Below are 869,781 nucleotides of genomic sequence, written 5' to 3'. Positions count from 1 at the left end.
GCTGCGCCTCACGCATCCTGTGTTATGGCCGGATTTTCGGCCTATCGTTTCGTCCCAGTCCGGCTGTTCTGCTCAGAACAATCCGGTCACGATCGGGCACAGAAAGAACGTCGCCAGCCTGCATGCAAACTGACCTTCACGTGTTTCGATAACCGAAAACAACGTCATGTAACGTGCGGCAACACACAAAATGGCCGCAACGAAAAAACGTTCGCCCTTAATTCACTGAATGAGACAGATGCCTAACATGAAGTGCGCGGCGCACTACGCCGTGTACTTCATTGTTCCGGTGCCACGCGCAGCGCGCAGATCACCGGCTATAACAACTCTAATGCCCGTCAGAGTTGTCGCGAGCAGCCTGTCCCCCCAGCGAATGAATCGCTGCAACAGTGGTAGCAATTTCGGACATAGAGCGGCAACGAAACTATGATGTTGACTCGGACTTGGACGACAAAGAATCTCTGCGACTCGTCCGAAGTGACCGGAATCCTTCAAACAAAAAAGCACCGCCATCAGCGGTGCTTTTTCATGTTGAAATCTGGATCAACGCCGCTAGTGGCGCGACATCAGAATCGCCGGGCTGGCCAGCGTAAGAAGAGCGTTAGCCCAGCGCTTTCACCCGCGCAGACAGACGGGAGATTTTACGGGACGCGGTGTTTTTGTGGTAAACGCCTTTGGTCACGCCGCGCATCAGTTCGGGCTGAGCCGCGCGCAGAGCTGCGGTTGCAGCTTCTTTGTCGCCAGATGCGATGGCTTCTTCGACTTTACGCAGGTAGGTGCGGATGCGCGAACGACGAGCTTTGTTGATGGCAAAGCGCTTTTCGTTCTGACGTGCGCGCTTCTTAGCCTGAGGAGTATTTGCCATGGTGTGGTGACCTTATCTTCGAGTTCGTAGTGTTCAATTATGGCGAATGCCAGCCGAACCCGGATCGGATCACCGGTCGTGATTCTAGCCTAAGCGGGCTGCACGCGCATGTATGACGGCGGTGATTACTGGATTCGCACACAAAGCGCAAGCGATCCCTTGAAACACCGTTTCTTGGAGTGTCTCGCCGAGGAGAATGCAAAAACGGGCCCGCAGGCCCGTTTTCAAACTTCGCTATCTAACCGGAGGCCATAGTATTTTAGGTATCAGTGGGGCCCGTGCGACGTCATTTGCGTCGGCACAGAGCCTCACCAAATCTGGTTACTTGTCCCGGAACTGCGCTTCGCGCTTTTCTAGGAAAGCTGCCATACCTTCCTTCTGGTCTTCCGTTGCAAACATGGAATGGAAGACCCGCCGTTCAAAGAGCATGCCCTCGCTCAGCGGCAATTCATACGCGCGATTGACTGCCTCTTTGGCGGCAATCGAGGTCAGAACTGATTTCTCGGCGATCTTATTGGCCGCGGCCATCGCCTCTTCGATCAGTTTCTTGGCCGGAACCACGCGCGACACCAGACCAGCCCGCTCCGCCTCTTCGGCAGTCATGAAGCGGCCCGTCAGGTTCATGTCCATCGACTTCGACTTCCCGACAAAACGGGTCAGGCGCTGAGTACCGCCCATGCCTGCGATCACACCGAGGTTGATCTCGGGTTGGCCAAACTTTGCGGTTTCTGCTGCGATGATGAAATCACACATCATGGCAACCTCGCAGCCCCCACCCAGCGCGTAGCCGGATACAGCCGCGATAATCGGTTTGCGGATGGCCGAAATCCGATCGTTGGTGTCGGCAAAAAGATTCGACGTGAATACGTCGACATAGCTCATCTCCGACATCTCTTTGATGTCGGCGCCCGCTGCAAAGGCTTTTTCCGAGCCGGTCAGCACGATGCAGCGCACTTTGTCGCTGGCGTCCGCTTCTTCCAAAGCGGCACACAACTCGCCCAGAAGGACGGAATTGAGCGCGTTCAACGCTTCAGGCCGGTTCAGCTTGATGAGGCAGACGTGGTCCTGAGTATCGACGTTGATCGTCTCATAGGCCATGACAATTCGCTTTCGGTTGTTTCTCCTGAACCAGAGTCATTATCACGGCGGCTCTCGCTTTCAAGCTATCTTTGGCACTTGCCACAGTAGAAGGACGACCGCCCGGATTGGGTGATTCGAGTGACCGTCCCCCCACAGCCAGCCCGTCGGCAAGGCTCTCCTTCGCGCCCGTAAACATCAAAGGTATGTTGAAAATATCCAAGTTCGCCATTGGCTTGGCGAAAATCCTTGAGCGAAGATCCGCCCGCTGCAATCGCGTCTAGCAACACTTGACGAATGATAGGAACCAGCGCGGCAACGCGTGGCGCGCTAATTTTTCCAACTTCGCGACGTGGCGAAATGCCCGCACGGAAAAGCGTCTCACAGACATAGATATTGCCAAGGCCAGCGATGATTCCCTGATCGAGCAGTGCAGATTTCACGGGCGTCTTGCGGCCCTTGAAGGCTGTGACAAGGTGATTTTCATGGAAATCGTTCCCCAAAGGCTCCGGTCCCAGCACCGCAAGCAGCTTGTGACTGTCGGCTGTCGCCGTATTCAGCAGGTCCATCGCACCAAAGCGGCGAGGATCATTAAAAGTGACCCGCGCGCCATTTTCCATGTGAAAGACCACATGATCATGTTTGGCGATTTGCGGATGCGCATGCACAAACTGGCCAAGCGGGTCACCCGATACCGTCATCCGACCTGACATACCAAGGTGAACCAAAAGCGTCTCGCCGCTATCAAGGTCAGCAAGGATGTATTTCGACCGCCGTCGCATCGACAGCACCCTGCGTCCTGATAGCCGGTCCGCCATACGTTCCGGAAAAGGCCAGCGCAAATCGGGCCGGTTCACATCGGCGCGGGTAATGACTTCCCCCTCCATAGAGGGTTGCAGGCCCCGCATCACCGTCTCGACCTCGGGCAATTCAGGCATTAGAGGACTCCCCTGACAGAAGGGCGCATTGTGCCGCCCCGTGAGCGCTCTATAACAAGTGCGAAACTGCGAGGACGACAAGGCCAATGACCGAGAAATCTGACAGCACCACCCATTTCGGCTTTGAAACCGTGCCGGAGCACGAAAAGGCAGGCCGGGTTCAGGGGGTCTTCAACTCCGTTGCCTCGAAATATGACATCATGAACGATGTGATGAGCGTCGGCATCCACCGAATCTGGAAGGATGCAATGATGGACTGGCTCGCGCCGCGCCCCGGTCAGCGTCTGCTGGATGTGGCGGGCGGCACCGGCGACATCTCCTTCCGGTTCCTAAAACGTGCAGGCTATGGTCACTCCACCGTGCTCGATCTGACCACGCCGATGCTGGAAGAGGGCCGCAAACGGGCAGAGGCCGAACAAATGGCCGAGAGTTTGGACTGGGTGACCGGCGACGCAATGGCGTTGCCGTTCAAAGACAACACCTTCGACGTCTATACTATTTCTTTCGGAATTCGGAATGTGACCCGCCCGCAAGAAGCCCTGAACGAAGCCTACCGCGTCCTGAAACCCGGCGGACGCCTGATGGTGCTGGAATTCAGCCAATTGCCCAACGACGGGCTGCAAAAACTCTATGATCTCTATAGCTTCAACGTGATCCCGCGAATGGGACAGATGATCGCAGGTGATTATGACAGTTATCAATATCTCGTGGAATCGATCCGCAACTTCCCGGATCAAGACACATTCCTCGGAATGGTAAAACAGGCCGGGTTTGAAAATGCCAAATACCGCAACATGTCGATGGGCATCGCAGCTCTGCACTCGGGCTGGAAGATCTGATCGATGCGCGGACCTCACAATATCATCCGCCTGATCCGTACGGGCGCGACCATGGTGCGCACTGGCGCCATGAATGTGGTACTCGACGCCTTTGACGCGCCGGCCCCTTTGCGCATGGTGGCCTACACTCTTGGCTGGCCTTTCCAGTGGCTTGGCTACAAAGGCGACCCATCCATGCCACCGGCAACCCGTGCGATCACCGCATTGGGACCTGCCTACATTAAATTCGGTCAAGTGCTCTCAACACGCCCCGATGTGGTTGGCGAGGATATGGCGCGGCAGTTGCGTGTCTTGCAGGACAAACTCCCACCCTTCCCGCGCGAAGTCGCCATGGCAGAGGTCGCCAAGGAACTGGGCCGCCCGGTCGATGAGATTTTCACGGAATTTTCCGAACCTATCGCTGCGGCTTCCATCGCGCAGGTCCATCGCGCCCGCCTGACAGAGACCGGCCAGGACGTCGCGGTCAAGGTTTTGCGCCCCGGTGTTGAGCGTGCCTTCCGCAAGGATGTGGATGCATTCTACTTTGCGGCCCGCATTGCGGAACTTTTCGCACCAGGCGCTAAACGTCTGCGCCCCATGGATGTGATCACCCACTTCGATGGCGTTGTCCGTGGCGAATTGGATCTGCGCCTTGAAAGTGCGGCCGCCTCAGAGTTCGCGGACAACACCTCCAATGACGCGGGCTTCCAACTTCCGCCAGTGCTGTGGAATTACTCGGCCCGCCGAGTGATGACACTGGGCTGGGCCGACGGGTTGCCGATTGGCGACAATGACGCGCTCGATGCCGCAGGCCACGACCGTCACGCGCTGGGTGAACGGGTTCTGTCCCTGTTCCTGAACCATGCGCTGCGCGACGGGTATTTCCATGCTGACATGCACCAAGGCAATATGAAGGTTGCCACCAATGGCGACATCATTGCCTATGATTTTGGCATCATGGGCCATATCGACCTTTATACTCGCCGGGTCTATGCCGAGATCCTCTATGGTTTCATCAAACGCGACTATCAACGCGTGGCCGAAGTCCATTTCGAGGCAGGCTATGTGCCCGCCACGCAGGATGTGGACGAGTTCGCCCGCGCATTGCGGGCCGTTGGAGAGCCAATCTTTGGCATGGACGCCACTCATATCTCCATGGGGCGGCTCTTGAATTACCTCTTTGAGGTGACAGAACGCTTTGGGATGGAAACCCGTACCGAGTTGATCCTGTTGCAGCGCACTATGGTGGTGGTCGAAGGCGTCGCCCGCTCACTTGATCCGCGCATCAACATATGGGACGTCGCAAAACCGGTGGTGGAGGACTACATCAAATCCTCGATCGGCCCCCGCGCTATCGCGTCTGATCTGGGCAAGACCGCGCTGGTCTTGGCCCGCTTTGGCCCGCGCCTGCCGACGTTGGTGGAACGTGCCCTGATCGCGCAGGCGCAGGAACCTGAAGATAAATCAGCCCGCCGCCCTTGGAAACGTGCCGCAGCCGCAGGCGTAGCTGTTGGCGTCCTCGCCACTCTCATCATCACGCATGTAACATAACAAAAGAGGGTGCCTGCGATATCAGCACCCTCTTCTAACCTGAAATATCCTGGGGTGAATGCGCGCCAGCGCAGAGGGGCAACGCCCCTCCGCCCGATCAGATCAAAGACGCTCGATTGCCAGTGCAATCCCCTGACCACCACCGATACACATGGTGATGATCGCCCGACGACCACCAATGCGTTCCAGCTCATACAGCGCTTTCACGGTGATGATGGCTCCGGTTGCCCCCACCGGATGCCCCAATGCGATCGCACCGCCATTGGGGTTCACTTTGGCGGCGTCCAACCCGAGCGCTTTGTTCACCGCCAGCGCCTGCGCTGCAAAGGCCTCGTTTGACTCGATGAGATCGAAATCCCCGACGGTCATATCTATGCGCTTCAGCAGCTGCTCCACCGCCGGAAGCGGACCCACCCCCATCACCTCTGGCCGCACGCCCGCATGGGCATACCCCAGCACACGTGCCTTGGGTTTCAGACCGGCCTTTTCTGCGGCCTCACCGGTCGCCAGCACCAGCGCCGCCGCGCCGTCGTTGATCCCCGACGCATTGCCCGCCGTGACACGGCCATCCTTTTGAAACACCGGGCGCAAGCCTGCGAGTGCTTCCAGCGAGGTGGCTTTGGGGTGCTCATCCACTTCAAACGAAACCATATCGCGTTTGATTTTCACCTCGACCGGTACAATCTGGCTTTGGAAATAGCCCGCCTCAATCGCCGATGCAGCGCGGGTCTGGCTGGCCATGGCAAATTCGTCCATCTGTTCACGGGTGATCTCATGCTCGTCCGCGACATTCTCTGCGGTCACACCCATATGGCCAGTCCCAAAGGGGCAATTGAGCGCGCCCAGCATCATGTCGAGCGATTTCACATCGCCCATTTTCTGCCCCCAGCGGGTCGAAGGCGTGATGAAAGGACTGCGCGACATGTTCTCGGCACCACCCGTAAGTGCAAACTCCGCGTCGCCCAGCATCAAGGCCTGAATGCCCGAAACAATTGCTTGCGCGCCCGATCCACACAGTCGGTTCACATTCATCGCCGGTGTGGTTTCAGGAATACCTGCCTGCATCGCGGCCACCCGCGACAAATACATGTCGCGCGGCTCGGTGTTGATGACATGGCCGTAGACCACGGTGCCGATTTGCGCAGGCTCAACACCGGAACGCTCCATTGCAGCCTTGGCCACCGTCGCGCCCAGATCGATCGGCGCAGTTTGCGCCAATGCGCCACCAAAGGCACCAATCGCCGTGCGCGCGCCGTCCAGAATCACGATATCCGTCATGTCTCACTCCTCATGTCCATTTGCGCCAGTATGCACCCGCAGCATAAACCTGTCCCATTGAACGTCCCGTCATTGACAGCCACTTCGGCGCGCGCCACTACTTCCGTCATGACGGACACAACAGACGATATCCTGACCCTTTTGCCCGCCCGCCTGAAAGAGGCACGCCGGGCACAAGGGTTGAGCCTAGAAGCGGTGGCGAACCTTTCCGGGGTCAGCCGCTCAATGGTGAGCCAGATCGAACGGGGGGAAAGCTCTCCCACGATTGCAACACTGTGGAACCTTACCCGCGCACTTCAGGTGGATTTCGCCGGCCTGTTGGAGGCCAGCGAGACGGTCGACCGCATCGATGTCCTGCGCGCGCGGGATGTGCCGGTGATCGACAGCAAGGCCGCGCAATGCACCATCGCCATCCTGTCTCCGCCCGAAGATGTCGGCGGGCATGAGGTCTATGACATCAGCTTCGCTGCCGGAGGGGCCTTGATCAGCCAACCCCATGCGCCCGGTACTCGGGAACAATTGACGGTCTTGGAGGGAACGGTTGTCTTAACTTCCGGTACGGCTGAGGATCGCCTATCGCCGGGAGATACAGCCCGCTATGCGGCCGATGTTTCGCACGCTATTGCCGCCCCGGACGGCGCTGCGCGTGTGTTCCTGATTGTGAAGAACAGTTGAGGGGCGCGGCCCCTCTTGGCCTCGCGGCCAATTCACCCCGGGATATTTTCAGTTAGAAGATATAATTTCCGTAATCACGGATTTTTTTCCGTAAAGATGCAATTCCACCTTTACGGACGCACGTCCACTATGACAGACTTCGGGAAACAACCGGAGTCGTGCTCATGTCCAATGCTTTCCTCAGCCACATCAGCGAAACCCTGACGCAGATCGAAGCGGACGGTCTTTACAAGCGCGAACGAATGATCACCTCGCCCCAGGCGGGCGAGATCCACGTGGGCGATCGCGCGGTCATCAACCTCTGTGCCAACAACTATCTTGGCCTGGCTGATCATCCAGATCTGATTGCCGCAGCAAAGGCTGTGATGGACGACAAGGGCTATGGCATGGCCTCGGTCCGTTTCATCTGCGGCACGCAGGATCTGCACCGCGAGTTGGAGCAGCGCATTGCAAAATTCCTCGGCAAGGACGATTCGATCCTGTTTGCCGCCTGTTTTGACGCCAATGGCGGGCTGTTCGAACCTTTGCTTGGGCCAGAGGATGCGATTGTCTCCGACAGTCTGAACCACGCTTCCATCATCGACGGCATCCGCCTCTGCAAGGCGAAGCGCTACCGCTATGCCAACAACGACATGGCAGATCTGGAGGCCAAGCTGAAAGACGCCCGTGCAGCCGGCGCACGCCACATCATGGTGGCAACCGATGGCGTGTTTTCCATGGATGGTTATCTGGCCAACCTGCCTGCAATCCGCGAAATAGCCGACCGTTTTGATGCGGTGGTGATGGTAGATGACTGTCATGCGACGGGGTTCATGGGGCCGCATGGGGCCGGTACGCCGGATCATTTTGGCGTCGACGTCGATATCCTGACCGGCACGCTGGGCAAGGCGCTGGGCGGTGCGATTGGCGGCTATATCGCCGGACCGCAGCCGGTGATTGACCTGCTGCGTCAGCGCGCACGGCCCTATCTGTTTTCAAACTCGTTACCGCCTGCGGTCGTGGCGGCGGGCCTAGAAGCGATCCGTCTGGTTGAAGAGGGCGAGGATCTCCGCAAGCAGCTGTTCGAAAACGCTAAATTCTGGCGTCAGGGCCTGACGGAGCTGGGATTCGACCTGCTGCCCGGCGAACACCCGATCATCCCGGTGATGCTGGGAGATGCCAAGCTCGCACAAGCCATGGCAACCAAACTCTTTGACGAAGGCGTCTATGTCTCCGGTTTCTTCTTTCCCGTCGTGCCCAAGGGGCAGGCCCGCATCCGCACCCAGATGAATGCCGCCCTGACCCGTGAGGAATTGAACCGAGCCCTCGGCGCGTTTGAGCGTGCGGGCAAAGCCTGTGGAGTGATCTGACATGCTGCCCAACACGATGAAAGCCCTTGAAAAATCCAAACCAGAAGAGGGCCTCTGGATGGTGCAGGCGCCGGTACCGGACATCGGGCCGGATGATGTGCTGATCAAGGTCAACAAAACCGGCATTTGCGGCACCGACATTCACATCTGGAACTGGGACGATTGGGCCGCGCACACGGTGCCAGTGCCGATGATCACCGGCCATGAATTCGCAGGCGAGATCGTGGAGCTGGGGCGCAACGTGACCGGGCTCTCGGTCGGGCAGCGGTGTTCGGGCGAGGGGCATCTGATCGGCACCGAGAGTCGTCAGTCACGCTCTGGCAAGTTTCACCTTGATCCGGGCACGCGCGGGATCGGGGTCAACGAGCAAGGCGCATTTGCGCAATATCTGCGCCTTCCCGCGTTTAATGTGGTGCCCCTGCCTAACGACATTCCGGATGAAATCGGCGCGATCCTCGACCCGCTGGGCAATGCCGTGCACACCGCGCTGAGCTTTGATCTGCTGGGTGAAGATGTGCTGATCACCGGCGCAGGCCCCATTGGCATCATGGCAGCAGCCGTCGCCCGCCACGCTGGGGCGCGGCATGTGGTTATCACGGATGTGAACGCTGACCGTCTGGCATTGGCGGAACAGGTCGCACGGGTGCGTACCGTCAACGTGGCCAAGGAAGACCTGAATGACGTGAAGCACGAGCTGGGTCTGAAAGAAGGCTTTGACGTCGGGCTTGAGATGTCTGGCAACCAACAGGCGCTGGACCAAATGGTTGAGGCGCTGGTAATGGGTGGCAAGATCGCACTTCTTGGGATTCCACCGGGAAAATCCCCGGTCGATTGGTCGCGCATCGTCTTTAAGGCGATCACCATTAAAGGCGTCTATGGCCGCGAGATGTTTGAAACCTGGTACAAGATGATCGCTATGCTGCAAAACGGTCTCGATGTAAGCAAAGTGATCACTCACCGCTTTTCTGTTAATGATTTTGGGCAAGGCTTTGCCGCCATGAAGTCAGGCCAAAGCGGTAAGGTCGTGTTGGATTGGACTGGGCGTTAGTCCGCGTTCAAACGAAAAGAGGCAGGCAACCCCGATCTGGGGTGCCTGCCACAGTAAGGACAACGTGAAGCATAACTAAACGCCGCTGAAGACAGGGGATCCTGTTTGCAGGGGGCTGCAAAGGAACAGCGCGTTAGCCACGCACATCGTGATACAACCTTTACGGGTGTCGTGGCAACAATTCTCTCGCAAAATCGCCTCTGGCGTATGCCGTGCCCTATGACTGTCCAGGTTCCAGTGGCTTGCGCCCCTCGGAGGTCAGGCTCCATGCCTTATCCCCTTCGAACACCACGGGCACGAGGGTACGTCCGTACCCTGCCCCACAGTCAATATCGACACGATTGCCATAATGAACCGGACATTTCTCGGCAGTATGCCCATGCACGATCAGATGCGGGTGGCTCTCGGTATTCTCGAGAAACCCCTGCCGAATCCATAGCATATCGTGCTCGGTCTGCTCCTTCAGTGGCACACCCGGGCGAATACCTGCATGCACAAAGAACTGCTCACCTGCCTGATGGGACAGAGGCAACGAATCGATCCAAGCCAAATGTTGAGCAGGAACTGCTGCGCGTGCGGCCTCATGCACACGGGATTTACGATCACTCGGGCCACAGTCCACACCATAGGAGGCCAGCGTCTGCGCGCCGCCGATGCGTTCCTGTAAATAATAGAGCTCAACCGGAAGATGCGGGTCCTCTCGCGGAAAATCTTCCATAAACCAAGTAAACATACGGTCATGATTGCCCTTGAGGCAGATCCAATTGCGACCATCGGCCTGACCTTGCATCAAACGATCAATAACACCCCGACTGTCCGGACCACGGTCCACATAGTCGCCCACAAAGACCACCTTCGCCTCAGCACCACCATCCATGGTGATCAGCTCCAACGCGCGTTCAAGCTGTTCGGTCTGTCCGTGAATGTCACCGATTGCGTAGATAGGCTTAATCATAGGAGAGGCGTCTTTCGATTGTCTGCAGTCAGAGGCGGTCATCACACCGGAGTAAATGCGTCCGAGGCCATTTGCCGCCACAATGGAGCGCGGGCGCGTCAGGGCAAGTAAAAATAGGTATTTAATACAAAAAACGGGCCCATCCTTCGATGAGCCCGCATTCTTTTCAAATCACCCGGTGTCAGGCGACGTCGAATGCCAGCGGTTTGATCTGGGTGAAATACCCAGTCTCCGCCAGCTTCGCGCGTGCATCGGCTGGAACTTCTGCATCCACATAAAGAAGCGCGATTGCCTCGCCGCCAACCTCATTCCGGCCCAGCGTAAAGTTAGCGATGTTCACGTCCATATCACCAAGGGTCTGCCCCAAGGTACCGATGATGCCAGGAACGTCCTTGTTGGTGGTGTAGAGCATGTGCGCGCCAACTTCGGCGTCGATATTGATGCCCTTGATCTGGATGAAGCGCGGCTTGCCATCGGAGAAGACGGTGCCCGCGACGGAACGCTCGCGTTTGGCCGTCACCACGGTCACCTTGATGTAACCATCGAACGAGCCGGATTTGTCCTGATTGGTGGTGGAGATCTGGATACCGCGTTCTTTGGCAACCACAGGCGCGGAGACCATGTTCACATCAGGGTTCACCTTTTTCATGATGCCCGCGACCACCGAACAATTCAGCGCATCGAGGTTCATGTCAGCCACGACACCATCATAGAGCACATTGATCGCGGTGATCGGCTCATCCGTCATCTGGCCTGCAAAAGCACCAAGGTGGTCAGCCAGTTTGATCCACGGACCCATAACTTTGGCTTCTTCAGCAGTCACTGATGGCATATTGAGTGCGTTTTCCACCGCACCAGTCAGCAGATAGTTTGCCATCTGGTCCGCGACTTGCAGCGCCACGTTTTCCTGCGCCTCAGTTGTTGCGGCCCCAAGGTGCGGTGTGCAAACCACATTGGGCAGGTTGAACAGAGGGTTTTCCTTGGCCGGTTCCACAGAGAACACATCAAAGGCAGCCCCTGCAACATGACCCGAGGTCAGTGCTTCGGCCAGTGCATCTTCGTCCACCAGACCACCACGGGCGCAGTTGATGATGCGCACGCCCTTCTTGGTTTTGGAGATGTTTTCGCGGCTCAGGATATTCTTGGTCTGCTCGGTCAGCGGCACATGCAGAGTGATGAAATCAGCGCGCGCGAGCAACTCGTCCAACTCGACCTTTTCGACCTGCATCTTCTTGGCCTTTTCCTCGCTCAAGAAGGGATCATAGGCCACAACCTTCATCTTCAGGCCCCGGGCGCGGTCGCAGACGATGCCGCCGATGTTGCCCGCACCGATCACGCCGAGGGTCTTGCCGGTAAGCTCGACACCCATGAATTTGGACTTTTCCCACTTACCCGCATGGGTCGAAGCAGAGGCCTCGGGGACCTGTCGCGCCACAGCGAACATCATCGCGATGGCATGTTCGGCGGTGGTGATCATGTTGCCGAAGGGGGTGTTCATGACGATCACACCCTTTTTCGACGCGGCTTCCTTGTCGATGTTGTCGGTGCCGATCCCGGCGCGGCCAATTACCTTGAGGTTGGTGGCGTTTTCCAGAATGGTCGGTGTCACTTTGGTGGCGGATCGGATCGCGAGGCCATCATATTGACCGATGATTTCAGCCAGTTTTTCTTTGTCCTTGCCCACGTCGGGCAGGAAATCCACGTCAATGCCGCGGTCACGGAAGATCTGAACGGCGGCGTCCGAGAGTTTGTCGGAGATAAGTACTTTGGGGGCCATTTGCATTGGTCCTTTGTCTGCGGGGGCCGGGGTGCGGCCTAAAATTGGGAATGGGGTCGCTGCCCGGGCTGTCGCCCGGCCGATTTGCGTTAGCCTTGCGCGGCGATCTCGGCCTCAAAGGCCCATGCGAGCCACGGCAGCATGGCCTCGATATCGGCCGTCTCGACCGTGCCGCCACACCAGATCCGCAGACCAGCAGGCGCGTCACGGTAAGCACCGATATCATAGGCGATGCCCTCGGCCTCCAGTCGCTTGGCCACAGCCTTGGCAAAGCTCGCACCGTCCTTGATCCGCTTGTCGGTGAACTTCAGACACACAGAGGTGTTGGAGCGCGTCGCCGGATCATTGGCGAGGTTTTCAATCCAGTCGTTGGCATAGGCAAAGGCGTGGATCGCATTGGCATTGGCATTGGCGCGGCCAATGAGCCCCTCCAGACCACCAACAGACCGCGCCCAGTCGAGCGCGAACAGATAGTCCTCAACCGCCAGCATCGACGGCGTGTTGATAGTCGCACCGGTGAAAATACCGTCGATCAGTTTGCCACCTTTTGTCAGGCGGAAGATTTTCGGCAGCGGCCATGCGGGTGCATAGCTCTCCAGGCGCTCGACCGCGCGGGGGCTGAGGACGATCACGCCATGTGCGGCCTCACCGCCGAGCACCTTTTGCCAGGAGAAGGTGGTGACATCGAGCTTCTGCCACGGCAGTTCCTGTGCGAAGGCCGCAGAGGTCGCGTCACAAATCGTCAGACCGTCGCGGTCGTCTTTGATCCAGTCGCCATTGGGAACCCGCACGCCGGAAGTGGTGCCGTTCCATGTGAAAACCACATCATTATCGGTGTCCACCGTCGCCAGATCAACGATGTCGCCATAGTCGGCGGTCTTGACCTCGGCGTCGATTTTCAACTGCTTCACCACATCGGTGACCCAGCCTGCGCCAAAGCTTTCCCAGGCGAGCATCTCGACTTTGCGTTCACCCAGCAGATTCCACATCGCCATCTCGACCGCGCCGGTGTCGGACGCAGGCACGATACCGATCTTGTAGTCTGCGGGGATGCCCAGAACCTCGCGGGTGCCTTCGATGGCGGCAAGGAGCTTTTCCTTGCCGACGGCAGCGCGGTGGCTGCGACCCAGAGGCGCGCCAACGAGTTTGGACAGATCATAGGTGGGGGGTTTGGCGCAGGGGCCAGAAGAAAAACGCGGATTGGCCGGCCGCGATGCCGGTTGTGCAATAGCCATAAATGCTACCCTTCCAGATAAGCGCCCCTCGTTGGGGAGGGGTGTCCCACCGACAGCGATATGCGGGGGTGCGATTCCGCGCAACTGGGAAAATCGACCGTTTGCGCCGCTTTGGAAAATTTTTGCGACCCCGAATGACGCCAATCGGAAACTTTGGGGGCCATGCCTCTCCGGGCTGGTGCCACGGGTAAGCCCTCGTTAAGAGAAGACAACCCGCCCTGACCGGAGAACACCCATGTATGTCGCCACCCTGCTCGTGAACCCTGCCAATCCGACGCTGGAGCCTTCATTGGTCGAGTCGCTGAGGAACGCTTGGGGCGGTGGAGAGGCGCATTGGCTGAACCCCGGCATCGCGGCGGAGTTCGCGCTGGAAGCGCTTCCCGACAATCAATGGGAGGTCTGGAACGATCTACAAGGCATGAGCGTCGATCTGGTGCTGCAACCCACTGAGGGACGGCGCAAGAAGATGCTGCTGGCGGACATGGACTCGACCATGATCCAGCAGGAGTGCATCGACGAGCTGGCGGATGAAGCCGGTGTTGGCGCGCGGGTCAAAGACATTACCGCCCGCGCCATGAACGGCGAATTGGATTTCGAGGGCGCGCTGACTGAACGTGTGGGATTGCTCAAGGGCCTTTCCGAATCTGTGATCACTGAGGTTCTGGACAATCGCATCACCTTTATGCCGGGGGGCCGCGCACTCTTGGCGACGATGAAAGCCGATGGGGCATATACGGCGCTGGTTTCTGGTGGATTTACCGCTTTTACCGCGCGCGTCGCGGCAGAACTGGGGTTTGACGAAAACCGCGCCAATACTCTGATCGTCGCAGAGGGCAGGCTGACAGGCGAGGTGGGCCACCCGATCCTTGGCCGCGAGGCCAAAGTCGAAGCGCTCGAACAAATCACGACACGCCTTGGTATTTCCGAGGCGGACGTGATTGCGGTCGGTGATGGGGCCAATGATCTTGGCATGTTGACCCGTGCGGGGGCTGGCGTGGCGCTCCACGCCAAACCTTCGGTCGCGGCAGAGTGCAACATCCGCATCAATCACGGCGATCTGACGGCTCTCTTGTATGTGCAGGGCTACAGCCGGGACGATTTCAAAGGATAATTGAATGTTCGAAGTCACCTTCGAGGTGCTGCTGCTGTTGATGGCAGCGGGCTTTGCCGCTGGTTTTATTGACGCGGTCGCCGGTGGTGGCGGGCTCATCACGGTTCCCGTCCTGCTCATTGCGGGTGCCAACCCGGTCACGGCGCTTGCGACCAACAAGATCCAGGGGCTGTTTGGCGCGGCCACGGCGGCGATCACCTATGCCCGCGGCGGTCATGTGGACCTTCGTACACAATGGAGACCTGCAGTGATCGCGTTTTTCGCCTCCATCGGCGGGGCGCTTTTGGTGTCGGTGCTACCGGTTGATCTGATCCGCTATGCCCTGCCAGTCCTTTTGATCGGGATCGCAGTGTTTTTTGCCACCAAAAAGGGGCTAAACGATGTGGACCGCGCACGCCGTCTGTCGCCTGCGGTGTTTGCGGCTACCATGGTGCCGCTCTGTGCAGCATATGACGGTTTGCTCGGTCCCGGTGCGGGCAGTTTCTATATGCTCGCTTTTGTGGGGCTTGCAGGCTACGGCGTACTGAAAGCGACCGCGCATACAAAGCTGTTGAACTTCGCATCAAACGCTGGCGCACTGGCAGCTTTTGCGGTTGTGGCAACACCGTGGTGGTTCACCGGCCTCGCCATGGGTCTTGCTCAGATCGCAGGTGCACGAGTTGGAGCGGGACTTGCCCAAAAACAGGGGGCAAAAGTGATCAAGCCGCTGTTGGTTCTGACGACCGTCACCCTTGCCCTGAAACTGATCTGGGATCTTCTGTAACCTGCAAAATCTGGACAGTTAGAATTGCAGGCCAGCGGCGGGTCGCATGTCGCCACAGTGGATGCCGTTCCAATTGGTGATCGGCGCACTCATATAGGACTTGGCCGAGGGGCTGTTGCCATCGAGCGCGCCAAGACTCACCAGTAGGGTTGTGATCGCGTTCTCCGCCGCGCGCGTGGCGCCATCCACGACTTTCAGTGCAATCCCCAGCTCTTGCTCGGGGAGGATGGCAACAAACACGCCCTCCGCCCCTGTTTTTACGGAGACCTTACCGCCCATATCCCGCATCAAGGCCGTACAGGCGCGACCTTCGCCAGCCACCAGCTCCGGATGCAGTGCCATGGCTTCGCGCAACTGTACCGCCGCATCATCGGCGCGCCCGTTGCGGGTATGTGCCGAAGCAAACCAGCCCATGGCGCGCGCAAGTCCTGTAATGGTGCAGGCAAAATTAGGCGCAGAGCACCCGTCTATGCCATATGTGGGGCTGGTCTCTCCGGTGGCTTCTTCAAACGCCTCTTGGCAGGCCTGCTGTACCGGGTGGTCGATCTCCACATACTCAGATCCCGCTCCCAAGTGCTGAGAGAGTGTCAGGAAACCTGCGTGCTTTCCCGAGCAGTTGTTGTGGATTTGGCACGGGCTGTCGTCGTGTTTGATAAGACTATGCAGCACCTCACTGTCACGCGGCTTTTGCGGGCCACAGCGCAGATCACCCTCACCAAGGTCTAATTGTTCAAGCCAATTGCTGACCCGGTCAATGTGGATGCGCGCGCCGTTATGAGAGGCACAAGCCAGCGCGAGTTGTTCGCGCGTTAACCCGTAGCGCGCCGCAGCCCCCGAGGTCAAAAGCGGAAGTGCCTGTACCATTTTGCAGGAACTGCGTGGATAGATCACCTGTTCCGGGTTGCCCCAAACGCGCACAACCTCCCCTTTGCCGTTGCAGATCACGGCATGGCCGAGGTGCTGACTTTCGAGCAGGCTACCCCGCCAAATTTCGGTAAAAGGTGCAGGGGCGATCGGACTGGTCATAGGCTTGGCTCTTTGTTTTTAGGAATTTTAATCGCAGCAGACATTCAAAACCCCGGCTTTTCAAGGAAAAGGCGGCAAAAACCTGCCAAACCCAGCAATTGCGCATGGCCCTCGTTCCGCTAATATGCTTGTGTCAAGGATCATGAGGCATGGGCACAGACGGTGTGCAAAACACCGCACACAAGGCCCGGAGACAATTGAGGAAGACAGTCTTGGAGGCGGGACGTATGGCATTGAAACTCCGTCGCTTAGCAGGCGCGCTTATGCTGGCTGGCATGGCCACCACCGCAAGCGCACAGCAAGCAACGACAGATAACCGCGTGGGTGCGCATGTGGATTGGAGCGTCTTTGAAGAGACCTCTCCGCGCGAGTGCATAGGCGTCTCGGCACCGAAAGAAACGGTGAACACCCGCGATGGCCGCGTGGTCGCCGTGCGTCGCAGTGAAATTCGACTGTTTGTGTTTTATCGCCCGGATGGCGGCAACAAAGGTCAGGTTACCTTTACCGGAGGCTATCCTTTCGCCCCCGGTTCTACAGTGAATATGAAAATCGGTGACTCCGAATTTGAGCTGTTCACCGAAGGGGAATGGGCATGGCCTGCAACGCCGACCGATGATGCCAAGATCATCACCGCGATGAAACGGGGATCAGATGCATCACTAACCGCGCGATCCTCGCGGGGGACGCAAACCAAAGATACCTTCTCTTTGCTTGGCTTCACCGCAGCGATTGAAGACGCAGAGAAGCGCTGTTCCGGCTGAGGCGCAAGCGATCAGGACCGGCATGAGGCGGCGAAGCGCGGGCTTCGCCGTTTTCTTTTGCGAGGCGCTGCCTCGCGCTCCGGGATATTTTGGGTTAGAAGAGATACGTGGCCTGTTGCCCCATGCATAGCAGGGTTGAACGAGAATCCTTTTGATCTTGGGTCGATCTCATATATAGAGCCGCATCCAGCCCCGTTTTGACACAAGCCAGCGAGACCCGTCTCATGACAGCCTCAGCGCCGATCACCCAAGATGTTCTGACCCTGCCCCGCAAGGAGCCGGAAGGTGGCAAGATAAACCTTGTCGGCCTGACTCGTGACCGCATGCGAGAAGTGCTGATGGAGCATGGCACGCCGGAAAAACAGGCGAAGATGCGGGTCGGTCAGATCTGGCAGTGGATCTATCAGTGGGGCGTGCGTGATTTCTCTGAGATGACCAACCTTGCCAAGGCGTATCGCGCCCAGCTTGAGGAAACATTCGAGATCCGCATTCCTGAGGTCGTGTCGAAACAAGTCTCAACCGATGGCACCCGAAAGTACCTGGTGCGGATCAATGGCGGCCATGAGGTCGAAGTGGTCTACATTCCAGAAGATGATCGCGGCACGCTGTGTATTTCGTCGCAGGTGGGATGTACGCTGACCTGTTCGTTCTGTCACACTGGCACCCAGAAGCTGGTGCGAAATCTGACGCCCGCTGAGATCATCGGTCAGGTGATGATGGCGCGTGATGATCTGGAGGAATGGCCGACGCCCGGCGCACCCAAAGACGAGACTCGTCTGTTGTCCAACATTGTGCTGATGGGCATGGGCGAGCCTCTCTATAATTTTGAAAACGTGCGTGATGCGATGAAGATTGCGATGGACCCAGAAGGGATATCGCTGTCACGCCGTCGCATTACACTGTCGACCTCAGGCGTGGTGCCCGAAATCGCCCGTACCGCGGAAGAGATCGGCTGCTTGTTGGCGATTTCGTTCCACGCCACCACCAATGAGGTGCGCGACGTGCTGGTGCCAATCAACCGGCGCTGGAACATTGATGAGCTTTTGCAGTCCTTGGCGAATTATCCCAAAGTGTCGAACTCGGAGCGGATCACGTTTGAATATGTGATGCTGGATGGGGTTAATGACTCTGATGAGGATGCGCACCGGCTGTTGGAGCATATCAAACGCTACAACATCCCGGCAAAGATCAACCTCATCCCCTTCAATGAGTGGCCCGGAGCGCCCTACAAACGGTCGTCAAACAACCGTATCCGAGCATTTGCGAACATCATCTATCAGGCCGGTTACGCCTCACCGATCCGCAAGACGCGTGGTGACGACATCATGGCGGCCTGCGGTCAGTTGAAATCCGCCACCGAACGCGCTCGCAAGAGTCGCAAACAGATCGAAGCCGAGGCGGGCATGGGCCAAAGCTGAGCCTCGCCAACACAACTGAGATCCTCCGAGGCGCTGCGAGTAATCGTAGCGCCTTATTCTTTCCCAATTTTAGCAAAATTTGCGCCACCTCAGGCCGACAGTCTCAGAATCAGAAACAGTACACGGAAACAATCTCCGGGCAGCAAATAGAGCAAAGGGCAGAATGATGATTGGACAACAGACCGCGCAAATGGATGATGGTATTCTCTCGTTGGTACGTGAGGAACGGCGTAAAGCACTGAGCCCGCGTGAATGGCAATTTCGCCTGCGTGGCTATGGATATGCCATCCGCGACGAAGACGGCACACAGGTGCTGACGCGTCTGCCGCGCGGTGAAGCCGTTGGTGTTTTGCCCGCGGATATGAGCTGATCGGTCGTCAGGTTTTCCAAACTCTTATGGTCTGACGCGATCCCGACGTTCCCACAAACGTTCCCATCCCACCCACAAGGGAAAACGACATTTGACCATAGGTTTCCGCCCTTTCGGGCGGACCCGCGCGCCGGGCCCCATGGGCCCGGCGCGCGGTCGTCTGGCGCTGCTCTTGCGACCAAATTCCAAGTATAGCGGTGACGCTTAGCGCTCGCGACCGGGCAAGTCTTGACGTGCAGGGACCGGGTTCCATGCGTCAATCGCCTGGATCGCCTCATCTGCACTTTCGACAAATTTAAACAGATCAAGATCCTGTTCGGAAATGGTGCCCGCGTCCGCGAGCGCCTCCCAATTGATGATCTTCTCCCAGAAACTGCGACCAAAGAGCAGGAACGGCACCGGTTCCATGCGACCTGTCTGGATCAACGTCAGCGCCTCAAACAGCTCATCCAGGGTGCCAAATCCACCCGGAAAGACGCAGATCGCCTCCGCACGCATCAGGAAATGCATCTTGCGGATCGCAAAATAGTGGAAGTTGAAGCAAAGCTCAGGTGTGACAAATTCATTCGGAGCCTGCTCGTGTGGCAACACGATATTGAGCCCGATAGATTCACCTTCAGCATCTACCGCGCCACGGTTCCCAGCCTCCATTACACCGGGCCCACCCCCTGTCACAACCACATGACGACGCCCGCCAGAAGCCTTGGACTTCTCGGTCATCTTGCGCGCGAACTCGCGTGCCTCATCATAGAAATGACTAAGATCCGCGAGCGTCTGAGTACGCGCTTTATCCTTGTCGCGAGGGGCCGGTATGCGAGCGCCGCCGAACATCACGACGGTGCTCTCGATGCCTTTTTCATCAAGCATCAGCTGCGGCTTCAACAGTTCCAACTGCAACCGCACTGGGCGCAGTTCCTCACGGCACAAAAAACCCTCATCCGCGAAGGCTAGCTGATAGACTGGCGACTGGGTCTGCGGTGTAACGGGTACATGTTCGGCGCGGCTACGGTCTGCGCGGGCATCGGGGAAACGGCTATTGCGGTCGTCACTCATATCAAATCTTGCCTGTTCTTTGATCCAAAAGGTCAGCCCCTGTCATAGCCCGAGCGCCGTGCTCAGGCCAGCGCTCAAATCCTGTCATCTATCCCCTTGCCTCCTGCGAGCATTTCCCTAGGGTTCGCCGCAAACGCACTGAGACGAGGTACGACGATGGATTGGACAACCCAGATTTCCGGCGCGCACAACAGAATTGCCGCGCATGTGGTGGAAACTCCAACCGTCTCGGTGCAAAGCTTCGGCCTCGCCTTCCCGGTAGAGTTGAAACTCGAACATCTTCAACATGCGGGCAGCTTCAAGGCACGCGGCGCATTCAATACGTTACTGTCAAATCCCGTCCCCGAGGCCGGTCTGGTTGCAGCATCTGGCGGCAATCATGGCGCGGCCGTCGCCTTTGCTGCGCGGGCACTAGGGCACAATGCCAAGATCTACGTGCCGGAAATTGCCGGACAGACAAAGATCGACCTGATCCGCTCGACGGGTGCGGATCTAGAGGTTGTTCCCGGAGCCTATGCAAATGCGCTGGAGGCCGCACAGGATTGGGAACTGCAGACAGGTGCCATGCAGATCCATGCCTATGATGCGCCCGCAACGGTCGCAGGACAGGGTACTCTTTTTGCGGAATGGGAAGAGCAAGGGCTGGATGCAGACACCGTACTGATCGCGGTTGGTGGCGGCGGTCTCATTGGAGGCGCATTGGGGTGGTTTGAGAACCGTCGCAAAGTGGTTGCGGTGGAACCTGCTACGTCCTGCGCACTAAAAGCAGCCCTGATGGCAGGCAAGCCTACCAATGTTGATGTTAGTGGCATTGCCGCCAATGCGCTCGGCGCTCGGCGGATCGGCGATATCTGTTTTGATCTTGCTCACAACGCGCGCACGCCTAGCGTAATTGTTCCGGATGCCGCCATTGAAGCGGCGCAACATGCGCTCTGGCGCGACCATCGCCTGCTGGTGGAGCCTGCGGGGGCCACGGCTCTGGCCGCATTGATGTGCGGCGCGTATCTGCCCGCACGTGGTGAAAAAGTCGCGGTGCTCTTGTGCGGTGGCAATATTGACCCTGAACCCCTAAGCGATCCCGCCACACAACTTGATGTCTCCTTCACCTAAGGGCCGGAAAGTCTTGCGGCAATGGTCATCGCCCCCTATCGAACGGACATGAGTGAAACCGCAGTCGACAAGATATTTCGCGCCTTGATGGAACGGATCGTAACCGGCGATCTGCCCGCGGGAGAGAAGCTGCGGCAGGACCATATCGCGCGCGATTATGAAGTGAGCCATGTGCCGGTACGCGAGGCTTTCTTGCGACTGGAAGCAAAAGGGCTTGCAAAATCAGTGCCCCACAAGGGGATGCGTGTCACCGAGCTGGAACCCACAGAGATCCGAGAAGTGATCGAAATGCGGGTTGCCTTGGAGGTTCTGGCTCTGACGCATGCCCTGCCCCGCCATGATGATCAGACCTTGGCAGAAGTGGATGCAGCCCGCATCGCCTGCGACGCCGCGCGTGACATGATCACTTGGGATCGCAGCAATCGCCGGTTTCATTTTGCATTGCTCATGCCATGTGGGATGCCACGACTGCTGTCATCAATCGAAGACCTTCATATCACTGCGGCCCGGCATCTCTTTGCCTATTGGCGTGACCGTTGGGTATCGCGCCCAGACAGCGATCATGCAGCACTTCTGGAAGCTGTCAGGGCACAGGATTTGACACTGGCCTGCGATATCCTGCGCCGCCACCTGCGGCGGGTCAGCTAAAGATAGCCCCCACACATCTGCTTACCTGCCGCTTCGCCCGCGCGTATGGGCGTGTTCAGGGCATGACGCATGTGGCTTTTGCGGCTATAAGCGCCCGAATCCAACAAAAACCCGGAGCCGGAACACATGTCCAACGCGCAGCTGGAAACCGCAATCGAGGCCGCCTGGGAGGCCCGTGACACAATCACCCCCGCCACCAAAGGCGAAACCCGCGACGCCATTGAGGCAACCCTCGCCGCACTCGACAGCGGCAAACTGCGTGTGGCGGAGAAACAGGACAGCGGTGACTGGCACGTGAACCAGTGGGCGAAAAAAGCCGTATTGCTGGGCTTTCGCCTGAAAGACATGGAAGAGCAATCCGGCGGCCCGCAGGGCGCTGGCTGGTGGGACAAGGTCGACAGCAAGTTCAAAGGCTGGGAAGCGTCTGACTGGCAATCCGCAGGCTTTCGCGCGGTGCCGAACTGCATCGTCCGCAAATCCGCCTATATCGCTCCCGGTGTGGTACTGATGCCGTCTTTCGTGAATCTCGGCGCCTATGTCGACGAAGGCACCATGGTTGATACCTGGGCCACAGTCGGCTCCTGCGCGCAGATCGGCAAAGGCGTGCACCTCTCTGGCGGTGTCGGTATCGGCGGCGTTCTGGAACCGATGCAGGCTGGTCCAACCATCATCGAGGACAACTGCTTTATCGGCGCGCGTTCGGAAGTGGTCGAAGGTGTGATCGTGCGCGAAGGTTCCGTGCTCGGCATGGGGGTCTTTATCGGCCAGTCCACCAAGATCGTTGACCGCGAAACCGGCGAAGTGATGTCCGGCGAAGTACCGCCCTATTCCGTCGTGGTCGCAGGTTCCATGCCATCCAAGAATGGCGTCAATCTCTATTGCGCCGTGATCGTGAAGCGCGTGGACGAAAAGACCCGCTCCAAGACCGGTATCAACGAGCTTCTGCGCGACTAAATCCGCATCAAAAGCGGACCCATTACAAGCAATTAATATGGCAGGCAGCTTCGGTTGCCTGTTTTTTTATTTCTCAAATTATTGTTTCTGTAGAATATTATTAAAGTTACGGTAGATTATTGAGTGGGCCGTCAATAACCGCCCGGCTGAAATAGGCTGAAGGAGGCACACCAATGTCCGAGTCTTGGAAACCCACAGACTACCCCTCGCTAAGCCCCTACCTCGTCTGCCACGACCCGGAAGGCACGATCTCGTTTCTGCAAACGGTGTTTCACGCGCATTTATTACGCCGCTATGATCATCAGGATGGCAGTTTAATGCACGCCGAAGTGCGGATTGATGACAGTATCATCATGATCGGTGGCTTACCTGACGCCGATGACAATGACGCACATGTTCACCTTTATGTCCCTGACGTACAGGCCACATTTGATCGCGCCGTCGCTGCTGGAGGAGAGGTCATTCAGGAGCCACTGCGCAAACGGGGCAGCGACGATATCCGTGGCGGCATAAAGGGGCCGAGTGGCACAACCTGGTGGCTGGCAACTCAGACCCCTCTTTGAGCGCACGAGTACAAGCCTCATGCATAAGCGCAAGAGGGTGACCCCTCTTGCGACAGTCTTATCATCCGAGGATGCCGGGCAAGTTCAAACCGTGTTCTTTGGCGCAGTCTTTGGCGATGTCGTATCCCGCATCTGCATGACGCATGACGCCCGTGGCCGGATCGTTCCACAGAACCCGACCGATGCGTCGATCTGCGTCCTCGGTCCCGTCACAGCAGATCACCACGCCGGAGTGTTGCGAAAAGCCCATGCCGACGCCGCCGCCGTGATGCAGCGACACCCATGTCGCGCCAGATGCGGTGTTCAGCAGTGCGTTCAACAGCGGCCAATCCGACACCGCGTCAGAGCCATCCATCATCGCCTCGGTCTCACGGTTCGGCGATGCTACGGAACCAGAGTCGAGGTGGTCGCGGCCGATCACAACCGGCGCGGACAACTCGCCATTGCGCACCATCTCGTTGAACGCGAGGCCAGCCTTGTGGCGGTCGCCCAGACCAATCCAGCAGATCCGCGCCGGCAGGCCCTGAAAGGCGATCCGCTCATCCGCCATGTCGAGCCAGCGATGCAGGTGCTCGTTCTCGGGGAACAGCTCCTTCATCTTAGCGTCGGTCTTTTTGATGTCGTCGGGATCACCCGACAGCGCACACCAGCGGAACGGGCCAATCCCTTGGCAGAACAGCGGGCGGATATAGGCGGGCACAAAACCGGGGAAGGCAAAGGCGTTCTCAAAGCCCTCTTCCAGCGCCATCTGACGGATATTGTTGCCGTAGTCGACTGTTGGGACGCCCATGTCGTGGAACGCCACCATCGCCTCGACTTGCTCCCGCATCGAGGCACGCGCGGCCTTAGCCACCGCCTTGGGATCGCTTTCGCGTTTCTCTTTCCACTCTGCCATGGTCCAGCCCTGCGGCAGGTAGCCATTGACCGGGTCATGTGCAGAGGTCTGGTCGGTGACGATATCGGGGCGCATGCCACCCGCTTTGGCGCGCTCCACCAGTTCGGCAAAGACATCCGCCGCATTGCCCAAGAGGCCCACGGATTTCGCCTCGCCCGCCTTGGTCCAGCGGTCGATCATCTCCAGCGCCTCGTCCAGTGTCTCGGCCTTTTCGTCGAGGTATTTGGTCCGTAGGCGGAAATCGATCGAGTCGGGGTTACACTCCACCGCCAGGCAGCAGGCACCAGCAAAAACAGCCGCCAGCGGCTGCGCGCCGCCCATGCCGCCGAGACCACCGGTCAAAATCCATTTGCCCGTGAGGTCGCCACCGTAGTGCTGACGGCCTGCCTCGGCGAAGGTCTCATAGGTGCCCTGTACGATCCCTTGGGTGCCAATGTAGATCCAGGACCCGGCGGTCATCTGGCCGTACATCATCAGGCCTTTTTTATCGAGTTCGTTGAAGTGATCCCAGTTGGCCCAATGCGGCACCAGATTGGAGTTTGCAATCAACACACGAGGCGCGTCCTTGTGGGTCTGGAAAACGCCAACTGGCTTGCCAGATTGCACCATCAAGGTCTGATCTTCATCCAGATTCTTCAGCGTTTCGACGATCAGGTCGAAATCCTTCCAGGTGCGTGCGGCGCGGCCAATGCCGCCATAGACCACCAACTCATGCGGGTTTTCAGCCACATCAGGGTGCAGGTTGTTCATCAGCATCCGGATTGGTGCCTCGGTCAGCCAGGACTTTGCGGTGATCTCGGTGCCAGTCGCCGGATAGATATCGCGGGTGTTCTTGCGGGGATCGCTCATGCGGGCCTCCATTCAGTCAGATCGGTGAGAATTTGGGTCAGATGTGTGCGCAGCCGGTCGGCGCGTGCGGGGTCATAGCTCCAGGGCGGGGCCTCGTCGCAATAGGTGGCTTGGGCGAGTTCCATCTGGATCGCGTGCCAGCCCTCATTGGGACGGCCATAGTGGCGTGTGGTCCAGCCCCCCTTGAAACGACCGTTCAGCACAGAAGAATACCCTTCTGCACGCTGGCAGTGATTAAAGACCATCACCTCAAGGTCGCGCGCGCAGGTGGTGCCGAGGTTGGTGCCGAAGTTGAAATCCGGCAGGCGGCCATCAAACAGGAACGGAATGTCACCCCGGATCGAGTGGCAATCATACAGAATGGCAAAGCCGTGGATGCCTGCAACCCGTTCCATCTCTGCCGTGAGCGCGGCATGATAGGGCGCGTGATAGGTCTCGCGGCGGCGGGTGATTTCCGTCTCATCCGGCTCGCGAGCCCAGATCGGATTGCCATCAAAGTCTGTCAGCGGCACCAGCGTGGTGGTGTTCTGGCCGGGGTAGAGGCTGACGCCTGCGGGATCACGGTTCACGTCGATCACATAGCGATGGATGGGGGTGCGAACGGTGGTCACGCCCTCCACCAGATCCGCATACAGGTCGTGAATATGCCAGTCCGTATCGGCAAGACCAAGACCACGTTCGTTCAGATCCTTGGCCACCTCTGCGGGCACCTCGGTCCCCGTATGCGGCAGACCAAGGATCAACGGCGAGGAACCTTGCGTGACCTCGATCATGCCGCGACCTCCACACCTGCGGCCTGAGCCACGCGACCGGTGCGCACCATGGCGCTGGCGGCTTCGATCTCAGGCGCGAGGTAGCGGTCTTCGCCCAGGCTGGGGATTTCACCGCGCAGCATCGTCAGCAGATCCTGCAACCGGGCGGAGGTTTTGAGCGGCGCGCGCGCCTCCACGCCCTGCGCGGCGCAGAGCATTTCCACGCCGAGGATCACCGAGAGATTCGCTGTCATCTTCGCCAGACGCAGCGCGCCGTGGGCCGCCATTGATACGTGATCTTCCTGGTTGGCAGAGGTCGGCGTGGAATCGGTCACGCAGGGGTTAGCCAGATGCTTGTTCTCGCTCATCAGCGCCGCGGTAGTGACCTCGGCGATCATGAAACCGGAGTTCAGGCCGGGGTTCGGCGTCAGGAAGGGCGGCAGATCGTGGCTCAGGGTCGGATCGACCATCAAGGCGACCCGGCGCTGCGCGATCGCGCCAATCTCTGCCACGGCGAGTGCAATCTGATCGGCGGCAAAACCCACATATTCGGCGTGAAAGTTGCCGCCCGAAACAATCCGACCGGCCTCTACGAGCACCAGCGGGTTATCGGTCACTGCGTTGGCCTCGATCTCCAGCGTGCGCGCGGCCATGCGCAGCACGTCAAGCGCCGCGCCCACCACCTGCGGCTGACAGCGGATGCAATAGGGATCTTGTACGCGGGTATCGCCCTCACGGTGGCTTTCGCGAATTTCCGACCCATCCATGATGTCGCGCATCACCTGCGCCACATCGATCTGCCCCGCATGACCACGCAAGGTGTGGATGTCGGCCACCAGCGGTGCGGTGGAACCCATGATCGCATCGGTCGTCAGAGACGCAATTGCCATGGATGCCCGCGCCAGATCCAGCGCCTGAAACAGCCCAGCCAGCGCGCAAGCGGTCGAGAACTGCGTTCCGTTGATAAGTCCAAGGCCTTCTTTCGGCCCCAGCACGATGGGTTGCAGGCCGGCGCGTTTCAGCGCTTCGGCTCCGGACAGACGTTCGCCTTCAAACGTCGCCTCACCCTCACCAATCATCGCCGCTGTCATATGCGCCAGCGGAGCAAGGTCGCCCGATGCGCCCACAGACCCTTGCGACGGTACAACCGGGGTCACCCCACGTGCCAGCATCTCCTCGATTTGATTGATCACCAACCAGCGCACACCCGAGGCACCGCGTCCAAGCGACAGAAGCTTCAACACCATCATCAACCGCACTTTGTCTTCGGCCAATGGCTCACCGACGCCGCAAGAATGGCTGAGGATCAGGTTCCGCTGAAGTGTTGCGGTATCTTCGGATGCGATCTTGGTCGAGGCCAGTTTACCAAATCCGGTGTTGATGCCATAGACAGGCGCCTCACCTGCCGCAGCCTCGGCCACCATCGCGGCTGCCGCTTCGACACCTGCGCGGGCAGAGGCTGCCAGACGTGCGGGGGTGCCATTGCGCCAGATCTGCTCCAACGTGGAGAGGGTTACGGTGCCGGGGATCATCTCAATCATGTGCGAACCTCCAGTTTGCCGCCCATGACGCGGGCATGCAGCGGGTTAAATCCAATGCGATAGGCCAGTTCCGCCGGGCGGGCGACGTCCCAGACCACAAGATCTGCGCGCAGACCGGGCGCGATACGTCCCCGATCCGAGAGGCCCAGCGCGCGGGCGGCATGTGTCGTTACCCCGGCCAATGCCTCTTCGGGTGTCAGCCGGAACAGAGTGCAGCCCATATTGAGCGTCAGGAGCAACGAGGTCAGCGGTGAGGAGCCGGGGTTACAATCGGTCGCCAAAGCCATGGGCACGCCATGGGCGCGGAAATGCTCCATCGGCGGCAATTGCGTTTCCCGGATCGTGTAGAAAGCACCGGGCAAGAGCACTGCAACAGACCCGGAGGCCGCCATCGCGCGAGCGTCTTCCTCGGTCGCGTATTCCACGTGATCGACGGACAAGGCGCCGCGGTCTGCCGCCAGCTTGCTGCCCCCTTGATGGGACAACTGTTCAGCGTGGAGCTTCACCGGCAGTCCCAGCTCGGCTGCAACATCAAAGACACGCGCCATCTGTTCGGCAGAAAAGGCGATGCCCTCGCAAAAGCCATCCACCGCATCCACCAGTCCCTCGGCATATGCAGCGCGCAAGGTCGGCAGGCAAACCTCATCCAGATATTCATCCGCACGGCCCGCATACTCCGCCGGGACCGCATGCGCGCCGAGGAAGGTGGTCTTGACCGTTACATCCCGCAGTTCGCCCAAACGGCGCGCCGCGCGCAGCATGTTAAGCTCGGTCTCGCGATCAAGCCCATAGCCGGATTTCACCTCGACCGAGGTCACACCCTCAGCAAGCAGCGCATCCAGACGAGGCAGTGCGCCAGCAACAAGCGCGTCCAGATCCGCCGACCGGGTCGCCGTCACCGTGGATACGATACCGCCACCCGCCTTTGCGACTTCCTCATAGCTCGCCCCATTGAGGCGCATTTCAAACTCGCCCGCGCGATCACCGCCAAAGACAATATGCGTATGGCAATCGATCAGCCCCGGCGTCACCAGCCGTCCGCCCAGATCCTCACGCGGCCAAGTATTATACTCTGCCGGAAGGGAGTCTTCAGGGCCGCACCAGACGATTGCAGCGCCATCGATGGCGATGGCCCCCGCTTCGATCATCCCATACGGCGCGCCCGGCTCCATCGTTGCCAGCCTGGCTCCACTCAACACGTATTTGTCGCGCATCTCGCCCCCTCAGAATCCTCTTGCTCCACAAACGGTATGCGCTTATTCTCATTATGTCTATACATAAGAGGGCCAGATGCAGACAATTTTTGCCGCAACCGCCTGCCTGCCCGAGGGCTGGGTTCAGGATGTCCGCCTGACCGTTGAGGGCGGCAGCATCACACGCATCGAGAGCGCCGCCACCGCCGCACCCGGCGATACGCGCGTCGATGTTTTGCTGCCGGCGCTTGCGAACCTGCATTCTCATAGTTTTCAGCGCGCCATGGCTGGGCGCACGGAGTACCGCGCGGGTGGGCAGGACAGTTTCTGGACATGGCGGGAGCTGATGTATCGCTTCCTCGACCACCTCACGCCCGAACAATACGAGGCCGTGGCGGCGCTGACATTCATGGAGATGCTGGAGGCTGGCTATGCTTCTGTCGGCGAATTCCATTATGTCCATCATCAGCCCGGCGGTGCGCCTTATGAGAGCCTCACCGAACTCAGCCAGCGGGTGATGGCGGGCGCTCAACACACCGGCATCGGCCTCACACATCTGCCCGTGCTCTACACCTACGGCGGTGCGGAAAAACAGCCACTAGCGGGCGGGCAGCTGCGGTTCGGCAATGATGTTGAGCGTTTCTCGCGTCTTGTCACCGAGGCCCGCGGTGCGGCGCAAGAGCTCGGGGACGACACGCGCGTCGGTATCGCGCCGCATTCCTTGCGGGCCACCTGCCCCGAGGATCTTGCCGCGGTGTTGCCGGTCGCCGCCGAAAACCCCATCCATATCCACATCGCCGAACAACCGCGCGAGGTGGCCGAGATCAAGGCATGGCTCGGCGCACGTCCGGTGGAATGGCTGCTCACGAATGCACCCGTCGATGACCAATGGTGCCTGATCCATGCCACCCATATGACGAAAGAGGAGACCCGGCGCATGGCAAGATCCGGCGCGGTGGCGGGCCTCTGCCCCGTGACAGAGGCAAACCTCGGCGATGGCCCCTTCAATGGACCGGAGTTTCTGGCGGAAGCCGGGCGCTTTGGCGTTGGCTCGGATTCCAACGTGCGGATCTCATTGGTCGAAGAGTTGCGCACGCTTGAATACTCGCAACGCCTCCGCGACCTGGCGCGCAACGTGCTGGTTCCCCACGAAGGCTCCGTCGGTGAAACGCTCTATCTGGGCGCGGCCCGGGGTGGGGCACAGGCGCTGGGCCGGAACGCCGGACGGCTGGAGGTTGGCGCACTTGCGGATCTCGTGGCGATTGACCGCAACCATCCCGCCCTGTTTGGCTTGCCAGAGGCGCAAATTCTGGATGGGTTGTGTTTTGCCGCTGACGACCAGACCATTACCGATGTCTGGGCTGCCGGTCGTCACATGGTGCAAGAAGGGCGCCACATCGCCCGTGACGCCATCGTCAAAACCTACCGAACGGCAATCACATCGCTTCTTTCAAAGCTTTGATCTGAACATGCAGCACCGTGCCCTCGGCTACACCTTGGGCCGGTGCCTCCAGCTCGCAGCCTTGCGCGGCGACGAAATGGTCCCTGCCAAGGTGCAGCGCGCCGTCGATCACCAAGACCAGATCACCCGCCTGCCCTGCAAAATCCCCTTGATGCACCTGAGCCTTCACCTGCACGTACCGAGGGTCACAGATCACGTTCACGGCACGGCACGGGCCATCAATCAACTGCGCCTCCAATGCCAAACCTCCGTCAAACTCTAGCGGTATCAGCGGCTTGGCCTCTCGCTCTACGTCTGTGCTGTACAAACGCAGCCCTTTGCCTGCGATAATGGTATGGACACGCCACAGCCCCGAAAACGCAGAAAACGGCCCATTCTGCGCAATCTCCGCAAGGCTCAGACGCCAGATCATGCCGTCCGCCCCTTCGCGCACCGCAAGCTCTCGTGTGGTGCCGCCACCGTTCTTCCATGGCATCGGTTTGATCTGCGCAGCGTCAAAGCGCATGGGCTCTCCTTTACAAGTGCGGTTTAATGCAGACATAATGCCATTTAGCCAGAGTTATTATTCAGCGCGGAGCCCTGAAGTGCAACAACAGAAGAAAACCAGCTTTCAGGATGTGCGTGACGAAGTTATGCGCCGGATTGAGGCAAGGGTCTGGGATCAGGGCGCGCTCCTGCCAACCGAGGCCGATCTGGCGGAAGAGTTTGGCTGCGCCCGCGCCACTGTCAACCGCGCACTGCGCGAACTTGCAGACCGCGGCATAATTGATCGCAAGCGCAAGAGCGGCACGCGTGTTGCGACGCTTCCGGTCAAACAAGCCAAACTGGAAATCGCCACCACCCGCCGGCTCGTTGAGGAGCGCAACGCCACCTATCGCTATGCGCTGGTGTCCCGCAAAATACAGGCTGCGCCCGGGTGGCTCAGTTCTCAAATGAACTTGCCTGTCGACACGCGGGTTTTGCACATGGAAGTGATGCATTACGCGGATGGCCAGCCCTTTCATTTTGAGGATCGCTGGATCAATATTGCTGCAGTGCCTGACAGTGAAACAGCAGATTTTTCCGAAACGCCTCCGGGTGAGTGGCTGCTGGCTGCGGTGCCGTTCTCCAATGCGGAGGTTAGCTTCTTTGCCAGCGCAGCGGACTCTAAAATTGCGGATTACATGGCCTGCGCCACGGGCACTTCACTGTTTCAGATGGAGCGTTCCACCTGGTTTCAAGAGCAGCCCGTGACCTTCGCCCGAATGAGCTTTCATCCCGGCTACCGCATGCGCAGCCGTTACTGACTCTCTCCAAGCAACGCACGCGTTTCATATGATTTGAGCGTCGGGCGTTTCATGTTCTGATAAGTTTGCCATTTGTCGCCCATCAGATCGAAAAACTCTGCCCGCGTCTCGGCATCCAACCCGCCAAGACTGGCGGCACCCGGATGGTAGCTTTCGCTTTCCAGACCGTTGCCGCGGATGATTTCATGCTGATCGAACAGGAGATGGAAGTAGGTCACAACCTGCCCATCCGCACGGCGGTGGATGGTTTTGTCGTTGATCAGATGATGTGCCGGAACCAGCACCTCTTCCTGTCCAAAGAGCATCTCGGCCGTTGCCGAACATAGCAACACGCGATGACTGGGTGAAAGCTCAATTGCGTCATGACGGCCCAACGCATTGGCAGCGATACGCACCGGAGCGTGCTTGCCGAAAGCTGTGCGCGTACTGCGTCCGATCCAGCGCAGCTGCTGGCCACCATTATCGCGGGTTAGAACCGTCATACCGACTTCAAGTTCTTCGACCGCTACAGGCCCATCAGATGTGTCGATCAACGTCCCGGCGACAAAACAAGGGGTGGTTGTCAGATCGACAAACCCGACGTCGGTGTTTCCTTCGTCATCTGCAACTGTGTAGGTGAAAACCGAGGTTTCGTCCTCATCCACATCTGCCTGACCGGTGATCTCGAGAGTGCCATCAGCGTTTAGGGTGATAATTTCACCATTCGCCAGCGTTACCGAGCTGCCTGCCGTCACCGGCTGGTTGTTAATATGGGTGATCGTGAGCTGCGCGCCGTTGCTTTGATCGTCGTTCGACAGCACGTCGAGGGTGGTGGAATCGCCCTCCTGCACCGTCACCTCATCGTCACCAGCGACCAGTGCAGTCTGAACCGAATCTCCTGCAATCAAGAGGTTGGAATCATAAGACGCATCGCCACCGTCAGCGATGGCAATCTTGATGTGATTTGTGACCCCGGGGTTTACCGGCGCTGTCAGCTTTAGAGTAACGGTAAAACCGTCCATCTCGGTGTTATAAGGATCAGAACCAGCCGGGTTATCAACATAGAGATCCTGATTGGACGTATTGTTGATGTTGTTGATGGTGACGTTGCCATCACCCACCACCAACTGCGCCTCGACACCGTTGACCCAGACCGAGACCGCATCGTTATACCCAGAATTGACATATTCGAGGTATTCTTCCGACGAAAAAACAAATTGCATCGTAAGGTTCGAGCCTTCGGGTACGAAGTCTGCCTCAAACACGGCGGCGTCATATGTGGTGCCGCCTGCAATCGCGTCTAAGTCCGAATCCCCTGCGGTGCCGTGACTTGTCGATCGCCCCGACGAGGTATTCGTATTGGTGCTGCCCGAACTGTTAGTAAAGTCGGTAGCCCGTCCAGTAGACAGGATTACACCGGTATCCGAGGGGGTTACCCCCGGAGCAATTGTATCGCCATTGCTATAAATACCGGATGCGCTGCTCGCACCGGTATAGCTAGCTGACTCGATTTCAATGCCGTTGCCGAAAATGGCCTCAGCCATTTGTTCAGCGCTAGCACTGGTATCAATTGGTAGTTCTTGAGCCGTTGGCATAACGCTCTCACCCAAAATTTACGTCTTCACCCCTGCGCAAAATTAGCGCGTGGCGAATTTGACTCTGAAAGGTGGTCAAATTGTGGCAAATTCCATGTCGAATTGTAAACAAATTGGTTTGACCTTACCCGGCGCTCCCGTCTAATTCAGGCCCATGACACAGAAAAAGCCCTCCCGTCAGCAGGTCTATACCTTGCTTGTTCAAATCGGCCGCAAAGAGGGCGATGGCCTGCCGCAGGACGCCACCGGCGCTGCCCTCATGGTATATGCCTCAGGCGTTGATGAAGCCGAAGCCGTGCGTGAAACCGTTGCGATCCTCAAGCAGGCAGATACCGCTCCGCTGGATGTGACCGGCTATGGCACAATTGCCGAGCGTGAGGCCGAAGGGCACGATATTCCTCAGGAAGAACGCGATCTCATGCAACGCGCTTTGGATGAGAATGCTGTGGTCGTCGCTCAGATGACGCCGTTTTTTGGCGATGAGCTGAGCGCTATCGACGACAGCAACGCACCGCACTGACGGAACACAATACAGCTATCAAATACAAGTTACGCTGGGTGTGCCAGCGTAACGGACCCGCAGGTGATGCGAGATCAGGATCTGCGCCCGAACCACTTACGATAGATCGTCTCGTAGCTACCGTCTTCCTGCATCTCAAGCAGTGCGCGGTTGAACGGTTCCACCATTTCGGACCCCTGCGGGAAAATGATGCCGTAGTATTCGGTCAGGAACTTGCGCCCCATCACATGCCCAATCCCGGCCCCATCGGTTCTCACATAGTGATTGAGCACCGGTGCGTCGAACACAACGATCCGCGTTTCACCCTGCTCGAAATCCTCCAGCATTTTGTCGAGCCCCGGAAAGGCAACATAGTCGATTTCACGACGGTCCAGAAACCCGGCGGCGGTTGATCCCTGAATGGTTCCAACCCGTTTTCCATAGAGATCATTGACCGAGTTCACCGACCCGTTGATCGCCTCAACCGTCATCGCAGCAGTGATCTTGGCCACAAAAACCGAGACCACGAACAGCGAAGACAAGACCAAAAGAACGCCGAAGATGCGACCCAGAAAGCTGCGTGGCACACGTTCTTCGAAGCCACCGTTGACCACAAGATTGAGCGCCCACCAAAAGGATGGAAACCATGCGTCCTTGAGCGGTCGATCGAAATAGGGCTGTGCGCGGCGTTCAAACACCCACATCAACATGCCGCCCACCAACAAGAGCACAAAGGCGATCCCAATGGCTGCAAAGAGATCCCACGACAGCAGTGCAGACATCAGGCTCGGTTCAGATACGTCCTCCTGATGCAGCATGATCTGCAGACCGCTTTCAAAGATTGGCTGGCTGAAATCCATCACAGCCTCACGGCTCGCAGTGATTGAGATATTGGCCGCAGCCATATCCGCTTCGCCGCGCTCAACCTCTTCTAGCATCTGAGCAAAACTGTCGACGCGGTTAATCTGAGTCTCCCATCCCAGTCGACGTGAAACCTCGCGCAGCAGGTCCATTGTGAACCCAGCCTCTTGCCCGCCAACTGGCATCGAAAACGGCGGACGCGTCACAGTATTCACCACCACTTCCTGCGCACGAAGTGGCAGGGCGGGCAGGGTCATCAACAAGGTGATGAAACAGAACCAGAAGGAACGCAGGGTCATGGAGCGGATCTCGCTATAAACAGTGAGTCTGCCTTAGAGGGGCTGTGGGCGATTTTTCAAGCCCCCAGTGCTCAGGCGGTGCGATGTTCTGCAAGGATTGCGGCATCAAACGCGCGCACGACAGGGTACCGAGGCTGGGCATGCTCAGGAAGCGCATTGCGATCCAAGTCTGACAAAAGGCTCGCAGCAAGCGCTGACCGGTCGCGCCGAATGCGGCCCAAAAACAGGCTCTCCACCCCCAAACCTGCGGCGACAGGAATCTCATGCCCCGGTAGAACAACCTGAATGTATGTGACCAGCGGCCCCGACGGCGTCACCCGACTGGCAGTTCGCGTTGCCGCAAGCATTTCCGCCGGAGCGAGCACCGCCTCGCAGCCAAAGAGATATTCAACCTCCGACCCGGTCAGCACCATCCGTTGGAAAGGCGCAACAGTGATATCCTGCATTAGGCCAAAGTAAGGCGCGCGCAGCCTGACAGGGCAAAAACTGCCGTATGCAGGCACTTCACGCTCGATCATATGCAACACGGGAACCAAGTCACCATTGGCACAGCGCAAGAGATCCCCCCGGCGCACCGCCCCGATTGGGCGCAGACCGGTTTCCGTCTCGACGGGCGTGTCGGCAAACAGCCCCGGCATGGGGCCAACCGGCTCTGGCTTTGACGACAGCGCGATATATTCAACACCCGGCGCAATATAGCTTTGCGGAGCTCCCTCTAGCAGAGCTTGCACATCCGCGAGTCGCCATGGACGCGGTGACGGAATATCCGCGATCTCTGCGCGTCCCCCCTCTGGCCACTCAAGCGCCAACTGACCACAAAACGCCGGAGCGTCCCAGTTATAGGTCAGACGCACCCGGTCTGCCCGCCCTCGCTTGGTGGGATTTACTGTCTTGTGCAAAACCGCGCCATATTGCTCCAGCACCAAATTGATACCGCCACCCGGAACTGCCGACAGCTGAAAGCGCATCGGCCAGTCGCCACCGCGCTCAAACAGGATCAGGGGTTCGGGTTTGCGAAGCTCGGGCAGGCTGACCTCAAGCACGAGCGCACCACGCGCCAAAAGCGCATCAGCTTCGCGCAGCAAAAGGCAGCTATGCTCCCCCTGCGGTGTCAGCCCGGCCGGGTCAAAATACTGTGCCTCGCGATGCCACAGGCCCAGCCAGCTCATTCTTGCGTGCCCTTGGGGGCGCCGTCATCTTGCCGTCTGTCACCTGCCATCATGCACCTCGCCGCGCGTCAATGTCGTGCCCCGGGCGGCACGTTAATCGGCCTTTTTGGTGCCCGGGGCGTCCCTCAGTTTCAGTTCCGATGTTCCCGGTCAGGGACGCCGCGCGGCGCAGGTCAGAAAGGATGCGGCAAGTTTCATCGGTGAATCGGAGATTCAACGGCGCACATCTGTTCGTTTTGCAATCCTGCTCGTCGCACGTCCGGGCGATCTTCTCGCCGTCCCGTTCCATGCCTCGGTCTGTTATTCTGCCCACCTTATCACGCCCTAACGACCCTGTCAGGAGCGCGATTGTTTGGGATATGAACACACGAGCATTTCCGCCACAGGTTCCAGCACATAGCGATGGCAATTGCACCTCTACGTCAATTCGCGCTAGGTCATCTTCGATATTTCAGGAGGACCCCGCATGACCGTCACCGATCCCGTCCAGTTGACCGCAGACCTTGTGCGCTGCCCTTCGGTGACCCCCTCTGAGGGCGGCGCTCTGGTGCTGCTGGAACGCCTGCTAAGCGGCGCAGGCTTCGCTTGCACGCGGGTGGACCGGGGAGAGGTCTCCAACCTCTTTGCACGCTGGGGCGACAAAGGCCACGCTAGGACATTCGGCTTTAATGGCCACACCGATGTCGTTCCTGTCGGTGACGCAGCCGCGTGGACCCATGACCCCTTTAGCGCCGAAGTCGTGGAGGGGGTGATGTATGGTCGGGGCACCACCGACATGAAATCAGGCGTTGCCGCCTTTGCCGCCGCCGCCATCGACTTTGTGCGCGAGACACCGCCCGACGGCGCGGTCGTTCTGACCATCACCGGCGATGAAGAAGGCGACGCGGTAGATGGAACCACCGCTTTGCTCGATTACATGGATCAGGCAGGCGAAAAGATGTCCGTCTGTCTGGTGGGTGAACCCACCTGCCCGAACCACATGGGGGAGATGATCAAAATCGGCCGCCGTGGCTCAATGACCGCATGGTTCACGGTAACCGGCGTGCAAGGCCATTCAGCCTATCCACACCGCGCCAACAATCCGCTGAATGGCCTGTCGCGCCTGATGGATCGGCTCGGCAGTCATCAGCTTGACGAGGGATCCGAGCATTTTGACGCTTCAACACTGGCAATCGTCACCATTGATACCGGCAATCCTGCAACCAATGTGATCCCCGCCCAAGGCCGCGCAGCAGTCAATATCCGCTTCAATGATCTCCACTCGGGCACATCGCTCACCGACTGGCTACAAAGCGAAGCAGACAAAATAGCCGAAGAGTTTGGTCTCAAGGTCGAAATGAAGGTCCAGATCTCTGGCGAGAGTTTTATCACCCCTCCCGGCGATCTGTCGGAACTGGTCTCAAAGGCAGTGCAGACCGAAACCAACCACGTGCCAGAACTATCGACTACGGGTGGCACATCTGATGCGCGTTTCGTCAAAGCACATTGTCCGGTGGTGGAATTTGGCCTTGTGGGCAAAACCATGCATCAGGTGGATGAGAACGTCGAAGTGGCGCAGATCCACCAGCTGAAATCTATCTACACTCGCATTTTGACGGATTATTTCGCATGAGCCTTTCGATTGACGTAACGCAGGACCTCGAAGCCTGTCTGAAGCTGCGGTTTGAGGTTTTTGTAGATGAGCAAGGCGTTCCGGTCGAAGAGGAACGTGATGCGCTGGATGACAGCGCTACGCATCTGTTGGCGTTGCAGGATGGCACTCCCGTGGGAACCGCACGGATCGTGTTTCAGGATGACACCGCCAAGATCGGGCGGGTCTGTGTGGTAAAAACCGCGCGCGGTACAGGGCTTGGTGCAAAACTGATTGAGGCCTGTGTCAGTGTTGCTGGGAACCAAGCTGGGATCACCCGAGCCAAACTCGGTGCGCAGACGCATGCCATTGGCTTTTATGAGAAACTTGGTTTTGAGGTCTACGGGCCTGTTTATCTCGATGCGGGCATAGATCACCGGGATATGGTGAAGCCCTTATAGGGCCTTCATCCGACTGCGCCGGATCAAAGGCTCGGAGTGCGTATACCCAGAAAGTGTTTGATCTTTTGAGCATGACGTCCCGTGCGCGCCATGCTACGGCAGAGCTATGGCGCGTATACCCACAAAGGCCGAGATTCTGGAATGGATCTCCGCCCACCCGACCCAGACTTCTAAACGTGACATTGCCAAGGCTTTTGGCATCAAGGGCGCTGAGCGGATCGACCTCAAGCGCGTTCTGAAGGAATTGGAGGCCGAAGGGCATCTGGAAAAGCGCAAGCGCAGTTACACCGACCCCGATCGCTTGCCGCCGGTTACAGTCCTGCTTGTCAAAGCCCCTGATGACAATGGCGACCTCTTTGCCCAGCCGCTGGAATGGCACGGCGAAGGGGTTGAACCCATCGTGATGGTAATCCCACGTGCGTCTGATCCGGCTTTGGGTGAGGGCGACCGTATCCTTGCACGCCTGACCGTGGTGCAGGAAGAGGATCACAACTATGAGGCGCGGCTGATCCGTCGCATCGGGACCAACCCGAAGCGCATTCTGGGTATTTATCGCCAAGGGTCAGAAGGCGGGCGTATTGTTCCCATCGACAAGGCGGGCTCGAACGAGTGGCAAGTGCCCGAAGCAAACACGCATGGCGCCAAGGACGGCGAATTGGTTGAGGCAGAGCTTGCCGGACCAAAGGCCCGCATGGGTTTGCCCAAAGCGCGCATCGTCGAACGGCTCGGCGATCCGTCCGCCCCCAAGGCGGTGTCGCTGATTGCAATCCACCAGCATGGCATTCCCGATCACTTCCCCGATGCGGTTGTCGCCGAGGCTGACAGCGCCAAGCCAATGGGCCTCAAGGGGCGCGAAGATCTGCGCGAGTTGCCGCTGATTACCATCGACCCTGCCGATGCCCGCGACCACGACGACGCCTGCTTTGCCCACGCGGATGAAGACCCGAAGAACCCCGGTGGCCATGTGGTCTGGGTCGCGATCGCCGATGTCGCGGCCTATGTGACGCCCGGTTCGGCGCTGGACCGCGAAGCACGCAAACGCGGCAACTCCAGCTACTTCCCTGATCGGGTCGTGCCGATGTTGCCGGACCGGCTTTCGGGCGACCTCTGCTCTCTGCACGAGGGTGTGCCACGTCCCTGTCTGGCGGTGCGCATGCAGATCGACGCCGAGGGCAACGAGATCGCGCACCGTTTTGTGCGAGGGCTGATGAAATCGCAGGCCTCCTTGCACTACGGCGAGGTGCAAGACGCCATGGATGGTCGCGTCACCGCGCGCACAGAACCGTTCCTGGAAGAGGTCATAAAACCACTTTATGCCGCCTATGAAGCGCTCAAAGCCGCCCGTGCGGCACGCCAACCGCTGGATCTCGACCTGCCAGAGCGCAAGATCGTGCTCGACGATAAGGGTAAGGTTGCCTCGGTCAATTTTCGCGACCGCCTCGATGCGCACCGGCTGATCGAAGAATTCATGGTGCTGGCCAATGTGGCTGCAGCCGAAACCCTGATCAAGAAGCGCCAGCCGCTGTTGTTCCGGGTGCATGAAGAACCCGCTCAGGACAAACTGGACGCGCTGCGCGACACGGCGCAGGCGGCGGGTCTGAACCTCGCCAAAGGGCAGGTGCTACAAACGCGGCACCTGAACGCATTGCTGAATGCCGCCGCGGGAACCGATGATGCGGAGCTGATCAATATCTCCACGCTGCGGTCGATGCAGCAGGCCTATTACTACCCGGAGAATTTTGGCCATTTTGGTCTGGCCCTGCGCAACTATGCGCATTTCACCTCGCCGATCCGCCGCTATGCCGATCTGATCGTGCACCGCGCGCTGATCACGGCCCATGGGTGGGGCAAGGACGGGCTTTCGGTTGACGAGGTCGAGCGGCTGGAGGACACCGCGACCCATATTTCCGCGACCGAGCGGCGCTCGATGCTGGCGGAGCGCGACACCACGGACCGCTATCTTGCATCCTATCTGGCGGAACGCGTGGGCAATGAGTTTACCGGTCGGATCTCCGGCATTGCCCGCTTTGGCGCTTTTGTGAAACTGGATGAAACCGGGGCCGATGGGCTGGTGCCAGTGCGCTCAATCGGACGGGAGTATTTCCATTTTGACGCGCAGGCTGGTACGTTGATGGGGTCTGACACCGGATTGATCATCTCCATCGGCCAGCGGGTAACGGTGCGCCTGACCCAGGCCGCACCGGTGACCGGCGGGTTGGAGCTGGAATTGCTGGCCCTTGAAGATGCGGAACTGCCAAAAGGGCGCGGCGATGCCGGCAAAGGCGGTCGCCGTCGTAGCCCAGCGGGCCGCACCGTGTCTCGCAGCAAGGCCGCAAAATCAAAGCACAAGGCGGCCAAGGTAAAACGCAAGGTGACCCGAAAGCGCAAGTAACCCGGTCGCACCGCGCGCCTCTACGATTCGACCAGAGGTTTTGCGCTCCGCTTTGCGGATCGCCGGGGGGGCAGGCCGCGCCTTCGGCGCGGCCTGCCCGGCCCAAGGGGCGCCCTTGTATTTCAATGCAAAGGCGACGCGCGGGAGCGCCCCCCGGCCCCTATGAGGTGTCATCAACTGCGCCAGACTTACGCCGCCTGCGGGAGTGTCAGCGCGCCCTGCTCCATCACGCGGGAAACATAAGCCAAGAGTTTACCGTGGCGCTGTGTCACCTCTACTGCTTGCGGCGCAGCAGGCGCACGGGACAGGGCCTCAATCATCGGCGCGGTAGAACAATCGGCGGCGGTCATCTGATCTCCAAACAAGAAACGTTGATCGCCCAAGATACTTTCAATCGCCGTTAAATCCTGCTCCAGCCGCTTCAAACGCTCCGCCCGGTCGAACCGCGAATGCCCCGTGAAGTGCAGACCGTCCAAAACTTTGGCGCGAAAACCATTTACTGGTTCTTCCGGCACACCAGCAAAAACCGTCTGCAGCATCCCCGCCCAGCCGTCATCTTCGAGCCAACGGGCACACATAAGCTGCAACCACAGCGACTCGTCCACCATACGGATGAGCGCGCGTGAATGACCTTTTTGGACAACACTGAGCCCTGCATCGAACTCTGCGCCCCGGTCCTCAAGGAAACGACGGATACCTTCGCTGTCCGGGATCAATGTGCCCGTGTCATCACGCACCACCGGCAGTTTTGTATGGGGCATCCGTGCGAGTTCAGCAGGGTCGTGCACATCCTGCCGTTGCCAATCTTCACCAGACATCTGCAGCAGCAGCGCCGCTTTGGTACAAAACATGCTGTAGCTGTAAAAACCGTCGCCACCACCGTGGGTTAATAGGGTCAACATCATCTCTCTCCGTTTGGGATGTGATGAGGATGTGCTACACGGACCTATTGACAGTTTTTGTCATTAGGAGACGGCACACTCAACGGATGACTAAGACAGAACGCCTCTTTCGTCTGATGCAGACCCTGCGCCAGCTGCCACCACCAGTGACAGCGGAGCAACTCGCACAGGATCTTGGCGTTTCGGGTCGGACCATTCACCGCGATATCGATGCGCTTCGGGCTTTGGGTGCCGTGATCGACGGGGCCGCAGGGTTTGGGTTCACCTTGATTGAGGATGCGACTCTGCCGCCGCTCGGATTTGGAGCCACAGAGCTGGAGGCGCTGGTCTTGGGTCTGTGCGAGGTTCAGCAAAAGGGTGATCCCGATCTGGCAGAGGCTGCCCGGACCGCCCTCAGAAAGCTTCGCGCCCGCCTGCCGCAAAGTCAGGCCGATAGGCTGCAACACGCTGTACTTTCGGCACATAGCTTTGCCCCTCCCCTCACCCCGATGGTGGACGCCGCAATGCTAAGGCAGGCCACATGGGATGAGCGCCAAGTTGGGTTTGATTATGTGGATGCCAAAGGCGACGCGACCCAAAGGCAGGTAAAACCGCTTGGGCTCGTCTATTTTGACAAGTCCTCAGTGCTGGTCGCATGGTGCCTGTTACGGCAGGACTTCCGTGTGTTTCGTCTGGACCGCATGCGTGCATTGGTGGTGACTGAAACCTCCTTTCGGCCCCACCGCGTTAAACTCTACCGCGAGGCACTCGAACATTTGCGCAACCAGACCTACAGCTGACCGGCGAGGCTACGCTGAGGGGCGCGCTGTCGCATCAGAGCGCTTTTGCCCCGACGCCTCTCGCGTTACAGTTGAGACAAGAAACAGAGCAGGTGTTGAGGTTGATTATGCGCAGCTGGATAAGGACAGCGCTGTGGCTCGGGGCCGTTTTACCCGCAGGTGCGGCGCTGGCAGCGACTGAAGACAAGATCGAATTGCAGGGCACACCACGACCGCTGGAGCGCCCTGCCCTAGGCAATAGTGATGCGGCAGCTCCGATACAGCTTGCCTCGGCAACCACGTTGCGACCTGTCGCCCGTACGAATGTGGCCACAGCTGCCGAGAAGGCGCTTGCGACTGCGGGTGAAACCAGTGGTAGCGCAGGCTTTCCGGCGTGGATCAAGGAATTTCAGGTGCGCGCGCAAGCGCAGGGCATCAGCGCATCGACACTCCGGCGCGCGTTTGAAGGGGTGACGTATGACCCCTCTGTCATCAAGCGCGATCGTAATCAGTCTGAATTCAGCAAGACAATCTGGGAATACCTCGACAGTGCGGCCTCGGACAGTCGTGTCAGCAATGGCAGCAAGGCGCTACGTGCCCATCAAGCCAAGCTACAACAGATCGAGAAACACTATGGTGTCGACAAGGAGATCGTTGTTGCTGTCTGGGGATTGGAAAGCAGTTACGGCACTTTCCGAGGGGACATGGATATCATCCGCTCGTTGGCAACGCTGGCTTATGACGGGCGGCGCGGTGCTTTCTTTGAGCAACAACTGATTGCCGCGCTGAAAATTCTGCAGGCGGGAGATGTGGACCCACGATCCATGACCGGCAGCTGGGCGGGAGCGATGGGGCACACGCAATTTATGCCCACATCCTACCTCGACTATGCGGTGGATTTCACCGGTGACGGCAAACGTGACATCTGGTCGGACACGCCCACCGACGCACTGGCCTCCACCGCTGCTTATCTGAAAAAATTCGGATGGGTCACAGGCCAACCATGGGGAGTCGAAGTCGTTTTACCGCGCGATTTCGATTTCACACTCGCCAATCGCAAAATCAAAAAGAGTCCGGCTGACTGGGCAAAGCTCGGCGTACGCGCGATGAATGGGCAGCCCGTGGCAAATCATGGCGACGCGTCAATCCTGCTGCCTGCAGGTGGCAAGGGCGCAGCCTTCATGATTTTCAAGAACTTCTCGGTGATCGAGCGCTACAACACGGCGGATGCCTATGTCATCGGTGTAGGTCACTTGAGTGATCGGCTGAAAGGTGGCGAGAAGATCAAGGGCAGCTGGCCACGCGGCGACCGGGCGCTGACATTCTCGGAGCGTAAAGAGCTGCAACAGCGTCTGACACGAGCCGGATTTAGCACGGATGGCGTTGATGGCCGCATAGGCCCCAATACTGTGGCCGCCGTGCGCGCCTATCAGAGCGCAAAGGGGCTGATGCCAGATGGTTATGCCTCGCTGACCCTGTTGGAAAAGCTCCGGTAACACTCCAATCTAGCGCGATACGAAAAAGCCCCGCTCAATGGCGGGGCTTCTTTCTTGTCGTGAGGTAGGTCAGCTCGGGCTCATGCCGCGCAGTCGCTCACTGCGTCGCCGCAGCATTTCCACTGTCGTCAGCAAACAGATCGAGATCACAACCAGAATAGTCGCCACCGCAAGGATTGTGGGAGAGATCTGTTCGCGCAGACCAGTAAACATCTGCCATGGCAGGGTTTTCTGCCCAGCAGAGCCAACAAAGAGCACCACAACCACCTCGTCAAAGGAGGTGATGAATGCAAACAGACCGCCAGAGATCACACCCGGCAGGATGAGCGGCATCTGCACCCGGAAAAACGTGGTGACAGGACCAGCCCCCATGTTTGCGGCCGCACGTGTCAGAGAGCGATCAAAGCCCACAAGCGTCGCGGTCACGGTGATGATCACAAAAGGAATGCCCAGCGCGGCGTGCGCCAACACAACGCCAAAATACGTGCCCTGCAAACCGATGCGGCTGTAGAAGAAGTACATGCCCGCAGCAGAGATGATCAGCGGCACGATCATCGGCGAGATCAGGATCGCCATAATCGCACGACGGAAGGGCACATGCGGCTGGCTCAGGCCGATCGCGGCCAGAGTACCAAAGCCCACCGACAGAAGCGTCGCCATCGGAGCAATCGAAAGCGAATTCCAAAGCGCCTGTTGCCAGTCCGCGTTGGTGAAGAAGTCACGATAGTGCTTCAGCGAATAACCTTCGGGATCAAACCGCAGCATCTCGGGCGTGAAGGTAAAGAAGTTCTCCGCATTGAACGACAGCGGCATCACCACGAGGATTGGCGTGATCAGGAACACGAAGATCGCGCCACAAATCACCCGAAAGCTGTAGTGCCACAGCACCTGCCCCGGTGTCAGATAGGGAGCAAGAGTGGCGCGGTAGCGCGAGGTTGCGAGCCAGAAGATGAACCAGCCCGTGAACCACCCAAAAAGCGCGCCAATCACCAGAGCAGGAAACCCGCCGATGAAAAACCCTGCCACCGCAAAGACGGCCAGAACAGCCCAGCGGATCGGTTTTTCCTGTGCTGTGAGCGACGTGAAGACAAAGCCGAGGACGCCCAGAAGGACCGCCCCGATAATCAGGCCCAGAAAGCCCGATCCCTGAGCCGTGCCGACGAAGAGGCCAAAGAAGGCCCCTGCGCCGGCCGCTACTGCGGCGGTGAAAGCGGGAGTTTGGTTTTGAACAGGTGTAAGTGCCATGTTTTCTTATCCCAGCTTCACATTGTCGATGCCGACGATCTTGTCGTAGGCCCAGTAGAGCAGCAGAACCACCACGAGGAGGATCGTGCCCAGTGCCGCCGCAAGACCCCAGTTAAGAGACTGCGAGATGTGGAAGGCGATCCGGTTCGAGATGAACACGCCCTTCGTACCACCAACCAGTTCCGGCGTGATGTAGTAACCAATGGCCAGAATGAAGACGAGGATTGAACCCGCCCCGATGCCCGGCACTGACTGCGGGAAGTATACCCGCCAGAAAGCCGTCCAATTGGTTGCCCCCAGCGATTTCGCAGCCCGCAAATAAGACGGGTTAATTGTCTGCATCACCGAATACATCGGCAGGATCATAAACGGCAGCAGGATGTGGGTCATCGCCACAATGGTACCGAATTGGTTGTTGATCATCACCAGACGGTCATTGTCTGCTACGATGCCCAGCCAAACCAGAACGTCATTGATAACCCCCTGTTGCTGCAACATGACTTTCCACGCCGATGTCCGCACCAACAGTGAGGTCCAGAACGGCAGAAGCACGAGGATCATGAGAACGTTCGCGGTGCGTGACGGCAGATTCGCCAAAATCCATGCCACCGGATAGCCAAGCACGATACAGCTGACCGTGATAGCAAGCGACATGATCATGGTGCGCAGGAACAATGTACCGTAGATGCGCTGCAGCTCAGGGCGCAGTTCAGGACCGTCATGGCCCTTCTGAAAATCAGCTGCATTCAGGAAGTAACCGTTCGTGTACTTGCTGGAGTAGGTCTTGATGGTGCGCCAGACTTCCGGATCTGCCCAATCCTCGTCGATGTCCACAAATGCATCGCGGGTAGACATGGTTTGCCACTCGGGCGACTGGATCGCTGCTGCGGCAGCTGCAAGACGTGCGGCAGTGTCTCCTTCAAACGCAGAGGCAGCATCGGGGTTGTCCGCCAGATCATGGTACAGCGCCATATAGACCGGCGCCCATGGCTCCTCTTTGGTCGGGCTGTCCTGATCTTCTGCCTGAATAGTGCGCGCCCACGCAGTATAAGCATCCGTCGCGCCGGGCAAAAGCTCAGCCGCAGTGGAAGAATACTCAAACCGGGGTTCATCTTCGCCACCGGCCGATGCAGTCCAGCTTGGATCTGCAAAAAGCGCAATCAGTGCCTGCGGTTCTTCCCACGCCGGGTCTAGCTCAACGAATTGGTCCAGATAGACCTCGCCCATGTCATCGACTTTGCGGCCTGCCTTGCGAAACAGCGAGGAGATACCCGCGTTCTCATAGTTCAGGCGCGATCCGACACGGGTGTGGATCTTCTTTTCGGCGGCGACAACCAGATCATAGGCCAAGGCGTCAAACGTCGACTCTGGTGGTGCCTCGCCGCCGTCAGCGTCATAGGTTTGCACCGCTGCAGTTGTGCGCGGCAGCGTCTCAGAGACGATGCTGTTCTCAACTGATCGGAACAACATGTCGCCGATCGGGAGAATGAATGTCAGCAGAACAAAGAGAAGGAGCGGTGCGATCAAGGCCAGCGCGCGCATCTTCTGCATCCGGAGCGCCCGTGCGAGGCTGCGCTTTAGCGGCGTGCCATCTGCAGCAAGGACCGGTCCGGTATCGGTTGTGTCGCTCATTTAAGGGAGCCCCCCGGGGTGTTGGTGCGGGTATTATTATTATCTTTGGTGGAGAGAGGGCCAGAATGCCCGGCCCCCTCCCGGATCCATACTCACATTACGTGCGAGAGATTATTGAGCCAGCCACGCCTGGAACTTTGCGTCCATATCGTCGCGGTTGTCTGCCCACCACTCGTAGTCATAGATGTGCACGTTGGTCGCGTTGGCCGGGTCGGTCGGCATATGCGGTGCCATGTCGATACCCAGTTCTTCGTGCTTACCCACCAGCGGTGCAGAGGATGCACGCGCAGGACCGTAGGAGATGTACTTCGCCTGATCGGCCAGACGCTGGGTGTCTGTGGCGAACTTCAGGAAGTCCATCACGCGCGCTTTACGATCTTCAGGCAGGCCTTCCGGTACGATCCAGCCATCCAGATCGAACGACTGCATGTCCCAAAGCATGCCGATGGGCTGGTCCTGCTCTGCAATCGCAGAGAACAGACGGCCATTATAGGTCGAACCCATGACAACTTCACCGTCCGCCAGCAGCTGCGGTGTTTCAGCGCCAGCGCTCCACCATACGACGCTATCCTTGATCGTATCGAGTTTGGCCAGCGCGCGCGCTACGCCTTCGTCGGTGTCCAGAACGTCATAGATCTCGTCCTTGGCAACGCCGTCGCAGAACAAAGCCCATTCCATGTTGTCGATCGGACGCTTCTGCAGCGCACGCTTGCCCGGGAAGGCTTCGAGGTCGAACACGTCGCAAACGGAGCTGGGGGCCGTGTCACCCACCAAGTCGGTGCGGTAGCCGAATGTGGTGGAGTAAACGATCTGCGGAACAAAGCAGTCAGAGACAAGCAGGTCACCGAAGTCGTCAGACGCAGAGGTTCCGTCGGGAGCCTCAGCAAGGTCTTCGTCCGGGTCGATTTCCATCGCCAGACCTTCGTCGCACAGGCGCATCGCATCAGAAGCGACGACGTCAACCAGATCCCAGGTGACGTTACCCGCTTCGGACATCGCCCTCAGCTTTGCAGTGGCTTCAGCAGAGCTCTCATCCCAGACAACGGTCACGTCGGGATTCATTTCCAGATAAGGCTCAACGTAAGCTTTCAATTGGCTCTGCTGGTAGGCACCGCCCCAGGACACCAGGGTCATTTCATTCGCCATATCCGCAGCCAAAGCCATCGGCGCGCAGAGTGCGGTCGTGGCGGCCAGAGCCGACAGGTTACGCAATTTCATAGTGTATTCTCCTTGTTGAGACACTGAATCTTTTAGTTTGAGTTTCAGATGTGGGTCCCCCGATCCGTTTTTTCGCCGGGGGTTCCGATGCGCTGCCGGATGCGATCAGGCGTCCAGAGCGCGGCAGTCTTCGGGCAGCCAGCCGATTTCTATCTGCTGGCCGGGCTGAAGACGAACCTGATCAGGGGCGTTCCGGGTCTTGATGATGAACTCATCATTGCCCGCCACACGCAGGCGAGTGCGGAAGATGTCACCCATATAGATGAACTCCAACACTTCGGCCTTGAGCGTATGTACGCCTTCCTGCAGGCGTTCCTTGTTATATTCCACACGTTCCGGGCGGATCGACACGCGGGTGCGCTGACCGACCTCGGACACGTTGATGGGCATGGCATCGATCAACTCGCCACCATCGAGCTGCACCAAGGCACGGCCTTCGCCAATTTCCTTGATCACCCCTTCAAGCGTGTTGTTCTCGCCGATGAACTGCGCCACGAAACTATTCGCAGGCTCTTCATACAATTGATCCGGCGGTGCGAGCTGCTGAATGCGGCCATCGTTAAACACGGCAACGCGGTCCGACATGGTCAGCGCTTCGGTTTGGTCGTGGGTCACGTAAACCGTGGTGATCCCCAGCTGGTGCGCCAAGTGGGTGATTTCGAACTGCATTTTTTCACGCAGCTGCTTGTCGAGCGCGCCAAGAGGCTCGTCCATCAGCACCAATTCAGGTTCAAACACCAGCGCGCGTGCAAGGGCGACACGCTGTTGCTGACCACCCGAGAGCTGCGCTGGGCGGCGGCCTCCGAAGGCACCCATCTCCACCATATCGAGCGCGCGTTTGACTTTTGCTTCGCGCTCGGACTTGCCCAATTTGCGAACCTCGAGCGGAAAGCTGAGGTTCTCGGCAATCGTCATATGTGGAAACAGGGCGTAATTCTGGAACACCATCCCGATGCCACGTTTGTGCGGTGGAATGTTGTTGATCGACACACCGCCCAGCCGGATGTCGCCGTGAGTGGCAGTTTCAAAACCTGCCAGCATCATCAGACATGTTGTCTTTCCCGACCCCGACGGTCCCAGCATGGTCAGGAATTCGCCCTTGGGCATAGTGAGGTTCAGATCTTTGACGACGAGTGTCTCACCGTCATAGCTCTTTTGCACGCGTTCGAATTCAACGAACGCGTCAGTATTCGACGCATCGGCCAAATCAGGCTCCCCGTTTATGTTCTTATTTGTGGCGGATTTGCTCCGCTCTTGATGACTTAGTGTAAGCACAGTGCCGTTCCACTGTGCAACCGGCACGCATATGTCCGGTTCGGCTTCGCAGTGGGTTTCTTAACACTCTGGGACGATCACTCGATGCACCCGGTAGCTTTGCGACCCAAACTAGCTCTTTTGCGTCATATTGGGATAATTTTACCGGTGAGTACAACAGGGCTGGCGAGGTTTTTTTAGACGAATGCATAAAAAAGGGGCCACTCAAGGCCCCTTGTGATGAATTCGAATCACCAAACTGAGTGATCAAGTTGCCGATTTCAGCAGGTCTTGTGCCTGAAGTTCGGCATAACACTCGTCCAGTGATTTGGTCGCTCGTGCGATCAGCGTGTCGATTTCTTCCGGTGTGATCACCAGCGGCGGCGAGATAATCATCCGGTCGCCTACATGACGCATCACCAGATTGTTGGCAAAGCAACGCTCACGACAGATGAAGCCAACAGTGCCTGCATCAGAGGCGAAGGCTGCGCGCGTTTCTTTGTTCGGTGTCAGGGCGATGGACCCCATCATACCGACAATCTTCGCTTCTCCGACCAGCGGGTGGTCCATCAGCGCTTCCCATTTCTCCTTGAGATAGGGCGCAGCCACGTTCCGGACGTGATCCAATACGTTTTCTTCTTCGAGAATACGCAGGTTCTCTAGGGCCACTGCAGCGGCCACCGGGTGCCCGGAATAGGTATAGCCATGATTGAACTCATCTTGCGCAATCACACCCGCCACCTCGTCGGACACAATAGAGCCACCAATCGGCGCGTAGCCTGAGGAAAGCCCCTTGGCGATGGTCATGATATCGGGGCGAATACCCATTGTCTCAGAACCGAACCAGTTCCCGGTGCGGCCAAAGCCACAGATCACCTCGTCTGCAATCAGCAGAATTTCATATTTATCACAGATACGCTGGATCTCGGGCCAATAGGTTGCGGGCGGCACGATAACACCACCAGCACCCTGCACAGGCTCCGCAATAAAGGCCGCGACCCGACCTTCACCCAGTTCGAGAATGGCCTTCTCCAACTCTTGCGCGCGCTGAAGACCAAAGTCATCAGGGCTGGTATCGCCCCCTTCGGCCCACCAATGCGGTTGGTCGATGTGGTGAATATCCGGAATCGGCAGACCGCCCTGAGCATGCATGGCCGACATACCGCCAAGAGAACCAGAGCCTACCGAGGAACCGTGATAGGCGTTTTTACGTGAGATGATGATGGATTTGGTCGGTTTGCCCTTCATCGCCCAGTAATGACGCACCATGCGAATGTTGGTGTCATTGGCCTCGGAACCGGAACCGGCAAAGAACACATTGTTCAGATCGCCCGGCGCCAGTTCAGCGATCTTTGCCGCAAGCGCAATGGCAGGCACATGAGTCGTCTGGAAGAAGGTGTTATAATACGGCAGTTCGCGCATCTGGCGCGCTGCCACCTCGGCCAGTTCCTCGCGACCGTAGCCAATGTTGACGCACCAAAGTCCCGCCATCGCATCGAGGATCTCGTGACCTTCACTGTCGGTCAGAGTGACGCCGTTGGCGCGTGTGATGACCCGCGCGCCCTTCTGCGCCAGACCGCCGTTTGCGGTGAAAGGGTGCATGTGGTGCGCCGCATCCAGCGCCTGCAGTTCTGCGGTCGGCAGATGGTTGGTAATCGTCGTCATTGATGACACTCCTGAACGGGAAGCTTTCGTCCAGAATATGATCAAAAATCACACTGTCAATCGAATCAGTTGATCGGAGTCAGCCCCGCTCGTACCTGCTCCATGCCCTGCAAGACGTCCCGTTCCATCGCCAGCGCGACAAGATCCGCATCTTTTTTACGCAGGCCTTCAAGGATGTCTTTATGACGGTCTGGAAAGCTCTGTGTGCCGAAGCGTCCGCAGACCACCCGAAGCGATGGGCCAAAGCGCAGCCAGAGACGATCCGCCAGATCCGCAAGGATCGGCGCATCCGCATGGGTATTGAGCCTGCTGTGGAACTCGTAGTTGAGCGCCAGATACCCGGCCACATCACCGTTGGCTATGGCGACATCCAATTGCAGATCGAGCGCTTCTAGCGCGTCTACAGCAGACGCAGAAATACGGGTTGCAGCACGACGGGCCAACTCACATTCCATTGTTTTTCTTGCAAAAATAAGCTCATCCACATCTTCTGCACGAAGTTCAGGAACAGAAACGCGACGATTTCCCTGAAACACCAGCGCCCCGTCTGAGATCAATCTGCGGATCGCTTCACGTACAGGTGTCATGCCGCTGTCCAATGCCTCCACCAGACCCTGAATCGTCACCGCCTGCCCCGGTGCCAGTTCACCAAACAATATCTGCGCTCGCAGACGCTGATAAACTTGCTCATGCGCGGGGAGTTTTGCGGCCCCTTCAACGGGGGAAACGGATGGCGGATTTGGCACATTCACCGGGCTTGGATCCTTCTCATTTTCGGGCAGCTTGCACGAAGGAAATACAGATGAAAACATAAAGTGTCTTGCCGGATGAGGCAAAACTTGATCAAAATAGCCCACAGCCGGACGGAAAAGACGCCGGTATGCACAGGGGAGATTCTCATGAAAATCACAACGGCCACCATCGTGTCCGCCATCGCACTCAGCGTCGCAGCCGCCGCTTCGGCTGAGCAAGTGCGCGTCTACAACTGGTCCGACTACATCGACGAATCGCTGTTGGCGAAGTTCGAAGAAGAGACCGGCATCGACCTGATCTATGACGTTTTCGATTCCAATGAGCTGCTTGAGACCAAGATGCTCGCTGGTGGTTCTGGATATGATGTGGTGGTGCCCACCGGCTCATTCCTGCAGCGCCAGATCCAAGCGGGTGTGTTCCAGAAGATCGACAAGGACAAGCTGTCTAACTACGGCAATGTCTGGGACGTCATTCAGGATCGCACCGCGCGTTTTGACCCCAACAACGATTATTCGATCAACTACATGTGGGGCACCACAGGCATGGGGACCAACCTCGGCAAAGTGACCGAGGCCCTTGGCGAAGATGCTCCGATCGACAGTCTCTCGCTGGTCTTCGACCCTGCCAACATGGAAAAGCTATCTGAATGCGGCGTGCATTTCCTTGATGCCCCGGATGAGTTGATCCCTGCCGCACTGACCTATCTCGGGCTAGACCCCAACAGCCACGAAAAAGACGATCTGGAGCAGGCAGCAGGCGTGCTGGAAGCCGTGCGCCCCTATGTTCAGAAATTCCACTCTTCTGAATATATCAATGCGCTCGCGAATGGCGATATTTGCGTCGCCTTCGGCTGGTCCGGTGATATTTTGCAAGCCCGCGACCGCGCGGCCGAGGCTGATAACGGTGTGGAAATCGCTTACAACGCCCCATCTGAGGGTGCGTTGATGTGGTTCGATCAGATGGCCATTCCAACGGACGCACCCAACCCGGAGGGAGCGCATAAGTTCCTGAACTTCATCCTCCACGCTCAGAATATGGCTGCCGCATCGAACTATGTGTATTACGCCAATGGCAACAAAGCCGCGCAAGAGTTTCTGGCCGAAGACGTGATCGGTGATCCGGCGATTTACCCCTCTGCCGCGGCGATGGAAAACACCTACATCAAGGGTCCATATCCGCAGAAAGTACAGCGCGTGGTGACTCGCCTGTGGACCCGTGTGAAATCCGGCACCTGAGACCCATCAGACCGAACCTCCGGCAGGGCGTGCACAAGCGCCCTGCCCCGACTGACAGAAGACGACGGGCAGGCTTTGGGCCGCCCGCATGGGGGCAGACTTGGCAATACCGGTATTTGAACCTTGGACCGATCCGCAGGCTAAACCGCTGATCCAATTCCAGAATGTGACCAAACGCTTTGGCGATTTCACTGCAATCGACGACCTGACTATTGACATTTTTGAGCGCGAGTTCTTTGCGCTTTTGGGTCCGTCTGGCTGTGGAAAAACCACAATGATGCGAATGCTTGCAGGCTTTGAAGCCCCAACAGAAGGCAAGATTTTCCTTGCCGGGCAAGATATCGCACCCGTTCCCCCAAACCAGCGCGCTGTGAACATGATGTTCCAGTCCTACGCGCTTTTTCCTCACCTTAGTGTCTGGGAAAACATCGCCTTTGGCCTGAAACGCGAAGGCCTGCCCCGCAATGACATCAACGCCCGCGTCGAAGAGATGCTGCGCCTGACCCGGCTGGAAAAATTCGCCCGTCGCAAACCGCACCAAATTTCTGGCGGACAACGCCAACGGGTGGCACTGGCCCGCAGTCTCGCAAAAGCACCCAAACTGTTGCTCTTGGATGAACCGCTCGGCGCACTCGATAAGAAACTGCGCGAGGAAACCCAGTTCGAACTGATGGACATCCAGGAAAAGACCGGCACTACCTTTGTGATCGTCACCCACGATCAGGAAGAAGCCATGACAGTGGCGAGCCGGGTCGCGGTGATGGACAATGGCAAGGTGATGCAAGTCGCCACACCTGCAGATATCTACGAGGCGCCCAATTCCGTCTATGTCGCTGATTTCATTGGCGACGTTAATCTGATTGAGGGCACAGTTACCGCAACTGGCGACGGCGTGTATGCGCTGCACTGGCGCGAGGGTGCCGCACCTTTGGTCGTAAAATCCACCAACACAATCTCTGATGGCCAAATTGCACATCTGGCGATCCGCCCGGAGAAAGTCACCATCAGCGCCGACAAACCCGAAAGCGCCGACAATGCCGTGCAGGGCAAGGTCTTAGATATTGCCTATCTCGGCAACCTCTCGACCTACCACGTCGAACTGCCTACCGGCGATGTGATCAAGGCACAAACCGCCAACACTCGCCGCATTTCGCGTCGTGCCTACACATGGGAAGACACCGTCTGGCTGTCCTGGACAGCCACCGGCGGCGTCTTGCTGGGTGAGTGATGCGCCGTTTTTTCCTGATCGCTGTTCCCTACGTCTGGCTCTTGGCACTGTTTTTGGTGCCCTTCATCATCGTCCTTAAAATCTCGCTCTCGGATGCGGCTATCGCGCGCCCCCCCTATGTCCCACAGTTCGAGTGGGCTGAGGGCATTCGCGCGTTCTTCGCAGAACTGGATTTTGAAAACTTCACGTGGCTCATTGAGGATGATCTCTACTGGAAAGCCTATCTCAGTAGCCTTCAGATCGCGCTGACATCGACCCTGCTGACGCTGATCGTGGGCTATCCCATCGCCTATGGCATGGCGCGCGCGCCCGAAGAATGGCGGCCGACGCTGATGATGCTGGTGATTCTGCCGTTCTGGACCTCATTCCTGATCCGCGTCTATGCGTGGAAGGGCATCCTGTCGAACGAAGGCTTTCTCAATCAGTTCCTGATGTGGACCGGACTTGTATCCGAACCTCTGCAGATCCTGAACACCACCACCGCCGTCTATATCGGCATTGTCTACACTTATCTGCCGTTTATGATTCTGCCGATCTATGCGGCGCTGGAACGGATGGACGATAGCCTGATCGAGGCGGCCGAGGACTTGGGCTGTTCGCGCCTATCGGCGTTCTGGCTGGTGACCATACCCCTGTCCAAAGGGGGCATCATCGCGGGCTGTTTCCTCGTCTTCATCCCGGCAATGGGCGAATTTGTGATCCCTTCGCTGCTCGGCGGATCCGACACGTTGATGATCGGCAAAGTGCTGTGGGAAGAATTCTTCTCCAATCGCGATTGGCCGGTGGCGAGCGCGGTTGCCGTGATCCTGCTATTGATCCTCGTGGTGCCGATCGTTTTGTTCCAACGCAATCAGCAAAAAGAACAGGAGGGCGACGCATGAAACGTCTGAGCGCATTCAATGTGGTCTCGCTGACGCTTGGCTTTGCCTTCCTCTATATTCCGATGCTGATCCTGATCCTGTTTTCCTTCAATGAAAGCAAACTGGTCACGGTCTGGGCGGGCTTTTCGACCAAATGGTATGTCGAATTGATGCAGAACGAGGCCATGCTGCAGGCCGCATGGGTCACGGTAAAGGTTGCGGTATTCTCTTCGACCATCGCGACCGTGCTGGGAACCATGGCCGCCTACGTCATGGTGCGCGGCGGGCGCTTTATGGGCCGGACGTTGTTTTCCGGCATGATCTATGCGCCTTTGGTCATGCCCGAGGTGATCACCGGCCTGTCGCTCTTGTTGCTGTTCATCGGCATCGGCTTGGACCGCGGTGTGCTGACAATTGTGCTGGCACATACCACGTTTGCCATGTGTTACGTTTCCGTTGTGGTCTCCTCGCGACTGGCGACATTTGATCGTTCACTGGAGGAAGCAGCGCTGGATTTGGGCTGCTCGCAGGCGCAGGCTTTCCGCTTGGTGACATTGCCGATTATCGCACCGGCTGTGGTCTCCGGCTGGCTTTTGGCCTTCACCCTGTCGCTTGACGACCTGGTGATCGCTTCTTTCACAACCGGCCCAGCCGCCACGACCCTGCCGATCAAGATCTTCTCGGCCGTGCGGCTCGGTGTCAGCCCGGAGATCAATGCGCTCTCGACCATTATGATCGGCATCGTCACTGTCGGCGTGATCAGCGCATCGCTCATTAGCAAACGAGCCTTGGTGAAGCAGCGGCGCGAAGAACAGGAAGCGGTGCGTACCGCATGATGCGCCGCATCTTTTCCGACTACGCCTATGGGGCGGGTCCACGCAGCAACTGCTGGTGGGATGAGACCTGCCCTGCGCCCATCTGGCCACAGCTTCAGGGGGATCAGACCGTTGATGTGGCGATCATCGGTGGCGGTTTCACCGGGCTTTCCGCTGCACTGCATATGTCGGAGGCGGGGCTGAGGGTTGCAGTCCTGGAAGCCGAAACACCCAGTTGGGGCGCATCAGGGCGCAATGGCGGATTTTGTTGCCTCGGCGGCGCAAAGCTTGGCGCGCGCGCCATGGCGCGCCTGCACGGCAGCCAGGAAACACAGGTCTATCAGGCGGGCGAGGAGGCCGCCGTCCACTTGGTAGAACAGCTGATCGCCCGCTATGGGATAAATGCAGAAACCCATTCTCAGGGCGAAACTGTCATGGCGCATTCTGCCAAGGCCCGCGCCGCTCTGAAGCGAGACGCCGAAAATGATCAGGCGGAGTTCATCGACGCCCCTCAACTGGCAGCCCAGGGTCTGGGCGGAAACTTTCACGGCGCGCTCACCACCCCTGTAGGCTTTGCACTCAATCCACGTAAATACCTCTTTGGTTTGGCAGATGCTGCGCAAGCAGCAGGTGCAGTTCTCTACCAAAACAGCCCCGCGCTCCGCTTACACCAAGGCGGCAAACACTGGCACGCTGTCACGCCAAGAGGTCAGTTGTGGGCCGCACAGATGGTCATCGCAACCAACGGATATTCCAGCGAAAACCTGCCCGATTGGCTTGCAGCCCGCTACATGCCAGCACAGTCCACAGTGATGGTCACGCGGCCCATCACACCGGACGAACAGGCGATGCAGGGGTGGACATCAGCGCAGATGGCCTACGACACTCGCCATATGCTGCATTATTTTCGCCTGATGCCGGATGGGCGATTTCTGTTCGGGATGCGCGGAGGGCTAACGTCTTCACCCCGCGCCGAGCAAAAGATTCGCGCCCTACTGCGTCGCCATTTTGAAGGGTTGTTTCCGAAGTGGACACATGTGGAAACCACACATAGCTGGTCTGGGATGGTCTGCCTTTCGCGAAACCTCGTGCCTTTCGTGGGGGCCGTTCCAGACCATCAGGGTTTGTACGCGGGGCTTTGCTATCACGGCAATGGTGTTGCCATGGGCAGCTATTCCGGCGCGCTTCTGGCGCAGCTCGTACAGGGTAACACCCCAGATATGCCCTATTCAAAAGTCCTGCAGCGCCTGCCTCGCTTCCCGTTGGGGCGCGCCAGACGTCTGCTGATGCCGCCTGCCTATGGGCTCCTGAGCCTGCTTGATTGAAGCTCGGCCACTTCCAGATCACACGCCTCCCGATCCCCGCGCCACGCACAATACGCCGCCATCCGCCAGTGGAACCAGGGTTTCAGCGCGTAATAGCGCGCCACCACCCTGCGATCCGGATAAGCTAAACCAAACTGCGCCTCTTCCTCAGATGACAACACACGCCCGCGATAAAGGTGCTGCATTGCGGGAGAGAGAAACATTGCCAAATCTTCTGCCGGGTCACCCAGCTGCGGACATTGCCAGTCGATCAAAGTCAAAGTGCCATCATGAGCCACAAGATTCCCGGGCACCGGATCGCCATGGATCAGGCAAACCTGCGATGTCGGCGGCACCACACCCCGCGGGGCCATCGACACTAAACCTGCGTCCGTAGAACACTGCGCAAGAATCTCACGCGTTTGCTCTGTCAACGCACGAGATCCATTGCGGCCTGCTGGAAGATCCGGAAGCGCCGTCTGGTCATGCAGAATGCCCAACAGCCGCGCCACATGACCCGCATCTTCATGCCAGCGAGAACCCGCAACATGACGATAAATAAGCCACGCCTGCCCCTGCCACGTTCCATGCGCCAGATAACGTGGTGCCATACCGGTTCCATTGAGCGCCAATAGCACAGATCTTTCACGTCCCCACTCGTTGGCAAATAGCGGGTTCTGACAGCCCTCTCGATAGAGTTTCACCACCCTGTCGCCTGACCGCCAGACATAGTTGCTGCGTCCACCCGTCAACACAACAGGGGCAGACATAGACCAGCCCTGCTGCGCCAGATGGCGAAACAGGGCTGTCTGGATCTCGTGTTGCGCAGATAGAGGCAAGAACGCTCCGCTGAACGGATCACCACCTGCCCCGGCGATCATGAGGCCCGGTTACTGCTGCGGATCAGGAACTGCCAGACGGCGTATCCGGGTCACGCAACGCAGTAACCGAGGTGGCGAGGATGGCGCTTCCGCTCTCGAGGATCAAGGCCACTTCACCATTCACGTTTTGAGTTTCCTCAACAACGCCATAGACTTCCGCAACTTCTGAGAGGATCACTTCGCCTTTGGACGAGCTCTCAATCACAAAGGTATAAGATCCCTCGGGCAAGGTTTCGCCCTCCCCGTCCTTACCATTCCACTGGTAAGGCTCGGCAGAGACAGGCAATTCGACCCGCCCAACCTCATTTTCCTCGGCGTCATAGATGACCATTTCCACCTTATCCGCGACAGCAGCTGGATTCGGTGCCACAGAAATAGGAGTCGATCCATCAAAGTGAGCCGCGGCTTGCGCACGTACTTCTTTACCGACCCAACCGGTCAATTGAGACATGTTGGAAAGCGACAGAGCCGTCAACATACTGGTCAGCGTTTCATTGGTCAGAACCTGCTGTTCGACCGACGAGAACTGCGCCAGCTGCGCTGTGTAATCAGACGAATCCATCGGCTCCAGTGGATCCTGATACTTTGCCTGAGTCGTCATCAGCCGCAAGAACGTTTCAAAATCTGATGTAAGCGCGCTGGTCGCAGATTGTTTGCCTGCGGCCGCGCCGCCAGTGGCCGTTTGCTGGGTACCTGCACCTGTAACTGGAGTGGTCATGCTCTTATATCCTTATATCCAGCCGGTCGGCTGCGATGTTCAATTGTTGTGACAATGGAAGGCCAGACTGCGTCTCCTCGACAGCGTCTCCTTCACCCTGAAGACCCGATCCATCTGCACCGCCATTTCCATCACCATCTTCGGATTGGCCCGCCTGCGCGTCAGAACCAAACTGGAAAGAGATGTCAGAAAAGCCCATTTCTTTGAATTCGCGAGCCAAATCCTGAATATGCCGCCGCATCAGATCTTCGGTTTCAGGGCGTTCCGCATTGATGGTGACCGTGACACCCACATCGGTGGTCATCACACGCATATTCACATGCCCCAACTCACGCGGGTTCAGGGTCACGTCCACATTGCGCTTGCCGCCAGTCGCGACGGCTTCTGCCAGTTGTTGTGCGACATGACGCGGTGTTTCAGCACGAAAGCTAGACGCACCTGATCGAACAGATGCCTCTGCCAACAGCTGTGGCAGAGCAAAGCTCTCTGCCCCGCGCTGGGTCAGGATATCCTCACCAACTTTCGCCGCACCGCCTGTGCCCATGAGGCTCGTGACCACGGCAGAACTTGACTTGAGGACGGTGTCGCTCAGTTGAGCTTGGGCTGTTGCCAAGGTCTGGGCCGTCCCGTTTGCAGCCGAATGCAACTGCCTCGTGTCGCCTGCGCTTATTTGAGCCCGAGCGCTCACAACCGTGGTCGCCGCCTGAGCCTGCACCGCAGTCAGAGGCATATCCCGAGCACGAATTTCTTCTTTGCCCACCTGAACTGGAGGAACTGTTTTCAAAGCCTCGGCTGACGTCATAGCTTGAGTTTGAACGACCGGCTGCCCTTTCGTCTCAGGTGGCATCGGACCGATCACCCGCTGCTGACGCACCTCTTCACGCTGCGCGTTCAAAAGTACGGACGTTCCATTGCGTTCCTGCGTATCAGACAGAGGACCTGCACGGGTGGCAATGGGTTGACTGTCTTCAACCTCCGCTTCTGCCTGTGGCATCGTGCGAGGCAAAGCTTCTGTTTTAGAAGGCATTTCGACTGCCGATTCTTCAGTTACAGTCGATGTCTGCGCAATCGGCGCTTGTACTGCAACTGCCCCGGCCTCTGCTACTATTTCAGCAGCATCGCTCTCTTCTGATGTGTAAAACTCGGGATCTGTCTCCATATGCTCATCTGAGGAGGCCTCGCCCTCTTCGGCCGCGCTGTCACCCGCAACAAGCGGGTCAGCTTCAGCATCTTTATCAGATGACTCAAAGGGGAAGGTCTCCTCGGAAGCGGGTGCTGATTCAGATTCAGGTGCTGGTCCATCAGCTGGCTGATCACCATTCACCTCTTGTGACTTAGCCTCTTCACCAGTTGGGGCCTCTGCCTCAACCTTTCCTTTGGAGGAGTTTTGATCTTGTTCGTTTGCTTTGCGGGCGAGGACGGACTCGAATGAATCACCGCCCCGGCGCGCCGGGTCTGTTCGCTTTGACGACTCAGCAGGCGTACTGCCAACTGATTGAGTCGTAAGGATTTTCGTAATCATGATCCACCGGATGTTCTATCTCGTGTGCATCCTGAATAAATGAAATCGGTTACGGCATTTTTAACCGCTTTTCGCGAAACTGAAAAATATCGAAGAATTCGACACAGTATCAGGACTGAGGCAAAATGCCCGTAACACATGTTTCGACGCCCGTAACGGCGGTCCCATATCCGCAGGCCAATGATCCAAAAGATCAAGCTTTGCGGCAGGCTGCGATTGATCTCGAAGCCTCCTTTCTTTCTGAAATGCTCAAAGCCGCTGGCCTCGGCAAAGCGCCTGAAGCCTTTGGTGGCGGCGCTGGTGAAGACCAGTTTGCCGGCCTTCTGGTCAATGAGCAGGCACGCGCAATGGCAGAAGCTGGCGGCATTGGGCTCGCAGAATCAATCTACAACTCACTGAAGGACTCTCAAGAATGAGCGCACTTACCGATCAAACCCCGCAAGCCATTATCAATGCGCTCGACACGCTGCTGGAAGAAGAGCGCGGTGCATTGACCAATGGCGAACTCCATAAACTTGAAGACATTCTCGCACGCAAAGAAGATCTGTTTGATCGCCTCAACAACATCACGGATCTGGAAAGCGGCGCACTCGAATCCGTGCAAAACAAAGTCACCCGCAATCAAGCTCTGCTCGGCAGCGCGATGCAAGGCATCAAGGCGGTCGCAAACCGTATGTCTGAACTGCGCAAGGTGAGAAAGGGTCTGGAGGTATACAATCAATCTGGTCAACGCACCCGTTTTGCCACCACAGGCAGCCTGAAACTGGAGAAGCGTGCATAACGCAGTCAGAGGTCTGGACAATTTTAAAAATGCAAATTGCGCCTTTAGCACTCTCTTAGCACCTAATACGCCAATGTCACCTTGCATCTCAAGCGAGGTGGCGCGGAAACCGAACGGTGAAGCACAGTCAGAACGACGACAGAGAGAGCTCCGGCAACGGAGCTGGGATTACCAAATCAAGGGCTAAAGTGCCCTAAATCAAAGGAACTCATGCTATGTCCAGCATTCTGACGAACAATGGTGCAATGGTTGCTCTGCAGACCCTCAAGTCTGTGAACACCGACCTGAACGACACCCAGAAAGCCATCTCCACCGGTAAGGAAATCGGCGTTGCAAAAGACAACGCAGCCGTTTGGGCGATCTCCAAAACCATGGAATCCGACATCGCGGGCTTTGAAGCGATCGAAGAAGGCCTGTCCATCGGCGAGGCAACCGTTGCCGTCGCATCCGCAGGCGCCGAACAGATCGTCGAAAAACTCACCGAAATCAAAGAACTGATCGTCTCCGCTCAGTCCGAAAACGTTGACCACGGCAAGATCCAGGACGACATTTCGTCCAAGGTTGATCAGGTCGCCGCAATCATCTCCGCTGCACAATTCAACGGCGCCAACCTGCTGGCGACCGATGTTGACGGCAACGGCGCGACCAACGTAGGCGTTCTGGCCTCGCTGGATCGTGTCGGCGCAGGTGGTACAGTCTCTGCAGTTGAAATCACCATCGACTCCGTCGATTTTGAAGGTGACCTGGATCTCTCCTCTTCGTTGACCGCGATCACCGACACTGCCTCTGCAGCCTCGGCACTCGCTGAGATCGAGACCTTCCTGCAGACAGCTATTACCGGTGCTGCGGCTCTTGGTGCCGACTCTGCTCGTCTCGACGATCAGTCCGAATTCGTAAGCAACCTGGTCGACTCCATGACCATGGGTGTGTCGACAATGACCGACACCGACATGGAAGAAGCATCTGCTCGCCTCTCGGCCCTGCAAACCCAGCAGGAACTCGCAGTGCAGTCGCTGACCATTGCGAACGAAGCGCCGGGCTCACTACTGCAGCTCTTCCGCTAAATCCGCCTTTGAGTTGGGGCGCTTAACAGCGCCCCAACTACCTTACTTCTCTGAGAATCAGTGAAAAATAATACGTTAGGATAACACGTGAATGCCCTTCTAAAGGCGAAGAGCGCCTATGCGGCGGCAAAAGCCCCGACCCGTACAGCACGGAACACCGAGTATGAAATCCTTGCCCGTATCACACATCGAATGATCGTGGCGAATGGCAAAGGCTCGGATGGATTCAAGGATCTTGTCGCAGCGGTTTCCGATAATCGCAAACTCTGGACACTCTTCACTTCGGATTTGGCCAAGGACGGCAACAAGCTGCCGGACGAGTTGAAACAACGCCTGTTTCATCTGGCTCGCTTCACGCGTGAACACAGCAGCAAAGTTCTGGCTCGTAAGGCGTCAGTGCAGCCGCTGGTCGAAATCAACACAGCCATCATGCGTGGCCTTAGAAGCGGAGCGTCCTGAAAATGAGTGGATTGGTCCTTAAACTCGCCCCTAAAGAGCGTGTCCTGGTCAATGGAGCCGTAATCGAAAACGGAGATCGCCGCAGTCGCTTGTCGATCGTCACCCCTGATGCGCATATCCTGCGCCTACGGGACGCGATTCACCCAGAGCAAGCGAATACGCCGGTACGCCGGGTCTGCTATGCAGCACAGTTGGTGCTGTCAGGTGATGTCGATCCCGAAGAGGATCGTCTGCCAATGCTGCGGCGGATCGAAGAGTTGAGCCAGGTCTTCACCGACCCGGACAGCCGTGCGGCCCTGTCAGAAGCAACCGAAGCTGTGATCAGCAACAACCACTACCGTTGCCTCAAAGCATTGCGTGCTTTGTTACCCCGGGAGGAACGGCTCATGGCCGTCAGAGCACAATGACCTATACACCGCTCATTCCTTCATCAGGGGTTGCGGGCTGGAATTTTCTGCAATCGACCTATGACCGGCAATACGACGCCTTCGTCAAGTCGGGAAGCTTGAAAAACGACAGTGAGTACTTCGCCGAGAATATCGGCGGAGTTACCTCCAGCGAGGATTTACTGAACGACCGCCGCCTGCTTCAGGTGGCGGTTAAGGCGTTTGGTCTCGAGGAGGAGATCAACTATCGCGCCCTGCTGCAACGTGCGCTCAACGAAGGCACATCTGCCAGCGATGCGCTTGCCAACACGATGAATGACGAGCGCTACGTTGAGTTTTCCAACGCATTTGGGTTTGGTCCCGGGCAGTCCCCGATGACCAGCGACAGCAAAGCCATGCAGGCGGTGATTGACAAGTTCCAGTCTGCCTCGTTTGAAGAAGCTGTTGGCGCAGTTGATGAAACGATGCGCACGGCTTTGTTTGCCAAACGTGCCATGATCGAAGTGTTCGGCGAGCCGGACGAAGACGATGTATCACAACTCAGCGTGAAAGAGCGTGCGCTGCGAGAATTTGATCTCTCGATGAAAGAGATCAATGGGAAGGGCGATGACGTACCCGGCGTAACCTCTGTCGAGGATCAATGGCAGGACATCGTTCAGCGCGATACGTTGCGAGAATTCTTTGACACAACATTACGTATCCCGGCGGGTGCTGCGGGCCTCGAGGAAGATGAGCGTATCCAACTCTACCGCGAACGCGCACAGGTTGTTTTTGGCACCGATGATCCGACCGTGTTCTTCTCTGGAGAGAATAAGGGAATCATCGTGTCTGCGTTTAAAACACGCGCCACGGTTGATGGAGATGACGCAGCTGAAACCGCCAAGATCGCAAAACTATCAGAGCATATCCTTGATCAGATGGTGTCTCGCGACGCCGCATTGAATGAGGAATGGGACTTCATCTCGCGCCAAGAGCCATTGGCAGAGTTTATGAAAGTTGCCCTCGAACTGCCTGACGATATCGCAACGCGCAACACCAGTGACGCGATGCGGATTTATCGGGAGAAAGCGATCGAAGTGTTTGGTACCGATGATCCAAACATCTTTGCCAGTGCCGCCAACTTGGACGCTACGTTGAACACGTATCGAGAAAACGCTGCCGAAGCTGGCATGAGAAGCAGTGAAATTTCAGGCAATCTCCGCACCGTAGAAACGATCCTGAAATTCTCATTTGGCAAGGAAGATGCGGTTGACGGAGGAGACACAGATGCGGCTAACACTGCAGCAGTTGACGCAGGTTGGTACAGTATCATGGGCCAAACAGGTGTGCCTCGTTTCCTGAATACGGCTCTTGATGTGTCGTCAGGGCTTGAACCGGGTGAGACCTTTGAAGCGCTGACAGTCGAAGAGCAGCTTGCAATCTATAAAGAAAAAGCGGTCGAAATTTTCGGGACCGATGATCTCAAGGAACTCACCGGCCCCTACCAGATGGGCGCCGTCAGCGAGGCCTACAGAACCAACGCCGAGGCCGGTGGTGAAAGCGAATTTTTCATCACCTATTACTCTCAGATCGCTGAACGGGAGTTAGATATCCTGTTCCAAAGTGATGAAACCGATGCTGAAAAAGAATTTGAAGAGGCATTGGAAGAATTGCGAACCATGAACGACGAAGATGATGGTCCCAGCGCCAATTCGCAATGGTACACGATCATGGGTCAGCAAGCGATGACGGAGTTCATGCAGGTCGCTCTTGGACTACCCAAGGAAGTCGGACAAATGGATATCGATCAGGCTGTTGGGGTATATCGGCGCAAGGCAGAACAAGTGCTGGGCACTGACAAACCTTCAGAGTTCATTTCTCGCGATAAGATGGATGAGTTGGTCAACATGTACCTGACGCGCTCGCAAATGAACAATATCAGCAGCGGATACAGTTCTGGTAGTGCGGCGTTGATGATGTTGCGTAGCTGAGCCTTCAAAGTCTGACAAAATGAAAAACGCCCCTGCTTCACGGGGCGTTTTTTCTATCTGATCGGCTAAATTTGAATTGACGTTGGGCAGCCATGGCTCAGCTGTGCCGGCCTTGCAGGCCAGTTGCTACCGTTTCAGGCGATCGAATACCCACTACCGGCCGCCGCCAGCACGCCGCAACAAGAGCGCCAAACGGTTGAAACTTCCCTGGGTGCCGTCGGTTTCGTTGCGCCCAAAAAAGGAATCGAGCTCCGGCCAGATTTTGACGGCCTGATCCAGCACCAAGTCATTGCCTTCTGAATACAGGCCCGCCCGGATCATCACCTCGGATTGCTCATAGGCACCAAGGAACTTGCGGACCGCCAAAATCATCTCATTTTCCTCTTTTGTCGCTGCCGCAGGCAGGCTGCGCGAAACGGAGCGCGAAACATCGATGGCTGGGAACCGCCCGCGTTCCGCAATCTCCCTATTCAGTACAATGTGGCCATCCAAAACCCCGCGCAAAATATCGGCAATGGGCTCATCCATGTCGGAGCCGGCGACAAGAACGCTGAATACCGCAGTAATGTCGCCCTGACCTTCCAGGCCGGGTCCAGCGCGTTCGCAAAGACCCGTAATCAATGGCGTCACGGAAGGCGGAAAACCACGAAGGGCTGGTGCCTCACCAGAGGCAACAGCAATTTCACGATGAGCTTCAGCAAACCGCGTAATGGAATCGGCCATAAAAAGTACGTTTAAGCCTTGATCACGGAAATGTTCTGCCACTGACATCGCCGACCACGCGCAGCGTCTGCGTACCAAAGCAGACTGATCGGAGGTTGCCGCCACGACAACCGCACGCTTCATCCCCTCCGGCCCAAGAACCTCCTTCACGAAGTGATTCACCTCGCGCCCACGTTCGCCAATCAATGCCATAACAACGACGTCGGCTTCCATGTTTTGCGCCAATTGCGCCATCAAGGTTGATTTCCCAACACCCGATCCCGCGAAAAGACCAATCCTCTGGCCTGTCACGATGGGAAGCACCGTATTCAGGATGGCAAGCCCGGTCGAGAGGCGCTTGCCCAAGCCACGACGGGCTGCGGCTTTGGGAGGGCTTTCCATCAGATCACGGCTCTCGACCCCACGCAGCATCGGTTTGCAGTCCAAAGGCTCGCCAAAGGGATCAATGACGCGGCCGATCCAGCTGTTATCCGGCGCAAATTCCGGTGTTTCAAAGAGAAGCACCGCATCCCCTATGGATGCGCGTTCCGGCGCGGTGTCCGGCAACATTCGAATATGATTGGCACCAATCGCCAGCACCTCACCGTGGAGGTCGTCCTTTTTGCCGCGCCGGAGAACAAGTCGATCCCCAATGCGAGCCTGTGTCTCAAGGCCGGACACTTCGATCTCGCCACCCGAAATACCTGTCACCCGCCCCATGGGGGCAGCAAGGCGAGTATTGGCCAGTTCCTGACTGAGCGCCTGGATCGATTTCATCATCTGCGGGTTCTCCAACATTCCTCTGAAAACAATTTCTAAAGGAATCAGGGTTAAGCCTTGATTGAAATTGATCGAGGGAGAAGCCCCGGTGTTCGAAAGACTGAATGTTTTTAATATCGCCTATTCAATGGCGACTCATGCGGGCAAGCGTCAGGCGCTTGTCTCGGAAAATATCGCAAACGCGGATACCCCCGGGTATCTCGCGAAGGATATTAAACCCTTCAAAGAAGTCTTTGCTGCAGGCGAAGCGCAGGGCGACATGATTGCCTCGCGCAGTTCGCACATCAATGGCGCAAATGGCTCCGGGTTTGATTGGGCGGTCACCACGGACGATTCGGCCGTAGACCCCAACGGTAACTCCGTCTCACTTGAGGAGCAGATCCTCAACGGTATCGAAGCCAAGCGGCAACATGACCGCGCATTGGCTGTGTACCGATCATCCATGAACGTGCTGCGCGCCAGCCTTGGCCGCAGCTAATCAAGGAGACTGAGAAATGAGCGACTTTTCCAAATCCCTGTCCGTCACAGCCAGTGGCCTGCGCGCTCAAGCTGCGCGCCTCACCCATGTATCGGAGAACATCTCTAACGCAGATACTCCGGGCTACCGCCGCAAAACCGTATCCTTTCAGGCGGTGCGCGATCTGGAAACGGACGTAAGCCAAGTCAAAGTCGGTCGCGTTTCGCTCGACCGTAGTGAACTGGAGCAAGTTTACGACCCCTCTCATCCACTGGCCGATGAAACTGGCCACTACGAGGGGTCGAATGTCGATCTGATGATCGAAATCGCGGACGCGCGCGAAGCGCAGCGTACCTATGAGGCAAACCTGAAAATGTTCGATCAGACACGACAAATGTCGTCCTCCCTGATGGATCTATTACGCCGCTAACCTGAACAGATTGGAGATCCAGAATGGATATTCGTTCGCTTACCGCCACCTCCGGCTATGCCGCAGCTCGTCCCGCTACTAAGGTTGATCCGGACTACAACCCGGCCTCCCTGCAAGAGCAGGCCAAGACCAGCTTTCAAGACTTCACCAACACGCTCGCCCACAGCGAGCAGGTTTCGGTCCAGTCCATGACCGGTGGCGCAGACCCCCATCAGCTGGTACAGGCGCTGGCCCAAACCGAGCTTGCAGTCGAAACCGCAGTAACGGTGCGCAACAAGGTCGTCGAAGCCTATCAGGAAATCCTGCGGATGCCGGTCTAAGCCATGCTGACCGAAGGCATATTCTACGACACTTTGCGTCAGGGAATTCTGGCGGCGATTACTATGTCGCTGCCCATTCTCACCACCGCACTGGTGATCGGCCTAACGGTTGGTCTGTTTCAGGCGCTGACGTCCATTCAGGAAATGTCGCTGACGTTTGTTCCTAAGCTCACGGGCATCCTCGTCGTTTTCTGGCTGACGATGGCAACCATGACGCAGACGCTCGTCGCCTTCTTTACTGGTCATATTATTCCCCTCATTCAGGGAACAGGAGGACTGTAATGGGTTCTATCGGCTATACCACGTTGTCGCGCCAGTCCGGGTTGCTGAACGAAATGCAGGCCGTGGCGAACAATATCGCAAACTCTGCGACAACCGGCTATCGCTCGGAGGGGTTGATCTTCTCGGAGTATGTCAAATCAGCTCCAGGCCAAGAAAGCCTCTCGATGGGGCGTGCGAATATCCGCAACACCTCCCTCGAACAGGGCACAATGAGCCAGACCAATGGCAGTTTTGATCTCGCGATTGAGGGCGATGGTTTCTTCATGGTGGAAACACCTGCGGGCAATCGGCTCACTCGGGCGGGGAACTTTACCCCCAATGCTGAAGGTGATCTCGTGACGGCCGATGGCTACCGGGTTCTGGATGCGGGCCAGGCACCGATGTTCGTTCCGGGTGATGCAGAAAGCATCTCCTTCGGTGCGGATGGAACGCTAAGCGCAGATGGACAGCAGCTTGGTCAGATCGGGCTATTTGTCCCTGATGAGGAGGCTCAGATCTTGCGCGAGGACGGCGTGATGTTCCGCGTGGAAGGAGAGACATTGCCGGCTGAAGGCGCGCAGGTTCTGCAAGGGTTCCTTGAAGGGTCGAACGTCAACACCATCCACCAACTGGCCCGGATGATCGAAGTGCAGCGTGCTTATGAAATGGGGCAAAGCTTCCTCGACAACGAAGATAAGCGCATCCGCGCGGCCATCGACAACCTTATGAAATCATAGGAGATAACCATGCGTGCACTCAAAATCGCCGCCACGGGGATGAGCGCGCAGCAACTGCGCGTCGAAACGATCTCCAACAACCTCGCCAACATGAACACCACCGCCTACAATGCGCGGCGGGCTGAATTCGCGGATCTGCATTACCAACAGATCTCACGAGCTGGCACCGTGAATGCTTCTGACGGCACTGTCCTGCCCACAGGTGTTCAGGTCGGCCTCGGTGTACGTCCAGCTGCGGTATCCGTGTATCTCAATCAAGGCGCTTTGTCGCAGACCGGCAATGAGTTGGATGTCGCCATCGACGGCAACGGCTATTTCGAGGTCACCCTGCCATCTGGCGAAACCGCCTATACCCGTGATGGTTCGTTCAAGCGCTCTGCCGAAGGATTAATCGTCACTAATGACGGCTATCCGGTGTCGCCTGAAATCACCATTCCGGAGGATGCGAATTCCATTTCGATCAACGCCGAAGGCGAAGTTTACGCCTATTTCAACGATACGGTCGAAGCAGAGCTGCTTGGTCAATTGACCCTGTCGGGTTTTACCAATCCCAAGGGGCTTGAGGCGGTGGGGAGCAACCTCTTCAAACAAACCGAGGCCTCAGGCCAGCCCAACACGACTGAACCCGGTGCAGACGGTGTCGGAACCCTGCGCCAAAAGTATCTCGAAGATAGTTCGGTTGATGCCGTGCGTGAGATCACTGAGCTGATCGAAGCCCAGCGCGGTTACGAGATGAACTCCAAGGTGATTTCCGCCGTGGACCAGATGATGTCGGCAACCACACAGGTACGCTAAATGAAACTCCTGCCCATCCTCATCGGGATTCTCTTTGCTCAATCCGCACTGGCCGACATTCTGGTGCCCGTGCGGACCATTCGCGCCAAGGAGATCATCGCAGCCGAAGACCTCGTTTTCAAAAACGTCGAGTCCCCCGGTGCGCTGAGCAGCCCCAACGAGATTATTGGGCAGGAAGCAAGGATTGCGCTCTATGCAAGCCGTCCCATTCACGCTGGCGATATCGGACCGCCAGCGCTCGTGGATCGCAACGATCTGGTGAAACTCATCTTTCGCCACGGCGGTCTCGAAATCTCTACAGAAGGTCGTTCGCTCGGCCGAGGCGCGGAAGGTGAACTGATCCGCGTTATGAACCTGTCCTCGCGCACCACGGTCACAGGCCGGATCAGGGCGGACGGAAATATTGAGGTAAATTGATGAAACCCCTTCTCGCAGTAAAATGTGCGGTTCTTGGCCTTAGCCTTGTGGGCGGGTGCGCCCGTATGGACCACATCGGTAAACCACCAAGCTTCACGCCAGCAGACGAAACACAGGAACACGTGGCGATGCTCTATCAGGGCCTGCCGCTGACGTCTCAAACGCAACGCGCGGTAGACAACGCCTCACTCTGGAGTGGATCTCGCGCCTCCCTGCTCGGCGATCGGCGTGCCACCAAAAAAGGTGACATCCTCACTGTGGTGATTGAGATCAATGAGAAAGCCTCAATTTCCAACGACACAAAGCGTTCCAGAAACTCCTCGGAAAGCATGCAGGTGCCACAGCTCTTGGGCTTGCCTCAGCGCCTTGACGAAAGGTTGCCCGATGGCGCGTCCAGCGCCGATTTGATTGACCTAGGGAGTAACTCCTCATCCGGTGGCAGTGGTTCAGTGAGCCGTAGTGAAAAGCTGGAACTGCGTGTCGCGGCGACGGTTGTGGATGTGCTGCCAAACGGCGTTTTGGCCATTAGCGGATCGCAGGAGTTGCGCGTTAACTTTGAACTGCGTGAACTACTTGTGTCCGGCTATGTGCGCCCCGATGATATCAGCCGGCAAAACGAAGTGACCTACGATAAAATCGCGTCAGCTCGTGTATCCTACGGTGGTCGTGGCCAGATTACAGATGTGCAGCAACCGCGCTATGGCCAGCAGGTTCTTGATGCCGTGCTACCGTTCTAAAGGAGGTCATAATGGCGAAATTACTTCCTATAATCATGCTGCTTATCGGCATTGGCGGCGGCATCGGTGCGGGCATTATGCTCGCACCTGCACCCGAAGAGTCTGAGGTCGCTGCCGCGGGCGAAGGCCATGATGCAAGCCAAGAGGAAAGCGCAGAAGAGCACGCCGAAGAAGACACGGCCGAAGACGAAAACGCCGAACCCAATGAGTTCATCAAGATCAACAACCAGTTCGTGATTCCGGTGGTCGAGCGTGACCAGATGACTGCAATGGTGGTCTTGTCGCTCAGCCTGGAAACAAAGCCCGGCATGTCTGGGAAGGTACATTCCTTCGAACCCAAACTTCGCGATGTATTCCTGCGCGTGCTGTTTGATCATGCCAATATGGGGGGCTTCCGTGGCGCGTTCACCCGCTCTGAAATCTTGGATCCGCTTCGAACCTCTCTTCGTGAAGAAGCACGGCGTTTCCTTGGCAGTGACCTAGTAGATGTCCTGATACTGGAAATTACACGTCAAGACGTCTGATCGGGTAACATACCCTCCGAATATGAGAAAGCCGCCTACCCGATCGGGAGGCGGCTTTCTTATTGTTCGGGGTTGGCTGAGAGCTCATGGCCGAGTTTTGCGTGGTGCGTTATCCGTATCACCAGACCCGGCCATGGTAAGAGTCTGTAGCCCAGATGCCGATCAATCCAGCTTCATGAGGCGGTCGAACAGCATCTTATTGCGGCGTTCCTTTGCATCAGACTTATGCTGGTTTTCCATGGTTTCCACAGCATGCTTACGTCCAAAAGCATGACGCAGCTTATCCATCGCTCGAAACTTTTGTGCGGTGACCTGCGCCAGATCCTGATTGATGTCGCGCCGCGCATTCGTATGCCATTTTTGCCATTGCAGATCGACGCCAAGCGCTTTCATCTCGTGACTTTGATCAACGAGCGCACGCGAGTCTTCGACTTGCTGCTTCAACATCGCAAGTTTGCCGCGGAGTTGCGCTTCGCGATCCAGGATAGGTTTCACTTTTGCGTGCTCCCGCAAGTAGACCGCATTCGTCACAGCTTTCATCTGCGCAAGCATTTTGTCTTGTTTCATAGAATGCTCTCCTTGGCCTTTTTGCGCATCTCTTCTGCAAATCGAATAGCGGCTGCGACCGGTGCATAGTGTTCCTCGGCAATCTCATCACCGACCTCAACGGTCGCATACAACGCCCGCGCAGTTGGCGGGTCACTGTGAAGCGGTACCCCATTTTCCTGAGCGATCTCGCGGATCATGGCAGCAACACCGTCGACCCCTTTGGCCACGCATTCTGGCGCACTGCCCGAGACGCGGCTCCACTTCAGTGCAACCGCATAGTGTGTCGGGTTTACGATCACCACATCAGCCTCTGGCACAGCTGCCGCAATTTGCTTGCTGACAATCTCGCGACCTTTTTGTTTACGCTGGCCTTTCGTGTGGGGGTCGCCTTCAGAGTTCTTCATCTCATCCATGACATCTTTGCGCGACATCATGTTCTTGCGGATGAATTCAGCTTGCTGAAACGGAGCATCCACCAGGCCAATCGCAAGCGCGATGATCAACGTCAGAATGAGAAACTCCATCGCGAGTTGCACCAAAAACGGTACAACCGAATACGGGCTGGTTCCAACGGATGCGATCATTTCTGGTAAACGCCACGACAGATATATGCCTAGCGTGATGGAGTAGAGTAACAGCTTGAAAAAGCTCTTGGCGAATTCGAATAGTCCTGAACGACCAAACTTGTTCTTTGCGTTCTTGATCACTGACAGACGGGACAGTTTCGGCTCGATCCGTTTGGGTGCAAAAACCATCGCTTTTTGGGCAAATACCGCGAGCAAAACCAATGCTGCGGGCACAATAAACCATGCCATCACGGAGGTTAAAGCCGCAGAGATGAATTCTCCTGCGACCGGAGCGGCAATCCCATCGCCAAAAAACACCGGGGCCAGCCTATCAGGCTGATCGATCATGCTCATTAAGACGGTGCCGAGCGCCTCTACCGAGGAACCACCCGCGGTATAGAATGCGATCAAGAGCCCCAGATAGGAGGCCGCCTGCAAAAGGTCATTTGACTTTGGAACATCACCTTCAAGCCGCGCTTTTCGCAGCTTCTCCGGTGTTGGTTCAAATGACTTATCTGAGTCGTCGCTATCGTCGCTCATGGCATCCCCACTCCCGGGTCAGCAAAGAACATCAATAGGTTACGCCCCCAGACCTCGAGCATCATAGGCGCGCCGATCATCAATATCGACAAGCCGCCGAATGTAATAACCGGCGCCCCCACAAAGACCACCATCAGCTGTGTCATCGCCCGGTTGATCACACCAAGCGTAAGGTTATAGATCACCGCCGTAATCAAGAACGGCGCAGCTAACGTAAACGCTTGGGCAAAAGTCGCCGACACGCGATGCACTCCCCATTCGGAAAGTCCTGCAGCATCCGGGAACCGACCGACAGGGAACAAATCGTAAGATCGGATCATCAATTGTGCAGCGTGGATGTGAAAATCGAGCATCACCGCGACCGCAATCCCGGAAATCCATAAAACCGCACCCAACGCAGGCATGGGATCAGCGCCCGCACCGCCAAGCACCTGACTAAGAGAGGTACACTGCGCGGCAATCGACCCAGCGGTTTGCAGCATATGCATGAACATCCGAAGCCCAAGCCCCAGTGAAAGCCCCACCACCACCTCTGTGGCTATAAGACCTGCATACTGCATGACCGTTTCCGGTATCGGCATTTGCGGCAGGGCTGGCGCTACAATTGCTGTAAACACCAACCCGGCAACGAGACGGATTTGCGTTGGGATCAGTTGTTCACCAAATCCCAGCATGATCGATGTCATCGCACCTATCCTGAGGAACACAATGGCTCCGTGCCAGAACCCTGCCCCGAACAACGCCATCAGCTCGGGTGTTATGCCGACAAAATTCATGCTGCGACCATGCCGACGAGGGCAGGACGTGCCTCCAATCCGATCTCCTCGAAGGATAGCACCGGGTTCTGGATACCCCGAGACCTCAGAATTGTACGCAAGTAGCGGCGGCGACGGGTCGAGGTTACAATCGCCGCAAAGATCCCCTGCTCCGTCACCTGATTGATTTTGTCGCTCATCGCGTCAACCAGCTTGTTGAACGTATCAGGCGGCAGAGCGATATCCAGCCCGGATTGCGTTTCAACCTGATAGGTCGTGAAGGCGTCTTCCCATTCGGGTGCAAGTTGCACCAGAGGAATCGTCCCATCGTCGCGTTTCATTTCAGCCACCAGCTGGAAGCCCAGACGTTGACGAACGTGTTCCGTGATGAGTTCCGGCGACGTGGTGCGCATCCGTGCTTCGGCAATCGACTCGAGAATGAGTGGCATATTGCGGATCGACACGCGTTCCTCCAGCAACAGGCGCAAGACAGCATGCAGAGTATCAATCGGAACCTTGTCTGGGATCAGTTCATCAAGGAGCTTCTTGTTGGCATTGGCACGGAATTCATCGCTCAGTTCTGTCATTTCGCGCAGCAGGCGACGCAGTGCTTTGAGCGTCAACAAACGTGGGAAGCTCTGTTTAACAACTTCCAATAGATGAGTCGCGAGGATCTCTGGCGGGGAAACGACGGTCGCCCCCATGAGCGCAGCATCCTCTTGATGCTTGGTCGCAATCCAGCGGGCAGGCGCACCGTAAACAGGTTCTGTCACATCATTGCCTGCGGGCAATGCGGCATGGTTATCCGGCATCAGTGCCAACACCATATCAGGATGCAGCGTGCCGCGCGCCTGTTCGACACCCTGAATGCGAACCACATAGGTTCCGTTGTCCAACTCCGCTTCATCGGTCAGTCGGATTTCAGGTAGAATCAAGCCGAATGTTGTCGCCACATGCGTTCGCATGTTGGCAATTCGAGCATCCAGTCCAGTTCCCGGATCCAACACCATGGACACCAGATCCTGCGAAAACTCCAAATGCAGGTCATCAAGATCAAGGATGTCGCCAAGGGCTTTGGATTTTTCTGGTGACTGAACTTCTTCGACTTTTGCATCAAGCTCTTTTTGGGCGACTTCATCGTTGGTTTTCTTAATCCGATACGCGAGGTAACCCAAGGCTCCGCTCCCCGCGATGAAGGGGATAAACGGCAACCCCGGAACCAACGCAAACAACGCCATCAGCACCGCCACAGCTCCTATGGCGCCTGGGTATTTTGCAAACTGCGAGAAGATTGCGGTATCGGTTGATCCGGATGCACCACCTCGTGCCAGCAGAAGCGCCGCAGCGATGGAAATGATGACAGAAGGAATTTGTGAAACCAGACCATCACCCACGGTCAAAATCGCATAGGTTTCAAACGCAGTACCTACGGGCATACCGTGGATGAGAACCCCCATGATGAGGCCCACGATCAGGTTCAAAAGGGTGATGAGAAGGCCGGCAATTGCATCGCCTTTCACAAACTTCGACGCACCGTCCAGAGAGCCAAAAAACGTCGTCTCACGCTGTTCGGTTTCGCGGCGTTCCTTAGCGGTCGCATGGTCAATTGCGCCTGCGGACATGTCGCTGTCGATAGCGAGCTGTTTCCCCGGCATCCCATCAAGAGCAAATCGCGCGCCCACTTCGGCCATGCGCGCGGCACCCTTCGTGATCACCATAAAGTTCACGATCAAAAGTACGCCGAACACCACTAGCCCGAGGAAAACGCTGCCCCCCATCACAAAGTTGGCAAATCCCTCGATCACGTTTCCGGCCGCGTCGGTGCCTGTATGGCCTTGCCCGATGATGAGCTTGGTCGACGACACATTCAGCGACAATCGCAACATGAGCGAACCGAGCAAGATCGTCGGAAAGGACGAAAAATCCAACGGTCGCTCAATAAAGAGCGTGATGGTGAAAATCAGGATGGCGAGAGCGAACGAAGTCGCAAGCCCCACATCCAGCACCCAGGCTGGCATCGGTAGGATCATCATCACGATGATCGCCATCAGCGCCATCGCTAGGAGAATGGTCGGACTAAAAATCTCTTTGACTGACAGATTCGGCACGGATTTTCTCTTATGTGAAAGCGATCAGAAGCGGTCCGCCGGTGCCTAGGCACCGGAAGTGAGAGTGGGAGAGTTTCTGATCTAGAGAGGCCGGAATGCCGCAGACCGCACCAACAAGTCCTGTCACCTGTTGCGCGGTTACTAAAATCCGAGCTTTACGCCCGGTTTGTCTTATGTCGTTCACTGGCATTCTGCCCGTTCCAGATGAGGATTCTTCCCTGTCCCCAAGCTAGGCTGCTATGCTTTACAAAGTGTTAGCATCAGAATGTGAAATGGCCGCACCAAAGGTACGGCCATGTCGTCGAAATTCGACGTTTACCTTAATCTTCAACCTCTTGAGGCGTACGCTCTACTTGACGCAGCAATTCTTCAATCGAAGATCTTGCGCCAGCGCTGCTTTCGACCAAAGCACGCGCCTCGGCAAGCGGTGGCAGACCTTCGGGGTCGCGTACAGCCGAGTCGATCTGTTTGGTCACTTCAGCAACGGAGCGGAAAGGTGCTGCGTCCTGATCGATGGCTTCTGCTGCCTCAAGATCCTCGGAAAGCCAGTATCCTCGGGCGGCACCATTCAGATCTTCTGCGGACATCATGTATTCGCTTGCGCGCTCATATTCCTTATTGCGCCACAACGCCTCAGCGCGCATGCGGTCTGCCTGCTGACCTTCTAGCCCCATTAGCTCAACCAATGCGCGTTGGGGTTGGTCCAGCTGCAAATGCGCCTCCGCACTCATCATGCGACGCTCTTGATTCTGTGGCTCAAGGCTCATCTTGCGCAGCAGCATTTCAGCCTGCTCCGCAAAACCCAGATCCAGCAGTCGACGAGCAACAAGATCACCGACTTGCGCCGCACGCGTAGCGCCAGCTTCTTCTGCAAAGATAAGGGCGTACTTCAAGAATGTTACATCGTCTGCATTTTCAGCCAGCAGTGTCATGAGCGGAGTGTTCACCGCGTTTCGCGATGTCGGGCCATCGCGTTCTTCTAGCTTTGTGGCTTTGTGAAATGCTGCGTCGAAACTCCCGGTGAGTGCCAAAGCCATAACCTCAGCTTTACGCAGATCTGCCCCGAGTGACGTCCCACGGTTCTCCAATTCATATGACGCTGTCAGGTCTGGCACATCCGGCGACAGTGCGCGCCGTTCAGCATAGCTCAATTCAATCAAGTCGATCAGGGCCCGCGGCGTATTTTGACTTTGCTCCGCAACCTCTTTTGTAAGGTTGCGAGCTACGGCTTCTGTATCCCCATCAAGTTCCGCAATCGCCGCTTCAGCCAGATTGCGATCGGGGATACCCTCGACCCCTGTGCGATCAACAGATCGCAATGTTGCCTTTGCGACGCTAGGATCGCCCGCTTTGGCAAACAATGTACTCATCCGCACCCCAAGTTGCACACGCAAATGGGCGGGCAAACGTGCAAACGCTTGCTGAATCGCATCCGTATTTGCACCTTTTTTAACAACCCCATCCGCCATAGCCGCCCAGAAAGCTACGCTCCCATTACAGGTTTGCTGACCGGAGAAGACCGTATTGACCGGAAGCTCGCCTCCATCAACAATCTTTGCCAAGGTGGTCATAACTTCACGTGAGCGCGGCTTCAGGCTGTTTTCAGGCAGCATGTGCAACATCGCAACCGCCTCAGCGCCAAAACCAAAGTAAAGATAGGTGCGCGCAAGTTTGAGCGTTGCGTCACGATCAACCTGATCAAATTCACCCAGCATCGCGTTTCGTAAGGTGCCAATTTGCTCTGAGAAAGGTGTATCAGTGCCCCATTTGTGAACAGCAAGTTCACGGTCGGGGATACAATGCGAGTCGGCCTCATCCCTGCCGCCACTCACCGCAAACAATCCCGTTTCCCGGTCAATCGCTGATGTGACAGACATGTTGTCCAATGGGTTGAGAGGGCGATTGTCATTGCCCAACGGATCAAGATGCAGATTTTCTTGGCGTTGTTCACTCGGCTCCAATAGCCCCTGATTGCTCGCTCGCCCAATTTGTTGCAGCAGACGGGCCTCGGTGTCATTTACCATCGCGGCGCGCTGGTTTTCTTCAAGATCCATAAGCAAGCTTGCATCCGACGTCAGTGTCTCAGGCGCTGATTTACCATCTTCGTCTTTTACGTCCGCAGGGGCGGCCACCTCGCGCTTGCGATCAGACCTGATCGAAGGACGATCATCTGACAACAGTGGAAGCTCTACAGGACCGGTGTGAACTGGTTGGCGTTTTGAAGACCCAAATGTCTGCTCAACAGCATCTTCGAGCCCCATGGCAACCCGCGCACTCGCAAGGTCACGCGGGTCGATATTGAACTCTCGCCCCTCACCGTTGCTGGGAAACGTCAGAGGCAGGCTGCTGCGGTCAGCAGGTGCGGCGAGTGCCAGCGGACGCCCCTCGCGCACGTCAATCACAAGGTAGCCATCAGACTGCTGATAATAGTCAACGCTGCATTCACAGCCCAAATCGATCCGGAGCGGCTGCCCTGGACCGTTCTGGCTAACTGATTGAATGCGGGTTCTTGGAATGAGGTCAAATACGCTTTGTGTATTAAAAACCGCCGTCGGGGAGCCGACATTCACCGTTGCAACGTTCTCATTTTGGGTCAGTGACCACTCGACACCCTCAGGAAGGCGCATCACCAATCGGGTGAAATCCTCGTGCTCTCCTGAGCGTGTCACAATGGTTTGTGCTTCTGCATATCCGGCGACCACTACTGCAGTCGTCAATGCGATTGCTCGCGAAATCATGCTGCGTCCTGTTTCACTTCATTCAAAGCTTCCTCCAGCTCGGAGAACCCGGGCCGGATGTGGGAAGGCGTATTCTGACGCCCCACTTCGATACAGATGGCTGCCGCATGGTTGTGGAGATTGGCCACAAGAACCTCGCGGATCAGCTGATAAAAATGCGCGTCTTCTTCGACAACGGATTTTACTTTGCCCGCAAACGGCGCCACCAGGCCGTAGGACAGGAACACCCCAAGGAAGGTCCCTACCAAGGCACCACCGATCATCTTACCCAAAACCTCTGGAGGCTGGTCAATCGACGCCATGGTTTTGATAACACCCAAAACGGCGGCAACAATTCCGAGCGCAGGCAGGCCGTCGGCCATGGTCTGCAGCGCATGGCTAGAGTGCAGCGCATGGTGCAGGTTGGCCTCGATGCGTTTTTCCAGAACTTCTTCAACCTGATGTGGATCGTCGTAGTTCATTGAAGCGGAACGCATTGTATCGCTGATCAGGTTGATCGCTTCTTTGTCCGCGAGGATTTTGGGGTATTTTCCAAAAACGGTAGAATTTTCCGGGTCTTCGATATGTTGCTCAACTTCGACCGGGTTGGCCCGAGCAATACGAATCAACGCGAAGAGCAGGCAGAGAAGGTCCTTGTAGTCATCAGGCTTCCATTTCGGGCCTTTAAATACCTTACCCATGTCTTTGAGCGTGTGTTTGACACCGCTCATGTCATTGCTGATCAGGAATGCCCCGACAGCCGCACCGCCAATCATCATCATTTCGAAAGGCAGTGACTTAATGATGATGCCCAGTTTACCGCCAGCCAGCAGATAACCACCAAACACCATGGCAAAGATCACAATGATCCCTACAATCCCGATCATAGGTAAGCTCCAAATTCCGTCACTGGCTCAAGAGTAGGATAGTCTTGTTAAAAAAGACTGAGTGAGGGCCCAAGTTACTCCTTGGGCACCTCGCCATTTCGACCGGCAAGCACCACACTGATGGTATAAGCTGCCTCTGGGCTAAGCCCCGCCATAACACCCGCAGCAGCCTCAGGCTTCATGCGTGCGAGAAAACCTGCCGCGAAGGTTGGGTCCATCTCTTCAAAGAGAGCCGCGGCGTCTTTGGGCTTCATCTGTTCATAAACGGTGGTGAGCTTGGTCACATCTTGTTCCGCAGCGCCATCCGCCAACGCGAGTGTGGCAAGCAGCTTTTGCTCGGCTTGTTGCAAGTCCTGAAGCTTCTTGTCGATTGCCTCATCAGCAATTTCCAAAGCTCTCATTCTGTCTTCAAGCTCAGCCTCTCGTTCAGCCAAATTGGCCTCACGCTTCTTGAAAGCTGTGAGCATGGCTTGCATTTCGGCCGAATCGGGAACCGATGCGCGCCCCGGCGCGGATGGTGCCGCCTCGTCGTTCTCACCTGCTTTGATTTCGGCAACCTCGCGCGCGATTGCGGGCGCTGCCTCAAGTGCGATTCGAACCACCGCAGACCCCATCAGGAAAAGAGCCAACAGCATCAGTGTGCCGCGTCGGGCTTTCTCCATCTTTTGGGATTTATTTGCCTTCGCCATCACGCCACCCGGTTTTGATTGCGGCTGTGCCGCACAAACATCAGACCTGCCGGCTTGGCTTCTTCCTGCGGCTCGGGTTCAGCGACGTCTTCGGTCACTTCAGCCTGTGCGTCAGCTTCATAAGCCTCTGCGAGAGCATCATTTTCCTCGGTCGCTTCGGGTTGAGCCTGTGCTTCTTGCTGAGGTGCTATGTCGTGCATCGACGCCATCATCAACTCCAGCTTATGTGCCACCGATTCGGCGCGTCCGGTCAGCTGTTCCAGCGCTTGACTGGAGCCATCAGACATTTTTCGCGCCGCGACCAGCGACTTGTTCAGATCATCCACTTGCGATGAGAGCACTGCCACCGCGCCTCCGACCCCTTTTTCAAGATCGTTGAAGCGTTTCAGTCGGCGCGACAGCACCAGGCAATAAAACCCGGCACCCAGTGCTCCGGCCGCAAGCAGGATATCAGCGATAAGTTCCATCCTGTCCTCCTAGTTGAGTACGAAATCCATGATCAGCAAATCACGCACGCGACCTTGTCCGGTTACGATGTTGATCCGCCGTAGCATCTGTGCCCGCAGTTTTGGCAGAGCCATCGGATCGGTCAGATCCTCAAGCTCCAGCGCCCGCAGGTAGCTGTTCAGAACGTCGACAACTCTGGGGAGGACTGTTTCAACCTCGGCCTGATCGGCTTGGTTGACCTCGAGTTGCGCACGGAACCGAAGTTGTTGCACGCCACTGGCTCTGTTCAGTGTGACAACAATCGGTTCCATTTCAATAAAGGCAAGATTGGCGATCTCTTCCGCCGACTCACCCTTGTCCACGCCTTCTGGCGCCTCTTTGGTAACCTGCGCAACTTCTGGCGCGGGCTTATTACCAAAGGGAAGAAGGCCTGACTGAACGGCAAAGAAGCCGCCCCCTGCGCCAGCGATTCCAAGTACGAGCCCTATGATAAGGGGCATCTTGCTCTTCTTCGCCGGTCCGTCTGTTTCTACATCAGCTACAGCGTCTGTCATGGCTATCCCTAAAACGTCGTGCATCCCGTTCATAACCCGACAGGAACTAACCGAATGTTAAGGCCAATCGGAGAAAAGGGTTGCAGGCCGGAAAGAACGCCGGTGCGACGGAGGTTAATGTGCAGCAGATCAAGAATGTCTGGGCAGGTTTGGACACGCGGAAGCGGATGATGGCGATCGGGGCGACCCTCGCTGTGATCTTTACTTTCTTCCTCATGTCCATGGTGGCGAATAAGCCATCCATGCAATTACTATATGCTGGGCTGGAGAGCAGCTCGGCCGGAGATGTGGTCAGCGCTTTGGAACAAAGCGGTGTCGACTATGAAGTGCGCGGCGGGTCGATTTATGTACCTTCCAATAAGCGTGACGAATTGAGAATGACGCTGGCGAGCCAAGGTTTGCCTGCAAATGGTGGCAAAGGTTATGAGCTCCTTGATTCGCTCAGCGGGTTCGGAACCACTTCGCAAATGTTTGACGCTGCCTACTGGCGCGCCAAAGAAGGCGAATTGGCCCGTACTATTGTGGCGAATCCGCACGTCAGCCAGGCGCGGGTACATATTGCCAATACTGGCAGCAACCCGTTTCAACGGACAATTGATCCCACCGCCTCGGTGTCCGTCACACCTATGGGCACGCCAATTACACCGGCACAAGCAAACGCGATTCGCTTTCTTGTCGCCTCGGCAGTTGCCGGGCTCGCGGTAGATAATGTTGCCGTAATCGACGCCAATGGTGCGCTGATCGGCTCCCCGGAGGCTGCTGCGGCAGCTGGCGCTGGCACGGATGACAGATCTCAAACCCTGCGCGAGCGCGTGTTGCGACTGGTCGAAGCGCGGGTGGGTCACGGCAATGCTGTGGTTGAGATCAGCGTTGAAACAGTCACCGACACCGAATCGATCCGAGAAAAACTGGTCGATCCGCAAAGCCGCGTCGCCATCAGCACCGATGTCGAGGAACGTACCGATTCCTCTCAGAATCAGGCAGGAGAGGTCACCGTCGCCTCCAACATTCCTGATGGTGATGCAGGCAACGGAGAAGGGTCTCGCGCTAACACAAATGCCACACGGGAACGCGTGAACTATGAGATTTCTGAAACCGAAAAAGAAATTGTACGCGGTCCCGGAGCAATCAAGCGCCTCACCGTCGCGGTACTGATCAACGGCGTCACGACCCCAACCGCTGATGGTCAGGCCACATTCGAACCGCGACCAGATGAAGAACTCGACGCTTTGCGCGAATTGATTTCTGCTGCCGTTGGCTTTGATGCTGAACGCGGAGACGTCATCACTCTGAAGTCGATGGATCTGCCCAACGTGGAACCAGAAGGAACCGCCGTTACGTCGTCCATGTTCGACAATCTCTACTTTGATGTGATGTCGATCATTCAAATGGCAGCGCTTGCTGTCGTTGCACTGATCCTTGGCCTCTTTGTTGTGCGCCCGATTCTCGCAGGCAACGGCGCTTCGGTGCAAGCTCTGCCGTCACCAGACGGAATGGCGGCAGGTGGCTTGCCGGAACTCCCCAACATGGGAGGCGGTGATGCGGGCTTTATGACCAATCCTGATCTGGGTTCGAATATCGCTCTGGACGGCGAGATCGACAGCGGCGGTGACGGGCAATTCCAACCCTTGGGCGGGCTTCCCGGCATGGGTGACGGTCTTGGCTCCTTCGGCGGCGGCGGTGGCATGAGCGACGACCCTGTGGATCGTCTGCGCTCCATGATCGGCGAACGCCAAGAGGAAACCGTGCAGATTCTGCGCGGGTGGCTGGAAGAAAACAATGAGGAGCGTGCGTAATGACAATTGCCCATCTTCTGGAAGATTTCGGCATTAAAACTCCTGTCGAACCCGTCAGCAGCTTTTCCGAGGAAATTGTCGAAGAAGCCAAGCTGGTCTCTTTCGAGAAAGGTTATACGGCAGGTTGGGATGACGCGATCGAAGCCAAAGACAAGGAGACAACACATGTCTCCGCTACTCTTGCAACATCGCTCGAAGATCTGAGCTTCACCTACCATGAGGCGCAATCTCAGCTGATGGAATCACTCGATCCGATGTTCAAGGTCCTGACCTCAGTGATTCTACCTGACACAATGGCTGCAACGTTCGGCCATCATGTGATTGACCACCTCAATGAGATGGCCAAAGGCCAGATCAACGAACCGATGGAAATCGTGGCGGCTGCCGGAGAAGGCAACGCTATCCGGGCTCTGTTGGGTGAAGATCCGACCTTCAACGTCCGGGTGCGCGAAGACGCAAATCTCTCCGCCGGTCAGGCACAACTCCGTGTTGGCAAAAGTGAACGTGAACTTAACTCCGAGGCCCTGATCGAATCCATTCGCGATTCTATCGATGCCTTCTCCTATCAATTCAAAGAGGACAGCCATTATGGATGAGACTGGCGAACTGAACCCAAAATCGGCCGATGCTGGCAACCCGTTTGTCTCAGTGCCGGTTGAGGTGATTGTTTCGGTCGGCAAGGCCCGGCCGCTAATCCGAGATCTCGTCAACCTTGGCGAAAATGCCATCCTCACTCTCGACAAGAAAGTCGAGGATCCGGTGGATCTCTATGTCGGCGACCGCCTCGTGGCGCGTGGACAATTGGAAGAAATGGAAGGCGATCAGGCAGGTCAATTGGCCGTTCGTCTGACGGAAATCGCCGATCTGCAAAGCGGTTTGGGATGATACGGAAAACTCTCGCTCTGGGCGCGCTGGCAATCTTTGTATTGCTGGTGCAGCCACAGGTAGCGCTGGCGCAAGAATTGAGCCTCAACCTCGCCGATGGTCAATCAATCTCGGCCCGTACGATTCAGCTGATCTTATTGATCACCGTGCTCAGCGTCGCGCCGGGCCTGTTGGTCATGCTCACCTGTTTTCCGTTCCTGATTACGGTTCTGTCGATCCTGCGTCAGGCCATCGGTTTGCAGCAGGCTCCACCGAATATGCTGATGATCAGCCTCGCGATGTTCCTGACCTATTTCGTCATGGAGCCCGTCTTTACCGAAGCTTGGGACACTGGCATTGCACCTTTGATCGACGAAGAGCTCGAAGTTGTCCCAGCACTGGAACGCGCCGTCGAGCCTTTCAGGGTATTTATGGCCAATCGACTGGACCCTGATACCTACTATGCAATTGCAGATCTGCGTCCCGGAACGCAAGGCAGTGACCCTTCGCCGGAATCACCGCTCTCCGTGCTGATACCGAGCTTTATGCTGTCGGAAATCACCCGCGCTTTCGAGATCGGATTTTTGGTCTTTCTACCGTTTTTGGTGATCGATCTTGTGACGGCAGCTGTGCTGATGTCCATGGGGATGATGATGGTGCCGCCGGCGCTTGTGTCATTGCCGTTCAAATTGGCGTTCTTTGTCGTTGCCGATGGCTGGAGCCTGATCGCAAGCGCCCTGGTGCGAAGTTACTACCCCTCCTAGCGCGTTCAGAAAATATAGTCCTACGAAGCCCCGGCCCGCTCAGCGGTTCGGGGCTTTTCATGTTTCCAGTAAGACCTCAGGCGAACACGCGCGCAGACGATGCCAATTCGAGGCTGACGACTTGCATCAGTGTCCCGCCAACTATCGGAAAAGAGCTTCGGAGGCGCGAGTAAGGTATCTCTATCCATATCGGTTTATGTACGCCATACCGTTCCGGCGGTGGTCCCGTGCGCTTGTCCCAGTGGTTTTATTCAGTATGGAACCTGACACCCGTCCCTGAACACCATCAAGGCGATCCCCAAATCGGTGCTCCTGGCCTGAGAGCGCGACCAATCGACGGTAGAGACCGAAGATCAGGGGTGGGCAGCTCCCCCGCGCTGCGGAGGTATCGATTTCGCCCTGAGTACGATCAAATACCCGAACACGGGCACAAAAAAACACCCCGGGCGGGTCTCCCGGGGTGTTGGTCAGGGGGCTGTGGTCAGCGGGTCAACGCACGACGAACTCCGCATGCAGCGCCCCTGCGGCCTTGAGGCTCTTCAGGATGTCGATCATGTCACGCGGTGATACCCCCAGCGCGTTCAGACCTGCGACGACTTCAGACAATGAGGTGGTTTCCGGGACTTCTGCCAGCTGAACACCTTCTTCTTCTTCGATGGCGGCACCAGTACGGGGAACCACAACGGTTTCGCCTTCAGCAAAGGGGTTTGGTTGCGACACCAGCGGAGCTTCCTCAACCCGTAAGGTCAGATTTCCCTGCGCAACAGCCACATTAGAGATACGCACATCGCTGCCCATCACAATGGTGCCGGAACGCTGATCCACCACAACCCGGGCCTTGCGCTGCGGCTCCACCAACACGTTTTCCATTCGACCCACCGCGTGGGCTGTGGAGCGCGCATTGGTACGTTGGATATTGACCTCAACAGTACCAGAATCCCGCATGACCGCGACATTGCGACCAAATTCGCTGTTGATCGCCTGCTCAATGCGGCCAGCTGTGGTGAAATCCGGCTCCCGAAGTGCAAGGCGCATGGAATTCAGCGATGACAGATCAAAGTCGATCTCGCGCTCCACACGTGCGCCCGACGGTATCACGCCAGAAGTCGGAACCCCTTGCGTCACGGTCGCGGCTTCGCCTTCCGCAACGGCACCACCAGCGAGAATAGTCCCTTGCGCCACGGCATAGATTTGACCATCGGCGGCGTTCAGCGGTGTCATAATGAGCGTCCCGCCCAGAAGACTGCTGGAATCACCGATGGCAGAAACCGTAGCGTCAATCGTACCACCGACACGCGCAAAAGGGGGCAGCGTCGCAGTCACAAACACTGCGGCAACGTTCTTGGGGCGAAACTGCTCACCGCTGACGTTGACACCGAGGCGTTCCAGAATGTTGGTCATAATCTCTTCGGTGAAGGGTGAATTTCTGAGCCCATCCCCGGTTCCGTCCAGACCGACCACAAGCCCATAGCCCACAAGGTCGTTCCCCCGGACCCCGTCAAATTCGACGAGGTCCTTGAGGCGAATTGCATTGGCCTGCGCCAGCGTCGGCAGTAACAGGCACGTCATCAGGATATGAAGAAATTTGCGCATTACATGTAGTTCAACAGATTGAGTTGCGAGGAGCGCACGGTGATCGAATAGAGCGCTTCGAGTTGGAACTGCACTTCTTCTACCCGGCTGGCCGTTTCCGCTGGGTCAGCAAGGATCAGATCATTCAGAGTGGTCCCCATCGAGGTGAGCGCCGCGGTGTTCCGGGTCTGAGTTTCGTCGATGCGCGCCTGGATGAAACCGAGATCAGACTGAACATCCGTAAGTTCAGATTGCGCGTTCATCAGTTCTGTCCCGGCTCGCTTGATCAGCGCAGACGACTCTACAGTTGAAAGATGAGAAAGGCTGTCCGAACTCGCGAGCGCACCGAGCGCGAAACTCTGCATCGCTTGCTTTAGGCGGTCATCATCGGCGCGCAAGGCAAAGTTAACCTCTTCGTTTGCACCGATCCGCACCGCGCTCATATTGTTGGTGGAGCCGTTATACATAATCGCATCAAAGCCGGCAGGATCGTTGAACCAGTTCTCGACAGCTTGAACGATATCATCGACATCCGTAAGCGCGCCGACTTCGGCGATGAGCGCAGTCATCATGGTATCTGCGCTTTCAAGCGGAGTAGAGCTGGTATCTGTGCCCGCAAAAAGGCTGCGTCCAGAGAGCTTACCGTTCAGGTTCGCGATCGTCTCCGTCAGGAAATTCGCTGACTGCGTTGCCATTTCCTGCGTGGTGGTGTCGTTTGAGGTACTGGACAGCGCCAGAATATCCGAACCGAGGTTCAATGCATTGTCATTGATCCGTTCAAGATAGCTTTGTGCGGTGGAGGCAAAAAGACCTGCCTCCTGTGCCGCCACTTTATAACTGTCCATTTTTGAAATTGAACGCTCAAGATCGACCACAAAGCCCAGATCACCACCCAGACGTTCCGGCAGATTGGACGCGATCCCAGTACTCATTTCCTGAGTCAGTGTATCAAGCGTTTTGTTCAGCTCTACCGAGCGGCGACGCAGGAAGAGATATTGCGCCATGTCTCCAAAGGATTGCACATTCATAGCTTAAAGCCTCATCAGTTCCTGCATCATTTCATCAATCGCCTGAAGCATCCGGGCGTTCGCACCATAGACCGTTTCGATCATCATCAGCGTTTGCAGCTCTGCATCGGTATCGACGCCTTGCTCCAGTTCACGGGACTGGATGTCGCTGTAAATCGCCGAGGAATAGGCCAGTTCCTGTTCCGCCCAAGTGTTTTCCTGAGTGAAGTTGGTCATCAGGTTGGCGGCAATCGCATAGGCACTGTAGTCACCGGACCCCAGACCGGGGGAGGTGATCGTGTTTGTGGCTTCCATCGCCTCGGCATAGTTGTTGAGGATCGTGGTATCGCCCCGGTCCCCAATCGCCGTAGCATTGAGGCCATCGCGCAAACGCCAAGTCTCAGCGCTGCCGCTCATTGAGATCACTTCATTGAGCTCAATCCGGTTGGCGGCCCCCAATGTGTTGACGGGATCAAAGAAAGCACCCGCATCGGTAAAGATACCGGGATCTGTTACACCAAGGGTCGGATCCACGGCGGGATCCTGAAAGCGCCCGATCAAATCAGCCGCCATGGTGTCCAGATCTTCCTGAGCTTGCACAGAAGCGACGTCACGCACATGGAACTGTGCAGCAAGGCTGCCGCCACCGATCTTACCGTTGATGGAGGTGTCAATGGACCTGCCATCGATTTCCAACCCCGACAGCTGCCCATTGTCGATAGACATATAGGGGGTGACCAGACGGGTTTCGTCGAAAGAAAACTCTGCAACCGATCCGCCGTCAATGAGCTTGATGCCAGAGTTGGTGTAGAGCGCGGTTTGATTGTTATCGCGCTTGTGCACCTGCACCGGGATCACCTCGTTAATGGCATTGATCAGGTTATCACGCTGATCTTCAAGGCCCGAGGGATCCTGGCCACGGATTTCTGCGGCCAAGATCTTTTTGTTGAGGTCGTTGAGCGTCTCCAGATTGGTCTGAAGCCCTTCTACAAGCGCTCCAATTGAATCCTCTGCCTTGTTCCGCAGAGTAGACACACCTTCTGCTGCATTGCGAATGGACATCGCCAACTCGCCCGCCTGCATCGACAAATCGTTCAGTCGCGCATCCGAATCCGGCAAGGACGTTGCTTCGATCAGCGCCGTTTCCATGTCCGTCATTCTCTGAGCGATCGAATAGTCATCATTGACTGTACCGACCTGGTCGGAGATGCGCGCATAAAATCCCGCCGTGACCGAGGTTGCTGCAAAGTTGGCCTCTGCAGATCGCACGCTCTTTTGAATCGCGGGATCGATCATGCGCTGGACGGAACCGATCCGCACGCCTCCTGCAGAACCGTTGGAGCTAAGGTCCAGAGTCCGGCGGTAATACCCCTCTGTCAGGGCATTCGCGAGGTTGTCGGATACCACCGACGTCGACCTGCCGGCCGCCGTGATACCGGTCATCGCACTACTGAGGGCAGTCGATAGAGACATCCCAAATCACCTTCTGTGACTAAGTTTTACCTGTTCGAAGCGCTGATTTTATCAGCGCTTGATGTTGGTGGTTTCCTGAAGCATCTCATCCACGGTCTGGATGACCTTCGCATTCGAGGAATAGGCGCGCTGCGTCTGGATCATCGAGGTCAGCTCAGTCGCGACGTCCGTTCCGGATTCTTCCTGACGGTAGCTCGCTACCTCGCCAGTCGGGCCTGCGCCCGCATCCCACAGGTAGTACGCACCACTATCTGGAGAGGGCATAAATGTCTGGCTGTCCAGCGACTTCATTCCATTGGCGTTCGGCATATCCGCCAGCGGAATCTGGTAGACGATACGGCTGCTACCGTTTTCATAAAGGGCGTGCACAAAACCGCCCTCGTCCACCTCGACACCGGCAAAGCTGGCTGCTTCATAGCCATCCTTCTCGATGGTCGCGGCCGAGAAGGCGCTTGAGAGCTGCGTCATCACGCCAATCTCAACCTCTATTGGGCCACTATCCGTAGTCACGATGATCGTGCCGGTGGCAGGATCATACGCACCGCCAGTCGTGGTCGCGACGGTATCCAGCGTGCCTTTGCCAGTTGCTGAGTCATCAAATGTGAGAGTGTATTCGCCAACAACGGTCCCTGTCGCCCCATCGGTAAGCGTCATGGTCCACTCATTGTCGTTGGCACCTGTCGGAGTATAGACGATGTCCAGTTCCTGCTGACCGCCAAGGTTGTCGTAGTATTGAATGGCGTTCTCTTCAGGGTCACCAGCCGCACCCGCGACGGCACTACCAGCGGGCAGGTTCACACCAAGGCTTACTGCGGTGGTGGGCGCCGCACTCAGCTGAGAGGTGTCAAATCGAACGGGCTCCAACGGCCCATCCGTATCACGGGCAACCGTGGGAATGGTTCCATCCGCATTTGCCGGCCATCCCAGCAGCACCAGACCAGACGTGGTTGTCAGATACCCCTCGTCATTCGTGCGGAACGAACCTGAGGTGGTGAGGAGCATGGTGGGGTCGCCGCCAGAATCTACTTCTGCAAGCTTCGCGACCGGGAGGAAGCCACGTCCTGCGACCGCAAGGTCGGTGGCATTGCTGGTGGAAATCAGCGAACTGCGCTCATCAATCATACGCGTGTTGTTCACAGACACACCGCCAGCGGCGTAAGAACCGCCATTTTGCGAAATGACCATAGATTCAAATGAGGTCACCACACGCTTGTAGCCAGCAGTCGAAGCATTCGCGATATTATCGGAAATGGCTGCCAAACGAGTGGAATTCGCGGCGAGCCCTGCTACGCCAGCATTCAGCGAGGAGGAAATAGTCATTAGATACGCCTTTCTGCTGCATCTTGATTTATTCTCGCTGAAAGGATTACCGCGCTTGTACTTAACGTGCGGCTAACAGATAAAATCCTATCTATCTGCCAGCCGCATTTGCCTTAGTTTTATGGCGCAATCATTTCCGCAGCAGCGTGATATTGATGCGGTTGTTGCGCGCCGACATGGGATTCTTGGAAGCCAGATCGCGATCCGCGTAGCCTGTTACCCGAGAGATTCGCTTGGCTTGCATACCGCCAGTTTCAAGCAATTCGCGAGTGGCATCCGCACGGGCGTGGGACAGTGCCCAAACCGGGTTATTGGCGATCACCACCGGGGTCGAGGCGACATGACCACCAATTGCCACGTTGTTCTCTACCGATGCCGTCACCCGTGCAACCATGCGCAACAGATCTCGCATCAAGATCGTCGGGCGTTCGCTGCCGTTTTCAAACAGCTTTGCATCTTCGGTTTCGAAAAGTTCGATGATCAGGCCCTCGTCAGTCACACGGGTCACGATATGGCGCGCCATATCAATGCTGACCATGCTCTCTCCGCCACGCCCCATCAGCGCTTCTTCGATCTTGAGGAAGTTGGCCTCTTCAGCCTCATCACTTTGTTGGTCATCAGCGACACCGGTATCGCCCTGCGAGCGCGAGGCGTCGGTTGGATTCTCTTTGGTCGCGCCGATCCCGTTTTGCGGCTTCACGTCTTCGGTGAACATGGTGTCCCCCTGAAACGCGCCGTTGCCACCACCGGAGACACGGCTGAGCGGGATAGATGGCGAGAAGTAGTCAGCAAGTCCCTTACGCTGCTTCTCGGTTGTGGCGTTCAGGAGCCACATCAACAAGAAGAAGGCCATCATCGCAGTCACGAAGTCGGCATAGGCCACTTTCCAAGCGCCACCGTGGTGGCCCTCACCGCCACCCTTCTTCACCTTCTTGATAATAATAGGAGCTTCGTTGCTCTGTGCAGTCATGTTCCCACCACCTTTTCTGTTCACCCAAAACCGGGATACAGAGGGCTTTCTTAACTAGGTCTTAACAGATAAAATTGACCCGAGTAACACGTCTAAACGTATGGTTTTCAAGGCAAAATCAGGGCCATACTGGCTTTTCGGGGGAGAACCTGCGGCGCTCTGCGGGCAGCAATGTGACCCAAATATGGCAGGGCGCAGAAAGGCGCAAATTGCTGCCATCTTTGCCGGCGCATTGGCGGTAGGTCACTATACGATTCGCGGAGGATGTTCTTCTGAACCTTGCCGGTTCCACCGAGCAGCAACACCATCAAGAATGCCGGAGCATTCGAGGCCTGCCACAGGGTGATCCTGCCAGCATAGAGTTAAGAACCTCTACCCAATTGCGTAAATCAGCAATCTTTAGACGAGCGTCTCCACTCTCGCTGTTCTTTCGAGAACTCAAAATACCCGGAAGGCGCGAGCCATACCCAAAGTCCACCCGCATGGCGCACATGCGCTGAACATTGGCTTAACTTAATTGGTGTAACATCGGGCCTCAGGAACTGTTCAAAAGAGGCGCCTCGCCCATGAAATATTCAATCCGTACCGCAATTCTGTCCATTGTCGGTTTGGCCGCCATTAGCATGTGCGCGCTCGTCGGGCTGTCTTTTTATACACATGATGCGCGGGACACGTCTCAAGCTGAGGTCAAGCGCGTCGAGAAATTGGACGCGACGTTGGTTCAACTCGAGTTGGCCTTCCTTCAGGCGCGTCGGGCGGAAAAAGATTTCCTCCTGCGTCGCGACGACAAATATGTCGACCGGCACGCAGAGGTCGTCACTCAGCTCAACAGCACCATGGACTCCGCCCGCAATCAGACTGTGGATTTGGCTGGCATGGAAGACATCTCTTCCAAACTTGATCTATTGCAAGATGCCGTAGCATCCTATGCCAGCAGTTTTTCTGATGTTGTCGCAACGTCCAGGGCGCTTGGTTTAGATGAAACCGTTGGCCTTCAGGGGGAACTCCGCAGTGCTGTCCATTCCGTCGAGGAGAGCCTGAAAGCGACGTCCTACCCCGAAATGCAGGTGAAGATGCTGATGATGCGTCGGCACGAGAAAGACTTCATCATGCGCAAGAATACAAAGTATCTAGATCGCCTGCAAAAACGGGTTGAAGAATTCCGTGCTTTTCCAGACAGCTATTATGATAGTGCCGCCCAACAGACGGAGATAGACGCGCTGCTGGAACACTACCGTGTTACCTTCGCTGCTTTTGTCGAAGAAACGATGGCGCTGGACAAACAAACCGGTGTCATGTCGGAGCGCTACGCCACTGCCGAACCTATTCTCGCAGATACGCTCAACCTGATCCATGATCGCCGCGATACCATCGTATCAAACGCTCGGATTGCGCAGGATGAGCTGATGCAGCGCTCGACATTGATGGCGGGTATCGGACTTCTCGTATTTATCGCCCTTGGTTTCGCGTTGGCTCAGAAGATCGCAAAACCGTTGCTGAGAATTCAGAACGTACTGAATAAGATGTTTGAGGGAAAATTCGACGTAGAAATCCCACAGTCTTCTATCAGCGAAGTGCAGGCTGTAAGCACAGCCATCGACAACTTCCGCAAAGGGCAAATCGAACGCGAGCGCTTTGCGGTTGAGATTACCAAAGTCATCAGTGCCTGCGCACAGGGGGATTTTTCCTTGCGCATCCCGGTCGAGGACGATGACAGCGAGTTTGCCGAGTTGGGTCACGGTGTAAATGCCATCGGAACAGTCGTGGAGAACGGACTCGCCGACGTCCGTTTCACCGTTGACGCACTTGCAAGCGGTGACCTCACGGTGCGGATGCCTGATACCCATCGCGGAGTGTTTGCCGACATCGCTATGGCTGTTGATACGCTCAGCCAAACGCAAACTGACGTCATCCGCCAACTCGCCGAAAGCAGCATCACGCTGAACAATACCGCGAATGAAATCGCTGCAGCGACATTTGATGCATCCAAACGCGGTGAAGATACCGCTGCGTCGCTTGAAGAGACCACTGGGGCCATCCAAGTACTGAATGACTCTGTGCAGGATACCGCATCCAACTCTCGCCAAGCCTATGATTTCGTGCGCGACGCCCAGAACCGGGTCAACTCCACTCTGAGGGTGGCCGAGGAAACAACCGCGTCCATCAACCGGATTCGCGAAGCCTCCGAAGCGATCAGCAAGATCACAGATCTGATCGAGGGTGTATCGTTTCAGACCAATCTACTGGCGCTGAACGCTGGCGTAGAAGCAGCTCGTGCAGGCGAGGCTGGAGCAGGCTTCGCAGTCGTGGCATCCGAAGTACGCGCCCTCGCACAACGTTCTGCGGCAGCCACCCAAGAGATCAATGAGCTGATCCGAAACAGCTCAAACGAGGTCACTCAGGGTGTTGAACTTGTTAGCCGCACAGGTGGTGAACTAAGCGCAATTAAAGAGAGTGTCGCCAGTATCGTCAAAATGGTCGACCAGATCAGTGCCGCAAATGTTGAGCAATCCAGCAGCCTCACCGAGGTGAACAGTGCGGTCACGCATCTGGATCAGAGCTCGCAAAAGAACGCGGCCATGCTGGAACAAACCGCCGCATCAACACAAATGCTGCGCGATGAGGCGGCCAAGCTGGTGGCATCGGTAAATCGGTTCAAAATCGACGAGACGGGTTCAAGCCACTCCGCCAATCTGGATCAGACTTACAACACCCCCGGCGAGGGGCATATGGTCGCCTGAGGTCTCGTCATTCCGCTGCTTGCAAAGGGCTGGTTCCATCAAGAACCGGCCCTTCTAACTTAAGACTGTGACCCTCTAGCACCCCGTCAACACGATAGTGCTTATATAGAACCTCACGGGTGAGCACATCTTCCGGCATGCCTTCGGCCACCAATCGCCCCTCCTGCATCAAATGCACGGTATCGCAATAGCGCGCCGCCAGTCCGAGATCATGAAATGACACGATCGCGGTACGCCCACGGCGCCTGACCTCATCCAGCAGTCTGAGCTGGTAGTGCAAATCCAGATGGTTGGTCGGCTCGTCCAAAACATAGACCTCCGGATCGCAGGCCAGAAGCTGAGCGAAATAACAACGCTGCAACTCGCCGCCAGAGAGGCTCTCGGCGTCTTGGTTCGCCTTGTCCTGAAGCCCAACCAATTGCAGCGCATCCTGCGTTGCTTCTCTGCGCTTTTCGCAAGGAATGTCCCGCATTGTCAGGCCAATCTCTACGATATCAGCAGGTGTCAGACCTGCGAGCAGCCCCCCACCCTGCACCAATGCACCCACATGCCGAGACCATTCGATGGGGCTATACTCGGACTGCGCGCGACCATGCAGACGCACCTCGCCCGCCTGAGGCCGCAGCGCACGATACAGAACCCGCAGAAGTGTGGTTTTACCGGCGCCATTGGGACCAAGCAGCCCGTGGAATTGCCCGCGTTTGACCCGGAGCGACAGATCCCGCACATAGGGCTGCCCACCCACGTCTACCGAGAGATCACAAATTTCGAGTATTGGCTCATCGGACACGCGCCATCCCCCTCAGGATATAGATGAACGGAGGGGCAGCCAGCAATGCGAGCAGAACCCCGAGCGGTAATTCCTCAGGCGCGAGGAGCACCCGACAAGCCAAATCCACGAGGATCAAGGTGATCGCCCCGAGGATCACAGCATGCGGGATCAGCACCCGGTGGCGCGCGCCTACCAGCAGCCGCGCCATATGCGGCAAGATCAGTCCAACAAACCCCACAATCCCCGCAATCGCAACTGCGATACCCGTCAGTGCAATGGTGACAAAGAACACCAATACCCGGATGCGCCCTACGTTCACCCCAAGAGATTGCGCACGCTCGTCCCCCAATAGGGTCGCATCCAGCTTGGATGCCGTTCGCAAGGCGAGAAACAAGGAGATCACCAGTATCGCAAGCAACAGCGGAAGTTCGTGCCAGTCGGTGCCAGCGGCGGTTCCCATCAGCCATCCCATAGCGTTACGGGTCGCATGCGGATCGCCGACATACAGGAAAAACGCAGTGAGCGCCTGAAACATCAGCGACACCGCAACGCCCGCAAGAATGACCACCAAAGGATCGAGGGATCGCCCACGGCGCGTCGATAGCGATATGGTGAGCAAAAACGCCGCAGCCGCACCGAGGAACGCAATCAACGGCACGCCCAGCGTCTGCGTAACGCTTGCGGGAAACCAAATGATTGCTCCAACCGCAGCGGCAGACGCGCCAGATGACACCCCCATGAGATAAGGGTCAGCCATCGGGTTGCGCAGCGCGGTTTGCATCAACAAACCCGCAAGGGTCAGCCCTGCACCGATCATGCCCACCGCAAGCACCCGAGGGATGCGCCACTGCCAGACAATCATCGACAAACCGCGCGGCGCGTCTTCACTGCGCAAAAGGATCGCCAGCCGTTCGCTCCATGTGATCTCAGCCGTGCCCCACAGGACACCGGCCGCCATCGCGAGCAGTAGCACCGCAACAGAAAGTGGCAGCAAGAGCGGCGATCCTCGGCTCACTTATTTCAACCCTGCAAGCTGATCGTTCAGGTTTTCAACACCTTCTGCAAATCGCATCCCCAAGAGCGTTTCGGAAAACGGCACGGTGACAAAGCGGCCCTCCTTGACAGCGCGCAACTCGCTCAACACTGGGTCCGCCTCCATGTAGGCACGCTTGTCGGCAGCCGTGGACCAGTCGGCCTCAATCAGCAGGATGACATCCGGATCAGCGGCCACAACGCGTTCCCACGACAGATCGACCCAAGTGCCCGGAACATCGCTGCTGATGCTATCGAGACCCGTGAGCTGAGACAGAAGGGCAGGCCCGCCGCAACACCCGATAGAGAACGGCGTATCGGTGCCGCTGTCGTAGATAAACGCGGATTGGCCTTCGCCCGCAGGCGCGGCCGTCACTGCGTCCAGACGGGCTTTGAGTGTGCCCACCAGATCTTTTGCACGATCTTCGACTGCAAAGAGTTTCCCAACCGTTTCAATGTCGTGGAAGATCGGCTCGACAGTCAAAGGCACGTCTTTGGGGTGCTTTTCCTTACATGAAGCATCCACCAGATAGGTGCCAACGCCAAGGTCATGCCATTTGGTCGCCTCGCCGAGATTGTCCTCAGAGAAAGCAGAACCAAATCCGGCAAAGAGGAAATCAGGCTCCTTTGCCAACACCACCTCAGCAGCTGGGTATTTTTCAGCCAGCACAGGCACGGTGTCATAGGCGGCCTTCCATTGTTCCGGGATGGCATCATCCATATAGGCGGTGCCAACCATCGCGTCCTGCAACCCCAACGCCAGCATGACTTCTGTCGCCTGCTGGTTGAGGGAGATGGCGCGGCTCGGAGCGTTCTCAAAAGTATGTGAGACGCCACAGCTTTCAATGGTGACCGGGTCGGCATGCGCCGCCGAGGCCAGCAACCCGAGCGGCAGCAGCAAATTACGCAGGTTCATGGGACACTCCCGTTTGATGAAAAATAAGATGTTCAAGTCGGCCACCCTTTGCGAGCACGATCGCGACAAAGCTCTGGATGTCTGAGAGATCGGCCACGCGATACCAATCGCCGCGCGGGTAATGCACGATCACCGGTCCGGCGTTACATGGAAACACGCAACCGGTGGTGGTCACCAAACAGCTATCACTGAGCCCGGCACGCCGAATTTCCACCTTGAGTGCATCAGCAAGGTTAGGCGCGTCTTTCACATGGCAACGCGGACCTGTGCAAACCAACAGGTGGTGCCGATGCGCGGGCGGCAAATCCCAACCCTTCCCCATCTCACCCGCAGGTTTTTCACCAATCCGGCGCAGGGGTAACTCAGCCCGCGCAATGGTGCGCACGGTGGCCGCGTCGTGTTCCGGGCTGCTGGCAAAAAACAACTCCGGTGTTGAGCCCGATTGCTGGGCAAGCCATGCACCTGCTGCACTGGGCAGCCATTTCTCCAGCGATTGTGAAAACGGCATTCCGACCGGGCGCAGATCAATACGGCTGGCCCCCCGCGCGAGGAGTTCATCAAGCGCGGCCCAAAGACCCTGTCCCTCTGCCTCCAGTCGAATGGCCATGGCGGGAACAGGGGCGGCCTCCTCAAGCCCTTGGGCGAGTGCTGCGGAACGCTTAGCGCTCACGTAAGTAGCTGAAATCAGGTAGAGATAAACGTGCATCCCAGCCTCCCAACGGGAGGTAGGCAACTGCAGTTCATCAGATACATCACATCTGGCATCGCGTCCTCCGCAGGCCCACCGCCCGCTTGGTTTATACATCGCGATGGCAGGTCTCCTGACTTGCGGGTCGTTGCGCGTCCGTCCCTTCCCGACCCATTTGGATCAGTGGTGTGTGACGGGGCACTTGCCGCTTACAGTTGCGGGGGCAGTTTCGGATTCGGCGCCCTTTGGCTCCTCCTCACCGAATTCCCTTTTCATCCCACTTGCCTTAGGCGTCGGGGAACCATCGCTACTCTCTTGCGTCAGTGAGACGGCCTGTGTCAAGCGACAGGGAGGAGCCGGATCAGACCATCACGACCGGGCGACCCTCAACCGTGCGCAATGGCGCGTCGGTTTCAAAGACGCTCTGGATCAGCGTCTCGGTAATCACATCCTGTGGTGCACCATCTGCACAAAGGCGCCCCTCCTTCATCACCAGAACACGGTCGGCGTATACGGTGGCAAAATTGATGTCATGCAGCACGATGATAACCGTGCGGTCCTTATTGTCTGCCAGATCTCTGAGGCGGGCCATCAGCGCGCGCGAGGCCGCCAGATCGAGATTGTTCAGTGGCTCATCCAGCAACAAATAATCCGTATCCTGCACATAGGTCATCGCCACAAACGCGCGCTGGCGCTGCCCACCGGACAACGTATCAAGCGACCGTTCTGCCAGCGGCAACAGATCAAAGAGGCGCATACCGTCCTCAACCATCGCGCGGTCATCAGGCGTTGGGCGTCCCCTGTGATAGGGATACCGGCCAAAGCCAACCAAATCGCGCACTGTCAAACGGCTTGCGGCGTGAACCGTTTGCGGCAGAATCGCGAGTCGCCTTGCCAAATCCTTGTCATCGCTTTCGCCCACGACAAGCTCATCCACCGTGATACGCCCCTGTTGCCGGGGTATTAGTCGCGCCATGAGTGACAGCAGCGTGGATTTACCCGCACCATTGGGACCAACAAGCGCGACCACACCGCCTTTGGGGACAGTGACAGAAATATCCCTGAGGATCGGAGCACCGTGGATATCATGGGACAGGTTCTGGACCTCGATCATCGTTTCAGTCCTTTCATCAGCAACAGCAGGAACACCACCCCACCAAGGAATTCGACCACGACACTGAGCGGGGTGGTAAAGGCAAAGACACGCTCGAGCGCCCATTGGCCGCCAACAAGGATCACGCCGGAAATCAGCGCGCTACCCGGCAGCAGGATCGCATGGCGATAGGTTGGCAGAACCAGATAGGTCAGCGCAGAAACCAAAAGACCAAAGAAGGCCACTGGCCCCACCAATGCGGTCGAGACCGCAACCAGAACTGAAATCAGCAAGAGCGCCCAGCGCTGCCCGCGAAGTGGTGGCTCCCCCAGCGAGGTTGATGCCACCGGTCCGAGTGCCAGCACATCCAACCGGTGCCGCATACGCCACGCCAATCCCAGCGCTCCACAGCAGAGGAGAGCGGAGACGCCCAGCAGATCGGTTTCGGCCCGAGAGAACCGCGCAAAAGAGGCCGCTTGTACTACGGCGTATTCACTTGGGTCGATCACACGCTGCAGGAGGCCAGTGATAGAACGCAGCATGACCGCCAAGACCACCCCGGTCAGAAGCATGCGCATCAGATCGCCCTGCCCTTTGCGCAACAACAGGCCAAAGAGCATCACCGCCGCCGCACACATCAACGTCGCATTGGTCAGCATCAACAGCCCCGGATCAAGCTGTTGATAGGCAGGTGCTCCCAGTGCAACCACCGCAGCTGTCAGGATCAGAACGTAAAGCGCATCAAACCCCATGATCGCAGGTGTCAGGATGCGATTGCCGGAAATGGTCTGAAACATCACCGCCGCCACCGCCTGCGCTGCGCCGATCAACAATAATGCTGCGAGTTTTTTGCCGCGAAACATCAGCGCAAACTCAAGGCTCCCCTTCACGCCAGTGAACAGATAGGCAAGTGCGCAGGCCACGAGGGCGAGCGTGAGTAACAGCAGGCGATTACGATACATGCTGCCCTCTGCCGTAAAGCATCCACAGGAAGACAGCCGCGCCGATGATGCCGATGACGGTCGCCACGGGCACCTCGAACGGATGCACCACGAGGCGTGCAAAAATATCCGAAGCCAAAACCAAACCTGCGCCCGCCATTGCCGTCAGCGGCAGGCTACGGCGCAGATTGTCACCAACGAGGCGGCTGACAAGATTTGGCACCACCAGCCCGACAAAGGGGATCGCGCCCACTGTCACCACGGTAAGGCCCGTCACCACGGAAATCACCACCAGACCGCTCAGGACGACTTGACGGTAGTTGAGGCCGAGGTTGAGGCTCACCGTTTCCCCGAGGCCAAGAATGGAAAACTGATCTGCCACCAGATAACTCAGCACTGCCGCAAGACCTGCAATCCACAGCAATTCGTATCGCCCACGCATGGTGCCGGAGAACTCACCGGTCAACCAGATGTCGATGTATTGCAGCATATCAAGTTGAAAACCGATATAGACGGCGGCCGAGCCAATCACACCGCCGTAGACGATACCCACGAGCGGCACCAACAGCGGCTCCTCTGGCGGCAGGCGGCGGGTGATCGCAAAAAAACCGATGCTCCCGATCAGGGCAGCAAAGGCCGAGAGCGCCATCTTGAGCCCAACGGAGGCGGCCGGCAGACAGACGGAAACGATCAACAGTCCGAGCATCGCGCTTTGACCGGTGCCGGCGGTCATCGGCTCCACAAATCTGTTGCGCGCGATGAGTTGCATGATCTGACCGGCAATCGCCAGCGACGCACCGGTCAGGACCACAGCAAATGCGCGCGGCAGGCGACTGTCCCAGATTAAGGCCCTCGCCTCCGGCGTCGTAACGTCCATTGGCGAAAGAGGGGTCGCTCCAACAAAGAGCGACCCAACGAACAAGAGGCTGAGGGCCAGAACACCCAAGGCAGTGCGCGACATCAGAGATCAGTTTCCGTTGAAACCGGCCTCAATATCCGAAAGCGTGCGCATCATCGACTGAATGCCGCCGCCGGAGATGTAGATATCTGATGCGTTGAGATAGACGACCTGATCGTTCTTCCACGCTTTGGTTTCGTGCATCAACGTGTTGTCGAGCGTGGTTTTTGCATCCTCGCCCGGCTGACCAATCGCAGCGAGACGGTCGATCACAATCAACCAGTCCGGGTTCACGGTCTGGATAAATTCAAAAGAGATGCTTTCACCATGTGTGGAATCGCTGATCTCCGCCGCTGCTTCTGGCAGGTCGAGTGTGGAATGCACCCAGCCAAACCGGCCCGCCTTGCCATAAGCCGAAATTTTCGGACCGTTGGTCAGGATGATCAGAGCCGTCCCCTTATCTGCCACCGCGGCACGGGCGCTCTTTAGCTGCGCATCAAAATCCGCGCGCAATTCGGCCGCCTTATCTTCGCGACCAAAGATCTTGCCGTAGGTGCCCAAGCGCGCCAGCCCCTGTCCAACGACATCTTCCCAAATCGTCATATCAATGGCTGGAGCCAGTTCAGCCATCGTATCAACCTGGTCGGAACTGCGCCCGCCCACGATGATCAGATCGGGCTGCAGCGCATGTACGGCCTCAATATCAGGCTCAAACAGGGTGCCCAGATCTTCGGCTTTGTCCGCAACGCTTTGGAGGTAGTCCACATAAAGGTTCTGCGGCGCGCCGCTTACGTCGACGCCCAGCGCAGATAGCGTGTCTACAGCGGCGATATCAAAAACAGCGATTTTTTCAGGATTGGCGGGGACGTCTACAGCACCGCGGTAGGTGTCGACGGAAACAGTCTCCGCAGCAAAAGCAGGCACTGCAAGAAACAGTGCGGAGGCACAGGCGAGTGATCGAAACATAGAAAAGACTCCGGGTCTTTTGATGGTTTTGAGGGATCGGTCTCGCTGGCTGTTGCTTGTGCAATTGCTGGCATTGATTAACTGCCATAGCTCACACAGAAGAGCCATGGTCAATTCGAAAAGTTAGATTTCAGGACCAGTCAAGGCGCTCTAGTTTATCGCGGAAGGCAAAACGGATCAGATGGCTTTCGATGATCTCTTTGGATTGCTCCAGTCCCGCCTGATCTTCTGCCACCACAGTCATAATCAAGACATCGTCGCTGGCAGCGAAGGTTGCCGTGCCACAGGGAAACGCGACCTTACCGGAATGAGCATCACATGACGCCTCGACCTTATGCGCGAAATGTTTGCACAATTGCTGCAGATACTGGCTGGCTTTGGCCGTCTCGAACTGGCTTTCCGACGTCAACATTTATGTTCTCCTCTTTGCTACGCGCCTGAGTTGCGCCCTTGTCAGGCGCAATGGTTCGAACGTAGTAGAGCGGATCATACCCAATGACTACCGGCAGTTGCTTGCATCTGCCCGCGCCCGCCCGCATGGTCTGCCTCATGACTCAGGACACCACTCGCAAAACGCTTCTCTGCTTTGGATATGGCTATACCGCCCGCGCGTTGGCAAAAATTCTGCCGCGCAATGAGTGGCATATCATCGGTACAACCCGTGACACTCCTGACCATAGTGATGACGCAAATGTGGAGTTGATCACATGGCCGGGAGATGACCTCCCGCTGCAAAACGTCACTCATATCCTCTTGTCAATTAGCCCGTCCGAGGCTGGCGATCCGGTGTTGAACGCGCTGGGTACACAAATTGCCGCGCTGGCTTCGCTGGAGTGGGTGGGGTATCTGTCAACCACGGCTGTTTACGGTGACCACGATGGGGGGTGGGTGGATGAAGCCACTCCCGCAACACCATCAAGTCAGCGTGGAGATTGGCGTGTGCAGGCGGAAAATGACTGGTCGGCGGTGCCAAAGCTACCACTTCATATTTTCCGCCTCGCGGGGATCTATGGGCCTGGTCGTGGTCCATTTGCCAAACTCATGGCAGGCAAGGCCCGTCGCATCGTCAAACCCGGTCAGGTGTTTTCGCGCGCCCATGTGGATGATATCGCACAGGTTCTAAAGGCATCCATCGCTCACCCTGATCCGGGGGCGATCTACAACGTCTGTGATGATGAACCAGCTCCCCCACAAGACGTTTTGGGATATGCCGCCGAACTGTTGGGGCTGCCAATCCCCTCAGAAGTGCCTTTCGATGAAGCGGGCATGAGCCCGATGGCCCGCAGTTTTTACGGCGAAAACAAACGCGTGCGCAACGACCGGATCAAAGAAGATCTAGGCGTCGATCTGCTATATCCAGACTATCGCAGCGGTCTTCAGGCGGTTCTGGCTGCCGAGGACATGGAGAAATTCATCCCCCCTGCAGATCCGCCCGGTGTCTAAGGGCGGTTGAATTCGATCAATCGTGATCGCCGATGCACAGGCTGTGATCGCCCAACGCTCCCAACACCTTGCACGTGCCACCGCTACCGCCTTCACACAGGTGGGTGATCCTTTCCAGTTCAGCCTCAAGCTGCTGGAGGCGTGAAATCCGTGCGCGGACCTTTTCCAACTGCGCCTTCGCAATAATATCGGCCGCATGACAGTCCTGCCCCAACTCACCGTTGAGCGCCATGAGGTCTTTGATTTCTTCAAGCGCGAAACCAAGATCACGAGCATGTTTGATAAAGCCGAGCCGCTCTAGCCCTGCTTGATCATACCGCCGCTGATTACCTGCGTTGCGCGTCGCATGATCAATCAGACCGATTTCTTCGTAATAGCGAATGGTTGGAATCTTGACCCCGGTGGCCTTTGACAGTGCGCCGATCGAATACATCGAAATCCCCTCTTGAACCTCTAGTGGCTAGAGCAATTAGGTTCATACCGAATCGAGATCAAGGACAAGAGCAAAGGACCTGACCCATGGCAGGATGTTGCAACCACAACGCTCAGTTTGACGGCGTATCACGCGAATACAAGCGTCGTCTCTGGGCTGTAATCGTAATCAACGCGGCGATGTTCTTCGTTGAAATGGCAGCCGGTCAGGCCGCCAATAGCCAAGCACTGAAGGCTGACGCCCTGGACTTTCTGGGTGATGCGCTCACTTACGGGATTTCACTGGCGGTGATCGGTGCCAGCCTGCGCACACGTTCAATGGCGGCAATTGGTAAGGGCGTGAGCCTCTTGCTGATGGGGAGCTGGGTCTTTGGCTCCACCGTGTGGAAAGTGTTCGTCGTTGGCGTCCCGGAGGCGCAAGTCATGGGCTATATCGGCTTCATGGCGCTTGCCGCGAACCTTTTGTCGGTGGCATTGCTGGCCGCCTATAAAGATGGCGATGCAAACGTGCGTTCGGTCTGGCTGTGTTCGCGCAATGATGCGGTTGGAAACGTGGCAGTGATGATCGCGGCCCTAGGTGTCTGGGGCACTGCAACAGGTTGGCCCGATCTGATCGTTGCGGGCATCATGGCCGGTTTGTTCCTGAGTTCCGCCTTCCAGATCCTGCGCCAGGCCCTTGCAGAGTGGCGCGATGGTGAGGCCGAGCCCGCGCAAGATGACCATGCCCATGACCACGGTCACGCGCATTGACCAAGCCGAATTGTTGACCAGTAAATAATGTACCAGTTCAACCCTGCGCGCTTGCCATTCATTGGACAAGCGCGCAGGGTCCGCTCATGGTAAAAAGCTTAACATCGCATCGACCACTTTTGGCGATCACCTTGAAAGTGACCGCCATTGGGCTTTTCACCATCATGTCGGGTTTGATCAAAGAGATCACACAGACTGTTCCCACGGGTCAGGCCGTGTTTTTTCGATCTTTTTTCGTGCTGCCTGTAATCCTTGTGTGGCTTGCCCTACGTGGCGATCTACCAAACGGATTGCGCACCAAAAGCCCGATGCTTCATTTTTGGCGTGGCTTAGTGGGGACCTCTGCGATGGGTCTGAATTTTGCAGCCCTGGCCATCCTGCCCCTGCCAGAGGTTACAGCTCTGGGTTACGCCACACCAATCTTTACGCTGGTGCTGGCGGCGTTGCTGCTCGGAGAGCGTATTCGCATCATTCGCATCAGCGCCGTCGCCATCGGGCTTGTCGGCGTAGTGATCATGCTTTCTCCCCGACTTGGCGGATCTGAGGCGTTTCAGGATACGGCCTTCATCGGGGCAATGCTGGTCCTGACGGCCGCTGCCTTGCGCGGGTTTGTACAAATCCACATCCGGAAAATGGTACAGAGCGAAGAAACCGCAGCGATTGTCTTTTACTTCTCTGTGACCGCTTCACTGCTGTCGCTGCTGACCTTGCCCTTTGGCTGGATCATGCCCGATACCCCCTTGTTGCTGCTGCTGATCAGTACTGGCTTTATTGGTGCAATTGCCCAGATCCTGATCACCTCGTCCTATAGGTTTGCGCCTGCATCGCTGCTGGCCCCTTATGACTACGTATCGATGTTGTTTGCGCTGGTGATTGGCTACATTTGGTTCGCAGAATGGCCATCCGCGGTGATGCTGGCAGGGGCAGCGCTGGTCATTGTGGCAAATGGCATCGTAATCTGGCGTGAGAGCCGTTTGGGACTGGACCGAGGCAAAGCCAAGCCACTGACTGATCCGAAGGGCGGATGAGCCAGGTTACCTTTGCTCCAACTTGTCACGCAGTGTGTGCAGCTGATCGCGCAAAGCCGAGAGTTCCTCAATATCCCCTCCCATTGCCTCCAAAACACATGCCGTAAGCTCAGTAGCTTTATGCTCCAACGCTCGCCCGTTTTCTGTGAGCGTTACAATCAGGCTGCGTTCATCTTCTGGGTTGCGCTGGCGTGTGAGCAGTTCGGCAGTCTCCATACGTTTGAGCAACGGGGTCAATGTATTCGTATCCAGTTGCAACTCTGCTCCCAGATCGCTGACCCGACGGTGGTCCCTGTCCCACAGCGCAACCAGCACTAGATATTGCGGATAGGTCAGTCCCAACGGGGCCAGCAGCGGCCGATAGAGGCGCGAGATTGCATGGTTCACCGAATAAACGGAGAAGCACAAAAGCTCATCGATTTTCAAAGGTCTATCCATGTGGGAAATTTAGATCTCGCACGATGTAATCGCAAGCGGTTGACTTTCTGCTTGGGGCGCCCAAGTATATCGCACACGATATAATCGCCCACGACAAAAGGAGCCGAACATGTCCGTATCCCCCGTTTACACCGCCCATGCCTCCGCCACCGGAGGCCGCGATGGTCAAGCCAAAGTAGCTGGCACCGATCTGGTTCTCGATCTCGCCCCGCCCACAGAAATGGGAGGCGATGGCAAAGGCTACAACCCAGAGCAACTCTTTGCCGCCGGGTATTCCGCCTGCTACATCGGCGCGATGAAGTTCGCGACAACCCAAGACGATAGCCTACCGAAAGTTCCAGACAACGTCAAAGTCGAAACCGCAGTTGGAATTGGCCCGCGTGAGGCTGGTGGTTTTGGCCTTAAGGCCCACTTGAAAGTGACACTTCCCGGTGTGGACAAAGAGGCCGCCGAGCGCCTGATTGAAGCCGGGCATAAAATCTGCCCCTATTCCAATTCTGTGCGGGGCAACGTCGACGTCACTACAGAAATCGCGTGATCCAGCGGAGCGCCTACGGCGCACAGGTTTGATCAGGGATGCGAGGCTCTGCCTCGCGCTCCGAGATATTTGAGAAAAGCTGAAGGGGCGACAAGCGCCCAACGGCACCGGAGGTGCTCATACAGAAAAAGCGCGGGGCGTCTGTCCCGCGCTTTTGCATTTTAGTAGCCAGAATTGTGTCAGCTGCGGACCAGCGCCTCGTATTCCTCGGCAATTTCACGGGTCATCTGGCCAACCTCAAATTTATAGGGGCCGATTTCACCCACAGGTGTCACTTCGGCGGCAGTGCCGGTCAGCCAACACTGTTCAAATCCATCCATTTCTTCGGGCATGATATGGCGCTCATGTACGGTGATGCCCTTGTCCTTGAGCATCTGGATCACAGTCTGCCGGGTGATACCGTTGAGGAAGCAATCCGGTTTCGGCGTATGTACCTCGCCATCTTTTACGAAGAAGATATTCGCCCCGGTCGCCTCGGCGACATAGCCGCGATAGTCCATAAACAACGCGTCAGAGCAGCCTTTGGCTTCCGCTTTGTGCTTGGAGATCGTGCAGATCATATAAAGACCCGCCGCCTTGGCATGCACCGGGATCGTTTCTGGAGAGGGACGTTTGAATTCCGCGATATCGAGCTTTGCGCCCTGCATTTTAGCATCGCCGTAATAGGCCCCCCACCCCCAGACAGCGACCGCCATCCGGACCGGGTTTTTCGCTGACGCAACGCCCATATCCTCGCCCGAACCACGCCAGACGACGGCGCGCACATAAGCATCCTGAAGGCCCGATGCTTTCAAGGTCTCTTCCTTGGCTTTCTCGATATCATCCACCGAGTAAGGCATCGGCATATCCAGCGCCTCTGCTGACGCAATCAGACGTTCGGAATGCGCGCGGCTTTTGAAGATCTTGCCATTATAGGCGCGCTCACCTTCAAACACAGAGGAAGCATAGTGCATTGCATGCGTCAGGATGTGGACCTTGGCATCGCGCCAGTTCACCAATTCGCCATCCATCCAGATCAGACCGTCGCGGTCATCATATCCAGCCATTCCGCATTCCTTTTCAGCGCCGTATCATTTTCGGTTATTGCGCAACATAGCGTGATTTCATTCACATAATTGCGCCAAACTCGTCACTCGGTACATCTCAGGTCTTGGAATGTCAATAATGCTGACATAAACTGGCCCGCAAAACAAAGGAGAGGCGATAATGTCTGACGGGCGTTCCGGAGCAGGGTTTGGCGGTGAGAGCCTCCTGTTTCTGACAGATGAGCAGTTGCGCCAAGGGATCGAGGCGATGTTCTTTGCCTATCAGGGCTTTACTGCTGACCCTGACCGTATCCTTGCCGATCTGGCCTACGGGCGGGCGCATCACCGGGCACTGCATTTTATCAACCGCTCTCCGGGCACAACGGTCAACAATCTCCTCAGCATCCTTGGGGTCACCAAACAATCCCTGAACCGCGTGCTTCGTGCGTTGGTTGAGGATGGACTGGTCGACAGCCGGGTCGGAACGCTCGATAAACGGGAACGCAATCTTTATCTGACAGAACGCGGAGTGGATCTGGAGCAACGCCTATCCGACGCCCAGCGCGTGCGTATGCGGGCCGCTTACAAACAAGCGGGTCCAGAGGCCGTTCAAGGATTTAAAAAAGTACTCGAAGCCATGATGGATGCGGACATGCGTCGCGCCTACGCCGATCTGCGGGAGAGGTCACAATGAACCATAATGATCCGCATCTTCTGATCGTCGATGATGACGAACGCATCCGCGATCTTTTGAAAAAGTTCCTGATCCGGGCCGGATTTCTAGTGACTGCCGCGCGCGATGCGGCACATGCGAGGCGGGTGCTTTCCGGGTTGGATTTTGATCTGATCGTGTTGGATGTGATGATGCCGGGTGAGGATGGGCTATCCCTCACCTCCGCGCTGCGCGAAACGATGACGACACCAATCCTGTTGCTGACTGCACGTGGCGAGACGGATGATCGGATTAAAGGGCTTGAGGCTGGCGCGGACGATTATTTGCCAAAACCCTTTGAGCCCAAAGAACTCCTGCTCCGTATCAATGCAATCCTGAGGCGCATGCCCGAGAGTCAGCCCGAAGACATCACCCCAAAATTCCTGCAATTGGGTGCTATCCGGTATGATATTGACCGTGGCGAGATGTGGCAAGGCCAGGATCTGATCCGGCTCACCTCCACCGAGGTTCAATTGATGAAGATATTTTCCTCGCAACCCGGTGAAGCGGTAAGCCGCGCCAAGCTGGTTGAGGATCTGGGGCGTGACCGCGGCCAAGCACAGGAGCGTGCGGTCGATGTTCAAATCACGCGGCTGCGGCGCAAGATCGAGCCGAACCCAAAGCAGCCTCAATACCTGCAAACCGTGCGTGGTGCAGGTTATATGCTGGCACCGGATTGAGAGATACTCTTTGAGTTCACCTTGAGGGGTCCTATGCGCATTCTCACATATAGATGCGCATGTTGCTCCCTCTCAGCTTTGCAAGATCACTCTGACGCATTTTTAATGCTAGAGGCTTTCCGATTTGGGAGGTTTAATAACCTTTCCCCAATAGCGTCCCTTTGTTTCCCATTCACGAAGGGTTGGTATGTTAGGAATGGTTCGCAAATTGTTTCTCTGGGTTGTCGCCTGCGCAACGACTGCAACGCCTCTGATGGCATCAGATTCACATGGAACCGCAAAACCTGCGGACAATGGCCGTGCACCTGCTGCACAAAGCGCTGAAGGAATCTGTCAGGGGTTCGGCCCACAAACGCCCCGCGACATCGGCAGTTTCATCGGTGAAAACGCTGCGAGTTTCGCCATGGCACCTCCTTCTGCTGCGATGAACCTCTGCAATATTCACACGCATACCAACGCGGAACATCGTGGACCCGGCTTTTCAATTCCGGCGGGTGGTTCAAAACAAGGGGGCTATTTGTGTAATGAAACCCGTGATCTGACCATCGCGGAACAGATCGACCCCACAGGCGGCCACGGCGCATTTGAGGGCATCCACCCCGGCGACACGATCGAGGTGCATTGGGTCTTTACCTCTTGTAACATCAGCCCCGGTCCCGGCCTCGGTTCTTGTGTGAGTGAAAGCTGTGCCAACCCCACTCTGCGGGTCGAAAGCCAGGTATTCCTCGTGGTGAACGATGATAATGCACTGAACTTTCATGACTTTGCCTACGCGGGTCACATGGCGAATGGTCTGCATCAACCGCAGTCACTCCCTACTGGAACCGGCAATCCCATCGTGTTTCGCGGGTCAACCACCGGGCCCAGCTACACTGAAGCAACCTGTTCTCCCTATCAGGTCACGTGGAGCGTGCGCCCTTCCTGTGCAAAGGTTTCATACTCATCGATCAATTCCTGGGCGGCAAATGGCAATGTCTTTGGCGAGATCCACAGCGACGGTGTAAGAGAGCTGGCCACCTCGCCTGAACTGCTTGCTCCAATCAATTTCTAAGATCGACAGTAGCAGAACGGCACATTCCTACGGCAGGGTTGAGGAATAGCTTTTCGGCGGCATAGTGAACGTATCAACTGATATCTCACTATTCGCGTCGGAAAGGTGATCGAGATGACCACGGCAATGCTGACTCATGCGGATTGTCTCACTCACGAGACACCGCCCGGTCATCCAGAACAGATCGCTCGATTGGTACATGTGCTACACGCGCTTGAAGCGCTCGACCTGAAACGAGTGTCTGCACCAATGGCGGCCGAAGACGATGTGCTGCGCATCCATCCTGCAAGTTACCTTGCAGACCTTCGCCGCACCTTGCCTAGCGAAGGCCGCAAAGAACTCGACGCGGACACATGGATGTCGCCCGGGTCACTGGATGCAGCCTTTCGCGCGGCAGGTGCGGTAGTCCGTGCGGTAGATCTGGTTTTATCCGGCGAGGTCCGTAACGCCTTTTGCGCGACGCGACCGCCCGGTCATCACGCAGAAACGGATACACCAATGGGGTTTTGCCTGTTGGGAAACGCAGCGCTGGCGGCAAAACACGCACTAGACCACCACAACCTACGCCGCGTCGCAGTGGTGGATTTCGACGTACATCACGGCAACGGCACACAAGACCTGCTCTGGGATGAGCGGCGGGCATTGGTCATCAGTTCACAACAAATGCCGCTTTGGCCCGGTAGTGGGCATCCTGAAGAAGACGGTGCTTACGGCAATGTTATGAACCTGCCACTCCCACCCGAAAGCACCGGCGCAACAATGAGAAACGCTTACACTGAGCAGGCCTTTCCTCGTCTGAGAGCGTTCAAACCAGAACTTATCATTCTGTCGGCCGGATTTGATGCGCATAAGGACGATCCGCTGGCACAGCTTAACTGGGAAACAGACGATTTTCGTTGGCTCACCGCAGAACTTTGCACGCTTGCTCAAGAGCTGTGCCAGGGTCGTATCGTCTCGACTTTGGAAGGCGGATATGATCTGAACGCGCTAGCCGACGCCGCCAAGGCGCATGTGGAAGAATTGATAAAGGCCGCGACATGACAACCGAGACCCCCGTCGAAGAGATGAGCTTTGAAACTGCGATGCAGGAGTTGGAACGCGTCGTCGATCAGCTGGAGCGCGGTGACGTGGCTCTGGATGCCTCCATTGCCCTTTATGACCGCGGTTCGCAGCTTAAAAAACGTTGCGAAGATGAGCTGAAGCGCGCAGAGGAAAAAGTTCGCGCGATCGCGTTCGACGCAAATGGTCAGCCATCCGGCACTCAACCGCTCGACGCGGGATAAGGTCAGATGGCGGCAGGGTTTACCGCTGCGCTCTCGCAAGCGCAGACGAGAATATCCATCCATATGGAACACCGCTTGCCGCAGACAGATCTGCTGCATCAAGCGATGCTCTACGCCTTGCGTGGCGGCAAAATGCTGCGTGGCTTCCTCGTTCTCGAGAGCGCACGGCTGCATCATGTCCCCGAGACGGCCGCACTTGAGGCGGCGCTGGCGATTGAATGCATCCACGCCTACTCGCTGGTGCATGATGACCTGCCCTGTATGGATGATGATGATTTGCGCAGAGGCCAGCCCACGTTGCACCGCAAATGGGACGAAGCTACCGCTGTTCTGGCAGGCGATAGCCTGCAAACACTGGCGTTCGAACTCCTCGCGCGTGAGGAAGTCGGCTCCCATGCGATAAGCCTCATTCGCACAATGGCAGAGGCTGCGGGCAAGGACGGCATGGTCTCCGGCCAGATGCTGGACATCGCCGCAGAAACGGCTGAGGCACCGCTGACACTTGAACAAATTACCACCCTTCAGGCGCGCAAGACCGGCTGCCTGATCGAATGGTCCGCCTGTGCCGGTGCGCGGCTGGCAGGTGCGGACCCCGCACCGCTGCGTCACTATGCCCAAGCATTGGGACTGGCTTTTCAGATCGCCGACGACATCTTGGATATAGAGGGCGATGCTGCAACCGTAGGCAAAGCCGTGCGCAAGGACGAAGACGCAGGCAAAGCCACCTTTGTGTCGCTCCTTGGGCTGGAGGGCGCAAAACGCCGCGCGCAGGAACTGGCCGATCAGGCTTGTGCTGCCCTTGCCCCATATGGCGCGGCAGGCGATACCTTGAAGGACGCCGCCCGCTTCGTTATCTCGCGCGACAGCTAAATCGCGCCCCGAAGGAGCCACGACCCACATGACCGACCGGCCACAGACCCCGCTCCTTGATCAGATCGCATCGCCTGCGGATCTGAAACGTCTCTCTGACGCGCAGTTGGAGCAACTCGCGCATGAGTTGCGGCAAGAGACTATCTCTGCCGTCTCTGTCACCGGCGGGCATCTGGGGGCTGGTCTTGGCGTTGTGGAACTGACGGTGGCGCTTCATGCGGTTTTTGATACGCCCAAAGACAAGGTGATCTGGGACGTCTCGCATCAGTGCTATCCGCACAAGATCCTGACCGGACGTCGTGACCGTATCCGCACCCTGCGGATGAAGGATGGTCTTTCGGGCTTTACCAAACGCTCCGAGAGTGCCTTTGATCCCTTTGGTGCGGCGCATAGTTCCACGTCCATCTCTGCCGCGCTCGGGTTTTCCGTCGCCCGTGATCTGAGTGGCGTCACCGAAGAAGGCCTTGGCGACGCGATTGCGGTGATTGGCGATGGCGCCATGAGCGCGGGTATGGCGTTTGAGGCGATGAACAACGCGGGCCACCTAGGCAAGCGGCTGATCGTGATCCTCAACGACAACGAGATGTCGATCGCGCCACCAGTTGGTGCGCTCTCCTCGTATCTCAGCCGCCTCTATACCGAGGCACCGTTTCACGACCTTAAAGCCGCAGCCAAGGGCGCGGTCTCTTTGTTGCCGGAACCTTTCCGCGAGGGCGCCAAACGCGCCAAGGATATGCTGAAGGGCATGGCCATGGGCGGCACTTTGTTCGAATCGCTGGGCTTTTCCTACATTGGTCCCATTGATGGTCACGATATGGACCAGCTTCTGCCGGTTCTGCGCACCGTCAAAGCGCGCGCAAACGGGCCGATCCTGATTCACGCGGTTACCAAAAAGGGCAAAGGCTACCGCCCGGCTGAAGTGGCGCGCGACAAAGGCCATGCGACGGCAAAGTTCGACATGGTGACGGGGGAGCAGAAAAAAGCGCCCTCCAACGCACCTTCCTACACGTCGATCTTTGGCAAAACACTGGCGGAACTGGCCGCACAGGACTCCAAAATCTGCGCCGTCACCGCTGCGATGCCCGATGGCACTGGCCTCAATCTGATGGCGGAGCGCTATCCGTCACGCACCTTTGACGTGGGCATAGCAGAACAGCACGGCGTGACCTTTGCCGCCGCGCTGGCGGCGGGCGGGATGAAGCCGTTCTGTGCGATGTATTCGACCTTCCTGCAGCGCGGCTACGATCAGGTCGTGCATGATGTTGCGATCCAGCGTCTGCCTGTGCGTTTTGCGATCGACCGTGCAGGTTTGGTCGGGGCCGATGGGGCCACCCATGCAGGGTCGTTTGACATTGGGTTTATGGCGAACCTGCCCGGCATGGTGGTTATGGCCGCGGCGGACGAAGCCGAGCTAAAGCACATGGTTGCAACCGCCGCCGCCTATGACGATGGCCCCATCGCGTTCCGCTACCCCCGTGGCGAAGGCGAAGGCGTAGAGATGCCAGAGCAGCCTGAGATATTGGAAATCGGCAAGGGCCGGATGATTCAGGACGGTAAACGCGTGGCGCTCTTGTCCTTTGGCACCCGCCTTGGCGAGGTGCGCAAAGCCGCAGAGGCACTCGCGGCCCGTGGCATCACGCCGACCATTGCCGACGCGCGCTTTGCCAAACCGCTAGACCGCGACATGATCCTGAACCTCGCAGCTGAGCACGAGGCGCTCATCACGGTTGAAGAAGGCGCGGTCGGTGGTTTTGGTTCTCATGTGGCACAGTTGCTTTCTGATGAGGGTGTGTTTGACGAGGGCCTGAAGTTCCGCTCCATGGTGCTGCCCGATACCTTTATCGATCAGGCAAGCCCCAAAGATATGTACGACAATGCCGCGATGAACGCGGAACATATCGAAGCCAAAGTGCTGGATGTTCTGGGCGTCGCGCGCCTCGGTGAACGACGCGCCTAACCGCGCGTGGCCTGTGCTGACAACACCTACAACACAGGCTTTGTCAGCATCAGCCAGACAATGGCGAGCACCGCCGCAAATGCCGGAAATCCAAAGGCAAACCACCAGCGATAGAGCCTGAAATAGGCTGCCGGAAGTGGTTCTGAATTGTCACGCGCCGCGCGTGCAAGGTTGCGCATACGCAGTTGCATCCAGACCACCGGCAGCCAGAAGCATCCGACAAAAACATAAAGACCAAGCGAGGCTGCGACCCAGCCCTCTGTCAGGGGCCAACCAACCTCTCGTGCCAGCAGATAGCCGGTTACAGGTTGTGCAATCGCCGCCGTTGCCGTGAACACCGTATCTGCAATGACCACAATACCGGAAACATGCGCGATCAGCCGTGCATCCTTGCTTTGATGTGACATCACCATAAAAAAGGCGATACCTGCTCCGGTGCCCAACAGAACTGTGGCGCCAAGCACGTGCAGGAACAGCAGAACCTCGTAGATCATCTGTCCTCCAAAACCAGCGCAACAATGCCTGCAAGCATCATGCCCGGCAGGACTTTGACCATCGGACCAAGCGGGTCGAGCCAGAGGTCTGGTGCTGCGATGAGGCTCCCTAAGACATAGGCAGCTGACAAGGCGATCATGCCCATGGCAGCACGCGCCGCCCATCGCCGCCAAAGGATTGCCATGCCCAATGCCACGTCGAGCACCGCGCCGCCAATCACCGCGAGGGCGCTTAGCCAGGAAGGCGCACCGCGGTCAGTAAGGATGGAAATCGTTCCGGGGAGATCGAAAAAGGGGATCAGTCCAGATATAACCCAAAAGAAAGAGAGCGTCGCAATCGCGAGGGGTAACGCCAGATATACCCGCGCGAACACGCGATCCTGACGGGTTGCGGGCATGCGCGACAGGGTTTCCTGCAGAGACATGCAAGGCAAACCGCCAGTGGCCACCCAGTTCGAGGGATCGCCGCGAACCCCATCGCGCAACACCTGAACGGCAGAGCGACGCAGTGGCGATCGCCACCCCAACTGCCCGAGCAAATCCGCAAAGGATGACATTGTCCGCAGCGCCCAGTCCGGTAGGGTCGGCCTGAAGATCGGGGGCGATACCCCGAGCCAGTCCCGCATGGTCTCAGTTAGCGTTGCGAGGCTCTGTGTGCCCTCCTCCGTCAAATCCAAAATAGTTGCGGCTGCGATCTCATTCCGGGCGGCTTTCACCACCGCCGAGGCCACATCCTCGATCGAGACTGTCTGGATCATCGCCCCCGGCAGCACCTTGGGCTGTACCAAAGGTATGGCCGCCGCCGCGCGCAACAACGCCGTGCCGCCATAGGCCTCGGGCGCCAATACCAATGTCGGGCGCAGAATGACCCAATCGGAGAGTCCACGTGCGATCACTGCGTCGCCACGTGCCTTACTTCGGAAAAACTCTGTCGAGGCATCCTCCACCACGCCAGCGGCTGAGATTTGCACCACTCGCAGAGGCATCGTCTCGGCCGCTCGGGCCAGCGCCTTCAACGCTGTGACGTGAATGGCTTCTAGGCGATCTCGCGCGCCATCCTGCAATGCCCCAGCGGCGTTCACTACGACGTCGCATCCCTCCAATAGGTCCTGCCATTCGACAATCGTTAGCTGCGCTATATCGCGGATAACCCAATCCACAGGTAAGTTGGACCGCTGCGCTGCTTGGCTTGAACGCCCCAAGCCAGTGACGTCAAACCCAGCATCCACAAGTGCACGTGCGCAAGCCGACCCAATCAGCCCATAGGCCCCGAGAACGAGGGCGCGCGCCACCTCTACCTGACCCAGACTTCGACGCGACGGTTGGCCTGACGGCCCCAAGCACTGTCATCGCAGGCGATGGGCAACGCTTCGCCATAAGCCGCCGTTTCTATCGTTATGCGATCGAGATTTGCAGTTTCGGCCGCGCGCTCCACCGCACGACGCACAGACTCGGCACGTTTCAATGCAATCGCACGGTTGCCTTCTGCTGGGCCTTCCCCATCAGAGAACCCGACAAACACCATGCGCTTGCCGTCATACACTCCGGCCTCCAATTCGCGCGCGATCAGATCGATGTTGTTTCGAGATTGCGCATCAGGGCGGGACGACCCGGCCTCAAACCGAAACGACGTCGTTAATCGCTGCAAACCATCAAGCCCTGAAATCATTCGCTTCAACTCCCCCAAGGGGATGTCGTCACCTGCAGATTTAATCGCATTGCTGAGGCGCTCTCCCTGCATGCGCATGGGAATATACTCCGGTGCCTGATCTACAAATCCGGCTCTGCGAATGACAATTTGCGCGGCAGGTCCACGCACATAGGTCAGGAAATCCCGCGCAATACGCGGCAGGCGATGTGCAGGCAGATAGAGAAACATTGGCGCGGTCAAAGGATAGTCTTCGGTCTTAATGCTGCGGCGGGCCGCCGAAAGTGAGAACCCACAGGTCCCTGTAAGAGTCAGCATCCGCGTCTGGCCCGTTTCCGCAAAGCTCGCAATGCCAATAGCAAAAGGATCAGTGGCGACGGTACGCACCAATGTACTGCCACGATCATGACGCCGGATAGTCTTGGCAAGCGTCAGCCCAGCAGGCGACAACAGCTTATCCTCAACCGCTTGCGCAAGTCCTGCCCCGGCGACGGGCAAATGTGCGGAAATGGGTGCATCCGCGCCACCCAGTTCTTGCCAGTTAGTGATCTTGCCCGCGTAGATATCCGCTAGCTGCGGCAAGGAAATACGCCGCACCGGATTGGAAGGCGCCACAACCGGAACCATCGCGTCCAGCGCAAGTACCCGTCCCCGATTAGAGAGCGACATATCGCCAAGGCCTGCCTCGGATGCGAGCAGATGCTCCGCCTCGCGAATTTCGCGCAAGGCCATCACGATATCGGCTTGATTGGCCAAAACGTCGGCAAACCCTTCGTCCGTATTGCTGACGTGAAAGGTAAACCGCCCTGCCACATGGCCCTCGCGCGACAGGGTGTATTCGAACTGGCGCGGGTCAAGTTGCTCTCTGGCGGTCTGGAACCCGTTGCGCAGCGCAAAACCTTCGATAAGCGCAGGCAGCAAAACCTCTGCCATAGTAGAGGAGCCAGACAGGGTAATCTCGGCGACGAAATCCGAGAGGCTGGGGCAACCGGGCCCGTCACAGCGCACCCCTGAGCCATCCACGGTCAGCTCGCCAAATTGCGTTTCGACGCGGTAGAATTCACCATCAAAGCCCAATAAATCTCCGCTCACCTCGATGGCACCATCGGGCGATGACAGCGTTACATCCTGTCCGAAAGCCGGAACGCTTGCGCTGAAAAAGCAGAGTGCGGCGCAAACCGCCGCACGATAATAGCTCATGAGAAATCCCGGTGTCGCCCCAGTTAGTTGGAGGCGATTTTCAGGCTTTCTACCAGATTATTCAACACCAGAAAGTCACCTGTTGCAGAACATTCCGGGATGTTCAGCACAAGATCGCGTGTCCGCAACCTGTCACCACGGCGTTCAACCAATTGCGCGGCGACGACCTGATCACAGTTGTCACTTGTGATCTCTGCCTCGACAGAAATGTTGACCACGCCATAACCACTGTTTTTAGGGAGCGTGTAGACTTGCAGCAGACGTGCGGCGACCTGCGCTGGATCACCCAGAAACAGAACCTGCCCTGCGCCTTGCCCCGATTCAGAACCTTTCCACACATGTCCAGCGCTCCCATAGGTCGCGCCAAACTCCAGCGCATGCAGTTCAAGCCCGCTGTCGCCTTGCCATTGCATGACGACACGCTCGACACTGTCGAGATCGTTCACCTCTGCAACGGCCTCCAAATCTCGACCCGACGCAAAATCTGCAATGACGACAGCGCGCGCTGCCAGCGCAGGCAACACACCGCTGAACTCACCCGCAGCATCCAGAGATTGGGTCACCATCACGCCGCTATGATGAAGTGTAAATCGCTCGCCACCCCGGCAGGGAGCGGAGATTTCGACGCGCAACAAGGCACCGGGCATTGGCGTGAGTTTTAGGTCACTTGCACATTGCAGCAGTGATGTGTCGACATCGCGCAACGGCTGTCGTGGCGTGCGTGTGTCTGTGCGTGCGGACGTATAGGCCACATCCTGAAACACAAGTTTTCCGGTTTCAGGCTCTGTTGGCAGAGGTGCGGGCTGGTCGAGCGCCGCGTTGGACGCCAGCGATCGCTGCATGTCGGCTGTACGCTGCATATACACGCCTGTGCCCAAGGCACAGACGACAGTGGCCGCAGCAATAAGACCTGTAACTCGGATACCCATTACACCCTCCTTACCCCAAAAGGTTAAGGATTCGTATCTCGGGAAGGCGGCCAGACTGTGGCAAAGGCCGGGAGGAAACACGACCTTTGCCACAGTCTTTAATAGTTTTTGGGCAGTTAGACCGCCCGATTGCGCATCAGCCCAGCCGACCGTGGCAATGTTTAAACTTTTTCCCAGATCCGCAGGGGCATTTGTCATTGCGCGAGGGGTTACCCCAAGTTGAGGGGTCGTCTTCGACAAAACCCGCAAGCGGTTCTTCCACGGCGTCTGCAATGGCTGGCGCTGCGGCTTGCTGCATCCCAGCCTGACGGGCAGCCATTTGCATCATCATCTCGCGCTGCTCTTCTTCGCTGAGCGGGCGCACACGGGACAGCTGCTGCGTCACCGTTTCGCGCAGTGAATCGAGCATGGATTCAAACAGCTGGAAGCTCTCGTTCTTATACTCATTGAGCGGGTCACGTTGCGCATATCCACGGAACCCCACAACAGAACGCAGGTGCTCCAGCGTCAGAAGGTGTTCGCGCCATTTGGCGTCAATGGATTGCAACAACACCTGCTTTTCGATGTTGCTCATACCTTCCTGACCAAACGCTTCCACCTTTTCGGCCATGAGCTTGTCAGAAGCCTCAATGAGACGTTCGCGGATTTGCTCGTCATCGACCCCTTCTTCGGCGGCCCACTCGACCACGGGAACGTCGATGCTGAGCTTATCGCGCACATCCTCTTGCAGGCCTTTGGTATCCCATTGGTCGGCGTAGGTCTTGGGCGGCATGTAGAGGTCGATCAGATCGTCGATCACCTCATGGCGCATGTCCGTGACAATCTCATGGGTGTCATCAGACGCCATGATTTCACGGCGCTGTGCAAAAACCACCTTCCGCTGGTCATTCATCACATCGTCGAACTTCAGCACGTTCTTGCGCATGTCAAAGTTGCGGCCTTCGACCTTGGCCTGTGCGCGTTCCAGCGATTTGTTCACCCACGGGTGAATAATCGCCTCGCCTTCTTTCATACCAAGCCCCGAGAGCAGCTTGTCCAGACGCTCAGACCCAAAGATACGCATCAGGTCGTCTTCGAGGCTGAGGTAGAAGCTGGTGCGGCCCGGATCACCCTGACGACCAGAGCGGCCCCGCAGCTGGTTGTCGATACGGCGGCTTTCATGGCGCTCAGAGGCCATCACATACAAGCCACCAGCATCAAGCACCTTTTGTTTTTCCTCGGCGTGCTTGGCTTCTTCTTCTGCGCGCAACGCAGCAGGATCAGCGTCCGGGTTGGCCTCAAGCGCTTCCATCACCTTCAGGTCGATGTTGCCACCGAGCTGAATATCCGTGCCTCGACCGGCCATATTGGTGGCGATGGTCACGGCGCCCAAGCGGCCTGCGTCGGCAACGATCTTGGCTTCTTGCTCGTGGTGGCGCGCGTTGAGGACGTTGTGTTCGATCCCCTCCTGCTGCAGCAAATGGCTCAGCAGCTCGGATTTCTCAATCGAGGTTGTCCCGAGCAGAACCGGCTGGCCCTTTTCATGTGCAACTTTGGTTTCCGCAATCATTGCCGCATATTTTTCGTTGGCTGTGCGGTAGACCTGATCGTCCTCGTCCACGCGGGCAATTGGCCGATTGGTCGGAACCTCAACCACGCCAAGGCCATAAATCTCGGCAAATTCTTCGGCTTCGGTCATGGCCGTGCCGGTCATGCCCGAGAGTTTGTCATAAAGACGGAAGTAATTCTGGAACGTGACCGAGGCCAGTGTGGTGTTTTCAGGCTGGATCGTTGTGCCTTCTTTGGCTTCGATCGCCTGATGCAGACCTTCCGACAGGCGGCGCCCCGGCATCATTCGGCCCGTAAACTCGTCAATCAGCACCACATTGCCGTCGCGCACGATATAGTCCTTATCGCGTTGGAACAGCTTGTGCGCACGCAGTGCTTGGTTGACGTGGTGCACCACGGTGGTGCTTTCCGGGTCATAAAGGCTCGCACCTTCCTCAAGCAAACCGGCCTTAAGAAGCGAGTCCTCAAGGAACTCATTGCCTTCTTCGGTAAAGGTCACACCACGGGTTTTCTCGTCGATCTCATAATGCTCTTCGTCAAGCGTCGGAATCAGCTTGTCGATGGTGTCATAGAGTTCGGACCGATCTTCGGCGGGACCGGAGATGATCAAAGGGGTGCGTGCTTCGTCGATCAGGATCGAGTCGACCTCATCCACGATGGCAAAGTTGTGCTGCTTTTGGAAAACCTGATCCAGCGAAGGCTTCATGTTATCGCGCAGATAGTCAAAGCCCAGCTCGTTGTTGGTGGCGTAAGTGACGTCACACTCATAGGCGGCCATCTTTTCCGCCTCGGGCTGATTGGAGTAGATCACGCCAGTGGTCATCCCCAGTGCCTCGAACACCTTGCTCATCCACTCGCTGTCACGCTTGGCGAGATATTCGTTCACCGTAACAACATGCACACCCTTACCGGTGAGTGCGTTCAGATACGCGGGGAAGGTCGCCACAAGGGTTTTACCTTCACCCGTCTTCATCTCGGAAATGTTACCTTGGTGAAGGAACGTTCCGCCCATTAATTGGGTGTCAAACGCCCGAAGCCCCAAAGCACGACGCGCGGCTTCGCGAACATTGGCGAATGCTTCGGGCAGAAGATCATCAAGGCTTTCACCAGCAAGAGCCCGCTTGCGCAGGTCTTCGGTCTTGTCCTTTATCCCCTGGTCGCTCAGCGCCTCGAACTCAGGCTCCAGCGCGTTGATTTTTGCAATCAGCGGCCGTGTCGCCTTGATTTTGCGGTCATTCGGCGTGCCGAAGACCTTTTTGGCGAGAGTTCCGATACCCAGCATGTGCGCTCCAAAAGTCCTGTTCACGGCCTTGTTTAGCGGCAGGCTTGCCCGCCGTGTTCGCAACCCATAAACAAAGGTGGAAAGACGGTCCTGCCGCAGGCCCTATGGCGATGTAAGGGGCAGGAAAATAAGTGTCAACGCCACGACCCGCCGTGGCAGGAATATAGGAAGGTTTCCATGCGCAAAGGTCTCACTTTTTTGCGGAGCGTCGCATTTGCGGCTGCTTTCGGCCTCGCGGCACCTGCATATGCCGAACTGAATGCCAATACGGTGGTCGCAAAGGTCAACGGTGAAGAGATCACTGTTGGAAATATGATCGTCGCACGCGCCAAACTGCCCGCCCAGTACCAAAGCCTGCCGGATGATCTGTTGTTCAAGGCGCTGCTGGACCAGCTGATTCAACAAACCGTGCTCAAGCAGCAGCTCCATGGCGACACCCCAGAGTACGTGCGTCTGTCGGTCGAGCACGAGGAGCGGTCTCTGCTGGCGTCCGATGTCATCGAATCCGTAATGGAGGATGCTCAGACCGAAGACGCGATCCGCGATGCCTATGATGCGCGCTACAGCAGCGATGATGGCGGCGACGAATTCAACGCCTCTCATATCTTGCTGGAAAGCGAAGAAGATGCCGTCAACATCAAAGAGCAACTTGATGCAGGTGCGGATTTCGCGGCATTGGCCAAAGAATCCTCCACCGGACCAAGTGGCCCCAACGGCGGTGAGCTTGGTTGGTTTGAAAATGGTCGCATGGTGCCGGAATTTGAAGCCGCTGTCGCCGAGATGCGTCCGGGTGAGGTCTCCGAGCCAGTGCAGACCCAATTCGGCTGGCACATCATCAAGCTGAATGACCGCCGCAAACTGGAAGCCCCAGATTATGAAGACGTCCGTGAAGAGATCGGACTTGAACTGGCACAACAAGCGGTCGAGGATCGAATCAATCAGCTGACCGCCAGCGCAACGATTGACCGGCCTGAAATCGAAAATCTCGAGCCTTCGGTTCTGCGCGACATGAGCCTGATCGAGAACTGATCTCACATCATTTTCAAACTGGAAGACCAAAATGGCAAAAACCCTGCCCCGCTCTCCGCTTGCCCCCGCCACTTTTCCCGCTCTGCCGGAAATCGGTGGTCTGCGTTTCGCATCCACCGCAGCTGGGGTGCGTTATCAGGGCCGAACGGATGTCATGTTGGCGGTGATGGACCCCGGTACATCGGTCGCCGGTGTGTTCACCCGCTCCACAACGCGCTCGGCTCCGGTTCTGGACTGTCAGGCCAAGCTAGGCAGCAACACCGAGCAAGGTGCTGCCATTTTGGTCAACTCCGGCAATTCCAACGCCTTTACCGGCCACTACGGCCAAACCTCGGTAGCGGAGATCACTGCCGCCGTTGCCAATAAAACCGGGCTGCCGCAGGATCGCGTGTTTACCGCCTCAACCGGCGTGATCGGTGAACCCCTGCCCCACGACCGTATCCTGTCCAAACTAGACGAGTTGAATGGTGCTCTGTCTGCCTCGGCAATGAAAGACGCCGCCGAGGCAATCATGACCACGGACACCTTCCCCAAAGGGTCTGCTGCGACTGTCGATATTGACGGCACGCCTGTTAAGATCGCAGGGATCGCCAAAGGATCTGGCATGATCGCTCCGGATATGGCAACGATGCTGGTCTATATCTTCACCGATGCAGTCTATGATCAGGGCAGGCTGCAGGCCCTGCTATCCACAGAGAACGATACCTCGTTCAACAGCATCACCGTCGACAGCGATACCTCAACATCCGATAGCCTGATGCTCTGCGCAACAGGAGCTTCGGGCGTGGATGCCACTGATCACCCTGCCTTTACTGAGGCCCTGCGAGGCGTCATGCTGGACCTGGCTCATCAGGTGGTGCGCGACGGCGAGGGTGCGACCAAATTCGTTGAAATCCAGATCACGGGTGCCGCGAGCGATGCCGATGCCAAGATCCACGGTCTGGCTATCGCAAACTCTCCGCTGGTGAAAACCGCGATCGCGGGCGAAGACCCCAACTGGGGCCGCGTCGTCATGGCGATTGGGAAATCCGGCGCCAAGGCAGACCGCGATCTGCTGTCGATCTCTTTTGGTGATGTTCTCGTGGCTGAAAAAGGTTGGGTCGCCCCTTCTTACAAAGAAGAACTGGGCACAGCAGAGATGAAGAAAGAAGAGATAACGCTGAAAGTAGATCTTGGGCTGGGTGATGGAACTGCAACCATCTGGACCTGCGATCTGACCCATCAGTACATCACCATCAATGCGGACTATCGGTCATGAGCGAACAGAAAAAGGTCGTTCTGGTCTCTGCGGTGGCGCTCATTGATATTGAGGGCCGTATCCTTCTCGCACAGCGCCCAGAAGGCAAATCCATGGCGGGGCTGTGGGAGTTTCCCGGTGGCAAAGTCGAGGAAGGAGAGACCCCTGAGGTCGCCTTGATTCGCGAGCTACAGGAAGAGCTTGGTATCAACACCTGGTCCAGCTGCCTTGCCCCACTAACCTTTGCGAGCCACTCTTATGAGAAGTTCCACTTGTTGATGCCGCTTTTTGCCTGCCGAAAATGGGAAGGCATTCCGCAGGCACGCGAAGGTCAGGTGCTGAAATGGGCCCGTCCGCAAGAGTTGCGGGACTATCCTATGCCCCCCGCGGACATTCCACTGATCCCAATTCTACGAGACTGGCTCTGAAGCTGCTGAGATCGTTAATTCATCAATACGACCCCAGATCTATTAGGTTAGGTCTGGGGTTTTCTATATGTAGATACACCCGGTGCTGGTCGAAACCTTTTGTTAACCATTTTCCGGCAACCTGAACGTGTTTTCATCGGGATGCAGGATCACTCAGAACAGAACAACCTTTAAGGTTTAGATATCCGAACTCATGTGGCAGCACCTCATGGTTTGACATCGGATACGTGTCAGAACACCTCGTTCACCGCTACTCGCGGGACAATCTATCAGCAGATGTGTTGTCAGGGCAGACAATACAGACGTTCCCGGCGCAAAGGCTACGGCAGCTCCAATACCGGGAACGTAAACTCACAACCGAAGGCGAGGCTGGCAGCATCGTCTTCGGTTTTTTTATTGTACCGCCTTAGAATCAAGACATCACCTCAGAGGCAGCGATCTGATTAAGAGTAGGTTTTGCAACGAAAAAGCCCCGGCCATTTCGGACCGGGGCTTTGATATTTGATCTGATATCACAATCAGTCGAGGGTGCGGGTAACTTCCTCGCGCTCGAAGATCTCGATGACATCTTTCGGACGGATATCATCGTAGTTCTCGAATGCCATACCGCATTCCTGACCCGACTGAACCTCGGATACTTCGTCTTTGAAGCGCTTCAGGGTTTTCAGCGTGCCTTCGTGGATCACCACGTTGTCGCGCAGCAAACGGACACCGGCGGAGCGGCGTGCCACACCTTCGGTGACCAAACAGCCAGCTACTTTGCCGACGTTGGACACTTTGAAGACGTCCTTGATCTCGGCATACCCGATGAAGTTCTCTTTGATCTCTGCCGAGAGCAGACCGGAAGCAGCCGCTTTGACGTCATCCACAAGATCATAGATCACCGAGTAGTACCGGATCTCCACGCCTTTTTGGTTGGCGGTGTTGCGCGCGGACGCATTGGCACGGACGTTAAAGCCCATGACCGGCGCGCCAGACGCTTCGGCGAGGCCGATGTCGGTCTCGGTGATGGCGCCCACACCGGAGTGCAGAACGCGCACGCGAACCTCGTCGTTGCCGATTTTTTCCATCGCCTGGACGATGGCCTCGGCGGAGCCCTGCACGTCAGCTTTCACAAGGATCGGCAGTTCGGAGACGCTTTCGTCATCCTTGGCCTTCTGCATCAGTTGTTCGAGCGTGGTCGCCGCACCAGCAGCAGCGCGTTTTTCCTTGGCCGCATGTTCGCGGTACTCGGCAATCTCGCGCGCCTGAGCTTCGGTCTCGGTCACGTTCAGAACGTCACCTGCCTCCGGCGTACCATTGAGACCCAGAACCTCGACCGGAACCGAAGGTCCTGCCTCCTGAACGCGCTCGCCCTTGTCGTTGATCAGCGCACGGACCTTACCGTACTGCTCACCCACAACGAAGATGTCGCCCTGACGAAGTGTACCGGTCTGAACCAGAACGGTTGCAACCGGACCACGGCCCACGTCGAGCTGTGCTTCGATCACTGCACCCTGTGCCGCACGGTTCGGGTTAGCTTTCAGTTCGAGAATTTCTGCCTGCAGCGCAATCGCTTCGAGTAACTCATCCAAGCCTTGGCCAGTGTGGGCAGAGACTTCTACGTCCTGAACCTCACCGGACATCGCCTCAACGATAACCTCGTGCTGCAGCAGCTCTGCGCGCACTTTGTTCGGGTCCGCAGCAGGTTTGTCGACTTTGTTGATCGCAACGATCATCGGAACACCAGCAGCCTTGGCGTGGTTAATCGCCTCGACGGTTTGCGGCATGACCGAATCATCGGCAGCGACCACAAGAACCACGATATCCGTCACCTGCGCACCACGGGAGCGCATGGAGGTGAAGGCCGCGTGGCCGGGTGTATCAAGGAACGACAGAACCGCGCCGCTATCGGTTTTGACCTGATAGGCCCCGATGTGCTGCGTGATACCGCCTGCTTCGCCTGCAACAACCTTAGCGTCACGAATCGCATCCAGAAGCGAGGTCTTACCATGGTCAACGTGACCCATGATGGTGATGACCGGCGGACGCGATTGCAGATCTTCTTCTTTGTCTTTGATTTCCTTGATGACGTCTTCAACGTCAGCATCGGAAACACGAACAACCTTGTGGCCAAACTCTTCGATGATCAGCTCAGCGGTGTCAGCATCGATGGTTTGGTTCTGCGTGACCATCATGCCCATGTTCATGAGCGACTTCACCACGTCAGCCACACGCTCTGCCATGCGGTTTGCCAATTCGGAGACCACAATGGCTTCGGGCAGTTGCACGTCGCGAATGATCTTTTCGCGCTCAACCTGACCCATGGCTTTTTGACGGGCGCGCTCTTGCTTGCGCTTCATGGATGCAACGGAGCGCTGGCGTCCACCTTCCCCACCAGTTGCCTGGCTGAGGGTCAGTTTACCAGAACGGCGTCCACCGTCGTTACGGCCCTTGGCACCACGACCACGCTCTTCGCGCTCGCGCTCTGCCTTACGAGGGCCCACCGCAGGTTTCGGCGCACCGCCACCGGGTGCAGGGCGCGCGGCAGGCGCGGCGCTTGCGTCAGTTTTGGGCGCAGCAGCGGCAGCTTTGTCGGCAGCGGCGCGCTTTTTGGCGGCTTCCGCTTCTTCCTGACGTTTGCGCTCTTCTTCCTCGGCCTTTTGGCGTGCCTTTTCTTCGGCCTCGCGCTGTTCGCGCTCTTTGGCCTCTTGTTCGGCACGGCGGCGCTCACGCTCTTCGGCGCGGGCCTTCTCTTCGGCCTCACGCTGGGCGGCCTCATCGGCCTCGCGCGCCTTCGCTGCCTGAAGTGCCTTCAGGCGGCGGTCCATTTCCGCATCAGAAATACCAGCAGGGCGCCGCGAAGCATCGCCGGCAGCAACGCCACCGGCGCCGCCTTTGCCTGCGCCCGGCTTGGGGACAACCACGCGCTTACGCTTGGTTTCCACCACAACATTCTTGGTCCGACCGTGGCTAAAGCTCTGTTTCACATTGCCGGGTCGAGACCCGCTACCACGAAGACCCAATGTCTTTTTGCCGTCACTATCGCTCATAAAGCTCTTTATCCTTCCGTGCGGCCGATGCCGCCCTTTTCGCGCAAACCCTGCAATCGCTGGGCTTCCTCTACAACACGTTGGCTGAGTCCACCAGAGGCGAGCGCGGCATGTATGACAGTTTCACGCCCAAAAGCCATCCCAAGCTCGTCTGCCGTCATGCATCCGATGTATTTGCCGCGGTGCGGCGTGCTCAGTTTTGACTTCCCTCGCCCGGACCCGTCGGAGGCTTGGATCAGAACCCGGGCCTCTTCTTTGTCCAACCAATCCTTGACCTTCTCGTAACCACCCACGGCATCTCCCGACTTGCGGGCAAGACTGATCAGGTCAACCAACCGGCGCAGCACCAGCCGCTCCACTTCGTCGACCAGACCATCCTGAACCGTCACCTGCGACTTGAATCCGCGTGCAAAGATTTTCTTCTTTACCGCTTGTTCCAGCGCCGCCTTCGTGGCGGAGACATAGACTCCACGACCCGGCAGCTTTCCCATTACATCGGGATAGACCTGATTATCAGGCCCCAGCACAAAACGGATCAGCCCGGCCTTGGGCTGTGTCTCGCCGGTAGCGAGACATTTCCGTTCTGGCCCGTCAGCACGGGATTTTTCTGCACCACCACGGGTCATTCACATCTCCTCAGAGCAGGGAAGCCGGTCAGGCTTCCGCTTCTCCTTCGGCTTCTTCCTCGAGATCTTCGGCATCGGATTCAAGTTCTGCCGGGTCCACCCAGCCGAGCATGATGCGTGCCGTCATCACTAGATTTTGCGCCTCTTCAAGGCTCATATCGAAGGGTTCGAGAATACCTTCGTCCTTCACACGCTCGCCATTGACAGTGGTCCAGCCCCCCGCCAGTTCCCAGTCGGCGCAAGTTGCGAAGTCCTCAAGCGATTTCACATCGTCCTTCGCGAGTGCTTCCACCATCTGGGGTGTCAGGCCCTCAAAGTCAATAAGGCTGTCCTCAGCGCCCATGCTGCGCGCATTGTCGAGTGCCGCCTTGGCTTGCGCTTCGAGGTAGTCACGGGCCCGCGCCTGAAGCTCTTCGGCAGTGCCTTCATCGACGCCGTCGATGACCAGCAGCTCGTCAAGCTCTACATAGGCAACCTCTTCGAGGTTGGTGAAGCCTTCGGAAACCAGCAGCTGGGCAAAGAACTCGTCCAGATCGAGGGTCTCCATAAACAGCGCGGTGCGTGCTTCGAATTCTTTCTGACGACGTGCGGATTCTTCTTCTTCCGTCATGATGTCGATATCGAGGTTCGTCAGCTGAGACGCCAGACGCACGTTCTGACCACGGCGGCCAATGGCGAGCGACAGTTGCTCGTCGGGAACCACCACTTCGATTTTGCCAGCTTCCTCGTCCAGAACCACCTTGGACACTTCCGCAGGTTGCAGCGCGTTCACAAGGAAGGTTGGCTGATCTTCGTTCCACGGGATGATGTCGATCTTCTCACCCTGCAGTTCGTTCACAACCGCCTGCACACGAGACCCGCGCATACCCACACAGGCACCGACCGGATCAATCGAGTTGTCATAAGACACAACGGCGATCTTTGCGCGCGAACCGGGATCACGGGCCACAGCCTTGATCTCGATGATGCCGTCATAGATTTCCGGCACTTCCATTTTGAAGAGCTCGGCCATGAATTCCGGCGCGGTACGGCTGAGGAAGATCTGCGGGCCGCGCGGCTCGCGACGTACATCCTTGATGAAGCAGCGGATACGGTCGTTGGGGCGATAGCTTTCGCGGCCGATTTTTTCGTTGCGACGCAGGATACCTTCGCCGGAACCGATATCGACGATAACGTTGCCGTATTCCTCGCGCTTGACGACGCCGTTGATGATGGTGCCGTTGCGGTCCTTGAACTCTTCGTACTGACGATCGCGCTCAGCTTCGCGTACCTTCTGCAGAATAACCTGCTTGGCCGATTGTGCTGCGATCCGGCCCATTTCAACCGGGGGAACCTCATCAACGATGGTATCGCCGACGGAGGGGCTCTCCATATATTGCTTGGCTTGCGCCACGGTCAGTTCGGACTGGTAGTTTTCCAGTTCCTCGTCCTCAACCACGGTACGCACACGGGTGAAGGTCGCCTTGCCGGTTTTACGGTCGATGGAGACACGAATGTCCATCTCGCTGCCGTAGCGGCTCTTTGCGGCACGGGCGAGGGATTCTTCCATCGCTTCGACCACCAGATTGGGGTCGATCATCTTTTCACGTGCCACGGCCTCGGCGGTTTGCAACAGCTCCAGCTGGTTTGCAGAGGTGATAGCCATTACTTGTTCTCCTCTTCGGACCCTGCGGTCCCTTCTGCGGACCCTTCGGTCTCGATGTCGTCAAAGGCGTCTTCGTTCAGAACACCAGCGGCCTTACGCTGGCGCAGCATTTCCTTGATAAGGTCGTCGGTCAAAACCAGCTTTGCATCACTCAGCCAGTCGAATTTCAAACCGATGGTCACGGTCTCACCGTGTTCCTCGATGTTGATCAGGACCTCGTCGTCCTCAATACCTGCCAGTTCACCCTTAAAGCGACGGCGGCCATCAATCAGATCAGCGGTTTCCAGTTTTGCCTCGTAGCCTTCGAACATGTCGAAGTCCTTGAGACGCGTCAAAGGACGGTCAATTCCAGGGCTGGAGACCTCAAGCGTGTAGGCATCAAGGATCGGGTCTTCGACATCGAGCGTCGCGCTCACAGCGTTAGAGATCGCAGCGCAATCATCCACCTCGATCCCACCATCGGGACGATCCGCCATGATCTGCAGCGTCGTGGCTTTGCCAGACATCAACCGAATACGGACCAGCTCATAGCCCAGATCCTCGATCACCGGTGTGATAATCTCGGCTAGGCGGCGGTCAATCGCGGCTTTGGCTATCAGGTCGTTGGTCATCAGACCTCCAAACACAAAAAAACGGGCCCGCGGCCCGTCGAAATCAATCAAAGGTGCCTCAGGACCAGAGCCCGACGCGCCGCTGTTGAGCGTGGATATACGCGCGTGCGCATCGTTTGGCAAGTGTTTCCTCCTGATGCGCCTTCCCTGCCGAATTGTCCCGGCGAATCACTGCGTTGGGGCGGGGGGCGATTTTACGCGATACACCTGCATCACCCCATCCACATCAGCCCCGAATCAGGCCATCCACCACCTTTCCGCAATGCGGTAATCATCCAGCGGTGCTCGGGCAGAAATGCGCGGCGGCAAACCCACATGTTTCGCCGCAGCCAGGGCCACATCATCATCTGAAGGGTGGAAATGGAACTGTCCCTGCAAACCCTTTGTCACTGGCAGGGCGGCCACATCAACAAACCCGTCGCGCAGCGCTTCTGCCCGAACAGAGGGGTCAGGGATCACGATCAAATCCAGCGCATCTAGCCAGCCTGCAATCTCTGACCTGTAATTGTCTTCAGTCCGACGGGCACGAAAATGGCGCTCGTCCTGCGCACGATCCACCCGATAAAGTCCCGTTCCGTTCAAATCTGCGAGAGCGGCACAGACATCGCCGTCCGGCGCGATCACCAAGCCAGTATCCGCCAATCGATACGGTAGATGCGGGCTCCCGTCTGCAAGATCAAACACAACATCGCCCGTTGAAGAAAGATCAAGACTGCGCAGCCCCGAAATTTGCAATTCACCAGTGAGCAGATGCGCCTCGATTGACGCGATAACATCTGCCCCGGTCATCAACCGCCCATCGTGGAATGATACCTCCTGACGCAGACGAAACTCCCAGCGGCGCGCGGTCTCATCGCTGCGCCAACCGGTCGCGAGTTCCCCTCTCAGCACCCCATCCGGAGCCACTTCGGTGAGCTGGTCATAAACGGCGGCGCGCGCAACACGCGCCAGAAACGCACCCTCGCGCGGAACCGCGACACGCAACGTTCCCCCACGACGCGGCGTCTGCGCCATCCCTGCACCCGTTGCTGCCAGCAAGGCAGCAGCCGCACCACTGGCAAAAAGCGCACGACGATCAAGCCGCTTCATACCACCAGATCCTCTGCCAGCTGATCCATGCAGCGAACAAGTGCCGCGCTGATCCCCGGCTCGGAAAGCGCATGCCCGGCATTTCGTACCATGATCAGATCAGAATTAGGCCATTCCCGATGGATGCTGTGTGCCGCTTCCGGAGGGCAAATCATGTCGTAGCGCCCCTGAACGATCACACCGGGAATATGGGCAATACGCCCCATATTGGCGAGAATCTGGCCATCCATATGCAAAAAACCGGCGTTAGAGAAATAATGATTCTCCAATCTTGCGAATGCGCGTGCGTAATCTCCGGGGCTCTCACCCGAAACACCGTTCGAATACACAGACGCCAGCGCATTCTCCCACGCAGACCACGCCCTGCCAAACCGTATTTCTTCGTCGCGATCCCCGGAAAACAGGCGTTTGTGATAGGCTGTAATCAGATCGTGCCGCTCATCCTCTGGTACAAGATCGGTAAATCTTGCCCATGTTTCAGGCCAGAATTTACCCGCGCCACCGCCATAAAACCAATCCAACTCCGCCTGCGTCATAAGGAACACCCCACGCAGGATCAGTTGTGTCGTGCGATCAGGGTGTGTTTGCGCGTAAATGAGCGCCAGCGTCGCCCCCCAACTGCCGCCAAAGAGCATCCACGAGTCGATATCCAAAAGCTCGCGGATCTGTTCCATATCCGCGACCAGATGCCATGTCGTATTATCCTCACAGGACGCATAAGGTCGGGAGCGACCACATCCGCGTTGGTCGAACAGAATAATACGATACACCTTAGGATCAAAATAACGCCGCATTGCCGGGCTGGTACCGCCGCCGGGCCCTCCATGGCAGACAATCACCGGCACCCCGTCGGGGTTCCCACATTGCTCCATGTAAATCCGGTGCCCCTGCCCCACGTCCAGCATCCGCTGATCGTAGGGTTCGATCGGCGGATAGAGAAACTGCACTGCGCGCTTTTGATCCGGGTATTTGTCCATTACTGACCTAAATTATCCTCTGAACTCACAAGAAAACACACGGAGACAGGAATGCAAGCGCAACAGTCCACGGTTGACCCCTCCGAAATCGCCAAATTCGAGGCGATGGCGGCTGAATGGTGGGATCCGAACGGAAAGTTCAAGCCCCTGCACATGCTAAACCCATGCCGTCTCGACTATATTACACGTCAGATCGCCGGAGAGTTTGACCGTGATCTGACCACGAATGCTCCGTTTGCTGGCTTGAGAATTCTTGACATCGGGTGCGGTGGTGGCCTGTTGAGCGAACCAATGGCCCGCCTTGGCGCTGAAGTCGTCGGCGCGGACGCGGCAGAAGGTAACTTGCCGGTAGCCCGAATCCATGCAGAACAGTCCGGACTCACAATCGACTATCGCCACACCACTGCCGAGGCTCTTGCAGACGCCGGAGAGGCCTTTGACGTGGTGCTCAACATGGAAGTGGTCGAACATGTGGCTGATCCGCTCAGCTATTTGACAGCGACTGCGCAGCTGCTGAAATCGGGAGGATTGCAAATTTGCTCTACGATCAATCGCAACCCAAAGAGCTACGCCATGGCAATTTTCGGAGCAGAGGTCGTCATGCGCTGGCTACCGCGTGGCACGCATGAATGGTCGAAATTCATTACACCGGATGAGTTGTTTGAACTGCTGCAAAACGCGGGCCTCAATCCCGTGGACCGCAAGGGTTTCGTCTTCAATCCAATCCTGTGGAAATGGTCGATATCTGATCGTGATCTCAGCGTGAATTACGTAACGGCAAGCACAAAATCGCAGTCGTCTCAATAAAGCTGCAACGATATATGGTGAAAAATTCATTCTGCGGCTTGCGTGATTTGCGCCCATATACTTTAGTATACTCACGCATCCCATCGCACCGTTGTGTGGAACTGCGCACCTGAATTAATGTGGATATCAACACGTTTCCACTTTGGCTCGGTACGACGCTCCACTCGTGATGAGCATGTCGCGAAGCGTGTAATTGGGGACGCACTCACACCACTCACGGCCCCACCAATTTAAAAGAGCGCTGGAATTAACCAGCGCTCTTTTTCATTCGGGTCGTGAAATGAGATCAGTCCTCGATTTCGAGTTTTCCGCGAAATTCTCGCAAAATGGGAAGCGCCGCACGCACTCGGTCTCCACCCAGTTCGGTCACCACTTCGGAAATCATCGGAATGATTGAGGCCAGCGCCGCATCGCGCGCTTTGCGACCTGCGGGGCTGATCGCAACCATTTTGCGGCGCGCATCGTCCCAGTCCGGGCGCACATGCACATAGCCTGCCACCTCGAGCTTGTTGATCGTATTCGTCATGGCGCCGCGCGTGACATGAAATGCCTTCGCCAGCTGCGCCGGAGAACGCTCCAGCCCCGCTCGGGCGAGATGGTTGAGCACCGAAAAATGCGACAGTTCCATCCCCTTGGGCAAGGCTTTCCCCAGCCGGGCGCGGGCCAATTGGTCCGCCATCAGGATTTCGCTGAACAGCGAAATGGCAAGGGAATGATTCTCATCCATCAGGGTCCGTCAAACTCCCGGTCATGGCTCAGCGAAGGGACGCGTTTGCGTGCCTTTTTCACCGCTTCGAGATCAAGGTCAACGTAGGTATTGCCGACTTCAGTGCCTGCATCGGCCAAAACCTCCCCCCAAGGCGCAATTGCAAGGGAGTGACCGTAAGTTTGGCGGCGCGCACCTCGACTCGTTGGATGAACACCGGTCTGCGCCGCAGCCAGCACAAAACAGCCGGTTTCAATCGCCCGTGCGCGCAACAGGCTGTGCCAGTGCGCAGCTCCTGTGACATGACTAAAAGCGGCAGGCGCGGTCAGAATCTCCGCACCGCCCTTGGCAAGACGGCGATGCAACGCCGGGAAACGAACGTCATAGCAGATGGTCATGCCAACTTTGGCAAAGCCTGCATCGGCGACCACCGCTTGGGTTCCGGGCCGATAGCCATCAGATTCGCGATATGTTTCCTCTGGTGTGACCTCCACATCAAACATGTGGATTTTGTCGTAACGTGCAGAGATTTCACCGGTGGGCGAGATCAGGAACTGTCGATTGGCGAAACGGCCATCCGCATCCTCAGTTTTCACCCCGATCGACCCAATAGAGAGCCAGATCCCATGGCGCGCAGCAGCGTCACGCAACCCCGCAAGTGTCGGATCATCGTCTTCAAGGTGCAAAACGGCGCGCTGATGTGTCCGACTGGTGGACAGGCAGTTGGTCACCTCTGGCGTGAGAACAAACTCCGCCCCCTCCATAACGGCGCGCGCAATCATGTCACGCGCCGTCGCGAGGTTTTCCTCTGGCATATCAGAGGAGCACATCTGCAAAAGGGCCGCGCGCACCATCAGATTAGGCCGCCAACAACGGGTCGAGCTTACCTGCGCGATCTAGCGCATAAAGCTCGTCACAGCCTCCGACGTGGATCTCGCCGATAAAGATCTGTGGTACCGTGCGGCCCCCGTTGGCGCGCTGGATCATCTCCGATTTGCGATCAGGATCGGCGAGCACATCAATTTCAGAAAAGCTCACCCCCTTCTGGGTCAAAAGGCGCTTTGCCGCGTGGCAAAAGCCGCAAAGGGGAGAAGTATAGATTTCGACCGGTTTCATATTGGTCTCCGTAGGCGTTGCTCATGGGTTTTGCGCGATGTGGGCACCTTTATCAAGCATTGCCAGAGTTTTCACGCTGCCGTGACCCGCGCGAGGACAACAACGCTCACGCCATCAACCCCCGCATCTATGCACGCCCGCGCACAGGCAGAAAGCGTCGACCCGCTGGTCATCACATCATCCACCAAGAGCACCTGCCTTCCGGTCAATCGCTCACTCATGCGTGGGTTCGGCCTGATCGCATCGGCCAGAAGAGTCATCCGTTCTGCCCGGCTGCGCCCCTCCAACATGGGCGTTTTTGAGACTCTAATTAGGGCATCGGGGCAACATTCGCAGCCCCCACGCGCCGCAAGCGCCTGTGCCAGTAATGCGGATTGATTATACCGGCGCCGCAAAAGTCGTGTCCAATGCAAGGGAACCGGCACCAGGAGCGGTCTGCAGCCAAGAAGATCGCGTGCCGCACGTGCCATCCAACCGGATGCAGGCCGCGCCAAATCCGTTCTGTCTCCGTGTTTGAGCGCGAGAACCAAGCGCCGTCCCTGCCCGCCATACAGGATCGCAGCCCGCCCTTGCTCCCAGTCTCTTGGGCTGCTCAAACACTCATCGCAGTGTACGTTCTGCCCGTCCGCCTCACCCGGGAGCGGCACACCACAACAATCGCAGACCAACCCAGAAATAAACGTCGTATCGCGCCAACAGGCGCTACACAGGCCGAAATCGCTCTCAACCAACCCGCCGCAGTTCAGACAACGCGCGGGGTAGACCAGTGAAACTGCCGTTTGAATCCGTGCCCGCAACGTCATAGGTACACCTCATGACAAAAGAACCGATGGCTCATCCCCAGATCTTTGACCGTGACGCACTGCAATTGCGTCGCGCCCGGCGCAAACCGGAGGCGATGTTTCTGCACGACTTAGCCAGAGACGAGGTCGAGGATCGACTCAGCATGGTTAAGAGAGTCTTTACCAAGCCCGCGATTATCGCGCCTTTTGCGGAGCCCTGGGCGGACCTGCTGCCAGACGCAAAGATCATCTCGGATGACGATGTTCTGGATCTGGAACCAAAAGCGCATGATCTGGTGATCCATGTGATGGCGCTTCATTGTGCCAATGACCCGGTGGGGCAGTTGATCCAGTGCCGACGCGCGCTGCAAGAAGATGGCTTGCTGCTGGTTGTAACGCTTGGCGGTCAAACCCTGCACGAATTGCGCAGCGCCCTTGCGGAGGCAGAGACCTACGTCAGCGGAGGTCTGTCCCCGAGGGTTGCACCGATGGGCGAAATTCGTGATCTCGGCGCTCTTTTGCAAAGGGCGGGATTTGCCCTGCCGGTTGCGGATCTTGTGCCCCTGACAGTTCATTACCGCGACCTTGCGCACTTGATGCGAGATTTGCGCGATATGGGTGAAACCAACACAATGACTCAGAGGTTGCGCAAACCCACGCGCCGTGCGGTGTTTACACTTGCCGATCACATCTACGCCCAGAACTTCGCTGCAGAAGACGGCCGGCTCGCCGCAACCTTCGAGATGGTGTGCCTGACGGGTTGGTCGCCAGCCGACAGCCAGCCCCAACCCCTGCGTCCCGGTTCCGCCAAGGCACGTCTCGCGGATGCGCTGAAGGTGCCGGAGACCAAACTGCCCGAAGGCTAACGATAACCTGAGCCAATGGTCGCAGTGAGATGATCCAATTGGCCTTTCCCGCCGTATCGACGTAACACTCGACACACTATTTGTTTTCATACCACACAGGACCCTTGCCCATGCTGGATGCGACCTCAACTGCGACCCGCCCTGACAATGCCCCTGCGGATCATCCGCCGGTCAAGGCGGAGAAGGTCGGCATCCTGCTCGCAAATCTCGGAACTCCCGATCACTACAGCTATTGGCCGATGCGCCGTTATCTGAGCGAATTTCTCTCGGACAAGCGGGTGATCGACTATCCGTCGTGGAAATGGCAGCCGCTGTTGCAGCTGATCATTCTCAGCAAGCGCCCCTTCGCCTCTGGTGAGGCTTACAAGTCGATCTGGAATCACGACAAGGGCGAAAGCCCGCTGATGACGATCACCAAGGACCAGACCAACGCCATGGCAAAAGCGATGGAAGAGGTCTACGGCGACCGTGTGATGGTGGATTTCTGCATGCGCTACGGCAATCCCTCTACCAAGTCGAAGGTCGAAGAGATGATCGCCGCCGGGTGCCGCAAGATCCTCTTTGTGCCGCTTTATCCGCAATATGCTGGCGCCACGTCGGCGACCGCAAATGACCAGTTCTTCCGCGTGTTGATGGATCAGCCCTGGCAGCCAGCGGCGCGCACGATCGAACCCTATTTCGACCACCCCGAATACATCGATGCGCTGGCAAAGTCGGTCGAGGACGCCTATGCCAAGATGGAAAAGACGCCGGACATTCTCGTCTGCTCTTACCATGGCATGCCCAAGCGCTACCTGATGCAGGGCGACCCCTATCACTGCCAGTGTCAAAAAACGACGCGACTGCTGCGCGAGCGTTTGGGTTGGAACGAATCACAGATCACAACCACATTTCAGTCGGTCTTTGGACCTGAGGAGTGGCTGCGTCCCTACACGGTCGAACATGTCGCGGAGCTGGCGAAACAGGGCAAGAAGAACATTGCAGTGATCGCACCGGCTTTCTCGGCGGACTGCATCGAGACGCTGGAAGAGATCAATGAGGAGATCTGCGAGAGCTTTGAGCACGCGGGCGGTGAAGACTTCACCTATATTCCCTGCCTCAATGACAGCGACGCGCATATCTCCGCCCTGTCGAGCGTTATTCGCAACAACCTCAAGGGCTGGCTCGACTGAGCTAACCTGTATGAAACAAGGGTATCCCGAGCGAGCAATAAAAAAAGGCGGCTGGAGATCCAGCCGCCTTTCTTGTTCTTTAGAGCAACGATTAGTTGCTTGCAGCAGCAGCGGCCACGATGACCAGCAGCAGCAGCGGCAGAAGGATGCCGGAAGAAGAACCGGTTGCTTCTTCTACGATAACCGGTGCTTCAACGATCGGCTCAGCCAGGTTACCAGCGGATGCAGCGGAAGCGGCAGCGACCAGTGCGGCAGCAATAACGAGTTTTTTCATATTAACCTCCAGGATACGCGCACAGCACACATATGATGTGCGCACTCAAGACTTACCTCGTGAGTTTTTTCTAAGCGGGATTCCCACCGGATTGCAATTGCTTGTTAAATGCTTCTCATCCAGCTTGCAGCGGTTGTCGTCAAATTAGCAACACCTGAGTGCCGGATCGGGTGAGTTTGTAGAGCTCAGCGATGTGTTCGTTGTAGAGACCGATGCAACCGTTAGAGGATTTGCGGCCAATTTTGCGCGTATCGTGCGTGCCGTGGATTCGATAGTACTTCCAGCTCAGGTAGAGCGCGTGCGTTCCAAGCGGGTTATCCGGGCCCGGCGGAATATACGCAGGCCATTCAGGATTGCGCTTGCGCATGTTGGGGGTTGGTGCCCATCCCGGTCCTTCGACCTTACGCACAATCTTGGTACGGCCGCGACGTGTCAGGTCGTCACTTAAAGGTACGGAAGACGGGAATAACTTGTAAACACTCTGATCTTCGGACCAGAAGTGCAGCGCCCGGCTGTCAATATCCACAAGGATTGCCCCACGGCGCAAATTGTCGAAATAAGGCCGCCAGCTCTTGGCGCGAAACGAAGATATATTGCGCTTGACGCTGGGTTCCGGTTCCGGCGGCGGGCGCAGCGGATCAAAGGCCGGCTCTTCGGCATCAGGCAGCGATTGTGCCAGCGCCGAAGTCGCCAGAAGGGATGCGGATCCGGCGAGAAACTGCCGGCGTGATGTTAGAAAAGTGATTTTGCGTGTCATCAGAAAGTTCTCTCTGGCTGAGGGCTCTGGTGCGGAGCAGTCTATGGCTGGAATGCCGCAGTCGCAATTCAATCCCCTGAAATCTCGTGAAAGTGAAGCTGCCGGGTTTGCCTATAAGTCACAGGAAAGCTATGGGACGCTGTGATCGAACACTTTTAGGGTTTAGAATGACACGCGTATTCCTGCTTCTGGCTACACTGACGAGCTTTGTCCTTGCGGCATGTACAACTGGCAACGATGGCAGCGCGACCGGGACCGGTGTCTATAAGATTCGCAATGAGGAACGCACGCAGTTCCGCATGCTTGATTCTGTAAACGCTCTGCGCGAAGCTGCGGGAAACCCGACTGTTCAGCTCGACAGCAAACTAAACGCTGCCGCTGCGACCCATTCCCGCGACATGTCCGTACAAAACCGCCCCTGGCACTTTGGCTCTGACGGCTCCTCGCCGCTCGATCGTGTGGCGCGGGTTGGATACTCCGGCGCCTTGGTCGGCGAGAACATCGCAGAAACATATGAGAACGAAGTACAGACTCTCACTGCTTGGATGGAAGATAAAGGCACCCGCTCTGTGATTATGGACGCCAAAGCGCGCAACATGGGGTTTTCGTGGTTCCAAGAATCCAATGGTAAGATCTGGTGGACTCTGCTGATGGCAGAGTGATCAGACGCCGTTTATGTCTGACATAGAATCAAGGCCGCCCTCAGATGAGGGCGGCCTTTTTTGTTTTTGTGGTCTGCAAATCTGTTGTGAGCCTGAGAAGAATGGCTCAGGGGCGCAGAGTGATAGTTGTGCCGTCATTCACCATGGACCAGATCTCTTCGATCTCTTCATTGCTCACCGCAATGCAGCCCGCTGTCCAATCTTGCGTGCGCGCCGCCCGGCGTCGGTCAGCGCGATCATTGGGCTCACCATGGATGAAGATATCACCGCCCGGACTTGCACCAAGTGAGCTGGCATATGCTCGGTCAGCTGCATTGGGATACGAAATTCCAAGCGAAAGGTAGAATTGGCTGCGAGGGTTACGGCGGTCGATACGATACGTCCCCTCCGGCGTGCGGCCATCACCTTCGATTTGTTTGTGGCCAACCGGAGCAAAGCCCAGCCCGACCTCATATTCTTTTAGAACCTTAGTTTCATTCAACAAATACATCCTGCGGCTGCCTTTATTGATCACAATAGAAGTGACCGGAGGGCCGTTGTAACGCCGAATATTTGGGCCGCTAGAACATCCTGCTGCTCCGAGGGTGGCAAGTATACCTGCCCCGAATGTACGCCTGTGCATGGTTTTGATCTGTCCGCTCGTTTTTGCTTTGTGCTCTTGGCTTAATAATACATCAAACTTGGTTAAGAAAAGATAATCACTTTTGCGTCTTTTCATCCTGAAGCCGCGCGATCCGTGCTTCGATCGCTTCCAGACGTGTCAGCACCTGATCTCGATAGGCATCGGTGCGTTCGCCTTCTTCTTCAGAATGCGCATCCTGCATAGAGTTCACGATCAGACCCACCAGCAGGTTCACCACTGCAAAGGTTGTGACCATGATAAATGGTACAAAGAACGCCCAGGCGTAGGGGTAGACATCCATCACCGGCCGCACGATCCCCATCGACCAGCTCTCCAGCGTCATAATCTGAAACAGTGAGTAGGCCGAGAGAGCGAGGCTGCCGAACCATTCCGGGAAGTTATCCCCAAACAGTTTCGTGGCCATGACAGAGCCAATGTAGAAAATGATCGCCATCAACAGGAACACCGAGCCCATGCCGGGCAATGCGGTGATGAACCCCTCGACCACACGGCGCAGGCGCGGTGCGACGGAGATCACGCGTAGAACACGCAAGATCCGCAGCGCCCGCAACACGGAAAAGCCCTGAGCACCCGGCACCAATGCAATGCCAACGATCAGGAAATCAAATATATTCCAGCCGTTTACAAAGAACCTCAACCGCCGCACGATCAGTTTAGCCGCGATCTCCAGAACAAAGATGACCAAACACAGCTTGTCGATCAACAAAACCAGATCCCCAGCACGCGCCATGATCGTATCGGAAGTTTCCATTCCCAATGTCACCGCATTCAGCAGGATGACGGCGGTGATGAACCGGCTAAACCCATCGCTGTCCAATACGGATTTCATTCGATCAATCATTTAAAAGGCGCTCCTTAGGATTCGGGGTCAGGACAGGCTCAACGACGCTGCCAGCTCCGTATGCGATGACCAACGGAACTGGTCAACGACCTGTACCCAATTCAATCTATACCCAGCGGAAACAAGCACTTCGGCGTCGCGGGCAAAGGTGATCGGGTTACAGGACACATAGGAGATAGTGGGCAGCTTTGCTTTCGCCAACTCATGGACTTGCGCCTCGGCACCAGCGCGTGGCGGATCAATCACCACAGCATCAAAAACCTGCCCAAACTTGCGCAGATCCTCGACAAGAAGCGGGTTGCGGAACAGATCGCGCGTCTCAGTGGTGACTTTCTTGAGGCCCTGCGCTTTACGCCAACCTTGCTCAAGCGCTTGCATCATTTCACGCTCACCTTCGACCGCGTGAACCTCGGCACCCGTCGCCAAAGGCAGAGAAAACGTACCGGCCCCGGCAAAAAGATCCACGATGCGGCGGGCACCGCCTACGGCATCCCGCACTGCTGATACCAGCGCAGCCTCACCTTCAGGTGTCGCTTGCAAGAATGCGCCGGGTGGAGGGCAAACGCGCGCAACACCGAACCGCTGTGTCGGTGGCTGCTCCATTCCCAGAGGTTCATCATCCCATGTAAGCCGCGCCAGCTTGTGGCGCTCCACCGCCTGCGCCAACTGAATGCGCAACGGCCCATCGAGCGGTTTTCCATTGCGAACCAACACATCGAGCCCCACCTCTGAAGTCGTGACCGTCACAGACAAGGGGGCTTTGCGGCTAGCGCCAATAATCGCCAGATCCTCAGCCATAGGCAGCGCAGCCATCAGGTCAGGAGCCAAAAGCTGGCAATCGGGTATCTCTGTGATTACGTCCGAGGCCCGTCCGTGAAAGCCCGCCATAGCACCTTTCTTGGTCCGTTTAACCGCAATCGTCGCGCGCCTGCGGGAGTGCGCCGGCGAGGTCAAGATTGGACGGAACTCAGTCTCTAACCCGCGTGATAGCAGGGCGTTTCGAACGATATCCGTCTTCCACTGCGCCACAAAATCATCGCTTACGTGCTGCAACTGGCATCCACCACAAGATTTGTAGTGGCGACACGGCGCTTGAACGCGATGTTCTGAGGGCTGTTCAATTCTAATGTCAGTGAGGGATTGACCCTGCACGACACCGGTGACGATCTCTCCGGGCAAGGTGCGCGGTGCAAACAAAGGACCCGAGGCGATCCCGTCGCCCTGGTGTCCCAAACGTTCAATCGTGGCTCTGGTTCTGGCTGCGTCTGTCATGCGCCTGCATTACCGCGAGAGCGGAATTGGCAAAAGCCAGAAAACGCGTGGATCTGAATTACTCTGCGGCGGCGCTGGTGTCTTGCTCGGTTCGAATGAAGCCACCAGACTGCCGGTGCCAGAACTGCGCATAAAGCCCGTCGCGCTCTAGCAGCTCATCATGACTGCCTTGCTCGATGATCCGACCATGATCCATGACGATAATCCGGTCCATCTCTGCAAGCGTTGAGAGCCGGTGTGCAATCGCAAGCACGGTTTTTCCCTCCATCACCCGCGTCAGGGCTGATTGGATCGAGGCTTCTACCTCAGAATCCAAGGCTGAAGTTGCCTCATCCAGCACCAGAATGGGCGCGTCCTTTAAAATCGCACGCGCAAGCGCAATGCGCTGGCGTTGCCCACCGGACAATTTCACCCCGCGCTCACCAAGGTAGGCCTCATACCCGGTGCGCCCCTTCCCGTCCTCAAGATCAATGATGAATTCATGTGCTTCTGCTGCGCGCGCGGCCGCAATGATGGCATCACGGCTGGCATCCGGACGACCATAGAGAATATTGTCGAGCGCTGAGCGATTGAACATCGCAGTTTCCTGCGTGACCATACCGATCTGGCTACGCAGTGAGTTCTGGCTGACATCGGAAATATCAGCGCCATCAATGAGAATACGGCCTTTTTCTGGCTCATAGAGCCGCAACAGCAGTGAGACCAATGTCGACTTACCCGCCCCGGATGCCCCAACGATGCCGAGTTTTTCGCCGGGATGAATGGTCAGGGACAGGTCTGAAATCCCACCGACTTCGCGCCCATAGCTAAAACTCAGGTCCTCAAGAACGATTTCTCCCGCATCAACTTGAAGTGCGCCAGCATCTGGTGTGTCCTCAATCCGGTCGGGGCGCGCCAGCGTTTTCATGCCGTTTTCGATCTCGCCCACATTGGAATAGATCCCCATCAACGTGAAACTGACCCAGCCTGTCATTTGCGCAATCCGGATCGATACCGCCCCAGCCGCAACGATATCCCCTTCGCTCGCGCTGCCATTCTGCCAGAGCCAAAGCGTCGCACCAATCAGCAGAACCGGCAAAACCCCGGCAAGGGTCATCAGGCAAAACCGGAAGGATGCCGACAAATACCCGAACTCCAACGCTCGTTCCCGGAAGGTCACCATTGCATCCTGCGCGCCGCGTTCTTCGTGATCCGCATGGGCAAAGAGCTGCACGGTCTTGATGTTCGTAATCGTGTCGACAACCTGCCCGGATACATTGGCCCGCGCGCCTGCTCGTTTAGCGGAGCCCTTGCGAATTCGCGGCAAGAACCAGCGGATCATGGCAAAATAGCCAATAAGCCAAATCCCAAAGAGCAGAGTGATGCGCAGATCAACCGCGCCCAGCAAGACCATAGCCCCCGCAAGCGACGCAAGCGCGAAGGCGACAACATTGATAACCTCTGACACGACAGACGTAACAGCGCTGGCGGTCTGCATTTGCTTTTGAGCGATGCGTCCGGCAAAATCATCATCAAAGAACCGCACCGACTGGCCCAAGGTCCAGCGGTTGAGTCGGGACAAGACAAGCGGATTTACGTTTGGTTGCAGAATGATAGCATTAGTCGCGGCGGACAGGCCAAACAGCACCGGCCGCACCAGCAAGAAAAACGCAAGAGCGGCAAAGATAATCGCAATATTGGCACCGAAGAATCCTTCGGGCCCGCTGGCGACCGCGGTGTCGATAACTTTGCCAAGGATATAGGCCGTACCCGCCTCCAACCCGCCTGCCAGTGCAGAACAGATCGCCGCAACACCAAGCATCAGCCACGCCCCGGACAGACACCAGCGCAAGAATGCGCCAAGTGTCTGCGGCGGTGGACCATCTGCAGGTTGGAACGCGTCGATCAGGTTTCCTAGCTTCATTCTGCGGCCTCTACATTCAGGAACCCGCCCGATTGGCGCGCCCAGAATTGTGCATATAGGCCGCGATCCGACAAAAGCGCCTCATGTGTGCCTTCTTCGACGATTTTTCCCTGATCTAGCACCAGAATACGGTCCATCTGCGCAATGGTGGAGAGCCGGTGCGCTATAGCAATTACCGTTTTGCCTTCCATCATACCGTAGAGCGTTTCCTGAATGGCCGCCTCGACTTCAGAATCCAGCGCCGATGTGGCCTCGTCCAGAAGCAGGATAGGAGCGTTCTTCAGGATTACCCGCGCGAGTGTCACACGCTGACGCTGACCGCCCGAGAGTTTCACCCCGCGCTCGCCCACATGTGCGTCATAACCTTTGCGACCTTGCGGATCCTCAAGATCGAGAATGAAGTCATGCGCATGCGCTTTCCGAGCTGCCGCGATCATGTCTTCTTCTGATGCGTCCGGGCGACCATAGAGCAGGTTATCCCGCACAGAGCGATGCAGGAGCGAGCTGTCCTGCTGCACCATGCCGATGTGCTGGCGCAGGCTGTCCTGCGTCACCGTTGATATATCCTGACCGTCGATCAGTATGCGCCCCTGTTCGGTGTCATAGAACCGCAGGAGCAGCTTCACCAAAGTTGACTTTCCTGCCCCGGATCGCCCAATTAGACCCACTTTTTCACCGGGACGGATTGTCAGGTTCAGCTGATCAAGCCCCCCAACACCACGGCCATAGTGGTGCGAAAGATGGTCAAAGGTGATTTCACCCTTGGTCAGTTGCAATGGCTTTGCACCCTTGGCATCGGTCAGTGTAATCGGCTGAGCAATCGTCTCCATCCCCTCGGACACCACACCAAGTTGACGGAAAAAGCTCGTGAGTGCCCACATGATCCAACCGGTCATGGAGTTCAGCCGAAGAGTCAGTGCTGTCGCGGCTGCAACGACACCCACAGAGGCCAGCCCCTGCATCCAGAGCGCAATCCCCCAGCCTACAACACCCACAATCAAAAGGCCGTTTAGCAGGACCAGAACACCATCCATGATGGTAAAAATCCGCATCTCGGCCTGAAATGTGGTGCGTGTGTTCTCGATCGCTTCACGCGCGTAATCGAGTTCACGGTTGTGATGGGCAAACATCTTTACCGAGTGAATATTGGAATAGCTGTCCACGACGCGCCCGGTCACAGTCGACCGCGCATCCGACGCGGCCTGACTGGCGGGGCCGACCCGTTTCACTGTCCAGCGGATCAGCGCGCCATAAAGGACAAACCAGATGACCAAAGGCATCAGCAGCCGGGGATCAGCCCCCCAAAGCAAAAGCGCCGCACCAACCAGATAGGCAAGCGCAAAGGTGATTGCGTCAAAGACCTGAAAAACAACCTCTCCGACGGCAGGTGGCGTCTGCATGATCCTATTGGCGATACGTCCGGCGAAGTCATTTTCAAACCAGCCAACCGATTGGCGTAAAACATGTTTATGTGCCCGCCAGCGGATCAGCGTACCAAAGTTTGGCAAAATCGTATTGTTCAGCAACAACACATCAATGAGCTGCAATGCCGGACGAAGAAGCAAAACAAACAGCGCCATCAGGATCAGCTCAGTGCCGTGATTACTCCAGAATTCTTCTGGTGACCCTGCAAGGATATCAACGACCCGTCCCATATAGGAAATCAAGCCGATCTCAATCGCGGCAACGATGATAGACATCACGCCGGCCGCACAGAACACGGACTTAAACGGCTGCGCATAGTCACGCATAAACGGCCAGAGTTTGGTTGGCGGAGTGTCCGTTTCCGGATAGTCGCAATAGGGGTTTACGAGGTTTTCAAAGAAGCGAAACATGGTGTTGCTCCATCAATTTGAGCAAAGAATAGAAAAATGCGATGCGCATGGCGAAAGGCGGCGACCGAAGTCCCCGGTTCACCCTACGGGCAGGACTCGGACGTTAAATGTCGTTCCAGATCCCGTAATACATCAGCATTCCTCCTGCCATCGTCGTTTCACGCCCTTATGGGTAGCGCGGCAAAATCGTTTTGTCACGCTTTTAGGGCCAAGAAATTTTTCTGACAGTTTACTTAGCCTATGTCAGGCAGGCGCTCTATCAGCCCTTGTTTGTCTATTTGAAAGCCACTTGCGATCCACTCAGCCTCTAGCGTTTTGAGCGCGTGGCCCAGCGCGGCGCCCTGCACAAAGGGCATCAAATCCTGAGCAGAGATCGGGAACTTAGCGGATGCACCCAGCGCAATATCAGGCTCTAACTCAGGTGATAGTGGCGTTTCCAGAAGGGCCGAGCGCAACATTAGGGCGCGTCTTGCAGTATCTACGTCATGGCGATACGCAAGCTCTGCCGCGCCAGCCATACCCTCCGCCAACTGTCGCAAAAGCGCTACCCGCGCCGCTACTGCCTTACTCAACCGAAGGGTGTCCTGAATGTTATCTCCGCCCAGCGCTGCAAGGCGGGTTTCCGCCTCAATGGGCATCCCGGCCTCAAGATGTATGAGAGGCGCAAGCGCACGATCGTCTGCACCGGGCAAGACATGCGCCAACACACCGATCTGGCGCATGGTCGCAATCGAAGGTGCAGGGTCCGCAGCACTGAGCAGTTTCACCATCTCGGAACCGACACGTTCGCGCGACAAGTGATCCAGCCCCTCCTGCGTCTCGGCAATCGCGCCCAGCGCCTCGGGATCGAACCCTTCGGCGGCATCGCCATACCAGCTATGGAACCGAAAATACCGCAAGATGCGCAGGTAATCTTCGCGGATGCGTTGAGTTGCGTCTCCAATGAACCGTACTCTGCGGGCGCGCAGATCATCCAGCCCTCCGAGGGGGTCAACGACCTCACCGTTCGGGCGGGCGTAAAGCGCGTTCATGGTAAAGTCACGCCGCCGCGCATCCTCCGCGATATCTGTCGCAAAGGCCACGACGGCCCGGCGCCCATCCGTCGCCACATCCTTGCGAAAAGTGGTAATCTCAAAGGGGATGCCATCCGCGACGACCGTCACGGTCCCATGATCAATTCCCGTCGGTATCGCCTTAAGGCCCGCAATGGTCGCAGCCTCGATTACCCGCTCAGGCTCAACGTTCGTGGAGAGATCCAGATCCGAGACCGGTTCTTGCAGCAGGGCATTTCGCACACAGCCACCGACGAAATAGATCTCCGCTCTGGCCGCAGTCAACGCATCGCAAACCGCGCGGGTAGAAGCTGAAGTTAGCCAAGGCTGATCTATTTTCATCGAATATCCATCATCGCAGCAAAGCCGCGCAACATGCGCGCAGTCGCCCCCCAGATGTAATAGGGACCGAATGGCACCGCAAAGTAATACCTCCGCGTGCCGCGCCAACGGCGGGATTGCACCTGATATCGTTCAACATCAAGGATGTGCGAGAGTGGCGCGCGGAAAATCTCTGCCACTTCGCCTGCCTCTGCGCGTGCCTCAAACGGCTGTTCAATCAATGCAACCACTGGAGTCACCTGAAACCCTGTCACGGTTTCGTGGCTGGACAGATGTCCGAGTATCTTTGGCAAGTCACGTGGCAACGCGATTTCTTCCCACGCCTCCCGCAAGGCAGCATCCGTGACGTCCCGATCACCAGCGTCCACTTTGCCACCGGGAAACGCAATCTGGCCCGGGTGGTGTTTCAGGGCGGAGGAGCGTTTGGTCAAAACCACCTGCGGTGCAGCGCCGAAGGTCTCAATCCCGACCAACACACCCGCTGGGCGTAATTTGCGCCCTTCTGGCAGTACAGTGTCGGGGTTGAGATCAAAATCAGACGTTGCCGTCTGAGAGCGCGCCAGCGCCTTGTTGATTTTCTCCTCAAGCGCTGACACAGGATTCACTCCTGCGAGGCGTCAAAGCCAAGCGTCGCAGGGTCGAGATTGTAATGCGCGCCGCAGAACTGACAATCCGCGGTCACCCGCCCATCATCGGTGGTCATCGTTTTGATGTCCTTGGCCGAATAGATCGACAGGCTTTGGCGCACGCGTTCTTCGGAACATGTGCACCCGAAGCGTACGGATTGCGCATCATAAACCCGAGGACGTTCTTCGTGGAACAGGCGCAAAAGCAACTCGCTCGGTGAAACCGAAGGACCGATGAGTTCCAAATCCTCCACCGTTTCCAGTAGAATATTGACGCGATTCCAGTTCTCTTCTTCTTCACCCGAAACCAGATCAGCAGCAGTCAGAACTTCGCCAGAGCCATCGCTTTGCGCAGCAAAGGGCGAGGCCTTGGGCATATGCTGAAGCATGATGCCACCTGCGCGCCAGTGTTCGGGTTTACCCGGTTCAGAGCTTTTACCAAAGCTTAGAGAGAAGCGCGTCGGCAATTGTTCAGACTGCGCGAAGTAAGCTTCGGCACATTGCGACAATGACGTCTCAGCCAGCGGGGTGATCCCCTGATAGGGTTGCGTGCCTTCGCCCTGGTCGATCAGGATCGCGAAGTAACCCTCGCCCACTTGTTCAAAAGGCGCGCCATCGGTGATGCGGTCGGCATCAAAACTCGCGTAGGCGCGAATTCGGGCAGGCTCGCCTTCTTTTTCCGGGGCATAATAATCGGTTGCGATCATCCGCACCGCACCCTTGGACTGCACCTGCAGCGAGAGTTTCCAGCGCAGGCTCATGGTCTGACCGATCAGCGCCGTCAGCAGCGCCATCTCGGCCACCAGTGCCTCTACCGATTGCGGATAATTATGTTGTTTCAGGATACCATCCAGCACGCCGTCCAGCCGCGCCACGCGGCCACGCATGTCGGATGCATCAAGCTGGAAGGGCAGGACGGTATCGTCCCACGCGATTTTCGAACCAAGTGTCATGGGGTTTCCTTAACGGCCGGGTATTGGCATACCGACGCTATATAGGCTTTTCAGCATCAGAGTGAAGGGGAGACCGGTGATCAGACGTTTTGGAGAGGCTCCGCGCAGAGATCAAACCTATCGTTTGCGCCCCGGTGCATACGCGCTGCTGCCACGCGATGGCCAACTATTGTTGACCTGCCAGTATGGTCCGGCCCCGGATGTTCAACTTCCTGGTGGCGGCATTGATGAGGGCGAATCGCCCATTCCCGCGTTGCACCGTGAGGTATACGAGGAAACTGGCTGGAAGATTGCCACCCCAAAACGTATCGGAGCCTTTCGCCGTTTTGTCTATATGCCCGAATACAACCTTTGGGCGGAAAAGATCTGCCACATATATACCGCGCGCCCGGTGCTGCAGCTGAGTGAACCGGTCGAGAAGGACCATGTCGCTCTTTGGATGCCTATAGAAGATGCAAGCGAAGTGCTCGGCAATGCGGGAGATCAGTATTTTGCCGCGTTACTTGCGCGCTTAGGCTGAATATCAGGGCCCCTGATATTCGAACAAAGTGGCGGAGATATCATCCTCCAGCCCCTTATCATCCCCCATCACTTGGGTGAGATGCCAATAAAGGTCATCCAAGAACTCTTTGCCGCTGCGCTTGGGGTCGCATTGCTTGACGAGATCGACGAGACCCTCGGTATCAAGCATAGACCCATCTTTCAGATGCGCCTCGGTGAAGCCATCGGAATAAAGAAGCAGCCGGTCGCCCTTCTCCATGATGAATTCTTCTTGCTCGTAGTCGACATCTGGCACCAGCCCCACCGGCACACCACCCCGACCGATAAACTCCATGGAGCCATCCGCACGCAGCAGTAAGGGATGAGGGTGCCCCGCCTGCACCATCTTGACCACGCCTGTGCGCAGATCGGCGATGCAGTAGGCCATGGTGAAATACTCTTCGATCCCAGTGTCGGCAATCAGACGCGCGTTCAATACGCTTGCCACCTCTTCCGGTGGGCGCAAGGCGTAGAAGCGGTTGAACTTCTTTTCCATGCCGACGTTCTGATCGAAATAAGTGGACGACAGATATCCACCCAACCGCGCTGTCATCATTGCCGACGTGATCCCGTGGCCGGACACATCAATCGAATAGAATCCAAGTCGGTTGATTCCCGGGGAAAACATCCCGACCAAATCGCCACCGATATGGCCGCAGGGTTTCAGCAGCAGGTTCACTTCTGATGCACCGAAACCACGAGTCAGTTCTGGGACCAGAGATTCCTGAATTTTACGTGCTTGAATAAGGTCTTTGTCGATGGCGTCGTAAACGGTCTGCAGCTCATCGAGAGTTTCCGACACGATCCGGTTTTTCTCAAACAGCTCTCGCTGCATACGCAAAATCCGTTCGCCCGCAGAAATGCGGGCGCGCAGTTCGTCAGAACTCACAGGCTTCGTCAGAAAATCGTCGGCGCCAGCATCAAGCCCTTCTGCTACCTCATTTTTCTCGCTCTTCGAGGTGAGGAGAATAAAGTAGCTATAGGCCTCATGGGATTCCGCACGAAAGGCACGGCAAAAATCGATGCCGTTCATTCCCGGCATCATCCAGTCGCTGAGAATGAGGTCAGGCGGATCGGCGCGGCAGATATCCATCGCTTCCTCACCGCCTTCGGCTTCGACAACGTCAAAGCCCCACTTTTTCAGTGATGCGACAAGGATACGACGCTGCAAGCGGCTGTCGTCCACGACCAACACTCGTCGGATGGACCCGCTCACAGGCACGTCTTCGCCTTCAATTGAATGCTCTGGCAGCACCGACAATCCCTCATTAACGCGGCGTGTCCCCTCGTGACCTTCTTAGAAAACACCTGATCAGCTTAATAGCTGATGAAAAATACACTTTTAGTCGATTTTTTGTTCTTTACTATACTTTTACTCACTTTGACATAGGCTAGACAGGTCTCGCCCGAAAGTGTTGGAAGAAGACGATGATTGATTGGCCACGCGTACGCGAACTGAAAGAAGAAGTCGGAGATGACGGCTTTGAGGAAGTGATCGAGCTCTTCCTCGAAGAGGTCGAAGGCGTCATTGATAAACTCAAGTCCGGCGACCGGTCGCAACTTGAGCAGGATCTGCATTTTCTAAAAGGCAGCGCCCTGAACCTAGGGTTCCAAGACTTTTCTGACCTCTGCTTTGAGGGTGAGCGCCTCTCTGCAAACGGACAAGCCGACGCTGTCGACCTGTCTCGGGTCTTTGCCAGCTATGACCAATCCAAAGCACATTTCCTTGCTGACGTAAAAAAAATGTCCTGAGGCCAAGCGGCCTCAGATCACAAATTGTGCCAGTGTTTCGTCATTGGTGATGTCAGTATAGGTGAACCCTGCCGCATCAAGTTGCGCAAAGAGTGGCGCAAAATTTTCCGGTTGCTTGGTCTCAATCCCGATCAACACCGAACCAAAGTTGCGCGCGGATTTCTTCATGTATTCAAAGCGTGCAATATCGTCGTCAGGGCCGAGGATATTCAGGAATTCCTTCAGCGCGCCGGGACGCTGCGGCAGCCGCAACAGGAAGTATTTCTTCACGCCGGAATAACGTTGCGCCCGTTCCTTGACCTCTGGCAGGCGTTCGAAATCAAAATTTCCACCAGATGTCAGGCACACGACGGTCTTGCCTTTGATCCAAGTCCGCAGGTCACCCAGCGCCTCGACAGCCAGAGCGCCTGCGGGTTCCAGCACAATGCCTTCGACGTTCAACATCTCAAGGATGGTGGTACAGATGCGATCTTCTGACAGAGTCAGCACATCCGGGAGCGGCACGTTGCGTAAAATATCGAACGGTCGTTCGCCGATCTTACCGACGGCCGCGCCATCCACAAACGTATCAACCCGCCCCAACGGCACAGGTTGACCGGCCTCAAGCGCCGCCTTCAGGCAAGCACCACCTTCAGGTTCGACGAGCAAAGCGTGTACGTCATTGCCAAAATACTGAACCACACCTGATGACATCCCGCCGCCGCCGACAGGCAACACAATATGATCCGGGGACTTGCCAAGCTGCGCTTCGATCTCAACCGCGATTGAGGCCTGACCTTCTATGACATCGGCATCATCAAAGGGTGACAAAAAATACCCGCCCTTTTCGGCGCACCACGCCTGCGCGGCCGCGAGCGTGTCATCGAAATAGTCGCCAATCAGGTGAACTTCGACGTTATCTCCACCGAACATACGGGTTTTCTGGATTTTCTGCTGCGGAGTTGTCACAGGCATGAAAATCACACCCCGCTTGTCCATTTGCCGGCACATATAGGCCATGCCCTGAGCGTGGTTTCCCGCAGAGGCACAGACAAACAGATCCTTGCCAGTCTGCTTGCGCATAGCATTCAGCGCGCCACGGATCTTATACGAGCGCACGGGGCTCAGATCCTCGCGCTTGAGGTAGATATCCGCGCCAAAGCGCTGAGACAGAAGTTCATTGCGTTGCAGCGGCGTGGGCGGGAAGACATCGCGCATCGCCGCCTCGGCCGCTTTGGCCTGGGTCCGGAAGTTGGTCATGGGGATTTGGTGGCCCAAAGCCGCGCCCAAGGCAAGAGGGCGCGGCAGATCACTCAGTCGATTGGGCTACGATCAGATCGGACGCCCCTGCACGTAATGCCCATAAATCGTCGTCAGGATAGACACATTTACAAGCGTCATGATGAGCGCAGACACAACCGCAAACACAAGGCCCAAGGGCGCGAACACATAGATCGAGACGTTGGTTATGAGCTGCAGTAGTATTTGGACCAGCATCAGCACGAGAAACAACACGATAGCGGTACCCGCTGTCCCTTTGGTGGCCTCCATCGACTCGCTGAAGCTGAGTTTTTCTCCAATCGCCGCAGCGGGAAGTGTGGGAAGCAAGCGGAAGAAGAGGATGCCAATCGCGATCATGGCGATGAAGAGCACGATGATGCTGAAAACTGTCGAACTGAGCATCGCACCCACCGCAGTAAATACGCCCCCAATCACAACCCAAGCCAACACGATGACCAGACCGAGCAACAAGCTGGTGCCAAAATACGCAAGAATGCGGTCCCCGTGGAATTTCGGAATCCAGCCTGTCGGGTATTCTTCAAGTAAAACAAAGCGGTGCCAGCTGACGAACACCCAAAGCTCCGCCGCAATGAAGATCACAGCAGACAACAGGATCGACGTCACCAAACCACCGCTGGGTACATAATCCAGTCTTCCTTGGTTATCCAGCAGCTCGCCCAATTGCCCCCATAGCAAGGCGGCGATACAGACCATCGCGATCAATACCGGGACCAATGCAATCTGCAAGGCCCAACCCAAATTCCGCAAAACCATGCTCAGGGAATGAGAAAATATCTTCCAACCAATCACTTAAATATCCTCTAGGTCTGGAAATTTGCTCGATATCTTATCATCAGTTCAGGTGTAGGAAACCCCGTAAACCTTGCAACCCGATGCAAAAGGCGCTACGGCGCTTGACGTTCTGATCAAGAGGAAAACCCATGTCCGCGCCCAAGAAAGTTGTGCTGGCCTACTCCGGTGGCCTTGATACTTCGATCATCCTGAAATGGTTGCAGACCGAATACGGCTGCGAGGTTGTCACCTTTACCGCCGATCTCGGCCAGGGCGAGGAACTGGAGCCTGCGCGCAAAAAAGCAGAGCTTCTGGGCATCAAGCCGGAAAACATCTTTATCGAGGACATCCGTGAAGAGTTCGTCCGCGATTTCGTCTTCCCGATGTTCCGCGCCAATGCGGTTTATGAGGGCCTCTATCTGCTGGGCACCTCGATTGCGCGTCCGCTGATCTCCAAGCGTCTTGTTGAGATCGCAGAAGCCACCGGTGCCGACGCGGTGTCCCATGGTGCGACCGGCAAGGGCAACGATCAGGTACGGTTCGAGCTGTCCGCTTATGCTCTGAACCCCGACATCAAAGTGATCGCGCCTTGGCGTGAGTGGGATCTGACCTCGCGCACCAAACTGCTGGAATTTGCCGAAGCAAACCAGATCCCAATCGCCAAGGACAAGCGCGGCGAAGCGCCCTTCTCGGTCGATGCAAACCTGCTGCACACCTCTTCCGAGGGCAAGGTTCTGGAAGACCCGGCGGAAATGGCGCCCGATTATGTCTACCAGCGCACGGTGAACCCCGAGGATGCGCCAAACGAGCCTGAGTTCATCGAAATCACCTTTGAAAAAGGTGATGCGGTTGCGATCAACGGTGAGGCCATGAGCCCGGCGACGATCCTGACTCAACTCAACGAATATGGTCGCAAGCACGGCATTGGTCGCTTGGATTTTGTGGAAAACCGTTTCGTCGGCATGAAGTCCCGCGGCATCTACGAGACCCCCGGCGGCGACATCCTGCTGGAAGCGCACCGCGGTATCGAACAGATCACGCTCGACAGTGGTGCAGGCCACCTGAAGGACTCGATCATGCCGCGCTATGCGGAACTGATCTACAACGGCTTCTGGTATTCCCCGGAGCGTGAAATGTTGCAGGCGCTGATTGATGAGAGCCAGAAGCATGTCACCGGCACCGTCCGTCTGAAACTCTACAAAGGCTCCGCCAAAACCGTTGGCCGCTGGTCCGAGCATTCGCTCTATTCCGAGGCGCATGTGACCTTTGAAGAGGACGCAGGCGCATATGACCAAAAAGACGCACAGGGCTTCATCCAACTCAACGCGCTGCGCCTCAAGCTGCTCGCCGCTCGCAATCGTCGAGTGAAATAATGAGCATCGACGACGACTTCGAAGAAGAGTTCCCCGAAGAGGATCTGGAAGAAGAGCTCGACATGTTTGTCGAGGCTCAGGACGCGGTCTGGGGCGATGTCGTCGCCGAGTTGAAAGCTGGGAAAAAGACGAGCCACTGGATGTGGTTCGTCCTTCCCCAACTGGCCAGCCTCGGGCAGTCTCATATGTCGCAGCTCTATGGGCTTGAGGACGTCAATGAAGCGCGGGCCTATCTGGACCATCCGGTTCTGCGCCAGCGTCTCATTGAGGTGTGCGACCTGATGCTCTCACACAATGACACACCCGCCATTGATATTCTGGGCAAGGTCGAAGCCAAGAAACTGCGCTCTTCTATGACGCTCTTTGCAGCCGCTCCAAACGCCCCGGAGCAATGCGCCGAAATCATTCAAACCTTCTTTGACGGTGCGCCCTGCACGCCGACGGTTGACGAAATCAGCTGACCCAAATCAAAATGGGGAAATTTCTGCGTAAATGACCTGTCGCGCTTTGCGCCAGATTCGTTAGATTTCGTGCGGAGTAATCAGCTTTGGAGGGCATCATGAGGCCTTTGATCGTCGGCGCCCTGATGGTGCTCTGTGGCTCAGCGGCTCTGGCAGATTTTGAGATCTGCAACGAAACCAGCAGTGAGGCTTTTGCGTCCATCGGCTATAAAGATGGCGAGGACTGGGTGTCCGAGGGGTGGTGGACGCTTCAGCCAGACGAATGTGCGATTGCAGTCGTCGGTGATCTGAAGAACCGTTACTATTACATCCGCGCAGAGAGCCGCGCCGGAAATTGGACTGGCGAGTACACTTTCTGCTATCAGCGCGACTCATTCTCGATCCGAGGAGACAAAGACTGTACGCTTCGAGGATATAAGACCGGTGGTTTCCTAAAAGTTGATACTGGCAACTCCCTAGACTGGGTACACCAATTAACCGACTGATCAGCCGCTGCCTCCCTTTCCCTTTGGTCACGCTTGTCACGCCACGCCTGCACCTCCTATGGCTGTGGGATAGGCGTCATGGGAGGGACATTCATGCTGGAACAGATTGCGACAGACATTCGCGACGGTCTGGATGGGAAGAACTTTGATGGATCGTTGAAATTCGACTGTGGCACTGACGGTGTGATCATTCTTGATAATGGTTCTGTGACCACTCAAGAGCAACCCACCGACTGCACATTGCGCCTCAGCACGGAAAACCTGAAAAAGCTCCTACGCGGTCAGTTGAACCCGATGACAGCTGTCATGATGGGCAAGATCAAGATTTCCGGCGACATGGGTGTCGCAATGAAGCTGGGAAAACTGATCGGATGAACCACTCAGGCCTTTTGGGCTCCGGCCGGTAAACTGCCGTCACCGATGCGTGACAAATGATGTCACCACCTTGGCTGAGTTTTCAGCTTCGGGCATCCTGATCCTTGCTAGCAAGTGCTGGCCCTTTAGGAGGATGCTATGGGACGTCTGGACACTGTCAAACATTTCGCGCTGGCCGCGCTGATTATCATTGGCGCATTGACCAGAGGGGTTGAGGCACGCGCTCAAACGCAGGAAACGCTCATCGTTGCCGGAGGTTGTTTCTGGTGCGTGGAGAGCGATTTTGAGTCCGTCAAAGGTGTCACCGAGGCAGTCTCTGGCTACATTGGCGGCACCACGCGCAACCCGACTTACAAGCAAGTTGGGGGCGGTGGAACCGGACATTATGAGGCGGTGAAAATCCTCTTTGATCCTTCGGTCGTGAGCCGCGAGAGCTTGTTGAAACTGTTCATCCGCTCGATTGATCCCACGGATGCAGGCGGACAATTTTGTGATCGCGGAGCACCCTATCGAAGTGCGATATTCGTCTCTAACAAAGGCGAAAAGGCTCTGGCAGAGCGGATTAAGTCAGAGGCTCAAGTTGCGCTGGGACGTACCATCGTAACCCCAATCCTTGATGCCACCACTTTTTATAAGGCGGAAGATTACCATCAGGATTACTATAAAGGCGACAATCTGGTGCTGACCCGTTTTGGCCCGCTGCGCCAGTCCAAAGCCTACAAGCGCTATCGCACCGCATGTGGTCGCGATACCCGCGTTGCAGAGCTCTGGGGTAAAGATGCGCCTTTCGTCGGAACACACTGACACTACAAAGACACTGCAAAACATATGAAAAAAGGGGCCGCTGCGGGCCCCTTTCTATGGTTCGCGGGTTTCTGCACTTCAAAACTTGGCGTTCTGAATCTCTTTCAGATCTGGGATAACATCTGCCGCACCGTGGCGCGTGACCATCAATGCACCTGCGCGTGAGGCCTGTGCCATCGCCTGCGCCATCGGCAATCCACGATCCAACGCCGCCAGCACATAGCCGGTGAATGTGTCTCCTGCCCCCGTCGTATCTACGGGCGTGACCTTCAGCGCGGGAATATCCGTCACGTCCCCAGAGCGGCCATCGAAATGCCGAGCGCCTTTTGCGCCCAATGTGACAATCACATCCTGTACACCCAGATCCTGCGGCGCTTTACCCGTCGCCTCTTCCAGTTGCGCGGCCTCAACCTCATTGAGGAACAGCAGGTCCATAAAGGGCAAAACCGCCTGCACAGCATCCGCATCAAAGGGCGCCGCTGCATACGCGACACGCAAGCCGAGCTTACGACCCATTTCCGCAGCCTCAGCCTGCATGTTGGTTTCATTCTGGATCAACAGAATATCCCCTGCGTTCGCTGCACTCAGCGCCTGACCAATCTGATCTTCACTCAGAACTCGGTTTGCACCGGGATAAAGGATGATCTGGTTTTCCCCCGCAGGGTCGACCGCAATGATTGCGTGACCGGTAGCGGTGTCGATTTGCGCAATGTGGCGCGTATCGACACCGTATTCAGTCAGCCTGTCCACACACCACTTTCCCTCCGGCCCGATCGCACCGATATGGCAGGCATGGGCGCCCGCCCGTGCGGCGGCAACAGACATATTCGCACCTTTGCCACCCAGCCCTTGTTCAAAGGACGTGGCTGCCAGCGTTTCACCCGGCTGCGGCATATGCGGCAGGGCGTAAACCATATCGATATTGATCGAACCGAGGTTCCAGATAGCCATAAACAGCCCCCCTTTATGGTTCAGCCAATGTTGCAGGCGGCCAAAACGGCCATGTTCAGCACGTCATTGGCGGTCGATGTGGTGGAACAGATTTGGATCGGCTTATCGACGCCGGACAGGATCGGCCCTACGACTGTAGCTCCGCCCATTTCCTGCATCAGCTTGACCGAGATCGAGGCCGAGTGACGTGCCGGCACCACCAGAATATTGGCCGGGCCAGACAGACGCTGGAACGGATAGTGTTCCTGCGCCTTAGCGTTCAACGCCACATCCACGGTCATTTCGCCCTCATATTCGAAATCAACGCCGCGTTTATCCAGGACGGTCGGCGCGATGTGCATTTTTTCCGCCCGCTCCGACACCGGATAACCAAAGGTCGAGAAGCTCACAAAGGCCACCCGTGGATCAAGCCCCATGTGGCGGGCCACACCCGCTGCACGCTCTGCGATGGTGGCAAGATCGTTCTCATTGGGCCATTCATGCACCAACGTATCGCCGATCAAAACGATCCGCCCCTTGTGCAAGAGCGCCGTTACCCCGGCCACACCATGTTCTGCATCGGCATCAAAAACGTGATTGATCTTTTCCAGCACATGCGCGGATTTCCGGGTGGCCCCGGTCACCAGACCGTCGCCATGCCCATGCGCGAGCATCAGCGCAGAAAACACATGGCGGTCACGTCCCACCAAACGGTGGATATCCTTGCGATCAAAACCCTTACGGTTCAGGCGGTTATAAAGGAATTCCTTATAGGCATCAAAGTGGTGCGTATTGGCCGCGTTGACCACTTCCAATTCGCGCACCGCATCGCCCAGACCAGCCTCTTCGAGCTTGGCTTTAACATCCTCCTGACGGCCAACCACCAGCGCCTTGCCAAAGCCCGAGCGCTGATAGGTCACAGCCGCACGCAGCACACGCGGATCATCCCCCTCGGCAAAGATCATACGTGATTGTGCCGCACGGGCACGCGCGTTGAGGCCGCGCAGGATCGATTGCGTCGGGTCCATCCGTCCACGCAGGCCATGTTCGTAGGCGTCCATGTCGATGATCGGACGGCGCGCCACGCCAGTATCCATACCGGCCTTGGCAACCGCAGGCGGGATGCGGTGGATCAGGCGCGGGTCAAACGGCGTCGGGATGATGTAGTCGCGACCAAAGGACAGCGATTTGCCGTAGGCCAGCGCCACCTCATCCGGCACATCCTCGCGGGCCAGACCCGCCAGTGCATGGGCACAGGCGATTTTCATCTCGTCGTTGATGGCGCGCGCATGAATGTCGAGCGCCCCACGGAACAGGTAGGGAAAGCCCAGCACATTGTTCACCTGGTTCGGATAGTCCGAACGCCCAGTGGCAACGATGGCATCCACGCGGACCTCATGCGCCTCTTCGGGGGTGATCTCGGGATCGGGGTTCGCCATGGCAAAGATGACCGGATTATCGGCCATGGATTTCACCATCTCTTGCGTTACAGCCCCCTTAACCGACACGCCGAGGAAGACATCCGCGCCTTTCATAGCGTCTTCAAGAGAGCGCAACTCGGTCTTAACCGCGTGGGCCGATTTCCACTGGTTCATCCCCTCCGTACGGCCCTGGTAGATCACACCTTTGGTGTCGCAGACGATGCAGTTCTCATGCCGCGCGCCCATGGATTTCAAAAGCTCAATACAGGCGATACCTGCAGCCCCTGCCCCATTGAGAACGATCCGGACATCTTCGATTTTCTTGCCAGACAGGTGCAGCGCGTTGATCAGGCCAGCGGCACAGATCACCGCGGTGCCGTGCTGGTCATCGTGGAAGACCGGAATATCCATCTCTTCCTTGAGCTTCTGTTCGATGATGAAACACTCGGGCGCTTTGATATCTTCGAGGTTGATACCGCCAAAGGTCGGCCCCATCAGCTTCACAGCGTTGATGAACTCGTCTGGATCTTCTGTGTCGAGCTCAATGTCGATGGAGTTCACATCCGCAAAGCGTTTGAAGAGGACCGATTTGCCTTCCATCACCGGTTTGGAGCCGAGTGCGCCGAGATTACCAAGCCCCAGAACCGCCGTCCCGTTGGAGATCACCGCAACAAGATTGCCCTTGTTGGTATAATCATAGGCAAGTTCGGGATTTTCGGCGATCGCCTCACAGGGGACCGCCACGCCGGGGCTATAGGCCAAGGACAGATCTCGCTGGGTGGTCATGGGGACCGTCGCGGTGACCTCCCATTTGCCGGGGCTGGGTTCCAGGTGAAAGGCCAGCGCCTCTTCATTGGTGATCTTGGCTTTGGGCATGTCGGTCTTCGTCCTCTCCTAGTCGAAAACTGTCATATCCCAGCGGCCGCAGCCTCTCAATCCACCGCTTTCACAATTCACTATTTTGCATTTCTTTCAAATCGTGACTTAAAATCGAAAGGGTTTGTCAAAGTTTGGCCCCAATTCAGACCCGTCTTTGCTACAGTTCCTTGGTGTTTCTTAACTGCACTTGCTGCCCAAGTGGCGCAGCGAATCATCTGTCGACTGCATATGTCAGAATGGCATCCCCCGTCCGTTCGGGCCTTGCCCGCATGGGCCAACGAAGCATGCATACCAGGTATTGGGTTATATAGGGGTGCGCAAATGACAAGTATCAACACCAACCCGGGCGCGGAGATTGCGCTACGGGTTCTTACCAATAAGCAAGTGGAAAAGGAGGATGTCCAAGACGACATCTCCACCGGCAAAGAAGTCGACAAGGCCAAGGACGCTCCGGCGGTCTGGGCCATATCCGAAATCATGGGGTCTGATCTGGCTGGCTTTCAGGCCACCTCCAGCGGGTTGAACGTCGGCGAGGCTACGGTTTCCGTTGCCTCCGCCGGCGCGGAACAAATCACCTCGCTTTTGACCGACATGAAAGAGCTGACAGTCCAGGCCAGTTCCGGTGTCGGCGACTACTCCATGATCGAAGAACAGCTCGCCCAGAAGACAGAGCAGATCAATACGATCATTTCGTCCTCTGGCTTCAACGGGGTCAATCTTCTGGCAACCAACGCAGATGGCAATGGCGGCACGGGGCTGACGGTCGCAGCGTCTCAGGATCGCTCCGGTGACGCGGCGCCGACGCAATCCACCATCACCGTCGACAGCGTCGATTTCGAAAGCAGCACGAGCTTTGACATCAACAACCGTACCGCGGTGACTGATGCGGCCTCAGCCCGTACCGCCCTTGGCGAAATCGAGGTCTTCTTGCGCTATGCCACCGACAGTGCCGCGGCTCTCGGTGCCGGTGCGCAGCAGATGGCAGAGCAGGATGTCTTTCTCAACAAGCTCAGCGATGCCGTCAAAATGGGGATCAGCGAGCTGACCGATACCGACATGGAAGACGCCGCCGCCCGATACGAGGCCCTGAGCGCTCAGGAACAGCTTAGCGGGTTGTCTCTCTCTATTGCCAACGCCTCACCGGGATCCTTGCGGTCGCTCTACTCCTGATCGCCCCAAAAACAACACCTCTGGCCGAGTTCCGCGGATGCGGGGTTCGGCCTTTGGATTGCCGGGTTTTCCTCGCGACTCGAGCCATGTAAATGTCATGCGACCTGACGAATGGGGGCTCGCATGTCTGTCACGCCGATGATGGCGCAATATCTCGAGATTAAGGCGCAATATCCGGATGCGCTGTTGTTTTATCGCATGGGCGATTTCTACGAGATGTTCTTTGAAGACGCGGTGAACGCCGCCGAGGCGCTAGATATCGCCCTCACCAAACGTGGTAAACACGAAGGCGAAGACATCCCCATGTGCGGCGTGCCTGTGCATGCGGCAGAGGGCTATCTTCTAACCCTGATCCGCAAGGGTTTTCGTGTTGCTGTGGGCGAGCAGCTAGAAAGCCCCGCCGAAGCCAAAAAGCGCGGCTCGAAGTCCGTTGTGAAACGCGATGTGGTGCGTCTGGTCACCCCCGGCACATTGACCGAGGACTCCTTGTTGGAGGCCCGTCGGCACAATTTCCTCGTGGCCTATTCGGAACTGCGCGATCAGGCCGCGCTTGCCTGGGCCGATATTTCCACCGGTGTGTTCCACGTGATGCCAGTCGCCCGTGTGCGGCTCAGCCCGGAGCTGGCGCGCCTCGCGCCATCAGAGCTGATCGTCGCCGACGGCGCAGTCTATGACGCCACGCTACCGCTGGCGGATGAATACAAGATCCCGCTGACCCCACTGGGCAAGGCTAGTTTTGACAGCACTGCCGCCGAAAAACGTCTCTGTCGCCTGTTCAACGTGGGCGCGCTCGATGGGTTTGGCACCTTCAGCCGCGCCGAAATTTCCGCGATGGGCGCTGTCGTGGACTATCTGGAGATCACACAGAAGGGCAAACTGCCCCTGTTGCAACCGCCCTTGCAGGAATCCGAGGATCGCACCGTTCAAATCGATGCCTCGACGCGGCGCAATCTAGAACTCACCCGCTCACTCTCTGGGGGACGCGCCGGATCGCTCCTCTCAGTTGTGGATCGTACCGTAACCCCCGGTGGCGCGCGTCTTCTGGAACAACGGCTCTCCAGCCCTTCGCGCAATCTCGATGTGATCTCTTCGCGCCTTGCCGCACTGGATACGGCCGTTGAGGACCCAACGCGAAGCGATGCGCTGCGGGGTCTTCTCCGCAAAACGCCTGATATCGACCGGGCCTTGTCGCGGCTCGCGCTGGACCGCGGCGGCCCCCGCGACCTTGCCGCCATTCGCAACGCACTGACCCAAGGCGAAGAGATCGAGCGCGAACTTCAGGATCAGAACTTACCGCCTCTTCTGACAGAGGCTAGAAACTCACTTGGCGGATTTGACGAGCTTCTGTCTTTGCTGGACGCAGCCTTGATCGCAGAGCCACCGCTGCTCGCCCGTGATGGCGGTTTTATCGCGACAGGGTATGACAGCGAATTGGACGAGGCCCGGACCCTGCGCGACGAGGGCCGCTCCGTCATCGCAGGTCTTCAGAAGAAATACGCGGAACACACAGGCATCAACTCGCTGAAGATCAAGCACAACAACGTGCTTGGCTATTTCATCGAAACCACAGCGACCCACGCCGCCAAAATGCAGTCGGCACCGATGTCGGAAACCTACATCCACCGTCAAACCACCGCAAATCAGGTACGCTTCACGACGGTGGAGCTGAGCGAGATCGAAACCAAGATCCTCAATGCCGGAAACCTGGCCCTAGAGATCGAAAAGCGGCTCTATCAAAGGCTATGTAGCGCAATCCTCGACTGCGCCGCGCGCCTCAATCAGGCCGCGCGTGGCTTTGCCGAGATTGATCTGGTGACCGCATTGGCCGATCTGGCCCGCGGTGAGAACTGGACCCGCCCGCGGGTCGATACCTCGCGCGCGTTTCACGTGGACGGTGGCCGCCATCCGGTCGTGGAGCAAGCGCTGCGCCAACAAGGCGGCGAGACCTTCGTTGCAAATGACTGCGACCTCAGCACAGACGATGGCGCCGCAGTCTGGTTACTTACCGGCCCGAACATGGCTGGTAAATCAACCTTCCTGCGTCAGAATGCGCTGATCGCAGTTCTGGCCCAGATGGGCAGCTATGTTCCGGCTGAATCTGCACACATCGGCATGGTCAGCCAGCTGTTCAGCCGCGTCGGGGCCTCCGATGACCTCGCCCGTGGGCGCTCGACCTTCATGGTGGAGATGGTGGAAACTGCCGCCATCCTGAACCAAGCCGATGACCGAGCGCTGGTGATCCTCGATGAAATCGGACGTGGCACGGCCACTTACGATGGCCTGTCGATCGCCTGGGCGACGCTTGAACATCTGCATGAGGTCAACCGCTCCCGCGCGCTCTTTGCCACCCATTACCACGAATTAACCCAGCTCGCCGCCAAGCTACCCGGTGTCGACAAGGCCACGGTCTCAGTCAAGGAATGGGAAGGCGAAGTGATCTTCCTGCATGAGGTCAAAAAAGGCGCCGCAGATCGCTCTTACGGTGTGCAAGTGGCACAACTCGCAGGTCTGCCCGCTTCCGTCGTGGAACGTGCGCGCAGCGTCCTTGATATGCTGGAGAAAAGCAGCCGTGAAGGCGGTGGCGCGGGCAAAGTACAAATCGATGACCTGCCGCTGTTCGCAGCCGCGCCAGCGCCGCAGCCCAAACCCGCTAAAGGCCCCTCACCGGCAGAAAAGCTCCTTGAAGAGATCTTTCCCGATGATCTCACCCCACGTGAAGCACTCGAAGCGCTCTATCGGCTCAAAGACGCCAGCAAGAGCTAAGAAAAAGGGCGGTCCCAAACGGCCGCCCTTTCATCTTCTTAAAAATATCTCCGCCGGAGGCATGGGCCCTTAAGGGCCCATTTCTATTAGGATGCGGGCGTCGACGACACACCAACCTGAGCGGGCCGCAGCAAGCGGTCATGCAGCATGAAGCCCTCGGCGGACACCTGAATGATGTCACCGGCCTTTGTTCCGGGCACGGGTGCCTCGAACATGGCCTCATGCACCTGCGGGTCAAACCGGTCTCCGACCTCAGGTGTTACCACCTGAATGCCGTGCTTCTGGAACACGTCCAGCAGCGCCCGCATGGTCAATTCGACCCCTTCGATCAACGCACCAGATACGGCCTTTTGCTCTTCGGTCGCAGCCTCGACCGCACGCTTCATGTTGTCATAAACCGGCAGCATGTCCCGCGCCAGTTTGGAGCCGCCATATTGCTCCGCCTCACGCCGTGCCTTGTCGCCACGCTTGCGCGCGTTTTCCGCATCGGCCAAGGCGCGCATGAAGCGGTCCTTGTATTCATCACGCTCCGCACGCAAGCTGTCCAGCTCCAGCGCTTCGTCGTCGAATTCCTCGGTCTGAGCCGACAGCTCCTCGGCTTCGGCTGCCTCGATATCGTCCAAAAAGTCTTCGTTCTTGGGCTCTGCCATAATCCACCTCTAGCTCCGGTCGGATACCATTTTCCCGACCAGTTGTGCCGTGTAATCCACGATCGGCACAATTCGTCCGTAGTTCAGGCGCGTGGGGCCGATGACCCCGACCGCACCGATGATCTTTCGATCAGCGTTCATATATGGAGACACCACCAAAGAGGAACCCGAAAGTGAGAAAAGTTTGTTCTCCGAGCCGATAAAAATGCGCACACCGTCGCCTTCTTCGGTCAGTTCAAGGAATTCGGCGATGTCACGTTTGCGTTCCAGATCGTCAAACAGGCTGCGGATCTTCTCCAATTCGTCCGGCGCACCGTCTTCCGAAAGGAGATTCGCCCGTCCCCGCACGATCAAACGCGCCTGATCGCCGTTCTCATCTTCCCAGGCTGCCAGCCCGCTCTCGATCATGTCGCTTGCAAGCGTGTCGATCTCCTGACGGCGCTTTTCGATCTCGACCTGCACATCCTTACGCACATCACTCAATGTCCGCCCCTCAATCAGTGCATTGAGGAAATTGGCCGCCTCCCGCATCGAGCTTGGTGTCTGCCCCGGCGGCGGCGTGAACAGCCGGTTTTCCACATGCCCGTCCGAGAACACCAAAACCACCAACGCACGATCCTGTGCCAGAGACACAAATTCGATATGGCGCAGTTCCGCCTCATGCTTGGGCGTGAGCACCAGTGATGCCCCATGCGTCACACCAGAAAGCGCAGCCCCCACGCGGTCCAGCATGCCGCCCACATCGCTGGAGTTATCCCCCAACGTGCGGTCGATCATTTCTCTATCCTGTCGGCTCGGATCGCCCATCTGCAACAAGCCATCGACAAACAACCGCAACCCCATCTGCGTCGGAATACGGCCCGCACTGACATGCGGACTGTCCAGCAAACCTAAATATTCCAAATCCTGCATGACATTTCGAACAGTCGCGGCGCTGACCTTTTCGCTCAGGGATCGGGTCAGCGTGCGGCTGCCTACCGGACCGCCAGTATCCAGATAGTTTTCGACCAGAATGCGAAACACCTCGCGTGAGCGATCGTTCATATCCTGCAGAATGGATTTCGCGTCCGTCATCTCATACCCGATGTTTCCAGCCAGAAGTCGCTGTCCCTCTCATTTGTCACTAAAGCGCATCCTCCGATATGGTCAATGACCCTTGCATCGCCAACCCCACGGGCGGTATCGACGGGGCAACAACAAAAGGATATCCACATGCGACCCTCCGGACGTGCCCTGAACGAAATGCGCAGCGTTTCCATTGAAACCGGCTTTACCAAACATGCAGAAGGTTCCTGCCTGATCAAGATGGGCCACACCCATGTTCTGTGTACCGCAACGATCGAGGACCGTGTTCCCCCATTCATCAAAGGCTCTGGCTTGGGTTGGGTCACCGCAGAATACGGCATGCTGCCCCGCGCGACCAATACCCGTATGCGTCGTGAGGCTGCGTCCGGTAAACAAGGCGGCCGCACCGTCGAGATTCAGCGCCTGATCGGTCGTGCGCTGCGTGCAGGTGTTGACCGCGTCGCTCTGGGTGAACGCCAGATCACCGTTGACTGCGATGTGCTTCAGGCCGACGGTGGCACCCGCTGCGCGTCGATCACCGGTGGTTGGGTTGCTCTGCGTCTGGCTGTCAATAAGCTGATGAAAGCGGGCGACGTCACCATGGACCCGCTGGTTGATCCGGTGTCCGCCATTTCCTGCGGCATCTATGCAGGCCAGCCCGTGCTTGATCTCGACTATCCCGAAGACTCCGAGGCCGGCGTCGATGGCAACTTTATCATGACGGGTTCGGGCAAACTCATCGAGGTTCAGATGAGCGCCGAGGGCTCTGTTTTCTCTCGCGATCAAATGAATGAGCTGATGGACCTTGCGACTAAAGGCACATCCGAACTCGCAGAGATGCAGAAGGCCGCCTGCGCATGACCCGCAAATTCGAAGGCGATACATTGCTGGTCGCCACACATAACGCAGGAAAGCTGGGCGAGATCACCGAGATCCTCGCGCCCTTTGGCGTGAAGGTAGTCGGTGCGGGCGAAATGAACCTGCCCGAACCCGAAGAGACCGAAGACACTTTCGTCGGCAACGCCCGCATCAAGGCGCATGCCGCGGCGAAGGCCACCGGCCTCCCGGCTCTCTCGGATGACAGCGGCATCACCATCGACGCGCTCGATGGTGCGCCCGGCGTCTACACCGCAGATTGGGCCGAGACCGGTCAGGGTCGGGACTTCATGATGGCGATGACCCGCGCCAATGATGAAATTACCGCAAAAGGCCCCGATGCCCCCCGTACCGCGCAATTTCGCTGCACTTTGGTTCTGGCGTGGCCCGACGGTCACGATGAGGTCTTTGAGGGTGTGATGCCCGGACGCCTTGTCTGGCCCATCCGTGGCGAAGGCGGCTTTGGCTATGATCCGATGTTCATGCCGGAAGGCTATGACGTAACCTGCGCGCAGTTGGATAAGGCGGAGAAGAACCGCATCAGCCATCGTGGTCGCGCATTGGCACAGTTTGTTCAGGGGTGTTTTGGTGGATGATTGGCGCAACGGGGGCTTTGGTCTCTACGTGCATTGGCCGTTCTGTCAGGCCAAATGCCCCTATTGCGACTTCAATAGCCATGTGGTTTCCCAGATCGATCAATCGGCCTGGGTGACCGCCTATCAATCCGAACTGCGCCGCATGGGCGAGCTGCTCCCGGATCGCCTGCTGAATTCCATCTTCTTTGGCGGTGGCACGCCCTCTCTGATGCATCCGGATACGGTCGCCGCCGTGATTGAAGCGGCACGCGAGAATTGGACCTTTGCCAACGACATCGAGATTTCGCTTGAGGCCAATCCAGGTTCTGTCGAGGCGGGACGATTTGCCGGTTATCGTGATGCTGGCGTAAATCGTATCTCCATGGGGATACAGGCGCTGAACGACGATGATCTGCGTCGCCTGGGCCGCATTCATTCCGTCGAAGAGGCGCGTACAGCCTTTGACGTGGCACGCAGCTGTTTTGATCGCGTCAGCTTTGATCTGATCTACGCACGTCAGGGCCAGACCTTGGACGCGTGGAAGGCGGAGCTTTCCGAAGCCCTCAGTATGGCGATCGATCACCTCTCCCTCTATCAGCTGACCATAGAGGACGGCACCGCCTTTGGGGATCGCTACGCGCGCGGCAAACTCCGTGATCTCCCCACAGATGACAACGCCGCCGATATGTATCTTGCAACACAAGACATCTGCGACGCCTACGGTCTTCCCGGGTATGAGATTTCCAATCACGCCCGCCCCGGCGCAGAAAGCCGCCACAATCAAATTTACTGGCGCTACGGCGATTATGTGGGCGTCGGTCCGGGCGCCCACGGTAGGATCACGCTGAACGGTCAAAGATATGCAACAGAAGCCCCACGCGCACCCGGAGCGTGGTTGGATGCGGTCAAAAATGGTCAAGGCCTTTTGCCCTTTGAAATCTTAAAACCAGAAGATCAAGTAGTCGAACACATGATGATGGGGATGCGACTTTTTGAAGGCCTAGACCTTGAGCGTCATGAAGCGCTGGCCGGTAAGCCATTGTCAGTGGAAAAAATCCAAGAACTGACCGACTGGGGGATGATCGTCGTGGACGGAGCGCGTCTCAGGGCTACGTCTCAAGGACGTGCGGTTCTGAATGCTGTGCTCCGTGAACTGCTAACGGATTGATTGATGAGATTTATTTACCTCTGCCTTGGTCTTTTTAGTGTCCTTCTGGCTGGGGTCGGTATCGCTCTTCCCCTCTTGCCTACAGTACCCTTTCTTCTTCTTGCGGCGTTCTTCTTTGCCAGATCCTCCGAACGTCTGCACAATTGGTTGCTCTCGCATGCGACCTTTGGCCCAATGATCTCAGATTGGAATGAACACGGTGCTATTCGTTTAGGTGCAAAAAAAGCGGCAACCGCATCGGTTGCCGCTGTGTTCATTCTGTCAGTTGTTCTTCAGGTGCCAATCTACGTGCTCATGATCCAGGCCATTACACTGGGTTGCGTAATGATCTTTATCTGGACCCGCCCTAGCGGCTAAGCAGATTACACAACTCATCAAGCTGGTCGAGCGTCTCGTAGGAGATTGTCATCGTACCAGCCTCGCCTCCCGCCTTATGATCAATCGAAACTTTCATCCGGATCATAGCAGACAAATCGCTTTCTAGCGCCCGTGTATCAGCGTCCTTCTCAACCTGAGTCTTAGCTCTCTTAGGTCCCGAAGATCCTGCAACACCTGCTGCATCTTTCTTCACCAAGGATTCGGTTGCGCGTACGGACAGACCGCCTTTCACAATCTTCTTCGCCAGTTCAGAGGCATTGTCAGATGTAATCAGAGCCCGCGCATGTCCGGCAGACAATTTACGGTCTAGAACCAGCCCCTGAACATCCTCGGGCAAATGTAACAGTCGAACAAGGTTAGCTATGTGGCTGCGGCTCTTACCAAGCGCTTCGGCCATTTTCTCTTGCGTATGGCCAAACTTATCCATCAGTTGCTTGTAACTTTGAGCTTCTTCCAGCGCATTCAGATCTGAACGCTGAATGTTCTCGATAATCGCAACTTCGAGCATCTCAACATCAGAATAGTCGCGAATGAGAACGGGAACCTCATGAAGCTGAGCCGCTTGAGCAGCACGCCAGCGACGTTCCCCCGCAACGATCTCATATATCCCACCATCCCGCGGGCGAACGATCAGAGGTTGAAGAACCCCCTTCTCTTTGATCGAGGCAGTTAGATCATCCAAATCTTCCTGCAAAAACTGGCGTCGCGGCTGGTCAGGATTAGCTTGAACCTTTTCAATAGGCACAAGAATTTCGGCATTTCGCGGCGGACGCCCACCTTCGGTGCTCACTGGTTCCGCATTCACATCCGCCATCAACGCCGAGAGACCACGTCCCAAGCCGCGTGGTTTTGGTTTCTTATCTGCCATTGTTCGCCCCTTTTCTTCTTATTGTGCCGCGATGTCTTGATGATTGGCAACAATCTCGCCCGCCAATTGACGGTAGGCTTTTGCACCGAGTGAAGCTGGATCATAATTTAGAACAGGCATCGCATAGGATGGCGCTTCGCTTACACGGACATTTCGCGGAATTTTGGTGCGGAACACCAAATCCCCGAGGTTATCTCGCGCATCCTGCTCCACTTGTTGAGACAGGTTGTTGCGTCGATCATACATCGTCAACACAACACCCTCGATCCGAAGTTGGGGGTTGGCAGCATGACGAACCTCACGAATGGTCAACATCAGCTGCGACAAGCCTTCCAACGCAAAAAATTCGCTCTGCAACGGAATAAGAACTGAATGGGCCGCAACCATTGCATTCACAGTCAAAAGGTTCAACGACGGAGGGCAATCGATCAGGATATAGTCCCAATCATACTCCGCCATTGCTGGCTGTCTCAGCGCATCATGTAGCAAAAAGCTGCGCTTCTCGTTGGAAAAAAGCTCGATATCTGCAGAACTCAGATCGACTGTCGCGGGAACAATGCAGAGATCTTCTAAATCAGTTTGCCGAATAACTTCAGAGAGCTCCGCCTCTTCGACCAATAGATCGTAGGTCGTGTGATCTCGATCATCCGCTTCGATTCCAAGACCCGTAGAGGCATTTCCTTGTGGGTCCAAATCAACAAGTAGAACACGCATACCTTCTTCTACCAAGGCAGCTGCTAGGTTGATCGCGGTTGTCGTTTTCCCCACCCCACCCTTCTGGTTGGCGATCGCGATAATACGGGGGACTCCCAAACGGGACATGTCAGACACGCTCTACTCCCTTGATTTTGAGAATGACAGCCTCAGGTTCAGTAAGACTTGTAATCTCTTCGCAATCGAACCGCCATCTATTGCGCGCGTTATCCACTTCTTTTTTCCAGTTTGCGCCCTTAGGAAACAGTGCGGTGCCACCCGATTTCAAATGTCGCTCAAAATATCCCAGCAAAATGTCCAAATCAGCCAATGCACGCGCAGACATGATGCCAGCGCTCTCTGGCTCAGCTTCCTCAATCCGTTGGGACTTGACCGTCACCTGAACACCGCATTCTCGGGCTGCGTTTCTAAGGAAAGCACACTTCCGCTGATCGCTTTCCATGAGGGTAACGTTGGTCTCTGGACTTTTTTCAGCAGCCAAAATAGCGACGATGACGCCGGGGAGACCTCCCCCGCTACCGATGTCTAGCCAGGTCTTAGCATTTGGGGCAATCTCAAACACCTGAACGCTGTCCAAGATGTGTCGGGTCCAGAGATCTTCCAAGCTCTTTCGAGAAACCAGATTGATCTTAGGATTCCACTTTGTGAGAACTTCCGAGAATACCTCAAGACGTTGAAATGTTTCACGTGAAACATCCGAGTACTCTCGGAATAGTTCAAAATTCATGCAGTTTTAACCCCGTGTTTCGCCAAGCGTTTCAAACTTCCTAGTATCAAGGCTAGCGCGGCGGGAGTGATACCGTCAATGCGAGCTGCTTGCGCCAAGCTCTCTGGGCGAGATTTGTTCAGCTTTTGCTGAAGCTCCCGAGAAAGACCATCTATGCCATAATCGAAGTTTGACGGGATAGAATACTCCTCATCCTTCTTCAAAGCGGCAACTTCCTTTTCTTGCCTCGAAATATAGTTCGCATACAGAGAATCACGCATAATCTGTTCGCGGATTTCCGTCTCCGTTGCTTCCAACTCCGGAAATAGAGGAAGAATATGTTCAAATTCAACGTTCGGGAATGCGAGAACATCAATCCCGCTTCTCTTGTTGCCATCTTGATTGACTTGGATACCTGCTTGAACCAACTGTTTGGGCGTCAATAGAACGGCTTCCAATGCAGATTTGATGCCTTCTATTCCTGCTATCTTTTTGTCGAACGCAGTAGTTCGTTCAGCAGAAATACACCCCAGCTCCTTGGCGAGTGGCGTCAATCTTTGATCAGCATTATCGGCTCGGAGTGAAAGCCGGAACTCTGCTCGAGAAGTGAACATCCGATACGGTTCTGTCACACCATTGGTGATCAAATCGTCAATCATCACCCCAATATAACTGGTGGAGCGGCCGAAAATAATGTCACCTTTTCCACGACATTTAGATGCCGCGTTCAGACCCGCTACCAAACCTTGTGCACCTGCTTCCTCGTATCCGGTTGTACCATTGATCTGGCCAGCTAAATACAGGCCGCTAATATCTCTGAGTTCGAGCGTCGACCTCAGGGCTCGCGGATCCACATAGTCGTATTCGATTGCGTATCCCGGTTGAAGAATAGTCGCCTGTTCCAAGCCATAAATGGATTGAACATAAGCTGTCTGTACTTCTTCAGGTAAGCTCGTCGATATACCATTCGGGTAGACCGTATGATCCGAAACGCCCTCCGGCTCGAGGAAAATCTGGTGCGAGCTCTTATCCGAAAAACGAACAATCTTGTCTTCAATCGAGGGACAATATCGTGGCCCGACACCTTCGATATGACCTCCATACATAGCGGAAAGTTCGAGATTATCGCGGATAATCTCATGAGTTCGCTCATTCGTATGCGTGATCCCACAAGCGATCTGAGGAGCTGAAACGGACTTGCTCATAAATGAGAAAAGAGTCGGTTCATCATCACCTGGCTGACTATCTAAGACATCCCAGTTAATGCTTCGCCCGTCCAGTCGTGGTGGTGTTCCGGTTTTTAGACGTCCCAAGGGAAGGTTAAAAGATTTCAGCCGTTCCGCCAGCTTAATTGACGGTCGATCTCCCATGCGACCACCAGACTTTGACTGATTTCCTATATGGATGACGCCGTTCAGAAAGGTGCCAGATGTAAGGACGACGGCACTCGCGGAAATTTCGCTCTCATCTGCAAGACGGACACCTCGGACGGCGTTTTCACCTTCCATTAGGAAGTCGATCACCTCGCCTTCTATAATGTCCAGATTTGGTTGCGTTTCGGTGGTTTTAAGAACTTCGGTTCTATATATTGATCGATCTGCTTGCGCCCGCGGTCCCTGTACAGCAGGGCCCTTTCGACGATTCAAAAGTCGAAATTGAATACCAGCGAGATCCGCAACCCGCCCCATCACACCATCCATCGCATCAATCTCGCGTACCAGGTGTCCCTTTCCGAGACCACCAATTGCAGGATTGCAGGACATGACGCCGATTCCATCACGGAGCAGCGTCACTAGGGCAGTCCGGACACCCATTCTAGCCGAAGCATGCGCAGCTTCGGTTCCAGCATGTCCGCCACCAACAACTACGACGTCATAGTGCGAATGTTTCACGTGAAACACTCCTTATTTTCCTAGGCAAAAACTCGAGAATATCTCATCAAGGAGATTCTCTACATCAATTCGGCCAACCAAGAGTTCAAGAGCGCGTATAGCAGACCTCATATCTTCGGCAGCAAGATCATAGAACTCTGGTCCCTGCTGCAGGATATCTATCGCTCTTTGCAAACTCTCTAAGGCGCGCTTCATCGCATCCCGATGCCTTGCTCTTGTTGCAATTCCAGCATGGGTCGAACGATTCTTCAATGTGGAGGCGATGTGCGAAACCAAATCATCTATCCCCTGCCCGGTCTTTCCGGAAATCGCGCCACGGGTTGCATCCCGTTCATCCGCTTTGGGTAGCAGGGAAAGGTCACCATCCCGGAACGGCACATCGAACGTCTCGTTTTCTTCCGCCAAAAACACACGAATATCGGCGGCATTTGCGCGTTCCTGTGCCAGTTGGATTCCAATTCCTTCAACATGATCGTCGGTATCACGTAGGCCGGCAGTGTCCAGCAGTGTCACAGGCAGCCCTGCGAGATCCATGCGAACCTCTATCACATCCCGTGTTGTTCCAGCATACTCAGATGTAATCGCCGCATTTCGACCCGCCAAGGCGTTCAGCAAGGTTGATTTCCCAACGTTCGGAGATCCGACGATAGCAACCTCAAAACCTTCACGGATACGTTCAGCGATCGAGACACCCTGAACTTCTTTTTGAATATCACTCAAGACACCAGAAAGCAGCGCATCTACTTCTGGTGTGACATCAACCGGAACTTCTTCATCTGCGAAATCGATTGTAACTTCGATCAAGGATGCGGCTCGAATGAGATCCGTCCGCCAACGCTCCGCCAAGGTGCCAAGAGCACCCGATAGAATTACCTGCGCTTGTTTTCTTTGAGCTTCAGTTTCTGCGTCTATTAGATCTGCCAGACCCTCAACCTGAGTGAGGTCCAACTTACCGTTATCCAACGCACGACGCGTGAATTCACCGGGATCTGCAAGCCGTGCTAGATTGGAAACCTCAAGAGTAGACATGACAGCCGAGACGACAGCGGTGCTTCCATGTAACTGAAATTCAACGATATTTTCCCCAGTAAAGCTATCTGGAGCAGTAAAAGACAAAACCAGAGCCTCATCAAGGATCTGACCCTCTTTATCTTTCAGTTTAGAAAATATCATGCCTCGCGCAGGAAGCGTCCTGCGCGTCAGGTTTTCTCCGACCTGAATGGCATTTGGGCCGGAAACACGAATTACAGCAACACCGGCCTTTCCTTGGGCGGTGGCCAGCGCAAAGATCGTATCCATGGGATGGCCTCTTTCTCCGCCCTGCCCTGTTTACGTGTTCATCGAGTCGAAAAACTCAGAATTTGTCTTTGTTTGCTTAAGCTTAGACAAAAGGAACTCAATCGCGTCGGTCGTCCCCATCGGGTTCAAGATGCGGCGCAATACAAAGGTCTTTGCCAGATCGCCCTTATCGACCAGTAGGTCTTCCTTCCGGGTACCCGACTTGAGGATATCGATTGCCGGGAACACACGTTTGTCAGCAATTTTGCGATCCAGAACAATCTCAGAGTTACCCGTACCTTTGAATTCTTCAAAGATAACCTCGTCCATCCGGCTGCCGGTGTCGATCAGTGCGGTTGCGATAATGGTGAGCGAGCCACCCTCTTCGATGTTCCGCGCAGCGCCAAAGAAGCGCTTGGGACGTTGCAGGGCGTTTGCGTCGACACCACCGGTCAGAACCTTACCAGACGACGGCACAACCGTGTTGAACGCACGACCAAGACGCGTGATCGAGTCGAGCAGAATTACGACGTCGCGCTTGTGCTCCACCAGGCGTTTTGCTTTTTCAATGACCATCTCGGACACCGCCACGTGACGCGCTGCGGGCTCGTCGAAGGTGGAGGATACAACCTCGCCTTTGACGGATCGCTGCATGTCGGTGACTTCTTCGGGACGTTCGTCGATCAGAAGGACGATCAGATAGCATTCCGGGTGGTTTTGCTCAATCGAGTGGGCGATGTTTTGCAGCAGAACCGTCTTACCGGTCCGCGGCGGCGCCACGATGAGCGAACGCTGACCCTTACCGATGGGCGAAACCAGATCGATCACACGTGCGGAGCGATCCTTCACGGTGGGATCCTCGATCTCCATGTTCAGGCGTTCGTCCGGGTAAAGCGGCGTCAGGTTGTCGAATGCGATCTTGTGACGGGCCTTTTCGGGCTCCTCAAAGTTGATCTTGGTCACTGTGGTCAGCGCGAAGTAACGCTCGTTCTCCAGTGGTGCCTTGATCTGTCCCTCAACCGTGTCGCCGGTGCGCAGAGAGAACTGGCGGATCATGTCAGGAGAGACGTAGATATCGTCCGGACCGGGCAGATAGTTGGCCTCTGGCGAGCGCAGGAAGCCAAAACCGTCCTGAAGCACTTCCAGAACCCCATCCCCACCGATGTTCCAGCCCTCATCTGCGCGTTCACGCAGGATTTGGAACATCATCTCACCCTTACGCATGGTGGAGGCGTTTTCGATCTCCAGCTCTTCGGCCATTGCCAAGAGGGCTTTCGGGCTTTGCGCCTTAAGATCGGAAAGGTTCAGGGATTGCTCGGTCATATGCACACGGCCTTTATTCCCTCAGGGTGGAGGGCGTCACGGTATCAAATACGGAAAATGCGGGAATCCCGGACGGGGCCGCTTTATCGCTAGATAGTGAGTCTCCGGGGGTGAGTCAAACCCCGCGTCAGAACTTGAAGATCACTGAGACCACAATCACCACCATCAGAAGGGTCGGAACCTCGTTCATCAGGCGATACTGGCGCCCTGTGAGGGTATTCTTGCCCGCTTTGAAGTCCTTGTGGCGAAACATCAGCCAATGATGGAACCATGTCATCGCAAGCACTGATGCGCCCTTGGTCCAGGGCCAGATGTAGGACCAATCCACCAGCCCCGGCGTAAACACCATAAAGAGCCCTGCCGCCCAAGTCACAACGCTTGCTGGACCCATGATCACTCTTAGCAGTTTGTGTTCCATGGTGAGAAAGATTGGCATCACATCCTGAACCTTCTCAGCCTCCTCCACGTGATACACAAACAGACGTGGAAGGTAGAAAAGACCCGCCATCCAACTGATCACTGCCATGATGTGAAGCGATTTCACGTAAGGATATAGGGTGAACATCAGATCAGTCAGATCCATGAAAGGCTTCCTTGGTGCAGTCGGGTCGGTGGGCCACCCTAATATAATTAATAAGTTTTATAAGGATGATGTTTTTGTAGTGCACCCCAGAATCCGTGGATTATCGAGTCTTCACACCGGTTCTGCACAAGGTGGACAGTTTTCCTGCCTTATTCCTGCCTGAAGGGTGAATAACTCCTTAACGCCCTTCAAAACATGCGCATTAACAAAATATTTACATAAGAGACTCTGGGGATAAGAGCGGGACAAACCGGGAGAGCCGTACTTATCCACGTGTTCAAAGTTATCCCAATACCCGATGGAGGAATCGCGGAGGAATCACCCGAGATTTCAGAAGTTGTCCCACCCTTGCGTTGAGGGTGGAAAATCATACAAAACGTCCCTGAATGATCAGACGTTTTCCCATAGGGTTTTCCACATGAGTACCCACATCCTGCTTGCTTCTGGATCTGAGATCCGCGCTCAACTGCTCCGTCAGGCGGGGATTGCGTTCCGTGTGGAGGTCGCACGCGTCGATGAAGGCGCAATAAAGGCCGCCCTTCTGGCTGAAGGGGCCGCGCCACGCGATATTGCTGACACGCTTGCAGAGGCCAAAGCGCGCAAAGTGTCGGGAAAGCAGCCCGGCGAGATGGTTCTGGGCTGCGATCAGGTGCTCGATTTTGAGGGCACGCTGCTGTCAAAGCCCGAAACAATGGACCAAGCGCTTCAGCAGCTGAAAGCGATGCGTGGAAAACGTCACATGTTGTTGTCTGCCGCAGTGATCTACCGCGATGGTGAGCCACTTTGGCGCCATGTTGGACAGGTGCGGCTGGTGATGCGCATGGCCAGCGATGCCTATCTTGAGAGCTACGTGGACCGCAACTGGGAGAGCATTCGCCACGCGGTCGGCGCATACAAACTCGAAGAAGAGGGCGTGCGACTGTTTACAACCATTGACGGCAGCTACTTTAATGTCTTGGGATTGCCGATGTTGGAACTCATAAACTATCTGGGACTGCAGGGGATTATAGAACAATGACAGAGCACAAGATCCCGCTCGCTGGTGTGATCGGTTGCCCGATCGCACATTCGAAATCTCCTCAGTTGCACCGGCACTGGCTACGGACGCATGAGATTGACGGACATTATATGCCGATGCATGTGGAACCAGAGGACCTAGAGTCTGTGGTTCGGATGATGCCCAAGATGGGGTTTGTCGGTGCGAATGTGACCATTCCCCACAAACAGGCCATCATGGAGATTGCAGATAAGGTCACGGATCGCGCCAAGCTGATGGGCGCGGCTAACACGCTGATTTTCCATGAGGATGGTGTGATTGTGGCCGACAATACAGATGGTTACGGCTTTATCACAAACCTTCATGAGGGCGCCCCTGATTGGGATGCGAAATCCGGGCCGGCGACCGTGCTGGGTGCGGGTGGTGCCAGTCGCGCGGTTGTCGCCTCGCTGATTGAAGCTGGTGTTCCGGAAATTCGCCTTTGCAATCGCACTCGGTCTCGCGCGGAAGAGATGGCAGAGACATTCGGCTCCAAGATCACGGTTGTGGATTGGATACAGGCTGGAAATGTCATCGAGGATGCAACCTTGGTCGTGAATACAACGTCTCTTGGGATGGTAGGTCAACGGCGTCTGCGGGTTCCGCTCGATGGTCTGCACTCTGGCATTGTGGTCACTGACCTTGTTTATACGCCGCTTAAAACGGAGCTGTTGCAAGCCGCCGAAGACGCGAATTGCACCGTGGTTGATGGCCTGGGGATGCTGTTGCATCAGGCTGTTCCCGGATTTGAGCGCTGGTTCGGTCAAAGACCAAAGGTCAATGATGCGGCGCGTGCCGCTGTGATGTGATGCGTTTTTCTCTCGGACTTACGGGTTCAATTGGCATGGGAAAATCGACCACTGCTGCCCTCTTTGCAGAGGCGGGGTGTGCGGTTTGGGATGCGGACGCCGCTGTTCACCGTCTGTATGATCGAGGCGGTGCCGCCGTTGAGCCGATTGGCGCAGCCTTTCCGCAGGCCACCTTGTCTGGATCTGTAGATCGTACCGTCCTGAAAGAGCTGATTTCAAACGACGGCGCTGTTCTAAAAACGATAGAAGAAATCGTCCATCCGCTGGTACAGGCGGATCGCAAGAGATTTCGTGCTGAAGCCCGTGAAAACATCCTGATCTTTGATATTCCTCTCTTGTTTGAAACCGGGGCAGAAGTTGAAATGGATGCCGTCGCCTGCGTCCATGTCCCCCCCGAGATCCAGCGAGAGCGCGTGCTTGCGCGGGGTACTATGAGCGCGGACCAGTTTGAGCAAATCCTTGCAAAGCAAATGCCAATCGCAGACAAACTCGCGCGGAGTGACTATAGGATCGAGACCGACACACTCGATCACGCCCGCGCACAAGTTACGCAAGTGATTGAAGATATCAGACGGAGAATGGCGCATGCGTGAAATCGTACTCGATACGGAAACCACCGGCTTTGATCCTTTCTCCGGTGATCGCATCGTCGAAATCGGCGCGGTTGAACTGCTCAACCACATGCCCACGGGCGAGACCTTTCATGTCTACATCAACCCAGAGCGGTCGATGCCGCATGAGGCGTTTGGTGTGCACGGGATCGGTCCTGACCTGTTGGAACCGCCGCAGCCTGCTGCGCCTGGTCAGGTCACGCTGAAGGACAAGCCGCTGTTTGCCGAGGTAGGGCAGGCTTTTTTGGATTTCGTGCGCGATTCCAAGATGGTCATCCACAATGCCAGCTTCGATATGAAGTTTTTGAACGCGGAACTGGGTTGGATGAACCTGCGTCAACTGCCGATGGAACAGGCGATTGATACACTGGCGATGGCCCGAAAACGGTTTCCCGGTTCACCTGCGACGTTGGATGCGCTGTGTCGTCGCTTCAGCATCGACAACTCAAACCGGACGTTACACGGCGCGCTTCTCGACTCTGAAATCCTTGCGGATGTTTATCTTGAGTTGATCGGGGGCCGGCAGCCGGATTTTGGTCTCTCGACACAGTCTGGCAGCGGACAAAATGCCGCCGATACCAACTGGCGCCCTAGCCCGCGTGCCACCCCCCTGCCCTCCCGGCTGACGTCCGAGGAAAAAACGGCGCATGAGGAATTTGTGGCCAAACTCGGTGATGAGGCGCTGTGGAACGCAGGCTCCGAATAACAAAAGCGCCGCGACCCGTGGTCGCAGCGCCTGAATCTCGCCGATACTGAACGCTCAGGATCAGTTCGGGGTCTCGGTGGGTGCTTCCGCCTGACGACGAGCGAGTTCATTGCGGTAAATCGCAACAAAATCGATGTTGTCGAGGTTCAGCGGCGGGAAACCACCGTCGCGGCTGATGTCAGAGACGATGCGACGCAGGAACGGGAACAGCATGCGCGGGCATTCGATCAGCAAGAACGGGTGCAGCTGATCTTCTGGGACACCAGAGATGTTGAAGATACCAACATATTCCAGCTCAAGCACAAACAGAACTTCGCCACCGGCTTTGTTCTTGGACTCGATGGTCAGCTTGGTGATGACTTCGTACTGGTTTTCGGTGCTGCGCTTCTTGGCATCGAGGGCAACCTGAACGTTCACGTCCGGTTGAACTTCGCCACCAACGCCTTTTTGCGCCATGACATTTTCAAAGGACAGATCGCGAATGAATTGTCCGAGGATGTTCATCTGGACTTGCGGCTGACCTGTGCCTTCGGCTGCGCCATTTTCGGCCATGGAAATCTCCTGAATTTAACGTGTCGCAGCGTGCTTAACAGCTTGGGGAGCCATGCTCAAAGTCTTATTTCGGGCCTTCTACCCAACCCGAAGGCTCATCCCGGCGCGGACGTGGTGTGACATCCTCGTAATCACCGTCAATGACGTCTCCGCGCGGATCACCATGTCGGCGTGGGGGCTGTTGACGTGGATCGGGCCCCATCTGAAACGACGCGACGGTCACTTTTGACTTTAGATAGGCAAAGGCCCGTGTGCGAAATCCGGGTACCAACAGCAGAAAACCGAAAGCATCCGTAAAAAATCCGGGTGTCAGTAGGAGCGCACCAGCAAGCAAGATCATTGCACCATGAGCCAGTGGTTCCGTTGGATCGGAGAGATGTTCAAACGAGCCACGCAACTGTCCAAGGGCCAACTGACCCTGTGTTCTGACCAGCCAAGTGCCCAAAACTGCGGTCAAAATCACGATACCAAGTGTTGGCCACAGGCCAATCAGACCGCCGACTTGTATGAACAGGGCGATTTCAATGATTGGTACCAGCAGAAAAGCCAGAAAAAGTGGCATGATAGGCGTCCTCTCCTTAGGGCAGAACGGTGGACTTGGTCCCGCCTGTCACCTACATAAGAGCAGAACACGTCGGTTTCAAATCGACAGGTCCTGTTGGACGATGAGGTACAAATGGAGTCGCCCTTGATTGAGCTTTTGGTCCTTGCTGGCATCGCGGTTTTTTTGATCCTGCGCCTGAAAAGCGTTCTGGGCACACGTGAAGGGTTTGAAAAGCCCCCACTCGCGAACAATGAAGCCCCCGCGCCGCAGCGCAAATTTGAAGTGATCGAAGGCAGCCCCGACGATGACATTGTTGCCTACGTCGATGAAGGCAGCCCGCAAGCGCAGGCGTTGAGCGATATGAAACGCGCGGATTCCTCCTTTCAGGTGGCGGAATTTGTTCAAGGTGCCCGTGGTGCTTATGAGATGATCCTTATGGGCTTTGAAACCGGCGAACTCGACGGAATTCAACCCTTCATCTCCGAAGAGATTTTCCAGAGCTTTGTCGACGCAGTTTCTGCGCGTGAAGATCAGGGATTGACCATTGAGGCTGAGTTTATCGGCGTGCGTGAGACCACCATCGTTGATGCAACCTTCGATGCTGCCACCTCCACGGCCGAAGTAACCGTGCGTTTTGTGGGTGAGCTGACATCTGCGGTGCGCAACCGTGCTGGTGAAATTGTCGAGGGTGATCCCAAAGCGGTCAAACGCCAGAAGGACACTTGGACCTTCTCGCGTCAGATGGGCACAGGCGATCCGAACTGGCTGCTGGTGGCAACGGACGCATGACGGGGGCGCTCCGGCGTGGACTTGGCGCGGTTTTTCTGATCGCAGCCTTATGTTCCGGCGCCGGTGCGCGAGCCGAGACGGGTCCGTCCCTTCGTATTCTGGAGTTCAGCGAACTCTCTGATTGGGACCTCGACAACCATGTCGAGGCCCTTCGCGTTTTTAGGGAAACCTGCATGGACATGGATGGAGCAGACTGGCGGTCGCTCTGTGCCATGGCGCAAAACGCTGATGACAGCGGCGCGCGTGCGTTTTTCGAACTGTTTTTCCGCCCGGTTTTGATCGAGGACGGTAAGGCGGGTCTGTTCACCGGATATTTTGAACCTGAACTTCGCGGCGCACGATATCGCGGGGGGCGCTATCAATATCCGGTTTATCGAATGCCGCCAGAGGCGCGCCAGACGTCATTGTGGCTCACGCGGCGCGATATCCTTACCTCTGGCGTGATGGAAGGCAGAGGCTTGGAAATCGCGTGGGTTGACGATCCGGTGGAGTTGTTTTTCCTACAAATTCAGGGATCTGGCCGCATTAAGATGGAAGACGGATCGACCATTCGGATCGGGTATGGCGGGGCAAACGGGCATCCCTATCGTTCTATTGGACAAGAATTGGTGCGCCGCGGGATCTATAACCTGCATCAGGTGAGTGCGCAGGTGATCCAGAATTGGGTCCGACGCAATCCGGGTCCGGGGCGAGAGCTTTTGATGCACAACCCTTCATACGTGTTCTTCCGGGAGGTCCGCAAAGTACCCGCAAACCGTGGACCCTTGGGGGCTATGAACCGCTCAATAACGCCGATGCGCTCGATTGCGATCGACCCGGCGTTCACGCCGCTTGGCGCACCGGTATGGGTTGAAAAGAACGGTCAGTCGAAGTTGCGGCGACTTATGATCGCTCAGGATACTGGCTCTGCCATCAAGGGGTCGCAGCGCGCTGATATTTTCTTTGGCGCTGGCGATGAGGCTGGGCGCAAGGCCGGGCAACTGCGCGATCCCGGACGGATGCTGGTCTTGATGCCAATCCAGCGCGCCTATGCCATGTTGCCGGACGATCTGTAATGACCCGGCGCAAACTGACAGACGATGAAATCGACCTCTGGCAGAAGGTCGTAAAGCACGCGGAGCGCTTGCACGCTGACCGCGAGAAAAAAGGCGGGGATCATGCCGATCCCCCTGCCCCAAAGCCAAAGCCGAAACCGCATCGTGCAGCCCCGGCGTCGCTGCCGCATTTCGAGGTCGGCAGTAAGGCCCGTGGAAAATTGCCCGGTCATGATTTGAAGGCCTCGCCCTCTCGTAAACTTGCCAGCGATCCGTTGCGGATGGACGAAAAAGCCTTTCGTCGGATGAAGCGCGGAAAACTCAAACCTGAGGGGAAACTGGACCTTCACGGGATGCGGATGGAGTCGGCGCATGGGGCGCTGACCAGTTTTATTCTGTCAGCGCAGGCGTCCAACAAACGGCTGGTTCTTGTGATTACCGGCAAGGGCAAAGATCGTGATGAGCCGGGACCGATGCCGGTGCCGCGGGGCGTGTTGCGCCATCAGGTTCCCCAATGGCTCGCTCTGCAGCCACTGGCACAGGCGGTATTGCAGGTGACGCCTGCCCATATCAGCCATGGCGGCGAAGGGGCCTATTATGTCTATCTGCGCCGTATCCGCTAAGGGTTAGCGCTCTTCTCGGCGCTGTTGCCGCTCTAGCATCAGCTTTCCATGTTCATTGGTAATCGTCTGAGATTGCGGCAGGATTTGCTGTAATAAGTTGGGGTCGACGGGGCCAAACACCCTGCTGACATTGCTGGCGGATCGTAAAACAGCCAGCAAACTAGGAGATGTTGCCGCCACGAAATGCCCTGATGCGGCATCGGCGTTGAATGCGGTCAGGTCGATCACTTCGATTGGCCATCTCTCAAGCCGGTCGGCTGATTTGATGTTACCTAGTCGCTCACCCTGACTGGTGCCACGCAGGCGACCAGAGATATTGAGAATGCGGTCCTTTTCCGAGACCATGACCGCAAAGGGTTGCGGTACGCGTTTGAGATCCATCATCTGACTGTCAAACACATCCACATCCAGATCAGGCGAAATGAGGATCACCCCACCGTTCAATGTGCGTGCAGCCCAACCGGGGTTGCGCAAATCGGCCTGCCGGAGCATTTCCATTGCGAGCGCCGTCCCCATGGAATGCGCTACGAGGATGATACGCTCAGCACCGGCCTGTTTCACCCGGCGCACGGTTTCTTCCAGCCCGTCCCGAGCAAAAAGCATACTGTCGATGTCATAGGCATAACCAAAGGCGCGTCCACGGCTGGGCCAGGAATACATCACCAGTGATCCGGGTAGCTTTACATCATGGGCCATTTGCGCGGCGCGATAAGCCGTTTCCGGATGGGTGCTGTTGTAGCCATGCACAAAGATCGTCACCTCGCGCAATGGCCAGTTGTTCTCGCGTTGCTCACGCAGAAACCGTGCGCGCAGGTCGCTGACGCTATCGACGGGGAGCTCCTGAGCGATGGTGAAGTTTTTACGCGGATCTGGGTTCTTGTACCGGTAAGAGAGCTCTCCCGGGCTGTGGCTTGGGGGGATGGTGACGGTCATTTCCACCATCCTGAGTTCCTCAGACCGACGAAACCCAAAGGTGCCATCTGCCTCTTGCTCTCGGGTGGTGGTGGAGAAAACCGTATAAGGTGTGCCGATGTTTACCGCCTCTGGTACAATGGGCATCAGATCGCGATCAGCACAGGCCGCGAGCAAGAGCGAGACGCAAAGCGCCAGCACGCTTTTTTTCATGTCATGACCCCTCGCCCATCAAACGCCGACCCCACCCGGAACCAGTCTCGGGCAAGGTAGCGAATGATGCGCAAAGGTCTAGCCACCGATAGCGATATTCGTCAGAGGACGTAGCGGCTGAGATCGGTAGACTTGGTCAATTCGCCCAGGTTCTTGTTCACAAAGGCCTCGTCCACGGTGATTTCCTCACCAGAACGGTCCGGTGCGGCAAAGGAGATTTCCTCAAAGACCCGTTCCATCACCGTATAAAGACGCCGTGCACCTATGTTCTCAATAGTGTGGTTCACCTCCGCTGCGATCTGGGCAAGCGCATGGATGCCCTCTTTGGTGAAGGTGACTTTGACCTTTTCCGTTCCCAAAAGCGCCTCATACTGACGGGTCAGCGCGTTATCGGTTTCGGTCAGGATACGCACAAAATCCTCTTCGCTGAGGGCGCGCAGGTTGACGCGGATCGGCAGGCGACCCTGAAGTTCCGGCAGTAGATCCGAGGGTTTCGCGATATGGAACGCCCCGGAGGCAATAAACAGGATGTGGTCGGTTTTGACCGGGCCATGTTTGGTGCTGACGGTGGTGCCTTCAATCAGCGGCAACAGGTCACGCTGCACACCCTCGCGGCTCACATCGCCACCGCGTGCGTCGGTACGGGCGCAGACTTTGTCGATCTCATCAAGGAAGACGATGCCGTTCTGCTCAACTGCTTCGAGGGCCGCTTTGTTGACGGTTTCATCGTCCAAGAGCTTGTCGGCTTCTTCACCGATAAGCACATCATAACTCTCTGATACAGTGAGTTTTTTGCGCGTGGTGCGCCCGCCCATGGCTTTGCCAAACAGATCGCCGAGGTTCATCATCCCCATGTTTGCGCCCGGCTGACCGGGAATTTCAAACATACCGCCCATTGGATTGGAGGTATCGGCGATATCCAATTCAATCACCGTGTCGTCCAGCTCACCCGCTTTGAGTTTCTTTCGAAACATCTCCAGCGTGCTCTCGCGGGCGTCGCTACCTGCGATCGCTTCGAGGACGCGGTCTTCGGCAGCTTGATGCGCCTTTGCCTTCACGTCCTCACGCATGTGGTCGCGGGTCTGCACGATGGCCGTGTCCACCAGATCACGCACGATCTGCTCAACGTCGCGACCGACATATCCAACCTCTGTGAACTTGGTGGCCTCTACCTTGATGAAAGGCGCGCGGGCGAGTTTGGCCAGACGGCGCGAGATTTCGGTTTTGCCGACGCCGGTGGGGCCGATCATCAGGATGTTCTTTGGATGCACCTCGTCGCGCAGATCATCCGGCAACTGTTTGCGCCGCCAGCGGTTGCGCAGGGCCACGGCGACAGCGCGCTTGGCGTCCTTTTGGCCGATAATGAACCGGTCGAGTTCGGAAACGATTTCGCGGGGGGTCAGATCAGTCATGTCTATCCCTTGAGGTCAGTGAGAAGGTGGCAGCCGATGAAGCGGCAGCACACCAGATAAGAGCGAGAGCAGCATTGCGCGAATCCGGGCCCAGAAGGCACCAAGGATCACCAGAACCACGCCAAGCATCAGGATACTGATCCCGGTGCCCTCGCTGTCGAAGACGGTTGTACTCAGAGCTACAATATAGCCGATGGCGGTAATCAGGAACGACCGCCGGTCAATCACGATGGCAATGAGCGCGAAGAAGCCAAGAACCAGTGCAAGCACCAACCCTTGATCGCGTTCAAGGAGCGACAGCGCGATGGTATTCACCAGCGCGGGGGCAGCCACCACATGCAGCCAGAAGCCCTGGGCGGAACGGCGGGTCACGCGGTGGGGATCACTGAGGTCAAAGGCCATGGCGACCGCAAAGACCAACAGGCCCACGGCCAATGTGATCCATGCAAACGGGCCATTGGCACTCAGCAGGAACAGATCACCCAACTCGGTGGGGACGCCCGATTGATCGGCTGCAACGATTAGGGCAACCGCGAACAAGCCAAGCGCGATCAGCGCCATGGCAAAGGGCACACGAAACCGGCCCCAGAACACAAAAAGCGCCAGCGTCGAAAGCCCTAGGGCCATCGGCAAGGACGAATAATCCTCCTGCGCGATCATGAAGGGCTGGGCGTATTGCGCGATGAACCCGGTTGCGGCGTTTCCGGCAAACATCACCGACAGGGCGATGGCGGGGGCGACCATGCGGCGGCGGCGAATAAAATATTCGGAAAGTCCCCAAAGGATCACCGCACCAAACAGAGCAGCCGAAGTGGCCTGAGTGCGATAATTGACGATCTCAGTGAGCATGGATGCGGTGTTGACCGCGACCCAACCCATCGCGAGGATCACGAGGCCAACGACGATAAAGATCTCATTGAAGCCCTTGAACAGCTCAAACGGCTCATCCCCCGGCGCAAGATCCTCGCGCGCACCGCGTCGGCTGTCTGCGAGTGCTGACAAAGACGCCGCCTGCGCTTCGGACAGTAGTCCGGAGCCGACAGCCGCCCTGAGATCATCGCGCGATATCATTTACTGATACGCTCCACCGTGAGGTTTCCGTTGGTGTAGACGCAGATGTCTGAGGCGATCGCCATTGCGTCACGGGCCACTGTTTCTGCATCACGGTCGCTGTCCATCATGCCTCGCGCCGCAGCCAGCGCGAAGTTTCCGCCCGACCCGATTGCAGCCACGTCATGTTCCGGCTCCAGCACGTCACCTGCGCCAGTGATGACATAGAGCTCCTTGCCATCCGTGACGATCAGCATGGCCTCAAGTTTTTGCAGGTATTTATCGGTGCGCCAGTCTTTGGCCAGCTCAACACTTGCGCGCTGAAGCTGTCCGGGAGTTGCCTCCAGCTTGGCTTCGAGCCGCTCCAGCAGGGTGAAGGCATCGGCGGTTGAACCGGCAAAACCCGCCACGACATCATATCCGCCGGGCGACAGCCTGCGCACCTTGCGCGCACTGCCCTTAATCACGGTCTGTCCCAGCGACACCTGTCCGTCACCTGCAACCACAACCTCATCCCCTTTACGGACTCCGATGATTGTGGTGCCGTGCCAGCCGGGGAATTGATCCTCTGCCATAAAAGCCTCCGTTTCTTTGCTGACCTATATGGAAGTATCGCCAGTCCGCCGCAAGGGCAGGGGCCGATCAGGGTGGTTCAAAGGGCTGGGTGTAAAGTTTAATAACTGCTTAATTGCTATGCACTGGGTGCAAGACGGGGCTGAAGAATAGGCAATTGTGAGACTCGCTGCACGATCGTACATGAGCATCAACAACCGACAAGGTGTCGGCTGGAACCATCAAGGAACACGATCATGGCAAACGCAAGCAACGTTATTGCACCGGCCGGCTCCGTCGCAGTTCTGCGCGCAGTCGACTTCTTCTTCAACCTGCGCAGCAACTTCGCTGACTGGAATGAAGCACGCATTACCCGCAAAGCTCTGTCCGAGCTGAGCGACGACCAACTGGAAGACATCGGCCTGACCCGTGCCGACATTGCCGCGCTGTAACGCTCGATGACATATCCGGTAAAGTAAGAGCCGTCCTGACGCAGGGCGGCTTTTCCTTTGTCAGGGGCTGGCGAGCCGATCCGCCATGAAAAAAGGCGCCTCCCTCGGGACGCGCCTTTCTCTATTTCATATCTGGCTGGCAGATCAGATGGATTCGTCAATCCAGCTTTTGAGTGCAGCTTTGGGTGCGGCACCTGCGCGGTTTGATACCACCTGGCCATCCTTAAAGACGAAGAGCGCAGGAATGCCACGCACGCCCATTGCGGCGGCGGCGTTCGGGTTGCTGTCAACGTCGACTTTGGCGATTTTCACCTTGTCGCCGTATTCGGCTGCCAGCTCTTCGAGAGCGGGGCCGATCTGTTTACAGGGGCCGCACCATTCGGCCCAGAAGTCCACCACAACGGGGACATCGGAATTCTTGACTTCGGCGTCGAAGGTCGCGTCGGTAACGGCTACGGTGGACATGGGTATGTCTCCTGAGAAGTTTGGCAACTGGACCCGGAACCTATGGACGCGAGCAGGCGACGTCAAGGTTCCAGCCGCTGGAAACCAGCGCGTTCACGCGCCTGTGTGATCAAGGTGACCGGAAGCGACATCAGAGTGGCAGTGCGCGTCCACAGGATTGCGGTCTCAATCTGACGATCCGGATAGATCTGGCGCAGTGCGGCATCATAGGCCCCCATCTGCCGCAACAGCCCTTCGGGGCAGGTTTCGGGGCTTTGGGGGACAACCGCGTTAGATTTGAAATCAACCGCAAGCACCCGGTCTGGCGTCACCACCAGCCGGTCGATAATGCCATGCATGCGAGTATCGCCCAGATTTGCGGTGATGGGCACCTCTGCAAGTGTCGTGGGTGCGAATATCTCTTTGCACTTGGGCGAAGAGAGCACCTGACGTGCCTCAATTAGGAGGCCCTGCCAGTCGACATGCTGCGCGATATGTTCGGCGCGACTGTCCCAATCTGCCTGCGGCACATTCGGCAGATGTTCGAGCAGGAGGTGCAGTGCTGTGCCACGGGCCTTGGCCTCCTCTTCGCTGAGGCCACTGTCACCGGGCAAGGCCTTGGCCCCGCCCAGATCCTCGGACGGGCGCAGGGTTGCTGTGGGCGCAACATAGGCGGGGGCTGCGCGGCGAAAGACGTCTGGCAGCGTGATCTCTTCTTCTTCGGTCAGATCGGACGGTACAAACGGCGGGGCATTCCAGTCCCCATGCGCCCACCTCAAGCCGTCTCCGCCGGGCGCGTCAAAGGGCAGGGCGCCCATGGTTTTCAGGGCCGCTTCAACCCGCTGATACCAGCTGTCTCCCCCCTTATCGAGATCACCGGCCCCGGCGACGATCAGCCATTTTTCCGCCCGCGTCAGCGCCACATAGAGCAGTCGCAACCGTTCGTTGGCCTGTTTTTCCTGCGCAAACGCGCGGGCGGCATCCATGGCTGGTGGCATCTGGTCACTGCTCATGCGCCATAGGGGCGTGCCTTCGACCTCCATCACCTCTGGCGCGGGCGAGGGGCGGCGCTTGGTGGTGTCGGGCAGGATCACGATAGGGGCCTCCAGCCCCTTGGAGCCATGCACCGACATCACCCGGATCATCGAACTGGCAGCCCCCATCTGGCGCTTGATCTCCAGATCATCGGTCTGCATCCAGACAAGGAACCCGGTCAGGCTTGGCACCTCCGTGCGTTCATAGGCCAAGGCCTGCGACAACAGCGCATTGATGCCATCCTCCGCCTCGGTGCCAAGACGCCCCAGCAATTTTGCACGGCCCAGATGGCGGGTCAGGATACGTTCGATCAGATCATAGGGGCGCAGGAAATCCGCCTGACTCCGAAGATCATCGAGGATCGCCATGATCTCGGGGAATGCCTCAGATCGCGCACGCAAAGCAGGCCAGAGGTGCATCTCTGTGCGTCGATGCGCGAGGTCAAAGAGCTGTTGCTCGCTCCAGCCAAAGATCGGTGATTTCAAAGCTTCGGCAAGTGACAGAGAATCCTCGGGCAGCGCGAGGAAGCGCAGCAAGGCTGCAATATCCTTCACAGCCAGCTCGGCCCCAACCTTGAGGCGGTCAGCGCCCGCGATTGGCAGCCCGGCGGCCTTGCAGGCGCGAATGATCTCGGAAAATAGGTCCGACCGGCGCTGCACAAGGATCAGGAAATCGCCCGCATGTACGGGGCGGCGCTGGAACGTGCCACGCTCTGGGCCATCTTCGGGGATGGTGACGCCGCTGTCGATCATCTCCTTGATCTGTCCGGCGATCCGCTCTGCGAGGATTACGGAATGGTGGCGTGGGCTGGGACGGTCGACCGGGTCCGTCCAATCGCGATCTTCCTCATCCTCTGTCTTTTCCACCAGCGGCCACAGGTCCACCCGGCCCGGCAGGTCGGATTTAAACGCCTGGTGTTTGGCGTCGCGCGCAAACCCGGCGCGATCCTGACCATCAAACACCACGTCAACCAGACCAAGGATCGCCGCAGAGGAGCGGAATGAAAACGCAAGACTTGCGTTCTGCAATCCCTCGCCGGTCTCCTCGAGCCTGCGCCCGAACTCCACCTGCATGCGATCAAAGGCATCCGGGTCGGCCCCTTGAAAGGAATAGATCGACTGTTTCTTGTCGCCGACCACAAAAATTGTGCGCTCAACATCAGCGCGAGCGCCTTCACCAGCGGTGAACTCCTGCGCCAGTTTTTCCACCACATCCCATTGCACCGGACTGGTGTCCTGGGCCTCATCCACAAGGATATGGTCGATGCCGCCGTCCAGCCGATAGAGCACCCAAGCCGCGACCGCTGGATCATTCAGAAGGTTGCGCGCCTTGACGATCAGGTCGTCGAAATCAAGCCAGCCCCGCAGCTGTTTGCGCCGCTCATATTCCGGCAGGAACACTCGGGCAAAATCATGAAGGACGAGCGATTTCTCCATCGCATCCAGCGCCAGGCGACGGGGGCGGGCTGTTTCGACCCGCGCCATGAAGGGCTCCAGCTGATCCATCAGCGTGCCATGGCTTTCGCGGAGTTTTTTGGTGGGAAAGCTGCCGATCTTGGCGCTGAAGGGTTCTTTTGCGCTTTTCCCGGTGAGGAACACATCCTCCAGAATCGGCAGGATCTCCGGTGTGACGGAGGAAATCCGCGCGAGTTTCTCGGCGTTCTTGGCATCCGTCGCCCCGCCGGTTTTCAGCATCTCGATGGTGCGGGACAGGATGTCGGCCTCATTGCCGAGAAACACCTCGGCTCTCAGCGCCTCCAGATCATAGCCAGCGGGCAGTTCGAACACTTCACCCAGCGCATTGCGGTCGAGGTCGGGGTCAAATCCAGCTTGCCTGCGACAAATCTCGGCTGTCAGGCTCTCAAAATCCAGACCACCGATATGAAATGAAGCAGCATCAACCACATGCGCGTCGGGGCCTTGCGCCATATCCTCGGTTATTTCCGCACGCAGCATGGCGGCCGCGCGATCTTCCATTTCGGAAAACTGCGGGCTGACACCGGCCTCCAGCGGGAAACGGCGCAGAAGCGATGAACAAAACGAGTGAATGGTCTGGATCTTGAGACCACCGGGCGTCTCGATCGCGCGCGCAAAGAGGGTGCGTGCCTGCGCCAGCCCATCCCCGACAGAGGCATCTTCGGCACCAAGGTCCACCAGTGCTGCGCGCAGTTTGGCGTCGGGCAGCATCGCCCATTCCCCCAAGCGCTGAAACAGCCGGTTCTGCATCTCGCTGGCGGCGGCCTTTGTGTAGGTCAGGCAGAGAATATGTTGCGGTTCCACCCCGCGCAGCAACAGCCGCGCGACGCGGTCGGTCAGAACCTTGGTCTTGCCCGATCCGGCATTGGCCGCAAGCCATGTGGAGGCATCGGGGCGGGCGGCGCGAAACTGCGCCTCGGACGCGGCGTTGCGGCTCATGTCAAATCCTCCGGCACAGGGTCCGAGCTGCGATCCCATTCGCCGTAGCGGGCGAGGTGGTCGTAATCCCCGGCAAAGTCATCCCGGTGCACCATACGGCGGCTGCTGTAGCCCTGTTCGGCGTCAAAATAAGCCTCAATCAGGCTGCGCAACTCTTCCCAGACTTTGGCGGGTGGTTCATCCAGAATAGGGGCCGCGACCTCTTTCACCGGAGGCTTCAGCCCGATGTAGAGCGACCGTTCCACCCGCGCTGGGCCATAGTCCTCGAATGCGCCTTGCTCCGCCATGGCGGTCTCGATCAAGAGCTGTTTTTCAAAGGATTTCTGCTGCTTTTCTGACGGCGGATCCCCGGTTTTATAGTCATAAAGATGCAGCATGCCGCGCTCATCCACATCAATCCTGTCGGCCTTGGCGGCGATCTCGAAATCGAGGGGATCAAGGCGGACCTGACCGGATTTCTCAAACCCCGACGGGCGGGCACGCAATTGGCGCTCCCGCTCACCAGAGACAAAATCCTCCGCTACTTTTTTCAAGCGTGTCAGCCAGAGCGTGCGGGCAACCGGCCATGGCACCTCCGCCTCTAGGGTGCGCTGTGATTGTTCGATAAACGCGCGGGCGGTGAGGGTCTCTGGCTGTTCCTGAGCGGATTTTATGAAATCCTCCAGAATCTTATGGATGATGGTGCCGCGCAGCAGGGCGTCTGGTTCCTGCAACAAAGGGTCCACAGGTTTCAACCGCAACACGTGTTTGGCGTAGATCGCATAAGGGTCGCGGATCAGTTTGGGAATCTCTGTCACAGTCAGGCGACGCGGCCTTGCCGCAACCGGCGGGCGCGGCGAGGGCCGGGGACTGAGCGGCGAGGGCTGCGGCGCATCCAGAACGCTGGCCCAATCCAGCCAGACTTGCCCCCGCATGCGCATCGCGGACAGCGCGGCCTGACCGCCCTGATCCGGCAACCCACCCAGGAGGTTGGTCATTCGATTGAGCCAGCGTGAGGGCACTGTGTCGGCCTCTTCGGACCGCACCGCACGGGTTAGCCAAACTTCGGGTGCCGCGACGGCCTGTTGGAAGTCATGCGCCGACAGACCGATGCGCCGCTCTGGCAAGAGCAAACCGGCCTCGTGGCGGAGTTTGCGGTTGAGCCATGGATCGGGGCTTGCGGCTTCGGGCCAGCTTCCCTCATTCAGACCGCCAAGAATGACCAGATCGGCGCCCTGCACCCGTGCCTCTAGGGTGCCCCAGATCATGATAGACCCATAGGGCGCATCGCGATCACGCACTTCACCTTGTGACAGAAGCGCGCCCAGAAGGTCTGCAAAATCGCGGGCGGTCATCTCGCCACCATGAGGTGCCTCGGCTTCAAGCTCTTCAAAAATCTCAAGCGCCTTGCGTCCGGTCTTCTTGTCCCAGAGTTCGCCAGTTCCACCTGTTTGCGACCCCGCAGCGATAAACTCGGAGGTCGTACGCAGGTCAGCGACCCAATCGCTCAATGCGCGCAGGCCCGTCTGCTCGCGTCCGGCAAAGCTCTGGGCGAGCCAGTCAGACCAGCCTGGTTGCAGGTCGCGCGTGGTTCCAAAGGCGCTCAGGCTCTCATGATCCGGGAAGGGCGGACCGTAGCGGCGCATATGAAGTTCAAGATCGCGGGTGTGCAGCAGGTGCAAACCACGCTCCTCGCCGGAGTGAGTCAACGGGTGTTTCAGCAGTGTCAGCAGCATATCGGCCTGCAAGGGCCGACAAAACAGATCCGCCACGTGCCGTAGGAATCGACCCGGTGGCGACAGTTGTAGCGGCAGACCCGCGGAATCGTCCGGCAGGATGTTCCAGCGATCCAGCGCGGCAGAGACCTGACGTGTAAGCATCCGATCCGGTGTGATCAATGCCGCCGTCTGCCCGTCCTCGGCGGCCTGACGCAGACGCAGGGCAATTGCCAAGGCCTCGCTCCGGGGGCTTGCGGCTTCGATGAGCGTCAACGCGTCCGTGGCTTGATCCAGATCGGTCAGATGCGGGCCTTCGCTCATCCATGCATCGGTCACGGGCGCGGGGCGCAGAGCCAGCGAAATCAACTTGTTACGCGGTGGGGAAACAGGTTTCGTGTTGACCCAAGCGCGAATGTCGCGCGGGCGCAAATCAAGATCGCGCATCAACTTGAAAAACCGATACTGCGGATGATCTTCGGCGACCAACCCGTCGGTCAGACTGTCCCAGACGTCCTCTGGTTGGTCAAAATCGAACCCCGGCAGGACCACGGCGCCCTGCGGCAGGCGCGCAATGGCTTCCATCAGCAAGAGCGTGGTGCCACGCGACCCGGTAGAGCCTGCCAGGATGATCGGGTGTTGCGGGGGCGTGTGTTCCCACTCCGCAATCAGATCCAGAACCACCTGCCGTTGCCGCGCATTCACATCGAGTGCGCCTTCGTGCATTTCGACGAACTGATCGGCGATGCCGATGAAGTCCTGCGCGCGTTTCCAGTGCCCGGACATATCAGACACATCCAGCGCGCGGATCTGGTCGGTGGTTACGCCTTCGCTTTGCATCTCGTCGATCAACTCGGCCAGACTGTCCGAGAGATCATAGAGCGACGAGCGCGCCGCCAGATCGGGCTGCGCATCAAGGAGTTTTGCAATCAGTTGTGACAGCTCCAACCGGCGGCGCAGCGGCGGCAATGCCGGGGGCAGACCGCGTAGATTGGCCTGTTTGCTGAGGCCTGAGAGCAGCGAGATGCGCGGCAAAAGCCGCGCCGGGCCGCTGTCGAACAGTTGACGCACCCGGCGCTGCATGCGTTCTGTGTTCAGGATCAGCTCTACCCGGGCCAGCGCCTCTGGTGGCTGATCTGCAAATCTCTGGCTCAGCCCTTCAACAAGCGCGCGCGGGAAATCCACACCACAAGGAACGGCGAACAGACGCGGCGTGGTCTGGCTGGGGTCAAACATCTGCGCGTGCCATCATGTCTTCGGCCAAGGTGATACCTTCGGGGCGGCCCACGTCGCACCAGTGGCCGGGGTATTCAACCGCCGAGACGCGTGCGTCGGGAATGAGAAGGTCCCACAAGGCATTGAGGGAGAAAACCTTTTCAGTCATGCGATCGAGCTGGTCGAGTTTGATGATCTGTGCACCGGTGTAGACGAGATCGCCACCACGGGTGATGTGACCTGCGTTACTTGCTGTGAAATCTCCGGCCCCCAATCGCCCCACGGCGCGCGCGGTCGGCACGCAGAGTAACAACGCATCCATGTGTTCCGGTCGCCAAGCGTCCCGTAACACCACGAGAGGATTGGGCCCTCGCCATGCTACATCGGGGTTCAGCGTATAGCTGCAAGTCGCATCGAGCAGGGCGCGCGCCTGTTTCAGTCCACCACCGGTATCAAGGATTTCGTCCTCCTCATGACTGATGAGGACATCACGCCCCTCAAGATGGGTTGTCAGAACTTCGGCCTTGTAATGCGTATTGATAACAACGCGCTGGGGCGAGATGTCAGAGACCAGATCCAGCGCATGATCAATCAGCGGCCGCCCTGCCACGGGGATCATCGGCTTGGGTCTGTCGGCTGTGAGCGTGCCCATGCGGGTGCCAAATCCGGCAGCAAAGATCATAACAGCAGTTGGGGCAGTCATGCGCGCAGCCTTTCCATGGCCTCGGGGGTTGGGGCGGGCAGGGCGGAGAGCAACTCCTCCGCCACGCTGGCGAGGGCGGGGTGGCTCAGCCCGCGTTCGAAATGATCCCAGACGCGCGGTACAAGATCGATATAGTGGTGTTTGCCAAATTGCTGCGACAGGCGCGCAAAAATGCCAAGAATCCGCATATTGCGCTGAACACCGATCACAGCATAGGCGCTGCCAAATCTGGACTCATCCACACCCGTTTTACGAATATAGTGGTCAATCATCTGCATCTCGACGCCAGCAGGGACATCGCGGCGGGCATCCTGCAACAGCGACACCAGATCATAGGCGCGATGACCGGCTTTGGCGTCCTGAAAGTCGATGACCCCGACTTTGGCAATGCCTTGCCGTTCCGGCAGCCAGAGCAGATTCTGGGCGTGAAAATCGCGATGCACAAAGACCATATCGCCGTCTAGATGATCGCGTAAAACTGCCTCAAACCTCTGCTCAAACTGCGTGCGGATATGGTCTGCGGTATCACCAAGTATGGTGTACCGGTATTCGCTGAACGCGAGCGCGGTCATGTCTGCCATGGTACGAGGTTCTAGGGATGGCAAGTCCGGCACTTTCGCGTCGTGAAGACGCACCAGAAGATCCACCGCAGCCTCGTAAAGTGGCAGTTCCATCGTCGGATCACTGACGATCACTTCGGTGAACAGGGCATCGCCGAGATCTTCTATCAACAGCAAACCCTGCGCATGATCTTGTGCGAGGATCGCAGGCGCCGAGACGTCAAGCGTGCGCAAATACTCAGCAAGCTCGGAAAAAGGCCGCGTGTCACCTCCATCAACGGGCGGCCAGTCCATTAAGACCGCGCTGTCTCCTGTTTGGGATGTCAGCCGTTGATACCGGCGGCTGGAAGCATCACCGGCGAGTGGGGCAGCGTTCCAGCTGGAATAGCCATGCGCGGCCAGAAAGCGCGCAATTTCTATCTCGCGCGTGGTCATGGCATGATCCCTTCGAGACGAATGTTCCATTTCTCAGCGCTCCAAACGAACTCCGCGTGTCGGGCGTCTTCTATCTCCGCGTCCAGCGAGAGGCGCAGCGTGAGTGCGTCGTCGGGGCAAAGATCGTCAAGTTTGTCGGGCCACTCAATCAGGCAGATTGCGTCGTCAAATGCGGCGATCAGCCCGAGTTCTTCGACCTCATCCACATGCGACAACCGGTAGAGATCTGCATGCCACAACTCACCTGATGGAACATCATAGGTCTGAACCAATGTGAAGGTCGGAGAGGGTACGTCCTCGGGCACGTCCATTAGGGACTGGATCAGGCTGCGGGCGAAATGGGTTTTTCCGGCGCCAATGGGCCCTTCAAGCAAGACAACATCGCCCGGAACGAGGATCCGGGCGATGTTGTGGGCCAATTCTGATGTTGCCTCGCTGCTGGGCAGTCGGCAGGTCGCGGAGCGTTTTGTCATGGCGCCACAATGACGTTGCGCGCGAGGCTCCGCAAGCGGGTTCAGCTCTCCTTGAGGGCGGCGAAGCGCTCTTGTTCGGGCGGCGCGAGCGGGACACCGATTTGCTGGAAGCGCACCATCACCGACCCGTTTTGCAGGGATTGTACGCGGCATAGCAATTGCTCGCCATTGCGCATGTCCACGCGCGACCACCAATCGGAGCGATCACTGGTGCCGCCTGCGACGAAATCGCGAACCTCGCCCCATGCGGGGGTCGGACCTGACAATTCCTGCCACGTGCGGCACGCATCGGTGATGGAGATTTTTGCAAAGCTCGCATCAGGGTCGGTTTTCCACATCGTGTGATAGGCGGTGTTGGAATAGACCATACTGCCATCTGTACCAAAGACCGCAAAGGCATCGTCAATGTGATCAAGGATCGACTGGCCGAGTTCCAGTTCCGAGCGGAATTGACGGGTCAGAGTGATCTCGGCAGTGATATCTTCAAAGAGGAAGGCAATGGCGCCATCGGGGTGCGGGCGGCCTGATACCGAATAGACCGATCCAGAGGGCAAGGACCATGTTTCCTGATAGCGCCCTTCTGCTGCGGCTTCCAATAGATCCGCCATTTGGTGACGCCAGCTGGAATAGTTCTTCGGCTCCGGCATCATGCGCTGATCGCGCAGGCGGTCAAAGAAGGACATCATATTAGGACGCGAGCTGAGGAAGCTTGCGGGCAGAGCGGTAAGGTCGATCAGCACCGGGTTGAACAGCACCAACTGACGATTGCGGTCAAAGATCGCAAGACCGATGGAGAGCTGAGCAAAGGTTTTCGCCAATGTCTGCACAAAGTTGCGTTGCGCGATTTCGGCGTCGACCACGGCATTGACGTCCATCGCATGACAGAGCCAACCAGCCTCCGTCTCGGTGGTGGAGACATTGTACCAGAGCTTCTTGTCAGTTTCCGGCAACTCAATCGAGACCCGTTCCGCGCGACCGCTGCTCATCGGGGCGTCGAGGTTGGGAAACAGCGGTGCAGAGGTGTCGTTGCCGCGACCGCGGATTTTCTGGTTCAGGCGATCATAGGCGAGGTTGGTCCAAGTGACGCGTGCATCGTCCGACTGCAGCCAAACCGGGTAGGGGGCCTGATGAACCGCCGCACGCAGGGTCGTAAGTTCCTGATCATCCCCCACATGTCCCAAATCTGTCGCGGCGCGGCGCAACTGAACGCGGGTTACACCGTCGATCCACTCACAATGGGCTTCGCGATTGTCGGCTTCTGCTGTGCCTGACAGCGTGAGAGAACCAACATCGCGCAAGAAGCCGGGGGATTGAGGCAATCCGGGGTAACAGCGCGACAGTTTGTCCCGCAGTTTGCCCCAGCTAAAGTCCTCGGTGTTGTCATCGAGAAATTTCCGAGCGCCGGACGACCATGCGATCAGCGTTTGGTCATCGAACAGAAACACCGCATCGGTGCGACCATCCGCGATCAACAATTCATGCTCCATCCCCTTGGCGTCTGCTTTGGGGTTGAGAAACCAGACTGCAACCGCTGCGCTGGCGATGCAAAGGGTCACCAGAATGAACCACTCTACGGACATCAAATCTTGCATGGACACGGCCTCGCTATTTCTCCTTGTGCTCAGTTTCCATGACAATGGTTAAGTGAAGTTTAATTGGTTTCCCAAAAGTGAATAGTTAAAACTGTATTGGAGTGTTTTCCCCGGTTGGCACAGGGGTATCGCCGCTGACTGCGTCGATTTTACGCCGCGGCCAAGTCACCACCACCAATGCCCCTTGCTGCGCTGGGGTCAGGTTTTGTGAAATACGCACATCGCGACCGTTCAGGAATTCCAGATGTGCGCCGGTACGTTCCAGCAGGGTTTTTGCGATGAACAATCCAAGCCCCATGCCCTCATACTCCGGGCGTTTCCCACGGTCTGCATGGGAGCTTCGGCGTCGCATGAAAGGATCACCGAGACGCCCGAGCAGATGGCCGGGAAACCCGTTCCCATCATCACTGATCCTGACCGTGATTTCGTCATCGCTCCAGTGCAACTCGATCCAGACCTTTGATTGGGCAAAGTCGACGGCGTTTTGAACAAGGTTACGCAAACCGTGAATGATCTCGGGTTTACGCAGCACGCTGGGCTGGTTCAGCCCGTCGCCCTCGGCGGGATGTTCACTGAACCTGATGTCTTTGCCACGGTCGAAATGTGGTTCGGCTGCCTCATGAACCAATGTCGAGAGAGGCGCTTGTCGCAGGTGCAGGTCGTCTTTGCCCGCACGCCCCATCCCACGCAGAATGTCTCGGCAGCGGTCGGCTTGTTCGCGGATCAGGCGCGCGTCGTCCTGCAGTTCGGGGTTATCGTCCAACTCTTCGATGAGTTCCGAACTGGTCAGTTTAATGGTCGCCAGTGGTGTCCCAAGCTCATGCGCGGCCGCCGCAACAACGCCGCCTAAGTCGGTGAGCTTTTGTTCTCGCGACAGGGCGAATTGCGTCGCAGCTAGAGCATCCGACATTGACCGAATCTCCGCGCTGATACGGTAGGAATAGGCGCCCATGAACATGATCGCGATCACCAGCGCGCACCAATGGCCAAACACAAAGAGCGAGGGCATCTTCAGGATTTCGCCCGTCGCCGTCTCTAGGGGAACATGCAGCGGAACCAAAAGTGTGACGAGAATAATCGCGCTGGTGCCAATAATGAGCGTGGAGCGCAGACCCATCACCGAAGCTGAGATTGTCACAGGTCCCAAAACCAGCAGCGCAAAGGGGTTATTCAACCCGCCGGTCATATAAAGGAGGAAACACAGCTGCAGCAGGTCAAAGAGCACCATCAGGAAATTCTGAAACTCCGTCAGGCGCTTGTTTTCCGGAAAGACGATCAACGCGACCAGATTTGCCAGTGCGGACACACCGATGGCAAAATAGCAGGGCAGAACCGAAAGCTGCAGATCGTATTGGGTTTGCGCCACGCCGATTGCGGTGGCCTGACCGATGATGGCAACCCATCGCAAAACGATCAAAGTGCGTAGCCTGACCCAGTGGCTGCGTTCCTGGCCGCTCATCAGGCCAAAGGTGGTCTCGCTCATGTGACGTTTGCTCCCGTTGCATCGTCGGTAATTGTTGATAGGTCTACCGCCAACCGGGATCAACTCGGGTGCGTCTTCCCTGCGTGCCCGCCCGTTCAGGTCTGTGAGGAAACAAGACATGATGAGAAACATCGCAATTCTGGCTTTTGCCTGTGTCGTCGCCCTTCTGGGGGGTGTTTGGTATCTGACCCTTCGTGGCAATGGTTCGGATGATGCATTTGCGCAGTGCCGTGCAAGCGCGGTTGCAGGTGGCAGCGCAGCGATTGGCGGGCCGTTCGAACTGTTGAACGCCAAAGGTGAAACAGTGACCGACAAAGACGTGATTACCGAACCGTCCCTCGTCTATTTCGGGTATACGTTCTGCCCAGATGTCTGCCCGTTCGATGCTGCACGCAATGCCGATGCAGTGGATGTTCTGGAGGAACGTGGATATTCGACAACACCGGTGTTCATCTCCATCGACCCTAAGCGGGACACGCCCGAAGTGGTCGGAGATTTCGCCTACAATATTCATGAGAAAATGATCGGCCTGACCGGATCGCCTGAGCAAATCAAAGCTGCGAGCCAAGCTTACAAGACCTATTACAAGGCGCAGGAAGGTGATGATGACTATTACCTCGTGGATCACACGACCATGACTTATCTGGTGTTGCCGGAGTATGGTTTTGTCGATTTCTTCCGTCGTGATGTGACGCCAGAGCAAATGGCGGATCGTGTCGCCTGCTTCATGGACAACAGCTGAAACTCGGCAGTGATTTGACGTTTCAGTTCCGAGACGTAATATCTCGAGAAATAAATGCGCGTGACGCTGGAAGGAAAGTGAATGGCCGAAGCAGCTCAGTCCGAGATCGGGCCTGACCCCTCGCTACTCTTGGTCGATGATGACGAACCGTTTCTGCGCCGCCTCGCCAAGGCGATGGAAAAGCGTGGGTTTGCGGTTGAAACTGCAGATTCCGTGGCTTCGGGGCAGGCAATCGCAACTGCGCGGCCACCGGCCTATGCGGTGGTGGATCTTCGACTTGAGGATGGCAATGGCCTCGATGTGGTCGAAGTCTTGCGTGAAAAACGTCCCGATAGTCGCATTGTGGTTCTGACCGGATATGGCGCAATTGCGACTGCCGTGGCCGCCGTGAAAATCGGGGCGACAGATTATCTGTCAAAACCAGCGGATGCGACTGACATCACAAACGCGCTGTTGGCAGGCGATGATGCGCTGCCACCGCCCCCCGAAAACCCGATGAGCGCAGATCGCGTGCGCTGGGAGCATATTCAGCGTGTCTATGAACTGTGCGATCGCAACGTCTCGGAAACCGCGCGTCGTTTGAACATGCACCGTCGGACCTTGCAGCGCATTCTTGCCAAGCGCAGCCCGAGGTAAGCACCCGATGAGCGCAGCCGGCGATCTTGATCCCACGCAGCTCCCTTCTCCCAAAGGGGGCTGGTCGGAGAGTATGGCGGTGTTGCGCAACGTCACCGTGGTCCCACCGGTTGAGAGCAGCATGGTTCAGGCCGCGGGTCTTCTGCGCGAAGATGGCAGCTATTGCCATGAGGGTGCTTTGTGGCGGCGGCATCGCCCGATCACGACAGAGCCGGACATGCCCAAGGAGATCACCCAGAAAATCCCTGGCCGCTGGCTTTGGGGTGGGGTGCTTTGGGCGCATTTCGGGCATTTTCTTGTGGAAAGCACCGCGCGCCTCTGGGCGTTGGCCAATCTGGATGCACCGGTTGACGGTGTGTTGTTCATCCCCAAACGTCCGGCCGTGCGCGATCAGGTGCGTGGGTTTCAGTCCGAATTTGTTGGCTTGATGCAAAAAGATCTGCCGATCCGCGTAGCGGCTGATCCGGCCCTAGTCGAGGAACTGGTGGTGCCCGGACAGGGGTTTGGGCTTGGTGACATCACCGAGGCGACGCGCAAATACCGCAACGCGATCCACGCACGATTCGCGCGAGACATCAAACCCGAAGGGCCGGAGAAGCTATATATCTCTCGTTCGAAACTGGGTTTGGGCAAGGGTGGTCTTTTGGGCGAGGAGCAGATGGAGGCTTATCTCGCGGCTGAGGGCTACGAGATTTATCATCCGCAGGAACATAGCCTTTCTGCGCAACTGGCCCGCTATAAAGCGGCGCGCAAGGTGATTGCTGCGGACGGATCGGCGCTGCATCTCTATGCGATGGTGGGACGGCCAGACCAGAAAGTTGCAATGGTGCTGAGGCGTAAATCCACGGCGCATACCCTGCTCACCGACAATGTTCGCCACTTCTGCAAATGCGATCCGCTGGTGATTGGCGCTCTTCGTACGGAATGGGTGCCAAAGGACAATCAGCGCTCCAGCCGATTGAGTTTTGGGGAGTTGGATCATTCCGTGATCGGACGCGTGCTCAAGGATGGCGGTTTCATTTCAGGTGGTGAAAATTGGCCCGTTCTGGATGACGACGCACGCCAGAATGTCCTCAAGGACAAGGGGATCAAGAGCAACCGTTTTGTAGAGTCCCCTGCCTTCCAAAAAGCCCGCGAAGAACAAGAGCGCGCGGAACGTCGCGCCCGCCGTGCTGCGCGCCGCGCCCGCCGAGAGGCCCGCGAGGCAGCACAAAACGACGGCTGAATCTAAAGCTCGCTCAGCAATGCCTCATGACGGCTGACAAAATCTCTGCGCACCTCCACAGGGGGGCGCAGATAGATGTCCAGACCCTCAATCAATTCGGCATTTGGCCTGCCAAAGAACTTTGTCGCCTCGGATTCAGAAAATCCCGCAATCTGGACCGCTTCCATCCATGCTGAGACCTTATCTGCACGTTTGATCTGCGCTTTCACCGTTTTAGGAAGGGCTGCGGGCAGACCAAACCGGATGTGAATCGCCGAGGTGAGACGTGCGTCCAGCTCTCCATATCCGGGCCCTACTGCAGCCTTCACAGGTGAAATCATATCCCCGATGACATATTCCGGCGCGTCATGCAGAAGTGCTGCAAGTTTCCATTTAACCGGAGCCTTGGGATACATGCGGCCGTGAATGATCTCCACCAGTAGTGAGTGTTCTGCCACTGAATACGCAAAATCTCCACGCGTCTGGCCATTCCAGCGGGCAACAAAAGCAAGCCCATGCGCGATGTCTTCGATTTCGATATCAACTGGGGTCGGGTCAAGCAGATCAAGCCTGCGTCCAGAGAGCATTCGTTGCCATGCACGGGGAGATTTCGCAGCCATGATGTGATCCGTGATTGTCGCGCTGCGCACTTGCTACCCCTCTCGCGGCGTGGTTGCAAACCGACATTCATTAGCGGTGCGGCCTATGTAGACAATGCCCGGCGCTCACAGTGAGCGACGATAAGTTGAACTGGGCTTTCCTTGATCCGCAGGGCTTAGATCCCCATATTTATAGCAGAAAGGGGCACGTCCCCGTCATGGCTTGTCCTTTTCCGGTGCTTACACAGGAAAGGAGAAGCACAATGTTCAAACGGCTCATATCTTCAGCATTGGTGTTCGGCATGGCTGCCATTGCGCCACCTGCTCGGGCACAAAACTGTGCCCCTCGAGAAATTGTGGTTGAACGTATGGAACGCCAGTTCAACGAAACGCTTAGCTCTGCTGGACTGCAAAGCGGTCGTTCTCAGGATGTGATCATTGAGATCTGGTCATCATCTCAAAGCGGCACGTTCACAGTGCTGGTCTCTCATCCCACAGGTCTGAGTTGCATGGTGGCCTCGGGGCATGACTACTTTATCGTTCCGGAACATAAACGGCGCAACGATCCTGCCAGTTGATCGCACCCTGTATACGAGTGGCAGATCGTATATCCTCCGGTATCGCCGAAGCGCGCCGCCATCTTCGTTGCTTATCAACCTTTGCGGTGTTACCTCCCAAAACCAAGAATCCTGTGGAAATCTCAAACGGAGCAGAAAATGGCCGGAGACTATATCGTCAAGGACATCTCGCTGGCGGGCTTTGGCCGCAAAGAGCTGGACATCGCAGAAACCGAAATGCCGGGCCTGATGGCGCTGCGCAAGGAATACGGTGAGGAGAAGCCCCTGAAAGGCTCTCGGATCGTCGGTTCGCTGCATATGACGATTCAGACCGCTGTGTTGATTGAAACGCTGGTGGCGTTGGGTGCCGATGTGCGCTGGGCGTCCTGTAACATCTTCTCGACCCAAGACCATGCTGCTGCGGTCATCGCCGAAGCGGGAGTTCCGGTTTTTGCGATCAAAGGCCAGAGCCTTGAAGAGCATTGGGATTATCTCGACCGGTCCTTCCAGTTCCCTGAAGGCCCGAACCTGATCCTTGATGATGGTGGCGATGCGACGCTCTATATTCTGCTGGGCGCACGTGCCGAGGCAGGCGAAGACGTGATCGCGGTTCCGACATCCGAGGAAGAAGAGGTCATCAAAGCGCAGATCAAAAAGCGGATGGAACAGTCCCCCGGCTGGTTCACCAAGATGCGCGATCAGATCAAGGGTGTTTCCGAGGAAACCACCACCGGCGTGCACCGTCTCTATGAGCTGGTGAAACTGGGTCAGCTGCCCTTCCCGGCGATCAACGTGAACGATTCTGTCACCAAGTCGAAGTTCGACAACAAATACGGCTGTAAAGAGAGCCTCGTGGACGGTATCCGCCGCGCCACCGACACCATGATGGCGGGCAAGGTTGCCGTTGTCTGTGGCTATGGTGACGTGGGCAAAGGCTCTGCCGCGTCGCTGAGCGGTGCCGGTGCACGGGTCAAAGTGACCGAAGCAGACCCGATCTGCGCGTTGCAGGCCGCCATGGACGGCTATGAGGTGGTTCTGCTGGAAGAGGCGCTGGACGCGGATATCTTCATCACCACCACCGGCAACAAAGACATTCTGCGCATCGAACATATGCGTGAGATGAAAGATATGGCCATCGTCGGCAATATCGGCCACTTCGACAATGAAATTCAGGTGGCGAACCTGAAGAACCACAAGTGGACCAACATCAAGGAACAGGTGGATATGATCGAGATGCCTTCGGGCAACCGGCTCATCCTGCTCTCTGAGGGGCGTCTGCTGAACCTCGGCAATGCGACCGGGCACCCGTCTTTTGTGATGTCTGCTTCCTTCACCAACCAGGTTCTGGCGCAGATCGAGCTTTGGACCCGTGGCGATGAGTACGACAACAAGGTCTACATTCTGCCCAAGCACCTCGATGAAAAAGTTGCGGCGCTGCATCTGGAGCGTGTCGGTGCAAAACTGACCAAGCTGACGCCTGAGCAAGCCGCCTACATCGGTGTAAAACCCGAAGGCCCGTTCAAGCCGGAACACTACCGCTACTGAGCGACTGGATGTTTGAAGAATTGAAAAACCCGGCCATCGCGCCGGGTTTTTTCGTGATGCTGTCCGGCGCTCGTTCCGGGGGAACATCGCCCCTCCCACCATCCCGCAACGCATTTGTGATGCGTAAAGCGAAGAAAAACCCCTTTGTTGGAATATGAAATCCTCCTACCGTCAAACCACAGTAACTCTGCCAGCAGGGCAGAAGATCCAGGACAGGAGAAATTAACGATGGGCAAGCGTGAAGAGCTGATTGCGCAATATGCGGATGATCTGAAGAACAAATGCGGCATGACGCCAGATATGGATCTTCTCACCAAGGTGACAATTGGTTGCGGTCCTGCGATCTATAATGCCGATGCCTCTACCGTAGCGTCGAGCCAACCGGATGAGTTGGAGACAGTGAAAAACAACTTTTTGATCAAGAAACTCGGCTTGGCAGACGGGCCAGAGCTGATGGATGCGATCAACAAGGTGATTGAGACCTATGGTAAATCGGAGCGCAACAAATACCGCGCCGTTGTATATTACATGCTGACCAAACATTTCGGCAAAGAGGCGATCTACGCCTGATCAGATCGGCCCGATAGAAACCCTAGTGTTTTAATGAGATTGTAGGATCGTAAGAATTGCACTTCTTCGCGTTCTCGGGGTAGATAGTGAGGAGACGCAACTTTTGCGAGAAAATCTCGGACGTGCACGGTGGGAGTGGGCGTTGAGTACACAAGAAGGCCGCGGCATCGCCAGCGGCCTTTTTCGTGGTCGGATGCCAATTAGAACAGGGTCAGGATCAACCCCATTATGGCGCATGCAAGTGCCGCGTATCCACCGTCGATGATCGTCAACATACGTGTCCGCATGCTGTAGAGATTGTTGAGTGCGATCCAAGGCGTGACGAAAAATAACCCAATACCCAGCCCCGCAAGAAACCCTGCGCCGAGAGTTTCGATCCCAGAGAGGCTGAATACGTGACGCATCATGCCCGCGACAATCAACTGGCAGAGAAACGCGATGGCAAAAATCGCAGGAGTTTGCCCCGCTTTGGGTTTTCCCTCGGCGTCACGTTCAACGCCAGAGGCTACCATCCATGGATCGGCAAGCGCGCCATAATAGGCTGCGCCTGAAGAAAATGCCGCAAGTGTCGCTACAAGTACACTGACCAGTTCCATGCCATTGTCCCTTCCTGCTGCGGGTTAAGGACATCAATGCCAGATCACGCGATCCGGTCAATCGGCCTCTGTGCGTCCCATCTTGCAGATCTCATTCCACTCGGCCTCTGTCACCGGTTGGACGGAGAGCCGCGAGTTCTTGACCAGGATCATGTTTTCCAGGGCCGGGTTTGACTTGATCTGGTCCAGAGATACCGGCTGTGCAAACGCGCGAATGGCCTTGATGTCCACGCATTCCCAGCGTGGATCATCCGTTTTGCTGTCTGGGTGCACCTCGGCGCAGACCTCGACGATCCCGACCACGGATTTTTCCTTCAGGGAATGATAGAAAAACCCGCGATCCCCCAGCTTCATCTCCCGCATGAAATTGCGGGCCTGATAGTTGCGCACGCCGTCCCATTCCTCGCCAGCATCCCCTTTGGCGACCTGGTCGTGCCAGCCCCAGGTGTTGGGTTCGGATTTGAACAGCCAATACGCCATCAGCCGATGACCTTCTTCCAGGTGATCAACTCGACCGCTTCAAACAGACCAGCCTTGTTGTAGGGATCATTGGCAGCCCATGCGTCGCCAGCGGCCATATCTTCGACATCGAGAATAACCAGAGAACCAACCATCTCGCCGTTCTGGTCCAACAGAGGGCCCGCTTGGGCGACAACTCCAGTCTCCTCGATATAGGCAAGATGTGCCGCACGATTGTCGAGACGGGTTTGCAGATGGTCGGGTTTGTCGCGGGCAATCAATGCAATAAGCATTTTATTCCTCTTTTAGTGGTCTTTTAAGCAGTTGATCCGCAGCATCCGTGATCGTCAACCTTTGATCCAGCAAATTGGTTACCGTTTGCGTGATCGGCATCTCCAGCCCCATCACCTGGGCGGCTTTTGCCGTTGCGCGGGCGGTGGCGGCGCCTTCAACGGTGATCGACGGGTCAAAAACTTCGCCACGCCCCAGACTGAGGCCAAGGCGGAAGTTGCGCGACTGCTCCGAGCCACAAGTCAGTGTCAGATCGCCAAATCCAGAAAGCCCAGCGAGGGTTTCCGGCCGTGCACCGCGCGCAAGGGCCAGTCGCTGCATCTCTGCGTAGCCGCGTGTCATCAGCGCCGCGCGGGCACTGTCGCCAAGCTGTGCGCCGATGACCGCACCACAGGCGATTGCGATAACGTTCTTCAGCGCGCCACCAATCTCGGCACCGACCAGATCCGTGGTGCGATAAAGCCGTAGATTGTCCGTGGAAAGGCTGGATTGTAACGTCTTTCCGGTTTCGTCCGGGTCGCAGGCCAGCGTCAGCGCGGTGGGCAGGCCTTTTGCGATATCTGCGGCAAAGCTGGGGCCAGTCAGCAAGGCCGCTGTTGCCTCAGGAGCCGCTTCACGCAGCACGGAGACAGGACCCAACCCAGTGTCGAGTTCGATCCCTTTGCAACAGGCCACCAGTGTCTTGGTCGCAAGCGCCGCGCGATGCTGCGCCAGAAAGCTACGCATTTTCTGCATCGGCACCGCAAGGAGGATCACATCATGCGCCTCGAAACAGTCATTGTCCGAATTGACGGTCAGGGACGCGGGCAGGGGTGCTTTCGGCAGGCGGCGGGTGTTTTCGCGAGAGGCCTGCATTTCGGCCGCATGGGTCTCATCACGACACCAGAGCGTTGTAGGTGCTTTGCGCGCCAGCGAGATCGCCAAGGCGGTGCCAAAAGCACCTGCGCCGAGGACCGCGACGCTCATGCTTTCGCTCCTTTTTTCCCGCTGCCAATAAGCGCGGGGCTGGTCTGGTCCAGCGGCCAACGCGGGCGGGCAGCTAGATCCATGCCATCGCGTGCTCCGGTGCGAAATCGCTCAAGCCCGGCATAGGCGATCATGGCCGCGTTGTCCGTACATAGATTTAGGGGAGGCGCGAGAAAATCAGTCTCTAATTCAGCGCATAGAGCCATTAGGCCAGCGCGAATTTCCGTATTGGCCGCAACGCCTCCTGCCACCGCCAGCGTGGGGTGCGTGGGGTCCTCATCCAGGTAGAGCCTGAGCGCGCGGCGTGTTTTTTGTACCAATGTATCGACGATAGCAGCCTGAAAACCGGCGCAAAGATCGGCGCGGTCTTGCCGGGTTAATCCGCCTTTTTCCGTCACGATCTGATCCCGCATCCGCATCAAAGCAGTCTTCAGTCCGGAAAAGGACAGGTTGCAATCGGGGCGGTCCAGTAGGGGGCGCGGAAAACGGAACCTTTCCGGGTCGCCGTGCTCGGCTTCTTTTTGCACGGATGGGCCGCCGGGTTGTGGCAGGCCGAGCAGGCGTGCGGTTTTGTCAAACGCCTCACCCGGCGCATCGTCAATCGTTCCACCGAGGCGAGAGAACGCCTCTGGCCCGCGCGCAATCAGATATTGGCAATGGCCACCTGAAACCAGCAACATCAGATAGGGGTAAGCGATATCATCCGTCAGCCGCGGCGTCAGCGCATGCCCTGCAAGGTGATTAACACCCACCAAAGGCAGCCCTTTTGCCGCCGCGATCCCCTTTGCACACATCACACCCGACATCACGCCGCCGATGAGCCCCGGACCTGCGGTAACGGCTATTGCGTCGAGGTCATCCAGCGTCAGATTTGCCTCAGACAAGGCATCCCGCACGCAAGTATCGAGCTTTTCTGCGTGAGCGCGGGCGGCGATCTCTGGCACGACACCGCCAAAAGCGCTGTGCAGCTCCGTCTGGCCAAAGACGACCGACGACAGGATTTCTGCAGGGGCACCGTCCTGTTGCCGTACAATGGCGGCAGCAGTGTCGTCACAGCTGCTTTCCAGTCCAAGAAGAGTGAGCGTTTGGGTCATAGGCCTACCGTTGCATCCTTTGTGCTGCGGGGCTACCACCATGAGGTGATGCAAACAATCCCGGGAGCGTGCAGGTGAACGAGAACGGGCCAGCCCTTCTGATGACGCGCCCGCGCGAGGCCGCGCAGCGGTTTGTTGAGTTATTGCCGTCTAATCTGCGCGCAAATTTACCCATCATTTATTCTCCGCTGCTGGAGATATCCGCTCTGCCGATCATGATAGATCTTGGTGGTGTGGATGCGGTGATCTTTACCTCGGGCGAGGGGGTGAGGGTGGCTTCAGATGGTCAACCTCTTCGTATTAGAGCCTATTGCGTGGGGGAGCGCACGACGAAAGCAGCAAGAATGGCAGGATGGGACGCGCAGTATTCTGGTGACACCGCTGATGCCTTGATCGCAGCCTTGCGGGCTGATGCGCCGGGCGGAAATCTGCTACATCTACACGGGGAATATACCCGTGGAGCAGTTGCAAAGCGCCTGTCGGATACGGGGATTTCATGCACTGGCATGGCGATTTATCGTCAGGAATTATCTTCTTTTACGGCAGAAGCTGATACGGCGCTTGCGACGCAGAGGCCGTTGATCGTGCCGCTTTTTTCACCGCGCACCGCTGCGCATTTTGCCAGCTTATGTCCTGAAAATGCGCATTTGTCGCTGATTGCAATGAGTGAGCAGGTCGCCGAGGTGATGCCGCGCTTGCAAAGTGGTGCACGACACGTAAGTAAGTTTCCAACAGCTGAAGCGATGGTGGAATTGGTGTGTGATGTCGCACAGACGTGGCTTCGGGTTGAGACGGAGCCGTCTGAAGACTAGGGTCGGACCGTAGGGTGTTGAGTACGTTTGGGGAATCGGGGGAGGCCAGAGTGGCTGAAGACAAGAAAACTGGTGACATGGCAAAACCGACCCCGGAGGAGTCCAGGGACGATCTTGAGCAGGATCTCAGCACAGAGTCTGAACAGGTAAGTAAAGAGAAGGTCGAAGAGCGGCTGGCCACGGAGGAACTTGACGACTTCGCTGAAACCGAAGTGCCTGTTTCCGAGACCGAGACCGAGACCGAGACCGAGACCGAGACCGAGACCGAGACCGAGACCGAGACCGAGACCGAGACCGAGACCGAACTGGGCGCAACCCACGAAGAGTCAGCGCCTGTTCCTGTGATTCAAGAGCGCATCGTTGAAAAGCGCGGCGGCTTTGGGGCTGCGGTTCTGGGAGGCGTCGTAGCGGCGCTGATCGGCTTTGTTGCGGGCAAGGGTGATGTGCTCGACGGCGTTCTGCCGCCTTCTTTGCGCGGCAGCAGTGTTGATATCGAACCGTTGCAGACCGCTCAGGCGGATTTGAAATCGCAACTCGCGGACCTTCGCAGTAGCGTTTCGGCGATCGACGTGCCTGATCTTGAACCGATTGATGCACGTCTGTCCGCGCTTGAGACTGCTCAAGAAGCTGAGGACCAACCGGGGTCCGATCTGAACGCGGAAGTGGCAAAAACACTGCAAGGCCTCTCGGACCGTGTCGCAGCATTGGAAGCGCGCCCAATTACTGAAGGTGCATCCGCTGACGCAGTCGAGGCATTTGAAGCAGAACTGCAGCGTGTCCGCGATAGCCTGAGCGAGCAGCAGGCTGAAGTGAAACGCATGGTCACTGAGGCGCAAGAAATGGAGCGTGCGAGTGCGGAAGCCGCGCGCATAGCCGCCGCACAATCGGTGGTTTCGCGCCTGCGCTCCGCATTGGATGCGGGTGCGCCTTATGGTGATCTGGTTGCGGAACTCAGCCGTCTTCAAGTTGAGGTGCCTGAGGATATTCAAGTCGCGGCAGACACAGGCGTTGCGACGCTGGCTGGTTTGCGCGACGGGTTTGCCCCGGCTGCCCGCGCGGCGCTTGCAGCAGCGCGAGAGGAAACCAAAGGCAGTGGTGGCATCATGGCCTATGTGAATCGCCATCTTGGTGCGCGCTCCGTTGCCCCACGCGAAGGCGATGATCCGGATGCGATTTTGTCACGCGCCGGTGCTGCCGTTGAGGGCGCAGATATATCCGCCGCGCTAGATGAACTTGCAGCCCTGCCTGATAGCGCAAAAGCACAGTTAGAGGCCTGGCAAACATCGGCACGGATTCGTCTTGATGCCGAAGCCGCCACCGACGCGCTGTCGCAAAGCCTGAACGCCAACTAAGGACGTCGCCATGCTCTGGTCATTGTTGAAGATTCTCGTATTCGTCGCGATCGTTGCGCTTATGGCCTTCGGTGCGGGCGTCCTGATGGAAACCGCCGGAGGTTTGCAAATCACCGTTGCAGGCACCGAATATACACTGGGTGCGCTGCAGTCCGTGATGGCGCTGGTGGCGCTGATGGTACTGACATGGCTGTTCTTTAAGCTGTTGTCGCTGTTGATCGCGACGCTGCGTTTTCTGAACGGCGATGAAACGGCTCTGTCACGCTATTTCGACAAAGGGCGTGAGCGGCGCGGCTATCAGGCGTTGTCGGACAGTCTCATGGCGCTGGCTGTGGGCGAGGGGCGCACAGCGCTTTCAAAAGCTGCAAAAGCAGAGCGCTATCTTCAAGACCCGGCCCTGACGGATCTTGTGGTGGCGCAGGCTGCGGAAATGGCTGGCGACACGCATAAGGCGTCAGAGGCTTACAAACGTCTGTTGTCCGATCAATCCACCCGTTTTGTTGGCGTGCGCGGGATCATGAAACAGAAACTCTCTGAAGGGGATACCGAGACCGCGCGGCAACTGGCTGAAAAGGCGCTCGCATTGCGGCCCAAGCACGAAGAGGTGCAAGACACCCTGTTGAAATTGCAAGCGCAGGCCGAAGACTGGGCAGGCGCGCGTCAGACCTTGGCGACCAAACTCAAGACCGGAACGCTACCGCGCGAGGTGTTTAAACGTCGTGACGCCGTGCTTGCGCTTTCCTCGTCCAAGGCCCTTTTGGCTGAGGAAGCCACACCGGAACAACAGGAACAGGCCATTGAGGCCAACCGCCTCTCGCCAGATCTGGTGCCTGCTGCAGCCCTTGCCGCGCGCAGCTACATCGCAAAAGGCAAGCCGCGCAATGCGGTGCGTATTCTCAAGAAAGCATGGGAGGCGCAGCCTCATCCCGATTTGGCTCATGCCTTTGCTGAGATTGAACCCAATGAGAGCGCGCAGGAGCGTGTGAAACGGTTCGAGACCTTGTTGCGGGTGAAACCAGACCACGATGAAACGCGTCTGGTGCGGGCAGAGCTTTTGATCGTCGCAGAAGATTTCCCTGAAGCACGTCGCGCGCTGGGCGATCTGGTGGACCGTGCGCCGGATGCACGCGCACTGACGCTGATGGCAGCAATTGAAAAAGGCGAAGGTGGCCCCGATGCCATGGTACAGGGGTGGCTAACGAAGGCGCTTACTGCGCCGCGCGGGCCGCAGTGGGTTTGCGAGAGCTGCAATCACATCCACGCGGAGTGGGCGCCGACATGTGAAAACTGCGCAAGCTTTGACACGCTGACCTGGAAGCGCCCTGAAACACCTGAATATCACTCGGCGACTGGGGCTGCGATGCTGCCATTGCTGGCGGCGCGTGCAGAGGCTGGTACCGGCGCGCTCACGATCGTTGACCCCGAGCCGATTGATGTCAGTGATGACGTCGAAATCGATCTGGATGATACTTCGGAACCAAGCAAGGGCGACGTGAAAAGCTGAAAACCGGCTGGGAACATTGCCACTGTTCGCCTCGCCAGATGAAAATACCCCCGGCCAAGCGAGACTTGGCCGGGGGTATTGTGTTTAGTCGAGGAAGCGTGTCAGCCCCAAGGAGAGCTCCGGCACATATGTCACCAAGAGCAAGATCAGCGCCAGCACCCCGATAAAGGGCAGGTTGGTACGTGAGGTTTCCCAGATCCCGGCACGCGCAATCGAGCAAGAGGTAATCAGGACCGATGCAACCGGCGGGGTCTGTTGCCCGATGGCAAGGTTCAGCGTCACCATGATGCCAAAGTGAATGGGGTCAATCCCCACCGCATTGACCAAGGGCATCACCACGGGCACCACCAGAATGATCGCCGCCGCACCATGCAGGAACATGCCCAGCACCAGCAGGAGTATGTTCAGCAGGGCCAGAACAATCAGCGGGTTGGTGGTGACTTCTGTGATCTGCGCCGCCAATTGCTGCGGGACCTGCGCTTGGGTAAGGAACAAGCCCAGAGCGGCAGATGTGGAGACCAGAAGCATCACAATCCCGGTCTGGCTGATCCCTTCGAGCATGGTTTTGCGCAGTCGTGACACATCCAGATCTCGGTAGATAAACAGACCGATCACCAATGCGGCCACAACGGCAAGCCCTGCGCCCTCGGTTGCAGTGACAAAGCCAGAGAAGATCCCGCCAAGGATAATCACTGGCATGGTGAGCGCCCAGAAGGCCTCTTTGAAGGTGCGCCAGACGTGCGCGGGGTCAAACCCTTCGGCGCGCGGCAGATCGTAGCGCACCGCCAGCACCCACGTGACGAGCATCAGCAAGAAGGCCCCCAACAATCCCGGCACCACGCCTGCAACAAAGAGCTTAATCACCGAGGTTTCCGCGATTGCTCCGTACAGGATCATTGGGATTGAGGGCGGGATAATAATCGCTAGTGATGCCGATGAAGAGGTGATCGCTGCCGCCAATGTGCGTGAGTAGCCGCGCTTCTTCATCTCGGGGATCAAAACCGTGCCGGTCGCAGCCACATCAGCCACGGCAGAGCCGGAGATTTCGGCAAACACCATGGAGACACCGATATTCACCATGCCGAGACCGCCTCGGATGAACCCGATCAGTGCGGTCACAAAATTGATAAGCCGAAGTGAAATCCCGGAAGTGTTCATCAGGTTCCCGGCCAGAATGAACAGTGGAATGGCGATCAAAGGAAAGGAGGTCGAACCCGAATAGAGCTTGATCACCATGTCGTTCAGGCTTTCGGGACCTGCGGTCAGCAGGAAACCTCCCATCGAGACAACACCGATCGCGACGGCAATCGGAACATTGATAAGGATCAGTGCGATCAGGACGATTGTGGTCAGCAGCAGGATCATTTTGCGCCCTCCTTTTCTGCCATTGCGGAATTTTCTGCTTCGGCCTCTGCGATGGCCTGTTCGATCTCGGCATGTTCCGGGTCGATCCCTTCAGCCGCAAAACGCAGGGCACGGGGGAGCGTCAACACGGTGCCGATAATCATAATGACCGAGGCAATCGGGATCACGGATTGAACGATGTCCAATGTCATCCAGCGCAGCGAGAGCAGCGAGTCCCACTTGGCCACGGCGAGCACCGCATTGCCGTACCACGCAACCACCGCAAAATAGGTGATCACCAAGAGTTCGGAAAACAGCGCCAGCGCAACTGCCAGCGGTTTTGGCAGCGCGGTCACAATGCCGGAAAATCCCATGTGCTGGCGCAGGAACACCGCATAGGCCGCGCCGAAATAAGTGAGCCACGCCAGAAGGACGCTGGCAATTTCATCATACCACGCGGGCGACGCGCCAAGGTATCGCATGGTGGTCGAATACACGACGGACACTGCCAGGATTACCAGCAGCAATAGGCAGATCGTCTCGATTGCCCGTAACAGTATACGCTCGATCATTGCGATCATGCCCATCTCCTGTCTCAAGTTGGCTCCGGCCGGTTATGGCCGACCGGAGCGCATGGTTATTTCTGGGCCAGATCTTGTGCGCGGCTGACAAGCGCATCACCACCGGGCACCTGATTTGCAAAGGCTTCGTAGATTGGGGCTGACGCCGCGATAAAGGCTGCCTTGTCTGCCACATTGACCTCGACACCGGCGGCACGAACCTTATCGACCAGCTCGTTGTCGGCGGTTTCGCCCTGCTCAAGCGCCCAGTCCTGAACCGAAGCTGCAACTTCGGTGACGGCTGCTTTGACATCATCGGGCAGTTTCTCCCACGTTTGCGCGCCGCTGGTCAGATAGGTGGGCGAATAGACGTGGCCGGTCAGGCTGAGGTATTTCTGCACCTCTTGGAAATTCGCACCGACGATGTTCGTCAGCGGGTTTTCCTGACCGTCCATTGTGCCGGTTTGCAGGGCAACAAAGACTTCGGAAAAGGACATCGGGGTGGGGTTCGATCCCCATTCCTTGAACATCGACACGCGCCATTCCGACGAAGGCGTGCGGATTTTCAAACCACCCAGATCGGCGGGGGTGTTGATGGGACGGGTGTTATTGGTGATCTGGCGGAACCCATTTTCCCATGTGGAGAGAACCTTTAGCCCGGCCTGCTCTGCCAGAGGAGCGAGATCGGTCTGAACAATCTTGGCATCGATGGCCTTCAGGTGCGCGCGGTCTTGCACAAGGAACGGCATGTCAAATAGCGCGAACTCTGGCGCGACATTGGTCATGATCGACGAAATCAGCGTGAAATCGACAGTACCCAGACGCAGCTTCTGCATCAGCTCTTTTTCATTGCCAAGCTGCGCATCGGCGTAAAATTCGATCTTATGCGCATCCCCAAGCTGGGCCTGTAACTCTTCGGCAAAGCGTGCGGCGCTTTTTCCTTGCAGGCTGTTTGAGGCGGCGCCCACCGCCACAACATAGGTATCCGCCGCAACAGGCGCCGCGATGGTCAGGGCTGCGGCGGCGAGGCCGGCGCTCAGTGTTTTTGTCAGGGTTTCCATGATTCTTCCTCCGTTGATCAGGAAAGTCGTGCCGCAGGCCGACGCCGTTTTGGTGGGCTAGTATAGGGCAATCGGAATGCATGAGGCGTTCCGATTTGCGCTCTACTCTCTCCTCCCTTGTTTTTGGCGCTACAGCATTTTGGCATTCCAAAACACCATTATCATGTTAAGACAGATGTCAACATGATTCGTGTTTCGGCCTGTCCCGAACACCCAGCCAAAAGAGAGAGGGGCCTTGATGACCAAGATCAAATCCGTCCGAACCCGCGTCTGGACCTGGAAAGGGCCAACGGTTCCACCGACAGGCAATTTCTGCACAAACGCCTCTGATGCCCTGTGGATCAAGGGCGATGCGATGCAGTCCTTTCGTTTTCACCAATGGCTGACCTGCGAGGTCGAATGTGAAGACGGCACCATCGGTATCGGCAATGCTGCCCTCGCGCCGACGCTGGTGAAACAGGCAATCGACGATTGGTATGCCCCTTTGGTGGTGGGCGAAGATCCGTTTGATTACGCCTATATCTGGGAAAAGATGTATCGCCGTAGCCATGCTTGGGGCCGTAAGGGCATCGGCATGACGGCCATGTCCGCGATCGACATCGCGATCTGGGACCTGATGGGCAAGCTGGTTGGAAAGCCGGTGTTCAAATTGCTCGGCGGACGGACCAAGGAGAAGATCCCGGTTTATTATTCCAAGCTCTACGCAGGTCCGGTTGAGGACATGCAGGCAGAGGCCGAAGAGGCGATGAAAAGCGGCTACACCGGTTTCAAATCCCGCTTTGGCTATGGACCCAAAGATGGCATGGCGGGCATGCGCGAGAACCTCAAACGGGTCGAGGCGCTGCGTGAGGTGATCGGCTACGACACAGACCTCATGCTGGAATGCTACATGGGCTGGAACCTTGATTATGCAAAACGCATGCTGCCCAAACTGGCCAAATATGAGCCGCGCTGGCTGGAAGAACCGGTAATCGCGGACGACGTGGCAGGCTACGCTGAACTCAACGCGATGGGGATCGTACCGATTTCCGGCGGTGAGCATGAATTCTCGGTCATCGGTTGTGCAGAGCTTATCAATCGCAAGGCTGTCAGCGTCCTGCAATATGACACGAACCGGGTTGGTGGCATCACTGCGGCCCAAAAGATCAACGCCATTGCAGAGGCCGCGCAGATCCCGGTGATCCCGCATGCAGGTCAGATGCATAACTATCACCTGACCATGGCCAACACCAACTGTCCGATGTCAGAGTATTTCCCGGTCTTCGACGTCGAAGTCGGCAATGAGCTGTTTTACTACATCTTCGAGGGCGACCCGGAAGCGGTAGATGGCTTCCTGCAGCTCGACGATGATCTGCCCGGACTCGGCATTACGATTTCCGACAAGCATCTTCATAACTTCGAGATTACAGAATGACCAAATATTCAGGCATCTGGCCCGTCGCGCCCACCCCATTCCATCCGGATGGAACCGTTGATTACGAAGGTATGAAACGCGTGATCGACTGTATGGTCGATCAGGGCAATGATGGCATCTGCATCCTTGCCAACTATTCCGAGCAGTTCCTGATCTCTGACGAGGAACGGCGTAAGCTGACAGAGATCTCTCTGGCACATGTGGCGGGTCGGCTACCAGTGATCGTGACGGTCAGCCATTTTGCAACCCAGATCGCGGTGGAACGCGCCCAACACGCCAAAGATCACGGCGCTGCCATGGTGATGATGATGGCCCCCTATCATGGGGCACTGATGCGGGGCACAGCCGAGCAGACCTTTGAACAATTTGCCTGCGTGGGCGATGTGGGGTTGCCGATTATGGTTCAGGACGCGCCCTTGTCCGGAGTAGATCTGCCTGTTCCGCTCTTGCTGCGCATGGCGCGCGAGATCGAAATGGTCAAACTGTTCAAGATCGAATGCCCGCAGACCGCAGCCAAGCTCCGCGCACTTGTGGCAGAGGGTGGCGATGCGATTGAGGGCCCGTTTGATGGCGAAGAGGCGATCACCCTGCTGGCGGACCTCGAAGCGGGGGCCACGGGCACCATGACCAGCGCTATGATCCCTGATCAGATCAAACCGGTTCTTCGGCATTTTGCAGCCGGTGATTTGATCGCAGCCACAGAGGCTTATGCCCGCGTCTTGCCTGCAGTGAACCACGAAAACCGTCAGTGTGGGTTTCGTTCGGCAAAGGCTGCGATGGTTGAGGGCGGCGTTATTGCGTCAGATTTCTGCCGTCACCCTATCGCGCCATTGCATCCGCAGACGAAGGAGGCTCTCTTTCGGTTGATCCGCCCGTTGGATCCTGTGGTTTTGAACTGGGGAAAATAACATGAGCAAAAAAGCCGAGATCTCTGACCTTGATACGAATGAACTGGAACTGGCACGTCCGCGTGCCACGCTGGTCGAGATTGCGGCTGACAAGCTGCGTGAACTGATCTTGCTGGAAAAGTTGCCTGCCGGCGCGCATATCTCGGAACGGGATCTGGCCGCAGCGCTGGGGATCAGTCGCACACCGCTGACGAAGGCGCTGACCATACTCGAGCAGGACGGGCTGGTGGAATATTCCGTCACCCGTCGCCCGCAGGTGGCTAATCCGCCCATCGAAGAGATCGAGCAGAATCTCGTGGTGATGGGCGCGTTAGAGGCCCTCGCGGGGGAGTTGGCTTGCGCCCTGATCACCGATGCTGAAATCGCGCATGTCGTTGATTGTCAGCGCCGGATGGAAGACGGCGCTGGGACGCTGCCACCGCTTGAATCGTTTCAGCTCGATATGCAAATGCACGAAGCCATCGTTCAGGCCAGCCGCAATGCGCCGCTCATCGACACCCACCGCAAATACAATGCGCGCCTGTGGCGGGCGCGTTTCCAATCGTCGCAACGCCGTTCCGGGCGCGACCAGACGCTGGCCGAACACCGTGCCATCGTCGACGCCCTGAGCCGCCGTGACGCCAAAACCACATCCGACGCCCTGCGCCATCATCTGGCCTCGGCTGTCGCCAACATCAGGAATGCCTTGCGCGAGAGCGGCGAGGCTTCGGAAACGGAGTAAACATGTCCCCACGGATAGGAGTTATCCCCGGCGATCCCAGCGGCATCGGGCCGGAACTGGTCGCCCGGCTTTTGGCCGACGACATCACACACGACGCGCAAATCCTGCTGATCGGCGACCGTCACGTGTTTGAAATGGGTCAAGCGCAGGCGGGTCTGTCACATGACATGACGGCAATAGATGCCAGCCAGCAGGACTGGTCCACTGTCGAAGGCTATGCCCTACACGAGATGACCACGATCAACCCCGACGAGGTGGTGCTGGCACAAAGCACCGAAAGCTCGGGCCGCTCCACATTGCAAGTGCTGGATCAAGCGCTGGAGTTCGTGCGTACGGGTGTGATTGATGCCATCGTCTTTGCACCCTTCAATAAGGCGTCGATGCATCTGGCGGGGATCGGACATTCGGACGAGCTGCACTACATGGCCGAAAAACTCGGTGTGACCGGCTATATCTCCGAACTCAACACGCTGGATGGTATGTGGACCAGCCGTGTGACCAGTCACATTGCCCTGCGTGATGTGGCCGACGTGATCAGCGCCGAGCGCATCGAAGACGCCACCCATCTGATTGACCGCACTCTGCGGCGGGCCGGGTATGCCCGCCCGCGGATCGCGGTTGCAGCGCTCAACCCGCACGCCGGGGATGGTGGCAACTTTGGGCGCGAAGAAATCGACGTGATCGAACCAGCTGTGCGCCAGATGGCGGGCGGGCAAATGGCCGTTACGGGCCCGCTGCCCTCAGATACTGTGTTCCTCAAAGTGACACGCGGAGAGATTGACGCGGTTGTGACCATGTATCACGATCAGGGGCAAATCGCGCTCAAGCTCTTGGGCTTTGATCGTGGTGTTACGGTACAGGGCGGTCTGCCGGTGCCGGTCACAACGCCCGCCCACGGAACCGCATTTGACATCGCAGGGCGCGGAGAGGCCGACGTGGGTGCTACCCGTGCTGCCTTTGAAATCGCCTGCAAAATGGTAAGCAACTGGCAAAAGGAGGACGCAGCATGAGCTTCGCCCCTCATGGAAAACACCTGATCGCCGGAGACTGGGTCGTCTCCGAGCAGATCTTCATGTCCGAGCCTGCAAACGGCGAGGCGCATGCCTTCAGCATAGGCACCCCTTCGCTCGTGGATCAGGCTTGCCGGGCTGCGGAGGACGCATTCTGGTCATATGGCTACAGCAGCCGTGCAGATCGTGCTGCCTTTCTCAATGCGATCGCGGATGAAATTGAGGCCCGCGCTGAGGCGATCACCCAGATCGGCACCGAGGAAACTGGCCTGCCCGAAGCGCGTCTGAACGGTGAGCGAGGTCGGACCACAGGTCAGTTGCGCCTGTTTGCGGACCATATCCTTGCCGGTGACTACCTCGACCGACGTCATGATGCAGCCCTGCCGGATCGACAGCCTCTGCCACGTCCGGATCTGAAAATGATCCAGCGTCCGATTGGGCCGGTTGCCGTCTTTGGCGCATCAAACTTCCCATTGGCATTTTCCACGGCAGGGGGCGATACAGCTGCGGCGCTGGCGGCGGGCTGCCCTGTCGTCGTCAAAGGCCACTCCGCCCATCCCGGCACCGGCGAAATCATCGCCGAAGCCATTCATGCCGCGATCAAATCCTGTGACATGCCAGCGGGTGTGTTTTCACTCATTCAGGGTGGCAAGCGCGATGTCGGGCAGACCCTCGTTCAGCACCCTTTGATTAAAGCCGTTGGTTTCACCGGTTCGCTCGGCGGCGGGCGCGCGCTGTTTGATCTTTGCGCACAGCGGCCTGAGCCGATCCCGTTCTTTGGTGAACTTGGCAGCGTCAATCCGATGTTTGTCTTCCCCGAAGCCACAAAAGCGCGCGGCGTCAGCTTGGGCGAAGGCTGGGCTGCATCGCTTACCATGGGCGCGGGCCAATTCTGCACCAATCCCGGTATTGCCGTTGTGAGTAAGGGGCCTCAGGGGGATGCATTTGTTGAAGCCGCCGCCAAGGCACTGGCAGATGCACCTGCGCAGGTCATGCTGACAGATGGCATCTCAGAGGCCTATCGCAACGGTAAGGCACGCATCAACGCCAGCGCCGAAGTGCGGCCCATTCTGACCAATGATAGCGAGGGACGCACTGCGCTTCCTAACCTCTTTGAAACCGATGCAGGCGCGTATCTGCAAAACAACGCGCTGGGCGAGGAGGTCTTTGGCCCGCTGGGGTTGATCGTTCGGGTTCGGGACACTGCGGAAATGGAAACTCTGGCCCAAGGTCTGCACGGCCAGCTTACGGTCACACTGCATATGGATGAGGGTGATACAGAAGCGGCGCGCCGCCTGATGCCCCTCGTCGAGCGCAAAGCAGGCCGCGTATTGGTCAATGGTTTCCCGACGGGCGTGGAGGTCTGCGACAGCATGGTTCATGGCGGACCTTATCCCGCATCGACGAACTTTGGTGCGACCTCAGTGGGTACTTTGGCAATCCGCCGCTTCCTGCGCCCGGTATGTTATCAAAACGTGCCAGAAGGCTTGTTGCCCGAGTAACCCCGGAGCCTGAGACCACTCTAGTTGGGTTTAATATCCCATGTTAGAGACAAATATGGGCCGCAGTAAAACTCCGCTGCGGCCCGTTTTTATTCATGCCGCCACGGCAATCGCCTTTGCATTGACGAACTCAAGCATGCCAAAGCCGCCGTGCTCGCGGCCATAACCGGAATCTTTCACGCCGCCAAAAGGCATCTCTGGCGTGGCGAGGTTGAAGTGGTTCACAAAGACCATGCCGGTATCGAAATGTTGCTTTGCGAGTTGCACCGCGCGGGCGTCGTCCCTGGAGAAGATGCCACCGCCAAGGCCAAACCGGCTGTCGTTGGCGATCCGCATCGCATCCTCATCGTCGCGTGCGCGAATGATCGAGGCGACTGGGCCAAAAAGCTCTTCATCATAGGCGGGCTGACCGGGTGCGACATCCGTCAACACGGTCGCCGGGTAGAAATACCCTTTTCCCTCCGGCACTTCGCCACCGCAGGCAATTCGTGCGCCTTTCTCGACGCTCGCCTTCACCTGTTCGTGCAGTTCATCCCGCAGATCGGCGCGTGCCATCGGGCCTAGGCCAGTCTCATCTGCATTGGGATCTCCGAGGGGAACATCTGACATCGCCGCAACATAGCGCTCGACAAAGGCATCATAGACCGCATCGGTCACCACAAAGCGCTTGGCATTCACGCAGGTTTCACCGTTGTTATACAGTCGGCCAGCCACGCAGTTCTCAACAGCAACATCAAGGTCTGCATCTTCCAGTACCAGATACGCGTCGTTGGAACCCAACTCCAGAACCGTCTTCTTCAGATGTGCGCCAGCGGTTTTGGCGATAACACTGCCGTCTTTGGCGCTACCGGTCATGGTCACACCGCGAACCAAATCATGAGCGATCAATGCGTCAGACTGATCATGGTCAATGGTGAGAACCGTAAAGAGGTGCTCGGGAAGGCCCGCAGATTCAAAAATCTCGCGCAGAAGCATCCCGCTACCGGTGCAATTGGCGGCATGTTTCAACAAGACTCCATTGCCCGCCATCAGGTTTGCGATTGCATAACGCACGGCCTGATACGCAGGAAAGTTCCATGGCTGAATTCCATAGATCACGCCCGTCGGAGCATAGGTGATGATGCCCTGACGGCCATCCTGCAGCGAACGGTGCTCGTCTGCCAGAACCTCAGGCCCATTGGCAGCGGTCCATTTGCAAATACCAACACAGAGATCGATTTCATCGCGGCTGTCGCGCAAGAGCTTGCCGACCTCATCTGTCATCAACTGTGCGAACTCTTCCTTGCGATCTTTCAACGCCTCGCCAATCCTTACAATCACCTCTGCCCGCTCCTCAACGGGTGTCAGGCGCCATTGATCAAAAGCTGCATGACACGACTGTAAAGCGTCAAACATTTGATCGTCGGACATTAGCGGATAACTGGTCAGGGGGGCTTCGCTAAAGGGGTTCACTGTAGTGATGCTACGCTCGCTCATGGTGTGTTCCTTTCGCATGGGTTTCATCGGGACAACACGAAGGCGCACCAGCCTGTTCCATGTTGTCTTGAAGGTACGTGCTGCGGAACTTTTGCGCATTCGGCGCGTTTTAGGCGGGTAACTGAGCAATGGCCCCAGCGGGTTTCACCCTCACCCGAGGTCATATCGAAGGATCTAGCGATGTTTGACGCCAATTCCCTCACGACTGCGCAACGGCGTCAAAAAAGCATCTGCATCCTGCACAATCCCCACTCCGGCAAGAAAGAGGCGGCGGGTGGTGCGCAGGCATTGAAAGACGCCTTTGCAAAACACGGGCTCGCGCCGAAAATTACGGAACTTGATCCCAAGCGCGACCTGACATCGACGCTGCAGGAGGTCGTCGCCGAAGGACATGATACGATTGTCGCAGCTGGTGGAGACGGCACGATTTGCGGCGTTGCGCAGGCTTTGAAGGGCAGTTCTTGCGCTATGGGCATTCTGCCGCGCGGCACGTTTAACTATTTCGCCCGTTCACTTGGAATCCCTGAGGATCTTGAGGGCGCCGTCGAGGTCATTGCCCATGGCCATAAACGTGATCTGCGGGTCGCAATGCTCAATGATCGAGTGTTTCTCAACAACGCCAATTTTGGTCTTTATCCACAAATCCTGCGATCCCGTGAGGAGGTTTACGACTTTTGGGGCCGCAGCCGGGTTGCGGCCTATTGGTCTGCGCTCAAGGTGTTGTTTCGTTGGCCGCGGCCACTCGAACTGGACATTGTTGCCGACGGTCAGCGCACCACGGTGCGTACACCCCTTGTCTTTGTGTTCAATAACGCCTTTCAGTTGCGCCAAATGGGAATGGAGGGGGCAGAGTGCATACGCGACGGCCAACTGGCCCTGATGATTGCCCCCGATTATGGACGCTGGGGGATGGTGCGCAGCAGTCTGGCGGTGCTGCTTGGACGTGCCAGCCGAGACCGCGATTTTCATCTCATGTGTAGTGATAGTTTTGAATTGCACGGTCGCCGCAAGAGACTGTTGGTGGCGCGCGACGGAGAGCGTGCCCGCATGAAGGGACCGTTTCGATTACACCTGAGCGAAGACGCGCTTCAGGTCATTGTCCCGACAGACTTTAGGGATGCAACGCGTTGAAACGTCTGCTGCACTTGTCGGACCTTCATTTCGGGCGTGACCGCCCGGAACTTCTGGATCCATTGATTGAACAGATCAACGGGCTTGCACCTGATTTGGTGGCGATTTCCGGTGATTTAACTCAACGCGCGCGTGATTGGCAGTTCATGCGAGCACGAGAGATGATCGACCGCATCAAAGCGCCATGTCTCGTGGTGCCGGGCAATCACGACACCCCTCTCGACAACTTGTTTGAGCGGGTATTGATGCCATGGCGGCGATACCAGAAGTGGATCTCCTGCGATCTCGAACCGCAGATTCATGACACGGATTGGTCCGTTGTCGGCGTGAACTCTGTGAACCCGCTTGGATGGCAAAGGGGACGATTTTCGCTAGGCGATATCAGACGAGTCCAAACCTGTTTTGCACAGACACCCGAGGAAGCCTATCGCATCGTCGTCGCTCATCACCCATTGGAGCATCAACCGGGTGAAACCAAACGGCTGACACGCGGCGCACAGCATGCGCGCGCCGAGCTGTCGCGCATTGGCACCGACATAATTTTATCCGGGCATTTGCATAGCTGGTACGCCGACACCTTTGCGATGGTTCCCGACCAGACACCGGCTGTGTTGCAAATCCACGTGGGAACCAGCCTGTCAGATCGGTTGCGTGGTGAGGAAAATGATTTCAATTTACTGACCCTAAAGCGGTCAGCCGTACGTGTGGACCGGTATGCTTGTCGCGCCGATCGCAGCGGATATGATCTGTCACGTACCGTACATTTCAGTCGAACGGATATGGGCTGGCATTCTGCCTAACCCTTCTAGTATCCACAAGTGTCGTCGCACATTCCGTTAAAGAGCGAGGTACGTAGAACGTTCTGATACTGAGTTGTTATCGGAGGTGTGGTGCCTCAAGAGGGCAACTAAATACATATAAAATCAAAGTATAAGAGAAGATATGCGTAAAATATGCGTACCACACGTAAACGTTTAAAGCCTTTCATCTCGATACGCGCTCTTATCATAGGGTCTGGTCAGCAAGCTCGCGAGAACATTCAAATTGGCGTTGTTGCCCTGCCCATTACGAAACATGGGACGCGGGAACTGCACGTAAAAAAACGGCCAGCGAGGCTGGCCGATAGGTGTGTACAGCCGCGTTCCTTCCTCCAAGCAACAACGCCAAACCCCAGAAGTCTACGAGCTCGAGAGCGGTAGCATGAAACGAAACCTTGCGCGCATCAAAGTATCTGGGCCGAGTAATCTGGAGGCGATGGAGCAGATATCACCATCTGTGCTGTGTCGAACCCAAAATGAACTGCATTAAGTTGTGCGGCCAATCATTCATAGCCCGTGACTTCGATCGCTGGGTCGCCGAGTGACAGGTTCGTATCGCCGTGCTCAACGGGTTCAAGATGCTCGGCATTCTTGTCATAGTGGCTGTAGGGTAAACCCGTCCGGGGAAAGGCGAACTGCGATCAGGCTCTGATTTGTGTAACGACCCCGTTCGATTATCTGTTTCTCTGGCGATGCTCAGACAGAGGAAAGTGGAACCTCAGTGAGATTGCATTCATACCGGGATTTTCACTACCTATCGAGGCATTCGAAATATGTGAAAGAGCCAAGGAAACATATGATCCATTGCCCAATGATCTCCCTATTCCCATTAGAGATCTAATTTCAAAATCTGATCCGAGGTCGTTTCTTCTTGAATTGTTAAAATAATATCCGGGCATAACACTAGCTTCAACGAACCACACGTCTCCTAGATCACGTCGGAACTGCAAGCCGCCGCCCACAAAAATCTCTCCGGTCTCGTGTATCTGCCCAGTGGCTCCAAGACCGTACTCGAAACCGAAAAGCGTCCAGTTGCGATGAGCGTGATAGTCGGCTGTTACATATCCCCCGTCCTCAGAAATATCTGAATTGAAATCATTATATCCTATACCAAGCACAATATCTTGAGCATGCGATGCTTCACTGAAAAATAGAGAAGCCACCAAACCAAAGAAAATAGTGTATCTGCTCATCTTCTTCCCGTTCCAGACCATCAATCTTGAATGATGTACACGGAGAGGCTCCGCCGTATACTTCACTCGAAATACAAGATGTGACTCTACGGCTTGTCGGGCCGGAGTAAATTCACGTCTACAACAATAAAGAGTGTTTCAGGCTTTCGAAAAGGTCAAGTTTTCTCTGGGGAGGGAGAGAGGCGAAGCCCCATGTAATGCATGAGGCTTCGCACTGCGGGCAGCGAACCGGCGAGAGTGGCTACGCACAGATGGGAGGTTGTCGGTCCCGCTTGTGATTATGCGATTAAAACGCTATTTTAGATAAATAAATTCACCGCAAAACGTACCCCATCACCCCCTCCCACTGAGCACCTCGACCTTCCCACCACAGTCCAGAAGCGCGCGCCGGTCCCGCGCCCATAGCAGCTCGACCTCCTGATCCGACAACCACCGCTCCGGCAGCAGCACCGGCTCCGCGCAAGGGTCGGTGCTTTTAACGGAGATGGTTGAGGCGGCGCAGGCGTTGAGGGCCAAGGCAGCGAGGCACGGCAACAGGATCCGCATGGGCTTTCTCCTCGAGGGTTCTGGCAAGGGTGGCGCGGGCGCGTTCGCTGGCAATGCGGGCGCGATCCAGTTGATTGGCCCGCTCGATCTGCGCGAGCGCGCGGGCTTGATAGCGGGCGCGACAGTCGGAGGCCCCGCGCTGATAGGCAAGGCCCGCGACCACCGCGATCAGCGCCAGGGCGGCCACAAGGGTGATCGCCCTCACGCCTCCAACGCCTTCAAGCACATAGCGCGCTCTGACATGCGCCGGTTTGTGAGCCCCCGGATCACCCGGCCACCTGCACGGTTCCAACGCGGGAGCTCATTGCAGGCCCCTGTGAGATCGCCTGCATTGGCTTTGCGCAGCAATGTGGAGCGGCAAGCGGCGGCGGGGCCGATATTGTAGGTCCAGGAGACCAGAGCCACCTTCATGCCGATGGGCACATCAGCGGTGAGGCATCGATCCAGTGCCGCCTCATAAGCGATGATCTCGCGGGCCAGCATCGCGTCACATTCAGCTTTGCTGTAACTGTCACCGGGGCGCACGCCCTTGGTCTCACCATAGCAGACGGTCCAGACGCCGATGACATCGCGGTAGGCTTTTGTCCTGAGGCCCTCCCACTGGCCGATAAAGCTGATCGCGGAGGCGAGGGCCACACTGCCGCCAGCCAGCACGCCAATGGTGCGTTTGCGCACGGCCCCGCTTTCATCGCGCCGGAAGGCCGCCCACAGGCCAGAGGTTGGCTGCACCAGGATCCGCGCCGGGATGGCGATGAGGTTCACCAGGGCGGCAATCCCGGCAAAGACCAAGGGATCGAGGCCCAGAAGATCCGGGCTGACCAGCGAGACGAAGACCGGCAGCACCGAGATGACAGCGGCGAGGATCAACAGCCGCACCGACCAGGCGCTGGTGAGGGTGGTTTTCCAATTGGGTGTGAGTTTCATGGGGATCTCCATGGCAATAGAGCCCGCAGGCGGGCTTGGGATGGTTTCAGAATGTGGAGGGATCAGCGGATCGGCAGGCGCTCCATGCGCTCGAGCCGGTTGTCGATCTTGTTCAGGGTGGAGAGGATCAGCGACAGGCGCTCATCCTGACGGGCAAGCGCCGTCTCATTGGCGCGCACCCGCGAGGTCAGCGCCGCTTGGCGCGCTTCAGAAGCGGTGAGATCCACCCGCAGCCCGTTGATGGTTTGGGATAGACCAGCGGTCTCCCCGCGCAAGGTGGCCACCTGAATGCCCACCCAAAGCCCTGCGCCAACCAAGGCACAGGCCACGGTCCATGCGAGGGATTTGTTCAATGTTATCCCACGGTCGCTATTTTCAATCATTGCCATGTACTGCTCTCAATTTGGCGTCAAAGGGAAGAGGTGCGGTGCCGAACCTAGTACGATCACGCGGGCCAATAGCTGTCCTCCGCAAAGTCTGCGGGGATGCCGTTGGGATCATCCTTCAGCAGCCAAGACGCGCGCGAAACAGCTGAGATCAACGCGGCCCCCTTCATCCAAAGCTCATGCATCTGGGCGGGTGTGAGTGCGTGAACCACATTTGCGCCATCGCGGTATTGCATCAGGTCGGTGCTGCCAGCCTCGATCATCCCTTGGGCGATTGTGCCGAGTGCCAACAGGTTCTGCCGGTCCGATGCGTCCCCTTCGACCACAATGGTTGCGTTGTACCCCGCCACGGTGAATGGCTGCATATGCAGCCGCCGGTCGCGCTCTGCATTCACATCTGCGCCTGTCGGGGTTTTCGGCCTGATCGTGATAATGCTCATGTGACGGGCTCCTGTTCTGGGGTGGCGGGCTCTTCCTCAACCGCTTCGTCTTCAGACGGCTCGGGCATCACAAAAGGGTTCTTCGACCCGACGCCATAGTCTGCGCCCACGCCATCGGTCAGATGCGCCTCATCGACGGCCCAGCGGTCTTGCTCGGAAAAATCTGTTGGCAGCTCTGATCGATCAACGATCTTGTAGGGCCGACCTGTCGGCACGTCCTTGGCCGCGATTTGCTCTACCGTGAGGCCGCAGCTGGTGACAGGGGTCAAGATAGCGACCCCGCCATCTTCAGTTTTATAAATGATCAATGTGTCTGACATGTTTTTACCTCGTGACTTGCACTGAGACCACTTCGGGATCGATGGCCAAGAACCCACCAGTCCCCTGATTTGTGTATCCGCATCTGACCGCAACACTGGTGGCGGTACTGTTGGACGGATCAGGGCAAAGGGAAGCGACTGCGGCGGTTGGGGAGTCGACGCCAACAGTTCCGGAGGTGGCGTAGTTCGTGTCACCCATCGATGTGGCAAGGTTCACGGCATAATTGCCCTGCCCATTCCGGACCACGGACGAGACGTTGTGAGCGGCACGAATGGCACCATTTGCCCCATCGAAGTTCACCCAAGCCTTCACCGCCTGATTTGCATCGATGCTAAAAGCGGTGCGCCTCGGCGTCATAATCTTGTCGTTATTGGTCCCACCTCCGGCTTCGGAGTTTGTAGCGACCCAATATCCAGCAGCTCTGTCGGCAGACAGTGCACCTTCGACAACTGTGTCGCGAAAGAGCCGAATGCTTGAGAGGGTTAAGTCCAAGACATTGATAGTATCTACTGACTGACCCTTTGTGGTGTTATTTGCCAACTCAAATGCGAGACGAGCGGTGTTGCCGTCAGTATCAGAAACGATGCGTGCAGCAGATTGGGCTGGTGAGTCATTGTCTGGTACTCCGCCCTGATGGTTAAAGGTCAGATTGCTGTTCCCCTGACCATCATTGATTGTGAGGCCAACCGAGCCAGAACCAGCTCCTGCAAGAATTTTATTCGCCGACGCCATCCCGCCGACACTAAGATTGCCGGTGATGTGGCCACCTGTTTTGAGCAGATAAAGGGTGGGATCAAACCCCACGATCTCGGCCGCCTCTTGTCGGCTGGCATAGGCAGCAGCGGCATAGGCTTGCGCCAGATCTCTGGCGGCTTCCGCACGCACGGCAGCAAGACTTTCGGTAAAGATCGCAGGAAGCCCCGCGACCTTTTGCCAATCACCTGCAACCCGCTCGTAAACCCCAGCCTCTTCGGCATCGCTGATGACCAGGGCAAACTTGCCATCCGCCACCGCCGGTCTCGCCTGCAGCACCGCAAGGGTCTCATTGAACGACGTCAGACTGCCGCTCCCCGCGAGGCTTTCCGTTGCCCGCATCCAAGCCAGGAAGTCATCCCGTTCCGGAGCATGCGCTGATCGAGGAGGGTTCCCGTAGAGAACCCCCTCAGGTGTAAGTGCCACCATGATTGTCACCTATGCTGTAAATGTTTCCGAGGCCGACCAATCAGAGACACCAAGCCCGTTGGACCGGTTTCTGATTTGCACCTCATAGTCTTCGCCAGACACCAGATCTGACACGTTGAGCGTTGTTTGCTCACTCCCCACTGCGCTCTGCGTCCAGAGGGGCAGGAATGAGAGCCGCCGATAACGGATATCCTGAAGGTAAGCCGGGCTTTGCGCGTCCCACTCAAACGTGGCCGCGCCATTGCCTGCAGTCGCGACGTGGAAGCCCGATGGGACCGGCACGCCCGTTTGCCCTTCAACCGCCTCATATGTCGGGCGCGCAGGCTCCTCTGCCGCCGTAAATGCAAAGTCATCCGGCTGCACTGTATTGGCAGAGAGCGAGAACAGCCCGAGGCTTTCGCGCGCCATCTCCCCAACCTCAAGATAGAGATCCAGCCCCAGTTCAGGATGCACAAAGCGCACAAACCGATGCGCACGCCCCCCAGATCGGCCCCCGAGGATCTCATACCCCTTCATGCCGATGGTGCCCCTCAGTTGATACTGGGCGTGCTTTGAGCGGGCCAAGCGCTTGTTGAGCCGGGCCGCCTGGAAGTGATTGGTGACCATGAAGATCTGCGGCTGATCCGTGACAGGCTTGGCCGCAATGCGCGCCACCCAGGCCCCGCTGGGGGTTTCCCGCCACCCATTGTCCGGCTCGGTATAAAGCGCTGCGACCTCATCAGGCGCATCGGCCCCATATTGACCCTCGGTGAGCTCAAACGACAGAAAGTCATCAGGCCCCAACGTCAGCTCAGGCTCCAGCCAGCGCCCGACAGTGAAGCCAACTTTGCCATCCGTGCGATCATAGACAAAAGCATCACAGGCCGTGGCCAGTTGTGCGCGGTGGGTCTCATAATCCTGCTCATCAGACAGCGTGCCATTCAGCTCCCATCTTTTGCGGGGAATGCCAGCCGCATCCGGCTCAACGAGATCACAGGCGTCTGCCTCATCCGCGATCTCATCCCAATCGACCTCCCGCCCCATGACATTGACGCACCAATCCGCAAACACCAGGGCCGCATTGGATGAGAACTTGTACTGACCGTCACGCGGATCATAGAGATCCTTCTTCCCATCCAGCACCGGTGAGTACTGCCACTGACGCCCCCCAGGAAACACCTGCGTGTAAGACTCGTTTGGCGGTCGCGCCGCCCAGATCACAGCCCCGGCCAGCCCCTCAAAGTCAAACTCTGAGGTGATCTCTGCAAAGGCGGCATCAAGACCAGCATGCACCGCTTGCCCGGGATCTCCGGTAAAAACATCAACGCGCCCATAGCCTGCAATTGGGTTTTCCGAGATATTGCTGGCGTTGGTGTCCACCGCATCGGTAAGGCTGACAATCCGCTCATCCAAACGATGCTGAACCACGCCTTTGATCGGATGCGCGGCGAGTATGGGAACATACCAGCGTTTGTCATTTGCAAACCCGGTAAATCCAATCGGGCCGCCCTTTCTCGTGCGCCCATAGACCCATTCCGCATAAGACACCGGCTGCGCAAAGTTCACCATGCGCTCAATCGGAGAGGCATTCGCCGCCGCAGGCGACGGGGCCAGTTTGGCGGCCAGGGCCGAAAGACCAATAGCGACCACAGTGCGCACCACAAACCCACCCACCAAAGTGCCCGCAAATGCAGCCCCTGAGGCATAGGCCGCCGTGGCTGCCAGCGCCGTGCTGGCCCCAACCCCAAGTGCGCCGCCCACAAAGGCCACAACAGGGGCCGCCTCCGCCGGTCGCGGCGAGAGCATGGTGGATCCCAGTAAGGCGGCGAACAATACACTACGCGTCATAGCCAACTCCCCAGATGGCCAGGACCTCAAGAACACCCGCAGGTTTAATGGTGGTCGTGCCGCTGAGACCTTTGCAGCCCCACGCCGTGCCCAACCAGATGCCGCCGCAGGGCGCATGCCGCCCCTCACCATCGCGCAACATCAGCACAGCGACATCCCCCGGTGAAGGCAGGCTGACGCGCGGCAAACCTCCAATGGTGTCCAGACAGGCTTCCACCGCGTCCACGGGATGGCGCAGAAAGCCGGTTTCGCGCTGACAAGATCCGCGGCTGTCATAAACCCCACGAATAGAGGCCGCGGGATCTTTCCCTGTGACCCGCAGCACCCAATCCGCCAGGCAGATCATGCAATCCGTCTCGCCCCAGATGAATGGCTTGGCCATCCAGGCATGCAGCTCTTGATACAGTGGCGTCATCCGAACAGTTTTTCCTCTTCAAAATCCGTGGTGGGCATATGTTTGAGCGAGGGGTTGTCATGCCCGATCAGCTTGGCGTGCCCTTCGGTGTTGAGAACGATGCGCCGGGCGGCGCGCCGGTTTTCCGTCCAGGCCTCAAACCCCAGCGTGATGGATCGATCCTGCGCGCCGCTCACCCCAAAGGTCAGCGAGCGCATGGTGCGCTGCATCCACTGAACCGGGGCGACCTTGGGCGCATAGAACTCCTCAATCGAGGCGCAGGGCTGCACATAAAAGGTGATCTTGCGGCCCGCGATATAGGCAAAGCCCAGTGCTTTGACCTGCGCGATCAGATCGTCTGCATCAGGATCCTGGAAGAACGACAGGGTGACAGAGCCTTCCGGCGCTTGTCCGTCCAGCGCGCTCCCCAGGCTCGAGACCGAGGCGAGCTGCGTGCCGAACCACTGATCCCCGTTGACGTCAACAAAGACCCCATCCGTGCCAATGATAAAGCGAGCGGGCCCGTCTGGCGTCTCAATGGCGCAGAGATCCAGACCACCTTTGAGTGTGCCACCGGGATCAAAGCCCTCGGGAAAGAAGCTCATCGGTTCAATACCTCTCGGAAGCTCAACCTGGGGCGGGACACCATCGCCAAACCATAGCTGCTGCGCCCCATTCCCTCCTCGACGGCCTCAAAAAGCCCCTGTCCCTGCAGGCGGATCGGATCTCCCCTGGCAATCGCGCCCCGCAGCGGCATCTGGATCTCCAGAGCGCACACACCACCGGCCCGCTCTTCAACGGATGTCACCACAAACGGCCACATCTGGTGGCTCATGATTTGCCCGGGTCTGGGACTGTGTTCGGCACCAGAGATCACGATGCGCGTTGCCCCCGCCGGGGCATCGCTGTCGGCAAAGCACAGCGGGTCATGCGCAAAGCCAGCCCCGCTTGCGAACAGGCCACCACCTGCAAAGCCGAGCGGTTGCTGAGATCGATCTCCGTCAAACCCCACCGGGTCGATCATGGTGAGCTTGTAGATCCCAAGTCGTCCCTGGGCTTGCGCGCGCACCGTGCGCCACATGGCCATCGCAGCCGTATCCAAAAACAGGCTGGGGGATCCGATCCAGCGCGGGAATTTGTTGAAGACAACGGCGGAGTTGCCGCCGGTGGTGTCGCCATTGGATTGGCCGCGCCAATCAATATCCCAATCCACCTCCACGAACCGCAACAGCTCGTGAGGCACCGTCACAATGGGGCGTTTCATCAACCCTTCCTATTCAAGTGATTTTGCAAGTTTCCGGAGGTCTTGCGATCTTGCATTTGCATCGCCGCTGAGGAGGTCTGCACGGCAATCGCCCCGGCGATCTGCTCAACGGCAGCGCGCCAGTTTCCATCCTGATCGACAAAGACACGAATATCCGCAACGCCACCGCCAGAAAGCGCGCCTCTTGTGGCTTGTGCGGTTGAGACCCGCGCGCCGCGTGGCAAGTTGACCAGCTCCGGACCTCGCTCGCCCACAAGGGCAATCCCACCTGGTGCCGACAGCGTGCCATTGGCAAAGCCGGGAATATTCTCAAAGACATTGCCAAACAGAGAGCTGAACGCCTTGTTGGCAAAAGCCGTTGCCAGACTGGAGGCCACCTCGCTCAGCGCCTCCTTGAAGCTCTTGGCCCCCGTCACCAAACCTGCAAACGCCGACTGACCGGCGGATTTGACCGACTGCAACTCTTGCGCCAGCCCCTCCACCGCTTCAGAGGCACGTCCCGCACCTTTGCCGCCCTCGCTGCCAAGTGTCGTCAGAGACTCTGTCACCCGATCTGTCGCAATCGCGCCACTCTCGGATTCCTCGCGCGATTTGCGCATGGCCTCGCGCAGCACTTCCATACTCGACAGCGGGCGTTGCGCGGCTTGCGCCAAGACATCCGCCCGCGCCCGGGCGGCATCCGCAGAGGCCAAATAGCCATCTGCCGCCGAGGTGGTCTCATAAGAGGCCGCGCGGGCTTTCACCGACGCCCCGTGCAAATCCTCCACAACCCATTTGAAGCCGGGAATCCCATTCATCGCACCCGCAAGATTGCGCAGGAAGATCGACCAGCGGGTCTGCAAGGTCGCAATCATCTCGTAAAAGCCACTGCTGACATGATCCCAGGTGGCACTTAACGAGGCCCCCATCGAGGAGGCCCCAAGACCCATGCGCTCCCAGACCTCGCCTGCAACGGCTTTCATCAGCCGAAGCGCTTCACCAAACCCGCCCAAACGGCTGATCAGACGCGACAGCTGATAGACCAGCTCACCTGCGCCAACGATCAAGGCACCGATCCCGGTGCGGATGAGCGCGCCCCGTAAAAACACCAGCGCCCCCGATAGGGTTGCCGTGGCCAGTTTGGCCGCCACTAGGGCCGCCACATAGCGTGTGCCAAAGCCAGCCACCGCCACGGCGAGATAGCTGCCCATCCGCTGCAAATTACCTGTGAGCCCATCAATCACGGCCCGCAGCGTGCCCCCCTCGCGCAGACTGTCTGTCATGGCCTTTGCCAGGCGACCAAGGGTGGGCACCAAGGCTTGCGCCAACCGTTGGCTGGCATATTGGCTGACCAGCGCAAGGCGGGCGATGCGATCATTGGCCAGCTCAATCTCAGCCGCATCAACACCACGCACCGCCAGGCCGTAGTCTTCAATATCGGAGCGCGCCTGCCGGATAGCGTCACCGCCGCTCAACATCAAAAGCACCATTTCCCGATTGCGCACGCCAAGATCGCGCAGCACCGCAGAGGCCTCACCCGTGCTCAGCCCCAATGCCTTTATCCGATCCGCAATACGCGCCAGCTTTTGATCCGCATCCGTATCCGCAAGATCCTGCACAGTGAGACCCAAAGCATCCAGCGCCCGCTGCGCATTGCCAGATGTGCCGATTGCGGCAATCTCCCGATCGATGGTCTGAATGTCATTTGTCAGGCTCGACAGGCTGACACCCGCTTCCCCTGCCGCCAGTTCCAGCGCCCGGAATGCCCCAATGGACGCGCCCAGACGTCGCGCCGATTTGGCGGCCTTGTCGAGATCCCGCGCCCCCGCAAGGGCTGCAGCGGTGATCGCGCCCCCCGCCGCCGAGGCCGCAGCCGCGACAGCGAGGAACTGTTTCTTCATGCCCGCGAGAGGCGATTGAACCCGTTTGCTGCCCCGCTCGAATTTGGCGCTATCAAGCCCCAGGTTCACCCGCAGAGCGCCAATCACTGATTTTGTCATGTCACCTCATCAGCGCCCCAGGCGCGCGCAAGCGCCAGGACCATTGCCTTTTGCACCTCAGGCGGCTGCGGTTTGGCCGCAGCACCTTCCACGAATTGCGTAAAATCGGGGATCTGATCCGCCCGCATCAGGGCCGCGACATGCCACGCCAACCAGGACCGATCCCGCTGCTCACGCTGCAGCCTGTCTCGCGCCCCTTGCATTTGCGCGAAGTACAGACGGGGCGTCAGAGACCAGAAAGCCGCCGGATCAAACCCAGCGGCAACATAGGCCCGCAACAAAGCGAGATAATCTAGGCCGCGCTTCCCGCGACCGCCGGGCCGTTTCCCGATGTATCGCCCTCATCCAGTTCCGGCGAGGCAGAGGCGATCACCCGCGAGACAGCATCAAGATCGGCGCTCAAGACGCTGCCCGCATCCTTCAAGCTGGCATCCTCATGGTGGTGCTGCAGGAAGGCATGCATGATGTGGCGCAGGATGACAAAATCCACATTGTCCTCTTCCACCCCCTCAAAGGCATCAAGCGCATCCATGCCCGTTGCCTCTTGGAACGCGATCATCGCATTGAAGTCACAGCGCAGTTTCCAGATCTTGCCATCGGCGGAGACCTCGGTTTCTCCCAGGAATGAGTTCGCCATCATGCCACCGCCAATAGAGGCTTGCCGGAGGGTTTTACCGTCAGCGTTGCCGTCATCTTGTCATTGTTCAGCTCACCTGCCTCGAGGCCAGTGATCACTGCGAGGAACGTCAATGTGGTCGAGCCATCAGGCCAGCCGATCTGGCACCATTGCTTGCCCGCATCAAAAGCCGCCACCAGCGTTTGATACACCGCTGGTGTGAAGTTCAGCACCATCTTGGCCTCGCCGGCCTGTTTGATGCCGGCAATGAACTCCTCAAACTGTTCGGGGCTCTTCAAATGCGTGGCATCGATGGCGTCACGCGACAGCCCCGGTGGCGTGATGCTGGTCACTTCCGCAAGCGCAGGGAAAGGCCCGGCTTTTGCTTCGGCCATTCCAAACGTTGAGTTATAGCCGATATCGGCTTGGGTCTCAGACATGAGCTGTCCTCCAGTTTACAAAAAAATCCAAGGAAACGCGGCAGGGCCGGTCTGCCTCATTCGATCCGCGTTCCGATGTGTCGCGTTCCTCCATGAGAAACACGCCTCGAAAGCCGTCTTGCCGGTAGCCATCCAGTGTCAGCTTCACGGCTTGCGCCAATGCTCTGGCCTCGCTGTAGTGAAGGGCGTAGCAATCAACCTGCACCCGCCCTTGAAACAGACCGTCAGTGCCCTGAAGCGTATGTCCCTGGGTGCCACCCACCTGGTGCAAGGCAATGGCCGGGTAGTCATCGCCTTGCGGGCGCGCACCCCAATCGACACGGTTGGCGCAGAGTGCGGCCACCGGGGCTGAGGCGCGCAAGATGGCGCGCAGTTCAATATGCATTGCTACATCCTTTTGGCCGCACGACGCTCAGCGCGGGCGATGGCCTTGGACAGCTCCGCCCAGAGATCCTCGCCCAAGCGCTTCAGCATGGCCTGGTGATCGCGGTCCCAGGCCGGACGCGCCCAGGGCTGCGGGGCTTGGTGTTCGTTGCCGAACTCCGTGTTGTGCGCCTGTGGCAGCGGACCAGCCCCCACAAACATCTCAACAGCCGCCCGGTCATCACGGAACATCCTGCGATGCTGGGCACGCTGGTGTGGGGAGAGCTTGTCACTCACCGCGATACTTTCCACCAGATCACCATCTCCTCGAGGAGCCGCCAGCCGCATCAGCTTGGCCATTGGCTCTGCCGAGGTTTTCAGCGCGCGGCGCAAGACACCTTTGCCTGCCACCTTGCTCAGAGCGTCCAGCTCCTCTTCCAGCGCGCTGAAGCCCTCAACTTGCATCTCAAAAACCATCGCTAGACCTTAGCAACAGCCGTGATCTCGAGATATCTGCGCCCGTCGCCGATGTCCTTCACGCCCAGGATCTCGTAGTCTTTCCCCCGGAACCTCAGCCGGTGTTGCGGCGTGACCTTTGATGCAATCCCCCAAGCCAGACATTGGAAACGCGACATCTGTGAAGCGGTCACCTGACCGTTGCGCCACTTCTCGCCATCGCTCACGGGGATATGTTTGCACCATATCACCGGACCGACGGGCTCAAAGGTTGTCGCGCGCCGATACCCATCATCCTCTTTATGTGGCGCAAGAAACTGAACCTTTGCGCTTCGCTCAGCAACGCGCATGGTCATCGCCACCAGCGTTTGTAAGAGGACACCAAGCGGTTGATTGAGGCCGGAACCTCCACCGGGGTCTCACCAAACACAACAACCTCCCGTGCTTCATAGAGATGCGCCGCAAAGAGCAGGATGGCATGGCAGATGGGCTTGGGCACATCGGCAGCCGTGCCAAAGCCCGCGGTAAAGCGGATCTTGAGGGGCAGGGGGCAACGCCCCGGGCGGGGCCAGTCGCGCGCCTGGACATAGAACCGCCCACCGAGCTCAAAGAGCTCTGGCGATGTGACAACATCCCAAGTTCCCGCAGGGGTATAGACCTCGATCTGATCCACCGAGGCCACCGGTCCCAGCATCAGCTCCACCGATCCACCCGCCCCGGGCACATGGGGAAAGCTCTGCTGCCAGACCTGATGCACTAGCGCGAGGCCCAGCTCGCCGTCGTCGCCGTCAAACTGCGCCACCGCCACATCCAGACAATGCTGCAGGCGACCATCCTCTTCGCCCTCTTCCAGCCGCAGATGCGCGCGCAGTTGGGCGAGATCCACCGGCACCTCTGCCGGTGGGGTAAGACGCTCCATCGCCATGGCTCAGGCCGCTTTCATCTGCAGGACCTTGATGGCCTTGGTCTGCGCCGGGGCTCCATCGATGCGATGCACCCCCATAATGGCGAGGTTGGGGAAGAACTTCTCGCGCGCCACACCCAGAAGCGGATTGCCCACTTTGCGCACGTAATATTCCGAGAAGTCACCGTAAGCGATGGGCTTGGTGCCCGCACCGATCTGCGCCATCGCCTGGTTAAACGACACAGGCCGCCCGTTGAGCGTGGCAGGCACGCCCTTGGTGACATCGCCATCGGACCACAGATAGCGGCCATTGCCATCCTTGAGCTTGCGCAGCGCCTTCACCGACTGGTCATGCATCTGGTAGCGCACCTTGGGCCCACCGCGATAGGCCGGGTCCACCGAGTGCTCCAGATCCAGAATCTCATCAAAGGTGAGTGCATCGGTGGCAGTGGCCACATGGCCCACCGGCGCACCGGTGACAAAGCCCAGAGGCTCATTGTTGCCGCTGCCGGTGGTGAGCCAAGCATTGCCCTTGCGCCCGATCCGCTCGCCGATCAGCTTGCCCAGAAGTGGCTCAAAGCCAAAGGCGGAATCCTGCGCCAGCTCAAAGGACCATTTGATCCAGGGCGTCGCCAGCGCATAGGCCAGCAATGTGGTCTTGCCGAGTGCAATGTCACCGCTGTCATCATCCTTGCCCTCATCGCCCTCCGTGTGGGGTTTGGCCTCTTGGGTGGTGTCATCCACCGTCGGCAGATCAAACGGCGCGCCATTGGCGAGGTTGATCTCCGTGGCGATCTGCCCATCCATCATCGGGCCATGGGCGGCAGCGGCCACATTGATAAAGCCCGCCAGCGTGGTGGGCACCAAAAAGCCACCCTGCGCGCCGGTGCCCGCGTTTTGCGCCCGGTCTTCGCGGTAGCCCCGGCGCAGGGCCTCGCGCGCTTCACGGTCCAGCTCCGACAGATCCGCCCCGGTGGCCAGATACAGCCGGAAGGCCTCGCGGTATTCTTCGCTCACATCCGCGTCGGGCTGATGGCGGGTCTCGTCCTGACCCGGACGGCGGCTCTCGCGCTCTGCACGCTCTTCCTGCTCGCGGCGTTCCTCGGCCTCGCGCTGTGCTTTTGCCGCCCGCTCTTCGCGCTCGGCTTCTTTGATGAGACCATCGTATTGATCCATCATCGCGTCGAACTTGTCATTGGCGGCGCGCGCCTCGTCCAGCGGTGTTTTGTCGGTGATCCCATCGCGCAGGCTGGTGGCCTCGGTGAGAAGTTTCTGTGCGGTCTCGCGCAGTTCTTTGATCTTGCTCATGATATCCTCATTGAATGTGGTGATGGATGTGGTGGTCTGCGCTTGCCCAAGGCGCGGCATGGAAAAGGGCAGGACAAAGCGCCGATCAGCGCAGCCCCGACAGACGCCCGCGCATCTGCATCCGGCGGCGCACGCAGAGCGCGCTGCCGCCAAGAGCCGCCGCTTTGGAGCGAAGGCCAATCTCTGTGCCCTGATAGGCAGGGTCGGTGACAATCGAGACATCGAAGAGCCGCACCGAGCCGATGCTGCGCAGCGGATGCGCGCCGCTCTCATCCCAGGTCTCTTTCTCGGCAATGAAGGCAAAGCTCATCTTGGAGAGATCGCCGCGCCGCATCTTGGGCAGGATCCGCTGCACATCCGGATCCTGCCGGTCCAGCTCCGTCTCCACCCGCAGACCGCGCTGATCCTGCGACAGCATCAGCGTGCCGGAGCTGGTGCGCGCCAGCGGCAGCCCCTCGTGGTCGATCAGAAAGGTCACATCATCGCGCCGGTCCAGCGCAGCGCTGAAGGCTCCGGCCTCCACCACCTCTTCCCAGCCCCATTTATCGAGCGGGCCGATGGCGGTGCGCTCGCCAAACACCGCCGCATAGCCCGTGACCGCCAGTGGTTTGTCGGTGTCTTCGCGCAGCTCAATGGGCGCGACGGCGCAATAGCGCACCTCGCGTGTTGGATCGCTCATCCAAGCCTCCGTTAGTTTGTGTTGGGTTCCGCGTTGCCGTCCTGATCGTCAGGATCGGCAGGGGTGGTGTCGTCTGTTGGGGCAGGGGGCGGCGCGGCCTCCACCGCCGCGCCCTTGGCAAAGGCCTTGCCCGCCAGCTCAATCGGCACGGTTGCGCCCTGTACCAAAAGCACATCGCCGCCGGGCAGCGGCGCACGGTTTTCCAGCGCGCGCCCCTCATTGGGGGTCATCAGCCCGTTCTGGATCGCTTTGACAATCGCCTCGATGCGGGTCTTGAAGTCGCCCCGCATCATGCCGTCGAGGTTCAGTTTGACATAGCGTTTGGAACCGCGCCCGAAGATCTTCAGCGTCAGCTCCTGTTCGAACTTCTTCACCCAGCGCCGCAGCGTGTGTTTGACCAGGTGAAGATCCTGATGCTCGATATTGTTGTAATTGCCCTTGCTGAGTTCCTGCAGGAACACCGGTGGCAGCTGATAGATCCGCGCCACTTGCCCCACCGCAAAGACCTGCACCGGGGTGAGCTGCATCTTCTCCGGATCATCGCCAAGCCGCTTCAGCTCATGGCCCGCTGGCAGCGGCAGCACCGGCTTGCCCTCATCCGCTGCCCGCCGCGTCACCCGCATCAGATCCGCCGCTGAGCGCATCATCTCCTTTGCGGCCTGGAATGGGCCCGTGAGCACATAGGGCGGCACGCCGTTTTTGCCAAAGACCGTCAGCGCATAGCGATTGGCATTGAGCCCCTGGCGAATGGCGCTGGCGCAGGTCATCACCGGATTATGGCTGCTCACATGATCCGGTTTGAGCAAAAAGGCGATGTCGATCACATCGCGCCCCGGGTAGGTCTTCACCCGCCCGGAAGGCTCGCGGTAGTCATAATAGAGCCGCCCCTGATCCTTGCGCACCGTGGTGCGGTGATACTCCATCGGAAACAAGTTGATCACACGACCCTGCGCGTTGCGTTCAATGTAGGTATAGGCGCGCCCGGGGCCAAAGACCTCGGCAAAGAAGGTCTCGCGCCAGCTAAACGACGTGGTGCTGTCATTCACCGCCGCGCCCAGCACATCCACCACGCCGCCTTTGAGCTTCTTGTCTCCACCCTCATCACTCGTGGTCTCAAAGACCTCAATGGGCAGACCGGCCATGGCCGCCGACAGGAAGTTGATCGCCGCCCAGACGCCGGGCAGCGACAGGGCCTCGCGCATGCTCACCCCTTCGCCCACCTCACCGGAGAGCACCTGCGCAATCGCCGCCTCGCCACTGTCCACCAGCTCGGCGCGCTGTTCTGGCAGGCCTGCGCCTTCAGTCGCCGCGCGTCTGCGCCACCCCATCAATCCCACAGCATATCCTCCAGAGAATACTCATCATCGCCCCAGGGCGACTGTTCCTTGCCCGCCCGCTCGCGGCACAGCGCAATCCCCGCCGACATCGCCAGCGAGACCATGCCGTCGATGCGACCATGGGCCTTTTCCTTGTCAAACATCCGGTGCCCGGTGCGGTTCTCCGCGTAAGTCACCGAGGCCGCCATACTGTCCAACAGCGGGTTCTGCGCCACGGTCTGGCGGCCGTCATAGATGGCGTTTTCCAGCTTGTTGATGGAATCCGGCATCCACAGATAGATCTCCACCTCTTGCCCCGGATTGGTGGGATCCGGCACCTTCTCCAGCACCCGCTTCTGAAAGCCCTGCGGATGCACCTCTGTGGGCAGCACCAGGCCTTTTTCCGTCAGACTGTCTTTGAGCCGCTCCAAGCCATACTGATCGCAGGCGATCACCTCCGGCTGATAGCGGGAGGTCAGATCCGCCAGCGCGTCGGCCAGCCAGGGGTATTTAAGCCGATCCCCTGGCACCGCCTCGATGAACCCCTGCCGCACCCAGAGATCATAGGGTGCCTGATCGCGCGCCGCGCGTTCCATCAGCGTGCCCTCCGGTGTCCAGAACCAGGTCTTTGAGACCAGGCGCTCGGCGTCCTTGGTGGCATCCAGCACCCAGGTGAGGGTCAGCGCCGAGAAGTCGCGCACCTGGCTGAGATCCAGCCCGCCAAAACAGGGATATCCCTGCGCGGTCAGCTCTTCGGGATCCACCTCGCCATGGCAGGCCACCCAGGCCTCGCGCCGGATCGCCGCCGTCACCGATTGCGTCCACTGGCAAAAATGCAGCCGCGCAATGCCGTTGCGCTTGCCCGGCATCATCTTCGCCTGGTTCACCACCTTGGTGAGATATTCCTCATCGATGGTGACGCCCAACAGCGGGTTCACCTTCACCCAGCAGCTTGGATCATTCTCCCAATCATCGCCCTCATCCAGCGAGCAGATGAAGGCAAATGTGCTGTCATCCTCGACCGCGCCGGTGACCACATTGACGCCATGCTGGTGCTCTTCCCAGCAGATCGATTTTTTATCGGTGCCGGAGTTGGTCGCCATGCACAGGAGCGGCTGTTTGCGGAACTTAAAGCCCCGCTCCAACATATCGATCACATCCCGGTTGGGATGCTCATGCACCTCATCGGTGAGCGCGCAATGCGGGCGCGGGCCGGATTGCGCCTTTTCCGCCGAGAGCGGCTTGAACTTGCGCTTGTCGCCCCCGCGCCCCCGGTAGGTCATCTGCCAGACCGGGTTCTCGCCCTGCTGCTGCACCGTCCGCTTCAGCACCGGCGATTGATCCACCATCGCCACCGCATCCTGGAACAGGATCCCCGCCTGATCTTTCTTGGCTGCCGCTGCATAGATCTCGGCCCGGGGCTCGCCATCGGCCACCATCATGTAAAGCCCAATGCCGCCCAGCATCGGCGATTTGCCGTTGCCCTTGCCTTCCTCATCGTAAAACCGCGTGAACCGCCGGAGCCACGCGCCGTGCTGGGCGCTGTATTTTTGCCAGCCAAAGAGCGAACCGATCCGGAACGCTTGGCTTGGGTGCAGCTCAAAGGGTCGCCCCTCAAATTGCCCGCCGTTGAGCCGCAGCACCTGCGGAAAGAAGCGGATCGCCCGCAGCGCCGCCGCCAGATCCCATTTGAGCCCGCGTTTGGGCCCCTCAACGAGATCGCGCAAATGCCGATCTGCCGCCGCCCGCACATATGGCCCGGCCACAACCTCACCGGCCTCAACCGCTTGCGCCCAGGCTGTCACCGGATCCTCGCTGGCCGAGACCCGCACATGCTCTGCGCTCACGTCAGATAGCTCTCAGGCCCATTGGGATCGGCAAAGCTAAACCCCATCTGCCCCGCGCCCGAGAGACCCCGCTCCGCTGCTGGCGTCATGCCAAAGTCATTGGCCAGCCCACGGATCTGGCGGAAGGTCTCATTGAGCTGCGCCACCTCGGGCCGCGCCTTGATCTGCACCCCGTTGCGCGTCTCGCTCTCATAGGTCTCGCCGGTCTCCTCCAGCTCCAGCTCCAGACGTTCAAACCGCAGCACCGCTTTGCAGAGCTGTTTGAACATCATCACATTGCTGGGCTTCAACCGGTCCACCGTCGGGTGACACAGCGGCAGCGCCAGCCGGTCAAAGGTCCAGCGCAGCTCACCGGTCAGCCCCTCGGGCCGGATCTCCTCCAGGCGCATCCGCGCCCGCTCTTCCAGATTGTGAAGCGGCGCACCCTCTTCCGCGAGGGCCACAACTTTTTCCTCTGCCGGTCTGCGCCCTCGCATATCCCGATCAACTCCTTGTTCATGTGGCTTTTTCTATTCAATTTCCACTTTGCACAGACAAAGGCTCCCCCTCCGGTTGCCACCGCATCCGGAATTCCTTCGAACCCTCCCCCCGGCTTATCGGTTGGCGGGGTGCTGCGGATCCACTGGCCAGCCGTCCGCGCCGCGCTCTTCCGAGAACCCGCGCGCCTCCAGCCGTTGTTTGTTCTGATCATGATCATCCGGGCACAGCGTCTGCAGATTGCCCGGATCCAGAAACAGCGCCGGATCGCCCCGGTGCGGGATCACATGATCCACCACCAGGCGGCAGCGCTTGGGGTTACCCTGTCGCGTGCCCGACGCCGTTAGCGTGCCGTCATTGACGATACCCCGACGCAAACACGCCCGGCACAGTGGCTCCCGCGCCAGATGCTCAGGCCGCAGCCGACGCCGCCACGCCGACAGGTTGTACAAATGGTGATACGCGCTCCGTGCCGTCATACCATACCCCCGGAACGCAAAAGCGCCCGCCGGTTTCCCGTGGGCGCAATCAGTGATGATGCATATTTACTGGCATGCCGGTGACAGCAGCGTCAAGGGGGGATCTGGGGGGCTCATATTCAATTCGAGATTGATTGAAAGTGGTTGCTGCATCTCTGCCGTGAAAAGAATCCTTGCATTGTTGCGGCTAAGCGACCATCTGTGGCTAGCTTACGTTTCTTCTCTTCGAATTTCTGCTCCCGTGAAAACGGTATCGGTTGGTCGACTTGGATCGACTTTTGCCGACCTGTCGCAATTCCGCGGACAGATTTTTTAGGAGATTACGGATATGGCCAATGGCACCGTAAAATGGTTCAACTCTACCAAAGGCTTCGGTTTCATTCAGCCCGAAGATGGCACTCAGGACGTGTTTCTGCACGTTTCCGCAATTGAGCGCGCTGGAATTAACCGCATCGATGACGGTCAGAAAGTGACCTACGACATCGAAAGCGGTCGCGACGGTCGTACGTCAGCCAATAATCTGACGCTCGCTTGATAGCCATTGCTGGGGAGAAGGGTAGATGACCGAGGCCCCAGCAAACAAAGACAGCACGTCTGAGAACGTTTCGGAAAAAGAGTGTTCAGAGACAGCGGGAGTAACTAGCTCCTTCTATTGCCTCATTACACTTCGAGAACATTCGCAGAGTGCAAATTTTTCCGAGTGAGTGCGTTGAGTGATTTCACCTTGGACAAGGTGATTGCTCCGCAACTCACTTGGGCGGCCTGTGGCGAGGAACCCTTCGCCACAGGCATTATCCAGACATTTCAGGTATCAGTCCCGAAACTTGGCAGCGAGTCCATATGGGATACTTGCTCTGAGATGCGCATTCCTCGCGTGCAGCGAGCGTGCGAATGACTTCACCTTATACACCCGGTAGGTGAAGCACCTCACACCGATCAGATTGCTTGGCGTATTCCTTGGTAACAAGTGAGCGCCATCTAAACCGATCCGACGTGCCACCCTGAATGTCGCGCGAACCGCGTACTTCGGGTGTGTTCAATTTCCCAAGGCGACCAATACAGGTTGCCCAGTGGGCAAAACTAAGACGAGAAAATGATAGAGATTTTTTGGGGCCCAACGTTGGTCCTTACCGATGCTGAAACAGGAAAACAGGAGTCCTTTGGGACTATTGAGAAGGCTCACCACTGGCTTGACCGAAAATGGCCTGTTTCAGATAGAGCCAGTGAGGTCGCTCTCACACAAGTCGAAGCGGCAATGGAATGCATGGCCACGGTGCAAGAAGCGCGCTCGGCGTTCAAGGGAGCCGCTTTCACGGCTGGTTTTCATATCGGCGCAGATGGTGGCCAACCGAACTCTCTTTGAGAAAGCCGTGCCACAAGTTCACTTATGGAAAGGACATCGAATGCAATTAGCAATTGAAATGGAGTTGGCTCGACTTGGAGCTACCAACCCGAAAAAGACCGTCAATCCCGAAGCCATTAGGCACAGCCTAACGGCCCTGCAGTCGGTTTTTGATGCCGCACTGTCCGAACTGACGAGCTTGGAACAAGTCGGTATGATTTCAGGAGAGATTTATCTGCGCCGGTCTCTTGTACAGTAAAGCGAAACAACACGCTTTAGCTGAAGGCGGGCTTCGAGTCGGCGCCACTGCGGTTACCTCGATCGAAACCGGACATGTTGAACTGGTTTTGATTGTCAGGGGACCAGTTACTCGAGGGGGGACAACTGTGTGGAAAGCTCGCCATGATGAGTTCGAAATCTGGCACTTAGAGAAGCATTTGACGGTATCTGGCGTGTTGGGCTGACCCAGGGGCGCATACAGAGTAACAGCACAACATCGCCTAGCTTCGACCATCACCAAACCATCCGCCCGAACACCTCAACCAAAGCCTGCCGCACCGCGCCTGACGTCTGCCCCCGGACACTCCACCCATGCGCCCGCAGCACAGCGCTGATCGGCTTGTCCTCCAGGCACACCATATCCACCAGCCGCCGATCCGTGATGTTCAAACGTGAGCCACGTTTGGACGGTCGGATCTTGCGCACTGCCATGGCAGTGCCATTGCCGATGCGCCTGCGGATGCGTTCGATTTCTTCGCGATCCCGAAGCACCGCATCGATGAAGCTGCCACTGCCACCACCGCCACTGCGGAGTGCCTCAACAGACGAACACCGGACACCGGCACAAGCGTGACGCTCCACCAGATCCCGGTAATACCGCCCAGCCGCAACCTGCTCGCGGGTGAACGGCGGAGGCTTGCCGTTGCTGGCTGCCTTAGCCGTCATCACGTCGAAGACATCCGCGCGCTGCATGGCCGACCGGCCACGATAGCCCGAAGGGCGGGCGACCCAGTCGTCTTTGCCGTCAGGAAACAGGCTCATCGGTTGGAATACACGAATGGCACCCCGGGCAGGGGCCTCAGGGATCGCATCACCGCAGACCTCCGGCACCTGGCCCCGCGCTTTCACCGCTTTGATGCGATCCGCCTCCGCCTTCAGGCGCAGTTGGCGTGCCGCCATGAACTTTGCCACAGGGGTCAGATCTGCCACGCCATCAGATGCGACGATCACAACATGCTCGCTCATGCTGCTGCACCCCGCTGCGCCTGGTCTGCAATCTCCCGACATTTCTGCAGCGCTTCAGACCGGCGGGCGCGAAAGCTCTCATCCTCCATCGACAACCGATCCCCACGGCCAACGCGCATTTCGATATCCGCCATCCGGCGCACAGCCCCATCCGCCTCATTGCGGATCTGGGTGATAGTGTACGGCCCCGGCCAAACGCGCGCACCGCGCAGGTAGCGCAGCAACTCCGGTGCCCAGCCCTCAGCAAGTGCCTTATGTCCAAGTTCGCCTGTAAAGGCTTTCAACAACAACGGCGAAGGCCCGCTGTCCGGGAACTGGATATCGCGCGCCTTGTTCAGGATCTTGAGCCCAATCGGAAACCGATCCTTATCTTTGCCGCCCGGGTGCGCCTCAACCCAATCCCGCAAGATCGCAAGGTTGGCCGGGGTCATATACGCAAGCTTCTGACGCAGCTCACGGAGCATCACCGCAAACTGCGCCTTGGTCAGCGTGGAAGGCCGCGCCAGCCCCAACGCCTCCAGCGGCGTGATCAACAAATCCTGCACTCGCGCCTCACCGGCTGCCTGTTCTTTCGCATCCATTCCTGTGCCTCTTCTTCTCAGCGTTCCGACATATCCACAGGCTGCTCGGCCCGAGTGGGAGCGGAACGAAATCTCATTTCATATTCTCTCATTTCATTTCCTCTCTTATGCCTGGAACTGTTCCATTCTGTTCGGAACTGTTCTGGTATGTTCCGTTCTGTTCCGCCCACAGGTGGCCGGATTTCTTCAATGATTTCAGGGAGCGCGGCGCGGGCGACCCACAATGCCCTCAGAGACAGCCTCTTTGAGCGCACGCCCGATGGAGGCTTGGAACTGCGGCATGCGCCGCTGACCGGGGTGGTGTTTGAGCAGCCAGTCATCCACCCACGCCACGGCCAGCTCATCGGAACACAGATCCTCGCTGCAGCCGATGTCGCGCAGCACCTCGATCAGCCGTTTGCGCCGTGCGTAGACCGCCTTGTCTTCATTACTGGCCTTGTGCTCCAGATGACCGCGCAGCGCGGCCTCCATAACCTCTTGCACCACCGGATGCGCCAGACGAATTGCGCCATTGTCACAGCGCACCGGGTTCCAGTTATAAAGCGGGTTAAACGCCCGCTCTTTCAGCGAGATCCACCGCTCCAGCGGCAACCCCAGCAGAAAGGCCAAGCTGTCATCGTCGCTGGGCAAGGTCCCCAAGGGGGCCTCACCATGCGACTTGAAGAACAGCTCCATGCCGAAAAAGCCAACTTCCGGGTCGCGGTAGGCCTTGCGCCGGAAGTCACTGCGGTCATAGCGATCATGGTTGAACGGCATGAAGTAATGCGAGTCCAACCGGCTTTCTGCCGAGATCGGGTATTCTGGCAGATCCGAGGCCTCCACCAGCTTGACCTGCGCAACCTGTGTCATTTGACCCTCACCAGGTTACGCGGGCCAACGGCGTCTTTGATCTGATCTAGCGTCTTGGACATCGAGGACACGCGACCAATGACAGCCTCAAGGCTCTCCACCTCCAATTTCGCGGCGGTCAGACGCGCCTGCGTGTCCTGCATGAACTTGCGGATTTCATCGCCAAGGGCGGCCATGTCGTCATTTGTGCCACCCGGCCCAAAGAACTCATCGCGGATACCCGCGACCCAACCCGGCATGACATTAAGCACCTTGGCCACCGTGTCATCGGTTTCGCCACCGCAGTAACACTGCCGATCATGATCATAGACCTCGTTTAGGATATCCATGATCTCGCGCTTTTGCACCCGCGTCGGTTCACGCGGGGCCGTTTCGGCAGGTGTTTTCTGCCCTGTTCTTGCTGCCATTTTCTCCACCTTTCTTTTTGCCTCACAGGTGCCGCACCGCAGTCGTTTGCCGATGTAGGACCACCCCAACCGTTGAATTTTGGACACCGCCTGGCCGTGCCCGTCGCTGCCATCCCGCCCATGGCGGGCCGCGACCGTGTCCTCGCGCCCGCAATCATCGCAAATGCAGCGGTAGCGCGGTGCGCCGCGCGCATCTCGAACTGGATCAAGCGCCATAGCGGCCCCCCGTTGCGCGCAACATCAGGCTGCATCCCCGAACAGAGCCGAAAGCTCGCTATCCAGCGCCTCGATCATCAGTGGGCCGTTATCCAGCGCGTTGCTCCGCGCCATTTTGCGGTAGGACCCGGCCCAGCCGCGATAGCGACAGATCTGAGAGCAGGTCTGCATCGAGGTCTCGGTAAATTCGGCCATATCCCGCAGGGTGCATTCCCCGGCGCTGTCTTGGATTAGCCACCAGATCTGATAGGCGATCCGTTCGATACGGGGTGAGGATCTCTGCAACATCATGCGGCCCTCGCCAATTGATCCTGAAAGAACGCCGCCGCGCCGGGATCGGTCAGGATCATCAGCAGGGCGGTATGGCTGGCAGGCGCTGTCACCGCGCCCCACCAGTTGAGCGCGGTCTGAAACGACACATCGCAAAACAGCGCCACCTCGCGCGGGCTGTGAAACCGCGCGTGGAAATAGGCCGACCAAAGGTCAGGCGTGCTGATCTTCAGCGCATAAGGATCCAACTGATTTGACCAAGACGCTTGGTCAGCTGACGTGCCACGCTCATCGCATGGCACATCATTGTTTACGATCAGGGTTAGACGCGGGCGGCTCATGCGGCGGCGTCCTTTTGCGAGGAGGGCCGCACCATTGCGAACCATGCGGTTTCACAATTTACGCCCCGAGCCTCACACAAAACCTTGATGCTCAGATACCACGACGCAGGGAAGGCCCCTCGCGCAATCGCATTGCTCACGGCTGTAGGCCCAACGCTGACGGTATCTGCGATCTCTTTTCTGCCGATCACGTCGGCGATCTGGGAAACGTTCATCATAAGCGCAATATCCACGTTTTGTGGATTCGCTCAAGTCCACATTTTGTGGTTTGCTCAAAATTCACAAAATGTGATCCAAAGAGCCTATGAACATAGCCAACAAATCCTACCCCGAGATCGCTGATCGCCTAGTTGCCATTCGCAAAGCGTTCGCTCCCGATGCGAACCAAAAGGAATGGGCTGCCAAGCACGGCTTCAATGCGACTCAAGTGAATAACTGGGAGAAGGGTCTCCGGCGTATCCCCGTAGAAAGCGCCGAAAGACTCTGTGAAACCTACGGTGTGACCTTAGATTTCATATACCGTGGTAGAAGGGACGGGCTGTCAGAGACTGCGTCGAAAGTCCTCTGATCGCACCGGCCTATGTGCTTCACGACGTGATCCAGAGGCACATTCAGCTCATCTGCGATCTCAATCATCCTGTCTAACCTCTTATCTACTACCTTCATACGCTCTTTGCCCGCTGCGTGTTCTCTTTTTGTTCCATGGATAGAGCTTCGCACCGACACAGGTCAATCGCTCTTCTGAAGAGGCACGTTCACTAGATTTTTAGAGCGTTGAATCACTTGGCGAAATCCAAAAATCCACAAATTGTGTTTTTTGTATTGCAATATCCACATTATGTGAATTATCGTGCGTTCATCAACCGATGGAGGATTGAATGCAAGACAGACTGGAAACCGTGCTGCGGGACGCGCAGCAGATCGCAGGCTCGCCCGAGGAACACCTCGACAGCCCGCACCTCTTCACAACTGCCTGGGCAACGCTGAAGGCCGCGCGCGGTCAGGGCTTTGACCCGGCGCGCCTGCGGGCTGCGCATCTGGTTGAGCGCCCGGCGCCGACGCCAGAACCGACCGAGCAGGTTCTGGAGCGGGTGGGCCACAAGGTGCGTCGTGTCATGGCGGATCGCCAGATCACCCCGCACGGCCCCCATGCGGCGTAAGGCGAGGCGCACCCGCAATGACAAACCCTATCTCTCACGGTTCCGCACCCATGGCGGACGCCCCCCGCGGGCTCCGCCCGTCTGAGGTCAATGAACATCTGCGCCGCGTTGGAGGATTGCGCGGCGTAGCCAACACCGAGGTTTCGCACCACACAGTTGGTGCGGATCTGGCGCGGGCGGATCAATCCTCCAAGTTGCCCACCGCTCGCGCATCATCCACCGCGATCAACACCCTCACGCTATATGCCGCGGCGGAGACCCTCAGAGCGACACCGATGCATCAGAGGTCCGAGCAATTCGCGGATCTTGGCGGATGCATCGCTGCGCCCATGTCAGATGCATGGGTCTATGATGAGGCGCTCTGGCTGGTGGATCTGATGGGCATTCAAAGCACTGGCACATCCCGCCAGAGCGCGCTGAGCCATTGGATCAAGATCGCCTCTGCGCGCGTGTCCTGCCGCGCCAGCGATGGCCGCCCGGATTGCCCCTACAATGGGCAACCTCCCGCGCCAGCGACGCGCTGACCACCACTCACGATACACACCCAAAGACATGATTGCTCTCGCAGCAATGAAGGATAGCATATGACCCAACAACTCATCGCGGTTGATGCTGGCGCGTTAAGTGACCTCATTGATCGCCTCACCAAGATCGAAAAGATCCTTTCAGCAGCGGAATTGTCGCGTCGAGAAGATTGGCTTTCCATTCCGGAGGCTGCGCGCATCTTGAAATGCGACCCGTCCACCATCAGGCGCAAGATCAATAGTGGAGAACTGAAAGCGAGCGGAAGCGGCAAGACCCGCCGGGTACAGCTTAGGTAGAGGCAATCATCCAGCAGCAGCGTGTGTCGTCGGAATGCAACGTGCGTTGTCGTGGCGCTCCCGTGACGAACTTGTACCCTGATGCTTCCCTCCAAGCCTAAGCAAGGTTCGAACCTTAAAGCCGAGGGGCCAAACACCTGATTTACCCTCGAGGTGCCACGAAAAAGACTGCAGTTAGCCGAATGTTCTTGCTTAAAGGGCTGGATTCTCGCATTTTGTCAAAAAAATACCCAGAAAGCGTTTCGCCTTTCAGCTCGAGCAAGGACTACAGATGAGTGAATTTGAACTTTTGCTTCAAAAGGCCGGACTGTCGGTTTCTGAAGCGGCTGAGCTGCTTGGTTACTCCGAAGGTCATGTATATCGCTGGAAACGTGATGACGAACCCGCTCGGGAAGCTGTTCTCAAAGTCCTGCGAATGACTGTGGATGCCAAAAGGCCGCCGGAAGGCTCACCAGCGTTCTCGTTCATTGATCTTTTCGCAGGGATAGGCGGGTTGCGCAAGGCTATGGAGAGCATAGGCGGGCGGTGTGTCTTTACGTCTGAATGGGATCGTTTCGCTCAGCAGACGTACGATGCAAACTATAAAGATAACCGCCCAATCGAAGGGGACATCCGCGAGGTTGACGCGGATAGTATCCCCGAACATCAGGTGCTCGTGGCGGGCTTTCCTTGCCAGCCGTTTTCAATCGCTGGAGTGTCTAAGAAAAACGCCCTTGGTCGCGCGCATGGCTTCGCAGATGAGACACAAGGAACACTGTTTTTCGACGTCTTGCGTATTCTGCAGCACCATCGGCCAGCGGCATTTCTGCTTGAAAATGTTAAGAACCTGCGCAGCCACGACAAGGGTCGCACATTTGAAGTGGTGATGCGCAAGTTGCGTGATGAGCTTGGATATTTCGTGCCAGAACCGCGGGTCATTGATGCCGCACACTTCGTGCCGCAGCATCGGGAACGTATTGTCATTGTCGGTTTCCGCAAAAACGTGCCTTTTAGCTTCGATGACATCTCACTCCCGCCTTACGGCAACAAGCGTATGCGCGATATTTTACACCCTGAAGATGGTACCGAAGATCCTGAAGGGCATTTTACGCTTGGCAACGACGCTACCGTCAATGGCAAGTACACGCTCACCGACAAACTCTGGGCCTACCTGCAAAACTACGCTGCTAAGCATAAGGCCAAGGGAAACGGGTTTGGGTTTGGATTGGTTGACGGAGACAGTATCGCTCGGACGCTATCTGCCCGGTACTACAAAGACGGCTCAGAGATCCTTGTCAGCCGCGGTGAAGGCATGAACCCGCGCAGGCTCACACCCAGAGAATGCGCCCGTCTGATGGGCTATCCAGAGGATTTTCAGATCCCTGTGTCTGATACCCAGGCCTACAAACAGTTTGGGAACTCCGTTGCAGTGCCAGTGTTCGCCGAGGTCGCCCGAGCTATGGGGCCGCACATCAGGCATCTGATCGAAGAAGAACAAAAAAAGCCGGAAACCGCTGTTGCCTGATGTCCACGACAAGGCGACACGCAGCCGCAATATGGCAGCAATTCGTGGCAGCGATACCAAACCAGAAATGATTGTAAGGCGCGGGCTACATGCCCGCGGCTTTCGTTTCAGGCTTCATTCTAAAGACTTGCCGGGAAAGCCCGACCTGGTGTTGCCGAAATACCGAGCGGTTGTACTCGTGAACGGCTGTTTCTGGCACGGTCATTGCTGCCCACTCTTCAAGTGGCCAGCGAGCCGGGCAGAGTTCTGGCGTGACAAGATCCGAGCAAATATTGAACGTGACTTCAGGAACAGGAACTTACTGGAGGCCAAGGGTTGGCGCGTGGCAGTTGTTTGGGAATGTGCTCTGAAGGGAAAGGGCAAAATGGCCGCGGTAGATGTGATTGACTCTCTCTCGCAATGGTTGCTGACTGCCGACTCGAAGCTCGTGATTGAAGGGTTTCGCTGAGCCGAGGGAGTAGAACGTTTGTCAGGCCGTGGATTTCTTTCAAAGTACTTTATTGGTGCTGCAGCTAAGAACCTTAAGGGAACTGAAGTCGATCCCAAAGTCTCGCGAGGTCATGAGTTCCAAGGCGTAGACGTATTCCGCGCATTTGTCGGCACGCCTAGTGATCGTGAAACTATCCCTGTCACCTACCTTTGGATGGATGACAGCGGAGAGGATCCTGTGCGCCTTGAACTGACCGGAACTTGGTATAACAGCCGAAAACGACAGCCGCACCGATCACCCGAATACCGCCTATACTATCCTGCTGCGGCAGAACCCGTCGTTTATCGTGCAAAGGAAAACGATACGCTTTTCCTGTGCATGACGGCGGATCGGAGGGTTCTGGCTATACTGTGTCCGTTGGGTAGTTCGATTGAACAGAAGTTGCTCTGGCTTTTTGGTCTGTCTTTGACCAGCGGCTTTGAGTTGTCTCAGCGAGATATCGCGGGGGAAGGTGGGCGTGATGTCGACTTTGCAGCACGATTTGTCCTTGAGGAAATCGGCATCGAGCCTGAGGAAGCAACGCCTGCAGCTTTCGAGCAGCTCCTGCGGAAGTTTGGATTGGTTTTTCCGCCTACAGCCAAGCTCTCCAAATTCGCCAGAGACACTGTAAAGGATGTCGACCCTGTGGCGCAGCCAGACAAAACTTTGATGGCATGGATGGAACACGAAGAAGCGTTGTTTCGCCACATGGAAAAGGAAGTACTGGCAGAACGATTGAGAACAGGCTTCGTATCGGGAAACGAAGTAGATGTGGACGGTTTCCTGAAGTTCTCATTGGGCGTGCAGAACCGCCGGAAGTCTCGGGCTGGCTATGCGTTCGGCCACCATATTGAGGCTGTATTGCAGGCAAACGCAGTACGCTACAAGCGTGAGGCCACAACCGAAAAACGGAATGCAGCGGACTTTCTGTTTCCGAGCGAAGAAGAATACGCCGACCCAGTGTTTCCTGCAGCCAGATTGACCATGCTCGCCGCGAAGACAACCTGTAAAGATCGCTGGAGGCAGGTGTTGGCTGAGGCCGACCGGATCAACGAAAAGCACCTGCTCACTCTTGAGCCGGCAATTTCAAGAACGCAGACCGATGAGATGCAAAAACAGAACCTCAGGTTGGTGCTGCCGCAAGAAATACACCAATCATACCACGAAGATCAGCAAGGCTGGCTTCTGAGCGTGGAGAACTTCCTCGAAATAGTTCGGGGCAGAGAGTGAAGCTCTCTCCCCGATTACGTTGACTTCGGAATGGGGCGCAAGGAGATCTGCTAGGTCCAAAGACTCAGCAAAGAGAGCTAGCGGAGCTATCAACGAAAAGCGGCGCGGCAGTTCTGCTGGTTCCAGAGCTGAACTAGAAGATAATGAAGAGACATTCATTTGTCGCCCGCCAGAGCCGCAATAGAGATGCCTTTCAATTATCCCTGCGCGATCCTCAAAGTACCTTTCTCGCGGGTATAGAAAGGGCCGACGAAATGCTCATCCGTTAGGTCTGGGGACGGCATAGAGGTTGCAAAGATGATCTGATGCTTACAAAGGGATGAATCAGAGGCAGCCATCATCTGTTCTTGGAAGTTGTAGCTTCGGGCAGGCTCCATCCCCTTGTCTTCAGTGGTATCGATCATCACAAAGCGGGGATATCTGAACTCTTTGTCTTGCAACGCAGCCCAGAAGAAGCCGAACAAAAAACTACTTTTTAAAATAACTCGAGAACTTGCGGAAAAATACGTTTGCCCGTCGACCGTAACCCTGTTTTCCCGGAAAGAGAATTGAACTTTATCCGGGTTTTCAAAAGAATCTTGGCGCTTTAAGTCGCCGCGAAGGAGCGACTTCACATTTTCTTCGATTCTGGAATACGCGGAGCGCAGGCGCTTTTGCTGCGCAGTGCGTAGCTGCCCCAGACGTGCCTTTGCCAAGTCCATAAGCTTGTTCAGTTCTGCTTTTCGTTCGCTTAGGGCACCAATTTTCTGCGCTAGTTTCAAACTCTGTTGAAGATCATCAAGCTCCCTGTCCATGTAACCAAGACGGCGATGTAGCCGCCGCAATAGCAACCTTGCTTCTGATGTCGGTATGCCTTGGACAGCCTTCAGCTCGATCGCCGCAGATCGCCATTTTTGGCTGAGAGCATCCACCTCTTTGGCTAACACATCCAGTTTTTGCCGACGCACATCCTGAAGGAGCTGGGACTGTTTAATCTGAATACCAGTCTCATTGATCAATGCTGCGATACGGGCATCGGCACGATCCTTGTCAAGTGGGGCCTTGCAAAGCGGGCACCATGACTCATCATCTTCGGCGTTCTCCACTTCAGCGTGACATGCGGGGCATGAGCCGAATTTGATCACGCCAAACACCTCTGCAACAGTTGCAGCTTCCCTCAGCGCAACCTGTCGTTCTTTAAGCGATTGAACAAACTCCTCTGAGTCAGCAATATTTAACTGAAGCGTCTGAAACTCGTGCTGCTTCCCGAAAAGCTCGGCCTGAGCGGCGCTGACAGCCTGATACGCATCCTGTTGCGCTTGCAGTGTTAAGTCATCAGCGTTTGGTTGAGAAAAAGTCCGAGCTTCGGCGTCGTCCAAGTCTGCAAGAAGTTTCGCACGTTCCGCAGTCAGGTTGTTGATTTTGCCCTGAACCCAATCGACTCCGACACTTTCATCATTCCCACCGAGGACAGAGAAGATACTACGCAGCTCGGCCTCGGCCTTCTTGAACGACCTGTCGTACTCCTTGATCTTTAGTTGAAGCTCGTAAACCTCGTTATCGTATCCACCACATAGCAAATTGCCCACGGTTTCGCGCAAGGTTGGTGTGTCAAAGTGATCATCCCTGAAAATATCGTCTACCGGACTCAATTGGTCAGCATAAATCAGGCGCAAAATTTGGTGCATCGTCAGATTTCCCGACGACTCCCCTGCAACTTCAGGAAGGCCAAGTAAGCGAAAGAGGGCCTGCGAGAAGCTCTCCAAACTTGCTGTTCGAGCGTACGGGTACTTCGTCCAACGTTCGATCGGAGATGACGTTGCCTCGCTGACTTCACCAGGGAAAATTTCCATCGCAGAACGTGAGGTAGCCACGATTTCACGCCGCAAAGTGACGGACTTACCATTAATTTCGACCTCGACCCATACATGGGTGCACAGGAGGGCCATCTCGCTCCAATCGTAAAGGTCGCCGCCGAGCCCATAGAAGATGAAGTTTAAAATGGTCGATTTGCCTGAGGAGTTATCTCCACGCAAAACATTCACGCCATCATGAAACGCTTCATCATATGCCGTATAGTTGTTGCGCTTTACGACCAAACGCCGAACCAGAAGAGTGGGGTCAAATCGCATCATATCGATGCTCCAAGAGACCGGACCGGCTCTTTATTCCGTTCTTTCCACTGAAGACATAATCCGTTGCAAGAAGTTCCAAAATTTCCGTCAAAGCGGCTTCCTGATCGTTGTGGCTTTTGGCAGGTACTTCGATCTGTTCCGGCACAGTTGCTGCGGAAAAGTGCATCTGCCCTTTCTTCAGCGCATCGTCGGAAAGGAATTTTGCCTGTACTAAAGTATTTACAGCTGCAAGCTGTACGATTTCCATGCGACGAAAGAGGACAACGTCGTCAGGTTGGTTTTCGTATCTTTTTCGTCCGGTAAATTCCTTGATCGGTTTGCGGAACTTCCGGTGCTCCGACTTGAGGCGCATTCTTTCAAGACGTCCCGGAAACAGCATGAAAAAGTCGATAATGCGCCAATGATCGACGAATAGCTCCAAGTCATGCCTTAAGGCAAGCCGAAGCCTGAAAATGCGAAAAATCGCATGATGCGCGTCAAACGCTTCTTGGTAGACAAGACTCATTTGTGCCACCGCACGAAGCATTGCTCTGCGAGCCAGTAGACCATTCCAAAAACATGATCATAGGTAAGAGAGAATACCTCTGATCCACACTCCTCAATGATGGGATCCACGATGTACTGAATAACCATGCAATTTATCTCTGATTCAGATTTAATTACCACTTCAGGATGGATCATATAATTGAAACGATTTTCTGCCTTAGACAAAAAGTGCGCGAAGATCTGTTGCGCAGACGAGTAAAGAGAATAGCGCTCCAAGAGCTTCACAAACTCTTCTTTCTGTTCAATTGCTCGCAAAAAGATGTGACTTAGCCCCGCCGCATCCAGCTTTGCTTCTAACCCATCAATCCCATCAACCGATTTTCTCGTGTGATACCGAGTGAGCTCTTCGATTGTTTCACGAGCGTGATCATCCTGTTCAATCTGGGTTTTAAGCTTCTCTAAAAGAACTTCGATATGACCCGCTGAGGCGGCATAGTGGTTGACCGTCTTGTTGCCAGCAACAACATCATGGCCAGCTGTAGCACCACGTTGGTTAACACCTACTGCCATGAAACCCGTCAGCCTTTCTTGTCTCGACCGACGATATCGCCTCCGGCTTTAGCGCCAGACTGATCAACAGCATTGCCGTTTCCATCGGAACGCATTTTTTTGGTGAATGACAGCGTGACAAGAGAACCAACAACTCCACCACCTAATATGCCAGCAATGAAGCTACCAATGTCGAACGCCCAATTTTCCATAACTTCCTCCAAATACAGCACCACCCAACACCACAAGTTGTGCCAATGCAAGTGGGTACACCATGATCCGGAGCTGCTCCGAGACTTCGACAGTCTTAGAGCGGATGGTCGCTTTCAACCAGATGGTTCGAACCCGCAGTGCTTGCCGCGCACAGTCTCATGCCGACTGGCCAGTAGGTGACAAGAATGTATGCAGTTGAAGAATGCATGTCTCAGCGGAGGCTGATTACGTCCATCCGTCACTCGGGAAAATAACGGTGGCAAACGTCCGCTATGCGGACTGCACTTGCGGTTATCTTGCGACAGGGCCAAGTTCCGCTCTAGACCGGTCAAACTCCTGAGCCTTGCTGGCCGCTCCGACTTTGCAAAGCTCACTTTCTACGCTGAGCTGACCATTGAACAAGAAGTAGCATCGGTGCTCATCCAGTACTCGTAAATATCAGGATTACCAGTTGGAGTGTACACAGATGTCGATTGCTTGTGACCACAACCGTTAGCTTCTCACGATGTTTGACCGATGAAACAACCGTTGATCAGTGATCAAGCCGCTTCGCTAGGTCTTCGGCGCTCTCGTTGTAGTAGGTCAAAAGTTGATTTACGTTTCGATGTCCAACCATCCGCGCCAGATCCATCACATCGAGCTTCTTGGCGAGCATTGTGATCGCCCAATGTCGTGAGTCGTGAAACGTCAGCCCCTCAACCGCAGCTCGATCCCTCACCTTACGCCACAATACGTCCAGTTGCCGAGAGTCGAGCGCGAATACCGGATCAGATTCTGGCAGCCGCTCCAGCAGTTCCACCGCGCGGCGTGAAAGCGGAACCTGTCGTGAGGTTCCGTTCTTGGTCATAGGCAGATCCACAACCCGGCGCTCGAGGTCGATGTGTTCCCAACTCATGTCGACGATTTCCCCGGCGCGCATTGCGGTTTCTCCAGCAAACAAGAATGCATGAAATGCCCGTGCAGTCGCATTGTTGAGATCATTCCCCGCAGAAAGTTCAAGGCGCTCCAGTTCCGCGTTCGTTGGCAAGCGATCCCGCGCAGCTGACTCTTGCGGCTTGCGCACATCGGTCAGAGGTGAATCTCCCATCAATCCCCACTCCCTCCGAGCCACGGAGAACACAGACCCCATGAGAGTCATTTCCCTCCGCACTGTCGAGGGCGCAACCTTTTGCAATCGGGCATCACGCCACGCGGCGAAATCTGCCGGCGAGAGTTCGGAGAGGATCTTATCGCCAAGATCAGATTGGCCCCACCGGTTCAAGCGGAGCGCTTCCCACTTGTAGCCGCGCTTCTTCGAGCTCACCTCACGGGCGTAACGCTCAAAGAGATCGCGCAGCTTCATCTTGGCGGAAATCTTCGACCCGTTCAGGATCTCATATTCCTTGCGGCTGGCCCAATCTTGCGCTTCTCTTTTGGAGGGGAAAACCTTGCTGGCGCGCACGCCTGCTCTTGCCACCTCGGCCCGCCAGCCCGTCTTGGTTTTGCGAAACGTCGCCATGAATTACGCACCACGCTCTAAATGCGGAAAATATGCGTAACAACATGCGCATTTTTACGCTTCATAGGCAAGCGGCAGTCGCACGACCTTACCGACAATCCATATTTTGCAGATATTTGAGAAAGATTGACCACCATCAAAAGAGTGGGTGGTGCCTCAAGAGGGACTCGAACCCCCGACCTTGTCCTTACGAAGGACCTGCTCTACCAGCTGAGCTATTGAGGCGAAGCGAAAGCTGATCTACCCGCTGCCCGCAGATCAATCAAGATGAAATCGATACCTGACCCACCATCAAGGATGAATGCACTAAAGGGAGATGTGCTCGTGCGCCAAGAGCAATGTTGGTGATCCGCAGTTGAAGCGCCAACTGTGTTTACCTGTAGATCTGAAAGAAGGGGCAAGCCATAGCCTGTTGCCCTCAATCAGAATGCGTAGTTGAGGAGTGCTTTGCGGTTTTTTTTGTGTCGCTCGATCAGTTTTTTCTGCTGGCTGCCGCAGGGAATTTTTCGAGCAGGTTTTGGAATCTCAGAAGATGTAGTCAAGCCGGGAAACAACGCGTCGATCTCGACGCGGGCGGCTTCATCCAACAGATGCACTGCCATTGGCCCGCAATAGAAGCTCTCTGTTGGGGTTCCGTCTGCAAAGATCACTTCATGTTGATCCATCACAAAATGTAAATATGTAACCGGGTCATCACTGTCTTGCACAAAAATTCCGGGAAGCGCCGTCAGCCGTTTGGCCGACACAAGAATGTCCTCTCTGCTGAACATGCGCTTGGCAATGGGGGAGATGGTCAAGAAACGATGCTGAGGTGAGACGAGCAGGTCGCGTGTTGGTAGGCCCAAGCCAAGAGCGCCCGCAGCTATGCGTATTGGTCTCAGGTTGGGGTGAGTAACAAGCCGTTCTCTGGAAACATATGTGCGCAGCAGGAGCCGCAAGGGCTGATATCCGCGATCTCTGGTGGCAATCATGTCACCCGGCTGCAAGGCCTCAACGCGCACCGCGCCATTTTGCGTTTCAATGCGCGCGCCCGGAGTGAAGCACGCGACATACTCGCTGCTAGGGTTGCTTTTTAGGTGCGATGTTCGGTTGATATCAAACGTATACGTTGTGCCCGGCAGTAACTCTTCTGTAGCGATCAAGCCATGGACAGGGCCACCATTATTTCCGTCACCTGTGAAATGGAGTGACGTCACCTTAAGGCCGCTACTGCTGTTGATCAGGTCATAGGCCGAATGTACGGGCGAACCGGCGGCGTAGGTGGTACCATCAAGGTTGATATCACCTGCCAAAACCTGACTCGCATCGACTTCATCGAAGTTGCCATCGTCGTCGACCATCTCAATGAGAGTTGGTGTTGCTCCTGGTTTCAGCGTCAGAGAGTTCCACCCTGAGGTCGCATTGGTGCTCTCAGAAGGTAGGCCGCCTACGAAATCGTCAGGACTATACACATAGAAAAATGGCATTGGCATCTCCGCGTGGCTCAAACGCGTTGTGGGACATATTAAATTTTAGTTAATATGATTTAGCCAAGATTTACGTAAAGTAACTGTTGAACAGGCTGTCTCTACGTCCGCTTTCTGAAGTGTTGCGAAATTGATGCATCAGAGTGACGTGATTGTCACCATCGCTGATACCCTTGGCCCTGACAATGCGTTCTGGATAGACGGCGAATGGTTGGCTTGGGATAGTATTATCGATCCTGAAGAAGTGCGGTATAGCCGCCTTGCCGAACTGGAGCGGGAAGCGGCACTACGCCACAAATATCCAAACGCGGATCTGGCACTGGTTCCATACTTTGGAGATTTGCTGACGCTTGCTGAATCCTATTTTTTCGAAACAGGCAAGCATCTGAACGTCTATGGTGACATTGGCGAGCTGTTCGGTGCGATCATGTATGGCATCAAGCTTCACAAGAATTATGCCCAAGGCTCCGACGGCAAATTGGGCAACGATTTCGTGGAGATCAAAACCATAGCGCCCACCAACAACAAGGAGAAGACCAGCGTACGTCTTGACAGGCACTTCAACAGACTACTTGTTGTAAAAATCAGTGATACTTTCGAAGTATCCGGACGTCTTTTGAACCGCGCTGATTTGCAGAAAATATCAGGCAAATTCATGCGCCTGTCCTGGGAAAATATGCCTCAAATCTGACGATTGCTTTGCCCCAATTGTGTGAGTTCATGTCCTGCGCAGCGAAGGTCAGGTAGAGTAGTTTTCCGTTGTAGTCCACGTATCCGGTCTGGGCGTGTAGTCTACCCGTCCCTCATGGGCGGGTCCGTGACTGATCGCGCCGTTCGCCAGTTCCTCACCCCCAAAGATGTCGGCCCCCATTCTGCGAGTGCTTGCTTTGAGCGCAAGTAACCAGTCAGTTCCGACCGCAACACTGTTTGTGCTTACGGTTCGATCCACAAGAACATGGATCATTTCGACCAAGCCGAGATCCAGCTTTGAACGGCATGCCGGGAAGGTCTGCAGCCTCCGGCTGGGAGAGTTCAGGACGTGATTGGTGCAAGATCGTGGCCACGCAGTTCGGAATTAGGTCGGGAGCTTCGAGGTCGAGTTGATCGATCTCTTCATCCGTGAACTTACTCTGACCAGTGTAGATGTCGTGCAGAGCTATTAAAAAGATCATCGTAGTCCGCGTCTCTTCGTCGGCATGATCGAGAAGGCGTTCCCAAGCTTCCGGCCTTAGGCCCATGGCGCGAGCGAAACCATCAACCCAAGGTTCCCACAACGTTTCATCGCTGTTCGGGTCAACCTCGTAGATTGGCTCGATCCAAAGCGAACGAGTCATAGCCTCTGCCACCGAATTGTAATGAGCCATTACCGCATTGATCGTTTCGTCGGCGGCCTTCTGGTTAGGGAAGTCTGGTTCGCCGGTCACGCCCCAAATATGAGGCAACCATTCCGAGGGCGCGATAATGTCGCTGCAGGCAAGAATGCCGGTCACGTAGCCGTCAAGTTCGCTAAGCGACATAGGCATGTTTTCGACAGGCAGGGCTTGTAGCAATACATTGAGGTGATCGAGCGCTTGATCTGACTGACCCATGAGGCTTCTCCCGGCGATGCAAGGACATTTCTATCCACAGGTCTGCTAGTTCGCAACTAACGTAAATTCGGTGAGCCGTGCGCTGCCTCGACGCACTCAAGAACCTGACAAGCCTATGATAAAGCCGCTTAATTTACCTGCTGCTCAAAACACGGAATACCACAGGGCACCACATTTTTTCATGCAAGGTGGTAGCTAGGTGGTTGCTATAAGCAAAAAATGGGAAGCTGCGATTTCGCTAACCCATTGAAAAGAGTGGTGAGCCGTGCAGGATTCGAACCTGCGACCCACTGATTAAAAGTTTGAAATTAGTGCTCTTACACGCTTTGCTATACAGCACCATAATGCACCATAACATATTGATTTTGCTTGTTAATGCTTGAAGGGCTGGCGGCCTAATGTACTTTGTTTTGACACACAATGGCATGCACGGTGGTAGCTGGGTGGTTGCTACAGCGCATTGCGAAGAGTCAAAGGCTTCCAATGAAACTAACCAAACGCAGAATTGATACAGCTGAGTATGACCCCGCTAAACCGACCTACCTTTGGGATGACAGCTTAGCTGGGTTTGGCGTGAAAGTCCTACAATCAGGCCAAAAACGCTACATATATAAGTATCGTACTCACGGAGGCGGGCGGCGCGCCCAAACGCGCTGGATGACGATTGGCAACTATGGCGCAATCCCACTGGAAACAGCCCGTAACATCGCTTTGGAATGTGCGGCCATGGTCGCGCGGGGAGAGGACCCGCAAAGCGACAAGATCAAGAAACGTAAAGCCCCTTCGCTTGTCGACCTCTGGGATCGCTTCGAAGAGTCTGACATGAAGCGGCTCAAGCCTGCGACGATCAGAGATTATCGTTCGCTCTGGAAGAACATTCTGGAACCAGCACTCGGCAAGCGGCGCGTTGCTGATATCGCACGTGCGGATGTCGACCGCTTGCACAGGTCTATGAGTGATACGCCCTACCAAGCCAACCGTTCAATCGCTGTTCTGTCGAAGATGATGACCCTTGCAGAAATCTGGGAATGGCGGGATCAGGGCACCAACCCATGCCGATATGTAACCCGCCATCGTGAAGGTAAGCGTGAGCGTTACCTGTCAACGGAAGAACTGGAAAGACTTGGTGCCGCTCTGACAAACCTTGTCGACTTGGGGCTTCTCTGGCCTGATATGGCAAACCTGTTTCGCCTACTGTTGCTTGTTGGTGCACGGCGCAGTGAAATCTCAAACTGCGAATGGAACTGGATTGATTGGGAACGCCGTATCATCGCTCTTCCCGACAGCAAGACAGGTGCAAAGCCACTGTTCTTGAGCGATGAGGCGATTACCGTACTCGAAAACCAGAAGATCACGACACGGCACCAATCGTCCAAATTTGTGTTTCCAGGTGCAAAAGCAGACAAAGCCATCGTCAATTTGTCTAAGCCTTGGAAGCTGATCTGCGAAGAGGCAGAGCTTGAGAACATACGCATTCATGACTTGCGTCACACTGCGGCAAGCATTGCCGTTGGCCAAGGCGTTGCGCTGCCCATCATTGGGCGCTTGCTAGGACACACACAAACGCAAACAACAGCGCGCTACGCACATGTTGACGCCGACCCAGCGCTTAAGGCTGCGAATGTCATTGGCCAAGCTATTGGCGCAGCTATTAAGTAGCAGCTGTGCTTCACGCGCGGGTTGCCCAACCTGCAACGGTGATCGGTGTCGTAGTATCACTCCGATGTGATTGCACCATTGTGATTTTCCCCACAGGTAGGGATTTGCCGCCCTTGATCCCTAAGGCGAGGCAGATATGCTCTCGCTCAACTTCAAGGGTTGTGTTTTATGAATGTATTTACTCAGGATGCCCGGCTTGGGCGTCTGACGACTGTGCTGGGATCCGACGCGCTTGTTCTGTTGCGGATGGATGGCACGGAGGAGCTTTCGGGGGATTTCGAGTGGCGAGTTGAAGCGCTCTCAACCCAGAACACCCTCGACCTCAGCGCCCTTCTCGGAACCCATGCCACCGTTGAAATCAATCATGCTCAGGGTGTGCGGGCCTTTGACGGGATCGTCTGCGAAGCCGAGCAACGCGGGGCCTTCGAGAACGGGTTTCGCTATGACCTGACATTGCGTCCGTGGCTACATGTGGCCAGCCTGCGGCGCAACATGCGGATCTTCCACAACAAAACCGTCATCGAGATTGTGCAGGAGGTGCTTAGTTCTTACGCAGCATTGGGCAACCCACACCTCGAAGTGCGGGTGATGGATGATTACCCGGTGCTGGAATACACCGTCCAATACGGCGAAAGCGATGCTGACTTTATCCGCCGCCAGCTAGAGCGCTTTGGCATTACATGGTCGTGGCGGCATGAGGCGGGATCACACACGCTCTTGCTCACCGATGCGGCGATCAGCCTGCCCGAGGTTCCGGGATCCTCGCGCCCGTATTTCGGTGTCGCCGGATACCACCGGAACGAGGAGGAGCATTTCCGCCATTGGTCCGCGACCGAGCGGATCACCACCGGCGCAGTGCGGCTGACGGAGTATAACTTCAAGATACCCACATCGGCGCAGGAAGTGGACCAGCTCTCTGATGCGTCTCATCCAAGCGGCGATATCGAAAGTTATGACTGGCCCGGCGATTACCTCAACCAAGGCGAAGGCCGGGGTGTGGTGTCGCGCCGTCTGGAAGCGGAGCGCGGTCAGGCCCCGCGCCACCGGGCTGAGGGCGATGTAGTCTCCCTCGGCGCGGGCTGGCGCGTCACACTGGCCGGGGATGATGTTCCCAATGCGACGGGGCGCACATTCGTATGCCTCAAGGCCACCCATCAGTTCAGGGCGCAGGCCTATGGGTCCGGGAGCGCGGGAGCGGATGATGCGCCCTATGAAGGTGCATATGTGCTGACACCTGATGATGCGCCGTTTCGCCCGGAGCGCCGCGCGGTCGGGCCGCGCGTACAGGGACCAGAAACCGCGGTTGTGGTCGGCGAAGGCGAGATCGATTGTGACGAACACGGTCGCATTTTATGCCGCTTTCACTGGGATCTCGATGGCGCGCACACCATGCGCGTTCGAGTGAGCCAGAACTGGGCGTCGAAGGGTTGGGGTGGCATGGTCATCCCTCGGATCGGCATGGAGGTCATTGTCGAGCATCTTCGCGGGGATCCCGACAAGCCGATCGTGACTGGCTGTGTGTATAACGGCAGAAACAAGCCGCCTTATGAACTGCCCAAGCATAAGACACGATCTACGTTTAGAACGGACAGTCATCAGAGTAACTACAACGGCTTCAATGAATTTAGATTTGAAGATCAAACGCGTAGCGAAGAAGTCTTCTTGCGGGCTCAAAAAGATCTAAACATAAAAACCAAGCACAATCGCACTTCTCAAACGGACCGCAACAATCTGGAAAGCATTGCACGAACGTCACTGCGCCGTGTTGGGGATGATGAGATGGTAAGCATTGGAGGTGGCTACTCCATAGAGGTGTCCGCAAATCCAGCAGCTCGTAATACATCGGAAAAAGCTCAAGCAACCTTCGACGGGTTGTCGGATCTCTATGGGGCGTTCCGGGAAGCTCTACAATCACCAGGTACAGGGAACATGTTGGTTGATGTTGAGGGCAACTTGTCAGTAAAGGCAGGGCAAAATAGAGTATTGAACATACTTGGGGCGGAAAACCGTTCGATAAAGGGCGTTTCATCTCAAGTGGCCAACGGTGGGTTTCAAATAAATACTCCACGAAAGTTTTCTGTTGATGCAAATTCCACACTTCTAAATAGTGCCAAGACGCTAACGTTGACTGTTGGCGCTGCCAAAATCACTTTGCGTTCCGATGGTACGGCAACGATTTATGCGGAAAAGCTCGCTCTCAAAACACGTGGGACTATGGACTTGGAGGCGAAGGGCAATATGAATTTGACATCAAACGGCGATATGAAACTCACCGCACACGGCGAAGTTTCGGTTCGTGGCTCACGGATTGATTTGAACTAATGTCTGGCCGATACGCATTGAATAGGTGCAGAGTTTGTTCCTCCTACACTCTTCCCGCAATCTCTGATTATGATGGAAAGAGCATACCTAAAATTCACAATATGGTGACTTGCAGCAACTGTGGCGCGAGGTATCGACTGAGGAAGAACGTATTAGCACTGGCGCAAAACCGGATGTCGCTAACGGATTGGATAGCACCCAATGTTGCGGCTATAGTTCTAACGTTAGGTTTGGGGTTAATAGTTATTACTTTGCTATTTTTTATCTCACGCGTAGTCGGAGTAACTTTATTGAGGCCGCTATATCGAAAGTTTCTATACAAAAGAATTCGTTGAAGGTGATTTATGCAAGACGGTTATATCTCTGAAGATGGAACTTATGAAACGGGGACTCCGAGTCTTTTCGGTGCGCCTGTTCTGGTCAGAGAGGGGGATGTGGATTTTGCAGAAGTTGTATCTGGTTCCGTGGAAAAACTCGCCATTTATGGACGCACACATTCTGAAGTCTGGACAGATTTTGTCAGTCAATTAACGACGACAGAAGCCCTAGCACAGTTTGGCCGTGGGTTTATCTCATATCCCGACGATATACGATGGTTTCTTTATGGAGTCGGCGCATGGGCAAACATACTAGGCCCGGAAGCGAAGGATCGAAATACAAAGACAATACAGGCAGTTAATGCAGCTGTTACTGGTGATGGCACACCTAGTGGATCGTTAAAACGAGCTGTATTGCTTAGCGCATTTCTCAATCATACAGTTATGCGGAACTTTGCTGGGTTTGTAGGTCGACTAGCTGGTGGGGCGGTGACAACTGCATTTATTCAAATCCTTATGAACCGCGTCGGATTAAGTTTCTTGGTTCCTGATCGTGGCGTCCCGAAATTTTTTGCTTTTTTCCCTCCTCTTTTTCTTATTACTTGCACCGGTGCTGTCGTTCGATTGGCTGAGAAGCACTTCGATAAGTACGGAAACTTGGACAATATGGGATTGACAGATATCCTTGCCGCTATTGCGACTGGGCAAGATGAACCAGATATTGGTTCCAGTTTTATGAGACTCGCAGGCGCTGATTTGGCTCGGCGCATATCTTCTGCAGTTATGTCTTGTGGCGCAGACATTCGTGAGGCAAACAATGTCTGGTTTGGCGAAGATAGCTCGAATGCACGCAATCTTCATGCTGAGATACGGCAACTCGAAGCTGATATGAGTGCCGCATCAAATGACTTGCGATACGCGCGGAATGATGATGAGTTTTACGATGCCTTAATACGATCTCACAACATTGCTATAAAATCGAAGAGGTTGGGGTGCCGAAATGAAGAGTTGGAAATTTTCATAATTTTGATGGATCAAACCCTTCTAGAGTGCTTGAATATGTTTATTGATTCAATGGTGGCAGTTATGGAATCACAAACTGGGAACTATGAGTATTGGAAGGTTGTTGAAGCGGATAAGGCAAGAATGAGTCTACTTAATAATACTGATTATACAAGACCCGAATACTGAAAATGCCCAAAGCAACTCGACTAGGCGACATCGGCTCCGGTCATGGATGCCACTTTCCTCCGACCCCATCGACCGGAGCCTCTCCTGATGTTTACGTCAACGGCATCGCGGTCGTTCGACAAGGTGATGCCTATGCAGACCATGGGTGTGGTGTTTGCCCGGCTCCGGCTCACGGGCGGAGTTTGTCGGGGGGCTCAGGATCAGTTTTTGTGAACGGGAAACCTGCTGGTCGAGTGGGCGATGCAATCTCCTGTGGGGGCGCGGCTGACGCAGGTTCTCCAGACGTGAGCTTTGGCGACTGAAAAATACAAAGCCCGCCGCGCCCTCTTCGGGCCGTTCGGTCAAAAATACGCGCTGCGCATGCAGTTGTTGTACCACTTTGCCCGAATGGCGTTGTCACGCTTCTGAATGATCATTGCGCGTGCCTCTTCGAGGTTGTGTCAGGTCGATTGGGAAACATCACTGCAATGGACCGATTGGTTCAACAAGGAGCGCCTGCTTGAGTCGCTCGGCTACATCAAACCAATCGAAGCAGAGGAGAAGGACGAATAAGCCTTGAAACCTAGGTCATGTTGACAAATGGCGCACCCAGAGCCGGATGGATGTGATGTCGATGAACCCGAGGTAACTTTCTGCAGTTTTGTCATACCGGGTAGCAACGCGGCGGGCGTTCTTGAGCTTATTGAAACACCGTTCGACCAGGTTTCTCAATCGATACAGCCCATGATCCACGCCGACGCGCATCTTGCGGGTCTTTCGCATCGGAATTTGGGTCAGGATATCACGTTCATTCATGTTTTTCCGAATGCGATCAGCATCATAGCCCCGATCTGCCAGTAGCACTTTCGGCTCAGGCAGATTATCAGACATGACGAGATCAAAACCAAGGTAGTCCGAAGTTTGCCCCGGTGTGATGTCTGTTCTCATGGGCAACCCGTGCGCGTTGACGCGGAGGTGGATCTTGGTCGTGAAGCCACCTCTTGAACGGCCAAAACCCTGTCTCGGAGTCCCCCTTTTGCGCCCGCTGCTTGATGATGCGCGCGAATAACAGTGCTGTCGATCATTTGGAGAGCGTTTGGAACGGCCCCGCTTTGGTTCAAGGCTTCGAGTATGTCCTCCCACAGCCCAGCCAACGTCCAGCGCCGGAATTGGCGGTAAACACTGGACCATTTGCCAAACTCTTCGGGCAAATCTCGCCAAGGTGATCCGGTGCGTGCAATCCAGAATATCCCATCCAGTACAAGGCGATGGTTGGTAGGCTTGCGCCCATTCCGGGCTCGGATCGCAAGAATGAAGTATTCAAACAGCGACCACTCGTCGTCGCTCATCAGGTTTCGGGGCAAGCTGATCTCCATAGCAGATACCAGCTTGAATCACGTCGAAGCCCCAGTGTGAATCCCTTTTGTCAACATGTCCTAACAAGATCGCAGCTTGGAATATTAACTCAGTAGTCTCCGGAACAACCGGGGTGCTTCAGTGAAATGGTTAGTCGAAGTTGACGCCGGGTCTCCCAAGCGCACCTCTTGCGAGAGAGATGCCTCGCAACTTTGACAAAGTGAAATAAATCTCAACACCCACACAAATTTCCTGTCCATAATAGGTTCGACCGCAATAACGCTCAAGCGGTTCTCCACTGTTGGAAAAATCAACAACATAGTCCATTTGTGCTAAGTGGCCTTCATCAACGATAATTTGTGCGATTTCATCAGTGCGATACGGACAAACATTGAAAATGTCACAATCAAAAACCAACCTATTTGCATAAATAGCAATCCCACCGCCTGTGCTACTATCTACGCATACAAACTCAGGAACCGGGATGCCGCCACCTGAGGCCGCTATTAGAAATTGATTGCTATCAGGCGGTACGGCCTTACAACTGTACCCTCGATTGTTCATTACAATCATCATTTCACTTTTGGAAAGCTGCCAACATAGCCCTGCGAAAGATGCGTAGCCTTCGCAGCGAGCTTCTAGGGCGCGTGCTTGGTTCGCATCTCCAGATGGAACGGGCGAAACTCTATCACCGTCCACGCTCTCCCCTTCGTATCCCCCTTCTGGATATTCCTCAATGAAATCAACGGCAATTCTATGCAGAAAAGCCGCGGCACCTTCACTGGTTGTTACATCAAAGCGTTCGTAACGTTCAGGGTATAGTAACTTAAGCTTTTGCACTGCCTCCTCGGTCGCATTGCCCCACAGGCCGTCAACATCAGTATTGTAGAGCCCTTTTGTCGCGAGAAAGCTTTGTACATTGTGTCGGTCGCTTACCTCCATACGAACATAGCTGTCGCGAAGAGGACGCTCTTGAGCAGTTGCTCCTGATGTTCCGAAACCCACGAACCCAGCGACCAGAATAGCGGCCCAAAGACTTCTTACAGAAAATCGATTCAACAACGATCAGCCTCCCATACCTTAATGGCCAAAGCAGACCATACATCCTGCGTCGTGTTACACGTCATAGTTCATGGCCCTCGTTGATCGCCGCTTGTTCGGATGACTGTGACGATTTTGATCTGGCTGATTTTCCTCTTCCCGCGAACAGAAGGCACAGAAGATACAAATTCAGGAATGGAACAATCTGTCCCAACATCCACCAGCGGGACATCTCCAAGTCAACGAGGCGGCGAGAGACTGCCGCTTGGCCGAATAACAAGACCAACGGCGTCATGATGCCCGTAAAGGCCTGGACGGATGGCGCTGTGCCGCTTCTCGTAGTGCCGACGAAAACCATCAACTGACACGTGAACAAGACAAACAACATCAGGATGTTTTGTAGCAAGTACTGCGTGCGATTGATCGGGCTGTTCCAGTTGAAAATGGTCGGTAATCCAACGCGTCGTTGGGCGCTTGTGCTCATGACTTACCTATCAGGTTTAGAATTTCTTTTCCGGATGATCGAAACCTCGGCGGGTCTCGATATCCACAGTATACTTCATAATTCACAGTATACTTCATAGATGCAGGCGAGAACAAGTCGCCATGTTGTGGCATGGCGGAAACCGACGAAATTCTACTGGAAGCGTTTGCAAAAACGCTGCGCAAAAAGCGCAACGCACTTGGGCTTTCTCAAGAAGAGCTGGCCCACCGCGCTGGTGTGAGCATGAGGTACATTTCCCTTTTGGAGAGCCGTCAACACCAGCCCAGTCTCTCAACATTGAGAGGCCTGTGTGGGGGCTTGGGCGTCTCGATGAAGGAGTTCGTGTCAGATCTGGAGGAAGCGTTGCCTGTGAAAAAAGCATAGCGGTACAGTGTTACAGGCCGCCCCCAGCGGGCTTCTGAGATGGCGTGTTGCGCAAACTCAGAGGGTTTCATCTCGCGAATCCAGCATGCTAGCTGAGCAGAATGAGCAGAGGTCCGAAGACAACTGACAAACCCACCAACTGGCACAGCAACAATCATGCCTTGAGGCAGCGCGGTTCGTTGATCTTCTGGTTCGGCCACTCGATCTTGTGGGAGGTGGTGCGTCCGGACGGCGCGGGCGCGGCAGTCCTTTATTGATGTTGTGATCAAGGTCTCCCCACGTTCAAGGTCGTCCTTCGCCTGCCACTCCGCCAGACAAAAGGGTTCGTTGCGAGCCTGCTGAAGCTTTCCGGCTTGGACGGGTCCGTGCCTGACTGTTCCAACTTAGTGGGACCGCCAGGAAACCTCGGACGTCGTTGTGCCGCATCGAGGCTCCAAGTGGCCGCTCTACCTGCTCGTGGACAGCGCCGGCATCAAGGTTAAAGGTGAAGGCGAGGGGCACATGACCAGCCACCTTGTCTTTGGGCCTGAGTTCTGCAATCCCGCTGCGAGTCGTAAGAAAGGTCAGGTTGAGAAGAACGTTCAAGACGCACATAGCCACATGTGGTAGCTCAAGCCAGCCTTCGCCGATTTGGAAGAACTGAACTAATGGTTCGACGATCACTGTATCGCGCTTTGGGCAGAGACACCGCGCAAGGCTTTGCCAGGTTCCATTTCTGACGCGTGGGAGGCCGAGAAGCCCATACTGATGGCACTGTCGCCAGCATTCGATGGCTTTATCGAACACGGTAAGCGCGTGTCATCAACATTCCAGATCACTTTCGAACGCAATCGCTACTGCGCCTGCCAGCTTTGCTAACCGTCGGACGAGCTTACACGTGTACCCCGAACGGCTGGTCATCGTCGTTGGGGGGCAAACGGTGTGCGAGCATGCGCGGTTTATTGATCGATCCCATCGCAAGCCCGGCAAGGTCATCTATGATCGAGGCCACTATCTTTCCGCTACCCAACGTAACTCGCCACGACAGCTACCGGTTCAAGACCAGTTGGGAGGCAGCAAAGAAAACAGGGAAAGAGCCCAAAACATTGACCGCGTCATAAGCAATGACGCATAACTGAGGGTGGGTCAAAGCTCAGTGACAATCAACAGTGCTTGATAAAAGAACTGAACGTGGACGAACGGCATCTGTTGGTCGGTGAAACACTCACTTTGGAAAGAGCACAAAAATAATGTAAACACATAAGTACATGTATCGAAATGATTTTCTGTGTCAGAGTGGAAGAGTTTAGGAGGAAAGATGAGCAACGAGACCCAAGAAGGATATGTTGAGATGCATATGAAACATCTCGAGATGCTGCAGAACGTGATCGCACGTATGGCAGAGAGCAGCGCTAGCATAAAAAACTATTGCATGACGATTTCTGCAGCAATTATCGGTTTGGCGACGGCAATACAGAAGCCAGAAGTTCTCTACTATACAATACCGCTTGTCCTGATTTTTGGCATATTGGACGCGCATTACTTGCGCCTCGAGCGAGCGTTTAGAGACCAGTTCAATTCTGTCAGAAAATCTAGCTTGAGCGAAAGGCCTGATTTCCTAATCTCTCCTAGCTGGACTGCGGGACATCGCGTATTTTCGGGGGTCTTTAGCTGGTCTGTTTGGTTATTCTATGGCCCACTCATCATTGTTCTTGTTGCCATAGCAAGGATCATGAGCAAGACTTGATCTCAAGTTGCCAGAAACACCTTTAAGCAGCATATTTGGCCAGGGTAACCTTAAACTTGAGGTCTAAATCCCCATCGTTTCTAGCAGGGAATATGTAAGTTTCTAGATCCTACTTCTGAGTTGATGCATGTCGAAACGAAACCACCTTTTCATCAGCCACCATCACGGGGATGATGCTCATGTAGATAAATTCACCAGTCTCATGAACAAAAACGGGTATGATGTGCGCAATTCGTCCGTGCGAATGAGGCCCGCCAACGAACGGCGAATGGAACAAGGTCGGGTGAAAGACGCGACAATCAAAAGGCTTTTGCGAATGAAGATGTCATGGGCTTCAACTGTTGTAGTGTTGGTTGGACCCAAGACGCACAGCCGCCCGTGGGTGAACTGGGAGATTGAACAAGCTAACCGGCAGGGCAAGCGCATTGTCGGCGTCTATCTCCACGGGGGCACAGAGGCCAACGTTCCCAAGGCACTAAATGAATATGGGCACGCCCTAGTAAAGTGGAACTCGAAAAGCATTTCCAATGCTGTCGAGGGGCGTTCTAATCGATTTGAAACCCCAGGTGGGGACCTTAGGGCACCTGTACATAGCTCGTCGAATTCACAGTGCTAAGAGGTAGATAAAATTTCGAAAGTATATGTTTATGTCGTCGCTAGAGACTTTGGGTTTGCGCCGAACCCATTCCACGGCGTCTGTACCTTGGCGTGTTGTATGGATCGCCTTAGAGCAACAGCTCAGATCGGTGATTGGGTCTTTGGAATGGGCGGAAGTCGTCTGAAGGCAACTGGCCGCTGCGTCTACGGTATGCGGATAACTGAGACGCTGTCGTTCGATGAGTACTGGAGCGACCTTCGTTTCGTAGCTAAGCGTCCTATTCGCAATGGTAGCCGAGTAATGATGCTTGGTGACAACATCTATTCGCGAACAAATGAAAGCACCCCATGGCACCAAGAGGACTCTCACCACAGCTTTCCCGATGGGTCGCCAAACCAATCAAACATTGAGAAAGACACGAGAGCCAACGTCGTATTGGCTTCGGAACACTTTGCTTACTTTGGAGAAAATGCGCTAGAGGTGCCAGCGAATGTTCTCGAAAAAACCGGTTACAGCAACGGTCGCGGCCACCGCGTATTTAGCGAAGCAGCAGCAGCAGCGCTATTGAATTGGTTCGAGACTGCGACACAAGGGACGCTGAATACAGTACTCGGTGACCCGTTCGACTTTAGATTAAGCGGTGCTCGTTATTCTTCCGGCAGCAACAAAATCATCAAAGATGAAGTTGTGAATACTGACTAAAGAAGCTCCAATTGCCGTGTTCCAAAAGTCTTTGAAATCGAGCAAGGCTGTAGGTTGTAGGCTCGTTCAACTTGAGTGATGAATTCAGTCTGTCCCCCATAGCTGGGATGGCGAAATGCAGTAGTCTTCAATCCCATTGTGCTCAAACACTTCTTGGCATCGCCGCCTATTGAGTACACACTTTTCGGCTTCAGCAAGTCTAGAATTTCATTGAGAACCCAGTCTAGTTTTTGCCTTTCTGATCGCCGGTGGCAACGATTAGACATTGGTTCATCGGGTAAGTGTGGATGAAAGGGGAACGCATTCCACATGAATATTGGGTCCGCAACGCGCTCGACGACATTCCAAATCGTTGTCGCCGTTCGCTCCTTTACAGGAGGACCAAAAGTCGAGCGCCGTAGCTCAATATCTCCAAAAATTGAAGCCATTAACGGTAGATGATATTCATCGGTTAGCGCCAAGCCAGTTCGCCGACCTCCTCGATAACCAAGGTCACGAGCTACCCAAATCGAAATTACGCTTTGATCTCGAGCTGCTTCAAGTAGATTCAGCAAGTTTGCTCTTCGTATACTTGGTGCATCATCTACATCAAAAATTGGGCACTTGTCCCGATAAGGGTTAAAGACATTTGGCAAACTAACGTCGGCCAGCTTCTCTACAAAAGCTTCAATCCTACCCATCTTGGCCAGCTGCTCCTTCACCAACATCCTTCTGAGGTCCCTCAAGCGCTGGGGCATCCTGTTGTTCAATGGTTGATTTACCACCTGTTGAAATCAACTTTTCCAAGTCATCTTTGTATGCCGCACCTAACAACGTGCCGATAAGCACTAAGGCATAGAACACGCGAGTAACCCATAATTTGATCGTTCGATTGTAATCTTCCACCTTCGCCAGGCGATCCGATAACTGGTAGGCAGTCATAGCATCGCCAGCGATATCGTTGACAACGTCAATCGGGATTTTATCCAATTTGTTCGGTATTTTCCCCGTGCCTTCGAACTCGTCACTTACCGTTTTGTCGAGATCCGCAATCCAAAGTGAGAAAATTTCTTGGCCTTCACGTAGGTTTATGTGTCGAGGACCCGCATTAAACACAGCAAATACGAGGTTTCCTGAAAAACCTGGATCAACCTGAAACCCTGATACATTCACCAAACCTTTGAATTTTATTGAGGCTCTAATCGAAATAAAGCCAATAGCGGATTTGGAAATAGAAACCTTTTCTTTGGTCAGAATGAATGCGAACTGTCCTGGCTTAACAACAAAGGTATCCTCATGTTCAAGCTTTGCCACGGTGGACGAGCCGTCGTTGTTTACAAAGTGTTCATGCCCAACTGAGAGCCTGTAACCTGCGGCCTCGACCCTATCCACATTCCAAGGTTTAACCGGGCAATCACCGATGCCTGTCCCGCCTTCAGCGAGCCAGCGTTCTCTTCCCCAAAATGCCATCAATTTACCTTATGAAAAATTGCCGTCCACGCAGTTCCGTCCGGCGTGAAGTAAGAAGATCAAAAATATCTAAATCTTGCGCCCGAGAATAATCTAACAACGCATTAAAAATATCTTGGTTACCGTCACGTGCGATTTCAATGAATGGTTCCATGTGGTCTAACTTCTCTGCCGCATCGTTTACACGGCCAGAGGCATCTGTGAGTCGATTTAGCAAAGAACTATTGGATTGGTTCGGTTTATATTCCAATTTTTGATGCAATGTGTTCGCCGCACTTAGACATACCAACATCGCATCGGTAATAGTACGGCTTACCGGCTTTTCTTCAGCCTCTCCACGAGCAATTCGCCCCGCATACTTAGCGAAGTGCATTGCATAGTGCTTCAAACGATCATTTTTGTGCAAAGAGAGGATATCGAAATGATTCCTCATGTCATGATCATATTGATCTTGCTGCCAACTTAGAATGTCATCAAAGTACTGCATTTCTACACCTCATAAGAGCCGTTTTTGATCCGGATAGCCTTCCTTTTTCAGGAATTCGCGGATCAGATGAGCTACAAACGTACTCTTCTTGTGTGAATTCTCTTTACAAAACTCTTCAAAGCTCGCGGCCAGGGTAGCGTCGAGCAACACTGATATTCGCTTTGTCTCGTTCATCTAGCTCCCTCAATCGATTCCAGTGTTATCAGAAGTGCGCACTTGTGCGCAACAACCGATATCTCGGGTCACCTACGCTGCCTTTGTGTGAAGAAACTTGGCTTCGAACAACCACCGCTTCATGCGATAGGAGAAAATGGTTGAAGGAACTTCTTCAGCAACTTGCGAAATGCTCTTTCTCCGTAGAGGCTTCCCAAGCTTCCTGCGGTCGCCAAGGCTGGATATGTCGTCTTAGCCATGTCCCAGGTAACTTGATCCGCAGACGCAATAGTCCCGTACATTAATCCCCCTGTTTTTGTGGGGGCATGGTCGCAGAATTTAACAACAATCTTCAGTTCTGTGCATGTGTCATCCTGCCGTTGCCCATGTTCGGGCGTTCCTGATTGCAGAAACAGAGCCACTCGGTGGCAACCTGCCGGACCTTCCGGTTGTAGCGCTCAAGGTAAGCGTTCTGCCGCGACTATCCGGGCTGGATGTATGCCAAGGTAAGGAGAGTCTGTCGGTCGAGGAACTGGCCAAAGACATTTCGCGGCGGACTCTACTCTACTCTGCTCTGGGTATGGCTCGTTCTGGTGGGCAGCGGGAGGTGGTTCCGGTCGCAGGAATTTTTATTGAAGCAGAAGCGCATGAACAAATTGGCAATGCCCCTCTGCATCAGTCGCACCGTCGGGCAACAAGTTGAGGAAGACAACCTCGTTGAGGACGCCCTGCGCGCGACGCTACGCGTGCTCAACCATTTCCGCGCCCTCCAAGCGATGCAGGGTCGGTCCGACACAACCCGATCCACAACCCTGCAAGCCGTCTAGATTCGTCACTGACGCGACTCGCCTGCCCATCGTATCATCGGCTTTTGAAACGCAAACTCACCACTAAGTTCATCGAAGGCCAGAAGCTGAACCCCTCTAAACGTCTCGACTTTCGTGACGAGTTGATGTCGGGCCTCGTCCTACTTATCGCCCTAAATGCATGGGGTTAGATGCCGGCGCGGTCCGGGAAGTGTCGCGCGCGCATGCTTAAGGTCGCTTTGAGATCTCGTTGATGGAAGGCCGCGCAATGACATGATGCCCAAATACTGCAAGTTCGCTTGCACGCTAAAGCTTCTAGAACTACGCTCTCATTGATCACAGATATGCGGGCGTTGTCGATATTTTCGAACCGTCTACGATGGGTCAAGTTGTCAAGATTACGAGCCTTTAGAGTATGATACAGTCACAAATCGGCCTCTGAACAGTCTCAATAGGGTATCTACGACATCCTCAATCTCTGAGAGGCAGAAGGATCCCTGCGTCATTTCATGCATGTAACGCCATCTCACGAAGGCACCAGCATGATGCTCCAGTATCGACGCCACGTCTTGCCCGAGTGGATCCATAGGTGATGGAGCGTACCAAGGATAGGTTGTTTGGAAGTCGCTTTCTATGCGTTCCCTCTGTTCCGGCGTCAACATGTTGAATAATTTGAACAAGTCATGAGTGCGTATGACCTTGGTGCCCTGATCAAAAGTGATCAGAGCTTTGAGGGCTAACTCTGTGGCCAATGCCAACAGCATTGGATCAATACCAGCGGATGCAGCGATGGAGATATCCTTGTCCGTCTGATCTTTCCTAGCGTTCCGTACCCGCGACACAAGCGCTTCGGCGGTATTCGCCATCTTTGTAGCTGTCGTAAATCGATCCCGCATAGCCATTCAAATCTGAGGTGTTAATTATTGATAGAGAGCAAAAAAGATGGCGATGATAATAGGGTATCATCGATGGATGCCTTTGGAGATTTCGTCGGCTGATAAATTGTGATGGAAAGTGTGGTATTTTCGTTGGCTTTGCAGGTATGGCGAACTACACGAGCGTTCAATGCAACATAAGGAATGAGATAATGGACATCGACCTGTCTACGCTCAGCAAAGTTGAACTTGAAGCGCTTGCGAAGCAAATAGAACTTCGCAAATTAAACGCGGAAAAAGAAGCGAAGCGCAATGCTTATAGTGAGATGCTGGCTGTTGCTGCCAAACATGGTGTTTCTTTTGAGGATGCGGTGGCGCTGCACTCCCGTAGAGGGCGTGTGCCCAAAGCACCTGCAAAGTATGCCAACCCAGAAGACCCTACGCAGACTTGGAGTGGTCGCGGCCGCAAGCCGATATGGGTGCGTGAGGCTCTGGAAGCTGGGAAGTCGCTGGAAGAGTTCGAAATCAAATAAGGGCTAGCGCATCCTCTTTTGATGAAGAATGGCCGTGCGATCCTTTGGGAGTGGCGTGTACCTACAAAGTCGAAATAGGGAACAGTGCCTGCCTTGCTCGCTAGTGGAGTAGGGGGCGAGAACATAGCCCCGCCCCCTTCATGTCAGAATGACACCTTTGGTTTTTTGTACCGCTGGTGTTTGGAGCGTTTCCGCATTTTCCGCCAGAAATTCTCAACATCCTTTATGGTCAGTGGTTCAACAGAGCCAACGCTCTGGAAATCCAAGATTGCCTTGAGGAGCGCCGCGGCGTCAGACTTGATGCGCACCCCGTCACCGCCGGAGATTAAGAGCTTACGGATATCAATCAAGGAGTTGAGTTCCATCAACCGTTGAAGCCTGATGTTTCGGTTGCCTTGCATGCTCTCGTGCTGCATCTGAATTCCCTTCGCTTCGTTCTTGTAGAAGGTTTTACATTTGAATGGGCTTTTGAAGCAGTACTGAACAATACGTGCCAGATCATCCTCTGTGGGAATGACGTCGATCTTCACGGGCGCGATGCCACTCTTTGGCGTGTTGAAGTGGCGATTCATTTGCTTCTCTCGCTCGCTGATGTTGACGTGCTCCTCTGTCCAGAGTGCCTTCTGTTCCGAGCAATGCTTCAATCATGACTTTTGGCATTACTGGCTCTTGGGGCTATCAGCTGTGAAAATCCTGAACCTGTCTGCGCAACGCTTCAAGGTCAGCGAAGCGCAGAAAACGCCATTTGCAAAGTCGAAGCGGCCAGCGAAACCCAAGGGATTGACGGCCCAAAGCCGACTTTGGACAGGCGGACGGGATGCTGCAGTTGCAGCCCGCATAGCTGCCATTCTTCTGATAGCCCCTCAATCAGGAGATTGTGGGGTTTCTGGCCTCATACCATTCCCTGATGGATCTCGTCAGTGATGACAGCGCAAAGCCCCGGCTCATGCGGGTATCAAGAGATGCAAAGTGTTCGGTGAACTTCACAGCGTCTTCCCCCAAAGCCGTAAACTCAAATCGACCGCTGGAATACTCATCATCTGGATCATAGCCAACAACGCGCCAATTGCCGATGATCTCTCCGTCGCGAGTTATGACATCGCCTTGCGACAAGCCCGGGTCGTACCCGCTGTTCATCCACTCATCGTGGCCAGCAAAATTTATGGGGTAAATGTATTCCATGGCGAGGAAGATAGACTGTTCTCTTGTTTGCGCAAGCTGATCCAACATACACTTGGGATTTCAGTGCAATGCATGCGTTAATCGCCAACCGTCGCGCAGTTGCCTGGCACGCCATGCCACCATATGTTGTGGCAAGCCCCAGAATCGCCGCAGTATGCGTCCCGGCACCGCCTAAACGAGTACACTGATGTCCTTATCCAATCGTTCACTGCCGAAACCCGAAAATTGGCAAGATTTCGAGCACCACGCTTGGCTACTTTTTAGGTCTGAGTTGCAAGACCATGCGACAGAAAAAAATGGACGGCAAGGCCAAGCTCAACACGGTGTCGATGTCTACGGCAGAAGAAATCGCACGCACTGGGTCGGTGTTCAGTGCAAACAAAAAATGGATGAAGCTGTCACTGAAGCTGAATTGCGTGATGAAGTTGAGAAAGCGAAATCGTTCTCACCAAAAATCAAAGAGTATATTCTTGTTACTACGGCTCGTCGCGACGCTGCTATCCAAAAAGCAGCTAGGGAAATCACAGACGAACTCGCGGGCACGGACCATGAGTTCTCCGTTTCTGTTTGGGGATGGGATCAATTCCAAGAGCACGCTTCACTGCATCCCGACGTTTGGGAACAGATCGACCCTACATACGATCCGTTTTCAAAGAGGGGCCTTGAACAGGTCGCCGTGAAGATTGATGAGGTGAAAGACCTTGTTACATCTGCTTTGCCGGATGCGCAGAATGATCTTCGTCCGCCCAGCTTCGACGCTCAGGCGGAAAATGAAAGCTCTCCACGACATACGAAGATCACGATTTTCGTGGAGATGATAGAAAATGGAAATTTGGAAGTAGGCCGCACAGGTCTAGCTGATTTGAAAGATGCGGATTGGGAATCTGCCACTTCATCAGAGAAGTATCGAGTTCTGATTGGCCTCGCGTCAGCCGCATTGAAGATGGGGGACGACAACGAGGCGCATTCGCTAATAGAGCGCGCCTATGACATTTGCCCAGAACACAAGTCGGCAAAGAGGAACCTTGCCACGTCGAAGTTGTTGCAGGGCGAATACGATCAAGCAAAGAAGTTGGCTGGAGAGGCTGTACATGCGCGACCTGATGACGACATCGCTGCAGCCATGCTTGTTCAAGCTCGAAGCTTCTTCCCAGCCGATGATCTGTTGGAGGGACTTTCAGATAGTGTGAAAGGCAAGTCGCCTGTAAAGGCGGCTTTGTGCCAGGCCTATCGAAATCGCGATGACACAGCTTGGCTTTCGATGGCAGTCGAGGCCTACCAGTCCGACCAATCCGACGATCAGATTCGATTGAACTGGGCGGAGGCTGTTCTGGAGCTTGAAATTCAGAACAATGCTACAAGCGCACAAGGTGGCATCAGTGAATTTCCTAGCTTTCAGGACCTGAACACCGCTGCCGAAGAACTATACCAGGCGTGTGTTTCGAGACGATCACGCTTTTCCTTGGCTACAATCCACAATGCAGGTTTGGCACTGCGCCTTGTTGATCGCAACGAAGAGGCCAAACAGGTATTGGAAATGGGGCTCGCCCATTGCTCTGGGGAGCCGTCGATATCGCTTCAGCTAGCCATAATCGCCCATGAGGATCGAGATTTCGGCAGAATCCTTGAGCTTCTAGATGAGCGCAGCGAGCACCCTGAGGTCATTTCGCTAAGAACTGAGGCGACGGCTCACATATTGAGCCCATCTGACGCGTTAGAAGCAATTGATCGCATTGATACTACGAACTGGTCCGAAGAACACCGGTTGATGTTGCTTTCGTCTGAGCTGACCTCCCTTTCAAGGATGGCAGATTGGACCACGGCAATCGAGAAATGTAGACAAGCGCTTGCAGAAAACCCCGACTCGCTTCGTTTCAAGATCGTGTTGGCGAGGGTTCTTCGGCTAAGCGGAGATCTTGAAGCGGCAATTTCTCACCTTGATCAGATTGTAGCCGGTCTCGCGCCGGATGCTACGATGGCCGAACGGGTCGAAATCGCCACAGAATACCGACAGCTTGGCAACCATGACCCAATCGTAGTCTTGCTTGAGGATCAGGTTTCAACACAACACGACAGTGAAGCACTTCGGTTGCTGCTTAGCGCACTGATCTCGGGCCAAAAGCACCGTGGGGCGCTGAATCTATTCAGTGTATTCCCGCCAGAACTCTCAGGTGATGAATGGTACCTTCGCGCAAGATCAATCCTAGCGATCAATTCTGGCGCTGCGGATATTGCAAGCCACCTTAACGCCTATCTTCGGGTCGAACCCAACGACTTAGAAATGCAAATTTCGAGGCTGGGGCTGTGGCAACTGCAAGGTCGCGAGAGCGAAATCCGACGGAAGCTGCGAACTTTTGAGAAGAAAATCCCTAACGGCAACTCACTGGAACGTATGCGCCTCTGTCACCTTGCTGTCCAGTACGGGAACAGAAAGTGGGGAGTAGATACAGCCTATCAGGAGTTGATTTCAAACTGGGACGATCCGGCCATTCACCTTGCTTATCAAGGCCTTATCCTGATGTATGATGACTTGGAGGACGCAATCCCCAAGTCCACAGCGATACAAGAGAATTGCGTATTCGAGGCAATGTCCAATGATGGTGTTCGACGCGCTCGTATTGAAGGAACGAATGCTCACAATTTTGAGGCTGAAAGACACGCGCCGACCAGCGAATTCGCGAAGGCTTGCATTGGCAAAACTGTAGGCGAGAAGGTCGTTATCGCCACTCAGTATGAAAGCATCGAGTTCGAGGTCTTGTGGATCAAGCCGAGAGCTCTCGACCTTCTGCATAAGTCACTAGAGGAATTCAACAAGAGATTCCCGACGAACTCGGGTATGCAGCGAATGACCTTTGACTTCCAGGCCGACAATCCTCTCGTCGACATGGAACGTATCACGAAAGCAGCACATGATCGCGACCAATCCGTTTTGGACAATTACGCTGCAAACGCACTCCCATTCTGTTTTGTTGCCGAAGCGCTTGGGAAGGACGTAGTTGACGGTTGGGCGGGCCTTCCCGGAGTAGGTATCCAGCCACGTGTTTGTATTGGCAGTCGCGACGAGCGCAATAATGCAATCAAGGAAATCCAGTCCAAAGCCGAAAGTGGGTGCGTGCTTGACCCGATCACAGCCGCTCTGGCTTCGGACTTTCATCTTTGGGAAACTATTTCGAAAGTTTGCGGCCCAGTTCACGTTACTCAATCAACGCTGGAGGTCTTTGCAAAACGGGAAATTGAGGCAAAGAACAACATCGACCGGCGATCCGGAATAACGTCTTGGCAAGACGGTCGTTTCACGATGATTGAGATTACGCCTGAGCAGAACCAAGTCGACTTCGAAGTCAAGAAACGCCAACGGGAAGACGTTCTAGCTCACTGCAAAATCGCTACTTCCGTTCCACAGGCCGATCTAGAAGGCCAAAACCTTGAGATATCTGAGGTTCTAGGCTCGTGGGCGAGAGACAGTGTCTTGGCGGCTGAGGGGAATGGTTTGCTGCTGCTATCAGAGGATCAAGGATTGCGACAATGGGCGGCAGCCGCGCTTGGGGTCGGTTCGAGTTGGCTACAGCCTGTTCTACTGCTTGCCAAAGATCGAGGCTTGGTCTCGATTGAGGACTACACCAAATTCATCGTTGACTGCCTGGACCGCGACTTCACCTACGTGTCAATGGACTCGCAAACTTTGCTCACCCAAGCCAAAGCGGATGGGTTCAGCGCGCAAAGTACTGTGAAGCGGATGTTGGAGGTGGTTGGCGGGAAGAACGCAGACCTGGAAACCAACCTAGGAGTCGCGGCCCTGTTCCTCGACCTTGTGCTTCAAGAGACCAAACAGGAGCACGTGCGAGACCGCTATGCGAGCCTGGTTCTAGAGGCATTCAGTGCTCCGCGTAGGGACGAAACGATCCAAGTGATAAGGGCACTGACCAAGCAGGTTTCTCTTCGCGTATTCAATTTGATTGAGCACGCCTTTTGGTGGCTCGTTGCTCGAAAGCTTGGAACGCCGGACTTCCATCAACAAGTTAAAGAAGCGAAGAATTCTCAGCTCCAGCGACCGGTTTCATTTCCTTCCGCCATTCGATTTCGTGTGACGGAAAAGATCAGGCTTCTCGGTTCGTGCTTCCCAAACTGAATCTTTTAGTGTTGGCGTGAACGTCCGCTTCACGACCTATCCAACTCGCAGTTCGCACCCGCAGCGAAAGTTGGCTTCCCGCCCGACCTGCTGGGGACTTACTGTCCCGCGATGCTAGACGAATGCCTCCTTAGGGCTTGCATAGTACGACAAAGGTACGTGTTTCTGATGACGAATTTGGTTATTTTTCATCACCCTGCTCCTTTGCCTTCTTTCGGGCGTCAAATTTCTCCCAAACATGCATGCGGCCTTTCTGGCGTGCATCGGCAAGCCAGAGCTTCTTGCGTACACCAGCCATCTCAAGATGCTTGTATTTACCTCCTGAGTACTTCGGCCAATCAATGGCCAACCCTTGCTTTACGAGTTCCTCCGACAAGTCACGGCCATCGGGAAGGAAACACTTTGCCACGGTCCGCCCATGTTCATCTTCGTCGGTGATTTCTGCGCGTATGCAATGCCCTTTACACAAGCGCACCATCGCCCATTTAGCTTTCTTACCGTAAGGGTGGTGAAGTTCAGGCGCGTCTATCCCGTACAGGCGAACCTGCGTGTTTTGGATTCTAATCGTGTCGCCATCCGTGACGTAAGCTGTGCCTGTGAGTATGCGCGGGAGATCGACCTCGTGTGCAGTCGTCGCGTCGAAGGTTTCAGCCCTTGATATCTCATCAACCTGCGACGGTCTTGGGCGCGCAGAAGAAGAAATACTGCGACCTCTCCTATAGGCTGAGGTATTTTCAACCGGATCCGGGAACCGATTGGATTGAGGGCGATAGTTTTGCCTGAATAGCGCTCTTAAAATAGATCTAAACATCTGAAGATGATTACGGAGCGCAACTGTGTATGGCAAATCAATTTGCAGCGGGCCACACGCAATATTCCGTTTTGCCAGAAGCCACCGACCTGCTTCCGGGATATTCCCGGGCCTGCCTTCGTTTCACCGATTAGTGTTCCGTTGCCTTTCAGCCACATATTCACTTGACCGACCAATACTCCGGCGTTTCTACCCTCCAACAGGGCGTGCCCATGATTACCTCCCGCACATACCTACAAAGTCGAAAAAAAAGGGGAGCAATAAGCCCCCCTCTGTCTCGATCAAAGCCGACTACTGGCCCTTCCTGTACTTCACCACCAGCGGCTTGTAGTTTTTGAGCTTTTTGTTGTCGCGCAGGAAATCCTCGAACAACTGGTCAACTCGGCCCCTGAGATTGACGACCTCCCCTGTCCGCGAAGCCTGCCAGCTCCGCAGCTTATCCACGATGCGCTGGCGAACAGCTACGCCGTCGCGGACACCGAACAAGATAGCCTCCATTGGTATCTTCGCATTGAGTTCAAACAAGCGGAAATCATGATGCTTCTCAACCCGCCTCGCTGGCTTAAGGCATGCTTTGCCTTGTACGAGACGCTCGAAGTTCACTTCCTTTCCTTCGAACGGCGGCTTGATCATGTAGCGCCCCAATCGACCAAAGCTGCCTTCGAGGTGGTGTGCCTTCTGTGAATGAATGGGCAGTCTTGTGATGCTGGATTTGAAACGCTTGCTGTGGTGCTTGAGGTGGGCAGTTTGCCCCTTCGGTCCCCAGCAGAAGACATGAGTGTGCACGGCGAACATCTTCCCCTTTTGGCCTTCGGGAAAGTTGATGATCGGCTGTATCTCCACTATCCCGAAAGCGTTGTAGGTTGTGTAGTTGCGCAGGACATCTTGGGTGGCTTTCTTACACGCATAGATTTCTGCTACCCCGTCCCTCTCGTTGAACATGAAGTGGTCGGAGACAAAGGTGATCCACTGAAAGTCAAGATCGGGGTTTTCCAACCACAAGTCGTAGAGGCGTAGCATCTCATCGATGATGAAGTGACCAAACTGGTTGCGGGCCTTCAAATCACTGGCAGGTACAAAGTCGGCATGAAGGTTCTTTCGGCCAAGCAGAGCTTTGAAGTCTTGGATGTCTGTTGACTTGAACCTTCGGTTCTTGATGGACCTCATCCAGCGCTTCTGATGCTCTTTGCAGTGTTCGGTGTGGATCCGCTTGCTGTGCTCAAAATCTTTATCATACTTGTCCAGATTTTTGGGGACGTTGTTGATGGACAGTTTCTTAGTTTGGGTACTCTGGTGGTATTCTGGGGTATCTAAACCGTTGGATTTGGTGGTTGGTTGGGTGGGGGATCTACTCATACAAGGGCTGTTAGTTTTCAGCTTGGTTTTCTCCTGCTTTTTCTGGGTCCGTTTTTTCCGTTTTTGGGGTTGTTTCTTGGTGGCCATCTCTGGTCTCCATTTTGAGAGGTTTTGGATCCCACGCGGCAAAGCTTCACACCTCACTTCCGCAGCATTGCGAAAGCCGTGATGCGCTCTTCACCGCGCAGGTCGTTAAGTTGTGTTGGGATTTTGAGTTCTATCGCGCGCGGGGCGCGAATGGTCGTGTGAGATAATCAAGTCCACACGAGGCCGTTGTTGTTTACCAGCTGTTAGCTGTCGCCTTGCCCCTGCTTGCTCGACAGGGCAGGCGGCACGCGGTTTTCTCCCGTGAACTTCCGCGTAGACTGTTTCACATAGTCGACCAAGGCATCCTTCGGATATCGAATGGAGCGGCCAAACTGCATCCAAACAGGGCCAGTTCCTTTGTCCCGGCACTTTCTGAGCCAATTCACGGACATGTTGAGGTAAGCCGCTGTTTGCTTCTCCGACAAGAAGCTGGGAGGCACTGATCCTTTAGGGTTGGTGACTTGAGGTGTTAGGTCATAATGCATCTAGGTTTCCTTTTTACTGCACATTTTTTCTCGCAGCGTTCACACGAGAACCGTACCTTGTTGGCTCTTGTTGTGGCGCTACTCCGCGTTCCGGAGTGGCATTAGAATACACAGAAATAGCAATATTTCCATATGCTTGGAGGGTTTGGTGACTTGGTCAAAACGCTGAATCGGCTAATTCTCAAAAGCGCTGCGGAACCCGGCCGCAACCCACTTTGATGCAACGAGAGGCCATTCTCTTTGAAATTCGTATTCCTATAGGGATACAGTGTGGAAGATGTAAGAAAATTAATTTTTTAGCCTTGCGGCAGAAAGTAGGCAAAATGGCACCCAAAGAGCGAATCAGACCAGTAGCACGAACAGAGGAAAACCTTGCCCTGAGCGCGGAGGGCGAAGTGGTGAGGGAGCTAGCTCACACAAAAGGCAAGCTAAGATCGGACTTCCTGTATTTGGACAACTTAGCTCCCAGGAAGTTTCAGCGAATTTTTGAGCAATCCCAAGGAGACGAAATTCCATACAATCGACCAGCCAACGTTTTGAAGCGTTGTGTCTATACCTTGGGACGACAACTGATTGATTTAGACAAGCAACGTATTCTTGCCGACTACTTGCAAGAGACCTCAAAAACCTACAACGCACCACCCGCGAGCATCGCAACCCCAGACGTTGAGCAGAACCCCTTCCATTGGTTCTATCTTCTACTTCTTGGTGAAAACCGGCTAAAAAAGGGTTCGCGACGCATTGTGACCAGAGATCAGATCTCAAAGTCGTCGCGACAGTTGGTCTATGCCCACAAGAACGACGTTCCGCCTGAGTACGTGATCGGCTTCATCTTGCAGATTGGGGGGGACCCAATATTGGACCTATACAACAAGAGAAGCCGATACGGTTGGAAGACGGTAAAGAGGGCTGACAAAAACAAGCCGAAGCCAGAGACCTCTAATACTCGCTCGCCAGAAACACCGTCATGACGCGTGTGGTCAGCTGCGGGTTTGCAGGGTCTTCTGATCCCGCGCTCATGTCTCTGTTGTAATAGTCGATCTTCCAGAAGATGCGCTGATCATTGTAGGTGATATCGCCAAAGTCGTGCTCACCGTATGGATCGTTATCGGCTGTGAAATCATCGAAGCTGGCGACGGCCAGCATGATGTCCCGAACAGCCTGTGGTCCCATGTTGATGATGCTGGGAGTCGCGACATGCGTGCCACTGAGTTCGAACCTGCGGAAACGGTCATTCAGGTCGCGTATTCTCTCTGACTGGGCTTTAGGCATAGGGCTATCGTTCGTGTGATCGGTCATATCCACGGTCCATGTGTTTGTGATGTGTGGGAATGTGCAGGCCCAATATCCGGGCCTGCTGGCTTGATGTTCTCGGGGTTACAGTTCGCTATCGAGCAACAACGTCATGAACCGAGTGGTTTTGGCTGGATCGGTGGAATCTGATGACAGATCGTCGAAATCTTTGTTGTAGTAGTTGATCTCCCAGTAGATCGTGCGGTTGTTGACCAGAAACTCACCGCTGTCGTGATCGCTGCCGGTCTCGCAGCTGCGCTCACCTTCAGGGCCACCGAGACGTTTCAGGATGTTCTCAACCTCTGTGCGGCCAAGCATGTAGATACCCAGCGAGATTGAAATGATTCCGCCTTTGCGGGTGTTCCGCAGGTGATCATTCAAAACGCGGTTCTTCTGTTGCGCTGACATGCTCGCTGTCAACTTGGGGGACTCCGACTGTTCGTGTGCCGTCATGGTACACTCCTTGAAAGCTGTGGATTTTGGGAAGATGTGCGTTCAGCGGCTTGGCCGTGATGCGCATGACGCCTTGTGACACAGGTCTGCTGCGCACAATGCTGTCGAAAACAGTGTGCCAGAAACTCAACTAAGTGTCAAATTATCACCTTAAATCAGTAACTTAGGCGATATTCTGCCGTGTTTCAGAGTGGGGTGCTTGCAGGGAGTGAGAGAATTCGGAAACTCGAATTACGCATTCGATTGAATGTGAGGGCGAGCTGCTGCAGGTGAAGGGCATCGCATGACCTGATATGTCAATCACCTAATCTGACTGGCTCGTCTCTCACCGAACGAGGTTCGTGGAGAGAGCCGAAAATGGCTGATGCGTACCTTCAAGCGTGACTCGGATGAACGAAAATGGCCTCAAACAAACAAGGAAAACGAGCTTAGCCCTAACACCCAATCAGAGAAGCTGCCTTGTAGCGTTGCGCCATATCCGCGGCTGGTGCCTGCTAGTTGTTTAGTCCCGGAGTGTCCGGAGTGTGGTGGTCTACCAACTTGTAACCATCACAAGGATGCCCTATGGGACAATTTCTTCACAGCAGCGCCACGACCACGCACGCCATCCGAGCTCTCATACAGCGATCGCAGGCTTTGAACGCGGCGCTGAGCCGGGAGCTCGGTATCAACGTCAAGACCGTGGCCAAGTGGCGCCAACGGGAGCGCGTCGAAGACGCCCGGATGGGTCCGAAAGAGGCGCGTTCCACCACCCTGAGCCCAGACGAGGAAGCGGCGGTCGTGGCTTTCCGGTGCCACACGCTGTTGCCGCTGGACGATTGTTTTATGTTGATCGCGCGACCTTGCCGCCAATGTTCCCAGACTTCCATATCTGTGTCCGAAACTCTGAAACGCGCCAGTCAGTTCAACACGTTGATTCCAAAAAGCTAAAACTGATCGCTCACCGGCTGAATGAAGCAGCGGGCACGTTTTTGCACACATCCGTTGGCGAGAAATATATCTAGATTCAGCAATGCGTTGACGCGAGCGAGTTGTCGATCCTCTTATTTTATTAGGTTTTTGCGATGCATGTTGCGAATAGCGTAAATACGATTCGCACGGACGGATCACACTGAAAGGTTTATGATGGAAAAGTTCTCGATTTCTGCACGCGTATATCTCGGGTACGGCATGCTTCTCGTGGCGTTGGTTGCCGGATCTGTTTTTGCTTATGTGAATGTAAGCAGCCTCGGCACGACCTACCAAGGATATCGCGGTACGGCCAAACAAACCATTCTCATCAACAACATTGTCGAAGACCTGTTCGAGGCTCGGATTGCTGCACTGAAATTCCGGATCTCGGGAAGTGAAAGCGATGCCCTGGATGTCCGCAGCAACATCGGTGAAATTCTGCGCGACCTAGAAAAAGGCACACAACTGAGCAAGGATACGGCGCTCGCCGCCAAGATTTCAGACGTGATCACACTGTCCAAGACCTACGATCAGCACTTTGTCGATCTGCAGGAGGCTGACGGTCAGCTGACTACGGCTAAGCAGATGTTTGATAGCTCGGTCGCCACGCTACTGGCCGAGTTGCGCAGCCTGAAAGCCGCAGCGGTCGAACAAAACAACGCGCAGTTGGTGGCTAAAATCGCGGTCACAATCGAAGCGCTCGATGTGGTGGTGGTAGACGTCAGCGCGAATGCATATGGCGGGATTACTGCGCTGCTTCAGGAATTGGAGAACGCAGCCGCAACAACGGTTGAATATGGTGCCGGGAGTCTCACGGCTGCGCAGGTTTCATCTCTGCAAGAACAGATCTCAGGGCTGCGAAACAACCTTGCTGAACAGGCCAAAGTACATGCGAAAATGGAAGATCTCCGCATAAACGGACTCGATACGGTTGGCCCCAAAGTGCAGGCTGACTTGGAATCCTTGGTGAACATCATCGTCGCCGAACAGGATCGGCTTGGCCCGCTTGGGCAAGCCAAAGTTGATCGCGCGTTGCTGATGACGCCAGTGATCTCAGGTCTGGTTTTCGTCGCTGCCGCAATCATGGCGTTTATTGTCGGCAAATGGATTACCAACTCGATTGCAAATCTGGTGCGGCAGACAATGTCTTTGGCCGAGGGGGATACCGATGTCAAAATCACAGGTGGCGAACTGAAACATGAGATCGGTAAGATGGCCAAGGCGTTGATCATCTTCCGCGAGTCGATCATTGAGCGCCGCGCCGCGCAAGTCGAGATCGAAGCCGCGCAAGAAAAGCAGCAGAAGGTCGTCGAAGCGTTGCAGAAGGGGCTCGCCAATCTTGCCAAGGCGAAGCTGACGGTGCGTATCGACGAAGAGTTGGGCGCAGAATATGAGGTGCTGCGCAACGACTTCAACGCCGCCGTCGGGGAGTTGGAAAAGACCATCAGCAATGTGGTGGAGACGACATCCTCGATTAGTGCCAAGGCCGATGAGATCAAGGGATCGTCGAGCGAGCTTGCCGCCCGGACCGAAAGCCAAGCGGCAACGCTTGAGGAGACGGCTGCCGCGGTTGAAGAGATCACCGCTTCTATGAAAAGCGCCGCAGATGGAGCGCGTTCGGTTGAGCAAATTGTACTGGGTGCGACGCGTGACGCAAAGAAGAGCGGCGAAATCGTGCAAACAGCTGTTGCTGCGATGGAGGAGATCCAGGCCTTCTCTACCAAGATTTCTCAGATCATCAGTGTGATTGATGATATCGCTTTCCAGACGAATTTGCTGGCCCTGAATGCAGGCGTGGAGGCGGCGCGTGCGGGGGAAGCGGGCCGTGGGTTTGCTGTTGTTGCCTCTGAGGTTCGCGGGCTTGCGCAGCGCTGTACAGATGCCGCGAGCGAGATCAAAGAACTGATTACCAGCAGCTCGCAACAGGTCGAAAAAGGCGTCTCTTACGTAGGTGAGGCGGGCGAGGCGCTGGCGGGCATCATCCAACAGGTCAGCCATATTTCGGAACTCGTGTCCAACATTGCACGAAGTGCCTCAGAGCAGGCAACCGGTCTCAATGAGATTAACCTCGGTGTGACACAGCTTGATAGCGTAACTCAACAGAACGCCGCGATGGTGGAGGAAGCCACCGCCGCGGGGGAGATGCTCAACCGTGATGCAGAATTCCTCTCAAACCTTGTGGCCAACTTCGAGGTAAGTCGCGGAATGCCCCTCGCGCCGGAAGCGTTGACGGTAGAGACGGACTTACCGAGCATCGAATGGGACGACTTCGCTAATACCGAAACCCCAAAGAAGGTATCGGGCGACAATTGGTCCGATTTCTAAGCACTTAAAATAACGCTGGGCGGGCCATCCGAGTTAGGCTCTGAGCGCCGCATTATCGCACTCACTGATCACCTTCAGACCAAGGTCAGTGAGTGCTGCATATTCCCAGCTTATTGCCGCGTGAATCCCAATAGGGTTGCCGCCCAGTCTTAATAGGATTGTGCTGAGGTGGTCATCCCAGAGCTCAGTAGCAATGGTAGGAAGCGCGGAGACTTCCATCTATCGTAGCGGTTTCTGCCTTTGCGGGAACGGTTCCCCCGCCAAATAGTTTTCGGTGGTTTTGAAGTGGGCCAGTGCGCAAATAAGGTTGCGCAGTTCTCCGTGCACCATACATCTTTCTATAATTATGCAAATATCAAAGACCTTCAATGATCTTGCTGGAACTCAGATAAACCGACATAGTTGATCATGGACGGGCACTCAAAACTGACAGTGTTGATCACCCGAACCGAAACTCAATTGCACCGGTGTCAGGTCACGTTTTGTCGCAGGGACGGGCCGGAAAGCGCGATGCGCCGCATTTGTCAGGCGATCAGTCTAAGAGCAAACTTGTCGTTCGTTTGCCGCGCAGCGAATGCTGGTAGAGAGCCCAACCCGTGAATTCAATTTTTATGCTGCATGCGCATGGAACAGATATTTTGCCGCGCACGTACATGTCGTTGCGTTGCGGCGCGGTGGGAAAAGCGGCCATTCACGATGCAGGTCAGCGCTGATGGGCTAAATTGGCTCAAGCCAGTTGGTGATCTGCGGGGCGCGACCCCATCGTGTGATCAGATCCCACCCCTGCAACCAAAACCTGCCTGATCTCCGCTCAGTAGTCACACAATGGCGAACCCCGCCATAAAAATATCAATCACTTAGATGATTTCCTGTCGAACTTGGGAAATCCGTGTTGCCGTCCTAAACAGGTACGCTGCTCTTGGCATACCCGTTACTGAGGCCGTAGGCTAAATCCGTCCGGGGAAAGGGGAAGTACGGTCACACCCGGATTTGTGAAACAAAGCCCTCGCAGGATAACTATGTCGCTGACAAGCTGTTCCATACTCCCAGCTAAATTTTGCGACAGAACCTCCATATCTGCTAGCCCCGTGCAAATGAAAAACGCGCTTGGCCAGATCGACCCCAATTACTGTAACATCTTCCATGGATACTCTCCTCGTTCCTTGGCGATACATCACCATTCTGGCGCAATGCGATGCCGTAGAGCGGGAGCATCCACTCTATCAAGGTCGTCCGAGACCTCGCGATCACTTCCGGGCAACACAAAGTTTCGAATTTCCTGATAACGAATTCTCACGTCCTCGCTTTGTTGATAAAATTTGAACAACTCCTTTAATGGGGAAGAGAACTCTTTATGCGCAGACAACATGGCTACAAGCGCACCAAGAGAAACACGCTCTTGCAGCACGAAATAACCACCTAGAGAGTAAAATAAGAATGGCGTTAGAGCCGTTAGAAAGTTATTCACAGTTTTTGCTAAAAACTTCAGCCGATGAATTTTCAATCGTTGAGCGCGCAGTTTCCTGAAACTGTAGCAGATTGGCAAAGCGCGACAATCAAACTCTCGCATTTGTTTGTCCAATTTTTCACCCAAGATGCGCATTTCGCGAATTCTATCTCGGGACACCATATTAACGCGCCGCTGTAATTGCGGTACGATAATTAGTTGCAAAGGCAGCACTGTGAGTGCAGCAGCTGCAAGAATTGGATCTTGTAAAAACATGAATAAAAGAATTGTAATTAAAGTTCCCCCTTGCAACAAGGGTACGGCGAGTATTTCTGAAGCAAACCCGCTGACAGGTTCAATTTCTGGGCCAAGAACCGGCATAATTGCGGCTGGACGAATAGAGGGTGGAGTTCGCCTCCATTGACGGTAAACCGACAGGCGAAGTCTTCGTGCGAACTGTTCAGCAACGTATCCCTTTCGAATATTCAAGAAATATTTATTGATTCCATTTAATGAAATTGCAAGAAAATACAGACCACATAGCACAAATAGAAGTGAGACTTGGGAAAGGTTAAATCCTCCAATGGCTTCACCAACCGCCTCGCTTTCAAAAACGCGATTTACGATTTGCTTTGGAAGTTCGAGGGTCAAATATAGAACTGGCATCGCTGTCAAGCTGAATAAAACCAACCCTACTTGAGACCTGCCGGTGGTACGCAATACATATTGCCGCAGAATCGGATCTATCGGTGTAGTTTTCTCATTGGCACCGTGTTTTTCTTCGGTTACTGTACGAATGCGTGTGCGAAGAAGCACAACCAATTTGATAGCCAAAATCAACATGAACATAGCCGGTGCCAACACAAGCACAAGGTGCATCATTGGGTGTACCCACACTGGAGCTCTATCATCATAGAAAAACCCAAGTGCAGCGGCGGCATCGTGAGTAACTTGGTCCAGGTTCACATCGTTACCTTGATTATATCTGTTATGCTGACGGAAACGGAGACCGGCCTCCCGGTCTCCGTTGGATTATTACTTAAGTGTGGTTACAGTGAGTTTTCCTTTGATACGTTGAGCGACGAACTCAATCGCACTTCCTTCTTTCAGTTGGTTAAGCATTGCGTCGTCTGCCACCCGGAACACCATGGTCATTGCTGGCATTTCAAGATTGTTCAATGGACCGTGGCTAATCGTAACTTTACCTGATTTAGTATCTATTTTCTTTACGGTGCCGGATGAATATTCCTCATTCGATTGCGCCAGTTCTTCTCCAACCGTTATCGCGCGATACATACCAGATTCATAATGCCCGAGGATCAAACACGCCGCTTCAAATGTTCCGCTATTTACGAATTTCCAAATAACATCTCCGGATGCGCCGGCATCCAGCCTGACGCGATTTGGGTCGTCATGCTCCATATCCATTTTTGCCATTTCAAGCTTGTGTTCAGCATTTCTCTCTGCTGTGTCGAGCACAAATTCGTGCTCCAATTCACCTTTATTTTTGATTTTAAATCTTATCGTTTCTCCTTGCTTGAATCTTAGTGGTTCGCTTTTGATTAGCATTTCACCATCGTCATTCTCCAAGAGAGTTACATTTATTGTGCGATCCACATTTTTTACGTCACCTGGAGCTCCAATCATATTTTCTGGCCGCTCAACAGAATCGCTGCCAGAGTGCCCAACGTCGGCAAATGCTGGAATGGAAGTCACTATCGTGAAGAGTGCAGTTGTGATGAGACGTTTCATTTGTTTTCCCGTAAATTGGTTGCGTTTGAGAGTGTCGAAGGGCCAGTTAGCCCTTTAACGTTTTGTGGGTAGTGAGAATGGTCTTGGGGTTGTTGTTTGAGGCAAATTCAGGTAGTTTGCCTGTCCACTCATAGGCCATCTCGCCCGGAGGGTTGTCATACCAACCGGGATCGGAGTAATCGTCCGCGTCGATGCCTTCCCGCACCTTTACGACTGAAAACATGCCACCCATCTCGATAGGCCCGTACGGCCCCCAGCCGGTCATCATCGGGATGGTATTATCAGGTAGTGGCATCTCCATTTTCGCCATATCACCCATGCCGGATGTACCCATGGGCATATATTCCGGTTGGAATTGACGAATTTTCTGAGCCAACGGCTTCTTGTTGACTCCAATGAATGTTGGGACGTCATGTCCCATCGCATTCATTGTATGGTGTGATTTATGGCAGTGGATTGCCCAGTCGCCCGGATGGTCAGCAACAAAATCGTAGGCACGCATCGCACCCACTGGGATATCGATGCTAACTTCCGGCCATTGAGCGGCCTCGGGCACCCAGCCCCCGTCAGTGCACGTCACCTTGAAATCGTATCCGTGCATGTGGATCGGGTGGTTCGTCATCGTCAGATTACCGACACGAACCCGCACCTTATCACCTTTGTTAACAACCAATGGATCAATGTCCGGAAAAATCCGACTGTTCCATGTCCACATGTTGAAATCGGTCATCGTCATGATGCGCGGTACGTATGTGCCAGGATCAATGTCGTAGGCGTTCAGCATGATCAGAAAGTCACGATCAACACGCATGAAATCAGGGTCTTTGGGATGGACCACGAACATGCCCATCATCCCCATTGCCATCTGGGTCATTTCATCGCCGTGGGGGTGATACATAAATGTGCCCGACTTAATTAGGTCGAATTCGTAGATAAACGTTTTTCCAGGTGGGATGCTGGGGTGGCTCAACCCTGAAACGCCATCCATACCTGATGGAAGAATAAGTCCATGCCAGTGTACCGTCGTACCTTCGGGCAACTTGTTGGTGACGTAGATACGTACCCGGTCCCCCTCAACGGCTTCGATTGTCGGCCCAGTAGACTGGCCGTTGTATCCCCACAAGTATGCAGTCATGCCATCAGCAAGTTCACGCTCTACAGGCTCTGCTACAAGGTGGAACTCCTTTACGCCGTTGTTCATCCGATAGGGCAGTGTCCAGCCGTTAAGAGTAACGACGGGGTTGTAATCTGGACCCGAGGACGGGCGGGGGGTGATAGCTGTCGCTGCGCTGTTCATCTGCGCCGCCTCTGGCAATCCCATATTCAAGGTTTGCCCCCAAACTTTTGACGAAACTAGTGTTGCACCTGCAGCACCAGCTCCAAGCAATTGACGTCTGTTCAACATGGTTTTTCTTTCAGTGTCCTGCGCCGCCGCCAGCGGCTAGTGTTGGGCCTTCTGCCCCTCCGGCTGTGCTTCCTGCTCCACCGCCATAGATCGCGGCGGTCAGATCAGCTTGAGCCAGGTAGAAATCGCGTTTCGCGTTTGCAGCTTCCAGAGATGCTCCGAGTTTCTCGCGTACATCCGTGAGCAACTCAAAAGTGTTGGTTATCATGCCGTTGTATGACAGCAGGCCCTCCTCCTCGATGGACTTGCGTAAGGGCACAAGAACGTCTCGGTAGTGACGCGCAATCTGATAGGAAGACTGATACGCATTTTCGGCACCGCGTGCCTCGGTTCGGACATTAACCGCTTTTTCCGCAAGAACGTTGGCGGCTTGCAGGTACATTAATTCGGCCTTGCGCATCCTTGCTTTGCCAGTGTCATAGATCGGGATAGCAAACTCAATCTCGACTTGTGGAGTCGTATTTGTCTCGGTCTCATCGCCGTCAGCTTCGCGTTCAGCTTCAAAACCTGCAACAATCTCCAAATCGCTGACTAGTCTGGTCTGATCAGTGAGGCCAAAAGATTTGGCCTGTGCTTCGAGACCCATTTTAGCAACCCTCAGATCGACCCGGTTTTGCAAGGCCTTGGCTTCGACGTTCGGCATACGCCCTACTGATCGCGGCAGCACGGGAAGCGCATCCGGGACATAGTAATCGACTTCTGTTCCCCACAACCCCATTAACTTCGTGAGCTCTTCCTTGGCCCGCGAGGCATTCAGCCGTGCCTGAGCAAGTTGCCCGGCCAGTTCAGCGTTAAACGCATGTTCTCTAGCTTGGTTCGCCTTGTTCAGTGCGCCCGTTTCTCCCAATTTCCGAGCGAGTTCGGACCCCGCATCCGATGTCGCTTTTGCACGCTTAAGGTAGCTGACGGTTTCAAACGCAGCGACCGCATTCACCCACGCTTTACGGGTTTGATTAGCCAATGCCAGCGTGTCGTTGACTGCGTTAAGTTGTGCCTCCCGAAAGCGTGCATCTGCGATCGCCATTCGTTGTTTGCGGGTGGTTGCATCCAGAACATTTGCACGGATCATTCCCTCAATCGCTCTGTAGGCACCAAGCTCGGGCGTTCCGATCCCAAGCATCCCAATAGACACTACGGGGTTTTCAGGTGCGGATTGCTGCCATGCTTCCGCTGCTGAAAGGCCCACGTTCGCGTATGACGCTTGCAGCCCTTTGTTGTTGAGAAGTGCAGCCTGAACAGCTGTATCCGCTGAAATCGTCTTGCGATGAACCATCGCATGAACCTGTTTTTTAAGCGCTTCGTTCTCAGCCTGGGTTTCTGCAAATGCTGTACGCTTGCTGAGTACCGGCGTAACTTGGCTTGCCACATTCGCAAACCCAGCTTTCGGATCTGTGTAGATACCGGGTACTGTGGTTGAACAGGCTCCCAAGATGACCGAACAGCTGAGCACACCAATAGATTTTGGAATACGCATTACTTGCCCTCCGACTGCTCTTGATTGACCTTGCGCCAATCTCTCGGGCCTGTAGGGCTACGATAGGTGTAACCCGCCAGAGGGTTTTGATAGATGATTGGAGATGAGTTCGCTGTGCTGGCGACCTGTTGGGTCGTCACATCGGGCAGCGGAATGGGTTGGCGCGCGCACGCGCTCAGTGCGAGAGCCAAAGCCCCCGTAAGAAAATAGATTTTCATGAGTTGATCCTAAGATACATCCACACGTCTCCTGCACAACAGCACAAGAGGGTATTAGACACCGATTAAACGGTTGATATATCTTAGTTTCTTGGAGGTCGCAGGAGCGCGACTCGTTCTCTAGACGGGAGGAGCTGGGAATGCGGCGGCTTCCAACGCATTAGACGATTTATTGAGAATTCACCTGAATGCCAAGAAAGTGTTGCGGCAGCCGTGCAGGTACCCGCGCAGCAATTCGTTACATCTGCGTTCTGACCGCTCTGCATCGTGTCATGAGCGGCAGTTTCTGATGCTAAGGGTACTAAGTTCAATGTTGTTGAACCAAATTCACTAGCTTCCGACTGCGCGATCGGCGCGCTATCGTGATGTCCGGCTAAAGAATGCGCGGCGGATGGCAGTGAAAACCACAGCGCAAAGATCATCGCAAAAACGACGGTGATCCTTGCCAGCCGAATGATATTTGCCATATACATCATGCTCAGGACACTCTCGCGAGTACATCACAGTGTCAAGCAGGAATTTAGGTTCTGTCGACCATGTTCGCTTGTCAGGTTGGAGGTCACGATGTGACCGCTCTCCGGGTCGAGGCCGATATGAAGTTTGCGCCATGTTTTACGGGCGTTTGCCAGCCTGTGCTTCTCCGCCATCCAATCCCGGCCACCGTGAACCCGCAGGCCTGTGCTATCCACAATGAGCGTGATCGGGCCGCTTTTCGTTTGCCGGGTCTGCGCCATTTTCGAGCTAAGGTCAAATCTGGTGTTTGAGCGGTTTTTCATGCGGCGGCGGTTTCGGGTTGGGTTTGCTTGACGCCGTCTTTGAAATTGATGCCTTGGATGACCTCTGCGAGATGGGCGAAGCCGCGTAGCTTTCGCCAATTGTTTCGGGCGCATTGACCGAGTTTGAACATCCGCTGCCCGGCGGGGTTATGGCACAGCTATGACCCGAGAGGGATGTGAAGCATGCCGTCTCTGGTCAGGCAGCCTTTCGAGCGTTTGGTGCGATAGCCTGCAGCTCATGCGTCTTACTCTCCGATTTCCCTGAGCGTAACCAGCGTTTTGAGGATGAGAGAAGGTCATGCGCAGACTTCCTTCACCTTGAACACCAAGCTGGAGTGTTCAATACGCTCATAGCTTACCATCTGGAGGTGCCCGGACCGGATCAGCCGAACGAGCGCACGGAACCCATCCCGTCAAGGCCGGTTTGCTCGACCAAGCTATTGATCGTGACGACGCCGGTCATCCGACCGACGATATCTGATGTAATGCAGCCGAGCTTACGCGGTGCTTGAAGCCTCTGAACTAAGGCTACCTCGTCATCAATGAAGCGATGGATGCGGGCTTTAACTTCCAAGCTTGAGGTCAGCTGAAAGCCAAGACGAGAGGGGCGAACAACGAGATTGTCATTGTCCGACAGAGGAAGAATGCCTCTTTTGGTCAGGCAGTTACTAGCGATTTCCAGTCTTATGGGCCACGGCTTCTCACAAAAAGCCTCGACTGCCGCTTTCTTCGTGCTGATCTTAGAAAGTTTCAGGAACAACACGCCATTGCTATCGAGGCGCCGAGCCTCTGTCATCAAAGCCTTTGCTGGACGGTCACCAACAGCGCCCAAATATCGTCACCAAAGCGCGGATTATTAGCCAGTTTTTAACACGCAAGTACCATAACTCCAGTGTCTTAAGTTTACGTGGAAGTATTTGTTCTGGGGTGTTGTTGTGCCTTATACACTAGATTGGGATTTCACCGGTGCGTCTGGCGCCCATGAACTGAGTGACGCAGGTGACACTTTAGGTGTCACCATAAGTACAACCGCCACCGGGGATGGCAGTTTTAGCGCCAATAACCCCTCTTATGTCCCAGAAGACGGCCTATGGACCGCGCCTGAGAGCGACACCCGAACAGTTGGTCTTCAATTTGATGCGCCGGTCACAGACGTCTCATTTGAACTTCTCAATGTCGATTCCGGAAGCAACTGGGACGAGAAGATCACGATCATTGCGCTGGACGCGAATGGGAATCACGTACCCGTCACCCTGACACCGCGCAACCCGAATACAACTGTTGATGGCAATACCGTTCATGCAGGCGAAGCTGCCGCAAATGATTTTTCAGTTGATGGCGGTACCGATACTGTGGGTGTCAGTATCGCGGGCCCAATCGTTTCGTTGCAGATCATAGTCGAGCCCGACGATGACCCTAACGACGGCGCTTCGCAGGCGGCAACAGGCTGGATGGGAATCAGCGACATCAATATTGGCGGCGCATTAGACTTGATTGTCAGTGGAACGAGTGGCGCGGATACAATCGATGACGGCTATCTTGGTGACCCTGAAGGTGACCGCGTTAACAACAACGATGCGCTTGATGGTTCCAATGATGATGTCATTGAAGCAGGAGCCGGCGATGATTCCGTAAGTTCTGGTGTTGGAAATGACACGATCGATGGCGGAGCGGGTAGGGACACGATTGCCGGAGGCGCAGGCAGAGATTCTATCGTCGCGGGGTCAGGCGATGATTCGGTCCTGCTGGGCGGTGGCGATACAGTGTCGGGCGGTGCTGGTGACGATCTATTTACGGTCGATGCAACGCTGACCGAGACAGGTATTATCCATATCACCGGTGGTGAGACTGCTGAAGAGCTGGCGATTGATGCTGCCAATAACCCTGGGGGGCGCATTGGCGATGTGCTCGACCTGACAGGGCTCGACAATGTAACGATTACGTATGATCAGACTGATCCAACATGGGACGGCAACACATCCGAGAGCGGTACCGTCACATATACCAACGACAATGGCGATATGATCTCGATACAGTTTGCCGAGATTGAAATCGTCATCGCGCGGGATGAGGTCGTCGAAGGTGGTGCCGGAGACGACCTGATAGATGCCTCCTACACTGGCGACCCAGGGTATGATCGCATCGACGCAAATGACAATACGACGGGAACGAATGACGACGTAGTTGAAGCCGGTGCAGGTAACGATACCGTAAGGTCTGGAAGCGGCAACGATCATATCGAAGGCGGCGCGGGAGATGACGCGCTATACGGGGAAACTGGAAACGACTCGATCTATGGTTGGTTCGGAAATGACACCCTTGAAGGTGGCACCGGTGACGACGTGATGGATGGCGGTACAGACGATGACTCGCTCGTCGGTGGTAGTGGAAGAGATACTCTTGCCGGTGGCAAAGGCAACGACACCTTGGAAGGGGGAGATGGGAGCGACAAGTTCAACTTTTGGGCGGTCGACTTTGGAAACGATACGGTTATTGGCGGTGAAAATAGCGATGATGACTACGGTGATGAACTCAGCTTCGGTCCGCTGTCCTCCATCTGACGGTGGATCTCACGCAGGGTGCAGGCGGCGCAAGCAATGGTGAAAGCGGTGTTGTTACGGATGGCACCAACACGATAAATTTCAGCGAAATCGAGCGTTTACGCACTGGGACCGGGGATGACAGCATTCTGGGCTCTGATCAGGATGATCGGATTGATGCGAACGCGGGCGCGGATACTGTGGACGCGGGCGCAGGTGACGACATAATCGACCTTGGTGTGTACGGGGCGGCAGATGGGGATGCTGATACAGTCATCCTTTCCGATGGCGATGGCAACGATACCATCAGCGGCTTTGATGCACCGACCGACAATGGGGATGGAACCTACACGGGCGGCGATCAACTTGATGTATCGGGCCTCACGGATGCCGGTGGCAACCCGGTCAACGTATTGGATGTTACGGTTTCGGATACCAATGGTGATGGAACCGGCCATGCTGTGCTGCAATTTCCCAATGGCGAAAGCATCACACTCAACGGTGTCGATCCCGGAACGATCAATACGCCCGCCGCGCTTGCCGCGTTGGGTATCCCTGCGCCCAACTATATTGTCGAAGGCACCAGTGGTGATGATGTGATAGGTCTCGCCTACAATGGAGATCCTAATGGCGACATGGTTGACGCAGGAGACAACATCGCCGGCAACAACGACGATGTAATCCACGCGGGAGCTGGAAACGACAGTATCTCCTCAAGCTTTGGTGATGACAGTGTGGATGCAGGAGACGGGAATGACAGCGTCTGGGGGGGCTCCGGCGAGGACACGCTGATCGGCGGCGCGGGCAATGACACTCTGCGGGGAGCTACCGGAGATGACCTCCTTTATGGTGGCGACGATGATGACCATCTCTCCGGAGAAGATGGCAACGACAAGCTTCATGGCGGGCTAGGCAATGACTTTCTCGACGGGAATTCCGATAATGATACGATCTACGGCGATGCAGGTAATGACACGCTGACAGGGGATTTGGGCGATGATGACCTTTATGGCGGCACCGGGTCAGACACGATCTATGGCGACGAGGGGGATGACAGTCTCGAAGGCGGGGATGGCAATGACTCGCTTTATGGCGGCGCTGGGTCTGACACCCTGCGAGGTGGCGACGGGGACGACTACCTCGGCGGCAGCGGCAATGCAGAAACCAGCAGCGACAGCCTGTTTGGGGATGCGGGCAATGACACTCTTTATAGCGGCTCCGGCTTCGCTACTCTTGATGGCGGCGATGGCAATGACCGCCTGTATGTGAATTCCGGCAATACGACTCTGAAAGGCGGCACCGGCAACGATTCCATCCATGGCGGCACCGGTGACGATTCCATGATGGGCGAGAGCGGCGATGACAGCTTTGATCTCGCTGACGACTTTGGGAACGACACGATCATCGGCGGTGAGACCGGTGAAACAAATGGCGACACGCTCGACCTGCGCAACATTACCAGCGATCTCACCATTGACCTGACCTCAGCCGATGCAGAGGCGGGCAGTTTTACGGACGGCACCAGCACCGCTACCTTCACTGAGATTGAGAATATTCGACTGGGCCGGGGGTCAGACACCCTTGTGCTCGCAGATGGTTCCGGCGCGGATGCGGTGCAGGGCTTTGACATGACCGATAGCGGCGACGGCACGACGGTCGACCAGCTTGATGTCTCTGATCTCACCGATGCTGATGGCAACCCTGTCAATGTGTTTGATGTGACGGTCGCCGACACCAATGGTGATGGCACCGGTGATGCGATCCTGCAATTCCCCAATGGCGAGAGCATCACGCTCGCAGGGGTGAGCCCGAGTTCGGTGAACAATCAGGCCGCGCTGATGTCGATGGGCATTCCGGGCCCGGATTACATTGTTGAGGGCACCAGCGGTGATGATTTGATCGATGTGAACTACACGGGCGATCCCGAGGGTGACATGGTCGACGCCGCTGACAACGCGGCGGGGAACGATGACGATGTGATCGTCGCCGGCGCTGGCGATGACACAATTCAATCCGGAGCCGGCAGCGATACCGTGAGCGGCGGAACTGGCAACGACGTTCTCTCAGGCGGAGAAGACGATGACAGCCTTGAGGGTGGAGAAGTTCCGATACCCTCTTTGGCAATGCCGGGAACGATATCCTTGTCGGGGGTGGTGGCAATGACACAATGCATGGGGGCGATGGCAACGACAGCTCCGATGGCGGCGACGGGGATGATTACATCAAGGCCGGGAACGGGAGCGATACTCTGGTCGGTGGCGAAGGCGCAGACAGTCTCATCGGCGATGGCGGCGATGACGATTTCGTCGTTGGTGCTGGTGACACGGCGGTGGGCGGCATCGGAGACGATGAATTCCGGTTCGACTCTTCGCTGTCCGGTACCGCCGATATCACAGTCACTGGCGGCGAGGATGGCGAAGAGGACAGCATCGACGCCACCAACAACCCCGATGGCCGTATCGGCGATGTGCTCGATTTGCGAGGAGCAAGAAATCTGGACCTCAACTATGACGATACCGATCCGACCTGGAACGGGATCACCTCAGAAAGCGGTAGGGCCATCTACACCAACGATGCGGGTGAACGGGTCAGCGTCTATTTTTCCGAAATCGAGAATGTGCTTACCGATTACATTGTTCAGGGCACCGGTGGCGATGACCGGATCGACACAGCCTATACAAGCGATCCCGAAGGCGACATGATCGATAACAATGATAACGCCGCCGGGAACAACAACGATACGATCATTGCCGGTGATGGCAACGACACGATTTTGGCAGGCGAAGGCGATGACAGTGTTCAGGCTGGAAACGATGACGATGCGCTCTTTGGTGGGGATGGCAATGACACCCTCTCCGGGGGCGACGGCAATGATGCGCTGTTTGGTGGGGCCGGGAATGACCTGATGATCGGGGGTAGTGGGGACGATCAGTTCTCCGCAGGTACCGGCAATGACACGATTTATGATTTTGGCGCTGGCAACAGTGGCTCGATCAATGATGGTGACAACACCAACAATGATTTTGTCGATCTAACGCATATTTACAATCAGACCACCTATGATCAGGCCGTTGCCGATGGGCTGATCGACCCAACAGTGATCCGAAACCCCTTGCAATGGATGCGCGCGGATCAGGCCGACGATGGTGTGCTGAATTCCTCCCATATGGGTGGCGATACGCTGACCATTCGAAATGGCGGAACTGCGGTTTCGGCTGATAAGCTCAACACGGAAACCACCGGGGTTATCTGCTTTACCAAGGGTACGATGATCATGACAATCACCGGCGAGCGCCCTGTTGAGGAGCTAAAAACCGGTGATCTAGTGCTCACCTCTGATGCTGGGTTTCAGCCGCTCAGATGGATTGGAAACCGTCGCCTCTCAGCGGCGCAGCTGGCACAAAGCCCCAATCTGCGCCCCATCCGTATCCGTCGCGGTGCTCTTGGCTCGGACCTGCCAACGCGCGATCTGATCCTGTCGCCACAACACCGCGTGCTGATTGCAACCCCGGCGGTTGAGCGGATGTTTGGCACCTCGGAAATTCTGGTGGCGGTCAAACACCTGACGGAACTCGAAGGCATCGATGTGATCGACGACGCCCCCGGCGTGGACTACTGGCATTTCCTTATGGACCGCCATCAGGTGGTGTTCTCCAACGGGGCCCGGACAGAAACGCTTTATACGGGCAGCGAGGCGCTAAAGGCCGTCGGGCCAAACGGGCGACTGGAAATCCTGGCGTTGTTCCCGGAACTGCGCACCGAGACGGCCATCGACCCCTCGGCCGGGTTCTCGCCAGCGCGCATGATCGCAAGTGCGGCGCGGGGCCGCCGACTGGCGCAGCGCATCGCCAAGAATAAACAGAATATGGATAGATCATTTTCTTGTTCAGTCCGGGCCTGACCTCGCGCCGTGATCCCGGTCCAGGGGTAAAGTAATCTCAGTAACGGCTCTGACGATGTAACCACCCCCCCGACGGCATCAGAGCCCTTCAAGCCGGTCGGATATCTCTCAGGTTAACATCGAAACGTTTTAAAGCCTGAGTTGTGTGTCTCGCTGGTCACTGGTGGTAACCGCTCGATCTAGCTTGCAGCTAGCCGTCATGTCATTTGCACGTAATGTGATCCGGGGCTGATGATTGCAATCGCGTCGCAAATAAACTGCGACAGCGGCAACCCGGACTGTTTGTTCACTGGAGCCTGCGGCTGGGTAGTTGAACAAGAAGAGGTGTATGAATCGAGAGCTTCGCGTAGGTCTCTGTGAAGGCCTGAGATTGAATTCCCCTCGGGCTACTCGACCACCTAGCCGGTCATGAAACCTTTGCGCGAGATCACAAACTTTGCGAGATAGGTGAGTTGGAACGGCAATAGAGCGAGTGTCGCGCCATATGAGATCAGCAGATCCCAGTCCACCGCGCCTGTCGCTATCGCGAACGGCAGGTCGTATTGCATGGTTAGCAGGAGGATACAGGCGGCGAGAGTTGTGCCGCTGAAAACGATGCTGTTGACCGCATTCCGTCGCCGCCCGAAGGCCGAACATCTCTCCAGTTCGAAATTTTCCCGCATGGTGATCAGGTCTCGCCGGAACGCCCCCAACCGCTGGGGCCAGTCAGGCATCACGGTTTTCTCCCCGCGCCGTTGTTTCCCGCGCGTCGCAGGTCGCGGAGCCTGAGCCGTTTTGTCTCGCAGGGGTGCCGCGTGTTCGAATGGGTCTTCTCCAAACGCATTGCGGATCGCAAGAAGTTCCAGAGCTGGGATATGGCGTTTACCACTTTCGCATTGGCGGTAGGTTTCTCGCCGAACCCCGGTCAGTTTTCCGATATCGGCCTGGGTAAAACCCCGAGATTCCCGCATCTATCTGAGGGCTGCGCCCAGCTTCTTCAGATTTTTTGATTCGGATTTTGGCAGTGTTTTCGGGCTCATCGGTCGGAATCCTGATCACAGACGAGGACACCCTGCCGAAAAATGCAGGAAAATGTCAAATTCTCAAACTTCTGTTCCTGTTTGCCGAATTTCACTGATGAGTGCAGTCGCACCCACAAATGTGTGCAAATGCGCTCATGGAAATGCGGGGAAATTCCAGCCTGTTGACTGTCACTGATAACTGACCCGGTATTTTCACCGAGATTTGACCCACCCTCAGTTATGCGCTTTGGTCTATGATGTGGTCAATGTTTTGGTCTCCTTCCCTGTTTTGTTTGCTGCCTCAGAACTGGCCTTGAACCGATAGCTGTCGTTGCCAGTTTCCAGAATGTGGCAGCGGTGCGTTAGCCGGTCGAGAAGCGCGGTTGTCATCTTCGCATCTCCGAAGACTTGCGCCCATTCCGAGTAGCTAAGGTTAGTTGTGATGATGACGCTGGTGATTGCATACACCACAATCGTATGATTGCATTTCGAGATGGCGTCGGCGGCTCAGTGCTGTCGTTTAATGACCGATAGGATTCGACGAGCCGTGCGCTGCCTCCACGTCCACCAAAATCCGGCAAGCCCATGATAAAGCCGCTTAATTTACCTGCTGCTCAAAACACGGAATACCACAGGGCACCACATTTTTTCATGCAAGGTGGTAGCTAGGTGGTTGCTAGAAGCAAAAAACTAGAAGCTGCGATTTAGCTAACCCATTGAAAAGAGTGGTGAGCCGTGCAGGATTCGAACCTGCGACCCACTGATTAAAAGTCAGTTGCTCTACCAACTGAGCTAACGGCCCACTCTCTGTTCAGAAGCTTTTGATCGCCTCTGCGGATCGCCTTTAAAGCTGATTAATCCAAAAGGATCAAGCGCTTATTTCGGGCTGAAACTCTGCAACCTTGCTGGCTGTATCGTTCCGATAGGGGGGGCTTCTACGGTCAAGCCCGCAAAGGGTCAACCCCCTTTTCAAAGTTTTCTACGCTATCTCTGGATTCATTTTCACATGAAGTCTATATGCGGCTCATGACCTCCCTAGGATCCGATCATATGTTGACGTTCATGAAGATGCATGGGCTTGGAAACGACTTTGTCGTTATTGATGCCCGTACGCAGGATATTCAGATCACTCCGGCTATGGCCAAGCGAATCGCGCATCGTCAGCTTGGAATGGGATTCGATCAGCTCGCGGTGATCTTTGCTGCCAAAGAGGGTGCGGCGGCCGACGCGCATCTGGTTTTCTATAACGCCGATGGTTCTACGTCTGCGGCCTGCGGCAATGCGACTCGCTGTATCGCGCGGTATTTGATGGATCGAAGTGGCCAAGATTCACTCAACCTGACTACCGACCGAGGTGAGCTGGCCGCAAAGGATGCAGGAAACGGCCTGACATCGGTGAATATGGGGGCGCCGCAGCTGTTGTGGGATGAGATCCCCCTGTCGGAAGAGATGGACACGTTGGAACTACCAATTGAGGGCGCGCCTACGGCAACTGGCATGGGCAACCCGCATTGCACGTTTTTCGTTGAAGACGCCGAGCTTATTCCGCTGGAGGAGTTTGGCCCACGCTACGAACACCACCCTCTTTATCCTGAGCGCACCAATGTTCAGATTGCTCATGTGTTGGGGCCGGATCATCTGCGTATGCGTGTCTGGGAACGCGGTGTGGGGGTGACGCTTGCGTCGGGGTCTTCGTCATGCGCGACAGCGGTTGCTGCGGCGCGTAAGGGGCTTACAGGGCGCAAGGTGCAGATTGATCTGGATGGCGGGACGCTTTTGATCGACTGGCGCGAGGACGGTGTCTGGATGACGGGGCCTACCATGCATGTGGCGGATGGCAGCTTCACCCGTCAGTTTGTTGAAAGCTTTACCCAGTGAGCGGTGCGCCGAAATTCACGACCCTTGGCTGTCGGCTCAATGCCTATGAGACCGAAGCCATGAAGGAACTGAGCCGTCAGGCGGGTCTTGAGAACGCCGTGGTCGTGAATACATGCGCGGTCACTGCAGAGGCTGTGCGCAAAGCCCGTCAGGAAATTCGCAAATTGCGCCGGGATAATCCTGATGCGCCGATCATTGTCACGGGCTGCGCCGCGCAGACTGAACCCGAGACATTCGCCGCGATGAGCGAGGTCACGCAGGTCATCGGCAATACCGAGAAAATGCAGCCTGAAACCTGGCAACGCATGGCGAAAGGTCCTGATTTTATCGGCACCACAGAAAAAGTTCTGGTGGATGACATCATGTCGGTGACAGAAACCGCAAGCCACCTGATCGATGGGTTTGGTACGCGTTCGCGGGCCTATGTGCAGGTGCAAAACGGCTGCGATCACCGGTGTACTTTCTGTATTATTCCCTACGGCCGCGGTAACTCGCGTTCGGTTCCAGCGGGCGTGGTGGTCGATCAGATCAAACGACTGGTGGATAAGGGCTACAATGAGGTTGTGCTGACCGGGGTCGATCTGACCAGTTGGGGGGCAGACCTGCCCGCAAAGCCCAAACTCGGCGATCTGGTGATGCGAATCCTGAAGTTGGTGCCGGATCTGCCACGTCTGCGTATCTCTTCCATCGATTCGATCGAGGTGGATGAAAATCTGATGCAGGCGATTGCCACCGAGCCGCGCCTCATGCCGCATCTGCACCTCAGCCTGCAGCATGGTGATGATCTTATCCTAAAGCGGATGAAGCGTCGGCACCTGCGTGATGATGCGATTCGCTTCGCCGAAGACGCACGCAAACTGCGCCCAGAGATGACCTTTGGCGCCGACATTATCGCGGGCTTCCCGACCGAGACTGAGGCGCATTTTGAGAATTCGCTCAAACTCGTGACCGAATGCGACCTCACTTGGCTGCATGTGTTCCCCTACTCCAAACGTGAGGGCACGCCTGCCGCCAAAATCCCGTCGCAAGTCAACGGCAACGTTATCAAGGATCGCGCGGCCCGTCTTCGTGCCAAAGGGGACGCACAGGTGGCAAAGCACCTCTCTCAGCAGCTGGGGCGCCAGCATTACGTCTTGATGGAAAATCCAAACATGGGGCGTACTGAGCAATTCACCGAGGTGAGTTTTGCCATCCCACAAGTCGAAGGTGCGCTGATACAGACCCGTATTACCGGCATACAGGGCACACAACTTACCGCCTGACCTCATAAAGGACGACCACATGGCCTTGATCTTGTTTCTTCACGGCCCGTCCAGCAGCGGTAAATCTACGCTTGCCGCCGCAATTCGCGAGGCATCAGACCGGCCCTATCTGCATCTTTCAATTGACCACCTGCGCGACAGCGGGGCGTGGGAACCCTCTGCTTACCCAGATTGGAAGACCGCGCGGCCGAGGTTCTTCTCGGGCTTTCACCGCGCCATTGCCGGCTTTGCCGATGCGGGCAACGATCTGATCGTCGAACATATCCTCAACACCCCTGGTTGGCATGCAGAGTTGCAGGCTTTGTTGGCCTCGCACAATGTGATGTTCATCGGTTTGATGGCCCCGCTCGCAACCCTGGAGGCACGAGAAACAGCGCGAGGAGATCGCCCTGCTGGAAGCGCCGCGCAGGACTTTACACATGTCCATAATGGCCTCTCATATGATATCTCACTCGACAGTACTCAGCCTCTGAAAACCAGCGTTGAGACTATTCTTTCGATGACCAAAAATTCGCCCATGCCGTCACGATTTTTTTGCTGAGGCCAATCTCTTCTAACGCCAAATATCCCGGGGTGAATGCGCCACAGGCGCAGAGGGGCTGGCCCCTCACGACCTCCTTGATAAAAAAAGCCCCCGTATCATCTGATACGAGGGCTTCTTGATTTTGTTAGGAGGAGACCTCTCAGGAGGTCTTCTTGCCCTTGTGCGGGGCCCACAGACGCTTATTGGTCAGGTACAGCAACACCGACAATACCGTCAGGAACAGCACGCCGATGAAACCAGCCTGTTTCCGGGCCATCATCTTGGGTTCTGCTGTCCACATCAGGAAAGCAGCGACGTCTTTTGACAGGCTTTCCAGATCATTCTCATGACCGTCGATGAACTCGACCTGTTCATCCGCCAAGGGCGGCGCCATGGAAATCCAACCGCCTGCAAAGGCCGTGTTTTCATAGAAGGTTGTGCCTGCTTCGACCTTGGTCTCGCCAGTGTAACCCGTCATCAGCGACGCGATATATTCTGCACCGCCCATGCCTTTGAACAATTGGTTCAGACCCAGACCATATGGGCCGTGAAAGCCTGCACGGGCCTTTGCCATCAGGCTCAGGTCCGGTGCACCCAGAGAGGTGTTGGCCGGGAAGTGATCGACCGGAGTCGCCGGGCGGAAGTCGTCCAGCGCGGCGTCGAACACCTCGAAATTGTCCGCCGCATAGGCGCGCACCTGATCCTCGGGGATGCCGGGGCCGCTTTCGTCTGAAAGTGTACGGATCGGGACCTGTTTCAGACCATGACATGCAGCGCAGACTTCGGTGAAGACCTGAAGGCCACGCTGAAGCTGGTTCTGATCATAGGTTCCAAACGGACCCTCGAACGAGAAGGCGAAGTCTTCGATGTGACCCTCACCCCCAGCCGCGAATGATGCGGCTGGGACGAGTGCCAGAGCGAAAGCAGCACCGGTTACAAGTTTCTTGAACATTGGTAGCTGTCCTTCTTCTTATTCAGCAGGAGTAGCTTCGGATTTCTTGCCGTAGTGGGCATTGAAATCGTCTTCGATGGTTGCGGGCATGGCTTCGGGCTTCTCGATCACACCCAAGAGCGGCAGGATCACGAGGAAGTAGCCGAACCAATAGGCAGAAGCGATCAGCGAGAAGGACGCATAGGGCTCTTCCGCAGGCATCGCTCCCAGCCACATCAGGGCGAAGAAGTCGATGACCAGCAGCAGGAACCACCACTTGAACTGCGGGCGGTATTTGCCCGAGCGCACGCGAGAGGTATCAAGCCACGGTGCCAGCGCCATAACAGCAATCGCACCAAACATCGCCAGAACACCGAAGAACTTCGCATCGATGATACCGCCGGTCACAAAGGACGCGATCTGTACAACCCAGACCTCAGAGGTGAAGGCCCGCAGGATCGCGTAGAAGGGCAGGAAGTACCATTCCGGAACGATGTGCGCAGGAGTCACCAGCGGGTTGGCTTCGATGTAGTTGTCCGGGTGACCAAGGTAGTTCGGCATGAAGCCGACGATGGCCCAGAAGATCACCAATACCACCGCGAGGCCAAGGAAATCCTTGATCACGAAGTAGGGCCAGAACGGCAGGGTGTCTTTCTTGGCTTCTTCCTTGGAGCCGCGACGCACTTCAACACCGGTGGGGTTGTTGTTGCCCGTGGTGTGGAAGGCCCAGATGTGAACGATCACAAGGGCGGCAATCACGAAGGGCAGCAGATAGTGCAGCGAGAAGAAGCGGTTCAGAGTTGCGTTATCAACCGCAGGTCCACCCAGAAGCCAAGTCTGGATCGGCTCGCCAATGAATGGGATCGCGCCAAAGAGGCCGGTGATCACGGTTGCACCCCAGAAGGACATCTGGCCCCAAGGCAGAACGTAACCCATGAAGGCAGTGCCCATCATCATCAGATAGATCAGCATGCCCACAATCCACGTGATTTCACGCGGGGCCTTATAAGAGCCGTAGAACAGGCCGCGGAAGATGTGGATGTAGACCGCCACAAAGAACAGCGAAGCGCCGTTGGCGTGCATATATCGAATCATATAGCCGCCATTCACGTTGCGCATGATGTGCTCAACGGAGGCAAAAGCCAGATCTACGTGGGGCGTATAATGCATCACCAGAACAATGCCGGTAACGATTTGCAGCGCCAGACAGAAGGCGAGCACAATACCCCAGATCCACCACCAGTTCAGGTTCTTTGGGGTGGGGATCATAATGGTGTCATAGACGAGGCCGACGATGGGCAGGCGGCTGTGCAACCACTTTTCCGGGCCTGTCTTGGGTTCGTAATGGTCGTGCGGAATTCCTGACATGCGTGCGACCCCCTTATCCTAGCTTGATGGTGGTTTCGTCGGTGAACTCAGCCACCGGGATGTGCAGGTTCTGCGGCGCGGGACCTTTGCGGATACGGCCTGCGGTGTCGTAGTGCGAACCATGGCATGGGCAGAACCAGCCATTAAATTCACCGGCACCATCGCCAAGCGGTACACAGCCGAGGTGGGTACAGACACCCATCATCACCAGCCATTCGCCGTTCTCGTCAAGAGTACGGTTTTCATCCGAAGCATCGGTGCCCGGCTTGTTGGGGTTCTCCGAGGACGAGTCGATCAGTTCCTGCATCTCGACTGCGCGCGCTTCGTCAATTTCTTCCTGCGTGCGGCGGCGAATGAACACCGGTTTGCCGAGGAACATGACAGAGATTTGTGTGCCGACGTCAACGCCTGAAATGTCCACAAGGATGGAGGACAGGGCCTGAACGTCAGCCGAGGGATTCATCTGGTTGACCAGTGGCCAAACGGCGGCACCCGCGGTGACTGCCCCTGCGCCAGCTGTGGCGTAGTAGAGGAAATCTCTCCGGGTTCCTTCGTGGTCTTCTGCGTGGGACACGAGTTTTCTCCAAGTTTCAGCGCCCGTTTAGGGCAAACATGCGCTTACACCGCAATAAACGCGGTGACTCAGCCGCGTGTCTAGCGATGCAAACCGGGTTCGTCTAGCGGTCAAAGCAGCGCAGGCCCGCCTGAGTGTTGCATTCTTTCACAGAACTGTTGCACTGCTGCGCCTTCGCCTCCTATCTGACTCACCCTCATTTAAACGAAGTGAACTCTTTGCTTCAGGCTGCGTCAGGTCGGGTTGCCTGCATTGAGGGCCGTGTTTCAAAGGTCTCAAACCACTTCGCCAGCTGGGGTGATGCGTCTCGCCAGCCCGCATCGGGGTGTCGGAAATCCACATAAGCCAGAGCTGCTGCAACGGCTAATTGGCCAATATTTACGGGTCCCGACAGCAATGGCATCCAACGAGTCTCGATTGCGGCACAGGCTCCGACCACCTTGCACAGCTGCCCTTCAAGCCACGCGTCCCATTGCTTCTCAGCGGGGCGCAGGCGTTTTTCATAGGACATGGAAACTGCCGCATCCATGATGCCATCCGCCGTGGCCTCCAGAACTTTCATGTCCCATCCACCGCGGTAAAGCGCCCCGTCTGCACGCGCGTCTAAAAATTCGCATATGACCCGGCTGTCATAAAGCGTCGGGCCGCCGTCGCGGATTAAGGCCGGGATTTTTGCCAGTGGGTTACTGGCTGCCAGCGCCGAATCTGGCCCGGTCACAGAGGTGCTGACGGGCAGCAATTCCACATCATCCATCTGGCCAGTCTCATGCAGTACCAACACGACTTTGCGCACAAAGGGCGAGGCGGGCGAATAATAGAGCTTCATCTCACTGGATCTCCCTGATTGTCGCAACTCTAGCGCGAGGCGCGCAATGAGGGAAATGGGCTATCATAAAAAATGAAGGAGAGCAGGTAAGTTGAGGTGGCGGCAGGCTCGGCTCATGTTCCCAAATACTCTCGAAGCGCTGCTGGCGGATTGTCTAATGTTTCTGCCGTTGGGGCGGGAGGATGCAGTTTTCCTTCTGCGATGAGCAGGACTTCGTCGGTGATACGTCGGGCATCATCTGGATCGTGGCTTACCATCAGGAGCGTAATATTGCGTTCGGCCGCGATCTCCTTGACCAGATCCAGCATCTCCGCCTTGAGCGCAGGCCCAAGGGCGGCAAAGGGTTCGTCCAACAGCAACAGGTCGCGTTGTTGCACCAACACACGCGCCAGTGCGGCGCGGCTTTGCTGCCCTCCCGACAGTTCAGCCGGTTTGCGACCCTCCATACCGCTCAAGCCCACGCGCGATATCGCGACTTCTACAGTCTTCATTTCGTCGGGTGTGAGCTTGCGATTGGGATTGATCCCCAGTCCCGCGTTTTGTGCGACTGTCAAATGTGGAAACAGGTTGCCATCCTGAAATAGCATTGCGACGGGGCGCTTTCCCGGTGGGCGCGCCGTCAGATCGTCGCTGCGCCAAAGGATCTTTCCGCTGTTGAGTGGTTGAAACCCTGCAATCGCCTCGAGAAAGGTGGACTTGCCAGCCCCGGACGGGCCGATCACGGCAACCCGTGCGCCAGCTTTGATGTCGGCGGTGCCGGAAAGGCGGAAGTCTCCTTTGCGGATGTCCAATGCGTTAAGCCTCAGCATGAAGGCGCCCCCCTCGGTCCAAAATCCAGAACGCGCCCATGGATATAACAAACAACAGCAGCGCAGCCCCTTGTGCCGCTTCCATCCGGTAGGCTCCCATCAGGCGATAGACTTGCAAGGGCAGAGTGGCCACTTCGGGGTCGGCAAAGAGTGCGATCACACCGAGATCCCCAAGTGACAGCGCCGCCGTTAGCCCCGCCGCAAAGCCGATCTGCGCGCGACATCGAGGCAGAAGAACACGTCTCCACACCGTGCGCCCGTTCATATCGAGTGCAAGTGCAAGCCTGGCATTGTGGTGCAGCACGTGCCGCATACGTGGGACGAGTATCCGCAGCGCAAATGGGAGTGCCATCACCATGTTCACCAGCGCTGTGACAGGCAGGGCCAACAGGAACGGGTCAATATAAGGGTATACCATCACAAACAGTCCGGTCCCGATCACCAATGGAGAGGCAGCAAGGCCAAGTATGCCAGCCACTTCGCCGAGCCTTTTGCGTCCCAACGCAATGCTGGCCGATAACGGTAGAGCCACACATAACAAAAACACAGTGCTGAGTGTGGCGACCTGTATGGAAACCCACGTTGCGCCCCAGACAGATGCTGGCAGTGACACAAGCCCCGGCAGCCCTGAAATCAATACGGCAAGCAAAGGTAGCATGAGAAAAAGCGCTGCGGCTGCGATCCAGAATCCGTCGATTATGCGTGCACAGGTTCCTTTGCCATCCCAACGTATCACGGCACGATCAAGACCTGCGCCAAACCCCTCAGTCGAAGAGGCTTTGAGCGCTAGAAATGCGGCCACCACTGTCAGGACAAGCTGCACGCCCGACAGCATCGCTGCCCGTCCAAGGTCAAAATCAAAGTGAAAGGCCTGATAAATCGCCAATTCGATCGTGGTGGCTTTGGGACCGCCACCCAGGGTCAGTGCAACCGCGAAGCTCGACACGCAGATGGCAAAGATTACCGCAGCCGTTCCCGGCACGACTTGCCGCAGCATTGGGGCTTCGGTCAGTTGCCACATGGCGCGAGGGCCTGCATTCAGTTGTGCAGCAAGGCGAAACCGTTCTGCGGGGATTTCTTGCCAGCCTTGCAGAATAAGTCGGGTCGCCAAAGGAAGATTGAAGAACACATGCGCGATCACCACCCCATGCAGCCCATAGATCTGCACGGGCGGCAGACCGGCAAGGCCAAGTAGATCGCTCAGCCAGCCCGAACGTCCAAACACAGAGAGTAGCCCGAGAATTGCAACAATGACGGGCAGGATAAATGGCGCACCCAATAGGGTGATCAACACACGCCGCCCGAAAAACCGCCGCCGTGCCAGCGCTTTTGCCACCGGGATTGCCAGCGCCACGCTCAAGAGCGCCGACAGGCTGGCCTGCACCAGCGTGAAACGCAATGCCGCCCAGTCGGCGGCTGCAAAACCACTAAGGTCATCTGCCTGCAATGCCACTGCAACAAGAGTGCCCAAAACCAGAAGCGCCACCCCAAGGGCGGCGCAGGTTCCGGGCCAGATCGCGACCACAGGCAAGGTTACTGGCTGAGCGCTGCGCGCCATTCGTCCAGCGCCTCGGCGCGTATAGATGCGGCTTCCTCTTCGGGCAGCAACAGAGATTTTTCCGGGCTGACGAGGGTTTCAAACCCCTGAGGCAGACCTTCGGAGGGAGTTACCGCCGGATACATCCAGTTTGTGGTCGGGATAACCGATTGGAAAGCATCAGATACCATGAACTGCAGGAACTGATCCGCCAACTCCGGCTGGTCGCTTGCGGCAAGTTTGCCCGCAACTTCGACCTGCATGTAGTGTCCTTCGTCAAAAAGCGCCGCCGCTTTGCTGTCGTCGTTTTCGGCGACCAGATGGTAGGCTGGCGAGGTGGTGTAGGAGAGCACCATGTCGGCCTCGCCTTCGAGAAAGAGACCATAGGCCTCCGACCATCCTTTGGTTACGGTGACGATGTTGTCACTGAGGCTTTCCCAGATTGCGGGGGCCTCATCTGCATAGGCGGCCTTAACCCACATCAGCAGGCCTAGCCCTGGTGTTGAGGAGCGCGGGTCCTGAATGACGATTTTCACATCGCTCTCACCCAGCGCTTTGAAGTTCGACGGCACATCAGCATCCGCGTTGTGGACAAAGGCAAAATAACCCCAGTCGTAAGGAGCAAAATGCGTATCTTTCCACTCGATCGGCAGCGCATATTCCGCTGCGACAGACATCGGTGCAAAGAGACCCGTTTCTTTGGCGGCTGCGGTCAGGTTGGTGTCGAGCCCCAACACGATATCGGCATCTGAACGTTCGCCTTCCAATTTGATCCGTGCAAGTAAGGCTGCGCCATCACCTGCACCAACGAACTTAAGATCACAGTCACAGGCGGCCTCAAACGCGGCTTCTACAGCGGGGCCGGGCCCCCATTCCGAAACAAAGCTGTCGTATGTGTAGACCACCAACTGAGGTGTGTCTGCCGAGGCAGCGGTGGCAACCAATGTGGCGCTCGCAAGGATGAGGGATTTCATGTTGTCCTCCAATGCGGCGTTGGTAAGGAGGAGACTGAGCGCTATTGCTCCAAATCGTCCCAAACCTTCCCTCCGCCGGTATAATCCGGTTCAGGTTCAGCGGGTTCGCCAGATCGGCATCTCAGCGCAATATTTACGCGCACCCCGAGGTGGGGTGACACTAGGTGTGGTTGCATGGCTTGGCAAGGTGGCGCAGGCGAGGCGCTGCCTCGCGCTCCGGGATATTTTGAGTTAGAAGAAGGCCGAAGTCCCCTTTTCTTCTAACCTGAAGTATCCCGGGGATGAGGCCCATTGGGCCGAAGGGGTAGCGCCCCTTTGAATTTACTTCGCTATCTGTGTTGTGTTCACGGGCCTACCGTTTCTCGGGCGAAGAAGGGGGATTTTTTTGTCCGTTGTGTGGGGGTAATGCGCGGATCTCTTTTCCCCGGCGGGCTTTGCCGCTAAAGGAACAAACCAAAGGAGACCCGCGCGCATGTCCATGAACTCTTTCGGCCACCTTTTTCGTGTCACCACTTGGGGTGAAAGCCATGGGCCCGCTTTGGGGGCGACCGTGGATGGTTGCCCGCCTAATGTGCCCATCTCACCAGAGATGTTGCAGCACTGGCTGGATAAACGTCGTCCCGGTCAAAACAAGAATACCACGCAGCGCAATGAGCCGGATGCCGTGAAAATCCTGTCGGGCGTGTTTGAGGGCAAATCCACCGGCACACCGATCCAGTTGATGATCGAGAACACCGACCAGCGCTCAAAGGACTATGGCGAGATTGCGCAAACTTTCCGCCCGGGGCATGCGGACATCACCTACTTCCAGAAATACGGCAATCGTGACTATCGTGGTGGCGGGCGGTCTTCTGCACGCGAAACTGCGGCGCGAGTGGCTGCGGGCGGTGTTGCCCGTGAGGCGATCAAAGCGTTGGTGCCGGGGCTTGAGATCAAAGGTTATATGACCCGGATGGGTGAGATGGAGATTGACCGTACGCGCTTTGACTGGGCGGCGATTGATCAGAATGACTTCTGGATTCCCGATGCGGCGGCTGTTCAACCTTGGGAAGACTATCTGCAAGCCTTGCGCAAACAGCATGATTCGGTTGGCGCGGTAATCGAAGTGGTTGCGCGCGGTGTCCCTGCAGGTATTGGCGCGCCGATATATGGCAAGCTCGACACCGATCTTGCTGCCGCCATGATGTCGATCAACGCGGTCAAAGGCGTCGAGATTGGCGAAGGGATGCATGCGGCCCAGTTGAAAGGGTCTGAGAATGCCGATGAGATCTTCATGGGCAATGACGGCGCGCCGGTTTATTCGTCGAACCATGCAGGCGGCATTCTGGGTGGTATTTCTACCGGTCAGGATGTGGTGGTGCGTTTTGCTGTGAAGCCGACCTCGTCCATTCTCACGCCGCGCCAGTCGATCCGCAAGGATGGCACAACAACCGAAGTCATTACCAAAGGTCGACACGATCCCTGCGTAGGTATCCGCGCGGTACCTGTCGCCGAAGCGATGATGGCTTGCGTGATCCTTGATCACCTATTGCTGCACCGTGGGCAGATTGGTGAAAATCAAGGCCATATCGGCTGAATTGGTCGCCGGTGACAGAATCATAGATTGCTGCATGGTGCGCTGCCGCTGCCTAGTCTGTGACTATGGTGGTAAATGACGGCGCAAACGCGTCAGTTTTTTGTTTTGCCAAGGCAGTATTTTCTGTTGCTCTCTTTGTTGTTGTGCACGCGGGAGGTGGCCTGGATGAATAGGCACCATCTCCCAGGTGTTTTGCGCTGATTAAACTATAGAATACGCTTACTTATCTGCTAACCGACTTGGTTATTATGATGCGCACGGCCTTGTATATTTCGGTTTTTCAAAACCGTCGGCGCGCAAAACACCGTTAAAAGTGAGTCCAGTTTTGTGGAATAGTCCGGGAGTTTGATAACGCTCTGTTTAGGTGCGGATGTTTAGAGACGAGGTATTCCACTGTGGAGGTGTCTTATGAAACATGCGTTCAACAGACTAGGTTTTCAGATCGGTTTCGGTGTTACCTTGTTGCTGTGCGGATTGGCCGCAGCGTTGTTTTTTGTCCTGTTTAATCAATCCAAAACCGCACTTGTCGACGCGGCAGAGACGCGGCAGGCGATGTCCATCAAAATCCTTGTGAATGAGATGGCACATTATCAGGATTTCGAGGTGACCACCGATGCCAACGGCGAGGTGTCTGGTCTGACGGCGCAATCGATCATCGCGTTTGAGAACCATGACATGATCGACAGGGTCGGCTCAATTTCCGGGGAAACGGCTACGATCTTTGTCTGGGACGATGCAGAGCAAGATTTCGTACGCCGCACCACAAATATCATCAAAGATGATGGTGCGCGGGCAGTGGGGACCGTCCTCGGCGAAGCTAATCCGGTTTATGCGTCGATGATGAAGGGCGAGGTCTTTCGCGGGCAAGCCACCATCCTGGGGAAAGACTATTTCACCATTTATGTACCGGTCCTCAGCGAGGCCGGCGAGCCGCTTGGTATCTTCTATGTCGGTGTCGCAAAGGAAGCCCTGACAGTTGCGATCAACGAGATGTTGGTCGAGGGGGGCGTGATTGCTGTCCTCGGTCTTCTGGTGGCGATGGGACTAACAGTGATCGCGCTTCGGTATATGTTGCGTCCGATCCAATCGCTCGAGGTGGCGGTGACCGCGATCCGGGATGAAGATTACGATACGGTCGTTCCCTTCACCAATCGGCCCGACGGGATTGGGGGGGTGTCACGCAGTGTTGAGCAGTTCCGCCAAAAACTCTCAAATGCTGTGGAAGATGAGCACCGCGCCAAAGAGCAACGCATGCGACAGGACGCGGCGGTTGCGCGGCTTCAGGAAGGGCTCGGCAGTTTGGCCAGCCGCGACTTGTCTCATCGCATCGGCGAAAATTCCGGCTTTCCCGAAGAATATGAGGGGCTGCGCAAAGATTTCGATGCGGTTGCAGAAAACCTTGCTGCGGCGATGGGAGAGATCGCAACCGTGGCCGAAAACCTCAGCGGCTCTGCAAGCGAAGTGGAAATGGTATCTTCTGATCTGTCGCGCCGCGTAGAGCGTCAGGCCGCAACGCTGGAAGAATCTGCAGCTGCGCTGGAAGAACTGAATAACAGCGGCAAAAACGTGTCTGAGCGCATCCTTGAGGCCAATCATCTCGCCACGCAGAGTACCGACGTATCGCGCCGCAGTGGTGAGCAACTGGAAGAAGCCATCACGGCGATTGAGCAAATTGAACAGGCATCTGGTGAGATCGACAAGATTGTCGGGCTGATTGAGGATATTGCGTTCCAGACCAACCTGCTTGCGCTCAACGCAGGGGTAGAAGCCGCCCGGGCAGGCGAGGCGGGACAAGGCTTTGCCGTGGTTGCAACCGAGGTGCGAAACCTTGCTCAGCGCGCATCGGATTCTGTCGGAGAAATCCGTGCCCTTACACAAGGGAATATCAAGCAGGTCTCGGAAGGATCAAGGCTGGTATCCACAACCGGGGAATCAATCCGTGCGGTTCTTGAGCAGATCAATAACCTAGGTGCGCTTGTGTCTGATATCACCACCGAAGTGCAAAACCAGACGCAAGGTCTTAGCGAGATTAACATGGGTATCCGTGATCTGGATACTGCAACACAGGAAAGTGCGGCTGTGGCAAGCAACGCCGACACCGCCAGTGTTCGCATGAAAAATGATGCACAACGCCTGTCGCTGACCGTTTCGCAATTCAAACTGACGCAATCGGGGGGAAGCAGCCCGGTCAGCGCCATCGCGGCTGAATAAACCATGTAGAGGCGAACCTGCCAAAGGGGTGGGTTCGCCTTCGTTCAATCAGAACATGGTGTTGCTGTTTGCAGCCTCTGATGGGACGGGCTGGATGACATCCCAGTGTTCAACGATCATGCCATCTTCCACCCGGAAGATGTCGACCACAGCCTCGCCTAGGTCTTCTTCGCCATTCGTAGACTGCACATGCAACCATACGAGATCACCGTCGGCGGCGCTGCGCACGATGCGGGCGCGGGATTCGGGGTTTTCGGCAAAATATCCAGAGAAAAACGATACCAATGGGGCTTTGCCGTCGGGAACGTTCGGGTTGTGCTGAATATAGTCTTCGGCAATCACATCGCTGGCTGCGATGTTATGCTCGTTGAAGAACTGGTCATAGAATTCGACGACCAGCGCACGGTTGGCTTCTTCTGTCGCAAGATCACGCTCTGAGGTCTCTGCCAGAACAGAGAGGGGGGCCGCAGAGATCATTGCAGCAAGTGCGGCGGATTTGAGGATATTGTTCATTTTCGTGTCCATTTTGTTGTGGCTCGAAATCAAATTACGGTGTGCTTGCCCGGATCATGATGTGGTCAGTTTGACTGTCTGCGCACCATGGGTATGAAGCATGCAAAACCGGTCTGATTTCGATCGCATGGGGACAGTTAGGAAGTGCCATTTCCCCGCGCAAGAAGTCACCGGACCGTGACTAGGTCACTGCGCAGTGACCTATAACCAGTTGAAAAGGTGAAGAATGACCAGCGAACCGACTCCCTTTGAGCAACCATGTCCGATCCGTGATGTCCTCGACCGGATTGGCGATCAGTGGAGTCTTTTGGTGCTGGAGGCGCTTTCGGAGAAGACGTGGCGCTTTAATACCTTGCAGCGTGAGATTGGCGATGTGTCAAAGCAGATGCTGTCAAAGACCCTCAGACGGCTAGAGCAGGATGGGTTTGTGACGCGCACGATTTACCCCGAGGTGCCGCCGCGAGTGGAATATGCGCTGACGGATCTGGGTCGCTCCTTCATGGAGCCGCTCAATATCTTGATTAACTGGGCGGATGTGCATCACCTTGCAATCGTGGAATCACGACGCGCTTGCCGAGAGTAATCAGCGGCATTTGCCAATATTTATAGTGTGTTCGGAAGGATATGGTGCCCAGAAGAGGACTCGAACCTCCACGTCCATACGGACACTAGCACCTGAAGCTAGCGCGTCTACCAATTCCGCCATCTGGGCACAGATGTCGTGAGGTGGGCGTATAAGCGGGAATCAACAGGGCAGCAAGTGGAAAAATGCGTTCGCGAAGGTTCAATGCGCAGTCTGCTCAATCACGGCAAAATGACGGGATAAGCCGTTTGCAAACAGCAACTTATCGAAGTTTTATAAGGGGGATATATGGTGCCCAGAAGAGGACTCGAACCTCCACGTCCATACGGACACTAGCACCTGAAGCTAGCGCGTCTACCAATTCCGCCATCTGGGCACAGATGTCGTGAGAGCGGCGTATAAGCCGAGTCTTGGGGAGGGTCAAACGGAATTTTGACATTTTTGCAAAATCATGCGGCGTAACTGCTTCGGCTCTGGGGCTTGCGTCAATCAGCGACGTTTTGCGCCTTGTTTGAAAGGGGCCAGAGCGGTAAATCGGGACAACAGCTACGCGAGAGGAGCCAAGTCATGTCCAAACTGGTCACCATTTATGGCGGTTCAGGGTTTGTCGGTCGCTATATCGCGCGCCGCATGGCGAAAGAGGGCTGGCGCGTACGCGTCGCAGTACGCCGCCCCAATGAGGCAATGCATGTCAAACCCTACGGCGTGTCCGGTCAGGTCGAACCGGTGTTTTGCAACATCCGCGACGATGCCTCTGTTGCTGCGGTAATGGCGGGCTCAGATGCAGTGGTGAACTGCGTTGGCGTCCTGAATGAGATTGGCAAGAACACATTCTCCGCAGTTCAGTCTGAAGGCGCGGGGCGGATCGCTCGGATCGCGGCTGACACGGGGGTGGAGCGTCTGGTTCATGTCTCCGCCATTGGTGCAGATGCCGAGGGCGCCAGCGAATATGCCCGCACCAAGGCCGCAGGTGAGGCTGCGGTGCTTGAGGCTTTCCCCGGTGCGATGATTCTGCGGCCTTCCATTATCTTTGGTGCGGAAGATCAGTTCTTTAACCGGTTTGCGGGCATGACCCGATTTGGCCCGATCCTGCCGATCGCAGGGGGTGCCACCCGGTTCCAGCCTGTTTATGTCGATGATGTTGCCAAGGCCGCAGTCGCGGGGCTGACGGGATCTGCGGCGCCAGGCACCTATGAGCTTGGTGGTCCGGAGGTAAAGAGCTTTGCCGATCTAATGGCGCAGATGCTCGATGTGATCCATCGCCGCCGCATCGTTGTGTCTCTGCCGAATTTTGTCGCGCGCATCATGGCCTTTGGGTTTGATCTGGCGCAGTCCGCCACCTTTGGCCTGTTCACCAATGGTCTGCTGACCCGCGATCAGTTGAAGAACCTGAACAGCGACAATGTGGTGGCCGAGGGGGCTAAGGGGCTGGCGGATCTTGGTATTGAGCCGGTCACGCTCGGTTCGGTGCTGCCCGACTATCTTTGGAAATTCCGTCCATCCGGACAGTATGACGAATTGATCAAGTCAGCCGGAAACCTGCGCGGCGATGTCTAAGGCGAAGGTCTGAGTTAAAGAGACGCTGAGAGGGTGCGATCTGGGTCGCACCCTTTTTGTTTGTCTTACTGATAGGCGATGATCAGCAGCACGATGCCGAGCACCACCCGATATATGACGTAGGGGGTGAAGCTCACAGATTTGAGCAGGCGCATCATCAGCGCAAGTGCTGCGAGAGCGGAGACCATCGCCAGCAGAGCAGCGATTCCCATGTCGCGCATCAATCCGACATCGGCATTCAGGGCCACCTCTGTTCCAAGCAGTAAGCCCGAAGCGATGATGGTGGGGATCGACATCAGCATGGCAATGCGCGCGCCGTCTTCGCGGTTATACCCAAGGCCTCGTGCGCCTGTGATGGTAATGCCCGAACGGGATGTTCCCGGAATTAGGGCCAGCATTTGCCAGAGGCCCATGATCAGCGCGTCTTTTGGTCCCCAGTCGGAGGCAGTTTTGTGAGAACTGCCGCGCTGGTCGGCGAGATAGAGCACAATCCCAAAGATCAGCATGGTCCAGCCGATCACAGTGATAGAGCGCAGCGCGTCACTCAGGCCAGTGAAGTGTAAAGCAGCTCCGAAGATGACGGTTGGAATGGTCGCAACAATAAGCCCAAGCGCCAACCGCGCACCGGCTGTATCGATGCGCCCGGTCAACGCACGCGGAAGTCCCAAAATCGCTTCGCGCACGTCGCTCCAGAAGAACAATACCACCGCGGCAAGGGTGCCGACATGGACGGCCACATCAATGGCCTGCCCTTGATCCTCCATGCCGGTCAAGCTGGGGAGCAGAATCAAATGCCCGGAGGACGATACGGGAAGGAATTCGGTTATGCCCTGAATCAGGGCCACAAGGATCAGCTGAAGCAATGGCATAATATCTCTATCCGGGATGGCGCTGCAAAAGTGAAGCAGCTGTGCCGACTGTATAAAGCCATTGTTTTTATGGGGAAGTCCGTTTTTAAGTCCGAATCGGACCTAAAACAACTATACAATGTCTGAGAATTGGCTATTCACAGGGAGCTAGTTGTTAATTGGGTAACTGGTACTGACCTATTTAACATTCAGAGGCTCTGTACTATCGCCGCCAGCCAAAAGGAGAGTATCGCCGTGGCCAAGCAACCGATGCTGAAGTTCGTGAAGATTGATCGCGATATGCCCGTGAAGCGGGACGCGGACACGCGTAGAGAAGATTTCGACGAGATCTATGCGGAATTCGCGGCGGCCAAGGCGGAAGAGCAGGCGAGCCGGTGCAGCCAGTGTGGCGTGCCTTATTGCCAGTCGCATTGCCCCTTGCACAACAACATCCCCGACTGGCTGCGTCTGACCGCAACCGGGCGGCTTGAGGAAGCCTATGCAACCTCGCAAGCGACGAACACCTTTCCGGAGATCTGTGGTCGTATCTGCCCGCAGGATCGTCTCTGCGAAGGCAACTGTGTTATTGAGCAGTCCGGTCACGGCACTGTGACCATCGGCGCGGTCGAGAAATACATCACCGATACCGCATGGGACAAAGGTTGGGTCAAACCCAATGCCCCATTGGCGGAACGCGCGGAATCCGTCGGTATCATTGGCGCAGGCCCCGGTGGTCTGGCGGCCGCCGATATGCTGCGCAAGGCTGGCGTTCAGGTCACCGTCTATGATCGCTATGATCGTGCGGGCGGTCTGCTGACCTATGGTATCCCCGGTTTCAAGCTGGAAAAAGAGATCGTCATGCGCCGCAACGCGTTGTTGGCGGAGGGTGGCGTGACCTTCGTGATGAACTGCAACATCGGTGAGGACATTTCCTTTGAGGAGATCCGCGCCAAGCATGATGCGGTCATCATTGCCACCGGCGTCTATAAATCCCGTGACCTGAACATGCCGGGCTCTGGTGCGACGGGCATCGTTAAGGCGATTGACTTCCTGACCGCATCCAACCGTGTGGCGAACTTTGGTGACACGGTGCCTGAGTTTGAGGACGGCACCTTCAATGCCAAGGGCAAGAAGGTTGTGGTCATCGGCGGCGGTGACACCGCGATGGACTGTGTGCGGACGTCGGTTCGTCAGGGCGCCGTGTCGGTGAAATGCCTCTATCGTCGTGACCGTGCCAATATGCCGGGCTCGCAGCGTGAAACGCAAAATGCCGAGGAAGAGGGCGTGATCTTTGAGTGGCTCTCCGCCCCCAAAGGCTTCACCGATGAAGCTGGCAAGGTTTCGGGTGTGATGGTGCAGAAGATGCGTCTGGGACAGCCGGATGCGTCGGGTCGTCAGGCCCCCGAAGTGATCGAGGGCGCGGATTACGTCGAAGAGGCCGATCTGGTCATCAAGGCGCTGGGCTTTGAGCCGGAAGAGCTGCCTACCTTGTGGGACCAGCCGAATCTGCCCGTGACCCGCTGGGGCACTATCAAGGCAGAGTTCAGAACCGGCGCGACCAATCTCGATGGTGTTTATGCCGTGGGCGACATCGTGCGCGGTGCCTCGCTGGTGGTCTGGGCGATCAAGGATGGCCGCGACTGTGCAGAGGCGATCATCGAGCGTTTCAACACCAAGGCCGCCGTCGCAGCCGAGTAATCAACAGGTTTCCCCGAGCGGTCCGGCGCCCCTGACAAGAGGCGCGGCGCCACCGCCAGGCAGAGGAGAGTGAATATGACGAAATATGATGAAAACTGGGTGCGTGCCGAAGAAGCAAAGCGTCAGTGGATGGCCGAAAACGGTCTCTATTCCGAGGAAGAAGAGCATTCTTCCTGTGGTGTGGGTCTGGTGGTCTCAGTCGATGGCTCTCGCAGCCGCAAGGTGGTTGAAGCTGGTATCAATGCCCTAAAAGCGATCTGGCACCGGGGTGCGGTTGACGCCGACGGCAAGACAGGTGATGGCGCAGGTATCCACGTACAAATCCCGGTGCCGTTCTTTTGGGATCAGGTGAAGCGCACCGGCCACAACCCTCGCGAGCACGAACTTTTGGCCGTGGGTCAGGTGTTTCTGCCCCGCACGGATTTTGGCGCGCAGGAAACCTGCCGAACCATCGTTGAAACCGAGGTTTTGCGGATGGGCTACTATATCTACGGCTGGCGTCATGTACCGGTGGATGTGACCTGCCTCGGGGATAAGGCAAACGCGACACGGCCTGAGATTGAACAGATCCTGATCTCCAACTCCAAGGGCGTGGACGAGGAAACATTCGAGCGCGAGCTTTATGTGATCCGCCGCCGGATTGAGAAAGCGGCCGCCGCGGCCCATGTGGGCGGACTTTATATCGCGTCGCTGTCCTGCCGTTCGATCATTTACAAGGGCATGATGCTCGCAGAGCAGGTCGCGGTCTTCTACCCCGACCTGATGGATGAGCGGTTTGAGAGCGCATTTGCGATCTATCACCAGCGGTATTCCACCAATACCTTCCCGCAATGGTGGCTGGCGCAGCCCTTCCGCATGCTCGCCCATAACGGCGAGATCAACACCCTCAAGGGCAACGTCAACTGGATGAAAAGCCATGAGATCCGCATGGCTTCGGCGACCTTTGGCGACCACGCCGAGGACATCAAACCGATTGTGGCGTCCGGATCTTCCGACTCTGCTGCGCTGGATTCGGTGTTTGAGGTTCTGGTGCGCGCAGGCCGCTCCGCGCCGATGGCAAAAACCATGCTGGTGCCCGAGAGCTGGTCCAAACAGGCCGAAGAGCTGCCACAGGCATGGCGCGATATGTATTCCTACTGCAACGCCGTAATGGAGCCATGGGATGGCCCCGCCGCACTGGCAATGACCGACGGTCGTTGGGTCTGTGCAGGCCTGGACCGCAACGGTCTGCGCCCGATGCGCTATGTCGTGACCGGTGATGGTCTGGTGATCGCGGGCTCTGAGGCCGGTATGGTGCCGATTGACGAGGCGTCTGTCGTGGAAAAAGGCGCGCTTGGTCCCGGCCAGATGCTCGCCGTGGATATGGCCAAGGGCCAACTCTATCACGACGTTGAGATCAAAGATAAACTCGCTCGCGCTCTGCCCTTTGGCGAGTGGGTCGAGAAGGTTACCGATCTGGATGAAATCCTTGGTGGCGTTCAGGAAACGCCGCTGTTTTCTGGTGAAGATCTGCGTCGCCGTCAGGTGGCGGCCGGCTATACCATTGAAGAATTGGAGCAAATCCTTGCGCCGATGGCCGAGGACGGCAAAGAGAGCCTCGCGTCCATGGGTGATGATACGCCCTCTGCCGTTCTGTCCAAGCAGTATCGCCCGCTGAGCCATTTCTTCCGCCAGAACTTCTCTCAGGTCACCAACCCGCCAATCGACAGCTTGCGCGAATTCCGCGTGATGAGCCTGAAGACGCGCTTTGGCAATCTCAAGAACGTGCTGGACGAGGACAGCTCGCAAACCGAAATCGTCGTGCTGGAAAGCCCCTTTGTCGGCAATGCTCAATGGGACAAGCTGGTGGAGAATCTTGGCTCTACGCTGGCCGAGATCGACTGTAGCTTTGCGCCGGGTCGCGGTGCGCTCAATGCGGCGCTGGCCCGTATCCGTGCTGAGGCCGAAGAGGCGGTGCGTTCGGGTGCTGGGCATATCGTTTTGACCGATCAGCACTCCGGTGCGGATAAGGTCGCAATGCCGATGATCCTTGCCACCTCTGCGGTGCATTCGCATCTGACCCGTCAGGGATTGCGGACCTTTTGCTCGCTGAACGTGCGCTCTGCTGAATGTATCGACCCGCATTATTTCGCGGTGCTGATCGGCTGTGGCGCGACCGTTGTGAACGCCTATCTGGCCGAAGATTCGCTGGCAGACCGTATTGAGCGCGGCTTGCTCGAAGGCAGCCTCACAGAGAACGTCGCCCGTTATCGCGAAGCGATTGACCAAGGCCTGTTGAAGATCATGGCAAAGATGGGGATCTCGGTGATTTCCTCTTATCGCGGTGGTCTGAACTTTGAGGCGGTGGGCCTCTCGCGCGCCATGGTGGCGGAATTTTTCCCCGGCATGACCTCGCGGATCTCCGGCATCGGTGTCTCTGGTATTCAGGTGAAGGCCGAGGAAATCCACGCGAAAGGTTGGAACACCACAGAGAATGTTCTGCCCATCGGCGGCTTCTACAAGGCGCGCAAATCCGGCGAGACCCACGCGTGGGAAGCGACCTCAATGCATATGATGCAGATGGCGTGCAACAAGGCCTCGTTTGAGCTGTGGAAGCAATATTCGGCCAAGATGCAATCGAACCCGCCGATCCACCTGCGCGACCTCTTGGATATCAAACCACTCGGTAAACCAGTCCCACTGGAAGAAGTGGAGAGCATCACCGCAATCCGTAAGCGTTTTGTCACGCCGGGGATGTCGCTGGGTGCGCTCTCGCCCGAGGCGCATAAGACGTTGAACGTGGCGATGAATCGGATCGGCGCAAAGTCCGACTCTGGCGAGGGTGGCGAAGATCCAGCGCATTTCGTGCCAGAACCCAATGGCGACAACCCCTCTGCGAAGATCAAGCAGGTGGCGTCGGGTCGCTTTGGTGTGACAGCCGAATATCTGAACCAGTGCGAAGAATTGGAAATCAAGGTCGCCCAGGGTGCAAAACCCGGCGAGGGTGGCCAGCTGCCCGGCATGAAGGTCACCGATCTGATTGCGCGCTTGCGCCACTCCACCAAGGGTGTGACCCTGATTTCACCGCCGCCGCACCACGATATCTATTCGATCGAAGATCTGGCGCAGCTGATCTACGACCTGAAGCAGATCAACCCGCGCTGCAAGGTGACGGTGAAGCTGGTGGCCTCCTCCGGTGTTGGCACCATTGCTGCCGGCGTGGCCAAGGCCAAGGCGGATATTATCCTGATCTCGGGCCACAACGGCGGCACCGGGGCCTCTCCTGCGACCTCGATCAAATACTGCGGTCTGCCGTGGGAGATGGGTCTGACCGAGGCGCATCAGGTGCTGGCGATGAACAACCTGCGCGGCCGTGTGACCCTGCGCACCGATGGCGGTCTGCGCACCGGGCGTGACATCGTCATGGCCGCGATGATGGGGGCCGAGGAATACGGTATCGGCACCGCCGCGCTGATCGCGATGGGCTGCATCATGGTGCGTCAGTGTCAGTCGAACACCTGCCCCGTCGGCGTCTGTACTCAGGATGAGGCCCTGCGTGGCAAGTTCACCGGCAATGCCGACAAGGTGGTGAACCTCATCACCTTCTACGCACAGGAAGTCCGCGAGATCCTCGCCTCCATCGGAGCACGTAGCCTTGATGAGGTGATCGGGCGTGCGGATCTTCTGGCGCAGGTGTCGCGTGGCTCGGCCCACCTTGATGACCTTGATCTGAACCCGTTGCTGATCACCGTCGATGGCTCCGCGAGCATTGTTTACAACCGCGACAAGGACCGCAATGCGGTGCCGGACACACTGGATGCGGAAATCGTGCGTGACGCCGCGCGGTTCCTGAAGGATGGCGAGAAGATGCAGCTCTCTTATGCGGTGCAGAACACGCACCGGACAGTGGGCACGCGTACTTCTAGCCACATCGTGCAGAACTTCGGCATGCGCAACACCCTGCAACCCGATCACCTGACGGTGAAGCTGCAAGGCTCCGCTGGTCAGTCTTTGGGCGCTTTTGCGGCTCCGGGCCTGAAGCTCGAAGTCTCTGGCGATGCAAATGACTATGTCGGCAAAGGTCTGTCGGGCGGCACGATCGTCGTGCGCCCGCCGATGGCCTCGCCGTTGAACGCGGCAGAGAACACTATCGTCGGCAATACCGTGCTTTATGGTGCCACCGATGGTTATCTCTTTGCGGCGGGTCGTGCGGGTGAGCGGTTTGCGGTGCGAAACTCGGGCGCAAAAGTCGTGATTGAGGGCTGTGGCACCAACGGCTGCGAATACATGACTGGCGGAGTCGCGGTGATCCTTGGCAGCATTGGCGCGAACTTCGGTGCCGGGATGACGGGCGGTATGGCCTATCTCTATGACCCGGACCGCACTGCCGAGACGCTGATGAACATGGAGAGCATCGTCACCTGTCCGGTGACCGTGGATCATTGGGAAGCACAGCTGAAAGAACTGATCGAGCGCCATGTTGCAGAGACCGGCAGCCGTAAAGCGGCGGAAATCCTGCAGCATTGGGACAGCGAGAAAGTGCACTTCCTGCAGGTCTGCCCGAAGGAAATGTTGAACAAGCTGGCGCATCCCATCGCCATCGAAGCGTCGGCGATCCCGGCAGAGTAACGCAATAATCCCCACGAATAAGATTTCTCTTATTCCTGAGCCTGAGCCCCGCAGATATTGCATCTGTGGGGCGCTTTTTTAGCTGCGTATGAACGTGCATCACATGCGTTTCTCTGTTGGAGTGGTGGAACGCTCTGTCCTATAGAGGGGCATGGCAAAGGCAGTACGCAAAAAGAAATCACCCGCAAGATCCAAACCTTCGCGCGCGCGCTATTCGCCGCGTGCGCTCTATCTGCGACTGCGCAGATGGGTGCTGCGCGGCGCGCTGGGGGGCGTGGCGTTTTTGTTGGCGCTGATTCTGTTGTACTCCGTGGTGAACCCGCCGATCACCCATACGATCTGGGCAGAGAAACGCCGTCTCGGGGACGTGGATCGCGAATGGGTACCTATAGAGCAAATCTCGCCCAACCTGGCCCGTTCCGTTGTGGCCGCAGAAGATGCACGCTTTTGCGAGCACTGGGGATTCGACGTCAACGCGATCCGCAATGCGCTCGAGTCTGGCGCCAATCGTGGGGCATCGACCATCACGCAGCAAGTGGTCAAAAACGTGTTTCTCTGGCAGGGGCGCAGTTGGTTTCGCAAGGCACTGGAGACCTTCATCACGCCGGTCGTCGAGGCCACATGGAGCAAGAAGCGCATTGTTGAGGTCTATCTGAACGTGGCCGAGATGGGCGAAGGTGTATTTGGTGCTGATGCAGCTGCGCGACATTATTTTGGGGTGGGCGCGGACAAGCTCAGCCCGCAGCAGGCGGCCCTTATTGCAGCGTTGCTACCCAACCCCAAGGAGCGATCTGCTGCCAATCCCGGCAATTTCATGCGCAAAAGGGCGCGTCAAATCATGGATGGAGCCGCCACAATCGAGCGTGACGGGCGCTCCGCCTGTTTCGAGCATTGAAGTTTCCGTTCTGGCAAGGCATTGCTGGAGGAACAACACAACCCCGCAACAATCGGAGAGCTCAGGACGCCCATGGCTCGTCTCTATCATGTCCCCCTGTCCCCCTTCTGTCGCAAAGTGCGTCTGTCTCTGGCGGAAAAGAAGATCGAGGTGGAGCTTGTCGAGGAACGCTACTGGGAACAGGATGCGGATTTCCTGCGCCGTAACCCGGCGGCCAAGGTTCCGGTTCTGCGCCTCGACGGGATGCTGATGGCCGAAAGTGCGGCCATCTGTGAATATATCGAGGAAACGCGCCCCGATCCCTGCTTGATGCCAAAGAAACCCGCCGAACGGCTCGAAGTGCGTCGGCTGGTGAGCTGGTTTGACGATAAGTTTCACCATGAGGTCACGTCGAAGCTGCTCTATGAGCGGGTGAACAAGAAGATGACCGGGGAAGGCTATCCCGACAGCAGCAATGTCAAATCCGGTGCCAAGGCAATCAAATATCACATCGATTACCTGTCGTGGTTGCTGGACCATCGCCGCTGGCTGGCCGGAGACAATATGACCCTTGCCGATTTTGCGGCCGCCGCACATCTGTCGTCGCTCGATTATATCTCTGATGTGGATTGGAACCGCTCGGCGGTGGTGAAGGATTGGTACGCCAAGATCAAATCCCGCCCGGCCTTCCGGTCAATTCTGGCGGATCAGGTTCCGGGCTTTCGCCCTCCGTCGCATTACGCGGATCTTGATTTCTGAGATGGTGCAGGGGGCTGTCTGCCCCCTCCGGGCCTTGCGGCCCATTCACCCCCGAGGATATTTCTGAGAAGATGAAAGCGGCAGGGGATATCAAGGCGCGTCTGATCGCGCAGGCCCGGGCGGAGGGCTTTGTCTCCACGCGCATCTGTCGCCCGTGGGATGTCCCCGAAGTGCCGGATCGACTGCGTGCGTTTCTGGACGCTGGCTATCACGGCCAGATGGGATGGATGGCGGAGCGAGTGAACTGGCGCGAAAACCCGGCGGCGCTTTGGCCGGAGGCACGTTCGGTCATCATGCTGGCAGAAAGCTACACGCCCGAGGAAAACCCGATGGCGGTGGTGGGGCTGCCGGATCGCGCGGCGATATCGGTTTATGCGCGCGGCAAGGATTATCATGACTTGGTCAAAAAGCGGCTGAAGCGTCTGGCGCGGTGGTTAATTTCCGAGGCGGGTGATGAGGCCGAGGTAAAGGTCTTTGTCGACACCGCCCCAGTACCTGAGAAGGCGCTGGGACAGGCGGCGGGACTTGGCTGGCAGGGTAAGCACACGAATTTGGTGAGTCGGGATTGGGGGAATTGGGCCTTTTTAGGCTCTATTTTCACCACATTGGATTTGCCGGTAGATCCGGTAGAGCCAGATCATTGTGGGTCCTGTCGTGCCTGTTTGACGGCGTGTCCCACAGATGCCTTTCCCGCGCCCTACCAGCTCGATGCGCGGCGGTGCATTTCCTACCTGACGATCGAGCACAAGGGGCCCATTGAGGAAGAGTTGCGCCCAAAGCTCGGCAATCGGATCTATGGATGTGATGATTGTCTTGCAGCCTGCCCATGGAACAAATTCGCGGTTGAGGCCTCGGACATGCGCTATGCCGCGCGTGAGGGCACGGTTGCGCCGCCGCTTGCTGAACTGTCGCAACTGAATGATGCGGCGTTCCGCGAACGGTTTTCGGGCTCTCCGATCAAGCGGATTGGCCGGGATCGCTTTGTGCGCAATGTGCTCTATGCGATCGGAAACTCCAGAGAGGTGAAGTTGCGCCCCTATGCCATGCAGCTGTGTGATGATCCCGACCCAACGGTCGCGGATGCGGCGCGCTGGGCTGTGATGCAGTTGTCATAATGACGCAAACAGAGTGGACGTGACGCAGCCAGCCGTTACACCCGAGCATGCGTGAGTGAAATGCGAGGATAAAATGGCGCTACTGCTTGGGATCGATACCGGGGGCACCTACACGGATGCAGTGTTGATCCGGAACGAGAGTGAGGTAATCGCCTCGGCCAAATCGCTCACAACGCGGCATGATCTGGCCATTGGCGTAGGTGGCGCGGTACGGTCGGTGCTGGAGCAATCGGGTGTCACGCCTGACGACATTTCAATGGCTGCGCTTTCGACGACGCTTGCGACCAATGCCTTGGTGGAGGGGCAGGGGGGCCGTGTCGCTCTCATCTATATCGGGTTCAATACGCAAGACCTGGAGCGACATGGGCTGAATGATGCGCTTAAGGGCGATCCGGTTCTGATCCTGTCGGGCGGACACACACATGCGGGTGGAGAGGCTGCTCGGCTGGATACTGAGAGCCTTATTGCCTTTTTAGAGACTGAAACTGCAGGCGTGAGTGGATTTGCGGTTGCCGGAGTTTTTGCCACCCGCAACCCGGCTCATGAGTTGGAAGTTGCGCGCATCGTTCAGGAACGGACCGGCGCGCCTGTGACCTGCTCTCACCAGCTGTCGGCCAGATTGAATGGGCCGAAACGCGCGCTGACCGCGGTGCTGAACGCCCGCCTCATTGGAATGATTGACGGGTTGATAAACCGGGCGGCTGACACGCTTGCGGCGATAGGAATAGAAGCGCCCATGATGGTTGTGCGTGGTGATGGCGCGCTGATGTCTGCTGCGCAAGCCCGTGCGCGCCCCATCGAGACAATCCTGAGCGGGCCAGCGGCCTCGATTGTTGGCGCGCGTTGGATGACAGGGGCTGAGAACGCCTTGGTCAGCGATATCGGCGGGACGACCACTGACGTTGCCCTGATCGAGAGAGGCTTGCCGAAGATCGACCCGGATGGGGCACAGGTAGGGGGCTTCCGGACCATGGTGGAGGCTGTGGCCATGCGCACCTCCGGTTTGGGCGGTGATAGCCAGGTCCACCTGAAGAGTGAGGGTCTGCGAGGCGGTGTCTCGCTTGGGCCACGGCGCGTGTTGCCGGTGTCTTTGGTCGCCACAGAGGCACCTGAGGTGGTGCATGCGGCGCTGGATGCACAACTGCATGCCCCTGTGGTGGGGGAGTATGATGGACGTTTTGTGCGTGGCGTCGTGGGGCAAGCCGCGATGGGCCTCTCGGAACGAGAGGCGGCGCTACTGGCGCGGATCGGCACCAGCGTCTTGCCGATGGGCGACGTCTTACGCACCCGCATGGAGCAAGGCGCATTAAACCGTCTGGTGGATCGCGGATTGGTGCAAGTCGCCGGGATCACGCCGTCGGATGCAAGTCACGTCCTGGGCCGTGTAGCCGCATGGGATCGAGGCGCCGCAGAAAAGGCGCTTACCATTTTTTCCAGACGCCGTGTTGGCAGCGGTGATTCAGTGGCAAGAGATGCTGAGGCCCTTGCTCTGATGATCGTAGATCAGTTGACTGAACAGACATCACTGACCTTGTTAGAGTCTATCTTCACCGAAGAACAGGCTCTGTTTGGAGGAAGTCCAAGCGAACTTGCAAGGCATGTCCTGCTTCAGCGGGGGCTTCAGCAGCACAAGAGCCTTTTGTCGATAGACGCACATGTGAATGTGGATGTGATCGGGTTGGGCGCCTCTGCACCGAGCTATTATCCTGCGGTTGGCGAGCGTTTGCGCTGCAATATGATCCTGCCGGAACATGCGGGTGTCGCCAATGCGATTGGGGCCGTGGTGGGGCGGATCATCCAACGCAGAACCGGAACTGTCACCGCCCCCTCCGAAGGTCGGTTTCGCGTGCATTTGTCCGATGGGCCACAGGATTTCACCGCCAGTTCTAAGGCGCTGGAGGTGCTGGAAGCTGCGCTGCGTGCTGAGGCTATTGCGGCGGCTGAAGAGGCCGGGGCAAGCGATATTCATGTCCATGTGAGCCGCGACCTGCGCATGGCGGAGGTCGAAGCGCAGCAGGTTTTCGTCGAGGCAACCGTCACGGTGGAGGCCAGCGGCCGTCCACGGGTGGCGCACGATTGATACAAAAAAGATCAGGCCGCCCCTATTGGGCGGCCTGACCCTCAAAGTAGAGAGCCTAAACTAGGCTCTAATAAGGGTTATTCAGCAGCCTGATCGCGCTTGGGCAAAACCCAATCAGGGCGCGGGAAGTGGCAGGTGTAGCCATTGGGAAGCCGCTGCAAGTAATCCTGATGCTCAGGCTCGGCCTCCCAGAAATCACCGACAGGTTCCACCTCGGTCACGACCTTGCCGGGCCAGATGCCAGAGGCTTCGACATCGGCGATTGTGTCTTCGGCGATCTGTTTCTGGCGCGCATCTTCATAGTAGATCGCAGAGCGATAGCTCATGCCGATGTCATTGCCCTGACGGTTCGTCGTGGTGGGATCGTGGATCTGAAAGAAGAACTCCAGCATCTCACGATAGGAGGTCTGTTCGGGGTCAAACGTGATCTCGATCCCCTCGGCATGGGTGCCGTGGTTCTTGTAGGTTGCATTCGGCACATCGCCGCCCGTGTAGCCGACGCGGGTGCCAACGACACCTTTGCGGTGACGGATCAGCTCTTGCATGCCCCAGAAGCAGCCGCCTGCCAGAATGGCGCGTTCAGTCGTGCTCATCGGTGGTCCTCCACTTGATTGATGTAGGCGCCGTAGCCCTCCGGCTCCATATCGTCGAGGTGGATAAAGCGCAGCGACGCCGAGTTGATGCAGTAGCGCAGACCGCCGCGATCCGCGGGGCCGTCGGGGAAGACGTGACCGAGATGGCTGTCACCATGGGTGGAGCGCACTTCGGTGCGGATCATGCCAAGGGTCCGGTCTTCGAGTTCCTGCACATGTGCGGGTTCGATCGGTTTGGTGAAACTCGGCCAGCCACAGCCCGATTCATATTTATCTGACGACGCAAAGAGCGGCTCGCCAGAGACGATATCGACATAGATGCCCGGTTCTTTGTTGGTAAGCAGCTTTCCTGTGCCGGGACGTTCGGTGCCGGAATTCTGGGTGACGTAGAATTCTTCTTCCGACAGCGCTGCAATGGCGTCAGGGTTCTTGAAGTAATTGGACATGGGGCCCTCCCACCTGATTTGATGAGGCTATAACTGGGGTCGATCGGTCCATTTTCAAACCCCAAACTATCCAAGCATAGATATCCTGTGCGCCAGATGTGAGCAAATGTGAACGCGCGTGTTCGGGCCGCGTGGGATCAATCCGCCTGCGGTTGTAGTGCAGCCGAAAGTGGCGGTTTCGCAGGCGCGGGTTGGCGTGCAAGCTGTACCGCTAGAATGCCAAGCGTCACCACCCCGACACCGATCATATCAAGCATCCCTAGGCTTTCTCCCAATAGGACGCTTGCGACCGCGACGCCGAAGACAGGGTTTAGGAAGTGGAATGTCGCTGCGCGAACCGCTCCAATCCGATTGAGCAGCATCACCCAGATCAGTGTGGCGGCCAGCCCCGGGACAAAAGTGGTGTAAGCAAATGCGATGGCAAGCGGCCAGCTGGGCTCGACGCGAATGGTTTCAAAGGCAAAGGCGGCTGGAAACAATGCTGCGGAACCCACCAGCATTTGCAGGCCGACGACCATCATGAAATTGCCGCCTGAGGTTGCTCCGCGTAGCGCGAGCGTTGCAGTCGTGAGCGCCAGTACTCCAAGCCCGCAAAGCGCGACGCCCAGAAGATCGACACCAGCGCTGATCCTTGTACCCATAATAAGCGCAACGCCTGCAACTCCTGCGACCAGACCCAACATACCGAGGGAGCGAATCCGTTCGCGAAATAGCACCAGAGAGGCAAGCGCCACCAGCAGTGGCATGGTAGATGCGATGATCGCAGCCATCGAAGCCTCAACCCATTGCATCGCAACAAAGTTCAAACCGAGATAAAGCGCATTCTGGCAGATCCCGAAGAGGATCGTGGCCTTCCATTGACCGCGTGTCAGCCGCCATGTCTGCCCCATGGCGCGGGCGATCATGACGCCGATCAGACCTGAGATCAAAAACCGCATCGCGAGCGAGAACAACGGAGACGCATCTGCTACGATGATCCGGGCCGAGGTGAAGGCCGAGGACCACATCAGGGCGAAAGCCAACCCCATGGCAATTGCGCGCAAATCCATTTGACTAGTCCCTTCCCTGATCAGGCGGCACGTTAGCCAGTTGTCTGCGCGCTGGATAGGGTGAGAGGAAGGATTGGTACAATACAAAAAGGGCCGCCCAAATGGGCAGCCCCGAAGCCATTGGCTCTGATCCAGATATGGATCAGGCGTCGCCGTTGACGCTGTCTTTCAGCGCTTTGGCGATGGTCATTTTCACGACCTTGTCTGCTTCTTTCATGAACTTCTCGCCGGTGGCGGGGTTGCGCACTTCGCGCTCGGGACGCTCACGGCAGTAGATCTTGCCAACACCCGGCAGAGTCACGGCACCACCGCCGGACACTTCGCGGGTGATCAGGTTGCAAACGGCATCCAGAGCGGCACCAGCGGTTTTCTTATCGCTGTCCATTTCCTCAGCCAGTGCTGCCACAAGCTGAGTTTTGGTCATCGGTTTGGACATTCTTAGCTCTCCTTGAAACTGCCCGACGTGTTGGGGCCTCATCGCGTAACATTAGCGTTATGTTGTGGGACAACACAACGCGTAGCGTGCAAGATCAAGCGCCAAACAAGCAAATTTCCGTGGAAAACAGCATATTTTCGCCATTACAGGAAGGCCGTTTCGTCAAAAGAGCGCAGTTTGCGGCTGTGCAAGCGTTCCAGAGGCATAGTTCTGAGCCGTTCCATCGCCTTGATCCCGATCAGAAGGTGCCGTGAAACCTGCGTGCGATAGAAGTCGGAGGCCATGCCGGGTAGCTTCAATTCGCCGTGCAGGGGCTTGTCGGAGATACACAGAAGCGTGCCGTAGGGCACCCGAAAACGGTAGCCGTTTGCGGCGATGGTGGCGCTCTCCATATCCAGTGCGATGGCGCGGGATTGGCTCAGGCGTTGCACCGGTCCGGATTGATCCCGAAGCTCCCAGTTGCGGTTGTCGTGGCTGGCAACGGTGCCGGTGCGCATGATCCGTTTGAGGTCGTATCCTTCAAGGCCTGTTTCCTGTGCCACCGCTTCTTCCAGAGCAACCTGAATTTCCGCCAGCGCCGGGATCGGCACCCAGACCGGCAGGTCATCGTCCAGCACGTGATCCTCGCGCAGATAGGCGTGGGCCAGAACAAAATCGCCAAGCGCCTGAGAGTTTCTGAGCCCTGCGCAATGGCCAACCATCAGCCACGCATGCGGACGCAGAACGGCGATGTGATCGGTTGCGGTTTTGGCATTCGACGGCCCCACCCCGATATTGACCAGCGTGATGCCGTTCCCGTCGGGCCGTTTCAGGTGGTAAGTCGGCATTTGCGGCATCTTAAGAGAGGCCGGCAATTCGCCATCAGCAGTTGTGATCTCAATGTTTCCGGTCGAAACAAAACTGGTGTAGCCGCTGTCGGGGTTGGCGAGTTGTTCGCGCGCATAGGCCTCGAACTCGGTGACGTAGAACTGGTAGTTCGTAAACAGCACATGGTTTTGAAAATGCTCCGGGTCCGTGGCGGTATAATGCGCAAGACGCGCCAAAGAGTAATCCACGCGCTGTGCTGTAAAGAGCGACAGCGGACCCACGCCATTTTCAGGTACATAGGTCCCATTGACGATGTCATCGTTGGTGGTCGCCAGATCCGGGACATCAAACACATCGCGCAGCGTGAAGCGTGCCGCGCCTTCCTGCGGAACGGTCAGTCCGGGACGGGAGGCGACCGCGAAATGCACCGGCATTGGTGTAGCGGACACGCCGACGGTCACGGGTTGGTCGTGGTTTTTGATCAGCAGTCCGATTTGTTGTTCCAGATAGTGACGGAACAGATCCGGTCGTGTCACCGTGGTGGAATAGGTGCCCGGATCGGCCACATGGCCAAAGCTCAGACGGCTATCCACCTGTGCGTAGGTCGTGGTGGTGAAGCGAACCTCTGGGTAAAAGGCGCGCACGCGGCTGCCGGGCGCGGCCCCGGCGCTCATTGCGGCGATGAATTCATCACACAGGAAATTGGTCGCGCTGTCATAGAGCACAATCAGGCGGGCAACGGCGGCTTTTGCGTCGGTAAAGCTCTCAGCGTCTGGAAGGGTGGGGGTGTTTACATTATTCATTGAACGGCTCGATTACTGGAATTTTTTTGAAGCTACGCACATCGACAAGGCCAAGGTCGCTGATCCGCAGTTCCGGGATCACGACCAGCGCCAAAAGCGAGTGCTGCATATAGGCGTTGTTCAGTTTACAGCCGCAGGCCTCCATGGCCTCGACCAGTTTTTGTGCATTTGCGGCGACCTCAGAAGCCGGGCTGTCGGACATCAGGCCCGCAATCGGCAGCTCCACCAGCGCCAGTTCCTCGCCATCACGAAAGATCGTGATGCCACCGCCAACCTCGGCCAGACGGTTGGCAGCCAAGGCCATTTGTGCGCGATCCGTGCCGACCACGATCATATGATGGCTATCGTGGGCCACGGTGGAGGCCATCGCCATTTTCCCCTCGTAGCCAAAACCAGACACGAAGGCATTGGTCACGCCACCCGTGGCACGGTGACGTTCGACGAGGGCAATCTGGCAGACATCTTCGGTGCCTTCAACCAAACCATCCTGAACGGGGAGCTCGGCCTTCAGCGCCTTTGTCGGGGCCTGGTTTTCCACCACCCCGATCACATTGGCGGTGACAGCATTTGCGCCTTCGGGCGCAGCGAGTTCAAAGTCTCTTGCCGTCAACTCATGCCCCAGATGCACGGTGCCGCGCGCGTGCGCCGGCCAGTCCAGATGGGGGCATTCGACCTTGATAGAGCCTGATTCCGCGACAATCTGCCCGCGTGCGATCACCACTTCGATCGGGAGTGTTTTGAGATCAGAGGTCAGGATCACATCCGCCCGGCGACCCGGAGTGATGGAGCCGATCTCGCGCTCCAGACCAAAATGCGTGGCGGTATTGATCGTCGCCATCTGGATCGCCACCAGCGGATCACAGCCGCAGTCTATTGCGTGACGCACCACCCGGTTCATGTGGCCATCATTGACCAGCGTGCCGGAATGGCAGTCATCGGTACAGAGAATGAAGTTGCGTGGGTCGAGACCCTTTTCCGTGATTGCGGTGATCTGCGCTTCGACGTCGTACCAGGCGGACCCCAACCGCACCATGGCCCGCATCCCCTGTCGCATCCGCGCGATGGCATCCGCCTCGCAGGTACCCTCGTGATCGTCCGCCGGGCCGCCTGCAACGTATGCCGCGAAATCGGGGCCGAGGTCGGGCGAGGCATAGTGCCCGCCCACCGTTTTGCCCGCGCGCTGGGTGGCGGCGATCTCGGCCAGCATCTTGGCGTCGCCATTGGCCACGCCGGGAAAGTTCATCATCTCACCCAGGCCGATGATGCCGGGCCAGGTCATTGCCTCAATTACGTCCTCGGCGGAGATTTCATAACCTGTGGTTTCCAGCCCCGGTGCCGACGGCGCGCAGGAGGGCATCTGGGTATAGATATTGACGGGCTGCAAAAGCGCCTCGTCATGCATCAGTCGAACCCCCTCAAGACCAAGGACATTGGCGATCTCATGCGGGTCGGTGAACATGGTGGTGGTGCCATGGGGGATCACCGCGCGGGCAAATTCCGCAGGCGTCAGCATGCCGGATTCGATATGCATGTGCCCGTCACAAAGGCCCGGCACCATATAGCGGCCCTCGGCTTCGATCACCTGCGTGTCTGGCCCGGTACAATAGGACGCATCCGGTCCCACATAGGCAATCCGGCCCGCCTTAATGGCGATGTCATGCCCATCGAGAACCTCACGTGTATGGACATTCACCCATTTGCCGTTCCGGATCACCGTATCGGCAGGGCTGCGTCCGGCAGCGGTTTCGATCAGGTGGGGGGCGACGTCGGGCCAGCTTGGGAAGGTCTTGTGTGTCATGGCCTACTGTTATTGATTGCGCTGAGGGGTGCAAGACCCCTAATCCGCGATCATCACAGCGTCATGAACCACCGGCAGAGCAAACTCATGAACATCGTCATTCACCACAATCCAGATTGCAGCAACTCGCGCAATGTGCTGCGCCTGATCCGGGATGCAGGCTACGAGCCGGTTGTGGTGGAGTATCTGAAAACCGGTTGGACCCGTGAGCAGCTTCAGGCGCTATTTGCCGCAGCCGAGTTGACCCCCTACAGCGCCATGCGCAAAGAGCGTTCGCCCGCCAAGGAGCTTGGCTTGTTGGAGGATAACGTGACCGCTGACCAGATCCTTGACCAGATGCTTTTGCACCCAAGCTTGGTCAACCGGCCCATCGTGGCCTGCAAAAATGGCGTCGCACTTTGTCGTCCCCCCGAGCGGGTCCTTGATTTGCTCGACTCATGGCCCAGCGGTCCTTGGTCCAAGGAAGATGGCATCTTGCTCATCGACGCTGACGGGAACAGAGTATAAGAATACCTCTTGTTAGGCTCTGTTTGGGGTCTGTTAAGAGCGCTGGCGTCACTTACGGATTTCCCGGCCTTTTCACGCGCGGACAAAATGTTCATCTTTGGCGGATGCGATAACCGCCAAGGAATTCGATGATGCATGTAATCGCCGACACTGATGCGCTGGTCGCGGATGGCACTCTGACACAGGACCAGGCACGCGTGCTTGAGGCACGCTCTCGCGACGTGATGGTGTCCATGGCGGTGAATGCGATCCTGTTTTGTGGGATCATCGCGGCGATCGCGGGCTTCATTGTCTGGTTGGCAGAGCCGCTTGCGGTGACGGTTACTGGCGCGCTTATGCTTGCGGCGGGGCTTGCGGTCCTGTCCCGTGGGGGTACGACCTATGCGATTTTCGGCAACTCGGCAGTTCTGATTGGTGTCGGGATGTTGCTGGGCGGTGCATCCGTGGAGCTGATCGACAAATACGAGGGAGTTGCCGGTTGGATCCTCACCCCAGCAGGGTTGCTGGTGACCGTAATCAGCCTGTGGCGCTGGCGCATGGGTGGCTGGTCGGCGCGTTTTGTGCTGGGCACCGTTATGATGATGGGTCTCGCCATGCACCTTGGCGGGATTGAGGCGTTGGTACACCAATACGATTTGGGCGCGCCGCTGAGAAATCTGGTTTTGCTCTATTACGCCGCCGCGCTGGGTGTGGCGGGCTGGCAGCTGGATGTTCGGTTGATCACGGCCACAGCTCTGATCCCTTTTGCGCAGGTATTAGAGACGGGCACCGCGTATTTTCATGCCGTCTATGCGTTTTACTCGCCCGAGCCGACCCTGACGATCTTGCAAATGGGGCTGCTGATCACAGTATGCATATGGGTCTCTTTAGGCGCTATGGAGCGGGACGCGCGCCACTTGCGCATTCTTGCTGTGATGGGGTTCATCGTGGCGAATCTCTGCGCTCTGGTGGGGTCACTTTGGGGCGATTATGTGGGCGAACATCTGTGGGGGCCGGGACGGTATCGAAGTGGTTGGACTGATTATGATAGTTACAGCGCCGCCAGAGATGCCTTTCACGCGACCGCATTTAGGATCTCTGATCTGACCTATTCGGTGCTTTGGGCGCTGGCATTGGTGGCGATGATCATATGGAGCGCGATGCGACACCAGCGGGCCCTGTTCAATGCCGCGCTAACCTTTGCGGCAATCCACTTTTACACCCAAATGTTTGAGAGCTTTTCTGACGAGCCGCTTGCCTATGTCATCGGGGGGCTTGGGGCTATTCCGCTGGCGTGGGGCATTTGGCGTCTGAACCATTGGATGGTTTCACGGCAGGATCAGACCTGAACTCGGCCCGATTGCAGCGAATTATGCGTGTGCCTTGCGCATAGCGCGTGGTGTGGTTGCGAATTCAGCTTTAAACGCCCGCGTAAGGGCGCTGGCATTTTCATAGCCCGTGCGCGTTGCGACTTCTGAGACACGAATATCAGTCTCTAACAAGAGCTTTCTAGCCTGAATGAGCCGCAATCGTCGATATATCTTTGCGGGCGTTGCACCAAGAGCGGCCTTCATTCGCGACTCCAGATCTTTGCGTGGGCGTCCGATCAGGTGGGCGATTTCGGGGATGGGGAGCGGTTCCTCCAGATGTACCTGCATCAAAGCAACCGCGCGCGCGACGACGCGCGTTCGCGCCAGCGCCGTTTCTGGCGCAGCGCCGCCGCTCTCTGGGCTCATGAACAAGGCTGCGACTTCAAGCCTCAGAGCTTGCCCATGGTCTTCCCCAATCCGCGCAATCATCAGGTCAAAGGCGGCCAGTGCGCCGGAACATGTTATCCTGTTGCCTTCTTGCACGGCGCGGACGCGTTGAACGTTCACCTCAGGAAAATCCTCGGCCAGCCGATCTGTCTCGTCCCAGTGAATCGTTGCATTTCGCCCGTCCAAGAGACCCGCTGCGGCCATCAGCCATGGTCCCGTGTCAAACCCTGCAATCTCTTTATAGCGTGTGGCGGCAGCACGCAGCGCGCGCCGCGTTTGAGCGCTGTCGTGATGCTGAAAATTATAGCTTGGCATGATCGCCAGCATATCACCGCTGCATTTTGTGAGCTGTGCGTGCGCTGTAACTTCCATACCCGAAGACGATACAACCCGCGCGCCCGTTAGGGACAAAAAGCGCCACCGGTAGAGCTCACGCCCCGCCAGAGTGTTCGCGGCGCGCATGGGTTCCACCGTATTTGCGAGGCAATGAGCGGAAAACTCATCAAACAGCAGGATATCTACCTGCTGAACCCCCGCGAAATCATTTGTCCACTTTCGCATGGTTTCTGCCATCTCTGCATGGTTGTGACCTTAAGTCTGACGTACCCTCAACCGCAAGCGAACAGCATGCGGGAGGTGCCAATGCATTTTGGGATGACAGAAGAACAAGCGATGATCGTCGAGACCACGCGGGCTTTTGTTGAGAATGAACTCTACCCGCATGAGCTGGAAATCGAACGTAGCGGTCATCTTGATATGGATCTGGTGAAAGAGATCCAGACAAAAGCCATCGAGGCCGGGTTGTATGCCGCCAACATGCCTGACGAGGTGGGCGGCGCGGGGCTCGATACGCTCACCTGGCTGATGTACGAAAAAGAACTGGGCCGCGCGAACTATGCGCTTCACTGGACTGGTGTGGCGCGGCCTTCGAATATCCTGCTGGCAGGCACTGAAGAACAGAAAGAAAAATACCTCTTTCCCTGTATTCGTGGAGAGAAATGGGACTGTCTGGCGATGACTGAGCCAGGCGCCGGATCTGATCTGCGTGGAATGACAGCCTCCGCGCGCACGGATGGCGATGATTGGATTCTAAACGGGACCAAGCACTTCATATCACACGCAGATGTGGCTGATTTCGCCATTGTGTTTATGGCAACCGGTGAGGAGGAAACCCCACGCGGCAAGAAGAAAAAGATCACCGCGTTTTTTGTGGATAAAGGCATGCCCGGCTTCACCGTGCGCGATGGCTATCGCAATGTTTCACACCGGGGCTATACCAATCAGGTGTTGGAATTCGACGACTGCCGTCTGCCTTCTTCGGCTGTGTTGGGGGAGGTGAATAAAGGGTTTGAGGTCGCAAATACGTGGCTGGGTGCCACCCGCCTTCAGGTCGCGGCAACGTGCCTCGGACGCGCTGAACGCGCGTTGCAACATGCGGTGGAATACGCCGCCGAGCGCAAACAATTCGGTCAGCAAATTGGCAAGTTTCAAGGCGTGTCTTTTAAACTGGCCGATATGGCGACAGAGCTTAAAGCTGCAAACCTGCTGACTTGGGAGGCAGGTTGGAAGTTCGATCAGGGCACTGTTACCGAGAGCGATATGTCGATGGCCAAGCTGAAGGCCACTGAAATGCTCGCCATGGTTGCGGATGAGGCGATCCAGATTCACGGCGGTATGGGGCTGATGGACGAGCTCCCTCTCGAACGCATCTGGCGCGACGCGCGCGTGGAGCGTATCTGGGAGGGCACCAGTGAAATCCAGCGGCATATCATCAGCCGCGAGATGCTGAGACCGCTTGGAGGCTGACCTTGTCCAACCCCGTTCAGACCGAACAGAAACCGCATGTCACCATCACCTATTGCATTGGCTGCAACTGGCTGTTGCGCGCCGCATGGATGAGTCAGGAACTGTTGTCGACGTTTCAGGACCAGTTGGGCGGAGTCACATTGATACCCGGCGAAATTGGCGGAACCTTTGAAATTACTTTGGATGGGAACCTCATCTGGGAGCGTAAGCGGGACGGCGGGTTTCCGGATGTGAAGGAGCTTAAATCTCGCGTACGTGACTGTATCAACCCGGAACAGAGCCTTGGGCATCTGGACCGCTCAACTGCAGGTGAATAGAGTCATATGAAGTCTCTAAAAAGGCTATTTAGACCCGATTCAATCGCCGTCATTGGTGGCGGAACCTGGTGTTCAGCGGTGATCGAGCAATGTCGCAAAATGGGATTTGCAGGTGATATCTGGCCTGTGCATCCAAAGGCCGAGGAGGTTGCGGGTCTTCCTGCGTACCGGGATATTGAGGCGCTGCCCTTCGCACCGGATGCCAGTTTCATCGGGATCAACCGGCTTGCCACCATTGATGTGGTCAAAGCGCTGTCAGCGCGTGGAGCAGGTGGGGCGGTGTGCTTTGCGTCGGGGTTTTTAGAGGCCGAAGCCGAAGACAGCGAAGGCGCTGATCTGCAACAACGCCTGCTGGAAGCAGCGGGCGATATGCCGGTCTTGGGCCCCAATTGCTACGGCTTCATCAATTATCTCGATGGAGCGCTCCTTTGGCCTGATCAGCATGGTGGACAGCGGGTGGAAAAAGGTGTGGCGATTGTCACCCAAAGTTCCAATATTGCGATCAACCTGACGATGCAGAAACGTGCTTTGCCGCTGGCCTATGTTGTGACTTGCGGAAATCAGGCGCAGACGGGCTTGGCAGAGATCGGTGCGGCGCTGTTGGAGGATGATCGCGTCACGGTTCTCGGCCTCCACATTGAGGGGGTTGGCGACCTGCGCGCGTTTGAGGCGTTGGCGCTGAAAGCGCGTCAGTTGGGAAAGCAGATCGTCGCCCTAAAGGTTGGCCGATCCGCACAAGCGCGGGCCGCAACAGTGTCACACACCGCTTCACTGGCAGGAGGGGATGCCGGAGCCGGTGCATTGTTGGCGCGACTTGGCATCCCGCGTCTTTATGATCTGCCGTCTTTTCTGGAAACCTTGAAATTGATGCATGTGGTTGGACGCCTGCCCTCGACCCGCATCGCGACAATCAGTTGTTCCGGGGGGGAGGCAAGCCTGTCTGCCGATACGGCGCACGGGCGCGGTGTCAGCTTGCCGGCGCTGAATGACCGACAGCGCACCGATTTGCGTGCCGCGCTTGGCCCCATGGTCGCGCTTGCAAACCCGCTCGACTATCACACTTATATCTGGCGTGACGTTGACGCGATGACGCGGGCTTTCTCTGCCATGGTTGATCCGCAATTGGCGATGACGCTTCTTGTGGTGGACTTTCCGCGTGGTGATCGTTGTGATCCGTCAGACTGGGAGTGCGTCACTCAGGCCGCCATTGCGGTGCGGCAGCAAACAGGTCAGCCCATCGCGATAGTTGCGACATTGCCAGAACTGTTGCCCGAAGACGTCGCTGAACAGCTTCTTGGGGCTGGCGTGGTGCCGATGTTGGGATTGTCTGAGGCGATGTCTGCGATTGAGGCTGCGGGGCTTCCCTTGCCGGAGCTGGCTCAGCCGCTGCTGCTGCCCACCAAGAGCCACCCCGATCCGGATCTGGTGCCAGAGGGCGAAGCCAAGGCGTGGCTGGCGCGATTTGGGCTGCGCGTTCCGCGCTCCAAACCGGCGCGCAGTGTGGTTGCAGCCCGCGCGGTCGCCGCCGATATCGGCTATCCGGTGGTGCTGAAGGGCGAAGGTATCGCCCATAAAACAGAAGAAGGCGCGGTCAGGCTGAACCTCACTTGCGGCCAAGACGTGAGCGATGCCGCGGTTGCGATGCCGACAGACCGGTTTTTGGTCGAAGAGATGGTCACCGGCGCGGTGGCGGAATTGCTCGTCGGTGTCGTCAAAGATCCTGCGCATGGGTTTGTGCTGACGCTGGCGGCTGGTGGTACGCTGACAGAGATCATGCAAGACAGCGCCTCCGTATTGTTGCCGGCCTCGGATGCAGCACTGAACACGGCGCTCGAAAGTTTGCGCATCGCGCCGTTGTTGTCCGGATATCGCGGAGCGCCGCCAGCGGACCGTGCTGCGATTCTACGCGCCATCCGCGCGGTTGAGGCCTATGTGGTTGCGGAGGCTGAGGGCCTTGAAGAAATCGAAATCAACCCGCTGTTGTGTACCCCGACCGACGCGGTGGCCGCAGATGCGCTGATACGCAGAAAGGATATGTTGCGATGACTGAGCACACGCCGGTTAAGACCCGCCGCGAGGGCGCCATTTTGGAGGTGACGTTGGACCGGCCCAAGGCCAATGCCATTGACCTTGCAACCTCGCGCATGATGGGCGAGGCGTTTCAGGCTTTTCGCGATGACGATGAACTGCGCGTGGCCATCATTACGGGCGGCGGCGAAAAATTCTTCTGTCCCGGATGGGATTTGAAGGCTGCAGCGGGCGGTGACGCGGTGGACGGCGACTATGGCGTTGGTGGCTTTGGCGGACTGCAAGAGCTGCGTGACCTCAATAAACCGGTGATAGCCGCGGTGAACGGTATTGCCTGTGGCGGCGGGTTGGAACTGGCGCTTTCTGCGGACATGATCCTTGCGGCCGATCACGCGCGCTTTGCATTGCCGGAAATCCGCTCCGGCACTGTGGCGGATGCGGCGTCGATCAAACTGCCGAAACGCATTCCTTACCACATTGCGATGGAGCTCTTGCTGACGGGCCGCTGGTTTGACGCCGAAGAAGCGCAACGGTGGGGGCTGGTGAACGAGATCCTCGCGGCGGATCAGTTGATGGATCGCGCGTGGGAGCTGGCGCGCCTCTTGGCCTCTGGCCCGCCACTGGTCTATGCGGCGATCAAGGAGATCGTGCGCGATGCCGAAGACGCCAAATTTCAGGATGCGATGAACCGTGTCACCGGTCGGCAGCTGCGCACGGTGGATGTGCTCTATGGGTCTGAGGATAACCTAGAAGGTGCCCGCGCCTTTGCGGAGAAACGCGACCCGATCTGGAAGGGGCGCTAAGACAGAATGGGTTACGCTGGCAGGATGTCCTTATGCCTGTCAGCGAGCGCTTCGGCAGCGTCGCGCACCACCTCGGCAATGTTCTGCAGGTGTGGGGCGAGTGGGCTGGTCTTGCGCCAGACCATACCGATGGTGCGGCCCGGCTCTTCGCCGGGGAAACGGGCAAGTGAGACTGGCGCAGAGCGGGTTTCGACAGGAACCGCCATCTCTGGGATGATGGTGACCCCAATGCCCGCGCCGACCATCTGGACCAGCGTGGACAATGAGCTGCCATCCAGCCCGTCGCGCGGTAATGCTGGGCGCAGGCTGCAAAAGGATAAGGCTTGGTCGCGGAAACAATGACCTTCTTCCAACAATAGCAGCTTCATCTCCCGCATACCCTCGGGTGAAGGAACAGGCGCATCTGCGTCTTCGGCCTGACGGACCAGCACAAATTTCTCGTCAAAGAGCGCGGTTTCCGTAAGTCCCGGCTCTGAAACGGGCAAAGCGACGATAGCCGTGTCCAGACGCCCGTCCAGCAGCTCGGTGATCAGCCGCTGGGTCAGCGTCTCGCGGATGTGAACATCAAGCCCTTCGTGTTTGGCATTCAAGTGTTGAATCAAAGTGGGCAGCAGGTAGGGGGCAACGGTCGGGATCACACCGATCCGCAAACGCCCGACCATCCGGTCTTGTGCCACGCGTGCCAGATCGCCCAACTCATCCACCGAACGCAGGATCTCTCTCGCGCGCTCGGCAAATTCCTGCCCGAACCCTGTCAGCCGCACATGTCGCGCACTACGTTCAAAGAGAACGATGCCCAGTGTTTCCTCCAATTCCTTGATCTGCACAGACAAGGCCGGTTGCGAGATTGCACAGGTGTCTGCGGCACGGCCAAAATGCCCATGCCGGGTCAGGGCCTCAAAATAACGGAGCTGTTTGAGCGTAATATTCATCATAGGTTTTTCTTATCGTTGTCATGAAAAAATGCAACTTAGAATAATTCTGAACCTTTGCTAGGGTCATCAACAAGGGCAGTTGCCGGGCACTGAGATTCGCCGAATTGCGGATCAATCCGGCTCGCCCACTAAGGTCACAATAGTCCCCACCACGGACAATTTCTGGAGGAAGATATGGACGGACAAGATATTGGAGCAGGCGGCGGTTGCCCGTTTTCCGGTGCAAACACCAACAAGGGGCGTAGGTCCAATCGCGATTGGTGGCCAAACCAGCTGAACCTTGCGATCCTGCATCAGCATCAGACACGCCAGAACCCGCTGGGCGAGGACTTCAGCTATGCCGAAGCCTTCAAAGGCCTCGATCTTGATGCGGTCAAGAAGGACCTGATCGCCTTGATGACCGACAGTCAGGACTGGTGGCCCGCGGATTATGGTCACTATGGCGGGTTGATGATCCGCATGGCGTGGCACTCGGCGGGTACCTACCGGACCGCGGACGGTCGCGGCGGCGGCTCCACCGGCACCCAGCGCTTTGCGCCGCTGAATTCCTGGCCGGACAACGGCAACCTCGACAAGGCCCGCATGCTGCTGTGGCCGATCAAGAAGAAATACGGCAACGCCCTGTCATGGGCCGATCTGATGATCCTCGCGGGCAATTGCGCGATTGAATCCATGGGGTTGAAGCCCTTTGGCTTTGGTGGTGGTCGTGCCGACGTTTGGGAACCCGAGGAAGACATCTACTGGGGGGCCGAGGACGAATGGCTTGCCACATCGGATCACGAACAGGCACGCTATTCTGGCGATCGCGAGTTGGAGGACCCATTGGCTGCGGTGCAGATGGGCCTGATCTACGTGAACCCGGAAGGGCCCGACGGCAACCCGGACCCCATCGCCTCGGGTCGCGACATTCGCGAAACCTTTGCCCGGATGGCGATGAATGACGAGGAAACAGTGGCGCTGACCGCCGGCGGGCACACCTTCGGCAAGGCGCATGGCAACGGCCCGGTCGAGGCCGTCGGCCCCGAACCCGAAGCCGCGCCGATTGAGGCGATGGGGCAGGGCTGGCTCTCCTCGCATAAATCCGGCAAGGGCGTCGACACCATCACCTCTGGTATCGAGGGCGCATGGACGTCCAACCCGATCCAGTGGGACATGGGCTATTTCGACGTGCTGTTCGGCTACGACTGGGAACTGACCAAATCCCCCGCCGGTGCCTGGATCTGGCATGCCAAGGACCTCAAGGACGAGGACCACGCCCCCGAGGTGGATGGTTCCGGCAAGAAGGTTCCGATCATGATGACCACCGCCGATATGGCGATGAAGATGGACCCGATCTACGGCCCGATCTCCAAGCGCTTCCATGAAAATCCGGAAGAGTTTGCCGATGCTTTCAAGCGCGCATGGTTCAAACTGACCCACCGCGATATGGGACCAAAGGCTTGCTACCTTGGCGCAGACGTCCCCGCCGAGGATCTGATCTGGCAGGACCCGGTGCCCGCCGTGGATCATGCTCTGATTGACGATGCGGATGCGGCGTCGCTGAAGGCTGAAATTCTTGCCTCCAACCTGTCGGTTCAGGAGCTGGTCTATGTGGCATGGTCATCGGCCTCCACATTCCGTGGCTCGGACAAGCGCGGTGGCGCCAATGGTGCACGCATCCGTCTGGCACCGCAGAAAGACTGGGCGGTAAACGAGCCTGCAAAGCTGGAGAAAGTCCTCGGCGTGCTGGAGGGTATTCAAGCGTCCTTCAACGGTTCGGCAAGCGGCGGCAAGAAAGTGTCACTGGCGGATCTGATCGTTCTGGCGGGTTCGGCAGCCGTTGAGAAGGCTGCCAAGGATGCCGGTCATGACGTGACCGTGCCGTTCACACCGGGGCGCACCGACGCCACCGACGCGCAGACCGATGTCGAAAGCTTCGACGTGATGGAGCCGCAAATCGACGGGTTCCGCAACTACGCGCCGAAGAAATTTTCTGTCTCAACCGAGGAAATGCTGGTCGACAAAGCACAGCTTCTGACCCTGTCTGCTCCAGAAATGGCAGTACTGGTTGGCGGCTTGCGTGCAATCGGTGCCACCTATGGCGACAGCGCGCATGGGGTTCTGACCACCCGCAAGGGCCAGTTAACGAATGACTTCTTCGTCAACGTGCTGGACCTGAACACCAAATGGACGGCCACGGATGACAGTGGTGAGGTGTTTGAGGGTGCGGATCGTGCCACCGGTGATGTGAAATGGACCGGCACCCGTGCTGATCTGATCTTTGGCTCCAACTCGCAGCTGCGCGCGATCTCTGAGGTCTATGCGCAGGATGACAACGCTGGCAAAATGGTTGCCGATTTTGTCAACGCTTGGGTCAAGGTGATGGAGCTCGACCGCTTCGATCTGAAGTGATCTTCGCACGCCCATGAGCATGGAAAAGGCGTCGCATCTTGCGGCGCCTTTTTACTACTAGACTTACTTATTCTGCGGCTTCAAAAAGTGCCGCACTGCCAATGCCACCCGCAGCGGCAATTGCTGCAAGGGCAGGGGCATCACCTGTCCGCAAGGCATGAAACAGGCGCACGACAAGGACCGCACCGGATGCCCCAACCGGATGCCCTTGCGCCAATGCTCCACCAGCGGGGTTTACGTTCTCATCAGGAAGATGGGCGCCTCGGATGCAGGCCAGCGCCTGAACTGCAAAGGCTTCCATAATCTCTGCCCGATGTAGGGTTTTGTGATCTACGTTTGCGCGTTTCAGCGCGTGTTTGATGGCAGAGATTGGGGCAAGGCCGGGTTGATCGGGTGCCGCGCCAAGGGTTGCGCCCTCGATCAGGGTCAGCCCCGGCGCATTCAGGCGTTTTGCCATTTGGTCGCTGACAATGACCACAAATGCCGCTGCATCCGCTGCAACCGCCATATTCGCAGCCGTGATATCACCGCTCACAACTTTGGCCCGCTCGCAATGGCGCGACGTCAAATTGCGGGTGAAGGCATCCTCGGAAACATCACCAACAGGGGTGATTTCACGCATGCGGCACGCCGCATGTGACAAAGCAAGCGCATGGCTGCGCTGGGCCCATGCGTCTTGTTCTGCGCGCGTGATACCAATCTTGCGTGACAGCTCCGCCGCCGCCTCAGCCATGTCTGGGTCGCGATCTGGCCAAGGTGTAAATCGGGCTTGTGTGTAGGGCTCGGGCGGGCGTCCATCGGCAAAGGTGCGGCTGCGCAGCGGGCGGCGGGAGTAACTCTCAGCGCCACCGGCGATGACCACCTCATGGTGTCCTGCCTGCACCAAGGCATGCCCGATCAGGATCGCATCAAGCCCGCCTGCACATTGGCGATCTATGCTGAGCCCGGCCACATGTTCGGGTAAACCCGCCGCCAATGCTGCAATTCTGGCGGGATTACCACCCCCGCCAAGTGCATTTGACAGGATCAACTCTCCGATCTCATGTGCCGCGATACCTGCATCTGCAAGGCAGGCGCGAATGACTGGTGAGGCCAACTCATGCGGCTCTAATAAGGAAAATTTCCCACCTTTTGGCACCACAGCCGTTCTGCGCGCAGCAATAATCCGTGGCATCAGAATGTGTCCCACATGCGCTTTAATGTTTGCAGGTCAGGTTTGCCTGCAGCCAACATCGGAATGGTCTCAACTATGCGGACCTCGCGCGGGACAGCATGGCCGCCGATTTCGGCGCGGCATAGATGCCTGAGCGCGTTCAGATCAGCGCGCCCTTGAACAACCGCCAAGATCTGATGCCCGCGCAGCTCATCAGGAAACGAGAGTGCAACCGCCATCTCTACACCTTCGGCGCGCATTAAGACGGCTTCGATCTCTTCGGGAAACACATTCTTGTCGGCGACCGTGACCATGCGGTTACGCCGCCCCTTCGGGTAGAGGTTTCCAGAAGCATCGAGCCTGCCCATTTCGCCAATGGAAAGCCACCCCCCCTCCCAGCGGGTTTCGGCGCTGTGACCTTCTGCGTAGCCGTCAAAGACAAACGGGCTGCGTATCCAGATCTCACCCACGCCGTTCGTATCGGCATCCGTGACCTTAATCTCGACACTTGGGTAGGCCTTGCCAACAGAACCCGCCGGTGCATCCGGGCCTGCAAGGGTCATGTAGCTTGTCTCCGTCGCGCCAAAGATCTCGTGAATGTCGCAGTGGGGGAGCAGGTGCATCAAGTTTGACCGCGTTTCATCGTCAAGCTTGCCGCCAGATGAAAACAGCAGCCGGACGTGAGGCAGGTACCTCTCTTCTGACGCACGCAATAGCAGCCGTAGCTGTGCTGGCGTGGCATACAGCACCGTTACCCCCAGCGTCTCCAGCTGCTCCAGTTGCCTGCGCGGCCCGCTCCCGCCAAGCATCGCCAGATCCGCACCGATATGGCAGGCGGCCACGGCCGCAAATAAGGTCAGTGAGTGAGAGAGGTTGCCGAGGCTCGCGTAGACATCCCCGGAGCTGAGCGCAAATATCTCTCGATCCATCTCGAAGCTGCTGATCCAACTGTGTGGCGTGCGTCGAATGGTTTTGGCAAAGCCGGTGGAACCAGAGCTTTGACAATAGAGCCACTGCACCGGCTCTGGACGGATCTCGATGGGAGTATCGTTTGGACGTGCGAGAATGGAGTGTCCTTCACGCAGCGCCAGCAACAATTCCGACAGCCCCTTCACGTCTGGTGTCAGGACTCGTGTCTCAGGCGAGAGTTGAAATCTGTCATGGCTGTTGGTCATTGTTCGTCTCACGTGTCCCTATCAGCGCAAGGTATCGCTGGATCGGGGCCGGGAACAGACCTCAGGTGAATTTGCGAAACAGGCGCGTGCGGTCGAAAGCGGCTTCCAGCTCGTCCGTGCGTGCTTTGACCGTCTCCCAGTGATCCTCTTGGATCTTGGCGATTATGCTCTCGATCAACAAAAGAAGTGCTACGCCAGAATCCCATGCGGAGGGGACAGCAATACGTGCGGCAAAGGTGAACTTTGCCACTTTTTGGATCGGAGAGCGCCACTGATCGGTGAACAGAACAACCTGGACCCCGCGCTCATGCGCCATTTCGGCAAGCAACAGCGTGGCATTTTCATAGCGGCGGATGTCAAAAAGAATCAGCGTATCACCGGGCAAGAGGTCCAGAACTGAGTGTGTCCATGAGGCGCGCGGCGGGATCATGAAGACATCTCTTCGCACCATTTGCAGGTGCAGATAGAAGTTCTGCGCGAGCGTTCCACTTAGTCTTCCGCCTGCGATATGCACCCGCCGATCCGTGTCCGCCAATAGTGTGCATAGCGTGTCAAACTCATCGAGATTTACGTTTTCCAGTGTTGCCCGAATGTTGTCGTAAACACCGACCGCGTACCGGTTCAGCATATGGGATTCTGGCAGATCCGGGGTTTGCTCTGCGCGTTTTTCCACTGGGTTAGAGATGATTTCGCGTAACTCTTCCCGCAGGGCATGTTGAAATTCCGGATACCCCGAGAACCCCAGTTTTTGCACCATACGCGCCACCGTGGGCGTGGAGACCTCAGCTAGTTCGGCAAGCTCCGTGATGCTGCCGAGGCCAGGAATTGGATAGTTGTCCAGAATAGCCGCCGATAGCTGCCGCTCCGCGCGTGTCAGGTCAGATTCACGTGCTTTGAGTTTCTCGGCGATCGTCGGCATCCACGGCCCTCCTGCTCGTGTTTTTAGCATTTTATTACAGGTTTGATCATGATGAAAGAATTTTTACAGAAAGTATATTGACAGAAGGGGGCAGGCTGAAGAGCATGCTTCATATGAATACGGATACCCTTGCCTTTGACTTCGGTCCCTCCTTCGCCAAGACGCCCTCCGCTGCAAATGCGGAGGTTATCATTGTCTGTGAACATGCTGCCAATTGGATTCCAACACAGTTGGATGCGCTGGGCTTGGATGATGAGGTCCGTCAGAGCCACATCGCCTGGGATCCTGGTGCGCTGGGTGTGGCGCGCAAGCTGGCTGAACTGTTGCAGGGGCCACTGATTGAGGGGTGTATTTCGCGGCTGGTCTATGACTTGAACCGCCCGCCTGAATCGCCGACAGCGATTCCCGCAACCTCAGAGATTTTCGACGTTCCCGGCAATCGCGACCTCTCGGATGCGGCGCGCGCGCAGCGGGTGGAGGCGGTCTACGAACCGTTCCGCGCCGCTTTGGCCGCGGAAATCGCCGCCCGCAAAACGGCACTGCGCCTGATGGTTACGGTGCACAGCTTCACCCCGGTCTACAAGGGCGAAACCCGCGCGGTGGAACTGGGGCTGCTGCACGGGCGCGATGACCGCTTTGCGCAGGCGATGCTGGCGCATCAACCCGAGGGCCTGCCATGGAATACGCGCCTCAATGAACCCTACAGCGCCAGCGACGGCGTCGCCCATACGCTGGATATGCACGGTTGCGACAATGGATTGCTGAACGTGATGCTGGAGATCCGCAACGATCTGATTGCCACAGCGGATCAGCAGGACCATTGGGCTGCGGTGCTCGCACCTTGGATTCGCGCCACTCTGGAGGAGAGGTTCGCATGATCGGAGCTATGCTGGGATATGTACGGGTGGTGGATGCGGTGAACTATCGCATCGGCCGCCTGATGATGTGGGGGTTGTTTGCGATGATGGGGATCCTCCTGTGGTCCTCGATCTCCAAGACTTTCTTTCTGCCTTCGCTCTGGACGCTGGAAATGGCCCAGTTTGCGATGGTCACCTACTACATTCTCGGTGGCCCCTACTCGATTCAGATCGGGTCAAATGTGCGTATGGATCTGTTTTATCACAATTGGTCGACAAGACGGAAAGCCTGGTTTGACGCCTTCACCGTGCTGGCGCTCATCACCTATCTGGGCATTCTGTTCTACGGCGGCCTTGGCTCCACGGCCTATTCCCTAGGCTATTGGGGCGACAATCCCTTTGCCTTCTTCTGGGGGTTGATCACCGGCGCTGAGGAAGTGGGCCATATGGAGCGTGCCTCCACCGCTTGGCGCCCCTTCATCTGGCCGATCAAATCCATCATGGTCTTCGGCTTTTTCCTGATGCTGTTGCAGGCCATCTCGGAACTCTTCAAAGACATCGCCCGCCTCAAGGGCCACGACATCCCAAGCGAGCGCCCCTCATGAGCCAGGAATATATCGCCATCTTCATGTTTGCATCGATGATGCTGATGCTCTTCACCGGGCAGCGCGTCTTTGGTGCGATCGGTGCCGTTGGGGCCGTGGCGGCGCTCCTGCTCTGGGGCGTGGGCGGCTATGACATCCCGTTCTCGGCGGCGATGAAGCTGATGAAATGGTATCCGCTGCTGACGCTGCCGATGTTCATCTTCATGGGCTACGTGCTGAGCGAGAGCCGCCTTGCGGATGACCTTTACAAGATGTTCCATGTCTGGATGGGGCCGATCAATGGCGGCCTTGCAATCGGCACCATTGGTCTGATGGTTCTGGTTTCGGCGATGAACGGTCTGTCGGTCGCGGGTATGGCCATCGGCGCCACGATCGCGCTGCCGGAGCTTCTGCGCCGTGGTTATGACAAAACCATGGTGACCGGTGTTATTCAGGCCGGGTCTTCGCTCGGCATTCTGGTGCCGCCCTCGGTGGTCCTGGTGCTCTATGCGATGATCGCGCGCCAGCCGGTGGGGCAACTGTGGCTTGCGGGCGTGATACCGGGGCTGATGATGGCGGGCCTGTTCATCGTCTACATCTGGCTGCGCTGCAAGGCGAACCCGGCGCTTGGTCCTGCGATGGAAGACGCCCACGAGGTGCCGCGTGCCGAGAAACTGCGCCTCCTCGGGGCCGGCGCACTACCGCTCCTGATCTTTGCCGCGATGATGGTGCCTTTTGTGAATGGCTGGACCTCGCTGGTGGAAAGCTCCGCCATCGGTGCGCTGACCGCGCTGGCGGCATCCATTGCTAAGCGTCGCATGACGTGGAAGATCTTTGAATCCTGTACCAAGAACACGCTGGCTATTTCTTGCATGTTCATGTGGATCATCCTTGCAGCGCTTGGTTTTGGCGCGGTGTTTGACGGGCTTGGTGCCGTGAAGGCCATCGACAGCCTGTTCACCGAGCAGCTCGGCCTCAATCCCTGGATGATTTTGATCCTGATGCAGCTCAGCTTCATCATCATGGGCACCTTCCTTGATGACACCGCGATGCTGGTGATCGTCGCCCCGCTTTACGTGCCTCTGGTCGCAGCGCTCGGATTTGACCTGGTCTGGTATGGCGTGCTCTATACGATCACCACCCAGATCGCCTATATGACGCCGCCCTTCGGCTACAACCTGTTCCTGATGCGGGCCATGGCCCCGCCGGAGATTTCGCTCACCGATATCTACCGCTCCATCGTGCCCTTTGTGGCGATCATGGTTGTAGCGCTCGGAATCATCATGGTGTTCCCGCAAATCGCGCTCTGGCTGCCGGAGACCGTGTATGGCAAGTGAGGCGCCCCTTCTGACGCCATTGGCTGAGGATATCTGGATCGTAGATGGCCCGACCATCGACTTTTACCGGATCCCTTTCCCGACGCGGATGACGGTCATTCGGCTGGCCAACGGGGAGCTGTTTTTGCACTCGCCCATTAACTGGACACCAGAACTGGCAGCGGCACTTGAAGAGCTGGGGCCGATCCGACATCTGGTCTCGCCAAACTGGATACACTACGCCTATATCGGGGACTGGGCGGCTCGCTATCCTGAGGCCACCAGTTGGGCGTCACCAGGAGTGCGCGCGCGTGCAGAAAGCCGGAATGTAAAGATTACTTTCGACCGAGATTTGGCCGAAGCGCCTGCGCCTGAATGGGCAAAGGACTTAGACCAACTCATTGTCGAGGGAAGTAAGGTTCACACTGAGGTCGTCTTTTTCCACAAAAAGAGCCGCACGCTTGTGCTGACCGACCTGATTGAGAACATGCACGCAAAGGATCTGCCCTTGTGGGTGCGGCCCTTTGCATGGGTTGCGGGAATTCTCGCGCCCCACGGAAAAATGCCGCTGGACATCTGGATGTCCTTCACAGGCGGTCGGGACAAATTGCGCAATGCACTGGCCCGTATGCTGGATTGGCACCCCAAAATCGTCGTGCTCGCGCATGGCGACATCCTTCGCGAGAATGCACCGCAACGGCTCCGGGAAGGATTCAGACGGCTGAAGCCCTGCGCACACAGCCATTGAACCAAGTCCGACAGAGGAGACTGAAAGACATGACAACACGTCGTAATTTTCTAAAGACCACAGCGCTGGGCGCCGCGGCCGCGCCACTGGCTGCCCCGGCTCTGGCTTCCGGCAAAATCACATGGCGTATGCAGACCTATGCAGGCCCCGCGCTTGCGGCTCATGTGATTGACCCGGCGATCGAGATGTTCAACAAGATCGCAGGCGACCGCATGCAGATCGAACTGTTCTACGCCGATCAGCTTGTCCCCACCGGCGAGCTGTTCCGCGCCATGCAAAAAGGCACGATTGATGCGGTGCAGTCCGATGATGACTCCATGGCGTCGCCGACCGAAGTCACCGTCTTTGGCGGCTACTTCCCGTTTGCATCCCGCTATTCTCTCGACGTGCCGGTGCTGTTTAACCAATACGGCCTAAATGAGATCTGGGACGCGGAATATTCCAAAGTAGGCGTCAAGCATATCTCTGCCGGTTCCTGGGATCCCTGCCACTTTGCCACCAAAGATCCGATTAACTCGCTTGAGGATCTCAAAGGCAAGCGGGTCTTTACCTTCCCGACTGCGGGTCGTTTCCTGAGCCAGTTTGGCGTGGTGCCTGTGACCCTGCCGTGGGAAGACATCGAAGTTGCGATGCAGACCGGCGAGCTGGATGGCGTTGCGTGGTCCGGGATCACCGAGGACTACACCGTGGGTTGGGCCGATGTGACCAACTACTTCCTGACCAACAACATTTCCGGTGCATGGGCGGGGAGCTTCTTTGCCAACATGGATCGCTGGAACGAGCTGCCTGAGGATCTGCAGGCTCTGTTCCGCGTCTGTACCGATCAGTCGCACTACTACCGTCAGTGGTGGTATTGGGGTGGCGAGGCGTCCTTGCGCGTGAATGGCGACAAGCTGAAGCTCACATCGATCCCCGATGCCGAATGGCAGCAGGTCGAAGACGCCGCCGTGAAGTTCTGGGACGAAATCGCCGCCGAGTCCGAGACCAAGGCAAAGGTCGTGGAAGTCTTCAAAAAATACAACGCAGATATGGCGAAGGCCGGTCGTCCGTACCGCTACGGCTGATCGCAACAATAAAACCAACATATGTCGGGGGCGGGGTTTTACCTTGCCCCCTGTCAGAACAACAGGGAACGCCAGATGACTTTCGAGGATCTCAAGGAACAGATCGCCGCCGGACAGGTGGATACGGTTTTGGTCTGCATTGTGGATATGCAGGGCCGCCTGATGGGCAAACGCTTCCACGCCGAGGCCTTTCTTGAGATGGCCGAGGGTGAAACCCATTGCTGCAACTATCTGCTGGCCACCGACCTTGCGATGGCCACGCCCGATGGCTACGCCTCCACCAGTTGGGAGCGCGGCTACGGCGACTATATCATGAAGCCGGATCTCTCGACGCTGCGGCCGGTGCCATGGCTCGACGGGACTGCCATGGTTTTGTGCGATGTGATTGATCACCACACCCATGCACCCGTCGCGCATTCGCCGCGCGAAATGCTGAAGGCGCAGATCGCCCGTTGCGAAGAGCTGGGTCTGTCGCCGGTGATGGCGACCGAGCTGGAGTTCTTCCTCTTTAAGGGTACCCATGATGAGATCGCCGCAGGTGGGTTTCAGAACCTTGAGCCGATCTCCACCTACAACGAAGATTACAGCATCATGCAGACCTCCAAGGAGGAACCTGTAATGCGCCCGATCCGCAATCATCTGCGCGCCATGGGGCTGCCGATTGAAGGCTCCAAGGGTGAGGCAGAGGCCGGTCAGGAAGAGCTCAACATCAAATATGATGCGGCACTCGCTACTGCGGATCACCACACTATCGCCAAACATGGTATCAAAGAGATCGCGCATCAGCAGGGCTTTGCCGCGACTTTCCTTCCCAAATGGCACCACGAGCGGGTCGGATCTGCCGCGCATGTGCATCAGTCGTTGTGGAAAGAGGGGTCAAACGCGTTTTTCGATGAGAGCGCGCCGCTGGGCAAGTCCAAGCTGATGGACCACTACATGGCGGGGCTGTTGAAATACGCCGCTGACTACACCTATTTCATGGCACCCTACATCAACAGCTACAAGCGTTTCGCCAAGGGCACCTTTGCGCCGACGCAGGTGGTTTGGTCGGTGGACAATCGTACGGCGGCGTTCCGCCTGTGCGGTGACAGCACCAAAGGCGTACGGGTTGAATGCCGGGTTCCGGGGTCCGACATGAACCCCTATCTGGCACAGGCGGCAATGCTGGCGGCGGGCCTCAAGGGGATCGAAGAAAAGCTGGACCTGCAAGACCCGTTCAACGGCGACGCCTATGCGAACGACGCTCAGCAACATATTCCGCGCAGCCTGCTTGAGGCGCGTGAGGCGCTTTTGGCGTCCGACATGCTACGCGAGGCGTTTGGCGAAGATGTGATCACTCATTATGCCCGCGCGGCGGAATGGGAGATTGAAGAGTTCAACCGCGTGGTGACCGACTACGAAGTTGCGCGCGGGTTTGAGAAAGCCTGATATCGCGCGGACAGGCGGGGGCCAGCCCCCGCCTGTCCGGGATATTTGGGAGAAGATGAAGATAATCGGGGCCGTATCCTGCGCCCCCGGAGGAGTTGGCCAATGGGCAAGACACTGAATTGTATTTCGCCGATCGACGGATCGGTCTACGCCAGCCGCGAGACGCTGGATCTAGACGCCGCCCGCGCCGAGGTGGCTGCGGTGCGGACTGCGCAGAAGGCTTGGGCGGCGCGCCCGCTTCAGGAGCGCATTGACCTCGTAATGGCAGGTGTCGCCGCCATTGGCGAGATGAACGATGACATCGTGCCCGAGCTTGCCCATATGATGGGCCGTCCCGTGCGGTTTGGCGGCGAGTTTGGCGGGTTCAACGAACGCGCATCGCATATGGCGAAGATCGCGGCTGAGTCGCTGGCGGTTATCGAGGTCGGCGACGACGCGACGTTCAAACGCTACATCAAGCGCATTCCCCATGGCGTCGTTTTTGTGGTCGCGCCCTGGAACTACCCTTACATGACGGCGATCAATACGGTCGCGCCTGCGCTGATCGCGGGCAACACCGTGGTGCTGAAACATGCAACCCAGACCCTGCTGGTCGGTGAGCGTATGGCGCAGGCCTTCCACGCGGCAGGCCTACCCGAGGATGTGTTCAAGAATGTGTTCCTCGATCACGACACCACTTCGGCACTGATTGCCGAGAAGGCGTTTGATTTTGTGAACTTCACCGGCTCCGTCGGGGGTGGTCAGGCAATGGAGCGCGCCGCAGCGGGCACGTTCACCGGCGTCGGCACCGAACTGGGCGGCAAGGACCCCGGCTATGTCATGGAGGACGCCGATGTGGATGCGGCGGTTGACACGCTGATTGACGGGGCCATGTTCAACTCCGGCCAGTGCTGCTGCGGCATCGAGCGCATCTACGTGCATGAAAGCCTCTATGACAGCTTCCTTGAAAAGGCGCTGGCGGTGGTCAATGGCTACAAGCTCGGCAACCCGCTTGAGGCGGAGACCACCATCGGCCCGATGGCCAATGTGCGCTTTGCCAAAGAGGTGCGCGACCAGATCGCCGAGGCGGTCGAACAGGGCGCTGTGGCCCATATCGCCACCATGGAGGCCGATGATGGCGGCGCCTATCTGACGCCGCAGATCCTGACCAATGTCACCCATGAGATGCGGGTGATGCGCGATGAGAGCTTTGGCCCGGTCGTTGGCATCATGAAGGTCTCCTCCGATGAGGAAGCGATCAAACTCATGAATGACAGCGAATTTGGTCTCACCGCCTCGATCTGGACCAAGGATCTGGAGCGCGCACAGGCAGTGGGCGACCAGATCGAAACCGGCACCGTGTTCATGAACCGCGCCGACTACCTCGACCCCGCGCTCTGCTGGACCGGCTGCAAGAACACCGGGCGCGGAGGTGGCCTCTCGGTGATCGGCTATCACAACCTGACCCGGCCCAAATCCTACCACCTGAAAAAAGTCACGGGCTGAGGCCCTTCAACTTCTTGAAAATATCTCGGGGGAGCTTGCCGGAGGGCAAGCGGGGGCAGCGCCCCCACCCCGGCTCACCACAGGAACATGCTGATGTCTCTCATTGGAAACTGGTCGTATCCGACCGCAATCAAATTCGGCGCAGGCCGGATCAAGGAACTGGCCGATGCCTGCGCGCAGGCCGGGATCAAAAAGCCACTCTTGGTCACCGACAAGGGGCTTGCAGATCTGCCGGTGACAAAATCCACCCTCGACATCATGGAGGCCGCTGGCCTTGGTCGCGGGATGTTTTCCGAGGTAGATCCCAACCCGAACGAGACGAACCTCAATGCTGGTGTCGAGGCCTACAAGGCAGGCGGCCATGACGGCGTGATCGCCTTTGGCGGCGGCTCCGGTCTCGATCTGGGTAAAATGGTCGCCTTCATGGCAGGCCAGACTCGCCCGGTCTGGGATTTTGAGGACATTGGCGACTGGTGGACCCGCGCCGATGCTGACGCTATCGCGCCGATCATCGCAGTGCCGACCACTGCGGGCACCGGGTCTGAGGTAGGCCGTGCCTCTGTCATCACCGACAGCGTCACCCATCAGAAAAAGATCATCTTCCACCCCAAGGTCCTGCCCACCGTGGTGATTTGCGATCCCGAACTGACCGTCGGCATGCCGAAGTTCATCACCGCCGGCACCGGCCTTGATGCCTTTGCCCATTGTGTCGAGGCCTTCTCCTCGCCGCATTACCACCCGATGTCGCAGGGCATGGCGCTTGAAGGCATGCGCCTCGTGAAGGACTACCTGCCGCGCGCTTATGCAGATGGCACCGACATCGAGGCGCGCGCGCATATGATGTCTGCGGCGGCCATGGGCGCGACTGCCTTCCAGAAAGGCCTCGGCGCGATCCACGCCATGAGCCACCCCATTGGCGCACATTTCAACACCCACCACGGCACCACCAATGCGGTCTGCATGCCTGCAGTGCTGGAGTTCAACGCCTCTGAGATTGCCGAACGTTTTGACATGGCGGCGGCTTACCTTGGCATTGCGGGCGGCTTTGATGGGTTCAAGGCGTTTGTGCAGGAGTTCAACGACAGCCTTGGCATTCCGCGTGGCCTTGCGGAGCTGGGTGTCACCGAGGACTCCATCCCCGAACTGGTCAAAGGCGCGATCATTGATCCCAGCTCTGGCGGCAATCCCGTCAAACTGACCGAGGAAAACCTGACACGACTGTTCAAAGCCGCACTTTGATCGAATAATCGGTCCCCGAAAAACCGATCCAGAGGCTGCGCCTACATTGTGGGGGCGGCCTCTTCTTTATCTTAAGGGATGCGCGTGCGGTCGATGAACTTGCGCAGCGCAAAGCGAGAGCGCACCGCGCGCAGCCCCTCCACACGCATGAGTTTGGTCTGAAGAAACGTCTCGAATTCTTCGAGGCTCTCCACCACGACTTCCAGCAGGAAATCCTGCGCGCCTGTCATCAGGCTGCCTGTGACAACCTCTTCAAATTGCGCGACTTTCTTTTGAAAACTAGCCACTGCTTCGGCGTCCTGTTTCTCCAGTTCAACCGATACAAACGCAGTAATGCCAAAGCCCGCAGTCTTGCGATCGATGCGGGCGACGTAGCCTTCGATCAACCCGCTGTCTTCCAGCTGTCGCAGGCGTCGTTTTACAGGGGTCGGAGATAATCCAACACGGTCGGACAGTTGGACCAGAGACATACGACCGTCTTCTCGCAGGGCGCGTAGAATCGCACGGTCTAACCTGTCTGCAGCGTATCTAGCCACAATAAGCCTCATTTGTAGCGGTAAACACCAATCATTCGCAATATACATGGGGGATGTTCGATTTTTCCACCAGTGTTTTGCGATAAAATCGCCAAATCAGATTTCTGCCCGGTGGAGAGACCATGACACTGAACCTGACCGAGGAAACGGTACCCGAAGGATATGAGCGCCTCGTTTTTGCGGAAGATACCGAAAGCGGTCTGCAAGCCTTCATCTGCGTGCATTCCACAACCCTTGGCCCTGCTGCTGGCGGCTGCCGGATGTGGGATTACGCAACGCTTGATGAGGCGCGCCGCGATGTGCTCCGCTTGGCGCAGGGGATGACCTGCAAGAACGCGATGGCCGATCTGGCGCTGGGTGGTGGCAAATCGGTGATCGTCGGCAATGCCCGCACCGATAAGTCTCCCGCCCTGCTGCGCGCTTTTGGCCGCGCCGTTCAAAGCCTGAATGGCAGCTATTACACCGCAGAGGATGTCGGAATTTCGCCCGAGGATATGAAGATCGTCGCCGAGGAAACCCCTTATGCCGTGGGGCTGGAGGGGGGTGACTATGGCACCGGTGATCCGTCGCCCTTTACTGCGCAAGGGGTGTTTCAATGCCTTCAGGTCGGCGCTGAAGTGGTGTTTGGCACCCGTGATCTCACCGGGCGCCGGGTGCTGGTTCAGGGACTTGGCCACGTCGGTATGTCGCTTGCCGAAAAATTGCATAGCGTTGGGGCCGATCTGATCGTCGCTGACATTAATGACGCGGCTCTTCAGCATGCGAAAGCGGCCTTTGGTGCAACCATCTGCGACACAGCGCAGGTTTTTGAGACAGAGATGGATATCTTTGCGCCCTGCGCCCTTGGCGGTGTACTGACCAACGCTACTGTTGAGAGGTTGACCGCAAAACTGGTGTGTGGTGCCGCCAACAACCAGCTTGAGACGCCAGAAGTGGCAGATGCACTGCGTGCCAAGGGCATTCGCTATCTGCCCGATTACGTGGTCAACGCAGGCGGCATCATCAGTGTCGCAGGTGAGATCCACAAGGCGGGCACGCGCTATCGTACCGAACGGCTCGACGGGGTGGCGGGGCGCATCCGCACATTGCTGGAACTGAGCGACAAGACCGGACGCACCACCACCGCAGTCGCAGATGACATGGTGGCTGAGATTCTAGCGAAGGCGTCTGACGCGAAACGAGGTGCTGCATGACTGATGACAAGACCTACCAGCCGCTCGCGCTGAATGTGCCCGAACCGGGCTGCCGTCCGGGCGATACACCGGATTTCTCATACTTTGAGGTGCCGCGCGCTGGGGCTGTTGCGCGTCCTGCGGTGGATGTGGACCCGGATGATATGCGCGAAATGGCGTTTTCCATCGTGCGGGTGCTGAACAAGGAAGGCGAGGCCGTGGGCGATTGGGCTGGTGCCCTCACGCCAGAGGAATTGCGCGAAGGCTTGCGCGACATGATGCTATTGCGGGCGTTTGACGCCCGGATGCAGAACGCGCAGCGTCAGGGCAAAACCAGCTTTTACATGCAGCATCTCGGAGAAGAGGCCGTGAGCTGCGCCTTCTCGCGTGCGCTGCAGGATGGGGATATGAACTTTCCCACCTATCGGCAGGCGGGTCTGTTGATCGCGCGGGATTATCCGCTCGTTACCATGATGAACCAGATTTATTCCAACGCGGACGACCCTTTGCACGGTCGCCAGTTGCCGATCATGTATTCCTCAAAGGAGCATGGGTTCTTTTCGATTTCTGGCAACCTTGGCACCCAATTTGTGCAGGCCGTGGGCTGGGCGATGGCCTCCGCCATTTCCGGTGATACCAAGATCGCAGCGGGCTGGATCGGTGATGGATCCACCGCCGAGAGCGATTTCCATGCGGCGATGGTGTTTGCCTCGACCTACAATGCGCCGGTGGTGCTGAACATCGTCAACAACCAGTGGGCGATTTCAACCTTTCAGGGCATCGCACGCGGCGGTGTGGGTACGTTTGCGGCGCGGGGCCACGGGTTTGGCATTGCGTCGATCCGGGTGGACGGCAATGACTACCTTGCGGTGAATGCGGTGGCGAAATGGGCAGCGGAACGCGCGCGTCTGGGGCTTGGACCTACACTGATCGAACATGTGACCTACCGTGCGGGCGGCCATTCCACCAGTGATGACCCCTCCGCCTATCGGTCTGCTGATGAGGGCGCCGCATGGCCGCTGGGCGACCCAATCGACCGGTTGAAACGCCACCTGATCCGTATCGGAGAATGGAGCGACGAGCGCCACAGCCAGGCGGAAGCGGAACTGATGGATCAGGTCATCACCGCCCAGAAAGAAGCGGAAAAGATCGGCACTTTGGGAGGTGGCAAAGGACCGTCCCCGCGCGACATGTTCGAAGGTGTGTTCGAGAAAATGCCGCCCCATCTGATTAGACAACGTCAAGAAGCGGGGTACTGACATGGCCCAGATGACCATGATCGAGGCCCTGCGCGATGCGCATGATGTGGCCATGGAAAAAGACGACCGCGTGGTCGTCTACGGCGAAGATGTAGGCTACTTCGGCGGCGTCTTCCGCGTCACCGCAGGTCTGCAGAAGAAGTATGGAAAATCACGCTGCTTTGATGCGCCGATCAACGAGGCAGGCATTGTCGGCACCGCGATTGGTATGGCCGCCTACGGATTGCGCCCGGTGATCGAGATCCAGTTTGCGGATTACGTGTATCCGGCAATTGATCAGATCGTTTCAGAGGCTGCACGCCTGCGGCATCGCTCGGCAGGGGATTTCACCTGCCCGATTGTGATCCGCATGCCCACCGGTGGCGGTATCTTTGGCGGCCAGACGCACAGCCAGTCACCCGAGGCGTTTTTTACCCATTCGTCGGGTCTAAAAACGGTGGTACCTTCCAATCCAAGCGATGCCAAAGGTCTGCTCCTGGCCGCCATCGAAGACCCCGACCCTGTGATCTTTCTCGAGCCAAAGCGGCTCTATAATGGGCCTTTTGACGGCTATCACGACCGTCCTGTCACCAGCTGGAAGAAGCATCCCTTGGGCGATGTCTCGGACGGGTACGAGCCGATCCCGCTCGGCAAGGCCGCCATTCGTCGCGAAGGCAGCGACGTGACTGTGCTGGCCTATGGCACCATGGTCTATGTGGCCGAAGCCGCCGCCGAAGAGTCGGGCGTTGACGCTGAGGTGATCGACCTGCGCACACTGTTGCCGTTGGATCTGGAAACCATTGTGGCTTCTGTGGAAAAAACTGGGCGCTGCGTGATCGTGCATGAGGCGACCAAGACTTCAGGCTTTGGGGCGGAATTGATGTCGATCGTGCAAGAGAACTGTTTTTACCATCTTGAGGCACCGATTATCCGCGTCACGGGCTGGGATACGCCCTATCCGCACGCGCAGGAATGGAATTACTTCCCCGGCCCCGAACGAGTCGGTGAAGCCCTCAAAAAATGCATGGAGGATTGAGCAGATGAGGATCTATGCAATCCGCCTGCCAGACGTGGGTGAAGGTATCGCAGAGGCGGAACTCACTGAATGGCATGTAAAACCCGGCGATATCGTCAAGGAAGACGATGTGCTGGCCGCTGTGATGACCGACAAAGCCGCCGTGGAGGTGCCTTCTTCCGTTGAAGGAAAGGTGGTCGAGCTCGGCGGTGAGATCGGTGATATGTTGGCGATCGGCTCCGTTTTGGTGCGTATCGAAGTGGACGGCGATGGCAATGAAGATGCCTCTGCGCCGGAAGCGTCAAAGCCAGCGCCCGCCCCCAAAGAAGATAAGCCCGAACCAAAGCCTGAACCTCAGGCCAAGGCCGCAGAACCCGCACGCCCTCTGGTGAAAACCAGTAAACCCGTCGCGCGGGCCAAGAATACCAAACCGCTGGCCGCTCCGTCCGTAAGGGCACGGGCGCGCGAAGAGGGCGTTGATCTGAGACAAGTGCCCGGTAGCGGCCCGGGGGGGCGCATCAGTCATGCGGACCTGGAAAACTGGATCGCGTCGGGCGGCATTCAGCAAGGCAGTGTCACGCGCGGCAAAAACACCGGCGTTGAAGAGGTGCGCGTGGTCGGGATGCGTCGCAAAATCGCCGAGAAGATGGCGATCTCCAAGCGCCAGATCCCGCATATCACCATCGTTGAAGAGATCGAGATGGACGCGCTCGAAGATCTGCGCGCGGCCTTGAATCGAAAATACAAAGACCAGCGCCCGAAACTGACTTTGTTGCCGTTCCTGATGCGCGCAATTGTCGAAGCTGTGCGCGAGCAGCCAGAACTGAACGCGCGGTATGATGATGATGAAGGGATCATCTACCGTCATGGCGGCGTCCATGTAGGGATCGCCACGCAAACACCGAACGGGCTCAATGTTCCTGTGGTGCATCATGCGGAATCGGGCAGCCTTTGGGACAATGCGTCAGAGCTTACACGTCTGGCAGAAGCTGCGCGGGATGGCTCGATCAAGCGGGATGAATTGATGGGCGGAACCATCACCATCACCTCGCTTGGCGCACTTGGCGCGATTGCGACCACGCCGATTATCAATCACCCCGAAGTGGCGATTGTTGGCGTAAACAAACTACAGATGCGCCCTGTCTGGGACGGTCAGCAGTTTCAGCCCTGCAAGATGATGAATATCTCCTGCTCCTTCGATCACCGGGTGATTGATGGCTGGGACGCGGCTGTATTTGTGCAAAAACTGAAACTCCTGCTGGAAACGCCAGCGATGCTGTTTGTCGAGGGCTAGATGACTGACATTAAATGCAAAGTTCTGGTGATCGGTGCCGGACCAGGTGGTTATGTCTGTGCCATTCGCGCAGGGCAGCTGGGATTGGACACTGTCGTCGTAGATGAGGCGCGCGTGGGGGGCACATGCCTTAATATCGGCTGTATCCCGTCCAAAGCGATGATCCATGCGGCGGATGAGTTTCAAAAGATGACCCATGCTGCGGCTGGTCCCTTGGGAATTTCGGCTTCTGCGCCGACCATTGACCTGAAGCAAACCGTTGCGTGGAAAGACGGCATTGTGGAGCGTCTGACCGGCGGTGTCGGTGGGCTTTTGCGTAAAGCGGGCGTAAAGATGGTGTCGGGCCGCGCACGTTTTGTGGACGGCAAGACAGTCGTGGTGAAAGGCGAGGATGGCGACACGCAGATCCGCGCGGACTACATTGTGATCGCCACTGGATCGGCCCCGGTTGAGTTGCCCTTCTTGCCCTTTGGCGGCGCGGTTCTGTCCTCGACCGAGGCGCTGTCGTTGACCGAAGTTCCCAAAAGCCTCGCGGTGGTTGGCGGCGGCTACATCGGTCTGGAATTGGGTACGGTCTTTGCCAAACTCGGCTCCAAGGTGACAATTGTTGAGGCCGAAGATCGTATCCTGCCGCTTTACGATAAGGCGCTGACCCGTCCGGTTCACAAACGTCTGGAGGAGTTGGGCGTTACCGTGATGACTGGCACCAAGGCGCAATCACATGAGGCGTCTGTGCTGACCACAGATGCCGGGGATGTGGAGGCCGAGCGTGTTCTGGTTACTGTCGGGCGCCGTGCGCGCACGCAAGGGATCGGCATTGATGAGCTGTCTCTCACCATGAACGGGCCCTTCATTCGCATCGACAAAATGTGCCAGACCTCCATGCGCGGCATTTACGCCATTGGGGATGTGACTGGAGAGCCGATGCTGGCCCATCGGGCGATGGCACAGGGCGAAATGGTTGCGGAATATCTGGCGGGGCATTCCGTCGAATGGGACAAAAGGGCGATCCCCGCAGTCTGTTTCACCGATCCGGAGATCGTTACCTGCGGCGCGCTGCCGGGAGAGATTGACGGCACCAAATCGGCGGAGTTCCCCTTCATCGCCAATGGCCGTGCGATGACGACCGAACGTGATGACGGGTTCATTCGTGTGGTGTGGCGTGAGGCCGATAATGCCGTCGTTGGGCTTCAGGGCGTTGGTGCAGGGATTTCCGAACTTTCGGCGGCGTTCTCACTCGCGATCGAGATGGGGGCCTGTCTGGAAGATATCGCAGCGACAGTGCATGCGCATCCCACGCAATCCGAAGGCTTGCAAGAGGCATGCCTCAAGGCGCTGGGTCACGCTCTGCACATCTAAAAAGTGGTTCCTTCAGGCGGCTTCAACCGGTTGCCTGAAGATCTCCCCCTTCGCATTGAAGGGGGGCCACGGCGGCTGGCATGTTCTTCATGATCCGTTCGTGGATCAGCGATTTGCGCAGAGGTTTGGTGAGATAGTCATCAAGCCCTGCCGCAAGGATCCCCTCGGAATCGCCATCCATCGCATGGGCGGTCAGCGCAACAATCTGCACCTTGCGGCCATTTTCCTTCTCCAGCTCCCGAATGGCCTGAGTGGCTTGTTTGCCGTCCATTTTCGGCATGGAAATATCCATGAAGATCATGTCGGGCACAAAGCTCTGATAAAGTTCGACCGCTTCTTGACCATTTCCGGCAAACCGCAGGTCGATGTTCATATCTTTGACCATCTTACGGAACACCAACTGGTTGGTGCGGTTGTCCTCTGCCGCCAATACGCGCATCTTACGCAAATCAGAGGCTATTTCAGCCGTTGCTGCTGATTGGGTCATCGCCGGGCTAGGAGCCGCCTCAACCGCATACGATGCAGAAGGTGGCTGCCCGCTGGGCGCACTAAGCTTGGAGAGCGCGGTGAACAATGCACCGCGTGGTATCGGTTTTTGCAGCACGCCCGCAAAGATATCCCGGATTGCGGGATCACTTGCGTCGGCGGGGTCGGAAGAGAGCAACAGAACCGGCACATCTGACCAAGCATGACGCAGGCTGCGCGCCAGTTTCAATCCATCCATTCCCGGCAAATTGCGATCGGTAATCACCAGATCGACATCCTTGGACATCTGTTCAAGCGCCCGGGCACCGCTGGTCACAGGGATAACTTTCAAGCCGAGACGCTGAAGCTGCCGATTGAGGATCTCGCGATTGATTTCCATATCATCGACGATCATCACACAATTGAGATCGTCTGGAAGCTCCGGTGCGTTGACCTGACTGCCATCGGCCACCACCAATGGCAGGCGGAAGCCAAAGCAGGACCCTTTGCCAAACTCGCTTTCCACCCAAATCTCGCCATCCATCATCTTGATGAGGCGCTCGGTGATCGCAAGACCAAGACCCGTGCCTTCGAATTGCCGGTTGGTTTCATCCTCGACCTGATTGAACTCACCAAAGATGTGCTGAATTTTCTCTTCGGGAATACCGATGCCGCTATCTTCAATGGAAATGTGCAACATCACGGTGTTGTCTTCGGGATGAGGAACACCGGTCACGCGGGCGGTGACGTGGCCCTCGTTTGTGAACTTCACCGCATTGCCAATGAGGTTGGTCAGAATCTGACGGATACGCCCCGGATCACCGATAAAGCTCGTCGGCATAAAGAGATCGTAATCGACCAGAAGCGTCAGCCCTTTATCGCGCGCATTGGCCTGCAGCAGCATGACCACCTCATGCATGCAGGCCTCAAGATCAAAGGGTTCAGGGTGTAGAACCAGCTTCTCGGCCTCAATCTTGGAGTAGTCGAGCACGTCGTTGATGATGACCAGAAGCGCCTCGCCAGAGTTCCTGATCGTATTGGCATAAAGGCGCTGTTCTTCGGTAAGGCTGGTGTCGTTCAATAGCTCCGCCATGCCGACAACGCCATTCATCGGCGTGCGGATCTCATGGCTCATATTGGCAAGGAAAGCGGATTTGGCGCGGTTGGCCGCCTCGGCGCGTTCACGTGCGGTGCGCAGCTCTTCCTCGTAGTGGACAGTCGCCGTGATATCGAGTGCGAGGCTTACGATATCACCGTCATGGCCGCGCTGATCGATCAGCTTCAGGTAGCGGTCATTCCAGAGGCGAATCACGGTGGGTTCCGGTGCAGGCGACATCCAGCGTTCGGTCATCATCGCGCGCCATGCATCCGCCGAGAGTTCCTCAGTGTCGATCAGCCCTTCATCGGTCAGGACTTGCAGAATGCGGACATAGGACACGCCCGGCGCAACTTCCTCGACGCCCTCGAATATATTCAGATATGCGGTATTGGCACCGATCAGCTTGCTGTTGCTGTCAAAGAAGGCAAACCCATCCTGAAACGCCTGAATGGAGTGCCAAAGCCGTCGCTCAGCCTGCTCAACCTTTTCATTGGCGGTGTTGAGGTCGCTTTTAACGCGCTCATTCTCGTTTCTGAACGTAGCGATTTCTGCCTGAGTCGCACCGATGCGTTTGGTCAGCGCAAGCGCATGGCGACCGAGTTTGCGATTCGCATCAGTCAATTCCGCCTGTTTCAGCTCCAGAAGCCGCTCAGCCGCCAATCGGGCCCTGCGTTCCTGCGCCAATTTTTCAGCAAGCGACATCTGCGCCAACTCCAACACTTGTTATTTCCACACCTGCTGCCTCAATCTCGCAGGCATTCCTTAATTTGCCTTTAGCGTTGGTGTTATGGCGAGCATGCTTGCTATGAGGTTAATCGCGTGTCAGCCTTTGCGCGGTGACAGGGAGGATTCCATGCGGCGCCTATTGATTTTATTCGTTTTTCTTTTTTCCAATGTTCTGAGCCCCGCAGTGCAGGCGCAGAGCAGTGATTCTGGGCCTTTGCCCACGCAGAGGTTTGTAACCCAACCGGATACAGATCATTTCGGGGCAGATTTGCAGGCGTTGTTCGATACATCGCTGCAATCTTGCCAGCGCGCATGCGCCACACAGAGCGCCTGCGTCGGCTTTGTGTACAATGTAAAATCCAACGCCTGTTTCCCAAAATCAGAATTGCGCGACCCATCGACATTTGTTGGCGCGCTCACGGTGCGCAAACTCCAGGTAGATGCGGGACTGTCCGCGCGCGCTGCAGACCGTGCATCGCAGCTCACTTTGCCGGGGACTGTCGATGTGGCGTCAGCGCGCAAACTCGCCAGCGAGATCGGCACACGCTATCAGTTGAGCGGTCGTGACATCGGAACGTTGATTGACGGCGCGCAACAGTTCTTTGCCGGGAATAACGCGACTATGGCTGCGCGCTGGATGGGCGAAGCCGTGGCACTGAGCGATGCGCCGGACCTCTGGGTTGAGTATGCCCGCTACGTGCGTGCGATGCCCACCGACAACAGCAGCGAAACCCGTCGCAATCTTGCGGAGTCCGTTGCTGCCGCGCTGAACGGTTATTTGCGCGCCGATGCAGCGCCCATGCAGGTGAACGCATTGATCGAGGCCGCACAATCCTTGGAAAAGCTGGGTCGCGGTCGCGATATGATTTCCGTGCTGCGACTGGCAGAGGAAATCCAGCCGCGCAAACAAATTGCTGAACTTCTGAACAATGCGGTGGCGAAATACGGCTTTCGGGTCAGTGACACCCGGGTCGAGGCTGATAGTGCTGATCCGCGTATGTGCATCGTCTTCTCCGAAGATCTGGTCAAAACGGGCGTTACCTATAGCGACTATCTGAAATCTGAGGCCGAGGGTCTTGCGGCAGAGGCATCGGGGCAGGAGCTGTGTCTGACAGGCCTGACTCATGGCCAGCATCTGCGGGTGACCTTGCGCCGGGGGCTGCCTGCAGCCAATGGCGAAACCCTGATCAAAGATGTGGACCTCAGCCACTACATCCGCGACCGCAGCCCCTCCGTGCGCTTTCCGGGTCGGGCCTATGTGCTGGCGCGCAGCGACGTGACCGCCCTGCCGGTCGAGACGGTGAATGTGGATAGGCTGGATCTGAAGCTCTCGCGCATCAGTGACCGCAACCTCTTGCGCAGCATGCAGGACGATCTGTTCGCCCGTCCCCTGAACCAATGGCAGAGCGAGAATTTCGACGCCACAGTGGCAGAGGAACTCTGGACCGGCACCGCCGAGGTGCAGCAGGAGTTGAACCGCGACATGACCACCCGGTTGCCGCTGGATGATGTGCTGGCCGATCAGCCCGTGGGTATCTATGCGCTCAGTGCCTCTGTGCCGGGGGCCGATCCCTATGACAGCCCGGCGGCGATGCAGTGGTTTGTGCTCACGGATCTTGGCCTCAGCTCTATGTCTGGGGCCGATGGGTTGCATGTGCAGGTGCAGGGGCTGTCGGACGCCAAGGCCCGCGCGGGCGTCGAGGTCGAACTGATCTCAGAGGCCAACGCGGTGATTGCCCGCGCCATCAGCGACGCCACTGGCTATGCGCATTTTGCGCCGGGGCTGACCCGGGGCACCGGCAGTGCTGCGCCCGCGATGCTGCTGGCCCGCGCCGGAGAGGAGGACTTTGCCTTCCTGTCGCTGCGCGATGCCGCCTTTGATCTGTCGGACCGTGGTGTCGAGGGCCGACCCGCGCCCGGACCGGTTGATGTCTTCCTGACCACAGATCGTGGCGCTTATCGTGCCGGTGAAACCATCAACGTCACCGCCCTGTCGCGCGATCCGCGTGCGCAGGCCATCGAAGGGCTGCCGCTGATCGCGGTGCTGAAACGCCCCGATGGGGTGGAATATTCGCGCCATATCTCCGAGGGCGGTGATGCAGGCGGTCATGTCTATGCCCTGCCCGTGGGCGACAGCGCGCCGCGCGGCTCCTGGGCGATCGAGATCTATGCCGACCCTAAGGCGGAGCCGCTGGCGAGGCAAACCGTGCTGGTCGAGGATTTCCTGCCCGAGCGGATCGACTTTGAACAGGACATCCGTGACGTCGCGGGCCTGCGCCCCGGCGGCCAGTTGGTTGTCGATATCGACGCGCGGTTCCTGTTTGGCGCCCCGGGGGCTGGCCTGAGCGTCGAGGGTGATGTCTCCCTCGCCCCGGTGCGGCAGTTGGCCGATTGGCCCGGCTATCGCTTCGGGCGCTATGATGCGGAAACCAACCGCCAGACCCGCTATTTCAGCGGCGAGGACACCGGCGCCGATGGCCAGTCTGTCGCGGCAGGTGATTTGCCCGAGGTGGAGGCAGCAGGCCTGCCGCTTGAGGCCCGTTTGCGCACGCGGCTGTCGGATGGCTCCGCCCGTCCGGTCGAGCGTGAACTAACCGTGCCGGTCCAGCCTGCGACCCCCGTGATCGGGATCAAGACGCAGTTTGCCGATGACGTGGTGGCCGAAGGCACCGAGGCGGGTTTTGAGCTGATCTCGCTGGCACCGGATCTCACCCCCGCGCCGATGCAGGTGCAATGGGTGCTGAACCGGGTCGAGACGCGTTATCAGTGGTATCAGCTCTATGGCGACTGGCAGTGGGAGCCGATTACCCGCCGCACCCGCGTGGCCTCGGGCGAGGCGATGCTGGGCGGCGATCCGGTGGCGGTCACCGCGCCGGTGGACTGGGGTCGCTACGAGCTGGTGGTGGAACGTCTGGATGGCGATTACGTGACCGCTGCGCAGGATTTCTACGCTGGCTGGTATGTGCCCGCCTCCGACGCGCAGACCCCGGATCGTCTGGAACTGTCGCTGGATGGCCAAAGCTACGCCCCCGGCGACACCGCCCGCCTGCGGATCGTACCGCAAGCGGCGGGAACCGCGCTGATCTCCGTGATGGGGAGCGAGATGATCCACCGTCAGGCGGTCGAGGTGACGGCGGGCGAAAACGTGATCCCGCTTGAAGTCACATCCGACTGGGGCAGCGGCGCCTATGTGACCGCCTCTGTCGTGCAGCCCGTCGCCGGTCGGCAGGGCCGCACACCGACCCGGGCGCTGGGCATCGCCCATGCCACAGTGACCCAGCCGGGGCAGCAACTGGATGTCACGATCAACACCCCCGAGGTCACCCGCCCCCGCCAGACGGTCGCGGCGACGGTAGAGGTCGCCGGGGCCGAGGCGGGCGAGGAGGTCTGGCTGACGCTGGCCGCCGTTGATGTCGGCATCCTCAACCTCACTGGTTTTCAGAGCCCGGATCCCGTGGGCTATTTCCACGGTCAGCGGCGTCTGGGGATGGAGCTGCGCGACATCTATGGCCGTCTCATCGACCCCGGCAACGGCGCGTTGGGACGTGTGCGCTCCGGCGGCGATGCGGGGCTTGGGGCGCAATTCCAGTCCCCCCCGCCGACGCAGGATCTGATGTCAGTCTTCCACGGCGCGCTACAGGTCGGGGACGATGGCAACGTGACCCTGCCCATCGATCTGCCGGATTTCAACGGCACCGTGCGGCTGATGGCTGTGGCTTGGACTGACCGCTCGGTCGGGCAAGCGGAGTCCGACATGATCGTGCGCGATCCGGTGGTGCTGACCGCCTCACTGCCGCGCTTTCTGGCGCCCGGCGATCAGAGCCGCATCCGCCTCGACATCACCCACGCCGATGGACCTGCGGGTGAGATCGGTCTGGCGGCCGAGGTGATCGGGGCCGGTCTGCAACTGGGCGCGCTGCCGCCTTCGGTGACGCTCACCGAACAGGGCCGTGTGCTACTGGAACTTCCGGTCACGGCAGAGGCCGTGGGCGATCCGGAGGTGCGTCTGAGCCTGACCACACCCGGCGGGGAGGTGCTGGACCAGACCCTGCGTCTGCCGGTGCGCGCCAACGATCCCGAGGTCTCGGAAACCCGGCGCTTCTCGCTGGCGGGCGGCGACAGCTTCTTGTTCAACGCGGATGTGTTCGCGGGTCTGCGCCCCGGCTCTGCCCGCGCAGTGATGTCGGCGGGGCCGCTGGCCAAGTTCGACGTGCCGGGGCTGTTGTCGCAACTGGACGGCTACCCCTATGGCTGCACCGAACAGGTGACGTCGAAGGCGCTGCCGCTCCTCTATCTGTCGTCAGTGGCCGAGGCCGCCGGTCTGGGCGATGGCCCCAAGGTGGACGCGCGCATCAACGGTGCCATCCGCAAGGTGCTGATCCGGCAGGCCGCCAATGGCGCCTTTGGCCTTTGGCGCGCCGAGAGCGGCGATTTGTGGCTGGATGCCTATGCCTCTGACTTCCTCAGCCGGGCACGGGCCAAAGGCTATATGGTGCCCGATCAGGCCTTTGCCCGCGCCATGGACAATCTGCGTAATCGGCTGAACTACGCGCCGGATTTCGACAGCGGCGGTGAGGAAGTGGCCTATGCGCTGCTGGTGCTGGCGCGCGAGGGCGCAGCGGCGATGGGAGATCTGCGCTATTACGCGGATACAAAAGCAGATGCCTTCTCCACCCCGATGGGCGCGGCGCAATTGGGGGCAGCACTCGCGGCCTATGGCGATCAGCGCCGGGCGGACAAGATGTTTGCCCGCGCCGCGCAGATGATCGCAGGCCAAGGCGCGGAAAAGCCAGTGTGGCGTGTCGATTACGGCACCCAGTTGCGCGACTCGGCGGCTGTCTTGGCGCTGGCGGTGGAGGCCGGCAGCACGGCGGTCAATCGCGACTATCTTACAGCGCGGGTCTCGGCTGGTGATAGGCATCGTTCGACACAGGAAGCGGCCTGGAGCCTGATGGCGGCGCAGGCATTGGTGGACAATCCCGAAGACTCCGGTCTGCGGGTCAATGGTCAGCCAGTCACCGGCGCTTTTGTCGAGGTGATGCAGGGTGACAGCCCGGCGGATCTCGCGGTCACTGCCGCCTCCGGGCGCAGCACCGACATCACCCTGACCCGCATCGGCGTGCCTGTCGTGCCCCCGGCGGCGCGTGGCTACGGCTTTGCCCTGACGCGGGAGTATTACACCTTGGAAGGGGAGCCGGTGGATCTGGCCTCGGTCGCGGTCGGCACCCGGTTGGTGACAGTGCTGCGGGTGCTGCCGCAAGAGGAGATCGGCGCCAGGCTGATGGTCAACGACCCGCTGCCGGCGGGGCTGGAGATCGACAATCCCAACCTGCTGCGCTCCGGCGATCTGCGCGATCTGGATTGGCTCAGCCTCTGGGAGGCCGATCACGTGGAGTTCCGCTCTGATCGGTTCCTCGCGGCGGTGACCTCGCGGGGGGATGATCCGATCACGCTGGCCTATATGGTGCGCGCGGTCAGCCCCGGTGACTTCCACCATCCTGCGGCCTCGGTCGAGGACATGTACCGCCCGGCCTACCGCGCCAATACGGCGGCGGGACGGCTGCAGGTGCGATGAGCCGAACTGGTTGGCTGTGTAAGCTGGGGGCACTTTTGCAGAGGCGAGAGCGCCCGGACACTGTCGTGTCCGGGCGCGACCTGACCGAACGGTCAGGAGGGGGCGCGTTGCGCCCCCTGTTTTGGATGGCAGCGCGCCTCAGAACTCCTTTGTTGGTCTTGCTCATTGCGAGTGTCCTTGCGGGAAAGGCTCTCGATCTGTGGGTTGACGCGACGGTGCTTCCACAAACGCTTGCTGAAACCTCCGTCGAGGTGCGTGATCGCGATGGCCGTTTGTTGCGGGCCTACCCGGTTGGAAATGGGATTTGGCGCATGGCTGTGCGTGTCGAAGAGGTGGACGCCACCTATCTGAACATGCTTCGGGCCTATGAAGATAAACGGTTCGACACCCATCGCGGGGTCGACGTTCTGGCGATGCTGCGCGCGGTCGGGCAAGCCGTTTTGAATGGGCGTACCGTATCCGGGGGGTCGACCCTGACGATGCAGGTGGCACGGTTGCTGGAGGATGGCTCCACTGGGCGTTGGACTGGAAAGCTACGTCAGATCCGGGTGGCGCTGGCGCTTGAGCGCAAGCTCTCCAAACAGGAGATCCTGAACCTCTACCTGACGCACGCGCCGTTTGGCGGCAATCTTGAAGGTGTGCGGGCGGCAAGTTTTGCGTGGTTCGGCAAGGAGCCGCGTCGCCTGACCGTCGCCGAAGCCGCTCTACTGGTGGCATTGCCGCAATCCCCGGAGAACCGTAGGCCTGACCGATCGGTAGGTGCCGCGCGCGTCGCACGCGAACGCGTGCTGCAACGCAGTCGTGAGGCTGGGGTCCTAACCTCTGAGGTGGCACTGCAGGCGGCGCAAGCACGCCTGCCGAAGGTGCGCCGCGCCTTTCCGCTGCTTGCTCCGCATTTGGGGGATCAGCTGCGGGCTGCGGCCCCGGCTACCGCGCGATTTGACACAACGCTGGACGCCGCTTTGCAGGAAAAACTGCAGGCTGTTCTGCTGCGGCGGGCGAAAGCGGCCGGGCCACAGCTGAGCGCAGCGATGATTGTAGCGGATCATCAAAGCGGCGAAATCCTCGCCCGGATTGGCGCGCCAGATTACACCGACACAGTGCGGCGCGGGTTTGTGGATATGGTGAGTGCGGTGCGCTCTCCCGGCTCTACGCTGAAACCGCTGGTGTATGGCCTCGCCTTTGACGAAGGGCTGGTGCATCCGGACACGCTGATCCGCGATGCCCCTGTGTCCTTTGGCGGCTATGCGCCGCAAAATTTTGATGGAGCTTTTCGAGGCGACGTGCGCGTGCGCGATGCGTTGCAAATGTCGCTCAACACCCCTGTGGTCACCCTTACGGAGGCGATTGGTCCCTCGCGGTTGATGGCAGGGATGCGTCAGGCTGGGATGCGCCCTCAATTGCCGGGTGGCAAAGCGGGGCTGGCGGTGAGCCTCGGCGGAGTTGGCGTGAGCCTGCAAGATCTGGTGCAGCTTTATACGGTATTGGCCGCAGGAGGCACGGGGTTGCAGTTAAGGTTGGAGGCTGGTGGCGAGAGTGCTGTGATCCCAAGGGTGATTTCTCCGGTCGCAGCCTGGTACCTTGGGGACATCTTGCGCGATGTGCCGGTGCCCCGCGGAGCGCGCGCTGGCGTATTGCCGTTTAAGACCGGCACCTCTTACGGGTACAGGGATGCCTGGGCCGTGGGGTGGGATGGCCAGCACGTCATCGGGGTCTGGCTTGGTCGTGCTGACGGTACGCCAGTGCCGGGAGTGTTTGGGGCAGAGGTGGCCGCACCGGTGTTGTTTGAAGCCTTTGCCGCATTGAAGTCCGACCTCACACCGCTTGCCCCACCGCCACCGAACGCGCTGGTTTTGACGACGGCACAATTGCCGCAGCCATTGCGGCAGTTCAGGGCGCGCAATGACGTGTTCTCGGATGTAGGTGAAGGTGCCCCCGAGGTGGTCTTCCCTCCAACACGGGCGCGTCTGGCGCTGGTCGAGGGCCGGTTGTCGCTAAAGCTGCGCGGGGGGCGGCTGCCCTTTACGGTGCTGGCGAATGGAGTGCCGGTGGCCCGGGGTCTGAGGTCCCGGGATCTCGACCTTCCGAGCCCCGGGCCGGGACACGCAACGCTTGTGGTTATTGATGCGGATGGGCAATCTGCTCGGGTGACCGTTGAGATTGACGAGACGGGGTGATGCGCGTGTTGCAGGAGGTAAAGGGTATGATTCACAGAATGCATGGGCTGGCGGTGCTTTGTGTTTTGGCCGTCTTCACAGCTGTCCCCGCCATGGCAGATTGCGCGAGCGAGGACGAGGTAAACCAATTTGCGGCTGACTATATCGCGCGAAAACCTGCCAAAGCTCTGGGCGCAGATGGCGATATGGTGGATGCGCTTTGTACGCAGGCACGATTGGTGGAGGTACTGTCGGAGCATATGGGGCCAGTGATCGGCTACAAGGCCGGATTGACCAGTGCGCCCGCGCAGGAGCGGTTTGGTGCGAGCGAACCTGTGCGCGGTGTGCTTTACCGGGATATGATGCTGGAGAGCGGGGCAACGGTAGAGGTTCCGTGGGGCACGGTTCCGATGGTCGAAGCTGATCTGGTGCTGGAGGTAGGCGATTCAGCTGTGAACTGGGCCACGTCCCCTCAGGAGGTCATGGAAAACATCCGCAGCGTCCGGCCATTTATCGAGTTGCCAGATCTCGCATTGGCATCGGGTGAGCCAATGACGGCGGAGACGATTACGGCAATGGGTGTCGGCGCGCGGCGCGGTGTGCTTGGTGCTGAGATACCGGTCGAAGATGTCGCAGCCCTGACCACCGCATTGGCCGAAATGCAGGTTACTCTGCGCGATGGTGCAGGTGAGACTGTGGTATCGGCTCCGGGAACGGCTGTTTTGGGACATCCCGCCGAAACGATCCTCTGGCTCCATGAGGCTGGGGTGACGTTTAAGGCTGGGGATCTGGTCTCGGTTGGATCGTTTGGTCCGTTGGTGCCGCCTTCCAAACTCAGTGGGGGAGCGCGCGTCATTTATGAAGGGCTACCGGGAGATCCGGAAGTCTCTGTCCTATTTGCGCCGACCTCCTGACCCGTTGATGGTGTCTTTTGCGAAAGGTGTTTCGCATCGGGCTATGCCCGATGCGACCGGCGCCGCGCCAAAGGCGCGGCGCTCGGCCCAACTGGCCGATGGGATCGACAGATCACAAGGCTGGGCGGGAGGGCTCGCCGCTTGCCATCCTGCACGGTGCCCACACAAAAGAGTGACGTTGCTCAAGACGAGCTGCGCCCTTCCCGTAGCCACGCGCCGATCAACAGCGCCCCCGCCAACAGGAGCAGTACCCACGAGGGAAGCAACGGCGATTGAGTTACAGCAGTGGTTTCATATGCGCCGCGCGGTGCGAGGCCGATCCAGCCCCTACCTGATGCAGGACGCCCCTCGCGAATGTTGCGCAAAGACGGGACGCCCGCCTCAAGCGGCACGGCCCCGCCACGCATCGCGCGCACAAGTGGCTCCATTACACTGGCGGTCGCGATGGTTTGCTCAAACTCCTTTGGGGCAGCAGGGCCAAGACCGATGACTGCACGCTCTTCACCCTCTTGCAGGTGATAAAGCCCGATTTGATCGCTTTCATACCGCCCTTCCCAAAGGCCGGGCCGTACCTCGTGCAGTGTGACATCGGATGTTGTGCTATCCGGTGCAGTGACAGTCACAGCCCCCACGGTATCGCCAAGAGTGCGACGCTCGATACGCATGCGTTGGCCTGTGGCCTCAGCCGTCAGCACCTCTTCTTCCAATTCGGGCTCTTTCATCATCCAATGCGCCAAGCGGCGGAGCAGCTCCAATTGTGGGCCGCCGCCCTCAAAACCGCGACTCCACAGCCAAGCGTGATCCGAGGCCAGAAGTGCAACGCGCCCCTGTTCCACCCGATCCAGGATCAACAGTGGGCGCTCGCCGATCCCGCGCATTAATGTGGTTCCGCCGGTGGTATCCAGTTCGACCTGACGCATCCAGCGGCCCCATTCCGCAGCGCCTGTCAGCTCTGCAGTGACCGGATGCTGCTGGCCGATCTCGCTGATCGTGGGACGATAGGGTTCCTCAAGCACGCGAGCCGAGGGACGTGCAGGCAGGACGTCTGCCAAAGGCGTGCGAAAGATGCTGTCAGCGCTGGCAAAATCCGGCCCCGCCGCCACCAGGACCGCGCCACCGCGGCGGACGTAATTGGCGACATTCTCCAGATAGGCCGATGGCAGGATGCCGCGCCGTTTGTAGCGATCAAAGATGATGAGATCGAAATCCTCGATCTTTTCCAGAAACAGCTCGCGGGTTGGAAAGGCGATCAAAGACAGCTCATCCACTGGCACGCCATCCTGTTTTTCGGGAGGACGCAGGATAGTGAAGTGCACAAGATCAACAGAGCTGTCGGATTTCAGAAGGTTGCGCCATGTGCGCCCGCCCGGATGCGGAGCACCGGATACCAGCAGCACCCGTAGCCGGTCACGCACGCCGTTGATCTGCAACAGGGCGGCGTTATTGCGGGCTGTTAACTCGCCGGGGGCCTCAGGAACGCGGAACTCGATCACATTGCGTCCACCGTGGGGCAGGGTCAGCGGCAGGTCGAAATCAACTCCTACCGGCAGACGGAAATTCTGCGGCGCACCTCCGTCGATTGCGATCTGCAGCTCGGTATATTGCACGCCCTCCGGTGCAGCGCCCTGATCTTCGACCTGTAGCGTCAGAGTGATCGGCTCTCCGATAATCCCAAAGGATGGAGCGTTTTTGACGATCAGGCGACGATCCCAGTCTCCCTTGCGGCCGGTCATCAGGAGATGCAGTGGCGCGGGGAGATCGGGCGCGCGTTCCATATCGTGGATCTGCCCGTCTGACAGCGCGATGATACCTGCAACACGTGCTCGTGGCTCGTCTGCCAATGCCCGGGTCAAAGCATCCATCAACTGGGTGCCGCCATCGTCGGGGCTGTCTTCGACAGTGATCCAGCGCACTTCGGTATTGGCGCGCTCCGCCAGCGCCTCTTCAATCTCAGCGCGCGCAGTAGCCATTTGTTCGCCCCGGTCAGAGAGAGCCTGACTGGCGGTGCGATCTTCGGCAACGATGACGATATCGCTCAGGGGGGTGCGATCTTCGACCTGAATGACCGGGCCGGAAAGTGCGGCCAGCAGAACCAGCGCGGCTCCAGCGCGCAAGGCCCAGCCCGCGAGCCGCCGCCAGATGGCCAGCCCCAATGCCACAAAGCTCACCCCCGCCAGCGCAGTGAGCAGCGCCCAGGGCACCAGCGGATCAAAGAGGATGGTCTGGGTCATTCGACGTGGGCTCCTTGCGCCACAGGATGAGTGATCTGCATGAGCCTACTGCCCAAGCCGGTCGAGCAGAGCAGGGACATGCACCTGATCGGATTTGTAGTTGCCGGTCAGCACATGCATCAAAAGGTTCACACCAAAGCGCCGGGCCAGCTCGCGCTGGCGTTCACCTGAAAACCCGCGTCCAACCGGATAGAGCGGCGCGTTGCGCTCATCCACGGCCCATGCCGCTGCCCAGTCATTGCCGCCGATCACCACCGGGGTTACCCCGTCGTTGAGATTGCGAAAGGGCAGCCCTTCAACCTGTTCAGCATCCGGTGGCGCGGCTTCGACCCAGATTTGCCCGCGCGGATGACGACCGGGAAAATCCTGTAGCAAGTAGAACGCACGTGTAAGTACATGATCGGCAGGGATTGGCTCTATGGGTGGAATATCCAGCGGAAGCGCCAGTTGTTGCAGGCGTCGCGCCGCGCCGCTGCTGGCCCCGGTGACCGCTAGGTCCGCGTCGCGGGTATCAAAAAGGATCATACCGCCTGTGCGCAAATAGGCATTGAGCTTGCTGTAGGCCTCTGATGAGGGGAGCGGCTGCCCCTCTGTGACAGGCCAGTAGAGAAACGGAAAAAACGCCAACTCGTCAGTTTCCAGATCCACCCCGTATGGTGGCGCCGGTTCGACGGAGGTGCGCAACGCCATTACATTGCTAAGACCACGTAACCCTTCGGCGGAAATCTGATCGACCCGCGCGTCACCTGTCAACACATAGGCCAGTGTCAATTCTGATGTGAGTTCCGTCGGGGTCGCAGCGGACGAATTGGAAGCTGTCTGAGCCTGTGCGGATTGCGGCAGTCCCGTGGTGATGCCACCCGCTATCCCCGCAGCGAGCACTAGAGCCGCCACCTTAGCAGGAGACCAGAGACCAGACACCAGAAGTGCCGCCGCAATGTCGAGTGCCAGCAGCACCAGCGCAAGGCTCAAGAGCACACCGCCGAGGGGGCGCTCCTGTGCGCCCTCATAGGTGAGCACCGGCACAGATGCAGGCCAGGTGCTGGGTCGAATCTCATCCCCCATGCGCAAGACATTGCGGGCATAGGCGCCGCTGCCGCTGGTATAAAGCCCGGGCTGCAACGTGGGTCCGGAGGGGGCGTCGATTAGATCTGGTCCCGCAACACCTGCCAATGTGTCCGCGTCTGCCAGTCGACCAAAGCCATCCAAAACCTCAACGGCCTGCCATGTGGTGCCCTCCAGAGCCTCTGCCGCAGGAGGCTTTGCAGCAGAAGACACCGCGAGACGTTCCAGCATGTCGACAAACAACCCCGAGAGCGGCAGGGTGCTCCACTCCGCATTCGCCGTGACATGGAACAGGACCACTTGCCCCTGACCCAGTGATTTACGCGTCACCAGTGGCGTACCATCGCTCAACTCGGCTACCACGCGGCTTGCCAGTTCCGGGTCGGGTTGTGCCATGACTTGCGAGCTGACGGTAACTTCCTGCGGGATCTCCAAACCGTAAAAGGGCGAAGCTTCCGCAAATGGCGCGAGCGCCTTTGGCTGGCCCCAACTCATGGCACCGCCTATGCTGCGCCCACCAATGCGCAGGCGCACCGGCATCAGGGGTTCCTCGGTGTCGCGGGCCGTATCGCTGGCGGCCAGACGTGGCCCGGCAAACCGCAACAGCAAGCCACCCTGATCCACCCAGTCGATCAGCGCCTCTTCCTGCGCGGGGGCCAGACGGGCCACATCGGCGAGAACCACCACGTCCGGGTTTGCAGGCAAAAGATCCGGCAGCGCTCCTTCGAGCAGCTCCGCCGTCGGCTCCAGCGCCTGACGCAGGTAGTGGAGCGGGGAAAGCAGTGCGAGGCCTTCATCGCTGCTCTGGGCGGAAATCAACGCGACCTCACGGCGGCGCAACCGATCATCGGTCAGTGAAACCGCCCCGGCAGAGCGGGTGTTCAAAATCTCGAACCGGCTGATGCGGGCACGCAACTCCATGGGCAACGCCAGCTGTGCTTCGGCGCTGTTGGCAGGGACGTCAAAGGTCATCGTGGTTGAGGCCAGCGCGCGCTCTGTACCGTTTGGGTCCGGCCCAAGCGCCTGCACGGTGATCTCTTGTTCAAGCCCGGTGCTGCTGCGCAGGGCGCGCAGGGTAATTGCACCGTCTTCGTAGGTGGCGGGCAGCAGACCCATCACAGGCGCGCCGCTCTCGTACACTTCGATCTCGCCGCGTTCGGCAAGTGTCGCGACCAGATCGGCGCGACCTTCCATTGCCACACCATCGCTCAGCCAGAGCGTATCAAACCCGCCCTCCGCCTCGGCGATCATCTTTGCGGTGTCTTGCAGCTGTTCGGGAGAGGCCACCCATGGCGCGGGCGTCATTCCCGGCAATTGGCGGCTCCAGTGACCTGCGGCGAGGAATTGCAGTGGCTCCGGCGCAGTCAGGCGCAAGAGTGCAACAGGGCGACCTGCGCGCCCGGCCTCACTTAGCTCCGCCTCGATCTGAGCGCGGTTCTGCTCCCAACGTGGCGCGCCGCCCCAGCCAGAATCCATGACGATCAACAGTGGACCACTGCCACCATGTTCCTGTGCAGGGTTTAGCACTGGCCCCGATAAACCAAAGATGGCTGCAGCCACGGCGAGCATCCGAAGGAGCAGTAACCACCATGGGGTGCGATCCGACAGGCTCTCGTCGTCTTTTAGCCCCAACAAGAGTGTCACGGCTGGAAACGGTTGCCGTTTTGGGGCCGGAGGAATGGCCCGCAGCAACAGCCACAGAATTGGCAAAACCAAGAGCCCCAGCAGTAGCCATGGGTTGGCAAAACCTATGCCGGCGATCATGGTCATTGGCGCCGCTCCAATGCGTGATAGAGCCACAGCAGACCCGATTGCGCACTATCGCCTGTGTGGTGCAGGCCCAAGGTCCAGCCTGCCGCGCGGCACAATTGTTCCAGCGCATCGCGCCGTTCCGCCAGTCGATCCAGATACCGATCACGCAGAGCGGATGCTTTCAATGTTTCGTGGCTGAAGCGGCTATCCGGCCCCTCGAACCGGGTACGACCGCTGAAGGGAAACATCTCCTCAGTGGGGTCTAGAACCTGCAGAAGTACACCACGCAATCCACGGTCTGCCGCCTTGGTGAGTGCGATTTCCAACTCCTGAAAGGGGCCGAGAAAGTCTGAAATGAACAGCGCACGCGCGTGAGGGATCAGCGCCCGATGCTCGGGTGGGGCATAGGCTGTGTCGTCAATGGTGGTGAAATGCTCGGCCAGCCTCAGGATCTGCATATTGCCGCGTCTCGGGGGCAGGGCACCTCCGGTCAGCCCCACGCGTTCGCCGCCACGCACCATCAACACGGCTGAGGCCAAGGCCAACAGGCGGGCGCGGTCGACTTTCTGCGGCAATTCGGCATTCGAGGCAAAACGCATGGAGTGCCCCTGATCGACCCAGAGGTGCACGGTCTGCGCAATCTGCCATTCCCTTTCGCGCACAAACTGCTGATCGCCGCGCGCAGACCGGCGATGGTCGATCATGCGACGACTGTCGCCCTGCTGCACCGGGCGATATTGCCAGAAATCATCGCCAGCGCCGGACCTTCTGCGGCCGTGTTCTCCGAGCAAAACCGCGCCAGCCAATTGCTGCGCCTGCACCAGCAAGGGGGGCAGGACACTGGCAGCTTCTTCGGCGCGGCTGCGAATCTGACCAGCCGGACCACGGGCAGCCATATCGCGGGAGGGGGCAGGGTGGCTCACGCGGCGGCCTCGGCTCGGATCAGGGTGGCCGCGGTCTCATCAATCAAATCCGCAAGGCTATCGCCGCGGGCGCGGGCTGCGAAATTCAGCTGCATCCGATGGCTCAGCACCGGGCGCGCCATATCGACCACATCCTCCGCATTGGGGGCAAGGCGACCTTGCAACAATGCCCGTGCCCGCACCGCCATCATCAGGGCCTGCGCCGCCCGCGGCCCCGGTCCCCATGCCACGGTCTGGGCGACCCGTTCGCTTGCACCGGGTTCTTCGGGGCGGAAGGCGCGCACAAGATCGAGGATCACTTCAACCACCGACTCGCCAACAGGCATCCGGCGCAACAGGGTTTGAGCGGCAATCAGTTCATCTGCAGTAAAGACCTGATGCACCTCACTCTCTTCGACGCCGGTGGTGGCAATGAGGATATCGCGCTCGGTGTCCCGGTCGGGATAATGAATGTCGATTTGCATCAGGAAACGGTCAAGCTGCGCTTCTGGCAGCGGATAGGTCCCTTCCTGCTCGATCGGGTTTTGCGTTGCGAGCACATGAAACGGGGCGTCCAGCGCCCGATCTGCGCCTGCGACCGTGACGGTTTTCTCCTGCATTGCCTGCAAGAGCGCCGATTGGGTGCGGGGCGAGGCGCGGTTGATTTCATCCGCCATCAAAAGCTGACAAAAAATCGGACCCTGCACAAACCGAAAGGCGCGGGTGCCATCGGGCGCCGTATCCAGCACCTCAGAGCCAAGGATATCTGCAGGCATCAGATCCGGCGTGAACTGAACCCGGTTGCCGTTCAGGCCCATAACGGTCGAGAGTGCCTCCACCAGCCGGGTTTTGCCAAGGCCGGGCAGACCGATCAACAGGCCGTGGCCACCACACAGCAAGGTCGCCAGCGTCAGATCGACGACCCGCTCTTGTCCGATGAACCGACGTGTGATCGAGGCGCGCGCCTCTTGCAGCTTGGTTTCCAGCGCTTCGATGTCGGACAACAGATCCTGTGCTTCGCTCATGACTTCCCTTTCCGTGGGCTTATATGTTCTCAGTGTATCGCGCAGAGATAGAATGGCAAAACGAATGAGTGGACAAAAAGCCGTGACACCAGATGCAAATGCCCTAGAAGCAAGCGCAAAGGCCGTAGGCAAAGGCGGATTGCCGCCGGTGCATTTGTGGAATCCACCCTACTGCGGAGATCTGGATATCCGCATCCACCGTGATGGCAGTTGGAGCTACCTTGGCTCCCCCATCAACCGGTTTGAATTGGTGAAGTTGTTTTCATCGATTCTGAAGCTGGAAGGTGGAAAATTCTATCTGGTGACGCCGGTCGAGAAGGTCGGCATCACTGTCGAGGATGCGCCTTTCGTTGCGGTAGATTTCGAGGCCACTGGCGCGGGTGAGAGCCAGATTCTCACCTTTACAACTCAGGTTGGCGATCAGACCATCGCTGGGCCGGATAACCCGGTTCGGGTCGAGCGCAATTCAGATACAGGGGAACCTTCGCCTTACGTGCATGTACGCGCGGGGCTCGAGGCGCTCATTGATCGCAAGAGCTTTTACCGGCTTATGGAGATTGGTGAGGCGCATGAAGGCTGGTTCGGCCTATGGTCTCAGGGCTGCTTCTTTCGCATCATAGAGGCGGACGCGCTGGATCTTGCCTGACGGCAACCGTTTTTGATTTGAGGCTTGTGGCCAGTGCAGATCAGCGCCACGCTCGACGTAAGTGGTGATCCGGGGGTCACCATTGCACTCAGAAACAGGCGCCAGCGCAATCCATTAAAATTGCGCAAAATGAGGGCATTTTCATCTGTGCCGGGCGGATGCATATCAACGCATTACGAGAGCAGGTGCAGTTCAAAGTTAAATTAAAACCCGCGTACGCGCGTCACAGGTCTGTGGTATAGTGATGTGACGGGGACTGCATGCGCAGCAGGAGGTGAGAATGCCAAAGTTCGCGGCCAATCTATCCATGCTCTTTGCGGAGCTTCCTTATCTGGACCGCTTTTCGGCGGCAGCCGCCGCCGGTTTTGAGGCGGTGGAGGTGCTGTTTCCCTATGAGTTTGCGGCCAAAGAAACCCAACGTGCGCTTCTTGCCAATGGGCTGGAATTGTTGCTGATCAACGCTCCGCCGCCGAACTACACCGGCGGTGATCCGGGTTATGCAGCTGTGCCAGAGCAGGCAGACCGGTTCCAGCGCGACATCCGCCGGGTGCTGCGCTACGCCGATATGCTGAAGGCAGGGCGCATTCATGTGATGGCCGGACCGGCCAAGGGAGATGCTGCACGCGAGACCTTTGTGCAGAACCTGCGGGCGGCGGCAGACTCGGCGCCGCAGCAGCAGTTCACCATCGAGCCGCTGAACAACGGTGATTTTCCGGGCTATTTCCTTGATGACTATAACCTCGCGGTGGACATCCTCGATGAGGTCGGGCGCGATAATGTGACCCTGCAGTTTGATGCCTACCATGCGCAGTTGATCCATGGCGATGCGCTCAAGGTCTGGGAGGCCTTTGGAGATCGCGCGACCCATGTGCAGTTTGCGGCAGCACCCTCGCGTTGTGAACCGGGCAATGGGCCGCTGGATTTTGACGCACTTTTTGCGGCCATTGATGACAGTGGCTATCAGGGCTGGGTCAGTGCGGAATACACGCCCAGCACGCCCCGTACCGAGGATAGCCTGCGGTGGATGCGGGCGTTACAGGCCGCTTAAGAGACATCTTGGACGGCTACTGAGTGCCGAGCGTGCTGCGTCTTTTGTGCCGGTGAAGCTCCCGCCCCCCGTGCGATCATCGCAGATGATCTGCGGGCGTTGGGCCCGGCGCCGCTGGCGCGGCGCAGGGCGTATTGGCGCGACCGGTCACTGCAAGCAGAGGAACAGGTCCAGATTGCGGCCACGGGCGCGGTCAGTCTCGGTCGAGGCATGTTCGGCGCGTTTGCCCTGACCGGCGCGACAGACGCGGTCGGCCTCGTCCCTGGCCACTTTCAGCGCCCAGTGGCGTTTGAATTTCTGTTTGGTAGCAATGGTGACGCTGTCGCCGTTATAGGCGGTGACCTGCGGGTCGATGTGATGGGCACAGGCGGTCAGCGCCGCCAGCAGTGCGGTCAAGATGATCGGTTTCAAAACGGGTCGTCCAATTGGTTTGGTCAAAAACCGGCGGCCACGTCGGGCGCCCGCCGGGAAGGGCTCTGTCTAAAACGGGCCAGAGCGCGCGTTAATGCGCCTCGGCCCAGTTTTGGCCGCGACCGGCGTCCACCACCAGTTTCACGTCCATATGCACCGCCGGATCGGCCGCGCCTTCCATGATCTCGCGGGCGGCTGAAATGGTTTCGTCCACGTGATCCTGAGGAACTTCAAATAGCAATTCATCGTGCACTTGCAACAGCATGCGGGCAGGCAGATGCGCAATCGCATCCGGCATCCGCACCATGGCGCGGCGGATCACATCCGCCGCAGTGCCCTGAATCGGCGCGTTGATCGCCGCCCGTTTGGCAAAGCTCGCCCGCGGCCCCTTGGCGGCAATCTCCGGCGTGTGGATCTTGCGGCCAAACAGCGTCTGCACATAGCCGTGCTCCTTGGCGAAATTCACCGTGTCGTCCATATACTGACGAATGCCGGGGAAACGCTCGAAATAGCGGTCGATGAAGCCCTGCGCCTCGCCGCGCGGAATGCGCAGGTTGCGGGCCAGACCAAAGCCCGAGATGCCGTAGATCACCCCGAAGTTGATCGCCTTCGCCTTGCGGCGGATCTCCGGTGTCATCTCCGCCAGCGGCACGTCAAAGACCTCGGAGGCGGTCATGGCGTGAATGTCGTGACCATCGGCAAAGGCCTGTTTCAGCGCGTCGATTCCCGCCACATGGGCCAGAATGCGCAGCTCGATCTGGCTGTAGTCGAGCGACAGGAGCACATTGCCCTCTTCGGCGACAAAAGCCTCGCGAATACGGCGGCCTTCCTCGCTGCGCACGGGGATGTTCTGCAGGTTGGGATCGCTCGAGGCCAGACGCCCGGTGTTGGCCCCGGTCTGCAAATACGAGGTATGCACCCGGCCCGTTTCCGGGTGGATATGTTCCTGCAAGGCGTCGGTATAGGTGGATTTCAGTTTCGACAGCTGCCGCCAGTCCAGCACACGGGCGGGCAGCTCGTGCTCGGTTGCCAGATCCTCAAGGATGTCGGCGCCGGTGGCATAGGCCCCGGTCTTGCCTTTCTTGCCGCCCGGTAGGGACAGCTTGTCAAAGAGGATCTCGCCCAGCTGTTTGGGCGAGCCGACGTTGAAGCTTTCGCCCGCAAGCTCGTGGATCTCGGCCTCAAGTGCGGCCATCTTCTGCGAAAACGCGTTCGACATCCGGCTCAGAGTGTCGCGGTCCACCTTGATGCCGTTCTGCTCCATCTGCGCCAGCACCGGCACCAGCGGACGTTCCAAGGTCTCGTAGACGGTGGTCACCTGTTTTTGGTGCAACTGCGGTTTGAACTGCTGCCACAGGCGCAGGGTGATGTCGGCATCCTCGGCCGCATAGGGCGTGGCGTCGTCGATCGGCACCCGGTCAAAGGTGATCGCGGATTTGCCGCTGCCCAGCAGCGATTTGATCGGGATCGGCTGGTGATCGAGGTAGCGTTCCGACAGCGTGTCCATGCCATGCCCGTGCATGCCGCCATGCAGCGCGTAGGACAACAGCATGGTATCGTCGATCGGGGCGACGTCGATGCCGTTGCGGGCAAAGATCTTGGCGTCGTATTTCATGTTCTGGCCGATCTTGAGGATGGCGTCATCCTCCAGCACCGGTTTCAGCATCTCCAGCGCCGTCTCCAGCGGCATCTGACCCTCGGCCAGATCGTCAGAGCCGAACAGATCGTCGGAATTACCCGCCTTATGCGTGAGCGGCACATAGCAGGCCTGCCCGGGCACCACGCAGAGGCAGATGCCGACCAGATCGGCGATCATCTCGTCGAGGCCTGTGGTCTCGGTATCCACCGCGACATAGCCGTGGTCGCGAATGAGGTCGATCCACTGTTGCAGGGTCTCGGCGTCGCGCACGGTGGTATATTCGGCACTGTCAAAGCCCGGGGCCTCGGGCAGCTCCAGCGCGGCGGCCGCGGCGGAGGGCGCTTCGGGGATCGTCGGGGCTTCGCGGCCCAGCTGGTCGGCCATCCGCTTGGACAGGGTGCGGAATTCCATCTCGGCGAGGAAGCCCAGGAGCGTTTCGGCGTCCGGGTCGCGCACTTCCAGATCGTCGAGGGTGAAGTCCAGCTCCATGTCGCAATCCAGCTGCACGAGGCGTTTGGACATTTCGATCTGATCGCGTTTTTCCACCAGAGTCTGGCGGCGCTTGGGCTGTTTGATCTCCTCGGCGCGGTCCAGCAGATCCTCCAGCGAGCCGAATTCGTTGATCAGCAGCGCAGCGGTCTTGATGCCGATGCCGGGCGCGCCGGGCACGTTGTCGACCGAGTCACCGGCAAGCGCCTGCACATCGACCACACGTTCGGGGCCGACGCCGAATTTCTCGCGCACGCCATCGCTGTCGATGCGCTTGTTCTTCATCGCGTCGAGCATCTCGACCCCGTCGCCAACCAGCTGCATCAGGTCCTTGTCCGATGAGATGATGGTGACGCGGCCCCCGGCCTCGCGCGCCTGACAGGCCAATGTGGCGATAATATCATCGGCCTCGAAGCCTTCGATTTCCTTGCAGGCGATGTTAAAGGCGCGGGTGGCCTCGCGCGTCAGCGGGAACTGCGGCACCAGATCCTCAGGCGCGGGGGGGCGGTTGGCCTTGTAGAGATCGTACATGTCATTGCGGAACGACTTGCCCGAATGGTCGAAGATCACCGCCACATGGGTGGGCGCATCGGGGCCCTTGTTGTCCTCGACTTGCTTGAACAGCATGTTGCAAAACCCCGCGACCGCACCGATCGGCAGCCCGTCGGATTTGCGCGTCAGCGGCGGCAGCGCATGGTAGGCGCGAAAGATGAAGGCGGAGCCATCGATCAGGTGGAGGTGACAGCCTTTGCCAAAATTGCTAGTGCTCATGGTGTTTGACCCCAACCGATTGTTTCCCAGATGTTCTTATCCGCCTTATCTCCGATCCGTCGCGTCACTGCAATCACTCTGCTCAGCCTGAGCGGTCTCTTGATTACATCCTGCCAACGCGAAGCCTCAAGTTCCGAGGCGGAAGCTTTCTTGTCTGGTTGCACCTCGAACCCGGGTCAGGGCGACCACTGTACACCGCTTTTGGCCTGTTTCGACAATGGGCAAAGCATCCATGGGGCGACGCTCGGTTGGTTGTCGGGCAATATCGAGGGGAAGACCCAAGATGGCGTGGCGTGCCGTGGAAAATGGGAGATTCTAAGTACATCAGATGCCAGCGGTTCTGCTCAATTTATCTGCGAGGACGGCAGCTATGGAAACGCAAGTTTTTCCTATGATCGCGCGAAGCCCGGCACGATTTGGGGGAGAGGCGAATTCAATGCGTCCGAGGCGTTTCAGGTCTGGGGCGGTCGGGACCTCATTCAGCGGCTGCAATTGGCAGGGGGCCATTTTGATCAGCTATGTGATGCTTTGAATGGCCTGACAGAGCGCCGATCTGCACTGTGATGTTGCACGCATGTGTCGCGGTGGCCTGCAGGTAGGGTATTGGCCCATCTGGCAGTTCGACAGATTTAGAACATTCCCATCACAAGGCCTGCTGCCATGGCCTGACCTAACTCGCGGCACATCTGCAATTCTGCCTCGGGGATGACCTTGTCGGCCAGAATCGCCTCCGGAGTCTGTGCGTGGGTGCAGATAATCAGCGGTTCTTGCACCGCCTTCAGCCGCCAACCCTGGGCGATCCGTGCCAATTGCCGCGCGGCGCTCTCGCCATCCGATCCAGCACAGATCATCTGCGCATAGGGGCGCGCCTCGATCTGTCCCAGCACCGGATAGTAGCAGCGATCAAAGAATTCCTTCATCGTACCAGACAGCGCCGCGAGGTTTTCCGGCGCGCAGAACAGATAGCCGCTTGCCGCCAGCAAATCCTCCGGCCCGGCCTCCTCGGCGCGGACCAGACGCGCGGACCCTTCGCCCGAAGCGCCTGCATGTGCGGCCTCGGCCATCTGCCGGCTGCCGCCGGTGCGGGAATGATATATGATCAACAGCTCTGCCATATCCGGCAGACTAGCGAACCCGGGCGCGGATCAAAAGCGCGGGCAAGCCCGGTTCAGGCAACTTTGCCTTCAAAATCCCGGTGGATGTATTTGCAATCGCAATAGGGGCATTCGACAAACCCGCTGTCCTCGGGGATCTGAAGATAGACCCGCGGATGACCGAGCGCGCCCTCGCTGCCGTCGCAGGCGACACGGTAGCTGTCTACGATCTTGGTTTCCGGCGCTTCTATGGTCATCGCTGGCGATCCTCTGGCTAATGCGTTAGGGGCTTTATGAGCCATGGAAATACCGGGGGCAAGAGCCGCGATGACTGACGAGGCAATCCGCATTGAAGCTTTGCGCAAAACTTACAAAGGGCGCAAAGGTCAGCCGGAGAAACATGCATTAAAAGGGATCGACCTCACCGTGCCGCGTGGATCGGTGTTTGGCCTCTTGGGGCCGAATGGTGCGGGCAAGTCGACGCTGATCAATATCCTTGCCGGGCTGGTGCTGAAAACCAGTGGCAAAGTGACGATCTGGGGCTTTGATCAGGATGAAAACCCACGCCAGAGCCGGGCCTCGATCGGGGTGATGCCGCAGGAGCTGAACCTCGACCCGTTCTTTACCCCTCGCGGTGCGCTGGAGGTGCAGGCGGGTCTTTATGGTGTGCCGAAAGCCGAGCGCGACAGCGACGGCATCCTGAAACTGATCGGACTGGAGGACAAGGCCGAGGCCTATGCCCGCACGCTTTCGGGTGGTATGCGGCGCAGGCTTTTGTTGGGCAAGGCGCTGGTGCATCGCCCCAATATCTTGGTTCTGGATGAGCCCACCGCCGGTGTCGACATCGAGTTGCGCCAGATGCTGTGGGAGAACGTCCGTAAGCTCAACGCGCAGGGCATGACCATCATCCTCACCACCCATTATCTGGAGGAAGCGCAGGAGATGTGCGACGAGATCGCCATCATCAATCAGGGCGAAGTGGTAGCGCGGGATTCGACCGCAAACCTGTTGGGCCGCCTTGATGCGCGCGCGATGGTGGTGCAGCCCGCCGCCCCCGTCACGACCCTGCCACAAGGGCCGGGGATCGAGGCCGAACTGCGCGGTGACGGTGCCGTGGTGCTGCGCTATCACAGCAACGAAACCTCTGCCGAGGCGGTGCTGGAGGCGGTGCGCGCAGCCGGGATTTCCATTCGGGACGTCAAAACCGAAGAGGCTGACCTCGAAGATGTCTTCCTCGCACTGACAAAGTCCCGCTGATGCTGATCCGTCCGTTTGAACCCCGTGACGCCGCCGACTGGGCACGGATCTTTCACACCGCCGTGCATCAGGTCGGCGCGCGGGATTACACCCCCGAACAATGCGCCGCATGGAGCCCGGAGCCCGCCCCGGTCGACCGGGTGCTGGAGCGCGCGCAGGACGGCCGCCGCATCTGGGTCGCAGCGGACGCAAACGACGTCGCGCAAGGCTTTATCGAGCTGGAGGCCGACGGCCACATCGACTGTTTCTACCTTGCGCCCGAGGTGGCCGGCACGGGCATCGGCGCCGAACTCTATGCCCGGCTGGAGGGGGAGGCGCGCGCCCTTGGTCTTGCGTCGCTTTATGTCGAGGCCAGCGAGGCGGCGCGGCGGTTCTTTCTGCGCCAAGGCTTTGCCGAGGAACATCGTCGCGATTTTGAACGCCGGGGCGTGATGATGCATAACTACGCGATGACCAAGACGCTGCCCGAGGTTCACACTGGTGCAATTAACGCTCGCTCTGGGTGATCGCGCCGCTTAAGGTCCCTGAAATGATCGGGAGCGCGGCAGGTCTCTGCGGCCCGTCGGTATTTGGCTGAGAGGGTTCTTACGAATGGATTTGCACCAGATCGTCTTGTTCGCAGCTGCGGTTGTCGGGGTCTCTCTCATTCCGGGTCCAAGCACGCTGATCGCATTTGCCCATGGCGCAGGGAGCGGTTGGCTGCGGTCGATCTGGACCTCGCTGGGCAATGCAGCCGCGTCGATCTTGCAGGCGATTGCAGCCTCTGCCGGGCTGGGGGTGGTGCTTGCCGGGTCCGCGAGCCTGTTTCTGGTGGTGAAATACTTGGGCGCTGCCTATCTGATCTGGGCCGGTATCCAGATGTGGCGCAGCGCTGCGCGGCGGGTCGATATGGCAGAGGCGATGGGGCCAGCCACCATGAGCTCTGCCCGCCTGTTTGTCAGCGGCTTCACCGTGGCGGCGAGCAATCCCAAGGCCATCATATTTTTTACCGCGCTGTTTCCGCAATTCCTGTCACCGGAAGGCACAGGACTTGGACAGCTTGCCACAATGGTCACAGTGGTCGGACTGGGGTCATTTGGTGTGGCGGCGTTTTACTGCGGGCTTGGCGCTTGGGTGCGCGAATTGAAACTGTCCCGCCGGGCGATGTCACGGCTGCATAAGGCCACGGGCGGGGTGTTCGTCGCCAGTGGCCTTAGCCTCGTTGCCGCGCGCTAAGGGAGTCAGCGCTCGATCTTTGCCTGATAGCAGTTGTTGCGCGCGGATCGGATGTGGATGTAACGCACGCGCGGGTCGGCGAAGATCTCTTCGGCCTGCGCCATCATCCGATCCTTGTTGATCACGATCCCGGTGCCGTAGACGATGCGGTCGTCTGCGCCGTACCCCTTGATCAGATAGTCGGGGGAACGGGTGAAGACCTCGGGCATCTCCGGGCCCGCGTGCCGGGTGCAGGTGCTGGCACAGAGGAAGATCGGCCCGGTTTCCGCATAGGGCTGTACTGTGGGAAAGGGGCGATGCGCAAGGATCAGCATCTCGGCCCCCTCGGGGATATAGGTCAGGCAATGGCGACAAGGGTTGCCGCCGCCGTCAGAGGTGGCGCGTTCCGGCCGCTGGCCATGGGCGTCGGGCAGGCCGGCCTGATAGGCGCGCACGGTTTCGGTGGGCATGGCGATGATTTGGGGCATGGGTTTGGTCCTATTGGTGAACTCTGAGTGTATGGCTAACAGCCGAGCCATTCGCCCTGCGACCCGGATCTTGCGCCTTTGCCGCCTGTGATGCGGAGAGAGATGCGCAAAAACGCACCGGCTGAGGTCACATTCGCGCGGATTGCGCACTCCCCGGTTTCCCAACCGCGCGACAGTCTGTAGAACCCGAGGCGAAACACCGCACTCGTTGACCGGAGACGCGCCATGACCGCACCCAAACCCGTTGTTCTTTGCATCCTCGATGGCTGGGGCAGTGCTGAGCCGGGCCCGGCCAATGCGCCCTATCTTGCAAAGACGCCGACACTGGATGCGATCATGGCAAGCTGCCCCACCGCGCGGCTGATCACCCATGGCCCCGATGTGGGTCTGCCCAGCGGTCAGATGGGCAATTCCGAGGTTGGCCATACCAATATCGGCGCTGGCCGGGTGGTGGCGATGGATCTCGGCCAGATCGACCTCGCGATCGAGGACGGGTCCTTTTACGACAATGCCGCGCTTCAGGCCTTTATCGCCAAACTAAAGGAAACCGGGGGTGCGGCGCATCTGATGGGGCTGGTCTCGGATGGCGGCGTGCATGGCCATGTGACCCATATCCTGGCCGCGATTAAGGCGATCCGCGATGCGGGCGTGCCGGTCTGGCTGCATGCGGTCACCGACGGGCGGGACGTAGCGCCGAAATCGGCGCTGGGCTATCTGGATCAGCTTGAGGCCGGTATGGCCGCAGGGGCGCAAATCGCCACCGTTATCGGGCGTTATTTCGCCATGGACCGCGACAACCGCTGGGAGCGGGTCTCTCAGGCCTATGAGGCCATGGTCAAGGGTGCGGGTCAGTTTACCGCGCCGAGTGCTAAGGCGGCGGTTGAGGCCGCCTATGGGCGTGAAGAGTTGGATGAATTCGTCAAGGCCACGGTGATTGATGGATTCGATGGCATTCAGGACGGCGACGGTTTCTTTTGCCTCAACTTCCGGGCGGACCGGGCACGCGAAATCCTGCGCGCCATTGGCGAGCCGGAGTTTGCAGAGTTCGACACCGGCCCCCGGCCCGTGCTTGCAGGGTTGCTGGGCATGGTGGAATATTCCCAAGGCCACAACGCCTATATGACCACCGCCTATCCAAAAAAATCCATCGTCAACACGCTGGGCGAATGGGTGGCCAAACAGGGCAAGCGTCAGTTCCGTCTGGCGGAGACCGAGAAATATCCCCATGTGACCTTCTTCCTCAACGGTGGCAAGGAAACACCCGAGGAAGGCGAGGACCGCTTCATGCCAAAATCGCCCAAGGTGGCGACTTATGATCTGCAGCCTGAGATGTCCGCGCCGGAGGTCACCGCGAAATTCGTCGAGGCGATCGAGGCGGGCTATGACCTCATTGTCACCAACTACGCTAACCCGGATATGGTTGGTCACACAGGGGACCTTGATGCGGCCATCAAGGCCTGTGAGGCGGTGGATCAGGGACTTGGTGAGGTTGTCGCGGCCCTCAAGGACGCAGGCGGTGCAATGATTGTCACCGCCGATCACGGTAATTGCGAGATGATGGTCGACCCGGAAACAGGCGGTGCGCATACGGCACACACCACCAATCTCGTGCCGGTGGCGCTTGTTGGTGGGCCAGAGGGGGCAGCGCTGAAGGATGGGCGCTTGGCCGATCTTGCGCCGACGCTTCTGGCCTTGATGGAGCTGGAGCAACCTGCGGAGATGACCGGGGAAAGCCTGATCGTATGATGCCACTGCGCGTGATGATGCTGGCGCTGGGCCTTTTGGCCGCGATCCCTGCGCAAGCAGCAACCCAGAACCCCGGTGAAGCAGCCACGGCTGCAGCGGCGGCGCTAGAGGCCGCGTCAGAACGGCTGGATGCCGCCAAAAGCGCCAATGACCGGGTCAAGGCGCTGACGGAAACCGTGCGCGCCTATGAAGACGGGCTTCAGGCGATGCGGGAGGGGCTGCGCCGTGTGGCGCGGCGTGAAACGCAACTCACCACCCAGCTCAAGGCACGCGAGGATGAGGTTGCAGATCTATTGGGTGTGATCACCACGATTGAGACCTCAACGCCGCCAGTGCTGATGCTACATCCCTCCGGTCCGCTTGGGGCCGCGCGGTCTGCGATGATGCTTGCCGAGGTGACACCGGGACTGCAGGCACGCGCCGATGCGTTGCGCAATGACCTGCAAGAGGTGCGAGACTTGCGGCTGTTACAACAGAGCGCGGCGCAGCAGCTTGAGGATGGATTGCGCGGCGTACAGGACGCACGTGCGGCACTGTCGACCGCGATTGCGGATCGCCAGGATCTGCCCAAGCGCTTTACCGAAGACCCAGTTCAGACTGCGATCCTGATCTCCTCAACCGAGACACTGACCGGTTTTGCCGATGGGCTGGCGCTCATCGCGGAGGCCAACGGGGTCGAGGCTGATGGTGCAGATATCACTGATCTGCGCGGCGACCTGCCCTTCCCGGTCGAGGGGCTTTTGCTGCGCGGCTATGGGGATAAGGATGCGGCGGGTGTTGCGCGTGCGGGTATTCTCGTCGCGACTCGCCCCCGCGCGCTTGTCACCACACCGACAGCGGCGACAATCCGATACCTCGGCCCGCTCCTTGATCTTGGCAATGTGGTGATTCTGGAGCCGCAGCCCAACACGCTCTTTATCCTATCGGGCCTTGCCGACGTCTTTGGAGAAGCCGGGCAAGTGATCCCTGAGGGTACGCCAGTTGGCCTGATGGGCGGGGATGCGGCAGCGAGCAGCGCGATTTTGTCACTTAGCGGTGAAGGGGGTGGAACTGGCCGCTCGGAAACGCTCTATATAGAAGTCAGAATGGAAAACAGTCCCGTGGACCCAGAGACGTGGTTTCGGACAGGGCAAGGTGGATAGGCAAGAGATGAAGAAATTTGCGATGGCGGCTCTGGGTGGGACGCTTGCGGGCTTTGTGGCGACAACATATGTGGCAGCACCACTGCTGGCACAAGAGAGCAACAAGGCAACCGTCTATGAACAGCTCGATCTGTTTGGTGACATCTTTGAACGCATCCGTGCGCAATATGTCGAAGAGGTCGATGAAAAAGAGCTGATCGAAGCCGCAATTGGCGGCATGCTTCAATCTCTTGATCCGCACTCCAGCTATCTGTCGCCCGAGGATGCCACCAAGATGCGGGTGCAGACCCGAGGTGAGTTCGGCGGTCTGGGCATTGAGGTCACGCAGGAAGACGGGTTTGTCAAAGTCGTCTCTCCGATGGATGGCACGCCCGCCGATGAGGCCGGTGTCGAGGCTGGTGACTTTATCACCCATGTGGATGGTGAGAGCCTGCTTGGTCTGGGACTGGATGAAGCAGTTGAACTGATGCGCGGCCCGGTGGGGTCGGAGATTATCATCACCGTGGTGCGCGAAGGCGAAGATGAGCCCTTTGACGTTTCCATCATCCGCGACACCATCAAGCTCACCGCCGTGCGGGGTCGCACTCAGGGTGATTCCGTGGTGCTGCGCGTTACCACCTTTAATGAACAAACCACGCCGAACCTTGAATCCAACCTGCAAGAACAGGTTGAGGCGCTGGGTGGTATGGACAATGTGAACGGGATCGTGCTCGACCTGCGCAACAATCCGGGCGGTTTGCTCACACAGGCCATCAGTGTGGCCGACAGCTTCCTCGAAAGCGGCGAGATCGTTTCCACTCGTGGCCGCAACCCCGAAGATGGCGAGCGGTTTAACGCAACGCCGGGCGATCTTATTGGCGGCAAACCGATTGTGGTGTTGATCAACGGCGGTTCCGCCTCTGCATCGGAAATCGTTGCGGGTGCCTTGCAAGACCATCGCCGGGCGATTGTTGTGGGCACGAAATCCTTTGGTAAAGGATCGGTGCAGACCGTAATGCCACTGCGCAGCGACGGTGCCATGCGCCTGACAACCGCGCGTTACTACACCCCGTCTGGCCGGTCCATTCAGGCACTTGGCGTCAGCCCCGATATCGTCGTGGCACAACCGCGCCGCCGCCCTGAAGCAGAAGAAGACGAGCCCGCCAGCAGCGCCTTTGGTCCGCGCTCCGAGGCAGAGCTGCGTGGTCGTTTGAACAACGACAGCCTGTCGGAGGATGAAGTCCGCCAGATCGAAGCGGATCGTGAAAAGGCCGAGAAAGCCGCAGAACTGCGCGAGCAGGACTATCAGTTGGCCTATGCCATCGATATCCTCAAAGGCCTGTCCGCGCTGGGGCCAAAAGAATAACGCCTGACCGCGCATATGGATAAAAAACGGGCCGCCCCATCGGGCGGCCCGTTTGTGTTTTCCGGGGTGGCTTTTCAAACGATGCCTTAGCCCAGAGGTTTATACGCCGTCACATCGATTTCGATCTTGGCGTCGACCATCAACTGCGAGCGCACCGTCGAACGCGCCGGGGCGCCATTGGGGAAATAGCTCGCGTAGACCCGGTTGAAGGTCCAGAAATCCCGCGGATCATCAAGCCAGACATTGACCTTGGCCACATCATCCAGCGTGCAGCCCGCCTGCGCCAGCACCGCGATCACGTTCTCCATGGTGCGCTTGGTCTGTGCCTCAATGCCGCCGGGCTCAATCTCGCCCCGTTCATTCATCGCGACCTGACCGGAAATAAAGACAAAATCGCCTGCGCGGGTGGCCGGGGAAAACGGCAGGTTCTGCCCACCTGCGCCAGTGCGCTCTGCGCCGATACGTTCAATTGTCATGAGGAGTCTCCTGATAGTTTGGGAGTTTAGCCCCGCACCGCCTGTTCAAGGGCGTTGCGGGTTTGGGAAAGGGTCGGGATCGGTGTCACGGCCCCAAAACCGGTGGTCGAGAGCGCGGCTGCCATATTGGCGTGCTCGGCTGCGGCGAATGGATCGTCGGTTGTCAGAAGGCGCGCGAGGAAGGCGCCGTTGAAACAGTCACCTGCGCCGGTGGCGTCTTTGGCCGCGACGCGGTGCCCGGACAGCCTGCGCTGCGCGCCGTCGACAGAGATCAGCACGCCCTCAGCCCCGAGCGTCAGGGCCACGATGCGCGGGCCGAGGTCGTGATAGAACTTGGCAATGTCTTCAGCCGTGTTCAGGCCTGTCAATTGCCGTGCGTCGTCCAGCCCCGGCAGGGCAATATCACAGGTCGCCATGCAGCGATGTGTAGTCTCGCGGGCCACGTCCAGTGACCAGAGCGCAAGGCGCAGGTTCGGATCAAAGGCAAACATGCCGCCTGCGGCGCCCGTGAGTGCTGCGGCCTCGGTCACGGCGTCCTGCATGCTGCGAGACACAGCAAGGCTGATGCCCGAGGCATAAAACATCGGGCAGTTCTGCAAGGCTGTTTGCGGCAGATCTGCTGGGGCGAGGCGTGAGGCGGCTGATCCTTTACGCCGATAGGTAAAGTGATGGCCATCCGCATCGTGGGTCACGAAATAGACGCCGGTTTCTTCTCCGGTGGCGCGGGTGACATGCGCGGTCGAGACGCCCTCGCCCAACCACAGATCGCCAAGGGCTGCCCCAAAGGGATCATCGCCGACGCGGGTGATCATTCCTGCGCGCGCGCCCTGTCGGGCAGCGGCGATAGCGACGTTTGACACATCACCGCCAAAGCCCATCGCAAAGGAACCGTCAGGCGTCTGGTTGAACTCCACCAGTGGCTCGCCAAGGCATAGGATCTGAGGACTGCTCACCAGACTTGCCCCCGCGCTGCGACGGGTTCGGTGCCGATGATCTCATCGCCGCGCATCAGTGTGACGTGGTCGAGCATATTCGACACCACGCAGGCATGATTGGGCACGATCCGGAGTTGGTCGCCAACCCGAAGCCCGGTTGGCTGATCCGAGGTGATCCGGCCATGCTCTTCGCTCAGTTGGTCAATTTTCAGATCGGGGTGCCCCAGAACGTGACCAAAGCCATCGAGACCAAGCAGATCCGAGGTCAGAACTTTGGACCCTGCGTCTATGATTGCGCGGGTCTTTGACGGGGTGGAAACCACCGTCGCCAGAACCGTCAGGGCGCAATCGTCCCAGTCGCAGGTGCCACGCGTCACCAAGGAGCGGTCGTTGTAGATATAGGTCCCGATCCGGTATTCGGTGGCGAGTGGCATATGGTGGGCGCGCCACATATCGGGTGATCCGCCGGAGGAAATCACTTCTACTGTCAGGTCCGTGGCCTCAATCAGATCCTTGGCTTCGGCGAGCCATGTAGTGACCTGCGTCGCACCTCCTGTCGGCGGGTAGGTCATCAGCCCCGCAAAGCGCAGACCGGGGGCGGCATTGATCGCCAAAGCCAGCTCCAGCGCCTCTGCCGGAGTTTCCACACCGCAGCGATCCGCGCCGGTATTACACTCGACCAGCACCGGGAGCGGGTTTTTTGCATTCGCAAATCCTGTACTCAGCCCTTCGACAACAGCGGTGTTGTCCGCCACGACGGACAGGCGCACCTGTTCGGACAGGGCGCGCAGCCGTGCGACTTTATCCTGTCCGAGGATATTATAGGTGATCAGAATATCACGCATATCGCCGCCCGCGATCATGGCTTCGGCTTCGGTGATTTTCTGACAGGTGATGCCGATGGCACCCTGTTCGATCTGATATTCTGCCAGACGCGGCAGTTTGTGGGTTTTGATATGCGGACGAAGCTGCAGGCCGTGGCTGTCGCAATAGTCCTGAAAGGCCCGCACATTGGCCTCTGCGATGTTCAGATCGACGAGGACGGCGGGGGTGTCGATGGGCAAGGTCATCAGGCGGTCTCCTCAGCATGCGGCGTTTCAACACGCGGCCAGATCGCACGGGTCAGACGGGTGTAGTCGGTGCGCGCCGGGTCGTTTGGATAGGGGCCATCAACGGCAGCGTAGAGGATCTCTCCGGCCACTGGCGCAAATGCCCCGTGAAAGTGGTTGGTGGATTTCACCACCACGATGCGTTTCTGGGCAAGATCAATGCCGAGGTTGGTGAAGAGATCGGGCGAGAACGTCTGGCTGCGGTTGGTGTTCAACACAATGTCCAGATCCCCGATCCGGATCACCGCGCAATCGCCAAGCGGCACCACCGAGGTGCCAAAACTCTGCACCGCATCACGTTGAAGCCGCATCACGGTCACCCGAGCGTCCACCGGTGCGCCCGCATGGGCAGAGGTCTTGCCGCCAAAGCGCAGATCCAGCGCGGCACCCTCTCCGGCGGCGAAACACAGGCGCACCGCCATCGGGTCCCAAATGGTGCCAAAGGCCACGCCATCCAGCTGTTGGGTCAGCACCTCGCGCAGCAAAATCGTGGAATCGCCCGCAACACCACCGCCCGGATTGTCCCAGACGTCAGCGACCACCACAGGGGTCTTGGCGCTGGTATCTGCGCGCCGCAGGGCCTCGGCCGCAGGTAGAAAATCGGGTTTGGTGCGACCACGAAAGCCAAACAGCTCCATCCCGAGGTCACGGGACAGGCGCTCGCCCTTGGCGGCATCGCCATCGGTGATCACGACGATCTTGGCACCAAGGTCGGGGCTGTCGCCGGCCATGAACCCATGAATGACAGAGCCGGAGAGGATCTCGCCGCGCGCTTCCAGCCCCATGATCTTATCCACGAACCCGCGCATCGGCTGAATGCTGGTCGGCAGAACATCCATCATGCGCACGTCAAAGACTGATATTTCGGGCGCAATCTCACCGCGCACGGCGCGCAGGGTCAGGTCCACGCAAGCCTCGCCCGCCTCGACAAAATCTGTATGCGGGAATTCCTTGAACACGGTGATGATGTCGGCGTTGTCGACCCGTTTGGCGCTCAGATGGCTGTGGGGGTCGAAACTCACGCCGATTTTGGCGTCCGGCCCGGCCAGCGCGCGGGCGGAGGCGATCAATTCGCCCTCGCAGTCGACGCAGCCATCCGCAATCATCGCGCCATGCAGGCCCAGTATCACCGCGTCCACCGGCAGGGCGGCCTTCAACTGGCTCAGTACCTCATCGCGCAGATGCTCCCAGGTTGCCGCACTCACCAGCCCACCGGGTTCCGCCCATGTGGCGGTGCCTTCGATCAGGGTGAACCCTTCTTCTTTTGCGCGCCGCCGCAAGGCCGGGAACACAGCGGAGCACAGCGTCGGAGTGTCCGGGTGTTCGCCTGGAGGGGCGTAAAAGCTCTGCGCAAAATCAGAGAAATCGGTGCGCAGCGGCGAGAAGGTATTGGTTTCGGTGGCAAGAGAAGCGCAGAAGACGCGCATGAGGCAAATCCTTGAAATTGAGGTTCCGGGGCGAGAGCGCGCTCACGCCCCGGTCGGGGACCGTTAGTCGAGGTAAGAGGCGTTGTTCGCCTTCCCGACTTCGGATTTGAAGAGCGTCAGCAACTCTCCCGCCTTGGCATCGAGGTTCTCGGCCACATGGGCCTCAAACGCGGGCTGGGTGGCACCGGCCATCGCGGCGCGTTGCTCGGCGGAGAGGGCGGTCACTTCGATCTTGTCCATCAGACCCGCCAGACCACGATCTGAGGCCTCAATGATGCGCGACAGACCCCGGCTGGCGGTGACGCAGCTTTCGGCGGCGGTGTGCAGGGTGTTCTGCTCCGCCTCGGTCAGATCATCGTAGAAGGCCTTGTTGATCATGAAGGTGTAGGGCGAGAACAGGTGGTTGGTGAGCGTCATGTGCTTTTGCACTTCTGCGAAATTCGCAAAGGAGATGATCGGCACCGGGTTCATCTGACCGTCGATCACGCCGGTTTGCAGACCGGAATAGACCTCACCCCAGCTGAGCGGATAGGCCTCCGCCCCCAGCGCCTGCACGATCTTCTGGTGGCTCGGCAGGGTCATGGTGCGGATGCGGATCCCGTCGAAATCCTCAAGGTTGGCGATCTGGCGCTGAGAGTTGGTGACGGCAAAGAACCCGCCCGTATCCGGGAAGCCCAGCACCACGACGTCACCCAGTTCCGCCTCGATATCTGCCGCCAGTGCCTCGCCAAATTCGCCGTCAAAGACCGAGTAGGTCGATGCGTTGTTGGCGAATGCAAATGGCAGGTTCAGCACGTCGATACGCGGGTAATAGCTCGCCAGTGCGCCGGTGGAGGTGAGTGTCGCCTGAATGACGCCGTCACGCACCTGCTGGACATGTTCGGCAGCGGTGCCAAGCTGGTTGGAGCCAAAGACCTCAACCGTGACGCTGCCATTGGTGTCGGCGGTGACGATGTTTTGAAACACAGCCGTGCAGGCATGTGCGGGGTTTTCAAACGGGTCTGTCTTGTTGTCATGGCCAAAGCGGATGGTGCCACCGGCCATGGCGGAGCTGGCGGTCAGGGCCGCAATCGCGCCAACGACAGCAGTTTTCAGGACTGTTTTCATTTTGATTTCCTCACTGTTGGTTTTTTTGATGGTTGGTTTGGTGGCCCCGATCAGGGGGCAAATCCGAGCGCACGCGGCAGCATCAGCGCCGCGTCCTCCCAGAATGCGAATAGGAAGAGGATGATTACTTCGGCGATCAGGAAGGGGGCGAGCTTGACCGAGATCCGCTCCAGCTTCTCGCCCGTGACCGAGGACAGCACGAACAGGCAGGCCCCCACCGGCGGCGTCATCAGCGAGATATTGAGCGCCAGCACAAAGATGATGCCTGCGTGGATGGGCTCCAGTCCGATCTGTTCGGTGAGCGGCACAAGCACCGGGCCGAGGATGATCAGGATCGCGGTGATATCCATCACCATGCCGACCACCAGCAGGATGCAGATGATGATGGCGATCACCGCATAAGGGTTCTCCGACAGGCCCAACACGCTGCCCGCGATGGCCTGCGGGATGCGCTCGAAACTCATCCACCAGCCCAGAATCCCGGCAAAGGCGATGATGACAAAGATCACACCGGTGATGCGCGCGGTGCGCACCAGCATTGCGTAGAGGTCGGGAAAGGTCAGTGTGCGGTAGACGAAGAAGCCGATGAACAATGCATAGGCCACAGCGATAGAGGCCGCTTCGGTCGGTGTGACGATCCCGCCAAGGATGCCACCAAGGATGATGACAGGCATCAAGAGCGCAGTGATGGATGACAGAAAGGTCTGCCAGATTTCGCCCAATGTGGCCCCGCGGTCGGCCTTGGGCAGGTTCTCACGTTTGCCGCCAATGGCGATCACGCCCATGCAAACCGCACAGATCACCAATCCCGGCAGCAGCCCTGCTGCAAACAGCCCACCGATGGAGACCCCCATCAAGGAGCCATAGACCACCATCAGCCCCGATGGCGGAATGGTCGGTCCGATGATTGACCCCGCAGCCGTGACCGCGCAGGCGTAATCGCGTTTGTACCCCTGTTTGACCATGGCGGGCACCAACGTGCGGCCAAAGGCTGCGGCGTCGGCGGTGGCCGATCCGGTGAGCCCGGCAAAGAACACCGAGGCCAGCATATTGGTATGGGCGAGGCCACCGCGAAAACGGCCCACCAGCACCTCCGCCAGCTTCACCAGCCGCCCGGTGATGCCGGTGCTGTTCATAATCTCGCCTGCCAGGATGAAGAAAGGCATCGCAAGAAACGGAAAGATATTTAGCCCGTTGAAGATCTTGCTTGGTCCGATGGCGAGGAACGTGGTGCCGCCGCCCATGCTGAAAATACCGATGACACCCGCAAGACCGATGGCAAAGCCGATGGGCATGCCGACGGCGAGTAGGACGACAAAACAGATGCCGACGATCATGCGCCCGCTCCTTCTTCGCTATCGGTTTCGGGCAGATCTAGCTGTCGTCCGGCATCGCGGACCATCACCAGCACCACCTGCACGCAGGCCAGCGCGGCGGCGGCGGGGATTGCGGCGTAGAAGGGCTGCAACGTTGCGCCGAGGATCATCGCCTGCCGTTTGGCTCCGCTTTCGGCAAAACCGATGCCGAACCACAGCACGTAGAAAAACAGGGCGAATGTCATCAGGTCGATGGCGATCAGCATGGCGCGGCGCAGCGGTGCGGGCAGGTTCAGCAAGACCGTCGTCAGCCCGATATGTTCGCGCCGCGCAATCCCCGAAGAGACCGCCAGCATCGCAGCCCAGATCATCAGGTAGCGCGCCAGCACTTCGGGCCATGGCAGCTGCCAGTGAAAGAAGTAGCGATCCACAACGCCGATCCAGACGTCGAGCACCAGAGCCACCATCAGCGCGGCAAGGATGACCTCGGTCCCGCGGTTGATCTGGTGGCTTAGCCGACCTGCAAAATCCCCGATCATGACGACTCCCTGTTTTGTAATTAAGGTACATATTCAGGAGGTATTGTGGGTTCCGTCAAGTAATTTTTGTTACTTAGCTACAAATATGGATGTATAAAGGAAGAATTCGATGGCGATTTGACCTGAAAATGTATCTTAGGTACAGAATCGCCTGATTAAATGACCGGAGAGACAGATGCCGACACCTGACAACGGCCCCGCACAGGGCGCAGTGGATCTGATCTCCAATCTCCGCCAGTTGAACGGCACCTTTGCCGCGCGTGAGCAGAAGGTTGCAGACTTCGTGTCGGCACATCTTGAGGAGATTTCCGGCATGACCATCGCCGAACTTGCGGGGGCGGTTGGGGTCAGCACGCCCACGGTTGTGCGCTTTTGCCGGAGCATGGGCTGTGACGGATTTCGAGAGTTCAAATTACGCCTAGCGCAGAACCTCGCGGTCAGCCTGCAATACCTCGCGCCCAGTCACCGGGACGTGTCCGAGGGGGGCGCAGGCGCGGTCGATCAGGTGTTGGGCGCGCTCTACGCGACCGTGAATGTGATGCGTCAGCAGATCGTGCCCGAACGAATGGATGCGGCGGTGCAGGCGCTGACGGAGGCCGGGCAGATCGTGGTCGCCGGGGTTGGCGGTGGATCAACCATGGTGGCGCAAGAGGCGGCCAACCGGATGTTTCGGCTTGGAATTCCGGCAGTTGCGGTTTCCGACAGCTATCTGTTGCAGATGCGCGCGGCGACCTTGGGGGTGAATGATGTGCTGCTTTTGGTCTCCACCAGCGGCGCGGCGGATGAAATCGTCAGCGCGGCGGGGATCGCCGGCGGCTACGGCGCAACGGTCGTGGCCATTACGCGCCCCGGCAGCCGGTTGGCGCAGGAAGCGACCATCGCAATCGAGGCCGATCTGCCCGAAGATCCGGACATCCTGAAACCCACCGCCTCGCGCTATGCTCATCTGGTGATCGTGGATGCGCTGGCAATGTCCGTGGCGCAGGCGCGCAGCGAGGCCACAACCGAAAACCTGCGCCGCATCCGGGCCTCTCTTACCGCCTATCACGGTCGCACGGGGCCACAGCCCCTGGGCGACTAAGCCTCAGCCGCGCTGGGCGATCAAGGCGCGGAACTCCTCCAGCCGGATTTCCATCGTATCAAAGCGCTGGGCGAGGGCGTCGTCCACGGTGTCGCGTTCCTTGAGTGAGAGCACAAAGCTCACGGTTTTCAGCACGTCGCGCCAGCGCGGGTTGTCGGGCAGGGTCTCGATCAGCAGGTATTTGTCGAGCGTGCGGGTTTGCAGTGATGTCTTGTCGAGGTTCACGCGCCAGATGCCACTGGTCTCGGCAAAGTCGATCTTGCCCTTACCGGTCGCGGCGCTCCAGATCTCCAGCGAGTCCGACATCAGCGCCACGATGGTTTCGCGATAGCTGTCACCGGGCGCGGCGCTGGCTTCTTCGGTGGTATCTTCTGTAATCAAGGAAGGCAGCGAGGTATCGACCACATCACGCAGAGAGTGCACGAATTGCGCGCGCGGGGTTTGCGCCTGTGTAAACAGCACTGCACGCCCACCGCCCGCTTCGGGGAGCATGGCAAACAGGCTGACCTGATGCGAGGTCCCACGCAGGGTGATTTCCATGTGGATCGGCTCGTCCTCCACTTCTGTTTGTTCGAGCGGGGCCAGAACCTCCGGGGGCAGAAGCTCCTTCAGGCGACTGCGGTTCACCGTCACGCGCTGATCGAGAACCTGTTGTGCGGCGTCATTGACGTAAGTGACCACACCACGGGCATTGATGCAGATCAGCCCGTCCTCCAGCGTGTCGAGCAATTGTGTCATCCGACGCTGCGACAGGCGCAGGGCGTCCTCGATCTGGATACGACGCTCGATTTCCTCTTTCAACTCGCGGTTTTCCTCTGCCCGGCTGCGGGCGCGGCTGGCCTCAAGAAGGGTGCGAATGCGGCTCAAAAGCTCGTCTTTGACAAAGGGTTTCACCACATAATCATTGGCGCCTGCCTCAAAGCCCGCAAGCATATCGCTGGTGCGCCCGCGCGCGGTGAGCAGAATGATCGGCAGTTCATGTAACCCGTGGCGGCGGCGCAGATCCCGCGCCACATCAAGCCCGCTGAGACCCGCCATCATCACATCCAGCACGATCAGATCAGGCCGGTCCTGCGCAACATTGCGCAGCGCTTCTGTCCCGTTGCGCGCGGTGGTGACTCGGTAGCCTTGCGGTTGCAGCACGTTTTGCAGCACTTGCAGGTTGATCGGTTCATCATCCACGGCGAGGATCATCGGCGACCCATCCGGTGCGGCCGGGCTGGTGTTGCCTGTCTCGGACTGCATCATCGGGGCCGGGGCAAGTTGCGTGGGCAGCCATTCCTCAAGCGGCGCAATCGCCGGCAGGTCGGATTGCGGCAAGAGCACCCGGAATTCCGATCCTTCGCCGGGGGTGCTTGAGACCTCGATGCTGCCCGACATCAGATCCGCCAGATGGCGCGCAATGGTAAGCCCCAGACCGGTGCCTGTGGCCTGGCCCGACCCTTCGGGCATCAGCTGTTCCAGCGGGTGAAAGATCCGCTCCATACTATCGGCAGCAATGCCGGGGCCATGATCGCGGATCGCAAGTGCCATCTGCCCCGAGGCACGCCGCTCTGCGGTGATATGCACCTCGCTGCCGCCGCCATATTTCACCGCATTTGACAGCAGGTTGAACAGGATTTGCTCAAACCGCACTGGGTCCGCAGTGACGGCGGGCAGATCCTCGGGCAGGTTGAGGTGGAATTTCGCCGGATCCACCTGAAACGTCGGCTGCAACAACTGCAGCACGTTGCGCAGCGCATGGGCGACATCAACGGGCTGCAAATCCAGCCGCATGCGGCCCTCACGAATACGGTAGATGTCCAGAAGGTCGTCCACCAGACGCGACAAGCGCCGCGCGCTGAAGGTAATCAGACGCAGCTGGCTTGCCTGTGCGGGCAGCATGTCGCCCATGGCGCCGCCTTCCAGCGTTTCCAGAATGCCGATGATCCCGTTCAGCGGCGTGCGCAATTCGTGCGAGGTATTGGCAAGGAAGCGGTCCTTCATCCGGTCCGCTTCTTCGAGCTTGGCGTTCTTTTCGCCAATCTGGCGCAGGTTTTCCTGAAGCTCGGCGTTCTTGTCGCGGATCATGTCGAGCTGATCGCGCAAGGCGCGCCGCATCTGGTTCACGGCGCGCGAGAGGCGCGCGTATTCCACCGGGTGGTCGTATTCCGGTAGTGCTTCGTTCAAACTGCCGGTGGCGACCGCGCTGGCGGCCTCAGAGATGCGCCGGACCGGGCGGGTCAATGCGTTGGAAAACAGGAAGGACAATACCGCGAGCCCCGCAACAGCCACCGCCCCTATCAGGAACAGCGCGTTGCGCAACTGGCGGCTGGTGGCAAAAGCCGTGTCGCTGTCCGCCTCGGCGACGACCGTCCATTCGGGAAAGGGCGGGTCCAACACCCGCCAGGCAGACAGGGACGGGTCCCCCGAGAGACCTGCCTCCAGCAGGGCGACCCCATCCGCGCCGGTCATCGCATCCGGCATATCACCGGGCGTGGGCCCGCCGCTGGAGGCAATGACCGTCCCTTGCGACGACAACACCGTCAGGGCGGTTTCGCTCTCGATCATCAGCCGTTGCAGGCTGTTGGGCGGCATGCGCAGGATCATCGCGCCCTTGTTGCTGCCATGCAGGCGCACCGGCACCGCCAGATAGGCCACGAGATCCCCGGTGACCGCATCCAATGCGTAGTCCTGAAACACCGGATCATAGCCCGGCTGGCTCACCGCGCGACTATAGGCTTGCCCCAAACCAACAGTGCCGGGGTCCAGCATGCGCCCAAGATAGCGATCTTTGTGCACCGAATAGACCACCTGACCGTGACGATCCGCGAGATAAAGATTGTCGAATTCCGCCTCGTTCAAAAAGTCGAGAAACCCCGCGTGAAAGCGGCGATGGGTATTGGAATACTCCAGCGCCTCGCGCAGCAGCCGATCCTCGCTGCCAATACCGGACGGGGGCGCCGCAGGGCCATCAATATCGAAAATATTGCGCAGCTTGGCGCCAGCTTCCTCGGGGGTGCCGTCCATCTGCCGCAGCGCATGGCTAAAGCCATAAAACTCACCCACGGAGTAGCGCACATTGGCAGACTGGGCGAGGTTTTCGGCCTGCCTGCGGGCATAGGTCATATACTGCGTGATTTCGCTGGCCTTGGCATCGCGCACAAAAGCCACCTTCTGAAAGGTCTCGGTGGCGATGGTCTGATTGACCAGCCGATAGAACACCATACCGCCCAGCGCCAGTGGCAGAACCGACGCAAGAAGAAAGGTAAACAGCAGGCGCGCGCGGATTCCCTGTAGCGGCACGGTGGCTCCGGTTTTTCTGGTTGTGTTACGCGTGATCCTGCGGCCTAGCCATAATTGACGCAAGAGCACAGGCGGTATTCGCAATAAATGCCAACCCGAGAATAATATCTCTAACGAATTGGAATATTTAAATTATTACGATACGTCAAAATGGCGCGCGCGGCGTTTTGACGAAATTTCCGATTTTTCGGGTACCATTGGAGGCGCAGCGCGGACTTCATTGTGGGACATCCCCGGCGTTTGGTGAGGAGACTGAATGCTACCATGGATTGTAACATGGGCCACCTGTCGCAAGGCGGCATCAGGCGGATGAACACGAGGCGGGGCAAACCCGTCATCACAGGGAGATAGAAAATGAAATTCACTGCTACCGCCGGGCTGCTGGCCTCGGTTGCGCTCTGGACCACCGCTGCTCAGGCAGAGGAAACCGTGCTGAGTGCGCTGCCGGAACAGGTCACCGCATGGGTGGAGAACTTCAACCCGTTCAACCAGACCACCGCCGCGCCATCGGTCATGCATTTCATGTACGAGCCGCTGATTATTTTTAACGCGCTGGATGGCGGCAAGCCGATTTACCGTCTGGCGACCGCATTTGAATATTCCGAGGATCTCAGCACCATCACCGTGACCCTGCGCGAGGGCGTCCAGTGGTCTGATGGCGAAGCGTTCAGCGCCGATGACGTGGTCAAATCCTTCGATCTGGCGCTGAGCGATCCGGCGCTCGATAGCGTGGGCATGGCGCAGATGCTCTCTGGCGTCGAAAAAATCGACGAGATGACGGTGAAGTTCAACCTCTCCACCCCCTCCAGTCAGGCGATGTATCAGATCGTGCGCGTGCCGATCGTGCCGGAACACATCTGGAGCGACGTTGCAGATCCCGTCACCTTTACCAACCCTGATCCGGTTGGTTCTGGTCCGCTTACGGAAATCCGCCGCTTCACGCCGCAGGAATACATCCAGTGCCGCAATGACAACTATTGGGACGCCGAGAGCCTCAAGGTCGACTGCATGCGTTTCCCGCAGATCGCCAACAACGATCAGGCGCTGGCAGCCGCAGCCAATGGCGAGCTGGACTGGATGGGGTCTTTCCTGCCTGATATCGAGAACACCTATGTCGCCAAGGACCCGGAGCATCACAGTTACTGGCTGCCCGCAGGCTCTCTTGTTGCGTTCTACATGAACTTTGAGGCCAAAGAGGCAGGCGACAAAGAAGCGATCAACGATGTTGCCTTCCGCCGTGCGGTGTCGATGGCGTTTGACCGCGAGGCGATGGTTGAAATCGCAGGCTATGGCTACCCGACGATCAACCAGTATCCGTCCGGACTGGGCCGCGCCTATCACGCGTGGAACAACCCCGAGGTCGACGACAAATTCGGCGCATTTACCCTATATGACATCGACGGGGCCAAGGCGCAGCTGGCCGAAGCCGGGTTCAAGGATGTCGATGGTGACGGCTTTGTCGAGACACCGAATGGCGAACAGATCGATCTTGAGGTCATCGTGCCCAATGGCTGGACTGACTGGGTCAACAGCAGCCAGATTGCGGTTGAAGGTCTGAATGCAGCTGGCATCAAGGCCAATGTTTCAACGCCCGAATCCGCGATCTGGACCGAAAAGCTGATCAAGGGCGACTACGACATGGCGATCAATTCCGTTCGTGTCGGTGCGACCCCCTTCAACCAGTATCTGGACTCGCTGCATGAGATCAATCAGGCCAAATCGCGCTTTGCCGCCTCGCGCTACTACAATAAAGAGCTGAGCGGCCTGCTGGATGCCTTCACCCAGACCAGCGATACCGACAAGCAGATGGCGATCATCGCCGATGTGCAAAAGATCGTCGGTGAAGACATGCCGCTGGCCTATGTGTTCAACAATCCGCGTTGGTATCAATACAACACCAAGCGTTTTGAAGGCTTCTTTAATGCCGACAACCCGGTGGCCAACCCGGTGGTTCACAAGACCAACCCGGCCCGTCTGATCCACCTCCTGAACCTGCGCCCGGTCGAATAATTCCTCCCCGACCTTCGGGACCGCTCATCTAATGAGTGGTCCCGCTTTTGGCGCCACACTCCCCCTCCCGACAGATGGTTTGACCTGATGCGTTTTCTTTTGAAGCGGCTCGGCTTTTATGCCGTTGCCTTTTTGGTGGCCGCGACCTTCAACTTCATGATCCCGCGCCTGTTGCCCGGCAACCCGGCGGATATCATGCTGGCGAACTCCGGTGGCATGATCGCACCCGAAGCGCGCGAGGCGCTGATGGCCACCTTTGGGTTCATCGACGCGCCGCTGCATGAACAGTATTTCGCCTATCTCGGCTCGATCTTTACCTGGGACTTTGGGCTGTCGATCAAGTTCTACCCGATGCCGGTTGCCGATGTGCTGACACAGGCATTGCCGTGGACCTTGTTCCTGACCGGCTCGGCCCTGTTGATTTCCTTTTCCATCGGCACGCTTCTCGGTGTGCTTGCGGCATGGCGGCGCGGGCAGCTTACGGATGTGATCGCCTCGCCCACCGCGTTGGCGCTGCAATCGGTGCCCGCTGTCGTGGTGGCGCTTTGCGGGCTCTATTTCCTCGCGGTGCGCAACCGTTTTTTCCCGACCTCCTATGCCTTTGATCCCAAGCTGGACCCGGCGTGGAGCTGGGAGTTCATCTCTTCCGTGGCCTATCACGGCTTTTTGCCGGTGGTGACGCTGAGCGTGGTTCTGATCGGCGGCTACCTCATCACCATGCGCAACAACATGATTGGGCAGCTGGGCGAGGACTACCTCGCCATGGCCGAAGCCAAGGGGCTGAGCGATGCCCGCGTGCGCTATGCCTATGCCGCCCGCAACGCGCTGCTGCCCTCGGTCACCGCGCTGGCGCTCAGTTTCGGGGCGCTGTTTGGCGGCTCTCTTATTACCGAGGTGGTGTTCAACTATCCCGGTGTGGGCAACCTTTTGTACCTCGGCATCGTCGGGCGGGATTTCCCGCTGATCCAGGGCCAGCTCCTCATCATGACACTCGCCATGCTGCTCGCGAACCTCGCGGTGGATCTGGCCTATGTTTTCCTTGACCCCAGACTGAAGAGGGCCTGATGTCAGATCTCCTTCGTACCTTCCTGCGCAACCGCAAGGCGGCCATCGGGCTTGCTATCGTGCTGGCCTATGTGGCGATTGCATTGGCCGCGCCTTTGCTTGCCCCTTTTGATCCCATCGCCCGTGTGGGGCGTCCGCATCAGGCCCCCTCGGCCGAGCATTGGCTGGGCACCACCCGCATGGGGCGCGATGTGTTCAGCCAGTTGATCTGGGGTACCCGCACCTCCTTGATGGTGGGGATTGTTGCCGGGCTGATCGTGACCGCCATCGGCACTTTCATCGGCATCACCGCCGCCTATTTCGGCGGTCTCGTGGATGATGTGCTGAACTTTCTAACGAATGTGGTGCTGGTGCTGCCGCAACTGCCGCTTCTGCTGGTTCTGGCCGCGTTCCTCGGTCAGGTCGGACCCTGGGCGATTGCGCTGATTATTGGCCTGACCTCGTGGGCGTGGGGCGCTCGCGTCACCCGTGCGCAGGCGATGTCGCTGAAAACCCGCGACTTCATTCAGGCCTCCGCGATGATTGGCGAGCCCACATGGCGGATGATCCTTGTGGAAATGCTGCCGAACCTTCTGTCGATCATCGGTTTCAACTTCATCGGCTCTGTCATCTTCACCATCATCACCGAGGCGACGCTGGAATTCCTCGGCCTTGGCAGCCCCTTGGCGCTGTCGTGGGGCACCATGCTTTATAATGCGCAGACCGCATCGGCGATCATGGTTGGCGCCTGGTGGGAGGTTCTGGCCCCCTGTGCCGCCATCGTCCTGATCGGCGTGGGCCTGTCGCTGATGAACTTCGGCGTGGACGAGATCGCAAACCCCCGGATGCGCACCCTTGGCAATGTCGCCAAGGCGCTCCGGATCGAAAAGCGCCTGTTGCGCCAACGCATGCAGGAGGCCAGCCAATGAGCGCGCTTCTCTCTGTCGACGGCTTGCGGGTCGATTACCTGACCGCAGGCGAGCCTTTCACCGCCGTTCGGGACATTTCGTTTGAGATCCAACCCAATGAGATCCTTGGTCTGGCGGGCGAGTCCGGTTGCGGCAAGAGCACTGTGGCCTATGCCCTGATGCGCCTGCACAAACCTCCGGCATTGGTGCGCCGCGGGCGCATCCTGTTTGAGGGGCGCGATGTCTTGTCATTCTCCGACAAGGATTTGCGTGCGTGGCGCTGGTCCGAGGTCTCCATGGTGTTCCAAAGTGCGATGAACTCGCTCAGCCCGGTGATGACGATCTTTCGCCAGTTCTACGACATGCTGCGCGCGCACGGTCCGATCTCCAAGGCGGACGCACAGGATCGCACTGCCCATATGCTGGAGATGGTCGGCATTCCGGCGGATCGTATGCATTCGCACCCGCATCAGCTGTCGGGGGGGATGCGGCAGCGGGTAGCGCTTGCCCTTGCGCTCACCTTGCAACCCAAACTCATCATCATGGATGAGCCAACAACCGCGCTCGACGTGGTGGTGCAGCGCGAGATCCTGCAAGAGGTGTTGCGGCTGAAGGATGAACTGGGGTTTTCGGTTCTGTTCATCACCCACGACATTGCCCTGATGGCGCAGATCTCGGACCGCATCGGCATCATGCGCGCGGGCGAGATTGTCGAAATCGGCACGGCCGCGCAGATCGTGACCAATCCCAGCCACGACTACACCCGCAGCCTGTGGGAGGCGATGCCGATCCTTGCCAAACGCCCGGAAGGAGCGCGTCATGCTGTCTGAAACCCCGATCCTCAGCCTTGATAGTCTCAGCAAGACCTTCACCTTGCGCCCCGCCTTCGGGCGCGCAACCGAGGTGCATGCGCTGCGCAATGTCTCGCTCGATCTGATGCCGGGCCGTGCGCTGGCGCTGGTGGGCGAGAGCGGCTCTGGCAAAAGCACGGTGGGCCGGATGATTGTTGGCCACCACACGCCGACCTCGGGCCGCATCCTGTTTGAGGGCCAGGATATCGCAGAGCTGACCACACGCGCCGATCAGATGCGCTACCGGCAAGCGGTGCAGATGGTGTTTCAGGACCCGTTTTCGGCGCTGAATCCCGCGCATACCATCCGCCACCACCTGCTGCGTGCCCTGTCGCTGCACCAGCCCGAGGCCGATCCCGAAACCGCCCTGCGCATGATCCTTGAGGATGTGGAGCTGGACCCGATCTCGACACCCGCAAAGTTCCCGCATGAACTGTCGGGCGGGCAACGCCAGCGGGTGAATTTCGCCCGCGCATTGGCGGTCAAGGCGCGTCTGATCGTGGCGGATGAGCCGACCTCGATGCTGGATGTGTCGATCCGCAAGTCCATCCTTGGTCTGATGCAGCGCCTGAAGGACGAACACGGGCTGTCGCTCCTCTACATCACCCACGATATCGCCACGGCGGAGTATCTGGCCGAAGACACGGCGGTGATGTTTCGCGGTCAGGTGGTCGAGAAAGGCCCCACCGCAGAGGTCGTGGGCGCGCCGCAACATGGCTATACGAAACTGTTGCGTGCGGCGGTTCCCGACCCAGAGCTGCGCCTCACCGGCAGCGATGCGGGCTTTGCCGCCGAGGCACGCCGGGTGCGGGACCTTAGTGCGCATCCTGTCCGTGCCTTGCAGGAGGTCAGCCCCGGCCACCTCATCGCCGAACACGCGGAGGCCGCCCATGCCTGATATGCTGGTGCCGCTCTATCGTCTGCCGCCGGTGCCCGATCTGGCGGACGGCCTCACGATCCGGCCTGCACTGCCGTTTGAATCGCATGTCCTGCTGGAGTTCGTGGGTCGGCATTTCAGTCCCAAATGGGTGGATGAGTGCACGGTGGCGCTGGCTGCGCGCCCGGCGCGGGTTCTGATCGCGACCGGAGGCAAGCGCCTCTTGGGGTTTGCCTGTTATGACGTCACCTGTCGCGGCTTTTTTGGTCCCACCGGCGTCGACCCGGCGGCCCGTGGCAAGGGGCTTGGCAAGGCGCTGCTGCTCGCTGCACTGCATCGCCTTCATGACGACGGCTTTGCCTATGGCATCATCGGTCAGGCCGGGCCGGTAGAATTTTATCAGCAGGTCTGCGGCGCGGTGGCGATCCCGGACTCTGATGAGGGCGTCTTTGCGCGCGCCCTTGTCTGACATCCTCTGACACATACAACCAACAGGATCATCTCAAATGCATTTCCACCTCGACAGCCTTTGGCACGCCGAAGAGGGCGCGATGGAGTTCGCGCTGACCAATTGTGGCGACACGCCGGTTGCAAATCCGCGCCTTGTCTACGCCACCTTGACGCGCTGCCTGCGCCCCTCGCGCTGCACGGGGGCGCGGCTGATACGGCGGCAGGCGAATTTTCACGAGTATGCCTCTGACGCGGGCTTTGTCCTGCAACCGGGCGAGACGTGGCGGTTCACTGAGTTCAACCTCACCCGTCCGGCGCTGCATTCCAATGAGGGGCCAAAATCTGCCGGAGTCTTGCTGGAGGACGGAACCCTTGTCCCGGCCTTTGCGGGGGACTTGCAGGCCTCAGCGGCGGTTGCAGATACAAATGCATCGCAAAATGCGGCTCTAACATGTGGGGTTTTGCCAGAGCCTCAGCACACCGCCATTACGGAGTGGTGCGCCACCGCCCCTGTCCATCTGGCACTTCGGACCGATGACGTCGCGGTCATGCAGAGCGTGTCACAGGTGGCAGACCTGACCCGCCGCCTGCATCCGCTGGCACCGACCCCCTTTGTGCTGATCGCCAAGGATGACGTCTCGCAACTGACCGTTGAGGCGGATCAGGCGCTGGGCGAGGATGCCTACCGGATCACCTGGGCAGAGGGTGAAGCCACGCTCTGCCATGGCGCAGGGCAGGGGCTGCTTTACGGTCTGATTACGCTGGCGCAGGTGCTGACCAATGCCCATGCACAGCCTGCGCGTTATGGCGTTCCCCGCAGTGGTCAGATTGAGGATGCCCCCCGTCACGGCTGGCGCGGCGCGCATCTGGATGTCTCGCGCCAGTTCTACCCGCTCGATCAGGTGCTGCGCTACGTGGACATTCTGGCGTGGCACAAAATGAACCGTTTCCACTGGCATCTGACCGATGACGAAGGCTGGCGGCTGGAGATCAAGGCCTATCCGCAACTCACCGAGACCGCTGCCCATACCGGGATGGACCTGCCGGTGCTGCCGCAGCTTGGCCCCGATATGACCGGGCAGGGCGGCTATTATACGCAAGACGAGGCGCGACAGGTGGTGAAACATGCGGCCCGATTGGGTGTCGAGGTCATGCCGGAAATCGACGTGCCGGGGCACTGCGCCTGTGTGCTGGGGGCCTTGCCGGACCTCGTCGACCAAGAAGAACCCGAGAGCTACTGGTCGGTGCAGGGCTTTGGCAACAACGCGCTGAACCCGGCCATTGAGGGGTCTTATACCTTTGCCGAGACCGTGCTGGCCGAGGTCTGTGAAATCTTCCCGTTTGAGGTCGTGCATGTGGGCGGTGACGAGGTGGCCGAGGGCGCATGGATGCAATCGCCCAAGGCAAAGGCGATGATGCGCGAAACCGGTCTGAAGGACACGCCGGAACTGCAGGCCTATTTCCTCCGCCACATTCAGAACTTCCTCATCGGTCTTGGCCGCAAGCTTGGCGGCTGGGAAGAGGTCGCCCATGGCGGTGGTCTAGACCCGGCGCACAGTCTGCTGTTTGCATGGACCACCATCGAGAAAACCGCTGAGCTGGCGAAAGACGGCTATGACGTGGTCAGCACGCCGGGGCAGGCCTATTACCTTGATATGGCGCTGTCGGATGCGTGGTATGCGCCGGGGGCCAGTTGGGCCGGTTTCACCCCGCTCGACAAGACCTATGCGTTTGAGGCCGACAATGGAGATGCGGCTCTAATTGGGCGTTTGAAGGGTGTTCAGGCCTGCGTCTGGAGCGAGCATCTGACCACGATGGCACGCCGCAACCACATGATCTTCCCTCGCCTCAGCGCCATTGCCGAGGCCGGGTGGAGCGCGGCGGAAAACAAGGATTACGACAGGTTCACAGCGCTCGCGGATCTGATGCCGCGGCTCTGAAGCAGGTGTAAACGACGGTGCCGGAGGCGCTCCGGCACCGGTTCTATTCCAGCCGTGGAAAGACCGAAGTGTTCTTGACCGTACTGTAGACAAAGCTGGTGTCAATCGAGGCAATGCCACCGATGGGGTGGATGCGGTTGCGGATGAAATCCTCATAAGCGTCCAGATCGGCCACCACCACCCGCAGCTGGTAATCCGTGGCCCCGGTCAGAATGTGACACTCCAGCACCTCGTCGATCATATGGACGCGGCGCTCAAAATTCTTCACGTCCTCCTCATTGTGGCGTTCCAGCTTGACGCGGACAAACACCGTGATCGGCAGCCCATAGGCCCGCGCGTCCACATCGGCGCTATACCCCCGGATGACACCGGCGGCCTCAAGGTTCCTCACCCGGCGCAGGCAGGGCGAGGGCGAAAGGCTCACCGCCTCAGCAAGGTCCTGATTGGTCATCCGACCATTGGCTTGAAGCACGCGGATAATCTGGCGATCTTTTGAGTCCATTTTGCTGTCCATTGGCAGAATCTGCTAACATGATCGGTGATGTTGGTATCTTTTGCAATCTAACGCCTCACGCGGGGGCGCATCATGGCGGACAAATGAGGAAGGAGACCCCCACATGTCCGACACCAAAGGCTTTGCCACCCGCGCCATTCACCACGCGTATGACCCGATGCAAAACGAGGGCGCGCTGACGCCGCCGGTGCATTTGACCTCGACCTTTGTGTTCGAGAACGCCGAAGCCGGGGGCGAAATGTTCGCGGGCGAGCGCGAGGGCCATATCTACAGCCGGATCTCGAACCCGACCTGCGCCCTGCTGGAACAGCGCATCGCCACGCTCGAAGGGGCCGAGGCCGGTCTGGCACTGGCAAGCGGCATGGGCGCGGTGACGGCGATCCTGTGGACGCTCCTCAGCCCCGGTGACGAGGTCATCGTCGACAAGACGCTCTATGGCTGCACCTTTGCCTATATGCGTCACGGGTTGTCGAAATGGGGGGTCACAGTCACCCATGTGGACATGACCGATGCGGACGCCCTGCGTGCCGCCATCAGTGACAAGACCCGCGTGGTCTATTTCGAGACCCCCGCCAACCCCAATATGCGGCTGGTGGACATCAAGCTGGCCTCTGAGATTGCGCATTCCGTCGGCGCGCGGGTGGTGGTGGACAACACCTATGCGACACCTTACCTGACCCGCCCGATCGAGCTGGGCGCGGATCTGGTGCTGCATTCGGCGACCAAATATCTTGGTGGCCACGGCGATGTGGTCGCAGGGCTGGTTGCGGGCAGCGCCGAGCTTTTGACCGAAATCCGCCTTGTCGGCATGAAGGACATGACCGGCGCGGTGATGGCGCCCTTTAACGCGATGCTGATCATGCGCGGGCTGAAAACGCTGGCGCTTCGGATGGACCGTCACTGTGCCTCGGCGCAGACCGTCGCGGAGTGGCTCGAGGCCCAGCCCGGCGTCGCCAAGGTCTATTTCCCCGGTCTGCAGAGCTTTGAACAGCACGCAATTGCCAAGGCGCAGATGGCGCAGCCGGGTGGCATGATTGCCTTTGAACTCGAGGGCGGTATGGAGGCTGGCATCAGCCTGATGAACCGCCTGCAAATGATCCAGCGCGCGGTGTCGCTTGGCGATGCAGAGACGCTGATCCAGCACCCGGCCTCAATGACCCATTCCACTTACACGCCCGAAGAACGTGCCGAACATGGCATCAGCGACGGGCTTGTGCGCTTGTCGGTGGGGCTGGAAGAGGTCTCTGACATTCTGGATGATCTGCATCAGGCGCTGTCGCCAGAGATGCGGCAGGCGGCAGAGTAAGGGGGCGAGATGTCCGACCAGACCCAGCACCTGAAAACGGTGGAGCAGCGGTTGTTGTGGCTGTCCCACTGGATGATCCACAACGCCAACCATCTGCGCGCCAAGGAAGACGGCATCAAGATCGGCGGCCATCAGGCGTCGTCTGCGTCGATGGTGTCGATCATGACCGCGCTCTATTTCTCGGCGCTTCGCCCCGAGGACCGGGTGGCGGTAAAACCGCATGCCTCGCCCATCTTCCACGCCATGCAATACCTGATGGGCCACCAGACCCGCGAGAAGATGGAGAACTTCCGCGGCTACGGCGGTGTGCAGAGCTACCCGAGCCGCACCAAGGACATCGACGATGTGGATTTCTCCACCGGGTCTGTGGGCCTTGGCGTGGGCATCACCGCGCTTGCGTCCATGGTGCAGGATTTCATCACCGCTAAGGACTGGGGGGCGGATGTGCCTCTGGGCCGGATGGTGGCGCTCGTGGGCGATGCCGAGCTGGATGAGGGCAATATCTACGAGGTGTTGCAGGAAGGCTGGAAGAACGACCTGCGCAACACCTGGTGGATCATCGATTACAACCGTCAAAGCCTTGATGGCATCGTGCGCGAGGGGCTGTTTGGCCGGGTCGAGAAAATATTCGAGGCCTTCGGCTGGGACGTGGTGCGCGTCAAATACGGCGCGCTGCAACGGGCCGCCTTTGAAGAACCCGGCGGCGCGGCCCTGCGCGACTGGATCGACGCCTGCCCAAACGTGGAATATTCCGCGCTGACCTATATGGGCGGGGCCAATTGGCGCAAACGGCTGATGGAGGATCTGGGCGATCAGGGTGCGGTCTCGGCGCTGATCGATAAGCGCAGCGACGCGGAACTGGCGGCGCTGATGGAGAACCTCGGCGGCAATTGCGTGGAGACCATGGCGGACACATTCGCCGCCATCGACCACGACCGCCCGACCTGTTTTCTGGCCTATACGATCAAGGGCTGGGGCACGCCGATTGCGGGCCATAAGGACAACCACGGCGGCCTGATGACCAAGGCGCAAATGGCAGAGTGGCAGACCCATATGGGCGTGGCCGAGGGGCAGGAGTGGGAGCCGCTCGCGACCGTTTCTGACACAAAGGGCTTTCAGAGCTTCCTCGATCAGGTGCCGTTTTTTGCCAAGGGGGCGCGGCGCTATTCGGATGCGCGGCTTTCGGTGCCTGCGGTGGCGGTGGACACAAGCCGCGAGATTTCAACGCAGATGGCCTTTGGCAAGATCCTCGACGATCTGGCGCGGGGCGATAGCGATCTGGCATCCCGGATCATGACCACCTCGCCGGATGTGACCGGCACCACGGGGCTCGGTCCATGGGTCAATCGGCGCAAGCTCTTTGCCCGCAAAGCGCAAAAGGATGCGTTTATCGAGCATCGCATTCCATCGACCGCCAAGTGGAACTTTGATCCGCAAGGTCAGCATGTCGAACTTGGCATCGCCGAGATGAACCTGTTCCTGCTGCTGGGCGCGGCGGGCCTGTCGCATAGCCTCTGGGGCAAGCGGGTGATCCCGATTGGAACAGTCTATGATCCCTTTGTGCACCGGGGTTTGGATGCGCTGAACTACGCTTGCTATCAGGATGCGCGGTTCATGATCGTTGGCACGCCCTCGGGGGTGACGCTGGCACCCGAAGGCGGCGCGCATCAATCCGTGGGCACGCCCCTCACGGGCATGGCGCAGGACGGGCTGGCGAGTTTTGAACCGGCCTTTGCCGATGAACTCGCGGTCATCATGGAATGGGCCTTTGATTACATGCAGCGCGATGGCGATGGCGACCCGGACGAGCGCACCTGGTTGCGCGATGAAACTGGCGGGTCGGTCTATCTGCGACTGACCACCAAACCGCTCGAACAGCCGGGGCAGCGGGTGGATGACGCCTTCCGTCAAGGTGCGATTGATGGGGCCTATTGGTTGCGTAAGCCGGGGCCGAATTGTTCGGTGGTGATCGCCTATCAGGGCGCGGTCGCGGATGAGGCGATTGCGGCGGCGGGACTTATTGGCGAGCATCGCCGGGACGTTGCGGTGCTGGCGGTGACCTCGGCGGACCGTCTCAATGCGGGCTGGACGGCGGCGCAGCGGGAACGGGCGCGCGGCAACCCGCAGGCCGTATCGCATGTGGAGCGTCTCTTGGGCGAACTGCCCGCCCATTGCACCCTGATTACCGCGATTGATGGCCATCCGGCGACGCTCTCGTGGCTGGGGTCAGTCGCGGGGCATCGGGTGGTGTCGCATGGCGTTGAACACTTTGGCCAAACGGGCACCATCGGCGACCTCTACCGTCACTTCGGCCTCGACCGTCACAGCCTTGCGCGATCGGTGGGTGAGCTGACGGTGGGCGCGCGCCGTATTCCCGGCGGACAGGCGGGATAGCGGCCTAACGCAAGACGGCGCTGCTCCATTCGCGCAGAAACGCAGCCTTTTTGAGCGCGTCGAGATAGACCAACAGCCCGGGCCCCATGCGAATACGGCGCAGGGCCTGGGTGTCATCGCTCCATGAATCGTCATCCAGAACCGAAAAGGCACCGGGCGCTGCCTGCCAGCCGCGTGCAATCAGGTGGTCGATCATCAAACCTGCAAGTTCGGGCGCTTGGCTGCCACGTGGAATGAACGCGGTGCGCAGGGCCACCACCGTGTAGTCCTTTGGCAGCAGAACGATCACGTCCTCCGTGTTGCTTTTCTCACGCGCGTAGCTGCCCAAGACGTTATAGACCATGGCCAGTTCGCCCGAAGCAACATCATCGATCATCTGGCTCGAACAGCAATAAAGACGCACGCCCACCGATCCGATCACTTCACTGAGGCGCCAATAGGTTTCCGAGGTCCGCGCATCTTGTGTGGCATAAAGATACCCAAGACCAGAGGTGCGGATGTCATAGGTGCCGATCTTGTTTCTGAACCGCTCTGGGTGATCACGGATCAATGCGATGAGATCCTGACGATTTTCCGGCAATGGCAATCCGTCGAGGGCCTTGCGTGACAGCACCACCGCCGCAGGCTCCTGCGTGAAGGCAAAGAGATGCTCGCGCCAGCGCGCCCAAACAGGCAGGCGCTCTGTCATCGCGGAGCTGTAGGGCTGGGCCTGACCGTCATTCACCAGTTTGGTCTGGAGATCAGTCGCAATGGAGATCGCCAGATCCATGTTGAGGCCCTCTTGGTCGAGGGCTTTCATCATCTCACCGGAGCTGGCAACGGTGTATTCGATCCGCACATCAGGAAGGTCGCTCAGGAAATCCTGCAGGGTGGGCTCAAAAAACTCTGCATCCCCGGTGGATATCACACGCAGCACGCGGCGGGCATCTGCGGGGCCGACGCTGATCCGCTCCTCAACCTCGAACGCATGCGCTGCAGGGGCGAGCGCGAGGAAAATCAAGCCAATGGAAAAGACAAGCTTGCGCATGCGCCACCTTTGTCGCTGTGATTGGTCAGAAACAGGCGTCCGCCATGGGCGCGGGCAACCTCGTTTGCGATGGTCAGGCCAAGCCCGGAGCCGACCACTGCGTCCGTATTCCCGCCGCGGACAAAACGGCGGGTCAGGCGGCCCATGTCCGCCTTGGGAAAGCCTGCACCCTCATCCCGCACGGTGATTTCAGCGCCGCTTTCGGTTCTGCGGGCGGTGACGTGAACGGTGCTGTCCGGGGGGGAGTATTTGATCGCATTGTCGAGCAGGTTGAGCAGCGCGCTTTGCATCAGGATTGGATCGCCTTTCACCACCATTGCGAGGTCGGGCAGAGAGATCTCCAGGTCGATATCGCGCAGTTCCGCCATTGGACGCAGGCGTGACACCGCATCCTGCGCCAGACGGGTCAGTTCCACATCTTCCATCTCCAGGTGGTCGGAGCGAAAAGACACCATGGCGTGATCCAGCAATTGTCCCGCTGCCCGGCTGCTCTCATCAATGGCGCGGATCATCTCGCGCACGGCCTGACGGTTCTCTGGTTTGTCCACCCGGCGCAGGGTGATTTCCGCCTGCGTGCGCACGGTGGTGAGCGGCGTGCGGACCCGATGCGCGGCCTCGGCGATCAGATCCTCAGAGCGTGAGAGCGAGGTTTTGAGGCGGCTCATAAACCCATTGAGCGCGCCCACCAGAGATTCCATTTCCGCTGGCACCGGGGCTGAGACAGGCCGCAGATCCGAAAGGCCGCGCCGCGACACCGAGCCTGCCAATTGCCGCAGCGGCTGGATCGCGGATTGGGCCGCGAGAATGCCAAAGACAGCCGCGATCACAAAGAAACCGATGCCAAACCCGGCCACGGTCTGTGAAATCCCCGCCAATTGCTGACGCAAGCCATAGCGGGTCTGCGCGACGGTGACTTCGACAAAATCAGGCGTGCCGCTGACGGACAGACGCCGGGTGGCGGTTGCCATCCGAATTTCTTCGCCATCGTAATGGGCGGTTTGAAATCGCGGTAAAATCCCATTGCTTGCGACGGGTTTGGGCAGGTCCGAGTATCCTGTCAGAAAATCGCCATTGCGGGTGATGGCGTAAAACACGCGATCATCGCTGATATTGCCGAGCATAGAGAAGGCGAAATAGGGGATATCCACCGTGAGATCCCCCTCGCGCACCGATGCAGAATCAAGAATCGCCGTCACCGAGGCCGAGAGGATTTCATCCTGACTTTGCCCCGCGAGGTCGCGCGCATAGTTCTGAACCACCAGAAACATCAAACTCGCTAGCAGTGCGGCACCCGCCAACAACTGAATAATCAGACGTCGTCTGATGGAGCCGCGCAGCAGGATCGGCGTGTTCATGACAGGCTCAGCCGGTAGCCCAGCCCACGAACGGTGACGATCTGCGCCTGTGCGCCTTCGAGGTGTTTGCGCAGCCGCCCCACGTAGACCTCAATGGCGTTCTCCGAGGCGTCAACGTCATAAGAAAACAGCCGATCCACCAGCTTGGATTTGGAAAAGACCTGATCGGGGGCAGCGATAAAAATCTCAAACAAACGCAACTCTCGATTGCGCAGGCGCACCTCGCGCCCATTCACTGTCAGAGTACAGGCCAATGGGTCAAATACCACATCGCCATATTTGTGTAGATTGCTCGCACCCCCGCTACGGCGGCGCTGAACGGCGCGGCAGCGCGCTTCGAGCTCTGAGAAATCGAACGGTTTGACAATGTAGTCGTCAGCCCCGAGGTCCAGAACGCTGACGCGGTCCGATACCTCTGATCGGGCGGTCAATACAATCACAGGTGTATTGCGCTGTGCCGTGCGGTGGGCCTGCAAGAACTGCCGTCCGTCGCCATCAGGCAGCATGATGTCGAGCAGAATCATATCGTATTCCGTTGTGGCGATAAAATCGTCTGCCGTGCCCAGATCCGGTGCCCGGTCCACAACGTGACCGTCAAGTGTGAGCCGATCCAGCACCGCGTTCGCAAGCTGATCGTTATCTTCGACGAGTAAGTAGCGCATTGGGGCGAAACATCTGCTCCGTGTCAGGTTTGTGTCAGCTTGGGTCGGAATACCATGATTCATGATCGCGCTTTTGCGTGTTTGTCAAATGGGAGGAACATTATGACATCTTTTGCGCTGGGTCGTCGGACCCTGATGGCTGCTGCTGCGGCTGCACTGACTTTCGGTTCCCCGGCTATGGCCGAGCAAGCTCTCGACAAGGTTCACTTCCTGATCCCCGGCGGTGCCGGTGGTGGCTGGGACGGAACCGCGCGCGGCACCGGTGAGGCGCTCACCAAATCGGGCCTTGTGGGGACCGCATCTTATGAAAACATGTCCGGCGGTGGCGGTGGTAAGGCCATCGGCTATCTGATCGAGAACGCCGACAGTCTGGAAGACACGCTGATGGTGAACTCCACCCCCATCGTGATCCGCTCGCTGACCGGTGTGTTCCCGCACAACTTCCGTGACCTGACGCTGGTTGCAGGCACCATCGGGGACTACGCGGCCCTGGTCGTGGCCAAGGACAGCCCGATCAACAATATGGAAGAGTTCCTCGCGGCCTACCGTGAAGATCCGCGCGGCACTGCCGTGGGCGGTGGCTCGGTTCCGGGCGGCATGGACCACCTCGTGGCGGCCATGGTGATGCAGTCTGCGGGCGAAGATCCGACCGCGCTGAAATACATCCCCTATGACGCGGGCGGCAAGGCGATGGCAGCACTGCTGTCGGGTGAGATCAAGGCGCTCTCCACTGGTTTTTCTGAGGCAATCGCACTGGCCGAAGCCGGCGAAGTCAAAATCCTTGGCGTGACAGCGGACGAGCGTGTGCCGGCATATGACAGTGCCGCCACCATGAAAGAGCAGGGTCTGGAGACCACTTTCGTGAACTGGCGCGGCTTCTTTGGCGCGCCGGGCCTGTCGGAAGACAAGGTTGCGGCCTATCAGGACGTGCTCTCCAAAATGTACGACACCCCCGAGTGGGAAGACGTGCGCGCACGCAACGGCTGGGTCAACATCCACAACTCCGGTGATGACTTCCGCAGCTTCCTTGAAAGCCAGGAAAAAGTCATCGGCGACCTGATGAAGCAACTGGGCTTCCTTTAAGCCTTAGGCAGACACGCTTCGGTCCGGCACCAATCGCGGGTGCCGGACCCTTTCCCGTATCCCCCAAAACAATCACAGGAGGAGATCATGGCGCTCGACCGTTGGATCGCGCTGATCATTCTCGGCATCGCTCTGGCCTATGGCTATGCGGCCTTTTTCACCATGGATCAGCTTTTGCCGCCGTTCATGCAGCGAAACCCGATCTGGCCGAGCACCTTTCCCAAGGTTCTGGCCGTTCTGTCGATCATTACCGCTGCGATTATCGTTCTGGGGCTGGAAAAACCCAGTGGCGAGGTCAAGACCCCGGACATCGACTACCGCCGCCTTGGTGACTACAACATCGGTCAGGCCGCGCTTCTGCTGGGGCTGATGGTCGCCTATGCGCTCTTGCTGCGTCCGGCGGGGTTCTTGCTGTCCACCTCCGGGTTCCTGATCGTCGGCGCGATGATCCTTGGCGAGCGCAAGCTGTGGATTTTGATCCCGGTTGCAGCCTTCGCTACCGGTATTGTCTGGTACCTCGTTGAGGGCGTGCTCGGCATCTTCTTGCGGCCCTTGCCGTTCTTTCTCGGATAATCGGAGGCTCAGATGCTCGAAGGTTTGATGATCGGCCTCTCTACGGCCTTCTCTCTCACAAATATCCTGATGGTGATCGGCGGTTGTCTGATCGGGACATTCATCGGGATGCTGCCGGGGCTTGGCCCCATGTCCATCATTGCGATCATGATCCCGGTTGCGATCACGCTGGGGGATCCTTCTGCGGCGCTGATCCTGCTGGCCGGGGTCTACTATGGTGCGATCTTCGGCGGCTCGACCTCGTCGATTCTGCTCAATGCGCCGGGGGTGGCGGGCACCGTGGCCTCCAGTTTCGATGGCTACCCGATGGCGCGCGCGGGCATGGCCGGCAAGGCGCTGACCATCGCGGCGATCTCGTCTTTCATGGGGGGCACTGTCGGTGCGATCCTCTTGATGGTCTTTGCGCCGATGCTGTCGACGGTCGCACTCCTGTTCCACTCGGCCGAGTATTTCGCGCTGATGGTCGTGGGGCTTTCCGCGATCGCGGCCTTCGCGGGCACCGGCAATGTGGCCAAGGCGCTGATGATGACGCTTTTGGGGCTGATGATGGCCACGGTGGGCGAGGGCGCATTGTTCAACATGCCGCGCTTCACCATGGGGCTGATGGATCTTCAATCCGGCTTCAGCTTTATCACGCTGGCGATGGCGATGTTTGCACTGCCCGAGGCGATCTTTCTGGTGATGAACCCGAACCGTTCGGCCCAAGGCGGCGAGGACGGTGGCAAGATCACCGGCCTGCGGATCTCTCGCCAAGAGGCGCGCAAGATTGCGCCGGTGATCGGACGTCAGTCCATTCAGGGGTTCTTTATCGGTGTTCTGCCCGGCGCGGGGGCGACGATCGCCTCCTTCCTCGGCTACGCGGTGGAGCGTAACATCGCCACCGAAGAAGAGCAAAAAGAGTTCGGCAAGGGCTCTATCAAGGGGCTGGCCGCACCGGAGACCGCTAATAACGCGGCCTGTACCGGATCGTTTGTGCCGCTCTTGACGCTAGGTATTCCGGGGTCGGGCACCACGGCGATCCTGTTGGGGGCGTTGATTGCACTTAACGTGACGCCGGGGCCGCGGCTGATGGTGGATAGTCCACATATCTTCTGGGCGGTCATCATCTCGATGTATATCGGCAACCTTGTGCTGTTGGTGCTGAACCTGCCGCTCATCCCTTATATCGCCAAGGTTCTGTCGATCCCGCGCAACTATCTGATCCCGTTCATTTTGTTCTTTACCTTGATGGGGTCCTATATCGGACAGAACAATGCGACAGAGCTGTTGATCCTCGTGGGCTTTGGCATCTGTGCGACGGTGCTGCGGTTTGCGGATTATCCGCTGGCTCCTTTGCTCATCGGCTTCATTCTGGGGCGGATGCTGGAGGATAATTTTGCCCGCTCCATGCAGATCTACGACGGGATTTCCTTCATCCTTGATCGTCCAATGACGCTGGGGCTGTTGGTGCTCGCCATGCTGCTGGTGATCGTGCCGAGCTACCGTGCGCGCCGTGCCCGCGCCCGTGCGGCCGGGGTGGCCGATGGGGATTAAACCGCTCTCCGGGGTTCGGGTTCTTGACCTGACCAATGTGCTTGCGGGGCCGTATTGCTGTTATCAGCTGGCCCTGCTCGGTGCAGAAGTCATCAAGGTCGAGCGCCCCGGCACCGGTGATCTGGCCCGGCAACTGGGTGCCGATCCAGAGCGGAATAAATCCCTGATGGGGGTGAGTTTTCTGGCGCAGAACGCACAGAAGAAATCCGTGACCCTCGACATGAAACACGACCAGGGCAAGGCGCTGTTAAAGCGCCTTGTTCGCACATCTGACGTATTGGTTGAGAACTTCCGACCCGGCGTGATGGAGCGTCTTGGTCTGGGATATGAGGTGCTGAAGGCGGAAAATCCAAACCTCATCTATTGCGCTATCAGCGGCTTTGGGCAGGACGGCCCGTGGAAGGACAACCCCGCCTATGACCAGATCGTGCAGGGGATCAGCGGCGTGATGTCGATCACCGGCGATGGCGATAGCGCGCCGTTGCGCGTGGGCTACCCGCTGGCCGATACCGTGGGCGGCATGACCGCAGCCTTTGCGATCTCGGCGGCGCTCAACGACCCGGAGCGTGGCGCGTTTCTGGATATCTCCATGACCGAGGCGGTGATTTCCACCATGGGATGGGTGGTGTCCAACCATCTGATCGCAGGACAAACCCCCGGCGCACATGGCAATGAGAACACCACATCCGCGCCCTCGGGCACCTTTGCCTGCGCGGATGGGCCGATCAATGTGGCCGCAAACCGGGATGAGCAATGGCAATCCATGGCGCACCATCTCGGACGCGACGGTCTTCTGGCGCATCCGGACTATGCCACCCGAGAGGATCGTAAACGCAACCGTCACATGCTGCGGGCAGAGCTGGAAAGTGTCCTGCGGACCCGGTCCGCTGCGGAATGGGTGGCCGAACTCAACGCGCTTGGCGTGCCCTCGGGACCGGTGCTGACGGTGCCGCAGATTCTGAATGAGCCGCAAATCAAGGATCGTGGCCTGATTGCCGAAGTCGAGACCGACGATGCGCCGCTGTCGCTGGCGGGCGCGCCGGTTCGGTTTGGCACGCACCGCCCGGTTCCGGATCAAGCGCCCCCTGCCTTGGGTGCAGATAATGACAGCATCTGGCAGGACATCGGTCTGAGCACCGATGAGATTGAAACCCTGAGGCGGGAGCGCGTGATATGAGCGATGTGAGTGATTGGTGGCGCACGTCTATCATCGACATGGAACCGGGCCGCATCGACCTGCGGGGCACCCCCGTGCAGGATCTGATCGGCAACGTCAGCTTTGCCGAGATGATCTGGCTGATGGTGCGCGGCGACCGGCCGACACCTGCGCAGGCCCGCCTGTTTGAGGCCGCCTTGGTCTCGGCTGTGGATCACGGCCCACAGGCCCCTTCGATCGCGGCGGCGCGGATGGCGGTCACCTGCGGTTTGCCCTTGAACAATGCGATGGCGACGGCGGTCAACATGCTGGGCGATGTGCATGGCGGGGCCGGGCAACAGGCGGTGGAGCTGTATCACCACGTCGACGCCCACGCAGGGGATCTGGCCGCGGCGCTGGCGGACTGGCGCGCAGAACATGGCAAGATCATCCCCGGTTTTGGTCATCGGTTCCACAAACCGACCGACCCGCGCGCGCCGCGTCTGATGGCGCTGGTGTCCGAGGCGGTAGAGGCGGGCGCGGTGTCGGGACGGTTCCAACACATCGGCCAAGCGATCGAGGCGCAGATATCGGCTGAAAAAGGCACGGCCCTGCCGATGAACATCGACGGCGCGACGGCAGTGATCTATGCGGAACTGGGCTTTGCCCCGCCACTGGCGCGCGGGCTATTCTGCCTGTCACGCTCGGTGGGCATCCTGTCCCACGCCTGGGAGCAGCAACAGCAGGGCGGTCGCAACAAGGGGCCGACCCCGCCGAAATACAGATGGACGTATGACCCTACGTGATACATTTGGCCTGATTGGTGCGCTTGTCGTCGCCGTATTGGGCACCTTGATTTTTGAAGCAATCGGATTTCCCTCCGCCCCTCTTACCGGATCGGCAGCGGCGGTGTCGCTGGCGGCGCTCTTTGGGGTGCCGATCAAGATGCCGGTGTGGCTCCGGACCACGGCTTTTGTGCTCTTGGGGATCAACATTGGCAGCAGCGTCACCCGCGACATGCTCGCCTCGGCGCTGGCGTGGCCGGTGACCATCGCAATCCTCGCGGTGAGCCTCTGTGTCTCGCTGCAGATCTGCCGTATCGGGCTTCAGCGCTGGATGCGGTTCAGCGCACGAGACGCGGTTCTGGCCGCCGCCCCCGGCCATCTGAGCTATGTGCTGGCGCTGTCGCTGAGTGAAAACGGACAGACCTCTCGCATCGCCATCGTACAGAGCATCCGCGTGCTGTTTCTGACGCTGTGCGTGCCGGTGCTGGTCTCGACGGTCTTTGGGGCGACGGGTTTGGAGCTGATGCCAGAGCATCCGCTGGCTCTGTGGCAACTGGCGCTCTTGGTGGGGGTCACGCTTGCGGTCGGCGCGGTGTTTGATCGCCTGAACGTGCCCGCCGCCTATTTGCTGGCTGGTATCTTTTGCAGCGCCGCCGGACATATCTTTGCGCTCACACCCGGACGCCCACCGGAAGAGGCGACCTTTGTGGCGTTTCTGGTGATGGGCACCCTGATCGGATCGCGTTTTGTCGGGCAAAAGCTCGCGGATCTGAAACTCGATTTTCTGGCGGGGCTGTGGGTCACGGGCGTCAATGTTGTGATCACCTTGATCGCCATCGGGGTCAGCATGCAGATCATGGGCCTGTCGCCCGCGCTGCTGATCGTGGCCTTTGCGCCCGGCGGGGTGGAGGCCATGGCTGCCATTGCCGTCACACTCGGGCTCGATCCCGCCTTTGTCGCGGCGCATCATGTGATGCGGCTGATGATCCTGACGGTGCTGATGCCGCTGGCGCTCAGCAGGGCCAGACCCACCTGAAAAAGCCCCGGCGCGACTGACGCCGGGGCTGTGCACAGTGAGGTTATTGCGCCTCCTGCGCCTCTTCTTCGATTTCATTGCCAAGGTTGGACACATCGCGGCCCAGTCCCTCGGTGGCCTCGCAAGCGGTCAGGCCAAGAACGGCCACCAGTGACAGATAGATCATGCGCATGGTGAGGCTCCGTTATTTCAGTTTCTCGGCAACATGGGTGGCAAAGGCATCCACCATCGCGGTGTAGAAGACTTCGCTGCCCACGTTGAGCGTGGTCACATCGGTGCCCTCGGGGTAATAGACGTTCGCCTGCTCGGCACTCACGGTCAGGGTGTAGCGCTGGTCGTACTGGCTCCCGGGCAGGTCAACAGAGACGTCCCCTTCAAGGACGGAATCGGCGATCCCCATTTCGGCCTCAAGGCTGGAAGCCAGCGCCACGGTGTCGATCTCAATGTCGATCTCGGCGGCGTCTTCCATCTCTTTGTCGGCGATCTGATCTACCAACTGCGCCGCCAATGCGGTCTCAAGGTCGGTTTCGAGTTCGCTCCAGACCGATACGGCTTCGCTGTTCTTAAGCGCGCTGGCGTCGGCGGTGACTTCGATTTCCTGTACCATCGTGGACGCGCCAGCGGCGGTCGCCATGGTTGCAACGAGAGCGGTTGTACGGATCAGATGTGTCATCGTTTAGCTCCTTGATATAGTGCTCATATCCCCGTGGGATCTGCACTATCAACACGCAGGGGCGGCAGAATGTTCCTGATTTTTAAAGGAAATTTTCCGCCTATTTTGTTCCGACCTTATAATGGCCAGTTGAATAACGGTGAAATCAAAGGGAACTTTGCCCCGCCTGAAGCGTTCAGAATTCGAGCCAAGCCCCTTTTTTGGAAAACGGACCCCATGACCCAGTCGAGCCACCCAGTCGAAGATGTATTAGATACGACCGACCAGCTGTTAGAAGACGGCAAGGATGGTTTGCAAGTGTCCGAACTGATGGATGAACTGGGGGTCAAATCGATTGCCGCAGTGTTGCTGGCCCCATCGCTGGCATTGGTGTCACCATTGAGTGGTATCCCGCTGTTCTCCTCGGCGTGCGGCATCACCATTGCGTTGATTTCAGCGCAGATGTTGATGGGACGCAATCACCTGTGGTTGCCCTCATTCTTGTCGAAACGCTCACTGCCAGCGCGTAACACGCAAAAAGCAACCCGCACGCTGCGGTCGCTTGCGGCTTGGATGGACCGCAGATTCAAACGCCGTTTGCAATCACTGCTGACACCGCCGTTCTTGCGGGTGCTTCAGGGCATTTGCCTGTTGTGCGGTTTGATCATGCCTTTCCTTGAAATCTTGCCATTTACCTCGTCGATCCTCGGCGGCGTTGTCGCTTTGCTGGCGCTGTCGATGCTGACCGGAGATGGGCTGATCGCGCTGGTGACCGTCACGGGCCTGACCCTTGCGATCGGCGGGGCGGCGATACATCTCTTTTAGGGAAGTGCCGCGGTGCGTCCGGCCCAACAAATAGGGCCGGACCTGTGGTCAGGCCCGGCCGGTAGATGTCAAAGATACGGTGTGATCTTTTCAGATTATGTCAGCCCTTGTATTCGGGCAGCTCTTCCATCTGGGATTTGGTCAACATCGTGTAGATGCGAATGGTGCCGGATTCATCCTCAATGCTGAGGTCCGCCAGTTCCAGTTCGACTGGCTTGGCCCCAAGGCCGAGGAAACCGCCGACGTCGACCACAACGGCGTTTACGTCGCCCTCACCGTCCATCACGATATCAGCCACCTGTCCGATCATTTCGTCATTGGCATCAAAGGCAGTCGCGCTGAGCAGTTCTTCTGCGGTCAACTCCGCCATGTGAACCGAGGCTTCGGTGGTTTCATTGATCCCAAATGCGCTCTCCACCCGATCCGCCGGAGCATCGCTGCGCTCGCGTTCCTTGAGCGTTGGTTCTGCAATGGCAGGCTGCTTGGCGGTCTCGTAGCGTGGGGCGGCTTCCAGGGTATCAGCCGGGGCATTCAGGACGAGGAAATAGCCATCCGCACCCCCGTCTGAATTGCCGTTGCGCACGAATTTCAGCGCGTCCATATCAACGGCAATCTGGTTCTCTCCAATCCCGAGAAAACCACCAATATCGACCAAAACCGCCTCTGCTGTGCCATCGCGGCTGAGGATCACATCATTGACCTCACCGATGTCAGCCCAGCCGTCCTGAACGCCGTCCATCACATCCTTGAGCGCCTCATTTTCGGTCTGGTAAATGCGCTTTCCCACAAAAGACGAGGCATGGAACTCTGCGGGTCCGGCTTCGCTGCGGAACATGTCGCTGGTCTCTGCTGCAACAGCGGGAAGACCCATCGCAATGATCAGAGACGTGGAAATCAACAGCTTTTTCATCGTCTTAACTCCTATTCGGTGAGGCGCGCCCGCATGTGCATGCAGGCATAATGAAAACGCAAAGCGCCACTCAATGTTCCGCGCCCAAAAATGCTGTACGTCGCATCGGCAAGAATTGGCGCGCATGAGTTTGCCGAGATCCATGTTGTGAACCCGCCACAAAAATAGGGCCGCCCTGCGAAACAGAACGGCCCCAATGGTGCATGATGATCGCGTTAGTCGTCGTGATCGACGCCCGCGAGCGCTCTGTCTTCGTGGTCAAAGGGCAATGTCTCAAAGGTCACGCTCATGGCGTAGCTGTCTTCGCCCTCGGTGATCTTTGGACTGCACTCCAACTGGCGGGCAAAGCCGCGGATCAACTGGCTGCCAAGCCCGGTGCCTTCGTCTTCAAATTCCGCCTCATCGGAGGTCGAATTGGCGATGGTCAGACAGACTTCACCCTCTTGCAGAACTTTGAGTGAAACGCGGACCCAGCGATTGCCGGCCTTATCGACGCCAAGATACTTCAGCGCATTTGTTGCGGCCTCGACGGTCAGCAGTGCCAGTGGAACGGCCTGATCCGGATAGAGGACAACCGGCTCCAGATCGATGTCGATCTTGGGTATAGGCGCGGTGGTCGGGGCCAATTCCGTCAGCGGTTTGACCACGTCACGCAATAGGTCATTGGCCTGAACGCGACCAAGCTCTGACGCCTGATACAGCGTCTGGTGTACCGTCGCCATACTGGTCACCCGTTGGTTCACGGTCTTTAGCGCGGCTGCCGTCACCTGATTGCGTGTTCTGCGGATCTGCATCGAGATGATCGAAGAGATCAATTGCAGGTTATTTTTGACCCGATGATGCAGCTCTTTCAGCAGCACATCCTTGTCGTGCATGGCATCAAACAGATGTGCCTCGTCATGCAACAGCTTTTCGGAGACTTGCGTGAATTGGTTATAGATGACCTCAAGCTCATGCGGCATCAGTCCGCTTTTTGGAGGGCTGGGCAGCACGCGGGAGCGGGCAAATTGGCGCATCTGCATACCGATGATGCGAAGGTGCCTGGCAACCTGATGATCCAGCGCCACGTAGATCAGGACCAGACTGACAAGCCACATCAGCATCGGAAACAGCGCAGGCGTCAAAAAGAGATGCTGCAACGCGTTGGTTTCTGTCGGGGCGTGTATGCCCTCCGGATCCCAGCTTCCGACCACGTAGAACGCATCGCTCAGGATCGGGACGATGGAGAACAGTCGCATCTCTCCTGCGGCATTCTCGGCCTCGATGTGACGCGGATTGAGCGAGATCAGCTCCTTGATGCTCATGTTGGCGGGGAGGCGATCCAACGCCGTCTCGCGCGCACCAGAGGCACTCAGGATGTCACCCTCGGCACTCAGTGTCACCAGATCAAGCGGGCGCTCGCCGAGCTTGGTCTGAAATTTCTTGTCGATGCGTTCGTGCGGGACGTGAATGATCTGATTGCCGATAAAGGTGCCGTTCGGATCATAGACGGGTTCGGAAATAATCAGGACCGCGCTGCCTGCAACGGGGCCAAAGGAGTTCACCCTGATTTCACGTTTCGGGCGACGCATCCAATCTGGGAAGTTCGGATTCTCAGAATAATCGATTGTCAGCCCGGTGGAGGCGCAGGACATGACGCCATCTTTGGGCAGAAAACCTGCAAAGCTGTAGCGCTCTTGGGCGGTGTCGATGAAACGCTCCATCAACGCCCGGCAGCGATCCAGATCTTGGGTCAGATCGGGCACTGAAAGCGCAAGTGCCTCGGCAGAGGCGAAGGCGGATTTGATGATCTCACGCTCTTCTTGCGCAAATTCTGCGGTGAGTGCTTTTAGGCTCAGGTTGTTGGAGGCGGTGACCTCTTGTTGCAGCCGCACGGTTTGATCCACTGCGATGAGGCCCAGCGGCACCATCGCGACAGAGAGCATAACGGCAAGGCGCACCGACAGACCCCGCGCCCAGGCGAAGGGCCGGGGCGCGTCGGGTGAATTGTCAGAAATGGATGAGGCGCTATTGCGGGCGCCCCCACCCCGAAGCAGGGCGAGGGACGGAAAGTTCATTCTGTTCACGCGGCGGTTCCACCACTTGCAGCGACGACCGCATGGGTGGCTGCATCTGTCAGTTCCAGCTGTTCGTCAGCCTTTAGCTGCATCTTGATGGAGAGGGCCTCGCGACCACGGTTAAGGCGGCTTTTGACCGTGCCGACCTTCACGCCGCAGACCTCGGCGGCCTCTTCATAGGAATATTGCAAAACGCCGATCAGCGTCAGAACCTCGCGTTGTTCAGCTGGTAACTCGCTCAACGCGCGACGGAACTCTGCCAGTTGCAGGCGGCCGTCATGGGCTGGCTTCACAGAGATGCTTTCGGTGATACTGCCGGTGGAATCTTCCACTTCTCGCATCGCCTTGCGGCGACCTGAATAAAACGTGTTGCGCAGGATGGTAAAAAGCCATGCCCGCATGTTGGTCCCCTCCTGAAACTTGTCCAGATTGGTCCATGCTTTCAGGATTGTGTCCTGCACGAGGTCATCCGCTGCCGCATGGTTGCGGGTCAAGCTCATGGCGAAAGCGCGCAGCACCTTCATATGGCTTGTCAATTCAGCCTTCGCACCTTGTCTATCCATTTACTCGGCCTCCTCCTGGGAGTGGGAGGGGGCGCCGGATGCGCTCCCTGACCCATCCGCGACCGGAATCTTGTCCAGACGATCAAGTAGGTCCATCAGATGCGGCGGCAAATCCGCATTCGCATCTTCGTCAAAAACCCGCTTAAGGTTTTCGTCGATCAGAGTGTCCCATGGCTGTTGTGAAAGTTTGTTTGCCATTCATCTCTCCCGCAACACCTTTAACTTTCAGGCGCAAATAATATCCATTTCCATGGAACAAACGCCCCAATCGTGCGTTTGTTCCGAGAAATATTGGTGACAGGAGAAAAAAAATTGTCGACCCCTACAACAGGACAAGCGCTGACTCTGTCTGACCTTATCGCTCCGCATTTGCCATACCTGCGCCGCTATGCGCGTGCGCTCACCGGTGCTCAGCAATCGGGCGACACATATGCGGCTTCGACGCTGGAAGCGATCCTTGCCGATCCGTCCTGCTTTAATGCGGAGAGCGTCGGTGGAAAAGTGGCGCTTTTCAAAGTGTTCCACAAACTCTGGAGCAGCTCTGGCCAGCCTGTGGCAGAGCTGGATGACGGCCCACGGGCCCGCGCGCTGCAACATTTGGCCTCTCTGACCGCCAATACCCGCGAGGCGCTCTTGCTCAATACGGTTGAGGCGTTTTCGGTTAGCGAAGTTGCCGACGTCATGGAAATCTCTGCCGATGAAGCGGCGCGACTGATCCAGCTTGCACGCGATGAAATGCAGCAATCCGTGAGCGGCAAGATCATGATCATCGAGGATGAAGCGATTATCGCGATGGATCTGGAAGGTATCTGTTCCATGATGGGGCACGAGGTCACGGGCATTGCACGCACTCACAAAGCGGCAGTGAAACTTGGCCTTGAGGAAAAGCCGGACCTTATCCTGGCTGACATTCAGCTTGCCGATAACTCCAGCGGTATTGATGCCGTGGCGGACCTGCTTGAAGAGCTGGGTGATGTGCCCGTGATCTTTATCACGGCCTTCCCTGAACGTCTCCTCACTGGCGAACGTCATGAACCTGCCTTCATGATTGCAAAGCCCTATGTCCCGGATCAGGTAATCTCGGCGATCAGTCAGGCGATGTTCTTCTCCTCTACCGATACGCTGACCAGCTAATCGAAGCGACTATCCCTCGCCAAGGACTCCGTACATTTGCTTGTGCGGGGTCTTTTTGTGAGCACAGATATCAAGCCAGTTTTCAAAGTTTGAAAATAAAGAAGCCCTGCAAACCGATGGGTGTGCAGGGCTTATTGATGGATGAGTGCGTGCTTACGAGGCAGACAAAGCACGCAGCATCCAAGCCGCTTTTTCGTGGAAGGCCGCGCGTTCGGTTGCCAAATCGCCGGTCACCATGTCCTTGCGCGCCTCCGCAAGTTCGATCAGCGCGTGCAGTCGGTGCGCCAAACGCATATGATCTTTCTCAAGGTCTTTGCACATTTCGCCCGCGCTCGGCATTTGGCCCAGATCATCTACGATGCTGTCAGACAGCACGCCATTGATCTTGCCCGGCGTCAGGTGGCCCAAGGCGCGGATGCGCTCTGCCAACTCGTCTGCAGCCGCGAACATGTTCTGATACTGCTCCTCGGTGAGGTTATGCAGCGAGAAGAACAACGGGCCCTCTACATTCCAATGATAAATATGGGTTTTTAGCGTGAGGCGGTAAGTGTCCGCGAGCACGTCGCTCAGACCTTCGGCGATTGCCTCAGTGTCACGAACGCCTGTCTCGACGGGGGCCAGTTGTGGTTTCACGTTCAATGCGGTCGTCATAATGTCTCCTTTCCGAAGGGAGTTTGCGTGATGGGTCGTGTCTGTGCGTCAGCGACGCACAGCACGAAAGATCAACGCGGCGATAAACATCACCAGGAAGATGAAGAAGAGGATCTGCGCGATCCCGGCCGAGGCGCTGGCGATGCCGCCAAAGCCAAAGACGGCCGCGATCAGCGCGATCACTAGGAATGTCAGTGCCCAACCAAGCATGGGTTGTCTCCTTTGCCGTGTTTCAATGCCCACCCTCTGTGGGCTTCGGGGAGACAACGGCAGAGGGCAGATTTTGTTCCGCGAAATTCTCAATCTCTGCCGCATTCGCCGGTTGGCGACAACAGAGCCTTGGTTTTTCGGAGGATGTGTGCAGGGCCCAGCACGGGTTTGAGCGCGACAAAGTGTGGGCGGGTATCCAGACGCGATGGTCTGGATACCCGCAACAGATCAAGAGGCGAGAGCGAGCACTGCCATGGAGGGCAGGCGAAGCAGCTCATGCGCCTGCGCGACACGCTCGGGCGTGTAGTAGCCCTCTTCGTGCAGGATGTTGACCGTGGCCACCATCTTGCCGCCAAGGATCACTGGCAGGTTGATGACCGATCCGCAGCCCAGTTTGCCGATCAGCTCCGCATCGGGGAACACGGTGTCGATATCGACCAATGTGTTGGAGACAAAGGTCTCGTGACGGCCATGAACCTGCTCGAACCAGCGGTTCATCTCGATTTCCTTGGTGCCTGTTGTGGGGTAATTTTCCGCATCATCCGTGTAGACGCGACGGGCGAGCATAGCGTCCATGTCAGCGGTCATCACAGTGAACAGCTTTGCCCCCACCGTGGCCTTGGTCAGCGCGCAAAGCGCGTCATAAGCCTGCTCTTCGGTGGTGGCCTCTGACAGCGCTTTTTCAAAATCTTGGCGCGCCATGTTTGTGTCCGTCATGTCTTAGTCCTTGCGGTCTGGATTGCCGCCCGATGCGGCGTAAAGGGATTGCGTGTAAGGGTCGGTGAAACTGCCATCGTGGAGTGCTGTTGCGGGCGCGATCTCGACGATGCGGCCCTTGTTCATCACGGCCATGCGGTCGCACATGAAGCTCACGACAGGTAGATTGTGGGTGACCATCAGATAGGTCAGCCCCTGCTCGCGGCGCAGTTTTTTCAGCAGGTTGAGGATCTCCGCCTGTACCGAGACATCCAGCGCCGATGTGGGTTCGTCCAGCAGCATCACCTTGGGTTCCAGCATCAGGGCGCGCGCGATGGCGACCCGCTGGCGCTGCCCGCCCGAAAGCTGGTGCGGGTAGCGAAACCGAAACCGCTGATCGAGGCCCACGGCAGCGAGCATCTCAATCACGCGGGCATCGCGATTGCCCAGCCCATGGATCTTGAGCGGCTCACTTAGCACCGTGTCCACGGATTTACGCGGATGCAGCGATCCATAAGGGTCCTGAAACACCATCTGGCACCGGGTGGCAAAGCCCTGATCCACGTTGCGCCCGCGGGGCTGTCCCAGCACCGAAATCTCGCCGCTCCAGTCGGGCGCGAGGCCTGCGATGGCTTTGAGGATCGTGGATTTGCCAGAGCCGCTTTCACCGACCAGAGCAAAGCTCTCACCTTCGGCGACCTCAATGTTCACGCCCTCAACCACCTTGGTGTGGCCATAGGAAATATCGAGGTTTTTCAAAATGATCGCGCTCATGTGTCGCTCCATGCGCTGCGGTCGAGGACGGGAAGTTCCTCGCGCGTTTCTTCCATCCGTGGCACCGCCGCCAGCAGGCCTTGGGTATAGGGGTGCGTCGCCTTGTGCAGGTCCCCTGCCGCACAGCTTTCGACCACTTCACCTGCGTGCATAACGAGGATGCGGTCGCAGTAGCGCGCCACCAGATTGAGGTCATGAGAGATCAGGATCAGCCCCATGCCCTTGTCGCGCACCAGCTCGTCGATGAGGTCCAGAACCTGCGCCTGCACCGAGACATCCAGCGCTGAGGTCGGCTCATCCGCGATCAGCAGATCAGGGCGCGGGATCAGCATCATGGCGATCATGATGCGCTGGCCCATACCGCCCGAAACCTCATGCGGATAGAGGTTCACCACCCGTTCGGGATCGTTGATGCGCACGGAATGCAGCATCTCCAGCACCCGGGATTTGACCTCGCTGCGGGCAAGGGTTTCGTGAGTCTTGAGCGCCTCGGCGATCTGCGCGCCGATGGTCATCACCGGATTGAGCGAGAACTTCGGGTCTTGCATGATCATCGAGATCCGCGCGCCGCGCAGGTCGCGCATCTTGCGTTCCGACAATCCTTGCAGGTCGATGCCGTCAAAGATCATGCGATCAGCCTGCTGGCGTCCCGGTTTACGCACAAGCCGCAAGATCGCGCGGCCCGTCATGGATTTGCCTGACCCGCTTTCGCCGACGATGCCCAGACGTTCGCGGCCCAAGGTGAAGGACAGGCCTTTGACCACCTCGACGCGCCCCTGTGGCGTGGGGAAGCTCACGCGCAGGTTTTCCAGTTCCAAAAGTGGCATATCGTTCATGATTTGCCTCCCTGTTTGGGGTCCAGCACATCGCGCAGGCCGTCACCGAGGAAACAGAAACCGAGCGAGACGATGATGATGGCAAAGCCCGGCATCGTGGCGACCCACCACTGATCAAGGATAAAGGCCCGACCGCGCGAGATCATCGCGCCCCATTCGGGCAGCGGCGGCTGTGCGCCAAGGCCGAGGAAGCCCAGACCCGCAGCGGTCAGGATGATACCGGCCATATCCAGCGTCACCCGCACGATCATCGACGAGGTACACAGGGGCAGCACATGGCCAGTGATGATCCGCGTGTGCGATGCGCCTAGCAGGCGCATGGCCGAGATGAATTCCGAGTTGCGGAAGGTCAGCGTTTCGGCGCGTGCGATCCGCGCATAGGCAGGCCAGGATGTGATGGCAATGGCGATGATCGCGTTTTCAATCCCCGGCCCGAGTGCCGCCACAAACGCCAGCGCGAGGATCAGCTTTGGCATCGACAGGAACACATCCGTCACGCCCATGATGATCTTGTCCGTCCAGCCACCGAAATAGCCAGACACAGCCCCGATGAGCAGTCCAAGCGGTGCGGAAATCACTGCCACCAGCGCCACGATCAACAGAGTGATGCGCGCGCCGTAAATGACGCGGCTAAAGATGTCGCGGCCCAGCTCATCGGTGCCCATCCAATGCGCGGCCGAAGGCGGCAGCAGGCGTTGACCGAGGTTTTGCCCCAGCGGGCTGTGAGGTGCGATCCACGGCGCAAAGATGGCCGCCAAGATCAACACCAAAAGGATCAGCGCCCCAACCACAGCGAGCGGATTGCGCATCAGCATCCGTGTCACACGGTAGCTGTGACCCAAGGAGGCCTGCAGGCGGGAGCTGGGGGAGTCGTCGAGCAGCCAGTTTGTCATCGTTGTCATGGCACCCTCCTATCGGCTGCGCGGGTCGAGAATGCGGTAGAGCACATCCGACAGCTTGTTGATGAGAATGAAGACCGAGCCGATCACCAAAGTTGCGCCAAGGACGGCGTTCATGTCGGCATTGAGCAGCGCCACGGTCAGATAGTTGCCGATGCCCGGCCAGCTAAAGACCGTCTCGATCATCACCGAGCCTTCGAGCAAGGCGGCATATGAGAGGCCGATCACCGTGATCAGTGGCACCCGGATTGGGCGGAAGCCGTGGGTCCAGATCACCCGCCATTCCGACACGCCTTTGACGCGGGCGGTGGTGATGTACTCTTGGCCGAGCTGATCCAGCATGAAGCTGCGGGTCATGCGCGCGATATAGGCGAGCGAGAAGAAGCCAAGGATGGTGGCAGGCAGGATCAGGTGATCCAGCGCGCTCCAGAACACGTCGAAGTCGCCGGCAATCAGGGAATCGACCAGCAGCAGGCCAGTGCGTGGCTCTACCAAACCTTCATAGAATATATCGACACGCCCGGGACCGCCGACCCAGCCAAGGCCTGCGTAGAACACGACCAGACCCACAAGACCGAGCCAGAAGGCGGGAACCGAATAGCCAAGCAGCGCAAAGACGCGGATCAGCTGATCCACCCATGTGCCCTGCCTTGCTGCGGCCCAGACACCCAGTGGAACCCCCATTCCGACGCCGATGATAATGCCAAGCGTCGCCATCTCCAGCGTGGCCGGGAAGACACGCGCCAGATCCTCTGCGACGGGGCGGTTGGTGGACACCGAATGGCCGAGGTCGCCCTGAAACACATCGCCCACATAGGTGATGAACTGCACCACCAATGGCTGATCCAGCCCCATGGCAATGCGGGCGGCGTCGTATTGTTCTTGCGTGGCGCGATCTCCGACCACGGCCAGAACCGGGTCAATCGGGATCACGCGGCCGATGAAGAAAGTGATCGCCATCAATCCGACAAACGTCAGGAAAGTGACGATGACAAAGCCACCAAATGCGCTGGCGGTTTTCCTCAGCCCGGCGTGTGAAGGCGCGGCTGTACTCAAGGGTCTGGTCCCCTTTTTTCCTCCCAAAGCCCCCGGCAGCCGGGAGATCTGGCATCGTGAAAACTCTGCGCCAGAGAGGCCCCTGACGCGGTGGTTGGTGCATCAGGCATAAAACAATTTTCGAAATGTGCAAAAAAATTTTTGCCTGACAAAAATTTTTTTTGTAGCGTGAGCGAGACAACATCCAGGAATGCGACCCTGTCTGATGCTACAGACGCAGGGTCCAACCCAAAGTGTGAAGAATAAAAATGCCGCGTGAAAAACCACCACAAGAGCCCAATGTCGGCCCCGCGATCCGCAAGCGCCGCAAGCAATTGAAACTGACCTTGCAGGCGCTCTGCGACAAATCCGGTGTGTCGGTCGGCTATCTCAGTCAGGTTGAGCGCGACAACGCAACGCCTTCGCTTGGGACGTTGGCGCAGATTTCAGCGGCGCTGGATGTTGGGCTGGATTATTTCATTTCGGCATCGAAGCCTTCGGATGGTTTGACCCGTGCGGGAACACGTCCGCTGTTCGCACTGGATGATTCCTCTCTGCGCTACGAGGCGCTGGGCGCGGATTTTCCCGGCTCTGAGATGTCGTCCTACATCCTGCACATTCCGTCAGGCTATGTGTCGGAAACCGTGAGCCATGAGGGCGAAGAGATCATCTTTGTCCTTGAGGGGGAAATCCAGCAAACGCTGGACGGCCAGTCCTTCGCCATGACTGCGGGCGATAGCCTGCACTACAGCGGCAATACCCCGCACGCATGGAGCAACCCAACCGATCACACCGCCCGAATCCTCTGGACCGGGACGCTGACAGTTCTCAACCGCAAAGGCGCCATCGAGCTTCCGGAACTGTCCCACAAACAGAACGCGTAAACCGCGACAGACTGACTAGAAGTTTCATCCAACAAGGAGACCTCCCGTGAAACATCTGAAGACAACATTGCTGGCCAGCGCGCTGCTGTTGCCGCTTGCGGCACCTGCCGTCTTGGCCGACACGCCCGAGGGCGTGCTGGTGGTGGCACAAAACATCGACGATATCGTCGCAATCGACCCCGCGCAGGCCTATGAGTTCACCTCTGGCGAGTTGGTCACCAACCTCTATGACCGTCTGGTTCAGTACGATGCCGAAGACACCACCGTTCTGGCGGCAGGTCTGGCCTCGGAATGGGTCACCGATCCCGACGCCAAGACCATCACCTTCACCCTGCGCGATGGCGCGACGTTTGCCTCTGGCAACCCTGTAACGGCAGAGGACGTGGTCTATTCCTTCTCCCGCGTGGTGAAGTTGAACCTGACCCCGGCGTTCATCCTGACCCAACTGGGGTGGAACGCGGACAACATCGGTGAAATGGTCACGGGCGAGGGCAACACCGTCACCGTGAAATACGCGGGCGACTTCTCTCCGGCGTTTGTGCTGAACGTCCTGGCTGCGCGCCCCGCATCCATCGTCGACAGCAAGCTGGTGCAGGAAAACGAAGTTGACGGCGACATGGGCAATGCGTGGCTCAACGCCAATGCAGCCGGTTCCGGTCCCTTCACGCTGCAACGCTATTCTGCGGGTCAGATGGTGCGCATGCAGGCGAACCCGACCTATTTCAACGGTGCGCCCAAGATCGACAGCGTGATCATCCGTCACGTTGCCGAAAGCGCGACCCAGCAGCTGTTGCTGGAGCAAGGCGACGTGGATCTGGCCCGCAATATGACGCCGGATCAGGTGGCTTCGCTCGACAGTGGCGAGATCAAGGTCGAGACCTTCCCGCAGGCGGCTGTCCACTTCCTGTCGTTCAACCAGAAAACCGAGAGCCTGACGCCCCCCGCTGTTTGGGAAGCGGCACGCTATCTGGTCGATTACAAAGGCATGACCGATACGATCATCAAAGGTCAGATGGAAGTGCATCAGGCCTTCTGGCCCAAGGGCTTCCCCGGTTCTTATGATGAGACCCCGTTCTCTTATGACCCGGAAAAGGCCAAGAGCATCCTGTCCGAGGCCGGCATCGAGACCCCGATCACCGTGTCGCTGGATGTGATCAACGCGGCACCCTTCACAGATATGGCCCAGTCGCTGCAAGCGAGCTTTGCCGATGCGGGCATCAACTTTGAGATCCTGCCGGGCACCGGGAGCCAGGTGATCACCAAATACCGCGAGCGCAGCCATGAGGCGATGCTGCTGTATTGGGGCCCGGATTTCATGGATCCGCACTCCAACGCCAAGGCCTTCGCCTATAATTCAGACAACTCTGACGACAATTATGCTGCGACCACCACTTGGCGCAACGCATGGGCCGTGCCGGAAGAGATGAACACAAAAACCATGGCAGCGCTGTCCGAGAGTGACGCGGATGCCCGTCTCGACATGTACCGCGAGCTGCAAAAAGAGGTGCAAGCCGAGTCGCCCATCGTGATCATGTTCCAGGCCGCTTATCAGGTCGCCATGAACGAGGCGGTTTCGGGTTACGTCAACGGCGCGACCTCTGACTTTGTGTTCTACCGCCTGGTGGAAAAAGAGTAATTGTGAACTGATCGGGCCGCCCGCGCTGGTGGCCCGATTCCCCTATCTCTCCCTATAATCCCGGAGCCTTCGATGACCGAATTCCCGCTGACCGCCGCCCGCCTCGCTGCTCTGCGTGCCCGTATGGAGCTGACAGGCACCGACCTTGTCGCCCTCGGCCCTTCCAGCCATATGGCGTGGCTGTCTGGTGTGCATCCTCATGGCGATGAGCGCCCGGTGATGCTCTTGGTGAGCCAGTCTTATGCGGGCTTTTTGATGCCGGCGCTGAATGCCGCCGCCGCGCGCAAGGACACGGACCTGCCGTTCCACCCATGGCGGGATGACGAAGGCCCGGATGCCGCTCTGGCCACATTGCTTGAGGCCTGCGGTGCGACGCGCCCGAATCTGTCGGTGGTTCTGGATGAGACAATGCGCACCGATTTCTCGCTGCGCCTTCTGGACGCGCTGGAGACGCCGCGCCGTCGCTTTGCCGATGATACCGTGAGCCTGTTGCGGGCCTCCAAGGATGACAGCGAGTACCACGCGATCAAAGCCGCGCATCTGACCAACGACAAGGCCGTCAAGGCCGCGTTCGCCGCCCTCAAAGAAGGCGTCACCGAACGTGAGATCGTCGAGCTGATTAAGTCTGAATATGCCGCTGCCGGAGCAACGCTGGAGTTTTGCTCCGTGTGCTTTGGCGCGTCTGGGGCCTTCCCGCATCACACGCCCGGTGACACCCAGTTGACCCGCAACTCTGCTGTGCTGATTGACACCGGCTGCCGTCTGGATGGCTACCCGTCCGACATGACCCGCTGCGGCTACTTTGGTGCGCCAGAAGAGGGTTATGAGGAGGTCTTTGACGTGGTCGAGAAGGCCGTTCAGGCCGCGCTCGCGGTTGCTAAACCCGGTGTTGTGGCCAGCGATATCGACAAGGCCGCGCGCGATGTGATCACCGCCGCAGGCTATGGAGATCGTTTCCTGCATCGCACCGGCCATGGTCTTGGTATCGACATTCACGAACCGCCCTATATCGCCGCCAATTCCGACGTGGTGCTGGCCGAGGGTAATGTGTTCTCGATCGAGCCGGGCATCTACCTTGAGGGTAAGTTCGGCATCCGTCTTGAGGAGATCGTCATCCTGCGCGAAGATGGTGCGGAGATCTTTTCCGAGATGCCGCGCGACATGGTGCGCGTCTAAGCACGCAGCCCCTCAGGGCTAAGGACAAACAGGCGGCGTGGCTCAGAGCTGCGCCGCCTTTTTTCCAAGCAGTCCCGGCACCGCCAGATCCCGCAGCACAAGGCCCGCGAGGCCTGCCATGTGCCAGCCGAGGACTTGATTGGAACTCAGCACCGGCAGGCCCAATCCCTCTTCGAGCGTCGGGATAACCTCAAGTGTGCGCAGGTTGGTGCAGGACAGGAAGACCGCATCCAGCTTAGCCCGTGACGCAAGCGCATGGGCAGCGGCACAGATCGAGGCAGGTGCGATCCGCGCGACACGGGCCTCAATCTCCTCGCCAAAACCAAGCATGTCGGGCACCACAAAACCCGCCGCTTCAAATCCTGCGCGGATCGGGGCGGCCACGGAGGCGATATAGGGCGAGACGATCCCAACACGCGTCACATTCAGTGCCCGGAGCGCGGCAATCGCGGCGCTGAGCGGGTCGCTGACGGCGTGTGTTGTGGCATTGACATGGATCAGTTCTTTCACCCTGCCTGCGCCGATCAGACTGGTGCCGGAGGTACAGCCATAGGCGATGACCTCAAACCGGGCGGCAGGCGGCAGCAGACGCGCGGCCTGTGGTAAATCCTCTTCCATGGCGGCGATGGTGTCGGGCGTCAGCTCCGCACCGGAGGGAACGCGACTGATGTGTAGCCGTGCCGAAGGTTGAGGAAATATCTGACGGACGTCCTCTTCGATGGTTTCATCCACCTGCAAGGCAATCAGCCCGAGACGCGGGCGCGGGTCCCCCGTGATCTCATACGGAAAGGATGTCATCACCCAAGCTCCGGCAGGTCAGAGAGGGCACGAGGAGACAAAAGCTCAGCACCATTTTCCCGCAAAACGATGTTTTCCTCATGCACCATGATGCGATCCGGTCCCACCATTGCGCCGGGTTCGAGCGTCAGCACCATGCCCGCCCGCAGGGGCGTGGTGTCCTTGGGGGTGAACGACGGCCATTCCGTCAACGTCACCCCCAGCCCATGGCCCAGCCGTCCAGAACCGGGTGTGGCGCCTTGCGCAATCAGCGCATCGCTCAGGATCTGATGCACATCCCGCGCCAGCATCCCCGGACGCAGCGCCTCAAGACAGGTCTCCGTCGCAGACCAGAGCGCGAAATGCGTGCGTTTGGCCAATTCCGAGGCCGGACCGATGGCATAGTTGCGGTCAAAGTCGCAGAAATACCCCTCGCGGACTGCACCAGTGTCTAGCATCAAAATATCGCCGCGCTCCAGCGGCTTCGCCGTCGCCGGAGAGATCACATCGCCGTAACCGTGCGCGCCCGCGCCGCCAGCAAGATAGCTCACCCAATCGGCCCCTTCCTCCAGTAACAGAGCCTGAAATGCGCGAAACACCTGATCAAGCGGGCGGCCGACGCCCGCAATCTCTGACACCCGATCAAAAGCGCGCCCGGCGATGGCGCAGGTGGTGCGGATCTTGGCAATCTCGGCCTCGGATTTGATCTCACGCACCCGCTGGACGATATCAGTGCCATCCATCACCTGTCGCGGGGCCAGCTGCGCGCAGAGGGCGTGATAATCTGCAAGCGGCATCCGCAAATGAGTCTCTAATCCCATGGGTAGAGCGATTTTTCCCTGCTCTGGCACCAATGACGCCAGGGTATCGGCCAATAGGCTCAGTCCGTCATCCACAGGGTCAGGCGCATCCCACGTCCGGACCTGCGTGATCCATGTGCGCTGCATCAAGGCGGCACCGATAGAGGGGATGACCGCCACCGGATCGCCAGAGGCGGGCACCACGATGAACCAGGGCCGGGCGGGGCTTTCCCAGAACCGGGTCAGGAACCCGGTGACGTAAAACACATCCGCCGCCGTGGTCAGCAGCAGCGCATCAGCCCCGGCTGTTGCCATACGGTCCTGCAACCGGGTGATGCGGTTTTGATATTCACGCGCGGGAAAGATCAGCGACGTCTCAGGCATCCTCCGGCCCTTCGCTCAAGATCGCGAGAACGCGGGCGTCTTCGGGCAGATCAAGCCCGGCGAGCAAGGCAGCGACCCCTGCCCCGCCAGAGGGAGTTGTGGCCAATCCTTCGGTTTGGAGTGTGACCACGGCGGCAGCGGCCTCCTCTTCGCTGAGGGTAACAAACAGATCAGCATCGCGCGCCAATCCCTGAAGCGCGATCATCGACGGCGTTTTGCAGTCCAGTCGCCCCATTGCGGAAACTGGCCCTTGGGTATCGACCACTTTGCCAGCCCGGATGCTTTCCATGAGGGCAGGGGCAGCCTCTGGCTCAACGACGATGATCTGCGGGGCGTTCCCCCAGACCTTGCGGGCATGGGCGGCGACCGCAGCCGCCAACCCGCCCACCCCGGCTTGCAGCAGGATATGTGTCGGGGGTGCGGGGATCTGCTGGGCGGCCTCCGCGGCGAGTTGCAGGTATCCCTCCATCACCAGATAAGGGAGTTCGGAATATCCGGGCCAAGAGCTGTCAGAGAGCAACGTCCAGCCGTTGCGCGCCGCCGCCGTCTCTGCCGCATCCATGCTGGCCTCATAATCGTTTCCCTCGCGCACCACCTCGGCACCTTTGGCACGCAGGCGCGCGGCAAAACTCTCGGGTACGGTTTCGGCAAGGTAGATCACCGCCTGCGCCCCAAACAGGGCCGCCCCGGCGGCAACGGACAGTCCGTGGTTGCCTGCACTTGCGGTGACGAATGTGCGCCCTGTGAGCGCCTTTGACCAATCGCCACCCTCGGCCACATCCCACGCGGCGCGGGCAATGGCGTGCGCGGCCCCGAGTGCCTTGAAACTGCCTAGCCCCATGCGGTTGCGCTCGTCCTTGAGGTGGATCTGAGCAACGCCACAGTGCGCGGCCAGCGTGGGCACAGACAGGAGCGGTGTTTCCTGATGCGCAGGGCATTGCCCCAGCAAATCGGCGACCCCTGTTGCATCATCGCAAGGAAACGGCGCGTCGAGGGCGAGACCCTGACCACGGTGGGGGTTGGCAAATGTCACGGGCATAAAGCGGGCTCCTGTTCTTTGATGCTCAGCCTAGCGCCCTTGCGGTGAGGTATCCCGGATTTCTCGGATCGGATCTGGCCGAAAACCGTACTAGTAATGCCATAATGATCCGAAAACCGTCTAGGCGAACCTTTGCGTCTTACGCATAGGCCGAATTTCCGCCATTCTGCTGGTATGGATAGATTCGACGCCCTGATACTGGAGGCCATCCAGTCCGACGCGCGCATGACCGCCGAGGCGCTCTCCAAGCAGGTGGGGCTGTCGCCGGATGCCTGCCGCAAACGCCTGGCACGGTTGCGGGCGTCTGATGTGGTGGAATCTGAGATCACCGTGCTTGCCCCGGACAAGGTGGGACGTGGGTTGCTGCTGATTGTTGAGGTGACGCTGCAAAACGAGCGGATGGAAGATCTGGACCGCTTCAAGGCGCAGATGCGCGCCGCGCCGGAGGTGATGCAGTGCTACTATGTGACGGGGAACGCGGATTTTGTGCTGATCATCTCGGCACGCGATATGGCCGACTATGATGAGTTCACCCGTCGTCAGTTCTTTGCCGAAGAAAACGTACTGCGGTTTCGCACCAGCGCGGTGATGGATCGGGTGAAAACAGGGTTTTCAATGCCAGTGCTTGATATGGTCGACCAGCCCCGACGTACCTCACAATAACCTGCGCGCTGGCATCCACTCAGCGCGCAGGTCAAGGTTCTTGGTTTGGACAAGTGGCCTATTCTGCGGCTTGTGGCGGAGTTTCCTCCAACACCACATTTGCATTCACCAGATCATCTTCCTTGTGAAACAGCGGATAGATGAAGAGGAACGCAGCCGCGATCAAATAGCCACCCGTCACGCTGTTCAGTTCTGGCCAGTGCAGGCTGGCCCCGTGGATGATCCCAAGCGCCGACATTGCTGCCGCAGCAATGGCAAAGCCGCCTGCGCCGCGAAAGTTCCCGTCAATCACATAGGCAACGATGGCTCCCCAGATCAGCCCGGTCAGGATGGCCCCTTGTGAAAGCGACAGATGACCGCTGAAATGCGCGCCCTGTTGTAGCAGCGCCGAGGTCAGCGCGGCGTCTCCCAACTGCGGCACGCCTGCGACGCCGACCGCTCCGAGCGCGCCGATCAGGGCCGCCCATTTCACCATCAAAAACGCCGAGACATGCGGCATCATCGCGATGGTCACGGCCGCCATATGCTCGGTTTTGACCGAATGGGCAGTGTTGGTGATCAGGCTCAAGGCGACAAAGACCAGCACCGGCGCGGCGGCGGCCACAGGGATCAGGTTGTTGAGGAAGGCAAGCAAACCAAAAAACGCCGCCAGCGGGATCACCGTACCGACGCCGATGATATAGCCTGCATGCGCTCCCATGCGTTTATAGGCCGGATGGCCGATATAGGCGGTGGTCGGAAAGGGAGAGCCAAAGATCGCGCCGATCATGGTTCCGACGCCATCGGTGATCTGGCAGGTGGCCACCGGGTAGTGATCGCCCGCCGCCTCGGCGCTCTCGACGTTGTTCATCGTCTCGATGAAGTTGTAGATCTGCACTGGCACCAGCACCAGGAACAGCTCAGGATTGGCAAAGAGGTACTGAATACCCGCGATCAGATCCCCGATGTAGGGCAGCGGCGGATAGAAGCCGATGCCCTCAAGGTTGAGGGTCGAAGTACCCAGCATCAGCGCCACCATAGTGCCAACAATCAGCGCCAGAAGACCTGCAGGGATATTATACGGCAGGCGAAACCGCCCTACGAGCCCCCAGAGAATGATAATCATGGAGGCAAAGCCGATGAACGGGTTCTCAAACACGGTCGCCAGCGGCACCGAACCGATGAACACCAAGGCAATACCGCAGAGCGTGCCGAGCATACCCGCGCGTGGTGTCACGCGTTTGAGCCATGGGCCGACAACCGCACCAAGGGCGGCAACAATCCCGCCCATGAAACCGGCTCCGATCCCCACCTGCCACGCCAAGAGCGGGTCATTGGTGGCCCAGTAGATCGGGCCGATCACGCCAAAGAGATAGACAAACATCACCGGCGTCGAGATGCCGTAGGGCAGGGCGGTGACGTCCCGCCCGTGCAGATGTGCGGCGCGTTTGGCAAGCGCCACATAGGCCACGATCCCAGCAAGGATCGCAACACCGGCCCCTGGCACAATGCGGCCATAAACGATCTCGGCGGGCATTTGAAAGACGAACTGACAGATGCCCGCAAGCACCATCAGGTTGACGATATTGTCGGTAAACAGCGCCCAGAACGCGCTGAAATCGCTGCGGTGAAACAGCTTGTAGGTATAACTCCCATCCCTCATGGGGACCTCCCTTTGATGGCCGACCTTTGGGGTGGTTCTCCTCCCTCCCCAATCAGGTGCGGCGGTCTACTACTGCGCCGCGATATGCAGGGCAGTCTCCCCATATGCGGGGTGGTCTGCGGCAGTTTCAGAGGTCAGTGCCGTGATCACTTCTGCCGCAACCTGTGCGGCAATCACGGCGGGCCGCTTGTCGCGGCTACCGCCTGCCCCGATGGGGCAGATCAGATCTGCGACAGAGAGCCCGTCGCAGTGGTCTTGGGTCCAGCTGGCGAATTTCGCCCGCTTGGTGGCAGAGCCGATCATGCCGACATAGGCCGCATCGCCCCGTTGCAGGGCGGCAGAGGTCAGCAGGAAATCCAGCCCGTGGTCATGGGTCAGCACGATGAAGGCGCTGCCGGGGGCCGCGTTCATCACGTCGATTTCGGGGATCGCGCTCTGGCGGCGCTCGACCTGCGCGTGGGACTGGTCCAGTTCCTCCTGACGCTGGTCGATCAGCACCGCGCGCACCGGCAGATGCTGGAACAGATCCGCAAGTGCGCGCCCCACATGGCCTGCGCCGAGGATATAGACAGCAGGCAACGCCGCGTCCTGTGCCTCTGCTTCGCGCAGGGCGGCCTCCTTGTCGCTTGTGCTCATCCGTGTGAGGGCGATCTCCACCCGCCCGCCGCAGCATTGGCCGATCTCGGGGCCAAGTGGTACATCCATGTGGTGCGACAGGTTTCCCGCCGCCAGTAAATCCCGCGCGGCGGCGATGGCAAGATGCTCCAGCTGGCCACCGCCAATGGTGCCAGAGAGGCTCTCGGCGCGCACATACATCTCGGTGCCCATGTTGCGCGGCGAGGACCCCCGCACCCGCGTCAGCCGCAGACTGGCCACCGGGCCGGGCGCGTCGAGAAACTGGCGAAGCCGCTCTGCCTGCAAGGCCTCACCCTCCGGCCTTCAGCCGTTCGACGGCCATCAGCACGCGTTCGGGCGTGGCGGGTGCCTCAAGACGCGGGCACTCGCGATAGTCGGCAACCGAGGCCACCGCCATCGACAGCGCCTCCAGCACCGAGATCCCCAGCATGAAGGGCGGCTCGCCCACGGCCTTGGAGCGTTTGATGGTCATCTCGCGGTTTTCCGACCAGTCGGCGAGCTTCACGTTGAAGCTGCGCGGCCGATCAGAGGCCAGCGGGATCTTGTAGGTCGAGGGCGCATGGGTGCGCAGGCGCCCTGCATCATCCCACCACAGCTCCTCTGTAGTGAGCCAGCCCATGCCCTGAATAAACGCGCCTTCAACCTGCCCCTTGTCGAGGATCGGATTGAGGGACCGGCCCACATCATGCAGGATGTCGGTGCGCTCCACCCGGTATTCGCCGGTGAGCGTGTCGATGGCGACCTCGGAACAGGACGCGCCATAAGCGTAATAGTAGAACGGCCGTCCCTTGCCCGCCGCGCGGTCCCAGTGGATCTTGGGCGTCTTGTAGAAGCCTGCCGCCGACAGATGCACCCGCGCCATATAGGCCTCGCGGATGAAGGTGGCGAACTCCACCACCTCCTCGCCGATGCGAATGTGGTTGGGGCCAAAGCTGACCGCGCTTTCGGCCATGCCCCGGCTCTCGGCAGCAAATTTGACCAGCCGCGTCTTGATCTGTTGGCAGGCATCCAGCGCCGCCATACCGTTGAGGTCGGACCCGGAAGAGGCCGCCGTGGCAGAGGTGTTCGGGACTTTTTCGGTGGTGGTCTTGGTGATCTTGATGCGGTCGAAATCGACCTGGAACGCCTCGGCCACCACCTGTGCGACCTTGGTGTTGAGGCCCTGACCCATCTCGGTGCCCCCGTGGTTCAGATGGATCGAGCCGTCGTTGTAGATGTGGATCAGCGCACCGGCCTGATTGTACCATGTGGCGGTAAAAGAGATGCCGAATTTCACCGGCGTCAGCGCGATGCCACGACGGATGATGCCGCCCTTGGCATTGTCGGCCATGATCGCCGCGCGGCGTGCCTGATAGTCGCTGCTCTCTTCCAGCTCCTCGACAATGCGACCGATCACATTGTCCTCGACCTCCTGATGATAGGGGGTGAGGGTGCGGCCATCGCCGGGTTGGCCGTAGAAATTGGCCTTGCGTACCTCCAGCGGGTCCTTGCCCAGTGCATAGGCGATTTCCTCGATCATTCGTTCCGCCGCGACCACGCCCTGCGGGCCGCCAAAGCCTCTAAATGCCGTGTTAGAGACGGTATTTGTCTTTTGCGGGCAGGAGGTCAGGCGGACGTGGGGATAGAAATAGGCGTTGTCGGCATGAAACAGCGCGCGATCCGTGACCGGGCCGGACAAATCAGAGGAATAGCCGCAGCGCGCCGCAAACTGGCTGTCCACCGCCTGAATGCGCCCTTCACCGTCAAAGCCCAGATCATAGTCGATCACAAAATCATGCCGCTTGCCGGTCGCCGTCATGTCCTGATCGCGGTCGGGGCGGATCTTGACGGGTCGGTTCAGCTTCTTGGCACCAAGGGCTGCGACAGCGCAGAATAGGTTCATCTGGCTTTCCTTGCCGCCAAACCCGCCGCCCATGCGGCGCACGTTCACCACCACCGCATTCGACGGCACGCCAAGCACATGGGACACCATATGCTGCGCCTCGCTCGGGTGTTGGGTGGAGCAATGTACGATCATATCGTCATCCTCGCCCGGAATGGCAAAGGCGATATGGCCCTCGAGGTACATATGATCCTGCCCGCCCACGGTGACGCGGCCCTGCACACGGTGCGGTGCTTCAGCCAATCCAGCCTCCACATCGCCGCGCTCCAGTTTCAGCGGGTCGGTGACCATGGGCATGCCAGCGTCACGGGCCGCAATCGCATCCAGCGCGTGAGGCAGCACGTCGTAATCCACATCCGCCAGCTCCGCCGCCCGCCGTGCGGCATCGCGGCTCTCGGCGATCACCGCAAACAGCGGCTGGCCGTGGAATTCCACCTTCTCGGTCGGGAACACCGGCTCGTCATGCTTGCCGGTAGGGCTGACGTCATTGACCCCGGGGATGTCCTCGGCGGTCAGCACGGTCACCACGCCCGGCGCAGATCGCACGCGGGTCAGATCCATGGCGCGGATGTTGGCATGTGCCACGGTGGAGACCCCGAGATAGGCGTGCAGGGTGCCTGCGGGTTCCAGAATGTCATCGGTGTAATCGGCCCGGCCCTGCACCTGCTTAATGGCGCTGTCGTGCTTGAGGTCCTGATGGGCGGCGCCCTTGACCTCGGCGGTGGTGTTCAGATCTTTCATGGTCCTGTCCTCCCTCACGCGATGGCCAGACGCACCGGTGCGTCATGTGTGCTGTCTTGTTCCAGATAGAACCGGCGCAAGAGGTTGGCGGCGACGGTGATCCGGTAGTCCGCACTTGCGCGCCAATCGCTGAGCGGGGTGAAATCTTGGGTCAGCGCCTTTGCTGCCGCATCGAAGGTTGCGGCTGTAAAGGGCTGTCCGACCAGCGCCGCTTCGGCATGCGCGGCGCGTTTGGGGGTCGCAGCCATGCCGCCAAACGCCAGACGGGCGGCGGTGATGAGACCATCACTGACGGTGACGCTGATCCCGGCGGCCACCGAGGAAATATCCTCGTCCCGGCGTTTGGAGATCTTGTAGGCCGCGTCGATCTGGCCCGGTTGGCTGCGCGGAATGCGAATGGCGGCGACAAAATCGCCCGCCTCGCGGTCCTGCTTGCCATAGTCGATAAAGAAATCTTCCAGCGGCAGGATGCGGGTGCCACGCAGGCTTTGCAGCATGACCTCTGCGCCAAGGGCGATCAGCACCGGCGGTGTGTCCCCGATCGGAGAGCCATTGGCGATATTGCCACCGATGGTGCCCATATTGCGCACCTGCCAGCCGGCGATGCGGTCCCAGTATTCGCCAAGATGCGGGAAGGCCTCGCGGATCGCGGCCTCGCTCTCGGAATAGGTGACACCAGCGCCGATGGTCAGCGCGTCATCGGTAAGGTCGATGGTCTTCAGCCCCTCCAAATGGGTGATGAAGACCACCGGCGAAATGGGGCGCATGAATTTGGTGACCCACAGCCCCACATCGGTGGAACCAGCCACAATGGTCGCCTTGGGGTTTTCGGCCAACACCTGCGCGAGGTCGGCAACATCCTTCGGCAGGATCGCGCAGTCGTCCTCAGTGCCTGTCGTAATGCGTGCTTTGGGCTGAAGCGCGATCAACTGCGCGGTCACAGCTTGACGCTCGCGGGTGAGGTGGTCATGCGCCGGGGTGCCGTATCGGGTGACGGCCATCGCGGCCCGGACAATCGGCTCATAGCCGGTGCAGCGGCAGAGGTTGCCTTGGATCGCAGTCTCAACCTGCTGCATCGACGGCTCCGGATTGCCCATCCACAGCGCATAGAGCGACATCACAAAGCCCGGCGTGCAAAACCCGCACTGGCTGCCGTGGTAATCCACCATCGCCTGCTGCACCGGATGCAGACGACCCTCTGGGCCAGAGAGATGCTCGATGGTGACGATGTGGCACCCGTTCAGGGACGCCAGAAAGCGGATACAGGCGTTGACCGTTTCATAGTGCAGCTGGCCTTGATGCAGGCGACCGACCAGAACGGTGCAGGCACCGCAATCGCCCTCGGCACAGCCTTCCTTGCTGCCCGTCAGGCGCTGGTCAAGGCGCAGGTAATCCAGCAAGGTCAGCGTCGCTTTGACGTCAGCGATGCGCTTTTCCTCTCCGTTCAGAAGAAAGCGGATTTGATGTTCCTGAGCCATTGAACCTCCCTGTTCTGCCCTGCCTCTAGAGCTGCGGCACAGAGTAACCCCTCTGACTGCATTGAAATACGGCGTGCTTTGCGAAATACTTTCAACGATGTGTTGATAATCAGAGGCGATTTGCTCGGCTATATCGGGAGAGTCTCAGCAATCGAGGTTTTTGAATGGCTTATATGGAGAGCCTGCGTCTGTTCTGTCGTGTGGTGGAGCTGGGCAGTATCACATCAGGCGGGCGGGACGTGCGCCTGACCCCGGCTGTGGCCAGCAAACGGATCAAAGAACTCGAAGAACATCTCGGTGTGCGGCTGTTCAATCGCACCACGCGGTCGCTGACGCCGACAGAGGCAGGCAAGCGATTCTACCAGGAAGCCCTGCGTATCCTTGAGGTGGTCGAGGAAGCTGAGAGCGTGGTTGCGCAGTTCTCTGGCCGCCCGCGCGGGACCCTGAAAATCACCGCGCCTCTGGCGGCCGGACGGCTAATAATCGCCCCGTTAGTGCCTGATTTTGTCGCATTACACCCCGAAATTGATGTGCAGATGCGGATGTCGGATCGCCGTGTCGATATCCTTGCCGATGGGTTGGATCTGGCGTTCTTTGTCGGCACGCCGAGCGACTCGAGCCTGAAGATGCGCAAGATCGCCGGGGTGGAGCGCGTGTTATGTGCATCGCCCTCTTATCTGGACCGATACGGTACCCCGCGTGTGCCGCAGGATCTGATGGGCAAACACAACTGCCTGCTGCTGCGCTACCCACGTTCGCCAGAGTATTTCTGGACCTTGAACACAGAATCTGGATTTCGAAAATTCGAAGTCAGCGGCAAATATGATGCCGATGACAGTGAGGTGCTGCTGAACTGGGCGCTGGATCATCGGGGCATCGTCAATAAACCGCGATTTGAGGTGGCCGAGCATCTCCGCACAGGCGCGCTGGTGGAGATCCTACCGGAGGCGCGCCCAATGGCTGCGATCTTCGGCTGCCTTTATCCGCATAAAAAACTGCAGGACCCGAAGGTGCGCCTGTTGGTGGATTTCATCACCGAACGCGGTCAGGCCTATCTGGACGTGCACGTCTGACGAAAAACGCCCCGGCGATGTACCGGGGCGCAAACAGCCGTGAGTGATGGCGTCTTGAGGTTAAAAATCGACTTCGATGGCGACGCCCTTTTTCACCGCCAACTCAACCACTGAGGCGGCTACGGCAAGGTCCTGAAGGCCAACGCCGGTGCCGTCGAACAGGGTAATCTGCTCGGCAGAGCTGCGGCCCGGATGCGCGCCGTTGATGACGGCACCCAGCTGCGCTACATCCGCCTCGGTAATCAGCCCCTGCGCCACCGCATGCTGCGCCTCGCCGATGGAAATGGACTGCGCCACCTCGTCGGTAAAGACAGTGGCGCGCACCAGAAGCTGGGGATCGACCTCCTGCTTGCCTTTGGTGTCTGTGCCCATGCAGGCGATATGGGTGCCGGGGCTGACCTGATCGGCCTTGAGGATGGCATCAAACGACGAGGTGATAGAGATAATCACATCCGCCTCTTTCAGACCATCTAGCTCCACCGCCTCAAACGGCAGGCCCGCCTCGGTTGCGACCTCTTTGAGGTTCGGCAGCATCTCGGGATGCAGGTTCCAGCCGATCACCTTATCAAAGTCACGCTGCTCCAGCGCGGCGCGCAGCTGGAACTTGGCCTGATGTCCGGCACCGATCATGCCGATCACCTTGGCGTCCTCGCGCGCAAGGTGCTTGATCGACACCGAAGACGCCGCCGCCGTGCGCAGCGCGGTCAAGAGATTGCCGCCCACCATGGCGCGCACCTTGCCGGTGTCGGGGTCAAACAGGAACACGGTGGACTGGTGGTTGATCAGCCCGCGTTTTTCTAGGTTGTTGGGCCAGTAGCCGCCGGCCTTCAGCCCCAGCGACAGGCCCGCGCTGTCAAAGCCGCCCTTAAACCCATAAAGCGCGTCTTCATGGCCAATGGCCTCGCGCACCACCGGGAAGTTATAGGCGTCACCCGCTGCCATGGCGGCAAAGATCTTCTCCACCGCATCAAAGGCAGCATCGCGCGTCATCAGGTCGGCAATCGCCCGTTCGGGTACGATATACATCAGTGTCTCCATTGATCAGGCGCGGCCCATTCATCTGGGCCGCGAGGCAAATAAAAAGCTGGCGGAGGGCGGTGATGCGCACCTCCGCCAGTTGGGGGGGGTCAGTAGGCTTTGCCGCGGGCCGATACCGGCCAGAGGGTCTCGACCTTGCCGCCACGCACGCCAACGTACCAGTCGTGCACATTGGCGGTGGGGTCGCAGTGGCCCGGCACCAGCTTCAGCTTCTCGCCCACCTTGAGCACGCCATCAGGGTCGGCAATCACGCCGTGCTCGTCGGAGCATTTGACGTATTCCACATCGGTGCGGCCAAAGATGAAGGGTAGACCGCTGTCCACCGATTGCGCCTTCAGGCCCGCGTCGCAGATCGCCGTGTCGGCTTTTGCGTGGCTCATCACCTGGGTCAGGATGAAGAACGCGTTTTCCCATTCGCCCTGATCGATCCGGTTGCCATCCTGATCAAGGATGCGGCCATAGTCGGCGTCCATGAACGCATAGGAACCACACTGCAATTCGTTATAAACACCCGAGTTAGACTCGAAATAATAAGAGCCTGTACCACCACCAGAGACTAATTCAGGCGCGAGGCCTGCCGCTTTCAGACCCTCGACCGCATCCGCAACCTGTGCGATGGCGATGTCGAGTTTCTCTTTGCGGCCCTCGTAGCTGTCGATGTGCTGCATGGCGCCCTGATAGGCTTGGATGCCGGTGAACTTCAGGCCCGCTGCCGCATCGATGGCCTGCGCGATCTCGACCACGGCTTCGGTGGTGGTGACACCGCAACGCCCCGCGCCGCAGTCGATCTCAACAAAGCACTCGATCTCGGTGCCGTGCTTTTGTGCGCCCGCCGACAGATCCGCCACATTGGCCAGATCATCGACGCAGACAATCGTGCGCGCGCCAAGCTTTGGCAGCCGGGCCAGACGATCGATCTTGGCCGTGTCCCGCACCTGATTAGAGACTAATATGTCCTTTATGCCACCACGGGCGAAGACTTCGGCCTCCGACACTTTCTGGCAGCAGACACCCACCGCGCCGCCCAGGGATTCCTGTAGCTTGGCCACATCCACCGATTTGTGCATCTTGCCGTGCACGCGATGCCGCATGCCATGCGCCTTGGCATAGTCGCCCATCTTCTTGATGTTGCGCTCCAGTGCATCCAGATCCAGCACAAGGCAAGGTGTCTGAATATCGGCTTCGTCCATGCCGGGCAGGGCCGGTACGTCAAAGCCCACTTCAAGATTTTCGAAATTTGCGGGTGCATTCATTGGGGTTACTCCCATATTAGAGTCTATTTAGGGAAACACAGGGTCTCAAAGCGTCCATGGCAGGCGGTCGAGATCGACATTGCCACCGGTCAAAACGATCCCGACGCGTTTGCCGCGAAAGGTCTCGGGGTTCTTCAGGATCGTCGCGAGGGGCACCGCCGAAGAGGGCTCCATCACCACGCGCAGGTGCTTCCAGATCAGCTTCATCGCGTCGATGATTTCGGGGTCCGATGCGGTCAGGATGTCGGACACATGGTTCGACACAAAATGCCAGGTCAGATCCTTGAGCGGCACCAGCAGCCCGTCGGCGATGGTCTTGGGCGCATCATCAGCGATGATGTAGCCCGCCTTGAAGCTGCGGTAGGCGTCATCGGCCTGCTCGGGCTCGGCGGCGATGATCTTGGTCTCGGGTGCCAGCGTCGACAGCGTCAGGCAGGTGCCGGAGATCATGCCGCCGCCGCCGATAGGCGCGAGCACGAGGTCCAGCCCATCGGTTTGTTCCACGAACTCCTTCGCGCAGGTGCCCTGGCCCGCGATCACTCGAGGGTCGTTGTAGGGATGCACAAAATCGCCGCCCGTCTCGGCCTGCACGCGGGCAAAGGTTTCCTCGCGCGAGGAGGTCGAGGGCTCGCATTCGGTGATCTTGCCACCATAGCGGCGGACGGTGTCCTTCTTGGCTTGCGGCGCGGTGCGCGGCATCACCACGTTGCAGGGAATGCCCCGCAACATCGCCGCATAGGACAGACAGGAGGCATGGTTGCCGCTGGAATGCGTCGCCACGCCCTTGGCTGCCTGCGCTGCGTCCAGACCAAACACCGCGTTGCTGGCTCCGCGCACTTTGAACGCGCCCGGCTCTTGAAAGTTCTCACACTTAAAAAACAGCTCCGCGCCGGTCAGTTCGTTCAGATAGGCCGAAGTGCGGATCGGCGTGCGGCGGATGTGCGGCGCAATCCGCTCATGCGCCGCCAGCATGTCCTCATAGGTGGGGATATACATTTGCGTATCTTTCATCACGCGGCATCCTGCTGCGCCGAGGCCGCATTGCCGCGATAATACTCCTGCGCAGCCGCAACACCGGAGCCGAGCCGGATATCAAGGCCAAGGTCGACCATGCACATCTCGGCGGTGGCGATCCCGGAGAGCGCCATCACATCGGTCAGGCTGCCGAGGTGGCCGATGCGGAACACCTTGCCCGCGACCTCGCCCAGACCCACGCCAAAGGCGACGCCGTATTTGTCGGCGGCATGGGTGACGATATCGGTGGCGTTGAACCCTTCGGGCGTGCGGATGGCGCTGACAGTGTCGGAATAGACCTCCGGCGACGCAGCGCAGAGCTCCAGCCCCCAGGCGCCGACCGCAGCGCGCACCCCTTCGGCGATGCGGTGGTGGCGGGCAAAGACGTTTTCCAGTCCCTCAGCCAGCAGCATTTTGCAGGATTCATTGAGCCCATTCATCAGACCCACGGCGGGCGTGTAGGGGTAGGCGTTGTTGGCATAGCCCTTGGCCATGTCATGCACGTCAAAGAAGGTGCGCGGCAGCTGGGCGGTCTTGGTCGCCTCCATCGCCTTGGGGCTGAAACCGACGATGGCGAGGCCAGCACTCAGCATGAAGCCCTTTTGCGAACCGGTGACGGCCACGTCAACGCCCCATTCGTCCATGCGAAAATCCATCGAGGCGATGGAACTGACGCCATCAACAAACAGCAGCGCCGGGTGGCCAGCGGCATCCAACGCGCGGCGCACCGCGGCAATGTCGGATTTCACGCCCGTGGCAGTCTCGTTGTGGGTGGCCAGAACCGCCTTGATCTTGTGGGCTTTATCAGCGCTCAGGATCTCCTCGTAGCGGTCGGCGGGCAGGCCCGCGCCCCAAGGGGTCTCGACGATCTGCACATCAAGCCCGTGGCGCTGGCACATGTCGATCCAGCGGTGGCTGAACATACCGTTGCGCGCCGCCAGCACGGTATCGCCCGCCGACAGCGTGTTGCTCAGCGCGGTTTCCCAGCCGCCGGTGCCGGAGGAGGGGAAGATGAAAACTTCGGCGGAGGTGCTTTTCAGAACCTTGCGCACGCCGTCGCGGGCCGGATGCAGGATCTGACCAAACAGCGGCGAGCGGTGGTCGATCGTCGGCATGTCGCAGGCCTTGCGCAGGCTCTCGGGGATGTTGGTCGGACCCGGGATGAAAACGGGATTTTGAAAGCTCATGGAATGTCTCCTTCCGTCGTTGAGACACCCTAGGCCGGACCCGCTAGCGATGAAATTTTTTTGAAATCGTTTTTCGAAAATAGGAATGTTTGGAAATATCGTTCCTTGTCAGGTGCTTGAGTTTTTCATATCGTGAATTTGAATTTCGCGTAGTGCCGGAGGGATCTTATGGATTCGCAAGAAAATGCTCCTAAAGCCACCCGACGGGCGCGTGGACGCCCGCGCGATTGGCATGACAAGACGGCGCAAAACACCATCAAATCGCTCGACCGGGCGATGGAGGTGTTTGAATTTCTCAGCGAAGCGCAGGGCAAGCCGCTCACCATGATTGCCGAGGAGATGGGCCAGTCGCCCGCCACCGTCTACCGCATCCTGGTGACGCTCGAAGGACGCGGGCTGGTGGAGTTCGATACCGAGGAGCAGCTCTGGCACATCGGTGCGCGGGCTTTTGTGATCGGTGCGCGGTTCCTGCGCCGCACCAGTCTGGTGGATCGCGCCCGCCCGATCCTGCGAAAGCTGATGGAGGAAACGGGCGAGACCGCCAACCTCGGGATCGAGAAGGAGGGCCATGTGCTGTTTCTCAGCCAGGTGGAGACCCACGCCAGCATCCGCGCCTTCTTCCCACCCGGCACCCTGTCGCAGATGCATACGTCGGGCATCGGCAAGGCGCTCTTGGCGCAGATGGAGTCCAGTCGCTTGGACCGGCTACTGGCGACCACCCGGCTGGAGGCCTTTACCGATCACACCATCACCGATCATGAGGCGCTGAAACAGGATCTGGCGACGATCCGTGCGCAGGGTTTTGCGGTCGACAATGAGGAAAAGAACGCGGGCATGCGCTGTATTGCGGCACCGGTGTTCGACATGAACCGAGAGGCCATCGCGGGGATCTCCGTTTCTGGTCCGACCAGCCGGATCAGCGCGCAAGAAATCAGCCAGTTGAGCCGCCCCGTAATCGAGGCAGCGCGCGCTTTGACCCTGGCCATTGGCGGGGATGTTACGCCCTGATGGGCACATCCTGCGCGTGTGCCGTTGGGGTGCGTCGCGGAGGCTATGACGGCGCGATCATTCAGGCCTTTCACAAAGGGCGGGATCAAAATTTTCTGACAAACCTCAAAAAACACAGGAACAATTTCTCCGGTGCTCTCGTTGTGTGGCTGTAAGCGGCCGCAACTGAATACACTCAAATGAGGAGAGTACTGATGAAAAACCTTCTGATCTCTACCGCCCTGCTGACTGCCACTTCTACCATGGCGTTTGCGGATGATCACAAGTTTATGGCCGAAGCTGATCCGATGGCGATCCAAGCCTCCGAGTTCATTGGCCAGCGCATCTACACCACCAGCACCGAGGTCAACACTGAGGGCTATGAAGGTGTGCAGAAAGATTGGGAAGACATCGGCGAAGTGCATGACATCGTGCTGAGCCGCGACGGCAACATCCAGTCCGTTCTGGTTGATATCGGGGGGTTCCTCGGCATCGGTGAACGTCAGGTCGCCGTCGACATGGATGCTCTGAAAATGGTGTCCGACAGCGCCACCGCAGAAGATGACGCGGACTATTTCTTGGTGATGCAGGCGGAAGTGGCTGAGTTGGAGAATGCACCAGCTTATGAGCACACCGCGATGAACGATCTCGGCAATCGTGCAGAGCAAGCGGTAGATAACACCGCGACTGCAGTGGAAAACACAGCCGAGGACCTTGAGAACTCCGCCCAAGCCGCCGCAGACAATGTTGGCGAAGCAGTGAACGATGCGACCGCTGAGGTCAAAGAGACCACTGCCGAGGTCAAGAGCGAGATGGGCGAGATGCAGCGCGAGGGCTTTGAAACCGTGCAGGGTGATAAGCTCACCGCCGAAATGCTGACCGGTGCCCGCGCTTATGATGCCAAGGACGAATGGATGGGCGAGGTGTCTGACCTCGTGATGAACGACAAGGGTGAAATCACCCATGCCATCGTCGATGTGGGCGGCTTCCTCGGTATCGGTGAAAAGCCGGTAAAGCTGGACCTGAACCAGATCGAAGTTCTGCATGAGACCGGCGGTGACGAAGTTCGTGTCTATCTGCCGATGACCGAAGACAAGCTGAAGGGCATGGATGCCTACGAAGGGTAAGCCCGCGCTTGGTTAGTGAGTAGTGATGGCACCCTTGCCATCTGTTGACGAAAAAGGCCCGCCAGTTTCTGGCGGGCCTTCTCTCTGTTCTGCCGGAATAGCCCAGCGATCAGGAATTGGGGCGGATGAACCCGTTGATCGGGTAGACGCTGCCAAATGAGCCGGGGTTGCTTTCCACACGCACACGCGACCAGTCGTTTTTGTCGGAAACGTCAATCACGGCCATCCCAAGCGATACTTTGTTGCGGTGCCAGTTGGCATGATCGACCCGCAGCATGCGGTCATCAACGACTTCAGAGACCACCGCAACATGGCCAAGCGGCATAGATGGCGTGGCGCTGAATGCCATGACGGCGCCCACAGAGGGAGATTTGCCAACATCAAACAGGCCCTGCGCCTGTTTCCACCATGTCCGCGCATTGCCGCGAATTTCCACACCGGAGAGATTGCGCGCAAAAGGCACACACCAGACGCGCGCTCCACGGGACCGCAGGCTCTCTGCCTCGCGCATCGCAAAGGCACGGCGGGTTGGGTCGATCTGACTATCATCGCCAACGGGCGCATCGCCACAGGCGCTCAGGCCCAGAGCCGCGATAAGAAGAATTCCACTAACAATCGGTTTCAGGCGGAGGGTGCGGGCAATGGTCTGCAAGGGAATCTCTGGCGTTGTTTCTGACGTTCGTGAAGCGCCGTAACATTCTGTCAAAAACCCGTGTGTGCCAATACGCCTGTTGCGCGGTGGCAGATTCTTGCCAATGGCTCAGAAAACATGGAACAATTTCGCCCCCCCCTCCCGACTTAATATCGAGATGGGTGCCAATATCACTGGGCGTCCACAGCGAGAATGTCGTGGAATCGCTGCATCGCGCGTTTTGGCAAATTCTCGGGCAACTCCTGTGCGACGGCCACGTCGCCCACATCAATCACCATCACCATTCCCATCGCAAAATGCGGCGAACATTTGATGCCGTAGCGCCCGCTCTCGGTCAGGATCACGGTGAAGTCCTCGTTGATCTTGCTTTTGAAAGGTGTTGCACCTTCGGGGATCATTCCGTCAATCGTTGCCGCGTTATGACTGGGTTGCGTGGGGATGAACCGCACACTGTCCCCCGGGGCAATCTGTAAATACTCGGGCTGATAGATCATCGCACCTTGTTCGTTGCGATTGAACATCTGCACCTCGTGGGTCTCGGCAATCAGAGGCGAAGCCATCATGGCAGCTGCAAAAACCATGTGAAATTTCATATCGTTAAGTCCTATAGGCAATGAAAGCGAAGAATGGTGGAGTCATCGGTTGGATCAAAGAGCGGCGTTGCGCGGATGCGGAAAACCTCAGCCAACCGATCCGGCGTCAACACCTCTGCGGGCGGGCCACAGGCGATCAGTCGCCCGGATTGCATTACCCCGACCCGATCACAGTTCATCGCTTGATTGAGATCATGAAGCGCCATCACAATGGTAATCGGAAGACGGCTGACCAATTGCAGGAGCGTCATTTGGTGATGAATGTCGAGGTGGTTGGTCGGCTCATCCAGGATCAGCAATCGCGGGCGCTGGGCAAGGGCGCGCGCGATCTGAACCCTCTGGCGTTCACCACCCGAAAGGGTCGCCCAGGCCTGATCGACCATATCCGCCATGTCCACGGCCTGCAGTGCGTCCATCACGATGGAGCGATCATGATCATCAAACGGAGAGAGGGCCGAGAGCCAGGGCGTGCGTCCCAATTCCACAACATCGCGGACCGTCAGTCGCTCGGAGGTGTCCGCGATCTGCTCCACAAAGGCGATGCTCTGCGCGATCTCGCGCCGGGACAGATTCGCGAGGGGGCGGTCGTCCAGATGCACCGTGCCCTTGCCGCGCTTGGCAAGCCCCGCCAGCAGCTTTAGCAAGGTCGACTTTCCAGATCCGTTCGGGCCGATCAGGCCAAACGTCTCTCCCGGTTCAATCTGCACAGAGACATCTTCGACGATTGCTCTGGAGCCTGCGCGCCAACCCAGTGATGTGGCGGTCAGTTTCATACCCGACTCCGATTGTGAATGAGGATCAGCGCAAAGCCGGGCGCGCCCACCAATGCGGTGACCACCCCGATGGGCACCACCTGTCCGGGGATCAACACGCGTGATGCGATATCGGCGGCGATCAGGAACACCGCACCTGCAAGGGCAGTCGCTGGCACCAGCCGCACATGGCGCGGTCCCACAACGTAGCGCATGGCATGCGGGATCACGAGACCGACAAAACCGATGGACCCCACAAGGCTCACCATGGCGGCGGTCATCAGTGTCACAGCTCCGATCAGGGCGATTTGCACCCGGCGCACCGGTATGCCCAACGCGGCCGCCGAGGTCGCACCAAAGGAAAACGCATCCATGGCTCGGGCGAACCAAAGGCAGACGAAAAACCCTAAAACCGCTGTAGGCACCGCGAGTGACACATCCGGCCAGCGCACACCAGACAGGTTCCCGAGCAGCCAGAACATGATCCCGCGGGCCTGTTCGGCATTTGCCGACTTGGCGATCAGAAAAGACGTGACCGCATTGAATAATTGCGACCCGGCTATCCCGGCAAGAACCAGTTGTGCGGGGCCACCCCCGGCGGCGCGCGCCAATAATGATACAACACCAAAGGCCAATGCCGCGCCGATAAAAGAACCTGTCGAGATCCCCAAGAGACCGCCGCCGACTCCTAAGACAGTCACGGTAACCGCTCCGGCGCCAGCCCCGGCTGAGACACCAAGCAAATAAGGATCGGCCAGCGCATTGCGCACCAGCGATTGCAGCACCACGCCCGAAAGCGCCAGCCCGGCGCCGCAGGCTGCCGCGACCAAGGTCCGGGGGAGCCGGTAGCTCCAGATGATACCGGCATCAATGGGATCGATTACATAGCCTGCATCCCACAGGTTATTGGCAAGCGCCGCCGCCACCGTGGGGATAGGTAGCGGCGTCTCTCCAATAATGACGCCAGCCAGAATGGCCAGCGTCAAGACGGCAATCCCCGGCACGCCCCACAGCGTGACACGTCGATGCAGGGGGCGGGTGAGTACCGCGTCGCTCATCACTGATCCAATGCGGGCAGTGCTTCGGCCAGCGTTTCCAGCGCCGAGATATTGCGGATCGAGGGATCCATCGCATGGGCATCAAGGATCACGATACGGTCATTTTTCACCGCATCCATCTGGCTGGCAACCGGATCGGTGCGCAGGAACTCCAGCTTTTTCTCAACATCGTCGGCCTCAAAGCGGCGGCGTTCCATACGGGCGACCACAATCACCGACGGATTGGCGCGCGCGATGGTTTCCCAGCTGACGGTCGGCCATTCCTCATTGCTTTCGATGACGTTCCGCAGGCCGAGGGCCTCCATCATGTAGGCGGGTGCGCCAGCTTGCCCGGCGACATAAGGGTCGATGTCCATCTCCGCCGAGGAGAACCAGAACACCGCAGAGCTATCAGTCAGATCAAGCGCCTTGGCGGTCTCGATCGCGGCGGTTTCGCGGGCTTTGAGGCTCGCTACCAGCTCTGTGCCGCGCTCGGGAATATTGAATATCTGCGCCATTTCTTCGATGCCGCGATAGACGCTGCTCATTTCATACATCTCAAGGCGGGTGCCATCGGACCCCTTGGTGTTGTCTTTGCCCACACAATCGGCAGGCAGGACGTAGGTCGGGATGCCAAGGTCAGAGAATTGCTCGCGCGTGGCAACGATACCCTGCGGGCCGACATGCCACTCATACTGAACGCTCACCAGACCGGGGCGCTTGGCAACAACGTTCTCAAAACTGGGATCATTGTCCGCAAGACGCTCAACCCCGGCGTTCAGTTCTTCAAATTCGGGGAGCACCTTGGTGAACCAGACCGAAGTGCCGGTGACCTTTTCGCCCAGACCCAGCGCGTACAGAACCTCTGTTGCGGCCTGACCAACGGTCACCGTTGTTTCGGGGGCTTTGTCAAAGGTGACTTCCGATCCGCAATTTTCGAGCGTGAGCGGATAGGTGGTGTCAGCCTGCGCGGCAAGGCCAAGACCGGTGGCGCAAAGAGCGCTCGCCAGAAGGAATTTCGGATACATGGATCAACTCCGGTATGTGATGGACCCGGAGAAAGAGAGGATATGCCGCTTCAGAACTGGACCACCGACCGGACGGCAATGGCCCGTATCCTTGATCTGGCTATGATCCGCGTCAACTTTGCTGCTGACAACGTGCATTCGACACCTCCTCAGACACCCCGTCCGAGCCAAGTTGCAAAACAGATGTCGGCAGGTCTCCTGACTGGCGTTTCATCGTGTCGGCGGGCCTTCCCACAGCCAAGGCTGCAGTGGCAGTTCGCCGACGCTCCGCGCCTACAGTTGCGGGGGCAGTTCCGGTTCACCAAAGAATGGTGGCGGATTCCCTATTATTTCCAAATGGAAACCGACGCGCGATTGTTAAGGAGGATCTTAGCGTTCGGCAATAGCCTTTCCCACCGTCCCTCGGGCAGGGGCAAACGCACGCCCAAAAGATCCCGCCGTGTCGCCAGCCCAGCAGAGCGAGCGTCTGAACCAGCGTGATCCTGCGGTGACGCATTGCTGCGAGAAAGCGGCTCGAGATGACTTGTGGAGGTGCTCCCGAGCCGGGTAGGGTCTTGATCCAATATGAACGCAAATCCCACGCCCTCAACTCCCAGCGCACCGCCCGACGCCAGCGGTGAAAACCCGCGATTGACGGTTGAGATTTTTGTGCAGCCGGGGTTTTCGCATATCGAGCTGTCCTCGATCCTTGCGGTGTTTGAGGCCGCAAATGCGCTGGAAGCAGGCACATGGTTTTCATGGCGGATCACCTCTGACAGTCCGGGTGTCGTGACGGGCACTGCGGGAATGATGATCCGGGCGGAACCGGCAATTGGGCTGCAATATCTGCAAGATGTGCTCTTTGTCATCGGCGGGCGCAACTGCAGCGGCGGCAGCTGGCTGGCGCGTGCGCGTGCAATGCAAAAGCTGCGTCGCCCGGCCTTTTTGCTGTCAGATGCGGCAACCGCCTATATCCGTCGGTCCGCGCCCTTGTCGGGTCCGGCCACAACCCATTGGCAAGATCTGCGCGCGCTGCGGGAGGCCGGAGAATACCCAACGCTCACAGATCGCTTGGTGGAGGATAACGCAGGTCTCCTGACCTCTGCCGGGGGCGGTTACAGTGCCGAATTGGTGGTGCGCTACCTGTCGCAGATCCTCGCACCGCAACATTGCGCCGAACTGGCAAGCGTGCTGATGATCGACACCGCACGGGGCTATTCTGGTGAACAGCCCCAAGGGGCTGCCCGCAATACCAACCTCCTTGAGGCCCGTTTGGTACGTGCCATGGCCATCATGGAAGAGTTCATCGAACATCCGCTCCCCACGGCTGAGATTGCCGAGCGTGCCGGGATCTCTGTGCGCCATCTGGAACGGTTGTTCCTGACGCATCTCAACACCACCCCGGCCAAGCACTACATGCAGTTGCGGCTGAAACTGGCCAACAAGCTCATCACGGACACGAACCTTCCCATCGCAGAGATTGCCTTTGCCAGTGGCTTTGCCTCGTCAACATCGCTCTCTCGTGCGTATCGGCGTGAGTACAACATGACCCCCTATCAGGTGCGCGCGCGCGACCGTGCGGGGGCGGGGCTGCGCTCCGACTAGGGAGAGCGCAACAACCTGCGCGAATGGCACGAGCGCACACAAGGCTTTGAATTCCGGCTCAGCCTTCGTATTGGTGACATAGAGAGAGGCCCCGCAATTGAGGCGAAGGGTGCTCCATTCCCGACAGGCAAAAGGACAAGGCGATGAAAGACAATCCGATCTCTCCGACGATTCCACTGGATCAGGACGGTGTGCACCACGGGTTTCTAAAGCTGCCTTACAGCCGGGATGACAGCGCGTGGGGGTCCGTGATGATCCCGATCACGGTGATCCAGAACGGCACGGGCAAAACCGCGCTTTTGACCGGAGCCAACCACGGCGACGAATATGAAGGCCCCGTGGCGCTGCAAGAGCTTGCCGCCACCACCCGCGCCGAGGATGTCACCGGGCGGCTGATTATCGTGCCCTATTTCAACTATCCTGCCTTTCGCGCCAGCGCGCGCACCTCGCCCATCGATCGGGGCAACCTGAACCGCGCGTTTCCGGGCCGCCCCGATGGCACGGTCACTGAAAAGATTGCCGATTATTTCCAACGCACCCTCCTGCCGATGGCGGATGTGGCGGTGGATTTTCACTCTGGCGGCAAAACGCTGGATTTTGTGCCCTTCGCTGCAGCGCATATCCTTGAGGACAAGGGCCTTCAGGAGGCCTGCTACGCCGCGATGCAGGCCTTTAACGCGCCTTACTCCGTGCAACTTTTAGAGATCGACAGCGAAGGCATGTACGACACCGCAGTTGAGGACATGGGCAAGGTTCTGGTTACAACAGAGTTGGGCGGCGGCGGCATGTCCACCGCGCGCAGCAATGCCATCGCCAAGAAAGGCCTGCGCAATGTGTTGATCCATTTCGGAATTTTTCAGGGCGAGATGCAGATTGATCCTTCGCTGACGCTCGATATGCCGGATGGGGATTGTTTCCTGTTCAGCGAGCACGACGGTCTTTTTGAGATCATGGTCGACCTTGGCGATCATGTGCAAAAGGGCGATGTGGTCGCCCGCGTCTGGTCGCCCGACCGCACCGGGCAGGCCCCCGTGGAATACCGCGCCCGCCGCAGTGGCGTGCTGATCAGCCGCCATTTCCCCGGCATGATAAAACCCGGTGACTGCGCCGCCGTGATCGGTGTGGTCGAGGGCTGACATGCATCTGGATCAGCGCGACCTCGATATCCTCCGCATTCTGTCCCGCGATGGCCGCATCACCAAGGCAGCACTGGCCGATCAGGTGGGCCTGTCGCCCACGCCTTGCTGGGAACGCCTGAAGAAGCTGGAAAAGGCCGGGCTGATCGAAGGCTATAACGCCCGCATCAACCTCAAGAAAATCGCACCGCACGTCACCGTCTTTGTGGCGGCCGAGCTTGCGGATCACACGGCGGCAAGCTTTCAGTCCTTTGAGGCCGCCATGCAGCGCTATGATGAGGTGGTTGCCTGCTGGGCGCTGGGCGGTGGCTTTGATTATCTGTTGCAGATCGTTACCTGCGATATCGATGCCTACCAGCGGCTGATCGACGCGATGCTTGATGCGCGCATCGGTCTTAGCCGCTATTTCACCTATATTGTGACCAAACCCGTAAAGGGCGCGGGCGTGCCGCCTCTCGAAATCCTGCTGCAGGGCAGTTGAATCCTCTGCCCACCCGGCAAACTTCAGTCACATCTTCTGAAAACACCCTGCACACTCTTCCTGAGACTTTCAGGAGGAGCAGACATGTCGTTATCGGCCCTGTCCGCGCGTGCGGAGATCAGTGACAAATCGCTAGTGCGCTCGTTTTCCTACATAAATGGGAAATGGTGTGCCTCATCCAATGGCGAGGTTGTCGCGGTTCATGACCCGGCCACCGGGGATTTCATCGGTGATGTGACCGCGATGACGGCAGAGGATTCCTCTGCCGCGGTGGATGCGGCGCATGCCGCATTTGCCAGTTGGGCATTGATGCTGCCGCAGGACCGTTGCGCCATCCTGCGTCGCTGGTTTGAATTGATGATCGAACACAAAGAAGACCTCGCCCGCCTGATGGTGCTGGAGCAGGGCAAGCCCCTCTCTGAGGCACGCGGCGAGATCGATTATGGCGCGGCCTTTGTCGAATTCTATGCCGAGGAATCCAAACGCCCCAATATCGAGGGTGTCACCAGCCATTTGCCCGATGCCGAGGTGGAACTGTGGCGCGAGCCTGTGGGCGTGGCCGCATTGATCACGCCGTGGAACTTTCCGTCCGCGATGCTGACCCGCAAGGCCGCAGCCGCGCTGGCGGCAGGCTGCACTGTTGTGGCGCATCCTTCTGGTGAAACACCTTTCAGCGCGCTGGCGTTGGCCGAGCTTGCCGAACGCGCGGGCATCCCCAAGGGCGTATTCAACGTGGTTACGGGCAAGGCCCCGGTGGTGGTTGAGCCATGGACACGGGACACCCGCGTGCGGGCCTTGTCGTTCACCGGCTCGACCGAGGTGGGCAAGCTGCTCTATCGCCAGTCCGCCGAGACGGTGAAACGGCTGGTGATGGAACTGGGCGGTCATGCCCCGGTGATTGTCTTTAAGAACTGCGATCTTGACCGCGCGGTGGCTGAGACCATGAAGGCAAAATTTGCCACCTCCGGGCAGGATTGCCTCGGGGCCAACCGCATCTTTGTTGAACGCGCCATCTATGACGAGTTCTGCACCCGCTTTGTTGCAGCGACGCAGGCGCTGACCGTGGGCAAGGGGATTGATGATCCCGACATCGGTCCCCTGATGAACGAAAAAGCGGTGCAAAAACAGGAACAACACGTGGCCGACGCGCTGGAAAAGGGGGCGACCCTCGCCTGTGGTGGCAAACGCCACGCGCTGGGGCCGCTGTTTTATGAACCCACCGTGTTGACCGATGTGCCCGCAGATGCGGCCATTCTGCACGAGGAGACCTTTGGCCCGGTGGCGCCGATCACGCCGTTTGACACCGAGGATGAGGTGATCCAGCGTGCCAATGACAGCGAATATGGCCTCGTTGCCTATGTGCACAGTCATGACCCGCGCCGGATCTATCGCCTGAGCCGCGCGTTGCAGTTTGGCATGGTGGCGGTCAACCGCACCAAAGTCACCGGCGCGCCGATCCCCTTTGGCGGCACCAAACAGTCCGGCATGGGGCGCGAGGGCGCACGGCTGGGCATGGAAGAATTTACCGAGGTCAAATACGTCTGCCGCGACTGGGCGTAACCCTCGAATGATACGAGATTTTCCACCCCGCGGGTGGAGCACGGAAATAGGAAGGACATGAAATGCTGAAGAACGATCAACTGGACCAATGGGACCGCGACAACTTCTTTCACCCCTCGACCCATCTGGCGCAGCACGCGCGCGGTGAGAGCGCAAACCGGGTGATCAAGACCGCCTCCGGCGTCTTTATCGAGGACCGCGACGGCACCAAGCTGTTGGACGCATTCGCCGGGCTTTACTGCGTCAACGTCGGCTATGGCCGTCAGGAGATTGCCGAGGCGATCGCCGATCAGGCGCGCGAGCTGGCCTATTATCATTCTTACGTGGGCCACGGTACCGAGGCGTCTATCACGCTGGCGAAGATGATCCTGGATCGCGCGCCCAAGAATATGTCAAAGGTCTACTTCGGCCTTGGCGGCTCGGACGCCAATGAAACCAACGTCAAACTGATCTGGTACTACAACAACATCCTTGGCCGCCCCGAAAAGAAGAAAATCATCTCGCGCTGGCGCGGCTATCACGGCTCCGGGCTGGTCACCGGCTCCCTGACGGGGCTTGAGCTGTTCCACAAGAAATTCGACCTGCCCGTCGAGCAAGTGATCCACACCGAAGCGCCCTATTACTTCCGCCGCGAGGATCTGAACCAGACCGAAGAGCAGTTTGTCGCGCATTGCGTGGCTGAGCTGGAAGCGTTGATCGAGCGTGAAGGCGCCGACACCATTGCCGCCTTCATCGGTGAGCCGATCCTGGGCACCGGGGGCATCGTGCCGCCGCCCGCAGGCTATTGGGAAGCGATCCAGACAGTCCTGAAAAAACACGACATTCTGCTGGTTGCGGATGAGGTGGTCACCGGCTTTGGCCGTCTTGGCACCATGTTCGGCTCTGACCACTACGGTCTGGAGCCCGACATCATCACCATCGCCAAGGGTCTGACCTCCGCCTATGCGCCGCTTTCCGGTTCCATCGTCAGCGACAAGGTCTGGAAAGTGCTGGAGCAGGGCACCGATGAAAACGGCCCCATCGGCCACGGCTGGACCTACTCCGCGCACCCCATCGGGGCGGCGGCGGGTGTGGCCAACCTGAAACTCATCGACGAGCTGAACCTTGTCAGCAATGCCGGCGAGGTGGGGGCTTACCTCAACGCCACCATGGCAGAGGCGCTGGGCGAACATGCCAATGTCGGCGATATACGCGGCGAGGGCATGCTCTGCGCGGTGGAATTTGTGAAGGATCGCGACAGCCGCACCTTCTTTGACGCCGCCGACAAGATCGGCCCGCAGGTCTCGGCCAAACTGCTGGAGCAGGACAAGATCATCGCGCGCGCCATGCCGCAGGGCGATATCCTGGGCTTTGCGCCGCCCTTCTGCCTGACCCGTGCCGAGGCCGATCATGTGGTCGAAGGCACCCTGCGCGCGGTCAAATCCGTGCTGGGCTGATCCACCCCCCCAACATGATTGCGCCGCCCGCAGCAGGTCTGCGGGCGGTTTTCCGTTTGCCCACCTCAAGAAAAGACCAATTCCTTGCGCTGATTTAATGATGATACCGGTGATTTTGCGGTCGGTTTGAGCCGGTATTAATTCATCTTTTCTAGGCTCAATCGCATCGCGCGAAAGCCAGTTTTCAGCACGCGCGCGTTACAGGCTCTCTTGCTTTGGGGGCCGGTCTATGTGGTGTTGATGGTGTGAATTCGGAAGCAAATGACGACCTATAGCGTAACGTCCTCAAATTATAATGATCCCGGATTTTGGTCTTCGATATCTGAATCCAGCGGCGGCCATTGGCTGGATTTTCGTGCACTCCCAAGCACCTACTACGTAAACATCGACGCCGAGGCACGTATAATCTCAATCTGGGACGGGGGGGCATGGTATCGCGTCGGTGAAGATGGAAATGGCAGCACTGATTCCAATTTGGGAAGCCCAACCAGCTTGGACGATTTCAATATCATCACCGGCAACGACGCGAGTGACTACATCGAAGCATCCGATGGCGATGACAGTCTGATCGGTGCAGGAGGAGATGATACGCTTTCGGGTGATCAGGGTGATGACACCATCGACGGCGGCGAAGGCAATGACAATCTTGCGGGGGGGGATGGTCAGGACAGCATTTTAGCGGGAGCGGGAAACGACTCGGTTTATGCTGACAATGTGTGGGCGGCCCTCTCTTCTGCAGCGTCCGGACCGGGCACAACACCCACGTCGCTCACTGTGACCAATTCTGCCGATGGCCCGATTGAACTGTGGTGGATAGATGGCGCTGGCCAGCTGCAATATCACGCAACCATCCAACCGGGCGACACACTGACTCAGAGCACGTATGAGGAGTATAACTGGGAATTGCGCCACCCTGATGATTGGTACCTCGGCACCATTCAAGGGGGCGCTAACCCAACCGTGAATTTCGGCGCGTCGGGCCTGAATGACACAGTGTTTGCTGGCTCTGGCGATGATCTGGTCCTCGGGATGTATGGGGATGATGTCCTATACGGTGAAACCGGCGCCGACACCCTTGATGGGGACTATGGCGATGACACGATCTGGGCAGGCACTGACGCCGATACAGTCGACGGCGGCGATGGGGACGACTATCTGTCAGGCCAAGAGGGCGATGATCTCATTCAGGGCGGGGCGGGGTCCGATACCCTGATCGGCGGTACCGGCAATGACGAGCTGAAGGGCGATGCCGATGACGACACCTTTCAGATCTTTGACAATTCGGGCGTCGATACGATCATCGGGGGGGAGAGCGGCGTTGATGACGATCTCGTTGACCTCTCCGGTCGGAGCAGCGGGGCTTCGGTCAATTTTACGGGTGCAGAAATCGGCATCATCGAGGGTGGCAGTGATACCGCCTATTTCCAAGAAATCGAACGGCTGCGGCTGACGGATTTTGACGACAGTCTGGATGCAAGCGCGTCCAGCACCGGTGTCGATGTCGACGCAGGCGCGGGGGCCGATACGCTGACGGGCAGTGCAGGCGATGACAGCCTCACCGGTGGGGGTGGCGACGACCGTTTTGTGATGACCACCTCCGGTGGGGCTGACACAATCTCGGATTTTGATCTCACGGATGATGATCTGGATGGGTTCTACAATGATCAGATCGATGTCAGTGGGCTGAGCGGCGGGTCTGGTGCAGGCGGGCTGGTGACAGCCTCTGATGTTATTGTCACCGACGACGGATCGGGGAGCGCGGTCCTCACCTTCCCCGATGGTGAGCAGTTGGTGCTAAAGGGCGTTGCTCCCTCGCAGATCAACACGCAACCTCAGCTTTATGCGGCAGGTATTCCTTGCTTTACGCCGGGCATTCGCATCGCGACGGCCCGCGGCGCAATCCCGGTGGAGCAGATCCGCATAGGGGATTTGCTGCAGACGGCGGACAATGGGCTCCAGCCGGTGATCTGGACCGGACGACGCGATCTGAGCGGTGACGACCTCATCGCGCAACCCCACCTTATGCCGCTGGTGTTGCACCCCGGTGGCCCTTTTGCGAATGACCGGCCCCTGATGATCTCGCCGCAGCACCGATTTATGCTGGACCGGCCGCGGTTGGGGGATCTCGGTCATATGAACGAGGCATTTGTGCGCGCGCGGCTGTTGCATGCGCTCCTGCCTGACCGTGTTGCGCGCTGCAGCCCTCAGACAGGGGTAAGTTACATCCACCTGATGACTGAAACGCATCAGGTCATCTTTGCCGAAGGGATCGCAACAGAGACCTTCTGGCCTGGCCCGGAGGCGTTGCGCGGTCTCGCAGATGATGATCGCCGGGAATTGTTCGATGTGTTCCCCGACCTGTTCTTAGCGCGCCGTCTCAGTGGATCACTGGGGCGCAGCTATGTCGCCAGCAAATACTGCCAGTTGGCGCGCACCGATCTGACACGCCGCGATCTGCGGGCGCTGGGCGCGCGTTTCGCCGCATAACCCCGATCAGCCTTTCGCCAATCGGCGCAGATAGGCACAGGTCACGTCAATCGCGGCTCCCATGTCTTCGGCGGAGGCAAATTCTTCGGGGCGGTGGCTTAGCCCGTCTTTGCAGCGGACAAAGAGCATCGAAATATCACAAAGGTCCGCCATCGCAGAGGCATCATGGGTGGCGCCCGATGGCAGCAGCGGCGCATTTTGGCCCGCATCTTCAGCGGCCTGTTCAAGGGTCTGGATCAGGTCTGGCGCGCAGGGCACGGCGGTTTGCTCGTAGGTTTTCGACATTGCAAAGCTCACGTCGCGTGTCCCAGCGATCTCGGTGCCCCAAACCTGCGCGGCAGCGGCAAACTCCAACCGCGCCGCATCGGACAGAGCGCGGATTTCCAGCGTCAGCGTCGCATCCCGCGCAATGGCGTTCACCACATCCGGTTTCAGCGCCAGCGTGCCGATGGTGGCGCACAGCCCGTCGATACGGCGAGCCGCATCATGGACCTTCACGATGAACTCAGATGCCGCGACCAGCGCATCACGCCGCCCTTCCATTGGTACGGTTCCCGCATGACCGGTTTCGCCGCCAAAACTCACGCTGTTGCGCTCTATGCCGCAGATGCCAGTGACGATTCCGACCGCCGCGTCGTTCTGTTCCAGCACCGGACCTTGCTCGATATGAAGTTCCAGATAGGCGTGGGCGGCGTCCTTGCCGCGCGCCTCTGCGGCGATATCATCCGGTCTGCCGCCAAAACCCTCCAGCGCATCGCGCAGGCGCAGGCCATCGGCATCACACATCTCCAGCACCTCTGGGTCAAAGCTGCCTGCGATGGCGCGCGGCCCAATCAGCGCAGTTGGAAAGCGCACGCCTTCCTCATCGGCAAAGGCAAGCACCTCAACAGGGAAAGGCAGCACCGTGCCCTCCGCCGCCAGCCGTTCCAGCGCGAGGCAGCCGATCAGCACCCCCATGATGCCATCGTAACGCCCCCCCTCAACCACGCTGTCTTGATGCGAGCCGATCAGCACCGCCGCGCCATTGGAGGGTGACGCACTGCGCCCCACCAGCGTTGCGGCAGCGTCCAGCCTCGGCCCAAGGCCCGCACGGCGCATCCAATCACTGATCTGTTTTACGGCGTCCGCGTGTTCGGGTGTATAGGGCAGGCGGGTGACGCCGGGGCCGGGGCTGCTGCAGGTCGCAATCTTGTCCAAGCGTCGTTGTGCTTCCTGTCCCCAATCCATGGCCCATTCCTCAATTTATCATGATGAATTGAGGTCTATACCCCCGCCGCTTTCCCGTCTATGTTTTTATCATGATAAAAGAGCGGCGGGTGATGAGTAGTAAGAGCAATAGCCCTAAACAACCCAAGCGCTCCCGCCCTGTGCGGGTCGCGGATGAAATCAAAACATGGGTGGTGGAGCGAGACCTCCAGCAGGGCGATAAGCTGCCCAATGAAACGGAGATGATCGCGCAATTCGGTGTGTCCAAGGGCACCGTGCGCGAGGCGATGCGCATCCTTGAGGCGCAGGGGCTTATCATCACCCGAACCGGTCCGGGGGGTGGCAGTTTCGTCGACAAGGTCTCTGCCAACCGCGCCCGGTCGCTCTTGGCGAATTATTTCTACTTTCAGAACCTGTCGATTGCCGACATCTACCAGATGCGCCGCGCGCTGGAGCCTGAGCTTGCAGCGAGCCTTGCCGGCCGCTTGAATGAGGCGCAATTGGCGGAGATGGAAGCCCTCGCGGCCCGGTATCCAGAACCGGCGCGATCGGCTGAGGAAGAGAAGGAGCAGCATATCTCCTCGCTCGAATTCCACGCGCGGCTGGCGGAGTTTTCAGGCAATGCGCTGTTGGGGTTTGTGATTTCCTTCATGGCGCGGGTGCTCACCGATATGACCATCTATCGCAAACTCTATGAGCCACCAAACCCGGAACTCTGGCGGCGTGGGCGCGAACATCAGATGCAATTGGTGACAGCCCTGCGCGACGGTGATGCGGAGGCTGCGCGGCAGATCATGGCCTCGCATATGCAGGGCGCCGAGGAGCAAATGCAATCGCAAGAAGCGCAACTGGCGCGCCGCTTTATTGGCGAGCAGCGTTAGCTGGCGTCCGGCAGCACCGCCCGGTGGCGATCCTTCAACACCGGAACCTCTGTGAGCCAGTCGTAATAGGGCGAGCGATGCGCCCGTAGGCACAGGGCACGCAAGGCGGGCAGTGGGTCGTCGCTATAATCAATTCTCAGGTCCAGCGGCGGGCGCTCCGGTGACAGCACCAAAAGGGCTGCGGATTGCAGCCCGCGCGCATCCCCCCCAACCGTTGCAGCGGCATCCAGAACTGCCAGCATCCGATCAGATAGCGTGGCATATTCGCCCTGTGCTGCCTCATGCATCGCCGTCAAAACCTGTGGTCCCGCCAACATATTGCCAGCGATCGCCAGATCGCGATCTGTCATATGGCCTGCGTAGTTTACGCTCTGCATGCCGGTGAACCCGCCAGTGCCGCCGCAACGATCAAGCGCCAGCAACTGCCGATGTCCGCGTCCCGGATCTGCATCTGTAACCTGCGCCACCGCCACTTCTGCCCGGTCTCCGCTATACATCCGCCGCAGCACGTCATCGCGCCAGAATGTACTGGGTGCGGTCCCCTGCGAGGCCACCAGCCCTGATTCGATATCTCCGCGCAAAACCCAGCCGCCGACGCACAGGCTGCCCGTGGCCGCCGCCGCTGCAAAACTGCCTGTCTCACGGTCATACATCAGGATTGAAAAGGTCATTGTGGTCTCCGGACGGGGGTCTTGCAGGTTTAGACTTGTATTTATCATGAAAATTTGCGTGGATACAATTAATCATGAAAAATAAATCTCAGCAGAGAGGATCCGACATGAAATTTCTTGAGATGACGCGGCGCGGCGCACTGGCCGCAATGTTCGCGACGACGGCTCTGGCCGGGGTTTCGATGGGCGTGGCACCCGTGGCGGCGCAGACACCGCCGGGCGTGTTGATCGTCGGCCAGATCGCAGAGCCCAAGGCGCTTGACCCGGCGGCGGTGACGGCGGTGAACGACTTCCGCATCCTGATGAACGTCTATGACGGCCTCGTGCGCTACAAGGACGGCACGCTGGAGGTGGAGCCCGCACTGGCCACCGACTGGAGCATTTCCGAGGATGGCACCGAATATACGTTTACGCTGCGCGAGGGCGTGTCCTTCCACGATGGCAGCGCCTTCAATGCCGAGGCGGTGGTGTTCAACTTCGAGCGGATGCTCAATGAAGACCACCCCTTCCACAACACCGGCCCCTTCCCGCTGGCCTTCTTCTTCTCTGCCGTGGAGAGCGTTGAGGCGGTCGATGACCTGACGGTGAAATTCAAACTGAACGCGCCCTATGCGCCGTTCCTGTCGAACCTCGCCTATCCCACGGGCCTGATTGTGTCGCCCGAGGCGGTCAAGACCCATGGCGCGGAGTTTGGCCGTAACCCCTCCGGCACCGGCGCGTTCAAATTTGCCGAGTGGCGCTCGAATGAGGCCGTGGTGGTTGAGAAAAACCCCGACTACTGGGATGGCGCGGCAGAGTTGGTCGCGGTGGTCTTCCGCCCGATCACCGATGCCAACACCCGCACGGCAGAAATGCTGGCCGGTGGTATTGACCTGATGGTCGAGGTTCCGCCGGTGGCGCTGTCGGAATTTCAGGGCGATGCTTTCACCGTGCATGAACAGGCCGGCCCGCACGTCTGGTTCCTGATCCTGAACGCCAAGGAAGGCCCCTTTGCCGACAAGCGCGTCCGCCAAGCGGCGAACTACGCCATCAACAAATCCGCGATTGTGAACGATGTGCTTGAGGGTACGGCTGAGGTGGCCGCAGGCCCGACCCCGCCCGCCTTTGCCTGGGCGTATAATGAATCGCTTGAACCCTATCCCTATGACCCCGACAAGGCGCGTGAACTCTTGGCCGAGGCGGGTGCAGAAGGGGCGGAGCTGACGTTCTATGTGACCGAAGGCGGCTCCGGCATGCTCGACCCTATCGCCATGGGCACCGCCATTCAGGCCGATCTCAATGCCGTGGGGCTGGATGTGAAGATCGAAACCTACGAGTGGAACACCTTCCTGGGCGAGGTTAATCCGGGGCTGGAGGGCAAGGCCGACATGGCCGAGATGGCCTGGATGACCAATGACCCGGACACATTGCCCTTCCTTGCGCTGCGCACGGATGCATGGCCTGACAAGGGCGGCTTCAACTCCGGTTATTATTCCAACCCGAAGGTGGATGAGCTTTTGGAAGCGGCCCGCGTTGCGACCGATCAGGACGAGCGCGCCAAGCTCTATCAGGAGATGCAGACCATCGTGCAGGAAGATGCACCGTGGGTCTTTGTCGCCAACTGGAAGCAGAACGCGGTGACCTCGGACCGGGTGGGGGATTTTGCCCTGCAGCCCTCGTTCTTCCTGCTGCTCGATGATGTGACCAAGAACTGATGAGAGGTTTCGGATCGGGCTTTGCCCGATCCGACCCGCGCGCGCCCCTGCGGGGCGCGCGCGGCCCCCGTTTCCCCGGAGTTTCTGCTGAAGCCTCCCCGGAAATACGCTCCCCCCAATCGGCAGAGCAGGAAGGCACGCCATGACTGGCTATATTGTAAAAAGGCTCATCTCCGCGGTGCCGGTCCTTCTGGGGATCTCGGTCATCGTGTTTCTGATCATGGCGATGATCCCGGGCGACCCGGCCACGGCGATCCTTGGCTCTTATGCGACGCCCGAGAATGTGGAGAAGCTCAATCGCGATCTCGGTCTCGATAAGCCCTTGGTGCAGCGGTACTTTATCTGGCTTGGCAATATGTTGCAGGGCGATTTTGGCCGCAGCTTCTCGCTCAATCGCGCGGTGCTCGACGAGGTACTGGAGCGGTTCAATGCAACGCTGGTGCTGGCGGGCACATCCTTTGTGATCTGTTCGATCCTTGGCGTTGCGGCGGGTGTGGTCTCGGCGGCGCGCCAATACGGGCTGGCGGATAAGGCGATCACCTTTGCGGTGCTTCTGGGCATTTCGATCCCGTCGTTTTTCCTCGGCATGATGATGATCCTGATTTTCGCGGTGAACCTGCGCTGGTTCCCGGTGTCCGGCATGTGGCCGATTTACGGCGCGCGGGATCTCTCGGCCCTTGTCAGTCATCTGACCCTTCCGGCCATTGCGCTGGCGGTGGTGGCCACCGGCGTCATCGCCCGCCTGTCGCGCTCCGCCATGCTGGAGGTCCTGCGGCAGGATTTCATCCGCACCGCCCGCGCCAAAGGCGTGCATGAGCGCAGCGTGATCTGGCGCCATGGTCTGCGTGCGGCGATGGTGTCGATCATCCCGGTGCTGGGCATTCAGGCCGGGTTTGTGCTCTCGGGCGCAGTCTACATCGAGATGGTGTTTCAATGGCCCGGCGTCGGGCGCATGCTGGTCGATGCCATCCTCAAACGCGACATCCTCTTGGTGCAGGGCGGCGTGGTCTTTGTCGCCGCTTGCTATGTGCTCTTCAACATCGCCGTTGATGTCGCCCAAAGCCTTCTGGACCCGAGGATCAAAGCATGAGCTTCCTGCGTCTTTTGTCCCGCAACCGCCTCGCGCTGGCGGGGCTCATCGTGATGTCGGTGGTGGTGGTGCTGGCGGTGCTGACACCCATTTTGCCGCTGCCCGACCCGGATGTGACCAACACGGCAGAGCGGTTCAAGAAACCCTTTAGCGAGGGGGCCTTGCTGGGCACCGATCACCTTGGTCGCGATCTCGCCAGCCGCCTGATGTGGGGCACGCGACTGTCGCTGGCGGTGGGCTTTGCGGCGGCGGTGGCGGCGGCCACCATCGGTGCGGCCATTGGCGTGATCGCGGGGTTTTACGGCGGGCGCGTGGACAATGTGATCATGCGCGGCGTCGATATGCTGATGGGCTTTCCCTATATCCTGCTGGCGCTGGCGATTGTCGCAGCACTTGGTCCGGGGCTGATGAACGCGCTGATCGCAGTGGCCGCCGTCAACATCCCCTTCTTCGCGCGCAACATTCGCGGCGTCACCGTTGGCATTGCGCATAAGGAATTTGTCGATGCGGCGCGGCTCTGCGGGATGTCGAATGCCCGCATCATCATCACTGAGGTGGTGCCAAATGTGATCCCGGTGATTGTGATCGCCATGTCCACCACCGTCGGCTGGATGATCCTTGAGACTGCGGGCCTTAGCTTCCTCGGTCTTGGCTCGCAACCGCCGCAGGCGGATCTGGGCTCCATGCTGGGGGAGGCGCGCTCGGCGCTGATTACCAATCCGCATACCTCCGTGGTGCCCGGTGCGATGATCCTTGTGATCGTGATGGCGATCAATCTTCTGGGCGACGGCGTGCGCGACGCCCTTGATCCGCGCCTGAAATCCGGCGCGCTCAGCCGCCCGATGCCCACCACCATGGTGCGCCGCACAGACCCCGTGCCGCAGCCTGAAGGTGACGGCATCCTGAGCCTCTGCAACCTGCAAACCCAGTTCCACGTGAAGGATCGTATCTACAAGGCCGTGGGCGGAGTTGAGCTCTCGGTAAAGCCGGGCGAATGCCTTGGAATCATTGGTGAAAGTGGCTCCGGGAAATCCGTGACGGCGCTGTCGATCATGGGACTGGTGGCCTCGCCCCCCGGTGTCATCACCGGCGGTGCGGTGCATTACAAGGGCGAGGATCTGATCGGCGCCCCCTATGAGACCCTGCGCCGTCTGCGCGGTGACCGCGTGGCCTATATCTTTCAGGATCCTCTGGCGACGCTGCACCCCCTTTATACAGTCGGCGCGCAGCTCATCGAGGCGATCCAGAGCCATCATCGCACCAGTACCTCCGAGGCCCGCGCCCGCGCGATTGAGCTTTTGAAATCCGTGCGCATCCCCAATGCCGAGGCCCGCGTGGAGAATTATCCGCATGAGATGTCGGGGGGGATGCGCCAACGGGTCGGCATCGCCATGGCGCTGGCCAATGACCCGGAGGTGATCATCGCGGATGAACCCACAACCGCGCTCGACGTGACGGTTCAGGCGCAGATCCTTGCGCTCCTGGATGATTTGCGGCGCGAGCGGGGCTTGGCGATCATCTTCATCACCCATGATTTTGGCGTGGTGGCGCAGCTTTGTGATCGTGTGGCGGTGATGTATGCGGGCCGCATTGTCGAGGAAGGCCCCACCGATGCCATCCTCAATGCGCCCGCCCATCCTTACACCGCGCGGCTGATGGCCTGCGTGCCGGAGCTTGGCCAAGGCAGACGCCAGCTTGCAGCCATTCCCGGTCTGCCACCGGTGGTGGACAAACTGCCCGCAGGCTGTGCCTTTGCCGACCGCTGTCCCAAGGCCGCAAGTGCCTGTCGCAGCGGTGACATTGACCTTGGGCCCTTTGGGCCTGCGCGCAAGATCCGCTGCATCGACCCTGAAATCCCAGTGCAGGAGGCCACGGCATGAGCGCGGCACTGAAACTCACCGACCTCAGCAAGACCTTCCCGGTGGGCAAACGCCTGTTCGGCGGAGCCAAGGCGGGCGTCAAGGCGGTGCAGCCGCTCTCGCTGACGGTGGAGAAGGGCGAAACCCTCGGCATCGTGGGTGAGTCGGGGTGTGGAAAATCCACATTGGCGCGGATGCTGGTGGGCTTGCTGCCGCCCACCACCGGCCAGATCGAGATCGACGGAGCACCGCTTGATAACGCGGACCCGGCCACCTTTGGGCAGAAGATCCAATATGTCTTTCAGGACCCGATCAGCAGCCTCAACCCGCGCAAAACCATTCGCCAGATCATGGACGCGCCCCTGCGGCATCTGCACGGCATGGACGCCAAGGCGCGGGCCACTCGCATTGCAGAGATCTTTGCCGCGGTGAACCTGCGCGAGGAGTTTCTTGACCGCTATCCGCATGAATTCTCCGGCGGACAGGCGCAGCGGATCGGCATTGCGCGCGCCTTGGCGGCGGATGCGCGTATATTGATCCTGGATGAGCCCGTGTCCGCGCTGGATGTCTCCGTGCAGGCGCAGGTGTTGAACCTTCTAGCTGATCTGAAACAGAAATTCGGCCTGACCTATATCTTTATCAGCCATGATCTTGCGGTGGTGGAGGCGGTCAGTGATCGCGTCGCGGTGCTCTATTTTGGCTCCGTGGTCGAGGTCGGTCCCGCCGATCGGGTCTTTGCCGCGCCGCGCCATCCCTACACCCGGCTTTTGGCCGACAGCGCGCCGGTTGTGGGCCGCGCCCTTGCCGCGCCCGAGGCCAAAGAGACCGAACTCCCCGACCCGCTGAACCCGCCCGAGGGCTGCGCCTTTCGCGCCCGCTGTCCGCGCGCCACCGAGGTTTGCGCGGGGGCGGTTCCTTCGCTTGAGGTACAATCAGACCCGGTTTCTGCGGCCTGCTTTCACCCGCTGGCGGATGCAGGTTAAAACTGCCTCACAGATGCATTTTTTGAGATGTGTTGACAGGTCATGGCCAGATTTCCGATACTCGGTTTTGGGGATCGGGTTGGGATGCGGGCGGACAACGTGCCAGAGCATATTACATATCATGTGAATTTGTTCGGCCCCTTCGAGGTGATAACTTCGGAGGGTGATGTTCTGCATCTGCCCAGCAAACGCGGCAGAGCGCTGATCGCGGCGCTTGCCACCGGTCGCAAAAGACAGCGCACCCGCGATTGGTTGCAGGACCTGCTCTGGCAGGGGCGTGGCAAGGTGCAGGCCTCCGCCAGTTTGCGGCAGGAGTTGCGTCTGCTCCGCAAGGCCTTTGCGCAGGCGGATGTGATACTGTCGGAACATGGCACGCTCACACTCAATCCGGATTTGGTCACGACCAATGCGGCAGAGCCTTTGGCCACCACGTCTGGCGAATTTCTCGAAGGTTTGGACCTGCCCGCGCCCTTTGATAGCTGGCTCTTGGAGCAACGCGCGGCTTTGAGTGCGCCATGCGCCTCCCAAGACGGTGTGGAACGGACATCCCCCGAGCCACCAACCGGCGAGCCGATCATCTATTTCAACCGGACCTCTCCGGATCAACTGGACATGCAGACTGCAAATGAGGTCTTCCAGTGTCAGATCGAAAAAGGTCTCGCTGATCTCGCGCCCCTGGAGTTCCGGTATACCTCCGATGATAGCGTTGCGGCAGATCACACGCTGGTCAAAACCCAGATCCTTGAGGCCGGACGCGAGACGTTGTTGCGCGTAGTAATGCCCGGCCATTCCAACGGACAGAGCAACTGGACCGCCCATTGGCGCGGCATGCAGCAGGATTTGCTGCTTTATGATGACGATGAATTGCTGCAACTGGCCTACCGCGCACAAGAGGCGGCGGTGGATGCGCTCTCGCTCAGTGAGACCCGCAAGAACAAGATTAGCGCGAGCCTTCTGGGGTTTCGTGCATTGCGCAATATCTTCAGTATGGATCGCCCGGATCTGGATCAGGCGGACAGCGACCTGCAAGCGGCCTATGAACGTGTGCCAAAAGGTATCTTCCTCGCATGGCGGGCCTTTATTCAGGCCAATCTGATCGTCGAAAGCACCGATCTCGACCCCGGCCATCAAGCGCATCTGTCGGCCAATCTTGCGCGCCGTGCGTTGCAGTCCGAACCCGAAAACGCAGCCCTCAAGGCGGCCGCATCACATGTGTTCCTACTGACCGGACAAGATCCGATCGCCGCCGGAGAACTGGCCCGTGATGCCACCGCGCTGAACCCGTCCAACCCGCTGGCCTGGGCCTCTTGGGCCAATGCTGAGATCGCCATGGGGCAGTTGGAAACCGCGGCGGGATATTCCCGCAAGGCGCTGCAAATCGGTCGGTTTTCTCGCTCTCGTCATTGGTGGGAGATGCAGGCCGGGGTCTCGGCAGCACTGGTCGGCAATTACGAGGCGGCGCGTGTACACAGCCGCATGGCCCATTCTCTGGTGCCCAGTTTCCGCCCCCCGTTGCGCTATCTCGCAGCCCTTGAACAGCAGCGCGGCGACGGCGAGGCGGTGGACACGCTAAAGGATCGGATGCGCGATCTCGAACCCGGCTTCGACATGTCGGATCTGTCCGAACCGGAATACCCCTCAGGGAATTTGCGCCGCGCGGGTCTCGCCTGATCCACGCCCCGAGCTGCCTTTAGGGCGCGCGGGTCTTCTGCCAGCGGCTCCGCCAGTTCTCACGAACTTTTCACGGTACCCGCGGTGAGGCTGCTGCTTTTCTAAAGCAGCTGCTCAGTGGGATCGGCACGGCATCAATCATCTGGGGGATGGGGACAATGGCGCGATTTGGACATACAGGACATACAGGCCACACGGGACAAAGTGGTGTAGCTTGGCCTTCGGGTCACACCGGTCATACCGGCCAAACGGGGGTCGGGTTTCCCGGCTCAAACCATAGTGCGGCCATGATGACCGCGCTTATGCTCAGCCGCGAGGGCATCATCGGCCATTGGCAACCGCCCGCTGCCAAGGCCGTCAGCCGTTTTGACACCGCAAGCCTCGAACATCTGGCGGGCACGCCGCAGGCTGCGGTAATCGACTATGAGCTGATCGCACCTGTGGTGATCAATCTAGTGGCACAAGAGGCGGATGCGCCCGATGGGGTGGCTTATCTTTGTCACGCCGACGCCCTTGGCAGCGCGTCAAAGGTCGACCTCATGCGTCTTGCAGCACCGGGGGCGGATATCTTTGAACGGCAGTTGGATTACCTTCATCACTATGCAGATTTACGTGCGGACCGGATGGAGGAGATCGATGTTCAACTCTCTGATTTGACGTCTTTCTTTTCGGCGCTGGCGCATTTTCACCCGGCGCGCAGCAAGGCCATATTCCGGTTCATTGCGGCGGCTCTGCGCTTTTGCGCAACCGTTCAGTTTCGCATCAAACACGGGTTTGGCTGCCCGCGCCCGGCGCGTTTTTCTGCGCAAGTGCAGCCCATGATACAGACCCCGGACCACGGCACTTTGCCCAGCGGCCACGCGACCGAGGCGATCTTTCTCGCGACATTGTTCAAGGCGATGGCCGAAGAGCTTGCGACAACCCTGCAAGGCGATGCCGCGTCTTGGCTGTCGCAATTCTGCAGCCAATGTGACCGTCTCGCGGTGCGTATTGCCGTCAGTCGCACGGTGGCGGGGGTGCATTTCCCGGTCGACAGCGCCGCTGGTGCAGTGTTGGGCGATACGCTGGCGCGGTATGTGCTGGCGCGCGTTCAAACGCCCGCTCCGAATGAGACAGAAGCAGCGCCATTGCAATGGCGTCAACTGGACGCGCAGATGCAGGCCTTTGGCGCGGCGGATTACAACATCGACACGCTGGATGCGCTGCGCACCGGTTGCGCGATCAACGATCAGACCGTGACCTCGCTGACCACCGTGGATCTCGCGCTGCGCCATAGTCCGCAACTGCATTGGCTCTGGCAGACCTGTGTCGACGAGTTGCATCGCAGCGCAGCTCTGCAGGAGGCGTGATCATGGCGCTTTGTTGGCGACAAGACCGGGCCGGGCCACTGCGCCCGCTGCCCCGACACCCCTCGGCGCATTGGTGGTACACGCTGGATGACGAATTGCGCGCCGCCGGAGAGGAGGGCCTGAATACCCGCCTTCTGGCGCTGGATCTTGAGGCACCGGATGCCGTGGCTGGCCTGCCGCCCTTGCTGCTGACGACGGATCAGGGGCAGGCCTTACACAAGGGACTGCCGCTGCCGGATCAGGAGGAGGAGGGGCCATTGGATACCCTGATGGCCCGCATGCGCGACGGGCTGCGGGATCGCACGCTAATCGCCCCTGTTCTGCCCGGCGCTGCAGATTGCACATTGGCAACTGGGCCCGGCACCGGCGCGGCGGAGGTGCCCTTGGTGCCCAAAGACAGCACGGTGATCGGGGTGATCGACGATGGCATCGCCTTTGCGCATCCTGCATTTCGCATGGATGCGGGGCAACGCAGCCGATTTGCCTCTCTCTGGCAACAGGACGCGCAATGCCTGCGGGCCGGCAGCGCGGATGTCTCCTTTGGCCATGTGTTCAGCCGCGCCGAGATTGAACAGCGCCTGCAAGAGGCGGGTTACGACGAGGATCGTTTCTATCGCAACCTTCCGCCCGTTGGCAAAAAGGGGAGCGGACCGTTTCGCTATCGTCGCCTGCATGGCACCCATGTCGCGGATCTGGCGGCGGGCGCGGGGCGCGGAGACGAGATGGACGCCGCACCGGAGAAATTCCCGATTGTGGCGGTGAACCTGCCCACGGCGATGGTCAGCGATACGGCAGCCACCTTTATGGCCGGGGCCATGATCCTTGGCGTTCACGATATTATGCGCCGCACCGAAGCCATGATGCGTGCGGCGGATGCGGCCTTCCCGCTCATTATCAACCTCAGCTTTGGTCTGGGTGGGGTGGGCAAGAACGGTGGCCATCTGGTGGCCTCCGCGTTGGAGCAGGCCATGGCGTATTGGCATCGCAGGCATAAGGTGCCGATGCGGGTGGTGTTGCCTGCGGGCAATACGCTGCAATCGCGTCTTGCGGCGCATGCCAATATTGCGCCGGGTCGCCCCCACCGTGCGGTACTGCGTGTCGCCCCCGACAATCGCGGCTCCACCTATATGGAGATCGCCGTCAGCCAGCGCGGCCTGAAACCGGACTATTCTTCCCTCTCGGTCAAGGTGACGCCGCCAACCGGGGCCGGGGTGTTTGCGCCCGCGATGCCCAAGGCGCCCATCCGCATGGATACCGCCCTGCAATTGGTCATGACGAAGGATCAGAGCATTGCGCCGGATAAGGGCTTTGCCCAGTTCGGGATTTATCACGGCTTCCAGCGGGATTTCTCCCCGGTTGACGGGGCGGTGGAGGGCACCGGGGTGGAGATCGTTACGGTTGCTCTGCCGCCCAATGCGGCGGCCGACCCGTACCGCCCGCTGCCACCTTGCGGCGACTGGATCGTCGAGATTGCGCTGGCTCCGGGCCAGACCGAAGCGCGCGATATCGAACTGCGGGTGCTGCGCAATGATGTGCCGCGTCAGATCAATCCGCTGCGTCAGCGCTCGACGCTGGTAGACCCGGCGTATCGCAGCTTTGATGATGATGGGTTTCCCGAAACTGAGCTTCACACCACAGGATGCAGCATCACCCGCGCAGGCACGCTCAATGCGCTTTCTGGCGGCGCGCAGCTGGTCACCGTGGGGGCGTCTTTCGTGCGGCGTGAACAGCTTGGGGACTATTCCTCCGCCGGTCCGGGGGGACCTTTGGCTGAAGGGGCGACTGTTAGCCTTCACGCCTGCGCGGATGACGGCCCCGCCCTGCGCGGACGTCTTGGCGCAGGATCGCGAAGCGGCAGCCGGGTGCGCATGTCGGGCACCAGCGTTGCGGCGCCTTTGGTGACGCGCAGGCTGGCGCAGGAACTGGCGAAATGGCACCAGTCCGCAAAAGACGATCCCGCAGGATTTGCCCCGGTACAAAGCTTTGCCAGCCGTGCACCGCACCACCCCGCCGAGCGCAGCGGCGTCGGTGGTCTGCCTCCCGATGATGCCAGTTTGGATCACTCCTTTAACTAGAAGCTTCACAGCGTTTACACTTTTTTCACGAATTCATCACGCTCCAGCAGGTGCATTGAGAGGCGGGCAGCGGCATACTGGTCTTGTGAGTGCGGACATGCCGTTGAGTGAAAAGACCTTTTTAGTACCAAAGTGTAGATGTGAGTATTGAGTAGTTCCGCCAAGCAAGCGTGAGCTGGTTCCGTACAGAGTGATATGGTTGGTGTATATCGCGCTGTGCAAGCTAACGCAGTTTCGGCGGCCCCCAGTCCCATGTGGGGCCGCCGGCGATCCAAGATGGAATAAGAGAGTGTCCTCCGAGAGCGTGGTTCAAGAGTGATGTGTTGGTATCTCTCGGGCGCTTGCCGTGCCAAAATTCTCCTCATGGGGGAGAACGGCGCGGCGGTGCAAGTGGCCCATTGCTGCCCCGGAGTAGCCGATGGATGAGTCCGTTCCAGGCGACGGCATGGACCGGTTAGAACCGGACGACACCAATCTGAAACAGGCTTTCCAGCAGATGGAAACGCAGGCTGCCGCCTTGCAAGCCGCGCGCGCTTCGGGTGATCAGAGTGCATTTGATCAAGCGCTCACGGCGCTGCGGCGCGCGCAGGTCACTTTTTTACGTGAACTGAACAAATTCCCCGCTGACACCGCCCGCTTTCTCGCAGAGCGTCAGGGCGATTTGCTGGACGGGGTGGCGCTTGACGCGCTCGCGGAACTTTCGCCCGATGGCACCCCAGATACCCCCACGCCAGATCCAAGTGACAAGGAATAAGCGCTCGCACACGACGAGGTTTGTGAAAAGGCCGCGCGGCACAAACGATCTCACCTGCTCCACCTGCCTGCCAACGCACTTGGGAAAAAGGTTTTTCGGCCCGCGACCCTAAGTTGACATACTTCGGAAATTCCCTGATACACCCTCTCTAAGACGGGCCGTTAGCTCAGCTGGATTAGAGCAGGGAACTTCTAATTCTCAGGTCGGGGGTTCGAGTCCTCCACGGCTCGCCATGTTCCACAGACCTGCCAATGAAGCATAAGCTTGCACGTTTTGGCGTTTTTCATGCACACCCCCTGTCAAGGGGTATTTGTGGTCGGCACAAGAAGCGCGACTTCGAGCTATCCTGACAGCTCACGCGGAACAGTGATGATCGCTTAGCTGCCGTTCGTGCTTCGAGCGGCGAATGGCTGGTTCGAGTCCATTGTGTGAATTTGATTTTTCACTGCGTGCGGTCGCGGTGTCGTTATCGCTGGAAGAGCGAAAACGGCAGTACCGCCATGTACCGTAAAAACCGGACGTTCTTGCATACCGCAGCGAGGATCAGCCATCGAAGTCATACACTGCGCACAAAACGCCATTCCCACGCTTTTGTTCACATGGCAACATCCTACATTACGTATTTGCAACGATCAGACAGTTCTCCAGAAAGCCCCCGAACTGGACAAGCATAAGGGGACGGAACTCAGAGTTCCGAGCACCAGCCATTCAGGCTTTTCATCCCACTTTGTCGCCGGCCCGCCTAAATTTCTGCTTGAGCCATCTTGAGGTACCCTTTCCGAACAGTCCCCAAATAACTAGGATCGCCGTGACCGAAAGGATGGTGAAGGCAATTTCGCGTTCCCAGAAAATCGACAATCCGTCGCGGGAAATGAGAAGCGAGCGGCGGAAATTGGATTCGCAGATCGGCCCGAGGACGACTCCGATCACGATGGGGGCCAGCGGAAAGCCGTAAAGCCGTAGGAAATACCCCAGCGCGCCAAAGCCCAACATGCTCCACAGGTCAAATATGGAAGACTGGAGCGCAAAAGTTCCCATCACGCTGAGCATGACCACAAGCGGCAGCAAATGCACCTTTCGCAGACGCAGAACCGACAGGAACAGCGGCGTCAAGAGAAAGCCCAGAACCGCCAAGGCGATATTGGCAACGATATAGGCCAGAAACATGCCGCCCGCGACATCGAGGTTTTGTTCAAACAGTTCCGGTCCGGGAAAATAGCCGAACAGGATCAGCGCGCTCATCAAGACTGCGGATGAGGCATCACCGGGCACCCCAAGCGCCATTGTGGGGATAAGCGTCCCGCCCGCGGCGGCGTTATTGGCGGCCTCTGTGGCGACGACACCGCCTTCTGCGCCTTCGCCATATCTCTCTTCGGGCCGTGATTGGGCCTTGGCCACCGCATATGAGCTGAAGGCACTGATCACGCCGCCCGCACCGGGCAAAGAGCCAAAAAATGTGCCGATGATGCTTGAGCGTACAAGGTTGAAAGGGTGCTTGAACAATAGCACGAGTGAAAACAAAGAGATGCGCACACGCGGCACGTTCGGCACGTCGGTCAACCCGCCGCCGCGCACTTGAAACAAGACCTCGGACACCGCAAAAAGCCCCACGACGATGGACACAATATGAAACCCGCTTGAGAGTTCGAAATACCCAAAGGTGAACCGCTGCGCGTTGGAAATCGCATCCGTGCCCACGGTCGCGATGAGCAGGCCCAGTATGCCGGTGATAAAGCCCTTCAGCGGCGCTTCGCGCCCCACCACGGCAATTGCGATCAGGCCCATCAGCGTCAGTGCGAAGTATTCCGGCGGCCCGAACCGCAGCGCGAAATCGGCCAGCACAGGGGCCAGAGCGATCAAAATGACCCCGCCTAAAATGCCGCCGACCGCCGAGGCAGATATCGCGAGGCCTATGGCTTCGCCCGCACGCCCCTTTTGCGCCATCGGGTAGCCGTCCAACAACGTCGCCGCAGCGATCGGCGTGCCCGGAATGCGCAGGACGATCGCAGAGACCGCACCGCCACAAGACCCGCCGACAAAAATCGCAATCAGCGCGCCCATAGCGGCGACCGGCGGCAGATGCAAAACGGCAGGAAGCAACAGAATAATGCCCATAAGCGGGCCGAGCCCCGGCAGAACCCCAATGATCAATCCGAAGAAACACCCGAAGATTGTCATGCCTATGGCAAGCGGGGTTGCAAACAGGTTCCAGCCTTCAATGAGAGCATCGATGCCCATGGCGACCTCCTATCCTAGAAATTAAGCGCAATCCCGAACAGACCGCGCGGCAGGTTCACGTTGAACAAGCCCTGAAAGACCAGCAGGCATCCTGCCGGTATCGCCAAAGGTACCGCAATAAGCGTGGCGGGCTGCCGGTCCCCAAAGAGCAGCAGAAGCCCCAGAACAAGAACCGGCGTGACAAGTATGAAGCCGAAGATGGGAAGGAGCATGACGCAAGCCACAATAGAAATTCCGGTTATGGCAGTCTGTCGGGTGCTGCCTGCTGAGGCCGCGTCTTCGACACCGGCGTTCGGATCAGTTGCGCGAACATCAGCGATGATCTGGAAGGCCAAAAGAACCAACAATAAGCCCGCGAGAAGACGTGGATAAAGGGCTGCATTGCTGATTGGCGTCCCTGATGCGTAACCCTGTTCCGCCAACGATGTGGCCGCCTCATAGAAAATCAGTCCGCACAGCGTGGCCATGAGAACCGCCGGAAGATGCCGCAACATCGAACGTCCGTGAGTGGTGTTTGGCGGGTCTTGGTCGGGGCGTGAGTCGGAACGTGACATTTAAACCTCCTGATGCCCGCTGTCTGATATTCTCAGGGCAAGTGGATATTCGTTCAAGTCGATGAAGATATCCTGTTGGCCCGGCTTTGGGAGGAGAATTGCCGGGCCAACAGTCGGGGGGAGACTTTGTGGACCGCAGTTATTGTACAGTGCCGAGTTTTTCGGCTTCCCACTCGACCGCATCTGTCGCCGTCGAAAGCTGCGCGCGCACCGCATCAACCGTTGTCAGGTAGTCTTCTGGCGGGTAGCCGAGCAGCGGGCGACCGATGCTTTCGAAATAGTCGATCACTTCGGGCTTTTGCAGGGCTGCGGCCATCGCGTTGCGCAGCACGTCGACGTGTTCCTCGGGAGTGCCGTTTGGCACCACGTACCAACTCCAGCCCATCGGCGCGAGGCCGGTCAGCGGATAATCGACCGTATCGATTTCCGACATCAGGGGCACGCCACCGAAAATATCCTTGACCGACTGCAGATCACTGAACGCCGCCAGAACACGCACGTGTTCACTGTTGGCGCGGACAAATCCGGGATTGCCGGCCATGAAGTCAAGAATGCCGCCGCGCATGTCCTTTAGCGCTTCTTCCAGCCCGCTATAGGGAATGTGTTGGGCGACCGTATCGGTGGCGCGGAACATGTTCGCCAGATCCACATGCGGCAGGTTGCCATAGGCCCCTGACGTGTAGCGCAAGTCGCCTGGATTTTCGTCCATATAGGCGATCAGGGACTCCAGATCGGGAAAGCGGTCATCGTCCGCACGCACGATCACGGAATTGGGGACCGCGCCCAATGCATAAAGCGGCGTAAAGTCCGTGTGGTCGGCGTCAATGTTGCCCATCAGCGATTGCACCACCATTGGGGCCACCCAACCGTCAAAGATCGTATAGCCGTCGGCGGGACGGTTTAGGGCAGTCTGCATCGCCTTGACGCCCGTGCCGCCGGGGGTGGAAATCACGGTGACATTGACACCCAGTTCTTCGCTCAGGGCCTCGGCCATGACCTGACTTGATGTCATTGTGACGCCCGGTGGCCATGGAAAGATAACCTCAATGTCACGTTCCGGAAACTCGGCGAAAGCAGCTGTCGACAGCGCTGTAAACGCGAGCCCTGACAGAAGTGTCTTGAAATTGAAGATCGGCATTTGTTTTCCTCCCTGTGAGGCCCATCATGGGCTTCTTCATATGGTGCGTATGGAACTCCTCTTCCAAGCACCGCTTTCAAAGCATAGGAGCCGGAGACGACTCAATTCAAATATCACTTTGCTAGGTATCGATAGCTTTTTGGTATGGGTGAGCATTGGCGCCTTTATCGTCGCTCATTCGACAAGCGCGCTTAAGTATCGCGCATCAGGTATGTTATTTTCGCATCCCGGGATGCCGAAACGATATTATCCATGCATTTCCAGACTTGTTACCTTTGGGCTGAAACCACAAATCTCTGTCAGATCGGAAAGGCTCACATGCGCACCGTCTTTGTTCTCTTTGACTCTCTCAATCGGTTGTCACTTGGCCCCTACGGCGCAAAATCGATCAAGACGCCTAACTTCGATCGGCTCGCCGCGCGCAGCGTGACGTTCGACAATCACTATGTTGGGTCGATGCCCTGTATTCCGGCGCGACGCGACATGCAGACCGGGCGGCTGGGGTTCATGCACCGGTCCTGGGGCCCGATGGAGCCGTTCGACAATTCCTTCCCCGAGATACTTGAGGCAAACGGCGTCTATTCGCACCTTGTCACCGACCACCTTCAGTATTTCCGCGATGGCGGAGCAACCTACCACACGCGCTACACCACATATGAATACCTTCGCGGTCAGCATGGCGATGCCTGGAAGGCCGACGTGGCGCCGGACTGGGCAAAACTGAAACAGAAATACCACCCGCTGCAATACAACGAAACCCGCGGCGTCGATCAATACCATCACATCATAAATCGCCAATTCCTACAGGAGGAAGGCGACTACCCTCTGACAAAGTGTTTTGATTCCTCGAAAGAATTTCTGGACCGGAACCGCGACACCGACGACTGGTTCCTGCAAATCGAAACCTTCGACCCGCATGAACCCTTCAACGCACCAGAGCGTTTCAAGGACAGTTTTCCAACCGATTACGATGGTCCGGTTCTGGATTGGCCACCCTATGGACGGGTGCAGGAAAGCCCCGATGAACGCACCGAGATCAACGCCCATTATCGCGCGAACCTCGCCTTTTGCGACGAACAGCTTGGCCGGTTGCTGGATTATTTCGATGAACACGACCTCTGGGATGACACCGCGCTGATCGTTTCGACAGATCACGGGTTCCTGCTGGGCGAACATGACTGGTGGGCCAAAAACCGGATGCCGATCTACGAAGAAATCGCGCATATTCCACTGTTCGTGCATCATCCCGCCCATGCGGACCAAGCAGGCACACGGCGGGACGCCCTGACCCAGACGCCGGACCTGATGCCGACATTCCTTGGCCTGCATGACTGTGCTGTCCCGGACGAGGTGACCGGCCAGTCCATTCTGCCTTTACTGGTGGATGACACGCCGATCCACGACGTGGTTATCTTTGGAACATTCGGCAGCGCGGTGAATGTCTGTGACGGCAAACATGTTTTCATGCTTTACCCCGAACACGTGACGATCGAGGGGCTTTATCAATACACTGTCATGCCGACGACCCTGAACTACTTGTTCGAAGTCGATGAACTTGCACAGGCCGATCTGGTGGCGCCGTTCGATTTCACCAAAGGCGCGCGGCTCTTACGCACGCCCGCGATGGAAAAGTCACCGTTCAATCCGTTTTTCGGACCGCAGGTGTTTTTCGACACCGAAACCGTGCTCTACGATCTTGACGCCGACCCGAAACAGGAAACGCCCTTTCGGGATTCCGATATCGAACTGGAACTGGTCTTCGCCATGCGGGAACAGTTGCGGCGCCATGACGCGCCAGCCGAACTCTATGCGCGGTTGGGGTTGCCGGCTCCGGTCGGGGCTGGGCCCGTCCTTCTGACGCGGCAACCGGAGGCTGCCGAATAGCCAGCGCCCGAGGTACGGGTCCGCCGGTCCCCCATCGCGTTGACATTGGCCAATATGATGCCCCGGCGCTATGGTGGGGCAATCGCGCAAAGTTGGATGCAACGCTTCATGGATCGAAAACACATCGTCTTTCTGAAGGTGGCCGAGCTGGGAAATGTGACTGCTGCCGCGGCCGAGTTGCACATCGCGCAACCCAGCCTCACCCGCGCAATTGCCGCACTTGAAGACACGTTTGGCGCCAAACTCTTTATCCGCCAGCCCCGCGGGATGACTCTGACGGATGAGGGTCGCGTCCTTCATCGACACCTCAGGGAAATGGAAGCGGTCTATCAGCGCGCCTGCCGTGATGTGGAAACTGTCAAGCGCGGCTATCACCAAGCGATCAACATCGGGTGCGGCCTGACTTACCAGTTGCTCTTGATGCCGGAGATATTGCGCCGTCTGTGGCTGGAGTTCCCGCAATCGTCGTTCCGCGTCTTTACCGGTTCTGCGGACGACCATACCCGCGCGCTTCAGGACGGTGACCTCGACTTTGTCATCACGGCAGCCACGGACGGGGTCGACGACGCTCTGGTTGACGTGACAAGGCTTTGCCGTATCGAGCATGGCGTCGTGCATCGCCCCGGCGTGCTGCCTGATATCCCCGACACCGAAAAAATGGACCTCGCAGCTCTCGACGATAAATCATGGGTGCTGTTCCAGACGGAACCTCAACTGAAACTGAGTATGGAAAACCGGTTCTTGCAACTCGGGCTGGCCCCGCCAAGGATTGCCCTGACCACGTCGTCGCTGCAAGTGGGGCTGGAGCTGGTGGCAAGCAACGACATGGTCATGTCTGCGCCGACGCTGCTGCGCGATTGGCTGCGCGCGCGCGGCTATCGGCTTCATGCGACCAGCGTGCCGATCTGGGAACTCGATTCAGGAATAGCCATGCTCAAGACCAATCGCGATCATCCTGTCGCCGAAGCCCTGATCGGCCACGCACAGGAACTGGTGCGGACCTTGCCGGCCTTTTCCCTCGGTACAACTTGATGAAATCGGACCATGACTGACACCAAACCACCCATCGCTCGGTTTCCTGCGACCAAAAGCTGGGCCGGCACCCAAAATCCGGTGATCCCGGACGATGGAGAGCAGATCATTCGCCGTGCCACTCTGCGGGGTTTTGGTATAGAAGCCCACTGCGTGACGGTCGCCCGGTTCGCCACCTTCGTCGCCGAAACGGGGTATGAAACAGACGCCGAAAAGCTTGGATGGTCCTATGTGTTTCGGGGGCTTCTATCCGATCCCGATGCGGCAGACGTTATCGGGGGCTACGAAAAGGCGGGTTGGTGGTGGGCGATAAAGGGGGCCAATTGGCGCTATCCTTCAGGCGTTGAAGACCCCGCCGCAGTGCAGGACCATCCCGCAACGCAGATATCCTGGAACGATGCACTGGCCTTCGCGACCTGGGCGGGCGGTCGGCTGCCCACCGAAGTCGAATGGGAACATGCGGCACGCGGCGGAGTGGAAGATCGACGATATCCATGGGGCGCGGACGAACCGGACGATCACAATCTCTACTGCAACATCTGGCAAGGCCGGTTCCCCGAGCAAAATACATGTGCAGATGGTTACTATGGCACAGCGCCGGTCGATGCCTTTGCACCGAACACCGCCGGGATATTCAATGTTTCGGGCAACGTGTGGGAATGGACTGCAGACCCTTTTCGCATAGCGTCCCTGAAATCGGCGGCCAAGGCGCGCAATGTCCAATCCAAACGGGCCGGTGACAAAGTCCTGAAGGGCGGTTCGTTCTTGTGCCATGCCAGCTACTGCTGGCGCTACCGCATTGCCGCCCGTGCTGGACGCGCCCCAGACACAGGGGCAAGCCATACCGGTCTCCGCATCGCGTATGACTTGCATGCCTGAGATGCTGCGCAAGTCGATGACCGGTGGACTGTCCACAGGGGCGGCCGGTATGTCTAAACGCGCAGAAATATTCGGCTTTTGCATGATTGAGTGACTGCGATCAGAGTGGAGGGAGCCCAGCGAAGAGGGCTCGCACGCCCCTACCGACACCGAATGTGAGCTTACCTCGGAGCGGTCCCAATGACATGGGGCCAAGTCCGCGACTTTTTGTTCAGGCGCACTACGCAACGAACATGTAGTCGGACCAGGCCCCACGAATACATCCAACAATGACTGCTTCCGTGATAGTGCCGCAACGCAGCGAGAGGCACGCGACATGTGGATCACGATGCTGCGTCAGCAAAGTGCGAAAAACGAAGGTCGGCTTCGTCCGCTGAGCCGCCATTCACGACGGCCATGATCAATGTCTCGAAACAGCCGGTCTGTGCATGCTCATGGTGCATTGGCAGCCGGCCCGCTTCAGCTCTGCTGACCAGAGCCCCCGCAGCCATAGCAGGTGCTCGACCCGATGCCGCCGCAGGGCGGGCATGCCTTCCACGCGCCGTCATTACTGGTGTCACCGGCGCCATTGCAGGTCGGGCAAGTTTTACGACCGGAGCCGCCACACTGGTTGCAGGTCATGGATCACCTCTTGCTGACTTGGCGATAATAGTCCAACATAGATATGTTTTTTCGCACATTCGCCAAGTATCAGGCGACATCAAGGTCCCGCAAGGAATGACTGGCCCTCCAGGGCCCGCGCGCCGGCTCGGTCATCGTCGCTTCCCGCCGCCTTATGGCGTGTGGCATGGCCTTCGTCCCCGTGAGGCCGATAATCACGGGGGCCCCCCTTTCAAACACAAGTTCCGCCAGCGAAATGCGCGCACTACCTGCGCGAATTTTCATCAACGATAGCCATCGGCTTGCTCGGCTTCCCGATCTTGTTCGGGATCGAAGCATGTCTTCATATACATTTCCCAAGCAATCCGCTGATCCGCACGGTTTCCGCACTCTGAGAGACCACAGGCGCAGGTCGGGGCAAAAAAAGCTTGTCCGGTGAGCAGATTATGGCGATCTTCACGTCATACTGATCCCATTACAGGTAAACGATGTTTAAGATCATTTCTTCCATATCTGCACTCTCTGCTTACCTTCTTTCAACCACCGCACACGCTCAGAATGCGGAAGAACCATTTGATATGAGCACCTTTGCCGGGCAGGCTCTGCAACGTTCTGTTCACATGCTACGTGCATCTTTCATCAGCAATCCGGATTTGATAATTTCCCAAGTGTCCGGAGAAATAGACCCCGGTCTAATGACTGATCTCAAGCTTGAGGATGAGATCCCAGCACTCCTGTCCCGTAGCCTGGCTACGGCTAGCTGTCTTGAAGACGAGTTCTGGAAGATCGGATTTTTCGATCCCATGACCAATATCTGGATTGTTTCTGAGTTCGGGAACAATGGGCCAGAGGCCACTCGTATGGGGGTCGGTATAGATCAGGCGGATAATAGTCCGTCCTGGTGGCCATTCTTTACGAACTCGACTACGCCAACCAGCAGCGCCCTGCAGAAAAGTGCGCTCCTTCAGCTCGCTGATTTCTCGATGACGTTCGGACAGAGTGACTGCGCTCCGCTAGATAGCATGAATAACAGATTTTTTGCCGGCCGGGCAGCTGCGCAATTGGTCGGCATTGCTGCGGAGTGGCCCGAGGTGCCCAAGGGGCACCATGAAGGCGCCTCCAAGATGCTCAGTACGTTGATTGGGAAAAGAGAGGCCGAGGGTTGGCTGCCATGGCGTGCGGTGCCCGGCCCTGACGGCGAGAGCTGGCTGGTTCCCTTCTACAGCAAAGAGAACCCCGAAGAGGTCATCTTGACCAGCTGGGGGAGTGCTGGACAGGGACAAGTCAGTATGGTCGATGCCTTACCCATAGTTTTCAAGGATGTTCTCAGCGGAAAATTTGAGGAAAACGCAGAATGATGAAAGTTGCTCTTTTTCTATCAATTTCAACTGCTTTTTGCTCGATCTCACATGCCAACGAAGCTCTTGATATTGCGGGGTCTATTGCTGATGAGCTGGGTTACACCTCCTCCTCTATGGCTTTGAAAGGGGTGTCTGCTTTCGATCAGGGAGGTCAGTTAGCCACTGACTTCATAATGGGGAACGAACGTGGCTTATGGAAAACTGGTGGCAGCGTTGGGTGTAGTCTACTCTTGTCCCGTTTCCGCACCGCGGGTGAAGCAATTGCTGTTGCCTGCGGTGAGCTCGCCGGACTTGCTTATGACCTGGCCCCGGAACCGGTGGACCGCAGGCGTCAGCTAGAACTGGTCATGGAGGACATCGGAATTAGTTGGGATGATTATCCCAAGGATCTGCGGTACGCCACGACCCAGGAGTATTATGATTATCAGATCGAGGTCTTGCAGGACGTTATTCGGCGGGAGCAACTAAGTAAGGGGTTGGACATGCCTAACGCATTCTTGAATGATCAACTTCATGACATTCAAGCAAAACGCGATGCTCTCGCATCCATAGCTTTGTTACCAGAAGCCCAACCCGAACCACCAGTATCAGGCGAAAGCGATTCACGGGTTCCGTCCTGTGAAAAGGAAGAGCCCCCGCAGTTTATGATCAATAGCTGTCTGAGCGGAGCTGGCGGGAACCCCAGTAGCCCGGCCTACCATCAATGCGTACAGAACATTATAGACGGAATGGATTGCATTGCCTCCTCCCAAAACAACTCTGCAGTTCAGCGCATAATTGAGGAAAAAATTTCTTACGGCTGCAACGGATCTGGCACTATGTCAGATGATGGAATGCTCTGGTCAGATCTGGACATGGATGGCGATCAGGACCTGCTCCTAAATGGAAGCGGTATTTCCTGCAGCAATGCACGCCCTATTTTTTGTGGTGTCAGGGTTTGCAGTAGCTGGATCTATTTTTCTGAAGGGGGCGGCTTCATTGAGAAGATCGAGATCCTAAACGAGATTCTGGAAACGGATCAATCTGAGCCTCCGCGGATCAAATTGATGGGGCATGATCTCAAGACTGGATGGTTCCAATGGGATGGGACGGGGCTTTCGCGGGCAGAATGAAGGACGGATATGTTATTGTCTGACTCTTCACCATTCCTGCGGCTACAATCCATGGGACGCGACAATTTAGGAACAATGTAATTATGAGCAGAGCCGACTACCTCGCCAAATCACGAGAGGCGGGCATCTACATGCAGACTTTCATTTGCGCGCGACAGGAGGAATTTAGTGAGGCGGCGCGCGAGTCGAGCCCTCACAAAGGATGGAATGGGTTGGGCGCCGATGAGGCCCATGATATCGCGATGTCCCTATGGCACTACACGGATGAGTGCTTTCTGTACTGCCGTATTCCCGAGGACTATGGCTCGCCCGTAGCATTTGAAAGCGCCCTCCAGTCCTTATGCGACTGGCTCAAACGCATGAGGGATCGACTACAAGAGATCATGGATCAGGCCACCGATCGCATCACCATCTCCAATACCGTTCCGATCACGCTTGAACACGTGACAGCTACGCTGTCCGCCGCAGAAGAGACACTCATGCAACTCTCTGAGGCGAGTAGGGAACTACCGGGTGGCGGAGCCGCTGTATTTGCTGCCGCGCCTACGCCCATGGAAAGGGTCCAGGAAATCGCTAACCGCTTCCCTAGTGTCGTCGCGCGCATGAAGAAGCGTCGCAGTACTCGCCAGCCTCTCGAGATCACTGACGAGTACGATGTTCAGTATCTGTTTCAAGCACTTCTTGGCGTTCCTTTTCTAGACGTTCGCCCAGAAGAGCCAACGCCTTCGGTTGCCAGTGGATCGGGGAGAGCGGACACGCTCCTTAAGCCCGAACGCATCGTAGTCGAGTACAAATGCACGCGCCACAACCTGGGGGCCAAGGAGCTGCGCAAGCAGATTGCCGAAGATTTCCTTCTCTATAGTGCGCAGGCGGAGTGCGATCGGCTCTTCGTGTTCGTCTACGATCCAGGCCAAAAGTTGGAGAACCCCGAAGGGTTCGAGAATGACCTCATGCAGAGGAGCGTTGACGGGTTGGAAGAGGTTCGGATTGCGGTTCGACGCTAAGATGAACCGCTTCAACGCCCTCGGCACCGCCAAGATCGTCCGCGTGACCTCACGTCAACGGGGAAAGGGGCAGTCACGCTTCAGGCCGGGGTAATGCAACAACTCCGACCCTCGGAGCCGTCCTAACAGGGATTCTGAAACAGAGGTGTTAATCAGGAAGACAGCTCCGGGAAAATCCGATATCAGACAGGATCGTGTGGATGCGGTCTCCACTTGTTCAGATTTCTTTTTTTCTGCCTCAATTCCCACAGGGGTCTATACAAGCGGAACGCAGCTGCGATTGCAGCAACATGTAGAATAATCATCCTAAAAAATTCAAACATCACAAACATTCGGTACGGCCCAATCGCGTCACGAATTGATTGAACACGTGCATTGTACTCTGCATGATTTCCGTTAATGTACACCATCAGTTTCCTGACTATATTTCTCTCCTCTATGCTCGAACTGCTATAGGAAGTACCAATGCGTTCATCAAATTCCCTTCGATATTTGAGCATCTTAATGTCTTCCCACTTGGGTTTTTGATTATAGTTTTTAAGCACCCAGTGGTCACCCTCATCGGGTGATACATCAAAAGGTATTGTGATATAAAAGCTTGTTTCGATATCATGAACTTCAATCACAAGATCACTGACAATCTTGCAGAATTTACTGAGCTGCATAGCGTCAAGTTGTCCATGGTCCTTACTGAAACCGTTTGGCAGGCACCAGTCTTTATTGAACTCCACCGCGTCGCGCTTGACCTCCATTAAAGTGGAGTAAGCGAGATTAGCATCCCTTTCCATTATTTGTGGATACTTGGAATATGTGAGACTCAAAGATATTAATATCAGTGAAGACACTCCGAATAAGACCCAAAAAAAGTCTGCGTATATTTTTCCGATATCGCTAAATTGAAACTTGGCCACATACAGCAAGATGAGTGCCAAGGTGAAAGTCGCAATGATGCTCCAAGTTGCATAACAATCTATCCAATAATTCGTCTTATCAATAAATTTGATAAATTCCAGAAACACCCGACGCCCCCTGTTTTTTTGACTGAGCCTACTCGGGGAGTACATCGCCATGCCATGAGGCTAGCCATCTTGGCCTCCTGATGAATTGAAGACCAACCCACTGACTCAACCATACTCATACGATGCCTTGCTGCCAATGAAGCATAAGCTTGTACGTTTTGGCGTTTTTCATGCACACCCCCTGTCAAGAGACTTGGGGTGCCGTATCGAAGGTTTCTTCTAGCACACTGGGATAGAACGGTCTTTCAGCACAACCCGTGGTGAACAGCACCACATAGGTCTGCCCTTTTCGTCAGAAGTCTTGCCTCTGATCGGGCGGGCTACCCGGGCGGCTCTTAGCTGCATTGTGCCTGAAGGTCAGCAGCGCGGACATGGACTGCCATTCATGAAACGGGCGTCGATGGCCGCAGCCAGCCCAAACGGGACATATGAATTCGGCGCAGTGCCAACTTTGTTGTGGGCGCGAAAAACCAGGGCCTCCCTCCTGAAAGCAGCCATCCAGCGAGCGTCGACGGCCCCGGCTGATGTTGTGGTTCACCCCGGGAGCAGTGATGCGTATTATAGCGGCCTCCCGTAGTGGGAAGCTTATGTCAAATAGCTTTTCCTAAATCCACCTTCGAGGCACCACTAAGTCACCCAATCGATTAGATCCAGAATTTCTAGTGGTTGCGAACCCCCTTCAGTCTTGCGTAATTTGAATTATAAACATTTTTTCAATTGGCGCTAGAATCTACTCTAACCCGTTCCAAATGCGAATATGACTACAGAGATTGCTGAGCGAACTTTCAAGGTCAAGATGGTTGGATATGGCGTCGCGGTCAATCAAGCTCTCGACTCTGTGAGCCAGATCGACTTTTGTCGATGCAAGTTTGGACAGCTCCGAAATTTTCGGAATGTCTTCATATTCATCTTCGATAGTCAGAGGTTTACCCGCTACCTGACGCCAAATGTCATCTGGAATATAGTTTTCAATCTCCTTCCCGGCAGTGATCCATGCATATCCGCCGAGCTGCTCAACTTGCCGGATAATTTCTTTCTTTGTGTCGTTCAACCGCATTTGAGGGCGTCGTGGCTTGCCGGTTTTTGTTCGCCACGCTTTCGGACGCCGGTCGCTATCCATAACAATGGCTATATTTCGGTTTACCGCTAGCATAGCGATCTTCTTGGGGAGTTCTTCAGGAGGGAGAGCATCGAAGTGGTTCAACACCTTTCCGCCGTAAAACATGAACGTGTAATGCACACCTTCTCTGAGGCCCTCTTCCGACATAACTTCGATCCATTTTTTAATGTAGATTCGGTCGGAAGGCCCTTCAACCCAGATTATGCCATTGGCCTGCAGGATGTCCGAACCACGAACATCCAAATCTTCCAAAATGCTCGTTTGCCCAGCGTAGTCGAGAACGTTACCGCAGACGGTCCGGCCTTTCTCTCTTCTCACATGAAGGATGGTTGCATCGTCCCTTTTGGTGGCCAAGTCGATGCAAATTGGTGAATGGGTCGTAATAACCAAACTGAACCCGCGCTCTTCTCGCTGCCTTGCCAGAAAGTCTATTAGTCTTCTCAATAGTGCCGGGTGAAGATTGTTTTCTGGTTCCTCTAAGCAGAATATCAAGTTAGATGCAGATCCTGTTTTCTGAACGGCTGGGTACAGGCGCAAAAAGGCAAGAACTAAGAATACTGTTCTCAATGAACTTCCCGATTGTGATAAGCGAATATCACCCTTATTATCTTCTCGCAGGTAAATCTCCCAATTTCCTGAACTTTCATTTTCTTGGCATGTGATTGCTGAAAACTCGCTATCGCCGAGGTAAATTTCATTCAGGTCATGAAGTAATTTTTCTTCAACCAAATGCCTAGGGAGATCTTCACTATTAATGAACGCTCTTATCAGGTTGGTCAGCCCACTTCCTGTTGAGCCCAAAAATCTTTTGGTATCACGCTGCTCCGGCTGCACGTCTCGTTCTGCTTGGATGCGTGTACACCACAGATTAGAAAGGGGAAACTCAACGCACTTGTCCAGTTCACTAAGGAATTGTGGAATCAAATTCAGCTTACCTATTTCTTCTTTTTTAATCTTCGAATTCTTACGCTGATCGAAGGTCCAGGTGAAGGTAAACGGGAGGATGTTCTCATTTGCGTAGTGCCAGTGGTTTCGACCAGGAACTCCTCCACCACTAGCATTCGATGAAAAGACTCGTTTTAGTTTTGTTTCATCAGGGCGCGTTTTGATTTCGATGGATGGAGAAGTACCAGCTCTGGACAGTGGCCCATTGAACATAAGCCCCTCGGTTTTGACACATTCTTGCAACACATCCAGAACAGTTGACTTCCCGGAATTATTCTTTCCAATAACAAATGTAATGGGGGCAAGACGGAAAAGTCCGCTTCCGTCTTCGTCAAAGCACTTCACTCCTCGAATATTGAGGGCAAAGCCGTCTAGGGGGTGAAGCAACTCAATTAACTCGGTCATGAATCTGCTCGTCTCTCAACCTAACTTAGATGTTGGTAACAATATCGCGTGCGACCTTGAGGCTTCTTGAACCGAACTACAAGCGGGTGCTGATTAGTTTACGGATCCGTTGGGAGCGAATATTGCTTGCGAATGAAGGATGGCAGTGAAGTGCCGAAAGGTTTTACCTCACTAGATTCTAAACTTTGCATTCGCATCGTGCGGCAGGATTGGCGGGCGCTGCCACAGTTTTGCGCCTAGGCTGATCGTGTGAAACGTTCGGGTTTGCAAAGTTGAATTTCTGCGCTTCGCTTCTATTCGAGCGAGGCGCAGCATTTGGTAAAGTAGGCTCACGTTCAGCCGTTCGCTGCGCGTTGCCCGAACGGCAGCTTCGGGCGCGGTGAGCGCCACGCGGCCCTTGGGAGGCAAACCTTCCTGACGAAAAAGGCAATCTCGACTTTGCATAGAGATTCCGCTGCGTTGTTTTCAAAACACATTTCCCCGCCCGAGAGGTAGGACTTTGTGACCCGTCCCACGTGGCTAGTGGTCACTTTCCCTCTTGAGATTTCAGGAGTGCCACAACCGGCTCAACAGCGTTGCGAAGATAGACCGGTCCGACATCCAAGCCGTTCGGGCGGAACGGCTGGACCCCCTCCCGCTGCAGAACGGCCCGAATCGTGTTCAAATGCGCACCGGTTTCGGCCGACAGCATCGATGGTGTCGTGTAATTGGCCTCAAACGCAGCGATGTCGTCGCGGCTCATGCGCCATTCCCGACGCCTGGTCGTAGGATTCACAACCAGCATCGCAGGCGTGTGACCACCTTCGATCAGAGCCAGGAATTGACCTTTCCCCCGAATACCCGCCGACCGAGCGAAGGCCGCTGCTGTCATCTCTCCCTGGTTGGTCGATGGCTTGCGCTTCGGCGCGACCTTCGCCTTGAGCGCAGCGACTTCAGTGATTTCCACCACAAGCCCGTGGTAACCGAACACATCAGGACGCTGACCAAGGCGCAGAGAACCCGTCCGGATGGCCGCAATGATCTCTCCAACAGGAAGGTCTAGCCGCTTGTGAACGAGTTGGATCGTCTCCCATCCTGGCTCCTCTGGGGTTGTCGGCCTCTACTACGACGAATGCCAACACGCTTTTACTTCTGGCGAAGTTTCCAATGCAAAGCTACTCGACCGCTTCAAGGCACTGATGAAGGAACCGGAATGGCCATTGATGCTCATCCTGTCAGGCGTCCCGGTTCTGGCCAGTCATGTAAACTCTGAGGAGCAAATCGCCCATCTCCTCTCTCACGTCCATTTCGATGAGATCCACTTGGGCAGGTTCGCTGATCCGACAAGGGATCCGGACCTGATCGAACTGAACAAGCTCGTCTACACCTATGCCGAACGCGCCGATATCGATGTTGAAGAGCTTGTTGACGTCGATTTTCTGCAGCGCCTCGATTTTGCCTGCGGCTCCAGGTGGGGCCTAGTCATCGAGTTGCTGATCCGCGCCCTCGGCTTGTGCAGACTTCATGGCCAGAAGAGCGCCACGGTCAAAATGTTCTCCGAGGCATATGCCCAGAACTCCCGCCTGCCTCAGGGCCTGTGCCCCTTCACCGCACCCGGCTATCGCGACATGATCGACGGCGGCAAACTCATGGAGATGGTGCTAGACAAATAGCGGCAGGCCAATACGGGTATGGACGTTTCAGGGCTCGCATTGCGGGCCCTTTTTTTGGCCGCCGCCGTGCATGCTTATGTGTCAACTGTGCATGCTTATGCCTTGCGGTGAAGAACGCCCTGCGGCAAGCATCTGAAAGACATAAGATATTTACGCGCGGCACAGCCACCGAATCAACTGGGTGTGCAAACTTATGGTGCATTGGCAACAGACTCACTTCCCTAAATTTCAATATTTTTATGATAGCCACAGCGGCAGGCGCTGTGCCGAGGTTTATCGCTATTTAACAAAGTTAAGGGATGTTCCGGGTGTTTGGTACAGTTTTGGAATTGGTGAAATGTCTGGCGATTTTGTTGTCAATGTTGCCATCGGGGGCTTAGGGCCACTCGGCGACAGTAGGAGTGAGTCTGCGTCTGATAAGCAAACCGACGCGGTTGCTGTTGGGCGGCGCATAGCTGAACTCGCACACTCTCAGTCTTTTTCCTGTCAACGGTCTGATCGCAATGTGGCTGCCGCCGTCAAAGGACCAGAGCGGTGCCATATTACCGTCCCGCTCCCTATTTATCCCGATCAAAGACCAGAGGCGTGAGATAGAAGATGCCACAATATACCAATACTTGGATCCTGCTGGGCACCTATAGTGATCTCGACCCTGCGGATGATTTTTCAACGTATGATGAAGCGGGCAAAACGCTCGTAGGAACGACGTTCCAGTTCGGTGACATGAGTGCGCCGGATGTGACGTACTCGAACGCAACCAGCAGTTTCAACACAAACGACGCATGGTACGGGACACCAGAGAGCAACCCGACCACCCTGTCTTACGACGGCGAGACAACGCAGCTTGATTCCCACTTTGATGTAAAAGCTACCATCACGCTTCAGGATGGGACCGTACTGACCGACCAAAACGTGGAGATGATGCAGGCCGAGAATGGCGATCTGTTCATCTCAAACCTGCCCAGCTTGGGCGGTATCATCGGATCGGTCGAGGTCACCAGTTGGGTTACAGCCCATACCGGATTCAGCGGCGAACATGGTGTATCAAAATCCGCTATTGGAATCGTTGAGGGCGATGATTTTGATAATGATTTCCTGATCGGTGCCGCCAATACCGCGCATGGCGGCGGCGGTGACGATGAATTTCGGATCGACAGTTCTCAGGCGGGCAATGAGGACATTGTTATTACCGGGGGCGAATCCCTCGAAGAACTGACCCAAGACGCCACAAATAACCCCAATGGCCGCATTGGCGATGTGCTTGATCTTACGGGTCTCGACAATGTGACGATCACCTATGATCAAACCGACCCCACATGGGACGGCTCCACGTCTGAGAGCGGCACCGCCACCTACACCAATGATGCCGGTCAGACGGTCACCATCCATTTCTCCGAGATTGAGCATGTCTACGACAGGGATGGCATCGTCGAGGGCACGAGCGGCAATGATTCAATCGATATCGGCTATATGGGAGACCCTGACGGTGACAGGGTTGATGCAGGTGATAACACCGCCGGCAACAATGACGATGTGATCCAGGCAGGGGCTGGAGACGATACTGTTTCCTCCAACCTTGGAAATGACAGTGTGGACGCCGGAGACGGGAACGACAGCGTATTGGGCGGCTCCGGTGCGGACACGCTGTCCGGTGGCGCGGGCAATGACACGCTCGAAGGCAACGATGGCGACGACCAACTGACCGGTGGCGAGGGGTCTGACTCCCTCGTTGGCGGTGATGGCGACGACTATCTCCTTGCTGGTGCTGGGGACACCGTATCTGGTGGCAGCGGCGATGACCTGATCCTGATTGATGGCGCTTTGGCAGGTACAGACACGATCACAATCGTCGGGGGTGAAACGGGCGAGGAACCAGAGGGAACTGATCCTTCAACTGTCTCAAACGGGCGGGTCGGTGATGTGCTGGACCTGCGGTATATGTCCAATGTCACGATCACCTATAATGAGAACGATCCGACCTGGAATGGGGTGACCTCCGAAAGCGGTACGGTAACTTACGCCAATAGTGCCGGACAGATGGTTACCATCAACTTCTCTGAAATTGAGACGGTGCTGTCTGACGACGGTATCGTATCCGGCACCGGTGGCGATGACTTGATTGATGGTTCCTACACGGGTGATCCCGATGGTGACATGGTCGATTCCAGCGCCAATGTTGTCGTGGCCGGTGATGGCAATGACACCGTTTCAACCGGTCAGGGCGCGGATACGATCTACGGCGGCGACGGCAATGACGCCATCTCTTCCGGTGGCGATGGGGATTACGTCGAAGGTGGCGGAGGGGATGACACCATCTATCAGGGCGGTGGCAATGACACCGTTTATGGTGGCTCTGGAAGCGATACGTTTGAGATCCCCGCACAGACCGGCGACAGCATCTACGGCGGCGAGGACAGCGACGATAGCGACGTTGATATCATCGATGGATCAAGCGCGTCAGCGCCGGTCAATGTGCTTTACACCGGAGATGAAGCCGGGAGCTATGTTGGCGGCGGTAGTTTTGAGGAAATTGAAGGACATACCCTCACCCAGCACAATGATACCGTAGATGCGAGTGCAGACAGCAGTGGTGTCGTGCTTGAGGGGCTGGGCGGTCATGACAGTCTTATTGGCGGCTCGGGTGCTGACAGTATCGAGGGCGATATCGGTGATGACTACATCGAAGGCGGCGATGGGGATGATACACTCTATGGCGAGACCTCAGGGTATGGTGGAACCGGTGACGATACGCTGAAAGGTGGTGCGGGTGATGACTACATCCACGGTGGCAGCGGAATTGACAGCCTCATGGGCGAGGAGGGCAACGATACGCTCTATAGTTACGCTGGCGACTCCACCCTCGATGGCGGGTCCGGCAATGACCGTCTTGATGTTTACTTGGGCAACAACACTCTAGTTGGCGGCGACGGAGACGACACGATTTCCGGCGGTATGGGCGACGATTCCATGCTGGGTGAGAGTGGCGATGACAGTTTTGCACTTGCTGACGACTTTGGGAGCGACACGATCGTCGGCGGTGAGACCGGTGAAACAAGTGGCGACACGCTTGATCTGCGCAACATTACCAGCGATCTCACCATTGACCTGACCTCAGCCGATGCAGAGGCGGGTAGTTTTACGGACGGCACCAGCACCGGAACTTTCACTGAGATTGAGAACATTCGACTGGGCGGCGGCGCGGATACGCTTGTGCTCGCTGATGGGTCTGGTGCTGACGCTGTCGAAGGCTTTGACTTGACCGATAGCGGCGACGGCACGACGGTCGACCAGCTTGATGTCTCTGATATCACAGATGCCGATGGCAAACCTGTCAATGTGTTCGATGTGACGGTCTCTGATACCAACGGTGACGGCACCGGTGATGCGATCCTGCAATTCCCCAACGGCGAGAGCATTACACTCGCAGGGGTGAGCCCGAGTTCGGTGAACAATCAGGCCGCGCTGATGTCGATGGGCATTCCGGGCCCGGATTACATTGTTGAGGGCACCAGCGGTAATGACAGTATCGACATCGGATACACGGATGATCCCGAGGGTGATCTTGTCGATGGCAATGACAATGCAACCGGAAACAATGATGACTACATTGTCGGCGGTGCGGGCGATGACACGATTAACGCTCGAAATGGCAATAACACCGTTGAAGGCGGCATCGGGCACGACAGCATCAGCGGTGGCTCTGAGGCAGATCAACTGTCAGGCGAGGCGGGCAATGATACCATTTGGGCCGGGGCTGGCGACGACTTGGTACAGGGCGGTGATGGCGACGATCTCATGCACGGGCACGGTGGCGACGACACCCTGTTGGGCGGCAGCGGCGATGACCGCATTTTTGTCAGCGACGGCAACGACAGCGCCGATGGTGGCGATGGCGATGACCAGTTCTTCTCTGACAACCTGACCGGAAATGACACTGTTATTGGTGGCGAAGGCGGCGAAACTGACGGCGACCGCCTGAATGTACAGTTCATCACCGATGATCTGACCATTGATCTGACCGGCTCTAATGAGGAGGCCGGAACGATCAGCGATGGCACGCATACGCTGCAATTTTCCGAAATTGAAACGGTGGTGCTGAATGATTGGACCGGATCTGGTGACGGAACCAACACCCTCGTTCTGGGCGATGGCGGCGGGAATCGTGAGGTAAAATTCTTTGAGGTGCCGACCGATAACGGTGACGGAACTTACACGGGCAATGACCAGCTTGATGTGTCTGGTGTTACGTCAGATGGGACCACGCCGATCAGTACGGGCGATGTAACCGTTACGGCAGATGCCGCCGGAAACGCTATTCTGACATTCCCCGGTGGAGAGAGCCTGAAACTGGTCGGGATGACCGCAACGATGGCCTCCAATCCAGCTGTCTTGATGGCGATGGGCATTCCGGGCCCGGATTACATCGTTGAGGGCACCGGTGGCAACGATATGATCAATGCTGGCTACACAGGCGATCCCGGCGGTGACATGGTCGATGCAGGTGATAATGTGGCTGGAAACGATGACGATTCCATCCGCGCCGGGGATGGGGATGATACGGTTTGGGCTGGCGCTGGCAGTGACACGGTGGATGGCGGCTCGGGTCGAGATTCCATTCTTGGTCAGGATGGGGATGACACACTCAGCGGTGGCACCGAGCAGGATACCCTTGATGGCGGTAGCGGTGACGACGTGCTTAGCGGTGGCGAGGGTGCGGATTATCTCTCTGGCGGGATTGGCAATGACACGCTGTCGGGCGATGCCGGTAATGACACGCTCTATGGGCAGAGCGGAAATGACAGCCTCAGCGGCGGCGATGATGACGACAGGCTGGATGGGGGCGTCGGAGCAGACACCCTTTACGGGGATTCCGGCAACGACAGCTTGCTTGGGCAGGGCGATGACGATGCGCTCTTTGGTGGGGATGGCAATGACACCCTCTCCGGGGGCGACGGCAATGATGCGCTGTTTGGTGGGGCCGGGAATGACCTGATGATCGGCGGCAGTGGGGACGATCAGTTCTCTGCAGGTACCGGCAATGACACGATTTATGACTTTGGCACTGGCAACAGTGGCTCGATCAATGATGGTGACAACACCAACAATGATTTTGTCGATCTGACGCATATTTACAATCAGACCACCTATGATCAGGCCGTTGCCGATGGATTGATCGACCCGACAGTGATCCGAAACCCTCTGCAATGGATGCGCGCGGATCAGGCCGACGATGGTGTGTTGAATTCCTCCCATATGGGTGGCGATACGCTGACCATTCGAAATGGCGGAACTGCGGTTTCGGCAGATAAGCTCAACGCGGAAACCACTGGCGTTATCTGCTTTACCAAGGGTACGATGATCATGACGATCACCGGCGAGCGCCCTGTTGAGGAACTGAAAACCGGTGATCTGGTGCTCACCTCTGATGCTGGGTTTCAGCCGCTCAGATGGATTGGCAACCGTCGCCTCTCAGCGGCGCAGCTGGCACAAAGCCCCAATCTGCGCCCCATCCGTATCCGTCGCGGTGCTCTTGGCTTGGATCTGCCAACGCGCGATCTGATCCTGTCGCCTCAACACCGCGTGCTGATTGCAACCCCGGCGGTAGAGCGGATGTTTGGCACCTCGGAAATTCTGGTGGCGGTCAAACATCTGACGGAACTCGAAGGCATCGACGTGATCGACGATGCCCCCGGCGTGGACTACTGGCATTTCCTGATGGACCGCCATCAGGTGGTGTTCTCCAACGGGGCCCGGACAGAAACGCTTTATACGGGCAGCGAGGCGCTAAAGGCCGTCGGGCCAGACGGGCGGCTGGAAATCCTGGCGTTGTTCCCGGAACTGCGCACCGAGACGGCCGCCGACTCCTCGGCCGGGTTCTCGCCAGCGCGCATGATCGCAAGTGGGGCGCGGGGCCGCCGTCTGGCGCAGCGCATCGCTCAGAACAAACAGTTCCACGGTGCTGAATCCGCGCAGTCGCAAATCTGGGATTATGAGGAGACGCAGGTGACGCGGGCCGGTTGATATCAGGAGTGAGGTGCATGGTCCGGCCTTGCTGGAGCAGGCGAAGGCAGCGAGTCTTTTGCGAGGGTGCGGGAATTTTATATAAACGCCCGAATTTCGGCGGCAGGCTCTCGGGGCGGCGTTAAAGTGGCGCCATGATGATGTTTGACCTGCCTGATTCCCAGACCCTCTATGCCGCGCTTGTCGCACGTGATGCCTCCTATGATGGGCGTGCCTATGTGGGGGTGTCGTCAACAGGGATTTTTTGTCGCCTGACCTGCCCCGCGCGCAAGCCGAAGTTTGAGAACTGCCAGTTCTTTCCCACACCCGGGGCCTGTATCGAGGCAGGCTTTCGCGCCTGCAAACGCTGCCATCCTCTGAGTGCGGCAGCGGGCAACGACCCGATGGTGCGCCGCCTGTTGGAGGCGCTGGAGGCACGTCCCACCTACCGCTGGCGGGAAGAGGACGTCGCGCGCATGGGAGCGGACCCTTCCACCATACGCCGCGCGTTCAAACGTCAGTTTGGCATGACCTTCCTTGAAATGGCGCGGCAACGCCGCCTGCGCGAGGGCTTTACCACGCTCCGTGCTGGCGAGGCCGTCATCTCGGCGCAACTGGAGGCAGGGTTTGACAGCCCCAGCGCGTTTCGTGCGGCTTTCGCTCGGCTGGTGGGGATCGCCCCCGGCGCATTTCGCAAAGATGCGCAGCTTTTGGCGGATTGGATCGATACGCCGCTCGGTGCCATGGTGGCGGTGGCGTGCCAGCATAAACTGCATCTTCTGGAGTTTGCCGACCGAAAGGCTTTGCCGCGCGAGGTGGCAAAACTGCAAAAACGCCAGCCCGGCGGCATCGGTTTTGGCAGGCCAGCGGTGATCGATCAGGCCGCAGAGGAGCTTCAGGCCTATTTCGCGGGAAAGGCCGCGCGGTTTGAGACGCCACTGGCCTATCACGGCACCGCATTTGAGAGCGAAGTCTGGCACGCGCTGCGCGAAATCCCGGCAGGTGAGACCCGCAGCTACGGCGAATTGGCCCGCAGTCTGGGCCGTCCCGGCTCCAGCCGCGCGGTGGCGCGCGCCAATGGATCAAACCAGATCGCTGTGATGATCCCCTGTCACCGGGTGCTTGGTGCGGATGGGACGTTGACGGGATATGGTGGCGGGTTGTGGCGCAAACAGCGGCTGATTGAGATCGAGCGCGAATTAAGCATGGCTTCGGCTTGACTGCGCATTTTCCCGACATCAGAGGTGTTTCCGGCCTGATCGGCCGGACCCGTGCGCGCCGGGCCAAAGGCCCGGCGCGCGCCCCTCGGCGGGCCCGTCAGGGCCCGCAAACCCTCATAAAAAGACGCAAGCCCTTTGCGGGATGCGCTCAGGTGGTCTCTAGACAGTGGCGGCGAAAGGCGCGTTTGAGCATATCAAGCTCGGCCCGCAGCAGTTCCACCTCCGCCCGCAGATCATCTGCCAGCGGCTCACCTGCGATCAGGGTAAAATCACCCAGTTTCACATTGGCGTCTGCGTCAATGATCACAAAGCTCTGCACCCCTTCGCTCACCGCTTCGATAGGGACAGGTATTGTCAGCGCCCAACAGCCCGGCGCCTCTGCTTCCTTGAGCGTGACCCCGGTTACTTCGCGGTCTAGATAGCGCACGATGATCTGAGGGCGCGCGCCCGAGGTCGGAGCATTTTCGATCCGGCCTTCCCATGTGCCGGAGCGAAAACGGATCTTCTGGAGGGTCAGGGCGCTCATGCAGGGTCTCCCATAGGTGATCGCGGGCGATGTCGTCACAGGTGTCGTCAGAGGTTGGCGCGGCGGAACCGCGCAAAGGTCAGATCACGCAGCACCACTTGATTCATATCGGGCGCTTCAAAGATCAGATCGATCCATGCTTTTTCGATGCGTTTTTCGTTCAGCCGCGAATAGGCCAGATCATATTCCACCGAAAATCGCGTCTCGCCCGGCGGCAGCTCACGGACCAATTGCTCGGTATTGGGGCCATGTTTGATGTTGAGGCGGGCAAAGATCTCGATCGGCTTTTCGCTCTCAACGATGCAGTCGAGCCGCACCAGATGTTGTCGGGTCAACCCAATGGCGGCCTCTGTGGGCAGGTCGATCACCAATGACAGAAAAGAACCGTCGAATTTGAACACATCCATCCGCAGGCCATAGGGCGCAAGATCCTCTTCGCGCGCGTTGCGCAGTTGGCGCAGGGTCAGCTCAGAGATGGCGCAGTCGTGAAACATCTGGATTTCAGTGCCAAGGCGGGTTTTGCTTGGCACCGAGGATACACCCGCAACCGGCAGCGGGCCACGCCACAGCTCCGGGCGCCATGACCAGTCAGTGCCATGGGGGCGCGGAAAATAGGAGGATCCGATCATTGGCAAGGCTAGGCGGCTGTCCGCCGTATGGATCAGCTGATCGAGGTGCATACGCAGCTTGCGGGCGTCATTGCGCTGCTGACGCAGACGGGCCAGCGGTGTTGTCGCGGCAGCACGGGCGGCAGCGCGCCAGCGCCGCATCGCTCCCGTGTTCAGCACTCGTTCCAGAAGTTTGCCCATCCTGCCCTCGGGTCGCGCGGTTTCGCCTGTTTTGCCGGGGCGTTCTGCCCGGATTTGTCCCTCATATTAACGAATTAGACGGCGGGGACAAAGGTGTTTCTCGGCGCAAATGCTACGCCGCCTCGAACCTCTCTGGCCCATAGGTCTATTGTTGTGGGGCAGGTGTTGCACGCGCCAAGGCAGTGCCGCCACGGGTGCGCGGACGGGCGGTTTCCTGCGGTGCGGCCGCGCCGGGAGCTGCCGGAGGGGTGGTGGTTTCGGCCAGCAATGTGGCGTTGCGGGTGGCGCGCATGAACTCACGGATCAGCCGCGCACCACGTTCGCCAAGATAGCCACTGCCCTCAGGGGCATAGAGCGCAACCGACACCATATGACCATGCACAAGGAAGGCACCGCGCCAATGGGTGCCACTGGCGCCCTCGGCAGAGTGACCATCCATATATAGCTTGATCAGCGGCATGTCGTCGCCGCCGCGAATTTCCAGCACGCGCGCGGGATTGCGCGCGGCGGTAAAGGCCGAGCGCAGCGCATCCGCCGATGGGGCAGGGGTATCGGCTGTGACCGCGCCAACCGTGGCCGTCAACATCGCACCATCGCCAGAGCGGAACCGGCCAAAGCTGCTCATCCGTTCACACCGCGCCAAAAGCGCAAAGCCGCCGCTGCCGGTGTGCTGTTCCATCTGCGCATCAAAGCAAAATCCGCTGGGGGCGGCCAAAATCAACTGACCATCGCCAAACACAGCCGTCAGCGCCCGGCCCCGGCTGCTACTGGGACGCGACAGATCCTCACCCGGCGGTGCAAAAGCGAGCCGGTTGCCTTCCATGCATCCCGCCAACAACAGCGGTGCGAGCATCATCAGACCCAATCGGCGCAGCGATGGCCCGCGCGTCACCATGCGACGCAAACGTCCAAGAAAAGGTGTGATATCGGTCGGTGTTCGGGTCAATCTCTGCTCTCGCCCACAGGTCGCCTGTGTTCTCGGCACCTCATTGAGCACCGAATTTTCCTATCCAAAAGGTGTAGACGCAGCCATCTGTCGGAACAAGGCCTAACAAAGAGTGAATGCGCCTGCCTTGAACTGTGGCGAATTCACGCTTACCTGACGCCCCTTCGCGGGGTGCAGCGGCAGATTGGGCAGGGTGTGACGTTATAAAACGTGGCCTGCCTGCCAGCATGGGCAGTCTGCTCCTGAGTTTAACCCCGTGTGGTCCGTTCGCCGATGTGCAGCGCCCGCACCCCGAGTAAGGACAAGGCGGTGGAGCCGAGCCTGTTTTCCTTTATCTGGCGCCATTCAAAACGGCAGCAGCTTGGCTTGCTGGTGCTGACCTTGCTGACGTTTCCGTTCCTCTATGCCACGCTGGAGTTGCCCAAACGGATCGTCAACGACGCCATCGGCTCGCCCAGCGAATGGATCTACCTCTGGGGCTGGCGGCTCACCTCAGAGCATTACCTCCTCGTGCTGTGCTTTGCCTTCCTTGGCGCGGTGCTGGCGTCCGGCATGATGAAAATGCGGCTCAACACGCTCAAAGGTATCCTGTCCGAGCGTCTCCTGCGCCGCCTGCGCTTTCAGATGATCGCGCGGATGATGCGCTTTCCGTCCAGCCATTTTCGCACCACCAGTCAGGGCGAGATGGTCTCGCTCATCACCTCCGAGTCAGAGCCGATGGGCGGTCTGATGGGCGATGCGGTGGCGCAGCCGGTGTTTCAGGCGGGGCAGATGCTGACGATCGTGTCTTTCCTGTTCATCCAGAGCGTCTGGTTCGGGCTCGCGTCGGTGGCGCTCATTCCGCTACAGGCATGGCTCATCCCGATGTTGCAACGCCAGATCAACCTGTTGAACAAGGACCGCATTGCCGAGGTGCGCGCGCTGTCGGCAGAGATCGGCGAGACCGCAGCGGGCCTGCAGGATCTACGCAGCAACGGGGGCTGGCGCTATCGTCTTGCGCAGGTCTCTGACCGTCTCGGGCGGCTCTTTGAAATTCGTCGCCGGATCTACATGAAAAAGTTCTTCATGAAGTTCCTCAACAACCTGATCGGCCATTTGACTCCGTTTTTCTTTTATTCCGTGGGCGGCGTGCTGGCGATCAGAGGTGAGATAACGGTGGGGGCCTTGGTGGCGGCCCTCGCGGCCTACAAAGACCTGTCCGCCCCGTGGAAAGAACTGCTGACCTATTACAATCAGGTGCAGGACATGTCGCTGCGCTGGCAGATCATGGTGGAGAAATTCGCACCTCCCGGCATGATCGACGAGACCCTGTTTGAAGGCGTGCCGCATCAGGTGCCACATCTGCGCGGCGATATCGAACTGCGCGATGTCACCGTGCGCGACGCTGAGGGCAAGCCGGTGCTCGATGGGCTGACGCTCACCATTCCCGCAGGCGCGCAGGTCGCAATTCAAAGCAGCTCTGCCGCCGAACGCGAGGCGCTGGCGCAGCTCTTGACCCGCGAGGTGCTACCCACCCGTGGCGAGGTGATTGTTGCGGGGCATTCGCTGCCCAAACTGCATCAGGGCGTGATTGCCAGCCGCATCGGCTATGCGTTCAACGCGCCCTATCTCTTTGACGGCACGCTTGGGGACAATGTGCTGATGCCGCTGCGCAATCAGCCCCGCGCCACTGCGGCGGAACGGCAATTGTTGCAACGGGCCGAGGCGCTGCGGGCGGGCAACAGTGCCGATCCTGTGGACGCGGATTGGGTCAATCCCGACCTCGCGGGCCTGCGCTCGGAACATGATCTGCGCGACTGGTGGTTCCAGCTCGTCGAGGCCATGGGCATCGACGGCCAGCTCTTTCACCGCACGTTGCATGCCCGCCTGCAGGATCACCACCGCGCGCTGGAGGCGCAGATTACTGCGCTCAGACCCCGCATTGAGGCCCGGCTAGAGGAACAGGGCCTGCGCGATGTGGTCTATCGTTTCCTGCCCGATAGCTACAATCCGGCGCTGCCGCTGGCGGAAAACATGATGTTCGCCTTTCCGGTCGAACCGGTGCCCACCACGCTCTTTACCGATCCCGATGGCCCCTTCCAGCGGGTCTTGCGTGCCGAAGGGCTGGAGTCGCAGACCCGTGACATCAGCCTTGCACTGCTCGACACGTTGCAGCGCACCTTTGGGCGTGGCCAGACCTCGCACCCGCTGTTTCGCCGCCTCAATCTCGACGAGGATCTCTACGCCGAGATTGTCAAAGCCGCCGATCGCTATCGCGAGGGGCGCGGCGTGGATCAAAAAGACCGCGCGCTTCTGTGTACCCTGCCGTTCCTGCTGACCGAAGAACAGATCGGCGCGGGGCTGCCGCGTGACTACAAGCTGCGCATGATCGGCATTCGCAACCGGCGCGGCGATCTGCTGCTGTCGGATTGTGGCGGGGTGTATCGCAGGCTTCGGGCCGGAGAATATGCGCGCAAGCTCACGGTGCTGGAAAACGCGCTCTTTGGCCGGATCTCGCTGCATGCGGGTGGCAAGGCACAAGCGGTCGAGGATGTGGTGGCCGATGTGATGGCCGATCACGACCTGAAGGCCCGGCTGGCGCTGATGATCTACGATCTGCCCACTGGCCTTGGCGGCGCGCTGCTGGAGCCGGTGTTTCGCGAACGCGCGGCCTTTACCCGCGCGGCGATCAAACGGCCCGATATTCTGATCCTCGATCACGTGCTGGCCAGCCATGATTCCGACAACCGCCTCAAAACCCGCAACCGGCTACAGGCGCTCCTGCCCAAGACCACGATGATCCATCTGGAGGATCACTTTGAACACCCCTCCCGCTATGACCTCCACCTGAGCCTCAAGGACGGGCGCATCGACGGTCAGAGCGGTGTGGTCACCGCACTTCTGGATCAAGAAGAGCAGAGCGAGGATGATTTTGACCGCAAACTGTCCCAGATCGGCGCGGTGGATCTGTTTGCCCGCCTTGATGCCCGGCACCGTCGCCTTTTGGCGTTTTCGGCCTCATGGGTGCGGGTGCCCACCGGGGCTGCGGTGTTTCGCGCGGGCGAAGAGGGCGACGCGGTCTATCTGTGCCTTTCCGGTCAGGCGGCACTGCAGTTCCCCGAGGACGGCAGCCATCTGGACATGATCGACCCCGGACGGCTGATTGGCGATCTTGCGGTCATCACCCGCGAGCCGCGCCAACTGGATCTGGTGGCGGTCGAAGACTGCGTATTCCTCCGCATCGGGGCCGAGGAATACCGCACCGTGATCGAAAGCGACGTCACCGTGGCGCTGCAACTGCTGCAAACCGTCTCCGGGCATCTCTCCAGTGCGGCGGTTGCCTTGCAAGAGGCCAGAGCAGGCAAACCCGACCCCAAGGCGTGATCCCGCACTGGCCAGAGCGGGCCGCGGCGCATAAAACGCCACCGAAGCGAACAAGGAACGCCCCACATGAGCTACCAGCCACATGAGATCCTCCTGCATCAGGCCCGCCCCAAAGCGGAACTCTGGCGGCTGGCGCTGGGTGTGGTGCTGGTGGTGGTGACATGGTTCGCGCTTGGGCTTATCTCGGACATGTTCCTGCTGCCCGCTGTGCTGGCTTTGACCGGCGGGGCTGATCTTTATTCCGGCAGCGATCCTGCGGGCATGGCGATCTTGCTGGGCAATTTCATCTTTGCCACCATCGCCGTCGGGCTGGTGCTGCAGATGCTGCATGGCCGCAGTCTTGGCACGCTTGTTGGGCCACGGGCGCTTTTGCTGCACCAAGGGCTGCAGGTGGGGCGGGTCTTGCTCCTCGTGCTGGTCGTGCTGCTGGTGCTGCCGCCTTACGATATGGGCGCGCCGCTGGTTTCAAATCTCGCATTTGGGCAGTGGGTTGCACTCTTGCCCCTGTCGCTGGTGTTGGTACTGATTCAGGTCAGCGCCGAGGAAATCCTGTTTCGCGGCTACCTTCAGCAAGGTCTTGCCGCCCGCTTCAAAAGCCCCCTCGTGTGGCTGGTTTTGCCCTCGCTCCTGTTCGGCATGGGCCATTACATGCCGCAGGAGGCTGGCGATAACGCCTGGCTCATTGTCGCGGGCGCGACGCTTTACGGGATGTTGATGGCGGATCTGACCGCACGTTCCGGCAGCCTTGGCCCTGCAATTGCGGTACATTTCGTCAATAACGTCTGGGCGCTGCTGATCGTGTCCTCCCCCTCGAGCCTCAATGGCCTCGCGCTTTATCTGCATCCTTTCGCCATGGATGATGTCGCGGCCCTGCGCCCGTGGCTCTGGGTGGATGTGATGGTGATGCTGGTCTCATGGCTTGCGGCACGGGTCGCGATCAGGGCCTGATTGCAATTAATGGAAACTGCCCTTATCTGGGGACGCAACGCCAATCAGGCAGAGGCCATTTGATGAACTGGATCACCAACTACGTCCGCCCCACGATCAACTCGATCTTTTCGCGCCGCGAAGTGCCCGAGAATCTGTGGAAGAAATGTGACGAATGCGGCACCATGCTGTTTCACCGCGAGTTGAGCGACAATCAGAACGTCTGCACCAACTGCGGCCACCACATGCACATCACGCCGCGCGACCGCTTCAAGGCGATGTTTGACGGGGGTGTATTTGCCGAGGTCAAGGTGCCCGAACCGGTGGTTGACCCGCTGAAATTCCGCGACCAGAAACGCTATCCCGACCGGCTGCGCGCGGCGCAGAAAAACACCGGCGAAAAAGAGGCGATGCTGGTCGCCACGGGTGAAATCGGGCGCACGCCGATTGTGGCAGCGGCGCAGGACTTCTCCTTTATGGCAGGCTCCATGGGCATGTATGTCGGCAACGCCATCATCGCTGCCGCCGAAGAGGCCGTAAAACTGGGCCGCCCGCTGGTGCTGTTCTCCGCCGCAGGTGGCGCACGCATGCAAGAGGGTATCCTGTCCCTGATGCAGATGCCGCGCACCACCGTCGCGGTCGAGATGCTCAAAGAAGCGGGCCTGCCCTATATCGTTGTGCTCACCCATCCGACCACCGGCGGTGTCACCGCGTCCTATGCGATGCTGGGCGATGTGCATATCTCCGAACCCAACGCGCTCATTTGTTTTGCCGGTCCCCGCGTGATCGAGCAGACCATCCGCGAAAAACTGCCCGAGGGCTTCCAGCGCGCCGAATACCTGTTGGATCACGGCATGCTGGACCGGGTGACCCCGCGCACTGAGATGCGCGACGAGCTGATCACCATCATCCGCATGATGATGAAACTGCCGCCGCAGGTGCATGGCGATCTGCCCGCCCCAGAGCCTGAGCCGCAGGTCGAAGGGGCCGAAAAAGACGAAAAAGCGCCCGAGGATGGCGCATCGGGCGAAGACAAAAAAGCCTGAGCCCCTTCATTATGAGTTTTGCCTGACCGAAGGTCGGGCAGCGCCCGCCCCAATCGAGGCGGGCGCTTCGCTTCCACCCCGACGGGACGGGCGCTGCCCTCATCGCATATGGCACCGCCTGGCTCCGTGATCAGACTGGATCACGTCCGATGACCGAACAGACCTCCGACGCCATTCTCGCCCGTATGATGGCGCTGCATCCCAAGATCATCGACCTGACGCTGGATCGGGTCTGGCGTCTGCTGGCGGCGCTGGACAACCCGCAGGACAAGCTGCCCCCGGTGATCCATATCGCGGGCACCAATGGCAAAGGCTCCACCCAAGCGATGATCCGCGCCGGGCTTGAGGGCTGGGGCAAATCGGTGCACGCCTATACCTCGCCGCATCTGGCCCGTTTTCACGAACGCATCCGTCTGGCGGGGGATCTGATCTCCGAGGATCACCTGACGCAGGTGCTTGATGAGTGCTACAGCGCCAATGGCGAAGAGAGCATCACCTATTTCGAGATCACCACCGTGGCGGGGCTGCTGGCGTTTTCGCGCACCTCGGCGGATTACACTCTGCTGGAGGTTGGCCTTGGCGGGCGTCTGGACGCCACCAATGTCATCACGCCCGAGGTTTCGGTGATTACGCCGATTTCCATCGACCATGAACAATTCCTCGGCAACACGCTGGCCAAGATCGCAGGCGAGAAGGCCGGCATCATCAAACGCGGCGTGCCCGTGGTGGTCGGCCCGCAACCCGACGAGGCGATGGAGGTCATCGAGGACACCGCGATGCGCCTTGGCGCGCCCCTGATCGCCTATGGTCAGCACTGGCACGTCCACGAGGAACGCGGCCGTCTGGTCTATCAGGACGAACGCGGCCTGCTGGACCTGCCGCTGCCCAACCTGATGGGCGCGCATCAGATCCAGAACGCAGGTGCCGCCCTTGCGGTTCTGCGTCACCTCGGCGCGGATGAGGCCGCCTGCGAGGCGGCTGTTGTGGGGGCGCAATGGCCCGCCCGCATGCAGCGCCTCAAAGCCGGCCCGCTGGTGGAAATCGCAGGCGCGGCCGAACTGTGGCTCGATGGCGGTCATAACGCCGCCGCAGGTATTGCGCTCGCCGATGTGCTGGCCAAACTGCCCAAACGCCCGACGCATCTGATCTGCGGTATGCTCAATACCAAGGATGTCACAGGCTACCTGCGCCCGCTGGCTGCAGAGGCCGCGAGCCTCACGGCGGTGTCGATCCCCGGCGAGGCGGCGACGCTCTCGGCCGAGGAGACAGAGGCCGCCGCAAAATCGGTAGACCTTCAGGCCTACACGGCAGAGAACGTCACAGAAGCGCTCAAGGCGATCCTTGCGCGCGATCCAAACAGCCGGGTGCTGATCTGTGGTTCGCTCTATCTGGCGGGCGCGATCCTGCGCGAGAACGGCTAAGAACGGCTAGGGCGCAAGCACCAAGGCCCCCTCGCGCAATGCAGCCGTGAGCCCTTCGGGCGGCGGCGCATTGCTCACCACATAATCAGGGTCTCTCAGCCAGCCGCCCCGTGCCGGCGCGCGGCGCAGGAATTTGACCTGATCGAGCACCAACACCGAGTGCCGCGCATGGGTTTGCATCGCGGCCCGTGCGCGGGCTTCTTCTGTGCGAAAATCCAAGAGTGCCCCGTCCTCATCAACGCCAGCGACGCCAAAGACCGCAAAATCCACGCGGTAGGCGGCAAAGAACTCTGCCGCCGCGCTGCCCGATACGCTGCGATCGCGCACAGAGCCGCCACAGATCGACAGGTTGATCTCTTCACAGTCCCACAGATGGCTCGCCGCCACGAGGTTGTTGGTGATCACGTCCCGCGCCCCGGCCCCTGCCAAGAGCCGAGCAACCTCTGCCGGGGTGCTGCCAAGGCCGATTGACACCGACGCCCCCGCCGGAATGAGCCGCAGCACCTCGCGCGCCAATGCGGCCTTCTCGTTTTGCTGTTCCACCGCACGCGACGCATAGGGCCGCGCGCCATCATTGGGGCGCACCCCACGATGCACCCGCATCAGCAGCGCCCGGTCGCGCAGATCGTTGACATCGCGGCGAATGGTCTGGGTGGTGACCTCGAACCGCTCCGCCAGATCCTCGATGGTGGCAAAGCCGCTTTGCTCCAGCAGACGCAGAATATCGCGCTGTCGGTCGCTCAGGTCGGTGGCATTCATCAGCGCGCTCCCCTGTTCATACGAACATTACCTTTGTAGGGGAGGTGGGATACTATGCAAGAAAACTCTGATCCTGAGGGGGTTTTAGGCTCATTTGAGGTCTTGATGCGCACTCATATGAGCACGCCTTACCCCTCAATGCGGCCCCAGTCCTTGTCCTGCATCTCCCGCAGGCGCGAGGCGGTGCGCTCAAATTCAAAGGCCCCGTCGCCTTCCATATAGAGGAACTCCGGCTCTGCCGCCGCCGAGCAGATCAATCGCACCCGCGCCTCATAAAGCGCGTCGATCAATGTCACAAAGCGCTTGGCCTCGTTGAAGTTGTTGCGCCCCAGCGCCGGGATGTTTTCCAGCACCAGCACTTTGACCGCATCGGCCACCGCGAGATAATCGCCCGGCCCCAGCATGGTGCCGCAAAGGTCATAAAACGTCGCCCGTGCCACCCCGTTGCGATAGGCGGGCAGGATCACTTCGCGCCCCTTTACCGTCAGCACCAGCGGTTCTGCCGCTCCGCCCGTGAGATCGCGCCAGATCTCTTCCATCTCGGCGCGCACCTCAGCGTTGAGGGGCGTGAAATAGACCCGAGAGCCGGTCAGACGGTCCTGTCGGTAGTCCTTCGGGCTCACCATCTCATGCACTTGCATCTTGTCTTTGATGAGGTCGATAAACGGCAAAAACAGCTGCCGGTTCAGCCCGTTTTTATAAAGGTCATCCGGCACCCGGTTCGATGTGGTCACCACCACCACACCCGCCTCAAACAGCGCCTCAAACAGTCGGCCCACGATCATCGCATCGGTGATATCGGTGATCTGCATCTCGTCAAACGCCAAGAGCCGCACCGAGGCCACCACATCCGCCACCACCGGTGCCAGCGCATCCTCGGTGCCCGCCTCGCGGGCGAGGTGCATCTTGGCGTGGATTTCCTGCATGAAGGCGTGAAAATGCACCCGGCGGCTGGGGATGTCATCAAGGCTCTCGACAAAGAGATCCATCAGCATCGACTTGCCGCGCCCGACACCGCCCCACAGATAAAGCCCCTTGACCTCCGGTCGCACTGCCTTGCGAAACAGGCCACGTTTCACGGGGTCCGCGCGCAGGCCATCGGCAATCCGGTCAAACTCCGGCAACACCGCCTGCTGCGCGGGGTCCGGCTGGATGTGCCCGCTGTCTACACGGGCCTGATAGAGGTCGGTCATATGTGTCATGCCCCCAGCCATAGCCGGATGATTTTGCAAAGGAAAGCGTGGCATGCCCTGCCTCTGAACATGATGGTTCAATTTTGCTTATGTGTGCATTCAAAACTCCTGAATTGACGCATCGGTTGCGATGGTCAAACTGGCCTTTCACCTTAGCGGAGCACCTCCATGGATCGTCCCACCCCTCTGTTTACCCCCGTCCTGATGGTGGGCTGTCTGATTATCATGGTGAGCTTTGCAGTGCGCGCCTCTTTTGGGGTGTTCCAGATCCCGATTGCCGAGGATTTTGGCTGGCTCCGGAGCGAATTTTCTCTCGCCATCGCCATCCAGAACCTCGCTTGGGGCATCGGTCAGCCGATCTTTGGCGCCATCGCCGAGAAGATCGGCGACCGTAAGGCGATCATCATCGGCGCGGTGATCTATGCGGCGGGCCTTGTGCTGAGCGCGGGCGCGACGACCCCAACGGAAATGCAGGCCTATGAATGGCTGGTGGGCTTTGGGGTTGCGGGCACCGGCTTTGGCGTGGTGCTGGCCGTGGTGGGGCGCGCCAGCTCGGACGAGAACCGCTCCATGTCGCTGGCGATTGTCACCGCAGCCGGTTCGGCAGGGCAGATCTTTGGCGCGCCGACGGCGGAATATATGCTGGGGCTGATGTCGTGGCAGACGGTGTTTTTGGTCTTTGCTGGCGTCGTTCTGGCGCTGATCCTGTCACTGCCCCTGATGCGCGCGCCGGTCTCTGCAGGCAAAGCAGAGCTGGAGGAAAGCCTAGGTTCGATCCTCAAGAAAGCCTTTCGCGACCCGTCTTATACGCTGATTTTCCTCGGGTTTTTCTCCTGTGGCTATCAGCTGGCCTTTGTCACCGCGCATTTTCCGGCCTTTGTGACAGAGATGTGCGGGCCGATCATGCCGGGGGGCGTTTTGCATGGTATCGGGATCACCACCACTTCGGCGCTGGGGGCGGTGTCGATCTCGCTTATTGGTTTGGCGAATGTGGCGGGCACATTGCTCGCGGGCTGGGCGGGCAAGCATTATTCCAAGAAATACCTGCTCGCGGGCATCTACACCGCGCGTACCATCGTGGCGGGAGCCTTTATCTTGCTGCCAATCACGCCGCTTTCGGTGATCCTGTTCTCGGTGGCGATGGGCTCGCTGTGGCTGGCCACCGTGCCGCTCACCTCGGGGCTGGTCGCCCATATCTACGGGCTGCGCTACATGGGCACGCTTTATGGTATCGTGTTTCTCAGCCACCAGATCGGCGGGTTTCTGGGCGTGTGGCTTGGCGGACGGATGTATGACATCTACGGCGACTACACGATGGTCTGGTGGATCGGTGTCGGCGTCGGTGCCTTCAGCGCCATTGTCCATCTGCCGGTGCGCGAGCGCCCCCTACAGGCGGCAGCGGCCTGACCTTATAGACCAAGCCGCTGATTTTCGTAGATAATGCGCGCAACTTCCTTGGGGTGGGTATAGACCACCTCATGGCCTGCGCCCTCAATCACATCCTGTTTGGCAGAACGGTTGATCTCTGCCAGCCGTCCGATGGTGTCGCAGGGGACGATCATGTCGTCCCGCCCCCAGATCGCCAGAACCGGCAGGCCTTGTTGGTTGAATGTCTTCTGCTCGGGCGCAAAATCCTCGCGCAGGATACCCTGCATCGCTGCCAGATTTGAGGGTGCATGCCCCTGCCTGCGGCTCTGCGCGCGTTGGGCCTTTTGCACCTCTTCCGGTGTGCGCGGATCGGCCAGCACCCGGTTCACATAGCGGCGGGCAACGATTGGATAAGACCAGCGCAGCATCAGATTCTTGACCCCATGCGGACGTTTTCTGAACTGCGCCATTGGCCCACGCGGCTCGTGCAGACCCACAGGTGTGATCAGGATCAAACTGCGGATCCGCCAGACATTGGCGGCGGCATAGGCGGTCGCAATCGCGCCCCCCGCAGAATGCCCAACAAGGACAAAATCCTCCACGATCCCTTCAAAGGCGAGCAAATCATTCAACTGCTGCAGGAAAAACTCCCGGTCCTGAACGCCGTGCACGTAATCGGAATACCCCCGCCCATAAAGATCATAGAGCAGCACCCGATACCCCATCTCCGCCAATTCCTTGGCCAGCGGCACGAAACTCTCTGACGGTGTGGTGATCCCATGCACGCAGACCACCACCGGTCCGCGCAACGGCCCAATCCAGCGGTAATGCGTCTGCCCCTGCGACAGTTCGGCAAAATCGCCCGGCGCATCCGATCGCATCGCCTCATTCAGCGGCCGCCGCAGCGCTTCCTGCAACGCAGGCAAAAACAGCAGCGCGATCACAAGCAGGGCAGCGCAGAGGAACCAAATCATATATTGCGGGTCCAAAGATCCAGAATATGACGGCTGGTCATCAGGTCCAGATGAGCGCCACCACCGTTTTTAAACAAGGTTATCGCCTCAGGGTTGTAGCCCGTAAAGCTATCGATATTGTAAAAATCCGCCAAGACCTCCTCGCGGCGCAATGCCCCCGAGGCCAGCGGGATTTTAAACTCGCCGATATGGTCCAGCGTGGTGTCGAAACTGTCGCAATAGATCTGTGCGCGGTGGAGTGCGGCGTCATCGGCCTCGCGCATGTCCGGACGATACGCGCCAATCATATTGAGGTGCTGCCCCGGGCGCAGCCACTCCCCCCGGATCACTGGTTCGGCCGACATAGTGCAGGTCAGGATGATGTCCGCAGCCCCGACCGCCTGCGCCAGATCGGTGGCAACCGTAACCCCTGCATACTCCTGCGCCAGCGCCTCGGCCTTGGCGGTGGTACGGTTCCAGATCCGGATCTGGGCGTCTGGCCACACCGCGGAGAACGCCTCGATCAGGCTGGTCGCCACGGTGCCTGCCCCCACGATCAGGATTTCCTTGGCGTTTGGGTTGGCCAGCCTGCGCGCCCCCAGAAGGCTGTCGCCGGCGGTCTTCCACTTGGTCACCAGATGGAAATCCACCAGCGCCTCAGGCTGGCCGGTGGCATCGTCAAAGAGGCTCACCGCGCCATTGATCATCGGCACCTCTCGGGCAGGATTGTCCGGAAAGATCATCGCCGTTTTCACCGCGATCCCCAGACCGTCAATCCAGGCCGAACGCGACAGCAGCGTATCCTTGCCGCGATAGAGGAACGTATCGCCCACCTCGGCCTTGGGGCGGCTGTGCCCTTCGGCCAGCGCATCCGTAAGCGCCACCCAATCGAGCAGCGCCTCGCCCTCGTCAAAACCGATCTGAGGCAGGCTCATCGGGCGTCCTCTTCGCTCAGCAGCCCTTCCTCCACCAGCCGCGCGGCCCAAGTTTTCGGGTGGTCAAACAGATGGGTTTTCCAGCCCCGCACCGCCGCTGCGGTAATGTTTTCGGGGCGATCATCTGTAAACAACAGCTCGTCGGGGCGGCGTCCTGTGCCCTGTTCCAGATGCGCATAAATCTCCGCATCCGGTTTGATGCAGCGCAGATGCGCCGACACAAAGGCCTGATCGAACTCGCGCAGGAACGGATAATGGGTCTGCGCAATCACAAAGGTCTCTGCCCCGAAGTTCGTCAGCGCATAAACCGGCACCCCCTTGGCCTTTAGGGCGCGCAGCAGCCGCACCGAATGGGGGATCTCGGGGCTGGCCATCTTGATCCAGCTGTCATGCCAATGGCGGATTTCCTCCGCCCACTCCGGGTGTTTTTCTGCCAGCCCATAGATCGTCTCGCGAAACGGATGTCCACGATCCACATCGAGGTTCGCCCCGTGCAGATCCACCTCCTTAAAGAGCGCATGGCGACGTGGCTCTCCAATCAATGTGTCAAAGAAGCGCTCAGGCTCCCATTCAATCAGAACACGACCAATATCAAAGACGACGGCGGTAACGGGCATAAGTTCAGGGCCTTTCTAGCCGGAGGAACGGGGACGCGGGCGCGGCGGCGGGCCGGGCGTGCGGGTCTCACGCCAAAGAGAAACAAGCCCCGCGCCGATAATCAAGGCCGAGCCAAGCCAAACCGAAGGTTCTGGCCATTCCGCAAAAACCAGTACCCCCCAAACCACAGCCAGCGGCATGGCGACATATTCAAACGGCGCCACCAGCCCGGCCTCGCACATGCGGTAGGCCTGACCAACCAGATAGCCCCCGATGGCGCCGGACACGCCTGCAACGGCAAAAATCGCCCACTCTATGCCTTCGGGCCAGGCCCAGGGTTTTAGTACCACATCCAGCACTGGCGTGCCCGTGGCCCAGCCACCATGGCCAAACACCACTCCCGCCAGCGCGCTGATCACCAAGAACGCAAATGTTGGATAAAACGACAGCGTCGCGGCTTTGTCCGACCCGCCTGCCCGCCGCGTCAGAATATGCAGCGTCGCATAGCCGCAAGAGCCAAAAAACGGCAGCAAAGCATAGGGTTGAAAGGCATCCAACCCTGGCTTCACAATCACCAGAATGCCGCTGAAACCCACCATGACCGCCCCCCAGCGCCACGGTCCGACACGCTCCTTCAAAAACAGCACCGAAAGCAACGTCACGATCAGCGGTGTCGCAAAAGAGATCGCAATCGCCTCCGCCAGCGGCAAAACCGCAAGGCCCGAGAAAAAGCTGATATTGGCAAAAAGCACCGCAAGGCTGCGCATCACATGCAGGCGGATGTTTTGTGTGCGCAGTATCTTATAGCCCCCCTCTAGGGGGATGATGATCGCAAAGAGCAGCGACAACGCCACCACAGAGCGGATGAACACCATCTGATAGAGCGGATAGCCTTGGGAGAGGAACTTGAACGTGACATCAATGATGGAAAAGGACACCGCCGCACCGACAGCGGCAAGTATACCTAAAACATTGGAATTTATCAGTGATATACGCATCATGTGCACTCCCCGGAATGTTCTCGCGCAGGACTGCATTTGGGGCAATCAGAATGACACTGGGGTACAATTTTTACCCGATGTACCAATCCTGATTTCAGGACAACACCCCCTCTTCTAACGCCAAATATCCCGGAGCGCGAGGCAGAGCCTCGCATCCCTGTTGCGCCCCAAGCGCACGCTTGGCTTATGAAATCCTAAACCCACAGGGTTATTCTGGCCCGGATCGCGATCATCCGCCGGGCGTAAAACCTCCGGCACCACCAGGAACCGGCTTCCCTTTCTGGGGAGCAGTGCAGAGATAACGTTGAGCACGCGGGGGGATATCCCCGGCCACCTCCGCCTGTTGTGGCGGCGCCGCCATCTTTATCCAGACCCTTTCGCCTGACGATCCGGGCAGACTTCTAAAGACCGTAAGTCCAGACCGGCCAGACCAGCACAAGCGCACCGGATGCCATGGGGCAGGCCGGATATGTGTCGTGCCGTCTTTAGTCAGACCTCAGACCAGCACGGCAGAATATCGCCCTCTGCCGGGGTCGCTTTGTAAACCGCGCGCGCAATCGCCCGTGCAAGACACAGCGAGCCTGCATGACACAGCGCCAGCATTTCCACCGCAGGATCATTGAGCGGCTGCGCCCCGGTGGCTGCGGCAAAGACCAGATCCCCGTCATGTGGCCCGTGCGAGGGCAGAATGGCGCGCGCCATACCGTCATGGGCTGTGGTCGCCAAACGCTTGGCCTCAGCCTTTGTCAGCACCGCATCGGTGGCGACAATTGCAATGGTGGTGTTGGCCCCCTCAGACGAGACCGCCTCGCCTGCAAGTTCCGCCATCGCCTCCATTTTACGACTGCGCAGGCTGCGCCCGAGGCCCGCGCGGGGATCGGGGCCAAGCCCGCCAAACTCACCGTCGATCTCAAACGGCGCGGCCCAGAAATGGCGCTCGCCCGGTGTGGTCACCGACCCGATCGGATTGACCACCACCAGCGCGCCGACCGTGTGGCCGCTCTCCAGCACCAGCGAGGCAGACCCAAGCCCGCCTTTCTGCATGCCCGTCAGCGCACCGGTGCCTGCGCCAATGCTGCCGAGGGCAAACTCCGCGCCCGCATTGTCCAATGCCGCGCGTCCCAAGGCCGGATAGGGGTTCTGCGCCCAATCCTTATCGCCACCATTCAGCAGGTCAAAAATGATGGCCCCCGGCGAGATTGGCACAATCGCTGGGCCAAGGCGGAAACCGCGCCCCATCGCGCGCAGCCCGTCCACCACGCCCGAGCAGGCATCCAGCCCAAAGGCAGAGCCGCCGGACAAAACCAGCGCATCCACCGCCTGCACGGTTTTGTCGGGCGCGAGCAGATCGGTTTCCCGCGTGCCGGGCGCCCCCCCCATCACATGCACCGCCGCCGTAAAGGGCTGATCCGCCGTCAGCACCGTGGTGCCGGACTTCAGCCGTGCATCCTGGGCATTGCCGACCTTCAGGCCAGCGACATCGGTAATGAGATTACGGGGACCGGGTTTCATGAGGGGCGTCCTGTCGTGATGAACGGTTATCAAGCGGAGCGCCCGTTCCGGGCGCGCAGGTTCAGCGCTGGCGCGCCGTTTGGCGTTTGGGGCAACTGTCCGCAGGTTGGCCCGCTAAACGCCCAGACGCAATTGCAAAATTCAGTCGCCGTCCACCCGCCCGCGCATGGATTTCACCTCGGCGCGGGTTTTCTTGGCCTTGAGGCGGCGTTCAACGCTGCCTCGGGTGGGTTTGGTGGCGATGCGGCGCTTGGGTTTTATCAAGGCACGGCGGATCAGCTCTGCGAGGCGTTCGCGGATGATCTCGCGGTTGCGCGCCTGTGAGCGGGTCTCGTCACATTGCAGGATCAGCGCGCCGTCGTTGGTCCAGCGCCGCCCGGCAATGCGGCGCAGGCGGGTTTTGACCGGGCCGGGCAGATGCGGCGAGCGTTCGGCCTCAAAGCGCAGCTCGACAGCCGATGAAACCTTATTAACGTTCTGTCCACCGGGGCCAGAAGCGCGCATGAAGCTCTCGGTCAGTTCCCAATCTTGCAGGGTGATATCGTCGTTTATGCGTAGCATGGGCGGACCATAGAGCATGTCGTGCAAAAGTGGGAACCGGTTTTGCACCCCCCGGATAAGCGCCATCAGGGAAAGTGCATCTGGCAGCGGAATGTGAACCAGTTTGGCAGCACGGCACTCGCCCGGAGAATGGGTGAAACCCAATCTCATGACCCGGAGTCGGCACGGAAAAGGGCCGCTCCAGATGGCGCGGCCCTTCCGAAAGTCTATGAGAGCAAAGGCAGGTTAGGGTGCTGTCAGCGCTGTATCAGCCTGTGCAGACCCAGCCGGTTGGCTGCTGCCAGAGAGGGCTGCCTCAGTGGCGGACCGCTCCGGTGGTTGCTGCTCCTTGCTCCAATCCCTTTCTTGACACTGGATCACCTCCTTTTCTCTCTGTTTCTGTTGCCATCAGGTTGGCACGGAAAAGGCAGATCACCAAATGAAATCCGCGCGAAATCACGCCTCGGTGAGGTGAGATTGCGTCAAACGCGCAACAATCAGGCGGAAGGGGATCAGCGCGATCAGCGCCAGCGACAGCTTTACCAACCAGTCGGCCACGGCCAGCGATACCCAAAGCGGTGCAACCGGGCCTGCGCCCAGAAGCGGCAGCATCTCACCGGCCCAAGAGACGTCATTTGCGGGCTCAATGAAGGTCAGCGCGCCGGAAAAGGCGATTGTGAAGAAGATCGCGGTGTCGAGCGACGAGCCGATCAGCGTGGAGGCCAGCGGCGCACGCCACCATTTGCCGCCACGCAGGCTGGCAAAGATCGCCACGTCCGACAGCTGCGCCAGCAGGAAGGCCAGACCAGAGGCAATGGCGATCCGCAGGGTCACCAGCGGGCCAAACTCGCCCATGATCTGGGTGCCGATCAGCGAGCAGATCACGCCGACGACAAAGCCGGCCAGCACGACCTTGCGCGCGGGACCTGCGCCATAGACGCGGTTGGTCACATCGGTGACGAGGAAGGCAATGGGATAGGTAAACGCGCCCCAGGTCAGCCAGTTGCCGAACAGGAATTGCACGAGGATGTTGGAGGCCACCACGACGGCAGCCATGGCGAGAACGCCAGGAAGATAGGTGCGGGTCATGTATATTACCGTTTTTTAGACAAGGTCGCGGAGACTTGTGCACTCCAATCGGAGCGCGAAAGATCGCTTCGTTTATGCAGATCTTAAGGTGAATGCAAGCGATTCCCCCTGTTTTTATGGGGTGATCCGCATCAGGGGCGGTCCGGCAGGTCGTATTCGACCAGCTCCGTGCGCTGCACCCAAAAGAAATTGTCATCCGAAATCATGGTTGCGCGCAACGTGCCGGATGCGGTGCGCCAGACACTGACGCCCTCGAGATTGTCGTGCATGGCGAGGGGCGTATTCAGCAACACCTCTCCACCGCTCAGACCTTGATCCGACAGATCAAAACGGCGCAGGCGGCTGCGGAACCCGATGGTGATGAACTTGCGCTCCAGCACATATAGCGCGCCATCCGGGCCGAAATCAGCGCCAACCGGCAGAAACCCATCGCCTTCGGGATAGGCGCCAAGGGCCTGCCAGCCGGAGGGCGCGGACCAGCGCCAGACGCGCGAGGTATCTGGGTCTCTGGGGGCACTTTCAGAGATGACGATCAACCCGTCATCGTCGCGATAGGCCAGCGCCTCGAGAGAGGAGTTGATATAGAACTGTTTGAAATCGCGCGGTGTTTCGAGTTGGCGCACTTGCGCGCCGCGATACTCCAGCACCCGATGCGGGCTTTCGAACGACACGAAATACCTGTCGCCACCGGTCAGCGCGAGGCCCTCGCTGTCCTCGACCTTATTGGCAATCGGCGCTCCATCCGCATCGCGCAGCCGGACATCTTCGGTCATCCGAACGCCCGTTATTGCCCCGTCGGTGCGCGCGATCTCGCCTTTGACCATATGCGCGCGGTCGGTGATCGCGGTAAAGCGCTGACCATCGTCACTCAGATCAATCCCCGAAAGCCCGCCAAACCATGGAGCGTCCTCCTGCCAGCGATAGCTGGAGATATAGGTCGCGCTATTGCTTTCGGCGTGGGTCACTTTCCAGACGGTGGATGCCGCCCATGCCGCCGCGCAGAGCGCGACGATCAGGGCAGCAGAGAGCGAGGCTAGTCGGACGAGAGAACGGCGGCGCATTGTTGTGGAAGATCCGATAGGGTGTAGTCCCTGCGCGGTTTAGGCTTTGGCGCGTTCGGGTCAACCGGTTTCGGCGGCGGAGGGTTAAGGATGTTGGCGACCCACTCGCGGGCGTCATCACAGCCATCGCCGCGGGGGGGCGGATCCTGCTCGACGCACCCACGGGTGCCTTTGGGGCAATTGAGCCGCACATGGAAGTGGTAGTGATGCCCCCACCATGGCCGAATTTTGCGCAGATAGCTGCGGTCCCCTTTCTCCGTATCGCACATTTTGACCTTGGCGCCGGGGAAGACAAAGATCCGCGCCACACGCGGGTCAGATGCAGCGGCTTTCAGAATGGCGTGGTGCTGGGCGCTCCAATTGGAGTTCACATAGGCCCCGCTGGCGCGCCGCAAGGAAATAGACGAGATGTTTTCGCGGGCCTCGCGGCTCAGATCGAGCCGATCCGGCGGCAGCATCCAGATATCGGCATCCAGACCGATCTGGTGGCTGCGGTGTCCGGACAGCATCGGCCCACCGCGTGGCTGGCTGATGTCACCGACATACAACCCCTGCCAGCCCGGCTGGCGCGCGGCAAAACGGCTTAGATCCTGAATAAAATCAATGACCTCAGGATGCCCCCAATTGCGATTACGGCTGAGGCGCATGGCCTGCCATGTGGGGCCGGTTTCGGGCAATTGCGCAGCACCGGCGACGCAGCCTTTGGAATACGATCCATAAGGCGCCGGGCGCTGGGCAGAGGCGGAGCGTTTCGCACCGAACAATTGCTTGGCAAGCGCGGTGGAGTTCACCGCCTTATTGGCGAATGTGGAAACCGATGTGGGCTGGCTTTTTTGTTCCGGGGCACATGCGCCCAGCACAAAAGCCGCCAATGCTATCTGTATGAAAAACCTCAAACCTGATCTCCTTCACCATCGACCCGAGACAATAACAACAGACCAAGGGCAAAGAGCGCAATCACCGGTGTAATGCCAAGGCGCGCACTGCCCGTAAGTGTTGTCATAAGGCCAATCAACGCAGGTGCCAAAAACGCTGTGGCTCGGCCAGAAAGCCCATAAAGACCAAAGGCTTCGGTGGCGGTTTCTGGGGTTGTGTGACGCACCATCAGGGTGCGGCTGGTGGCCTGCAAGATTCCGCCGAAACCACCGATCAGCACGCCGCACGCAAAAAAGACCTGATCCGGCAGGCTTGATCCTTCTGCCAAAGCGACGCCAAAGATCTGCGTGCGCGACATATTGACGACGATCAGGCAGACGAGGCTCAGCACCAGAATGGCCGTGATAATCACCGGTTTGGGGCCAAAGCGTTTGTCGGCAAGCCCACCCGCCCAGCTGAACAGCGCGGCAGAGATCGCGGCGATAATGCCGAATATACCGATCTGGGTGATCGACCAATCGAGCACCAATCCCGCATAGACGCCGCCAAACCCATAAAGCCCATTGAGTGCGTCGCGATACAGCATCGAGGACACCAGATAGCTGGTGAGGCTCTTGCGATGTTTCAGCCCCTTGATCGAGGTGACCACCATCGACACGGCCCGACCAAGGCTTGCGCTGCCACGCCGGGGACCGCGTGGATCGCGCACCCATGCAAAATAGGGGATCATAAAGAGCGCAAACCAGATCGCTACAAAGGGGCCCACCGCGCGGGTGCCCTCGCGGGCGCTGGCGTCCAGTCCCAGCACGGGATCAAGGCCGATCAGCGTCTTGCCACTGTCTTGTTCGACGAACAACAACAGCATGATAAACAGCGCAATCACCCCGCCGAGGTAGCCAAAGGCGAACCCCGAGCCTGACACCTGCCCGACCTCTTCTTTGGTGCCGAGCGAGGGCAACTGCGCATTGACAAAGATCAGCGCAAACTCCGCGCCGATAAAGCCCACGCCGAAACTAATGAGCATCCACCACAGGTTGCTGCCCGCCGGGTCCATGAACCACAACCCCGCCGAGCCCGCCACATAGGCCACGGAAAACCCGATGATCCACGGCAGTTTGCGCCCGGCAATATCGGCCAGCGCCCCAAGGAAGGGCGCCGAGAGACCGATAATCAGCCCGGTGATGGTCAGGCAGAGCGACCAGCTGGATTGCGCCTGTGCGCGGGCGGCCTCGCCGCTCAGGCCCGAGGCAAGGAAATACTCGGTCGCGGTTGCCGCAAAGAACGGGCCAAAGACGAATGTCACCAGCAGCGTGTGATAAGGTTGGCTGGCCCAGTCGAAAAACCACCAGCCCCAGATGCGTTTTCGCAGGGAAATGCCCTGTGCTGCCGAAAGGTCTGCCATAACTGCCCTCAAATGCCTCAATGCACTGTTTGGTCTAGCTATGGCAGGGGTCAGGAGGCGCTTGCAAGCCTCACGTCGCCTCTCCCGGCATCTTCATCCGCCATCGGCGGCCAGGGGCGTTTGTCTTCCGCGTCGCACCACGCCTGCACCCAATCGGGCAGCGTGGGGCTATTGATGTCCTGTTTCCACGCCTTGATCACCCGTTCGGGTGGCACGATGCCGTTCTTGTCGGTCACCACCGTGCGCAAGAGCGCGTGGTTGGCGCAGTCGCCGTTCGCCTTCCACATGCCCTGTTCCACATAGATGAAACGGTCGTCCCAGCCGATGGCGCGGCTTTTCATCTCAAACCGTTCAAAGGCTTTGATGCGGCGGCGATAGCGGATCGAGGTGCCCGCCACGGCCACGGCCCAGCCTTCGCGTTTTAATACTCCGGCAAGCCCGGTGCGCAGGGTCAGCATCGTGCGCCCCAAATCATAGAGCGTCAGCGTGCGGCCATTGTTCAGCTCCATCCAGATGTCGATATCCCACGGCCAGCAGTGATGGCGCGACACATGGGTGTCGAGCGGTGCAAGGCGCGGCTGGCGGCTGGCAATCACGGCATCTTTCAACAGGCGGACTATCGGGTACATCTGAACGCTCCGGTTTACATCACCCCTACATGCCACCTGTTCACCACACGTCAACCTAAGACCTCGCGGAAGGGTTGCGAAATCCGCGCGTCACGCCTACCTGTTGTGCGGTTCGAAAGAGGAAAGTTCAAAGATGCAGTCGCTGTTTCAAATTCTGATGTTGGTTCTGGACATCGTCTGGTTCTTCATCATTGCCCATGTGATCATGAGCTGGCTGATCAATTTCCAGGTGCTGAACCTGAACCAACAGTTCGTGGCGCAGATCTGGTATGGCTTGAACCGTATTCTTGAGCCGATCTACGCGCCAGTGCGCCGCATCCTGCCCAATATGCAGGGGTTGGATCTGGCCCCGCTGGTGGTGCTGATCGGCGTCTATGCGCTGCGCATCATTTTGGTGAACAACGCGGCGATCTTCTACTAGCGCCTGCGCCAATTGACCGCTGCAGCCCGCGGCGGGTCTTGCCCCCCGATTCCAGCTGTGGGATTGTGCCGCTCATAACCTGAGCAGACCAACCCACAGGCCCCCTATGCACGACGCAATCCCCCTGTTGCGCGATATCTTTGGATTCGACGGCTTTCGCCCCGGACAGGAAGAGATCGTCGACGCCGTGAGCGCAGGCGAAAACGTGCTGGCGATCATGCCCACGGGGGGCGGCAAATCCCTGTGTTTCCAATTGCCTGCGCTCAGGCGGCAGGGCATCACAGTGGTGATTTCGCCGCTCATCGCGCTGATGCGCGATCAGGTCCGCGCCTTGCAGGAGGCCGGTGTCTGTGCCGGGGCGCTCACCTCTGGCAATACCGAGGAAGAGACCGAGGCGGTCTGGAACGCCATCGAGGCGGGCGAACTGAAGCTATTATACATGGCGCCCGAACGGCTGGCCGCAGGCAGCGCCATGGGGATGTTGCGCCGCATTGGCGTGTCGCTGATCGCGGTGGACGAGGCGCATTGCGTCAGCCAATGGGGCCATGATTTCCGCCCGGATTATTTGCGCATCGGCGAGTTGCGCCGCGCGCTGGGCGTGCCGCTGGCGGCCTTTACCGCGACAGCGGATCAGGAAACCCAGCAAGAGATCATCCAGAAGCTCTTTGATGGCGAGGCCCCGCGCGCCTTCTTGCGCGGCTTTGACCGGCCCAATATCCACCTCGCCTTTGCCGCCAAGGACAGCCCGCGCAAGCAGATCCTGGAGTTTGCCGATGCGCGGCGCGGCCAGTCGGGCATTGTCTATTGCGGCACCCGTGCCAAGACCGAGGACATCGCCCGCGCGCTCGAGGCCTCGGGCCATGTGGCGTGTCACTATCACGGCGGTATGGAGGCCGAGGACCGCCGCATCGTCGAGACGCGTTTTGCGCGCGAGGATGGGCTGATCGTGGTGGCCACGGTTGCGTTCGGCATGGGCATCGACAAGCCCGACATTCGCTGGGTGGCCCATGCGGATCTGCCCAAAAGCATCGAGGCCTATTATCAGGAAATTGGCCGCGCCGGGCGGGATGGGGCACCGGCCGAGACGATGACGCTGTTTGGTCCCGAAGACATCCGCCTGCGCCGCAACCAGATCGACGAGGGGCTTGCACCTGCGGAGCGGCGCGGAGCGGATCACGCGCGGCTCAACGCATTGCTGGGGTTGGCGGAGGCGATGACCTGTCGGCGTCAGACCTTGTTGGGTTACTTCGGCGAAGAGGCGCAGCCTTGCGGCAATTGCGATCTTTGTGATGTGCCGGTCGAGACGTTTGACGGCACCACCGCCGTGCGAAAGGCGCTCTCGGCCATTCTGCGCACCGAGGAGACCTATGGCGCGGGGCATCTCATTGACATTCTGATCGGCAACGCCAATGACCGCGTGCGCCAGAAGGGGCATGACGATCTGTCGGTTTTTGCCTGCGGGCGCGAGCATTCAAAGCCCGAGTGGCAGGCCATCTTCCGCCAGATGATGGGGCGCGATCTGGTGCGGCCTGACCCGGAGCGCCACGGCGCGCTCAGGATGACCGAACCGGCGCTGCCGATCCTGCGTGGCGAGGACAGCATCACCCTGCGCAAAGACACCATCAAATCCGCCACCCGCCGCCCGGCGGTCAAGGCACTGGTTTCGGATGAGGATGCGCCCCTCTTGTCGGCGCTGAAGGCCAAGCGGCGTGCCCTCGCCGAGGCGCAAAAAGTCCCGGCCTATGTGATCTTTCCCGACCGCACCTTGATCGAGATGGCGGAAAAACGCCCGCAAAGCCTGGATGAGATGGCGCGTATTTCCGGCGTTGGGGCAAAGAAACTGGACCGCTACGGCGATGAATTCCTTGGGGTCATCACCGGCGAGGCCGAAGCGCTGCACCCGGCGCGGCGCAAGCTGGCGGGGCGGGCGCAAGGGTCAATTTACGATACACTTCTGGAAGTGCAGGCGCGGTTGCAACGCGGCGAATGCGGCACCCAGAAGCCGCTGACCTGTTCGGCCTCGCAACTGGCCAAGGTGGCGCAGATGCGCAGTGACGATGAGACGGGGCTGGAGCGGCTGCTGGGAGAGCGCCGCGCGCAACGTTTTGCATCGGCGTTTCTGGACGTCCTGCGCGGCGCGGGATAGGGCGTCGCCCAGAATTGACCGGGGCCTGCCGCAGCAGCGCTTGGCACCCGTGCGAATTGCGTTACAACTCTGTGCAAAAGCGATCCCGAAGGAGTGCAGCCGTTGATCATTATCGTGTCCCCCGCAAAGAAACTGAACGAAGAGCGTGCGCGTGGTCTTGCGCAAACGGTGCCGCGTTTCCTTGATGAGGCGGCAGAACTGGCCGCAGTGGCCCGTGAGTGGTCCGAGGATGAGATCGCCAAATTGATGGGGATCAGTGCGACGCTTGCCAAGCTCAATAAAGAGCGGTTTCAGGCGTGGAATGGCGATGGGACCTGCGCGGCGGGGCTGATGTTTGACGGTGACGTCTACAAGGAGCTGGAGCCAGCCACATTTGACGATGTGACTAGGCGCGCCGCACAGCGGCGGCTGCGCATTCTGTCGGGGCTATATGGGCTGTTGCGCCCCACGGATGCTATCGAGGCCTATCGCCTTGAAATGGGGCGCAAAACGCCGGGGCACCCGGCCGGGACACTCTATGGGTTTTGGGGCGATAAGATCGCCGCAGCCATCGTGGAAGAGGCCCGCGAACAGGGCGTGGACAGCGTTCTCAATCTCGCTTCAGAGGAATATGCCAAGGCGGTGCCTCCCAAAGCGCTGGGCGATCTGACGCTGATCAGCCCGCGCTTTGAGGAAGAGCGTGGCGGCAGCCGTAAAGTGATCGGCATTGCCGCCAAACGGGCGCGTGGCGCGATGGCGCGCTGGGTGCTGGAGAATGGCATCACGGAGGCCGATGATCTGAAGGGCTTTACCGTTGGGGGCTATGCGTTTGATGCGGATGTCTCTACGCCGCAGCGCCCGATTTTTGTGCGAGGCTGATCCGTGGACGACCTCGACCGCCGGATCATCGCGGCCTTGCAGCACAACGCGCGTGAATCCACCACCAAACTGGCGGCAAAGCTGGGGGTGGCGCGCACCACCGTGCATGAGCGCATCACCCGGCTGGAAGAGCGTGGCATCATCGCGGGCTATACCGTGGTGCTGCGCGACCCTGACGAGGGCAACCGGGTCATGGTGGTGGTGCTGTTGGAAGTGCAGCAAAAGGAAACCGGCCGCATTATCAAGCGGCTGGAGTCCTACCCGGAAATTCGCCAGTGCCTGTCGATCAATGGCGAATACGATCTGATGGTCTCGGCCGAGGCGCCACGGATCGAGGATCTGGACATTCTGGTCGATGAGGTGGGCCGCATTCCGGGCGTGCAGCGCACCAATACGCTGGTGGTCTTTGGCCGCCGTATTGATCGCGTTTGAACGATATGACGATTGATCCGTCATTTTGGCGCGATTTTACGTCACTCCGACAATCCTGACCCTACAAAACGAACAATTTAACCTGCACGCTGGTCTCAAAGAGGAGGTGCAGGTCATATGCAATGGAACATCTGTGTCGTGGGCGCGGGCAAGATCGGTCAGGCGATTGCCACGTTCCTGAAAACATCCGCCAATTATCAGGTCACGCTTGCGGATCATGATCTGAACGCGCTGAGTGCGGTTGCGGATCTGGGCGTGCCGACCCGACAGATCGACGCCAAGGATCCGGCGGATCTGGCTAAGGGGCTTCAGGGCTTTGACGCGGTGATCTCTGCCGCGCCGTTCTTTTTGACGCCGATGATAGCTGAGGCCGCCAAAACGGCGGGCGCGCATTATTTCGACCTTACCGAGGATGTGGCCGCCACTGAGGCAGTGCGCAAATTGGCCGAAGGTAGCAAGACGGTGTTCATGCCCCAAAGCGGCCTTGCGCCCGGTTTCGTGGGCATCGCGGGCGCGTCATTGGCGGCAGAATTCGACGAGCTGGACAGCCTGCACATGCGGGTGGGCGCGCTGCCGAAGTTTCCGACCAACGCGTTGAAATATAACCTCACCTGGTCCACCGACGGGCTGATCAACGAGTATTGCAACCCGTGTGATGCCATCGTGAATGGCGCGCGCACCAAGACCGCGCCGCTCGAAGACTACGAGCGTCTGAGCCTTGATGGGGTGGAGTATGAATGCTTCAACACCTCGGGCGGGCTTGGCACCCTGCCGGAGACGCTGGACGGGAAGGCGCGGGCGGTCTCTTATCGGTCGATCCGCTATCCCGGCCACTGCGACATCCTGAAAATGCTGCTGCATGATCTGGGGCTGGAACGCCGCCGCGACCTGATGAAAGAGATTTTCGAGAGCGCATTGCCGCGCACCGATCAGGACGTGGTGCTGGTCTATTGTACCGCGCGGGGCCGCATCAATGGCGAGCTGCGTGAAAAGAGCCTGATCAACAAGAGCTATTCCCGTCAGATCGGCGGCAAGACATGGAGCGCGATCCAAGTGACCACCACCGCAGGCGTTCTGGGCGTGGTGGATCTGGTGCGGCAAGGCGTCCTGCCCACCAGCGGCTTTGTGCGTCAGGAGCAGGTGAACCTTCAGGCGTTCCTTGAGACTGAATTCGGCCAACTCTACCGGGCGGGCGACATTGACCACATGACAGACACAACAAAATTGGCAGCTGAGTGATGAAAGACATGGCACAAACAGCAGACGATATCCTGAAGAACCTCGACCTCACAGCAGCAGAGCTGAGCGGTGGCAGCCGCGCGGTGCGCTCGCCCATTGATGGCAGCACGCTGGCCGAGGTCCACGACACCCCCGCAAGCGAGATGCCCGCGATTCTGGAACGCGCGCAGTCCGCGTTCAAGGCATGGCGCGTGGTGCCGGCCCCGCGTCGCGGTGAGCTGATCCGCTTGCTGGGTGAGGAGCTGCGCGCCGCCAAGGATGACCTTGGCGCGCTGGTCAGCTGGGAAGCGGGCAAGATCACCTCTGAAGGCCTTGGCGAAGTACAGGAGATGATCGACATTTGTGACTTTGCCGTGGGTCTGTCACGCCAGCTCTATGGTCTGACGATTGCCTCGGAACGTCCCGGTCACAGCATGCGCGAAACATGGCATCCCTCGGGACCGGTGGGCGTGATCTCGGCGTTCAACTTCCCGGTTGCGGTCTGGTCGTGGAATGCGGCGCTGGCGATTGTCTGTGGCGATCCGGTGATCTGGAAACCGTCGGAGAAAACACCGCTGACGGCGCTGGCCTGCACCAAGATCTTTGAACGCGCGGTGAAACGCTTTGGCGAGGATGCCCCCGAAGGCCTGCTGCAGACCCTGATTGGCGATGCGGAACTGGGCAAGGTGCTGGTCGCCAGCCCCGCTGTGCCGGTGATTTCGGCCACGGGGTCGACCCGCATGGGCCGCGCGGTGGCACCTGTGGTGGCAGAGCGGTTCGGCAAATGCATTCTGGAGCTGGGTGGTAATAACGCGATGATCGTGGCCCCCTCGGCGGATCTGGAAATGGCAGTGCGGGCGATTGTGTTCTCTGCCGTGGGCACCGCCGGTCAGCGCTGCACCTCGCTGCGCCGCCTGATCGTGCATAACTCCATCCGCGAGGATCTGGTGAAACGCCTGAAGGCCGCCTACGCGGGTCTGCCGATTGGTGACCCGCAAGCCGAGGGCACGCTGGTTGGCCCGCTGGTGGACGAGGTCGCAGGGGATGCGATGACCTCGGCGCTGAAGGCGGCCGAGAGCGAGGGCGGCACCGTGCATGGTGGCGCGCGCGTCACCGAGGGCGTGCCCGCCGGTGGTGTCTATATGGCGCCAGCCATCGTCGAGATGCCCGGTCAGAGCGCGTCGGTCAAAGAAGAGACCTTTGCGCCGATCCTTTATGTGATGGGCTATGACGATTTTGAGGACGCGGTGGATATGCAAAACGACGTGCCACAGGGGCTGAGCTCCTGCGTGTTCACGCTCAATATGCGCGAGGCGGAGAGTTTCCTCACCGCAGCCGGGTCCGATTGCGGCATTGCCAACGTCAACATCGGCCCGTCGGGCGCGGAAATCGGCGGTGCCTTTGGCGGCGAGAAGGAAACCGGTGGCGGGCGCGAGAGCGGCTCTGACGCGTGGAAATCCTACATGCGCCGCCAGACCAACACCGTGAACTATTCTGCGGAATTGCCGCTGGCGCAGGGTGTGAAGTTCGACATCTAAGGTCTGGCAGGTCCTGATTTGGCTGTCGCGCAAGCGGCAGCCACGCGCCCGCCCCGGCATGGCCTTGGGGCGGGCGCTGATCGCTTAGGACAATCGGTTTTGCGACTTAGAGTGATGCCGCGATGGCAAAGCTCTCGACCGGCTGCGAGACATTGTGCAGCTTCACATGTCCCAGCGGCTTGGCCTCGGCAGTCTCCGTCAGGATGTCGCGCGACACCACAATGCGGTGGCCAATGGTCTTGCCGTAATCGCCCAGACGCGCGGCAATATTGGCGGCCTGACCGATCACGGTGAAATCCAGCCGCTCCTGCGAGCCGATATTGCCATAGAGCACCGACCCCGAGGCAATCCCGATGGCGCAGTCCAGATTGGGCAGCGACGGGCAAGGGGTGATTTCCGCCAGCGCGGCGACAATGGCCCGTGCGGCAGCGAGCGCCTGCGCGCGGGCTTCGGCCGGGTTCTGGCCCGCCGGGAACACTGCCAGCACCGCGTCACCGATGAATTTCAGCACCTCGCCGCCGTTTTCATGCACGAGGCCTGAAGTGGTCTCAAAAAACCTGTTCAGCAGGTTGATGTATTTGTCGCGCGGCAGGGTTTCTTCGAGCAGGGTGGAGCCGCGCAGATCGCAGAACATGATCGCAGCATCGATCTCATCGCCCTCACCCCGGCGGATGTTGCCCCCAAGCACCCGCGCACCGGAGCGTTTGCCCACATAGGTTTCCAGCACGGCCTGCGCGTTTTCACGCTGCATGAAGACCTCGTAATAGCGCGCAATCACCGCAGAGCATTCAAAGATCAACCCCAGATCAGCAGTGCTGAAGCCTTCGGCGGCGTCTGATGCGACGGTCAGCACATTGATCCGCCCGTCCGAGAATGGCAGCGGCATGGCGACATAATCGGTCATGCCGCGGTCGCGCAGATCGCGCAGGATCGGGAAGTCCTCGGGCGGGGTCGCGCCGGTCAATCGGTAGCGCAGTCCGCCAAGCCCCTTGGACACATGGCGCAGCGGAGAGTTCTTGAACTCCGGCTTTTCGTGGATCTCGTAGGAGGGCGAAAACGTCTCCACCCCCGGTACGCCTTTTCCCCACAGGTAATGGTGGCCCGCGATCCGGGGATGCAGGGCCCAGGCGAGGATGGTCAGACGGCTGACGGGCAGGCCTTGTTCGTGCAGTTTGGCGACGAAGGCCTGGGTGAACTCCTCGGGTGAGGGCAGGAAGGCCGCCTCGCGCAGGAGCCAGTCCACCAATGGGCCGGAGATATTGCCGTCATCGGGCGCTTGCAGGCGGTTTGGACCCAGATCCAGCCGGTCGAGCGCCTCGGGGATGAAGCCGATATGACCTGTGATCTGGCGCGCCTCGGGCAGGGTTTCGTCATAGCTCCAGACCGCGCTGCACAGCTCCTTCTTGCCGGGCAGGATCAGGTCGCGGTAATGGGCGGTGCCCTTGAAGGGACAGAAAGTGGTCTTGCTGCAGGCCTTGTCCATATCCACCAGCAGGTCTTCCTTGGGGAAATAGACCACGGGGGAGAGGCGGGTTTCATACATCACCTTGGCACGGCTGCTCTGCGCGAGCAGCGTGTCGCCGTGATAGGCAGCAACCGGGCCGTCCAGTTGCTCCACAAGGATACCGTAACCGCTGCGCGGCGAGACCTGAATGTTCATGGGGTGTATCTGTCCAAAGCTAGCCTTCCTAATATGGGAAGGTTTGCGGCGGATTTCCAGCCCCTTCGCCCGCAGCGGGGATCACATTTGAGGAATTGCGCCGTGCGGTGCACGTCGCCGGGGGGCAGGCCGCGCCTTCGGCGCGGCCTGCCGGGCCCAACGGGCGGATGGGAATTTTCAATTCACAGACGACGGGCGGGAGCGCCCCCGCCTTTTGCGTATCCGGGGTGACGGAGGGGGACCGGGCGGGCGTCACACCATACGGATGACATCCTTGTTGATCGCTAGCACATAGCCGCGTTTGGCGATGTTCTTGACCAACAACTCGCTGATCATCTGATTGCCAAGGGTGTCGCGCAGGCGTTTGATCCGCGTGGCTCCGGCGGCCTCTTCGCAGTCACTGCTGGATTTGCCGGAAATCACCGCCTCGATTTCAGCGCCCGAGAGCACATCATCATCAAGCCGCGCCTCAGCCAGCACCGACAGCGTTTCCATCGCGGCCTTGGTGAGCTTGAAGCCCATATTGTTCAGATAGACGGTGTTTTCCTCGCGGCTGATCAGCAGTTCGGTCACCTGAATCCCGGCGCGTTCGATCTGCGCCATGCGCCGGTTCAGCATCACCAGCATCGCCAGCACCACCAGAGCGGCAATCATCATCGCGGTGGCAAAGACCAGAAGCACAAAGATCACCATGCGATAGCTTGCCAGCGTGTCGGCAAAGGCGGTGCCGCTCTGGGCGAGGATCTCCAGCAGTTTGACCTCGGCCTGGGTGGTGAGGTCGTTTTCCACAAAGAGCCGTTCGATCCGGGCGTTGAACGCGTTGCCATCGGGCAGGGTCAGGAGCAGCACCGTGCCCGCGACCACCAAAAGCGCCACGATGGCGCAGATCCCGAGGGCGATCACCCGGGACCCGGCGTTGCGAACCTCAGAAACGGAGAAAGTTGGATCCGGCATCCGCTTTCCTTTTGTCGAGCCCCTCGGGGCCAAAAACGGACAGGACGTTCAGAAGCGTCCAGCCTGCGCGTTGCAGACGGGCGGCCACCTCATCGCGGGCGGCGGATTTGGAGCAGGCCCCGGAGAGTTCCATCACACCGTAATGGAGCTTGAGCGGCTGGTCCTGTTTTGCCTTGTAATCGGCATAGCACCCGGCCGCATGCGCGGGCTGCGCGAGGGCTGCAAGGAGCAGCAGAAGGGCGGGGATTTTGCGAATGTGTGTCATGTGTTCATCATGCAGTCGGTGCCGCTGATATTCAATGACAACAGGGTGTTGCGGCGCTGATATTTGATAACAAGCGGGCGTTATTGCCTGTCTGCGGCGCTCGGGGCGAGGCTTGGGGCATCCGGTTGATTGCCAACCGCCACATGCACCCACATAGGATAAATCGATATGACCCGCCTCGCGTCTTCTTCTCGTAAACTCCACCGTAAATTCATTGCCGCCGTGATTGCCACCGCCATGGCGATCACTGGCTTCTCTGCCGCGCCAGCCCGCGCCGACAGTGATGATATTGCCAAGTTCATCGCAGGGGCTGCGATTCTCGGCATCATTGGCGCTGCGATCAATGACAGCAAGAAAGACCGCCGCCGCCCGCCCCATGTGGAGCCCCTGCCGGGACCAAAGCCGCTGCCGCCGCGCGTGCGTCGCTATGACCTGCCGGCGCAATGTCTGACCAGCATCCGGGTGCGTGGTAAGGACCGCAACCTCCTCGGCATGCGCTGCCTGCGTCGCAACTACGACTATGTGCGCGAACTGCCGAACCGCTGCTATGCGGAGTTTGACAACCGCAATCAGAGCCGCCGTGGCTACCGTCCGGGCTGCCTGCGCAAACACGGATACCGTCTGGTGCGTCGCTAAGCGCCAACGGTGAGGTTCGAGAGCAGTCAACTGGGGCGCATCCTGCGCCCCTTTTTTGTGCCGAAACCCTTGCGCGGCACGGTGAAACGGGGGCAGTGAAGGGCATGGATACTCCGGATTTATCATTAGAGCAGGTCGCCTTGTCGCGCGGCTATACGCGGATTGCAGGTGTCGATGAGGTCGGGCGTGGCCCATTGGCGGGGCCGGTGACGGCGGCGGCTGTGGTGTTGGACTTTGCGGCGCTGCCAGAGGGGCTCAACGATTCCAAGAAGCTGACGCCACGCAGGCGTGCAGCACTTGAACCAGAAATCATGGCGCGGGCGTGTTACGCGGTGGCGCATGCCTCGGTGGAAGAGATCGACCACCACAATATCTTGCGTGCGTCGCATCTGGCGATGGAGCGCGCGGTGGCCGCCCTCGATCCACAGCCGGATTACCTGTTGATCGACGGAAATCTGATCCCGCGCGATTTGCGCATTCCGGCTGAAGCGGTGGTCAAAGGGGACGGTCGATCCCTGTCAATTGCTGCGGCTTCAATTCTGGCCAAAGAAGCACGCGATCGCATCATGGTGGATTTAGCGCAACAGTTTCCGGGATATGGTTGGGAGCGAAATGCGGGCTATCCGTCGAAACAACACCGCGAGGCGCTCATAAAAATAGGGGTTACCCCTCACCATAGAAGGTCGTTTAAACCGGTCCACAATATCTTGTATCAAGAGTGAACCGTAGTCCGCTGATTCAAAAAACAAATTGACCTCGAATCCGGGATGACTCATCCTGTGGACAACCAGAATGAGCGCAAAAGCGCCGTGGTTATCGAGGCAGAGCAAATGAACAAAACCATCGCGAAGGGCGCCGCCACGGCGCTCCCTTTAAACACGATTCTTGATGGCGACTGTATCGAGAGGATGGCAAGCCTGCCCTCCAATTCGATCGACATGATCTTCGCGGATCCGCCCTACAATCTCCAGCTCAAAGGGCAGTTGCACCGCCCTGATAACTCCCGCGTTGATGCGGTCGACGACGAATGGGACCAGTTTTCCAGTTTCGGCGTTTACGACCAGTTCACGCGTGCGTGGCTGAAAGAGGCCCGCCGCATCCTGAAGCCCAATGGTGCGCTTTGGGTGATTGGGTCCTACCACAACATCTTCCGCGTGGGCTCTGCCTTGCAGGACGAGGGCTTCTGGATTCTGAATGACGTGGTGTGGCGCAAGTCGAACCCGATGCCGAACTTCCGTGGCAAACGCTACACCAACGCCCATGAGACGATGATCTGGGCGTCGAAATCCGAAGGTGGCAAATATACCTTCAACTATGAGGCGCTGAAGGCGCTGAACGAGGGCATCCAGATGCGCTCGGACTGGGTGATGCCGATCTGTACCGGCCATGAGCGTCTCAAGGATGCCAATGGCGACAAGGCGCATCCGACCCAGAAACCCGAAGCGCTGTTGCACCGTATTCTGGTGGGCTCCACCAACCCCGGTGACGTGGTTCTGGACCCGTTCTTTGGCACTGGCACCACCGGCGCGGTGGCCAAGATGCTGGGGCGTGAGTTCATCGGCATTGAGCGCGAAGAGAGCTACCGCAAGGTTGCCGAAGAGCGCATCAAGAACGTGCGCAAATTCGACCGTGAGGCGCTGCAGGTCTCGGCCTCCAAACGGGCAGAGCCGCGGGTTCCTTTTGGCCAGCTGGTCGAGCGCGGTATGCTGCGTCCGGGCGAGGAGCTTTATTCGATGAACCGTCGCCACAAGGCGAAGGTGCGCGCGGATGGCACCCTGATCGGGGACAACATCAAAGGCTCGATCCATCAGGTGGGCGCGCATCTTGAGAATGCGCCGTCCTGCAATGGCTGGACCTACTGGTGCTTTAAGAAGGACGGGAAAACCGTTCCGATTGATGTGCTGCGCCAGCAGATCCGGGCTGAAATGCAGGCCTGATCGGCACTTTAGCCAAATTCCGAATTTATTCGAACGCCGACAGTGCGCTGCCTCAGGGTTCAGCGCGCTGCACCTTGCCCCGCCGATTTGGCGGGGTTTTTTGCATGTTTTGCGACAATTGGCGCGTGTAACCTGCCCGCCATATCCCTATTTAGGGGCAAGCCGTTTCATACAATAAAAATCCCCAAGGGAGGGCCGGATGGCTGAAGCCACCACCACCGCACCCGTTGCTTCTGCGCGCGCATCCAGTGATCCGATATTGCAGGATGACGCGCTGGAGACAAAACACATCCGCGAGGCGCTGGAGGAACACAAAAGGCGCGGCGTGGAGATGGCGGTTCTGGCGCGCTGGATCATTATGCCCATCGTCGCGGTCTTTCTGTTTTCGGTCTATCCGCATCCCTCGCAGCTTTATTATGTCGCGCTTCTCGGGGTGCTGTGCATCAACGGGTTCTTTATTCGCCGATTTGCGCGGGTGGGGCGGTCGCATGCGGAGGTCGGATTGATCATGTTCGACCTTGTGCTGATGACATTCGGCATGGTGTTTCCCAATCCCTTCAGCCCCAGCGAGATGCCGGTGCCGATCCTCTATCAGTATGATAACTTTATGTATTTCTTTATCATTCTGGCAGCGGGCACATTGGCCTATAGCTGGCGCACGGTGCTAGGGATGGGGCTTTGGGCCAGTGTGATCTGGCTCGGCGGATCGGGGCTGATGTGGCTGTTTGGCACCCCAAATGAAGAGATCGCGCAGCGTCTTTCGGTGGCGCTGGCGGAGTGGCCGGAGCTGCTTGAGCTTTATGATCCCAATGACGTCGGGTTTAAGTTCCGCATCCAAGAAGCGATGGTGTTCTTGATGGTGGCGGCGATCCTTGCCCAGTCCACCCGGCGGTTTTATCTGATGCTGGACCAAAACGCTGATCTGGCGCGGGAACGGGCCAATCTGTCGCGGTATTTCTCGCCCAATGTGGTGGAGCAGCTGTCGCAAAATGACGACGCATTGAGCCAGGTGCGGACCTCGCGCATTGCGGTGCTGTTTATCGATATCATCGGCTTTACCCGACTGGCAGAGCAGAAAGACGCGGTCGAGGTGATTGAGCTTTTGCGTGGGTTTCACGGGCGCATGGAGCAGGAGGTGTTTCGCCACGGCGGCACGTTGGACAAATATCTGGGCGATGGCTTGATGGCGACCTTCGGCACGCCTGTTGTCGGAGAGCGCGATGCCTCGGACGCGCTGGCCTGCGCGCGGGCGATGTGTGTGGTGCTGGATCAGTGGAATGCGGAACGTCGCCAAGCGGGCGAGCCGGAGATCCACGCCGGGATTGGCATTCATTTTGGTGAGGCAGTTCAAGGCGATATCGGTGCAAACCGGCTGGAATATGCGGTGATCGGCACGGCGGTGAACATCGCTTCCAGACTGGAGGCAATGACCCGTGTGATGCAGGCGCGGATCGTGATGAGCGACGCGCTGTGCAGGCAAGTGCATCAGGAGGGCGGCGCTGAGGCGCTGGTGCAGGGCTTTACCCGCGCGGATGAGCAAAGCATTCGCGGCCTGCAGGAACCGATGACGGTCTGGGCCTTGCGCGCGCTTTGATAAGCTATTCCTTAAGGGTCTGAGGCTATGGTCGCGGCAGCATCTTTAAAAGGCTATTATAATGTCGCAGACCCATCGGGACGAACTCTTCGTCTGGTTCGGACTGGGCGAGGAAGCTCGCTCCACCATTGTCGACATGGCGTCCCTCGTGGAGCGCCATATCGATCAAGTGCTTGATGAGTTCTATGAGCTGTGCCTCGCACGCGCGGAAACCAAAGGGTATTTTCCCACCGAACACATTGTTGCCCATGCCAAGGCGGCGCAACGCGCCCATTGGATAAAGCTGTTTTCCGGTCGGTTTGACGAAAGCTATATGGCCTCCGCCGATAAGGTCGGGCGGGTGCATTTTGAGGTCGATCTGCCGTTTCATCTGTTTCTGGGGGGCTATGCCACCGTGGGGGACCGCATTCTGGATGTGGTGCAATCGCAGAAAAACGGCTGGCGCGGTGCCAAGGCGCGCAACAGTCAGGCGCGTGTGTTGCAGCGGCTGATCCTGTTTGATTGCGAGCGGGTGATCGCGGGGTTTATCAATGCGCAGATGCAGGAGCGTGAAAAGGCGCTCACGATCATGACGCAGGGCATTCAGCGGCTTGAGACAGGCGATCTGACCTCTCAGATGCCGGGCGTCGAGGAGAACGGGCTGCCGGAGCGGTTCGACAATGTGCGCCTGTCCTATAATCACCTGTTGGATCATTGGTCGGGGATCTTGTCTGACGCGACCCGGCGGGCGCATTCGGTGGATGCCAAGATGGCGGAGACCGCGCAGATGACCCGTGATATGGCGCATCGCTCCGGCGAACAGGCCAGCACCTTTAATGAGACCGTGACCTCTGTGAACAGCGTGACCAGCAGCACCCGGCTGACCAGCGAGAAGGTCGCGGACGCGGCCAAGCAGATCGAGGCCAACCGCGTGGTGGCGGAAGAAGGCGGCGCGGTGGTTCGGGATGCGATCCTTGCGGTCGAGCGGATCGAGCAATCCTCCAGCCAGATCAACAAGATCGTCGATGTGATCGACGAGATCAGCTTTCAGACCACATTGCTTGCGCTTAATGCGGGCGTCGAGGCCGCGCGCGCGGGCGAGGCGGGCAGGGGCTTTGCGGTGGTCGCATCAGAGGTGCGTGGCCTTGCCAGCCGGGCCACGGATGCGGCGGATGACATCAAAAAGCTGATTGCCACAAGTTCCGAACATGTGATCGAGGGCAGCAAATTGGTGCATCAGACCGGCGAGCGGCTCAATAGTATCTGCGCGAGCGCGGACAGTGTCGCGCGGATCATGCAAGAGGTCGATGGCGTGATTTTTGAACAATCCGGCCAGCTTGAAAACATCAGCGAGCGGATGGAGCGGCTGGACCAATATATCCAAAACAGCGCCGGGCAGGCGGGCACAGTGTCCAGCACCACGGATGCATTGGCGCAGGATTCGGCGGCACTGAAGGCCAGCATGGATGGGTTCAGGACGCGCAGCAATATCGCGTTGCGCGAGGCGGCGCAGGATCAGGAGTATGAGCGTCTGGCCAACCGACGTTAGGGGCTGGACAGACCTTCGCGCGGCATCCGATGCTATCGCGGCATCGGGTTTTGGTGCCGGTTATAAGGTTTCCAGTCGGTGATCTCCGGGTAGTACTGCTTGCGCCAGCGCCGGACCTTTGGGTTCATCATGCGCCGCCACAGGGGCGGGATCATCGCCGCAATGGACATCACCGGATAGCCGTAGGGCAGTTGCGGGGCGTCCGTCTCGGAATAGTTCTGTAACAGCGGAAACCGCCGGTCGGGTTTATAGTGATGATCCGAATGGCGCTGCAGATTGATCAGCAGCCAGTTTGAGGCCTTATGCGCGGCGTTCCATGAGTGATGCGGCTTGACGTGTTCATATTTGCCGTCTCCCAGATGTTTGCGCGTAAGCCCATAGTGTTCGATGTAATTGACCAGTTCCAACTGCCAAATCGCAACACCGGCCTGCACCAAAAACAGCAATACGCCGGACACACCGCCAATCAGGAACGCCAAGAGCAGCATCACCGCCTGCAGAGCCCAGTAGCGCAGAAACGGGTTGCTGCGGTGATACCAAGGCAGACCCTTGCGCATCAGGCGATCCGCCTCGGCGCGAAAGGCCGAATGCCAGCATTGCCAAAGCACCCTTGGGTAAAAGCGGTGAAACCCCTCGTTATAGCGCGCTGTCACCGGGTCACGGGGGGTGGCAACATAGCGGTGATGCACCAGCAGATGTTCCGAGCGAAAATGCGAGTAAAGCACCATGGCCAAGAGGACATCTGCCATCCAGCGCTCAAACCGGTTGGTCTGATGCATCAGCTCATGGCTGTAGTTGATGCCGATGGTGCCCGACACCACCCCCATGCCAAAGAACACGCCCACTTTTTCAATGCTTCTGAGGTGGTCCGCATCGCTCACATAGGCGATGAGGCCAAAGAGGCAGAGCACCTGCAACGGCACCCAAGCGGTGGTAAGGCGAATGTACCATTTGAGGTCAGCCTCGGACGATTGCGGGTCGGCGTTCGCAAGCTCCAGCCCCAGAACCCCGTCGAGCGCTGCAAAGAGGTACCACGTGGCGAGTGGCGGGATCAGCACCCACCAGCTGCCATAGACCGCGCCGATCCAGACCATCGGCAGCAGTGCCAGCGAGAGCCAGAATGGCAGCGCGCGACGCCAATCGCGCAACTGGGCGGCCGGAATGAACTGGGTCATATGTTTCTCCACAGAGCAGGCGCGTCTGACTGAGGAGCTTAATGCTGTTGTGACTGTAGCCCAAGAGGGAAGTCGTTGATTTAACGGTGCAGTAAATCAAATGCTTTGCGCATGACCGTTGGCAGGTCCGAGGGGCGGAAGTCATGGCGTTTGATGATTTCCTGCCCGTCAGAGAGATTGAAACCCGCGGGCAGCTCCGCCATGCGCACCTGCAAGATCAGGTGGAAATGGGTGAAGGTATGACGCACTTCTGCGCCGAGATCCTGCCAATTGGCCTCAAAGGGCGGCGCCTCGGTGGGGGCCTCGTTCCAGTCTGAGCCGGGCCAGCCGAGCATACCGCCCAACAGCCCCTTATCGGGGCGCCGCTCCATCAGCCAGTCGCCCTCGTGGTTGCGGGCGATGTAGACAAAGCCAAGCCGGGTCGGTTTGGGCTTCTTTGGGGTTTTCTTGGGCAGCTCGGCGGCGGTGCCATTGAGGCGGGCGCGGCAAGGCGTGCGCCACGGGCAAATGCCGCAGGCAGGGGATTTGGGGGTGCAGATGGTGGCGCCGAGGTCCATCACCGCCTGCGCATAATCACCGGGGCGCTGGGCGGGGGTCAGATGGGCGGCGTGGTCCTTGAGCACCGGTTTGACACCAGGAAGGGGGGCGTGTTCGTCATGAAGCCGCGCCATCACCCGTTCGACATTGCCATCCAGCACGGTCTCGGGACGGTCAAAGGCAATGGCCGAGATTGCCGCCGCCGTATATGGCCCGATACCAGGGAGCGCGATCAGCCCCTCATAGGTGTCTGGGAACACGCCGCTCAGGTCATCGGCCACCACGCGGGCACATTTCAGCAAGTTGCGGGCGCGGGCGTAATATCCAAGCCCGGCCCATTCAGCCATAACATCGGCGTCGGCAGCGGCGGCGAGGTCGCTCACTGTGGGCCAGCGCCGGGTGAAGCGTTCAAAATAGTCTTTGACGGCGGCCACGGTGGTTTGCTGCAGCATCACCTCGCTGAGCCAGATCCGGTAGGGATCGGGCCGCACGCCAGCGGCGCGCGCCTCTGGACCAACGCGCCATGGCATTTGGCGGGCGTGTCTGTCATACCATTCCAGCAGATCCTGGCTGAGTATCTCGGGATACACGGCGTGGTCACGCATTCTTTATCCTTTGCCCTATGGTTTGGCTGGTCTCTTGCTTCCGGCCCTTTACAATAGGGCGAACACACACGCAAAACCACCGGCATGGCATATAGGCATTCTTCTACACGCGGCTTTAAACGCACAGGCTCGTTGCTGAACGACCAGATCCGTAAGGCGGGCGAAAGCCGTGGCTTTGCGGTGTCGCGGCTGCTCACCCATTGGGAAGAGATCGTCGGCCCGGAGCTTGCGGCGATGGCGCGGCCCGTCAAGGTCGGCTATGGGCGCGGCGGCTTTGGCGCGACGCTGACGGTGCTGACCACCGGTGCGATGGCCCCGATGCTGGAGATGCAGAAGGCGGCCCTGCGTGAGAAAGTGAACGCGGTTTACGGATACAACGCGATCTCCAAACTGCATATCACGCAGACCGCACCCATTGGTTTTGCGGAAGGCCAGGTTGATTTTCGCTATGCGCCCAAAGTGCGCAAGGCGGCGGAACCCGCGCCGGAGGATGTGGCATCCGCCAAGGAGACAGCCACCGGCGTTGAGAATGACGAATTGCGCGCAGCACTCGAGCGGCTTGGGCGCAATGTACTGACACGACAAAAATCATTGAGAAAGGGGTATAAATGACCCGTATCATGACAGGTATCTGCGCGGCTGTTGCCGTGGCAGCGGGCGTATATGCGATCGACAACTTCACGGGCCGTCAGGGTGACACCAGCCTGCTGGACATTCAGTTGATCGGAAGCGCAAGCGCACAGGAAAGCGCCGAGGCCGCCGAGGTCGATACCTCCACCATCATCGAGATGGTGCAAGGGGCCGAGGATGCGCCGGTCACTTTGATCGAATACGCGTCTTATACCTGCCCGCATTGCGCGAACTTCCATGAAGGTGCCTATAAGAAGCTGAAGGCAGAATATATCGACACCGGCAAAGTGAAGTTCATCTACCGCGAGGTCTATTTCGACCGCTTTGGTCTGTGGGCGTCGATGGTGGCGCGCTGTGGCGGTGAAGAGAAATTCTTTGGCATCACCGATCTGATCTTTAAGCAGCAGTCCGAATGGACCCGCGCAGGCGGCCCCGCCGAGATGGTGGACGCGCTGAAGAAAATCGGCCGTGTGGCCGGGATCGACAACGAGCAGCTGGAAGCCTGCATGCAGGATGCCACCAAAGCGCAGACGCTGGTGACATGGTATCAGGAAAACGCCACCAAGGATGAGGTGGAATCGACCCCGTCGTTCATCTTGAATGGCACCAAGGTTTCAAACCAGCCGTATGAAGATCTGAAAGCCCTGATCGACGCAGAGCTTGAAGAATAAGCCCTCGCGTCAGTGACGTTTAAGCGCGCCGCTTCCTTATGCAGGGGGCGGCGCGATGTCTTTGAGGCGGGCGAGAAATGCCTCATGTTGCGGCACCTGCAAGCGCACGGGCAGGGTGATGACCTTGTGGCGAAAGCTGAGCGGCAGGCGCACCGCATCCTTTTCGGTGGTCACAAGCTGCGCCCCCAAAAGCCGGGATTCCTGTTCCAGCCGGGTGAGGAGTGCAGGCGCGAGCGATTGGTGATCCTCCAGCGCTTCGGCGCGGCGGATGTCAGCGCCAAGGCCGCGCAGGGTGGCAAAGAATTTCTCCGGATGACCGATACCGGCAAAGGCCAGAACCTTGGTGCCCTGCCATGGCATGCCGGTGGGCAGCGGGGCCACATGGCCGGTGAAATGAGGGATGGGGATCTGCGGCCCCCATGTGGATTGAAACGCGTCCTGCGCGGCCTCATCGCCCAGCGACAGCACCAGATCGGCGCGGCTGAGGCCGGTGTCGACGGGTTCGCGCAACGGCCCGGCGGGCAGGCAGCGGCCATTGCCAAAGCCACGTTTGGCGTCCACCACGATGATAGAGAAATCCTTAGCCACCGAGGGGTTCTGAAACCCGTCGTCCATCAAGATGACGCTGGCCCCGGCTGCTGCGGCCTGCGTAACCCCCTTGCCACGATCCTTGGCGACCCAGACCTCACCAAAGGCGGCCATCAGCAAAGGCTCATCGCCGACGTCCTGTGCGCTGTGGTTGCGCGGGTCGACCTGAACCGGGCCCTGAAGCTGACCACCGTAGCCGCGTGACACCACATGTACCCGGTGCCCGGCTGCGCCCAGTTGTTCCATCAGCCAGATCACGGTGGGGGTTTTGCCGGTGCCGCCTGCATTGAGGTTGCCGACACAGATCACCGGCACCGATGCCTTGACCGGGGTGCCCTTTTTCAGGCGGGCAGCCGTGCCACGGGCATAGAGCGCGCCGAGCGGCGACAGCAGGCAAGCGCGCAGATCAAAGGCGGCGGGAGGTTTGTTCCAGAACTCAGGCGGGCGCATGATTGATTTCGCTTTGATCCAGCAAATCCTGAATCCGGTCGAGGAGATTGTCTGTCATGACCGCACCTTCTGTTACCACCTGCCAGCCTGCAAGGGCCATCTCTGCCGCGCGGTCCGGTGACGAGAGGCGATAGACCGCATCCGAAAGCTCCTCTTCGCCGTGGATACGCTCTGCCGCGCCGAGGGCTGCAAGCCGCTGATAGGCCTGCGCATGGGCGACCACGCCGGGGCCATGCAGGATCGCAGAGCCAAGCGCTGCGGCATCCAGCGGATTGGTGCCTTGCGCGCCCCGAATGAGGCTGTTGCCCAGAAAACAAAGCGGGCAGAGCCGATACCAAAGGCCAAGGTTCTCGGTCAGGCCAATCGCCGCCTGCGTGTGGTCTTCGGGGTCTTCGCCCATGTCCCAATCGGCAAAGGCCAGCCCCTCTTTTTTCAAAAGACTGCGCGCGGCGTCCAGATCCTCAAAGGTTTCAACCGTGAGCACCAAAAGCAGCCGGTGCAGCGAGCGCAGGGCGGTTCGATGCGCTTTGACCACCGCTTGCAATTCCGAGAGGGAGACATGCGCGGCGAGCCAGATCGGGCGGCTGCCGAATTGCTTTTGCATCTGCGTCAATTCATCGTCGTTGCAGCTGGGCGGGGTGCTGGACTGAAACAGACGCCCGGAGGGGCGGATGCGTTCGGGGGGCACGCCTGCGCGTTTCAGCCGCTCGGACACCTCTGTGCCGGGCACGAGAATTTCGGCAAAACCATTGAGCAGTCGGTGGCGCTGATCCGGCAGCCAGCGCGAGGCACGGCCGGGGAGTTCTTCGGCGTCGATATCGCACAAGAGCGCGGGCATGTTGCGTTCGCGGATCTGCCGCATCAACAGACGACGCAGCCGGCCCCCGGCCCAGACGCAGAGATCGGGGGACCAGTTTTCAAGAAAGCTGCGAATGTCATTGGGCTGCTCGACCGTCAGCGGCCCCAGCGCGATGTCGCAGCCATCGGGCAGCAGCGAGGGGCGCATGTCCTCTTCCCATGTGAGCATCATCGACAGATCCGGGCGCATCATCTTGAGCCGGTTGCCCACGTCACACAGGCCCAAGAGCCGCTCTTGGGTGGTCGCATGCGCCCAGACCAACTCACCTTCGGGGCGGGTCAGTCGGGCGGCGTCAGCGATATGTCCACCGCCGGGGCCAAACATCAGGTTTTGCGACCCTTAGACGTGTAGATCAGCCGTGACAGCAGCGCGCGGTGCATCTTGCGCCCCCCCGCCACAACGCCGTTTTGCAAGGCATCGGGGCGATTGAACGTGAGCGCAGCGCCGCTGCGGTCAGTGGCGAGACCGCCGGATTCCTGCACGATCAACACCCCAGCGGCGATGTCCCATTCCCACGTGGGGCGCAGGGTGAGCATGGCGTCATAGGTGCCATCCGCAACCCGCGACATGCGATAGGCCAGCGAGGGGCGGTGGCTGCGCCGAAAGGCGGGCGGGGTGCCCGCGTGCCAGTGTTTGGCGTCCAGTGTCGGCTTGGCGCTCAGGATATGGGCGGTCTCGACGTTTTGCGCGGTGCTGGCCGCAATGGGGACGGCATTGCAGGTCGCGCCCTCGCCTGCGGCGGCGGCAAACAGCAGGTCGCGCTGCGGCAGGTAGACCACTGCCGCGACGGGTTTTCCCGCCTCCACGATGGCCAGCGAATGCGCCCATGTGCGTGAGCCATCCGCAAAGCTGCGGGTGCCATCAATTGGGTCGATCACAAAGACGCGCTCGCAGGATTGGCGCAACGGGTCATCTTCGCTTTCCTCCGAGAGCCAGCCATAGTCGGGACGTGCACCGCGCAGGTGGTCCTCCAGATAGTTGTTCACCGCAAGGTCGGCCTCGGTTACCGGGCCTGCGCCATCGGGTTTGTCCCATTTCTGCGCCTCGGTGCCGGTGAATTGCCCCGCGATCTCGCCTGCCTTTTGGGCGGCGGTGATGAGGAGGGACAGATCATTCTCCGGCAAGGGTCATTCCCTCAACAAGGAGCGAGGGCACCACCCGCGACAGATGCCCGCGTGCGTCATTGGCGGGCACCAGCGTTTTCAGCATATCAAGGAGGTTTCCAGCGATGGTGACCTCATTCACAGGATACTGGATTTCGCCGTTTTCCACCCAGAAGCCGGACGCGCCGCGCGAATAATCCCCGGTGTTGGGGTTGATGGTGGAGCCGATCATCGACGTCACCAGCAGCCCGGTGCCCATGTCGCGCAACAGGTCTGCGCGGGTTTTGTCACCCTCCGTCAGCGTAATATTCCAGTTCGACGGCGAGGGCACCGATCCGATGCCGCGCGCGGCGTTGCCGGTGCTGTGCAGGCCCAGCTTGCGGGCGGAGGCAAGATCCATGGTCCAGCCGGTGAGCACACCGTTTTCCACAATCGCGCGCTTCTGGGTGGGCAGGCCCTCACCATCAAAGGGGCGCGAGCCGGATACACGGGGGCGGAAGGGATCCTCAATGACCGAGAGGGTTTCGGGCAGGATCTGCGCGCCCAAGCGATCCTTGAGCCACGAAGAACCGCGCGCCACCGCCGCGCCATTGGCGGCCCCCAGAAGGTGGCCGATCAGCGAGGAGGAGATGCGTTCGTCAAAGAGAACCGGATAGGCTCCGGTCTTGGGGCGACGGGCGTTCAGGCGCTCGATCGCGCGGGTGCCTGCGGTGTGGCCGATTTCATCGGCGCTGCGCAGATCGCTTTGATAGGTGCGGGTGTCGCCATCATAATCGCGCTCCATCCCGGTGCCGGTGCCCGCGATCCCCACGCAGGAAATCGAGCGGCTGGTGCGGGCGTAGCCGCCGGAAAATCCGTTGCTGGCGGCCATGTGGATGTCATGACGCCCATAGCCTGCGGCGGCGGATTGGACCTGCGTGATGCCCTCAATGGCGGCGCAGGCAGCCTCGGCGGCGAGGGCGTCCTGTTGCAGCTGGTCGGGGGCAGGCTCGGCGCTTGGGTCGGCCATCTGAAGCGCGGCCAGATCCCAGTTCTGCGCCAGCTGACCTGCATCTGCCAGCCCAGCATAAGGGTCTTCGGGTGCTTCTTTGGCCATGGCGACGGCGCGTTCTGCCATGGCGGTCAGCGTCTCGGCGCGGGTATCAGACGAGGAAACCTGCGCCTGTCGTTGCCCGACAAAAACCCGAAGCCCGATGTCGACCCCTTCTGAGCGTTCCGCATGTTCCAACGTGCCGTCGCGCACCTCGATAGAGAGGGAGCTGCCCTCGGCAGCCATGGCATCGGCAGAATCGGCCCCGGCCTTTCGGGCGGCGTCGAGCAGGGCGTGGCAGAGCGTTTCAGGAGTCTGTGTCATGGGCACCTTCGCAAATGGGTGGCATTGCTACAGAGCTAGCCAGACCGCCGCCCTACCGCAAGGCCTGTGCGCCATAAAAACGGGCCGTCCCCGGAAAAGGAGCGGCCCCATCACATACCGGGCGTGGCCCGGAATTGGATATTACTTCAGGCGCTGGCCGTTGGCGAGCACGTGACCTTCGTCGTTCACTTCGATCTTCGAGGTCACGGTGTCGTCACCTGCAGAAACCGTGAACATGCCCATCATCATGCGCGCGCCCATGGCGTCATCCTCGGACACAAGACCCATGCCGATCAGCTTGTCGATCAGGGCGTTTGCGCCGACCAGTTTCAGGTTTGCTTCGCCTTCGGGGGCGGGCATACCGTCAAAGCTCTCCAGATCGGTGTTGTCAAAGGTGAAGGCGCCGTCACCGGTCAGTTCCGCACCCGCAACGGAGAGCAGGATCTGGTTGATGCTGAGGGAGTTCACCTCACCCGGTGCTTCGTCGCCTTTTTCTACGGCTGCCATTTGTTCCTCGTCCACGAGGTCAAAGAACAGCTTGCCCTTGCCGGAGAGGTCGACAACGAGGTTTGCAGGATCGCGCGGCAGCTCTTCGTTCGGGTCGATCAGACCCCAGAGCATGTCCGGAACCGCGAATTCACGCAGCGACACGCCGAGAGCAAAGTCCTGCTCTTCATCGGATTTGGTCAGCGGCATCGCGAAGTTGGTGCCCATCTCTTTCATGCTGAGAGAGATCGGGAACGGGATGTCAGAGCCCATCATGTTCAGGGTGGTGTCAACCTGCGTCACATCATAGGTCAGACCTTCTGGGCTCAGGCCGATGTTGAATTCGCCGCCCTTGGAAGAGGTCTGAACCTCAAAGGTGTCGGAGCCGTCCGCGCCCTTGATGTTGGTGTTGCCGGACTCGAAGGTGAATTTGCCGACATAGGCCATGCCCGCCTTGAGCATCGCAGCCACATCAGAGGGATCTTCGACCTTTGGCACGGTCATGTCGCCGGAGAAGTCGAGGCCCTGAAGGGTGCCGTTAAAGGCCGCGTTGTCGCTGCCTTCTGGCTCGTTGAACATGAAATCATAGGCCATGGTGGCGACAGTCATGCTCTGGGTGTAGGAGCGGACATCACCGATTTTCATCATGGTGTTGCTGGCCAGATCGGTCATGTTGACGGTGAGGGCCGCAACATCTGCCGGCACCGCTTCGCCTTCGATTTCGAGATCCTTCAGGGTGAGGCCTGCGGTCGCGGCGGAGTAGCTGTACTCCATCTCGGAGGTGTCACCGCTGACAACCATCGGGCTGCCGTCATGGGTGTAGATCAGGCTGCCGGAGATGGCGTCGCCGTCGGCATTGAAGTCGAAGGCCATCGGGTATTCGGCAGGCATCACCATGTTCACGGTGCCATCGCCGTTTTCGATGAATTCCAGCGTGCCCATGGTCATGGAGAAAGCATCGCCTTCGATGTCCATCGACATGGTGATGTCGGAGACGGTGAGCTTGCCGCTGCTTTCGGTTTCGGATGCGGTGACCTCGTAACCGGTGCTGGACATATAGTCCTTCCAGTCGGACCAGACATCCTGTGCGCTGAGATCAGCGTGCGCGGCCTGAGCAATCAGCAAAATCGGGGCGACAGCACCCATGCCACGAAAAAAAGAAACAGACATAAGAAGAACCTTTCCTAGCGAAGAGTTGGGGCGAACCTCTCCGCTTGTGCGGGCATGGTCAAGGGAGCCAATGACTGGACCGTTCCCCCCAAGTCAGATTAACACATATGAACACGTCGGTTGGGAGACAAGTTATGAAATTCGCGAATAAAACGATCGTCATTTCCGGTGCAAGCCGTGGCATCGGGGCCAGCGCTGCAAGGGAATTCGCGAGTCAGGGGGCCAATGTCGTGCTGCTGGCGCGCAGTGCAGAGGCATTGGAGACGCTTGCGGATGAGATCGGCGAAAAAGCGCTGGCTCTGGCCTGTGACGTGGCCGATTACGCGGCAGTCGAGGCTGCATTTCAGCGCGCCAGCACGCATTTCGGCAGTCTCGATGTGCTGATTTGCAACGCGGGCAAGATTGAACCTATCGCGCGGCTGGAGCATGCCGAGCCTGCCGGTTGGGCGCAGCTGATCAATGTGAATATCACTGGCGTTTTCAACATGATGCGCGCGGGGCTGCCACATCTGAAGGCCGCAGGCGGTGGCGCGGTTCTGACCATCGGGTCGGGGGCCTCGCAGCGCCCGCTGGAAGGCTGGAGCGCCTATTGCACCTCAAAGGCGGGGGCCGCGATGCTGACACAGGCGCTGCACCTTGAAGAGGGCGAAAACGGTATCCGCGTGATGGGGCTGTCACCGGGTACGGTGGCCACGCAGATGCAGCGTGAGATCAAGGTCAGCGGCATCAACCCGGTGAGCCAGCTTGCATGGGAAGATCACATCCCCGCCGAGTGGCCTGCACGCACGCTTTTGTGGATGCTCAGCGCGGATGCGGATGAATTTATCGGCACCGAGGTGTCCCTGCGCGATGAAAATATCCGCAAACGGGTGGGGCTGATATGATCGATCATCATCAGGATTCGCGGGGGCTGCTGACCCTGCGGCTGAACCGTCCGGACAAGGCCAATGCGCTGACGCCCGAGATGCTGGAACAGCTGATCGAGATTGTGCGGGGCGCCCGTGCGGCGCGGGCGCTGATCCTGACGGGCACCGGTAAAGTGTTCAGCGCCGGTGCGGATCTGGATGCGGCCAAGGCGGGGCTTGCGACGTCGCCCCTGTGGGAAGACCTCTCCGCTGCCTTGGCGGGATTGCCGTGCCTGAAGGTTGCCGCGCTCAATGGAACATTGGCGGGAGGGGCAAACGGCATGGCGCTGGCCTGCGATATTCGCATCGCGGTGCCCACGGCCAAGGTGTTTTATCCGGTGATGCAGCTTGGTTATTTGCCGCAGCCCTCTGATGCGGCGCGGATGCGCGCGCTTATTGGCCCTGCCCGTACCAAGATGATCCTGGTGGCGGGCCAGAAAATCACAGCGCAACAGGCCTATGATTTCGGATTGATCGACAGGATCGTCGCGCCGGAGGACCTGATGGCGGAGGCCGAGGCGCTGGTTGGCCCGTCGCTTGCGGCCCAGCCTGATATTGCGCGGGCGATCCTTCGGGCCGCTGCCGGTGGCCCTCAGGAGAAATAGAGCTTGAGTTCCGAAAGGTAGCTTTGCCACTCGGCGCGGCGGTGCTGGGTGCGCTCGGGGTCTTTTTGCGCCACCGCATGTACAATGAAGTTCTGCAACGTCACCAAGGGCGCGGTTGTTTCCAGAAACAGCCCGGTCTTGGTGCGCCCGTGAAAGACATAGTCGGTGTAGTCATAGGCCCAGTTGTTGAACTCATCCGTGATGACCACAACCGTCATGCCGGTTTTCTGGGCGAGGCGGGAAATCTGGATCGCCTCGCGCGCGAAGGGCACAATGTCGACGACGATCAGCACGTCCTGACTGTAGTCATCGCACCCTGCGTCCACCCATTCCACCAGACCGCCGGAGTTTGCTGAGACGAAGTGCACGGAGCTGCGCACGATATTGAGCCGTTTTGCAAAATCCTCTGCTACGCCGCTAACGGTCTGAAATCCCGTGACATAGACCCGGCGCGCCTGATCGAGTGTGGCGGTCATCCGGGTCCAGTTCTCCGTCTCCATCTGTTGTGCAAGCGCCAGAAGCGACTCCGCCTCTGAGGTCAAAAAGCCGCTGAGAGAGCCTTCTTTCAGGCGTTCGCTGCGCAGAGAGGGTTCCAGCAGGGCGCTGGTCATTTCGGTGCGCAATGCTTCCTTGAGGCCGGAGATTCCCTTGTAGCCGAGTCGCTTGAGAAAGCGGGAGACGGTGATCTCGCTCACGCCCGCTTTGGCCGCGACAGAGGCGCCCGTTTCCAATCCGAGCTGTGCTTCGTTGAGCAACAGGTAGCGGGCAATCTTTGCCTCAGATTTGGTCAGCTCAGGCAATATCTTTTGAATTTTCAAAGACATCGCGCTTTCGGTTCCGGCTTGGGTCTTCTCGCTCAACGGCATCCTCCTTAGATGCACAATGCATCATTTTTAAAAAATGATAGACTTATGTCATTTCACCTACCATGATCCAGACAGGAATACAGAGTTCGCATCAAAAATCGAACCTAACAAATCTGATCCACAGGGAGATCATCATGAATATGCTAGCCAAATTCGGGTGTGCCGGTGTCATGGCCGTTTCTTTTGCCGGTGCTGTGCAGGCTGAAGGGGCGCTGAACCTCTATAACTGGGGGGATTACATCAACCCCGGTATCCTCAAGAAATTTACCGAAGAAACCGGTATTGAGGTGAACCTCGACACCTATTCCTCCAACGAGGAAATGCTGGCCAAATTGCAGGCCGGCGCGACCGGCTATGACATCGTGTTCCCATCGGTCCACATGCAGGACATTATGTCAAAGCTCGACCTGTTGTTGCAGACCGACATCAACCAGAGCGCGGGATTTGCCAATATCGACCCGCTGTCATTGCGCGCCAAGAGCGACCCGGAGGGGGTGTTCTGCCTGCCTTATGCCTTTGGGACCGTGGGGATTTACTACAAGCCCGAAATCACTGGTGAGATCACCGGCTGGGAAGATTTCTTTGCGATCCCCAAAAAAACTGGTGGCCGCATCACCCTGCTCGATGACATGCGCGAAGTGCTGGCGATCGGGCATGTGATGAACGGCACCTCGGTAAACAGTGTCGACCCGGCAGAGATCACCGCGGCGCAGGACTATATTCTAAAGCAGCGCCCGAATGTGTCGGCCTTTACCTATGACGTGCCGGGGTTGATCGCCACGGATGACATTGCCGCAGCACAGTATTTTATCGGCATGCATGTGCTCACCAGCAACATGGAAAATGTAAAATACGTGATCCCGAAAGAGGGCGGTACGCTTTATCAGGAAAACATGTGCGTGCTGAAATCCGCGCCGAATGCCGAAAATGCCAAGGCGTTCATGGAGTTCTACCTGCGCCCGGAGATCGCGGCGATGAATGTGGAACAGCAGTTCAACGGCACGCCCAATATCCCCGCGCGTGATCTGGCCTCGGATTACATCCGCAACAATCACAACATCACGCTCCCCGACGAGACTTATGAGCGGTTGCAGACCTTTGAAGATCTGGGCCGGGGGCTGCGCCTTTATGACCGCGCGTGGAACACCATCCGCACCGCACAATAATCAGCTTTTGCCTAGGCGGGCGGCGCACAATGTGCCGTCCGGCAGCGGAGACACATATGACACAGATACTAGAGGTGCGCGGCGCTCGCCGTGTGTTCAAGACCCCCGAAGGCGGCACGGTGGCCGCATTGGACGGTGTGGATCTTGATGTGGGGCAGAATGAATTTGTGACCCTGCTGGGGCCGTCGGGATGTGGCAAGACCACGCTCTTGCGCTCCGTCAGCGGGTTTGAGCAGCTCGACAGCGGGACGGTGATGCTGGAAGGCAAGGACATCGGCAGAATGCCCGCCTTTCGGCGTCCGGTGAACACGGTGTTTCAAAGCTATGCGCTGTTTTCCCATATGACCGTCGAGCGCAACGTGGCCTATAGTCTTGAGGTTGCGGGTGCGTCCAAGCAGGAGCAGAAAATCCTCGCGGGTGAAGCGCTGGAGATGGTGGGGCTGTCGGGGACGGGCAGCCGGATGCCGTCGCAACTGTCGGGCGGGCAGCGCCAGCGGGTGGCCTTGGCGCGGGCAATCGTTGCTCGGCCCAAGCTGTTGCTACTGGATGAGCCGCTGTCGGCGCTGGATCGGCGTCTGCGCCAGAAAATGCAGATTGAGCTGAAGGCGCTGCAATCGGAACTGGGCATCGCCTTTGTCTTTGTCACCCACGATCAGGAAGAGGCGCTGACCATGTCCGACCGGATCGTGGTGATGCGTGGCGGGCAGATCGAACAATGCGGTGCGCCGCGCGACATCTTTCGCAAGCCTCGCACAAAATTCGTGGCGGAGTTCATTGGCGATACCAACCTGTTTGAAACCACCATCGAGTGCGTCCATGACGGGCGCATTCTGGCGCTGACCCGTGAGGGAACCAAGATCTGGCTCTCCGAAGAAACCAAACGGGCCAAGGGCGATGCGGCGACGGTGGTTATCCGGCCCACGGACCTGCAAGTACAAGACGCGCACAGCTCCTGCGGGTTTCGGGGCAAAATCACGCGGGTGATCTATCTGGGCACCGACCTGCATTATTATGTCCAGCCTGCGGTGGGCGGGCAGGAATTGCTGGTGGTGTCACGCACCGATGGCAGCCGCCGCGCACCGGGGGATGAGGTCACGCTGACCTATCGGCCAGAGCGCGCCCATGTGGTGGAGGACTGCTGATGGCCACGCCACATACCCGCGAACGCCTGTTTCTATTTGGGTTGCTGACCCCTGTAACCCTGCTTCTGGGCATCTTCTTTTTGCTGCCGCTGGCGGTTATCGTCATCTACTCATGGCTGATGCCGGGCCTTTATGGCGGCGTCGAGTGGGAGTTCTATCACTGGAATTACGGACGCCTCTTTGGCTGGGCGGACGGGGTGATGGAGATCTACGAGCCGATCTATCTGAAGATCCTGCTGCGCTCGCTCAGCCTCGCCATTCTAACGGTGCTGTTGACGCTGGTGCTGTGTTATCCGGTGGCATTCTGGATTTCCCGGCTGTCGCCGCGCTGGCAGGTGGTGTTCCTGTTTCTGATCACCTTGCCGTTTTTCACCAGTCTGGTTGTGCGCCTTTATGCGTGGCTGCTGATCCTCAAGCCCTCGGGCGTGTTGAACAGCACCCTGTTGGGGATCGGTCTTATCAGCGAGCCGCTGGAGATCCTGTTCACCCGGACTGCAGTGGTGATCGGCATGGCCTATGTGATGATCCCGTTCATGTTCATGCCGCTGTTTGCGAGTATCGGAAATCTGGACCGTTCGCTGCTGGAGGCCAGCAGTGATCTGGGCGCGGGGCGGGTGCAGACCTTTTTCAAGGTGATGCTGCCGCAGACCATGCCCGGCGTGATTGGTGGATCGGTCATCGTGTTCATCCCGTCGGTTGGCAATTTCGTGGTGCCCGATGTGCTGGGCGGCGCGAAGGGGCTGATGATCGGCAATCTGGTCGAGCAGCAGTTCCTGTCGGCGCGCAACTGGCCGTTTGGCTCGGCGTTGTCGGTGGTGATCATGGCCGTCGTGCTGGGGGTGATGCTGGTCTATGTGACGCGACTGGCGCGTGAGGGGAGGGCATCGTCATGAAATACCTTCGTCGTTTGCCGCTCTCGGCTATGCTCCTGACGTTTTACAGCCTGATGTTCTTTGCCTTCATCTATGCGCCGCTGGCGTTGATCGTGACCTATTCGTTCAACGCCAACCCGGTGAACATGATGGTCTGGGATGGGTTTACGCTGGATTGGTACCGGATCATCCTCGGTCTGAAAGATCGCCCGGTCGATATTGTGAACAGCTCCTCCGCCTATCTCGATTCCACCGATCAGTTGCTGGAGGCACTGCGCAACAGTCTGATCATCGCCACCTCAACCACCACGATCTCGACGGTGATTGGCACCAGTGCGGCGATTGCGCTGGCGCGGTTCCGGTTTCGGATGCGCGGGTTTTATCGTGGGCTGATGATGATGCCGATGACGATGCCGGACATCGTGCTTGGGATCGGGTTGCTGATCTTTTTTGTCAGCGCGGGCGCAAAGCTCGGGCTCACCACGATCATCATTGGCCACTGCACGTTTCTGACCTCTTATGTCTTTATCATCGTGCAGGCGCGGATGGCGGGGCTTGATCCGGCACTTGAGGAGGCCTCGGCCGATCTGGGTGCAAATGAGTGGCTGACCTTTCGCAAGGTGCTGTTGCCACAGTTGATGCCGGGGATCGCGGGGGGCGCTATGCTCGCCTTCATCATCTCGATGGATGATCTGGTCATCACCTATTTCATCTCGGGCACCGATAGCACCACCTTGCCGGTCTTCATCTTCTCGATGGTGCGGCGTGGGGTGAAGCCTGAGATCAACGCCATCGCAACCCTTATCATACTGGTTTCGATCATTATTGCGGCAGTCGGCCTATGGCTGCGCGCCCGTAGGAAAGACTGATGCAAGACAAGACTTCTGATAAACCACGCGCCCGTGATCTGGGGCTGCCCTTGCCGGGCACGCCGGGGGTTTTTAACGCGATCACCGATGTGCCGGGGGTTGCTGTCGGGTTCAGGACGCTGACCGATCCTGTGCGGCGGATGCGCACCGGGGTGACGGCGATTGTGCCCCGGCAGGACGCGGATGACCCGCAACCGGTCTGGGCCGGGCAGTTTTGTCTGAATGGGAATGGCGAGATGACCGGGACCCATTGGATCAATGATGCGGGGTATTTCCTTGGGCCGATCTGCATCACCAACACCCATGGTGTAGGCATGGCGCACCATGGCGCGACGCGCTGGATGATCGACCGCTACCCCACCCATTTCAGGCAGGGGCACGCCTGGGCTATGCCGGTGGTGGCCGAGACTTATGATGGCGTGTTGAACGACATCAACGCGCTGCATGTCAGCGCTGCCGATGCTGTCAAAGCGCTGGAAACCGCGCGGTTTGGCCCCGTTGCCGAAGGCTCTGTCGGGGGTGGCAATGGGATGATTTGCTACGAATATAAGGGCGGTACCGGCACGTCCTCGCGGCTGGTTCAGATCGGCGACAAGACCTACACCGTGGCAGCACTTGTGCAGGCCAACCACGGGCTGCGTCCATGGCTCAACATCTGCGGCGAGCCGGTGGGGCAGGCGTGGGACGAGAACCGGCTGCTGGATGCGGAAACCGGATCGATCATCGTGATCCTTGCAACCGATGCGCCGCTTGGCCCCCTTGCGCTGCGGCATCTGGCTAAACGCGCGGCGATCGGGATTGGCCGGGGTGGCACGCCGGGGGGGAATAACTCGGGCGATATCTTCCTTGCGTTTTCGGTCGCCAATCCGCAGCCGATGCCGCAATCTGCTGGCCCCGAGACCACGAGGGTGGAGATGAACGGGGAATACATCGACCCGCTCTATTTGGCGGCGGTGGAGGCGGTGGAGGAATCCGTCCTGAACGCCATGGTGGCGGGCGAGGATGTCCCGACCGTAAAGCCCCCGAACAAGACGTGCAGCGCGCTCCCTGTGGAGCGGTTGCGCGCGCATTTCTCCCCGAGGCAGGACGCAGCGCAATAGGGTTGCGATAGATACAGGCAAGAGAAAAGGCGGCGCAGTCCCTGCGCCGCCTTTTGATTGTATATCAATGCTTTACTGCGGATCAGGCGTCGCGCTCCATGATCCATTCGACCTCTGGCGCGGCGACAAAGCGCCATTTGCGCAAGGGGCCAGCCATGACGTTGAGGTAATACATCTCAAACCCGTAGGGCGCACCGCAAGGGTGGTGGCCGCGCGGCACCAGGACCACATCGCCATCCGCGACCGCCATGGTTTCATCCAGCTGCCCGTCATCGGTATAGACGCGCTGGATGCCAAAGCCGCTCGCCGGGTTCAGGCGGTGATAATAGGTCTCTTCCAGATAGGTGATCCGGGGGAAGTCATCCTCGTCGTGGCGGTGGCTGGGGAAGGACGACCAATGGCCGGCGGGGGTGAAGACCTCGGTGACCAGCAGGCTGTCGCAATAGTCCTCGTTCTCCATCGCGATATTGTTGATGTAGCGGGTGTTGGTCCCCTTGCCGCGCTCTGTGAGGGTGATGCCATCGGGGCCGATCCGGCGTGCCGCATGGCCACCCTTGCCCGGTGCGGAACAGACCGCAATGGTGCAATCGGTGGTGGCCTCGGCGCTCCAGTCGCTGCCATTGGGCAGATAAAGGCAATGGGGCGGGGTTTTCTCAAACACCGACATGCGCTCGCCCAGTTCGCCCCAGTCCTGTCCCGCGCCGGTCAGATTGGCTTTGCCTTCCACCATCACGAGGATCACCTCGCGGTCGCCGGTGACGTCAGCCACGGTCTCGCCCGCGCGCAGACGGTGTAGGGCAAAGCCCACGTAGCGCCAGCCTGCACTTTCGGCTGTGATGCGATGCACCTCGCCATGGGTGCCAAAGGGTTTTCGCAGCAGATCGCTCATGGGTCTTGCCTCCTGTTGTTGGGTCGCGGGGATTAACCCGTAACCTCTAGCCCATAGCGCGCGCAAAGGTCGCGAATGGTCTGATAGCCCAGTTTTGAGGCCGCATAGGGCGCGACCTTGGCGGGGTCTTGCTCGGCCTCGACCACGATCCAGCCCTGATAGCCCATCTTGGCCAGACGTTCGGTCACGGCCGCAAAATCGATGGACCCTTCGGCATCCCCCGGCACGGTAAAGGCCCCGGCGATGACGGCATCCAGAAAGGACCAGCTCTCAGTGCGGGCCTGCGCGGCGATATTGGCGCGCAGATCCTTATAGTGGACGTGGTGGATGCGGTCGCCCCATTTGTCGAGCGTGCCCAGCAGATCCCCGCCGCCAAAGACCAGATGGCCAGTGTCATAAAGCAACGTCACCTCGGGGCTGCTGGCCTCCATCAGCCAGTCGATATCCTCTTGATCCTCGATGAAGGCGCCCATGTGGTGGTGATAGGCCAGAGGCAGGCCCTTGTCGGTCATCCACTTGGCCAGTTCAGAGAGCTTGGCCGCATAGGCGCGGACGTCGTCCCGCGCAAGCTTGGGGCGGTTGTTCACCGGGGTCGTGCGGTCGCCCTGCACGGTGTTGGAACATTCCGCATAGACCAGACAGGGCGCGCCCAAAGCGGCGAATTGCTCGACCTGCTCTGCGATGGCAGCTTTTTCGGTCTCGACATCATTCACCAACAGGTTGCCCGAGCACCAGCCACCACAAAGCGAAATGTCATATTCGTTCAGATACTTGCGCAGCCCTTCGGTGTCCTGGGGCATGCGGCGGCCACGTTCGACCCCGGTATAACCGATCTCGCGCGCTTCGCTCAGGGCCTGTTCCATCGTGTAGGCGGCGGTGAGGTCGGGCAGGTCGTCGTTCTGCCATGCAATGGGGGAGATGCCGATCTTGACGCTCATGGGCGGTGTCTTTCGTTGTGGGCGCATGTCCGCGCCTGATCCAAAACTGGGGCCTTTCCGACGCGCGGGAGGACGCACTCCGGAAAGGCAGGCCACGGGCGTCAGTTGAGCGCGCGGGCCTTGATCTGTTTTTCATATTCGGCGCGTTTGGCGCGCACCTCGGCCCGCTCGGACACTTCGGGCACCGCCACGTCCCACCAATGGCCGCCATCGGGTGTCGAGGGGTAGGGATCGGTGTCAATCACCACCACAAACGGCCCTTTGGCGGATTTCGCGCGGCTCAGGGCCTCTTCCAGTTCTGCAATGCTGCTGACATGTACGGCCGCCGCCCCCATGGATGCGGCATGGGCGGCAAAGTCGATGTTCGACGGCGTCACGTGATGGGAGTGGTCGAGGAGGTTGTTGAACTCTGCCCCGCCGGTGCCCATTTGCAGCCGGTTGATGCAGCCGTAGCCGCGGTTGTCGGTGATCACCACGGTCATGTCGATGCCCAGCATCGCCGCCGTCGCCAGTTCCGAGTTGGCCATCATATAGCTGCCGTCGCCGATCATGCAGACCACATCCCGGTCTGGCTGCGCCATCTTGATGCCCATGGCACCGGCGATCTCATAGCCCATGCAGGAATAGCCGTATTCCATGTGATAGGCGCCGGGGCGCGGGGCTTTCCAGAGTTTGTGCAGCTCGCCCGGCATGGTGCCCGCCGCGCACATCACCACCGTGTCGGGACCGGAGGCCCGTTGCACCGCGCCGATCACCTGCTGGTCACTCGGCAGTTGGATGTCCTCGCGCGGGGCGGCGGTGAGCGGGTCGACGGCGCTGAACCACGCCTCCTTGAGTGTGGCGGAGGGGGCGGCGAATTGCAGATTACCAAGCGCCGCGCCCAGCAGTTCCAGCCCGACGCGGGCATCGCAGCACAAGGGCTCTGCCCCATGTTTCATGGCGTCATAGGCAGCAACATTGAGCGAGACGAGCGTGCGAGTCGGGTTCTGGAACAGGTTCCACGAGCCGGTGGTAAAATCCTGAAATCTTGTGCCCACACCCAGAACCAGATCGGCCCCGGCGCAAACTTCATTGGCGGAGCCCGCACCGGTCACCCCTACGGGGCCGAGGTTCAGCGGGTGATCCCAGGCGAGAGCGGATTTGCCCGCCTGGCTTTCGACAACCGGGATCTGATGCGCCTCGGCAAAGCGTTGCAGCGCGGCGCAAGCGCCCGCGTAATGCACGCCACCCCCGGCCACGATCACCGGAGATTTTGCGGCTTTCAGCAGGTCGGCAACCCGCGCCAGCTCGCCCTCATCCGGGCGGGGACGGCGGGTTTGCCAAATGCGCGGCGCAAAGAAGGCCTCGGGCCAGTCATAGGCTTCGGCCTGCACGTCCTGACAGAACGACAGGCAGACCGGGCCGCAGTCTGCCGGATCGGTCATCGTGCGAAAGGCGCGCGGCAGGGCGGTCAGCAGCTGCTCGGGGCGCATGATGCGGTCGAAATAGCGCGTGACCGGTTTGAAACAGTCATTGGCGCTGGTGGTGCCATCGCCGAAATCCTCGATCTGCTGCAACACAGGGTCGGGACCCCGGTTGGCAAAGACATCGCCGGGGATCAGCAAGAGCGGCAGCCGGTTCACATGCGCCAGTGCCGCCGCTGTCACCATATTGGTGGCACCGGGGCCGATGGAGGAGGTGACCGCCATCGCCCGCTTGCGCGCGGACTGCTTGGCATAGGCAATCGCCGCATGGGCCATGGTCTGCTCATTGTGGCCGCGATAGGTGCGAAATTCGTCGCGCGCGCCGTGCAGCGCCTCGCCCAGACCGGCCACATTTCCGTGGCCAAAGATCGCCCAGATCCCGGCGAGGAAGGGTTCGCCTTCCTCGTTCAGTTGTGCGGCGATATATTTCACCATCGCCTGCGCTGCGGTTAGCCGGATCGTGCTCATTGTGCCGCCTCCATTGTGCGTGCGCGTGCCTGCGCCCAGATATCGCAAAGCCGGGCGTAATTTTCTGTCATGCGCGCCACGGCGCTGTCGTCGTCAATGCGGCCTGCAAACCAGTCGCGGGCCACATCGCCAAAGATTGTCCGCCCGACGGCAAACCCTTTGACCAGCGGGAAGCGTACGGCGAGGGCAAAGCTCTCGCGCAGCTCGTCCTCCGGGGCGTCCAGACCCAGCACCACGATACCACGGGTGCGTTTGTCGTTGCGCTCGATCGCATCGCAGCTTGCCGCCCATGCGGCCTCGGAGCGGAAGGGTTCAAGCTTCCACCAATCGGGGTAGATGCCCGCATCGTATACGCGCTGAATGACATCTGGCGTGGTTTTATCGTCAAAGGGGCCGACCTTGGAGGGGATCACCTCCAGCAGGAATTCAAGCCCGTTGCGGCGGCAGGACTGGAACACGCGGGTGATGGTGGCGATCTGGTCGGCCCACATCGCGTCATCATCGTCGGGATGCGGGAAGCACAGGCATTTGACCACATGTTCGCCGGGCCATTCCTTCAGCCCGCCCGCATCCTCGCCCACCTGCGGCTCCAGCCGCAAGGGGCGCGAGCCGGGCCATTCCACCGGGCGGCCGATCCACAGACCCTGACCGGCTGCGGCATAGAGCGCGCGCGCGCCAAGGCGGCCATCGCAGAGGATGCCGTGACCGGGGCGGCCAGCGGCCTGCATGAGCGCCGCCCTGAGGCAAAGCTCCTTGAACGCGCCGATGCGCTCGGGCGTGGCGCCGTCCATCTCTTCCATCTGCATGCGGTGATCAAAGGCAAAGACCCGCAGGTCGTCCCAGTCACGCTTGCGGGTGGTTGACCAGTGGATCTGCTCCAGCGCTGTGTCGTTGCGCAGGGCTTTCTCCACCACGCCACGCTGGAGGAAGAATTGCAGCTCTTCCCAGCTGGGATAGGCGGGGGTGCAGCCATGACGGCTGACGGCAAAGGCCCCGCAGGCATTGGCGTATTTGAGCGAGGTGGGCCAGTCTTCACCGTCGAGCCAGCCCTTCAGAAGACCGGACATGAAGCCATCGCCCGCACCGAGCACGTTAAAAACCTCGATGGGAAAACCGGGGCCGCTTTGGCCCTCGTCCAGCCTGTCCGGGATCGCGCCGGTGAAGGCCACCGCGCCATCAGCGCCGCGTTTGCACACCAACGTCGCCCCCGAGACCGCGCGCACCGCGCGCAGTGCTGCGACCGTGTCGGTGGTGCCGCCTGCGATGTGGAATTCCTCTTCGGTGCCGACGATCAGGTCAAACAGATGCAGGGTGGATTGCAGTTTTTCCGTCACCGCTGCTGAGGCGATAAAGCGGTTTTCGCCGTCGCCATGGCCGGACAGCCCCCAGAGGTTGGGGCGAAAATCAATGTCCAGCGCGGTCTGCGCGCCGTGTTTGCGCGCAAAGTCCAGTGCTTTCAGCACCGCCGCCTCGGTGCGGGGATTGGACAGATGAGTGCCAGTGGCGACCACGGCGCGGGCGCGGGCAATGAAGCCTTCGTCCACGTCCTGTGCGCTCAGCGCCATATCGGCGCAATTCTCGCGGTAGAAAATCAGCGGGAACTGGTCCTCATCGCGAATGCCGAGCAGCACAAGCGCCGTCAGCCGCTCCGGGTCGGTGAGGACGCCGGTGACGTCGACGCCCTCTTTCACCAGTTCCTCACGCAGGAAACGGCCCATATGCTCGTCGCCAACCTTGGTCAGCAGCGCCGAACGCAAGCCCAGACGCGCGGTGCCCGTCGCCATATTGGTGGGGGAGCCGCCGACGTATTTCTCGAAACTGCGCATGTCTTCAAGACGGCCACCAACCTGCGCGCCGTAAAGGTCAACGGACGCGCGCCCGATGGTGATGAGGTCCAGATCCTTGGTCATTACACAGTGCCCCCGAGCGAGCCTTCGAGCTGTGCCATTTCCTGACCACCCGCCATGAGATCCTGCAGCTCCTCCGGTGTGATCTGGCCGCGCTGTGCGGTGCCCAGCGTCTTGCCGCGGTTGAGCACGGTGAACCGGTCGCCCACGGCCAGCGCGTGGCGCACGTTGTGACTGATGAACACCACGCCGACGCCTTGTTTGCGCACCCGGTCAATGGTGGCGAGCACGTTCGAGGTCTGCCGCACGCCAAGCGCCGAGGTGGGCTCGTCCAGGATCAGCACCCGCGCGCCGAAATAGACCGCGCGCGCAATCGCCACCGTCTGGCGTTCGCCGCCCGAGAGCGTGCCGACCGCCTGATCGGGGCCGCGCAGGTTGATGCCCATCTTGCGCATTTCCTCCACGGTGGTCTGGTTCATCATCTCGATGTCCATGCGGCGGAAGGGCTTGGAACCCTTGAGCGGCTCGCGCCCCATGAAGAAATTGCGCGTCACACTCATCAGCGGGATCATGGCAAGATCCTGAAACACCGTGGCAATTCCGGCTTCCATCGCATCGCGGGGGCTGTCGAAATTCATCGGTTGCCCGTCGATGGTGATCGCACCCTTGGTGGGTTTGTGTACGCCCGACATGGTCTTGATAAAGGTGGATTTGCCCGCGCCATTGTCGCCAAGCAGACAGTGGCATTCGCCCGGTTTCACATCAAAGCTGACACCTGCAAGCGCGATGATATTGCCGAAATGCTTCTCGATATCCTGCATTTCGATGATCGGCTTGGCCGCGTCCTGCGGGCTGCCGTGATGGAAGGTCGTGTCTTCGGTCATCTGCTGGGTCATCTCAGCGTTCCCCCGTCACGCGCTTGCGGATGTAGTTGTTGAACAGAACCGCGATCAACAGCATGCCGCCAAGGAAGATCTGGAACCAGTCCTGATCGAAGTCTGTATAAGTGAGGCCGATGGTGACCATGCCAAAGATGATCGCGCCAAAGAATGCGCCGATGGCCGATCCGTAGCCGCCGGTCAGCAGGCAGCCGCCGATCACTGCGGCGATGATGGCCTCGAACTCTTTCATGAAGCCGCGGCGGGCGTCGGTCGAACCTGCATCCATTACGGTGATGATCGCAACCAGCGCGCCGCAGAGCGCCGTCACCATAAAGAGCGAGATCTTCACCTTGCGCACCGGCACACCGGAGTTGGAGGCTGCGTTGCGATCGCCGCCCGAGGCAAAGATCCAGTTGCCCTGCGGGGTGCGCAGCAGCACATAGGTCGCCACCAGCGCCAGCGCGATGAACCAGAGGATTTCCACCGGGATGCCGGGCACTTTGGGGGTGCCGTTCTTGAAGGTGTCGATCAGGCCGATCTGGGCAAGCCAGGCAAAGATCGGGCCAAAAGCGTCGCCAGAGAACATGGGCGCAAGCCAGTCGCCCTCAACCGCATCGCGCACGCCGCGCAGCTGGGTGGAGCCGCCAGAGGCCAGTTTCAGCCCCACCAGTGACGCGCCGCGCAGGATGAACAGGAAGGCGAGTGTCACAATAAAGGACGGCAGGCCGGTTTTCAGAACGATCACGCCATTTACCGCGCCAAGCCCAGCCGCCACCGCCAGTGTCAGCGGGATCGCGAGGATCAGGGGCAGGCCAAGGGTGACGACGCAAGCGCCAAAGATCAGACCCGCAAAGGCCACCATGGAGCCGATGGAGAGGTCAAATTCACCGCCGATCATCAGCATCGCTGCGCCGATGGCGAGGATGCCGAGCTGCGCCGCAGGGGTCATGAAGTTCATGATGCCCGAGAGCGTGAACATGGTGCTGTCGGCAGTGATCAAAAAGAATGTGGTGACAAGAATGACACCGGCGATGGCCCCAAGCTCCGGGCGCTTCATCAGCCGCGCGCCAAAGCCTTCTTGTTTCAGGCGTTCGTCGGTGACGGTTTGGGCCGTGTCGGCCATGGCGTGATCCTCCCTTGGGGACAAAGAAGGGCCGTGGCGCGGCGTTTGCACCACGGCCCCAAATGCGATTTAGCGTTTTAAGTGCGTGGCTTAGCGGATGCCTTCAGCACTCAGCTCGACCACCTGGGCAGCTTTGTGCTGGGTGATCAGATTGGGGCCGGAGGGGACGTTGCCGCCGGGGATCAGGCCGTAGTTGGCATTGAGCGCCAAGAACGAGACCGGCAGATAGCCTTGCAGGAATTGCTGCTGGTCGATGGCAAAGGCCGCTTCGCCTTTTGATACGCTCTCAAGGAAACTTGCCGACAGGTCAAAGGTCGCCACATTCACCTCGCCGGTGCGGCCAACGGCGGCGACGGCGCGCACGGAGGGCTCACCCACCAGGGAGGCACCAAGGCCCATCACGGTGTCGATGTCAGGGTTGGATTCCAGCGCCGCTTTGACCTTGGCTTCGACTTCGGCCGGGTCGTTCTGGGTCGGGATCACCTCGACAGAGCCGCCGAACCCGTCAGAAAAGCCCTGACAGCGCAGGTCGAGCGCCACGTTGCCGACTTCTTGGTTGACGCAGATGCCGACCGTGCCGCCCATCGAGGCGAGCTTTTCACCGGCGGCCTTGCCTGCGGTATATTCGTCCTGGCCCACGTGCAGCAGCGCGCCGAGATCCTTGGAGACGTCAGAGCCGGAGTTCATCGAGATGACCGGAATGCCAGCCTCGACCGCGCGGCGGATTGAGGGCGACAGCGCGTCGGCGTCGGGAATGGAGACCACCAGCCCGTCGGGTTCCTGATTGACGGCGGCGTCGATCAGCTGGCTCATCTGCACCATGTCAAAGGTCTCGGGCGAGCGGAAATCGACATTCGCGCCCGTGTCCTTGGCGGCCTTTTCCACGCCGTTTTTCACCACGGACCAGAATGGATCGTTGGCCTGACCATGGGCGACCACGATGATGTCCTGCGCCATGGCGGGGGCTGCGACGGCCATCCCGGCGACAACAGCTGCGGTTTTCAAGAATTTTTTCAATTTGTCCTCCCTTAGACAAAGCCCGGTGTCCCGGATTGTAAGCGCCTCGGCTCGCTGAAGGCTGAGGTGCTCCTGATGACCGGCCTCCCACCGGTCAGCACGAAACGGTGTCGAATCGCGCTTATGGAACATTTATTCCGTTTTGGCGCGAGCCTGTCAAGATTCGCGTCGTTGCGATCCGACCAGCACCGAAAGGGCGGTGGTGAGTGTGATGGAGGCGTTGAGTGCGCGAAAGCCTGCGACCTCATGTTCGTGCACGATGAGCACCTCGCGGGCGAATTCAAACAGCGGGCATTTCTCGGAATCGCTCAGCCCGTAGACCGGAACGCCACGCTCGGCGGCCTCTCTGGCCTGCTGGATCACGTCCTCGGAGAAGGGTGCAAAGGTCACCGCAAACAGCGCATCATCGGGTGTCATCAGGGGAGGGCTGTCAAGGTGGCCAACGTCGGTATGCAACAAGGCAGGCACATCCATCTTACCAAGGAGATAGGACATATTGCTGACCACAGCAAAGGCGCGACGCATACCCAATAGGTGTAGAATGCGCGCCTGTGCCAAGCCGCTTGCGACACTGTTAAGTCCCTCATTTGCAACAGAATTACCCAAAGATAGCAGCGACTTATGGCCCGCCTCGGTAAATTCTCCCAACAGCTGACCACTGCCCTGCGCCACATCGGGGCGCACCTGAGCAAGGCGCTGTTCATAGTCGGGGCGAAAAGAGGTGTACTGCACCCGAAACAGCCCCTGCATCTCGGAATAGCCGCTAAAGCCAATGGCCTGACAGAACCGGATATAGACCGAAGGCGCAACGCCCGATGCCTTGGCCATATCAGAGACCGTAGAGACCGCCACAAGATGCAGGTGACGGCGGGTGAAGGATGCACATTGCTTCAGTCGCTTGGGCAGCTCATCCTGCATCTGGTCCAGCCGCTCGATGGTCTGGGTGATATTGGTGGGGGGTGTGGCGATACCCTCGTTCTCACTCATTCAACGTCCTCTCTCTTGACAGGTTCACTGTAATCGCTCATCACCAAAAATGGAATGAAAATTCCATATGGGAGGTTTTTGTGACTCTAGGTCTTGGTTTGATCGGAACCGGCTTCATGGGCAAGGCGCATGCGTTGGCCTATGGCTCTGCCGCGGCGGTATTTGGGGATCTGGCGCCGGTGCGTCTGGCGCAATTGTGCGACACGCCTGCGCAGAAGGCGCGCGATCTGGCGGCTCAGTTCGGGTTTGCCGCAGCCACCGACGATTGGCGCGCCCTGATCGCCAACCCGGAGGTCGATATTGTCTCCATCACCACACCCAATGTGCTGCATAAGGAGATGGCGCTGGCGGCGATTGCGGCCGGGAAACATGTGCATTGCGAAAAACCACTGGCGCTGACGCTGGAGGATGCGCAGGAGATGGAAGCTGCGGCGCGTGCCGCTGGGGTGCGCACAAAGGTGGGGTATAACTACATTCACAATCCCGCCGTCACCCATGCCCGCGCATTGATTGCCGAAGGGATGATCGGAAAGCCCGTGCATTTTCGCGGCTGGGTGGATGAGGACTATCAGGCCGACCCGGACCTGCCGTGGACCTGGCGCGCCACCCGCGCGGATGCGGGGCTTGGTACGCTGGGCGATCTGGGCTGTCATCTGGTGTCGATGTCGCATGTGCTGATGGGCGAGATCGAGAGCCTGATTGCTGATACGCAGATCATCCATGAAACCCGCCCCCTGCCCGATGGAAGCGGCCGCGCGGCGGTGGAGAACGAGGACACCGCCTCGGCCATCATCCGATATCGCAACGGGGCGCAGGGCACGCTGTGCACCTCGCGCTCGGCCTGGGGACGCAAGAACAAGCTCGACTGGGAGGTGCATGGCACCAAGGGTATGATTACCTTCAGTCAGGAGCGGCTGAATGAACTGAAGCTCTATGTAAACGAAGGCCCACGCGCGCAGCAGGGGTTCCGCACCATTCTGACGGGGCCGGAGCATGCACCCTATGGGGCGTTCTGCCCGGCACCGGGGCATCAGCTGGGCTTTGGCGATCTGAAAACCATCGAGGTCGCGGGGTTCCTGCGCGCCATTGCGGCGGGCGAGGAGAGCTTTCCCAATTTCACCGACGCGCTGGAGTTTGAGCGCGTCATCCATGCTATCGACATTTCGGCCCGTGAGGGCCGCCGCGTCACCCTGTGACGCCAGCACAAAAGGAATACGCCTATGAAAGTCGCATTGTTTGGCGCGGGCCGCATCGGCAAGGTCCATGCCGCCTCCATCAAGATGGATCCGCGCTCAGAGCTGGTTGCGGTCACTGACGTTATGGCCGAGGCCGCCGAGGCGCTTGCGCAGGAGCATGGCATCGCGGTGCGCACACCCGAGGAAATCTTTGCCGATGCGAGCATTGACGCGATCCTGATTGCCTCCTCGACCAACACGCATTCCGACCTGATCGAGGCGGGCGTGAAGGCGGGCAAAGCGATCTTTTGCGAAAAGCCCATTGATCTGTCGCTGGAGCGCGCGCTTCAGGTCCGCCAGATTGCCGCCAGCCACGACAAGCCGATGATGATGGGCTTCAACCGCCGCTTTGACCCGAACTTTGCCGCCGTCAAGGCCGCGCTGGACGCGGGCGAGATCGGCAAGGGCGAGATGCTGGCGGTGACCTCCTATGACCCTGCGCCGCCGCCGGTAAGCTATATCAAGGTCTCTGGCGGTCTCTACCGGGACATGATGATCCATGATTTCGACATGTGTTCGTTCCTGTTTGGGATGCCGGTGAGCGTGATGGCGCATGGGTCGTGCCTTGTCGATCCGGAGATCGGCGCGGCGGGCGATGTCGACACCGCCGTTGTGGTGCTGACCTATGCGGACGGGCGCATCGCCACCATCCGCAACTCGCGCCGCGCGCCCTATGGCTATGACCAGCGGGTGGAGGTTCTGGGCTCCGAGGGTACGCTGGCGGCCGAGAATGAGGTTGAAAACACCGTGGTGAAATCGACCACCGCCGGGGTGCAGTCGGCTAAGCCCGTCTATTTCTTCCTAGAACGCTACATGCGCGCCTATGCGATCGAGTGGTCGGCCTTTGTCGATGCGGTGGTTGCGGGCGCGCCGGTGCCCGCATCGATACAGGACGGCGTCAATGCACTGGCGCTGGCCGAGGCGGCGAACCGTTCGCTGGCTGAGGGGCGTCCGGTGGCGATTACTTCGGACCTGATCGGGGGCTGATCCATGGCGTTTACCCTTGCCGCCTGCGCCGAGATGCTCTGGCAGGACAAACCGATCGAGTGGCGCTGCGCGCAACTGCACGAGATGGGGTTTCAGGTTGGGCTGTGGAACTGGCCCGACCATGATCTGAACACGCTTGAGGCCTCTGGCGCGGTGTTCTCGATCATGAATGGTTACCTTGAGGGGCGGCTGTCGGATGATGCGGGCGCGGATATGCTGCTGGCCTCGGCACGGGAAACGGCGCTGGTGGGCAAGCGGCTGGGCGTGGCGCGGCTGAACCTGCATGGCACCGGGCTGGGTGAGGGCGGACGGCCAAAGCTGGCCGAAGTGGCGACACCGCTGAAATGGGTCAAGGCCATCGACACGCTGCATCGGATCTGTGATCTGGCCGAAGAGCTGGACGTGCAGTTCACGCTGGAGAACCTGAACCTGCCGGTGGATCACGCGGGCGTGCCTTTCGCGCGGGCCGAAGAGACGCTGGCCCTGGTCTCGGCGGTGAACCGGCCTCAGTTGCGCCTGAACCTCGACCTTTATCATGCGCAGATCGGCGAGGGGAACCTGATCGAGCTGTGTCAGGCGTGCCTGCCGTGGATCGGAGAGATTCAGGTCGCCGATGTGCCGGGGCGATGCGAGCCGGGCACGGGCGAGATCAACTACGCCGGGGTTGCGCGCGCCTTGCAGCGTATGGGCTATGACGGCCCGGTGGCGATGGAGGCCTTTGCGGCGGGCGATGAACTGGCCGCGCTCGATGCGTTTCGCGCGGCCTTTACCGTAACTTAGCGCATTAATCCTGCGGGAACCAAAAACGCGCCCTCATGGGGCGCGTTTTCGTATTCAGCTATGATAAGGCGGATCAGACGCCAGCGTCGACGATTGCCTTAGCGAGGATCGGCACGGTCTGCGCGTTGAGGCCTGCGATATTGAGGCGGCTGTCACCGACCATGTAGATGCCTGCATCCACACGCATTTTCTCCACCAGCTCCGGCGTGGTGCCGAGCAGAGAGAACATGCCGCGGTGCTCTGCGATAAAGCCAAAACGGTCAGATCCGGTCAGGCGCTGCAACTCGTCCGCGAGCTGCTGACGCAGGGCGAGCATACCCAAACGGGTTTCTTCCAGTTCCTTCTGCCAGTCCGCGCGCAATTCAGGATCGTTCAGGATCGTGGTCACAACGCGCGCGCCGTGATCGGGCGGGAAGGAGTAGTTCTGACGGTTCAGATAGGCGAGTGTCTTTTGGTTCAGACCTTCTGCATCGCCCTGCTGGCTGATCGCCATCAACAGGCCGGTGCGTTCGCGGTAGATGCCGAAGTTCTTGGAGCAGCTTGCCGCAATCAGGCATTCCGGCACCGAGGAGGCCACGAGGCGCACGCCAGCGGCGTCTTCTTCGAGACCGTCGCCAAAGCCCTGATAGGCGATGTCGATCATCGGGATCAGGCCGCGCGCGTTGAGCAATTCAACCACGGCTTGCCACTGGGTGAGGTTCAGGTTGGCACCCGTCGGGTTGTGGCAGCAGCCGTGCAGCAGCACCACGTCGCCTTCTTTTGCGCCTTTGAGATCCTCGATCATACCGTCGAAGTTCACGGCACGGGTCTCTGCGTCAAAATAGCGATAGGTCACGGTCTCGATGCCGACGTATTTCAGGATCGACACATGGTTCGGCCATGTGGGATCGGACACAAAGACGCGTGCATTGGGGTTGGCCATCTTGATCAGTTCAAACGCCTGACGCACCGCGCCGGTGCCGCCGGGGGTGGCGACGGCGGCGATTTTGCTGCGCTCGACTGCTGTATCAAGGATCAGGCCGATCATTGCGTCGGCATAGGCGGGATCGCCCGCGAGGCCAGTGTAGGCCTTGGTGGCTTGCTCGTCGATGATGCGCTGTTCTGCGGCCTTTACGGCGCGCATCACCGGGGTCACACCCTCGGCGTTCTTGTAGACACCTACACCCAGATCGACCTTCTGGTCCCGCGGATCATCGCGGTACATCTGCATCAGCGCCAGAATCTTGTCGGCAGGCTGGGGTTTCAGGTTCTCGAACATGTCTTAGTTGTCTCCGGTTGCAACGGGAAGAGTGGGGAAGGCGCCCCATTCGCTCCATGAGCCGTCATAGAGCGCGTGATCGTGCTTGCCCATGCGCTCCATGGCGAGGCTGAGCACGGCGGCGGTGACGCCCGATCCGCAAGAGGTAATGGCAGGCTTCGTGAGGTCAACACCAGCGCTTTCAAAGATGGAGCGCAAGGCGTCCGGGTCTTTCATGGTGCCGTCGTCATTGAGCAATGTGGTGAAGGGCACATTCTTAGAGCCGGGAATATGGCCTGCGCGCATGCCGGGCCGGGGTTCGGGGGCTTCGCCGCGGAACCGGTCCGCCGCGCGGGCGTCGATAATTTCGTGATCGCCGAGTTTGGCGGCAGAGGACACTTGTGTCACATCGCGCACCAGCTGGTTTTGTACCCGTACCGTCATGTGGCGGTCGCGGATCACCGGCGGCAGATCCTCCAGCGGGCGGCACTCGGCGGTCCATTTTGGCAGACCGCCATCCAGCACGGCCACATTGACCTGACCCATCAGGCGGAAGAGCCACCAGACACGGGCGGCGGAAAACAGGCCCGCGCCATCATAGACCACCACCTGATGCCCGTCGCCGACGCCCATGGCGCGCAGGCGGGACATGAATTTTTCAACCGGGGGAGCCATATGCGGCAGATCGGAGCGATGATCAGAGATATCGTCGATATCAAAGAAGCGCGCGCCGGGGATGTGCCCCGCGTCATACTCTGCCTTAGCATCGCGTTCCATCTGCGGCAGATACCAAGACGCATCGAGAATCCGCAAATCGGGGTCCTTTAGATGCGCGGCCAGCCAGTCGGTGGAAACCAGGGTTTTCGGATCGTCCATACTCAACGCCTCCCGGGACTTGCGTTGGCAAAATGCCTACTACCCGCGCCCCGGTCGTGCAAGGCCGCTTGCCATGCTTTCACGCAGGCGGCCCCAGTTGTGCGTTGAAATACCGGTTTTGCGCCGTGTTTACCCCACAACGCGCAGGGCAGGTGCGCCGCGCAGCCGTTGCCGCGCGCCCGAAGGGAAGCGATCTGCAAATGACAGACCGGCGCGGATGAGGTCGGGGTCCATTTGCCCGTGGGTCAGGGCCTCGACCGCGTCGCGCGCCTTGGCGGTATTGTCGCGGCGCATGTGGTGCAGCATGGCGAAAAACTGCGCTTCATCGGCGCTGAGCAAGTCGCGGGTATCCAGATCAAGCGGATCATTGGAGCTGAAATCACCGCTTCTGAGTTCAAGCACCTCGCGCACCACGGGCCACAAGGTATGGGCAACCGCCAGACCATGTGCCTCGCCCCAGTTTTCAGCCGCAATGATAAAGGCGCGGTGCCACGCCTGACTGCCCGGTGCGTTGGCCGCCGTAACAAAGTGGCGCATGATCGACACCAGCCGGGTCTCAAACGGATCAAAGCCAAAAGCCACCAGCGGGGCCTGCGCCAGTTCGGGAGTGAGAGGAACCTGAAGTGTCATAATCTGCGCCTTTTACCTGTCCGCCCGCAGCGGTCGCATCAGGGATGCGGTCGGGCTGTTCACATTCTGACCGGGCAAAAAGGCTGGGCGTTATTTTCTTAGTTATTTTGTCGGATATTGACAAGGGGCAAAAAAACACCGCAGGGCAAGAGGCTCTGCGGTGCATTGTCGGCGTCAGACGGTGCTGAGGCGAGAGGGGTGCCCCTCTCAGTAGCGCGGATCGTCGCTGTCGTCGTCTTCGTCCTCATCGCTGCTGGCGGGGAGGTTGAAGAAGCTGTCGGCGTCGACGATTTCGTCTTCTTTCTTGTCCTCGTCATCGGAGGAGCCAAGCGTAAAGGTCTCAAGCCCCTCAATGGCGGTCGGGATCTTGGGTTCTGCGTCCATTTCCAGCGATTGTTCGGTGGAGACCAGTTTGCGGCGCTCGTCGTCGCTCATCACGCCACCTTCGGCAGCGCGTTTCTTGGCGGCTTTTTGCACGGCGGCATCCAGTTCGGACTGTTTACACAGGCCAAGGGCAACCGGGTCAATCGGCTCCATGTTGGAGATGTTCCAGTGGGTGCGCTCGCGGATCGACTGAATGGTCGGCTTGGTGGTGCCCACCAGCTTGGCGATCTGTGCATCGGCCAGCTCGGGGTGGAATTTCACCAGCCAGAGAATCGAGTTCGGGCGGTCCTGGCGTTTGGACAGCGGGGTGTAGCGCGGGCCACGGCGCTTTTCTTCGCCTGCGGCTGCGGCGTTGAACTTCAGCTTCAGCTTATGCAGCGGATTGTTTTCCGCTGTGTTGATCTCGTCCTGCGTCAGCTGGTTGTTGGCAATCGGGTCAAAGCCCTTCACGCCAGCAGCCACATCGCCATCTGCGATGCCCTGAATTTCAAGCTCGTGCATGCCAACGAAATCGGCGATCTGCTTGAAGCTGATCGTGGTATTGTCCACCAGCCACACGGCGGTCGCCTTGGCCATCAACGGTTTTGCCATGTGCTTTACTCCTTCGAAACACGTCTGCCCCCGACGGTGTGACCGGACAACCTGCGGATAAACCTCTCCCGTCGCCTTAGATCGGCTTCCCCGGAGCTTCGGGGCGGGTTTCCGTTGTCGGGGAACTTCAGGTCTATATAGTCGCCTCGAAACCATAAGGAAAGAGGCGAATGCGGGGAGTTTTGTTCACAATATTAGCGGCTGCGGGGCTCTTTGGGGGTGCGGCGCAGGCCGAAGGTGAGCGAGCGGGTGAGTTTGACTATTACGTGCTGGCGCTGAGTTGGTCGCCCAATTGGTGCGCGATTGAGGGCGACGCCAAAGGGTCAGAGCAATGCGATGAGCGGTATGATTACGGCTGGACGTTGCACGGGCTGTGGCCGCAGTTTCATCGCGGCTGGCCCAGCTATTGCCGCACCAAAGAGGCGCCGCCGCGCCGGCGTCAGACCAGCGAGATGAGCGATATCATGGGCACATCGGGGCTGGCGTGGCATCAGTGGAAGAAACACGGGACCTGCAGCGGTCTGTCAGCGCAGGGCTATTTCGACCTGTCGCGCGAAGCCTACGCAAAAATCACCCGCCCCGAGGTGTTTCGCCGTCTCGACAAGGCGGTAAAACTGCCTGCCTCCGTTGTGGAAGAGGCGTTTCTGAAAGCCAATCCAACACTTACGGCCGACAGTCTCACGATCACCTGTCGCGACGGGTTCATACAAGAAGCGCGGGTCTGTCTGTCGCGTGATCTGGAGCCGGTGCCCTGCGGACGGGATGTTATCAAGGATTGCACCCTGCCCAACGCGGTGTTCGAGCCGGTGCGCTAACACGCTGAAGACAATGAAAAACGCGGCCCCAAAGAGCCGCGTTTTTTGGTCTTTATCGGGCTGAGGGTCAGCTTGCCTTGAACTCCGGGTAGGCGTCCATGCCAAGCTCCGCCATGTCGAGGCCGTTGATCTCGTCTTCTTCGGTGACGCGGATGCCCATGGTGGATTTCAGGATCATCCAGACCACGCCGGAGACCACGAAGGTAAAGGCCCCGATGGCTGCAAAGCCGATGATCTGGGTCACAAAGGACGTGTCGGCGGTATAGAAGGGAACCGCGAAGGTGCCCCAGAAACCGGCCAGAAGGTGAACCGGGATCGCACCCACCACGTCGTCGATCTGCATCTTGTCGAGCATCGGCACGGCAAAGACCACGATCACACCGCCCACGGCCCCAATCCACAGCGCGCCAAACAGCGTTGGATCAAGCGGACCTGCGGTGATGGAGACCAGACCGGCCAGCGCGCCGTTCAGGATCATGGTCAGGTCGGGCTTTTTGAACAGCAGTTGGGTCAGCAGCAGCGCGGTGACGGCCCCCGCCGCAGCGGCCATATTGGTATTGGCAAAGATACGGGACACATCGGTCACATCGCCCACGGTGCCCATCGCCAGTTGCGAGCCACCGTTGAAGCCGAACCAGCCGAGCCACAGGATGAATGTCCCCAAAGTGGCCAGCGCAAGGTTGGAACCGGGCATCGGAACGGTGCGGCCATCTTTGTATTTGCCAATCCGCGGACCGAGGATCAGGGCACCGGCGAGGGCGGCAAAGCCACCAGCGGCATGCACCAGAGTAGAGCCTGCAAAGTCAGAAAAACCCATCTCGGAGAGGAAGCCGCCGCCCCACTGCCAAGACGCCTCGATCGGGTAGATCACCCCGGTGAGGATCGCGACAAAGATCAGGAAGGGCCACAGCTTGATCCGCTCGGCCAGCGTGCCTGACACAATAGATGCGGTGGTCGCGCAGAACATCAGCTGAAAGAAGAAGTCAGACCCGGCGGAGGCATAGTCGAGCGCCGCAGCATCCGCGCCAAGGCCCACAGGCTCCAGCGAGGTGACCGCAAAGAGCGGGCCGAGCACGCCCGGCACAATCCAGCCTTCGCCCGGATACATCAGGTTAAAGCCGATCAGCCAGTACATGATTGCGGCGATGGAGAAGAGCGCCACGTTCTTGGTGAGCTGCATGGTCACGTTTTTGGAGCGCACGAGACCTGCTTCGAGCATGGCAAAGCCTGCGGCCATCCAGAAGACCAGAAATCCGCCGATCAGGAACAGGAGCGTGGTGAAGATATAGGGGGTGATGTCTGGTGTCTCTGCTGCGGCGTCCTGCGCGAAGGCCAGACCCGGCAGGGTCGCCAGCGCCGTGGCGGCGAGTGTCACTGTCAGTTTCTTCATTTTATTTGGCTTTCCTTTGCGAAAGGCGCGTTAGAGCGCGTCTTGATTGGTTTCGCCGGTGCGCACACGCACGGCTTGGCCGACATCCAGAACGAAGATCTTGCCATCGCCGATCTTGCCGGTGCGGGCGGTCTGGGTGATGGTCTCGACGACCTGATCTGCGAGGTCGGAGGGCACCACGATTTCGAGCTTCACCTTGGGGACGAAGTTCACCTCGTATTCGGCCCCGCGGTAGATTTCGGTGTGACCCGCCTGCGCGCCAAAGCCCTTGATTTCGGTTACCATCAAACCTGAGACCCCAAGAGTGGTCAGCGCCTCGCGGACCTCTTCGAGTTTGAAGGGTTTGATGGCTGCAATGATCAATTTCATCTCGTCACCCTTTCCCGGGCCCTGCGCCCGCTGTTTGCAGGTGCAGAAGATCGCTCCTCTCGAGTCGTGGGAACGCGGCACTGGGGTCAAGACGCCTGCTTTATGGGCTTCGGCTGAATAATTTCGCTGAAAAAAGGAGCTTTGCTTGTTATTTAGGCGCAATTTAGATGGGGTTTGGCGGAAAACCGCCTCTCTACATCCTGAGCCAGAGCCGCTATTCTGTGCAAAACAGGCAGGGCGTAAGTCCGCCAAGACCTAAAAGACGAGCAGTCAGAACAGGATTTTCAGTATGACGCAGGGGCGCAATTCCGGGCGCGGAACTTCTGGTCGCGGGCGTGGCCCGCTGGTTGCGGAAAAACGCAACGTGGGCGGGACAACACGCAAACCGGCAAAAAAGGCAACAAAGACGCGCACACCGCGTAAGGCCAAGCGCGGCTGGAGCCTGTTTGGACGCCGCAAGGCAAAGCGTGCCGCACCCCGCAAGCGCGGCCTCATTGGCTGGCTCTTGATGCCGTTTCAGATCGTGTTGCGCGTTGTCTGGGCGGTGAGCTGGCGTATGGGGGTTGTTGGCGGCATCTTCTTGGCGGGCGCGGTGGCCTATCATTATTCCAAGCTGCCCGAGTATCAGGCGCTGCTGGATGGCCGTCATCAAGGCTCGGTGACGCTTTTGGACCGCGAGGGCAAAACATTTGCGTGGCGCGGCGATCAGTTCGGCGGCGTGGTGACGGCGGATACGGTCTCTCCCCATCTGAAAAATGCGATTGTCGCCACTGAGGATAAACGGTTCTACCGCCACTTTGGGATCTCGCCACGCGGCATCGCCAGTGCGGTGCGTATCAACCTGAGCGAAGGGCGCGGGCCCTTGTCGGGTCACGGCGGGTCAACGATCACCCAGCAGACTGCCAAGCTGATGTGTCTGGGTGTGCAATATGACCCCACGGTCTGGGAGAGCGAAGCCGCTTATGAGAGCGATTGCCGCCAGTCTTCGCTGTGGCGCAAGGCCAAGGAAGCCATCTTTGCGATGGCAATGGAGGCCAAATACACCAAGAACGAGGTCCTCTCGATCTATATGAACCGCGCCTATATGGGCGGCGGGGCCCATGGTGTAGAGGCCGCGTCTCAGCGCTATTTCGGCAAATCCGCAAACCAGGTGAACCCGCCTGAGGCCGCGATGCTGGCGGGTCTGCTGACCGCACCTTCGACGCTGGCACCGACCAATAACATCGAGCGGTCGCGCAATCGCGCCGCCACGGTGCTGCGCCTGATGGAAGAACAGGGCTACCTGAGCGAAGAAGAACGCCAGATGGCAGCGGCCAACCCGGCAGAACTCAGCGAGGCGGCAGCGGCGCGGGCTGGTGGCTATTTCGCGGATTGGATCATGGACACGGTGCCAAGCTTCCTTGGCGATCAAACCACAGAGGATGTGGTGATCCGCACCACGCTTGATCAGCGTCTGCAACAGGCGGCTGAAGATGCGGTGACCTTTGTGTTTGAAAACAAGGTGCGTGAGGGCTCCAAGGCACAGGCAGCCGTGGTTGTAATGAGCGCCGATGGCGCGGTGCGGGCCATGGTGGGGGGGCGCAAAGTGCGTGCCTCTGGTGTGTTCAACCGCGCGACACAGGCGAAACGTCAGACCGGATCGGCGTTTAAGCCTTTTGTCTATGCGGCCGCGCTGGAGCTTGGCTATTCGCCATATGACCGGGTTTTGGACGCAGAATACTGCATCGATATTCCGGGATCAGGCCCGTGGTGCCCGCAAAACTACACCCGCAAGCACTATGGCGAGATCACGCTGGCCCGTGCGTTGCGCGATTCTCTCAACATTCCGGCGGTCAAAGTCTCTGAGGCCGTGGGGCGCGACAAGGTGCGTCTGGTTGCTGGAGAGTTCGGCATCGACAGCGATCTGGCGGATGGGCCGTCGCTGGCGCTGGGGGCGTCCGAGAGCACCCTGTTGGAAATGACGGGCGCCTATGCGGGCATTCTGAACGGTGGCTCATCGGTGACGCCTTACGGTGTGGATGCGCTGACCTTGGTGGGCGATTCAGAGCCCTTGATGGGCGCTTCTGGCGGGATGGGAGAACGGGTGATCCGCCCCGTCGCCGCACAAGAGCTGATCTGGATGATGGAAAAAGTCATCTCAGAAGGCACTGGACGCCGCGCACAGATCCCCGGCTGGCAGGCGGCTGGTAAATCCGGCACCACATCGGCGGCGAAAGATGCATGGTTCATTGGCTTCACCGCCGATTACGTCGCCGGGGTCTGGATGGGCTATGATGACAACACGCCGCTGACCGGTGTGACCGGTGGTGGTCTGCCCGCAGAGATCTGGCGCGAAACCATGGTGCGTGTCCACAAAGGGTTGGAGCCGCAACCGCTTCCGATGAAAGCACCAGAGCCAATCGTCGTGCCAGAGCCGCAACCCCAGCCGCAACGCCGCAATGGTGGCGGCGGTCTTGGCCGCGAGATTGAACGCACACTCAATGGCGTGTTGCAGGATATCTTTGGCAACTGATGCTCAGGTTTGTGTCGCCCGGTGCGTCTCAGCGCATCGGGCGCCATGCTTTGTTCCTTGATAGTCCCGGATGATCAGCCCTCCACTTAGGCCAGTGAGATCAGCAACTCACAAATCGCATCGGGGTTATAGCGGTCGGTATGGTCCCTGCGGGCGAGCGGCAGCGCAAGACAGGGGATGCCGTGATCCTGTGTGACGCGGTCGCGCTCCGATGCAGCGACGCTCGCGTCACAGATAACATGGGTTAAAAACGCGCTATTGGGCACATCACAAGCGTCTCTGCGCAAAGGCTCCAGCAAGGCCGCGACCTGATCGCTGAGGCTCATGGCGTGACATTCCGGGTCCGTGCCAAGGCTTGGAATATAGACTTTCGGCACGGTGCGCGCGGCAATGGCCCGGCCCACGCCTTGGGGCAGAAGATTGCACATGACGCTGGAATAGAGACTGCCGGGCGGATAGCAGATCAGCTCTGAACTGGCGATCAGCTTCTGGTTCCGGTCGGGCAGTTGCACAGCATCGGCGGGCAATTCCGCCGTGCCGTCCGAGAGGAAGAGGCGCGCGATACGGGTGCCGAGCGGCGCGCTCTCCTTGCCTGTCATCTGGCGCTGACCGAAGACGCGCCGCCCGTCCTGAAGCTGCGCGCCGATCTGCAGGTTTACATCCGCAATCGGGCGCACGGTGCCGCGCACATCCACCATTTTTGACATCAAAAACAGCACCGGCTCCAGCACTCGGTCGTGATCCAGATAGCCCCCGGCGAGGATCAGGTTGCCGATGCTGGCGTTGCGATAGTCCAGATCCTTCGGTGCGGCTCTCTCAAAATGGCGCAGATTGCCGACGATCAACTGCCGCATCGGTTTCGACAGCGCCTTGAGCAGCGGGTGAGATCCCTCAAACAGGCTGGCGACCTCTTGCATCAGATCCTTCTGGTTGCCGTCTTTTGGTAAGCGGTGTGAAAACAGCCGGTAAATGTCGGGCTGTCCCAGTTCCGTCTCATCCGCCAGCGCCATCAGGCGGCTGCGCAAATCGCCCACCGCGGGCATCCCAAAGGCCTCGCGCAGCACCTGCGAGGAGCCGCCACTGTCAAAGGGCGTGATCAGATGCACCGAGTTATGGGTGTATTGTTTGAGTTTGCGCGAAATCTCATTCAGGGCGCTGCCACCGGAAAAGAACAGCAAGCGCGGCCCCAGATTGGGAGCGGCACGAGACCGGGCGATGCGCAGCGTATCGGGAAGGGTGGCGTGGCGTAAAATCGCGATGTCGGACATGGTCATCCATTGATGCAGCTCTTCTGGACCATGCCACCCCTTTATCCAAAACGCCACCGTGCGCGGCGGATGAAGGATCGTTAGCCCGGCTGATGCTGGTCCGGATGCGCAGCGGCAAAGGCTGGATGATCCGCGCAGGTGGCCTCGATCCGCTTCAGGCGAGGGAAGGGGCTGAGGTCGACCTCCCAGCGCCGCGCATTATAGAGCTGCGGCATCAGGCAGATGTCAGCCAGCCCGGGGCGATCACCGGTGCAATAGGGGGCCTCATCCCAACGATTGAGCAGCGCATCAAATGCCGCAAGCCCGGGGCCAATAAACTGGCGCATCCAGTCGCCCATCTGCAAACTGCCGCCGCTTTGCGCAACGCCGAAACGGGCAACAGAGAGGTTGCAGACCGGATGCAGATCGACCGCGATTGACTGTGCCAAAGCCTCGACATGGGCGCGCTCGGCCGGGGTGTTGGGCAACAAGCCAAGATCGCGGGTTGTGTTCAGGTAGGTGAGACAGGCCAGCGACTGCGTAAACCGATGCCCGTCGATTTCCAGCACCGGCACAAACCCCTGAGGATTAAGCGCCAGATGATCCGGGGACCGCTGATCGCCTGCAACCAGATCAACGACGCGGCTCTCGTAAGCGATCCCTGCAAGGTTCAGCGCGATGCGCAGACGGTAGCTGGCCGAGGAGCGCCAGTAATCATAAAGCACCGCCTCAGTCATCGCGCAGCCCTCGTTTTGCCTCTGTTAGAGCCTGTTTCAGAACCTGTGGGTCGCCAATGTGGTTGGCCAGAAGCAGGATCAAGCGGGCATTCAGCGCATCACTTTGGGCCTTGGTCAGTCCCTCATGTGCAGCCAGCAGCAGGGCGTAACTGTCATCAGGTTTCGCAAGGTTCGGGGTCAGGGTCAGGGCATCGGTCATATGGGTCACTCCTTACCGATGGCGCGGCGCAGGGCGGCGCGGAAATGGGGCGCGTCAAAGCGGTCCATCCGGGTGGCGACATGCTGATCCGGGCGGATCAGATAAACCGCAGCAGCGGCGTCTCCCAAGTAACGCTCGGCCAATGCCGTGTGGGTTTCAGTGGTGAGCGCCAAAGACGAGACGGCCACGCCGGCCTCTTCGAACCCGTCGGGCACCTCTGCATTGATCGACAGCAAGGTGAACCCGCCGCCGAGCTGCGCCAACAGGTAGCCTGCGTCCAGCGGCACATCGGGGCAGGGCGCACCGGGACGGGTGCGGGCAGGGCCACCGGGCAGCTGGTCGGCAGAATTGAGTCGGGAGCCGTCATAGACCGAGGGCACCGAGAGGCGGCCCGAGTTCACCAACGGGCGGGCAAAGCCGTGATGTTCAGAGAGATCCAGCACCGCATCGCGGAAGATGCGCGACATCTCTGATTTGGGCGTAATGAAGTCGGTCGAGCGGGAGGAGTTGAGGATATTCTCATCCGCCGCCGCCAGCCGCTCGGCATCGTAGGTATCCAGAAGGCTCTGGTCCGCGACGCCGTCCAGCACCAGTTTCAGCTTCCAGATCAGGTTGTCGGTGTCTTGCAGGCCAGAATTTGCCCCGCGTGCGCCAAAGGGCGAAACTTGATGCGCGCTATCCCCGGCAAAGATCACCCGCCCGTGGCGAAATTTTTCCATCCGGCGGCACTGGAACGTGTAGATGGAGACCCACTCCAACTCGAACTGAACGTCGTCGCCCAACATCGCCTTGAGGCGCGGGATCACGTTTTCGGGCTTTTTCTCGGCCTCTTTGTCGATGTCCCAGCCCAGTTGCAGGTCGATGCGCCAGACGCCGTCAGGCTGTTTGTGCAACAGCGCCGACTGACCTTTGTTGAAGGGCGGATCGAACCAGAACCAGCGTTCGGTCGGGAAATCCGCATCCATGACCACATCGGCAATAAGGAAGTTGTCCTCAAACACCCGGCCCACAAAATCGAGCCCCATCTGCGCACGAATAGGCGACCCCGCACCGTCACAGGCAATGAGCCACTCGGTTTCCAGCCTATAGGCGCCGTCCGGAGTCTCCACTGTCAGCGCTGCATAATCGCCGTGGTCCGAGACATCCGTGACGCGGTTCTTGCCGCGCATTTCAATCGGCGCGCCCTCAGCCTGCAGGGCGCGGACGCGGTCAACGAGATATTCCTCGATGTAGTATTGTTGCAGGTTCACAAAGGCCGGAAACTGGTGGCCATCTTCGGGCAGAAGGTTGAAGTCATAGACCTTGCGATCGCCAAAGAAGACTTTGCCGACGTTCCATTCCTCTCCCTTGCTCGCCATCGCATGGCCAACACCAAGGCGGTCGGCGATTTCCAACGTGCGTTTTGCAAAACAGATCGCACGAGAGCCAAAGCTTACTTTGTCATTGTCGTCCAGTACCACCACCGGAACGCCGGATTGTGCAAGGTCGATAGCGGCAGCAAGGCCCACGGGACCTGCCCCCACCACAACCACCTTGTGGCGCGCAGGCGGATGCGCGTCCTGATCCGCATGGCGCGTATATGGGTATAGCGGCACCTCAAAAATCTTGTTCATCCGGTTTCCTCCCTCCGGGCAAGCAGGCACGGGTCCGGTCCCGCGACTTGGGGACCGGTGCAGGGGCGGACAAGGCCGCCGATGCGTTCAAAATAGGCTCTAAATCAGGTTTTAGAGCCGAAAATCAGGACTGCAGCGCCTCCCACATCTCCAGATCGCGCTGGGCGGTCCAGATGCGGGGGGTGTCGATGCCTCGGGCCTCGTCATAGGCGCGGGCGACGTTGAACGGCAGGCAGTGTTCATAGATTGCGTAGTCTTTGAACTTGGGATCACAGGCCTCGCGCACCGCGTCCCATGCTTCCTTGAGGGACCCACCACGGGCGGCAACCTTGGCTGCGGGGCGATAGGTGCTCTCGACAAAATCGCGGGTGTTTTCAATGGCAGCGTTGACCATGTCCTTGCCGACCAGCGCGTCGCCACGACCGGGGGCGATGGCGTCCACATCATAGGCTTTGATATTGTCGAGCGTGTTGCCCCAGTCGCCAAAATGCCCGTCGCCGCAGTAGCAGGCGGAGTGGTATTCGACGATGTCGCCGGTGAACATGACGTTCTGGTCCGGCACATGGATCACCGCATCCCCTGCGGTATGGGCGCGGCCCAGATGTTTGATGTCAATGCGGCGATTGCCGAGGTAGACGGTCATACTGTCCGAGAATGTTGTGGTCGGCCAGGTGAGGCCGGTGATGCTTTCATGGCCCTCAAACAGGCGCGGGAAGCGCTGGAATTCGCTATCCCAGTCCTCCTGGCCGCGTTCGACGACCATGGCGCGTGCGGCGTCGGACATGATGATGTTCTGGGCACCAAAAGCCGAGGCCCCCAGCACACGTACCGCGTGGTAGTGGGTGAGCACCACATGGCTGATCGGCTTGTCGGTGACGGAGCGCACACATTCGATCACCTTGTTGGCCAGGCGCGGGGTAGCCTGCGCCTCAACAATCATCACCGAGTCATCCCCGATGATGACGCCCGAATTCGGGTCACCCTCGGCGGTGAAGGCATAAAGCCCTTCGCCCACTTCGGTGAAGGAGATCTTCTTTTCGCTCATGTCGCCTTGGGATGCGAATGCCTTGGCCATGGTTGCGTATCCTTTTTGTCTGTTCCGCCGGAGGTCAGGTTGGGATGCCTCCGGTGGAGGTATTTATGAAAAGATGAAGGCGTCAGCGTGCGAAAGGATCGCTGAGCGCGGGCAAGACCGTGCCGGTGCAGTCGCCAAACCCGATGGTGTAGCCATCGCCTTTGGCCGCGCCCTTCAGCGTGAGCGTGTCGCCATCCTCGATAAAGCTGCGGGTGTCGCCCGAGGGCAGCGTGAGTGGCTCCTTGCCGCCCCAGCTGAGTTCAAGGAGCGAGCCACGTTCGTCCTTGTTAGGGCCTGATATGGTGCCGGATCCCAGCAGATCGCCCGCGTTCATCGGACAGCCCGAGGTGGTGTGATGCGCCAATTGCTGCGCGGCGGAATAGTACATTTCCTTGTAGTTGGTGCTTGCGATGGTGGCCTCTTCGCCACCCTCAGGACGCAGGGACACGGCAAGGTCGATGTCATAGAGCATCGGGCCGCAGTCCTTCAGGTGATCCAGAAGCTCTACTTCGCGTGCAGGTGTGTCGCAGCGGAAAGGCTCTAATGCGGCTTTGGTGACGATCCACGGGCTGATGGTTGTGGCAGTCGCTTTGGCCTGAAAAGGGCCGAGCGGCTGGTATTCCCAAGCCTGAATATCGCGCGCGGACCAGTCGTTCAGCAGCACATAGCCAAAGATGTGATCATCCGCTTCTTGCACCGTGATCGGCCCATCCGATGGCGTGCCAACAATAGCGCCCATTTCCAGCTCGATATCAAATCGTGCGCAAGGTGCCCAACGGGGCGCGTCATCATTTGGCCCCTTGAGCTGGCCCCAAGGACGCCGCACATCGGTGCCAGACACCACGACAGAGGACGCGCGACCGTTGTATCCGATCGGGATGTGCAACCAGTTTGGCGGCAGCGCGTTCTCCGCGCCGCGGAACATGGTGCCGACATTGGTGGCGTGGTGACGCCCGGCATAGAAATCGGTGTATTCCGATACCATAAAAGGCATGTGCATCTCGGCATCGGCCATCGGCACAAGGCAGGCTTCGACTTTCTTTTGCTCTTCTGCGCCCTCTTGCAAAAGCGCGATCAGGCGATTGCGAAGCGTGGCCCAGACCGCAGGACCTTCTTCCATAAACTCGTTCCAGAAGGGCAACTCGAACAGCGCTTCCTCGCCCATATCAACCAGTCCAGCCGCTTCTGCCGCCTGCAGGTCGAGGATCATGTCACCAATCGCCACGCCACAGCGCGGATCGCTGTCGGTGGTCGAAAACACACCATAGGGAAGGTTATTCAGCGGAAAAGGGTGGTCAGCGGAATTGGCCGACGTCACCCAGGATTTTTTCAAAGGCATGCGCGTTCCTTTTTAGTGGTGAGGGCTCTGTCGGCCCTCCTTCAGCTTTTTACAAATATCTCGGGGGTGAATGCGGCCCCAATTGGGGCCGCAGAGGGGGCAGCGCCCCCGCCCCTTACTTCTTACCGGGTGTTCCGTCGAATTTCTTTTCCAGATCGCTCCAGCAGTCGATGTATTCATCCTGAAGCGGGGCCTCATTGGCGGCAAATTCCGTCAGGTGCTGAGGGAAGCGGGTTTCAAACATGAAGGACATGGTGTTCTCCAGCTTCTCCGGTCCGAGGTTTGAATTCGACGCGCCCTCAAAGGCTTGTCTGTCGGGACCATGCGGCAGCATCATGTTGTGAAGGCTTACACCACCGGGGACAAAGCCCTGCGGCTTGGCATCATACTGGCCGTAGATGTTGCCCATCAGCTCCGACATGATGTTCTTATGATACCACGGCGGGCGGAAGGTGTTCTCGGCCACCATCCAGCGTTCGCGGAACAGCACAAAATCGATATTGGCCGTGCCCGGCTGGCCCGAGGGCGCCGTCAGCACGGTAAAGATCGACGGGTCAGGGTGGTCAAACAGGATCGCGCCCACCGGGCAATAGGTGCGCAAGTCGTATTTATAGGGCGCGTAGTTGCCGTGCCATGCAACCACATCCAGCGGGCTCTGGCCGATCTTGGTCTCATGGAACTGGCCACACCATTTCACGGTCAGCGTTGAGGGCACTTCACGGTCCTCATAGGCGGCCACAGGTGCCTTAAAATCCCGCGGGTTGGCCATGCAGTTTGCACCGATCGGACCACGGCCGGGCAGATCGAATTTCTGACCGTAGTTTTCGCAGACAAAACCGCGCGCCGGGCCATCCAGCACTTCGACACGGTACACCAGACCACGCGGGAGGATGGCGATTTCTTTAGGCTCGATGTCGATGATACCGAGTTCGGTGGCAAAGCGCAGGCGGCCTTCTTGCGGGACCACCAGAAGCTCCGAGTCGGCGGAGAAGAAATATTCATCCTTCATCGACTCGGTCACAAGGTAGATATGGGTCGCCATGCCGACTTGGGTGTTCACATCCCCCGCCGTCGTCATGGTGCGCATCCCCGTGAGCCAGGTCAGCCCCTGATCCGAATGCGGCACCGGGTCCCAGCGGTATTGGCCAAGCGAAATCACATCCTCTGGAATATGCGGCGCGCTCTTCCAGTACGGCAGGTCGATTTTCTCATAGCGGTGTGAATGTTTGACACTGGGGCGGATGCGATAACACCAGGTGCGCTCGGGGCGTTCTGCGGTAAAGGCGGTGCCGGAGAGCTGTTCGCCATAGAGCCCGTATTCGCACCTTTGCGGGCTGTTCATCCCCTGCGGCAATGCACCGGGCAGGGCTTCGGTTTCAAAATCATTCCCAAATCCGGGCATGTAGCCCTCATGGGTGCCCTGATTGGACGGGGCTTGAATCATCTGGTCAGGCAAAGCGTGACGGGTCATTTTAGCCAACCTCCTCTTGCATTTCCCTCTCGGTAATAGTTGATTTTGTAACTAACAAGAGATGCGGAGCGCGCGTATGGACAAAAATGATGATTTTATAGTGCAGGATTTCCTGCCGTTTCTCCTGAATCGGGCGGCAGAGGATTCCTCGCTGGAGTTCCAAAAGCTCTACAAGGGGCGCTACGGCATGCTGCGAACCGAATGGCGGGTGCTGTTCCATCTCGGCATGTACAATCGCATGACCGCGCGAGACATCAGTCAACGGGCCAAGATCCACAAGACAAAGATCAGCCGCGCCGTTGCAAAACTGGCGGAACGCCGCTGGGTCAGTCGCAGCCGGGATGAGGCTGATCGCAGGGCAGAGCACCTTGAGTTGACGGCGGCGGGGCGCGGTGTCTACGACGATCTGCGCAAGCAGGCGCGGGCGTATGACCAGAAACTGACCAAGGGGTTTTCGGCTGGCGATGTGGCGCTGTTGCGCCGTATGCTACGGCAGTTGGCCAGCATGGAATGCCCGGTCGATCTTGAGTCATGACCCACCATGAGGAGGATGGGGCAATTCACGCCGCCACCGAAGATCTAAAGAACTGGCTCACCCGTCAGGGGCTTAAATCCCGTGGACGCGAAGAGCTGTTGCGCGCCTTTTGCGAACGACTGGTCAACCACGGGGTGCCTTTGCTGCGGATGCAACTGGCACAGCGCGCGCTGCACCCTGAGTTTGGGGGCATTGGGTTTACCTGGACCCGCAAGGACGGGATGAACGCCGAGTATTTTGGCCGCGTCGATCACAAAGAACCGCATCATGAGTGGCTGCAAAGCCCGTTTCATGCGCTTCTCACCTCGGGCGAGACTGAGATGCACAGTGTGTTCAGCGCGCAGGATGTGTCGCGTTTTCCGATATTCGCCCGCCTCAAGGCGATGGGCGCAACGAGTTACTTTGCCCATTGGCAGCCGTTGGGGCCTGCCAGCGATACCGCCTATGAGCCTGAACGCCCTGATGCTGAGGGCCTCGTGGTGTCCTGGAGTTTTGACGGCGCGCCCGAGGACGCCGCGCCCTATCTAAACATCATTCGTGGGGTATTTGACACGCTGGCTCTTGTGCTTGCAGGCGCGGGGAACCGCGAAATGGGGCGCGCGTTGTTGCAGGTCTATCTGGGCCGGGATGCCGGGGCGCGCGTGCTGTCCGGGGAAATCGCGCGCGGGTCGTCTCAACATATTGATGCGGTGATCTGCCTGTTCGACCTGCGCGGCTTTACGGCGCTCTCTGAGGCTCTGCCGGGCGAGGCAATGGTCGATTTGCTGAACGACTATTTCGGCCATGTGGTGGAGCTGATCCAGTCACATGGCGGCAATATCCTGAAGTTCATGGGCGATGCGGTCATGGCGATGTTCAACCTTGGCACGCTGCAAGAGGATGCGCAGGCCGCATTGCGCGCCGTAGCGGAACTGGGGCCACGGATAAAAGCGGTCAATGCCGCCCGCGCCGCAGAAGGCCTGCCGCTGGCCGAATATACCATGGCCCTGCATGCGGGCGAGATTCTCTATGGCAATATCGGCGCGCCCAATCGGCTGGATTTCACCGTGATCGGCCCAGCCGTGAACCTGACGGCGCGGATTGCGGACATGCATCGCACGGTGGAGCGCTCGATCATCCTCTCGGAAGACGTCCGCAATGCGGCAGGACCTGACGGAGAGGGTCTGATTTCAGTAGGGCGTTACATGTTGCGTGGGGTGGCAGAGCCGGTGGAGCTTTTTACGTTGTATCAACCGGAGGTGTGAGGCGCCAACCAAGCCCTCGCACATCTTAGTGGCATTTCACAAACGCTGTCGGTCGAAGAGGTTTCCACCCGTAACCGGGTGGACCCGCGCGCGCCGGGCCAAAGGCCCGGCGCGCGCCCTTCGCCGATACCGATCTGGCACACCGAAGGTGGGTCAGGGCAGGGGGCGGAACCCCTGAGTGCCCCTACACAGCCCCTTGGATCAGATGTCGATCTCGACTTCGGGCAATTCCAGCGCCTTCATCATATCGCGCAGCTCCTGACGTGCGGCGATATTCGAGATGTTGAGCTGTTTGACGCCCACATCCTTCAGATCCAGCAAGGTCAGGCCGCGCGGGAAGAGTTCGCGGAAGATCACGCGCTCAGAAAAGCCCGGTGCGACGCGAAAGCCGATCCGCTTGGAGAGCATATTGATCGCGCGCTCCATCTTTTCCTTGTTGACCATGCGCTGGGTGCCGACCCGGTTGCGGATCACGATCCAGTCGATGGGGGGCAAACCCGCCTGCGCGCGCAACTGGCGCGCGTTCCAGACCATTTCGGAGTAAACCGAGGGGCCTTTGATTTTCTCGCCCTTCTCATCCGTATGCGCCAGCAGGTCAAAATCCACAAAACTGTCATTGAGCGGCGTGATCAATGTGTCGGCCAGCGAATGCGCCACTTGGCTCAGCCGGGTATGCGAGCCGGGACAGTCGATCAGGATGAAGTCGTATTCCGGCTCCAGTTCGGAGATTGCCGCAGAGAGACGCAAATCATAGATGTTCTCGCCGGGCTGCAACGTGTCTGCGTCGATCTCCGGAAGCTCGTGCAGCGAAACCATCGGTAGGTCGAGGTTAGATGCAGCAATAAATCCGAGCCGGTTTTCCAGGTAGCGACCAAGCGAGCGTTGCCGCAAATCCAGATCCAGACCTGCCACCTTGTAACCCATACGTGCCAATGTTGTGGCCACATGCATGGAGACGGTGGATTTCCCTGCGCCGCCCTTTTCGTTTCCGACGACAATGATATGCGCCATCTTACGGATCCCTTTAAACCTGCGCTGCTTTTGCTGCCGCGCCTTGTGCTTTGGGTGGACTATAAGCGCCAGTCGAATCAATGGGAAGCGGCCAAAAGGCCCAAGTTAGAGCCTATTTTCCGTGAGGCCGTGGCGGAATGGCCATTCAGGACTTTATTGTGTTCAAATGAAGAACGCCGCCCGAAAAGGGGCGGCGTTCGACAGGAAATCCGATGTGGATAAGTCCGTGGAAGGATTGGATTAGAAACCCAGACCTTCGTATTTTTTCTTGAACTTGGACACGCGGCCGCCGGTGTCCATCAGGCGGGAGGAGCCGCCGGTCCACGCGGGGTGCGCGGAGGGGTCGATGTCCAGTGCCAGCTGGTCGCCTTCGCTGCCCCAGGTGGAGCGCATTTTGACGATGGTGCCGTCGGTCATTTTGACGTCGATGAAGTGGTAGTCGGGATGGATGTCTTTTTTCATGAGACCACTCCTTACGCTTTGGCTTTGTAGTTTGCGTCTTCAGCGATACGGGCGGATTTGCCGCGACGCGAACGCAGATAGTAGAGTTTCGCACGACGCACACGACCGCGACGAACAACTTCGATAGAGTCGATGTTGGTGGAATGCAGCGGGAACACACGCTCCACGCCTTCGCCGAAGGAAATCTTGCGAACGGTGAAGGAACCAGCGATGCCGGAGCCGTTCTTACGGCTGATGCAGACGCCCTCATAGGCCTGCACACGGGTGCGGGTGCCTTCGGTGACTTTGTAGCCGACGCGGATGGTGTCACCGGCTTTGAAATCGGGGATCTCTTTCCCCAGCGCAGCAACCTGCTCCGCTTCGAGTTGTGCGATCAGATCCATGATCGTCTCCTATGTTGCTCGTGGTTATATCCACGAAGGTCTTGTGATCCCCCAGAGCTCTTGGTCTTCACCGGGTCCGCGATTGCGCCCGCCAGAGATGTGGTGTCGTTACTTGTCGTATTCGCGTTGGGCTGCAGGGCCGCCGAAGAAGACAGCGCAGACACGCAAAGCGAGCCCGGACGACTCATGACGAGCCCCGGACGCGCGGTATCTAGGCCAGATGAGGCCAGTTTGCAAGCCTGTTACGTGATGCCAAGAGGTACTGATGTCCCCTCAGACCTCGCGCGTTTGTGGCTTTTGCATGCTGTGGAAGATCAGGGCAGTGATCGCCGCTAAAATAAGGGCCGTTGCCAGCGTTGCAAAGGTGCCGGAATAGCCAGTGCTGCGCACCAATGGCAGGCTCAAAAAGGGCGAGATGATCTGCCCCAAGAAGACCGAAGTGGTCATCACACCTGCGGCCCGCCCGCGGCGGCTGGCAGGCGCAGAGCGCAGGGCGATTTCGTTGAAATTCGGCGAGACAGTGGCAAAGCCCAACCCAACGAGCGTTGCGCCGACAAAGATCACCGTAAGCCCCGGCGCAAAGGCCAGCGTTGCCATGCCTGCGCCCATGAGACCATAGCCGAGCATGAACAGTCGGGCATGCCCAAGGCGTGGTTTCAATGCGCCATAGCGGGTGGCCGCGAGTGTCCCTGCCAGTGTCAGCGCCCCCATGACCGCGCCGATGATGGCTGTGTTCTCAATCCCGTGGCTTGCCACAAAGAACGGCACCTGCGTTGGCATTGTGAAGAAACAGATCGTGGTGAGCATCTGCAAAGCCGCCATTGCCCAGAGCCCCACGCCCAGCCCCTGCGTGGCCTCATGATCCTCTGTGGATGTGGTCTGTGCCACTTGCGGACGCTTGGGTTCGGTGATTGCCGTCCAGAGAAAGGGCAAGATCAGCAAGGCGACGCCGTGAATTGCAAAGGCGTGCATCGGTGACATCAAGGCCAGAACACCAGCCAGCGTGATCGAGACCAGCCCGCCGAGGTTGCGCGCTGAGATCTGCAACCCCAAGAGGCGACTGCGCGCGGCCCCGTCAAAGTAATCCGCGATGAGCGCGGTTTGAGCCGTCATAATAAGCGCTACGGCAACCCCCAACGCAAGGCGGCTTGCAAGGATTGCCTCAAGGCTGTTCAGCACCATGCCAAGGCTTCCTGCCAGTGCAAACAACAGCACGCCTGCCAACAGGAGTGCGCGCTTGCCAAGCCGGTCAGCCAGCATCCCGGCCCAGCCTGCGATCAGCACAACGGCGACGGAAGGGGCAGGCACGAGGAAGCGGGTCAATAATGCCGCATGCGGATGCTCGGCAAAGCGTGCCTCCAATCCCGGCAGCGCCGGGCTGATGGCGGCATTAGCCATGGTTGTCAAAGTGGCGGCCAGCAAGAGGGCCACCGCGCGGCGATCCAGCGCGGGGAGGGGAGAGGGGGAGGCAATCATCGAGTTCTCCTTGCCAAATTCAAATTCGATGGGCAGGCTACGAATTCAAGTTAGCTTGAGGTCAATAATGAAATTGCTTGATATTGGTGAGGTCGCAAAGCTGAGCGGCGTGAAGCCGTCAACACTGCGCTACTACGAGGAAAAAGGCCTGATTCAGTCGCTGTCGCGCAATGGGCTGCGGCGCCAATATGGCCCCGGCGTGCTGGAACAGCTGTCGCTCATCGCGCTTGGCAAGCAGGGAGGTTTTGCGCTGGATGACATTGCCGCCATGTTTGGTCCCGGCGGCCGTCCGCAGATCCTGCGTGAGGATGTGCAGGCGCGCGCTGAAGATATGCGCAGACAAGCCCAGCGGCTGGAGGCGCTTTCGGAAATGATGCACCATGTCGCGGTGTGTCCTGCGGAAAATCACATGGAATGCGAGAAGTTTCAGCAGCTCTTGCGGTTGGCAACACGGGTGCAACGGCGGGGTGCAGCCTCCAAGGCAAAAAGCTGAACCCCGACATTTGCCGGGGTTCGCATCAAAGGGACCTGTGTGATGGGATCAAGTCAGATCTTCGACGCGCGCGTCTGGCGCGTTTGATTTGACGGATTCGATGCCGCCATCGCGCCCGGATGCGCTGGCGTAGCTTTGCGAGGTGCCGATGACCTGACCGTTTGTGGCCTTGAGGTTGAACATATGCTTGCCCGCAGCGGTTTCCTTGCGCTCATAGCGGGCATCTTCGCTGGCGTTCTTCTTGACCGACTCGATGCCATTCTCGGCGCTGGATTTTTGCTTGTAGCCTTCGCTGGCCAGAATGTTCTCGCCATTGCCAGCTTTGAGGCGAAAGCGGTACTCGCCCGCATTGTCGGTGTAGAGTTCGAACTTACCTGCCATCGGAGGTCTCCAGTTATTACGTTCACTTACCGCGAGGACTAAAGCACGACATGGACCACCCGGCAACGGGGGCATGCTGAGCGACAGGGGGGTGATCCATCCATAGTGTCACGCCGATGTCGCCGAAGGTCAGAGCGGGGTTGCACCGGATTGACCCTAGGGCGCGCTCAGGCCACTATGACGACAAACCGCAGGAGACATTTAAATGGTTTTAAAGCACTGTTTTGCGTTGGGATTTTCGGCGCTAATGATTGCCGGGTGCGAGTATGCCGGACCCGACTCTGATGCGGCGGCACAGAAACGGGCACAGAATGAGGCGCTTTGGGCCGAGCGTACGACCGTGCGCGATGGCAGCAAGGCCTATGCGTTTAGTGCGGATACAACGCGCGGATTGGCGTTGATGGCCCCGGCTGCGGATGGGTTTGCCTATACCGCATCGGATCTGGAGCGCATCGCCAGCGCCAAAACCGGCTGCACCGCAGTGTTTCAGGACGGTATCCTTGAGCTCTTGAACGGCTACACGGAGAAAACGAACCTGCGCAGCATGCAAGAGCAACTGGACAGTTTCCGCAGGTGGCAGCTTAAACTGACGTGCTGATCACGTGTCAGACTTGCGGGCCTGATGCGCGGCCCAAAGATCCGGGCGGCGCTCTTGGGTGATCTTTTCGCTCATGTCCTGCCGCCATTGCGCGATTTTGCCGTGGTGGCCGGACATCAGCACCTCGGGGATCGCGCGTCCTTTCCACTCTGCCGGACGAGTGTATTGAGGATGTTCAAGAAGGCCAGAGGAGAAGCTCTCTTCCTCGGTTGAGGCCTGATTGCCCAGCACACCGGGGATCAGCCGGACGGTCGCGTCAATGAGCGCCTGCGCGGCCAACTCGCCGCCCGTCATCACAAAATCCCCAAGCGAGACTTCTTGGATGCCGTAGTGTTCAAGCACACGTTCGTCGACGCCCTCAAAACGGCCACAGAGCAGCGTCATACCATCGCAACGGGCGAAGTTCTGCATCATCTGCTGGTCCATCCTGCGACCACGTGGCGACAGGTAGATGAGCGGCCAGTTGCCGCGTGTGCCTTGCATGGCGTGTTCAATCGCCTCGCCCAGCACATCGGCGCGCAGCACCATGCCCGCGCCGCCACCGGCAGGCGTGTCGTCGACATTCTTGTGCTTGCCGATCCCAAAGGGGCGCAGATCCACGGTTTCCAACTGCCAAAGCCCCTGCTGCAGTGCTTTGCCGGTCAGGCTTTCGCCCAAGACACCGGGAAAGGCCTCTGGAAACAGAGTCAGGATCTTGGCCTTCCACACGCCCGCAAGGTCCGGCGTATCGCTCATCAACTTGCGGGGACGCAGGCTTGCACCGATTGAGATGCGCCCATGGGATTTTGTTGGTTTGCTCATGAGAAGCTGTTTAGTTGAAACAGCCTAAACCGCAACCGAAAGCTTAGACCTCTGATGCCGAATAAAGTGCCCAATCGCTCCCCTGCTTTTCACAGAGAGGAACCTATCGCAGAAGTGGAGCGCCGGGCCGTCGCACTATGGCCGCGCATCGCCAATGACGTTGGGCTGCCGGTTGAAAATGTGGCGTTTAATATGATGCTGGTGAATTCATCTCGCCGAGATCGGCGGGCGGTGATTGGGGTGAAAACCGAAGACGGTCAAAAGTTTGTCCTGCGAACGGAGTTTGCTACGATAAACATTAAAGGCCACATGGGAAATCTTGAGCAACACCGTAAAGCGGCCAGGGCCTTGCGTGATGTGTCTGGCGTGAATGTTCCGAACATTTTGTGGCAGGATGAAGTTTACCCTTATGCATTGTTCGAGTTTGCGCCGGGAGAAACAGCCCAACGTGAATTGACCTTTGCGGATTACGGTTTGACTGACCGCGCAAGGTTGCTGCGCCGAATTGGCTGTGCTGTACGGGCATTACATGAAAATGGCGCGGTTTCAGAGCAGCGTTTTTGGCCCAAAGCGCAGTTGCGAGACGTTGAGGAAAGCGCTGCCCAATTGCGTGCAGGTGACATCGAAGTTCATAAACCTAAGCGGTTTCTCGGGTTGTGTGCGATGTTACACCGGTTCGCTCGAAATGCGCGGGGAGAGATTTTCCACAAAGTTGCCCAGCATGGAGATCTTCATTTCAGGAATATCCTGGTTACCGAAGATTTGGTGTCATTTGTGGATTTTTCACGTTCGGGCGCTGCGTCTCGTCATCTGGATCTGGTCAAACTCTGGCAAGCAAAGATGCCGGAAAATCTGGTCCAGTTCGGTCGGAAACAGGATTTTGGATGTGTTGCAGCGGCAGATTGGCAGGCGTTTGAAGAAGGGTATGGCCGGAATCTCACAAACGACCCGGTTTTTCAGTTTACCTTTCTTTTTCGGCTCTACCTAATATGGAGAAAACTACCGCCATTGGGTGAGCCACGCAAAGAAAGCGAGATTGAAGCGTCACTGGGGGCCGATCGGATATTCTCGTGGTTCTTGGAGCATCACCCAAGTTGAAGTCGGGTTCTTCCGACGTAGCGATTAAAACACCCCTTCGGGTGGGTCTGCGATGATGCGGCCCTGTGTCAGGTCGACCGTGGGTACCGCTGCCTTGGTAAAGGGCAAAAGCACCGTTGCCGAAAGCCCCGGCCCGTGCAGTTCCAGCAGATCATCAGCGCCGTAGTTCTGTACCGCCTTAACGCGCCCCAAGAGCGTACCGCCGGTGTCAAACACCTCCAGCCCGATCAGGTCGGCGTGATAAAACTCGTCATCAGGCAGCGAGGGAAGGTCGTCTCGCAGTGCATAAAGCTGCACACCCTTGAGGGCATCCGCCTGTTCTTTGGTGTCGACATCCACGATACGGGCGGCGAAACCGTTCTTGACCGCGCGGGTGATCGCCAGCGTGTAGCGGGTCTGGCCGTCTTCTCCGAACAGGGGGGAATAGTCCTCGATCTCTTCGGGATTGGCGCAGAAGCTTTTTAGGCGGACCTCGCCACGTACTCCAAAAGAGCCCGCCAGCGCGCCGACACAAATCAGATCTTCACTTACATTGCTCATGTCACATCCGGCAAATCATGCCGGTCCCCGTTTGCGTTCTTGCCCAGTCTCCACCAGCGGTGGCGCAGCGCTCGCGGGCACCGCTGCGTTCATAAAGGACCCCGGCGCCAAAGGCGACAAGGGTGAAGATCAACATGCGGATCAGCCCCATAACGGCTCCTTACGCCTAGCGGGTCTCAATCGGAAGCGCGGCAAAGCGCTGCTCCCAACCTTCCTGCTCTAATTCCGGTGTGTCTGACAGACGCTCCGGGTGGCCGATGCAGAAATAGCCGATGAGGCTCCAGCTTTGGGGCACGTTCAGATCGCGCGCCATCTGGTCAGGGTCGAGCACCGACACCCAGCCAAGGCCAAGGCCCTCAGCGCGCAATGACAGCCAAAAGAGCGTGATGGCCGTGACCACCGAATAGCGGCGCATTTCCGGCATGGTGCGCGCGCCGAGGCCGTGGCCTTTTTCCGTCTCGTCATCGCAGAAAAACGCGATCTGAACCGGGGCTTCGCGCATGCCGGAGAGTTTGAGGCGCGCATAGGTGGCGGCGCGATCCTCGCTGTAATCCGCCAGCGCCTCGGCGTTGGCAGTTTCGAAATTCTTTAGCGCCGCAGCACGTGCGGCATCAGAGCCTACGCGAATAATGCGCCATGGCTCGCTCAGCCCCACAGAAGGGGCCAGCGAAACAGCAGAGAGGCAGCGCGTGAGCACTGCCTCGTCTACCGGATCGGTACGGAAGCGCCGGACGTCCCGGCGCAACTTCATCAACAGATCGAGCTCGGCGCGGAACGCCTGCGGGAAACATCCCTTTGCATCCTGCACCGGGCCCGTCATGTGATTATTCCGCGTCTGCTGCGGCTTCGGCTGCCTTGGCAGCTTTTTCTTCAGCGCGCTCCTGAGCTTTTTTGCCCGGGGTGCCTTTGTTGGGGTTGTTGCGTGTGGCTTTCTCGCGAACGCCTGCTGCTTCGAGCATACGTGCAACACGGTCGGTCGGCTGTGCGCCTTTGTCGAGCCATGCCTGGATTTTCTCGATGTCCATTTTCACGCGCTCTTCGCTGTCTTTCGGCAGGAGCGGGTTGTAGGTGCCCAGCTTCTCGATGAAGCGGCCGTCGCGCGGCATGCGGGAATCCGCTGCAACGATACGGTAGAAGGGGCGTTTCTTGGAGCCGCCGCGGGCCAGACGGATTTTCATTGCCATGGTTTCATTCTCCTTTGATGGCGTTGAACGAGGTGTCCTGATTTCAGGTCAAACCCCGCTTATTCCTGGTGCTTCTTGTGGTGGCGGATGACCTCATCAATGATGAAGTTCAAGAACGCCTTGGCGAATTTTGGGTCCAGATCGGCCTCTTTCGCCAATTCTTCGAGTCGTGCGATCTGCTTCGCTTCGCGCGAAGGATCGGACGGGGGAAGGTCGTGTGTTGCCTTAAGCTGGCCAACAGCCTGAGTGCGCTTAAAACGCTCTCCCAGCGTGTAGACAATGATCGCGTCCAGACGATCAATGCTCTCGCGGTGCTCTTTCAAAAGCTCGGCTGCGCGCGCGGCAGGATCGGTCGTGGTCTCAGTCAATGGCCCATCCTTTCGGTTTGAACAACGGGTCGGCGTAGTGACCGATTTCCATCTCAATGCCATGTGTAAGCTGGCTGTCGCGCAGCTGTGCTGGTGTCGGGTGCCGGTAGACCGCGTCGTTGCCGTCGATGGTCTGGGCATCGTGATCTTTTTTCGCACCAAGGCGTTCGGCAAGGCGGATGGAATCGAGGTTCTTAGGGTCGATGTAGCTGACCGCGCCGTCCCAGCCTGCCGTGTTGTAGAAATGCTTGCGCGCTGCGTGGGTCGCCTCAAGCGCATAGCCCTTGCCTGCCTTCTCTGGCCAGATGATCCATGCGATCTCGCGCTCCGGCCAGCCTGCAGGCTGCCAGCCCCCGGCCATGCCGTAGGTTTCATCGGTGATCTTGTCGTGGATCATCCACATGCCAAAACCGCGCACCTGCCAGTGGCCGATCTCGGCAGCATAGAGCATCCATGCCTCATAAGTGTTGAGCGGCCCGCCCATGAAACGCGCACGATAAGACGTGAATGTTGCCTTGAAGTTCGGATAGTCTTCAGCCTCTGGTCCGCGCAGGATCAGACGTTTGGTTTCAATCACCGGAATGGAGGGCGTGCTCATGCGTAGGCCTCCAGTCCGGGGCCCGTGCTGTCGGGCGCATGGCGATAGACAAGATCGACCGTGTCGTATGTCGCAGCATCCGGGTCAAGCACCGCGCCCATACGTTCCGCGAGCAGAACCGAGCGGCGGTTGTCGCGGTCGATGTAGCTTACCAGCGTTGATACTTCGAGAATTTCAAAGGCAAAGTCGCGCATTGCAGAGGCGGCCTCAAAGGCATAGCCAAAGCCCTCAAATCCTTCAAAAACGATCCAGCCCAGTTCCAATTCGGGAAAGTGCGGCGGTTGGCTGATGCAGACCTGCCCCGCCAATTGACCGTCCTTGGTTTCAATCGCCAGACCACCCCAGCCAAAGATCTCCCAAGAACCGACCTCAGCAAGCAACCCGGCCCAGAGCTGCGACTGGCTGCTGGGCACGTCCATATAACGCGACCGGTCGCTCTGGTAGAACGACCAGAACGCCTCCAGATCACCCGCTTCATGCGGGCGCAGGACCAAGCGGTCGGTTTCTATGGTGGGTGCCGAGGTCATCTGTCGGGGTTACTTCTTTTTGCCAAAACCAGAGAGGCCACCGGGCAGCCCCATGCCGCCGCCGAGACCACCCAGTCCGCCGAGGCCACCGGGCAATCCGCCCTTGCCGCCCATCGCTTTGGCGGCCGCTTCCAGTGCTTTTGGGTCCATCTGCGAGGGGTCCATACCGCCGGGCATGCCACCCGGCATCTCGGGCATGCCGCCTTTGCCAAACATGCCTTTCATGGCCTGTTTCAGCATCTTGCCCTTGCCCATTTTGCCCATCTTTTTCATGACATCCGCCATCTGGCGGTGCATCTTCAGCAGCTTGTTAAGGTCAGCCACTTCCATGCCGGAACCTGCGGCGATGCGCTTCTTGCGGCTGGCCTGCAGAAGCGCGGGATTGGCGCGTTCCTTTTTGGTCATGGACTGGATCATGGCGATCTGGCGCGTGACCATCTTGTCGTCAAAGCCCGACTCTTCGACCTGTTTGGCCATTTTGTTCATGCCCGGCATCATCTGCATCATGCCTTGCATGCCGCCCATCTGCTGCATCTGTTCCAGCTGCATGCGCAGGTCGTTCATGTTGAACTGACCCTTCATCATGCGCTTCATCATGCGCTCGGCCTGTTCGGCCTCGATGGTTTCCTGTGCCTTCTCAACAAGGGCGACGATATCGCCCATGCCAAGGATGCGGCCTGCGATCCGGTCCGGCTCGAAGGTCTCGATGGCGTCCATCTTTTCGCCAAGGCCGACAAAGCGGATCGGCTTGCCGGTCACTGCGCGCATCGAGAGCGCCGCGCCGCCGCGACCGTCACCGTCCATCCGGGTGAGGACCACGCCGGAGATGCCGATCTTGTTGTCGAACTCCTCGGCCACCTCAACGGCGACCTGACCGGTCAGACCATCAACGACCAACAGGGTCTCGCGCGGGGAGACCACGTCGCGGACGTCTTCGACCTCTTTCATCAGGACTTCGTCGATCTGCAGACGACCGGCGGTGTCGAGCATATAGACGTCATAGCCACCCAGCGCCGCCTGCTGTTTGGCGCGTTTGGCGATATCTACAGGGGTTTGCCCTTTGACGATCGGCAGGGTGTCGACGCCGATCTGGGTGCCGAGCACCGCCAGCTGATCCATCGCCGCCGGGCGATAGACGTCGAGCGAAGCAAGGAGGACTTTCTTGCCCTCTTTTTCCTTGAGCCGCTTGGCGAGTTTCCCGGTGGTGGTGGTCTTACCAGAGCCTTGCAAACCAACCATCAGGATCGGTGCGGGCGGGCTGTCGATCTTCAGCGCACCGGGATCGTCCTCGCCGCGCAGCGTATCGACAAGCGCGTCATGGACGATCTTCACAACCTGCTGGCCCGGTGTCACCGATTTGGTGACGGCTTGGCCCGTGGCCTGTTCCTGCACCTTCTTGACGAAATCACGGGCGACGGGCAGCGAAACGTCAGCTTCGAGCAGGGCCACGCGCACTTCGCGCAGGGCGGTTTTTACGTCATCCTCAGAGAGCGCACCCTGTTTCGTCAGCCGGTCAAAGACACCAGACAGGCGTTCGGATAGATTTTCAAACATGCCTTCGGCCTCCATTGCCGGTTACGATGTGTGCTCCTGATGTAAGGAGCGGTGGAACGAACCTCAATCACCTGCCACCAGATCGCAACCACAGGCACAAACCAATAAGGTTTGCCCCCGCCGTGCAAGAAATGTGGGTGCAAACCAACAAGGTTTGCCCCCACGGGCGCAACGCGCTGGTGGAGGGCGATCCCCGACCCATGCCGAGGACCGGAAGACACAACGCTCCCGGAATTGCCTCTGCCCTACTCTGGGGGCACCTGAGAGTCAAGAAGAAGGGCGCAAGTGCAAAAGAGGGCACCCCGGGCGGCATCGGCAGTTTTCCACCTGTACCCGCCATTTCTGGCGGATCGTCACCAATAGGCGCATTTGATATTCAGTTTTTTCGAGCGGTCCCGTTGACCTTCCCCCGTTGCATTTGCTCAAAGCCGGGTTCGGCAAGGAGTTGTAAAGAAATTATGACAAAAGTCCTCATACTTGGCAGTGCTCCCTATGCGATCGAGGCCGCAGGCTGGCCGGTCGGACTGTTTGATCATGTGGTTGCAATCCATGATGCGTGGAGCATCCGTGAGGACTGGACTCATATGATCCACAGAAGGGACTTTTCCGTGGACAGGAGACCGGTGCTGCTGGAGGGCGACCAGAAGGTTGTCACCGAGGCAGAGTTTTCACCGGTTCAGACCCTTTATGGCGGCGCGCCATACACTGGCGAAGGCATGGCATTTGTGGCGGGATATTGGGCGCTTGCTGCATTGATGCCCTCGCAGATTTACTACTTCGGTTGTGATATGATCGACCTTGGCGAAGGGCGAACTCAGGGACATGAGGACCAGCTGGGCGAGGCCGGTCGTCCCCTCCGCATGGGCGAAAACACCGCTGCCAAGGCGCGGCGGTTGGAGTATTTTGCGGCTCAGGAAACATGTGGCATCGGCAATCTCAGCCCGTATCGCAGTGCGCTTCCCTACCAGCGAGTGACGCTTGAGGGTTTGGACCGCCTGCGCCCTGTATCTGTGTCTCCACGGGATGCAGAGCCGGCGCGGCTGCGCGAGCAGCGTTGTGGCTATCCGGCGGCCCTCGGGTGCGGCCCGAGTGGATCAGGCCGCGAGATGGCCGACATTGATGCCGCGTGGCTCAGGTGCTTTGAGCCACGGGTTGCCGCAGTCGCCTAAGGTTTGGTCGCAACAGCGTTGCACAGATACCGAGCAATCTGTCAGAAGGGCGGGTGTATCACTGTTACTGCCCGAACTGCCTGATCTGAAGGAATCATTATGGACGCGCCGACCGCTGCTCAGGAGAGCTTGCCCCTGTCTTCTGACGCGTTGCTGGCCCAGCTGGACGCATGGGGGCTGTCTTATGTTTTGCACCAGCACGTGCCATTGCGCACGGTCGAAGAGTCCAAAGCGGTGGAGGACGATTTTCTGGTGCCCGGTGAAACGGCGCTTCGCCTCAAGAACCTCTATCTGCGGGATCGCAAGAAGCGAAATTACCTCGTCTCGTTGCAGCAGGATCGTGAGATCGACCTGAAGGCGCTTGGCGCGCAATTGGGGGTGGGAGGGTTGTCATTTGGGTCCGAAGAGCGCTTGATGGAACATCTCGGTATTCGCCCCGGCGCCGTCACCCCGCTGGCGATGATCAACGGCGCGCCAAAGGGCGTCAGGTTCTTTATGGACGCTGAAGCTCAGACGGCGGATCGAATATATATGCATCCGCTGGTGAATGACCGCACCGTTGCAATGCCGCGCGCGGATTTTATGACGTTTTGTGAGGAAATCGGCATCACGCCCGAGTGGATCTGATCTGTTTCAAACCTGAGGTTTGAGGTGTTGCGCTCCGCGTTGCGGATCGCCGGGGGGCAGGCCGCGCCTGCGGCGCGGCCTGCCGGGCCCAACGGGACGCGAGCAGCCTGTGGCTGATCGGCGGACGGGCGGGAGCGCCCCTCCTCCAGTTTTTGTTATTTACGCGGCCAGTTGTGCGATGGCGTCCTTGGCCTTTTGTACGGACCCTTCGGCGTCAATGGCTTGCTGATCTGCTGCGACGATTTCAATGTCGGTAATTCCGATAAAACTCAGCATGTGCTGCAGGTAGCGGCTGGCGTAGTCGATGTCTGATCCGGCTTCGGTGCCGCCCGATGCAACGGCCAGAATGGCACGTTTGCCCTTCAGCAGGCCTTCGGGCCCAGTCTCGGTGTATTGAAAGGTCACGCCAACGCGGGCGACCAGATCGATCCAGGCCTTGAGGGTCGTGGGGATGGTGAAATTGTAGATCGGTACTCCGATCACCACGGTGTCCGCCTCTTTGAGCTCATCAATCAAACTGTCCGACAAGGCCAGCGTCGCTTTTTGCTCATCGCTGCGTTGATCGGCAGGGGTGAAGTTTGCGCCAATCCATGCCTCATCCAGCAGCGGCAGCGGCGTCGACAGATCGCGTCGAATAACGGTCTCGGCATTCAGCCGTTCCACAACCTGCGCTGTCAACACGCGGGAGGTGGAGCCGGATTGGCGGGCGGAGCTGTCGATATGGAGTACGGTGTGAGCCATCGTCTTGGTCCTTGTGAGGAGGAAAATTCGTCTGAGGCTCAGAATGGATATTTGCACACCCGAACACAATTTGTGATATTGAACAAAGTCTGTGCGCATCCGCGCAAATACTTACAGATATCTTCGCGACGGGGGATCAGGTGGAGAATTGGGACGAAGTGCGCACCGCGTATCAGGTTGCGCGGCTTGGCACGGTGAGCGGCGCGGCAGAAGTGCTGGGCGTGCATCATGCGACGGTCATCCGGCATATTGATGCGATCGAAGCGCGCCTTGGTGTGAAACTGTTCCAGCGCCATGCGCGGGGGTACACGCCGACTGAAGCCGGGCTGGATCTGTTGCGTGTGGCGCAGGCGACAGACGATCAGTTCAGCCAGTTGGTTGGGCGGCTCAAGGGGCAGGGCGACGAGGTGTCTGGCGAATTGGTGGTGACATCCCTGTCCTCCATGGCGCCCATGCTGGCGCCTGCGCTGACGAAGTTCCAGCAGATGCACCCGGATCTGGTGATCCGCTATCTGACCGGGGATCGGTTGTTCCGACTGGAATATGGCGAGGCACATGTGGCCTTGCGCGCGGGGGCGGCACCGGAACAGCCAGACAATGTGGTTCAACCCTTCGTGGGGCAGCGCCTCGCGCTTTATGCCTCGGAAGACTACGTCGCGCGCCACGGCATGCTCAAAGGGCAAGACGATATGGTGAACCACCGGTTCGTTGCCAGTGACAATGAAAACACCCGCGCCCCATTCGAACGCTGGCTGCGCGCGACCATCCCGGCTGAGAACATTGTGTTTCGCTGTTCGGATGCGGTGGCCGGGCATAAGGCCATCCGGGCTGGGGCGGGCATCGGGTTTATCTCCTTGTGGGAGGCAGCAAGCTGCCCGGATCTGGTGATGATGATGGACCCCCGTGAGGAGTGGTCGGGCAAGATCTGGCTGGTGACCCATGTGGACCTGCATCGCACCAATAAGGTGCAGAGCTTCGTGCGCTTTTTGAAAGAGCACGCAAAAACCTGGCCACAGTGATGAGCGATCTGGATCTGGCACCCATGCGGGGCGGTCTGCGCGACAGCCACAAGGGGCATCTGGCGATGCTGGCGTTCTCGGCGCTGGTGGCGGGGTCGTTTTCGCTCGGCGCGTTGATCGCGAATGAGGTCACGCCTGCGGCTCTGAATGCCGTGCGCTTTGTGCTGGCGGGGATCTTGATCGGTGCGGCGGCGGCCATCGGGCCGGGTCTGAAGTCGCAACATTTCAGCGCACCCTGGCGCTATGCGCTATTGGGCGGGGTGTTCGCGACGTATTTCGTGCTGATGTTCTACGGGTTGAAAACCGCAGATCCGGTGAGCGCGGCGGCGGTCTTTACGCTGACGCCCGCCATGAGCGGCGTCTTTGGCTGGCTATTGCTGCGCCAGATCACAACGCCGCGCATGGCGCTGGCCTTGATGATCGGCGGGGCGGGGGCGCTTTGGGTGATCTTTCGCGCAGATCTTGAGGCTGCGGTCCGCTTTGAGATCGGTCAGGGTGAGGTGATCTATTTCGTCGGCTGTGTAGCCCACGCGCTTTATACGCCGATGGTGCGCAAGCTGAACCGGGGCGAGCCTGCGCTGGTCTTCACCTTTGGGGTTCTGGTCGCCGGGGCGGTAGCGCTGATCGCGTTGGCGTGGCGCGATCTGATCGCCACGGATTGGGCGGGGCTGAAGCCCATCGTCTGGATCGGTCTTATTTATGTGTCGGTCTGTGCCTCGGCCTGTACCTTTGTCCTGCTGCAATTTGCAACGCTGCGGCTGCCGTCGGCAAAGGTCATGGCCTATACCTATCTGGTGCCGTCGTGGGTGATCCTATGGGAGATCGCGCTGGGCAAGGGTTGGCCTCCGGCACTGATCTTTGTGGGGATCGCGCTGACGATCGTGGCGCTCTGGCTGCTGTTGAAGGATGAACACGGTTAAAGACGCCAAGTTTCACTTGGTCCGCGCCGGGCGTGTGCCTCACTCGCCGTCGCGGAGCTCTTCTTCGAGAAACCGCTCAAAGGCATCCAGATTCACCGGCTCAAACTGACCAAAGCCCTGCATCCAGACCGAGGCGGCGCGCAGAGCATCCGGTTGCAGCTTGCACCATTTCACCCGCCCGCGCTTTTCCTGCTGGATCAGACCGGCACGGGTGAGGATGGTGAGATGTTTGGAAATCGCCGCCAACGACATCTCAAACGGCTCTGCCACATCGGTGACGGCCATATCGTCTTCGAGCAGCATCGACAGGATCGCCCGACGGGTCGGGTCTGCGAGGGCTGCAAAGACAGTATCAAGAGTATCGCTCATGGGGATATCTCCTAAAGCGCAGGAAGCGGGTCGACAATCCCGAAGCGTATGCGCAAAACGGCGCGGGCGCTATTGAGGGAGAGCACCATGGCATTGCGGTATTGGGCCATCATCGTGATCCTCGGCATTGGCTGGGGGATGTCCTTTATGTTCAACGCGGTGCTGCTGCGCGAGCTGGCACCCTTGTGGATCTCTGTCGGGCGTGTCGGGCTTGGCGCCTTGGGGTGCTGGGTTTTCCTGCTGGCGCGCGGGCGCAATTGGCGCATATCGCCCTCGCGCGCGCTGGCTTTGGCCGGGTTTGGAGCCTTGAGTTATGCGATCCCGTTTTCTTGTTATGCGCTCGGGCAGCAGCATATCGCCAGCGGTGTTGCGGGGATCGTCAATGCCTGTACCCCGGCGCTTGCAGTGGTGGTGACCCATTTCTGGCCGGACGGTGAGCGCGCCAATTGGCGCAAGAGTTTGGGTGTCGCCTCCGGGCTGGCGGGGATCGTTCTGCTGTCTCTGCCGATCCTGCAGGGCGGGGAGAGCTCTGCCATCTGGGCGATCCTCGTCACATTGGGTGCGCCACTGTGTTATGCTTTTTCGGTCAATGTCGCGCGCCAGTTTCGCGATATGGAACCAGTCGTGCTGGTGGCCTGGGCCTTAACCGGGGCGACGGTGGTTATCCTGCCACTGGCCCTCTGGTCCGATGGGGTGCCGGGCGCGCTGTCCGCACAGGCATGGGGGGCGTTGCTGATCATCGGGTTTGCGCTGACCTCTGCCGCCTTCATCGCCATGTACTGGGTGCTTCCTAAGATTGGCCCGACCAATGTCACACTTCCGACGCTGATTGCGCCGGCCTCGGCGCTGTCATTGGGGGTCTTGGTTCTGGGAGAGCCGCTTGAGGTCAGCCATCTGTCGGGGCTGCTTGCGATCCTTTTTGGTCTTTTGCTGATCGACGGACGACTGTTCCGACACCGGGTTCCTGCGGTGTGATTTCAAGATCAACCATTTGGTTGAATATGCATCTGGCGATGTCGAAAGGCATATCCTCGGGCGAAGGACGCTGCGCGCAAACACGTGGTTTGGCTTAGTGCACTGAAAGTATTGATATTTCACCCAGAGCAGATCGGCGTAATGCGCAATTGACTCTGAGCGGAGGACCGCTTAGCAAACCCTCAGATTTCGCGAGAGGATGCGTCACCTTGATCGACGACGACCAAAAGCAGCGCATGGCGCAGCTGGAGGAGAAACTGGCAGCCGCCAAGAAGGCGCATGAAGAGCCAGAACCTCGCGCGGATGAACACTATTCCATGGCCAATCAGGCCTGGCGGATGGTGACGGAATTGGTGGCCGGTCTCGTGATCGGCCTCGGCATCGGATACGGGTTGGATGTTCTCTTGGGAACGACCCCCATTTTCATGGTGCTGTTCATATTGCTGGGTCTGGCCGCCGGGGTGAACGTGATGCTCCGCAGCGCACGCGAGATTCAGGACAAACAAATGGCTGAGGCGGAAAAATCCGCCGACGCTGATAAAGATGCATGAATGCTGGGCGACGGCCTAAGCGACAGGAGAAGCGGAACGATGGGCAAACTGTTCTTTTACGTAGCTTTGGCTTTGGTGCTCGTATCGGGCCTGGTGTTCGCACCGGAAACGGCCGGTCTTGCCATTCACCCGATGGAACAGTTCACCGTGACGCCGCTGTTTGGTGGTGACCATATCGCTTGGTACACGCCTACCAACGTGACGCTTTGGATGTTCCTTGCCGTGGTGGCGATCATCGGCCTCTTGGTGTTTGGCTCCTCCAACCGGGGCATCGTTCCTTCCCGCGCTCAGTCGGTTGCTGAACTGGCCTATGGTTTCATCTACAAGATGGTCGAAGACGTGACCGGCAAAGATGCCGTGAAGTTCTTTCCCTACATCATGACGCTCTTCATGTTCATCGTGACGGCCAACTTCCTTGGTCTGATCCCGATGTCCTTCACCACCACCTCTCATTTCGCCGTGACCGCGATCCTCGCAATGCTGGTCTTCGTGACCGTGACCATCACCGGCTTTGTGCTGCATGGTGCGAAATTCCTCGGCCTGTTCTGGGTCAGCTCCGCTCCGCTGGCGCTGCGTCCGATCCTGGCCATCATCGAACTGATTTCCTACTTCGTGCGCCCCGTCAGCCACTGCATCCGTCTTGCAGGTAACGTGATGGCGGGCCACGCGGTTCTGAAGGTGTTCGCAGGTTTTGCTGGCGCGCTGGGCGCCGGGGCATTCCTGCCGATCTTTGCCATCACCGCGGTCTACGCACTCGAAGTTCTCGTGGCCTTCATTCAGGCTTACGTGTTCACCATTCTGACCTGCGTCTATCTGAAAGACGCGCTGCATCCGTCCCACTAAGGGCAGGCTGCTGGTCTGAACTACTACCTCAACTTCCAATCGTAAGGAGATATCAAATGGAAGGCGATCTCGCATACATCGGCGCTGGCCTGGCTGGCATGGGTACTGGTATTGCTGCTCTGGGTGTTGGCAACGTTGCTGCTAACTTCTTGGCGGGCGCTCTGCGCAACCCCTCCGCGGCTGCTTCCCAGACCGCAACCCTCTTCATCGGCATCGCATTTGCAGAAGCTCTGGGCATCTTCTCGTTCCTGGTCGCTCTGCTCTTGATGTTCGCCGTCTAAGACTCCGGAACACTTTTTCCTTACGGCCGGGCGGAGTGCCAACCGCGCCCCGCCCGGTGTAACGGCAAGTTCCATAGGAGGACGACATGGCATCTAATACGGCCGATACAGGTCATGGAGCTGCCGACGCGGTGACCGGCTCATCCGGCATGCCGCAGCTGGACTTCTCGACCTACGGAAACCAGATCTTCTGGCTTCTGGTCACGCTTGTCGTGATCTACCTGATCCTGTCGCGCGTCGCGCTGCCCCGTATCGCAGCCATTCTGAACGAGCGTCAGGGGACTATCACAAACGACCTCGCTGCGGCTGAAGATCTCAAAGCCAAAGCTGTCGAGGCCGAAAACGCTTATAACAAGGCACTGGCTGATGCCCGCGCGGAAGCGCAGCGCATTGCCGCCGAAACCCGCGCCGAAATTCAGGCTGGGGTCGACGAGGCAATCGCAAAGGCGGATGAGCAAATCTCTGCGAAAGCAGCGGAATCCGAGAAAGCCATTGCTGAAATCCGCGCTGGTGCGCTGGAAAGTGTCAAACTCGTTGCAACCGACACCGCATCCGCTCTGGTTGCGGCTCTGGGTGGCAAGGACGACGCTGATGCTGTGGCGGCTGCTGTCGCCAAACGGACGGAGGGCTAAGACCATGCGCGCAACTCTTGCAATTGCTCTGACCCTCGCAACCGCATCTCCTGCCTTCGCTGCTGGCGGCGGCTGGAACCTCGGCAACACCGACTTTGTTGTTGTTCTCGCATTCCTGCTGTTCATTGGCATCCTGCTCGCTGCCAAAGTGCCGTCCTTGATCGGCAAACAGCTCGACAATCGCGCGGACAGCATCAAGTCGGAACTGGAAGAAGCCCGCGCGCTGCGCGAAGAGGCCCAGACCCTTCTGGCCTCCTACGAGCGCAAGCAGCAGGACGTCCAGGCCCAAGCCGAGCGCATCGTCGCCAACGCCCGTGACGAGGCCGCTGCTGCGGCGGAGCAGGCGAAGGCAGATCTCGCGGCTTCCATCGCGCGCCGTCTGGCCGCTGCGGAAGAGCAGATTTCCTCTGCAGAAGCCTCTGCAGTGAAAGAGGTCCGTGACCGCGCCATCACCATTGCTGTCGAAGTCGCCGATCAGGTGATCTCCAAGCAAATGTCCGCAGCCGATGCAAACAAGCTGATCGACGCGGCCATTCAGGACGTGGACGCCAAGCTGCACTAAGCAGATCTTGCATGCGACGACTATTGCGAAAGCCCCGGCCTGACGGCTGGGGCTTTTGCATTTGGTGGATTGAGGGAGGGCCTGTTTTGAACCTCTCATGCCGCTGCGGTCGCTTCATGAATTTTTCATGACAACTGCAATCGGTGGGATGATCCGTTAACCCTGTCGTGCGAAGAGCGAGGGCATCCCGATAAGAACAGGGTCCCGATGTTTCATTCATTGCCTCTCCATCACAAAACGTCTCAGCTGACAAAAGATCGGGTGACGCTTCCTGCGGCGATCAGCTTGCGAGAGTTTAGTCTTAAGGTTGGCGGTCGGGATGTGCTTTGCGATGTCACACTAGATATTCGCAAGGGGGAGGTTCTGGGGCTGATTGGACGCACAGGAGCAGGTAAGTCCGTCTTGATGCGGGCCATGTGCCGGCTGTTGCAACACGAGCGTCAACTGGCGACGACTGGTAGCCTGACATATGGCGACACAGAGGTGTTCTCACCCCAGTGTGATTTGCCCGTGCTGCGGCGCAAGGTGGCCTATATCCCTGAGACACCTAACCCGTTCCCGTTGTCCGTTTGGGACAATATCGCCTATGGTCTCAAACTGAACCAGATCGCGACCAGCCGCCATGAGGTGGCTGAGGCCGTAGAGACGGCATTGCGGCGATGTATGCTCTGGGATCATGTAAAGGATGTCCTGCACAAACGGCGCGGCGTGGATCTGCCGCGCCACCAGCAACGCCTGCTGTGCATCGCGCGCAGCATCTCGGTGCAACCTGAGGTCCTGTTGCTGGACCGCTCTACTGGGTCGATTGATCAGGGCGAAGGCGAGGCCCTTTGTGCGCTCTCAGTTGATCTGAAAAAAGATCATGCGGTTGTGGCTGTGTCTGCAACCTTGGCGGAAACCGCGCAAATTGCTGATCGTGTGGCGTATTTTGAAGAGGGCCGCCTCGTTGAGGTGGACAGCGCCGAGATGATCTTTACCGCCGCACTCAAGGCTGAAACCCGTGGGTTTATCGACAGCACATCCGCCTAGCGGTTGCGTTCATGTTCTAGTCGCTGCGCTGCAATCCTGGCATTTCTATCAGCCCGTATTTGTTCGTCGAGTGCCTGTTTCACATAGTCCATGTGGGTTTCGACAGCCGTTCGTGCCGCATGGGCGTCGCGGGCCTGCAAAGCGGCGTTGATGGCGCGGTGTTGTTCCAGCAGTGCCTCATAAGTGGTGTGCTGGCCGAACATGATACGGCGGTTGTAGAACACACCTTTGCGCAGCATGTCGAACATGGAGCGCATCATATGCAAGAGCACGACATTATGGCTGGCTTCCAGAATGGCGGAATGGAATTGCGCGTCGAGTTCCGCAGCGGCCTCTGAAATACTGGGATCTCCCGCTTCTTCCATGCGGTCAAAGATCTCCTGAATGACGCCGAGGTCCGCGTCAGAGCCGAATTTTGCAGCGCGTTCAGCGGCCATACCTTCGAGGTCACGGCGAAACGACAGGTAGTCAAAGACCGCCTCATCGTCGCTGGCAAAAAGCTGGATCAGCGCAGGCGAGAAGGCGGAGCCAAGGACATCGGCCACAAACACACCGGACCCCGCGCGGCTGGAGAGCAATCCGCGGTCCTGCAATTCTGCCAGCGCATCGCGCAAGGAGGGACGGGAGACCCCCAGTCGCTCGGCCAGTTCGCGTTCGGAGGGCAAGCGTTCCCCGGGGCGTAGAATACCGCGCAGAATGAGTTTTTCGATTTGGCGCACCACTGCGGTGGAGAGCTTTTCCGGCTGCACTTTCTGGAACGGCATCGAAGACCTCGAAAAACAAAGATTGGTCAAATCATATGACCACCAACATGAGGGGCCCGCAAGATCACGAAAGCTGAAATAATAGGTCAGAAGTATTGACTTGTTTTGCGCTTTCCTGTCGATTTCGCGAAGATGACGAAAGGAAGTAATCAAAATGACCCCCGCTGCGCAATATGCAACACGTATTGGCCGTATGAAGGCTTCGGAAATTCGCGAGCTGCTCAAATTGCTTGACCAGCCGGGGTTGCTTTCTTTTGCCGGTGGGATACCTGATCCGGCGTTGTTTCCGGCGCAGGCGTTTGCTGATGCGTTTCAGGCGGCGCTCTCTCCAGAGCGTCAGGCGCAATCCCTGCAATACTCTGTCTCTGAGGGCTATCTGCCCCTGCGTCAGTGGATTGCCGCGCATATGGCGAAGATTGGTGTTCAGTGCGGGCCCGAGAATATTCTGATCACGTCGGGATCGCAGCAGGCGATTGATTATCTGGGTAAACTGTTCCTCAGTCCCAAGGATACGGCGCTGGTGGGCTGGCCCACTTATCTGGGCGCACTTGCGGCCTTTAACGCGTATGAGCCACGCTATGACCGGCTTCGGTCTGGTGAAAATCAACCGCCCGAGCGTTACGCGCAAGCCGCCGAAGCGGCAGGAGGTCGGGTTAAGTTTGCCTATCTCAGTCCGGATTTTGCCAACCCAACGGGTGTGACGATGACCCGCGCAGAACGTCTGCAGATGCTGGATCTGGCCGAAACGCTTGATACGGCTGTCATTGAGGATGCCGCCTATCAGGATCTGCGATTTGACGGGGAGCCGGTGCCGCCTATGCTGGCGCTGGAGCAAGACCGGAAGGGAGGCGATATTGAGGCCTGCCGGACGATCTATTGCGGCACATTTTCCAAAACCCTGTCGCCGGGTTTGCGCGTGGGATGGGTGGTTGCGGCGTCGCCGGTGATCCAGCAGTTGGTGCTGATGAAGCAGGCTTCTGACCTGCACTCTCCTACGATCAACCAGATCGTGACCTATCAGGTGGCGGAGCAGTTGTTCGACACTCATGTTGCGGAATTGCGTTCGGTCTATATGGGGCGACGTGATGCAATGCTGGCGGCCCTCAAGGAACATATGCCCGCAGGCGTCACTTGGACCAAGCCCGAGGGTGGCATGTTCATCTGGGTCACCTTGCCTGAAGGCATAAGTGGTGCGCAGTTATTGGAGCGTGCGTTGGAGCAGGAGAAAGTCGCTTTTGTGCCGGGACAAGCCTTCCATGCGGATGGGGCGGGCGAAAACACCCTGCGACTGAGTTTCTCAAACAGTAATGGACCCGCAATCGCCGAGGGGATTGCGCGGCTGGGACGCGTGCTGAAAACCGCGATGTGAAACGGGGTTATCCACAAGATATGGTGTGAGCGCAGGTGGGAAACTGCCGATTTTGCGGCATGTGCCGTTGACTCGGGGGGCGCAAGGCTGCTGTGATTTCCTGCAACGGAATCACCAGAAGGGGCGAACTTGCGCTTTTCCAAACTCAGGCTCAACGGCTTCAAAAGCTTTGTGGACCCCACTGACCTGCTCATCGCCGATGGGCTGACAGGTGTTGTGGGGCCGAATGGCTGTGGCAAGTCGAACCTCTTGGAGGCGCTGCGTTGGGTGATGGGGGAAACCCGCGCCAAGGCGATGCGGGGCGGAGGCATGGAAGACGTGATCTTTGCCGGCACCGCGACGCGGTCTGCGCGCAACTTTGCCGAAGTCAGTCTGCAGATCGACAACTCCGAACGACTGGCGCCTTCTGGGTTCAATGACTCTGACCAACTCGACATTGTGCGCCGGATCACCCGTGACGTCGGCTCGGCGTATAAGGCCAACGCGAAGGATGTGCGGGCCAAGGACGTGCAGATGCTCTTTGCCGATGCCTCAACCGGTGCGCATTCGCCCGCGTTGGTGCGGCAAGGTCAGATTTCCGAGCTGATCAACGCCAAACCCAAAGCGCGCCGTCGGGTGCTCGAAGAGGCGGCCGGGATCTCGGGCCTATATCAGCGCCGTCATGAGGCGGAACTGAAGCTCAAGAATACGGAACAGAATCTGCTGCGCATCGATGATGTGATCGAGCAGCTTGCGACGCAGTTGGGGCAGCTTGGACGACAGGCCAAACAGGCGCAGCGCTACCGCGAGATTGGCGAGAAATTGCGGCTGGCCGAGGGTATGCTGCTCTATCGTCGCTGGCGTGAGGCGGATGAGGCGCGTCTGGCGGCCGAAGAAGAACTCCGCACGCGTGTGACGCAAGCCGCCAAAGCTGAGGCGCTGGCGCGTGTTGCAGCCGAAAAACGGGCTGAGGCCGAGGACGGATTGCCACCGCTGCGCGAAGAAGAGGCAATCGCCGCGGCTGTGCTGCAGCGTTTGGTGGTACAGCGCGATGCGCTCTCCGATCAAGAAGCGCAGGCCCGGCAGAATATTGAACGTCTGAACAGCCGCATCCAGCAGCTTGGCAATGACATCGAACGCGAGGCCGGGCTGAACCGGGATGCGGGCGAGACGATTGAACGTCTGGAGTGGGAAAAGCGGGAACTGGCCAAGGCGGGTGATGGGCACGATGACCGCATGGCGGAGGCCGCAGAGGTTGCCCAAGAGTCCACATCCATCCTCCATAATGGTGAGGAACATCTCTCGCAGGTGACAGAGGATGTTGCACGGCTCGCTGCGCGCCATCAGTCCGCGCAGCGTCTCGTCGAGGATTGCCGCCGTGCATTGGAGCGCGCCGAAGGTGAGGGTGCCAAATCCCGCGCCGCTCAGGACACTGCGCGAGAGGCCTTGGCTGCGTCCGAGGCGGCCTATGAGGCGGCTTTGGAGGCAGAGGAAGAGGCCCGCGAAGCCGCCGAGACGGCAGAAGAGGCGCTGGCCGAGGCGGATGAGTTGCGCACTGAAACGCAGGCACATGAAACCGAAGCGCGTGCGAAACGCTCTGAGGCAGAGGGGGAGCTGGGCGCGCTCAGGGCCGAGGTCACGGCGCTGGCAAAGCTGGTTGAGCGTGACACCGCCGAGGGCGGTCAGGTCATGGATGATCTGCGGGTGACACCGGGCTACGAGAAAGCCCTTGGCGCTGCATTGGCGGATGATCTACGCGCGCCGCTTGCGGATAGCGATGGGCCGACGGGCTGGCTGACGTTGCCGTCCTATGAACGTGATGCGCCGCTGCCGGATGGGGTGGAGCCGCTGGGCAAATATGTCGATGGTACTGATGCGCTCTGGCGGCGGATTGCACAGATCGGCGTGGTTGACCCGGATGAGGCGGCGCGTTTGCAGCCTTTGTTGCAGCCCGGTCAACGTTTGGTGACGCTGGAGGGCGATCTGTGGCGCTGGGACGGGTTCCGCTCTTGGGCCGAAGATGCGCCCTCAGCGGCGGCGATGCGACTGGAGCAAATGAACCGGCTGGAGGCGCTGAAACAGGATCTGGCGCATGCCACGGCCCGCACAGAGGGTGCGCAGGCCGCACATGAGACCTTGGTGCGCAAGCTCGAAGAAGTGACCCTTGCGGATCAGGCGGCCCGTCAGGCCCGCCGCACCGCCGATCAGCGCGTCGCGGATAGTGCCCGTGCCCTGAGCCGCGCTGAGGCGGAAAAGAACCTCGCCGAAGGCAAGCTCGAAAACTTTGGCATTGCTGTCGCGCGCCATGATGAGGACGCGCTGACGGCATCCTTGCAACTGAAAGACGCCGAAACGGCGCAGGCGGTTCTGGGGGATCTCTCTGAAGCGCGCGCCAAGGTTGAGGAGATCAAACACGGGGTCGAGGCGGCGCGGATCACCATGCTGACGCATCGCTCCGCGCTGGATGAGTTGCGCCGCGAAGGTGAGGCGCGCACCAAACGCGCGCAGACCGTGACCAAGGAAATCTCTGGCTGGCGGTTGCGTCTGGACTCGGCTGGGAAACGAATTTCTGAGCTCGAAGAGCGTCGTGAGACCAGCCAAGAGGAACTGGAAGACGCGATGGCGGTGCCCGGCGAGATTGCCGAGACCCGCGAGGAGCTTAACGAACAGATCACCGATGCGGAGGCGCGCAAGGCTGAGGCGACGGATGCGCTGGTTGCTGCCGAAGCTGTGCTGCGCGAGGCGGTCCACAATGAGCGCGAATGCGAGCGTCTGGCCTCTGAGGCGCGCGAAGCACGGGCGCGGTCCGAAGCCCGCACCGAGGCTGCCCGCGAAACCGTCGAAGCCACGGCTGAGCGCATCGATGAGGTGATGCAGCTGGAGCCTGCCGAGCTGTTGGAACAGTTAAACGTCGCGCCTGAGGATATGCCCAACGCCGAAACGCTGGAGGTCGAGGTCGCCCGTCACAAACGCCAGCGCGACGCGCTTGGTGCGGTGAACCTGCGTGCAGAGGAAGACGCCCGCGAAGTTCAAAGTGAGTATGACACGCTGGTGGCAGAGAAGCTGGATCTGGAAGAGGCGGTGAAGACCCTGCGCTCAGGGATTGCCTCTCTCAACCGCGAGGGGCGGGAGCGCCTGCTGACCGCCTTTGAGCAAGTGAACAGCTCTTTTGCGATGCTGTTCACCCATCTGTTCGGCGGCGGCGAGGCGAACCTGTTGATGGTCGAAAGCGATGATCCGCTGGACGCCGGTCTGGAAATCATGTGCCAACCACCGGGCAAGAAACTGTCGACCCTGTCGCTCTTGTCTGGTGGGGAACAGACCCTGACGGCGATGGCGCTGATCTTTGCTGTGTTCCTGTCAAACCCTGCGCCCATTTGCGTGCTCGACGAGGTCGACGCGCCGCTTGATGACGCCAATGTCACGCGTTTCTGCGATCTGTTGGACGAGATGTGCCGCCAGACCGACACGCGCTTTTTGATCATCACCCACCATGCGGTGACGATGGCGCGCATGGATCGGCTGTTTGGCGTGACCATGCAGGAAAAAGGCGTGAGCCAGCTGGTTTCTGTCGATCTGAAAAAGGCAGAAGCGCTGGTGGCGTAGAGCTGCCCCTTGGGTCAGACTTGGGTCAGAGCGCGTTCAGCAGATCCGGCGTGGGCCAGGCGTCTGCGGGAAATCCCAGACGCTTTTGCTCTTCTTGCACCGCCAGTCGGGTGTTCGCGCCGAGTATGCCATCAACATCACCTACGTCGTGACCGCGGGCTTGCAGGCGGCGCTGCAACTCTTTCATTTGATCGCCAGACAATCCCTGCTCAGCGTTTCCGGCATCGTAGACAGGCGCGCCTTCCAGTCGGGTGGCAAAATAGGCGGCTGTCAGAACATAGGTAAAGCTCTGATTCCACTCAAAATAAATGTCGAAGTTGGGGTAGGCAAGAAAGGCAGGGCCTTTATGACCTTGCGGTAGCAGCAGCGAGGCCTCTGCATCCTTCATCGCAAAGCTGGTCGTTCGGGGTGCGACACCCATCGCCTCCCAGTCGGCAAGGGATTTCTTATAAGCGGGGCCGGAGGCGGAGACATCCATGTCTGCGGGGATCGTGACCTCTTGCAACCATGGCTCATTTGCGCGCCAGCCAAGGTGCGAGAGCATCCGTGCAGCTGACATCAGCGCATCCGCTGCCGATGTCTTGAGCGTTACATGGCCATCGCCGTCCGCGTCCACTCCGTGCTCAAGGATATCGCTGGGCAGCATCTGGACCATGCCTATTTCACCGGCCCAAGCACCGGTGGTGCGTGCGGGGTCAAAGTCCCCTTTGCGATAAAGCTCCAGGGCCGAGAAAATTTGCGGTCTGAACAGGTCCGGGCGGCGGCAATCATGCGCGAGCGTCACCAGTGCATTTCGAGTGTTGAAATCGCCCTGGACTGCGCCGTAGTCGGTCTCAAACGCCCAGAACGCCAGCAGGACACCCCGGTTGATGCCATAGGTCGTCTCGATCCGGTCAAAGATTTTGTCGAATTCCTCGCCCTTGCTGCGGCCACGGTTCAAACGGCTCTGCGAGATCAGGCGACGGGAAAATTCGACAAAGGGTTTCTGGAACACGCCCTGAGAGCGGTCAGCTCGGAGCACGCTCTGGTCTTGCGAGACGCCATTAAAGAACTCGTTGACGGTACTGATCGCATAGCCTGCCGAAACGGCCTCGTCTTTCAGGCCACGTACGAAGTTTTGAAAACTCCCACCGCATTGCGCTGCGGCAAGGGTCGGGGCACTCAGTAGGGCAATCAAGGCGGTGCGGTGCAAGACCGCTTTGGCGCTGGGCAGCACACGCATGGCTCTTTGTCCTCTGGTCGGATCGGTTCGCGCTAACGATATCTAGAAGAGCAGACCCAATGCAACCACCAGAACCAGTGTCAGACCCCAAGATTTCCAAAGAACGTCGCAGCACCGTGTGATTGCATGGGCGTTGGCGCTTTTTGACCCTGCCTCATTTACCCAAGCAAAATCCCGCATCTCGCCGTCATAGGATCGGGGACCGGCCAGCGCGACACCCAGTGCGCGTGCCATAGCGGCTTCGGGCCAGCCCGCGTTCGGGGAACGGTGCTTGCGCGCATCGGCACTGATTTCGCCCCATTCGCTCGTGCGCCATGTGACCACTGCCAGCAGCAGCGCACTCAGGCGCGCGGGAATGATATTGAGCACATCGTCAAACCGCGCCGCCGCCCAGCCGAATTCCTCGTAAGCCTCGGTGCGGTAGCCGATCATACTGTCGGCGGTGTTGATGAGTTTGTAGATTAACAGGCCCGGCAGACCGGCAACCAGAAACCAGAATGCTGGCGCGATGACACCATCCGAGAAATTTTCTGCGCCGCTTTCAATAGCCGAGCGCGCGACCTGCGGGCCGGTCATATTGGCTGTATCGCGACTGACAATCTGCGCAACGGCTTCGCGCCCCTCAAGGAGGCCATGGCGCAAACCGGTGGCTACGGCGCGTACATGATCAACCAAAGAGCGTTGAGCGATGAGGATGGCGGCGAGCAATACGCTGACCACATCTCCTAACCACGACACTGCCCAGCCCAGACACAGGCCAGTGACAACAAGGACGAGGACGGCCACAACGCCCTTGCCACGTCGTCCGTCACCGTCATTCAGCCCATCATCGAGCGCCTGTACAAGTTTGCCCATCAGAACCGCCGGATGCGGCACGCGGGACCAGAGCCATTTGGGTTCTCCAAAAATGGCGTCGAGGATCATTGCCGGGATCAATAGCGCAGCGGTGCTCATAAAAGTGCGGCCTCCAGTTGGCTCCAGCGATCTGCGGGCGGCAGGCCGAGGCGCAGGAAACGGCTGGAATAGGGGAATATACGGCTCCAGATATGAGCGCGGGCAAGGCGGTCTTGCCAGGCACTTGCGTCCTCAACGTCGTAGAGCCGGAACAGATCGGTGCCGCCGACAGTTTGCGCACCGGCCTGCTGCATCAGTTGATCCAGTCGAGAGGCTGCGTCAGCCAGTTCAAGCCGTGTGGTGGCCGCCCAGTCGTGATTGTTCAAAGCATGCGCGCCAATGCGCAGTGCAGGCCCAGAGACAGCCCACGGCCCCATTGTTGCGCGCAACCCTGCGATCAGATCCGGATCACCAATGGCAAAACCCAGTCGCAAGCCAGCCAGCCCCCAGAATTTGCCAAAACTCTTTAGAATAATGGTGCCCGAGGCAGATGCGCGGGCGATCAGGCTCTGTTCCGGGCAAATGTCGCAGAAACTCTCATCAATCACGCAGAAGGGGGCGTTGATTTCGTCTGGCTGCCACAGGCGGCCATCGGGGTTGTTGGGGTGGACCACAACCTGCGCCTCGGCTGGGCCATGATCCAGAATTTGCCAGCCGCAATGATCAAACGCTGCGGCGTGTTCATTGTAAGTGGGCGTGGTGATCTGAACCGTTCGCGCAGGGCGCAGCGCGGGGAGGCGTGCAATCAGGGCGGAGGCACCGGGAGCGGCGAGGATGTCTGCCCCCTCCGGCACGCGCCAAAAGCTGCGCGCGGCATCGATGAGCGCCTGTTGGGCATCGCGGTCGGGCAATGCGGTCCAGTCCTCAGCCATGAGCGGTGGCAACGGGTAGGGTGCTGGATTGATCCCTGTCGAGAGGTCAATCCAGTCTTCTCGCAGACCTCCAAATCGGGCGATTGCCGCAGCGAGGTTGCCACCGTGGTCACGTGATCCTCCGGCAGAGGCCGTGGCCTGCGCCGGGTCTTGCACAGCGGCAAACTGAGAGGGTTCTGCCATCGCGGGGCGGCCTTTTATAAGATCAGTGTCTAGGCACGATATGCCCCTGCAATGGCCATAAAGCAAGCGCAGCAACCCGTAGCCCGCCTCACGAGCGCGGGACTTACGCGCGCCCGTGCGGTGCCTGCCAGTCCAGTACCGGATTGATCGGCAAGATCCGGTTGGGGTTTATGGTGTCGTGACTGTAGTGATAGTGGCGCACGATATGTGGCATGACTACCGTCTCTGCCACGCCGCTCATTTGGTAGAGTTCACGTGTGTAGCCCCAGAGGTTGGGGTAATCGATAATGCGACGTCGATTGCATTTGAAATGCAGGTGATAGACCGGATCAAATCGCACCAATGTGGTGAACAGGCGCCAGTCGGCTTCTGTGAGTTTGTCGCCCATCAGGTAGCGGTGTTGGCTCAGGATATCTTCCAGCCAGTCGAGGCTCTCGAACAGCGGCACAACGGCGGCGTCATATGCCTCTTGCGAGGTCGCAAAACCTGACTTGTAAACGCCGTTGTTCACCGTGTCGTAGACACGTTTGTTCACGGCCTCAATGGGTTCGCGCAGCTCCTCGGGCCAGAAATCAAGGGTGTTTCCCGTGATGTCGTCAAAGGCAGAGTTCAGCATGCGGATGATTTCCGCGCTCTCATTAGAGACGATGGTGTTTTCTTGCTTGTCCCACAGAACAGGGACCGTCACCCGGCCTGAGTACTTTGGATCCGCCTTGGTGTAGATCTGATGCATATAGTCAAAACCAAAGAGCGTATCGCCAGTTGCGCCATCCTCGTCGGTTTTAAACTCCCACCCTTTGTCGAGCATATCCGGGTGAACGACCGAAACGCTGATGTGGTCTTCCAGACCCTTGAGCTTGCGGAAAATCAAGGTGCGATGGGCCCATGGGCATGCATACGACACGTAGAGATGGTAGCGCCCGCTTTCAGCCTTAAATCCCTGTTGTCCGTCCGGGCCGGGGCGGCCATCCGCCGTCAGCCAGTTGCGGAACTGCGATTCCGAACGCTTGAACGCGCCGCCGTTTGATTTCGTGTCGTACCAGACATCTTGCCATTCGCCGTCTACCAGCAGTCCCATAATCGGTCCTTCCTTGTTCTCTTGTAGCTAAGGATAGGGTCGGGAAGGGGATGCGGCCACCTGTGCCACTGCGCAGGGTCCCTGCATGCGCGCACAGGTAAGTGGTATGCGGCAGGCGAAGCCTCATCACCACAATTACCCTTCCTGAAGGAAATTCACCGTTTCTTCACTTGATTTTAGCCAATTTGACGTCACCCTAAGACTCGGTCTGCTAAAGCCGGAGGTTGAGACCATGACCACATATGTTCCCAAATCTGTTCAGGACGCCCTTGATAAGGCGCGTATTGAGGGCATGAAGAAAAAGAACCGCCTGCGGGTGCATGTGGGCGATGAAATCTACCCGGTATTGCGCCTGTGGGATAGCGGATTTTCTGTCGAAGAGGAAACCGTGCCGCAACTACGTGGCCTCGTGGACCTCTATGATGGCGCGCGTCATCTGTCACAGTGTCTCATCGTCGCCTCCGAGGCAGAAGCGGGTGAGATGTGCTACGACTTCAAACGCGCCACGGCTGCTGCGGAGACTGCGCCGCTTGATTTCTATCGCGCGCCAGATGCGCCAGTCGGCCTCTTGGGGCATGAGCAACATCTGGGCGAGGGCTGACGACGCCCCCTAGGCCGCGATGGGCTGAGATTTGACAAACCTCTGTCGCCAGTGATGATCCCGGCGACAGAGACTTTACAAACTCGCGTTACTGCAAATCAGCGAACGCTTTTGATAGCCGCTCGCAGGCTTCTTCGACCCGCGCGCGCTGCGTGCCGAGGTTGAAGCGCAGGAAACTCTCGCCGCCGGTGCCAAAGGTCGTGCCATGGTTGGCGGCGATCTTTGCGCCCTGCTCGACGCGATGGGTAAATTCTTCGCGCTCCATGCCAGTGCCAGAAAAATCAACCCAAGCCAGATAAGTGGATTGCAATTCCATCGACTGCAGGCCCGGAATGGCGTTCACTGCCTCATCAAACAGTTTCTTGTTGCCCTCGAGGTAGGGAACCAGTTCCTCCACATAAGCGACGCCATCGGGAGAATAGGCGGCGATCGTCGCAAACTCTCCGGCCGTATTGCCTTGCAGGTAGATTGCCATCATGCGGTGGCGGAACTGTTCACGCAGTGTTTCATCGGGGATGATCACTTGCCCGGTGTGAAGGCCTGCAAAGTTAAAGGTTTTCGACGGTGCCGTCAGCATGATCAAACGCTTGCTGACCTCAGGCACAGCGACGGCCATCGGGATATGCTTGCGCCCGCCAAAGACCAGATCATGGTGGATTTCATCAGAGATCAGCATCAGGTCATGACGCTTACAGAAATCGGCGACCTGCTGCAGTTCGTCTTGGGTCCAGACGCGACCGCCGGGGTTATGCGGCGAGCAGAGGATGACCATCTTCTCCTTACCGGTCATCTGCGCGTCATAGGCTGCAAAATCCATCTTGTAGGCGCCATCTTCCTGCACCATCTGGCACTCCACCACCTCACGCCCGGCAAGGCGGATCACCTTGGCAAAGGCATGATAGACCGGAGTAAACAGCACAATGCCATCGCCGGGCTGGGTGAAGGTATCAAGGCACATGCCGACGCCGTTCACCAGACCGGTTGTGGTAAAGATCGCATCCGCGTCGACGCTCCAGCCGTGGCGGTTTTCCATCCACCATTGAATGGCGCTCTTGTATTGGGATTCGCAATTCACATAGCCGTAGACACCATGATCAGCCATCTCGCGCATCTTGGCTAAGACCGCATCCGGCACGGCAAAATCCGTATCGGCGACCCACATGGCCAAGCCATCCTCAGGGGTGACGCCATAGAGCGGTTCCATCATATCCCATTTGGCGCAATGGGTGCCGCGTCGGTCGATGATCTTGTCGAAATCCATTAATCTGTCTCCGTGGTGTTTGTTGCAAACGCTAGGGGATTGCGCGCGCGCTGCAAAGCCTTGCCAATGTGCTGGTACAAACACGCCCTGCGGCGCGTAGGCGTCTAACGATGATGAGACATTGCGGCCTTGCGGGGATTGGCCTAAAGCCTTTGCCCATGAAACGCTCCATTCTGATCCACCCCGACCCGCGTCTGAAGAAGATCGCCGCCGATGTGCCGGACCTCTCTGATGAGTTGCGCGCGCTTGCCGATGACATGCTTGAAACCATGTATGCCGCGCCCGGCATCGGCCTTGCTGCGCCACAGATCGGTATTCTGGATCGCCTGATCGTACTGGATTGCGTGAAGGAAGGCGAAGGTGAGGCGCGCCCGCTGGTGATGTTCAACCCCCGCGTCATTGCCACCTCGGATGAGACGAACGTCTATGAGGAAGGCTGCCTCTCCATTCCCGAACAATATGCCGAGGTGACCCGGCCCAAAGTGGTGGATGTCGAGTGGTTGGACCGTGATGGCAACCTCCAGACCGAGACGTTTGATGGGCTCTGGGCCACATGTGTCCAGCATGAGATCGACCACCTCGATGGAAAGCTTTTCATCGACTATCTGAAGCCGCTGAAGCGCCAGATGATCACGCGCAAGATGCAAAAGCTCAAGCGCGAACGCGCACGCGGCAACGTATGAGCCTCTTACCCATCGTCAAATGGCCCGATCCGCGCCTGTCGGCGGTCTGCGCTCCGGTAGCAGAGGGCGAAGACCTCTCAGGCCTGATCGCGAATATGCTGGAAACCATGTATGACGCGCCGGGACGAGGCTTGGCCGCGCCGCAGGTGGGTGTTCTAAAACGGCTATTTGTGATGGACGTCGATTGGAAAGATGGGGTGCGAAATCCCATTGTGATGGTAAATCCCGACATCCTGTGGCGCGCGACTGAGACCGCCGAGGGCGAAGAGGGTTGCCTGTCTATTCCCGGCGTCACCACACCAGTCACTCGCCCAACAGAGATCCGAGTGCGCTGGTATGATGCCGAAAACGCAGTGAACGAACAGTGTTTTGACGGGTTCGCGGCTCGTTGCATTCAACATGAATACGACCATCTCGACGGGCGCGTAACATTCGATCACTTGTCGCCAGAGATGCGCCGCACGGCTCATCAGCACTATCTTTCCCAAAAGGAGGCCAATGCATGACCACCCGAACCTGTCTGCCATGGCCCGACAAACGCCTGCGCTCTGCAGCGACTGAGGTCAGCGAGATCACCGATGAGATCCGTGCGATCTGGGATGATATGATTGACACGATGGAGGCAATGCCGGGTGTGGGTCTGGCGGCCCCTCAGATTGGGGTCATGCTGCGTCTAGCAGTGGTGGATGGCTCGACCGAGCGTGGCCGCGCTGTGCGTCTCGCCAACCCCGAAATTCTGCACGCCTCAATTGAGCTGCGTGAACACGAAGAAGCCAGCCCGAACCTCCCAGGTGTCTCAGCAAAAATCAAACGCCCCCGCGCGGTCACAGTGCGGTTCCTCAATGAGGATGGCGTGATCGACCGACGTGATTTTGTCGGTATTGAGGCCACGTCAGTGCAGCATCAGATCGATCACCTGAACGGAAAGATGTACTTTGACAATCTCTCCAAGGTGAAGCGCGACATGCTGATTAAGAAAGCGCGCAAATTCGCGCGCTGAGCGGTTTCATCTTTTCCCAAATACCTCCGCCGGAGGCACTGGCCTGACCCAGAGGGGCAGGCTTGACCCGTCGCGCGTCAGCGCGTCTGCTCTGGCCCTGACTGTCATCCTGCGCTAAGCCTTCGTGCACAGACGGTTGCGGCAAGAAGGGGCTGGAATATGCGGGTTATCTTTATGGGAACACCGGAGTTTTCTGTCCCGGTACTGGATGCCTTGGTGCAGGCGGGACACGAGATTGCTGCCGTATATTGCCAGCCCCCCCGTCCAGCCGGGCGCGGCAAGAAAGACCGTCCGACACCCGTTCATGCAAGGGCCGAGGCACTGGGGCTTGAGGTGCGCCATCCGGTGTCGCTGAAAACCGCAGAAGCGCAGTCGGAGTTCACTGCGCTTGAGGCCGATATCGCTGTGGTGGTGGCCTATGGGTTGATCCTGCCACAAGCAATTCTGGATGCGCCGAACAACGGCTGCCTCAACATTCACGCAAGCCTTTTGCCGCGCTGGCGGGGGGCGGCTCCGATCCACCGGGCGATCATGGCGGGAGATGCAGAAACCGGTGTTTGCATCATGCAAATGGAAGCGGGGCTGGACACTGGTCCGGTGCTTTTGCGCAAGAAAACGGCCATTGGAGCCGAGGAAATCACATCTGAACTGCAAGATCGCCTCTCGATGATGGGCGCGACACTCATTATCGAGGCGCTTGAAACCCTGCCGAATCTCAGGCCCGAGCCGCAGCCCGATGCAGGCGTCACCTATGCCAGCAAGATCGACAAAGCTGAGGCGCAGATCGATTGGTCGCAGCCCGCTGAGGATGTGGACCGCAAGATCCGTGGCTTGTCTCCCTTTCCCGGGGCCTGGTGTGAAGTGCAGGGGCAGCGGATCAAGGTGCTTGCATCGCGACTGGCTGAGGGTAAGGGGCTGGCAGGAACGGTGTTGGATGAAAATCTGACGGTGGCCTGCGGCAAGAGTGCGGTGGAGTTATTGCGCCTGCAACGCGCAGGCAAAGGCGCGCAGGATCGGGAGACTTTCTTGCGCGGGTTCCAGATGCCTAAAGGTATGCAGCTGTCGGCAGCGGAGGACACGCAATGATGCTGGCCCTTTTTGGCACCGTGGTGATTGCGGGTATTGTCGGTTACGCGTCCGAACGCAGTGGCTTTACGCAAAATGGTGTGGTGCAATCCATTATTATCTGTGTTGGCGGAGCGTTCCTGTTTTTCTTTTTGCGGCTGATGTTTGGGATCGGCTTCAACGCTCCGGGCTGGAATGCTGTGGCGTCATCAATTGGAGCCCTTATCATCGTGCCGTTTCATTGGCGCCGCTAAAGTCACCCCGTGGTGCAGGCGCGGTTGTGATCGGGGCCTGAGTGAATGTGAAAACGAATGGCTCTGAGGTGAGCCGGAAAGTGAGACAGAATGCCAGTTGTTTTCCTGATCATTGTCGGCGCTGCAGCCGGATTCATCGCAACGCGCATCATGCGAATTGAGACGGACGTGATCACGACCATTGTGATTGGCATCGCTGGCGCTTTGATTGGCGGGCTGGTGTTGCGCACTCTGCTGGCGGTCATGGGGATGTTCGCAGGGCTTGTGGGAGCCATACTGGGAGCCGTGGTGCTGATCCTGCTGTGGCAGAAAATTCAAAATAAATAGCTATGTGTTGAGGTGTTTCGCTTCGGGCTTTGCCCAAAGCGACCAGCCCGGCAGCGCGCCCATAGGGCGCGCTGCCGGGCGTGACATAGGCTGGTGTCTGAAGATCAAGAAGACGAGCGCTTGTTTTGCGGGCGGTCGCAGCTATTGAGTTATTGCCGGGGTGGGCGGGGTTTATAGACGGGCAAGTGCCAGCCAAATGCCAGCGATCCCGCTCGCGTAACCCAAGTGACACCAGCGCAGGCCAACAATGCGGTGGCCGCAGGAAGGTTCAGCCACACCAATGCGACGGCAGTGATCGCGCCGGCCATTGCACAGGAAATGTATAGCTCTCCCTGTTTCAAAACCAATGGCACCTCATTGCAGACAACGTCTCGCATCAAGCCACCAAGACTGCCGGTCGCCATGCCCATCAGCACAACAATCACGGGGCCGTGCCCCAGCTCCAGCGCGGCACCCGTCCCGGCAGGAACCGCAATGGCAAGCGCGAAGGTATCGAGCCAGATCACCCAGCGCAGGCGGCTTTCGACGAGGTGAGCCGTAAAAAACACCAAAATGGCCACACCGGAGGCAAGGAGGATCGGCATTGGGTCGCCAACCCAGAACACAGGATGCCGGTCGAGCAGCACATCCCGCACAGTGCCGCCGCCAACCGCTGTCAGACAGGCGATGAACGCAAAACCTACAATGTCCAATTGCGCGCGGCTGGCGACCATCGCACCCGATGCCGCAAATACGATGGCTGCGGCGTAGTCCAGAAGGGTCAGAATGGTCATGCTGGAACCTCTGCGTCGAGTACGATCCTACCCGCAGTCAGATGCTGCCCCCCGTTTGCATGCGCAAAGGCCGGCCATTCTTCGCGATGAAGCACGACCGAACAGGCATTGCGCGGGAGTGATGCCATGTTTAGCCCGCAGAAGCCTTGCCAGAGGGTTTGCCAGAAGATTTGAAAGGGGCCATGCCTGCGCGTGCCAACTCATCCGCACGTTCGTTTTCAGGGTGGCCTGCGTGCCCTTTGACCCATTCCCATGTGACATCATGGCGGGCCTGCGCCGCATCGAGTCGCTGCCATAGCTCTACGTTTTTCACAGGCTTTTTGGCAGCGGTTTTCCAGCCGTTCTTTTTCCAGCCGAAGATCCAACCGGTGACCCCATTTTTCACATAGGCCGAGTCGGTGACGACGGTGATTTTTGAAGGCCGCGCAAGACTTTCGAGCGCGTGGATCGCAGCCAGAAGTTCCATCCGGTTGTTGGTGGTCTCTTGTTCGCCACCTTTGAGTTCGCGTTCCTTCACGACGGTCTCGCCGTCCATGGCACGTAAGAGGGCACCCCAGCCACCGGGGCCGGGATTTCCGGAGCAAGCTCCGTCGGTATAGGCAAATAAATCAGGCATGTGCGGTCAGTACGATAAAGGTCTCTTCTGCGCCAGCTAATCCTTTGCCATTGCCGCGTCTTGCGCCAAGGGGGGTGAAGCCAGCCTCGGATAGAAGAGTGCGCAGTTCGTCTTCGCTGTAGTAGGCATAGAAACGGCCCAGCTCGTCACGCCCTTCCGCTGTGCCAAGCTTCATGCCCAGTGCCAACATGCCGCGTGGTCTGAGCGCGTTGTGCAGGCGCAACAGGTGGCCTGGGAACTCTGAGCGTGGAGCATGCAGCAGGCTGAAGAATGCCCAGATCCCATCATAGCTTGCCTCAGACGTGATGTCCTCGAACCGGCCAACGGTTACTTCGAGGTCATAGGCGTCTCGTGCATATGTGGCCATTTCGGGCGATGCGTCCATCGCAGAGACAGTGTAGCCGTCATCGCGAAACCGCGCGGCCCAATGCCCCGGCCCGCAGCCCAGATCCAGCACGGAGCCGCCAGACGGGAGCCCTGCGGTAAAGGCCTCGTAATCGGGTTCGTGAAAGGTATCTTTGGAGCGGGCAAAACCCTTGGCGTAACCCGCTGCGGCCTTGGCGTAGACGGCCATGGTTTCTTTGTCGCTCATAAAAACACCCCGACGCTGAGGCACAGGACAACAACACCGGTGAGTAACAGGCGTAGCTTGACCCACCACGAGGGCGTGAGTCGCCACAGGCTAAACATCATATCGAGCAGCAATAGGCCTAAGAATCCCCAGATGAGGTTCATGCCAGCGCTGACAGGCCCGCCCCCCGTCATGAAAAACGCCCAGAGGGCCGGGATCACCGAGAGGGCGTAGCAGGCCGCTGATTGTAGTCGACCTGAGGCGCGGGTGGCATAGCCCCAGAGGACGCCAGACATGAAGCTGAGGATCACCGAGCCGTAAAAAAGCTGCACATAGGGGCCAACGAAACGCGGACCTAGATTGTTGATCCCCCATCCCTGCAGGGAAGGCAGCAATAGCGTCAGCGCGCCCCACACGAAAGGTATGAGTCCCGCAAGCCCCAGTGCGAGCGGGGCCGTCGGGATGCCACGCAGCATCAGGCGCGCTCCATCGCGAGGCGTAGAGCGAGTGCCGCAAAGATCGCCGCAAAGCTGCGGTTGAGCCATTTTACAACCGCTTCTGAACCGAGGATCAGGCTGCGTGCCTGGGCGGCAAAGAGGCCGTACAGCGCAAAGACGGCAAAGGTCATACCCATGAAGATCGTGCCGAGGATCATCATTTCCTGTGTCGCCGTGGCGGCGCTGCCGGATAGGAATGGCGGCATCAGGGCGAGAAAGAAAATCGAGAGTTTCGGGTTCAAAATGTTAATCAGCGCCCCACGTTTGGCGATGGTAATACCCGGCTGCGGGTCTGGTTTTGCCGCCGAAACAGAGAGTGCGCCGTCTGATTTCAGCATCTGCCACGCGAGATAAAGCAGATATAGAACGCCTGCGATTTTTACGCCTTGGAACAGCAGTGCCGAGGAATGCAGGACCGCTGCGAGACCGAGCGTTGCGGCAATCAGGTGCGGCAGAATTCCGATAGTGCAGCCCAAAGCCGCCCAGATTGCGGCACGCCGACCGCGCCCAAGGCCAAGCGCGAGTGTATAGATCACACCGGTTCCCGGCGCGAGGACGACGACAAATGCGGTGAGGAGAAATTGCAGAGAGATCAAAGCACCTGTTCCTTATAACTCAATAGACGACACCCAAGCGGCGCACGAACCAAGGTAGCTGCGCTTTGTGAAGTTGCAAGCGAAGTTCAGTACCTTGAGGGGGCCTGTTTTGGCGAGACGCGTCGCTACGGGTTTTGTTTCGTCGGTGTCAGGCCGTGCGCAGGACGCGGGGTACTTTAAATTCAACGCGTTCCACTGCGGTTTCGACCAGTTCCACGGTCACATCATAGCGCTCGCGAAAGGCGTCGATCACTTCGTTCACCAAGAGTTCTGGAGCTGACGCGCCGGCGGTAATAGCGATGGAGCGAATGCCTTCGAGCGCACGCCAGTCAATGTTCTCAGCGCGTTGAACCAGTTGCGCATAGCTGCAACCGTTTTTGGCACCGACCTCAACCAAGCGACGGGAGTTCGAAGAATTTGGCGCCCCCACCACAAGGAGCGCGTCAGATTTGGGCGCAACCTCTTTGACGGCTTCCTGACGGTTGGTGGTCGCGTAGCAGATGTCTTCTTTGTGCGGGCCGATAATCGCAGGGAAGCGCGTTTGCAGCGCGGCTACGATGTCTTTGGTGTCGTCGACAGAGAGCGTGGTTTGGGTCACGAATGCGAGGCGCTCAGGATCGCGCACGTCAACATGTGCCACATCCTCGACGGTCTCGACCAAGAGGACTTCTCCTTCCGGCAGCTGACCCATGGTGCCAATGGTCTCCGGGTGACCCTTGTGGCCGATCATGATCATCTGCAGGCCAGCCTCGGCGTGGCGCTGGGCCTCGATATGTACCTTCGAGACCAGCGGGCAGGTGGCGTCGACAAACACCATCTCGCGCGCCTGCGCGGCGGCGGGGACGGATTTCGGCACACCATGCGCAGAGAAAATAACCGGGCGATCATCGGGGCATTCTTCGAGTTCTTCGACGAAGACCGCCCCCTTGTCGCGCAGACCATCGACCACGAATTTATTGTGCACGATTTCATGGCGCACATAGACCGGCGCGCCCCATTTCTCTAGCGCCATTTCCACGATTTTAATCGCGCGATCCACCCCGGCGCAAAAACCGCGCGGGGCTGCAAGGTAGAGCATGAGAGGAGGTTTGGCGGTCATTGGCGCGGGTCTCCGCAGGTCTGAAAGGAGGACATTGGCCAAGAGGTAAGGCTTGCACCGCCCGAGGTCCAGAGCTGGGCAAGTCCAGCGCGCAAAAGAAAACACCCGACGATGTGATTGCGCCGGGTGTATATCTGAGCTTGAAGGCCGGTAAGCGACGACAGCGGGTGCTTTAGTCTTCGACTGTTGCGGCGCGCGGTTCGCTGGGGATGTCGCGCGGAGGACGGCCAATCACATCGCGCAACTCTTCGAGTTCGATGAAATTGTCGGCCTGACGGCGCAATTCGTCCGAGATCATCGGCGGCTGGCTGCGAATCGTGGAGACGACCGAAACGCGGACGCCCTGACGTTGCAGGCTGGCGATCAGAGGGCGGAAGTCTCCGTCACCCGAAAACAGCACGATATGATCAACGCGTGGCGCAAGTTCCATGGCATCGACAGTCAGTTCGATATCCATGTTGCCCTTCACCTTACGGCGGCCCATGCTGTCAGTGTATTCCTTGGCGGGTTTGGTCACCATGGAGAAACCATTGTAGTGCAACCAATCCACCAAAGGCCGAATGGGAGAATATTCGTCGTTTTCCAGCAGCGCAGTATAATAGAAAGCCCGTACAAGTTTGCCGCGACGCATGAATTCTTGGCGCAGAAGCTTGTAATCGATGTCAAATCCCAATGCCTTTGCCGAGGCATACAAATTCGAGCCATCTATGAACAGCGCGAGCCGTTCGTCTTTGTAAAACATTAAATGTGTCCTTCTGGTGTCGCGGGCCAAAGTTCCGTGAGTGAGTTAAATAAATCTCCGGCTCCGCGGGTGGACTTAATTTAGGTTATTTGGCACTCCCCGCAAGAGTTAGGTCTTATGGAATTGGGGTCAATAATGGCCGAAAACCGGTCAAACTATCTTGTCGCTTTGGGGAGCAACCTCGAAGATGAGGGTACTACACCGCTCGAAATTCTGCAAACCTGCCTTGCAGAGTTTCACGCAGAGGGCCTTGATCTTTCGGCTGTTTCACGCTTCTTCGCGACACCTTGCTTCCCTGCGGGAGCAGGGCCTGACTATGTGAATGCGGCAGTGATGCTGGAAGGTAACTTTCCAGCAGCGGAAACGTTGCGTCGCCTTCACAAAATCGAAACTAAATTCCATCGCACCCGAACGCAGCGCTGGGGAATGCGAACACTGGATCTGGATCTTCTTGCGGTGGGTCGAGAAATTATCCCAAACATTCAGTTATTTAGATATTGGCGTGACCTGCCATCGGCGGAGCAACGTGTCAGCGCCCCGGATCAACTGATTCTTCCGCACCCGAGATTACAGGATCGCGCATTTGTGCTCGTTCCACTTGCGGACATTGCCGGTGATTGGGCCCATCCGGACTTGGGAAGGTCTGTGCGCCAGATGCTATTGTCGTGCCCTGCGAATGATGTTGAGCAGGTGAGACCCCTATAACGACGGCTTTTGCAGCATTCGTGCAATTGTGAACGCCTCCGCCTTGTCAAGCCCCGTGATTCATCATAGAAGCACGTCTTCTGGACCCAGAACTGTATTGGAGAGTCGCCCATGGCCCGCGTGACGGTCGAAGACTGCGTTGACAAGGTTCCCAACCGATTTGAGCTGGTGATGCTGGCCGCACATCGTGCGCGTGAGATCTCCGCCGGTGCTGAACTCACTGTGGACCGCGACAACGACAAGAACCCGGTCGTCTCCCTGCGCGAGATTGCCGAGGAAACTCAAAGCGCCGACGCCCTGCGTGAGCGCCTGATCGAGAGCAACCAGTCTCAGATCGAGGTCGACGAGCCGGAAGAAGATTCCATGGCTCTGCTCATGGGTGGCGAAGCGGACAAACCTCAGGAAGACGACATGAGCGAAGAAAAGCTCCTGCGCGCCCTGATGGAGGCTCAGGGTCAAGGCTGATCCGGGCTGTTTGACATGAGAGAGGTTGCGGACCGGCGATGACTTCTGCTGACGACCTGATTTCCCTGGTCCGCGACTATAACCCGAAGACGAATGAACAGCGCCTGCGTGATGCCTTTGCTTTTGGCGAGGAGATGCACGAAGGGCAGTTCCGTCATTCGGGTGAACCCTATTTTACGCATCCCGTAGCGGTGGCCGCGATCCTGACGGAGCAGCGGCTGGACGATGCCACGATTATCACCGCGCTCCTTCACGACACCATCGAAGACACGAAGGCCAATTTTGAGGAGGTCTCTTCCCGCTTTGGCGAGGAAGTTGCGATGCTGGTCGATGGGGTCACCAAGCTGACCAACCTGCAGCTTTCGTCGCGCGAAACCAAGCAGGCGGAAAACTTCCGCAAGCTGTTTATGGCAATGTCCAAGGACCTTCGGGTCATTTTGGTCAAGCTTGCTGACCGGCTTCATAATATGCGGACCATCCGCGCCATGCGCCCTGAAAAACAGGCTCAAAAGGCGCGGGAGACCATGGACATCTATGCGCCGCTCGCGGGGCGGATGGGGATGCAATGGATGCGCGAGGAGCTGGAAGACCTCGCGTTTAAGGTGCTGAACCCTGAAGGGCGCCAGTCGATCATCCGCCGTTTTGTCACCCTGCAACGGGAAACCGGCGATGTGATCCACCGGATCACCGGCGACATGCGGCTGGAGCTGGAAAAGGCGGGCATTGAGGCCGAAGTCTTTGGTCGCGCGAAGAAACCCTATTCGATCTGGCGTAAGATGCAGGAGAAGGATCAAGGCTTTTCCCGCCTCTCCGACATTTATGGGTTCCGCGTCATCACCCGCTCCGAGGAAGACTGCTACCGCACCCTTGGCACTATCCACCAGCGTTGGCGCGCGGTGCCGGGGCGGTTCAAGGATTATATCAGCCAGCCAAAATCCAACGGCTATCGCTCGATCCACACCACGGTTTCGGGGCGCGATGGCAAGCGGGTCGAGGTACAGATTCGCACCCGCCAGATGCATGACGTGGCCGAGTCGGGCGTGGCGGCGCATTGGTCCTATCGCGACGGCGTGCGTACCGAAAACCCCTTTGCTGTTGACCCGGCCAAGTGGATTGCCTCGCTGACGGAACAGTTTGATGGCGAGGACGATCACGACGAATTTCTCGAAGCGGTCAAGCTGGAGATGTATTCGGATCAGGTGTTCTGCTTCACTCCCAAAGGGGACGTGATCAAGCTGCCCAAGGGCGCGACACCGATTGATTTTGCGTATGCGATCCACACCCGTATCGGTCATGCCTGCGTCGGCGCAAAGGTTGATGGCATCCGTGTGCCGCTCTGGACCCGTCTCAGAAATGGCCAGTCGGTGGAGGTGATCACCGCCGAGGGGCAAACTCCGCAAGTCAGCTGGTTGGAAATCGCCACCACGGGAAAGGCGCGTACAGCCATCCGCCGGGCCTTGCGCGAAGCAGACCGCGAGAGATTTGTGAAGCTCGGTCACGAGCTTGCTCGGTCTGCCTTTGAGCATGTGAACAAGAAGGCCACCGACAAGGCATTGGAAACCGCAGCGCGCGCCTTGCGGGTCAGTGATGTCACCGAGCTGCTCGCACGTCTGGGTGCTGCAGTGATTACAGCGCATGATGTAGTGCAGGCAGTTTATCCTGAACTGACCGACAAAGAAGGCGACGAGGTCTCGCCGCGCCGCGCGGTGATCGGTCTGGAGCCCGGCCAAAAATTCGAACGCGCCTCCTGTTGTGAGCCGCTTCCGGGTGAGCGGATCATCGGCATCACCTCACGCGGGCAGGGGGTTGTGGTACACTCTGCTGATTGCGACCGTCTGGGTGAGTTTGAAGATCAAATGGATCGTTGGGTGGATGTGCATTGGCATTCCGGCACCCATCCGGCCGTCTATGGTGTCACGCTGGAGTTGACCATTGGCAACGATGCGGGCGTTCTGGGGCGGATCTGTACATTGATTGGTGAAAAAAAGGCCAATATTTCCAACCTTGAATTCAAGGATCGGAAACCTGACTTTTACCGCTTGATGATCAATGTGGAATTGCGTGATGTGGAACAGCTGCATTCGCTGATACTTATGTTGGAAGCTGAAAGCGACGTCGCCGCGGTCGCGCGCCACCGGGAAACGCCTGGAACGCAACTCCGTACGATCTAGCCTCTTCAGTACGAAGAATAGGGACGATCTTTTGGTATTCAGGCGCCGAGACAGACGCCCGCCGCATAGGGCGGTTGCGGAGTTTCTCTGGCCTCGTGGAGGTTGGGGAAGGGCGTTTTTGTATGTCAAACATCGGGTGCGCCGTCTGCCGGACAACCCGGAGCGCATCGCGCGTGGCATCTGGGCCGGTCTCTTCACCACCTTTACCCCGTTTTATGGTCTGCACTTTCTTGTTGCCGCAAGCATTGCGCGGATCATGAACGGCAATATCCTTGCGGCGCTTTCTGCGACCTTTTTTGGAAACCCGCTGACTTATGTGCCAATCGGTGTGATTTCTTTGCAGACAGGGCACTGGTTGCTGGGCAGTCAGCCGGTGGCGGAGGTTGACGCGACATTGGCGGACAAGTTCCTCGCGGCAGGATGGGACCTTTGGTACAACATCTACGCCTATGCGACTGGGACACCCGTTGATTGGTCGGGGCTGAAGATCTTTTATGACGAGGTGTTCTACCCCTATATGATTGGCGGCATCATCCCGGGTCTCATTGTCGCAACTGTCGGCTATATGCTTTCTGTTCCATTGATCCGCACCTATCAGCAGCGGCGTCGCCGCAAGATCAAGGCGAAGTTCGAAGCGATCAAGAAGCGTGCAGAACTTGAACCAGTCAACAGCCCGCATGCGCCGAGCGGAACCACCCCGCCGAGCCGCTCGCCCAAGATTGGCCGCACAGACTAAACGCGCTTGGCGGCGGGAGAATTGTATCACTCTGGCTCTTGTGCCTTGCCTCTTTGGCCTTGCCCGCTAGGCTCTGCCGCAAAAGACATCCCTGACAAAGAGACGTTCTCATGTCCAAAAAATCCCTGCGCCTTGGCGTCAATATCGACCATGTGGCCACAGTGCGAAATGCCCGTGGTGGGGCCTATCCAGACCCGATCCGTGCGGCGAAACTGGCAGAAGAGGCAGGTGCCGACGGCATCACCGCTCACCTGCGCGAAGACCGCCGCCACATCACAGATGCGGACATTGACGGGCTGATGGAGGCGCTGTCGGTGCCGCTGAATTTTGAGATGGCCGCAACCGATGAGATGCAAAAGATAGCGCTTCGGCATAAGCCGCATGCGGTCTGTATCGTGCCAGAAAAGCGCGAAGAGCGCACCACGGAGGGCGGTCTTGAAGTGGCCCGTGAAGAAAATCGTCTGGCCCATTTTATCGCGCCATTGCGTGATGCGGGGTGTCGTGTGTCGATTTTTATCGCCGCAGACCAAAAGCAGATCGAAGCGGCGCATCGCATCGGTGCCGAAGTCATCGAACTTCACACAGGGGCCTATTGCGACCACCACGCTGAAGGCAACTTTGCCGCGCGGGACAAGGAACTGGGCGCGCTGCGGGACATGGCATCATTTGCGCATTCACTCGGGCTAGAAGTACATGCAGGGCATGGGCTTACCTATGAAACAGTCGCGCCCGTTGCGGCTTTTCCGGAGGTGATGGAGCTAAACATCGGTCATTTTCTGATTGGCGAGGCCATTTTTCGCGGTCTCACCCCGGCAGTGCAGGAAATGCGCCGCCTGATGGATGAAGCACGCTGAGGAGACAGCACATGAAGCTCGGGCGCTTTGCCGTAATTTATCTCGCCATCATGGTCGCGTTGATGGTTCTGATCCTGTTGGTTCAGGCGATTTTCCGGTTCGACGTCTCCAACGCAGGCATGGCGATTATCCCTGCGATGGGGGCTGCGATGGCAGAGGGACAGGCCTTTGCCAAGGCAGAGGATCGCGCGCCTGAGACCTCTGAAATGTGGGCGTTTGCGCGGCGTGCCGGGCTGGTTGTTCTTGGTCTGACGCTTTTATCGACCGCGGCGTTCAGCATCGCGGTTCCAGAGATCAAATTTGTGCTCAGCCAGCCCGGAGGCGCATTGGTACTTCTGGCCGCGATCCTGTTCCAGACCTTGATTTCATTCGTGCTGGTGCGGTTCTTCTTGGCGACAGGTGCGAAATCCATACTGCGTGCTCAGAAGCGTGGCTGAGTATCAAGAACCAGCTGAGAGGCCCAAGTGATCCTAGGAATCGGCACTGATCTGGCGAACATAGAGCGCATTCAAGGTGTGCTTGATCGTTTTGGTGACCGGTTTCGAAACAGGGTTTTCACTGAGGTGGAGCAGGCGAAGTCTGAACGTCGCCTTGATGTAGCAGGCACCTATGCCAAGCGCTGGGCTGCAAAAGAAGCCTGCTCCAAGGCGCTCGGGACAGGGCTACGCATGGGGATCGCATGGAAGGATATGTCCGTGTCCAATCTGCGCAGCGGCCAGCCGGTCATGCATGTGACGGGTTGGGCGAAGGAGCGGCTCGACCAGATGACCCCGACTGGGCATCAGGCTGTGATCCATGTGACACTCACCGATGATCACCCCTGGGCACATGCGATGGTCTTGATCGAGGCGCTGCCAGTGTCCCGGCCCGGTCCGGAGACCTAGATCACTTGTTTGGTGCGCATCGAAAGTGCGGCAGAGTTGCTCACTTCTGCGCCACATCCCATATGTCTTGCCTCCACCGCTTGACTTGCGCCGGACAGCCCCGCATGTACGCGCCTGACCCGTCCACAAATGACCGGAGAGCCTGATGGCGTCGAAAACCACGACCGGGAACTCAATCGTCGAGACGATCAAGACAATCGTCTACGCACTTTTGATTGCCGGTGTCTTCCGCACCCTGTTTTTTCAACCCTTCTGGATTCCTTCCGGCTCGATGAAAGAGACGTTGCTGATCGGCGATTTCCTCTTCGTCAATAAGATGGCCTATGGCTATTCCTATGCGTCCTGTCCAACCATCCGCATTGGTGCTGTTGGCCTCAATATCGATGCTAAAGACATCTGTGGCTTTATCGATGGTGACAACACGCGCATCCTCGGCAGTGAGCCAGAGCGCGGCGATGTGGTGGTTTTCCGCCATCCGGTGAATGGCACGGACTACATCAAGCGTCTTGTGGGTCTGCCCGGCGATAAGCTGCAGATGAAGGATGGCGTTCTCTACATCAACGGCACCGCGGTGGGGCTGATGGATGATGGCGAGTTTGAAGAAGAGATGGAACGTCAGGGGCCGCAGGGCAACTTCCCGCGTTGTGAAAACGACCCTGTCGGGCAGGGCGGGATCTGTAAGAAATCCCGCCAGATTGAAACCTTGCCGGGTGGAACCTCTCACGCTGTCATCAATATCGGCAACCAGTCGAGCGATCATACCAAGGTCTATCATGTCCCCGAGGGTCATTTCTTCTTTATGGGCGATAACCGTGACAACTCCACCGACAGCCGCGTGCCACAGGCCGTGGGCGGCGTGGGATATGTACCGTTTGAAAACCTGATCGGGCGCGCAGATCGCATCATGTTCTCGTCTGCCGGCCGCTCCATGCTGTTCTTCTGGACATGGCGCAGTGATCGGTTCTTTAAGGGCATCACATAATTAGCGGCGCTTTGTGACGTTGAAAAAGGCCGTTGGCAGTCCCTGCCTGCGGCCTTTTTACTGTAGTGGGCGAGGCGAGGTGCTATCTTAGCGCATGCGACACGCAGAGTGCTTTCCTCTGGCGCGTTGCTGGGATAAGGAACGAACCCACCGGGGCCTAAACGCCCCAATGATGCTCAAAGGACCACATGTGAAGCTATCTCGGGATATCCTCGCCTTTCAGGCAAGGCTGGGGCATGAATTTTCCAGCCCGGAGCTGTTGATCCGTGCGCTGACTCATCCTTCGGTTTCCTCGCCAAACCGTCAGGACAATCAGCGGCTGGAATTTCTCGGCGACCGCGTGCTGGGGCTGGTGATGGCGACGGCGCTCCTTGAGCATGACAAACACGCCACAGAGGGCCAATTGGCACCGCGGTTCAATGCGTTGGTGCGCAAGGAAGCCTGCGCGGATGTCGCGCGCCAGATTGATCTTGGTGCGGTGCTGAAACTTGGCCGATCTGAAATGCTATCCGGTGGGCGGCGCAAGCAGGCGCTTTTGGGCGATGCTATGGAAGCCGTGATTGCCGCCGTCTACAAGGACGCAGGTTTTGAGGCTGCCCAGACCGTGATCCTACGCCTGTGGGGCAAGCGTGTTGGCACGGTTGAAGATGATGCCCGTGACCCCAAAACAGCCCTGCAGGAATTTGTGCAGGCGCGCCGTCAACCGCCACCCGCATATGTATTGATCGCCCGTACAGGCCCCGATCACGAACCCGTCTTTACCATCGCTGCCCGTCTTGAAGATGGAACCGAAGAACAGGCCACCGCAGGTTCAAAACGCCTTGCAGAACAGGCCGCCGCTAAGGCCCTTTTGGCCAAACTGGAGCAAGAGACATGACCACACGCGCAGGCTTTATCGCCCTCATCGGCGAGCCAAACGCCGGGAAATCCACGCTTCTTAATCGCATGGTGGGGGCAAAAGTCTCCATCGTGACCCACAAGGTGCAAACCACCCGCGCGCGCATTCGTGGCGTGGCGATGGAAGGCGAGAGCCAGCTTGTATTCGTCGACACCCCCGGCCTGTTCCAGCCGCGCCGCCGCTTGGATCGCGCTATGGTTGCGGCCGCATGGGGCGGTGCTGCAGATGCGGATGTGATCGTTCTGCTCATTGAGGCGCATCGCGGCATCACAGAAGGCGTAGAACGGATCATTGAAAACCTTGGCGAAGTTGCTCAGGGCCGCCGCGTCGCACTGGCGATCAACAAGATCGACAAGGTGCAATCCGATGTACTGCTCGGTCTGACCAAGGATCTGAACGACCGTTTCTCCTTCGCTGAGACCTTTATGATTTCCGCAGAAAAAGGCTATGGCACCGACGATCTGCGCAGGTGGCTCGCGGCCGAGGTGCCCGAAAGCCCGTGGCTCTACCCGGAGGATCAGATCGCGGATCTTCCACTCCGGATGATTGCCGCCGAGATGACGCGCGAGAAACTCACCCTGCGCCTGCACCAGGAACTGCCTTACCAGCTCACAGTCGAGACTGAGAAATGGGAAGAGCGTAAGGACGGCTCTGCGCGCATTGATCAGGTGGTCTATGTGGTTCGCGATGGCCACAAGGGCATCGTGCTGGGTAAGCGCGGCGAGACAATCAAAGCCGTGGGACAAGCGGCCCGCGCAGAACTTGAGGAATTCCTGGATCGCAAAATCCACCTGTTCCTACAGGTCAAGGTCCGGCCGAACTGGCTAGAGGAATCCGAACGCTACTCGGAAATGGGGCTCGATTTTAAGGACGGGAACTAAACGCCCACTCCTTCATCTTTTTACAATTACCTCCGCCGGAGGCACATTAAGGGTGTCGCGCAGGTCGCAAGGAGCACTTATGTCCCGTCTCACTGCCCGGTTTTGGGTCGACGCCTATCTGGCCCGCTTGCGTTTTCAGGATATCCCCGCCTTTGTCACCGCACATGGCGATGACACCGCCGGCGCGGTGCTGGTGAAGCTCAATACGCTGGACGGTGAGGCCCGCGCGTATCACCGAAGTTTTGATCTGATGACAGGAGATCGCAAATGGGTCGAGCTGGTCGCAGGTTCGGACGAAGATGTGGAGGCATCAATCGCCAAGCAACGCCAGTTTGACAGTGATCTCTGGGTGATTGAGGTAGAAGATCGGCAGGGCAGACATCTGCTGGATGAGCCGGGGCTGGACTAGGAAATGGACTGGCGTGATCAGGGCATCTTGCTGACGGTACGTCGCCACGGCGAATCTTCGGCCCTGATCGAAGTATTCACTCAAGCACATGGTCGGCACGCGGGCCTCGTGCGCGGTGGTGCCAGTCGCAAGATGGCACCACATTTACAGCCGGGGGCGCAATTGGATCTGACGTGGTCCGCCCGTCTCGAAGATCACTTGGGCACCTACAAGGCGGAACCGCTGCGCAGCCGTGCTGCTTTGGCGCTGTCGGGACGACTGGCGTTGTCAGGGTTGAATGCGGTCTGCGCGCTATTGGCTTTTGCGCTGCCGGATCGCGAAGCATATCCAGAGCTTTATCATCGCAGCGAAGCTTTGCTGGACCTGCTCGACAACGAAGATCTCTGGCCGCTGGGGTATCTGCGCTGGGAACTCTCGCTGCTTGAGGATCTTGGCTACGGCCTAGATCTGTCTTGCTGCGCGGTGACCGGTGCCACTGAGGGGCTCATGTATGTTTCACCCAAAACGGGCCGCGCGGTCTCTGAGGCGGGCGCGGGGGAATGGGCTGACCGCTTGTTGCCTCTGCCACCGGTGATGCGAGGCAAGGGCGATGGCGAGGACATAGAAATCCTGACTGCGCTGAGAACCACCGGGTTTTTCCTCGAATCAAAGCTGGCACCAGCTTTGGGCAATCGGCCTGTTCCCGAGGCGCGCGGGCGTTTTCTGGATGCGCTGTCGCGTCGCCTGTAGGCGCGTTCGGCGAAATATCGCATTCATCTGTGGCAGTCACTGCCTGAGCGGGGCGGCGTCACACGCATGATACATCGCCCGGAGAAGAAGGCTGTCGCGGTTGGGCCCACGCATTTCGGGTCGCATCCCAGCCTTTATGACAGCTAGGAGCACAGTAAAATGGTTGAAAAGAGCCTTATCGATCTCTCATGGGACGACTTTGATGAACATCGCGATCCCCGCCCAAATGAGAATCAGTTTGATGCCGTGGTCGAGCGCGCCGTCTCTCGCCGGGGCTTTCTCGGCGGTGCGCTGGCTTTTGGCTCTGGTGCGGCGGTCTTTGGCACTGGCTTGATGTCCTCCACCACGGCGTCGCGCGCGGAAGGGCACGCAAGATTTGCATTCAAGCCCATCGATATTGCCACCGATCACGCGGTTCATGTCCCGGAGGGCTACAACTCACAGGTATTGGTGCGCTGGGGGGATGCGCTTTGGTCCGAGGCCGAAGGAGCCTATTCTCCCGAAACCGGTGTGTCGGCAGAGACGTCCGACAAGGTCTTTGGCGAGAACACGGACGGTATGGAGCTCTTTGAGGTCGAGGGCCGCGAGATCATTGCTGTGAACTCGGAATATGTGAACCCGAAGATCAACTTGCCTGCAGCCTCTGAGGGCGTGCCGCAATCTTCCGAGGAGGTGACGCTGCTGAAGAACCTTCAGGGCGTCACTGTCATGGAAGTCGCGCGGGGCGACAACGGCTATCAGGTGGTCAAAGACAGCCCCTATAATCGCCGGATCACCCATGAGACGGAAATGGTTCTGGCGGGTCCGCTGGCCGGTCATCCACTGGTTCAAACCAACGCCGACCCAGAGGGACGCCGCGTGAAGGGCACCATGAACAACTGTGGAGCGGGGAAGACCCTTTGGGGCACCTATCTGACCTGCGAAGAGAACTTTAACGGTTACTTCGGTGCCACCGGTGCAATGCCCGAAGGCGAAGGTTACATTCGCTATGGTGTCGGCGGCGAAGGTCGCTATGCCTATGAAAAGTTCGACGAGCGGTATGATCTGTCGAAAGAACCCAACGAGCCACACCGCCATGGGTTTGTGACCGAGATTAATCCGGCGGATGCATCGTCGACACCGGTGAAACGCACAGCACTCGGCCGTTTCAAACACGAAAACGCCGAGATGGTGAAGGCCTCTGATGGCCGGATCGTCGTCTACCTGGGCGATGATGAGCGCGGTGAATATCTATATAAATACGTCTCGACCAACACTTGGGCCGAAGGTGAGCCAACCGAGGGTCTGTTGGATGATGGCCAGCTCTATGTGGCAAAGTTCAACGACGACCAGACCGGTGAATGGCTGGCATTGACGCCAGAGACGACCGGCATGGAGCAGGCAGAGATCCTCTGTTTCACGCGCATGGCGGCCTCTGCTGTTGGTGGAACCACCATGGACCGTCCGGAATGGGTGGCCTGCAACCCGCTCAAGGCGGAGGGCTATTGCGCGCTGACCAACAACAAGAACCGTGGCGTGAAGCCCAATGCGGGTGGGGATGATACCTCTGTCAACGGGCCAAACCCCCGCGAGACCAACAATTTCGGGCAGATCGTGCGCTGGGCACCGGCCGAAGAGAATCACGCCGCAGAGGTCTTTACTTGGGATCTCTATGTGATGGCGGGCAATCCGAAGGTCTACAACAATGCCTACGCCGGGTCTGCCAACATCAACGAAGGCAATATGTTCAACTCGCCCGATGGCATGGTCTTTTCTTCCGACGGTATGCTTTGGATTCAGACCGATGGTGACGACGACAACGAAGGCGAATTCGAGGGACAGGGGAACAACCAGATGCTGGTTGGCGACCCAGAATCCGGCGAGATTGCCCGATTTATGACGGTGCCGAACGGTGCTGAGGTCACTGGCTTGTGCTGGTCGCTGGACAAAAAAGTGGCCTTTGTCGGCGTGCAGCACCCAGGCGGCGCATGGCCGGATGGCGCGGGCAAGCCGCGCTCTTCTATCGTTGCCGTCTGGCGCGAGGACGGTGCGCTGATCGGCTAAGGCGCGTACCACCCCTTGGGATTGGCCCTCATCGCGGGGCCAATCTCGGGGTGTCAGCGTTTGCGGTCTGCTGGGTAGACGCCCAGAATTTCCACATCGGTTGTGAAATAGTTCAGTTCATCCATGGCGAGGCGCACGTTTTCGTCCTCGGGGTGGCCGTCAATGTCGGCGTAAAACTGAGTCGCTGTGAAAGAGCCGTTGACCATGTAGCTTTCCAGCTTGGTCATGTTGACCCCATTGGTCGCAAAGCCGCCCATCGCCTTATAAAGCGCAGCGGGGATGTTGCGCACCTGAAAGACAAAACTGGTGATCATGCCGTTTTCGCCCCGGCGGCTGGTGTCTGCCTCGCGCGCCATCGTCAAAAAGCGGGTGGTGTTGTTGCCTTGATCCTCGATATGGCGGGCCAGCACGTTCAGACCGTAAATTTCTCCGGCCAGTTCAGAGGCCAGTGCTGCGTGGGTTACGTCGCCGCGTTCGGCCACTTCGCGCGCCGCACGCGCATTGTCGGGACTCACCCGGCCCTGAATGTTGCGTTCACGCAGGAAGCTTGCGCATTGTGGCAGCAAGACCAAATGCGAATGCGCTTCGCGGATATCTTCGAGTTTTGCACCCGGAACACCAAGCAGATTGATGTGAACGCGCACGAAGGCCTCGTCAATGATCTTGAGACCAGAATGCGGCAGCAAGCGGTGAATATCGGCCACCCGCCCATAGGTGGTATTCTCCACCGGTAGCATCGCCAACTCCGCCTCGCCCGAGCGCACAGCGTTGATTGCATCCTCAAAACCACGGCAGGGCAGCACCTCCATATCGGGCCGCTTGTTGCGGCAGGCCTCATGGCTGTAAGAGCCGAGTTCGCCCTGTATCGCGATTTTTTGGGTCATAGCTGCGTCATCTTTGCAAAAACTTGGGAATTTGGTCGTTTAGTCGCGGTGTCTATACCTTGCCAGTTGATAGGGGAAGCCTTAGACACCGTGGAAGACAGCTGAAATGGACACGCTATCATGTTTGACACAATGACACTCACCAAAGCGACTGCAGGTTTCTGTGGCGCGTTCCTTGTGTTCCTCTTGGGCAAATGGGTTGCCGAGGAGCTTTATCTGGTCGAAGCACACGGCGAGGCGTCTTACGTCATCGAAGTGGCTGACGCTGGTGGCGCAAGTGACGAGCCTGAAGTGGACTTTGCGACGCTGATGGCGGAGGCTGATGTCGACAAAGGTGCCAAGGTCTTCCGCAAGTGTTCTGCTTGTCACAAGGTTGACGGCACAGATTCGACAGGTCCGCATCTCGATGGCGTCGTCGGTCGCGATATCGCTTCTGTAGCGGGCTTTGGTTATTCCGGCGCTCTCACCGGCCTCGAAGGCAACTGGACCCCTGAGCATCTGAGCGAGTTCCTCACCAAACCGTCGGCATATGCGTCGGGCACCACCATGTCCTTTGCTGGCCTGAAAAAGGTCGAGGACCGGGTGAACCTGATTGCCTATCTGGAAAGCCTGGCAAACTGATCCTCCGATCACAGAATTCCTGAGAAAAGGCCGCAGCCCCCGCTGCGGCCTTTCTTCTTGTGGCGACCTGTACCGCAGACAATTGCGGTGCATTCGCGCTGATCGGCGAGGATTGGCTTTCAAATCACTGCGAGGCGGCATTCTCGGCTTGAAAACAAGGCGCTCTGGCCTTTAGCTTTGTCAGAAGCAGATAAAACGTCAGATCCGGTGAAACACGGACAATGGCGCCACATAAGAAGGGTTAGGCAGATGACGATCAGACACGCGCGTGCAATGGCAAAAGTGGCTGCGAAGCCCCGCACCCGATCGTGGATCAAGCCCTTCACCAATGCTGCGCTACTGTCCGCAGCGGCGCTGATGACATCTGTTCTTGCGGCGAGCAGTGCCGAAGACGGCGCCATCACCAAAAGCCACGGATATTCCTTCTACGGGGATCTCGACTATCCAGCGGATTTTGAGCACTTTGATTACGTGAACCCGGATGCGCCCAAAGGGGGGGAACTGGCAGTTCCTTTTATCGGCACACTGGACAGTATGAATCCCTACTCCGGCAAGGGGCGGGCGCATGCCTTTTCCGTCTATCCTTATGAAAGCCTGCTTGCGGATGCAGCGCCTGCGGATAAATACGGCCAATCCTACTGCTTGCTGTGCGAAAGCGTAGAATATCCCGAAGACAAAAGCTGGGTCATCTTCCGCATGCGGCCTGAGGCGCGTTTCTCTGATGGCACTCCGGTGACAGCCCATGACATTGCCTTCAGCCATAACTTGCTGCTCGATCAAGGGTTGCAGTCCTACGCCGATTTTGTTCGTAAGCTGATCCCCAAGGTCGAAGTCATCGATGACTACACCATCAAGTTCTATTTTGCTGACGGTGTATCCCGCCGTAGCTTGGTCGAACAGGTGGGCGGGGTGCCTGCATGGTCGAAGAAATGGTTCGAAGAGACCGGTCAGAAGCTCAATGAGAACTGGATTGAAGGGCCTCCGGGCTCTGGCCCCTATGTGATCGATGAAATTGATCTGTCGCGTCGCATAGTACTCAAACGCAATCCCGATTACTGGGGCAAGGATCTGCCGGTTAATCAGGGGCGGCATAACTTTGATGCGCTTCGGGTTGAGATCTTTGCCGATGACACCGCCGCTTTTGAGGCGTTCAAGGCGGGCGAGTACACATTCCGTGCCGAGGGCGACAGTAAAAAATGGGCCAGCGGCTATGACTTCCCCAAGGTTGATAGCGGTGCTGTAAAGCTCGAAGAACTGCCCAATGGCGCACCGCCCACGGCCTCCGGTATTGTGTTCAATCTGGCATCCCCCAAGCTTCAGGACCGCCGTGTCCGTGAGGCGCTGGCCTTGGCGTTCAATTTTGAGTGGTCCAATGAAAGCCTGCTCTATGGGTTGTTCGAACGTCGGGCGTCCTTCACCCAGAACTCGCCCTTGATGGCGACGGGCACTCCCGAAGGTGCGGAGCGTGAATTCCTCGAAAGTCTCGGTGATCTGGTTCCGCCAGAGGTGCTGAGCGAAGAGGTCTATGTTCCGGCAACATCTGATCCTGCCCGACTGTTTGATCGCCGCAACGCGCGCAAAGCTGCCGCAATGCTAGAGGACGCAGGCTATGTTGTTGGCGACAACGGCAAGCGGGTGACGCCCGAGGGCGCACCGTTTGAACTGAATTTCCTATTCTCCTCGTCGTCGTCACCTACCACGCGTGGCGTGATGGAGAATTTCGTTGATAACCTCGAAAATCTCGGCATTGCGGTTAATTTTGAGGTGGTCGACACTGCGCAATACACCAGCCGCGAGCGAGAACGGGACTATGATCTGGTCGTGGATAGCTACACGACCTTCCTTGGGACGGGTACGGGGCTGGAGCAGCGGTTCGGGTCTGAGGCCTCGACCTATTCGCTGTTTAACCCAGCTGGTCTGGCCTCGCCGCTGATTGATGCGATCATCACAAAATCGCTGCGCGCGGAAACACGAGAGGAAGAAACGGCGATCATGACCGCGCTTGATCGGGCGTTGCGACATGAGTTCATCATGATCCCGCTGTGGTACAACCCGAACCATTGGGCGGCCTATTACGACCAATACGAACACCCGGCGGAAATCCCACCCTACAGCCTCGGGTATCTGGACTTCTGGTGGTATAACGAGGACAAGGCCAAAGCGCTGCGAGATGCTGGCGCGCTGAGGTAAATCCCCGATGCTAAACTATATTCTGCGGCGCCTCTTGCTGGTGATCCCGACCTTGATCGGGATCATGGTGGTGAATTTCGCGCTGGTGCAATTCGTTCCCGGTGGTCCGGTTGAACAGATGATCGCCCGTCTTGAGGGCGGCGGCGACGTCTTTGGGGGCTTTGCCGGTGCCGCAAACGATGGCGGCGCAGAAACCGTGGGCCAAGCTGAGAGCCAGTATGCCGGTGGGCGCGGCCTGCCGCCTGAGTTCATTGAGGAACTGGAGCGCGAGTTCGGTTTTGACAAGCCGCCGCTGGAACGTTTCCTCAATATGATGTGGAACTACGTCCGGCTCGACTTTGGCGAGAGTTATTTCCGCAATGTCGGGGTGATTGATCTGGTGATGGAGAAAATGCCGGTGTCAATCTCGCTCGGCCTGTGGTCGACGCTGATCGCCTATATGATTTCCATTCCATTGGGGGTGAAAAAGGCGCTGCGTGATGGTAGCAAATTTGACAGCTGGACAAGCGGCGTGATTATCGCAGCCTACGCCATACCGGGCTTTTTGTTTGCGATCCTGCTGCTGGTGCTCTTGGCGGGCGGGTCGTATTGGCAGATCTTCCCGCTGCGGGGACTGACATCGGAAAACTGGGAAAGCATGAGCCTTTTGGGCAAGATCGGCGACTATTTCTGGCACATCACTTTGCCGGTTGTGGCCTCCACCATATCCGCCTTTGCAACGCTCACACTGCTGACCAAGAACTCCTTTCTGGATGAGATCAAGAAACAGTATGTCATGACCGCGCGCGCCAAGGGGCTCACGGAGAACCGGGTGCTTTACGGGCATGTGTTCCGTAATGCGATGCTGATCGTGATTGCAGGGTTTCCGGGTGTGTTTATCTCGATCTTCTTCACCGGCAGCCTGATCATTGAGACGATCTTCTCGCTGGACGGACTGGGGCGGCTCGGGTTTGAGGCCGCAGTGGCACGCGACTACCCTATTGTTTTTGGAACGCTTTTCATCTTCGGGCTGATGGGCCTAGTGGTGGGGATCTTGTCTGACATCATGTATGTGCTGGTCGATCCGCGCATCGATTTTGAAAAGCGGGAGGGGTGATCTGATGGCACTGTCTCCTCTAAACCAACGCCGCTGGAATAACTTTAAGCGCAACCGCCGGGCCCTCTGGTCGCTCAGGATCTTTTTGGTTCTGTTTGGCCTGTCGCTGTTTGCGGATGTGCTGGCCAATGACAAACCGATCCTCGTGAACTATCGCGGCGAATATTTTACCCCGGTGTGGAATTTCTATCCGGAAACCACCTTCGGTGGCGATTTCCAGACCGAAGCCGTCTATCGCGATCCAGAAGTAAAATGCCTGATCGCTTCGGGTGGCAGTCTCGACTGTTTTGATGATCCCGATGGCATCATTGCCAAGATTGATGCTGGCACCTACGCGGGAGAGGATTTTGTCGAAGGCTGGTCGCTCTGGCCGCCGATCCCTTACCGTTTTGACACGCCAGTGGATCGCTCCGGGGCCGCGCCGCTACCGCCTAACGGGCAGAATTGGCTGGGCACCGATGACACCAAACGCGACGTGTTGGCGCGGGTCATTTATGGTTTTCGGCTCTCGATCGTCTTCACCCTCGTGGTCACGATCGCCGCAAGCCTGATCGGGATTGTCGCGGGCGCTGTGCAGGGGTTCTTTGGCGGCTGGGTCGATCTGATCTTTCAGCGCTTTATCGAGATCTGGTCCGCAACGCCATCGCTCTATGTCATCATCATCATGTTTGCCATCTTGGGGCGCAGTTTCTGGCTCCTGGTGTTTTTGATGATCCTGTTTAGCTGGACGGCGCTTGTGGGCGTGGTGCGCGCAGAGTTTCTGCGGGCGCGCAACCTCGAATATGTGCGCGCGGCCAAGGCGCTTGGCGTGGGGAACGTCACCATCATGTTCCGCCATATGCTGCCCAATGCGATGGTGGCGACACTCACTATGCTGCCGTTCATCGTGACCGGCACCATCGGCACTTTGGCGAGCCTTGATTTCCTCGGCTTTGGCCTGCCGTCTTCGGCGCCATCGCTGGGTGAGATGACCCTACAAGCCAAACAGAACCTGCAAGCGCCGTGGCTTGCCTTCACCGCCTTCTTTACCTTTGCAATCATGCTCTCGCTTCTGGTCTTCATCTTTGAAGGCGTGCGGGACGCGTTCGACCCGAGAAAGACCTTTTCATGAGCCATGCAGACATGAGGATTGAAAAACGAGCGACCTCTCGCCAGAGCGGGCAGCCGCAATGACGCAATCTCCCATTCTTCAGGTCAAGGACCTTCGCGTTGCCTTTCGCCAGGACGGTCAGTTCACCGAGGCGGTGAAGGGCGTGTCCTTCACGGTGTCGCGCGGTGAAACAGTTGCTCTGGTGGGCGAGTCGGGGTCTGGCAAATCAGTCTCCGCACTGTCCACGGTTCAATTGCTGGGCGACAGCGCACAGGTCTCCGGCTCCGTCACCTATGATGGGCAGGAAATGATCGGCGCAGATGAACGCACCCTGCGACGGGTGCGCGGCAATGATATCTCCTTCATCTTCCAAGAGCCGATGACCTCGCTCAACCCGTTGCACAGCATCGAAAAACAGCTGGGCGAGGCGCTTGCCCTGCATCAGGGCGTAATGGGCGAAGATGCGCGCGGGCGCATTCTGGACCTGTTGAACAAGGTCGGTATCCGCGACGCCGAAACCCGGCTTGATGCCTACCCACATCAGCTCTCCGGCGGGCAACGTCAGCGGGTGATGATCGCCATGGCGCTTGCCAACAAACCAGACGTGCTGATTGCGGACGAACCGACCACGGCGCTTGATGTGACCATTCAGGCGCAGATCCTCGACCTTCTTGCGGATCTGAAATCAAGCGAAGGCATGGGGCTTTTGTTCATCACCCATGATCTGTCGATCGTGCGCCGCATCGCTGATCGGGTCTGCGTGATGAAATCCGGTGAGATTGTCGAAGAAGGCCCCACCGCAGAGCTGTTTGCCGATCCCAAACACCCCTATACGCAGAAACTGCTGGCCGCCGAACCATCCGGCAGGCCGGGGCCGGTCCCTGAGCATGCGGAGGAGCTTGTCGCGGCAAACGACCTCAAGGTCTGGTTCCCGATCCAGCGCGGCCTGCTCAAACGTACGGTTGGCCATGTGAAGGCCGTGAACCCGATGTCGCTTTCGGTGCGCGCCGGTGAAACCCTCGGCATTGTCGGGGAATCCGGTTCTGGCAAAACCACGATGGCGCTGGCGATCATGCGTCTGATCGCCTCCGAGGGCGAAGTGCGTTTTCAGGGTCAGGACCTGCGCAAGTGGTCGACGCGTGAGTTGCGCCGCCTGCGCAAGGATATGCAGATCGTATTTCAGGATCCCTTTGGCTCTCTGTCGCCGCGGATGACCTGTCAGCAGATCATTGCCGAAGGCCTGGCCATCCACGAGGTCGACCAGCACCGCAAACCACGTGAATTGGTGGCGGAAGTGATGGAGGAGGTCGGCCTCGACCCCGCAGCCATGGACCGCTACCCGCATGAGTTTTCCGGCGGACAACGCCAGCGTATAGCGATTGCCCGCGCCATGGTACTGCGCCCGAAACTGGTGGTGCTGGACGAGCCAACGTCGGCGCTTGATATGACGGTTCAAGTTCAGATCGTTGATTTGCTGCGCGACCTGCAGGCCCGCTACGGGTTGGCCTATCTCTTTATCAGCCATGATCTCAACGTGGTGCGCGCCATGTCGCATGAGATTCTGGTGATGAAAGCTGGCGATGTGGTGGAGCAGGGCGCTGCAGAAGAGGTCTTTGCCAATCCCAAAGAGGAATACACAAGGCATCTGCTTTCAGCGGTGACAGGCGTTTAACCCAAAGCACCTGTCGTATTTCTTCTAACTGAAAATATCCCGGGAGCGCGAGGGCAGCGCCCTCGCTTCCCTCGCCTTCCTAACGCGGTGTCACCGGATATTGTGTGACCGCCTAGATGGCGGAGCTGTGCCCGGCTTTGCTGAGATCGTAGGCGTCAAAGTGGCGTGCAATCATGCGGGTCAGAGGTTTACCCTCCGGGCGAATGCGGATCCCACCTGCATGTAGATCAAGCATGTCGGGAAACGCAGCCGACACGTCACGATACATCCTGTCCAGTGCGGCAGGCGCAATGTCAAACGTCGTCAATATTTCCTCTGAGGAAATCGCAAAGTCGCACATCAACCCCTCTATCATGCGCCCACGCAACAGGTCTTCACCTGAAAAAACATGTCCGCGTGCGGTCGAGAACTGCCCATCACGGATCGCCTTGGTATAGGCGGATGTGGAAGGGGCGTTTTGTGCGTAGCCTTGCGGGAAGCGCGAAATCGACGAGGCTCCCAACCCGATCAGTACCTCCGCACGATCATCGGTGTAGCCTTGGAAGTTCCGGCGCAGCTTGCCAGTTCGTTCCGCCACAGCAAGTCCATCATGGGGCGTGGCAAAGTGGTCGATGCCAATTTCGCGATATCCATCCCACATGAACAAACGCTGAGCCGTTTCAAACAGTTGTAATCGTGCCTTTGGCGAGGGCAGGCTGTCGGTGGGGATCATATTCTGCCGTCGTGCCATCCACGGCACATGTGCATACCCATAGAGCGCAACCCGGTCAGGCGACAGCGACAGGAGCTTCTGCACGCTCTCGGTCATACGCATCCGTGTCTGATGTGGTAAGCCAAACAGAATATCAGCGTTAAGGCTGGCAATCCCACGTGCGCGGATCATGTCAACCGCATCACGGGTGAGATCAAACGGCTGGATGCGACCTATTGTTTCCTGAATTTCAGGGTCGAAATCTTGCACACCGATCGACGCGCGGTTCATCCCTGCTGCGGCGAGCGCATCTAGGCGAGTTTCGTCAATCTCATTGGGGTCGATCTCTACCGAGAACTCGCCGCCCTTCGCCATCGGGGTGACGGCGAATATCGCCTCTGCCAGTTCCGCCATCATTTCTGCAGACAGTAGCGTCGGTGTTCCTCCGCCCCAATGCAGCCGCGCCAGACGCACGCCCTCCGGCAGGTGACGCGCCAGAAGTGCAATTTCCTGCTTTAAAACGTCCAGATAAGCGCGCACCGGAGAAGCCGATTGCGTGCCTTGAGTACGACAAGCGCAAAACCAACATAGCCTGCGACAGAACGGCACATGCACGTATAAGGAGATCTCCGCACCGGGTCTAATGGCCTTGATCCAATCAGCGAATCCTTTTGCGCTTACATCATTTTTGAAATGAGGCGCAGTGGGATAGCTCGTATATCTGGGCACCTTTGCGTCGAATAGTCCGAGCCGTGCCAATTGAGATTCCTGTGTCATAGGATTACGATAGGGATGGTCGGCGTTGTCGGCTTTGACTCAGATCAACCAGAGGCGCGTATGTCCCTTGCCCAATTCCAGTCGATCGAGTGCGCGGATTGCCCAATTCGCCACCGCGCCGTGTGCGCCCGTTGTGATTCGGACGAGCTCGAGGCACTCGACGCGATCAAATTCTATCGCAGCTATGAGGCTGGGCAGACCGTGATCTGGTCCGGAGATCAGATGAACTTTGTCGGTTCGGTGGTGTCTGGGATCGCGACTTTAACCCAGACGATGGAGGATGGGCGCACTCAGATGGTTGGGCTGTTGCTGCCGAGCGATTTTGTAGGCCGGCCCGGGCGCGATGGATCTGCATATGATGTCGTTGCGACGACAGACGTTGTAATGTGTTGTTTTCGAAAAAAACCTTTTGAAGATTTGATGACGCGAACACCTCATATCGCGCATCGATTGCTGGAAATGACACTGGATGAGCTTGATGCAGCGCGTGAGTGGATGTTGGTGCTCGGGCGTAAAACCGCGCGTGAGAAGATCGCCAGTCTCTTGTCGATTATTGCACGGCGCGATGCGTCGCTCAGTGTGGATGCTGCTAGTGGTGCTGTCAGCTTTGATTTGAAGCTGACGCGTGAGGCGATGGCGGATTATCTGGGCCTGACCCTGGAAACCGTGAGCCGTCAAATCTCTGCCCTTAGGAAGTCGGGTGTGATCGAATTGGAAGGAAAGCGGCACGTTACGGTGCCCGATATGCGCCGCCTGATCGAAGAGGCCGGAGATGATAGCGACGGCGGTGTGCTTGGTTAGCGAATTTCCCGTGTCGCGTTGATTCGGTGTTTTTGAACGGGAATGGGCTGGAATTTGAATTTGGTCGGCCTGAGGCGAAATTTTCTCAAACCGGTTTTCTCAACCACCATCACTGGTTGAATTTGTAAATTCGAATAATAAGCCCACGTCGCTTTCTAGGACATGTTGACAAAAGGGATTCACACTGGGGCTTCGACGTGATTCAAGCTGGTATCTGCTATGGAGATCAGCTTGCCCCGAAACCTGATGAGCGACGACGAGTGGTCGCTGTTTGAATACTTCATTCTTGCGATCCGAGCCCGGAATGGGCGCAAGCCTACCAACCATCGCCTTGTACTGGATGGGATATTCTGGATTGCACGCACCGGATCACCTTGGCGAGATTTGCCCGAAGAGTTTGGCAAATGGTCCAGTGTTTACCGCCAATTCCGGCGCTGGACGTTGGCTGGGCTGTGGGAGGACATACTCGAAGCCTTGAACCAAAGCGGGGCCGTTCCAAACGCTCTCCAAATGATCGACAGCACTGTTATTCGCGCGCATCATCAAGCAGCGGGCGCAAAAGGGGGACTCCGAGACAGGGTTTTGGCCGTTCAAGAGGTGGCTTCACGACCAAGATCCACCTCCGCGTCAACGCGCACGGGTTGCCCATGAGAACAGACATCACACCGGGGCAAACTTCGGACTACCTTGGTTTTGATCTCGTCATGTCTGATAATCTGCCTGAGCCGAAAGTGCTACTGGCAGATCGGGGCTATGATGCTGATCGCATTCGGAAAAACATGAATGAACGTGATATCCTGACCCAAATTCCGATGCGAAAGACCCGCAAGATGCGCGTCGGCGTGGATCATGGGCTGTATCGATTGAGAAACCTGGTCGAACGGTGTTTCAATAAGCTCAAGAACGCCCGCCGCGTTGCTACCCGGTATGACAAAACTGCAGAAAGTTACCTCGGGTTCATCGACATCACATCCATCCGGCTCTGGGTGCGCCATTTGTCAACATGACCTAGGGCCATGATGTGAGGCGTCCTCTCCATTTTCCTAATAAGGTGAGGCCGGTCCCGATTTAGACCGGCCAATTGCCCAAAAACCGCGCGACTGCGCGTGGTGCCATCAATGCGCCATCAGCACCGGGACTTTTGCATGCTCGAGCATATTGCGCGTTGCGCCGCCGAGGATCGACTCACGGAAGCGCGAATGCCCATAAGCGCCCATCACAATAAGCTCTGCATCCGTGTCTGTTGCGTGACGACAAAGCACATCAGAGATGCGCGGCAGCGTCTTGCTGAGGACGTCAATCTCGCAGGCGACGCCATGGCGGGCCAGCATCTGACACAACATGCCACCGGGATCTGAGCGTTCGATCCCGTGTTTTGGCGGATCAATTACAGTGATCCGAACCAGATCTGCAGACTGAAGGAGGGGCAGGGCTTTTCGCACGGCCGTGAGGGCTTCGATGCTTTCATCCCATGCGACGAGGACAGTTTTGGGTGATGCGGCAAGTGTTGTCCCCTCTGGCATCACGAGAACAGGGGTGCGCGTGTCAAAGAGGGCAGCCTCGACGATTGGCTCGACTTCCGGCCCCTGACCTTCGCCATAGGGCAGATCCATCACCACTAGATCGCTAAAGCGCGCATGATGCGAGGTGACCCGAGAAATATCGCCAAATGGGGCAATTGCGGTGGAGAGGCTGCGCGGCACGTCGCTACCAGAGAGATATCGCTTGGTGCTTTCTTCGGTTGCCTGCACTTCTTCACGGGCGCGATCCAGCATTGTGTTGATGGCAATCGCATTCGCACCGCCATCATAGTACCCCACGCGGGTGCGATCTACCCCAAGGCACAGAACATCCAGATGCCCATCAGCGCGGCGCACCATGGTCTCGGCTTGGTCCAATGCAGTTGTCGATCCGTCTGGAGTGGATCGCACTGTCAGAATTGTCTTGTACGTCATGAGCTTACCTTTTCCCAAATCCCGTGATTCCGGTTGAAGGTAACGGGGCCTTGGTTTTCAGGTTACCCGTATCCCGTGAGGTGACATGACACATCCCAAACGCCAGCATCTTGATGCAGATCAATGTTTGCAAAACCTCGCTCTGGCATCAGGGACGGGGAAAACGACGCCCGAGGTGTATCTGCGAGGGGTGCGATTCGGGTGAATCATTCAAAGGGGCATGAAATGTCTAATTATCTCAAGCTGATAGTGCTTGGCGTATTGACGGTCTTCTTCATGATCGCCGCCGGCTATGCCAGGGATCTGGCCTATCAGGTACATGCGGTGATCTTGATGCTCGTCGCAGGTGGCCTGTTTTTGTCAACGCTACGCAGTACGGACGAGCCGGTCGCGGCTCCCGTCACCGGGGAATACCTCGATGGCGTCGTGCGCGCGGGCGTCATTGCAACCGCGTTCTGGGGTGTTGCGGGGTTCCTCGTGGGAACGTTCATCGCGTTCCAGCTGGCGTTTCCGGTTCTGAACTTCGACTGGTCCGAAGGATTTGCGAACTTTGGCCGGTTGCGTCCGCTGCACACTTCTGCAGTGATCTTTGCGTTTGGGGGCAACGCGCTGATCGCAACCTCTTTCTACATCGTGCAGCGGACGTCTGCGGCGCGGTTGTGGGGCGGTAACCTCGCGTGGTTCGTGTTCTGGGGCTATCAACTCTTTATCGTTCTGGCCGCGACCGGTTATCTTCTGGGCGGCACGCAGTCCAAAGAATATGCTGAACCCGAATGGTATGTTGATCTGTGGCTGACCGTCGTCTGGGTCGCCTATCTGGCCGTTTTCCTGGGCACTATCATTCGCCGCAAAGAGCGCCACATCTATGTGGCAAACTGGTTCTTCCTCGCTTTCATCGTGACCGTTGCCATGCTGCATGTGGTCAATAACCTGACCATTCCGGTGTCGATCTGGGGTTCCAAGTCGGTGATCGTCTGGCCGGGTGTCCAGGATGCCATGGTGCAATGGTGGTATGGCCACAACGCTGTGGGCTTCTTCCTGACCGCAGGGTTCCTCGGCATGATGTACTATTTCATCCCGAAACAAGCAGATCGTCCGGTTTACAGCTACAAACTGTCGATCATCCACTTCTGGGCGCTGATCTTCATCTACATTTGGGCGGGTCCGCACCACCTGCATTACACCGCGTTGCCCGACTGGGCCTCGACCCTCGGCATGGTGTTCTCGGTCGTGCTGTGGATGCCGTCGTGGGGTGGTATGATCAACGGTCTGATGACGCTTTCGGGCGCTTGGGACAAGCTGCGCACCGACCCTGTGCTGCGGATGCTGGTGATCTCGGTTGGTTTTTACGGCATGTCCACGTTTGAGGGTCCGATGATGTCGATCCGCGCTGTGAACTCGCTGTCGCACTACACGGACTGGACCATTGGTCACGTGCATTCCGGTGCGCTCGGCTGGAACGGTATGATCACTTTCGGTGCGCTCTATTACCTGACGCCGGTTCTGTGGAAGCGCGAACGGCTCTATTCGCTGAGCCTCGTCAGCTGGCACTTCTGGCTCGCCACCATCGGCATCGTGCTCTACGCGGCGTCCATGTGGGTGACCGGTATCATGGAAGGTCTGATGTGGCGTGAAGTGGATGCAAACGGCTTCCTCGTGTGGTCCTTTGCCGACACCGTGGCTGCGAAGCTTCCGATGTATGTGATGCGTGGTTTGGGCGGGGTTCTGTTCCTCTCCGGATCGCTGGTCATGTGCTACAACCTCTGGATGACCGTTCGTCGGGCGCCGGCCAAAGAGGCCAGCCTGTCCGTCGCGGTCCCGGCTGAATAAGGAGGGCCGGAGAGATGGCAATTCTCGACAAGCATAAAATCCTCGAGACGAACGCAACGCTTCTGCTGATCTGTTCCTTTCTCGTCGTCACCATCGGTGGCTTGGTGCAGATCACCCCGTTGTTCTATCTGGAGAACACCATCGAGGAGGTGGAGGGCATGCGTCCCTACACCCCGCTCGAACTGGCAGGGCGCGACATCTACATCCGCGAAGGCTGCTACGTCTGTCATAGCCAGATGATCCGTCCCATGCGCGATGAGGTCGAACGCTATGGCCACTACTCACTGGCGGCGGAGTCGATGTACGACCACCCGTTCCAGTGGGGCTCCAAACGCACCGGGCCGGACCTGGCCCGTGTGGGGGGGCGTTACTCGGACGAGTGGCACGTAGACCACCTGCGCGATCCGCAAGCGGTGGTGCCGGAATCGGTGATGCCGAAGTATGACTTCCTCGAGCGCACCCGCATCGACGGCAAGTATATCGGCGATCTGATGGCCACCAATGCCATTGTCGGCGTGCCCTACTCGGACGAGATGATCGAAGAAGCGCGCCGCGATTTCCGCGCTCAGGCTGATCCCGACAGTGACTATGACGGGCTGCTGGAGCGGTACGGCGAGAACGTCAACGTGCGGAACTTCGACGGTCAACCGGGTGTCTCTGAAGCGGACGCATTGATCGCTTATCTGCAGATGTTGGGCACGTTGGTCGATTTCTCGACCTTCACACCTGACGCAAGCCGGTAAGGGAGGATTGAGCCATGGAAACCTATTCCCTGCTGCGACAGTTCGCTGACAGCTGGATGCTTCTCTTTCTGTTCCTCTTTTTCATTGGTGTTGTGTTCTGGGCGTTTCGCCCCGGCTCCACCAAAACTTATGAGGACACAGCCAATATCCCCTTCCGCAACGCGGATAAGCCGGCGTCAGAGAGCGCCGCTCAACCGGAGGCCCAGAAATGAGTGAGACGGGCAACAAAAACACCGTAAAGATCCAAGAAGGTGATCCAAACACCACCGGCCATGAGTGGGATGGGATCATGGAGTTCGACAACCCGATGCCGCGCTGGTGGCTTTGGGTGTTCTACGCCACCATCGTCTGGGGGATCGGCTATAGCATCGCCTATCCGGCTTGGCCGCTGGTGAGTGAGGCAACCTCTGGCATGTTGGGCTGGTCCTCGCGCGCCAAGGTTGAAGCTGAAATCGCTGCGGTCGAAACGGCAAATGCGCCGATCAACGCACAGTTGGAGGCACTGGAACTTGCGGCCATTCCGGGCCACCCGGAACTTGAGGGCTATGCGGTGTCTGCGGGTGCTGCGGTGTTCAAGACTTGGTGTGCGCAGTGTCACGGCTCCGGTGCGGCGGGTGCCAAAGGGTATCCGAACCTCTTGGACGATGACTGGCTTTGGGGTGGTACGATGGAAGACATCCACACCACCGTGTCCTACGGTATCCGCAATGAGGAAAGCGACGATGCGCGCTTCTCTGCGATGCCTGCCTTTGGGCGTGATGGGCTGCTGGAAAAAGAGCAGGTCAGTCAGGTGGTCAACTATGTGATGTCCCTGTCGGATACGCCACAAGATGCAAGCCGAGTGGCAGATGGTGCGGCTGTCTTTGAGGCGAACTGTGCCTCCTGTCATGGCGAAGACGCCTCGGGGGATATCTATCAGGGCGCTCCGAACCTCAAAGATGCCATCTGGCTCTATGGTGGCGATTACGAGACCGTCTATGAAACCGTCTGGAATTCTCGCTACGGGGTCATGCCGAACTGGGATACCCGCCTGAGTGAGGCCGAAATCCGCGCGGTGAGTGCCTATGTGCACCAGTTGGGTGGTGGCGAGTAAATCGCGATCTGGCACCGAAAAAGCAGGCCGCTCCAAACGGGGCGGCCTTTTTAGTTGGGGACAGTAAATTGGATGTGCAGGCGCGTTGGACCTGCGGAAAACAGCGGCATGTTTTGGTGTGAACTTTGGTCGAGTTGATCTGCATCAAGGCTGCGCGAGCATGCAGATGACAAAATGGTATCAAGACGAAATTCAGGGCCACGGTTGGGAAGGCTATCGTGTCAGGCCTCGGATTTCGCCGTGCCCCGCTGGGTTGACTAGCGGGTCTTTACGACGCCGGTTCCCTGCTTGTTCGCGCGTTTCCTGGGGAGCCGGCGTCTTTTCTTTCTAATCATTTCCAAGGCTATTTGCAGGTCGCGATGCGCGGTTGGCACGGAGATTGGCCATTGCGCGTCTCTTTCCGCGCCTTGATCAGGGTGGTCACGATGCGACGCCATATACCGGGGCGGACCTTGGGGCTGCGGTAGGCCACTGGCAATGGCCGCTGCGGAAGATCGCTGTTGCGGGTCGCGTTCAACAGGGTGCGGGCATAAATATCAACTAACATGTTCACTCTCCTCGGCATGTGATCCACACGCTGGATCTGTGCTCATGCTTGCCTGAAACTCTGTTTTGTGCGAGTCAGGAGGAAATCTAAAATTTAAGGTTAGCTTACATATGAACTGGCGTGATATGCCCTCAATGGCGGCCCTTCGGGCCTTTTCGGTTTTTTCTGAAACCGGGAACCTGCAACAAGCGGGCGCGCAGCTGAACGTCAGTCACGCAGCAATCAGCCAGCAATTGCGTCAGCTTGAGGCCCATATGGGAGTGCCGCTCTTGGACAGGTCAGGTCGCGCATTGCGACTGACGCCGGAGGGCGAGCAACTCGCACAGGCCTTGACGCTAGGGTTTGGTGCAATTCGCATGGCGGTACAGGATTTGACGACGCGCGGCGCAGGGCAGCCGCTGCATGTAACCTGTACGCCGACGTTTGCCACCCATTGGCTGATGCCGCGTCTGGCCGGGTTTCGGCAGGCCTATCCTGAGGTGGATCTGGTGATTGATCCCACCGGCGAGGTGGTACAGCTCACACCCGGTGGCATCGATGTTGCGCTGCGATACGGAAGCGGCGCTTGGCCCGGTCTGGAGGCCGAGATGTTGCTGGCGTCGCCTATGGTGGTGGTGGCAGCCCCGGGCCTTTTGGGCCAGCGTAAGGTGAAACAGCCGGAGGACTTGCTTGACCTGCCGTGGCTGGAGGAAATCGGCACCAATGAAGCCTCTGTCTGGCTCCGCTCCCGCGGGGTGGAAGACAGCCTTAAAGCAGGGCGAGTCGTTTTGCCCGGCAACCTCTTGATGGAGGCCTTGCGGGCGGGGCAGGGGGTTGCGGTCTCGGTGCGCGAATTCGTCGCGCTGGATGTTGCAGCAGGGCGTCTGACCGAGCTTTTTTGTGAAGAACAAGGGCGTGGATACCATATTGTCCATCGTCCCGGTGTGCTGCGCCCCGGTGCGCGGCATTTCGTCAACTGGCTGCGCCGAGAACGCGGATCTACCCCCTTGATCTGACCGCACAGTTTGTGTGCGGCGCTCCCGCAGGGCTGCGACATTTGTGCAAAATGCACATATGGGATGCGAATTTTGATCCACGTCAAAGTCTCGATCCCCGGTCTCTGGGAGAACACCATCAGACCTGTCACAGGATCGGAGCCAGAAGTTGAGCGATTCGAGCCAAGCCCCCAGCCTTTACGCCGCAAGGGAGCCAATCTTTCCCCGCCGAGTCTCGGGAAAGTTCCGCACTCTCAAATGGGTGATCATGGCGGTTACCTTGGGCATCTACTACCTGCTGCCTTGGATCCGTTGGGACCGTGGTCCCGAACTGCCGGATCAGGCGGTGTTGCTCGATCTTGCCGGGCGACGGTTTTATTTCTTCTGGATCGAGATCTGGCCGCATGAATTCTATTTCGTCGCGGGCCTGTTGATCATGGCGGGCCTTGGCCTGTTTCTGTTCACCTCGGCGTTGGGGCGGGTCTGGTGCGGCTATGCTTGCCCGCAGACTGTCTGGACTGATCTTTTCATTCTGGTTGAGCGCTGGATCGAGGGGGACCGAAACGCGCGCCTGCGCCTGCACCGTCAGAAAAAATGGGATTTCAGAAAAGCGCGCCTGCGGATGACCAAATGGGTGGCCTGGCTTTTGATTGGCCTGGCAACCGGTGGGGCATGGGTGTTCTATTTTGCCGATGCACCAACCCTGCTGCATGATCTGGTGACGGGTCAGGCACACCCGGTGGCGTATACCACAATGGCGATCCTGACCTTCACGACCTTCTTCTTCGGTGGCTTTGCCCGCGAACAGATCTGTATCTATGCTTGCCCGTGGCCGCGTATTCAGGCGGCGATGATGGATGAGGATACGCTGACCGTCGGGTATCGCGATTGGCGCGGCGAGCCGCGCGGCAAACACCGGAAATCGGCCGATGCGGATCAAAAGGGTGATTGTATCGACTGTATGGCCTGTGTGAACGTCTGTCCCATGGGGATCGATATTCGCAAGGGCCAACAGATGGAGTGCATCACCTGTGCGCTTTGTATTGATGCCTGCGATGACATCATGGCCAAAGTGGGCAAGCCACGCGGGCTCATTGATTATATGGCGCTGTCGGATGAAACCAATGAGCGTGCAGGCAAACCTCCGCGCCCGGTCTGGAAACACATCCTGCGCCCGCGCACGATTATGTACACGACGCTCTGGGGTGGTGTGGGGCTGGCGCTTGTGTTCGCGCTCTTCATCCGTGCCGACATCAATATGACCGTAGCGCCGGTGCGGAACCCGACCTATGTCACGCTGTCGGACGGCACCATTCGCAACACCTACGATGTGCGGCTGTCAAACAAACACGGTGAGGCGCGACTGTTTGAGCTGTCGATTGTCGGTGATCCGGCGCTCTCTGTCTCGCTCGAGGGGGAAGAAAGTGTTACGGTTCAAGTCCCTGCTGACAGCGCAAGCCTGCAACGTGTCTATATCGCCGCGCCGCGCGGGAGTGCCCCGGCAGAAGCCGAGAACACCGGGCTGCGGATTTGGGTCGAAGATCTGACATCGGGCGAACGCGCTTACCGCGACACCACTTTCAACGGACGGGGGAATTGATCCATGACGGGAGAGACCACACGAAAACCTCGCGAGTTCACAGGCAAGCATATGCTGGCGCTTTGTGTGGGTTTTTTCGGGATCATCATCACGGTGAATGTCTACATGGCCTATAGCGCTGTGAGCACGTTTCCCGGCCTTGAAGTGAAGAACTCTTATGTCGCGAGCCAACAGTTTGATACACGCCGTGCCGCGCAGGAAGCGCTGGGGTGGTCGGTTTATGCCTCCGCGGTTGGGGAAGAGGTGAAGCTTGAGATCACCGATCGTGACGGTCAGCCGGTAGAGGTCGCCTCACTGACCGCGACACTTGGTCGGGCCACCCATGTGAAGGACGATCAAAACCCGCAGTTTGTGTTTGATGGCTCTGCATATGTCGCACCTGCGGAACTGGCACCGGGAAACTGGAACATTCGAATGATCGCGCGTGCCAAGGATGGCACTGAGTTCACTCAGCGCGTGATCCTGCACGTCAAAAAGTAGCACTGACGCCTGACACCACCGTGTAAGATACGCGCGTTTGCACGCAGTATACGTGGTCAGCGTCCCTCAGAGGTAGAACCATGACTGCTTCGATGCGTCATCAAACGGCTGTGTGCCCCGGTTGCGTGGCTGCCCCGACAGAGGCGGTGGAGGATGCGCCAACCGAGGCACGCCTTGCGATTTCCTTGCCGACAATCCACTGTCAGGCCTGTATTTCCAAGGTCGAGCGCGGGTTGTCGCAAGTCCCGGGCGTGCGAACTGCGCGCGTCAATCTGACCCTGAAACGGGCCCTCATTGAGGCTGACCCGGACATGCGGGCGGCGGATCTGGTTCCGGTCTGCGAGGGGCTTGGTTATGAGGCGCATGAGTTGGATCTTGCGGCCTTGGCTGCGACTGAAACAGATCGCGCAGGGCGTGAATTGTTGCTGCGGCTTGCGGTGGCAGGCTTTGCGTCCATGAATGTGATGCTGTTGTCGATCTCAGTCTGGTCCGGCGCGTCTGACGCGACCCGTGATATGTTCCACTGGATTTCCGCTGCGATCACCTTTCCAGCCATCATCTATTCCGGGCAACCGTTTTTCCGAAACGCATGGCATGCGCTGCGGGCACGTCGCCTCAATATGGATGTGCCCATCGTGTTGGCGTTGTTGCTCGCGTTGGTGACTTCGCTATGGGAGACATCGCTTTCGGGGGAGCATGCCTATTTCGATGCCGCACTGACGTTGACGTTCTTCTTGTTGGCGGGGCGTTATCTTGACCACCGAACCCGTGCTGCGGCCCGATCTGCTGCAGAAGAGCTTGCAGCGCTCGAGGTCCCGCGTGCTTGGCGTCTGGATGAGCAGGGACAGGAGGTCGAGGTCTCCGTTGCTGATCTGGCGATTGGTGATCTTATCCGCGTGCGCCCCGGCGGACGTATGCCGGTAGACGGCGAGATCATCGAGGGGCGGTCTGAGCTTGATCGTTCGTTGCTGACCGGGGAGACATTGCCGGTCCTCGCAGAACCGGGCACCGAGGTTTCCGCAGGTGAGGTCAATTTGACCGGACCGCTGACCATCCGCGCCACAGCTGTTGGCGCTGAGACCTCGCTGCATCGTATGGCAGATTTGGTGGCAATCGCAGAGTCGGGGCGGTCTCGTTACACCTCGCTCGCGGATAGCGCGGCGAAACTCTATGCGCCTGGGGTACATATCCTGTCGGCGCTCGCCTTCGTTGGGTGGTATCTATACACCTTTGATCTGCGCACGGCCCTGAATATTGCGGCTGCGGTACTGATCATCACATGCCCCTGTGCATTGGGCCTTGCGGTCCCTGCGGTGACCACAGCTGCTTCGGGTCGACTGTTTCGGGCGGGTCTGCTGGTTAAACATGCCACTGCGCTGGAGCGGCTCGCCGAGGTGGACACGGTGGTGTTTGACAAGACCGGAACATTGACGGCGGGAGCGCCGGAGGTTGTGAACCTTGATGAGTTGAACGCCCAACAGCTGTCTGTCGCGTTGGCCCTGGCCGAAGGGTCGAGCCACCCGCTGGCGATCGCGCTGACCCGTGCGGCAAATGCGGCAGGGGTTGAGGCCGTGGTGTTGGAAGGTCTGCAAGAAGTGCCCGGCTATGGCACGCAGGCGTGCCTTTCCGGGCAGATCGTGCGGTTGGGGCGTGCCGCGTGGGTCGGGGCGCGTGGGTCGTTGGAGCAGACAGCCACTTGGCTGGATCTGGGCGATGGCATGCCGGTTGCAATCCGTTTTACGGATGCCTTGCGCCCCGGTGCGCAGGACGCGGTTTCAGCGCTTCAAGATACAGGCATGGACGTGATACTTATCTCCGGCGATACGGTGGCGGCAGTCCGCGATCTGGCAGGACGATTGGGTATTCAGAGTTGGGTGGCCGAAGCGCTCCCAGACGAAAAGGCCGCGCGTGTGTCACAATTGACCGAGGCAGGCCATAAGGTTCTGATGGTCGGGGATGGTCTCAACGACACGGCGGCGTTGGCGGGTGCGCATGTCTCGATCTCGCCCGCTTCGGCGCTTGATGCTGCGCGTGTGGCGTCTGATATTGTTTTGCTGGGTAAAGATCTGTCTCCGATTTCGGAGGCATGCGGTGTGGCGAAGCGTGCCACCAAGCGTATTCGCGAAAACTTCCAGATTGCAACACTGTACAATGTGATAGCTGTGCCTCTGGCGATTGCAGGTCTGGCCACGCCCTTGATTGCGGCGCTGGCGATGTCTACGTCATCGATTACCGTATCACTCAACGCACTGCGCCTGCGTTAGGCGCTGGGGAGCGACATGACCGTATTGTCTTATCTTATTCCTATCTCCCTGATCCTTGGCGGGGCGGGGTTGATTGGGTTTATCTATACCGTGCGTTCAGAACAATACGACGACCCAGAGGGGGATGCACGTCGGATCTTGAGCGATGAATGGGACGACCACCCCAAGCCCTGACGGCTGGTGGGGGCGCTGCCCCCTCTTGCCCGTGCCGGGCAATTCACCCCCGGGATATTTGGGGTTAGAAGAATGAAATAGCCGCTGCCCCGGGTGATGGTGCAGCGGCTGTTATTTTTTAGATGCTGTCGGCAGGCCTTGGCTCTGTCGCTTGGGGGGTTAGGACGCCGGCCCCAGTGTTTCACAGGTTACATTGCGAGAGTTGAGGCGGCGGCAGGCAAGTTCCGCGCTTTCCTTGGTCATACCGAGGAAGTTTGCATCAAAGCCGCGAGGGTTCTGTACCACTTTGCGGAGTGAGCCATCGAGTGTTTCCATTTCAGCCAAAGCGGTGCGCAACAGGACTTTCTCGGCCTGAAAACGGTTCGTGTAGCGACCGACATTGATACCCCAGTAGCGCCCGCCTGAGGTCGACAGGCGTGTCACAACTACAGGTTCCTCGACCGAAGCAACCTGTGTTTCCAGCCCCGTCGGGCGCACCTGTGGGCGCGGTCCGGTGTAGCGACGCTGGGTTGGGGCCTCGACCGCGCGGGCAACGGCGGTTCGAATTTCGGCTTTCATAGCTTCTTCGCCCTCCACATCTGCTTGACGTTGGGCAGGACGTGCGAGGGGCTGAATCGCCGACACTTCAGAAACTTCGGTGACCTCCAGAAGTGCGCTGTTGATGCCGGATTGAAGCGCGTCTGTGTCCAACGTGGCGATCTGCACCTCTTCTTCTGCGGTTTCGGGCGCAACCTCTGCTTCGGCCACCAGCAAGGCCGGATCGACCTCGGGTGCAGGGCGGGCACGCGGGCGCATGGTTTCGGAGATCACACCGCTTACGCGAATGGTTTTGCCAGCAAGCCCATGAGTGTCGTCCTCTGCCAGGCGTACGCCGCTGTTGCCCACATAAGGTGGCATCGGGGGTTTTTGCAATTTGGCGTAGGCGGGCGCGCGACGGAACCCAAGGTCCAGAAGTTCGGCAACCTTGGCGTTGCGTGCCGCGGTGGATTGGCCGCCAAATACGGTCGCGATGATGCGCTCATCTCCGCGTTTGGCCGAGGACACAAGGTTAAAGCCAGCCGCACGGGTGTAGCCGGTCTTAATGCCGTCCGCGCCGCGATAGGCTGCGAGAAACCGTCGGTTGGTGTTATACACCACTTTGGTTCCCGCGTTGGTCGATTTGCGCGAGAATAGGTTATAATATTCAGGGTAATCATACAGCATATGACGCCCGAGGATGGTCATGTCACGCGCCGTAGACATATGCCCATTGGCGGTTAGACCGTGCGCGTTTTTAAATGTGGTGCGGGTCATACCCAGCGCTTTGGCCGTGCGATTCATGCGCCGGGCAAAGGCGGCTTCGGAGCCGGAGATTGCCTCGCCGATGGCAGTTGCGGCGTCATTGGCAGATTTCACCGCAGCTGCACGGATCAAATAGCGCAGGGCGATTTTCTGGCCACGCCGCAAACCCAGTTCTGAGGGCGGCTCTGCTTCGGCGTTACGGGATACCGTGATTTCTGTATCGAGGCTTATTTCTCCGTTCCGCACCGCCTCAAAGGCGATGTAGAGCGTCATCATTTTAGTGAGGGAGGCCGGGTGCAATCGTGTGTCGGCGTTACGGGAGTGCAAGACCTCCCCCGTGCGCGCATCCATCACCATTGCAGCATAAGGTGCCGCTGCCGCCTGTTCTGGAGCGACCGCAACCAGCCCGACTGCGAGCGTCAGACCCTGTATGGTACGTTTGCACAGCCCTACCGCGCCTTGGAGAATTGCTTGCCCTGAATTGCGACGTTGCCCACGGCCACGCTTCACCCAACGGGAGAAGAGACGACCGCCGTCGACCTGAGAAATCACTGCCATGTTTGCCTCGTGTCGCCGGTTTTCCGGCTGACGTTTTGTCTGCTTATGCAAGCGTATCATAGCCGGTCTGACGAATAAACCAGTTGTGAAGGAACATCTTGTTGTGCTGGACGGGCGAAACCTAAGGGTTGTCGATATCTAGTAGTCGCACGCCTTAACCTCGCTAAATAAAGCGATAGCGGCGGCAAAAATGTCAGCAATTTTCTGTCTGCTTGGCAGTGCTGCAACCGGTATCACGCCTTATTTCACAGGTGAAATGAAGCGTTGAGGTCACAGTAGTGAATGAGTGGTTAACATAACCCGGATTTCCGGCGGGTTTTAGCCGAGTCGTTCGACGAGAGCGGGCAGGGCACTCAGATCGGAAATCTCATGGTAGCGCGGGCTGTGTTCTGGGGCGTCGGCGTGCTCGACCTCCCACACGAGTCCATGGGGAACATAGACGCCATGCCCACCTGCCTCCACCACGGGGACGACATCGGAACGCATTGAATTTCCGGCCATCAAGGCGCGCGCGACCCCGTCGCCATGGCGATTGAAGATATCGATATACACCTGAGGCGTCTTTTCAGAGACCACCTCGACCGCGTCGAATAAATCGCCAAGGCCAGATTGGGCCAGTTTGCGTTCCTGATCCAATAGATCGCCCTTGGTAATCAGGACAACGTGATAGTCGTCTGCTACGGCCTCGACTGCTGTTTTTGCGTGTGGCAACAGTTCGATCGGAAAGGAGAGCATCATTTGTCCCGCTTCCAGTAACTCTTTGATAACAGAAGATGGAACCCGGCCTTCGGTGACGTCGATCGCGGTTTCGATCATCGAGAGGGTGAAGCCTTTGACGCCGTAGCCATAGGCCCCAAGATTGCGCTTTTCAGCATCCAGCAGTTTGCGCTCCAGCGCCTCTGGTCCCATATCTTCCGGTGTGTGATCCATCAGCAGTTCAGCAAAGCGATCCTGCGTCACCCGAAAGAAACGCTCGTTGTGCCAGAGCGTGTCATCTGCGTCAAAACCGATGGTCGTGAGCGTTCTAGGCATTATCCCGGCCTCAATCTCTTTTCCTTATGGGGTCTTCCCCTATATAAGCCGGTGACGAACGCAGATGCACGACTGGAAAATTTTGATCCCATGCTAAAGCACCCCGTAATGATGTCGGACAATCCGGATGACGAGAGCGACCTTGGTGTTCTGACCAAAACCCGCCCGCGTACGCAACGGCCGCCGCGCTACAAGGTGCTGCTGTTAAACGATGACTACACACCGATGGAGTTTGTGGTCATCGTGCTGGAGCGGTTCTTTGGGCTCAACCATGCGCAAGCCTTTGAAATCATGCTGACAGTGCATAAAAAAGGTCTCGCCGTTGTTGGTGTTTTCAGCCATGAAGTTGCTGAAACCAAAGTGGCGCAGGTGATGGATTACGCGCGTCGCCACCAGCATCCGCTGCAATGCACCATGGAAAAAGACGACTGACCCGATCATAGCGGGTTGGTTCTGGAAAGGTCTCTCAAGATGTCTCAACGCCTGAGCCTCGCGGTTCATTCAGGCGATTTCGCCGTTCCTGAAACGGGGCGAATCGCTGTTTTTCTTCCGCGTGAGGGCCATGACCTCTCGGCTCTGCCTCAGGGGCAGTTGGAGGTGATCCAGCCGCTGAAGCCGGAAAATGACTATTGGACCGCGCGTGGTTTGACCTGTGTGGCAGAGGCTGAGGCAGGGGCGACCTATGCTGCGGCGGTTGTGTTCATCCCGCGTGCCAAACCGTTTGCGAGACAGCTTGTGGCGCAGGCGGTTGCTGCAACTCAAGGTCCGGTACTGATTGATGGTGTCAAAACCGACGGTATCGATTCCCTCCTGAAAGAGCTGAAAAAGCGAACCACGCCCTCTGCAGCCACGTCAAAGGCACATGGCAAGGCTTTTTGCATTGAGGGTGGTTTGGATCTGTCTGACTGGATCTTGGGGTCGCAGGTAGTTTCTGGCGGCTTTGTCACCGCGCCGGGTGTATTTTCTGCAGATGGGATTGATCCTGCATCGGCGCTATTGGCTCAGGCGCTTCCGGCCAAGCTCGGCAAAGAGGTTGCGGATCTGGGGGCTGGTTGGGGCTATCTTTCTGCGCAGATTCTTGGTCGCGAAACCGTGGAGACGCTGCATCTGGTGGAAGCCGATCATATCGCGCTGACCTGCGCACGTCGCAATGTGGACGATGCACGCGCGCAGTTCCACTGGGCGGATGCACGCCAGTGGGGTGTGAAAGGCAGTTTGGATGCGGTCGTCATGAACCCGCCATTCCACACCGGTCGCGCCGCCGAGCCTGCACTGGGACAGGCGTTTATCGCCAATGCGGCGCGGTTGCTGAAGCCGGCAGGCCAGCTTTGGTTAGTGGCCAATCGGCATCTACCGTATGAGACGCCACTGAACGAGGCCTTTGCGTCGCTCACTGAAGTTGCAGGAGACAATCGTTTCAAGATTCTGCATGCCGCTCGCCCACGCCGCAGCCGCTAGGGCCTGCCCTTACGGCAAGGCCGCAAAACCTGTTCAAATCTCAAATCCTTCGGGCTATCGTCGCGACAACACGCGCACCAACTTGGGTGCTTTTTGTTCTGAAACCTGGCCCAAGGAACAGGCGCATCGCCTGACGCAAGCAAGGATCTTTATCCCATGAGTTTTTCCATCTCTGGCAAGACCGCCATCGTGACTGGTGCCGCAAATGGCATTGGTTTGGCGATTGGTCGACAGTTCGCGCGCGAAGGCGCGAATGTTATGTTCGTGGACCATGATGAGGCCGCACTCCTGCAGGAACTGGGCAGCGACGTCGAGGATGGCAATATCCGCCATTTCGCCGGGGATCTGCGAGAGCGTCTGACCATTGCCAACCTTTTATCGGCCACCATTGATGCCTTCGATCAGATCGACATTCTGGTCAATGGGGCGCGCAAGGTTGTGCCCAGTGAGCCACTCAACCCGGATGATGAGAGTGTCGAGTTTCTGTTGCACCAGAACCTGATGTCGACATTGCGCCTGTCGCAGCATGTGGCCAAGCGGATGATCCGCCAGGGCGAGGAACGCGACGACGACGGTGCAAATGGCGCCATCATCAACCTGTCGTCCATTGCCGCCCGGCGCACCCATCCGGACCTGATGGGCTATTCGGTCACCTCTGCGGCACTTGATCAGATGACGCGCTCGCTGGCTGTGTCGCTGGCACCGCATAAGATTCGGGTGAATTCCATCGCCTTCGGCTCTGTGATGAGTGCATCGATGCAGGCCACGCTCAAGGATAACCGCTCCCTGCGGCAGAATATCGAGGAGCACACGCCCCTGAACCGGATCGCACCGCCCACCGAACTGACCGAGACGGCGCAGTTTCTGGCCTCCGAGGCCTCAGGGTTTATGACCGGGCAGGTGTTGACGCTGGATGGCGGGCGCACGCTGCTTGATCCCGTCACCGCGCCGGTGCATTGAGGCGACACGCCCGAATTACGATCTGACTCAGGAGGCCGGGATGGCAGAGAATGCGACAGAGATGCGCGCAGAAAAAACGCGCGCGGCAGCATGGTTCCGGGAGCTGCGCGATCAGATCGTTGCAGCTTTTGAGGGGCTGGAGGACAGCCATACAAACGGTCCCTTTGCCGATATGGAGGCGGGTCGGTTTGACGTGAGCGAGACCAAGCGCACGGCGGAAGATGGCTCTGACGCGGGCGGCGGCCTGATGAGCGTGATGCGCGGCGGCCGCGTCTTTGAAAAGGTCGGCGTCAATATTTCCGAGGTTTACGGCACGCTTGGCGAACGCGCGCAAAACGCGATGGCGGCCCGCAAGGGACTACCGGGCATGAAAGAAGATCCACGGTTCTGGGCCTCGGGCATTTCGCTGGTGGCGCATATGCGCAATCCGCATGTGCCAGCGGTGCATATGAATACGCGCATGTTCTGGACTCCGCATGGCTGGTGGTTCGGGGGCGGGTCTGACCTCAACCCCTGTATCGAGTATGACGAGGACACGGCACATTTCCACGGCGTGCAGCAAGCGCATCTCGACCCGCATGGCGGCGATCTCTACCCCCGGCTGAAGGCCTGGGCGGATGAGTATTTCTTCATCCCGCATCGCGCGCGCGCGCGCGGCGTTGGCGGTATTTTTCTGGACGATCACAACACCGGCGACTGGGCGGCGGATTTTGCGCTGGTTCAGGACATTGGCCGCGCCTTCCTGCCTGCCTTTGTGCCTCTGGTGGAAAAACGGCGGGTGCAGACTTGCTCCGAGGCAGACAAAGATGCGCAGCTCATTCACCGTGGGCTCTATGCGGAATACAACCTCGTTTATGATCGCGGCACCAAGTTCGGTCTGGAGACCGGGCATGACGCCAATGCGGTGTTGATGAGCCTGCCGCCGCTCGCGAAATGGGTGTGACTGTCGCATCGGTGTAAACCCGCTCAGCGCGCGGGAAAGCGGACCCTATTCGGCATTCTGCATTGAAGGATCTGCCTGTCTCCGGCTCTATGGAGGCAGGCAGTTTTCTTTGGCAGGTAGATATGAAATTTCATCAACTGATTGGTTTGGGGATGCTCGCGGCGCTGGCCGCCTGCGGCAGTGCAACGCGGGAGCCGGTGCCGCCGCCGCCTCTGGAAGGGGAGGTCGAGCGGGTGATAGATCCCGCTTTTGCGCGTGCCTATGCGGCGCTCGCGACCTATCCGAAATACGGCGACAATGACCCCCACGACTGGGAGGGGGGCACGCCATGGGGCTATCCGATCCATGGCATCGATGTGGCGCGCTATCAGGGCGATATAGACTGGCGTCAGGTGGGCGCGGCGGGCGTGTCCTTCGCGTGGATCAAGGCCACAGAAGGGGGCGATCACCTGGACCCGGAGTTCAAGTCCAACTGGCGCGCGGCACGGCGTGCAGGTCTGCGACGCGGGGCCTATCATTTCTATTATTTCTGTCGCACCCCGGAAGAGCAGGCGCGCTGGTTCATCCGTAATGTTCCCAAGGAGGCGGGCAGCCTGCCACCGGTGCTGGACATCGAGTGGAACCACGCCTCACCGAGCTGTAAACGCCGCCCGTCCGGGGCCGAGGCGCGGCATGAGGCGGAACGTTTCATCAAAAAGATCGAGCAGCACTATGGTCGCAGACCGGTGGTTTATACCACGGTGGATTTCTATCGCGACACCGGGATTGGGCAGCTTCAAGGTGTGGATTTTTGGCTGCGGTCAGTCGCCGGGCATCCGGAACAGGTCTATCCCGGCGCACATTGGGTGTTCTGGCAATACACGGGCACAGGCTCCGTGCCCGGCATCAAGGGGAATGTCGACCTGAACGCCTTTGCGGGGAGCGCGGAGAATTGGCTCCAATGGCTTGGGTACCGGAAGTATCTACCGGTGGAGGTGCCCGCGGCAGAGGCGGAGGGCTGATCTAGGCGCGGTGCAAGAGGTTTTGCGCTCCGCTTGCGCGGATCGCCGGGGGGCAGGGGCAGCGCCTTCGGCGCTGCCCCTGCCGGGCCCAACGCTTTTGGGGGAGACTTGTCTCACCCGCAAAGGGGCGGGAGTACCCCCTTGCCCGGTGCGGCAGCGGTGACGGTGTGGTCAGGCGCTTCGGCGATGCCAGCCCGCTTCGATCAGGGCCTCTCCGTAGCTTTTTGCCACCCGCATGCGCGCGCCGTATCCTTTCGCCAGTAAGAGAGCGTGCATCTTTGGGAGCTGCCAGCACGGAACATGCATGACCATGTGGTGTTCGAGGTGATAGTTCACCCAGTAGGGCGCGACCAGAGCACGGGCCAAGGGGCCGGCATAGGTGGTGCGCACGTTCTGGAACGGATTTTCCGAGAGCTCTACCGCGCCGTGTTCGGCGATATTGCGCAGGCGCACGACGAACTGGAACCATGTCAGATAGGGCAGGAGCCAGAAGGCCAGCCCCCACCACCAGTTGCCCAGCAGGCTCATGACCAGCATCGGTAGCAGGAACATTGGCAGGGCGGGCAGCAGGCGCGGGCTTTTGAACGTCTGCGCAAAATCGCCTGAGGCGGCCTCCATCGCCTCGTGATCACCGGCCAGCATGATGGACATGCGGATCTGGCCAAAGAGCTGCTTGAGCCCGGTTTGGCCCGTGAGGTCGCGGGCGAACTTGCGCTTGAGGGAGGCGCGTGTGGTCGGGAAGGCCAGCGACAGCGCCAGATCCGGGTCATTATCGGTCTGGGTGTAGCGGTGATGGGTCAGGTGGTAGTGGCGATAGGCCGGTAGGTCGGCCAGGATCGGACGCGCGCAGAGCCATTGCCCGATGTGATCATTCAGCCTGCGCGTTTTGAACAGCGCATTATGCGCGGCCTCATGCATCAGGATGGCCAGTCCCAATTGGCGCGAGCCGATGAGCATCACCGCAACAAGCGCCGTCAGGAGGTTGGGCCAGAGTGCAAACAGCGCCACCGCCGCTGCAATCACGCTCCAGCAATGCAGCACCAGCCACGCGCCCATCAGGTCTGATCGCGCAGCAAGCGGGCGAATGTCGTCGCTGCTGAGATAGGCCTTTCCCGGCGTCATGACGTGCCCCCCCCGCACCCTGATTCACTCCTCAGGCTCGCAGCGGAGCGGGCCTTGCGTCAATCAGGGCGTGACGTCACGCAGGCTGCGACCTGTTATGAAGGTTGCAAACGCGGGAGCGCGGGCCCGTCGGTCAGTGGCTGAAGAACCCTTCTCCCGCCCGCGCGCGCAGAGCCTCGCCCATGCGGCGACCGAGTTCGGCACCGTCCTCGATCGCGCAGCTTTGCTGATCCGCCAGAGCCTCTGACCCGTCGGGGCGCAGGATCTGGCCGCGCAGCTGCAAGGTGCCGCCGGAGAGCTCGGCCAGCGCGGCGATCGGCGTTTCGCAGGACCCATCCAGTGCGGCCAAAAACGCGCGCTCGGCCGCGAGGCGCAGGCTGGTCTCGGCGTGGTGGATGGCCTCCAGCATGGCGGCCGCGATTGTGTCGTCGCTGCGACGTTCGATGCCGATCGCGCCCTGGGCCACCGCAGGCAGCATGTCCTCGGGCGCGATGGGCGTGGCGGGAACCTCCTCGGCCATGTTGAGGCGACGCAGCCCGGCCATGGCGAGGAAGGTGGCGCTGGCCACGCCATCGTGGAGCTTTTGCAGGCGGGTCTGGACGTTGCCCCGGAACTCCACCACCTGCAAATCCGGTCGCCGGTGCAGCAGTTGCGCGCGCCGGCGCAAGGAGGAGGTGCCGACGACCGCGCCCTCCGGCAGATCGGCAATCGCACGGATCTGGGGGGAGACAAACGCGTCGCGCACATCTTCGCGCGGCAGGTAGCAATCCAGCATCAGACCTGCGGGCTGTTCGGTGGGCATGTCCTTCATCGAATGCACCGCGAGGTCGATGCCGCCGGAGGTCAGCGCCTCTTCGATCTCCTTGGTGAACAACCCCTTGTTGCCGATCTCTTTCAGCGGGCGATCCGCGTCGATCATGGCGCGGTTGTCGCCGGTGGTCTTGATCACCACGATGTCAAAGGCCGTGGGCTCCAGCTCAAAGGCGCGGGCCAGCCGGTCGCGGGTCTCATAAGCCTGAGCGAGCGCCAGCGGAGAGCCGCGGGTGCCGATCTTCAGGGGCGAAGCGGGAGAGGGCAGGGTCAAGGTCATGGGGCACAGGATTAGTCGCGACATTATGCCGTGGCAAGCGCCAGTCTGTGCGGGCGGGCAAGCCTTGACAATTTGCCGCTGAGGCTAGACCTCAGAGTGACCGCAATTAAAGGGGCAGAGCATGGGCCAGAAAAAGACGATCCTTCGCGCATTGGCAGGCGAAACACAGGCTGTGCCACCGATTTGGATGATGCGGCAGGCGGGTCGCTACCTGCCGGAATATCGCGCCACACGGGCGCAGGCCGGCGATTTCCTGAGCCTGTGCTACAACCCGGAACTGGCCGCTGAGGTGACGTTGCAGCCTATCCGTCGCTACGGTTTTGACGCGGCGATCCTGTTTGCCGATATTCTTCTGGTGCCGCAAGCGCTGGGGGCGGAGTTGTGGTTCGTCACCGGTGAAGGGCCGCGCCTGTCCACCATCACGACGGAGGCGGATTTTGCCAAGCTTGGCCCCGCCAGCGACGTGCATGAGACCTTGAACCCGATTTACGAGACGGTGCGCATACTGTCGCGGGCGCTTCCTTCTGAGACCACGCTGATTGGGTTTGCAGGGGCGCCGTGGACTGTGGCGACCTACATGATCGCCGGGCGCGGCACCCCGGATCAGGGTCCTGCGCACGCATTGATGCAGGAAAATACCGCTCTTTTTGAGGCGCTCTTGGCGCGTATCACCGAAGCCACCATCGGCTACCTGTCGGCGCAGATTGAGGCGGGCGCAGAGGTGGTGAAGATCTTTGACAGCTGGGCTGGATCGCTTAAAGGCGACGCGTTTGAAAAATACGCGTTGGAGCCTGCGCGTGAAATCACGGCGGCACTGAAGGCACGCCATCCCGGTATTCCGGTCATCGGTTTTCCGCGTGAGGCCGGAGAGAAATATGTTGGCTTCCATAAAGCAACCGGTGTGGATTGCGTGGCGCTCGACAATTCTATTGATCCGGAATGGGCAGCGACGCAGGTGCAAGTAGACGGTTGCGTGCAAGGCAATCTTGCGTCGCGCCATATGGTGACTGGCGGCGAAGAGCTGGTCGCGGATACACGCCGGATCGTGCAGGCGTTTTCCAAAGGGCCACATATTTTCAACTTGGGCCACGGGATCACGCCGGATGCCAACCCTGACAATGTTCAGCTTATGATTGACACAGTCCGCGCGAGGGCCATGGGGTAATCTGGCTTGGCCTGATCAAATGCCGTTTCAGCTCTGCTATGATGAGGGGGCTCTGCCCCCTCAAGCTCCCCCGGGATATTTTGGGTTAGAAGATGATGTGAGACGATCAGCGAGGTCTGCGAGAATATGCGCGCGACGCTGATCGCGGTATGGCGATGTCCCGACCGGGCGGGTTTTACCATCAAAGCGCGGCGCGGGAGCAGCCTGAAGATGGCCATGCTGTGTAAGCCATGTTTTGCGGCTGTTCATTGCATCTTGCGCAGCTTCTGCCGGGGAGAGCACGGCCGTTACGCAGGCGTCACAGTCGTTGAACATGTCTGCCCAGTATTCGCGCGGGTGTTCTGCAAAGCGGCCTGACAGGCGGGCTGTGAGCTCAGGCCAGAGTGTTTTGTCGAATTGGCGAAGGAAATCAGGATCGTCGCCAAGGCCCAGTTTCGCAAGGAAGATGGCGTAGAATTTGGGCTCAAAACACTGGACTGCGATATATCCTCCACCTTTGCAGAGATAGGTTCGGCTCCAATGCGGGCCGTCCAGCAGGTTTTCCCCGCGTGTTTCTCCAAATCCACCCGCTTGGCGCAGCGCCATAAGCAGGTTCATCATATGCGCAGACCCATCATAGATTGCCGCGTCGACCACGGTGCCCACGCCGGTTTGTGCGGCGCGCAAGAGCCCCGCCAGCAGCCCTGCGACGAGGTAGAGCGCGCCGCCACCGATATCTCCTACGAGGGTCGGTGGCGTCAGGGGCGTATCGTTTGGGGCTGAGGCTGACCAGAGTTCCCCGGACAGGGCAATATAGTTCAGATCATGCCCAGCCTGTGTCGCGCGAGGGCTTTGTTGCCCCCAGCCCGTCATTCGGCCATAGACCAGCTTGGGGTTTTTCTGATGCATTTGCGTGGGGCCGAGCCCCAAACGCTCCATGACACCGGGGCGAAACCCCTCGATCAGGCCGTCTGCGGTGGCAATCAATTCCTGTGCGATCTGAAGATCTTGTGCATTCTTGAGGTCAAGCGCGATGGATTTCTTACCACGATCCAGAATTGAGCGCTCTGGCATGCCGGGAGGTGCGGCGGTTCCCTTGCGATGAATGCAAATGACTTCAGCTCCCAAATCAGCAAGCATCATTGCTGCAAACGGTGCGGGGCCCAGTGCTTCGATTTCGATGATGCGAATACCACGGAGCATGTCTGTCCCTCATTGTTGTGCTGATGGGTGTAAATTGCATTCGCACAGGTCATTGCGTGCGCTGTCAATCTATGTGGCAGGCCATGACGCCACGTTGCGGCCCTTTGCTGTCGATGTGGATCGCGGCAAGAGGTTCTTGGCAGCGCGACAAATTTCCGGCTAGGTGGAGACAGATGTGCCGTTTGGCCCGCAGGTACAGAGCAAAGGGAGTTACGCCATGCAGATGAGTGATCAAAAAGAAATTGCGGCAGATCCGGCGAGTGTTTACGCGGCTCTGCTCAATCCTGAAGTGCTGAAGGCCTGCGTTCCCGGTGCGCAAGAAGTCACCGGTTCTCCAGAAGAGGGGTTCGAGGCGAAAGTGACCCAGAAGGTTGGCCCGGTAAAGGCGACTTTCACCGGCAAGGTGACGCTCTCTGATATGGTGCCGGGTGAGACGCTGACCATTACTGGCGAGGGGAAAGGGGGCGCTGCTGGTTTTGCCAAAGGCGGCGCGGAGGTGACGCTAACACCCAGCGATACCGGAACTCTGCTTTCGTATGATGTTGAGGCCAAAGTTGGTGGGAAACTGGCGCAGCTTGGCAGTCGGATTATCGACGGTTTTGCCAAGAAGATGGCAGATCAGTTCTTTACGAACCTCCAAGATGCACTTGCGCCGGAAACACCAGAGGGTGAAGCCGAGGCACCGGATGCCGACGCTGGCGATGCTAAGCCAAAGGGTTGGTTCAGAAAATTGTTGGGCGGAACCCCGGACGAGAGCGCCTAAATCGGCGATCCCTTTACGCGCGTTCGTTTATGCAGAGGGTAGCGCCGCTTTGAGTTCAAGGCTGCGTCAATGCACAGTGGAATGCGCGGCGATGGGGGTGGTGGTTTGCTCACGTGAGCGTTACCAGTAATACAAAGCGTGAACAAAATGGTTCATGCTTTGATTGCCCGTATTCGAGCACGATCCGAAGTGGAGGCCGCATGAGCACCATCCTGTCCATAACTGACCTGCGTAAATCCTATGCAGGCGGGTTTGAGGCGTTGAAAGGCGTTAACCTTGAGATTGCGGAAGGCGAGATTCTCGCACTTCTTGGTCCCAATGGCGCTGGAAAAACGACTCTTATTTCAACAATCTGCGGGATCACCACCGCGACCTCCGGCTCTGTCACTGTGGGCGGGCACTGTATCGAACGGGAGTATCGCGCGGCGCGGGCGATGATTGGTTTGGTGCCGCAGGAGATCAATTTGGAACCGTTTGAAACGGTGATGAATTCGGTCCGGTTCTCGCGCGGACTGTTTGGTAAACCGAGAAATGACGCGCTGATTGACGACATCCTCAAGAAACTCTCGCTCTGGGACAAGCGCTCTAGTCAAATCAAGGAACTATCTGGTGGTATGAAGCGCCGTGTGCTTATCGCCAAAGCGCTGAGCCATGAGCCGCGTGTGCTGTTCCTCGATGAGCCTACCGCGGGTGTCGACGTGGAATTGCGCAAAGACATGTGGGACGTGGTGCGTGAACTGCGGGAAAGCGGTGTCACCATTATCCTCACCACTCATTACATTGAAGAAGCGGAGGCAATGGCCGACCGCGTTGGCGTTATTGCTGGGGGAGAGATCCTGCTGGTAGAAGAAAAATCCGATCTGATGGCGCGTATGGGCAAAAAGGAATTGCAGGTGTTCCTTGTCGATCCGGTTGCGATTGTACCGGAGGCTTTGGATCAGCATGCGTTGCGTCTGGGCGAGGACGGGCGCTCCCTGATCTATACCTATGACGTGAAGGCCGAGCGCACCGGTATCACAACGCTGCTGAACGATGTGGCGGCTGCGGGACTGGTGCTTTCGGATGTGTCGACGCGGCAATCAAGTCTTGAGGACATTTTTGTCGGCCTTGTTTCGGGAGAAGATGCATGAACTGGACGGCCGTATCTGCCATATACAAATTTGAAATGGCGCGCTTTTTTCGAACCCTTGCACAGAGTTTTCTGTCGCCGGTCTTATCGACCTCGCTCTATTTTGTGGTGTTTGGGGCCGCCATTGGCAGCCGCATAGATCAGGTAGAGGGCGTGTCTTATGGGGCGTTTATCGTGCCGGGACTCATCATGCTCAGTGTGATCACGCAGGGTATCTCTAACGCGTCTTTCGGGATCTATTTTCCAAAGTTTATCGGCACGGTCTACGAGTTGCTGTCGGCTCCGGTGAATTTTTTGGAAATCGTGCTGGGGTATGTGGGCGCAGCCGCGACCAAAGCGTTGTTTATCGGGGTGGTCATTCTTGCCACGGCGCATCTGTTCGTCGACATCACCATTGCGCATCCACTCGCGATGCTGCTGTTTTTGGTGCTGACCTGTATCAGTTTCGCGCTCTTGGGGTTTATCATCGGGATCTGGGCGAAGAATTTTGAGCAGTTGCAGCTGGTGCCGCTTCTGATCATCACGCCGCTGATTTTTCTTGGGGGGTCGTTTTACTCGATTTCGATGTTGCCGCCAATCTGGCAGACAATCACCCTGTTTAATCCTGTCGTCTATTTGATTTCAGGGTTCCGCTGGTCTTTCTTTGGTGTTTCGGATGTGCCGGTCGGCTTTAGCTTGTTGGCGATTGCGGTGTTCACGGGGCTGTGCTTGGCGGTTATCGGCTGGATATTCCGGACTGGCTGGCGCCTGCGCTCGTAAGGATTGCCGGGTGATCTCCCGCCCGGCAGAACTGCATTGTAAATGCCGCCCTGCCCGTTGGGCCGAGCGCCGCCCCCTCATTGAGGGGCGGCGCGGTTGCATCAGGACGCAGATATTGTGACCTGAATTGAACGAGGATCACGTTGCATTTTTACCCTCCGGAGGGCTGCAAACGTAACATCGCAACAATTCCTCTATGCCGATACCTTGTTTCCGGGGGGTGGGCATTCTACATCGGCGCTATGAGTGTTCGATTGCCCTTCAAAAAACGCCCGCCTCTTGTGGCGGTAGTGCGCCTGTCCGGAGCCATTGGGATGGCAGGTCGCGGAAGTCTGAACGACACAACGCTTGCGCCGGTGCTGGAGCGCGCCTTCAAGAAAGGCAAGCCACAAGCTGTCGCACTAGAGATCAATTCTCCTGGTGGAAGCCCGGTGCAAAGCGCCCTGATCGGCGCCCGTATTCGCCGCCTCGCCGAAGAACATGACGTTCCCGTTTTTGCATTTGTCGAGGATGTTGCGGCTTCTGGCGGATATTGGCTTGCGGCAGCAGCAGACGAGATTTTTGCCGATGCAAGTTCCGTCGTTGGCTCTATCGGGGTTATCTCCTCCGGTTTTGGTGCGCATATCTTTTTGGCGCGGCAGGGGCTTGAGCGCCGTGTACATACGGCCGGTGAAAGCAAGAGCATGCTCGATCCATTCCGCCCGGAAAACGAAGGCGATGTTGCGCGCCTAAAGGTGCTGTTGAACGACATACATGCCAACTTCATTGAGCATGTAACCGAGCGGCGCGGCACCAAGCTCACGAGTGATGAGAAACTCTTTACCGGTGAGGTTTGGCTGGCACGCCGGGCTATTGGGCTGGGGCTCATAGATGGGATCGGGCATCTGAAACCGGTGCTGCAAGAGAGATTTGGAAATAAAGTCCGCCTGCGCCGCTATGGCGTGAAGAAGCCGTTTTTAAGCCGATTTGGCCTGTCGATGGCCGAAGACGCGCTGGCTGCGGTGGAGGAGCGCGCGCAGTTTGCGCGTTTTGGCCTGTGACGTGATCTTAAAGATCGTCTCTCTGTTTCTGGTGGCCATGGCTGTCCTCGCCATGTTTGGACGTTTGCGTTTTCCGGGACAAAAGAAACTCAATTCGGCCCGCTGCCCGTCCTGTGGACGTTTCAAAATTGGCAGAGGCGCCTGTGACTGTGGACGAGGAGGTCCAAAAACATGATGCCCTGGCTGTTTTCTGCCCTAGGCCTGGTGATCCTGTTGCTGGCCGGCGACGCGCTGGTGCGCGGCGCTGTGAACCTCAGTCTGCGGGTGGGTATTCCTGCGCTGATCGTGAGCCTGACCATCGTGGCCTTTGGCACCTCCGCGCCCGAGCTGTTGATCGCAATACAAGCGGTGCATGAAAATGCCGATGGCATCGCGCTGGGCAATGTTGTCGGGTCCAATACTGCAAATATTCTGTTGGTTCTGGGCCTGCCTGCTTTGCTGCGCGCGCTGCACACCAGTGAATGTGACAGCCGGAAGAACTACATCTTCATGGTTGCGGCTTCCGTATTGTTCATTGCACTCGCCTTTGTCGGAACCTTTACGTGGGTGTCCGGTCTGATCCTGCTGCTTGCGCTGTTTGGTGTGCTGTTTACGGCCTTTCGCGAGGCCAAGGCGCACCGCGCAGCGGGGGAAGAGGACGAGCTGGAAGACATCGACGAAGCAGATCCGAATATGCCGTATTGGCGTATCGGGATCTATTTGGTGCTGGGTCTCATCGGTCTGCCTCTGGGAGCGGAACTTCTGGTGGAGAACGCGACCATCATTGCGCGTATGTATGGCCTCTCAGAGACCGTGATTGGTCTCACACTTGTGGCACTCGGCACCTCGCTGCCTGAACTCGCAACGACATTGGTTGCGGCCATGCGTCGACAAGCGGATGTGGCACTGGGCAATGTGATCGGGTCGAACATGTTCAACCTTCTGGCGATCATTGGCATCACCACCTTTATCGGGCCTATCACAGTTGATCCGGCGTTCCTGCATTTCGATCTGTGGGTGATGCTGGCGGCTTCTCTGCTAATTATTCCCTTCGTGTTCTTCCGTCAGGACATAACGCGTATTTGGGGCATCGCATTGACGGCTCTTTATGTGGTCTATGTGTGGTCACTGCTCTAAGTCTTTGTGCAAGACACAAAGATAAAGGGGACAGAGATGCGGGCATTGGTGACCGGTGCGGGCAAGCGCTTGGGTCGAGCGATGGCATTGGCATTGGCAGAGGACGGCTATGATGTGGCCGTCCACTATGCATCCTCCGAACGGGACGCCGAGAATGTGGTGGCCCAGATCCGTAGCCTAGGACGCAATGCCGTGGCGCTTCGGGCAGATTTGCTGCAAGATGAGGAAACCGAGACATTGCTGCCGCGTGCGGCAGAGGCTCTTGGTGGGCATATCACATGTCTGGTGAATAACGCTTCCATCTTTGAGCCGGACGCGTTGGGGACCTTGACCCGACAAAGTTGGGATCGACACCTGCAGAGCAATCTTCGCGCACCGGTCGTGCTGCTACAGGCGCTGGCTGCACAGTCTCTGCCAGATCTCAGGGACAATTCCGGTGAGCCGCTCGCTGCGGCAATTGCGGTGAACATGGTTGATCAACGGGTCCAAAAGCTCACCCCGGATTTCATGAGTTATACCTTAGCAAAATCCGCGCTTTGGACACTGACGCAGACGGCGGCGCAGGCCCTGGCTCCTAAAATCCGGGTCAACGCGATTGGTCCGGGACCGACGCTTCAAGGGCCACGCCAGAGCGCATCTGACTTTTCAGCTCAACGTGCATCGACGCCGTTGCAGCGTGGAGCAGGGGAAGATGACATCACAGCGGCACTGCGTTATCTGGTCGCCTCTCCCGCTATCACCGGGCAGCTGATTTGCGTGGATGGCGGTCAACATTTGGCATGGCAAACGCCTGATACCCTTCTTCCAGAGTAGCATAGGCGACGGTCACAACAGGCGTCGTCAAAGTACAAAAGTGCAACGTGAGCCGCGACTTATGCACCCGTCACAGATCCTTCACATGAGCGTTACAAAAACCTCATTGTTTTCAATGATTTGGAATGGGTGCGGGGAAAATGTAAGAAAAATCAGCCATTTGCGGCATCGCTTAATTTTTAGGCAAATCTGCGAAGTCGCGATATATAAAGGTAAAATTCCAACAAGCCCAAAGTTACCCGCACAGTTATCCACAAGAATGGTGGATTCATCACAGCTTGAAATCCCTGTCTGAAGATTGCAGCAAACCCCTCAGAATCATATGTCAGAGAACATGAGTGACCCCAGCGCAGAATCGCCCGGCCAGTCCGAGACGCCGCGCACCGGCTACGGTGTGATTCAGGACTATCTGAAGACGCTCGACTCCTCGCCCGGCGTGTATCGCATGCTCGATCATGAGAGCCGTGTTCTCTATGTGGGTAAGGCCCGCAACCTGCGGGCGCGGGTGTCGAATTACACGCGACCGGGCCACACGCCGCGCATCGAGAAAATGATCTCGCAAACCACCCGCATGATGTTTCTGACCACACGGACAGAGACTGAGGCGCTGCTGCTTGAACAAAACCTGATCAAACAGCTGAAGCCCAAGTACAACGTGCTGCTGCGTGATGATAAGAGTTTTCCCAACATTCTTGTCGGGAAGAACCATGCCTACCCGCAGCTGAAAAAACACCGCGGGGCCCGCAAGGAGAAGGGCAGCTATTTTGGGCCCTTCGCAAGTGCCAGCGCGGTGAACAGAACGTTGAACCAACTGCAAAAGGCGTTTTTGCTGCGCAACTGCTCGGACACGATGTTTGAGAACCGCACGCGGCCCTGTCTCCAGTACCAGATCAAACGCTGTTCGGGGCCCTGTGTGGGGCTGATCTCGCACGATGACTATTCCGACAGCGTGCGCGACGCAGAACGGTTCCTTGCCGGGCGCTCCACCAAGATTCAGGAGGAACTGGGCGCGCAGATGATGGCCGCCTCTGAGGCGATGGAATACGAACGTGCGGCGGCCCTCAGGGATCGGATCAAGGCGCTTACTCAGGTACAGTCGGCTCAGGGTATCAACCCGCGTGGGGTTGCGGAGGCGGATATCATTGGCCTGCATTTGGAAAACGGGCTGGCTTGCGTGCAGGTGTTCTTTATTCGCGCCAATCAGAACTGGGGCAATCAGGATTTCTACCCGCGCGTGGCAGATGACATGTCCGCGGCAGAGGTCATGGAGGCCTTTATCGGCCAGTTCTATGACAACAAGGATGTGCCGCGTCAGTTGATCTTGTCCGATGATATTGAAAACGCGGATCTGATGGCCGCTGCTTTGGGTGATAAGGCCGGGCGCAAGGTTGAAATCCTGATCCCCCAAAGAGGGGAGAAGACCGAGCTTGTGGCCTCAGCGGTGCGCAATGCCCGCGAAAGCCTTGCGCGCCGGATGGCCGAAAGCGCGACACAGACGAAGCTGTTGCGCGGGATTGCGGATGCCTTTGGTCTGGAAGGACCGCCGAACCGGATCGAGGTCTACGACAACTCTCACATTCAGGGCACCAATGCTGTAGGCGGAATGATTGTCATGGGACCGGAGGGATTCATGAAGAACGCCTACCGCAAGTTCAACATCAAGGATGGCGAGACCATCGCGGGGGATGACTTTGGCATGATGAAGGCGGTGCTGAACCGTCGTTTCTCGCGTCTGCTGAAAGAAGATCCTGACCGTCAAAAGGGCATGTGGCCTGATCTGTTGCTGATCGATGGGGGCGCGGGGCAGGTTTCTGCTGTTGCGGAAATCATGGAAGAACACGGTGTGCAGGACATCCCGATGATCGGCGTGGCAAAAGGCGTCGACCGGGATCACGGCAAGGAAGAGTTTTACCGTCCCGGCGAGAATGCGTTTGCGTTGCAACGAAATGATCCGGTGCTCTACTTCATCCAGCGCATGCGGGACGAGGCACACCGCTTTGCAATCGGAACTCATCGAGCCAAGCGGGCAAAGTCTCTGGTCGCTAATCCGTTGGATGAAATCCCCGGTGTAGGCGCACGGCGCAAGAAGGCATTGCTGACGCATTTTGGCAGTGCCAAGGCCGTAAGCCGGGCGAACCTGTCGGATCTGAAGGCGGTTGATGGCGTGTCGGACGCGTTGGCAGAAACCATCTATAACTATTTTCAGGTGCGTTGAGCGGGAACGCACACGTATCGCACAAAATGAAACCCCCACGGCCATGGGCTGCGGGGGTTTTATTCTTAAACAGTATCCAGAAGCGACTGGAGACGGGCAAGGGGTCTTAGAGGAGACCTTCGCGCTGTGCTTTTTTGCGTGCCAGCTTGCGGGCACGGCGGATAGCTTCAGCTTTCTCGCGCGCTTTTTTCTCGGAGGGCTTCTCGAAATGTTGCTTGAGCTTCATTTCGCGGAAGACGCCTTCGCGCTGCAGCTTCTTCTTCAGGGCGCGGAGCGCCTGATCGACGTTGTTGTCGCGAACACTAACCTGCATGTGGTTTTCACCACCTTTCTAAGTTGAGTTGCAAGGATTTGCAGGAAGTGGCCGTATAGCAAGACAGTCCTAAATTGTCTAGTACTGGGGCCGCCGACACAAAGGAGCACGGGCATCATGGCAGAAAACCAAGGAAATTCCACCGATCAGGGCGCGGATTTGCAGGCAAAGCTGCTGGATGCGGCGCTGATGCATGTGGCATTCGACGGCTGGACTAGGGCGACCTGGGATGCGGCTGTTGCTGATTCGGAGGTCGATCCGACCCTTGCCGAGGCGCTATTTCCGCGTGGTGCGCTGGATCTGGCGGTTGCCTATCACAAACGCGGTGATGCGCTGATGCTGGAACGGCTGAAGGATGCGGATCTGTCGAGTTTGCGGTTTCGAGACCGGGTTGCGGCTGCGGTGCGGTATCGTCTGGAAGCGGTTGGCGACAAAGAAGCAGTGCGTCGCGGCGCGACAGTCTTTGCGCTGCCGCAAAACGCCGCTGAGGGCACCAAACTGATCTGGGGAACGGCGGATGCGATCTGGAATGCGCTTGGTGATACGTCAGAGGATGCAAACTGGTACACCAAACGAGCAACGCTTTCGGGGGTCTATTCCTCTACTGTGCTATTCTGGCTTGGCGATGACAGTCCCGAGCACCAAGCGACTTGGGATTTTCTGGATCGTCGCATCGACAATGTCATGCAGTTTGAGAGCCTGAAGGCCAGCGTAAATAAGAACCCATTGCTGAAGCCGCTGCTGGCAGGACCAAATTGGCTGTTGAGCCATGTTCGAGCCCCCAAGCCGCGTGATGATCTGCCCGGTCGCTGGCAGTAGCCCCGCGTCAACGGTTGAGACATCCTGCGACCCATCCATTCGCGGGGCGTTGCCAATGTGGCATGGCTTGGCCAGAGGCGTCGCGGGTGATACCTCTCGAACGGAGATGCAGGGGAGAGGACCGCAGCGATGACTTTAGAACTTCCGCAAACCATGCGTGCCGTCGAGATCTCAGAGTCTGGCGCTCCAAGTGTTTTGAACGTGGTGGAGCGGCCAGTCCCTGAAGCCGCGCATGGGCAGGTGGTGATCCGTGTTGCCTATGCAGGTGTCAATCGCCCCGATGCGCTGCAACGTGCCGGGGCTTACGCGCCGCCCAAAGGCGCAAGCGACCTGCCGGGGCTTGAGGCATCTGGCGAGATCGTCGCCATCGGTGCAGGCGTCGCGGGCTGGTCCATTGGAGATCAAGTGTGCGCGCTTCTGCCCGGCGGTGGATATGCAGAATATGTGGCCACTCCGGCTGCGCATTGTCTGCCGCTCCCAGAAGGTGTGAGCCTGAAAGAAGCGGCCTGTCTGCCAGAGACCTGTTTTACTGTCTGGTCCAATGTGGTGACGCGTGGGAGGCTTGCTGCGGGCGAGCGCTTTTTGGTGCATGGCGGATCATCGGGCATTGGAACCACGGCAATTCAGCTGGCATCGGCCCTTGGCGCGCGGGTCTATGCCACCGCGGGGTCGGATGATAAATGTGCAGCTTGCGTTGGGTTGGGCGCCGATGTGGCGATCAACTATCGTGATGAAGATTTTGTCGAGATCGTGAAAGCCGATGGAGGCGCGAACCTCATCCTCGATATGGTGGGCGGCGATTACATCCCCCGCAATATCAAAGCGCTGGCCGACGACGGGCGACTGGTTCACATCGCCTTTCTGCAAGGGCCGAAGGCAGAGTTCAACTTTGCCCAGATCATGGCGCGGCGATTGACGGTAACCGGTTCGACGCTACGCCCGCAAAGCGATTTGGCCAAGGCCCGCATTGCGCGTGATCTGCTTGAGGCAGTGTGGCCATTGATTGCTGCGGGCAAACTGCGCCCGGTGATGGATTCGACCTTCCCGCTGGCGGAGGCGGCCATTGCGCACGCCCGGATGGAGGGGTCTACCCACATCGGGAAAATCGTGCTTGAGGTGGCTGGCGACAGCTAAAGCCAGTCATTCAGTCCCGACCCAATCCGAGCGCCGCAGGTCATTGCGCGGCGCTCACATCACCGCGCGGCGATAAAGATGCCAGGTTGCATGTCCAAGCAGCGGCACCACGAAGATCAGGCCCGCAAACAGAGGCACTGAGCCGATCACCAACATCAGGCCCACTAAGGCACCCCACGCAAGGCAAACCACACGATTTTTGCGCATCACCTCAAGCGAGGTCGCCACGGCAATCGGAAGTCCGACATGGCGGTCGAGCAGGAGTGGGAAGGATACGATGCTGATGGCGAGCGCCGCATATGCAAAGGCAGCCCCAACCAGTGTGCCAACAATAATCATAGTCCAACCCGATGAAGTGTAGAACACATCGCGCACGAAGGCACTCAGCGTAGCAGGGCTCTCTGGTCCGAGCGTGGCACCATAAATTGCTTCGGCAACCATGATCCAGATCACGAAGAGTGCCGCGAGATAGAAGGCGAGCATCAGGACCGACGCAAAAGCGGGGGATCGTATCACCGCGAAGGCTGACGCCCAGCCCATGGGTTGGCCTGCTTCGCGGCGGCGCGACATCTCATAGAGGCCAATGGCGGCGGCGGGGCCAACGAGTGCAAAGCCCATCACCATTGGAACCAGAAGCGGCAACACCTCGAGGTGAAACCCGCTGACGACCAGCGCAATGCCGATCAGCGGGTAGATGAACACCAGAAACATTGCGTCAGAGCGCGCGGCTTTGAAATCGTCCCAACCTGCCCGAAGGGCATGCGTAAGGTCCGCCATGTCGAGGCTTCGAACACGTGGGCGACTGTGCGATGCGCCGCGGATCTCGTCGATTGCATCGGCGGTGCCATGACTGGCGGATTGCATCGATTGCAGAACCCAACTGGCTGGGTTGCCGATGGTTTTGGGGGCGGTGTCTGACATGGCTTGGCTCCTCCTGTGGCGCGCTGGGGCGTGCCGCGTGGACAGGCAGGATCTAAGCCGGGACCGGGCCAAGAAGGCGCGGACATGACGCGGCGGCTCTCGGTCGGTCCCGGTGGGAGGTTCCCACGATTGGGCCTGTGCGCGGCATGTCTGCGTTTCAGTGTAGCAGGATCGCTGCCGGTGCGGGATCAATTTCTGCTGAGGTCATCAGGCGCAGTCGTAGACTTCACCCGGAAACGCGGTTGCTTGCTGCGTTGGCGATCAAATAGAATGGGTATGTCATATGCGCGTCATCGCGTTGTCATCAACTGGTAGCCAAATCCAAGAAGAGTTGCGACGCAGGGCGAATTGAGCCATAAGACCAGCAAGAATGTTTGCGTTAACGGAAGGTGCGGTCACGAACTGATGTCGTCCAAGTCCACGCAAATTCAAATTTAAGAATTGCCGTATTTAAAGGCGGCTGTCGAAGGATGGAGATCCCATGAAACGCACGCGCAATGTCAAAATCGTGGCCACGCTCGGTCCTGCGTCCGAGACCTACGAGACCATTCGCGCGCTGCATGAAGCGGGGGCGGATGTATTTCGCCTCAACATGTCGCACGGCAGCCACGAAGAAATCGCCTCGAAGCACAAGATCATCCGTCAGGTTGAAGCCGATCTGGATTCCACCATCGCCATCCTTGCTGACTTGCAAGGGCCGAAACTGCGGGTTGGTGTCTTTGCCAATGGGTCCGAAGAATTGGAGGAGGGTGCGAAATTCCGCCTCGATCTTGATCCGGCCGAGGGAAATCTTGATCGTGTGTGCCTGCCACACCCCGAGATTTTTCAAGCGTTGGAGCCGGGGGCGTCGCTACTGGTCAATGACGGCAAAATCCGCCTGAAGGTCGAAGATTGTGGTGAGGATTTCGCCAATTGCGTGGTGACCACCGGTGGCGCCATCTCCAATCGCAAAGGGGTGAATGTTCCTGACGTGATCCTGCCTCTGGCGGCGCTTTCCGAAAAAGACCGTGCCGATCTGGAATTTGTGTGTGAACTGGGTGTCGACTGGCTGGCGCTGTCTTTTGTGCAGCGCGCCAAGGATGTCTTTGAAGCACGCGCGCTGGCTGATGGGCGTGCCGCGATCCTGTCTAAAATCGAGAAACCCGCTGCGGTCGACAATTTTGCCGAAATCCTAGATGCCTCTGACGGGATCATGGTGGCACGTGGTGACCTTGGGGTGGAATTGCCAGTATCGCATGTGCCGCCAATTCAGAAACGTCTGGTGCGCAAGAGCCGGGCTGCGGCGAAGCCCGTCATTGTGGCGACTCAGATGCTGGAAAGCATGATCGAGAGCCCGATGCCGACCCGCGCCGAAGTTTCAGACGTGGCCACTGCAATCTATGAAGGCACAGACGCCATCATGCTCAGCGCAGAATCTGCGGCCGGTCAGTATCCGATCGAGGCGGTCCAGACCATGGATAAGGTCGCGACCGAAGTGGAGCAGGACCCGACATATCGTGACATCATCGCGGCGTCCCGGTCCTCTAAGGGGGACACGATTGCAGACGGGATTGTGGCCGCTGCACGCGAAATTGCTGAGAAAACAGAGATTAAGGCGATCTGTTGTTTTACTCAATCGGGCACCACTGCGCTGCTGACCGCGCGCGAACGCCCCTATGTGCCGATTCTGGCACTGACACCGCTGGAGAAAACCGCGCGCCGTCTCTGCCTCAGCTGGGGCTGCAATTGCGTGATCACCCTCAAGGTGGACCGTTTCAAGGGGGCCGTGGTCTCGGCGGCGCGTGCTGCGCGTTCGGGCGGTTTTGCTTCTGAAACGGATCAGGTTGTGGTGACTGCGGGTGTGCCATTTAATGTGCCCGGAACCACCAATATTTTGCGAATTGCGCCTTGTGATGAACGCCTGATTTACAACACCGATCCGGAATAATACGCTTTCCCCTGTGTATTTAAGGGGTAAGGCAAATATGGATACGGACCTGTTGCTGGTGGCTGGGCTGGTATTGGCTTGGCTTGGTGTACCGGCGTTCTTTTCGGCCTATGCCCACCGCCGCAGCCCTATAATGGCTGCGGCACTGCTCGTGATCGGGGGGGGCTGCATTGCATGGGCAGTGCTCACCAACCCCGGAGGGTATAGCCTCGTTGAGGTGCCGGATGTATTTTTCCGGGTTCTGGGGCGCTTTCTCTGACCAAAATCTCTTGCCCTTTGTAACTAGCTGACGTAAAGGGCACCCCTGTTCGCGCGACCGGCCAATGTGGCATGCCGAGTCGCGTGTGTAGCGAACCTACGAATAAGGAGACGGAAATGCCCAAGATGAAGACAAAATCGAGCGCCAAGAAGCGCTTTAAAGTGACCGCGACCGGCAAGGTCATGGCTGCGCAGGCCGGCAAGCAGCACGGCATGATCAAGCGCAGCAACAAGTTCATTCGCGACGCGCGTGGAACCTCCACTCTGTCCGCACCGGACGCAAAGATCGTCAAGGGCTACATGCCCTACGACCGCTAAGAGGAGATCTGAGATATGTCCCGCGTTAAAGGTGGTACCGTCACTCACGCCCGTCACAAGAAGGTCATCAAGGCAGCCAAAGGTTACTACGGCCGTCGCAAGAGCACCTTCAAAGTTGCCCGTCAGGCCGTCGATAAGGCCAACCAATATGCAACTCGTGACCGTAAGAACCGCAAGCGCAATTTCCGCGCGCTGTGGATTCAGCGTATCAACGCTGCTGTCCGTAGCCACGACGAAGCGCTGACTTACTCCCGCTTCATCAACGGCCTGAACCTGGCCGGTATCGAAGTGGACCGTAAGGTTCTCGCAGACCTCGCCGTACACGAGCCCGAAGCTTTCGGTGCAATCGTGCGTCAGGCACAGGATGCGCTGGCCGCCTGAATTCAGGGTAGCCGAACAAATTGGACCCGTCGGAGCGATCCGGCGGGTTTTTTTTATACCACGACGCACGAATGATCCTGCAGCCGGCCGGTGAAATGGAGCTGAGTGGCAGGTTGGTTGACCGCAGGTCTATTCAGCCTGCGAGCGGCGTCGTTTGAAAAGGGAAAATACGGCGATGCCGCCAATCGGCCAGAGCGACCAGAGCACGCCTTGCCAGCTGAACAGGTTCACCAGAAACAGGAAACCCGCGATCACGCAGAGTTTCACCGGGATGCCAAGGAATTCGGATCGACCCAGAATGCGGTGGCCATCCCGAAGGCCGATCACCATCGCAAGCGCCAGCATCGGCCAATGAGCCCAAATACCGCGCCCCGATATAATATCTAACAGAAACAATCCCGCCGCAACGACGGCGAGTTTCTTGCTGCCATCACTTAGGGGAAGGCGCCGCCCAAACAGCCGGTCTAAACCCTTAAGGGGGCGATCATCTGTGTCTTCGGGCGTATCCGGGAGCGCATAATCCCGTTTCGGCGCGCCGGAGAAAGGGTCGGGATCTTCCCACACCTGCGCACTGCGGCCCGCATGATTGGTGCGGCTGGGGCGTGGTGCACCAAGCGAGATGCGATAGACCGCGATATCCTCGGTCAGGTTGCGAGGGCGGCGGTCGCCCAGATATTCAAACCCGATGGTGAGCTTGTTTTTCACATGGTCATAGACCTGCTGCGAAATCAAAACGCCGCCGGGCTCTGCCATGGTTTGCAGGCGGGCGGCGAGGTTTACACCCTCGCCGATCAGATCGTCACCATCGCAGATCACATCACCCAGATTGACGCCGATGCGAAAGGAAAGGGCACTGTCCTTGGCGGCAAGCTCCTGCTGCACCTCAATGGCGCATTGCACCGCCTCCACGACGGAAGGGAAATCTGCGATCAGCCCGTCACCCGCGGTATTTGCCACCCGGCCACCGTGCCGCTCGATCAGTTTAAAAAAAACATCACGGGCCGACTGCAGCTCGGCATAGGTGCCGACCTCATCCGTCGTCATGGCCGTGCTGAACTGCTCAGCATCGGCTGCGAGGATCGTAGTCAACTTGCGTGTGATGCGATCATGCATGAAAAGCGCCCAAGTAAGTATGAGATCAAAGTGGGCTTTTGCGCCTGCGCATGCAAGGGGTTTGCGCATTCCTGGTGGCAGGTGTTGGCATTAGCCGCACCGTAAGAGCACGGGCGTGGATGGAGGGCGACAACATCCGTCTATGTGGCGGCTCATGACCCTCGGGTGCTTGCTTTCGACGCCTCGTGTGGTAGCAGGACAACAAAGCGAGACTTGAGGGGCCGTCATGGACGATCTTAAAGCAAAATACCTCGGCCAGATCGCCGAAGCCACGGATGAAAACGCGCTGGAGGCTGTGCGCCTCGCTGCTGTAGGCAAGAAGGGCGAAGTGGCCCTGAAAATGCGCGAGCTGGGCAAAATGACGCCCGAAGAACGCCAGGTTGCCGGCCCCGCGCTCAATGCGTTGAAGGATGAAATCAACTCAGCACTGGCCGCCAAGAAGGCAGCCTTGGGCGATGCAGCGCTGGATGAGCGTCTGCGCTCCGAGTGGCTTGATGTGACCTTGCCAACACGTCCGCGCCGTCAAGGGTCGATCCACCCCATTTCGCAGGCCTCAGAAGAGCTGACCGCGATTTTTGCCGAGATGGGTTTCTCGGTGCAGGAAGGCCCCCGTGTTGACACCGATTGGTATAACTTTGACGCGCTGAATATCCCCGGCCATCACCCGGCCCGCGCCGAGATGGATACGTTTTACATGCACCGTGCTGAGGGCGACAATCGCCCGCCGCATGTGCTGCGCACGCATACCAGCCCCGTGCAGATCCGCTCCATGGAGAAGCTAGGCGCGCCGCTGCGCATCATCTGCCCCGGCGGTGTTTATCGCGCCGATTACGACCAGACTCACACACCGATGTTCCATCAGGTCGAAGGGCTGGCGCTGGATGAAAACATCTCCATGGCGAACCTCAAATGGGTGCTTGAGGAGTTCGTGAAGAGCTTCTTTGAGGTGGACGAGGTTGAACTGCGTTTCCGCGCCTCGCACTTCCCGTTCACCGAGCCATCCGCAGAGGTCGACATCCGCTGTAGTTGGGACAATGGCCAGCTGAAAATCGGTGAAGGTGACGACTGGATGGAGATCCTCGGCTCCGGCATGGTGCACCCGAAGGTGATCGCTGCGGGCGGGATCGACCCCGAAAAGTATCAGGGCTTTGCCTTTGGCATCGGGATCGACCGGCTGGCGATGCTGAAATACGGCATCCCAGACCTGCGCGCCTTCTTTGAAAGTGACCTGCGCTGGCTGCGTCATTACGGGTTCAGCTGCCTGGACGTGCCGACACTGCATGGCGGCCTTAGCCGCTAAGTGTTTCTGATCGGCGTATATCTGGCGCGGTACATCGACTGGTGTGCCGCGCTTTTTTGTGACCTAGCGTTCGCTGGTGTATGACTTGTCAAAAAAGGCCGCCCCGATCAGGGCGGCCTTTTTGTATTCTTCAGATCACTTCGGATCAGACCCAGGGACGTTCCTGTGCGACGCGCTCCTCGTAGGACTTGATCGCATCCGCTTTCTCAAGCGTCAGGCCAATATCGTCGAGACCATTAAGCAGGCAGTGCTTGCGGAAGGGGTCAACGTCAAACTTGATGACCTCGCCCTCTGAGGTTGTGATCTCCTGCGCCTCAAGATCCACGGTCATGCGGGCATTTTCGCCCTTTTCCGCGTCTGACATCAGCAGGTCGACCTGTTCCTGAGGCAGGACAATCGGCAGCATGCCGTTCTTAAAGCAGTTGTTGAAGAAGATGTCGGCAAAGGACGTGGAGACCACCACTTTGATGCCGAAATCCGCCAGCGCCCAAGGCGCATGCTCACGCGAAGAGCCACAGCCGAAATTGTCGCCGGCCACCAGAATGGAGCTTTCGCGATAGGCGGGCTTGTTCAGCACGAAGTCAGGCACTTCGTTACCTTCGCGATCAAAGCGCATCTCGTCAAAGGCGTGAACGCCAAGGCCGGAGCGTTTGATGGTCTTCAGGAACTGCTTTGGGATGATCATATCGGTGTCGATATTGACCAGCGGCATCGGCGCCGCGATCCCGGTGAAGGTTTCGAACTTATCCATGGGTTTCTTCCTTCAGAGCTCGCGAACGTCGGTCAGTTTGCCGGTGACAGCAGCAGCGGCGGCCATGGCGGGCGACACCAGATGCGTGCGCCCCTTAAAGCCCTGACGGCCTTCAAAGTTACGGTTGGAGGTGGAGGCGCAGCGCTCGCCTTCGCTCAGCTGGTCGGGGTTCATCGCCAGACACATGGAGCAGCCCGCCAGTCGCCATTCAAAGCCTGCATCCTTGAAGATATCAGCAAGGCCCTCTTCTTCGGCCTGAGCCCGCACGAGGCCGGAACCCGGAACCACCATGGCGCGCATGCCGTCCTTGATCTTCTTGCCTTTGACGATTTCAGCGGCGGCGCGGAGGTCTTCGATCCGACCATTGGTGCAGGAGCCGATGAAGACGGTATCGATCTCAATGTCCGAGAGCTTCATGCCCGGTGTCAGCCCCATGTAATCCAGCGAACGGCGCGCGGCTTCGACCTTGCCACCAGTGAAGTCCTCTGGTGCGGGGACGGTTGCGGTGATCGGCAGGGCGTCCTCCGGGCTGGTGCCCCATGTGACTGTCGGGGCAATGTCCTCACCACGGATCGTGACGACCTTGTCCCAATGGGCGTCGTCGTCGGAGTAGAGCGTCTTCCACCAGTTCACGGCTGCTTCCCACTGCGCGCCTTTCGGGGCGTGCGGGCGGCCTTTGACGTACTCAAAGGTGGTCTCATCCGGTGCGATCAGGCCTGCGCGTGCGCCGCCCTCGATGGCCATGTTACAGATGGTCATCCGACCTTCCATCGACAGATTGCGGATCGCTTCACCGCAATACTCAATGACGTAGCCAGTGCCGCCACCGGTGCCGGTTTCGCCAATGATCGTAAGAACCACGTCTTTTGCAGTGACACCGGGCGAGAGCTTGCCGGTGATCTCTACCTTCATGTTTTTGGATTTCTTCTGGATCAGCGTCTGCGTTGCCAGAACGTGTTCCACCTCAGAGGTGCCGATACCATGGGCAAGCGAGCCGAACGCGCCGTGGGTCGCTGTGTGGCTGTCGCCGCACACCACGGTCATGCCGGGCAGGGTCCAGCCGTTTTCAGGGCCGACGATGTGCACGATGCCCTGACGGATGTCAGTGACCGGGTAGTAATGTACGCCGAACTCGCGGGCGTTGGTGTCCAGTGCGGCAACCTGAATACGGCTGTCTTCCGGCATCTGATCTGGGTTTTCGCGCCCCGCGGTCGTGGGGACGTTGTGATCCGGAACCGCGATGGTCTTGTCCGGGGCATGCACTTTGCGGCCGGACATGCGCAGGCCTTCAAACGCCTGCGGGCTGGTCACTTCGTGAACCAGATGGCGGTCAATATAGAGCAGACAGGTGCCGTCTTCGGCCTCTTGCGCGACATGCGCGTCCCAGATCTTGTCGTAGAGTGTTTTGGGGGACATCGGTCCTCTCCCGTATGTGGGTAAATGTGCTGGCGTAACTGGTCTGGCGGCGCAGCTTATAGGCGCGCAAGAACCGTGCGGGCGGCACCAAAGAACCGCTCACGCAGTCGCGCGCGGTCCTGAAGGGCAATAGTCTGAGCCAATACGTGAGTCATGCCTTGTGGAATATATCCACACCTTCCGACAATCAAGATTCGTTCTCGGGCTTGTGAGCACTGAAGTTCCGGAGTTCCCCTTGCCTCAGGGCCGCCGTGCGGGACATGCTGGAGCGAAGGAGGACCGGAATGGAGCAAGACATTCTGCCCGAGGCGGTGCAGGGCACATTGCAATATTTGATCGCGCAGGCGCAAATCTATTGGGATATGGCGCTAACCCCCGGTTGGCGCCAGTATCAGGTGCTGATCGTCATTGCGTTGGTGCTGGCCTCGATCGTAATGCGCAAGGTCACGCATGGACGTTGGGAAGCATGGGCAAGATCGCGTGAGGGTTGGCCCAAATGGCGCCTGCGTTTGCTGGTGCAAGTGCTCAGGCGGTTGTCGTTGATCTACTTCACGGTGTTCTCTTGGGCCGTTTACGCGATCATGCGCGAGGTCACATGGCCGTCCCGCAGTTACCTGATCGGAGCGGTGGCAAAGCTCGCGGCAGCGTGGCTGGTGATCGCACTTATCTCACGGTTCATCGCCAATCCGACATTGCGAAAACTCGCATCACGGCTTTTGTGGATCTACGCGACACTGGCGGTGTTCAATCTGGTGGACGATGCCGCTCAGATCCTCGATTCCATCGCATTGAATTTCGGTTCTCTGCATCTTTCGCTGCTGGTCGTGCTAAAGGCCGTAGTGCTGGCAACGGCAATGCTGACGCTGGCGCGGATGGGCTCCGGGCTTGCGGAACGTGGCCTGAAGGGGAACGAGGATCTCTCCCCATCTATGAAAGTGCTGGCGGGCAAGGCCGTTCAGGTTCTGCTCTATGGGGTTGCCTTTGTGATCGTCATTCGGTCGGTCGGCTTTGATCTCACCGGGCTGGCTGTTCTGTCTGGTGCCGTGGGTGTGGGGATCGGTTTTGGCCTGCAAAAGGTGGTCTCGAACCTTGTGTCTGGCATTATCATTTTGATGGACCGATCCATTAAACCGGGCGATGTGATCTCCCTTGGCGAGACCTTTGGCTGGATTAATGCTCTGGGCGCGCGCTATGTGTCTGTGGTGACGCGGGACGGCAAGGAATATCTGATCCCGAACGAGGACCTGATCACCTCGCAGGTGGTGAACTGGTCGCATTCCAACCGGTTTGTGCGGCTCGATATACACTTCGGCACCAGCTATGACGATGACCCGCACTTGGTGCGTAAGGTGGCGATTGCGGCGACTATGACCGTCGACCGGGTGCTGGAGCGCGAAGGCATGAAGCCCGTGTGCCATATCGTCGGGTTCGGCGACAGCAGCGTCGATTACATCCTGCGGTTCTGGATCACCGATCCGACAGGGGGCCTTACCAACATTCGCGGTAACGTCTTTCTGGCACTCTGGGATGCATTCAAGGCTGAGGGGATCTCAATTCCGTTCCCACAGCGGGAACTGCGTGTTTTGAACGAAAAACTAGCGGTTCAGATGGCGGATGATCGCAGAGTTCCTGAGGGCGCTGATGGCACGGTGACACAGTCGCGCGGCGGTGCTTGAAGCTTGATTGAAAAGGGGCCGCTCAGTTGCTACATTTAATCCGACCCCAGCGCCGGGGGTCCGTCGGCGCGCAGCAAGGAGGACAATGTCCTGGCACCCCAACCTCAGGCGGCAGTTGCCGCCCCGTCCGGAGCAGCCGTGATGGCCGCTTCTGCACCTCAATTCTCCAGCGAGGATCTGCTGGAGCGCATTCTTTCCTCTCTCGATGAAGACAAGGCCGAGGACGTCACGCGGATCGACCTGCGCGGCAAGACCTCCATCGGCGACTATATGGTCGTGGCGTCAGGCCGTTCGACCCGTCAGGTCGCGGCGATGTCTGAGAAACTCACTGAGAAGCTGAAGCATGAATTCGGCGTCTCCTGTAAGGTCGAAGGTAAGGACACAGGTGACTGGGTTCTGATCGATACCGGTGATGTGATCGTGCATATCTTCCGTCCCGAAGTGCGCGAGTTCTACCAGATCGAAAAGATGTGGCTGCCCGCAGGCGCAGTCGCCAGCTAAGACGGTTGTAATCGAGACCCGTTGCGGGTCGGGCGTTGCCTGACCCGAAGTTGTCTTGTTCATTCCCGGCATGGCTAGCGTGCTCTCAGAAATGACGCATGCAACCGCCGGGCGCTCTCTTTTGACATCAGGAATCCCTCATGCGCGTGCATATCTGCGCGATCGGGCGTTTGCGCGCCGGGCCGGAAAAGACATTGATCGATGACTACTTACAGCGGTTTGATCGCAGCGGGCGGGCACTCGGTCTTGGCCCGACCAAGGTGATCGAGGTCGAAGACAAGAAGAACGCCGGTATGGGCGCGGAGGCGGATCTGTTGCGCAAGGCGCTGCCCAAGGGGGCCTTGATCTGCACGCTGGATGAGCGTGGCAAGGTGATCTCTTCGCCGGATTTTGCGGATCGGCTTGCGGGGTGGCGCGACATGGGGCGGCAGGATCTGGCGCTGATTATCGGTGGCGCAGACGGGATCGACCCCTCACTGCGGGCCGAGGCGGATTTTTCGATCTCATTCGGGAAAATGGTCTGGCCGCATATGATGGTGCGCCTGATGCTTGCAGAACAGATCTATCGGGCCGCGACCATCCTGTCCGGTAGCCCTTATCACCGGGTCTGACGGGCTTCAGGGCAGGTCGATCACCGTGGTGTCCTGCGCCCAGCCGTCGACACTGCACCGCGCCTGTATTTGTACTTTCTTGACGCCTTCTGGCACCTGAACGCCACCGAGCGAACGTGTGAAGGGTTGTTCATTTACATGCGGATGCGCCAACACGCGCAGACCGAGTTCATTGCCCTCCATATCCAGAACCCGCCATCCGTCGGCATAGTGATCCCAGCCCGTGTCCGGGTGGGACAGCGTGACGGAAAAGCTCCAGCTGTCGCCACGTTTCACTGCGGTCGCGTTTTCAACAACGGGATCAGCCGCCAGGACCATCTGTGGTGCGACGAGGAACTGCAGCGATATGAGGACATGTTTCAACATGCGCTCAGGCTAGCTAATTCCCCAGGGGAGTGCGGTCACATTTTGGTGGGGGCGGTAATTTTGGGTTCTGACTGCATCAGGATGCGGCGGGACCGCGAGATGAACTCGCGGCGATAAAGCACCGCAAGGGTGATCACGGTGGCGAGGATGAGCGCCTCGGCCCCCACCAGCCACGCCAGCCCGGCAAGCGAGAAATAGGTGGCCCGCAGACCGCGATTGAAACTGCGTGCCGCCGTGATGTTGATTTCGGCGGCCTGTTGCGCCCGCGGATAGGCGCGGGGATCGCTGGGCTCATTCGGGACCGCAGCCATCAGAACCGAGCAGTAACCAAACAGCCGGTGCGACCAGACAAAGGCAAGAAACGCGTTGGTGAGCGCGGCCAAGACCAACAGGATCTTGATCTCCCAGACAAAATCCGGGGTTTGCCCCAGCGCCAGATCCTGCGCCACGCCGGCGAGTTGTTCTGTGTTGCCGATCAGCGCCAGCCCAGCCCCAAGCGCCAGCATGGTGGCCGATGCAAAAAAGGCGGTGGCCTGCCGCAATGAGGAAATCACCTGCGAATCAAAGATGCGTGGAGACCGGGTCACCATCTCCTTCATCCATTCGCGCCGGAAATCCGCCATCAGAAGCGAGACTGAGGGCCGTGATTTACTGGGGTTCTCAATGCGCCAGCCGATCCATAGCCAGCCCAGTATGTAACAGGCCAGGCTTATGAAATCCCACGCAGAAAACAGTGACAGTCGCTCGATCCAGATCATGGTCCGACCCTAGCTCAGTCAGTTCGCCCTTGCCAGTAGAGATGAATTGGTAATATTATTTTACCAAAGAGGAGAGCCCGCATGGAGATGCCCACCCCCAATGCCGCCATCCTGGCCCGAAAGGCCGAGTTGCTGAAACGATTGCAGCAGGTGTTGCCCGATGATGCGCTGATCTCGGATGAGGCGGAGACGCGCGCTTATGAGTGTGATGCGCTGACGGCCTACAAATGCCCGCCGATGCTGGCCGTGTTGCCGCGCTCGACCCAAGAGGTGTCGGACGTGCTGCGGATCTGTCATGACATGAATGTGCCGGTGGTACCTCGGGGGGCAGGGACGTCTCTTGCCGGTGGGGCACTGCCAACCGCCGATTGTGTGATCCTCGGCGTGGCACGAATGAACGAGGTTCTGGAAACCGATTACGCCAATCGTATCATCCGTGTGCAGACCGGACGCACAAACCTTTCGGTCTCTGGCGCGGTGGAAGAAGAGGATTTCTTCTATGCGCCCGACCCATCCTCGCAGTTGGCCTGTGCGATCGCGGGCAATATCGCCATGAACTCTGGCGGGGCGCATTGCCTCAAATACGGTGTGACCACCAACAACCTCCTTGGGGTGACGATGGTGATGATGGATGGCACTGTGGTCGAGATTGGTGGCGCGCATCTGGACGCAGCCGGGCTGGATCTGCTGGGTGTGATCTGTGGCAGCGAGGGCCAGCTGGGCGTGGTGACTGAGGCAACCTTGCGTATCCTGCGCAAACCCGAAGGCGCGCGCCCTGTGCTTATCGCCTTTGACAGCAATGAGGTGGCGGGGGCCTGTGTGTCGGATATCATCAAGGCCGGTGTGTTGCCTGTCGCGATCGAGTTCATGGACCGCCCCTGTATCGAGGCCTGCGAAGCCTTTGCCAAAGCGGGGTATCCGATGTGCGAGGCGTTGCTCATCATCGAGGTCGAGGGGTCCGAGGCGGAAATCGCGCATCAGTTGGGGCTGATCATAGAGATCGCACAAAAACATAACCCGGTGGAACTGCGCGAAGCAGGCGATGCCGATGAGGCCGCGCGGATCTGGCTGGGGCGAAAATCGGCCTTTGGGGCCATGGGGCAAATCAACGACTACATGTGTCTTGACGGAACCATCCCGGTGTCTGCCCTGCCGCAGGTCCTGCGCCGTATCGAGGAGATGAGTGCAGAATTTGGCCTGAAAGTCGCAAATGTCTTTCATGCGGGGGATGGTAATATGCACCCGCTCATCCTGTTTGACGCCAACAAACCCGGCGATCTGGAATGCTGCGAGGCCTTTGGGGCTGAAATTCTGAAGCTGTGTGTCGAAGTAGGAGGCTGCCTGACCGGAGAGCACGGCGTGGGGATCGAGAAACGCGATCTGATGCTGCACCAGTATGAGGCTGCAGACATCGAGGCGCAGTTGCGTGTGAAGGATGTGTTTGATCCGAAGTGGCTGCTCAACCCGGCGAAGGTTTTTCCTCTGTCGAGCACAGAGAGCCGCCGCACCGTTTGTCTTGCCGCAGAGTGACACGCCATGGGGACTTTGCCCCCAGACCCCCAAGGATATTTGGAAGAAGATGAAATGATGACACCGCAAAGTGAGGCTGAACTGGCCGACATCATTGCTGGGGCAAATGGGCCTCTTTGCATCGAGGGCGGCGGGACGCGGGGTATTGAGGTGCCTGGTGAGCGGCTGAGGACGGGTGGTCTGTCGGGCGTGACCCTTTATGAGCCGGGGGCTCTGACGCTGGTGGTACAGGCGGGCACGCCGGTGTCCGAGATTGAGGCGCTGCTGGCGACGGAGAACCAGCGTCTGGCGTTCGAGCCTGTGGATTTTCGGAGCTCGCTGGGGACTAGAGGGGAGCCGACAATAGGTGGCGTTGTTGCCACCAATGCCTCCGGCCCGCGGCGCATTCAGGGGGGTGCTGCGCGGGACTTTCTGCTTGGCGTGCGGTTTGTCGATGGGCGCGGAGAGGTGCTGCGCAATGGTGGCAGGGTGATGAAAAATGTCACCGGCTATGATCTGGTTAAGCTGATGGCGGGATCACATGGCACACTTGGTGTGTTGACGGAGGTCGCCCTCAAGGTGCTGCCACGTTCTGAGACCGAGGCCACTCTGGCGGTTGAAGAGATTGATCTTGCCGCCGGGATTGCCTGTTTGTCGGAGGCTCTGGGCTCGCCGTTTGATGTGACCGGGGCCGCATATGACCCGAATGCGCAACGGGCCTATGTGCGGCTTGAGGGGTTTGAGGCTTCTGTGGCCTATCGCGCCAAGGCATTGCGAGAGCAGCTTGGGCGCTATGGCGCGGTGACAGAGGTGTCTGGCTCGGGTGAGCTGTGGCGCGGTCTTCGTGATCTGCATGATTTTGCGGGGCTGGGGGGCGATATCTGGCGGGTGTCTGTCAAACCGACGGACGCGGTGGACCTGATCCCGACATTGGGGGCAACGAGATGTCTCTGTGATTGGGGCGGCGGTCTGGTCTGGGCCTTGATGCCCGAAGGCGTGGACTTGCGGCAGCGCATGACGGTGCCCGGTCATGCAACATTGATCCGATCTGGCGCTGGCACATCGGTGCCGCGCCACCATCCGGAGGCCGCACCACTGGCGGCGATCTCCGCGGGATTGCGTCGGCAATTTGATCCGCGACACATTTTGAATGCAGGATTGATGGGGTAGCGATGGATGTGATCTTTATCTTTGTGGCGGGCGTTCCTGTCTTTGTGGTGCTGTCGGTGATCCCGGCGGCAAGACTGGGCCTCGCCGCCAGCCTCATCGTCGGGGCCGGGATCATTGCCTATAGCTTTGGTCTGGCGCCGATCACGGGCAGCGATCCGGCGGGGAACGCGATGTCCAATGGCTACCGCGGGATATTGCATATCTCGGCAGCCGGTGGGGCAGGGGTTGCCGCGCTCTTTCATCTGACCCGCATATATATCCCGAAATTTCCCGAGCCTGCGCTCAATATCCTCCGGTACATTGTGTTCCTGCTGCTGAGCTTGCCCGGTGGGATGATGGGAGCTTGGATCGTGGCAGAGGCGTTGGTGTAGGACGATGCAGACCAGTTTTTCCGATGAACAACTTCAAAACCCCGGAACGCAACGCGCGAATGAGATCCTGCGCACTTGCGTGCACTGCGGTTTCTGCACCGCCACCTGTCCGACCTATCAGGTGCTGGGCGATGAGCTCGACAGCCCGCGCGGGCGGATCTACCTGATCAAGGACATGCTGGAAAACGAGCGTGTTCCGGATGAGAAAACCGTCAAACATATCGACCGCTGCCTGTCTTGTCTGGCCTGCATGACCACTTGCCCGTCTGGCGTGCATTACATGCATCTGGTGGATCATGCGCGCGCCTATATCGACAAGCACTACAAACGGCCCTTTGGCGACCGCGCACTGCGCTGGATTCTGGCGCGTGTGTTGCCCTATCCGACCCGTTTCCGGCTAGCGCTTCTTGGAGCGAAGATTGCGCGGCCCTTCCGGGGATGGATGCCGGATGCGCGGCTGCGGGCGATGCTGGAGATGGCACCCAAAGTGATCCCTCCGGTGAGCCGAAATGACGACCCGCAGAGCTTTGCGCCGGAAGTTGCGCAGGTAAAGCGCGTCGCGTTGATGACGGGGTGTGCGCAAAAGGCGCTGAACACCGATATCAATGACGCCACCATTCGCCTGCTGCGGCGTTTGGGCTGCGAGGTCGTAGTGGCCGAAGGCGCAGGCTGCTGCGGCGCGCTTACGCACCACATGGGACGCGAGGATGAGAGCCACGGGGCGGCGGCAAAGAATATCCACGCCTGGATGGCAGAGAAAAATGGCAAAGGTCTGGACGCGATTGTCATCAACACATCCGGCTGCGGCACCACCGTAAAGGACTACGGTCACATGTTCTGCAACGATGCCTTGGCGGAGGATGCGGCAACGGTCTCTGGCCTTGCGATGGATGTCTCTGAATTGCTGATGCAGCTTGACCTGCCTGAGGGCGCGGACAAGGGGCTGACCATCGCCTATCATGCCGCCTGTTCCTTGCAGCACGGACAACAGATCAAGACCCACCCGAAGACCTTGCTGAAACGTGCCGGGTTCAAAGTGGTGGAGCCAGCGGACAGCCATTTGTGTTGCGGCTCTGCCGGGACTTATAATCTGTTGCAGCCGGAAATTTCGGCGCAACTTAAGGCGCGAAAACTACGCACGCTTGAGGCAAAGAACCCGGATATTATTGCAGCGGGCAACATCGGGTGCATGATGCAGATCGGGTCTGGCACCAACATCCCAATCGTGCATACGGTTGAGCTGTTGGACTGGGCAACCGGGGGACCCAAACCGCCTGCGCTGGAAGCGGAGTGCAGCCGATCCGATGTTCCCATCTTGCGTTGAACCTGCGCAAACGGCATCACCAAGGGATGCGCGGAATCGCCCACGCGCGCCCAATTTTTGCCCGAAGCGTTGGCTAGACTGCCGCATGAGGGATGTGGAGAGTGTCTGTGCTGCCGATGAAGCGTTTGATTTTGAGCGGGGTGTTTTGCGCCTTGTCTGCTGCCGCGATGGCGGGCACGACCCTGAGCGGGGAGAATACCCGGCTCAAGAGCCTGGAGACCACCGACGCGGGGCGCGATTGGGAGGCGGTTGGCCGTCTGGATCGTAAGGGCGAGGGGTTTTGCACAGGTGCGTTGATTGCGCCCGACATTGTTTTGACGGCCGCGCATTGCCTTTATGATCGTGACACGATGGAGCAGATCGACCCGACCTCCATTGAGTTTCTGGCGGGGTGGCGCAATGGGCGTGCCTCGGCCTATCGCGCGGTAAAACGTGCGGTGCTGCATCCGTCTTATGTCTACGATGGCACGCTATCGGCAAAACGGGTGCGCAACGACATTGCCTTGCTGCAATTGCAACGCCCCATTCGCAATACCACCGTCACACCGTTTGAAACGGACGCCCGCCCGCGTAAGGGGGCACGGGTCGGTGTGGTGTCCTACGCGCAGGATCGGTCCGAGGCCCCTTCGCTGCAAGAGGTCTGCATGGTAATCGCCCGTCAGGATGGCGTGCTGGTGATGTCCTGCGATGTGGATTTCGGCGCGTCCGGCGCGCCGGTGTTCTCCTTCGAGGGGGAGCGTCCCCGGATTGTTTCCGTGGTTTCCGCCAAAGCGCGAGTGGAGGGATCTGCAGTTTCGCTTGGCGCGTCACTTGCGGATGAACTGGCGCTACTGGAGGCGCAATTGACAGGTGCCCATGTCGGGAGCCGTATGCCGCAAGGTGTTGGCCGGGTGCAGGTCGGCGAGCCACGCCGCAACGATCTCGGCGCAAAATTTATCTCCAATTGAGCATGAACCTCTTGAAACTGCGGTGACCCTTCATAAATCGGAGGGTGTTCAGGGCGCCAATGATTGGGCTCTGAGAAAGAACCGCCCGTCCCGTGTTGGGAGGGCTTCATAGCAGTTATCGCTCAAAGATGAGGATGAACCATGCGTACGTTTGATTTTGCTCCGCTGCACCGTGCAACGGTTGGATTTGACCAGATTGCAGACCTGATGGATCGGGTCATGAGCTCGGATATCCAGCAGCCCAGCTACCCCCCTTACAACATCGAAAAAACCTCAGAAGATGCCTACCGCATCTCGATCGCCGTCGCTGGGTTTTCCGAAGATGAGCTGAACGTCGAGGTGAAGGAACACGCCTTGGTCGTGTCGGCGCGCAAAACCGAAGAGGCTGGCGAGCGCACCTATCTGCATCGCGGTATTGCCACTCGCGCGTTTGAACGCCGCTTTACGCTGGCGGATCACGTGCGGGTCGAAGGTGCAAGCCACGCCGACGGTATGCTCCATATCGACCTGGTGCGCGAAGTTCCCGAAGCGCTGAAACCGCGCCGGATTGAAATCGCATCCGCCGCAGGATCCAAGCCCAAGGAAATCGCGGGCTCGACCGTGAACTGATCCCTCCCCGGGATGCACAGGCATCCTGTTTGCTGCGCCCCCGGTCTTACGGCTGGGGGCGATTTTATTTGTGGATTTACGCACCCCTACCAATCGGTAGGTTGCCGCCCACGTGATCACCTGTGTTAATGGCGCAATGACATTACGTGATGCGCCATCCAAGACCCGGACCCAACTCATTGAAAGCGCGTGCCGCCTGTTTGCGGCGCATGGATATGCCGGGGCCTCGATCTCAAGCATCGCCAGAGAGTTAGGCCTGAGCAAGCAGGCGCTTTTGCACCACTTTGGCAGCAAAGGCGCATTATATACGCTCGCGGTCGAGCAGGCGGCCGCAGCGGTACTGCAGTTGCTTTTTGACGCGATGGAAGATGATCATCCGCCCGAAGATCAGTTGGCGGCTTTCTTTGCATCCTATCAGCGGCTCTTGAGCGTGGACTCCACTGCAGGGCAACTCGTACTGCGTGAACTATTGGACCACGCCCTGACCTCGGAAACAGGGGGTGCTTTGGACACGTTACTCGAAAGCCTCGTTGCCACCGTGCAGGCGACCGAGCGCTGGCAGGGCGCGGGTGTTGCCGGGGCGCTGGCAGTCGTTACGCAGCTGTTGGGGGCTGCGTCACTCATGTCATCGGCAGAGAGCTCGCTGAGCGCAAAATTTGGCAGTGGTACTGTGACGAAAGCTCAATCGCGCACGGCAGAAATTTCTGCAGAACTTGTTTCAGGTATTTTGCGCGGGTGAGGGTGGCCGGGCGCGGGCCTCCCGGCTCAACAGATAGATGCTGGCCACAAGGATCAGCATGGTGCCGAGCCACATATTCCCGTCAGGCATAAATCCAAAGACCAGCGCGCCAAGACCGACGTTGAACACCAGTTTCAGGTGATCAAAGGGCTGCAAAAACGCCGCATCGGCGAGCGTATAGGCACGCACCAAAGTATGCTGCGCAAGTGCGGTCAAAAGCCCGGCCCCGATCACCAGCCAAAGCGTTCCTTGTGGCAGGGTAAAGCCGGTGCTGGCCGTGAGCAACGCATTGGCGGGGCTCAGCAGCAGCAGCAGGTAAATGGTGACGGTCTCGGTGTTGTCGCGGCGTGTGAGTTGCTTGGTCACTACGGAACTTGCTGCCCAGAAGGCGGCAGCAGCCACCGGGAGCAGTGCTGCCAGTTGAAACCGGTCCGACCACGGCGCAAGGATCACCATGCCGCCGATAAGGCCCACGACAACCGCGCCCCAGCGATGCAACGAGACCTCTTCACGCAGGAACAGCCCCGCCCCGATGGTGACAAAGAAGGGCGACAACAGGATCAGCGCAATTGCCTGCCAGATCGGCACATGGGCAAGCCCCAGTGTCCAGAGTTGCACGCCAGCGACGGCCAGCGCGACACGCAGCACATGGGATGCGATCTGTCGGGTCGACAGCACAGCCGACCGATTGCGCCAGATCCATGGAATATAAAACAAAAGCGCGATCAGATACTGCCAGAAGGTCACCGTCGGAGCGGAGGCCCCATGAAGCATGGTGGCCGATTGCAGCGCGGTGTTGACCAGCGCGAAACAGGCTCCGGCGATGACCATGAGGCCAGCCGCCTTGAGCGGGGTGGGGAGCGTTTGAGCCATCTGCGTGTCGTCCTTTCCTCGGTACGCATGTGACCCAAGGCAGACGAACAGACCCGATGCCGCCTCCGGATTAGGGGCGGTGCGGGGCTCTCCATTCTCTTCCATCCGGACTATGACCGTCGGCCCCGGAATTGCGCCGGGTCTGCTGACACCTTTGCAAAAGCAAAGGCCGCTCGTGGGCTGTGACCACCGGTAGGGAATTTCACCCTGCCCTGAGAATATCACCTCACTTTCTTGAGGTGACAAAGACATAGCCAAGCTGACTGGCAAAGAAAAGCGTCCCGTGTATAACGTGAAAGAGGCCCCCGTTTGGAGGCCTCTTTGCGTGGTCGGAATGTCGGCTGAATGGGCGAGCGGGTTACTCGACCTTGAAGGACCAGAACATGGTCTCGCCAGAGCTGTCATCGACGCCGTCGTTGTCGGTGGCAACCCATGCGGTGCCATCTGCCATGATGGCCAGCCCTTCGACTTTATCGAGGACATAACCGCCGGTGGATTTCAGATCGGGCAGCAGGTCGCGGACCTCTTCCTTGGTCACGACAGGCAACTCACCACCGAGCGGAGCAGGGGTCATTTCAGACAGGGCAACGCGGTAGATCTTCTTAGTGACCGCGCGATCATCATGCTGGTTGTCACGCTCGACGATGTAGACATAGTCGCCATAAGCCACGATCTCGGACAGGCCGACCCAGCCGGTTGCTGGCTCTGTCTTGGGATAATGAACCGCTCCCCACTCTTTGGTTTCCAGGTTGTAGGACACCAGTTTTACAAGGTTTTTGGGGTCGTCCTTCCACTCACGCTGCACCGCCATCCAGAGCGTGTTGCCAACCTTGGTGATGCCTTCGAACCCAAAGCGCTTTTCCACCGCTTGCAGTTCCGCCGGGATGGTGATCTCGCCCTTGTTGGTCTTGATCAGACCATCAGCGGTGACGTGATAGATCGCATGCGGAATGGCACGCTCCGTGCGGCCTTCGGAGGCCACGTAGAAGCCGCCCTTGCCGTCCAGTGTGATGCCTTCGAGGTCGAGCTTCTGAGCCGCATCGCCATTGGCGCGATGAATGCGGATCACATCGGTGATGCGCGCCGGGGTCTGCGACGGGTCGATTTTGAAGATGGAGGGCTGGAAGCCATAGAAGCTGTCGTTCACAGCCCAGATCATCCCGTCTTCATCCGCGACCATGCCCGAGATTGCACCCCAGCCGATCAATTCATCCGCGCCTGCAGAGGTCAGATGCGGATAGACCGGCGCGCCATCCTGACGTTCGAACAGCATCACATGCGCCCGCGCGCCACCGTCCTCAATGAGGTCTTTTTCATTGGCGGAGATCAGCAGGCCGCGCTCCGGAATGGTGACATAGCCCTCGGGGCCAGTGCCCGACGGCAGCAGCTGGGTCAGAACCGGGTTCGCCGGGTCAGTGACGTCATAGACCCCCACGACCGAGGCGCGCTCGGCCCCGACAAAGACATAGGGCGTACCGTCGAATTCCGCGAAGGTCACGGATTCAGGTTCCACGCCTTTGGCATCGGACCGTTTGTCCGGATAGTGGCCGATCTGGATGATGGCATGTTCGAAATCGACGCCGGAATCGTACACGAGCGTGCCATCTTTGTTGAAGATGCTCCAGCCACGCGAGCCGCCGTTGTAATCGCCTTCGTTGGCGATGGCGAAATGCTCATCATCAATCCATGTCACCGCATCGGGTTCGCGCAGGCGACCCTGCTGGCTCTCGGTAAAGATCAGCGCGCCGCGTTCATCCGTGGCGTCGATCCCGTCGAGATCAACGGAACCGGCGGAGAAGTGGTTCAGGATCTCACCCTCCTTGGAGACCACAACCAGATGGTTGTTTTCCTGCAAGGTCACGACAGTTTCGCCAAGGCCATTGATCGAAACATACTCAGGCTCGGGGTCGGAGCCGGCGATGTCGGCCAGCCCGGTCAGATCGACCATCTTCATGCTGGCGCAATCAAGGCCACCTTCGGTGGTGTTGACCATCACCAGGTTGCCCGCAGGCATCTGCGGGATGACGCCGTCGTTCAGGTCCTCGTCGCGCTCATTTTCGATCGCGATAGACAGAAAGGAACCGTCTTTGGCCTTGGCAACAGAGTCCGGCTGACCGCCGAGATCGCAGGAGGCAAGTTCCTTGCCGGTGGTCGTGTCAAAGGCCATCAACTGGCCGGAGGGCTGGGTGTAGCTCTCGGAGGTGTTGACGCCCACGTAGGCGATGGAACCGATGACAGCGACAGAGGTCGGCTCACCCGGCAGAGCGATGTTGCCCTTGGGGGCCGGGTTGGCGGCGTCGGTAATGTCGATCATGCCGAGTACCCCGAGCGGGCTGTCGGTATAAACCAGTGTCATGCCATCTGCAGTGACGTCGATGATCTCTGGCGAGCTTTCACGGGTTTGGTCTTCGCCTTCGGCCATGTTCTTGATGACGGGGAAGGACGCGATCCGGTTAAAGGATTTCTCAGCCTGCGCAAAACCAGCGGTCAGCGCGAGGGCAGAAGTCAGGCACACAAGGCGCAGGGACATCGGCAGCTCCTGTTGGAATTGTTGCAATGCCTTGGCCATGCCGATCCTGTGCAAAGTATTTACGACGGTTTTCTGTAAATTTAATGACGCATGCATAAGTCCGCATTTACGAAGTTTCGGTACTGTTCCTGACAATACGCTGCAAAAACCAACTCAGCGGGGGGTGTGCGATGGGGATAGCCATACTGCATCAGATTGATGCTCAACTGGTAAAAGGAAGCTTCAGACAGGTTTTTGCGCGCAAGGCTGCGCTCACGGATAAATTCTACGAGTACCTGTTTCTGGAAATGCCTGACACCAAGGCCATGTTCACCGGTGACTTCTCTCATCAGAAAGAGATGTTCGCCAGCGTGCTGGCCGCAGGTGTGCGCAGTCTTGGTCAAGACGCGGAATTGTTAGCGCTGATTGATCGCTTACTGCTGCGACACAGGCATCTGGGCCTGACCTCGGGACATATGTATATGGCGCAAAGGGCGCTGCTGTTGGCGTTTCGCGAGGTGATGGGGCCGCATTTAACCGCAGCCGAGGCGTCTGCATGGGGGGCGGCGATCCGCCGTCTCTGTCAGACGCTGGCGGCGGGGATAGACACCCCCGCCACCTGAATACCTGACCTTAGACGGACATGCAGAGGTATTTCATCTCGAGATAATCCTCGATGCCGTGATGGCTGCCCTCACGTCCCAAGCCGGATTGCTTAACGCCACCGAAGGGGGCCATTTCAGTTGAGATGATCCCGGTGTTGATACCGACGATGCCATATTCCAGTGCCTCTGCGACCTTGTACACGCGGCTCAGATCCTTGGCGTAGAAATAGGATGCGAGGCCAAAGATGGTGTCATTTGCCATCTCAATCACCTCGTCTTCGGTTTCAAACTTAAAGAGCGGTGCAAGCGGGCCAAATGTTTCGTCCTGGGCGAAGGCCATTTCTGGTGTTGCTCCGGTTACGATGGTCGGCTCAAAGAAAGTTCCGCCGAGTTCGGATGGATTGCCGCCAAGGATCACCTCAGCGCCCTTGTCCTTGGCATCCGCGATATGATCCTCGACTTTTTTGACCGCCGCGTCAGAGATCAGCGGACCGAAATGGATGCCATCTTCGAGACCGTCACCGACCTTCATGGCGGCAACTTTTTCTTTCAGCTTGGCAGCAAAGGCATCATAGATCCCTGCCTGCACGTAGATCCGGTTGGCGCAGACGCAGGTTTGGCCGTTGTTGCGGAATTTGCACATGATCGCGCCGTCGACTGCCGCGTCGAGGTCGGCGTCGTCAAAGACGATAAAGGGTGCGTTGCCACCCAATTCCATCGAACATTTCATCACCTGATCTGCAGCCTGCCGCAGCAGAATACGACCGACATTGGTGGAGCCAGTGAACGTCAGTTTGCGCACAATCGGGTTTTCGCAGAATTCCTTGCCAATGCCCGATGCATCGGATGCGGGAATGACATTGAACACACCCGCGGGGATGCCAGCACGCTCTGCCAAGACAGCCAGTGCGGTTGCTGAGAGCGGTGTCTCCGACGCGGGACGCGCCACAAAGGCGCACCCTGCGGCAAGCGCTGGGCCAGCCTTGCGGGTGATCATGGCATTGGGAAAATTCCATGGTGTGATAGAGGCCGCAACGCCAATCGGCTGCTTGATGACCGTGATGCGTTTGTCACGTTGGTGACCGGGAATGGTCTCGCCGTAGACGCGCTTGGCTTCTTCGGCAAAGAACTCGATGAAGGATGCACCATAAGCGATCTCACCGCGCGCCTCGGCCAGAGGTTTCCCCATCTCCGCAGTCAGGATTACGGCGAGGTCTTCTTGGTTCTCCATCATCAGATCAAACCATTTGCGCAGAACGCCAGCACGCTCTTTGCCGGTCCATTTCGCCCACTCTTTCTGAGCCGTATTGGCGGCTGCAATCATCTCGCGGGCCTGCATGCGGCTTACGTCCGCCACCTGCGCGATCACGTCACCACGTGCCGGGTTTGCCACTGCGAAAGTGCCCTCGCCAGCCATGAAGGCGCCGTTGATATAGGCACGCTCTTCCAGAAGGCTTGGATCCTTTAGAAGGGATTTCAGATCAGTTGTTGCGTCGAGCATGGGTTCCTCCGCAGATTCAGGTCTCGCAAATCAAAAGCAGTTGCGCCTAATGTTGTCCAGTGACAGCGATAAGTCTAGAAAATTAACACGTTAAGGGAATGTGATGGAACTCGACGACGCCTATGCCAACGGAGCCTATATCGAAGGAGCCGCAGACTACCCCCCGCGCTGGGCGGCCTCAGCCGAAGATTTCCGCAATAGCCTGCAAGAGCGGGCGCGACTGGACATCGCTTACGGCACAGGAGCGCGTCATAAATTCGATTTGTTCCTGCCAGAAGGCGAGCCCGTTGGGGTGTTCGTTTTTGTGCATGGCGGCTATTGGCTTGCCTTTGATAAATCCAGTTGGTCGCACCTTGCTGTCGGTGCGCTCGAGAAGGGCTGGGCGGTGGCGATGCCGTCTTATGATCTTTGCCCGGATGTGCGCATTCCTGAGATCACGCAAGAGATCGCGCAGGCGGTTCAGGCGGCGGCCAAAGAAATCGATGGCCCGATTGTGCTGGCAGGACATTCGGCGGGCGGACATCTGGTTGCACGGATGCTCGATAAATCAGTCCTGCCTGAGGCGGTCGGGAGCCGGATTCGAACCGTCGTGCCCATTTCGCCTTTGTCGGATCTACGACCTTTGCTGCGCACGTCTATGAACGAGAAGTTCAAGATGGATGCGGAGGAGGCCGCAGCGGAGAGCCCGGTTGAGATGCAAGACCGCTATGAGGCCAATGTGACGGTCTGGGTTGGTGGGGCGGAACGGCCTGCCTTCCTTGATCAGGCGATCTGGCTGGTGGAGGCATGGGAAGCGGATCACGTCATTGCCTTTGAAAAACACCATTTCAATGTGATCGAACCGCTCGCAGATCCTGAAAGCGATCTGGTCGCGGTGATTACGGGCTGATCAAATACCCTGCCCGGACCGTCGTTCGGGCAGGCCAAAAAACCCTTGCCGCATCGGTGATTTCATCCCATCATCGGCGCGGAACCAGCGATGGCGTCGCGCGTGGGGTGACCACGGGTTTCACATTCCAAACAACATCCTGAACGCCGGGATCTTCTTGTCAAAAGGAGGGTCCAGCATGACTGCTCGTCCTGAAATGTATCGCTTTCACAATGGTGAGAAAGCGCCGCTGCAATTTGCCGTGGCGGAGTATGAAGCGCGTATCGCGCATCTGCGCAGTATCATGTCTGAACTGGGAGTAGAGGCTGCGGTTTTTACGTCCATGCATAATATTTCCTACTACTCGGGCTTTACCTATTGTTCCTTCGGGCGGCCCTATGGGCTGGTTGTGACGGCGGATCAGGCGGTAACCATCAGTGCCGGAATTGACGCGGGCCAACCCTGGCGGCGGTCGTTTTGCGACAACATCACCTATACTGACTGGCAGCGAGACAACTTCTGGCGCGCGATCCTGTCGGTGACGGGTGCCGCGCAAGTGGTGGGATATGAGAGTGACCATCTCACACTGCTTCAACGTGATAAGCTGGAGCACTTCCTTTCTCCCAAGCAGACTGTTGATCTCTATGAAGCCACTATGCAGCAGCGGATGCACAAGTCTCTGGCCGAGCTGGAAATCATCCGGGCCGGGGCGGCTGTTGCCGATGTGGGCGGTTTTGCCATTCGCGATGCGGTCAAAGCGGGCGTGCGCGAGATTGACGTGGCCATGGCGGGTCGGGACGCGATGGAGATGGAAATCGCCAAACGGTTTCCAGACGCCGAGTATCGCGACACATGGGTGTGGTTCCAGTCGGGTTTGAACACCGATGGCGCACATAATCCGGTGACAGCACGCCAGTTGCTGCGCGGCGATATCCTGTCGCTGAACACCTTCCCCATGATCTCTGGGTACTATACCGCGTTGGAGCGGACGATGTTTGTCCAGGAAGTCGACCCTGACAGCCTGAAGATCTGGGAAGCTAATGTCGCGGCCCATGAATATGGCATGTCACTGCTGAAGCCAGGGGCGAGCTGCGCTGAGATCACCAATTCGATCAACGGTTTCTTCGAGGAGTATGACCTCTTACAATACCGAACGTTCGGCTATGGGCATTCTTTTGGTGTTCTGTCGCATTACTACGGTCGCGAAGCTGGGCTGGAACTGCGTGAAGATATCGACACGGTACTGGAGCCCGGCATGGTGATCTCGATGGAGCCGATGTTGACAATTGCCGCAGACCAGCCCGGTGCAGGTGGCTACCGTGAGCACGACATTCTCATCATCACCGAAGATGGCAATGAGAACATCACGAAATACCCCTATGGCCCTGAATTTAACGTTGTCGGCTGACCGGCGATAAAACCCTTGACCGGCCCGCGTATGACTTGCATCCAGCGCGGGCCGGTGCGCAACTGGGGTTTCACCCACGGCACCGCGAATAATTCGCCCTATGTCATTGTTTCGGGAGGCCGGATGCCCGACATTGGATAGAGTGGCTCAGCGCGTGAAGGGGGCGAAATGGCCTATGTGAAGTGGATTTTCATTCTGATCTTCTGGCTCTTTGTCGGAGGCTTCCTGCACTACACGTTGCCACAATATGACGTGGTCCGCATCGTTAACACCTATGAAGAGCGCAAAGAGCTTGGTGATTGGACGCGGATGTTCTGGTCGACGCCGGACACTCAGAGCAGTGGCCTGTCCAATCGGGATGTTCAGTTCATTCAGGCCGTGCGCCCCAATGGCAAAGCGATCGTGTATCGCAATGAAGACACCGGCTGGAACTGGCCACCTTATTTCAAGTTCGACACTGCGAACCTCTATACTGAGGCCAATGATGCGATCTCTACCAAGGATGACCCGGAATGGGTGCGTATCATGCATTATGGCTGGCGCAGCGAGTTGCTCTCGTCCTTTCCGAACGCGGTATCCATCTCTGCTGCGGCAGGTCCGGATGACAAGCCAATCAACTGGATCTCCATCACCATACTTGTGTTGCTGGCAGCAATCTTCTGGGCCATCTTCGTGCGCCTGCGCCGTTTCAAACGCAACCGTCTGGATCCGATGTTTGAAAATGTTGAGGATGGGTTCTACGCAGCCGGAGACGCCATTGACGACCGCACGCGCGGCGTGCGGCGCTGGTTTGGGCGTAAACCAAAATAACCCCTTGGCGCTCTACCTTATGTGGTGAGTGCTCAGTCGGCAAACAGATGTGGCGTGCGCACCACCTCAAAGGCGGTGTCCATCGGCACGTCGAGAAACTGCGCAACCGCGCTTGCGTTGTCTTTTTCAAAGGCGCGCTCGGCCACCGCCCAGTGACGCTCAAACCCGGCATCACGGATCCGGTCGACCTCGTTGCTGATATCGTTGCGGATTGCGGGCAGCAGTCGCTCCAGCGTGGCTTTGGCCGCATGTTCCCCCGCGAGTCCCACCCTATGCGCGTGTCCGATCAGATAGTCATCGGCGAATTCACAATCGATCCGCAACAGGCGCGTGTGTGAGCGATCGGAGAAAAAGTCATGCATCAGATCCAGTGCGGATGGATCCAGACAGATGATCATGCGATCTGTTTCAAAGTAGTCAAACAACATGCGCACCAACGCGCGCCGATGCCGGGTGCGTTTGGCCAACGTGCGCTGGATGCCACCAAGATCAGGAAGCGGCGTGCTCTCCTCGTGAAAGAGGTACTCAATCGCTGGGGTGTTGGTGAGTTTTCGGATTTGCTCCAGCATGCGTTTGGCGACGTGCCATTTCTTGCAAGTGAGGATCAGCAATTCCCGCTCACGTCCCAAACTGCTCTCTGTTTCCCAGAACCGCGAGGCAAAGCGCTGCCCCGTGCGGCCGCGTTCTGACAGGAATTTATAGAGGTTGCGCCCCTCATTGGAGATTTTGAACTCTACATCGCGCGCGGCATAAAGGCGCCCGAGGCGGGTTTTGAGTTCTTTTGCATCCGGGCTGATCTTACGCGCGAACAGGAAATCCTGCCCCAGGAGCAGATCGTAGTGATCATTGTAGAAGGTCACCGGCATGCCGTAGTCGCTGAACATCAAAAACGTCAGCGTCCGGCATTCTATTTCGTTCTCTGGGATCAGGTGACGGACAAGGGTTTGAAAAAAAGTCTCGTCAGGGATCCACGTGGTGGAGAAAAACCGCATCACATCCCGGCGCTTACGCGTCATGGACAGAACCGCCTCAACGGTGCGACGACGCAGGCACCACCATTGACTGCCGATCTGAACCTGAATGTCATGGGGAACATCGCGCGTCAGGTTCAGCTTCTTTTGCAGCTCATAGGATGCATAAAACAGTTGTTTTTGCGTGCGCTCGTTGAAGTAATGGCGATAGATCAGCCGGTCGTCTTTCATACCGGTCTTGATCCAGTCGCTTTCAAAGAAATCAAAGCTCTCGATGAAGTCCTTGTCATGTTGGTCAAGAAACGCACGCGCATATTCGGCGGTCTTGATGGCCATGCAGTCACCGGACAACATGTAAAAATGTGTCGCACGCGGAAATTCGTCCACTGCCGCCTGCAATGCGTTGAGCGTGGCGCGCACCAGTGACCATTCCCCCCACCCACATTTCACCCGACGCTTTGCGAAGGTCACATTGGGATTGTCACAAAGCGCAGCACGTATGGTGCGGAAATCGCGTGCTTTGGCGCGGGCATCAAAGTGGATCGCCATGAAATCGCCGGTCGCAGTCAGCCGGTTGGCCTGCTGAATGATGGCCTCCGGATCCTTGTGGCAGAGCAGAATATAGGCGATTTTTGCCATAGTTGGGATGCAATAGCCTGTTTTATCGAACTGTTTCCTTGATAAAGTGGAACTAGGACTGAATAAACCAGATTGTTCTGCATTTACGAACAGATCGGGCATTCTTGCCCCAAGAGAGACGCAGGGGACGTTTAAGAGATGGGATTTCCGGGCACTTGGATGACCGAGAGCGAGAGCGTGGTGTACCGCGTGGTGCCAAAATGCGCGTGCTCCACCATCGGCCAGATCATGTTCTATTCAGACCACGGGCGCTTTTTTGATGGCGATATCCACGACTCGACTGCCGGGTTGCACAAGTGGGCGCAAGAGGAAAGCAAACCTCTGATCCAGTCTAATGTGACATCTCACAGCGCCTATGCCTTCACCTGCGTGCGCAACCCCTACACGCGGATACTCAGTTCGTTTTTTGACAAGATTTGCGGAATCCAACGGAATGGGCGGCGCTATCGCGGTAATTTGGTGCCCCAGCTGGTCTATGAATACGGGATCGAGGTGGGTGGCGAAGATGGCAAGCAAGAGTTTGACCAAATCAAGAGCTTTCGGCGTTTCCTGCTTTTTGCACGCGATACCATCCGCTGGCGCCGACCGATGGATCCGGACATCCACTGGTCCGCGGCGTCGGGTCATGTGTCGACGTTCATTGTGAACGGCGGGCGCTACGACAAGGTGGTGTGGACAGAGAAATTCAATGACGGCATGCAGGATGTGCTCGATGCGATTGAGACGCCGCATAAGGTAGATCTGGCGTCGATCCCGCGTTTTAATGAGAGTGAGGGTCACGGCCCAAAACGAGCGCATCCGGTCGAGGACTACTTCGACGATCTGTCGATGCATCTGGTTTATGAGATCTACAAACGTGACTTTGAGGTTTTCAAATATGATTTTGAGAACCCAGCCAATAAAATGCCCATCGGTGAGATCGACCTTGATGAGCTGCACGCCAAATTGGGCGATTGATTAAAGTCTCAGAGGCGGGTGTGCTCCCGCCTGTCCTGCGATCATTGAAATGATCTGGTCCCGTTGGGCCCGGCGCCGGGCTGACGCCCGGCGTGCGCTTTGTGGCAACGTGACGCTTTCGCAGAACAAGCGGGGTGTTGATCTCGCACCGGCAGCGCAGGGAGGCAGCCCAGATCAATAAGGCCCCTACGCGGAGATCGCGAGGGGCCTTTTGTGTAGCATCAAAGGGGCGCTTACTCGTCTTCGGGCACCTGGCGTACCGCACCTTTGGCGGCCGAGGTGGCGAGCATCGCATAGGCTTTGAGCGCCGTGGAGACCTTACGCTTGCGCTTTGCTGCGGGCCTCCAGCCTTTTTCATCCTGCGCGGCACGGCGCGCGGCCAGAGTAGCCTCATCCACCGCCAGATGGATCGAACGGTTGGGGATGTCGATTTCAATGGTGTCGCCATGCTCGACCAGACCGATGGTGCCGCCTTCGGCAGCTTCTGGCGAGACATGTCCGATCGAGAGACCGGAGGTGCCGCCGGAGAAGCGCCCATCCGTGAGCAAGGCGCATTCTTTGCCGAGCCCTTTGGATTTCAGATAGGACGTCGGGTAGAGCATTTCCTGCATGCCCGGCCCGCCGCGGGGCCCCTCGTAGCGGATCACCACTACGTCGCCCGCGCTGACCTTGCCGGTCAGGATGTCATTAACCGCCTGATCCTGGCTCTCGCAGACATAGGCGGTGCCGGTGAATTTCAGGATTGAAGCATCCACACCGGCGGTTTTCACGATACAGCCATCCAGCGCGATGTTGCCGAACAGCACGGCAAGACCACCGTCCTGACTGAAGGCATGTTCTTTGGCGCGGATGACGCCGCCTTTCCGGTCGGTGTCGAGGTCCTTGAACCGATTGGCCTGACTGAAGGCTTGTGTGGTGCGCACACCACCGGGGGCGGCCTTGAATAGCTCTTCGGCCTCCGGGTTGTTGGCGACGGCAATGTCCCATTTGGCGATGGCGCTGCCCATGGTCGGGCTGTGCACGGTCGAGACGTCGTTATGCAGCAAATCTGCGCGGCTCAATTCGCCAAGGATCGAGAAGATCCCACCGGCGCGGTGAACGTCCTCCATATGGACGTTCTCAATATTGGGCGCGACCTTGCACAGGCACGGCACCTTGCGGCTGAGGCGGTCGATGTCCTGCATTGTGAAGTCCACCTTGCCCTCGTGTGCAATTGCGAGGAGGTGCAATACGGTATTGGTGGAACCACCCATGGCGATATCGAGGCTCATGGCGTTCTCGAAGGCCTTAAAGGTCGCGATTTCACGTGGCAGCAAGCCCTTCTCGTCCTGCTCGTAGTGGCGTTTGGTGATCTCGACGATCTTGCGCCCGGCCTCAAGGAACAGATTCTTCCGGTCCGCGTGAGTTGCCAGTGTGGAGCCATTGCCCGGCAGCGCCAGACCCAGCGCCTCAGCCAGGCAGTTCATTGAGTTCGCGGTAAACATGCCCGAGCAGGAGCCGCAGGTGGGGCAGGCGTTTTCCTCGATATGCAGCACCTCTTCGTCGGTGAGCTTGTCGCTGGCGGCGGCCACCATCGCATCGACGAGGTCGACTTTTTTCGCATCAAGGGATTCGATGTCGATCTTGCCCGCTTCCATCGGGCCACCGGAGACGAAGATCACCGGAATGTTGAGGCGCATAGCCGCCATCATCATGCCCGGCGTGATCTTGTCGCAGTTGGAGATGCAGACCATGGCGTCGGCGCAATGGGCGTTGACCATATACTCCACGCTGTCGGCAATCACCTCGCGAGAGGGCAGCGAGTAGAGCATCCCATCGTGGCCCATGGCGATGCCGTCATCGACCGCGATGGTGTTGAATTCTTTGGCCACACCGCCTGCGGCTTCGACCTCGTGGGCGACCATCTGGCCGAGATCCTTGAGGTGGACGTGGCCGGGCACAAACTGGGTGAAGGAGTTCACGATCGCGATGATCGGCTTGCCAAAGTCGCTTTCGGTCATGCCGGTGGCGCGCCAGAGGCCGCGTGCGCCCGCCATATTGCGACCGTGGGTGGAGGTTCTTGATCGGTACATCGGCATAATGCTGGTTCCCTATATTTTTGCCCACAGGGACACTATTCGCGCAGTAAAGGCAACATGTCGGGGCGGGTTGTGGTCACGAAATTGCTCTTGGGGCCGGGATTTCGTGGATTTGCGAAAGATGGTAAGGGTGCGGCTCAGGCGCGTACGGGGTGAGGTTTCGATGGATTGAACAGGTGATTCACCGCAAGCCCCATCAGCAAGGCCCAGAACGGAGCACCAATTCCAAAGAAGCTGACACCCGAGACGGTCATCATGAAGGTGATCAGAGCCGCCTCACGTCCCCGGCTGTCTGACAGCGCAGCGGAGAGGCTGTTGCCGATGGTGGACAAGAGAGCTAGCCCCGCCACTGCGGCGATCAACGCTTTGGGCGCAATCAGGAACAGGCTGATGACCGTCGCGCCGCCGAGACCCACGAGGCAGTATAGCACACCCGCAACCGCGCTGGAGAGATAGCGGCTCTTGGGGTCGTCATCCGCCTCCGGCCCGGCACAGATCGCGGCGGTGATGGCGGCGAGATTGAAAGCAAAGCCGCCAAAGGGTGCAAGGATCAGCGAGGCCAGCCCGGTGACGGTCAGACTGGCGGACACCGGCGGCGTGTAGCCTGCGCCGCGCAAGGTTACCACGCCGGGCATGTTCTGCGAGCACATAGTGACGATATAGAGGGGCATCCCGACGCCGATAAGAACAGGGAACGAGACCGTGGGTGCGACGAATTCCGGCATGCTGATGCTGAGGTCAAGGGCCTCCAGATCGCCAAACGACCCCGCAAAACCGGCCCAGAGGCAGCCAGCCACCAGCACGGCAGGAATGGTGTAGCGGGGAAACATGACCCGGCCAGCGAGGAAGGTGACCCCCATGATGCCCACCAGAGCCGCATCATCGCCGAGCGCAGCAAAGGCCGAAAGCCCAAATTGGAACAGGATCCCGGCCAGAAGGGCATTGGCCAGCGCGTCCGGTATCAGCCGAGCCAGGCGCTCGAACCAACCGGTGAGGCCAGTGAGTGTCAGCAACGCGCCGCAAAACAAAAACGCCCCCACCGCTTCGGAGATCGGAACGCCGTTTAAGCCAGTGGCCAAGAGAGCTGCACCGGGTGTCGACCAGGCGGTGAGGATCGGCATCCGAAACCACAGCGACAGGATCAGACTGGTCAGCCCCATTCCGATCCCCAGTACCACCAGCCAGCTGTTGGCTTGTGCCTGTGTCGCGCCCACCGCCTCGATGGCCTGAAAGATGATCGCGACGGAACTCGTATAGCCCACTAGCACCACAATCGCTCCCGCAGCGAGATGGGAGAGTTTTAATCTGCTCAGCATGCGGGTTTTCCTCGGGCGGTGGCTGGGGTAGGTGTTGTGCGTTATAGCGCACATTACAATTCGTGCGCTATAACGCACAAGTCTTTTTTGGAGTAGCTTTCGAGCGGTGGAATCTTGGCCACTCGAACCAGAGGGAGTGGCATGAGCGACGAAAGCATCACGTTGAACTTGCGGGACATTCGCGCATCTGCGGGGTTGAGCCTGTCACGTGCCGCCGAGATCACCGGCGTCAGCAAGGCCATGTTGGGGCAGATCGAGCGTGGCGAATCAAGTCCGACGATTGCCACGCTCTGGAAGATCGCCAAAGGATTTCACCTGCCACTGACGGCACTGATCGAAGAGAGTACGCGCCCCTCGGGGATGAGCGGCGAGGTCTATCGCACGGTACAATTTCCCGGCAGTATCTCGGTCAAGATCGTCTTTCCCTTTGATCCGCAGTTAGGGGCGGAGACGTTTCACGTCAGCCTGAAACCCGGCCAAAGCCATGAATCGCAGCCCCACGACAGCGGCGTCACCGAAGAGGTCTTTGTGCTGGAGGGCAGGATGGAGGTGCTGCGGGGTGGCGATTGGGTCGCGTTGGAGCCGGGGCAGGGGCTGAGATTCGACGCCGACCAGCCGCACGGGTACCGCAGCCTTGAAACCGGTGCGGCCTTCCTGAACATGCATCACTATCGAAACGCGGGTCTGTTCCGCGCGGCAGATTGACGCCGCGGGCTTGTTCTTTGCCTGCTCCAGCGCGTACCACTGTTGATAAGGTCATTCAATTTCGGGATTTTTTATGGATCGGGACACCCTGCGTGGCAGCCTTTTAATGGCGCTGGCGATGGCTGCTTTTGCGGTCGAGGATATGATCATCAAATCGGTAGCGGGCGCGATGCCAACGGGGCAGGTGCTGATCTTCTTTGGCCTCGGTGGCATGGCGATCTTTGCCGTGCTGGCGCGTGCGCAAGGTTCCACCCTCTGGCACCCGGGGTTTTGCACGCGCCCGCTGTTGTGGCGCTGTGTGGCTGAGGTTTCGGGGCGGCTGTTTTTTACGCTGGCGATCGTGCTCGCGCCGTTGTCGTTGGCCTCGGCCATTTTGCAGGCCACGCCACTTGTGGTCACTGCCGGCGCGGTTGTCTTCTTTGGCGAGACGGTGGGCTGGCGGCGCTGGCTTGCGATCTGTCTTGGATTTGTCGGTGTATTGATGATTTTGCGTCCGGGAATGAGCGGCTTTGAAGCGACGTCACTGTTGGCGGTCGCAGGCATGCTTGGCTTTGCTGGGCGTGATTTGGCGACACGCGCAGCGCCCAAGACCATGAGCAATGCACAACTGGGCATTTTTGGCTTTGCGATGCTGGTGATTGCAGGGGCAATCCTGTTGATCTGGACCGGTGGTGCGGTCTGGCCCACTGCGGGGCAGGGCAGCGCGCTTGCTGCGGCGGTGATTGTGGGCGTGTTGGCCTATATGGCGCTCACTGGCGCGATGCGGACGGGGGAAATTTCCGTCGTGGCTCCGTTTCGTTACACACGTCTGGTGTTTGCCATGGCGCTGGGCGTCATGGTGTTTGGCGAACGCCCGGATCTGATGACAATCCTCGGATCTGTCGTGGTGGTCGCCAGTGGCATTTTCACGCTGCTAAGAAGCCAGAAGACCGCATGAGAACGGCGTTTAAATCTGGCGTTTGCAGCACAGGTTGTCTGCTTTGTGCGTCAGGTGATCTTGCACGTGGATGCAGGGCGACTTACATCTGCGCCCCATGGCTCAACAAAAGACAGACCCGAACTACAAAGTCATAGCTGAAAACCGCCGCGCGCGGTTCGACTATGCAATCGAGCAGGATCTCGAATGCGGCATCGTGCTCGAAGGGTCCGAGGTCAAATCCCTGCGTGCAGGTGGCTCCAATATCGCGGAGTCCTATGCTGCGGTAGAGGAGGGAGAGCTTTGGCTCGTGAACTCCTACATTGCGCCCTACGAGCAGGCTAAAGTCTTTAAGCATGACGAACGCCGTCGCCGTAAGCTATTGGTGTCGCGCAAGGAAATGGCCAACCTGTGGAATGCGACGCAGCGCAAAGGCATGACGCTTGTGCCGCTGGTTCTGTATTTCAACCATCGCGGCATGGCGAAAATCAAGATCGGCATCGCCAAAGGTAAGAAGAATCACGACAAACGCGAGGCGCAAGCCAAGCGAGATTGGTCACGGCAAAAGCAGCGTTTGCTAAAAGACCACGGCTGACCCCTATATACTCACTTCGCACGCTCGCCACATCGGCGGGCGTTTTGTTTGGTGGGGGCATGTAAAGCGTGCTTTACATTGCTTGGCGCCTCACCTCATGTAAAGGGTGTTTTACATGAGGTGAGATATGCTCAAATATGTTTCTCTGCTCTGTCTAGGATTGATCGCCTATGCAGGGGTTTTAGTGGCAGCGCAGCTGCGTCTGGCGCAGGGCATTGATCGGCGCGATCGAGGTTCTGCTGTCTGTGCTTCCAATGCTGCCTGCGCTCTTTATTTGTGGGGTGGTGGTGACAGGTATCCGCGACATGGATGAGCTGCAGCGCAAAGTGCAGTTTGAGGCTCTGGCCCTCGCATTTGCGGGCACCGCGCTGATCACGTTTACCTATGGATTTCTTGAGGGCGCCGGGTTTCCAAAGCTCTCAATGTTCGTAGTCTGGCCGCTGATGGCCGGGCTTTGGGTTGTCGGCGTCATGATGGGGCGATTGCGGTACGGATGAAAAACAACATCCAAGAGTTGCGCCAAATAGCGGGTTGGTCGCAAGCGGAGCTGGCCAAGCGGCTGAATGTGTCGCGCCAGACCGTGAATGCGTTAGAGCGCGGACGCTATGACCCCAGCCTGCCGCTTGCCTTTGCCATTGCGCAGTTGTTTGAGCGTCAAATTGAGCAGGTTTTTCAGCCAGATACATAACTCACAATAAAAAAACGCCCCGGAGAAGAAGATGTCTTTCTTCCGGGGCGTTTCCAATGATTTGTGATGTTCAGCTGAGCTTTTTCAGGTCCGCAATCATCTTGTCGATATCCCCACCGTTGCGGTCGATCATCGCGCCAATTTCGGTGCGTTCGGTCAACAGAAGATTCACGCCTTCGATAAACATATTGAAAAACAGATCTCTGCCGGAGCGGTCCGAGACGTGGAACGTAACCTCGAACGGGGATTGCCCACGCAGGTAGGCCACGCAGGAAACCTCGTACCACTTTTTGACTTTCTTGACGCCAGTGACCTCAAGGCGGCCACCGATGAACTCCCGAAAGCGGCTGCCGTATTTGCGAGCAATGTACCCCTGAAACGCATCGGAGAAGGCACGTTTTTGCGCGCTAGAGGCACGCCGTGCGTCCACTCCCATCGCGTAGGCCGCGATATAGGAGGTATCGCTGTAGCGCTGGAAGATACGCTCAAAGTCGCCATACATGGAGCGCTCCGACTTGCCGGAGGCGATCACTTTGTTGATGTCGGCAACGAGATTGTTGATCAGAGCCGATGCAGAGCTTTCATTCAGAGCGAAGGCAGGCAAAGCGGCGACGGATGCGCCAATCGCACCAAGCGAAGCGAGGAATTTACGGCGAATCATGGTTTAGAACCCTCCGGTGTCTAGTTCGAACGGATCGATCTCGGAATTGACGTCTTCCTGCCCCAGCTCGAACCGGCGGTTTTGCAGATAGATCTGTCGGCCCTGCGCATAGCTGTCTGCGCTCTCGTAGAGAATCGAATCGATCGTGTCGGAATATGTACCGCGATTGCCAAGCTGATCCACGATCTCAGCTGGGATCTGTAGGTCTTCGGCGGGATTGTTCTCAAACTGGCTAAGCGGGTTGGTGAAAAAGTCCACAACAATGCCGACCGCATCGCGCGTGGTGGAGGGGCCGTAGGCAGGCAGTTCTACATAGGCCCCTTCGCCGGCACCCCAAACATGCAAGGTCTCGCCAAAGTCAGTGCGTGCTTCTGGCATTTTGAAATCTGACGCCGGATCACCAAGGCCACCGATCCCGAGCACGGTGTTTATCGCAAAGCGTCCCAAGGCCTGCCCTGCGCCCTTTATATTGCCTTGCAGCAAGTAGTTGACGGCATCTCCCGGTTTGGAGAGGTTCTCGGCAAAATTGCCAAATGCAGTGACCATATCGGGCGGAACGACCGCTACATACCCTTTGGACGCGGGGCGGAACGCATAGCGGTCCAACCCTTTGTTGAACTGATGAATGGATCGGTTGGTTTTCTCATAGGGATCGAAGATCTCTCCGGCAGCCTTTGCTGCAGGGTCCTGTGTTGCACAGGCCGAGGTCAGGACCGCCACAGAGAGGGTCATCGCGATCACGGGTTTTTTCAACAGGGCAATCATGTCTACCAATTCAGTTCTAACTGGCGCCGGGGGTCACGCTTCCTAGGGTCACTTAGCAATCTCTGTGACACTTCCCAGCCCGCATCACAGCAAAGCCAGATAATGTGACAGATATAGAACAGATTCCAGACACTCTTTGAAAAGAGTTTCCAGACTTTATAAGGGAGCACAGGCGCGCTCTACTGGGACGATATGAACAATAAATTTACAAACGCGGGACGAGAAGAGCTTTTGGCAGTACGTCGCCAGAGCCGCAGTCTCTACTGGACGGTCGCGCTGTTTAGCGCATTTGTGAACATACTGATGCTCACCGGGCCGCTCTACATGATGCAAGTCTATGACCGGGTGCTAGGCAGTCGGTCAGAGGCCACATTGCTGGCGCTCTCGCTCTTGGTGATTTTTCTCTACGGGATGATGGGGCTTTTGGATGCGGTGCGTGGGCGCATCATGCGCCGGGTCGCTGCGCGCTTTCAGTCTGCCTTGGATCGACGGGTTTTTGACGCCATGATCCGCCGCTCCGCAGTCGCGAATGATCCAGAAGCGCAAACCGGGTTAAACGACTTGGAGAGCGTCCAGAAGCTGATTGCGTCTCCGGGTGTAATGGCTGCGTTTGACTTGCCGTGGACACCGATTTTTCTTGCCGGGATTGCCCTCTTCCACCCTTGGCTCGGCTGGCTCGCGATTGGTGGCGGAAGCGTATTGATCGCGATTGCACTTCTCAACCAGTTGCTGAGCACTGCACCCAGTAAGGCGGCCATGATGAGCAGTCATCAGGCGATGTTGCAGTCCGAGGAAATCCGCACCGAGGCCGAGATGATCCAAGCCATGGGAATGCGTGAAGCTGCGTTTCAGCGCTGGCGGCAGGCACGGGGCAAGGCGCTTGCAGACAATATGGTTGCCTCAGATGTCACCGGAACCTTTAGTGCGGTCACCAAAACGCTGCGCCTGTTTCTGCAATCGGCCATGCTGGGCCTAGGGGCCTACTTGACGCTTGAGGGCGAAGTAAGTGCTGGTGCCATGATTGCAGGTTCAATTCTCTTAGGGCGCGCGCTTTCACCTATTGAGGTCGGTTTGGGCCAATGGCCGTTGGTTCAACGCGCGCGCAAGGGCTGGCAGAACCTTGAAACGCTATTGACCAAAACCCCGCCAGAGCCTGAGCGCACCTCTTTGCCGAAACCACGTGCAATACTGGATGTGGAAGCCATCGCAGCCACTGCACCGGGTGAAAACCGTCCTGTGCTGCGCAATGTGACTTTTCGGGTTGAGCCGGGCGAGGCCGTCGGCGTGATTGGCCCGTCGGGTTCAGGAAAGTCGACCCTTGCGCGTGTTCTGACAGGTGCGTGGCGGGCTGCGGCTGGCACCGTGCGCCTTGATGGGGCGTCTTTGTCGCAATATGACCCGGCGGTGCTTGGGCATCATATCGGTTACCTGCCTCAACGGGTTGAGCTGTTTGACGGCACCATCGCACAGAACATCGCGCGCTTGGCCTCCGCACCGGATGCCGACGCGGTCGTGGAAGCTGCAAAAGCGGCTGCGGCTCATGATATGATCGTTAAACTACCCGAGGGTTACGACACGCCTGTGCGCTCTGGGGGCGGGCGGCTCTCGGGGGGGCAGATGCAGCGTATCGGGCTTGCCCGTGCTCTTTATGGTGACCCGGTCATCCTGATCCTTGATGAGCCGAATTCCAATCTCGATAACGACGGCTCCGTGGCGCTGAACAATGCGATCAAGCGCCTAAAATCGCAGGGAAAATCCGTGTTGATTATGGCCCACCGACCGGCTGCCATTCAGGAATGCGATAAGATCTTAGTTATCGAACAGGGAAAGATGGCGGCCTTTGGACCCAAGGATGAGGTGCTTCGCAAAATGGTGGCCAATCACCGCGACATCCAGCAGGCGGGCGGCCCACGTTCTGCGCGAGGCGCACCGGTGGTGAAGGGAAACACGCCATGAGCCAGCCGCAAAACAACACGTGGTCCGTGCGCGGCACGCTTATCGTCGGCGTGCTTGGCATTCTCGTTCTGCTCGGTGGATTTGGGTCATGGGCCGTTCTTTCCAATATTGCAGGTGCGGTCGTCGCCTCTGGTCAGATTGAGGTCGATCGCAACCGACAAGTGGTTCAACACATCGATGGCGGTGTGGTTGAGGAAATCCTTGTGGATGAAGGTGATCTGGTCACGGCCGGTCAAACCCTGTTGCGGTTGGATGCGGTGGACTTGCGTTCACAGCTGACGATCACCGAGGGGCAGCTTTTTGAAATGATGGCCCGGCGCGGCAGACTCGAAGCGGAGCGCGATGAGGTCGATACCATCAGTTTTGACGCCGAGTTGCTGGATCTTGCCCGCCAACGCCCTGAGGTCGCTGAATTGGTGGAGGGTCAGGATCGCTTGTTTCGTGCCCGCCGCGAGTCGGTACGCCGCGAAGTGGAGCAGCTGGAAAAGCGCGCGGTTCAGATCGAAGATCAGATCAAAGGTGTCCTGGCGCAACAAGAAGCCACGCGCGAACAGTTGCTTTTGATCGATGAGGAATTGACCAATCAGCAATCCCTGCTGGACCGCGGTCTGGCACAGGCTTCTGTGGTTTTGAATCTGCGGCGCAATCAGGCCAACCTGCAAGGCACGCTTGGCGAGTTGATTGCAACAGAAGCGCAGGCCCGAGGACGGATTACCGAACTGGAGATTGAGACACTCAAACTCAGCACGCAACGCCGCGAAGAGGCGATCACGCGTCTGCGGGATTTGCGGTACAAAGAGCTGGAGTTGATCGAAAAACGCCGGTCACTGATTGACCGCTTGGGGCGACTGGACATCACGGCACCTGTCTCTGGCGTCGTCTATGGCATGAGTGTCCGCACACCACGCTCGGTGATCCGGCCCGCCGATCCGGTGCTTTATCTGGTCCCACAGGATCGACCATTGGTTATTGCTGCGCGGGTTGCCCCGACAGATATCGATCAGATTCATGTCGGGCAGGCGGTTTCAATCCGACTGCCCGCTTTGGATCAGCGCCAGACGCCGGAACTTTTTGGGACGGTCACGTTATTTTCTGCGGACTCCTTTCGCGATGAGGGGACAGGTGTTTCCTACTATCGTGCGGAGATTGAGCTGAACGAGGGCGAAATGGAACGACTGCCGCAGGGCACGGTCCTTATACCGGGCATGCCGGTGGACAGTTTCATTCGTACGGCTGATCGCTCGCCACTCGCCTATCTGGTGAAGCCGCTGGCTGACTACTTTGTGAAGGCATTCCGTGAAAGTTGACCAGGGGTGATCAAAGGCACCCAAAGGGGTCGCATTTGCCTCTTTTCCGGCGGGGGCTTCCCCTGTAGCGTCCGCCACAACAACAGACGGATACTCACACAGGAGCCCTCCCATGAGCATTGATGCGAAACTGCAGTCCCTTGGCCTCACCTTGCCTGATGCCCCGGCTCCGGCGGCGAACTACGTGCCCTTCGTGGTGTCTGGCAATATGGTCTATGTGTCCGGTCAAATTTCGGCTGATGAGAACGGCCTGATCACTGGCTGTGTTGGCGACGATCTTGATATGGAAGCGGGGCAGGCGGCTGCAAAACGTTGTGCCCTGTCGCTGTTGGCGCAGGTTAAAGCCGCCTGTGGTGGTGATCTCAGTAAGCTCAGACGTGTGGTCAAACTGGGGGCCTTTGTGAACTCCACCGCCGACTTCACCCAGCAGCCGCAGGTGGTGAATGGGGCTTCTGATCTTCTCGTCGAAATTCTGGGTGATGCGGGTCGTCATGCTCGCTCCGCCGTGAGTTCACCGTCACTGCCGCTTGGTGTTGCGGTCGAGATTGACGGCGTCTTTGAGATCGAAGGCTAACATTCGTTATGTTAGGCCCGCGCCTGCCCGCGGCATTCTTGCAGCGCCCGATCACGCATCGCGCGCTGCATGGTTTGCGCGAAAAATGTCCCGAGAACTGCCGCGCGACATCCCAGATTTTGAACGTATGGGCGCCAGCTTCATCAGTCACGAGGCCAGTGACGTGACGCGAGACCGCGTTCAGTCTCTTCGACACGATGGGGTGCCGGTTCGCAGCTGGAACTCGCGCTCGCCTGAGCAAGAAGCTGAGGTTGCAGCTCTGGTTGATAACGTGACCTTTGAAAATTATCTTTCTGCCTTCGGTGCTTGATCAGATGAAACCTGCGCCCAAATAGAACTTAGGCGACGAGGGGTGGCATGGATCAGGCGCAAATCGAAATCCAAGTGTTCAGCAGCATGTCGCAAATCGCGGCATCGGATTGGGACGCCTGCGCCTGCCCCGAGGCATCAGACGGCGCGCGACCGCTCGATCCTTTTACGACTCATCGCTTCCTGCATGCTCTTGAGACAAGCGGGTCTGTAGGGCGCGGCACTGGCTGGCAGCCTCAGTATCTAACCTGCCATCTGGACGGGCAGTTGATTGCCTGCGCGCCGCTTTATGTCAAAGGGCACAGTCAGGGCGAATATATCTTCGACCATAACTGGGCCCATGCCTACGAGCAGGCGGGAGGGCGCTATTATCCGAAATTGCAGATCGCGGTGCCCTTTACACCTGCAACCGGGCGGCGGTTCCTTGTGCGCCCCGGCTATGAGGAAATCGGCGTCTCGGGATTGATTCAGGGCGCGGTGCAGCTGGCGTCCGACAACCATATCTCTTCTCTACATGTCACGTTTTGTACCAAAGCTGAGGCAGAGATCGGGAAACAGATCGGGTTGATGCCGCGTTACACCCAGCAGTTTCAATGGTTGAACGATGGCTATGAAGGATTTGAATTTTTTTTGTCAGCGCTCTCATCGCGCAAGCGTAAGAATATCCGCAAGGAACGAAAGCAGGCTCAAGAGTTTGGTGGTACAATCGAAACTTATACCGGTGCGGATTTGCGCCCGGAACATTGGGATGCGTTCTGGACGTTTTATCAGGACACCGGCAGCCGCAAATGGGGCTCACCCTATCTGACGCGAGCATTTTTCGACATCGCGCATGACACCATGGCGGATGATATGGCGTTGGTTCTGGCAGAACGTGATGGTGTACCGGTTGCGGGTGCATTGAACTTTATCGGCGCAAAGACACTGTATGGCCGCTACTGGGGCTGCACAGAGCATCACCCCTGCCTGCATTTCGAACTGTGCTACTATCAGGCCATCGACCTTGCCATCGAGATGGGGCTTGAGCGCGTCGAGGCCGGGGCGCAGGGCGAGCACAAATTGGCGCGCGGCTATTTGCCAACAGAAACGTATAGTTTGCATTGGGTGGCTGATCCCGGCTTTCGCGCCGCAATCGAACAATATCTGGATGCGGAACGTGCAGCAGTGGATGAGGGGATCGAAATCCTCACCAGTTACGGCCCGTTCAAAAAGACTGAAGTGGAGGAACAGGAATGACCGAAAAACTCTCCGAGGAAACCCGCGGGCCTTTGTTGAAACCTTTGTTCGACACCGGGTGGGAACTGGTCGAAGGCCGAGATGCAATCCGCAAGACTTTCAAGTTTGGGGATTTTGTCGAGGCCTTCGCTTTTATGACAAAAGCGGCAATCTGGGCAGAGAAATGGAATCACCATCCTGAGTGGAGCAATGTCTACAATAAGGTGACGGTCCTGCTTACGACCCATGATGTCGAGGGTCTAAGCGCGCTGGATGCGAAGCTTGCCCGAAAAATGGACGGATTGATCTAAGCGGAATTGTAATGAGGTTTTGCGCTGCGCATGGCGCATCGCGAGGGGGCGGGGGCCGCGCCTTTGGCGCGGCCCCCGCCCGGCCCAACGCTTTTGGGGCAGCCTTTGGCTGTTCCTGAAAGGGGCGGGAGCGCAGCCGTTCTGGTCGAAACATCGGCATGCGCACGGTGCTGGGGGGCTAGCTGTTAATGCAGTGGCAAGCCGACCGTGGCGCGCCACAACTTTTGCAAACGCTTGTGATCGAGCCCTACCGCGGCTTCCTTGGCTTTGATCAGTTCTTGCGCAATATGACGCTCGGCAGAGCCTTCTTTCATGTCTTGCATCAGGTCTTCGAGCCGATCCCGCACCGCACTTGCGTCCCGTGCTGCGACCATGGAATCCAGAAGCTTTTTCAATTGCTTGAGAAAGGCTTTGGTCTTTTTAGACGCAAACATAGACTGGGTGAATTCGGCTGTTGCGCGCAGTTTACGCAGGCTTTTGCGGAAGCTGTCGCGCGCTTGGCTGTCCAGCCGCTTCAGTGTCTCGCCATGTTTAAGCGCCTGATTGAGCCTGAGTTCCAGCGTTTCAATGCACAGGCTTTCCAGCTTTTCACGGCTCTGTGCAGCCGGGCGCCAGAAATCCGGTTCGCTAATCTCACGTCCGCGCGCCATCAGGTCACTGACCCGTTCACCGTCTAGCAGCGCCCGCAACTGGGTGCGTTCGCTCTTGATGCGGGCAAGCACGCGTTCCTCAAGCGCCCGCAGCGCATCATTCTCAGGCAAGGCTACCCGGGCGGGCGTTAGAGTGTCCTGCCAAAGCAGGTAGAAATCCCGAAGTCGCGTGACCTCAACGGCCAGCCAGCGTGCCTCGTCCAACAGTGCCTTGTTGTGATCTGGCGGCAGCATTGGTCGAAACAATGTCAACCCGCTGCGCAGCCGCCTGAGCGCCACGCGCAACGCCTGCGCACTGTCAAAGGAATCATCCCGCGCCACAAAGGCGCGAGCGGCATCGATTTCGTCCATGACCTCCGCCATGATGAGGGCGGGGTGGTTCGCAGAGTGGTGCGCGTCAGTCATTCGTCTTCGTTCAAAGCCTTAGCTAAGCTGGCGTGTCCGGGATTTGCAGCAATATTACAACGCATCAAGCAGCGCTTCGCCAGCAGACACTTCACAAGTGCCCGGACTTTCCTCGAGGTGCAGGATTTTTACCTCACCATCCTCTACGATCATCGCATAGCGCTTGGAGCGGCCAATCAAGCCAGCTGGAGGGGCATCGAACCGCATTCCGATCGCGTCGGTAAAGGCGCATTCTGCATCGGCGAGCATTGAAATACCGGCCTCTGCCGCCCCGGTCGCCTCACCCCAGGCTTTCATAACGAAGGGATCGTTGCCAGAAACGCAAATGATTTCATCGACACCCTTGGCTGCGAATTGATCCTTGGTGCGAATGAAACTTGGTACATGTGCAGAGTGACACGTGGGTGTGAACGCCCCCGGGACTGCAAAGATCGCCAGTTTTCGTCCTTGAGCGAGGTCCGAAATTGCGACCTGTTCCGGGCCATTTTCGCCGATCCGGGTCAGGGTGGCAGCGGGCAGCTTGTCTCCAACAGAAATCATCTGGTCAATCCTTTGTGGTTTTCATGAGTGCCACCACGGGTTTGGGCAATTGCATCGCGGTAGGCCCTGCATGTAGGGTTCTGCGCAAACGGTATATGAACTGCATCAGGAGACAAGAGCGCACATGACTCATATCGCGGTGATTGGCGCAGGTCAGGCAGGGGCGTCGCTCGTAGCCAAATTGCGTAAGAGCGGATTTGACGGTGATATCACCCTGATCGGTGCTGAAGACGTGCTCCCCTACCAGCGTCCTCCTTTGTCCAAGGCCTATCTCTTGGGAGAGATGGAACTGGAGCGCCTGTTCCTGCGACCTCAGAGCTTTTATGCGGAAAATAATATCACCTTGCGACTGAGTACCAAGGTGGATTCGATTGATGCGGATGCCAAGACCATCCACATCGGGGATGAGTTGATCTCTTATGATCAGTTGGCCCTGACCACCGGTTCGCACCCGCGTCGCCTGCCGGCCTCAATTGGGGGTGACCTTGATGGCGTACATGTGGTGCGTGATCTTGGAGATGTGGATGCAATGGCCCCTTCGGTATCTGAGGGCGCGCGCACGCTTATTGTTGGTGGCGGCTATATCGGTCTTGAGGCGGCAGCGGTTTGCGCCAAGCGGGGCGTCTCAGTCACTTTGGTCGAGATGGCAGACCGCATCTTGCAACGGGTCGCCGCCCCTGAAACCTCAGACTATTTCCGAACTCTCCACCGCTCGCACGGTGTCGATATCCGCGAAGGCGTTGGTCTCAACCACCTTGAGGGGGAGGATGGGAAGGTCACGCGCGCTGTGCTGAGCGATGGCAGTATGATCGAGGTGGATTTCGTGGTTGTTGGTGTCGGGATCGCGCCAGCATCGGAATTGGCCGACGCCACCGGGCTTGAGATTGAGAACGGCATCCGTACGGACGCGCATGGCCGCACCTCTGACGAGTCGATCTGGGCAGCAGGAGATTGCGCATCCTTCCCATTCAAAGGTCAGCGTATCCGTCTGGAAAGTGTTCCCAACGCCATCGATCAGGCCGAAGTGGTGGCTGAAAACATGCTGGGCGCACAAAAAACCTACGTGGCGACACCTTGGTTCTGGTCCGATCAGTATGATGTGAAACTACAAATCGCAGGTCTCAATTCGGGTTATGATAATGTGGTGACCCGGCAGGGAGCAGAGGGGGCCGTCTCCTTCTGGTACTATACGGGCGATCAACTCGTTGCCGTGGATGCAATGAACGACCCGCGCGCCTATATGGTGGCCAAACGCCTGATTGAGGCAGGGAAAACGGCTGATAAAACGGTTGTGGCCAATCCTGACGCGGATTTGAAACCGCTTTTGAAGGCGTGAGGATTATCGCAGGAGATTTCCGCGGACGCGCCCTTGCGTCCGTGGGCAAGGGCGATGCAGGTGCGCATTTGCGTCCTACCACGGATCGTGTGCGCGAAAGCCTCTTTAACGTCCTCAATCACAAGATAGAGTTTCAGGGCAAGCGTGTCCTTGATGTGTTTGCAGGTACGGGCGCGCTTGGGCTCGAGGCCCTGTCACGCGGCGCAGAGAGGGTCACCTTTGTAGATGACGGTCGAGTCGCGCAGGGATTGATCCGCAAAAACATCGATATTTGTCGCGCCGGGGCGAATGGCCAGTTGCTGCGCCGTTCCGCTCTCAAGCTCGGTAATAATCCTGATCTGGCATATGATCTGATTTTCCTGGATCCGCCTTACGGGAAATCCTTGGGGCAAAAAGCGCTTCAGGTTTTGCTTGATGGCGCATGGATCGCCCCAAACGCGCTTGTGGTCTGGGAGGAGAATTCTCCAATGGAGGCCATTCCGGGTTTCATATTGGAGGATGTGCGCAAATATGGCGATACACATGTGACACTGCTCTGGTCCCAAAGTGATGACACGGACTGAGTTGTCGTAAGGGGGCGGCAGAGAATCCATTCCTCCTTACCGCCTGACCGGAGCTGTTGTTCATGCCCAAAATCTACCCAAGACCGAAGCTGGTGATCTTTGATTGTGACGGAGTGCTGATCGATAGTGAGCCCGTCTTCAACGCTGTGCTTGTTCAAAACCTTGCCCGCCACGGCTTGCGTCTTAAGCCAGAGCAAAGCCAACTCACTTTCACCGGCCTTGCGATGACCGAACTTGCCAGAATGGCATCGCAGATGGGGGCCGTGCTGCCGCAGAACTGGATCACAGAGGTTTACGACGAGGCATATGCTCTCCTGCGTAAGGGGGTGCCACTTATTCCCGGCGTGCTGGCGGTAATCCGGCGATTGGACGAGGAAAACATTCCTTGCTGCATTGTTTCCAACGGGAGTGAAGAAAAGATGCAGGTCACCTTGGGACCCCATGGCTTATGGGATCGGTTCCACCCCAACGCCATGTTCTCCGCCCATACGCTGAAGGTTGCGAAACCTGATCCGGAGATCGTCCTCACAGCCGCCGCTCATTTTGACGTGCAGGCGCGCGACTGTGTGGTGATCGAGGATAGTGCAACAGGGGCCCGAGGCGCTGCGCGGGCCGGTATGCAGTGTTTCGGCTATGTTGCCACCACTCAAGAAACGGCGCTCTTAGCCGAAGGAGCCGAGATCTTTCACCACATGAAAGACCTGCCGCGACTCCTCGGTCTAAGCTGACGCCCTGTCCTCTTCTAACCCTGAATATCCCGGGGTGAATGGCCCATCAGGGCCAGAGGGGCAGCGCCCCTCCATGCGGGGAAGGTCAGTCTTGGTCGTAGGTCGGATGAAAACGGCCTGCGGGGGACAGGGTGAAAATATCCACGCCATCTGCAGTTACCCCGACGGAGTGTTCAAATTGCGCCGACAGCGATTTGTCGCGGGTGACCGCCGTCCAGTCATCCGCCAGCACCTTGGTTTCCGCGCGGCCTAGATTGAGCATCGGCTCAATTGTGAAAAACATGCCTTCTTCAAGCACAGGCCCGGTGCCGGGGCGGCCATAATGCAGAACGTTTGGCGGGGCGTGGAACACTTGACCCAGACCGTGGCCGCAGAAATCGCGCACCACGCTCACCCGTTGGCTTTCGGCATATGACTGGATCGCGTGGCCGATGTCGCCAAATGTATTGCCGGGTTTGACCACCTCAATGCCCTTCATCAAGGCATCATGGGTGATTTGAATGAGGCGCTCTGCCTTACGTGGCAGCTTGCCTGCCACATACATGCGGCTGGTGTCGCCGAACCAGCCATCAACGATCACGGTGACGTCGATATTGAGGATATCGCCGTCCTTTAGTTTCTTGTCACCGGGAATACCGTGGCAGACCACATGGTTGATCGAGATACAGCTGGCGTGCTGATACCCTTTGTAGCCAATGGTCGCCGAGGTCGCGCCAGCCTCTTCCACCATTTGGGTGATGATCCGGTCAATCTCGCCAGTCGTTTGGCCGACAAAAACATGCGCAGCGATATCGTCCAGAATTTTAGCCGCCAGAGCACCGGCTGCGTGCATACCGGCAAAATCGGCCTGCTCGTAGATTCGGATACCGTCTTTGGTGGTGCGGCCGTTTTTGGATCTCATCGGGGCGTGCTCCATCGCGTGTGTTTGGACTGCTATTTAAGGGGTTCAACTCAAAAGGGCCAGAGGGGCGCGCCTTTCTTTGCGGAACCTTCCTTGGGATCGGGCGTTTTGTCGTCAGAAACACGCCAAAAAACAGGGAATAGATCGAGATGGAGCGCCTAGACAGCATCATGCAAACCGAAATTTACGACGGCAAGGCTCTCGCCGACCTTGTAACACTGGAGTTCCTCGCACAGGTTCTCGGCAGTGTTGTGGCGGCGGCTCTCATTTTGATCGTCGGCTTTCTCGTGGCAGGCTGGGCCAAGCGACGTGTCGTTGCGATCAGCGACAACCACACGCGGCTCGATGCTACGTTGTTTCACTTCCTAGGAAATCTGGTGCGCTACGCAATCTTGGGTTTTGCGGTTCTGTTTGTTCTCAATACCTTCGGGGTGAAGACAACATCCATCGTTGCGGCCATCGGTGCGGCGGGTCTGGCCATCGGTCTGGCCATGCAGGGCGCGCTTTCGAATGTCGCTGCAGGTGTGATGATCATTCTCTTTCGTCCGTTTAAGCTCGGTGACTTCATCGACGTGGATGGAGAAATGGGCACGGTGAAGGAAATCACGCTCAATAACACGGTGGTTGCAAGCCTTTCGAATGTGAAAGTGATCATTCCTAATGCCGAGGTCTGGGGCAATACGATTTCCAACTACTCGGAATACCCGACGCGTCGTGCAGAATGGAGTTTCGGTGTGGGATATGGTGCCAACCTTGCCCTCGCTGAACGCACAATCCATGACACGATCATGGCGGATGAGCGGTCAATGACAACTCCGGAACCCTTTATTCAGGTCAACAATCTGAACGACAGCTCTGTCGATTTTCTGGCGCGTGTCTGGGTCAGTTCGGCCGACTACTTTCAGTATCAAGCTGACATGAAGCGCAAGGTAAAAGAGGCGCTGGATGCGGCCGGAGTGGATATTCCTTTCCCAACCCGGACCTTGGTACAGCCTCGCAACTCTCAGGATGAAGATCTCGACGCAGCCTGATTGTCAAAGGTCAGTCCGTGAAGGGCTGACCTATCTCCACCCCTTCGGGCGTGATGGAAGTGCCGACAACCAGCCGGTCGACGCCGCGCGCACGGGCCGCATTAAATTCAGCGGCGTATGTTGGATCAATGTCCGTGGCCAGCGCAAAACGCTGACAATCTGTTCGCTGCACCAAGTAAAGCATCACCGCCCGATGACCGGCCTCGGCCATATCGCCAAGCTCTCGCAGGTGCTTGGCGCCGCGTGCGGTGACGCTGTCGGGAAATTCCGCTAGGCCCTTCTGGCGTGAGAGCGTGACGCTTTTCACCTCGACGTAACAATCGGGTAGTCCGTCGCCTGTCAGCAGAAAATCAATGCGGCTGTTTTGGCCATACTTCACCTCTGCGCGAATGGTGGAATAGGCGGCGAGTTCTTTGATCTGACCTGACGCCAAGGCGCTTTTCAGGGCGCGGTTCGGGACTGATGTATCGACCCCGGTGAAATGGCCATTCGCATGTTCGACCAGCCGCCAGCCGTATTTCAGCTTCTTCTTGGGGTCGTCATTCGGTTCGAGCCATATCCGCATGCCGGGTTCCGCCAGTCCCATCATGGAGCCGGGGTTGGCACAATGGGCGGTCACCTCGCGCCCATCCTCCAGCCGACAATCGGCGAGAAAGCGTTTGTAGCGTTTGATCAGAGTTGCGGGGATTAGGGGCGTGGGAAATCTCATGGGAACGGGTGATGGGCCATATTCTGCCACCTGTCAAAGCCTGATCCGCCCCTATCCGCTTGCACCGGCGGCGGGGCTGGCTATCCTCTTGCCAAGAACCGGAAATCCCACAGGAGACGTGCTATGCCCAATCCCACCGCTGCCATGCTTGTGATCGGGGATGAAATCCTGTCGGGGCGCACTCGTGATGCCAATATGTATTACCTCGCAGGTGAGCTGTCGAAACATGGCGTTGACCTCAAAGAGGTGCGGGTGGTCAGCGATGACGCGCCAGCAATTGTTGTCGCTGTGCGGGCACTTTCTGATGCCTACGACCATGTTTTCACATCTGGCGGAATAGGCCCCACCCATGACGACATCACTGCCGATTGCATCGCCGAAGCATTTGGTGCTGCCATTGATGTACGTGCTGACGCCCGCGCGATCCTTGCGGAGCATTATGCCAAGACCGGGGCAGAACTGAATGATGCCCGTCTGCGCATGGCTCGTATCCCGGACGGAGCAGAGCTGATCGACAATCCGGTGTCACGTGCGCCGGGTTTCACGATGGGAAATGTGCATGTAATGGCGGGCGTGCCCGCAGTGTTTCAGGCCATGGTTGAAACCGTATTGGCGACACTTGTCGGGGGCAAACCTCTGCTTAGTCAGACCCTGAGAGTGGATCGTGGCGAAGGTGAGATCGCGGCAACCTTATCGGCACTGGCTGAGAAGTATGGCGATCTGTCGATCGGCTGCTACCCGTTCCAGATCAACGGCGCGTTTGGTGCGAATGTGGTGGTGCGCGGCACAGATGGCGCGCAGGTGGACGCGGCAATCACTGAACTTGCACGGGATCTTGGCCTGTGACGCAGCCGCTGACCGATCTCAAATACTACGACGTGGTCGAGGCGACATGGCCGTGCCTTCGTAAAGACACTTTGGGTGAGATCACGCTTCGTATCGGTGCAGGAGGTGGCAGCCGCGTCTCAGCGGCCACTGCAGAAGCATCTGTAAGCGATGAACAGATCGCCGAGGCCGAAGCCGCCATGCAGGCGCTGGGACAGTCGCGCCTGTTTATGATCCGCGATGGTCAGGATGAGTTGGATCAACAACTCGACCGGCTAGGCTATGAGGTGATGGACCCGGTGGTGCTGTGGACCTGTGCGCCATCGCTGTTGACGGATGTCACAATTCCCCGCGTCACGACGTTTTGCCTGTGGGAGCCCTTGGCGATTCAACGTGAGATTTGGGCGACCGGTGGGATCGGACCTGAACGGCTTTCGGTGATGCACCGTGCGTGCGGGCCTAAAACCTCACTGCTTGGGCGATGGAATGATAAACCCGCGGGGACGGCTTATGTGGGTATGTATGGCGACACCGCCATGCTGCATGCGCTTGAGATTTTGCCTCACCAGCGGCGCAAGGGTGTGGGCGTTTGGATGATGCGGCAGGCAGCCTATTGGGCGGCAGAGCAGGGCGCAACTGAGCTGGCGGTGCTGTGTACTCGCGCCAACAAGGGCGCGAATGCGCTTTATGGCGGCCTCGGGATGACCCAGGCGGGCGGCTATCACTACCGTATCAAACGCTGATAACCACACGCCGGAGGAGGGCGTACATTATGACCAATCCTAAGGAGCCGACCGCGCTCGACCTTCCAATGATGGACCCGCTTCCGCCGGAGACACAGAAGTATTTCGACATTTGCCAAGACAAGCTCGGCATGGTGCCCAATGTTTTGAAGGCCTACGCCTTTGATGTTGAGAAACTCAATGCATTTACAGCGATGTATAATGATCTGATGCTCGGTGAGAGTAAGCTCTCCAAACTGGAGCGCGAGATGATCGCAGTGGTGGTTTCTTCCATCAACAAGTGTTTTTACTGTCTGGTCGCACATGGCGCAGCGGTGCGGCAATTGTCAGGGGATCCCCAATTGGGTGAGATGCTGGTGATGAACTACCGCGTTGCCCCATTGGAGGAGCGCCAGCGCGCGATGCTGGATTTTGCGGCCAAGATGACCCGCGCAAGCGCGGAAATTGAAGAGGCCGATCGAGAAGGGCTGCGCGAACATGGATTTGATGATCGTGACATCTGGGACATCGCCAATGTCGCGGCCTTCTTCAATATGACCAACCGTGTTGCCAGTGCCTCTGCCATGGTGCCCAACGCTGAATATCACGGGCAGTTTCGGTAATGTTTCAGCAGAGGCTCACAGCGAGGCTTTGGCGTCTGGTATGCGCTGCATTGATCTGTGTGGGGATTACTGCACAGACCAATGCAGCGACCATCTCTGTCCCGCTGCCTGCAGGAAGTGAGCTTCTGCGCGAACAGGAAACGCCGCTCGACACATTATTGTTGCCGACTGGTCCGGTCGCTGGAGATGATGTCCCGACACGCGCTGTGGAAGGACGCATTCATCGGCGCAGCTGGCGGATTGGTGATGATCTTAGTCCGCTGGAAGTCCTCGCCCCGATCCGTACAGCATTGGAAAAACGCGGTTTTCAAGAGGTTTACGCCTGTACAGCGCAGGCCTGCGGTGGCTTTGGGTTTCGCTTTGGCATCGAGGTGATCCCGGCCCCGGATATGGCGGTCAACCTCTCCAATTACGAATTCTTGGCGGCTGAACAGCCTGAAACCGGCACCGCCGTATCCTTGCTGGTATCGCGGTTTGGCGGATCGATCTATGTGCAGATGTTAGAACGCCATGATCCCAGTCAGTCGTTGCGCCCTTCTGGTGGGCCATCCAGTGGTGAGCGCGACACCTCTGATGGCGCAGAATTAAGCTCTGATATTACCGATGCGGCTGAACAGGCGTTGCTTGTGGACGCGATCAAGAAAGGTGGCAGCCTCACCACAGGGGCCATTCGGGATTTGCTGATGTTGCAGGGCCGCGTTCCCCTGCTGGATCTGGAATTTGACACCGCATCGACGCAGATGGGCGAGGGCCCATTTGATAGTTTGCGCCAACTTGCCGAGTTTCTCGATCAAAACAAAAGCGCCACCATTCTATTGGTGGGTCACACCGATACTGTGGGGGGGCTTGAGGGCAATATCGCCTTGTCTCGGCGCCGTGCCATTAGTGTTCGCGAACGGTTGACCACACGCTATGGCATTGATGGTGGGCGTATTCAGGTGGCGGGCGCGGGCTACATGGCTCCCTTGGCCCCGAATACGACTGAAACAGGGCGTGAAACCAACCGCCGCGTCGAGGCAGTCTTGGTCACGCCCTGAGTGATGACATTCAGGTCACCAGCATCCAGACCGCCACGGCAAACAGCGCAAAGGCAAAGATCATGTTCAAAATGCGTGGCTGTTCAGGGCTGTTGAACACCCGTGCCAATCGCGCACCCGCCAAGGTCCATATCGTAAAGGCCAAAAGGTTGTTCAGTGTAAAGATCGTGGTGATGAGCAACACCTGTTCCCATGCGGTTTGCCCCGAGGCGGACAGAAACTGCGTAAACATCAGCGCAATGATCACATAGGCCTTGGGGTTAAAAAGCAGCAGCACGACCCCATCCGTGAATCGCGCAGAGGTGGCACTAGCACGACTGTCATCGGGGGCCGCTTGCAGAAAACGCCACGCGATCCACATGACATAGAGCGCGCCCAAGACTTTCAGGATATCGAACACAGCGGGCATGCGGGATAGTGCTGCAAACCCGCCGAACCCGATCACCAGCGTGACGAGCCAAGTGGCGATATGATACCCCGCAGATGCCGCGATTGTGGCGCGCGCACCGAAACGCGCACCAGCCGCTGCAAAGAACAGATTGCCGGGGCCGGGGCTATAGGCCAGCGGAAACAGGAAAACGAGCAGAGCAGGGATCATGGTGAATCTCTCCGAGAGCAGACTGATGTGTCGTGCTTGCCTGAAATGCACAGACCACCGCGACCCGAAGCTTGCGCATTTCGCCTGATCCTTCGTCATACTGCAGATAGGAATTTCTTTACCGGGGAGTTCCCGCCCCGCAGGTGCTGCGGCTTGCGCCGCAACCCCTTGGCGGCGTTGGGCGTGGCACCGCTGTGCGGTGCGGGGGTGTGTCGCCGGGTAGTCGCCCCTTTCGCAATGGCGGGGTCTATGAAAACGCGGCGCATCAAATTTTGGCGAAACCGCAGCGTGCCGTTAAGGCACGCTGCCGGGCCCAACGGGAAGGTGGTGCATTTTAATGCATCCCTGACGGGCGGGAGCGCGCCGTCAGAGCAGGGTGCTACTGGTCATGTAGCGCACGGCTATCCGCTGGGGCTTCATCACGTTCTGACATGCCGTAATCTCGGATGACACCCGCGACCCGCAACCGGTAGTCCGCAAAATAGCCTCCCCGGCCTTTTGACTGCGCTGCCCGGTGTTTTTCCAAATTGCGCCAACGCGCCAGCGCCTCTTCATCCTCCCAGAATGAGAGGGACAGCAACTTGCCGGGGTTGGTCAGGCTCTGGAATCTTTCAACTGATATGAAGCCCTCCATATCCTCGAACAAAGGCCTAAGCGACGCGGCATGGTCGAGATAGGCTTCGGTCATGCCGTCAGCTGGGGTGACTTCAAAAATAACTGCGATCACGTTGCGTCTCCTGAGGTGCCATGCGGTGCCGAGGCCAGTTTGAGCCATGTTCGGTCTTCACGCAAAATGAACTTCTCTTGCTGTGCAAAGTCGTAGTTTTGCTGCCCCAGCGGATCGGCCGCGAGGCGTGTGCGATAGGCTTCGTACTCTGCCAGTGACGGGATGTTGTAAATACCATAGGCGCAAGTCGAAGACCCTTCATGCGGGGCAAAATAACCAATGAGATCTGCGCCGTTGCGCGGGATGGCCTGCCCCCAGGTTTGTGCATACTGGCGAAACTGTGCCTGTTTGGTTGGGTCAATTTGATAGCGAATGATGCAAGTCAGCATAGCGGCCCTCTCGTGTTTACAGTGTCTTAAGCCCAATATCCCACGCCATGGGCTTAAGGGTTCGCTCTGGGCCGAACTGTTCTCAGAGCCTGTTTCCGGAACTCGAACGATCCGGCGAAAACCCTGCAATTATCCCACGCGCGCCCCGATCTTGCCTGATTTGTCCCGCAAGAAGGGCAGAAGACAGAACGTGCGACGAGGAAACCGAAATGGACCGACTGACCGAGATGGAAGCCTTCGCCAATGTGGTGGATCAGGGTGGCTTCACCGATGCTGCGAAGAAGATGGGCATCTCCAAATCCGCTGTGTCCAAACATGTTTCCAGTCTGGAGGCCCGCCTTGGTGCGCGCCTGTTGAACCGCACGACGCGCCGCGTCTCGCCAACAGAGATCGGCCTTGCCTACTATGATCGCGCCCGCCGGGTATTGAATGATGCGGGCGAAGCGGACGCGCTGGTCACCTCCATGCAGACTGCGCCTTCTGGCCTGTTGCGGATTTCGGTGGCGACAGATTTCGGCGTTAATCATCTGTCGCCCGTTTTGTCGGAATTTCTACGCGATTTCCCGGACATCACTGTCAACATGGTCCTCAACAACCGCTTTGTAGAGCTGATCTCCGAAGGTTTTGACATGGCTTTGCGTATCGGTGAGCTGGAAGACAGCTCTCTGCGGGCACGCAAGTTGACGGAAACCACAAAACGCATGGTGGCTTCTCCGGAATATCTTGAGAAATATGGCCGCCCACAGAAGATTGACGATCTGAACGAACACAAGCTCCTGCATTACTCCAACCAATCCAGCGGCAACATGTGGAAACTGACCGCACCGTCCGGTGAAAAACGCCAAGTGCGCTCCACCGGTTGGCTTTCGGTCAATGATGGTCAGTCGCTGTTGAATGCCGCGATCTCAGGTCTCGGGATCGCCTATCTGCCGAGCTATCTTTACGCCGAAGCGAAGGCCGAAGGGCTGGTTGAGGATGTCATGCCGCAGTTGCCGGTCGAGACGCTCGGTATCTACGCCGTCTATCCGCCCGGTCGCTTCACTCAGCCGAAGGTGCGCGCCTTCATTGATTTCCTCGTTCATGCCTTTGCAGAGAAGGGCATGGAAACCTGGTAGATTGAGTGGCGCCTTTTGTGTGCCTCTCAATCCACCTCCTCCCGGCCGCAAGGTCATTTCAAGGCTCCCTCGTAAAACTTGCCCCTCGCATCATCCGCGGGGGGCTTTTTTGTAGCGCATGATATCGCTTGTCAGAGTGGCCTTCTGCCTCACGTTGGGTCACAGTGCGGGTATCTCGCACAAGAGCACTCGCCGAAGGACCATCTCTCATGACCGATACACAGGCCTTTCTGGATCGTCTCGGGATCACGTTGCCACTCACACAGGCTCCGATGGCCGGCGTGTCGACGCCCCAACTGGCGGCTGCGGTGTCAAATTGCGGCGCGCTTGGCTCTATTGGGGTCGGAGCGTCGCAACCCGATGCGGTGCGCGCGCAAATCCAAGAGGTGCAGAGCCTGACCACCTCTGCGTTCAATGTGAATTTCTTTTGTCACCAAACGCCGCTGCGCGATGACATGAAGGAAAAACTGTGGATAGATCGCAGCCAGCCTCTGTTTGAGCGGATGGATGCGAACCCTCCTGCCGAACTCTCTGAGATTTATACAAGTTTCCGGGACACCGATGCATTCCTTGAGGTGGTTTTGGATCTGCGCCCTTCGATTGTGAGCTTTCATTTCGGCCTCCCCAAACCCCACCAGATGGAGGCGATGAGAGCCGCTGGGCTCACGCTTCTCGCAAGCGCGACCTCGCTGGATGAGGCGCGCCAGATCGAAGCATCGGGGTGTCACGGGATCATCGCACAAGGGTGGGAGGCAGGCGGACATCGCGGCATATTTGACCCACAGGCAGCGGATGCGCGCACGCCCGCGATGGATTTGGTTGCCGACCTTGCGCGCCGCACATCACTGCCGGTGATCGCCGCCGGAGGCCTGATGACAGGAGGTGATATTGCCAGCGCATTGGCTGCGGGTGCGGCGGCAGCACAGCTCGGTACCGCTTTTATCGGCTGCCCGGAGAGCGTCGCTGACACTGCCTATCGCGATCGGCTGGCGCTGGGTGGAGAGACGGTTATGACGGCTGCGATTTCCGGTCGACCCGCGCGCTGCCTCAGCAATGCTTTCACCGAATGGGCAGGAGATATCCCAGCGGGCGAAATTCCCGCCTATCCCTGTGCTTATGACCTAGGCAAAGCACTGAACGCTGCGGCTAAGGCGCAGGGCGTTACCACGTTTGGGGCACAATTGGCAGGCGCTGGTGCGGATCAGGCGCGCACCTTACCTGCCCAAGAGTTGGTCCACGCCCTGATGACGGAGCTGGAAGCCGCGATTTGAGGCCGCGTGCAAAACGCCGAAGCGTCTGTTGCCCGTATCAGAGTTTCCGGCGGCATCGGTCAGCTCGACACGCGGCGTCAGGTCAAAGTGTTGTAGCCAGACGTGTGCCTTGATTGATCGCGCGTTTGGCGTCGAGTTCCGCTGCAACATCAGCGCCCCCGATCACATGGGCGGTCACACCGATTTCGGACAATTGGTCCGCCAGTGAGCGTTCGCTGACCTGACCCGCACAAAGCACGATGGTGTCGGCCTCGATCACGGTTGGATTTTCACGGGCCTCGCCAAAACTCACATGCAGGCCTGCGTCGTCGATGCGCTCGTAGTTTACGCCTCCGACAAAATCGACGTCTTTCATCTTGAGCGTGGCGCGATGAATCCAACCGGTGGTTTTGCCCAACCGTTTACCGTGGCGTTCTGCTTTGCGTTGCAACAGCGTGACTTTACGGGCCGGTGCTTCTGGCTGTGGACCCTCCGGAGCAAGACCAGAGCGATGCTCGGCAGGATCGGTTACGCCCCATTCGCGCATCCACAGCGGCAGGCTTTCTGACGGGCTCTCGCCCTCATGCAGCAGATATTCAGAAACATCAAAGCCGATGCCCCCTGCGCCAATCACCGCGACCTTGTCGCCGACTGGCACTTTGTGGCGCAGCACATCAATGTAGCTTACGACTGACGGATGATCCTGCCCCGGAATGTGGGGGTCCCGCGGGATGACGCCGGTGGCGATCACCACCTCGTCAAATCCCTTGAGGTCTTCGGCACCCACACGACGACCCATCTCCAAGGTGACGCCCGCTTTGGCAACCATTGTGCGGTACCAATCGACCAGGCCCCAGAACTCTTCTTTGCCGGGGACTTGTTTGGCCATATTGAGTTGGCCGCCGATTTCATCAGCAGCATCAAAGAGCGTCACGCGATGTCCGCGCTCAGCGGCTGCGATTGCGGTGGAAAGGCCAGCGGGGCCGGCACCGACGATCGCAATGGATTTTGGAGACTGGGTGGGCGTCAGCGCCAGCTCGGTCTCATGGCAGGCACGGGGGTTCACCAAGCAAGACGTCAGCTTGCCGCCAAAGGTGTGGTCCAGACAGGCCTGATTACAGGCGATACAGGGCGCGATCTCGGCGCTGCGACCTGCCTCGGCCTTTGCGACAAAATCTGCATCCGCCAGCATCGGGCGCGCCATCGACACCATGTCGGCGCACCCCTGTGCCAGCACGTCCTCGGCGACCTCGGGCGTGTTGATCCGGTTTGAGGTGATGACGGGGATGGAGACATGACCCATCAGTTTTTGGGTGACCCATGCAAACGCGGCTCGGGGAACCGAAGTTGCGATGGTGGGAATGCGCGCTTCATGCCAGCCGATCCCGGTGTTGATAATGGTCGCACCTGCAGCCTCTACGGCTTTGGCGAGCTGCACGACCTCGTCAAAAGTGGAGCCATTGGGCACGAGGTCGATCATCGAGAGGCGATAGATCAGGATGAACTCCAGCCCGACCGCTTCGCGCACGCGACGTACCACCTCGACTGGCAGTCGCATGCGGTTTTCATAACTGCCACCCCAGCGGTCTTCGCGTTTGTTGGTGTGGGTTACGAGGAACTGATTGAGGAAGTACCCCTCGGAACCCATGATCTCGATGCCATCATACCCGGCTTCTTTCGCCAGCCGGGCGGCATTCACGATGTCAGAGATCTGCTTTTCGATCCCATCTTCATCCAATTCATTCGGTGGGAAGGGCGAAATCGGCGACTTCACGGCACTGGGGGCCACGCATTTGGGCCCATAGGAGTAGCGACCTGCATGCAGGATCTGCATCGCGATCTTGCCGCCAGCCTCATGCACGGCTTTTGTCACCACGGAATGGTTCGCAACATCCTGCTCGGTTGTCATCATCGCCGCACCGGGCAGCACGGAACCTTCGAGGTTGGGACCGATTCCGCCGGTCACCATCAGCGCAACTCCGCCACGGGCACGAGCGGCGTAGAACTCCGCGACGCGGTTCCAATCGCGGGTCTCTTCCAAGCCTGTGTGCATGGAACCCATCAGGACGCGGTTCTTCAGCGTGGTAAAGCCCAGATCCAACGGGGCCAACAGATGTGGGTACGCAGCCATGACACTCTCCCTGCAAACTCATTTGGCGGCTCGTGTAAACGCACCGCATGTTGGGCGCAGGATCGCCCGACGGGCTGCCGATGTCACCTCCATACGCGGCGTCACCCCCTTGCGTGCCCCGGCGGCACACGGTCTAAGAGGGAGCGAAACAACCGTTGCCGGAGGCTGAGGCATGAGCAAAACATCCCCAAAAGAGATGACCTCGGAGCAGATCGCCGCACTGCCGTATCGTCCGAATGTGGGCGTCATGATGATTAACGGCGAGGGGGCTGTGTGGGTCGGCCAGCGGATGGACCGCTATAAGGACGCTTGGCAAATGCCCCAAGGTGGTATCGACAAAGGCGAGGATGCGCGTCTCGCGGCACTGCGAGAACTAGAAGAAGAAACCGGCGTCACCCCTGATCTGGTCGAGGTAATCGCTGAAAGCAACGGCTGGCTGCCCTACGATCTGCCGCATGAGGTGGTGCCGCACTTCTGGGGCGGTAAATACCGCGGGCAGGAACAGAAATGGTTCTTGCTGCGATTTACCGGCCGCGATGAACAAATCAACATTGCAACCGATGACCCGGAGTTTTCCGCGTGGCGCTGGCTGCCGGTGGATCAACTGGTCGATAAAGTCGTCCCCTTTAAAAAGGAGGTCTACGCTCGTGTTGTCGAAGAATTCCAAGCTCATCTGTAAAGCTGCCCTTGTCGCAGGATCGACCATAGCGACAACGACGCGGGCGTTGGCGTTGAGTTGCGTGCCGATGGGGCCGGGCGATGTCTATCGGATCGTCTCCGACAGTGAAGATCCATTTCTGGTGATCGAAGGTCGCGTCAGTTTTGACGAAACGCTTTTGCCGCAATACTCGGATGCCAATCCGCGTGCGACAGAGAAACCCACGGAAATCCCGGCGCAAGTCACGGGTCTTTTGTTGGGCGAGCGCATGTTTGATCAGCCAGTGGAGGGAGAAATCACTCTCGAAGCCCATTGTCTGGGACCCTGGTGCGGCAGTCTGGTTTCGGGCGCGCGCTACCTGTTTTTTGCGCGCCAGACCGAGGATCGTGTGGTTGCGGTGATAGAACCCTGTGGTGGCTTCTTCTTCTCAGCAGAAGATGGCAGCGCCGGAGATACGGTGCTGCAGTGTCATTTGGGCGGAATATGCCCCTCGCAATTGCCCGAAAGTTTGGAAGGCGCAGTGACACCGCTGACCGAGGATTGATCGGCCAGCAATTAGGTTTGGCGTAGGCCGCACTGTTATTCAGCGGCTACGGGTGCTGTCTTTGCAACCGCTGGTTTCGGGGCCTGCTGGCCGAGCCAGACTGAGAACAATGCTACGATTGCCCCAAGCGCCTGCAGCATGGAAAAGTGCTCGCCCGCAAATAGCGCGCCGAGGATCACGGCTGTCAGCGGGCTGAAAACACCCAGAAGCGAAATCTGAGCAGGCGCGATGCGGCTTATGCCGCGAAACCATAGAATATAGGTGAACGCGCCGCCAATCAGGCTCATATAGCCGAGGCCAATCAGGTTTGCCGTCGAAAGGGTCGGCCATTCGGGCAGCGCAAATAAGGCGACCGGTATCAACAAGATCCCGCCGGCTGTGAGTTGCCACGCCGTGAAGGTTAGCGCAGGTACACCCGGTTGCCATTTCCGGGTGAGCACCACGCCTGTAGCCATCGACAGCGCGCCGCCAAGTCCGGCCAGCACACCCGTGGGGTCTAGGCTGGCCTCCGGCCCAAGCACCAGTAATCCAACCCCAATGATGCCTAGAAAAGCGGCCGCGATGCCTTTGCGGTGGATCTGTGTGCCAAGAAGCGCGCCAGACAGCGCCATCACGAACAATGGCTGCACGGCTCCTAACGTGGCCGCGACCCCGCCCGGCAAGCGATAGGCCGACAGGAATAAAAGCGCCCAAAACACCGAGAAATTCAGCGCGCCAAGCACAAAGATCTTTGGCAATAACGCCACGGGTGGAAGCTGCCGCACGAGTAAAAGGAGTAAAAAGCCAGCGGGCAAGGCGCGCAGTAGCGCAACCAGATAGGGCGACTCTCCGGGGAGAAAGGTTGTGGTCACAATATAGCTGCTGCCCCATATCGCGGGCGCAAGTGCAGTGAGGGCGAGGTCTCTTGTGTCTGTCATGGTGTTGCCTCCTGGGTATCTTGACGTCGAGATAGTATCCAGAAGTCTCGACGTCAAGATATGCGCTTGCATTGACCTTCCCTGCACGGCGGCACATTACTGTCGCATGGATCATGTGGACTTCATTTTAGAACAATGGCGCAAAGAACGGCCTGACCTTGATGTCACCGCGATGGGCGTTGTGGGTCGCGTTGGTCGGCTTCATCTCGCGTATATGAAACCGATGGAGAAAACTTTCGCTCGCTTCGGTCTGAATGGGGCAAAGTTTGATGTATTGGCGACGTTGCGCCGCGCCGGAGCACCGCATTGCCTTTCTGCTGGTGACCTGATGAAGGCGACAATGGTTGCCTCGGGCACCATGACAAACCGGATTGACCGGCTTGAGGTGGATGGGCTGGTGAGCCGCACCACCAACCCCGAAGACAGCCGCAGTTTTTTGATTGGGCTGACGGACAAGGGCTTTGACTTGATAGATCGAGTCGTCGAAGTCCATGTCGAGACACAGGCATCGCTCCTTGAGGGATTGTCAGATGAAGAAATCGTGCAACTTGCGACATTGCTGTCAAAGGCATTGAATGCCGCGGGCCGTACCTGACATCAGATGCGACCCGTTGGTTTGTCCGTCACTTGAGGCCGCAGGGCGAGCGGTCAAGATGTGGACAAAGTCTGATCAACTGGTTTGGCCTTAATCAGAAATCTTCATAGTAGTTGAAAGCGGCGCTGCCATCACTCGCGAATGTCCCATGGGCCGTCGGGGCGAGAGGGGTCTCCTCATCCGTTTCGGCATCCAAATCCCAACTATCCACCGCCGGTTTGGGGCTGGCGGATACCATTTGCCCGGACAATTTGAACTTCGCCACGACACTACCCAGTTCAGCGGCGTCATTGTCCAGCATCTGACAAGCGGCAGACGCTTCTTCAACCATCGCGGCGTTTTGTTGTGTGACTTGATCCAGTTGCACCACGCCGGTGTTGATCTCGCCGATGCCATTGGATTGCTCCGAGGCACCCTCAGCGATACCCGACACCAGTTGCGAGATATTGTTCACCCGCTCCACGATCATCTGCAGCGCGTCACCAGCTTTGCCGACGAGATCGACACCAGCTTCGACCTGTTTGGAACTCTCACCGATCAGCGATTTGATCTCCATCGCCGCATCTGATGAGCGCTGGGCGAGCGCTCGGACTTCGCTTGCGACGACGGCAAAACCACGTCCGGCCTCGCCTGCGCGCGCAGCTTCAACGCCAGCATTGAGCGCCAGCAGGTTGGTTTGGAACGCGATATCGTCAATCACAGAAATGATCTGTTCGATCTTCTTCGAGGATTGCTCAATTTCCGTCATCGCGGTCACAGCATTCTGTACAACCCCGCCGCTGACTTCGGCCTCCTGTTTCGCCTCGCCGGTGATCTGCTCGACGCTGCGAGCACTGTCTGCAGCGGACTTAACGCTCACCGTCATCTCTTCTAGCGCGGCGGCTGTTTCTTCCAGTGTTGCCGCCTGACTTTCAGTACGGTGGGAGAGGTCATTTGATGACTGGTTGATCTCAGCCGCACCATTGCGGATGCGGTTCACCGCGCTCACCACATGCCCGAGTGTTTCATTGAGCGTGGTCACGGTTTTGTTGAAGTCTTCGCGCAGTTTTTCGTGTTCGCCCGCAAAAGGCGCCTCAATCTTTGTGGAGAAGTCTCCTTGCGACAGGCGCAGCAACCCTGTGCTGAGGTTTTCGACGACAATGGCCTGTTCACGCTGTTGTTCGGCACGTTCTTCGTCTGCGCTGCGGGCGATTTTCAGGTCATCCTGAAACGAGAGCAACGCTTTGCCGATGTCGCCGATTTCGTCGCCACGCTCGGCTTCTTCGACGCTGGTGTCCAGATTTCCGGAGGCAACTTGGGCCATACCGTTCGCAATTTTATGCAGCGGACGGGTAATCGACGCAGCAACCCGCCAGCCGAGAAAAGACATCATCGCACAGATCGCAAGCCCGATGAGAGCAAGTGTCCACGCTTTTTGATACAGCGGTGCCATGACGTCTGCGACATCCTGTTCGACAACCAGCGCCCAATTGGCAAGATCAAGCCCGACTGGACGGGATGCCGCCATGACTGGGTGGCCGTCCAACCCGGTTTCACCCTTGGAGAAATGGGTCTCTCCTTTCAGGGCGGTTGCAAGATGATTTGCCTCTGGGAGCGTGTCGAGCACGCTGTATCCCCCGTCAAAACGGGAGGTTGTACGTGCTTTATAATCTGCGCCAACGATATAGACCTGTGCGGTCTCACCAAGGCCGTCATCATTGTTTGTAATGACACCGAACATATCAACCGGAACCTGCACTGCAACGACCCCCAATAGGCTGCCATCCGCTGCCATGACAGGGGTCGCGAGGAACGCCGCCGCAGCGCCATAGCTTGGGGCGTATGGTTCCATATCTGCAAAAACCACTTCGCCCTCAGCAGCAGCGCTCGCAGCGCGATAAGCCTTGCCCAATCCGGAGTCCGCATAGGTGCCATCACTGAGGTTGGTGGCGTAATCCATCTCCTTAAAGACGGAATAGATGATGTCGCCCTCTGGATTGATCAGGAAGGCGTCATAATAACCTTTGCTTTCGATCAAGGTGCGCAAACCGTTATGATAGACCGCGTGCGTCTCGTGATAGGCCGCGTCCCCTTCGGCGCGCTGTAGCTTATGCTTCTCACCGGTTGGGAAGCTGTTTTCAGTGATGTAAGCGGTTTGCAAACTGGCTGCCGCCTCAGATCCAAGAGCGTTCCATGTTTCTTCAAAACTGATCAGCGCAGATGAGGTGGCGGGAGACTGGGCCAGTGAGACCAGATCGTTACGAATATTGAACATGATCTGGCGCACAGAATAGCTCCGGTCCGCCAAAAGCGATGCCATCTGGTCTTTGACGGATCGTTCGGCGAACCGGTTGAAGGCAATCAGCGCCGCAGCGATCAGGAGGAAACTGGTTACCGCGCAAAATCCCGCAAAGAACAAGGGCAGTTTGCGAGAGATCTTTATGGTATTCGTACGAAACATGACGAGATCCTGTGGTGTTGCTTGACCTTCAGAGTATCTGTCGTCGCCGCTGTTTAAGAATTCGCAAATATAGCCATAATCGTATATCTTTCGAGCGAACCTATACTTTCGCGCTGTCGAAGTGTTCGGAATTCCGGTCAGCTATGACGTCAATGCGAAACGCCTTGATCTCACAGGGAAAGTCCGATTCGAATCGGGTGGAATGATGGCAGGGGGATATTTGCCCAATATTTGTGCATAAATTTGAATATGCTAATATTCTGGGCGTATCGATAAGGGCGCGATTGCGTGTTGGGATGCGCGCATCTGCTGGCACCGAGCTCACGTGGCCCGGTGCCATGATCTGTGATGTTAGAGAAGACCCGCTTCTTGCAGCAATACGCGCATGTCTGCTTTGGGGCGGGGCCCGATGTGGCTGATGACTTCGGCGGCGCAGGTGTTGCCCATGCGTGCGCAGGTCTCCAGATCACGTCCTTGGGCGAGGCCAAACAGGAAGCCTGCCGCAAACTGATCGCCTGCTCCGGTCGCGTCCACAGGGACAACCTTGGTCACGGAGACATCGATACGACCGTCCGGGCTGACCACAGTCACGCCATCGCCCGAGCGAGTGCAGACCACCAACGGACAGATCGCCGCTGTTCTTGCCAAGGCCTCTTCCAGATCATCGGTTTCAAATAGAGAGCGAATTTCGTCCTCATTGCCGATCACAAATTCCAGTTCGGTTTCGATCAGCTTTAGAAAATCGGCGCGGTGACGTTCGACACAGAACGGGTCAGAGATCGCGATGCCGGGTTTGCCGCCGCCAGCGCGGCAGTCACGCGCCGCTTCCATAAAGGCGGTTTTGCCTTTGTCCTTGTCGAAGAGATACCCCTCAAGGAACATGATCTGCGCCTGACCTGCGACCTCGTTTGGTACATCGTCAGAGCTGAGTTCAGATGAAATCCCCAGATAGGTGTTCATCGAGCGCTCGCCATCGGGCGAGACAAAAATCATCGAACGAGAGGTGGGGAGTTCGCCGCCCGCGACGGGCGGGTTCACAAAATCAACGCCATCGTCCTGCATGGCTTGCGCGTAAAATCGCCCCAGAGCGTCGTCATGCACGCGACCGATGAAAGCCGAAGAAAGCCCCAGCGCACCAGCACCCGCAATGGTATTGGCGACAGAGCCACCGGGCGTCTGCACCCGTTCTTTCATCGCAGCATAGAGCACTTCTCCACGCTCACGCTCGATCAGCTGCATAATGCCCTTCTCGATCCCCATATGGTCGAGAAAACTGTCGTCGCATTGAGAAATCACGTCGACAACGGCATTGCCGATACCGACGAGCTGATAGGTTTTGGTCATAGTGTTTTATCCTCGTAGAGGCAGAGATCTCGGATGATGCAGGTGGAGCACAAGGGTTTGCGCGCCTTGCAGTGATAGCGGCCGTGCAGGATCAGCCAGTGATGCGCGTGCAGTTGGAAATCGACCGGGATATTGTCCTCGATCGCCCGTTCAACAGCGTTCACATCCTTGCCGGGGCAGATGCCAGACCGGTTGCCGACGCGAAAGATATGCGTGTCCACCGCCTGTGCCGGGTAGCGCCACCACATATTCAAAACCACATTGGCGGTCTTGCGCCCCACGCCGGGCAGGCTTTCGAGCGCTGCACGAGAACAGGGAACCTCGCCACCGTATTGATCGACAAGGATGCGGGAGAGCTTGATGACGTTCTTGGCCTTGTTGCGATAAAGGCCAATCGTCTTGATGTGTTCGATCACACCCTCTTCGCCAAGGGCGAGCATCTTCTGGGGTGTGTCGGCGATTTTGAACAAATCCTTGGTGGCTTTGTTCACGCCTGCGTCGGTTGCCTGAGCGGACAGGGCGACGGCCACGACCAACGTGTAGACGTTGACATGGTCGAGTTCGCCCTTGGGTTCGGCCTCGGCGTCCTGGAACCGCGTGAAGATCTCGCGGAGCGTATGATAATCGAGTTGCTTGGCCATCGGGCGTTCTTTTGCCCGCTGAGGACACAGGGCGCAAATTAAAAACGCGTGGTATTCGCAAGGGTTCAGGCGTTGCGGTGCAAAAGTCGCGCTTTTGCGTCGCGCAACAAAACAAACCGCAGGTTCCGGGTCGCGCCGCGTGCTCACTGTGGCTAATCTCAATGCCGAAGTAGAGAGAATACCAACGAGGACGAGTGCCATGCCGCGGGACGAACAGGCTTATCACTATGGGGTGATCCGCCGCGCGATCGAGGTCATTGATGCGGATGGGGCGGATCTGTCTCTCGAAGAGTTGGCGGCCCGCATGGACATGAGCTCAGCACATTTTCAGCGCATATTTTCAGCTTGGGTTGGTGTTTCGCCAAAACGCTATCAGCAGTACCTGCGTTTGGGGCATGCAAAGTCGCTGTTGCGTGAGGATTTGCCCTTGCTGGAGACTGCCCATGCCGTTGGGCTTTCCGGGTCTGGCCGCTTGCATGATTTATTCGTGCGTTGGGAGGCCATGAGCCCCGGTGAGTATGCCCGCCGGGGCGAGGGGCTGACCGTGCGTTGGGGCTGGTTTGACAGCCCCTTCGGTCTGGCGCTCGCCATGGGCACTGAAAAAGGCCTGTGTGGTCTGGCCTTCGCGGCCGAAGTCGGGGCGGAAACGGCCTTGAGCGATATGCGTGCCCGCTGGCCCAAGGCCGCGTTTGTCGAGGATACAAATGCGTTGCGCCCACAGGTCGAAGCGGCCTTTGCGCGCAAAGGCGATACTGCGCTGCATCTGATGGGGGCACCTTTGCAGATCAAGGTCTGGGAGGCGCTCCTGCAGATCCCCGAAGGCGAGGCCACCACCTATGGCGAGATTGCCGAAGCTATCGATAACCCCCGCGCTGTGCGCGCCGTGGGAACGGCGGTGGGGAAGAACCCGCTGAGCTGGCTCATCCCCTGTCACCGGGTGTTGCGCAAGGGCGGCGAAATGGGCGGCTACCACTGGGGCGTGCCGGTCAAACGCGCGATGCTGGCTTTTGAGGCCGCCCGCGCGGAGGTCGCGCAGGAGAGCGCCGCGTGAACATGCGCGTGAGCACCCTTTTTATGCCCTGCAAAAGCGCTTTGCGGCGTGCGCGACGTTTTGCAGCCAGATGCGCTTCGACTTTGTCCCAAGCCTCTTTGCGCTCAATTTCATAAGCGGTGCGCGGTGGGGCAGGCTCGTTCCAGCGATCCAAGCCGAGGGTGACAAGAGCGATCCAATCATAAGACGACATGAGCAGACTCCATTGGGTGTGATGTGACCCTCTGAGAAAAGCAAATCGCTGCTGACACCCTGTTGTCAGTGGGGCATGCTAGGATGGCAGCAGGGTGTCACGGTATGTGCCCGCCCCCTGCATCACCGGAGGTGTCATGACCCGCAGCAATCGGATGTTTGAGTTAATCCAGATCCTGCGCGCGGCCCCTGCGCCGGTTCGGGCCGAGGATCTTGCCGCTCAGCTTGAGGTCTCCAAGCGCACGATCTACCGCGATATTGCTGCGCTTCAGGCGATGCGCACGCCCGTCGAAGGAGAGGCGGGGATCGGCTATATGCTGCGCAAGGGGTATGATCTGCCGCCGCTCAACTTCGATGAAGAAGAAATCGAGGCGCTGCATGTCGGGCTTGCGATGTTGATGCGCACAGGGGATGGCGCGCTGCAGCAGGCGGCGGCACGGGTTGGGCGCAAGATATGCGATGTCCACGCCAGCGCCGAGTGGCTGCAGGTTGCCCCTTATGGTGCGCCGCTTGATGACCCCGACAATGGCTGTGTGTCCAAGGCGATCTTGCGCCAAGCGGTCCGCAGCGCCCAGAAACTGCAACTGGTCTATGTGAATGAGGCCGGAGAGCAGAGCGAGCGCATCCTACGCCCCTTGGCGTTGATCTATCACATCGATTGCACGCTGCTTGCGGCGTGGTGCGAGCTGCGCAGCGGTTTTCGTCATTTCCGCACGGACCGGATGATGTCTGCTGACTTGCTGGAGGCCCATTTCACGCACGAAGCCGCGCTGTTGCGCAAGCTGTGGCGGGAACAAGAACGCGACACGTTTGTTTACAAGGCGTAACCTAGCCCGCCGCTTTGCGAGTTGGGTTGCGCGGCAATCCGCCGAACGCGATGCCTGCACGCTTGCTGCGCGCGGCGATGCGCACAATATCTACACACAACGTCTCCGCCCGCGAACAGAAAACGCGAGCGATAAAAGACAGGTATGAGGAAGAAAAGGTAAACTACGTATGTCTTTTGCAAAAATCCCCGCCCTTGGCGTGCTGGCCGCTGCCGTGGCGCTGAGCGCTTGTGACGATCCTGCCTCCTATGGTGCGCCCGGCGGTATCAACCGCTCTCAGAACGGGGCCATCATAGGTGGCCTGATTGGTGCAGGCATCGGTGCGGCGACCTCGGATGACGACAAGGCCGAGACCATCATCGGCACCGCTGCTGTCGGCGCACTGGCTGGCGGCTTGATCGGGCGAGAGTTGGACAAGCAAGAGGCTGAGCTGCGTCAAAGCCTCGATAACGACTCGATTTCCATTGTGAACACCGGCGATCGTCTGATTGTCTCGCTGCCCAATGATTTGACCTTTGCCACCGATAGTTCTGCGATTTCCTCGGTGGTGCGGAGCGATCTGCGCAAGGTTGCAGGCAGCTTGCAGCGCTATCCGGGCAGTGTGGTTCAAGTGATCGGTCACACCGACAGCGATGGTGCGGCCTCCTATAACTATTCGCTGTCCGAACGTCGGGCCAATGCGGTCGCCGATGAAATTGCTGCGGGGGGTGTTTCTTACAACCGTATGCGCATCATCGGTCGTGGTGAGGATCAGCCTGTCGCCAGCAACCTGACGGCAGAGGGAAAAGCGCGCAACCGCCGGGTGGAGATCGTCATCATCCCGCAGGCGAGCTAAGCCCAGTCGCACGCACAAAATCCCAAGGCCGCGCCCAGAGCGCGGCCTTTTGTCGTTATTTCGCATCGCCTGTGTAAAGGTGCACAGCCCGTCTGCGGTGGTCGGCCTTTGTTCGCGGACAGGCACGCCCTAGCTTTGTGAGCGAGATTGATAATTTGAAAGGACCGAATGATGGCTGATCCTGTATTGCTTATTATTTCCGGCTCTCTCCGCAAGGAGGCGACCAACCGTAAACTGGCCAGAGAGGCCGCTCGGCTCTTTGGACCTGCAGAGGTCATCGAGGGCGATTTGAACCTGCCGCTTTATGATGGCGACGCTGAAGAGGCCGATGGTATACCCACCGCTGTTCAAGCGCTGGCAGACCAAATTGCGCGCGCTGATGCGGTGGTCATCTCGACGCCGGAGTATAACAAGGGTCCGTCAGGTGTATTGAAGAACGCGCTGGACTGGGTGAGCCGCACCGATGGCAAGCCCTGGGCCGACAAGCCAGTGGCCGTGATGTCTGCGGCAGCGGGGCGTGCAGGTGGGGAGCGTGCTCAGATGATCCTGCGCGGTTTCATGGTGCCCTTTCGCGCAAATGTTCTGCCGGGGCCGGAGGTGCATCTGGCGGGGTCCAGCAAGGAATTCGATGAGACGGGCACGCTCACCAGCGATCTCTATGCCAAAACGCTTGCGGATTTGATGACACAATTGCGCGCATTGGCCACGCGGTCATGACATAGTGAATGTTTGGCGGGGCTGATGGCCCCGCCTTTCGCTTTTACAAAGCCGCGGGTTCAATCCCATCTTCTTCCAGCTTGTTGTCTGGCTCGACATGTATTGTCACATGAACACCGGGCAGGGCGGCTTCGATCTCTTCTTCCAATCGGTCGCAGATGTCGTGGCTTTCCGCCACAGACATGTCGCCGTCCACGACCATGTGAAATTCCACAAAAATCGCCTTGCCCGCGCGCCGGGTTTTGATGTCGTGGATTTGCAGTGCACCGCCGCCAGAGCCAAGGATGACGGCGGCGATTTTCTCCTGTTCTTCGGGGGATGCGGCTTTGTCCATCAGCCCATCGACCGAGTCAGAGACCACATGAAGCCCTTCGCGGAGGATGTTTACCGCAACCAGCAACGCAAGGATTGGATCCAGGATGTGCCAGCCGGTTGCCAGCACCAAAACCAGTCCGACCATCACACCGGCCGAAGTCCAGACGTCGCTCATCAGGTGTCGGCCACCTGCGACAAACGCCGGAGATTTCAGGCGTCCGCCTGCTCGCAGCAACACCTGAGCCCAGCCGAGGTTTACCATTAACGCCAATGCGTTCACAGCCAATCCGACAGGTGTGAGGTTCGCAGAGGCCCCCGAGACCAGAGCGACAACCGCCTGATGCAGGATCAAAACGGCGGCGAGGATAATCATGATCCCCTCGATCACTGCGGAAAAATACTCAGCCTTGTGGTGCCCAAACGGGTGCCCATCATCGGCCGGGCGCTCTGCATAGCGGATTGCAAACCATGCCAGCACCGCTGCCGACACGTTCACAAGACTTTCCATCGCGTCGGAAAAAAGGGCGACCGATCCGGTCAGCGCCCAAGCGCCAAGTTTTAGCGCCAGCACCAGAACAGAGACCGCAATTGTGCCGGTTGCGATCTGACTGGCACTGAGGCGCGAACTGAGACCCAAGGGCATCCGCTCAACCCACTAAGGCGCGGCGCAGCAGATTGAGGCCGGCAATCAGCAGAACGAACAGCGTGGCTCGTCGGAAGGTTTTTTGATCAATGCGGTCCTGTAGCCTGCCACCAATCCACATGCCCATCAGCGCAGGCACAATCATCAAAACGGAAAATGGCAGTGTCTCGCTGCGCATCACGCCAGAGCCGATATGGGCAAAAAACAGCACCACTGCGCCAAGGCCGTAGATGACGCCTTGAATGCGCATCTGCTCTTTCTTTTCAGTGCCAAGAGCAGTCAGATACGCGACCGTTGGCGGCCCCCAGATGCCAGAAAAGCCACCGATAAACCCTGCAAACGCCCCGATGCCAATCTCCACTCGGCGCGAGGCTTCGTGTAAAACCAGATGCTTACCCAATAGTTGCGTCACCGCAAAGAGCGTGATCGGTGCGCCAATAATCAACAGCATCACCTGCGCAGGCAATACCCGTACCATCTGCGCGCTCATCATGAGAAACAGCCCGCCCACCAGCAAAAAGGCCCGAAAGCGCTTGATCGATTCCCAAGCGGCACCCGGTCCTTGTTTGAGCGCCTGAAACCCATTGGTGACCAAAGTGGGCAGAATCAGCCCCGCCAATGCCAGGTCCGGCGCCATGATAGAGCTGAGGCCCGAGACCATGATCATCGGCATGGCAAAGCCAACGAGGCCTTTGATCGTGCCAGCAACCAATGCCACGGCGAAGGCCAGCACGAATCCAGCGGGCGCGAGAAAGGGAATGAGATCAGTCATATCCTTGCGTTTAGCACAACCAACGGGTGCTGCACTGCAAAAACGAATGAGTAATTATTGAACGATATGAGTGCTGTTTGAGATTTAATATTGCGCTGCAGGTGCAAAGTGGCCTATCACAGGGCAAGCTCTGAGGAGGATGGCACTCATGCCCCACGACGGACAATTGGACGGACAGGATATGAAACCTACCACGCCGCTGCTGCCGGATTTGCTGGCTTTGACACAAGGCGCACTCGCGCCTCTGGATCAGCTGCTCGAGATTGCGACCTCGCGGGTTCGCGAAACCGTCAGCGATGGCGGCCGTGTTTCTGGTGCGTTGGTGGAACAGCACCAATACGCCGCCCACGGCCTCGCGTGGTTGGCGACGTATGTCTATTCTCTGCGTCAGATGCATCGCTGGGCCGAGGCGCTCTCAGGAGAGGGTAAGTTTGGTGAGATGGAACAGCTGATCCACCAGATCGCCTTTGGTGAATACCTCTGGCAGATCTACGGTGGCATTCAGATGAACCAGGGCGAAGTCCTGCGCCTGCAAGATCTGGGCCTCAGCCAGGACGACCAGCGCGCGATGATGGCACCTGCGGTGATGACGCTGACGCAGTCCGGGAATACGCAGGCAGCGCGTGTGCGTCTGGTTGAACTGATGGAGCAGCAAGCTGGTAGCACCATGTTCGGAGCATCAGGGCTGGACGACGAGCTAGAGATGATCCGAGATCAATTCCGCCGCTATGCTCAGGAAAAGGTCGAACCTTTTGCGCATGACTGGCATCTCAAGGACGAGTTGATCCCGATTGAGGTGATCGAAGAACTGGCGGAGATGGGCGTCTTTGGTCTGACTATACCCGAGGAATTCGGCGGTTTTGGTCTATCCAAGGCCTCGATGTGCGTGGTCTCCGAGGAGCTTTCACGCGGCTATATCGGAGTCGGCAGCCTTGGTACCCGTTCTGAGATTGCCGCCGAGTTGATCCTCGCCGGGGGCACGGATGCCCAAAAAGCGAACTGGCTGCCCAAAATTGCCAGCGCGGAGATCCTGCCGACCGCTGTTTTCACCGAGCCGAACACGGGGTCTGACCTCGGCTCTCTGCGCACCCGCGCGGTCAAGGATGACAATGGTGACTACAAAATCACCGGCAATAAGACATGGATCACCCATGCGGCGCGAACCCATGTGATGACGCTCCTGGCGCGGACCGATCCGGAGACAACCGACCATCGCGGTCTCAGCATGTTCCTCGCTGAGAAAACGCCGGGAACTGAGGATAATCCGTTCCCGACCGACGGGATGACCGGTGGTGAGATCGAGGTGCTCGGCTATCGCGGCATGAAAGAATACGAGCTGGGCTTTGACGGATTCCATGTGAAGGGTGAAAACCTTTTGGGTGGCGAGGAAGGCAAGGGCTTCAAGCAGCTGATGGAGACCTTTGAGAGCGCGCGCATTCAGACTGCGGCACGGGCCATTGGCGTAGCGCAATCGGCGCTCGATATTGCCATGCAATACGCGCAGGATCGCAAACAATTCGGTAAGGCGCTGATCAACTTCCCTCGGGTGTCTTCGAAACTGGCGATGATGGCGGTCGAGGTCATGGTGGCGCGGCAGCTCACGTATTTTTCGGCTTGGGAGAAAGACAACGGCCACCGCTGCGACCTTGAGGCCGGTATGGCAAAGCTCCTTGGTGCGCGTGTGGCATGGGCTGCTGCAGACAACGGTTTGCAGATCCACGGCGGCAATGGCTTTGCGCTTGAGTATAAGATCTCGCGGGTGCTGTGTGATGCGCGCATTCTGAATATCTTTGAAGGTGCAGCAGAGATCCAAGCGCAGGTGATCGCGCGACGGCTGTTGGCCTAGAAAACGGCATACAGGACTGTACTCGACCACGGGTGGGGGAAGCGCCCTCCCGTGGGGAGGGCGAGAATTTTCGTCAAATTGCCCGGCGCATCTGGCGAGATTTGTGATATCGCTCCGGTATGATGCGCTTCCTTCTCCTCAGCCTGTTCTTTCTCACCGCCTGCGGCGACCGCCCCGTTGGGCGCGAGGCCCGCATTCTTGCCATGGGCGATTCCATGATGGCGTGGAACAGCCTTGGCGGGCAGTCGATCCCGGATGTTGTCTCTGATGTGCTCGGGGAGCCGGTTGTGGATCGTTCCGTGTCGGGCGCGCGGATGATCTATCGCCTGCCGATCAGCGGTGCAGCGGGTCTGTCGATCCCGAAACAATATCGCGCAGGCAATTGGGACTGGGTGATCCTGAATGGCGGCGGCAACGATCTGTGGTTGGGGTGCGGCTGCGGGCAGTGCGACCGAAAGATGGATAAGCTGATTTCCGAAGATGCCGAGACAGGGGTTTTCCCCGACCTTGTCACACGCATCCGGCAGGACGGCGCGCGTGTGATCCTGCTGGGGTATTTACGCACGCCGGGCCGGTCATCGCCGATCGAGAACTGCCGTGACGAAGGCGATGAGCTGGACGCACGCCTAATGAGGCTGGCAGGGGGCGATACCAGTGTGACCTTCCTGCCTGCTGCTGACCTGGTACCCTATGGCGATCTGAGCTTTCACGCTGTGGATCGTATCCATCCCTCGCCAAAAGCCAGCCGGATCATCGGGGGCAGGGTGGCGGAGGTCATTCAATCGCTGCCTGCCAACCTCTAAGAGGTAAAAAATCACCGCCTGACTTTTTTGGGTGCGCCGGAACGAAAAGCCCCCGCATAGGCGAGGGCTTTTTATTCTCAAGGTCGAAGTTGGATCAGGAGATCGCAGCCGCTTTTACATCTTCGTCGATGTAGGGCAGGTACTGCTCAAAATTGTCAGAGAACATCTGCACCAGTTTTTCAGCCTGCGTGTCATAGGCGGCCTTGTCATCCCAGGTGCGGCGCGGATCGAGAAGCACTTCGGCCACGCCCGGCGCAGCCACCGGCACATCAAAGCCGAAATTCGGATCCTTGCGGAACTCCGCATTGGCGAGCGAGCCGTCCAGCGCTGCGGTCAGCAGGGCGCGGGTGGCTTTGATCGGCATCCGCGAGCCGGTGCCATAGGCGCCGCCGGTCCAGCCAGTGTTCACCAACCAGCAGGTCGCGCCGTGGGCAGCGATCTTCTCGCGCAGCAGGTTGCCATAAACCTCTGGGCGGCGTGGCATGAAGGGTGCACCAAAGCAGGTGGAGAAAGTCGGCTCCGGTTCGGTCACACCACGCTCAGTCCCGGCCACCTTGGAGGTGAAGCCGGAAAGGAAGTGATACATCGCCTGCGCAGGAGTCAGCCGCGCAATCGGAGGCAGCACGCCAAAGGCATCACAAGTCAGCATGATGATATTCTTCGGATGGCCGCCACGCGCCGACTCGGAGGCATTGGAGATGTAATGCAGCGGGTAGGCACAGCGCATATTGGCGGTAAGGCTGTCATCATCGAAGTTGAGATCGAAGGTTTCCGGATCGAAAGTCATATTCTCGATCACGGTGCCAAATTTCTCGGTGGTGGCGTAGATCTCGGGCTCCGCCTCGGGGTTGAGGTTGATGGTCTTAGCGTAGCAGCCGCCCTCAAAGTTGAAGGTGCCGTTAGAAGCCCAGCCGTGCTCGTCATCGCCGATCAGCACGCGGTCGGGGTCGGCTGACAGGGTGGTCTTGCCGGTGCCGGAGAGGCCGAAGAACACAGCGGTGTCGACCGGGTTGCCCTTGGCGTGGTTGGCAGAACAGTGCATCGGCATGATGCCCTTTTCCGGCAGCAGGTAATTCAGCAGGGTGAAGACGGATTTCTTGTTCTCGCCCGCATATTCTGTTCCACCGATCAGGATCAGCTTACGGTCGAAGTTCAGCGCGATCACGGTCTCGGACCGGCAGTTGTGCTTTTTCGGGTCCGCTTGGAAGGACGGGCAGTTGATGATGGTAAAATCAGAAGTGAAATCATCCAGATCTTCGCGGTCGGGGCGACGCAGCAGATGGCGGATGAACAGGCTGTGCCATGCCAGTTCGGTTACCATGCGCACGTTGATCGCATGGACCGGGTCCGCACCACCGACGAGGTCCTGCACGAAGTAGTCACGACCTTTCATATGCTCGACCATATCGGCATAGAGCGCATCGAAGCCCTCTGCGCTCATCTCGGCGTTGTTTTCCCACCAGATGGTGTCGGCAACAGAGTCAGTCTTTACAACATGTTTGTCCTTCGGGGAGCGGCCGGTAAATTTCCCGGTGGTCACGAGGAAGGCGCCGCCCTTGCCGAGGCTGCCTTCGCCGCGGCTCAGTGCTTCCTGCACAAGGGCCGGTTCCATGAGGTTGTAATAGACATTGCCCAGACCCTCTATTCCCTGATCCTCGAGGCGGAAGTTCGGGTTTACCCGTCCAGATGTCATCTTGTGTCTCTCCTGGTGTCGGCCCTGCTGATTGCGCTGTAGCTGTGACAGGGACCGCATAGATCAAAGGCTGCGCCATAGGGCACCGGAGCGCAACATTAGCACTCATGCAGGCGGTCTTAACATGAGGTTTTGCAGAATGAACAGGATGGTTTCAGGTAGTTAGCGCAACCATGCAAACCTTTAGCGCCACCAAAAGTTTCCCATAGTGAACAGAGGTGTTTCACAGCGCCGCCATCGGTGTTTCACATGGCTGTCTTTAACAGTTGATAAGGTATTTTTGCGTCAATGAACGCCAAAGTTTTGCCTGATTCGTTAATCAGGGATTGATTCGTGCCGTCTTCCAAGCGACAAAGGGCATAAAACAAACGAATAATGAGCAGATAAGGGCAAGTTCGATGTCAAAGATTGCTTTGGTCGATGACGACAGGAACATCCTGACCTCGGTGTCTATGACACTGGAGGCCGAGGGGTTCGAAGTCGAAACGTATAATGACGGACAGGCGGCGCTAGACGCCTTTAATAAACGACTGCCGGATATGGCGGTGCTGGATATTAAGATGCCGCGTATGGATGGCATGGATCTGTTGCAGCGCCTGCGCCAGAAAACCCAGATGCCGGTGATCTTCCTCACCTCAAAAGATGATGAGATCGACGAGGTTCTGGGCCTGCGTATGGGGGCGGACGACTACGTCAAGAAACCGTTTTCCCAACGTCTTCTGGTGGAACGCATCCGCGCGCTCTTGCGTCGGCAGGAGGCGGTCGCCACGGATGAGGTCGGCACTGCGCCAGAAACCAAGGTGATGGAGCGCGGGCAGCTGCGGATGGATCCGCTGCGCCATGCGGTCAGTTGGAAAGGGCAGGATGTATCCCTGACCGTGACCGAATTCTTGCTGCTGCAGGCGCTGGCCCAACGCCCCGGATTTGTCAAAAGCCGTGACCAACTGATGGATGTGGCCTACGATGATCAGGTCTATGTGGATGACCGAACCATCGACAGTCATATCAAGCGACTGCGCAAGAAGATGCGCAGTGCTGATGCAGATTTCGCGGCGATCGAGACCCTTTATGGGATCGGCTACCGCTATAATGAAGAATAAGTTCCCGGTTTTCGGGGACTTTGGCGGAGGCATGCGCGCATGCGCGACAATAGCATGACCGACACTCACCGGCAGACGGGCCGGAATGCAGGCCGGGACGGAGAGCTGGTTCTGGGCGACGACTGGGTTGCGCCAGAACAAACCGTTGGGCGTGAAATGCGGGCCAAACGGGCGCGGCGTGGCTGGTTTTCGCTACGCGGCTCCCCGTTGACCCGTAAGATCATCACGTTCAATTTGATCGCTCTGATCATTCTGGTTTCCGGAATTCTCTATCTGAACTCCGCGCGACAGAGTCTTGTGTATCAGCGATTGGGTACACTTGTGTCTGAGGCGATGCTGGCAACTGATGTGCTGGAGGCCCAACTGCCTGAGGGCGGTTCAGTGGGCGTCGCCGCAAGCCAAGACGGCATCTCGCGCATGCTCGACAACATCTCGTTGCGCGGTGGTGTGGAGATTTTTGTTTTTGATACCTCTCTCACGTTGCTTGATCAGCAAAAAGGTATCATGCGGGCAGATGCGCTGAACCGCCTGAACGACAATGAAGGCGGGCGCACTCTCATCACCGATGCGCTCAAGGCCATTTGGTCAGCAGTTGGCGGCCAGAGCGCACCGGAGCACACCGCAGCCGAGATCGAACTGTCGGAACCTCAGCTAAAGGATCTCATCCAGCGTTCGCTAACAGATGGTACGCAAGTGGGGGCCGTACCGGATAGCGCAGGCGGTACAGTTTATGCAGCAGCCACGCCGATCCTGCAGCAAGGTCAGGCGGCTGGCGTGTTGTTGATGACCTCTGCCACCGGCGAGATCGACCGTTTGGTGCGTATCGAGCGCGAGCGCGTGTTGCAGATGTTCATTGTGGCTTTGATGGTGTCTATCGGCCTCAGCCTCGTTTTGGCATCGACAATCGCTAATCCTCTTGCCGATTTGGCTGAGGCGGCGGAGCTAGGGAAAGATCGCGACGATGACAAGGTAAAGCCCGGTCGCATTCGCATTCCAGACCTCTCGGCGCGCCCTGATGAGATCGGACGATTGAGCCGCGCGCTGCGTGGTATGGTAAAAGCGCTATATAATCGTATCGATAGTAACGAACAATTTGCAGCTGATGTGGCACATGAGATCAAGAATCCTCTGGCCAGTTTGCAGTCTGCGGTCGGCACGCTGCGCATGGTTCATCGAGAGGACCAGCGGGAGAAGCTGATGGAAGTGATTGAACATGATGTGCGTCGTCTTGACCGGTTGGTGAGCGATATCTCCAACGCGTCGCGACTGGATGCGGAACTGGTGAAAGAAGACGAAGAGGACTTTGACCTTCTCAACATGCTCGGCAACTTGAACCAGTATCTGGGCGAAGATGCGCGTAGCAAGGGCATCGACTATATTGCCGAACTGCCCAATGAGCCAATCCTGATCCGCGGCCTCGAGGCGCGGTTGGCGCAGGTCTTTGTCAACCTGATCACCAATGCGATTTCCTTCTGCGAAGAGGGTGACGCCATTCGCGTCTGGGCGCGGCGCCGCGACAATCGCGTTTTGGTGGTGGTTGAAGACACGGGTCCCGGTATTCCAGAACAGGCGCTGTCCAAAGTGTTCAAGCGATTCTATTCCCAGCGCCCGGATGAGCATTTCGGCAACAACTCGGGTCTCGGTCTGGCTATTTCCAAGCAAATCGTAGAAGCGCACGGTGGCGTGATTTGGGCTGAAAACATTCGCCCCACAGAGGCCGACCTGACGTCAGAACCTCTTGGTGCGCGTTTCGTGGTCGGGCTGCCGGTCTGATCCGGTGGCTCCCCCCACACCCGAAAATACAACCTTACACGCCAGTTGCGTCGCGCTCGATGGGCGCGGCGTTCTCATTTGCGGCCCCTCAGGCAGTGGGAAATCGGCATTGGCACTGGAGTTGATGGCGCGCGGGGCGAGCTTGGTCGCAGACGACCGAACAGAGGTGCGCTGCGTGGGGAAACGCCTGCTGGCATGTGCACCTGCCGCGATCTGCGGCCTTATTGAGGCGCGCGGTGTTGGTATTCTGCGCGCGGATGTTGTGACGGAGGTACAACTCTACGTCATCGTCGATATGGGGCAGCTTGAAACCGCGCGGCTTCCACGCCACCTAGAGGGGCAGATACTCGACGTTGCGCTGCCAAGGTTGAACCGCGTGGATGGTGATTATTTTCCGGCAGCCCTGATCCAATACCTGAAAGGTGGAGCAATTGACCCCGAAGGAGAGCCAAAACTCCGTTAGCGCCATTGCGGCCCAGCCGCCACTGGTGCTGGTGACCGGTCCATCGGGCGCCGGGCGCACCACGGCTATCAATGTGCTGGAGGATCTCGATTTCGAGGCCATTGACAATTTGCCCCTGCGCCTTGTGCCTGCCTTGGTGAACGCCGGTGGGGCCGACCGACCGCTTGTTCTGGGGCTTGATCCACGCAATCGGGATTTTTCTACCGAGGCGATGGTCGATATGATCGACATGCTCAAGGCGCGGCAGGGGATTAAAACCACGGTTCTCTATCTCGATGCACAGGCAGATGTTCTGTTGCGTCGCTTCTCCGAGACACGCCGCCGTCACCCGTTGTCCCCCGCAGAAAGCCCAGAGCTGGGCGTCACCCGTGAACTGGATTTGATGCGGATGATCCGGGAGCGTTCTGATGTTGTGATCGACACTTCAGACCTGAATGTGCACCAGCTGCGTGCAGAGGTAGAGCGCCTCTTTGCGCCCAAAGGGCGCACTCTTGCTGTGGCCCTGCACAGTTTTTCCTACAAACGCGGCATTCCGCGCAGTGTCGATATGGTGTTTGATTGCCGCTTTCTCGCAAACCCCTACTGGGAGCCGGAACTGCGTGCGCATAATGGGCAAGATAAGGAAGTGCAGGATTACGTCATGAAGGATGCGCGGTATCAGGGCTTTTTCGACCGCGTGCTCGATTTGACCCTGATGTTGCTGCCAGCCTATCGCGAAGAAGGTAAATCGCATTTTTCGATTGCCTTTGGTTGCACAGGCGGGCAACACCGTTCCGTCACTTTGGCGGAAACCTTGGCAAAGGCCCTTGCACGCGAGGGGCAGCAGGTGTCAATTAGGCACCGCGAGCTGCTTGGCCAGCAATTGAAGTGAGAGAATGCCCTTGATCGGGATCGTGATCGTCGCACACGGCGGATTGGCCAAGGAATACCTGGCCGCCGTAGAACATGTAGTTGGGCGTCAGCCTGCGCTGATGGCAATCGCCATCGGCCCGGAAGACGACCGCGATGCCAAGCAAGATGAAATCTGCGCCGCCGCCAACTCTGTCGACATTGGCGATGGCGTTGTGGTGGTGACCGACCTTTTTGGCGGCAGCCCCTCGAACCTTAGCCTACGTGCCTGCGCCCCTGCGAACCGGCGCATCCTCTACGGGGCCAATCTTCCCATGCTGATTAAGCTGGCGAAGTCACGTCATTTGCCGGTGGCGGATGCGGTGCGTCATGCGATGGAAGCCGGACGTAAGTATATCAATTCTCAAAATGTGAACCCTGAAGGGGGCGTGGCATAATCAATGGCTCGAAAAACGCTCAAGATTGTGAATGAAAAGGGTCTGCATGCGCGCGCGTCGGCCAAGTTGGTTGAGGTCGTCGAAGGCTTTGATGCCTCCGCCGAGGTGATCAAAGACGGAATGTCGGCCTCCGGAGACAGTATCATGGGGCTTTTGATGTTGGCAGCGTCGAAGGGAACGACTATTGACGTCGAAACCTCGGGACCGGATGCTGATGCGCTGGCTTCTGCTGTAGAGGCCTTGGTGGCTGACAAGTTCGGCGAAGGCTACTAATCTGGCGGAACGGTCCAAAAAGACGGGACAGGTGAAAGTGGCTGACACCGCGCACGATAATGAGTCCGGCATCACGCCGCAGGAGCCTAAAGGGGCGTCTACGGTTGAAGTCTATGACCGGCGCACGCTGACGTATGCGAATTCCTTCGATGATCGCTGGACGTCTCTGGCGATCCGCACGCTGGAATGGCTGACAGGGAAATTCACCATTCTACGGATGGTGTCGAAGTTTGAAGCCCGCAATGCTGACTATCGCGGGAACAAATTCTGGCGCGGTGCACTCAATGTGATGGGCATTGAACTGAAGACCCCGCAAGAGCAGATCAACAATATTCCCGAGACAGGGCCTGTTGTGGTTGTGGCCAACCACCCGCATGGGATGGTCGATGGCATGATCTTTGCTGACCTGATCGGCCGGCGGCGTCAGGATTACCGCATTTTGACACGCTCTGTTCTGACTGGATTGGATGAGGCAGCGACCTCCTTCATGATACCGGTGCCGTTCCCTCATGACCCTGACGCCCAACGCAAAATGGTCGAGATGCGCGCCAAAGCAATGGCCCACCTGAAAGAGGGCGGTGTCGTGGCGTTGTTCCCGTCAGGCGTCGTGATGTCATCCGACAGCTGGTGGGGCCCCGCTGTAGAGCGCGAATGGAATGTCTTCACGGCACAGCTCATCCGACGTTCAGGTGCAAAGGTCGTTCCGATGTTCTTTCCGGGGCGAAATTCCCGAGCTTATCAGATTGCGTGTCAAGTCTCGCCAATCCTGCGCCAAGGCCTTCTCCTGCATGAGATCGTGCGCTCCTGTAATAAACCGCAAGCGCCTGTTGTGGGGAAGCCATTGACCGATCAGGAGATGGAGCGACTACACAGTGATCCACGTGGCTTCATGGCATGGCTGCGCGAACATACACTGAACCTTGGCCGCAAAGACTGAGATCTGAGGCAGCGGGGGAGCGGAGTGCTCCTGTAGCGTAGACGTTCAGAACTTCGCGGACACAATCGAAAGCGCTTAAGCGACGCCTCAGTTTTTCTCGAGGGAAATTCGTTTCGAAGGTTTGTTGCTTCTGGGCCGCCGACATCGGCGTGCCGATCGGAACCAGCCTTGCGAACAAACGCCGCGTTCAGCTTCTTCTCAACGTGCGGCCCGGCCTTCACGCGCAGCTCTGTTTCAGGAAAAGATGAACTGTCCACATTTCAACCTTCGTACTATCCCACACGTTCAGTGAGAGCGTCGGGGGCAAATGCTATGACAATCTGTCAAACTCAGAATGTGTAGGCGAATTGGACGCACGACCCGAAAAATTCGGGGAATCTGGCGGAGGGAACGGGACTGGCGTCGAACCTTCTCTACTCCTAAGTCATTGAAATTTTTATATCCAAAGATGGTTCGACATCCCAAGCGCTTCAAATGCGACTGCAGTCCAACTCTGCTACTGGGTGGTATCCTTTGCCTCTCAAGACGCTTCGAGAAGAAATGCGCGCACGCTCCTGCCACCTATGACAACGTGATCGCTCGACGTACCGGCGACAGCGGCTTCCTCGGTCAGTCACTCGAAGTTCGCCTCTCAATCGTCTGCCTCCTCGACAATATGGCGGCCTGCAAGTGCGAGAACAACGTAGAGCACAGCATCCGAATGCCGCGCGAGGGCGATCAGATGGTCGCCGCTCGGCCCCCGCTCGCCCGAAAACCAGTACTTCACGGTGCGTTCGCTGGCACCCGTCCAGCGCATGGCCATTTTGATTGCCCTGTGTGTGTCGTCCAACTCTTCGTGCAGAGCCATCGCTATGGCGGTACGATAATCAGTTGGTTCTTCGACCAGGTGCACAAATGTGCCCATTTTCGGCACAACTGTGCCCATCTTCACGCGCATTTTCACGTCCTTCTTCGTTAAACAATTGAAGAACCATGAAAACGGCGGGAGTCGATTTTGTCCGCTGTGGGTCATTGGACCGCGCTTGACGGACACTACTGATTTTAGGAGCGCAGCAATGAATTGGAATTTGAGAACTGACTGCCGGGCAAACGGAAAGACCTTGCCCGTTTCAGGAAACGACTTTCCAGACGCGTTTGTGCCAGGTGGAAAAAAATAAATCAAAAAAGGCTGAAAAGGAAAACCCGATTTGAATAACGGTCGAGACAACAGCGAGGGCAAAGGCGACGAGGCCGGACAGGATGTTCCGGCGGTCGCCTATGTGCGGATGTCGACCGATCACCAGAAATACTCTACTGAAAACCAGCTCGACATCATTCGGGATTACGCCACCGCCCGGGGTTTGCAGATCCTGCGCATCTTCGAGGACTCCGGTCGGTCCGGGTTGCGGTTGGACGGCCGCGAGGCGCTGCAGAACCTGATGGCCGAGGTCCGAACCGGTCAAGCGGATTTCAAGGCCATTCTGGTCTATGACGTCAGCCGCTGGGGCCGGTTTCAGGATGCTGATGAAGGGGCCTACCACGAGCATGTCTGCTCTCGCGCCGGGATCCGGGTCCATTATTGTGGCGAGCAGTTCGAAAACGATGGGAGCATCGGCTCCAACCTGCTGAAAACCGTCAAGCGGGTGATGGCGGGCGAATACAGCCGCGAGCTTTCGGTGAAGGTCTTCGCGGGGCAATGCCGTCTGGTGGAGCTTGGCTACCGCCAAGGTGGAGCGGCTGGATACGGCCTGCGCCGTGTGCTTATCGATGAACACTGCAACCCGAAGGGCGCGTTGTCCCGCGGCGAACAGAAGAGCCTTCAGACTGACCGTGTGGTTCTCGTTCCAGGCCCTGATCAGGAACAGGATGTCGTGCGCCGCATGTACCGAATTTTCGTCGAAGATGGCCGCTCGGAGCGTGAGATTGCGGAAACCCTGAATGCCGAGGGGCATCTGACGGATCTTGAGCGGCCATGGTCCCGGGCATCGGTGCACCAGGTCCTGACCAACGAAAAATACATCGGCAACAACGTTTACAACAAGGTGTCCTTCAAGCTGAAGCACAAGCGAGTGGTGAACCCTCGCGAGATGTGGATCCGGGCCGAGGGCGCCTACCCCGCCATTGTGGACGAGGTGCTGTTTCTGCGCGCACGCGAAATCGTCGACGCGCGCAGTCAGCATTTCACGGACGCAGAACTGCTCGAAGCCCTGCGCGCCGTGCTGAAACAGAAAGGCGTACTGTCAGGACTGATCATCGATGAACAGGACAACGTGCCATCCTCCAGCGCCTTTCGGAGCCGCTTCGGCAGCTTGCTGCGCGCCTACCAGATGATCGGCTACGAGCCGGAGCGCGACTATCGCTATGTCGAGATCAACCGCGCCTTGCGGCGGGCCCACCCCGGCATCGTGGCCCAGATCCTCGACGGCGTCGCCGAACGCGGCGGCCAGGCGGTGCAAGATCCGGACACGGACCTGATCCGCATCAATCACGAGTTCACGGCGTCGGTGGTGCTGGCCCGGTGTTTCGAGACGCAGGGCGGTTACCTGCGGTGGCGCATCCGCCTCGATACCGGGCTGGTTCCAGACATCACGATTGCCGTGCGCATGGACGAATTGAACGAAGTCCCGCGGGATTACTACCTGCTGCCGAGCATCGACATGACCATGGTCAGACTGAGGCTGGCCGAGCAGAACGGGCTGTCGCTGGACGCCTACCGCTTTGACACGCTCGACCATTTTTATGCGCTCGCTGGCCGGGCCCGGATCACGGAGGCCGCCTGATGCCAGACGACGCCCAAGATATTGCCCAGAAACAAGTCACTCTCATCTCTACCGACCGAATTCGCATCCTCAATCCCCGTGTGCGCAACCGGCGAACTTTTGAGGAAATGGTCGAGAACATCGCCAAGATTGGTCTGAAGCGACCAATCACCGTGGCGCAGCGCGCCGGAACAGATCCTGCGGAGTATGATCTCGTCTGCGGTCAAGGTCGGCTAGAGGCGTTTATGGAGCTTCAGCAGGGTGCCATACCGGCCATCGTCATCGACGCCGATGAGGGCGATTGCTTGGTCATGAGCCTCGTGGAGAATTGCGCGCGCCGCCAGCACAACCCGATCGACCTGATGCGCGAGATCGGCAACCTACGGAAGCGCGGCTACAACGACCGCCAGATCGCTAACAAAATCGGCGTCACGCCAGACTATGTCGGCATGATTGCGGGGCTTCTGGAGCGCGGGGAAGAACGGTTGGTCTCGGCCGTGGAAACCGGCCTTCTGCCGCTGAATCTCGCGATCGACATTTCAAAGACAGATGCCGAGGGCGGACAACGCGCTCTGATGGACGCCTACACCCAGAAAAAGCTGCGCGGAAAGAAGCTAGCTGCCGTGCGTCGACTCATTCAGCAGCGCGACGCACAGGGTCCGCACCTTCATCGCAACCGCTATGGCAGAAGCGACAGCGCCAAGCGGCCTCTGACCAGCGATGCGCTTGTGCGTGCCTATCAACAGGAAGCGGAGCGCCAGAAGGTGCTGATCAAGAAGGCCGAGCTGACGCAGGGCCGCCTGATGTTCGTCGTCGAAGCGTTTCGTTTGCTTAAGAGCGATGAGCACTTCCTGACGCTTTTGCGCGCGGAGGGCCTGTACACCTTGCCCGCCTATCTCGGGCAATCGCTGGATGCGGGAGCCGCGGAATGAGCAAGGGCAAGCGTAAAACTTCGGACGCGATTGCGCTCGGTTTTGAGAGTGATTGCGTCACCGTGCCGTTAGATGCTGTGCTGCCCGTGAAGACGCTAAGCGCATCGGTTAAATTCAGCCGCAAGTACCGCCAGATCACCGCTTCGATCAAAGAGGTTGGCTTGGTCGAGCCACCGGTGGTCACGCGATCCACGGGTGGGGAAGACACCTATATGCTGCTTGATGGGCATATCCGGATCGAGGTGCTGAAAGATCTCGGAATCGAACGGGTCGAATGCTTGATTTCCACGGACGACGAGGCTTTCACCTACAATAAGCGGATCAGCCGTCTTGCGCCCATCCAGGAGCACAACATGATCCGCAAGGCCATCGAGCGCGGTGTCTCCGAAGAAAAGATCGCCCTGGCGCTGGACCTCAATCCGCGCAGCATTATGCGCAAGGCCAAGTTGCTGGATGGAATATGCGAAGAGGCCGTCGGCATCCTGAAGGACAAGCACTGCGCGACCGCCGTGTTCGAAACCCTGCGCAAGATGAAAGCCATGCGCCAGATCGAGGCGGCCGAGCTAATGATGAACGCCAACAATTATTCTCCGGCATACATCTCCGCAATTCTGGCGGGAACGCCGCAGGTGCAGCTGGTGGACACCAAGAAACCCAAGAAGATGAGAGGCATTACCCCGGAGGCCATGGCCCGCATGGAGCGCGAGTTGGCCCAGCTACAAGAAGGGATCACATCGATCCAGGACTCCTACGGCCGGGACCACCTGCAGCTAACCGTCATCAAGGCGTATCTGACAAAGCTTCTTGGGAACGCCCGGATCGTTCGGTATCTGATGCAACATCGGCCAGAGTTTCTGACAGAATTTCAAGCGATCACCGAGATGACCTCCGCTCCACCAACCGAGTTGTAATAGACGAAGCTGCCAGAGCTGATGGGGACCCGGACCCGACAAGCGCGGGGACCGCAGGAGACACCGGACAGTGGGCCGGATCGAGCGCGGCCGTGGGGGTGGCGGCGACCCCACTCGGAACCATGCGCCTATCGCGCGCTCTTCCTTGCGTATCGGCGTATCATTTGGACGCGCTCGATCATTCATCACTGCGGGAGTTGGGCATGGCTGCTCATGCTTACTTTCGTATTCTGACGACGCCCGCCTCAGTGTGAAGGGATCAGCTGACGCAACGCGAGTTTGCAGGCCTGTCCCCTTACCAGCGAGCGGTGATATCCGCAACATCTACCACATGATTGGCCAACGCCTCCCACGCTGGTCTCAAGACTGGTGATGGTATGTTGCGCGAAGAACGTTCGGGGCTCCTTCGCGGCCCTGAACAAGGGTTAGGGTCTGAACTCATTAAGTTTCAAAGCCAATAGATGACCAGGGCAGCAAGTTCGATTGACCTTGGGGCAACGGTCGTATCGGGCGTGCGACACGCCGCCAATCCTTGAGCCTGCCGAACATGATCTCGATCCGGTTGCGTCGCTTGTAGCGTCTCTTGTCGTAATTAATCGGCATCTTGCGTTGCTTTCGTCCTGGGATACAGGCGCGTACCCCTTTGTTTTCCAACGATGCTCGGAACCAGACGGCGTCATAGCCGCGATCTCCAAGGAGCCAATCGACACTTGGCAGGCTGTTCAGAAGCGCCCGGGCGCCGATGTAATCGGCTGACCTGACCGGCGGTGACGCACAAGTTCAAAGGCCGCCCATGGCTGTCACAGATGGCGTGCAGTTTGGTGTTCATGTCGACTTTGGTGCGCTCGATCAGGAGGCCACGCCCCCGTGCGTCGGGTAAACAGTCCCCCGGACTGTTTACTGATCCTCCGAACTCACGCCCATGCTGGTCGCTGTCGGGTTGCTTTGAGGTAGGTCGCATCAATCGTCACGGTCTTCTGTTCGCCGTGGTCAGTGGCCAGACCGGCCATCATCCGGCCGAAGATGCCTTTGTCGCTCCATCGCCTTCAGCGATTGTACAAGGTTTTGTGCGGGCCCCGTACTCCTCGAGTGCGTCCCGCCATCGCAAGCCATTCCGATTGATAAAGATAATCCCGCTCAAATCCCACCGATCATCGACACGGGGCTTGCCCTGGGACTTGGGAAAAAGCGCTCAAGGCGGGCCATCTGGGCGTCGCTCAACCAGAAAAGATCCGACATGTTCACCGCTCGTTTTCGAACCGTGAAATACGCCACAAGCCCGAAATCAATGGGTCCTGACCCTAGCTAGAGCCCATTGCCGTCACCATGACGGCCCGGGCCAAGCGAGCGGACGAGATTCCTCGTCAGCCGACCGGTGCTGTAGGCCATGACTATACCTCGTTTTATACCACGGAATGAACAGCACCGAGCAAAAGCGAATTGAGGCGATCAGTATCGAAGCGAGGCGGGGTGGTGCGTAAGATCAATACCTTAGAGGGCAGAACAGCACTGTATGCCAATCAACTAACATGGTGGGTGGCGGAGACGAAGGGATTCGAACCCTCGAGACGGTTTCCCGCCTACTCCCTTAGCAGGGGAGCGCCTTCGACCACTCGGCCACGTCTCCGCTGATCCGTATATGTGGCAGTGCGCGGAGAGACAAGGCGTTTTTTGAAATTTCTGCGACGGTTGTTAAATCAACGGCTTGGTATGGGCGGTGTCCGTTGACTTGCTTTGGAATGGGCGCGAGGCGAGATGCGAAACTCAGCGATCCAGAGGCACCAAGACGGAACTGCTCCAGGCCGATACACCCGTCTGACCAGTGTTGCGATGGGCCATGCGTTCCAGATTAACAACGGTCGACAGCATGAGGCGATCGTGGCTCCAATCTCCGGGACGCTGGATCAAAAACGCGGTCGCAATTACGGCGCAGGCAATGGCCGCAGACACGCCGCCCCAGACTAGGCTTTGGTGTTCGTGGGGGCGCTGTTCGGTTACGGCAATAATCCTGCGCGCAAGAATGGGCGTGTGATGGATTTCCCGGCGCTCCAGCAGGGCAACAGAGGGGCTGCGGGAACTGAGAAACACCGGAGACTTGCGGGCGCGTTCGGTCGCGCGGATCAGGCATTCGCAATAGCTCCGCAAGTCAAAGCGCCCTCTGCTGCTGAGTGCCTGATCGCAGGCGTATTCCCGCACTGCCCGCATATCGCGGCGCCACAGGTAATAGGCTGGGTTCCAGAACAGAAGCGGGCGCAGGCATTCCATCAAAAAGGCAGTTTCAACATCACGCTGGCGAAAATGTTGCAGCTCATGCGCAAGTGTAAGGCGCAAATCGCGTGAATCATTCAAAAGCGAGGTCGGCAGAACGACATAGCGACGAAACAGGCCGCGGGTGGAGTAGGCAACCGCGGTATCGTCACTGAGAAGAAGGTCCACGCGACCGATGCGCTTCCACCGATACGCTGATGCAAGAGCGTGGCGCAGGCGCAGGATTGCGGTGCCAAGCAGAAGCACTGAGATCGTGGTGCCGACGAGGATAAATGCGCTTACGAGCTGGCTCCACAGTGCTGTGCCAGTGCTGAGATCACGGACCAAATCCTCACGCATCCCGATCATGGACTCAAACTGTACTGCGGACATGCTGACATTGCCTTGCAGGTACTGCGCGACAAGTACATCGGAGAGAGTGGGGGGATTGCCAATGCCGCTGGCGTTGAGGGCCAGAACCAAAATCGGTGTCGCGGCCAGCAGCACAGTCATCCCATTCAGCAAATGCAGTTGCGGTCCATAGGACGTCGCAAGGGACGTTCGTCGCATCAGGTAACGTGCGGCGAGCCAGAGCAGCGCGCCTGCGCAAACCAGAAGGTTCAGATCGATATAAGCGTTCAGAAGCGCATCAGCTTTCATTGTCCCCCAGCCTTTCGTTCAGCAAGGCCCGCATTTCCTCGAGCATGGCATCGGTGATGTCCTCGTCATCGACCAACCGCGCCACGAGGGCGGCGGGTGCACCGTTGAAGAGCTTGCTCGACAAGTTCTTGAGCGACGTTTTCTGATACTCGGCCTTCGGAATCGCAGGACGGTAGACGAGGGAACGATCAACCCGTTCACTGGTCAAAAAGCCCTTTTGCTCCATGATCTTGAGCACCGTAGCGACAGAAGTATAGGCGCGCTCTTGTACTGTGTTCAGTTCGGCAAGGATGTCACGCACGGAGCCTTGTTCCAGCTCCCAGACCACGGTCATGAATTCGAGTTCGACCTCGGTCAAAAGGGAGTGGTGCTGTTTCTTGCGCATATGTCCAAGCTTTGCTGTTCGGGCCGCGACCGGGGAGAAGCCACGGTGATCTGTTTACGATCAAGGGCGAGGGTAGGGGATTTCCGGGAATTCGAAAACTATTTTTTTAGAAGATGCGTGAGGCGTGCCCTCAGGGTTGTTAAATTGTGCGCTTTCGCGCGCCTATTTCTCGCAGGAAGAGAGGTGATGGCTTTGTTGCAGCGGACGTAACTGGCGCAGACCTTTGATTTGGCTTGCTGAGATAGCCCTGAGGGGCAGGTTTGCCCTCAGGACCGTTTTTGAGTTTGTTCTTTTGTTGCGGGTCAAGGGCAAGCCGCCCGGTGGGCGGGGCCTGCGGCCCACTTGATCCGGGGTGGTCTACACCTTCCAGAAGCAGAAGGTCCCCCATGCGATTGCGAGGCCCAGAGGGGTCCAGAGCGGCATGCCAATCAGCCCCAGCCACGCGAGAAAGATGTAGGACGTGCCGAGGAGGCTGATGAACAACCGGTCGCCGCGTGTGGTTGTGAGGCCGAGGATACCCTTGCGGGCGTCTCCACCGGGGGTGCGGATTTCCAGCAGGATCAGCACGCCGATGGCGGAGAAGATCCCGATGAAGACAAGGGCGGTGGGCCAGGTCCAGGCCATCCAGCTCAGCATATCAAACCCTCCCCATCGCGAAGCCCTTCGCGATGTAGTTGCGGACGAAATAGATCACGATCGCGCCCGGAATGATGGTCAAGGTGCCCGCTGCCGCGAGCAGGCCCAGCTCGTAACCCGCAGATGAGGCGGTCTTGGTCATGGTGGCGGCGATGGGTTTTGCCGCGACGGCGGTCAGGGTCTTGGCCAGCAAGAGCTCGACCCAGGAGAACATGAAGCAGAAGAAGGCCGCGACGCCGACGCCGGCCTTGATGGCGGGCAGGAAGATCGACACGAAGAAGCGCGGGAATGAATAGCCGTCCACATAGGCCGTCTCGTCCAGTTCTTTTGGCACGCCGCCCATGAAACCTTCAAGAATCCAGACCGCCAGTGGAATATTGAACAAGCAATGCGCCAGCGCCACCGCGAGATGGGTGTCAAAGAGACCCACGGCTGAATAGAGCTGGAAGAAGGGCAGGGCAAAGACCGCCGCCGGCGCCATCCGGTTGGTCAGCAGCCAGAAGAACAGCTGCTTGTCGCCCAGAAAGCGGTAGCGCGAGAAGGCATAGGCCGCAGGCAGTGCCACTGCCACAGAGATCACCGTATTGATCGACACGTAGAGGATCGAGTTGATGTACCCCCAGTACCAGGTCGGATCGGTGAAGATAACTTGGTAGTTTTCCAGCGTGAAGGTCTGCGGAAACAGCGAGAAGCCGGAGAGGATTTCATTGGTGGTCTTGAAGCTCATCGCCACCAGCCAGTAGATCGGCAGCATGAGGAACAGGATATAGACGATGGGGACGATAGATCGTTTCTGCATATCAGGTCCCTCCCTTAGTTCTGATCGTCTTTGGTCATCAGCGTGTAGAACAGCCAGCTGACCAGAAGCGTGATTGCAAAGTAGATGAGCGACATCGCGGCGGCGGGGCCGAGGTCGAACTGACCAAGGGCGATTTTCACCAGGTCGATCGACAAGAGCGTGGTGGAGTTGCCGGGGCCACCGCCGGTGAGCACGAAAGGCTCGGTGTAGATGTTGAAACTGTCCATGAACCGCAACAGGATGGCGATGGTCAGGACGGTCTTCATCTTCGGCAGCTGGATGTAGCGGAACACCGACCAGTTGGATGCGCCGTCGATCTTGGCCGCCTGATAATAGGCATCAGGGATCGATACGAGACCGGCGTAGGACAGGAGCACTACCAGCGAGGTCCAGTGCCAGACGTCCATGGTGATAATAGTCACCCAAGCCGCAATCGGGTCCTGCGTCATATCATAGTTGATGCCCAGCGTGTGGTTCAGGAAATAGCCCAGAAGGCCGATGTCGGGCAGGGTGAAGATGTTCCACATCGCGCCGACCACGTTCCATGGGATCAACATCGGCAGCGCCATGAGCACAAGGCAGACCGGCACCCAGAACCCTTTGCGCGGCATCGACAGGGCGATGGCGATACCGAGCGGCACTTCGATGATGAGGATCAGGAAGGTGAACAGGAACTGCCGTCCCAGCGCCGCGTGAAAGCGGTCCGAGCGCAGGATCTGTTCGAACCAGTCCAGGCCTTGCCAGAAGAAGACGTTGTCGCCAAAGGTCTCCTGCACGGAGTAGTTGACGACGGTCATCATCGGGATCAGGGCGTTGAAGGCCACCAGCAGCAGGACCGGCAGCACAAAGAACCATGCTTTTTGGTTTTCGGTTTTCATTTGCTGTTACTCCGGATCAGTGGCGAGCCAGCCGTCGACATAAAGCCGGGTCTGGTCTTGGCGGAAGGCGAGGTGGGTGCTGTCGCCCTTTTGCGGCGCGGCGCCTTCCTCGATCACGGCGTTCACCTTGTGGCCGAGGCAGTCGCATTCGACGACCGTGTGGCGGCCCACATCGGAAACCTTGGTGACCGTGGCGGGCAGGCCGGTGTCGGATAGCGAAACGAATTCCGGGCGGATGCCGATTTCGGTCTGGCCTGCGGGGGTGCCGCGCACCGGACCTTCCAAGGTGACGGGCTGGCCCTCGATCTTGGCGCTGCCATCGTAGGAGCAGGGGATGATGTTCATGCCCGGCGAGCCGATGAAGTGGCCGACGAAAGTATGCGCCGGGCGTTCGAACAGCTCGACCGGCGTGCCGATCTGCACCACTTCGCCCAGCTGCATCACCACCACCTGATCGGCAAAGGTCAGCGCCTCGGTCTGGTCGTGGGTGACGTAGATCATCGTCGCCTTGACGCGCTGGTGCAGTTCCTTGAGCTTGGAGCGCAGCTTCCACTTCAGATGCGGGTCGATTACGGTGAGCGGTTCGTCGAACATCACCACATTGACGTCCTCGCGCACGAGGCCACGCCCCATCGAGATCTTCTGCTTGTTGTCGGGGCTGAGGCCAGCGGCCTTTTGGCCCAGCATCTCGGTGACCTCCAGCATCTCGGCGATCGCCATGACGCGGCGCTCCACCGTGGCCTCGTCCCGGCCGCGATTGCGCAGCGGGAAGGCGAGGTTGTCGTAGACGGTCATGGTGTCGTAGATCACCGGGAACTGGAACACCTGCGCGATATTGCGCTGGTCGGGGGGCAGTTTGGTGACGTCCTTGCCATCAAACAGGATCTGGCCCTCGGAGGGCACCAGCAGGCCGGAGATGATGTTCAAGAGGGTGGATTTGCCACAGCCGGAGGGGCCGAGCAGCGCATAGGCACCGCCGTCGTTCCAGTCGAGGTCGATCTCCTTCAGCGCGTAGTCGCTGTCGGATTTTGGATTGGACAGGTAGCTGTGCCGCAGTTTGGACAGGGTAATCTTGGCCATTTTATCGCCTCATGCCACGCGGGAGCCGTCGGGGGCAAAGACATAGGCCGCCCGGGGATCCATATAGAAATCATGCAGTTCGCCCACCTCGTAAGGGTGCACGCCATGGCTGAGCGACACCCAGTAGGTCTCCTGGCCGGAGGCGGCGAGGTCGAAATGCGCGGAGCTTTCGGAGCCGGAGAGCTCCGTCACTTGCACCCGGCCGTTGAGCTTGACCAGACCGGCCGCCTCGGCCACTGGCACCACGTGGTGCGGGCGAATGGCGATGGTGTAGGTACCGTCCTGCAGGCTTGCGGCCGCACCATCGAGGGTCCAACGAACGTCATCGCCGAGGCGTGCTTCAAAGCCTTGCTTGGTGATCGTGGCGGTGTTGATTGGCGGGTCTGAGAAGACCCGCGCGGCCTCCACGTTTTCGGGGTTGCGATAGATCTCGGCGGTCGGGCCGAATTGGGTGACGCGCCCGTCGCGCATCAGGGCGGTCTTGCCACCCAAGAGCAGCGCCTCTTCGGGTTCGGAGGTTGCATAGACCACCACGGCACCACGACCTGCAAAGAGTTCGGGCAGCTGGTCGCGCAACTCCTCGCGAAGTTTATAGTCGAGGTTCGCCAGCGGCTCATCGAGGAACACGGCGCGGCTTTCCTTGGCGATGGCGCGCGCCAGCGCGGTGCGCTGCTGCTGGCCGCCAGAAAGCTCATGCGGGCGGCGCTGTAGCATTGGGGTCAGTTGCAGGATCTTCGCGGCTTCCTGCACGCGGTCGTCCAGTTCCGACTTGGCCATGCCTGCGACCTTTAGCGGTGAGGCGATGTTGTCGTAGACCGTCATATGCGGATAGTTGATGAAAAACTGATGCACGAGGCTGATATTGCGCTTTTGCGTGCTGAGGCGGGTCACATCCTGCCCGTCCATCAGGACCGTGCCGGAGGCAATCGGGTCAAGCCCGGCCATCATCTTGATAAGAGAGGTCTTTCCTGACCCGGTAGCGCCCAGAAGGACGTTAAAGTGACCGGGTTCTAACGTCAGCGACGTCTCCTTTATGTGGAGATCACCGCCCACGCGTTTGGTCACGGATCTGAGTTCGAGTGCCATGGTGGTTTGGAACTTTCCGGTCCTGCGCCCGCGTTGCTGCGTGCCCGGGACAATCGTGGTGTCGAGGGAAAAACCCCGGCTAACAAGCCGCACAGAGGCAGATCAATCAGCCGGGGCAGGTGGGGCCGGGCCTAGACCCGCAAAGGGTCAGGCCCGGCACGTCAGGGGAAGAGCCCCCGGGGAGATCAGGTTGAGATCAGTTCTCCGCCCAGCGGGCGACCAATTCGTCATAGTTGACGGTCTGGCCTTGGGGCTTTTCGTTCTCCAGCTTCGGCTTGGCGCCGCCATTGGCGTACCACCATTCCGCATCCTTCTCCTCGTTGAGGCGTGGGCCACAGCCGCCGTAGATATTCGCCTGCTCGTCTGCGCGCTGCATCCGACCCATAGTGATGTCCATTTCCTGTGCCAGACGATCCATCGCTTCTTGCGGGGTGAAGGCACCGGAGTTCACATCCCCAATTTGCTGCCACCAGATCTGGGCCAGCTTGGGGTAGTCGGGTACGTTTACGCCAGTTGGTGACCAAGCAGTCCGGTCGGGCGAGCGGTAGAATTCCACCAGACCACCCAATTTCGGGGCGCGTTCGGTGAAGCTCTCATGGCGCACAGAGCTGTCGCGGATGAAGGTCAGACCGACGTGAGATTTCTTCACGTCCACGGTCTTGGAGACGACAAACTGTGCATAGAGCCATGCAGCCTGCGCACGATCAAGCGGCGTGGAGTTGAGGAAGGTCCAGGAGCCCACGTCCTGATAGCCGACCTTCTGGCCTTCTTCCCAGTAGGGGCCATGCGGGCTGGGTGCCATGCGCCACAGCGGGGTGCCGCTGTCGTCTACAGTGTTGTTGCCTTCGGATTTCGGCTTCACCATGTCCGCAGTAAAGGCGCTGTACCAGAAGATCTGCTGTGCCACATTGCCTTGTGCCAGTGCGGGCAGGGACTGGTAGAAGTCATAAGACGCCGCGCCTGGAGGCGCGTATTTGCGCAGCCATTCGTCCCATTTGCGGATCGCGTAGACCGCCGCCGGGCCGTTTGCAGCACCACCGCGGGTGACGCTTGCGCCCACCGGGTTACAGGTGCCTTCTTCCATCCGGATGCCCCATTCGTCGATCGGAACACCGTTTGGTTTACCTTTGGAGCCCGCACCCGCCATGGAGAGCCACGCATCCGTCATCCGCCAGCCAAGGTCCGGCGCGCGTTTGCCGTAATCCATATGGCCGTAAATGGCGGTACCGTCGATTTCTTTGACATCCTCAGAGAAGAACTCGGCAATGTCCTCATAGGCGGACCAGTTGACCGGAACGCCCAGCTCGTAGCCGTATTTCTCCTTGAAGGCTGCTTTCAAATCTTCGCGGTCAAACCAGTCTTTGCGGAACCAGTAGAGATTCACGAACTGCTGACTTGGCAGCTGGTAGAGATCGCCATCCGGGCCGGTGGTGAACTGCGTGCCCATAAAGTCATCAAGGTCGAGACCGGGGTTGGTCACATCCTTGAAGTCACCTTCCATCATGTCGCTGAGGTTGTAGGCGAGTTGCAGGCGCGAGTGGGTGCCGATCAGGTCGGAGTCATTGACGTAGGCGTCATAGAGGTTCCGCTTGGTCTGCATCTGGGTCTGAACGGCCTGTACGACCTCTCCTTCGCCCAGAATTTGGTGGTTCACCTTGATACCGGTGATTTCCTCAAACGCCTTGGTCAGCACCTCGGATTCGTAGCTGTGCGTGGGGATACCCTCGGACAGAACATTGATCTCCATGCCCTTGTAAGGCTCGGCGGCGTTGATGAACCACTGCATCTCTGCAAGTTGTTCGTCTTTGGTCAGAGCCGAGGGTTGAAACTCCTCGTCGATCCATTTCTGGGCTGCTGCCTCATCGGCATACGAACCCGTTGCCGCAATCACAGCCCCGGCTGCAACTGCGGTCAAAAGATACTTCCGCATCTTTTCCTCCCTAAAGTCTGCAAGGTCGGATGTTTGCCCATCCAACTGGCCTAAAGGATTTCACCGAGCTAGCGATGATGTCAAACTAATTATTTAGTAATCGTGCATCTATCAGAAAACAAACAACTATGTATTTGCTATGATGCTTCTTACCTTGCGTCCAGAAACCGACCTTGCGCCTAAATCTGGTGTTGACCCACCACGGCAGAGAGCGGTTTTACGCCGAACGTTTGGGGATACCCGAGGGCAGTGATTCCGGCTAAGAGATGCCTCATGACAGCAGACAGCACCTTTGAGATCTTTCTCGTGGCCCCACCGGGGCTGGAACATATCCTTTGCGATGAGGCCCGTCGTGTGGGCTTTGCCGCTGCGCGACAGGTCGCGGGCGGTGTCAGCTTTGATGGCACGTGGGAGGATGTGCGGCGTGCGAACCTCTATCTTCGTGGCGCCACCCGTGTGCTGGCGCGGATTGGCTCGTTTAGGGCGTTTCACCTCGCGCAACTTGATAAGCGCGCGCGCAAGTTCCCATGGGGTGAGGTGTTGCGCAAAGACGTGCCGGTGAAAGTCGAGGTTGTCACCAACAAGAAATCCAAGATCTATCATGCCGGTGCGGCGACGCAGCGGATCGAGACTGCAATTTCCGAGGAACTCGGCGCGCCGATTGCTGCGGATGCGCCTGTGACGCTCAAGGTGCGGATCGACGACAATACATGTATCTTCAGCGTCGATACTTCAGGCGAAGGGCTGCATAAACGCGGCCACAAAGTCGCAGTCGGTAAAGCGCCGATGCGCGAAACGCTGGCGGCGCTGCTGCTGCGTGCCTGTGACTATGACGGGCTAGAGCCTGTCGTAGACCCGATGTGCGGCTCTGGTACCTTTGTGATTGAGGCGGCAGAGATCGCTGCGGGGCTTGCCGCAGGGCGCAGTCGAGAGTTCGCGTTTGAACAGCTCGCCAATCATGACGCCCTAGCCTGGAACGACGAACGGCAGGCGTTGCCAACTGCGAAAACCCCGGATCTGCAGTTCTTCGGCTCTGATCGCAACACCGGGGCAGTAGAAATGGCCGGGCAGAACGGCGCGCGGGCTGGGGTTGGGGACTTGTGCCGCTTTACCCATGCGGCTGTCAGCGACTTGCAACGCCCAGACGGACCTCCAGGCCTTGTGATGGTCAACCCACCGTATGGGGCGCGGATCGGCAATAAGAAGCAGCTATTTGCGGTCTACGGTGCCTTGGGCGAGGTGCTGAAATCCCGCTTTTCAGGCTGGCGCGTTGGTATCGTCACCAGCGATACGGCGCTGGCGCGGGCAACGGGGCTGCCGTTCCTGCCGCTTGGCGCGCCAATCGCGCATGGTGGCCTAAAGGTTCGGTTGTTCCGAACTGATCCCTTGGCCTGAGGTCCAATGTGCAAACCTCTGGCGCGTAGTCCGTTGCGTCAGCCTCTTGATCGCCGGTTGCCAAAGCCTGCGCAACCGCCTCAAACTCGCATCAATACATCGTCGTAATTCGAGGTGAGATACTATGCAGCAGGCCAATGACTTTCAGGAGGAGAGCCGGATTCTGGCGCGCTGTCTTGACGCGGCTCCTGACACGATCTTTGCTGCGACCACACAGTTCAAGGATTGGACAGTCGAGGATATTCTGGGGCATTTGCATTTCTTTAATGCCGCTGCTGAGGCCGCGCTGGCTGGTCCAAAAGCCTTTGATCGTATGATGGCACCAGCGATGGCCGAACTTGCCGCCGGTGGCAGTATCTTGGCGTTGCAGTTTCCGTGGCTTGCCGGGCTTTCTGGGAGAGAACTGTTTGTTGCGTGGCGCGATGGTGCGACACGTCTTGCAGACGCCTACAGCACCGCAGATCCCAAAAAGCGTGTGAAGTGGGTCGGACCTGAGATGAGTGCGCTAAGCGCGATCACCGCCCGGCAAATGGAAACATGGGCGCATGGGCAGGCGATTTTCGACCTCTTGGGCCAGGAACGCTCCGAAAGCGACCGTATCCGCAACATCGTGCATCTCGGTGTCGTCACCTACGGCTGGAGCTTTCGCGTGTGGGGGCAGACAGTGCCAGAGCCTGCTCCCTATGTGGAACTGATCGCCCCATCTGGCGAAGTCTGGACATGGAACACGCCGCAGGACAGCAATCACGTCACTGGAACTGCGGTAGAGTTTGCACAGATCGTCACTCAGACACGCAGTTGGAAAGACACAAGTGTTGCCGCATCTTCCGAGGTGGCGCAGCGCTGGATGCAGCAGGCGCAGTGTTTTGCTGGGCCTCCCAACAAGCCGCCGGAGCCGGGAACGCGCTTTCGCCGTCCACTTTGAGTGGCGCTATTTGGGGGCCAGCGCCGCGTCAGGTTTCAATCTTATAGTAAGCGTAGGCGCTGGCCAGTCCTTTGATCGTCATCTGCGCCTCGTCGACCTCGGTAAATGGGACATACTGGCTGGAGAGCGCTGCCTTATAAGGTGCGGCCAGCGCCGAAGGGGCGATCAGGGCAAGGTTCTGCCCCAGCCAATAGGCGCGGGCTGCCGCCAGTTCAGCCCCCAGCGCGGCCCCCCATGTCTGCGACAGTACCGCCGCATCGTTCAGTTCACGCGCGGCCCAAAGCGATCTGCTCTCCGCAAGGCGCAATCCGAGGGTTTCGGGTTTGGAAATCACATCCTGCAGCGGAGAGATCAGAGCGTCCGCGTCGATTGACGCCGAAGCAGCAACCGGTGATAGCGCTTCGACCAAGGGGGCTGTGGTGAAGGAGAGCACGCTTACCACTTCATTTGCGCTTATCAGAGCCCAAACCGTTGTTGCAAACCCCGGCAAACACAGCACACCATCCCAGTCCTTGTTGACCTGCAAGAACCCCCGGATCTTTGACACAGCGGCACACAGCCGGGTGTGTGGCTGAGCTTGCGTCAGGGCCCCAAGGCGCAAGGTATCGCCATCCGCGTGAAGGCTCAGGTCCGCGGGTGCGGCAGGTACCGGCAAGGCCGGGGTGGCTGCGTGCGCATGTGTCACCAACGGGTGACCCAATGCGACTTTGCGGGCTTCATCAAGTCCGGCAACGACTTCTGCAGGGCCGTCGGGCGCGGTTCTCACCATTCGCCAGATGCGGGCGGGGCGGTGGCTGTCATCGAAGGCGAACCAAGTATCGGAAGGCTGTGACATGTTGTGGCCCCATTCAGTGTTTGGATCGTTTGCGCCACTGATGCCTTGAATTTAAGCAAAACTCAATCACCCGGCTGCGCTCCCACTCTGGATAGGGGCGCTATACTTTTGGTTTGGCGAATTAAGCGGATGCTATGATGAGAATTTTATACATCTCTACAATACTGGACAAGGTCAGGGTGCGTAGAGAAGTCGCGTTCTAGGCAAGGTTGTGTTGCAGAGTTTGCTGGTTGAAACGTTGCCTTCCGGGCAACAGTCAGGATCTTTTGTGTCGCATCCTGTCGGCTGACTATGTAAAATTTTGAAATCTGTTAACGCATGCAGACATTTGAAGTATGCGTATCTGCGAGGTCTTCGGAATGCTCAGCGACGGGATGATGGCGACGGGATATCATGTGTTTCCGAACCCTTCTACCCACGCGTGTTCCAATAGATCTGCGCAGCGTGCGGGAGGCGTGTTGTGAAGGATGTTTTTGCCCCGAACGGTGGGGTGTTTGTCAATCGGTTGGTAGAGTATGTGTCCGGTAAGGGCCATGATTTTTCAAGTCTGATCAACAATAAAATTACCATCCCCGGCCAACTCAGTGACAGCAATCAGGTGCTGCCTGTATACGAGCACTCCTTGGTGTTTGGCCTGGCGGAACGGGTCTGTAATGATGCGTCGATCGGCTACTCGCTGGCGCATCAATGTACATTGCGTGACGCAGGTCTTGTTGGATATGCGATAAGCGCCTCCGAGACGTTGGGAGAAGCGCTGCAAACATTAACCCAGCTTAGCAGTATCTTTGATGTCGTACCGACATCGGTCGAAAACGGGCAGGTGGATCTGCGTTGGGATTATGGGTCACAAGGTAAGCTGGATCTGCGACACTGGAGCGAGTTTATTGCGGCACTGCTGGTGCGCAGTCTTAAAACGCTCAGCACAGGAACTGCCACTCCGGTCGCCGTCGAATTTACCCATGCGCCGCAGGCGGCCTCTGAACCCGCAGTTTTGGCGTTTGGGCTGAGGCCGGGATACCGTGGTCGGGTGAACCGTCTGACATTCCGAGAGCAAGATCTGGCGCAACCTCTACGCAGCGCCGATGCTGGGCTGTTACGTCTCTTGCTTGAACATGCCGAATTGCTGCGTCGCCGCCCGGATCGAAATAGCAATGATCTGTCGATTACGGTCGAACGTCTCATTATGGATGGCATGTCGGATGGAGAGGCGAGCCTCGCGCATGTGGCTGACTTGCTCGACATGAGTCAGCGGACTCTCTCGCGTAAATTGGCGGGCGAAGGTACCAGTTTCTTTGCAATACTGGAGGGGGTAAGAAAATCGCTTGCGCTGCGTTACCTGCACCAGAATGAGAAATCTCTGTCAGAGATTTCCTTCGCGCTGGGCTACTCCAGCCTGAGCAGCTTTAACGATGCCTTTCGCCGTTGGTATGACCAAAGCCCCGGCAGCTATCGTAGTGAAGCACTGCGTGAGAGCGTCGTGAGATCTTAGGATCAACGAGGTTGGATCAAGATCCGATATTCCCGTCTAAGAATGTGATTCCCGTCCAGTCCCGGCATGCGCTGGGCTGGACCGTATACAATAGGAGTGTTAACAGCGGAATGTTTCGCAAATGAGCGGTTCAAAACCCGGATGGGTAGCGATAGTAACCATTTGGTCAGATTTACATCGATTTTTCTATAAATACGGTATTTTGAGAAGGAAGTTAGGACACGGGAGAATGTGTCCGACGTACTGCACTGGATTGAACCGACCGTCATTAGGGGACTTTGGTCGTTTCGATTGCACGGATCTCCGGGGGATTGGAGAAGCTGTGTTGCCTCGCAAGAGGCTTGAGTGGTGCGTGGTTTTTTGGGGGTAACAATGAAAATACTCAATCACGGGGCGATGACTGGTTCTGCAGTTCGCGACTTCCCAGAGTTGACGCTGGCTGCTGCGTTTCGCGAAGCCGGTACCGACTACGGGCATGGCAGTTATGCGGCCTATGGAAAGCGGATGCTGGATATTGTCCTGGTGCTGTTTGCGCTGCCTATTGCACTGCCGTTGATGCTGTTTTGTGTTCTGGCTCTGTGGTTTGAGAGCGGATCACCCTTCTATCGCCAAAAGCGATTGGGCAAGGATGGGCGCGTGTTTCGGATGTTGAAACTGCGCACGATGGTCCCCAACGCCGACGAGCTATTGGAGTGGCATCTCGCTCAGGACCCGAAGCTGCGTCAGGAGTGGGAGCGGGATCAGAAACTCAAGGATGACCCAAGAATCACGCGCTTTGGCCGGATGATGCGGACCACATCACTTGATGAATTGCCTCAGCTTTGGAATGTGCTGATCGGTGACATGAGCATTGTTGGCGCACGCCCGATGATGGTGGATCAACTGTCGATTTACGGTAAGGCGGATGCATACTTCATGCTGCGCCCGGGGATCACCGGGCCGTGGCAAGTGGGGGATCGCAATGAAACCAGCTTTGCCGAGCGCGCCAAAATTGACGAGGCCTACTGCCGAAATCTCTCTTTCCGCGAGGATTTGAACATCTTGTTCAGAACTGTTGGGGTCATATTGCGCAGCACCGGATACTAAGCGCGGATTTAAAGTCGCACGCCATCGCGTGCGGGTATGTGCCGATGGATCGCAGAGTTTTGATAGGTGTGACGTGAAAGACTACGTAGATCATAATGGCGAAAACATAGCGTCCATTCTATGCTTGGAAGAAGGTGGTGAGACACTGATGACGGACCATGGGTTCAGGAAATTTCGGCGACGCCGCAAGCGTGATGAAGCGCCTGCGAAAGATGCCGTGCATCCTAACCCATCTGATGAAGCGCCAAGCTCTGATGTCGTAGACCAGCCCGAGCTTGCCAAACCTGTGCGCCCGTCACGCCCCGTACGTCCCGCGCAATCAGAGCGCCCGTCGCGGCCTGAGCGCGCACGCGCGCCCCAAACGGCGCAGCCCTGTCACGCGGGCGCAATGCCATTGAACGGTGCACAGGTTGCAACGGAGACCGAACAGCTGCAACCAACGCGTGGTGAAATGCGACACGCGCCCAGCGTTGAGACACCTGCGATTGAGGACATAGCAGCGCCGCAGTCACAGAACTCTGTTGCTCTGCCCGCCGCGCTTCCTGATCCGTGGCATGTGATGAGACAGGTTGAAATCACCGGCCTGAATGAACGCCGCAGCCGTCTGCCACTGGTCGATTTTTTCCGCAGCTCACCCACTGCGCGGGCTTTTGATTTGCTGCGCACCCGGATGCTGCATAGCCTGCGTGCCCATGGCTGGAAGCGTGTGGCGATCTGTGGTCCGACACCGGGGTGTGGGGCGAGCTTTACCGCCGCCAATCTCGCTCTGAGCCTTGCTCGGGTCCCGAACAGCCGTACGGTTCTGATGGATATGAACCTGCGCAACCCCGGCATCGCCCGCGCATTGGGGCTGGAACGCTCTGCGCTTTATAACGGCGATATGCTTGGATTCTTACGGGGTGAAACCCGTCTGGAAGAGCATCTGGTGGCGGCTTCTGACCGGCTGGCATTGGGGCTGAACTCCTCGACGTTTCACAACGCGGCCGAAGTTCTGCACGAAACCCGCTGTGCTGCGATCATCGATGATGTGGTTGCGCGCACCCGTGCAGATGTTGCGCTTTTTGACCTGCCGCCGGTGTTGCACAATGATGATGTAGCAGCGTTTTTACCACAAGTTGACGGGGTTCTGTTGGTGTCGGACGGCAGTCAAACAACCGCACGTCACCTGAAAGCCTGCGAGAAAATGCTTGCAGGACACACACAGCTTCTCGGGGTGGTGCTGAACCGCGCCCGCAGCGAGGACGAATTCTCCGGCGGTTCCTGAACCGGCAGCGCAGGAGAGGAAAACGGAATTCACCATGGCTTCGATTTACTCAGTTGCAGATTTTATCGATATGCTGCGCCGCCGCATGTGGTTGATCCTTGTGGTGACGATTCTGGGCTGTGTGGCCTCCGTGTGGATGGCGTTGCAGCAGCAACCGGTCTATTCGAGCACGGAAGTGATTCAGATCACCCGTCCCAAGATCGCGGGCGAGTTGGCGCGGTCCACCGCCGACGGATCATCAGCGCGGCGCATTCAGTTGATTGAGCAGCGTTTGATGGCGCGCGGCACCATTCTTGAGATCGTAGATCAGCTCAACCTGTTTGCAGATCGTCCGGGTTTGCTCGATTCTGAAATTGTCCCAATGATGCGGACTTCGGTGTCGTTGATGGGGACCGCAGCCGTGCGAGAAGGGTCTTCGGATGACGGGGCGATTTCGGTGCTGACGATCACCGCCAATATGCCCACGCGAGAACAGGCCCAGGCGGTTGCGCGGGAATTCTCCAAGCGTACGATTGCCTTGAGCCAGAGCACGCGACTGGATCAAGCGCGCGAGACGTTGCTGTTCTTTGACCAAAAAGAAAAGGCTTTGGTGCGCGACATCTCGGCTCTTGAGGAAGAAATTGCCAATTTCCGCTACCAGAATGAGGTGACTCTGCCCGGCGCCATCGAGATGCGCGGGACTGAGATCGCCGCCATCAATGAGAGCTTGCTCGAACTTGCGCGGCAAGAAATCGAATTGCGCAAGGGTGCAGAAGAGGCCGAGGCGACCCAGCGTGAAGCCTATGCACGCCGCGTTCGTGAGGAGTTTGAAAGCCAGTTAGAGACGCTTACGGCGCAACGTCAATTGTTGCTGGACCGGCGCGCGGAGTTGGAAGCCTCGCTTGAGTTGACGCCCGAGGTCGATCGCCAATTGGCAAGCTATGAGCGGCGGCATCAACAGATGCAATCCGAACTCGAGGTGATCACGGCGCGCCGTGCAGAAGCGGAAGTCGGCTTTCGCCTTGAGACTGCAAGTCAGGGTGAACGCCTGACGGTGATCGAGCCTGCCCCTCTGCCAGATTACGCCATGGGGGGCGGTCGCAAGGCTCTGGCAATCAAGGGCGGGCTTGCGAGCTTTGTGCTAGGGGTTCTTGCGGCCTTTGCGCTGGACTTACGTCATCCTGTTTTGCGGACCAGCGGACAAATGAAACGTGAAACGGGCTTGTCGCCTGTGGTCACAATTCCGGTTCTGACCCCGCGCAAAAAGGGGCTGTTTGGGCGCCTGTTTGGGGGCGGAGCGCGTCCGACAACTGGCGAAATGCACGGTTAAAGTCCCGGCCCTGATGACCTGAAGCAGAAAACAGGGTGGGCGCGGTGCATCATTCAGCGTCTTACATCTTGCCGATCACATCAGTCCTAAACTGCTGCTGATTTTGGGCCAGTGATACCACAACGCACCGCCGCATAAGATCGCACTTGCCGCCAGAAAAACCAGATCATGTCTTGGGTCTTCGGCGCGGTAGGGCCGCGTCTGCCGCATGAGTGTCGGATAAGATAGAAAAACTGCAAGCCCCATGGCGGCTATGCCTCCAACCAGTCCGAAGTTCGCCACCCCGGCCAGAAACAGCGCCGTTTGCACAAATGCGCGAGTCGCAGTGTAGAAAAAGAACCCTTTGGTGTTGCCCGCCGCCAATGAAGCGCGATCATAGGTTAATACAATGATTGAGGGGGCCAGACTGCTTGCGAGCAGGACAATGACCGGCCCGGCAGAGGCGTAGCGGTGATCATAGAGCAGGTCCACGAGCCATGGGCCGATCCATGCCATAAGCCATAGGATCGACAAGATCCCTCCGGTGAGCGCGTAGCGCAATTGACGTTGCTTGCGCCTGTTCTCGTCGCTGTGCAGAGCAGGTTTATCGCGATAAACAGGTATCATCAGGCGCTGGTTGACGTCTTGCCCCAGTTGCACTGGGAAATTCGCCAGAAAAAACGCGATGTTGTAGATCCCCATCGCTTCGAGCGAGAGATATTTGCCAAGGATCGCCCGATCACCCTGCGTGGTCAAAAAGAAACATGCGGTGGAGAGAAAGATCCATTTGCCCATGCCGATTAATTCGTGGGTGGCTGCCGGCTCCCAACGCAGGGCGTTGCGCCGCCCCGGCAAGGCGCAATGGGCAAGCGCCAGTTTGGCAGCTTCCTGCAGCACGCTGCCAATGGCAAGCGCGATGACGGATTGAGTCCAGATGGCGAAAGTGACCATGCTGACGATCCCGCAAACCTGCGCCATAAGGTTGATTGCGGTGACGCGCCCAACCAGTAGGTGACGATAGGCAGTCTCCACCCGCGTCGGCTGAAGCCCCTGAATGACCAGACTGAACCCGGCAAGGGGCAGGCAGTAGGCCAATTCGGGGGCGTTATAAAATGCGGCGGCGGGTAGAGCGAGCGCACAGGTCAAAAGCCACAACAAGCCGCCTCGGATGATTTGAACAGTCCAGGCAGAGTCGAGAAAGTCCGGCTCATCTCCTCGCGGATTTTGCGCAATGGCATTGGAGATGCCCATATCCGAAAACAGCGACAGGCCGATGATAATGACTGTGACCAATGCCATCAGCCCGAAGGCTTCGGGAAAAAGGATGCGGGTCAGCAGCAGGTTTGACCCCAGCCGCAAGATTTGCCCGGTGCCAAACCCGAGAATAATCCAAGAGGTAGAGCGTACGACGCGCGCCATGAGGCTCTGATCGTTGATCGCAAGTTTCATTGAAGTCCAGATCGCGCCGTTTCAGATCAGCCGCAGGCTATGGCCGCGCTGCAGCAAGGTCAATCACAGCACAGGCTCAAGCGTGCCGATGGTGACCTTTTGGACCAAATTCCTCTCCATTAGAGAGTAGATGCGCTGTGGTTGATACTGGGCAAAACTCTGTGATCCCGCTAGGTTGCAAGCCGGACCGCAGGAAGGGATGAACCGGCGTGAAGATTGCATATGTGCTGAATACTTATCCGCAACCCTCGCAGAGTTTCATCCGCCGCGAAATCCAAGCATTGGAACGGCGCGGTGTTGAGGTGCTGCGGCTGCCGATGCGCCCCTCAGAGCAGCGGCTTGTTGATCCCGGTGATCAGACCGAGTCGGAGCGCTGTCACTATGTTTTGGCGGCAGGAGCGGCGCGTCTCGTGTTGGCATTTTTGGTGTGCGTTGTCCGCGCGCCGCATCGCGGCTGGCGTGCTTTCTGGCTGGCGATGAGGTTGGGTGGCGCAAATGCAGCGCGTCTTCGGCATCTGATCTACCTGATGGAAGCCGCTTATGTGGCGCGCGTCACCCGGCGCGAAAACTGTGAGCATATCCACGCGCATTTTGGCACCAATGCGGCTACGGTTGCCTTATTGGCAGAGGCATTGGGCGCTCCGGGATATAGTTTTACGACCCACGGACCAGAAGAATTTGATGCCCCGCATGCCTTGTCGTTGGGGCAGAAGGTGGATCGCGCCCGATTTGCCGTTGCGATATCGAGTTTTGGCCGCAGTCAGTTGAGCCGCTGGGCGTCTTTCGGGTCCTGGGCACGGATCAAGGTTGTGCATTGCGGCATTGAGCCTGCGCGCTTTGCCGAGCCGCGACCGGTACCGCAAAGGCCTCTGCGCCTGGTGGCCATAGGGCGCTTTGTTGAGCAAAAGGGATTGATGGTTCTGATTCACGCGCTTGCAGATGCGGTCAGGGATGTACCGGATATTCATGTCTCTTTGGTTGGGGACGGCGAGATGCGTGCGGATCTTGAGGCGGCAATCGCAGCGCATGGATTGAGTGAGAATGTCACGCTGACCGGCTGGCTGGCAGAGGCGGGCGTTCGCGATGAGCTGGCCAATGCGCATGCTCTGGTGATCCCTTCGTTTGCCGAAGGGTTGCCGATGGTTGTTATGGAGGCCATGGCCTCGGGCCGTCCGGTATTGGCGACATATGTCGCGGGCACGCCGGAGCTGGTGGTTCCAGAAGAAACAGGCTGGATGGTGCCTGCAGGTGATGTGCAGGCGCTGGCAGATCTCATGGTGCGGGTCGCCGCGGTGCCGCAGGCACGGCTGACTCAGATGGGCCAACACGCACGTGAGAGAGTGCTGGAGCGCCACGACATAGATCAGGAGGCCGAAAAGCTCGCAGGCCATTTTGCCGAAGCAATCGCTGCAGGCGAGCGCTGAAGGGGGGCGATCAGCGTCCCCGAGTCCACACGACGTTGGAAGAGAACAGTCGTGTTTTTACCGCCAGAGAAACAGCGACGTAGACTGCCGCGCCAATGGGGTTATTGAGCGCGATCCGGGCCATAGCACGCATGCCCGATGGGCGCGGGTCATCGTTTTGCAACAACTGTGGGAAAAGCGTTTTGATCTCAGCGACGCCGCGATCTTGCCGTCTGCGTACCCGGACCAAGTTGCGAAACCCCTCTACCATGGGCCAGTGATAGCGACCGGGCAGACGGATACGTTCCTCTGGTGAGAAATGCAGCCGCGCATAGGTGTCGTCAGAGATGATTGCGGGCCACTGACCCCAGCGCTCTCGGCCCGTGCGTGTCATGGCAAAGATCCCAAATCCCGGCGCACCTGTACGGACAAACGGCAGACGGACCCATGCGCTGGCATAGGCGCGGGTGAACGCGTTTCGTGCGGGAGTGACGCAGGGGCTGCCGCTTGCATAAAGCGCGCGTTCGGGGCAGAGCGCGTGGGCGATTTGCGACAGCAATTCTGGCTCTACCTGCACATCCGCATCCAGATAGACCAGTATGTCACCGTTCGCAGCCTTATCGCCCTCGGTGAGCGCGGCGAGCTTGCCGCCTTCTGCGCGCTCCAGGACTCTCAGCTCCCAACCATCTGGAACGGGCACGCAGCGGGCGCGCGCCACCGTGTCATCTGTGCAGCCATTGGCCAGCACCAGTACCTCAATCCCGTGTCCGCTGATGGCAGAGGCATAGAGCGCGGTCAGGCAGCCCGTGATATAGTTGGCTTCGTTATGGGCCGGGATGAGAACCGAGACCCTGCGCGGAGGGGAGCCTGTCACCGAGCGGCCTCCAGCACATCCCAGCGCGGGTTGTCATCCGACAAGGTCCTGAGCGCCCCCCAGCTGCCCCAACGCCCGGGCACGGATACATCGGAATAGGCACCAAACAGCGTGCCACCGATGTCGGGCCAAGTGTTCAGGAGCTTGCGGTAAAGTTCCGCCATTTCTGGCGTGTAATTCAGGTAGGTAAAAAACGCGGTGAGGTCGTCATCATCGACCAATGCACCATGGCCGACCACATGGGTTCCGCCCTCGTACATAATCAGTTCAAGCCCGTGTTTTTGCGCAACCTCCGCGTGGTAGGGCAGCACACGGGTCAGCAGGTCGTTCAGTGATCCTTCTTGAGATCCGGTGTTTAGCCCATCTTGCAACTCGACTGCAGCCTGCGCTGCGGCCACGTCAAAGCGGTGATCGCGGATGTAATCGCTTGCGGCATCGCCACTCAGTCCCTGCGCGGAGGCTGCAGCGCGCGCGCGATCCTGACTGTCGGCAATCCATGCCCGAACCATTGGGGCCTGCTCCTGCATACCAAGGGACGCGCCGAAATAGCCGGTCACGGCATAAGCATCAAAGCTACGATAGGGCGCTTCACGACCCGCTTGTGCTGCGGTCCAAAGCGGTGCGTTCAGGATTTGCTCTTCGAGACCGAGCCACCCGGTCTGGGTCGAAACCACCCGCACCAGTCGATCCGACAGGTCAGTTTGGTCCGCACCCTCCGAGAACACCTCAGTCCAGATGCCTGCAACCTCGGCAGCGCGTCCGCCGTAATATTGAAGCCAGAGACCGTCCTTGCCCCAAGTCTCTCGCGCCTGTTTGTCGGCCCATTGTGCCTGCTGGAACTGCCAATTCCATACTTCATTGGAATATTCGACGTATGTTTTCAGGTCTTCGTCCAGACCGTCACGCACCAATGTCGCAAGGTTGCGCACATAGGTGTCGTCGGCCATATGCGGCAAGGTGAACCACGGATCTGCGCCAACGCGATTGGCAAGTGTCACCAGCACTTCGGCGGGGATGCCATTGGTGGTCCATGTGTAATCGCTGTAACGCGGGCGGTCTTCCCAACCGATCTGTTTGGAGTTGTTGGTGTCCATCCAATCCATAAAACGCAGGGCGGCAAAGCCCTCAATCCGATCAAGCCAATCAGGGTTGAACAAAGCGCCCTGATCATAGGCTTGCAGGTCGCGTTCGCGCACCACGGTGATATTGCGCACGTAAACTCCGGTGCCTTCGCGGTCGGTGCGCTGAATACGGATGTCCACAGCACCGGGTCCGGGTTCAAAGTCAAAGGACACTTGATTGCGGCCGTATCGGACATTCTTCGCCCGGCCCCCGGCCTCGACGATGCCTTGTCCTTCAAACCGCAGCACATAGCGCCCGGAGAGGCTGGTTGCGGTTTCAGGTAAATCATTCAGGATCACAGTACCAATCGAACCAAGCTCGGGGGGCAGGGCCAAGGGCCAGCCATCCGGATCAAGGTATCCTGCGTCACGCAATTCGTCTTCGGTGACACCGCCCCAACGGCCGGGCAAATGACCGATCCAGGCGCGCGCGGTTTTGAAATGGTCAAGAAAAGGCGCTTGCGGGCTCCAATCGCGCACAGAAGCCAGATTCATGGCAATCGGTTGCCTGCGCACATCTGGCCTGCCGGTCGGCAGCGAAGGGACAGTAATATTGGCGTTCAGGATGGCAGGTGCCGGGTCCGCGGGCAGGTCTACCGGGTCTGGTGGCAAGGTCATACGTGCCTGTGACCCGCTGGCAGCGCCCGCAGCGATTTCCTGCAAGCGCTGGGCGAGTTCGGCGGAAGGGGCCGTATAGGCGGTGCCCCACTCGGTTTTCAGAACACGCGGCAACCCTTCGGGGGAGTTGCCGGTGAGCACCGCATATTGAACCAAAGCGAGATAATAAAACCCGATGTCATTGGGGTGAATATCGTCTGAGAACACGTCTCGGATATCCTGCAAACCCGGCACGGTGCCGGTCTGGATGGCATCGGCTAAACGGCCCAGAGCCTGTCCTGTTGGCAGCAAACGAATGTCTCCGCCGGTATTGGCGCGCACTTTGTCCACAACACCCTGCCAGCGGGGCAGATCGTTGTCGAGCCGCTCGCGCCACGCCACATCGCCACCATTGTCAAACGGCACTTCAACGCCGGTGCCGCTCAGCAGGCTATGCCAGCCTTCTTGCAGGTAAAGCGTCACATTGGGATTTGATTGAGCGGCGAGCGTGTAGAAATTCTCGACAGAGCCTTCGGTGTCGCTCCAGCGCAGATGATTGGCGAGCGGAATGGCCTCGGTGACGATCACCGCATCAACGGGGCCTTTGGCGAGACGTTCGCGGGCGTTGATGCCTTGGGCCTTGTCGGCGTGTTCCCAGTTGTACCGCAGGGGTGCGCCGTTGATGACCTGATACTCGACCACCGGGCGATTGTCCTGCCCGGCTGTGAGCAACTGCTGTAACATGCGCGGATTTTCGGGACCGATCAGCGAATGACCGATCATGACAAGCGCCGTGAGGAGCGTTTCCGGTGTCATGTGACCTCCACTGCAGCGCTGGCAAGACCAGTGCGGGGCAGGGCGGTTACCACCTGCCAGACAAGGGATTGCAGGATGCCTGCGCCCTCTGCCTCAAGCGCGGTATAGGCGGTGCCATCTGAGAGCGTAACCTGATGTGGCAGACCCTCGGGACTGCGATGATAGAGCACCGCGTAATGGGTCAACGCAACGATATAAGCGCCAAGCGGGCTCAGGTGGATCTGATCCCTTGTCCCATCTGGCAGAAGATCAAACAACGCCTTCCGGTCAGTAAGGCCCGGAATACCTCCGGCCTCGGCCGCGCGGGTGATCGCCGCGAGCACCTGCCCGCCGGGGATCAGGTACAGCGGTTGACCATTTGCAGTGCGGTCATCCTTGGCCGTAAGTTCCCCGAGCCAAAGCGCGTCCAGATCCTTGTCTATCCGAGCAAGCCAACCATCCGGATCATCGAGACGGTGCCATGTCTCATATAGATAGAGCCGCGCATTCGGGTTGCCTGTGCGGGCCAGATCAGCCCAAAGGTTCAGATAATGCGCCGCGTCAAAATATTTAATCGCATCGCGTAGCTCCACCATTTCGGTAAAGATGACAGCGTCGTAGTCCTGCGTCGCCAAGGCGGCTTTGGGTGCGCGCCAGATTGGTGCGGCGTTGACCTTCTCGAAGTCGAGGATCGGTTCATCCTCTTCCCAATGCGCGCGCAGAGACGTGCCTGAGCCTCGTTGCACGTTGTAGCGATGACCCTCGCCCGCAAATTGCGCCAGCAGATACGGAATATCTGCACCGACCAGTGAATGGCCGAGATGATAGACGTTCAAGGGACCGCTTGGAGGAGGGAGGGCTGCGACCTCTATTGGGGTGCTGCTGCGCTGCCCAAGGGCCCAAACTCCCAAAGCACCGACCGGCAATGCGGCGCAAGCCATGAGGATTGCGCGACGGGGCAGGCGGCGGAGACGGTTCATCATGGGTGCATCTCGCTTCTGGGGATCTCGACCGCTGTGATGATTACCTCAGAGCCGATGGCAAATCGACCCTTGAGGCTGTCGCCGCCTGAGAATGGGGGCTGATCAGAGGTGAAACATGCAGTGAAGCGGCCTAGGCTCATATCGAAGGAGAGTTCCATACCGCTGAAACCAAAAAAACGGCCAGACATGGCGTATTGCGCCTTATAGGCGGCCTCTTTGGCTGAAAACAGCAGTTTTCCTGCTCGGCCGGGGTCGGGCTGCGCGGCCATCCAACCCTGTTCAGTGGTGCTTGCGATGCTGTCCCATAGGTCGCCAGAAAGAGGGGTATCTTCCTCAATGTCGATACCAATACCAGCAAATGTCTTAGCCAGCCCGACCGCCGCCAACGCACAGCTGTCGCAATGAGAGATGCTGCCCGTCAATCCCGCTGGCCAAAGAGGCGCGCGTTTCGGGCCAACAAGGATAGGCGCAGGCCGTAGATTCAACGCGCGCATCGCCTGATGGGCTGCGGCGCGACCGGCGGCAAACTCGCGGATGCGTTTCTCAACCGCATTGGGCGACAGGCAGGCGCTTTCCTCTGGCAAAGGTGCCGGGGGCGTTCCCAGAGGATCGCAGGATGCAATGGCGATTGCATCCGACAGCAATGGGCGCAGCAAACGTTGCCGGGCTTCAGCAAGTTCTCGTGAAACGCTTGGGGCCTCTATCATCCTGAGCGGGCCTTGCGGTTGGCGCGCATAGCACGGCGTTTGGACATGGTATCTGCACGGCCAGCGGTATTTGCAGTGGTAGAGGCGGTTTCTATTGGTGCTTCACCGCCGCCATGGAGCTGTTCCACATGTGTCGCCAGACCATCGAGCGTCGGGAAACGGAAGATATCAGTAATCGACAACCGCTCTATGCCCAACAGGCTGCGAATATCGCGATGGGCCTGAACTGCTAGCAGCGAATGCCCGCCAAGGGCGAAGAAGTTGTCGCTCTGGCCCACGACACTCACACCGAGCAGCTTTTGCCAAACCTCGGCGATCTTTTGCTGCGTGAGCGATTGCGGCACAGCCGCCACTGCAGATGCTTCGCGACGCGTCGGCTGCGGGTCGGGCAGGGCTTTACGGTCAATCTTCTTGTTAGGTGTCAGGGGAAAGGCCTCAAGCGTCACGATATGTGCAGGCACCATGACCTCTGAGAGGTGGCGCGCCAAATGGGCCTTGGCTTGCGCTTCGGAAAACGGCGCAGAGGCGGTCACATAGCCAACCAGACGCTCGTCCGTACCGATCTTGCGTGGGATGACCACGGCGGCTGTCACGCCATCAATCGCGGACAGGGCGGACTCAATCTCACCGAGTTCAATCCGTTGGCCACGGATCTTGACCTGATGGTCGGTACGGCCGAGGAATTCGAGCTTGCCATCCGCGCGCCAGCGCACGAGATCGCCGGTGCGATACATCTGCTGACCGGCCCTGAAGGGATCAGCCGGGAAACGCTCGGCTGTGAGGTCCGCGCGCTGCCAGTAGCCAGCGGTCACACCCGCGCCGCCGATGCACAGCTCACCCGCGGCCCCGATCGGCACCGGCTGATCCGTGCCGTCGAGGACATAGACGGTGGTATTGGCAACAGGCGTACCGATGGGCGCGATCCCCCGCGGCGTCCCTTCAAGGGTTTCGACCGTGGACCAGATCGTCGTCTCGGTCGGGCCGTACATATTATGAATCGTCGCGCGGGTCTGACTGCGCAGGGCGTTCACCAAATCGCCGGGCAGGGCCTCACCGCCCACCAGCAGATGCTGCAAGCGCGCCAGCACCGGGCCTGCGTCCGCATCGGTGGCGATCATCCGCGCCATCGAGGGGGTGCATTGCATATGCGTGACGCCGTGGCGCACGATCTGGGCTGCGAGCGAGAAATCATCCGCTGCCAGTTCCTGTACGCGATTGGCGCGGCGCAGCACGTCGGCGAGGGGTTTCAGACCCTCCAGCACCACATGCGGCGCGATGCCATAGTCGATCAGGCAGGCCACCTCATCCACGCCAATGCGTTTGAGGTCTTCGACCCGCGCCACGGCGTCTTCAACCGTGCCGAACAGGCCGGAGTCCTCAAAATAGCGCTCGAATGCAAAATCGAGGATCGCTTCAAGTTCCTCGGTGCTGAGGCTGCCCAAATCCATCTCGAACGGGTTGTCGACGCCCTTGGGTTTCTTGAACGCGGGGAAGGCCCAGGCGTATTGCTTGATGAGCCCGGCAGCAGAGCGCAGGTACTCTTTCATCGGCTCGCGCGCCACCTCGCGGGCGGCCTCGCGGGTGTCAGCCAGATAGGTGTGCAGCATGAGCGTGACGGTGAAATCTGCCGGATCATGCCCCGCCTCGCGCAATGCGGCGTGATAGAGCGCGATTTTGTCGCCCACCTCATCAATGCTTTGTCCCAACAGATGCGTGAGCACATTGGCCCCCACGCGCCCCGCTTCGCGCCATGTGTCCGGGTTGCCTGCCGTGGTGACCCAGACGGCAAGCTCGTCCGAAACCGGGCGCGGCTGTGTCACCACCGAATGAAGGCCGCCATCCTTGCGCGGAAAACCCACCTCTTCGCCGCGCCAGAGTTTGCGCACTGTCTCAAGCGCTTCGAACAACGCGGGCTTGTTGGCCGGCGGCGTGTTCTCTGGTCGCAGGATAAAGTCGTCCGGCTGCCAGCCCGAGGCAAACCCGATGCCCGCGCGCCCACCGGTGAGGTTGTCGATCACCGCCCATTCCTCGGCAATGCGGGCCGGGTGGTGGAGCGGGGCCACACAAGAGCCTGCGCGCACACCGATGTTGCGGGTCACGGCGGCGACGGCGGCACCGGTGACCGACGGGTTCGGATAGGGGCCACCAAAGGCGTGGAAATGCCGCTCCGGCGTCCAGACCGCGTTAAAGCCATGCGCGTCGGCAAATTTCGCGCCCTCAAGGAGCAGCTCGTATTTCTTTTCGCCCGCGCCGTCGTCATTGCCCCAATAATAGAGGTTAAAGTCCATCTTGCGATCGCTGAGCGCGATGGGGCCATTTGAGAGTTGCAGACGGCTTTCATCGCTGGAGAGCACCAGTTTGAAGCCGCGCGCGAGCGTCCAGAACAGCTCCAACACGGAAATGTCAAACGACAGGCTGGTGACTGCGAGCCAAGTGTCGCCGACCTGATGCGGGATACGCGCATCCATGGCGGCGAAGAAATTGGCGACATTGCGGTGCCGCACCATCACGCCCTTGGGCAGGCCGGTCGACCCGGACGTATAAATCAGATAGGCCAGATCCTCGGCAGTGCCTTCGTTGACGGGTTCGGCAGACGATGTGAGATCAAGCGTGTCAAGATGCAGGGACTGCGCGCTGCTGTCGGGCAGATCCTGCGCCAATGCTGCATGGGTGACAATGACTGAGGCCTGACTGTCGGTGATATAATGCGCGATACGATCACCTGGATAGGCCGGATCAAGCGGGACATAGGCCGCGCCTGCCTTCAGAATACCCAGCGTGGCCACCACCAGATCCATCGAGCGGCGCAAATAGACGCCGACGTGGCTGCCGGGTTTCACGCCCTCCTGTTGCAGGTGCCGGGCCAGCGCATTGGCGCGCTGGTTCAGCGCAGCATAACTCAGGTGTTGATCTTCAAAAACGAGGGCCGTTGCATCCGGTGTTCGCGCCACCTGAGCCTCGAACGCGGCATGAATGGTCTGATCTGCCGGATAATCAGCATCGGTTGCATTCCATTGCTCCAGCATCTGCTGGCGTTCGGTGTCGGGCAGCAAGGGCAGGGCTGAAAGTGCAGTGTCTGCCTGCGATGGCAGTGCCGCCAACAGGCATTCGAGACGTGCCGCCAGCAGGGACAGCGCCTCTTGGGACAGATGCCGGGACTGTAGCTGCACGCGGTTCCCGGACTGGATCAGGGCCAGCTGGGCGTGGTCCGGCACGCTGTCGGTACCGAGACACAAGACCACCGCCGGAGGGGCCTGCACAGAAATCTCTGGCGCGCGCAGGATCAGGTCCGTTGCAAAACCACCCTGAACTTCCGCTCGGGTCAGAACCGCCTCAGCACGGGTCGCAAGGGTCGAGAATGCCTCATGCGCTTGCGCATTGAGGGGCACCCAATCGGCCATCAGCCCAGACTCTGCCGCAGACTGTAGCTTTGGCAGGCTGAGCGCGATTGATCCCTCGGTTTCGCCTAGACTGCGCAACAACCATGCAAGCGCAGCCGCAGCCAATGTTGCGGGCGGGCACTGCGCAGGCAGCGTGATGTCGGCGTGTTGCGCGTCGCCTTGTTCAGCAGCGTGCAATGGGACCGGCAGGGGCAGCATGCCGGACAACGCGCGCCGCCAGTAGGACTCGGGCGTCTGGCTGGTTTGCGCAGCATTTTCCAGCGCGTTGATGTCACTCTCGGCAAGAACAGGCAGCACATCGCCAGCGCGCAGAAGGTCACGCAGGCTGAGGGGCGTGCCAGACAAGGTTGTCAGCGCCCCGAGCCGAATGGCCCCATCGGCGCAGGCAATGGTGACGTCGTCACCCGTGACGGCGAGGACCTCTCCCGCTGCGCTTGCGTCCTCAGCGGGATGCGCCTGACCAACCGCAACGAACTGATCGGCCACGCGGATCTTTGCAGTGGTGAGCGGGTTCCAGTAGCCGCCCATATCCAGGCCACGGACAATGCGCAGCAGCTCAGCAACCGGGCGGTCAAAGCGCAAGGTCCCGGCGGCCTCCGGGCGATCCGCGCGGGCGTGATAGTGGCGCTGGCTCAGATCCTGTGGCTGGCGGTTGAGTGTACCGCTCTCCAATTGGTCGAGCACCTCGGCAAAGCTATCAAGGGCTGCGCCATAACATTTCGAGTTGAGGCTAAAGGCGGTTTCATCGTCAGCGATCGCGAAACGGCGCTGGGCGAGGATATCGCCTTCGTCCACACCGCCCTCGATCATGTGCCATGTGATGCCGTGTTCCGCGGCCCCTTCGAGAATGGCCCAGTTGGGCGTGTTCAGACCTGCGCGTTCGGGCAGCGGGCCATCGTGGAAATTCACCGCCCCGAGGCGGGCCTTGGCAATCACTACATCAGGTAGGACCCGGAGGTTGGCAATCGACAAGAGCCAATCAAAGTCGCCCTCAATGTCACTCGGGGCAGCAAGAACCTGCAGCCCTTTGGATACGGCCCAGGAGGTGATCTCGGCATTCTCGCTGACCACAGCTCGGATCTCGTGACCTCGTGTCAGCAAAGCCTCGCTACACCCGATCAGCAGGGATTCATTGCCAATGACGACGGTTGAAAATGTCATGACTTGTGTTCCTCCAGAACGGGATCGGACGCAAATGGCCGCGCCGGGTTTGGCGCGGGCAAGGGGCGCAGCAATCGTTTGAAATGATGACGCAGCAGGTCGCGATGAAAATGGGGTGCATCGGCGCGGGGCTTGCCAGAGGTCAACCGACGCAGTCCGTAAACCGCACCACCCAGCAGCCGTGCAAGGGTCGCGCCAGTCGCATAGATCGGGCCGCGGGTTTGCGTGAAATAATGCAACCGCGAATCCAGCCAGAATTCCGGTGTGCGCGCCCATGTCTTCATGCCGGTTGAGGCCGACCCCACATGGGCAACGGTGCTGTGTGGGATGTAATGCGTCCGCCAGCCCGCACGTGCGGCGCGGTGGCAGAGTTCGGTTTCCTCGAAGTATAGAAAAAACGTCTCGTCAAAGCCGCCGATGGCCTCGATGACCTCGCGGCGGATCATCAGGCTGGCCCCGGCGGTCCAATCCACTTGTTGCGCGTCATCCGGGATCTCCAGTGGCACGATGGCGTGTTTCAACAGGCGCGAGATCACACCGGTGCGCGCGGCACCTTCAAATTCGCTCGCGATGGTCGGAAAGCGAAACAGCGTGCAATGGGGCGTGCCGTCTTCACCATGCACATACGACCCTGCCAGCCCCGCACCCGGAGCATTCAGTAGAAAGTCCCGCAATCTGCGAATGCAGTCCTGTTCGGGAAAGGCATCGGAGTTCAGGAGGTAATAGAAATCGGGGCGCGATCCATCCGAAAGCCGCGCGCGAAATCCGATGTTCATGCCCGCGCCAAAGCCGCCGTTGACGGGTGAGGCCTCGATGCGCAGGCGACCACTGTCTAGCCAGCCGCGCGCTGTGGCCCCGGCCCGCAGGGCCTCAAAAGAGCCATCGCCCGATCCATTGTCGATAATCAGTACTTCGCCGGGCAGGTCTTCCATTTCCTCCAACGCTGCTTCGGCCGAGCGCAGCGTCATGGCAGGCGTGCGAAAGTTCAGGATGATCGTGAGGATAGAGTTGGCGGCCATGGGTTACTCTGCCGCCTTTGCGACGCCGCGCGGGCTGGTGGTTTGGCGTGCATTCTTACCCAGTAGATCGCGGATTTCGTTCCCCAGCACGCTGACGTTGGGTACCAGAACCATACCGTCATGGTCACCGGGCACTTCGCGCACGATCAGTGACGGCGCAAAACGGGTCCAGTCGTTATCCGCGTAGACATATTCACGGTCTCGGCTGACCCATTGCCCAGCAGAGACTTTCCAATGCCGGTCCAGCACAGGCCGATAGAGTGTCACCGGACCCGTCCAGGGCTGAACCTCATATGTGGCCACCGCGCGCAGGAAGGCCAGTTCGATCTTGCGGTTGTTGAAGCCGGTGCTCTCGCCGGTTTCCGCCGGTCGGTCCTGGCGCTTGCGAATTTCCCAGGCAATGCGGTTGCGCAGCCATTCACCTAGGAAGCCCGGTCCTTTGCTGCGGATCTCAGCGAGCTTGATCAGCGCCTTATCAATGGGTTTGAGGTCGGGACGCACCGGCAGCGGCGTATCCAGCAGCACCAGCGCATCCACCGCCTCGCCCGAGGCCTTGAGCTGCTGCGCGATCTCATATGCAGTGATGCCGCCGCCAGAGAACCCACCGATGAGATAGGGCCCTTCGGGCTGCACCTGTCGCATCTCGGCGACATAGTCGCGGGCGGCGTCCTCGATCCGCTCGTGCGGCTCATCCGTGCCGATCAGGCCACGCGCCTGTAGCCCATAGACCGGACGATCCTCGCCAAGGATCTGGGCCAGATGCCGCAGGTTCAACACGTTGCCAAACATGCCCGCCACGATGAACATCGGTGCGGCTTGGCTGTCCTTGCCGGGGGCAAGGCGCACGAGGTGGCTGAAGCTTTGTGGTGTCGCCTCTTGGTCGTCTGCGTCGCCGCCCTGGGCCTCCAGCGGCCCAGTTTCAGCCTCAATCCGTGTCGCCAGCGCGGCGACTGTGGGGGCATCAAACAGCACGGACATTGGCAATTCGACTCCGAAGCTGCGTTTGATCTGCGCAAAGAGCCGCACGGCGATGAGGGAATGACCGCCCAGATCAAAGAAGCTGTCTTCTACCCCGATTTGCGACAATCCCAGCAGAGTGGCGAAATGACCAGCTAAGGCCTCTTCGGTTGCCGTGCGGGGCGCGACATAGTCGGTATCCAGATCGGGGCGGTCAAAGCTCTGCACTTCACCTTCGGGAGCTGTTTGCCCGCTGGTCTCGGCCTGCTGGCGCAAGGCGTCGAGGTCCAGCGAGGAGACAATCACCTGTGGCAGACTCGCAGCGAGCGCGCGTTCCAGCGCGATGCCGCCCTCGCTGGTGTGGATGCCATTCTCCAGATTGGCAAGCAGGCGACGCTCGTCCGGCGAAAGGGGCTGAGTCTCCGCATCCGAGGTCAGGCCAAGCGCGGCGGCTGTGGCGTCGGTGCGGGTGGGCAGAAGGTTGAAGCCGCCGCTCAGCTGCTGCATGCGGAAATGCGAGATTTCCACCAAAACAGTCCCTGCCGGGTCGGACAGGGTGATGTCAAACAGTACCGCGCCCTGCTCGGCCTGCCCGTCCACAAGCCGCACATGACTATATATGTCCTTGGTCAATGGGGCGAGCACCCGGATTGCGCCGTAGGAGACCGGCACCCAGAGCGTGCTGGGCTCGTACCCCGGCGCAAGTTCGATGGCCCAGCCGGTGGCGAGATCCAACAGCCCCGGATGCAACAACGCGCCGTCATTTTTTGCAACATCAGGCAAGGACAGTTGGGCGAGCCCTTCGTCCCGACCAAGCGCCACTGATTGCAGCACATGCCAGCGCGGACCAAACCGCAGGTTGGCCTCTTGCGGGGACCTGATGCGTCCGCCCGCGACATCTGCCTCTTGCGGCGTGCAGCGCGCGGAGATCGCACTCAGATCCAGAGGGGCGGCGGCACTGTGGTCCAGCGTCACCACCTCAGCCTGCGCGGTGCGTGCATATCCCTCTGTTGTTTCCGCGTGGATTTGCACCTCATAGCCTGCGGCACCGGGCGTCAGATGCATCACCGCCTCGCGCGGCATATTATCCTCAACCACAAATGGTTGCAGGAAATAGAGGTCGCGGATTTCGTAGGGCGCGGTGCTGCCGAGCGCATCCAGCCCTTCGGCAATCAGCTCGATATTGCCGGTGCCGGGGATCAGGGCGGTGCCATCGTGGGTGCGGTGATCGTCCAGCAGCCAGTCGCGGCGCGCGTCAAAACGGCTGCGGAATACCGGCGCGCCGGAGCGATCAAAGCCTTGTGTCTGCCAAAGCGCGGCCTCTGACGGCAGTGGTTCCGAGGGGGCAGCGCTGCCGCGCCGGGCGGCCATAGCGTCCGCTGCCATGCCGGCATCCGCCCAGATCCCCCAGTCGATGGCCATCACGCGGGTTTGCCCGCCCTGACGAGATTTCGCCCAAGCGTTGAGGTATTCGTTGGCGGCCACGTAATCCACCTGCCCGGCAGGGCGCGTCACGGTGGAGGAGGACGAGAACAGCACCATCAGGTCGAGCGAGCCATCCGGGAACACCTGATCCAGCACACGCAGGCCGTTCACTTTGGGCGCGAGCACCTCGGCGATCTGGCGATCTGTCTTGGCCAGAAGGGGGGCGTCGGCAATGTAGCCTGCACCGTGGAACAGGCCGGTGATGGGGCCGAATGCGGCGCGTGCCGCCTCTGCCGCGTTGCGCATGTCCTGGAGGTTGCAGACATCGGCGCTGAGCGTGAGCACTTCGCCGCGTCCGGTCGCCTCAAGTTTTTGAACAGCGCGAATGCGGGTTGCGATCCGGTCAGCCGGGCTGTGGCGGCGCAGGTAGCGGTCCCACTCGGTGCGCGGTGGCAGGGCGTCACGGGACAGGAGCGTGATGCGCGCTTCATACGACTGCATCAAGTGCTCCGCGATCGTCAGCCCTATGCCGCCATAGCCGCCGGTGATGAGGTAGTGCCCCCCCGTTTGCAGCGGCAGGTTGCCTGCCGTTGGTGCCGCGAGGGGCAAGGGGCGATAGTCAAGCTCCAGACGTTTTTCGCCACGCCAGGCGGCGGCGTGGTTGCCGGGTGCGGCCAGCAGCTCTTCGAGCAGGCGCGATGTGATTGCGGCGGGTTTGGTGCCGGATAGGAGGGCAGAAAGGCCAGCAGGGACTTGCGGCAGCTCAATGTCACAGGTCGCGACGGTGACACCGGGGATCTCGCGCGGGATCACACCCGCGGGGCCGGAGACCATTGCTTTTTCCGGATAGGGCAGGGGCTCCTCGCGCACCTGCGCAGCACCGGTGGTCAGCACGCTGAGATGTACCGGATGCGGCAACTCTGCCTGCGCCAGCGCTTGTCCCAAGGCGGTGAGCGACATCAGCCCCATCTCGATATTGCGATCAAAGAAGGAGGAGCCGGGGCGGTAATCCTCGGTGTCGGTGACCAGCCAGAAATGCGCGATCCGCTGCGGCAGAAGATCCGCCTCGGCCAGATCCGCCAGCAGGGCTTCGGTGCCGAACCGGCCTTCTTCCGGGGCCAGTTGATAGAGATCAGGCGCGAGCTGCGCATAGGTATCCCCCGCCCGCACGCGGGCCACCCGGTGACCAGCAGCAAGGAGTGCCTCGGCGCAGGCGGCAGCCTGTCCGGCGGTGTCCTCAAAGATCAACCAGGTTTGCGGCTCCAGCGTGAGTTCGTTTTCCACATCCAGCGTGCAATCGGCCAGACGAGGCCGCCAGACCGGGCGGTAGCCCCAATCGGCAATGTCCGCGTGCCGTGCAGGCAAAGCAACCTCGGGCGCCTGCACCGATTTTCCGGGTTCGATGAAATAGCGGCTACGCTGGAACGCGTAGGTGGGTAGGCTCAGACGGTTGCGGCGGGCATCGCCCCAGATCTGAGGCCAGTCTGCCTCGACCCCGCAGGCCCAGAGACGGCCGATGATGCCAAAGAAATAGGCATCATCCGCGACGTCCTGCTCCGGGTGGCGCAGAGAGCTGAGCACCTGACCGGACGCGACCTGTGGCGACATTTGTGCCAAGGCGCTGAGGGCCTTGCCGGGACCGACCTCCAGATAGACGCGGCCCTTGGTGGACGCGAGCGTTTCGATGCAATCGGCAAAACGCACGGTATTGCGCAGTTGTTCAACCCAGTAGTCGGCGCTGGTCGCCTGTTCCGGCGTCAGCGGCTGGCCGGTGCGGTTGGACATCACCGGCAGGTTTGGCGGTTGCAGATCGAGACGGCGCAGGAAATCGCCATAGGCTGCCAGAATTGGCTCCAGCATGCGGCTGTGGGCGGCGATGTCGATGGGGATACGCTGGAACTCCACATCGCGAGCGCGCAGCGTCTCGGCCAGCGCATCCAGGCGATCATCCGGGCCGGATACAGCGGTGAGTTCCGGCGCGTTGACGCTGGCGATGTCGAGATCCGTGCCCACAAGTGTCTCGACCTCAGAGAGCGGCAGCGAGATCGACAACATGCCGCCCGGCTCGACCGTGTCAAACAGCCGTCCCCGCAGTTGCACCAGGTCAATGCAATCCTCAAAACTCATGACACCGGCCAGACAGGCGGCAGTGTTTTCACCCATGGAATGGCCCACCATGGCGGCAGGCCGGACGCCCCAGCTGATCCAGAGCTGTGCCAGCGCATATTCCACAATCATAATGAGCGGCAATTGCACCGAGGGTTTCAGCAGGGCCGCATCGGCACTTGTCTCCTCGCCGGGGTCCGGCAACCACAGGGCACGGATGTCGAAATCGAGGCTCTTTTCCAGATGGTCCAGCCCCTGATCCATCCAGTCGGCGAAAACCGGCTCTGTTTCATAGAGATCGCGCGCCATGCCCGCAAATTGTGCCCCCCCGCCGGGGAACATAAACACGACCTCTGGATGCGCACCGAGATGGTCGTGGGTGAAGACCTCACGCGGGTTCGCGGCTTCCAGCATGTCGGCGGCCTCGGTCGCGGTTTCGGCCACCACCACGCGACGTTTGGCAAAACCGCGGCGACCTTCCTTGAGGGTGTAGGCCACATCCGCCAGGTCCACATCGGGGTTCGCGCGCAGGTAGGTCGCGATGTTCTGCGTGTTCGCCTCCAGCGCGGCCTTGGTCTGGCCGGAAATACAAAGCACCTGAAACGGGAAATCGCTTTCCTCGGAGGGCGCGCGCACCGGGGCCTCTTCGAGGATCGCATGGGCATTGGTGCCGCCGACGCCAAGGGCATTCACAGCGGCGCGCCGGGGTCCTTTGTGCGAAATCCACGGGCAGAGCGTATCGTTCACGCGGAAGGGCGAGGTTTCAAAATCAATGGTCGGATTGGGTTTTTCATACCCCAGCGAAGGCGGCAGCGATTTGCTTTCCAGCGCGAGGGCGGTTTTCACAAACCCCGCCACGCCGGCTGCCGTGTCCAGATGGCCGATGTTGGTTTTGACCGATCCGATCCGGCAATAGCCCTTTGCATCGGTGCCATCGCGGTAGGCATCGGTGAGGGCAGCAACCTCAATCGGGTCGCCGATATAGGTGCCGGTGCCGTGGCATTCGACGTAATCGATGGTTTCAGGGTTCACCCGCGCAGCCGTCAGCGCCTTGCGCACCGCTGCGGATTGCCCATCCACCGAAGGGGCCAGATATCCCGCCTTGGCCGCACCATCGTTGTTGATCGCAGAGCCTTTGATGACGGCCCAGATGTGGTCGCCATCGGCCACCGCATCGCCGAGACGCCGGAGCGCCACGGCCCCCGCACCAGATCCGAACACGGTGCCCTGAGCGCGGTGGTCAAAGGCGTGGCAATGGCCGTCGGGCGACAGGATCTCGTTTTCCTTGTAGAGGTAGCCGCGCCCCTGCGGCAGTTCGATCGTCACGCCACCGGCCAGTGCCATATCGCATTCGCCCTTGCGCAATGCCTCGGCGGCGTAGTGGATCGCCACCAGCGAGGTGGAGCAGGCGGTCTGCACGTTGATCGATGGTCCCTTGAGATCAAAGACATGGCTGACGCGCGTGGTCAGGAAATCCTTGTCGTTGCCGGTGTGGCGCAAGAGGAACATGCCCACGTCATCTACCAGATCCGGGTTCGAGCAGATGTTGAAATAAAAATAGCTGCCCATACCGCAGCCCGCATAGACTCCGACCTGGCCTTTCAGGCTTTCGGGTGTGTGACCGGCATCCTCCATCGCGCCCCATGCGACCTCAAGGAACTTGCGGTGTTGCGGGTCGAGGATCGCGGCCTCTTTGGGGGAAAACCCAAAGAACTCCGCATCAAACTCATCAAAGCCCTGCAGCCGGGCGGAAGAGGGCACGTAGTTGGGATCGCGCAAGGTCTCGGCGCGTTCGCCAGCAGCAAGCAGGCTGTCTTCGTCAACGACCTCGATCGACTCGATGCCATCGCGCAGATTGGTCCAATACTCGTGAATTGACGCCGCACCGGGTAAAGTGACAGACATACCGACCACTGCGATATCGTCGGGGCTGTGGTGATCGAGTTTTGTCATCTTATCCATCTATATCGCCCTGTCTCACGTTGCGTCGGCGGTCGTGCCCATAAGTGTGCGGCGCTCAATGATATTCGCTTAGGTAATGTGGCGGTTCTGCGTTGGCTTTTGTATGTATGAATTACGAAACATCTTGGGCAGCGCTGAGGTGTGATTGTGGTCAAACTGAGGATCTGCGCTGTGAATTAGTTGGCGCAGCGCTAGTCCATCACCGGATGAGAACGCTCTTTGCTCAGCGGCATATCGAGCGCTTGCCGACCTTCGAACAAAGCTTTGCGTGGCTCAAAATCCCGAGGGTAGAGCTGACGCTCCGCGTACCCCAGAATTGCCCCCGCACACATCCAAGTAATCGGGACCAGCGTGTCGTTTAGCAACATGTCGATCATTGTTGCGCCCAATATGAGCGATATACAAGAAACATAAGGAGAAATTTCCCCCTCTGGCATCCTGCGCAGTGCCAAGTATAGCAACGCAAGCGTGCCTGCCAACAGCCCCATCTCAGCAAGGTAGCCAACCCATCCAAAACTGCCGAAGGTGATAATCCAACGCCCATCAGGGATGGACAGGATACGACCATCTTGTGGATCCCGGATCAGGTTTCTACCCCAAGCCCCCCAGCCGAAAACTGGTTTTTCGGCGGCGCGTTCTAACAATACCTCCTCATTGTCAAATCGGTAGCCCAGCGATTGTGCCCGCTCCGGGCTGAAATCCTCCACTTGTGTCAGAATCGCGTCGAGCGGAATGACATGCGCGTTTCGTAGCATCGGGTAGACGCAGCCGATCAACGCAATAACCAAGGCCAATTTAACCTGCAAACGGTAGGAGGCCAGCGCGACGATTGGTGTAAAAGCCAACCCATAAGAGAGCGACGCCATGCTTTTGCATAGGACCAGCATGCCGAAGAGATAAAACGCCGCAAGGCACAAGCGGATGCGGTTGTTCTCTTTTGCGACGCGGGCCAGAGATACTGCTGCGATCATGGCGCTGAACATAAAGAGCGCAAGCCATAGCGCATGCGGCAGGAACACAATGGGCCGATAGCCCCCTTGGCGGATCATCTGGGCGAAGTCGTGTTGGAAAAAGCCGTAGATCCAGACGTTCATCTGCGGGCTGAGACGGATTTCGATGAGCGAAGGGATGGAGTAAAACAGACCCGCAATACAGAACGCCAGCAGCAAATCCCGATGAGCGTCAGGCGTGGAAAGATGCCGGCGTGCGATGACGAACGGTATTAAAACAATAACTTGCCCGATCACCACTGAGCCCATATCGCGCCAACGCAAACCGGGAAGTTCGGAGTGATAGAAGATGATCGGTGCGGCGTTTGGGACGGTCTCGAACAAGACACGGTCTGTATTTGTAAGGACCGTCGGGATCGCGCTGAGGACGAAGATGATCATCAAAATGCGCAGGATCAACGGACGTGGCAGGATCGGAACAGGAACCTTTGCCACAAAGAGACATCCGACCAAGGCCATGATGGAACTGATCGAGAATTTGTCGAGATCGGGCACCAGTGGCAGATCGAATGCGGCCACCGGAGGCAGGATCAGATACCCTCCGATGAGGCAGAGCAAGATCGCACGCTGCAAGGGCAGCCGCTGAAAGAACACCAGCGCCGCCACCGGCCACACCAGCAACATCAAGTTCGCAATCGCGTTAGGCACCAGAGCTCGCCTCACTTCGACCCAAATTCACTACTACGGTATACGCAAGAACTGGCACAAGCCCTTAGGGCAGCGGTAATAAAATCAGGCACATTAGTGATCTGGATCGAGAGCAAGATGAAATTCGCATTTGAAAATCAAGAAATTGAAGTGAACGTGCCGGACGCCGACCAACTGAAGAAGCTGATCAAGGATCGGTTTGATCGCAAGGAAGGTTTTGGCTTGGCGACAGTCAATCTGGACCATCTTGTCAAACTTGCGCGTGATCAGCAGTTTCTGAGGGCCTACCAGAGTCAGGATTTTATCGTCGCCGATGGGCGCCCCATCGTGTGGCTGTCTCGTTTGGCGGATCGCCCGGTCGAACTCGTACCGGGATCTGACTTGGTTATACCATTGTGCAAACTTGCGGCAAACGCGGGGGTCAAAGTCGCTCTTGTGGGGTCAACCGACCCAATTTTGAAGCAGGTGCAATCCGCGCTGATGCAAAAGGTGCCCGGTCTCAATGTGGCCTATGTGCGGGCGCCGAGTTATGGGTTTGACCCGCATGGCGAAGAGGCTCGCGACATCCTGAAGGAACTTGCCACGCAAGAGATCAGCCTGTGTTTTCTGGCGCTGGGCGCGCCAAAACAAGAGCGGTTTTCTGAACTTGGCCGCAGCCTTGCACCTCAGACCGGGTTTGCATCCATCGGCGCGGGTCTGGATTTTATTGTTGGGGCACAGCGGCGTGCGCCACGATGGATGCGCAAATTAGCGCTGGAGTGGCTATGGCGCATGCTGTCCAATCCTATGCGACTCTTGCCCAGATATATGCAGTGCTTTGCCATCCTGCCGCGGCAGATTGCGCAGGCCTTGCGTTTACGCGCGGCTTCCAAGCCCTGAGAGGTTTGGCACAGATTATTTATACTCAATTAAAGTGCGTTGATTGCCGCGCAGCCGATTGATGTGGAACTCCAACACTCCCAAGGCTTCGGCGCATTTTCCAACAATGGAATAAAACGCTGCCGTGCCCCCCATACGCCGGGACAGGCGCAAGAACTGGAGTGGGTACAAAAGAGCGATTAACCCGGCAAACATTGGCGCTGCCAATAGGGCTGCGGCGATCATCAGGGGCAACACAGCCCCCCAAAGAAGCGCGCGTCTTGTTTCCTTGACCCAATGGCGTTCTGGTGGAGCGCCATGCAAGAAAGCGCCTTCCGCAAATGCGTGACCCGCGCGTCTGGTGCGCTTCCACCACTGTGAAAAATGTAACATTTGCGCGTCATGCAGGGTCATTTCCAGATCCAGACGCCAGATCTTCCATCCGGCTTGGCGCAAGCGCACACAGAGTTCTGGCTCTTCACCTGCAATAAGCGTTTCGCGATAGCCGCCTGCATCCTGTAGTGGCCCGCACCGCATCAAGGCGTCACCTCCACAAGCGCGTGCCTCGCCGATTGGGGTGTCCCACTCCTGATCGCAGAGCCTGTTGTAAACACTTTCCTCCGGTGCACGCTCGCGTCTGCGCCCGCAAACGATCGCAACATCGGGGTGATGCGCGAGGAAAGCTGCCGCTTGCGGCAACCATTCGCCCGCCAGCACACAATCCCCATCGACGAATTGCACCAGCCTGCCTTCGGTGGTCGCTCCCAGATGTGCAAGCCCTGCGTTGCGTGCCCGCGCTGCTGTGAAGGGACGCGACATGTCCAACTCCACAACCTCAGCACCGCGCGCCTGCGCAGCGGCGACCGAACCATCAGTCGATCCGCTATCAACATAAATGATCCTGTGAACCTGCCCCTTGAGACTGTCGAGACAAGCCAGAAGGCGCGCGCCCTCATTGCGCCCGATGACAATGGCATCAATGGGTAAGAGGGCAGGCATCTTTGCGGGGGTTGCGGTCATGAGCCAGACAATGCGTTGAAAATACCGCCCAATCCTATGCAAGCACCAGCAAAGCGCAAGATGCGCAATGGGTTGGCGGTGCAGGATTGGGGTCAGCCCCCTTTAATAATCCCGTTTGAAGAACACCCCAAGCCCGGTTTCACCTTCGCTATCGGCCTTGCCTGTCACGGTGAGTGACTTGGTGAGGTCAAGGTTGATCGACAACTCGCTGTTACCCTCTGCGCTCACATTCACATCGGTATAGATGTTATCTGCAAGATACCCACCCAGACCAAGCTGGCCAACGCCGAGGTTGTCGACGCCGATATCGACGTTGTCTGCTCCGGTGCTGTTGCGCAGCGCCTTATTCGCGCCGCCACCTCGGCCACTCAATGTGAGCGCTGAGCTGGCCAGACGGGCCAGCGCCAGAGGCGAGATGTCCTGAATGTTGTCACCAAACAGCAGCAGGGCCAGCGCTTCTTCGCTGGGGCGCGGCGGCTCTGATGTGACCTCGATCTGCGGGCTGTCAACCTGACCGGAGATCGAGAGCGTTGCGGTGCCTTGTTCCGTATTGGCGCTGGATACAAACTCCAGATAGGGCTTCAGATCACCCAGCAAGGTGATGCGACCTTCATCAAGGTTCAATCGGCGTCCAAGAATATCAAAAGTACCCCGGATCAGGCCGATTTGCCCGGAAGGTGCCAGATTAGAGGTGGTCCCGCGCAGGGTGATCGCACCGCCCAATTCCGCGTTGAGGCCACGGCCTCTGGCAAAAATCTTGTTTGGTGCATTGATCAACACGTCGAGGGCAATATTGCTGTTGCCTCCTGAACCACCTGACCCTGTCTCAATCAGGCCAGCGCGGGATCTGGTGGCGATTTGCGCGCGGGACTGGCCCTTATGACGAATGGGCGGGATGGGGGCGGCCGAAACGGCACCACCGGCGGTGTTGAGGTTAAAGCTCGTCTCGCCCACATCAATACGACCCGTGAGGCTACTGTTTCCCGCAAGTGGCCCCGACAGGCGCAGCTGCCCCCCAAGCGAGGTGTCATAGGAAAGGTTATCGGTCAGAACCACGTCGGATAGTGAAATGCGCAAGTCGCCCGAATAGGGCGCGTTAAGAGATACGGGACCATTAACCTCCACGCGACCGCCATCGCGGGGGCGGGCGGAGAGCGCGAGAGAGGCGGAGCCGTTGTTCAGCGCGATGCGGGTAGAAATGCCATCAATGGCCTGTGCGGCCTGTGGCAGAACCAGTTGTGCATTGGATGTCGTCACTGTGCCGCTGAGTGAATTGAGCTGTGCCGGGCCGCGCAAGGTTAGATCGAACCGCGCAAGTCCCTTGATCAGATTAGGTTTCAAAAAGGCGTTGGCGCCTTCCAGCCGCAGCGAACCTTTGGCGGTGATATCTGCAATGGACTGGGTCTCATCCCATGTGCCGGCAACGCGAGAGTCGATCCCAAGCGGACCGTCAGCGGTGCTCTCGATCGTCCATACCCCATCGGTGCGGCTGGCGTCCCCTTTGGCAGTGAGGACCCCGTCCAGCCCCGGTACAATTTGTTGCAGTTGCCGTACCACAGCGTCGTAATTCACGCGGGCAGAGCCGTCAGCTTCATCGAACTGGCCGTCCACCTTGGCAGAGGCACCCGCTGGGCCGGTGATTTCACCACCGCCCTTCCATTCTCCTGCGCGCCGGGTCGCAGAGATATCGGCTGAGGCTTGGCCGGGTAGGGTGGGCGCATAGGCGCGCACATCCGCCACCTCAGCTTTTAGGTCGAGATCAACATCGCCAGAGCTTTCCGTAAAAGCACCATCAAACCGCGCGGTGGTTTCACCGGGGGCGGTCACATCGCCTTCTGCCTGCCATTGCCCATCGCGTCGGGTTGCGGTCAGTTTTGCTGTCGCTTCGCCTTTGATTGAGGGGGCAAATTGTTCGACCCGTGCGATCAAAGTTGAAAGATCAAGATCAACTGCACCGTCTGTTTCGCTAAAGCCGCCTTTGATGCGTGCGCGTGCGCCGCCGGTTGCGCTCACATAGGCTTGTCCTGTCCATTGTGCCTCACGTCGGCTTGCGGTGCCTTCGGCAATCAGTGGCGCTCCGGCCAGTTGTGGCGCAAAGGCCTCTGGCGCGCCGACAAAAGCCTCAAAGCCAAAGTCAGCCGCCCCGGCGAGGGTAAAGCTGCCGTCCAGATCCATCGAAGTTTTGCGCGGCCCGCGCAATTCCACGGTGCCATCAAGACGGTCTCCGGTGCGGTCGAAATTCGCGGCCAGTGTCAGTGGACCGGGAAGTTCCGCTACAAAGCGTTCGAGTTTGGCGAGCTTGGCATCCAGACGCAGCGCGCCTTCGCCACTGTCCAGCGTCCCTTGCCCGTTGGCAGTTACTTCGGCGGTTTTTAAATCGAACTGGTCAATGCGCAGCCCTGCGGTATCACGTGCGGCGACCAGCTTTAGCGTGCTATCGCCCACCAAAAGCGGGTCCACATCCGCGATGCCAGTGCCAAGATCCTGTCCGAGCAGTGACAGATCCACACCAAATGCCCCACTGAGCGGCTGGTAATGCCCAGTGACATCTGCGGTGGCCGCACCCGACAGATCAAGCCCGGCAATGTCGGAGAAGCGGGTCAGGTTTTCCGCCTCAAGCGCCAGTTCGGTTGCGATACGTACGTCGCCCTCGACGCCGTTAAATCTCAGTTCTCCACGTGCGGCATATGTATCGCCTTGCAGGTCGAGGTCACGGATCAGGAAATCCGCACCATCTTCGGTGGTTAGACGCGCACTCAGCGTCAGATCGCTGCCTGTTGCTGCCGCAAGGGCTGGATCTGCAAGAACAAATCCATTGAGACGGGCATCAAGGGCACCATCCAGCGCGAATCCTGCGCTTTGGTCCAATTCGCCCGCAGCGCTGATGACAGCGCGTTTGATGCTCATGTCTGGGGTGCGCAGGCTGTCGAGTTCTGCGTTGATCGTCCAGTTTTCGCCTTCGGGCTTTTTCAAATCCATGGTGACGGCAGCAACGGTGGTGTCTGCGCCCGAAACCGGCAGGATCACAGCGGCTTGACCCTGCGGTGGCGTGATGGCGGCCTTGAGGTTGGCGGTCTGCAAGTTGCCACCCTCAAGCAACAGCGCCCCGGTCATTTGCAATGCGCGGGTGCGCAGAACAAGATTGTCCAGTTCAACGCCACCGGAGGCCAAGGTGCGCCCTTTCATATTGGCGCGCAGGCCGGGGCCAAAGAAGGGGCGATAATCCGGTGGCAGGAGCGGGTCGATATTGCCGCCCAGATCAGCGGCGAATGCCAGTCCTGCCTGCGCGCCACCCGCCACATCCGCAAGCCCCGCGAGACTGACGGTGCCGGTGATCCGGTCGTTACCATTGGTGGCAAAACCGATGTCTGCGGTGAAATCGGCCAGTGGCCCTTCGCCCTTTACCGCCAGGCTCAGATCCGGACGGCCGGGAAGGTCCATGACGGTCGACAACAGCCCGCCAGATGCCTCGTTCAGGGCGAGATCAAGTGCCAGTTGCTCCGTCGAGTTCGCGAATGAGGCCTTCAGCGTCAATGCATCGCCGCGCCGGTCCAGCCGCGCGACGCGCAGGTTGGTATCCAATGCACCATCAGCGAGTGTCAGCGCGCCATTGACGGATAGGGCCGCTTCTTGCCCGGCAAGTTCCTCGCCCAGCAGGATTTCATTGGCTGCGATTTCGCCAATCTCCAGCGCTACGGGTAATTCAGGCAGTGAAAAGGGCGTGGCTTCTGGTGTGGGCAGGTCCGGGTCGGCAGGCAGCGATTTGGGGCTGCGCTCGACGATGATACGATCCGCCTTGAGGTGGTTCACAGAGAAACGACCGCGCACCAATGCCAGACGGTTCCAATCCAGTTCGGCCCCTTCCACTGTTAACCAGACGCCGTCCTCGTCGGACACTGTCAGTTTGGCGATCTTGGCTTGTGAGGAAAATGCGCCCTCCAGCCCCTGAACGCTAATGGCGCGGCTATTGCCAGAAAGCGTATCCTCCAAGAACGAGACCAGAAGGCCACCGGACTCGGAGGCGTCCTGCGCCATCAGGGACACCGGTGTCAGCGCGGTACTGGCGGTCAGGCCGCCGATGACAATGAGGCTGCGGAACTTATGTTTCAAAACGCCTGTCCTATGCCAATGTAAAACTGCAAGCCGTCGTCAGTGTCGCCGGAGACGGGCATTGCGAGATCCAGTCGGATGGGGCCAATTCCGGTCACATCGTAGCGCAGGCCGATCCCGGCACCCGCATGATATTCGCTGTCGCCACTGATAAAGCTGTTCTGGTCTACAAAACCAACATCATAAAAGCCCACCAGCGAGATACTGTCAGTGATACGCCCGCGCACCTCGCCGGAAAGGGCGAGGTAGGACCGCCCGCCAGCGGTGCCACCGGGGGTGTCGATGCCAAGCGACTGATATTCTTGCCCACGTACGGACCCGGCCCCGCCCGAAAAATAGAGGAAGGTTGGCGATACATCACTGGGGTCGGGACCAATAACGGATCCCAGTTGCACCCGCCCCGCAAGCACCACGCGATCAGAACTGCCAAGCGCCTTATAGCCACGCGCGTCGATATTGATCTGCACACCCGGATCGCCACCGGAAATCCCGACAAAGGGGACGATTTCCCCGTCCAGATAATACCCGGAAGTCGGGTTGGTCTTGATGTCGCGCTTGTCTTTTTCGCCCCGCAGACGCGCAGCGAGGTATTTAAACTCGCGGTTATTGCCATAGGCGTCATCTGCTTTCACATATCGCACCCCCAGAGCGCCTTCGACGAAGGTTGTATCTGAGACCGTGCGCCGCACCCCGATGGCTGCGGTTGCGCTGCGGGCCGAATAATGCTCCTCACGCAGTTGTTCGAGTGCGCCGACATAAAACAGGGTTCGGTCTGTCCCAAGAGCGGCGGGGCGATCAAGGCGAGCAGTGATGCTGCTGTCGATGTCGCTGGTGCCAATACCGCTGACCGACAGATCGATTTTCAAACGTTCCGCAGCCCCAAACAGGTTTCGGTGCATCCAACTGGTGCTCAGTTCCATCGCTTCGGAGGAGGAAATCTCCACCCCAAAGGTGAAACGACGTTTGGGCAGATCTTCTACTTCGGCGATGAAATCGAGCGACCCATCTGGGTTCGGGGTTTCGGCCTGTCGTAGCGCAACGGTTGAAAACGCTCCGGTGCGACGCAGGCGATTGGCCGCTTTGGCAACGAGGTCAGGGTGATACGTGTGCCCGGTTGCAAAACCTGCAATGCGTTGCATGGCCTCACGTCGCACGTCAGACTCGCCCTTTATCCTGAGCTTGCCCAAGCGCAGTTGCGGTCCCGGTGCGATCCGGAGTTCTGCGTCCAGCCGGTGTTTGACGGCATCTGCGGTGATCGACTGGCTGGCCAGTTCAGCCTTGGCGTGGCCCGCACGATCCCATGCGCTCAGGCCTGCGGTGGCGGCTTCCTGAATAGCGCCGGTGCTGGCCGGTTGTCCGGGTGCAAAATTTTCAGGCAAGGTGGCCTTAGCGCCCGTCGGCAAAGGGGCAACCTCCGCGCGGCCAAACACAAATGCAGGCCCCGGATCGACGGTGATGGCGATATTTTTGATGGCCTTGGGCGGGTTGAGCAGGTTGATTGCTGCGGCCTCGCGACCGTCAATTCGGATGTTCACCACCGGTGCAAAATACCCGGCATCATAGAGCACCTGCACCAACGTGCGATAATCAGACAGAGAGGCGGCGATGACTTCTTGAATTTCCGAGTTGTTGCCAAGTCCCAGTGCCGCGCTGGACGCACGCAACCGGTCGGTGAGGTCCTCAGTCGCTTTGGGTGCGGTGAGATTTGCCTCAAGCGCAATCAACGGGGTCGTATGCAATGCTGCGCTAAAGCCGATTGCCAGTGAAAGAGGACGCAGGGCGCGACACAGGGTCAATGCGGTCCGGCGCGAATGGCGAAAGCTGATCATGAAGTCTCCGGCAGCGGGCAATCGTATGAACTGTTGGGCCGCGGTTGGCTAAAACCGGCGCACGGCATGTGCGTTTGACGCTACACGCTTGACCTGCGCCGTAAAACCTCCGCCCGCAGAATGGTTCTACGTGAGGTTGCGATGTGGGCCTGTGGTGGCGGAAATTTGCCGATTACGCGCCTGAGTGCATGGCGCGTGCCACATCTAGCATACGGGCCGAAAAACCCCACTCGTTGTCGTACCAGCCAAAAATCCGCAATTGTTGGCCACCGACCATGCGGGCCTCTGGTGCGGCGATGATCAGCGACTCTGGACGCGCGCGCAGATCGGATGAGACCAGAGGTTGTTCGGTCCAGCCGAGAATGGGGGAATGCGCGGCGGCGTCTTTGAGCGCAGCCAGCAAGCGCGCCTCTTCCCAGTCGCTCCGAAGGGAGGCCACCAGATCCACCGCAGAGACACTTGCAGTAGGAACCCGCACAGCCGCGCCCGAAATGCGCCCGGCCAGATGGGGCAGGACAACATCGATCAGATGCATGGCAGAGGTTGTGGTGGGCACCATGGACTGCGCGCCACCACGCGATCTGGCGAAATCACCGCGCGGGGTGTCCACCATGGGTTGGGAGTTGGTATAGCAATGGATCGTCGTCATGTGACCTGTTTCGATCCCCGCGACCTCATCGACCAGTTGCACGAGGCCAGCCACCGCATTGGTGGTGCAGGACGCATTCGATACGATCTGCGCACCGGTGAGCGCATCATCATTCACACCATAGACCACAGTGACCTCTGCCGCAGGGGAAGGCCCTGAAATCAGGACTTTGCTCGCTCCGGCTGTCAGACCACGTTCTGCCAGATCCGTGGTGCGCGCGATGCCAGTACATTCCATCAGGAGATCAACGCCAGAGAGGTCCAGATTGGTCACATTGGCTTGCTGATGGAGCGGGATACGCCTGCCGTCAACACAGAGCGCACCGTCTTCCAGCGAGACTTCGCCGGGGTAGGGGCCAAATGTACTGTCGTATTGAAACAGATAGGCGCACATCTCAGGGTCGGTGATGTCGTTGATGCAAGCCACCTCAATCCCGGAGCCACGTGGGCTGGTCAGGATCTGACGTAAGATCGTGCGGCCAATACGGCCGAATCCGTTGATCGCTATCTTCATGCGCAAAGCTATGGCAGCGCTTTTTGCGTCCGGCAATCCACCCGCACAATAATGCTTGTCGCTTGATACAATTGCCTTGATGGCAAAATAGGTAACCATTTGCGACAGGATGGGGACCGATTCCGTCTTGCGTCAGATGCAGCCCACTGGTAGCGTCCGCCGCAGTACATGGGAGAACCGATCCAGGGCCGTTCGCCAAGGAATTCGGTGCCGAAGGAGCAACCGCCCCGGAAACTCTCAGGCCAAAAGGACCGTGTGCGCGTAACTACTCTGGAGAGGGCCCGGCCAGACCGGGACGCCGAAGGGATAACGATCTCAGGCGAAGGGACAGAGGGGGCATCAAAGCGTGCAGGCGGAGCCTGTGCAAAACCTTGGATGCCGGATGCCAAACGACGCGTTGACATGTTGTGATTTGACCGCACCGGCCGCAGACGCGGAAGGCAGGCCGAAATGTCGGATCTGAAGACCACCCCCCTTACTGAATTGCACGAAAGCCTCGGGGCCAAGATGGTGCCCTTTGCAGGCTATTCCATGCCCGTGCAATATCCACTGGGGATCATGAAGGAACATACCCATACGCGCGAAAAGGCCGGGCTTTTTGATGTCAGCCATATGGGGCAGGTGATCCTGCGCGGTGAGAGCTATGAGGCCGTCGCAAACGCTTTTGAAAAACTGGTGCCGATGGATGTGCTGGGGCTTTCTGGGGGCCGTCAGCGCTATGGTCTGTTCACCAATGATGCGGGCGGTATCGAGGATGACCTGATGTTTGCCAACCGTGGCGACCATCTGTTTGTGGTCGTGAACGCCGCCTGCAAAGACGCCGACATCGCCCGTATGAAAGCCGCGCTGGAACCTGAAATCAGCGTCGAGCCGGTTACCGACCGCGCGCTTGTGGCCCTGCAAGGCCCGGCTGCCGAGGCGGCCCTGGAGGCGCTGGTTCCCGGTGTTGCGGCGATGAAATTCATGGATGTGGCGACATTTGACTATGCGGGGGCCGAGCTGTGGATCTCGCGGTCCGGCTACACCGGCGAAGACGGCTATGAAATCTCCGTACCTGAGGCGGTGGCGGCGCAGTTTGCCAGCGCGCTGCTGGAACAGCCCGATGTTGAGGCGATCGGCCTTGGTGCGCGGGACTCGCTGCGGCTTGAGGGCGGTCTTTGCCTATATGGTCACGACATCGACACCGAAACGCGCCCGTTTGAGGCCGCGCTTGGCTGGGCCATCCAGAAGGTGCGTCGCCCGGGTGGCGACCGCGCGGGCGGCTTTCCCGGTGCGGATGCGGTCTTTGGCGATCTCGGCGGGAATGCTCCGCGCAAGCGTGTGGGCCTGAAGCCCGAAGGTCGCGCGCCGATGCGCGAAGGCGTTGTGCTTTATGCTGCTGCCGAAGGTGGCGCGCCGATCGGCACCATAACCTCTGGTGGCTTTGGTCCAACCGTGGGCGGCCCTGTCGCTATGGGCTATGTCACGGCAGAGCACGCAGCCCTAGAGACCCAGATATTCGGTGAACTGCGCGGCAAGCGCGTGCCGATCACCGTCGCAAAACTGCCCTTTGTGGCAGCCAACTTTAAACGCTGAACACCCGTCCCCGAAAAGAACGGCCAACACAGGAAGAGAACCCATGAAATATACCGAAGAACACGAATGGCTGCAGGTCGAAGGCGAGATCGTGACCGTTGGCATCACCGCGCACGCGGCAGAGCAACTGGGCGATGTGGTCTTTGTTGAACTGCCCGAAGTCGGCAGCGAAGTCTCCAAAGACGATGAGATCGTGGTGATCGAATCCGTCAAAGCCGCCTCCGACATTCTTGCGCCTCTGGACGGTGAAGTTGTCGAAGTGAACGAGGCCATCGTGGACGCGCCCTCCAAGGTCAATGACGACCCGGAAGGCGAGGCGTGGTTCTTCAAGCTCAAGGTTTCCGACATGTCGCCGATGGACGACTACATGGATGAGGCCGGCTACAAAGACTTCATCGGCTGATGTTTCCGGGCCCGCCGCCAACTGGTGCGGGCCCGTCCTTTACCTGCGAGGGCATCACCGGGCGCGCCCGACCTGTTGTTGCATGCCTTTAATTCCGAGATCTGACAGACCCTGAAGGAGGCAAAAGATGCCTTTCGAACCGACAGATTACCTTCCTTATGATTTTGCCAACCGGCGCCATATCGGCCCCTCGCCCGAAGAAATGGCCGAGATGCTCAAGGTGGTTGGTGCCGACAGCCTTGATGCGCTGATCGACGAGACCGTGCCGAAATCCATCCGCCAGAAAGCGGCGCTGGACTTTGGTCGCCCGATGTCCGAGCGTGAGTTGCTGTTTCACATGCGTGAGGTCGCAGGCAAGAACAAGATGATGACCTCGCTGATCGGTCAGGGCTACCACGGCACCGTGACCCCGCCTGCGATCCAGCGCAACATTCTGGAAAATCCTGCGTGGTACACGGCCTATACGCCCTACCAGCCCGAGATCTCGCAGGGTCGCCTTGAGGCACTGTTGAACTTCCAGACGATGATTTCGGATCTCACCGGTCTGGAGATTGCCAACGCATCACTGCTGGACGAGGCCACCGCCTGCGCCGAAGCGATGACCATGGCGGAGCGCGTGTCCAAGTCGAAGGCAAAGGCCTTCTTTGTGGACCGCGACTGCCACCCGCAGAACATCGCGGTGGTAAAAACCCGCGCTGAACCGCTGGGGATCGAGGTCATCGTCGGCAACCCCGACAAGATGGACCCCGAAGCGGTCTTTGGTGCGCTGTTCCAGTATCCGGGCACCTATGGCCACGTGCGTGACTTCACCGATCACATCGCCAAGCTGCATGAACACAAGGGCATCGCCGTTGTTTCGGCTGACCCGATGTCGCTGACTCTGTTGAAAGAGCCGGGCGCGATGGGTGCGGATATTGCAGTTGGCTCCACCCAACGCTTTGGCGTGCCGGTGGGCGCAGGTGGTCCGCATGCGGCCTATATGGCGACCAAGGACGCCTACAAGCGCAACATGCCGGGCCGCATCGTCGGCGTGTCTGTCGACGCACATGGCAACAAAGCCTATCGTCTGTCGCTTCAGACCCGCGAACAGCATATTCGCCGCGAAAAGGCGACCTCCAACGTTTGTACCGCGCAGGCGCTGCTGGCGGTGATGGCGTCGATGTATGCAGTTTTCCACGGCCCAAAAGGTCTGCAGGCAATCGCTCAACGCATTCATCGCAAGGCCGTGCGTCTGGCCAAAGGTCTTGAAGAGGCCGGCTTCAAAGTCGACCCACAGGCGTTCTTTGACACCATCACCGTGGATGTCGGCCCGCTGCAGGCGGCGGTGATGAAATCCGCCGTTGATGAGGGCATCAACCTGCGTCGCGTGGGTGAAACCCGTGTGGGGATCTCTGTCGATGAGACCACGCGCCCCGAGACCATCGAGGCGGTCTGGCGCGCCTTTGGTATCCTGCGTGCGGATGATGATTTCAGCCCCGAGTACCGCGTGCCTGAGAACATGCACCGCAAGACGGAATATCTGACGCATCCGATCTTCCACATGAACCGGGCCGAGACCGAGATGATGCGCTATATGCGTCGCCTCGCGGACCGCGATCTGGCGCTGGACCGTGCGATGATCCCGCTTGGGTCTTGCACCATGAAGCTGAACGCGGCCGCAGAGATGATGCCGCTGAGCTGGCCGGAATTTTCGACCATCCATCCCTTTGCACCTGCCGATCAGCAGGAAGGCTATGGGGAGCTGGTCACCGATCTGTCCTCCAAGCTCTGCGATATCACCGGCTATGATGCGATCTCCATGCAGCCGAACTCCGGCGCGCAGGGGGAATATGCGGGCCTGCTGACCATCGCCGCCTACCACAAGGCGCGGGGTGAGGGGCATCGCAACATCTGTCTGATCCCGATGAGCGCCCATGGCACCAACCCGGCGTCGGCGCAGATGGTGGGCTGGAAAGTGGTTCCGGTAAAGTCCGACGAGAAGGGCGATATCGACCTTGAGGATTTCCGCGCCAAGGCAGAAAAACATGCCGAGCACCTTGCGGGCTGCATGATCACCTATCCCTCGACCCATGGTGTGTTCGAGGAAACCGTGCATGAGGTTTGCAAGATCACCCATGACTCCGGCGGTCAGGTCTATATCGATGGTGCCAACATGAACGCCATGGTGGGCCTCAGCCGTCCGGGCGATCTGGGCGGTGACGTGAGTCACCTGAACCTGCACAAGACCTTTGCCATCCCGCACGGCGGCGGCGGCCCCGGCATGGGACCGATCGGGGTGAAATCGCACCTGATCGAGCATCTTCCGGGCCATCCGGAAACCGGCGGTGTTGAGGGACCGGTTTCGGCGGCTCCGCTGGGGTCGGCCTCGATCCTGACCATCTCCTGGGCCTATTGCCTGATGATGGGCGGCGCGGGTCTGACGCAGGCGACCAAGGTGGCGATCCTGTCGGCGAACTACCTCGCGAAGCGGCTCGAAGGGGCCTATGACGTCCTCTATAAGGGGCCGACCGGCCGGGTTGCGCATGAGTGCATTCTGGACACCCGTCCCTTTGCCGACAGTGCGGATGTGACCGTTGACGATGTGGCCAAGCGCCTGATGGACAGCGGTTTCCATGCGCCGACCATGAGCTGGCCGGTTGCGGGCACGTTGATGGTGGAGCCGACGGAATCGGAAACCAAAGCTGAGCTGGACCGTTTCATTGAGGCGATGCTGTCGATCCGGGATGAGATCAAGGCCGTCGAAGCAGGCGAGATGCCGCGCGAAAACAACGCGCTGAAGAACGCCCCGCACACGATGGAAGATCTGGTGAAAGACTGGGATCGCCCCTATTCGCGCGAACAGGGCTGCTTCCCTCCGGGGGCCTTCCGCGTCGACAAATACTGGCCGCCGGTCAACCGCGTCGACAATGTCTACGGCGACCGCCATCTGGTATGCACCTGCCCGCCGATGGACGATTACGCCGAAGCGGCAGAGTAACACCCGCACCACATAGCGGTCTGTGATCGCTCCCGCAAAGCCCTCCCCTCCGGGAGGGCTTTGTTCGTCTGCAGCCACGCCATGCGTCCATCCTATGGGAGAGGTAAGCACGACCTTCGCAGCGGTGAGCTATCCTCCTGCGCGTGCCGGAGACCACGCTATTTCAGTGACCGCGTTGAAAATTTTCTTAAAATGCAATGAACATAATTTGTGCGACCGAAAGCAGATCCATGAACCCTGTCACCGCCGACCTTGGGGTCTACCGCATGTTGCGGGGCCATACGCAGGGTGTCGTTCCGTCGCATAAATCCCTGCGGGAGCAGAATGCCCCGCAGGAAGCCGGGGACGCTTTGACGACTGGCAAGTCAAAGGGGCTGGCATTCGCCATCCAGCGCGAACAAGCGTTGAACCAGCAGGAAGTTGTCCTACACGACCCTGATTTAAAAGAAAAATCTGTTACAGTCATCGAACATGAAGATATAACATCGAGCTGCGCAGGCAGCATTGCGCAATCCCGGTATTTACAAGGTCTCATATCAGGCAGCGTTGAGGGGCCGATCCCGATGAGTGCCTTGATCGCGCGCCAGAACTATGAACGCGCAAAAAAGATACTGGCTCCGTAGCGATAGGCTATCTCCCGTATCTGGATGAAATACCTAAAAGCCTATTGATCGCGCCCGAAGCTACGTTTTCTCAGGTATAATTCCTGTGACCCCCAAACTGGGAAGTCTCGACCCGACACGCAGGTGGAAAGGAACTGAGATGATTACAGCAATGCGCCCCTATTCTGGCGTGCCCTCGAGCAATATCACGCCGGTTGTCTTTACCGTGACAGATACGGTGGCTCTGTCGTCGAATGGTAGCGGCGCCACGGGTGCTGAGTTTGCCAATAGTCGCTTGGGCAATTTCCTGAGCGATGACCCAGCGCCAAAAGATCGTGATCTGGATTCACTGTTCAGCAGCGATAGTCTTGCAGCCTACGACAGCGCATCTGCCGTGCCTTCGTCTGAGAATGCGATCCGAGCGGAAGGGCCCCTGCCACCGCTGCCAGACGCACTTGACCCGATCAGCCTGCCGCCGCTGGAGAATTTGCTGAACAGTCAGATGCGGCAGCAAGCTGCGGATGCGCAGGATAATGTCTTTCGTGGCATTTCCTCAGGCAGTTTTGCACAGGAAATGTATACCAACACTCAAGACGTCTTATCCCGGATTGCCACCTGAACGGACTCTTGGTGACGCACCAAATGAAAACGCCCGGAGATGTGTCTCCGGGCGTTTTTGCTTCTTCTAGTGTGTGCTGCCTATCAGCTCCCGAGCGCGCTGTTGCAGCGGCCACAGGTGCCCGGATGGGCGTGCGTGCCCACATCTGGCAGAATCTTCCAGCATCGCTGGCACTTCTCGCCTTCGGCTTTTTCAAAGACAACTGAGACCCCTTCGATTTCCGGCAGACGATAGGCTTCTGCCGGGCTTGGGTCATTGGTCAACTGCACGCCAGAGGTGATGCAGACATCGGCAAAATTCACCGACTCCAGCGCCGCCAAGACATCCGCCTCGCGCACATGCACCACGGGCGCAGCCTCTAGCGACGCACCGATCACCTTATCAGTACGCTGAACCTCAAGGGCAGCGGTCACAACGCGACGCGCCTGACGCACCTTGGCCCATTTGGCGGCCAGAGGTTCGTTGATCCAGTCGCGCGGCGTGTCCGGCATATCCACCAGATGAACCGAGCTGTCCTCACCGGGGAAGCGCTCCAGCCAGACCTCTTCCATCGTGAACACAAGGATCGGTGCGAGCCACGTGGTGAGGCGGTGGAACAGGATATCCAGCACCGTTCGTGCGGCGCGGGCGTTCAACGTGTCGCCATCGCAATAGAGCGCATCCTTGCGGATATCGAAGTAGAAGGCCGACAGATCCACAGTGGCAAAGTTAAAGATCGCTTGCCACACACCGTTGAAGTCAAACGCTTTATAACCCGCTTTCACGGTGTGATCGAGTTCGGCCAGGCGGTGCAGTACCCATTGCTCCAGCTCGGGCATGTCTGCAGGCTCTACCCGCTGATCTTCGCTGAAATCGCTGAGGCTACCGAGCATGTAGCGCATGGTGTTGCGCAGGCGGCGGTAACTGTCGGCAGTGCCTTTCAGGATCTCCGCACCGATCCGCTGGTCGGCGGTGTAGTCGGTTTGGGCCACCCAGAGACGCAGGATGTCTGCGCCGTATTGCTTGACGATTTCCTCGGGCACGATGGTGTTGCCGAGGCTCTTGGACATTTTCATGCCCTTCTCATCCAGCGTGAAGCCATGCGTCACCACGTTGCGATAGGGCGCGCGACCTTTGGTGGCAGAGGCCTGCAGCAACGAGGAATGGAACCAGCCACGGTGCTGGTCGGTGCCTTCCATATAGACGTCGGCAATCCCGTCCTCGGTGCCATCTTCGCGGTCGCGCAGCACAAAGGCATGGGTCGAGCCGGAATCGAACCACACGTCGAGAACATCAAAGACCTGCTCATAGTCATCCGGGTTCACGATCCCGTCGAGCACCTTGGCTTTGAAACCGTCCTCATACCAGACATCCGCGCCGTTTTCCTCAAACGCGGCGGTGATGCGGGCGTTTACCTCGTCATTGCGCAGAAGATAGTCTGCATCCGTAGGCAGTGCGCCCTTTTTGGTGAAGCAAGTGAGCGGAACGCCCCATGCGCGCTGACGCGAGAGCACCCAGTCCGGGCGGTTCTCAATCATCGAATAGAGGCGGTTGCGGCCGGTCTGCGGCGTCCATTTTACCAGTTCGTCGATCGAGCGCAGCGCGCGCTCGCGGATGGTGTCGCCATAGTCGCCCATGCCATCATCCAGCTTGCGGTCCACACCGGCAAACCACTGCGGGGTGTTGCGATAGATGATCGGCGCCTTGGAGCGCCAGGAATGCGGGTAGCTGTGCTTGATCTTACCACGCGCCAGCAGGCCGCCGACTTCGACCAGCTTGTCGATGATCGCCTTGTTGGCGTCGCCTTCGCCCCCCTTGCGGTTAAGGATGTATTTGCCGCCAAAGAACGGCAGATCGTCGCGGAAGCCGCCATCGTCCATCACGTTATAAGTGATGACCTGCTCCAGCATCCCAAGATCACGGTAGAGTTCAAACTCCTCCATCCCGTGGCTGGGCGCGCAGTGCACAAAGCCGGTGCCTTCGGTGTCGGTCACAAAATCAGCAGCGCGGAAGTCGCGGATATCATCCCATTCACCGTTGGCACCTTCGGCCCCAGCGAGCGGGTGGGCGAGACCGATGCCGGCGAGGTCATCGGCAGAGACGTCCGCCACACGCGTATACTGATCTTCTGAAAGGCGGGCGCGTTTGAACACATCTGCTGCCAGATTGTCGGCAAGAAGATATTTGTCGCCTACGTTGACCCAGCATTCGTCCGGCGTACCGGTCACCTCATAGAGACCGTAGGCAATGTCCTTGCCGTAAACCACGGCTTTGTTCGATGGCATGGTCCAAGGAGTAGTGGTCCAGATTACAACCTGAGCATCCAATAAATCTTCCCGAACGGTTTGCGGTTCTGCGGCATAGTGCCGTCCCGCAGCCATTTCTTGAGGCCACAAATTATTTCCGTCGCCTTTCTGAGCTTGCGTCACCCTGAACTTCACCCAGATGGTGAAGCTTTCCTTGTCGTGATACTCGACCTCGGCCTCGGCCAGCGCGGTTTTTTCAACCGGCGACCACATCACGGGCTTGGAGCCCTGATAGAGCGTGCCGTTCATCAGGAACTTCATGAATTCCTCGGCGATCACCGCCTCGGCATGATAATCCATGGTGATATAGGGGTTTGGCCAGTTGCCGGTGATGCCCAGACGCTTGAACTCTTCGCGCTGGATGTCGATCCAGCCCTCGGCGAACTTGCGGCATTCCTGACGGAATTCGATGACCGGCACCGCATCCTTGTTCTTGCCCTTCTTGCGGTACTGCTCTTCGATTTTCCACTCAATCGGCAGACCGTGGCAATCCCAGCCCGGCACATAGCGGCTGTCAAAACCCATCATCTGATGCGAGCGGACGATCATGTCCTTGATGGTCTTGTTGAGCGCATGGCCAATGTGCAGATGGCCGTTTGCATAGGGGGGGCCGTCGTGCAGGACGAAAGGCTGGCGGCCTTTCTTTTCGCGCAGACGATCATAGACGCCGATCTCCTCCCAGCGTTCCAGCCATGCGGGCTCGCGCTTGGGCAGGCCTGCGCGCATGGGGAAATCGGTTTTGGGAAGGTTCAGCGTGTCTTTGTATTCGGGCGTGGCTTCGGTTTTTTCGGCGCACATATCGGTGGCGTCCTTTTGCATCAACGGGTCGGTTTGGGGATATTCGGTTCGGTGCGATCACTCAAGCACCTTTGCCCGGCGTCTCGTCTACTCAGAGCGCCGGGTTTATAATTCGAATAATGATGGCCACACGTCGTGTTGCAGTCGGTGTCATGAGGGCGCTTATAGGGGCTTGCGGCGCAAGGGTAAAGTGCGTCTGCGGATCCAGCAGGGTGCGACGCTATGCGCCCCTTTTTGCAGGGCGTTTTTATTATTACCTTGAGGGCGCTATCAGAGCGGAGCGGAGAGACTATGCAGGATGCGCATCCATTGGCTCGTTTCGACATTACGGCGGGTGATATCCGGCGTGTCGTGCGCGTCTTTTACAGCGAGGTACGGCGTCATCCTGTCATCGGCCCAGTGTTCGCAGCGCATGTCTCCGATTGGCCGGAGCATGAGGCAAAAATCGCCAATTTCTGGCGCAATGCTATCCTGCGCGAGCGGGTCTACGATGGGTTCCCGATGCGAGAGCATCTGGCCCGTCCAGATGTGAAGCCAGAGCATTTCCCCATTTGGCTCGGTTTGTTTCACAACGTGCTCAATCGTGAACTCAGCGCTGAGCAGGCCATGCAGTGGGGGCATTTGGCAGATCGTATAGGCGAAGGGTTTCGCACCGGCATTGAATCGATGCGCCAGCCAAAGGGAGAGCCACCCCGGCTGATCTGAATGTCTCGGATCGCGCGGAGGCGCATTCCATAAAGAAATCGCCGGAGGGGACCCTCAGGCGGCTTGATATAGCGAGCGGGCTGGCGATGAAACGCGGGCTGGCTTGCTGTACTGATTTGAGCATGACTGGCGTGCTTGCGAGTGGGCTGGATATCTACCGGGCTGGCTGGCGAATGCTGGCGGGCGAGGGAGATGTCTGGCGAACTGGCTGGCTTGGCTGGCGTTTGCTCAAATCACTGGGCTGCCCTGCGATCAGGCAGCTTCGTTTTCAAAATGACCGCACCAGTCGTCTTTTTTGACAACGGGCCAGTACCCACGCTCTGCTGCTTCTGGTTGAAAGACCGGCGGGTTGAAGCGGCACAGACCGGCGTTTTCCAGCGTCTGTTCATTGTTGGCTTTGTGGTCTTCATAGAAGGCACAGCTGCTGCATGCGGAAGTAGTCATATCACTCTCCTTGGCTGAACGGCCCTAAGGGCAGGGCCGTGTTTGGCTCTGTAACTTAGATAGATTCTAAATTGGGGGAGTGCAAGATATTTTTTGTTTATTTTCAAATAGTTGATAGATTTTGTCGGATGCTGAAATGCGAGAGTATTGCTCGGAAATCACTTGGCAAAGCCGCTGAGCGCTCGCTGAAGCACCTTTGCCAGCCGTGGTTTTTGCTGATTTTCAAAGGCCATGGGACGGCAAACTTCAATCGCTGCAATGCCAACCCGTGCGGTCAATGCACCGTTCACCAAACCTTCTCCAAAGCGACGAGAGAGTTTGGAAAGCACAGACGCACCAAGGATCGGCTCTAGCAGGTCGTCGCCAATCGCAACCGCACCGGTTGCAACCAGATGAGAGAGCACTGCACGCGTGAGCCGCCATGAACTGAATAGGCCAGACCGCCCGCCGTAAATCTCAGCAATGCGCCGGATCATGCGCAGGCTTGAAACCAATGCGGTCAGCACGTCTGCCAATGCTAACGGAACCAGTGCCGTGACTCCTGCTACTTGGCGGGCTGCGGCTTCGACTTCTGCGACCGCGCGCGCGTCCAGCGGACGCATCAGCTCTACTTCGGCAAGGTCAACCAATGCATCCGCATCGAGGATCTCGTCTTTTCGCTCATTGAGGGTGCGCAGACCCCATTCCAGATCCGCGCGCCCGTTGTAAAACCGCTGTAATGCCGCGATCTGCGTTTGCGCCTCTTTCAAGGTGCCGCCACGCGCCGCGCGACACCCCTGTCGCAACCCTTCGACGCGGCGAACCCGACCAACCGCGGCCAGTTCTTTGGCACAAAAGGCCAGTGCCGCAAGGGCAAGTCCTGCAAATGCTGCCGTAAAGACAAGGCCGAGCACAGGCATCCGGTCGAGCAGGCTGTTGGCATAGTCCCACGCAGCCACCGTCGCGATGGTGGTGATCAGACCGGCGACCAGCCCCCAGATCCAACCGCCCCAGCCGGAGCGCTTGTTTTTGCCCAGTGCGGTGACCGAGGTTTGCACCGCTGTGGGTGCATCAAGATCAGGCACCGGTGGAGCCTCGCTGACATTCGGAGCCGTTTGATCGTCGGGTTCTACGTCAAATACAATGGGGTCGCGGCTCATGTGGCGGTCTCCATCTCTTGGGTGTACCAATGGTACTCGATGTCCGGCAGGCCTTCGCTGTTGCGCTGACCATCCGTGCGTTTGCTCTCGACAAACCCTTCGCGCAAATAAAACCGCTGGGCTGCGAGATTGGCCTGAAAGGTCCAAAGCTTCAGTATTGAGGTCTGTCGTTTCGCGTGGTCCAGCAATCGTTTGCCGATGCCGCAACCGGTGTGCTCTGGCGACAGATAAAGAGAACAAACCTCTGCCCCATCCTGCGCGCAAAACCCAAGGATCATGTCTGTAGAGCAATCTTCGGCCACAGTGACCCACCCGCGCGAGATCATACGGTCACAAAAGGCGATCGCCTCAACCCGCGAATGTTCTTTGGGCATCCATGGCGTTTCATGTTCAAAACGATAGAGGATTTCGCCGATCTTGCTGGCATCGAGCGGTGTTGCGGGGCGCAAAACGTAGGTCACAGGCGATCACCGATCAGGAATTCTGCGGCCCGATCCAGTCGAATGTGGGGCGGCCCGTCACCTGGCTTGAGCGTCAGTGGCTGCGGGGCAAAACGCATAGAGGCATAGCTCCCGTCGAGCCAGTTTTCCGCACCCTGCCGTGCCGGGGTCAGCAGGTGCCGGGGATCCTCTGGCAAGCGACCGGGATAGAGCGCAGCAGCTTTGCCGTTTTCAGCCAAGATCCCGCGCACGCAGGGTAGCTCTGTCCCGTCATGGGGGCGCATTTCCTCTGTCGTGGCACGCAATGCCGCGAGGGAGAGCGCCGCGGTCTCTGCGCCCGCAAATTGCGCGCGGTCGCGGGCTTCTGCAGTCAACGCCTCTATAATGGCGGTAAGTTGAGGGTGCTGCAGGTGGTGCAGGTGATCGGCCTTGGTGGCGGCGAACAGGATCTTCTCCACCCGTTTGCCGCGCAGCAGTTGGCTGAGGAACCGGTTGGAACCGGGGCGAAAGGTGCTCAGGATATCCGTCATCGCCCGGCGCAGGTCTTCCATGGCGGGGGGGCCGGAATGCAACGCACCGAGGGCATCGACCAACACCACCTGCCGGTCGATGCGGGAAAAATGATCGCGAAAGAAGGGGCGTACCACCTGAGCTTTATAGGCCTCGAACCGGCGGGCCATTTCGCGTGCGAGGCTGCCCCGCGGGGCCTCGCCCGAAGGCAGTGGCGCGAATGTGAGCACGGGCGAGCCTGCTAGATCGCCGGGCAACAAAAACCGCCCCGGCGTGCAATCGTAATATCCGGCTTTGCGTGCGGACTGCAGGTAGTCTGCAAAAGCGGCGGCCAACCCCTGCGCGACGGGTTCATCGTGGGCCTCAGCGGGTGAGGCCGCTTTAATAGCGGCTTTAAAGGCTTTGGCTTCTTCGCGGGTTTCGATCCGGCGCAGGACGTCGGCCGACCAACTCGCGTAATCCTTGTCCATCAACGACAAATCCAGCAGCCACTCGCCCGGATAGTCGATAATGTCCAGATGCAGGATGCGTGGCCCTGTGACCCCGCCAAACAATCCGCTGGGCCGAATGCGCAGGCTCAGACGCAACTCGGACACCGCGCGCGTGCTGTCGGGCCAATGCGGCTCCGGCCCCGTGAGAGCGGCGAGGTGATTTTCAAAATCAAAGCGTGGAACAGTGTCATCCGGCTGCGGCTGTAAATAGGCGGCCTCGATGCGCCCATCCTGATGTGCCGAAAGCTGGGACATGCGCCCTCGGTTGATCAGATTGGCGACCAGTGAGGTGATAAAGACGGTTTTACCCGCCCGGGCAAGGCCAGTAACACCCAGTCGCAATGACGGTGCGGCAAAGGGGCTGGCCAATGCCCCGCCCAATGTCTCCGCGCCTCGCAAAACTCCGTCGGCCACATCTGCAGCCAATCCTGTAACGCCTGTTCCTCGCGACACTTTCTGCCCCCTGCCTGTCAATCGCTGTGTTGCCCGAGAAAGCGTTCGTACCGAAGTTTCTCGTCACAGCCTTAGGGACTGAACATAAGCATGCTGGGATGGGGTTGCCAGCCTCGCAGTGCAAGGTGGCGGCGCGGGGCTTGCCAGTTTTGCTTTGGCGGGGTACCTCGCGCCCATGCCGCGTATTGCTCTCAAAGTCGAATATCATGGAAAGCCTTTTGCCGGATGGCAGAGGCAAAAGGATCAGCCCTCCGTGCAGGGCGCGATTGAAGCTGCCTTGGCCAAGCTGGAGCCGGGCGAGCATACAATCGCTGCGGCGGGGCGTACGGATACAGGCGTTCACGGGTTAGGGCAGGTTGCCCATTGTGATCTGCAAAAGGACTGGGCCCCGTTCCGTCTGAGTGAGGCGCTGAATTATCACTTGAAGCCCGATCCCATAGCGATTGTAGACGCCGCGCTGGTAGATGATGACTGGCACGCCCGGTTCAGTGCGATAGAGCGGCAGTATCTGTTTCGGATCCTGATGCGCCGCGCGCCCGCGACCCATGATGCCGGGCAGGTCTGGCAGATCAACCACAAACTGGACGTTGAAGCGATGCAGGCTGGCGCTGACATGCTGCTGGGCAATCATGATTTTACCACGTTCCGCTCCTCCATCTGTCAGGCGGCAAGCCCAGTGAAGACGCTGGATGAGTTGCGGGTGGAACATGTGCAGGGCCTTTCTGGCCCAGAGGTGCATTTTCATGTGCGTGCGCGGAGTTTCCTGCACAATCAGGTGCGGAGTTTTGTCGGGACACTGGAGCGTGTTGGCGCGGGAGCATGGACGCCCGAAGATGTCCGCGATGCGCTTGTTGCCAAAGATCGGTCCGCTTGCGGTCCGGTCTGTCCGGGGCACGGCTTGTATTTGGCGCGGGTGGGGTATCCTGATCCGGTTTTTGCAGGCGATTTCACCTAAGGCTCAGGTGTTCTGCCCTGATGATCCTTGGGACTGGGGATATCAAATAACCGCCTTGGCCCCCGCATAGAGACGGCTTGCCTCACGCTCAGACATTCGGTGCAGATTGCGATGCGCCAGAAAGGTCTGCTGTGCAGTGTCCTGCTCGCTCGCGATGGGTTTGGGGGCTGCTGGCCGGTCATTTGGTGCAGCTTCGCGCGGGAAGTGGGCACCGGCAGCGGATTCGCGAAGCTCCGCCATCGCACGCGCAAGTTGCTGCGTGGCCATGCTATTACCAAAGGCCCTGTAGCCATCGACAGCTGCTTGCTGGCGGGCGTTGACCGAAGAACTGTCTTCTTGCATCGACATGTTCGCACTCCTGCGCCAAAACTCGGAAACAAAACATACCCCATGACTTTCACGAGTTATGCTTAACAGCCGGTTTACCGAACCTGCATTCGGCGCTTTCGAGCGGAAAAGATCAGTAAAAAGTCACGCCAATTAACACGTCAGCGCGCGATTTCGTGCTTCAGATCGGGGTTTGGTGGGGCTGGTCTCAGTCCCGCGAGGGGATGATTTGCTGGGCGATGCCAACAAACAGCAGATAGACCGATGTCACCAATAGCGCCCAATGGACCAACTGACCGGGCGCAAATTGCACCCAAGCTGTCCAACCAGCCAGAGCGGTCCAAACCAACGCAATGGGCAGGGAAATCACGCGCCAGCGCTCTGTGCGAACGGGGTGGATGAACTTTAGGGGCAAGAACTGGGTGGCCGACAATAGCGTGACCAGACCGAGGCTAACCCAGTGATTGGGTTCCAGCGCAAAAATCACCAAAACCAGCATGTTCCAGCAGCCGGGAAAGCCGGAAAAGGAGTTATCCTTCGTCTTCATGCGGGTGTCGGCAAAATACATCGCGCTGGTGAAGGTAATGACGATGATCGCCGCCCAGCCTGTCCAACCTGACATGAGATCGGATTTAAACAGCGCGAATGCGGGGATGAACACATATGTGAGATAGTCGATGATGAGGTCCAAAAGCACACCGTCGAACTGCGGCGCATTACGCTTCACGTCGTAGTGTCGCGCAAGGGGGCCATCTACACCATCGACGGCAAAGGCCACCACCAGCCAGAGATACATCAGATCCCATTTTGCATCGACCGCTGCAAGCATCGCCAGCATGGCAAATACAGCACCGGTTGCAGTCAGGAGGTGGACGGACAGGGCACGGAGTTCAATCGTCATTCGCCCGTGATGACGAATTTCGCCGTAACCCGCAACCCAGAAGCGCAGAGCAAGCCTTGCGTTTTGCTTCAATCGGTTCCCTCAAACACGATCACGCAGAAACCTCTGCACTGTTGAGCGGGTTACGCTTTGGGATGCGACCGCGCATAGACTTCCATCAAATGAGCCGTATCCACCGCGGTATAAGCCTGCGTCGTGGAGAGCGATGCGTGGCCGAGTAATTCCTGAATCGCACGAAGATCGCCCCCGGCCTCAAGAAGATGAGTCGCGAAACTGTGGCGCATGGCATGCGGGGTCGCGGTTGCGGGTAAGCCCAGTTGCCTGCGGGCATCGGCGACTACGCCTTGGATCATACGCGCATGCAGCCCGCCACCGCGCACGCCACGAAACAAGGGCAAGCTGGCCTCTTGCGGGTGCGGGCAGAGTTTCAAATAGCGACTCACGGCCTGTTGTGCAGCGGGCAGCACCGGTACGATCCGCTCTTTGCCGCCTTTGCCTTTGATCCTGAGGGTTGCGGGGAGGGGGGCGTCTTTGCCAAGCAGCCCAAGCGCCTCGGATATACGCAGACCACAACCATACAACAGAGTAACAACAGCCACATCCCGCGCGGCGACCCAATCCTGTTGGGATTGTAGCTCAACCGTATCAATCATCGCCCGTGCGGCGTCTTTATCAAGCGGGCGTGGCAGTTTCTTTTGAAACTTTGGCGAACGCGTGGACAGAACCGCCGTAGGTTCAAATCCCTCGCGTTTGGCCAGCCAGCCGTAGAACTTTTTCACAGCAGAGAGCTTGCGGGCAAGAGAACGCGCGCCTGTGCCCGCATTGCGGGACGAAGCCATCCATGCGCGCATATCCGCTGTGGTAATCTGGCTCAGCGCACCAAGCCCCTGCGGGCCACCAAAATGGAGGCTCATGAAAGCGAGGAAATCTACCACGTCGCCGCGATAGGCGGTGCGGGTGTTGTCGGCTGCTCCCTCCAGCGCGCCGAGACCGTCGAGCCAGATCTGCAGCGCATCGCGCGCCGCAGGAGAAATCAATGTGGGATCACCCGTGCTCAAGACAGCCAGCGGCGCATGCAGCGCTCAAATACACCGCCAAAAAAGGTCAGCAGGTCGGTGCCATGTTGCGGGGTGAACTGATGCGGATCTTCTGCGCCGAAAACCAGTAGGCCGGGCAGGCGACCAGCACCCAGATCAAGACGCAGACAAGCCTCAGAACGCAGATCGGGGGCGCGGTCGCCGTAGATGCGCGTAGGTCCTGCCTTAATCTGGCGCAGAGTCACGCAGCGATCGCCGCCGTAGGTGCGGCCTTGTGACAGGTAGGACTCTACGAATCCGGCTTCGGTGAACTTTAAGATGTCACCAACGCGTTCGACTGCGGCTCCCGCCTCTTCTTGCGTGGTTTCCAGAATCAGCGCCAGCGCATCGACGCGCAGGATATCACGCAGATCGCCGCGCAAAATCTCCATAAAACTCGCAAAACTCTCAGGGTCCAGCAGCCGGAGCACAGCGCGATGGATCTGGTTGGTTCCTGCGAGGTTCTCATAGGCGGCTGCGATCACCGACCGGTGCGTGTCTTCAAGCCGATCAAGCCGGGTTTCCAGCCGCTCCATCGCAATGCCGCGCAGATCAACGATGTTGGAACCCATGGCGCGCTCATTCGCGGCCACCAGCGCGCGCATCACGTTGGGGTCGTCCAGCACCATATCGGGCTTTTCAATGATTTTTTGGCGCAGGCTGTCATCCAGCCCAACGGTCATACTGCTCATCGTCTCGTCTCAACCTCTGATCGGGTTTTGTTTACTATAACATGTGGGTTGCGCCCGCGCGCGCGAAAAATTGCAAAAATCGTGCTCGGTTCTGGGGAGAATGCTGAGCTCGGCGACAACATGCTGATTGCAAATGAAAATGGCGCCCCCAAAGGAGCGCCACCAAATTAATTTGCACTGAAATCAGAGATCAGAGGATCTTGATGCCAGCGGCTTCGATGTCGGCGAGGAAGGCCGAGAGACCCTTGTCGGTCAGCGGATGGTTCACCATCGACTTGATCACAGCCGGTGGGGCGGTGATCACATCTGCACCGATACGGGCACTGTCGAGGATGTGGTTCACAGTCCGGATCGAGGCTGCGAGGATCTCTGTCTGGAAGCCGTAATTGTCGTAGACGGTGCGAATATCTTCGATCAGCTCCATGCCGTCGATGTTGATATCGTCCAGACGACCGATGAAGGGCGAAATGAAAGTTGCGCCCGCTTTGGCGGCCAGGAGCGCCTGATTGGCAGAGAAGCACAGGGTCACATTGACCTTGTGGCCAGCGTCGGTCAGGGTCTTACAGGCCTTGAGGCCATCCCACGTCAGCGGCACTTTGACGGTGATGTTTTCCGCGATCTCAAGGAGCTTGCGCCCCTCAGCGATCATTGTCTCTGCGTCGGTCGCGGTGACCTCGGCGGACACCGGGCCGTCGACCAGATCACAGATTTCCTTCGTGACTTCGATAATGTCACGGCCGGATTTCTTGATCAGGGAGGGGTTGGTGGTGACGCCGTCGACCATGCCAAGATCGTTCAGCTCGGCAATGGCATCGATTTCGGCGGTGTCTACGAAGAATTTCATGGGCTTTGGTCCTCTGGATGGCTTGGCCTCGGTGCGCCTTGGCTTTACCTGATAGGAGGTCCGGCGGAAAGTGCGAAAGACCATGAGGCGGGGCAGGGCGCGTCCGCGCGCATGTTAGCGTAAACAGTTCCGCGCGCCTACCGTCTGGAACAGGAAAAAAGAGCAGGGTCACGCGAAGAATGACGCAGCAAGGCGACAGTCCGGAGTTTTTTGCCCAAGGTGAGCGGGTTGGGGTACTGACAGCGCAGCCCTTGGACCGCCTGCTGGATTATCGCGCGCCCGAAGGGGGCTGTTTCCTTGGGGCCTTTGTCGAAGTGCCTTTGGGGCCGCGCAAAGTTGTCGGCGTGGTTTGGGGGCCGGGGGCAGGTGATTTCGACGCAGCAAAACTGCGTTCGGTGATCCGGGTGCTGGATTTGGCCCCAATGCGCGCGGAAATGCGGAGTTTTCTGGAACGTGCGGCCCAATACACGCTGACGCCGATGTCGATGATGCTGCGGCTGGCAACGCGTGCCCCGGGACTGGCGGACCCGCCGTCGATGCGAAAGGTCCTGCGCCGAGGGGATGGTGAACCCGACCGCATGACCGATGCGCGCGCCAAGGTGCTCGACGTGATGGACGAATATGAAGGCGCGGCCTTTACGGCATCGGAACTCTCTGGCCTCGCGGGTGTGACGGCCTCCGTGGTCAAAGGTTTGGTCAAGCAGGGCGCGATCCGCGAGGAAGAAGCCCCTCGTGACCTGCCATTCCCACCGTTAGATCCCGAGCTGCCGGGTAAGACTCTCTCGGAAGATCAAGCCACCGCCGCTGCCGCACTTGAGGCAGGGGTGAATGGGGGGCGCTACGGTACAACACTCCTGAAGGGTGTCACCGGCTCCGGTAAGACGGAGGTTTACCTTGAGGCTGTAGCCGCCTGCCTGCGCAAGGGCCGGCAAGCCTTGGTGCTGCTGCCTGAAATTGCGCTGACAGCGGAGTTCCTGAAACGGGTGGAGGCACGTTTCGGCGCGGTGCCAGCCGAGTGGCATTCCGGCGTGACCATGACCGAACGCCGCCGGGTCTGGCGCATGGTCGGGCAGGGGGCTGCGCAGCTGGTGATCGGCGCGCGCTCATCGCTCTATCTGCCGTTTCGCGACCTTGGCCTGATCATCGTCGATGAAGAGCACGACACCTCCTACAAACAAGAAGAAGGGGTACTTTATAACGCGCGGGATCTGGCGGTCTGGCGGGCGTCCTTGTGTCAGGCGCAGGTGGTGCTGGCATCAGCGACACCGAGCCTTGAGACATGGGCTAACGCGGAGGCGGGCAAATACCAGCGCCTCGATCTGACGTCGCGCTTTGGCGAGTCGGTGCTGCCCGAAATGCGTGCGATTGATATGCGCAGCGAGGAGCTTTTGCCCTCAACGTGGATATCGCCGACGCTGAAACACGCGATGAAGCTCAGGCTCGAACGCGGCGAGCAGTCCCTCTTGTTCCTGAACCGGCGTGGCTTTGCGCCGGTGACGATCTGCCGGGCCTGTGGCACGCAGGTGGCCTGCGACAATTGTGATGCGCGCATGGTGGAGCACCGGTTCATGAAACGTCTGATGTGCCACCAATGCGGTGAAACCAAACCGGTGCCGACCGAATGCCCATCCTGTAAGGTCGAAGGCAAGATGGCCCCCGTAGGCCCCGGTATCGAACGGCTGGGCGAAGAGGCGGCGGCACTTTTCCCGGAGGCTCGCATCGCGGTGCTCAGTTCTGATCTCTTTGGCTCGGCTCGCGCGCTGAAACAGCGGATCGAAGAAATCGCCGCTGGGGAGGCGGACATCATCCTCGGCACGCAGCTTGTGGCGAAGGGGCACAACTTCCCACTGCTCACGCTTGTGGGGGTCATCGACGCAGATCTTGGCCTGCAGGGGTCGGACCTGCGCGCGGCAGAGCGCACGTTCCAGTTGATGCGGCAGGTGGCGGGGCGCGCTGGGCGAGCGGAACGGCGAGGCGAGGCCTTGATGCAGAGCTTTCAGCCAGAGCACCCGGTGATCCGTGCGATCCTCTCAGGTGACGAAGAAAGTTTCTGGCGTGCGGAGGCCGAACAGCGACAGGCGGCAGGTGTGCCCCCTTATGGACGTATGGCGGGGATTATCCTGTCGGGCACAGATCTGGCGCAGGTCTTTGATCTGGGCGGTGCGCTGGCGCGAAACGACGGGCCGTTGCGGCAGGTCGGTGCGCAGCTCTTCGGACCGGCGCCAGCCCCGATTGCGCGGGTGCGCGGGCGTCATCGGGTGCGGCTGCTGGTTAAGGCCGACAAGGGCGTGCCTTTGCAAGATGCAATTACCCGATGGACTGCGCCATTCAAGCTCAGGGGCGATTTGCGCCTGAATGTGGATATTGACCCGCAGAACTTCTTGTAGAACGCCCGGCACAGAGCGTGTGGATGCAGAAATGCAGGGAGACCTGTGCGCGATGCAGCGGGTTTTGATACAATTCTTTTCTCGCCCGGCTGCCAAAAGCGCTCTAAAGCCAAGCTATGTTTACGCCTGTCACCCTCGAACAGTCCCGCGCACTGCCGTTCTGGCGCCGCCCTGTCACACTGCTATTCCTCATGGCGATTGCTATGCCGGTGGCCTTCAATACGTGGTCAGCGCTGCTGAATAACTTCGTCATTGAAGTTGCAAGCTTTGACGGCGCTGACATTGGCGTGCTGCACACTTTGCGCGAAATTCCGGGGTTTCTGGCGTTTTTGGTGATCTTCCTGATCATCTTTATGCGCGAGCAGGTTTTGGGGCTTTTATCCCTCGCCTTGCTTGGGGCTGCGACGGCGGTGACGGCGTGGTTCCCGACGCTTCAGGGTATTTTGGTTATCACCGTCCTCAGCTCTATCGGGTTTCACTACTTTGAAACGGTGGCACAGTCCTTGCAGCTTCAATGGTTGTCCAAGGAACGCGCGCCGCAGATGCTGGGTTGGTTGGTGGCAACCGGTTCCGCCGCAACATTGGTGGTTTATGGCGTAATTGTCGTGCTGTGGGAGCCACTCAATCTGTCCTACAACGCTGTCTACATGGCGGCAGGAGGCTTTACAGTGCTGGTGGCCCTGTTCTGCCTTTTTGCGATCCCGCAATTTGATGGCCCAACCCCTCAGAACAAAAAGATGGTGCTGCGACGCCGGTACTGGCTCTATTACGCGCTGCAGTTCATGGCGGGAGCACGGCGGCAGATTTTTGTGGTCTTTGCAGGCTTCATGATGGTCGAGCGCTTCGGGTTCGAGGTTCATCATCTAACCAGCCTTTATCTGATCAACCTGCTGGTCAATATGGTGGCTGCACCGATGCTTGGGCGATTTGTATCCCGCTTCGGGGAGCGCCGGACCTTGATCTTTGAGTACGCCGGTCTGGCCACGGTCTTTGCTCTTTATGGCGGGATCTATTGGTTCGGCTGGGGCGTGATGCTCGCAGCGGCGCTTTATGTGGTGGACCATATCCTGTTTGCACTGGCGTTGGCGCTCAAGACCTATTTTCAAAAGATCGCAGACCCAGCAGATATTGCCCCTACCGCTGCCGTGGCCTTCACGATCAACCATATTGCTGCGGTTTTCTTGCCGGTGTTGCTTGGTCTGTTGTGGGTGGCGTCTCCGGCGATGGTCTTTGCATTGGCCGCACTTATGGCCCTTGTGTCTTTGATATTGTCCTTGATGATCCCGCGTCATCCTGAACCCGGGAATGAAACGATCTTTGCCCGCTTAAAGGCCCCGACGCTGGCACAATAGCGAGGCCGGCGTGGTCAAGTTTCCCGCTCGCCCCTTGACCATATGTGCACGGCTCGCGTAGGCGCAGAGCAACCTATGCGCCATCATGTTCTTTCGGAGATCCCGACATGCCTACATTCACCGCCCTCACCACGCTGACCGGAAAAGCTCAGGCCGAGGCACTGGGCGATGCGATGGAACGTCTGAACCCGGAACCCACGGGTGTGGGCGTGTTCGAGGTCGAGGATGGTTCAGGCTTGTGGGAGGTGGGAGGCTATTTCACCGAAGCTCCGGACCAAGCAGGCCTCGCGTTGCTCGCCACACTGCATAAGGCAAAACCGTTTGCCGTCTCAGAACTGCCAGAAACCGACTGGGTTGCGCATGTGCGCCGTGAGTTGGCACCGGTGGAGGCTGGGCGCTTTTTTGTCTATGGCAGCCACGATGCAGACAAAGTGCCCGGCGACAAAATCCCGCTTTTGATTGAGGCGGCGATGGCCTTTGGTACTGGGCACCACGGCACGACTTTGGGCTGCTTAAAAGCGCTGGATCATCTGCTCGGCGAAGGGCTCAACGGCGAGAAAGTTGCCGACATTGGATGCGGTACGGCTGTTCTGGCGATGGCGGCCGCGCGCGTCTGGCCGGAGGCGCAGATCCTTGCAAGCGACATTGATCAAGTCGCGGTCGACGTGGCTGAGGCCAATATGGAGGCCAACGGCATGAAGGGCGCGGTGGAATGCCTAGAAGCTGCAGGCTTTGACGCTCCTGCGTTAAAGGCCGCCGCGCCTTATGATCTGATCTTTGCAAATATCCTCAAAGGGCCCTTGGTTGCCCTGTCACCCGATATTGCGGCCCATTTGCGTGATGGCGGCTATGCGATTCTCTCTGGCATCCTGAACGAGCAGGCGGACGATGTGATTTCGGTTTATGCACAAAATGGCATCAATCTTGTCAAACGTGATGAGATTGGTGAATGGACCACGCTGATTTTGCGCAAGTAATCGAAGATCGGTGGCCATTTAGGCAAATTTTACACAATCGCCATGACTTCGCCGTTGTCCTAGCGTAACTTCTTTTCATCCGCTGGTGGGGGCCAGTTCGGAGTTACGTTTTATGAACCATCAACACGCGGAGTTTCGAAACCGACTTCGTCAGTTGGATCGAAAACATGCCAAAGCTGCGCATGGTTTCAGAGCGCGTATGCGTTCGGATGGGCTGATTGTTGTCGAGCCACAGAAAGTCGTCCGTTCCGGAATTTCCGGGAAGGTCTTCATTCTGTTTGTCGTGGTTGGCCTGATGTTTAAGGCTTTCCTGATGGCGGCGCTTGGGTACGCGAGCTACGATTATCGTGTGGCGCAGCTGGGTGAAGGCTCGGTGATTGAGCGCGGCGGTGCGTTCCTGATGCAGCGAGACCCGGTTTCCTATCGGATCGCAGAAGAATTGCGACCATTGCTGCGCTGACAGCATCACAGGGTCATTTTACCCTGATAGAGATAGAAACGCCGCGTTCGGGCTATCCGGAACGCGGCGTTTTCATTTGGACCTGCCAAACATGACAGATGATCTGACGCTTTCTGTCAGACCAGCGGCGAGTCTGAATTGATCTGGTCGATGTCGCCACGGCAGAGGCCGATATCCGCCAGTTCCCGATCCGAAAGCGCGCTCAGCGCTTTGCGGGTCAGGCGGGCGTCGTTCCATGCCATGAGCTTGGCAGATGTGGTGTGAACAAGAGCGCCGATACGGCCGATCAGGCCGGAGGTGCCTTGCGCGGTGCGAGTGGTGTCGATTGCAGCCATATCTAGTGTCTTTCTAAGTGCTATCCGGTTGTCCGCTTTGGTGCGGGTGAGCGGCAAATAGAGGTCGAAATCTGCTCTCGCAAGGGGTGAAATTGCATGCGACCCATGCGATTTTTGCATGTCTCAAAGCCCTGCGAATAAGGGGTTTGACGCCTTCTGTACCTTTTACAGGAATTGGTGTCGTTGCTGCATTTCGGCGTGTCGTATTTGTTTCATAAATCGCAAAATTTCTGCCAGCGTCTGGACCAAAACATCGAAGTGCGGCGTGTTGGGCAGATTGGACCGGGGGCGAATTAGATTGGATGTGTTCGCGTTTTGTGCTAATCGGGTCACCAAATTGTAAGAACCAGACACAAAAATCGGGCAGTGAGATGCGAATACTTGGGATCGATCCGGGGCTCAGAACCCTTGGATGGGGCGTCATCGAATCAAATGGCGCGCGTCTCAGCCATGTTGCCAATGGACTATGCCACTCTGACGGAGATGATTTGGGAGAACGGCTGTTGTCATTGCACAATCAGGTCACCGAGATCATTGTCGCCTATCAGCCGGATCAGGCTGCGATTGAACAGACGTTCGTCAATAAGGACGGGGCTGGCACGCTCAAGCTCGGTCAGGCGCGAGGGGTGGCCTTGCTGACATTGGCCAAGGCCGGACTGCCCACCGGGGAATATGCGCCCAACCGAGTCAAAAAGACGGTGGTGGGCGTCGGTCATGCCGAAAAGGAACAGGTGCTGCATATGGTCAAACTGCAACTGCCGGGCTGTGCCCCCAAAGGCGCGGATGCGGCGGATGCACTGGCGATTGCGATCTGTCATGCCTATTACGGGGGCAGCAACCAGCGGCGACTCAAAGAGGTAGGCGCATGATCGGAAAACTGACCGGGCGGCTTGAGTATAGGGCACCCGACCATGTGATGATCGACGTGCGTGGCGTCGGCTACATCGTCTATTGCTCTGACCGCACGCTCGCGAGCCTGCCATCCGTGGGTGAGGCAGTCCAACTCTATACCGAGTTACTGGTGCGCGAAGACTTGATGCAGCTCTTTGGGTTCACCTCCTTGGTGGAGAAGGAATGGCATCGTTTACTGACGTCGGTGCAGGGCGTTGGCGCTAAAGTGTCACTGGCAATCCTCAGTGCGCTTGGTCCCGAAGGCGTTAGCCGCGCGATTGCGCTGGGAGATTGGGCTGCGGTGAAAGTGGCCAAAGGGGTTGGCCCTAAAACCGCACAACGGATCGTTCTCGACCTCAAGGACAAAGCCCCGTCTGTGATGGCGATGGGTGGCACGATTACAGAGGCATTGGAGGGGCCCGATCTGGAGGCGGTGGTCGAGCCAGCCTCAGATGCGCCGGTGAAACCCGCGCGCAAAGCCGCCCCCAAAGCCCCCACCGGCGCGGCGGCCGCATCGGCTGGCGCACTGTCGGCATTGGGCAACCTCGGTTACAGCCCCTCTGATGCCGCAGGTGCGGTGGCTGAGGCGGCTGCCGGTAACCCGGAAGCAGGCGAGGCAGAGCTGATCCGCGCAGCGTTGCGCCTGCTGGCACCCAAAGACTGAGGGAACGAGTGAATGATTGACGCGGACCCCACCCTGCGCCCCGATCCGCTGCCCGAAGACAACGACCGCGCCTTGCGGCCGCAGGGTCTTGGCGAATTCATCGGTCAGGCGGAGGCCCGCGCCAACCTGCGGGTGTTTATCGAATCTGCCCGCCGGCGCGGTGAGGCGATGGATCACACCCTGTTTCATGGCCCGCCGGGGCTTGGGAAAACGACGCTTGCGCAGATTGTGGCGCGCGAGTTGGGCGTGAACTTTCGCATGACTTCCGGGCCGGTGCTTGCAAAGGCGGGCGATCTGGCTGCGATCCTCACCAATCTTGAGGCGCGCGATGTGTTGTTCATCGATGAAATCCACCGCCTGAATCCGGCCGTTGAAGAAGTTCTCTATCCGGCGATGGAGGATTTCGAACTGGATTTGGTGATCGGCGAGGGGCCTGCGGCACGTACGGTTCGCATTGAGTTGCAGCCTTTCACATTGGTGGGGGCAACGACGCGCATGGGGCTTTTGACCACGCCGTTGCGGGACCGGTTTGGCATTCCGACGCGGCTGCAGTTCTACACTGTGGATGAGCTCTTTGAGATCGTCAGCCGCAATGCCCGCAAATTAGGTGCTCCTGCTGATGATGCAGGGGCGCGTGAGATCGCGCGGCGCGCGCGCGGCACCCCAAGGATCGCTGGGCGGCTCTTGCGCCGCGTGGTGGACTTTGCGGTTGTCGAGGGCGATGGAACGATCACCCGAGAGCTGGCGGATGGTGCGCTGACGCGTCTTGGTGTGGACAAGCTGGGATTGGATGGTGCGGATCGGCGCTATTTACGACTGGTTGCCGAGAATTATGGCGGCGGCCCTGTCGGCATTGAGACAATGTCCGCTGCATTGAGCGAAAGTCGCGACGCGCTTGAGGAGGTCATTGAGCCGTATCTGCTGCAGCAAGGGCTGATCCAGCGTACGCCGCGCGGACGGATGTTGGCACAAAAGGCATGGCAACATCTCGGTATTGCACCACCGAAATCGCAAAACGATCTCTTTGAATGACAATCAGGAGCGCGCTGTGCGGGATCTCACCCAGCTAACCAGTGCCGCAAAGCAGGTTTCTGACCTCTATGCGCGGCGTTTTGGCGTTACGCGGGATGCTGCGTGGTATCTGGGCAAAATGACCGAAGAGCTGGGTGAGGTGACATCTGCTTATCTGAGCCTTGCGGGGCAGACCCGCAAGGACGGCAGCAAAAGCGATCTCGAAAATGAGGTTGCAGACCTTCTTGGCTTCTTGCTGTTGTTTGCGGACTGGCAAGGCATTGATGCGGGTGCAGCGTTTGAGCGCAAATGGGGTGCTTACCTGACTGAGGATAAGTGACGGAAGGGCAAAGAGACTTCCCCCTTGCTGCAGTCCTGACACGCCCGTACAAACGCCCGACGAGCGAATAATATGACGAGGCCGCACATGTCTGCACTCCTGCTGCCAGAGGAAATCGAAGCGCTGTTTACCCGGGAAGATGGGACTTATGCCTTTGCCCGTTGGGGACGCCCGATTGCTCCGATCGTCTTTGGTGTCACCGATGAGACCTTGGTGACGGTCAAAGGTGCGGTTGAGGCTGTGGTCACGCTCGCAGGGCATCAGATGGCAGAAACAGATCCTGAGCTCGGCGCGAACCTGATGTTTTTCTTCTTCCGGGAGTGGGGGGAATTGCTGGAGGTTCCAGACCTTGATCGCATGATTCCCGGGCTCGCCCCGCTTGTGAACCGTCTTGCAAAGGAAGATGCCAGCCAGTACCGCGCGTTCCGCTTTGACGATCAGGGCGCCATTCAAGCGGCATTTGTATTTCTGCGCATGAAAGGTGCGATGGCAGAAGTCCCGGCCGAGACACTCGCGCTGACCCAAGCGGTGCAGGTGATGCTCTTGTGGGGCGAGCGTGCCTTTGCCGAGGTGTCGCCGCTGGCGGTCCTGCCGGAGAATGGCAATACGATCCTGCGCCCGGAGATCGCGGGGGTGATTGCCGCCGCATACGATCGGATGATGCCTGTGGCGGCGCAAGACGCGAGTCATGCGCTGAGGCTCTATGCGAGGCTGCAAGCGCCGCATTCAGAGAACGCGGATGGTGAGGTATGACCCATCAGTTCCCGATCACGGTATATTACGAAGACACCGATATGGGCGGCGTTGTTTATCACGCCAATTTCCTGCGGTTCATCGAGCGCGCACGCAGCGACTATGTACGCCGTTTAGGGGTTGACCAAAATGCGATGCGCGATGCTGGCATCGTTTGGGTGGTGACCCGAATTGAGGCCGATTACCTCTCGCCTGCACGGTTTGAGGATGAGCTTACCGTGGAAACCGTGCCTGAGAAAATGACCACAGCCCGGCTGACCATGTCGCAAATCGTCCGGCGAGAGGGGCGCGAGCTGTTTCGCGCCAAGGTGACAGCTGTCTGCATGGATATGCACAGCGGCAAACCGGTGCGTCTTCCGGCAGAAGTTCGCGCATCCTTGTAACAATAGGCGGCAATCCCCCTGTTTCCTTGGCAATGGCGCTTGTTTTGCGCTAGCGTCCGCCCCAATTAGGCCGCGCAACCAAAACGACGTGGCAACTGGCTATAGAGCAGGCAAATGGAAGCAGAAACTCTGGCACTGGCACAGGAGATTGATTTCTCCATGTGGGGGCTGTTCGCGCGGGCGACGCTCACTGTAAAATTAGTGATGATCATGCTGATCGGGGCATCGATCTGGTCGTGGTCGATTATCGCGCAAAAACTGATTACCTATCGGTCTGCACGACGTGAAGCGCAGGTGTTTGAACGCGCGTTTTGGTCAGGCAATCCGCTGGATGAACTCTATGAGGACATCGGAGCAGATCCGTCGGGGCATTCCGAACGCATATTTGCTGCTGGCATGACCGAATGGCGTCGCAGTCACCGCACGGATGGCGCGCTGATCCCCGGAGCACAGGCGCGTATAGATCGGTCCATGGATGTGGCGATCTCTAAGGAAAGCGAAGGCCTGCAAGGTGGGCTGCAAATTCTTGCGACCATTGGCTCTACCGCGCCTTTCATTGGTCTCTTTGGGACCGTGTGGGGCATCATGAATGCCTTCATCGAGATCGCAGAGCAGCAAAACACCAACCTTGCCGTGGTGGCACCGGGCATTGCCGAGGCCCTCTTGGCGACGGGCTTGGGGCTCCTGGCGGCCATTCCGGCGGTCATTTTTTACAACAAGCTCTCTGCAGATTCGGATCGGATTATTGGTGGCTATGAGGCCTTTGCCGACGAGTTCGCCACGATCTTCTCGCGCCAGTTGGACAGCTGAGCCATGGGTGCAGCGGTTCAGCAAAAAGACGCGGGCGGTGGACGTCGGCGTGGTCGGCGGCGCTCTCGTGCCCGGCCTATGGCGGAAATCAATATCACGCCGTTTGTGGACGTGATGCTGGTGTTGCTCATCATCTTTATGGTGGCGGCGCCCTTGATGACCGTGGGCGTTCCCGTGGAGCTGCCAAAGACGGCGGCGGGCGCGTTGTCGGGTGACGACGAAGAGCCACTCACTGTGACGATGACGGCCTCTGGTGACATTCAGATCCAAACGACGCCGGTTGAGCGGGATCAACTCGTTGCACGCTTGCGTGCGATCGCGGCTGAGCGCGCGTCCGACAGAGTCTATCTGCGCGCGGATGGGGCGATTGCCTATAGCGATGTGATGCAGGTGATGGGCGCACTCAATGCGGGCGGATTTGCCAATGTGGGTCTGGTGACGGATACAGGCGGACCTGCGTTCGACGGGCGGCCTGCCGCTCCGGGCGAGTAATACGGGTGATAATGTGCAAACCGGCACGAAGATCTCTGTAGCAGGGCACGGTCTCCTGATCACATGGGCGCTTGTGGGTGGGTGGCTCAATCCCGAGCCGTTGCCATTCCAAAGCCAGGATGTGTCAATCATCTCGGCTGAAGAGTTTGCCCGGTTGAGCGAGCAGCAAGCAGCACCTGAAGTGGCCGACGAACCTGTTGCGCCGCAAGAACCCGCTGTCACGGAGAGCACACCTGCAATTCCGGAGCGTCCAACGCCGACGCCAGAGCCCCGCGTGCAACCAGAGCCGATTGAAACACCGACAGAGGACGCGGAGGCAGAACCGCCTGCGCCGGAACCTGTGCCAGAGGTGCCGAGCATCATACCCGATGCGCCGGATGTCCCCGAGATTGTGACCGATCTGCCGCAGACAGCAGAGCCTGAAACCGCGCAGCAAACGGATCGCGTCGCGCCGGAACCCGTGCGCCCACCAGAACCCGACACGCAAATTTCCGATGTGGTGCAGGAAGAGGTTGCACCTAATGCGGGGGCTGAAGCCAATCAACCGGTTCAAGAGGCAACCGCCCCAGAGGCGGCCAGCGATCGGATCGTGACTGAAGCCGAAGCAGATGATGCTGAACCCACAGCCCCGTTGGCCAGCGTCCGTCCAAGAACGCGTCCGAATCGCCCGCAGCCTGAGCCTGAGGCTGAAACGCAAACCGCTGCGCGCGAAGAAGAAACGACTCCATCGCCGGAACCAAACCCGGAGGTTGAGAGTTCTGCTGTGGATGATGCGCTGGCTGAGGCGCTGGCGGGATCGGGCGAAGTGGAAGCACCAGAGCCTTCTGGTCCACCTATGACGCGGGGAGAGAAAGATGCGCTGCGGGTCGCGGTGTCGCAATGTTGGAACGTTGGCTCATTGTCCAGCGAAGCATTGCGCACATCTGTCGTCGTTGGTGTTACGCTCTCTCGTGAAGGTATGCCGGATATCGGCTCAATTCGCATGCTGTCCAGCTCCGGCGGATCTGACAGTTCAGCAAAGCAGGCCTATGAGGCCGCGCGCCGCGCAATCATCCGCTGTGGATCAAGAGGATTTGATCTTCCGGCTGACAAATATGCGCAGTGGCGTGATATTGAGATGACATTTAATCCCGAAGGAATGCGGATCAGATGAGAAACGCGATAGCGACAGTACTCCTTGGCCTTGCGATGCTGCTGCCCGTTGGGGCGGTGCAGGCACAGGACGGGCCGCTCAGGATTGAGATCACCGACGGGGTGATTGAGCCGTTACCCTTTGCGGTGCCCGATTTCATCGCCGAATCTCCTGCGGCGGCGCAATACTCGGCAGATATTGCTCGGGTGATTGCAGAGGATCTGGTCGGCTCAGGCCTGTTCCGCGAGATCCCCAAAGTGGCGTATATCTCGCCCTACACAGACTTTGATGCGGCGGTGAATTTCACCGATTGGAAAGCGATAAACGCACAGGCGCTGATTACCGGTTCGGTCAGCCTGTCCGGCAACCGGATCACCGTGCGGTTCCGCGCCTATGATGTGTTCGCCGGGCAAGAACTGGGGTCGGGTCTGCAGCTTTCCGGCACCACTGATGGCTGGCGCCGCATTGGTCACAAGGTGGCGGATACGATCTATTCGCGCCTGACCGGGGAGAGCGGATATTTTGACAGCCGTGTTGTCTTTGTCTCGGAAACCGGCCCGAAGGATGACCGCAAGAAACGCCTTGCCATCATGGATTACGACGGGGCCAACGTGCAGTATCTGACCAATTCCGAGTCGATTGTGCTTGCCCCAAGGTTCTCGCCTACGGGTGACCGGGTGCTTTATACCAGCTATGAGAGCGGCTTTCCGCAGATCCATGTTCTGGATGTGGGGCGGGTGCAGCGCCGGATTTTGTCGGCAGGAAACGGCTCCATGAGCTTTGCGCCCCGATTTGCGCCCAATGGCCACACCATTGTCTATTCTCAATCCGCAGGTGGCAATACGGACCTGTTCTCGATGGATATCAACTCGGGCAACCCTCAACGGCTGACCAGTGCGCCCTCGATTGAGACCGCTCCATCTTTCTCGCCCGACGGCAGCCAACTGGTGTTCGAGAGCGACCGTTCAGGGACCTCGCAGCTTTATGTGATGCCGGTGTCTGGGGGCGAAGCAAAGCGGATCAGCTTTGGACAGGGGCGCTATGGCACTCCGGTCTGGTCCCCACGCGGCGATTACATCGCCTTTACGAAACAGAACGCGGGCCGTTTCCATATCGGCGTCATGCGTACAGATGGCAGCGAAGAGCGTCTTTTGACCGCATCGTTCCTTGATGAGGGGCCGACGTGGTCGCCCAATGGCCGGGTCATCATGTTCACCCGTGAAACCCAAGGTGCCAGCGGTCAGGCGCGGCTTTATTCGGTGGATATTTCCGGGCGCAACCTGAAGCCCGTAAAAACCCCGGACGGCGCATCTGATCCGTCTTGGTCCCCGTTGCAAAACTAATGAACCGCCCGACCGCATACCACGCGTGCAAGACCGTGGCGCGGTCGGGTACAATGTGCTAACACTTCGGTAAGAAATGTCCGATCACACGAGGCGATTTCAAATGAGCGGTATCAATAAAGCAATCCTTCTGGTCGCGGGCCTCGCCCTTGCGGCCTGTTCTGATGCACGTTGGGATGACACCAACGCTGGCAATGGCGGCACTGGCATCGGTGGCGGTAGCACGGCAGACCCGTCCAGCCCGGCCTATTTCCGCGAAGCCATCGGCGATCGCGTGCTGTTCCTCGTAGATCAGTCCAGCATCTCGCCGGAGGCGCAGGGGATCCTTGACGGTCAGGCGCGCTGGCTGACGGCCAACCCGGCCTATGTGGTCACCATCGAGGGCCACGCGGATGAACGCGGCACCCGTGAATACAACCTCGCGCTTGGCGCGCGCCGTGCGAACTCTGCACGCGAATACCTGATTTCTCAGGGCGTCGCAGCCAGCCGCATTCAGACGGTCTCCTACGGCAAAGAGCGCCCGATCGAGATTTGCTCTGAACAAAGCTGCTACAACAAAAACCGTCGCGCGGTGACCGTGCTGGCGGGTGGCGCAGTGAGCTGAGACGGATGAGTAATTTGCGGCAGATCTTGCTGGCGTCGGCGCTGATTGCGGTCAGCGCCATCCCCGGCGTGGCGCAGGACCGGGAGCAAACCTTGGCGGATATCCGTCAGGAGCTGACGGTTCTGCATGTGGAAGTACAGCGTCTCAATCGGGAGCTGTCGACTACGGGCGCGCCGTCCGCGTCGCTGGCAGGGTCGTCCGTTCTGGATCGCGTAACGGCGATTGAGGCGGAGCTGCAAAGGCTTACCGCCAAGACGGAACAATTGCAGCACCGCGTCCAGAGCATTGTCAAAGACGGCACCAACCGGATTGGCGATCTGGAATTCCGTCTTGTCGAATTGGAAGGCGGAGACCTGTCAAAGCTCGGAGAGACCACCACCTTGGGTGGTGACGTCGAGGGAGAGACAGATACCGGTCAGGCCACATTGCCCGCAACTGGTGGCGAGAGTGGTGCGCTTCCGGGGGGCGGTGAACTCGCCGTTGGTGAAGAGGCCGACTACAAATTGGCGATGAGCGATCTGGAAGCTAAAAATTACCAGGCCGCTGCGGATCGGTTTGCGAATTTCAAGCTTGCTTACCCAGGAAGCCCACTGACCGCCAAAGTAGATTTTGGCCTTGGCAAGGCGCAGGACGGGTTGGGTGACACGCGCGAAGCTGCGCGTTCCTACCTGGCGGCTTTCACCGGTGATACCGCTGGCGCCATTGCACCCGAAGCATTGTTTGAACTGGGCGCCGCGCTGGGGCGTTTGGGACAGACCGATCAGGCTTGCATCACGCTGGCTGAAGTCGCCGTACGCTTCCCCAATGATCCTGCGGTGACCGCTGCAGAGGCGGAGCGGTCTAAACTGGCGTGCTCCTGACACCGACAGAAGAGGCCCTGATCGCTGAGATCAGGGCTCGTATCGGTGTATTGCCCTCAAAGCTCGGCATCGCTGTCTCTGGTGGCAGCGATTCTATTGCGTTGATGCATTTGCTTGCGGCACTGGCGCGCAAGAACGGTGCAGACCTTGCGATCGCCACTGTGGACCATGGCTTCCGTACCGATTCGCTGATCGAGGCACGAGGGGTCGCACAGCAGGCCGCAGATCTCGGGCTGTCGCATGACATTCTAACATGGCGGCATCCTGCTCAATCTGGGAATCTTCAGGCCGAAGCCCGCGCCGCCCGCTATCGATTGTTAGGGGAGTGGGCGATTGCGCGTGGAGTTGAAGCGGTTGCTGTCGGCCATACCGCAGACGATCAAGCCGAGACTTTTTTGATGCGTTTGCGACGCGCATCTGGGGTGGCCGGCTTGTCCGGTATGGCATCGCGCCACCATCGGGACGGCATCGAAATTTTGCGTCCCTTGCTCGGAATTCGCCGCAGCGATCTGCGCTCTTACCTGACAGCCCGTGAAATCAACTGGGTCGACGATCCTTCCAATCTCGATATGAAATTTGAGCGCGTCCGCGTTCGCGATGCACTGAAAGCACTGGAACCTCTTGGCCTGACCGTAGACGCATTGACGGCGGTGGCTGACAATATGCGGATGGCTGATGATGCCCTTGAGGCCGCAATGCGAGCGGCTGCCGCGACGCTTGGACAGGTGCGTCTGGGCATGGTTGTGCTTGATCATACAGGCTTTACCACCCTTGACGATGAATTGGCCCGCCGCATGCTGCTGTCGGCAATCGCATATGTGAACGGTGCAGAATACCCGCCACGACGCGCGCCAGTTCTGGATGCATTGCAGGCTTTGAAAGACGGCCGTGGCGTGACCTTGCAAGGCTGTCAGATTGTCGTTCGCGGTAGTCAGATCTGGATCGGCCGTGAGTATGCCGCAGCGCGTCAAGCCTGTGTCTCGTATTTGCCAAGCGCCAGCAAACATATTTCTTGGGACGCGGCGTGGGCAATTTCCGCACCAAAGGACTGGACGCAGCAGGTGGAGATTCGCGCGCTAGGTGAGGATGGGCTCGTATTGATCGACGATTGGCGCCAATATGAGGCCCCGCGAGAGCTGCTAAAGTCGCTCCCATCGGTGTGGCAGGATGCGAACTTGATCGCCGTTCCACCGCTTGAGGAGCGCTCAGACTGGGTTGCTGCGGCAATCCGACGGCCCGAGACATGGGCACGACCCGCTTTATCGCATTGAACCTGACCAAATCATCCTTATTTTAGGTGCAACTGATGGTCGTCGCGTGCTAGTGCCGTGGCGTCCTTGGAATTCTTGGGAGAGCCATTTTGGGCAACGCACGCAATATCGCCTTCTGGGTAGTTCTGTTCCTGCTCGTTGTGACCCTGTTCAATCTGTTCAGCGGGTCCGGCAGCACACTACAGAGCCGCGAGAAGACTTATTCGGAATTCGTGACCGCCGTTGACGGTGGAAACGTCAGCACTGTGACGCTGGATGGCGAACAGGTTCGCTACACGACTTCCGATGGCCAGAGCTATACCACGATCAAGCCGGGAGACGCTGAAGTCACCCAGATGCTGATCGACAACAACATTCCCGTGCGCGCGGAAAAACAGCAGCAATCGACGTTCCAGTCGTTCCTGCTGACTCTTCTGCCGTTCCTGCTGCTGATCGGTGTCTGGATCTATTTCATGAACCGCATGCAGGGCGGTGGCAAAGGCGGTGCCATGGGCTTTGGCAAGTCCAAGGCCAAGATGCTGACCGAGAAGCATGGTCGCGTCACCTTTGACGATGTCGCTGGCATCGACGAGGCCAAGGAAGAGCTGGAAGAGATCGTGGAATTCCTGCGCAACCCGCAGAAGTTCTCTCGTCTCGGCGGCAAGATCCCCAAAGGTGCGCTGCTGGTGGGTCCTCCGGGCACGGGTAAGACGCTGCTGGCACGCGCGATCGCGGGTGAGGCCGGTGTGCCGTTCTTCACCATCTCCGGGTCTGACTTTGTTGAGATGTTCGTGGGTGTTGGTGCAAGCCGCGTGCGCGACATGTTCGAGCAGGCCAAGAAGAACGCGCCCTGTATTGTCTTTATCGACGAGATCGACGCCGTGGGCCGCCATCGTGGTGCCGGTTATGGCGGCGGCAATGACGAGCGCGAACAGACCCTCAACCAGCTGCTGGTTGAGATGGACGGGTTCGAGGCCAATGAAGGCGTGATCATCCTGGCGGCAACGAACCGCAAGGATGTGCTCGATCCGGCCTTGCTGCGTCCTGGTCGTTTTGACCGCAACGTGACTGTCGGCAACCCCGACATCAAAGGCCGTGAGAAGATCCTCGGTGTGCACGCCCGTAAGACGCCGCTGGGCGCCGACGTGGATCTGCGCATCATCGCACGTGGCACCCCCGGTTTCTCCGGTGCAGATCTGGCGAACCTTGTGAACGAGGCCGCGCTGATGGCCGCGCGTGTCGGGCGTCGTTTTGTCACCATGGAAGACTTCGAGAACGCCAAGGATAAGGTGATGATGGGCGCGGAGCGCCGCTCCATGGTCTTGACCGCCGATCAGAAGGAAAAAACCGCATACCACGAGGCCGGTCACGCCGTTGTGGGGCTTAAGCTGCCCGAGTGTGATCCCGTCTATAAGGCGACCATCATTCCCCGCGGCGGTGCGCTTGGTATGGTGGTGAGCTTGCCGGAAATGGACCGCCTGAACTGGCACAAGGATGAATGTGAACAGAAGCTGGCGATGACCATGGCGGGCAAGGCCGCCGAGATCATCAAATACGGCGAAGGTCACGTCTCCAACGGTCCCGCAGGCGACATCCAGCAGGCCAGCCAGTTGGCCCGAGCGATGGTGCTGCGCTGGGGCATGTCCGACAAGGTCGGCAATATCGACTACGCCGAAGCGCATGAGGGCTACTCTGGGAATACCGCCGGGTTCTCCGTCTCTGCCAACACCAAGGAACTGATCGAGGAAGAGGTGCGCCGCTTCATCGAGGATGCGTACAAACGTGCATATCAGATCCTGGAAGAGCACAAAGACGAGTGGGAGCGTTTGGCGCAGGGTCTTCTGGAATATGAAACCCTCACCGGAGAAGAGATCAAACGCGTGATGAACGGTGAACCACCGCAGGCGGACGATGACGCCGATGATGATGCGGATACCGGAGCGACCTCTGTCACGGCAATTCCGAAGGCCAAACCTAAAAAGTCCCCGCCCGAAGGGGATATGGAGCCAGAGCCGTCTTCGTAACGGCAGATCTCTGTGCATGATGAATGAGGAAATAGCCGCAGGGGTCCCTGCGGCTATTTCGTTTTGCAGCGAAGGCATAATTCACTTCGGCGTGAGTGTTGTCATTAAACTGTCACATGAACCTTGAAACTGAACCATGCAGTTCAAATCTACACCAGAAGCTTTTCTATTTCTGGTGCGTTCATGCATTCAAACAC

At 58.4% G+C, this 869,781-nt stretch carries 822 protein-coding genes, 6 tRNA genes, 10 pseudogenes and 5 riboswitches (1 of these 843 only partly in view); of the genes and pseudogenes, 421 read left to right on the top strand and 417 right to left on the bottom strand.

Annotated features, from left to right (window positions below; all coding sequences use genetic code 11):
* Positions 1–601: 601 nt before the first annotated feature.
* The 3 genes from rpsT to mutM all read right to left on the bottom strand — a co-directional run bounded on the left by rpsT (position 602) and on the right by mutM (position 2,880).
* Positions 602–865 (bottom strand): 30S ribosomal protein S20, encoded by a 264-nt coding sequence (gene rpsT / locus K529_RS15435; RefSeq protein ID WP_005608828.1) that lies wholly within the window; start codon positions 863–865, stop codon positions 602–604.
* A gap of 321 nt (positions 866–1,186) precedes the next feature.
* Positions 1,187–1,963 (bottom strand): enoyl-CoA hydratase, encoded by a 777-nt coding sequence (locus tag K529_RS15430; protein ID WP_005608826.1) that lies wholly within the window; start codon positions 1,961–1,963, stop codon positions 1,187–1,189.
* 65 nt (positions 1,964–2,028) lie between these two features.
* The gene (mutM, locus tag K529_RS15425) at positions 2,029–2,880 is read right to left on the bottom strand and encodes a bifunctional DNA-formamidopyrimidine glycosylase/DNA-(apurinic or apyrimidinic site) lyase (protein ID WP_005608823.1); all 852 of its coding nucleotides are present in this window, start codon (positions 2,878–2,880) and stop codon (positions 2,029–2,031) included.
* Positions 2,881–2,966: 86 nt separating this feature from the next.
* Between mutM and ubiE the strand changes: the two genes are divergently transcribed.
* Complete coding sequence (ubiE, locus tag K529_RS15420) at positions 2,967–3,719, top strand: bifunctional demethylmenaquinone methyltransferase/2-methoxy-6-polyprenyl-1,4-benzoquinol methylase UbiE (protein ID WP_005608820.1); 753 nt, start codon at positions 2,967–2,969, stop codon at positions 3,717–3,719.
* Positions 3,720–3,722: 3 nt separating this feature from the next.
* Complete coding sequence (gene ubiB, locus K529_RS15415) at positions 3,723–5,249, top strand: 2-polyprenylphenol 6-hydroxylase (protein WP_005608817.1); 1,527 nt, start codon at positions 3,723–3,725, stop codon at positions 5,247–5,249.
* Positions 5,250–5,351: 102 nt separating this feature from the next.
* Here ubiB and K529_RS15410 read toward each other — a convergent pair whose 3' ends face one another.
* Positions 5,352–6,527 carry an acetyl-CoA C-acyltransferase family protein gene (locus tag K529_RS15410; RefSeq protein ID WP_005608815.1) on the bottom strand — a complete coding sequence of 392 codons (1,176 nt, stop codon included), beginning with the start codon at positions 6,525–6,527 and terminating at the stop codon, positions 5,352–5,354.
* Between the two features lie 108 nt (positions 6,528–6,635).
* Between K529_RS15410 and K529_RS15405 the strand changes: the two genes are divergently transcribed.
* From K529_RS15405 to tdh, 3 genes are all read left to right on the top strand, one after another.
* Entirely contained in the window at positions 6,636–7,202 is a 567-nt protein-coding gene (locus tag K529_RS15405) for a helix-turn-helix domain-containing protein (protein ID WP_005608813.1), read from the top strand.
* A gap of 164 nt (positions 7,203–7,366) precedes the next feature.
* Complete coding sequence (locus K529_RS15400; RefSeq protein WP_005608809.1) at positions 7,367–8,551, top strand: glycine C-acetyltransferase; 1,185 nt, start codon at positions 7,367–7,369, stop codon at positions 8,549–8,551.
* Between the two features lie 16 nt (positions 8,552–8,567).
* Positions 8,568–9,599 carry an L-threonine 3-dehydrogenase gene (tdh, locus tag K529_RS15395; RefSeq protein WP_005608806.1) on the top strand — a complete coding sequence of 344 codons (1,032 nt, stop codon included), beginning with the start codon at positions 8,568–8,570 and terminating at the stop codon, positions 9,597–9,599.
* A gap of 217 nt (positions 9,600–9,816) precedes the next feature.
* Here the strand turns inward: tdh and K529_RS15390 are convergent, their stop codons facing one another.
* From K529_RS15390 to K529_RS15380, 3 genes are all read right to left on the bottom strand, one after another.
* Positions 9,817–10,554 (bottom strand): metallophosphoesterase family protein, encoded by a 738-nt coding sequence (locus tag K529_RS15390; protein ID WP_005608803.1) that lies wholly within the window; start codon positions 10,552–10,554, stop codon positions 9,817–9,819.
* A gap of 181 nt (positions 10,555–10,735) precedes the next feature.
* On the bottom strand, positions 10,736–12,331 hold the full coding sequence (serA, locus tag K529_RS15385) for a phosphoglycerate dehydrogenase (RefSeq protein WP_005608801.1): 1,596 nt from the start codon (positions 12,329–12,331) through the stop codon (positions 10,736–10,738).
* A gap of 89 nt (positions 12,332–12,420) precedes the next feature.
* A complete protein-coding gene (locus K529_RS15380; RefSeq protein WP_005608799.1) occupies positions 12,421–13,566 on the bottom strand; it encodes a phosphoserine transaminase in 1,146 nt (381 codons plus the stop codon).
* 235 nt (positions 13,567–13,801) lie between these two features.
* Here K529_RS15380 and serB point away from each other — a divergent pair, with 235 nt between their 5' ends.
* On the top strand, positions 13,802–14,677 hold the full coding sequence (gene serB / locus K529_RS15375) for a phosphoserine phosphatase SerB (RefSeq protein WP_005608798.1): 876 nt from the start codon (positions 13,802–13,804) through the stop codon (positions 14,675–14,677).
* A 4-nt stretch (positions 14,678–14,681) separates the two neighbouring features.
* The gene (locus tag K529_RS15370; protein WP_005608796.1) at positions 14,682–15,440 is read left to right on the top strand and encodes a TSUP family transporter; all 759 of its coding nucleotides are present in this window, start codon (positions 14,682–14,684) and stop codon (positions 15,438–15,440) included.
* An 18-nt stretch (positions 15,441–15,458) separates the two neighbouring features.
* Here K529_RS15370 and K529_RS15365 read toward each other — a convergent pair whose 3' ends face one another.
* Complete coding sequence (locus K529_RS15365) at positions 15,459–16,466, bottom strand: asparaginase (RefSeq protein ID WP_005608794.1); 1,008 nt, start codon at positions 16,464–16,466, stop codon at positions 15,459–15,461.
* Positions 16,467–16,693: 227 nt separating this feature from the next.
* Between K529_RS15365 and K529_RS15360 the strand changes: the two genes are divergently transcribed.
* From K529_RS15360 to K529_RS15350, 3 genes are all read left to right on the top strand, one after another.
* Positions 16,694–17,227, top strand: a complete 534-nt coding sequence (locus K529_RS15360; protein ID WP_005608792.1) for an invasion associated locus B family protein — start codon at positions 16,694–16,696, stop codon at positions 17,225–17,227.
* 224 nt (positions 17,228–17,451) lie between these two features.
* Complete coding sequence (gene rlmN, locus K529_RS15355) at positions 17,452–18,645, top strand: 23S rRNA (adenine(2503)-C(2))-methyltransferase RlmN (protein WP_005676096.1); 1,194 nt, start codon at positions 17,452–17,454, stop codon at positions 18,643–18,645.
* A 163-nt stretch (positions 18,646–18,808) separates the two neighbouring features.
* Positions 18,809–19,015: a hypothetical protein gene (locus K529_RS15350; protein ID WP_005676094.1), complete on the top strand. Its 207-nt coding sequence runs from the start codon at positions 18,809–18,811 to the stop codon at positions 19,013–19,015.
* Between the two features lie 204 nt (positions 19,016–19,219).
* Here the strand turns inward: K529_RS15350 and K529_RS15345 are convergent, their stop codons facing one another.
* Complete coding sequence (locus K529_RS15345) at positions 19,220–20,068, bottom strand: LOG family protein (RefSeq protein ID WP_005641576.1); 849 nt, start codon at positions 20,066–20,068, stop codon at positions 19,220–19,222.
* Positions 20,069–20,224: 156 nt separating this feature from the next.
* Here K529_RS15345 and K529_RS15340 point away from each other — a divergent pair, with 156 nt between their 5' ends.
* The 4 genes from K529_RS15340 (at position 20,225) to K529_RS15325 (ending at position 23,343) form a co-directional block, all read left to right on the top strand.
* Positions 20,225–21,178: a threonine/serine dehydratase gene (locus tag K529_RS15340; RefSeq protein WP_005641578.1), complete on the top strand. Its 954-nt coding sequence runs from the start codon at positions 20,225–20,227 to the stop codon at positions 21,176–21,178.
* A gap of 21 nt (positions 21,179–21,199) precedes the next feature.
* Complete coding sequence (locus K529_RS15335) at positions 21,200–21,826, top strand: GntR family transcriptional regulator (protein ID WP_005641580.1); 627 nt, start codon at positions 21,200–21,202, stop codon at positions 21,824–21,826.
* A 126-nt stretch (positions 21,827–21,952) separates the two neighbouring features.
* Positions 21,953–22,780: a 2,3,4,5-tetrahydropyridine-2,6-dicarboxylate N-succinyltransferase gene (dapD, locus tag K529_RS15330; protein ID WP_005641582.1), complete on the top strand. Its 828-nt coding sequence runs from the start codon at positions 21,953–21,955 to the stop codon at positions 22,778–22,780.
* A gap of 173 nt (positions 22,781–22,953) precedes the next feature.
* Positions 22,954–23,343, top strand: a complete 390-nt coding sequence (locus K529_RS15325; RefSeq protein WP_005641584.1) for a VOC family protein — start codon at positions 22,954–22,956, stop codon at positions 23,341–23,343.
* A gap of 61 nt (positions 23,344–23,404) precedes the next feature.
* Here the strand turns inward: K529_RS15325 and hutU are convergent, their stop codons facing one another.
* From hutU to hutI, 4 genes are read right to left on the bottom strand one after another with little or no spacing between them, the layout of a single operon-like run.
* A complete protein-coding gene (hutU, locus tag K529_RS15320) occupies positions 23,405–25,087 on the bottom strand; it encodes a urocanate hydratase (protein WP_005641586.1) in 1,683 nt (560 codons plus the stop codon).
* Complete coding sequence (hutG, locus tag K529_RS15315; RefSeq protein ID WP_005641588.1) at positions 25,084–25,860, bottom strand: N-formylglutamate deformylase; 777 nt, start codon at positions 25,858–25,860, stop codon at positions 25,084–25,086. Before hutG ends, hutU begins: the two co-directional genes overlap by 4 nt.
* The gene (gene hutH, locus K529_RS15310; protein ID WP_046002040.1) at positions 25,857–27,380 is read right to left on the bottom strand and encodes a histidine ammonia-lyase; all 1,524 of its coding nucleotides are present in this window, start codon (positions 27,378–27,380) and stop codon (positions 25,857–25,859) included. The genes hutG and hutH overlap by 4 nt, the downstream gene beginning before the upstream one ends.
* Positions 27,377–28,594 (bottom strand): imidazolonepropionase, encoded by a 1,218-nt coding sequence (gene hutI, locus K529_RS15305; RefSeq protein WP_046002039.1) that lies wholly within the window; start codon positions 28,592–28,594, stop codon positions 27,377–27,379. Before hutI ends, hutH begins: the two co-directional genes overlap by 4 nt.
* Positions 28,595–28,670: 76 nt before the next feature.
* Between hutI and K529_RS15300 the strand changes: the two genes are divergently transcribed.
* Positions 28,671–30,035 carry a formimidoylglutamate deiminase gene (locus K529_RS15300; protein WP_046002038.1) on the top strand — a complete coding sequence of 455 codons (1,365 nt, stop codon included), beginning with the start codon at positions 28,671–28,673 and terminating at the stop codon, positions 30,033–30,035.
* Here the strand turns inward: K529_RS15300 and K529_RS15295 are convergent.
* On the bottom strand, positions 30,010–30,540 hold the full coding sequence (locus K529_RS15295; RefSeq protein ID WP_005624509.1) for a HutD/Ves family protein: 531 nt from the start codon (positions 30,538–30,540) through the stop codon (positions 30,010–30,012). The two genes, K529_RS15300 and K529_RS15295, sit on opposite strands and share 26 nt — an antisense overlap.
* 37 nt (positions 30,541–30,577) lie before the next feature.
* Between K529_RS15295 and K529_RS15290 the strand changes: the two genes are divergently transcribed.
* Positions 30,578–31,321: a GntR family transcriptional regulator gene (locus tag K529_RS15290; protein ID WP_046002037.1), complete on the top strand. Its 744-nt coding sequence runs from the start codon at positions 30,578–30,580 to the stop codon at positions 31,319–31,321.
* Here K529_RS15290 and K529_RS15285 read toward each other — a convergent pair.
* Positions 31,315–32,895 carry a choice-of-anchor L domain-containing protein gene (locus K529_RS15285; RefSeq protein WP_040642581.1) on the bottom strand — a complete coding sequence of 527 codons (1,581 nt, stop codon included), beginning with the start codon at positions 32,893–32,895 and terminating at the stop codon, positions 31,315–31,317. The genes K529_RS15290 and K529_RS15285 overlap by 7 nt on opposite strands.
* 154 nt (positions 32,896–33,049) lie before the next feature.
* On the opposite strand from K529_RS15285, the gene K529_RS15280 reads away from it, so the two are divergent.
* A complete protein-coding gene (locus tag K529_RS15280) occupies positions 33,050–33,415 on the top strand; it encodes a hypothetical protein (RefSeq protein ID WP_005624524.1) in 366 nt (121 codons plus the stop codon).
* A gap of 74 nt (positions 33,416–33,489) precedes the next feature.
* Here K529_RS15280 and K529_RS15275 read toward each other — a convergent pair whose 3' ends face one another.
* A complete protein-coding gene (locus tag K529_RS15275; protein WP_005624527.1) occupies positions 33,490–34,554 on the bottom strand; it encodes a transporter substrate-binding domain-containing protein in 1,065 nt (354 codons plus the stop codon).
* Between the two features lie 71 nt (positions 34,555–34,625).
* A complete protein-coding gene (locus K529_RS15270) occupies positions 34,626–35,723 on the bottom strand; it encodes a Hint domain-containing protein (protein ID WP_005624531.1) in 1,098 nt (365 codons plus the stop codon).
* A 466-nt stretch (positions 35,724–36,189) separates the two neighbouring features.
* Between K529_RS15270 and dapE the strand changes: the two genes are divergently transcribed.
* From dapE to rnr, 3 genes are all read left to right on the top strand, one after another.
* Complete coding sequence (gene dapE, locus K529_RS15265) at positions 36,190–37,335, top strand: succinyl-diaminopimelate desuccinylase (protein WP_005624534.1); 1,146 nt, start codon at positions 36,190–36,192, stop codon at positions 37,333–37,335.
* A complete protein-coding gene (locus K529_RS15260) occupies positions 37,332–37,754 on the top strand; it encodes a GNAT family N-acetyltransferase (protein ID WP_005624537.1) in 423 nt (140 codons plus the stop codon). The genes dapE and K529_RS15260 overlap by 4 nt, the downstream gene beginning before the upstream one ends.
* Before the next feature lie 106 nt (positions 37,755–37,860).
* Positions 37,861–40,146 carry a ribonuclease R gene (gene rnr, locus K529_RS15255; protein ID WP_046002036.1) on the top strand — a complete coding sequence of 762 codons (2,286 nt, stop codon included), beginning with the start codon at positions 37,861–37,863 and terminating at the stop codon, positions 40,144–40,146.
* Between the two features lie 188 nt (positions 40,147–40,334).
* Here the strand turns inward: rnr and K529_RS15250 are convergent, their stop codons facing one another.
* Positions 40,335–41,048: a glutathione S-transferase family protein gene (locus tag K529_RS15250; protein WP_040641257.1), complete on the bottom strand. Its 714-nt coding sequence runs from the start codon at positions 41,046–41,048 to the stop codon at positions 40,335–40,337.
* Between the two features lie 86 nt (positions 41,049–41,134).
* Between K529_RS15250 and K529_RS15245 the strand changes: the two genes are divergently transcribed.
* A complete protein-coding gene (locus tag K529_RS15245; RefSeq protein WP_005608012.1) occupies positions 41,135–41,827 on the top strand; it encodes a helix-turn-helix transcriptional regulator in 693 nt (230 codons plus the stop codon).
* Between the two features lie 107 nt (positions 41,828–41,934).
* Positions 41,935–43,302 (top strand): lytic murein transglycosylase, encoded by a 1,368-nt coding sequence (locus K529_RS15240; RefSeq protein WP_005608010.1) that lies wholly within the window; start codon positions 41,935–41,937, stop codon positions 43,300–43,302.
* Between the two features lie 69 nt (positions 43,303–43,371).
* Here K529_RS15240 and K529_RS15235 read toward each other — a convergent pair whose 3' ends face one another.
* From K529_RS15235 to K529_RS15210, 6 genes are all read right to left on the bottom strand, one after another.
* Positions 43,372–44,547, bottom strand: coding sequence for an ABC transporter permease (locus K529_RS15235; protein WP_005608007.1), 1,176 nt, complete (start codon positions 44,545–44,547; stop codon positions 43,372–43,374).
* Between the two features lie 6 nt (positions 44,548–44,553).
* On the bottom strand, positions 44,554–46,179 hold the full coding sequence (locus K529_RS15230) for an ABC transporter permease (protein WP_005608003.1): 1,626 nt from the start codon (positions 46,177–46,179) through the stop codon (positions 44,554–44,556).
* Positions 46,180–46,290: 111 nt separating this feature from the next.
* Entirely contained in the window at positions 46,291–47,397 is a 1,107-nt protein-coding gene (locus K529_RS15225) for an extracellular solute-binding protein (RefSeq protein ID WP_005608001.1), read from the bottom strand.
* A gap of 105 nt (positions 47,398–47,502) precedes the next feature.
* Positions 47,503–48,603 carry an ABC transporter ATP-binding protein gene (locus K529_RS15220; protein ID WP_005607998.1) on the bottom strand — a complete coding sequence of 367 codons (1,101 nt, stop codon included), beginning with the start codon at positions 48,601–48,603 and terminating at the stop codon, positions 47,503–47,505.
* Positions 48,604–48,918: 315 nt separating this feature from the next.
* Positions 48,919–50,316 (bottom strand): aspartate aminotransferase family protein, encoded by a 1,398-nt coding sequence (locus K529_RS15215; RefSeq protein WP_005607995.1) that lies wholly within the window; start codon positions 50,314–50,316, stop codon positions 48,919–48,921.
* Between the two features lie 65 nt (positions 50,317–50,381).
* Positions 50,382–51,128, bottom strand: a complete 747-nt coding sequence (locus tag K529_RS15210) for a GntR family transcriptional regulator (protein ID WP_005607992.1) — start codon at positions 51,126–51,128, stop codon at positions 50,382–50,384.
* Positions 51,129–51,215: 87 nt separating this feature from the next.
* On the opposite strand from K529_RS15210, the gene K529_RS15205 reads away from it, so the two are divergent.
* From K529_RS15205 to K529_RS15185, 5 genes are all read left to right on the top strand, one after another.
* Positions 51,216–52,304: a polyamine ABC transporter substrate-binding protein gene (locus K529_RS15205; protein WP_005607989.1), complete on the top strand. Its 1,089-nt coding sequence runs from the start codon at positions 51,216–51,218 to the stop codon at positions 52,302–52,304.
* Between the two features lie 88 nt (positions 52,305–52,392).
* Complete coding sequence (locus K529_RS15200) at positions 52,393–53,532, top strand: ABC transporter ATP-binding protein (RefSeq protein WP_005607986.1); 1,140 nt, start codon at positions 52,393–52,395, stop codon at positions 53,530–53,532.
* The gene (locus tag K529_RS15195) at positions 53,532–54,413 is read left to right on the top strand and encodes an ABC transporter permease subunit (protein WP_005607984.1); all 882 of its coding nucleotides are present in this window, start codon (positions 53,532–53,534) and stop codon (positions 54,411–54,413) included. The genes K529_RS15200 and K529_RS15195 overlap by 1 nt, the downstream gene beginning before the upstream one ends.
* Complete coding sequence (locus tag K529_RS15190) at positions 54,410–55,228, top strand: ABC transporter permease (RefSeq protein WP_005607981.1); 819 nt, start codon at positions 54,410–54,412, stop codon at positions 55,226–55,228. The genes K529_RS15195 and K529_RS15190 overlap by 4 nt, the downstream gene beginning before the upstream one ends.
* A complete protein-coding gene (locus K529_RS15185; protein ID WP_005607979.1) occupies positions 55,225–56,532 on the top strand; it encodes an NAD(P)/FAD-dependent oxidoreductase in 1,308 nt (435 codons plus the stop codon). Before K529_RS15190 ends, K529_RS15185 begins: the two co-directional genes overlap by 4 nt.
* On the opposite strand, the gene K529_RS15180 is transcribed toward K529_RS15185, so the two are convergent.
* From K529_RS15180 to fliK, 3 genes are read right to left on the bottom strand one after another with little or no spacing between them, the layout of a single operon-like run.
* Positions 56,505–57,392 (bottom strand): phosphotransferase, encoded by an 888-nt coding sequence (locus K529_RS15180; protein ID WP_005607977.1) that lies wholly within the window; start codon positions 57,390–57,392, stop codon positions 56,505–56,507. The two genes, K529_RS15185 and K529_RS15180, sit on opposite strands and share 28 nt — an antisense overlap.
* A gap of 22 nt (positions 57,393–57,414) precedes the next feature.
* On the bottom strand, positions 57,415–58,110 hold the full coding sequence (locus K529_RS15175; RefSeq protein WP_005607975.1) for a flagellar hook assembly protein FlgD: 696 nt from the start codon (positions 58,108–58,110) through the stop codon (positions 57,415–57,417).
* A gap of 4 nt (positions 58,111–58,114) precedes the next feature.
* On the bottom strand, positions 58,115–59,269 hold the full coding sequence (gene fliK, locus K529_RS15170; RefSeq protein WP_227512330.1) for a flagellar hook-length control protein FliK: 1,155 nt from the start codon (positions 59,267–59,269) through the stop codon (positions 58,115–58,117).
* A gap of 488 nt (positions 59,270–59,757) precedes the next feature.
* Here fliK and K529_RS15165 point away from each other — a divergent pair, with 488 nt between their 5' ends.
* The 6 genes from K529_RS15165 to K529_RS15140 all read left to right on the top strand — a co-directional run bounded on the left by K529_RS15165 (position 59,758) and on the right by K529_RS15140 (position 64,292).
* Complete coding sequence (locus K529_RS15165) at positions 59,758–60,048, top strand: rod-binding protein (RefSeq protein WP_005607969.1); 291 nt, start codon at positions 59,758–59,760, stop codon at positions 60,046–60,048.
* Entirely contained in the window at positions 60,045–60,413 is a 369-nt protein-coding gene (locus K529_RS15160; protein WP_005607966.1) for a flagellar protein FlgN, read from the top strand. Before K529_RS15165 ends, K529_RS15160 begins: the two co-directional genes overlap by 4 nt.
* Before the next feature lie 215 nt (positions 60,414–60,628).
* Positions 60,629–61,477 (top strand): flagellin N-terminal helical domain-containing protein, encoded by an 849-nt coding sequence (locus K529_RS15155; protein ID WP_005607963.1) that lies wholly within the window; start codon positions 60,629–60,631, stop codon positions 61,475–61,477.
* A gap of 87 nt (positions 61,478–61,564) precedes the next feature.
* Positions 61,565–61,936, top strand: coding sequence for a flagellar biosynthesis regulator FlaF (flaF, locus tag K529_RS15150; RefSeq protein ID WP_005607961.1), 372 nt, complete (start codon positions 61,565–61,567; stop codon positions 61,934–61,936).
* A 2-nt stretch (positions 61,937–61,938) separates the two neighbouring features.
* Positions 61,939–62,343, top strand: a complete 405-nt coding sequence (gene flbT / locus K529_RS15145; RefSeq protein ID WP_005607958.1) for a flagellar biosynthesis repressor FlbT — start codon at positions 61,939–61,941, stop codon at positions 62,341–62,343.
* Complete coding sequence (locus K529_RS15140; RefSeq protein WP_005607946.1) at positions 62,340–64,292, top strand: DUF1217 domain-containing protein; 1,953 nt, start codon at positions 62,340–62,342, stop codon at positions 64,290–64,292. Before flbT ends, K529_RS15140 begins: the two co-directional genes overlap by 4 nt.
* Before the next feature lie 153 nt (positions 64,293–64,445).
* On the opposite strand, the gene K529_RS15135 is transcribed toward K529_RS15140, so the two are convergent.
* Positions 64,446–65,774 (bottom strand): FliI/YscN family ATPase, encoded by a 1,329-nt coding sequence (locus K529_RS15135; RefSeq protein WP_005607943.1) that lies wholly within the window; start codon positions 65,772–65,774, stop codon positions 64,446–64,448.
* A gap of 88 nt (positions 65,775–65,862) precedes the next feature.
* On the opposite strand from K529_RS15135, the gene K529_RS15130 reads away from it, so the two are divergent.
* From K529_RS15130 to K529_RS15090, 9 genes are read left to right on the top strand one after another with little or no spacing between them, the layout of a single operon-like run.
* Entirely contained in the window at positions 65,863–66,252 is a 390-nt protein-coding gene (locus K529_RS15130; RefSeq protein WP_046002044.1) for a FlgB family protein, read from the top strand.
* Between the two features lie 16 nt (positions 66,253–66,268).
* Positions 66,269–66,661 (top strand): flagellar basal body rod protein FlgC, encoded by a 393-nt coding sequence (gene flgC / locus K529_RS15125; RefSeq protein WP_005607937.1) that lies wholly within the window; start codon positions 66,269–66,271, stop codon positions 66,659–66,661.
* Positions 66,662–66,684: 23 nt separating this feature from the next.
* Complete coding sequence (fliE, locus tag K529_RS15120; RefSeq protein WP_005607934.1) at positions 66,685–66,981, top strand: flagellar hook-basal body complex protein FliE; 297 nt, start codon at positions 66,685–66,687, stop codon at positions 66,979–66,981.
* A gap of 3 nt (positions 66,982–66,984) precedes the next feature.
* Positions 66,985–67,263, top strand: coding sequence for a flagellar biosynthetic protein FliQ (locus K529_RS15115; RefSeq protein ID WP_005607932.1), 279 nt, complete (start codon positions 66,985–66,987; stop codon positions 67,261–67,263).
* Positions 67,263–67,979, top strand: coding sequence for a flagellar hook-basal body complex protein (locus K529_RS15110; protein ID WP_005607930.1), 717 nt, complete (start codon positions 67,263–67,265; stop codon positions 67,977–67,979). The genes K529_RS15115 and K529_RS15110 overlap by 1 nt, the downstream gene beginning before the upstream one ends.
* A 9-nt stretch (positions 67,980–67,988) precedes the next feature.
* Positions 67,989–68,774: a flagellar basal-body rod protein FlgG gene (gene flgG / locus K529_RS15105; protein ID WP_005607928.1), complete on the top strand. Its 786-nt coding sequence runs from the start codon at positions 67,989–67,991 to the stop codon at positions 68,772–68,774.
* On the top strand, positions 68,775–69,191 hold the full coding sequence (flgA, locus tag K529_RS15100; protein ID WP_005607927.1) for a flagellar basal body P-ring formation chaperone FlgA: 417 nt from the start codon (positions 68,775–68,777) through the stop codon (positions 69,189–69,191).
* Positions 69,191–69,928: a flagellar basal body L-ring protein FlgH gene (gene flgH / locus K529_RS15095; RefSeq protein ID WP_039983277.1), complete on the top strand. Its 738-nt coding sequence runs from the start codon at positions 69,191–69,193 to the stop codon at positions 69,926–69,928. The genes flgA and flgH overlap by 1 nt, the downstream gene beginning before the upstream one ends.
* 11 nt (positions 69,929–69,939) lie before the next feature.
* Positions 69,940–70,452, top strand: a complete 513-nt coding sequence (locus tag K529_RS15090) for a flagellar basal body-associated FliL family protein (RefSeq protein WP_005607923.1) — start codon at positions 69,940–69,942, stop codon at positions 70,450–70,452.
* Between the two features lie 162 nt (positions 70,453–70,614).
* On the opposite strand, the gene K529_RS15085 is transcribed toward K529_RS15090, so the two are convergent.
* From K529_RS15085 to K529_RS15045, 9 genes are all read right to left on the bottom strand, one after another.
* Positions 70,615–71,019, bottom strand: coding sequence for a hypothetical protein (locus tag K529_RS15085; RefSeq protein WP_005607921.1), 405 nt, complete (start codon positions 71,017–71,019; stop codon positions 70,615–70,617).
* Positions 71,016–72,107 carry a flagellar type III secretion system protein FlhB gene (flhB, locus tag K529_RS15080; RefSeq protein ID WP_005607919.1) on the bottom strand — a complete coding sequence of 364 codons (1,092 nt, stop codon included), beginning with the start codon at positions 72,105–72,107 and terminating at the stop codon, positions 71,016–71,018. Before flhB ends, K529_RS15085 begins: the two co-directional genes overlap by 4 nt.
* The gene (locus K529_RS15075; protein WP_005607917.1) at positions 72,104–72,883 is read right to left on the bottom strand and encodes a flagellar biosynthetic protein FliR; all 780 of its coding nucleotides are present in this window, start codon (positions 72,881–72,883) and stop codon (positions 72,104–72,106) included. The genes flhB and K529_RS15075 overlap by 4 nt, the downstream gene beginning before the upstream one ends.
* A complete protein-coding gene (gene flhA, locus K529_RS15070) occupies positions 72,880–74,919 on the bottom strand; it encodes a flagellar biosynthesis protein FlhA (protein ID WP_406707195.1) in 2,040 nt (679 codons plus the stop codon). The genes K529_RS15075 and flhA overlap by 4 nt, the downstream gene beginning before the upstream one ends.
* 371 nt (positions 74,920–75,290) lie before the next feature.
* Positions 75,291–77,708 (bottom strand): hypothetical protein, encoded by a 2,418-nt coding sequence (locus tag K529_RS15065; protein WP_005607912.1) that lies wholly within the window; start codon positions 77,706–77,708, stop codon positions 75,291–75,293.
* Complete coding sequence (motA, locus tag K529_RS15060) at positions 77,705–78,574, bottom strand: flagellar motor stator protein MotA (RefSeq protein WP_005607911.1); 870 nt, start codon at positions 78,572–78,574, stop codon at positions 77,705–77,707. Before motA ends, K529_RS15065 begins: the two co-directional genes overlap by 4 nt.
* Before the next feature lie 74 nt (positions 78,575–78,648).
* Positions 78,649–79,263, bottom strand: coding sequence for a MotE family protein (locus K529_RS15055; protein WP_005607910.1), 615 nt, complete (start codon positions 79,261–79,263; stop codon positions 78,649–78,651).
* Positions 79,263–79,730 carry a hypothetical protein gene (locus K529_RS15050; RefSeq protein WP_005607909.1) on the bottom strand — a complete coding sequence of 156 codons (468 nt, stop codon included), beginning with the start codon at positions 79,728–79,730 and terminating at the stop codon, positions 79,263–79,265. Before K529_RS15050 ends, K529_RS15055 begins: the two co-directional genes overlap by 1 nt.
* 9 nt (positions 79,731–79,739) lie before the next feature.
* Complete coding sequence (locus tag K529_RS15045) at positions 79,740–80,264, bottom strand: flagellar basal body-associated FliL family protein (protein ID WP_040641244.1); 525 nt, start codon at positions 80,262–80,264, stop codon at positions 79,740–79,742.
* Between the two features lie 119 nt (positions 80,265–80,383).
* Here K529_RS15045 and fliF point away from each other — a divergent pair, with 119 nt between their 5' ends.
* From fliF to fliP, 4 genes are read left to right on the top strand one after another with little or no spacing between them, the layout of a single operon-like run.
* A complete protein-coding gene (fliF, locus tag K529_RS15040; RefSeq protein WP_040641261.1) occupies positions 80,384–82,060 on the top strand; it encodes a flagellar basal-body MS-ring/collar protein FliF in 1,677 nt (558 codons plus the stop codon).
* On the top strand, positions 82,060–82,656 hold the full coding sequence (locus K529_RS15035) for a hypothetical protein (RefSeq protein ID WP_005607901.1): 597 nt from the start codon (positions 82,060–82,062) through the stop codon (positions 82,654–82,656). The genes fliF and K529_RS15035 overlap by 1 nt, the downstream gene beginning before the upstream one ends.
* Positions 82,649–82,945 carry a FliM/FliN family flagellar motor switch protein gene (locus K529_RS15030; protein WP_005607898.1) on the top strand — a complete coding sequence of 99 codons (297 nt, stop codon included), beginning with the start codon at positions 82,649–82,651 and terminating at the stop codon, positions 82,943–82,945. The genes K529_RS15035 and K529_RS15030 overlap by 8 nt, the downstream gene beginning before the upstream one ends.
* Entirely contained in the window at positions 82,942–83,688 is a 747-nt protein-coding gene (fliP, locus tag K529_RS15025; protein WP_005607893.1) for a flagellar type III secretion system pore protein FliP, read from the top strand. The genes K529_RS15030 and fliP overlap by 4 nt, the downstream gene beginning before the upstream one ends.
* 489 nt (positions 83,689–84,177) lie before the next feature.
* On the opposite strand, the gene K529_RS15020 is transcribed toward fliP, so the two are convergent.
* The 5 genes from K529_RS15020 to K529_RS15000 form a co-directional block, all read right to left on the bottom strand.
* Positions 84,178–85,281 (bottom strand): flagellar basal body P-ring protein FlgI, encoded by a 1,104-nt coding sequence (locus tag K529_RS15020; protein ID WP_005607891.1) that lies wholly within the window; start codon positions 85,279–85,281, stop codon positions 84,178–84,180.
* A complete protein-coding gene (locus K529_RS15015) occupies positions 85,281–86,288 on the bottom strand; it encodes a flagellin (protein WP_005607888.1) in 1,008 nt (335 codons plus the stop codon). Before K529_RS15015 ends, K529_RS15020 begins: the two co-directional genes overlap by 1 nt.
* A 3-nt stretch (positions 86,289–86,291) precedes the next feature.
* Complete coding sequence (gene flgK / locus K529_RS15010; RefSeq protein ID WP_005607884.1) at positions 86,292–87,740, bottom strand: flagellar hook-associated protein FlgK; 1,449 nt, start codon at positions 87,738–87,740, stop codon at positions 86,292–86,294.
* Positions 87,741–87,791: 51 nt separating this feature from the next.
* Entirely contained in the window at positions 87,792–89,060 is a 1,269-nt protein-coding gene (locus K529_RS15005; RefSeq protein WP_005607881.1) for a flagellar hook protein FlgE, read from the bottom strand.
* Positions 89,061–89,190: 130 nt separating this feature from the next.
* Entirely contained in the window at positions 89,191–90,030 is an 840-nt protein-coding gene (locus K529_RS15000) for a flagellar motor protein MotB (RefSeq protein WP_005607878.1), read from the bottom strand.
* A gap of 566 nt (positions 90,031–90,596) precedes the next feature.
* Between K529_RS15000 and K529_RS14995 the strand changes: the two genes are divergently transcribed.
* On the top strand, positions 90,597–92,771 hold the full coding sequence (locus K529_RS14995) for a methyl-accepting chemotaxis protein (RefSeq protein ID WP_005607876.1): 2,175 nt from the start codon (positions 90,597–90,599) through the stop codon (positions 92,769–92,771).
* A 7-nt stretch (positions 92,772–92,778) separates the two neighbouring features.
* Here K529_RS14995 and K529_RS14990 read toward each other — a convergent pair whose 3' ends face one another.
* From K529_RS14990 to K529_RS14950, 9 genes are all read right to left on the bottom strand, one after another.
* Positions 92,779–93,561 (bottom strand): ABC transporter ATP-binding protein, encoded by a 783-nt coding sequence (locus K529_RS14990; RefSeq protein ID WP_005607873.1) that lies wholly within the window; start codon positions 93,559–93,561, stop codon positions 92,779–92,781.
* Positions 93,551–94,558: a FecCD family ABC transporter permease gene (locus K529_RS14985; RefSeq protein WP_227511940.1), complete on the bottom strand. Its 1,008-nt coding sequence runs from the start codon at positions 94,556–94,558 to the stop codon at positions 93,551–93,553. The genes K529_RS14990 and K529_RS14985 overlap by 11 nt, the downstream gene beginning before the upstream one ends.
* Entirely contained in the window at positions 94,559–95,491 is a 933-nt protein-coding gene (locus K529_RS14980; protein WP_005607866.1) for an ABC transporter substrate-binding protein, read from the bottom strand.
* Positions 95,478–96,197 (bottom strand): (2Fe-2S) ferredoxin domain-containing protein, encoded by a 720-nt coding sequence (locus tag K529_RS14975; protein WP_040641242.1) that lies wholly within the window; start codon positions 96,195–96,197, stop codon positions 95,478–95,480. Before K529_RS14975 ends, K529_RS14980 begins: the two co-directional genes overlap by 14 nt.
* Before the next feature lie 88 nt (positions 96,198–96,285).
* A riboswitch (cobalamin riboswitch) is annotated at positions 96,286–96,500 on the bottom strand.
* Positions 96,501–96,540: 40 nt separating this feature from the next.
* Positions 96,541–97,293 (bottom strand): iron ABC transporter ATP-binding protein, encoded by a 753-nt coding sequence (locus K529_RS14970; protein WP_005607858.1) that lies wholly within the window; start codon positions 97,291–97,293, stop codon positions 96,541–96,543.
* On the bottom strand, positions 97,290–98,234 hold the full coding sequence (locus K529_RS14965) for an iron chelate uptake ABC transporter family permease subunit (RefSeq protein ID WP_005607855.1): 945 nt from the start codon (positions 98,232–98,234) through the stop codon (positions 97,290–97,292). The genes K529_RS14970 and K529_RS14965 overlap by 4 nt, the downstream gene beginning before the upstream one ends.
* Entirely contained in the window at positions 98,224–99,174 is a 951-nt protein-coding gene (locus K529_RS14960) for an ABC transporter permease (RefSeq protein WP_005607853.1), read from the bottom strand. Before K529_RS14960 ends, K529_RS14965 begins: the two co-directional genes overlap by 11 nt.
* A 6-nt stretch (positions 99,175–99,180) precedes the next feature.
* Positions 99,181–100,077: a siderophore ABC transporter substrate-binding protein gene (locus K529_RS14955; RefSeq protein WP_005607850.1), complete on the bottom strand. Its 897-nt coding sequence runs from the start codon at positions 100,075–100,077 to the stop codon at positions 99,181–99,183.
* A 130-nt stretch (positions 100,078–100,207) separates the two neighbouring features.
* Complete coding sequence (locus K529_RS14950; RefSeq protein ID WP_005607847.1) at positions 100,208–100,489, bottom strand: DUF2218 domain-containing protein; 282 nt, start codon at positions 100,487–100,489, stop codon at positions 100,208–100,210.
* A 137-nt stretch (positions 100,490–100,626) separates the two neighbouring features.
* On the opposite strand from K529_RS14950, the gene K529_RS14945 reads away from it, so the two are divergent.
* Positions 100,627–101,520 carry an SDR family oxidoreductase gene (locus K529_RS14945; RefSeq protein WP_227512332.1) on the top strand — a complete coding sequence of 298 codons (894 nt, stop codon included), beginning with the start codon at positions 100,627–100,629 and terminating at the stop codon, positions 101,518–101,520.
* 16 nt (positions 101,521–101,536) lie between these two features.
* Here K529_RS14945 and K529_RS14940 read toward each other — a convergent pair whose 3' ends face one another.
* Positions 101,537–101,953 (bottom strand): MerR family transcriptional regulator, encoded by a 417-nt coding sequence (locus K529_RS14940; RefSeq protein ID WP_005607841.1) that lies wholly within the window; start codon positions 101,951–101,953, stop codon positions 101,537–101,539.
* Between the two features lie 86 nt (positions 101,954–102,039).
* Between K529_RS14940 and K529_RS14935 the strand changes: the two genes are divergently transcribed.
* Both K529_RS14935 and K529_RS14930 read left to right on the top strand, forming a co-directional pair.
* A complete protein-coding gene (locus K529_RS14935; RefSeq protein ID WP_005607839.1) occupies positions 102,040–102,702 on the top strand; it encodes a cation transporter in 663 nt (220 codons plus the stop codon).
* An 86-nt stretch (positions 102,703–102,788) separates the two neighbouring features.
* Entirely contained in the window at positions 102,789–103,730 is a 942-nt protein-coding gene (locus K529_RS14930) for a DMT family transporter (protein ID WP_040641241.1), read from the top strand.
* Positions 103,731–103,736: 6 nt separating this feature from the next.
* Here K529_RS14930 and K529_RS14925 read toward each other — a convergent pair whose 3' ends face one another.
* The gene (locus K529_RS14925) at positions 103,737–104,168 is read right to left on the bottom strand and encodes a MarR family winged helix-turn-helix transcriptional regulator (RefSeq protein ID WP_040641240.1); all 432 of its coding nucleotides are present in this window, start codon (positions 104,166–104,168) and stop codon (positions 103,737–103,739) included.
* A 109-nt stretch (positions 104,169–104,277) separates the two neighbouring features.
* Between K529_RS14925 and K529_RS14920 the strand changes: the two genes are divergently transcribed.
* Positions 104,278–104,706 (top strand): organic hydroperoxide resistance protein, encoded by a 429-nt coding sequence (locus tag K529_RS14920; protein WP_005607830.1) that lies wholly within the window; start codon positions 104,278–104,280, stop codon positions 104,704–104,706.
* Between the two features lie 179 nt (positions 104,707–104,885).
* On the opposite strand, the gene K529_RS14915 is transcribed toward K529_RS14920, so the two are convergent.
* Positions 104,886–105,752 carry a branched-chain amino acid aminotransferase gene (locus K529_RS14915; protein WP_005607828.1) on the bottom strand — a complete coding sequence of 289 codons (867 nt, stop codon included), beginning with the start codon at positions 105,750–105,752 and terminating at the stop codon, positions 104,886–104,888.
* A gap of 160 nt (positions 105,753–105,912) precedes the next feature.
* On the opposite strand from K529_RS14915, the gene K529_RS14910 reads away from it, so the two are divergent.
* The 7 genes from K529_RS14910 (at position 105,913) to dxs (ending at position 112,284) form a co-directional block, all read left to right on the top strand.
* The gene (locus tag K529_RS14910; RefSeq protein ID WP_005607826.1) at positions 105,913–106,425 is read left to right on the top strand and encodes a MarR family winged helix-turn-helix transcriptional regulator; all 513 of its coding nucleotides are present in this window, start codon (positions 105,913–105,915) and stop codon (positions 106,423–106,425) included.
* Positions 106,422–107,123 (top strand): response regulator, encoded by a 702-nt coding sequence (locus K529_RS14905; protein WP_005607824.1) that lies wholly within the window; start codon positions 106,422–106,424, stop codon positions 107,121–107,123. The genes K529_RS14910 and K529_RS14905 overlap by 4 nt, the downstream gene beginning before the upstream one ends.
* A gap of 253 nt (positions 107,124–107,376) precedes the next feature.
* Positions 107,377–108,174 (top strand): delta-class carbonic anhydrase, encoded by a 798-nt coding sequence (locus K529_RS14900; RefSeq protein ID WP_046002035.1) that lies wholly within the window; start codon positions 107,377–107,379, stop codon positions 108,172–108,174.
* A gap of 114 nt (positions 108,175–108,288) precedes the next feature.
* Positions 108,289–109,215: a histone deacetylase family protein gene (locus K529_RS14895; protein WP_005607817.1), complete on the top strand. Its 927-nt coding sequence runs from the start codon at positions 108,289–108,291 to the stop codon at positions 109,213–109,215.
* Positions 109,212–109,457 (top strand): exodeoxyribonuclease VII small subunit, encoded by a 246-nt coding sequence (locus K529_RS14890; protein ID WP_005607814.1) that lies wholly within the window; start codon positions 109,212–109,214, stop codon positions 109,455–109,457. Before K529_RS14895 ends, K529_RS14890 begins: the two co-directional genes overlap by 4 nt.
* Before the next feature lie 6 nt (positions 109,458–109,463).
* Complete coding sequence (locus K529_RS14885; protein ID WP_005607811.1) at positions 109,464–110,327, top strand: polyprenyl synthetase family protein; 864 nt, start codon at positions 109,464–109,466, stop codon at positions 110,325–110,327.
* A 28-nt stretch (positions 110,328–110,355) separates the two neighbouring features.
* Complete coding sequence (gene dxs, locus K529_RS14880; protein WP_005607809.1) at positions 110,356–112,284, top strand: 1-deoxy-D-xylulose-5-phosphate synthase; 1,929 nt, start codon at positions 110,356–110,358, stop codon at positions 112,282–112,284.
* 26 nt (positions 112,285–112,310) lie between these two features.
* Here the strand turns inward: dxs and K529_RS14875 are convergent, their stop codons facing one another.
* The 5 genes from K529_RS14875 to secA form a co-directional block, all read right to left on the bottom strand.
* Entirely contained in the window at positions 112,311–112,778 is a 468-nt protein-coding gene (locus tag K529_RS14875; protein ID WP_005607806.1) for a DUF2269 family protein, read from the bottom strand.
* Positions 112,775–114,070 carry an SDR family oxidoreductase gene (locus tag K529_RS14870; protein WP_005607803.1) on the bottom strand — a complete coding sequence of 432 codons (1,296 nt, stop codon included), beginning with the start codon at positions 114,068–114,070 and terminating at the stop codon, positions 112,775–112,777. The genes K529_RS14875 and K529_RS14870 overlap by 4 nt, the downstream gene beginning before the upstream one ends.
* Before the next feature lie 2 nt (positions 114,071–114,072).
* Positions 114,073–115,626 (bottom strand): phosphate ABC transporter substrate-binding/OmpA family protein, encoded by a 1,554-nt coding sequence (locus K529_RS14865; protein ID WP_005607800.1) that lies wholly within the window; start codon positions 115,624–115,626, stop codon positions 114,073–114,075.
* 23 nt (positions 115,627–115,649) lie between these two features.
* Positions 115,650–116,555, bottom strand: a complete 906-nt coding sequence (locus tag K529_RS14860) for a hypothetical protein (RefSeq protein WP_005607797.1) — start codon at positions 116,553–116,555, stop codon at positions 115,650–115,652.
* Positions 116,556–116,691: 136 nt separating this feature from the next.
* Positions 116,692–119,385 carry a preprotein translocase subunit SecA gene (gene secA, locus K529_RS14855; protein WP_005607793.1) on the bottom strand — a complete coding sequence of 898 codons (2,694 nt, stop codon included), beginning with the start codon at positions 119,383–119,385 and terminating at the stop codon, positions 116,692–116,694.
* A 177-nt stretch (positions 119,386–119,562) separates the two neighbouring features.
* Here secA and K529_RS14850 point away from each other — a divergent pair, with 177 nt between their 5' ends.
* From K529_RS14850 to mutT, 3 genes are read left to right on the top strand one after another with little or no spacing between them, the layout of a single operon-like run.
* The gene (locus K529_RS14850) at positions 119,563–120,414 is read left to right on the top strand and encodes a peptidylprolyl isomerase (protein WP_005607790.1); all 852 of its coding nucleotides are present in this window, start codon (positions 119,563–119,565) and stop codon (positions 120,412–120,414) included.
* Between the two features lie 31 nt (positions 120,415–120,445).
* Positions 120,446–121,672, top strand: coding sequence for a bifunctional glutamate N-acetyltransferase/amino-acid acetyltransferase ArgJ (argJ, locus tag K529_RS14845; RefSeq protein ID WP_005607787.1), 1,227 nt, complete (start codon positions 120,446–120,448; stop codon positions 121,670–121,672).
* Positions 121,669–122,079, top strand: a complete 411-nt coding sequence (gene mutT / locus K529_RS14840) for an 8-oxo-dGTP diphosphatase MutT (protein ID WP_005607784.1) — start codon at positions 121,669–121,671, stop codon at positions 122,077–122,079. Before argJ ends, mutT begins: the two co-directional genes overlap by 4 nt.
* Positions 122,080–122,597: 518 nt before the next feature.
* Here mutT and infB read toward each other — a convergent pair.
* The 6 genes from infB to pip all read right to left on the bottom strand — a co-directional run bounded on the left by infB (position 122,598) and on the right by pip (position 130,059).
* Positions 122,598–125,111 (bottom strand): translation initiation factor IF-2, encoded by a 2,514-nt coding sequence (gene infB, locus K529_RS14835; protein WP_046002034.1) that lies wholly within the window; start codon positions 125,109–125,111, stop codon positions 122,598–122,600.
* An 8-nt stretch (positions 125,112–125,119) separates the two neighbouring features.
* Positions 125,120–125,737 (bottom strand): RNA-binding protein, encoded by a 618-nt coding sequence (locus K529_RS14830; RefSeq protein ID WP_005618812.1) that lies wholly within the window; start codon positions 125,735–125,737, stop codon positions 125,120–125,122.
* A gap of 28 nt (positions 125,738–125,765) precedes the next feature.
* Entirely contained in the window at positions 125,766–127,382 is a 1,617-nt protein-coding gene (gene nusA, locus K529_RS14825) for a transcription termination factor NusA (protein WP_005618810.1), read from the bottom strand.
* Positions 127,382–127,993 (bottom strand): ribosome maturation factor RimP, encoded by a 612-nt coding sequence (gene rimP, locus K529_RS14820; RefSeq protein WP_039983425.1) that lies wholly within the window; start codon positions 127,991–127,993, stop codon positions 127,382–127,384. The genes nusA and rimP overlap by 1 nt, the downstream gene beginning before the upstream one ends.
* A gap of 237 nt (positions 127,994–128,230) precedes the next feature.
* Complete coding sequence (locus K529_RS14815; protein WP_005618805.1) at positions 128,231–129,082, bottom strand: ABC transporter substrate-binding protein; 852 nt, start codon at positions 129,080–129,082, stop codon at positions 128,231–128,233.
* Positions 129,079–130,059: a prolyl aminopeptidase gene (pip, locus tag K529_RS14810; protein ID WP_005618804.1), complete on the bottom strand. Its 981-nt coding sequence runs from the start codon at positions 130,057–130,059 to the stop codon at positions 129,079–129,081. Before pip ends, K529_RS14815 begins: the two co-directional genes overlap by 4 nt.
* 51 nt (positions 130,060–130,110) lie before the next feature.
* Between pip and ubiG the strand changes: the two genes are divergently transcribed.
* The gene (gene ubiG, locus K529_RS14805) at positions 130,111–130,866 is read left to right on the top strand and encodes a bifunctional 2-polyprenyl-6-hydroxyphenol methylase/3-demethylubiquinol 3-O-methyltransferase UbiG (RefSeq protein WP_005618803.1); all 756 of its coding nucleotides are present in this window, start codon (positions 130,111–130,113) and stop codon (positions 130,864–130,866) included.
* Between the two features lie 286 nt (positions 130,867–131,152).
* Here the strand turns inward: ubiG and K529_RS14800 are convergent, their stop codons facing one another.
* The 4 genes from K529_RS14800 to K529_RS14785 form a co-directional block, all read right to left on the bottom strand.
* Positions 131,153–131,593, bottom strand: coding sequence for a MarR family winged helix-turn-helix transcriptional regulator (locus tag K529_RS14800; protein WP_005618801.1), 441 nt, complete (start codon positions 131,591–131,593; stop codon positions 131,153–131,155).
* Complete coding sequence (locus tag K529_RS14795) at positions 131,593–132,426, bottom strand: carbon-nitrogen hydrolase family protein (protein ID WP_080929561.1); 834 nt, start codon at positions 132,424–132,426, stop codon at positions 131,593–131,595. Before K529_RS14795 ends, K529_RS14800 begins: the two co-directional genes overlap by 1 nt.
* Before the next feature lie 4 nt (positions 132,427–132,430).
* Positions 132,431–132,688, bottom strand: a complete 258-nt coding sequence (grxC, locus tag K529_RS14790) for a glutaredoxin 3 (RefSeq protein WP_005618799.1) — start codon at positions 132,686–132,688, stop codon at positions 132,431–132,433.
* A gap of 71 nt (positions 132,689–132,759) precedes the next feature.
* A complete protein-coding gene (locus tag K529_RS14785) occupies positions 132,760–133,491 on the bottom strand; it encodes a ComF family protein (protein ID WP_040642077.1) in 732 nt (243 codons plus the stop codon).
* An 11-nt stretch (positions 133,492–133,502) separates the two neighbouring features.
* Between K529_RS14785 and K529_RS14780 the strand changes: the two genes are divergently transcribed.
* Both K529_RS14780 and hemH read left to right on the top strand, forming a co-directional pair.
* Positions 133,503–134,336 (top strand): class I SAM-dependent methyltransferase, encoded by an 834-nt coding sequence (locus K529_RS14780; RefSeq protein ID WP_005618797.1) that lies wholly within the window; start codon positions 133,503–133,505, stop codon positions 134,334–134,336.
* Between the two features lie 110 nt (positions 134,337–134,446).
* Entirely contained in the window at positions 134,447–135,508 is a 1,062-nt protein-coding gene (hemH, locus tag K529_RS14775) for a ferrochelatase (RefSeq protein ID WP_005618796.1), read from the top strand.
* Positions 135,509–135,599: 91 nt separating this feature from the next.
* On the opposite strand, the gene K529_RS14770 is transcribed toward hemH, so the two are convergent.
* Both K529_RS14770 and K529_RS14765 read right to left on the bottom strand, forming a co-directional pair.
* Entirely contained in the window at positions 135,600–135,782 is a 183-nt protein-coding gene (locus tag K529_RS14770; RefSeq protein WP_005618794.1) for a hypothetical protein, read from the bottom strand.
* A gap of 139 nt (positions 135,783–135,921) precedes the next feature.
* Positions 135,922–136,539, bottom strand: coding sequence for a L,D-transpeptidase (locus K529_RS14765; RefSeq protein ID WP_005618792.1), 618 nt, complete (start codon positions 136,537–136,539; stop codon positions 135,922–135,924).
* A gap of 167 nt (positions 136,540–136,706) precedes the next feature.
* On the opposite strand from K529_RS14765, the gene dalA reads away from it, so the two are divergent.
* Positions 136,707–137,201 carry a divisome-associated lipoprotein DalA gene (dalA, locus tag K529_RS14760; RefSeq protein ID WP_005618791.1) on the top strand — a complete coding sequence of 165 codons (495 nt, stop codon included), beginning with the start codon at positions 136,707–136,709 and terminating at the stop codon, positions 137,199–137,201.
* A 106-nt stretch (positions 137,202–137,307) separates the two neighbouring features.
* On the opposite strand, the gene K529_RS14755 is transcribed toward dalA, so the two are convergent.
* The 8 genes from K529_RS14755 to hslO all read right to left on the bottom strand — a co-directional run bounded on the left by K529_RS14755 (position 137,308) and on the right by hslO (position 146,668).
* Positions 137,308–137,823, bottom strand: coding sequence for a L,D-transpeptidase family protein (locus K529_RS14755; RefSeq protein WP_039983420.1), 516 nt, complete (start codon positions 137,821–137,823; stop codon positions 137,308–137,310).
* 76 nt (positions 137,824–137,899) lie between these two features.
* Complete coding sequence (locus K529_RS14750) at positions 137,900–138,685, bottom strand: ion transporter (protein ID WP_009178244.1); 786 nt, start codon at positions 138,683–138,685, stop codon at positions 137,900–137,902.
* A gap of 27 nt (positions 138,686–138,712) precedes the next feature.
* Positions 138,713–139,957 (bottom strand): class I SAM-dependent RNA methyltransferase, encoded by a 1,245-nt coding sequence (locus K529_RS14745; RefSeq protein ID WP_040642073.1) that lies wholly within the window; start codon positions 139,955–139,957, stop codon positions 138,713–138,715.
* A 58-nt stretch (positions 139,958–140,015) separates the two neighbouring features.
* A complete protein-coding gene (locus tag K529_RS14740; RefSeq protein ID WP_005618779.1) occupies positions 140,016–141,860 on the bottom strand; it encodes an ABC transporter ATP-binding protein in 1,845 nt (614 codons plus the stop codon).
* On the bottom strand, positions 141,857–143,695 hold the full coding sequence (locus K529_RS14735; protein ID WP_005618778.1) for an ABC transporter ATP-binding protein: 1,839 nt from the start codon (positions 143,693–143,695) through the stop codon (positions 141,857–141,859). Before K529_RS14735 ends, K529_RS14740 begins: the two co-directional genes overlap by 4 nt.
* A gap of 233 nt (positions 143,696–143,928) precedes the next feature.
* Positions 143,929–145,089, bottom strand: a complete 1,161-nt coding sequence (locus K529_RS14730; protein ID WP_005618777.1) for a CCA tRNA nucleotidyltransferase — start codon at positions 145,087–145,089, stop codon at positions 143,929–143,931.
* Complete coding sequence (locus K529_RS14725) at positions 145,086–145,685, bottom strand: CoA pyrophosphatase (RefSeq protein WP_005618775.1); 600 nt, start codon at positions 145,683–145,685, stop codon at positions 145,086–145,088. The genes K529_RS14730 and K529_RS14725 overlap by 4 nt, the downstream gene beginning before the upstream one ends.
* 5 nt (positions 145,686–145,690) lie before the next feature.
* On the bottom strand, positions 145,691–146,668 hold the full coding sequence (gene hslO / locus K529_RS14720; protein WP_005618773.1) for an Hsp33 family molecular chaperone HslO: 978 nt from the start codon (positions 146,666–146,668) through the stop codon (positions 145,691–145,693).
* Positions 146,669–146,744: 76 nt separating this feature from the next.
* Between hslO and K529_RS14715 the strand changes: the two genes are divergently transcribed.
* Positions 146,745–147,188, top strand: a complete 444-nt coding sequence (locus K529_RS14715) for an NUDIX hydrolase (RefSeq protein ID WP_005618772.1) — start codon at positions 146,745–146,747, stop codon at positions 147,186–147,188.
* Positions 147,189–147,191: 3 nt separating this feature from the next.
* On the opposite strand, the gene K529_RS14710 is transcribed toward K529_RS14715, so the two are convergent.
* Positions 147,192–148,463 carry a PP2C family protein-serine/threonine phosphatase gene (locus tag K529_RS14710; RefSeq protein ID WP_009177873.1) on the bottom strand — a complete coding sequence of 424 codons (1,272 nt, stop codon included), beginning with the start codon at positions 148,461–148,463 and terminating at the stop codon, positions 147,192–147,194.
* 173 nt (positions 148,464–148,636) lie between these two features.
* On the opposite strand from K529_RS14710, the gene K529_RS14705 reads away from it, so the two are divergent.
* The gene (locus K529_RS14705; RefSeq protein WP_005618769.1) at positions 148,637–148,960 is read left to right on the top strand and encodes an Hpt domain-containing protein; all 324 of its coding nucleotides are present in this window, start codon (positions 148,637–148,639) and stop codon (positions 148,958–148,960) included.
* A gap of 12 nt (positions 148,961–148,972) precedes the next feature.
* Here K529_RS14705 and ilvA read toward each other — a convergent pair whose 3' ends face one another.
* Positions 148,973–150,199 (bottom strand): threonine ammonia-lyase IlvA, encoded by a 1,227-nt coding sequence (ilvA, locus tag K529_RS14700; RefSeq protein WP_005618762.1) that lies wholly within the window; start codon positions 150,197–150,199, stop codon positions 148,973–148,975.
* Between the two features lie 72 nt (positions 150,200–150,271).
* The gene (locus K529_RS14695; protein ID WP_005618761.1) at positions 150,272–151,030 is read right to left on the bottom strand and encodes a hypothetical protein; all 759 of its coding nucleotides are present in this window, start codon (positions 151,028–151,030) and stop codon (positions 150,272–150,274) included.
* A 131-nt stretch (positions 151,031–151,161) separates the two neighbouring features.
* Between K529_RS14695 and K529_RS14690 the strand changes: the two genes are divergently transcribed.
* The 5 genes from K529_RS14690 to msrA (K529_RS14670) all read left to right on the top strand — a co-directional run bounded on the left by K529_RS14690 (position 151,162) and on the right by msrA (K529_RS14670) (position 154,510).
* Positions 151,162–152,385 (top strand): argininosuccinate synthase, encoded by a 1,224-nt coding sequence (locus K529_RS14690; RefSeq protein ID WP_005618752.1) that lies wholly within the window; start codon positions 151,162–151,164, stop codon positions 152,383–152,385.
* Complete coding sequence (locus K529_RS14685) at positions 152,385–152,846, top strand: DUF1810 domain-containing protein (protein ID WP_005618749.1); 462 nt, start codon at positions 152,385–152,387, stop codon at positions 152,844–152,846. The genes K529_RS14690 and K529_RS14685 overlap by 1 nt, the downstream gene beginning before the upstream one ends.
* Positions 152,847–152,944: 98 nt before the next feature.
* A complete protein-coding gene (locus tag K529_RS14680) occupies positions 152,945–153,331 on the top strand; it encodes a DUF1036 domain-containing protein (RefSeq protein ID WP_005618744.1) in 387 nt (128 codons plus the stop codon).
* Between the two features lie 93 nt (positions 153,332–153,424).
* Complete coding sequence (locus K529_RS14675; protein WP_005618741.1) at positions 153,425–153,706, top strand: SCP2 sterol-binding domain-containing protein; 282 nt, start codon at positions 153,425–153,427, stop codon at positions 153,704–153,706.
* A gap of 138 nt (positions 153,707–153,844) precedes the next feature.
* On the top strand, positions 153,845–154,510 hold the full coding sequence (gene msrA / locus K529_RS14670) for a peptide-methionine (S)-S-oxide reductase MsrA (RefSeq protein WP_005618738.1): 666 nt from the start codon (positions 153,845–153,847) through the stop codon (positions 154,508–154,510).
* 78 nt (positions 154,511–154,588) lie between these two features.
* On the opposite strand, the gene K529_RS14665 is transcribed toward msrA (K529_RS14670), so the two are convergent.
* A complete protein-coding gene (locus K529_RS14665) occupies positions 154,589–155,461 on the bottom strand; it encodes a ribokinase (protein ID WP_005618736.1) in 873 nt (290 codons plus the stop codon).
* A gap of 20 nt (positions 155,462–155,481) precedes the next feature.
* The gene (locus K529_RS14660; RefSeq protein ID WP_005618734.1) at positions 155,482–157,737 is read right to left on the bottom strand and encodes an NADP-dependent malic enzyme; all 2,256 of its coding nucleotides are present in this window, start codon (positions 157,735–157,737) and stop codon (positions 155,482–155,484) included.
* A gap of 324 nt (positions 157,738–158,061) precedes the next feature.
* On the opposite strand from K529_RS14660, the gene K529_RS14655 reads away from it, so the two are divergent.
* Both K529_RS14655 and mutS read left to right on the top strand, forming a co-directional pair.
* Positions 158,062–158,910: a flagellin gene (locus K529_RS14655; RefSeq protein WP_005618733.1), complete on the top strand. Its 849-nt coding sequence runs from the start codon at positions 158,062–158,064 to the stop codon at positions 158,908–158,910.
* A gap of 123 nt (positions 158,911–159,033) precedes the next feature.
* Positions 159,034–161,673, top strand: coding sequence for a DNA mismatch repair protein MutS (mutS, locus tag K529_RS14650; protein ID WP_046002043.1), 2,640 nt, complete (start codon positions 159,034–159,036; stop codon positions 161,671–161,673).
* Between the two features lie 86 nt (positions 161,674–161,759).
* Here mutS and K529_RS14645 read toward each other — a convergent pair whose 3' ends face one another.
* Both K529_RS14645 and hrcA read right to left on the bottom strand, forming a co-directional pair.
* On the bottom strand, positions 161,760–162,323 hold the full coding sequence (locus K529_RS14645) for a nucleotide exchange factor GrpE (protein ID WP_005616156.1): 564 nt from the start codon (positions 162,321–162,323) through the stop codon (positions 161,760–161,762).
* A 9-nt stretch (positions 162,324–162,332) separates the two neighbouring features.
* A complete protein-coding gene (hrcA, locus tag K529_RS14640) occupies positions 162,333–163,397 on the bottom strand; it encodes a heat-inducible transcriptional repressor HrcA (protein WP_005616154.1) in 1,065 nt (354 codons plus the stop codon).
* Between the two features lie 138 nt (positions 163,398–163,535).
* Between hrcA and rph the strand changes: the two genes are divergently transcribed.
* The 4 genes from rph to K529_RS14620 are packed head-to-tail and all read left to right on the top strand — an operon-like array spanning position 163,536 to position 166,364.
* Positions 163,536–164,249 (top strand): ribonuclease PH, encoded by a 714-nt coding sequence (gene rph / locus K529_RS14635; protein WP_005616152.1) that lies wholly within the window; start codon positions 163,536–163,538, stop codon positions 164,247–164,249.
* Positions 164,246–164,860, top strand: coding sequence for an RdgB/HAM1 family non-canonical purine NTP pyrophosphatase (gene rdgB / locus K529_RS14630; protein ID WP_005616151.1), 615 nt, complete (start codon positions 164,246–164,248; stop codon positions 164,858–164,860). Before rph ends, rdgB begins: the two co-directional genes overlap by 4 nt.
* Positions 164,853–166,007, top strand: coding sequence for a radical SAM family heme chaperone HemW (gene hemW, locus K529_RS14625; RefSeq protein ID WP_005616150.1), 1,155 nt, complete (start codon positions 164,853–164,855; stop codon positions 166,005–166,007). The genes rdgB and hemW overlap by 8 nt, the downstream gene beginning before the upstream one ends.
* A 3-nt stretch (positions 166,008–166,010) precedes the next feature.
* Entirely contained in the window at positions 166,011–166,364 is a 354-nt protein-coding gene (locus K529_RS14620) for a YbaN family protein (RefSeq protein ID WP_005616149.1), read from the top strand.
* Here K529_RS14620 and K529_RS14615 read toward each other — a convergent pair.
* The 7 genes from K529_RS14615 to K529_RS14585 form a co-directional block, all read right to left on the bottom strand.
* On the bottom strand, positions 166,354–167,253 hold the full coding sequence (locus K529_RS14615) for a ParB/RepB/Spo0J family partition protein (RefSeq protein ID WP_005616148.1): 900 nt from the start codon (positions 167,251–167,253) through the stop codon (positions 166,354–166,356). The two genes, K529_RS14620 and K529_RS14615, sit on opposite strands and share 11 nt — an antisense overlap.
* Positions 167,254–167,271: 18 nt before the next feature.
* Complete coding sequence (locus tag K529_RS14610) at positions 167,272–168,084, bottom strand: ParA family protein (RefSeq protein ID WP_005616147.1); 813 nt, start codon at positions 168,082–168,084, stop codon at positions 167,272–167,274.
* Entirely contained in the window at positions 168,077–168,694 is a 618-nt protein-coding gene (rsmG, locus tag K529_RS14605) for a 16S rRNA (guanine(527)-N(7))-methyltransferase RsmG (protein WP_005616146.1), read from the bottom strand. The genes K529_RS14610 and rsmG overlap by 8 nt, the downstream gene beginning before the upstream one ends.
* Positions 168,691–170,565: a tRNA uridine-5-carboxymethylaminomethyl(34) synthesis enzyme MnmG gene (gene mnmG, locus K529_RS14600; RefSeq protein WP_040641852.1), complete on the bottom strand. Its 1,875-nt coding sequence runs from the start codon at positions 170,563–170,565 to the stop codon at positions 168,691–168,693. Before mnmG ends, rsmG begins: the two co-directional genes overlap by 4 nt.
* 12 nt (positions 170,566–170,577) lie before the next feature.
* A complete protein-coding gene (gene mnmE, locus K529_RS14595) occupies positions 170,578–171,864 on the bottom strand; it encodes a tRNA uridine-5-carboxymethylaminomethyl(34) synthesis GTPase MnmE (protein ID WP_005616142.1) in 1,287 nt (428 codons plus the stop codon).
* 30 nt (positions 171,865–171,894) lie between these two features.
* A complete protein-coding gene (gene rho, locus K529_RS14590; protein ID WP_005616140.1) occupies positions 171,895–173,166 on the bottom strand; it encodes a transcription termination factor Rho in 1,272 nt (423 codons plus the stop codon).
* Positions 173,167–173,293: 127 nt separating this feature from the next.
* On the bottom strand, positions 173,294–173,749 hold the full coding sequence (locus K529_RS14585; RefSeq protein ID WP_005616139.1) for a CopD family protein: 456 nt from the start codon (positions 173,747–173,749) through the stop codon (positions 173,294–173,296).
* Between the two features lie 418 nt (positions 173,750–174,167).
* Between K529_RS14585 and K529_RS14580 the strand changes: the two genes are divergently transcribed.
* From K529_RS14580 to dnaQ, 4 genes are read left to right on the top strand one after another with little or no spacing between them, the layout of a single operon-like run.
* On the top strand, positions 174,168–174,767 hold the full coding sequence (locus tag K529_RS14580; RefSeq protein ID WP_005616136.1) for a Maf family protein: 600 nt from the start codon (positions 174,168–174,170) through the stop codon (positions 174,765–174,767).
* Positions 174,764–175,594 carry a shikimate dehydrogenase gene (locus tag K529_RS14575; RefSeq protein WP_005616132.1) on the top strand — a complete coding sequence of 277 codons (831 nt, stop codon included), beginning with the start codon at positions 174,764–174,766 and terminating at the stop codon, positions 175,592–175,594. The genes K529_RS14580 and K529_RS14575 overlap by 4 nt, the downstream gene beginning before the upstream one ends.
* Positions 175,594–176,187 (top strand): dephospho-CoA kinase, encoded by a 594-nt coding sequence (gene coaE, locus K529_RS14570; RefSeq protein WP_040641851.1) that lies wholly within the window; start codon positions 175,594–175,596, stop codon positions 176,185–176,187. Before K529_RS14575 ends, coaE begins: the two co-directional genes overlap by 1 nt.
* Entirely contained in the window at positions 176,180–176,911 is a 732-nt protein-coding gene (dnaQ, locus tag K529_RS14565) for a DNA polymerase III subunit epsilon (protein ID WP_005616126.1), read from the top strand. The genes coaE and dnaQ overlap by 8 nt, the downstream gene beginning before the upstream one ends.
* Before the next feature lie 60 nt (positions 176,912–176,971).
* Here dnaQ and secB read toward each other — a convergent pair whose 3' ends face one another.
* Both secB and K529_RS14555 read right to left on the bottom strand, forming a co-directional pair.
* On the bottom strand, positions 176,972–177,463 hold the full coding sequence (gene secB / locus K529_RS14560) for a protein-export chaperone SecB (protein ID WP_005616123.1): 492 nt from the start codon (positions 177,461–177,463) through the stop codon (positions 176,972–176,974).
* Between the two features lie 64 nt (positions 177,464–177,527).
* Positions 177,528–178,025 (bottom strand): FxsA family protein, encoded by a 498-nt coding sequence (locus K529_RS14555; RefSeq protein ID WP_005616121.1) that lies wholly within the window; start codon positions 178,023–178,025, stop codon positions 177,528–177,530.
* A gap of 114 nt (positions 178,026–178,139) precedes the next feature.
* On the opposite strand from K529_RS14555, the gene K529_RS14550 reads away from it, so the two are divergent.
* From K529_RS14550 to K529_RS14540, 3 genes are read left to right on the top strand one after another with little or no spacing between them, the layout of a single operon-like run.
* The gene (locus K529_RS14550) at positions 178,140–178,796 is read left to right on the top strand and encodes a Tim44/TimA family putative adaptor protein (RefSeq protein WP_005616118.1); all 657 of its coding nucleotides are present in this window, start codon (positions 178,140–178,142) and stop codon (positions 178,794–178,796) included.
* Positions 178,793–179,851 (top strand): murein transglycosylase A, encoded by a 1,059-nt coding sequence (mltA, locus tag K529_RS14545; RefSeq protein ID WP_005616115.1) that lies wholly within the window; start codon positions 178,793–178,795, stop codon positions 179,849–179,851. The genes K529_RS14550 and mltA overlap by 4 nt, the downstream gene beginning before the upstream one ends.
* Positions 179,851–180,453 (top strand): Smr/MutS family protein, encoded by a 603-nt coding sequence (locus K529_RS14540; RefSeq protein ID WP_005616113.1) that lies wholly within the window; start codon positions 179,851–179,853, stop codon positions 180,451–180,453. The genes mltA and K529_RS14540 overlap by 1 nt, the downstream gene beginning before the upstream one ends.
* Before the next feature lie 3 nt (positions 180,454–180,456).
* Here the strand turns inward: K529_RS14540 and K529_RS14535 are convergent, their stop codons facing one another.
* From K529_RS14535 to hslV, 4 genes are all read right to left on the bottom strand, one after another.
* Positions 180,457–181,578: an alpha/beta hydrolase gene (locus K529_RS14535; RefSeq protein ID WP_005616110.1), complete on the bottom strand. Its 1,122-nt coding sequence runs from the start codon at positions 181,576–181,578 to the stop codon at positions 180,457–180,459.
* A gap of 101 nt (positions 181,579–181,679) precedes the next feature.
* Entirely contained in the window at positions 181,680–182,990 is a 1,311-nt protein-coding gene (hslU, locus tag K529_RS14530) for an ATP-dependent protease ATPase subunit HslU (RefSeq protein ID WP_005616107.1), read from the bottom strand.
* Between the two features lie 15 nt (positions 182,991–183,005).
* Complete coding sequence (locus K529_RS14525; protein ID WP_005616105.1) at positions 183,006–184,061, bottom strand: hypothetical protein; 1,056 nt, start codon at positions 184,059–184,061, stop codon at positions 183,006–183,008.
* Positions 184,058–184,615 (bottom strand): ATP-dependent protease subunit HslV, encoded by a 558-nt coding sequence (gene hslV / locus K529_RS14520; protein WP_005616104.1) that lies wholly within the window; start codon positions 184,613–184,615, stop codon positions 184,058–184,060. The genes K529_RS14525 and hslV overlap by 4 nt, the downstream gene beginning before the upstream one ends.
* A gap of 234 nt (positions 184,616–184,849) precedes the next feature.
* On the opposite strand from hslV, the gene K529_RS14515 reads away from it, so the two are divergent.
* The gene (locus tag K529_RS14515) at positions 184,850–185,044 is read left to right on the top strand and encodes a DUF1127 domain-containing protein (protein WP_005616102.1); all 195 of its coding nucleotides are present in this window, start codon (positions 184,850–184,852) and stop codon (positions 185,042–185,044) included.
* 144 nt (positions 185,045–185,188) lie between these two features.
* Here the strand turns inward: K529_RS14515 and trxA are convergent, their stop codons facing one another.
* The 8 genes from trxA to regB all read right to left on the bottom strand — a co-directional run bounded on the left by trxA (position 185,189) and on the right by regB (position 197,092).
* Positions 185,189–185,509 carry a thioredoxin gene (gene trxA / locus K529_RS14510; RefSeq protein WP_005616100.1) on the bottom strand — a complete coding sequence of 107 codons (321 nt, stop codon included), beginning with the start codon at positions 185,507–185,509 and terminating at the stop codon, positions 185,189–185,191.
* Positions 185,510–185,571: 62 nt separating this feature from the next.
* Positions 185,572–188,937, bottom strand: a complete 3,366-nt coding sequence (gene addA / locus K529_RS14505) for a double-strand break repair helicase AddA (RefSeq protein WP_046002033.1) — start codon at positions 188,935–188,937, stop codon at positions 185,572–185,574.
* Positions 188,934–191,867, bottom strand: a complete 2,934-nt coding sequence (gene addB / locus K529_RS14500; protein ID WP_046002032.1) for a double-strand break repair protein AddB — start codon at positions 191,865–191,867, stop codon at positions 188,934–188,936. Before addB ends, addA begins: the two co-directional genes overlap by 4 nt.
* The gene (locus K529_RS14495) at positions 191,860–192,549 is read right to left on the bottom strand and encodes a nucleotidyltransferase family protein (RefSeq protein ID WP_005627577.1); all 690 of its coding nucleotides are present in this window, start codon (positions 192,547–192,549) and stop codon (positions 191,860–191,862) included. The genes addB and K529_RS14495 overlap by 8 nt, the downstream gene beginning before the upstream one ends.
* Positions 192,546–193,544 carry an aminoglycoside phosphotransferase family protein gene (locus tag K529_RS14490; protein ID WP_005627574.1) on the bottom strand — a complete coding sequence of 333 codons (999 nt, stop codon included), beginning with the start codon at positions 193,542–193,544 and terminating at the stop codon, positions 192,546–192,548. The genes K529_RS14495 and K529_RS14490 overlap by 4 nt, the downstream gene beginning before the upstream one ends.
* A complete protein-coding gene (tsaE, locus tag K529_RS14485; RefSeq protein WP_005627572.1) occupies positions 193,541–194,017 on the bottom strand; it encodes a tRNA (adenosine(37)-N6)-threonylcarbamoyltransferase complex ATPase subunit type 1 TsaE in 477 nt (158 codons plus the stop codon). The genes K529_RS14490 and tsaE overlap by 4 nt, the downstream gene beginning before the upstream one ends.
* Positions 194,018–194,058: 41 nt before the next feature.
* Entirely contained in the window at positions 194,059–195,609 is a 1,551-nt protein-coding gene (locus K529_RS14480) for a PAS-domain containing protein (protein ID WP_005627569.1), read from the bottom strand.
* 85 nt (positions 195,610–195,694) lie between these two features.
* Entirely contained in the window at positions 195,695–197,092 is a 1,398-nt protein-coding gene (gene regB / locus K529_RS14475; RefSeq protein WP_005627567.1) for a sensor histidine kinase RegB, read from the bottom strand.
* Positions 197,093–197,210: 118 nt separating this feature from the next.
* On the opposite strand from regB, the gene K529_RS14470 reads away from it, so the two are divergent.
* From K529_RS14470 to K529_RS14460, 3 genes are all read left to right on the top strand, one after another.
* The gene (locus tag K529_RS14470; RefSeq protein ID WP_005627565.1) at positions 197,211–197,834 is read left to right on the top strand and encodes an SCO family protein; all 624 of its coding nucleotides are present in this window, start codon (positions 197,211–197,213) and stop codon (positions 197,832–197,834) included.
* Positions 197,835–197,915: 81 nt separating this feature from the next.
* On the top strand, positions 197,916–198,470 hold the full coding sequence (locus K529_RS14465; RefSeq protein ID WP_005627563.1) for an ActR/PrrA/RegA family redox response regulator transcription factor: 555 nt from the start codon (positions 197,916–197,918) through the stop codon (positions 198,468–198,470).
* Between the two features lie 7 nt (positions 198,471–198,477).
* Entirely contained in the window at positions 198,478–199,695 is a 1,218-nt protein-coding gene (locus K529_RS14460) for a glycosyltransferase 61 family protein (RefSeq protein WP_046002031.1), read from the top strand.
* A gap of 2 nt (positions 199,696–199,697) precedes the next feature.
* Here the strand turns inward: K529_RS14460 and K529_RS14455 are convergent, their stop codons facing one another.
* Entirely contained in the window at positions 199,698–200,294 is a 597-nt protein-coding gene (locus K529_RS14455; RefSeq protein ID WP_040643363.1) for an HD domain-containing protein, read from the bottom strand.
* 242 nt (positions 200,295–200,536) lie between these two features.
* Between K529_RS14455 and K529_RS14450 the strand changes: the two genes are divergently transcribed.
* The 4 genes from K529_RS14450 (at position 200,537) to K529_RS14440 (ending at position 202,945) form a co-directional block, all read left to right on the top strand.
* Positions 200,537–200,851: a hypothetical protein gene (locus K529_RS14450; RefSeq protein ID WP_040643365.1), complete on the top strand. Its 315-nt coding sequence runs from the start codon at positions 200,537–200,539 to the stop codon at positions 200,849–200,851.
* A gap of 138 nt (positions 200,852–200,989) precedes the next feature.
* Positions 200,990–202,375, top strand: coding sequence for an adenosylhomocysteinase (gene ahcY / locus K529_RS14445; RefSeq protein ID WP_005651878.1), 1,386 nt, complete (start codon positions 200,990–200,992; stop codon positions 202,373–202,375).
* A gap of 8 nt (positions 202,376–202,383) precedes the next feature.
* Positions 202,384–202,533 (top strand): hypothetical protein, encoded by a 150-nt coding sequence (locus K529_RS23500; protein WP_157859732.1) that lies wholly within the window; start codon positions 202,384–202,386, stop codon positions 202,531–202,533.
* Between the two features lie 70 nt (positions 202,534–202,603).
* A complete protein-coding gene (locus tag K529_RS14440) occupies positions 202,604–202,945 on the top strand; it encodes a DUF2853 family protein (protein WP_005651880.1) in 342 nt (113 codons plus the stop codon).
* A gap of 200 nt (positions 202,946–203,145) precedes the next feature.
* Here the strand turns inward: K529_RS14440 and K529_RS14435 are convergent, their stop codons facing one another.
* Genes K529_RS14435 through tsaD form a run of 5 tightly spaced genes read right to left on the bottom strand, consistent with a single transcriptional unit; the run spans position 203,146 to position 206,351 of the window.
* On the bottom strand, positions 203,146–203,541 hold the full coding sequence (locus tag K529_RS14435; RefSeq protein ID WP_005651885.1) for a DUF1761 domain-containing protein: 396 nt from the start codon (positions 203,539–203,541) through the stop codon (positions 203,146–203,148).
* A gap of 57 nt (positions 203,542–203,598) precedes the next feature.
* Entirely contained in the window at positions 203,599–204,021 is a 423-nt protein-coding gene (locus tag K529_RS14430; protein WP_005651888.1) for an EVE domain-containing protein, read from the bottom strand.
* Positions 204,021–204,293, bottom strand: coding sequence for a YciI family protein (locus tag K529_RS14425; protein ID WP_005651891.1), 273 nt, complete (start codon positions 204,291–204,293; stop codon positions 204,021–204,023). Before K529_RS14425 ends, K529_RS14430 begins: the two co-directional genes overlap by 1 nt.
* Before the next feature lies 1 nt (position 204,294).
* Positions 204,295–205,257 (bottom strand): NAD(P)H-dependent glycerol-3-phosphate dehydrogenase, encoded by a 963-nt coding sequence (locus K529_RS14420; protein ID WP_005651893.1) that lies wholly within the window; start codon positions 205,255–205,257, stop codon positions 204,295–204,297.
* Entirely contained in the window at positions 205,254–206,351 is a 1,098-nt protein-coding gene (gene tsaD / locus K529_RS14415; protein ID WP_005651894.1) for a tRNA (adenosine(37)-N6)-threonylcarbamoyltransferase complex transferase subunit TsaD, read from the bottom strand. The genes K529_RS14420 and tsaD overlap by 4 nt, the downstream gene beginning before the upstream one ends.
* Positions 206,352–206,425: 74 nt before the next feature.
* Between tsaD and K529_RS14410 the strand changes: the two genes are divergently transcribed.
* Genes K529_RS14410 through K529_RS14400 form a run of 3 tightly spaced genes read left to right on the top strand, consistent with a single transcriptional unit; the run spans position 206,426 to position 210,019 of the window.
* A complete protein-coding gene (locus K529_RS14410) occupies positions 206,426–207,163 on the top strand; it encodes a uroporphyrinogen-III synthase (RefSeq protein ID WP_052032036.1) in 738 nt (245 codons plus the stop codon).
* A gap of 50 nt (positions 207,164–207,213) precedes the next feature.
* A complete protein-coding gene (locus K529_RS14405) occupies positions 207,214–208,515 on the top strand; it encodes a COG4223 family protein (RefSeq protein WP_065317481.1) in 1,302 nt (433 codons plus the stop codon).
* Positions 208,516–208,525: 10 nt separating this feature from the next.
* Entirely contained in the window at positions 208,526–210,019 is a 1,494-nt protein-coding gene (locus tag K529_RS14400) for a heme biosynthesis protein HemY (protein WP_005616440.1), read from the top strand.
* A gap of 84 nt (positions 210,020–210,103) precedes the next feature.
* Here the strand turns inward: K529_RS14400 and K529_RS14395 are convergent, their stop codons facing one another.
* Genes K529_RS14395 through K529_RS14385 form a run of 3 tightly spaced genes read right to left on the bottom strand, consistent with a single transcriptional unit; the run spans position 210,104 to position 212,984 of the window.
* Entirely contained in the window at positions 210,104–211,384 is a 1,281-nt protein-coding gene (locus K529_RS14395) for a TRAP transporter large permease (RefSeq protein WP_005616437.1), read from the bottom strand.
* The gene (locus K529_RS14390) at positions 211,381–211,944 is read right to left on the bottom strand and encodes a TRAP transporter small permease (protein WP_009177759.1); all 564 of its coding nucleotides are present in this window, start codon (positions 211,942–211,944) and stop codon (positions 211,381–211,383) included. The genes K529_RS14395 and K529_RS14390 overlap by 4 nt, the downstream gene beginning before the upstream one ends.
* Positions 211,945–212,000: 56 nt before the next feature.
* Positions 212,001–212,984 (bottom strand): TRAP transporter substrate-binding protein, encoded by a 984-nt coding sequence (locus K529_RS14385; RefSeq protein ID WP_005616433.1) that lies wholly within the window; start codon positions 212,982–212,984, stop codon positions 212,001–212,003.
* 238 nt (positions 212,985–213,222) lie between these two features.
* Between K529_RS14385 and K529_RS14380 the strand changes: the two genes are divergently transcribed.
* The 5 genes from K529_RS14380 to K529_RS14360 are packed head-to-tail and all read left to right on the top strand — an operon-like array spanning position 213,223 to position 218,539.
* Positions 213,223–214,398, top strand: a complete 1,176-nt coding sequence (locus K529_RS14380) for an L-rhamnonate dehydratase (protein ID WP_005616431.1) — start codon at positions 213,223–213,225, stop codon at positions 214,396–214,398.
* Positions 214,395–215,306: a dihydrodipicolinate synthase family protein gene (locus K529_RS14375; RefSeq protein ID WP_005616429.1), complete on the top strand. Its 912-nt coding sequence runs from the start codon at positions 214,395–214,397 to the stop codon at positions 215,304–215,306. Before K529_RS14380 ends, K529_RS14375 begins: the two co-directional genes overlap by 4 nt.
* A gap of 1 nt (position 215,307) precedes the next feature.
* Positions 215,308–216,027 carry a GntR family transcriptional regulator gene (locus K529_RS14370; protein ID WP_005616427.1) on the top strand — a complete coding sequence of 240 codons (720 nt, stop codon included), beginning with the start codon at positions 215,308–215,310 and terminating at the stop codon, positions 216,025–216,027.
* A 2-nt stretch (positions 216,028–216,029) separates the two neighbouring features.
* Entirely contained in the window at positions 216,030–217,037 is a 1,008-nt protein-coding gene (locus K529_RS14365) for a 4-hydroxythreonine-4-phosphate dehydrogenase PdxA (RefSeq protein WP_005616424.1), read from the top strand.
* Positions 217,034–218,539, top strand: a complete 1,506-nt coding sequence (locus K529_RS14360; protein WP_005616421.1) for an aldehyde dehydrogenase (NADP(+)) — start codon at positions 217,034–217,036, stop codon at positions 218,537–218,539. The genes K529_RS14365 and K529_RS14360 overlap by 4 nt, the downstream gene beginning before the upstream one ends.
* A 93-nt stretch (positions 218,540–218,632) precedes the next feature.
* Here the strand turns inward: K529_RS14360 and K529_RS14355 are convergent, their stop codons facing one another.
* On the bottom strand, positions 218,633–220,015 hold the full coding sequence (locus K529_RS14355) for an NAD-dependent succinate-semialdehyde dehydrogenase (RefSeq protein ID WP_005616417.1): 1,383 nt from the start codon (positions 220,013–220,015) through the stop codon (positions 218,633–218,635).
* 180 nt (positions 220,016–220,195) lie between these two features.
* Here K529_RS14355 and K529_RS14350 point away from each other — a divergent pair, with 180 nt between their 5' ends.
* The 3 genes and pseudogenes from K529_RS14350 to K529_RS23870 all read left to right on the top strand — a co-directional run.
* Positions 220,196–221,146: a diacylglycerol/lipid kinase family protein gene (locus K529_RS14350; protein WP_005616415.1), complete on the top strand. Its 951-nt coding sequence runs from the start codon at positions 220,196–220,198 to the stop codon at positions 221,144–221,146.
* Entirely contained in the window at positions 221,143–221,946 is an 804-nt protein-coding gene (locus K529_RS14345) for a metallophosphoesterase family protein (protein ID WP_005616412.1), read from the top strand. The genes K529_RS14350 and K529_RS14345 overlap by 4 nt, the downstream gene beginning before the upstream one ends.
* Before the next feature lie 338 nt (positions 221,947–222,284).
* Positions 222,285–222,578, top strand: a pseudogene (locus K529_RS23870) (IS5/IS1182 family transposase); the annotation flags it as partial.
* 60 nt (positions 222,579–222,638) lie between these two features.
* On the opposite strand, the gene K529_RS23115 reads toward K529_RS23870, so the two are convergent.
* From K529_RS23115 to K529_RS14225, 25 genes are all read right to left on the bottom strand, one after another.
* The gene (locus K529_RS23115; protein WP_080929655.1) at positions 222,639–223,157 is read right to left on the bottom strand and encodes an acyloxyacyl hydrolase; all 519 of its coding nucleotides are present in this window, start codon (positions 223,155–223,157) and stop codon (positions 222,639–222,641) included.
* A gap of 475 nt (positions 223,158–223,632) precedes the next feature.
* The gene (locus K529_RS14340) at positions 223,633–223,908 is read right to left on the bottom strand and encodes a hypothetical protein (protein WP_046002899.1); all 276 of its coding nucleotides are present in this window, start codon (positions 223,906–223,908) and stop codon (positions 223,633–223,635) included.
* Positions 223,905–224,627, bottom strand: a complete 723-nt coding sequence (locus K529_RS14335) for a lysozyme (RefSeq protein WP_052699560.1) — start codon at positions 224,625–224,627, stop codon at positions 223,905–223,907. The genes K529_RS14340 and K529_RS14335 overlap by 4 nt, the downstream gene beginning before the upstream one ends.
* 62 nt (positions 224,628–224,689) lie before the next feature.
* Positions 224,690–225,016, bottom strand: coding sequence for a hypothetical protein (locus tag K529_RS14330; protein ID WP_005629800.1), 327 nt, complete (start codon positions 225,014–225,016; stop codon positions 224,690–224,692).
* Positions 225,017–225,072: 56 nt separating this feature from the next.
* Positions 225,073–225,453, bottom strand: a complete 381-nt coding sequence (locus tag K529_RS14325; protein WP_005629797.1) for a DUF4376 domain-containing protein — start codon at positions 225,451–225,453, stop codon at positions 225,073–225,075.
* Positions 225,450–225,773 (bottom strand): hypothetical protein, encoded by a 324-nt coding sequence (locus K529_RS14320; protein ID WP_005629795.1) that lies wholly within the window; start codon positions 225,771–225,773, stop codon positions 225,450–225,452. Before K529_RS14320 ends, K529_RS14325 begins: the two co-directional genes overlap by 4 nt.
* Positions 225,774–225,777: 4 nt before the next feature.
* The gene (locus K529_RS14315) at positions 225,778–226,806 is read right to left on the bottom strand and encodes a hypothetical protein (RefSeq protein ID WP_204149970.1); all 1,029 of its coding nucleotides are present in this window, start codon (positions 226,804–226,806) and stop codon (positions 225,778–225,780) included.
* A 159-nt stretch (positions 226,807–226,965) separates the two neighbouring features.
* Positions 226,966–228,783, bottom strand: a complete 1,818-nt coding sequence (locus K529_RS14310; RefSeq protein ID WP_227512329.1) for a phage tail protein — start codon at positions 228,781–228,783, stop codon at positions 226,966–226,968.
* A complete protein-coding gene (locus tag K529_RS14305; protein ID WP_005665325.1) occupies positions 228,773–229,198 on the bottom strand; it encodes a DUF6950 family protein in 426 nt (141 codons plus the stop codon). Before K529_RS14305 ends, K529_RS14310 begins: the two co-directional genes overlap by 11 nt.
* Positions 229,195–229,782 carry a hypothetical protein gene (locus K529_RS14300; protein ID WP_005665323.1) on the bottom strand — a complete coding sequence of 196 codons (588 nt, stop codon included), beginning with the start codon at positions 229,780–229,782 and terminating at the stop codon, positions 229,195–229,197. The genes K529_RS14305 and K529_RS14300 overlap by 4 nt, the downstream gene beginning before the upstream one ends.
* Positions 229,779–230,441, bottom strand: coding sequence for a hypothetical protein (locus tag K529_RS14295; protein ID WP_005665322.1), 663 nt, complete (start codon positions 230,439–230,441; stop codon positions 229,779–229,781). The genes K529_RS14300 and K529_RS14295 overlap by 4 nt, the downstream gene beginning before the upstream one ends.
* Positions 230,441–232,420: a hypothetical protein gene (locus K529_RS14290; protein WP_052699537.1), complete on the bottom strand. Its 1,980-nt coding sequence runs from the start codon at positions 232,418–232,420 to the stop codon at positions 230,441–230,443. The genes K529_RS14295 and K529_RS14290 overlap by 1 nt, the downstream gene beginning before the upstream one ends.
* Positions 232,417–232,572, bottom strand: coding sequence for a hypothetical protein (locus tag K529_RS23495; protein ID WP_157859741.1), 156 nt, complete (start codon positions 232,570–232,572; stop codon positions 232,417–232,419). Before K529_RS23495 ends, K529_RS14290 begins: the two co-directional genes overlap by 4 nt.
* A 140-nt stretch (positions 232,573–232,712) precedes the next feature.
* Positions 232,713–233,057, bottom strand: coding sequence for a hypothetical protein (locus K529_RS14280; protein ID WP_005636653.1), 345 nt, complete (start codon positions 233,055–233,057; stop codon positions 232,713–232,715).
* A complete protein-coding gene (locus K529_RS14275) occupies positions 233,057–233,476 on the bottom strand; it encodes a phage tail tube protein (protein WP_005636651.1) in 420 nt (139 codons plus the stop codon). Before K529_RS14275 ends, K529_RS14280 begins: the two co-directional genes overlap by 1 nt.
* Positions 233,469–233,861 carry a tail completion protein gp17 gene (gp17, locus tag K529_RS14270; RefSeq protein WP_005636649.1) on the bottom strand — a complete coding sequence of 131 codons (393 nt, stop codon included), beginning with the start codon at positions 233,859–233,861 and terminating at the stop codon, positions 233,469–233,471. The genes K529_RS14275 and gp17 overlap by 8 nt, the downstream gene beginning before the upstream one ends.
* 2 nt (positions 233,862–233,863) lie before the next feature.
* Positions 233,864–234,316, bottom strand: a complete 453-nt coding sequence (locus K529_RS14265) for an HK97 gp10 family phage protein (protein WP_005636646.1) — start codon at positions 234,314–234,316, stop codon at positions 233,864–233,866.
* A 2-nt stretch (positions 234,317–234,318) separates the two neighbouring features.
* Complete coding sequence (locus K529_RS14260; protein WP_110590724.1) at positions 234,319–234,645, bottom strand: head-tail adaptor protein; 327 nt, start codon at positions 234,643–234,645, stop codon at positions 234,319–234,321.
* A gap of 2 nt (positions 234,646–234,647) precedes the next feature.
* Entirely contained in the window at positions 234,648–235,214 is a 567-nt protein-coding gene (locus K529_RS14255; RefSeq protein WP_227512328.1) for a head-tail connector protein, read from the bottom strand.
* 9 nt (positions 235,215–235,223) lie between these two features.
* The gene (locus K529_RS14250; protein ID WP_046002367.1) at positions 235,224–236,507 is read right to left on the bottom strand and encodes a phage major capsid protein; all 1,284 of its coding nucleotides are present in this window, start codon (positions 236,505–236,507) and stop codon (positions 235,224–235,226) included.
* 85 nt (positions 236,508–236,592) lie between these two features.
* Entirely contained in the window at positions 236,593–237,186 is a 594-nt protein-coding gene (locus K529_RS14245; RefSeq protein ID WP_009177939.1) for an HK97 family phage prohead protease, read from the bottom strand.
* A gap of 11 nt (positions 237,187–237,197) precedes the next feature.
* The gene (locus K529_RS14240; RefSeq protein WP_052699535.1) at positions 237,198–238,514 is read right to left on the bottom strand and encodes a phage portal protein; all 1,317 of its coding nucleotides are present in this window, start codon (positions 238,512–238,514) and stop codon (positions 237,198–237,200) included.
* Complete coding sequence (locus K529_RS14235) at positions 238,514–240,349, bottom strand: terminase large subunit (RefSeq protein WP_046002364.1); 1,836 nt, start codon at positions 240,347–240,349, stop codon at positions 238,514–238,516. The genes K529_RS14240 and K529_RS14235 overlap by 1 nt, the downstream gene beginning before the upstream one ends.
* On the bottom strand, positions 240,346–240,825 hold the full coding sequence (locus tag K529_RS14230) for a P27 family phage terminase small subunit (RefSeq protein ID WP_039983245.1): 480 nt from the start codon (positions 240,823–240,825) through the stop codon (positions 240,346–240,348). The genes K529_RS14235 and K529_RS14230 overlap by 4 nt, the downstream gene beginning before the upstream one ends.
* A gap of 117 nt (positions 240,826–240,942) precedes the next feature.
* Positions 240,943–241,305 carry an HNH endonuclease signature motif containing protein gene (locus K529_RS14225; RefSeq protein ID WP_046002363.1) on the bottom strand — a complete coding sequence of 121 codons (363 nt, stop codon included), beginning with the start codon at positions 241,303–241,305 and terminating at the stop codon, positions 240,943–240,945.
* Between the two features lie 328 nt (positions 241,306–241,633).
* Here K529_RS14225 and K529_RS14220 point away from each other — a divergent pair, with 328 nt between their 5' ends.
* The 3 genes from K529_RS14220 (at position 241,634) to K529_RS14210 (ending at position 242,906) form a co-directional block, all read left to right on the top strand.
* Positions 241,634–241,840: a cold-shock protein gene (locus K529_RS14220; protein WP_046002362.1), complete on the top strand. Its 207-nt coding sequence runs from the start codon at positions 241,634–241,636 to the stop codon at positions 241,838–241,840.
* Between the two features lie 558 nt (positions 241,841–242,398).
* The gene (locus K529_RS14215) at positions 242,399–242,668 is read left to right on the top strand and encodes a DUF982 domain-containing protein (RefSeq protein WP_005623498.1); all 270 of its coding nucleotides are present in this window, start codon (positions 242,399–242,401) and stop codon (positions 242,666–242,668) included.
* A gap of 40 nt (positions 242,669–242,708) precedes the next feature.
* On the top strand, positions 242,709–242,906 hold the full coding sequence (locus K529_RS14210) for a hypothetical protein (RefSeq protein WP_005623501.1): 198 nt from the start codon (positions 242,709–242,711) through the stop codon (positions 242,904–242,906).
* A 254-nt stretch (positions 242,907–243,160) separates the two neighbouring features.
* On the opposite strand, the gene K529_RS14205 is transcribed toward K529_RS14210, so the two are convergent.
* From K529_RS14205 to K529_RS14175, 7 genes are all read right to left on the bottom strand, one after another.
* On the bottom strand, positions 243,161–243,892 hold the full coding sequence (locus K529_RS14205) for a hypothetical protein (RefSeq protein ID WP_005623504.1): 732 nt from the start codon (positions 243,890–243,892) through the stop codon (positions 243,161–243,163).
* Positions 243,889–244,473: a hypothetical protein gene (locus K529_RS14200; RefSeq protein WP_005623508.1), complete on the bottom strand. Its 585-nt coding sequence runs from the start codon at positions 244,471–244,473 to the stop codon at positions 243,889–243,891. The genes K529_RS14205 and K529_RS14200 overlap by 4 nt, the downstream gene beginning before the upstream one ends.
* 195 nt (positions 244,474–244,668) lie before the next feature.
* Positions 244,669–245,322, bottom strand: a complete 654-nt coding sequence (locus K529_RS14195; protein ID WP_005623511.1) for a hypothetical protein — start codon at positions 245,320–245,322, stop codon at positions 244,669–244,671.
* Entirely contained in the window at positions 245,319–245,945 is a 627-nt protein-coding gene (locus K529_RS14190) for a hypothetical protein (protein ID WP_005623515.1), read from the bottom strand. The genes K529_RS14195 and K529_RS14190 overlap by 4 nt, the downstream gene beginning before the upstream one ends.
* A 24-nt stretch (positions 245,946–245,969) precedes the next feature.
* Complete coding sequence (locus tag K529_RS14185; protein ID WP_005623519.1) at positions 245,970–246,236, bottom strand: hypothetical protein; 267 nt, start codon at positions 246,234–246,236, stop codon at positions 245,970–245,972.
* Positions 246,233–246,556, bottom strand: coding sequence for a hypothetical protein (locus K529_RS14180; protein WP_005623523.1), 324 nt, complete (start codon positions 246,554–246,556; stop codon positions 246,233–246,235). The genes K529_RS14185 and K529_RS14180 overlap by 4 nt, the downstream gene beginning before the upstream one ends.
* On the bottom strand, positions 246,553–246,774 hold the full coding sequence (locus tag K529_RS14175; protein ID WP_110590981.1) for a hypothetical protein: 222 nt from the start codon (positions 246,772–246,774) through the stop codon (positions 246,553–246,555). The genes K529_RS14180 and K529_RS14175 overlap by 4 nt, the downstream gene beginning before the upstream one ends.
* An 86-nt stretch (positions 246,775–246,860) precedes the next feature.
* Between K529_RS14175 and K529_RS24065 the strand changes: the two genes are divergently transcribed.
* The 7 genes from K529_RS24065 (at position 246,861) to K529_RS14140 (ending at position 251,740) form a co-directional block, all read left to right on the top strand.
* On the top strand, positions 246,861–247,124 hold the full coding sequence (locus K529_RS24065) for a helix-turn-helix domain-containing protein (protein WP_005623529.1): 264 nt from the start codon (positions 246,861–246,863) through the stop codon (positions 247,122–247,124).
* A gap of 310 nt (positions 247,125–247,434) precedes the next feature.
* Positions 247,435–247,716, top strand: a complete 282-nt coding sequence (locus tag K529_RS14165) for a hypothetical protein (protein WP_046002361.1) — start codon at positions 247,435–247,437, stop codon at positions 247,714–247,716.
* Positions 247,717–247,766: 50 nt separating this feature from the next.
* Positions 247,767–248,240 carry a hypothetical protein gene (locus tag K529_RS14160; RefSeq protein WP_227512327.1) on the top strand — a complete coding sequence of 158 codons (474 nt, stop codon included), beginning with the start codon at positions 247,767–247,769 and terminating at the stop codon, positions 248,238–248,240.
* 60 nt (positions 248,241–248,300) lie between these two features.
* Entirely contained in the window at positions 248,301–248,537 is a 237-nt protein-coding gene (locus K529_RS14155; protein ID WP_005628319.1) for a helix-turn-helix domain-containing protein, read from the top strand.
* Between the two features lie 271 nt (positions 248,538–248,808).
* The gene (gene dcm / locus K529_RS14150; protein WP_005628321.1) at positions 248,809–250,041 is read left to right on the top strand and encodes a DNA (cytosine-5-)-methyltransferase; all 1,233 of its coding nucleotides are present in this window, start codon (positions 248,809–248,811) and stop codon (positions 250,039–250,041) included.
* A gap of 31 nt (positions 250,042–250,072) precedes the next feature.
* Complete coding sequence (locus K529_RS14145) at positions 250,073–250,489, top strand: very short patch repair endonuclease (protein WP_235858812.1); 417 nt, start codon at positions 250,073–250,075, stop codon at positions 250,487–250,489.
* 18 nt (positions 250,490–250,507) lie between these two features.
* Positions 250,508–251,740 (top strand): type II restriction endonuclease, encoded by a 1,233-nt coding sequence (locus K529_RS14140; RefSeq protein ID WP_005628327.1) that lies wholly within the window; start codon positions 250,508–250,510, stop codon positions 251,738–251,740.
* A gap of 197 nt (positions 251,741–251,937) precedes the next feature.
* On the opposite strand, the gene K529_RS14135 is transcribed toward K529_RS14140, so the two are convergent.
* From K529_RS14135 to K529_RS14105, 7 genes are all read right to left on the bottom strand, one after another.
* Positions 251,938–253,854 carry an ATP-binding protein gene (locus K529_RS14135; RefSeq protein ID WP_040642804.1) on the bottom strand — a complete coding sequence of 639 codons (1,917 nt, stop codon included), beginning with the start codon at positions 253,852–253,854 and terminating at the stop codon, positions 251,938–251,940.
* Positions 253,841–254,359 carry an ABC-three component system middle component 5 gene (locus K529_RS14130; RefSeq protein WP_005628333.1) on the bottom strand — a complete coding sequence of 173 codons (519 nt, stop codon included), beginning with the start codon at positions 254,357–254,359 and terminating at the stop codon, positions 253,841–253,843. Before K529_RS14130 ends, K529_RS14135 begins: the two co-directional genes overlap by 14 nt.
* Positions 254,356–254,910, bottom strand: coding sequence for an ABC-three component system protein (locus tag K529_RS14125; protein ID WP_005628336.1), 555 nt, complete (start codon positions 254,908–254,910; stop codon positions 254,356–254,358). The genes K529_RS14130 and K529_RS14125 overlap by 4 nt, the downstream gene beginning before the upstream one ends.
* An 8-nt stretch (positions 254,911–254,918) precedes the next feature.
* A complete protein-coding gene (locus K529_RS14120; RefSeq protein ID WP_005628339.1) occupies positions 254,919–255,101 on the bottom strand; it encodes a hypothetical protein in 183 nt (60 codons plus the stop codon).
* Positions 255,102–255,634: 533 nt separating this feature from the next.
* The gene (locus tag K529_RS14115) at positions 255,635–256,600 is read right to left on the bottom strand and encodes a tyrosine-type recombinase/integrase (RefSeq protein ID WP_005628341.1); all 966 of its coding nucleotides are present in this window, start codon (positions 256,598–256,600) and stop codon (positions 255,635–255,637) included.
* 149 nt (positions 256,601–256,749) lie between these two features.
* Positions 256,750–256,825: transfer RNA gene (locus K529_RS14110), tRNA-Thr, on the bottom strand.
* A 197-nt stretch (positions 256,826–257,022) separates the two neighbouring features.
* Positions 257,023–258,066, bottom strand: a complete 1,044-nt coding sequence (locus tag K529_RS14105; RefSeq protein WP_040641283.1) for a Hint domain-containing protein — start codon at positions 258,064–258,066, stop codon at positions 257,023–257,025.
* 148 nt (positions 258,067–258,214) lie between these two features.
* On the opposite strand from K529_RS14105, the gene K529_RS14100 reads away from it, so the two are divergent.
* Positions 258,215–258,757 carry a hypothetical protein gene (locus K529_RS14100; RefSeq protein WP_227512348.1) on the top strand — a complete coding sequence of 181 codons (543 nt, stop codon included), beginning with the start codon at positions 258,215–258,217 and terminating at the stop codon, positions 258,755–258,757.
* Positions 258,758–258,971: 214 nt separating this feature from the next.
* On the opposite strand, the gene K529_RS14095 is transcribed toward K529_RS14100, so the two are convergent.
* Positions 258,972–259,655, bottom strand: a complete 684-nt coding sequence (locus K529_RS14095) for a UPF0149 family protein (protein WP_005608770.1) — start codon at positions 259,653–259,655, stop codon at positions 258,972–258,974.
* A 483-nt stretch (positions 259,656–260,138) separates the two neighbouring features.
* On the opposite strand from K529_RS14095, the gene K529_RS14090 reads away from it, so the two are divergent.
* The 4 genes from K529_RS14090 (at position 260,139) to K529_RS23110 (ending at position 265,446) form a co-directional block, all read left to right on the top strand.
* Positions 260,139–261,314 (top strand): tyrosine-type recombinase/integrase, encoded by a 1,176-nt coding sequence (locus K529_RS14090; protein WP_040641282.1) that lies wholly within the window; start codon positions 260,139–260,141, stop codon positions 261,312–261,314.
* A gap of 168 nt (positions 261,315–261,482) precedes the next feature.
* The gene (locus K529_RS14085; protein WP_052699558.1) at positions 261,483–263,636 is read left to right on the top strand and encodes a type VI secretion system Vgr family protein; all 2,154 of its coding nucleotides are present in this window, start codon (positions 261,483–261,485) and stop codon (positions 263,634–263,636) included.
* A gap of 344 nt (positions 263,637–263,980) precedes the next feature.
* Complete coding sequence (locus K529_RS23490; RefSeq protein ID WP_005620364.1) at positions 263,981–265,144, top strand: hypothetical protein; 1,164 nt, start codon at positions 263,981–263,983, stop codon at positions 265,142–265,144.
* A gap of 2 nt (positions 265,145–265,146) precedes the next feature.
* The gene (locus tag K529_RS23110) at positions 265,147–265,446 is read left to right on the top strand and encodes a PAAR domain-containing protein (RefSeq protein WP_005620366.1); all 300 of its coding nucleotides are present in this window, start codon (positions 265,147–265,149) and stop codon (positions 265,444–265,446) included.
* Positions 265,447–265,711: 265 nt separating this feature from the next.
* On the opposite strand, the pseudogene K529_RS23105 reads toward K529_RS23110, so the two are convergent.
* The 3 genes and pseudogenes from K529_RS23105 to K529_RS14060 all read right to left on the bottom strand — a co-directional run bounded on the left by K529_RS23105 (position 265,712) and on the right by K529_RS14060 (position 268,004).
* Positions 265,712–266,472 (bottom strand): annotated as a pseudogene (locus tag K529_RS23105) (IS5 family transposase).
* A 157-nt stretch (positions 266,473–266,629) separates the two neighbouring features.
* A complete protein-coding gene (locus tag K529_RS14065; RefSeq protein ID WP_131664960.1) occupies positions 266,630–267,541 on the bottom strand; it encodes a peptidoglycan-binding domain-containing protein in 912 nt (303 codons plus the stop codon).
* A 61-nt stretch (positions 267,542–267,602) separates the two neighbouring features.
* Entirely contained in the window at positions 267,603–268,004 is a 402-nt protein-coding gene (locus tag K529_RS14060) for a DUF805 domain-containing protein (RefSeq protein ID WP_005619527.1), read from the bottom strand.
* A 132-nt stretch (positions 268,005–268,136) separates the two neighbouring features.
* Here K529_RS14060 and K529_RS14055 point away from each other — a divergent pair, with 132 nt between their 5' ends.
* The 5 genes and pseudogenes from K529_RS14055 to K529_RS14035 all read left to right on the top strand — a co-directional run bounded on the left by K529_RS14055 (position 268,137) and on the right by K529_RS14035 (position 271,414).
* Positions 268,137–268,388, top strand: coding sequence for a helix-turn-helix domain-containing protein (locus K529_RS14055; protein WP_005619529.1), 252 nt, complete (start codon positions 268,137–268,139; stop codon positions 268,386–268,388).
* A 101-nt stretch (positions 268,389–268,489) separates the two neighbouring features.
* Positions 268,490–268,901: pseudogene (locus tag K529_RS24060) on the top strand (transposase); the annotation flags it as partial.
* A 784-nt stretch (positions 268,902–269,685) separates the two neighbouring features.
* The gene (locus tag K529_RS14045) at positions 269,686–270,114 is read left to right on the top strand and encodes a hypothetical protein (RefSeq protein ID WP_005619533.1); all 429 of its coding nucleotides are present in this window, start codon (positions 269,686–269,688) and stop codon (positions 270,112–270,114) included.
* Positions 270,115–270,241: 127 nt separating this feature from the next.
* On the top strand, positions 270,242–270,730 hold the full coding sequence (locus K529_RS24055; protein WP_005619536.1) for a TIR domain-containing protein: 489 nt from the start codon (positions 270,242–270,244) through the stop codon (positions 270,728–270,730).
* 12 nt (positions 270,731–270,742) lie between these two features.
* Positions 270,743–271,414, top strand: coding sequence for an Nmad2 family putative nucleotide modification protein (locus K529_RS14035; RefSeq protein WP_040642149.1), 672 nt, complete (start codon positions 270,743–270,745; stop codon positions 271,412–271,414).
* Here K529_RS14035 and K529_RS23095 read toward each other — a convergent pair.
* From K529_RS23095 to K529_RS23480, 4 genes are read right to left on the bottom strand one after another with little or no spacing between them, the layout of a single operon-like run.
* A complete protein-coding gene (locus K529_RS23095) occupies positions 271,411–272,121 on the bottom strand; it encodes a uracil-DNA glycosylase (RefSeq protein WP_005619541.1) in 711 nt (236 codons plus the stop codon). The genes K529_RS14035 and K529_RS23095 overlap by 4 nt on opposite strands.
* A complete protein-coding gene (locus K529_RS14030; protein ID WP_005619543.1) occupies positions 272,087–272,863 on the bottom strand; it encodes a dCTP deaminase domain-containing protein in 777 nt (258 codons plus the stop codon). Before K529_RS14030 ends, K529_RS23095 begins: the two co-directional genes overlap by 35 nt.
* Positions 272,864–272,867: 4 nt before the next feature.
* The gene (locus K529_RS14025; RefSeq protein WP_005619545.1) at positions 272,868–273,350 is read right to left on the bottom strand and encodes a hypothetical protein; all 483 of its coding nucleotides are present in this window, start codon (positions 273,348–273,350) and stop codon (positions 272,868–272,870) included.
* Positions 273,351–273,359: 9 nt separating this feature from the next.
* The gene (locus K529_RS23480; protein WP_110590715.1) at positions 273,360–273,524 is read right to left on the bottom strand and encodes a CopG family transcriptional regulator; all 165 of its coding nucleotides are present in this window, start codon (positions 273,522–273,524) and stop codon (positions 273,360–273,362) included.
* Between the two features lie 626 nt (positions 273,525–274,150).
* Here K529_RS23480 and K529_RS14020 point away from each other — a divergent pair.
* Positions 274,151–274,330 (top strand): hypothetical protein, encoded by a 180-nt coding sequence (locus K529_RS14020; RefSeq protein ID WP_040642153.1) that lies wholly within the window; start codon positions 274,151–274,153, stop codon positions 274,328–274,330.
* 1,066 nt (positions 274,331–275,396) lie between these two features.
* Positions 275,397–275,717 (top strand): H-NS histone family protein, encoded by a 321-nt coding sequence (locus K529_RS14010; protein WP_005619549.1) that lies wholly within the window; start codon positions 275,397–275,399, stop codon positions 275,715–275,717.
* A 143-nt stretch (positions 275,718–275,860) separates the two neighbouring features.
* Here K529_RS14010 and K529_RS14005 read toward each other — a convergent pair whose 3' ends face one another.
* On the bottom strand, positions 275,861–276,361 hold the full coding sequence (locus tag K529_RS14005; RefSeq protein ID WP_005619551.1) for a hypothetical protein: 501 nt from the start codon (positions 276,359–276,361) through the stop codon (positions 275,861–275,863).
* Positions 276,362–276,584: 223 nt separating this feature from the next.
* Complete coding sequence (locus K529_RS14000) at positions 276,585–276,947, bottom strand: hypothetical protein (protein WP_005619553.1); 363 nt, start codon at positions 276,945–276,947, stop codon at positions 276,585–276,587.
* Between the two features lie 139 nt (positions 276,948–277,086).
* Between K529_RS14000 and K529_RS13995 the strand changes: the two genes are divergently transcribed.
* The gene (locus tag K529_RS13995; RefSeq protein WP_005619555.1) at positions 277,087–281,028 is read left to right on the top strand and encodes a tetratricopeptide repeat protein; all 3,942 of its coding nucleotides are present in this window, start codon (positions 277,087–277,089) and stop codon (positions 281,026–281,028) included.
* 181 nt (positions 281,029–281,209) lie between these two features.
* On the opposite strand, the gene K529_RS23860 is transcribed toward K529_RS13995, so the two are convergent.
* The 5 genes from K529_RS23860 to K529_RS13965 form a co-directional block, all read right to left on the bottom strand.
* Positions 281,210–281,839 carry a thermonuclease family protein gene (locus tag K529_RS23860; RefSeq protein WP_227512298.1) on the bottom strand — a complete coding sequence of 210 codons (630 nt, stop codon included), beginning with the start codon at positions 281,837–281,839 and terminating at the stop codon, positions 281,210–281,212.
* 291 nt (positions 281,840–282,130) lie between these two features.
* Positions 282,131–283,282, bottom strand: coding sequence for a hypothetical protein (locus K529_RS13985; protein WP_005619561.1), 1,152 nt, complete (start codon positions 283,280–283,282; stop codon positions 282,131–282,133).
* Between the two features lie 203 nt (positions 283,283–283,485).
* On the bottom strand, positions 283,486–283,767 hold the full coding sequence (locus K529_RS24050) for a helix-turn-helix domain-containing protein (protein WP_005619563.1): 282 nt from the start codon (positions 283,765–283,767) through the stop codon (positions 283,486–283,488).
* Positions 283,768–284,706: 939 nt separating this feature from the next.
* Complete coding sequence (locus K529_RS13970; protein WP_065317480.1) at positions 284,707–285,066, bottom strand: DUF3768 domain-containing protein; 360 nt, start codon at positions 285,064–285,066, stop codon at positions 284,707–284,709.
* A 78-nt stretch (positions 285,067–285,144) separates the two neighbouring features.
* Positions 285,145–285,513: a DUF3768 domain-containing protein gene (locus K529_RS13965; protein WP_005619570.1), complete on the bottom strand. Its 369-nt coding sequence runs from the start codon at positions 285,511–285,513 to the stop codon at positions 285,145–285,147.
* A gap of 564 nt (positions 285,514–286,077) precedes the next feature.
* Here K529_RS13965 and K529_RS13960 point away from each other — a divergent pair.
* Positions 286,078–286,335 (top strand): annotated as a pseudogene (locus K529_RS13960) (IS481 family transposase); the annotation flags it as partial.
* 300 nt (positions 286,336–286,635) lie between these two features.
* The gene (locus K529_RS13955) at positions 286,636–288,789 is read left to right on the top strand and encodes a methyl-accepting chemotaxis protein (RefSeq protein WP_406707202.1); all 2,154 of its coding nucleotides are present in this window, start codon (positions 286,636–286,638) and stop codon (positions 288,787–288,789) included.
* Positions 288,790–289,963: 1,174 nt separating this feature from the next.
* On the opposite strand, the gene K529_RS13945 is transcribed toward K529_RS13955, so the two are convergent.
* From K529_RS13945 to K529_RS13915, 8 genes and pseudogenes are all read right to left on the bottom strand, one after another.
* Positions 289,964–291,202, bottom strand: a complete 1,239-nt coding sequence (locus tag K529_RS13945) for a 6TM ABC transporter family protein (protein ID WP_040642164.1) — start codon at positions 291,200–291,202, stop codon at positions 289,964–289,966.
* A gap of 69 nt (positions 291,203–291,271) precedes the next feature.
* Positions 291,272–291,988, bottom strand: coding sequence for a copper-binding protein (locus K529_RS13940; RefSeq protein WP_005619578.1), 717 nt, complete (start codon positions 291,986–291,988; stop codon positions 291,272–291,274).
* A gap of 46 nt (positions 291,989–292,034) precedes the next feature.
* On the bottom strand, positions 292,035–293,393 hold the full coding sequence (locus K529_RS13935; protein ID WP_009177812.1) for a multicopper oxidase family protein: 1,359 nt from the start codon (positions 293,391–293,393) through the stop codon (positions 292,035–292,037).
* 10 nt (positions 293,394–293,403) lie between these two features.
* The gene (locus K529_RS13930; protein ID WP_005619582.1) at positions 293,404–294,867 is read right to left on the bottom strand and encodes a TolC family protein; all 1,464 of its coding nucleotides are present in this window, start codon (positions 294,865–294,867) and stop codon (positions 293,404–293,406) included.
* Entirely contained in the window at positions 294,867–295,085 is a 219-nt protein-coding gene (locus tag K529_RS13925; RefSeq protein ID WP_005619585.1) for a hypothetical protein, read from the bottom strand. Before K529_RS13925 ends, K529_RS13930 begins: the two co-directional genes overlap by 1 nt.
* A 500-nt stretch (positions 295,086–295,585) precedes the next feature.
* Positions 295,586–295,819, bottom strand: coding sequence for a transposase (locus K529_RS24045; protein ID WP_065335409.1), 234 nt, complete (start codon positions 295,817–295,819; stop codon positions 295,586–295,588).
* 38 nt (positions 295,820–295,857) lie between these two features.
* Positions 295,858–296,088 (bottom strand): annotated as a pseudogene (locus K529_RS23090) (hypothetical protein); the annotation flags it as partial.
* A 155-nt stretch (positions 296,089–296,243) separates the two neighbouring features.
* Positions 296,244–296,657: a hypothetical protein gene (locus K529_RS13915; RefSeq protein ID WP_005619594.1), complete on the bottom strand. Its 414-nt coding sequence runs from the start codon at positions 296,655–296,657 to the stop codon at positions 296,244–296,246.
* A gap of 139 nt (positions 296,658–296,796) precedes the next feature.
* Here K529_RS13915 and K529_RS13910 point away from each other — a divergent pair, with 139 nt between their 5' ends.
* The 4 genes and pseudogenes from K529_RS13910 (at position 296,797) to K529_RS13900 (ending at position 302,302) form a co-directional block, all read left to right on the top strand.
* A complete protein-coding gene (locus tag K529_RS13910) occupies positions 296,797–298,422 on the top strand; it encodes a calcium-binding protein (protein ID WP_131664955.1) in 1,626 nt (541 codons plus the stop codon).
* Positions 298,423–298,424: 2 nt separating this feature from the next.
* Positions 298,425–300,461: pseudogene (locus K529_RS23855) on the top strand (calcium-binding protein); the annotation flags it as partial.
* A gap of 77 nt (positions 300,462–300,538) precedes the next feature.
* Positions 300,539–300,682: pseudogene (locus K529_RS24040) on the top strand (calcium-binding protein); the annotation flags it as partial.
* A gap of 336 nt (positions 300,683–301,018) precedes the next feature.
* A complete protein-coding gene (locus K529_RS13900) occupies positions 301,019–302,302 on the top strand; it encodes a Hint domain-containing protein (protein ID WP_065327221.1) in 1,284 nt (427 codons plus the stop codon).
* A gap of 398 nt (positions 302,303–302,700) precedes the next feature.
* Here the strand turns inward: K529_RS13900 and K529_RS23850 are convergent, their stop codons facing one another.
* From K529_RS23850 to K529_RS13890, 4 genes and pseudogenes are all read right to left on the bottom strand, one after another.
* The gene (locus K529_RS23850; RefSeq protein ID WP_039983218.1) at positions 302,701–303,015 is read right to left on the bottom strand and encodes a hypothetical protein; all 315 of its coding nucleotides are present in this window, start codon (positions 303,013–303,015) and stop codon (positions 302,701–302,703) included.
* Between the two features lie 150 nt (positions 303,016–303,165).
* A pseudogene (locus K529_RS24035) lies at positions 303,166–303,252 on the bottom strand (hypothetical protein); the annotation flags it as partial.
* 303 nt (positions 303,253–303,555) lie between these two features.
* A pseudogene (locus tag K529_RS23085) lies at positions 303,556–303,771 on the bottom strand (ATP-binding protein); the annotation flags it as partial.
* A gap of 258 nt (positions 303,772–304,029) precedes the next feature.
* Positions 304,030–304,105: transfer RNA gene (locus K529_RS13890), tRNA-Lys, on the bottom strand.
* A gap of 248 nt (positions 304,106–304,353) precedes the next feature.
* Between K529_RS13890 and dapF the strand changes: the two genes are divergently transcribed.
* From dapF to K529_RS13875, 3 genes are read left to right on the top strand one after another with little or no spacing between them, the layout of a single operon-like run.
* Positions 304,354–305,181, top strand: coding sequence for a diaminopimelate epimerase (gene dapF, locus K529_RS13885; RefSeq protein ID WP_406707201.1), 828 nt, complete (start codon positions 304,354–304,356; stop codon positions 305,179–305,181).
* Positions 305,178–306,443, top strand: coding sequence for a tRNA (N(6)-L-threonylcarbamoyladenosine(37)-C(2))-methylthiotransferase MtaB (gene mtaB / locus K529_RS13880; protein ID WP_005616644.1), 1,266 nt, complete (start codon positions 305,178–305,180; stop codon positions 306,441–306,443). The genes dapF and mtaB overlap by 4 nt, the downstream gene beginning before the upstream one ends.
* A 19-nt stretch (positions 306,444–306,462) precedes the next feature.
* On the top strand, positions 306,463–306,984 hold the full coding sequence (locus K529_RS13875; protein WP_005616642.1) for a chloramphenicol phosphotransferase CPT family protein: 522 nt from the start codon (positions 306,463–306,465) through the stop codon (positions 306,982–306,984).
* A 142-nt stretch (positions 306,985–307,126) separates the two neighbouring features.
* On the opposite strand, the gene K529_RS13870 is transcribed toward K529_RS13875, so the two are convergent.
* The 7 genes from K529_RS13870 to thiB form a co-directional block, all read right to left on the bottom strand.
* Positions 307,127–307,918, bottom strand: a complete 792-nt coding sequence (locus K529_RS13870) for a cytochrome c1 (protein WP_005616640.1) — start codon at positions 307,916–307,918, stop codon at positions 307,127–307,129.
* Between the two features lie 18 nt (positions 307,919–307,936).
* The gene (gene petB, locus K529_RS13865; protein WP_005616638.1) at positions 307,937–309,265 is read right to left on the bottom strand and encodes a cytochrome b; all 1,329 of its coding nucleotides are present in this window, start codon (positions 309,263–309,265) and stop codon (positions 307,937–307,939) included.
* A gap of 13 nt (positions 309,266–309,278) precedes the next feature.
* Entirely contained in the window at positions 309,279–309,839 is a 561-nt protein-coding gene (gene petA / locus K529_RS13860) for a ubiquinol-cytochrome c reductase iron-sulfur subunit (RefSeq protein ID WP_005616636.1), read from the bottom strand.
* A 223-nt stretch (positions 309,840–310,062) separates the two neighbouring features.
* Positions 310,063–310,665 carry a glutathione S-transferase gene (locus K529_RS13855; protein WP_005616633.1) on the bottom strand — a complete coding sequence of 201 codons (603 nt, stop codon included), beginning with the start codon at positions 310,663–310,665 and terminating at the stop codon, positions 310,063–310,065.
* A gap of 113 nt (positions 310,666–310,778) precedes the next feature.
* Positions 310,779–311,474 (bottom strand): thiamine ABC transporter ATP-binding protein, encoded by a 696-nt coding sequence (locus tag K529_RS13850; protein WP_040641913.1) that lies wholly within the window; start codon positions 311,472–311,474, stop codon positions 310,779–310,781.
* Positions 311,461–313,032, bottom strand: a complete 1,572-nt coding sequence (locus tag K529_RS13845; RefSeq protein ID WP_005616628.1) for a thiamine/thiamine pyrophosphate ABC transporter permease ThiP — start codon at positions 313,030–313,032, stop codon at positions 311,461–311,463. The genes K529_RS13850 and K529_RS13845 overlap by 14 nt, the downstream gene beginning before the upstream one ends.
* Positions 313,008–313,985: a thiamine ABC transporter substrate binding subunit gene (gene thiB, locus K529_RS13840; protein ID WP_005616626.1), complete on the bottom strand. Its 978-nt coding sequence runs from the start codon at positions 313,983–313,985 to the stop codon at positions 313,008–313,010. Before thiB ends, K529_RS13845 begins: the two co-directional genes overlap by 25 nt.
* Before the next feature lie 50 nt (positions 313,986–314,035).
* A riboswitch (TPP riboswitch) is annotated at positions 314,036–314,142 on the bottom strand.
* A 315-nt stretch (positions 314,143–314,457) separates the two neighbouring features.
* Here thiB and aroC point away from each other — a divergent pair.
* Both aroC and K529_RS13830 read left to right on the top strand, forming a co-directional pair.
* Positions 314,458–315,561, top strand: coding sequence for a chorismate synthase (gene aroC, locus K529_RS13835; protein WP_005618357.1), 1,104 nt, complete (start codon positions 314,458–314,460; stop codon positions 315,559–315,561).
* 408 nt (positions 315,562–315,969) lie between these two features.
* Complete coding sequence (locus K529_RS13830) at positions 315,970–317,772, top strand: methyl-accepting chemotaxis protein (protein ID WP_005618359.1); 1,803 nt, start codon at positions 315,970–315,972, stop codon at positions 317,770–317,772.
* 48 nt (positions 317,773–317,820) lie between these two features.
* Here K529_RS13830 and K529_RS13825 read toward each other — a convergent pair whose 3' ends face one another.
* The gene (locus tag K529_RS13825) at positions 317,821–318,285 is read right to left on the bottom strand and encodes a nuclear transport factor 2 family protein (RefSeq protein ID WP_005618361.1); all 465 of its coding nucleotides are present in this window, start codon (positions 318,283–318,285) and stop codon (positions 317,821–317,823) included.
* 226 nt (positions 318,286–318,511) lie between these two features.
* Here K529_RS13825 and K529_RS13820 point away from each other — a divergent pair, with 226 nt between their 5' ends.
* On the top strand, positions 318,512–318,868 hold the full coding sequence (locus K529_RS13820) for a winged helix-turn-helix transcriptional regulator (protein WP_005618363.1): 357 nt from the start codon (positions 318,512–318,514) through the stop codon (positions 318,866–318,868).
* 42 nt (positions 318,869–318,910) lie between these two features.
* Here K529_RS13820 and K529_RS13815 read toward each other — a convergent pair.
* Together K529_RS13815 and K529_RS13810 are read right to left on the bottom strand one after the other, a co-directional pair.
* A tRNA-Leu gene (locus K529_RS13815) sits at positions 318,911–318,997 on the bottom strand.
* Positions 318,998–319,157: 160 nt separating this feature from the next.
* Positions 319,158–319,244: transfer RNA gene (locus tag K529_RS13810), tRNA-Leu, on the bottom strand.
* A gap of 191 nt (positions 319,245–319,435) precedes the next feature.
* On the opposite strand from K529_RS13810, the gene K529_RS13805 reads away from it, so the two are divergent.
* The gene (locus K529_RS13805) at positions 319,436–320,425 is read left to right on the top strand and encodes a complex I NDUFA9 subunit family protein (protein ID WP_005618365.1); all 990 of its coding nucleotides are present in this window, start codon (positions 319,436–319,438) and stop codon (positions 320,423–320,425) included.
* 65 nt (positions 320,426–320,490) lie between these two features.
* Here K529_RS13805 and K529_RS13800 read toward each other — a convergent pair whose 3' ends face one another.
* Positions 320,491–321,294 (bottom strand): undecaprenyl-diphosphate phosphatase, encoded by an 804-nt coding sequence (locus K529_RS13800; protein ID WP_005618368.1) that lies wholly within the window; start codon positions 321,292–321,294, stop codon positions 320,491–320,493.
* Between the two features lie 234 nt (positions 321,295–321,528).
* Between K529_RS13800 and K529_RS13795 the strand changes: the two genes are divergently transcribed.
* From K529_RS13795 to K529_RS13770, 6 genes are all read left to right on the top strand, one after another.
* Complete coding sequence (locus K529_RS13795; RefSeq protein WP_005618370.1) at positions 321,529–322,971, top strand: NAD(P)-dependent oxidoreductase; 1,443 nt, start codon at positions 321,529–321,531, stop codon at positions 322,969–322,971.
* A gap of 75 nt (positions 322,972–323,046) precedes the next feature.
* The gene (gltB, locus tag K529_RS13790) at positions 323,047–327,579 is read left to right on the top strand and encodes a glutamate synthase large subunit (protein ID WP_005618373.1); all 4,533 of its coding nucleotides are present in this window, start codon (positions 323,047–323,049) and stop codon (positions 327,577–327,579) included.
* Between the two features lie 151 nt (positions 327,580–327,730).
* A complete protein-coding gene (mtgA, locus tag K529_RS13785; protein ID WP_005618376.1) occupies positions 327,731–328,474 on the top strand; it encodes a monofunctional biosynthetic peptidoglycan transglycosylase in 744 nt (247 codons plus the stop codon).
* Positions 328,475–328,546: 72 nt separating this feature from the next.
* Positions 328,547–329,212 (top strand): FtsZ-binding protein FzlA, encoded by a 666-nt coding sequence (gene fzlA / locus K529_RS13780; protein ID WP_005618378.1) that lies wholly within the window; start codon positions 328,547–328,549, stop codon positions 329,210–329,212.
* Between the two features lie 71 nt (positions 329,213–329,283).
* Complete coding sequence (gene queG / locus K529_RS13775) at positions 329,284–330,327, top strand: tRNA epoxyqueuosine(34) reductase QueG (RefSeq protein ID WP_005618381.1); 1,044 nt, start codon at positions 329,284–329,286, stop codon at positions 330,325–330,327.
* Positions 330,328–330,400: 73 nt separating this feature from the next.
* On the top strand, positions 330,401–332,407 hold the full coding sequence (locus K529_RS13770) for a hydantoinase/oxoprolinase N-terminal domain-containing protein (protein WP_005618385.1): 2,007 nt from the start codon (positions 330,401–330,403) through the stop codon (positions 332,405–332,407).
* A 77-nt stretch (positions 332,408–332,484) separates the two neighbouring features.
* Here K529_RS13770 and msrA (K529_RS13765) read toward each other — a convergent pair whose 3' ends face one another.
* The 6 genes from msrA (K529_RS13765) to ade all read right to left on the bottom strand — a co-directional run bounded on the left by msrA (K529_RS13765) (position 332,485) and on the right by ade (position 338,339).
* On the bottom strand, positions 332,485–333,000 hold the full coding sequence (msrA, locus tag K529_RS13765) for a peptide-methionine (S)-S-oxide reductase MsrA (protein ID WP_046002080.1): 516 nt from the start codon (positions 332,998–333,000) through the stop codon (positions 332,485–332,487).
* Complete coding sequence (gene msrB, locus K529_RS13760; RefSeq protein WP_005618390.1) at positions 332,997–333,446, bottom strand: peptide-methionine (R)-S-oxide reductase MsrB; 450 nt, start codon at positions 333,444–333,446, stop codon at positions 332,997–332,999. Before msrB ends, msrA (K529_RS13765) begins: the two co-directional genes overlap by 4 nt.
* Before the next feature lie 137 nt (positions 333,447–333,583).
* Positions 333,584–334,495, bottom strand: a complete 912-nt coding sequence (locus K529_RS13755) for a DMT family transporter (protein WP_005618392.1) — start codon at positions 334,493–334,495, stop codon at positions 333,584–333,586.
* 142 nt (positions 334,496–334,637) lie between these two features.
* Complete coding sequence (locus tag K529_RS13750) at positions 334,638–334,931, bottom strand: HU family DNA-binding protein (protein ID WP_005618395.1); 294 nt, start codon at positions 334,929–334,931, stop codon at positions 334,638–334,640.
* Between the two features lie 143 nt (positions 334,932–335,074).
* Positions 335,075–336,541 (bottom strand): AMP nucleosidase, encoded by a 1,467-nt coding sequence (locus tag K529_RS13745; protein WP_005618397.1) that lies wholly within the window; start codon positions 336,539–336,541, stop codon positions 335,075–335,077.
* Positions 336,534–338,339 (bottom strand): adenine deaminase, encoded by a 1,806-nt coding sequence (gene ade, locus K529_RS13740; protein ID WP_046002079.1) that lies wholly within the window; start codon positions 338,337–338,339, stop codon positions 336,534–336,536. The genes K529_RS13745 and ade overlap by 8 nt, the downstream gene beginning before the upstream one ends.
* Positions 338,340–338,426: 87 nt before the next feature.
* On the opposite strand from ade, the gene arsC reads away from it, so the two are divergent.
* The gene (gene arsC / locus K529_RS13735) at positions 338,427–338,846 is read left to right on the top strand and encodes an arsenate reductase (glutaredoxin) (protein ID WP_005626574.1); all 420 of its coding nucleotides are present in this window, start codon (positions 338,427–338,429) and stop codon (positions 338,844–338,846) included.
* Between the two features lie 128 nt (positions 338,847–338,974).
* Positions 338,975–340,174, top strand: a complete 1,200-nt coding sequence (locus K529_RS13730; protein WP_005626576.1) for a hypothetical protein — start codon at positions 338,975–338,977, stop codon at positions 340,172–340,174.
* A gap of 21 nt (positions 340,175–340,195) precedes the next feature.
* Here the strand turns inward: K529_RS13730 and K529_RS13725 are convergent, their stop codons facing one another.
* Positions 340,196–341,143, bottom strand: coding sequence for a GlxA family transcriptional regulator (locus K529_RS13725; protein ID WP_040642707.1), 948 nt, complete (start codon positions 341,141–341,143; stop codon positions 340,196–340,198).
* 81 nt (positions 341,144–341,224) lie between these two features.
* Between K529_RS13725 and K529_RS13720 the strand changes: the two genes are divergently transcribed.
* The 4 genes from K529_RS13720 to K529_RS13705 are packed head-to-tail and all read left to right on the top strand — an operon-like array spanning position 341,225 to position 345,536.
* Positions 341,225–342,388 carry an acyl-CoA dehydrogenase family protein gene (locus K529_RS13720; protein WP_005626583.1) on the top strand — a complete coding sequence of 388 codons (1,164 nt, stop codon included), beginning with the start codon at positions 341,225–341,227 and terminating at the stop codon, positions 342,386–342,388.
* A gap of 2 nt (positions 342,389–342,390) precedes the next feature.
* On the top strand, positions 342,391–342,705 hold the full coding sequence (locus K529_RS13715; RefSeq protein WP_005626586.1) for a SelT/SelW/SelH family protein: 315 nt from the start codon (positions 342,391–342,393) through the stop codon (positions 342,703–342,705).
* Between the two features lie 6 nt (positions 342,706–342,711).
* Positions 342,712–344,751 (top strand): acetate--CoA ligase family protein, encoded by a 2,040-nt coding sequence (locus tag K529_RS13710; RefSeq protein ID WP_040642703.1) that lies wholly within the window; start codon positions 342,712–342,714, stop codon positions 344,749–344,751.
* Entirely contained in the window at positions 344,748–345,536 is a 789-nt protein-coding gene (locus K529_RS13705) for a carnitinyl-CoA dehydratase (RefSeq protein ID WP_005626592.1), read from the top strand. Before K529_RS13710 ends, K529_RS13705 begins: the two co-directional genes overlap by 4 nt.
* An 11-nt stretch (positions 345,537–345,547) precedes the next feature.
* On the opposite strand, the gene K529_RS13700 is transcribed toward K529_RS13705, so the two are convergent.
* Positions 345,548–346,471 (bottom strand): hydrogen peroxide-inducible genes activator, encoded by a 924-nt coding sequence (locus K529_RS13700; protein WP_005626595.1) that lies wholly within the window; start codon positions 346,469–346,471, stop codon positions 345,548–345,550.
* 174 nt (positions 346,472–346,645) lie between these two features.
* On the opposite strand from K529_RS13700, the gene katG reads away from it, so the two are divergent.
* A complete protein-coding gene (katG, locus tag K529_RS13695) occupies positions 346,646–348,862 on the top strand; it encodes a catalase/peroxidase HPI (protein WP_046002078.1) in 2,217 nt (738 codons plus the stop codon).
* 67 nt (positions 348,863–348,929) lie between these two features.
* On the opposite strand, the gene K529_RS13690 is transcribed toward katG, so the two are convergent.
* The 3 genes from K529_RS13690 to K529_RS13680 form a co-directional block, all read right to left on the bottom strand.
* The gene (locus tag K529_RS13690) at positions 348,930–350,036 is read right to left on the bottom strand and encodes a thiolase family protein (RefSeq protein WP_005616023.1); all 1,107 of its coding nucleotides are present in this window, start codon (positions 350,034–350,036) and stop codon (positions 348,930–348,932) included.
* Positions 350,036–351,190 carry an AMP-binding protein gene (locus K529_RS13685; RefSeq protein WP_005616021.1) on the bottom strand — a complete coding sequence of 385 codons (1,155 nt, stop codon included), beginning with the start codon at positions 351,188–351,190 and terminating at the stop codon, positions 350,036–350,038. The genes K529_RS13690 and K529_RS13685 overlap by 1 nt, the downstream gene beginning before the upstream one ends.
* 61 nt (positions 351,191–351,251) lie before the next feature.
* Positions 351,252–352,109 (bottom strand): MurR/RpiR family transcriptional regulator, encoded by an 858-nt coding sequence (locus tag K529_RS13680; protein WP_005616020.1) that lies wholly within the window; start codon positions 352,107–352,109, stop codon positions 351,252–351,254.
* Between the two features lie 113 nt (positions 352,110–352,222).
* On the opposite strand from K529_RS13680, the gene K529_RS13675 reads away from it, so the two are divergent.
* From K529_RS13675 to K529_RS13640, 8 genes are all read left to right on the top strand, one after another.
* A complete protein-coding gene (locus K529_RS13675) occupies positions 352,223–352,987 on the top strand; it encodes an N-formylglutamate amidohydrolase (protein WP_005616018.1) in 765 nt (254 codons plus the stop codon).
* Complete coding sequence (locus K529_RS13670) at positions 352,984–353,571, top strand: TRAP transporter small permease subunit (protein WP_005616016.1); 588 nt, start codon at positions 352,984–352,986, stop codon at positions 353,569–353,571. The genes K529_RS13675 and K529_RS13670 overlap by 4 nt, the downstream gene beginning before the upstream one ends.
* On the top strand, positions 353,568–354,887 hold the full coding sequence (locus tag K529_RS13665) for a TRAP transporter large permease (protein ID WP_005616014.1): 1,320 nt from the start codon (positions 353,568–353,570) through the stop codon (positions 354,885–354,887). Before K529_RS13670 ends, K529_RS13665 begins: the two co-directional genes overlap by 4 nt.
* A complete protein-coding gene (locus tag K529_RS13660; RefSeq protein ID WP_005616011.1) occupies positions 354,877–355,614 on the top strand; it encodes a DUF4336 domain-containing protein in 738 nt (245 codons plus the stop codon). The genes K529_RS13665 and K529_RS13660 overlap by 11 nt, the downstream gene beginning before the upstream one ends.
* A 29-nt stretch (positions 355,615–355,643) precedes the next feature.
* A complete protein-coding gene (locus K529_RS13655; protein ID WP_005616007.1) occupies positions 355,644–356,678 on the top strand; it encodes a TRAP transporter substrate-binding protein in 1,035 nt (344 codons plus the stop codon).
* Between the two features lie 75 nt (positions 356,679–356,753).
* On the top strand, positions 356,754–358,106 hold the full coding sequence (locus K529_RS13650) for a glutamine synthetase family protein (RefSeq protein WP_005616005.1): 1,353 nt from the start codon (positions 356,754–356,756) through the stop codon (positions 358,104–358,106).
* 102 nt (positions 358,107–358,208) lie between these two features.
* A complete protein-coding gene (locus K529_RS13645) occupies positions 358,209–359,591 on the top strand; it encodes an aldehyde dehydrogenase family protein (RefSeq protein WP_046002077.1) in 1,383 nt (460 codons plus the stop codon).
* Between the two features lie 93 nt (positions 359,592–359,684).
* On the top strand, positions 359,685–360,830 hold the full coding sequence (locus K529_RS13640; RefSeq protein WP_005626725.1) for an iron-containing alcohol dehydrogenase: 1,146 nt from the start codon (positions 359,685–359,687) through the stop codon (positions 360,828–360,830).
* Positions 360,831–360,901: 71 nt separating this feature from the next.
* On the opposite strand, the gene K529_RS13635 is transcribed toward K529_RS13640, so the two are convergent.
* Positions 360,902–361,300, bottom strand: coding sequence for an Lrp/AsnC family transcriptional regulator (locus K529_RS13635; protein ID WP_005626723.1), 399 nt, complete (start codon positions 361,298–361,300; stop codon positions 360,902–360,904).
* 188 nt (positions 361,301–361,488) lie between these two features.
* Here K529_RS13635 and K529_RS13630 point away from each other — a divergent pair, with 188 nt between their 5' ends.
* Genes K529_RS13630 through lpdA form a run of 5 tightly spaced genes read left to right on the top strand, consistent with a single transcriptional unit; the run spans position 361,489 to position 367,444 of the window.
* Complete coding sequence (locus K529_RS13630) at positions 361,489–362,559, top strand: Glu/Leu/Phe/Val family dehydrogenase (RefSeq protein WP_005626719.1); 1,071 nt, start codon at positions 361,489–361,491, stop codon at positions 362,557–362,559.
* Positions 362,556–363,797 (top strand): 3-methyl-2-oxobutanoate dehydrogenase (2-methylpropanoyl-transferring) subunit alpha, encoded by a 1,242-nt coding sequence (locus K529_RS13625; RefSeq protein ID WP_005626717.1) that lies wholly within the window; start codon positions 362,556–362,558, stop codon positions 363,795–363,797. The genes K529_RS13630 and K529_RS13625 overlap by 4 nt, the downstream gene beginning before the upstream one ends.
* 1 nt (position 363,798) lies before the next feature.
* Entirely contained in the window at positions 363,799–364,812 is a 1,014-nt protein-coding gene (locus K529_RS13620) for an alpha-ketoacid dehydrogenase subunit beta (protein ID WP_005626714.1), read from the top strand.
* A 4-nt stretch (positions 364,813–364,816) separates the two neighbouring features.
* Positions 364,817–366,085, top strand: coding sequence for a dihydrolipoamide acetyltransferase family protein (locus K529_RS13615; RefSeq protein WP_005626711.1), 1,269 nt, complete (start codon positions 364,817–364,819; stop codon positions 366,083–366,085).
* Positions 366,086–367,444 carry a dihydrolipoyl dehydrogenase gene (lpdA, locus tag K529_RS13610; protein ID WP_005626707.1) on the top strand — a complete coding sequence of 453 codons (1,359 nt, stop codon included), beginning with the start codon at positions 366,086–366,088 and terminating at the stop codon, positions 367,442–367,444.
* Positions 367,445–367,466: 22 nt separating this feature from the next.
* Here the strand turns inward: lpdA and K529_RS13605 are convergent, their stop codons facing one another.
* Positions 367,467–369,710, bottom strand: coding sequence for a response regulator (locus K529_RS13605; protein ID WP_040642712.1), 2,244 nt, complete (start codon positions 369,708–369,710; stop codon positions 367,467–367,469).
* A 151-nt stretch (positions 369,711–369,861) separates the two neighbouring features.
* Here K529_RS13605 and K529_RS13600 point away from each other — a divergent pair, with 151 nt between their 5' ends.
* From K529_RS13600 to K529_RS13590, 3 genes are read left to right on the top strand one after another with little or no spacing between them, the layout of a single operon-like run.
* Positions 369,862–375,309, top strand: a complete 5,448-nt coding sequence (locus tag K529_RS13600; protein WP_110590712.1) for an alpha-2-macroglobulin family protein — start codon at positions 369,862–369,864, stop codon at positions 375,307–375,309.
* Positions 375,306–377,486, top strand: coding sequence for a penicillin-binding protein 1C (gene pbpC, locus K529_RS13595; RefSeq protein ID WP_198528089.1), 2,181 nt, complete (start codon positions 375,306–375,308; stop codon positions 377,484–377,486). The genes K529_RS13600 and pbpC overlap by 4 nt, the downstream gene beginning before the upstream one ends.
* 38 nt (positions 377,487–377,524) lie before the next feature.
* Positions 377,525–378,379, top strand: coding sequence for a 2-keto-4-pentenoate hydratase (locus tag K529_RS13590; RefSeq protein ID WP_046002083.1), 855 nt, complete (start codon positions 377,525–377,527; stop codon positions 378,377–378,379).
* Between the two features lie 182 nt (positions 378,380–378,561).
* On the opposite strand, the gene K529_RS13585 is transcribed toward K529_RS13590, so the two are convergent.
* The 4 genes from K529_RS13585 to K529_RS13570 are packed head-to-tail and all read right to left on the bottom strand — an operon-like array spanning position 378,562 to position 385,354.
* Complete coding sequence (locus tag K529_RS13585; protein ID WP_046002075.1) at positions 378,562–380,610, bottom strand: glutamine amidotransferase; 2,049 nt, start codon at positions 380,608–380,610, stop codon at positions 378,562–378,564.
* Positions 380,611–380,655: 45 nt separating this feature from the next.
* On the bottom strand, positions 380,656–383,445 hold the full coding sequence (locus K529_RS13580) for a DUF4159 domain-containing protein (protein WP_046002074.1): 2,790 nt from the start codon (positions 383,443–383,445) through the stop codon (positions 380,656–380,658).
* Entirely contained in the window at positions 383,442–384,323 is an 882-nt protein-coding gene (locus K529_RS13575; protein WP_046002073.1) for a DUF58 domain-containing protein, read from the bottom strand. The genes K529_RS13580 and K529_RS13575 overlap by 4 nt, the downstream gene beginning before the upstream one ends.
* Before the next feature lie 23 nt (positions 384,324–384,346).
* On the bottom strand, positions 384,347–385,354 hold the full coding sequence (locus K529_RS13570; protein WP_046002072.1) for an AAA family ATPase: 1,008 nt from the start codon (positions 385,352–385,354) through the stop codon (positions 384,347–384,349).
* A gap of 64 nt (positions 385,355–385,418) precedes the next feature.
* On the opposite strand from K529_RS13570, the gene K529_RS13565 reads away from it, so the two are divergent.
* Positions 385,419–386,000: a DUF1285 domain-containing protein gene (locus tag K529_RS13565; RefSeq protein ID WP_005636581.1), complete on the top strand. Its 582-nt coding sequence runs from the start codon at positions 385,419–385,421 to the stop codon at positions 385,998–386,000.
* Between the two features lie 280 nt (positions 386,001–386,280).
* Positions 386,281–387,048: a hydroxypyruvate isomerase family protein gene (locus tag K529_RS13560; protein WP_005636585.1), complete on the top strand. Its 768-nt coding sequence runs from the start codon at positions 386,281–386,283 to the stop codon at positions 387,046–387,048.
* Positions 387,049–387,195: 147 nt separating this feature from the next.
* Here K529_RS13560 and K529_RS13555 read toward each other — a convergent pair whose 3' ends face one another.
* Positions 387,196–387,459, bottom strand: a complete 264-nt coding sequence (locus tag K529_RS13555; protein ID WP_046002071.1) for a hypothetical protein — start codon at positions 387,457–387,459, stop codon at positions 387,196–387,198.
* Between the two features lie 91 nt (positions 387,460–387,550).
* Positions 387,551–390,358, bottom strand: coding sequence for a DNA polymerase I (polA, locus tag K529_RS13550; RefSeq protein ID WP_046002070.1), 2,808 nt, complete (start codon positions 390,356–390,358; stop codon positions 387,551–387,553).
* 150 nt (positions 390,359–390,508) lie between these two features.
* On the opposite strand from polA, the gene K529_RS13545 reads away from it, so the two are divergent.
* Positions 390,509–390,922 (top strand): hypothetical protein, encoded by a 414-nt coding sequence (locus tag K529_RS13545; RefSeq protein WP_227512297.1) that lies wholly within the window; start codon positions 390,509–390,511, stop codon positions 390,920–390,922.
* Between the two features lie 65 nt (positions 390,923–390,987).
* On the opposite strand, the gene K529_RS13540 is transcribed toward K529_RS13545, so the two are convergent.
* Both K529_RS13540 and K529_RS13535 read right to left on the bottom strand, forming a co-directional pair.
* On the bottom strand, positions 390,988–391,473 hold the full coding sequence (locus K529_RS13540) for a flavodoxin family protein (protein ID WP_005664799.1): 486 nt from the start codon (positions 391,471–391,473) through the stop codon (positions 390,988–390,990).
* Positions 391,474–391,526: 53 nt separating this feature from the next.
* Complete coding sequence (locus K529_RS13535; protein ID WP_005679955.1) at positions 391,527–391,709, bottom strand: zinc-finger domain-containing protein; 183 nt, start codon at positions 391,707–391,709, stop codon at positions 391,527–391,529.
* A gap of 70 nt (positions 391,710–391,779) precedes the next feature.
* Here K529_RS13535 and K529_RS13530 point away from each other — a divergent pair, with 70 nt between their 5' ends.
* From K529_RS13530 to K529_RS13520, 3 genes are all read left to right on the top strand, one after another.
* Positions 391,780–392,709, top strand: a complete 930-nt coding sequence (locus K529_RS13530) for an ABC transporter ATP-binding protein (RefSeq protein WP_046002069.1) — start codon at positions 391,780–391,782, stop codon at positions 392,707–392,709.
* The gene (locus tag K529_RS13525) at positions 392,709–393,215 is read left to right on the top strand and encodes a GNAT family N-acetyltransferase (protein ID WP_046002068.1); all 507 of its coding nucleotides are present in this window, start codon (positions 392,709–392,711) and stop codon (positions 393,213–393,215) included. Before K529_RS13530 ends, K529_RS13525 begins: the two co-directional genes overlap by 1 nt.
* An 85-nt stretch (positions 393,216–393,300) precedes the next feature.
* Positions 393,301–393,924 carry a LysE family translocator gene (locus K529_RS13520; RefSeq protein ID WP_046002067.1) on the top strand — a complete coding sequence of 208 codons (624 nt, stop codon included), beginning with the start codon at positions 393,301–393,303 and terminating at the stop codon, positions 393,922–393,924.
* A 5-nt stretch (positions 393,925–393,929) separates the two neighbouring features.
* Here K529_RS13520 and K529_RS13515 read toward each other — a convergent pair whose 3' ends face one another.
* Positions 393,930–394,391, bottom strand: a complete 462-nt coding sequence (locus tag K529_RS13515) for a DUF1203 domain-containing protein (protein WP_005637307.1) — start codon at positions 394,389–394,391, stop codon at positions 393,930–393,932.
* A gap of 225 nt (positions 394,392–394,616) precedes the next feature.
* On the opposite strand from K529_RS13515, the gene gpmI reads away from it, so the two are divergent.
* From gpmI to K529_RS13495, 3 genes are read left to right on the top strand one after another with little or no spacing between them, the layout of a single operon-like run.
* The gene (gpmI, locus tag K529_RS13505) at positions 394,617–396,137 is read left to right on the top strand and encodes a 2,3-bisphosphoglycerate-independent phosphoglycerate mutase (RefSeq protein ID WP_005637302.1); all 1,521 of its coding nucleotides are present in this window, start codon (positions 394,617–394,619) and stop codon (positions 396,135–396,137) included.
* Positions 396,134–397,279 carry a murein hydrolase activator EnvC family protein gene (locus K529_RS13500; RefSeq protein ID WP_005637299.1) on the top strand — a complete coding sequence of 382 codons (1,146 nt, stop codon included), beginning with the start codon at positions 396,134–396,136 and terminating at the stop codon, positions 397,277–397,279. Before gpmI ends, K529_RS13500 begins: the two co-directional genes overlap by 4 nt.
* A 7-nt stretch (positions 397,280–397,286) precedes the next feature.
* Positions 397,287–398,624, top strand: a complete 1,338-nt coding sequence (locus K529_RS13495) for a S41 family peptidase (RefSeq protein WP_005637296.1) — start codon at positions 397,287–397,289, stop codon at positions 398,622–398,624.
* Positions 398,625–398,710: 86 nt separating this feature from the next.
* On the opposite strand, the gene K529_RS13490 is transcribed toward K529_RS13495, so the two are convergent.
* The 7 genes from K529_RS13490 to K529_RS13460 form a co-directional block, all read right to left on the bottom strand.
* Positions 398,711–399,100 carry a RidA family protein gene (locus tag K529_RS13490; RefSeq protein ID WP_005637293.1) on the bottom strand — a complete coding sequence of 130 codons (390 nt, stop codon included), beginning with the start codon at positions 399,098–399,100 and terminating at the stop codon, positions 398,711–398,713.
* A 26-nt stretch (positions 399,101–399,126) separates the two neighbouring features.
* Entirely contained in the window at positions 399,127–400,053 is a 927-nt protein-coding gene (locus K529_RS13485; RefSeq protein ID WP_046002066.1) for a sugar kinase, read from the bottom strand.
* Positions 400,050–401,105, bottom strand: a complete 1,056-nt coding sequence (locus K529_RS13480; RefSeq protein WP_005674386.1) for a D-TA family PLP-dependent enzyme — start codon at positions 401,103–401,105, stop codon at positions 400,050–400,052. Before K529_RS13480 ends, K529_RS13485 begins: the two co-directional genes overlap by 4 nt.
* Positions 401,105–402,571 (bottom strand): M81 family metallopeptidase, encoded by a 1,467-nt coding sequence (locus K529_RS13475; RefSeq protein ID WP_046002065.1) that lies wholly within the window; start codon positions 402,569–402,571, stop codon positions 401,105–401,107. The genes K529_RS13480 and K529_RS13475 overlap by 1 nt, the downstream gene beginning before the upstream one ends.
* A gap of 63 nt (positions 402,572–402,634) precedes the next feature.
* Positions 402,635–403,678 (bottom strand): TRAP transporter substrate-binding protein, encoded by a 1,044-nt coding sequence (locus tag K529_RS13470; protein ID WP_005624719.1) that lies wholly within the window; start codon positions 403,676–403,678, stop codon positions 402,635–402,637.
* A gap of 50 nt (positions 403,679–403,728) precedes the next feature.
* The gene (locus tag K529_RS13465) at positions 403,729–405,015 is read right to left on the bottom strand and encodes a TRAP transporter large permease (protein ID WP_005624717.1); all 1,287 of its coding nucleotides are present in this window, start codon (positions 405,013–405,015) and stop codon (positions 403,729–403,731) included.
* Positions 405,012–405,533, bottom strand: coding sequence for a TRAP transporter small permease (locus K529_RS13460; protein WP_005624715.1), 522 nt, complete (start codon positions 405,531–405,533; stop codon positions 405,012–405,014). Before K529_RS13460 ends, K529_RS13465 begins: the two co-directional genes overlap by 4 nt.
* Positions 405,534–405,708: 175 nt before the next feature.
* Here K529_RS13460 and K529_RS13455 point away from each other — a divergent pair, with 175 nt between their 5' ends.
* Positions 405,709–406,614: a MurR/RpiR family transcriptional regulator gene (locus tag K529_RS13455; protein WP_046002064.1), complete on the top strand. Its 906-nt coding sequence runs from the start codon at positions 405,709–405,711 to the stop codon at positions 406,612–406,614.
* 3 nt (positions 406,615–406,617) lie between these two features.
* On the opposite strand, the gene K529_RS13450 is transcribed toward K529_RS13455, so the two are convergent.
* Entirely contained in the window at positions 406,618–409,899 is a 3,282-nt protein-coding gene (locus K529_RS13450) for a hybrid sensor histidine kinase/response regulator (protein WP_046002063.1), read from the bottom strand.
* 354 nt (positions 409,900–410,253) lie between these two features.
* On the opposite strand from K529_RS13450, the gene K529_RS13445 reads away from it, so the two are divergent.
* The 7 genes from K529_RS13445 (at position 410,254) to K529_RS13415 (ending at position 417,979) form a co-directional block, all read left to right on the top strand.
* Complete coding sequence (locus K529_RS13445) at positions 410,254–411,909, top strand: ABC transporter substrate-binding protein (protein WP_005623691.1); 1,656 nt, start codon at positions 410,254–410,256, stop codon at positions 411,907–411,909.
* Positions 411,910–411,996: 87 nt separating this feature from the next.
* Positions 411,997–412,974: an ABC transporter permease gene (locus K529_RS13440; protein WP_005623688.1), complete on the top strand. Its 978-nt coding sequence runs from the start codon at positions 411,997–411,999 to the stop codon at positions 412,972–412,974.
* A complete protein-coding gene (locus K529_RS13435) occupies positions 412,974–413,882 on the top strand; it encodes an ABC transporter permease (protein ID WP_005623685.1) in 909 nt (302 codons plus the stop codon). The genes K529_RS13440 and K529_RS13435 overlap by 1 nt, the downstream gene beginning before the upstream one ends.
* Positions 413,879–414,691, top strand: coding sequence for an ABC transporter ATP-binding protein (locus tag K529_RS13430; RefSeq protein WP_005623682.1), 813 nt, complete (start codon positions 413,879–413,881; stop codon positions 414,689–414,691). The genes K529_RS13435 and K529_RS13430 overlap by 4 nt, the downstream gene beginning before the upstream one ends.
* The gene (locus tag K529_RS13425) at positions 414,681–415,610 is read left to right on the top strand and encodes an ATP-binding cassette domain-containing protein (protein ID WP_046002062.1); all 930 of its coding nucleotides are present in this window, start codon (positions 414,681–414,683) and stop codon (positions 415,608–415,610) included. Before K529_RS13430 ends, K529_RS13425 begins: the two co-directional genes overlap by 11 nt.
* Positions 415,603–416,058 (top strand): GNAT family N-acetyltransferase, encoded by a 456-nt coding sequence (locus K529_RS13420; protein ID WP_046002061.1) that lies wholly within the window; start codon positions 415,603–415,605, stop codon positions 416,056–416,058. The genes K529_RS13425 and K529_RS13420 overlap by 8 nt, the downstream gene beginning before the upstream one ends.
* Positions 416,059–416,095: 37 nt before the next feature.
* Positions 416,096–417,979 carry a beta-N-acetylhexosaminidase gene (locus K529_RS13415; protein WP_046002060.1) on the top strand — a complete coding sequence of 628 codons (1,884 nt, stop codon included), beginning with the start codon at positions 416,096–416,098 and terminating at the stop codon, positions 417,977–417,979.
* 43 nt (positions 417,980–418,022) lie between these two features.
* On the opposite strand, the gene K529_RS13410 is transcribed toward K529_RS13415, so the two are convergent.
* The gene (locus K529_RS13410; RefSeq protein ID WP_040643408.1) at positions 418,023–418,481 is read right to left on the bottom strand and encodes an Lrp/AsnC family transcriptional regulator; all 459 of its coding nucleotides are present in this window, start codon (positions 418,479–418,481) and stop codon (positions 418,023–418,025) included.
* A gap of 115 nt (positions 418,482–418,596) precedes the next feature.
* Between K529_RS13410 and K529_RS13405 the strand changes: the two genes are divergently transcribed.
* The gene (locus tag K529_RS13405; RefSeq protein WP_005657735.1) at positions 418,597–419,799 is read left to right on the top strand and encodes a methionine gamma-lyase; all 1,203 of its coding nucleotides are present in this window, start codon (positions 418,597–418,599) and stop codon (positions 419,797–419,799) included.
* Between the two features lie 9 nt (positions 419,800–419,808).
* Entirely contained in the window at positions 419,809–422,193 is a 2,385-nt protein-coding gene (locus K529_RS13400) for a transketolase (protein WP_046002059.1), read from the top strand.
* A 4-nt stretch (positions 422,194–422,197) separates the two neighbouring features.
* Here the strand turns inward: K529_RS13400 and K529_RS13395 are convergent, their stop codons facing one another.
* From K529_RS13395 to K529_RS13385, 3 genes are read right to left on the bottom strand one after another with little or no spacing between them, the layout of a single operon-like run.
* Positions 422,198–423,220, bottom strand: a complete 1,023-nt coding sequence (locus K529_RS13395) for an ABC transporter substrate-binding protein (protein WP_005625127.1) — start codon at positions 423,218–423,220, stop codon at positions 422,198–422,200.
* The gene (locus tag K529_RS13390) at positions 423,190–424,575 is read right to left on the bottom strand and encodes a sensor histidine kinase (RefSeq protein WP_005625129.1); all 1,386 of its coding nucleotides are present in this window, start codon (positions 424,573–424,575) and stop codon (positions 423,190–423,192) included. Before K529_RS13390 ends, K529_RS13395 begins: the two co-directional genes overlap by 31 nt.
* A complete protein-coding gene (locus K529_RS13385; protein WP_005625131.1) occupies positions 424,572–425,237 on the bottom strand; it encodes a response regulator transcription factor in 666 nt (221 codons plus the stop codon). Before K529_RS13385 ends, K529_RS13390 begins: the two co-directional genes overlap by 4 nt.
* A gap of 102 nt (positions 425,238–425,339) precedes the next feature.
* Between K529_RS13385 and K529_RS13380 the strand changes: the two genes are divergently transcribed.
* From K529_RS13380 to K529_RS13355, 6 genes are all read left to right on the top strand, one after another.
* A complete protein-coding gene (locus tag K529_RS13380; RefSeq protein WP_005625133.1) occupies positions 425,340–426,320 on the top strand; it encodes a tripartite tricarboxylate transporter substrate binding protein in 981 nt (326 codons plus the stop codon).
* 87 nt (positions 426,321–426,407) lie between these two features.
* A complete protein-coding gene (locus K529_RS13375) occupies positions 426,408–426,893 on the top strand; it encodes a tripartite tricarboxylate transporter TctB family protein (protein ID WP_005625135.1) in 486 nt (161 codons plus the stop codon).
* A gap of 12 nt (positions 426,894–426,905) precedes the next feature.
* Positions 426,906–428,426: a tripartite tricarboxylate transporter permease gene (locus tag K529_RS13370; RefSeq protein WP_005625137.1), complete on the top strand. Its 1,521-nt coding sequence runs from the start codon at positions 426,906–426,908 to the stop codon at positions 428,424–428,426.
* The gene (locus K529_RS13365; protein WP_046002082.1) at positions 428,416–429,603 is read left to right on the top strand and encodes a CaiB/BaiF CoA transferase family protein; all 1,188 of its coding nucleotides are present in this window, start codon (positions 428,416–428,418) and stop codon (positions 429,601–429,603) included. Before K529_RS13370 ends, K529_RS13365 begins: the two co-directional genes overlap by 11 nt.
* Positions 429,600–430,367 (top strand): citryl-CoA lyase, encoded by a 768-nt coding sequence (locus tag K529_RS13360; protein WP_046002058.1) that lies wholly within the window; start codon positions 429,600–429,602, stop codon positions 430,365–430,367. The genes K529_RS13365 and K529_RS13360 overlap by 4 nt, the downstream gene beginning before the upstream one ends.
* A complete protein-coding gene (locus K529_RS13355; protein WP_046002057.1) occupies positions 430,354–431,382 on the top strand; it encodes an AbrB family transcriptional regulator in 1,029 nt (342 codons plus the stop codon). Before K529_RS13360 ends, K529_RS13355 begins: the two co-directional genes overlap by 14 nt.
* 43 nt (positions 431,383–431,425) lie before the next feature.
* Here the strand turns inward: K529_RS13355 and K529_RS13350 are convergent, their stop codons facing one another.
* Both K529_RS13350 and K529_RS13345 read right to left on the bottom strand, forming a co-directional pair.
* Positions 431,426–431,554 (bottom strand): entericidin A/B family lipoprotein, encoded by a 129-nt coding sequence (locus K529_RS13350; protein WP_005622773.1) that lies wholly within the window; start codon positions 431,552–431,554, stop codon positions 431,426–431,428.
* A 12-nt stretch (positions 431,555–431,566) separates the two neighbouring features.
* Positions 431,567–432,055, bottom strand: coding sequence for a hypothetical protein (locus K529_RS13345; RefSeq protein WP_005622775.1), 489 nt, complete (start codon positions 432,053–432,055; stop codon positions 431,567–431,569).
* Positions 432,056–432,271: 216 nt separating this feature from the next.
* Here K529_RS13345 and K529_RS13340 point away from each other — a divergent pair, with 216 nt between their 5' ends.
* Positions 432,272–432,859 (top strand): exopolysaccharide biosynthesis protein, encoded by a 588-nt coding sequence (locus K529_RS13340; protein ID WP_040642444.1) that lies wholly within the window; start codon positions 432,272–432,274, stop codon positions 432,857–432,859.
* Positions 432,860–432,959: 100 nt separating this feature from the next.
* Here K529_RS13340 and K529_RS13335 read toward each other — a convergent pair whose 3' ends face one another.
* The 4 genes from K529_RS13335 to K529_RS13320 form a co-directional block, all read right to left on the bottom strand.
* The gene (locus K529_RS13335; RefSeq protein ID WP_005622779.1) at positions 432,960–433,769 is read right to left on the bottom strand and encodes a PRC-barrel domain-containing protein; all 810 of its coding nucleotides are present in this window, start codon (positions 433,767–433,769) and stop codon (positions 432,960–432,962) included.
* A 215-nt stretch (positions 433,770–433,984) separates the two neighbouring features.
* Entirely contained in the window at positions 433,985–435,709 is a 1,725-nt protein-coding gene (locus K529_RS13330) for a sensor histidine kinase (protein ID WP_227431623.1), read from the bottom strand.
* A gap of 122 nt (positions 435,710–435,831) precedes the next feature.
* Complete coding sequence (locus K529_RS13325) at positions 435,832–436,389, bottom strand: RNA polymerase sigma factor (RefSeq protein WP_005622782.1); 558 nt, start codon at positions 436,387–436,389, stop codon at positions 435,832–435,834.
* The gene (locus K529_RS13320; RefSeq protein WP_005622784.1) at positions 436,390–436,587 is read right to left on the bottom strand and encodes a NepR family anti-sigma factor; all 198 of its coding nucleotides are present in this window, start codon (positions 436,585–436,587) and stop codon (positions 436,390–436,392) included. It abuts the gene before it with no gap.
* Positions 436,588–436,701: 114 nt separating this feature from the next.
* Here K529_RS13320 and K529_RS13315 point away from each other — a divergent pair, with 114 nt between their 5' ends.
* Positions 436,702–437,523, top strand: coding sequence for a response regulator (locus tag K529_RS13315; protein WP_005622786.1), 822 nt, complete (start codon positions 436,702–436,704; stop codon positions 437,521–437,523).
* A gap of 153 nt (positions 437,524–437,676) precedes the next feature.
* Here the strand turns inward: K529_RS13315 and K529_RS13310 are convergent, their stop codons facing one another.
* The 7 genes from K529_RS13310 to K529_RS13285 form a co-directional block, all read right to left on the bottom strand.
* Complete coding sequence (locus tag K529_RS13310) at positions 437,677–438,174, bottom strand: Dps family protein (RefSeq protein WP_005622789.1); 498 nt, start codon at positions 438,172–438,174, stop codon at positions 437,677–437,679.
* A gap of 48 nt (positions 438,175–438,222) precedes the next feature.
* Positions 438,223–438,384 carry a DUF1328 domain-containing protein gene (locus K529_RS23080; protein WP_005622791.1) on the bottom strand — a complete coding sequence of 54 codons (162 nt, stop codon included), beginning with the start codon at positions 438,382–438,384 and terminating at the stop codon, positions 438,223–438,225.
* A 228-nt stretch (positions 438,385–438,612) separates the two neighbouring features.
* Entirely contained in the window at positions 438,613–439,101 is a 489-nt protein-coding gene (locus K529_RS13305; protein ID WP_005622793.1) for a hypothetical protein, read from the bottom strand.
* A 3-nt stretch (positions 439,102–439,104) separates the two neighbouring features.
* Positions 439,105–439,854 (bottom strand): ABC transporter ATP-binding protein, encoded by a 750-nt coding sequence (locus K529_RS13300; RefSeq protein ID WP_005622795.1) that lies wholly within the window; start codon positions 439,852–439,854, stop codon positions 439,105–439,107.
* Positions 439,851–440,690 carry an ABC transporter ATP-binding protein gene (locus K529_RS13295; protein WP_005622796.1) on the bottom strand — a complete coding sequence of 280 codons (840 nt, stop codon included), beginning with the start codon at positions 440,688–440,690 and terminating at the stop codon, positions 439,851–439,853. The genes K529_RS13300 and K529_RS13295 overlap by 4 nt, the downstream gene beginning before the upstream one ends.
* Positions 440,687–441,592: an ABC transporter permease gene (locus K529_RS13290; protein ID WP_005622798.1), complete on the bottom strand. Its 906-nt coding sequence runs from the start codon at positions 441,590–441,592 to the stop codon at positions 440,687–440,689. The genes K529_RS13295 and K529_RS13290 overlap by 4 nt, the downstream gene beginning before the upstream one ends.
* Positions 441,593–441,601: 9 nt before the next feature.
* Positions 441,602–442,645, bottom strand: a complete 1,044-nt coding sequence (locus tag K529_RS13285; protein ID WP_005622800.1) for an ABC transporter permease — start codon at positions 442,643–442,645, stop codon at positions 441,602–441,604.
* A 248-nt stretch (positions 442,646–442,893) separates the two neighbouring features.
* On the opposite strand from K529_RS13285, the gene K529_RS13280 reads away from it, so the two are divergent.
* The 3 genes from K529_RS13280 (at position 442,894) to K529_RS13270 (ending at position 446,320) form a co-directional block, all read left to right on the top strand.
* Positions 442,894–443,508, top strand: a complete 615-nt coding sequence (locus tag K529_RS13280) for a helix-turn-helix domain-containing protein (RefSeq protein WP_005622802.1) — start codon at positions 442,894–442,896, stop codon at positions 443,506–443,508.
* Between the two features lie 46 nt (positions 443,509–443,554).
* Positions 443,555–445,144 carry an ABC transporter substrate-binding protein gene (locus K529_RS13275; RefSeq protein ID WP_005622804.1) on the top strand — a complete coding sequence of 530 codons (1,590 nt, stop codon included), beginning with the start codon at positions 443,555–443,557 and terminating at the stop codon, positions 445,142–445,144.
* Between the two features lie 72 nt (positions 445,145–445,216).
* The gene (locus tag K529_RS13270) at positions 445,217–446,320 is read left to right on the top strand and encodes a M24 family metallopeptidase (RefSeq protein ID WP_005622806.1); all 1,104 of its coding nucleotides are present in this window, start codon (positions 445,217–445,219) and stop codon (positions 446,318–446,320) included.
* 42 nt (positions 446,321–446,362) lie between these two features.
* Here K529_RS13270 and K529_RS13265 read toward each other — a convergent pair whose 3' ends face one another.
* From K529_RS13265 to K529_RS13255, 3 genes are read right to left on the bottom strand one after another with little or no spacing between them, the layout of a single operon-like run.
* A complete protein-coding gene (locus K529_RS13265) occupies positions 446,363–447,118 on the bottom strand; it encodes a maleate cis-trans isomerase family protein (protein WP_005622808.1) in 756 nt (251 codons plus the stop codon).
* The gene (locus K529_RS13260) at positions 447,118–448,281 is read right to left on the bottom strand and encodes a M24 family metallopeptidase (protein WP_046002056.1); all 1,164 of its coding nucleotides are present in this window, start codon (positions 448,279–448,281) and stop codon (positions 447,118–447,120) included. The genes K529_RS13265 and K529_RS13260 overlap by 1 nt, the downstream gene beginning before the upstream one ends.
* Positions 448,274–449,320 (bottom strand): pyridoxal-phosphate dependent enzyme, encoded by a 1,047-nt coding sequence (locus K529_RS13255; RefSeq protein WP_046002055.1) that lies wholly within the window; start codon positions 449,318–449,320, stop codon positions 448,274–448,276. The genes K529_RS13260 and K529_RS13255 overlap by 8 nt, the downstream gene beginning before the upstream one ends.
* 174 nt (positions 449,321–449,494) lie before the next feature.
* Between K529_RS13255 and K529_RS13250 the strand changes: the two genes are divergently transcribed.
* Complete coding sequence (locus K529_RS13250; RefSeq protein WP_005647290.1) at positions 449,495–449,983, top strand: Lrp/AsnC family transcriptional regulator; 489 nt, start codon at positions 449,495–449,497, stop codon at positions 449,981–449,983.
* Positions 449,984–450,041: 58 nt separating this feature from the next.
* Here K529_RS13250 and K529_RS13245 read toward each other — a convergent pair whose 3' ends face one another.
* The 4 genes from K529_RS13245 to xdhA all read right to left on the bottom strand — a co-directional run bounded on the left by K529_RS13245 (position 450,042) and on the right by xdhA (position 456,362).
* Complete coding sequence (locus tag K529_RS13245) at positions 450,042–451,625, bottom strand: permease family protein (RefSeq protein WP_005647292.1); 1,584 nt, start codon at positions 451,623–451,625, stop codon at positions 450,042–450,044.
* A 69-nt stretch (positions 451,626–451,694) separates the two neighbouring features.
* Positions 451,695–452,546, bottom strand: a complete 852-nt coding sequence (xdhC, locus tag K529_RS13240; protein ID WP_046002054.1) for a xanthine dehydrogenase accessory protein XdhC — start codon at positions 452,544–452,546, stop codon at positions 451,695–451,697.
* A gap of 4 nt (positions 452,547–452,550) precedes the next feature.
* Positions 452,551–454,884: a xanthine dehydrogenase molybdopterin binding subunit gene (xdhB, locus tag K529_RS13235; RefSeq protein ID WP_046002053.1), complete on the bottom strand. Its 2,334-nt coding sequence runs from the start codon at positions 454,882–454,884 to the stop codon at positions 452,551–452,553.
* 14 nt (positions 454,885–454,898) lie between these two features.
* Entirely contained in the window at positions 454,899–456,362 is a 1,464-nt protein-coding gene (gene xdhA / locus K529_RS13230; protein ID WP_046002052.1) for a xanthine dehydrogenase small subunit, read from the bottom strand.
* 164 nt (positions 456,363–456,526) lie between these two features.
* On the opposite strand from xdhA, the gene K529_RS13225 reads away from it, so the two are divergent.
* Complete coding sequence (locus K529_RS13225; RefSeq protein ID WP_005668552.1) at positions 456,527–457,435, top strand: LysR family transcriptional regulator; 909 nt, start codon at positions 456,527–456,529, stop codon at positions 457,433–457,435.
* 60 nt (positions 457,436–457,495) lie between these two features.
* Here K529_RS13225 and bhcD read toward each other — a convergent pair whose 3' ends face one another.
* From bhcD to bhcA, 4 genes are all read right to left on the bottom strand, one after another.
* Positions 457,496–458,461, bottom strand: coding sequence for an iminosuccinate reductase BhcD (bhcD, locus tag K529_RS13220; protein WP_046002051.1), 966 nt, complete (start codon positions 458,459–458,461; stop codon positions 457,496–457,498).
* A 101-nt stretch (positions 458,462–458,562) separates the two neighbouring features.
* Positions 458,563–459,726: a 3-hydroxy-D-aspartate aldolase BhcC gene (bhcC, locus tag K529_RS13215; RefSeq protein ID WP_005670256.1), complete on the bottom strand. Its 1,164-nt coding sequence runs from the start codon at positions 459,724–459,726 to the stop codon at positions 458,563–458,565.
* Positions 459,727–459,771: 45 nt separating this feature from the next.
* On the bottom strand, positions 459,772–460,737 hold the full coding sequence (gene bhcB / locus K529_RS13210; RefSeq protein ID WP_005670254.1) for a beta-hydroxyaspartate dehydratase BhcB: 966 nt from the start codon (positions 460,735–460,737) through the stop codon (positions 459,772–459,774).
* On the bottom strand, positions 460,737–461,927 hold the full coding sequence (bhcA, locus tag K529_RS13205; RefSeq protein ID WP_046002050.1) for an L-aspartate--glyoxylate aminotransferase BhcA: 1,191 nt from the start codon (positions 461,925–461,927) through the stop codon (positions 460,737–460,739). Before bhcA ends, bhcB begins: the two co-directional genes overlap by 1 nt.
* Before the next feature lie 168 nt (positions 461,928–462,095).
* Here bhcA and bhcR point away from each other — a divergent pair, with 168 nt between their 5' ends.
* Together bhcR and K529_RS13195 are read left to right on the top strand one after the other, a co-directional pair.
* A complete protein-coding gene (bhcR, locus tag K529_RS13200) occupies positions 462,096–462,935 on the top strand; it encodes an HTH-type transcriptional regulator BhcR (protein ID WP_005628101.1) in 840 nt (279 codons plus the stop codon).
* A gap of 194 nt (positions 462,936–463,129) precedes the next feature.
* Positions 463,130–464,041, top strand: a complete 912-nt coding sequence (locus K529_RS13195) for a PRC-barrel domain-containing protein (protein ID WP_005628104.1) — start codon at positions 463,130–463,132, stop codon at positions 464,039–464,041.
* A gap of 109 nt (positions 464,042–464,150) precedes the next feature.
* Here the strand turns inward: K529_RS13195 and K529_RS13190 are convergent, their stop codons facing one another.
* The 5 genes from K529_RS13190 to K529_RS13170 form a co-directional block, all read right to left on the bottom strand.
* The gene (locus tag K529_RS13190; protein WP_005628107.1) at positions 464,151–464,693 is read right to left on the bottom strand and encodes a CHAP domain-containing protein; all 543 of its coding nucleotides are present in this window, start codon (positions 464,691–464,693) and stop codon (positions 464,151–464,153) included.
* 170 nt (positions 464,694–464,863) lie between these two features.
* Positions 464,864–465,286 (bottom strand): pseudoazurin, encoded by a 423-nt coding sequence (locus K529_RS13185; RefSeq protein ID WP_005628110.1) that lies wholly within the window; start codon positions 465,284–465,286, stop codon positions 464,864–464,866.
* An 11-nt stretch (positions 465,287–465,297) separates the two neighbouring features.
* Complete coding sequence (locus K529_RS13180; RefSeq protein ID WP_005628113.1) at positions 465,298–466,059, bottom strand: ABC transporter ATP-binding protein; 762 nt, start codon at positions 466,057–466,059, stop codon at positions 465,298–465,300.
* Positions 466,056–467,096, bottom strand: coding sequence for a FecCD family ABC transporter permease (locus K529_RS13175; protein ID WP_005628115.1), 1,041 nt, complete (start codon positions 467,094–467,096; stop codon positions 466,056–466,058). Before K529_RS13175 ends, K529_RS13180 begins: the two co-directional genes overlap by 4 nt.
* Complete coding sequence (locus tag K529_RS13170) at positions 467,096–468,103, bottom strand: ABC transporter substrate-binding protein (RefSeq protein WP_005628117.1); 1,008 nt, start codon at positions 468,101–468,103, stop codon at positions 467,096–467,098. Before K529_RS13170 ends, K529_RS13175 begins: the two co-directional genes overlap by 1 nt.
* A 171-nt stretch (positions 468,104–468,274) precedes the next feature.
* Positions 468,275–468,466: riboswitch (cobalamin riboswitch) on the bottom strand.
* Between the two features lie 201 nt (positions 468,467–468,667).
* Here K529_RS13170 and K529_RS13165 point away from each other — a divergent pair.
* The 6 genes from K529_RS13165 to K529_RS13140 all read left to right on the top strand — a co-directional run bounded on the left by K529_RS13165 (position 468,668) and on the right by K529_RS13140 (position 476,787).
* Positions 468,668–469,687 (top strand): GlxA family transcriptional regulator, encoded by a 1,020-nt coding sequence (locus K529_RS13165; RefSeq protein WP_005628121.1) that lies wholly within the window; start codon positions 468,668–468,670, stop codon positions 469,685–469,687.
* 143 nt (positions 469,688–469,830) lie between these two features.
* Positions 469,831–470,823 (top strand): N(2)-acetyl-L-2,4-diaminobutanoate deacetylase DoeB, encoded by a 993-nt coding sequence (gene doeB, locus K529_RS13160; protein WP_005628124.1) that lies wholly within the window; start codon positions 469,831–469,833, stop codon positions 470,821–470,823.
* Position 470,824: 1 nt separating this feature from the next.
* Entirely contained in the window at positions 470,825–471,304 is a 480-nt protein-coding gene (locus tag K529_RS13155) for an Lrp/AsnC family transcriptional regulator (protein ID WP_005628126.1), read from the top strand.
* Between the two features lie 84 nt (positions 471,305–471,388).
* Positions 471,389–472,864: an NAD-dependent succinate-semialdehyde dehydrogenase gene (locus K529_RS13150; RefSeq protein ID WP_005628128.1), complete on the top strand. Its 1,476-nt coding sequence runs from the start codon at positions 471,389–471,391 to the stop codon at positions 472,862–472,864.
* A 62-nt stretch (positions 472,865–472,926) separates the two neighbouring features.
* Positions 472,927–474,300: an aspartate aminotransferase family protein gene (locus K529_RS13145; protein WP_005628131.1), complete on the top strand. Its 1,374-nt coding sequence runs from the start codon at positions 472,927–472,929 to the stop codon at positions 474,298–474,300.
* Between the two features lie 261 nt (positions 474,301–474,561).
* The gene (locus K529_RS13140) at positions 474,562–476,787 is read left to right on the top strand and encodes a Hint domain-containing protein (protein WP_005628133.1); all 2,226 of its coding nucleotides are present in this window, start codon (positions 474,562–474,564) and stop codon (positions 476,785–476,787) included.
* Positions 476,788–476,793: 6 nt separating this feature from the next.
* On the opposite strand, the gene K529_RS13135 is transcribed toward K529_RS13140, so the two are convergent.
* Entirely contained in the window at positions 476,794–478,014 is a 1,221-nt protein-coding gene (locus K529_RS13135) for a Zn-dependent hydrolase (protein ID WP_046002049.1), read from the bottom strand.
* 92 nt (positions 478,015–478,106) lie between these two features.
* On the opposite strand from K529_RS13135, the gene K529_RS13130 reads away from it, so the two are divergent.
* A complete protein-coding gene (locus K529_RS13130; RefSeq protein ID WP_046002048.1) occupies positions 478,107–478,874 on the top strand; it encodes a FadR/GntR family transcriptional regulator in 768 nt (255 codons plus the stop codon).
* On the opposite strand, the gene K529_RS13125 is transcribed toward K529_RS13130, so the two are convergent.
* Complete coding sequence (locus K529_RS13125; RefSeq protein WP_046002047.1) at positions 478,871–479,545, bottom strand: DUF1028 domain-containing protein; 675 nt, start codon at positions 479,543–479,545, stop codon at positions 478,871–478,873. The genes K529_RS13130 and K529_RS13125 overlap by 4 nt on opposite strands.
* A 107-nt stretch (positions 479,546–479,652) precedes the next feature.
* On the opposite strand from K529_RS13125, the gene K529_RS13120 reads away from it, so the two are divergent.
* From K529_RS13120 to K529_RS13080, 9 genes are all read left to right on the top strand, one after another.
* Positions 479,653–481,239, top strand: a complete 1,587-nt coding sequence (locus K529_RS13120; protein ID WP_046002046.1) for an ABC transporter substrate-binding protein — start codon at positions 479,653–479,655, stop codon at positions 481,237–481,239.
* 142 nt (positions 481,240–481,381) lie between these two features.
* Positions 481,382–482,329, top strand: a complete 948-nt coding sequence (locus K529_RS13115) for an ABC transporter permease (protein WP_009178249.1) — start codon at positions 481,382–481,384, stop codon at positions 482,327–482,329.
* Entirely contained in the window at positions 482,326–484,209 is a 1,884-nt protein-coding gene (locus K529_RS13110; RefSeq protein WP_046002818.1) for a dipeptide/oligopeptide/nickel ABC transporter permease/ATP-binding protein, read from the top strand. The genes K529_RS13115 and K529_RS13110 overlap by 4 nt, the downstream gene beginning before the upstream one ends.
* Positions 484,206–485,171 carry an ABC transporter ATP-binding protein gene (locus K529_RS13105; protein WP_046002817.1) on the top strand — a complete coding sequence of 322 codons (966 nt, stop codon included), beginning with the start codon at positions 484,206–484,208 and terminating at the stop codon, positions 485,169–485,171. Before K529_RS13110 ends, K529_RS13105 begins: the two co-directional genes overlap by 4 nt.
* Positions 485,172–485,213: 42 nt before the next feature.
* Entirely contained in the window at positions 485,214–486,842 is a 1,629-nt protein-coding gene (locus K529_RS13100; protein ID WP_005656600.1) for a hypothetical protein, read from the top strand.
* A gap of 287 nt (positions 486,843–487,129) precedes the next feature.
* Complete coding sequence (locus K529_RS13095; RefSeq protein ID WP_005656605.1) at positions 487,130–488,191, top strand: phosphatase PAP2 family protein; 1,062 nt, start codon at positions 487,130–487,132, stop codon at positions 488,189–488,191.
* 2 nt (positions 488,192–488,193) lie between these two features.
* Positions 488,194–490,266 carry a S8 family serine peptidase gene (locus K529_RS13090; RefSeq protein ID WP_046002816.1) on the top strand — a complete coding sequence of 691 codons (2,073 nt, stop codon included), beginning with the start codon at positions 488,194–488,196 and terminating at the stop codon, positions 490,264–490,266.
* Positions 490,267–490,684: 418 nt separating this feature from the next.
* Positions 490,685–491,020, top strand: coding sequence for a hypothetical protein (locus K529_RS13085; protein ID WP_005636117.1), 336 nt, complete (start codon positions 490,685–490,687; stop codon positions 491,018–491,020).
* A 155-nt stretch (positions 491,021–491,175) separates the two neighbouring features.
* Positions 491,176–491,253: transfer RNA gene (locus tag K529_RS13080), tRNA-Arg, on the top strand.
* 484 nt (positions 491,254–491,737) lie between these two features.
* On the opposite strand, the gene K529_RS13075 is transcribed toward K529_RS13080, so the two are convergent.
* The 3 genes from K529_RS13075 to K529_RS13065 all read right to left on the bottom strand — a co-directional run bounded on the left by K529_RS13075 (position 491,738) and on the right by K529_RS13065 (position 494,950).
* Entirely contained in the window at positions 491,738–493,258 is a 1,521-nt protein-coding gene (locus tag K529_RS13075; RefSeq protein WP_005636128.1) for a tripartite tricarboxylate transporter permease, read from the bottom strand.
* A 14-nt stretch (positions 493,259–493,272) separates the two neighbouring features.
* A complete protein-coding gene (locus K529_RS13070; protein ID WP_065317513.1) occupies positions 493,273–493,752 on the bottom strand; it encodes a tripartite tricarboxylate transporter TctB family protein in 480 nt (159 codons plus the stop codon).
* A 199-nt stretch (positions 493,753–493,951) separates the two neighbouring features.
* Positions 493,952–494,950 carry a Bug family tripartite tricarboxylate transporter substrate binding protein gene (locus tag K529_RS13065; RefSeq protein WP_005614212.1) on the bottom strand — a complete coding sequence of 333 codons (999 nt, stop codon included), beginning with the start codon at positions 494,948–494,950 and terminating at the stop codon, positions 493,952–493,954.
* 318 nt (positions 494,951–495,268) lie between these two features.
* Between K529_RS13065 and K529_RS13060 the strand changes: the two genes are divergently transcribed.
* The 6 genes from K529_RS13060 (at position 495,269) to K529_RS23075 (ending at position 502,822) form a co-directional block, all read left to right on the top strand.
* Positions 495,269–496,834: a sulfatase gene (locus K529_RS13060; protein ID WP_046002814.1), complete on the top strand. Its 1,566-nt coding sequence runs from the start codon at positions 495,269–495,271 to the stop codon at positions 496,832–496,834.
* A 96-nt stretch (positions 496,835–496,930) separates the two neighbouring features.
* Positions 496,931–497,866 (top strand): LysR family transcriptional regulator, encoded by a 936-nt coding sequence (locus tag K529_RS13055; RefSeq protein WP_065327210.1) that lies wholly within the window; start codon positions 496,931–496,933, stop codon positions 497,864–497,866.
* A 12-nt stretch (positions 497,867–497,878) separates the two neighbouring features.
* Positions 497,879–498,745, top strand: a complete 867-nt coding sequence (locus tag K529_RS13050) for an SUMF1/EgtB/PvdO family nonheme iron enzyme (RefSeq protein ID WP_005614209.1) — start codon at positions 497,879–497,881, stop codon at positions 498,743–498,745.
* Positions 498,746–499,833: 1,088 nt separating this feature from the next.
* The gene (locus K529_RS13040) at positions 499,834–500,703 is read left to right on the top strand and encodes a hypothetical protein (RefSeq protein ID WP_065335466.1); all 870 of its coding nucleotides are present in this window, start codon (positions 499,834–499,836) and stop codon (positions 500,701–500,703) included.
* Positions 500,700–501,818, top strand: coding sequence for a hypothetical protein (locus tag K529_RS13035; RefSeq protein ID WP_005614579.1), 1,119 nt, complete (start codon positions 500,700–500,702; stop codon positions 501,816–501,818). The genes K529_RS13040 and K529_RS13035 overlap by 4 nt, the downstream gene beginning before the upstream one ends.
* Before the next feature lie 83 nt (positions 501,819–501,901).
* Positions 501,902–502,822: a PD-(D/E)XK nuclease domain-containing protein gene (locus tag K529_RS23075; protein ID WP_005614578.1), complete on the top strand. Its 921-nt coding sequence runs from the start codon at positions 501,902–501,904 to the stop codon at positions 502,820–502,822.
* A gap of 182 nt (positions 502,823–503,004) precedes the next feature.
* On the opposite strand, the gene K529_RS13025 is transcribed toward K529_RS23075, so the two are convergent.
* The 3 genes from K529_RS13025 to K529_RS13015 all read right to left on the bottom strand — a co-directional run bounded on the left by K529_RS13025 (position 503,005) and on the right by K529_RS13015 (position 507,257).
* Entirely contained in the window at positions 503,005–503,841 is an 837-nt protein-coding gene (locus tag K529_RS13025) for a hypothetical protein (protein ID WP_131665029.1), read from the bottom strand.
* Positions 503,842–504,571: 730 nt separating this feature from the next.
* A complete protein-coding gene (locus K529_RS13020) occupies positions 504,572–506,311 on the bottom strand; it encodes an ATP-dependent nuclease (RefSeq protein WP_005660201.1) in 1,740 nt (579 codons plus the stop codon).
* 526 nt (positions 506,312–506,837) lie between these two features.
* Positions 506,838–507,257, bottom strand: coding sequence for a hypothetical protein (locus tag K529_RS13015; RefSeq protein WP_005660204.1), 420 nt, complete (start codon positions 507,255–507,257; stop codon positions 506,838–506,840).
* A gap of 232 nt (positions 507,258–507,489) precedes the next feature.
* Between K529_RS13015 and K529_RS13010 the strand changes: the two genes are divergently transcribed.
* The 3 genes from K529_RS13010 to K529_RS13000 all read left to right on the top strand — a co-directional run bounded on the left by K529_RS13010 (position 507,490) and on the right by K529_RS13000 (position 515,183).
* The gene (locus tag K529_RS13010; RefSeq protein ID WP_005660206.1) at positions 507,490–507,963 is read left to right on the top strand and encodes a hypothetical protein; all 474 of its coding nucleotides are present in this window, start codon (positions 507,490–507,492) and stop codon (positions 507,961–507,963) included.
* 597 nt (positions 507,964–508,560) lie between these two features.
* A complete protein-coding gene (locus K529_RS23975) occupies positions 508,561–513,984 on the top strand; it encodes a Hint domain-containing protein (RefSeq protein ID WP_046002812.1) in 5,424 nt (1,807 codons plus the stop codon).
* A 137-nt stretch (positions 513,985–514,121) separates the two neighbouring features.
* Complete coding sequence (locus K529_RS13000; protein WP_039983383.1) at positions 514,122–515,183, top strand: bifunctional transcriptional activator/DNA repair enzyme AdaA; 1,062 nt, start codon at positions 514,122–514,124, stop codon at positions 515,181–515,183.
* 148 nt (positions 515,184–515,331) lie between these two features.
* Here the strand turns inward: K529_RS13000 and K529_RS12995 are convergent, their stop codons facing one another.
* The 3 genes from K529_RS12995 to K529_RS12985 all read right to left on the bottom strand — a co-directional run bounded on the left by K529_RS12995 (position 515,332) and on the right by K529_RS12985 (position 517,464).
* Positions 515,332–515,709 (bottom strand): hypothetical protein, encoded by a 378-nt coding sequence (locus tag K529_RS12995; RefSeq protein ID WP_005660444.1) that lies wholly within the window; start codon positions 515,707–515,709, stop codon positions 515,332–515,334.
* A gap of 47 nt (positions 515,710–515,756) precedes the next feature.
* Complete coding sequence (locus K529_RS12990; protein ID WP_046002871.1) at positions 515,757–516,518, bottom strand: DUF6478 family protein; 762 nt, start codon at positions 516,516–516,518, stop codon at positions 515,757–515,759.
* Between the two features lie 145 nt (positions 516,519–516,663).
* Complete coding sequence (locus K529_RS12985) at positions 516,664–517,464, bottom strand: hypothetical protein (RefSeq protein WP_046002870.1); 801 nt, start codon at positions 517,462–517,464, stop codon at positions 516,664–516,666.
* 273 nt (positions 517,465–517,737) lie between these two features.
* Between K529_RS12985 and K529_RS12980 the strand changes: the two genes are divergently transcribed.
* From K529_RS12980 to K529_RS12965, 4 genes are all read left to right on the top strand, one after another.
* Entirely contained in the window at positions 517,738–520,827 is a 3,090-nt protein-coding gene (locus tag K529_RS12980) for an ABC transporter transmembrane domain-containing protein (RefSeq protein WP_198528132.1), read from the top strand.
* A gap of 66 nt (positions 520,828–520,893) precedes the next feature.
* The gene (locus K529_RS12975; protein ID WP_005642354.1) at positions 520,894–521,775 is read left to right on the top strand and encodes a CPBP family intramembrane glutamic endopeptidase; all 882 of its coding nucleotides are present in this window, start codon (positions 520,894–520,896) and stop codon (positions 521,773–521,775) included.
* Positions 521,776–521,837: 62 nt separating this feature from the next.
* Positions 521,838–522,800 carry an acetyl-CoA carboxylase, carboxyltransferase subunit beta gene (accD, locus tag K529_RS12970; RefSeq protein ID WP_005642356.1) on the top strand — a complete coding sequence of 321 codons (963 nt, stop codon included), beginning with the start codon at positions 521,838–521,840 and terminating at the stop codon, positions 522,798–522,800.
* A gap of 149 nt (positions 522,801–522,949) precedes the next feature.
* Complete coding sequence (locus K529_RS12965) at positions 522,950–524,221, top strand: bifunctional folylpolyglutamate synthase/dihydrofolate synthase (RefSeq protein WP_046002869.1); 1,272 nt, start codon at positions 522,950–522,952, stop codon at positions 524,219–524,221.
* 6 nt (positions 524,222–524,227) lie between these two features.
* Here the strand turns inward: K529_RS12965 and K529_RS12960 are convergent, their stop codons facing one another.
* Both K529_RS12960 and zapE read right to left on the bottom strand, forming a co-directional pair.
* Positions 524,228–524,980, bottom strand: coding sequence for a DeoR/GlpR family DNA-binding transcription regulator (locus K529_RS12960; protein WP_046002868.1), 753 nt, complete (start codon positions 524,978–524,980; stop codon positions 524,228–524,230).
* A 128-nt stretch (positions 524,981–525,108) separates the two neighbouring features.
* Positions 525,109–526,182 carry a cell division protein ZapE gene (gene zapE, locus K529_RS12955; RefSeq protein ID WP_046002872.1) on the bottom strand — a complete coding sequence of 358 codons (1,074 nt, stop codon included), beginning with the start codon at positions 526,180–526,182 and terminating at the stop codon, positions 525,109–525,111.
* A gap of 159 nt (positions 526,183–526,341) precedes the next feature.
* On the opposite strand from zapE, the gene K529_RS12950 reads away from it, so the two are divergent.
* Positions 526,342–527,580: an MFS transporter gene (locus K529_RS12950; RefSeq protein WP_005620102.1), complete on the top strand. Its 1,239-nt coding sequence runs from the start codon at positions 526,342–526,344 to the stop codon at positions 527,578–527,580.
* 2 nt (positions 527,581–527,582) lie between these two features.
* On the opposite strand, the gene K529_RS12945 is transcribed toward K529_RS12950, so the two are convergent.
* From K529_RS12945 to K529_RS12895, 11 genes are all read right to left on the bottom strand, one after another.
* Positions 527,583–528,515: an alpha/beta fold hydrolase gene (locus K529_RS12945; RefSeq protein WP_005620104.1), complete on the bottom strand. Its 933-nt coding sequence runs from the start codon at positions 528,513–528,515 to the stop codon at positions 527,583–527,585.
* A complete protein-coding gene (locus tag K529_RS12940) occupies positions 528,512–529,429 on the bottom strand; it encodes an ornithine cyclodeaminase family protein (RefSeq protein ID WP_005620105.1) in 918 nt (305 codons plus the stop codon). The genes K529_RS12945 and K529_RS12940 overlap by 4 nt, the downstream gene beginning before the upstream one ends.
* The gene (locus K529_RS12935) at positions 529,426–530,046 is read right to left on the bottom strand and encodes an HAD family hydrolase (RefSeq protein WP_005620107.1); all 621 of its coding nucleotides are present in this window, start codon (positions 530,044–530,046) and stop codon (positions 529,426–529,428) included. The genes K529_RS12940 and K529_RS12935 overlap by 4 nt, the downstream gene beginning before the upstream one ends.
* A gap of 15 nt (positions 530,047–530,061) precedes the next feature.
* Positions 530,062–531,027 (bottom strand): DMT family transporter, encoded by a 966-nt coding sequence (locus K529_RS12930; RefSeq protein ID WP_005620108.1) that lies wholly within the window; start codon positions 531,025–531,027, stop codon positions 530,062–530,064.
* Between the two features lie 489 nt (positions 531,028–531,516).
* Positions 531,517–532,539 (bottom strand): P1 family peptidase, encoded by a 1,023-nt coding sequence (locus K529_RS12925; RefSeq protein WP_046002752.1) that lies wholly within the window; start codon positions 532,537–532,539, stop codon positions 531,517–531,519.
* A 141-nt stretch (positions 532,540–532,680) separates the two neighbouring features.
* Entirely contained in the window at positions 532,681–533,100 is a 420-nt protein-coding gene (gene arfB / locus K529_RS12920; protein WP_039983379.1) for an alternative ribosome rescue aminoacyl-tRNA hydrolase ArfB, read from the bottom strand.
* A 435-nt stretch (positions 533,101–533,535) separates the two neighbouring features.
* Positions 533,536–534,168 carry a queuosine precursor transporter gene (locus K529_RS12915; protein ID WP_005653983.1) on the bottom strand — a complete coding sequence of 211 codons (633 nt, stop codon included), beginning with the start codon at positions 534,166–534,168 and terminating at the stop codon, positions 533,536–533,538.
* 131 nt (positions 534,169–534,299) lie between these two features.
* Positions 534,300–535,229: an esterase-like activity of phytase family protein gene (locus tag K529_RS12910; RefSeq protein WP_005653986.1), complete on the bottom strand. Its 930-nt coding sequence runs from the start codon at positions 535,227–535,229 to the stop codon at positions 534,300–534,302.
* Positions 535,202–536,125, bottom strand: a complete 924-nt coding sequence (mepA, locus tag K529_RS12905) for a penicillin-insensitive murein endopeptidase (protein WP_005653990.1) — start codon at positions 536,123–536,125, stop codon at positions 535,202–535,204. The genes K529_RS12910 and mepA overlap by 28 nt, the downstream gene beginning before the upstream one ends.
* Positions 536,122–537,507 carry an MFS transporter gene (locus K529_RS12900; RefSeq protein WP_005653993.1) on the bottom strand — a complete coding sequence of 462 codons (1,386 nt, stop codon included), beginning with the start codon at positions 537,505–537,507 and terminating at the stop codon, positions 536,122–536,124. Before K529_RS12900 ends, mepA begins: the two co-directional genes overlap by 4 nt.
* A gap of 50 nt (positions 537,508–537,557) precedes the next feature.
* On the bottom strand, positions 537,558–538,136 hold the full coding sequence (locus K529_RS12895; RefSeq protein WP_005653997.1) for an acyl-CoA thioesterase: 579 nt from the start codon (positions 538,134–538,136) through the stop codon (positions 537,558–537,560).
* A gap of 133 nt (positions 538,137–538,269) precedes the next feature.
* Here K529_RS12895 and K529_RS12890 point away from each other — a divergent pair, with 133 nt between their 5' ends.
* From K529_RS12890 to amaB, 6 genes are all read left to right on the top strand, one after another.
* Complete coding sequence (locus tag K529_RS12890) at positions 538,270–538,557, top strand: YggT family protein (protein WP_005653999.1); 288 nt, start codon at positions 538,270–538,272, stop codon at positions 538,555–538,557.
* Between the two features lie 106 nt (positions 538,558–538,663).
* A complete protein-coding gene (gene recQ / locus K529_RS12885) occupies positions 538,664–540,703 on the top strand; it encodes a DNA helicase RecQ (protein WP_046002753.1) in 2,040 nt (679 codons plus the stop codon).
* A 102-nt stretch (positions 540,704–540,805) separates the two neighbouring features.
* Positions 540,806–541,561 carry a YaaA family protein gene (locus tag K529_RS12880; protein ID WP_005637681.1) on the top strand — a complete coding sequence of 252 codons (756 nt, stop codon included), beginning with the start codon at positions 540,806–540,808 and terminating at the stop codon, positions 541,559–541,561.
* Positions 541,562–541,564: 3 nt separating this feature from the next.
* Entirely contained in the window at positions 541,565–541,993 is a 429-nt protein-coding gene (locus K529_RS12875; RefSeq protein ID WP_005637684.1) for an Lrp/AsnC family transcriptional regulator, read from the top strand.
* Positions 541,994–542,110: 117 nt separating this feature from the next.
* Entirely contained in the window at positions 542,111–543,232 is a 1,122-nt protein-coding gene (locus K529_RS12870) for a saccharopine dehydrogenase family protein (protein ID WP_005637688.1), read from the top strand.
* Between the two features lie 8 nt (positions 543,233–543,240).
* A complete protein-coding gene (amaB, locus tag K529_RS12865) occupies positions 543,241–544,749 on the top strand; it encodes an L-piperidine-6-carboxylate dehydrogenase (RefSeq protein WP_046002772.1) in 1,509 nt (502 codons plus the stop codon).
* Between the two features lie 106 nt (positions 544,750–544,855).
* On the opposite strand, the gene K529_RS12860 is transcribed toward amaB, so the two are convergent.
* The 3 genes from K529_RS12860 to K529_RS12850 form a co-directional block, all read right to left on the bottom strand.
* Entirely contained in the window at positions 544,856–546,409 is a 1,554-nt protein-coding gene (locus tag K529_RS12860; protein ID WP_046002754.1) for a DUF427 domain-containing protein, read from the bottom strand.
* A 252-nt stretch (positions 546,410–546,661) separates the two neighbouring features.
* On the bottom strand, positions 546,662–547,363 hold the full coding sequence (locus K529_RS12855) for a winged helix-turn-helix domain-containing protein (RefSeq protein ID WP_005624316.1): 702 nt from the start codon (positions 547,361–547,363) through the stop codon (positions 546,662–546,664).
* Positions 547,335–547,628, bottom strand: coding sequence for a hypothetical protein (locus K529_RS12850; RefSeq protein ID WP_005624313.1), 294 nt, complete (start codon positions 547,626–547,628; stop codon positions 547,335–547,337). The genes K529_RS12855 and K529_RS12850 overlap by 29 nt, the downstream gene beginning before the upstream one ends.
* Before the next feature lie 168 nt (positions 547,629–547,796).
* Between K529_RS12850 and K529_RS12845 the strand changes: the two genes are divergently transcribed.
* The 5 genes from K529_RS12845 (at position 547,797) to K529_RS12825 (ending at position 553,323) form a co-directional block, all read left to right on the top strand.
* Positions 547,797–548,264, top strand: coding sequence for a hypothetical protein (locus K529_RS12845; RefSeq protein WP_005624310.1), 468 nt, complete (start codon positions 547,797–547,799; stop codon positions 548,262–548,264).
* Between the two features lie 104 nt (positions 548,265–548,368).
* Positions 548,369–548,986 (top strand): ribonuclease HII, encoded by a 618-nt coding sequence (locus K529_RS12840; RefSeq protein WP_040642570.1) that lies wholly within the window; start codon positions 548,369–548,371, stop codon positions 548,984–548,986.
* Positions 548,987–549,094: 108 nt separating this feature from the next.
* Entirely contained in the window at positions 549,095–550,201 is a 1,107-nt protein-coding gene (locus K529_RS12835) for a site-specific DNA-methyltransferase (RefSeq protein WP_005624306.1), read from the top strand.
* 199 nt (positions 550,202–550,400) lie between these two features.
* A complete protein-coding gene (locus K529_RS12830; RefSeq protein WP_005624304.1) occupies positions 550,401–551,795 on the top strand; it encodes an adenylate/guanylate cyclase domain-containing protein in 1,395 nt (464 codons plus the stop codon).
* Between the two features lie 61 nt (positions 551,796–551,856).
* Positions 551,857–553,323, top strand: coding sequence for a globin-coupled sensor protein (locus K529_RS12825; RefSeq protein WP_046002755.1), 1,467 nt, complete (start codon positions 551,857–551,859; stop codon positions 553,321–553,323).
* Positions 553,324–553,355: 32 nt separating this feature from the next.
* Here the strand turns inward: K529_RS12825 and K529_RS12820 are convergent, their stop codons facing one another.
* On the bottom strand, positions 553,356–554,498 hold the full coding sequence (locus tag K529_RS12820; RefSeq protein WP_005660953.1) for an alkane 1-monooxygenase: 1,143 nt from the start codon (positions 554,496–554,498) through the stop codon (positions 553,356–553,358).
* A gap of 80 nt (positions 554,499–554,578) precedes the next feature.
* Positions 554,579–555,640 (bottom strand): A/G-specific adenine glycosylase, encoded by a 1,062-nt coding sequence (mutY, locus tag K529_RS12815; RefSeq protein WP_046002756.1) that lies wholly within the window; start codon positions 555,638–555,640, stop codon positions 554,579–554,581.
* 84 nt (positions 555,641–555,724) lie between these two features.
* On the opposite strand from mutY, the gene K529_RS12810 reads away from it, so the two are divergent.
* Positions 555,725–556,252: a DUF721 domain-containing protein gene (locus K529_RS12810; RefSeq protein ID WP_009177895.1), complete on the top strand. Its 528-nt coding sequence runs from the start codon at positions 555,725–555,727 to the stop codon at positions 556,250–556,252.
* The gene (locus K529_RS12805) at positions 556,249–556,941 is read left to right on the top strand and encodes a DsbA family protein (RefSeq protein ID WP_005675137.1); all 693 of its coding nucleotides are present in this window, start codon (positions 556,249–556,251) and stop codon (positions 556,939–556,941) included. Before K529_RS12810 ends, K529_RS12805 begins: the two co-directional genes overlap by 4 nt.
* A 36-nt stretch (positions 556,942–556,977) precedes the next feature.
* On the opposite strand, the gene lpxK is transcribed toward K529_RS12805, so the two are convergent.
* The 5 genes from lpxK to K529_RS12780 form a co-directional block, all read right to left on the bottom strand.
* Positions 556,978–557,979: a tetraacyldisaccharide 4'-kinase gene (gene lpxK, locus K529_RS12800; RefSeq protein ID WP_046002757.1), complete on the bottom strand. Its 1,002-nt coding sequence runs from the start codon at positions 557,977–557,979 to the stop codon at positions 556,978–556,980.
* Positions 557,966–559,162 carry a 3-deoxy-D-manno-octulosonic acid transferase gene (locus K529_RS12795; protein WP_046002758.1) on the bottom strand — a complete coding sequence of 399 codons (1,197 nt, stop codon included), beginning with the start codon at positions 559,160–559,162 and terminating at the stop codon, positions 557,966–557,968. The genes lpxK and K529_RS12795 overlap by 14 nt, the downstream gene beginning before the upstream one ends.
* Positions 559,162–559,962, bottom strand: coding sequence for a 3'(2'),5'-bisphosphate nucleotidase CysQ (locus K529_RS12790; RefSeq protein ID WP_046002759.1), 801 nt, complete (start codon positions 559,960–559,962; stop codon positions 559,162–559,164). Before K529_RS12790 ends, K529_RS12795 begins: the two co-directional genes overlap by 1 nt.
* Positions 559,949–561,295 carry a TldD/PmbA family protein gene (locus K529_RS12785; RefSeq protein WP_046002760.1) on the bottom strand — a complete coding sequence of 449 codons (1,347 nt, stop codon included), beginning with the start codon at positions 561,293–561,295 and terminating at the stop codon, positions 559,949–559,951. The genes K529_RS12790 and K529_RS12785 overlap by 14 nt, the downstream gene beginning before the upstream one ends.
* 141 nt (positions 561,296–561,436) lie before the next feature.
* A complete protein-coding gene (locus tag K529_RS12780) occupies positions 561,437–562,951 on the bottom strand; it encodes a DUF2125 domain-containing protein (protein WP_005658145.1) in 1,515 nt (504 codons plus the stop codon).
* Positions 562,952–563,085: 134 nt separating this feature from the next.
* Here K529_RS12780 and K529_RS12775 point away from each other — a divergent pair, with 134 nt between their 5' ends.
* Complete coding sequence (locus K529_RS12775) at positions 563,086–563,835, top strand: SDR family oxidoreductase (protein WP_046002761.1); 750 nt, start codon at positions 563,086–563,088, stop codon at positions 563,833–563,835.
* On the top strand, positions 563,832–564,461 hold the full coding sequence (locus tag K529_RS12770; protein ID WP_046002762.1) for an enoyl-CoA hydratase/isomerase family protein: 630 nt from the start codon (positions 563,832–563,834) through the stop codon (positions 564,459–564,461). Before K529_RS12775 ends, K529_RS12770 begins: the two co-directional genes overlap by 4 nt.
* Here K529_RS12770 and K529_RS12765 read toward each other — a convergent pair.
* On the bottom strand, positions 564,449–565,327 hold the full coding sequence (locus K529_RS12765) for a MurR/RpiR family transcriptional regulator (RefSeq protein WP_005645892.1): 879 nt from the start codon (positions 565,325–565,327) through the stop codon (positions 564,449–564,451). The genes K529_RS12770 and K529_RS12765 overlap by 13 nt on opposite strands.
* Before the next feature lie 134 nt (positions 565,328–565,461).
* Between K529_RS12765 and K529_RS12760 the strand changes: the two genes are divergently transcribed.
* From K529_RS12760 to K529_RS12740, 5 genes are read left to right on the top strand one after another with little or no spacing between them, the layout of a single operon-like run.
* Positions 565,462–566,493 (top strand): polyamine ABC transporter substrate-binding protein, encoded by a 1,032-nt coding sequence (locus K529_RS12760; RefSeq protein ID WP_005645895.1) that lies wholly within the window; start codon positions 565,462–565,464, stop codon positions 566,491–566,493.
* Positions 566,494–566,549: 56 nt separating this feature from the next.
* A complete protein-coding gene (locus tag K529_RS12755) occupies positions 566,550–567,635 on the top strand; it encodes an ABC transporter ATP-binding protein (RefSeq protein WP_005645897.1) in 1,086 nt (361 codons plus the stop codon).
* Positions 567,635–568,528, top strand: coding sequence for an ABC transporter permease (locus K529_RS12750; RefSeq protein ID WP_005645899.1), 894 nt, complete (start codon positions 567,635–567,637; stop codon positions 568,526–568,528). The genes K529_RS12755 and K529_RS12750 overlap by 1 nt, the downstream gene beginning before the upstream one ends.
* Positions 568,525–569,376 (top strand): ABC transporter permease, encoded by an 852-nt coding sequence (locus K529_RS12745; RefSeq protein WP_005645901.1) that lies wholly within the window; start codon positions 568,525–568,527, stop codon positions 569,374–569,376. The genes K529_RS12750 and K529_RS12745 overlap by 4 nt, the downstream gene beginning before the upstream one ends.
* A complete protein-coding gene (locus K529_RS12740) occupies positions 569,376–570,476 on the top strand; it encodes a DmpA family aminopeptidase (protein WP_046002763.1) in 1,101 nt (366 codons plus the stop codon). The genes K529_RS12745 and K529_RS12740 overlap by 1 nt, the downstream gene beginning before the upstream one ends.
* An 82-nt stretch (positions 570,477–570,558) precedes the next feature.
* Here K529_RS12740 and iolB read toward each other — a convergent pair whose 3' ends face one another.
* From iolB to K529_RS12700, 8 genes are all read right to left on the bottom strand, one after another.
* Complete coding sequence (gene iolB, locus K529_RS12735; RefSeq protein WP_005662626.1) at positions 570,559–571,365, bottom strand: 5-deoxy-glucuronate isomerase; 807 nt, start codon at positions 571,363–571,365, stop codon at positions 570,559–570,561.
* Between the two features lie 32 nt (positions 571,366–571,397).
* The gene (gene iolE / locus K529_RS12730) at positions 571,398–572,303 is read right to left on the bottom strand and encodes a myo-inosose-2 dehydratase (protein WP_005662628.1); all 906 of its coding nucleotides are present in this window, start codon (positions 572,301–572,303) and stop codon (positions 571,398–571,400) included.
* A 101-nt stretch (positions 572,304–572,404) separates the two neighbouring features.
* Positions 572,405–574,234: a 3D-(3,5/4)-trihydroxycyclohexane-1,2-dione acylhydrolase (decyclizing) gene (gene iolD / locus K529_RS12725; protein ID WP_046002764.1), complete on the bottom strand. Its 1,830-nt coding sequence runs from the start codon at positions 574,232–574,234 to the stop codon at positions 572,405–572,407.
* Positions 574,231–576,144: a bifunctional 5-dehydro-2-deoxygluconokinase/5-dehydro-2-deoxyphosphogluconate aldolase gene (locus K529_RS12720; RefSeq protein WP_046002765.1), complete on the bottom strand. Its 1,914-nt coding sequence runs from the start codon at positions 576,142–576,144 to the stop codon at positions 574,231–574,233. Before K529_RS12720 ends, iolD begins: the two co-directional genes overlap by 4 nt.
* Complete coding sequence (locus K529_RS12715) at positions 576,144–576,965, bottom strand: ATP-binding cassette domain-containing protein (protein WP_046002773.1); 822 nt, start codon at positions 576,963–576,965, stop codon at positions 576,144–576,146. The genes K529_RS12720 and K529_RS12715 overlap by 1 nt, the downstream gene beginning before the upstream one ends.
* 13 nt (positions 576,966–576,978) lie before the next feature.
* Positions 576,979–578,085 carry an ABC transporter permease gene (locus tag K529_RS12710; protein ID WP_005650137.1) on the bottom strand — a complete coding sequence of 369 codons (1,107 nt, stop codon included), beginning with the start codon at positions 578,083–578,085 and terminating at the stop codon, positions 576,979–576,981.
* A gap of 90 nt (positions 578,086–578,175) precedes the next feature.
* On the bottom strand, positions 578,176–579,102 hold the full coding sequence (locus K529_RS12705; protein ID WP_005650139.1) for a sugar ABC transporter substrate-binding protein: 927 nt from the start codon (positions 579,100–579,102) through the stop codon (positions 578,176–578,178).
* Positions 579,103–579,258: 156 nt separating this feature from the next.
* On the bottom strand, positions 579,259–580,089 hold the full coding sequence (locus K529_RS12700) for a MurR/RpiR family transcriptional regulator (RefSeq protein ID WP_005650142.1): 831 nt from the start codon (positions 580,087–580,089) through the stop codon (positions 579,259–579,261).
* Positions 580,090–580,169: 80 nt separating this feature from the next.
* Here K529_RS12700 and K529_RS12695 point away from each other — a divergent pair, with 80 nt between their 5' ends.
* The 3 genes from K529_RS12695 to K529_RS12685 are packed head-to-tail and all read left to right on the top strand — an operon-like array spanning position 580,170 to position 583,091.
* Positions 580,170–581,285 carry a Gfo/Idh/MocA family protein gene (locus tag K529_RS12695; protein WP_080929633.1) on the top strand — a complete coding sequence of 372 codons (1,116 nt, stop codon included), beginning with the start codon at positions 580,170–580,172 and terminating at the stop codon, positions 581,283–581,285.
* A gap of 24 nt (positions 581,286–581,309) precedes the next feature.
* Positions 581,310–582,311 carry an inositol 2-dehydrogenase gene (gene iolG, locus K529_RS12690; RefSeq protein ID WP_046002767.1) on the top strand — a complete coding sequence of 334 codons (1,002 nt, stop codon included), beginning with the start codon at positions 581,310–581,312 and terminating at the stop codon, positions 582,309–582,311.
* A 3-nt stretch (positions 582,312–582,314) separates the two neighbouring features.
* On the top strand, positions 582,315–583,091 hold the full coding sequence (locus K529_RS12685) for a TIM barrel protein (protein WP_046002768.1): 777 nt from the start codon (positions 582,315–582,317) through the stop codon (positions 583,089–583,091).
* Between the two features lie 73 nt (positions 583,092–583,164).
* Here the strand turns inward: K529_RS12685 and K529_RS12680 are convergent, their stop codons facing one another.
* The 4 genes from K529_RS12680 to K529_RS12665 all read right to left on the bottom strand — a co-directional run bounded on the left by K529_RS12680 (position 583,165) and on the right by K529_RS12665 (position 586,809).
* Complete coding sequence (locus K529_RS12680) at positions 583,165–584,349, bottom strand: amino acid aminotransferase (RefSeq protein WP_005638215.1); 1,185 nt, start codon at positions 584,347–584,349, stop codon at positions 583,165–583,167.
* A 3-nt stretch (positions 584,350–584,352) separates the two neighbouring features.
* A complete protein-coding gene (gene sseA, locus K529_RS12675; RefSeq protein ID WP_046002769.1) occupies positions 584,353–585,204 on the bottom strand; it encodes a 3-mercaptopyruvate sulfurtransferase in 852 nt (283 codons plus the stop codon).
* A 129-nt stretch (positions 585,205–585,333) separates the two neighbouring features.
* On the bottom strand, positions 585,334–585,834 hold the full coding sequence (locus K529_RS12670) for a hypothetical protein (RefSeq protein WP_005631742.1): 501 nt from the start codon (positions 585,832–585,834) through the stop codon (positions 585,334–585,336).
* Positions 585,835–586,041: 207 nt separating this feature from the next.
* Positions 586,042–586,809 (bottom strand): DUF1013 domain-containing protein, encoded by a 768-nt coding sequence (locus tag K529_RS12665; RefSeq protein ID WP_005631745.1) that lies wholly within the window; start codon positions 586,807–586,809, stop codon positions 586,042–586,044.
* Positions 586,810–586,979: 170 nt separating this feature from the next.
* Here K529_RS12665 and K529_RS12660 point away from each other — a divergent pair, with 170 nt between their 5' ends.
* Entirely contained in the window at positions 586,980–587,624 is a 645-nt protein-coding gene (locus tag K529_RS12660) for a ribonuclease T2 family protein (protein ID WP_005631748.1), read from the top strand.
* Positions 587,625–587,691: 67 nt separating this feature from the next.
* Here the strand turns inward: K529_RS12660 and K529_RS12655 are convergent, their stop codons facing one another.
* Both K529_RS12655 and K529_RS12650 read right to left on the bottom strand, forming a co-directional pair.
* Complete coding sequence (locus K529_RS12655; RefSeq protein WP_005631751.1) at positions 587,692–589,014, bottom strand: ammonium transporter; 1,323 nt, start codon at positions 589,012–589,014, stop codon at positions 587,692–587,694.
* A gap of 30 nt (positions 589,015–589,044) precedes the next feature.
* On the bottom strand, positions 589,045–589,383 hold the full coding sequence (locus tag K529_RS12650; RefSeq protein WP_005631755.1) for a P-II family nitrogen regulator: 339 nt from the start codon (positions 589,381–589,383) through the stop codon (positions 589,045–589,047).
* Positions 589,384–589,672: 289 nt separating this feature from the next.
* Here K529_RS12650 and K529_RS12645 point away from each other — a divergent pair, with 289 nt between their 5' ends.
* A complete protein-coding gene (locus K529_RS12645) occupies positions 589,673–591,895 on the top strand; it encodes a transglycosylase domain-containing protein (RefSeq protein WP_005631758.1) in 2,223 nt (740 codons plus the stop codon).
* Positions 591,896–591,981: 86 nt separating this feature from the next.
* Here the strand turns inward: K529_RS12645 and K529_RS12640 are convergent, their stop codons facing one another.
* The 7 genes from K529_RS12640 to hmgA form a co-directional block, all read right to left on the bottom strand.
* Positions 591,982–593,163, bottom strand: a complete 1,182-nt coding sequence (locus tag K529_RS12640; RefSeq protein ID WP_227512296.1) for a GAK system CofD-like protein — start codon at positions 593,161–593,163, stop codon at positions 591,982–591,984.
* An 80-nt stretch (positions 593,164–593,243) separates the two neighbouring features.
* Entirely contained in the window at positions 593,244–593,879 is a 636-nt protein-coding gene (gene maiA, locus K529_RS12635; RefSeq protein WP_005631762.1) for a maleylacetoacetate isomerase, read from the bottom strand.
* Positions 593,872–594,078, bottom strand: a complete 207-nt coding sequence (locus K529_RS12630) for a DUF2783 domain-containing protein (RefSeq protein ID WP_005631765.1) — start codon at positions 594,076–594,078, stop codon at positions 593,872–593,874. The genes maiA and K529_RS12630 overlap by 8 nt, the downstream gene beginning before the upstream one ends.
* A gap of 5 nt (positions 594,079–594,083) precedes the next feature.
* Positions 594,084–595,691: an FAD-dependent oxidoreductase gene (locus K529_RS12625; protein ID WP_046002770.1), complete on the bottom strand. Its 1,608-nt coding sequence runs from the start codon at positions 595,689–595,691 to the stop codon at positions 594,084–594,086.
* A gap of 124 nt (positions 595,692–595,815) precedes the next feature.
* Complete coding sequence (locus K529_RS12620) at positions 595,816–596,766, bottom strand: MBL fold metallo-hydrolase (RefSeq protein ID WP_005634506.1); 951 nt, start codon at positions 596,764–596,766, stop codon at positions 595,816–595,818.
* A gap of 82 nt (positions 596,767–596,848) precedes the next feature.
* Positions 596,849–598,105: a fumarylacetoacetase gene (gene fahA / locus K529_RS12615; RefSeq protein WP_005634507.1), complete on the bottom strand. Its 1,257-nt coding sequence runs from the start codon at positions 598,103–598,105 to the stop codon at positions 596,849–596,851.
* Between the two features lie 115 nt (positions 598,106–598,220).
* A complete protein-coding gene (hmgA, locus tag K529_RS12610; protein WP_005634513.1) occupies positions 598,221–599,576 on the bottom strand; it encodes a homogentisate 1,2-dioxygenase in 1,356 nt (451 codons plus the stop codon).
* 76 nt (positions 599,577–599,652) lie between these two features.
* Between hmgA and K529_RS12605 the strand changes: the two genes are divergently transcribed.
* Both K529_RS12605 and K529_RS12600 read left to right on the top strand, forming a co-directional pair.
* Complete coding sequence (locus K529_RS12605; RefSeq protein WP_005634515.1) at positions 599,653–600,111, top strand: MarR family winged helix-turn-helix transcriptional regulator; 459 nt, start codon at positions 599,653–599,655, stop codon at positions 600,109–600,111.
* Positions 600,108–601,355, top strand: a complete 1,248-nt coding sequence (locus tag K529_RS12600; RefSeq protein WP_005634518.1) for an adenylate/guanylate cyclase domain-containing protein — start codon at positions 600,108–600,110, stop codon at positions 601,353–601,355. The genes K529_RS12605 and K529_RS12600 overlap by 4 nt, the downstream gene beginning before the upstream one ends.
* Positions 601,356–601,556: 201 nt before the next feature.
* Here the strand turns inward: K529_RS12600 and K529_RS12595 are convergent, their stop codons facing one another.
* The 4 genes from K529_RS12595 to K529_RS12580 form a co-directional block, all read right to left on the bottom strand.
* Complete coding sequence (locus K529_RS12595) at positions 601,557–602,366, bottom strand: division plane positioning ATPase MipZ (protein ID WP_005618244.1); 810 nt, start codon at positions 602,364–602,366, stop codon at positions 601,557–601,559.
* A 240-nt stretch (positions 602,367–602,606) separates the two neighbouring features.
* The gene (rpmE, locus tag K529_RS12590; RefSeq protein ID WP_005618243.1) at positions 602,607–602,828 is read right to left on the bottom strand and encodes a 50S ribosomal protein L31; all 222 of its coding nucleotides are present in this window, start codon (positions 602,826–602,828) and stop codon (positions 602,607–602,609) included.
* An 11-nt stretch (positions 602,829–602,839) separates the two neighbouring features.
* Positions 602,840–603,211, bottom strand: coding sequence for a 50S ribosomal protein L19 (gene rplS / locus K529_RS12585; protein WP_005618242.1), 372 nt, complete (start codon positions 603,209–603,211; stop codon positions 602,840–602,842).
* Between the two features lie 273 nt (positions 603,212–603,484).
* Complete coding sequence (locus K529_RS12580; protein WP_005618240.1) at positions 603,485–604,687, bottom strand: MFS transporter; 1,203 nt, start codon at positions 604,685–604,687, stop codon at positions 603,485–603,487.
* A 67-nt stretch (positions 604,688–604,754) separates the two neighbouring features.
* Between K529_RS12580 and K529_RS12575 the strand changes: the two genes are divergently transcribed.
* Positions 604,755–605,180, top strand: coding sequence for a helix-turn-helix domain-containing protein (locus K529_RS12575; RefSeq protein WP_005618238.1), 426 nt, complete (start codon positions 604,755–604,757; stop codon positions 605,178–605,180).
* 48 nt (positions 605,181–605,228) lie between these two features.
* On the opposite strand, the gene K529_RS12570 is transcribed toward K529_RS12575, so the two are convergent.
* On the bottom strand, positions 605,229–605,561 hold the full coding sequence (locus K529_RS12570) for a YegP family protein (RefSeq protein WP_005618234.1): 333 nt from the start codon (positions 605,559–605,561) through the stop codon (positions 605,229–605,231).
* A 205-nt stretch (positions 605,562–605,766) separates the two neighbouring features.
* Here K529_RS12570 and K529_RS12565 point away from each other — a divergent pair, with 205 nt between their 5' ends.
* Positions 605,767–606,159 carry a hypothetical protein gene (locus K529_RS12565; protein WP_005618231.1) on the top strand — a complete coding sequence of 131 codons (393 nt, stop codon included), beginning with the start codon at positions 605,767–605,769 and terminating at the stop codon, positions 606,157–606,159.
* Here K529_RS12565 and trmD read toward each other — a convergent pair whose 3' ends face one another.
* Positions 606,160–606,960, bottom strand: coding sequence for a tRNA (guanosine(37)-N1)-methyltransferase TrmD (gene trmD / locus K529_RS12560; RefSeq protein WP_005618228.1), 801 nt, complete (start codon positions 606,958–606,960; stop codon positions 606,160–606,162).
* Positions 606,961–607,014: 54 nt separating this feature from the next.
* On the opposite strand from trmD, the gene K529_RS12555 reads away from it, so the two are divergent.
* Positions 607,015–608,058: an aminoglycoside phosphotransferase family protein gene (locus K529_RS12555; RefSeq protein WP_005618226.1), complete on the top strand. Its 1,044-nt coding sequence runs from the start codon at positions 607,015–607,017 to the stop codon at positions 608,056–608,058.
* A gap of 24 nt (positions 608,059–608,082) precedes the next feature.
* On the opposite strand, the gene rimM is transcribed toward K529_RS12555, so the two are convergent.
* Genes rimM through ffh form a run of 8 tightly spaced genes read right to left on the bottom strand, consistent with a single transcriptional unit; the run spans position 608,083 to position 612,829 of the window.
* Positions 608,083–608,598 carry a ribosome maturation factor RimM gene (gene rimM / locus K529_RS12550; RefSeq protein WP_005618222.1) on the bottom strand — a complete coding sequence of 172 codons (516 nt, stop codon included), beginning with the start codon at positions 608,596–608,598 and terminating at the stop codon, positions 608,083–608,085.
* A gap of 1 nt (position 608,599) precedes the next feature.
* The gene (locus K529_RS23680; RefSeq protein ID WP_009177466.1) at positions 608,600–608,749 is read right to left on the bottom strand and encodes a hypothetical protein; all 150 of its coding nucleotides are present in this window, start codon (positions 608,747–608,749) and stop codon (positions 608,600–608,602) included.
* Between the two features lie 15 nt (positions 608,750–608,764).
* Positions 608,765–609,418, bottom strand: coding sequence for a 5,6-dimethylbenzimidazole synthase (gene bluB, locus K529_RS12545; protein ID WP_005618219.1), 654 nt, complete (start codon positions 609,416–609,418; stop codon positions 608,765–608,767).
* Between the two features lie 4 nt (positions 609,419–609,422).
* Complete coding sequence (rpsP, locus tag K529_RS12540; RefSeq protein ID WP_005618216.1) at positions 609,423–609,782, bottom strand: 30S ribosomal protein S16; 360 nt, start codon at positions 609,780–609,782, stop codon at positions 609,423–609,425.
* 59 nt (positions 609,783–609,841) lie between these two features.
* Complete coding sequence (locus tag K529_RS12535) at positions 609,842–610,150, bottom strand: chorismate mutase (protein ID WP_005618214.1); 309 nt, start codon at positions 610,148–610,150, stop codon at positions 609,842–609,844.
* Complete coding sequence (locus K529_RS12530; RefSeq protein WP_005618210.1) at positions 610,143–610,748, bottom strand: GNAT family N-acetyltransferase; 606 nt, start codon at positions 610,746–610,748, stop codon at positions 610,143–610,145. The genes K529_RS12535 and K529_RS12530 overlap by 8 nt, the downstream gene beginning before the upstream one ends.
* Positions 610,745–611,275 carry a GNAT family N-acetyltransferase gene (locus K529_RS12525; protein WP_005618208.1) on the bottom strand — a complete coding sequence of 177 codons (531 nt, stop codon included), beginning with the start codon at positions 611,273–611,275 and terminating at the stop codon, positions 610,745–610,747. The genes K529_RS12530 and K529_RS12525 overlap by 4 nt, the downstream gene beginning before the upstream one ends.
* Positions 611,276–611,284: 9 nt before the next feature.
* Positions 611,285–612,829 (bottom strand): signal recognition particle protein, encoded by a 1,545-nt coding sequence (gene ffh / locus K529_RS12520; protein WP_005618205.1) that lies wholly within the window; start codon positions 612,827–612,829, stop codon positions 611,285–611,287.
* A gap of 458 nt (positions 612,830–613,287) precedes the next feature.
* Between ffh and K529_RS12515 the strand changes: the two genes are divergently transcribed.
* Complete coding sequence (locus K529_RS12515; RefSeq protein WP_005618203.1) at positions 613,288–613,998, top strand: hypothetical protein; 711 nt, start codon at positions 613,288–613,290, stop codon at positions 613,996–613,998.
* A 99-nt stretch (positions 613,999–614,097) separates the two neighbouring features.
* On the top strand, positions 614,098–614,625 hold the full coding sequence (locus K529_RS12510; protein ID WP_005618200.1) for a prolyl-tRNA synthetase associated domain-containing protein: 528 nt from the start codon (positions 614,098–614,100) through the stop codon (positions 614,623–614,625).
* A 159-nt stretch (positions 614,626–614,784) separates the two neighbouring features.
* Here K529_RS12510 and K529_RS12505 read toward each other — a convergent pair whose 3' ends face one another.
* A complete protein-coding gene (locus K529_RS12505; protein ID WP_005636416.1) occupies positions 614,785–615,366 on the bottom strand; it encodes an FMN-dependent NADH-azoreductase in 582 nt (193 codons plus the stop codon).
* A gap of 140 nt (positions 615,367–615,506) precedes the next feature.
* Here K529_RS12505 and K529_RS12500 point away from each other — a divergent pair, with 140 nt between their 5' ends.
* Both K529_RS12500 and K529_RS12495 read left to right on the top strand, forming a co-directional pair.
* Entirely contained in the window at positions 615,507–616,385 is an 879-nt protein-coding gene (locus K529_RS12500) for a LysR family transcriptional regulator (protein ID WP_005636418.1), read from the top strand.
* A complete protein-coding gene (locus K529_RS12495) occupies positions 616,385–617,305 on the top strand; it encodes a DMT family transporter (RefSeq protein ID WP_005636421.1) in 921 nt (306 codons plus the stop codon). Before K529_RS12500 ends, K529_RS12495 begins: the two co-directional genes overlap by 1 nt.
* Positions 617,306–617,344: 39 nt before the next feature.
* Here the strand turns inward: K529_RS12495 and K529_RS12490 are convergent, their stop codons facing one another.
* Entirely contained in the window at positions 617,345–617,674 is a 330-nt protein-coding gene (locus K529_RS12490; RefSeq protein WP_005636424.1) for an ArsR/SmtB family transcription factor, read from the bottom strand.
* Positions 617,675–617,761: 87 nt separating this feature from the next.
* Between K529_RS12490 and K529_RS12485 the strand changes: the two genes are divergently transcribed.
* The 7 genes from K529_RS12485 to K529_RS12455 all read left to right on the top strand — a co-directional run bounded on the left by K529_RS12485 (position 617,762) and on the right by K529_RS12455 (position 622,547).
* Positions 617,762–618,649, top strand: coding sequence for a DMT family transporter (locus K529_RS12485; RefSeq protein WP_005636426.1), 888 nt, complete (start codon positions 617,762–617,764; stop codon positions 618,647–618,649).
* Positions 618,650–618,858: 209 nt separating this feature from the next.
* Positions 618,859–619,200 (top strand): AtpZ/AtpI family protein, encoded by a 342-nt coding sequence (locus tag K529_RS12480; RefSeq protein ID WP_005636428.1) that lies wholly within the window; start codon positions 618,859–618,861, stop codon positions 619,198–619,200.
* Between the two features lie 39 nt (positions 619,201–619,239).
* Positions 619,240–620,043, top strand: a complete 804-nt coding sequence (locus K529_RS12475; RefSeq protein ID WP_005636431.1) for a F0F1 ATP synthase subunit A — start codon at positions 619,240–619,242, stop codon at positions 620,041–620,043.
* 56 nt (positions 620,044–620,099) lie between these two features.
* Positions 620,100–620,324: a F0F1 ATP synthase subunit C gene (locus K529_RS12470; RefSeq protein WP_005636439.1), complete on the top strand. Its 225-nt coding sequence runs from the start codon at positions 620,100–620,102 to the stop codon at positions 620,322–620,324.
* A gap of 86 nt (positions 620,325–620,410) precedes the next feature.
* Entirely contained in the window at positions 620,411–620,956 is a 546-nt protein-coding gene (locus tag K529_RS12465; protein WP_005636441.1) for a F0F1 ATP synthase subunit B', read from the top strand.
* Between the two features lie 4 nt (positions 620,957–620,960).
* Positions 620,961–621,518 carry a F0F1 ATP synthase subunit B gene (locus K529_RS12460; RefSeq protein ID WP_005636444.1) on the top strand — a complete coding sequence of 186 codons (558 nt, stop codon included), beginning with the start codon at positions 620,961–620,963 and terminating at the stop codon, positions 621,516–621,518.
* Between the two features lie 207 nt (positions 621,519–621,725).
* The gene (locus K529_RS12455; RefSeq protein ID WP_005636447.1) at positions 621,726–622,547 is read left to right on the top strand and encodes a phosphate ABC transporter ATP-binding protein; all 822 of its coding nucleotides are present in this window, start codon (positions 621,726–621,728) and stop codon (positions 622,545–622,547) included.
* On the opposite strand, the gene K529_RS12450 is transcribed toward K529_RS12455, so the two are convergent.
* Complete coding sequence (locus tag K529_RS12450) at positions 622,544–623,311, bottom strand: FadR/GntR family transcriptional regulator (RefSeq protein WP_005636449.1); 768 nt, start codon at positions 623,309–623,311, stop codon at positions 622,544–622,546. The genes K529_RS12455 and K529_RS12450 overlap by 4 nt on opposite strands.
* 154 nt (positions 623,312–623,465) lie before the next feature.
* On the opposite strand from K529_RS12450, the gene K529_RS12445 reads away from it, so the two are divergent.
* Both K529_RS12445 and K529_RS12440 read left to right on the top strand, forming a co-directional pair.
* Positions 623,466–624,680, top strand: a complete 1,215-nt coding sequence (locus tag K529_RS12445) for an aminotransferase-like domain-containing protein (RefSeq protein WP_005636451.1) — start codon at positions 623,466–623,468, stop codon at positions 624,678–624,680.
* 129 nt (positions 624,681–624,809) lie between these two features.
* Positions 624,810–628,265 carry a chromosome segregation SMC family protein gene (locus K529_RS12440; RefSeq protein ID WP_046002193.1) on the top strand — a complete coding sequence of 1,152 codons (3,456 nt, stop codon included), beginning with the start codon at positions 624,810–624,812 and terminating at the stop codon, positions 628,263–628,265.
* A 25-nt stretch (positions 628,266–628,290) separates the two neighbouring features.
* On the opposite strand, the gene K529_RS12435 is transcribed toward K529_RS12440, so the two are convergent.
* The 4 genes from K529_RS12435 to K529_RS12420 form a co-directional block, all read right to left on the bottom strand.
* Positions 628,291–629,487: a lytic murein transglycosylase gene (locus tag K529_RS12435; protein ID WP_005615097.1), complete on the bottom strand. Its 1,197-nt coding sequence runs from the start codon at positions 629,485–629,487 to the stop codon at positions 628,291–628,293.
* Positions 629,488–629,529: 42 nt separating this feature from the next.
* A complete protein-coding gene (cbiB, locus tag K529_RS12430; RefSeq protein WP_005615094.1) occupies positions 629,530–630,441 on the bottom strand; it encodes an adenosylcobinamide-phosphate synthase CbiB in 912 nt (303 codons plus the stop codon).
* Positions 630,438–631,436 carry a threonine-phosphate decarboxylase gene (locus K529_RS12425; protein WP_005615091.1) on the bottom strand — a complete coding sequence of 333 codons (999 nt, stop codon included), beginning with the start codon at positions 631,434–631,436 and terminating at the stop codon, positions 630,438–630,440. The genes cbiB and K529_RS12425 overlap by 4 nt, the downstream gene beginning before the upstream one ends.
* A 103-nt stretch (positions 631,437–631,539) precedes the next feature.
* Positions 631,540–632,514 (bottom strand): glutathione S-transferase family protein, encoded by a 975-nt coding sequence (locus K529_RS12420; protein WP_005615087.1) that lies wholly within the window; start codon positions 632,512–632,514, stop codon positions 631,540–631,542.
* Between the two features lie 232 nt (positions 632,515–632,746).
* Between K529_RS12420 and K529_RS12415 the strand changes: the two genes are divergently transcribed.
* On the top strand, positions 632,747–633,115 hold the full coding sequence (locus K529_RS12415; RefSeq protein WP_005615084.1) for a hypothetical protein: 369 nt from the start codon (positions 632,747–632,749) through the stop codon (positions 633,113–633,115).
* An 88-nt stretch (positions 633,116–633,203) separates the two neighbouring features.
* Here K529_RS12415 and K529_RS12410 read toward each other — a convergent pair whose 3' ends face one another.
* Complete coding sequence (locus K529_RS12410) at positions 633,204–634,376, bottom strand: MalY/PatB family protein (protein ID WP_005615081.1); 1,173 nt, start codon at positions 634,374–634,376, stop codon at positions 633,204–633,206.
* Positions 634,377–634,534: 158 nt separating this feature from the next.
* On the opposite strand from K529_RS12410, the gene def (K529_RS12405) reads away from it, so the two are divergent.
* From def (K529_RS12405) to K529_RS12380, 6 genes are all read left to right on the top strand, one after another.
* A complete protein-coding gene (def, locus tag K529_RS12405; protein WP_005615078.1) occupies positions 634,535–635,059 on the top strand; it encodes a peptide deformylase in 525 nt (174 codons plus the stop codon).
* On the top strand, positions 635,056–635,565 hold the full coding sequence (gene def, locus K529_RS12400; protein WP_005615076.1) for a peptide deformylase: 510 nt from the start codon (positions 635,056–635,058) through the stop codon (positions 635,563–635,565). Before def (K529_RS12405) ends, def (K529_RS12400) begins: the two co-directional genes overlap by 4 nt.
* On the top strand, positions 635,562–636,059 hold the full coding sequence (gene def / locus K529_RS12395; protein WP_005615074.1) for a peptide deformylase: 498 nt from the start codon (positions 635,562–635,564) through the stop codon (positions 636,057–636,059). Before def (K529_RS12400) ends, def (K529_RS12395) begins: the two co-directional genes overlap by 4 nt.
* A gap of 159 nt (positions 636,060–636,218) precedes the next feature.
* Positions 636,219–637,145 (top strand): methionyl-tRNA formyltransferase, encoded by a 927-nt coding sequence (fmt, locus tag K529_RS12390; RefSeq protein WP_005615071.1) that lies wholly within the window; start codon positions 636,219–636,221, stop codon positions 637,143–637,145.
* A complete protein-coding gene (locus tag K529_RS12385) occupies positions 637,142–637,378 on the top strand; it encodes a hypothetical protein (RefSeq protein ID WP_005615068.1) in 237 nt (78 codons plus the stop codon). The genes fmt and K529_RS12385 overlap by 4 nt, the downstream gene beginning before the upstream one ends.
* A 90-nt stretch (positions 637,379–637,468) precedes the next feature.
* Positions 637,469–637,705 carry a GlsB/YeaQ/YmgE family stress response membrane protein gene (locus tag K529_RS12380; protein ID WP_005615065.1) on the top strand — a complete coding sequence of 79 codons (237 nt, stop codon included), beginning with the start codon at positions 637,469–637,471 and terminating at the stop codon, positions 637,703–637,705.
* A 149-nt stretch (positions 637,706–637,854) separates the two neighbouring features.
* Here the strand turns inward: K529_RS12380 and K529_RS12375 are convergent, their stop codons facing one another.
* From K529_RS12375 to K529_RS12345, 7 genes are all read right to left on the bottom strand, one after another.
* Entirely contained in the window at positions 637,855–638,478 is a 624-nt protein-coding gene (locus K529_RS12375) for a trimeric intracellular cation channel family protein (protein ID WP_005615062.1), read from the bottom strand.
* A 130-nt stretch (positions 638,479–638,608) separates the two neighbouring features.
* Positions 638,609–639,094, bottom strand: a complete 486-nt coding sequence (gene rnhA / locus K529_RS12370) for a ribonuclease HI (RefSeq protein WP_005615057.1) — start codon at positions 639,092–639,094, stop codon at positions 638,609–638,611.
* Positions 639,087–639,686 (bottom strand): class I SAM-dependent methyltransferase, encoded by a 600-nt coding sequence (locus tag K529_RS12365; RefSeq protein ID WP_005615054.1) that lies wholly within the window; start codon positions 639,684–639,686, stop codon positions 639,087–639,089. Before K529_RS12365 ends, rnhA begins: the two co-directional genes overlap by 8 nt.
* Positions 639,683–640,141 carry a DUF3429 domain-containing protein gene (locus K529_RS12360; RefSeq protein WP_005615051.1) on the bottom strand — a complete coding sequence of 153 codons (459 nt, stop codon included), beginning with the start codon at positions 640,139–640,141 and terminating at the stop codon, positions 639,683–639,685. The genes K529_RS12365 and K529_RS12360 overlap by 4 nt, the downstream gene beginning before the upstream one ends.
* Complete coding sequence (locus K529_RS12355) at positions 640,141–640,758, bottom strand: LysE family translocator (RefSeq protein ID WP_005615048.1); 618 nt, start codon at positions 640,756–640,758, stop codon at positions 640,141–640,143. The genes K529_RS12360 and K529_RS12355 overlap by 1 nt, the downstream gene beginning before the upstream one ends.
* Before the next feature lie 148 nt (positions 640,759–640,906).
* Positions 640,907–641,857, bottom strand: a complete 951-nt coding sequence (ispH, locus tag K529_RS12350; RefSeq protein WP_005615046.1) for a 4-hydroxy-3-methylbut-2-enyl diphosphate reductase — start codon at positions 641,855–641,857, stop codon at positions 640,907–640,909.
* 172 nt (positions 641,858–642,029) lie between these two features.
* Positions 642,030–642,599 (bottom strand): LabA-like NYN domain-containing protein, encoded by a 570-nt coding sequence (locus K529_RS12345; protein ID WP_005615043.1) that lies wholly within the window; start codon positions 642,597–642,599, stop codon positions 642,030–642,032.
* A gap of 117 nt (positions 642,600–642,716) precedes the next feature.
* Between K529_RS12345 and folK the strand changes: the two genes are divergently transcribed.
* The 13 genes from folK (at position 642,717) to K529_RS12280 (ending at position 654,356) form a co-directional block, all read left to right on the top strand.
* Complete coding sequence (gene folK, locus K529_RS12340; RefSeq protein WP_005615040.1) at positions 642,717–643,304, top strand: 2-amino-4-hydroxy-6-hydroxymethyldihydropteridine diphosphokinase; 588 nt, start codon at positions 642,717–642,719, stop codon at positions 643,302–643,304.
* 111 nt (positions 643,305–643,415) lie between these two features.
* Positions 643,416–643,769: a DNA-directed RNA polymerase subunit omega gene (gene rpoZ / locus K529_RS12335; RefSeq protein ID WP_005615037.1), complete on the top strand. Its 354-nt coding sequence runs from the start codon at positions 643,416–643,418 to the stop codon at positions 643,767–643,769.
* A gap of 38 nt (positions 643,770–643,807) precedes the next feature.
* A complete protein-coding gene (locus K529_RS12330) occupies positions 643,808–645,940 on the top strand; it encodes a RelA/SpoT family protein (protein WP_005615032.1) in 2,133 nt (710 codons plus the stop codon).
* A gap of 31 nt (positions 645,941–645,971) precedes the next feature.
* Positions 645,972–646,676: a DUF2062 domain-containing protein gene (locus K529_RS12325; RefSeq protein ID WP_040641763.1), complete on the top strand. Its 705-nt coding sequence runs from the start codon at positions 645,972–645,974 to the stop codon at positions 646,674–646,676.
* 110 nt (positions 646,677–646,786) lie between these two features.
* Positions 646,787–647,530 carry a pyridoxine 5'-phosphate synthase gene (locus K529_RS12320; RefSeq protein ID WP_005615026.1) on the top strand — a complete coding sequence of 248 codons (744 nt, stop codon included), beginning with the start codon at positions 646,787–646,789 and terminating at the stop codon, positions 647,528–647,530.
* 11 nt (positions 647,531–647,541) lie between these two features.
* Complete coding sequence (locus tag K529_RS12315; RefSeq protein WP_005615024.1) at positions 647,542–647,967, top strand: ABZJ_00895 family protein; 426 nt, start codon at positions 647,542–647,544, stop codon at positions 647,965–647,967.
* Positions 647,968–647,994: 27 nt separating this feature from the next.
* Positions 647,995–648,414, top strand: a complete 420-nt coding sequence (acpS, locus tag K529_RS12310; protein ID WP_005615021.1) for a holo-ACP synthase — start codon at positions 647,995–647,997, stop codon at positions 648,412–648,414.
* A gap of 145 nt (positions 648,415–648,559) precedes the next feature.
* The gene (gene lepB / locus K529_RS12305; RefSeq protein ID WP_005615019.1) at positions 648,560–649,396 is read left to right on the top strand and encodes a signal peptidase I; all 837 of its coding nucleotides are present in this window, start codon (positions 648,560–648,562) and stop codon (positions 649,394–649,396) included.
* Between the two features lie 190 nt (positions 649,397–649,586).
* The gene (gene rnc, locus K529_RS12300) at positions 649,587–650,273 is read left to right on the top strand and encodes a ribonuclease III (protein ID WP_005615016.1); all 687 of its coding nucleotides are present in this window, start codon (positions 649,587–649,589) and stop codon (positions 650,271–650,273) included.
* Positions 650,270–651,175, top strand: coding sequence for a GTPase Era (gene era, locus K529_RS12295; protein WP_005615014.1), 906 nt, complete (start codon positions 650,270–650,272; stop codon positions 651,173–651,175). Before rnc ends, era begins: the two co-directional genes overlap by 4 nt.
* A 79-nt stretch (positions 651,176–651,254) precedes the next feature.
* Positions 651,255–651,584, top strand: a complete 330-nt coding sequence (locus K529_RS12290) for a DUF1491 family protein (RefSeq protein WP_005615011.1) — start codon at positions 651,255–651,257, stop codon at positions 651,582–651,584.
* Positions 651,585–651,587: 3 nt separating this feature from the next.
* Positions 651,588–652,313 carry a DNA repair protein RecO gene (recO, locus tag K529_RS12285; RefSeq protein ID WP_005615008.1) on the top strand — a complete coding sequence of 242 codons (726 nt, stop codon included), beginning with the start codon at positions 651,588–651,590 and terminating at the stop codon, positions 652,311–652,313.
* A 159-nt stretch (positions 652,314–652,472) separates the two neighbouring features.
* Entirely contained in the window at positions 652,473–654,356 is a 1,884-nt protein-coding gene (locus K529_RS12280; protein ID WP_005615005.1) for a PhoX family protein, read from the top strand.
* A 53-nt stretch (positions 654,357–654,409) separates the two neighbouring features.
* Here K529_RS12280 and K529_RS12275 read toward each other — a convergent pair whose 3' ends face one another.
* A complete protein-coding gene (locus K529_RS12275) occupies positions 654,410–655,240 on the bottom strand; it encodes a prephenate dehydratase (protein WP_005615003.1) in 831 nt (276 codons plus the stop codon).
* 120 nt (positions 655,241–655,360) lie between these two features.
* On the opposite strand from K529_RS12275, the gene K529_RS12270 reads away from it, so the two are divergent.
* The 5 genes from K529_RS12270 to K529_RS12250 all read left to right on the top strand — a co-directional run bounded on the left by K529_RS12270 (position 655,361) and on the right by K529_RS12250 (position 661,909).
* Complete coding sequence (locus K529_RS12270; protein WP_005615002.1) at positions 655,361–655,861, top strand: c-type cytochrome; 501 nt, start codon at positions 655,361–655,363, stop codon at positions 655,859–655,861.
* Positions 655,862–656,110: 249 nt separating this feature from the next.
* Entirely contained in the window at positions 656,111–658,051 is a 1,941-nt protein-coding gene (locus K529_RS12265) for an extracellular solute-binding protein (protein ID WP_005615000.1), read from the top strand.
* Positions 658,052–658,058: 7 nt separating this feature from the next.
* A complete protein-coding gene (locus K529_RS12260) occupies positions 658,059–659,147 on the top strand; it encodes a microcin C ABC transporter permease YejB (RefSeq protein WP_005614998.1) in 1,089 nt (362 codons plus the stop codon).
* 4 nt (positions 659,148–659,151) lie between these two features.
* Entirely contained in the window at positions 659,152–660,258 is a 1,107-nt protein-coding gene (locus tag K529_RS12255) for an ABC transporter permease (RefSeq protein WP_005614995.1), read from the top strand.
* Positions 660,259–660,316: 58 nt separating this feature from the next.
* Complete coding sequence (locus K529_RS12250; RefSeq protein WP_005614993.1) at positions 660,317–661,909, top strand: ABC transporter ATP-binding protein; 1,593 nt, start codon at positions 660,317–660,319, stop codon at positions 661,907–661,909.
* A gap of 112 nt (positions 661,910–662,021) precedes the next feature.
* Here K529_RS12250 and hemN read toward each other — a convergent pair whose 3' ends face one another.
* On the bottom strand, positions 662,022–663,377 hold the full coding sequence (gene hemN, locus K529_RS12245; protein WP_040641756.1) for an oxygen-independent coproporphyrinogen III oxidase: 1,356 nt from the start codon (positions 663,375–663,377) through the stop codon (positions 662,022–662,024).
* Between the two features lie 60 nt (positions 663,378–663,437).
* Here hemN and fnrL point away from each other — a divergent pair, with 60 nt between their 5' ends.
* Positions 663,438–664,178 (top strand): transcriptional regulator FnrL, encoded by a 741-nt coding sequence (gene fnrL / locus K529_RS12240; protein WP_039983362.1) that lies wholly within the window; start codon positions 663,438–663,440, stop codon positions 664,176–664,178.
* A 219-nt stretch (positions 664,179–664,397) separates the two neighbouring features.
* A protein-coding gene (locus K529_RS23070) for an IS5 family transposase (protein WP_157888506.1) occupies positions 664,398–665,185 on the top strand; the annotation gives its coding sequence in 2 pieces (ribosomal slippage) (positions 664,398–664,734 and positions 664,734–665,185; 789 coding nt in all).
* Positions 665,186–665,293: 108 nt separating this feature from the next.
* Here K529_RS23070 and K529_RS12225 read toward each other — a convergent pair.
* Positions 665,294–666,133: a universal stress protein gene (locus K529_RS12225; RefSeq protein ID WP_005629920.1), complete on the bottom strand. Its 840-nt coding sequence runs from the start codon at positions 666,131–666,133 to the stop codon at positions 665,294–665,296.
* A 225-nt stretch (positions 666,134–666,358) separates the two neighbouring features.
* Between K529_RS12225 and ccoN the strand changes: the two genes are divergently transcribed.
* Genes ccoN through ccoP form a run of 4 tightly spaced genes read left to right on the top strand, consistent with a single transcriptional unit; the run spans position 666,359 to position 669,799 of the window.
* Positions 666,359–667,963, top strand: coding sequence for a cytochrome-c oxidase, cbb3-type subunit I (gene ccoN, locus K529_RS12220; protein ID WP_005629923.1), 1,605 nt, complete (start codon positions 666,359–666,361; stop codon positions 667,961–667,963).
* A 14-nt stretch (positions 667,964–667,977) separates the two neighbouring features.
* On the top strand, positions 667,978–668,706 hold the full coding sequence (ccoO, locus tag K529_RS12215; RefSeq protein WP_005629926.1) for a cytochrome-c oxidase, cbb3-type subunit II: 729 nt from the start codon (positions 667,978–667,980) through the stop codon (positions 668,704–668,706).
* 14 nt (positions 668,707–668,720) lie between these two features.
* Complete coding sequence (locus K529_RS12210; RefSeq protein ID WP_005629929.1) at positions 668,721–668,918, top strand: CcoQ/FixQ family Cbb3-type cytochrome c oxidase assembly chaperone; 198 nt, start codon at positions 668,721–668,723, stop codon at positions 668,916–668,918.
* The gene (ccoP, locus tag K529_RS12205; RefSeq protein WP_005629932.1) at positions 668,915–669,799 is read left to right on the top strand and encodes a cytochrome-c oxidase, cbb3-type subunit III; all 885 of its coding nucleotides are present in this window, start codon (positions 668,915–668,917) and stop codon (positions 669,797–669,799) included. The genes K529_RS12210 and ccoP overlap by 4 nt, the downstream gene beginning before the upstream one ends.
* A 343-nt stretch (positions 669,800–670,142) precedes the next feature.
* On the opposite strand, the gene K529_RS12200 is transcribed toward ccoP, so the two are convergent.
* Entirely contained in the window at positions 670,143–670,346 is a 204-nt protein-coding gene (locus tag K529_RS12200; protein WP_005629935.1) for a hypothetical protein, read from the bottom strand.
* Between the two features lie 110 nt (positions 670,347–670,456).
* On the opposite strand from K529_RS12200, the gene K529_RS12195 reads away from it, so the two are divergent.
* The 5 genes from K529_RS12195 to ccoS all read left to right on the top strand — a co-directional run bounded on the left by K529_RS12195 (position 670,457) and on the right by ccoS (position 675,838).
* A complete protein-coding gene (locus tag K529_RS12195) occupies positions 670,457–671,341 on the top strand; it encodes a LysR substrate-binding domain-containing protein (protein WP_005629938.1) in 885 nt (294 codons plus the stop codon).
* 148 nt (positions 671,342–671,489) lie between these two features.
* Positions 671,490–672,920 carry a cytochrome c oxidase accessory protein CcoG gene (gene ccoG, locus K529_RS12190; protein ID WP_005629941.1) on the top strand — a complete coding sequence of 477 codons (1,431 nt, stop codon included), beginning with the start codon at positions 671,490–671,492 and terminating at the stop codon, positions 672,918–672,920.
* A 3-nt stretch (positions 672,921–672,923) separates the two neighbouring features.
* Positions 672,924–673,400 (top strand): FixH family protein, encoded by a 477-nt coding sequence (locus tag K529_RS12185; protein WP_005629945.1) that lies wholly within the window; start codon positions 672,924–672,926, stop codon positions 673,398–673,400.
* A gap of 80 nt (positions 673,401–673,480) precedes the next feature.
* Entirely contained in the window at positions 673,481–675,664 is a 2,184-nt protein-coding gene (locus K529_RS12180) for a heavy metal translocating P-type ATPase (protein WP_005629948.1), read from the top strand.
* A gap of 15 nt (positions 675,665–675,679) precedes the next feature.
* Complete coding sequence (ccoS, locus tag K529_RS12175) at positions 675,680–675,838, top strand: cbb3-type cytochrome oxidase assembly protein CcoS (RefSeq protein WP_005629952.1); 159 nt, start codon at positions 675,680–675,682, stop codon at positions 675,836–675,838.
* A 159-nt stretch (positions 675,839–675,997) separates the two neighbouring features.
* On the opposite strand, the gene K529_RS12170 is transcribed toward ccoS, so the two are convergent.
* Complete coding sequence (locus K529_RS12170; protein WP_005629955.1) at positions 675,998–677,677, bottom strand: D-alanyl-D-alanine carboxypeptidase family protein; 1,680 nt, start codon at positions 677,675–677,677, stop codon at positions 675,998–676,000.
* 318 nt (positions 677,678–677,995) lie between these two features.
* Positions 677,996–678,709, bottom strand: coding sequence for an HAD family hydrolase (locus K529_RS12165; protein ID WP_005629958.1), 714 nt, complete (start codon positions 678,707–678,709; stop codon positions 677,996–677,998).
* A gap of 90 nt (positions 678,710–678,799) precedes the next feature.
* Here K529_RS12165 and clpS point away from each other — a divergent pair, with 90 nt between their 5' ends.
* From clpS to K529_RS12135, 5 genes are all read left to right on the top strand, one after another.
* Entirely contained in the window at positions 678,800–679,141 is a 342-nt protein-coding gene (gene clpS / locus K529_RS12160; RefSeq protein WP_172599694.1) for an ATP-dependent Clp protease adapter ClpS, read from the top strand.
* 39 nt (positions 679,142–679,180) lie between these two features.
* Entirely contained in the window at positions 679,181–680,167 is a 987-nt protein-coding gene (locus K529_RS12155) for a class I SAM-dependent methyltransferase (protein WP_005629962.1), read from the top strand.
* A 156-nt stretch (positions 680,168–680,323) separates the two neighbouring features.
* The gene (locus K529_RS12145) at positions 680,324–681,127 is read left to right on the top strand and encodes an SDR family NAD(P)-dependent oxidoreductase (RefSeq protein WP_005629966.1); all 804 of its coding nucleotides are present in this window, start codon (positions 680,324–680,326) and stop codon (positions 681,125–681,127) included.
* Positions 681,128–681,167: 40 nt separating this feature from the next.
* A complete protein-coding gene (gene hemF, locus K529_RS12140; RefSeq protein WP_040642887.1) occupies positions 681,168–682,070 on the top strand; it encodes an oxygen-dependent coproporphyrinogen oxidase in 903 nt (300 codons plus the stop codon).
* 122 nt (positions 682,071–682,192) lie between these two features.
* On the top strand, positions 682,193–683,071 hold the full coding sequence (locus K529_RS12135) for a glycoside hydrolase family 25 protein (RefSeq protein WP_046002118.1): 879 nt from the start codon (positions 682,193–682,195) through the stop codon (positions 683,069–683,071).
* A gap of 171 nt (positions 683,072–683,242) precedes the next feature.
* Here the strand turns inward: K529_RS12135 and K529_RS12130 are convergent, their stop codons facing one another.
* Positions 683,243–684,193, bottom strand: a complete 951-nt coding sequence (locus K529_RS12130; protein WP_005637545.1) for a fatty acid desaturase family protein — start codon at positions 684,191–684,193, stop codon at positions 683,243–683,245.
* 133 nt (positions 684,194–684,326) lie between these two features.
* Positions 684,327–685,283 (bottom strand): hydroxymethylbilane synthase, encoded by a 957-nt coding sequence (gene hemC, locus K529_RS12125; protein WP_046002114.1) that lies wholly within the window; start codon positions 685,281–685,283, stop codon positions 684,327–684,329.
* Between the two features lie 121 nt (positions 685,284–685,404).
* Here hemC and hemE point away from each other — a divergent pair, with 121 nt between their 5' ends.
* Positions 685,405–686,448 carry a uroporphyrinogen decarboxylase gene (hemE, locus tag K529_RS12120; RefSeq protein ID WP_005614294.1) on the top strand — a complete coding sequence of 348 codons (1,044 nt, stop codon included), beginning with the start codon at positions 685,405–685,407 and terminating at the stop codon, positions 686,446–686,448.
* Between the two features lie 60 nt (positions 686,449–686,508).
* Here hemE and K529_RS12115 read toward each other — a convergent pair whose 3' ends face one another.
* Positions 686,509–687,630: a CaiB/BaiF CoA transferase family protein gene (locus K529_RS12115; RefSeq protein ID WP_005614293.1), complete on the bottom strand. Its 1,122-nt coding sequence runs from the start codon at positions 687,628–687,630 to the stop codon at positions 686,509–686,511.
* 217 nt (positions 687,631–687,847) lie between these two features.
* On the opposite strand from K529_RS12115, the gene K529_RS12110 reads away from it, so the two are divergent.
* From K529_RS12110 to uvrC, 7 genes are all read left to right on the top strand, one after another.
* Complete coding sequence (locus K529_RS12110) at positions 687,848–688,393, top strand: CoxG family protein (RefSeq protein ID WP_005614291.1); 546 nt, start codon at positions 687,848–687,850, stop codon at positions 688,391–688,393.
* 200 nt (positions 688,394–688,593) lie between these two features.
* Positions 688,594–689,523: an ABC transporter ATP-binding protein gene (locus K529_RS12105; protein ID WP_005614289.1), complete on the top strand. Its 930-nt coding sequence runs from the start codon at positions 688,594–688,596 to the stop codon at positions 689,521–689,523.
* Positions 689,520–690,281, top strand: coding sequence for an ABC transporter permease (locus K529_RS12100; RefSeq protein WP_005614286.1), 762 nt, complete (start codon positions 689,520–689,522; stop codon positions 690,279–690,281). Before K529_RS12105 ends, K529_RS12100 begins: the two co-directional genes overlap by 4 nt.
* A 242-nt stretch (positions 690,282–690,523) precedes the next feature.
* The gene (locus tag K529_RS12095; protein WP_005614284.1) at positions 690,524–691,321 is read left to right on the top strand and encodes a S49 family peptidase; all 798 of its coding nucleotides are present in this window, start codon (positions 690,524–690,526) and stop codon (positions 691,319–691,321) included.
* 171 nt (positions 691,322–691,492) lie between these two features.
* Positions 691,493–692,437 (top strand): calcium/sodium antiporter, encoded by a 945-nt coding sequence (locus tag K529_RS12090; RefSeq protein WP_005614283.1) that lies wholly within the window; start codon positions 691,493–691,495, stop codon positions 692,435–692,437.
* Positions 692,438–692,473: 36 nt separating this feature from the next.
* Positions 692,474–693,250 carry an SDR family oxidoreductase gene (locus K529_RS12085; RefSeq protein ID WP_005614282.1) on the top strand — a complete coding sequence of 259 codons (777 nt, stop codon included), beginning with the start codon at positions 692,474–692,476 and terminating at the stop codon, positions 693,248–693,250.
* A gap of 334 nt (positions 693,251–693,584) precedes the next feature.
* Positions 693,585–695,465, top strand: a complete 1,881-nt coding sequence (gene uvrC, locus K529_RS12080; RefSeq protein WP_005614281.1) for an excinuclease ABC subunit UvrC — start codon at positions 693,585–693,587, stop codon at positions 695,463–695,465.
* Between the two features lie 106 nt (positions 695,466–695,571).
* Here uvrC and rpsU read toward each other — a convergent pair whose 3' ends face one another.
* On the bottom strand, positions 695,572–695,778 hold the full coding sequence (gene rpsU, locus K529_RS12075; RefSeq protein ID WP_005614280.1) for a 30S ribosomal protein S21: 207 nt from the start codon (positions 695,776–695,778) through the stop codon (positions 695,572–695,574).
* A gap of 117 nt (positions 695,779–695,895) precedes the next feature.
* On the opposite strand from rpsU, the gene K529_RS12070 reads away from it, so the two are divergent.
* On the top strand, positions 695,896–696,597 hold the full coding sequence (locus K529_RS12070) for a COQ9 family protein (protein WP_005614271.1): 702 nt from the start codon (positions 695,896–695,898) through the stop codon (positions 696,595–696,597).
* 129 nt (positions 696,598–696,726) lie between these two features.
* The gene (locus K529_RS12065) at positions 696,727–697,731 is read left to right on the top strand and encodes an NAD(P)H-quinone oxidoreductase (protein WP_005614269.1); all 1,005 of its coding nucleotides are present in this window, start codon (positions 696,727–696,729) and stop codon (positions 697,729–697,731) included.
* Between the two features lie 54 nt (positions 697,732–697,785).
* On the opposite strand, the gene K529_RS12060 is transcribed toward K529_RS12065, so the two are convergent.
* Positions 697,786–698,652, bottom strand: coding sequence for a DUF2189 domain-containing protein (locus tag K529_RS12060; protein ID WP_005614267.1), 867 nt, complete (start codon positions 698,650–698,652; stop codon positions 697,786–697,788).
* A gap of 481 nt (positions 698,653–699,133) precedes the next feature.
* Here K529_RS12060 and pyk point away from each other — a divergent pair, with 481 nt between their 5' ends.
* The 4 genes from pyk (at position 699,134) to rplT (ending at position 701,536) form a co-directional block, all read left to right on the top strand.
* Positions 699,134–700,579, top strand: coding sequence for a pyruvate kinase (pyk, locus tag K529_RS12055; RefSeq protein WP_005614266.1), 1,446 nt, complete (start codon positions 699,134–699,136; stop codon positions 700,577–700,579).
* A 37-nt stretch (positions 700,580–700,616) separates the two neighbouring features.
* The gene (locus K529_RS12050; protein ID WP_005614264.1) at positions 700,617–700,838 is read left to right on the top strand and encodes a hypothetical protein; all 222 of its coding nucleotides are present in this window, start codon (positions 700,617–700,619) and stop codon (positions 700,836–700,838) included.
* 116 nt (positions 700,839–700,954) lie between these two features.
* Complete coding sequence (gene rpmI, locus K529_RS12045; protein ID WP_005614263.1) at positions 700,955–701,155, top strand: 50S ribosomal protein L35; 201 nt, start codon at positions 700,955–700,957, stop codon at positions 701,153–701,155.
* A 15-nt stretch (positions 701,156–701,170) separates the two neighbouring features.
* The gene (gene rplT, locus K529_RS12040; RefSeq protein ID WP_005614262.1) at positions 701,171–701,536 is read left to right on the top strand and encodes a 50S ribosomal protein L20; all 366 of its coding nucleotides are present in this window, start codon (positions 701,171–701,173) and stop codon (positions 701,534–701,536) included.
* Between the two features lie 129 nt (positions 701,537–701,665).
* On the opposite strand, the gene K529_RS12035 is transcribed toward rplT, so the two are convergent.
* Positions 701,666–702,649, bottom strand: coding sequence for an adenylate/guanylate cyclase domain-containing protein (locus K529_RS12035; RefSeq protein ID WP_040641696.1), 984 nt, complete (start codon positions 702,647–702,649; stop codon positions 701,666–701,668).
* A gap of 226 nt (positions 702,650–702,875) precedes the next feature.
* Here K529_RS12035 and pheS point away from each other — a divergent pair, with 226 nt between their 5' ends.
* Positions 702,876–703,949 carry a phenylalanine--tRNA ligase subunit alpha gene (gene pheS / locus K529_RS12030; protein WP_005614259.1) on the top strand — a complete coding sequence of 358 codons (1,074 nt, stop codon included), beginning with the start codon at positions 702,876–702,878 and terminating at the stop codon, positions 703,947–703,949.
* A 145-nt stretch (positions 703,950–704,094) separates the two neighbouring features.
* Here pheS and leuD read toward each other — a convergent pair whose 3' ends face one another.
* Positions 704,095–704,700, bottom strand: coding sequence for a 3-isopropylmalate dehydratase small subunit (gene leuD, locus K529_RS12025; RefSeq protein WP_005614257.1), 606 nt, complete (start codon positions 704,698–704,700; stop codon positions 704,095–704,097).
* Positions 704,701–704,712: 12 nt separating this feature from the next.
* Positions 704,713–706,116 (bottom strand): 3-isopropylmalate dehydratase large subunit, encoded by a 1,404-nt coding sequence (gene leuC / locus K529_RS12020; RefSeq protein ID WP_005614254.1) that lies wholly within the window; start codon positions 706,114–706,116, stop codon positions 704,713–704,715.
* Between the two features lie 284 nt (positions 706,117–706,400).
* On the opposite strand from leuC, the gene K529_RS12015 reads away from it, so the two are divergent.
* From K529_RS12015 to rlmH, 3 genes are all read left to right on the top strand, one after another.
* The gene (locus K529_RS12015; protein ID WP_005614253.1) at positions 706,401–707,792 is read left to right on the top strand and encodes a mechanosensitive ion channel family protein; all 1,392 of its coding nucleotides are present in this window, start codon (positions 706,401–706,403) and stop codon (positions 707,790–707,792) included.
* Positions 707,793–707,933: 141 nt separating this feature from the next.
* Positions 707,934–708,293: a ribosome silencing factor gene (gene rsfS / locus K529_RS12010; protein WP_005614252.1), complete on the top strand. Its 360-nt coding sequence runs from the start codon at positions 707,934–707,936 to the stop codon at positions 708,291–708,293.
* A 140-nt stretch (positions 708,294–708,433) separates the two neighbouring features.
* Positions 708,434–708,904, top strand: a complete 471-nt coding sequence (gene rlmH / locus K529_RS12005) for a 23S rRNA (pseudouridine(1915)-N(3))-methyltransferase RlmH (RefSeq protein WP_005614251.1) — start codon at positions 708,434–708,436, stop codon at positions 708,902–708,904.
* Positions 708,905–708,910: 6 nt separating this feature from the next.
* On the opposite strand, the gene K529_RS12000 is transcribed toward rlmH, so the two are convergent.
* Both K529_RS12000 and K529_RS11995 read right to left on the bottom strand, forming a co-directional pair.
* Positions 708,911–709,270, bottom strand: a complete 360-nt coding sequence (locus K529_RS12000) for a hypothetical protein (RefSeq protein WP_005614250.1) — start codon at positions 709,268–709,270, stop codon at positions 708,911–708,913.
* Between the two features lie 35 nt (positions 709,271–709,305).
* Positions 709,306–710,028: a DUF599 domain-containing protein gene (locus K529_RS11995; RefSeq protein WP_005614249.1), complete on the bottom strand. Its 723-nt coding sequence runs from the start codon at positions 710,026–710,028 to the stop codon at positions 709,306–709,308.
* A gap of 81 nt (positions 710,029–710,109) precedes the next feature.
* On the opposite strand from K529_RS11995, the gene K529_RS11990 reads away from it, so the two are divergent.
* From K529_RS11990 to K529_RS11960, 7 genes are all read left to right on the top strand, one after another.
* The gene (locus K529_RS11990; RefSeq protein WP_005614248.1) at positions 710,110–711,558 is read left to right on the top strand and encodes an FAD-linked oxidase C-terminal domain-containing protein; all 1,449 of its coding nucleotides are present in this window, start codon (positions 710,110–710,112) and stop codon (positions 711,556–711,558) included.
* A gap of 57 nt (positions 711,559–711,615) precedes the next feature.
* Positions 711,616–712,707 carry an FAD-binding protein gene (locus tag K529_RS11985; RefSeq protein WP_198528096.1) on the top strand — a complete coding sequence of 364 codons (1,092 nt, stop codon included), beginning with the start codon at positions 711,616–711,618 and terminating at the stop codon, positions 712,705–712,707.
* A 2-nt stretch (positions 712,708–712,709) separates the two neighbouring features.
* On the top strand, positions 712,710–713,078 hold the full coding sequence (locus K529_RS11980; protein WP_046002112.1) for a hypothetical protein: 369 nt from the start codon (positions 712,710–712,712) through the stop codon (positions 713,076–713,078).
* Between the two features lie 4 nt (positions 713,079–713,082).
* Entirely contained in the window at positions 713,083–714,402 is a 1,320-nt protein-coding gene (gene glcF / locus K529_RS11975) for a glycolate oxidase subunit GlcF (RefSeq protein WP_005622232.1), read from the top strand.
* Positions 714,403–714,494: 92 nt separating this feature from the next.
* Positions 714,495–715,349, top strand: coding sequence for a trypsin-like serine peptidase (locus K529_RS11970; RefSeq protein WP_193600241.1), 855 nt, complete (start codon positions 714,495–714,497; stop codon positions 715,347–715,349).
* A gap of 141 nt (positions 715,350–715,490) precedes the next feature.
* Positions 715,491–715,958, top strand: a complete 468-nt coding sequence (locus K529_RS11965; protein ID WP_005622228.1) for an Hsp20 family protein — start codon at positions 715,491–715,493, stop codon at positions 715,956–715,958.
* Between the two features lie 136 nt (positions 715,959–716,094).
* On the top strand, positions 716,095–716,697 hold the full coding sequence (locus tag K529_RS11960) for a TetR/AcrR family transcriptional regulator (protein ID WP_040642365.1): 603 nt from the start codon (positions 716,095–716,097) through the stop codon (positions 716,695–716,697).
* Here the strand turns inward: K529_RS11960 and K529_RS11955 are convergent.
* Complete coding sequence (locus K529_RS11955; RefSeq protein ID WP_005622224.1) at positions 716,677–717,570, bottom strand: DMT family transporter; 894 nt, start codon at positions 717,568–717,570, stop codon at positions 716,677–716,679. The genes K529_RS11960 and K529_RS11955 overlap by 21 nt on opposite strands.
* 89 nt (positions 717,571–717,659) lie before the next feature.
* A riboswitch (FMN riboswitch) is annotated at positions 717,660–717,794 on the bottom strand.
* Between the two features lie 134 nt (positions 717,795–717,928).
* Positions 717,929–720,100, bottom strand: coding sequence for an esterase-like activity of phytase family protein (locus K529_RS11950; RefSeq protein ID WP_198528095.1), 2,172 nt, complete (start codon positions 720,098–720,100; stop codon positions 717,929–717,931).
* Between the two features lie 170 nt (positions 720,101–720,270).
* On the opposite strand from K529_RS11950, the gene K529_RS11945 reads away from it, so the two are divergent.
* Entirely contained in the window at positions 720,271–720,702 is a 432-nt protein-coding gene (locus K529_RS11945; RefSeq protein ID WP_005622221.1) for a globin domain-containing protein, read from the top strand.
* 10 nt (positions 720,703–720,712) lie between these two features.
* Here K529_RS11945 and K529_RS11940 read toward each other — a convergent pair whose 3' ends face one another.
* Positions 720,713–722,185 carry an NAD-dependent succinate-semialdehyde dehydrogenase gene (locus tag K529_RS11940; protein ID WP_046002110.1) on the bottom strand — a complete coding sequence of 491 codons (1,473 nt, stop codon included), beginning with the start codon at positions 722,183–722,185 and terminating at the stop codon, positions 720,713–720,715.
* 103 nt (positions 722,186–722,288) lie between these two features.
* Between K529_RS11940 and K529_RS11935 the strand changes: the two genes are divergently transcribed.
* The 3 genes from K529_RS11935 to K529_RS11925 all read left to right on the top strand — a co-directional run bounded on the left by K529_RS11935 (position 722,289) and on the right by K529_RS11925 (position 725,271).
* Entirely contained in the window at positions 722,289–723,074 is a 786-nt protein-coding gene (locus K529_RS11935) for an alpha/beta hydrolase (protein WP_005630022.1), read from the top strand.
* Positions 723,075–723,252: 178 nt separating this feature from the next.
* Positions 723,253–724,461 carry an aminopeptidase P family protein gene (locus K529_RS11930; RefSeq protein ID WP_005630024.1) on the top strand — a complete coding sequence of 403 codons (1,209 nt, stop codon included), beginning with the start codon at positions 723,253–723,255 and terminating at the stop codon, positions 724,459–724,461.
* Between the two features lie 168 nt (positions 724,462–724,629).
* Entirely contained in the window at positions 724,630–725,271 is a 642-nt protein-coding gene (locus tag K529_RS11925) for a DUF1523 family protein (RefSeq protein WP_005630027.1), read from the top strand.
* A gap of 32 nt (positions 725,272–725,303) precedes the next feature.
* Here the strand turns inward: K529_RS11925 and K529_RS11920 are convergent, their stop codons facing one another.
* Positions 725,304–726,881, bottom strand: coding sequence for a DUF5928 domain-containing protein (locus K529_RS11920; RefSeq protein WP_005630030.1), 1,578 nt, complete (start codon positions 726,879–726,881; stop codon positions 725,304–725,306).
* Positions 726,882–727,019: 138 nt separating this feature from the next.
* On the opposite strand from K529_RS11920, the gene K529_RS11915 reads away from it, so the two are divergent.
* Entirely contained in the window at positions 727,020–727,838 is an 819-nt protein-coding gene (locus K529_RS11915) for a sulfotransferase family protein (RefSeq protein WP_005630033.1), read from the top strand.
* Positions 727,839–728,071: 233 nt separating this feature from the next.
* On the opposite strand, the gene ilvD is transcribed toward K529_RS11915, so the two are convergent.
* Both ilvD and K529_RS11905 read right to left on the bottom strand, forming a co-directional pair.
* Positions 728,072–729,916 carry a dihydroxy-acid dehydratase gene (gene ilvD / locus K529_RS11910; protein ID WP_005650910.1) on the bottom strand — a complete coding sequence of 615 codons (1,845 nt, stop codon included), beginning with the start codon at positions 729,914–729,916 and terminating at the stop codon, positions 728,072–728,074.
* A gap of 137 nt (positions 729,917–730,053) precedes the next feature.
* Positions 730,054–731,232 (bottom strand): benzoate/H(+) symporter BenE family transporter, encoded by a 1,179-nt coding sequence (locus K529_RS11905; RefSeq protein WP_046002109.1) that lies wholly within the window; start codon positions 731,230–731,232, stop codon positions 730,054–730,056.
* A 141-nt stretch (positions 731,233–731,373) separates the two neighbouring features.
* On the opposite strand from K529_RS11905, the gene K529_RS11900 reads away from it, so the two are divergent.
* The 5 genes from K529_RS11900 (at position 731,374) to K529_RS11880 (ending at position 734,136) form a co-directional block, all read left to right on the top strand.
* Positions 731,374–731,937, top strand: coding sequence for a helix-turn-helix domain-containing protein (locus tag K529_RS11900; RefSeq protein WP_005644163.1), 564 nt, complete (start codon positions 731,374–731,376; stop codon positions 731,935–731,937).
* A 73-nt stretch (positions 731,938–732,010) separates the two neighbouring features.
* Positions 732,011–732,874, top strand: coding sequence for a DMT family transporter (locus K529_RS11895; protein WP_005644166.1), 864 nt, complete (start codon positions 732,011–732,013; stop codon positions 732,872–732,874).
* A gap of 97 nt (positions 732,875–732,971) precedes the next feature.
* A complete protein-coding gene (gene smpB / locus K529_RS11890) occupies positions 732,972–733,448 on the top strand; it encodes an SsrA-binding protein SmpB (RefSeq protein WP_005644169.1) in 477 nt (158 codons plus the stop codon).
* A 215-nt stretch (positions 733,449–733,663) separates the two neighbouring features.
* A complete protein-coding gene (locus tag K529_RS11885; protein ID WP_005644172.1) occupies positions 733,664–733,945 on the top strand; it encodes a hypothetical protein in 282 nt (93 codons plus the stop codon).
* Complete coding sequence (locus K529_RS11880; protein ID WP_005644176.1) at positions 733,942–734,136, top strand: helix-turn-helix transcriptional regulator; 195 nt, start codon at positions 733,942–733,944, stop codon at positions 734,134–734,136. Before K529_RS11885 ends, K529_RS11880 begins: the two co-directional genes overlap by 4 nt.
* A gap of 70 nt (positions 734,137–734,206) precedes the next feature.
* Here K529_RS11880 and K529_RS11875 read toward each other — a convergent pair whose 3' ends face one another.
* Together K529_RS11875 and K529_RS11870 are read right to left on the bottom strand one after the other, a co-directional pair.
* A complete protein-coding gene (locus K529_RS11875; protein ID WP_005644179.1) occupies positions 734,207–734,797 on the bottom strand; it encodes an MlaC/ttg2D family ABC transporter substrate-binding protein in 591 nt (196 codons plus the stop codon).
* A 3-nt stretch (positions 734,798–734,800) separates the two neighbouring features.
* Positions 734,801–735,562: an MlaA family lipoprotein gene (locus tag K529_RS11870; RefSeq protein ID WP_005644183.1), complete on the bottom strand. Its 762-nt coding sequence runs from the start codon at positions 735,560–735,562 to the stop codon at positions 734,801–734,803.
* 192 nt (positions 735,563–735,754) lie between these two features.
* Between K529_RS11870 and K529_RS11865 the strand changes: the two genes are divergently transcribed.
* The 6 genes from K529_RS11865 (at position 735,755) to K529_RS11840 (ending at position 741,234) form a co-directional block, all read left to right on the top strand.
* On the top strand, positions 735,755–737,518 hold the full coding sequence (locus tag K529_RS11865; RefSeq protein ID WP_005644186.1) for a type I secretion system permease/ATPase: 1,764 nt from the start codon (positions 735,755–735,757) through the stop codon (positions 737,516–737,518).
* Positions 737,515–738,825, top strand: a complete 1,311-nt coding sequence (locus K529_RS11860) for an HlyD family type I secretion periplasmic adaptor subunit (protein WP_005644189.1) — start codon at positions 737,515–737,517, stop codon at positions 738,823–738,825. Before K529_RS11865 ends, K529_RS11860 begins: the two co-directional genes overlap by 4 nt.
* A gap of 112 nt (positions 738,826–738,937) precedes the next feature.
* Entirely contained in the window at positions 738,938–739,399 is a 462-nt protein-coding gene (locus K529_RS11855) for a RidA family protein (protein ID WP_005644191.1), read from the top strand.
* 85 nt (positions 739,400–739,484) lie between these two features.
* A complete protein-coding gene (locus tag K529_RS11850; protein WP_005644194.1) occupies positions 739,485–739,709 on the top strand; it encodes a PI-PLC domain-containing protein in 225 nt (74 codons plus the stop codon).
* Positions 739,710–739,756: 47 nt separating this feature from the next.
* Positions 739,757–740,944, top strand: a complete 1,188-nt coding sequence (locus K529_RS11845; protein ID WP_005644197.1) for a GNAT family N-acetyltransferase — start codon at positions 739,757–739,759, stop codon at positions 740,942–740,944.
* Complete coding sequence (locus K529_RS11840; RefSeq protein ID WP_005644199.1) at positions 740,941–741,234, top strand: 4a-hydroxytetrahydrobiopterin dehydratase; 294 nt, start codon at positions 740,941–740,943, stop codon at positions 741,232–741,234. Before K529_RS11845 ends, K529_RS11840 begins: the two co-directional genes overlap by 4 nt.
* Positions 741,235–741,419: 185 nt before the next feature.
* On the opposite strand, the gene K529_RS11835 is transcribed toward K529_RS11840, so the two are convergent.
* Together K529_RS11835 and K529_RS11830 are read right to left on the bottom strand one after the other, a co-directional pair.
* Positions 741,420–742,289 (bottom strand): CHAD domain-containing protein, encoded by an 870-nt coding sequence (locus K529_RS11835; protein ID WP_005622929.1) that lies wholly within the window; start codon positions 742,287–742,289, stop codon positions 741,420–741,422.
* 54 nt (positions 742,290–742,343) lie between these two features.
* Positions 742,344–742,829, bottom strand: a complete 486-nt coding sequence (locus K529_RS11830) for a peroxiredoxin (protein ID WP_005622931.1) — start codon at positions 742,827–742,829, stop codon at positions 742,344–742,346.
* Positions 742,830–742,953: 124 nt separating this feature from the next.
* Between K529_RS11830 and K529_RS11825 the strand changes: the two genes are divergently transcribed.
* The 3 genes from K529_RS11825 to K529_RS11815 all read left to right on the top strand — a co-directional run bounded on the left by K529_RS11825 (position 742,954) and on the right by K529_RS11815 (position 745,456).
* A complete protein-coding gene (locus tag K529_RS11825; RefSeq protein ID WP_005622933.1) occupies positions 742,954–744,165 on the top strand; it encodes an NAD(P)/FAD-dependent oxidoreductase in 1,212 nt (403 codons plus the stop codon).
* On the top strand, positions 744,162–744,728 hold the full coding sequence (gene rsmD / locus K529_RS11820; RefSeq protein ID WP_005622935.1) for a 16S rRNA (guanine(966)-N(2))-methyltransferase RsmD: 567 nt from the start codon (positions 744,162–744,164) through the stop codon (positions 744,726–744,728). The genes K529_RS11825 and rsmD overlap by 4 nt, the downstream gene beginning before the upstream one ends.
* 62 nt (positions 744,729–744,790) lie before the next feature.
* Positions 744,791–745,456, top strand: a complete 666-nt coding sequence (locus K529_RS11815) for an HAD family hydrolase (protein WP_005622937.1) — start codon at positions 744,791–744,793, stop codon at positions 745,454–745,456.
* Positions 745,457–745,541: 85 nt separating this feature from the next.
* Here K529_RS11815 and map read toward each other — a convergent pair whose 3' ends face one another.
* Complete coding sequence (gene map / locus K529_RS11810) at positions 745,542–746,357, bottom strand: type I methionyl aminopeptidase (RefSeq protein ID WP_005622942.1); 816 nt, start codon at positions 746,355–746,357, stop codon at positions 745,542–745,544.
* 149 nt (positions 746,358–746,506) lie between these two features.
* Here map and K529_RS11805 point away from each other — a divergent pair, with 149 nt between their 5' ends.
* Complete coding sequence (locus K529_RS11805; protein WP_005622943.1) at positions 746,507–747,388, top strand: mechanosensitive ion channel family protein; 882 nt, start codon at positions 746,507–746,509, stop codon at positions 747,386–747,388.
* 10 nt (positions 747,389–747,398) lie between these two features.
* On the opposite strand, the gene sfsA is transcribed toward K529_RS11805, so the two are convergent.
* Positions 747,399–748,097 carry a DNA/RNA nuclease SfsA gene (sfsA, locus tag K529_RS11800; RefSeq protein WP_005622944.1) on the bottom strand — a complete coding sequence of 233 codons (699 nt, stop codon included), beginning with the start codon at positions 748,095–748,097 and terminating at the stop codon, positions 747,399–747,401.
* A 123-nt stretch (positions 748,098–748,220) separates the two neighbouring features.
* Between sfsA and K529_RS11795 the strand changes: the two genes are divergently transcribed.
* Genes K529_RS11795 through K529_RS11780 form a run of 4 tightly spaced genes read left to right on the top strand, consistent with a single transcriptional unit; the run spans position 748,221 to position 751,304 of the window.
* Entirely contained in the window at positions 748,221–748,943 is a 723-nt protein-coding gene (locus tag K529_RS11795; RefSeq protein ID WP_005622945.1) for a competence/damage-inducible protein A, read from the top strand.
* Positions 748,940–749,665: a GNAT family N-acetyltransferase gene (locus tag K529_RS11790; RefSeq protein ID WP_005622946.1), complete on the top strand. Its 726-nt coding sequence runs from the start codon at positions 748,940–748,942 to the stop codon at positions 749,663–749,665. Before K529_RS11795 ends, K529_RS11790 begins: the two co-directional genes overlap by 4 nt.
* A 29-nt stretch (positions 749,666–749,694) precedes the next feature.
* Entirely contained in the window at positions 749,695–750,267 is a 573-nt protein-coding gene (locus K529_RS11785; RefSeq protein WP_005622947.1) for a peroxidase-related enzyme, read from the top strand.
* 59 nt (positions 750,268–750,326) lie between these two features.
* Positions 750,327–751,304 carry an OmpA family protein gene (locus K529_RS11780; RefSeq protein WP_228707419.1) on the top strand — a complete coding sequence of 326 codons (978 nt, stop codon included), beginning with the start codon at positions 750,327–750,329 and terminating at the stop codon, positions 751,302–751,304.
* 10 nt (positions 751,305–751,314) lie between these two features.
* On the opposite strand, the gene K529_RS11775 is transcribed toward K529_RS11780, so the two are convergent.
* The 3 genes from K529_RS11775 to K529_RS11760 all read right to left on the bottom strand — a co-directional run bounded on the left by K529_RS11775 (position 751,315) and on the right by K529_RS11760 (position 752,958).
* Positions 751,315–751,902, bottom strand: coding sequence for a LysE family translocator (locus K529_RS11775; RefSeq protein WP_040642466.1), 588 nt, complete (start codon positions 751,900–751,902; stop codon positions 751,315–751,317).
* 379 nt (positions 751,903–752,281) lie between these two features.
* Entirely contained in the window at positions 752,282–752,629 is a 348-nt protein-coding gene (locus tag K529_RS11765; RefSeq protein WP_005622951.1) for an antibiotic biosynthesis monooxygenase family protein, read from the bottom strand.
* A complete protein-coding gene (locus K529_RS11760) occupies positions 752,626–752,958 on the bottom strand; it encodes an NIPSNAP family protein (protein ID WP_005622953.1) in 333 nt (110 codons plus the stop codon). The genes K529_RS11765 and K529_RS11760 overlap by 4 nt, the downstream gene beginning before the upstream one ends.
* A gap of 209 nt (positions 752,959–753,167) precedes the next feature.
* Between K529_RS11760 and K529_RS11755 the strand changes: the two genes are divergently transcribed.
* Both K529_RS11755 and K529_RS11750 read left to right on the top strand, forming a co-directional pair.
* Complete coding sequence (locus K529_RS11755) at positions 753,168–754,073, top strand: LysR family transcriptional regulator (protein WP_005622955.1); 906 nt, start codon at positions 753,168–753,170, stop codon at positions 754,071–754,073.
* Positions 754,074–754,282: 209 nt separating this feature from the next.
* Positions 754,283–755,344, top strand: coding sequence for an NAD(P)H-dependent flavin oxidoreductase (locus K529_RS11750; RefSeq protein WP_005622957.1), 1,062 nt, complete (start codon positions 754,283–754,285; stop codon positions 755,342–755,344).
* 82 nt (positions 755,345–755,426) lie between these two features.
* Here the strand turns inward: K529_RS11750 and K529_RS11745 are convergent, their stop codons facing one another.
* Entirely contained in the window at positions 755,427–757,454 is a 2,028-nt protein-coding gene (locus K529_RS11745) for an NADPH-dependent 2,4-dienoyl-CoA reductase (RefSeq protein WP_005622959.1), read from the bottom strand.
* Between the two features lie 196 nt (positions 757,455–757,650).
* Between K529_RS11745 and K529_RS11740 the strand changes: the two genes are divergently transcribed.
* Positions 757,651–758,133, top strand: coding sequence for an RNA pyrophosphohydrolase (locus K529_RS11740; protein WP_040642471.1), 483 nt, complete (start codon positions 757,651–757,653; stop codon positions 758,131–758,133).
* Positions 758,102–758,656 carry a hypothetical protein gene (locus tag K529_RS11735; RefSeq protein WP_227512314.1) on the top strand — a complete coding sequence of 185 codons (555 nt, stop codon included), beginning with the start codon at positions 758,102–758,104 and terminating at the stop codon, positions 758,654–758,656. Before K529_RS11740 ends, K529_RS11735 begins: the two co-directional genes overlap by 32 nt.
* Positions 758,657–758,691: 35 nt before the next feature.
* Here the strand turns inward: K529_RS11735 and K529_RS11730 are convergent, their stop codons facing one another.
* A complete protein-coding gene (locus K529_RS11730) occupies positions 758,692–759,573 on the bottom strand; it encodes a DMT family transporter (RefSeq protein WP_005622963.1) in 882 nt (293 codons plus the stop codon).
* A gap of 106 nt (positions 759,574–759,679) precedes the next feature.
* On the opposite strand from K529_RS11730, the gene K529_RS11725 reads away from it, so the two are divergent.
* Complete coding sequence (locus tag K529_RS11725) at positions 759,680–760,168, top strand: MarR family winged helix-turn-helix transcriptional regulator (protein WP_005622964.1); 489 nt, start codon at positions 759,680–759,682, stop codon at positions 760,166–760,168.
* A gap of 94 nt (positions 760,169–760,262) precedes the next feature.
* On the opposite strand, the gene K529_RS11720 is transcribed toward K529_RS11725, so the two are convergent.
* From K529_RS11720 to nth, 3 genes are all read right to left on the bottom strand, one after another.
* Positions 760,263–762,608: a methyl-accepting chemotaxis protein gene (locus K529_RS11720; RefSeq protein WP_005622965.1), complete on the bottom strand. Its 2,346-nt coding sequence runs from the start codon at positions 762,606–762,608 to the stop codon at positions 760,263–760,265.
* Positions 762,609–762,959: 351 nt separating this feature from the next.
* On the bottom strand, positions 762,960–763,952 hold the full coding sequence (locus K529_RS11715; protein WP_005622966.1) for an adenosine kinase: 993 nt from the start codon (positions 763,950–763,952) through the stop codon (positions 762,960–762,962).
* A complete protein-coding gene (gene nth, locus K529_RS11710) occupies positions 763,949–764,593 on the bottom strand; it encodes an endonuclease III (protein ID WP_005622967.1) in 645 nt (214 codons plus the stop codon). The genes K529_RS11715 and nth overlap by 4 nt, the downstream gene beginning before the upstream one ends.
* A 199-nt stretch (positions 764,594–764,792) precedes the next feature.
* On the opposite strand from nth, the gene K529_RS11705 reads away from it, so the two are divergent.
* The 4 genes from K529_RS11705 to K529_RS11690 all read left to right on the top strand — a co-directional run bounded on the left by K529_RS11705 (position 764,793) and on the right by K529_RS11690 (position 768,215).
* Positions 764,793–765,644, top strand: coding sequence for a methylated-DNA--[protein]-cysteine S-methyltransferase (locus tag K529_RS11705; RefSeq protein WP_046002108.1), 852 nt, complete (start codon positions 764,793–764,795; stop codon positions 765,642–765,644).
* 329 nt (positions 765,645–765,973) lie between these two features.
* Positions 765,974–766,663: a helix-turn-helix transcriptional regulator gene (locus K529_RS11700; RefSeq protein WP_005619882.1), complete on the top strand. Its 690-nt coding sequence runs from the start codon at positions 765,974–765,976 to the stop codon at positions 766,661–766,663.
* Positions 766,664–766,832: 169 nt separating this feature from the next.
* Entirely contained in the window at positions 766,833–767,498 is a 666-nt protein-coding gene (locus tag K529_RS11695) for an OmpA family protein (protein ID WP_005619881.1), read from the top strand.
* Positions 767,499–767,669: 171 nt separating this feature from the next.
* A complete protein-coding gene (locus K529_RS11690) occupies positions 767,670–768,215 on the top strand; it encodes an NADPH-dependent FMN reductase (protein WP_005619880.1) in 546 nt (181 codons plus the stop codon).
* A 43-nt stretch (positions 768,216–768,258) separates the two neighbouring features.
* On the opposite strand, the gene K529_RS11685 is transcribed toward K529_RS11690, so the two are convergent.
* Together K529_RS11685 and K529_RS11680 are read right to left on the bottom strand one after the other, a co-directional pair.
* Entirely contained in the window at positions 768,259–769,173 is a 915-nt protein-coding gene (locus K529_RS11685; protein WP_005619878.1) for a cation diffusion facilitator family transporter, read from the bottom strand.
* Between the two features lie 4 nt (positions 769,174–769,177).
* Positions 769,178–769,945, bottom strand: a complete 768-nt coding sequence (locus K529_RS11680; RefSeq protein WP_005619877.1) for a sulfite exporter TauE/SafE family protein — start codon at positions 769,943–769,945, stop codon at positions 769,178–769,180.
* Between the two features lie 148 nt (positions 769,946–770,093).
* On the opposite strand from K529_RS11680, the gene K529_RS11675 reads away from it, so the two are divergent.
* Together K529_RS11675 and K529_RS11670 are read left to right on the top strand one after the other, a co-directional pair.
* A complete protein-coding gene (locus K529_RS11675; protein WP_005619876.1) occupies positions 770,094–771,791 on the top strand; it encodes an acyl-CoA dehydrogenase family protein in 1,698 nt (565 codons plus the stop codon).
* A 119-nt stretch (positions 771,792–771,910) separates the two neighbouring features.
* A complete protein-coding gene (locus K529_RS11670) occupies positions 771,911–772,594 on the top strand; it encodes an SGNH/GDSL hydrolase family protein (protein ID WP_005619875.1) in 684 nt (227 codons plus the stop codon).
* Positions 772,595–772,688: 94 nt separating this feature from the next.
* On the opposite strand, the gene K529_RS11665 is transcribed toward K529_RS11670, so the two are convergent.
* Positions 772,689–774,287 (bottom strand): phosphoenolpyruvate carboxykinase, encoded by a 1,599-nt coding sequence (locus K529_RS11665; RefSeq protein WP_005619873.1) that lies wholly within the window; start codon positions 774,285–774,287, stop codon positions 772,689–772,691.
* 398 nt (positions 774,288–774,685) lie between these two features.
* On the opposite strand from K529_RS11665, the gene K529_RS11660 reads away from it, so the two are divergent.
* From K529_RS11660 to K529_RS11630, 7 genes are read left to right on the top strand one after another with little or no spacing between them, the layout of a single operon-like run.
* Complete coding sequence (locus K529_RS11660; protein WP_005619871.1) at positions 774,686–775,387, top strand: response regulator transcription factor; 702 nt, start codon at positions 774,686–774,688, stop codon at positions 775,385–775,387.
* Between the two features lie 39 nt (positions 775,388–775,426).
* Entirely contained in the window at positions 775,427–777,160 is a 1,734-nt protein-coding gene (locus tag K529_RS11655) for a sensor histidine kinase (RefSeq protein ID WP_005619869.1), read from the top strand.
* Positions 777,161–777,164: 4 nt separating this feature from the next.
* Entirely contained in the window at positions 777,165–777,623 is a 459-nt protein-coding gene (locus tag K529_RS11650; RefSeq protein WP_040642208.1) for an HPr kinase/phosphorylase, read from the top strand.
* Positions 777,592–778,494 (top strand): RNase adapter RapZ, encoded by a 903-nt coding sequence (gene rapZ, locus K529_RS11645; protein ID WP_005619866.1) that lies wholly within the window; start codon positions 777,592–777,594, stop codon positions 778,492–778,494. Before K529_RS11650 ends, rapZ begins: the two co-directional genes overlap by 32 nt.
* A 10-nt stretch (positions 778,495–778,504) precedes the next feature.
* Positions 778,505–778,909, top strand: coding sequence for a PTS sugar transporter subunit IIA (locus K529_RS11640; protein WP_009177872.1), 405 nt, complete (start codon positions 778,505–778,507; stop codon positions 778,907–778,909).
* Positions 778,910–778,912: 3 nt separating this feature from the next.
* Positions 778,913–779,182, top strand: coding sequence for an HPr family phosphocarrier protein (locus K529_RS11635; protein ID WP_005619863.1), 270 nt, complete (start codon positions 778,913–778,915; stop codon positions 779,180–779,182).
* A 37-nt stretch (positions 779,183–779,219) separates the two neighbouring features.
* Positions 779,220–780,119, top strand: coding sequence for a lysophospholipid acyltransferase family protein (locus K529_RS11630; protein WP_198528092.1), 900 nt, complete (start codon positions 779,220–779,222; stop codon positions 780,117–780,119).
* Between the two features lie 631 nt (positions 780,120–780,750).
* On the opposite strand, the gene K529_RS11625 is transcribed toward K529_RS11630, so the two are convergent.
* Entirely contained in the window at positions 780,751–781,056 is a 306-nt protein-coding gene (locus K529_RS11625) for a hypothetical protein (RefSeq protein ID WP_005619856.1), read from the bottom strand.
* 250 nt (positions 781,057–781,306) lie between these two features.
* On the opposite strand from K529_RS11625, the gene K529_RS11620 reads away from it, so the two are divergent.
* The 3 genes from K529_RS11620 to K529_RS11610 are packed head-to-tail and all read left to right on the top strand — an operon-like array spanning position 781,307 to position 784,700.
* A complete protein-coding gene (locus K529_RS11620; protein ID WP_046002107.1) occupies positions 781,307–782,878 on the top strand; it encodes a recombinase family protein in 1,572 nt (523 codons plus the stop codon).
* The gene (locus tag K529_RS11615; RefSeq protein WP_005619853.1) at positions 782,878–783,789 is read left to right on the top strand and encodes a plasmid partitioning protein RepB C-terminal domain-containing protein; all 912 of its coding nucleotides are present in this window, start codon (positions 782,878–782,880) and stop codon (positions 783,787–783,789) included. The genes K529_RS11620 and K529_RS11615 overlap by 1 nt, the downstream gene beginning before the upstream one ends.
* Positions 783,786–784,700 (top strand): plasmid partitioning protein RepB C-terminal domain-containing protein, encoded by a 915-nt coding sequence (locus tag K529_RS11610; RefSeq protein ID WP_005619851.1) that lies wholly within the window; start codon positions 783,786–783,788, stop codon positions 784,698–784,700. The genes K529_RS11615 and K529_RS11610 overlap by 4 nt, the downstream gene beginning before the upstream one ends.
* Positions 784,701–785,148: 448 nt before the next feature.
* Here K529_RS11610 and K529_RS23060 read toward each other — a convergent pair.
* The 10 genes and pseudogenes from K529_RS23060 to K529_RS11560 form a co-directional block, all read right to left on the bottom strand.
* Positions 785,149–785,939, bottom strand: a pseudogene (locus K529_RS23060) (IS5 family transposase).
* A gap of 298 nt (positions 785,940–786,237) precedes the next feature.
* Positions 786,238–786,327, bottom strand: a tRNA-Ser gene (locus K529_RS11600).
* Positions 786,328–786,464: 137 nt separating this feature from the next.
* Positions 786,465–787,607 carry a M56 family metallopeptidase gene (locus K529_RS11595; protein ID WP_005619849.1) on the bottom strand — a complete coding sequence of 381 codons (1,143 nt, stop codon included), beginning with the start codon at positions 787,605–787,607 and terminating at the stop codon, positions 786,465–786,467.
* On the bottom strand, positions 787,597–787,992 hold the full coding sequence (locus K529_RS11590) for a BlaI/MecI/CopY family transcriptional regulator (RefSeq protein ID WP_005619846.1): 396 nt from the start codon (positions 787,990–787,992) through the stop codon (positions 787,597–787,599). Before K529_RS11590 ends, K529_RS11595 begins: the two co-directional genes overlap by 11 nt.
* A gap of 357 nt (positions 787,993–788,349) precedes the next feature.
* Positions 788,350–788,628 carry a DUF2160 domain-containing protein gene (locus tag K529_RS11585; RefSeq protein WP_005619843.1) on the bottom strand — a complete coding sequence of 93 codons (279 nt, stop codon included), beginning with the start codon at positions 788,626–788,628 and terminating at the stop codon, positions 788,350–788,352.
* Between the two features lies 1 nt (position 788,629).
* Complete coding sequence (locus tag K529_RS11580) at positions 788,630–789,427, bottom strand: carbohydrate ABC transporter permease (protein WP_005619840.1); 798 nt, start codon at positions 789,425–789,427, stop codon at positions 788,630–788,632.
* 14 nt (positions 789,428–789,441) lie between these two features.
* Entirely contained in the window at positions 789,442–790,305 is an 864-nt protein-coding gene (locus tag K529_RS11575; protein ID WP_005619837.1) for a carbohydrate ABC transporter permease, read from the bottom strand.
* A 6-nt stretch (positions 790,306–790,311) separates the two neighbouring features.
* Complete coding sequence (locus tag K529_RS11570) at positions 790,312–791,385, bottom strand: ABC transporter ATP-binding protein (RefSeq protein WP_046002106.1); 1,074 nt, start codon at positions 791,383–791,385, stop codon at positions 790,312–790,314.
* 9 nt (positions 791,386–791,394) lie between these two features.
* Positions 791,395–792,471, bottom strand: coding sequence for an ABC transporter ATP-binding protein (locus K529_RS11565; protein ID WP_046002105.1), 1,077 nt, complete (start codon positions 792,469–792,471; stop codon positions 791,395–791,397).
* A gap of 196 nt (positions 792,472–792,667) precedes the next feature.
* Positions 792,668–794,401 (bottom strand): ABC transporter substrate-binding protein, encoded by a 1,734-nt coding sequence (locus tag K529_RS11560; RefSeq protein ID WP_005622713.1) that lies wholly within the window; start codon positions 794,399–794,401, stop codon positions 792,668–792,670.
* A gap of 273 nt (positions 794,402–794,674) precedes the next feature.
* Between K529_RS11560 and K529_RS11555 the strand changes: the two genes are divergently transcribed.
* Both K529_RS11555 and K529_RS11550 read left to right on the top strand, forming a co-directional pair.
* Positions 794,675–795,796, top strand: a complete 1,122-nt coding sequence (locus K529_RS11555; RefSeq protein ID WP_005622715.1) for a THUMP domain-containing class I SAM-dependent RNA methyltransferase — start codon at positions 794,675–794,677, stop codon at positions 795,794–795,796.
* 124 nt (positions 795,797–795,920) lie between these two features.
* Positions 795,921–796,721 (top strand): TIGR03084 family metal-binding protein, encoded by an 801-nt coding sequence (locus tag K529_RS11550; protein WP_005622717.1) that lies wholly within the window; start codon positions 795,921–795,923, stop codon positions 796,719–796,721.
* 28 nt (positions 796,722–796,749) lie between these two features.
* Here K529_RS11550 and K529_RS11545 read toward each other — a convergent pair whose 3' ends face one another.
* Entirely contained in the window at positions 796,750–797,556 is an 807-nt protein-coding gene (locus K529_RS11545; RefSeq protein ID WP_005622719.1) for a 2-dehydro-3-deoxygalactonokinase, read from the bottom strand.
* Between the two features lie 460 nt (positions 797,557–798,016).
* Here K529_RS11545 and K529_RS11540 point away from each other — a divergent pair, with 460 nt between their 5' ends.
* From K529_RS11540 to K529_RS11525, 4 genes are all read left to right on the top strand, one after another.
* Complete coding sequence (locus K529_RS11540) at positions 798,017–799,045, top strand: AraC family transcriptional regulator (RefSeq protein ID WP_005622721.1); 1,029 nt, start codon at positions 798,017–798,019, stop codon at positions 799,043–799,045.
* Positions 799,046–799,417: 372 nt separating this feature from the next.
* On the top strand, positions 799,418–800,131 hold the full coding sequence (locus K529_RS11535; protein WP_005622723.1) for a sugar transferase: 714 nt from the start codon (positions 799,418–799,420) through the stop codon (positions 800,129–800,131).
* 148 nt (positions 800,132–800,279) lie between these two features.
* The gene (locus tag K529_RS11530) at positions 800,280–801,395 is read left to right on the top strand and encodes a CpsD/CapB family tyrosine-protein kinase (RefSeq protein ID WP_227512316.1); all 1,116 of its coding nucleotides are present in this window, start codon (positions 800,280–800,282) and stop codon (positions 801,393–801,395) included.
* A 34-nt stretch (positions 801,396–801,429) separates the two neighbouring features.
* Positions 801,430–802,704 (top strand): Wzz/FepE/Etk N-terminal domain-containing protein, encoded by a 1,275-nt coding sequence (locus K529_RS11525; RefSeq protein ID WP_005633691.1) that lies wholly within the window; start codon positions 801,430–801,432, stop codon positions 802,702–802,704.
* A 75-nt stretch (positions 802,705–802,779) separates the two neighbouring features.
* On the opposite strand, the gene K529_RS11520 is transcribed toward K529_RS11525, so the two are convergent.
* Positions 802,780–804,132: an oligosaccharide flippase family protein gene (locus K529_RS11520; protein ID WP_005633688.1), complete on the bottom strand. Its 1,353-nt coding sequence runs from the start codon at positions 804,130–804,132 to the stop codon at positions 802,780–802,782.
* A gap of 209 nt (positions 804,133–804,341) precedes the next feature.
* Between K529_RS11520 and K529_RS11515 the strand changes: the two genes are divergently transcribed.
* Positions 804,342–805,556 carry a glycosyltransferase family 4 protein gene (locus tag K529_RS11515; RefSeq protein WP_005633685.1) on the top strand — a complete coding sequence of 405 codons (1,215 nt, stop codon included), beginning with the start codon at positions 804,342–804,344 and terminating at the stop codon, positions 805,554–805,556.
* 10 nt (positions 805,557–805,566) lie between these two features.
* Here the strand turns inward: K529_RS11515 and K529_RS11510 are convergent, their stop codons facing one another.
* The 8 genes from K529_RS11510 to K529_RS11475 all read right to left on the bottom strand — a co-directional run bounded on the left by K529_RS11510 (position 805,567) and on the right by K529_RS11475 (position 824,301).
* Positions 805,567–806,409 (bottom strand): glycosyltransferase, encoded by an 843-nt coding sequence (locus tag K529_RS11510; protein WP_005633682.1) that lies wholly within the window; start codon positions 806,407–806,409, stop codon positions 805,567–805,569.
* Complete coding sequence (locus K529_RS11505) at positions 806,406–808,943, bottom strand: hypothetical protein (protein ID WP_005633679.1); 2,538 nt, start codon at positions 808,941–808,943, stop codon at positions 806,406–806,408. The genes K529_RS11510 and K529_RS11505 overlap by 4 nt, the downstream gene beginning before the upstream one ends.
* Positions 808,940–809,905, bottom strand: coding sequence for a hypothetical protein (locus tag K529_RS11500; RefSeq protein WP_040642927.1), 966 nt, complete (start codon positions 809,903–809,905; stop codon positions 808,940–808,942). Before K529_RS11500 ends, K529_RS11505 begins: the two co-directional genes overlap by 4 nt.
* Positions 809,902–810,612 (bottom strand): 4'-phosphopantetheinyl transferase family protein, encoded by a 711-nt coding sequence (locus K529_RS11495; protein ID WP_005633672.1) that lies wholly within the window; start codon positions 810,610–810,612, stop codon positions 809,902–809,904. Before K529_RS11495 ends, K529_RS11500 begins: the two co-directional genes overlap by 4 nt.
* A complete protein-coding gene (locus K529_RS11490) occupies positions 810,609–815,174 on the bottom strand; it encodes a MupA/Atu3671 family FMN-dependent luciferase-like monooxygenase (RefSeq protein ID WP_046002103.1) in 4,566 nt (1,521 codons plus the stop codon). The genes K529_RS11495 and K529_RS11490 overlap by 4 nt, the downstream gene beginning before the upstream one ends.
* On the bottom strand, positions 815,171–816,193 hold the full coding sequence (locus K529_RS11485; protein WP_005648258.1) for a glycosyltransferase family 2 protein: 1,023 nt from the start codon (positions 816,191–816,193) through the stop codon (positions 815,171–815,173). The genes K529_RS11490 and K529_RS11485 overlap by 4 nt, the downstream gene beginning before the upstream one ends.
* Positions 816,194–816,196: 3 nt before the next feature.
* Positions 816,197–822,643, bottom strand: coding sequence for a type I polyketide synthase (locus tag K529_RS11480; protein ID WP_046002102.1), 6,447 nt, complete (start codon positions 822,641–822,643; stop codon positions 816,197–816,199).
* Between the two features lie 191 nt (positions 822,644–822,834).
* Entirely contained in the window at positions 822,835–824,301 is a 1,467-nt protein-coding gene (locus K529_RS11475; protein ID WP_005616756.1) for a hypothetical protein, read from the bottom strand.
* A 117-nt stretch (positions 824,302–824,418) separates the two neighbouring features.
* On the opposite strand from K529_RS11475, the gene K529_RS11470 reads away from it, so the two are divergent.
* Complete coding sequence (locus K529_RS11470; RefSeq protein ID WP_040641926.1) at positions 824,419–825,180, top strand: WecB/TagA/CpsF family glycosyltransferase; 762 nt, start codon at positions 824,419–824,421, stop codon at positions 825,178–825,180.
* A gap of 15 nt (positions 825,181–825,195) precedes the next feature.
* Here K529_RS11470 and K529_RS11465 read toward each other — a convergent pair whose 3' ends face one another.
* From K529_RS11465 to K529_RS11450, 4 genes are all read right to left on the bottom strand, one after another.
* Positions 825,196–826,179 (bottom strand): glycosyltransferase, encoded by a 984-nt coding sequence (locus K529_RS11465; RefSeq protein ID WP_005616751.1) that lies wholly within the window; start codon positions 826,177–826,179, stop codon positions 825,196–825,198.
* Positions 826,180–826,281: 102 nt separating this feature from the next.
* Entirely contained in the window at positions 826,282–830,289 is a 4,008-nt protein-coding gene (locus tag K529_RS11460) for a translocation/assembly module TamB domain-containing protein (RefSeq protein WP_005616748.1), read from the bottom strand.
* Positions 830,286–832,118 carry an autotransporter assembly complex protein TamA gene (locus K529_RS11455; RefSeq protein ID WP_005616746.1) on the bottom strand — a complete coding sequence of 611 codons (1,833 nt, stop codon included), beginning with the start codon at positions 832,116–832,118 and terminating at the stop codon, positions 830,286–830,288. The genes K529_RS11460 and K529_RS11455 overlap by 4 nt, the downstream gene beginning before the upstream one ends.
* A gap of 172 nt (positions 832,119–832,290) precedes the next feature.
* Positions 832,291–833,280 carry a type I glyceraldehyde-3-phosphate dehydrogenase gene (locus K529_RS11450; protein ID WP_040641924.1) on the bottom strand — a complete coding sequence of 330 codons (990 nt, stop codon included), beginning with the start codon at positions 833,278–833,280 and terminating at the stop codon, positions 832,291–832,293.
* Between the two features lie 159 nt (positions 833,281–833,439).
* Positions 833,440–833,544: riboswitch (glycine riboswitch) on the top strand.
* Between the two features lie 186 nt (positions 833,545–833,730).
* Between K529_RS11450 and gcvT the strand changes: the two genes are divergently transcribed.
* The 5 genes from gcvT to K529_RS11425 all read left to right on the top strand — a co-directional run bounded on the left by gcvT (position 833,731) and on the right by K529_RS11425 (position 839,456).
* Complete coding sequence (gcvT, locus tag K529_RS11445; protein WP_046002101.1) at positions 833,731–834,855, top strand: glycine cleavage system aminomethyltransferase GcvT; 1,125 nt, start codon at positions 833,731–833,733, stop codon at positions 834,853–834,855.
* 43 nt (positions 834,856–834,898) lie between these two features.
* On the top strand, positions 834,899–835,258 hold the full coding sequence (gene gcvH / locus K529_RS11440; protein WP_005609533.1) for a glycine cleavage system protein GcvH: 360 nt from the start codon (positions 834,899–834,901) through the stop codon (positions 835,256–835,258).
* Positions 835,259–835,385: 127 nt separating this feature from the next.
* Positions 835,386–838,235 (top strand): aminomethyl-transferring glycine dehydrogenase, encoded by a 2,850-nt coding sequence (gcvP, locus tag K529_RS11435; protein ID WP_005609531.1) that lies wholly within the window; start codon positions 835,386–835,388, stop codon positions 838,233–838,235.
* A 230-nt stretch (positions 838,236–838,465) separates the two neighbouring features.
* A complete protein-coding gene (locus K529_RS11430; RefSeq protein ID WP_005609528.1) occupies positions 838,466–838,858 on the top strand; it encodes a hypothetical protein in 393 nt (130 codons plus the stop codon).
* 139 nt (positions 838,859–838,997) lie between these two features.
* Positions 838,998–839,456 carry a hypothetical protein gene (locus K529_RS11425; protein WP_005609526.1) on the top strand — a complete coding sequence of 153 codons (459 nt, stop codon included), beginning with the start codon at positions 838,998–839,000 and terminating at the stop codon, positions 839,454–839,456.
* 83 nt (positions 839,457–839,539) lie between these two features.
* Here the strand turns inward: K529_RS11425 and ileS are convergent, their stop codons facing one another.
* Positions 839,540–842,539, bottom strand: coding sequence for an isoleucine--tRNA ligase (ileS, locus tag K529_RS11420; RefSeq protein ID WP_005609524.1), 3,000 nt, complete (start codon positions 842,537–842,539; stop codon positions 839,540–839,542).
* Positions 842,540–842,830: 291 nt separating this feature from the next.
* On the opposite strand from ileS, the gene K529_RS11415 reads away from it, so the two are divergent.
* The gene (locus K529_RS11415) at positions 842,831–843,244 is read left to right on the top strand and encodes a group III truncated hemoglobin (RefSeq protein ID WP_005609523.1); all 414 of its coding nucleotides are present in this window, start codon (positions 842,831–842,833) and stop codon (positions 843,242–843,244) included.
* Positions 843,245–843,496: 252 nt separating this feature from the next.
* Here K529_RS11415 and K529_RS11410 read toward each other — a convergent pair whose 3' ends face one another.
* The 4 genes from K529_RS11410 to K529_RS11395 form a co-directional block, all read right to left on the bottom strand.
* Positions 843,497–843,688 (bottom strand): hypothetical protein, encoded by a 192-nt coding sequence (locus tag K529_RS11410; protein ID WP_005609522.1) that lies wholly within the window; start codon positions 843,686–843,688, stop codon positions 843,497–843,499.
* Positions 843,689–843,846: 158 nt separating this feature from the next.
* Positions 843,847–844,827: a YcjF family protein gene (locus K529_RS11405; RefSeq protein WP_005609521.1), complete on the bottom strand. Its 981-nt coding sequence runs from the start codon at positions 844,825–844,827 to the stop codon at positions 843,847–843,849.
* The gene (locus K529_RS11400; protein ID WP_005609520.1) at positions 844,824–845,288 is read right to left on the bottom strand and encodes a GNAT family N-acetyltransferase; all 465 of its coding nucleotides are present in this window, start codon (positions 845,286–845,288) and stop codon (positions 844,824–844,826) included. The genes K529_RS11405 and K529_RS11400 overlap by 4 nt, the downstream gene beginning before the upstream one ends.
* Entirely contained in the window at positions 845,285–846,721 is a 1,437-nt protein-coding gene (locus K529_RS11395; protein ID WP_227512317.1) for a YcjX family GTP-binding protein, read from the bottom strand. Before K529_RS11395 ends, K529_RS11400 begins: the two co-directional genes overlap by 4 nt.
* Before the next feature lie 175 nt (positions 846,722–846,896).
* Here K529_RS11395 and truA point away from each other — a divergent pair, with 175 nt between their 5' ends.
* Positions 846,897–847,676 (top strand): tRNA pseudouridine(38-40) synthase TruA, encoded by a 780-nt coding sequence (gene truA / locus K529_RS11390; protein ID WP_005632988.1) that lies wholly within the window; start codon positions 846,897–846,899, stop codon positions 847,674–847,676.
* A gap of 42 nt (positions 847,677–847,718) precedes the next feature.
* On the opposite strand, the gene K529_RS11385 is transcribed toward truA, so the two are convergent.
* The 5 genes from K529_RS11385 to fsa form a co-directional block, all read right to left on the bottom strand.
* Entirely contained in the window at positions 847,719–848,024 is a 306-nt protein-coding gene (locus K529_RS11385) for a hypothetical protein (protein WP_005632989.1), read from the bottom strand.
* 187 nt (positions 848,025–848,211) lie between these two features.
* Positions 848,212–848,904 (bottom strand): CDP-alcohol phosphatidyltransferase family protein, encoded by a 693-nt coding sequence (locus K529_RS11380; protein WP_005632991.1) that lies wholly within the window; start codon positions 848,902–848,904, stop codon positions 848,212–848,214.
* A gap of 122 nt (positions 848,905–849,026) precedes the next feature.
* Positions 849,027–849,962: a tyrosine recombinase XerC gene (locus tag K529_RS11375; protein ID WP_009177488.1), complete on the bottom strand. Its 936-nt coding sequence runs from the start codon at positions 849,960–849,962 to the stop codon at positions 849,027–849,029.
* Positions 849,959–850,672, bottom strand: coding sequence for a DUF484 family protein (locus K529_RS11370; protein ID WP_040642919.1), 714 nt, complete (start codon positions 850,670–850,672; stop codon positions 849,959–849,961). The genes K529_RS11375 and K529_RS11370 overlap by 4 nt, the downstream gene beginning before the upstream one ends.
* 190 nt (positions 850,673–850,862) lie before the next feature.
* Positions 850,863–851,516, bottom strand: coding sequence for a fructose-6-phosphate aldolase (fsa, locus tag K529_RS11365; protein ID WP_005632996.1), 654 nt, complete (start codon positions 851,514–851,516; stop codon positions 850,863–850,865).
* Between the two features lie 179 nt (positions 851,517–851,695).
* Between fsa and K529_RS11360 the strand changes: the two genes are divergently transcribed.
* From K529_RS11360 to K529_RS11345, 4 genes are all read left to right on the top strand, one after another.
* On the top strand, positions 851,696–853,903 hold the full coding sequence (locus tag K529_RS11360) for a primosomal protein N' (protein WP_046002099.1): 2,208 nt from the start codon (positions 851,696–851,698) through the stop codon (positions 853,901–853,903).
* Positions 853,904–854,019: 116 nt separating this feature from the next.
* On the top strand, positions 854,020–855,255 hold the full coding sequence (locus K529_RS11355; RefSeq protein WP_005621104.1) for an MFS transporter: 1,236 nt from the start codon (positions 854,020–854,022) through the stop codon (positions 855,253–855,255).
* A 107-nt stretch (positions 855,256–855,362) separates the two neighbouring features.
* Positions 855,363–856,232, top strand: a complete 870-nt coding sequence (locus K529_RS11350; protein WP_005621108.1) for a 50S ribosomal protein L11 methyltransferase — start codon at positions 855,363–855,365, stop codon at positions 856,230–856,232.
* Between the two features lie 112 nt (positions 856,233–856,344).
* Positions 856,345–856,692 carry a hypothetical protein gene (locus tag K529_RS11345; protein ID WP_227431610.1) on the top strand — a complete coding sequence of 116 codons (348 nt, stop codon included), beginning with the start codon at positions 856,345–856,347 and terminating at the stop codon, positions 856,690–856,692.
* Between the two features lie 116 nt (positions 856,693–856,808).
* Here K529_RS11345 and K529_RS11340 read toward each other — a convergent pair whose 3' ends face one another.
* Entirely contained in the window at positions 856,809–857,027 is a 219-nt protein-coding gene (locus K529_RS11340; RefSeq protein ID WP_005621115.1) for a DUF1127 domain-containing protein, read from the bottom strand.
* Between the two features lie 371 nt (positions 857,028–857,398).
* Between K529_RS11340 and ruvC the strand changes: the two genes are divergently transcribed.
* The 15 genes from ruvC to K529_RS11265 form a co-directional block, all read left to right on the top strand.
* Positions 857,399–857,896 (top strand): crossover junction endodeoxyribonuclease RuvC, encoded by a 498-nt coding sequence (ruvC, locus tag K529_RS11335; RefSeq protein ID WP_040642326.1) that lies wholly within the window; start codon positions 857,399–857,401, stop codon positions 857,894–857,896.
* Positions 857,893–858,582, top strand: coding sequence for a Holliday junction branch migration protein RuvA (gene ruvA / locus K529_RS11330; protein ID WP_046002098.1), 690 nt, complete (start codon positions 857,893–857,895; stop codon positions 858,580–858,582). The genes ruvC and ruvA overlap by 4 nt, the downstream gene beginning before the upstream one ends.
* A 12-nt stretch (positions 858,583–858,594) precedes the next feature.
* Positions 858,595–859,614, top strand: a complete 1,020-nt coding sequence (gene ruvB / locus K529_RS11325; protein ID WP_005627980.1) for a Holliday junction branch migration DNA helicase RuvB — start codon at positions 858,595–858,597, stop codon at positions 859,612–859,614.
* 16 nt (positions 859,615–859,630) lie between these two features.
* Positions 859,631–859,933 carry a nucleoside triphosphate pyrophosphohydrolase family protein gene (locus K529_RS11320; RefSeq protein WP_065317486.1) on the top strand — a complete coding sequence of 101 codons (303 nt, stop codon included), beginning with the start codon at positions 859,631–859,633 and terminating at the stop codon, positions 859,931–859,933.
* An 87-nt stretch (positions 859,934–860,020) separates the two neighbouring features.
* On the top strand, positions 860,021–860,686 hold the full coding sequence (locus K529_RS11315; protein WP_005627986.1) for a hypothetical protein: 666 nt from the start codon (positions 860,021–860,023) through the stop codon (positions 860,684–860,686).
* On the top strand, positions 860,683–861,069 hold the full coding sequence (gene ybgC, locus K529_RS11310) for a tol-pal system-associated acyl-CoA thioesterase (protein WP_005627988.1): 387 nt from the start codon (positions 860,683–860,685) through the stop codon (positions 861,067–861,069). Before K529_RS11315 ends, ybgC begins: the two co-directional genes overlap by 4 nt.
* Positions 861,070–861,183: 114 nt before the next feature.
* The gene (gene tolQ, locus K529_RS11305) at positions 861,184–861,879 is read left to right on the top strand and encodes a protein TolQ (RefSeq protein WP_005627991.1); all 696 of its coding nucleotides are present in this window, start codon (positions 861,184–861,186) and stop codon (positions 861,877–861,879) included.
* Positions 861,880–861,882: 3 nt separating this feature from the next.
* Positions 861,883–862,371, top strand: a complete 489-nt coding sequence (gene tolR / locus K529_RS11300; RefSeq protein ID WP_005627994.1) for a protein TolR — start codon at positions 861,883–861,885, stop codon at positions 862,369–862,371.
* A gap of 13 nt (positions 862,372–862,384) precedes the next feature.
* Positions 862,385–863,524 carry a hypothetical protein gene (locus K529_RS11295; protein WP_005627997.1) on the top strand — a complete coding sequence of 380 codons (1,140 nt, stop codon included), beginning with the start codon at positions 862,385–862,387 and terminating at the stop codon, positions 863,522–863,524.
* Entirely contained in the window at positions 863,521–864,846 is a 1,326-nt protein-coding gene (gene tolB / locus K529_RS11290) for a Tol-Pal system beta propeller repeat protein TolB (RefSeq protein ID WP_005628000.1), read from the top strand. Before K529_RS11295 ends, tolB begins: the two co-directional genes overlap by 4 nt.
* A 103-nt stretch (positions 864,847–864,949) precedes the next feature.
* Positions 864,950–865,450, top strand: coding sequence for a peptidoglycan-associated lipoprotein Pal (gene pal, locus K529_RS11285; RefSeq protein WP_005628003.1), 501 nt, complete (start codon positions 864,950–864,952; stop codon positions 865,448–865,450).
* Between the two features lie 5 nt (positions 865,451–865,455).
* Positions 865,456–866,310, top strand: a complete 855-nt coding sequence (locus K529_RS11280; protein ID WP_005628006.1) for a tetratricopeptide repeat protein — start codon at positions 865,456–865,458, stop codon at positions 866,308–866,310.
* A complete protein-coding gene (gene tilS / locus K529_RS11275) occupies positions 866,301–867,581 on the top strand; it encodes a tRNA lysidine(34) synthetase TilS (RefSeq protein ID WP_005628009.1) in 1,281 nt (426 codons plus the stop codon). Before K529_RS11280 ends, tilS begins: the two co-directional genes overlap by 10 nt.
* Positions 867,582–867,670: 89 nt before the next feature.
* Positions 867,671–869,584: an ATP-dependent zinc metalloprotease FtsH gene (gene ftsH / locus K529_RS11270; RefSeq protein WP_005628012.1), complete on the top strand. Its 1,914-nt coding sequence runs from the start codon at positions 867,671–867,673 to the stop codon at positions 869,582–869,584.
* A gap of 183 nt (positions 869,585–869,767) precedes the next feature.
* On the top strand, positions 869,768–869,781 hold the beginning of the coding sequence (locus K529_RS11265) for a hypothetical protein (protein WP_227512318.1). It continues 688 nt past the right edge of the window; the window shows 14 of its 702 coding nt (coding positions 1–14); it begins with the start codon at positions 869,768–869,770; its stop codon lies off the right edge, out of view.

Origin of the sequence: Tritonibacter mobilis F1926, assembly GCF_000376545.2 — a bacterium.
In the GTDB taxonomy this organism is placed as follows: Bacteria; Pseudomonadota; Alphaproteobacteria; order Rhodobacterales; family Rhodobacteraceae; genus Epibacterium; species Epibacterium mobile.
The sequence above is the reverse complement of the archived record's forward strand: the minus strand, read 5'-3'. Positions and strand labels throughout refer to the sequence as shown.

Bases quoted from the DNA above. Each gene is read 5' to 3' on its own strand.
- rpsT (WP_005608828.1), bottom strand. From the start codon at position 865: ATGGCAAATACTCCTCAGGCTAAGAAGCGCGCACGTCAGAACGAAAAG.
- K529_RS13660 (WP_005616011.1), top strand. From the start codon at position 354,877: ATGGCAAGTGAGGCGCCCCTTCTGACGCCATTGGCTGAGGATATCTGG.
- K529_RS14090 (WP_040641282.1), top strand. From the start codon at position 260,139: ATGAAACTAACCAAACGCAGAATTGATACAGCTGAGTATGACCCCGCT.
- bhcD (WP_046002051.1), bottom strand. From the start codon at position 458,461: ATGTATATCGTACCCGAACGGGCGATTGCCGACCTGATGACGCGCGAT.
- K529_RS13590 (WP_046002083.1), top strand. From the start codon at position 377,525: ATGCATGGGCTGGCGGTGCTTTGTGTTTTGGCCGTCTTCACAGCTGTC.
- K529_RS13355 (WP_046002057.1), top strand. From the start codon at position 430,354: ATGACCCTACGTGATACATTTGGCCTGATTGGTGCGCTTGTCGTCGCC.
- K529_RS12110 (WP_005614291.1), top strand. From the start codon at position 687,848: ATGCAGATGAGTGATCAAAAAGAAATTGCGGCAGATCCGGCGAGTGTT.
- K529_RS15300 (WP_046002038.1), top strand. From the start codon at position 28,671: ATGCAGACAATTTTTGCCGCAACCGCCTGCCTGCCCGAGGGCTGGGTT.
- serA (WP_005608801.1), bottom strand. From the start codon at position 12,331: ATGGCCCCCAAAGTACTTATCTCCGACAAACTCTCGGACGCCGCCGTT.
- K529_RS12670 (WP_005631742.1), bottom strand. From the start codon at position 585,834: ATGACACTTCAGGTTCCTCTCACTCCCGAACTGGCGCAGGCCCCGCTG.
- K529_RS24065 (WP_005623529.1), top strand. From the start codon at position 246,861: ATGAACATAGCCAACAAATCCTACCCCGAGATCGCTGATCGCCTAGTT.
- recQ (WP_046002753.1), top strand. From the start codon at position 538,664: ATGCACGACGCAATCCCCCTGTTGCGCGATATCTTTGGATTCGACGGC.
- K529_RS12095 (WP_005614284.1), top strand. From the start codon at position 690,524: ATGAGTGTTCGATTGCCCTTCAAAAAACGCCCGCCTCTTGTGGCGGTA.
- K529_RS13405 (WP_005657735.1), top strand. From the start codon at position 418,597: ATGTCCGACACCAAAGGCTTTGCCACCCGCGCCATTCACCACGCGTAT.
- K529_RS13615 (WP_005626711.1), top strand. From the start codon at position 364,817: ATGAGGATCTATGCAATCCGCCTGCCAGACGTGGGTGAAGGTATCGCA.
- hutG (WP_005641588.1), bottom strand. From the start codon at position 25,860: ATGATCGAGGTCACGCAAGGTTCCTCGCCGTTGATCCTTGGTCTGCCG.
- K529_RS14120 (WP_005628339.1), bottom strand. From the start codon at position 255,101: ATGGAAAATTGGGCGTTCGACATTGGTAGCTTCATTGCTGGCATATTA.
- dalA (WP_005618791.1), top strand. From the start codon at position 136,707: ATGACACGCGTATTCCTGCTTCTGGCTACACTGACGAGCTTTGTCCTT.
- zapE (WP_046002872.1), bottom strand. From the start codon at position 526,182: ATGACACATATGACCGACCTCTATCAGGCCCGTGTAGACAGCGGGCAC.
- K529_RS15160 (WP_005607966.1), top strand. From the start codon at position 60,045: ATGAGCGCACTTACCGATCAAACCCCGCAAGCCATTATCAATGCGCTC.
- K529_RS13420 (WP_046002061.1), top strand. From the start codon at position 415,603: ATGCCTGATATGCTGGTGCCGCTCTATCGTCTGCCGCCGGTGCCCGAT.
- bhcR (WP_005628101.1), top strand. From the start codon at position 462,096: ATGGATTCGCAAGAAAATGCTCCTAAAGCCACCCGACGGGCGCGTGGA.
- K529_RS13385 (WP_005625131.1), bottom strand. From the start codon at position 425,237: ATGCGCTACTTACTCGTCGAAGATAACGATCAGCTTGCGAACGCGGTG.
- K529_RS12415 (WP_005615084.1), top strand. From the start codon at position 632,747: ATGACCACATATGTTCCCAAATCTGTTCAGGACGCCCTTGATAAGGCG.
- K529_RS13635 (WP_005626723.1), bottom strand. From the start codon at position 361,300: ATGTCTCTGGTCCAACTGTCCGACCGTGTTGGATTATCTCCGACCCCT.
- xdhB (WP_046002053.1), bottom strand. From the start codon at position 454,884: ATGAAAGATCTGAACACCACCGCCGAGGTCAAGGGCGCCGCCCATCAG.
- K529_RS14460 (WP_046002031.1), top strand. From the start codon at position 198,478: ATGAGCGCAGCCGGCGATCTTGATCCCACGCAGCTCCCTTCTCCCAAA.
- K529_RS13870 (WP_005616640.1), bottom strand. From the start codon at position 307,918: ATGTTCAAGAAACTTGTAACCGGTGCTGCTTTCGCTCTGGCACTCGTC.
- K529_RS23095 (WP_005619541.1), bottom strand. From the start codon at position 272,121: ATGTTGGTGAAGGAGCAGCTGGCCAAGATGGGTAGGATTGAAGCTTTT.
- K529_RS13140 (WP_005628133.1), top strand. From the start codon at position 474,562: ATGACGACCTATAGCGTAACGTCCTCAAATTATAATGATCCCGGATTT.
- K529_RS13415 (WP_046002060.1), top strand. From the start codon at position 416,096: ATGCATTTCCACCTCGACAGCCTTTGGCACGCCGAAGAGGGCGCGATG.
- K529_RS24050 (WP_005619563.1), bottom strand. From the start codon at position 283,767: ATGCATTATGACCTAACACCTCAAGTCACCAACCCTAAAGGATCAGTG.
- K529_RS12130 (WP_005637545.1), bottom strand. From the start codon at position 684,193: ATGACGCCGGGAAAGGCCTATCTCAGCAGCGACGACATTCGCCCGCTT.
- K529_RS13520 (WP_046002067.1), top strand. From the start codon at position 393,301: ATGGATTTGCACCAGATCGTCTTGTTCGCAGCTGCGGTTGTCGGGGTC.
- K529_RS13475 (WP_046002065.1), bottom strand. From the start codon at position 402,571: ATGCGCGTCTTCTGCGCTTCTCTTGCCACCGAAACCAATACCTTCTCG.
- nth (WP_005622967.1), bottom strand. From the start codon at position 764,593: ATGGCCAAGCAACTCGATTATCATACGCTCCGCGAGATCTTCACGCGG.
- K529_RS13400 (WP_046002059.1), top strand. From the start codon at position 419,809: ATGTCCGACCAGACCCAGCACCTGAAAACGGTGGAGCAGCGGTTGTTG.
- K529_RS13365 (WP_046002082.1), top strand. From the start codon at position 428,416: ATGGGGATTAAACCGCTCTCCGGGGTTCGGGTTCTTGACCTGACCAAT.
- K529_RS14260 (WP_110590724.1), bottom strand. From the start codon at position 234,645: ATGCGCGTTGCTGAGCGAAGCGCAAAGGTTCAGTTTCTTGCGCCACAT.
- bhcB (WP_005670254.1), bottom strand. From the start codon at position 460,737: ATGAAAGATACGCAAATGTATATCCCCACCTATGAGGACATGCTGGCG.
- lpdA (WP_005626707.1), top strand. From the start codon at position 366,086: ATGACTGACATTAAATGCAAAGTTCTGGTGATCGGTGCCGGACCAGGT.
- K529_RS14935 (WP_005607839.1), top strand. From the start codon at position 102,040: ATGGCAGGATGTTGCAACCACAACGCTCAGTTTGACGGCGTATCACGC.
- fliK (WP_227512330.1), bottom strand. From the start codon at position 59,269: ATGGAGACAGATCCCGAGTTTTACACATCAGAAGAGAGCGATGCTGCT.
- K529_RS11490 (WP_046002103.1), bottom strand. From the start codon at position 815,174: ATGACATTTTCAACCGTCGTCATTGGCAATGAATCCCTGCTGATCGGG.
- era (WP_005615014.1), top strand. From the start codon at position 650,270: ATGACCACACGCGCAGGCTTTATCGCCCTCATCGGCGAGCCAAACGCC.
- arfB (WP_039983379.1), bottom strand. From the start codon at position 533,100: ATGCTACGCATAAACGACGATATCACCCTGCAAGATTGGGAACTGACC.
- hemN (WP_040641756.1), bottom strand. From the start codon at position 663,377: ATGACACAGGAATCTCAATTGGCACGGCTCGGACTATTCGACGCAAAG.
- ahcY (WP_005651878.1), top strand. From the start codon at position 200,990: ATGGCCGGAGACTATATCGTCAAGGACATCTCGCTGGCGGGCTTTGGC.
- K529_RS13955 (WP_406707202.1), top strand. From the start codon at position 286,636: ATGATGGAAAAGTTCTCGATTTCTGCACGCGTATATCTCGGGTACGGC.
- K529_RS12860 (WP_046002754.1), bottom strand. From the start codon at position 546,409: ATGAACATTCAGGTCTCGCCGCGCAGCGGTTACGGTATCCTTGTGGAG.
- K529_RS12505 (WP_005636416.1), bottom strand. From the start codon at position 615,366: ATGGCTCACACCGTACTCCATATCGACAGCTCCGCCCGCCAATCCGGC.
- ccoO (WP_005629926.1), top strand. From the start codon at position 667,978: ATGGCAATTCTCGACAAGCATAAAATCCTCGAGACGAACGCAACGCTT.
- K529_RS12925 (WP_046002752.1), bottom strand. From the start codon at position 532,539: ATGAAACCCGGTCCCCGTAATCTCATTACCGATGTCGCTGGCCTGAAG.
- K529_RS14420 (WP_005651893.1), bottom strand. From the start codon at position 205,257: ATGAGCGTCGCGGTCCTCGGCGCAGGTGCTTTTGGCACCGCCTTGGCG.
- K529_RS11425 (WP_005609526.1), top strand. From the start codon at position 838,998: ATGATTACAGCAATGCGCCCCTATTCTGGCGTGCCCTCGAGCAATATC.
- K529_RS14490 (WP_005627574.1), bottom strand. From the start codon at position 193,544: ATGACCACGCGCGAGATAGAAATTGCGCGCTTTCTGGCCGCGCATGGC.
- K529_RS12765 (WP_005645892.1), bottom strand. From the start codon at position 565,327: ATGCCGTTGAGCGAGAAGACCCAAGCCGGAACCGAAAGCGCGATGTCT.
- xdhA (WP_046002052.1), bottom strand. From the start codon at position 456,362: ATGGCTCAGGAACATCAAATCCGCTTTCTTCTGAACGGAGAGGAAAAG.
- K529_RS11670 (WP_005619875.1), top strand. From the start codon at position 771,911: ATGATGCGCTTCCTTCTCCTCAGCCTGTTCTTTCTCACCGCCTGCGGC.
- arsC (WP_005626574.1), top strand. From the start codon at position 338,427: ATGAACATCGTCATTCACCACAATCCAGATTGCAGCAACTCGCGCAAT.
- queG (WP_005618381.1), top strand. From the start codon at position 329,284: ATGAAAGCGGCAGGGGATATCAAGGCGCGTCTGATCGCGCAGGCCCGG.
- fahA (WP_005634507.1), bottom strand. From the start codon at position 598,105: ATGCCTTTGAAAAAATCCTGGGTGACGTCGGCCAATTCCGCTGACCAC.
- gcvT (WP_046002101.1), top strand. From the start codon at position 833,731: ATGTCGGATCTGAAGACCACCCCCCTTACTGAATTGCACGAAAGCCTC.
- hemE (WP_005614294.1), top strand. From the start codon at position 685,405: ATGGGCCAGAAAAAGACGATCCTTCGCGCATTGGCAGGCGAAACACAG.
- msrA (WP_005618738.1), top strand. From the start codon at position 153,845: ATGGGACGTCTGGACACTGTCAAACATTTCGCGCTGGCCGCGCTGATT.
- gltB (WP_005618373.1), top strand. From the start codon at position 323,047: ATGACGAAATATGATGAAAACTGGGTGCGTGCCGAAGAAGCAAAGCGT.
- K529_RS11405 (WP_005609521.1), bottom strand. From the start codon at position 844,827: ATGAGCCGCGACCCCATTGTATTTGACGTAGAACCCGACGATCAAACG.
- K529_RS14770 (WP_005618794.1), bottom strand. From the start codon at position 135,782: ATGAAAAAACTCGTTATTGCTGCCGCACTGGTCGCTGCCGCTTCCGCT.
- K529_RS12990 (WP_046002871.1), bottom strand. From the start codon at position 516,518: ATGGGCAAACTTCTGGAACGAGTGCTGAACACGGGAGCGATGCGGCGC.
- K529_RS11815 (WP_005622937.1), top strand. From the start codon at position 744,791: ATGCCCAAAATCTACCCAAGACCGAAGCTGGTGATCTTTGATTGTGAC.
- K529_RS11625 (WP_005619856.1), bottom strand. From the start codon at position 781,056: ATGCGCGTGAAGATGGGCACAGTTGTGCCGAAAATGGGCACATTTGTG.
- K529_RS14515 (WP_005616102.1), top strand. From the start codon at position 184,850: ATGGCAAACGCAAGCAACGTTATTGCACCGGCCGGCTCCGTCGCAGTT.
- rdgB (WP_005616151.1), top strand. From the start codon at position 164,246: ATGACCCGCAAATTCGAAGGCGATACATTGCTGGTCGCCACACATAAC.
- K529_RS11615 (WP_005619853.1), top strand. From the start codon at position 782,878: ATGCCAGACGACGCCCAAGATATTGCCCAGAAACAAGTCACTCTCATC.
- K529_RS14020 (WP_040642153.1), top strand. From the start codon at position 274,151: ATGAACAAATTGGCAATGCCCCTCTGCATCAGTCGCACCGTCGGGCAA.
- K529_RS14945 (WP_227512332.1), top strand. From the start codon at position 100,627: ATGACTCAGGACACCACTCGCAAAACGCTTCTCTGCTTTGGATATGGC.
- K529_RS14800 (WP_005618801.1), bottom strand. From the start codon at position 131,593: ATGGATGAGAATCATTCCCTTGCCATTTCGCTGTTCAGCGAAATCCTG.
- K529_RS11715 (WP_005622966.1), bottom strand. From the start codon at position 763,952: ATGACCAAAACCTATCAGCTCGTCGGTATCGGCAATGCCGTTGTCGAC.
- K529_RS14900 (WP_046002035.1), top strand. From the start codon at position 107,377: ATGGCATCAGATTCACATGGAACCGCAAAACCTGCGGACAATGGCCGT.
- K529_RS13985 (WP_005619561.1), bottom strand. From the start codon at position 283,282: ATGGCCACCAAGAAACAACCCCAAAAACGGAAAAAACGGACCCAGAAA.
- K529_RS11565 (WP_046002105.1), bottom strand. From the start codon at position 792,471: ATGGCACTCGAACTCAGATCCGTGACCAAACGCGTGGGCGGTGATCTC.
- rpoZ (WP_005615037.1), top strand. From the start codon at position 643,416: ATGGCCCGCGTGACGGTCGAAGACTGCGTTGACAAGGTTCCCAACCGA.
- K529_RS14705 (WP_005618769.1), top strand. From the start codon at position 148,637: ATGATTGATTGGCCACGCGTACGCGAACTGAAAGAAGAAGTCGGAGAT.
- K529_RS13680 (WP_005616020.1), bottom strand. From the start codon at position 352,109: ATGCCGACGATCGCCGAGAAACTCAAAGCACGTGAATCTGACCTGACA.
- hutU (WP_005641586.1), bottom strand. From the start codon at position 25,087: ATGAGCGATCCCCGCAAGAACACCCGCGATATCTATCCGGCGACTGGC.
- K529_RS12900 (WP_005653993.1), bottom strand. From the start codon at position 537,507: ATGGCAGACCTTTCGGCAGCACAGGGCATTTCCCTGCGAAAACGCATC.
- K529_RS11865 (WP_005644186.1), top strand. From the start codon at position 735,755: ATGAACAATAAATTTACAAACGCGGGACGAGAAGAGCTTTTGGCAGTA.
- K529_RS14830 (WP_005618812.1), bottom strand. From the start codon at position 125,737: ATGACCCGTGGTGGTGCAGAAAAATCCCGTGCTGACGGGCCAGAACGG.
- K529_RS12715 (WP_046002773.1), bottom strand. From the start codon at position 576,965: ATGACCGAAGACACGACCTTCCATCACGGCAGCCCGCAGGACGCGGCC.
- K529_RS12620 (WP_005634506.1), bottom strand. From the start codon at position 596,766: ATGGCCAAGGCATTCGCATCCCAAGGCGACATGAGCGAAAAGAAGATC.
- K529_RS15110 (WP_005607930.1), top strand. From the start codon at position 67,263: ATGGGTTCTATCGGCTATACCACGTTGTCGCGCCAGTCCGGGTTGCTG.
- nusA (WP_005618810.1), bottom strand. From the start codon at position 127,382: ATGGCTATCACCTCTGCAAACCAGCTGGAGCTGTTGCAAACCGCCGAG.
- K529_RS11495 (WP_005633672.1), bottom strand. From the start codon at position 810,612: ATGATAGAGGCCCCAAGCGTTTCACGAGAACTTGCTGAAGCCCGGCAA.
- katG (WP_046002078.1), top strand. From the start codon at position 346,646: ATGGACGGACAAGATATTGGAGCAGGCGGCGGTTGCCCGTTTTCCGGT.
- flgA (WP_005607927.1), top strand. From the start codon at position 68,775: ATGAAACTCCTGCCCATCCTCATCGGGATTCTCTTTGCTCAATCCGCA.
- K529_RS13130 (WP_046002048.1), top strand. From the start codon at position 478,107: ATGAGTAGTAAGAGCAATAGCCCTAAACAACCCAAGCGCTCCCGCCCT.
- K529_RS13165 (WP_005628121.1), top strand. From the start codon at position 468,668: ATGAACGCAAATCCCACGCCCTCAACTCCCAGCGCACCGCCCGACGCC.
- K529_RS11880 (WP_005644176.1), top strand. From the start codon at position 733,942: ATGAAAAACAACATCCAAGAGTTGCGCCAAATAGCGGGTTGGTCGCAA.
- K529_RS11705 (WP_046002108.1), top strand. From the start codon at position 764,793: ATGCCGCGGGACGAACAGGCTTATCACTATGGGGTGATCCGCCGCGCG.
- K529_RS11520 (WP_005633688.1), bottom strand. From the start codon at position 804,132: ATGAAACTTGCGATCAACGATCAGAGCCTCATGGCGCGCGTCGTACGC.
- K529_RS13500 (WP_005637299.1), top strand. From the start codon at position 396,134: ATGATGCCACTGCGCGTGATGATGCTGGCGCTGGGCCTTTTGGCCGCG.
- K529_RS11545 (WP_005622719.1), bottom strand. From the start codon at position 797,556: ATGTCACAGCCTTCCGATACTTGGTTCGCCTTCGATGACAGCCACCGC.
- K529_RS12805 (WP_005675137.1), top strand. From the start codon at position 556,249: ATGACCCGTATCATGACAGGTATCTGCGCGGCTGTTGCCGTGGCAGCG.
- K529_RS14085 (WP_052699558.1), top strand. From the start codon at position 261,483: ATGAATGTATTTACTCAGGATGCCCGGCTTGGGCGTCTGACGACTGTG.
- dapF (WP_406707201.1), top strand. From the start codon at position 304,354: ATGTTGACGTTCATGAAGATGCATGGGCTTGGAAACGACTTTGTCGTT.
- K529_RS14115 (WP_005628341.1), bottom strand. From the start codon at position 256,600: ATGGCGACGTTTCGCAAAACCAAGACGGGCTGGCGGGCCGAGGTGGCA.
- K529_RS14220 (WP_046002362.1), top strand. From the start codon at position 241,634: ATGGCCAATGGCACCGTAAAATGGTTCAACTCTACCAAAGGCTTCGGT.
- K529_RS11665 (WP_005619873.1), bottom strand. From the start codon at position 774,287: ATGACATCTGGACGGGTAAACCCGAACTTCCGCCTCGAGGATCAGGGA.
- K529_RS15380 (WP_005608799.1), bottom strand. From the start codon at position 13,566: ATGGCTATTGCACAACCGGCATCGCGGCCGGCCAATCCGCGTTTTTCT.
- rph (WP_005616152.1), top strand. From the start codon at position 163,536: ATGCGACCCTCCGGACGTGCCCTGAACGAAATGCGCAGCGTTTCCATT.
- K529_RS15295 (WP_005624509.1), bottom strand. From the start codon at position 30,540: ATGCGCTTTGACGCTGCGCAGATCAAACCGATGCCATGGAAGAACGGT.
- hemF (WP_040642887.1), top strand. From the start codon at position 681,168: ATGGCAGAGAATGCGACAGAGATGCGCGCAGAAAAAACGCGCGCGGCA.
- K529_RS12910 (WP_005653986.1), bottom strand. From the start codon at position 535,229: ATGCGCCGCCGTTCTCTCGTCCGACTAGCCTCGCTCTCTGCTGCCCTG.
- ffh (WP_005618205.1), bottom strand. From the start codon at position 612,829: ATGTTTGAAAATCTATCCGAACGCCTGTCTGGTGTCTTTGACCGGCTG.
- K529_RS13995 (WP_005619555.1), top strand. From the start codon at position 277,087: ATGTCCTTATCCAATCGTTCACTGCCGAAACCCGAAAATTGGCAAGAT.
- K529_RS12425 (WP_005615091.1), bottom strand. From the start codon at position 631,436: ATGGCAGAACCCTCTCAGTTTGCCGCTGTGCAAGACCCGGCGCAGGCC.
- K529_RS13180 (WP_005628113.1), bottom strand. From the start codon at position 466,059: ATGAAACTGACCGCCACATCACTGGGTTGGCGCGCAGGCTCCAGAGCA.
- K529_RS12490 (WP_005636424.1), bottom strand. From the start codon at position 617,674: ATGAGCGATACTCTTGATACTGTCTTTGCAGCCCTCGCAGACCCGACC.
- iolG (WP_046002767.1), top strand. From the start codon at position 581,310: ATGAAAGTCGCATTGTTTGGCGCGGGCCGCATCGGCAAGGTCCATGCC.
- K529_RS11990 (WP_005614248.1), top strand. From the start codon at position 710,110: ATGGAGATGCCCACCCCCAATGCCGCCATCCTGGCCCGAAAGGCCGAG.
- rpsU (WP_005614280.1), bottom strand. From the start codon at position 695,778: ATGCAGGTTAGTGTTCGCGACAACAACGTCGATCAGGCGCTCCGCGCC.
- K529_RS13970 (WP_065317480.1), bottom strand. From the start codon at position 285,066: ATGACCGATCACACGAACGATAGCCCTATGCCTAAAGCCCAGTCAGAG.
- dxs (WP_005607809.1), top strand. From the start codon at position 110,356: ATGACCGACCGGCCACAGACCCCGCTCCTTGATCAGATCGCATCGCCT.
- K529_RS13305 (WP_005622793.1), bottom strand. From the start codon at position 439,101: ATGACGGACACAAACATGGCGCGCCAAGATTTTGAAAAAGCGCTGTCA.
- K529_RS13040 (WP_065335466.1), top strand. From the start codon at position 499,834: ATGTTTAAGATCATTTCTTCCATATCTGCACTCTCTGCTTACCTTCTT.
- dapD (WP_005641582.1), top strand. From the start codon at position 21,953: ATGTCCAACGCGCAGCTGGAAACCGCAATCGAGGCCGCCTGGGAGGCC.
- K529_RS15345 (WP_005641576.1), bottom strand. From the start codon at position 20,068: ATGAGTGACGACCGCAATAGCCGTTTCCCCGATGCCCGCGCAGACCGT.
- K529_RS14645 (WP_005616156.1), bottom strand. From the start codon at position 162,323: ATGGCAGAGCCCAAGAACGAAGACTTTTTGGACGATATCGAGGCAGCC.
- K529_RS13150 (WP_005628128.1), top strand. From the start codon at position 471,389: ATGTCGTTATCGGCCCTGTCCGCGCGTGCGGAGATCAGTGACAAATCG.
- K529_RS15400 (WP_005608809.1), top strand. From the start codon at position 7,367: ATGTCCAATGCTTTCCTCAGCCACATCAGCGAAACCCTGACGCAGATC.
- K529_RS15410 (WP_005608815.1), bottom strand. From the start codon at position 6,527: ATGACGGATATCGTGATTCTGGACGGCGCGCGCACGGCGATTGGTGCC.
- K529_RS11675 (WP_005619876.1), top strand. From the start codon at position 770,094: ATGCCCCACGACGGACAATTGGACGGACAGGATATGAAACCTACCACG.
- rlmH (WP_005614251.1), top strand. From the start codon at position 708,434: ATGCGCGTGCATATCTGCGCGATCGGGCGTTTGCGCGCCGGGCCGGAA.
- K529_RS15360 (WP_005608792.1), top strand. From the start codon at position 16,694: ATGGCATTGAAACTCCGTCGCTTAGCAGGCGCGCTTATGCTGGCTGGC.
- def (WP_005615076.1), top strand. From the start codon at position 635,056: ATGAGCCTCTTACCCATCGTCAAATGGCCCGATCCGCGCCTGTCGGCG.
- K529_RS14165 (WP_046002361.1), top strand. From the start codon at position 247,435: ATGCAAGACAGACTGGAAACCGTGCTGCGGGACGCGCAGCAGATCGCA.
- K529_RS14060 (WP_005619527.1), bottom strand. From the start codon at position 268,004: ATGAGCACAAGCGCCCAACGACGCGTTGGATTACCGACCATTTTCAAC.
- K529_RS12470 (WP_005636439.1), top strand. From the start codon at position 620,100: ATGGAAGGCGATCTCGCATACATCGGCGCTGGCCTGGCTGGCATGGGT.
- K529_RS13515 (WP_005637307.1), bottom strand. From the start codon at position 394,391: ATGCCCCAAATCATCGCCATGCCCACCGAAACCGTGCGCGCCTATCAG.
- leuD (WP_005614257.1), bottom strand. From the start codon at position 704,700: ATGGATAAGTTCGAAACCTTCACCGGGATCGCGGCGCCGATGCCGCTG.
- K529_RS14905 (WP_005607824.1), top strand. From the start codon at position 106,422: ATGAACCATAATGATCCGCATCTTCTGATCGTCGATGATGACGAACGC.
- grxC (WP_005618799.1), bottom strand. From the start codon at position 132,688: ATGAAACCGGTCGAAATCTATACTTCTCCCCTTTGCGGCTTTTGCCAC.
- K529_RS14960 (WP_005607853.1), bottom strand. From the start codon at position 99,174: ATGTCGCGCACTGCCTTGGGTGTTCTGGCCCTCAGCCTCTTGTTCGTT.
- K529_RS11465 (WP_005616751.1), bottom strand. From the start codon at position 826,179: ATGACCGCAACCCCCGCAAAGATGCCTGCCCTCTTACCCATTGATGCC.
- K529_RS14685 (WP_005618749.1), top strand. From the start codon at position 152,385: ATGAGCATCGACGACGACTTCGAAGAAGAGTTCCCCGAAGAGGATCTG.
- K529_RS12850 (WP_005624313.1), bottom strand. From the start codon at position 547,628: ATGACACACATTCGCAAAATCCCCGCCCTTCTGCTGCTCCTTGCAGCC.
- K529_RS12015 (WP_005614253.1), top strand. From the start codon at position 706,401: ATGGAGCAAGACATTCTGCCCGAGGCGGTGCAGGGCACATTGCAATAT.
- K529_RS11535 (WP_005622723.1), top strand. From the start codon at position 799,418: ATGAAAATACTCAATCACGGGGCGATGACTGGTTCTGCAGTTCGCGAC.
- K529_RS12655 (WP_005631751.1), bottom strand. From the start codon at position 589,014: ATGAAGAAACTGACAGTGACACTCGCCGCCACGGCGCTGGCGACCCTG.
- K529_RS14525 (WP_005616105.1), bottom strand. From the start codon at position 184,061: ATGATATCGCGCGATGATCTCAGGGCGGCTGTCGGCTCCGGACTACTG.
- K529_RS11900 (WP_005644163.1), top strand. From the start codon at position 731,374: ATGAGCGACGAAAGCATCACGTTGAACTTGCGGGACATTCGCGCATCT.
- K529_RS14795 (WP_080929561.1), bottom strand. From the start codon at position 132,426: ATGGTGCGCGCGGCCCTTTTGCAGATGTGCTCCTCTGATATGCCAGAG.
- K529_RS12965 (WP_046002869.1), top strand. From the start codon at position 522,950: ATGACCGAACAGACCTCCGACGCCATTCTCGCCCGTATGATGGCGCTG.
- K529_RS15285 (WP_040642581.1), bottom strand. From the start codon at position 32,895: ATGCCAACGGCTCAAGAACTACCAATTGATACCAGTGCTAGCGCTGAA.
- K529_RS13565 (WP_005636581.1), top strand. From the start codon at position 385,419: ATGAGTGGACAAAAAGCCGTGACACCAGATGCAAATGCCCTAGAAGCA.
- K529_RS13755 (WP_005618392.1), bottom strand. From the start codon at position 334,495: ATGGATTTGCGCGCAATTGCCATGGGGTTGGCTTTCGCCCTGATGTGG.
- K529_RS14550 (WP_005616118.1), top strand. From the start codon at position 178,140: ATGGAGTCGCCCTTGATTGAGCTTTTGGTCCTTGCTGGCATCGCGGTT.
- K529_RS12155 (WP_005629962.1), top strand. From the start codon at position 679,181: ATGTCTCAACGCCTGAGCCTCGCGGTTCATTCAGGCGATTTCGCCGTT.
- K529_RS13175 (WP_005628115.1), bottom strand. From the start codon at position 467,096: ATGAGCGACGCGGTACTCACCCGCCCCCTGCATCGACGTGTCACGCTG.
- K529_RS15230 (WP_005608003.1), bottom strand. From the start codon at position 46,179: ATGAGCGACACAACCGATACCGGACCGGTCCTTGCTGCAGATGGCACG.
- K529_RS14305 (WP_005665325.1), bottom strand. From the start codon at position 229,198: ATGACGCCACTGTATCAAGAGCTGCATGCCTGGATGGCCAAGCCATTC.
- K529_RS11835 (WP_005622929.1), bottom strand. From the start codon at position 742,289: ATGACTGACGCGCACCACTCTGCGAACCACCCCGCCCTCATCATGGCG.
- K529_RS15430 (WP_005608826.1), bottom strand. From the start codon at position 1,963: ATGGCCTATGAGACGATCAACGTCGATACTCAGGACCACGTCTGCCTC.
- flgG (WP_005607928.1), top strand. From the start codon at position 67,989: ATGCGTGCACTCAAAATCGCCGCCACGGGGATGAGCGCGCAGCAACTG.
- K529_RS11960 (WP_040642365.1), top strand. From the start codon at position 716,095: ATGACATTACGTGATGCGCCATCCAAGACCCGGACCCAACTCATTGAA.
- mutY (WP_046002756.1), bottom strand. From the start codon at position 555,640: ATGCGTGACCACGCCGTGTATCCCGAGATACTCAGCCAGGATCTGCTG.
- K529_RS13675 (WP_005616018.1), top strand. From the start codon at position 352,223: ATGAATACGGATACCCTTGCCTTTGACTTCGGTCCCTCCTTCGCCAAG.
- K529_RS15085 (WP_005607921.1), bottom strand. From the start codon at position 71,019: ATGAAACAAGACAAAATGCTTGCGCAGATGAAAGCTGTGACGAATGCG.
- K529_RS13725 (WP_040642707.1), bottom strand. From the start codon at position 341,143: ATGCGAAAGTGGACAAATGATTTCGCGGGGGTTCAGCAGGTAGATATC.
- K529_RS12330 (WP_005615032.1), top strand. From the start codon at position 643,808: ATGACTTCTGCTGACGACCTGATTTCCCTGGTCCGCGACTATAACCCG.
- K529_RS14295 (WP_005665322.1), bottom strand. From the start codon at position 230,441: ATGAAACGCCCCATTGTGACGGTGCCTCACGAGCTGTTGCGGTTCGTG.
- K529_RS13855 (WP_005616633.1), bottom strand. From the start codon at position 310,665: ATGAAGCTCTATTATTCGCCCGCCTCGCCCTTTGTGCGCAAAGTCGTG.
- K529_RS14025 (WP_005619545.1), bottom strand. From the start codon at position 273,350: ATGCAGTACTTTGATGACATTCTAAGTTGGCAGCAAGATCAATATGAT.
- K529_RS15370 (WP_005608796.1), top strand. From the start codon at position 14,682: ATGTTCGAAGTCACCTTCGAGGTGCTGCTGCTGTTGATGGCAGCGGGC.
- K529_RS14185 (WP_005623519.1), bottom strand. From the start codon at position 246,236: ATGATGTTGCAGAGATCCTCACCCCGTATCGAACGGATCGCCTATCAG.
- gp17 (WP_005636649.1), bottom strand. From the start codon at position 233,861: ATGCATATTGAACTGCGCGCCATCTTGCGCGCCTCAGCCCCGGTGGCC.
- K529_RS12825 (WP_046002755.1), top strand. From the start codon at position 551,857: ATGTCGCAGACCCATCGGGACGAACTCTTCGTCTGGTTCGGACTGGGC.
- K529_RS12375 (WP_005615062.1), bottom strand. From the start codon at position 638,478: ATGACCATTCTGACCCTTCTGGACTACGCCGCAGCCATCGTATTTGCG.
- K529_RS14325 (WP_005629797.1), bottom strand. From the start codon at position 225,453: ATGAGCATTATCACGATCAGGCCGAAAACCCCGACAGGCGCAGATGTG.
- K529_RS11550 (WP_005622717.1), top strand. From the start codon at position 795,921: ATGCAGCAGGCCAATGACTTTCAGGAGGAGAGCCGGATTCTGGCGCGC.
- K529_RS14390 (WP_009177759.1), bottom strand. From the start codon at position 211,944: ATGATCGCAATGATCGAGCGTATACTGTTACGGGCAATCGAGACGATC.
- hmgA (WP_005634513.1), bottom strand. From the start codon at position 599,576: ATGACCCGTCACGCTTTGCCTGACCAGATGATTCAAGCCCCGTCCAAT.
- K529_RS11455 (WP_005616746.1), bottom strand. From the start codon at position 832,118: ATGATCAGCTTTCGCCATTCGCGCCGGACCGCATTGACCCTGTGTCGC.
- K529_RS14535 (WP_005616110.1), bottom strand. From the start codon at position 181,578: ATGAAAAAAAGCGTGCTGGCGCTTTGCGTCTCGCTCTTGCTCGCGGCC.
- sfsA (WP_005622944.1), bottom strand. From the start codon at position 748,097: ATGAGATTTCCCACGCCCCTAATCCCCGCAACTCTGATCAAACGCTAC.
- K529_RS13800 (WP_005618368.1), bottom strand. From the start codon at position 321,294: ATGCCATTGCTTCAGCTGATCCTTGTGGCCCTGATTCAGGGCATAACC.
- flhB (WP_005607919.1), bottom strand. From the start codon at position 72,107: ATGAGCGACGATAGCGACGACTCAGATAAGTCATTTGAACCAACACCG.
- K529_RS15245 (WP_005608012.1), top strand. From the start codon at position 41,135: ATGACTAAGACAGAACGCCTCTTTCGTCTGATGCAGACCCTGCGCCAG.
- bhcC (WP_005670256.1), bottom strand. From the start codon at position 459,726: ATGAATGCACCCGCAAATTTCGAAAATCTTGAAGTGGGCTTTGACGTA.
- ccoP (WP_005629932.1), top strand. From the start codon at position 668,915: ATGAGTGAGACGGGCAACAAAAACACCGTAAAGATCCAAGAAGGTGAT.
- K529_RS12065 (WP_005614269.1), top strand. From the start codon at position 696,727: ATGACTTTAGAACTTCCGCAAACCATGCGTGCCGTCGAGATCTCAGAG.
- K529_RS12495 (WP_005636421.1), top strand. From the start codon at position 616,385: ATGAGCGATCTGGATCTGGCACCCATGCGGGGCGGTCTGCGCGACAGC.
- cbiB (WP_005615094.1), bottom strand. From the start codon at position 630,441: ATGAGCACCGCTGCGCTATTGATCCCGGCAATGATCCTCGACGCCATT.
- K529_RS11525 (WP_005633691.1), top strand. From the start codon at position 801,430: ATGGCTTCGATTTACTCAGTTGCAGATTTTATCGATATGCTGCGCCGC.
- K529_RS12980 (WP_198528132.1), top strand. From the start codon at position 517,738: ATGTGCAGCGCCCGCACCCCGAGTAAGGACAAGGCGGTGGAGCCGAGC.
- K529_RS13460 (WP_005624715.1), bottom strand. From the start codon at position 405,533: ATGATCGGGGATTTTGCAGGTCGGCTAAGCCACCAGATCAACCGCGGG.
- K529_RS12605 (WP_005634515.1), top strand. From the start codon at position 599,653: ATGGACAAAAATGATGATTTTATAGTGCAGGATTTCCTGCCGTTTCTC.
- K529_RS11575 (WP_005619837.1), bottom strand. From the start codon at position 790,305: ATGAAAACCGAAAACCAAAAAGCATGGTTCTTTGTGCTGCCGGTCCTG.
- K529_RS13440 (WP_005623688.1), top strand. From the start codon at position 411,997: ATGCGTTTTCTTTTGAAGCGGCTCGGCTTTTATGCCGTTGCCTTTTTG.
- K529_RS11945 (WP_005622221.1), top strand. From the start codon at position 720,271: ATGGGGATAGCCATACTGCATCAGATTGATGCTCAACTGGTAAAAGGA.
- K529_RS12595 (WP_005618244.1), bottom strand. From the start codon at position 602,366: ATGGCGCATATCATTGTCGTCGGAAACGAAAAGGGCGGCGCAGGGAAA.
- serB (WP_005608798.1), top strand. From the start codon at position 13,802: ATGTATGTCGCCACCCTGCTCGTGAACCCTGCCAATCCGACGCTGGAG.
- K529_RS12455 (WP_005636447.1), top strand. From the start codon at position 621,726: ATGTTTCATTCATTGCCTCTCCATCACAAAACGTCTCAGCTGACAAAA.
- K529_RS12640 (WP_227512296.1), bottom strand. From the start codon at position 593,163: ATGTCCGACATCGCGATTTTACGCCACGCCACCCTTCCCGATACGCTG.
- K529_RS13295 (WP_005622796.1), bottom strand. From the start codon at position 440,690: ATGAACGATATGCCACTTTTGGAACTGGAAAACCTGCGCGTGAGCTTC.
- K529_RS12580 (WP_005618240.1), bottom strand. From the start codon at position 604,687: ATGATTGCCTCCCCCTCTCCCCTCCCCGCGCTGGATCGCCGCGCGGTG.
- K529_RS13600 (WP_110590712.1), top strand. From the start codon at position 369,862: ATGCGGCGCCTATTGATTTTATTCGTTTTTCTTTTTTCCAATGTTCTG.
- K529_RS11350 (WP_005621108.1), top strand. From the start codon at position 855,363: ATGCCTACATTCACCGCCCTCACCACGCTGACCGGAAAAGCTCAGGCC.
- K529_RS11925 (WP_005630027.1), top strand. From the start codon at position 724,630: ATGGCCTATGTGAAGTGGATTTTCATTCTGATCTTCTGGCTCTTTGTC.
- K529_RS13170 (WP_005628117.1), bottom strand. From the start codon at position 468,103: ATGTATCCGAAATTCCTTCTGGCGAGCGCTCTTTGCGCCACCGGTCTT.
- K529_RS13260 (WP_046002056.1), bottom strand. From the start codon at position 448,281: ATGCCTGAGACGTCGCTGATCTTTCCCGCGCGTGAATATCAAAACCGC.
- K529_RS13065 (WP_005614212.1), bottom strand. From the start codon at position 494,950: ATGCCGATCTTCAATTTCAAGACACTTCTGTCAGGGCTCGCGTTTACA.
- K529_RS13290 (WP_005622798.1), bottom strand. From the start codon at position 441,592: ATGACAACGATGACAAACTGGCTGCTCGACGACTCCCCCAGCTCCCGC.
- K529_RS11860 (WP_005644189.1), top strand. From the start codon at position 737,515: ATGAGCCAGCCGCAAAACAACACGTGGTCCGTGCGCGGCACGCTTATC.
- K529_RS15350 (WP_005676094.1), top strand. From the start codon at position 18,809: ATGATGATTGGACAACAGACCGCGCAAATGGATGATGGTATTCTCTCG.
- K529_RS12975 (WP_005642354.1), top strand. From the start codon at position 520,894: ATGAGCTACCAGCCACATGAGATCCTCCTGCATCAGGCCCGCCCCAAA.
- secA (WP_005607793.1), bottom strand. From the start codon at position 119,385: ATGCTGGGTATCGGAACTCTCGCCAAAAAGGTCTTCGGCACGCCGAAT.
- K529_RS12845 (WP_005624310.1), top strand. From the start codon at position 547,797: ATGACCCGCCTCGCGTCTTCTTCTCGTAAACTCCACCGTAAATTCATT.
- K529_RS11480 (WP_046002102.1), bottom strand. From the start codon at position 822,643: ATGGATAAGATGACAAAACTCGATCACCACAGCCCCGACGATATCGCA.
- fzlA (WP_005618378.1), top strand. From the start codon at position 328,547: ATGGCTCGTCTCTATCATGTCCCCCTGTCCCCCTTCTGTCGCAAAGTG.
- K529_RS11935 (WP_005630022.1), top strand. From the start codon at position 722,289: ATGGAACTCGACGACGCCTATGCCAACGGAGCCTATATCGAAGGAGCC.
- K529_RS14195 (WP_005623511.1), bottom strand. From the start codon at position 245,322: ATGACACAGGTTGCGCAGGTCAAGCTGGTGGAGGCCTCGGATCTGCCA.
- clpS (WP_172599694.1), top strand. From the start codon at position 678,800: ATGCTAAAGCACCCCGTAATGATGTCGGACAATCCGGATGACGAGAGC.
- K529_RS11580 (WP_005619840.1), bottom strand. From the start codon at position 789,427: ATGCAGAAACGATCTATCGTCCCCATCGTCTATATCCTGTTCCTCATG.
- K529_RS14370 (WP_005616427.1), top strand. From the start codon at position 215,308: ATGAGCAAAAAAGCCGAGATCTCTGACCTTGATACGAATGAACTGGAA.
- K529_RS11370 (WP_040642919.1), bottom strand. From the start codon at position 850,672: ATGAGCAGTATGACCGTTGGGCTGGATGACAGCCTGCGCCAAAAAATC.
- K529_RS14375 (WP_005616429.1), top strand. From the start codon at position 214,395: ATGACCAAATATTCAGGCATCTGGCCCGTCGCGCCCACCCCATTCCAT.
- K529_RS15365 (WP_005608794.1), bottom strand. From the start codon at position 16,466: ATGACCAGTCCGATCGCCCCTGCACCTTTTACCGAAATTTGGCGGGGT.
- K529_RS14450 (WP_040643365.1), top strand. From the start codon at position 200,537: ATGTTCAAACGGCTCATATCTTCAGCATTGGTGTTCGGCATGGCTGCC.
- K529_RS13930 (WP_005619582.1), bottom strand. From the start codon at position 294,867: ATGCGTATTCCAAAATCTATTGGTGTGCTCAGCTGTTCGGTCATCTTG.
- K529_RS23860 (WP_227512298.1), bottom strand. From the start codon at position 281,839: ATGTTTAGATCTATTTTAAGAGCGCTATTCAGGCAAAACTATCGCCCT.
- K529_RS14190 (WP_005623515.1), bottom strand. From the start codon at position 245,945: ATGGCGCTTGATCCAGTTCGAGATGCGCGCGGCGCACCGCGCTACCGC.
- K529_RS13425 (WP_046002062.1), top strand. From the start codon at position 414,681: ATGCTGTCTGAAACCCCGATCCTCAGCCTTGATAGTCTCAGCAAGACC.
- K529_RS14135 (WP_040642804.1), bottom strand. From the start codon at position 253,854: ATGATGCGATTTGACCCCACTCTTCTGGTTCGGCGTTTGGTCGTAAAG.
- K529_RS13070 (WP_065317513.1), bottom strand. From the start codon at position 493,752: ATGTTGCGGCATCTTCCGGCGGTTCTCATGGCCACGCTGTGCGGACTG.
- K529_RS14495 (WP_005627577.1), bottom strand. From the start codon at position 192,549: ATGACTGCCCCAACTGCTGTTATGATCTTTGCTGCCGGATTTGGCACC.
- K529_RS11530 (WP_227512316.1), top strand. From the start codon at position 800,280: ATGACGGACCATGGGTTCAGGAAATTTCGGCGACGCCGCAAGCGTGAT.
- K529_RS13470 (WP_005624719.1), bottom strand. From the start codon at position 403,678: ATGAAAACAGTCCTGAAAACTGCTGTCGTTGGCGCGATTGCGGCCCTG.
- K529_RS15275 (WP_005624527.1), bottom strand. From the start codon at position 34,554: ATGACCCTGCGTTCCTTCTGGTTCTGTTTCATCACCTTGTTGATGACC.
- ruvC (WP_040642326.1), top strand. From the start codon at position 857,399: ATGCGAATACTTGGGATCGATCCGGGGCTCAGAACCCTTGGATGGGGC.
- K529_RS13685 (WP_005616021.1), bottom strand. From the start codon at position 351,190: ATGACCAACAGCCATGACAGATTTCAACTCTCGCCTGAGACACGAGTC.
- K529_RS23500 (WP_157859732.1), top strand. From the start codon at position 202,384: ATGTTTGAAGAATTGAAAAACCCGGCCATCGCGCCGGGTTTTTTCGTG.
- K529_RS13745 (WP_005618397.1), bottom strand. From the start codon at position 336,541: ATGAATAATGTAAACACCCCCACCCTTCCAGACGCTGAGAGCTTTACC.
- ilvA (WP_005618762.1), bottom strand. From the start codon at position 150,199: ATGACCAACTTCCGGACCCAGGCCAAAGCGGCCGAGGCGGCGATGCGC.
- regB (WP_005627567.1), bottom strand. From the start codon at position 197,092: ATGAGCGAGACCACCTTTGGCCTGATGAGCGGCCAGGAACGCAGCCAC.
- ccoN (WP_005629923.1), top strand. From the start codon at position 666,359: ATGTCTAATTATCTCAAGCTGATAGTGCTTGGCGTATTGACGGTCTTC.
- ubiB (WP_005608817.1), top strand. From the start codon at position 3,723: ATGCGCGGACCTCACAATATCATCCGCCTGATCCGTACGGGCGCGACC.
- K529_RS15140 (WP_005607946.1), top strand. From the start codon at position 62,340: ATGACCTATACACCGCTCATTCCTTCATCAGGGGTTGCGGGCTGGAAT.
- K529_RS14160 (WP_227512327.1), top strand. From the start codon at position 247,767: ATGGCGGACGCCCCCCGCGGGCTCCGCCCGTCTGAGGTCAATGAACAT.
- K529_RS12710 (WP_005650137.1), bottom strand. From the start codon at position 578,085: ATGGCCGACACGGCCCAAACCGTCACCGACGAACGCCTGAAACAAGAA.
- dnaQ (WP_005616126.1), top strand. From the start codon at position 176,180: ATGCGTGAAATCGTACTCGATACGGAAACCACCGGCTTTGATCCTTTC.
- pbpC (WP_198528089.1), top strand. From the start codon at position 375,306: ATGAGCCGAACTGGTTGGCTGTGTAAGCTGGGGGCACTTTTGCAGAGG.
- amaB (WP_046002772.1), top strand. From the start codon at position 543,241: ATGGCACAAACAGCAGACGATATCCTGAAGAACCTCGACCTCACAGCA.
- iolB (WP_005662626.1), bottom strand. From the start codon at position 571,365: ATGAGCGATCTGCTGCGAAAACCCTTTGGCACCCATGGCGAGGTGCAT.
- K529_RS14735 (WP_005618778.1), bottom strand. From the start codon at position 143,695: ATGTTTCGCTTCTTTGAAAACCTCGTAAACCCCTATTGCGACTATCCG.
- K529_RS12650 (WP_005631755.1), bottom strand. From the start codon at position 589,383: ATGAAATTGATCATTGCAGCCATCAAACCCTTCAAACTCGAAGAGGTC.
- ileS (WP_005609524.1), bottom strand. From the start codon at position 842,539: ATGTGCGCCGAAAAAACCGAAGCCACGCCCGAATACAAAGACACGCTG.
- K529_RS11840 (WP_005644199.1), top strand. From the start codon at position 740,941: ATGACCGAAAAACTCTCCGAGGAAACCCGCGGGCCTTTGTTGAAACCT.
- K529_RS13435 (WP_005623685.1), top strand. From the start codon at position 412,974: ATGTCAGATCTCCTTCGTACCTTCCTGCGCAACCGCAAGGCGGCCATC.
- K529_RS12345 (WP_005615043.1), bottom strand. From the start codon at position 642,599: ATGTTTTACAAAGACGAACGGCTCGCGCTGTTCATAGATGGCTCGAAT.
- K529_RS12360 (WP_005615051.1), bottom strand. From the start codon at position 640,141: ATGCTGCGTGGCATCCCGACGGCCCCGCTCGCACTGGGGCTTGCGGGA.
- K529_RS11610 (WP_005619851.1), top strand. From the start codon at position 783,786: ATGAGCAAGGGCAAGCGTAAAACTTCGGACGCGATTGCGCTCGGTTTT.
- K529_RS14860 (WP_005607797.1), bottom strand. From the start codon at position 116,555: ATGGGTATCCGAGTTACAGGTCTTATTGCTGCGGCCACTGTCGTCTGT.
- K529_RS11755 (WP_005622955.1), top strand. From the start codon at position 753,168: ATGGACCGACTGACCGAGATGGAAGCCTTCGCCAATGTGGTGGATCAG.
- K529_RS14970 (WP_005607858.1), bottom strand. From the start codon at position 97,293: ATGATCGAGGTCCAGAACCTGTCCCATGATATCCACGGTGCTCCGATC.
- K529_RS11805 (WP_005622943.1), top strand. From the start codon at position 746,507: ATGGAGCGCCTAGACAGCATCATGCAAACCGAAATTTACGACGGCAAG.
- K529_RS14980 (WP_005607866.1), bottom strand. From the start codon at position 95,491: ATGAACCTGCGTAATTTGCTGCTGCCGCTCGGGTTGCTGGCCTCGGCG.
- K529_RS14175 (WP_110590981.1), bottom strand. From the start codon at position 246,774: ATGATGAACGTTTCCCAGATCGCCGACGTGATCGGCAGAAAAGAGATC.
- K529_RS15270 (WP_005624531.1), bottom strand. From the start codon at position 35,723: ATGAGCTGGCTGGGCCTGTGGCATCGCGAGGCACAGTATTTTGACCCG.
- K529_RS12935 (WP_005620107.1), bottom strand. From the start codon at position 530,046: ATGCCCGTTACCGCCGTCGTCTTTGATATTGGTCGTGTTCTGATTGAA.
- K529_RS11845 (WP_005644197.1), top strand. From the start codon at position 739,757: ATGGATCAGGCGCAAATCGAAATCCAAGTGTTCAGCAGCATGTCGCAA.
- K529_RS14930 (WP_040641241.1), top strand. From the start codon at position 102,789: ATGGTAAAAAGCTTAACATCGCATCGACCACTTTTGGCGATCACCTTG.
- K529_RS14750 (WP_009178244.1), bottom strand. From the start codon at position 138,685: ATGATTGATCGAATGAAATCCGTATTGGACAGCGATGGGTTTAGCCGG.
- K529_RS14660 (WP_005618734.1), bottom strand. From the start codon at position 157,737: ATGCCCAAAGCCAAGATCACCAATGAAGAGGCGCTGGCCTTTCACCTG.
- K529_RS12135 (WP_046002118.1), top strand. From the start codon at position 682,193: ATGAAATTTCATCAACTGATTGGTTTGGGGATGCTCGCGGCGCTGGCC.
- K529_RS14815 (WP_005618805.1), bottom strand. From the start codon at position 129,082: ATGAAGCGGCTTGATCGTCGTGCGCTTTTTGCCAGTGGTGCGGCTGCT.
- K529_RS14575 (WP_005616132.1), top strand. From the start codon at position 174,764: ATGACAGAGCACAAGATCCCGCTCGCTGGTGTGATCGGTTGCCCGATC.
- K529_RS15165 (WP_005607969.1), top strand. From the start codon at position 59,758: ATGCCCGTAACACATGTTTCGACGCCCGTAACGGCGGTCCCATATCCG.
- K529_RS14455 (WP_040643363.1), bottom strand. From the start codon at position 200,294: ATGGCTGCGAAATCTCCCCGTGCATGGCAACGAATGCTCTCTGGACGC.
- K529_RS14875 (WP_005607806.1), bottom strand. From the start codon at position 112,778: ATGATCTACGAGGTTCTGCTGTTCCTGCACGTGCTTGGCGCCACAGTT.
- K529_RS15215 (WP_005607995.1), bottom strand. From the start codon at position 50,316: ATGACGACGATTACCAACCATCTGCCGACCGCAGAACTGCAGGCGCTG.
- fmt (WP_005615071.1), top strand. From the start codon at position 636,219: ATGCGGGTTATCTTTATGGGAACACCGGAGTTTTCTGTCCCGGTACTG.
- K529_RS14920 (WP_005607830.1), top strand. From the start codon at position 104,278: ATGTCCGTATCCCCCGTTTACACCGCCCATGCCTCCGCCACCGGAGGC.
- K529_RS12600 (WP_005634518.1), top strand. From the start codon at position 600,108: ATGACCCACCATGAGGAGGATGGGGCAATTCACGCCGCCACCGAAGAT.
- K529_RS12050 (WP_005614264.1), top strand. From the start codon at position 700,617: ATGGATACGGACCTGTTGCTGGTGGCTGGGCTGGTATTGGCTTGGCTT.
- mutM (WP_005608823.1), bottom strand. From the start codon at position 2,880: ATGCCTGAATTGCCCGAGGTCGAGACGGTGATGCGGGGCCTGCAACCC.
- K529_RS15195 (WP_005607984.1), top strand. From the start codon at position 53,532: ATGCGCCGTTTTTTCCTGATCGCTGTTCCCTACGTCTGGCTCTTGGCA.
- K529_RS13965 (WP_005619570.1), bottom strand. From the start codon at position 285,513: ATGACGGCACACGAACAGTCGGAGTCCCCCAAGTTGACAGCGAGCATG.
- msrA (WP_046002080.1), bottom strand. From the start codon at position 333,000: ATGAGCACGACTGAACGCGCCATTCTGGCAGGCGGCTGCTTCTGGGGC.
- K529_RS14350 (WP_005616415.1), top strand. From the start codon at position 220,196: ATGTTTGACGCCAATTCCCTCACGACTGCGCAACGGCGTCAAAAAAGC.
- K529_RS11700 (WP_005619882.1), top strand. From the start codon at position 765,974: ATGACCCGCAGCAATCGGATGTTTGAGTTAATCCAGATCCTGCGCGCG.
- K529_RS15390 (WP_005608803.1), bottom strand. From the start codon at position 10,554: ATGATTAAGCCTATCTACGCAATCGGTGACATTCACGGACAGACCGAA.
- K529_RS12570 (WP_005618234.1), bottom strand. From the start codon at position 605,561: ATGGCAGGTAAGTTCGAACTCTACACCGACAATGCGGGCGAGTACCGC.
- K529_RS13605 (WP_040642712.1), bottom strand. From the start codon at position 369,710: ATGTCGCTTGCTGAAAAATTGGCGCAGGAACGCAGGGCCCGATTGGCG.
- K529_RS13570 (WP_046002072.1), bottom strand. From the start codon at position 385,354: ATGAGCGAAGCACAGGATCTGTTGTCCGACATCGAAGCGCTGGAAACC.
- K529_RS14400 (WP_005616440.1), top strand. From the start codon at position 208,526: ATGCTCTGGTCATTGTTGAAGATTCTCGTATTCGTCGCGATCGTTGCG.
- K529_RS14265 (WP_005636646.1), bottom strand. From the start codon at position 234,316: ATGGTTTTTGAGATGCAAGTTGAGGGCTTCAGCGCGCTGGAAGAGGAG.
- K529_RS24045 (WP_065335409.1), bottom strand. From the start codon at position 295,819: ATGGCGCAGACCCGGCAAACGAAAAGCGGCCCGATCACGCTCATTGTG.
- K529_RS14200 (WP_005623508.1), bottom strand. From the start codon at position 244,473: ATGGATGCGAAAGAACAGGCAGCCGGTGAGGCGCGAGTGCAGGATTTG.
- K529_RS13585 (WP_046002075.1), bottom strand. From the start codon at position 380,610: ATGACCCAGACCATCCTCTTTGATCCGCTGGTGCCCTGGGCGCTGCTC.
- K529_RS13650 (WP_005616005.1), top strand. From the start codon at position 356,754: ATGACTTTCGAGGATCTCAAGGAACAGATCGCCGCCGGACAGGTGGAT.
- K529_RS11340 (WP_005621115.1), bottom strand. From the start codon at position 857,027: ATGGCTGCAATCGACACCACTCGCACCGCGCAAGGCACCTCCGGCCTG.
- def (WP_005615078.1), top strand. From the start codon at position 634,535: ATGAAACGCTCCATTCTGATCCACCCCGACCCGCGTCTGAAGAAGATC.
- K529_RS13630 (WP_005626719.1), top strand. From the start codon at position 361,489: ATGACACTGAACCTGACCGAGGAAACGGTACCCGAAGGATATGAGCGC.
- map (WP_005622942.1), bottom strand. From the start codon at position 746,357: ATGAGATCCAAAAACGGCCGCACCACCAAAGACGGTATCCGAATCTAC.
- dcm (WP_005628321.1), top strand. From the start codon at position 248,809: ATGAGTGAATTTGAACTTTTGCTTCAAAAGGCCGGACTGTCGGTTTCT.
- K529_RS11965 (WP_005622228.1), top strand. From the start codon at position 715,491: ATGCGTACGTTTGATTTTGCTCCGCTGCACCGTGCAACGGTTGGATTT.
- K529_RS14680 (WP_005618744.1), top strand. From the start codon at position 152,945: ATGAGGCCTTTGATCGTCGGCGCCCTGATGGTGCTCTGTGGCTCAGCG.
- K529_RS11955 (WP_005622224.1), bottom strand. From the start codon at position 717,570: ATGGCTCAAACGCTCCCCACCCCGCTCAAGGCGGCTGGCCTCATGGTC.
- K529_RS15020 (WP_005607891.1), bottom strand. From the start codon at position 85,281: ATGCGCAAATTTCTTCATATCCTGATGACGTGCCTGTTACTGCCGACG.
- K529_RS12530 (WP_005618210.1), bottom strand. From the start codon at position 610,748: ATGAGCACGCCCTCCATTCCGGTGATTGAAACCAAACGTCTGATCCTG.
- K529_RS12680 (WP_005638215.1), bottom strand. From the start codon at position 584,349: ATGTTCGAGAACCTGAAACCCCAGCCTGCCGACAAGATTCTGGCGCTG.
- K529_RS13225 (WP_005668552.1), top strand. From the start codon at position 456,527: ATGGCTTATATGGAGAGCCTGCGTCTGTTCTGTCGTGTGGTGGAGCTG.
- K529_RS23680 (WP_009177466.1), bottom strand. From the start codon at position 608,749: ATGGGGCTGATCCGCATGTTGATCTTCACCCTTGTCGCCTTTGGCGCC.
- K529_RS14000 (WP_005619553.1), bottom strand. From the start codon at position 276,947: ATGTTGGATCAGCTTGCGCAAACAAGAGAACAGTCTATCTTCCTCGCC.
- K529_RS14425 (WP_005651891.1), bottom strand. From the start codon at position 204,293: ATGCTTATTGCATTGATTGCCCGCGACAAACCCGACCATCTGCAAACC.
- K529_RS12170 (WP_005629955.1), bottom strand. From the start codon at position 677,677: ATGGCAGTGATTTCTCAGGTCGACGGCGGTCGTCTCTTCTCCCGTTGG.
- K529_RS11355 (WP_005621104.1), top strand. From the start codon at position 854,020: ATGTTTACGCCTGTCACCCTCGAACAGTCCCGCGCACTGCCGTTCTGG.
- K529_RS11450 (WP_040641924.1), bottom strand. From the start codon at position 833,280: ATGAAGATAGCGATCAACGGATTCGGCCGTATTGGCCGCACGATCTTA.
- K529_RS13135 (WP_046002049.1), bottom strand. From the start codon at position 478,014: ATGGATTGGGGACAGGAAGCACAACGACGCTTGGACAAGATTGCGACC.
- addB (WP_046002032.1), bottom strand. From the start codon at position 191,867: ATGTTTGACCCCAGCCAGACCACGCCGCGTCTGTTCGCCGTTCCTTGT.
- K529_RS15030 (WP_005607898.1), top strand. From the start codon at position 82,649: ATGGATGAGACTGGCGAACTGAACCCAAAATCGGCCGATGCTGGCAAC.
- K529_RS11500 (WP_040642927.1), bottom strand. From the start codon at position 809,905: ATGATGAACCGTCTCCGCCGCCTGCCCCGTCGCGCAATCCTCATGGCT.
- K529_RS13395 (WP_005625127.1), bottom strand. From the start codon at position 423,220: ATGCGCAAGCTTGTCTTTTCCATTGGCTTGATTTTCCTCGCGCTCGCC.
- hrcA (WP_005616154.1), bottom strand. From the start codon at position 163,397: ATGACGGACGCGAAATCCATTCTGCAGGATATGAACGATCGCTCACGC.
- K529_RS14440 (WP_005651880.1), top strand. From the start codon at position 202,604: ATGGGCAAGCGTGAAGAGCTGATTGCGCAATATGCGGATGATCTGAAG.
- K529_RS15000 (WP_005607878.1), bottom strand. From the start codon at position 90,030: ATGACTGCACAGAGCAACGAAGCTCCTATTATTATCAAGAAGGTGAAG.
- hutI (WP_046002039.1), bottom strand. From the start codon at position 28,594: ATGCGCGACAAATACGTGTTGAGTGGAGCCAGGCTGGCAACGATGGAG.
- K529_RS12320 (WP_005615026.1), top strand. From the start codon at position 646,787: ATGTCCAAAAAATCCCTGCGCCTTGGCGTCAATATCGACCATGTGGCC.
- K529_RS12645 (WP_005631758.1), top strand. From the start codon at position 589,673: ATGACGCAGGGGCGCAATTCCGGGCGCGGAACTTCTGGTCGCGGGCGT.
- K529_RS13525 (WP_046002068.1), top strand. From the start codon at position 392,709: ATGCTGATCCGTCCGTTTGAACCCCGTGACGCCGCCGACTGGGCACGG.
- K529_RS14240 (WP_052699535.1), bottom strand. From the start codon at position 238,514: ATGGGGTGGCGCAGACGCGCGGCGACTGAAGGCGCAGGCCTGCCAGAA.
- K529_RS13020 (WP_005660201.1), bottom strand. From the start codon at position 506,311: ATGACCGAGTTAATTGAGTTGCTTCACCCCCTAGACGGCTTTGCCCTC.
- K529_RS13875 (WP_005616642.1), top strand. From the start codon at position 306,463: ATGGCCTTGATCTTGTTTCTTCACGGCCCGTCCAGCAGCGGTAAATCT.
- K529_RS11870 (WP_005644183.1), bottom strand. From the start codon at position 735,562: ATGATTGCCCTGTTGAAAAAACCCGTGATCGCGATGACCCTCTCTGTG.
- rpmE (WP_005618243.1), bottom strand. From the start codon at position 602,828: ATGAAAAAAGACATCCATCCCGACTACCACTTCATCGACGTCAAAATG.
- tolQ (WP_005627991.1), top strand. From the start codon at position 861,184: ATGGAAGCAGAAACTCTGGCACTGGCACAGGAGATTGATTTCTCCATG.
- K529_RS13645 (WP_046002077.1), top strand. From the start codon at position 358,209: ATGGGCAAGACACTGAATTGTATTTCGCCGATCGACGGATCGGTCTAC.
- K529_RS14055 (WP_005619529.1), top strand. From the start codon at position 268,137: ATGGCGGAAACCGACGAAATTCTACTGGAAGCGTTTGCAAAAACGCTG.
- K529_RS12930 (WP_005620108.1), bottom strand. From the start codon at position 531,027: ATGATGCGTATATCACTGATAAATTCCAATGTTTTAGGTATACTTGCC.
- K529_RS13805 (WP_005618365.1), top strand. From the start codon at position 319,436: ATGTCCAAACTGGTCACCATTTATGGCGGTTCAGGGTTTGTCGGTCGC.
- K529_RS12385 (WP_005615068.1), top strand. From the start codon at position 637,142: ATGATGCTGGCCCTTTTTGGCACCGTGGTGATTGCGGGTATTGTCGGT.
- K529_RS13530 (WP_046002069.1), top strand. From the start codon at position 391,780: ATGACTGACGAGGCAATCCGCATTGAAGCTTTGCGCAAAACTTACAAA.
- K529_RS12275 (WP_005615003.1), bottom strand. From the start codon at position 655,240: ATGACCCAAAAAATCGCGATACAGGGCGAACTCGGCTCTTACAGCCAT.
- K529_RS13720 (WP_005626583.1), top strand. From the start codon at position 341,225: ATGCATTTTGGGATGACAGAAGAACAAGCGATGATCGTCGAGACCACG.
- K529_RS13620 (WP_005626714.1), top strand. From the start codon at position 363,799: ATGGCCCAGATGACCATGATCGAGGCCCTGCGCGATGCGCATGATGTG.
- K529_RS14435 (WP_005651885.1), bottom strand. From the start codon at position 203,541: ATGGAACTGGTCAGTGTACTTGTAGCGACACTTGCGGCATTTTCTTCA.
- fliP (WP_005607893.1), top strand. From the start codon at position 82,942: ATGATACGGAAAACTCTCGCTCTGGGCGCGCTGGCAATCTTTGTATTG.
- K529_RS12960 (WP_046002868.1), bottom strand. From the start codon at position 524,980: ATGAATGCCACCGACCTGAGCGACCGACAGCGCGATATTCTGCGTCTG.
- K529_RS24055 (WP_005619536.1), top strand. From the start codon at position 270,242: ATGTCGAAACGAAACCACCTTTTCATCAGCCACCATCACGGGGATGAT.
- ccoS (WP_005629952.1), top strand. From the start codon at position 675,680: ATGACCGTATTGTCTTATCTTATTCCTATCTCCCTGATCCTTGGCGGG.
- K529_RS14330 (WP_005629800.1), bottom strand. From the start codon at position 225,016: ATGGCAATGATTGAAAATAGCGACCGTGGGATAACATTGAACAAATCC.
- K529_RS12720 (WP_046002765.1), bottom strand. From the start codon at position 576,144: ATGACCAAGGATCTGGACCTCATCACCATCGGGCGCGCGTCCGTTGAC.
- bhcA (WP_046002050.1), bottom strand. From the start codon at position 461,927: ATGAGCTTTCAAAATCCCGTTTTCATCCCGGGTCCGACCAACATCCCC.
- gpmI (WP_005637302.1), top strand. From the start codon at position 394,617: ATGACCGCACCCAAACCCGTTGTTCTTTGCATCCTCGATGGCTGGGGC.
- K529_RS11585 (WP_005619843.1), bottom strand. From the start codon at position 788,628: ATGCTGAGCTGGATGGCCTGGACCTGGCCCACCGCCCTTGTCTTCATC.
- K529_RS11995 (WP_005614249.1), bottom strand. From the start codon at position 710,028: ATGATCTGGATCGAGCGACTGTCACTGTTTTCTGCGTGGGATTTCATA.
- K529_RS12315 (WP_005615024.1), top strand. From the start codon at position 647,542: ATGAAGCTCGGGCGCTTTGCCGTAATTTATCTCGCCATCATGGTCGCG.
- K529_RS23075 (WP_005614578.1), top strand. From the start codon at position 501,902: ATGAGCAGAGCCGACTACCTCGCCAAATCACGAGAGGCGGGCATCTAC.
- K529_RS12420 (WP_005615087.1), bottom strand. From the start codon at position 632,514: ATGGGACTGCTGGTAGACGGCGAATGGCAAGATGTCTGGTACGACACG.
- K529_RS13490 (WP_005637293.1), bottom strand. From the start codon at position 399,100: ATGACAATTGAACGTATCGGCGCAGAGCGCACTGGCGCAGGTGGGCAG.
- K529_RS14045 (WP_005619533.1), top strand. From the start codon at position 269,686: ATGAGCAACGAGACCCAAGAAGGATATGTTGAGATGCATATGAAACAT.
- K529_RS12820 (WP_005660953.1), bottom strand. From the start codon at position 554,498: ATGACCCAGTTCATTCCGGCCGCCCAGTTGCGCGATTGGCGTCGCGCG.
- K529_RS14245 (WP_009177939.1), bottom strand. From the start codon at position 237,186: ATGAGCGATCCAACACGCGAGGTGCGCTATTGCGCCGTCGCGCCCATT.
- K529_RS15240 (WP_005608010.1), top strand. From the start codon at position 41,935: ATGCGCAGCTGGATAAGGACAGCGCTGTGGCTCGGGGCCGTTTTACCC.
- K529_RS15045 (WP_040641244.1), bottom strand. From the start codon at position 80,264: ATGACAGACGCTGTAGCTGATGTAGAAACAGACGGACCGGCGAAGAAG.
- K529_RS12090 (WP_005614283.1), top strand. From the start codon at position 691,493: ATGATGCCCTGGCTGTTTTCTGCCCTAGGCCTGGTGATCCTGTTGCTG.
- K529_RS15035 (WP_005607901.1), top strand. From the start codon at position 82,060: ATGACAATTGCCCATCTTCTGGAAGATTTCGGCATTAAAACTCCTGTC.
- K529_RS13000 (WP_039983383.1), top strand. From the start codon at position 514,122: ATGATGTTTGACCTGCCTGATTCCCAGACCCTCTATGCCGCGCTTGTC.
- infB (WP_046002034.1), bottom strand. From the start codon at position 125,111: ATGAGCGATAGTGACGGCAAAAAGACATTGGGTCTTCGTGGTAGCGGG.
- K529_RS11485 (WP_005648258.1), bottom strand. From the start codon at position 816,193: ATGGCCGCCAACTCTATCCTCACGATCATCCTGAACTTTCGCACGCCT.
- K529_RS14850 (WP_005607790.1), top strand. From the start codon at position 119,563: ATGCGCAAAGGTCTCACTTTTTTGCGGAGCGTCGCATTTGCGGCTGCT.
- K529_RS11830 (WP_005622931.1), bottom strand. From the start codon at position 742,829: ATGATTTCTGTTGGAGACAAGCTGCCCGCTGCCACCCTGACCCGGATC.
- ruvB (WP_005627980.1), top strand. From the start codon at position 858,595: ATGATTGACGCGGACCCCACCCTGCGCCCCGATCCGCTGCCCGAAGAC.
- K529_RS14275 (WP_005636651.1), bottom strand. From the start codon at position 233,476: ATGTCTGAGACCCAAGCCGATATCGGCTATAACTCAACGTTTGGAATG.
- K529_RS13060 (WP_046002814.1), top strand. From the start codon at position 495,269: ATGCGCACCGTCTTTGTTCTCTTTGACTCTCTCAATCGGTTGTCACTT.
- K529_RS12260 (WP_005614998.1), top strand. From the start codon at position 658,059: ATGCTAAACTATATTCTGCGGCGCCTCTTGCTGGTGATCCCGACCTTG.
- K529_RS14890 (WP_005607814.1), top strand. From the start codon at position 109,212: ATGACAACCGAGACCCCCGTCGAAGAGATGAGCTTTGAAACTGCGATG.
- K529_RS15090 (WP_005607923.1), top strand. From the start codon at position 69,940: ATGGCGAAATTACTTCCTATAATCATGCTGCTTATCGGCATTGGCGGC.
- K529_RS14675 (WP_005618741.1), top strand. From the start codon at position 153,425: ATGCTGGAACAGATTGCGACAGACATTCGCGACGGTCTGGATGGGAAG.
- K529_RS11690 (WP_005619880.1), top strand. From the start codon at position 767,670: ATGGCTGATCCTGTATTGCTTATTATTTCCGGCTCTCTCCGCAAGGAG.
- rsmG (WP_005616146.1), bottom strand. From the start codon at position 168,694: ATGAATTTTGAACTATTCCGAGAGTACTCGGATGTTTCACGTGAAACA.
- K529_RS14555 (WP_005616121.1), bottom strand. From the start codon at position 178,025: ATGCCACTTTTTCTGGCTTTTCTGCTGGTACCAATCATTGAAATCGCC.
- K529_RS14975 (WP_040641242.1), bottom strand. From the start codon at position 96,197: ATGCACGTTTATCTCTACCTGATTTCAGCTACTTACGTGAGCGCTAAG.
- K529_RS12630 (WP_005631765.1), bottom strand. From the start codon at position 594,078: ATGACCGATGCCCTGACCCTGACCCCGAACCTTGCGAAACCTGATGAC.
- petB (WP_005616638.1), bottom strand. From the start codon at position 309,265: ATGTCAGGAATTCCGCACGACCATTACGAACCCAAGACAGGCCCGGAA.
- K529_RS12410 (WP_005615081.1), bottom strand. From the start codon at position 634,376: ATGGATTTCGACAAGATCATCGACCGACGCGGCACCCATTGCGCCAAA.
- K529_RS11345 (WP_227431610.1), top strand. From the start codon at position 856,345: ATGAACCATCAACACGCGGAGTTTCGAAACCGACTTCGTCAGTTGGAT.
- iolE (WP_005662628.1), bottom strand. From the start codon at position 572,303: ATGAGCGTCAAGATCGGCATCTCCCCCATTGCATGGCAGAACGACGAC.
- K529_RS14480 (WP_005627569.1), bottom strand. From the start codon at position 195,609: ATGCAAGATTTGATGTCCGTAGAGTGGTTCATTCTGGTGACCCTTTGC.
- coaE (WP_040641851.1), top strand. From the start codon at position 175,594: ATGCGTTTTTCTCTCGGACTTACGGGTTCAATTGGCATGGGAAAATCG.
- K529_RS15405 (WP_005608813.1), top strand. From the start codon at position 6,636: ATGACGGACACAACAGACGATATCCTGACCCTTTTGCCCGCCCGCCTG.
- tolB (WP_005628000.1), top strand. From the start codon at position 863,521: ATGAGAAACGCGATAGCGACAGTACTCCTTGGCCTTGCGATGCTGCTG.
- K529_RS13195 (WP_005628104.1), top strand. From the start codon at position 463,130: ATGAAAAACCTTCTGATCTCTACCGCCCTGCTGACTGCCACTTCTACC.
- lpxK (WP_046002757.1), bottom strand. From the start codon at position 557,979: ATGCGCCCGCCTGAGTTCTGGAACAAACCTCCCGCCGCCTTTGATCTG.
- ubiG (WP_005618803.1), top strand. From the start codon at position 130,111: ATGCAAGCGCAACAGTCCACGGTTGACCCCTCCGAAATCGCCAAATTC.
- rsfS (WP_005614252.1), top strand. From the start codon at position 707,934: ATGGCCGCTTCTGCACCTCAATTCTCCAGCGAGGATCTGCTGGAGCGC.
- K529_RS12810 (WP_009177895.1), top strand. From the start codon at position 555,725: ATGGCATATAGGCATTCTTCTACACGCGGCTTTAAACGCACAGGCTCG.
- K529_RS13350 (WP_005622773.1), bottom strand. From the start codon at position 431,554: ATGCGCATGATCTATCTGTCACTGGTGGCCGTTCTTGGCCTGACCGCT.
- K529_RS11635 (WP_005619863.1), top strand. From the start codon at position 778,913: ATGGCTCGAAAAACGCTCAAGATTGTGAATGAAAAGGGTCTGCATGCG.
- K529_RS14225 (WP_046002363.1), bottom strand. From the start codon at position 241,305: ATGACGGCACGGAGCGCGTATCACCATTTGTACAACCTGTCGGCGTGG.
- recO (WP_005615008.1), top strand. From the start codon at position 651,588: ATGGACTGGCGTGATCAGGGCATCTTGCTGACGGTACGTCGCCACGGC.
- K529_RS12780 (WP_005658145.1), bottom strand. From the start codon at position 562,951: ATGTCTGTTTCTTTTTTTCGTGGCATGGGTGCTGTCGCCCCGATTTTG.
- K529_RS15155 (WP_005607963.1), top strand. From the start codon at position 60,629: ATGTCCAGCATTCTGACGAACAATGGTGCAATGGTTGCTCTGCAGACC.
- K529_RS13935 (WP_009177812.1), bottom strand. From the start codon at position 293,393: ATGTTGAACAGACGTCAATTGCTTGGAGCTGGTGCTGCAGGTGCAACA.
- bluB (WP_005618219.1), bottom strand. From the start codon at position 609,418: ATGACGGGCCCGGTGCAGGATGCAAAGGGATGTTTCCCGCAGGCGTTC.
- K529_RS13710 (WP_040642703.1), top strand. From the start codon at position 342,712: ATGAAGTCTCTAAAAAGGCTATTTAGACCCGATTCAATCGCCGTCATT.
- motA (WP_005607911.1), bottom strand. From the start codon at position 78,574: ATGATCGGGATTGTAGGGATCATTGTGATCTTTGCCATGGTGTTTGGT.
- K529_RS12290 (WP_005615011.1), top strand. From the start codon at position 651,255: ATGTCCCGTCTCACTGCCCGGTTTTGGGTCGACGCCTATCTGGCCCGC.
- K529_RS11560 (WP_005622713.1), bottom strand. From the start codon at position 794,401: ATGCGGAAGTATCTTTTGACCGCAGTTGCAGCCGGGGCTGTGATTGCG.
- K529_RS11775 (WP_040642466.1), bottom strand. From the start codon at position 751,902: ATGATCCCTGCTCTGCTCGTTTTCCTGTTTCCGCTGGCCTATAGCCCC.
- K529_RS13370 (WP_005625137.1), top strand. From the start codon at position 426,906: ATGCTCGAAGGTTTGATGATCGGCCTCTCTACGGCCTTCTCTCTCACA.
- K529_RS13320 (WP_005622784.1), bottom strand. From the start codon at position 436,587: ATGGCAAACAAACTTTCACAACAGCCATGGGACACTCTGATCGACGAA.
- pheS (WP_005614259.1), top strand. From the start codon at position 702,876: ATGGACGATCTTAAAGCAAAATACCTCGGCCAGATCGCCGAAGCCACG.
- K529_RS11895 (WP_005644166.1), top strand. From the start codon at position 732,011: ATGGATCGGGACACCCTGCGTGGCAGCCTTTTAATGGCGCTGGCGATG.
- K529_RS14910 (WP_005607826.1), top strand. From the start codon at position 105,913: ATGTCTGACGGGCGTTCCGGAGCAGGGTTTGGCGGTGAGAGCCTCCTG.
- K529_RS14130 (WP_005628333.1), bottom strand. From the start codon at position 254,359: ATGAGTCTTGTCTACCAAGAAGCGTTTGACGCGCATCATGCGATTTTT.
- sseA (WP_046002769.1), bottom strand. From the start codon at position 585,204: ATGGACGATCCGAAAACCCTGGTTTCCACCGACTGGCTGGCCGCGCAT.
- K529_RS11825 (WP_005622933.1), top strand. From the start codon at position 742,954: ATGACTCATATCGCGGTGATTGGCGCAGGTCAGGCAGGGGCGTCGCTC.
- K529_RS13100 (WP_005656600.1), top strand. From the start codon at position 485,214: ATGGCCAGATTTCCGATACTCGGTTTTGGGGATCGGGTTGGGATGCGG.
- K529_RS14580 (WP_005616136.1), top strand. From the start codon at position 174,168: ATGAGTACCCACATCCTGCTTGCTTCTGGATCTGAGATCCGCGCTCAA.
- glcF (WP_005622232.1), top strand. From the start codon at position 713,083: ATGCAGACCAGTTTTTCCGATGAACAACTTCAAAACCCCGGAACGCAA.
- K529_RS14620 (WP_005616149.1), top strand. From the start codon at position 166,011: ATGAGATTTATTTACCTCTGCCTTGGTCTTTTTAGTGTCCTTCTGGCT.
- K529_RS14205 (WP_005623504.1), bottom strand. From the start codon at position 243,892: ATGAGCGAGCATGTTGTGATCGTCGCATCTGATGGCGTGGCAGATCTG.
- K529_RS14465 (WP_005627563.1), top strand. From the start codon at position 197,916: ATGGCCGAAGCAGCTCAGTCCGAGATCGGGCCTGACCCCTCGCTACTC.
- K529_RS12445 (WP_005636451.1), top strand. From the start codon at position 623,466: ATGACCCCCGCTGCGCAATATGCAACACGTATTGGCCGTATGAAGGCT.
- K529_RS15335 (WP_005641580.1), top strand. From the start codon at position 21,200: ATGGTCATCGCCCCCTATCGAACGGACATGAGTGAAACCGCAGTCGAC.
- K529_RS13770 (WP_005618385.1), top strand. From the start codon at position 330,401: ATGGCGCTACTGCTTGGGATCGATACCGGGGGCACCTACACGGATGCA.
- K529_RS15225 (WP_005608001.1), bottom strand. From the start codon at position 47,397: ATGAAATTGCGTAACCTGTCGGCTCTGGCCGCCACGACCGCACTCTGC.
- trmD (WP_005618228.1), bottom strand. From the start codon at position 606,960: ATGAGCAAACCAACAAAATCCCATGGGCGCATCTCAATCGGTGCAAGC.
- smpB (WP_005644169.1), top strand. From the start codon at position 732,972: ATGGCTCAACAAAAGACAGACCCGAACTACAAAGTCATAGCTGAAAAC.
- K529_RS14470 (WP_005627565.1), top strand. From the start codon at position 197,211: ATGATGAGAAACATCGCAATTCTGGCTTTTGCCTGTGTCGTCGCCCTT.
- rnr (WP_046002036.1), top strand. From the start codon at position 37,861: ATGGCGCGTATACCCACAAAGGCCGAGATTCTGGAATGGATCTCCGCC.
- K529_RS13335 (WP_005622779.1), bottom strand. From the start codon at position 433,769: ATGAAAAAGCTGTTGATTTCCACGTCTCTGATCATTGCGATGGGTCTT.
- K529_RS12625 (WP_046002770.1), bottom strand. From the start codon at position 595,691: ATGAACAAGATTTTTGAGGTGCCGCTATACCCATATACGCGCCATGCG.
- K529_RS14255 (WP_227512328.1), bottom strand. From the start codon at position 235,214: ATGGAGCGTCTTACCCCACCGGCAGAGGTGCCGGTGGATCTCGCCCAA.
- K529_RS12785 (WP_046002760.1), bottom strand. From the start codon at position 561,295: ATGACACAGACTCCTGAAACGCTCTGCCACGCCCTGCTCGACGCCGCC.
- K529_RS13535 (WP_005679955.1), bottom strand. From the start codon at position 391,709: ATGACCATAGAAGCGCCGGAAACCAAGATCGTAGACAGCTACCGTGTC.
- maiA (WP_005631762.1), bottom strand. From the start codon at position 593,879: ATGACTGAGGCGGTGCTTTATGATTACTGGCGCTCCTCGGCCAGCTAC.
- msrB (WP_005618390.1), bottom strand. From the start codon at position 333,446: ATGTCCAATTACTTCAAGAACCCTGACGCCATTGCAGCGCTGTCGGAA.
- tsaE (WP_005627572.1), bottom strand. From the start codon at position 194,017: ATGACAAAACGCTCCGCGACCTGCCGACTGCCCAGCAGCGAGGCAACA.
- K529_RS11655 (WP_005619869.1), top strand. From the start codon at position 775,427: ATGCGCGACAATAGCATGACCGACACTCACCGGCAGACGGGCCGGAAT.
- addA (WP_046002033.1), bottom strand. From the start codon at position 188,937: ATGAGCCGCAACGCCGCGTCCGAGGCGCAGTTTCGCGCCGCCCGCCCC.
- K529_RS13655 (WP_005616007.1), top strand. From the start codon at position 355,644: ATGACAACACGTCGTAATTTTCTAAAGACCACAGCGCTGGGCGCCGCG.
- K529_RS13115 (WP_009178249.1), top strand. From the start codon at position 481,382: ATGACTGGCTATATTGTAAAAAGGCTCATCTCCGCGGTGCCGGTCCTT.
- K529_RS15200 (WP_005607986.1), top strand. From the start codon at position 52,393: ATGGGGGCAGACTTGGCAATACCGGTATTTGAACCTTGGACCGATCCG.
- ybgC (WP_005627988.1), top strand. From the start codon at position 860,683: ATGACCCATCAGTTCCCGATCACGGTATATTACGAAGACACCGATATG.
- K529_RS13110 (WP_046002818.1), top strand. From the start codon at position 482,326: ATGAGCTTCCTGCGTCTTTTGTCCCGCAACCGCCTCGCGCTGGCGGGG.
- K529_RS11470 (WP_040641926.1), top strand. From the start codon at position 824,419: ATGAAATTCGCATTTGAAAATCAAGAAATTGAAGTGAACGTGCCGGAC.
- K529_RS13540 (WP_005664799.1), bottom strand. From the start codon at position 391,473: ATGGCAGAGCTGTTGATCATATATCATTCCCGCACCGGCGGCAGCCGG.
- K529_RS11915 (WP_005630033.1), top strand. From the start codon at position 727,020: ATGGGATTTCCGGGCACTTGGATGACCGAGAGCGAGAGCGTGGTGTAC.
- argJ (WP_005607787.1), top strand. From the start codon at position 120,446: ATGGCAAAAACCCTGCCCCGCTCTCCGCTTGCCCCCGCCACTTTTCCC.
- K529_RS14995 (WP_005607876.1), top strand. From the start codon at position 90,597: ATGAAATATTCAATCCGTACCGCAATTCTGTCCATTGTCGGTTTGGCC.
- K529_RS13830 (WP_005618359.1), top strand. From the start codon at position 315,970: ATGAAACATGCGTTCAACAGACTAGGTTTTCAGATCGGTTTCGGTGTT.
- K529_RS15055 (WP_005607910.1), bottom strand. From the start codon at position 79,263: ATGGCGAAGGCAAATAAATCCCAAAAGATGGAGAAAGCCCGACGCGGC.
- K529_RS12085 (WP_005614282.1), top strand. From the start codon at position 692,474: ATGCGGGCATTGGTGACCGGTGCGGGCAAGCGCTTGGGTCGAGCGATG.
- K529_RS14690 (WP_005618752.1), top strand. From the start codon at position 151,162: ATGTCCGCGCCCAAGAAAGTTGTGCTGGCCTACTCCGGTGGCCTTGAT.
- mutT (WP_005607784.1), top strand. From the start codon at position 121,669: ATGAGCGAACAGAAAAAGGTCGTTCTGGTCTCTGCGGTGGCGCTCATT.
- K529_RS13085 (WP_005636117.1), top strand. From the start codon at position 490,685: ATGGATGAGTCCGTTCCAGGCGACGGCATGGACCGGTTAGAACCGGAC.
- K529_RS23490 (WP_005620364.1), top strand. From the start codon at position 263,981: ATGCAAGACGGTTATATCTCTGAAGATGGAACTTATGAAACGGGGACT.
- ruvA (WP_046002098.1), top strand. From the start codon at position 857,893: ATGATCGGAAAACTGACCGGGCGGCTTGAGTATAGGGCACCCGACCAT.
- K529_RS23115 (WP_080929655.1), bottom strand. From the start codon at position 223,157: ATGAGCAGATACACTATTTTCTTTGGTTTGGTGGCTTCTCTATTTTTC.
- K529_RS11685 (WP_005619878.1), bottom strand. From the start codon at position 769,173: ATGCCCTTGGGTCTCAGTTCGCGCCTCAGTGCCAGTCAGATCGCAACC.
- K529_RS14320 (WP_005629795.1), bottom strand. From the start codon at position 225,773: ATGTCAGACACATTGATCATTTATAAAACTGAAGATGGCGGGGTCGCT.
- K529_RS13055 (WP_065327210.1), top strand. From the start codon at position 496,931: ATGCAACGCTTCATGGATCGAAAACACATCGTCTTTCTGAAGGTGGCC.
- leuC (WP_005614254.1), bottom strand. From the start codon at position 706,116: ATGTCCCCCAAAACACTCTACGACAAGATCTGGGACGCGCATGTCGCG.
- K529_RS12770 (WP_046002762.1), top strand. From the start codon at position 563,832: ATGATCGATCATCATCAGGATTCGCGGGGGCTGCTGACCCTGCGGCTG.
- K529_RS12115 (WP_005614293.1), bottom strand. From the start codon at position 687,630: ATGCTCCGTGGTATTCGCATCATCGAAATCGAAGCACTGGGCCCCGCA.
- flgK (WP_005607884.1), bottom strand. From the start codon at position 87,740: ATGTCTCTATCGACTGCCCTCAGTAGTGCGATGACCGGTATCACGGCG.
- K529_RS15115 (WP_005607932.1), top strand. From the start codon at position 66,985: ATGCTGACCGAAGGCATATTCTACGACACTTTGCGTCAGGGAATTCTG.
- hslO (WP_005618773.1), bottom strand. From the start codon at position 146,668: ATGACACTTGGTTCGAAAATCGCGTGGGACGATACCGTCCTGCCCTTC.
- K529_RS13915 (WP_005619594.1), bottom strand. From the start codon at position 296,657: ATGACAGAGGCTCGGCGCCTCGATAGCAATGGCGTGTTGTTCCTGAAA.
- K529_RS11570 (WP_046002106.1), bottom strand. From the start codon at position 791,385: ATGGCCAAGATTACCCTGTCCAAACTGCGGCACAGCTACCTGTCCAAT.
- K529_RS14010 (WP_005619549.1), top strand. From the start codon at position 275,397: ATGGACATCGACCTGTCTACGCTCAGCAAAGTTGAACTTGAAGCGCTT.
- K529_RS13730 (WP_005626576.1), top strand. From the start codon at position 338,975: ATGATGCATGTAATCGCCGACACTGATGCGCTGGTCGCGGATGGCACT.
- K529_RS12265 (WP_005615000.1), top strand. From the start codon at position 656,111: ATGACGATCAGACACGCGCGTGCAATGGCAAAAGTGGCTGCGAAGCCC.
- gcvP (WP_005609531.1), top strand. From the start codon at position 835,386: ATGCCTTTCGAACCGACAGATTACCTTCCTTATGATTTTGCCAACCGG.
- K529_RS12745 (WP_005645901.1), top strand. From the start codon at position 568,525: ATGAAATACCTTCGTCGTTTGCCGCTCTCGGCTATGCTCCTGACGTTT.
- K529_RS14335 (WP_052699560.1), bottom strand. From the start codon at position 224,627: ATGAAACTCACACCCAATTGGAAAACCACCCTCACCAGCGCCTGGTCG.
- K529_RS12835 (WP_005624306.1), top strand. From the start codon at position 549,095: ATGAACAAAACCATCGCGAAGGGCGCCGCCACGGCGCTCCCTTTAAAC.
- K529_RS12435 (WP_005615097.1), bottom strand. From the start codon at position 629,487: ATGCGTGTGCTGCCCAGCGCCAAAGCGGTCTTGCACCGCACCGCCTTG.
- K529_RS14230 (WP_039983245.1), bottom strand. From the start codon at position 240,825: ATGCGAGGGCGCAGACCGGCAGAGGAAAAAGTTGTGGCCCTCGCGGAA.
- K529_RS15205 (WP_005607989.1), top strand. From the start codon at position 51,216: ATGAAAATCACAACGGCCACCATCGTGTCCGCCATCGCACTCAGCGTC.
- K529_RS12200 (WP_005629935.1), bottom strand. From the start codon at position 670,346: ATGTTAGTTGATATTTATGCCCGCACCCTGTTGAACGCGACCCGCAAC.
- K529_RS13390 (WP_005625129.1), bottom strand. From the start codon at position 424,575: ATGAACACGCCGATCCTGCTGCGCGGCTCCATCAGACGACGTCTGATT.
- flgC (WP_005607937.1), top strand. From the start codon at position 66,269: ATGAGCGACTTTTCCAAATCCCTGTCCGTCACAGCCAGTGGCCTGCGC.
- K529_RS12895 (WP_005653997.1), bottom strand. From the start codon at position 538,136: ATGTACCCGATAGTCCGCCTGTTGAAAGATGCCGTGATTGCCAGCCGC.
- hemH (WP_005618796.1), top strand. From the start codon at position 134,447: ATGCTGGATGCGACCTCAACTGCGACCCGCCCTGACAATGCCCCTGCG.
- K529_RS11280 (WP_005628006.1), top strand. From the start codon at position 865,456: ATGAGTAATTTGCGGCAGATCTTGCTGGCGTCGGCGCTGATTGCGGTC.
- K529_RS12795 (WP_046002758.1), bottom strand. From the start codon at position 559,162: ATGTTTGGCCCCGGCGGTGGACATATCGCTGACGCCGCCCGACTGACC.
- tsaD (WP_005651894.1), bottom strand. From the start codon at position 206,351: ATGACCCAAACGCTCACTCTTCTTGGACTGGAAAGCAGCTGTGACGAC.
- K529_RS13580 (WP_046002074.1), bottom strand. From the start codon at position 383,445: ATGACCATGATCGCCGGCATAGGTTTTGCCAACCCATGGCTACTGCTG.
- K529_RS15250 (WP_040641257.1), bottom strand. From the start codon at position 41,048: ATGTTGACCCTATTAACCCACGGTGGTGGCGACGGTTTTTACAGCTAC.
- K529_RS13255 (WP_046002055.1), bottom strand. From the start codon at position 449,320: ATGCCCGTGACATTTGCCAACCCCCACCGTGGTCAGGGTCTCGCCCTC.
- K529_RS14955 (WP_005607850.1), bottom strand. From the start codon at position 100,077: ATGTTTCGATCACTCGCCTGTGCCTCCGCACTGTTTCTTGCAGTGCCT.
- K529_RS15340 (WP_005641578.1), top strand. From the start codon at position 20,225: ATGGATTGGACAACCCAGATTTCCGGCGCGCACAACAGAATTGCCGCG.
- K529_RS14665 (WP_005618736.1), bottom strand. From the start codon at position 155,461: ATGGCTATCTGGAACCTCGGTTCGATCAATATCGATATGGTTTACGCC.
- K529_RS15180 (WP_005607977.1), bottom strand. From the start codon at position 57,392: ATGATCGCCGGGGCAGGTGGTGATCCGTTCAGCGGAGCGTTCTTGCCT.
- K529_RS12855 (WP_005624316.1), bottom strand. From the start codon at position 547,363: ATGCCGGATCCAACTTTCTCCGTTTCTGAGGTTCGCAACGCCGGGTCC.
- K529_RS13280 (WP_005622802.1), top strand. From the start codon at position 442,894: ATGCCGCGTGAAAAACCACCACAAGAGCCCAATGTCGGCCCCGCGATC.
- uvrC (WP_005614281.1), top strand. From the start codon at position 693,585: ATGAGTGACCCCAGCGCAGAATCGCCCGGCCAGTCCGAGACGCCGCGC.
- K529_RS13705 (WP_005626592.1), top strand. From the start codon at position 344,748: ATGACTGAGCACACGCCGGTTAAGACCCGCCGCGAGGGCGCCATTTTG.
- pyk (WP_005614266.1), top strand. From the start codon at position 699,134: ATGAAACGCACGCGCAATGTCAAAATCGTGGCCACGCTCGGTCCTGCG.
- K529_RS13820 (WP_005618363.1), top strand. From the start codon at position 318,512: ATGACCAGCGAACCGACTCCCTTTGAGCAACCATGTCCGATCCGTGAT.
- K529_RS15235 (WP_005608007.1), bottom strand. From the start codon at position 44,547: ATGGCACTTACACCTGTTCAAAACCAAACTCCCGCTTTCACCGCCGCA.
- K529_RS15260 (WP_005624537.1), top strand. From the start codon at position 37,332: ATGAGCCTTTCGATTGACGTAACGCAGGACCTCGAAGCCTGTCTGAAG.
- rpsP (WP_005618216.1), bottom strand. From the start codon at position 609,782: ATGGCAATGAAAATCCGTCTGGCCCGCGGCGGCTCCAAGAAACGCCCC.
- doeB (WP_005628124.1), top strand. From the start codon at position 469,831: ATGAAAGACAATCCGATCTCTCCGACGATTCCACTGGATCAGGACGGT.
- K529_RS13010 (WP_005660206.1), top strand. From the start codon at position 507,490: ATGAAGGAACCGGAATGGCCATTGATGCTCATCCTGTCAGGCGTCCCG.
- K529_RS14210 (WP_005623501.1), top strand. From the start codon at position 242,709: ATGCAATTAGCAATTGAAATGGAGTTGGCTCGACTTGGAGCTACCAAC.
- K529_RS14925 (WP_040641240.1), bottom strand. From the start codon at position 104,168: ATGGATAGACCTTTGAAAATCGATGAGCTTTTGTGCTTCTCCGTTTAT.
- K529_RS13265 (WP_005622808.1), bottom strand. From the start codon at position 447,118: ATGACATCCTTTCCGTATGAGATCACGGGGGACCCGCGCCCGCGTCTC.
- K529_RS12165 (WP_005629958.1), bottom strand. From the start codon at position 678,709: ATGCCTAGAACGCTCACGACCATCGGTTTTGACGCAGATGACACGCTC.
- K529_RS14125 (WP_005628336.1), bottom strand. From the start codon at position 254,910: ATGGCAGTAGGTGTTAACCAACGTGGTGCTACAGCTGGCCATGATGTT.
- K529_RS13050 (WP_005614209.1), top strand. From the start codon at position 497,879: ATGACTGACACCAAACCACCCATCGCTCGGTTTCCTGCGACCAAAAGC.
- rpmI (WP_005614263.1), top strand. From the start codon at position 700,955: ATGCCCAAGATGAAGACAAAATCGAGCGCCAAGAAGCGCTTTAAAGTG.
- K529_RS12555 (WP_005618226.1), top strand. From the start codon at position 607,015: ATGCCGAATAAAGTGCCCAATCGCTCCCCTGCTTTTCACAGAGAGGAA.
- flbT (WP_005607958.1), top strand. From the start codon at position 61,939: ATGAGTGGATTGGTCCTTAAACTCGCCCCTAAAGAGCGTGTCCTGGTC.
- K529_RS11905 (WP_046002109.1), bottom strand. From the start codon at position 731,232: ATGCTGAGCAGATTAAAACTCTCCCATCTCGCTGCGGGAGCGATTGTG.
- K529_RS23080 (WP_005622791.1), bottom strand. From the start codon at position 438,384: ATGCTTGGTTGGGCACTGACATTCCTAGTGATCGCGCTGATCGCGGCC.
- K529_RS13325 (WP_005622782.1), bottom strand. From the start codon at position 436,389: ATGGATAGACAAGGTGCGAAGGCTGAATTGACAAGCCATATGAAGGTG.
- K529_RS12460 (WP_005636444.1), top strand. From the start codon at position 620,961: ATGCGCGCAACTCTTGCAATTGCTCTGACCCTCGCAACCGCATCTCCT.
- K529_RS13575 (WP_046002073.1), bottom strand. From the start codon at position 384,323: ATGGCTGCCCGTGGTCCGGCTGGTCAGATTCGCAGCCGCGCCGAAGAA.
- K529_RS12840 (WP_040642570.1), top strand. From the start codon at position 548,369: ATGGATACTCCGGATTTATCATTAGAGCAGGTCGCCTTGTCGCGCGGC.
- K529_RS14360 (WP_005616421.1), top strand. From the start codon at position 217,034: ATGAGCTTCGCCCCTCATGGAAAACACCTGATCGCCGGAGACTGGGTC.
- secB (WP_005616123.1), bottom strand. From the start codon at position 177,463: ATGGCCGAAAATGGCGCAGCCGAAGGCACAGGTCAGCCGCAAGTCCAG.
- K529_RS13445 (WP_005623691.1), top strand. From the start codon at position 410,254: ATGAAATTCACTGCTACCGCCGGGCTGCTGGCCTCGGTTGCGCTCTGG.
- mutS (WP_046002043.1), top strand. From the start codon at position 159,034: ATGTCTGTCACGCCGATGATGGCGCAATATCTCGAGATTAAGGCGCAA.
- K529_RS12380 (WP_005615065.1), top strand. From the start codon at position 637,469: ATGCCAGTTGTTTTCCTGATCATTGTCGGCGCTGCAGCCGGATTCATC.
- K529_RS14105 (WP_040641283.1), bottom strand. From the start codon at position 258,066: ATGCCATTTTTCTATGTGTATAGTCCTGACGATTTCGTAGGCGGCCTA.
- K529_RS13105 (WP_046002817.1), top strand. From the start codon at position 484,206: ATGAGCGCGGCACTGAAACTCACCGACCTCAGCAAGACCTTCCCGGTG.
- K529_RS11380 (WP_005632991.1), bottom strand. From the start codon at position 848,904: ATGACGATTGAACTCCGTGCCCTGTCCGTCCACCTCCTGACTGCAACC.
- K529_RS12365 (WP_005615054.1), bottom strand. From the start codon at position 639,686: ATGAGCGACAAAGAAACCATGGCCGTCTACGCCAAGGCCGCAGCGGGT.
- K529_RS13560 (WP_005636585.1), top strand. From the start codon at position 386,281: ATGCCAAAGTTCGCGGCCAATCTATCCATGCTCTTTGCGGAGCTTCCT.
- K529_RS11410 (WP_005609522.1), bottom strand. From the start codon at position 843,688: ATGACTACTTCCGCATGCAGCAGCTGTGCCTTCTATGAAGACCACAAA.
- K529_RS11980 (WP_046002112.1), top strand. From the start codon at position 712,710: ATGGATGTGATCTTTATCTTTGTGGCGGGCGTTCCTGTCTTTGTGGTG.
- K529_RS13430 (WP_005623682.1), top strand. From the start codon at position 413,879: ATGAGCGCGCTTCTCTCTGTCGACGGCTTGCGGGTCGATTACCTGACC.
- K529_RS12915 (WP_005653983.1), bottom strand. From the start codon at position 534,168: ATGACCCGCACCTATCTTCCTGGCGTTCTCGCCATGGCTGCCGTCGTG.
- K529_RS12755 (WP_005645897.1), top strand. From the start codon at position 566,550: ATGACACAGATACTAGAGGTGCGCGGCGCTCGCCGTGTGTTCAAGACC.
- K529_RS14655 (WP_005618733.1), top strand. From the start codon at position 158,062: ATGACAAGTATCAACACCAACCCGGGCGCGGAGATTGCGCTACGGGTT.
- K529_RS15190 (WP_005607981.1), top strand. From the start codon at position 54,410: ATGAAACGTCTGAGCGCATTCAATGTGGTCTCGCTGACGCTTGGCTTT.
- K529_RS13850 (WP_040641913.1), bottom strand. From the start codon at position 311,474: ATGCTGAGGCTTAACGCATTGGACATCCGCAAAGGAGACTTCCGCCTT.
- K529_RS13090 (WP_046002816.1), top strand. From the start codon at position 488,194: ATGGCGCTTTGTTGGCGACAAGACCGGGCCGGGCCACTGCGCCCGCTG.
- K529_RS13750 (WP_005618395.1), bottom strand. From the start codon at position 334,931: ATGTCCAAACCGATGACCAAAACTCAGCTTGTGGCAGCACTGGCTGAG.
- tolR (WP_005627994.1), top strand. From the start codon at position 861,883: ATGGGTGCAGCGGTTCAGCAAAAAGACGCGGGCGGTGGACGTCGGCGT.
- K529_RS13380 (WP_005625133.1), top strand. From the start codon at position 425,340: ATGACATCTTTTGCGCTGGGTCGTCGGACCCTGATGGCTGCTGCTGCG.
- K529_RS23975 (WP_046002812.1), top strand. From the start codon at position 508,561: ATGCCACAATATACCAATACTTGGATCCTGCTGGGCACCTATAGTGAT.
- K529_RS11315 (WP_005627986.1), top strand. From the start codon at position 860,021: ATGTCTGCACTCCTGCTGCCAGAGGAAATCGAAGCGCTGTTTACCCGG.
- gcvH (WP_005609533.1), top strand. From the start codon at position 834,899: ATGAAATATACCGAAGAACACGAATGGCTGCAGGTCGAAGGCGAGATC.
- K529_RS15075 (WP_005607917.1), bottom strand. From the start codon at position 72,883: ATGAATTTTGTCGGCATAACACCCGAGCTGATGGCGTTGTTCGGGGCA.
- K529_RS14365 (WP_005616424.1), top strand. From the start codon at position 216,030: ATGTCCCCACGGATAGGAGTTATCCCCGGCGATCCCAGCGGCATCGGG.
- K529_RS12145 (WP_005629966.1), top strand. From the start codon at position 680,324: ATGAGTTTTTCCATCTCTGGCAAGACCGCCATCGTGACTGGTGCCGCA.
- K529_RS11720 (WP_005622965.1), bottom strand. From the start codon at position 762,608: ATGTTTCGTACGAATACCATAAAGATCTCTCGCAAACTGCCCTTGTTC.
- rimP (WP_039983425.1), bottom strand. From the start codon at position 127,993: ATGACCAACGACCTGATAGCCAAAGCCGCGATTGACCGCCGCCTAGCC.
- K529_RS12000 (WP_005614250.1), bottom strand. From the start codon at position 709,270: ATGTTGAAACATGTCCTCATATCGCTGCAGTTCCTCGTCGCACCACAG.
- K529_RS15050 (WP_005607909.1), bottom strand. From the start codon at position 79,730: ATGGAACTTATCGCTGATATCCTGCTTGCGGCCGGAGCACTGGGTGCC.
- K529_RS12660 (WP_005631748.1), top strand. From the start codon at position 586,980: ATGCGGGGAGTTTTGTTCACAATATTAGCGGCTGCGGGGCTCTTTGGG.
- K529_RS15175 (WP_005607975.1), bottom strand. From the start codon at position 58,110: ATGACCACTCCAGTTACAGGTGCAGGTACCCAGCAAACGGCCACTGGC.
- K529_RS15210 (WP_005607992.1), bottom strand. From the start codon at position 51,128: ATGTTTTCATCTGTATTTCCTTCGTGCAAGCTGCCCGAAAATGAGAAG.
- K529_RS12485 (WP_005636426.1), top strand. From the start codon at position 617,762: ATGGCATTGCGGTATTGGGCCATCATCGTGATCCTCGGCATTGGCTGG.
- K529_RS12515 (WP_005618203.1), top strand. From the start codon at position 613,288: ATGACAAAAGTCCTCATACTTGGCAGTGCTCCCTATGCGATCGAGGCC.
- K529_RS11940 (WP_046002110.1), bottom strand. From the start codon at position 722,185: ATGCTCGACGCAACAACTGATCTGAAATCCCTTCTAAAGGATCCAAGC.
- tdh (WP_005608806.1), top strand. From the start codon at position 8,568: ATGAAAGCCCTTGAAAAATCCAAACCAGAAGAGGGCCTCTGGATGGTG.
- K529_RS13340 (WP_040642444.1), top strand. From the start codon at position 432,272: ATGACCCAGTCGAGCCACCCAGTCGAAGATGTATTAGATACGACCGAC.
- K529_RS13925 (WP_005619585.1), bottom strand. From the start codon at position 295,085: ATGAAAATCTATTTTCTTACGGGGGCTTTGGCTCTCGCACTGAGCGCG.
- K529_RS13310 (WP_005622789.1), bottom strand. From the start codon at position 438,174: ATGACGACCGCATTGAACGTGAAACCACAACTGGCCCCCGTCGAGACA.
- K529_RS13410 (WP_040643408.1), bottom strand. From the start codon at position 418,481: ATGGACTCAAAAGATCGCCAGATTATCCGCGTGCTTCAAGCCAATGGT.
- K529_RS15135 (WP_005607943.1), bottom strand. From the start codon at position 65,774: ATGATGAAATCGATCCAGGCGCTCAGTCAGGAACTGGCCAATACTCGC.
- K529_RS12185 (WP_005629945.1), top strand. From the start codon at position 672,924: ATGACGGGAGAGACCACACGAAAACCTCGCGAGTTCACAGGCAAGCAT.
- K529_RS14615 (WP_005616148.1), bottom strand. From the start codon at position 167,253: ATGGCAGATAAGAAACCAAAACCACGCGGCTTGGGACGTGGTCTCTCG.
- K529_RS14940 (WP_005607841.1), bottom strand. From the start codon at position 101,953: ATGTATTCGATCGGCGCACTGTCAAAGGCCACCGGGGTCAAGATTCCA.
- K529_RS11430 (WP_005609528.1), top strand. From the start codon at position 838,466: ATGAACCCTGTCACCGCCGACCTTGGGGTCTACCGCATGTTGCGGGGC.
- K529_RS12180 (WP_005629948.1), top strand. From the start codon at position 673,481: ATGACTGCTTCGATGCGTCATCAAACGGCTGTGTGCCCCGGTTGCGTG.
- hslU (WP_005616107.1), bottom strand. From the start codon at position 182,990: ATGACTGATCTGACCCCCCGCGAAATCGTTTCCGAACTCGACCGGTTC.
- K529_RS12945 (WP_005620104.1), bottom strand. From the start codon at position 528,515: ATGATTTGGTTCCTCTGCGCTGCCCTGCTTGTGATCGCGCTGCTGTTT.
- K529_RS11695 (WP_005619881.1), top strand. From the start codon at position 766,833: ATGTCTTTTGCAAAAATCCCCGCCCTTGGCGTGCTGGCCGCTGCCGTG.
- truA (WP_005632988.1), top strand. From the start codon at position 846,897: ATGCCGCGTATTGCTCTCAAAGTCGAATATCATGGAAAGCCTTTTGCC.
- K529_RS14215 (WP_005623498.1), top strand. From the start codon at position 242,399: ATGATAGAGATTTTTTGGGGCCCAACGTTGGTCCTTACCGATGCTGAA.
- K529_RS12225 (WP_005629920.1), bottom strand. From the start codon at position 666,133: ATGACGTACAAGACAATTCTGACAGTGCGATCCACTCCAGACGGATCG.
- flhA (WP_406707195.1), bottom strand. From the start codon at position 74,919: ATGGCGCTGATGGCGATCATCGTGATGATGATCCTACCGATGCCAGCC.
- K529_RS13145 (WP_005628131.1), top strand. From the start codon at position 472,927: ATGCTGAAGAACGATCAACTGGACCAATGGGACCGCGACAACTTCTTT.
- K529_RS23480 (WP_110590715.1), bottom strand. From the start codon at position 273,524: ATGAACGAGACAAAGCGAATATCAGTGTTGCTCGACGCTACCCTGGCC.
- K529_RS14430 (WP_005651888.1), bottom strand. From the start codon at position 204,021: ATGGCGTATTGGCTGTTCAAATCCGAACCCAACACCTGGGGCTGGCAC.
- K529_RS13700 (WP_005626595.1), bottom strand. From the start codon at position 346,471: ATGATGAATATTACGCTCAAACAGCTCCGTTATTTTGAGGCCCTGACC.
- K529_RS11505 (WP_005633679.1), bottom strand. From the start codon at position 808,943: ATGACACCGGAAACGCTCCTCACGGCGCTTGTCATGATCGGTCATTCG.
- K529_RS14385 (WP_005616433.1), bottom strand. From the start codon at position 212,984: ATGGAAACCCTGACAAAAACACTGAGCGCCGGCCTCGCCGCCGCAGCC.
- K529_RS12195 (WP_005629938.1), top strand. From the start codon at position 670,457: ATGAACTGGCGTGATATGCCCTCAATGGCGGCCCTTCGGGCCTTTTCG.
- K529_RS14765 (WP_005618792.1), bottom strand. From the start codon at position 136,539: ATGACACGCAAAATCACTTTTCTAACATCACGCCGGCAGTTTCTCGCC.
- K529_RS12070 (WP_005614271.1), top strand. From the start codon at position 695,896: ATGGCAGAAAACCAAGGAAATTCCACCGATCAGGGCGCGGATTTGCAG.
- K529_RS13690 (WP_005616023.1), bottom strand. From the start codon at position 350,036: ATGCCACGGATTATTGCTGCGCGCAGAACGGCTGTGGTGCCAAAAGGT.
- K529_RS13270 (WP_005622806.1), top strand. From the start codon at position 445,217: ATGACCGAATTCCCGCTGACCGCCGCCCGCCTCGCTGCTCTGCGTGCC.
- K529_RS13120 (WP_046002046.1), top strand. From the start codon at position 479,653: ATGAAATTTCTTGAGATGACGCGGCGCGGCGCACTGGCCGCAATGTTC.
- K529_RS11595 (WP_005619849.1), bottom strand. From the start codon at position 787,607: ATGAAAGCTGATGCGCTTCTGAACGCTTATATCGATCTGAACCTTCTG.
- K529_RS13360 (WP_046002058.1), top strand. From the start codon at position 429,600: ATGAGCGATGTGAGTGATTGGTGGCGCACGTCTATCATCGACATGGAA.
- K529_RS14310 (WP_227512329.1), bottom strand. From the start codon at position 228,783: ATGACGCGTAGTGTATTGTTCGCCGCCTTACTGGGATCCACCATGCTC.
- K529_RS11875 (WP_005644179.1), bottom strand. From the start codon at position 734,797: ATGATTCGCCGTAAATTCCTCGCTTCGCTTGGTGCGATTGGCGCATCC.
- K529_RS14300 (WP_005665323.1), bottom strand. From the start codon at position 229,782: ATGAGCTTCTTTCCCGAGGGCTTTGATCCCGGTGGCACACTCAAAGGT.
- aroC (WP_005618357.1), top strand. From the start codon at position 314,458: ATGTCCATGAACTCTTTCGGCCACCTTTTTCGTGTCACCACTTGGGGT.
- K529_RS12035 (WP_040641696.1), bottom strand. From the start codon at position 702,649: ATGCATGATCGCATCACACGCAAGTTGACTACGATCCTCGCAGCCGAT.
- K529_RS13250 (WP_005647290.1), top strand. From the start codon at position 449,495: ATGGATAGATTCGACGCCCTGATACTGGAGGCCATCCAGTCCGACGCG.
- K529_RS13665 (WP_005616014.1), top strand. From the start codon at position 353,568: ATGAGCCAGGAATATATCGCCATCTTCATGTTTGCATCGATGATGCTG.
- K529_RS13455 (WP_046002064.1), top strand. From the start codon at position 405,709: ATGCCGACACCTGACAACGGCCCCGCACAGGGCGCAGTGGATCTGATC.
- K529_RS14785 (WP_040642077.1), bottom strand. From the start codon at position 133,491: ATGACGTTGCGGGCACGGATTCAAACGGCAGTTTCACTGGTCTACCCC.
- K529_RS15290 (WP_046002037.1), top strand. From the start codon at position 30,578: ATGCCATTTAGCCAGAGTTATTATTCAGCGCGGAGCCCTGAAGTGCAA.
- K529_RS12940 (WP_005620105.1), bottom strand. From the start codon at position 529,429: ATGAGCCTGCCTCAGATCGGTTTTGACGAGGGCGAGGCGCTGCTCGAT.
- K529_RS11855 (WP_005644191.1), top strand. From the start codon at position 738,938: ATGAGCATTGATGCGAAACTGCAGTCCCTTGGCCTCACCTTGCCTGAT.
- K529_RS11660 (WP_005619871.1), top strand. From the start codon at position 774,686: ATGTCAAAGATTGCTTTGGTCGATGACGACAGGAACATCCTGACCTCG.
- K529_RS13940 (WP_005619578.1), bottom strand. From the start codon at position 291,988: ATGAAACGTCTCATCACAACTGCACTCTTCACGATAGTGACTTCCATT.
- K529_RS15185 (WP_005607979.1), top strand. From the start codon at position 55,225: ATGATGCGCCGCATCTTTTCCGACTACGCCTATGGGGCGGGTCCACGC.
- fliE (WP_005607934.1), top strand. From the start codon at position 66,685: ATGGATATTCGTTCGCTTACCGCCACCTCCGGCTATGCCGCAGCTCGT.
- K529_RS12775 (WP_046002761.1), top strand. From the start codon at position 563,086: ATGAAATTCGCGAATAAAACGATCGTCATTTCCGGTGCAAGCCGTGGC.
- K529_RS14250 (WP_046002367.1), bottom strand. From the start codon at position 236,507: ATGAGCAAGATCAAAGAACTGCGCGAGACCGCACAGAAACTTCTCACC.
- K529_RS11760 (WP_005622953.1), bottom strand. From the start codon at position 752,958: ATGCTGACTTGCATCATTCGCTATCAAATTGACCCAACCAAACAGGCA.
- K529_RS11385 (WP_005632989.1), bottom strand. From the start codon at position 848,024: ATGTCGATGCAAGAAGACAGTTCTTCGGTCAACGCCCGCCAGCAAGCA.
- K529_RS15015 (WP_005607888.1), bottom strand. From the start codon at position 86,288: ATGAATGTGCAATCCTTTGGAGACATGGCGCAATATCTCTTCCTGCGT.
- fsa (WP_005632996.1), bottom strand. From the start codon at position 851,516: ATGAAATTCTTCGTAGACACCGCCGAAATCGATGCCATTGCCGAGCTG.
- K529_RS12685 (WP_046002768.1), top strand. From the start codon at position 582,315: ATGGCGTTTACCCTTGCCGCCTGCGCCGAGATGCTCTGGCAGGACAAA.
- K529_RS12105 (WP_005614289.1), top strand. From the start codon at position 688,594: ATGAGCACCATCCTGTCCATAACTGACCTGCGTAAATCCTATGCAGGC.
- K529_RS13300 (WP_005622795.1), bottom strand. From the start codon at position 439,854: ATGAGCGCGATCATTTTGAAAAACCTCGATATTTCCTATGGCCACACC.
- K529_RS11680 (WP_005619877.1), bottom strand. From the start codon at position 769,945: ATGACTGATCTCATTCCCTTTCTCGCGCCCGCTGGATTCGTGCTGGCC.
- def (WP_005615074.1), top strand. From the start codon at position 635,562: ATGACCACCCGAACCTGTCTGCCATGGCCCGACAAACGCCTGCGCTCT.
- iolD (WP_046002764.1), bottom strand. From the start codon at position 574,234: ATGAGCACGATCCGGCTAACCGCAGCGCAGGCGATGGTGAAATATATC.
- hemC (WP_046002114.1), bottom strand. From the start codon at position 685,283: ATGACCTTGACCCTGCCCTCTCCCGCTTCGCCCCTGAAGATCGGCACC.
- K529_RS12270 (WP_005615002.1), top strand. From the start codon at position 655,361: ATGTTTGACACAATGACACTCACCAAAGCGACTGCAGGTTTCTGTGGC.
- K529_RS14865 (WP_005607800.1), bottom strand. From the start codon at position 115,626: ATGAGCTATTATCGTGCGGCGGTTTGCGCCGCACTCTGCTTTTTCAGC.
- K529_RS13345 (WP_005622775.1), bottom strand. From the start codon at position 432,055: ATGACACATCTGATCCGTACAACCGCTCTCGTTGCAACCATGGCGACC.
- K529_RS11795 (WP_005622945.1), top strand. From the start codon at position 748,221: ATGCCCAATCCCACCGCTGCCATGCTTGTGATCGGGGATGAAATCCTG.
- K529_RS14380 (WP_005616431.1), top strand. From the start codon at position 213,223: ATGACCAAGATCAAATCCGTCCGAACCCGCGTCTGGACCTGGAAAGGG.
- rplT (WP_005614262.1), top strand. From the start codon at position 701,171: ATGTCCCGCGTTAAAGGTGGTACCGTCACTCACGCCCGTCACAAGAAG.
- K529_RS15065 (WP_005607912.1), bottom strand. From the start codon at position 77,708: ATGATTTCGCGAGCAATCGCATTGACGACTGCAGTAGTGGTCGCCGGA.
- K529_RS12950 (WP_005620102.1), top strand. From the start codon at position 526,342: ATGGATCGTCCCACCCCTCTGTTTACCCCCGTCCTGATGGTGGGCTGT.
- K529_RS14290 (WP_052699537.1), bottom strand. From the start codon at position 232,420: ATGACAAAATCAGTGATTGGCGCTCTGCGGGTGAACCTGGGGCTTGAT.
- K529_RS13825 (WP_005618361.1), bottom strand. From the start codon at position 318,285: ATGAACAATATCCTCAAATCCGCCGCACTTGCTGCAATGATCTCTGCG.
- K529_RS14395 (WP_005616437.1), bottom strand. From the start codon at position 211,384: ATGATCCTGCTGCTGACCACAATCGTCCTGATCGCACTGATCCTTATC.
- K529_RS11985 (WP_198528096.1), top strand. From the start codon at position 711,616: ATGACACCGCAAAGTGAGGCTGAACTGGCCGACATCATTGCTGGGGCA.
- K529_RS15005 (WP_005607881.1), bottom strand. From the start codon at position 89,060: ATGACTATTTCCTCCTCGCTGAATGCTGGCGTAGCAGGGCTCGCCGCG.
- K529_RS14145 (WP_235858812.1), top strand. From the start codon at position 250,073: ATGGCAGCAATTCGTGGCAGCGATACCAAACCAGAAATGATTGTAAGG.
- lepB (WP_005615019.1), top strand. From the start codon at position 648,560: ATGGCGTCGAAAACCACGACCGGGAACTCAATCGTCGAGACGATCAAG.
- ubiE (WP_005608820.1), top strand. From the start codon at position 2,967: ATGACCGAGAAATCTGACAGCACCACCCATTTCGGCTTTGAAACCGTG.
- flgH (WP_039983277.1), top strand. From the start codon at position 69,191: ATGAAACCCCTTCTCGCAGTAAAATGTGCGGTTCTTGGCCTTAGCCTT.
- K529_RS13095 (WP_005656605.1), top strand. From the start codon at position 487,130: ATGATGACCGCGCTTATGCTCAGCCGCGAGGGCATCATCGGCCATTGG.
- ilvD (WP_005650910.1), bottom strand. From the start codon at position 729,916: ATGCCGATGTACCGATCAAGAACCTCCACCCACGGTCGCAATATGGCG.
- K529_RS11785 (WP_005622947.1), top strand. From the start codon at position 749,695: ATGACCAATCCTAAGGAGCCGACCGCGCTCGACCTTCCAATGATGGAC.
- mtgA (WP_005618376.1), top strand. From the start codon at position 327,731: ATGGCAAAGGCAGTACGCAAAAAGAAATCACCCGCAAGATCCAAACCT.
- mltA (WP_005616115.1), top strand. From the start codon at position 178,793: ATGACGGGGGCGCTCCGGCGTGGACTTGGCGCGGTTTTTCTGATCGCA.
- K529_RS14540 (WP_005616113.1), top strand. From the start codon at position 179,851: ATGACCCGGCGCAAACTGACAGACGATGAAATCGACCTCTGGCAGAAG.
- K529_RS11590 (WP_005619846.1), bottom strand. From the start codon at position 787,992: ATGCGCAAGAAACAGCACCACTCCCTTTTGACCGAGGTCGAACTCGAA.
- K529_RS11745 (WP_005622959.1), bottom strand. From the start codon at position 757,454: ATGGCTGCGTACCCACATCTGTTGGCCCCGTTGGATCTGGGCTTTACC.
- K529_RS11950 (WP_198528095.1), bottom strand. From the start codon at position 720,100: ATGTCCCTGCGCCTTGTGTGCCTGACTTCTGCCCTCGCGCTGACCGCT.
- K529_RS12890 (WP_005653999.1), top strand. From the start codon at position 538,270: ATGCAGTCGCTGTTTCAAATTCTGATGTTGGTTCTGGACATCGTCTGG.
- K529_RS23850 (WP_039983218.1), bottom strand. From the start codon at position 303,015: ATGCCTGACTGGCCCCAGCGGTTGGGGGCGTTCCGGCGAGACCTGATC.
- K529_RS12250 (WP_005614993.1), top strand. From the start codon at position 660,317: ATGACGCAATCTCCCATTCTTCAGGTCAAGGACCTTCGCGTTGCCTTT.
- K529_RS14180 (WP_005623523.1), bottom strand. From the start codon at position 246,556: ATGAGCCGCCCGCGTCTAACCCTGATCGTAAACAATGATGTGCCATGC.
- K529_RS14155 (WP_005628319.1), top strand. From the start codon at position 248,301: ATGACCCAACAACTCATCGCGGTTGATGCTGGCGCGTTAAGTGACCTC.
- ade (WP_046002079.1), bottom strand. From the start codon at position 338,339: ATGACACACAAGACCTTCCCAAGCTGGCCCGACGTCGCCCCCCACCTG.
- hslV (WP_005616104.1), bottom strand. From the start codon at position 184,615: ATGGCAGAGGATCAATTCCCCGGCTGGCACGGCACCACAATCATCGGA.
- K529_RS12575 (WP_005618238.1), top strand. From the start codon at position 604,755: ATGAAATTGCTTGATATTGGTGAGGTCGCAAAGCTGAGCGGCGTGAAG.
- K529_RS11970 (WP_193600241.1), top strand. From the start codon at position 714,495: ATGTGGAGAGTGTCTGTGCTGCCGATGAAGCGTTTGATTTTGAGCGGG.
- K529_RS13465 (WP_005624717.1), bottom strand. From the start codon at position 405,015: ATGATCGTCGGCATCTGTTTTGTCGTCCTACTCGCCGTCGGCATGCCC.
- K529_RS13245 (WP_005647292.1), bottom strand. From the start codon at position 451,625: ATGAGGGATGGGAGTTATACCTACAAGCTGTTTCACCGCAGCGATTTC.
- trxA (WP_005616100.1), bottom strand. From the start codon at position 185,509: ATGTCCACCGTAGCCGTTACCGACGCGACCTTCGACGCCGAAGTCAAG.
- rimM (WP_005618222.1), bottom strand. From the start codon at position 608,598: ATGAGCAATGTAAGTGAAGATCTGATTTGTGTCGGCGCGCTGGCGGGC.
- K529_RS11725 (WP_005622964.1), top strand. From the start codon at position 759,680: ATGGATCATGTGGACTTCATTTTAGAACAATGGCGCAAAGAACGGCCT.
- folK (WP_005615040.1), top strand. From the start codon at position 642,717: ATGGAATTGGGGTCAATAATGGCCGAAAACCGGTCAAACTATCTTGTC.
- rho (WP_005616140.1), bottom strand. From the start codon at position 173,166: ATGACCGAGCAATCCCTGAACCTTTCCGATCTTAAGGCGCAAAGCCCG.
- pal (WP_005628003.1), top strand. From the start codon at position 864,950: ATGAGCGGTATCAATAAAGCAATCCTTCTGGTCGCGGGCCTCGCCCTT.
- K529_RS14745 (WP_040642073.1), bottom strand. From the start codon at position 139,957: ATGACAGACGCAGCCAGAACCAGAGCCACGATTGAACGTTTGGGACAC.
- K529_RS13075 (WP_005636128.1), bottom strand. From the start codon at position 493,258: ATGGGCATCGATGCTCTCATTGAAGGCTGGAACCTGTTTGCAACCCCG.
- K529_RS12210 (WP_005629929.1), top strand. From the start codon at position 668,721: ATGGAAACCTATTCCCTGCTGCGACAGTTCGCTGACAGCTGGATGCTT.
- K529_RS12760 (WP_005645895.1), top strand. From the start codon at position 565,462: ATGAATATGCTAGCCAAATTCGGGTGTGCCGGTGTCATGGCCGTTTCT.
- K529_RS14095 (WP_005608770.1), bottom strand. From the start codon at position 259,655: ATGGGTCAGTCAGATCAAGCGCTCGATCACCTCAATGTATTGCTACAA.
- K529_RS13035 (WP_005614579.1), top strand. From the start codon at position 500,700: ATGATGAAAGTTGCTCTTTTTCTATCAATTTCAACTGCTTTTTGCTCG.
- K529_RS11850 (WP_005644194.1), top strand. From the start codon at position 739,485: ATGTCCCGAGAACTGCCGCGCGACATCCCAGATTTTGAACGTATGGGC.
- K529_RS14740 (WP_005618779.1), bottom strand. From the start codon at position 141,860: ATGAAGCTAGGAAACCTGATCGACGCGTTCCAACCTGCAGATGGTCCA.
- ispH (WP_005615046.1), bottom strand. From the start codon at position 641,857: ATGACCGCCAAACCTCCTCTCATGCTCTACCTTGCAGCCCCGCGCGGT.
- K529_RS14280 (WP_005636653.1), bottom strand. From the start codon at position 233,057: ATGGCGAACTCATTCCTGGGAGAAACCGAGGTCTCCGCCGATGGCAAG.
- K529_RS12100 (WP_005614286.1), top strand. From the start codon at position 689,520: ATGAACTGGACGGCCGTATCTGCCATATACAAATTTGAAATGGCGCGC.
- K529_RS11920 (WP_005630030.1), bottom strand. From the start codon at position 726,881: ATGGCAAAAATCGCCTATATTCTGCTCTGCCACAAGGATCCGGAGGCC.
- mnmE (WP_005616142.1), bottom strand. From the start codon at position 171,864: ATGGATACGATCTTTGCGCTGGCCACCGCCCAAGGAAAGGCCGGTGTT.
- K529_RS14755 (WP_039983420.1), bottom strand. From the start codon at position 137,823: ATGCACAGGCGTACATTCGGGGCAGGTATACTTGCCACCCTCGGAGCA.
- K529_RS13155 (WP_005628126.1), top strand. From the start codon at position 470,825: ATGCATCTGGATCAGCGCGACCTCGATATCCTCCGCATTCTGTCCCGC.
- K529_RS12450 (WP_005636449.1), bottom strand. From the start codon at position 623,311: ATGCCGTTCCAGAAAGTGCAGCCGGAAAAGCTCTCCACCGCAGTGGTG.
- K529_RS12870 (WP_005637688.1), top strand. From the start codon at position 542,111: ATGCAATGGAACATCTGTGTCGTGGGCGCGGGCAAGATCGGTCAGGCG.
- fnrL (WP_039983362.1), top strand. From the start codon at position 663,438: ATGTCCCTTGCCCAATTCCAGTCGATCGAGTGCGCGGATTGCCCAATT.
- dapE (WP_005624534.1), top strand. From the start codon at position 36,190: ATGACCGTCACCGATCCCGTCCAGTTGACCGCAGACCTTGTGCGCTGC.
- K529_RS14585 (WP_005616139.1), bottom strand. From the start codon at position 173,749: ATGGATCTGACTGATCTGATGTTCACCCTATATCCTTACGTGAAATCG.
- K529_RS14915 (WP_005607828.1), bottom strand. From the start codon at position 105,752: ATGGCTGGATATGATGACCGCGACGGTCTGATCTGGATGGATGGCGAA.
- rplS (WP_005618242.1), bottom strand. From the start codon at position 603,211: ATGGATCTGATCGCACAACTCGAAGCGGAGCAGGTTGCTGCGCTGGGG.
- K529_RS15280 (WP_005624524.1), top strand. From the start codon at position 33,050: ATGACACAGAAAAAGCCCTCCCGTCAGCAGGTCTATACCTTGCTTGTT.
- K529_RS11740 (WP_040642471.1), top strand. From the start codon at position 757,651: ATGACCTCGGAGCAGATCGCCGCACTGCCGTATCGTCCGAATGTGGGC.
- K529_RS13480 (WP_005674386.1), bottom strand. From the start codon at position 401,105: ATGACCTTGCCCATCGACACCCCCGCCGTCCTCGTCGATCTGAACATC.
- K529_RS12255 (WP_005614995.1), top strand. From the start codon at position 659,152: ATGGCACTGTCTCCTCTAAACCAACGCCGCTGGAATAACTTTAAGCGC.
- hutH (WP_046002040.1), bottom strand. From the start codon at position 27,380: ATGATTGAGATGATCCCCGGCACCGTAACCCTCTCCACGTTGGAGCAG.
- K529_RS14885 (WP_005607811.1), top strand. From the start codon at position 109,464: ATGGCGGCAGGGTTTACCGCTGCGCTCTCGCAAGCGCAGACGAGAATA.
- K529_RS12830 (WP_005624304.1), top strand. From the start codon at position 550,401: ATGGCTGAAGCCACCACCACCGCACCCGTTGCTTCTGCGCGCGCATCC.
- K529_RS13845 (WP_005616628.1), bottom strand. From the start codon at position 313,032: ATGGCGCGCAGCGCTCAGCCAGTAACCTTGCCTGTGGTCGCGATCTGG.
- K529_RS11415 (WP_005609523.1), top strand. From the start codon at position 842,831: ATGCAGGATGCGCATCCATTGGCTCGTTTCGACATTACGGCGGGTGAT.
- K529_RS13670 (WP_005616016.1), top strand. From the start codon at position 352,984: ATGATCGGAGCTATGCTGGGATATGTACGGGTGGTGGATGCGGTGAAC.
- K529_RS14355 (WP_005616417.1), bottom strand. From the start codon at position 220,015: ATGAGCGAGCGTAGCATCACTACAGTGAACCCCTTTAGCGAAGCCCCC.
- K529_RS13640 (WP_005626725.1), top strand. From the start codon at position 359,685: ATGTCTCTCATTGGAAACTGGTCGTATCCGACCGCAATCAAATTCGGC.
- K529_RS14965 (WP_005607855.1), bottom strand. From the start codon at position 98,234: ATGTATCGTAATCGCCTGCTGTTACTCACGCTCGCCCTCGTGGCCTGC.
- K529_RS12565 (WP_005618231.1), top strand. From the start codon at position 605,767: ATGGTTTTAAAGCACTGTTTTGCGTTGGGATTTTCGGCGCTAATGATT.
- K529_RS14780 (WP_005618797.1), top strand. From the start codon at position 133,503: ATGACAAAAGAACCGATGGCTCATCCCCAGATCTTTGACCGTGACGCA.
- polA (WP_046002070.1), bottom strand. From the start codon at position 390,358: ATGAGCACTAGCAATTTTGGCAAAGGCTGTCACCTCCACCTGATCGAT.
- K529_RS14895 (WP_005607817.1), top strand. From the start codon at position 108,289: ATGACCACGGCAATGCTGACTCATGCGGATTGTCTCACTCACGAGACA.
- K529_RS11555 (WP_005622715.1), top strand. From the start codon at position 794,675: ATGACAGCAGACAGCACCTTTGAGATCTTTCTCGTGGCCCCACCGGGG.
- K529_RS12060 (WP_005614267.1), bottom strand. From the start codon at position 698,652: ATGTCAGACACCGCCCCCAAAACCATCGGCAACCCAGCCAGTTGGGTT.
- K529_RS13185 (WP_005628110.1), bottom strand. From the start codon at position 465,286: ATGAAATTTCACATGGTTTTTGCAGCTGCCATGATGGCTTCGCCTCTG.
- K529_RS13375 (WP_005625135.1), top strand. From the start codon at position 426,408: ATGGCGCTCGACCGTTGGATCGCGCTGATCATTCTCGGCATCGCTCTG.
- K529_RS12465 (WP_005636441.1), top strand. From the start codon at position 620,411: ATGGCATCTAATACGGCCGATACAGGTCATGGAGCTGCCGACGCGGTG.
- K529_RS11730 (WP_005622963.1), bottom strand. From the start codon at position 759,573: ATGACAGACACAAGAGACCTCGCCCTCACTGCACTTGCGCCCGCGATA.
- K529_RS12665 (WP_005631745.1), bottom strand. From the start codon at position 586,809: ATGGCAAAACCGTTGATGGCCAAGGCGACCGCCGTGTGGCTGGTGGAC.
- K529_RS12280 (WP_005615005.1), top strand. From the start codon at position 652,473: ATGGTTGAAAAGAGCCTTATCGATCTCTCATGGGACGACTTTGATGAA.
- K529_RS12750 (WP_005645899.1), top strand. From the start codon at position 567,635: ATGGCCACGCCACATACCCGCGAACGCCTGTTTCTATTTGGGTTGCTG.
- K529_RS11360 (WP_046002099.1), top strand. From the start codon at position 851,696: ATGACGCAGCAAGGCGACAGTCCGGAGTTTTTTGCCCAAGGTGAGCGG.
- K529_RS13625 (WP_005626717.1), top strand. From the start codon at position 362,556: ATGACTGATGACAAGACCTACCAGCCGCTCGCGCTGAATGTGCCCGAA.
- K529_RS14730 (WP_005618777.1), bottom strand. From the start codon at position 145,089: ATGAAAATAGATCAGCCTTGGCTAACTTCAGCTTCTACCCGCGCGGTT.
- K529_RS14030 (WP_005619543.1), bottom strand. From the start codon at position 272,863: ATGGCATTTTGGGGAAGAGAACGCTGGCTCGCTGAAGGCGGGACAGGC.
- K529_RS13125 (WP_046002047.1), bottom strand. From the start codon at position 479,545: ATGACCTTTTCAATCCTGATGTATGACCGTGAGACAGGCAGTTTTGCA.
- thiB (WP_005616626.1), bottom strand. From the start codon at position 313,985: ATGAAATCCCTCATCCTTGCGAGCGCCACATTGGTTGCCACCGCTGCC.
- K529_RS12510 (WP_005618200.1), top strand. From the start codon at position 614,098: ATGGACGCGCCGACCGCTGCTCAGGAGAGCTTGCCCCTGTCTTCTGAC.
- K529_RS15325 (WP_005641584.1), top strand. From the start codon at position 22,954: ATGTCCGAGTCTTGGAAACCCACAGACTACCCCTCGCTAAGCCCCTAC.
- K529_RS12475 (WP_005636431.1), top strand. From the start codon at position 619,240: ATGGGCAAACTGTTCTTTTACGTAGCTTTGGCTTTGGTGCTCGTATCG.
- K529_RS12740 (WP_046002763.1), top strand. From the start codon at position 569,376: ATGCAAGACAAGACTTCTGATAAACCACGCGCCCGTGATCTGGGGCTG.
- K529_RS12525 (WP_005618208.1), bottom strand. From the start codon at position 611,275: ATGACCTCGGCACCCACCATAGAAACCGACCGCTTGGTCCTGCGCCCG.
- accD (WP_005642356.1), top strand. From the start codon at position 521,838: ATGAACTGGATCACCAACTACGTCCGCCCCACGATCAACTCGATCTTT.
- rnhA (WP_005615057.1), bottom strand. From the start codon at position 639,094: ATGCCTGATTTATTTGCCTATACCGACGGAGCTTGCTCCGGAAATCCC.
- K529_RS12700 (WP_005650142.1), bottom strand. From the start codon at position 580,089: ATGAGTGAGAACGAGGGTATCGCCACACCCCCCACCAATATCACCCAG.
- K529_RS11930 (WP_005630024.1), top strand. From the start codon at position 723,253: ATGACTGCTCGTCCTGAAATGTATCGCTTTCACAATGGTGAGAAAGCG.
- K529_RS11750 (WP_005622957.1), top strand. From the start codon at position 754,283: ATGACCGATACACAGGCCTTTCTGGATCGTCTCGGGATCACGTTGCCA.
- rlmN (WP_005676096.1), top strand. From the start codon at position 17,452: ATGACAGCCTCAGCGCCGATCACCCAAGATGTTCTGACCCTGCCCCGC.
- K529_RS14950 (WP_005607847.1), bottom strand. From the start codon at position 100,489: ATGTTGACGTCGGAAAGCCAGTTCGAGACGGCCAAAGCCAGCCAGTAT.
- K529_RS13495 (WP_005637296.1), top strand. From the start codon at position 397,287: ATGAAGAAATTTGCGATGGCGGCTCTGGGTGGGACGCTTGCGGGCTTT.
- K529_RS12995 (WP_005660444.1), bottom strand. From the start codon at position 515,709: ATGAGCGCCCTGACCCTCCAGAAGATCCGTTTTCGCTCCGGCACATGG.
- K529_RS23110 (WP_005620366.1), top strand. From the start codon at position 265,147: ATGCCCAAAGCAACTCGACTAGGCGACATCGGCTCCGGTCATGGATGC.
- pip (WP_005618804.1), bottom strand. From the start codon at position 130,059: ATGGACAAATACCCGGATCAAAAGCGCGCAGTGCAGTTTCTCTATCCG.